Origin of the sequence: Micromonospora cynarisoli, from assembly GCF_030518815.1 — a bacterium.
Lineage (GTDB): Bacteria > Actinomycetota > Actinomycetes > Mycobacteriales > Micromonosporaceae > Micromonospora > Micromonospora wenchangensis.
This window is the reverse complement of sequence record NZ_CP130426.1, coordinates 1,309,361-2,232,106: the sequence shown is the minus strand read 5'-3', so window position 1 is coordinate 2,232,106 and position 922,746 is coordinate 1,309,361. Positions and strand designations below refer to the sequence as shown.

Here is a 922,746-nt window from a genome sequence, read left to right as displayed (position 1 = left end):
GTGGACTGGATCAGCTCGACGACCCCGAGGTGCTTGTAGGTCCAGGCGTACTGCGGCTCATCCAGCAGGAGCGGCACCGTGCCGTGCACGATCAGCACGAGCAGCACCAGGTACAGCGGCTGCACACCGGAGGTCCGGCCGGCCCGGGTGAGACCGAGGACGAAGCCACCCGTGCACAGGGCCACCGCGGCGAAGAAGGTGGGATGGACGCTGGCCAGCAGCCCGTACCCGGTCAACCCGCCGAGATCGGAGCGGGCCACCGCGATCAGCCAGAGCAGGGTCGCCGCGACCAGGACCACCGCATGACCGACGAGCCGACCGCGACCGGACAACCGGGGCCGGGCTGGCGCGGGCCCCCAGCCCAGCCGGCGCAGCGCCAGCCCACAGGAGAGGGCGACCAGCACCGCCACGGTCAGCACGACCGCTCGCGGCTGCCACCAGCCGAGCCAGACCTGGACGGTCGCGGTCGCCGCATAGCCGGTGACGCTGACCAGCAGTGCCGCCGCCCAGCCCAGTACCGGCTGCCGGACCCGCAGATGCGCCAGCACCGCCAGGCCGGGGCCGAGACAGGCGAAGGCGAGCGCGACCGGGGCGGCCACCGGTCCGTCGGTGGCCAGGGTGAGCAGCGTGGCCAGCGCGGTGCCGAGCCCGCTCCAGGCCATTAGCCGCTGGGTCGCGGCCCCGGTCGAGACTCCATCGACCGACGCGGTGCCTGGGGGCGTGAGGTCGTCGGACGACCGGTCGACGAGATCAGACACCGGTCACCTCCCCTTCGAGTCGATCTCCCGCTGCGCACCGGCGACCGGACCGAGGGCGGTGGCTCGGTAGCGCCGGACCAGGCCGGGCAGGAGCACCGTGGCGGTGACCGCCTGGCCGACCAGGAGCGCAAGCGCGGGAGCGGCAATGCCGAAGCGGGGCAACCCGAGCACGGCACCGCCGAGGCAGATCACCGCACCGGCCGACTGGACCAGGACCACGCGCCACATCCGCTTCTCCATCATCGCGAAGGCCGCGTAGAGCAGCACCACACCGGTGAACGGCAGCGACAGGCCGATGAGGCGCAACGCGTCCGCGCCGTTGGCGGCGTAGTCCGGTCCGAGCAGCCCGAGCAGCGGCCTGGCCGCGGTGACCAGCGTCAGCATCGCCAGGCCGGTCACCAGAGCGACCAGGAGCACGGCCCGGTCGATGTGCGTCCGCATCCGCCCCCCGTCGTCGCTGCTGGCCTGCACCACGAAGGAGGTGACCACGTTCCAGAGCACCGTCGTACCGGCGACGCCGATTACCCAGGGCAGGTGGAAGTAGGCGCTCGGCGTCGGACCGAGCAGGCTGACCACCAGCACCGGTGGCAGGAAGGCGAGGGTGTTGTTGATGGTGCCGTTGACGTATTCGGCGGAGGCGAAGCTGAACACCTCCCGGTGGGCCGGGCGGGCGGTCGTCGCGGTCCGCCGCCGGGTGGGCGCCAGCCGGGTCAGGATCCACCAGTTCACGGCCAGCATCGTGACCAGCATCGGCACCGTCCAGGCCAGCAGCAGCCCGTAGCCGGCGGCGGTACCGGCCAACAGCGGCAGCAGCGCCAGCTTCCCGGCGGAGGCGAGCACGTTCTTGACCGGTACCAGACCCGGCCGGCGCAGCGCGGCGAGCACGCCGTCCTGGATGAAGAAGATCGACGAGGCGACCACGGCGGCGATGAACGCCAGCACGCCGACCGGCTGCGACCCGACCACCCCGGAGAGCAGCCCAAGGCCGAGGAAACCGACGGTGAGCAGCACCGCCATCGTGGCCGACGCTGCGTAGCCGGCGAGGATCAGCGGTCGGGACCGGGCTCCGGCGGTGGGCAGGAACCGGGCGAAGAGGCTGGTCAGGTTGAGCTGGGCCAGGCCGGCCAGCAACGACATCGAGGAGATCGCCGCCGATGCCCAACCGACCCGCTCCGGTGGGAACCAGCGGGCCGCCACCAACCAGAACACGAAGCCGAGGGCGGCGCTGGCGACCGTCGAGGACATCAGCGCGAACGCGGTCCGGAGCAGCAGCGACGGCTGTGCCGTACCACCGGACCGCCCGCTGGTCGCGGTCGGGGCGTACCGGCCCATCGTGCTGGACTCGGCGGCGGGGCCGGCGGTCATGCCGTCACCTGCTGCGGTCGACGGGCCCGACGCCGCCCTCGCAGGTAGGCCGCCGGACCACGGAGCATGCCGCGCCGGTTGGCGGCGAGGAGTTCGCGCGGGAACTCGGTGCCGATCCCGGCGAGCCGGGGCCCTTCCGGCCGGTGCAGGTCGCGCAGCGCGGTCGGCGCGAGCCGCAGCAGTGGCAGCAGCGTCGCCGGATCGGTCAGCACCAGACCGGTGTACGCGGCGGTCAGCCCGGTGCCGTAGCCGACGAGCTGTTTACGCAGGCCGTCCAGATCGCGGCGGTGGTAGTGCCGGACCACGGCGGCGGGGTGGTACACCACCGTGCCGCCGGTCAGCAGCACCCGTGTGAAGGCGAGGGTGTCCTCCGAACCCATCGCCGGGGTGCCGGCACCGAGAGCGGTGTCGAACCCACCGATCCGCTCGATCACGCCGGGCCGGAAGGTCATGTTCGCGCCGGTGCCGAAGGGCGGCAGCGGATAGAGCGGACTCTGCCGTGCGGCCGTGGCCGGGGAGAAGACGTCCGGGGTGTACCCGCGTCCCTTGCTGTGCCCGCCGAAGCTCTCGAACCACAGCTGCGGGTCGGTCTCCAGTTCGGCCGGCACGATCACACCCGACACCACGTCGGCCTCGGGGTGGTCGGCGAGCGCCCGCGCCACCTCGCTGAGCCAGTGCGGGTCGGCCACCTCGTCGTCGTCGATCCAGGCGAGGATCTCTCCGGGCGCCGCCGTCACGGCCCGGTTGCGGGCGAACGACAGGCCGGGGCGGGGCTCCACGATCCGTTCCACCGGGCCACGGCTCGCTGCCCGGGCGACCACCGCCCGGGTCGCGTCGGTGGTCGGCGCATTGTCCACGACCAGGACTCGGAAGTTCGGGTACGGCTGCGCCAGGAGGCTGTCCAGGCACCGGGCCAACTCCTCGGGGCGTTCCCTGGTGCAGACCACCACGGTGATGGGCGGCGGGTCACGCAGCACCTCCGCCCGACGCCGTAGCTGTGCCGAGCCGCCGGCGGGTGGCAGTCCGGCCGACAGGTCGTCAGGTGGTGGGACGGGCCAGCCGGCCGGTAGCCGGCGCCGCAGCTCGGTACCGAGGTTGGTGTCGATCGCGGCGGAGAGTTCGGCCGGGGCGAGTCCGGCTTCGGGCACGTCCAGCAGGACCGAGCCGATCGGCTCGGTGTGCAGGCGGACCAGCAGCCAGGCCCGCTGGATTCGGCGCCCGTCGGCGGCGACGGACGGGAGGTGTGGCAGCGGCTCGGTGAGCTCGATGTCGCGGACCAGGGCCGGCAACCGGGGCCGGGTCGGGTTCGACCGGATCCCGGCCGGATCGGCGGGACGAACCTCGGACGGCGAATCGGCAGGGTGGCGGCTGAGTAGTTCCAGGATCGCACCGAGCGCGGCAGCGAGCAGGCCGGCGAGCACCGCACCGGCTCGCAGAGCCGGACGCGGGCCGGCACCGCGCAGCGGGCCGGTGATGCCGCGCAGCACCGCTCGGGGCAGGACCGAGCGCAGGTAGCGTTGCTCGGCGGCGAGTGCGCCATCGGTGCCCAGCAGCCGGGCCATCAGGATCTTGCCGCGTCCCTCGTTGAGGCAGCGGACGAGGAAGTAGCGGAAGGTGGCCCGGTCGGCCTGTACCGGGTGTGAGATGACGGCGTCCGGGACGTGCACCCAGTGGCCGCCGCTGTGCCGGGCCAGCCGCAGGCACAGTTCGGTGTCCTCGGGCCGGGAACGGTCGCCGACCTTGCCGAAGTCGGTGCGGAAGCCACCGGCGGCCAGGAACGGACCCCGCCGGACGGCCATGCTCCCCGACCAGACGTTACGGACCCGCGCGGTGCTGGTCGGCAGTCCTCGGTAGGAGGCACCGACCGCCCAGAGGAACTCGTCCGGCAGCCACCGGGGTTGGCGGGTCTCCCAGCGGGCGACGATACCGGCGCCGGCGCCCACCACGGTGGGGTCGGCGAGGGGCGCGATCAGGCGCGACAGCCAGTCGGGGGCGGGCCGCACGTCGTCGTCGAGGAAGACGAGCAGTGGACCGGTGGCGTGCGTGGCACCGGTGTTGCGGGTGCCGGAGACTCCGGGCGGAAAGCGGTTCTCCAACACGGTCACGCCGGTCAGCTCCCGGCTGGCCCGCTCGAACAGGGCCGGGTTGTGATCCACCACGACGATGATCTCGGCCGGGGCGGGCGACTGGGCACGCAGTACGGCGATCGCCTCGACGAGGTATCCGAAGCGACTCTCGACATGGCTGGGGATGACGACGCTGATCTGCGGCGTGGGCGTGGTCATGCTGTCTCCAATCGGTGCTCGTCGAGGCGGGTTCCGATGGGGGTCCGGCCCAGTTGGCTGAACGGCAGGACCGGGACGACCACCACGGGCCCGGCGCGACGGCCTGCCCGCAAGTGGCGCCGGCCGAACTCGCTGACGATGGTGCGCAGCACCCGCAGGCCGTCCCGCACGGCGTCGAGGTTGCTCTCGCCGTGGATGCGGGGGTACTCGGTGCTGGGCACCTCCTTGATCCGGCGGTCGTCGGCGGCGATCCGAATGTTGATCAGAGTCTCGATCTCGAAGCCGTCGCCCCAGAGCTTGCGACCGTCAGCCGGCCGGGGCAGCGCCGGATCGGGCAGCTCCAGCACCGGCAACAGTCGGCGCCAGAAGGCGTTGTAGCCGTAGCAGAGGTCGGTGAAGCGGGTACCGAAGAGCAGGTTGACGATGCCGTTGAGGCCTCCGTTGCCCAGTCGACGCAGTGGGGTGATGTCGAAGCTGGCGCCGCCCGCGCGGAACCGCGATCCTTTGGCGAAGTCGCCGTCGTCGAGCAGCGCCTCGACGAACCGGGGAATCTCCGCCGGGTCGGTCGAGCCGTCGGCATCGATCATGGCGATGATGTCGCCGGTGGCGGCCGCGAATCCGCAGGCCAGGGCATTTCCCTTACCGGTACGGGTCTGCTGCACGACCCGGACGGTGGGCCACAGTTCGCGGGCGACCTCGACGGTGCCGTCCACTGAACCACCGTCGACCAGGATCACCTCGTCGATGTCGCGAGGCAGCCGCGCGAAGACGTACGGCAGGTTGGGGGCCTCGTTACGGGCCGGGATGACCACAGTGAGCGAGGGGCGTCGGTGCGCGCGGTTGGCGTCCGCTGGACGCGCCAGGATGTCGGTGGGCATGCGGAGTCGTCCCTTCTCGGGCAGGTCACTGTCGGGGGGTTCAGGCAGGCGCCACAACGCTGTCCCGCCGCCGTAGAAGGCGTACGAATCGCCACCGCATACCAACAACCTGGCGGGCCGGATATTTCCCGACTTAGCAGAGGAAAGAGCGGGCACCCGCGCGGCCCCGCGCCGCGCCCAAAATAGGATCCGCTGTCCGAATCGGTGTGGGTCACACGGGGATGAACCGGGCACGGGCGCTGCCGAACCGGCTCCGCGGCGCGCCGGGCCCAACCCGGACACGGGTCTGTCAAACGAACGGCTCTGTCTCAACACACCTGACTGACAGACATGCGAAACGCTCACTCAGACCGGAACTAAGGGTGGGCCAGCCGCCGGGGTGCTCAACGTCAACGGCGATGCGCCCCACCCAGCCCGGGTGGGGCGCATCGCTGCGCACGCCGGGTTGCATCGATCCGATGGATCACGTGCCCCACTCCTTGCGAAGCGCCCGCGAATTGATCCCGTTCGGCGTCGCCATGTCGGCTAACCGACACGGCCGGGTGGCGGCCGTGGACCGGGCGGCAGGATGCGCGTATGACCACAAGCTTCGACGTAATGATCTGGATCAATCAGGTCGACGCTGGTCTGCCTTCCTGGTCGGCCAACTCCTACGCCGCAGCGCCCAAGTCGTCGAAACCGGCCTAACAAACCAGATCGACACACGGAGGGGGCCTGGGATGGCTAGTGGAAGCTATTGCCGTATCGCTGTAACGACCGTCACCAACCCGCATGGCTTGGCGTGCAATTTCGACAGCGGTTCGGGGCTGCTGCCGAACAGTGAGTATTGGAGCGAGATCCGTCCGGAAGGAACACCGGTGGCGCTGCTGACCAGTCAACCGTTGCTCGACCGTTTCCAGCACGTGCGGCACGCGCTGGGCGGGCCACCGGTCATCATCGTGCCGGACGGCGAGCAAGGTAAGTCACTGCACATCGTCACGAGCGTATACGAACGCCTGGCGGCCATCCGATTCCCGCGTACCGGCATCATCGTCGGTATGGGTGGCGGCAGCATCACCGATCTCGCCGGCTTCGTGGCGGCGACCTGGAAGCGCGGTGCACGACTCGTCCTGATCCCGACGACGCTGACCGGTCAGGTCGACGCGGCGATTGGCGGCAAGAACGGCGTCAATCTCACGGACGGAAAAAACCTCGTCGGAACCATCTATCAACCTGAACGTGTCATCGCCGATCGCGCCGTGCTCGGGAGCCTGCCGGAGCGTGAATTCCGCAGCGGCCTGGCCGAGATCATCAAGTGCGGCTTCGTCGGCGACCCGGCGATCCTCGATCTCGTCGACAGCATGCCCACCGGCGGTCCCATCGGTGACGACCTGCTCCGTGAGCTGATCGACCGCAGCGCGCGGGTCAAGGTGGAGTTGGTCCAGCAGGACGAGCATGACTTCGGCCCGCGCCGTCACCTCAACTACGGCCACACCCTCGGCCAGGCGGTAGAGGCAGCCACCGGCTACCGAGAGTACAACCACGGTGAGGCCGTCGGCATTGGCATGCTGTTCGCCGCTTCGGTGGCCGCCATCGTCCATGGCGCGCGTGAGCTGCCTGAACGCACCCGCCACTACCTGGCCCGGGTCGGCCTGCCGACAGGGCTCTCCGCCACAGTCGACTTCGAGCGTATCTGGTCGCTGATGGGGCAGGACAAGAAGGGCGGGTCGGTGGGCCGCGAGTTCGTTCTGTGCCTCGGCCCTGGCATCGTCCGGCTCACCTCGATGCCCGATCGCGCCGTCGCGCGCGAGGCGTTCCGATTCGTCGCCGGCGGCGATCGGGAGGCCGGACGTGATTGACGGGCGCGGCGTAACTTTTTGACCAGCTCCCGGAACCGCCCCGGACTGCTGGCCGACGCGGTGACGTGCCCCGGCAGGGCACCAACCTGCGTTTTCGGGGCGACCGGCGTGCGCGTGGCCACGCCGGCATGACATTCACATCAGCCACGAGCGGATTTGGGAGTTTGGTTCGTGTTGGACCTCGGGCACGAACCAATTCCCAACGGTGTGCGCCAAGATCTACCATGGCGCGCACCGTTGGTGTTGGGTGTTGTAGGTCAGCTTGAGCCGGAGGAACCGGTACAGGTCGAGCTTGTGTGCAGGCTCAGCCTCGTGAGGGCTCCGACGACGTCGCCCAACTCGGCGACCAGCGAGGCGATGTCGTCAACGGTCATCGCTTCGACGGCCCGGGTGCTGGCTGCTGCTGCGGTGCCCCGGTCATGGCGACGGGTGCACTGCCGCGTACTGACCCTTGTGGTAGAGCAGGGGCGCACCGTCGCCGGTGTGCTGCCCCCGCAGCGCCTCGACGAGCACGATCACGTGGTCGCCGGCCGGGATCCGCTCGGCCACCCGCCCGACCAGCCAGGCGATCGGTGAATTCAGCAGCGGCACCTCGTACGGTCCGGGCCGCCAGTCGGCGTGCGCCGCGAACCGGTCGATGCCGCTGGTGGCGAAGGTACGGGCGGCCTCGTGCTGACCCTCGCCCAGCAGATGCACCCCGACGTGTTCCGCCTGCGCCATGGTCGGCCAACTGGACGAGCTGCGGTTCAGGCAGAACGAGACCAGTAACGGCCGCAGCGACACCGACGTGAACGACGTCGCGGTGAACCCGACCGGAGGCGCGCCGGGTGCGGTCACCACCGCGACGGTGGCGGCCTGCTGGCGGAGCAGGGCACGGAAGGTCTCCGGGTTCAACGGCATGGTCATGGTCACCAGCTGCTCGCCTCCACCGCGACGACCGGCACCAGGGGCGGCGCCCCCCGGACCGCCTCCAGAAACGACACGATCTCCGCCGCCACGGCCCGATGCTGGAGGTCGTTGAGGACGTCGTGGTGGGCGCCGCGAACGATCGACAGCCGTGCCGACGGCAGGGACTTGGCCAGGCGGGCCAGTTCGGCCTGACCGGCCAGCGGGTCAGTGTCACCGACCAACAGCAGGTGCGGCAGGTCACTCGTGTTGCCGTACGCCGCGTCCAGCAGTTCGGCGGGCACGCTCGCGGCCAGCGAGCCGGGCTGGACCGTCGGATCGTCGGTGAGCACCCCCCGATGCACCGGGCAGTGGGTGCGGGCGTCCAACTCGTCGTCCCAGCCGCCGAGCTGCCGCGCCTCGTAGCCGGGTGGTGCGGCGAGTACGACTGCCTGTGGCCACCAGGCGGCCTTCGTCGGGTCCGGCCGGGCCACCAGCGCACCGAGCGCGGCGGCCCCGATGTCGGCACCCACCAGCACCAGCGGCCGGACCATGTCCGCGATCCCGGCTACCGCCTCGGTCAACGACCCGGCGAGCCGGTCGAGGGCGCCTGACACGTCGTCGCGGTCGATCTCGGGTGGCGGCAGAACGCGTACCCGGTACGCGTCGGCGGCCAGTCGTGCACCGAACCGGCCGTAGCTCGCCGGCACCTCGCCCCGGCCGGGTACCACGACAACCGTGCCCCGGGTGCGTAGCCCACTCGGGGCGGAATGGTCAGCGTACTGCGTGGACATGAGGGACGCCCTTCGTTGCGACGGTAGTGGTCGGTGCGGCGTGGCCGAGGACGCGGTCGAGGACCGCGCCGGCACCGGCCGGGGGAAGCTGCCCGCCTCGCCAGGCCACGTGCTGGTCGGGCCGGACGAGAACGTGATCGGCGCCGTAGAGGCGGCGGGCCGGCTCGTCGGTCAGGTGCACGACGGTGAACGGCAGTCCTCGGCCGCCGGCCTCCGCCACGAACGCCCGCTCCACCTCCCGGCCACCGCCGAACACCAACAGTCCGAAGGCGTTGCCGATCCGGTCGTAGAGCGTGTCGCCCCAGGGGTCGACGTAGCCGTCCGGGGCCCGGTGGCCGGGACGGGGATCGTCCTCGTACCGGTCGGGGTGCCAGGGTGTCTCCTCGGTGAGCTGGTTCTGGTCGTACCAGAGCACGCCAGAGGCGTCGTAGCGTTCGTCGAACAGCACGCCCGGCGCTTCGCCGTGCTCCGCGGCGAGCAGCGCTCGGATCTCGTCCCGCCGGGCCTGGGCCGCCGGGCTGTGGTCCAGGTCGTCAGGTACGCCGATGCGGCGGATCTCGGCGAGTCGCTCCTTTCCTCGACGGGCCCGGTCGAGGGCATGGTCGGCGACCCGCCAGTTGTGCGGTCGCCGCTCCTGGTCGTACGAGTCGAGCAGTGCGTCCGGGCCGTGCCCGGCGAGCACGGCGGCAAGCTTCCAACCCAGGTTGACCACGTCCCCGAAGCCTTCGCCCAGGTTCCCGCCCGGGGTCCGCACGTGTGCCGCGTCGCCGGCCAGCAGCACCCGGCCACGCCGGAACGTCTCGGCGATCCTGGTGGCGTGATAGAACGTGGTCGACGAGCTGAGTTCCAGGTCGAGGTCGAGCCCGAACGCGGCCCGCGCCGTGGCCAGCAGTTCTTCCTCCGGTGGCTCGGCGTCCAACGGGTAGGGCCCGGCGTAGACCCGCCACTGCCGGCTGCTGATCGCGGCGAGAAAACCGTAGGCCCGCTGGTTGACCACGATGTTGGTGCCGCTGGGTGCGGCCCCGGCAGCGTCGAAGCCGGCTGCGGTACGCACCACGAGCCTCACCATCTTCTCGTCGGCGTACTCGCCCTGCCGGGCAATGCCGGCGAGCCGGCGCACGGTACTGCTCCCACCGTCCGCACCGATGACGTACGCCGATCGGATGACCCGGGTTTCGCCGGTGGCGACGGAGACGACTGTGGTGAGCACCGCATCGTCGACCTCCCGCAGCTCGGTCACCCGCCAGCCACCGGCAACGGGCACGCCGCGCACCGCCAGATGGTCCAGGAACACCTGCTGCAGCACGGTCTGTGGTCGCCGGATCGGGGCGGCCAGCGAGTGCCGGAGCACTCCCGGCTCGGTGAATCCGCGCCGCTGGCGGTCCACCAGTTCGTGCCCGACCAGGGAGGTCACCACCCGGATGCCCCGGTTCCACTCCGGCGGGAAGGTCCATGCCTGCCGGATCGGTTGCAGCACCCCCCAGCGGCGGAAGTGCTCCACGGTCCGAGGCGTGTGCCCCATCGCGCCGGCCCGCACCAGGGTCGCCGACGTCGCAGCGTCCACCACGGTGACCGCGACCTCCCGGCCGGCCAGTTCGACGGCGGCGGCAAGGCCGACCGGGCCCGCACCGACCACCAGGACGGCAACCTCGTCCGGCGGAGTGGTGTGCGGAAAGCGGACGGTCTGCCCGTCACGGGCACCAGCCGACTCCGGACCGGTCGCTGCCCCGCTGGTCGCTGTACGGGGCGCCGCCACGCCGGTCATCGGACGGCCCCCGCGACGAGCGGGCGGCGGGCGGCGGTCCAGCGGTTCTCCGGGATCGGCAGGCCGAGGTTTCCGCGTAGTGTGTCCGCTTCGTACTCGGTGCGGAACAGGCCTCGGGTCTGCAGCAGCGGCACCACGTCGGCCACGAACCGCGCCAGGTCGTCGGAGGTACGGAAGCCCAGGTTCAGGCCGTCGAAAGCACCCGCCGCGAACCAGCTTTCGATGGTGTCGGCCACCGTGACCGGATCACCGGTGAATGGCGACGGCCGGTACGTGGTGAAGGCGAGCACCGTCTCGCGCAGGGTCAGCCCCTCTGCCCGGGCCCGCTCGACGATCGCGGTACCCCAGGTTCGGTTGCCCCGCTCGGCGAGCGCTGCCACGTCCGGGAAGGGTGCGTCGAGGTCGTGTTGGGTGAAGTCGTAGGCCCCGAAGGCCCGGCCGAACGCGGCGAGTTTGCGCGCGAAGTCGTTGTCCGCGTCGAAGATCTCCCGGGAGAGCCGGTGCGCCTCGGCGTCGGTGCCGGCGATCACCGGTTGCGCGCCGAGGAAGATGAGCAGGTGATCGGGGTTGCGCCCGGCCGCCGCCGTACGTCGCTTGAGGTCGGCGTAGTAGTCCCGTGCCGACTCCAGCGAGCCGCCCGGTGCGTAGATGCCCTCGGCGACCTGTGCCGCCAGGTTGCGCCCTTCCTCGGAGACCCCGGCCTGGAAGATCACCGGCTGGCCCTGTGGTGAGCGGGAGATGTTCAGCGGCCCGGCGACCGTGAAGTGTTCCCCTTCATGGTTGAGCGGATGCAGCCGCGTCGGGTCGAGGAAGACGTCGCGCGTCACGTCGGCGACGAAGGCGTCGTCCTCGTACGAGTCCCACAGTCCACGGACCACACGGACGTGTTCGAGCGCCCGGCCGTACCGGGTGGTGTAGTCGAGGTGCTGGTCGAGGCCGTAGTTGCGGGAGGTGCCCGGGTCCATGCTGGTGACCACGTTCCAGCCGGCCCGGCCCCGGCTGATGTGGTCCAGTGAGGCGAATCGGCGGGCCACGTTGAACGGCGCGTTGTAGGTGGAGCTGAGGGTGCCGACGAGTCCGATGTGCCGGGTGTGTACGGCGACTGCGGACAGCAGGGTCAACGGCTCCAGGCGGTTGAGGTAGTGCGGTGGATAGCTCGCATCGATGAACTGGCTGTCGACGATGAAGAGTGCGTCGAAGGTGGCATGCTCGGCGGCCTTGGCCTGGGCGATGTACCAGTCGATGTCGATGCTGGCGTTGTTCGGGACGCGTGGGTCCTTCCAGAGGCCGTGTTGGCCGGGGCCACCGACCCCGTACGCGCGCAGGGCGAGTCTGATCTGTCGGGTCATGGTGCTGTTCCTCCGGTGGTCTGTAGCAGCTCACGTAGCGCCTCGCGGTCGGCGCGGCCAACCGCTACGGAGCGCAGGGCCCCTGCGGAGCGCAACGTCGGCGCGGAGCGGATGAGCAGCCGGGTGTAGGGATGCTGTGGGGCGTTCACCACGGCGCGGACGGGACCGTCCTCGACGATCTCGCCCCGATAGAGCACGGCGATGCGGTCGGCGATCCCGGCGACCGAGCCGAGGTCGTGAGAGATGAACACGAGCGCGGTGCCGCTGTCGCGTAACTGTCTGAGCAACTCCAGCGCCCGGACCCGGTTGGCCGCGTCGAGGGCGCTGACCGGTTCGTCGAGGATGACGACCCGGGGGTCGGTGACGAGGGCCCGGGCGACGGTGATCCGTTGACGTTGGCCTCCGGAGAGTTCGCCGGGCAGGCGGGACAGCAGCGCCTCGTCGAGGTGCACCCGCGCGACGTACTCGCGGGCCCGGTCGAGGGCCTCCCGTCGGGGCCGGCCCTGGATCAGCAGCGGCTCGATCAGCGAATCCGCCACGGTCAGGTCGGGGTCGAGGCTGCGTAGCGGGTCCTGGAAGACGTACTGCACGATCCCCCGCCGGCGCATTGCCCGCCACTGCCGGGCGTGGTACCTGGTCACCTCCTCGCCCGCGACGAGGATCCGGCCGCCGGCCGGGCGGACCAGGCCGACGATCGCGCGAGCCAGCGTCGACTTGCCCGAACCGGTTTCGCCGATGACGCCTACCGTTTCGCCGGGTGCCACCGACAGCGACACGCCGCGCAGGGCGTACTGCCATCCGGCGGCACGCCGGTACCGCACCTTCAGGTCGGCAACCTCGATCACGGGCGGGCTGTCGACGGTCCCCGCCCGTTCTGCCGCTTCGGAGGCCGGGTTGACCGTGGGCTCAGCCGACATGGTCCAGCTCCCGGTCCATGACCCGGTCCAGCCCGTACTGCTCGTGTTCGGTGATGAGTAGCCGGGTGTATTCGTGGCGGGGTGCGAAGAGGATCTGTTCCGTCGGCCCCTGCTCGACCGTCTCGCCGGCCCGCAGCACCAGCACCTCGTCGCAGAGCTGCGCGACGACGGCGAGGTCGTGCGAGACGACGACGAGCGCCAGTCCGGTACGTTCGCGCAGGTCGGCGAGGAGGTCCAGGATCTCTGCCTGCACCGTGACATCGAGGGCCGTGGTGGCTTCGTCCGCGATCAGCACCTGCGGGTCGGCCGCGATCGCCGCCGCGATCAGCACCCGCTGGAGCATGCCGCCGGAGAGTTCGTGCGGGTACTGCCGGTAGCTCAGCTCGGGGTCGTGCAGCCGGACTGCGGAGAGCAGTTCGACGGCCCGCCGTTTCGCCTCGCGACGGCCCGCGCCCTTCTTGACCCGGACCACCTCGGCGATCTGGCTGCCCACCGTCAGCGACGGGTTGAGGTAGGAGGCCGGGTCCTGAAAGACGGCGCTGATGGTGGCGCCGCGCAGCGCCGTCCACTCCCGCTGGGTCAGCGTCGCCGTGTCGCGTCCGGCGAGTTCGATCGTCCCGCCCGCCACGGTGAAGTGTTCCGGCAGGATTCCGAGTACGGCACGGCAGGTCAGCGTCTTACCGCTGCCGGACTCTCCGACGATGCCGACGACCCGGCCGGGGGCGAGGTCGAACGACACCCCGTTCACCACGTCACGTTCACCGACTCCGTCGCGGATCCGAACATCCCGCAGCGACAGCAGCGCCATCACTCTTCCCTTCCCGCGCCGGTCTGGGCGGCGCGAACCTTTCTGGTGTTCAGCAGCGCCCGGCCGGCCTCGCCGGTGACGTCTCGGATCGCGTCGGCGAGCAGGTTGCAGGCCCACACCGTCGCCATGATCAGTGCCGTCGGCAGCAGCGGTGCCCACGGCTGGAAGCTGAGGTAGCCGAGGTCGGCGGCGAGAACACCGCCCCAGGTCGGTGCCGGTGGCCGCACACCGATGCCGAGGAACGTCAGGCTTGAGACGATGACGAAGCCGACGCCTGTGGTGTTCGCCAGGGCGACCGCGATCGGTGGCAGCACCTTGACCCAGACGTGCCGGCGGATCACCCAACCGACCGAGGCGCCGGCCACGATCGCCGCCTCCACGTACGGCGAGTGCGCCACCGAGAGGGTGGCGGCCCGGGACACCCGGTAGAACAGTGGGGAAACCATCACGCCGACCACGAACATGGCCTGCGGGATGCCGTTGCCCAGCAGGGCGGTCACTGCGACGGCGAAGACCAGGAACGGCAGCGCGATGAGCGTGTCGGCCAGCCGCAGCGTCACCCACTCGAAGCTCCGTCCCAGGTAGACCGACGCGATGCCGGGTATCGCCCCGGCGATCAGGGCGATCAGGGCCACCTGCACGGCGCCGAGCACGCTCACCCGGGAGCCGTCGAGCAGGCGGCTGAGGACGTCCCGCCCGAGGTAGTCGGTGCCGAGCAGATGGGCCCGCGACGGCGATGCCAGGATGTCGGCGGTGCCGACCAGGGGGTCGTGCGGGGCGAGCACCGGGCCGAGGATCGCGAGCGACGCCACCACGGTGAGGATGCCCACGGCGATGCGTCCCGAGGTCAGGGTGAGGATTCGCCGGAACACGTCACACCCCTCTCGCCGAGGCCGGCGCCACCCGGGCGAGGACGATGTTGACCAGCAGGTTGAAGACCACGACCAGCACGATCGAGACGACCAACACCCCCTGTACGGCGGGCACGTCGCCGCGCTGGGCCGAGCCGGCGGCGAACTGACCGAACCCGGGCATCCCGAAGATCGCCTCGGTGACCACCGCGCCGCCGAGCAGGTTGGGGAACTTCAGGCCCAGCACCGCCAGCGACGGTCCGATGCCGTTGCGCAGGACGTGCCGGAAGAAGATCCGCCGTGGGCTCAGCCCGCGGACGACCGCGCCGGTCACGTAGTTCTCCCGGTAGGCGGCGACGAGCCCGGCCCGCAACTGCCGGGCCATGTCGGAGATGGTGTCGAAGCTCAGCGCGATGGCCGGCAGGGTGATGTGGGCCAGCCAGAGCCCGGCCCCCCGTTCCGCCGGCACGTAGCCGGCGGAGGGGAGCCAGCCGAGCCCGACGGCGAAGACGCCGACGAGCGCGATGCCGACCACGAAGGAGGGCATCACCGAGATGAACGTCATGAACCCGGTGATCGCGCGGTCGACCCAGGTGGTCCGGCGCAGTGCCGCCAGCACACCGAAGCCGAAGCCGAACACCACTCCGATCAGCAGCGCCAACCCGGCCACGGAGAGGCTGATCGTCGCTCCTTCGATCAGCAGCCGGGAGATGTCCGCGCCGTTGTACCAGCTCGTGCCGAGATCCCCGGCGAGCAGGTCACCGAACCAGTCGAAATACTGGGTCAGAAACGGGCGGTCCAGCCCCCACTGCCGTTCGATCTGGGCGATCGCCTCCGGGGTGGCCGACTCGCCGAGCTGTAGGTTGGCCGGGCTCAGCCCGCTCAGTGCCCGCAGCGCGAAGGTCACGAATGTCGCCACCAGGAATACCGGTACGAAGATCGCAGTCGAGCGGGCGAACACCGCCAGAACCCGGCCGGCAGCCCGGCGAACCGACGTGGTCACGGCGAGACTCGCAGGCCTGTCCAGTGGATCTGACCGGGAATCGGCAGCAGGTCGGAGAGCTTGGGGCTCTTCACGAAGATGTTCGGCTGCGAGTACGTGAACACCAGGGCCCGGCTGTGCAGCCCGGCGCGGGTCGCCGCCTGGAGGTTCTTCTCGTAGTCGGGCGAGTCCAGTGGTGTACGCCGGGCCAGCGAGATCGCTTCTTCGAAGCCTTCCGGCTGGTAGGGCGAGCTGAGGTTCAGCGGTCCGTTGGGGCCGAAGTGGGCCGTGAGGGTCTGCACCGGTGACTCCCGGCCGGTGGTGCCGTAGAGGGAGAGGGTGAGTTCCTTGGCGAAGAAGGGCTTCTCCCAGTTGGGGTCGGACCTGATGGTCACGGTGATGCCGACGGCGGCCAGCTGGGACTGGACGACCTCGGCGGCGGTTGCGAAGGTCTGAGCGATGACCAGGTCGAGCTTGATCTGGCCGGGCGGGTAGCCGGCCTCCGCCAGTAGCTGCTTCGCCCTGGCCGGGTCGTACGGGTAACGCTGCGCCGACTCCTTGTCGTAGGCGAGGTACTTGGTCGGGAAGGGCTGGTCGGTGGGTTCCCCGTACCCGAAGGTGAGCTTGTCGACGAACTCCTGCCGGTTGACCGCGTACCGGACCGCGTCGACGACCAGCGGGTTGGTGAACGGTGCCTTGTTGACGTTGATGCTGATGTTCGAGGCGTTGAAGCCCGGCTGGAACACCACGTCGAGTCCGGCGCCTTCGGCCTCCTTGACCTGGTTGGCGTTGATGTTGGCAAAGTCGTACACGCCGGTCTTGAGGCCGGAGACGATGGTGGCGGCCTCGGGCGCGGGTAGCAACTCCACCCGGTCGAGGTGGATGTTCGCGGCGTCCCAGTACTTCGGGTTCTTCTTCAGGTACACGTGTGAGCCCGGCACCAGCTCGCTGACGACGAACGGGCCGGCGCCCACCGGCGACTTGTCGAGCGCGGCCGGATCCCGGGCCGCCGTCGGGCTGGTGATCTGGGCGACCCGCTGGCCGAGCAGCAGCGGAATCTGATAATCCACCTGAGTCAAGGCGATGACGACGTCCCGGTCACCCTGGGCGGTCACCGACTTGATCGACGTGAGGTCGCCGAAGAGCGCCGAGTTCTGCTGCGTCTTGGCCCGTTCCAGGTACGCCTTGACCGCAGCGGCGTCGAGCGGCGTGCCGTCGCTGAAAGTGAGGCCTGGCCGTAGGTGGAAGGTGACCTTGTCGCCCGTGCCGTTGTAGTCCCAGCTCTCGGCGAGGCCCGGCGCGGCCTTGCCCTGCTCGTCGATCTCGGTCAACGACGCGTACGCCAGGGAGAGGATGCGGAACTGCGCACCGCTGCCGCTGACCACCGGGTCCCAGTGCGCCGGCAGGGTGACCGCCCAGCGTAGGGTCGCCTCGCCGGTTGCTGCCGTGTCGCCACCCACGCAGCCGGAGAGTCCCAGAACGGCGGCGGTGAGGGCGGCAGCCAGTCGTGTCAGTCTCATCGTCGTGCCTTCCTGGGTGGTCACGTGACGGGGGTGGGCCGTTCGGCCCGGCGGGCCGCGGTGTGGATGTTCTCCGGGATGGGCAGGCCGAGGTTGCCGCGCAGCGTCGTCGACTCGTACTCGCTGCGCACGACGCCGCGTTCCCGCAGAATCGGCAGGACGTCGTCGGTGAACCGGGCGAACTCGCTCGGTACGTTCACCGAGATGTTGATCCCGTCGAAGGCACCGGCCTCATACCACCGCTGGATCTCGTTCGCGACTGTGAGTGGGGAGCCGACGAACGGTGAGCGCCAGGAGTCCAGGGCGTGCAGCACGGTCTGGCGGAGCGTGAACCCGTTGTCGCGGGCCACCTTCTTGATCCGTTCCGCCTGGGTGCGGAAGCTGCGCTCGCCCAGGTCACCGACGTCGGGGAAGGGGGCGTCCAGGTCGTACTGGGAGAAGTCGTGCCAGCCGAACGGGCGGCCCAGTTCCTTCAGCGCGCGGTCGAAGCTCCTGCTGTCGAGAAGGTGGCGTTCCTTCTCCCGGGCCTGCTCGTCGGTGTCGGCGATGATCGGGCTGATCCCGGGCAGGATCAGGATGTGGTCGGGGTTGCGCCCCTTCGCCGTTGCCCGCGCCCGGATGTCCCGGGCGAACGCGAGGCCCTGCTCGATCGTCTGGGCATGCGTGAAGATCGCCTCGGCGATGCCGGCGCCCAGGTCGCGACCCTCGTCGGAGTCGCCGGCTTGGAAGATGACAGGTTGTCCCTGCGGCGACCGCTGGATGTTCAGCGGCCCGACGACCGAGAAGTGCTCCCCGACGTGGTTCAGCGGATGCTGCCGGGACCTGTCGAAGAACACCCCGCGTTCCTTGTCACGCGGGAAGGCGTCGTCCTCGTACGAGTCCCAGAGGCCCTGGACGACCCGTACGTGCTCCAGTGCCCTGCCGTACCGGTTGGGGTAGTCGTAGTGTTCCGTGCGGCTGTAGTTTCCGGCGGTGCCGCCGTCGCCGGTGGCCACCACGTTCCATCCGGCCCGGCCGCCGCTGATCAGGTCGAGTGAGGCGAGCCGCCGAGCCACGTTGAACGGTTCGTTGTACGACGTGGTGAGTGTGCCGACCAGCCCGATCGAGGTGGTGTGCACGGCGATCGCCGACAGCAGGGTGAGCGGTTCCAGCCGGTTGAGGTAGTGGTGCGGCGAGTCCGGGGTGATGAACTGGCTGTCGACGATGAAGACGTGGTCGAACTTGGCCGCCTCGGCCTGCTGGGCGCGGGCGATGTACCAGCGGATGTCGACGCTGGCGTCACCCGGTATCTCCGGGTTCAGCCAGGTACTGTGCTGACCTGGCCCGCCCACTCCGAGGAGGACGGCGCCGAGTTTCAGCGTGTTACGGGTCACGATGATGTCCTTCGTTCGCGGCGGAAGGGGTATTCCGGGCGCGCTGAGCCTCCCCGTGGCGGTCGTGGTCGACCACCAGGGCTGTCAGGCGCGGGATACGCGGATGCGCGGCCGGGTTCGGTGATCCAGGGGGCAGCGGGAAGCGCCGGATCACGTACGGTCGCGGGACGGAAGGGCCAGCTGCACTGCCGGCCCGAGACGGGGCTGCGGCGGGGTCAGCGCTCGCAGCGGGTCAGCAACAGAGCGCCGCCGCGCTCCGACCGTAGTCGAGCCAGCGGCGACACGTCAGTATCACTGCAGGTCGCCGACTCATGTCCCCGAGTATGGTGCGCTCCGGGTGGGCATGTCCAACGAAAGATCGTGATGAGGACCCATTACCACCGCTAAACTATTTCCTAGTAAGCTGGTAGGTATGGCCAGGAACCTCGGCATCATTCCGCTCCGCAGCTTCGTTGCCGTCGCCGACTGCGGCAGCTTCCAGCGCGCGGCGACCTCGCTGCACCTCAGCCAGGGTGCCGTCAGCCAGCACGTGCGCCGGCTGGAGGAAACACTCGGCCGGACCCTCATCGAGCGGGAGGGGCGCGGCTCCCGGTTCACCGCCGCCGGCGAAGCGTTGTTGGGCCACGCCCGTCGGATCCTGGCCCTACACGACGAGACGCTGCGTGAACTGGGCGTGGAGTCGGAACTGAGCCAGACCCTGGTCATCGGCTCGACCGAACACGCCGCAGCCCAACTCCTGCCGGGGCTGGCCAGCTCACTCAAGGCGACCTTCCCGCACTGCCGGGTCCAGTTCCGGATCGACCGCGGCACCCAGCTGCGTTCCCGGCTGGCGGACGGCCGGATCGATCTGGCGCTCCTGCTCGGTCCGGCCGAGGAGCCCGCCGCACGCACTGTCGGGGAACTCGAACTGACCTGGTACTCGGCCCCGCAGTGGGGACCTCCGGCGCGCGGAGAGCCGGTCCCGCTGGTGGCTTTCGACCCTCCGTGCGCGCTGCGTACCCGGGCACTGGAGACGCTGGCCGCGAACCGTGTCTCGGTCGAGCTGGGCTGCGAGGCCGCGAATCTGGCCGGGTTCCAGGCGGCGGTCCGCGCCGGCCTCGGCGTCGGACTGATGGCCACACTCGGCAGGAGCCCCGACGGCTTGGTCGCTCGTGACGAACTACCCGCGGCGCCACCACTGGCCCTGTCGGTGACGCCCCGCCGCGGCCTACCCGACCACCTCGTCGATGCGGCGGTGCGGGCGCTGACCCACCTGCTCGACCGACGCGGACCCGCACCGATCCCGATCCGATCCGTGACCCCCCTACTGGGAGCAGCCTGATGTCCGCCGTTCACCTCCCGGCTGGTTCCGCCGGAGACGCCGTCCGCACCCCCAGCGGCGTCCTGCTACCCGCCGACATCGATCCGTTTCACCGACAGTTGCACCGGATCGCGCCCACGTCGTTGGTCGAGCAGACCACGCAGACCTCCGGCATGCGGCGCGTCGAAGCGATAAGCGGCAAGACGGTCGGCGCCCGCCACCTCTGGATGGGCCAGACCCACGTGCCCGGTGCCACCAGTTCCGGCAACCACCACCACGGCAGGTCCGAGACGGCGATCTTCGTCGTGTCCGGCACCCCCGTCTTCGTTTTCCTCGATCTGGAGGGTGACGAGCCGGTGGAGACGCGGATCCAGACCGCTCCCGGCGACTACGTCTTCGTGCCGCCGTACGTGCCGCACCGCGAGGAGAATCCCGACCCGGACACCGAGGCGGTCGTCGTCATCGCCCGGACCACCCAGGAGGCGATCGTGGTGAACCTCGACGGACTCTCCTGGTCCGAGGTCACCATCGCTTAGCAGATGTCGCATCCGGGTGTCGCTGACTGCTGCATCCCATCTGCCGCGTCGCATCGGATGGTCGGTGCGGGTTCCGGCGCAGCGCGACGCGTGGATCTGCGGCGGAAGCTACACTCTGATGGGACCTATCCGGTTGGGGGCTGCGTGTCACGTAAAGCGCACCGCAGCCGACGAGTAGCACCGGATTCAACCAAGAAACAGCCTGTTCCCTGGCATCGCAGAACTGTGGTCTGGTTGGCCGGCATTCTGGTCGTCGCGTTGACGGGCGCAATGACGACGCTGATCACCGAGGCCATCGGCACCGGGGCGAAGAAGGTCAGGTACGCCGTTGTCGGCTCGCCGTCGGCGACGCCCGACGAGGGACCGGTGGTGTCCGTCTCGTACGGTTCACCGACGAACGACGCCTGCTCCACTGGCCTGAACTGGGCGTTCCCCAAGGCTGCCGACCAACTGGCACCGCTGCCCGGCAGCCGGGACGAGCAACTCCGGTTCGCGGCGGCCAACGGCGGGGTGCCGACCGCCGGGACGGTACTGACCCTGACGGTTCAGGGGCGCGACGACCGCACCGTCGTCCTCACCGGTCTACGCGCCAAGGCACTGACGCGCCGGCCGGCGGTCACCGGTACCGCGATGGCCGCCCTCGGCTGCGGCGGCGTCTCGCCACGCTGGTTCGCCGTCGACAACCTGGACGCCGACCCGATCCGGGTGATCCCACAAGACGGCCAGGACGCCGCGGGAAACGAGATCCCGGCGGTCTCGTTCCCGTACCAGGTGTCCGCCAGCGACGTGGAAGTCTTCGAGCTCGCTCCGCTCGGACACCTGCACGACGTCGATTGGATCGTCGAGATCGACTGGGCCTCCGCCGGCCGGACCGGCGAACTCGTCGTCAACGACCACGGCAAGCCGTTCCGTTTCACCGGGGGCTCGGCAGCCAAGCCGTACTACTTCGATCCACGTACCCGGAAGTGGACCAGCGCCAGTCAACCCCGGTGAGGTGCTCTATGGACGATGTTCGCCGCAGTTGGCCGGTGGTCGCGATCGTCGCGGTGCTCCTTGCGGGTGCGGTGCTGCTCCTGAGCCAGCACCTCGATGATCGGGAAGGCCCGACGGGCAACCGGGCGGTCGATCCGGGCCCCCCGGGCACGGCCAGTGACACGGCGGCCGACGAATCCGCATTTCTGCCCTTCGTCGGCAGGTGGGCCGTTCACGGCGCGACGCTGCTCATCAACAGCGACGGTAGCGGCGTCGAAACCTGGAATGCCGGCCCATGCACTGATTCGATGACCGATCCGGAGCCGGAGATGTGTTCCGGCCATGCCGACCTCCATTTCGCTCCGGCGAACGCGGGCCTCACCGGGACCTATACGAAGGTCTGGTACACGGACCAGCGCAACCGGGAGGTGCCGGGGTTCGATCCCGGCAGCTCAGCCATCGAGGCGACCGACACGTTCGAACTGACCACTGCAGCTGACGGCGTGCTCGCCCGGAAACCCCTGAAGACCCATCTGAGCGCCGAGGACGTCGCGGCCAGCAACTCCTACCTCTGCGCCACCCGGGCCAGCGCGGACTGGCACGCCCGATGCAACGCCTAGCTGCAGTAGCCGGCGGTAGAGGGATTCGCCACAGGAACGGCCAGGTGCACATCCGCACGCTGCGGGGACGAGCCCTCGACGGGGCGTCCAGCGACGCGCTGTAGACGCGCGTTGAGGTTCCCCGGTTTGCCAGAGGGTTTGGTCAACCCGGGGCAGCCAGGTTGGTTACCTGGCGTCGGTGGGCTTCGTACTCGTCTGGGACCGCCAGCCGAGGTCTTGCTGATGCGCGGGTGTCGTACCAGCCATGACCGTCACGATGAGAAGGGCACGCTGGGTGGCGTTGGACTGCCCAGCGGTGCTACCAAAGGTCACGACCCTTACTGTGGGCATGCGCCAGAGTCGCTATCCGCGAGCACAACTCACAATATGCGTTCCTGAACCATCCGGCGTCACGCGGGGCCAGTCGTGGCCGGGGGCCCGCTGCTGGGTCATGGTTGGTAGGTGAGTGCTTTTCATGCAATTGTTTACGACTTCCGGGTTGCGATCAAACAATTGAGGTGCAATCATGAATTTTGGGCGCCTTAATGATCCCTCTAATGTGAAATCCCTCGCGCCGCCGCTGCTGTGGCGTCGGTGGGTCAAGTCCGTAGGCGTGTTGCCCTTGTTGACCGCAACGGTGCGGCGGAGGTCATTCCTCATCCCGTATGAGGCCCATGTGTGTGACTGCACGTGAACGCTGCGAGGTCAGCGTGACGAATCGTTTCGTCCTGCCCAGAACCGTAGAGGTGTATGCGGGGGACGCAACAAAGGCCGACCGGTGACGGCGCGACCGCCGACCGAGACGCTCCGGTGCAGGTGACCAGCGGCATCGGATTCAACGGCTCGTGGAACAACGTCAGCAACCCGGCACCATCACCATCGGTGTCACTGTCGGCCGATTCCACGGCCTTGCCCGGCTCATCCACCCAGCCCTCTGCCCAATCCCGTTCGACGGGTGAGGGAAGAAGCCCCTTCACCGCAGGTGAGGCGAGAGAACTAGGAGAAACAGCATGGGACACAAGGAACCTGCCGAGCGCGCTGACGATTCCGCGGCCATCACCTACGCGATTCCTGGATTCTATTCGGAGCCGTATGTTGTGCCGGCGGGTGTCGACGTCGTGTCGCTCAGTGTGGCTGGCGGCGGTGGTTGGGGCGGCGGCGGCTACCCGGGTGGTCGTGGCGGTTTGGTGGAGGGTGACTTCCCCGTGGTGGCCGGTGACCTGCTGTTCGTGTTCGTCGGTGCCCGTCCCGAGGGGCCGAGTGGTGGTATCGGCGGTGGGGGCGGCGGTGGACCTACCGGAAACGGTGGCGGCGGTGCCAGCGCGGTGTACAAGACGCCCGCCGGCGGCGGGCCCGATGTCCTCCTGGCTGTCGCCGGCGGCGGCGGAGCACGCGGCAACGGCGTAGGTAGTGCCCCGCCAGGGGCTGGCGGCAACGGCGGACCCGCCGGTGGCAGCGGCACTGGCGGCAGCTATCCAGGCCATGGTGGAAGCGCCGATGGGGCCGGCGGTCGCAGCGGTGCTGCCGGTCCGGCTGGTGGAGGCGGGGGCACCGGCGCGGGCGGCGGCGGCGGAGGCGCCGGCGGCGGCTACCGCAGCAATCCTGGCGGCGCGGTCGGTCATGGTGGAGGGGGCAGCTACGGTGGCCGGCCCGGGGGTGACAGCGGCACCGGGACCGGCGCTGGCGGGGCTGGCGCCTGGCCGGGCGGTGTCGGCGGCGGCACCGGCGGCGCCGGCGGCGATTCCACGGTAGAGGGAGGTGGCGGCGGTGGCGGCTTCACCACACCGGGCGGGCTTGCCGTGTTCGGCGGCGGCGGCGGCGCCAGCGACTACTTGGGCACGGGTGCCGGCGGTGGCGGTGGCGGTTACGGCGGCGGTGCCGGCGGCGGCGCATATGGCAGTTCGGGTGGTGGTGGTTCCAACTTTGTGGCCGTCGATGCGCAGAATGTCGTGAACTCCACCGCGTTGGCGTTGGCCGGTGGTTCGGTCATGCTCACGCCGCAGCTCAAGGTGACCTCGGAGCCTGCGTTCGGGTGGGGGTTCAATGCTTCCGGGCAGGTCGGGAACGGGACGCACACGAACCAGTCGTCGCCGGCGGATATCGCGTTGCCCGCGGGTGTGATTCTGGACAGTATCGAGGCCGGCTATTCGCACAGCATCGCGGTTGATCAGAACGGGGTCGTCTACACGTGGGGTGACAATGCCTACGGCCAGTTGGGCACCGGGGACACGGTCCAGCACGACACCGCGCAGGCGGTCACCCTGCCCGGCGGCGTCAAGGCGGTTGCGGTCGCCGGGGGGCAGTGGCACAGCATCGCCCTGACCGCCACCGGTGAGGTCTACGCCTGGGGACGCAACAACAGCGGCCAGCTCGGCACCGGCGACGCCATCTCTCACCTGACCCCGGTCAAGGCCACCGTCCCTGCTGGTGTCGTGGTGACAGCGATCGCGACCCACAACGCGCACAACATCGCCGTGGACGAGAACGGCGACCTCTACCTGTGGGGCGACAACACCTACGGGCAGATCGGCATCGGCACGACCACCGTACAACGCAGCCCGGTCAAGGTCACGCTCCCCGCCGGCGACAGGGCCCAGGCCGTCGCTGCGGGCGCGTTCCACAGCCTCGCCATGACCACCACCGGCACCGCCTACGGCGCCGGCTACAACGCCTACGGACAACTCGGCAACGCCAGCAACACCAACAGCACCGTCTTCGTCCCGGTCAGCCTCGGCAGCGCCAAGATCCGCGACATCGACGCCGGCCTGTCCCACAGCCTCGCCGTCACCGCAAACGGCACGGTGCTGACCTGGGGCGCCGGCACCGCCGGACAACTCGGCAACGGCGGCGGCAGCAACAGCAACACCCCCGTCATCGTCCGCCTGCCCGCCGGCGTCACCATCGAAGGACTCGGCGCCGGACAGTCACACAGCCTCGCTGTCATCAACACCAGCACCGACCCCAACTACCTCCCCGGCCAAATCCTCGCCTGGGGCCTGAACAACTACGGCCAACTCGGCGACGGCACCCTCACCGTCCGCACCACCCCCGTCAAGACCAACCAAATCCCCGGCACCATCGCCGTCGAAGTCACCGGCGGACAATTCCACAGCCTCGCCCGATTCGCCGCCATCTGACCCAACCCAACCCCCGGGTGGGTGGGTGTGGTGGAACAGCCCAACAGCCCCTCCACCACACCCACCCAACCCCACATCACCAACCACAACCGACGAGGGGAAGCGCCGTCGAGCCCGCTACCAGGAGATGTATCGGCGGGTCGGCGGAGTACCGGTCAAGGCCCGCGTCGTGGCCACCCTCACCGCGCAGGCCGCACCGTTGCTGCGCGCGTCCTACGACGACGCCCGGGGGCGCGAGCTGTACCAGGCTGTGGGCGGACTCGCCGCCCTGGCCGGAGTCTGCGCCTACGACGCCGACCAGCAACCCCTGGCACAACGGCACCTGCTGACCGCGCTGCGGGCTGGCCAAAGCCTCCGGCGACCGGGCGTTCGCCGCCTACATCGTCGCACTGATGGCCAACCAGGCGCTCTACCTGGTGATGTTGGAGATGACCTGGCTGATGCTGTTCGCCGCCAACGGTGGCCTGCGGCGGTGAGGTCGGACAGGACAGCGAGAGCGGTGTGCATCGCGACCTTCCCCAAGACTGTGCGGCCGCTGCGGTGGGGACCGGGGGCGGGGGACGTGGTCCGGTGGGGGCGCTCCTCCCTTACCAGTGGTGAAGGGATTGCGGTGTCAGCACGCCGCGCCAGTCGTGCCGGACCGCGGGCCCCGCCGAAAGGAGTGGAGGGCTGCCCACGTGTCTTTTGCTGGCCTGCCCGCTCCGCAGCAATACTCGCTCTTGTCCGGAACCGGACTGAACTCCTCGTTTGGGTATTCGTGGCCGTCTGGACGGGCTGAACTGCCGGTCTGAGTCGTCGATGTCCGCTCGTGGGCTGCGGCGCTAGTTTCGTCGGGCCGTTGTGACGCCTGGGGAGAGCAATGGGATACCGCTTCAACGCACCGCCGAACTGGCCGACGCCTCCTGCCGGATGGGTGCCACCGTCGGGCTGGACACCGGATCCCACCTGGGGCCCTCCTCCGCCGGGCTGGCAGTTGTGGCTTCCGGATTCTCCGGCTCCGGCTCCGGTGGCGCCCATGACGGCAGCCACGCAGGCTGCCAGTGCTCCTGCCGTCGTCCCGCACCAGCGCACCCTCAGTGATCCGGACATCCCCTTGTTCGGTGCCCGGGGCAAGGCGCGTGAGCTGGCCGCGGAGAGTACGCGACTGCGCAGCGAGCTGGAGCAGGCGCACGCCGAGCTGGCGGGGCTGCGGGCGGCGATGTCGCGCCTGGGCATGTTGTCGGTGATGGAGTTGGAACAGCAGCGGGGCAGGCTCAGTCATGAGCTCGCCGACTTGACGGCGAAGGGCGAAGCGCAGAAGGCTGAGCTCGATCGACGCCTTCGTGGGCTTCGGCAGCAGATCGTGGTCACCGAGGAGACCGCGCTGCTACAGGAGGCTGGCGTCTACCAGTACCGGCACCCTCTGTCGGACGCGGTTGCCTACCAAAGCCAGCTCAGCCGGATCCAGGACCAGATCAAGGCCATGGCCAGGAAGGACGGGGGCGCGGTCAAGGCCGCCACCGGATGGACGGTCAACGGCTCGGTCACGGAGGGCCGGGCGATGGTGCGGGACTTCTCCAAGCTGATGCTCCGCGCCTACAACGCCGAGGCGGACAATCTCGTACGCGGGCTGAGGCCGTACAAGCTCGACTCGGCCGTCGACCGGCTGGGGAAGGTAGCAGCCACGATCGTCAAACTCGGCAAGACGATGCAGATCCGGATCGCCGAGGACTACCACCGGCTGCGGATCAAGGAGTTGGAGCTCACCGCCGACTACCAGGAGAAGCTGGCTGAGGAGAAGGAGCGGGAGCGGGAGGAGAAGGCTCGACTGCGCGAGGAGCGGCGCGCGCAGCAGGAGATCGAACGCGAACGCGCCCGGCTCGACAAGGAACGCCAGCACTACGCCAACGCCCTGGCCGCCCTCCAGGCCAAGGGTGATGCCGACGGTGCCGCTCGGATGCAGGACCGGCTGGCCCAGATCGACACCGCGATCCAGGACGTCGACCACCGGGCTGCGAACGTGCGGGCCGGATACGTGTACGTGATCTCCAACCTCGGCTCTTTCGGCGAGAAGATGGTCAAGGTCGGCATGACCCGTCGGCTGGACCCGCTGGACCGGGTGCGGGAACTCAGCGACGCCTCGGTGCCCTTCAACTTCGACGTCCACGCCCTGTTCTTCTCCGAAGACGCCGTCGGCATCGAGGCGCAGATGCACGCACGGCTGGCCGACCGGCGGGTCAACCTGGTCAACCACCGCCGCGAGTTCTTCTATGCCACCCCGGAAGAGGCCAAGGAGCATCTGCTGGCGTTGACCGGCAGCCTGCTGCAGTACGAGGAGGTCCCGGAGGCCCTGGAGTACCGGCAGAGCCTCACCCAGGCGCAGGAGCATGCGGACGCGAGCGCCTGACGTTGTCGGGCCAGCGGACAGCCGGGGCCGGTGCGGGCCGGTCGGGCCAGCGGAATCGTCGAGTTGGAGAGGTGCGTATGTCGTCGGTCGGATTGTTCGCCTTCGGGTCAGCAGGCGGAAGCGGAGGTGTCGACCTGGGCAAGGCGCCGTTCGTGGTGGTGGACGTGGAGACGACCGGGCTGTCGTCGAGGTCCGACCGGATTGTGGAGATCGCCCTGGTCCGCGTCGAGGGAGGCCGGGTGGTCGACGAGTGGGCCACACTCATCGACGCCGGCCGCGACCCCGGCCCGACCTTCGTTCACCACATCACGGCCGACATGTTGTCCGGAGCGCCGACCTTCGCCGACGTGGCGGGCGACATCCTGTCCAGACTCGACGGTGCTGTCGCGGTGGCGCACAACGCCCGCTTCGAGGAGGGCTTCATCGCGCAGGAGTTCGCCCGCGCCGGCATCGACACCGCGCCCCTGCCGGCGGTGTGCACCCTGCGGTTGGCCCGACAGGTCCTGGCCGCGCCGAACTTCCAGCTCGTGTCCTGCTGCGCCGCGTACGGCATCGAGCTGCACGACGCCCACACCGCTCTCGGTGACACCCGGGCGACCGCCCAACTCCTCACCCGGCTCCTGGCGGATGCGCCCGCCCTACGGTTCCCATCCGCTCCGGTACCACTGCCTCGGTACCCCGGCCACGCCCGGCCCCGCACCCGGGTCACCGGCCTACGCAAGGGCACGGACGGGTGGATCCAGTCGCTGCTCGGGAAGCTGCCCTACTCCACCAGCGACGCCGACCCGGCGTCCGCCGAGGCGTACCTCGACGCCGTAGGGGGTGCCCTCAGCGACGGCAAGCTGACCGGCGTCGAGGCCAGGGCACTGGCCCGACTGGCCGGGCAGTCCGGCATGGGCGCCCAACAGGTACGCGACCTGCACCACCGCTACCTCGACGGACTACGGGACGCAGCGCTCGCCGATGACATCCTGACCAGCACCGAGTACCAGCAACTCGTCACGGCCGCCCGACTTCTCGGGGAACCGGACTACTTCGCGGACCTCACCGCGCCCGAGGCGGAAACCACGAGCCGCACCCGGACGGTCAAGCCGAAGGGGCAACGCGTCTGGTGCAGCCCGTCGGTGTCCGCCGACGCCCGGGACCGTCTCACCCAGGCCGGTTTCGTCCTGGCGTCGAACCTGACCCGCAACGTCCTCGCCGCCGTCGTCGCCGCTGCAGACCAGGACGACACGAAGGTCGCGCGGGCACGCGAACTCGCCATACCGATCCGCTCCGACCTAGCCCTCGACGACATGCTGGGGACCACCGCCACGCCTCCCCGGCACCCCACCAGCCGGGAGCCGCCGCGGTGGGCGTGGAGCAGCACGAGTCCCGCGCCGAGCCGACACCGGCCGCCGCGGTGCCCGTGCCCGCCCCACGCAGACCACAGGTCGTCGCCGGCTGGTACCTGGACCCGTCCGGGCGGTGGACCTACCGCTTCTGGGACGGCAGGGGCTGGACCGAGAGGGCCAGCGCCGGAGACGGCCGCACCTGGTCGGACAGCACCGGCCTGCCGCTGTGGTGTGCGCCCACGACGGACGGACTGGTCGACGGCCAGCAGCCGCATACCCTCACCGACCGGATCATGACCATGCAGAAGACCGACCTCCACGCGGCGCTGCTCCTGACCGTCCGGTGCATCGACGCGGTGGAGAACGACGCACGCATCAGCGGGCACGGGGTGGCTCCCTGGTACTACGAGAGGGCCGCCATCATCTTCGCCGGCCTGGGCGACCCCGCCGCCGAAGTCGCCGTGCTCGAACGATTCGCCCGCCAGAGACATGCTCCCGGGGCCACACCGGCTCGGCTCCTTGAGCGACTCAGACAGCGCCAGGCTGCGGCGCACGCGTAGCGGCCACCACCGTCCAGGATCCGTGATGTGCCCCGGGGCCCGCCTTCACGTCCCCGCGCTGTCACCGGCTGTGGCAGTGGCGGCGACGAAGTCGTGCTCGCTGAACAGCGACGGATGCGCGATGTCCCGGGAAGTCAATCGCTGCTGCATCAGGTCATCCCGGTCGGGGACGTCACACCACACACCACGGCGCTGGAATGGCTGCGTGGACAGGGCCTGACCGGCTGCAAGGAGGGCTGCGGGGAGGGTGAGTGCGGGGCATGCGCGGTGCTCGTCGCCCGACCCGGCGTTGAATCGCCCACGGAATGGGTCGCGATCAACGCATGTCTGGTGCCCATAGCTGCCCTCGACGCCCAGGAGATCGTCACGGCTGAGGGGCTGGGCGACCGGGACCGTCTGCACCCGGTCCAACACCAGATGGCCGTTCGTGGCGGATCCCAGTGCGGGTTCTGCACGCCGGGCTTCGTCTGCAGTATGGCTGCCGAATACTACCGCCCCGGCAGAGAGGCGTCCCCGGACAGCGCGGCGACCGGCCACGACCATGGTCCCAACGGCTTCGACCTGCACGCTCTCGGCGGTAACCTGTGCCGCTGCACCGGATACCGGCCGATCCGCGACGCCGCGTACGCACTCGGTGCGCCGACGCCCGACGACCAGCTTGCGCAGCGTCGGCAGGCACCCACGGCGCCGCTCCGGCCAGTCCGGCTGAAGCTCGGGGGCCGAGAGTTCATCCGGCCAGCCTCGCTGCCCGACGCCCTGCGGCTGCTCCGCGAGCGTCCCACCGCCACCGTGGTGGCTGGTTCGACTGACTGGGGCGTGGCGGTGAACCTGCGGGGCACGCGGGCCGAGTCGGTCATCGCGATCGACCGGCTCGCCGGGCTGCGGGAGCTGACGATCGGGCCCGAGTGCATCGAGATCGGTGCCGGGCTCACCCTCAGCGAGATCGAGCGCGGCCTCGCGGGCCGGGTGCCGCTGCTCGGGCGGATGTTCCCGCTGTTCGGCTCCCGACTCATTCGCAACAGCGCCACCATCGGCGGCAACCTGGGAACCGGATCGCCGGTGGGGGACACCCCACCGGTGTTGCTCGCGCTTGCCGCCGACGTCGTCCTGACCAGCGCCGACGCCGAACGTCTGGTGCCCTTGGCGGACTACTTCACCGGATATCGGCGCAGCGTCCGGCACCCCGACGAACTGATCCGGGCAGTGCGGATCCCACTGCCGCTCGCCGGGCTCGTCGCCTTCCACAAGGTGACGAAACGGCGGTTCGACGACATTGCCAGCGTCGCCGTCGGCTTCGCCCTCGATCTCGTCGGCGAGACGGTCGTCTGGGCGCGTATCGGCCTGGGTGGGTGGCCGCCATGCCCGTCCGGGCCCAGGCCACCGAGGCGGCACTGGAGGGTCGCTCCTGGTCGGCGGCCACCGTGGCGACCGCCGCACAGGTGCTGCAGGGTGGAGGCACGGACCGTGGACGCCGACTACGCCCGCGCGGTGGCCACCGAGTTGGTCTCCGCGTTGGTCGGGGCGGGCACGACCACAGCCCTGGTTTTCGGCTCGCACTTCGCGCCGGCGGTGGACACGCTGTTCCAGGCTGCCGCCGGGTGCGGCCTGCGGATCACCAGCGGCCTCGTCGTCGGTGACCGGATGCTGCGTCCGGAGCTGCACACGTCCGGTCCGCGCAGCTACGGCGAGGGCCGCGCGCTGGCCCGGCGCTGGCACGGCGTCGGACGCAGTCGGTACGCGGTGATCCCCCGGTTCGCGCTGTCGTGCAGCGACGACCTGCTCGCGTCGTGCGGGGAACTGCACCGGGACGTGGCGGGCAGCTGGTTCACGTCGCACCTCAACGAGAACCTCGACGAGATCGCCGCGGTCCGACGACTGTCCGGCGCGGACAACGACCTCGACTGCTACGACCAGCACGGACTGGTCGGCCGCCGCAGCGTCTTCGCCCACAACGTGCATCCGACCGACGACGAGCTCCACCGGCTGGCCGAGGCCCAGGCCAGCGTGGCGCACTGCCCGACGAGCAACGCGGCGCTGGGCAGCGGCATGTTCCCGCTCGACCGTCACCTCGCCCACGGCGTGCACGTGGCGCTGGGCTGCGACGTCGGTGCGGGCACCGGATTCTCACTCTTCAAGGAGGCGTTGCAGGCGTACCTCCTGCAACGCCTGCGCGGCGAGGAGGGCGTGCCGCTCACCGCGGCGCACCTGTTGCACCTGGCGACCGCAGCGGGGGCGCAGGCGCTCGGCCTGCGTGACCAGCTCGGGGACCTGAGCGTCGGCAAACGGTTCGACGCGATATGGGTACGGCCCCGTCCGGGAACGACCCTGGAGATCGGCATACGCCACGCGAACGGACCTGAGGACGCCCTTGCGCGGGTGTTCGCGCTGGCCACGTCGGACGACCTGGCGCAGGTGTGGATCGACGGGATGCCGACGGAGAGCCGACGGCGGACAGCGCCGCAGGCACTCGACCTTTCCAGCCCCGACCTCGTCGGCAACCTGGGTACGCCCGCCCCAGGGCCCCTCCCACGCCCCCAGCGTAGGCAAAGCAGTACGGCAACCATCAGGCATTGCGGCCGTACTGCTTATTCCTAGATCAGCTGGTCCGCAGCGGCCTGGCCTTCCGGTTCGCGCGCACTCCCGATCTCGCACACGTCAACGGAGGCTGCACGTCTCGGTGGAGAGCTCGCTCGGGCTCTCCCGGAACGGCGCGCGGCGGGACCATGCGGACCCGGCATGGACCCGGATCTGAACTTCACGCGGCTCGACGAGCTGGTGATGGACCTCGCGGCGCAGTTGCGCCGGGAGGGTGATGACGACCGAGCGGAGATGGTCGCCGCGTCGATGGCCTCGGTGCGCGAGACGCTGCGCAACCCCGGCGACCTCGCCGAGGCGCTACAGGAGATCACCGACGCCACCGAGAGCCTGTTGCGGGTTGCCCTGGAGCACTCCGGCCGGATCAACCCCGGCGACCCCGTACGGTAGAGACAGCGACAAGAAGGCCCGGCCCCCTGGAGACAGGGAGCCGGGCCTTTTTGCGTTTCCGGTCAGCCGACCGGGCCGATGGCCTTCGCCAGGTCGACGAAGCCCTGCCACTGCGCCGGGCCGAAGGTCAGGGTGCCGCCCTCGCGGTCCTTCGTGTCTCGAACGAGGACGACGCCGGGCAGGTTGTCGGCGACCTCGACGCACGCGCCTCCGTTGTCCCCGCTTCTCGTGCTCTTGCGCCACTGCGCGCCGGTCATGTCCATGCCGCTACCGCTTTCCTGATCAGGTCGAGAGACTGCGCCCGAGGTAGGGCCTCTCCAACAATGCGAGACCATCTGCGCTCAAGGCTAGCAATTTCTGTCGCGTCCTCGGTGATGTGTGCTCGCGCAGGGCCGTCCTGATGTGCTACCCGCGTACCGTCCGGCATTTCGGCCAGGATGAACGGGCCGCCCATGCCCACGTAGATCGGGGTGTCGGCCGGCACGATATGCACCTGCACGGCCGGCAACTCGGCGCACGCGGCGAGGTGTTCGCACTGCTCGCGCATGATCGATCCGTCGCGGCCGGCGCGGCGGCGTAGGGCGGCCTCATCGATCACAGCGACGACGAGCGGCGGCTGTGCCCGGTGGAGGATCGACTGTCGCTGCACGCGCGCCGTCACCAGCTCGTCAACCTCGGCGGGGTCGAGCGTCGCCAGTGCCAGCGTTGCCCGCGCGTACGCCTCGGTCTGGAGTAGGCCAGGCACCCAGGCCAGCTCGAACCACCGCAGGGCGGCGGCCCCCTGTAGAACATCGGCCCATCGTCGGAACCAGGCCGGCTCGCGTCGCCTCAGGACATCGGGCCATAGGTCCCCGACGTCCCGGCCAAGGATAGATGCCAGCGCGACGCGGCGACGCGGTTGCGGCACACGTCCCGGAGAGATCCACCGCGCTGCGGTTTTCGGATCAACCCCCGTCTGAGCTGCAAGACTCTCGGCCGTCTCACCAGCTTGGGCCATGGCCTCTTGAAGTGCGTGGTTCATCCCGCCTCCAGCATGGACGTCCTTTCCATCCGGCAGCATAGATGAACGTCGTGTACTGATCCCGTCGCATTGGGCAAGGTTTGTTTCAGGCGGGCTCACCCAGGCATACGACGGTGTCGGGGCGGGCTACGCGGAGGGGTCGCCCTTGCTCCGGGAGGGCGAGGGCGACCCCTCTCCAGTTGCCGAGGAGGTTGAGATGCTGAACCCGATCAGGTGGTGGCGGATCAGGCGGACCCGGCGCTACCGGGCTGTCGGGTCAGCCTCCCCGCTCTGGGCTCTCCAGCACACCGTGCTACTCCCGAAGGTCGAGAAGCCTGCCGAGCGACCCCTGATGACCGTGGTCGGGGAGTTGCGTGGCAACGGGGGTCGCCGGTGAGCGGAAGGGGCGGCAGCTCCTAGATTCCCGCTGGTCGTCGCCCTGGCCAAGCATCGACTGACGGGCGCACAAGGAACCACCGGCGCGGGGACCGAATCCCCGCACAGCAGTGCACCTGAAGGGAGACTGTCCCATGATCAAGAAGGATCTGTACGCGGTCGATGCCTCCGGCGTGAACCTCCGCAAGCTCTGCGGCGGTGGCATCACGAACACGATGGAGAGCTGCGTCGCCGCCGCCATCCTGCCGGGCAACCCCGACGCCGTCATCATCGGCGACTCGAAGCTCGGTGCCAACTCGCCGACCCTGCGCTTCGACCGCAAGGAGCTGGACAACTTCTTCGCGGCGTACCAGGCCGGCGAGATCGTCTGAACCATCAAGGGCTGGCCGTGCGGAGTGCACGGCCAGCCTGCCCTCGGAGGGAATAATGGCGTCGGTGAGGCACCACTGGCACGGTTACGGTCCGTGGATAGGTCAGCACCAGCTCTTTGGGCGTGAGCACGACCACGAGCGGAGACCCGGCCCGCAGCCCGGTGACGTCGCGACGGCTGCATTCATCCGGGCAACCTCGCCACCCCTTGAGACTGGCCACTACCTCCTGCGCCGCGACCAGACAGCCCGCGAGCGGACGTGGGTGAACGTGCAGGACGCGCTGGCCTGGCTGGCTGAGACCTACGCCCAGCACCCGCCCGACGCCGCGCTCAGCTACATAGAGTTGGCTGATCGCCTCAGATGGACGCGCGAAGGGCTGGAGGGCGGGGCCGACGCGATGTGGCACATGACCGCGAGTCTAGGTGCCAACAGGGTCGTGTGCTACTCGGTGATCTGCTGCCCGCACCGTCACCACACGCGGACGCCATGCCCCCTCCCCCCGAACTGACCTTCGATACCGGGAGATCCCATGTCTCTAGGCATGATCCTGGGGCCTGAACTCGCCGCCGCCGTTCTCGGCGAGTGGCCCGAGAGCCCCCGCAAGGTGCGCCTTCCGAACGCCAGCCCGATCGGGCGGGCCATCAACGCCCGGACAATCCGAGGCTTCCTCGACGCCGGCTGCGCGCCGAGTAACTATGTGAACGTCTTCCACCACGGCGAAGGGCTGCACCCGGCCCGCTTCACCGCCGACGATCGGGTAGCGCCGGCTTCGGTGCAACTCCTGCTCGACCAGGGCTGCACCATCCAGCTCCGCGAGCTGAATCGGTGGTTCCCACCCCTGAGTGCCATCTGCGCCAGCATCCAGGCAGAGACCGGCTACTCGGGATACGTCACGGCCTTCATCACCCCGCCCAGCGCCCAGGGCCTCGACTACCACTGGGACCAATACCTCGGGATCGTGGTCCAGTTGGACGGGGCGAAGACCTGGGAGCTATTCGCCCCCAAGGTCGACGCGCCGTACCGCGACCACTCCATGTCAACGAACCTCTGGCGGGACGAGTGGGTCGAGCAGTGGCGACAAGCCGGCCCTGACCAGACCGTCAAGCTGGCGGCCGGGGACGTCCTCGTGCTTCCGCGAGGATGGGTTCACAACCCGCACTCGCTCGACGCAACGAAGACCAGCGTGCACCTGACCTTCGTACTGAAGGAGCGGGTGCCGCTGTGGATCGCCGAACGGCTGATCGGCAGCGCGATCAGAGACCCCCGCTTCCGCGCCGTCATCCCGCCACGCGAGCTTGGCCCCGAGGAGATGCCAGGGACGGTCGAGAACGTGCGGTCACTGATGATCGACTACCTCACCGGGCTGGATGTGGAGGAGCTGTCGGGGGCGCTGCTGCGCGCCGCCCAGCAGGAAACTAGCCACGCCATGCTGTGAGGGCTCCGCACCGCGTGCCGCTCGACCTTTGACCTTCCTCCACCCGAGGGAATGGCCTCCGGCTACGGTCGGGGCCATTCCCTGCACGGGGGTGGGTGCAGTTTGGAGTTGCGCACCCAAGGTGAGGGCGTTGACCCGTGCCAAGTGGTTCGTTCCTCGGGATGGACCACCGTCGCGCCGCTGACCGCCACGCTGACGCTCGCCGCGATCCTCACCGTGACCATCCGCGAGTTCGACACCCTCCTCGGCGTCGACCCACACTCCCCGCTGCGCTGGATCTTCCCTGCGGCCTACGCCGCCGCCGCGCTCCTCGGCATCGTCTGGGCACTGACCCTGCGCACCACCAACCCGCCCGTCTACGCCGCCATCGGCTTGGGCGCGGACAGCCACACCCTGCCCGCACGCACCCCCGACACCGCCCACCAACCGGCCTGACCCCCACCGGAGCAACCATGACCAACACCACTACCAACACCGATAGCGTCACCGTCGCCGTGCGCCGCGCGACCAGCTCAGACGCCGGACCGCTGATCGCCGTCCTCGCCGAGGCCTTCCACGACGGACCCGTCGCCGAATGGCTGATCCCCGACCCCACCGACCGCCGCGTGGTCCTCTACCGCTACTTCAGAAACGCCTTCCACCACGGCCTCACGCACGGCCACATCGACACCACCACCGACCTGTCCGCCGTCGCGATCTGGTACCCCCGACTCGACCCACCGCCCCAGGGCCACACCCGGGAACGCCAGGAAGCCCTGGAACACGCCACCGGCCCCTACGCACCGAAGTTCACCCTCATGGAAGCCATGTTCGACGCCTTCCACCCCGACGAACCACACCACCACCTCGCGTACCTCGCCGTCGACCCGGAACACCAGAACCAGGGCATCGGCGCGGCCCTGCTCCACGAGCACCACCGGCACCTCGACCAGGTGGGCCTACCGGCGTACCTGGAAGCCACCAACACCCGCAACCGGCAGCTCTACCACCGACTCGGCTACACCGCCGGCCCACCGCTGATCCTGCCCACCGACGGCCTACCGATCTGGCGCATGTGGCGCGGCCAACACACCCCCACCGGCCGGGCACCCTTCCCACCCAACCCACAGCCCCAACGGCGCACCCGGTGAACCCGACGATCGCTGTCCGACCCGCGCTGCCCGGCGACGTCGCCGCCATCGCCGCCCTACTCGCCGAAGCCATCACCGACGACCCCGTCGCCACCTGGCTGGTCCCCGACCCCAGCGAACGGCAAGCCGTGTTCCACGGCCGGCTGGCCATGGAGGTCGACCACGCCGTCGAGTGGGGCCACGTCGACGTCACGCTCGACCTGACCGCAGCCGCAGTGTGGCGGCACCACCCCGCCTCCAACGCCGCACTGCTCGCCGAACGCCACATGAACACGTTCACCGGCCACGCCCTGCCCAGATTCCGACAACTCCACCACGTGATCGACCGATACCGATCCGACGCACCCCACCACTGGCTGTCCTGGCTCTATGTCACCCCCCACAGCCGAGGCCAGGGCATCGGCAGCGACCTGCTCGCCCACCACCACCGCCGCATCGACCAACTCACCAACCCGGTCGACACCGTCGTAACGACCGAAGCCGCCCGAGACTTCCTCCGCAGCCACGGCTACCGCCCCGGCCTGCCCCTACACCTCCCGAACGGACCCCGGCTCTGGCCGCTCACCCACAACGGCCACCCATCCAGCGCCCGTCGGACCACACCCCACACCGCCGGCCAATCGGACACCTGACCACCCACGACGGTGGCCGCCACCAACGATGCGGCCACCGTCGCCGGATTCCTACGACCTCCGCAGAGGAAGCGAGAGAACCGTGAGCACCAGTGCCGTAGTCAGACCCGGCAGCACCATCTGGATCGCGCCGGCCGACCATCTCGGCGGCACCGACGGCCTGACCGTCGTCGTCGACGAGATCCCCGAGGATCTCGACAAACTGGAATGGGTCGAGGTGTCGGTCCGCAGCCCCGGGGACGAGGCTTCCACCTCCCGCAGGGTGCTCGTCCGCAGCGACGCCCTCCGCTCACCCCGTTCCCCCAACACCCCCACCGACCTACCCCAGCGCCAGCAGGACTTCACCCACGGCATCGCCTCCTACCCACCCCCGGCGCAACAGCGAGACCAGGGGTCGGTGGCCGAACGACTGACCCGCATCCCCCGACACCCCGGACGTCAGCGAGGGCATCCCGCTTCCACGTCGAGCCAGTGACAGCACCGCAGCCTGCACGATCCAACAAAAGGCATAAACCATGACCGGAGCCCAACCCCCCGCCGGATGGCAGCGGACCACCCACGCCCTGATCATCGCTCTCATCCTCACCATCACCATGCCCACCGCCTGCGCCGCCGTCCGACCTCCCACGCCGCCCACCGACATCGCCGCACGGCCCCCCGCCCCGCCAGGGCCGACGACCGAACCACGCACATCGCGGGATCGGCTGCGTCTCTTGGCCGACGCGATCACACCGGTCGCAGCCGACGCCGAGCACAGCCCGCACACCTACCTGCACCTTCAGTCGTGGTCCCGAGCGACGACGGTTGTCAGCCGACGGGACATCCGCCGCTGGAGCCAGCCCGACGGGTCCGGTCGGGTCATCGAGCGCCAGCTACCCGACCGGGGCGACCTCACCCGGCTACCGGACGGCACCGACCGCGACGCCCTCGCGGCGGCACCCGTGGTCTCCGACAGAACGTACGGACACGGCGGCCTCGTGCGCCCCGGCTCCGAGCCGGTTCCCGGGGACCGTGCCGGCCTCCAACAGCACCTCGGCACCATATCCCCACCCGAGAACGGCCCCGGCTCGACCATCACCGCCGTGGTCAGCCTCAACAACGAGCACTACCTCGGCCACCACCAACGCCAAACCATCCTGCTCATCCTCGCCGACCTACCCGGCATCACCACCACCACCACCGCCACCGACATCGCCGGCCGCACCGGGACCGCCGTGAGCCTCAACCACGACGGGTCCACCAAGCGCCTGATCATCCACCCCACGAGCGGGGAACTCCTCGCCTTCCAGGAAACCTTCAACACCTGCCGCCCGGCCCGAGGCAAGCCATGCCCCCGGCCCGGACTGTTCGACTACCGGCTCTACCTCGAACGCAGCCACACCACACCGCTGAACCCGCACCGGGAAGCCGTCGACACCACCTCACCGTGATGCGCGTCCCGGTACCCCTCAGCCTTGCCGCGTTCGTCACGGCGATCCGCTCCGGGACGATGCCGGGGGGAAACCGGCAGCTTGGCAGCCGGCCTGACCAGCGGCGGCGACGTTCGCAGCGCCTGACCCCACGTGGTGCACAGCCCGGGGCCGGCGGTGGACGTGAGTCTGCCGCCGGCCCCGGGGTGGTGTTATCGGACGAGGCTGTGGAACTGTCCCGCGGCGACATCGTCGGCGACGGTGCCGGGTGTCTGGTCGACGTAGGTGGGGGTGGTACGGGCGGGAACGGAGTTGTTCTCGCCGAGTTGGCCGTAGTTGTTCAAACCCCAGGCGAGGACCTGCCCGCCCGTGGTGACCGCGAGGCTGTGCGACTGGCCGCCGGCGATGCCGACCAGCTCCACACCCGCGGGCAGATGGACCGACACGGGGACGTTGAGTCCGGCGGCGTTGGTGGTGCCGTTACCGAGTTGGCCGACGGAGTTCGCGCCCCAGGCCAGCGCCCGCCCGGCGGTGGTGATGGCCAGGCTGTGTGACAGGCCGGCGTCGATGTCCCGCAGGAGGGTGCCCGACGGCAGACTCACCGCGACCGGCACCGACGAGTTGGTGTTGGTGCCGTTGCCGAGCTGGCCATAGTTGTTGTAGCCCCAGGCGTAGGCGGCGCCGGTGGAGGTCACGACCAGGGTGTGGAACGCGCCCACGGCGATGCTCGTCGCCGTCGCCCCGCCGGGCAGGCTGATCTTCACCGGGCTGGTCTGTCGGGTGGTGGTGCCGTTGCCGATCTGCCCGTAGGTGTTGTCACCCCACGTGTACACCTCGCCGGTGGAGGTGAGCGCCGCGCTGTGGAAGTTGTGCGAGGCGATCTGGGTGACCGTGCCCGTCAACGAGCCGGGGAACGTGACCAGGGTCGGCGTGAGGACGGTGGCGGGTGTGGTCGAACCGATACCCAACTGGCCGACATTGTTGCCACCCCACGCGAAGACCTTCCCGGCGTCGGTCAACGCCAGAGTGTGCCGCTGGCCCGCGGTGACCTTCACGGCATTGGTACCCGCAGGCATCAACGACTGCACCGGAGCGCTACGCGAGGTCTGCGTGCCGTCGCCCAGTTGCCCGTAGGCGTTGTCACCCCACGCCCACACCTCTCCCACGTTGGTCACCGCCACGCTGTGCAGGTAACCACCCTCCATGTCGATCATGTCCATGTTCCCCGGCAACGCCACCGACACCGGCACGAAACTGTTGTCGTGACTGTAGTTACCCAACTGACCACTACCATTCGCCCCGAACGCCAAATCCAACGTGGTCCGCACCATCACGGCGCTGAAGTACGCCCCAGCGGCGACGACGGTGGCTTCGGCACCCTCCGGCAACGGCACCCGCACCGCGCTGGCCCGGTCGGTGGTCGTACCGTCACCCAGTTGCCCCCGATTGTTGGTGCCCCAGGCGTACACCTGCTGGTTCGCGGCCACCGCGAGATTGTGGCTGAGGCCGGCGGACATGCCGGTGAAGACGACCCCCTTCGGCAGGGCCGCCACCCGCACCGGCCTGGTGGAGGATGCGCTGCCGGTGCTGGCCTGGTTGTAGTTTCCCCAGCCCCACACCTGTCCCTCGCTGGTCAGGCCGAGACTGGAGTCCAGCTTGGCGGCGATGGCGGTGAAGACGGTCCCGGCGGGTGCCAGCGCCGGCACGGGCGTGGTGCGGTCGGTCGTGGTGCCGTCGCCGAGCTGGCCGACCTCGTTGGTTCCGGTGCCGTACACCTGTCCGGACGTGGTGAGGACAAGGGTGTAGAACAGGCCGGCGGCGACCTTGGCCGCCTGGACACCGGGGGGCAGTGTCATCAGCGTCGGCAGGTCCGAGTCGTCGGTGCCGCCGGTGCCCAATTCGCCGTCCGCGTTGTCGCCCCAGGCGTAGACCTGCCCGGTGGAGGTGACGACTGCGGCGTGCGTCGTGCCGGCGCTGATGGCGGTGGCGACGGTGCCCGGCGGCAGCTCCACCCGCCCGGGGGTCGTGTTCGTGCTCGTGTCCGAGCGGCCCAGGGTGCTGGGATCTCCCCAGGAGTAGACGTCCCCGGTGGAGGTCAACGCCAGGCTCAACTGCGGGCCCGCGGCGACGGCCCGCACCGTGACGCCGGCCGGCATGCTCACCGGCACCGGGCTGCGCTGTTCGGTGGTGGTGCCGTTGCCCACCTGTCCAAGGTTGTTGTAGCCCCAGGCGTAGACCGTTCCGGTCGAGGTGGCGGCGAGGACGTGGCCCACCCCGACCGCCAGGTCGGTGAGCAGCGTTCCCGCCGGCAACGGCAACGACACCGCACCGGGCGTCGCGCTGCCGAGGGCGGGGGTCGTCCGGCCCAACTGGCCCTGGTCGTTGGATCCCCAGGTGAAGACCTGGCTGCCGGCGATGGCGGCTGCGGCCGGCGTCGCTGCGACCACCACCCCGGCCAGCGTCATGAGCGCGGCGACCATCAGCGCGATGGCACCCCGCCCGGTCTGCCGCAGGCGTCGTCGTCGATCGTGACGCCACCACCGCCCCTGGTGGCCCCGCCACCATTCGCCGACGGAGGGGTGGGCCACGCTGGCCTCCACCGTGGACGGCCGTGCGGATCGGAATCGCGATGTACGAGCTTCAGACATGAAGCATGCTCCTTGCACGAAGGCGGACCGATCACACGCGGCCCGTGCGTCCTGAGGCGCGGAAAGGGAGAACGACCGACAAAGGCAAGTAGTTCTCATATGAGGCATCGGCGCCTATTTGTGGCTACCGTACTGTCCGCCCGATCCGATCGGACCGTGCAGGGTTTGTCCGATCATGGACAGTGCAGGCTCAGGGGCCCGTCCATGCCGACGCCGAGCGTCACCCGGCCCGCCCTCCCCTGGTTACGGGAGTTTTTGGATCCAAATCTCGCCGCGACGGCACCGCCCACGGAAAGGGGCAGCGGCGGAGCAGGCTGGCCGAGGATGGGTCGGTCCACGGCAGTCAGGCCGCGTCGGATAGGTCTCGTCGACGCCCTCCCCTGCCGGCCCGTGGGCCGGTGACGCTAGTCGATCACCGCCGGATCCCGGAGAGCAACGATCGCGCGGATGGGGATCGAAGTCGTGAGGATGATCGACATCAGCCAGGGTTGGCACGAGGGAATGCCCTCCTACGACGCACCCTGGTATCCACGCTTCGAGATCTGTCGGGCCATGACTCCATGGACGGATCCGACCGGTGGCGGCCGGACCTTCTCGGATCTGCGGCTGTTCCCCCACAACGGCACCCACGTGGAGTCGGGCTTCCACTTCTTCGAGGACCGGGAGAAGATCGACGAGGTTCCGCTGGACACCTTCGTCGGCCGGGCCTGCATCGCCGACCTCTCCCGTCTCGGGGACCTCGAACCGGTCAGCGGCGACGACCTGGAGCGGGTGCTGCGTGACATCTGGCAGCGCGGTGACCGTCTGCTGATCCGTACCGATCATCCGAACCGTCACCTCGGCCGTGACGACTACTGGGACAGCCCGCCGTACCTCACCCCGTCCTCCGCCGACTGGATGGTCGACAACGATGCCGTTCTGGTCGGGCTGGACTGCATCACCGAGCGCCCCGACGACCGTAGTGGTCAGGTGCACAGGCGTCTGCTCGCCGCCGGAATCCCCATCCTGGAGAACATTCAGAACCTCGACCAGGTCAGCGGGTCGGTCGTGCAGTTGATGGCCCTGCCGGTCAAGATCGCCGGAGTGGAGGCCGCTCCGGCGCGTGCCGTCGTCTTCGACGGATGGCCGTTCTCGTCACCGTCTGACGGCACGTCCACGCCACGTCTTCCGTGATCGACGGGGCTCGCGGCCCGACGCCGGGCGTCGCTCCGGTCGAGGAACGCGGGGCCGTCGCGTCCGCCCCGATGGTCTCGGGCCCGGGCATCCGGTGCCGGACGCAGAGGTCCTGCCGGCCGTCGTCGTGAAGGCCGACGAAGCCGCACTTCGAGAAGCTCGCCATCGCTGCCCGCCGAGGGCACCGCACTCCACGCTGGACACCGAGAGAATGGCACCAGGAATGAGAACCAGTTCAGATACCGCCGACGACATCGTCGCCGAAGGGTGGGGGGTCGACGCCGACACCGCCAGCCCGGAGGTCGACGTCCGCACCGCCCACCCCGCGCCAGCCGCCGGAGCATGCGCCTCGTATCCGTGGCGGCGGCTGCGGGCCACCCAACAGCCCAGCTGGTCCGACCAGGGTGTCCTGCGTGCGGTGGTCCAGGAGTTGGGCACCCGCACCCCGCTGGTGGAGCCGCAGGAGTGCGAACGACTCCGCAGCCGGCTGGCGAGGGTCGCCCAGGGGGAGGCGTTCCTGTTGCAGGCCGGGGACTGCGCGGAGGACCTCTCCCAGGTCGGGCCGGCAGCCGTACGAGCGAAACTGAGCACGATGGCCCAGATGGCTGCGATCCTGCGCGCGGCGCTGGGCGTCGAGGTGGTGACGGTGGGGCGGATGGCCGGCCAGTACGCCAAGCCCCGCACGGAGACACGGGAACAGCGCGGGGAGCTGAGCCTGCCGGCCTACCGGGGCGACGCGGTCAACGGCGTCGAGTTCCACCCCGCCACCCGGGCTCCGGACGCCAGTCGGCTGCTACGCGCGTACGAGGCGTCCGCGGTGACGCTGGCGCACATGCGACAGTTCGCCGAGGAAGCAGGCACCGGGGAGGTGTTCAGCAGCCACGAGGCTCTCCTGCTCGACTACGAGACCGCGCTGCTGCGCCCGGGGCCGGCCGCCGGTCGTCGGTACGCCAGCTCGGCGTCCATGATCTGGATCGGCCACCGGACCCGGGAGCTGGACGGCGCCCACGTCGAGTTCGCCCGGCACGTGGACAATCCGATCGGGGTGAAGGTCGGCCCCGACGCCACCGCCGAGGAACTGCTCGCCCTGGCCAGGCTGGTGGACCCGGACCGGGTGCCCGGGCGGTTGACGTTCATCGTCCGGATGGGTGCCGCCCACGTGCGCCGGCTGCTGCCACCACTGGTGGACGCGTTCGCCACGGCCGGTGTCGGGGTGGGTTGGGTCTGCGACCCGATGCACGGGAACACCGTGCGCGCCGACGGTGGCCGCAAGACCCGCCGCCTCGCCGACATCATCGCCGAGGTGCACGGGTTCTTCGAGGTGCACCGGTCACTCGGGACCTGGCCGGGCGGGTTGCACCTCGAACTCACCGGCGAGGACGTCACCGAGTGTCTCGGCGGCAGCGACGAGGTGCGGACAGAGCACCTGCACCAGCGGTACACCACGCTGTGCGACCCCCGGCTGAACCGGTCGCAGTCCGTCGACCTGGCCCTGGCGCTCCTGGCGTCGTTCGGATAGGGGCGGCGGGGCGACCTGCGGACCCGCCCCGGGACCGACGCCCGGGGCGGGGGAGCGGTCACCACCGGCAGCGGCTCAGCGGTCGCCGCCGGGCGGTTGCCCGGCCCGCGCCGCGGCCTCGGCCCGCCGCCGCCACGGGCCCGGGTCCGTCTCGAACCGGGCCAGCGCCCGCTCGTCGACCACCGGGCGGCGCACCTCGATCCGCCCGTCCACGACCACCAGCGGATCGGCGACCACGTCACCGTCGAGAAGCGACAACGTCGCCAGCCCGCAGGCATGGGGCAGCTCCGGCAGCGCCGCCGCCAGGGCCAGTCCCGCGGCGAGCCCTATCGACGTCTCCACCGCGCTCGACACGACCACCGGCAGCCCGATCGCCTGCGCGACCCGCAACGCGCCCGCCACGCCCCCGAGCGGCTGCACCTTGAGCACCGCGATGTCCGCAGCGCGGGCGTCGCGGATCCGGAGCGGGTCCGCCGCCCGGCGGATCGACTCGTCCGCCGCCACCGGCACCGACACCCGGCGTCGCACCCGGGCCAACTCCTCCACCGAGGCGCAGGGCTGCTCGACGTACTCCAGGTCGAACCGGTCCAGCAGGCGGATCATCCGGACGGCGCGGTCGACGTCCCAGCCGCCGTTGGCGTCGATGCGCACCCGCCCCGAAGGCCCGAGCGCGTCCCGAACCGCCTCCACCCGCGCCACGTCCTCGGCGTCGGTCTGGCCACGCTCGGCGACCTTGACCTTCGCCGTCCGGCAGCCACCGCTCGCCAGCACGACCTGCCGCGCCCGGTCGGGTTCCAGCGCCGCCACCGTGACGTTCACCGGGATCCACTTGCGCAGCGGCGGCGGCCAGGACTCGAAGGCGGCCTCCCGCGCGGCGGCCAGCCACCGGGCCGCCTCGGCGGGGCCGTACTCGGCGAACGGCGAGAACTCCCCCCAGCCGGCCGGCCCCTGGACCAACGCGCCGTCACGCCGGGACAGGCCCCGGAACCGGGTCCGCATCGGAATCGAGAACGCCCGCACGGCTCAGCCGTGCCAGGGGTACGGCGACCAGTCCGGGTCGCGCTTGTCCAGGAACTGGTCGCGCCCCTCGGCGGCCTCGGCGGTGCCGTAGGCCAGCCGGGTCGCCTCTCCGGCGAACACCTGCTGCCCGACCAGCCCATCGTCGACCAGGTTGAATGCGAACTTGAGCATCCGTTGGGCCGTCGGCGACTTGCCGTTGACCCGCCCCGCCCACTCCACCGCCACCCGCTCCAGGTCGGCATGGGGCACGACGGCGTTCACCATGCCCATCCGGTGGGCGTCCTCGGCGGAGTGGGTGTCACCCAGGAAGAAGATCTCCCGGGCGAACTTCTGCCCGACCTGGCGGGCCAGGTACGCCGAACCGAACCCGCCGTCGAAGCTGGCCACGTCCGCGTCGGTCTGTTTGAACCGGGCATGCTCCCGCGAGGCGATCGTGAGATCGGCGACCACGTGCAGGCTGTGCCCGCCACCGGCGGCCCAGCCCGGCACCACCGCGATGACGATCTTGCCCATGAAACGGATCAACCGCTGCACCTCCAGGATGTGCAGCCGCCCGACCCGGCTCGGGTCGATGCCGGCGGAGGTCTGCGACTGGGAGTACCGGTAGCCGTCCCGGCCACGGACCCGCTGGTCTCCGCCGGAGCAGAAGGCCCACGTGCCGTCCTTCGGTGAGGGGCCGTTGCCGGTCAGCAGGATGCAGCCCACGTCCGTGCAGAGGCGGGCATGGTCCAGCGCCCGGTAGAGCTCGTCGACCGTGTGTGGACGGAACGCGTTGAGGACCTCGGGCCGGTTGAAGGCGATCCGTACCGTGCCCTGTTCCCGGGCCCGGTGATAGGTGATGTCGGTGAAGTCGAAACCCTCGACCTCACGCCAGACGGCAGGGTCGAAAAGCTCGGAGAACATGGTCGGCCTCCATTCCAAGGGGTTCTTCGGTTGACGCAATCGGTGGTTTTTCTGCGCGTGAGAGGGCGCTCGGCCGGGCCGTGGCCGCCGCGCCGGTCAGCGATGAGTCTCCTTTTCCGAAAGGTGAATCCGCCGCCCGCGACAGTTACCTCCTTTTGTGTTCGTCGATAGGTTGAGCGGATGGACCGTCCCGTGCACGCAGTGGTGCTCCGCCCCGGGCCGCGCATTCGACAATCGTTGTCCGCAGCCTTGGACGGCAGCGGTCCGGCGCTCTTTCCACTCTCGCCCGACCTGCCCGAGCCCGCCCTGTGGCGGCTGCTGCACGCGGTGGCGCCGGCGACCGTGGAGACGGCTGGTGGCACCCACCGGTTCGTGCCGCGCGATCCCGCCGTACCTGTCGGTGGTGTTCCGGTCGCGGCGGACACCGCCGTGCTCGTCGCCACCGCCGGCTCCACCGGCCGGCCCAAGATCGTTGAGCTGTCCGCGCGTGCCCTGCGCTTCTCGGCCGCGGCCACCCTGGCGAGGATCGAGGCCGCTGCGGGCGACCCCTGGCTCTGCTCCCTGCCGACCAGCCACATCGCCGGCATCCAGGTGATCGTCCGGGCGCTGCTGGCCGGGTCCGAGCTGATCGTCCATCCCCGGTTCGACGTCGCGGCCATCGCCCGTGCCGCCACGGACGCCCCCCACCTCGCCGTGGTCCCCACCCAACTGCGGCGTCTCGTCGAAGCCGGCGTGGACCTGTCGCGGTTCCGTTCCCTGCTCCTCGGCGGCGCGCCGCCGCCGGTAGACCTGCTGGAGACGGCGCGGACGGCGGGTGCCCGCCTGTTCACCACCTACGGGTCGAGCGAGACGTCCGGCGGATGCGTGTACGACGGCGTTCCCCTGACCGGGGTACGCGCCGACGTCGGCCAGGACGGGCGGATCCGGCTCGCCGGTCCGCAGCTCTTCGAGCGTTACCACGGCGACCCGGCGCGCACCGCCGCGGCACGTGATGGCGACTGGTTCGTGACCGAAGACCTCGGCGTGATCGAGAGTGGACGGCTGCGCGTGCTCGGCCGGACCGACGATGTGATCAACACCGGCGGGGAGAAGGTCAACGCGACCGAGGTGGCCGCCAGGCTCTCCTGCCATCCCCTCGTGCGGGAGGTGGTGGTGGTCGGCCGGCCCGACCCCGAGTGGGGGGAGCGGGTGACCGCGGTCGTCGTACCCGCCGGCCCGGTTCCGCAGCTTGACGACCTGCGCGCCTGGGTCAGAGCGACCCTGCCGGCGCACGCGGCGCCCAGGGAACTGGAACTGGTCGCCGCGATCCCGCTGCTGCCCTCCGGGAAGCCCGACCGGCGGCGTCTGCAGCGGGGGGAGCTGCCCTGACACGGGGGCGAGGGCCCTCATGGCAGCGCCGGCGGCGGATCCGTCGACGCCGGGCGGTGTCCCACCCGGACGATCCAGTCGTCGAGGGCGTCGGCGACAGCCGCGTCGAGGCTGCGCCGCAGCCCGACGTTCGCGGCGCGTTCGGTCCGGACCTCGATGATGGCCGGACCCGGCAGGCGGAGCAGCCCGGGTAGGTCGGCGGCCCCGGACGCCAGGGCGTACCGCCAGCCGGTGGCGATGGCCAGGTGTTCGATGGCGACGGTGTGCGGGGTGCCGAAGAGTTCCTCGAAGGCGTCAGCGTTGCGGGTGCTGTCGACCAGCGAGAAGATGCCGCCGCCGCGGTTGTTGACCACGATGATGGTCAGGTCGGGATGCTCCCGGCGGGAGACGCCGACGAGCCCGGTGAGGTCGTGCAGGAGGGTCAGGTCGCCCAGGAGCGCGAAGGCCCGGCCACCACCGGCCGCCCGATGGGCCAGCGCCGCGCCGACCGCCGTGGAGACCGTCCCGTCGATGCCGGCGAGCCCTCGGTTGGCGACCAGGCGGGGGCCTCGCCGGGCCCGCATGGTGGCCTCGACGTCGCGGATCGGCATGCTGGAACCGAGCACGCAGACCGCGTCGTCGGGAAGGGCCGCCAGCAGGTCACGGGCCAGCCTCGGCTCGGTCAGCGGCGAGGCGTCGAGTGCCCGGTCGAGCGCCGCGCCGGCGACCCGGTCGGCAGCCGTCCAGAGCCCGAGCCACGCCGGATCGGGGCGACGCCGGACCGGGCGCGGGACGCAACGGAGGCGTCTGCTGGCGCTCCGGCTCGGATCCGCCCAGGGCAGATGGGCGTCCACGACGGTCAGCGGAACCCCTGAGCGCAGCAGCGCGAGGAGCTGACGGGACAGGCCGGGCCGGCCGACGCAGACGATCTCCTCGGGCTGGAGCAGGGACCGGGTCGCCGGATGCGCCATCAGGTGGGTGTAGCAGGAGATCGCGCTGGAGCCGTACCGGGCGTTGCTCTGCGGCTCTGCCAGCAACGGCCATCCCATGCCCTCGGCGAGGGCCACCGCCGCCGCGCTGTCCGCTGGCCCGTCGCCGACCACCACCACGCCGCGCGCCGCGCCGGGAAACGCCACCTCAGGCGTGTCCGGTCCCACCGGCGACGACGCCCCGGCCGGTCTGTCCCCGGTGTGGACCCAGGGCAGCCGGCCGGGCCGGCCGGGAAACACCTGCGGCCAGTTCTCCGGCGGGTCGAAGGTCAGGGGCTCCCGGAGCGCGAGGTTGAGATGGACGGGTCCGGATGCGGCGGCCGCGACGGCCTGGCAGGCCAGCGACCGCCAGTAGGCGTTCGAGTCCGCCCGGATCTCCGGCGTGCCGACCTCGGCGAAGAGGCGGACGGCGGAGCCGTAGATCTTGATCTGGTCGGTGGTCTGGCTCGCCCCGGTGTCGCGCAGCTCCGGTGGCCGGTCGGCGGTGAGCACGATGAGCGGCAGACGCGCGTGGTGGGCTTCCAGGACTGCGGGGTGCAGGTTCGCCACCGCCGTCCCCGAGGTGCAGAGCGTGACCACCGGACGGGCGGTGACCCGGGCGATGCCCAGCGCCATGAACCCCGCCGCGCGCTCGTCGACGTGGACGTGCAGACGCGGCGGCTGATCGGGTCCCCGCGACAGGGCGCGGAACGCCTGGGCCAGCGGCGCCGAGCGGGATCCCGGGGCCAGAACCAGGTCGCGTACGCCGCAGCGGTCGAGCTCGTCGGCCAGGACGAGGGCGAGCGCGGTGGCGGGATTCACGCCGTCGTCCCGGTGTGGCCGGTGCGGATGGGCACGCCCAGGGCGGCGAGCATGGTGCGCATCTTCAGGCTCGACTCCGCGTACTCCTCGTCCGGGTCGGAGCCGCTGACGATGCCGCAGCCGGCGTAGACGGCGGCCCGGTGGCCGGACACCGCCGCCGAGCGGATCGCCACGGCCAGTTCGCCCTCGCTGCGGGAGTCCATCCAGCCGACCGGGCCGGCGTACCAGCCCCGGTCGAAGGGCTCGTGGCGGGCCAACCAGTCCAGGGCGAGGTGGCCGGGGTGACCGCCGACCGCCGGGGTCGGGTGCAGCAGCCGGGCCAGTTCCAGCAGGCCGCCCTGCGGTGGCTGGCGGACGACGGCCCGGATGTCGGTCTGTCGGTGTTGGACGTGGGGGAGCTTCAACACCGGGTTTCCGCCGCCGGTCTGCACGTCGGTGCAGACGTCGCGCAGCTTTCGTTCCACGTGCGCGGTGACGACGGCGTGCTCCCGGTGGATCTTCGGATCCGTCCGCAGCCAGTCGGCGTACCGTTCGTCGTCGACCGGGTCGGCGTGCCGGGGAGCCGATCCGGCGAGACCGTGCGTGCGGACCTCACCGGCCCGGAGCCGGACCAGGCACTCGGGGGTGGCCCCGAGGAACCACCGCTGGGCCAGCCGGACGCCGAAGACCGCGCCGGTGTCCTGGCTCGCCAGGAGATGACGCAGCGCGTGCCCGGCGACCTGCGGCCCATGGGTACGCAGGAGCAACTGCCGGCTCAGCACGACCTTGGTGAGCGGGCCGGCCTCGATGGCCTTCCGGGCGTCCAGCACGAGCGCGCGCCACTCCCGCGCGGAGGGCAGCTCCTGCACCAGCTCCGCCAAGGGATCCGGGCCGGCCGCGGGCTGCGGCCGGCCGGCGAGCACCCGCGCCGACGTGCGGGCCCGCTCGGCGACCGCGACCGGGTCGTCGGACTCGGCGACCTGGGCGTTGAGGGTCAGCAGCGGGCTCTGCGGCGAGGTCCAGGTGAGCTGTGCCTCCGGAACCCACATCAGGCCGTCCGGGAAAGCGCCGAGCGGATGCCCGGCGTCGGCCTGGAAGGCGAAGCCCCCCACCAGCAGCGGGCGTGCGGGGTGCTCGGGGCTGTGCGGCGACGGGGCGTTGCTCATGGAGGTCGTCAGGTGTCGCCGCCAGCTCCGGCCGACCTGGGTGAACCGGTCGACGCCGTGCCCGTGCAGGTCCAGTGCGGTTCCCACGCCCAGGATGGTCAGGCCGCTCCACCGCGACGACCAGACGAACGCCCGACGCCGGTCGTCGGCGACCGCGGCGAGCAGCGCCGGAACGTCGATGGCGCACCGCGCCGGATCCTCGTGCCAGCTCACCATGACCGGCCGGCGTCGCCGCCGGGCCTCCTCGTGGGCGCGCAGGCAGAGGTCCTCGAAGCTGCCGGCGGAGCCGGGAGCGGCCGTCACGCGACCACCACGGCGGCGTGTCGATCGGCAGGCGGTGCCGGCGGGGAGGCCCCCGCAGGAATGGTGGTGGGTTTCACCGTTCCATCGTCACGGTCCGTGACCGGCCAGACGCAACGGCTGTTGGTGCCCACTCCGGGTGCATGGCTCCGCCCTGCCGCAACGGATGCCGAGGTCACGTCCACGGCGGCGGTCGCGCCACCCGGCGCAGCGTCGCTCCGAGCGGACGCGGTTCGGCGAAGTCGTCAGCGGACCGCCACCGGAACGATCGATTCCCAGCGTTATTTGGCTGCAATTCGTGGTGCCGACTGGATTCCCGACGGTGTTGCGGTCGGCCGCTTCGGAATCGCTAACGTCGCTGACGACAGCTCGGCTGACGGCATGCTCAGGATTCGTCGTCGTCGGTGGCGGGAGGCGGGCGCTCCGGGCAGGAGGCCGACGCCGGACGGCAGCCCGTCACGTCGACCATCGCCGTGCCCGGACCCGCAACGGCCCGCCGCCGGCAGGTCCGCGCCGACATGCCGCCGGATCGCGGCATCCGACAACGGGAGGAAGCTGCTCGGTGGGGACGACGACGTCTGGACGGCTGAGCGTTGACGTGGCCGCGCACACCTTCCTCAACTCCCTGCTCCGGGGCATGCCGGACTGCGCCAGATTCGTGTCCGCCCCGGCCGGGGGAGTGGGGGAGGTGGTCATAGCGATCGACGGCGACCAGGAGATCCGGGTTCCGGTGAGCTACTTCTCCCCGACCCAGCATCACCGGTTCAGCTTCCCGGCATGGCGGGTCACCGAGTGGGGCCGCGAGCCGGTCGACTTCGCCGCCATGGTCGACCTGATCGTGGCCACCGTGCTGCGGCGGCAGGGAGCGCCGGAGGCGACGGGTGAGACGTTCCGGCACCGTGTCCTACAGAGTCACGCGCACACCCATCAGGCGATCGAGGCACGGCACCACGACTGGGCGACCCTGCGGGAGGCGCAATTCTCGTTCGCTCGGGCGGAGCAGGCCCTTCTCGTCGGCCACGCCTTCCACCCCGCGCCCCGGTCGCACGAGCCGTTCACTCCCGGCGAGGCGCGCCGCTACCTGCCCGACTTCGCCGCCCACTTCCCGCTCCGGTGGTTCCTGGTGGACCGCGAGCTGGTCGCCGGTGAGAGCCTGGGCATCCGGCTACCGCAGCGCCTGCGCCGCTTTGTCGCGGAGAACGCCCCACAGTTGGCGCAGGCGGCCGGTGACGAGCGGTGGCTCTTTCCGCTTCACCCCTGGCAGGCCGACCACCTGCTGCGGCAGGCGTGGTGCCGACGCCTGCGCGACGACGGCCGGATCGTCGATCTCGGTGAGGCTGGCGCGTCGTGGCTGCCGACCACGTCCTGCCGTTCGCTCTACTGCGCCACCAGCCCCGAGATGATCAAGTTCTCGCTCAGCGTGCGGCTGACCAACTCCCTGCGCACCATGTCGACGAAGGAGGTCGAGCGGGGGATCCGGTTGGCGCGGCTCGCGCGCACGTCGCGGTGGCAGGAGTTCCAGGCCCGGTTCCCGACCTTCCGGGTGATGCAGGAGGACTGCTGGGCAGGGCTGCGCGACCAGGACGGCATCCTGCGCGAGGAGAGCCTCTTCGCCCTCCGCGCCAACCTGCTCCACGGCCGTGCCGGAACCCAGACCAACGTGCTCGCCACCCTCACCCAGAACGCGCCCGACGGCGGAGACAGCCTGCTGGCGGCGGTGGTGAAACGCCTGGCCACCCGTCTGCTGCTCGACCCGCGTCAGGCGGCGCACGTGTGGTTGCGGGACTACTGCGAGCTGGTGCTGACGCCGTTGTTCGTGGCGGAGGCCGACCACGGCCTGGTGTTGCTGGCCCACCAGCAGAACCTCCTGGTGGAGATGGAGAACGACCTGCCGGTCGGGGCGATCTACCGCGACTGCCAGGGAAGCGCCTTCACCGCGCAGGCCGCAGACTGGCTGCGCGAGATCGGCGACACCGAGGTCGAGAACACCCTCACCCCGGAACAGGTGCGGCGCTATCTCCCCTACTACCTGCTGGTCAACTCGACCTTCGCCGTCACCGCGGCGTTGGCCAGCGCCGGGCTGGCAAGCGAGCGGGAGCTCCTGCGGCGCGTGCGCCGCTTCCTGGAGACGCTGCGCGACACCGTGACCCGCCGGGCCTGCCTCGACCACGTGCTCGACAGCCCTCACTGGGAGGTCAAGTCGAACTTCCTCTGCTACCTGCTCGACCGCGACGAGAACACCATCGCCGATCCGGCGGTCATCTACCGGGACGTCGCCAACCCCCTGCTCGGGGTGGAGGAGCCGTGACGCCGCCGGCGAAGATCGTGCTCGCCCCGGGTGGGCTGTGCTGCGAGGAACTGGCCAGACCCCTGCCGCTGGCCTGGGGAGTCGACGGAAGCGCACTGCTGCACGGGCTCGGCCCGCTGCCGTCGGGTTGGCTGGTGGCCGGCCTGGACCAGATGTTCGTCGCGGATCCGGCGCTGACCGCCGTCACCCTGCCCTACCGGCAGTGGCGGGACGAGCCGCAGGCGATGGCGCTGTTCGAGCGGATCGGGAGCGACGTCGTGCCCCGAGCCGAGTTCTGGCAACTGCCGATCTGGCTGCCGGGCGCGCGTCCACCGCCGGCCGAGGGCCTCGTGTTCCACGCCGAGCACGAGCTGTGCCTGCCACGGCGCGCGGCCCGCCCGGACGGCACGGTCTACCGTCGTTACGACCCACGGGTACGGCACACCCTCGCCTTCCGGCTCGCCGACCCGGAGCGGGACGGCGAGCGGTTCACGCGGTGGATGAACGACCCGCGCGTGGCGTACTTCTGGGAACAGGCCGGCCCACGGGCGGTCCAGGAGTCCTACCTGCGGCGTCAGTTGGACGACGGCCATCTCTATCCGCTGGTCGGCTCCTTCGACGACGAGCCCTTCGGCTACTTCGAGGTCTACTGGGCCCCGGAGGACCGCATCGGCCGGCACTACCGCTGGTGGCCCCACGATCGTGGCCTGCACGTGCTCGTCGGCGAGGCGCGCTGGCGGGGCGCGCACCTCGTCCGAAGCTGGCTGCGCGGACTGAGCCACTACCTGTGGTTGGACGAGCCCCGCACCGGGCGGCTGGTGATGGAACCGCGCGCCGACAACCAGCGGCTGTTCCGCCACCTGCCGGCGGCCGGTTTCCGGACCGTGAAGGAGTTCGACTTCCCCCACAGGCGGTCGCGGCTGGTCATGAGCGAGCGGTCCGCCTTCTTCGCGGGGGAGGGGCTGTGAGGGCGGACCGGGAGGAGTGGGCGAACGTCAACCGTGCCCTCGTGGCGAAGATGCTCGCGGAGTTGGAGTACGAGCAGGTCCTCGTCGCTGAGCCGGCCGACGGCGGCGGGTTCCGCATCGCCGTGTCGGGTCACGAGTGGCGTTTCGCGGCCGAGCGTGGCATCTGGGGCTGGCTCTGGATAGCACCCGAGACCCTGCGCGACGGAGACCAGCCGGTCCTCGCCGCGGCGCTGCTGCGCCAGCTCCAACCGGTGCTGGGCATGAGCGACGCGACGACCGCGGAGCACCTCCAGGACCTCTACGCGACGCTGCGGGCCGATCTGACGCTGCGCGCGGCACGCCGTGGGATGACCGCCGAGGACCTGGTCGCCCTCGACCCGGACCGGTTGCAGGGCCTGCTCAGCGGCCACCCGAAGTTCGTGTTCAACAAGGGACGCCGAGGTTGGGGGCTGACCGCGCTTGAGCGCTACGCCCCGGAACACGGCGGCACCTTCCGGTTGCACTGGCTGGCGGTGCGCCGCTCGCGGATGGTGTGGCACTGCGACGAGGCAGTCGACCCCGACACCCTGCTGCGCAGCGCGCTCGACGAGGCCGAGCACCACCGGTTCCGCCGCCGGTGGCAGGCGGCGGGGCTGGACGACGACTTCCTGCCGCTGCCGGTCCATCCCTGGCAGTGGCAGCAGCGGATCGCGCTCGACTTCGTGTCGGAGCTCGCCACCGGCGAGATCGTCTCGCTCGGTGAGTTCGGCGACCGCTGGCTCGCCCAACAGTCCCTGCGCACGCTCACCAACGCCAGCCGCCGGAGCGGCCTGGACGTCAAGCTGCCGCTCACCATCTACAACACGTCCTGCTATCGGGGCATCCCGGGCAGGTACATCGCGGCCGGACCGCCGGCTTCCCGCTGGCTTCGCGACGTCTTCGCCCAGGACCCTACCCTGCGGGACAGTGGGGCGGTCGTGCTCGGCGAGCCCGCCGCGGGCTACGTCGAGCACACCGGGTACGCCGCCCTGCCGGAGGCTCCGTACCGATACCACGAGATGCTCGGAGTCATCTGGCGCGAAAGCCCACGCCGGCACCTGGCCCCGGACGAGGACGCGATCCTCATGGCCACCCTGATGGAGTGCGACGACCAGCACAACCCGCTGATCGGCGCCTATATCGCCCGCTCGGGCATGTCTGCCGAGGACTGGCTGGTCCAGCTCTTCCGGGTGGTGGTCGTGCCCCTCTACCATCTGCTCTGCCGGTACGGGGTGACGCTCATCGCCCACGGGCAGAACATCTCCCTCGCGATGCGCGACGGCGTGCCACAGCGCGCCCTCCTCAAGGACTTCCAGGGTGACCTGCGCCTGACGACCGACGACTTTCCTGAGCTGGACAGCCTGCCGGCCAGCGTCCGTGCCGTCACGGCCCGGCTCAGCGCCGACTACCTCATCCACGACCTGCAGACCGGCAACTTCGTGACGGTGCTGCGCTTCGTCTCGCCACTCATGGCGCGCCTCGGCGTCAGCGAACGCCGCTTCTACCGCCTGCTCGCCGACGTTCTCCGGGCCTACATGCGGGACCACCCCACGCTCGCCGACCGCTTCGCCCTCTTCGACCTGTTCAAGCCGACGATCATCCGGGTGGTGCTCAACCCGGTCAAGCTCACCTGGCCGGACCAGGACCGGGGCGAGCGCATGCTGCCGGCCTACCTGTGGAACCTGCCGAACCCGCTCTGGCTAGTGGAGGAGGAGTGAGTTGACCAGCACGGTGGACTTCATCGGGGTCGGCGTCGGGCCGTTCAACCTCAGCATCGCGGCACTCAGCCAGCAGGCAGCCGGGTTCACCAGCCTGTTCCTCGACAGCAGGCCCCGTTTCGCCTGGCACCCCGGCATGCTGGTGCCGGACTGCGCCATGCAGACCATGTTCCTCAAGGATCTGGTGACCGCGGTGGCGCCGTGCAGCCCCTACAGCTTCGTCAACTACCTCGTGCAACGACGGAAGTTCTACCGCTTCCTGACCACGGGGATGCGCGTCGTCTCCCGCCACGAGTTCTCCGACTACCTGAGCTGGGCCGCCGAAGGGATGGAGAACCTGCGTTTCGGCCAGACGGTGCAGGAGATCACCTTCGACGACGACCGCCGGCTCTTCGCGGTGCGGACGCAGGACGACCTCTACCACTCGCGCCACGTCTGCCTGGGCGTCGGCAAGGAGCCGTTCCTTCCCTCCTGCGTGCCCGATCAGGACGATCGCTGCTTCCACGCGAGCGAGATGAACGCCCGGAATCCGGACCTGGGCGCTCGACGGGTCACCATCGTCGGCGGTGGCCAGAGCGGCGCGGACCTGTTCCTGAACGTTCTCCGGGGGGAGTGGGGCGACCCCACGCACATCCACTGGGTGTCCCGGCGCAACAACTTCAACGCCCTCGACGAGACGCCGTTCGCCAACGAGTACTTCACGCCGGAATACGTGCAGAGCTTCGGGAGCCTGAGTGGGCCGGCACGCCAGCAGATGCTCACCGAACAGAAGATGACATCGGACGGGATCACGACCGACACCCTCTCCACCATCTACCGCACCCTGTACCACCGTTTCGAGGTGCAGGGCCGCCCGCTCGACGTCGGCCTGCTGCCCAGTCGCTCCGTCACCAGCGTGACCCGGCACGGCGAGGGGATCCGGCTCCACCTGGACCATCAGCTCGACCAGGGCCACGACCTGATCGACACCGACGTCGTCATCCTCGCGACCGGCTACCGCTGGGCCGTGCCCGCCTTCCTCTCGCCCCTGCTGCCCCGCCTGTCGGCAGGCCACGGCAGGAACCTCCACGTCCGCGACGACTTCACCCTGGGCTGGGACGGACCGCCGGACAACCTCCTCTTCGCCGTCAACGCCAGCATCGACACACACGGCATCGCCGAGCCGCAGCTCAGCCTGATGGCCTGGCGTTCCGCCCGGATCCTCAACCGGGCACTCGGTCGCGACCTGTTCGACCTGAGCACCACGCCGTCGTTCATCCGCTGGCGCAGCGCGCGTCAGGACTCCCTCTCCTGAAGACGGGCGTGGCGGCCCGCGTCCCGCGCCGAGAGCCCGGCGGGGCGTCCTGCTGGCCGCTCGCGGTAAGCGCCGGACTGCTGGGCCTCGGGCAGAACGGGCTGCTGGTGGCCCTTCCGGTGTTGATCAACGAGACCCGCCTCTCCCTCTCGGTCTGGGCCGGCCTGCTGACCCTCGGCTCGACGCTCTTCCTGCCCGCGTCGCCCCGGTGGGGTCGGGTGATCTCCCGACGCGGCGGGAAGCCGGTCGTGCACGTCGCCCTGGGCGGATTCACCGCGAGCTTCGCCCTGCTCGGGCTCACCTGCCTCCTGCTGGCGGCAGCGGCGATCGACGTCCCCGCCGGGCTGGCCCTGCTGGTGCTCGCCCGCATCGGCTACGGCCTGACCGTCTCCGGCATGGTGCCCGCCTGCCAGACCTGGGCGCTGCAACGCGCCGGCGAGGAGCGACGGATGGCGGCCCTGGCCGCCATCAGCTCCGGGCTCAGCGGTGGCCGCCTGTTCGGGCCGTTGGCGGCCGCCGGGATGCTGGCCTGGCACCCGCTGGCCCCGCTGGGGCTGCTGGTGATCGCCCCGCTGGCGGCCTGGCTGCTCATCCTGCCACTGGCCGGGGACCCTCCCCGGCCACGCGGCGACCGGCCGGCAACCAGACCCACGCTCGCCTGCCTGCCCTACCTGGCCTGCGCACTGCTGCTGGCGGCGGGGCTCAGCCTGATGCAGTTGGGGCTGGCACCGACGGTGCGCCCGCTGCTCGGCGGGGACGACGCGCAGGTCGGCCGGCACGTCGCCGGCCTGCTGAGCCTTGCGGCGCTGGCCTCGCTCACCGCCCAGTTCGCCATCCTGCGGCCGCAGCGGCTGACGCCACGTCCACTGCTGACCCTCGCCGGCCTGCTGCTGGTGACGGGGCTGACGCTGATGGTGAGCCGGCACGTCCCCCTGGTCTATCTGGGCTGCGGGGTGCTCTCGTTCGGCGCCGCACTGGCCACTCCGGCCTACCAACTCCTGGTCAACGACCGGATGGACGACGGCGCCGGGGCGGGATGGGTCGCCGCGAGCCACACCCTGGGATACGCGCTGAGCGCCCTGCTGGTGCCGACGGTCGCCACGGTGAGCGGCGACTCGGCCCTGATGCCCGTCGCCCTGGCAACGGCGGTGGCCTTCCTCGTGGTGTCGGTCTGGATACGGTTCGAGCGCGCCCGGCCGGTGGGCGACTCCGGAGGTGGCGCTCGCCCCATTCGCGGGTGACGGCCGAAGACGACGAAGCCGGGATCCGACGACACACGAACTGTCGCATGCGCTCCGGGTCCCTGCGGGTCCTGCGCCATCGCCCCAGGGGGCGGCCGGGCCGGCCAGCTTTCCGGCCGTGCCCGCTGGCGGGTCCAGCGGTGACACCTGCTGGGCCGGGGGCTCGGCCGCCCCGATCACACCGCCGTGCTCAGGGGTGAGGAGTAGCTGAGCTGTCGCGAGTCGGCCGGCCAGGCGTGCGGCGTCGCAGGGAGTTGCCGAACGTGGGCGGGGGCCGCGGCGGCACCGGACGCTGGCGCGGGCCGGTGTAGGCGCTCAGCGGCCGGACGAGCACATTGGCACTGGCCTGCTCGACGATGTGCGCGGTCCAGCCGGTGATCCGGCTCATCACGAAGATCGGAGTGAAGGCGGCGGCGTCGAAGCCCATCAGGTGGTAGGCCAGCGCGGACGGATAGTCGAGATTGGGGTGGATCCCCGTGCGGTCGAGCATCGCGGTCCGGAGCCGGGTGTAGACCTCGGCAAGTTGGCGGGCCGGGCCGTCGGCGTGGGCGGCGACCAGCGTCCCCAGGGCATCCTCCATGATCGGCACGCGAGAGTCGCCGTTGCGGTAGACGCGATGCCCGAACCCCATGATCCTCCGCTTGTCCGCGAGAGCCCTGTCCAGCCACGCCGGCACCCGGGCCGGGTCGGCGATCTCCAGGAGCATGTCCATGACCGCCTCGTTCGCTCCGCCGTGCAGGGACCCCTTGAGCGCCCCGATCGCGCCGGTCACCGCGCTGTAGAGGTCCGACAGGGTCGAGGTGATGACCCGGGCGGTGAAGGTGGAGGTGTTGAAGCTGTGCTCGGCGTACAGGGTCATCGTGGTGTCGAAGGCGCGGACCACGTCGGCCGAGGGCACGTCACCGAAGGACATCCGGAAAAAGTTCTCGGCGTAGCCGAGGGACGGGTCAGGCCAGATGGCGTCCCGTCCGCGGCGACGGCGCAGGTCGAGGGCGACGATCGTGGGCAGCTTGGCGAACAGCGACAGCGCCTTGGCGCGGTTGGCCGCTGGGTCGGGCCGGTCCCCGGTCGGGTCCTGGGCACCGAGGTAGGACACCGCGGTCCGGAGCACGTCCATGGGGTGACAGGTCGCGGAGAGGGTGCGCAGCAGTTCCTGCCCGTCACGGTCCAGCGGTCGCCGGACGGCCTCGGCGGCGCGGAAGTCGGCCAGTTGGCCGGCGTCGGGCAGATCGCCGTGCCACAGCAGGTAGGCGACCTCCTCCCAGGACCGCAGGGCCGCCAGGTCCCGCACCGGGTAGCCGCGATAGGTCAGCGGGTCGGTCGCGCTGGGCAGTGCCGAGATTGCGGTGGTGTCGACGACGACGTCGACCAGGCCACGATGCACGTCGGTGCTCACGGGAGTCGCCCTTTCTCAGGCGGAGTTCGGGGTGGGGTTGCGCTGCTCAGGACGCGGTGCAGCTGAGTCTCCCCGTCAGGATGGCCGCCGCCACGAGTGCGACGAGCGCGCCGGCGGCGGCCGGCGCGGCGGGTCCGAGGACGGCGGCGAGGGAGGCCGCCAGCCCGGCGCAGACCGCGCCGGTCTTGACCCACGCCTCGACGGTGCCGAACAGCCGGCCGGCCGGGCGGCTGCCGGCCAGGGCCGCGGCCAGCAGGTTCAACGAGACCAGGCCGGCGGTGAGGCCGACGCCGAACACGACCTGCCCGGCGATGAGGACTCCCGCGGAGCCCAGGCCGACCGCCAGCGGATGGGCGCCAGCGCCGATCGCCACCAGGGCCAGCCCGGCGAGAAGCCCGGTCTTCGGCCGGTCCCGCAGGATGCGCAGGGCCATGCCGGAGGAGACCACCACGACGATGTGCGGAAGGGCGAACAGCAGGCCGGTGGCGGCGGCCGTGGCCGTGGGCAGCACCCTGGCGACGACGGGAAGGAAGTACGGGTAGGTCGCCACGGTGGCGAACACGAACGCCGCCTGCGCGGCGCAGAGGACGCCGAGGGTCACCACGGGCCGGGCCGCGCCCTGCGCCCGGGAGCGGACACGGTCACCGTGCGGCTCCGGCAGGAGCAGGGTGACCAGGGCCGCGACCAGCGGCAGCAGGGCGGCGTACCCGTAGAGCCGCTGCGGGGGGACGTGCCCGGCGAGGAGTCCGGCCGTGGCGGGCCCGCCGACGAGTGCGAGCCGAGCCCCGACCTGCGCCAGGGTCAACGCTGCGGCCAGGTCGCGGCCGGTCAGTCCCGTGGCCAGGTAGGCGCCGGTGGCCGCGAAGGTGCCGCCGAGCACGCCCTGCAGGACCAGGGCGACGGCCAGCACGAGGGTGGAGTCGGCCTGTCCCGCCAGCCAGAACGCGACCGCGAGGCCGAGTTGGGCGCGCACCAGCATCAGACGGCAGCCGTACCGGTCGGCCAGGCGGCCCCACCACGGTACCGACAGGGCGGTGGCGATGGTGGGCAGGACGTAGAGGACGCCCGCCCACCGGGCCGTCGGGTCGCCCAGCCCGGCGAGGATCACGGGTAGGTAGGGGGGTAGCCCGAGGGCCGCGCTGGAGGCGGCGACCTGCGCGCCGACCACGATCCGCACGTCCGCCCGGGTCAGGGCGCGCGCGGGGGCGGCTCCCGGCCCGGTGACGGTCACGGCGGGTCGGCACGCAGGTAGTTCGGTCCGGTGCGCAGGTAGTACTTGTTGACGTCCGCGCAGCCCAACCGTGACTTGGGCAGGAGCGTGCCGCTGGTGACCATGGCCTTGATCGGCAGCCGGTCGGCGTCCAGGACCCGTGCGCCGAGCAGCCGGGCCGCGGCGACGCTGCCGGCGTCGGTGGCGTCGGTCCAGCGGTCCCGGGCGGCGAGCAGGCGGGGGCGTAGTTCAGCGGCCGGGTCGCCGACCGCCAGCCCGGCCTCCCGCGCGGCGAGCAGCGGGGCCGTGGCGCACAGGTGCAGGGTGATGGTGGTGAAAAGGTCGGCGAGGTGGTCCGGGCCCGCACCGGCGATCCGTGGGTCGGCGAAGGCCGCAGGAGCGGCGGCACCGAGGGCGCGGCGCAGTCTCGGCAGGTCCACCCGGGCGCTGTCGTCGTCCTTGTAGAGCAGACCCGGTGGCCCGGCGTTCGGCAGCACCAGGGAGAGGTTCTGCTGGTGGGCCTCCAGCACCACCCCGTAGCGGAGCCAGAGCGCCACGTGCCACTCGATCAGCAGGTCGAGATAGGACGCCAGGACTCCGGGCGGCAGCCGGGCGATCAGTGACCCGTCCGGCCCACGGGCTGCCAGCGCGGCCACGGGCAGCACCACGGCGTCGTCGAGGTCCGTGGGGTACCGGCGGACCAACCAGGTCAGGTACTCCGACCCGGTGATCCCGTAGCTGGACTCGTCCGTGTGCCGGATCCGGCCGGTGAAGGCCGGTTCACGATCGGCGATGGTGCGTAGCACGGTGGCCATCGTCGCCCCGTCGGCCAGGGTGCTGGGTTTGACCGTCCTGCGGTTGCGGGCGCCCAGCGTCGACATGGGCAGTGGGATCTTCAGGTGGACGGCAGGATCGTCCACCACCGCGACCGTACGCATGGAGAGGGTGGGCTCCACCTGGAGATACGTCTGGGGGGCCAGGTGTGCCGCCAACTCCGGCACGCTGGCGGCGGTGAGTGGATGCACCGGCACCAGCGGGCCGGCGGCGCTGCGGAGGCCGACCTGCGCCGGCGTCGGCCACCAGGGCGGCAGGGTGCCCACCACCCGGACCCCGGTGGCCGACGCCCAGCGCAACGGGAAACGAGGAGCCAGCTCGGGGACGTAGGCGCGCAGGTCCGCGCCGTCGAGGCCGAACCGGCACCGCGCGGTCGGATAGACCGGGTGGTCGACGTGCGCCGCGACCCGCTCCGCGCGCAGCGCGCCGGCGAGGCCCCTCGGCAGGCCGCTGCCGAGTTCGTGCCACCTGTCCGCCTGCGCCGGGGCGGTCAGCCGCCGGGAGAGGAGATCCTGGTGACACTCGTCGACGAACGTCGCCCACCCCGCCTCGGCGGCCGGGTCGCCACGGGGCGCGAGCGCGGCGAGGATCGCGTCCAGGCGATCGAGGGTGACCGTTCGGCCGCCATCGGTGACCGTCATCCGGGGGGCGGCGAGCCGTCGGTCGGCCTGGAAGCCGTCCGGTCGTACCCGCAGGGTGAGGTCGCCGCCGGCAGGTAGGCCGGGCACGTACCACCGATCGTCACCGAGCTGCCGGCCCCGGCTGGTCAGTCCTAGGTGATCCTCCCGCAGCAGGGTGTCGACCACCCGGTGGATCAGCGTCCGTTCGTGCCGATCGATCATCGGATCACCCATTGGTTACCGGCGAGGAACTCCGTCAGCGCCGTCTCCACCCGCTCCCGGTCGGGCCCGACCGCGGACACCACCGCGAGGTGATCACGGTTGGTGCCCCGCAGGGGGGCGTGGGTGCCGGTGTCGCGGATCGGCCGACAGGTGAGATGGACCCCGCCGGTCGTGCTGTCCTCCCAGCCAGGGGCGGAGCGCAGCCGCCCGCCGCGCTCGGCGCGGACGTGGTGCAGGACGGCGTGCCCGGCAACCCTGGTCGAGACCGGCAGCGACAGCGCCTCCAGCTTCTCGCCGAGATGCAGCCGGATCACGTACTCGAACAGCGGAACGCCCAGCAACTCCGCGAGGACGAGGTCGACCCGGTCGCCGATCAGCCGGTAGTTCACCTCGATCAGCCGGGGTCCGCCCGGGGTGAGCACGAACTCGGCGTGGCAGGCGCCCAGCCCCACGCCGAGCGCCGTCAGCGCCGTCAGCAGCGCGCCGGTGACGGCCGGGTCCAGGTCGGGTGCCCAGGTGTGCCGTTCCTCGATGAACACCGGCGGCGGGCTCAGTGTGGTACGCCACGAGCCGACGACCGCCAGCCGCTCGGCGTCGCCCAGGGTCTCGAAGGTGCGCAGTTCCCCGGGGAGGTACTCCTCAAGCACGAGGGGGAGCTGCGGGTGACGGCGACGGATCTCATCCACCCGCCGCACGAGGTCGCCACGATCGGCGACCAGGTAGCAGTCCTCACTCGCCACGCCCGTGCGGGGCTTGACCACCGCCGGGAAGGCGGCCCACGCCGGGGGTACCTCCGCGCCGGGCACGATGGCGGCGTGCCGGACGCTCTCCAGTCCGACGTCGGTCAGGTGCTGCCGCATGAACGCCTTGTCCTTGCACCGCAGCGCCGCGCGCCAGTTCTTGCCCGGCAGGCCGAGGAAGTCGGCGGCCAGCGCGGTCGACATCTGGAGGCCGTCACCGTTGCTCAGCACGCCGACGGCGGGTCCGATCCGCCGCACCGCGTCGATGATGTCGTCGGGTCGGTGCACCGCGCACTGCTCGACGCGCCCCGGCGGGTGCGCGACGTCCGCGTACGCCGCCACATGTGGCTCCGGTGTGTCGGTGAGCAGCACCGTGTCCAGGCCCAGCCGGGCTGCGGCGGGAAGGAATCCTGCGGTGATCGAATCGGTCGGCAGACCCGCAACTAGATAGAGAATCATCGACAAGCCTAGGGGGTTGGGAGCGAGGAGCGTGCGGTGGCGCAGGGTTGGCCGTCGCCCGACAGCCCCGGTGGCAGCCGACGGAGCGCCGCGGCACGCCGTCGGGGTCGGTGCCGTGCCGTCGTCATCCTCACAGCTGACGGGTCCGCCCAGCCAACTTCGCTTGCTGCCGTGGATCCGGCTGGTCTGGGGGTCCACCCGAAGTGGCCTCGCCGGTCGCACCGCCGTCGAGGCGCTGATCGGGACGGTGGGCGGTCCTGTTGGCCTGCGCCGATGTGACACCAGGGCGGTAGCCCCTGTCGGGGCAACGAAAGTTGGCGTCGGGTCCGGTGCGGCCATCTAGCCTTTGCACGCCGTTGTCGAGGGAGCAGCGAACGCTCCTCGCCGTTCTTCTCCCGCCCCGGCCAACGGCTCGGTGTGTGAGGTGTCGGTGCGGCGACGGTGGCCCGACCGCACGGCCCGCCGGACGGTCCGGGGTTCTGGTCGGTGGCATCCGAGAGAGGCGGCACGGTGACCGTGGTGGCGGTGGGAACAGCGGACGAGCGGGGCGAGACGGCCGGCGGGCAACGGCGACGCCAGCTCGTGGAACGGCAGGCGGCCCGGGAGTCGGCAGCACGCACGTACGCCCGTCACCTGCCGGTGGCGCCGAGCCACGCCGAGGGCGCGGTGATCACCGGGGTGGACGGACGACGGTACCTGGACTGCCTGTCCGGAGCCGGCACGCTGGCACTCGGACACAACCACCAGGCGGTCGTCGCCGCGCTGCGCGCCACCCTCGATCGGGGAGCACCGCTGCACACACTCGACATGATCACGCCGGAGAAGGACGCCTTCACCAGCGAACTGCTCGGCGTGTTGCCTGGTGACCTCCGCAATGCGGCCCGGGTCCACTTCTGCGGCCCGAGCGGTGCCGACGCGGTGGAGGCGGCGCTGAAGCTGGCTCGACTGGCCACGGGACGTCGCGGGGTGGTCGCCTTCTCCGGCGCCTACCACGGTATGACCATGGGTGCGACCGCGGTCAGCGGCGGGGACCGGATGCGGACGGTCGGCACGACGGACGGGGTGGCGGTGTCCCGCCTGCCGTTCCCCTACGAGTACCGGTGCCCGTTCGGCGTCGGCAGCGGGCTGAGTGGACGGCTCTCCGCGCAGTTGACCGAGAACCTGTTGGACGACCCCTACGGCGGTGTCGGTCACCCCGCCGCCATGATCCTGGAGGTCGTGCAGGGCGAGGGGGGCGTGATCCCCGCCGACGACGACTGGCTGCGTGCGATGCGCAGGATCACCGAGGCACGGGGGATCCTGCTGGTGATCGACGAGGTGCAGACCGGGGTGGGTCGTACCGGTGGGTTCTGGGCCTGCGAACAGGCCGGGGTCACCCCCGACGTGCTGGTGATGTCCAAGGCGATCGGCGGTGGCCTGCCGTTGGCGGTGATCGGCTACCGGCCCGACCTGGACGTGTGGTCCGCCGGCGACCACACCGGGACCTTCCGCGGCAACACCCTCGCGATGGTTGCCGGGCAGGTGACCCTGCGGACCGTCGTCGAGGAGGAACTCCCGCAGCGTGCCACCCGGATGGGGGAGCGGCTGCGCGCGGGCCTGGACGAGCTGGTGGCCGCCCACCCGTTCCTCGGTGACGCCCGCGGCCGGGGACTGATGCTCGGCGTGGAGGTGGTCGACCCCCATGCGGAACTGGACCGGGTCGGCGCCCGGCCGGCCGATCCCGTCCGGGCGCGGGCACTGCGGGCGGCCTGCCTCGACGCCGGACTGATCGTGGAGCTGGGCGGACGTCGGGACGCGGTGCTGCGGTTGCTGCCTCCCCTGGTCATCACCGAGAGGGAGTGCGACCAGGTTCTGGAGCGACTCGGCGACGCCTGTGCGAGCTGCTCGACCAGCAGCGGCCCGGGGGCCTGACCTGACCCGACGGCGGGCGGGACGCGACGACGTCGGGTGGTGCAGGATCGCTCCTACCCGGCGTCGCTGCCGGCAGGCCCGCCGGCGGTGTCGGCTTCCACCCTGAGCAGACCCAGCAGCTCGATGGTGGTGGCACCGGCGACCAGGCCACGCAGGAGGCGCTGCTCGCGCGCGGCGCGGGCGGTGGCGGCGTCCAGCACCTCGTCGATCCGGGCGGCCGGGACCACCACCACACCGTCGTCGTCCGCGATGACGAAGTCACCCGGATGCACCACGACACCTCCGGCCAGTACCGGCTCGTTCACCAGTCCGGGGAGGACGTGGACGGTGCCGGCCACGGTGACCCCGGCGGCCCAGACCGGGAAGCCGCGCCGCCGCAGAGCCGCGGTGTCGCGGCACCCGCCGTCGAGTACCAGGCCCGCGATCCCGCGCGCCTGCGCGGCCACCGTGAGCACCTCACCCCAGTAGCCCGCGAGGTCGCCGTCGGCCGTCACCACCAGCACGTCCCCGTCGTTGGCGGCAGCCACCGCACGGTGCGCGGCGAGGTTGTCGCCGGGGCGGCAGGCGGCGGTGGTGACGCGCCCCGCCAGGGTGACCCCGGGCAGCACCGGGCGTATCCGGGGGGCGAGCTGGCCGGTACGCCCGGCGGCGTCGTGCACCGTGGCGGCGTCGAGCCCGCGCAGCCTGTCGACAGTGGTCGGTCCGGGACCGGATTCGGACATCGTGGGCTCTCCTCGGGTCGCTGTCGGATGCGTCGGTGGTGCCGTCTCGTCGGGCACGGTCTCAGTCGTCCAGGTGACGGAAGGGGTTCTGCGTCACCGCCTTGCCCGACGGCATGCTGCCCGAGAAGCCCTCCTGTTCGAGCAGCGGTTTCACGAGCAGCTTGAGCGGCCACGTGGTGGAGGTCAGGAGGGTCTCCGTCGTCTGCGTGCGCACGTCCGTGTCGAACGGCACGGTCTCCACCGCCTCCCGGAGACTGTCGCGCATGGCGATCCACAGCGTCCGCTCGGCGACGGAGTAGGTCGCGGCCAGCGTCTCGATCACGGAGCGCAGGTTGACCTGGATGCCCAGTGTCTGCAAATAGAAGAGCAGGCTGGCCGGCGTCTCGTTGTACAGGGTGTTGGAGTGGCCGGGTCGGATCCGGTAGTGGGGGTCGCCGATTCCGTGCCGTTCGAGCCACGGCAGGTGGAGACGGACGGAGTCGTGGTCGCGCAGGAGCATCCCCGCCACCCGCCCGTGCTTCCAGACCAGTACGCAGTTCTGCCCGTGGATCTCCGGCAGGAGACCGATCCGGTACAACCGCAGGCTGATGTCGAAGAACGTGTCACACACCTCCGTGAACAGTGCGATGGCGCCGGCCGCCGAGACCGCGGTTCCGCGGGCTCTCATCCCGGCGTCGAACAGGTGCCGGTCCGGCCCGGTGATCTCCGTACTCAGGGCGGACATCGGCACCAGGCGCACCCCGGTGTCCGCGACCAACTCCTGCGGGTAGGTGCGGACCATCGCCGCGAGATGTCGGGGCGGGGCGTCGAACAGGCTTCCGCCGTCGGGCAGGTATCCCCACCACGTGGTCTCTTCGCAGAGGAACAACCGTTGCTCCAGCACCTCGTCGCGCACCCTCGCCTGGCAGAGCAGCGCCTGTCCCCGTTCGCCGTTCATCAACTTGACGGCGGGGAGGTTGCGCAGGGCGCCCAGGGAGGCGATGCCCAGCGGGAGCTTCACGTGGTTCCGGTCATCGTCACTCGGCGCGAGCGACCTCACCGAGGAGGTGACCTGGAACGTGCCGGCCACCGTCCTCAACGGCACGCAGGCACCCGACGCGAAGGCCAGCGGAAGGTGCGCCAGGACGACATCCACCTGCCACGGATGGACCGGCAGGGCCAGGAACCTGTCAGTCGACAGGCCCCTGTCGGTCATCTCGCGCATCAGTGCGCCGCGCTCCTCCCCGGACAGGAGCAACTCGGCCGGAGTGGAACCCCGATCCGCCGCCCCGGCTGCCGAGCCGGCGATGACGCGGGCCCGTTCCACGGCCACCCAGCGCAGTTCGACGTCGTGCCCGAACTCCCCGAGGTACCGCCGGTACTCCGGCTCGCGCAGCCCCGTCTTCGCCTTCGCCACCGGGTGGAAGGGGCGGTCTCGCACGCTGGCGTACTGCTCGACCTTCCGGAAGAAGGCCGCCGGAGAGAGGCTCAGCACGTCCTGCCCCGGGATGTCGTTGTCCAGCGACCACGAGAGTTGGCGAACGGTCTCGTCGAGTAGCGCCAGGAACTGCCGCACCCCTGGATGGTCCCGCTTGTCGCTCGCCAGGCAGGACGCCACGACCAGCTCCATCAACCGTACGGGGTCCAGGGTGTCGACGACCGCGCCGGAGCCTGCCCCGACATCCCGTCGGATCGCGTGGACACCGCCGTTCGTCAGGTAACGAAAAGGCTGCACGAAGGCTGGCCGGACCGGAAAGCACACCTGGCTGTTAGTGCTCTCGCTCCACCAGGAGCAGACCGCGAGAACATCCCGGGCTGTCCCCTCCAGCGCGCGGGCCTGCGCCTCCCACGTCCGGGTCAGAGCCGTCAGGGTGGCATCCTCGCCGGCGAAGGCCGTCCACTGGGTCAGGCTGTCCAGTCGTAGCTCCGAGGGGACCCAGAACTCCTCGGCCAGCAGCGTGTCGACCAGGTCGGTCAGCACCCGCTCCGTTGCCTCGCCGGCCGGCGTCACGCGCTCCACCGCCCTCCCCGCCGCCGACCCGCTCGCCCGGGGCGGGTCGTCCGCGCCCGCACGGGGACCGATGGTCGCCGACAGGTCAGATCCCGCGCTCGTACGCTTCATTCGTTCCTTCCCCTCTCGATGGCCCTTCGTAGGAAGACGTCGCCTCGCGGATGGACAAGCCCTGAAGGCGCGGCTGACCGGGAACGACGGCACGCTGCTCTGGCAGGCCGCTCACCACCGCGCCCGGGGCCTCGGTCGTCATCCCCGGTCGTGCTCCTGGCTCTTCAGGCCGGCCAACCGCGCCTGTAGAGCGCGGAAGGCAATGCCCCGGTCGTTGCCCAGCACGAAGGCCGACGCCCCGTTCTCCCGCCAGTAGGCGTGATCGTCCTCGGCCCGAGGAATGGCGCAGTAGGGTACGCCCTGCCTCTGTGCGGCGCGCAGGACGTGGCGCAACTGTTCCCGCACCACAGGTGCTCCGGCCTGCCAGGGAACCCCGCAGGACTGAGACAGGTCCGCAGCCCCCTCCAACACCATGTCCATGCCGGGAACGGCCAGGATCTCCTCGACGTTCGCCACGCCGGCCCGGCTCTCGATCATCGGAACGAGCATGATCTCGGCATTCGCCCGAGCCAGGTAGTCGACCAGGTCCACCTTCCCGAACGCGCCGGGCCGGCCCGCGTTCAGGCTGCGGGCTCCCACCGGTCCGTACCTGGCGGCCCGGACAAGCTGCCGCGCCTGCTCCGCGCTCTCCACGTGCGGCACGACGATGCCCTGCGCGCCGCCGTCCAGAACCTGGAGGATCAGCTTGGGATTGACGTCGGGGACGCGCACCAGGGCGACGATGTCCGCTGCCTCCGCAGCCCTGATCATGTTCTCCAGCGACTCCGGATTGACCATGACGTGCTCCAGGTCGATGATGACGAAGTCGTATCCGGCGTACGCGGCCATCTCCACCACGATCGGGTTGGGGATGGAGACGAGCAGGCCGTACTGGGGCTCGCCGCTGCGCAGTTTCGCCTTCAGCCGGTTGGTCCTCAACATGGCGAGACCGACCGGTGCGGGTGCAGGGGATTGCGCACCGTCCGGACATGGGGCGAGTCGTCCCCGAACAGCCGCCGTCTGGTCATCTCCTCGATCCGGACGGTCTCCGCGAACAGGTCGAACAAGCGGTACCGTTCCTGGTGCTGAGGGCGTTCTCGCTGATATCGCAGGATGATGCCGGCGGTCGTCGACCAGAAGTACTCCTCCGGCAGCCCGAAGTGCTCGTTCAGGAACATGGCCAACTCGGTCAGGCAGATGAAGAAGAAGGAGTCGTGGGAAAAGTCCCGGACGTCGGTCGGGTCGTCGGTGATGAGGAACGAATGCGGGTTGACCAGCGCGTGCTCGGTCGACTCGGGAACGAGCCTCGGGCAGCGGTCCGGCTCGGCCAGGTGAGCCGGCGAGAACCGCACCCCGTCGTGGAGGTCCTTCAGCGCCGCCCGCTGCGGCAGCCCCTGTCGGTGCAGCAGCACGATGTTCTGGGAGTGTGACTCCATGCCGATCCCGTGCGCGTAGAGCAGGTGAATGACGGGGAACACGGTCGCCTCAAGCACCTGCGTCGTCCAGGCCTTCAGCCCGTACCGTCGGATCCACGGGTCGATCAGGGGCACGCCCGAGGGCCACACGTGACAGAGCCCGTTGAAGGGCATGCCGTCCTCGCCTGGTCGCAGGTGAGGGTGAAGGCTCTCCCGCCACACCGCGCCGAGCGTGCCGTGGACCCTGCGTCTGCGGTGCTCGGGAAGGCCCGCATAGTCGTAGGTGACACCCACGAACTCGCCCAGCAGGACGAACGCCGGCTCGCGGACGTCGTGGTCGTCCCGGACCAGACCGTGCAGCCAGTCGGTGATCAGGGGCCCGTTCAGCACGGTGTGACTCGCCATGATGCGGCTCGTCGAGGTGTTGGTGATGCTCAACGAGAGCTTGAGATAGGGCTTCTCGGCTGCCGTGACGTTCGCGAGCGTCCGGATCGACTGCTGTGGACGATAGCGGTCGTCGCCCGCTCCCAACAGGATGATCTCCCGCTCGGTCAGGGCCTGATGGAAGCGTGGCACGATGGTGTTCTCCCACTGCCAGGGGTGGACCGGCATGATGCGATACCGTGTCCCGGGTTCCCCCTGTGCGGCGATGACGGCGTCGAACCTCTCGTATTGCCGTTCACCCAGTTCCCGGCGGATGTGATCCTCGTAGGCGATGCCCCGCGACTCGGCGACGCTGCTGCTTCGCGCGGCGACCGCGATCCACACCGGTCTGATCGGTCGTTTGAATTCCGGCCCGTAGCGGGCGTTGTCGGCGAGGGTGAAACCGATTCTGGACTTGTAGCAGGGGTGATAGGTGTGGCCGCTCCTGAGGTCACCTTCGAGTTCGTCGTATCCGGCCAACTCCCGGGCCGGCTCAAGGGCCTGCGCCTGCGCGTCCTTCAACAACGTCTGTTCCAACTCGTCCACGAAGCGGTCCAGGCGTTCGCCCTGCTGGACCTGCGCCAGGACCTCGGTCACGAAGAGGTCGAGGTGGGCGGCCGTGCTCGCTCCCCGCGCCGGCACCCGCATGACCGGTGCCGCATCCAGCCGAACGCGACCGAAGCTCGCCATGCGCCTGCCGCGCGCCTCGTACACGACGGCCCCGTCGTCCTGGGTTCTTCCGGGTAGGCGGAACAGGACGCCGGCATCGTCGGCGAGCGGTGTGCTGCTGTCGCAGGCCGTGATCTCCTCGAATATCAGGGCTTCGACCAACTGTCGGAGGAGCCGGCTCTCGACCCGGGTCAGGTGGGCCGAGGAGATCGCCCGGGTGATGCCTTCCGCCGCCGTTTCGGCGGGCTCGAACGCGGTTTCGTTTCTCATCGTGTCCACCCTCTCGGAGCGGGGATCGAGGCGGATGTCAGGCTGACGGGCCGGGCGGCGGCCCGCTGCTCACGTTTTCGGTCGCGGACACCACCGGCTTCTGCTTCGTCGCGGTGGGCGGCCTGCTCATGAAATAGGCCACCGGCAGGGTCAGGAACACCACTGCGCCGATCGCGAGGAACCCCTCGTTGATGGCCTGCAGAGCGCCCTCGGCGGGCGACTGGCCGCTCCGCAGCAGATGATCGCTGCGCGCCTGGAAGAAGATGGAGATCAGGACTACTCCGAGGGCCGACACCATTCGCTTGGAGATGTTGTTGATCGCGGAACCCTGCCCGGCGAGATGGTCCGGAAGGGCCCCCAGGCCGGCGGCGGTGATCGGCATGTTGGCCAGGCCGAGGCCGGCGCCACGGAGCATCATCAGCGCCAGCACGGCCGACAGCGGAGCACCGATCGGCAACGTGCCGAGGAGCAGCGCCGCCGCGCAGGTGATGCCCAGCCCGGCGAGCGCGATGCCCCGGGGGCCGCGGCGATCCAACCGCTTGCCGCCGACGTTCACGAACAACGCGACGGACACTGCCGATGGCAGGAACACCAGCGCGGTCACGACCGGGCCATAGCCGTACACGTTCTGCACCAGCAGTGGAATCAGGAAGATCGTCGCGAACATCGCGAGCGCCTGGACGCTGGTCACGACGACGCTGAGGGCGTACACGGGGGTCTGGAACGCCCGCAGGTGAACCAGCGGCCGGGGTTGGCCGAGTTCTATCCGAACGAACAGGGCCAGGAGCGCCAGTCCCGCGATCAGCGGCACCAGCTTGAGCGGCTCCGTGGCGTCGTGCAGGCTGGACATCTGCCCCAGCGACAGCAGCACGGCGCCCACACCGACGGTGCCCGTGGTGAACCCCCGAGCGTCGAAGGTGCGCGACGGATCCGGGGCGGTCGCGGCCAGGTGTCGCCGACCCAGCAGCAGGCCGAGCAGGCCGATCGGCACGTTCATCAGAAAGAGCCATTGCCAACCACCCAGGGTGAGCGCCGCGCTTCCTGCCAACGGGCCGACCGCCGGTGCCGTCATCACGGCGGCGCCCCAGATGCCGGTCGTCCTTCCGCGCTGCTCCCGGGGGCTGGACTCGAAGACCAGCGCAAGCGACAGGGGGATCGTCAGCCCTCCGGCGACTCCCTGCACACCCCTGGCCGCCACGACGGCAGCGAGGTTCCACGACAGCGCCCCGAGGACGGACCCGGCGACGAACAGGAGCAGGCCGAGCAGGTAGATGCGCTTGTTGCCGAACCGTTCACCCAGATAGCCCGTCAGCGGCATCGTGACGCCCATGGCGATGAGGAACGCCGTGATGATCCAACCGACCGGGGCCACGCCGGCCTGGAAGGCGTCCATGAACACGGGGATCGCCGGATAGAGGGAGCTGTTGTTCAGGATGACCGCGGCGGCTCCCGGCACGACGGCCAACAGGACCTTGCCCTGTTCGGACAGGAGCCCGTGCCTCGTCACGAGGTGCTTCCGCCCGGGGCGTGCGGGCGGTCGGCAACGGCAACCGACGCCGGCGCGGCGACCACCCGATCGCGGGTCTGCTGCGTGCTCGCCACCCTCCGCCGGATGACGTGGGCCGGGGGACCGGTCTCGGCGAGCGACGAGCCGGGGAACGTCTGGACCATGGGAGTCGGCACCGGGGTTTCTCGTGAGTCACGCTGCGGACAGGGCGGGCACTGGGCTCGGGGTCGGTGCGGGGCCGCGACGCTGCCGCTCCCCGCGCCGACACCCGCCTCCGCGACCCGCACCGGTGGGCGGGGCACGCTACGTCGGTGACGGCCCGCCGGGCAGCGCGTCTGCTCGGCCGGGGCCGGGCACGGCTTCGGGGACGTTGAGGTACCGCATCGCGGGCGGAGGATGCATGAGGAAGTCGTGATGGCTGATGTTCCAGGCGTAGGCGCCGGCCATGCAGAACACCACGACGTCGCCGATCGAGAGGCGGACCGGAGCCGCACGGGACAGCACGTCCCGGGGTGTGCACAACTGGCCGACGACCGTGATCGGCGGGTGGTCGTTCCCGGGTCCGGCACCCACCGGCAGCACGGTGAAGGGATGGTTGTGTCCCTTGGCGGCCGGGGTGCGCAGATGGTGGGTGCCGCCGCGCACCACGGCGAACCACCGGCCGTGGCTGCGCTTCACGTCGAGCACCTCGGTCGCGTACCAGCCGCAGTAGACGGTGAGCGACCGGCCGGGCTCGATCCGCAGGGTCAGCCCGGGGTGGGTGTCGAGGACCCGACGCAGTCTCCCGCCGTACGCCGCCCAGTCGAAGCGGCGCTGCGGGTCGACGTAGTCCACGGCCATGCCGCCCCCGACGTTGACCTCGCCGATCGGCACGCCGTGGCGGGCGCCGAAGCGCATCGCCCAGTCGACGACGTCGGAAGCGACCGCCGCCGCGGCCACGGCATCGAGGCCGCTGGCCAGATGGGCGTGTATGCCGCGGAACCGCACCCAGGGCAGGTCCGCCAGTGCGGGGATGCAGGCGTCCGCCTCCGGCGGGTCCATGCCGAACGGCGACGGAGCGCCCCCCATCACCAGCGCGGCCCCGGCACGGGGCGGGGTGGGGATGTTGACCCGCAGGAGAACGCCGAGGACGCGACCGACGGCCCGGGCCGCCTGGTTGACGGCGAGCAGTTCCCGCAGGCTCTCGACGTGGAAGCGTTGCACGCCGCCGCCGATTCCGGCCGCGATCTCCTCGGGGGTCTTGCCGGGGCCGCCGAAGGCGGCGACCGGAGAGGTCGCGCCCGAGGCTGCGTGATGGGCGAGCTCGCCTCCACTGGCGACCTCCAGACCGGTGACGTACGGCGCCAGGGCGGCCAGGAGCGCCGGGTCGGGATTGGCCTTCATGGCGTAGAGCAGCTCCACCCCGGCCGGCAGCGCCCGGCGCACGGTGGCGGCGTGGTCGGCGAGCGAGGCCAGGTCGTAGAGGTACGCGGGATGCCCGGATCGGGCCGCCGCCTGCACCGCTGGCGGGATCATGGCGCGGGGACCGTCGCGCCGAGCGGGTTGGTCATCCCCACGTACTCCACCTGTCGGTCGGCCTGGCGGGACCACCGCAGCAGCATGCTGGTCTTCATCGGGAGCGGGGCTCCGGCGAGCACCCTGTCGACGAACGGCGAACCACCAAGCTCGTGGGCGGTCTCCGTGACGACGCCGCGCACGACCTGCCACAGCTCGGGTTCGATTCCCGGCACGGCGTCGGCGATGGCCCCGGCGAGAGTGGCCAGGTGGTTGACGAACAGACAGTAGCTGAGCCGGTCCCAGGCACGCTCGGCCTGATAGCCGAGGTTCACCGCGATGTCGGGAGGCAGCGAGTCGAGATAGCCCGCGTGCCGCTCGGCGAGCAGCTTGACACCCTCCATGTCCCGGATGAGTTGCCGCACCGGCAGTCCGGTGGGGTCCACGACGGTCACGACGTTCTGGAGGTGGGGCTCGACCACCACGCCGTGTTCGTGCCACAGCCGCAGCACGCCCGGCACGAGGAGGCGCACGTACCGCGTCCACCAGTGCACCGGGTCGTGACCCGGCAGCAGCGCCGCCACGCCGTGTTCGCCGTCGCCGCTGGCGAGGGCGCCGGCCAGCAGCGGGGTCTCACCCGGGCCGAGATGTGGGCGTACCCCGCTGCGCACGATGACGCCGAGTGCCTCAGCGGCCTCCACACCCCACCGGGCCGGGTCGACCGTCCGGTAGGCCGGCTCGGGCATCAGCGCGAAGCCACCGCCCAGCTCCGCGGCGTACCGGGCCGCGATGGGCGCCAACTTCCGGGTCAGCAGCACCGCCCCGCGCAGCTCGTACCAGGCGTTCTTCCGCACACAGTTGGTGATCCGCACGTGCAGGCTGGGCTTGACGAACAGGTCGACGCTGGGCACGTACAGGGTCCGCACGCTGGCGGTCGGCAGGGTGACGGGGCCGCCCGGCCCCAGGTCCACGAAGGTGCCGTCGGCCACTGCGGCGGCGACCCGGGGGGCGACCAGACCGCTGGTGATCAGCTTCCACTGCCCCGGGTGGACCGGCAGCGCGGAGTATCCTTCCGGAACGTCCGCGACGTGCGGCGGCCCGGATGCCACCGCGTGGGCGTCGAATCCACGCCCGTCGACCGAGTCCTGCGCGGTCTGCTCGTTCGGCACCGCCAGCCAGTGCAGCCGGACCGTCCGGTGCAGTTCCGGGGCGTAGGCCGACCAGGAGTCCAGGTCGTCGCCCTGCCACTTCGGCGTCGGGTGCAGGGGATGGCCGTACACCAGCGACTGCTCGGAGGCGACGTACCGGTTGATCGGCGGATCGGCCAGCCGTGGCGCGCTGGTGGTCGGGCGGCACAACAGCAGGAACCCGACGGTGTCACGGCTGCGCGCGACCTGGCCGACGAACTCCGGATTGGCCGCCCCGCCCCGCCCTTCCAGTTCCGCGCCGACCATTCCGGCGAGGGTGACGGAGTCCACCTGACGCCATCCCTGGGGCGTCCGCTGCTGCACGAGCCCGCTGAACCGGTGCAGGCCGGCCTGCGAAACCCGGGCGACCTGCGCCCGCAACAGCACACCCAGGTGGGCCAACGGCAGGACGAGCCAGCCGTCCTCGGTCACGACCGGTCGATCCTTCGGCTCGACGAGTTCCCGGCTCAGGCAACCGAACAGACTCTGGCTGGCGGCAAGCTCAGCCGTCTGGAGCGCCGCCAGGACGGCTGTCTGCTCCGATCGGCTCCGGAGGTCGGCGGCCCGCGGAGCCGTACTGGTGAAGGGTTGGGCGTCTCTCACGTCGTATGCGCTTCCCATGAGGATCCCTGGTGGCTGGGGAAACTGGTTCCGGAATCACCAGGAGGTGTGGTCTGGGTGACTGCCGGTGTCACGAACGGCGCGACCTCCAGGACGGCCGACGCGGCACGAGTGGGTGCCAGCCGATTGATGGATCGCATGGTCACTTCCATCTTCAGGTGGGCTCAACTCGTCGGACGCTACCGATGCTCTCGGAGGCGGGCCCCACAATGCTGGCCTCCCATCGAGGCCGAAGAATGGCACCCCACCGGTGTCGGCGGTCGATGCTGTTTCGTCGCGGCCCGCGAGACGGTCGGTGCCGCCGAGCTGACGGTCGCCGACTGCGATCCGAACCGCGTCGCGGTGGTCATCGACCTCGGCGTGTCGAGCACGCCATGCGGACCGCGCTGGCCGACGCCGGACTCGGCGGAGACGGCAGGCCGAGATGAGGGCGGCGTCGTATCCGGCATGCAGAAGCGGACATAATTGGTCAAATCCACATCTAAGGTTTGCGGCTGGATTAGAGTCCCTGACCAGAGGATGTCCCGCAAGCAGGCGATGGCGTTGCGGAGACGGGCGGCTCCGGAAGTGCTGTCGGTCGATGTTCTGGCGGCGCTTCGGTGGTCCCGGAGGGGCGTGAACCGCCGTGCACCCGCCATCGAGCTGCGAGGCATCCATCAGTCAAGGGCACTTGACCATATCCGAGGGGTGTCAGTCAGTTGAAGATCACCGTTATCGGCTCCGGGCACCTGGGTGCCACCCATGCCGCAGGCATGGCTGAGATCGGCCACGACGTCATCGGGGTCGACATCGACCCGGCGAAGATCGAGACCCTGAACGCCGGGCGTGGATGGTTCCACGAGCCCGAACTCGATGAGCTTCTCGCCCGCAACATCGGTGCCGGAAGACTGCGTTTCACCACCGACTTCGCTGTGGCGGCCGAGTTCGGCGACGTGCACTTCCTGGCTGTCGGCACCCCGTCGGGAACGGACGGCGCCTATGACCTGGCCCAGTTGACCGGAGCGATCGAGCGGCTTGCTCCGCTGCTGACCCGCCCTTGCCTGATCGTGGGAAAGTCCACCGTTTCGCCGGGGACAGCACAGCGGGTCGAGGCTCTGGCCCGCTCGCTCGCCCCCGCCGGCGACGGCGTGGAGGTGGCGTGGAACCCGGAGTTCCTGCGCGAGGGGACCGCGGTCGCGGACACGCTGACCCCGGACCGGATCGTGCTCGGGGTGGCCTCCACCGAGGCGGAGAAGATCCTGCGTCTTGTCTACGAGCCGATCACCGGTGGCCACGACTGTCCACTTGTGGTCACCGACCGGATCACCGCCGAGATGGTCAAGGCGACGGCGAACGCCTATCTCGCCACCCGCATCTCCTTCGTCAACGCCGTTGCCGAGATGTGCGCGGCGTCCGGAGCGAATGTCGCTGAGTTGACCGAGGCCATCGGCTACGACGCCCGCATCGGGCACCACTACTTCCAGCCGGGCCTCGGCTTCGGCGGCGGCTGCCTGCCCAAGGACCTACACGCCTTCACCCACCAGGCCGAGACAGCCGGCGTCGTGCCTGCCGCGCGCCTGTTGCGCGGTGTGGACGAGGTCAACCTCCACATGCGCTCACGGGCGGTCGAACTGGCGACCGGGGCGCTGGACGGGAGCGTGTCCGGTCGTCGGATCGCGATGTGGGGGGCATCTTTCAAGCCCGGCATCGACGATGTGCGTGACTCCCCGGCGCTGGATGTCGCCCTGCGTCTGCACCAGGCAGGCGCCCGGGTCACCGTCTACGACCCGCAGGGGCTGGCGATGGCCCGGCAGTTCGCGCCGCAGCTCGACTACGCCGGAACCGCCGCCGACGCCGCCGACCACGCCGAGCTGGTGGTCGTCGGCACGGGCTGGGCGGAGTTCAAGGCCCTGGACCCGTACGCCATCGCCGACCGGGTCAGCCGGCGTGCGCTCCTGGACACGCGGGGGGTGCTTTCCGTGCAGCGGTGGCGTGCCGCCGGATGGAACGTCCTGGGGCTCGGTTACCAGTCCTGACCAGCCCAGAGGGGGATGGAGCCGGGGCGCCTCCGGAATCGGGGCGTCGCCGGCTTCGTCGTTGACGGGTACGGCTCACGGCAGGTGGGGGAGACCTCCGCTGGCGGGGACCGAACCCAGGCCGGCAGGCCCTACTCGCCCTGGCCCGGCAGCGCGAACGGCGGCACCCACACCACCACACCGCTGCCCTGGTCGATGGGCTCGGCGGTCGTGCCGGCCCAGACCGGGATCACCGCCGATCCGGACGGTCGCGCTCGCCTTCCGGCCCGGGCCTGCCGGCACCTTCCGCTGGACGCCGGGCTTTCTGGGCCGTCGGCCGCGACTGCCTGCGAGCGCTCCACACGAAGTGGGTCAGAGCTTCCTCAGCACACCATCCACGGCAGACAGCGCCGGTCCCAGGACTGTTGGAGCCAAGATAGCGGGAAGCAGGACACCCAAACGAACGTTGGAGCGGGTTCACCATCCTGTTGAAACAGTTTGGCAATGGAGACGCCTCATACGAAGGCGTCCCGGACCTGTGCCCGAACAGGTCTCGGGTCAGGCTCGTGCGCATTGGAGTGGCGGCAGACCAGGTCGCGGCGACGACGAACTGTTGATGGGAGTCAGGCTGGCGCATCGGTTCGGCCTCCGGTCGGTACGACGCCGACCTGGACGGGGGTGCAGTCTCCCAGTTCGGGTGCCAAGGCACGCCATCCGCCGTGCGGAACGCGGTCGGCATGCCCATGGCATTGCCGAGGTGGAGGAGACGCTTCCCGTCGCGTGCCGCCGCATCTGAGAACGAGGGCACTCGGCTCTCGTTCGGCGCAGGATCGTGGCACCGCGATGACGGTCGGAACCGAGTGGCCGCCAGTGGGATCGTCCGTGACGACGACAGGGAAGAACGGTGGACGGGCAATGATGGAGGATCATCCGGTTCGGTTGGCCGTGGGGCCTGATTCGGGGCCGAACAACCAGGCCGTTGGTGCCGGGTGATCGCCGATGCTCTCTCGGTTGACGGAGAACCTGTTCCGTCTCGGTGACGCTGCGGCTGACGACGCCGCCGCATCCCGGCTTGTCTGCTTCCCGTACGCGGGAGGCTCGGCGCGGATCTTCCGGAGCTGGCCGGCGGTGGCAGGTAGGGACGTCTCCGTCCTGTCAGTGGTGTTGCCGGGACGCGGCGTACGGCTGCGCGACCGTCTCGAAGAGGACATCCGCACGCTGGCGCGGGGGATAGTCGACGACCTGTTGCGGGTGGCGACGGATCGGCCGTTCGGATTCTTCGGGCACAGCATGGGCGGGCTGGTCGCCTACGAGTGCGTGCTCGAACTGGTGCGACGTGGCGCAACAACGCCCGACGTGCTCGCGATGGCCTCCACGCCCGCCCCTGACGTGGTGCCGGTGCTGGCGTCCGACGCGGGAGGGACGGACTCCGACGGACAGATCCAGGCGCGCATGCAAGCGTTGGGCACGGACTCGGCGGAGATTCTCGACCACGGCGCAGCGATGGCGATGCTGTTACCCGGGATTCGGGCCGACTTCCGTGCGTTCGACACCTACCGCCACGGGCAGGAGCCGCCGGTCAGCGTTCCCATCCTCGCCTGGGCCGGCACCAGGGACCACTTCGTCCCCCCGGCCTACGTCGCCGCATGGGCCGCCTACACGACCGGCACGTTCCGGATGACGACCGTGCCCGAGGGCCACTCCTACATCGAAGAGCAGGCTTGGCAGATAGTGCCACGAGTCGTACGAGTGCTGGGGAAATCTCCCCAAGCAATGGAGAACGGAAGTCCTGATGCCTGACACGACCCTCAGCGATCACGCGGCTGAGATCGACTTCACCGACGACCGCTTTCTGGCGGATCCCTGGCCGGTCTACCGGAGGCTGCGTCAGACGCGCCCGGTGCATTTCGCGCCCGGTGCCGGCGCATTCATGGTTCTGCGGCACCAGGACGTCGCCAAAGCCCTGACGGATCCGCGGCTGACCAGTGACTACCCGCAGCGGCCCACCCGCCGCCTGTTCGGTCCCAGCGTCGCGGACACCGAAGGCGCCCAGCACCGTGCCCTGCGCCGGATGCTCGTCCCGCTGTTCAACGGACAGGCACTGGAACAGGTGGCCCGCCCGGTGATCCGGGAGGTGGTCGAGGACGTGGTCGATCGGGTCGTCGACGCGACCCGCGTGGACGTCCAACGCGACCTGACGATCCCGGTGTTGTACGGGGTCGCCCTGCGGTTGCTCGGCCTGCCGCCGGCGGACGTCGACTGGCTCCACGAGCGGGTGTCGGCGATGACGCGGGTCATGGACTACCCCGCAGCACCGCTCAGCACCGGACTCGCGGCCCGAGCCGACCTGGACGAATACGTACGCTCCGGCGGAATACAACGGCGGCTGCCCGGGGGACAGCCGACCGTGCTGGGCGCGATACAGGACCGATTCGAGCTGGACGGTCCGGCGACGAGTGGTTCTGCCCTGTTCTTCCTCCTGGCCATCACCGGGACGAGCATCGCCTCGATCGGAAGCATGGTCGAGGCGCTGCTGTCCTTCACGCCGGGGTCGTGGCCGATGCCGGAGACCACGCCGGAGCTGTTCACCGAGACGCTGCGGTGGCAACCGCCGATACATCACCTGATCCGTTTCGCCGCCGAGGACATCGAACTGCACGGCGTACACATCGGCCGGCGTCAGCCGGTGCTGCTGTCTCTGGCATCCGCCAACCGAGACGAGTCGGTGTTCACCGCCCCCGACCGGTGGTGGCCGCAGCGTCCGGCCGAGGCACGGTCACTGACCTTCGGCGCCGGGTGGCACTCCTGCGTGGGCACCGGACTGATCACGGCGGAAGTTCAGGAACTGCTTGCCGTGCTGGGCTCCCGGTTCACCAACATTCGTTTGGATGCTCCCCCAAGCCCATCACGATCCCTGGGCTTCCGTGGCCCCGAGCACCTGTGGGTGCGCTGGGAGCCGGCCCGGACGACCGCAACATCGACTCAGACGAGCGAGGAAGGCTCCAATGGTCCAGGAAACCTCTAAGCTGGCCGAGCTGATCAGCTGGCTGCGCGTGCGTGACCCCGAGATCGGTGACGACAGCGACCTGACCGAGACGGTACTCGAAGACTCGCTGAGATTCATCGAGCTGCTGGTGTACGTCGAGACGTTGCGTGACGCGCCGATCGCCGCAGAGATGATCGACCTGGAGAACTTCAGGACGCCCCACCAGATCCACCGGTTGTTCCTCAGCACCTGATCCTCAGCGCCACGGCGCCATTCCCCGTCCACATCGGACAGATGCTCCCGATTGACCAACGCTGCGCGACACCACCCGGAAGCTCCCGTAAGGGCGAAAGAGGGGATCACCGCACGATGAACGAAGCAGACGGGGAGCTCGCCACATCGCCGGCACAGCCCGAGCGCCCTTCCGCGCAACCGCCGTCGACGGGTCTTCCTGCCGGGTCGATCAGCGAGTACCTCCTGCGTGAGGGATTGCGTCGACCGGATCACGTCGCGGTGGAAAGGGGGGACGAGTCGTACACCTACCGGCAGTTGGCAGATCGGGTGCGGACCGTCGCGGCGGATCTTTCCCATCGCGGGCTTCGACGCGGCGATGTCACGATCGTGGCGGCTGACCCCACGCCCGCGGCTCTGGTCGTCGCCCTGGCCTGTTGGGCCATTGGCGCGATCTATGTGCCGGTCGCACCGCACACCCCGGCCCGGCGACGCGACACCATCATCGCGATGACCGACCCGGCCGCATTCGCTACGGAACGCCTGGCAGAAGCCACGGTCGCCGTACCGGTGATGATCGACCTCGCGGCAGGCGAGATCACGATCACCGGTGCCGTCGACCGCCCGGCACGGCGGGCGGCATCGAAGGAAGCGCCCCCGGATGCCGCCTACATCATCTTCACCTCGGGCACGACAGGCGTACCCAAGGGCATCACGATGACCCACCGCGCCGCAATAGCGTTCTTTCGTGGGATGACCCAGGAGGTGCCACTGCCACCCGACACCCGAGTCGGATCGATCGCTCCGCTGAGCTTCGACTTCTCCCTGCTCGACTGGGGCCTCGCCGGCGGAGCCGGTGCCACGCTCGTGCAGATACCGCGCGAGATGCTGCTTCCCCCGCGCCGATTCGTCGACCATCTGCGGCGGCACGACGTCACCATGGTGAGTGGGGTGCCCTCGGTGTGGCGCCCGGTCCTCCGACACGCAGCTGATCAGCTCGCCGAGTGCGCGTCGCTGTCCACGGTCCTCCTCGGCGGGGAACCGTACCCGATGGATCTCGTTCGGGCCCTACGCCAGGCACGCCCCGGCCTCAGGGTGATCAACTGCTTCGGCCAGTCCGAGTCGATCGCCTGTTCCTTTCTCGAACTGGCCGACCCGGTTCCGCCCAACCTCACCCGGGTGCCGATCGGGCCGGCTCATCCGGGCGCGGAAATGATCCTCCTCGACGACCGGGGACAACCGACCGTCACCGGAGAAGCCGGGGAGGTCTTCCTCCGCAGCCCCGCACTCTTTTCCGGCTACTGGCAGGACCCCGAAGCGACCGCCCGTGCGCTGGTGCCACCACCGGACGCACCCGACAGCGCGGAGCGGATCCTGCGAACAGGCGACCTGCTGCGCAGCGAAGCGGACGGCACCTTCAGCTTCGTCGGACGTGCCGACCATCAGGTCAAGGTGAACGGCAACAGGGTGGAGCTGGAGGAGGTGGAACGGGTCCTCGCCTCCCACGCCACGGTCGCGGACGTCGCGGTGACGGTCGTCGGCGGCGCGGTGTCCGACCAACTCGTCGCGCTGGTCGTCCCACGGATGGCGAACGAGGACGACACGCGGCAACTGCGCGGCGTCTGTCGAAGCCTTCTCCCCCCGTACATGGTGCCTACCGACATCGTTCTGGTTCCGTCCCTGCCCCACAACGACAACGACAAGATCGACAGGCGTCGTGTTCGTGAAATGGCCGCCGACGCGGTCCATGCTCTCAGTCGGCCCACGACCGAGAGCCCGGAACAACAGTGATCCGCCGATCGGGCCAGCCCGTGCGCGTCCGCCATCCAGGGTCACTGTGGCGTTGCTGCCCTGTCGCCCCCCGCACGAGTACGACGTCGACGCCGGGGGCGTGAGGGCGTACCGCAGATCCACGGTCAGGGTGCAGCCTGGTCAGGATCTATTAGGTCGTGAGCGTGCCGATCGCGCGTTCGAACGCGAGCGCGGATCTTCGCGTGCGCCCCGATGAACGGCTGGGGCCGCGGCGCGCCGGCGTCGGACCCTCCATCGTTACGCCTGCTCATCCGCCTGCCCACCGTCCCGTTCGGCACCGACGGCAGGAGTTGGGGAGGGCGGGGCGCCGGCCGGGGAGGTGTCCTAGATCGTACAGACCTCACCCGATGTAATCGGTCGGTGGCTCCAGTAGGGTCGGCCACAAATAGGTCCTTACCACAGACAAGGGCTATCCCGCCCTCATCGGCCATATCCCGTAAAGGCCTCATGTTATCTCGACCGGACCTTCGTCCGGCCCTTCCCCCGGCCCTCCATCGCAAGGAGCATGGTCAATGTCTGAGACCAGCACGGCACGACATCTCACGACAGGAACATCCGCTACCTCGGCCAGCGCCTCCCCGCCCGGAGGTGTCCGGCGGCCGCATCCGGGGCGGCGATGGAGGGGGCGAGGCTGGTGGCAGCGTGCAACGGGCCCCCGTCGCTTCGTCGCGGCGCTGGCGGCAACCGTCGCCTGCGCCGCAGCGGGTGTGCTGGCAACCGCAGTGCCCGCTGCGGCCGCCGACCCCGGCGCCCAGGTTCTGGCCTGGGGACGTAATGACGACTACCAGCTGGGCAACGGCAGCAACGTCAAGGCCATCCGGCCCGAGCGCGTGCTGTTGCCCGCAGGCGTCGTCATCACCGACATCGCCGTCAGCCCTGACCACGGGCTCGCCCTCACCACCACCGGGTCAGTCTATGCGTGGGGCTCCAACTACAACGGACAGTTGGGCGATGGCACCTTCACGGACCGGAACCGACCCGTGCCGGTGCTCCTGTCGCTGCCGGCCGGGGTCGCCGTCACCGACCTCGTCGCGGGCATATCCGTCAGCCTGGCGATGACCTCCGACGGAGGCCTCTACGGCTGGGGAGACGGCTTCATGCTGGCCACGGGCTCCTCCAGCGACAGGAACCTTCCGGTGCGGGTGTCACTGCCGGGTAACCCCCGGGTCGTCTCGGTCAGCGCGAGCGAGACCCACGTCTTGGCCGCCACCTCCACCGGCCAGGTGTACGGGTGGGGAAGCAACTACTACGGGCAGTTCGGCACCGGCTCCACCTCCAGCGGCTTTGGGCAGCCGCCGACGCTGATGTCGTTGCCCAGTGGAGTGCGGGCGACCCAGGTCGCCGCCGGCAACGGCTTCAGCCTGGTCCTGACCTCTACCGGGCAGGTGTACGGCGCGGGAAACAACAACTCCGGCTCGTTGGGCGACGGCACCAACAACAACAGCGCGTCGCCAGTGCTCGCGGACACCCCGGCCGGGACCACGTTCACCAAGATCACCGCCAGCCGGGACTCCGCTCTCGGCCTGACCTCTGACGGGCGGGTGCTCGGCTGGGGCTACTTCCAGAGAACAAGCAACGTTTATTCATACTCCACCAGGCCCATCCGGGTGGCGGGGCTGCCCACCGATCTCACCTACACCGACATCGCCGCCGGCTACCGGCACAACCTCGTACGCGCCTCCACCGGGCGACTCTACGCCTGGGGCGTCAACGGCTCGGGTCAGTTGGGCATCGGGAACACCGACGATCAGCTCATTCCGGTGCCGCTGTCCCTGCCCGGTGGTGCGCGGCCCATCGCCATCGCCGCAGCGGGAGACGTCAGTCTGGCGTTGGCCACGGCAGCGCCAAATCTGGCGTGGGGAGCGAACGACTCGGGCCAGTTGGGCAACAACACCACGACCGACAGCCGGGTGCCGGTGCCGGTCTCCCTGCCCGCCACCGCCGAGCCGAGCGACATCGAGGGCGGTTACCTGCATAGCCTCGCCGCCACCACCGATGGTGACGTCCTGGCCTGGGGTTCCAACGCCTACGGCCAGCTCGGCGACGGCACCCAGACCAACCGCACCGCCCCCGTGCCGGTCACCCTGCCCGGATCACCCGACGCCGTCGAGGTCGCCGGCGGCCAGTACCACAGCCTCGCCTTGACCAAAGACGGCCGGGTGTTCGCCTGGGGTCGCAACAATCGGGGTCAGATCGGTGACGGCACCACCACCGACCGGCTCACCCCCGTGCAGGTGTCCTTCCCCGCCGGCACGAGCGTCACCGCCATCGCCTCGCACAACATGCACAACATCGCGGTGACCTCCACCGGCCAGGTCTACACCTGGGGCGACAACACCTTCGGCCAGATCGGCGACAACACCACCACCACCCGCCCCACTCCCACCCTCATCCCCCTGCCGGGCGGCGCCACCGCCACCAGGGTCGCCGTCGGTGCCTTCCACTCCCTGGCGATGACCTCCACCGGCACCGCCTTCGCCTGGGGCTACAACAACTACGGTCAACTCGGCAACGCCACCAACACCAACTCCTCCGTCCCCGTACCCGTGTCACTACCCGCCGGCACGACCCTGCGTGACATCGACGCCGGCCTGTCCCACAGCCTGGGCATCACCTCCACCGGCCGCGCCCTGGCCTGGGGAGTCAACAGCGTCGGACAACTGGGCAACGGCACCACCACCAACAGCAACATCCCCGTGTCGGTACACCTGCCCGGCGGGGTGACGCTGGCCGGGCTCGCCGGCGGCGAGTCCCACAGCCTCGCCGTCACCGACACCGGCCAGATCATGGCCTGGGGCCTGAACAACCGCGGCCAACTCGGCGACAACACCACCACCGCCCGCCTCACCCCGATCTACGTCAACCAACCCACCGGAACCACCGCCACCGGCGTCGCCGCCGGCCAGTTCCACAGCCTCGCCCGCTGACCCGACCCACGGACCGACCAGCAGACCGGTGGGGTGCCACGGTCGACGAGGACCGCGACATCCCACCGCCTGTCAGGCCGGCTCGGCATCGGTCGCAGCATCCCCAGTAGCGGCCACTTACGTGACCTGGCCATCGACAGGAAGACGAGATCGACGCCTTCCCGTTTCTGGAGGGTGAGCCCTCGGCCGTGAGCCGCTGGTGTCACGGATCGTGGATCGGCGGCTGTCATGCAGAACCCACGCCAAGCAAAGGAGCCCGTCATGTGCAGGACCACGAGAAGACGTGCGACGAACGAGTCGCCGCCCCATGCCCGGACTGCCGCCGCCGGCGGCTGGCGTCGAGGGGGACCGGGCACTCTGGCCGCGGTGCTGGCCGTCGCGCTCTTCGCGGCGGTGGTCGGGTTGGTGACGCCCCCGGCCTCCGCCGCAGCCCGCCCTGCCGCAGCGGTCGCCGCGGGTAGCCAGGTGCTGGGCTGGGGTTACAACCAGCAGTTCAACCTGGGCGACGGCACGAGCGACAACCGACTCTCTCCGGTGCAGACGCTGCTGCCGGCGGGCACGGTGGTCACCGACGTGGCTGCCGGCCGAGGACACGGCCTGGCGCTCACCTCGACCGGTTGGGTCTACGCCTGGGGCTACAACAACTACGGCCAGGTGGGTGACGGCACCACGACCAACCGGGCCCTACCGGTACGGGTTCTGATGCCGGCCGGTGTGGTGGTGACCAAGATCGCCGCCAGCGGCTGGGACAGCCTGGCGCTCACCTCGACCGGCCAGGTGTACTCCTGGGGAGACAACAGGTACGCGCAACTGGGCAACGGCACCCTGACCGCCAGCAGCGTGCCGGTGCCGGTGGCCCTGCCCGCCGGCACCACGGTCACCGACATCGCCATGGGCGTCTACCACAGCCTGGTATTGACCTCCACAGGCCAGATCCTCGCCTGGGGCCTGAACCAGCTCGGCGAGGTGGGCGACGGCACCACCACCACCCGTACCCGACCCGTGCAGGTGCTGATGCCCGACGGCTACACCGTTACCAAGATCGCCGCCGGCGGGTCCAGCAGCATGGCGGCGGTCTCCAGCGGAGGGGCGTTCGCGTGGGGCAACAACGCCTCCGGGCAGTTGGGTTTCGGCTCGGCCGGCCCCTACTACACGCGGCCACTGAGGGTGCAGCTACCGGTCGTCGCCCCGCTGATCGACATTGCCATGGGATCAGGTGGCTTGGCCGTGACTATCACCGGGGAGGTCTACGGGTGGGGCGACAACGCCAACGGGCAAGTCGGCGACGGCACCACCACGCAGCGCAACGCCCCTGTTCGGGTGCTGCTCCCCGAGGGCGTGAAAGCCACCTCGGTCTCCGCCGGCAACTGGCACAGCGTCGCCACGACCTCCCTGGGTTGGGTCTACACGTGGGGAGGCAACTTCAACGGGGAACTCGGCGACGGCACCACCACGCAGCGCAACACTCCGGTGCGGGCCTTGCTTCCCGAGGGCTTCAACGGGGCCGTCGTGGCTGCTGGTGGCCAGGGTGCGCTCGACGGCGGCGACTTCACCCTCGCGGTGGCCGCCCCCGAGACGGCGTTGGGTTGGGGAGCGGACACGTCGGGCCAACTCGGCAACGGCTCGACCACCGACACCCCCACTCCCGTGCAGGTGACCCTGCCAGCGGGCGTCGCGCTGACCTCGGTCGAGGCCGGCTACAGCCACACCGTGGCCGCTACCCGCACCGGCGCCGTCTACGCCTGGGGCTCCAACACCGCCGGCCAACTCGGCACCGGTGACACCACCGACCACACCACACCCACCCTGGTGCTCATGCCCGCGGGCACCACCGCCACGGCCGTGGCCGGCGGCCAGTTCCACAGCCTCGCCCTCACCGACGACGGCCGGGTCTTCGCCTGGGGACGCAACACCTCCGGCCAACTCGGCGACGGCACCACCACCAACCGGCTCACCCCCGTGCAGGTGTCCTTCCCCGCCGGCACCGTCATCACCGCCATCGCCACGCACAACGTCCACAACATCGCGCTGACCTCTACCGGCCAGGTCTACACCTGGGGCGACAACACCTACGGCCAGATCGGCGACGGCACCACCGGCAACACCCGCAAAACCCCCACGCTCATCGCCCTGCCCGGCACAGCGACCGCCACCAGCGTCGCCGCCGGCGCCTTCCACACCCTGGCTGTTACCAGCACCGGCACCGCCTACGCCTGGGGCTACAACGCATACGGCCAACTCGGCACCGGCAACTACGACAACAGCAGCACCCCCGTCCCGGTGTGGCTGCCCTCCGGCACCACCCTCATCGAGGTCGACGCCGGCCTTTCCTTCAGCCTGGCCATCACCACCACCGGACGCGCCCTCTCCTGGGGGGCCGGCACCACCGGCCAACTCGGCATCAACACCCTCGCCAACAACAGCTTCCCCGTCTGGGTACTGCTCCCCGCCGGGGTCCTCCTGACCGCCATCGCCGGCGGCCAGTCGCACGCCCTCGCCCTCACCACCGACCACCGGATCCTGGTCTGGGGCCTCAACAACCGCGGCCAACTCGGCGACGGCACCACCACCACCCGCCTCGCACCCCGCTACATCAGTCCACCAGCCGGCATCACCATCAACTCCCTCGCCGCCGGTCAGTTCTTCAGCATCGTCCGTTAACGACGACGGCGGAGACGGTGTGGGGGCGCGGTTGTCCGCTCTCCCACACCGCCGCCCCCGATTACTGTCAAGAAGGGGACTGTGTAAGCGCGCCGGGCGGACAGTCCTCCGACGGAGCCGCTGACGATGCCGCATCCGGCGTAGACGACCGCCCGGCGGCCGGAGAAGCTGGTCAGGCCCACCGACGGCGACGAGCTGCCCCCGCGCCGTCCGGAGGCAGGTGGAACACGCCCTGGCCCGCTTGAGGACCCTTCCTGGAACCCGACCGAACGACAGAAGCCCTGACCTCAGTGGCCCGCATCGCGGCCCATCCCTCGCCGACGGGCCACAACGCGGGCACATGTTGCGGCCAACAATCGTTGGTAATAGAACACCCATCGATGTGGACTTCTCGCTGGAACCGGGTGGCACACTCGCTGGGTCAGCGCGAGCGTCGGCGTCGTCCGTCCCCACCACCGACCCGGCTTGAGAACTGTGGCCGCCCGGCCTTCGGCGAGGCAAACCTCTGTCGGCACCGTTCCACATCCTGCGTGACGCAGGCTGCAACGACCTCGGCTCGCCCTGACACTTCACCGTGAGCGTCTCTAGTGAGTCGAGCCCCAACGTGTCCACTTGTAGCCAGCATTTCAGGCCCGAGTCCTTCAGGCTGAGCAACCCTGAGCTTTTCCGTGATCCCTATCCGGCCTACCGGATGCTCCGCGAGCAAGCACCCGTGCACTATTCGAGCATGTACGGCGGGTCATGGGTGCTGTCCGCCTACGACGACGTGGCGGCGCTGCTTCAAGACCCACGACTGACCAACGACAGGGCGACGCTGCCCCTCATGGCGTTGCCCGCCGGGCAGCGCGGTGAATTCTCCGACATTGTCGCCGCGCTCAAGGACTGGGTGGCGTTCTTCGACGGCGAGCCGCACGCCGTGCAACGCCAGCACATGGACCAGGTCTTCCGCATCCTCGCGCCGTCCCGGATGCTTCCCGTCATTCAGGAGGTGGTCGATCACCTCATCGACGCGTGGGGCACCAGGAACCGGGTGGACCTGGTCGCCGACTTCGCCCGACCGCTGCCTGCGATGGTGATCACCCGACTGCTGGGCGCCCCCGCGGCCGACCACGAACTGCTGGCCCGGTGGTCCGACGACATCGCCTACCTGTTCGGGGCCAGCGACCTGACACTGACGGACGTGCGGCGGGGGCAGGCCAGCATCCACGCCTTCGCGGGCTACCTGGAGGACCTGGCAACCCAGGTCGCCGGGTCGAAGCCGGGCAGCCTGCTCGGCAGGCTCCTCAGTTCCGAGACCGCGGGGTTCAGGTTCACCGAGGCGCAGGCCCGCGCGCAGTGCATGCTCCTCATGTTCGCGGGCCTGGAGCCGACCCGGTACCTGGTCGCCAACGCGGTCTGGTCCCTGGACGAACACCCCGACCAGAAGGCCATGCTGCTGTCCGATCCTCGGCTGTGGACCGCCGCCGTCGAGGAGTTCCTCCGCCACGACACACCGGTGCAGTACATCGGGCGGATGGCAGCAGAGTCGTTCGAGTATCGCGGCCACCACATAGAGAAGGGGCAGGTCGTGATGCTCCTCGCCGGATCGGCGAACCGTGATCCGAAGCGCTTCCCGGAGCCGGACCGCCTCGACATCCGCCGCGCGCCCAACCCGCACCTGGCGTTCGGTCGGGGCCCGCATCACTGCATCGGCGCCGGTCTGGTGCGGCTACAGACCAAGGTGGCGCTCCGCGCCCTGTTCGACCGGGTCCCCGACCTGCGGATCTGCCAGGTTCCCACACCGGTGTGGAACACCAACCTGGGATTCCACGGTTTCCACTCCCTGACCGTCTCGGTCAACCCCACAACCTCCTGAGAGGGGATCGCCCCATGGGTTCGAGAAGGACGACTGTGAAGGGCTCCGGCGGCACCCGCCTGGCCGTCATCGACTACGGCGGAGAAGGCCCCGGCATCCTGCTCGTGCACGGCATGATGGGCAGGGCCACCACCTGGGACTCCACCGCAGCATGGCTGACCGGCCACGGCAGGGTGATCGGCTACGACGCCCGGGGCCACGGACTCAGCGAATCCCCGGACGGGCCCTACGACCGGAAGGCGCACCTCGACGATGCCGCCGCCGTCATCGATGCCTTCGACCTCGGCCCGGCCATCGTGATCGGACACTCCATGGGTGGACTGACCGCCTGGCAACTCGCTGGGACCCGCCCCGAACTCGTCCGTGCGATCGTCATCGGGGACATGGCGGCCGTCGTTCCCGACGTGCAGGACCGGTGGCACGCCTGGCTGGCCGACTGGCCCGCGCCGTTCAACAGCCTGGCCGCGGTGCGCGAGTACTTCGCCGGCGACCACTTCGGCAAGTACCTCGTCGGAGCTCACCCCGAACGAAGCCACCCCCACGAGGGCGACTACTTCATCGAGGTGTTCACGGAGCGGCCCGACGGTTACCACCCCCTCGCCCGCACCGAACACGTCCTCGAATGCCGCGAGCACTGGAACGACCGCGACCACAGCGGCGAACTCGACGCCGTCACCTGTCCTGCACTGGTGGTCGCCGGCCAGCACAGCTACTTCCCGGTGGAGGGGTCACGCGAAATGGCCGACCGGCTGCCCGACGGCCGGTTCGTCATGATCCCCAACGCCGGCCACGTGCTGCACTACGACGATCCCGCCGCCTGGCGTCGGGCGGTGGAACCCTTCGTCGCCGAGGTCGCGCGACGATGAGCCCTCAGCACGCGGCGGCCACCCGGATGCGGTCCTGGCAGACCGCCCTCGACGAACTCCGCACGGCCGTGCAGGCCCTGCTGCGCGGAGACGGCGCCCACTACAAGTCGTTGTGGTCACACGGCGAGGACGTCACGATGATGGGCGCCTACGGCGGTCTCGCCTCGGGCTGGGGCCAGGTCAGCGAGACCATCGACCTCTCCGCCGCCCGCTACCGGGACTGGAGCCCGCGCTACCGCGAGGAGATCGTCACCGCGCAGGCCACAGCGGACGTCGCCTACCTCGTGCTCAGGGAGACGGTCCAGAACGGCGATGACGACAGCAGCGCCCGGGCCCGGCGCATCACCCTCCTCTTCCGCAGGGACGACGGCAGGTGGCGGATCTTCCATCATCACTCGGACCCGCTCCACGATCCCGTGAGTGGCCGGCGGAACGAACGATGACCGGCCGGCGCGAGTCGACCTGACCAGCTGAGGGCCTCGACCTGTGGACGTCGAGCGAGGTGTTCCGGGCGAAGCGGTCAGCGGCGACGATCGACCTCGCCGGTTCAGGCTCATTCTCCAGGTACGCCTGCCCGATCGGCATGGAACGAACGACAGGGTAGACGCGCCGCCGTTGCGCCGCTTGTGGCGGGCACCGAGCCGGCACGGACTCGGTGCCCGCCATGGGTCGGGAAGCCGGTCAACCGACGCCGGCAAGGTCTGCGAGACGGGTCAGGTCTCGCCGTATCGTGAGATTGTTCCGACGCAGTAGCTGGTGCAGGATCTGGTGACACCTCTCGTCGTAGCGGAGGTCCTCCGGCGAGATGTCGACGACCTTGTTCAGAGCGAACACGGCGGCGGCGTCCTCCCTGCGCCGTGCGTGCAGGAAGGCCAACGTCATGTAGTGCCGCGCCTGACGGTCTGGCAGGTACGAGTCCGGGACGTCGACCTCGGCGGCCAGTTGGACCGCCTCGCCGATCCGCCCGAGCCGGATGGCGACCTGTACGACACTGATGCCGACCTCGGTCCTGCCGAACGGGATCATGTGCGGCTGGAGGTCGCCCGGCAGCTCCCGGGCGAGGCGGTGGGCCTCCTGGAGCAGTTGGTGGGATTTTCCGGCATCGAGAATTCCTGCGGCGGCCTCGGCCGCAATCAGTCGCAGGGCCCCGCGCAGGGCGGTGACGACGGTCGACGAAGCGCTGTCGGGCTGGTCAGCGGCCACGGCAGCGAGGGCCAGCCGGTACGCTTCGATGAAGCAGCCCACCCGTAGGTAACAGACCGCCCCGTGCCACGCACTGGCGAGCAACAGACTCCCGCCCCTGCCCCCTGCGGCGACCAGGGCCCGGTCGGCCATGACCCAGGCCAGTTGCTCCTCGCCGATCCGGGACAACACCGTTCGGGTCAGGTGGTATACGGACACGGCGGCTTCAACGGAATCAGTGCTGCTGGCCTCACGAAGGTGCGCGGACGCATCGTGAATGAGCGGGGGCAGCAGGCGGAGGGTCCTCCTGTACCGGTTCGCCCGACCAGACCAGGAACGCCACGCCTCGGCGACGTCCTGTTCCGCGAACCCGGCTTCGAGCACGTGGCCTTCTCGCCGGCTTTCGAGTACGTCGGTGCCGACCGAGCTCATGATCGCGTCACGCAGGGGGCCGACGGTGTTCGCGAGCGCCACTGCTCCGGGTGCCTGTCGACCCTGTAGACCGAGCGTCGACATCAGGTCGGCCAAGTGCAGGACCTCACTGATGCGAAGTGCGTACTTGATGCTGTCCAGCTGCCGCTGTCCGTTCTCGATCTGCCGTAGCCACTCCTCGCTGCGACCGATGAGGTCCGCTACGACCTTGCGTGACATCCCGCGTCGACGTCGAGCCGCCGCGATGCGGCTTCCCACATACGCCGCAGGGACCTCGGACACGCCTCCCCGTCTCATAGCTCTCCTATCACGATCTTGGAATGCCTGTTCTGTCAGGTGCCACCCGCAGGGTCGAGAGCGTGCGAGGAATTCATGGCGATGGGGTTCCCATCTGTTCGCCGGGTCGGCGGAACCCGCGCAGGAGGGTGATGCCCCGTTCTGCGAATAGCGCCCCCGTCGAATCCGTCGGTGTGCCTGTATTCCCATTGCGGGACGACCGGGTCGGCCCGTCGGTGCCGGTCGCCGTCAGCAGGCCATTGGGCCATGGGTGACCAGGTGATGTCCGCCCCACGCTCGACCGGGCGGGCAGGACGTTCGGGTGCCGGCAGCGGCCCGGCTCTTCCCGGCGGCCAAGGCGAAAATGCTGGGTCGATCGAAGCCGCACACGTCGGCTCCGGCGATCCGCGGCTCGCTCACACCGCGCGCAACAGGTCGACTCTATCGCCACCATGATTGCCACCATTTGATCAGCAGATTGCATTCGGTAAATCTAAGGACCGATGCTAGCACCGGAGGCGGCCAACGGCTGGTCGGGTTTTTCTTGGAAGTTGCAACATCAAATGCACGGCGGCTCTCGCCGCATCGCGGCAATGGATACCGAGATGTGTCCCGGAGGCCGTGTCAGTTCGTTCCCGCACCCGGTGGATGGCGTCATCCATTGTCAGTAAAGGGTTTCCGGCCGGATGCGGTCACCCCGTCGACGGCGAGCACCCACCGTCGCCCCGCACCGCGGAGCCCGGAAACGTGGATGAGTATTTGCTCGGTGACACTGCGTTCATGTGTGTTATGCCCTGGGCAAAGGTTGGTCGATCCGTATTCCGACAGTTCGACCAGTCGCAAAACGGGGACGACTGATTTCCCGCAGCCGGGCGAGAGCGCTCGCTGGCGAGCCGCCACGAATCGCCCGGAAGGCATCGGGGCCGGCAGCGGCGCGGCTGGTGATCGTCTACGGGCCGCCCGTCTCGTTGCCACCACCGCCGAGGGGCACGTCACGGCCGCGTGGTGTGCGGCGGTGGCGGGCCGTGCGCCCCGTCGGTCAGGCAGGGGGTCGGGCAGGACGTCGCGCGGAGTCGCCGCGAGACGGTGGTGGCAGCGACCACCCGTCGAAGCCGACGGCACGCACCGGAGCGGCCTCCACCCCGGCGATCCTGATCGGCCGGGCCATCAGCTGTACGACCGGCCCGCCGGTCCGGTCGAGGCTGCGCAGGTTCTCCGGGATCCCGGTGCCGAGCAGACGGTCGCCCGGTTGCCGGACGTCCCGCAGCACCCTGTCCAGATTCTCACCACGCACCGGTTCGAGGTCCCCCGGCCCGGACAGGTCGGCGATACCGGCCCGACCGGGGAAGGCCTCCAACACCAGGACGCGCCGTAGGAGGGCATCCCCTCGTGCCAGCCCTGACTGATGTCGACCATCTTTACGACTTCGAGCCCCATCCACGCGACTCCGGGATCCCACGGCGATCGACAAGCGTTACCAACCCACAGGCCAGCAGAGCCAGGAACGACAGGAGACCCCCTCCGACGCCTCGGCTCCTGTGGGGCAGGCTCATCCTCGACCCGCGTCGGCCACCCGACGCCACTTCCGTGGGCGGCTCCGTCCCCGCGAGGTTTGGACACAAAATTTCGAGTGCCCCTCGTGCGGCCGTGGACAGACGGCGGGGCACGGCAACCGGAACCCGTCCGGACGGGACAGCGGGTCGTCGGGCCGTTGCCCGCCAGAGCGTCCCGCCGGGTGGACCTCTGCCGCGGCACCGCCCCATGCCCGGCCCGCCCCGCCGCGGACGACCGGACAGGTCGCTGACCGCTGTCGCTCTACCGAAAAGCTAATAAATAAGCCAGCGGAGTTGTTTGAGGCATAAACTCCATAAGGTCCAGTTTTACCTGTCGCGGGCCAGGCGTGCGCCTGCCCGGTGCCTCGATGCCAACTCCACAGCAACCTGGCGCTGCCGTCGCCGAGCCCAGCGCTTTACGGCGCGGCACTCTTCCTGTCGTCACGGCACCTGCCCGAACCACCATCACCGTAGACCGGGGTGAAGCGATGATCGTCATAATTATCGAGTGTCCTAGTCCCTATCACACTCCGGCGCTGAACCGCCTCCACGAGGAACTCGGCGATCGAGTGTGCGTCTTCTATCTGGAGAAGGCGGACACCGTTCGTGGCTGGGGGGAGGTCGCTGCCACCCACCGGTATGTCGTGCTCGGCGACGCTGCCGGCTGGATGACGCTACTGAGGGCGTTGTCGTCGCCGAAACTGGCGGCGGTCTGTGTTTACGGCTACCGTGGGCTGGCGCGGCTGGTGGCCGCGAATGTCGCCCGGCTCCGACGGATCCCGCTGCTGCTCCGCGGAGCGGCAAACGTGCGCGACGAATGGTCACGTTCTGCGATGAGGCAGCGGCTGAAGCGTCGATACCTGCGGACGGTGCTCGGGCAGCCGGAGGTGTGGACGAACGGGGCGGCGAACACAGCCTACTGGCACATGGTGGGTCTGCACCGTCACTACACGATCCCTTACGCGCTGCACCAGCTTCCCGGAAACGAATCCGGGGCAGCCGCGCTCCGCGCCGAACTGGGTGTCGGAAATCGATTCACCTTCGCTTTCGTGGGGCGCCTGGAACCGATCAAGGGAATAGCCGACCTGCTGCGTGCGTACGATCTGGTTCGGGCCCAGACCCCTGCCGGTTCCACCGCTTTGGTGATTGTCGGAAGCGGCTCGTTGGAGCCCGACATACGCCGATACGCCGAAGCGGTCGACGACTGCCACTACCTGGGACCGATTCCGCAGGAACGCCTGGGAGCCGTGTATGCCGCAGCCGATCTCTTCGTCGCGCCGTCGCATCGGGAGCCGTGGGGATGGGTGATCAACGAGGCGCTGGGATTCGGTACCCGGGTCATCGCCTCGGTCGAGATGGCGGCGGCGGACGATCTCTGCACCGAGGAGAACGGCCGTCGCTGCCCGGTTGCAGACCCGGAGGCGCTCGCCAGGGAGATGCTCGCCGAATACCATGCCGGTCCTCGGCGGGCGCCCCGCCTTGAGTGCATCGACACCGGGCGGATCATGGCAGACCGGTTGCGGGTGCTCGCTCGCATCGAGGTGCCACCGCAGCCGGGACCGGAAGACGCGCCCCGCACCTCAGGCGCGACATCCCGCCCGGACATGGCGCAGCCGCACGGCGGCTGAGCCCGTGGGGGACCGGCGGCGCGCAGGGCCACGAGCCGGCCTGCGCGCCCGCCCGTCTCGGCAGGGGTCAGCGCAGTCCACGAATGCGGTCGACGGCGCAGCGGGCCCGCACCGTGCTCGCACGTCGACCCGTCAGCTCGTCGGTCATCGGTAGCTCGGCAGCACGGCGAACATGTCCCGCGAACTGACCGTCGACACGTCCGTGTCCTGGAATGCGCCCAGGCGGTCGGGCCGGACGAGCTGATAGCCGTACTTGCCGAGGATGGCCGCGACCGGGCCGCGGTCCTCGCCGAGCACGCCGAAGCTCCTGGCGTTCCACTCCACCTGCAGGACGCCGATACGTTGGTCTTCGAGAGCCCGGAGGCCACCGTCGAGGACAAGTCGTTCCGCGCCCTCGACGTCGATCTTCACCCCGGCGGCGAACCGGTCCCCGAGAATCCTGTCCAGGGTGTCCACCTCGATCACGTCGCCCACCGCCTCGGGGCCGAGCAGGAGATGGTTCGTGCAGTCCTCGCCTGTGCTCAACGTCATCCGCCCAGGACGGTCCGCCAGACCACACTGAAGGACGGTGATGGGGAAGTCGTTGAGGTCGACGTTGTCACGCAACCGTTGCGCCGCGTCCGGGGAGGGTTCGATTGCGATGACCTCCGCTCCGAGGTCGCCGGCCCACAACGCGTAGGCGCCGACGTTGCTGCCGACGTCGACGAACAAGTCGCCGGGTGTGAGGACGCGACGCCACGCCTGCATCTCGTTCCAGTCCGGTGGGTTGGCATACACCACCTTCGACGCGGCTGCGCAGTGCAGGTGCGCCCACATTCGGCCGCATTCACCCACCGCTGTCGACGTTTGCAGCCCGAGGCGGCCCCGGACCTGGAAACGAGCCGCCCGGACGAGGCTGCTCAGCTGCCGGCCGCGATTGGCCGGGTGTGACCACGTGTAGGTGAGCACCTGCCGCGTCTGCCGGATGGCGGTCATGCCTGACCAGGTCATTCTATCCTCCTGTTGGTGATGAGGACCGACACCACGACGAGGACCGCGAGGCGCATTCCGACGCGTACCGCGAAGGTGAACGTGCCCCAGGTCAGGTCCGGCAGGCTCGCCACGATGACGACCGCGGAGCCGTATCCCAGCAGCGCCCATCGGCTGCCGGGCGACAGCACTGCGGCCCGCATCAGGAAGCGGTCGGCGGCCCACACGCCGATGCCCACGACGGGCATCATGAGTGCCAGTCCAAGAATTCCGAAGTTGTAGAGCCACTCGCCTTGGAACAACGCAGCGTCGGAGTGACCGCTGTTGGCCAACTCAGGGTGCAGCATCAACATCAGTTCTGCACCGAAGCCGGGAGGTTTCGAGGGCCACAACGCTCGCGGGACCAGCGAGACCACCGCGACCGCGAACGTGTCACCCCAGGCGTACGCGAGGTCGCGGGCGGCATCCAGGTGCAACAGCTTGACGAAGGACTCCAGTGGGCTCACCACGGATTCGAGCCCTGTGGCATTGATCAGGGTGCCGGGCCGCTGGGCCTGCACCGCCTCCTTGCGCATGTCGCCCAACGCCCACAGCAGCGGTGCCGCGGAGAGAATGGTCGCGGCCTTGACCACCCGGGTTCCCAACCGCCGCGAGACCACCACCACCAGGGCGAAGGCGAGTGAGACGAGCGTCATGCGGGCGTAGCTGTTGGAGGTGGCCACCGAGAGTGCGAAACCTCCCGCCCCCAGGAGGCAGCCCCACAGCGGTGGTCGACGTTTGTCACTCAGGAGACCGATCGCGATCAGGACGGTGCCGACGAAGCCCGCGGCCTGGCCCAGTTGGCGCATCGAGCCGACGAGTGCGAGGGAGACCGGCGCGGCGCCGCAGGTGACGACGAGGCCCCACCAGGTGATCCGACGAAGGTACCCGACATCCGGGGCCTTGACTCGGGCTGGCTGCGGCGGCGGACCCTGCGTCCAGAACAGCAGCCAGGTCGTCACCTGCCCGAAGTAGCACCAGGCCAGGGCGGGAATGAGGTCATCCCGCGGAAGGTCCGAGAACAGCAGGTACAGGCCGGCGAAGCCGACAAAGATCGCGAAGGCGAAATTGTAGATGCCCACGCCGGTCACCAGGGGCCCGCCGTGACGCCAGTAGACCCACAGTCCGAAGAGCAGGGACGCGCTCGAGAGCACGAAGACGGCGCAGGCGTCACCAATTGTGGGAAGACGGGAGCCAGAAATCAATCCGGCGATGCCGATGGCGTACCAGTTCGCTGCCGGCCAGCAGACCCCGACAAGGCGTCGCGGTGGCCCCGACAGCCTTGCCGGGAGTGCTCTGCCGTTCGCCGCCTGATGTCCGGGCGTCGGCGGGACCCGGTGCCGGGCCTGATAGTCGACCGTCATCATCCGGGAACTCCCGCCACGACGACCTCCAGTGTTGTCGAGCTCGGCCGGGACCGGACCACGGCGCTCGGCCGAATCTGCACAGAGAATTGATCAGCGCCGTTCATGTGGGTGGCCATGTCGCCCCGTCCGTCCTTGCCCAGGTAGATGTAGGAAGCAGTTGGCTGCTCCGACGGGTCGCGCCTTACCGCAGCGCAGTCGCGGCCCTGTCGGCGGCCCCTCGTCACGACCCGGACCCGTTCGGCGGACAAGCGGGCGAGGGACGGTTCAGTGCCCGCAGCAGCAGCAGGAACGACGCGCCCGTCGAGGCGCTGGAGGCGATCGCGGCACCTGCCGCACCGAACAGCGGCATGAGCGTGCCGAGCAGGACGACCATCAGCCCGCCGGCGACCCACTGGGCCCGGGCGACGGCGAAGGGCCGGCCGTGCCCCCGCAGCAGGTCGGCGCAGACCTGCTGACAGGCCAGAAAGACACCCCCCGGAGCCAGGAGGAACACCAGCCCGACGGCATCGCGGAAGCCGGCTCCGAAGACCATCGGGATGAACTGGGGTGCGAACAGGGCCACGGGGAGCATCAGCGCGGTGGAGACACCCGCGCTCACCAGTACGGCCCACCGGTTGAACGTCCCCGTCATGGACTGCGGGACGCGCCGTGCCGCGATCCGGGGGAACGCGACGTATCCCAGACCTGCCGCGACCGGGACCGCGAGCGTGGTGATCGAGGCGGCCACGGCGTAGTTGCCGAGCACCGCCGGGGTGACAGTGAACGAGAGGGCCAGTTGGTCGAGCCGGACGATGATCGCGACCGGGATCATGGCCGCGAACTGGCCTGCGCCGTAGCGGGCCAGGTCACGGGTCAGGGTGAGGGTGGACCTCCCCCCGGCGAGGCCGGCGCGGTCGCAGAGCCAGTAGGCCACTGCTGTCTGGAGCAGCACGGTGGCGGCGAACGCTGCCAACGCTGTCGTCAGGTCGAGTGAGCCGGTGACGTGCAGAGCGAGGACGGCGACCAGGAAGCCGACCGGTTGAGTTATCCGTGTGACGTTCCACCACGTCATCCGCGAGGCCTGTAGTGCGACCGTGTAGCTGACACCCACGAAGGCGACGAGGCAGGTGGCGAACATGGCACGGTAGCCCCAGAGGAGGGTGGCGCTACCCGAGGCGAACAACGGCGCTGCGAGCATCCCGATGACGAGGACCACCGCCCCCGAGACGGCCATGATGTTCCGTGATCCGGCGAGATAGCCGGGAGCCCGACCGGGGTCGCGGGCGACGAAGAATGTCGTCGCCGCCGACTGCCCGAGTCCACCGACCACGAGCAGGATCGCGAACCAGGCCATGATGGCCGCGTACTCGCCCCGGACGCTCGGCCCGACCGAGCGCGCTATGACGATTCCGGCGATTCCGGCAGTTGCGGTCGACACGACGTTGAACGTCGATGCGGCAACAGCACTGCGTCCCAGGCCACGGGGAGCCCTCGCCCGCAGTGTCGCGCGGGTCAGCGTTGTCACCGGTCACCTGCTCTGGGCAGCAGGGGCCAGCCAGCCTGTCTGCCGTACGTGGTCCAGGAGGTTGTCGTTTCGGATCGTCCGTCGCCATGCCCGGTACGCGTCCGCCGCCCGCAGTCGCTCCGCAAGCCGCTCCTGCGGCGTCAGGACGGAAATCCGCTCAAGCTCCTTCGCCAGATCGGCGGCGGTGAGTGCCTCAAGCACCTGCCCTCCGCCGCTGTGCAGGACAGCGTTCCAGGGTGTCTCGCTCGAACAGATCACAGGGCAGGACGCGGAGAGGCTCTCCGCGACGACGTACCCGAAGTTCTCCCCGAGGGTGGGAAAGACGAACGTGTCGTACTGGGCGAACACCTGCCGGACCTCTCCCGGCCCGGTCTCGCCCCGGTAACGCACCTTGACGTGCGCGGGGAGCCGGGCGATGAGAGCCTGGCACCGTGACCAGTAGCCGGTGTCCTCCAACGGCCCGTAGATGTCGAACTCGACCGGCGACGACACTCGACACAGCGCTTCGAGGACCAGGTCGAGGTTCTTCTTTGGTGAGATCCGACCGAGGAAGACCAGCCGTGCCGGTTCCTGGTCGGTGCCGACGGGAGGCAGGGGCTCGTCGGGCAACGGCACCTGGTAGTGGTGGACCACGACCCGGGCCCAGGGGCAGGCCGCCAGGATCTCTGCCTTCTCCCGCTCCGTCACCGCGTGCCACGTCACGTCGGCCCGTCGAAGGAACGGCGCCCACACCAGGAAGAGCAGGCGCTTCTTGCGGGCCTTCTGGGCCAGCGCCCCGGGCGAGAGTTCCCCGTGCGGGGACACGAGAATCCGGCGGGCGTGGATGAATCCCAGCCGGGCGGCGACGATGGGCAGGATGGCGAACGTCGGTTGCCACAGTCCGTTGGTGTAGAGCAGGTCGAATCGGGCCCTGCGCAACTCGCGCCACAGGCGTAGCCACTGCCGCCCCCGGCGCACGTCGAGGTAGAAGACCCGCGATCGGTGCCGGTCGGTCCAGCGTCCGGACAGCCCGGCGTACGGTGCCGGTGATCCGAGATCGCGGTCTCGCGTGACGATGGTCAGGTCGACGTGTTCGGAGACCGTGTCGAAGGTCTGGACGATCGCCCGCACAAGCCCTCCGCCGCGAAAGCCTGGCTCGAAGACGCCAGACGTCGTCAGCACCGAGATCTGGTTGTGGGTCATCGCGAAATGCTCCGTTCAGGCGGTTGGGCAGCGGATGCCGGCCCGGTCGTGACGTCGGCGGGGTTCCTGGACGGGCCGATGGGTCCCGGCCGCGTGCGTGCGGCTGTCGTCACACGCGTCATCGGGTCCGCTCCTGCGCCGCCGACAGCAGAATCTTCTCGATCTGGTCGATGCCGGCCCGCTGCGACATGTCGCGCTCATAGGTCTGTCGGGCGCGACGACCCATGTCCGCCAGGGCCGTCGGCGAGACTGAGGCGGCTTGGGCGAACCTGTCGGCGAGAGCCTGCCAGTCACCGGGTGGGCACGCGATCCCCACGCCGTCACGCTGGACCAGCCGGGCACAGTCCCCGGGCACCGACGCCAGGACGGGAGAGCCACAGGCGAGCGCCGCCTGCAACTTCGACGGGATGGTGCCGCGTGCGGTTGGCACGTCACGAAGACTGATGAGTTGGAAGTCCGCGGCGGCGTACAGCGCCGCCATGTCGGCCGGGGTGCGGCGTCCCAGAAAACGGACGTTCTGCACGCCGAGTTGGGAGGCGAGCGCACGTGCCGGCTCCTCGTCGAGGCCCGAGCCCACGAGCACCAGGTCGACCCGGTCGTCCACGGCGGCGGCTGCCCGAACGGCTCCGGGGATGTCCTGGAACAGGCCCATGTTCCCGGCGTACATCACCGTGCAGCGATCGCGATATCCGATCGCGCGACGGGACTCGTCGGTGGCCGGCACCGGATAGAAGAGGGACTCGTCGGCCCAGTTCAGCACGACGTGGGTCTTGTCTGCGGCGGCGCCACGTTGCAGGACGAGTTCCCGCATCGATGGAGCGATCACGACAACGGCCGACGACGCCCGGTAGATGCGGTGCATCACGGATGCCAGCGAACGGTGCAACAGCTCCCTCGTGCGGCCCTGCCGCACCATCGACGAGGCGGTGACGGACTCCGGCCACACGTCCTGGACGTGGAGCACCACCGGTGTCCGGTGCAGCAACCGACCAACGGCCGCCGCAGCGAAGGCCGTCGCCGGCGGGTGATAGACGTACAGGACGTCCACGTCGGCCAGGAATCTGACGGCGGCGAGGGAGCTCGTCGCCCCGAACGACAGGTAGTTCGCGCTGCGCCGCACGGGCGACAGGTCGTGGCTGGGATACAGCGGAACTCGGCGCACCGTGACGCCTCCCGACGTCGTGCGCCCAGTCCAACGCTGCCTGAAACCCGGATAGATCCTGCCCTCCGGATAGTTGGGGAAGCCGGTCAGCACCCGTACCGCATGTCCCCGGGCGGCGAGCCCCTCCGCCAGGCTTGCCGGAATGAACGTGCCAGGTTCCGGTGGATACCACTGCGAGACGATCCCGATCTTCATGCCGGCGACGCCCAGCCTCCGGGGCCGCCGGTCGCCGGCGGGGCGGACGCCAACCGACCCGCTCCGTGGGTGACGACCCGCGTGCGCCATCCGAGAAGGCCCTCGGCACCGGTGGAGATTGAGGAAAGCACGGTGTCTCCCGCTCTGGGTGGATTCGCTGCGCGAGCAGATGATCGGTGATGTGTTGCGCCCCGACGTCCCTGACCTTAACAGCGGATTCGAGGCATATGTCCGGAATGAGATATATGCGATGTGCTGACCGGATCGTCAGCGCCGGGCGACCGCGGCGAGAGGGTCGACTGCTCAGGCTCGGGCATCCGTCGGCCCGATCCCACGCGGGCGGCAGACCGCAGACCGCTGGCCTCCGACCCGCCACGGACGCGGGCGAGCGTCACGACCGCCACCGGCGAGATGACCGAGGAACAGCGGCGACTGCGCGACGCGTCACGGAGTGCGGCGGGCGGACGAGATCAAACAGGCATTCGCCGTTGCCGATGTAGATCAGCTTTAGTGCACCGACATTGCCGGTGCGAAGGAGCGCGCGGAGACTGGATCGGCGCGGGGTGAGCGATCGGCGGCGGCAGCACCGCTGGGCCGGACCCACGGCCAGCGCCGGTGCCGGTGCCGGCAGGCGGCGCACCGGTGATCCACCCGCCCATGATCTTCGATCGGACGAGGCACGGTGCGACCGTCCGATGTGTATCTCCGCCCCGGCGACATCGAGACCTACCGGCAGATCAGCGAGGTGCCGGCCACCGGCCAACCCCCGGCCCTGGCCGGGTGCTCTACCGCTGAGCTACAACGGATCCCCACGGGCCCCGTCGGCTGGGCTCGAACCAGCGTCCACCCGGTCCAGAGCCGGGCGCTCTACCACTGAGCTACGACGAGCGTGATCATGCTGCCCGATCACGGCTTGGCATGTCCATCCCGTTCCGGCAGGTCGCTGACCACGACGTCACCCGGGATCGGCGTGTGCGCCAGGCCGCCCTTGGTCAGCTTTCCGGAGAACGCCCCACCGGCACGCAGCATCGACGCCCACATCGGGTCCACGATCGACACCCCGTGCACCAGTTCGGGCGTGGGCCGGAACACCCCGGTGGCTGCGGGTGTCTTGGGGCCTGTCCAACCGGACGTGACCGGGTCGACTCCGGCATCGGCGCATGCTGCCTCGACATCCGTACGGGTGCAGGCGGTGGTGCCGTCGAGGACGTCCCACGGCAGTGGTAGCCGAGCCCACACGCCCACGTCGGGGTGCAGGCCGCCGCCGGTCGACCGGTGCCACGCCGCCAGGTCCGCCGCGATCAGCAGCATCGCCTTGCCCGGGCAGGACGCCTGCAGCAGGCCGAGGCTGCCGGCGGCGTCGAGCGTCGCGATCCAGGCCGCCCGCGCGGCGTTGTACGCGCCGCACAGGAGGTTCCACGTCGACGAGTCGTTACCCCGCCGCACGATCATGGTGGCCCGGTCGAAGTCGCTGGCCGTCCATACCCGCTTGAGCAACGCCGCGACCTGGCGCATCGTTGTCCACCACCGGCCCAGCAGCTCACCGCGCTGTGCCTCGGTCAGCCGGGCGAGCACAGTCGGCGTCGGATGGGCCTGGGCGATCATCCACCAGTCCGTCGCCGGGTTGGCGGTGCAGTGCTCGAACAACAGGTCGGCGATGTCGTCGTACGGGTTGTCCCGCCCCGACAGGGTGAACTCCCGCCGCAGCTTCCGCTTGGCGGTCAGATACGCCACGGAGCACCCCGCCCACGGATCGGCGAGGAAGGCGTCTCGCTCGATGCTCGCGGCGAATCCTGCCCGCGCGACCAAGGTCAACTGCCGCTTGGTCTGCTCGACGGCCAACCTGTCGGCTTTCGCCGACAGTCGCTGGGTCACCCGGAACCGCCGGTTGTACTGCCGCTTCGACAGCTCGATCCCGGCCGTTGCCCGGCCCTCCCGGTTCAACCGGTCACGCAGGAAGTCCAGCCGGGCCGGATCGACGGCACCCAGGGATTCGCTCAGGCGGGCCGAGAAGTCAAGCAGCGAAACGGGATCGTCCGGGTCGACGCCGCCGGGCGGCAGCTCGAACAGCCGCACTGCGGCGTCGATCTGACGGGCACCGCCGACCGGTCGGGCGAAGTCCGCCGACATCGAACTCGACCCGTTCCACCGTGCTGCCGCACGAGCCGCCCGCCCCACCGTCGTCCGCTCTCGCAGCCCCAACTGGCCGCCCACCACCCGCAGCACGAGATGCGCGACCTCCTCCGGTCGGCGCCGCTCATCGAGCGACGTGTGCAGCGCGACCAGGGCCTCCTCAGCAGAGGTCTCGGCGATCGACATGGCGGCATCCTGACAGGCACGACGAGACCGAGCAACGCCTATCGGCAGCGTGGGTGTGACCCGGCCACCGGTGCGGCGGTAAGCGGTCCCACGGCAACCGAAGGCCACCCCGTCGTTGCAGGTCGATCAGCTGGCGTCGAACGGGGGCTGTCAGGCCGCGACGAACGCGACGCCGGTCAGCCGTTCGGAGACCTGCCAGACGCGCTGGGCCTCCCCGGTGTCGCGCAGCGGCGGGTACATCCGCTGCTCGGCGGGTGGGCCGCCGAGGTTGCCGGGCCCGCTGGGTCCGTAGAGGACGGCGGGACGGGCGTCGGTGTCGGTCGCGGCCATCAGCGCGGGCAGGGCCGCGGTCTGGACGGTGCCGGCCAGGATGCCGCGGGCGGACATGGCCCGGATCAGGCGGACCGCGGGGGTGTCCCGGCTGCGGCCGAGTTCGGGGCGGGCGGCCAGGAGACTGGTGGGGGCCACCCCGGGATGGGAGAGGTTGCTGGTGATGCCCCACCCGTGGGCTCTGGCATGCCGGTCCAGCTCCAGACCGAACAGCCCGAACGCGACCTTCGACTGGCGGTAGGCGCGCATCCCGTGGTACGAGCGTTCCCAGTTGAGGTCGTCCCAGTTGATGCGACCACTGCGGGCGGCGACGCTGACCTGGGAGGTGACCCGGGCCCGGCCGGCGCGCAGCAGGGGGAGGAGCCGGGCGACCAGGGCGAAGTGGCCGAGGTGGTTGGTGCCGAACTGCAACTCGAACCCGTCGGCCGTGGTCTGCCGGGTCGGTGGCCGCATCACGCCGGCGTTGTTGATCAGGAGGTGGATCGGGCGGCCCTCCGCGCCCAGGGTGTCGCCCAGCGTGGCGACCGACTCCAGCGAGGACAGGTCCAGGCTGCGTAGTGAGACCTTCGCGTCCGGGTGGGCCCGCCGGATGGTGGTGATCGCGGCCTCGCCCTTGCCTGGGTTGCGGACGGGCAGGATCACCTCTGCGCCGGCCGCGGCCAGCCGGGCGGCCATGCCCAGGCCCATGCCGTCGCTCGCGCCGGTGATCACGGCCAGCTTTCCGGTCAGGTCGGGGACGCTGATGTCGACAGGTGTACGTGGCATCGGCTCTGCTTTCGTCGTCGGTGCTCCGGTCATCGGGTCACGCCGTCGATCGTCGGTCGGAAGCGGGGCGGTAACCACGGCCTACCGATCCCACCCTCGGCGGACCCGCAGCCGGAAAGGGGGATCGGCGGGGCGTGGCTACGTCCTCCCCTGGCCGGTAGAAACATGGCGGTACCCGGAGGGAGGCGTCGTGATCGATCGCAGTGGGCTGGCGGAGTTCCTCCGTAACCGGCGTGAGGCCCTGCAACCGGAGGACGTCGGACTGCCCCGTGGGCAGCGCCGCCGGACGAACGGGCTACGCCGCGAGGAGGTCGCCGGGTTGTGCCACATGTCGACCGACTACTACTCCCGGCTGGAGCGGGAACGCGGCCCGCAACCGTCGCAGCGGATGCTCGCCTCGATCGCCCAGGGCCTGCACCTGTCGATCGACGAGCGCGACCACCTGTTCCGCCTCGCCGGCCACCAACCGCCCCCCAGGGGCACCTCCAACGACCACATCAGTCCCGGTCTGCTGCGGGTGCTGGACCGGCTGGACGACACCCCCGCCGAGATCGTCACCGAGCTGGGCGAGACCCTGCGGCAGTCCCCGATGGGCGTCGCGCTCACCGGTGACACCACCCGCTACACCGGGCCGGCCCGCAGCGCGGGCTACCGGTGGTTCACCGACCCCGCCGTCCGTCGCTTCTACGCGCCCACCGAGCACGCCTTCCTGACCCGCATGTACGTCTCCGGGCTACGTCAGCTGGTCACCCTCCGGGGCCCGGAGTCGCGGGCGGCGTACCTGGCCGGACTGCTGCTGGCCGCCAGCGAGGAGTTCCGCCGGGTGTGGGACGACCACGAGATCGGGGTACGTCCGCACGGGGTCAAGCACTTCGTCCACCCTGAGGTCGGCGCGCTGGAGTTGAACTGCCAGCGGCTGGTCGACCCGGACCAGGCCCACTCGCTGATGGTCTACACCGCCGTTCCCGGCAGCGAGAGCTACGAGAAGCTCCAGATGCTGTCCGTCATCGGTGCCCAGCCGCTCCGCTGAGGCGCCTCCCGCCGGCCCCGCTCTCGCCGCTGTGGTTGAAGGCCCTGGCCACACCGGCGGCGGCATCCGCCAGCGGGGCCAGGTGCCCGTGGTCGCCGTACTCGGCGGCGGTGTCGAGCATGGCCAGCAGGTGCTGGCTGAGCGGCCGGTACTCCGGCCAGCATGCCGGCCGGTCGTAGCGCAGGTGTCAGGACACCCGGTGGGCGAGGGTGAGTTGCGTGAGGTACCGCTTGGTGACGACACCCTCGTGCGCACGGTCGATGAGGCCACCGATGCAGGCCAGCAGGCGGTCGCGGTCGGGCTGCGGAAGCGAGCGGGTGCCGGAGTAGGTCATCAGCAGGTCCAGGTAGGTTGCGGTGGTGTACGACTGCTCCCACTCGTACCGGAGGAACTCGACCGGACCGAAACGTCCGGACTGGTCGATCTCCGCCGAGTCGCGAGGATGGTCGGCGGCCGGCGTGAGGCGTAGGCCCGGCGGCGTTCTCGGGTCGAACCGCTCGTAGCAGCCCTGCACGTCGACGAAGAACCGTTCGGTGCCGCCCGCCACATGCTCGGTGTGGATGACGGCCAGGGTGCCGCCCGGCCGCAGCACGTCCGCCGCCCTGCCCACCCGGATGTCCGGGTCGATCCAGTGGAACGCGGTAGCCGCGAGGACCAGGTCGAACGGCGTCACCGGGGCCACCCACTCCTCGAACGCGGCCACCTCGACCGTGACGTTCGGGAGGCCACGCAGATTGTGGACCGCGACGGCCGCCATCTCCGCGCTCAGCTCGACGGCGTGGACGGCGTAACCGCGTTCCGCGAGCACCCGCGTGGCCTGGCCGGTGCCGCTGCCGATCTCCAGCACCCGCGCGCCGGCGTCGAGGCCGGCGATTCGCGCCAGATCGTCGAACAGCCGGTCCGGATAGCCGGGCCGGGCGCGGTCGTAGCGGGCGGCGTCCTGCCCGAAGACGGTACGGAGAGTCTCCCGGTCGGTGTCGCTCACGAACACAGACTACGGCTGACCGGAGGCAGTCCACCCTGTTCCGTGGGCCGCGCGGGGAGAATCCGGACCAGAGACCTGCGACGCAGGCCGGGCAGTGGGCTCCCTGCTCAACCTGGCCGGCCCGCGTCAGCGGCTGGGGTGCCACCCGAGCGCGGGGCCGAGCCGGGTCGCCATGTCGGTGAGGATCTGCGCGTAGTCGGCAGGCGTGAAGGTGAAGGGCAGGGCGAACGCAACCTCGTCGACCTCGCGGAACGCGACGTTGTCGAGCAGTCGTTCGGCGATCAGCTCCGACGGGCCGACGAGGTCGGGGGCGAACATCATCCGGGCCGGACCCTGGGGTGACGCGGTTCGGGGCGTGCGTTGCCGGGCGTACTCCTCGTAGCGGGCACGTTGGGTCGGGGTGGCGGTGTCGGTGGGGATGACGACGAGTCCCTGTGAGACACGAGCCCGTCCGCCGTCGGGGTGGTGGGCGCGGAACGTCCGGATGTGTGAGAGCTGGATCTCGGTGAAGTCGGTGGACTCCTCGGCCTTGACCACGCTGCTGGTGAGCAGGTTCATGCCCTGCTCGCCGGCCCAGCGGGCGGAGTGGAGGCTGCCGGCGCCGTACCACATCCGGGCGGCCAGGCCGGGGGAGTGCGGTTGCACCCGGCGGGAGAACTGTTCGAAACCCTCGAAGCCCTCGACGTCGCTGGCCGGCTCACCGCGAACGAGGTCGAGCAGCCGTCGTACCCGCGTGTAGCTGAAGTCCTCCGCCTCGGCGGTGTCCGGGTAGAGCGATCGGCGGACCCGGTCGTAGTGCATCGGTGGGCCGACGCTCACCCCGGGGTTCAGGCGCTCGCCGGAGAGGATGTCGACCGTGGCCAGGTCCTCGGCCAGCCGCAGCGGGTTCTCCCAGCCGAGCGGGATGACCGCGGTGCCGAGCTCGATGTGCCGGGTCCGCTGTGAGGCCGCCGCCAGGACGGCGATCGGTGAGGAGATGCCGTACTGGAGGTGGCGGTGGCGTACCCAGGTGCTGTCGAAGCCGAGTTGCTCGCCCAACTCGATGAGCTGGAGTGTCGCCTCGTGGCCGGTGCGGGGGTCGGCCTCGTCGAACAGGCCGATGGTCAGGAAGCCGAGCTTTCGCAGCGGTGCCGACTGCTTCGACGCGGGTGTTCCACTCACCGTTAGCCTCCAAGGATGCCCACCCAGGGACCTGAAACCCTACCTGGTCGGTAGGGAAATCGATCGTATGCTGCCTGGTCGGCCCACCTCCCGCCGGGTCGCCGACCTTGTGCGGTCCGCAGGAAGGCCGGTGCTGCTGCTCATGGCTGGCCGGTTCGGCGGGCCGGCCGGTGCCCGACGCGCAGGGCCGGAGACCGGCCCGAGATCCGCACGCCGGCTCAGCCGAGTGTCGCGGTCACCGCGCGCAGCTCGCTCAGGGCGGCCAGCGTGTAGCGGGCCAGCCCGTGGTCGGCGTCGGTGTCGGCCCACTCGGCGTAGCCCCGCTTGAACGCGAGCAAGCCCAGCTCCCCGGCCAGTGCCGCGGCCGCGTCGGGGACACCGCGGGCGGTCAGGGCGGCGGTCATCGCGGCGGCCATGCTCACGCTCTTGAGGGCGTCGCGCTCCTGCAGTTCGGTGCTCGCCGCGACTGCCGCTTTGAGTCGGGGTCCGATCTCGCGGTTGAGCGGGCCCATCGCGTCGGACGCCCGCTGCAGGCCGGCCGCGACCGCCTCAAGCGGGGTAGCGTCGGCCGGCGCCTCGGTGATGCCCTCCGCCAGCAGCCGGCTCAGCGTCTCCTGCCCGGCTGCCAGCAGCTCGCGCTTGTCGGGGAAGTGCCGGAAGAACGTGCTCTTGGTGACGCCGGCCCGCTCGGCGATCTGCGCGACCGTGGTGGCGTCGTAGCCCCGCTCGGCGAACAGGTCGACGGCGGCGACGATCAGCCGCTCGCGTGCTCCCGGTTCCCAACGTGCCATGTCGTCCATCATAAGTGATGGGACTCTTGTCCCGTCACGTGCTACGGTGACGGGACAAGAGTCCCATCACTTTCGGGAGCGTCCATGCAGGTCTTCATCACCGGCGGCACCGGGCTGATCGGTTCGGCGGTCGTCGCCGAACTGCTCGCACACGGGCACCGGGTGCTCGCGCTCACCCGCTCCGACACCTCGGCCAAGGCTGCCGAGGCAGCCGGCGCCGAGACGCTCCGGGGCGGCCTGGCCGACCTCGACGTCGTGCGAGCCGGCGCGGCCCGCTCCGACGGCGTGATCCACCTCGCCTTCAGCAATGACTTCAGCAGCCCCGAGGCGGTGGCCGCGGCGGTCGCCGAGGAGACCGCGGCGCTCACCGCTCTGGGCGAGGAACTGATCGGCAGTGACCGTCCGCTCGTGACGGTTTCCGGCACGCCCTGGGTGGCCGGCCGGCTCTCGACCGAGGACGACCCGCTGCCGCTCGAGGGCCCGGTCGGGGGCCGCGGGCGTACCGTAAATTCGATCTTGGCGTTGGCCTCTCAGGGTGTCCGCAGCTCATCGATCCGGCTGCCCCGCACGGTGCACAACCACGGCGAGGGCGGCTTCGCCGGGCTGCTCACCCAGCTTGCCCGGCAGTCGGGCGTCTCCGGCTACCCGGGCGACGGCACCCAGCGCTGGCCGGCCGTGCACGCGGTCGACGCCGCCGTGCTGTTCCGGCTCGCCCTGGAGAACGCGCCGGCCGGCACCGCCTGGCACGCGGTGGACGACGAGGGCGACGCGGTGCGGGATATCGCCGAGGTCATCGGGCGGCGGCTCGGCCTGCCGGTGCAGCAGATGCCCGAGGAGACGTTCGGCCCGCTTGGCGAAATCTTCGCCGCCGATCAGCCGTCGTCGAGCGCACACACCCGGGCGACCCTCGGCTGGACGCCGACCCACCCGAAGCTGCTCACCGACCTGGAGAACCTCCAGCCCTGACCGGTTGCCTTCCGAACGTCGCGAGGACGCTGGTGGAACCGGCTGCCCACAGTGTGTCGTGACCGCCGTTGATCCTCAGGTGGGCGGAGCCGGATGAGCGAGGGTCCGCCACCCGCGACGCCGACGTCGGCTGCTCCTGGCCGTGCCGGTGCGGTGCTGACCACTCGCCTGGTCGCCTGTCAGAGCTTGTCAGAGGCGTCGTGGGGGCGTTCGTGCTCTGGGGGCTGTTGGAGATGAGCCGGGTCAGGTCGGCGGTTCTGCTCGGCACGGCTGCGACGTGGCCGACGTTCCTGCTCGTGGCGGCGGCCATCCTTGTCCCCGGGTGGTGAGGGGTGTCGCCGGCGGGGTGGTGATGGTCAGATGACCGGGGCGAGGGGTGAGCAGGCTACAGGCGTGGGCCTTGGCGTTCAACGCCCCGCGCAAGAAGACAGCGACCAGGCCCGGCGACGCGGGTTAGCATCGGCGGCGGCATGATCGTGCGAGGTGCCCCGCGGTGCGGGGAGAATCGGGAAGCCGGTGTGAATCCGGCACGGGCCCGCCGCGGTGACCGGGGAGCGACCGTCCAGGCGCGAGGAGCGCAGCCACTGGCCGTACGGCTGGGAAGGCGGACGGGTCGGCGTTGATCCGGGAGTCCGAAGACCGGCCTCGCGTCGACCGCCCATCCGTCGAGGGTGGGCCGAGCGCAGCGGGAGCCTGCCTGTGGAACTCTACGACGCCATCCACCGCCGCCGGGACGTCCGGGCCCAGTTCACCGGGGAGCCGGTGCCTGCCGACACCCTGCACCGGATCCTCGACGCCGCGCACGCCGCGCCCAGCGTCGGCCACTCCCAGCCGTGGGACTTCGTCCTGGTGCGGGACCCTGCCGTCCGCCGCCGGTTCCACCGGCACGTGCAGACCGAGCGGGCCACGTTCGCCGCCACCCTGGACGGTGCGGCGGCCGAACGGTTCGCGCGCATCAAGATCGACGGGGTGCTGGAGTCGACGCTGTCGATCGTCGTCACGTACGACCCGCAGCGCGGGGGCCCAGCGGTGCTCGGGCGGCACGCCATCGCCGACGCCGGCCTCTACTCGGTCTGCCTGGCCATCCAGAACCTGTGGCTCGCCGCCACAGTCGAGGGGCTGGGCGTCGGATGGGTCTCCTTCTACCGGGAGTCGTTCCTGGCCGAACTGCTGGGTGTGCCGGCCGGCATCCGGCCGGTGGCCTGGCTCTGCGTCGGGCCGGTCACCCACCTGGAGGCCGTACCCGACCTGGAACGGCACGGCTGGCGACGACGCCGGCCCCTCGCCGAGGCGGTGCACCACGACCGGTGGCTACGACGGGTGACCGACCAACCGAACAGCTAATTCGGGTACGTCGATGCAACGGTCAGGGCGGGCAGGTATGGGTTTGTATGGGGTTCCCCCGTACGGCCCGACGGCGCGCGACGCTCGTCGGCGAGGCCCGCCCCGAGGACGGGCGCCGAGCTATTCCACCTGCGGTGGGAGGGAACGATGATGAGATTGCTACCGCGAGAACGCCGGTCACCGTCCGGGCTGGTGGGCATCGCGATCGCGGCGGTCCTGCTGGGGATGGGGGTGCATGCCAGCGGGGAGGAGAGGCCACCGGCGGCCCAGGGGGATCTTCAGGGCTGGCATGCGAGGATGGTGAGGGTGCCGCGACCGTCGGCGCAGGGCTGTTTCACCGCAACGTATCCCGAGCTGGTGTGGCAGGAGACCGGGTGTGTGGCCCCGCCGTCGGCCCCGATGGCCCCGAACCTCGAACAGGCTCCACGGCGGGACGTCGGTGGCGGGATCGGGATCGTGACGGGAAGACCGGCGGGTGCCGGTCCGATCACCCGCGCGTCCGGCAGTTTCGAGAAGGTGAACCAGCAGAACCTGAGCGTGACCAGCGTCCCGACCGACGGGCCGACCATGCCGGGCAGCTACTCGTTTCAGCTCAACACCAACCACCTCAGGGTCCAGGAGTGCAACGGCTCACCGACCGCCGGCCTGTGCCGGGGCTGGAAGCAGTTCGTGTTCGCCAACGACGGCACCAGGGGCGGCAATCCCAATCCGGATCCCAGTCCCAGCCGCCTCTACGTCGAGTACTGGCTGCTGCACTACAACCCGGACCCGGGCCAGCCGTGCCCACCGGGGTGGACCGAGGCCCCGGACGACTCCGAAACTCACTGCTCGCGCAAGACCGAGGCGATCCAGCTTCCCTACCTGCCGATCCAGAGCATGGCGAGGCCGGCGCTGCGACTGGACGGCGCGGTCACGAAGACGGCCGATGGGCAGGAGACCGACACCGTCACCTTCAACGACGGGTCGGGACGGATCTACTCGTCCACGGGGGCGGGCATCCTCCACCTTTCACCAGCGGATCCCCAGGAACCCGCCTCGGAGTGGACGCAGGTCGAGTTCAACGTGTTCGGCTACGGCCACGGCTCCACGGCGAGGTTCAATCCCGAGGCGAGCTTCAACGTCCGGACGACCGTCGAGGACGGCAGCCCGGTCAAGCCCGACTGTCAGAACTTCGGCTTCAGCAGTGAGCGGAACAACCTCAACTTCGGCCCCCCGGGTCCGGTCCCGTCGAGCCCGGCGCCGGCCGTCGTCATCAACGAGTCGGTCCAGGGGCCGGCGGCGGCGTCGGCCTGCCGCATCGCCGCGGTCGTCGGCGACACCCACCAGTACACGTTCGGTGGCCTGTTCTACGACTTCCAGGCCACGGGCGACTTCGTCGAGGCCCAGGCCGGTTCGACGTTCGAGGTGCAGACCCGCAAGGCGTCCGGTGGCGCGACCTGGCCCAACACCTCGGTCAACCGGTCGGTCGCGCTGAGGATGGGCAACGCGAGGCTGGCGCTGTGCGACGGGACGCGGCTGGTGGTGAACGGCACCACCACCAGTCTGCCGACCGGCGGGTCACTGCTGCTGCCCAACGGGGTGGCGATCGACCGCGTCAACAACGTGTACACGTTCAAGGACCCGTCGGGTAACAGCGTCCGCGCCACCGCCAACACCGGGTACCTCGACCTGGGCGTCGGCGTCGGACCCGGGGCGCCGACGGTGCGCGGCCTCCTGGGCAACCCCAACGACGACCCCCACTACCTGCAGATCAGGGACGGCGACGCCCTGCGCGTTCCGCTCTCCCATTCCGACCTCTACGACAGGTTCGGCAACAGTTGGCGGGTCAGCCCCTCCGCCACCCTGCTGCAACCCTGCACCACCGTCGCCGTGGGCAACCCGACGGCACCGTTCTACGCCGGCAACCTCAACCAGAACACCAGGCTGTGGGCGCAGGAGGTCTGCCGCACCCGGCAGGTCGCCACGCTGTGGCTGGACACGTGCGCCCTGGACGTCGGTGTGCTCGGCGTGTCCGCCTCCACCGTCTACCTCGGACTCCAACGACCGGACGTCGACGCCAACCCCGTGCAACCACCGGTCTGCGTACCCGGCAACACCCATCCGACCTGCCCCACACCGACGTGTTCCCCAGCGGGATGTCGACGGGCCGGCGGGTGATCCCAGCCGCCAGGAACGTGCGGTCTCCGGAGAACAGGGCGGCTCTGGAGACCGCGCGGTCAGCTGTGGGGGCCCACGTCGTCGAGGGCGGCGAGGCAGGCGCGGATCTGGTCGGCTTCGGGAGTGCCGAGGTCCGTGTAGATGGCCAGGGCATGCTGGTAGTGGTCACGGGCCCGGTCGCGCCGGTCGAGGGCGCGGTGGGCGCCGGCGAGCCCGGCCTGGGCGCGGGCCCGCTGGTCCCGGGCGCCGATCTCGGCGGCGATGGTGTGGGCGGCAGTGTGGTGGGTGAGCGCGTCGGAGGCGTGGCCGGCGGCGAGCGTGGCCTCGCCGAGCCCGTTGAGCGCCCACGCCGCGCCGTGCCTGTCGCCGGTCATCTCCAGGATCGTCAGGGCCTGCCGGTGATGCCGGGCGGCCTCGGTGGGCTGTCCGAGGTGCCGGTGGAGGGTGCCCAGCCCGTCCAGCGCCCAGGCCTCACCGTTGCGGTGACCGGCCTGACGGAACAGGACGAGCGCCCGGTCGAGGTTCTCCGCAGCCGCCCCGTACCGGCCCGATCGGGTGTCGACCTCCGCGAGGTTGGCCAGCGACACCGCCTCACCGGCGTGGTCTCCGCTGCGTCGGTACAGGGCGAGTGCCTGTCGGAGGTGCCGGGCGGCCCTGCGGTAGTGGCCCAGCCGCTGTTCGACGTCGCCGAGGTTGCTCAACGCGCGGGCCTGGCCGGTCTGGTCGCCGGCCCGCAGGTGCGCGGTCCGGGCCTGCGCGAAGTGGGCGGCGGCCTTGCGGTAGTGGCCGAGCCGCTGTTCGGCGACGCCGAGGTTGGTGTGGGTCCGGGCCTGCCCGAACCCGTGCCCGGTCTGGCCGAACAGGTGCAGGGCCGTGGTGAGGTGCTCGACGGCGGACTCGTACCGGGCGACCCAGAGATAGGCCACGCCGAGATCGGTCAGGGCGTGGGCCTGCTCGGTGACGTCGTCGGTGTGCGTGGCCGCGTGGTGTGCGTGGCTGTGGACGGTGACGGCGTCGCTGCCGTGACCGCCGGCGAAGTAGCGGTACAGGATGCGGGAGAGGCGTGTCGTGTGGGTGGGCCAGCCGTGGTTGGCGGTGTGGGCTGCGACGGTGACCAGGGTGGGCCGTTCGGTGTCGAGCCAGGCCAGAGCGTTGTCCGGGTCGGTCAGGTCAGGGGCGGGTGTGCCGGTCGGCGGAATCTGGGGGCGGAGGTGCGCCTGGGCGGGGTGCAGGGCGTTCATCGCGCTGGCCGCCGTGGCGAGATAGTGGTCGAACAGGCGGGTCAGAGCCTCCCGGCGGTCGGCGGGGCGGACCTCGTCGTGTGCGCGGGTGATGGCGAAGGCCCGGACGAGGTCGTGCAACGTGTAGCGGCCCGAGGCGGACTGCTGGAGGAGATGGTCGCGGCGCAGGTGGTCCAGGTGCGTGCGGGTGGTGTCCAGGTCGGTGCCGGTCAGGGCGGCGGCGGCGTAGGCGTCAGTGTCCTGCCCGGGGTGCAGCGCCAGCAGCCGCAGCAGCCGCCGCTGGTCGGTGGGCAGATGATGGTAGGAGAGGTCGAGGGCGAGTTCGACGCCGGTCTCCAGGCGTCGCTGGCGGTGGCGTTCGTCGAGCCGGTCGGCGTGGTCGGTGAGGGTCCAGCCGGGGGTGGCCCGCATGTGTCCGGTGGTCAGGTCGAGCGCCAGGGGGAGACGACCGCAGCGCCGGGTGATGCGCGCCGCCGCGTCCGGGTCGTCGCCCATCGGGATCTGGCCGACGACCCGGGCGAGATAGTCGACGGCCTCGTCCTCGGCGAACACGTCGACCATCAGGCGCGTGGCCGGCCGCAGGTCGGACAGGATCCGCCGGCTGGTGATCAGGGTGAGACAGCCGGGGACCTCGGGGAGGAGCGGCCGGACCTGGTCGACGTCGGCGGCGTTGTCCAGCACGATCAGGGTACGGGTGCCGGTGAGCCGGTCGCGGTACGCCGCCGTGCGGGCGGGCAGATCGTGGGGGATCTGGTGGGCCGGTACGCCGAGCATGCGCAGGAAGCCGTCCAGGACGGCGGCCGGGTCGGCGGGAGGTCGGGCGGGGTCGGGGAAGAACCCGCGCAGATTGACGAAGAGTGTCCGATCGAAGCGGGACTCCCGGATCAGGAGGTGTCCGGCGTGGATGGCGAGCTGGGTCTTGCCGACCCCGGCCATCCCCTCGATCGCCGCGACCGCCATCGCGCCGGTGGTGTGGTGGTTCAGGGCGTGCCGGAGTTGGTCGAGTTCGGTGGCGCGCCCGGTGAAGCCGGCGAGGTCGGGCGGCAGCCGGTCCTGGACCCGTACCACCGTGGCGGCCCGGGCCTCCCCGCCGACCACCCGTAGTGCCTGACGCCACTGGTGCACGTATCCCTCGTCCGGGTGCAGTGCCTGCACGATGGCGGTGACGAGGTCGGTGTTCAGCCGTCGCCGACCGGGCTTGAAACAGTCCACGACCGTGGGCCGTTTGGTCCACTCGCTGGGCGGGCGACCGGCGGCCCGCCAGGCGTGGTTGACCTGGTTGGTGATCCGTTCGTAGGACGGGTTTCCGGCCCAGAGCTTCAGGGACCTCAACGCCGCGGTGAGCTCGTCGAGTGTGCGGGCCCGACCCGGGTCCGGCATCAGGGCGGACGCGCCGTCCGCTCGGGTAGCGGTCATCGGTCGATCCCAGGCATTCATAGATGGGGACGGATGTAGCTCATCGTATCGGAAGGAGTGCTTCACGTGTCCCTGGTCGATGGTGCTCACCGCGGCGGTGGCGGGGTTTTCGGGGGCTCGTCGGGGTTCGCACCGCGGCAGGGTCCGCCGCCGAGGTGCCGCGGCGACGACCTCGGTGGGTCATCCCGTCGGTGGTGTCCTTCGTCGTGCTCGCTCTGGGTGGCGGTGGCGCGGTGGCGTACCGCCAGTTCGCCGACCGGGGGATGAGGACCCGGGGGTGACGGCCTGCCGGTCGGCCGGATTCGTGGTGCGGGCCGGGCAGGGTGAGGTCACCCCTGATGACGAGGTGCGGCGGGTGGGGGAGTCGTCCCAGCGCTCCGCGCACGAGGACCTGGCGGCGACGCCCCGACCCGACGAGCGGCACCCGGACCGGACCGGTCCCGCTCGTGCCGGCCTCATCCTTCCGAGGCAACCTGACCGTTCGAGGTCGGCAGCCCGTCCAGTTCGGCCCGCAAGGTGGCGAGTGCGGCGTCGATGATGTCGCCCAGCCGGCGACCGTCGTCGGTGTCGAGCCATTCGGCGACGGACACGTACATCAGGGTTCCCGCTGTCTCGGCGAGCAGGTCGGCCCGGAGCGGGTCGAGGCCGCAGGCGCGGAAGCCGTCCCGCATCACCTGGGCCAGCATCGCGCGCTTGTGCTGGTCGCGTTCGCGCAGCCCCGGGTCGGACGCCACGATGGCGCGCCGTTGCCGCAGGTCGTCCTTGCGCCCTTCGAAGTGGGTCTCGGCGAGCGTGTGCAGGCCTGCGACGATGAACGTCAGCGGTTCGTCGGCGGGCACCGTGGTCATGAGCTCAGTGGCGAAGGCGCCGATCTCGGCCTCGTCCGCGAAGAGCACCTCGCGCTTGTCGGCGAAGTGCCGGAAGAACGTGCGTGTCGTCAGACCGGCCCGCGTGGTGATCGCCGGCACCGTGGTCGCGGCGAAGCCCTGCTCGGCGAAGAGTTCGAGCGCCGCCTGCCGCAGCCGCTCGCGGGCATCCGGTCGCCATCGGGCCATGATCCCAGTGTAGTCGTGATGACATGGCATGTCGTCATCGGTATGGTGATGACACGGCGTGTCGTCACTGGGGCGGATGCCGCACCAGGGCGGAGCTGTGCCATGACCGACGTATGGATCCTCGGCGGCACCGGCCGCAGCGGGCGCGCTGTCGCGGCCGAACTGCGCCGACGGAGCATCGAGCCGGTGCTGGTCGGCCGGGACGCCGAACGGCTCAAGGCCGCCGCCGGTGGGCTGCCCACGATAGTGGCCCGTTCGGTCCGCGAGATCGTGGCCGCGATCCGCCGGGAGCGGCCGGCCGTGGTGGTCAACACCGTCGGACCGTTCATCGAGACGGCCCTGCCCCTGCTGGACGCGTGCCTCCCGACCGGCCACTACCTCGACCTCGCCAACGATCTGGCCTCGGTGTCGGCGGTCCTCGGCCGGCACGGCGAGCTGACGGCAGCGGGACGCACAGCCGTCACGGGAGCCGGGTTCGGCGTGACCGCCACCGAGAGCGTCGTGGTGAAGCTCTGCGAGGGGCGGCCGACACCCCGACGGGTCCGGGTCGACATGGTGCCCTCGTTGGCCGCCGAGGACGGCGTAGTCGGCGACGCCCTGGCCGCCACCCTCGTGGAGGGCATCCCCGGGGTCGAGGGCGGTGGGCGGTTCCAGGGCCGCCGGTACCGCGACGGACGACTCACCCCCGCCCCTCTCGCCGGCGACCCGATGAGACTGGTCCTGCCCGACGGGTCCACGGTGACCACCGCCGGCATGCCGCTGGGCGAGCTGATGGCCGCCCAGCGGGCCAGCGGCGCAGCGGACGTGCTCGCCGCATCGAGCGAGGCTCCGTCCTCCCCGGTCATCCGCGCGGCGCTGCCCGTGGCGACCGCCCTGCTCGCGATCGGCCCGGTGCGCGCCCTCCTCCGGCGACGGCTCGCCACGGTACCGACCAGGGCCCGCCCGAAGCCCCGCGAGCACTCCTGGGGCCACGCGGTCGTCCAGTGGCCGGACGGCAGCATCCGCGAGGGCTGGCTGCGGGTCGGCGAGGCCCAGTCCTGGACGGCGACGGTGCCCGCCGAGGTGGTCCGGCGGCTGCTGGACGGGCAGGGAGAACCGGGTGCGTACACGCCCGCGGCGCTGTTCGGGTCGACTCTCGCCGAGGCGTGCGGCGGCACGTACCAGATCCCGTGAACCGCTGACGGTCCCCGTGACCGGCCAGCCCCGACCATTGTCAGTCCCACGGCGGTGCGGGGTCAGGGTCGGTCGGAGAGCGGGGCAGGTCCATGCGGCGGGTCGGCCTGACCGGATGCGGCCGGAAGGCGAAGGGTGAACACCGCTCCCGTTCCGGCGGCGCCGGAGACCGCTGCGCTGCCGCCGTGTGATTCGGCGATCTTGCGGACGATGGCGAGCCCCAGACCGCTGCCGCCCGTCCGCCGGTTGCGGGATTTCTCGGCCCGCCAGAACCGTTCGAAGACGAGGTCACGCTGTTCCTCCGGAATCCCCGGCCCGGTGTCGGCCACGACGATCTCGGCGTACGCGGCCCGGTGTCGGGCGGAGAGCGTGACCTGGCCGTCGGCGGGGGTGTGCCGGATCGCGTTGGTGATCAGGTTGCCGATGGCCTGCCGGAGCCGGATCGGATCGGCGTCGAGCGTGCCGGGTGCGGCGTCGACGACCAGCGCGACCCCGGCGGACTCGGCGGCGGGAGCGAAGGCGTCCGCGACCTCGCGCAGCAGTCTGGGCACCTCGACCTGTTGCCGGTGCAGTTTCAGCTCGCCCGCGTCGGCTGCGGCGAGATCCTGAAGGTCGTCGATGACGTGCTGGAGTAGCAGCGCCTCGTCCAGCAGCGAACTGGCCAGGTCCACATCGAGTTCGACCACCCCGTCCTCGGCTGCCTCCAACCAGCCGCGGATGTTCGTCACCGGCGTACGCATCTCGTGGGCGATGTCGCCGACCATGTCGCGGCGCAGTTGCTCGACCCGGCACCGCTGCTCGGCCATCTCGTTGAACGCGTTGCCGAGCCGGGCGATCTCATCGCGTCCGGCGACCCGCACGCGTGCCGCGGTGTCGCCGTTGCGCATCCGCCCGGCCGCGGCGGTCAACGCGTGTAGTGGTCGGACCAGGCGTACCCCCACCAGCACCGTGACGCCGACCGCGACCAGCAGCACCACCCCGGCCACCCCGAAGATCCGCAACCGGTTGGCCGGGGTGAGGTCGAAGGCACCGACCGGCACCGGGGTACCCGGGTCGGTGACGAACAGCAACACGGGTGGCGCGACGTGGTCGGCGATCTGGGTGCGTCGGGCCGCGGCGACACAGCCGTCGACGTCGTCGCGTCGTTCGGTGGTGACCAGGCCGGACCCGGCCGGGGTCCACTGTCCGTCGAGGTCGGTTCGCACCGCCGGAATCCGCTGGCGGGCCAGGCAGGTGTTGACCAGGTCGTCGAGCTGGTCGAGCGCCTGTCGCTCGGTGGCGGTCGGCTCAGCCAACGCGTCGAACTCCCCGGCGCACCGGATGTCACTGGTGACGGTGGTGCCTCGGGACGCGATGCGGGGCCGGCCGCTGGCGGCGACGACGATCTCCGCATCATCGGCACGGACCGGAAGCAACCCTTCCGCCGCGGTCATCGGGGCCGGGTCGACCGGACCGTGCAGACAGTCCAGCGCTCTCACCGCCAATCTGCGTAGCGCGGTCCGTTCGGCCTCCGGTAGCTGGTACGGGCCGGTGGCCCGGGCGTCGATGCCGCCGGTTCCCGCCGTCCCCGCCAGCTCGGTGTCGACGTCGAGCGGGTCGACGGTGGCGGAGGCCCGTTGCGGCAGGGCCCCCGCACCGGACGCGGCGAGCGGGGTGCGGTCGCGGTCGGTCAGGACGATCCGTCGCTCGGTGTCGGCCGCGAGGGACCGCACCAGTGGCGACACGCCCGTCCAGTCGTGGTGCGTCGCGGCGTACCCGAGCAGGGCACTGTAGATCCGCGCGTCGTCGGCGAGCGCCCGGCCGCGCTCCTGTTGCAGTGCCCGGGTCGTGTCGCGTACGGCGAGCCAGGCGGTCGCCGAGATCGAGAGTATGGAGATGACCACGCTGAGGGCGAGCAGCCGGACCAGGAGGCTGCCGCGTCCGCACCACTCAGCCATCGGCGAGTTTGTACCCGATGCCGTACACGGTGAGCAGCCGTGCCGGGCGTCGCGGATTCGTCTCGATCTTTCGGCGCAGGTTCATCACGTGCACGTCGACCGTGCGGGCGGTGACGTACGAGTCGAGCCCGTGCAGCCGGCGGAGCAGCTGGTCGCGGCTGAACGCTCTACCCGGCTCCGCAGCGAACGCGCTCAACAGGGCGAACTCGCCCGGGGTGCACACCACCGGGGTGCCCGCGACGGTGACCTCGTGGCGTACCGGATCAAGGAGAAGGTCGCCCACCCGCAGGGGCGGCGCGACGGGCCGCGCAGCCGCGGACCGGGCCCGGCGGAGCAGGGTGCGCACCCGCGCCGCCAGTTCCCGCGGGCTGTACGGTTTCGTCAGGTAGTCGTCGGCGCCCAGGTCCAGGCCCAGCAGAAGGTCGTCCTCGGTGCTGCGGGCGGTGACCATCAGCACCGGCACCTCGGAGTCCCGACGCAGGATGCGGCACACGTCGAGGCCGTCGACGCGCGGCATCATGACGTCCAGCACCAGCAGGTCCGGCGGGCGGTGGCGGATCTCGTCCAGCGCGGCCCGGCCGTCGTGGACCACCGACACCCGGTGGCCCTCGTGCTCCAGATACCGCCGGAGCAGTTCGGCCTGCTTGGGGTCGTCCTCGGCGACGAGCACGTTCGCGTTCACGGCGGCGAGTCTAGGAGGCGTCAGGACACCGAAACAGGCAGAGAACGGGACCACTACCGGATCACCACAGGTTCCTGACAACGGTTCGCCAGGATGTGGCACGTAACAGCCCCCGGTCGCCGCGCTGCTCGGCTCGCCGCCGGACCGGCGGCGTCCGTCCCGTCGGCCCGCTCCGTCGAAAGACCCGGTCCCCGCGAAGGAGAAAAGGTTGTCATTGCTGAAGGGCCTGGCCGCAGTGGCCCTGGTCGCCGCCGGCCTCGTGCCTACGTCACCCGCCCAGGCCAAGGACCGTACCTATCCGGTCAGGTCGCTCGACTACACCCTCGGCGACCGCGCGTTCACCGTCGCCGGTTTCCACACCGACGGCCCGGACTCGCCGACCCTGGCACCGATCGAGCTGACCGGCAACGTGCACTACCCGGCCACCGGCAACGGGCCGTTTCCGCTGGTGGTGCTCTCGCACGGCTACTGGTCCACCTGCGCCGACCGGGCTGCCGACGCCGAGGCGGCTCGGATCGAGAAGGAGTCGCCGGCCGACTACTACGACGACCCGCGCTGGTTGGACGCCATCCACCGGCTCTGGCAGTGGCCCTGCGCGCCCGGTGTCGCAGCACTGCCCAGCTACCGAGGCTACGACTACCTCGCCCGACAGCTCGCCGCCCAGGGAATGGTCGTCGTCTCGATCAGCGCCAACGGAATCAACGCCGGTCAGATCGGCACCGAGGCCGACAACGCCCGCGCGAAGCTCATCAACAAGCATCTCGCGCTCTGGACCGAACTGGCCCGCACGGGCCGTGGCGCCCTGGCCGGCCACTTCAACGGCCCGACCCCGAACGTCAAAGGCAAGATCGACTTTTCTCGTACGGGGACGCTCGGCCACTCACGTGGCGGCCGTGCGGTGGCCTGGCACGCCGCGGACGTCCACCGCGTCGACCTGCCGACAGGCGTACGCGTGGCCGGCGTCCTCGCCCTCGCCGCCGCCGGCTCGGGCACCGCCACGAACCCCGGTTCCCCGGAGGCCAAGCTCTACCGGGTGACCTCGGCACCGCTCGCGGTCTGGGTCGGCGGCTGCGACAGCGAGCAGGGTCTCGACTATGCGAAGTTGGCAACCGGTCACACGAGTAAGCCGATCTACACCTGGCATGTCCGGGGCGCGAACCACAACTTCCTCAACACCCAGTGGTCTCCCGGCAGCGGGCAGGTCGGCGCCATCGACGACCAGGGCTTCGGTCCGGCACCGGGCTGGTGTGGCACCCCGACGTTCCCGGACTGGGACCCGGACAGCGGCACCCCCGAACCACCGATCGAGTGGTCGCACGTGACCCGCAAACTGACCGAGACCGAACAGCGCCAGGTCAGCGCCGGATACGTCACCGCGTTCTTCCGTTCGGTGCTCCTGGGCGACCGGCAGGCCGAGGCGGTCGTCAGCGGCGACGTCCACCCGTACGCCTCGTTCACCGTGGTCGACGCCGAGAAGATCGTTCCCCGACCCCGGCGGGGCCTACGGTAGCGCCGCACGGCGGTGCAGCCCTCGTCGTCCACGGTCGGGGCGGGGCCGGCCGGTAGGAGGGCCGGGGCCTCCGTCGCCGATCGGGCGGGCTGCCGCATCGGCCGCCCGCCCTCGGCGGGGCGGCACACTCCGCCGGCCTCATCGGTCATGGGTCCATCCTCGCCCACGACCGGTCGCCGCACCGTGGGGTCGGTGCGGCGTCCGCCCCGCCAATCGGTCACACCCGTTTGGCTAGGTGGCTCAGGTATTCCTTGCGGTTGAGGGGGTTGCCGTCGGTGCGTGGTCGGGTGGGTGGGGTGCCGGTGGTGCGGCGGTGGTCGATGGTCGCGCGGGCGGCGGCGAGTCGGGAGATGACGGCGTGGACGGTGTCGTCGGGGACCTCCGCCTCGAACTGGTTCACGGGTTCGTGGACGGTGGTTCCGGCGGCGCGTAGGGCGGTCATCAGGACCAGTGGGGTGAGTTTGCGGAAGTCTCCGGCGGAGGTGACGGGGCTGAAGTAGGCGGTGTCGGTCAGGGTGACGACGCAGTCGACGACCTGCCAGCCGTACAGGCCCTGCTGCAACGTGTGGCGGACGGTTTCCTCGATCGCCTTGTGGAAGGCGGCGGGTAGTCCGCCGGGTTCGACTTCGATGCGGTACCGCACTCCGGTGCCGGCGGGGCCCGGTTCGATCCGCAGGCCGACGGTGGCGGCGAACTCGTTCTGCCAGATCACCTCCAGCCCGTGACCGACGCCCTCCACCTTCTCGACGTACACCGTGGTGGTTTCCTCGAAGACCATGTCGATGCCGTGCCGGTCCAGCATGAGGCCCTTGATGACCTCGCGTTGGACCTCGCCGTAGAGGGCTACCGAGATGCTCCGGTCCGCCTCGTTGCGGCGTACGTTGATCAGTGGGTCTTCCTCGGCGAGGCGGAGCAGGTGCTGGTAGAACTGTGCGTTCTGGTCGGGTTCGGTGGCTCGGACTACGGTTTCCAGGCTGGGTGGGGCGAAGAAGCCGCCGGAGGGGAGTCCGTCGGGTGAGCCGAGTTGGTCACCGACCCGCACGTGCGCCGGCCCGTACACCTTGGCGATGTCGCCGGGCCCGGCCGTCGTCTCTTCGGTGGTGGTGCCGTGGGTGAAGACCCGCACGGACGTCACCTTGCCGTTTGCCTCGATCACCTCGCCGGTGCGGCCACGGCGGTAGGTGTCGGTCGGCTCCCGGGCCGTGAGCCGACCGGAGTACACCCGCGCGTAGGCGACCTTCTCGCCACTGGGTGCCCAGTCGATCGGGGCGGCGCGTTCCCCAACGGACAGTGGCAGCGGCAGGGACCGTGCTGTCGTGGTGCCAGGGTCGGTCACCGTGCTCATCGCCAGCCGGTGGGGGGTCAGTTTTTCCCCGATGCTGTCCAGTAGGTCGTGGTATCGGTGTGCCGTCCCCGCCCGGTTCAGGGCCGCGATCACCCGCTCCTGAGTGGGTCGAGCGCCGGCACCGGAAGTGCCGACCCCGATCGGCAGTCTCGTCCTCGGCGGCCGTCGTCAGCCGCGTTCGCCGCGCCCATTGCGGCTCGCACGAAGATCGTATCAATTGATCAACGACAATTGATCAAGATGTGTGCCGGCGGTCGCTGTACTGCTCGGTCGGGCTTTCGCTGTGGTCCCATTGACGCTTGCGGTCCCGCTGCGCGTTGTTATACATTCCAAACGGTCCGTGAGGGCCGGTGTTACGTCAGACGTGCGTCCACCGCAACGGCGCGACCGGCGCAGGCAGCGAGGATGGGACACAGTTACGGGGGGCAATAAGGGTCCATCGTCGACGGCGACCGCGGGATAACCTCCCGAGCGGCGACCTGCGCGTGTGCGGTCGGGCCGTCAGGCGTGCGGCACAGGGAATGGCAGACGTTCACATCTATGGCGACCATCCTGAAATAGTCGTCGCCAGGTCCGTCGCCGGGAACGTGATCTGCGGTTACCGCGCCGCCCCGGCGGCCGGGAAAGTACCGATCTCCAATTGCTCGGACGTTGTGACGCGCATTGTCGGCGCGCGGGCGGCCCACCGTATTCCGATGGGTGCCCCGCAAATGCTGGTGCGCGTCACCATCTGCATGAACAGCTGGTACGCGGCTGCCCGCATTGTGGACACGAGGAGACGACATGAGGCCACCCCCTGCCGGGCCCACGGCCGACACGGAAGCCTTGACCGACACGGACGCCCCGGCGGGAGCGCTGGACCTGGACGGCGACCCGCAGCGGCAGATCGCGGCGCTGGCCGCACGGCTCGGCGGCAGCGGGACCGACGTGCTGGTGGCGGCCGTCGGCACGCTGCTGATGCGGTACACCCGCCGTACCGAGGTGACGGTGGCGCTGCTGGAACCGGACACCGGCGCGACGTCGGCCCACCCGGTGACGTTCCCGGTCGACCCGCAGGAGCGGTTCGGCGCTCTGGTGAAGACGATCGAGTCGACCAGACGCTCCGCCGGACCGGTCGCGGAACCCCCGGGTCCCGGTGCCCCGGAACCGGTCGCGGTCGTCGCCGGCCCGGGCCGACCGGTCGGGGCCGGAGCCCGCGTCGTACTGGTCGGAGCGCAGTGGCCCCGGGTGCCGGCCGGGCAACTCGCCCGGCACCTGGCCGCCCTCCTGCGGGATGCCACCGCCGACCCGGACCGGCAGGTGGTCGACCTGACCCTCCTCGACGCCGACGAGCTGCGGGCGGTGATCGGGGACGCCAACCGCACCGCGGTGCCCCGTCCCGACCGCAGCACCGTGGCCGAGCGGGTCCGCCGGTGGGCCGACCACCAGCCCGAGCAGCCGGCCCTCATCGCCGGTGACCGCCGGCTGACCTACGCCGAACTGATGGCCGCCGCCACCCGGGTCGCCGCCACCCTGCGGGGGTACGGGGTGGGCCGTGGTGACCTGGTGGGGCTGCTCCTGGACCGGTCGCCGGAACTGGTGGTCTGCGCCCTGGGTGTGCTGCTCGCCGGCGGCGGGTACGTCGGTCTGGACCGGGACGAACCGACCGCACGTCTGGCCACGATGCTGGCCGACGCCGACTGCCGGGTGCTGGTCACCGGACCCGGGGCGGCGCTGCCCGACGGCGGCGTCCCACCGGCCACCCGGGTGGTCACCGTCGAGACGCTGCTGACGCCGACCGCCGATGCCGGCACGTCGAGCCCCGACCCCGGGACGACGCCGGTCGCCTCCGCCGAGGACGTCTGCTACGTCACCTTCACCTCCGGGTCCACCGGCCGGCCCAAGGCGGTGCTGGTGCCGCACGACGGGGTGGCCAACCTGGTCGACTGGTACCGGGAGACCTTCGAGGTCCGTCCCGGGGACCGGATGCCGCAACTGGCCCGGCCCTCCTTCGACGGCTGGGGTCTGGAGGTGTGGCCCTGCCTCGCCAACGGCGGCACCCTGCACCTGGTGGACCGCCGGCGACTGGACTCGCCGACGGAGTTCGGCGACTGGCTCGTGGAGCGGGGCATCACGGTCTGCTTCCTGACCACCGTGCTGGCCCGGGAGCTGTTCACCTACCCCTGGCCGGCCGACCGGACCCGGCTGCGGCACCTGCTGCTCGGCGGCGAGAAGCTGCACCGTTACCCGCCGGCCGGGCTGCCGTTCCGGCTGCACAACGTCTACGGCCCGACCGAGACCACGATGCTCGCCACCTGCGGGGAGATGGACCCGGCCGATCCGCACGACGTGGCACCGCCGATCGGTCGTCCGCTGGCCAACGTCCGCGCGTACGTGCTGGACGAGCGGGAGTGTCCCGTGCCGGCCGGTGCCGTGGGCGAGCTGTACCTGGGCGGCACCGGCGTGGCCCGCGGCTACCTCGGCCGGCCGGAGCTGACCCGGCAACGGTTCCGGCCCGACCCGTTCACCGGGCCGCCGGGCCGGATGTACGCCACCGGGGACCTGGTCCGCCGGCTGCCCGGCGGCGACCTGGCCTTCGTCGGCCGGGCCGACGACCAGGTCAAGGTGCGGGGCTTCCGGATCGAGCTGGGCGAGGTCGAGGTGGCGCTGCGGGCGTTGCCCGAGGTCCGCGACGCCGCCGTGGTCGTCCGGCCCGGTTCGCCGCAGGACGCCACGGCCGACCGGCTGATCGGGTACGTCGTACCCGCCGATCCGGCGCGACCGCCCCGGGCCGACCGGCTCCGCGAGGAACTCGGCCGGGTCCTTCCGCCGTTCATGGTGCCGCACCTGTTCGGGTGCCTCGACGCCGTCCCGCTGACCCCGCACGGCAAGGTGGCCCGGGGGGAGCTGAGCCGGTTACCGCTGCCCGTCCCGGCTGCGGAACCGCCCGGGACCGTGCCGGCCGGCGGGTCCGCGCTCAGCCCGGTGGAGCAGCTGCTGGCCGAGCTGTGGCGGGAGACGCTCGACATCGACGCGGTGGACCGCGAGGACAGCTTCTTCGACCTGGGTGGCGACTCGTTGCAGGCGATGCGGGTCGCCGCGCGGGCCCGGGAACGCGGCCTGCACTTCGGGGCCGAGGACCTGTTCGAACACGAGATCCTGCACGAGTTGGCGGACGCGCTCCAGCAGCGCGGCGGACCGGACCGGAGGACGCGGTGACCGCGAACGGTGTGACCACGACGGATGTCCCGACCCGGGCCGGGGTGCGTACGGTGGCCCTGGTGGAGCTGCCGCTCTACCCGAACAGCCTGCCACTGACGTCGGGCTACCTGCAGGCGTACGCGCAGCAGGACCCGGCGGTCGCCGCCGGCTACACGTTCCGCATCCACGCCCGGCCGGTCACCGATCCCCTCGACGAGCTGGCCGCCGACCTGCTGGCGCAGCGGGCCGACGTGTACGCGCTGAGCTGCTACCTGTGGAACATGCGCCGGATGCGGGACCTGCTCGACCGGTTGCTGGCCGAACGCCCCGACGCGCAGTACATCCTCGGCGGGCCCCAGGTGATGAACCACGCCCCGGAGTACGTGCCGGCGCACCGGGAGAACGTGCTGGTCTGCAACGGGGAGGGGGAGCGGACGTTCGCCGCGTACCTGCGGGAGCTGCTGCGCGACCGGCCCGACTTCGACGCCGTGCCCGGGGTCAGCTTCTGGCGGGACGGCGAGCTGGTCACCACGGACAAGCCGCCCCGGTTCACCGACCTCAACGAGATCCCCTCGCCCTACGAGGCGGGCATCTTCGACGGCGGCGAGTACACCTTCGCGGTGGTGGAGACGAACCGGGGCTGCCCGTTCCGCTGCACGTACTGCTACTGGGGCGCCGCCACCAACGACAAGGTGCACCGCTGGGACCTCGACCGGGTGCTGCGGGACCTGAGCTGGGTCAGCCGCAACGGCGTGGAGAGCATCTTCATCGCGGACGCCAACTGGGGCGCGCTGCCCCGCGACGTCGAGCTGACCCGGCACCTGGTGCGGGGCAAGCAGGAGCACGGCTACCCGCTGATGATCTCGATGCAGGCGGCGAAGAACCGGCCGGACCGGGTCACCGAGATCACCGAGATCCTGGTCGAGGGCGGGCTGCTGGCCAGCCAGCCGGTCTCGTTGCAGACCGTCAGCCAGGACACCCTGCGGATCGTGGAGCGGGCCAACATCAAGGAGTCCACCTACGTGGAACTCCAGCAGAAGCTGCACGACAAGGGGATCAGCTCGTACACCGAGCTGATCTGGCCGCTGCCCGGGGAGACGCTGGACTCCTTCCGGGACGGCATCGCCCGGCTCTGCCGCTCGGGCGCGGACGCGATCGTGACGTACCCCCAGCTGCTGCTGCACAACACCCCGATGTACCAGCGCCGCGACGAGCTGGGCGTCGTCACCGTCCGGGTGGACGACGAGGTGGCCGAGGCCGACGTGGTGGTCGGGACCCGGTGGGTGACCCCGGAGGAGTTTCGCGAGGGCGCCTGGTTCTACTACGCGGTGGTGAGCCTCTACAACGGCCGGGCCGCCTTCCACCTGGCCCGGGAGCTGGACCGCACCGGCCGGTGCGGCTACCGGGACTTCCTCGCCGCCGCGGCCGCCTACTACCAGCGGCGCGTCGACAACCCGGTGTGCGCGTTCTTCGCCGAGTCGGTGGCGGGGCTGGGCAACTACGACATCAACAACATCGGCAAGGCGCTGCACCTGGTGCTGCACGAGCACCGTGCCGAGATGGACGAGCTGCTCGCCGACTTCGCCGGTGCACAGGGCTGGCTCGACGAGCCGACCCTGCGCGCGGCCTTCGAGCTGGACCTCGTCGGCCGGCCCTACGTCTACCGGGAGCCGGTGGTGGCCCCCTCGGTGCCGTTGGAGCACCTGCGCATCCTCGGGCAGGGCCGCTACCACCTGGACGTGGAGCTGCCGGCCTGGGCGGCGGCCGGGTTGGCGCTGGAGACCGGCGACGCCGACCCGGTGCGGCTGCGGGTCGACCACGTCGGACGCCGCAAGATGCCCTACCCCCGGCACCGCAGCATCGACCACAACGCCGCGTACTGCCAGGCCATGATGAACCGGCTGCGGGACCTGCTGCCGGCCTGGACCGTGCCGGCCGCTGCGGTCTCGTCGTGATCACCTCGGCGCCACCCCGGGACATCTTCGACGACGACCACCGCGCCTACCGCGACCTGGTCCGCACCTTCATCGACAAGGAGATCCTGCCGAACTACCCGCGCTGGGAGGCGGACGGGCTGACCGACCGCGAGGTGTGGCTGCGCGCGGGCCGGCATGGGCTGCTCGGCATCGACGTCGACCCGCAGTACGGCGGCGGCGGCAACCCCGACTACCGGTTCCACGTGGTGCTCTCCGAGGAGCTGGCCCGGGCCGGCGTGCACGCCCCCGCCCTGCCGTTGCACAACGAGATCGTCGGGCCGTACCTGCGCACCCTCTGCACGGCCGAGCAGCGTCGACGCTGGCTGCCCGGCTTCTGCGCGGGCGAGCTGATCGGGGCGATCGCCATCACCGAGCCGGAGGCCGGCAGCGACCTGGGCAACATCCGCAGCACCGCGGTCCGGCGGGAGGACCACTACCTGCTCAACGGGCAGAAGACGTTCATCTCCAACGGCCACCTCGCCGACCTGCTGCTGGTCGTGGCCCGCACCGGCGACGCCGGGCTCAGCATGCTGGTGGTGGAACGGGACATGCCGGGCTTCGAGCGGGGCCGCCGGATCGGCAAGCTCGGCATGAAGGCGCTGGACACCGTGGAGCTGTACTTCCACGACGTGCCGGTGCCGGTGGCGAACCTGCTCGGCCGGGAGGGCCGGGCCACCGGATACCTGCTGCGCCACCTGCGTCAGGAACGCATGTGGATCGCGGTGGCGGCGCTGGCCGCCGCCGAGCGGGTGTTCGAGGAGACGCTGGGCTACACCCGCCAGCGGCAGGTCTTCGGCCAGAGCGTCGGGCGGCACCAGCACAACCGGTTCCTGCTCGCCGAGCTGGCGACCGCGCTGGCCGTGGCCCGGTCGTTCACCGACAGGTGCGTCACCGAGTTCGCCGCCGGCCGGTTGACCACCGAGTCGGCGGCCATGGCGAAGTGGTGGAACACCGAACTGTGCCAGCGGGTGGTGGACCGCTGCCTGCAACTGCACGGCGGCTACGGCTTCACCACCGAGTTCCCGGTGGCGCGGGCGTTCGTCGACACCCGGGTGCAGACGATCTACGGCGGCACCACCGAGGTGATGAAGGAAATGATCGGCAACTCGCTGTGCTGACCGTCCTGTCGTCGGACCGCACCGAGCGGAAGGGATCTCCGGCATGCCCGGCTCCACCTGGTACCTGACCTACCAACCCCGCCCGACGGCGGCGGTACGGCTGTACTGCCTGCCCTGCGCCGGCGGCGGCGCCTCGATGTTCCGCCGCTGGGCGACCCTGCTGCCGGACTGGGTGGAACTGCGCGCCGTACGCCTGCCGGGCCGGCAGGGGCGGCACCGGGAGCCGTCGTTCACCGACTGCCACCGGGGGGCCGAGGCGTTGGCCGACGCGCTGGCCGGGCCGCTCGCCGCCGAACCGCCCGGCGGGTACGCCATCTTCGGCCACAGCATGGGCGCGATGCTCGGCTACCTGCTGATCCGGCTGCGGCAGCGTGCCGGGCTGCCGCCCCCGGCGTTGTTCGCGGCGGCCTCCTGGCCGGTGGCCGGCGCCGCGCCCGGGGTGATGCCCGATCCGGCGGACACCGACGAGGACTTCTGCGCCACGCTGCGCACCCTGGGCGGCGTACCGCCGGAGATGCTCGACGATCCGCAGATGCTCCGGTTGACGCTGCCCATCCTGCGGGCCGACTTCCAGCTCTGCCGCTCCTACCGGTGGCGGCCGGACGGGCCGCTGCCGTGCCCGGTGGCGGCCTTCGGCGGCATCGACGACCGGGTCACCCCGCCCGAGGGGCTGGCCGAGTGGAAGCAGCACAGCGCCGACTTCCGGGGCCTGCGGCTCTTCGACGGCGGCCACTTCTTCTTCCAGGACCGGCCGGAGGACCTGGTGACGGCGGTGACCTCGGAACTGGCGGCGACCACGGCGACGGGCGGACCGAACCGATGATCGTGATCGACGGCGAGACGGTGCGGCGGCTGCTGCCGATGGCCGACGCGGTGGAGCTGATGCGGGACACGTTCCGCAGGTACAGCGGCGGGCGGGTGGTGCAACCCGTGCGGCACATGGTGCGCAGCCCCGGCGGGGAGGTGCTCGCGGTCATGCCGGCGCACGTCGCCGCCCCCGAAGCCACGGCGCAGCCGGATGCCGGGTACGGGCTGAAGACCGTGCTGATCAAACCGGACAACGCCGCCCGCGGTCTGCCCGTACACGTGGGTCTGGTCCTGGTCTTCGACCCGGACACCGGGCTGCCGGCGGCGCTGATCGACGCCGCCGCGCTGACCGCGATCCGCACCGCGGCGGCGTCCGCCGCGGCCACCGACGCCCTGGCCCGCCCCGACGCCACCGTGCTGGCGGTGCTCGGCGCCGGGGTGCAGGCCCGCAGCCACCTGCGGGCGATGGGTGCCGTGCGCCCGGTGAAGGAGGTGCGGGTCTGGAACCACCGCCCGGCGTCGGCGCACGCCCTCGCCGACTGGGCCCGCGACCAGCTGGACCTGGACGTCACGGTCGCCGACACCGTACCGGCGGCGGTGGCCGACGCCGACGTGATCTGCACGGTGACCGCCGCCGACGAACCGGTGCTGTCGGCCGCGCCGGTGGCCGAGGGGGCGCACATCAACGCCGTGGGCTCCTCCTTCGCCCACCGTCGTGAACTCGCCGGTGACCTGGTGGGGCGCTGCGCGGTCTTCGTCGACAGCCGCGAGTCGGCCCGCGCCGAGGCCGGTGACCTGCTGCTCGCGGCGCGGGAGGGCCACTTCCGGATCGAGGCGGTCCGGGCCGAGGTCGGTGAGGTCCTCGGCGGCCACCACCCCGGCCGGTCCAGCACCGGGGAGATCACCCTGTTCAAGTCGCTCGGCCTGGCGGCGCAGGACGTCGTCTCCGGATTCGCGGTCTACCAGCGGGCGGCGGCCGCCGGCGCGGGCCAGCGGGTGGAGCTGCGCGGGGACGGTTCGTGACGGCCCTGGACCCCTCCTGGGTGCCGTCAGCCCGCCGTGCCACCGCCGCCCGGTCCGCCGGCGGTGACCGCGGGCGTCGGGGCGGCCGGCACGGTCGGGTCGGACCTGCGCCGTCGGGACCGCCCGCCGAGCAGGTATCCGGCGAAGCCGACGGCCAGCCAGGCCGACGCGCCGAGGATTCCGGTGGGGCCGCTGGCGACCAGGAAGACCGCGCAGATGAGGAAGGCCAGGGGGATGACCACCCGGGCCAGCGGGGTCCGGAAGCCGGGGACGGTGTGCGTCCGGCGGCGCAGCACCACCAGCGCGACCAGCGGCAGCATGAAGTGAACCACGTAGAGGAAGCCGCCGATCGCGGCGGCCACCGGCACCGACACGGCCAGGGCGACCACCGCGAGCACCCCGCTGCTGAACAGCACGGCCGCCCAGGGCGTGCCGGTCCGGCCACCGACCTTGCTGAGCTGGCGGGGCAGCAGGCCGTCGCGGGCCATCGCGAAGGCGATCCGGGACATCACCACCAGCACCGCGTTGCTCGTCGCCGCCGTGGTGAAGACCGCCGCCACGGCGACCAGCCGCTGCCCGGTCGGGCCGGCGAACGCCTCGGCCGCGGTGGCCAGCGGCGCGGGCGAGTGGCCGAGGGTGCCGGCCGAGACCACCCCGACCGAGACGACGGAGATCAGCAGGTACACGCCGAGCACGGCGAGCAGGGTGAGCAGGATGGCCTTGGGCAGCGTCCGTTCCGGGTCCTTGATCTCCTCACCGGCCGCGGCGATCATGTCGAACCCCGCGTACGCGAGGAAGGCGAACAGCGCCGCCGTCACCACGCCGCCGACGCCGTGCGGGGCGAACGGGGTGAACCGGTCCAGGTCGACGTGCGGGAGCCCGACCGCGCCGAAGCCCAGCAGGGCGACCGCGGTCAGCCCCACCACGAGGCTCTGGGCCAGCCCGGCCAGGCGCATGCCGGCGACGTTCACGGCGGTGCTCGCGGCGATCGCCACCAGCGCGCCGATGGGTTGTGACAGGCCGGTCAGGCTGTGCAGGTAGCCACCGAAGCCGAGGGTGATGAAGCCGCTCATGAAGACGTAGGAGCCCCAGAACCCCCAGCCCATCAGGAAGGACAGGTGCGGGCCGAGGGCGGCCCGGACGAAGGCGTAGCCGCCGCCGGCGCGCGGGAACCGGCTGGCCAGTTCGGCGTAGGGCAGCGCGATGAGCACGGCGGCGGCGAACGCGAGGACGAAGGCGAGCGGCGCGGCCGGGCCGGCCTCACCCACTGTGGTGCCGACCAGGACGAAGATTCCTCCGCCGATGGTGCCGCCGACCCCGAGGGCGACGGCTTCTCTCAGCCCGAGTTCCCGTCGAAGCTGCAAATTCTCCGCCATACCGTCATTCTTTATGCATATAGGTGCAAGAGGCAAGGTAAATTACTTTACGGACGAACCCGATCTTCCACAGAGGATGGTAGCGGTGCTCGGCGCGGCCATGGGGGCGCGACCGGTGACCGCGCCGCCGGTGCCGCGTCCGGGATCGTCGCGCACGTCCGTCGACCAGCGCCCGGGTCGCCGGTCCGTGCGCAGCGGGGTGGGTCGGCGGGTTTTCCGCTCGAGGGCCGGGTCTCGTGCCGGCCGGGAGTCTGCTTTCTGGCCGCGCCGACCGGCCGCCATTGACGGCACCCCGGACTTTCGACGACCGGGCATATTCGACGAGGATTCACCGCCCTATTCTGGCCCGGCGGCGAGTGTGTCGTTCCCGGCTTTGTCGCGCATTCGACACGCTCCCGCCGGCGCTCGACGATCCTCCGGCACGGCCCCCGCCGGTGGCGCGTCGGTGTCGTCGCCACCGACGCGGTCGGGCGCACGCCGATGCACCCGCATGGTGGGAAGCGGTTCACGGAGGCGGCTCACCGTATGTGCGTGAACAGGGCAAAGGGGCGGTTTCCTGACCTGCGGTATCCGGGTTCGGGTCAGTCGGACCCGGGTCGGGCCGATGACATTGAGTAATCCGATGCTGACCTTCCGCTGAGAACGGCCTTGCCATCCTTCGGGTGCCGCTCCTAGGCTGGGCTGCGGCGTCGGGCGTATTCGTCGGGCCGGTGCGGGCCCGCCTTCCCTTTTCCTGAACCCCGCCCGGGTGCTTCCTTCCGGTGATCGGGCGTGACGGGCCCGGTCGATGTCCGGCAGGAGCAACGAGTTGAAACCGGCACAGCCAGAAATCCGATCCCGCCGGAGGTCGCGTTCATGACATTCACCATTCCCGATCTCTCGGTACCCTTCCCCGAGCGGCAGAACCCGCACGTGGACGAGGCCGAGGTGCACGTACGCGAGTACCTGCGGGAGTTCGGCCTGCTCCGGTCGGAGGAAGCGAAGTTCCATTACGACCGGACCAGGTTCGGGGAACTGGTGGCCCGCGCCTATCCGTTCGCTCCGCCGGAGGAACTGTGCATCATCACCGACTGGATGGCGGTCTGGGCGATCTTCGACGACTACCTGGAGCGGATCCCCGACGCCCAGGGCGACGAGCGCTTCGTCGCCCTGATCCACGAGACGATCAGCTGGTTCCCGCTCACCCCGCCCGGGACCGTGGTCCGGTCGGCCAACCCCATCGAGATGGCCATTCGTGACATCTGGGACCGGCTCACCGCCCGCAGTTCGCTCACCTGGCGTCGACGCTTCGTACGCCACCTGACCGACTATCTCGAAGGATGCCACTGGGAATCCCACAACCGCCGTCGCGGCATCGCCCCGGACCTGGCGACGTACATCCGGACCCGGCGACGGTTCGGGGGCATGCGACCGAGCATGGACCTGTCGGAGATCGGGCTGGGCATCGAACTCACCGACGACGTCCACGCCCACCCGAGGATCCAGCAACTACTGGACAACACGGCGGACCTGGTGCTGTGGGCCAACGACGTCTTCTCCGTCGAGGCCGAGAGGCGGGAGGGCAACGTGAACAACATCGTGCTGGTGGTCCAGCGGACGCGCGGCGGCGGCCTGCGGGAGGCGGCGGACGAGGTGGCCGGCATGCTCCGTGGACGGTGCGCCGACTTCGTCGCCGCCAGCAGGTCGGCCGTGGAGTTCTTCGCCTCGTCCGACGAGTTCACCGCCGAGCAGGCCCACCAGGTGTCGCGCTACATCGCGGCGATGGAGTCCTGGATCCGCGGGAACATCGACTGGTCGTGCGGCAACGAGCGGTACCGCAGCGAGCACCTGCGTACCGGCGAGGACCAACCCAACTTCCTGGAGAGGGCCGGCCAGCCGTGACACCGGCGGATCAGCTGCCCGCGACCTTCCACTGGCGCGGCGGCACCTACGACACGGAGTACGGGCACGTCGTCAGCTCCGGCGAGAGCCTCGTCGACCTCCTCGCCCCGCGCACCGGGGAACACGTCCTCGACCTGGGCTGTGGGACGGGGACCGTCACGGCCCAGATCGCCCACCGGGGCGCGACCGTCCACGGCCTCGACAGCTCCGAGTCGATGATCGCCGAGGCCCGCCGCCGGCATCCCGGTATCCGTTTCGACCTGGGCGACGCCGAGGCGCTGACGCCGGACACGCCGTACGACGCCGTGTTCTGCAACTCGGCCCTGCACTGGATGGCGGCACCGACCCGGGTGTTCGGCGCGGTGTCCGCAGCCCTCGCCCCGGGCGGACGGTTCGTGGCCGAGGTACCGGTCGTGGGCAGCCTCGTGGAGCTTCGGGAACTGCTGCTGCGGGCGTGGGAGCAGGCGGAGATCCCCGGCCCGCCGACGCCGACCCGGTGGCGGCTACGCCCCCCGCAGACCTACCTGACGGGCCTGGCCGAGACGGGGTTCACCGTCACCTCGGCGCGGACCTCGCGGCGCGAGCGGACCCTGGACGGGCTGCCTCCCAGCCGGTGGTGGTCGCGGTACGGCCCCGAGGTCTTCCACGGCCTGAGCGACGCCCAGCGCGCCCGGCTGCACGCCGCCCTGGACGACCTGGCGCCCCCGGACGTCGGGTGCGGCAGCACCCTGCTGCGTTTTCGTGCCCACCGGTCGCGCGACAGCGGACCGACGGCTGCCCACCGCCCGAGGAGACCCGAAGTGCCATGATCGATGACCGTAACGTGAAGCGCGGTCCGACCCCGGCGGACGAGGCGATCGGGGCGCCGCTGCCGTATCCCGAGGGCTGGTTCTGCGTCGGCACCGCCACGCAGCTCCGCAGGACCCCGGTGGTCACCCGCCGGATCGCCGGCCGCGACGTCGTCGTCCACCGCACGCAACGCGGCGTCGTACGCGCCACCAACCCCTACTGCCCGCACCTGGGCGCCCACCTGGGGACCGCCGGGCGGGTGGCCGGGGAGGCGCTCGTCTGCGGCTTCCACGGCTTCGAGTTCGGCGCCGACGGGGCGTGCGTCCGCACCGGCTATGCCGACCGCACGCCGCCCGCCGCCCGCCTGGCGCAGTGGCCCGTGTGCGAGCGGGGAGGGCTGGTCTTCGTCTGGTTCTCACCGCAGGGGCGCCCGCCGTCGTGGGAACCGCCGGACCTGAGCCAGCAGGGCTTCCCACTGACCGCCATCCGGTGCCAGGTCCTGCCCGGACACCCGCAGGACGTCGTGGAGAACGCCGTCGACATCGGACACCTGGCGGTCTTCCACAGGTTCTACGGGATCGAGATCGCCGAGCCGATCAGCTTCGAGGGGCCGCACTTCCACGCCCGGTACCGCTGGAAGCAGCGGTTCCCGGTCATCGGCACCAGGAGCGTCGAGTACCAGACAAGCGTCTCGGGCCTCGGCTACATCCTGGTGAACGCCGAGGTCCCCCCACTGGGCCTGCGCGCCCGAATGTGGGCCATGGCCACCCCGATAGCGCCGTGGCGCATCGAGTTCCGCTTCGCCACCAGCATCTCCGCCGCGCGGAGCGGCCGGGGCTCGGCGGTCGCCGGCCTGGCGTCCGCGACCCTGTCCCGGGCGCTCACGCGTGCGGCGCTGCTCATCGTCTCGCCCGAGGCGACCCGCGACGTGCCGATCTGGGCCACGAAGAACTACCTGGAACACCCCCGACTGGTCAAGGGCGACGGCCCGATCGGCAGGTTCCGGCACTGGGCCGGCCAGTTCTACGCCGACAACTGAACCCGGTGCTCGGGGCACCGACCGCCACAGCAAGGAGGAATGGACGCGATGGTGAACGCCGCTCCGCCCGATCTTCTGTCACCGGAGTTCGCGAGGGACCCGTACCCGATCTACCGGACGATGCGCAACGACTTCCCGATCCACCACGACCCGAGGCTGGGCTGGATCATCAGTCGCGCCGCCGACGTGCGGGAGGCCCTGACCCACGAGGACTCCTCCACCGCCACCTACGCCGCCGTCCGGGAACTCGTGGGCCGCAGCATCCTGGAGATGGACGGCGCCGAGCACGGGCGGCACCGCCGGCTGGTCTCGCCGTCCTTCCGGGGCCGGCCACTGGCCTCGTACGGCGAGGTCATCACGCAGGCGGCCGACGAGCTGCTCGACGACCTCGCCGCCCGACCCGATCCGGACCTGGTGCGGGACTACTGCGCCCTGCTCCCGATCCGGGTGATCATGGGGATCATGGACCTGCCCCGGCAGGACTACACCATGTTCCAGGTGTGGTACCGGGCGGCCGCGGACTACGTCGGCAACTACACGCAGGACCCCGACGTCGCCGAAGCCGGACTGCGGGCCAAACGCGAGCTGGACAAGTATCTCCAGGAGGTCATCGACCAGCGGCGGGCGGCACCGGGCGTCGACCTGATCTCGTCGATGTGCACGGCCACCATCAACGACGCGACCCTCACCGACCGCGAGATCCTGGACTTCTGCAGCCTCCTGCTCGCCGCCGGCGGTGAGACCACCGAACGGGGCCTGGCCTCCACCTTCCGGAACCTGCTCGACCACCCCGACCAGATGGACGACGTCCGGGCGGATCCCGACCTGTCGCTGCGGGCCTTCGCGGAGTCCCTGCGCCTCAACCCGCCCACCCACATCCTGCTGCGCCGACTGCTCACCACGCGCGAGATCTCCGGGGTCAGCGTCCCCGAGGGGGCGACGATGTTCTGCCTGATCGGCGCGGCCAACCGGGACGAGGACGAGTTCGTCGACTCCGAGCGGTTCGACCTGCACCGCACCGAGATCGACGTGAACACGGCGTTCAACGCGGGAAGCAGTCACCTCTCGTTCGGCGCCGGACGGCACTTCTGCGTCGGGGCGATGCTGGCGCGGGCGGAGGCGGCGATCGGCATCCCCGCCGTGCTGCGACGCTTCCCCGTGATCCGCTACCGGGACGGTTTCGTGCCCGTCGAGGAGGGGATGCTCACCCGTGCCCCACGCTCCCTGCGGGTGACCCTGGACCCGGCCCGATGACGACGTCCACCTCCCGGGCGTCCGACGGGGTACGGGGGAGCAGGGCATGACCGTCACCCAGACCACCGGGGCCGTGGACGTGGCCGCCATCGACGCCACCCTCGGCGACTTCTTCGCCTGCCGCCGGGGCGAGGCCGAGGCGTTCGGTCCGGACTTCGCGGCGACCGTCGCCGAACTGGAGAGCTTCGTGCTGCGCGGCGGCAAGCGGGTCCGGCCGGCCTTCGTCTGGCTGGGTTGGCTGGGCGCCGGCGGCGATCCGGGCGGTCCACGGGCGCACGCGGTGCTGCGGGCCGGCGCGGCGTTCGAGCTGCTGCACGCCGCCGGGCTGATCCACGACGACATCATCGACGCCTCCCTGACGCGTCGCGGCCACCCCTCGGCGCACGTGGCGTTCGCCGAGCGGCACCGCGCCCGCCGCTTCTCCGGCGATCCCGCCGCGTTCGGCGTGGGCACCGCGATCGTGATCGGGGACCTGGCCCTGATCTGGGCCGACGCGCTGCTGGGTGACTCCGGGCTGCCGACGGACGCGCAGACCCGGGTCGCGCCGGTGTGGTCGGCGGTGCGTGCCGAGGTGATGTACGGCCAACTGCTCGACCTGATCAACCAGGCCGGCGACAACGAGGACGTCGAGTCGGCGCTGCGGGTCGACCGGTACAAGACGGCGTCGTACACGGTGCAGCGCCCGCTGCAGTTCGGCGGTGCCGTCGCGGGTGCCGACCCCGCACTCACCACGGCCTACGGCTCGTACGGCACCGACATCGGCATCGCGTTCCAGCTCCGCGACGATCTGCTCGGGGTCTTCGGCGACCCGACGGTGACGGGCAAACCGTCGGGTGACGACCTCCGCGAGGGCAAGCGGACCGTGCTGTTGGCCACCGCCCTCACCCTCGCCGACGCCCACGACGCCGCGTCGGCGGACTACCTGCGGACGAAGATCGGCACCGACCTCACCGCCGACGAACTCGACCGGGTGCGCACCATCCTCGTCGACGTCGGCGCGGTGGCCCGGATCGAGACGCAGATATCGATGCGCGGGGAACGCGCGTTGGCGGTGCTCGACGCCAGCGACGCCACCGACCTGGCCAAACGGCACCTCGCGGAGCTGGCGGTCACGGTGTTGCAGAGGTCCCGGTGACGATCCCCGCCACCGCGGCGGAGGTGCCGGTCTACCTCCGCCGCGACGGCTTCACCCCGACGCCCGACCTCGGCCGGCTCCGCGACGCCGGGGTCGTCGAACGGGTCACCACCCCGTTCGGCCTGACCGCCTGGTTGCTGACCCGGCACGACGACGTGCGCACCGTGTTGGCCGACTCGGCGCGGTTCAGCAACGACCCGTCGGACATGCCACCGCTGCCCGGGTTGGACGACCTCACCGACGACGAACGCGCACCGCTGCGCTTCGGCAACCTGCTCGGCGTGGACCCGCCCGAGCACACCCGGCTCCGCCGGACCCTGACGGCGGAGTTCACGCTCCGCCGGATGCGCGCCCTGGAGCCCCGGGTGCGGCGCATCGTCGACCGGCAACTGGCCGAGCTGGCGGGCAGGGGGTCACCGGTGGATCTCGTCACCGGGTACGCCCTGCCCGTGCCCTCCCTGGTGATCTGCGAACTGCTCGGTGTGCCGACCGCCGACCGGGCCGAGTTCAACGCGCAGACGAGCCGCCTCATCGACGTCTCGGTGCCGGTGCGGGAGCGGTTACGGGTGGGCCGCGGGCTGCGCGACTACATGTCGGACCTGGTGCGGCGCGCCCGGCTCGCGCCCGGCGACGACATGATCGGCATGCTGATCCGCGAGCACGGCTGCGACCTCACCCACGCCGACCTCACCCACGCCGACCTCACCCACGCCGAACTCGCCGGCCTGGCCAACTTCCTGCTGCTCGCCGGCCACGAGACGACCGCCAACATGCTCGCCCTCGGCACCCTGGCCCTGCTGCGCCACCCGGCGCAACTAGCCCGGGTACGCGACGACCCGGCCGCGGTCACGCCGGCCGTCGAGGAGCTGCTGCGGTGGCTGAGCGTGGTGCAGGCCGGGGTGCCCCGGCTGGTCCGCGCGGACACCGAGTTCGGGGGCGTGCGCATCCCCGCCGGTGACCTGGTGCTGCTGTCGCTGCCGGCCGCCAACCGGGACCCGGCCGCCGTCGAGCGCCCCGACGAGCTGGACATCGGGCGCGGCGCCGTGGGGCACCTCGCGTTCGGCCACGGCGTGCACCACTGCATCGGCGCGCCGCTGGCCCGGATGGAACTCCGGGTCGGGCTGCCCGCGCTGCTGCGCCGCTTCCCCGACCTGCGGATGGAGCCGGGCGGGGTGGTCTTCCGCCCGTCGCACGTCTTCTACGGCCTCAGCCGGCTGGTGGTGAGCTGGTAGCCGGCCCTCCTACTGCCGGTAGGTGGCCAGGAAGGTGCGGATGCGGCCGATCGCGTCGTCGAGGACGTCGGTCGGGGCCAGGAAGACGATGCGCAGGTGGTCCGGGGTGTCGATGTTGAAGCCGGTGCCGTGCGAGATCAACAGATGCTGCTGCTCCAACAGGTCGATCACGAGCTTCTCGTCGTCGTGGATCTTGTGGACGGCCGGGTCGAGGCGGGCGAAGAGGTAGAGCGCGCCCTCCGGCTTGACGCAGTCGACGCCGGGGATCGAGACGATCTCGCGCCAGGCGTGGTCGCGCTGTTCCAGCAGCCGCCCGCCCGGCCGGATCAGCTCGTCGATGCTCTGGTAGCCACCGAGCGCGGTCTGGATGGCGTGCTGGGCCGGCACGTTCGGGCAGACCCGGAGGTTGGCCAGCAGTTGCAGCCCGTTCACGTAGTCCGTGTCGGTGCCGGTGAACCCGCTGGTGGCGAGCCAGCCGGAGCGGAAGCCGGCGGCCCGGTAGACCTTCGACAGGCCGCCCATGCTGACCACCGGCACGTCCGGGGCGAGCGCCGCGAGCGTGTGGTGGGTGGCGTCGTCGTACACGATCCGGTCGTAGATCTCGTCGGCGAAGATCACCAGTCCGTGCCGGCGGGCGAGTTCGATCATGCCGAGCAGGGTCTGCTCCGAGTACACCGCGCCTGTCGGGTTGTTCGGGTTGATCACCACGAGGGCGCGGGTGCGTTCGGTGATCCGCGAGGCCAGGTGCTCCAGGTCGGGCTGCCAGCCGGCGCTCTCGTCGCACCGGTAGTGCACGGCCTGCCCGCCGCACAGGTTCACCGCGGCGGTCCAGAGCGGGTAGTCCGGGCTGGGCACGAGCACCTCGTCGCCGGAGTCGAGCAGCGCCTGCAACACCATCATGATCAGTTCGGAGACCCCGTTGCCGAGCAGCACGTCGTCCGGCTGGACGCCGGTCACGCCGAGGTTCTGGTACCGCTGGGCGACGGCGACCCGCGCCGAGTAGATGCCCCGGGCGTCGCTGTACCCCTGCGCCTCGACGAGGTTCTGCACCACGTCGGCGACGATCGGGCCGGGCGTGGCCAGTCCCCAGGGCGCCGGGTTGCCCAGGTTCAGTTTGAGGATCCGGTGGCCGGCGGCCTCCATCTCCTGTGCCCGCCGCAGCACCGGCCCCCGGATGTCGTACCGGACACTCTTCAGCCGTTTGGCCTGCCGCATCGGACCTCCTTGACCACCCGGACGCTTTGTCCCGGAAAGCACCCTAGTACGGCACCGGAAGGGCGGTGGCTCCGGTCCACCGCCGCAGCACGGTGACCGGTCCGATAGTCATGTACGATCATCTATCTCGGTCGGGTGAGGATGGGGATGCCTGTGCTGCTTCGTTCGTCATCGGGTTCGACCCGTCCGGCGCACGGCCGACGGTACGGGACAGGCGGTACACACCTGCCGGGCCCGGCCCTGATCTCCGTGATCTCCCGCGACCCGGGCGGCGTCGCGTCGATCGGCACCACCCCCTGATCCCGGCGGCGGCCCGGTGGCGGCCGTGGAACGCGCATCGTCGGTGCGCCCATCCCTCCGTGGCTACGGCCAGAACGGCAAGGTGGCAGAGACATGAAGGTCCTCGTGATCGGTGGTGGCCCGGCCGGAAGCACCGCGGCGACGGCGATGGCCCAGGCCGGACTCGACGTGCGGCTCATCGAGAGCGCCCACTTCCCGCGATACCACGTGGGTGAGTCGCTCACCCCGTCGTGCCGGGTGGTGCTGGACGCCATAGGCATGTCGAAGACCCTCGACGACCACGGCTTCGTGAAGAAGAACGGCGGCGTCATCCACTGGGACGACGACCAGTGGACGTTCGACTGGCAGGCGCAGTCCGGGGTGCAGTCGTGGCAGGTCGACCGGAGCGAGTTCGACGCGCTGCTGCTGGAGCACGCCCGCCAGAACGGGGTGGCCGTCACCACCGGTGTCACCGGTCGGTCGGTGCGCTTCGCCGACGGCCGGCCGGTGGCCGTGGAGTGCTCCCCGGACGACGGCGAACCGTTCACCATCGACGACTTCGACTTCCTGGTCGACGCCACCGGGCGTAACGGACTGCTCAGCGCCAGGCACTTCGGCAACCGCGAGCCGCTGAACAACCTGCGCAACGTCGGCATCTGGGGCTACTGGACCGGCGCCACACTGCTGCCCGAGACGCCGTCCGGAGGGATCAACATCATCTCTTCGCCGGAGGGCTGGTACTGGGTGATCCCGATGGCCGGCGGGCGGATGAGCATCGGCTACGTCACCACCAAGGACGCCTTCGCCCGGGACCGTCACGAGCACCCGTCGTCGGACGACCTGTACCAGCACCTCATCGCGGCCTCACCGACCATCGCGGGCCTGACCGCGGGGGCGCAGTTCCTCGGCGTGACGAGGGTCGAGACCGACTACTCGTACATCGCGGACCAGTTCTGCGGGCCGGGTTACGCGATCGTGGGCGACGCGGCGTGCTTCCTGGACCCGCTGCTGTCCACCGGCGTGCACCTCGCGCTCTACAGCGCGTTGACCGCAGCCGCATGCGTCGCGTCGATGGACCGGGGCGAGGTCGACGAGACGGACGCCCTGCGGTTCTTCGAATTCGCCTACCGGCGCGCGTACATGCGTCTCTTCGCGCTGGTGACCATCATGTACGAACGCTACCTGGGCAAGGACGGCTTCTTCCTCACCTCGGACCGGTTGGTCGGCGACGAGCAGTCCGCGCAGCCGGACGCCGAGGTCTCCTCCCGGTCCTTCGCCGAGATCATCGGTGGTCTGTCCGACCTGCGTGAGGCGGCCGACTCGTCCACCCGCGTCATCACCGACCAACTGCGGGCGGAAGCGGTGCGGGCGCAGCTGCAGGCGGTGCGTGCACCGGACTCCGTCGGGCCCGACTTCACCCCGGTCCGCGGCAACCCCCTGTCCGACGCGGAGTCGGCCGACTACCGCCTCGTCACCAGTCCGCAGCTCGGCCTCGAACGGGTCCGCGTGGCACGCCCCTGAAGCCGGCATCGCTGCGTACCCCCGGCCGCACGGCGCGACCGGGGGTACGTGGACGACGAAGGGTGCCCTGGCCGGACGGCCGGGGCACCCTGAGATCCCACCGGCGGGCACGCGCCGACTGCCTGCCTACCCGTCCAACTGGCCGGTGGCGACCAGCCGGCGGTACCAGTGGGCGCTGTCCTTCCAGCGGCGCTCCTGCGTGTCGTAGTCGACGCGGATGATGCCGAACCGACGGTCGTAGCCGTAACCCCACTCGAAGTTGTCCAGCAGCGACCAGACGAAGTAACCCCGCACGTCCACGCCCTGCGCGCGGGCGTCGGCCACCGCGCCGACGTGCCGACGCAGGTAGTCGATCCGCATGTCGTCGTGGACCCGCCCGTCGGCCGACACCACGTCGTCGAACGCCGCGCCGTTCTCGGTGATCATCAACGGTTGGCCCGGGTGGTCGCGACGCAGCCGCAGCAGCAGCTCGGTCAGGGCCGGCGGGTCGATGTTCCACCCCATCGCCGTGTACGGGCCGGGCTGCGGCAGGAAGTCGACGTCGTCGGCGCCCACCCACGGCGAGTGGGCCGACGCGCCGTGCCCGTCGGCGGCGGACCGGGCCGAGTGCCCGTCCCAGGCGCGGACCAGGGTGCTGGAGTAGTAGTTGACCCCCAGCACGTCCAACGGCACCGCGATCACCTTCTCGTCACCGGAGCGCACGAACGACCAGTCGGTGACGGCGGCGGTGTCGGCCAGCAGGTCCGCCGGGTACGCCCCGTCCAGCATCGGGCCGAGGAACGCCCGGTTCGCCAGCGCGTCGATCCGCCGGACCGCGTCGGCGTCGGCAGCCGACCCGGACGCGCCCCGCACGACGTGCAGGTTCAACGTCACCGACAGCTCGGCGCTCGGCGTCAGCTCCCGCACCACCCGCCCGGCCAGGCCGTGCGCCAGGTTCAGGTGGTGCACCGCCGCCAACGCCGCCGCCGGTTCGGTGCGGCCGGGCGCGTGCACCCCGGAGCCGTACCCCAGGTACGCCGAGCACCACGGCTCGTTGAGCGTCGTCCAGGTGTGCACCCGGTCGCCGAGCGCGCCGACGATCCCCGCCGCGTACTCCTCGAAACGCCGCGCCGTGTCCCGCGCCGGCCACCCGCCGGCGTCCTCCAACTCCTGCGGCAGGTCCCAGTGGTACATGGTCGCCACCGGTCGGATGCCGCGCTCCAGCAGGCCGTCGACCAGCCGGGCGTAGAAGTCCAGGCCGGCGGGGTTGAACCGGCCGGAACCGCCCGGCTGCACCCGGGGCCAGGAGATCGAGAAACGGTACGCGCCCAGCCCCAGCTCGGCGAGGTGGTCCAGATCCTGCGACCACCTGTGGTAGTGGTCGGCGGCCACGTCACCGGTGTCGCCGTTCAACGTCCGCCCCGGGGTGTGGCTGTAGGTGTCCCAGATGGACGGACCCCGGCCGTCCTCGGTGGCCGCGCCCTCGATCTGGTACGCCGCCGTCGCCGACCCCCAGACGAAGCTCTCCGGGAAGCTGCGTGCCGTCATCGTCCCGCCCTCTCCGCGCCGACCACCACGCAGTGGTACGCCGACGACTCGCCCGCCACCAGCTCGGCGGTCGCCACCCCGCCCCGGAACCCCACCTCGAACTGCGCCCCCGGCCCCCCGTCGGGCGACGGGATGCGCACCCGGTGCCGTTGCCCCTCCGCCGGGGCGTAGAGCCGCAGCTCCACCCCGTCGGCCCAGGCGTAGTCGGGACGGTCGCAGCGCGCCCCGAACCCGATGACCGCGCCGGGCCGGGCGAGCACCGGAAGGCTGTCGTACCCGTGCTTCTCGGTCACCCACGCCGGGCCGGTGAGCTGCGCCCCGGTGACCAGGTGGGTCCAGGTGCCGGCGGGCACGTAGAAGGTGACCTGCCCGTCGGCGCTGAGCACCGGCGCGACCAGCACGTCGGGGCCGAGCATGTACTGCCGGTCGAGGTGCGCCACGGCCGGATCGTCCGGGAACTCCACGATCATCGGACGCATCATGGGTATCCCGTCGCGGTGCGCCTGTTCGGCCGTCGCCGCCAGGTACGGCATGAGACCGAGCTTGAGCCGGGTGAAGTGGCGCAGCACGTCCACGGCCTGCTCGTCGTACGCCCACGGCACCCGGTACGAACCGGAGCCGTGCAGCCGCGAGTGGGAGGAGAGCAGGCCGAACGCGATCCACCGCTTGAACACCGCCGGGTCGGGGGTGCCCTCGAAACCGCCGATGTCGTGACTCCAGTAACCGAAGCCCGACGACGCCAGGGACAGCCCGCCGCGCAGCGACTCGGCCATCGCGACGAACGTCGACTCGCAGTCGCCACCCCAGTGCACCGGGAACTGCTGGCCGCCGGCCGTGGCCGAACGGGCGAACAGCACCGCCTCGCCCTCGCCCCGCTCGGCCTCCAACAGCTCGAAGACCGCCCTGTTGTAGAGGTAGGAGTAGTAGTTGTGCATCCGCTGCGGGTCCGACCCGTCGTGCCACACCACGTCGGTCGGGATGCGCTCCCCGAAGTCGGTCTTGAAACAGTCGACGCCCATGTCCAGCAGCGCCCGGAGCTTGTCGGTGAACCAGGCCACCGCGTCGGGGTTGGTGAAGTCGACCAGCGCCATGCCGGCCTGCCACTTGTCCCACTGCCACACCGACCCGTCCGGGTTGCGCACCAGGTAGCCGGCCTGGCGGCCCTCCTCGAACAGGTACGAGCGCTGCGCGATGTACGGGTTGATCCACACGCACACCTTCAGGCCCCGCTCGTGCAGCCGGCGCAGCATCCCCTCCGGGTCGGGGAAGGTCGCCGGGTCCCACACGAAGTCCACCCAGTGGAACTGGCGCATCCAGAAGCAGTCGAAGTGGAACACCGACAGCGGCAGGTCCCGCTCGGCCATCCCGTCGACGAACTCGGCCACCGTCTTCTCGTCGTACGACGTGGTGAACGACGTGGACAGCCACAGCCCGTACGACCAGGCGGGCACCCGGGCCGGCCGGCCGGTCAACGCGGTGTAGCGGCGCAGCACGTCCTTCGGGGTGGGCCCGTCGATGACGTGGTAGGTCAGCGACTGCCCCTCGACGCTGAACTGGGTCTGCGCGACGACCTCCGAGCCGACCTCGAACGACACGTGCTCCGGGTGGTCCACGAACACCCCGTAGCCGGCGCTGCTCAGATAGAACGGCACGTTCTTGTACGCCTGCTCGCTGGCGGTGCCGCCGTCGGCGTTCCACACGTCGACCGTCTGCCCGTTCTTGACGAACGGGCCGAACCGCTCGCCCAGCCCGTACACCGTCTCGCCGACGCCGAGCGCGAGCCGTTCGTGCACGTACCGGCGGCCCTCGCCGTCGGTGACGATGCCGACGCTGCGTCCGGTGGACGCGGTGACCAGGCGGTCGCCGTGCTTGAACTCGACCCGCCAGCCGTCGACCAGCGCGACCCGCACGGTCAGCTCGCCGGTGGTCAGCGACGCGCTGATCCCGGTGATGTCGACGGTGACCGGGTGCGTGTCGTCGGTGTCCAGCCCGAAGCGGGGTTCGCGGGGCAGCCCGCCGCTGTGGTGGCCGATGGTCACCCCGACCACGCCGGGTGCGGGGGAGAAGAACCGGACGGTGACGACCGGCCGGTTGAGCGTGTCGCCCCGGCCGTTGATCTGACCGGCCGGGGCGAAGACGGTGAAACCGCGCTCGTCCGGCTCGACCGATTCGACCGTGCCGGGGCGCAGCACGCTGACCCCGGGGCGCAGTTGCCAGTACCCGTCGGTGAACTTCACTTCTCGGCTCCTGCCGTGATGCCGCGCGCCAGGGTGCGCTGGAAGATGAGGAAGAACAGGATGGCCGGCACCAGGCTGATCAACGCGCCGGCGTTGGTGGTGGGGGCGTCCATCAGCCGGTCACCCTGCAACGATGCGAGGGCGACCGGGATGGTCTGGGTCTGGTTGTCGATCAGCATGACCAGCGGGATGAGGAACTCGTTCCAGGTCCAGATGAAGAAGAAGATGAGCAGGACGGCGAGGGTGGGCCGCAGGTTGGGGAAGACCACCCGCCACAGCACCGTCCACCTGCCGGCACCGTCGAGCGCGGCGGCCTCCAGTAGTGCCCGGGGGAACGTGCCCAGCACCGAGGCCAGCAGGTACGTGCCGAACGCGCTCTGGATGACCGTGAAGATGATGATCACCGACAGCCGGGTGTTGTAGAGGCCGATCTCCTTGGCGACGTAGTACAGCGGATAGATCAACGCCTCCTGCGGCAGCATGTTCGCCAGCAGGAACACCCCGACGATCCACAGCCGCCCCCGGACCCGGCCGATGCCCAGGGCGTACGCGTTGAGCAGCGACACGACGACGCCGAGCACCGCCACCGACCCGGCGATGAGCGCCGAGTTCCACAGCTTGAGCGGGAAGTTCACCTCCGACCAGTACGTCCGCAGCCCGGTGGGGTAGAACTCCGACGGCCAGCTCAGCGGGCCGCCCGACGAGTAGTCACCAGGCGACTTGAACGCGTTGAGCAGCATGAACGCGAACGGCACCAGCATGACCAGCGCGCCCGCGGTGACCAGCGCGAGCACCACCCAGCGGCTGACGCCCCGGTGGTGGCGGTCGCGCACGGTGCGGCGGACCGGAACCTTGGCGATCGTCACGGCCATCTCAGCGCCCCCGATCCCGGCGCTCGCTGCGGGCCTGCACGGCGATGAACACCACGGCCACCACCACGATGATCGCCGTCAGCACCGTGGAGATCGCCGAGCCGTAGCCGACCTGGAGCTTCTTGAAGAACGTGTAGTACGCGAAGTACGAGGGCACGTTGGTGGCGTTCTCCGGGCCGCCCCGGGTCAGCGCGAAGATCGGCCCGAACACCTTCAGCGCGGCGATCGTGCAGGTCAGGGCCACCACGAAGGTCTCCGGCCGGATCTGCGGCAGGGTGATCGCCCGGAACTGGCGCAGCCAGTTCGCCCCGTCGACCTCGGCCGCCTCGTACAGTTCCGGGTCGACCCGCTGCAACGCCGCCATGAACACGACCACCGGGTAACCGATCTGCACCCAGATCATCACCGCCATCACCGCCGGCAGCGCGGTGTCCGGGTCACCCAACCAGTCGTGGCGCAGCGCGCCGAGACCGACCGCGTCGAGCACGCTGTTGAACGCGCCGTCGGGGCGCAGGATCCAGCCCCACACGATGCCGGCCACCACCACGGGCAACACCTGCGGCAGGTAGAACGCGGCCCGCAGGGCCGCCGCCGTCCGGGGCCGGAACCGACGCCCGACGACGTCGAAGAGCACCGAGGCGAGCAGCAGCCCGAGCAGTGTCGGCAGCACCACCATCGCGACGATCATCGCCACCGTGTTGCGGAACGACGCCCAGAACACGTCGTCGTCCAGCAGTTGCCGGTAGTTGTCCCACCCGACGAAGGTGGGGTCGCCGACACCCGACCACCGGGTCAGCGACAGGTAGCCGGTGCCGACCAGCGGCACGCCGATCACCAGGACGAACAGCACCGCCCCGGGGAGCAGGTAGAGCCAGTACGCCGCGTCGCGGCCGTCGCGCCGGCGGCGGGGTGGGGAGGTGGGGGTGGGGGTCGTCGCCGGCGGGGTGCCGGCGACGGTGTCGGGGACTGTCATGGAGGGTCCTTCCCGGCGGGGGTGGGCGGGCGCGCCGGTCGTGCCGGTCGCGCCCGCCGCTCGCCGTGTCACTTGCCGGTGATCTCCTTGACGCCGTCGGCGTACGGCTTGGCGATCGTGTCGAGCACCTGGTCGGGGGACTTGGACCCGTTGATCAGCGCCTGGAACCCGCCGACCAGCACGTCGTAGTAGCCGGGCACCGGCCAGTCCGGGTAGAAGGCCAGACCGTCCTGCTTGCTGACCGTGTTGAAGTCCTCGATCAGCTTGCGGTCCTTCGGATCGGTGATCTTCGCAGGGTCACCGGCCACCGGGATGCCACCGTTGTTGCCGATCAGGTCCTGGATCTCCGGACGCAGGGTGATGTCGATGAAGTCGTACGCCAGGCTCTTGGCCTTGCTGTTGGCCGGGACGACCCAGAGGTTGCCGGACGAGCCGGCGTTGAGGGTGTTGCCCGGGAACAGGAAGGTGTCCCAGTTGGCCTTCATCTCGGCCTTGAACCGGCCGTACCACCAGCTCCCCGAGACGATCATCGGGGTCTTGCCCGCGATGAACGCGGTGCCCATGTCCTCGGCCTTGAGGCTCGCCGAGTCCTTGGCCAGGTAGCCCTTCCGCACCCAGTCGGCGAAGGTGTCCGCGCCGTACCTCAGCGGGTCGGCGCGGAAGTCGACCGGGTTCTTGTAGAGCTGGTAGTCGTCGACGAACTGCCGGTCGGCCTTCGACAGGGCCAGCTGGTAGAACAGCTGCCCGGCCGGGTACTCGGCGCCGGCCATGCCCAGCGGGGTGATGCCCTTGCCGACGAAGGTGTCCATCGCGGCGGTCAGCTCCGCCATGCTGGTGGGCACCGTGACGCCGTTGCGGTCGAACAGGTCCTTGTTGTAGTAGACCGTGACGTACTCGCCGTAGTTCGGCACGCCGAACCAGTTGCCCGACCCCATCACGCCCTTGTCGCTGTACCGGGCGGTGGTCTGCAGGCTGGGGCTGAGCTTGCCGGCCCAGCCGCGCTTGTCCGCCTCGCCGCTGAGGTCGGTGAGCAGGCCCTGGGACGACAGCAGGCCGGCCGTCGCGTTGCCCTTGTTGTACTCCATGATGTCCGGGCCCTCGGACGAGTTGATGATCATGCCGGCGTTCTGCTGGATCTGCTCGAACGCCTTGCGTTCGAAGCGCACCTCGACGCCCGGGTGTTCGGTCTTGAAGATCTCGATGGCCTTGGCCCAGCCGACCCCCATCGCGCTGTTCTCGCCCTCGTAGTGCCAGAGCTTGAGGGTCGTGGCCCCGCTGTCGTCACCGCTGTCGTCGCCGCCGCAGGCGGCCACGGTGGTCGTCGCGGTGGCCGCCAGGGCGATCGCGGCGACGATCCGGCGGAATCGCTGCATTGCTATCCTCCTCGTTGAGTATCGAGCCCGGTACTTCACTGGGTCCGTCGTCGCGTTGCCGCGCGGCGACGGGCCGTTTTACCTGGTCAGCCCCCCCATCGGGGCGACGGCTTCGGGGTGCTGCGGTCGATCCCCGGATCTCCAGCGCGCACGGCAGCAACTGCTGGTGGCGCTCGTCACCGGCCCCGTCCAGGTGGCGCACCAGCGCCTCGACCGCGATCCGGCCCATCGCCGAGCCGGGCGACGTCATCGCGGTCAGCGCCGGGGTGGCCAGCTCGGCGACCTGGGGCGAGGTGACCATCGAGACCACCGACACGTCGTCGGGCACGGTCAGCCCCCGCGCGGTCAGCTCGCCGAGGATGCCGAAGATCGCCGTCTCGTTCATGGCCAGCACGGCCGTCAGGCCCGGCGCCCGTGCGACGGCGGCGGCCAGCGCGGCCCGCCCGCCGGCGGCGCTGTCCTGCGCCGGGATCATGACCGGCTCCAGGCCGTGGCCGGTCATCGCCGTGACGAAGGCGTCCCGGGTACGCAGCGCCGGCCCGTAGCCGCTGGCGAGGGTCTCGGCCGAGTGGTTGACGTAGACGATCTGCCGGTGCCCCAGGCCGACCAGGTGCGCCACCGCCTCCCGCACCGTCTGCTCGAAGTCGATGTCGACGTAGGAGAGCCCGTCGGTGTCCCCGGTCCGCCCGATCAGCACCAGCGGCACCCCGGCCTGCTGGAGCGCGTCGACCCGCTCGTCGGTGAGCTGCACCTCCATCAGCACGACGCCGTCGAACATCCGCTGGCTGGCCAGCCGGCGCAGCTCGTCGAGGTCGCCGCCCCCGCCGACGGGCGACAGCACCAGGTGGTAGCCGACGGCGCTGGCCGCCGCGGCGGCCCCGGTGACGAACGCCGCCTCGGTCGCGCCGAGCCCGCGCTCGTCCATCGGCAGCAGCAGGCCCAGGATCCGGCTGCGCCGGCTGGCCAGGCCCCGGGCCATCGCGTTGGGCTGGTAGTCGAGCTGGGCCATGGCGGCGAGCACCTTGGCCCGGGTGGCCTGGGAGATCGGCCGGGCCCCGGTGAGGACGTAGGACACGGTGCTGACCGAGACCTGCGCCAGGCGGGCGACGTCGTGCATGGTGGCCATCGCGCACCTCCTCCAGCCAGGCGGGGAACCGCACGTGAGTGATCGTCGAAGCGGTTCGACGAAGCGGTTCGACAGACGCTAAGCCCCCTGTTACGGCGACGTCAATAGCCGATGTCGAAAGGGGGTCGCCCGCTGGCGTGACCGCCTCCCCCCGGGGCTGTGGTCACGCCGGCCGGCCGGGTGTGCGCCGGTCCTCACGGCTACCCGGCCGTCGTGCCGTCCCGGTTCCACCGGTCACCCCGACGGCCGGTCCGGCCGGCACCCGATTCGTTGACGGACATCGATGTTTGAGTTAACTTTCCAGGAAACGTCGAGGTAACACTCCCGGCAGAGTTCCGCCCGGTCGGGCCGGCCGCAGCGGACGCCCCGCGCCGGCACGGCCCGCGACCGGGCCGCCCGACGCCCGACCCAGGGAACCGTCATGACCACTACACCCTCCGCCGTACCCCCGGCACCCACCCGCCGCCGCCTGGCGCTGATCGCCCTGTCGACGGTGCTGGTGGCCGCCGGCATCGCCACCGGACCACCGTCGGCCTCGACCGCCGCGCCCCGGGTGGCCGCCACCCCCACCACCCCACCCGCCTCCTATCCCGGGCCCGGCCGGGTCACCGGGGACGTCGGAGTGCACGACCCCACGATCGTGATCCGCCCCGGCGGCGGCTACCTGGTCGCGCACACCGGCAACAACATCGCGCTCAAGACCTCCACCGACCGGACCGCGTTCCGCAACGCCGGCACGGTCTTCCCCAACGGCGCGCCGTGGACCACCACCTACACCGGCGGCAGCAGCAACCTGTGGGCGCCGGACCTGACCTACCGCGACGGCCGGTACTGGCTGTACTACTCCGCCTCCACGTTCGGCTCCAACCGGTCGGCGATCTTCCTGGCCACCAGCACCACCGGCGCATCGGGCAGCTGGACCAACCAGGGCCTGGTGATCGAGTCCCGCACGTCCGACACCTTCAACGCCATCGACCCGAACCTGGTCGTCGACGCCACAGGCAGGTGGTGGCTCAGCTTCGGGTCGTTCTGGTCCGGCATCAAGATGGTGGCGCTGAACCCGGCCACCGGGAAACGCTCCGACACGACCATGCACAGCATCGCGGGGCGCAACGGGGGCGCCATCGAGGCCCCGGTGATCGTCCGGCACGGCAACTACTACTACCTGTGGGTGTCGTTCGACCGCTGCTGCCAGGGCGCGGCGAGCACCTACCGGATCATGGTGGGCAGGTCCACCTCGGTCACCGGGCCGTACGTCGACCGCAACGGGGTGGCGATGACCGCCGGCGGCGGCACCCAGGTGCTCGCCGGGCACGGCAGCATCCACGGACCCGGGCACCAGGCGGTGTTCACCGACACCGACGCCGAGGTGCTCGTCTACCACTACTACGCCGACAACGGCGCGTCGCTGCTCGGCATCAACCTGCTCGGCTACGACACCGCCGGCTGGCCGTTCGTCTACTGACCGGGCGGGGTGCCGTCGCCCGCCCGCCGCACCGCCGTCGGGACGGCGTCCGCGACGGCGGCGGTGAGGCGGGCGGCGAGCGCGGACACCGCGGCCCGCAGTTCGGGTCCCTCCTCGACGGTGAAACCGAACGGGACGGCGGCCAGCCACTCCCCGGCGTACATCCGGGTGTTGGTGGTGCTGCCGGTGAGCACGCAGCGCTCGCCGGCCGGCTCCAGCCGGCCCATCGTCGGCCCGACCCAGGGTGCCACCCGTTCGTAGGGCTCGTGGAACACCACCCGGGTCGGGTACCTCCACCCGGAGGCCAGGTGCGCCTCCAGGGCGGCGACGGGGTCGAGGTCGGCCGGCGGGGTGAACGGCTGCGGCAGGTGCCGCACCGCGCCGATCCGGTCGATGCGGTACGTGCGGACCGCGTCCGCCCGGTGCGAGTGGCACAGCAGGTACCAGCGGCCGTGGCGTACCACCACCGCCCACGGGTCGACCTCGGCCTCCCACGACGTGCCACTCTCGGTGGTGTAGCTGACGGCCACCCGACGACTGTCGGCCACGGCCGTGACCAGCGCGCTGGTCGTGATCGGGTCGGCGTGCACCGCCCGCCGGTCGGCGGCGGCCGCCGCGTACGTGCGCAGCGCCGCCGCCTGCCGTCCGACGCTGTCAGGCAGCGCCCGGATGAGTTTGCTCAACGCGGCACCGACCAGCCCGTCGGCGTCGACCGCGGCCGGCTGACCGTCGAGCACGGCCATCACCAGGCCGAGGACCTGCTCCTGGGTGAACACGACGGCCGGCAGGCGCGGGCCCCGGCCGAGCCGGTAGCCCCCGTACGGCCCCCGGACGGACTCGACCGGGATGCCGGCCTCCCGGAGGATCTCGACGTAGCGGCGCGCGGCGCGTTCGGTCACGCCGAGACCCGCGGCGAGCTGGGCGGCCGTCGTGCCGGGCCGGTCGCGCAGGAGGTCGAGCGTCCGCAGGGCGCGGGCGGTGGGGCTGACGGCGTTCTCCACGCCCGGACGGTACCGGAAGGAAAACGTCCGGAACCGGTTCTAGGTTGACGGTATGACGGATGAACGGATCGTCCTGGTCGGTGGTCTCTGGCTCGACGCCCCGGTGTGGGACGGCGTGGTGGCCGAACTGGCGCGACGCGGCCGGCACGCGGTGGCGGTGCGCCTGCCCGGTCAGGGGGACGGGAACACCACGGCGACGCTCGACGACCAGGTCGGCGCGGTGCTGGCCGCCGTCGACGCGGCCCCGGGCGGGTCGGTGGTGGTGGGGCACTCGGCCGCCTGCGCCCTGGCCTGGCTGGCCGCCGACGCCCGGCCCTCGACGGTGGGCAGAGTGGTGCTGATCGGCGGGTTCCCACCGGCCGACGGCGACTCCTACGCCGACTTCTTCCCGATCGAGGACGGCGTGATGCCCTTCCCCGGCTGGGTGCCCTTCGAGGGCCCGGACGCGGCCGACCTCGACGACCGGGCCCGGCGGGAGTTCGCCGCCGCCGCCGTCCCGGTGCCCGAGCAGGTCGCCCGGGGGACCGTGCGGCTGACCGACACCCGGCGGTACGAGGTGCCGGTCGTGCTGGTCTGCCCCGAGTTCTCCCCGGCCCAGGCGCGGGCAATGATCGACGCCGGTGACCTGCCCGAACTCGCCAAGGCCCGGCAGGTCGACCTCGTCGACATCGACTCCGGGCACTGGCCGATGCTCAGCCGGCCGGTCGAACTGGCCGGCATCCTGGCCGGCCTCTGACGGGTCCGCCGCGCACCCGGCGGACCCGCTGGAGGCGACGGGTGACCCGGCGGCACCGGGCGACGGTGAACGGGGGCGCACCGGTGCGAGCACCGCCTCCGGCCGATGCCGACGACGGGCCAGCCCGCCACGGCACTTCGGGTGTCGGTTTCAGCGTTGTGTTGTGGGTGGTGCGTCGGGTGGTGTGGTGTGGTTGCGTTCGAGGTAGAGGCGGTAGTCGAATAGGCCGGGTCGGGGGCATGGTTTGCTTCGGGCGGGGCGGCAGGTGTTGAAGGTTTCCTGGAAGGCGAGGAGTTCCCCGCTCGTGGGGTGGATGATCAGGCGTTTGGTGGATCCGTCGTGGTTGAGGCTCACGGCGGTCCCGGTGCGGCCGGCGATGTCGGTGGCGGTGGTGGTGGTGATGCCGGGTAGGTCGGCGAGGATGAGCAGGATGGTTTGGCGTTGTCGGTGGCCGAGGTAGTGCTCGTTGTTGAGGCTGACCACGGCGGTGATGATCGAGTCGGGGCCGTTTTCGGGTGGGGATATGGTGCCGAGGTGCTGTTGGAGGCCGGCGCGATCGCTGGGAATCGGTTCGGAGCCGGGGCGCGCGAGGCTGCCGCGTGCGTAGGTCTCGTCGGACACCACGGGTGCCGCTGCGAGGGCGTCGCGGTCGCTGCCGTCAGGTAGCCGGGTGAGGTTTCCCCGGTCGGGCAGCCGGCGCTCGATGACCCGTCCGGCCCCGTCCGGCTGGCTCCAGCGACGGATGTCCCACCGACTGACGACCGTCGTCGCGCGGGACCATGACTGAATGTGTAGGTAGGTGTGCGGGTCGGGCTCGGCGTCGGCTGTGACGGGTGTGATGGCGTCGGCCAGGAGGCGTAGCCGATCCTGCGCCGTCTGCGGCTCGTTCGTCGGTGTCGGAGAGGCAGATGGCTGCACGGTCACGTCGGCGGATGGCGTGGAAGTGCGGATGGGGGTGCAGGCGGTGGGCACGGTGACGGCGAGAATGAGAGCGAAGATCAGGGCGCGGGTGGGCCGCTGCCACCCGGCGGCGGTTCGGGCCTTGGTCATGGTTTGCGCCTTCTGTCGCGGAGGTTGTAGGGAACGGTCGGTTCAGGTGATGTGGGCCCGGTGCTCTCCGTGGTGGCGGTCGGGTTGCCGCTGCGGGTGAGTGGCCAGAGCCGGGGTCCGCTGGGGAGGTGTAGGGGCAGTCCGGCGCGGTAGCCGTGGCCGCCCAGGAAATCGCGGGTCGCCTCCGTCGTCACGACGGTGTCGTAGGGGTCGCCGGGCTGGTCGACGCGGTGGTGGTGCCGGTCGAGCAGACGCCCGCCGATGCCCTGTCCCCGTCGGGTGGGGGTGACGTGGAGCCTGGACAGCCAGTGGTGCGGTGTGTCGGTTCGGTGGCTGCTGATGAGTGCGTGGAGTTGTCGGAAGCGGGGTAGCGCCCGGCCGGCGAAGACGCCCAGGTGGTGATCGGACAGCACGGCGGCGTCGGGGACGGGGTGGCGATGCCACACCGCCACTGCGGTCAGGTCGAGGGGGACGTCGACGTGGCCCCACTCGACGGCGTGGTCGACCTCCATGGCCAGCAGGCCGTGGAAGACCACGCGGCGTTCGGCGGGGTCGGGTACCAGCCATTCGGCGACGGGGTCGGCGGTGGCGGCGTCGACGAGTAGGGCGGTGATGGTGGGGACGTCGCCGGGTTGCGCGGGTCGGATCTGGGCCATCGGGTTCATCGGGTGCGCCGTTGGGGCTGTGGGTTGGGTGGGAAGGGTGCCCGGCCGGTGGGGGTGTGTTGGCCGCGCCACATGCGCCAGATGGGTAGGCCTTGGGTGGGCAGGATGAGTGGTGGGCCGGGGGTGTAGCCGAGTCGGTGGTAGAGCTGTCGGTTGCGGGTGTTGGTGGCTTCCAGGTACGCCGGTAGGCCCAGCTTGTCGAGCTGTTGGTGGTGTTCGTGGAGTAGGGCGGCGCCGATGCCCTGGTTCTGGTGTTCCGGGTCGACGGCGAGGTAGGCGAGGTGGTGGTGGGGTTCGTCGGGGTGGAAGGCGTCGAACATGGCTTCCATGAGGGTGAACTTCGGCGCGTAGGGGCCGGTGGCGTGTTCCAGGGCTTCCTGGCGTTCGCGGGTGTGGCCCTGGGGCGGTGGGTCGAGTCGGGGGTACCAGATGGCGACGGCGGACAGGTTGGTGGTGGTGTCGATGTGGCCGTGCGTGAGGCCGTGGTGGAAGGCGTTTTTGAAGTAGCGGTAGAGGACGACGCGGCGGTCGGTGGGGTCGGGGATCAGCCAGTTGGCGACGGGTCCGTCGTGGAAGGCCTCGGCGAGGACGGCGATCAGCGGCCCCGCGTCTGAGCTGGTCGCGCGACGCACGGTGACGGTATCGGTGTCGGGCATGGTCGTAGAAACTCCTTGCGGGGTCAGGCCGGTTGGCGGGTCGGGTGGTTGCGTAGGGGCAGGGTGTGGCTGTCCGCGCCGAGGCCGATGGCGGCGTAGACGGGCGGGTTGGTGGTGCGCAGGGTCAGTGCCCAGACCGCGCCGAGGAGCGCGGCGGCGGCGTAGGCGGCGGGGAAGAGCCAGCGCAGTGGTGAGTGTGGGTCGACGCCGAGGAGGGTGTCGAACTCGCGGAGGGTGGCGGTGAGGATCGCGGCGAGCGTCAGTGTGGCGGTCAGGGGCGCGACGGTGGCCCGCCAGTGGCCCTCGTGGTGGCCGGTCCTTCGGGTGAAGTAGCCGAGGACGGCGGTGGAGGTGGCGGTCATCAGGATGAGGATGCCGAGTCCGCCGGTGACGGTGATCCAGAAGAACAGGTGCACGATCGGGTCGGCGTCGGTTGCCGCGTAGCCGGCGAGGGCGGTGAGTGCGAGGCCGCTCTGGGTGATCGAGCCGATCTTCGGTGCGCCGGTGTGGCGGCTGGTGCGGCCGAAGGCGGCGGGGATCACGTGTTCGCGGCCGAGGGCGAACAGGTAGCGGGCGACGGTGTGGTGGAAGCTGAGCAGGGCGGCGAACAGGCTGGTGATGAACAGGACCCGGCCGATGGTCACGACGCTTGCGTCGAGGTGTGGGGTGACGAGGTGGAAGATGAGGTCGGTGCCGTCGGTGCGGGCGGCGTCGACGATCCGGTTGGGGCCGGTGGCGACGGACATCGCCCAGGCGGATAGGCCGTAGAGCAGGCCGGTGACGGTGACGGCGAGGTAGGTGGCGTGGGCGACGGTGCGGCGTGGGTCTTTCGTCTCCTCGGAGAACACGACGGTGGCTTCGAAGCCGACGAACCCGGTGATCGCGGTGACCAGCGCCGCGCCGATCCCGGCGGCGAGGACGTGCGTCGGGGCGAGGGTGTCGACGGTGACGGTCGCGGCGGGGTGGGTGATCATGACGGTGTCGAAGACGACCACGATCGCGCATTCGGCGGTCAGCATGACGGCCAGGACGGTGCCGTTGAGGTCGATGCGTAGCACCCCGAGGACCGTCACCGCTGCCCAGGCGGTCAGGGCGCACAGCCACCAGGTGACGGCCCATCCGTAGCGGTCGTGGAGGAACTGGGCGAGGACCGCGCCGAAGCCGCCGTACAGGCCGATCTGCATGGCGTTGTAGGCGAGCAGGGCGACGGCTGCGGCGGCGACGCCGGCCGGGCGGCCGAGTCCCCGGGTGACGTAGGTGTAGAACGCCCCGGCGTTGACGATGTGTCGAGACATCGCCACATAGCCGACTGCGAAGAGCGCGAGCACGGCGGCGACCACCAGGTACGCCACCGGGATGCCGGTGACACCGGTGACGGCGTAGCCGGTGGTCGCACCTCCGGCGACCACGGTCAGCGGCGCGGCGGCGGCGATCACGAAGAACACGACGGAGGGGATGCCGAGCCGACCGCGTGCCAGGGCCGTGGAGATGGTGTCGGGTGAGGTGGGGGACATGGGCCCTCTTCCATACGGGTGGGTTGGGGATGGGCGGGGGAGGTTGGGGCGGGCTAGGTGGTGGGGTGGGGCGGGAGCACGGCGGCGGGTGCGACGGCGGCTAGGACGCGGGTCACGGAGGCTAGGTGAGAGCCCCGATGTCTTGGGCGGCGGCGAGCTGCCAGGGTGCGCCGGCCAAGTTCGCGTTCGGGTCGTTGTGGCTGACGGCGGCGGCGATGAGTAGGTTGGTGCCGTTGCAGGCGATGACGCCCGCCCTGTCCCGGCGGCCGGCGGTCTCGACCGGTGGAGGCCCGAGGTGGGCGTGGTTCTCCGTTAGTCAGGGAGCGTCTCTCTGATCGATGAGGTGCTGCCGGTCAACGGCGGCCGGCGATGGTTCGTGCACGCTCAGGAGGTGCGGTGGCTGAGCACGGTTGCGCCGACGGCGGCGCCGAGTTCGCCGAGCAGTTCGGGCCAGGGTGGCCAGAGTTGCCTGACCAGGCGGGCTAGGTAGTCGCGGGCGAGCCAGGAGGCTCCGTCGAGTAGCGCCGTGTCCAGTTGGGTGCGTAGGACCAGGCCGGCGAGGAGGACGTCGTGCTCGGGGAGGTCGCGGCGGTTGCGGAGCTGTTGGGATAGTCGGGCCCAGGGCCAGGCGGCGGTGTTGATGTCCGTGGGTACGTAGGCGGTGCGCCGTCGCCACCTCGGGCCGGTCGTCTGCTCCCGGAGTAGCCCGGCCTGGGTCATGCGCTGGGCGACCTGTTCCTTGGCGGTGGTGGCGAGGTATGACAGCCACTGCCGGACGGGGGTGTTCTGGGGCTCGGTGAGCATCCGGTCGAGGATCTTGTGTTGTAGCCAGTCCGCCGGGGTGGGGCCGTCGCGCCAGACGTGGACCGCGCCTTGGGAGAAGCTGATTCGGCCGGCGTAGTGCAACTCCATGAGCAGTCCGGCTGCGAGCCCGAGGGAGATCGCGGCGGGGAACAGGCGCGGCTGCCCGGTCTGATCGTGGTGGGCGAGGAAGTAGAAGTCGTTGGCGATCAGTGGCGGCTGACGGCGGGCGGTAGCGACCGCGCGGGCCGGCCGGTGGGCGGGGGCGGGTGCGTGGTGGGCGGGCCGAGTGTGCTCGTCGCCGTCGGCGGGGGAGATGGTCACCGCTGCTGGCCTTCCTGGGTCGGATCGTCGGAGGGGTCGAGGAGGCCGTGACGTTGGAGGAGGCCACGGCCGATCGGGTGGTCGCGCAGCTCCGCGATGGCCCAGCGGTGCTGCGTGCACCCGTCGTCGCGGCACTCGAAACAGGTACGGTCGAGGTGGCCGAGGACCGTTCTGCGGGCCGAGTCGTACCGGTCGCCCCGGTGGTCGCTCTCGTGGGTGCCGGTCATCGTGTGGGGCCGTAACGCCGTAGCGTGGTGATGCGGACCCGTAGTTCCAGGCAGGGTGGGTGCTGCTCCACGTGCGGGTACGCGCACTGCGGCCGGTGGCCGAGGACCCACATCCACTCGTCACTGAGATGCGCCAGGTCCGTGCGCAACCGCACCACCACGACATCGACATGGGTGCCGGGCACCAGGCCGCGACCGAAGGACCAGTCGTCGCCGTCGAGTTGCAGCAGGGTACCGGGGTCGACTCGGAGCGGGGGAAGGTTGCTGCCGGTCATGCGCGTGGCCACCAACGCCAGCGGCGTCGCTTCGGCCGGTTGGGAGTCTGCGTCGGGAGGCTGAGGCCGGCCCAGAAGCGGTGGTTGTCGCGTGCCACGTCCTGGGCCGTGGCCTCGTCGGATCGGCTCCAACCGCCCCGGTGACCGTAGAGCGTGGCCGCACCCTCCCGATCGATACCGAACGGCTGATACGCCTGCCCGTCCCGAGGAACGAACCACTTGACACGGGCCAACGCCCTCACCTTCCTCTGTGGAATGCACGGCCAGGGCCCGTTCTGGCGGACGGTCGCCTACCTCCACCGTGGGTGCAGGACCAGGCCCGGAGACTGCACCTGGCTTGGTGACCTCGGAGGAGTCTTACCGTGCAGATGGATCTGTTCGTGGATGTACTGGTCTTATCAGTGGTGCCATCCGGCCAAGGCTGCCCGCTAGCTGTCTAGCCGTATCGTCGGTAGCCGGCTAGTCGCTATGCTTCGGAACATGGCGACTCTTGACGATCTTCAAAAGCTCGCCGCTGGTGTGCGAGAGGCGAGCCAGGCACTCGAAGACCTGCGGCGGAAGCGTGACCAGTTGATCCGTGATTTACGCCGGTCGACCACGCATACCGTTCCCGAGATCGCCGTAGCTGCCGGCGTGTCACAGGCGACGGTCAAGACGGTCGTTCGCGGCTTGCGTTGAGAGCTTCGTCATGCGATGAGAGAACCCGACAGGGCTGGGCATCGACACCATGTGGAGACCCGTGTGAAGTTCGAAACTGCATGTGAGGCATATCCCTCCCCTGTTCGTGGCCCGGTAGCGTCCGAGGTAGGCCCTGGGAATGGACGAACATGAACGAACCGAACGACGCGCTTGCCGCGCTCATCAGCGAAGCTGGCTTCTCGTGGGCCGGACTGGCTCGCCGCATCAACGATTTGGGCGCAAATGAGGGTCGTGCGCTGCGATACGACTACACGGCGGTAAACCGCTGGGTAAAGCGTGGCGAGAAACCTCGTCCGCCCGTGCCGACTCTGCTCGCACAGGCTCTGTCCGAGCGGCTTAGCCGCCGTGTCAGCCCGTCGGACTTCGGTATGACCAAAGAAGAAACCCTGGCCGCGCGGGGGTTGCGGTACTCGGATGACACGAGGGCGACTGTCGATACGATCATTGATCTTGGGAGAGCTGACGTGAAGCGCCGCGACATCGTGAAGGCACCGTTCGTCCTGGCTGCGCTCGGTGCGCCTAGCCGAGACTGGCTGCTTGCCATGCTGGAGGAGACAGCGACAGAACGCGGGCCGCGTCAGGTGGGCATGCGCCAAGTGGCCGGCATCCGTGAGATGTTCGCGCTCTTTCAAGACATGGATGTGATGCGGGGCGGCGGCCATGCTCGGATTGCCCTGGTGGAGTACATGCAGAGCTACGTCCTGCCGTTGCTTAAGCGTGACCACGAGCCCGCGGTGCAGGACGCGTTGTACGAAGCTGCTGCCGAGCAGTCCTACCTTGTGGGCTGGATGGCGTATGACGACGGCGAGCACGGCTTGGCGCAGCGGTACCTGATTCAGGCGCTACGCCTGGCGCAGGCCGCTGGCACCGTTGCCCTCGGTGCTCATGTGCTCGCGGGGATGGCTGACCAGGCGAACCTGCTCGGCCATCCGGGTGAGGCGCTGATGCTTGCTCGTGCCGGTCGACGTGGGCTTTCCAAGGGAGATTCGCCAGCGTGTCTCGCGGATCTTCATATTTTGGAGGGCCGCGCGCTTGCGGCACTTGGCGAGGCATCGGCTGCTGCCGCGTCGGTGGTGAAGGCCGAGCAGACTCTTGGGAGCGTGGCCCACGACGAGGAGCCTGCTTGGGCGAAGTTTATCGACGTGCCCTACATCTTTGGCGAGGCCGCGCACTGCTTCCGGGATCTCGGCCAGCCTTCGGAGCTTGAGCGCTTCGCCAACGAGTCTGCCGCCGGTGCTCGACGGCAGGGACGCGCTCGTCGCGGCGCGCTCAGTGAGGCAGCGCTGTCCATCGCTGACCTCGAACGGGCCAACGTCGAAGCTGCCGCGTCACGGGCGGCGCACGTCGTAGACCTGGCTGCGTCCGTCACCTCGTCGCGAACCGTCGAGACCGTGCGTGACCTGCAACGTCGCATGAAGCCGTTCGGCAACCTGCACGAGGTGCAGCAGTTCAATGCGCGGGCTGACGCGCTTCTCGGTCTAGCCATTTAGCTCTCTCGAAGAGGTGTCGTCACGAGCAATCGTCAAGAAAGCGGCAACGGAGGGAACTGCGTCGAGGTGGCGACGAACCTGCTCGCCCGCCAGGACGCGGTCTTCGTCCGGGACAGCAAGGACCCGCAGGGTGGTCAGATCGTGGTGACGGCGCGGAGTTGGACGGCCTTCACTGATGCCCTGCGGGAGGGCGTGCTGACCCCGTAACCGGGGCGGGCCGTTCCACCGGAAGCAGCCGGTCGACACCGGCTGCTTCCGGTAGCGGCGTGGCCGCGAGATCCATGACGAGGCCGCCCATCAGCGGCAGGTCAACTGCCGGAGGGAGCGGTAGGGCGTACGCGGTGCACCCGGTGGGCGGTATGTTCCTCAACTGGCGGAAGTCCAGCCGCTCCGGCGGTGGCGACAACTGCATCGAGGTCGCCTTCGCGCTCGACGGCGCCGTGGGCATGCGGGACTCGAAGGACCGGACGGGACCAGTGCTGGGGTTCACCCGGGGCGAGTGGACGGCGTTCACTGACGGCATCCGCGCCGGTGAGTTTGACGCACACTGAGCTGCTGCCTCGTCGGCGCGTCCGGGGAGCCGGGCGCGCCGCGCTGACCTCGGCCGACATGAGTGTCACCGCTTGCAGGCGCGGTTCTGCTGGTCGGCGTAGTCCCCTGCCCGCCAATCTCGCGCCGGCTCGGAAGGAGACGGACCCCGATGCAAGCATGAAGTGAAAGCTGCGCGTTGCTGTCGACTTGTTCTCAGCTCAGCGCATCGAGACCAACGTCTGCTCGATGTGTTCGAAGATGTCCGCGTCCGTCTCCTGCTGCCACTCCGGCATGTCTGACCAGTCGGCCACGTAGGAAGCCTTCGGGCTGGGAAAGTGTTTGAAGATCTGCGCAATCCAGCACAGGGCGACGAAACGTCCTTTCTGTTCACGGGTCAGCTTCGCGGTTGCGCCGTCGGCGGCCTCGATGAACTGGCGGACCTGCTCGAACACGGCGGCGGCACTGTCCCGTTCCCAGTCGGGCGTATCCTCCCAGGGCGTGACGTAGCCCGGTTTCGGTTCGCCGGGGTAGTGCTTCCGGACTCCCGCGATCCACGCCTCCCGGAACACACGCCCCGGTTCTTCGACCTGCACGCTGGTCCTCCCTCTGGTCGTGTCAGTTCCCTGCCCTTATCAGGGCATTGATCTGGCTGTTGAGATGCCGCACGTGAGTGTCGGCAAGGAACGGCTGCAAGTGGTGGTGCAGTCGGTTGAGTTTGGAGCCGACCACGCCGGAGCCGCTTTGACGGGCAGTATCGAGGGCGGCGCTGCCGTAGAGCACGATCTGGTGTACGTCCCTACGGTGAACTCCGACCAAGGCGAGGTCCGTCAGAACGGTTCCGCGTCGTCGCGTGGAGAGGCTTTGCGACAGAGCGCCGGACAGCACCGGCCCGGCTAGGTCTGGCCGCCTCAACTCGACGTAGCAGGCTCCGCGTTCCTCGGCGAGCCGGGAGCCGTTGAAGCGCAACCAACCGCCGTTGTGAACCTGGCCGGGCAGGTGGTTGACCCCTTCAGCTTGGTCGAGCGCCCGCCGGCATCCGCCCAGGTCGCCGAGGCCCGCGAGAGCCTGTGCCCGCACAGTGTGTGCCCAGTGCCGGGTCGACAGCGTACTGTCCCCGTGCTGAGCCAGGCCGGCGGCAACGTCCAGCATCGGTGCCGCGTGCCGGAAGTCGCGCTCGTAGACGCTGATGAAGGCGTGACGGATCATCGCGCACGCCCAGAGATCGTAGGCAGCGGCTTCTCGGGCGGCGGTCGCTGCCAGGGTGTAGCAGTGCGCGGCCTCGCTGTACGCGTTCGCGTCGAAGGCGACCTCGCCGGCGAGCTGGAGCAGGTCGGCGGTGACCCCGCAGAGCCTCCGGTGCACGGGTGTCGTGTGGGAGCGACGTAGGTTGGCCGTGAGCGTCGTCAGCTGACGGTTGACCAGCGGTGATACTGCTGCCTTGGACTCGGCCGCGCCGAAGGCCGCCCACAGCTGGGTGTTCAGTCTCTCCATGCTGGTTCTCGTGCCGTAGGTGTCCCACAGGTAGTTGTTGACCGCCCGCCTCGGCGACCTCCTGCCGGGACATCCGTCGGCCTGAACCACTCGGGGACAGAAGTCGACGGCGGGCGTCGCTGAGTAGGGTGTTGGGGCCATCTGACACACCCGACTTCGGTGCCAACCCATCACCGTCCGTCGAAACTCGCTGGTACCCCTGTCGGGCGGTCCTGCAAGAACGCTGCCACCCTCATCCCCTGGTCTGCTGGACCTCGGCTTGCATCCTGCCGAACGAGACGATCCGACGGTCCGGTTTGCCGGGATGCCACGCCAGAATGCCAGCGTGAGCACCTGACTACAAGACACATCGCCCCGTGAGGCGTAGTCAACCAGTAACGCCGATGGCTGAGGGGGTCTTCGGACTGAGCTACGAGCGGGACTGCTGCGCCTCGTTCCGGCGGGACAGCCCGCCCTGTCGCGGTGTCATCCTTTGAAAGAATATTGACAGTACAGAACAAGAGGCGCAGTGTTGTCATGTCACATGACTTTGAGAGGATCAGACATGACTCAGATTGCGCTTGCACTGGCGAAGTTCGCCCGCGCACAAGGCGATCTCTACCTCAACCTGGCCGCCGACTTGGAAGCCGTAGCGCAGGTCCCTGACCTCACCGCAGACGCTGAGGTCGAGATCCCGACCGGGCGCGGCCAGCGCCAGCAGCAGATACTCGCCGTGCCCGGTCTCAGCACCGAGAACGGCATGAAGACTGCCGACATAGCCGCCGCCATCAGCTACGACGGACCGAACACGCACACCTCGCTGCAAGCCCTGCACAAGGCCGGCCTCGTCGAGCCGGTTCCGGGCGCGTCCCCGCAACGATGGCGGCTGGCCCCCCGCTATCGCACCACCAGCGTCGTCTTCATGCGCATGGCATCCCGCGTCCGCGAAGGCGAGTGGACAACCTACGGAGACATCTCGATTGCCGTGCGCGGCGACACCAAGGCGGCCCGAGGCGTTGGGCAGGCCGCCGCAGCCCTCGCCAACTTCCCCCACCCCGAACGAATCCTCATGGAGGGCGGGCGCATCAATCCGAAGTGGCGCGACAGTCAGAATCGCGGGCCGGAGTACTGTCGCCAACTGTTGGAGAGTCAGGGCGTTCGATTCGACAACGATCTCGCCGATGCGCACCAGCGCGTGACGTGGGATGAACTGCGTCGCCGCGACGAGTCCGAACCCGTCACCGAATGACCGAGTCGACGATGTAGCCAGGACGGAGCCCATGACACACGGACCGAACACCATCGAGATCAACGGCGCCGCGATGCTTCTCACGGCCGTCAGCGGCGGCACCGCGGTTCACCTCACCGCTACCACGGCACCCGGCGCCGGCCGCGAAGCAGTACCCGACTTCTACTTTGACGGCAACGACCGCGTGTCGGCCGACTACGACCTCATGGCCCTGCGTGAACGTCGATGGTCCGACAAGACGATCTGTGGCCGCGTCTGGGCGGTCATGGTCGGCGGCGACGGCGGTGCAGTTGGCCGGCACGGCGATGTAGCGTACGCCCCAACCTGCCGGCGCTGCCTGACCTTGATCGACCGCCATTTCCCGAAGCCCGAACCCGACGACCGGCTCGCGCTCGTCGCCCAACTCGCTACCGACGTGGTCATGGGCCGACGAGGCTACGTCGAGATCCACCACGTCCCCGGTGACCAGCAAGACGCGCTGCGCAAAGCCGTCCGCGCCGCGATCCGGAGGCACACCGATCACTCCGTCCGGACCTACTCGATCAACGGCGTCATCTACGTCGAATGCCAGGCCATGTACGACCGGTACGCCCGCCAAAACGACCGCGAAGCCGCCGACGCCGTGGACGCGGTGCTGAAAGGCGAACCGCCGCCGCCGCGCGAACGTGATTGGGTCATCTCATGGGCCACCTGGGGCGTCAGCTGACGCCGAGGCCGTGAGACGAGCGAACGGCTCCCCGCCGATCTGGGCGAGGAGCCGTTCATCATGATCCGAGCGAGAATTGAGCCTCAACGGTCAGATGTCGGTCGATGACCACGCGTTGTTGCAGTTCTGTGAGGTGCCACCGGCAGGATTCGAACCTGCGACATACGGTTCTTGGACTATCCCGCGGACCCGGTTCCACCCGCACGCCCGGAGCTGGCCCCGCCGCACTCGCGTCCGCCCGACCAGCCGGCCCCCGGCCCCGAGTGCCGGGTACCGGGGGACTGGAAGCGTCGGCTGCACTGACCGGCACGCCCGGCGGGGACGATCCGTTCGCCCCTCCGACCGGCGTCAGACGGCCGTGCGGGACCACTGCTGGTTGGTGCCGGTGTTGCAGGTGTACTGCTTGAGCACCTGACCGTCGGCGGTCGACGACGCCGGCACGTCCACGCACTTGTTGCTGTGCCGGGCCCGGAGCTGGAAGTAGCTGCCGTTGGTGACCATCTGGAACTGCTGGTTGGTGCCGCTGCCGCAGGTGTACTGGATGAGTTCGGCGCCGTCGGCCGTGGAGGCGCTGGTCACGTCGAGGCACTTCCCGCTGTGCCGGCTGACCAGACGCCACCAGCCGCTGCCGGCGTCGACGAACTGCCACTGCTGCCAGGCGTTGCCGGCGTAGGTGTACTGGCCGACCCGTGCGCCGTTGTCGGTGTTCGGCTGCTGGACGTCCATCGCCTTGCCGCTGTGCCGCACGGTGACCCGGTAGTACGTTCCGCTGCTCGGCGGCGGCGTGGTGGGGCCGCCGCCGATGGTGTCGCCCCACCCGTAGCGGACCCGGTCGGACCCGGAGGGGTTGCGGACGGTCAGGTTGAGGTCGGTGCCGCTGCCGCTGAGCGCGTACATCGAGTACCAGTCGTAGCCGATGGTGCCGGGCTTGCCGCCGAGGGCGGGCCAGTAGGTGCCGCCCATCTGGTTGTCCCGCATCACCTGGGCCATGGCCCGGATGTGGCGGACGAAGTTGTCGGTGCTGTTGGCGTCGGCGTAGTTGCGGCCGTCGTTCATCGGCGCGCCCCACTCGGTGGCGACGGCGCGGGAGGCGCAGTTGCCGAGGCGGGTCTGGATGTGGCTGCGGAAGGCGTCGTAGCTCATCTCGCCGTAGAAGAACGCGTAGTGGTGGAAGGAGAGCAGCGTCGCGTTGAACCGGCTGTCGTTGCAGACGTCCCGCAGGTCCTGGCTGAAGCCGGTGCCGCCGATGAGCACCCGGCCGGGCACCGCCGAGTAGTGGTAGCTGAGCCAGTCGGCGGCCACGTTGCGCCACTCCGCCGAGCTGTAGCCGTGCGGCTCGTTCATCGGTTCGAAGTAGACGTTGGGGTTTGTGCCGTACGTGTTGGTCACCGTGGACCACATCGCGTTCCAGGCGGCGAGGTTGGTGATCCGGCCACCGGAGGCGGCGCCGTCCTCCCAGTACGCCAGGATGACCTTGAACCCGCGGGCGGTGGCGGCGTCGATGGCCCCCCGGTACGCCTCCCACCATGCCGTGCCGACCGTGTGCGTGTTGATCGGCAGCCGGACGGTGTTGACTCCCATGGTGGCGGCCATGTCGTCGTAGAGGGCGTTGGCCTTGGCCCGTACCGTCGCGTTGCTGTCGGACGCGCTGAGGCCCTGCACGACGAGCGGGCCGGTGCTGAAGTTGTCGCCCAGCACGGCCCAGTTCATGCCCCGGAACTGGCTGGTGGCGGCGGTGGCCGGGGACGACACGACGACCGCGCCGCCGACCATCGCGGTCGCCACGGCGGCCAGCGTGACCAGCAGCCGGCGGAGCGGGCGGTGTCGCCGCGCCGCCGCTGCGGGCGACGTGATCCGGGTCGGGGGGTGGTCGGTCACGGGATCGGGCCTCTCTGGTCGGAACGTCGCGCCGATATCGCTGTTAGCGCTAACATTGGTGCGCCGCGATTGGTGCCCTGATTGTTGCCTGCGTGTTGCAGACAAGTCTCAGCGATCGCTTCCGGGGTGTCAAGAATCGACGAACATCGTTCGATGGGGGTGGTGTCGTCGCCGGGCGGCACCGGTCAGGGCGGATCGACGCGCCCCGGCGGGCCCTCGTCGTCGGCCCGCGACGCCGCCCCCGCCCCGACCCGACCGGCCGTGCGCCGGCGATGCCGCAGCTCCACCGCCAGGCAGCCCACCGCCGTCGCGGCGGCGACGAGCAGCAGCACCACGGCGAGATTGCGGCCGTACGGCAGCGGCAGCACCGACGGATCGTCCGGTGGCCGCCCGAAGCCCAGGACCAGCGGCAGCGCCACGACGGTGAGCGCGGTGGTGCCGACCGCCCCGGCCCGTACCACCGGCCGGTGCCGGCGCGGGACGAACCGGGCGAGCAGCGCCCCGACGGCCAGCACCCCGGCCATCCAGACGACGTCGTGCCCGACCAGCACCCCGGCCAGGAACACCAGCACCCCCACCGGGGCCAACTGCCTGTCGGTCGACGCGCCCACCACGGCGTACCCGATGAGCAGGGTGCCGGCCGCGACGAGCGCCACCCGGGTCCTCACCCCGCCTCCCGTACGACGATCCGGCCGACCCACTTGGTCTGGAGCACGCCCGGCCGGTTCGGCGCGATCAACCGGGCCGGGTAGCCGTGGTCGGGATGCAGGGGTTCCCCGCCCAGCCGCAACGCGACAAGCGTCGCCGGATCACCCACGTGCGCCGGCCCGACCGTCGACGCCCGGTAGCGTCCGGCCGCCTCCAGCGACTCGACGCGGACGCTCGCCCGGTCCGGGTCCGCCCCGACCAGCGCAACCAGGTCCCGCAGCCGCACCCCCGTCCACCGCCCGGTCGCGCTCCACCCCTCCACACAGGCGATCGGCAGGTCGGCGGTGTGCTGCGGCAGGGCGTGCAGGGCGGGGAGATCCAACGCGACCCGCCCGCCCGGACCGTCGACCACCAGCCGGTACGCCGCGTCCCCGACATTCACCCCGGCCCGGCGGGCGGTCCGGTTCACCGGCAGCCCCTGCGGGCCGACGTCCGGCCGGCGCGGGGCGAGCACCGCCAGGCCGGACAGCGGCCGGACGGTCTGCCCGACCGTGGTCAGGGTGACCAGCCCGGCCGCGGCGGCCACCCCACCGAGCAGCCCGCGCCGGCTGAGCCGCTCCTGCGGCGACTCGATGACCGGGCGGGCCAGCGCGGCCCGGACCGCCGGCAACTGCACGCCGACGTGCACCAGCAGCGCCCCCACCGCCAGCCACGCCACCCAGTGGTGCCCGGCGGTGAAGAAGAACGGCATCGGCGCGTACCAGCGGGCGATGTTCAACACCCCGCCGACCACCTCGAACAGGGCCGCGGCGACCAGTACACCGACGCTTGCGCGTTCGACCGCGTGCGCGACCGACCGCACCGGCGGCCAGCGGAACAGGTGGTGGTAGACCGACCACAACTTGGCCCCGAGCAGCGGCACCGTGGCCAGTCCGGTCGCCACGTGCAGCCCCTGGGTGAACCGGTAGAGCCCCACCGGCCGGGCCGGCCAGCGGAACCAGCCCGGCGGGTGCTGGATCAGGTGGCTGAGCAGCCCGGTGAGGAAACAGACGGCGAACGCCACCCCGAGCGCGACGCCGAGTTGGCTGGTCAGCCGGGTCGACCGCAGCGGGGACGGGAACCGGTCGGGTCGCACCGACACCGACCACCGTCGGGCGGGCCGCCGTAGCACCGCCTGCCGGCCGCTCACCGGGGGCCGAGGGTGGCGAACCACCGGCCCGCCTCGGTCCAGGTGTCGCGCACCCGCAGCGCCGTCGCCCCGGCCAGCGCCGGCAGACCGTCCAGGGGTACGCAGGCCCAGGGCAACGGGCCGTCCGCGCCGCCCGGCGTCCGCACCACGGCCGTACCGGACCAGGCCGGTGTCCCAGGAGGCGCGAACTCGACGTGCAGCCGACCGTCGGCGGCCAGCAGCCGGCGGCACCGGCGCAGCAGCCGGTACGGGTCACCGCCGATGCCCACGTTGCCGTCGGCCAACAGCAGGTGCCGCCACCGCCCGGCCCCAGGCACCGGGCCGAACACGTCCCGTCGCAGGGCCACCGCGCCACGCCGACGGGCCAACCGGACGGCGGTGGCGCTGACGTCGATACCGAGCGCTGGCCGCCCCGCGTCGATCAACGCGCCGGTGAGCCGACCGGGTCCACAGCCGACGTCGAGGGTCGGGCCGGTGCACCGGGCCAGCAGCGACGCGTCCCCGGCGACGGCGTCCCGGCACCACAGCGCCGGATCGAACCGCAGTACCCCGCCGCTGGGGTGCCGGGCGGTGAACGCGGCGGGGACACCCGACGCGGCCCGGTCGAACACGGCGTCGAACAGCGCCACCGCGTTCACCCGGCCACCGCCGTGGGCGACGGGACGTCGACCGCGACCGCGCGGGCGAACCGGCTGCCCGGTGGGCACAGCGCCGCCACCGCGTGGGCGTCGACGGCGGTGTCCACGTCCCGCAGCCGGGGCAGCAGGTGCACCCGCAGGCCCCGGCGGCGCAACGCGGCCAGGGTGCGCGCGCCGGTGCTCGCCACGGAGGTGGGGACCGTGCGCAGCACCGTGGCGTGGCCGGGGTCGCGCAGCCCCAGCGTCCACCAGCCGCCGTCGTCCGCCGGCCCGAGCACCGCGTCCGGCCCGTCCGCCCGGCCGAGCAGGTCCCGGGCGGTCGCCAGGTGCGCGGCGGTGAGCTGTGGGGTGTCCATGCCGACCAGCAGGGTCGCCGCGCCTGTCGTCCGGCTGTCGGCGAATGCGTGGGCGAGCCGGTCGGCGAGCGGGCCACCCCGCTGGGCGAGCCGCTCCCAGCCCGGCGGGGCCGGCAGGTCACCGTCGACGACCAGCACCCGGGCGTCGACAGTGGCCGTCGCAACCGTGTCGAGGGTGTCCGCCAGGGCCGCCGCGGCGACCCGGGCGGCCTGCGCGGGCGTGCAGGGCGGGCAGAGCCGCGTCTTGACCCGGCCGGGCACCGGCGTCTTGGCCAGCACCAGCACCCGCAGGGCGGTCGGTGGACGGTGGGCGTTCACCGGGCCAGCACCGTGCCCATGTCCCGCACGGCGCGGGCGGTGCCGAGCACGGTGCCTGTCACCTTCGACCGGGTGCCGGCCGCCCGGGGGTGGTAGTCGACGTCGACCTCGACCACCCGCCAGCCCGCCCGACCGGCCGCGATCAGCAGCTCCAGCGGGTAACCGAAGCGGCGGTCCCGCAACCCCAGCGCCAGCAGGTCGTCGCGGCGGACGGCCCGGATCGGCCCGATGTCGTGGACGTCGAGGCCGGTGGTGCGGCGCAGCCGGTGGGCCAGCACGGCGTTGCCGACCCGGGCGTGCCACGGCCACACCCCGCGCCCCGTCGGCCGACGCCGGCCGGTGCCCAGGTGCGCCGCGCCGGACCGGACCGGATCGGCCAGCCGGGGCAGCTGCGCCGGGTCGAACGACCCGTCGGCGTCCAGCACGCACACCACCCCGTCGACCGGGTCGGCCGCCAGCACCCCGGCGTGCACGGCCGCGCCGTACCCGGGCTCGGCCACACTGATCACCTCGGCCCCGCAGGCCCGGGCCACCGCCGCCGACCCGTCGGTCGAGCCGTTGTCCACCACGATCGGCCGGTAGCCGGCCGGCATCCGGGCCAGCAGGTCGGGCAGGGCCGGGGCCTCGTCGCGGCAGGGAAGAACCACATCGGTCATGCAGCGGGACGCTAGGGCACCATCCGCCCGGAAATTCTTACCTGACGATGACGGAATCCCCGGCCGCCGCGCAGTTCTTACGAACCCCTGACGGCTGGTCGTCGTCGCGGCGCGACGGTGGTCACCGGCCCTACCGTCGGCGGGTGACCCACGTACTCGTCACCGGCGGCGCCGGTTTCATCGGCACCCATGTGGTGACCGCCCTGCACGACGCCGGACACCGGGTGACCGTGGTGGACTCCGGCCACCCCGGCGCGCACCGCGGGCCGTTGCCGGACACCGTGGCGGGCGCACCGCTCGTCCGGCTCGACGTCCGGGACCGGCCGGCCCTCGCCGAGGTCCTGGCCGACGGGGTCGACGCGGTGGTGCACCAGGCCGCCATGGTCGGCCTCGGCGTCGACCTCGACGACCTGCCCGAGTACGTCGGGTGCAACGACCTCGGCACCGCCGTGCTGCTCGCCGCGATGGCCCGGGCGGGCGTGCACCGGCTGGTGCTGGCCAGCTCCATGGTGGTCTACGGCGAGGGCGCGTACGCCTGCGCCGGGCACGGTCCGGTGCGCCCCGCGCCGCGTACCGTCGCCGACCTGGCCGCCGGCCGATACGAGCCGACCTGCCCGCGCTGCGCCGCCACCCTCACCCCGGGGCTGGTCGACGAGGACGATCCGTTCGACCCGCGCAGCGGGTACGCCGCCAGCAAAGCCGCCCAGGAGCACCTGACCGCCGCGTGGGCCCGGCAGACCGGCGGCGCGGTGGTGGCGCTGCGGTACCACAACGTCTACGGGCCGGGGATGCCCCGCGACACCCCGTACAGCGGGGTCGCGGCGATCTTCCGGTCCGCGCTGGAGGCCGGCCGGGCACCCCGGGTCTTCGAGGACGGCGGCCAGCGCCGCGACTTCGTCCACGTCCGGGACGTGGCGGCGGCGAACCTCGCCGCGCTGGACGCGACAGGCACCGCCACCGGCTGGCGGGCGTACAACGTGGCCTCCGGCCGGCCGGTCACCGTCGTCGAGGTCGCCACGGAACTGGCCCGCGCCGCCGACGGGCCGCCGCCCGTGGTCACCGGCGAGTTCCGGCTCGGCGACGTGCGGCATGTGGTCGCCTCGCCCACCCGGGCGGAGACCGAACTCGGGTTCCGGGCCGCCGTGGGGCTCGCCGACGGGATCGCCGAGTTCGCCCACGCCCCCCTGCGCGGGTGAGCGCCACCCCCGGCAACCGTCCGACCCGGGTGCCCGACAGCCGTCCGGTGCCGTCCGACGACGCGCACCGCCGCCGGGTGGAACCGGAGGGCGGCCCGCGCCGTCGCCCGCCGCGCGCCGACGTGATCGCCGCCGCTGCCGCCGTCGGCCTGTTCGCGGTGGCCGCCGTCACCGGCGGGGTGCTCTACCTGCTCGGCCATCCGGTGCACGCCAGCGCGGCACCGCTGTTCGCGCACTGGCTGCCGCACGTCGGCATCGGCACCCCGCCGGCCCTGCTGCTGGCCGCGCTGGTCTGCTGGCACGGGCCGGCGGTGGCCGCCCGGCTGCCCTGGCGACCGCTGCTCGCCCTCGGCTACGCCACCGCGGTGGCCTGGACGCTGTCCCTGGCCCTGGTCGACGGCTGGCACCGTGGCGTCGCCGGCCGGCTGACCACCCGCCACGAATACCTGCACGAGGCCCCCGGCGTCACCGACGTCCCCGCCATGCTGGCCGGCTTCGCCGGTCGCATCCTCGACGGGCAACCGGACTCCTGGACCACCCACGTCTCCGGCCACCCGCCGGGGGCGCTGCTCGTCTTCGTCGGGCTCGACCGGGTCGGGCTGTCCGGCGGCGGCTGGGCGGGGACGCTGTGCATCCTGGTGGCGGGCCTCGTCGCCGTCGCCGTGCCGCACACCGTACGGCTGCTCGGCACCGAGGCGGCGGCCCGCGCGGTGCTGCCGTTCGTGGTGCTGTTCCCCGGTGCGGTCTGGGCCGGGGTGTCGGCCGACGGGCTGTTCGCCGGGGTGACCGCCACCGGGATCGCCCTGCTGGCCCACGGCGTCACCCGGGGCCGCGCGGTGGGGGCGCTCGCCGGTGGGGCCCTGCTGGCGTTCGGCTGCTACCTGTCGTACGGGCTGGTGCTGATGGCCCCGCTCGCGCTGGCGGTCGTCGTGCTGGCCGGCCGGCACCGGCGCACCGTGGGGTGGGCGGTCGTCGGGGCGCTGCCGGTCGCCGCCGCGTTCACCGCCGCCGGGTTCTGGTGGCCCACCGGCTACCACCTGGTCATCGAACGCTACTACCAGGGGGTCGCCGCCGACCGGGCGTACGGCTACTGGGTCTGGGCCGACCTGGCGCTGGTGGTGGTGGCTGCCGGCCCGGTGGCGGCGGTGATCCTGCGGCGGGCGGTGCCGGCCGGCCGGCGGGCCCTCGCGGCACGGCGGCCGGACACGGAGCACGCCACCTGGCTGCTGCCGCTCGCCGCCACGGCGGTGATCCTCGCGGCGGACCTGTCCGGCTACAGCAAGGCCGAGGTGGAACGCATCTGGCTGCCGTTCACCGTCTGGCTGACGGCCGGCGCGGCCCTGATCCCCGCAGCCGACCGGCGCGGCTGGCTCGTGGTGCAGGCGGCGGTGGCGCTCACGGTCAACCACCTGCTCCTGACCGGCTGGTAGCACCGGCGCGACTTCTTACCGAACCATGACGTACCCGGCCGACGGTGACCGTTGCCCACCCGCCGGGCCGTATCCCCGGGAGACAGCACACCACCGCAGCCGGTTTCCGGCCTGGAGGAGATTTCCGATGAACCGCAGACCCGACGGGACCCCGCTGGTCCACACCCGACCGGCCCGGATCGCCCTGGCCACGCTGGTGCTGGCGGCCACCGGTGCGCTCACCGTCACTTTCGTCTCCGGCGGCGGCAGGGGCACCGCGGACGCCGCCACCAGCCTGGACCAGTTCGTGCCGATCGAGAAGGTGCCGCCGAACGTGCGCGACCCGCAGCCGGCGGCGGGCGGGTCGCCAGGCCGGTTCACCGTGGACTGCGGCACGAACGGCAACGGCAAGTTCAGCCCGGACAACCCGGTGGCCCAGCCCGGGATCCGCAACGGCGCCGAACACGTCCACGACTTCGTCGGCAACCTGGCGATCACCGCCAACTCCTCCGACGCCGACCTGGACGCCTCCGGCACCACCTGCCGCAACGGCGACAAGTCGTCCTACTTCTGGCCGGTGGTGCGCATCGACCGAAGCGTCCGCGACGACGACCAGGTGCGGCAGGCCCTCGCCCAGACCCAACCGGTGGTCGTCTGCCCCTCGGTCGGCAAGCGGTTGCGCGCCGTCCCCACCGAGGCCCGGGGCACCGTCGACCGGCTGCTGGCCGACCTGGACCGCCAGCAGGCCGCGGCGAACCAGCGGATGACGGCGAGCCGGGGCCGCATCGACGCCGCGTTCAACCGGGGGGTCGTCGACGCGTTGCGGGCCCGCCGCGCCGCGACGATCAGGCAGATCAGCGCCTCGGTCACCGCCGCCGGCGGCAACCAGCCCGGCCTGGTCTCGCTGGTCGAGTGCGACGTCAGCTACGACGACATGCACGCCCGGATGCCCGCCGGCGCCCACCGTGCCAGCGTCACGGCGGCCCAGGCGGCCAACCCGCGCATCCAGTGCCCCACCGTGCGGGACAAGCTGCCAGGTGTCCCGGCCGGGGCGCTCGCCGAGGTTAACCGCAACCTCGACGAGCTCGACAGGCAACTCTCCGAGGCCAACGAACGCCTCGTCACCAGCCGGGGGCAGGGCGGCCCGGCCTTCGTCGACAACGCCATCCTCGGTCCGCTGCGCGCCAAGCGGATCGCGGTGCTCGACCGGATCGCCATCGCGATCGGCCGGCAGGCCGCCCGCCCGCAGGGCCTCGACGCGTTCGCCACCTGCACCCTGGACCAGGCCCCCGGCACCCCGGGCAACGCACCCACGACCGCTGCGCCTGCCACCGCCACCGCGCTGCCCGACCCGCAGGGGCCCGACCTGGAGCTGCCCGGCAACACCGGCGGCATCGTCCGCCCGGCGCGGGTGCTGATCGAGTACCGCGGCAACCCCGTCAGCCGGGTGGTGCCGATGCCGAAGTTCCTCCGGGCGCTCACCGGTGACGCCAAGCCCACCAGCCGTGGCCCGGCCAACGCCCGCGCCACCTGGACCTGCTCGGGCTTCGCCGACCGGCTGGCCGACAAGTACCCGATCTGCCCCGCCGGCAGCCAGGTCCAGCGGGTGCACGACTTCCCCGGCTGCTGGGACGGCCGCAACGTCGACAGCGACAACCACCGCAACCACGTCGCGTTCGCCGACCGGGCCACCGGTGCCTGCCCGCAGGGCTTCCGGGCGATCCCGCAGCTGCGGATCACCGTCGGCTACGACATTCCCCGGGACGTGCAGCTCAAGGGCCAGTACGCGCTCGACTCGTTCCCGGAGGAGAACCACAACCCGTTCTCCGACCACAACGACTTCGTCAACGTCAACTCCGCCCAGACCATGCAGCGCATCGCCACCTGCATCAACAAGGGCAGGAACTGCTCCTGACCCCGGGGCGCCGCGGCGCGGGAGGGCGCGACACCACCGCCACGCCGAGGGCGGTGGTGTCGCGCTGACCCGTGGCCGACCCGGCCGGCCGGGACAGCCACGGGTCGGTCGTGCGGTCGGTTACGGGGTCACGGAGAGCAGGTGGGCCCGGTAGCCCTCGCCGTAGCTCTTGGTCGGGGTGCCGTTGTAGTCCTCGATGAGCACGTTGCCGCCGCTGCAACCCCACGGGTTCCAGGTCCACGCGGTGTAGCCCAGCCGCTTGCTGTCCAGCCAGGTCATCAACCTGTCGATGTAGTCGTGGGCGCAGGTGTCCTGGCCGATCTCCCCGGCGTGCACCGGCACCTGGGCCGCCACCGGCGCGATCTGGGTGTCCCAGCAGGTCTCGGTGACGCAGGCGTTGAAGTTGTACGAGTGCCAGGAGGCGACGATGTTGTTGCGCGGGTCGGTCGGCTTGTAGGCCAGCCACTGGGTCAGATCGTTGGTCCAGGTCAGACCGGGGACGAGCAGGACGTTGGTGGCCCCGGTCGCGCGGACGGCGTCGACCAGGCTCTGCATGCCGGCCACCGGGTACTCGATGCCGGTGCAGGTGCCGCCGTCACGCAGGCAGCGCCACGCGGCCGTCATGTCCGACCAGTTGTTGGCGGCGTCCGGGTACGGCTCGTTGAACAGGTCGAACAGCACCGCGTCGTTGCCCTTGAACGCGGTGGCCACGCCGGTCCAGAACTGCGGCGTGTACTGCCGGCTCGGCATCGGCTTCTGGCAGGTGGCGTTCACGTCGGGGCAGGCCGAGATGTTGCCGGTGTACTGGCCGTGGGTCCAGTGCAGGTCGAGGATCGGGTTGATCCCGTTGGCGACGAGCAGGTTCACGTACGCCTTGACCGCCTGCTGGTAGGTGGCCCCGCTGGGCGACCCGGACAGGCCGAGCCAGCAGTCCTCGTTCAGTGGGATGCGTACCGCGCGGATGTTCCAGGCCTTCATCGCGTCGACGGAGGCCTGGTCGACCGGGCCGCTGTCCCACATGCCCTTGCCCTGGACGCAGGCGAACTCGCCGCTGGCCCGGTTGACGCCGAGCAGGCGGTAGGTCGCCCCGGCCGCGGTGACCAGCCGGTTGCCCGAGACCCGCAGGCTCGGCGCGGCCCCGCCCGGCGGCGGGGTGGTGGTCGGCGGTGGGGTGGTGGGCGGGGCGGTGGTGGGTGGCGGCGTGCTGGGCGGTGGGGTGGTCGGCGGCGGCGTCGTGGGCGGGGGTGTCGTCGGGCTGACCACGCCGGTGCAGGTCGTCCCGTTGAGCGCGAACGACGTGGGTACGGGGTTGGTCCCGCTCCACGCGCCGTTGAAGCCGATCGTGGTGGACGCGCCGGTGTTCAGCGCGCTGTTCCAGCTCAGGCTGGCCGCCGACACCCGGGCACCGGACTGCGACCAGGCGGCGCTCCAGCCCTGGGTGACCCGCTGGTCGGTGTCCGGGAAGTCGAACGTCAGCGTCCAGTTGGCCAGTGCCGAGCCGAGGTTGGTGATGGCGATGTTGCCGCTGAACCCGCCGGTCCACTGGCTCTGCACGGTGTAGGTGACCGCACAGCCTGCGGCGGCGGCCGAGGCGGGCAGGGTGGCCGCGGTCAGGCTGGCGGCCACCAGTGTGCCGGCGGCTGTCGCCGCCAGCAGGGCATGACGACGTGTCATGAAGCTCTCCTAGGCATAGAGGGGAGCGTCGATGGGAGCGCGCCTGCGAGCTTTCTTTATTCGCCTTATTAAGTCAAGCGTATCGATGCCGTTTCGACGGGGCACCAGATGGGACCGCATTCCCGCGTTACCGGGGCGGGCCTGTCGTGCCCCGGGCGACCACCGTCTCGGTCGCGCACCAGCGCTGCGGCACCGACTCGCCGGTGACCAGCCGCAGCACCGACTCGCCGACCGACTCGCCGAACGAGTGCACGTCGAGGCTCATCGTGGTCAGCGCGGGCGAGGCCAGCCGGCAGAGGCTGGAGTCGTCCCAGGCGATCAGGCTGACGTCGCGGGGGACCAGGTGGCCCAGCTCGGTGACCGCGTGCAGGCCCGCCACCGCCATCAGGTCGTTGTCGTAGATGATCGCGGTGGGTGGTTCGGGCCCGTCCAGCAGCCCGGTGGTCAACCGCGCCCCCGACTCCGCCGAGTAGTCGCCCTCCACCACCACGGCGTCGACGGCCGACTCCGCCGCCGCCGTCAGCATCGCGGCCGTCCGGGTCTGGGTGTGCAGCAGCGCGTCGGGTCCGCTGATCCGGGCCACCCGCCGGTGCCCGAGGGCCACCAGGTGCGCCAGGGCCGCCCGCATCGACCCGGCGTCGTCGCGGCGCACCGCCGGGTTGTCGCCGGTGGGCTCGCCCGCGACCACCACGGGCAGCCGCAGCTCCCGCAGCACCGCCGGGCGGGCGTCGTCGACCGACGGGTTCACCAGCACGACCGCGTCGACCAGCCGCTGCCGCGCCCACCGGCGGTACGCGGCGATCTCGGCGTCGTGGTGCGCGACGACGTGCAGCAGCACCGACCTGCCGTGCGCGGCGAGCCGTTCCTCGATACCCGCGATGAACTCCATGAAGAACGGCTCGGTGCCGAGCAGGCGGGGCGGCCGGGCGAGCACCAGCCCCACCGCGCTCGTGCGCCACGTGTCGTCCATCGCGTACCCCCGGGTCACTCAGCCTGCCGATTCGGTGAGCCGGACCCGCCGACCGGCCACCTGCTCGGGCGGGCGTGGCCCGTAACCCGGCGGGACCAGTTCCGATTCGAGGACCAGGACGGCCGCGCCGACGGCCGAGGCCGTCGCGGCGGAACGGGAGAGCCGGACGTCGACGGTGTGCGTGCCCCGGGCGAAGCAGGCGCGCAGTTCGTGCCGGACGATCGGCAGGTACACCGACCCGGCGGTGGCCAGGCTCGGCCCGGTCAGCACGAGCACCTCCAGGTCCATCAGGTTCGCCAGCGTCCGGGCGGCCACCCCGAGGTGCCGGGCCGACCGCTCCAGCAACGCCAGCGCGTGCGGCTCGCCCCGACGGGCGGCCCGGCTGATCGCGGCGAAGTCGGCGACCACCGAGGGCCGTCGGAGGCCCGGCGTGAAGCCCACCGCCCGCGCCGTGGCCGGCTCCGACCGCGCGGCGGCGACCACCGCGGCCGGCCCGGCCAGCGCCTCCACGCAGCCCCGGGCCCCGCACCAGCACCGGGGCCCGTCGGCCGACACGCACACGTGCCCCAGCTCGCCGACGTTGCCGCTCGGCCCCCGGTAGGTGCTGCCGTTGATGACCAGCCCGGCGCCGATGCCGGTGCCCATGTAGAGGGCGGCGGCCGAGGTCGCCGTGCCGAACCCGCCGGTCCAGTGCTCGCCCAGCGCCGCCGCGGTCGCGTCGTTGTCCAGCGCCACCGGCAGGGTCGTCACCTGTTCCAGCGCCGCGCCCAGCGGGAACCCGTTCCACTGCCGCATGGCGGGGGCGAGCCCCACGTCCGGTGGGCCACCCATGCCCCGGGTGGCGTTGACCGGCCCGGGGAACACCAGACCGACGCCGAGGATGCGGTCCCGCTCCACCCCGACCCCGTCGATCAGCGCGGCGATCTCGGTGGCGATCCGGGCGACCACCGCCGCCGGCTCCTGCGCGCCGGCCCCCGGGCGGGAGATCCGGGCCACCACCGTGCCACCCAGGTTGGTCAGGGCGTACGTGATGACGCCGTGATCGAGGTGCACGCCCACGGCGTACCGGGCGGCGTGGTTGAGCTGGAGCAGGACCCGGCGCTTGCCGCCTGTCGACTTCGCGTGGCCGGTCTCGACGACCAGGTCCTCGTTGATCAGCTTGCGGACCAGGGTGGAGATGGTCGGCGCGGTGAAACCGGTGGCCCGGATCAGCCCGACCCGGCTGATCGTCCCGGCCGCGCGGATCGCGTCGAGAACGACCGACCTGCTGCTCACCTGGGGTTTGCTCGCTGCTGGTCCGCTCACTGCTTCTCTGCCAGGGGCTGTTAGGTCGGCGGACCAGAGTATACAAGTATCCCGATGGCACAGGATCGTGGCCGAGGGGCGGGCCGCCGGCTCGCTGACGCGCCCCGACACCGTGGCGGTCGGGGGTGGACCGATTCTCGCCGTCCGCCTGTTCAGTTTTTGCAGGAATCCGACGTAGTATTGCCGCCGTGACGAAGCGTCTGACGGAGGTGGCCCGCAAGGCGGGGGTCAGCGAGGCGACCGTGAGCCGGGTGCTCAACGGTCGCGGGGGAGTGTCCGAGGCGACCCGGGCGGCGGTGCTGACCGCCCTCGACGTGCTCGGCTACGAACGCCCCACGAAACTGCGCGGCGAACGGGCCCGGCTGGTCGGCCTGGTGCTGCCGGAGTTGCAGAACCCGATCTTCCCGGCGTTGGCCGAGGTGGTCACCGGCTCGCTCGCCCAACGGGGGTTCACCCCGGCGCTGTGCGCCCGCACCATCGGTGGCGTGCCGGAGTCCGGCTACGTGGAGATGTTGCTCGACCACCAGGTCAGCGGCGTCATCTTCGCGGGCGGCTCGTACGCGTTGGCCGACGCCTCGCACGAGCACTACCGGCGGTTGACCGACCGGGGCCTGCCGGTGGTCCTGGTCAACGCGGGCGTCGAGGAACTGGGCTTCCCCCGGGTGTCCACCGACGACGCGGTCGCCGTCGAGCAGGCGTACGGGCACCTGCGGTCGCTCGGTCACCAGACGATCGGCATGGTGCTCGGTCCGGCCGACCACATTCCGTCGCGCCGCAAGCTGGACGCGATGGTCCGTACCGCCGGCTGGGACACCGACCACCGCCTGGTGGAGCGGTCCAGTTTCTCGATGGAGGGTGCCCGGGTCGCGGCGACGAGGCTGATCGAGCGTGGCGTGACCGGTGTGATCTGCGCCAGCGACGTGCTGGCGCTGGGCACCGTCCGGGCCGCCCGCCGGCTCGGCCGCGCGGTGCCGGCCGACGTGTCGGTGGTCGGCTTCGACGACTCGGCGTTCATGACCTGCACCGATCCGCCGCTGACCACCGTGCGCCAACCGATCGAGACGATGGGGCAGGCCGCGGTCGATCTGCTGGTCACCCAGATCGAGGGGGCCGGCGTGCTGCACGACGAGCTGCTCTTCGAACCCGAGCTGGTGGTGCGCGGCTCCACCGCCCCCGTGCCCCGCGACTGACCCGCCACGACCGGACCGCGACGTCTCCCGGCCGTCGACCGCACCCGCGGTCGGCGGCCGTTCTGCTGCCCGGGGTCGACGTCGTTGCGATCAACCACTCCTAAGTCGATTTCTTTCGTCATGTGGTCGAAACCTTGCTGTAAAGAGTCCACGTCGCTACATTGACTCCACTCAACCCGACCCCGGGCACCGAGTCCGGGGCGGGGCGTGGGCGGCTGCCACCCCACCACCCCCGTCACCGGCAGCCGCCCGGTCACCGCAGATCAGTGCAGGTCATGGATAACCGTTCCCGAAGGGATGGACAGATGTCCGTACCGCAGTACCGGAAGGTCGCGGCCCTGACGCTCGCGGCCGGCCTCGGGCTCAGCCTGGCGGCGTGCTCCACCAAGAGCGACGACTCCGGCGCGGCCGGCGGCAAGGTCACCATCACGGTCGACTGCCAGCCGGTCGGCGCACAGAAGGAACTGCTGAAGAACTGGAACGACGACGTCGCCGCGTTCCAGCAGCAGAACCCGGACATCGTCGTCAAGAGCGTCAGCGTCGGCGAGCAGTGCAACAACCCGCCGGACTTCACCGCCCGCCTCGCCGGCGGCACCGTCACCGACGTCTTCTACGGCTACATGACCGACCTGGCGCAGGTGCTGGACTCCGGTCAGGCCATGGACATCACCGACTACGTCGGCAAGGACACCATCCCCACCTGGGACAGCGTCGACCCGGCGCTCAAGGAGGTCTTCACCGACGGCGGCAAGCTCTACGGCGTACCGGTGAAGAACTATTCGATGGGCCTGGTCTACAACAAGGCGCTCTTCCACCGCGCCGGCCTGGACCCGGCCACCCCGCCGAAGACGTGGTCCGAGGTGCGCGCCGCGGCCAAGAAGATCTCCGCGCTCGGCGGCGGCGTCGCCGGCTACTCCGAGTACAGCGCCGGCAACACCGGTGGCTGGCACTTCACCGCGCTGCTCTACTCGCAGGGCGGCCAGGTGCTCAGCGCCGACGGCAAGAAGGCCGACTTCAACAACCCGGCGGGCAGGCAGGTCCTGCAGAACCTCAGGGACATGCGCCACGGCGACGACAGCATGGGCAGCCGCCAGCTCCTGCAGTGGGGTGACCTGCTGACCAACGCCGGCGCCGGCAAGGTCGGCATGTTCATCGGCGCGCCCGACGCCACCCAGGCGATCGTCACGCAGTTCCAGGGCAAGTACCAGGACTGGGCGATGGGCCCGCTGCCCGGCCAGGACGGGAAGGCGTCGGCGACGCTCGGCGGCGGCGAGGGCTACTTCTTCAAGAAGGGCCTGTCGCCCGAGCAGGTCAGGGCCGGCCTGAAGTGGATCGCCTACCAGAAGCTCACCCCGGGCAAGGGCCAGTTCGACTACGCCCGGGCCAAGCCGCAGAACTACCCGGTCGGCCTGCCCCAGCCGCTGCTGTTCGCCGCCGGCAGCGACGCGCAGAAGCAGGAACAGGACCTGCGCAAGGCCAACGCCAACGTGGACACCGCCAACTTCGCGGCCTTCGAGGCCAACCCGGTGCCGATCAAGGGGGAGCCGCGCAACGCCCAGGCCATCTACGCGGTGCTCGACGCCGCGATGTCCGGGGTGCTGACGAACCCGAACGCGAACATCGACGCCCTGCTCACCACGGCCGAGGGCAAGATCAACCAACTGTTGGCCGCCCACAGCTGACCCGCCCGCGTGGGGGCCGGCCACCCGGCCCCCACGCCACCGCGACCCATCTACCGCAGGGAGTTGCCTTGGCGCTCACCGCCGCCCCGGGAGCCACCCGCCGCCCCGGCCGCCCCACGCCGTCGCCGCAGCCCACCGCCGCGCGCCGGGCCGGACGCGGCCGGCGGGTACGGGACAACCTGACCGGGCACACGTTCCTCGTCGGCGCGCTCGTCTGCTTCGCCGTCTTCTCCTGGTACCCGATGGTGCGCGGCGTGGTGATGAGCTTCCAGCGCACCCGGCGCGGCGAGACCACCTGGGTCGGCTGGGACAACTACGCCCGGATCATCGCCGATCCGAGCTTCTGGACGGCGTGGAAGAACACCTTCGTCTTCACCGGCCTGGCCCTGGTGCTCGGCTATGCCGTCCCGTTCCTCGTGGCGATCCTGCTCAACGAGCTGCGCCACGCCACCGGCTACCTGCGGGTGCTGGTCTACCTGCCGGTGATGCTGCCCCCGGCGTCCGCGCTGTTCCTGTTCAAGTTCTACGCCTACGACCCGAGCGGGGCGGGGCTGTTCAACGCGGTCCTCACCGCGCTCGGCCTGCCCACCTCCGAGTGGATGCAGTCGCCCACGATGACCATGCCGGCCATGGTGCTCGCGTCGACCTGGATGAACATGGGCGGCGCGGTGTTGATCTACCTGGCCGCGTTGCAGAACGTCCCCGGCGAGCTGTACGAGGCCGCCGAACTCGACGGCGCCGGACTGTGGCGGCGCATCGTCCACGTGACGATCCCGCAGACCCGGCTGATCCTCGCCCTGCTGGCCATGCTCCAGATCGTCGCCACCATGCAGCTGTTCATCGAGCCGCTGATCCTCGCCAACGGCGCCGGCACCCAGGACTCGGCGACCTCGGTGGCGTACCTGATCTACCAGCACGGCTTCTTCCAGAACGACCTCAACGGCGCCGCCGCGCTCGGCGTGATCATGCTGGTGGTGCTGGCCGGGTTCTCCGCCGTCTACCTGCGACTGACCGCGAGACAGGACTAGGACATGGCCGCCGACCCCACCACCCGGACCCTCATCGCCCCGGCACAACTGCGACGCGGACGCGGCCGGGTCCTCTACTGGACCGTGCTGACAGTCGTCGTGGTCGTGTTCACGCTGGTCTTCCTCGGCCCGCTCTACTGGATGGTCACCGGCGCGCTCAAGAGCGGCCAGGAGATCGCCCAGACCCCTCCGTCGCTGTTCCCCCACGACCCGCAACCGGGCAACTACGTCGACGCCTGGACCAACCTGGACCTGGCCAAGCTGCTGTTCAACACCTTCTACTACGCCACCGGCGCGGTGCTGTTCCAGCTCGTGTTCGACACCGCCGCGGCGTACGCGCTGTCGAAGCTGCGCCCGGTGCTGGGCGGGCTGATCCTCGCCATGATGCTGGCGACGCTGATGATCCCGGCGATGGTGCTCATCGTCCCGCAGTACGTGACCGTGATCGACCTGCCGGTCGTGCACCTCAACCTGCTCGACTCCCCGTTTGCGATCTGGCTGCCGCTGGTCGCCAACGCGTTCAACATCTTCCTGCTCAAGCGGTTCTTCGACTCCATCCCGGACGACCTGATGGCCGCCGCCGTGGTCGACGGCGCGTCACCGCTGCGTACCCTCTGGTCGATCGTCCTGCCGATGTCCCGCCCGATCCTCGGCGTGGTGGCGATCTTCGCGGTGACGGCGGTCTGGAAGGACTTCCTCTGGCCCAAGCTGGTCATGCCGTCACCGGAGACCCGCACGGTCAGCGTCGGCATCTACGCCTTCGCCGGCGGCACCCCGATGAACGTGGTGATCGCCGCCTCGGTCATCGCCGCCATCCCCACCGTCGTGCTGTTCCTGATCTTCCAACGGAACATCATGTCCGGCCTGACCACCGGCGGCCTCAAGGGCTGAGCGGGCGTCCCCGCCCGCCGCTCCCGCCCGCCGCAGCAGAACCGACCCGCAGAAAGCAGGTGACCGTGCCCATGGTCGACAGCAGCCCGTGGTGGCGCTCCGCGGTGATCTACCAGGTCTATCCGCGCAGTTTCGCCGACGGCGACGGCGACGGGATCGGCGACGTCGCCGGCATCCGCGCCCGCCTGGACCACCTCGCCGCCCTCGGCGTCGACGCCATCTGGTTCAGCCCCTGGTACCCGTCGCCGATGGCCGACGCCGGCTACGACGTCGCCGACCACCGCGACATCGACCCGGTCTTCGGCACCCTCGCCGAGGTCGAGGCGCTGATCACCGAGGCGCACGCGCTCGGCGTCCGGACCATCGTCGACGTGGTGCCCAACCACTGCTCGGAGGCGCACCCCTGGTTCCGGGCCGCACTCACCGGCGGCCCGGACGCCCCCGAACGGGAGCTGTTCTGGTTCCGTCCCGGACGGGGACCCGACGGCGACCTGCCGCCCACCGACTGGACGGGCGAGTTCGGCGGCCCCACCTGGACCCGCACCACCGACCCGGACGGCACCCCCGGCGACTGGTACCTGCACCTGTTCGCCCCGCAGCAACCCGACTTCAACTGGGACCACCCCCGGGTCCGCGCCGAGTTCGAGGACATCCTGCGCTTCTGGTTCGACCGGGGCGTGGACGGCATCCGGATCGACTCCGCCGGCCTGCTCGTCAAGGACGGCACGCTGCCGGAGGTCCACCCGGACCGGCCGCACCCGTTCCACGACCGGGACGGCGTGCACGACATCTACCGCGCCTGGCGGCGCATCGCCGACTCCTACCCGGGCGGGCGCGCGCTGGTCGGCGAGGTGTGGCTGCCCGACCGGCAGCGGTTCGCCAACTACCTGCGCCCGGACGAACTGCACACCGCGTTCAACTTCGACTTCCTCGGCTGCGCCTGGGACGCCGCCGCGCTGCGCGAGAGCATCGACGGCACCCTCGGCGCGCACGCCCCGGTCGACGCCCCGGCCACCTGGGTGCTGTCCAACCACGACGTCACCCGGCACGTCACCCGCTACGGCCGGGCCGACACCACGTTCAGCTTCGCCGCCAAGCGCGAGGGCATCCCCACCGACCTGGAACTCGGCACCCGCCGGGCCCGGGCCGCCGCGCTGCTCAGCCTCGCCCTGCCCGGCGCCGCCTACGTCTACCAGGGCGAGGAGCTGGGACTGTGGGAGGTCGAGGACATCCCGTACGCGCTGCGGCAGGACCCGATGTGGGAACGCTCCGGGCGGGTCGACCCGGGCCGCGACGGCTGCCGGGTGCCGCTGCCCTGGCAGGGCGACACGCCGCCGTTCGGGTTCAGCCCCGACGGGGCCGCCGCCGCGCCCTGGCTGCCACAGCCGACCGACTGGAAGGACCGCACCGTCCGCGCCCAGACCGGCGACCCGCACTCGATGCTGGAGCTGTACCGGGCCGCGCTGGCGCTGCGCCGGGCCGAACCCGCCCTCGGTGACGGCACGCTGACCTGGCTGCCCGCGCCACCACAGGTGCTCGCGTTCGCCCGGGAACCCGGGTTCGCCTGCCTGGTCAACCTCGGTGCCGAGCCGGTGACGCTGCCCGGGCACGACCGGGTGCTGCTGGCCAGCGGGCCGCTCGACGACGACCGGCTGCCCCCGGACACCGCGGTCTGGCTACGGACCCGGACGGCCTGACCCGCACCACCCGGCGGCCCGTCCCGGCCGCCGGAACACCTGGGGAGGAAGGGGAAGGAGACAACAGCACCGCCGCACGGGGGACCTGGCCACCGACGAAAGGGAGCACACCCCGCATGGCCGAGCACCCGCACCACCGACGCCCCACCGGGCTCGCGGCCCTGGCCGCCGCCGTACTCGCCGCCTCGACACTGACCGTCGTGGCGTTGACCTCCACCGCCACCCCGGCGCACGCCGCCGGCCTGTCCCCGTTCGACATCGCCGGCCGGGGCGCGACCGTGCCGTTCCGCGAGCAGGAGGCGGAACAGGCCGTCCACACCGGCACCAGGATCGGCCCCGACCGGCGCTACGGCACGCTGCCGTCCGAGGCGTCCGGCCGGGAGGCGGTCACCCTCGACGCCGTCGGCGAGTACGTCGAGTTCACCCTCACCGCCCCGGCGAACGCGGTCACCTTCCGCTACAGCCTGCCCGACAACGCCGCCGGCACCGGCCGGGACGCCAGCATCGACCTGCGCGCCAACGGCACCCTGGTCAAGGCCGTCCCGGTCACCTCCCGGTACGGCTGGTACTACGGCGGCTACCCGTTCAACAACAACCCGGGCGACACCAACCCGCACCACTTCTACGACGAGACCCGGACGATGTTCGGCACCACCTACCCGGCCGGCACGACGATCCGCCTCCAGGTCTCCTCGACCGCCCAGTCACCCACGTTCACCATCGACCTGGCCGACTTCGAGCTGGTCGGGTCGCCGATCGCCAAGCCCGCAGGCGTGCTGGACGTGGTGACCGACTTCGGCGCGGACCCCACCGGCGGCACCGACTCGACGGCGAGGTTCCAGGCCGCGGTGGACGCCGGCAGGGCGCAGGGGAGGGCGGTGTGGATCCCGGTCGGCACGTTCACCCTCTGGGACCACGTGGTGGTCGACGGCGTGACGCTGCGCGGCGCCGGGCCGTGGTATTCGGTGCTCGGCGGCCGGCACCCCACCGACCGCAAACGCGCCGCCGGCATCTACGGCAGGTACGTGCCCGGCGGCGGCTACTCCGGGGAGATCCGTTCGCACGAGGCCGGCGGACCCAGCCGCAACGTCACGCTGCGGGACTTCGCCATCATCGGTGACATCCGGGAGCGGGTCGACGAGGACCAGGTCAACGCCATCGGCGGCGCGATGACGAACTCGGTGGTGGACAACCTGTGGTTGCAGCACACCAAGGTCGGCGCGTGGATGGACGGCCCGATGGACAACTTCACCATCCGCAACAGCCGCATCCTCGACCAGACCGCCGACGGGGTGAACTTCCACTGGGGCGTCACCAACTCGACCGTGACCAACACGTTCGTCCGCAACACCGGCGACGACGCGCTGGCCATGTGGGCGCAGAGCGTGCCGAACGTCGGCAACTCCTTCACCCGCAACACCATCGGCGTCACCATCCTGGCCAACCACCTGGTCACGTACGGCGGACGGGACATCACCATCGCCGACAACGTGACAGCCGACTCGGTGACCAACGGCGGCGGCATCCACGTCGCGAACCGCTATCCCGGGGTCACCGGCCCGACGGCGGTGGCCGGCACCATCACCGTGGCCCGCAACACGCTGATCCGCAACGGCAACTCCGACTACAACTGGAACTTCGGGGTGGGCGCGATCTGGTTCTCCGCGCTCAACGAGCCCATCCAGGGCGCGGCCGTCACCGTCACCGACACCGACATCCTGGACAGCTCCTACGCGGCGCTGCACTGGATCGAGGGCCAGACCAGCGGGATCAGCTTCAGCAACGTCCGGATCGACGGCGCGGGCACGTACGCGCTCCAGGTGCAGGCCCCCAGCCAGGTCAGCTTCACAGGCGTCCGGGCCACCAACATCGCCCAGGCCAACCCGATGCACAACTGCGTCGGCAGCGGCTTCCAGATCACCCAGGGCACCGGCAACTCCGGCTGGTACACGCCCACCCCGTACTGCGGGCCGTGGCCCCAGCCGCAGTGGGGCAACGGCCCGTCCAGCCCGCCGCCGACCAGCGTCCCGCCGACCACCGCGCCCCCGACCACGGCCCCGCCGACCACCCCACCCCCGACCACCCCGCCGGCCGGCGGGAACCTGGCCCTGGGCCGGCCGGCGACCGCCACCAGCGTCAACCAGTCGTACGCGGCCGGCAACGCGGTCGACGGCAACGCGGGCAGCTACTGGGAGAGCGCCAACAACGCGTTCCCGCAGTCGCTGACCGTCGACCTCGGGGCGTCGCGCACCGTCGACCGGGTGGTGCTCAAGCTCCCCGCCGGCTGGGAGCGCCGCACGCAGACGCTGTCCGTGCTCGGCTCCACCGACGGCTCCTCCTACGGCACGCTCGCCGCGTCGGCGGGCCGGGTGTTCGACCCGGCGGCCGGCAACAGCGTCTCGATCGCGCTGCCGTCGGGCGCCCGCCGGTACGTCCGGGTCACCGTCACCGGCAACACCGGCTGGCCGGCCGCCCAACTCGCCGAGCTGGAGGTGTACGGCGGTGGCGTCACCACCCCGCCGCCTACCACGACGCCACCCACGACCCTGCCACCCTCCACCACGCCGCCCCCGACCACCGCGCCGCCGACCGGCAACCTGGCCGCCGGCCGTCCGGTCGTGGAGACCAGCCACGCCGACGTCTACGGCGTCGGCAACACGGTCGACGGCAACCCGAACACCTACTGGGAGAGCGCCAACAACGCCTTCCCCCAGTCGGTGACCGTCGACCTGGGCAGCGCCCGACCGGTCGGCCGGGTGGTGCTCAGGCTGCCGCCGTCGGCGGCCTGGCAGACCCGTACCCAGACGGTGGCCGTACTCGGCTCCACCGACGGCTCGTCGTTCACCACCCTCAGGGCGGCGGCCGGCTACCCGTTCGACCCGACGTCCGGCAACAGCGTGTCGATCGCGCTGCCCGCCGGTGACCGTCGCTTCGTGCGGCTGACGTTCACCGGCAACACCGGCTGGCCGGCCGGTCAGCTCTCCGAGTTCGAGGTCTACGCCTCCTGACCCGGTGCGGCGGGGACCCGCCCGGGTCCCCGCCGCACCACACCCCGCACCCCGTCAACGCCTCTCCACCTCCCCCGGGAAGAAGGTGTCCGTCCACCATGTCCAGATTCCGTACCAGAGTCGTCGCGGTGCTCGCCGCGGTCGGCCTGGCCGTCACCGCGGCGCCCGCCCCACCCGCCCTGGCCGCCGGCGGCCCGAACCTCGCCGCCGGCCGCACCGCCACCGCCAGCAGCGTCAACGGCCCCTACGTCAGCGCCAACCTCACCGACGGCAGCCAGGGCAGCTACTGGGAGAGCAGCGGCGCGCTGCCCCAGTGGGCGCAGGTCGACCTCGGCACCGGCCGCGCCGTCGACCAGGTGGTGCTCAAGCTCCCCGCCGCCTGGGAGGCCCGCACCCAGACGCTGTCCGTGCAGGCCAGCGCCGACGGCAGCGGCTTCACCACTGTCGTCGCGTCGGCCGCCCGCTCGTTCGGTCCGGCCGCCGGCAACACGGTGACCCTCGGCTTCAGCGCCACCAACGCCCGCTACCTGCGCGTCGTCGTCACCGCGAACACCGGGTGGGCCGCCGCCCAACTCGCCGAGCTGGAGGTCTACGGCACGGCCAGCTCCTCGACCAACCTGGCGCTCGGCGCGACGATGACCGAGAGCGGCCACTCCGACGTGTACGCCGCCGGCAACGCCAACGACGGCAACGCGGGCACCTACTGGGAGAGCCCGAACGCCGCGTTCCCGCAGTGGATCCAGGCCGACCTGGGCGCCGCCACCAGCGTCAACCGGCTGGTGCTGCGGCTGCCCACCGGCTGGGGCGCACGCAACCAGACGCTGACCGTGCAGGGCGGCACCAACGGCTCCACGTTCGGCACGCTCGTCGCGTCCGCGTCGTACGCGTTCGACCCGGCCGGCGGCAACACGGTCACCGTCACCGTGCCCACCACGTCCACCCGCTACCTGCGGCTGCTGTTCACCGCCAACAGCGCCTGGCCCGCCGGGCAACTCGCCGAGCTGGAGATCTACGGCGCGGCGACCGGCGACACCCAGGCCCCCAGCGCGCCCGGCAGCCTGACGTTCACCGAGCCGGCCACCGACCAGGTGCGGCTGACCTGGACCGCGTCCACCGACAACGTCGGCGTCACCGGCTACGACATCTACGCGGGTGGCGTGCTGCGCACCAGCGTCGGCGGCACCACGCTGACCTACACCGACACCCAGCCCGCCGGCAGCACCGTGTCGTATTACGTGCGGGCCCGCGACGCCGCAGGCAACGTGTCCGCCAACAGCAACACGGTGACCCGCACCGGCAACACCGGTGACACCACCGCGCCGACCGCGCCCGGCAACCTCGCCTGGACCCAGCCGGCGAGCGGCCAGATCCGGTTGACCTGGACCGCGTCCACCGACAACGTCGGCGTCACCGGCTACGAGGTGTGGGCCAACGGGTCGCTGCGCACCACCGTCGGCGGTTCCACGCTGACGTACACCGACGGCCAGCCGGACAGCGCCACCGTCTCCTACCAGGTGCGGGCCCGCGACGCCGCCGGCAACGTGTCGGCCAACAGCAACACGGTGACCCGGACCGGCACCACCGGCGGCGGCACCAACCTGGCGGTCGGCAAGCCGGCCACCGCGTCGTCGGTGGTCCACGTGTTCACCGCGGCCAACGCGGTCGACAACGACGTCACCACCTACTGGGAGGGCGCGCCGGGCGCGTACCCGGGCACGCTCACCGTGGCGCTGGGCGCGAACGCCAGCATCAGCGCGGTGGTGGTGAAGCTCAACCCGGACCCGGCGTGGGGTGCGCGTACCCAGACGTTCCAGGTGCTCGGGCGGGAGCAGTCCGCGTCCGGGTTCACCAGCCTGGCCGGCTCCGCGACGTACTCGTTCAACCCGAACACCGGCAACACCGTGACCGTCCCCGTCTCGGCGACCGCCGCGGACGTCCGGTTGCAGTTCACCGCGAACTCCGGCTCGTCCAACGGCCAGGTCGCGGAGTTCCAGGTCATCGGCGTGCCGGCAGCCAACCCGGACCTCACCGTCACCGCCCTGACCGCCTCGCCCACCGCGCCCGTCGAAACCGACGCGATCACCCTGTCCGCCACCGTGCGTAACGCCGGCAGCGCGGCGTCCGCCGCCACCACCGTCACCCTCTACCTGGGTACGACGAAGGTGGGCACCGCCACCGTCGGCGCGCTCGCGGCCGGCGCGTCCACCACCGCCTCGGCCACCATCGGCGCGCGTGACGCCGGCAGCTACCAGCTCACCGCCAAGGTCGACGAGTCGAACACGGTGATCGAGCAGAACGAGGCGAACAACTCCTACACCAACCCGACCGCGTTGACGGTCAGCCCGGTGGCCAGCTCCGACCTGGTGGCCTCGGCCGTGACGTGGTCGCCGGGCACGCCGGCCGCCGGCGGCACGGTCAGCTTCGCGGTGACGCTGCGCAACCAGGGCACGATCGCCTCGGCGAGCGGCACGCACGGCATCACGCTCACCGTGCTCAACGACTCCGGTTCCGTGGTCCGCACGCTGACCGGCGCGTACTCCGGCACGATCGCCGCCGGGGCCACCGCCGGACCGGTGCCGCTCGGCACCTGGACCGCCGCCAACGGCCGCCACACCGTGCGGGTGGTGCTCGCCGACGACGCCAACGAACTGCCGGTGAAGCGGCAGAACAACTCCAGCGACCGGCCGCTGTTCGTCGGCCGGGGCGCGAACCTCGGCTACGACGCGTACGAGGCCGAGGACGGCTCGATCGGCGGCGGCGCGCAGGTGATCGGCCCGAACCGCGCCATCGGCGACCTGGCCGGTGAGGCGTCCGGCCGGCGCGCGGTCACCCTCGACACCACCGGCGCGTACGTCGAGTGGACCACCAAATCGGCCGCGAACGCGCTCGTCACCCGCTTCTCCATCCCGGACGCGCCGGGCGGCGGCGGGATCGACGCGACGCTCAACGTCTATGTCAACGGGGTGCTGCACAAGCCGATCAGCCTCACCTCGAAGCACATCTGGCTCTACGGCGCCGAGGCCGCCCCCAGCGACTCGCCGAGCGCGGGCGCGCCCCGGCACCTGTACGACGAGGCGAACGTGCTGCTCAACTCCACCGTCGCGGCGGGCAGCCGGATCCGGCTCCAGAAGGACCCGGCGAACGCCACCACCTACGCGATCGACTTCGTCAACACCGAGCTGGTGTCGCCGCGCGCCAACCCGGACCCGACCCGCTACAAGGTGCCGACCGGGTTCAGCCACGCCGACGTGCAGAACGCGCTGGACGCGGTCCGGATGGACACCACCGGCACGTTCGTCGGCGTCTACCTGCCCGCCGGCAGCTACGAGACCGCGCAGAAGCTCCAGGTGTACGGCAAACCGGTGAAGGTGGTCGGCGCGGGCATGTGGTACACCCGGTTCCAGACGCCGACGAACCAGCAGAACACCGACGCCGGTTTCCGGGTCGAGTCCTCGGCCAGCGGCTCGACCTTCGCCCACCTGGCGTTCTTCGGCAACTACACCAACCGGATCGACGGACCCGGCAAGGTGTGGGGCGAGCTGAAGGACGTCGACGACCTGACGTTGGACAGCGTCTGGGTGGAGCACACCGTCTGCGCGTACTGGGGGGTCAGCGTGGACGGGCTGACCATCCGGGACAGCCGCTTCCGTAACACCTTCGCCGACGGGGTGAACATGACCAACGGCAGCACCAACGCGCTGGTCACCAACACGGAGGGCCGGTCCAACGGCGACGACGCGTTCGCGTTGTTCTCCGCCACCGACTCCGGCGGCTCCGGCGGCAACCACGGCAACGTGTTCGAGAACCTGACCGCCACGCTGACCTGGCGGGCCGCCGGCATCGCCGTGTACGGCGGCTACGACAACACCTTCCGCAACCTCTACCTCGCCGACCAGTTGACGTACTCGGGCATCACCATCAGCTCGCTGGACTTCGGCTACCCGTTCGTCGGGTTCGGGGCGAGCCCACCCACCCGGTTCGAGAACGTCTCGCTGATCCGCTCCGGCGGGCACTTCTGGGGCGCGCAGACGTTCCCCGCGATGTGGTTGTTCTCCGCGTCCAAGGAGTTCCGGGGCATCCGGGTCAGCGCCGTCGACATCGTCGACCCGACGTACTCGGGGATCATGTTCCAGACCAAGTACACGGGCGGCCAGCCGGAGAACCCGATCACCGACACGGTGCTCACCGACGTGTCGATCTCCGGGGCGCGGCGCAGTGGTGACGCGTTCGACGCGAAGTCCGGCTTCGGCATCTGGGTCAACGAGATGCCCGAGGCGGGGCAGGGCCCGGCGGTCGGCTCGGCGACGTTCACCAACCTGCGGCTGAGCGACAACCACCAGGACGTCCGCAACACGACGAGCACCTTCACCATCGTCCGCAACTGATCCACCGATCAGCCGGGCCGGGCGGCCTCCGCGGAGGCCGCCCGGCCCGGCTGATCCTTTGCGCCGCTGTGGCTCAGTCGCCGGCGGCCGGTGCCGTCGCGCGCCACCCGACCACCGTCGCGTCGTCGGTGGCGACCCCGGACCGGGCCTCGGCCTCCCGGACCCGCCTGATGATCCCGCCCGGCCCCTCGGTGTCCAGCAGGCGCAGCAGGCCCGCCCAGTCGGTGAGCCCGAAGGTGTCCACGAGCCGGCTCGCCCCGTTGCTCAGCAGCGCCGCCACCGTCACCCCGGCCGCCGCGCAGTCGCCGGTGACCGCCTCGTCGACCACCCCCGGGTCGTCCTTGGCCACCCAGAAACCGCCCGGGGCGTTGCGGTGCCCCCGCAACTCGGCCAGCAACCGCCGGTGCTCCGCGCTGCCCCCGGCGACACCCACCAGCCGCCGCTCGACGGACCTCGCGATCACCACCTCGCGGGGGTCGTGGGCGACGAGCGGCCCGCCGGCCACCCGGCCGACGACCGCCACCGCGTCCCCGAGGACCAGGTGCTCGACCAGCCCGCCGGCGCACCGCAGCACCGCCACGGCCGCGTACGGGCTGCTCGGGTGGGTGACGTCGCAGGTGTCCCGGTGCGCGTCGGTGACCTGCCCGATGCCCTCGGCCAGCACCGCCCGCAGGCTCCCGCCCGTCGACAGCCCGCCCAGCAGCGCGCCGCCGAGCCGGCGGGCGTACCAGGCCACGCCGTGCCGGCAGACCTCGCCGGCCCCGGGGACGCCGCCCGCGCCGTCGACCAGCACCAGGCCGGCCGGCACCGCCCCGGCGAAATCCTCGTTGGCCCGCCCGGGGTGCCCCGCGTCGGTCGCCAGCACCACCCGCACCCGCCGATCATCACACGGCCGGCCCGGCTGGCCGGGATTCACCAGGTCACGCCGCAGTCGACGAGGATCTTCACCTCGCCACCGGCGGCGAGCGCCCGGAACGCCTCGGCCACCTCGGGCAACGGCACGACCCGGGTGATCAGCCGCCCGGCGGGCACCAGCCCGGCGTGCACCAACCGGACGGCCTCGGTGTAGTCCTCCCGCTCGTACACCCGCACCCCGATCAGCTCCAGTTCGCGCCAGAAGACGCGGTGCAGGTCCACCTCCCGGGGGGTGGGGTGGATCGCCACGACGACCAGCCGACCGCGTGCGGCGAGCAGGTCGGTCGCGGTGCGGACCCCGGCGGCGGACCCGGACACCTCGAAGGCCACGGCCGCCCCGGCCCCGCCTGTCGTCTCGTGCACGTGCCTGGCGACGTCCACCGTCGCCGGGTCGACGGTACGCAGCCCGAGTTCGGTGGCGAGGGCCCGGCGGCGCGGGTCGAGTTCCAGCACCGTCACCTCGGCCCCGGTGACCTGCGCGACCGTCCCGATGAGCAGGCCGACCGGCCCGGCGCCGACGACCACCGCGTGTTCCCCGGCGGTCAGCCGGGACCGGCGTACGTCGTGCACGGCGACGGCGGTCGGCTCGATCAGCGCGGCGTGGGTCAGCGGCAGGTCTGCCGGCAGCGGCACCACGATCCGCGCGGGCACCGTCCAGGAGCGCTGCATCGCACCGGGGGAGTCGATGCCGACGAAGGTGAGCCGGTGGCAGATGTGGCTGTTGCCGGCCCGGCAGGCGGGGCAGTCGCCGCACCAGTCCAGCGGCATCACGGTCACCGGGTCGCCCACCCGGTGCCCCCGCAACCCGGGGCCGACCTCGGCGATGCGTCCGGACATCTCGTGGCCGATCACCGCCGGCACCCGGACCCGCTGGTCCATCGCGCCGTGCGCCACGTGCAGGTCGGTGCCGCAGATCCCGGTGTACGCGACGTCGATGCGCACCTCGCCGGGGCCGGGCGGTACGACGGCGGTCCGCTCGACGACGAAGGTGTGGTCGCCGACGTAGTGCGCGCTATGGTTCACGATTCCTCCTCGGACAGGTGCCAGACCTCCCGCATCGGCGCCCACCAGTGCCCCGAGCCGGGTTCGGCGACCGACTCCTGGCACGGGTCGGTCAGCGTCCACCACTGCTGCGTCCGGGGGTCGGCGGCGATGCGCCGCTGGTCGGCGTCGTGGTCCTCGCCGACGTACTCGTAGTAGCCGACGAGCAGGTCGCCGTGCAGGAAGATGCTGTAGTTGCGGATGTTCGCCGCGCGCAGCGTCCGTTCGACGTCGGGCCAGACGGCGGCGTGCAGGCGCAGGTAGGTCTCGCGGTGCTCCGGTCGGAGCCGGATCAACCAGCCGTAACGGTGCACGTCACGCCTTTCCGGTGCGGATGGTGGCGGCGATGGGCGGGGTGGGTCGACCGCCGTCGGCGAAAACATCGGATGTCTCTATATTGGTGGGGGTCGCCGTCGGCTGCGGCAGCCGCAGCGGTCGGGACGACGCGCGACCGGCCGGCCGGAGGGGGACGTGGTGGCACTGACCGACGACGCGATCGCCAAGATCCGGAGCATGGTCCAGTCCGGCGAGCTGCCGCCGGGCGCCCGGCTGCCCCCCGAGCCGCAACTCGCCGAGCAGATGGGCCTGTCGCGCAGCGGGGTCCGGGAGGCGGTGAAGGTCCTCGAATCGGCCCGGGTGCTCGACGTACGCCGTGGCGACGGGACGTACGTCACCAGCCTCGCTCCCCGGCTGCTGCTGGAGGGGCTGGGGGTCGCGGTGGAGCTGCTGCGCGACGACACCCTGCTGGAGGTCATGGAGGTGCGGCGGCTGCTGGAACCGATGGCCACCGGGCTGGCGGCGCTGCGGATGACCGATGCCCAGCTCGACGACCTCGGCGGCATCCTGGAGGAGATGCGGGCGGCGGCCGACGACGCCGAGAAGCTGATCCGGTTCGACACGGCGTTCCACCACACCGTCGTCGCCACCACCGGCAACGAGACCCTCACCTCGCTGCTGGACGGGCTGTCCAGCCGTACCCTGCGGGCCCGGGTGTGGCGCGGGCTGATCGAGGGCAACGCGGCGCACACCACCATCGACGAGCACCACGCGATCTACCGCGCGCTGCGCTCGCGTGACCAACTGCTCGCCCAGGCGAGCGCGTTGATGCACGTCAACACCTCCGAGGCGTGGCTGCGCACGGTGCTGGCCGCCACGGCGCAGGCCGCCTGACCCGGCCGGCCTCACGCCGGCCCTGCCCGGTGGGCGGGGCCGGCGGCGAGCGCGGCGGGCCCGCGACGCACGTCGGGCCGGTCCAGGTAGTCCGGGTCCGGCTCGCCCTGCACCTGGGAGCGCACCCCGGCCAGGTACCCGCCGCCGCGCAGCCGGCGGTGGCGGGCCACGGTGGCGGGCACGTCGGCGGCGGCGAGTTCGGCGGTCAGGTCCGCCGGGGTGAACGGCCGCCGGACGGCCGCCAGTTCGGGCGCGTCCAGCCAGGTGTACCCGTGTTCGGGCCGCCACGGGTGGTGGTGCGCGTCGATGATCACGGCGTCGCCGGGCCCGGGGTCGCGGCGGCGTCGGCCCACTGCGGGCCGTCCGGGAACCGGTACGCGGCCAGGGACTCCGGCCGGATCTGCCCGCTCATGCCCGGGGCGGTGGGGGCCAGGTAGCGACCGCCGGTGACGCGGACCGGGTCGACGAAGTGGTCGTGCAGGTGGTCGACGTACTCGATGGCCCGGTCCTCGGTGCTGCCGCTGACCGCGACGAAGTCGAACATCGCCAGGTGCTGCACCAGTTCGCACAGCCCCACCCCGCCGGCGTGCGGGCAGACCGGCACCCCGAACCGCGCGGCGAGCAGCAGGATCGCCAGGTTCTCGTTGACCCCGGCGACCCGGCAGGCGTCGATCTGCACCACGTCGACGGCGTCGGCCTGGAGCAGTTGCTTGAACACGACCGCGTTGTGCACGTGCTCGCCGGTGGCGACCCGGATCGGGCTGAGCGCCTTGCGGACGGCGGCGTGCCCGAGGACGTCGTCCGGCGACGTCGGCTCCTCGATCCAGTACGGGTCGAACGCGGCCAGTTCCCGCATCCACCCGATCGCCTCCGGCACACCCCAGATCTGGTTCGCGTCGACCGCGAGGCGGACCTGCGGCCCGACGGCCCGCCGGGCGATGCCCATCCGGCGTACGTCGTCGGCCAGGTCGCCGCCGACCTTGAGTTTGATCAGCCGGTAGCCGTCGCGGACCGCCTCCGCGCAGAGCCGGGCCAGCTTCTCGTCGTCGTAGCCCAACCACCCGGGCGTGGTGGTGTACGCGGGGTAGCCCTCGGCGCGCAGCCGCTGCTCCCGCCCGGCCCGGCCGTCGGCGGCCTGTCGCAACAGGGTCAGCGCCTCGTCCTCGGTGAGGGCGTCGCGCAGGTAGCGGAAGTCGACCTGGGCGACGAGCTGTTCCGGGGTGAGGTCGGCCAGCAGCTTCCACAGCGGCTTGCCGGCCCGCCGGGCGGCGAGGTCCCACACCGCGTTGACCAGGCCACCGGCGGCCATGTGCACGACCCCCTTGGCCGGGCCGAGCCAGCGGATCTGGCTGTCGCCGACGAGCCGCCGGGCCAGCGCCCCGGGGTCGGCGGTCAGCTCGTCGACGGGTTGGCCGACGACCATCGCGGCCAGCGACCGTACGGCGGCGACCTGGATCTCGGTCCCGCGTCCCACGGTGAAGACCAGCCCGTGTCCCTCGGCGCCCGCCGAGGTCCGCAGGGTGACGTAGGCGGCCGAGTAGTCGGGGAAGGGGTTCATCGCGTCCGACCCGTCGCGGTGCACGGAGGTGGGGAAGCGGACGTCGATCGTGTCCACCGCGGTGATGCGCTCAGTCAACGGAACTCCTGGTTGAGGGGATCGGGGGCGTCGGCGGCCCGCCTCGTGGGCGGGGCGCGCGGGGGTCCGGGTCAGGTCTGCGCCTTGCCGCCGGTGATGCGGGAGACCACCAGGGCGACGAGGATGACCGCGCCGTTGAGGAAGTTCGTCCACTGTGCGGGCACCCCGGCCAGGGTCAACACGTTGATGATCATGAAGAGCAGCAGGACGCCGGTGAACGCGCCGAAGACGCTGCCCCGGCCGCCGTTGAGGCTGACCCCGCCGATCACCGCAGCCGCGAACACCTGGAAGATCGCGCCGTCGCCCTGGGCCGCCGGCACCGCCGCCAGCCGGCCGCTGATCAGCAGGCCGGCCAGGGCGGCGAGCACGCTGGCCACGACCAGCGCGACCCACAGCACCCGGTCGGTGCGGATGCCGGCGGCGCGGGCCGCGTCGGCGTTGCCGCCGATGGCGTACAACGCGCGGCCGGCGCGGGTGTGGCCGAGCACCACGATCCCGGCGGCGAACAGCAGCAGCGACACCCAGATCGAGGCCGGCACCCCAAGCCAGCTCGTCGAGCCGAGGTACGTCATCGACCCGGGCAGCGCGAAGAACGTCTGCCCGCCGGAGATGCCGGTGAGCAGGCCGCGCAGGATGATCAGCATGCCCAGCGTCACGATGAAGCCGTTGAGGCCGAACCGGACGATGAGCAGCCCGTTGAACGCCCCGACCAGCGCCCCGACCAGCAGCACCACCGGCACCGCCCAGGCGGGCGGGAGCAGGCCGAGCCCCAGCCCCCGGGTCAGCTCCGGGTCGACGACCAGCCAGGCGGCGATGCCCGGGGCGAGCCCGAAGGTGGACTCCAGCGACAGATCCATCTTGCCGGTGATCAGCACGATGGTCTGGGCCAGCACCAGGATCGCGATCTCCGACATGCTCTGCAGCACGTTGAGGACGTTGTCGGTGCTGAGGAAGACCGGGCTGATGATCCACCCGACGATCGCCACCGCGACGATCGCCGGCACCAGCGCCAGGTCCCGCAGCCGGGCGACGGCCAGGTGCCGCGACGACGGGCGGGTCGGCGGGGGAGCCGACGCCGGCACCGTGCCGGTGGACAGCGTGTCAGACATGGTGGAGGTCCACCCCTTCCATGGCGGCTACCAGATCGTTGTCGCTCCAGCCGTGGGCCATCTCGCCGACCACCCGGCCCTGGAACATCACCAGCACCCGGTCGCAGATGCGCAGGTCGTCCAACTCGTCGGAGACCACCAGCACGGCGGTGCCCCGGCGGCGGACGTCCTCGACGACGCCGAGCAGGGTCTGCTTGGACCGCACGTCGACCCCGGCGGTGGGCGTGATCAGCACCAGCAGCCGGGGATCGTTGGCCAACGCCCGGCCCATCACGACCTTCTGCTGGTTGCCGCCGGACAGGTCGGCCACCGGCGTCTGCGGCCCGGCCGCCTTGATCGTCAGCGCGGCGATGGTGTCCCGGGCCAGGGCGTCCCGCCGGGTCCGGGAGATGAGTCCGTGGCGCCCGACCCGCTGCGGCACGGTCATCGTGACGTTCTCCGCGATCGACAGCGCCGGCACCAGGCCCTCCCGGTGCCGGTCCTGCGGCACCAGCCCCACTCCGGCGGCGAGGGCGTCGGGCACGCTGCCCGGCCGCAGCACCCGACCGGCGAGGGTGACCGACCCGGCCACCGGCCGGGCGAGACCGACGACCGCCTCGGCGACCTCGACCTTGCCGCTGCCGCCACCACCGGCGATGCCGACCACCTCGCCCGCCCGGGCCCGCATCGACAGCCGGGCCCCGGACGCGGTGACCAGGTCCCGCACCGACAGCAGCACCGGCGCGTCGGACGCCGGTCGCCGGTGGTCGGCCTCCGGCATGCTCACGTCCTCCCCGGTCATCGCGGCCACCAGCGCCTGCCGGCTCAACCCGGCTACCGGGGCGGTGAGGATGTGCCGGGCGTCGCGGAAGACCGTCACCCGGTCGCACAGGTCGTAGATCTCCTGAAGGTGGTGGCTGATGAACAGGAACGTCACCCCCTGCGCCCGCAGGTCCCGGATGCGGGTGAACAGCCGGTCGATGCCGGCGGCGTCGAGCTGGGCGGTCGGTTCGTCGAGGACGATGAACCGGGCGCCGAAGGACAACGCGCGGGCGATCTCCACGAACTGCCGCTGCTCGACCGAGAGCGTCGCGGCCGGCTGCCGGACGTCGACGTCGACCGACCACTGCGCCAGCAGGTGTTGTGCCTCCCGCCGCAGGCTCGACCAGCGGATCAGGCCGACGCGGGAGCGGGCGTGCCGGTTGAGGAACAGGTTCTCCGCCACGGTGAGGGTGGGGATGATCGTCGACTTCTGGTAGACGCAGGCCACCCGCTGCCGCCAGGCGTCTCGGTCGGCCAGCGGCGGTGCCGGACGGCCGTCGAAGGCGACCGCCCCGCCGTCGGCGGCCTGCAACCCGGTCAGGATGCCGACCAGCGTCGACTTGCCCGCGCCGTTGCGGCCCACCAGGGCGTGCGTCTCACCGCGCCGGACCATGATCCCGGCTCCGGACAGGGCGAGCGTGGAGCCGAAGCGTTTGGTGACGTCGACCGCCTCGACGACCGGCCGGTCGGCGTCGCCGGGGTGGTGCGGGGCGGCGGTCATCCCTGCCGGCCCCACAGCGACGGGTCGTCGTACCTCACCGTGGGCTGCCCGGCGATCGGTGCGCCGTCCAGGGTCACCAGGGGCGCCGGGAGTTGGTCCTCCAGCAGGCCGTCGCGCACCTGGATGATGGTGCTGCCGTGGTCGGTGGGGCCGGGCTGGAAGGTCTTTCCCTCGATCGCCGCCTTGGCGTACTCCAGGCCGTAGCGGGCGTACAGGTCGGCGGGCTGGCTGACGGTGGCGTCGATCAGGCCGTCGCCGATGTTCTTCAGCTCCTCGGGGATGCCGTCGTTGGACACGACGAAGACGTGCTTCGGGTCGGTCGGCGGCACCTGCAGGCCACGCTGCTTGAGGATCTGCAGGGTGCCCGACAGCGCGAACGACGACTGCATGTAGACGCCCCGGATGTCCGGGTCGGAGGCGAAGCGGGTCTGCAACTTCGACGCCGCGACGTCGGCCTTCCAGTCGGTCGCCTCCCCGAACACCCTGATGCCGGGGAACTCCCTGGCCATGCACTCGCTGAACGCCTCGGTGCGGTCCCGGCCGTTGATCGAGTCCAGGCCACCCTGGAGCATGACGACCTTGCCCCGGCCGCCGAGCCTGGTGCCCAGGAACTCGCAGGCCTTGGTGCCGTACGCCCGGTTGTCGGCGCGGACCACCATGAACACCCTGCCGGTGTCGGGCCGGGTGTCGATGGTGACCACCGGGATCTTGCGGCTCTCCAGTTGGGCCAGGGTCGGGGCGATCGCGGCGGTGTCCTGCGGGGCCATCACCACCCCCGTGACGCCCTGGCTCATGAAGGTCTGGGCGTTCGAGATGAGGTTGGCGATGTCGTTCTGCGAGTTGGTGGTCTTGAGGTCGATCCCCAACTGCCCGGCGGACTGCGGCACGTACCTGATGTAGGAGTTCCAGAAGTCGGTGTCCGAGCGGGGGTAGTCGACCCCGATGAGGGGCTTGCCGCCGCCCGTGCCGGTCCCGGCGTCCCGGTCACCGCAGCCGGCGGTGAGGGCGACCGTAGCGCCGAGCAGCACCGTCAGCCCCGCGCTCACCAGACGTCCGTGGTTCATCGTGTTCGCTCCGTTTCTGCGGGAGTGCTCCGGCGGGTACGGCCGTCGCGTGGGGCGGCAGCCGTTCGCTCCGGATCGCGCACTGCGGGTCGGGCGTGCGGGAACCTTGCGGCCGCCGCCGGCTGCCGGGTCGGGGACGGGACACGGAGAGCCCTCCCCGGGTGGGAGGTGGAGTGGTGCCGGCATGCACGGTCGAGACATCAGACGTTAGAGTTTCCATTGTGTAACGTCAATGCTCTGCTGGGGACTTCTGTGAGTGACGGGGGCGGTCGGTTGGCTGCCGCGGCACTCGTGCCGTGGTGCCAGACGTCCTACCAATTGCCGCGCCCGGTCGGACGGCCCCGGCCCGGCGTCATGCCGCAGGTGACGGCGGGCCCCGCACCCGTTCCCGCCGTGGCCCCTCCCGATCCGATCGAGCGTGCGCCGATGCCGCCCCGGACGGCCGCGCTCCCCGGATCTAAGAGATTTCCCATCTGCATTGGCCAGCATCGATTCCGATCGCCGCGCAGGGCGGCCGGTCAGAACAGGAGCGGCCCATGTCCGTACGACAGTCCACCGACGACACCGCCACCTACCCGGTCGACGTCCTTCCCGCCGGGCGAGACGGCCGGCGGGGAGCCCTGCTGGACCACCTCCCACCGCGCGAGCGGCGGCTGTTCCACCGGTTCGGCCAGGGCCCCCGGGTGCCCGCCCCCGACCTGCGCATCCACCAGGCGTTCGCCAGGTGGGCCGCCGCCACCCCGGACGCCGTCGCCGCCGAGCACCTCGGGGAACGGATCGGCTACCGCGAACTGGACCGCCAGGCCAACCGGCTCGCCGCCCACCTCGTCGCCCTCGGCGTGCGCACCGGCGACACCGTGGGCGTGTTCACCAGCCGGTCCCTGCCGATGCTGGTCGGCATCCTGGCCACCCTCAAGGCCGGGGCGGCCTACGTCCCGCAGGACGTGCGGATCGCCCCCGCCACGCAGTTGCGCCAGGTCGCCTCGACCGCCCGCTGCCGGGTGCTGCTGACCACGGCGGCGACCCTGGACGCGGTGCCGACGCCACCCGGTGTGCCCCGGCTCGCGGTCGACCGGCTGATGGCCGAGCCGCTGCCACCCGGCGGGCATCTCACCGCCCCCGTCCCGGACCGCCCGGTACGCGCCGACGACGGCTGCTACGTGCTGTTCACCTCCGGCACCACGGGCACCCCCAACGGCGTCACCGTCACCCACGGCAACGTGGCCAACATCCTGCTGACCAGCCCCGGCGACCTGGGGATACGACCGGGACGCACGGTCGCCCAACTGCTCAACGTCGCCTTCGACATGGCCGCCTGGGAGATCCTCGGCTGCCTCGCCAACGGCGGCACCCTGCTCGTGCGCGACCGGGACCTCACCGCCACCGCCGCCCGCGCCGACGTGCTGGTCGCCACCCCGTCGGTGCTCGGCCGGATCGACCCGGACCGGTGCGCCGGGGTGCGGGTGGTCGCGGTGGCGGGGGAGCCCTGCCCGCGTCCGCTGGCCGACCGGTGGGCCGCCGGCCGGGTCTTCTACAACTGCTGCGGGCCGACCGAGACCACCATCGTCAACACCATGCACCGGCACCGCCCGGGCGCGCCCCTGACCATCGGCCGGCCGACCCCGAACAACACCGTCTACGTCCTCGACGCCGACGGACGGCCCTGCCGCATCGGCGAGGTCGGCGAGATGTGGGCCGGTGGCGACTGCGTCTCCGCCGGCTACCTGGACAACGACGCGCTCAACACCGAGCGGTACGCCCCGGACCCGTTCCTCGGCGGCGGCCGGCTGATGTTCCGTACCCGCGACCGGGGCCGCTGGCGCGCGGACGGGGAACTGGAGCATCTCGGCCGCACCGACGACCAGGTGAAGGTCCGGGGTTTCCGGGTGGAACTGGACGCGGTCTCCACCGTGCTGGAGACGGTGCCGGGCTGCCGGCGCGCGGTCACCCTCCGGGTCACCGACCGGGATCTGGTCTCCTTCGTCGCCCCCGCGGAGCTGGACCCGCAGCGGTGCCGGGAGACGGTGGCCGCCGCGCTGCCCTACTACTGCGTGCCGGCGGCCGTGCACCCGCTGCCGGAACTGCCGATGACCGGCCGGGGTAAGGTCGACCGGGACGCGCTGCACCGGCTCGCCCTCGACCTGCGGTGGCAGTGGGCCCACGTCGAGGAGGCGGCGGCGTGACCACCACCGGTCTGCGACCCGCGGCGACACCACCGCGCACCGGCCCGGCGGACGCCCCCGTGCTTCCCCCGCCGGTGTCGACGCTGCGTCGGATCCTGGCCCAGCCCCGGTTCATGCACCACCACCGGCTCGTCGCGGCGGTGCTCGCCGCCAACGCCGCGCTGCTGGCGTACGGGCTGGCCGCCGGCTGGTGGCGCGGTCCCGGGGCCGCCGACGCGCTGGGCGCAGCCGCGCTGGCGAACGTCGCGTTGGCCGTGCTGATCCGCCAGCAGTACGTGATCAACCTGCTGTTCTGGCTGGCCACCCGGGCACCCGTCCGGTGGCCGCTGCGGGTGCGGGCCACTCTGGGCAAGGTCTACCACTTCGGTGGGCTGCACGTCGGCGCGGCGCTGGCCGGCACCGCCTGGTTCCTCGCCCAGCTCGGTGCGCTGACCGCGCGTGGCGGCCCGGTGGGGGCGCTGGTCACCGGGTACGCGGCGGCCGCCCTGCTGCTGGCCGTCGTCGGCACCGCGCTGCCACCGGTGCGGTCCCGCCGGCACGACCTGTTCGAACGCACCCACCGCCTCGGCGGCTGGGCGGCCCTGCTGCTGCTCTGGGCGCAGGCCGGTTTCCTGGCCGGCGGGCCGGTCGCGCTGGCCACCTCCGCGCAGGGCGTGGTGCTCGCGGTGCTGACCGTCAGCATCGCCCTGCCCTGGCTGCGGCTGCGCCGGGTGCCGGTGGTGGTCGACCGCCCCTCGTCGCACGTGGCGCTGGTCCACTTCGACCACGGGGTGACGCCGTTCCCCGGCTCGTCCACCGCGATCAGTCGCAGCCCGCTGTGGGAGTGGCACTCCTTCGCCAACGTGCCGGCACCCGGCCGCAGCGGGTTCCGGCTGACCGTCAGCCGGGCCGGCGACTGGACCGGCCGGTTCGTCGACGACCCGCCGCGCCGGGTCTGGGTGAAGGGGATCAGCACCGCCGGGGTGGCCAACATCGAGACCCTGTTCCGGCGGGTGCTGTACGTGGCGACCGGCAGCGGGATCGGCCCGGTGCTGCCGCACCTGCTGGCCGGGCAGGTGCCGGCGCACCTGGTCTGGGTGGCCCGCCGGCACCGGGAGACCTTCGGCGACGACCTGGTCGACGAGATCCTCGCCCACCAGCCCGACGCGCTGCTGTGGGACACCGCCCGCGACGGCAAGCCCGACATGCTGCGGCTGGCCTGGCAGGCGTGCCGCCGCTACGACGCCGAGGCGGTCATCTGCATCTCGAACCGTCCACTGACCTGGCAGGTGGTGCGGGGCATGGAGGAACGCGGGGTGCCCGCGTACGGCGCGATCTGGGATTCCTGACGACATGGAGGCGACGATGAGGATCACCGTGGAGAAGGACGACCGAGTGGTCACGGTGCGGCTGTGCCGGCCCGAGGCGCGCAACGCGCTGGACACGGCGCTGCTGACCGAGCTGGTCGAGACGCTGCGCCCGCTCGACCGCGACCCGGGGGTGGGCTGCTTCGTGCTCACCGGTTCCGACGAGGTCTTCGCGGCCGGGGCGGACATCCGGGAGATGGCCGGGAAGTCCTTCCTGGACGTGGCGCTGGACGACCACTTCGCCGGCTGGGACGCGTTCGCCGCGCTGCGGACCCCGAAGATCGCGGCGGTGGCCGGCTACGCCCTCGGCGGCGGCTGCGAGCTGGCGATGATGTGCGACCTGATCTTCGCGGCGGACAACGCCCGGTTCGGGCAGCCGGAGCTGCGGCTGGGGGTGATGCCCGGCATCGGCGGCACCCAGCGGCTGACCCGGCTGGTCGGCGCGGCGCGGGCGATGGACTTGGTGCTCACCGGGCGGCAGCTCGACGCCGCCGAGGCGCACCGGTACGGCCTGGTGTCCCGGGTGGTGCCGACGCACCTGCTGCTGGCCGAGGCGAAGGCCGCGGCGGCGGTGGTGGCCGGGCACCCGAGGCTCGCGACGATGCTGGCCCGGGAGGCCGTCCGGCAGGCCGAGGAGGTCGGCGTGCACGCCGGGGTGCTGTTCGAACGGCGGGCCTTCCACGCCCTGTTCGCCACCGAGGACCGACGCGAGGGGATGGCCGCCTTCCTGGAGAAACGCCCGGCCCGCTTCGTGGGCCGCTGAGCCACCCGCCGCCCGGGGCCCGTCGGGGTCCCGGGCGGCCGGCTCACAGCGCGCCGATCTGGTAGCCGAGGCCGTGCACGGTGCGCACCACCCGGTCGCCGAGCTTGCGGCGCAGGTAGTGCACGTACGTGTCGACCAGCGCCTCGGTGCGGTCCGCGCCGAACACCCGGCCGCGCAGCTGGCTGCGGCTGTGCACCATCCGGGGTTGGCTGGCGAGCAGCCGGATCAGCTCGAACTCCCGGCCGCTGAGCGTCACCTCCCGCCCGTCGGGCAGCCGTACCCCGCGCTGGGCCAGGTCGAGCTGCCCGGCCCCGATGGGGATCAGTTCGGCCCCGTCGAAGCGGCGTCGGGTCAGCGCCCGGACCCGGGCCATCAACTCGGTCACCTCGAACGGTTTGGGCAGGTAGTCGTCGGCACCCGCGTCGAGCCCCCGGATGCGCTCGTCGAGGTCGCCGAGCGCGCTGAGCATCAGCACCCGGGCGGCGACGGAGCACCGCCGCAGCCGGACGAGCAGGTCGACCCCGTCGATCGCCGGCAGCCGCCGGTCCAACATGATCACCTGGTAGGGGCCACGCAGCGCCAGGTGCAGGCCCCGCTGGCCGTCGCGGGCCAGATCGATCAGGTACCCCGCCCGGCGGAACAGCTCGACCAGCATGTCGGCCAGTTCCGCGTCGTCCTCGACGAGGAGCAACGGGCCGTGCGCCGGGGGTGACGGGTCGGTCATCCGTTCATGGTCGCACCGAAACGGCAGAACATTGACAGGTGGAATTTCTCGCCGGTCAGAATCTGCTGGTCGCGCGTTCCCCGCCCGTCCGCTCCCGGCCCGCCCACCGGCAGAAGGGCCACCGGCCACCGACCGGGTCGCCGTCCGTCGGTGGATCACCGGCCCGCCTCCCGCCGGACACCGGCAGCCGTACGGTGAAGGTGGCGCCCGCCCCGGGCCGGCCGGTGGCGCTGATCGTGCCGCCGTGCGCGGTGACCACCTCGCGGACCAGCGCCAGCCCGAGCCCGGCCCGGCGGTCTCCGGCGTCGGGGCCCCGGTGGAACCGGTCGAAGATCCGGCCGGCGTGCCGGGGGTCGAATCCCCGGCCGGAGTCGCTGACCACCAGCTCGACCCGGTCCGCGCCCGCCGGGCGTAACCGCACCTGCACCCGTCCGCCGGCCGGGGTGTGGTGCAGGGCGTTCGCCAGCAGCTCCGCCACCACCCGGCGTAGCGCGGGCCCGACGCCGTCCACCGGCACCTGATGGTCCGCGCCGGTCACCCCGAGCGTCACCCCGAGGGCGGCGGCGCGCGGCGCGTCGGCCCCGATCGCCTCGACGACGAGCGCGGCGAGGTCGACAGTGGCCGGCGGCCGGGTCAGCGCCGCCGGATCGGCCAGCCGGGCCGACAGGAGCAACTCGTCGACGATCTCCCCGAGCCGTCGGGTGGTGTGCAGCAGCCGGTCCAGATCCTGCCGGTCCGTGTCGTGCGCCGCGCCGGTCGTGCGCTGGGCCAGCAACTGGGCCGCCGTGTGCACCCGGGTGATCGGGGCCCGCAGTTCGTGGCTGGCGTCGGCGACGAAGCGGCGTTGCCGGTCGAGCGCCTCGGTCAACGGCAGCACCGCCCGGCGACGCAGCCGCAGGTCGGTCGCGGTCGCCGCGACCAGGACGGCCAGCGCGGCGGTCGACACCGCCCACAGCAGGTAGCGCCGTTCGGCGAGTTGGAAGCGGGCGTCGAAGACCACCTGGACGACCTCGCCGTCGCGCAGCTGGGTCCGCACGTGGTAGACGGTGCCGTTGCGGGCGACCTGCCCGACCTGGGGCCGGCCGGTGCGGGCCACGGCGTGGATCGCCCCGTGCTCCGGGAACCCGGCCGGTGGCGCGCCGCCGTGCCCGGTGTCGCTCGCGCCGCCGAAGATCCAGGTGCAGCCGGACGGGTCGGCCGGGCGGCCGTGCACCATCGCCCAGTCCAGCTCGTGGCGGATCCTGGCCTGCTGGACGTGCACCAGGGCGGCGTAGCCGACGCCGCCGGCCAGCGCCAGCAGGGCGACGACCAGCAGCCCGACGGCCAGCCCGGTACGCGGCCGGGCGTGGGTCGCCGGCCGGGTCCGGCCGGTCAGTGGCACCGCGCCGCCGCCGCGTGCCCGTGGACGCGACCTCGTCCGCCTGCCCGGCCACCGACCCGCATCCATCGAAGATGACACATCGCGCACCGGATCGGAAGGGATCACCGTCGCCTCCCGGATGCCGGGCCGGCCCGGCGTTCCCCGGGCCGGGGACGCGAGGAGTGAACGTTAACACCCGGCCGGGAAGGTTGACCCGGCAACGGATCGTGCCCGCTGGTGGCGAGGTGGGCGGGTGCCCGGGCGCGACCCTTGAGCCACCCGAAACCCTCTGGTAACATCGCCGGATCTGAATGGAACCCCTGCCGGTCCGTTCGCCCCCACCAAACCGATCATGAGAGGTTCGACCCGTACCGGTCGATGTGAGCGTTCACAATCACCGGTCCGCCCCGTTTCGACCACGGAGCGTGGGTCGGTCAGACCACCTGAGGCCCTCGGCGACCACGTCACCGGGGGCCGCCGCGCAGGGGCCACCCGTCCCCATGAAGGAGCACCCCCATGCACCTCCCGGCTGAACATCCCGGCCCGACTCTCCGTCGTCCCGGCCGTCGGCGCTGGCTGCTGTCGGCGGCCACCGCACTCGTGACCGCCCTGAGCGGCGGTGCCGTCGTCGCGGCCACCGCGACGGAGGCCGCCGCCGCCACGATCGACACCAGCGCCTCGTACGTGCTGGTCAACCGCAACAGCGGCAAGGCCCTCGACGTCTACAACCTGGCCACCAACGACGGGGCCCGGATCACCCAGTGGACCCGCAACGACGGCAGCCAGCAGCAGTGGCAGTTCGTCGACTCCGGCGGCGGCTACTACCGGCTGAAGTCGAAGCTGTCCGGCAAGGTGCTCGACGTCTACAACTGGTCGACCGCCGACGGCGGGGCGATCGTACAGTGGACCGACAACAACGCGGCCAACCAGCAGTTCAGCATCCAGGACATCGACGGCTACATCCAGCTGATCAACCACAACAGCGGCCGGGCCGTCGAGGTGCAGGGCGCGTCCACCGCCGACGGCGGCAACATCGTGCAGTACGCCGACTGGAACGGCACCAACCAGCAGTGGCAGCTCGTCAAGGTCGGTGGCACCACCACCCCGCCGCCCACGACCCCGCCGCCGAGCGGCAACTGCACGCTGCCGTCGACGTACCGGTGGTCGTCGACGGGTCCGCTGGCCACCCCGAAGTCGGGCTGGGTGTCGCTGAAGGACTTCACGGTCGCCCCGTACAACGGCAAGCAGCTCGTCTACGCCACCACGCACGACTTCGGCAACTCGTGGGGGTCGATGAACTTCGGCCTGTTCACGAACTGGTCGGAGATGGCCTCGGCGTCGCAGAACACCATGAGCCAGGGCACCGTGGCGCCGTCGCTGTTCTACTTCGCGCCGAAGAACATCTGGGTGCTCGCCTACCAGTGGGGCGGGGCGGCGTTCTCGTACCGTACGTCGACCGACCCGACCAACCCGAACGGGTGGGGCCCGGCCCAGACCATGTTCACCGGCAGCATCTCCGGCTCCGGCACCGGCCCGATCGACCATACGCTGATCGCCGACAGCCAGAACATGTACCTGTTCTTCGCCGGCGACAACGGCAAGATCTACCGGGCCAGCATGCCGATCGGGAACTTCCCCGGCAACTTCGGCTCCAACTACACGACCATCATGAGCGACACCTCGGAAAACCTGTTCGAGGCGCCGCAGGTCTACAAGGTCGCGGGCCAGAACCAGTACCTGATGATCGTCGAGGCCAGGACCAGCTCCTGGGAGCGCTACTTCCGCTCGTTCACCGCGACCAGCCTGAGCGGCACCTGGACGCCGAACGCAGCGACCTACAACAACCCGTTCGCGGGCAAGGTCAACAGCGGTGCCACCTGGACCAACGACATCAGCCACGGTGAACTGCTGCGCACCAGCGCCGACCAGACCATGACCATCGACCCGTGCAACCTGCAACTGCTCTACCAGGGCCGTTCGCCCAGCTCCGACGGCGTGGACTACGGCCTGCTGCCCTACCGGCCGGGCCTGCTCACCCGGCAGCGCTGAGGACGTGCCGCCGGACCTCGCAGATTCCTGAGGTCGGGGGTGGCCCGGGACAGACCGGGCCGTCGGACCACCTGAACGGCATGTGCACCACCGATCGGCAGGGCCCGCACCTCGGGCCCTGCCGATCACCGTCTCCGCGCCGGGGCCCGGCGCTGCCCGGGCGGTCCCGGGGAGCCGGCTGGCGGCGGCCCGTCCCGTCGCGCGGCGGCGATCCGGCGTCCCGCTGATCATCGCGCCGGCCCGGACCGGGACGGCCCCCTGCCACCCCGTATGGCGGGGTGGCGACGCGACCGGAGAGGGCCGGCTCCGACATCCGGAGCCGGCCCTCTGGGCCCACCGCCGTCGCGACGGCGACGGGTGGGGCGTCACACCTGGGTGAACCGCCACTGCTGGTTGCTGGCACCGTGGCAGGTCCACTGCAACAGCCGCGCGCCGTCGGTGGTGGCCCCACCGTTGACGTCCAGGCAGAGCCCGCTCTGCACGTTACGCACCGTGTAGACCCCGGCGGTCGTGGTCGCCGTCGCGGTGAACTTCTGCTGGTTGCCGTTGTTGCAGGTGGCCTGCTGCAGGAACGCACCGGTCGCGGTGGAACCGCCGATCACCTCGGCGCACTTGTTGCTGTGTACCGCCTTGAGGTAGACCGCCCCGTTACCGGCGTCCACGGCCTGCCACTTCTGGTTGTTGCCGCCGGTGGCCGCCCACTGGGTGAGCTGCGCGCCGTCGGCGGTGGAGACGCCGCTGACGTCCATCAGCTTGCCGCTGTGCAGCGCGGTGAGCGTCCAGGTCTTCCCCGCCACCCCGGTGCCGGTCCCGGTGCCGGGCTGGCCGACCCCGTTGCCGCCGAAGGTGTGTGAGTCGAGGTCGAACCAGTTGTTCGTGCTGCCCTTGAACACCAGGTAGAGCGGGTGCGTGCCGGACAATGCGGCCACGTTCACCGGCGCGGTGGACTGGTAGTTGTCCCAGCCACCGGTGCTCGGCACCGGCGTGGTGGCCAGCAGCGTGCCGGTCGGCGAGTCGGCGCGCAGCTCGATGGTGCCGCCACCGGACGGCGACGACAGCCGGTAGCTGACCGTCGAGATGCCCGTCAGGCTCATCGGGGTGAACGCGATCCAGTCGTTGTTGGAGATGTCACCGACCCGCTTGGTGCTCTCCGCGCCGGCCTGGTCGACGACCCGGATGCCGGACTGGCTGCTGAAGTACTCGGCCTGCTTGTGCTTGGGTTGCAGGATCGCCTGCGCGGTGCCGGTGAGCGGGGACGCCCCGCCCGGGCCGCCGCTGTCGGTGTAGCGGGCGTTGAGCACGTAGAACAGGTTCGCGCCGTCGGGGTGCCCGCCGAGCAGGTCGGTGGAGATGGTGCCCGAGCAGCCCGGGTACTCGGTGGTCTCGTGGGCGTGGTCGTCGTGACCGAGCGCCGGGTTGACGACCACCTTCGTGCAGTCGACCGTGCCGCCGTCCGGGTCGGTGACGCTGATCTGGTACGACACCTTGTCCCCGAAGGTGAGCATGCCGCCGTTGGCCGGGGTGGTGATGGTGACCACCGGCGCGGTGTTGCCGACGGTGATCTGGACGTTGGCGAAGCCTGTCTTGCCGGTGTTGTCGGTGACCTTCAACTGCGCCGTGTAGTTGCCGTTGCCGGTGTAGACGTGCGACGGGTTGGCCGCCGTCGAGGTGGTGCCGTCCCCGAACGTCCACTGGTAGCTCAGCGTGTTGCCCGGGTCCGGGTCGGCCGTGCCGGCGCTGCTGAACTGGACGGTGAGCGGGGCGAGGCCGCTGGTGGGCGTCCCGGCGGCCTTGGCGATGGGCGACCGGCCGCCCTGGACGTAGTCGATCCGGTAGAGCCCGGAGTCGCTGTTGCCGCCACCGAAGTTGGTGCCCCACTCCAGCACGTAGAGCGAGCCGTCCTTGCCGAACTCCAGGTCCATCGGCTTGTTGAACCGGGTGTTGGGCAGGAACGCGTTGGTGCGGGTCACCGCCGTCGCGGAGTCGAAGTGCACCTCCTTGAGGTAGCTGCGCGACCACTCGTAGAAGAAGTGCACGCCGTCGTAGTAGGGCGGGAACTTGGTGGCCGACGGGTTCGCCGGGTCGTAGCGGTAGACCGGGCCGCCCATCGGGCCGGAGCCGCCGGAGCCCAGCTCCGGGAAGTTGGGCGAGGTGCCGTAGCCGTACCACATGTTGGGGGCGACGATCGGCTTCAGGCTGGTCAGGCCGGTGTTGTTGGGGGAGTTGTTGACCGGGGCGTTGCAGTTGAACTTGGCGCCGACCACGCCGGTGTCCGGGTTGTACGGCGCGTAGGGCTGGTTGTCGCCGTGGCAGAACGGCCACCCGTAGTTGCCGGGCGACTTGATCACGTTGAGTTCGACCAGGCCCTCGGGGCCCCGGTTGGTGGTGGGCGGGTTACGGTCCGGCCCGTAGTCGGCCAGGTAGACCCAGCCGTTGCTCGGGTCGATCGAGAACCGGAACGGGTTGCGGAAGCCCATCGCGTAGATCTCCGGCCGGGTCTGCGCCGTACCCTGGGGGTAGAGGTTGCCGGTCGGGACGGTGTAGCCGCCGCTGTCCGACGGGCGGATGCGCAGCAGCTTGCCCCGCAGGTCGTTGGTGTTGCCGGCGCTGCGGGCGGCGTCGAGGTTGGACTTGCCCGAGCGCCAGTCCAGCGGCGCGTAGCCCTGCCAGTTGGGGTCGAGGTTCGGCGGGGTGTCGTCACCGGTGCCGATGTAGAGGTTGCCGTCCGGGCCGAAGTCGATGTAACCGCCGGTGTGGCCGGGCTCGGGGAAGGTGCGGTCCCGGTACGCCGGGATGTCGATGATCCGGGCCTCGGTGGACAGGCTGAGGGTGTCGCCGGACAGCGTGTAGCGGGAGACGCGGTTGACGTCGGTGCTGCTGCTCGCCGGTGAGTGGTAGAGGTACACGTACCCGTTGGTGGCGAAGTTCGGGTCCAGCGCCATACCGGTGAGACCGTCCTCGCCGCCGGTGTAGACGCTCAGCGTGGCGGCGGTCACCGTGCTGTTGGTGGCCGGCTTGAAGATCTTGACCTGGCCGCCGCGCTGGACGTACATGACCCGGCCGTCGGGCAGCACGGCCAGGGCCATCGGGTCGACCGTGTTGTCGTCCAGGGTGCGCTTCTCGAAGTTGCCCCACACGGTGCCGCCGCAGTCGCCTGGCAGGTTGCCGGCGGCCCACTTCACGCCGCCGAGGACGTGGTTGCGGAAGTTCGTCTCGCTGTAGGAGTCGATCGCGTGGCCCATCGCGGTGGCCCACACCCGCCCGCCGGCCGCGGTGCGGCACCAGGAGATCGGGTGGTCCGGGCCCATCGCCCGGGACCCCGGGTTGTACGTCCGCTCGTCGGCGGTCACCAGCACGTGCACGTTGCCGCGCGGGTTGGTGTCGAAGTTGTACCACTCCTCGCTGCGGTTCCACCGGTCCGGCAGGCCCGTCGTCGACGGGTGCTGCTTGTCGGCGACGATGGCGGTGCCGGGCAGCACGCCGGGGGAGTGCTCGGGCATGTGGGTGCCGCCGTTGAGGGTCTGGTCCCACCACGGGTACTCGCCCTCGATGCCCATGTCCAGGGCGTTGTGGATGCCGACGATGCCCTTGCCGCTGGCGAGGTAGCCCTCCACGGCCTGCCGCTGGGCCGCCGAGGTCCAGACCATGCCGGAGGTCTGGAACATGATGATCACGTCGAAGGTGGCGAGGTTGGCCGCGGTGAAGACGCTGGAGTCCTCGGTCTGCACCAGCTCGAAGTTGTTCGCCGCCGCCTGCTGCTGGAACATGCTGATCCCGGCGGGGATCGAGTCGTGCCGGTAGCCCACCGTCTTGGTGAACAGCAGGGCGCGGAAGGCGGGGGCCGCCGACGCGGGTGGTGCGAGGCCGAGTGACAGTAACAGCCCGGTGATCATGCCGATGAGCAACGTGGTGCGACGCATGCCGTCTCCTAGGTGTCGGCGGGAACTTCCGGTGGTGACCACGGGCCGCCCGCGCGTCCGGTGGACGCCGGGACGCGCGGGCGGGCACGGGCGTGCTGCCCGGGGTCGGCGTGCCGTCCGCCGCAACGGCCGTCCGCCCCGCATTACGTCACTGAGAGTGACGTCGGTGATGTGCTCGCCCGGTGGGCCGCGAGGCCAGGATGGGTCAGTCATCGATGACTGTCAATGGCTGGGGTAAGGTTCGATGTTTCGACGGTCCGGCTGCGGGCGCGCGTCGGCCCCTCGACCCGGTGTCGACGCCGATCGGGTGCTCGGAGCGGCGACCGCCAAAGATCGAGGATTGTGGACAGGCATCGAAACATCTATCTTCATACGTGTGATGTTTCGTCGATGTCAAGGAAAGTTTGCTCTTTGGCGACGTAAGCGCTCACGAGCGACAGCGAAAGTTCACCGTCCGGCAGCGGCACCGTGCCGGACACGGAACACCAGCCACGCCCATGACTACTTACTGTGAGGGTTTCCGGGATGCCCGATCCACCGCCGGCACCGCTGCTGACCCTCCGGGGCATCGGCAAGTCCTTCCTCGGGGTACGCGTGCTCGACGGGGTCGACCTCGACGTCGCACCGGGCGAGGTGCACGCCGTCGTCGGTGAGAACGGGGCCGGCAAGTCCACCCTCATGAAGATCGTCTCCGGCGGGTACGCCCCGGACACGGGCACCGTCGAGGTCGCCGGTGAGCGCCGGGTCTTCCGGGGCCCCCGCGACGCGCAGCGCGCCGGGATCGGCATCATCCACCAGGAGTTCAACCTGCTGCCCGAGCGCACCGTCGCCGAGAACGTCCACCTCGGACACGAGCCGGTCCGCCGTGGGCTGGTCGACCGGCGGGCGATGCGGGAACGCACCCGGGACCTGCTCGCCTCGATCGGGGAGACCGACCTGGCCGCCGACACCCGGGTCGGGCGGCTCGGCGTCGCGCAGCAGCAGGTCGTCGAGATCGCCAAGGCGCTCGCCCTGGACGCCCGGCTGCTCATCATGGACGAACCCACCGCCGCGCTGGCCGACCACGAGGTCGAGCTGCTCTACTGGCTGGTCCGCCGGCTCCAGCAGCGGGACATCGGCGTGCTGTACGTCTCGCACCGGCTCACCGAGGTCTTCGACCTGTCCGACCGGATCACCGTCCTCAAGGACGGCCGCCGGGTCACCACCGTACGCACCGCCGACACCTCCGCCGACGACCTCGTCCGGCACATGGTCGGCCGGGAGTTGTCCAGCTACTACCCCGACCGGGCCGCCCCCGACGACCTCGGCCCGGTACGCCTGACCGTCCGGGGCGCGGGCAACCGGAAACTGCGCGCCGTCGACCTGGACCTGCGGGCCGGCGAGGTGCTCGGCGTCGGCGGATTGCAGGGCTCCGGACGCTCGGCGTTGGCCCGTGCGCTGTTCGGCGTGTCCCCGTTCACCACCGGCGACGTGACGCTGGACGGCCGGCCGGTGCGGCTGCGCTCACCCCGTACCGCGATGCGGGCCGGCATCGCCTACGTCACCGAGGACCGCAAGGGTGAGGGGATCGTGCCCCGGCAGTCGGTGCTCGACAACGCGTTGCTCGCCGGCCGGGCCGTCTTCCCGGCCCGGTCCGGGCACGCCGCCCGCACCCGTCGGGTCCGCGACCTGCTCGCCGCCGTCGAGGTCCGCGCCGCCGGCGAGGACCAGGAGATCCGCTTCCTGTCCGGCGGCAACCAGCAGAAGGTCGTACTGGCCCGCTGGCTGGCGCTCGACCCCCGGGTGCTGCTCTTCGACGAGCCGACCCGGGGCATCGACGTGGGGGCGAAGTCGGCCATCCACGACCTCGTCCGCCGGCTGGCCCGCGACGGCGCGGCGGTGCTGATGATCTCGTCGGACCTGCCGGAGCTGCTGGGGATGAGCGATCGGATCGTCGTCATGCGCGACGGCCGGATAGCCGGCGAACTCCCCGCCGACGCCACCGAGGAGGACGTCGTCACCCTCGCCGTCGGCCACACCCCGCAGTCGGAGACTGACCAGTGAGCGCCCTGTCGTTGCTGCCGGCCCGTCGTCGGGTGCCGGGGGTGTTCGTGGCGCTGGCCCTGACCCTGGCGGTCGGCTGGCTGGTCGTCCTGGTCGACGGCGGGCAGCTGTTCAACCAGGCCACGACGGTGAGTCTGCTGCACGTCGCGGCCGGTCTCGGGCTCGTCGCCGTCGGCCAGACGCTTGTCATCCTCGGCGGCTCGCTGGACCTCTCGGTGGCGTACGTGATCAGTCTGAGCACCCTGGTCGCGGCCGAGACGATGAACGGCAGCGACGGCGCGCTGCTGCCGGCGGTCGGCCTGGCGCTCGCGGTCAGCGCCGGGGTCGGGTTGCTCAACGGGCTGCTCGTGACCCGGTTCCGGGTCAACGCGTTCATCGCCACCCTCGGCGTGGGGCTGCTGCTCAAGGGGTACCTCGACAGCAACTACGACGGACCGGCCGGGGCCACCTCGCCCGCGCTGGTGCAGTCGCTTGGCTACCAGCGGGTCGGCCCGGTGCCGCTGTCGTTCCTGCTGCTGCTGGCGTTGACCGGGGCGGCGTGGTTCGCGCTGTCGCGGACCCGCTTCGGGCACCACCTGGTCGCCGTCGGTGGTGATCCGGAGGTGGCCCGGCTCTCCGGGGTCCGCAACGACCGGGTCCTCGTCACCGCGCACGTGTTGTGTTCGCTGTGTGCCGGGCTCGCCGGGATCTACCTGGCCAGCCGGCTCGGCTCGGGCGCGCCCCGGGTGGGCACCGAGGGTCTGTACGACCTGGAGTCGATCGCCGCGGTGGTGATCGGCGGGACCGCGCTCGCCGGTGGGCGGGGCGGGGTCGTCGGCACGGTCGGTGGGGTGCTGCTGCTCGCCGGCATCGACGCGATCTTCAACCAGCTTGAGGTGGACGCGTTCTTCAAGCAGGTGATCCGGGGTGTGGTCATCATCGCCGCGGTCGCCGTCTACGCCCGTCGGGCCCTGCGGAAGGGGGCGAGGTGACCATGCCGACCGTCGCGCGTCGTGCGCTGTCCCCGATCCGCCTGCGGGTACGCCCCGGCGGGGTGCTGCCGATCCTGGCCCTCCTCGCGGTGCTGCTGGTGCTCGTCGGCATCCGGCAGCCCGGCTTCCTCGACCCGCCGTCGCTGATGTCCTTCCTCGGCCGGTCGGCGCCGGTCATCCTGCTCGCCGCCGGCCAGTACTTCGTGATCGTCTGCGGTGAGTTCGACCTGTCGGTGGGCTCGCTGGTCACCGCGCAGGTGGTGGTGGCGGCCCGGCTGATCGACGGCGATCCGGCCCGCACCTGGCCGGTGGTGCTGCTCCTGCTCGTCTTCGGTGCGCTGGTCGGGGTGGTCAACGGGCTGGTCACGACGCGGCTGCGGGTGCCGTCGTTCATCACCACCCTGGGCATGTTCCTGATCCTGGTGGGCGCGGTCTACCTGTGGTCGGACGGCGCGCCGAAGGGCGGGCTCTCCGAGGAGTTCCGTCGGTTCGGCCGGCGGGCGATCGAGGACGTGCCGCTGCTCGGCCGGGTGCCGTACGCGCTGCTGGTGCTGGTGGTCGTCGCGGCGCTCGCCGTGCTGCTGATGCGGTCGGACTTCGGCCGGACCCTGGTCGCCGTCGGCGACAACCCGCGCACCGCGCAGCTGAGCGGGGTACGCGTCTGGCGTACCCGGACGGTCGCCTTCGTCCTCAGCGGGCTCGCGGCGGCCGTGGCGGCGATCCTGCTCGGGGGCTACAGCGGGGTGTCGTTCCAGGCCGGGGCGGGCCTGGAGTTCGGGGCGATCACCGCGGTGGTGCTCGGTGGCGTGGCGCTGGGCGGGGGCCGTGGCTCGGTCGTCGGCGCGATGCTCGGCGCGCTCACCCTCGAACTGCTCTTCGCGCTGATGAACTTCTACGGCGTCTCCGGCGCCCTCAGGTCCACCGTCCAGGGCGCGATCATCCTGCTCGCCGTGGCGGTCTCGGCTACCCGTTCTTCGTCACGACAAGGGGAAACATAGTGCGACGTTGCCTGGCGGCGCTGGCTGCCGTCACCCTGCTGTCCCTGACCGCCTGCGCCACCGACGAACCGGGCGTGGGGCCGGCGGGCGGTTCCACCTCGGCCGCCGGCTCGGGCACCGGGGAGCAGTCGAAGTTCTTCGTGCAGGCCGACTACGACGCCGAGTTGGCGCTGCTCGGCGCGACCCCGACCGGCCCGGCGGACAAGCCGTGGGAGCAGATGCTCAACCCGAGCATGGTGGACACCACGAAGTTCAGGAAGGCCGGTCCGCACAAGCTGTGCTTCTCCAACGCGGCGCTGAACAACCCGTGGCGGCAGGTCGGGTTCAAGACCATGCAGGCCGAGGTGGCCGCGCAGGGCAGCCGGATCAGCGAGTTCGTGCACGTCGACGCCGAGGGCAGGGACCAGAAGCAGATCGCCGACATCAACGACCTGCTCGGCAGGGGCTGCGACGCGCTGATCGTCTCGCCGAACACCACCGCCACGCTCACCCCGGCGGTCGAGGCGGCCTGCAAGGCGGGGCTGCCGGTGGTCGTCTTCGACCGTGGGGTCAGCACGAAGTGCCCGGTGACGTTCGTCAACCCGATCGGCGGCTACGGCTTCGGCCACGTCGGTGCCGAGTTCGTCAGTCGGCAGATGAAGCCGGGCGGCAAGGTCCTCGCCCTGCGCATCCTGCCCGGGGTCGACGTGCTGGAGACCCGCTGGTCGGCGGCGAAGGTGGCGTTCGACAAGGCGAAGGTCGACGTGGTGGGGGTCGAGTTCACCGACGGCGACCCGGCCAAGACCAAGAAGATCGTCGACGACTACCTCCAGCGGTACGGCACCATCGACGGTGTCTGGATGGACGCCGGCGCGGTCGCCGTCGCGGCGGTCGAGGCGTTCCAGGACGCGGGCAAGCCGGTGCCGCCGATCAACGGGGAGGACCAGCTCGACTTCCTGAAGGTCTGGAAGGACAGGGGCCTGACCGCGATCGCGCCGACGTACCCGACGTACCAGTGGCGTACGCCGGTCATCGCCGCGCTGCGCATCCTCGACGGGCAGCAGGTGCCCAACCCGTGGAAGCTGCCCCAGCCGACCATCACCCGGGACAACCTGGACCGGTACCTCGACCCGGGCATGCCGCCGCTGCACTACGCGATGTGCGGCTGCACCGACCTGCCCGGCTACCCGCAGCGTTGGAAGTAGGCCCGGTGTACGTCTTCGGCGTGAACCCCTGGGTGTGGGCGTCGCCCGTCGACGACGACGCCCTCGCCACGCTGGTGCCGCGGATCGCGTCGTTCGGCTTCGACGCGGTGGAGCTGCCGATCGAGCAGCCGGGCGACTGGGACCCGGCCCGGACCCGGGACCTGTTGGCCGCGCACGGTCTGGTCGCGGCGGCGGTGTGCGCGGTCACCCCGCCGGGGCGGGAACTTGTCGACGCCGCCCCGGCGGTGGTGGAGTCGACGATCGACTACCTGCGGGGGTGCGTGGCGAGCGCGGCGGCGGTCGGTGCGCCCTGCGTCGGCGGCCCGGTGTACGCCTCGGTCGGGCGTACCTGGCGGATGTCGCCGGCGGCGCGGGCGGCCTGCCACGCGGACTTCCGGCGGGCCCTGCGGCCGGTGGCCGAGCAGGCCGCCGGGTGCGGGGTCGGCATCGGGGTGGAGGCGCTGAACCGGTACGAGACGAGCGTGGTCAACACCGTCGCGCAGACGGTCGAGCTGATCGAGGGGCTGCCGCCGAGCGTCGGCATCATGATCGACACGTATCACATGAACATCGAGGAGTCCGATCCGTACGCGGCGCTCGCCGCCGCCGGCCCGTACATCAAGCACGTCCAGGTCAGTGGCACCCACCGGGGCGCACCCGGGTCGGACCACTTCGACTGGCCGCGGTTCTTCGCCGTACTGGGGGAGACCGGATACCGGGGTGCGGTCTGCATCGAGTCGTTCACGGCGGAGAACGACACCATCGCCACCGCGGCGGCGATCTGGCGTCCGCTGGCCCCCTCGCAGGATCGGCTCGCCACCGACGGCCTGCGGCACCTGCGGGCTGTCACGGCGGGTGCGCCGACCGGGGGATAGGGCTTTCGGAACGCCGGTCGGGACGTCTCGTCGGGGTGGCCGGACCATCGGCCGGCCACCCCGACGTCCTGCCGGCGGCAGGACTCTCGTCCGTGTCTTGACAAGGCCGGCGGAGCCGCAGGACAGTCGTCATACGTATCGATACTCAACGATTTATGGCGGGGTGTGACATGCGAAAGTCACTGACGGCTGTGGTCGCCGTCGTTGTCGCCATGGTCGGCGTGCTGGCGGCGGTCCTGCACGCCGGCGCGGCGAGCGCGGCGGCCGGATGCCGGGTGGACTACGTCGTCAGCAGCCAGTGGACCGGCGGCTTCACCGCCGACGTCACGGTCACCAACCTCGGCGACCCGGTCAACGGGTGGACGCTGCGGTTCGGCTTCCCCGCCGTCGACCAGGGCATCGCGCAGACCTGGAGCGCCACCTGGGCCCAGTCGGGCCAGCAGGTCAGCGCGACCAGCCTCGGCTGGAACGCCGCCCTGGGCACCAACGCCTCGACCACCATCGGCTTCGTCGGCGTCTGGCACGGCAGCAACCCCACGCCGCCGTCGTTCACCCTCAACGGCGTGGCCTGCACCGGCGGGGTCGTGCCCAGCGTGACGCCGACCCGCACGACGCCGCCGCCGGTCGCCGACTACCCGGCGATCGTCACCTGGCTCAGCCCGGCCGCCGGGGCGGTCTACACCGCGCCGGGTCCCGTCCCGCTGGCGGCGACCGCGACCGTGGGAGGCGGCCACCACATCACCGGGGTGTCGTTCCGGGTGGACGGCGTCACGGTGGCCCAGGGGACGAGGTCCGCCGGCGACCGGTACGACGCGTCGTGGACCCCGCCGGTCGGGGCCCCCGGCACCAGCACCACCTACGTGCTCTACGTCTCCGCCGGCACCGACCAGTCGCTGTCCGGGGGCGCCCCGCCCCGGCTGGTCACCGTGGTCACGCCCGCGTCCTCCGGCACCAACCAGCCCCCGGCGGTGGCGCTGGGCACCCCCGGCGGGCAGACCTACTTCCTCGAACCGACCACCGTCACGCTGGTCGCCGACGTCACCGACGCCGACGACGCGGTCGACCGGGTGGAGCTGTACCTCGACGGGACCAGGCTGGCCGCGACGCCCACCCGCAGCGGACAACGCTTCCAGTTCCCGCTCGACCTGGCGGCGGCCACGTCGTCGACGTTCACCGTCCGGGCGTACGACACCCACGGCGGCGTCGGCATCTCCAACCCGCTGACCTTCACCGTCCGGTAGGCAGGCGGCGGTGTCCGCGCCGCCCACCCAGCCGGACGCCGATGTCCTAGGATGCTTTGGGGGTGGTGCCCCGCGTCACCGGCGCGGGGCACAACCATGACCACGTGACCGCATGCGAGTAGGGGTTCCGGAACGGGGCCCGCCCATTAGCATGGGTGCTGCGCCGGGTACGGCGCGGCGACGTCTCTGTTCTGGTGGCTCTTGTTCGTGGGGTGGTGGTCGCGGTGGCGGTCGGTACGATTCTCAGCTTCGACGACGTGAAGGGGTACGGCTTCATCAGCCCGGAGGGCGGTGGTGAGGACGTCTTCGTGCACGCGAACGACTTCGGCGACCAGCGCCCGTCGGTCGCGCCCGGGATGCGGGTGGAGTTCGAGTCGGTGGAGGGCAACCGCGGGATCAAGGCGCTCTACGCGCGCCTGCTCAACCCCGGTGCCCCGGTCGCGTCCCGCCCCTCGGCGTCCGCCGCGTCGACCGTGACCCGGCTCCCGGTGACCGACCGGGGCGACGACGACGAGTGCGACGTCCTGACCGCCTTCACCTTCCGGTCCAACATCACCGACCTGCTGGTGGAGCAGGTGCCGACGCTCACCGGCGCGCAGATCAGCCAGATCCGGCAGCACCTCACGCAGTTCGCCCGTTCCCACGGGTGGATCGAGGACTGACCCCCGTCCGGTGCGGGCCCACCGGCGGTGGGCCCGCACCGGCGTCAGCCGGCGGCGTAGGCGTACCGCGAGGTCCGCTCGGCGAGCCAGAGCCACCGACGTCGCACCTCACCGCTGGTGGCCGCGACCATGCCCAACGCGTCGGCGGACACGGCGGCCAACGCCGCGCCGCTCGCCGCCGGATCGTCGAGCAGCGCCGCGCCGTCGCGGAACGCCTCCGCCTCGGCCGCGCCGCCGAACCGGGGCGCGACCTCGTCACGCCAGAAGTCCGCCCAGGCCAGCTCCGGGTTCCAGGAGAACCGGGCGTACGCCAGGTAGCTGATCTCGTTGGTCGGGTGGTACGCGGACGGCTCGGCGAAGATGGTCAGCCCGCGCATCCCGGCGGCCCCGGACCGGCCGGCCATGTCGGCGTACATCTCGGGCACCCAGGAGTGACGCTGCCGGTTCCACTGTGAACCGGCGTGGGTGCGCAGCACGTTCGTGGTGTGCGGGAGCCGCTCGACGTGCGCGGCGGTCAACCGGTCCCGGTGGTCGTACCAGAAGGCCCGGTTCACGCAGTACTGGTAGGCGACGTCGTCGGGCAGGTCGGCCAGGGGTTTCTGGGCGTCGAGGTCGAAGATGTTGTCCCAGTACATCTCGACGAGGTGGCGCAGCGGCACCCCGGCCGGGCCGGGCCGCCGGGCGGTCGCCAGCAGCGTCGGGTACACCGAGCGCATCGCCTCGTACGACCAGGAGGTGCGCTCGCCGCCGGTGCGGGTGGCGCACCGGGCGCAGGCGCAACTGCCGTAGTCGCCGGTCTCGAAGTTGATCCCGCCGACCGGCACGGTGTCGAGCAGCCAGTCGATGGCGTCGCGGTGCCAGGCCAGGTTGTCCGGCTGGGACGGGCAGGCCGCCATCATGTACTCGCTGGCCGGGAAGTGCAGGTCACCGAACTCGTCGATGTCGAAGCCGACCTTCTTCGGCAGTTCGGCGGCGAGGTCGGGGCGCTGCCGCAGCCAGGTGGCCAGGTTGTAGCGGTGCCGGCCGTCGAAGTAGATCCCGCCGTAGGCGTTGATGCCCACCCCGGCGATGATCCGCACGCCGCGTGCGTTGGCGTACTCGCACAGGTCACGGGCTGCGGCGACGCCGCCGTGGGCGTCGCGCAGCAGCCCGTACACGACGATGCCGCCGATGCGTTCCCGGGAGCAGAAGTCGACCAGGCGACGGTAGTCGGCGCCGAACGCGTCGGCGGACTTCGCGTACGGGTTGAGCGCGCCGATCTCCTGCTGCCCGAGCTGACGGGTGTCCCAGTTGGTGGAGTGGTCCCAGGTCCACAGGGTGCGCAGCGGCAGCCCGGGGTCGCTCACCGTGCTGCCCACCGGCAGCCCGGCGGGGGTGGCGGCGGCGGCCAGGGCGTGGGCGGCGTACACCAGGCCGGCGAACGGGTCGCCGACCAGCCGGATCTCGCCCTGTTCCGGCACGTCGACGCGGTGGCCGCCCTCGGGCAGCGCCGGGTCGGCGACGAACCGGACCGGCACCGCGTCGGCACCGCCCTCGCCCCACGCCGCGCGGAGCAGGCCGGCGGCGAACGGGGCGTGCTCGGCCCCGAGCACCCGTACCCCGGAAATCTGGCGGAACGACGTCATCATGACCTCCCGATGGTCGGTGCGGTGGCGGCCAGGTAGTCGACCACGTCGATCGCGGTCCACACCCCGTGCCGCCAGTAGGGGTCCTGTTCGAGGTGGGCGCGGGCGGCGGGCGCGTCGGCGGCCCGCAGCACCAGCACCGAGGCGCGCAGGTCGGCGCGGGCCCCGACGACGAGGGCGGTGCCGTCGGCGAGCAGGGCACGCATGTGCGCCAGGTGCGCGGCCCGGTGCGGTGCCCGCCGGAGCGTGGCGTCGGCGGCGAAGGTGGCGGTGACCAGGTAGGTCGGCACGAACCGCAGCTCCCCGGTGGCGGCGTGGCTCACGTGTCGGCCCCGATCGCGCCGAGCAGCCGCTGCATGGCGACCCGGTAGACGGTCTGCGGGCGGCCCGCGCCGGTGCTGACGTGCACCCCGACCTCCTCGGCGAAGCCGGCCGCGCGCAGCGCGTTGAGCAGCCGGCGGGCCGAGCGGGCCTCCACGCCGTACGCGTCGGCGAGGCCGCGGGCGGTGATCTGGTCGGGGTCCATCTGGTGCAGCGCCTCCAGTAGCCGTCGGGTGGACAGCGGCCCGATCCGGAGCTGCTCGGAGACGCGCAGCATGCCCGGGCCGGTCTCGCGCAGCCGGGGAGGCACGGCGGTCTGCCGGCTGGAGTGGACCTCCCCGTCGGGGAAGACCACGTGGGTGTCGCCGCTGTGCCGGCCCAGCGCCAGGGCCTTGCGGGCGTTGTCCTCGGCGGCGGCGATGGTGGTGCCGGCGCCGAAGCCGACCGCGTGCTCGACGTCGACGCCGCGCAGGGTGAGCAGGGAGGCGTGCCCGTCGCGGTGCCGGGCCAGGGCACTCTCCACGGTGCCCCGGGTGGTGGTGATCAGCATCGTCCGGTCGTCGACGGTGGCGAGCCGGCCGCGCATCCGTTCGGCGTGCTCCAGCAGCGCCTCGCGGACCCGCAGCCGCTGCCGTTCGGCCTGGTACGGGTCCTGCGTCCGCTGGGTGGGGACACCCAGGTCGACCATCATCACGGCGATCTGGGTGGCCCGGGACTGGCGTACCTCGGCGGCAAGCCAGGCCCGGCGCAGCGCGTCGCGGACGGAGGCCCGGGTGTGTTCGACGCGCCACACCGGCACCCCGCTGTCGGCGAGGTCCCGGTGCACCGCGCCGAGGCAGGTCAGGCACGCCTCGACCGCGCCCGTGGCGTACCGTTCCCGGTGGTAGGCGGTGATCTCGTCGAGGCCGGAGAAGAGCAGCCCGGAGGAGTCGGCGATGGGCAGGATCTCGGTGGGCGGCTCGACCTCGATGTCGTGGTACGTCTCCCGGACGGTCTCCGCCTCGATGGTGTCGACACTGACCCGGGGCAGTCGTCCGCCGGTGGCCAGCAGCATCCGGGACAGCGTGCGGTAGAGGTCGATGCCGGCGTGCCGGACGTAGTCGATCTCGGCCCGCAGTTCCCCGGTGGCCGTGGCGAAGGCGTACGGGATGCGCCCGGTGAACAGCAGCACCTGGCACATCTCGTCGAGTTCGCGGGCCAGGTCGGGGGCCTGCTCCGGCCGGGTGTACGCGCGGGTGGTGATCGCCTCCGCGCGGCCCTCCCCGGCCGCGACCTCCCGGACGAGCCGGATCGAGTCCTCCGGGCCGATGATCCCGATCACAATGCCTCCACGTGGTGTGCCGCTGCCCTGGTGGGTGGGGTGCTCAGCCGGTACAGACCGTGCCGGTGAGGCCGGCGCTCGCCGACGACGCCAGCAGGACCAGCGCCGAGGCGACGTCCTCGGGGCGACCCAGCGCGGCTTCGACGGCGGCGATCCGTCCGCCGTCGGTGCCGTTGGCCCGTGCCTCGGAAAGCGACCGCCGCATCAGTGGCGTGTCGATGTCGCCGGGGCAGAGCGTGTGCACCCGGATCCCCTGTGGACCGAGTTGGCGGGCCAGTGTGAGCGCCAGACCGTGCAACCCTCCCTTGCTCGCGCCGTAGGGTACCGAGCCGGAGCCGTTCTGCACGCCCGCCTTGGAGCCGACCAGCACGAGCACCCCGCCGTCGGGGAGCAGGTGCCGGGCGGCGTGCTTGGCGACCAGGAACGGCCCGGTGAGGTTGACGGCGATGACCTGGGTCCAGAGCGCGACCGGCACGTCCCGCACGTCGAGGCCCTGCCCGCGCATCACCCCGGCGACGTGCAGCACGGCGTCGATCCCGCCGAGGTCGGCGGCGGCGGCGTCGAGCGCCTCGGCGACCTCGGTCTCGACGGTGACGTCCACCCGGTGCGCGCAGGCCCGGCCGCCGGTGTCGCGGACCTGTTCGGCGGCGGTGTCCGCGCCGGCGGCGTCGGCGTCGAGCACGGCGACCGCCGCGCCGGCCGCGGCGGCGGCGGCGACGGTGGCCCGGCCGATGCCGGACGCGCCGCCGACGACCACCACCCGCCGGCCGGCGAGCAGGCCGGCGGGTGCGGCACCGGCGGCTGCTGCGCCGGCCGGCGGGTGTGCCTCGGGTGCCCCCGTGGCGGCGGGCGGGACCGTGTCGTTCACGCCCGGACCGTCCGGCGGACGGCGTCGGCGACGGTGGCCGCCTCGGGCACCACGACCGCCTGGAGGGCGGGCGCGGCGGGCATCGGCACGTCCGGGGCGGCGACCCGGGCGATCGGGGCGCGCAGGTCGGTGAAGCACTCGCTGGCGGCGCGGGCGGCGATCTCCGCGCCGAAGCCGCCTGTCAGGTTCGCCTCGTGGGCGACGACCAGCCGGCCGGTGCGGGCCACCGACGCGGCGACCGTGTCGAAGTCGAGCGGGTTGAGCCAGCGCAGGTCGACGACCTCGACGTCGATGCCCTCCTCGGCCAGGGTGCCGGCGGCGTCGAGGGCGGCGGAGACCATCCGGGACCAGGCCACGACGGTGACGTCGGTGCCGGGGCGGACCACCCGGGCCCCGCCGACGGGCTCGACCGGGGCGTCGGTGCGTACCGGGCCCCGGGTCGGGTAGAGCATCCGGGCCTCGGCGACCACCACCGGGTCGTCGCTGACCACGGCGGTGCGCAGCATCTGGTACGCGTCGTCGGGGGTGGCCGGCAGGGCGACCCGCAGGCCGGGGGTGTGCGCGAAGTACGCCTCCGGCGAGTGCGAGTGCTGGGCGCACGCGCCGGGGGAGTAGCCCTGCTGCATCCGGATCACCAGCGGGGCCTTCCACCGGCCGGCGCTGGAGTAGTGGATGGTGGCGATCTGGTTGACGATCTGGTCCATCGCCACGAACGAGAAGTCGGCGTACATGATCTCGGCGATGGGGCGGAGCCCGGTCATGGCCGCGCCGAGGGCCATGCCGAGGAAGCCGGTCTCGGAGATCGGGGTGTCGAAGATCCGTTCGGAGCCGAACCGCTTGTGCAGTCCCTTGGTCGCGCCGAACGGCCCGCCGGGCAGCGCGACGTCCTCGCCGAAGTAGATGGTGTCGGTCCGGCTGTCCAGGGCCCAGGTGAGGGCGGCGTTGACGGCCTGGATGTAGCGCAGCGACTCAGACATAGACGTGCTCCTCGGCGGTCGCCGGGTCCGGGTGGGGGACGGCGCGGGCGGCGGTGACGGCGGTTTCGATCTCGGCGGCGACCTCGGCGTCGATGGCGTCGAGCCGGGCGGTCAGGTCGGCGTCGGCGGCCTGGCGGATGCGGGCCAGGGGTTCGCGTTGCCGGGCGGCGGCGATCTCGCCGGCCGGGCGGTAGTGCTGCACGTCGCCGCTGTAGTGGCCGACGAGGCGTTCGGTCATCGCCTCCACGATGGACGGGCCGGAGCCCTCCCGGGCCCGGTCGACGGCCTCGGTGACCGCCTCGGCGACGGCATCGGGGTCGTTGCCGTCGACCACCCGGCCGGGCAGGCCGTAGCCGGCGGCCCGGTCGGCGAGCTGCCGGACGCGCACCATGTCGGAGATCCGGGACATCTCGGAGTAGACGTTGTTCTCCAGCACCAGCACCAGCGGCAGGTCGAGCACGGCGGCGAGGTTGAGCGCCTCGTGCACGTTGCCCTGGTTCATCGCGCCGTCGCCGATGCTGACCACGCTGACCGCCCCGCTGCCGGTGCGTTGCGCGGTGAGCGCCGCGCCGGCGGCGATCGGCACCCCGGCGCCGACGATGGAGTTCTCGCCGACGAACCAGCGTCCCGGGTCGGACAGGTACGGCGAGGCCGCCCGTCCGCCGCACAGCGCCGAGTCCCGTCCCATCATCTCGGCGAACAGGCCGGCGAGGTCGACGCCGCGGGCGATCGCCCAGCCGTGGCCCCGGTAGGTGGCGGTGACGTGGTCGCCGTCGCGCAGCGCCCGGCACGCGCCGACCGGGATGGCCTCCTGGCCGTTGCACAGGTGGATCGATCCCGGGATCTCGCCGGCGTCCTTGAGGGCGGTCAGCCGCTCCTCGAACCGGCGGATCCGGGCCATCAGCCGATAGTCGTCGAGCTGTCCCATCACACCCCCAGAGATAATTGAGCCCTATTCCGGCTCGTTGGTTGTGGAGCCTAGACCAGCAGTCCAAGGCTATGGAAGAGTGCACAAGCAAGTTTGTGGCCGTTATTGGTCTCTAATTTGGGAGAGTCGGCATGGAGATCGTCGAGGTCGAGTCGGCGGTACGCGGGGACGCGCACTTCGTCCAGGTACGCACGTCCGACGGGCGGACCGGGGTGGGCCAGTCCGCGTGCTGGGGATACCCCGACGCGGTGCACGCCGTGGTGCAGACGTTCCGGCCCTACCTGCTCGGGGCCGACCCGGACCGGATCGAGCACCACTGGCACCACCTCTACCGGATGGGCCCGTTCCGGGGCTCGGTGCTCACCGCCGCCGTCTCCGCCGTTGACCTGGCACTGTGGGACCTGCTGGGCAAGCGGCTCGGGGTGCCGGTGTGGCAACTGCTCGGCGGCCGGGTGCGCGACCGCATCCGGCTGCACCTGCTGCTGCCCGGCACCGGCGCGCAGGCGCTCGCCGAACAGGCCGCCGCCGCGGTCGCCGACGGCTTCACCGCCGTGAAGTTCGACCCGCTGCCGGCAGCCTACGGTGACCTGTCGCAGGCCCGGCTGGTGGCCGAGACCGAGGCCACCACCGCCGCCGTCCGCGACACCGTCGGCCCGGACGTCGACCTGCTCATCGAGCTGCACCGCAAGCTCACCCCGTTGCAGGCCCAGGCGGTGGTGCCGGCGCTGGCCCGGCACCTGCCGCTGCTGGTCGAGGACCCGATCCAGATCGACAGCGTGAGCAGCCAGGCCGAGGTGGGCCGGCGGGCACCGGGGGTGCCGATGGCCAACGGGGAACGGCTGCACACCATCTGGGAGTTCAAGGAACTGCTGGCCCAGGCCGGCGCCCAGTACGTCCGGCCCGACGTCGGGCTGGCCGGCGGGCTCAGCCACGCCCGTAAGATCGCCGCGCTGGCCGAGGCGCACCACGCGGCGGTGGTCACCCACAACTGCCTGGGCCCGCTGCTCACCATGGCCTCGGTGCAGCTCGACACGGTCATCCCGAACTTCGTCACCCAGGAGTACTCGCCGCTGGACGACCAGCTCGCCGACGGTCCGGCGCGGGCCTGCGTCCGCCGTGAGGGCGGCTTCCTGCCGGTGCCGCAGGAACCCGGCCTGGGCGTGACCCTCGACCTGGCCGACACCCGCCCGCTGGACCTCACCGGCCGGCCGCTAACCCGCATCCCGCTGCGCGCCGACGGTTCGGTGGCGTACGCGGTCTGACGGCGGGCACCGCGACGGCCCGGCGGGGAGCTTCCCGCCGGGCCGTCGTGACGTGGTCGCGCCGCTCACGGCGGCGGCTGCCCCGGATGGTGGAACACCGGGTAGGCCCACAGCGGCTCGCCGTCGGCGTCGGCGATCTCGGCGAACAGCTCCGCAAGCGACGCCGTCCAGCGGGCCTGCACCGGCGAGGCGGCGGTCACCGCGGCGGCGTCGGCGAACCCCCGACGGGTACGCAGCACGCAGATCAGCAGCAGGTCGTGCCGGTAGATGTGGTAGTCGTAGATGCCCGCTTCGTCGAGCAGCGCGGACAGCTCCGGCCACACCCGGGCGTGCCGCCGCTCGTACTCGGCCTCGGCGCCGGGGCGCAGCCGGTAGAGGTGGCACACCTGCTCACCCGGCCCGGCCGCCCCGCTCACCGGCACCCCCGCCGCAGCGGGCCGGCCGGCGTCACCCGGTTGCGCTCGCTGGGCGTCACTTGCCGGAGCCGGCGAGCGCGCCGGAGACGAGTTGCCGCTGGAAGACCAGGTAGACGATCAGCACCGGCAGCAGCGCCACGATCAGGCCGGCGCTGACCAGCGGCACCGACACGTCGTACTGGCCGCTGAGCAGGGAGACGCCGACCATCAGCGTCTTGCTGTCCGAGCCGCCCATGATGACCAGCGGCAGCAGCAGGTCGTTCCACATCCAGACGAAGTTGAAGATGGCCAGCGCCGCGATGGCCGGGGTGGCGATCGGGGCGAGCAGCCGGAACAGGATGGTCAGGTGTCCCGCGCCGTCGACCCGGGCCGCCTCGATCAGTTCGTCGGGCACCTGCTGGAAGTAGCCGGCGAGCTGGTAGGTGCCCAGCGGCAGCCCGAACGCCGCGTACGCCAGGATCAGACCCTGGTACTGGCCGGACATGCCGAGGTCGAGGACCGTCTGGTAGAGCGGGTAGATGATCGCCTGGCTGGGGATGGTCAGCGTCACGATGATCAGCAGGAAGACCACCTTGCCGCCCCGGAACCGCAGCTTGGTCACCGCGTACGCGACCAGCAGGGCGGCGAGCACCGACAGCACCAACCCGCCGAGCGTGGTGATCAGCGAGTTGAGCAGCAGCCGGGGCATGTCCATCCGACGGAACGCCTCCAGGTAGTTCTCGAAGGTGATCCCGGCCGGCAGGCCCAGCGGGTCGTCGGCGAAACCGGACTGCGTCTTCACCGAGCTGACCACGGTGAACAGCAGCGGGTAGATCGCCGCGACGGCGACGACGACCAGCGCGAAGGTCAACAGGTAGCGCCCGATCCGGGCGAAGTGTCGCGGGTTCATCGCGGCTTACGCGTCCCCTCGGTGAACATGTGCCGGACGCTGAAGATCGACAGCACGGCGACGAAGACGAACAGGGCGATGCCGATGGCCGAGCCGTAGCCGCGGTCCAGGAACTGGAAGGTGGTGAGGAAGACCAGGTACTCGGGGAGCATGGTGGCGTCCCCCGGGCCGCCCTGGGTCAACGCGTAGATCAGCGGGAACAGCCAGATCAGCACGCCCGAGGCGCACAGCACGCTCCAGTACGCGACGGTCGGGCGCAGCATCGGCACGACCACCGACCACAGCCGCCGGAAGAACCCGGCCCCGTCCAGGTAGGCCGCCTCCAGGGTCTCCTCGGGGATGGTGGCCAGGCCGGCGAGGTAGGTCATCACGCCGAGCCCGAAGAAGCTCCACAGGGCGACCGCCACCAGCGAGAACAGCGCGCTGTAGCGGCCGTTGAGCCACTCGATCGCCAGCGGTTCCAGGCCGACGAACCGCAGCAGGGCGTTCAACGGCCCGTCGGGGGCGAGGATCTGCCGGAACATGATGCCGACCACGATCGGCGCGATGGTGTACGGCACGAAGTAAACCGCCCGGAAGAACTTCCACCCGGGCGAGCGCTGGTGGATCAGCAGCGCCAGGATCAGCGGGAGCACGATCCACACCGGCAGGGTGGCCACCACCAGCAGCGCGTTGCGGAAGCTGGTGAGCACCATCGGGTCGTCGAACATCCGGGTGTAGTTGTCCGCCCCGGCGAACTCGCTGCCACCGAACCCGCTGGACGACTCGAAGCTGGTGACCACCCCCCGGACCAGCGGCACCAGCTTGAACAACACGGCCAGCACCACGGCGGGGAGCACCAGCACGGCGCCCAGCCACCACTCCCGGGCGTGCCCGGGGCGGTGCCGCCGGCGGGTCGGCGCGGGCGGGGCGTCGGCGGCCACCGGGTCCGACACCGGCGCGGTGGAGATCGTCATCAGGGTTCCTCTCCCCGGGTCGGGCGGGCGGGGCGACGCGGCGTCACCCCGCCCGGGGTGGTTACTTGCCCTGCTTCTTCGTGGGGCTGCGCTCCAGGGCCTGCTGCATCTGGTCGGCCCACTTGTCCACGGTGAGCTGGCCGAGGGTGACCTGCTGCCAGCCCCGGGCCAGGGCGTCGGCCTCCGGGCCGGAGAGCATCACGCCGGCGTGCAGGGTCGGCTGGGCGACCAACTCCTGGATCTTGAGGAAGGCCGGCGACGACGGCAGCAGCGCCTTGTCGACGGTCTTGTTCAGCGGCTGGCCCTTGCCGTACTTCACCCAGAGCTCGCCGTTCTCCTTACCGGCGAGCCAGCTGATGAACTCCAGACCGGCCTGCTTCTTCTCGCTCCACTGGGTGACCCCGTAGACCGCGCCCTCGATGCCGGAGAACTTGCCGGCCAGCGGCGCGGCCGGGTCGATCGCCGGCCACCGGGTCACGCCGAGCTTGTCGTCGCCCAGGGCCTTGCCGAACGCCTCCCAGTTCACCGCGTCGGAGATGATGGTGCCGGCGAACGCGGCGTCGCCGCGCTGGAAGATGTCCGCGCCGTCGGGCAGCATGGTGATCGACGGCGCGTTCTTGTTGGCCCAGCCCTTGGTGGTGATCTCGGCCAGCTTGCCGAGCACCGACACCAGCTTCGGGTCCTTCCAGGACAGCTTCCCGGCGAGCAGCGCCCGGATGTCGTCCTCGGTGAGGTAGTTGCGGGCGATCTCCGGGAAGTCCCAGTACGCGGGGAAGGTGCCGGACAGTCCCAGCGCCAGGCAGGTCTTGCCGGCCTTCTTCACCGCCTCGCAGGCGGCCCCGAACTCGTCCCAGGTGGCCGGGGGCTGCTCCGGGTTCAACCCGGCGGCGGTCAGGACGGCCTTGTTGTAGTACAGGACGTTGCCCTGGTAGGAGAACGGCACCCCGTAGCAGGTCTTGCTCGTGTCGAAGCCCTCGCAGGCCCCGCTGTAGGTGACCAGGTCCTTGTTGATCTCGGCGGCCTTGTCACCCAGCGGCACGTACGCCCCGCGCCTGTCGAACAGCTCCAGCCCGGCGTTGTTGGCCATCACGTCCGGCCCCGACTGCGAGGTGATGTAGGGGCCCTGCACCTCGGGGTACTTGTCGAACGGGACGGACTGCATCTCCAGCTTGATGTCCGGGTGGCTGCCCTCGAAGCTGGTCTTGACCTGCTTCCAGTACTCGGCCCCACCCGGCTCCCAGGTCAGCACCTTGAGGGTGACCGAGCCGTCGGCGGCGTCGTCGCCACCGCATCCGGTCAGCAGGGCGGCGGCGGCCATGCCGGCGGCGAGGGCGCCGGCCAATCTCCGTCGAAACATCGGTTAGCTCCTGTCACAAGTGGGGGGCTCAGGGGAGTCGGCGGACCGCGCCGCCGCTGTCGGCGCTGCCGGCCACGGCCTCGGCGACCTGCACCACGTGCAGTCCGTCGGCGAGCGGGACGACCGCCGACGGTGCGGTGCCGTCGATCCGGCTCAGGAAGTGCCGCAGCTCGGCGGCGAGCGCGCCGCCGCCGTCGACCGGGGACAACAGCCAGTCCGGCGCCTCGGTCGGCTCGCCCTGGACGAGCAGCGTGGGGTGGCCGAGGTCGACGTGGGCGACCCCGTCGGTGCCGTACACCTCGACCAGGTCCGAGGTGTGGTGGGGGGTGCTCTCGGGAAGCAGGTAGCTGTTGCGGATCGACGACACGACGTCGTTGGCGTGTCGCAGCTCCGCCCACACCAGGACCGGGGTGGCCGATCCGGGTCGGGTCCGGGCCGCCGCGCGGACCTCGACCACGGGCGCTCCGGCGTACCAGAGGGCCAGGTCGATGTCGTGGACGGCGGTGAGCAGCGCGGGGTGTTCACGCGGGAAGAGCCGGCTCAGGGTGCGGGGCCGGTCGCGGCGGGACGACACGGCGAGCACGTCGCCGAGCCGGCCGGCGCGGATCGCGTCGTGCAGGGCGCGGTGCGGCGGGCTGTGCCGCAGGATGTGCCCCGGCTGGCAGAGCACGCCGGTGCGGTCGGCGGTGGCGACGATGGCGGCGGCGTCGGCGACGGTGGTGGCGAGCGGCTTCTCCACCAGCACCGGCACCCCGGCGTCGAGCAGCGCCACGGCCACCGTCCGGTGCGCCGGGCCGGGCACGCAGACCGAGGCGGCGTCCGGCGTCGTGTCGGCGAGCAGGGCGGCGACGTCGGCGTACGCCTGCGGCACCTGGTAGTCGGCGGCCACCCGGGCGCGGGTCGCGGCGTCCGGCTCGACCAGGGCGGCGACCGGCACGCCGAGCGACCGGTACGCGGCCAGGTGCCGGACCCCGAACGCCCCGGCCCCGATCACGGCCACCGACGGGCGGCTCACGCCCCGACCGCCTCGACCGCGTCGGCACGGTCACCCGTGCCGGACCGGCCGGCCCCGGCGTCCCCGTGACCGTCGGGAGCGGCCAGCCGGCCGTCGAGCACCGCGCGGGTGAGCCGTTCCAGGGCGGTCACCCCGACGTCGAGGCAGCGTTCGTCGACGTCGAACGCGCCGGAGTGCAGCGGCGCGCCGCCCTGCTCGCCGGTGACGCCGAGCTTGACGTACAGGCTGGGGCCGAGCGCGGCGAGCAGCGCGAAGTCGTCGGTGGTCAGTGGGGGCTCGGTGAGGTCGGCGACCTCGACCACCCCGGGCAGTTCGGTGCGGGCGAGCGCCACCAGCGCTGCCGCGTTGCGCACCGGCGGCATCTCGTTGGCCCAGGTGAACCGCAGCCCGAGGTCGAGCGCGGCGGCCTGCTGCCGGGCGATCCGCTCGATGACCTCCTTGAGCCGGGCGCGGGTGGCCTCGTCGTGGGTGCGCAGCGTGCCGGTGGCCTCGGCCCGCTCGGCGACCTGGCTCTGGCTGGCCCCGCCGGCGATCGTGCCGATGTTGAAGGCCACCAGCTCGTGCGGGTTGCGGGAGCGGGCCACCCCGGCGTGCAGCAGGTTGACGATGCCGGCGAGGCCGAGGATCGCGTCGCGGCCCAGGGCCGGGGTGGCGGCGTGCGCGGCCCGGCCGGTCACCTCGAACCGGAAGGCGTCCTTGGCCGCCATCGCGGTCACCCGGTCCACCCCGATCGTCCCCACCGGCAGGTCCGGCCAGCAGTGCAGCCCGAGGACGGCGTCGAAGCGCCTGTCGCGCAGGGCCTCGTCGGCGAGCACCGCGGCGGCGCCGGAGGTCGCGCCGAACGGGATCTCCTCGGCCGGCTGGAACAGCACGGTCACCGAGCCCCGGGCGGGCGGGTCGGCGGCGAGCCGGGCGGCGACGCCGGCCATCACGGTCATGTGCACGTCGTGCCCGCAGGCGTGACAGACCCCCGGGTTGGTCGACGCCCAGGGCACCTGCTTGGCGTCCTGCACCGGATAGGCGTCCATATCGGCCCGAAGCAACACCGAGGGTCCTTCGGTACGTCCTTCGATCTCCGCGAGCAGGCCGGTGCCGGCGACGCCGGTGCGGACCCGGGCGATCGACGCGAGCCGTCCGGCGAGCACGGTAGCGGTCTGCTGTTCAGTGAACCGCAGCTCGGGGTGCTGGTGGAGCTGCCGACGCAGCTGTACCAGATCGTCAACGTCCTCGTGCGCCTGCACCACGCGGTTCACTCCTCGCCTACGTCCGATAATCCGGACCTAATTGAGACAAGAACCTAAGCGAGGGGTCCTCCCGCGTCAATGGGCAGCTCAGAATCGGTTAGGGTCCGGCCATGGAACGCGCCGACGCCCACCTGCACCTGTTCGCCGACGGTTATCCCGGCCGCTACGGAAGGTCACCGGCCGGGGGTGACGAACTCGCCGTCTACCGGACGTTGCGCCACGAACACGGCATCGCGCGGGCCCTCGTGGTCGGCTACGAGGGCGGCCCGGAGTTCACCGGCAACAACTGGCACCTCGCCCGGCTCGCCGCCGAGCACGACTGGATCGCCCCCCTGGCGTATGTTCCGGTCACCGGCGTCGACCCCGCCGGACTGGACCGCATCCGGTCGGCGGGGTTCGCCGGCCTCGCCGCCTACCTGCCGGACCCGGCCGCCGCCGACACCTTCGCCGAGTGGCTGACACGGGCCGCCGCGACGATCGACGACACGGCGACGCTGCTCAGCCTCAACGCCCCACCCGAGGCCGCCGGACGGCTCGGCCGGGCGCTGGCCGCCCTGGACGGGTGCCCGGTGCTGTTCAGCCACCTCGGCCTACCCGGCCGGCAGCCGACCGTCCCGGACTCCCCGGCCGCCGCCGCCCGGCTCGCCCCGCTGACCGACCTGGCCCGGCTGCCCCACGTCGGGGTCAAGGTCTCCGGCCTGTACGCCGTCAGCGACCCCGCCGAGGGCTACCCGCACCCCGCCGCCCGACCCTTCGTCGAGACGCTGCTGCACCACTTCGGCGCGCAGCGGCTCTACTGGGGTTCCGACTTCGCCCCCAGCCTCGACCACGTGTCGTTCGCCCAGACCCTGCACCCGGTCGGCCTCGACGGGCTCTCCGCCGCCGAGGCCGCCGACGTGTTCGGCGGCAACCTGCTCCGCGCCCTGAACCACCGCGCCGCGCCGACGCGCTGAGCGGGGGCGCACCGGCCGGAGAGCGACGTCCTCAGATACTTGACCTCATCGATGTCAGCGATAACGTACGGGAACCACCGCCACCCCGCCTCCACCACCGCGAGGTGACCCGTTCGAGCCGTACCAGGACCAGCAGTGGACCCTGGTGCCCGGCCTGGCCGACCCGGCGGGGTGTCGTTCCGCTCGGTGAACTACCCCGACCGGTACCTGCGCCACTACGACTACCTGCTGCGCATCGACCCGCTCACGGGCAGCTCGCCGGCCACCGACCGGCAGGACGCCACCTTCCGGATCGGATACTGACCACGCCGGGAGAGCGCACGGCACACCACCGGACGTCGAGGCCGCCCGCCGGTGCCGGCGCGACCGGTCCTATCCTGGCCCGATGTCGTACGCCGAGCTCCGTGCCGACCAGTGGAACGACCGGTCCGAGGAGGCCGCCGCCCGACTGGCCCGGGAGATCGCGGCGCGGCACGACCTGACCGTGGTGGGCCTGCGGGACACCGTCTACGCGGGCCGCCCGCACCGCACCGCGCTGTTCGACCGGGGCGGGCTGCGGTTCGCGTTGGTGCCCGGCGGCCGGCCGACACTCGGCTACGACGCGTCCCGGTTCCACCCCGGCGCCGGCCAGGCGGCCAGCTACGCCGACAGCGCCGAGGAGTACGGCCTGCCGCCGCTCACCGAGTACGTCGACGCGATGACCTCGCCGGTGCGCGACGTCGACCTGCCGGCGATGCTGGTCGCGGTGGAGGCGTTCGAACCCGGCGAGATGCCGGTCCCGCCGGACGACCCGAGGGTCGGCGAACTCGTCGCGTCACTCGGCCACCGGGGCGACGGGGCGAACACCGTGAGCTCCGCCGACGGGCTGACCGTCGAGCTGGACGGGACCGGCCGGGTGATCCGGGCCGTGCTGGTCGAGGAGTTCGACCACGACGAGGCGATGGCCGCCCTCACCGACCTCGGCCTGCGGACCACCAGCCCGGACGAGTGGGAGTGGGCCTGCGGCGCGGGCGCGACCACCCTGTTCCGCTGGGGCGACGACACCCCCGACGACGGCTACCCGGTCGAGCACCCGACCGGGGTGCACCGCACGCCGAACCTGTGGGGGCTGGCGATCGGCCAGGACCCCTACCGGTACGAGGTGACGACCGAGCCGACGGTGGTGTGCGGCGGCGACGGCGGTGTCGTCACCTGCGGCGGCAGCGGCTACTTCCTGGGCTGGCTCACCCTCGCGACCGCCTACCGCGACGGGGACTTCGGCCGGTGGCTCGCCTCCGACGACGGGTACGCCGACGAGACCCTGACCCGACCGGTGATCGAGCTGGGCTGAGCGGCGGCCCACCGGCCGCCACCCGGCTACTCGCTCACCGCCGGCCGTACCGGTGCCGGCGCGGCGTGTTCCACCCGGTCCGCACCCCGGGCCCGCCGGTCGACGGCCACGAGCAGCACGGCGACGGCGATCGCGACCGCCGCCAGCGCCACCGCCACCGTGTGCAGCGCGTCGGTGAAGTGCCGCCCACGCAGGCCCACGGGGCTGGCGGCGGCGATGAACGCGCCGGCCGCCGCGATGCTCACGTTCTCGGTGGACAGCCGGATGGTGTTGAACAGCCCGGCCGCCGCACCCCGGCGGCTCTCGTCCGCCTCGGAGACGGCGAGCCGGTCGATGTGACCCGACGGCAACCCGGCACCCGCCCCGATGGCCAGCAGGGGCAGCGCCATGGCGGGCAACGTGCTGCCCGGCGACAGGGTGACCAGGCCCAGCGCGCCGAGCCCGCAGAGCACCACCGACGTGACCAGGACCGGGGTCATCCCGATGCTCCTGATCAGCAGGCCGCCCACCGGCGGCAACGCGATCGTCGGAGCGGTGAGCACCAGCATCCAGGCACCCGCCTCGGTGGGGGACAGGCCCACCACGTTGATCAGGTACGACGGCAGGTAGACCAGGATCGGCACCAGCACCACCATCAGGGTGCCCGCGGTGATCGCGATCGCCGTGTACCGGGGATTGCGCAGCAGCGTCAGATCGGTCACCGGGTGCGCCACCCGCCGCTCCACGCCGACGAACAGCAGCAGCAGCACGGCGGACAGGATCGCCCCGCCCCACAGCAGCGGATGCGTCGCCCCGAGCCGGGGGGCCTCCACCAGGGTCGCGATGCCGATCAGCGACGCCCCGGTGAACAGCGACGCCCCGGCCCAGTCGAACGGCGGGTGGGCCGATGACCGACGTCCGGCGGCGGGCGGGCGGGCGGCCAGGACCAGCCCGATCACCAGCACACCCACCGCGGCGGGGACCCCGAACACGGCCTGCCACCCTAGTGTCTCCAACGCCACGCCGCTGAGCTGCGGCCCGAACGCCAACCCCACGCCGAGCAGGGTGCCCAACAGACCGAAGGCACGGGCCTGCGCCCGACCGGTCAGCACGACCGACAGCAGCGCCACCCCGCCGGTCACGGTGGCCGCCGCGCCGACGCCGGTGACGGCCCGGGTCAGGTTCAGCACCAGCACCGTCGGCGCGAACGCCGAGGCGGCGGAGGCGACCGCGAAGACCGCCACCCCCGACAGGAACACCCGGTAGGGGCTCCACCGGTCGGTGACCGCGCCGCCCAGCACGAGGAACGCGGCGAACGTCGCGTTGTAGGCGTTGACCACCCACTGTGCGGCGACGGTGCTGGTCTGGAGGTCGTGCTGGATGCCGGGCAGCGCGACCGACGCCCCGGTGATGGTCAGCGGGAGGACCGTGGTGGCCAGCAGCACGGCCACCGCGTGGACCTGTGCCCGGCGGGTCGGCCGGTCCCGGTGCTCCTGCGCCCCGGCGGAATCCGGAGCGGAGAGGTGACTAGACATGAGGTTCCGTTAGAGGTGTGGGCCACGGCGCCCAGCTTCCGTGGTGAGGGCGATCAGGTCGGGGGCGTCGCCGGCGACGCGGTGGGTCAGCCGAGGATCAGGCGGAGTTCCTTGCGGTTGCCGATGCCGAGCTTCTTGTACACATGGGTCAGGTGCTGCTCCACCGTGCTGATCGTGATGCTGAGATCCCGGGCGATCATCTTGTTCTGCTTGCCCCGGCCGGCCAGGGTGGCAACCTTCAACTCGCTGTCGGTGAGCGTCGACAGGAACGCCACCGGACGCCGCTCCAGCACCGTGACGGTAGCGTAGTCCCCGCGGTCAAAGTCGAGCGGCTCGGTCTGCAACCGGCGCAGGATCAGGAAGAAGTCGGGGCTCGACGAGAAACGCTCCAGCGTCGTGAGGATCGCCTCGCGGGCACCCCCGAAGACCTCCCCGACGGTGTCCGTGGTCTGCATGGCCCGGGCGCGTATCTCGTCGCCGCGGGCCTGCAACGCCGCATCCACCAGGTGTACGGCGACGTCCTGCTCGCCGAGCATCTGGTAACCGGCCGCCGCCGCCAGCCGCCACGGGATGAGGTGCTCCAGCGCCATGCCCCACTCGGCCATGCTTCGCCCGCAGCTCATGAACCGGGTCACCGCACCACGCGGGTCCCCGGTGCCCAGGCAGAAGTGCCCGAAGCCGTGCCGGTACCAGAGGCTGTAGCTGGACTCGTCCATCAACGCCGACGGGGTGGTACGCAGGTGGTGCACCGCCGCGCCGATCCGGCCCAGGGCCAGGTTGCCCAGGACCACGGTGGCCAGCGGCTCACCGATCCGGTGCGCCCAGCGCCTCGGCTGCATCATCCGCAGCGCCCGCTCACCCCACTCGACACCGCCCTGCACGTCGCCGTCGAGCAGGGCGCAGACGGCGTGCAGGCTGGTGAGCCGGGCCCGCCAACCGATCGGGTTCTGCCCGCCGAGACGCTGCCGGGTCGCCGCCGCGCAGGCGGCGGCGTTCGGGTCCCCGGACAGCAGCAGGATGCGGATGGCGCAACTCACCAGCCACTCGACGCCGGTGGGGATCTGGGCGCCCTGGTTCTCCAGGTAGTCACGGGCCATGGCGACGTGGTCCAGGCCGGGCCAGGTGGCCGTCATCGCGTTGACCAACCCGAGGGTCATCAACTGCTCGCGGCTCATGTCCTCAAGGGACGTGCCGCGCCGGGACTCGCCGCAGGGGTAGAGGTCGGTGAGCCGGTCGAGGGCGCCGGGGAAATCGCAGGAGGCCAGCACCAGCGACTTCCACCTGTCGGATTCACGTGCCTCGGGGTGACCGGCCAGCGGTTCGAGGCTCGCCTCGATTCTCCTGAACACCCGGTCGTAACCAACGACCGGCCTGATCCGCTGGCGCGCGGAATCGACATCGGGTCGTAACCACGTCGCCGGGAACTCTTCCGGGTAATCGCCGAATAAGGGTTCGGTTGTCATTGGTCCCCCTGCCGTGCAAGTCGTTCCGAATTGCGTGACCGGCCCCTATGAAAGCACTCCTGTCTGTTCGACCGCTGATCTTTGTCGGGACGTGCCGGCGGTACGGCCGTCAGCGGGCGATCCGTTCCTCTCCCGCGATGACGACCTCCGTGAACGGATGCGGGGCGACCGGGTGCCCGGCGTTGACGATCCACGCCTCGCCGGTACGTCCCGTCGCGTGCGCCTGCTCGGCGGCAGCGGCCACCTCCTCCGGTGTCACCAACCCGACACCCGCGCGCACCAGCGCGTCGCGCCGGTCGGCGAGCATCGGGGTGTCCACCGCGCCCGGACAGATCGCGTTGATCCGGATGTTCACCTGCCCGAGCGGGCCCGCGAGGGACCGGGCCAGCCCCACCACCGCGTGCTTGCTCGCCGAGTACAGCGCGTCCGGCGACGGACGCAGCCCGGTGGTGCTGGCGGTGACCAGCACCGCGCCGCCGCCGTGGGCCCGCATCGGCGCGTACGCGGCCTGCACCCCGAACACGACGGAGTCGACGTTGGTGCGCATCATCGACCGGTACGCCTGCGGGTCGAACCCGTCACCGACCGCCGTGCCGGCGAGCACGCCCACGTTGAGGTGCACCAGATCCAGCGCCCCGTACCGGGTCAGGGCCGCCTCGACGTACTCCTGACAGCCGGCCAGGGTGGTGGCGTCGGTGTGTACGAACAGCCCGTCGCACCCGTCGGCCACCGCGCGCCCCCGCCCGGCGTCCCGGTCCACGATCACGACCCGCCAACCCCGGGAGCGGAAGCGGTGGGCCACTGCGGAGCCGATCCCACCGGCTCCCGCAGTGACCACCAGGACCTGTCCGGTCACGGAGCCGCCACGCCCAGGACGTGGCTGAACACGTTGAGCGGGTCGTAGGCCGCCTTGGCCAGTTGCAGACGCGGGTAGTTGTCGCCGTAGAACAACGTCGACCACGACACGCCGGAGGTGTTCTGGGTGCTGTCGAGGAAGTCGATGTCGGGCCAGTTGATGTACGACCCCTCGTTGCGGGCGTCCGGCGCCGGCACCCCGCCCGTCTCGGCGTACACGTCCCGGTAGAGCCCGCGCAGCCAGTCGATGTTCACCGCGTCGGCGCTCGGGTCGTCCCAGTAGCTGGTGAACGACGCGGCGATCACCGACGAGCGGTGCGCCGTCGCCGTCGCGGTGGGAGCGGTGGCGTTGATCGCCCCACCGTACGACAGCAGCGTCAGACCGGACGCCGGGTTGGTGTAGCCGCTCGCCGTCAGCCGGTCGAACACCCGCCCCGCCTGGGGGTCGGTGTAGCGCTGCTTGAGCAGGCCGCCCTTGCTCTTGGAGCGCAGCGGGCCGGTGATGCCGAACGCGGCGGCCGTGGTCGGCAGGTTCAGCGTTGTGGTCAGCCACGGCCGGGTGCCGGTGTCGAGGATCGTCGGCGTCGCGGTGACGCCCGCGGTGATCGCGCTGACGTAGGAGCTGCGCAGGGTGTTGTTGCCGCTGACCGTGGGGTCGACCTGGGCGACGACCGACAGCCGGCCGTACTCGCTGCGGTTGGCGGTCAGCGCGGAGAACAGCCGGGTGCCGGTGGCCCCGGGGGCGCTGTTCAGCTCGTGCCAGGTGCCGTAGTTGGCCATGATCCGGACGAAGTCCGCCCGGGACACGTCGGCCCAGTTCCAGGTGAGGATGGTGTTGGCGACCGCGCCGGGCGGCGTCGGCAGCAGCGTGCTCGGGTTGGTGCCGGTGGCCGTGGCGCTGCGCAGCCAGAACCGGGTGACGATGCCGAAGTTGCCGCCCCCGCCACCGGTGTGCGCCCACCACAGCTCGCGGTTCGGGTCCCCGGCGGCCCGGGTCGCCACGACGGCCTTCGCCGTGCCGGTCGCGTCGACGACGACGACCTCGACCGCGTCGATGTAGTCGGCGACGATGCCGTGCTGCCGGGACAGCATGCCGAACCCGCCGCCGGTGGCGTGCCCGCCGATGCCGACGCTCTGGCAGGAGCCGCCGGGGACGGTGACACCCCATCCCCAGTCCAGCCGCCGGTACAGGTCGCCGAGGGTGACCCCGCCCTGGACGCAGAAGGCGTTACGGGTGGTGTCGAAGGTGACCGAGCGCATCTCGACCAGGTCGATGACGACCTTCGCCGCCGGGTCGTCGACGAAGTTCTCCAGGCAGTGCCCGCCGCTGCGCACCACGACCTTCTTGCCGGCCGTCACGGCCGCCTGCACGGCCGCGACGACCTGCTTGGTGGTGCTGACGATCCGCACCGCCTCCGGACTGCCCACGAAGCGGCGGTTGAACCCGCGCTGGAGGGCGTCGGCGTAACGGCGGTCCGTGGGGCCGATCGTCACCGGCCCGGGAGTCTTCTGCCCGCCGGCCAGGCTGTCGACCTGGGCGGGCGCGGCGACCGCGTGGTCGCCGATCAGCGTGCTCGCACCTGCGCCGGCGATGACGGTGCCGACACCGGACATCAACCGCCTGCGGCTCAACCGGGACAAGCTTCCCCCTGGAATTGAGTGAATGTGGGGTGGACACCGCGCCCGATGCGTCGAGGCCCGGCGAAGAAACGTCAATGGGGCGCGCGGTGATGCGCTCGCCACCTGTCGAACGGACCGTAACCTTACTATGGGAATTTCGCCGTCGCCAACGGTCGAAGCGCTCGCCAGAACCCCTAGATCTCCCCTAGGGGAATTGTGTCCTGGATCACCTGGGTCGACGGTAATGGATGCACTGAGCTATCCGACAGGCACCCCGAATCAATACAGAAATGCCTGATCAGCGCAGTTTTGCCCGGCCCTGTCGGGCGTGTTCGCGGTCGTATGCCTCCTGCGCGTCGAGCATCGCGCCGAGGTGGTCCTGCGCCCACTGGACGGCCAACTCGATGGCGGGCAGCAGGGTCCGGCCCAGCTCGGTCAGGCCATAGTGGACGCTGCGCGGCGGGCCGGGCTGCTCCATCCGGGCGACGAAGCCGTCCCGCTCCAGGCTGCGCAGCGCCGCCGTCAGCACCTTCGCCGTCACCGGGCCGATCTGCGCCCGGATGTCGGAGTACCGCATCGGTTCCTCGGCCAGCAGGGAGATCACCATCGCCGTCCACTTGTCGCCGATGTGGATCGGCGCGATGCCTGACGGGCAGACCGGATCGAAGCGCGAGGTGGAGTCCGTCACCGATCCAGCCTAACGAGGTTTCCCGGAGGAAACCTCGGTGCTCGTTACCGTGGCACGCCGGCGCCGTTGGCGGCCGTACGGCCCCGTACGCGTGGGCGGCACCGGAACATCGGCATCGCGAGAGAGGGACGACCAGTGACCAAGATCGTAGTGTTCGGCGCAGGCGGCAAGGCGGGCAGGGCGATCGTGGCCGAGGCCGCCAGCCGTGGGCACGAGGTCGTCGCGGTCGTCCGGGACACCGCCCGGTACGCCGACCTCTCCGGCTCCGGCGTCGAGGTGGTCGCCGGCGACGTCACCGACCAGTCGCAGGTCGCCGCCCTGGTCAAGGGCGCGGGCGCGGTGGTGAACGCGGTCGCCCCCGCCGCCGGGGACGACATGGCGACGTTCTTTACCGCCGCCGCGGGCGCACTCGTCGACGCCGTCGCCGAGACCGGCGGGGGCCGCCTCGTCGCCATCGGCCTGTCGGCCTACCTCGACGCCGCGCCCGGCGTCCGGGTCATGGACACCCCCGGCTTCCCGGCGCAGTTCCAGGGCTTCGCCAAGGCCCACGCGGCGGCGCTGGACGTGCTGCGGGAGGCACCGGCGACGGTCGAGTGGTCGGTGGTGGTGCCGGCGATGGAGTTCGACCCGGAGGGCGAGCGGACCGGAACGTACCGCGCGGGCGACACCGGCATGCTGGCCGACGCCGACGGTGCCAGCCGCATCTCCTACCGCGACTTCGCCATCGCGGTCCTGGACGAGGCCGAGCAGGGCGCACACCCGCGCACGCACTTCGCCGTCGCCTACTGAGCTACGGCGGAGCACGCCGCGTCCTGACCGCCGGCCCGGAACGCCGCGTCCCGGGCCGGCACCGATTGGTAGCCGCCGCGGGGCGTCGCCCGTCCGGCTGCCTGGACGCGGGCCCGAACCCGCCCGATCTGCTGCGCGGGATGGGCGCGGCAGCGGATCGGGCGGGTGGCCCCGGGCCGTCCCGTGACCGGGGTCGACCGTCCATGACGGACGCGACCCCCGTGCCGGCACGGGACCGACGCCCGGGCCGACTGCGGCCTCCGCCACCGGCCCCCGGTGCGAGGGGCAGCCGGTGGTGGAGGCCGCAGCACCACCGCGCGTCGGTCGACAGGCGTGCCCGGCCGGGCCCCGTTCCCCGGCTCCGGCGATCGGCGTGGCGCGGCGGTCCGCCCATGGCCTGCCGATAGATTCGCTGGCCGCTGGCCGCTGGCCGCTGGCCGCTGGCCGCTGGCCGCTGGCCGCTGGCCGCTGGCCGCTGGCCGCTGGCGCGTGCCGTGCCGGAGGTTTCCCGCGCGTGGGTTCCTGACCCGGAGTCTCTTCGGTCGACCGGTCCGCCCCGACCCGGCGCTCCTCTGCCCGGAGCCGGCCCCTTCTGCTTGCCGGGGCGGTGGCCCCGTAAGGGCAGGTCCCGTCCGGATGCGCGGATGGCCCGGCACCATCGGCTCGCTGCGCCGGCCGGGTGCCCCGCCCCCGCGACGGTCGTCCGCCGAGTCTACGGCCGGCGGCGTGTTTTTCCTCTCCGATTGTTCGCCCGGTGCCGGAGCGTCGACACCCGGGCGGTTAATTGTTTCCGCCGGGGAACAGTCGTGTTTCCGCCGCCGCCCCCATTGCCGATAGCCGCTGATCTACTTCCGAGCATTTTCCCCACGTGGTAATTGCACGTCGCGGGGATCCGTGGCGTGCGCCGCTGCCGGGCGATTGACGAAACAATACGAGTCCGGTTCTGATCAGCGCGCGTACCGTGGCCGGGTGATCGTCGCCGAAGTGGCGTCGGTCGCCCCGCCGGTGCGCCGGTGCGGTTTGCGGCACTGCCGTGGTCCGGTGTCCTGCCGACCGGAAAGGCCACTACGGCGACGCTGTCGACAGGCGTCGCCGGCCGGCCTGGCCGACGTCGCCCAGTGGGCGATCCGCCAGTGGTCACCCACCGGTGCACGTCGTGGCCGCAGCGGTGGGCCGGCCGGGTCCACTCCGGCACGGTGACCGAAAAGCGAGCAGAATGCGTAGTCGACAAACATCGATTAAACGGGGAGTTGACGATTCTAGGGGAAATCTAGGGGTTGAAGCTCATCGATCACTGATCGACTCTGGACGGGTCGTTGGCGGAGCGGATCGAAGTGGCTGTCTCGATCATCTGCAATTCCCACGCGCTTCGCGTCACTGCGCCCACCACGTCGAAACCGGGGGAAATTCGTGGCTGTCCTGCATGGATACGAGTCGGCTGATTCCACGGCGGACATCGCGATCACCGGCATCGCGTGCCGTTTTCCCGAAGCACCGGACCCGACCCGATTCTGGGAATTGCTCGTGGCGGGCCGCAGCGCCGTCCGGGACGTCCGGGACCGCTGGCCCGCCGCCACCGGAGCCGCCCGCTGGGGCGCCTTCCTGATCGAGGTCGACACCTTCGACGCGCCCTTCTTCGACATCGGCGCCCGCGAGGCCGCACTGCTCGACCCGAGGCAACGCCTCCTGCTCGAACTCGGGTGGGAGGCACTGGAGGACGGCCGGGTGCCCGCCGACGCCGTGGCCGGCACCCCGTTCGGCGTGTTCGTCGGCACCACCTGGGACGACTACGCCCAGGTGGCGCACCGCCAGCGCACCGCACTGCGCTCCGGCCACGCGATGACCGGCCTGCACCGCAGCATGATCGCCAACCGGCTGTCGTACTTCCTGCGCGCCAACGGGCCGAGCGTCACGGTCGACACCGGCCAGTCGTCCTCGCTGGTGGCCGTCCACCTGGCCTGCGCCAGCCTGCGCAGCGGCGAGTCGACGACCGCGCTCGCCGCCGGGGTGAGCCTGGCCCTGCTGCTGGAGAGCAGCCACATCTCCGACGACTGGGGCGGGTTGTCCCCCGACGGTCGCTGCCACACCTTCGACGCTCGCGCCAACGGCTACGTCCGGGGCGAGGGCGGCGGAGCGGTCCTGCTCAAACCGCTCGACCGGGCGCTGGCCGACGGCGACCGGATCTACTGCGTGATCCGGGGCAGCGCGGTCTCCGCCGGCGCGGGCGGCACCCCCACCACCCCGGACCCGGCCGCCCAGGAGGCGACGCTGCGCGCCGCCCACCGCCGGGCGGGCACCACCGCCGCCGACGTCCAGTACGTCGAACTGCACGGCACGGGCACCCGGGTCGGTGACCCGATCGAGGCCGCCGCGCTGGGCCGGGCGCTCGGCGACCCGGCCGCGCCGCTCGCGGTCGGCTCGGTCAAGACCAACATCGGCCACCTGGAGGGTGCCGCAGGCATCGCCGGACTGATCAAGACGGCGCTGGCCGTACGGCACCGCCAACTTCCCCCGAGCCTGCACTTCACCACCCCGAACCCCGACATCGACCTGCCCCGGCTCGGCCTGACGGTGGTCGCCGACCCGACGCCCTGGCCGCGCCCGGACCGGCCCCTGGTGGCGGGGGTCAGTTCGTTCGGCATGGGCGGGACGAACTGCCACGTGGTCCTCGGCGAGGCCCCCACCGACGCGCCGCCGGCCACCCCGGTGCCGCCGGCCGTGCCGGTCGTGGCCTGGCCGGTGTCCGCGAAGTCCGACGCGGCCCGCGACGCCGCCGTGACGCGCCTGCGGGAGGGCGACGCCGACCCGGCGGCGGTGGCCTGGTCCCTGGCCACCACCCGGGCGGAGCTGCCCCACCGGGCCGTCGTGGTCGGCGACCGGGTGGTCACCGGTCAGGCGGGCGACACCGCCCTGGGGTTCGTGTTCGCCGGCCAGGGTGCCCAACGGGTCGGCATGGGTCTGCGTCTGCACGCGGCCCACCCGGTCTTCGCCACCGCGTTCGACGAGGTGTGCGCCCTGGCCCGGGTGGACCTGCGCACGGCGATCAGCACCGGCGACGGGCTCGACGCCACAGGCACCACCCAACCCGCCCTGTTCGCCGTCGAGGTGGCGCTGTTCCGGCTGCTGGAGTCGTTGGGCGTCCGCCCCGACGTGCTCGTCGGCCACTCGATCGGCGAGATCGCCGCCGCGCACGTCGCCGGGGTGCTCGACCTGCCGGACGCGGTGCGGCTGGTGTCCGCACGCGGCGAACTGATGCAGGCGCTGCCCGCCGGCGGGGCCATGGCGCACGTCCGCGCCGCCGACTCCGTCGTACGCCCGTTCCTGCGCGACGGCGTGGTCGTCGCGGCCGTCAACGGCCCCGACGCGACGGTGCTCGCCGGACCCGCCGGGCCGCTGCGCGAGGTCACCGGGGAGATCGCGGAGACGACAGGGGCCCGGGTACGGCACCTACGGGTCAGCCACGCCTTCCACTCGCCCCTGATGGACCCGATGTGCGACAGGTTCCGCCGGGTCCTGTCGACGGTGACGTTCCGGCCGGCCACCCTGCCCGTGGTCTCCACCGTGACCGGTGCGCCCGCCGACCTGACCGACCCCGAACACTGGGTACGCCAGGTGCGTGAACCGGTGCTCTTCCACGCCGCCGTCACCGGGGCCGACACCGCGTACCACGTCGGCACCTGGCTGGAACTCGGGCCGGACGGCTCGCTGTCCACCCTGATCGACAGCGGCGTCCCCACCCTGCGCGTCGACCACGACGAGGCCACCAGCCTCGTCACCGCCGCCGCAACGGTGTGGACCCGTGGTCACCGGGTGGACTGGCGCAGCCTGCTCGGCGGCGCGGGCCGGGTCGTCGACCTGCCCACCTACCCGTTCCAACGCACCCGGCACTGGGTCGGCGTACGACCGGAACCCACCCGTACCGACCGGCCGACCGCCGACCGCGACCTCACCGCCGAGATCGACGTCCTCGTCCGACGGGTGCTCGGCGGACGCGCCCCCGCCGTCATCGCACCCACCACCACCTTTCACGACCTGGGCTTCACCTCGCTGCTGGCGGTCGAGCTGCGCGACGAACTCGCCGCCGCCACCGGCCTGGTCCTCCCCAGCGGGCTGCTGTTCGACCATCCCACCCCCGCCGCGCTCGCCGAACGGCTCACCGTGCTGCTGGCCGACGGCGACCCGGTCGCGGACGACGAAACCGACGACGACACGGCGATGATGGTGGACGAACCCGTCGCCATCGTCGGCATGGCCTGCCGCTTCCCCGGCGGGGTGGCGTCACCTGAGGACCTGTGGACGCTGCTCGTCGACGGCACCGACGTCATCGGGGAGTTCCCCGACGACCGGGGCTGGGACCTGACGGCGCTACGTGACTCCGGCCGGCTCGGCACCGGCTCGGGCGGGTTCCTCGCCGACGCCGCCGGCTTCGACGCCGGGCTCTTCGGCATCTCGCCCCGCGAGGCGCTGGGCATGGACCCGCAGCAACGGCTGCTGCTGGAGGTCTCCTGGGAGGCGCTGGAACGCGCGGGAATCGCCCCCACCTCCCTACGGAACAGCCGGGTCGGTGTCTTCGCCGGCGCGACCGGGGGCGACTACGGCCCCCGCATGCACGAGGCCCGTCCCGACGCCGAGGGTTACCTGCTCACCGGCGTCAGCCCCAGCGTCGCCTCCGGCCGTATCGCGTACACCCTCGGGCTCACCGGGCCGGCGCTGACCGTCGACACGGCGTGCTCGTCGTCACTGGTCGCCGTGCATCTCGCGGCGTCGGCGCTGCGCAACGGCGAGTGTTCGCTGGCGTTGGCCGGGGGCGTCACCGTGATGTCCACGCCTGGCATGTTCGTCGAGTTCAGCCGGCAGGGTGGGCTGTCACCCGACGGCCGGTGCAAGGCGTACTCGGCCGACGCCGACGGCACCGGGTGGGCCGAGGGCGCGGGGATGCTGGTGCTGGAACGCCTGTCGGATGCGCGTCGTCGTGGTCGTCGGGTGTTGGCGGTGGTGCGGGGTAGTGCGGTGAATTCCGACGGTGCGTCGAACGGGCTGACCGCGCCGAGTGGCCCCTCCCAGGAGCGGGTGATCCGTCGGGCGTTGGCGGTGGCGGGTGTGTCGGTGTCCGACGTGCAGGTGGTGGAGGGCCACGGGACGGGTACCCGGTTGGGTGATCCGATCGAGGCGGAAGCCCTGTTGGCGACGTACGGGCGGGGTCGGTCGGAGCCGCTGTGGCTGGGGTCGGTGAAGTCGAACATCGGCCACACGCAGCACGCGGCGGGTGTCGCCGGGGTGATCAAGATGGTGTTGGCGATGCGGCACGGCACCGTTCCGGGGTCGTTGCACGTGGGTGAGCCGTCGGGGTTCGTGGACTGGTCGTCGGGTTCCGTGGAGGTGGCGCGGGAGTCCCGGGAGTGGGCGGTGGCCGAGGGTGGTCGTCGGCGGGCGGGGGTGTCGTCGTTCGGGATCAGCGGCACCAACGCACACGTGATCGTCGAGGAACCACCGGCTGAACCGGAGGTGCCGGCCGTAGGCGATTCGCCCGCGTGGTCGGGCCGGGCGTCGGCGGCGGATACGCCGGTCGGCGGTGGCGCGGGGCGGCCTGCCGGGGTGGTGCGGGTGACGCCGTGGCCGGTGTCGGCGCGGTCGGTTGCCGGGGTGCGGGAACTGGTGGACCGGTTGCGGCCGATGGTGGCGGGTGGCGGAGCGGACATCGGTACGGGGGCTGCCGGTGAGCAGGGCACCGGGGTGTCGGCGGTGGATGTGGGGTGGTCGTTGGCGTCGACGCGGTCGGTGTTCGGCGAGCGGGCGGTGGTGCTCGACGGTGAGACTGTCGCGGATTCGGCGTCGCTTGCTCCCGGGGTTCGGGTTCTGGTGTCCGGTGCGGTCGCTGCTTCGGCAGTGGGTCCGGTCGCGGGGTCGTCGGTTGGTGCCGGGTCGTCTGGTGTCGTTTCTGCGGGGTTGGGTCTGGTGTTTGGGGGTCAGGGTGGTCAGCGGGTGGGGATGGGTTTGGGGCTGTACCAAGCGTTTCCGGTGTTCGCGTCGGTGTTCGACGAGGTGTGTGGCCTGTTGGGTGGGGAGGTGCGGGAGGCGATCGGCTCTGGTGTGGGTCTGGATGACACGGGGATCGCGCAGCGGGCGTTGTTTGCGGTGGAGGTGGCGCTGTTTCGGTTGGTGGAGTCGTGGGGTGTGCGGCCTGCGGTTCTGGTGGGTCATTCGGTCGGGGAGGTCGCGGCGGCGCATGTGGCGGGGGTGTTGTCGTTGCCGGATGCGGTGGTGTTGGTGTCGGCGCGTGCTCGTTTGATGGCGGGGTTGCCGGTGGGTGGGGCGATGGTGTCGCTGCGGGCTTCGGCGGATGCGGTGGGGCCGTTTCTGTCTGGTGGTGTGGTTGTGGCGGCGGTGAATGGTCCGTTGGCGGTGGTGATTGCCGGTCCGGAGCAGGAGACGCTGCGCGTGGCGGAGGTGGCGGCGACCGGGTTGGGTGTCAGGCAGCGTCGGTTGTCGGTGAGTCATGCGTTTCATTCGCCGTTGATGGAGCCGATGGTGGACGAGTTCCGCACGGTGGTGCAGGGCTTGTCGTTCGGTCCGGCGCGGATTCCGGTGGTGTCGACGGTCACCGGGAAGATCGGTGGTCTTGCGGATCCGGATTACTGGGTGCGGCAGGTGCGTCAGCCGGTGCGGTTTCATGAGGCGGTCGAGGCGGCTGGTGCCCGCTCGTGGTGGGAGTTGAGTGCGGACGGTGGTTTGTCGTCTCTGCTGGCTGACGGTGTTCCGATGCTCCGTCCCGGTGTCGATGAGGTCACGTCGGCGGTGGCGGGGTTGGCGCAGGTGTGGGTGCGGGGGCACGACGTCGACTGGCGGGCGTACTACGGCGGGGGGAAGGTCGTCGATCTGCCGACGTATCCGTTCCAACGGCAGCGGTACTGGCTCGACAACCAGCCGGCTGTCGGGACCACCGGCACCAGGCACGCTCTGCTGTCCACCTCGGTCGACCTCGCCGACGACGCGGGAGTGCTGCTGACCGGTCGCATCTCCACCCGCAGCCACCGCTGGCTCGCCGACCACGTCGTCGACGGGCGGACGCTGCTACCGGGCACCGCGTTCCTTGAGGCCGCGCTGCGCGCCGGCGTCGAATGCGGCTGCCCCCGCGTCGAGGACCTCACGCTGCTCACCCCCCTCCCGGTCGGCCCCACCGCCGTCACCCTCCAGGTGGCCGTCGGGCCGCCGACCGACGACGGTCACCGCACCGTCACCGTGTACGCCCGCGCCGCCGACTCGACCGACTGGACCCGGCACGCCGTCGGCACCCTGACACCCGACCGGCCGGCGTCGGCCGCCCCCCGGCTGCCGGCCGACGCGCAGGAGTTGGACCTGACCGGCGTCTACGAATCGGTTGCCGGGCACGGCTACCACTACGGCCCGGCGTTCCAGGGACTCCGCCGCCTCTGGCGTACCCGGGACGGTCTGTTCGCCGAGGTCGTCCTCGACGCGGGTGAGCCGGTGGAGCCGTACCTGCTGCATCCCGCCCTTCTCGACGGCGCGCTGCACCCGGCGCTGCCCGGCGTGGCCGACGACGCCCGTCCGGCCGCGCTGCCGTTCGCCTGGTCCGGCGTCCAGGTGCACGCCACAGGCGTCCGCCGGCTGCGGGTGGCGTACACCTGGACGGGGCCGGAGACGCTGTCGATGACGGCGGTGGACGACGGCGGCACGCTGGTCGCCGAGGTCGCCTCCCTGGTCTGGCGGCCGGTGGGCGTGGCACGGCGCGGCGAGGTGCTGACCCGGGGCTGGGTGCCGGCGTCCGCCCCCACCGGCACGCCCCGCCCGGTCACCGCCGTGGCGCTGGCCGCCCGGGGCACGGACCAGGCCGCCGCCGCACACGCCGTCGCCGAGGACGTCCTCGACGAGATCCACGCCGCGCTCGCCACCGACGACGGGCCCACCGTGGTCTTCACCGTCGCCGACGACGCACCGGCCCTGGCCGTCGCCGCCGGGCTCGTCCGCAGCGCCCGCACCGAACACCCGGGCCGGTTCGTCCTCCTGCACCACGACACCGAGGTCGACGCGGCGGACCTGGCGCGGGTGGCCGCCCTCGACGAACCGGAGGTACGCCTGGCCGGGGGCGCGCTGACCGTGCCCCGGTTGCGCCGCGACGACCACACCCCGAGCGCCCCGGTCGACCTCGGCGACGGCACCGTCCTGATTACCGGCGCCAGCGGCGCGCTCGGCACCGGACTCGCCCGCCACCTGGTACGCGACCTGGGCGTACGGGGGCTGCTGCTGCTCAGCCGCCGGGGCGCGGACGCTCCCGGCGCCGCCGAACTCGCCGCCGAACTGCGGGCGTACGGCGCGGTGGTGACCCTGGCCGCCTGCGACGCGGCCGACCCGGAGCAGCTCACCGCCGCGTTCTCCCTGATCCCCGCCGACCTGCCGCTCACCGCCGTGGTGCACGCCGCCGGTGTGCTCGACGACGGCCTCGTCGCCACCCTCACCCCCCGGGCGCTGCACGCCGTGCTACGCCCCAAGGTGGACGCGGCGTGGCACCTGCACCGGCTCACCGTCGACCTCGACCTGGCCGCGTTCGTGCTGTACTCGTCGATCTCCCAGCAGATCGGCGCGGCCGGTCAGGCCGGCTACGCCGCCGGCAACGCCTTCCTCGACGCGCTCGCCGCCCACCGGCACGCCGCCGGCCTGCCCGCCACCTCGCTGGCCTGGGGGCTGTGGGCCGCCGAGGGTGGCATGGCCGAGACGCTCGGCACGGCCGACCTGGCCCGGATGGCCCGCAACGGGGTGGCCCCGCTGCGGCACGACGACGGCCTGGCCCTGTTCGACCGGGCCCTCGGGTTGCCCGGCCCGCTGCTGGTCCCGATGCTGCTGGACACCGCCGGGCTGGCCACGGCGAACGATCCGGCCGCCCTGCCCGCCGTGTGGCGCGGCCTGGTCCGTCCCCGGGCCGCCCACCCCCGCCCGGCCACCGACGGCCGGTCGCACCGCGACCTGGTGGAGGTGGTCCGCACCGAGGTGGCGGCCGTCCTCGGCCACACCGACCGGACACGGGTCGGCGTGCAGGCCGCGCTCACCGACCTCGGTGTCGACTCACTCACCTCCGTCGAGCTGCGCAACCGGCTCGCCTCGGTCACCGGGCTGGCGCTGTCGGCGACTGTGGTGTTCGACCATCCCACGGTCGCGGCGCTCGCCGACCACCTGCGGGAGCTGACCGGCGAGACCGACCCGGACGGCCCGGCGACCGGCACCGTCACCGACGCCCACGACCCGATCGCCGTCATCGGCATGGCCTGCCGCTATCCGGGCGGGGTCGACTCCCCGCAGGACCTGTGGCGGCTGGTGGCGGAGGGCCGGGACGCCATCTCCGAGTTCCCGGTCAACCGTGACTGGCCGGAGGACCTCTACGACCCCGACCCGGGGCGCCCCGGGCACAGCTACGTCCGTGAGGGCGGCTTCCTGCACCGGGCGGACGAGTTCGACCCGGCGTTCTTCGGCATCTCGCCCCGCGAGGCGCTGGCGATGGACCCCCAGCAGCGGCTGCTGCTGGAGACGGCGTGGGAGGCGGTGGAACGCGCCCGCCTCGACCCGTACTCGCTGCGCGGCAGCACCACCGGCGTGTTCGCCGGGCAGATGTACCACGACTACGCGCCGCCGGTCGACGCGATGCCCGGCGACCTGGAGGGCATCCTGCTCACCGGCAACACCGGCAGCGTGCTCAGCGGCCGGCTGGCGTACGTGCTCGGGCTCACCGGGCCCGCCGTCACCGTCGACACGGCGTGCTCGTCGTCGCTGGTCGCCACCCACCTGGCCGTCCGGGCGCTGCGCGCCGGTGAGTGCTCGCTGGCCCTCGCCGGCGGGGTCACCGTCATGTCGACGCCCGGCACGTTCGTCGAGTTCAGCAGGCAGCGGGGCCTGTCGCCGGACGGACGCTGCAAGTCCTTCTCGGCGGACGCCGACGGCACCGGCTGGGGCGAGGGCGTGGGCGTGCTGCTGCTGGAACGGCTCTCCGACGCCCGCCGGCACGGGCACCCGGTGCTGGCCGTGCTGCGCGGGACCGCCGTCAACTCTGACGGCGCGTCCAACGGGCTGACCGCCCCCAACGGCCGCTCCCAGCGGGCGGTGATCCGGGCGGCGCTCGCCGACGCCGGTCTGACCCCCGCCGACGTCGACGCGGTGGAGGCGCACGGCACCGGCACCCGCCTCGGCGACCCGATCGAGGCGGAGGCCGTCCTCGCCACCTACGGCCACGACCGCGTCGAACCGCTCTACCTCGGATCGCTGAAATCCAACGTCGGGCACACCCAGGCCGCCGCCGGCGTCGGCGGCATCATCAAGATGATCGAGGCGATGCGGCACGGCACACTGCCGGCGACCCTGCACGTCTCCGCGCCGTCACCGTTCGTGGACTGGTCCGCGGGCGCGGTGCGACTGCTCACCGAGCCCCGGGACTGGCCCGACACCGGCCGGGTACGCCGCGCCGCCGTCTCCTCGTTCGGGATCAGCGGCACCAACGCGCACGTCGTCATCGAGGCCGCCCCGCCGGAGCCGACGCCCACCGGAACCGCCCCCGCCACCGTCCCGGCCGTGGTGCCGCTGGTGCTCTCCGCCGTCACCCCCGCCGGGCTGCGGGCCCGCGCCGACCAGCTCGCCGACCTCCTCGACGGCGACGCCCCCGACGCCGACCTGGGCTGGTCGCTCGCGGCCACCCGCGCCGACCTGCCCGAACGTGCGGTCGTGCTGGCCGATCACACCACCGCCCTGCGCGCCCTCGCCGGCCACGAACCGCAGCCCGGACCGGGCGGCGACGCCGATCCCGCCCTGGTGGTCGGCACCGCCGGGGACCACGGCGGCGTGGTGTTCGTCTTCCCCGGCCAGGGCGGCCAGTGGACGGGGATGGCCGCACCGCTGATGGCCCAGTCGCCGGTCTTCGCCGCGTCGATGCGGGCCTGCGCCACCGCCCTGGCCCCGTACGTCGACTTCGACGTCACCGACCCGGACCTGGCCCTCGACCGGGTCGACGTGGTGCAGCCCGCGCTGTGGGCGGTGATGGTGTCGCTGGCCGCGCTGTGGCGCTCGCTGGGGGTGGAACCCGACGCGGTCGTCGGACACTCGCAGGGCGAGATCGCCGCCGCCGTCGTCGCCGGGGCGCTCACCCTCGACGACGGCGCCCGGGTGGTGGCGCTGCGCAGCCGGGCCCTGCGGGACATCGCCGGCGGCGGCGGGATGCTCTCCGTCGCCCTGCCGGCCGAGGACGTCGCCGACCGGCTCGCCGGCCACGACGGGCGGTTGTCCATCGCCGCGCTCAACGGGCCGCGCTCCACAGTGGTCTCCGGCGACGCCGACGCGCTCGCCGACCTGCACGCCCGCTTCGCCGCCGAGGGCGTCCGCTCCCGCATGGTCAACGTGGACTACGCCTCCCACTCCGCGCACATCGAACCCCTCGCCGCGTCGCTCACCGCGCTCCTCGCCGACGTCGCACCGCAGCCGCCCCTGGTGCCGCTGTACTCCACCGTCACCGGCCGGCCCCTGGCCGAACCGGTGGACGCCGACTACTGGTACCGCAACCTGCGGCACACCGTGCTGTTCCACGACGCCGTCACCGAACTGACCGGCCACGGGCACGGCGTGTTCGTCGAGATCAGCCCGCATCCCGTGCTCGCCGTCGGGCTCACCGAGACGGCGCCGGACGCCCGCGTCGCCGGCTCGCTGCGCCGCGACCGGGGTGGCCTCGACCAGTTCCTCACCGCCGTCGCCACCGTCTACACCTGGGGGGTGCCGGTGGACCTCACCGCGCTGTTCCCCGGGGCCGGGGGCGTGGACCTGCCCACCTACCCGTTCCAACGCGACAGGTACTGGCTGACCAGGCGACCCCGTGGCGAGGTCTCCGGTGCCGGCCTCGACCCGGCCGCGCACCCACTCCTCGGCGCGGTGACCGCCCTCCCCGACGGTACGGTCCTGCTCACCGGTAGCGTGTCCCGCCGCAACCAGCCCTGGCTGGCCGACCACGTCTTCTCCGGCACGGTCCTGGTGCCCGGCACCGCGCTGGTGGAGTTGGCGCTGCGCGCCGGTGACGAGGTCGGCTGCGACGAACTGCGCGAACTGACCCTGGTGGCCCCGCTCGCGCTGCCCGACCGGGCGTCGGTGCGGGTGCAGGTCCGGGTCGGCGCGCCGGAGGCCGACGGCGTCCGGCAGGTCACCGTGCACGGCCGGGCCGCCGAGGACGACCCGTGGACCCTGCACGCCACCGGCAGCCTCGCGCCCGCCACCCCGGGCACCCCGCCGTTCCCGCTGGTGTGGCCGCCGGCCGGCACGCACCAGGTCGACCTGGACGGTGCGTACGACAGGCTCGCCGCACACGGCTACGACTACGGCCCGACCTTCCGTGGCCTGCGTGCCGCGTGGACCGGACCCGACGGTGACGTCTACGCCGAGGTGGCGCTCCCCACCGCCGACGCCGACCGGTTCCTCGTCCACCCGGCGCTGCTCGACGCGGCGCTGCACCCGATGCTGCCGGGGGTGGTCGGCGACCGGCCGGCGGGCCTGCCGTTCAGCCTGTCCGGCGTGCGGGTGACCGCCACCGGGGCGACCGCGCTGCGCGTACACCTGTCGACCGGTGACCCGGCGGACGGCACCGCGCGGGTCGTCGCCGCCGATCCCGGCGGCACCGTCGTCGCCGTGCTCGACGCGGTCGTGCTGCGGCCGGCCGCCGCACCCGTACCGTCCCGCGACGCCCTCTACCGGGTGGAGTGGACGCCGCTGGACCTGCCCGCCGCCGCGCCCGTCCCGGCCGGCACCGAGGTGCTCGTGGTCCGCCCGGCCGTCACCGGGGACGTCCCCGCCGACATCCGGGCCACCCTGCGGCAGGTCCGCGACGACGTCCGGACCTGGCTCGCCGCCGAACACCCGGACGCCGCGCGCCTGGTCGTGGTCACCACCGGCGCCGGTCCCGCCGGCACCGACCTGCCCGCCGCCGCCGTCTGGGGTCTGCTGCGCACCGCCCAGACCGAGAACCCCGACCAGCTCGTCCTGCTCGACGTCGACGCCACCGCGGTGCTCGACGACCTGCTCGGCCCGGTGCTGGCCAGCGGGGAACCGCAGGTGGCGGTCCGGGCCGCGACGGCGTGCGTGCCCCGGCTCGCCGCCGCCGGGCCCGACCTGGTGCCACTGCCCACCGACGGGGCACACCGGATGGTCGTCACCCGCCCCGGCACCCTGGACAGCCTGGCCTTCGAACCCTGCCCGCAGGTGTGGCAGCCGCTCGGCCCCACCGAGGTCCGGATCGCCGTCCGGGCCGGTGGGCTCAACTTCCGCGACGTCCTCATCGCTCTCGGGCTGGTCCCGCAGCAGCACGCCCTGATGGGCGCCGAGGGCGCGGGCGAGGTCCTCGCCGTCGGGTCCGCCGTCACCGACCTCACCCCCGGCGACCGGGTGTTCGGCTACTTCGACGGCGCGTTCGCCCCGGTCGCCGTCGCCGACCGGCGGCTGCTGGCCCGGATGCCCGACGACTGGTCGTACGCCCGCGCGGCCACCGTGCCCGTGGTGTTCCTGACCGCCTACTACGGTCTGGTGGACCTCGGCCGGGTCCGCCCCGGCGACCGGGTGCTCGTCCACGCTGCCGCCGGCGGGGTCGGCATCGCCGCCGTGCAGCTCGCCCGCCACCTCGGGGCCGAGGTGTTCGGCACCGCCAGCCCCGGCAAGTGGGACACCCTGCGCGCGCTCGGTCTCGACGACGACCACATCGCCAACTCCCGCACCCTCGACTTCGCGACGACGTTCCGCGCCACCACCGGCGGACGCGGGATGGACGTGGTGCTCAACTCGCTTGCCGACGACTTCGTCGACGCCTCACTCGGCCTGCTCGCCGACGGGGGACGGTTCCTGGAGATGGGCAAGACCGACATCCGGGACCACGCCGAGGTGCATGCCGCCCACCCCACCGTCGACTACCGGCCGTACGACCTCACGGCCCTGGCGGTCACCGCGCCCGACTCCGACGGGGCCGAACCGGAGCGGCTCCGCGTGATCCTCGCCGAGGTGCTCGACCTCTTCGCCGCCGGAGTGCTCGCCCCACTGCCCGTCACCACCTGGGACGTGCGCCGCGCCCGGGAGGCGTTCCGGGCCCTGCAACAGGCCCGCACCACCGGCAAGGTCGTACTCACCGTGCCGAGGCCGCTGGACCCGGCGGGCACCGTCCTGGTGACCGGGGCCACCGGCACCCTCGGCGGGCTCACCGCCAGGCACCTGGCCGCCACCCACGGCGTACGCGAACTGCTGCTGGTCAGCCGGCGCGGACCGGACGCCCCCGGCGCGGCCGGCCTGGTCGCCGACCTGGCCGACCTCGGCGCGCGGGCCCGGGTGGTCGCCTGCGACGTCGCCGACCGCGACGCGCTCGCCGCGCTGCTCGCCGACATCCCCGCCGCGCACCCGCTGACCGCCGTGTTCCACACCGCCGGGGTGCTCGACGACGGGCTGTTCACCGCCCTGACCACGGCCCAGTTCGACACCGTCCTGGCGGCCAAGGTGGACGCCGCCTGGCACCTGCACGAGCTGACCGTGCACCGGGACCTGTCCGCGTTCGTGCTGTTCTCCTCGTTCGCCGGCCTGCTGGGCACCCCGGGGCAGGCCAACTACGCCGCCGCCAACGGTTTCCTCGACGGCCTCGCCGCCCTGCGCCGCGCCGCCGGGCTGCCCGCCGTCTCCCTGGCCTGGGGACTGTGGGCGCAGGCCAGCGGCATGACCGGGCACCTGTCGGAGACGGACCTGGCCCGGATGGCCCGCGAGGGGCTGCGCCCCCTGGAGGCCGGGGAGGGGATGAGCCTGCTCGACGACAGCCTGGCCGCCGGCCTGCCCGTGGTCGCGCCCACCAAACTCGGCCTGCCCGCGCTGCGCGCCCAGGGCGACGCGTTGCCCGCCCTGCTCCGCGGCCTGGTCACCCGGACCTCCCGCCGGCAGGCCGCCACCACCCGGACGACGGCCGGCACCCTCGCCGACCGGCTCGCCCCGCTCAGCGAGGCGGACCGGACGACAGCCCTGACCGACCTGGTCCGCGCCCAGGTGACCGCGGTGCTCGGACACGGCGGCGACGGCGTCGTCGACCCCGACCGGGCCTTCCGTGACCTCGGGTTCGACTCGCTCACCGCACTCGAACTGCGCAACCGGCTCGGCACCGCCACCGGGCTGCGCCTGGCCGCCGGAGTGGTCTTCGACCACCCCACCCTGACCGAACTCGTCGCCCACCTGCGCGGCCAGTTGACCCTGGACGCCCCACCCGGCCCCGACGGCGGCCCCACAGGCGTCCTGGCCGAGCTGGACCGGCTGGAACAGGCGATGCGTCAACTCACCGACCGACCCACCGGTGCCGTCGCCGACCGGCTGCGGGACCTGCTGGCGATGTGCGGGCCCGCCCCGGCGGCCGTCCCCGACGTGGACCTGGACACCGCGACCGACGACGAACTGTTCGCGCTCGTCGACGAACAGAACTGACCCCCGACCCTGCCTGACTGGGAGTGGACTGACGTGGCGGACGAGGACAAACTGCGCGAGTACCTCCGACGGGCCATCGCCGACGCCCGCGAGGCGCGCGGCCGGCTGCGCGAATGGGAGGAACGCGCCACCGAGCCCATCGCCATCGTGGGCATGGCCTGCCGGTTCCCCGGCGGCGTACGCAGCCCGGAGGACCTGTGGCGGGTGGTCGCCGACGGGGTGGACGTGACGTCCCCGCTGCCCACCGACCGGGGCTGGGACGTCGACCGGCTCTACCACCCCGACCCGGACCACCCCGGCACCACGTACACCCGCACCGGTGGTTTCCTGCACGACGCGGGCGACTTCGACGCCGAGTTCTTCGGCATCTCGCCCCGCGAGGCGCTGGGCATGGACCCGCAGCAACGGCTGCTGCTCGAACTGTCCTGGGAGGCGGTGGAACGGGCCGGCATCGACCCGACGACGCTGCGCGGCACCCCGACCGGCGTGTTCGTCGGGGCCACCGACCAGGACTACGGTCCCCGTCTGCACGAGGCCCCACCCGAGGTGCAGGGTCACCTGCTCACCGGCAACACCGCGAGTGTCGCCTCCGGACGTGTCGCCTACCAGCTCGGGCTCACCGGCCCCGCGGTCACCATCGACACGGCCTGCTCGTCGTCGCTTGTCGCCCTGCACCTGGCCGTCCGTTCCCTGCTCGCCGGGGAGAGTGACCTCGCCCTGGCCGGTGGGGTGATGGTCATGTCCACCCCGGGCACGTTCGTCGAGTTCAGCCGGCAGCGGGGGATCGCCCCGGACGGCCGGTGCAAGGCGTTCTCCGCCGACGCGGACGGCGTCGGCTGGGGCGAGGGCGCCGGCATGCTCCTGGTCGAGCGCCTGTCGGATGCGCGTCGTCGTGGTCGTCGGGTGTTGGCGGTGGTGCGGGGTAGTGCGGTGAATTCGGATGGTGCGTCGAATGGTCTGACGGCGCCGAGTGGTCCGGCGCAGGAGCGGGTGATCCGTCGGGCGTTGGCGGTGGCGGGTGTGTCGGCTGAGGACGTGCAGGTGGTGGAGGGGCACGGGACGGGTACCCGGTTGGGTGATCCGATCGAGGCCCAGGCGTTGTTGGCGACGTACGGGCGGGGTCGGTCGGTGCCGTTGTGGTTGGGGTCGGTGAAGTCGAATGTGGGTCATACGCAGCATGCGGCGGGTGTGGCTGGGGTGATCAAGGTGGTGTCGGCGATGCGGGCCGGGGTGGTGCCGGGTTCGCTGCACGTTTCCGAGCCGTCGGGGTTGGTGGACTGGTCGTCGGGTTCCGTGGAGGTGGTGCGGGAGTCGCGGGAGTGGACGGTGGTTGGGGGTGGTCGTCGGCGGGCGGGGGTGTCGTCGTTCGGGATCAGTGGGACGAATGCGCACGTGATCGTGGAGGAGCCGCCGTCGGTGGAGGTGGCTGCTCCGGAGGCGGATGCGGTGGTGGCGGGTTCGCGGGTGCCGGTGGGGGTGACGCCGTGGCCGGTGTCGGCCCGGTCGGCTGCCGGGGTGCGGGACCTGGTGGGGAGGTTGCAGCCACTGGTGGCGGGGTCGGACGGTCCGTCGGCGGCGGACGTGGGGTGGTCGTTGGCGTCGACCCGGTCGGTGTTCGCCGAGCGTGCGGTTCTGCTCGATGGTGCGCTGGTCGCGGATTCGGCGTCGCTGACCCCGGAGATCCGGGAACTGACCACCGGCGACGGCCCGACGACCGTCCCGGCCTCCGGTCTGGGTCTGGTGTTTGGGGGTCAGGGTGGTCAGCGGGTGGGGATGGGTGCGGGGCTGTGTCGGGTGTTTCCGGTGTTCGCGTCGGTGTTCGACGAGGTGTGTGGCCTGTTGGGTGGGGAGGTGCGGGAGGCGATCGGCTCTGGTGTGGGTCTGGATGACACGGGGATCGCGCAGCGGGCGTTGTTTGCGGTGGAGGTGGCGCTGTTCCGGTTGGTGGAGTCGTGGGGTGTCCGCCCGGCGGTTCTGGTCGGTCATTCGATCGGGGAGGTCGCGGCCGCGCACGTGGCCGGGGTGTTGTCGTTGCCGGATGCGGTGGCGTTGGTGTCGGCGCGTGCTCGTCTGATGGCGGGGTTGCCGGTGGGTGGGGCGATGGTGTCGCTGCGGGCTTCGGCGGATGCGGTGGGGCCGTTCCTGTCTGGCGGTGTGGTCATCGCGGCGGTGAATGGTCCGTCGGCGGTGGTGATCGCCGGCCCCGAACAGGAGACCCTGCGCGTGGCGGAGGCGGCGGCTACCACGCTGGGTGTCCGGCAGCGTCGGTTGTCGGTGAGTCATGCGTTCCATTCGCCGTTGATGGAGCCGATGGTGGACGAGTTCCGGGCGGTGGTGGAGGGTTTGTCGTTCGGTCCGGCGCGGATTCCGGTGGTGTCGACGGTCACCGGAAAGGTCGACGATCTTGCGGATCCGGGGTATTGGGTGCGGCAGGTGCGTGAGCCGGTGCGGTTTCATGAGGCGGTCGAGGCGGCTGGTGCCCGGTCGTGGTGGGAACTCAGCCCGGATGGGGGTTTGTCGTCCCTGCTGGCTGACGGTATTCCGATGCTCCGTCCCGGTGTCGATGAGGTCACGTCGGCGGTGGCGGGGTTGGCGCAGGTGTGGGTGCGGGGTCACGACGTCGACTGGCGGGCGTACTACGGCGGCGGCACCGTCGTCGATCTGCCGACGTACCCGTTCCAACGGCAGCGGTACTGGCTGGAATCCGAACGCCGCGGCGACGAGCCGTACCTGATCCAGGAAACCTGGCACACCGTCGACCTGCCCCCGGCCCCGGCCCTCGACGGCGACTGGCGCATCGTCACCGACAGCACCGTCGACGCGCGCCCGTTCGCCGACCTGCTCACCGGGCACGGTGCCCGGGTCGAGGTCACCGACGGCCCCGGTAGCGCCCCGGTCACCGGCGTCCTCGCCCTCACCGCCGACCCGGTCCCGCTGCTCACCGCCCGCACCGGCCCGGTGTGGCAGGTCACCGGGGACGCCGCGACCATCGGCCGGGGCCGGGCCCTGGGCTGGGCGTGGCCGGACACCTGGCGGGGGACCCTCGACCTGCCCACCGATCCGGACCCGTACACCGGTGGGCTGCTGGTGGCCGCCCTCGCCGCCACCGGCCCGGTCACCGAGCACCTCGAACTGCGCCCCGGCGGGGCCCGCGCCCGCCGACTCACCCCGGTACCCGTCGGCGGTCCCGAGTGGACGCCGCACGGCACGGTGCTGGTCACCGGCGACGGTCCGGGCGTCGACCTGATCAAGGGCTGGCTCACCGCCGAGGGGGCGACGGTCCGCCGGGTGCACCCGGACGAGTTGCCCGCAGCGACGACCGAACCCGGGGTGACCGCCCTGGTGCACGCCGACATCGACATCGACGCCCTCGACCTCACCGGCGGGCCGGACACGGTCGTGCTGCTCACCCCCCTCGCCGGCGTCCTCGGCACGCCCGACCTGCCGGCGGCGGGACAGCGGCACGCGGTCGCGGTCCACACCGCCCGTACGCTGGCCGCGCAGGGCCGTACGGCCAGCGTGGTGGCCTGGGTCGACCCGGCCGACCGGCCGGTGGCGGGGGTGGACGCCGCACCGGCCGACGCCGCCGTCGCCGCGCTGCGGCGCGCGGTCGGCGGTCGGCTGCCGGCCGTCGTGGTCGCCGCCCTCACGCCGGCCACCCTCGGCGTCGCCGACCTCCCCCCGGGGGTACGCGGCGTGCTCGGCGGCTACGTCGGCCCGCCGCCCGAACCCACAGGCGAGCAGATCGACCCGGCCGACCTGCTGCCCCTGGTACGTCGGGAGATCGCCGACGCCCTGAGGCACCGGGACACCGGCCGGGTCACCGCCGACCGGCCGCTGGGGGAGCTGGGCATCGACTCGATGACGGCGGTCACCATCCGCAACCGCCTCGCCGCCGCAACCGGGGCGGACCTGCACACCACTGTCGTGTTCGACCATCCCACCGCCCGTTCCCTGGCCGGGCACCTCGCCGCCGCCGGAACCCGCCCCGCCGACGGCGACGCCCCCACCACCGTCGCGGCCCCGGACGAACCGTTGGCGATCATCGGGATGGCCTGCCGGATGCCCGGCGGGGTGCGTACCCCCGAACAGCTCTGGCGGCTCGTGCTCGACGGCGTCGACGCCATCTCGTCGTTCCCCACCGACCGGGGCTGGGACCTCGCCAACCTGGTCCACCCGGACCCCGACCATCCCGGCACCACCTACACCGACCAGGGCGGGTTCCTGACCGGAGCGGCCGAGTTCGACCCGGCGTTCTTCGGCATCTCCCGCCGGGAGGCGCTGGGCATGGACCCGCAGCAGCGGCTGCTGCTGGAGACGGCGTGGGAGGCCCTCGAACACGCCCGGATCACCCCGGAGTCGCTGCGCGGAACCCGGGTCGGGGTGTTCGCCGGAGGCAACGGCAACGACTACGCCACCACGATGACCCGCGCCCCGGAGGGCGTCGACGGCTACCTGATGACCGGAAACGCGGCGAGCGTCGTCGCCGGCCGGATCGCCTACCTGTTCGGGCTGGTCGGCCCGGCGCTGACCGTCGACACCGCCTGCTCGTCGTCGCTGGTGGCGCTGCACCTGGCCGGGCACGCACTGCGCGCGGGGGAGTGCACGATGGCGCTGGTCGGCGGCGTCACCGTGATGTCGACCCCGGGCACGTTCGTTGAGTTCAGCAGGCAGCGGGGCCTGGCCCCCGACGGGCGGTGCAAGGCGTTCGGCGCGGACGCCGACGGCACCGGCTGGGCGGAGGGCGCGGGCATGCTGCTCGTCGAGCGGCTCTCCGACGCACACCGCCACGGCCACCGGGTCCTCGCCGTGGTCCGGGGGTCCGCCGTCAACCAGGACGGGGCATCCAACGGCCTCACCGCGCCGAACGGCCGCTCCCAGCAGGCCGTGATCACCGAGGCGTTGCGGACGGCCGGCGTCGCCGCCACCGACGTCGACCTGGTGGAGGCGCACGGCACCGGCACCCGGCTCGGCGACCCGATCGAGGCCGAAGCGCTGCTGGCCACCTACGGGCAGGGGCGACCGGCGGATCGGCCCCTGTGGCTGGGCTCGCTGAAGTCGAACATCGGGCACACCCAGGCCGCCGCCGGGGTAGCCGGGATCATCAAACTCGTCCATGCCCTGCGCGACGGCGTACTGCCCCGCACGCTGCACGCCGACGAACCCACCCCGTTCGTCGACTGGCGGCGCGGCGCGGTGGAACTGCTCCGCGAGCAGCGCCCCTGGCCGGCCGGTCCGGGGCCACGCCGGGCGGCGATCTCCTCCTTCGGGGCCAGCGGCACCAACGCCCACGTGATCGTCGAGGCCGCCCCGCCGACCGTCGACCCGGCACCCCCGACCCCGCCGCCGGTCACCCCGTGGGTGGTGACCGGGCGGGACGAACGCGGCCTGCGCGCGGTCGCCGCCGACCTGCTCACCGTCGCCGACCGGGTCTCCCCGGCCGATCTGGGGTTCTCCCTGGCGACCGCCCGCCAGCCGCTGGAGCGGCGGGCGGTGGTCACCGACACCGCCGGGCTGCGGGCGCTGGCCGACGGTCACCTTCCGCCGGTCACGCCCGGCCCCGGCGACCTGGGGTTCCTCTTCACCGGGCAGGGCGCGCAGCGGGCCGGCATGGGCCGGGGACTGCGGGCCGCCTTCCCCGTCTTCGCCGCCGCGTTCGCCGAGGTCTGCGCCGCCTGCGACGGGCACCTGGGCCGGTCGTTGGCCGACGTCGTCGACACCGGCGACGGCCTCGACGACACCACCGTCACCCAACCCGCGATCTTCGCCGTCGAGGTCGCCCTGTTCCGGTTGCTGGAATCCTGGTCGCTGCGACCGGACGTGCTGGCCGGGCACTCCATCGGGGAGATCGCCGCCGCGCACGTCGCGGGCGTACTGTCGCTGGCCGACGCGGCCACCCTGGTCACCGCGCGGGGCCGGCTGATGGGCGCGCTGCCGTCCGGCGGGGTGATGGCCGTCGTACGGGCCACCGAGGCCGACGTGGTGCCGCTGCTCACCGCCGAGGTGGGCATCGCCGCCGTCAACGGACCCCGCTCCCTGGTGCTCTCCGGTACCGCGTCCGCCGTGGCCGCGGTGACCGACGCGCTCGGTGTGCCGGGCCGGCGGCTGACGGTCAGCCACGCGTTCCACTCCCCGCTGATGGCACCGATCCTCGACGACTTCCGCGCCGTGGTGGGCGGGCTCGCCTTCCACCCGCCCCGGATTCCGGTGGTGTCCACGGTGACCGGTCGACCCGCCGACCTGACCGACCCCGAACACTGGGTGGCCCACGTGTCCCGACCGGTGCGGTTCGCCGACGCGGTCGCCGCGCTGCGCGACACCGGCGTCGACACCCTGCTGGAGGTCGGCCCGGACGCCGCGCTCACCCCGCTGACCGTCGACCTGCTGACCGGGGACGCCACGGTCACCGCGACGATGCGCCGGGACCGGGACGAGGCGGCCACCCTGGTCGCCGCCGTCGGCGAGGTGTTCGCCAGGGGCCACCGGGTGGACTGGGCGGCCTGTTACCGGGGCAGCGGCGCCCGCCTGGTCGACCTGCCCACCTACCCGTTCGCCCGGGAACGGTACTGGCTCACCGCCCGCCCCACTGGCGGCGTCGACTCCGCCGGCCTCACCGGCACCGACCACGGCCTGGTCGGGGCGCTCGTCGAACACGTCGACGACGACGGGCTGACCCTCACCGGCCGGATCTCCACCGGCACCCACCCGTGGCTCGCCGACCACGCCGTGCTCGACACGGTGCTGCTGCCCGGCACGGCGTTCGTCGACCTGGCGGTCACCGCCGCCCGCCGCGTCGACTGCGCCGGCGTCGACGACGTCACCCTGGCCGCGCCGTTGGTGCTGCCGGCGGGCGGCGCCGTCGACCTGCGGGTGACCGTCGCCCCACCCACCGACGACGGCCGCCGGACGCTCACCGTCCGGTCCCGTCCGGCCGGCGGCACCGGGTGGACCACCCACGCCACCGGCATGCTCACCCCCGACGGCGGCCCGGTGGAGGCGCTGCGCCAGTGGCCGCCGCGCGACGCCACCGAGATCGACGTGTCGGCCGCGTACCCGGCGCTCGCCGCCGCCGGCTACCGGTACGGGCCCACGTTCCAGGGGCTGCGCCGGGCCTGGCGTCGGGGCGCCGAGGTGTACGCCGAGATCACCCTCCCCGAACCGGCCCGCCCCGACGCCGCCGGCTACGCCCTGCATCCCGCCCTGCTGGACGCGACCCTGCACGCGGTCATGCTCGACTCCCTCACCGCCGCCGAACCGAGCCTGCCGTTCGCGTGGAGCGGGGTCCGGGTGGTGCGTCCCGGCGGCACCGAACTGCGCGCCCGGTTCGTCCCGGTCGGCGGGTCCGCGGTGGCGGTGACCCTCGCCGACGGTACTGGCGAACCGGTCGCCGTCGCCGAACGGCTGGACTGGCGGCCGGTGTCCGCCGAAGCGCTGCGCCCCACCCACCACGAGTCGCTGTACCGGCTCAACTGGACCGAGGTCGCCGTCGGCGCGGCCGGGGACGACCCGCCGTCCTGGCAGCGCCCCGACAGCCCGGTCCGCCTGGTGACCCTGACCGGCCCGGACGGCACCGACACCGTCGCCCGCACGCACGCGGCCACCACCGGGGCGCTGCGTCTGGTCCAGGAGTGGCTGGCCGCCGTCGACGACCGTACCCTCGTCGTGCTGACCACGAACGCCGTGCCGACCGCCGGCGGTGAACCCCACGACCTGCCGCTGGCCGCGGCGCTCGGCCTGCTGCGCACCGCCGCCACCGAGAACCCGGGCCGGGTCGTGCTGGTCGACCTCGACGGGTCCGCCGCCGCCCGCCGGTTGCTGCCCGCCGTGGTCGCCGCCGCCGAACCCCAGGCCGTGGTACGCGGCGAGCGGGTGCTGGTGCCCCGCCTGGTCCGGTTGGAGACCGTCGACGGGCCGGGCACCACGCTCGACCCGTCCGGCACCGTGCTGCTCACCGGCGGCACCGGCGGCATCGGCGCGGCCCTGGCCCGGCACCTGGTCCGCCGGCACGGCGTGACCCGGCTGCTGCTGACCAGCCGCCGGGGACCCGACGCCGACGGTGTCGGGAAACTCGTCGCCGAACTGGCCGAACTCGGCGCGGAGGCCACCGTCGTCGGCTGTGACACCGCCGACCGGGACGCCGTCGCCGCACTGCTCGCCGGCATCCCCGACGAGCATCCGCTGACCGCCGTGGTGCATCTGGCCGGTGTCTCCGACGACGGCGTGCTCGGCTCGCTCACCCCGGAGCGGGTCGACGCCGTGCTGCGGCCCAAGGTCGACGCGGTGTGGCACCTGCACGAGTTGACCGCCGGGCGGAACCTGTCGGCGTTCGTGCTGTTCTCCTCGGCCGCGTCGGTGTTCGGGGCACCCGGCCAGGGCAACTACGCCGCCGCGAACGCCTTCCTCGACGCGATGGTCCACCACCGTCGGGCCCGGGGACTGACCGCGACCACCCTGTCCTGGGGGCTGTGGGAGGGCGTCGGCGGCATCACCGGGCACCTCACCGGGGCCGACTTCCGCCGGATGGCCCGCTCCGGTGTGGCCGCCATCCCCGTCGCCGACGGCCTCGACCTGCTGGACGCCGCGCTGGCCCAGCCCCGGGCCTGGGTGTTTCCGCTGCGCCTCGACCCGGCGGCGTTGCGGGGACAGGGCGACGCGCTGCCCGCCGTGCTGCGCAGCCTCGTCCCCGCCGCCCGGTCCACCACCGGTCCCGTCACCCCGACCGTCGACCTGACCGCCCTCCCGCCGCAGGAGCGGGACCCGGTCCTGCTGGACCTGGTACGCGGCCAGGTGGCGGCCGTCGTCGGGCTCACCGCTGGCGACGTCGACCCGGGCCGGCAGTTCCGGGACCTCGGCTACGACTCACTGACCGCCGTCGACCTGCGTAACCGGCTCGGTACGGCGACCGGGCTGCGGCTGCCCGCCACCCTCGTCTTCGACCACCCCACCCCGGCCGAACTGGCGGCCTACCTGGCGGAACGGTTCACCGACGACGTCGGGGACACCGGCCCGGCGGTGCTCGGCGGGCTGGACCGGTTGCACGCCGAGGTGCTCGCCGCGGATCTCGCCGCGACGGCACGGGCGGCGGCGCGGGCCCGGCTGAAGGACATCCTCGCCCTGCTCGACGAGCCCGCCGCCGCGGGCGAGAACGTCGACGCGGAACTCGCCGACGCCTCGGCGGAGGAGGTCTACGCCTTCGTCGACCGTGAACTCGGCATCTCCCTGGACTGACCCGACGGGCACACCGACCGACCCCACCTGACGACCAAGGGCGGAAGAGACCGACATGGCCGACGAGAAGCTGCTCGGATACTTCAAGAAGGTCAGCGCCGACCTGTACAAGGCCCGGCAGCGGCTGACCGAGCTGACCGAACGGGACCGGGAACCCATCGCCATCGTCGGCATGGCCTGCCGCTACCCGGGCGGGGTCGGCTCCCCCGAGGACCTGTGGGACCTGGTCGCCGAGGGCCGGGACGCCATCTCCGACTTCCCCACCGACCGGGGCTGGCCGGCGGACCTCTACGACCCCGACCCGGAACGGGCCGGCCACAGCTACGCCCACGAGGGCGGCTTCCTGCACGACGCCGCCGACTTCGACCCCGCCTTCTTCGGCATGAGCCCCCGGGAGGCGCTCGGCGTCGACCCGCAGCAAAGGCTGCTGTTGGAGATCACCTGGGAGGCGTTCGAACGGGCCGGCATCCTCCCCGCCTCGGTGCGACGTACCCCGGTCGGGGTGTTCACCGGCATCATGTACGGCGACTACGGCCTGCGGGTCCGCGACGTCCCCGAGGAGTTCGAGGGCTACCTGCTGACCGGCAGCGCCGGCAGCGTCGCCTCCGGCCGGATCGCCTACACCTTCGGCCTGACCGGTCCCGCCGTCACCGTCGACACCGCCTGCTCGTCGTCCCTGGTCGCCCTGCACCTCGCCGCCCGGTCGCTGCGCGCCGGGGAGTGCACGCTGGCCCTCGCCGGCGGCGTCACCGTGATGGCGAGCCCCGGCACGTTCGTCGAGTTCAGCCGGCAGCGGGGGCTGGCCCCGGACGGCCGGGCCAAGTCGTACTCGGCCGCCGCCGACGGGGTCGGCTGGGCCGAGGGCGCCGGCATGCTGCTGCTGGAGAAACTCTCCGACGCCCGCCGTCACGGCCACCCGGTGCTCGCCGTCGTCCGGGGTTCCGCGATCAACCAGGACGGCCCGTCGAACGGGCTCACCGCCCCCAACGGCCCCGCCCAACGCGCCGTCATCCGGCAGGCCCTCGAATCCGCCGGCCTGACCCCGACGGACGTGCAGGTGGTGGAGGGCCACGGGACGGGTACCCGGTTGGGTGATCCGATCGAGGCCCAGGCGTTGTTGGCGACGTACGGGCGGGGTCGGTCGGTGCCGTTGTGGTTGGGGTCGGTGAAGTCGAACATCGGTCATGCGCAGGCGGCGGCGGGTGTCGCCGGGGTGATCAAGGTGGTGTCGGCGATGCGGGCCGGGGTGGTGCCGGGGTCGTTGCACGTGGCCGAGCCGTCGGGGTTCGTGGACTGGTCGTCGGGTTCCGTGGAGGTGGCGCGGGAGTCCCGGGAGTGGACGGTGGCCGAGGGCGGTCGTCGGCGGGCGGGGGTGTCGTCGTTCGGGATCAGCGGCACCAACGCGCACGTCATCCTGGAGGAACCGCCCGCCGTGGCGGACCCGTCGCCCGGGGCACCCACCGAAGCGGACCCGTCGGCCGGGACCGGGGCCACCGGCCGATCCGCCACCGTACCGGTGACACCGTGGCCGGTGTCGGCCCGGACGACCGCCGGCGTACGGGAACTGGTCGAGCGGCTCCGCCCGTGGAACGCCGCCGACCCGACGGTGCCGGCGGCCGACGTGGGCTGGTCCCTGGCGTCGACCCGGACGGTGTTCGACGAACGTGCCGTGCTGCTCGACGGCGACGTCATCGCGGACTCGGCCTCGGTGCCCCCGGGACTCCGCTGGTCGGCGGCGGTCCCACCGGCAGGTGACGACGAACCGTCGTCCCCGGCCGCGACGGAGGTCGACCCCCCGGGGGTGGCCTCCGGTCTGGGTCTGGTGTTCGGGGGTCAGGGTGGTCAGCGGGTGGGGATGGGTGCGGAGCTGTGTCGGGTGTTTCCGGTGTTCGCGTCGGTGTTCGACGAGGTGTGCGGTCTGTTGGGTGGGGAGGTGCGGGAGGCGATCGGCTCTGGTGTGGGTCTGGATGACACGGGTGTGGCGCAGCGGGCGTTGTTTGCGGTGGAGGTGGCGCTGTTCCGGCTGGTGGAGTCGTGGGGTGTCCGGCCTGCGGTCCTGGTCGGTCACTCGGTCGGGGAGATCGCCGCCGCGCATGTGGCGGGGGTGTTGTCGTTGCCGGATGCGGTGGTGTTGGTGTCGGCGCGTGCTCGTTTGATGGCGGCGTTGCCGGCGGGTGGGGCGATGGTGTCCCTGCGGACTTCGGCGGATGCGGTGGAGCCGTTTCTGTCCGGTGGTGTGGTCATCGCGGCGGTGAATGGTCCGTCTGCGGTGGTGATCGCCGGTCCGGAGCAGGAGACCTTGCGCGTGGCGGAGGTGGCGGCGACCGGGTTGGGTGTCAGGCAGCGGCGACTTTCGGTGAGTCATGCGTTTCATTCGCCGTTGATGGAGCCGATGGTGGACGAGTTCCGCACGGTGGTGCAGGGCTTGTCGTTCCATCCGCCGCGGATCCCGGTGGTGTCGACGGTGACCGGTCGGGTCGGTGGTCTGGGGGATCCGGGGTACTGGGTGCGGCAGGTGCGTGAGCCGGTGCGGTTTCATGAGGCGGTGGAGGCGGCTGGTGCCCGCTCGTGGTGGGAGTTGAGTGCGGACGGTGGTTTGTCGTCTCTGCTGGCCGACGGTATTCCGATGCTCCGTCCCGGTGTTGATGAGGTCACGTCGGCGGTGGCGGGGTTGGCGCAGGTGTGGGTACGGGGTCACGAGGTCGACTGGCGGGCGTACTACGGCGGCGGAAAGGTCGTCGACCTGCCGACGTACCCGTTCCAACGGCAGCGGTACTGGCTCGACGCCGGGGACGGGCGGGGCGACGTGACAAGCGCCGGCCTGCGGTCCGCCGGGCACCCGCTGCTCGGCGCGACTGTCGAACTGGCCGCCGGGGACGGCGTGCTGCTCACCGGACGGGTGTCCCTGCGTACCCACCCGTGGCTGGCCGACCATGCGCTGCTCGACACCGTGCTCCTGCCCGGGACGGCCTTCGTGGACCTCGTCCTGCGCGCGGGCGACCACCTCGGCGTCAGCGTCGTCGACGAGCTGACCATCGCCGCGCCGCTGGTGCTCACCGGGGAACCGGTGGAGATCCAGGTGGCCGTCGGCGCGCCCGACCCCGACGGCAGACGACGGGTGACCGTCCATTCGCGCCCGCACACCACCGACGGCGACGACCCCGCCTGGACCACCCACGCCGAGGGCCAGTTGACCGCCGCGCCCCCGACCGCCCCCGCCGGGCAGGAGACCTGGCCGCCGCCCGGCAGCCGCGAGATCGACGTCACGCACGCCTACCCCCGCCTGGCCGAGGACGGCCACCGGTACGGGCCGGCGTTCCGTGGCCTGCGCCGGCTGTGGCAGCTCGACGACGAGATCCTCGCCGAGGTGGTCCTGCCCACCGACCGGCACGCCGACGCCGACGCGTTCGTGCTGCACCCCGCCCTGCTCGACGCCTGCCTGCACCCGCTGCTGCGCGGCGTGCTGGACGACACCCGCCCCGGCGGCCTGCCGTTCTCCTGGAGCGACGTGCAGGTGCACCGTGGCGGCGCGACCACCCTGCGGGTACGGCTGCGGGAACAGTCGGCGGGCAGCCTCACCCTGACCGGCTACGACGAGTCCGGCGCGCCGGTGGTCACCGTCGGCGGGCTGCTGTCCCGTCCCGTCTCCGCCGACGCGCTGCGGTCCGCCGGGCGGCCCCGCCAGGAACACCTCTACGAGCGGGTGGCCGTGCCGGTGCCGGCCCCGTCGGTCACCGCACCCGTGCCGGCCTTCGACGCCGGGCCCGCCCCGATGGTCTGCCACCACCTGACCGTCGACGCCGACCACCACGACCTCGCCGGCCGTACCCACGCCGCCGTCGCCGCCGCCCTCGCCCTGGCCCGTACCCTGCTGACCGACGCGTACGCCGACACCCGGGTGGTCGTCGCCGGTGAACGCGTCGCCGACGATCCCGCCCTGGCCGCCGCCTGGGGGCTGCTGCGCACCACGCAGACCGAGAACCCCGGACGGCTCGTCCTGGTCGACACCGACGACCCGACCACGGTCGCCACCGTCGCGGCCGGCCTCGCCGCCGGTGACGAACCGGAGGTGAGCGTCCGGGCCGGAACCTGGACCGGCACCCGGTTGGCCCGGGCAACCACCCCGACGGCCGAACCCGTGCGCCTTCCCGGCCCGGTGCTCGTCACCGGTGGCACCGGCGGGCTGGGCGCGCTTGTCGCCCGCCACCTGGTGACCACCCACGGCGTACGCGAACTCGTGCTGGCCAGCCGCCGGGGCGCCGGAGCCCCGGGCACTGGCGAACTGGTGGCCGGGCTGACCGGCCTCGGTGCCACCGTCAGCGTCGCCGCCGTCGACGTTGCCGACCGGGACGACCTGGCGCGGCTGCTCGACAGCCATCCCGTCCGTTCGGTGGTGCACACCGCCGGGGTGCTCGACGACGCGGTCGTCGGCGCGCTCACCGACGAGCAGCTCACCCGGGTGCTCCGCCCCAAGGTGGACGCCGCCTGCCACCTGCACGAGCTGACCGGGGACCGGGACCTGGACGCGTTCGTCCTCTACTCCTCGTCGGCCGCCGTGTTCGGTGGCCCCGGGCAGGCCAACTACGCCGCCGCCAACGCGTTCCTCGACGCGCTCGCCGCCCACCGGCGGGCCCGGGGGCTGCCCGCGCTGTCGCTCGGCTGGGGACTGTGGCACCAGGACGGCGGGATCACCGCCGCACTCACCACCGCCGACCGGGACCGGATCACCCGGGCGGGGATGACCCCGCTGGACCGCTCGGAGGGCATGGCCCTGTTCGACACCGCGCTCACCCTGGCCGCCGCGACCGGCCACGCACACCTCGTACCGATGCGGATGGACCTGCCGAGGATCACCGGTGAGCCACCGGCGGTGCTGCGGGGGCTGGTCCGTCGCCCGGCCCGGCAGGCCGTGGCGGCGGCCGACCCCACCGCGGTCTTCGCCGGACGGCACGGCGCGGAACTCACCGCCACCCTCCTCCAGGTGGTACGGGAACGCGTCGCGGGCGTGCTCGGCCACTCCGGCGTGGACGCGGTCCCCGCCGACCGGCCCTTCACCGAGCTGGGCTTCGACTCGCTGACCGCGGTGGAACTGCGCAACGCGCTGTCGACGGCGACCGGGCTGCGCCTGCCCGCCGGGCTGGTGTTCGACCACCCCACCCCGTCGGCGGTCGCCACCTGGCTGACCACGAAGATCGCCGGCACCCCCGCCCCCGCCCCGGTCGCCACCCCGACCCGTACCGACGACGACCCCGTCGTCATCGTCGGCATGGCGTGCCGGCTGCCCGGCGGGGTACGCAGCCCGGAGGACCTGTGGCGGGTGGTCGCCGAGGGCACCGACGCGATCGGCGACTTCCCGACCGACCGGGGCTGGGACCTGGACAACCTCTACCACCCCGACCCGGACCACCCCGGCACCACGTACGCCGCCCAGGGTGGCTTCGTCGACGGGATCGCCGACTTCGACCCGGCCCTGTTCGGCATCTCGCCCCGGGAGGCGTTGGCGATGGACCCGCAGCAGCGGCTGCTGCTGGAAACCTCGTGGGAGGCCTTCGAACGCGCCGGCATTCCACCCCTTGCCGCCCGGGGTTCGCGGACCGGTGTCTTCGTCGGGGTCAGCAGCCAGGACCACGGCTCGCTGCTCGCCACCGTGCCCGAGTTCGAGGGGCAACTGCTCACCGGCAGCGCCAACAGCGTCGCGTCCGGCCGGCTCGCCTACCACCTCGGCCTGGTCGGCCCGGTCCTCACCCTGGACACGGCGTGCTCGTCGTCGCTGGTGGCCCTGCACCTGGCGGCGAACGCCCTGCGCGCCGGGGAGTGCGACCTCGCCCTCGCCGGTGGCGCGCTGCTGATGTCCACCCCGACCCTGTTCGTCGAGTTCAGCCGGCAGGGTGGGCTGTCACCCGACGGCCGGTGCAAGGCGTACTCGGCCGACGCCGACGGCACCGGGTGGGCCGAGGGCGCCGGGATGCTGCTCGTGGAACGGCTCTCCGATGCCCGGCGGCACGGCCACCCGGTGCTGGCGGTGGTGCGGGGTAGTGCGGTGAATTCCGACGGTGCGTCGAACGGGCTGACCGCGCCGAGTGGCCCCTCCCAGGAGCGGGTGATCCGCCGGGCGCTGGCCGTGGCGGGCCTGTCGGTGTCCGACGTGCAGGTGGTGGAGGGCCACGGGACGGGTACCCGGTTGGGTGATCCGATCGAGGCGGAAGCCCTGTTGGCGACGTACGGGCAGGGCCGGTCGGAGCCGCTGTGGCTGGGGTCGGTGAAGTCGAACATCGGCCACACGCAGCACGCGGCGGGTGTCGCCGGGGTGATCAAGATGGTGTTGGCGATGCGGCACGGCACCGTTCCGGGGTCGTTGCACGTGGGTGAGCCGTCCGGGTTCGTGGACTGGTCGTCGGGTTCCGTGGAGGTGGCGCGGGAGTCCCGGGAGTGGGCGGTGGCCGAGGGTGGTCGTCGGCGGGCGGGGGTGTCGTCGTTCGGGATCAGCGGCACCAACGCACACGTGATCGTCGAGGAACCGCCGGTGGCGGCGGAGGCGGTGGTGGGTTCGCCGGTGCCGGTGGGGGTGACGCCGTGGCCGGTGTCGGCGCGGACCGCCGCCGGGGTGCGGGAACTGGTCGAGCGGTTGCAGTCGATGACGGCTGGGGTGTCGGCGGTGGATGTGGGGTGGTCGTTGGCGTCGACGCGGTCGGTGTTCGGCGAGCGGGCGGTGGTGCTCGACGGTGAGACTGTCGCGGATTCGGCGTCGCTTGCTCCCGGGGTTCGGGTTTTGGTGTCCGGTGCGGTCGCTGCTTCGGCAGTGGGTCCGGTCGCGGGGTCGTCGGTTGGTGCCGGGTCGTCGGGTGGCGTTTCTGCGGGGTTGGGTCTGGTGTTTGGGGGTCAGGGTGGTCAGCGGGTGGGGATGGGTTTGGGGCTGTACCAAGCGTTTCCGGTGTTCGCGTCGGTGTTCGACGAGGTGTGTGACCTGCTGGGGCAGGACGTCCAACGGGCGATCTCCTCCGGTGTGGGTCTGGATGAGACAGGGGTCGCGCAGCGGGCGTTGTTTGCGGTGGAGGTGGCGCTGTTTCGGTTGGTGGAGTCGTGGGGTGTGCGGCCTGCGGTTCTGGTGGGTCATTCGGTCGGGGAGGTCGCGGCGGCGCATGTGGCGGGGGTGTTGTCGTTGCCGGATGCGGTGGTGTTGGTGTCGGCGCGTGCTCGTTTGATGGCGGGGTTGCCGGTGGGTGGGGCGATGGTGTCGCTGCGGGCTTCGGCGGATGCGGTGGAGCCGTTTCTGTCCGGTGGTGTGGTTGTCGCGGCGGTGAATGGTCCGTCTGCGGTGGTGATCGCCGGTCCGGAGCAGGAAACCTTGCGCGTGGCGGAGGCGGCGGCGACCGGCCTGAATGTCAGGCACCGGCGGTTGTCGGTGAGTCATGCGTTTCATTCGCCGTTGATGGAGCCGATGGTGGACGAGTTCCGCACGGTGGTGCAGGGCTTGTCGTTCGGTCCGGCGCGGATTCCGGTGGTGTCGACTGTCACCGGTCGGGTCGGTGGTCTTGCGGATCCGGATTATTGGGTGCGGCAGGTGCGTCAGCCGGTGCGGTTTCATGAGGCGGTCGAGGCGGCTGGTGCCCGGTCGTGGTGGGAACTCAGCCCGGATGGGGGTTTGTCGTCCCTGCTGGCCGACGGTATTCCGATGCTCCGTCCGGGCGTCGACGAGGCGGTCAGCGCGGTGACGGGGTTGGCGCAGGTGTGGGTGCGGGGTCACGACGTCGACTGGCGGGCGTACTACGGCGGGGGGAAGGTCGTCGACCTGCCGACGTATCCGTTCCAACGGCAGCGGTACTGGCTGACACCGGCACCCCGCACGGACGTGGTGGGCGTCGGGCTCGACCCGGTGGAGCATCCGCTGCTGGGCGCGGCGGTGGAGCTGTCCGACGACTCGTTCGTCCTCGCCGGCGTACTCACCGCGACGGCGCTGGCCGAGGCCGGGCCGCACGTCGTTCTCGCGGAGGCGGCGCTGGCGGCGGCCCGGCACGCGGGCGTCACCGGTGTCACCGAACTCGTCCCCGAGGCGCCGCCCGAGCGCCCCGGCCCACTGCGGGTCACCGTGGACGGCGTCGGCTTCACCATCGCCTCCCGGCCCAACGGCACCTGGGTCGAACACGCGACCGGGCAGCTCTCCGCGGAACCCGGCGACGGCGGCACACTGCCCACCGCCGTGCTCCGCTCCGCACTCGACGACCTCGCCCCCGCCCGGCCCGTGCGCTGGACGAACCTGACCGTCCACCGGGCCGACCCTGCCGTGGACGTCGAAATCGCACACCACGACTCCGGGCACGTCCGGATCGCCCTGGTCGACCACGACGGCACCGTCACCACCGAGGCCGAACTCGAACTCGGCGGCGACACCGGCCCGTCCGTCGGCGACGCCCTCTTCCACCTGGAGGACCGACGGGTCCCGACGCGGGAGACGAGCGACGTACCGGGTGACTGGGCGCTGCTCGGCGACGACGAACTCGGGCTGCTCGACGGGCTGGACGGCCTGCGCCGGCACCGTACCCTCGTCGAACTGCTCGGCTCGGCGCGGGGCCGGCCCGACGTGCTCCTGCACCCGCTGACCTACCCGGACACCGGTGACCCGGCGGCGGACGCGCACACGATGGCGCAACGGGTGTTGAAGCTTGCCCAACACTGGCTCCGGGACGGGGCGCTCGCCCCGTGCCGCCTGGTGTTCGTCGCCTCCGGAGTGGACCGGGACGTCGTCCTGGCCACCGCCTGGGGGCTGGTCCGCTCGGCGATCAGCGAGTACCCGGACCGGTTCGGCCTGGTCACCCTCGACGGGGACCGCCGCTCGGCACGGGCGTTCCCGTACGCCCTGCTCGCCGGCACCACCGAACTCGCCGCGACCGGCGGCGTGGTGACCACACCGACGCTCGTCCGCAGCCGGGGCGTCACCCCGGCGTCCCGCCGGTGGGCCGGACCGGTGCTCGTCACCGGCGGCACCGGTGGACTGGGGGCGCTCGCCGCCCGGCACCTGGTCACCACCCACGGCGTACGCCGGCTGCTGCTGGTCAGTCGGCGTGGCCCGGCGGCCCCGGGCGCGGCGGAACTCCGCGCGGAACTGCTCGACCTGGGCGCGCAGGACGTCACCGTGGCCGCCTGCGACGTGACGGACCGGGACGCCCTCGCGGAACTCCTCGCCGGGACCGACCCGGCCCACCCGCTGCGCGCGGTGATCCACACCGCCGGCGTGCTCGACGACGGTGTGCTGCCCGCGCTGACCCCGGAACGTCTGGACACGGTGCTGGCCCCGAAGATCGACGCCGCCTGGCACCTGCACGAGCTGACCCGGGATCTCGACCTCGACGCGTTCGTGCTGTACTCGTCGATCTCCGGACTGCTCGGCCCGCCCGCCCAGGCCAACTACGCGGCGGGCAACTCCGGCCTGGACGCGCTGGCCCGGCTGCGCCGCCATCTCGGCCTGCCCGCCGTGTCGCTGGCCTGGGGGCTGTGGGCGCAGGACAGCGGCATGATCGGCACCCTGGACGCGCACGACCGGGAACGCGTCGCCCGTACCGGTGTGGTGCCGATGACCGAGGCCGAGGGCATGGCGCTGTTCGACCTGGCGCTGGCCCACGACCGGGTCGTGCAGGCGCCGGTCCGGCTCGACCCGGCCGCGCTGCGGGCGATCGACGCGCCGCCGCCCGTGCTCCGCGCCCTGGTCCGCACCCCCCGCCGTACGCCGGGGGAGCAGCGACCGGCCGCCGACCGGATCGCCGCGCTCGCCCCGGCCGACCGCCGCCAGGCGGTGCTGGATCTCGTCACCACCCAGGCGGCGAAGGTGCTCGGCCACGCCGACCCGACCGAGGTCGACCCGGGCCGCCGCTTCGCCGACCTGGGCGTGGACTCGCTGGCCGCCACCCAGCTCCGCAACGCCGTCAGCGCCGCCGCCGGTGTGCCGCTGCCGGCCGGGGTGGTGTTCGACCATCCCACCCCCGCCGCGCTCGCCGACTTCGTCTGCGGGCTGCGCTGGCCGGACCACGAGCGGGAGGACGGCTCGGCGATGGCCGCCCTCGACCGGCTGGAGGCCGCGCTGCGCACCGGGAACGCGGGCGGCGACGAGGTGGTCGACCGGCTGGAACGCCTCCTGATCGAACTGCGCCCACCCGCCGACTACGGCGACCTGGACACCGACGACCTGGACACGATCCCGGTGGACCGCCTGTACGACATCATCGACCAGGGAACGGAGCTGTGATGGCCGAGGACAGCGCCAAGCTCGTGGAGTACCTGCGCAAGGCCACCACCGACCTGTGCCGGTCACGGGCCCGCGTCGCCCAGTTGGAGAGCCGGATCAGCGAACCGGTGGCGATCATCGGGATGGCGTGCCGGCTGCCCGGCGGGGTACGCGGCCCGGACGACCTGTGGCGGGTGGTCGCCGAGGGGGTCGACGCGGTCGGCGGGTTCCCGACCGACCGGGGCTGGGATCTCGCCGGGCTCTACCACCCCGACCCGGACCACCCCGGCACCACGTACGCCACCGGCGGCGCCTTCCTCGCGGACGTCGCGGGCTTCGACGCCGACTTCTTCGGCATCTCCCCCCGGGAGGCGTTGGCGATGGACCCGCAGCAGCGGCTGCTGCTGGAGACCTCGTGGGAGGCCATCGAACACGCCCGCATCGACCCCGGTTCGCTCGCCGGCAGCCCGACCGGCGTGTTCGTCGGCACCATGTACCAGAACTACGCCTTCGGCGGTCAGGACGTACCCGACGAACTCGAAGGGCTCCTGATCAGCGGCAGCGCCGGCAGCATCGTCTCCGGCCGGATCGCCTACCAGTTCGGGTTCACCGGGCCCGCGGTCACCCTCGACACCGCCTGCTCGTCGTCGCTTGTCGCCCTGCACCTGGCCGCGTCGGCGCTGCGTGCCGGGGAGTGCTCGCTGGCCCTCGCCGGGGGCGTGACGGTGATGCCCACCGCCGACCTGCTGGTGGAGTTCGCCAGGCAACGTGGCCTGGCCCCGGACGGCAGGTGCAAGGCGTTCGCCGACACCGCCGACGGCGTCGGCTGGGGTGAGGGCGTGGGCCTGCTGCTGCTGGAACGCCTGTCGGACGCCCGCCGCCACGGCCACCGGGTGCTGGCGGTGGTACGCGGCAGCGCGGTGAACTCCGACGGTGCGTCGAACGGCCTGACCGCGCCGAGCGGCCCCTCCCAGGAGCGGGTGATCCGTCGGGCGTTGGCGGTGGCGGGTCTGTCGGTCAACGACGTGCAGGTGGTGGAGGGGCACGGGACGGGTACCCGGTTGGGTGATCCGATCGAGGCCCAGGCGTTGTTGGCGACGTACGGGCGGGGTCGGTCGGTGCCGTTGTGGTTGGGGTCGGTGAAGTCGAACATCGGTCATGCGCAGGCGGCGGCGGGTGTCGCCGGGGTGATCAAGGTGGTGTCGGCGATGCGGGCCGGGGTGGTGCCGGGGTCGTTGCACGTGGCCGAGCCGTCGGGGTTCGTGGACTGGTCGTCGGGTTCCGTGGAGGTGGTGCGGGAGTCGCGGGAGTGGACGGTGGTTGGGGGTGGTCGTCGGCGGGCGGGGGTGTCGTCGTTCGGGATCAGTGGGACGAATGCGCACGTGATCGTGGAGGAGCCGCCGTCGGTGGAGGTGGCTGCTCCGGAGGCGGATGCGGTGGTGGCGGGTTCGCGGGTGCCGGTGGGGGTGACGCCGTGGCCGGTGTCGGCCCGGTCGGCTGCCGGGGTGCGGGAGCTGGTCGGGCGGTTGCAGTCGATGACGGCTGGGGTGTCGGCGGTGGATGTGGGGTGGTCGTTGGCATCGACGCGGTCGGTGTTCGACGAGCGGGCGGTGGTGCTCGACGGTGTGGTGGTGGCGGATTCGGCGTCGCTTGCGCCCGGTGCCCGGTCGCTGACGTCCGGGCCGGTGTCGTCTGGTGGCGTTCCTGCGGGGTTGGGTCTGGTGTTCGGGGGTCAGGGTGGTCAGCGGGTGGGGATGGGTTTGGGGCTGTACCAAGCGTTTCCGGTGTTCGCGTCGGTGTTCGACGAGGTGTGTGACCTGCTGGGGCAGGACGTCCAACGGGCGATCTCCTCCGGTGTGGGTCTGGATGAGACAGGGGTCGCGCAGCGGGCGTTGTTTGCGGTGGAGGTGGCGCTGTTCCGGTTGGTGGAGTCGTGGGGTGTCCGCCCGGCGGTTCTGGTCGGTCATTCGATCGGGGAGGTCGCGGCCGCGCACGTGGCCGGGGTGTTGTCGTTGCCGGATGCGGTGGTGTTGGTGTCGGCGCGTGCTCGTTTGATGGCGGGGTTGCCGGTGGGTGGGGCGATGGTGTCGCTGCGGGCTTCCGTTGCTGCGGTGGAGCCGTTCCTGTCTGGTGGTGTGGTTGTCGCGGCGGTGAATGGTCCGTCGGCGGTGGTGATTGCCGGCCCCGAACAGGAAACCTTGCAAGCAGCGGAAACGGCGGCGACCACGCTGGGTGTCCGGCAGCGTCGGTTGTCGGTGAGTCATGCGTTCCATTCGCCGTTGATGGAGCCGATGGTGGACGAGTTCCGGGCGGTGGTGGAGGGTTTGTCGTTCGGTCCGGCGCGGATTCCGGTGGTGTCGACGGTCACCGGAAAGGTCGACGATCTTGCGGATCCGGGGTATTGGGTGCGGCAGGTGCGTGAGCCGGTGCGGTTTCATGAGGCGGTCGAGGCGGCTGGTGCCCGGTCGTGGTGGGAACTCAGCCCGGATGGGGGTTTGTCGTCCCTGCTGGCCGACGGTATTCCGATGCTCCGTCCGGGCGTCGACGAGGCGGTCAGCGCGGTGACGGGGTTGGCGCAGGTGTGGGTACGGGGGCACGACGTCGACTGGCGGGCGTACTACGGCGGCGGAAAGATCGTCGACCTGCCGACGTACCCGTTCCAACACCAGCGGTACTGGCTTGCCGCCGGTCCGGCGACACCGCCGCTGTACGCGGTGCGGTGGACGCCGACGGACCTGCCCGCCGGGGAGGCGGCGGTGCTCGACCGCGCCGGCAGCGGCACCGCCGAGGTGCTCGCGGTCCTCCAACAGCGACTCGCCGATCCCACAGGCGGTCGGCTCGTCGTCGGCTTCAACGGCACCGATCCGACGGCCGACGGGGTGGCCGGTCTGCTGCGTGCCGCCCGGACCGAGCATCCGGGCCGGGTGGCCCTCGTCGACCACGACGGTACCCCCGCGTCGCTGGCGGCACTGCCGGCCGCAGCTGCCGCCGGCCACGACGAGGTCCGGCTACGTGCGGGCGTCGCCAGCGTCCCGGAGTTGACGCCCGCCACCACCGGACCCCGCCCGCCGGTCGACGGCACGGTCCTGGTGACCGGGGCGGCGGGCGCCCTCGGCAGCGCCGTCGCCCGGCACCTGGTCACCGCGTACGGCGTGCGTGACCTGGTGCTGCTCGGCCGTCGTGGGGCGTCGGACCTGGCCGCCGAACTGGCCGCGCTCGGCGTCACCGCCACCTCGGTCAGCGGCGATGTCACCGACCCGGACGCGGTGGCCGCCGCGCTGCACGGGCGCACCCTGCGCGGGGTGGTGCACGCGGCGGGCGCGCTCGCCGACGGGGTCCTGTCCGGGCTCACCCCCGACCAGCTCGACCGGGCCTGGCGGGCCAAGGTGACGGGCGCGCGGGTCGTCGACCGGCTCACCCGCGACACCGACCTGGCCTTCTTCGTGCTGTTCTCGTCGGTCGCCGGGCTGTTCGGGGCGGCCGGCCAGGCCGCGTACGCCGCCGCGAACAGCGCGCTGGACGCCCTCGCCGAGCGTCGCCGGGCGGCCGGGTTGCCGGCCACCTCGATCGCGTGGGGGCCGTGGGCCGGTGCGGGCATGACCGGGGACCTGGGCGTCGCCGACCGGGCCCGGCTCGCCGCCGCCGGTCTCGCCCCGCTGCCGGTGGCCACCGGGCTGGCCCTCTTCGACGCGGCGTTGACCAGCGCCGAACCGGTGGTCGTCGCGGCCGCCCTGCGCACCGCGACCCTCGACCCGACCACCGCCCCGGCCCTGCTGCGGACCCTGCTGCCGGCGGGGGACCCCCCGACTCCGCCGGTGCTGGACCTGACCGGCCTGGACGAGCAGCGCCGTCGGCAGGTGGTCACCGACCTGGTCCGGGCCACCGCCGCCACCGTGCTGGGCCACCAGCCGGGCACGTTGCTGCCGGTGACGGGTGTCTTCCACGACCTCGGCTTCGACTCGCTGACGTCGGTGGATCTGCGCAACCGGCTGAGTGCGGCGACCGGGGTGCCGCTCGGTATGGGTGCGGTGTTCGACCATCCCACCCCGGCGGCACTCGCCGCGTACCTGCTCACCGAACTCGCCGCCGACACCGACCCGGAGGAGGAGCGGATACGTGCGGCACTGCGTGCCCTCCCCGTCGACCGGCTGCGCCGCGCCGGTCTGCTGGACCGGCTGCTGGCCCTGGCCGACGAGCCGACGCGGCCGGACGACCCTGCGGGGCCGGCCGACCGCTCGGACGACCTCGACGGGCTCTCCGGTGAGGAACTGCTGGCGTTGGCCGCGCAGACGGTGGGACAGCGGTGAGTGCCGGCACCGAACAGTACGTGGCGGCCCTGCGTAACGCGTTGCGCGAGGTCGACCGGCTGCGCGGGGAACTCGACCGGGCCACCACCTCGGCCGCCGAACCGGTCGCCGTGGTCGGGATGTCCTGCCGGTTCCCCGGCGGCGCGGACACCCCGGACCGGTTCTGGGACCTGCTCGACGAGGGCCGCGACGCGGTCGTCCCGTTCCCCACCGACCGGGGCTGGCCGGCGGACCTGCACGATCCGGACCCGACCGCCCCCGGGCGCAGCTACGTCGACTCCGGCGGGTTCCTGCCCGACGTCGCCGGGTTCGACGCCGGCTTCTTCGGGGTGTCCCCCCGGGAGGCGTCGGCGATGGACCCGCAGCAGCGGATGCTGCTGGAGTTGGCGTGGACGGCGGTCGAGGACGCCCGCATCGACCCGGAACGGCTGTGCGCCACCGAGACCGGGGTGTACGTGGGCACCAACGGCCAGGACTATCCGCTGCTGCTCGCCCACGCCGCCGGCGACGCCGAGGGTTTCCTGCTCACCGGCAACGCGGCGAGCGTCGCCTCCGGCCGCATCTCGTACGTGCTCGGGCTGACCGGGCCGTCGCTGACCGTGGACACCGCCTGCTCGTCGGCGCTGGTGGCCGTGCACCAGGCCGTCCGGGCGCTGCGCGCCGGTGAGGTGCCGCTGGCCCTGGTCGGCGCGGCGACGGTGATGTCGACACCTGTCGGGTTCACCGAGTTCAGCCGGCAGCGGGGGTTGGCCGCCGACGGGCGGTGCAAGGCGTTCTCCGCCGCCGCCGACGGGGTCGGCTGGGGGGAAGGCGGGGCGGTGCTGCTGCTGGAGCGGCTCGGTGACGCCATCGCCCACGGGCGTACCGTGCACGCGGTGCTGCGCGGCAGCGCGGTCAACTCCGACGGGGCGTCCAACGGGTTGACCGCGCCGAACGGCCCCGCCCAGCGGCGGGTGATCGAACGGGCGCTCGCCGACGCCGGGCTCACCCCCGGTGACGTCGACGCGGTGGAGGCGCACGGCACCGGCACCCGGCTCGGCGACCCGATCGAGGCCGAGGCGCTCCTGGCCAGCTACGGCCGGGGTCGGGACCGGCCACTGTGGCTGGGCTCGGTGAAGTCCAACCTGGGCCACACCCAGGCCGCCGCCGGCCTGGCCGGCCTGGTCAAGCTGGTGCTGGCGCTGCGGCACGGCCGGTTGCCGCGTACGTTGCACGCCGCGACCCCGACCACGGCGGTGCGCTGGGACGACTCCCCGGTGCGGCTGCTGACCGCCGCCCAGCCGTGGCCGCGTGGGCCGCGCCCGCGGCGGGCGGCGGTGTCGGCGTTCGGGATCAGCGGCACCAACGCCCACGTCGTCGTCGAGGAACCACCCGCACCGACAGCCGGTGAGCCGGCGGTCACCCCGCTGCCTGCGGTGCCGTGCCTGCTCTCCGCCGCCGACCCGCAGGCGCTGCGGGAACAGGCCGGCCGGCTGGCGACGCTGGTGCGGGCCGATCCGACGCTCACCCCGGCGGGGCTCGGCCTGGCGTTGGCCACCGGGCGGGCGGCCCTGCGGCACCGGGCGTGCGTCACCGCGACCGACCGCGCCGGGCTGCTCGCCGGTCTCACCGAACTGGCCGATGCCGGGGTCGGCGCGGGCACTACCTGCGGCGGTGACCTCGCGGTCCTGTTCACCGGGCAGGGCGCGCAACGGGTCGGGATGGGCCTGGCGCTGGCCGAGCGGTTCCCCGCCTACGCCGAGGCGTTCGCCGAGGTCTGCGGGTACCTCGATCCGCTGCTGGACCGGCCGCTGGCCGCCGCCGTCGCCGACGGCGTCGGACTCGACGACACGGGCACCGCACAGCCGGCGATCTTCGCCGTCGAGGTCGCCCTGTACCGGCTGCTGGAGGCGTACGGCCTCGCCCCGGCCGCCGTCGCGGGGCACTCCGTCGGCGAGTTGACCGCCGTGCACGTGGCGGGCGGGTTGTCGCTGGCCGACGCGGCCACCGTGGTCGCGGCGCGGGGCCGGCTGATGGCCGCGCTGCCGGCGGGCGGGGCGATGCTCGCCGTACGGGCCGACGAGGCGGAGGTGGGCCCGCTGCTCGGCGACGACGTCGAACTGGCCGCCGTCAACGGCCCCCGGGCGGTGGTGCTCTCCGGCACGGTCGACGGGGTGGAGCGGGCGGCCCGGCTGCTGCGGGCCGGCGGCCACCGGTGCCGGCGGCTCGACGTCAGCCACGCCTTCCACTCCCGGCTGATGGAACCGGCCCTGGCCGGGTTCGCCGAGATGGTGGCGGGGGTACGGTTCACCGCGCCCCGGCTGCCTGTGGTGTCCACCCTGACCGGGGCGGTGTCGACCGTCGAGGACCTGGCCGGGCCGGGGCACTGGCTGGCGCACGCCCGCCGGCCGGTGCGGTTCGCCGACGCCGTCCGCACCCTGGAGCGGCGCGGGGTACGCACCTTCCTGGAGGTGGGGCCGGCCCCGGCGCTGACCGGTACGGTGGTCGACTGCCTGCGTACGCCCACCGACGCGGTGGCGGTCGCGACACTGCGTACCGACGTGCCCGATCCGGTGGCGGTGCCGGTGGCGATGGGCGCGCTGCTGGTCCGGGGGCACCTGGACCGGGCGGCGGTGTTCGCCGGCACCCGCGCCGCACCGGTGGCACTGCCCGGCTACCCGTTCCAGCGGACCCGGTTCTGGCCCGACGCCCGGTTCACGACCACCACGGGCGGCCCGCAACCGGTGCCGTCGGCACCACCGGCGGCCACACCGGCCCCGGACGCGCTGCGCGACGTGGTGCTGCGGCACGTGGCGGCGGTGCTCGGTCACGGTACGGCCCCCGTCGACCCGTACCGGTCGCTGGCCGAGCTGGGCCTGACCTCGCTCAGCGCGGTGGAACTGCGCGACCGGCTGGTCCAGGCCACCGGGCTGCCCGTCGGCACCGCCGACCTGCTCACCGCCGTCACCGCCGACGACCTCGCCGGCACCCTCGCCGGGCGGGCCGACGAAGACCCCGACGACGGCGCGGTGCGGGCGGCGTTCGCGGCGGCCTGCGCCCGGGGTGACGTACCCGCCGGGTTGGACCTGCTCGCCGCCGCCGCGGACCGGGCGTCGGCCGGCGGGACCGCCGCCCCCGCGACGCCGCTGGTGTTCGCCGAGGGCGACGGCCCGCTGCTGGTCTGCCTGCCCAGCATGGTCGCCCCGGCCAGCCCCTACCAGTACGCCCGGCTGCTGGCCTGCCTCGACCGGCCCGCCGTGGTGCTGCCGCTGCCCGGCTACCGGCTGGGGGAGGCGTTGCCGACCACCCGCGCCGAGGTCGTCGACGCCCAGGTCGCGGCGCTGCGGGCGCACCTCGGCGACCGGCCGTACGTGCTGGTCGGCTACTCCTCCGGGGGCTGGCTGGCGCACGCCGTGGCGGCGGCCCTGCACGACCTCGACAGGCCACCCGAGCGGGTGGTGCTGGTGGACGTGCACGTCCCGGGCGGGTCCTGGTACGCCGCGACGATGCCCACCCTGTTCACCCGGATGGCCGCCGACCGGACCGTCACCGAACTGGTCACCGACCGGCAGTTGCTGGCGATGGGACGGTACCTGGCGTTGTTCGCCGACTGGCGGCCGCAGCCGCTGGCCGTCCCCGTCACCCACCTGCGGGCCTCGGCGGCGCCCGGTGGACGGGAGCCGGGCTGGGCGGCCGACACCGGGTGGCACACCGTGCCGGGCGACCACCTGGGGGTCCTCACCGGCGACGCCCCGACCACGGCCGCCGCGCTGGCCGACTGCCTGCCGCCGGCACCGACGAACACCCCACCGATCCCCTCACCGACAGGGCGGAGCCGATGACCATCGGACAGCAGGAAACCTCGACCCCCCACCCGGCGGACATGCTCACCGAGGAGTTCGCCCAGGACCCGTACCCGGGGTTCGCCCGGCTGCGCGACGGCGGCACGGTGGACCGGTTCCGGCTCAAGACGTTCTCGACCGCCGTGTACGCCTGGCTGGTCACCCGGCACGCCGACGCGCGCCGGCTGCTGGCCGACCCGAGGCTGTCCAAGGACGCCGGACGCATCGCGTCGGTGATCCGCGCCCAGGCCGTCGACCCGGACGAGCACGTCACCGACAACCCGCCGAGCATGCTGTTCAGTGATCCTCCCGACCACACCCGGCTGCGCCGGATCGTCGGCGGCGCGTTCACCACCCGGCGGGTGCAGAGCCTGACCCCGGTGATCGAACGGTTCACCGACGCCGCGCTGGACCGGATCGTCGCGGGGGAGACCGTCGACTTCGTGACGGACGTCGCGCTGCCGGTGCCGATGGCGGTCATCGGCTCGCTGCTGGGCATCCCCGAGGAGGCGTTCGACGACTTCCGCCGGTGGAGCGCGGAACTGGGCAGCGTCGGCACCTCGCTGGCCGACAAGCAGCAGGTGATCGCCGACGCCTACGGCTACGTGCGGGACCTGATCGCGGTCAAGCGCACCGCCCCGGCCGACGACCTGATCAGCGCGCTCATCGCCGCCGACGACGAGGGTGGCCGGCTGGCCACCGACGAGTTGCTGTCCACCGTGTTCCTGATGATGAACGCCGGCTACGAGACGACCGCGGCGATGCTCAGCAGCGCCGTGCTGCTGCTGCACCGGCAGCCGGAGCTGCGGGCGGAGCTGGCCGCCGACCCCGGGCGGGTACCCGCGTTCGTGGAGGAGGTGCTGCGCTACGAGAGCCCGTTGAACCTGAGCACGATCCGGTTCACCGAGCAGGAGGTGACCGTCGGCGACACGGTCATCCCGGCCGGGGAGATCGTGTTCATCTCGCTGTGCGCGGCCAACCGCGACGCCGACCGGTTCCCCGATCCCGACGCGGTGCGCCTCGACCGGGACGGGCACCTGGCGTTCGGGCACGGCATCCACCACTGCCTGGGCGCACCGCTGGCCCGGCTGGAGGGCCGGGTGGTGTTGCAGCGGCTGCTGGCCCGGCATCCGCACTGGCGGCTGGCCGTCGCCGACGACGAGGTCGCCTGGCGGCACAGCCTCCAGTTCCGCGCCATCGAGTCGCTGCCCGTGCGTTTCGACTGAACCCCACCACCATCCGAGCAGAGGGGACCACCATGACCGACACCAGCCCGGTGGCGGCGTTCTTCGCCGCCTGTGACGCCGACGACCTGGACGCCGCCGCCGACTGCTTCGCCCCCGACGGGGTGTGGATCGTCGCCGCCGGCCCCGAGCCGGGCCACACCTACCACCGCAAGGAGATACCCGGGTTCCTCGCCGAGATCATCGGCAAGCGCGACGAACTCGACGCCGCCGGCGCCCGGATGGTGTACGGCGACCGCGTCGTCGTGGCGGACCGGGAGTTCCTGGAGTTCCGCTGCGAGTCCGCGACCGGCGAGGTGCTCGAACGGGGCGTGGACGTGTTCACGCTGCGTGACGGCAAGATCCTGGTCAAGGACGTCTTCCGTAAGGCCTGACCCCACCACGGAAAAGAGGCGACCATGTACGACAACCTCCACGAGATCCTCACCTCGTTCGGTGCCGACATCGACTTCGAGAACCCGAAGCTCGGGCAGAGCGGGTGGTACAAGGCGGACCTGGTGGTCCCGGACGAGGGCCGGGTGGGCACCGTCGACGGCGGGTACCGGCTGGTCCTGCACCGTGGGTCCGACGGGATGCCGATGGTGCACCTGTCGGAGACGCTGTCGTTTCCGCAGGGGGACGTGCACGTGCAGGCGTGGGCGGAGTTCCCCAACCTGAGCAACGGCGACTGGTTGTACTGCCCGGCGGTGGGGATCAGCGGGGAGCTGACCGGCCGGCAGGGCTTCCGCCAGTGGCGGCCGGTGGAACTGGGCAAGCTCGCCGAGGCCAAGGTGATCTTCTATACCAGCCCGACCTCGTGACGCCCGCCCGCCGGTCCCGGCCCGCCGCCGGGGTCAGCCCTTCAACGGGTACGGGATGAAGGTGCTGCGGTTCTCGTCCAGGTCGAGCCGGCCGCTGATCGGCGCGGCGGCCCGCTGCGGGCAGGTCATCCGCTCGCAGGTCTTGCATCCCGGGCCGATCGAGGTGACGGCGTCGGCGTCGTACAGGTCGATGCCCCGGGAGTAGACCAGCCGGTCGGCGTGCCGGATCTCGCAGCCGAGCCCGATCGCGTAGACCTTGCCGGGCTGGTTGTAGCCGCCGTGGTGCCGGGTGATGGTGCGGGCGATCCACAGGTAGCGCTGCCCGTCGGGCATCGCGGCCACCTGCACCACCACCCGGCCGGGCGCGCTGAACGCCTCGTAGACGTTCCACAGCGGACAGGTGCCGCCGGTGAGCGAGAACGGGAAACCGGTGGCGGACTGGCGTTTGGACAGGTTGCCGGCCCGGTCGACCCGGACGAACGAGAACGGCACCCCGCGCGCCCGGGGCCGTTGCAGGGTGCTGAGCCGGTGGCAGACGGTCTCCCAGCCCATCGTGAAGTGCTGGGTGAGCAGGTCGATGTCGTACCTGTGCTGTTCGGCCGCCGCGAGGAACGGCCCGTACGGCAGGATCAGCGCGGCGGCGAAGTAGTTGGCCAGGCCGACCCGGGTGAGGATCTGGGTCTGCGGGTCGTCGAACCGTTCCTCCTCCACGATCTCGTCGATCACGTCGGCGTACTCCAGCAGGGCGATCTGCGCCGCCATCCGCATCGCCTCCTGCCCGGCGCGCAGCGACGTCGACAGGTGCAGGGTGCGGGTCTGCGGCCGGTAGCGGTGCAGCTCGTCGCCGAGCAGGGTGGCGTCGTCGCGGCGTACCTGCACGCCGTGCCGCTGGGCGAGCCGGTCCTGGAGGGTGGACCGGACCTCGCCGCGGCGCATCCCGATCGTCGCGGCGAGCCGTTCGGCCGCCTCGTCCAGATCCGGCACGTAGTTCTGCCGCCGGTAGAAGAACTCGGTCACCCGGTCGTGCGGGCTGCGCCCGACCGTCTCCCGGTCGCCCAGCAGCTCGGCGAGCTGCTCGTCGGCCTGCCGGTAGCGGCGGTGCAGGTCGAGCACGGCCTCCGCGACCTCGGGCAGCCGGGTGGCGAGTTCGGTGAGGTCGGCGACGCCCGGCCGGCCGGGCAGCGCCTCGCGCAGCCCGGCGACCAGCCGGGGTGTGTCCCGGGGGGCGAAGACCGTCGGGTCGACCCCGAACACCTCGGTGATGCGCATCAGCACCGGCACGGTCAGCGGCCGGGTGTCGTGCTCGATCTGGTTGAGGTAGCTGGGCGAGATGTTGAGCAGCCGGGCCAGCCGGGACTGGCTCAACGCGCGGTCCTCACGCATCCGGCGCAGCCGGGCACCCGCGAAGGTCTTGCTCACCACGCTCACCTCCCCGCTGCTCTTTCGGCAGCCCAGCCCCCTTGGCAGAGTGCGAATATACCTGTTCGCAACTTCGCAGAACCGGGCGTGAACTTCTCAGAACTTGGCTTCTTCCGTCCCTCGACCACGCCCCGGACCCCGTGTGACCGTGGGTGACACGCCGGCCGGGCGACGCGTCCGCACCGCCGGACGGCACGACGGCCGGTGCCGGCGTCACGACATCCGAGGAGACGAGATCATGCAGAACGCCGTGGAGCGGTTGCGTACCGAGTGGGAGACCGACCCCCGCTGGCGGGGGGTGCGCCGCAGCTACCGCGCCGAGGACGTGGTCCGCCTGCGGGGGGCCGTCCAGGAGGAGCACACCCTGGCCCGGCGTGGGGCGGAGCGGCTGTGGCGGCTGCTGCACACCGAGGACTACATCCACGCCCTGGGCGCGCTCACCGGCAACCAGGCCGTGCAGATGGTCCGGGCCGGTCTCAAGGCCATCTACCTCTCCGGCTGGCAGGTGGCCGCCGACGCCAACCTCGCCGGGCACACCTACCCCGACCAGAGCCTCTACCCGGCCAACTCGGTGCCCGCCGTGGTGCGTCGGATCAACAACGCGCTGCTGCGCGCCGGGCAGATCACCACCGCCGAGGGCGACGACGACGGCATCGACTGGCTCGCGCCGATCGTCGCCGACGCCGAGGCCGGCTTCGGTGGCCCGCTCAACGCCTACGAGCTGATGACCGCCATGATCGGGGCAGGCGCGGCGGGCGTGCACTGGGAGGACCAACTCGCCGCCGAGAAGAAATGCGGCCACCTGGGCGGCAAGGTGCTCGTCCCGACCGGCCAACACGTGCGCACCCTGGAGGCGGCGCGGCTCGCCGCCGACGTGGCCGGGGTGCCGTCGGTGGTGATCGCCCGCACCGACGCGCAGGCCGCCACACTGCTCACCACCGACGTCGACGAGCGGGACCGGCCGTTCGTCACCGGCGAGCGCACCGCCGAGGGGTTCTACCGGGTGCGCAACGGCATCGAGCCGTGCATCGCCCGGGGCCTGGCCTACGCCCCGCACGCCGACCTGCTGTGGATGGAGACCTCCACCCCCGACCTGGAGGTGGCCCGCCGCTTCGCCGAGGCGGTCAAGGCCGAGTACCCGGACCAGCTCCTCGCCTACAACTGCTCGCCGTCGTTCAACTGGCGCAAACACCTCGACGACTCGACCATCGCGAAGTTCCAGCGGGAACTCGGCCACCTGGGCTACCGGTTCCAGTTCATCACCCTCGCCGGCTTCCACGCCCTCAACTACTCGATGTTCGACCTGGCCCGGGGCTACGCCGCCGAGGGGATGTCCGCCTACGTGGCGTTGCAGGAACGCGAGTTCGCCGCCGAGCCGGCCGGCTACACCGCCGTCAAACACCAGCGCGAGGTCGGCACCGGCTACTTCGACCTGATCAGCACCGTGCTCAACCCGGCCGCCGAGACCACCGCCCTGCGCGGCTCCACCGAAGAGGAGCAGTTCGCATGAGATACGAGATCGTCGGCCCGCTGGCCGACCGGTTCGACGAGGTCCTCACCCCTGCGGCGCTGGAGTTCCTGGTGGCGCTGGACAGCGAGTTCGCCGCCCGCCGGGTGACCCTGCTGGACACCCGCCGGGCCCGTCGGGACCGCTACGCCACCGGCCAGTTCCCCGACTTCCTGCCGGAGACCGCCGCGATCCGGGCCGACCCCGACTGGCGGGTGGCCCCGCCCGCGCCGGGACTTGAGGACCGGCGGGTCGAGATCACCGGGCCGACCGACCGGAAGATGACTGTCAACGCGCTCAACTCCGGGGCCCGGGTGTGGCTCGCCGACTTCGAGGACGCCACGGCACCGACCTGGCACAACGTCATCTCCGGTCAGCTCAACCTGATCGACGCCCTGGACCGGCGCATCGACTTCACCGACCCGCGCGGCAAGCGGTACGCCCTCGGCGCACAACTCGCCACGATCGTCGTCCGGCCGCGCGGCTGGCACCTGGTGGAGAAGGGCATCGTGGTGGACGGCCGGCCCATCTCGGCCAGCCTGGTCGACTTCGGGCTCCACCTGTTCCACTGTGCGCAGCGGCAGCTCGACGCCGGTGCCGGGCCGTACTTCTACCTGCCGAAGCTGGAAGGGCACCGGGAGGCGCGGCTGTGGAACGACATCTTCCTCTTCGCCCAGCAGCGCCTGGGCCTGCCCCGGGGCACCATCCGGGCGACCACGCTGATCGAGACGATCACCGCCGCCTTCGAGATGGAGGAGATCCTCTACGAGCTGCGGGAACACTCGGCGGGGCTGAACGCCGGCAGGTGGGACTACATCTTCAGCGTGATCAAGAACTTCGGGCAGTGGACCGACTTCGTCCTGCCCGACCGGTCCGAGGTCACCATGACGGTGCCGTTCATGCGCGCGTACACCGAACTGCTGGTGGCGACCTGCCACCGGCGCGGGGCGCACGCGATCGGCGGAATGGCCGCGTTCATCCCGAGCCGGGACCCGCAGGTCAACGAGGTGGCCCTCGACCGGGTCCGGGCCGACAAGCGGCGTGAGGCCGGCGACGGGTTCGACGGCTCGTGGGTGGCCCACCCGGGCCTGGTCGACACCTGCCGCCGGGAGTTCGACGCGGTGCTCGGCGACCGCCCGCACCAGCTCGACCGGCTGCGGGACGACGTCGCGGTGACCGCCGCGGACCTGCTCGCCGTCGACAAGACCCCCGGTCGGGTCACCGCCGCCGGGGTGCGGGCCAACATCGCCGTCGCGGTGCGCTACGTCGACGCGTGGCTCGGCGGCACCGGCGCGGTGGCGCTGGGCAACCTGATGGAGGACGCGGCCACCGCCGAGATCGCCCGCTGCCAGGTCTGGCAGTGGCTGCACCACGGCACCCCGCTGGCCGACGGCGGCTGCGTGACCGAAGACCTGGTCCGGTCGATCCTCGCGGAGGAGTTGGCCGCCCTGGTCGCCGGGCGCGACGGCGTCGACCGGGAACGGGCCGACCGGGCGGCGCGGATCGTCGAGGACACCGCCCTCGGCGAGGATCTGCCCGCGTTCTTCACCACCGGCGCGTACGCCCGGCACCTCGGCCCGGTCCGGCGGCCCGTGCCGGTGGGCTGACGCGGCACTGCGCGGCCGGGAGACGGCTCGACGGCCCCCTCCCGGCCGGCGGCTGCACCCCTGCCGGGTGGTGCGCCTCGACGAACGGCACCACTACGACATCGAGGCGGGCGGCGGTGAGGTGCGGGTCGTCGCCCGGATCGGGTCGGTGCTGTCGACGCTGGCCACCCGGCCGGCGGCTTCACCGACCGGGTTATCCTGGTCCGGTCGACCAGGACAGGGAGTAAATCGTGGCAGGTGACGACGACATCTCCGGGTGACCACCCGGCTGCGGTGACCGACGGCGGATGACCGCCCCGTCGCGTCGCCCCTGTCGTCCTGCCCTGCTCATCCCGGGCAGCGCCCGCGCGCCCGGATCACCTGTCTCCGAGGTCCGTCATGTCCGACAGTTTCGTCGTCTGCTCCCACCTGTCCTTCTCCTGGCCGGATGACACCCCGGTCGTCGAGGACCTGTCGTTCTCCCTTCCCGGTGGCCGTACCGGCCTGGTCGCGGCGAACGGGGCCGGCAAGTCCACCCTGCTGAGGCTCATCGCCGGCGAACTGCGTCCCACCGGGGGCAGCGTCACCGTCGAGGGGGTGCTGGGCTACCTGCCGCAGCACCTGCCCTTCGCGATGCGGCAGACCGTCGCCGAGGTGCTCGGGGTCGACCGCGTCGTCGCCGCGCTGCACGCCATCGAGGCCGGTGACGCCGCCGAGGAGCACTTCACCACCGTCGGCGACGACTGGGACGTCGAGGACCGCACCCGCGTCGCCCTCGACCGGCTCGGCCTGACCGGGGTCACGCTGGACCGCCGGCTCGGCACCCTCAGCGGCGGCGAGGTGGTATCCCTCGGCCTCGCCGCCGAACTGCTCAAACGACCCGACGTGCTGCTGCTCGACGAGCCCACCAACAACCTCGACCGGCCGGCGCGGGCACGACTGCTCGCCGTGCTGCGGTCCTGGCCGGGCGCGCTGCTCGTGGTCAGCCACGACCGGGCGCTGCTGGACGAGATGGACCGCATCGCCGCCCTCGACCACGGCGAGATCCGCTGGTACGGCGGCAACTTCACCCACCACGAGCAGGTGGTACGGGCCGAGCGGGAGGTCGCCGAGCGGCAGCTGCGTCAGGCCGAGCAGGACGTGAAGCGGCAGAAGCGGGAACTCCAGCAGGCCCGCGAGCGGGCCGCCCGTCGGGCCTCGACCGCCGCCCGGAACCTGTCCGACGCGGGGCTGCCCCGGATCGTCGCCGGCAACCTCAAGCGGGACGCGCAGGTGTCGGCGGGCCGGGCCGACGACGTGCACACCGCCCGGGTCACCGACGCCCAGGCCCGGCTGGACCAGGCGAGCGGCGCGGCCCGCCGCGACGACCAGCTCGTCCTCGACCTGCCCGACACCACGGTGCCCGCCGGTCGCACCGTCTTCGTCGGCCACGGGATGCGGGCCGGCTACGCGGGCCGGCAGGTCTTCGCCGGCGACGGGATCGACCTGACCGTCAGGGGTCCCGAGCGGATCGCCCTGACCGGGCCCAACGGCGCGGGCAAGTCGACGCTGCTGCGGCTGGTCGGTGGCCGACAGGAGCCGGACGCGGGTACCGTCGCGCGGGCGTCGGGGCGGGTGGCGTACCTGTCACAGCGCCTCGACCTGCTCGACCCGACCCGGACGGTCGCGGAGAACCTCGCCGGGTTCGCCCCGTCGCGGACCGAGGCGGAGCGGATGAACCTGCTGGCCCGGTTCCTGTTCCGGGGTGCCCGCGTCCACCTGCCGGCGGGGGTGCTCTCCGGCGGTGAGCTGCTGCGCGCCACCCTGGCCTGCCTCCTGTTCGCCTCGCCGGCACCGCACCTGCTGCTGCTCGACGAGCCGACCAACAACCTGGACCTGGTCAGCGTGGCCCAGTTGGAGAGCGCCCTGCTGGCGTACCGGGGGGCGTTCGTGGTGGTCAGCCACGACGACCGGTTCCTGGCCGGGATCGCCGTGGACCGTTGGCTCCGGCTGGCCGACGGCCGGCTCTCCGAGACCGGACCCACGACGTGATCCGGCCCGGCGGCCCGGTCCGGGGGGTCGGACACCCCACCGGACCGGGCCACCATGGGCGCGTCAGAAGTCGTCGTCGAAGCTGACGCTGCCGCTGACCCCCACCTGGTAGGCCGACACCCGGCGCTCGAAGAAGTTCGACAGCTCCTGCACGTCCTGCAGATCCATGAACGCGAACGGGTTCTGCGCGCCGTAGCGCGGCGCGATGCCGAGCTGGGCGAGCCGCCGGTCGGCGACGTGCTCCAGGTAGGCCCGCATGTCCGCAAGCGACAGCCCCGACACCCCCTGGTCGAGCAGATCCTCGGCGAACTGCACCTCGCACTCGACGGCCTCGGCGAGCATCTCGGTCACCTGACGTTCCAGGTCGGCGTCGAACAGGTCCGGCTCCTCCCGCCTGGCGGTCTCCACCACGTCGAAGGCGAACGCCATGTGCATCGACTCGTCGCGGAACACCCAGTTGGTGCCCGACGCCAACCCGTTGAGCAGACCCCGGGACCGCAGGAAGTAGACGTAGGCGAACGCGCCGTAGAAGAACAGCCCCTCGATGCAGGCGGCGAAACAGATCAGGTTGAGCAGGAACGCCCGCCGGTCCGCACGGGTACGCAGCTCCCGCAGCTCGAAGACCGAGTCGATCCAGCGGAAGCAGAACTCGGCCTTGCGCCGGATCGACGGGATGTTCTCGATGGCGGCGAACGCGGCGAACCGTTCCTGCTCGTCGGGGACGTACGTGTCGAGCAGGTTCAGGTAGAACTGTACGTGCACGGCTTCCTCGAACAGCTGCCGGGACAGGTAGAGCCGGCCCTCCGGGGAGTTGACGTGCTGGTAGAGGTTGAGCACCAGGTTGTTGGCGACGATCGTGTCACCGGTGGCGAAGAACGCCACCAGGCGGGACACCAGGTGCCGTTCGGCAGGCGACAGCCGTTCCAGGTCGGCCAGGTCGGAGTGCAGGTCGACCTCCTCCACCGTCCAGGTGTTGCGGATGGCGTCCCGGAACCGGTCGAAGAAGTGCGGGTAGCGCATCGGCCGGAGGGTGAGGTCCATGCCGGGGTCGAGCAGCAGCTGCCGCCCGGCGGTGCGGGATTCGTCGACGGTGGTCACTGGCACGCCTCGCAGCTCTCGGGGTTCTCCAGGGAACAGGCCAGCGCCTCGGCGTCGGCCGCGGCGACCGGGGCGACGGCGACGGTGGCCTGCTGGATCCGGGTCGCCGGACGCGACCGCAGGTAGTAGGTGGTCTTCAGCCCGGACTTCCAGGCGTGCAGGTACATCGAGGACAGCTTGCCGATGGTCGGCGCGCTGAGGAACAGGTTCAGCGACTGCGACTGGTCGATGTACGGCGCCCGCGCGGCGGCCAGGTCGATCAGCGCCCGCTGCGGCAGCTCCCACGCGGTACGGAACAACTCCCGCACCTCGGCGGGCAGGTCGACGATCCCCTGCACCGAACCCTCGGCCCGCTTGATCTGGTCGCGGATCTCCGACGTCCACAGCCCGCGCGCCTTCAGCTCCCGCACCAGGTACGTGTTGATCTGGAGGAACTCCCCGGACATGGTCTCGCGCTTGAACAGGTTGGACACCTGCGGCTCGATGCACTCGTAGCAGCCGGCGATCGACGCGATCGTGGCGGTCGGGGCGATCGCCACCAGCAGCGAATTGCGCAGGCCGTGCGCCGCGATCCGGGTGCGCAGCGCGGCCCACCGCGCGGTCTGGGTGGGTTCGACCCCCCACAGGTCCGGGTGCAGGTCACCCCGGGCCGCCCGGGTCTGCGCGTACGCCGGGTGCGCGCCGAACCGTTCGGCCAGACCGGTCGACGTCTCCAGGGCGGTCAGGAAGATCTCCTCCTGGACCCGGGTGGACAGCTCCCGGGCCCCGGCCGAGTCGAACGGCAGCCGCAGCGCGAACAACGCGTCCTGAAGCCCCATCAGCCCCAGCCCGACCGGCCGCCAGCGCGGGTTCGACGCCGCCGCCTGCTCGGCCGGGTAGTAGTTGATGTCGATCACCCGGTCCAGGAACACCACCGCCGTCCGGACCGTCTCGCGCAGCCTGTCCCAGTCGACGCCGTCGTCGGTGAGGTGCGCGCCCAGGTTGACCGAGCCGAGGTTGCACACCGCCGTCTCGGTGTCGCTGTTCACCTCCAGGATCTCGGTGCACAGGTTGGACAGGTGGATCGTGTTGCCCGGCACGCCCGTCTGGTTGGACAGCCGGTTCGCCGGGTCCTTGAACGTCATCCACCCGTTGCCGGTCTGCGCCAGGGTGCGCATCATCCGCCCGTACAGGTCCCGGGCCCTGACCGTGCGGACCGCCTTCTTCTCGGCGACCCGGTACGCCGCGTCGAACTCCTCGCCGTACAGGTCGGGCAGTTCGGGGGCGTCCGACGGGTCGATCAGTGACCACTCGCCGTCGGCCTCGACCCGGCGCATGAACTCGTCGGGGATCCAGTTGGCCAGGTTGAGGTTGTGGGTCCGCCGGGCCTCCTCGCCGGTGTTGTCCCGCAGTTCCAGGAACTCCTCGATGTCCGGGTGCCAGGGTTCCAGGTAGACGCAGGCCGCCCCCTTGCGCCGGCCGCCCTGGTTGACCGCCGCCACCCCGGCGTCGAGGGTCTTCAGGAACGGCACGATCCCGTTCGACCGGCCGTTGGTGCCCCGGATCAGCGCGCCCCGGCCGCGCACCCGCGACCAGGAGATGCCGATGCCGCCGGAGAACTTCGACAGCTTCGCCACCTGGTGGTAGCGCTCGTAGATCGAGTCCAGTTCGTCGCGCGGCGAGTCGACCAGGAAACACGAGGACATCTGGGTGTGCCGGGTGCCCGAGTTGAACAACGTCGGGGAACTCGGCAGGTAGGCAAGCGACGACATCAGCCGGTAGAACCCGACCGCCTCGTCGGGTGTGGTGGACAGCCCGCAGGCCACCCGCAGCAGCCAGTACTGCGGCGTCTCCACCACCAGCCGCGACTGCGGGTGCCGCAGCAGGTAACGGTCGGCCACCGTACGCAACCCGAAGTACTCGAACCGCAGGTCACCGGCCGGGTCGACGGCGTCGTCGAGCTGCCGGGCGTGCCGGGCCACGAACGCGGCGGTGTCGTCGGCGATCAGGCCGAGGCCGTGGGCGTACCGGATGGACTCGCTGAAGGAGGTGACCTCCTGCCCGCGTACCTCCTCGTCCACGTACGCGGCCAGCAGCCGGGCCGCCAGCCGGGAGTACTGCGGTTCCGTGCCGATCAGCTCCGCCGCCGTCTGGATCGACAGCTTGTCCAGCTCGGCGGTGGTCGCCCCGTCGTAGAGGCCGCTGATCGTTTTGGTGGCGACCCGCAGCGGGTCGACCTCGTCCAGGTCGGTGGCCCACCGGGCGACGGCCGTGACGATCCGGTTGACGTCCACCGGTTCGGTGTCGCCGTCGCGCTTGCGTACCCGCATCGCCGGCCGGCGTGGCTCCGCGCCGTCGACGTCGGACGGTGGGCTCTGCGCTATGTTCGTCATGACCTCTCCTCGCTGTCACCGATGGCCGTCGGACGCGGGAGAACGCCAACGGGCACGGCACGGCGGCCGGCCCGGGTGCTGGCGTCGGTCGTCCCGCGCGACCTCCGACCGCCGCGCGCAGCAGCGCACGGCGCACTGGCAGGTCTTCGGACTCGCGGGCGTGACCGGGTACCGGTCGCCTACTGGCCGTCGCTTCCCGGACCTCGTGGTCCAGTGCTCGATGACGGCTGTCGTTCCCACTTACCGCTGCGGGGCAGTCCCGGATTTCCACCGGGTTCCCTGTTGCCTCGACCGGACCACGGGGCCCGGTCGAACCAGCTGCGTGGCACACCATATATGGCGTGGATGGGGGAGAGGCAACACTAGATGTCGCGTCGGCGTGTCGGATAACTCTCATCCGACCGGCCGGTTGCCCGCAGTGACGTCAGCAGCCGCAGCGCGTCGGCGTCGGCGCTGCCCGGCTCGGCGGTGAAGACGAGCATGACCGGGCCGGGATTGCCCGGCAGTGGGTAGGTGTCCCAGTCCAGGACGATGTCACCGACCTCGGGGACCTGGAAGGTCTTGGTGCCGTTGACCGACCCGCGCACGTCGTGCCGGGACCACAGCCGGCGGAACTCGGCGCTGCGGATGCTCAGCTCGCCGACGACGGCGGTGGCCCGGGGGTGGGTGGGGTCCGTGGCGACGGCGGCGCGCATCATGCCGATGTAGTCCATGGCCTGCTGCTCCCAGGCCGCGCAGCGCCGCAGCGGGGTCGCCGCCTCGTCGAACATCAGCAGCAGCATGTTGAGCCGGTCCGGCGGGTAGCCGGCCGGGTCGCCGAGCAGCGCCACCGCCCACGTGTTCCAGGCGAGCAGGTCCAGGTGGCGGCCGAGCACCACCGCCGGGGTGTCCATCACCCGCAGCAGCCGCCTGGTGCTCTCCGGCACCCGCTCCGGGCCGTGGTCGACCCGGGCGGGCACCGGCCGGCGGGCGGCGCGGGCCAGGGCGAACAGGTGCCGGCGTTCCTCGTCGTCGAGGCCGAGCGCCGCGGCGAGCCCGTCCAGCACGTCGTCGGACGGGCGTACCTCCCGGCCCTGCTCCATCCGCTGGTAGTAGTCAGTGCTCAACCCGGCCAGCAGCGCCAGCTCCTCGCGGCGCAGCCCGGTGACCCGGCGTCGCCCGCCCGGCTCCAGGCCGACGTCGCGGGGGTGCAGCCGGCCGCGCCGGGCACGCAGGAAGTCACCGAGTTCACGGGCGTACGGGTGGGTCATGTCGCCAGTGTGGCGCGGCCCGGACCGGCGCGGGTAGGTCTGCCGGACCTAGGCAACCGGGTACGACCGGTGCCGCCCGGCCGGCCCCTAGCGTCGGCGGTCCCACCCGACCGTCAGGGAGCAGCAGATGACCTGGACCACCGACCACATCCCCGACCAGCACGGCCGCACCGCCGTCGTGACCGGTGCGAACTCCGGCCTCGGCCTGGTCACCGCCACCGCCCTGGCCCGCCGGGGGGCGCGGGTCGTGCTCGCCGTGCGCGACACCGCCGCCGGCCGGCGGGCCGCCCGCCACATCGGCGGCGACGTCGAGGTACGCGAACTCGACCTCGCCTCCCTCGCCTCGGTACGGGAGTTCGCGGCATCGCTGGCCGCCGACCGCCCGGTGCTCGACCTGCTGGTGAACAACGCCGGTGCGGTGTTGCTCGGCCCGCGCCGGACCAGCGTCGACGGCCACGAACTGCACCTCGCCACCAACCTGCTGGGGCACTTCGCGCTGACCGGTCTGCTGCTGGGCAACCTGGCTGCGGCGCGGGCGGCCCGGGTGGTCAGCCTCAGCTCGATCACCCACCGCAACGCACACCTGGACTTCACCGACCTGATGGGCGAGCACGGCTACCGGGGCGCCGGCGCGTACGGCCGGTCCAAGCTCGCCACCACCGTCTTCGGCATCGAACTGGACCGCCGGCTGCGCGCCACCGGATCGCCGGTGCTCAGCGTGCTGGCCCATCCCGGTGTCACCCGCACCAACCTGACCCCCCGGGCCTGGTCCCACCAGGGCCGGCGCGGCCTGGTGATCGCCCGGCTCGGCCTGCTGGCCACCCAACCGGTCGAGCAGGGTGCGCTGCCCCAACTGCGCGCCGCCACCGACCCGCAGGTCCACGGCGGTCAGTTCTTCGGCCCGGCCCGGTTCTTCCAAACCCGGGGGCCGGTCACCGAGGTGCGGGCCAGCCGGGAGGCCACCGACCCCGCCGTCGGCCGGCGGCTGTGGACGGCGGCCGAGGAACTGACAGGCGTCCGCTATCTCTGACGCACGGCCGCATTAGCATGGCTGCGGTCGGTGACGGCGGTGGAGACGAGGCGACATGGGATGGCTCGGGCGGGTGCTGGGCGGCGGGGGCCGGCAGGTCCAGGACGATCCGGTCCGGCAGGCGGCGCTGTCGGCCGAGGTGCGGCAGCGCTTCGGCGCGCACCTGGCCGTCCGCCCGGCCGACCAGGTGGCGGCGATGGTCCGGCTGCTCGACGACGGCGACGGCCTGGCGGTGGCGGCGTCGATCGTCGGTGAGTTCGCCGACGCGGCCCACGCGGACCTGCTGGCCCAGACGGCGGAGCTGTACCGGCGTACCGGCCAGCGGTTCCCGGTGGACCGGCGCAACTACCGGCCACTGTGGCGCGAGGCCGGTGGCCGGCTGCACTGGCCGTTGTTCGCGCTGCCGGGCGGCCTGCACCCGTACGTGCACGTGGCCGCCGCCACCAGTGTCGTCGGCACCCGGGCGGCGCAGTTCGTCCGGGCCACCGACCCCCATCCGCTGCTCGCCCGCCTGTTCGAGGTGCTCGACCTCACCACCTGCGGCTGGGAGTACGGCCGGGTGCGGGTGGACCACGACGGGGCGTCGCTTGTCGGTCGGCTGATCTCGACCACCCGGGACGTCCGGGCGGCGATGAAGGAACCCCCGCCGCTGCCGCCGTCGGTGCGGGAACTCATGCGCACCAACCGGACGGTCGACGTCTTCGACCTCACCGGCGACCGGGTGGTCGGCACGATCAACGTGGGCGGCGAACTGCGGCCGGCCCTGCTCACCTGACGTCGCCCGGGGTGGACGCCGTCGGCGTCCACCCCGGGCTGCCGGTCAGTGGTCACCCGGGCCGACGGACACGGGCCGGGTGACCGTTCAGGCCACGCGGTGCGGGGCGAACCCGTTGGAGCAGTCGGCGATGGTGACGCTCTGCGAGAAGCGCAGCGCGTCCCGCCGGGCCCACCCGTTGATCCCGGTGCTGGTGTTACGGACGAAGAACCAGAGGTCACCGGTGAGCGTGGCGCAGTGGACGTCGATGTTCTGGTTCGGGTATCCCTGGCCCTTGGGCTGGCAGTCCTGGTGCGGGTAGGCGCGGATGAAGGTTCCGTCGCCCCAGGAGATCCCGCCCCCGTTGTACAGGTCCGGGTGCTGGCCGTGGCCGTCGCAGTGTGCACTGGCCGGGCTGGCGGGTATCAGGGCCAGCACCGAGCCGCTCACGGCGAGCGTCAGCGCGGAGGCGATGGAGAGGAGCCGAGATCGCATGGAAGTCCCCTGTCGATAGGTGACGATCACTGTCCACAGAGGATCGCACGGGTCGGGTGCGACCGCACGGCGAACGGTCCCCACCGGGGCGACGCCGGCCCGACCCACGGCCCCTCGTCAGCCGAAGAGCAGGTCCAACTGGTGGTCGAGGGCGGCGGTCGCCCGCGCCGGGGTGTACTGCCCGCCGACAGGTACACCCCCAGCCCCTCCACCAGCGCCAGCAGCCCCGCCGCGGCGTCCGACGCCGCCTCCGCCCGGCCGGCGACCGCCTCCGGCAGGGTGCGCAGCGGCAGCCGGGGCTGCGGGTCCCGGGCCGAGCGCCGCGACCGCCGCCGCGACCCGGCCCCGGTCACGGACGACGGACAGCGCGAAGGCCATCATCTCAATGTAAAACGACCCGGCCGCGCCCGGAACCGGTGGCAGGCGGGCGGGACGGACGGCGGCGGTGGGTTCAGCCCCGGGCCGGGACGACGATCGGCAGTCGGACGGTGAAGGTGCTGCCCCGGCCGAGAACGCTGTCGACGCCGATCGTGCCACCGTGCGCCTCGGCCAGCTTGCGGGCGATCGACAGCCCTAGCCCGCTGCCGCCGGTGCTGCGAGTGCGGGAGTCGTCGGCCCGCCAGAACCGCTCGAAGATCCTGGCCTGGTCGGCGGCGGCGATACCGGTGCCGGTGTCGGACACGGCGATGGTGAGCTGGTCGTCGCGTACCTCCAGGCGCACGACCACCGAACCGCCCGCCGGGGTGTGCCGCACCGCGTTGGCGACGATGTTGCCGACGATCTGGCGTAGCCGGGCGCCGTCGACCGCCATCTCCACGTCGGCGCCCACCGAGGTGCCCAGCCGGACCCCGGCCGCCTCGGCCGCGCCCCGGTGCGCCTCGACGACCTGCTCCAGCAGGTCGGCCACGAAATACGGTTCACGGTGGATACGCAGGTCACCGGCGTCGGCGGCGGCCAGGTCACGCAGGTCGTCGATGATGTGTTGCAGCAGCAGCGCCTCGTCGAGCAGCAGGGTGAGCAGCTGTGTGTCGAGCTGCGCCAGGCCGTCCTGCGCGGCCTCCAGCCAGCTGCGCATGTTGGTCAACGGCGTCCGCAGCTCGTGCGCCACGTCGCTGACCATGCTCCGGCGCAGCGCCTCGGTCTGCTCGCGTCGGGCGGCGAGATCGTTGAGCGCGGTGGCCAGCATGCCGATCTCGTCGCGGGTGGTCACCGGCACCCGGGCCGGTTCGTCCATCGGCTGCCGGGTGGCGTCGGTGAGCGCCCGCAGCGGCCGGACCAGTCGCCGCCCGACCAGCACGGTGATCAGCACGGTGGCCACCAGCACCGCCCCGGTCACCTGGGCGATGCGGACCACGTTGGCCCGGGACAGGTTGAACACCGGTTCGGCGCCGCCCTGCGTCTTGTCGGTGACGAACAGCAGCGCCGGTGGCGCCACGTACGCCCGGAGCTGGGTCGTCCGGGCCTGCTGCAGGCAGCCGGCGATCTGCTCGTCGAAGCGGTCGTCGCGGCTCGGTACCGCGGTCCGGTCGGCGCGGATGTCGACCCGGGTCGGTGCGCCCAGCTCCCTGAGGCAGTTCTTGGTCAGGGTCTCCAGCTGGGCGATCCCGGCGGCCTCGCTCGGCATCGGGCGGGTCAGCTCGTCGGGCAGGCAGAACCCGACGATGCCCCGGTCCTTCGGGTCGCTCACCTGCACCGAGGCGCGACCGGCCGGGTCCACCACGACCCGCGCGTCCGCCCGGGACTCGGCACGCACGCAGCCGAGCTGCCGCTCGGCCATCTCCCGGGTGGTGCTGCTCTCCCGCTTGGTCAACCGGTACGGTCCGACCGCCCGCGGATCGACCCGCTCGGTCCCGCCGGTCAGGCCCAGGTCGACCTGCAACGGGTCGACGGTCGCCGACGGCCGGGCCGTCTGCAACGACGGGCCGTCAGGCGCGGAGTCGGCGATCACCTGCCGGTCCGGGGTCATCAGGGTGATCCGCCGTTCGAGCCGGTCGGCCCGTTCGGTGAGCACCGCGTCGACCCCGGTCCAGTCCCGGTGGGTTGCCGCGTGGTCCAGCAGCGTGTCGTAGATGCTCTTGTCGTCGGCGAGCGAGCGGCCCTGCTCCTGGCGGATTGCCCTGGTGGTCGACTGCACGGCCAGCCAGGTCGTCGCCAGGATCGCGCAGATGGCGACCAGCAGGGAGGTGGCCAGCAGCCGCACCACCAGGCTGCGGTGCAGGGGGACCCGCTGCCGCCGGGTCACGACGCGCCGGCGCTGAGCTTGTAGCCGACGCCGTAGACGGTCAGCAGCTGCTGCGGCCGGCGCGGGTTCGCCTCGATCTTGCGGCGCAGGTTCATCACGTGGACGTCGATGGTGCGTCCGGTCGACTCCCGGTCGACGCCCCGGGTGTGTTCGAGCAGCTGCACCCTGCTGAACACCCGGCCGGGCTGCCGGATCATCGCGGCGAGGATGGCGAACTCACCGGCGGTGCAGTCGACCGTGGCGTCCCCCGCGGTGACCAGGCGTCGGGACTCGTCGACGGTGAGCCGCCCGAGCCGGTGCACGGGTGACTCCTGGGGCGTCGTACGCACCCGCCGCAGCAGGGTGCGCACCCGGGCCACCAGCTCACGCGGGCTGTACGGCTTGGTCATGTAGTCGTCGGCGCCCAGGTCCAGCCCGCGCAGCAGGTCGTCCTCGGCCGACCGCGCGGTCAGCATCAGCACCGGCACGTCCGACTCCTGCCGCAGGATCCGGCAGACCTGCATGCCGTCCAGTTTCGGCAGCATCACGTCGAGCAGGAGAAGGTCGAACGACTGCTCCCGGGCCTGGCGCAGCGCCGTCTCGCCGTCGGCCACGACCGTCGCCCGGTGGCCCGCCGCGGTGAGGTAGCGGCGCAGCGCCTCGGCCTGCCGCGGATCGTCCTCCGCGAGCATCACGTGTGCGCACATGCTGGGGAATATAGAGCAGGTCAGGGGGGTCGCGGATCCGGCGGAAGGCGATGGCACCGGGCACCTCACGGTCGGTGTGCAGTTCGGCGGGCGGGTGGCGGGAAGAACCGGCGATCGTGAGAAAATGGTCATGCCCGGCCCTGACCGGTTCCTGACAAACCGGTGGCACGATGCCCTGCGGACGACCGTCGGCGGCGTCGCCGGGGTGGACGACGCCGCCGGCTGGCGCGGTCACTTCCGCTTCGCGGCGACCTCGCGTTCGCACGCCGGGGAGTACTTCAACCCCTTGGAGATCGACTCGGAGTCGTTGTTCTTTCCGCCGAAGGCCCATCCCGTGCCGTCGGCGCCCACCTCGACGTACCGGACGCCCTTGCCCTTGAGGCACTGCACGACGTCCCGGGCGAAGTCCTTCGCCTCCGGGTTGGCCGGGTCGAACTCCCACGGCGGGAGCGGCATCAGGTGCTCACAGGCCTTGGACGCCGCGCTGGTCCCCTCCGCGCCGGTGCCGTCGCTCCGCCGCTTGGTGATGTCGACGCCGTGCTCGGTCAGGCACTTCATGTACGGTTTGAGGCGTTCCTTCTTGTCCTCCGGGGTGTCGTCGAGGCGTTCCCGTGGCCGCTCGGCCTGCGGTGGCGTCGCCGACGCGGTGAGGGTGGGTGCCCCGGTCCGGAGGGTGGCCACCTCCGCCTCACCGGTCTTGCCGCCGCTGGCGGCGGGCGGGTCCCCGTCGGCGGTCGAGCACCCGCCAACCAGCAGTACGGTGCTGCACAGCGCAGCCATCAGTTGCTTCCTCATCGTCACGCCTCCGGTCAGCTCTGCGGCGATCCCGCCGGGGCAAAGCATCACCGTCGACTGTCAGGAAGCTGTTTGCCGCGACGGGTCCGCCTCACGGGTGTCGTACCGGTGGGGGAGACTGGCGGGCATGACGGGACGGGACGATCCGAAGGCGGCACTGCGGCACTACCTCCGGGCCACCCGGGACGACCTGGTGTGGAAGCTGGAGGGGCTCGACGAACGCGAGGCCAGGCGGCCGCGCACCGCCACCGGCAACAACCTGCTGGGTCTGCTCAAGCACTGCCTGAACGTCGAGGCCGGCTACTTCGGCCCCACCTTCGGCCGGGAGTTCCCCAGCCCCGGCGAACTGGTCCCCGAGCACCTGTACGACGAGGACCCGCAGGCGGACTGGTACGCGCGGGCCGACGAGACGAAGGGCGGGCTGATCGACCTGTACCGCCGGGTGGGGGAGTTCGCCGACCAGACGATCGCCGAGTTGCCGCTCGACGCGCCGGGGCGGGTGCCGTGGTGGCGACCGGGGCACCAGGACGTGACCCTGCACCATATCATCATCCACGTGACCTGCGATCTCGCCCGGCACGCCGGCCACGCCGACATCCTGCGCGAGCAACACGACGCGACGGTCGGCTGGCGACGGGAGAATCCGCACGTCATCGACGACCAGGGCTGGCCGGCGTACGTCGCCAAGCTGACCGCGCTCGCCGACCGGTTCGCCTGACCCGCCGACCGGCCCACCCGGGGAGGGGAGGGCCCGTCATCCCGTGGCGGCGAGCGTCGCCTGGCGGGCCGCCGCGACCGGGCCGGGTCGCCGCCTGCGGATCAGCCACTCGGCGACGAGCAGGTTGAGCGTCCAGGCCGCCCCCATGAGCAACGCCCGGGACAATTCGGTCGTCGGCCGCACCGCCAGCGCCCAGGTCGACAGCAGCACGCCCTGGGTCCCCGCGCCCTGGGCGATCGCGTAGCCCCGCATCATCCAGGCCCGGTGCTGGTGCAGCCGTCGCCGTCGAATGGCCACGAAACCGGCGGCGACGGCGACGAACATGCCTGCGGCGAACAGGTAACGCAGCACCATGAGCAGCGGACCGTCGCCCGGTGGCAGCGGATAGGTGGCGTTCATCCACCATCCGGTCGCGGCCACCATCAGTCCACAGCCGACCAGCGCCCGGCCCGCCCGGCGGTGCCAGGTCCGGTGGCGGTGCCGGAAGCCCGGCGCGAACTGGAACGCCCCCAGCAGGCTGAACGTGACGGCGGCGGCGATGTGCAGCAGCACCGGGACCGGTGCGGCGAAGAAGCGTTCGTTGGCGGGGGTCACCTCGGCCCCACCGGAGAGGGCGGCCACCCGCAGCGCGCCGCCGAAGGTGGGGAGCGCGCTGAGCGCGATGAGCCCGGTGAGGAGGGGCCAGTCCCGTCGTCGCGTCGTCATGACCCGAGCATGGCGACCGGACCCGGCCGGCTCATCGGTCCACGGGCCGCCGTCGGACCGGCCGATGGTCGGGGCCGTCGACCGTACTTTCGGCGGCGTCCGTGGTGGAGGGACCCGGCCGCGACCGGCGTCGCCCGGAGAGCCCGGCTCAGCCGCCGCCGCGCAGCCGGTCGGTCTCGTACGCCCACATCGCGACCTCGACCCGGTTCCGCGCACCCAACTTCGCCATCAGGCTGGCGACGTGTGTCTTGACCGTGCTCAGCGTGATGTGCAGCTCGGCCGAGATCTCGGTGTTGGTGCGTCCGCGGGCCACCGCGCCCGGCCGGCAGCAACCAGGCGAGCGTGCGGACGGCGACACCCGGGCGGCTCCTCGGCCTCGTAGCGGCGCAGGGCGGCGACGGGCTCGTTACCGGCCAAGGTACGGGCAGCGCCGACGGCCAGGCTCGACCCGTCGCCGAACAACGACACCGCTGCGCCCGTGGACGCCCCCACGGCCCCGGCGTCGCCGCGGTCCGGTCCGTCGGCGGTGCCGTGATCCGCGCCGGGCCGATCGTGTCGGCGGAGCCGAGTACGGTTTCGGTGCCCGGCCGGCACGCCCGGCGGCGATCCGTCGCCGGGGCGGCACCGGCCGGCCCGGCCGGCGACGACGACGGTGGAGGGGAGCGAGCGTGACGCAGCGCAGAGCACTGGTGGTACGCGGTGGCTGGGAGGGGCACCAGCCGGTCCGGGCGACGGAGTTGTTCCTGCCGTTCCTGGCGGACAACGGCTACTCCGTACGCATCGAGGAGTCCACCGAGGTCTACGCCGACGCCGCCGCGATGGCCGGCACCGACCTCGTCGTGCAGTGCATGACGATGGCCGAGATCACCGCCGACCAGGTGGCGGGCCTGAGCGCGGCGGTCGTCGCCGGGACGGGCCTGACCGGCTGGCACGGCGGCATCGTGGACGCGTTCCGCGCCTCGTCGGACTACCTGCACCTGGTGGGCGGGCAGTTCGCGACGCACCCGGGGCGGGAGCCCTGCGAGCGGCGCGGCGGGGAGGAGGACAACTTCCTCCCGCACACGGTGACGGTCACCGATCTCGGCCGCCAGCATCCGATCACCGCCGGGATCGCCGACTTCGAGCTGGTCACCGAGCAGTACTGGGTGCTGCACGACGACCTGGTCGACGTCCTCGCCACCACCGTCCACCCCACCCGCGACTGGCACCCCTGGCACCGGCCGGTCACCTCGCCGGCGATCTGGACCCGGCGGTGGGGCGCCGGCCGGGTCGTCGTGACGACCCCGGGGCACAGCCTCGACGTGCTGGAGCACCAGTCCGTGCGGACCGTCATCGAGAGGGGCATGCTGTGGGCGACCCGCACCGCGTCGGCGTCGTAGGGCTCGGGGTCATCTCCCGCGCCTATCTGGACACCCTGGCCCACCATCCCGAGCTGCGCGTCGTCGCGGTGGCCGACCTCGACGCCGACCGGTCGGCCGCAGCCGCCGCGACCCTCCCCGACGCCGAGGCGATGAGCGTCGCGCGCCTGCTCGACCACCCCGACGTGCAGACGGTGCTCAACCTCACCGTCCCCGCCGCGCACGTGGAGGTCTCGCTCGCCGCGATCGACGCCGGCAAGCACGTGTACGTCGAGAAGCCGCTCGCCGTGGAGCTGCCGCAGGGCCGTACGGTCCTCGACCGGGCCGCCTCGGCCGGGGTGCGGGTGGGCTGCGCGCCCGACACCGTCCTGGGCACCGGCACGCAGACGGCCCGCGCGGCGATCGACGGTGGGCTGATCGGGCGTCCGCTGGCCGCCTCGGCCGTCATGGTCACCCCCGGCCACGAGCGCTGGCATCCCCACCCCGACTTCTACTACGCCCCGGGCGGCGGCCCGTTGCTGGACATGGGCCCCTACTACCTGTCGGCGCTGATCCACCTGCTCGGTCCGGTCCGCGCGGTGACCGGTACGGCCAGCCGGCTGCGCCCGGAACGGGTGATCGGCAACGGCCCGCGTCTCGGCGAGCGCGTCCCCGTCCTGGTGGACACCCACGTGACAGGCGTGCTCGAACACGACAGCGGGGTGCTGTCCACCATCACGACCAGTTTCGACGGGGTGACCACGACGGCCGCGCCGATCGAGGTGCACGGGGAGACCGGCACCCTCGCCGTGCCCGACCCGAACTACTTCGACGGCGAGGTCCGGCTGTGCCCCCTCGGCGGCGACGGCTGGCAGGTGCTCGCGCCGACCGCGGGCTACCGGGACGGCACCCGGGGCCTCGGCCTGCTCGACGCCGTCCGGGCCGACGACACCCGGGCCCCCCGGGCGGGCGGTGACCTGGCGCTGCACGTCCTCGACACGATGACCGGCCTGCTCCGGTCGGCGGCCGAGGGGCGGCGGATCGCGCTGGGCACGACGGTGCGACGACCTCACCCCGTGCCGCTCACCGAGGCCGAGGACTGGCAGGGACGCTGAGCGGGGGCCGCGTCTATCTGGTGCCATGCCTCATGAACCGGTGCAGTGCGTCGAGTGTCGCCGGGGCGAGCACGCCCGGATTCGTGGGGTCGGTCAGATCGTGCGCCACGTCGGACAGCACGATCCGGCCGGGCCCGCCGGTGTGCGCCCGCCTCAGCGCCGTTGCCAGCCGCGTGGTCGTGGGGCACGGGACCTGCTGGTCGATGGTTCCGCAGGTGAGCAGGGCAGGGGTCCGGGGCGGTAGCCGGCGTGCGACCGAGGCGGGGTCGATGGCGTCGATGGTCTCCACGTAGCGCCGGTTGGGGCCGCCGAGGGACTGGAAGAGTGCGGCGAGGGCGGGCGGCATGCCTGTGGTGTCCGGCGGGCGGTGCGCCCGGAGATCGGCGACGGCCTGGTCGATGGCGCGTCCGATGGCGCGTTGCTCCTGCCGGCTCAGCTGACCTGCGGCGACGGCGGCGGCGAGTTGGTCGTGCAGTTGCCGGGCGAGCACGTCGAGGAACCGTTGTGCCAGGGGTTGCAACAGCCCGACTCCGGCTGCACGAGGTTCGGTGGTGACCGCGACCTGTAGTGCCGTCAGTGCACCTTCGCTGTGCCCGATCAGCCGTACCGCTCGCGGGTCGACCTCGGGCTGGCGGGCGAGTAGCCGGTATGCGGCATCGGCTTGGCGGACGAAGGCGGGATAGTCGATCGTCTCGGGCTTCCCGGCGTAGGCGCCCAGCCCGGTCCGGCCCGTGCCGTACTTGTCGAAGCGCAGGCTGACGGCTCCGTCGCTCGCCAGCGCCTCGGCGAGTTTGGCCAGGGTGTGTGGGGTGAGCGCGGGCGGTTGGTCGCCGTTGCGGTCGGTGGGGCCGCTGCCGGGCAGCAACAACACGGCCGGCAGCTGCTGCCCCCGGCGGTGGGCGGGGATGTGCAGGGTGCCGTACGTGACGGTGCCGTCCACAGTGAAGGTGATCTCGCGGTCCGTGGCGGGCGTGGTCGGCACGGACCGCACGGCGGCGGCGGGCAGGGCCCCCGCGGCGATGCTCCCGACCACGACGGCGCCGATCGCGGCTCTCCGGGCGATCCGGCGGGCGGCGTGCGGCATCCGGCCGAGCGGGTTCATCGCAGGACCGCCTTTTCGATCAGGGCGACCGTGGCGGCCGGGTCGACGACCTCCACCACCAGGCGGGCGTAGTGCTCGTCGGCGAGTTCGATGACGACGGCGCGGGCACCGTCACGGATGTTCCAGAAGACGCGTTCACCGTCCTGATGGAAGGTGCCGGCCGTGATCACACCGGGCAGACTCGTTCCCGGTGCCCGAAGGCCCTTGGGTTCGGCGGCGATCCCCGGGTCGGCGGTGGCACCGCGGACGTTTGCCAACGGGATCACCAGACGGCTCTTGAGCGACCACAACCTGTCCATACCCTCGATCTCCACGACGAGATCGTCGCCGTCGATGCGGACACTGGCCATGTCGACAGTCCTTTCGTAGGCCCGGCGGCACCGGCCGCGGGGCATGGTGGGGCACCGGCGTGAGCGGTGCCGGGCGGGGGAGGGCGGCGCTATGAAGGGTCGGCCGTCGTCGCGGCGGCCCGAGCCCGCAGCCGCTCGCCCAGCAGGGCGTTCAACGCGGTCGAGTGCGAGCCGTCGGTGTGGTTCGCCGGTGCCCGCTGCAGGGCCTGATCCAGCGCCTGCCACGCCTTCGTCACGAGGGCCGCCACCTCGACGTCGCGGGGGGCGCGCTCAACCGCCGCCAACAACAGCAGGTCGAGTGCGGGGTCGTCGGCGACCTCTGCGCCGGCGGCGAGTTGCTCGGTCAGCGGCGGTAGTCGGTGATCGAGGTGCCACCGCAGCGCGGCGAGATACAGCCCCCGCTTGCTGCCGAAGGTTTTGTACAGACTGTTGCGGTGCACTCCCAATTGCTGGACGAGGTCGTCGACGGACACCCCGTCGTAGGCCCGGCCCGCGAACAGCTCCGCCGCCGCGGCCGTGACGACTTCTTCGTCGAAACCCCTCGGGCGGCCCATGCCGAGAACACTAACGATTAAGGAACGACCAGTCAAGAACGATCGTTCCTTATCCCGGCGGCCGCCACCGGTCGGCAGACCCGGCCCTGGGTACGCCTGCCCGTCGGCCGGCGGGCCGGTCAGCGTCCGGTGTCGGGCAGTCGCTTCGCCAGGCGGACGGTGCCGTCCGGGCCGGCCGGTGACACCGGCCGGTAGCCGACGCTCTGGTAGAGGGCGATGTTGCGCAGACTCCTGGCCCCGGTGAACAGTTGGATGCGGCGGCACCCCGGTCCGGCGGTGACCTCGGCGGCCCGCAACAGCCACCGCCCCACCCCCCGCCCGCGCAGGTCGGGTACGACGGCGAGCCGTCCCAGGTGGCAGTCGGTGCCGTCGGGGCGGGTCCGCACCATGCCCAGCAGCCGTCCGTCGCGCCAGAGGCCGGTGGTGTGCCAGTCCGCCAGCCACTGCCGCACCTCCGCCACCTCCTCGTGCAGCGGTGGAATGGCCAGGGTGTCGTTGACCAGGGCCTCCTCCGTCCAGCAGCACCGTTGCAGCACGGTGACCTCGGGCGCGTCGTCGACGGTCAGCCGCCGGGCGTACGACCCCGGCAGCGGGCCGGGCGTGGCCCGGTCGCGCTCGCGCATCGGCCGCAGGGCGTGGGCGAGCCGGACCACCTCGTCCAGCAGGGCGACGCCGGTCGCGTCCCGGTCGGCGTCGGGGCGCAGTCGGCCGTCGTGCACGGCGTCGCCGGTACGGAAGGCGACCGTGACGCCCGTCGGGACCAGCCGCAGCGCGGTCACCACCTGCTTGGCGTGCTGGACGGCCCGGGTGCCGGCCGAGGTGTGGCCGTAGCTGACGAAACCGATCGGCTTCCACGCCCACTCGGTGCCGAGGTGGTCCAGCGCGTTCTTCAGCGTCGCCGGCATCCCGTGGTTGTGCTCCGGGGTGACGGCGATGAAGCCGTCGGCCGCGTCGACGGTCGCGCTCCAGCGGCGGGTGTGGTCGTGCCGGTGCACGCGCGACGACGGCGCTTCCTCGTCGTCGAGGAACGGCAGGTCCAGGTCGCCGAGCGCCACCGGCACCACCTCGACGTCGAGTGCCGCCGCCCGGGGGGTGAGCGCGTCGAGCAGCCACCGGCTCACGGCGGGACCGAGCGCGCCCGCACGCGTGGCGCAGGTCAGCGCGAGGACACGGAGCGGTTTCGTTGACATGGAAACGAAGGCTAGATGCTAAATTGATTACATGTCAACGAAGTCGGGGCCGGTGCGGTGGCTGGAGCCCGCCGAGGAACGGGCCTGGCGGGCCCTGCGGCGTGTGATGGTCGCCGTCCAGGCCGGCACCGCGCACGACCTGGCGGCGGTCGGCCTGTCCGAGGCCGACTACGAGGTGCTGAGCACCCTGTCGGAACAGCCCGCGCAGACCAGCACCCTCGGTGTGCAGGCCGACAAGATGGGCTGGTCACGCAGCCGGCTGTCCCGGCACGCCAGCCGGATGGAAGCGCGCGGACTGCTGCGCCGCGCACCCGACCCGGCCGACGGGCGGGGCTGCCTGCTCGTGCTGACCGGGCAGGGGATGGTCGCCCTGCGCGACGCCGCGCCGGTGCACGTCGAGTCGGTACGGCGGCACCTCGTTGACCGGCTCGCCCCGCAGGATCTCGCCGCCCTCGAACGGATCGCCGGCCGGCTGACGCAGCCCCGGGCCGACGACGACCCCGCCGGGCCACCACCGGCGGGAGCGGGCCACCCCTAGAGCGGGAACCGCCCGTGCCGCCAGTGCCAGTGGCCCCCGGCGGCCAGGTGGTCGACGACCGCGCGTTGCAGCACGGTCCGCCGGGGCAACTCGTCGAGCGGGGTGCTGAGCGTACGGAAGGCGAACCGGCGCACCTCGACGTCGGCGTCCGGCCCGTCGGCCGGCACGTGGGGGAGCAACTCGAAGCGGCGCTGGAACCGGATGATGTTGGAATCCTCGGGCAGGTAGTCGCGCAACTGCGGGTCGAGCAGCCAGGAGCCGCAGGAGAAGGCGGTGTAGTGCTCGTCGGGGAAGTGCCGGGGGAAGAACTCCCGGGCCTCGTCGAGCGACGCGTCGACCGCCTCCGGGGTCAGCGGCCCCGCGTCGGGGACGTGCAGGCCGATGGCCGTACCGCCCCGCTCGTGCTGGAGCCGGCCCAACTCGTAGAGGCCGCCCCGGGCGTGCAGGGTCAGCCAGCTCTGCATGACCGGCCAGCCCTCGCCGCGCATCCGCCTGTCGATCGCCAGGTTACGACCCAGGTCGGCGAGGGTCGCCCAGGTGACGGAGCCGGCGATGCCGTGCTCGCGGTGGTATCCGCCGACCACGTCGACCAGGGCGAGGTAGACGTAGACGTACAGGTGCCGCCAGGCCGGCCCCCGGTCGCGGGGCAGCTCCGGGCCGGGCGACAGCCACTCGTGCCCGCCGAGGTCGGCGCGGACCAGGGCGGTCGAGCGGTCGAGCAGCCAGCGCAGCTCCGAAGTCCACAGCGGAGAGTCGTGTTCCGGCCAGCCGGCCATGATCTCGGCGGCGTCGTCCGGTCGTACCGCCAGCCGGTCGAGCAGGGCGGGCGCGTCGGCGCGGGCGGGCAGCGGGGCCGACGGCCGGTCACCGGCGAGCCGGTGCACCCGCTCGACCTCCTCGACGGGCACCCCGAGCCGGTCGGCCACGGCATCCAGGTCCACCGGCCGATCGTACCGGCCGGCCGACCCGCCGGGAGCCCCCGCCACCGGTCAGATGATCAGGGTGTCGAGGTAGCCGGTCAGGTTGCGGCGGATCTCGGCCACCGAGTCACCACCGAACTTCTCCACCACCGCCTCGGCCAGGACCAACGCCACCATCGCCTCCGCGACCACCGCCGCCGCCGGCACCGCACACACATCCGACCGCTGGTTGATCGCCGTCGCCGGCTCCCCGGTCGTGACGTCGACCGTGGACAGGGCCCGGTTCAACGACGAGATCGGCTTCATCGCCGCCCGCACCCGCACCGGCTCACCCGTGGTGATCCCACCCTCCACCCCACCCGCCCGATCCGTCACCCGACGCACCCCCGAAACCGTCGGCACGATCTCGTCATGCGCCTGCGAACCCCGCGACCGCGCCTGCAACCACCCATCCCCGATCTCCACACCCTTGATCGCCTGAATCGACATCAACGCCGTCGCCAACCGGGCATCAAGCTTCCGATCCCACTGCACATGACTCCCCAAACCCGGCGGCACCCCATAGGCAAGGACCTCCACCACACCACCCAACGTGTCCGCCGCCCTCTTCGCCGCATCCACCTCGGCCACCATCCGCGCACTCGCATCCGGATCCAGACACCGCAACGGGTCCGCGTCGATCCGCTCCGCGTCCCCCGGCACCGGCCGCAAACCCGGCTTCACCACCACCGACCCCAACTCCACCACGTGCGACACGATCTCGATGCCGAGGGCCTGCTTCACCAGCGCCTTCGCCACCGCCCCCACGGCCACCCGGGCGGCCGTCTCCCGCGCACTGGCCCGCTCCAGAATCGGCCGGGCATCGGTGTGACCGTACTTCTGCATACCGGCCAGGTCGGCATGGCCAGGCCGAGGACGGGTCAGCGGGGCATTACGGGCCTGACCCGCCAACTCGTCCGCATCGACCGGATCGGCGGCCATCACCGTCCGCCACTTCGGCCACTCCGAATTCCCCACCCGAACCGCCACCGGACTACCCAACGTCACACCATGCCGCAGGCCACCCACGACCTCGACCTCGTCCCGCTCAAACGCCATCCGCGCACCCCGGCCATAACCCAACCGCCGACGCGCCAACTCCCCCGCGATGTCACCGGTGGTCACCGCCACCCCGGCCGGCACCCCCTCCAACAACGCCACCAGAGCCGGACCATGCGATTCACCTGCAGTCAGCCAACGCAACACAGCGGTCACCCCCGCAGACCGGGCAGCGCGTGCGCCACCCCGTCGGCGGCCGGGGCCGGGGCGTCGGCGGCGGCCGGGTTCCCCAGGTCGGCCAGGTGGCGGGCGTGGGCGGCGGCGAGCTGGCCCCCGGTGCGGGCGGTGCTGATCAGCACCGCCATGTTGGCCCGGGAGGACCGGCCCCGGGTGGCCGCGTCGACCGCGCGCATCAGGTACTTGGTGATGGCGTTGCCGCGTACCCCGTCGCGCCGGGCGGCCACCACCGCCTCCTCGATGGCCCGGTCGACCTCGGCGTCGTCGACGGCCTCGGCGGCGTCGACCGGGGTGGTGATCAGGAAGGCGCTGTGGTTGCCCAGGGCCCAGTGGTTCTCCACCGCGCGGGCGACGACCGTCGGGTCGTCGACCCGGCAGGGGCTGGGGATGCCGCTGGAGACGCAGTAGAAGGCCGGGAAGTCGGCGGAGCGGTAGGAGACCACCGGCACCGAGTGGGTCTCCAGGTATTCCATGGTCAGCCCGAGGTCGAGGATCTTCTTGGCCCCGGCGCACACCACTGCCACCCGGGAACGGGTGAACTGGATGAGGTCCGAGGAGATGTCCATGCTCGTCTCGGCGCCCCGGTGCACCCCGCCGATGCCGGCGGAGGAGAAGAACGCGATCCCGGCCAGGTCGGCGGCGATCAGCGAACTCGCCACGGTCAGCGCGCCCATGCCGCCCCGGGCGAGGGCCACCGGCAGATCCCTGGCGCTGACCTTGGGGATGCCCGGCGTGGAGGCGAACCGTTCGATGTCCGCCGCGGTCATGCCGACCCGGATCACCCCGTCGTCGACCGCGACCGTCGCCGGCACCGCGCCGCCCTCCCGGACGGCGTCCTCCACCCGGTGCGCGGTGGCGGCGTTGTCCGGGTAGCGCAGGCCGTGGGTGATCACGTTGGACTCCAACGCCACCACGGCCCGCCCCTCGGCGAGGGCGTCGGCGACCTCCTCACCCAACCGCATCTCGACGGTGGAGTGGACCTTGCGTGTCATGCTGGCTCCTCGGTCGGTCCGGTCCGGTGCGTCGGGACCGGTGTCGGGCAGGACGGGTGCGGGTGGGTTCGGCACGGTGCGGGCCGGGACCGGCTCACTCCTCCAGGACCGCCTCCAGCGCGATGGACACCGCGTCCTCGTCGCAGCCGAAGGCTCGGGTCATGGCGCGGGTGACGGCGGTCACCAGCCGGTTGTGCTGCTCGTCGGTGAGCGCGATCGGCAGGTGGGTGATGCTCACGTGCGGGCGGACCGGGCGGCGGCGGGACCGGGCGGGCAGCGCCGCCACCACCTGGTGCACCCCCGGTTCGCGCAGCACCCCGTAGTGGTCGGCGGCCAGGTCGACGACGACGGGGGAGAGGCTGCGGCGGGCGACTGCGGTGTCGAGGAAGGACTCCTGGTCGCCACGGGTACGCAGCACCGTCACCGGGGCCCGCACCGGCCGCCTGGCGAGTTCGGCCTCGGTGTGCCGCAGCCCGTACGTCCGGGCGACGACCCCGGTGATCCGGCGGACCAGCGGCAGGTCCAGGGCGGGGAAGTGCCGCCTGACGAACGCGGTGAAGCCCTCCTCGTCCACGACGGTGGCGAGGCACTCCTCGATCACCGGACCGGTGACCGTGCCGGCGAACACGGAGCACAGCACCGCCAGGTACGTCGGGTTGGTGAAGCTCGCCGTGTCGGCCGTGCCCGGTGCCACCGGCACCCGTACCCGGGGTGACCCGGGGGCGATCAGGACGAGCTGGTCCACCTGCTCGCCGGCCTGCTCCAACTGGTACGCCGCCTCGACGGCGACCCGGGTGCCGAACGAGTAACCCCACAGCGTGTACGGGCCCCGGGGTTGCCGCTCCCGGATCGCCCGGACGTCCTCGGCCGCCATCCGGGCGATCGTCCGGTAGGGCTCCTCGCCCGGGTTCACGCCGTACGCCTGCACGCCGTGGAAGGGGCGTCCGGCGGTGCCGGCGAGCAGCCTCAGGTTCATCGGGTAGCCGCCCAGCCCCGGCCAGCAGTAGACGGAACGCCCCTGGCGGCCCGGCGCCAACGGCACCAGCCGGGACCCGCCCTGCTGGTCGCGGCGCGCGACCCGTCGGGCGAGTTGTGCGACCGTCGGGTTGTCGAAGATGACCTGCATCGGCAGCGCCGCGCCGAACGCCCGGTTGAGCCGGTTGATCAGGGCGACGGCGATCAGCGAGTTGCCGCCGCAGGCGAAGAAGTCGTCGTGGACGGAGACGTCGTCCTGGCGGACCGCCTCCCGCCACAGGCGGGCGATGCGACGTTCCAGGTCGGTACGGGGTGCCACGAACGGCCGTTGCGGGCCGGGTTCGTCGGCGACCCGGGCGGCGAGCGCCGTGAGGTCGGTCTTGCCGTTGGCGGTCAACGGCATCCGGTCGACGATCACCACCTTGTTGGGCAGCATGTAGTCCGGCAGCCGACCGGCCAGGTCGTCGCGGATCAGCTCCGCCGGGCCCTTCATGTGGACGACGTCCTCCTTCATCCCCCGGCCGGCCACCTGGGCGGCGCTGACCCGCCCACCCACGGCGAAGTACGACGGCCCGTCGGGCAGCCCGTGCCGGCGCAGGATGCCCCGGATGCGGTGGGCCGACGGCAGGTCGTGGCCGGTGTCGGAGCTGTAGCCGGAGGACATGAAGCCGAAGCCGAGGTCGTTCATGGACAGTCGTTGCAGGACGCGTCCCAGGTCGACGTAGCGCCGCCACCGGGTCGACGTCGTGCTGATCATGCTGATGCCGATCGCGGCCCGGTCGTACACCTGCTGGTTGATGGCGATGACGTGCTGGCGCTGCACCAGGGCGTCGTCGAGGCGGACCAGCTCGCCGCGGTGGTACCGGTACTGCCCGGCGGGCAGGTCGACGCCCCGGTCCGGGTGGACCTGGACGTACAGGTCGATCTCGTCGCCGGGCGGCGGGGCGTACGGCGTGACCGCGAAGCTGCCGAGGTAGAGGTCCTCGGCGGCGCAGTCGAGGTGCCTGACGGTCTGCGGCGCGTGGTCGACGGCCGTGATGCCCAGCCCGTACCCGGGCAGGACCTGTTCCAGCAGGCCGACCAGGTGGCCGGTCTCGATCTCCAGGACCTCGCGGATGTTGTTCTGGTAGACCGGTTCGATGGCCCGCCGCCTGCCCACGAGGTGCAACCGGACGGTCGGTTCGGGCCGGGGCGGGGCGGGACTGATCAGGACCAGTTCGTGGGTGAGCGGGTGGTGGTAGTAGTAGCCGGACGGCTGTCCCCACAGCTGGTGCAGCTCCAGGTAGACCTGGGTGGCGTTGAGCGCACCCGGCGAGGCGTAGCCGTACTTGGGCAGCAGCCGTTCGTCGCTGACGAACTGCCCGAGGTAGCGGACGATCTCCCCGAAGGTGGCCAGGTCGAGCCGCCCGAGCGGGCGCGGCGGCACCGGGCCGGGCCGGGCCGGGCGCAGCAGCGCCAGCAGGTCGGCGCGGGTGACCGGCGGGCCCTCGTAGAACCGGTAGGTCTTGCGGGCGAACACCCGCCGCGCCTGCTCCGCGGTGGGTTCGGCCCCGGGCAGCGCGAGCACCGCCCGCCCGGCCAACTCCTCAGGGGTACGCACCCCGACGTGCGACAACTGCGCCCGGACCTGGAGCCGGCTCTCCTTCGACCGGTGGTGGGCGCCCTGCCGGCCCTGGTCCATCAGTGCCGCCTCGCGCGGGTTGAGTTCGACGACGGCGAGCAGGTGCGGATGCCCGGTACGCGGATCGTCACGGACCAGCACCCCCGCGTGCCGGACCCACTGGTGGGCCTCCACGGCGAGGCGTACCTCGTCGAGTTCGACCCGGAACCCGCGCAGCTTCACCTGGTTGTCGACCCGTCCGACGAACCGTACGGTGCCGTCGGCCTGCCAGGCGGCCAGGTCGCCGGTGCGGTAGAGCCGTTCGCCGGTGACCGGGTCGGGTACGAACCGTTGCGCGGTCAACGCCGGCCGGTGCAGGTAGCCCCGGGCGAGCTGGATACCGCCGATGAGCAGTTCCCCGACGGCGTCCCCGGTCACCGGCACGTCGTCGGCGTCGACGATGACGTAGCGCAGGCCGGTGACGGGCCGGCCGATCGACACGGACTGCCCGGTGGGATCGAGCCCGGCCGGGTCGACGGTGAACGCCGAGGAGTTGATCGTGCACTCGGTGGGGCCGTACAGGTTGACCAGTGTGCCGGGGTGCGCCTTGAGCACGTCGGCGGCCAGTGCGGTGGACAGCGCCTCGCCGCCGGTGAAGATCTGCCGCAGGCTGGTGCAGGTGCCGAGACGCTCGGTGTCGACGAGCGCCCGCAGTAGGGTCGGCACGCACTGCAGGGCGGTCACGCCGTGGCGGCGGATGCTCGCGATGATGGCCTCGGGGTCGCGGTGCAGGCCGGGGGTGCCGGCGACGACTGTGCCACCGCAGGCCGGGGCGAGGATCTCCCACTGCGCGGCGTCGAAGCTCATCGGGGTCTTCTGCAGGACGACGGCCTCGTCGAGCCGGTAGGCGTCCCGCAGCCAGCGCAGTTGGCTGACGATGCTGCGGTGCTCGATCATCACCCCCTTGGGCCGACCGGTGCTGCCGGAGGTGTAGATGACGTAGGCCAGGTCGCCGGGGCGTGGCCGGTGGTCGGGCACGTCGGGTGGGGACGTGTCGTGCCACGCACTCAGCGGCACGACGGCGGTGTCGGGCGGGACCAGGTCGGTCAGCCGCTCGACGAGGTCGTCCTGGGCGACGACGAGGCGGACCCGGGCGTCGGCGGCCATGTAGCGCAGCCGCTCGTCGGGGTAGTCCGGGGCCAGCGGCAGGTAGGCCGCCGAGGCGTACAGGATGCCCCAGGCCCCGACGACGAGCCCGGCGGACGGTTCGGCGAACAGGCCGACCCGGTCGTCGGGGCCGGCGCCGCGCTCGCGGAGCTGGGCGGCGAGGGCACGGGCCCGGCGGGCCAGCTCCCGGCGGGTGACGCCGTCCGGCCCGTGCCGGACGGCCACCGCGTCGGGGTCCGCCCGGACCTGCTCGTCGAGCAGGTCCGGCAGGGTGGCGGCGGGTGGGTGGTGGGCGTCGGTGCCCGGGTCGTGGGCGTCGGTGGTGGCGGGCGTGGTGCGCATGCTTCCCCCTGTGGTGGGTGACGCCTCACCGGCTGGTCAGCGCCGGTGACGCCACCGGCTCCCCGGCGGGTGGCGGTGCCGGCGGGGACGACCTGCGTTGGGCGAGGGCGACTGCGGCGACGATGACCAGGCCGCCGACGAGCTGGGTCAGGCTGAGCCGTTGGTCGAGGAAGGCGAAGCCCAGCAGGCTGGCGACGATCGGGCTGACCAGGCTGAGGAACGACGCGGCCAGGGCGGGCAGCCGTTCCAGGCCGCGGAACCAGACCGCGTAGCCGAACAGCGATCCGACGATCCCCAGGTAGGCCAGTCCGGCGAGGTTGGGGCCGGTGAGGTGGTCGGGCAGCCCCTCCATCAGCAGGGTGGTGGGGAGCAGGACGAGCCCGCCGGCGGTGAGCTGCCAGCCGGTGAACTGCAACACGCCCACCCCGGGCGGTCGGGCCCACCGTTTGGTCAGCACGATCCCGCCGGCCATGCTGGCCGCTCCGGCCAGGGCCGCGACGACGCCGAGCGGGTCGAGCGCGGCAGTCGGGCGCAGCACGAGCAGCGCCACCCCGGTGGCCCCGAGCAGGCACGCCACGACGTGCAACGGCCGGATGCGGTCGCGTAGCAGCAGCGCGGCGAGGATCAGCACCAGCATCGGCTGGAACGACATGATCAGCGCCGCGACGCCGCCGGGCAGCCGGTAGGCGGCGACGAAGAGCAGCACGAAGAACAGGCCGATGTTGAGGGTGCCGAGCACCAGCGCCCGCCAGATCCACGTGCCGCGTGGCACCACCCGTCCGACCGCCATCAGGGCGAGCCCGGCGGGCAGGGCGCGGGCCAGGGCGGCCAGGTAGGGCCGGCCCGGGGGCAGCAGTTCGGTGGTGACCAGGTACGTGCTGCCCCAGATCGCCGGGGCCAGCGCGGTGATCCCGACGTCGCCGATTCCGCCGCGCCTCATCGGGGCTGGTCCGTTCCGAAGTAGCGGTCACCGAAGTCGCCTATGCCGGGCACCATGTAGGCGTCGGCGTTGAGGCGTTCCTCGATGGCGGAGGTGACGATCCGGACCCGGGGGTGCCGGGCGTGCACGGCGCTGATGCCCTCCGGCGAGGAGAGCAGGGTGACGAAGACGACGTTCTCCTCGAACACGCCGTACTCGCGCAGCAGCCCGAGGGCGGCCAGCGCGGTGCCGCCGGTGGCGAGCATCGGGTCCAGCAGCAGCACCTGGGACATGGCGATGTCCGGGGGCAGGGCCGCGTAGTGGAAGTGCGGCAGCTTCGTCGTCCGGTCCCGCTGGATCAGGATCTTGCCGATCCGGGTCTGCGGCAGCATGGCCCGCAGTTCGGACTCCATGCTCTCGCCCGCGCGGGCGATGGACACCCCGCAGACCGGCGCGGCCGGGCGCAGCCCGTGGTAGGTCTGCCCGACCGGGGTGCGCACCTGCGCGGGGACGACCGGGAGCAGGTCGAGGGCGGTGTCGAGGAGCAGCCGGAAGATCTGGGCGGAGGTCTGCACGAAGTCGGCCCGGGAGGCGTCGCGGTCCCGGATGACCGTGTGCAGCGAGCGCAGCCGGTTGGTCTGCGGCAACAGGTGCAGCCGGTCGGTCACGGTGGTGGGGTCGATGGCGGTGTCGGTCATGGCTCTCAGTCCTGTCCGGCGAGGTCGGCGAACGCCTGACGGGCGGCGGTGACGAACCGGCGTACCTTGGCGCGGTCCTTGCGGCGGTCGGGGCCCTCCAGGCCGGTGTGCGCGTCGACGGCGGCGGGGCGTACCGCCGCGATGGCCGCCGCCACGTTGTCGGGGTTCAGGCCACCGGCGAGCATCAGCGGCCGGGGCGCGACGCGGACCAGCTCGGCGCTGACCGACCAGTCGTGGGTGAGACCGGTCGCGCCCTTGGCCCCGGTGGCGGGGTTGAAGCTGTCGGTGATGTACATGTCGACCCACTCGGCGCTCTCGTCGACGATCTTGGTCAGCTCGTCGATGTTGTCCTCCTTGACCACCAGGCTCTTGAGGACGTAGAGGTCGGGGTCGATCCGGCGCAGCTTCTCCAACTGGGCGGGCTCGACGTCGCCGTGCAACTGCACGGCGGTGACGCCGAGGTCGGCGCAGAACTGCCGGATCTCGTCGGCCTCGGTCAGGTAGGTGATCAGGACGCCCCGGTGCCGGGGCTGGATGGCCGCGACGATGGCCGCGGCGTCGGCCTCGGACAGATCCTCGTTCTTCGCCGGCAGCCGCAGGGCGAACCCCAGCCAGTCGGCGCCCTCCGCGCAGATCAGGTCGGCCTCGTCCTGGTCGATGACCCCGGCCACCTGGATCAGTCCCTGCATCTGCTGCTCCCTCTCGTGCGAATAGCCGGTCAGGATCTCCACCGACGGAGATCCCACATGGGTGTCGAGAGGAACGTACGAAACGAACGGCGCCGGGGGACAGGCCCATGTCCGGCCCCGCGTCGGTGCCACTTCCACAGGTGGCCCCACCCGACGACGAAGGGGCCCCACCTGCGCACGGTGGAGCCGAAAATGATTCGCCATGTCATTGTTTGAATTCTCGCGAACAATTCATGAATGGCACGGCCCCGCTGAGCGTGAAACGGCCACCGACGACGGGACACGCCGTCCCGACGATGCCACGGAATTGCCCGGACCCCTTGCTATCACTGGGCCGAGGAGGTCCACCAGTGACAACAAGTTCCACACCCGCCGCGGCTCCCGTCTCCGCGGCCGACCCGCATCCGCGCCGGCGCATCGACCTGTGCGGGACCCACCTGTCGTACGTCGACGTGGGGGCCGGGGACCCGATCGTGTTCCTGCACGGCAACCCCACGTCCTCGTACCTGTGGCGCAACGTCATCCCGGCGGTGCGCGACCTGGGCCGCTGCCTCGCCCCCGACCTGGTCGGCATGGGCGACTCCGGTCCGGCGTCCGACGGCGGCTACCGCTTCACCGACCAGGTGCGCCACCTCGACGCCTGGTTCGACGCCGTGCTGGGCGACCGGCCGGTCACGCTGGTGCTGCACGACTGGGGTTCGGCGCTGGGGTTCCACTGGGCGGCCCGGCACCCCGAACGGGTCCGGGCCCTCGCCTACATGGAGGCGATCGTCCAACCCCGCCGGTGGAGCGACTTCGAGGCCGGCCGCGACCAGCTCTTCCGCGCCATGCGCTCGCCGGAGGGGGAACGCCTGGTGCTCCAGGAGAACTTCTTCGTCGAGGTGGTGCTGCCCCGCAGCGTGGTACGCCCCCTGTCGGAGGCGGAACTGGATCAGTATCGCCGGCCGTTCGGTGACCCCGACTCCCGGCGACCCACCCTCGCCTTCCCCCGGGACCTGCCCATCGAGGGCGAACCGGCGGACGTGACCGCCGTCGTCGAGGAGTACGGCCGGTGGCTGGCCGCCTCCCCGGTGCCGAAGCTGCTGGTGGTCGCCGAGCCGGGGGCGTTGCTGACCGGCCGGGCCCTGGCGTTCGCCCGGACCTTCCCGAACCAGCGCGAGGTCACCGTCACCGGCAGCCACTACGTGCAGGAGGACTCACCGGACGAGATCGGCGCCGCCCTGCGGGACTTCGTCACCGCCAGGTGAGCACGGCCGTGGGGCGGGCGGTGGGAACCACCCGCCCCACGGGGCCGGTCAGGCGGCGGAGGTGGCCCGCTCCTCCTGCGGCGTCCCGGCGGGCGCCGACGAGGCGCTCAGCTCCCGCAGGATCGACTGCTCGGTGCGGGTCCGCGCCACGTCCAGCCCACCGTCGTCGTCGGTCAGCAGGAGCTGGGCGAACTGCGCGCGCACCTCACGCTTGAGCACCTTGCCGGTGACGCCCAGCGGGATCTTGGTGTCCCCCTTGGAGATGACCGTCGCGGCCAGCTCGTGCCGGCCCGCCGCCCGCAGCGCCCGGTTGATCCGGATCAGCAGCTCCTCGGCGGTGAGGTCCGACTGGTCGATCAGGCGCAGCGCGGCGATCGGGGCGAACGAGGTCGGCTCGACCGGGTCGACCACCCCGACGACGGCGCAGTCCACGACCGCCCGGCACGCCTTGAAGATCTCCTCCTCGATGGTGAGGCTGTAGACCGGGCCGCGCCGCGTCGTGATCACGTCCGTGGTCCGGTCGTAGTGGTAGAAGCGGCCCTTCTCGTCCTTGTAGCCGATGTCACCGGTGAGCCAGTAGCCGTTGCGGATCGACTTGTGCGTCAGCTCGTGGTTGCCCCAGTAGCCCAGGGTCACCGTCGGGGTGTGCACCGCCAGGTAGCCGACCTCGTTGGGGCCCAGCTCCCGACCGTCCTCGTCGAAGACCACCGCGTCCTCGACGATCGGCTCCGGGTAGCCGACGCAGCGGTCGTAGGCGTTGGTCTTAGGGCCGTGGATGTTGAGGAACAGGGCCATGCCCATCTCCGAGGCGCCCAGCCCGTCCAGGTAGTGCGACCCCGGCCGCCAGCTGCCGTTCTCCCGGTGCCGGCCGAGCCGGACCAGCTCCCGGACGTGGGCCTCGTGCGAGGCGTCCGCCGTGCTGATCCAGGTCGTCACGTTCGCCGCGGCGGACGGCTCCAGGCCGAGCGCGAGCATCTCGGTGAAGGTGATCGGGAAGCCGGTCACCACGCTGGGCTTCCACCACCGCATCGCCTGGGCCACCGTCGCCCCGTCCTGGGACTCCATGACCAGGGTGGGCAGGCCGATCAGGGTGGCCATCATCATGTAGCTGTAGCCCGACGAGTGCGAGGCCGGGAAGGCCAGCAGCATCTTGTCGTCCGGACCCGACGGCAGCGTCATGATCCGGGGGCGCTTGCCGGCGAAGAACTGGCGGTGGCCGAACGTGGCGGCCTTCGGCATGCCGGTGGTGCCCGAGGAGTGCGAGATGAGCACCGGGTCGCGGTCGCCGTGCCGGTACGGGTAGACCCCGGGCAGCGGGCCGGCCGGCGGCGCGGCGTGCATCGCCTCCTGCGAGGCGGTGAACCGGAACGGACGCGCGTCGGCCATGCCGTTGAGCAGCGGGCCGAGCTTGTCCGCGTCGACCACCACGCCGACCGCGTCGAGCCGGGAGAGGTACTTGGCGGCGGTGTCGGGCACCATGTTCGGGTTGATCACGGCGGGGATCGCGCCGAGGCTGTTGAGCGCCAGGAAGTGCACGAAGCTCGCCATGCCGTTGCGGGTGAAGACCCCCACCCGGTCGCCGTGGGTGACCCCGGCGTTGTGGTACCACCTGGCGTACCGCTCGGTCTGGTCGCGCAGCGTCGCCAGGCTGTAGACGACCAGGTCGTCGGGGCCGCCGCCGGGCGGCAGGTGGTGGAACAGCGGGGCGTCGTGGTCCTGCCCCCGCTCCAGGGCGTGCCACAGGAAGTCACCCGCGCCGAGCTGGCGGGTGGCCAGCAGCTCCAGCCGGGCCCGCAGCCCCCGGTGCGACCGCCCGAAGTGCATACGCGGGACCGATGCCAGATAACGCTGTAGTGACCTGAGCTTCATGGTGCCTCCTCGGTGCTTCGGTGCGGCCAGATGGCCTCGGGGTCGGGCAGGGGTTCGGTCAGCGCGTCGAGATGGGCGCGCCAGTCGTGCAACCGCCGCGCGTCGGCGGGGGCGGTCGGCTCTCCGTTGATCCGGGTCAGGACCCGGATTCCGTGCAGGGCACTGGTGATCCACACCTCGCTGTCGAGCAGCTCCGCCACGCTCGGCAGCCGGTGCCGTGCCGGCATCCCCAGCTCGGCGCAGCGGTCCAGCAGCAGCCGCCGGGTGACGCCGGGCAGGATCCGCCCGTCCTCCGGTGGGGTGTGCAGGATGCCCGACGACCACCAGTAGATCGTGCTGAACGCCCCCTCGCGGACCAGTCCGTGCTCGTCGCAGAGCAGGGCCTCGTCGGCGTCCGCGTCGTGGGCGGCGGCTCTGATCTTCTCCAGTTCCTCGAAGTCCGGCCCCTTGAGGTGGGGCAGCCGCCGGGGGTCCGGATGCGGCCACAGCCAGCCACGTGCCTGGTCGACCCGGGGCGGTGCGGGCCGCAGCCGCAGGGCCAGCCGCTGGGTGGGAACGAGGTGCAGTTCGATGCGGGGGAACCACACCCCGGAACGGGGCAGCGCCGTGGTGACCGACGCCCCGAAGGCCGCCACCCGGTGTGCCGGGACCCCGAACCGTCGTACGGCCGCGCCGAAGCGCTGCCAGTGCAGCCGGTACGCCCGGGCCCGGCCGTCGGTCAGGAGCCAGGAGTCGGCCACCACGGGGCGGTACCGACTGTCCTCGATTCCTTCGCGGACCCCCGTCTCCCACAGCAGCAGTGGGACGGCCCGAGTCGCCGGCGGCATGATCTCCTCCGATCCGTGGTGCGTCGCCGATTGGCTGGGCCGACCATAGGGCGGCCGTTCGGCACTGCTCCAGAGCCACGTTGACGCCGTACTCCGGGCCACTTGTCACCCCTCGGCTTTGGTCCCGTGCCAACCACTGATGTGGCCCTGTACCGACAGTGGTCGGGTGCCTATCGTCGCTACCTACCGTGATCGCTGTTCACATTCGTCACCGTCCGTCGGCACGTCCGGCCCGGTGGAGGCGGGGGCACCGACCGCACGGACCGGCAGCCCGAGCCGCCGCGTTTCCAGCCAGACAGAGGGGAGTACGCCGTGACCGCCGTCATCGAACCCACTCAGGACACCTACCGGGTGGACGAGTTCGTCGAGGCCGCCCGAGCGAGGGCGGGAGTCCCGGACTTCGAGTTCGCGCACCTCGACGCCCTCGACCGGCTGCTGCGGGCGTTGGACACCGAGGGCGGCCTGAACGAGGCCGGTCGCCGGTCGGTCCGGGGTGCCCTGGTCGCCGCGCTCGCCACCCAGGCCGCCGCGCACCGGGCCCGGGTGAAGAACCCGGAGATCGCCTCGGTCGAGATCCACCAGCCGGTGTTCGTCACGGGCATGACCCGCAGCGGCACCACGCTGATGCACAACCTGCTCGGCCAGCACCCGGACCTGCGCGCCCCCGACCTGTGGGAGCTGATGGCCCCGGCGACCGACGACCGCGACGAGGCGACCCGGCAGGCGCTCGTGCAGGCCGCGGAGAACTTCTGCGTCGACTACTACACCGTCGCGCCGGCGCTGAAGCCGGTGCACCTGTGGGAGCCGCACCGCCCCGACGAGGACCACCGGCTGACCGCCCCCACGTTCAAGACGATGGCGTACGAGCTGCGCTACACGGTGCCCAGCTACGGCGAGTGGCTCCGGACCCAGGACCAGTACGACGCCTACGACTACCACCGCTACCTGATGCAGCACATCGTCTGGCGGGTGCCCACCGACACACTGGTCCTCAAGGACCCGTTCCACCTGTGGCGGGCCGACGCGCTCGCCCGCACCTACCCGGACGGCCGGCTGATCTACATGCACCGCGCCCCGAGCGTCACCATCCCCTCCACCTGCAGCCTCACCGAGATCATCCGACTCGCGCGCGCCGACCGGGTGGACCGCCTCGCGCTGGGTAGGCTCTGGACCGAGCGCTTCGCCCAGATGCTCGACCTGTACGCGCGGGCCGAGCAGGAGCAGCTCAGCGGCACCCCGGTGCTCAACGTCGACTACCAGCGGCTGATGGCCGACCCGATCGCGGTGATGGCCGAGATCTGCGACTTCCTCGGTGCCCGCTGGGACGGCCAGGTCGAGAAGGCGTTCCGCGACTACCTCGCCGCGAACCGCAAGGACAAGCTCGGCAAGCACGTCTACCGGGCCGAGGACTACGGCCTGGACGCCGACGAGCTGGACGAGCGCTTCTCCGCGTACCTGACGAAGTACCAGATCGGAGGACGGGCGTGAGCACCACGTCGGAGCCCACGGTGTTGGCGACGATCACCGAGCAGGTCCGCGCGTTCGCCCGTACGGTGGACGGCGCTCCCACGGTCACCGTCGGCATCGTGACCCCGCTGTCCCTGCCGGGCGACCCGACGGCCGGCACGCTCACCGCACGCGGCGCCCTGATCGGCGCGGAGTACGTCCGCGACCACGGCGGCATCCGCGACGGCCTCCAGTTCGACTTCGTCGTCCGCGACGACCAGGAGACCGTCGCCCTCGACGGCGGCACGATGCCCCGCTCGGCGGTCGGCGCGCTGGCGAAGGTCGCGATCGTCGACCAGGCGTTGGCCGTCCTGGGGCCCTGGCACCTGCGCTACACCGAGGAGGTCGCCGACCTCGCCGACCGGATCGGGGTGCCGCTGTTCATCGAGAACGCCCACCCCGGGGTCACCGCGCAGAAGCGCCGGGCGGTCTTCCGCACGTTCACCTCGATGGCCGAACGCGCCCCGGTGCTGATCCGGTTCGCCGCCGACCAGGGTTTCCGGCGGGTCGGCCTGATCCACGCCGACACGGTCTTCGGGCGCAGCGCCGCCGCGCTGCTCACCGCCGAGTTGCAGGCGGCCGAGGAACCCATGGAGCTGTACTGCGTGGAGTTCGACCAGGAGTCGACGACGGACCTGCGTCCCCAGCTGCGCGAGATCCAGCAGTGGGGGCCGGACGTGGTGATCAACGTCGGGGTGGTGCGCACCAACCACCTCATCGTGCAGCAGGCGGCGGAGATCGGGCTGCTGCCGCAGGTGCCCATGCTGGCGCCGTTCCAGTGGCCGCTGCGGGCGCCTGACTACTGGAAGGCGCTCGGCGCGCACGGCCTGCACCTGGTGTGGCCGGCCACCCAGTTCAGCCCGAACTGGTCGGGGCTGACCCCGATCGGCAGGTGGTTCGTGGACCGCTACCGCGACACGTACGGCACGATGCCGCCGGACACCGCGCTCAACGCCTTCACCGACATCACGATCATCGCGCAGGCCCTGCGGCAGGCGGACCGGGTCGGCCGGGCGGAACTGATCGACGCGCTGGAGAAGGGCACCTTCGACACCTGGCGCGGCCCGGTCAGCTTCACCCGGGGCGAGACCCACTGGCACCACAGCCCACCCCCGGTGGTGCTCCAGCAGTACCAGGAGATCGACCAGGACATCTCCACCGTGCCGATCGTCTACCCGCCCGAGCTGCGTACCGCCGGGTACGTGCGGCCGGGCTCCTCGACCTGACCGGCCCGACCGGCCGACACCTGTGGGGAGACAACGCCATGGCGTTCACTTCGACCGCATCCGAAACCTCATCCGACCTGCGGATGTCCTACCTCGACGTCCTTGAGGCCGAGGCGGTGCACATCATCCGTGAGGTGGCGGGCACGCTGGAGCGTCCCGTCCTGCTGTTCAGCGGCGGCAAGGACTCCGCCGTGATGCTCCACCTGGCCCGCAAGGCGTTCCTGCCGGGCCAGCTGCCCTTCCCCGTGCTGCACGTCGACACCGGGCACAACTTTCCCGAGGTGATCGAGTACCGCGACAAGGTCGTGGCGGAGCACCAGCTCACGCTGCGGGTGGCGCACGTGCAGGACTACATCGACGACGGCCGGCTCACCGAACGGCCCGACGGCAGCCGTAACCCGTTGCAGACCGTCCCGCTGCTCGACGCCATCACCCAGCACCGCTTCGACGCCGTGTTCGGCGGCGGGCGGCGCGACGAGGAGAAGGCCCGGGCCAAGGAGCGGGTGTTCTCGCTGCGCGACGAGTTCGGCCAGTGGGACCCCCGCCAGCAGCGCCCCGAGCTGTGGAACCTGTACAACGGCCGGCACGATCCGGGCGGGCACGTGCGGGTCTTCCCGCTGTCGAACTGGACCGAGCTCGACGTGTGGCACTACATCGCCCGGGAGGAGATCCCCCTGCCGGCCATCTACTTCGCCCACCGGCGTCAGGTCTTCCTACGCAACGGGATGTGGCTGGCGCCGGGGGAGTGGGGCGGTCCGCGCCGCGACGAGCAGGTGCAGGAACGCACGGTGCGCTACCGCACCGTCGGGGACATGTCCTGCACGGGCGCCCTGGAGTCCGGGGCCGCGACCATCGACGAGGTGATCGCCGAGATCAGTCTGTCCCGGATCACCGAGCGCGGTTCGAGCCGGGCCGACGACCGGATGTCCGACACCGCCATGGAGGACCGCAAGCGGGAGGGGTACTTCTAGTGACCACACTCAGCATCGACACCACGCGCGACGGCGAGCTGCTGCGGCTCGCCACCGCGGGCAGTGTCGACGACGGAAAGTCCACCCTGGTGGGCCGGCTGCTCTACGACTCCAAGTCGGTGCTGGCCGACCAGTTGGAGGCGGTCGAGTCCGCCAGCCGCGCCCGTGGCTACGGCCAGGCCGACCTCGCCCTGCTGACCGACGGGCTCCGGGCCGAACGCGAACAGGGCATCACCATCGACGTCGCCTACCGCTACTTCGCCACCGGCAACAGGCGGTTCATCCTGGCCGACACCCCTGGGCACGTGCAGTACACCCGGAACATGGTCACCGGCGCGTCCACCGCGCACCTGGCCGTGATCCTGGTCGACGCCCGGCACGGCGTGGTGACCCAGACCCGGCGGCACACGGCGGTGGCCGCGCTGCTGCGCACCCCGCACGTGGTGCTGGCGGTCAACAAGATGGACCTGGTCGGCTTCGCCGAGGACCGGTTCGCCGAGATCGACGACGAGTTCCGCCGGCTGGCGGGTTCGCTCGGGGTCCCCGACGTGCGGTCCATCCCGTTGTCGGCGCTGCGCGGCGACAACGTGGTCGACGCCTCGACCGAGATGCCCTGGTACACCGGGCCGACCTTCCTGCAACACCTGGAGCGGGTGGACCTCGACGAGGACCTGACCGCCCTGCCGGCCCGGCTGCCGGTGCAGTACGTCCTGCCCGACGGGTCGCTCGCCGGTCAGCTCGTCGCCGGCCAGCTCCGGCTGGGGCAGCAGGTCCTGGTCACGCCCGCCGGCCGGCCGGCGGTGGTCACCGCCATCGGGCGGCTCGGCACGCCCATCGAGAACGCCCGCGCCGGCATGTCGGTCAGCGTGAAGCTCGACGGTGAGGGCGAGGTCGGACGCGGCGACATGATCGTCGCGGCGGACCGGATCCCGACGACGACCCGGCAGGTCACCGCGACGCTGTGCCACGTCGCCGAGCGTCGGCTCGCCGAGGGCGCCCGGGTCCTCGTCCAGCACCAGACCCGGGTGGTCGATGCGACGGTGACGTCGATCGTCGACCGCCTCGACCTGGCCACCCTGGAGCACACCCCGGACTCCGACCCGCTGGCGGTCAACGACATCGCGACCGTGGTGCTGGACCTCGACGAGCCGATCGCCGCGGACCCGTACCGCCTCATCCGGGGCACCGGGTCGCTGCTGCTCATCGACCCCGCCGACGGGGCGACCCTCAGTGCCGGCCTGGTGGGTCCGGCTTTCCGATGAATCAACCGAAGGATGTACGACGGTGCCCGAAGTGAACCGAATCCTGGTGGACATGTTCGTCGACCCGGTCTGCCCGTGGGCGTGGCTGACGTCCCGGTGGCTGCTCGACGCCGAGCGGCAGCGCCCGATCGAGGTACGGTTCAAGATCATGAGCCTGTCCGCCCTCAACGAGGGACGTGCCGACATCGACGCGTTCTACCAGCGCAACATCGGACCGTGGCGGCGGCCGGTGCGGGTGCTGATGGCGGCCGAGCAGCAGCACGGGCCGGACGCCGTCCGGTCGCTCTACGACGCCATGGGCACCCGCCGGCACGTCAAGGGCCAGTCGTACGGGCCGGCCCTGTACAAGGCGGCGCTCACCGAGTGCGGGCTGCCCGGTGAGCTGGCCGACGCGGCGGACGACGCCGGGCTCGACGACGCGGTGCGCAAGAGCCACCAGGCGGGGATGCAGCCGGTCGGGCTGGACGTCGGCACCCCGACGATCCACGTGCACGTGCCCGGCGGCGATCCGGTGGCGCTGTTCGGCCCGGTGGTCACCCCCGCCCCGCGGGGCGAGGACGCCGCCCGGCTCTGGGACGGCTTCCTCCTGGTCGCCCAGACGCCCGGGTTCTACGAGCTCAAGCGCAGCCGCACGAGTGGCCCGCAGACCCGCTGACGACAGGTCGGGGCGGTGCCATCTCCACCGATGGCACCGCCCCGGCGTTTTTCCCAGAGAAGGTGACCGTCCCGACATGCAGGAGCCGTCTGTGCCCAGGATCGGTGACGAGGTGGTCCGCCGCTACCTCGCCCGCCTGGACGAGCCCGGCCGGCCCAGGGTGAACCTGGCGACGCTGGTCCGGTTGCACGAGCGTCACGTCCGGCGGGTGCCGTACCACAATCTCGACATCCAGGTGGGGCTGCCCACCGACGTCGACCCGGCCGGCAACGCCGCGCGGCTGGCCGACGGCGACGCCGGCTACTGCTTCCACCTCAACGGCGCGTTCGCCGCCCTGCTGGCCGCGCTGGGGTTCGACGTGACCCTGCACCGGGGCCAGGTGAAGAAGGCGCCCGCCCTGCCCGACGGCGTGCACCTCGCCAACCACCTGACCATGACCGTGCTGCTGGACGGCCGGCGCTGGTTCGTCGACGTCGGGCTCGGCGACGGGCTGCTCGGCCCGGTGCCGTTGCGTCCCGGCGTGGTCCGGCACCCGCCGCTGACCTTCGCCTTCGCCGAGGCGGCGTGGGGGTGGCGGTTCACCCACGATCCCCGCGGGTCGTTCACCGTGCTGGACTGGGAGGACCGGCCGGCCCGGCCGCAGGACTTCGTCGCCGCCCACCAGCTGCTCTCGACCGCGCCGACCTCCACCTTCGTCCGCCGGTTCATCGTCACCAACCGGGGTCCGGGTGAGGTGGTGTGGTCGCTCGTCGACCGCCTGCTGACCCGCATCGACGGCGACGGCGTGCACCGGCGGGAGCTGACCACCTTCGACCAGTGGCGTCGGGAGTTGGAGGAGACGTTCCTCGTGCGGATCGACGACCGGCACACCGCCGGGCTGCGGCTGCTGTGGCAGCGGTTGCCGCAGCGCCCCGGCATCCCCATCGGCTGACCACCGCCGCAGGACAGGAGACGACATGCAGATCAGCACCGGCCCCGACGGCGTGCCGCGCTGCGGTTGGTGCACCGGCACCCCCGTCTACGTCGCGTACCACGACGACGAGTGGGGGCGTCCCGTGCACGGTGACGCCCCGCTCTTCGAACACCTGGCCCTGGAGGCGTTCCAGGCGGGGTTGTCGTGGTCGACGATCCTGCACAAGCGGGACGCCTTCCGGTCGGCCTTCGCCGGCTTCGACCCGCAGACGGTCGCCGGCTACGACGACGCCGACGTGGACCGGCTGCTCGCCACCGACGGCATCGTGCGCAACCGGGCCAAGATCGAGGCGACCATCGACAACGCCCGGCTCGTCGTCGCGCTGGCCGGCGGCCTCGACGCCCTGCTGTGGTCGTACGCGCCGGACACCGTCCGGCCCCGCCCCCGCTCCACGTCGGAGGTCCCGGCCCGCACGCCCGAGTCGACGGCGATGGCGCGGGAGCTGAAGCGGCGCGGGTTCCGGTTCATCGGCCCGGTCGGCGCGTACGCCCTGATGCAGTCGACCGGGATGGTCGACGACCACCTGGTGGGCTGCCACCTGGCCGTGGACGGCTGAACCCGCTGCGGCTGGGGCTCCACCGTCGGCGACGGTGGGGCCCCAGCCGGTCGTGTCCTCACGCCGCGACGCCCAGCAACCGCTGCATCGTCGGCAGATCCCCGCGCAGGTCGGGGGTGGGGCACCGGTGGACGATCCGGCCCCGGACCATCACCGCCGCCTCCTCGGTCACCCCGAGGGCGAGGTGCAGGTCGTGCTCCACGAGCAGCAGCGTCAGCCCCTCCCGCACCACCACCCGCAGCGCCTCGGCCACCTGGTCGACGACGATCGGCGCCAACCCCTCGGACGGCTCGTCCATGAGAACCAGCCGCGGGTCGGTGGCCAGGGCCCGGCCGATGACGAGCATCTGCTGCTCCCCACCGGACAGCTGGCCGGCGAGGTGCCGTCGCCGCTGCGCCAGGCGGGGGAACAGCTCGTAGACCCGCTCGGTCGGCCAGGTCCGACCGCCGTGCCGGGTGGCCAGCGCCAGATGCTCGTGCACCGTCAGCGTCGGCCACACCCGCCGCCCCTGTGGCACCAGTGCCACCCCGGCGCGGGCGAGCCGGTCGGCCCGCCAGCCGGTGACGTCCCGCCCGTCCAGCAGCACCCGGCCGCCGGAGGGTCGCAGCAGCCCGGCGAGGGTGGACACGAGGGTGGTCTTGCCGACCCCGTTGCGGCCCAGCAGGGCCAACGCCCGCCCGGCGGACAGGTCGAGATCCAGCCCGTGCAGCACCTGCCCCTGCCCGTAGCCGGCGGACAACTCACGCACCAGCAGGTCCACCGTGCACCTCCTCCATCCGGCCGCCGAGGTACGCCTGCTGCACCTCGGGGCTGCGCCGTACCTGCTCGGGCGTGCCGCTGTGCAGCACGGTGCCGAGGTGCAGGACGCTGACCCGGGTCGCGACGTCGAAGACGACGTCCAGGTCGTGCTCGACGAACACGATCGTCACGGTGGGCGGCACGCCGCGCAGCAGCTCCACCAGCCCACCCCGTTCCTCGCCGGACATGCCGGCCGCCGGCTCGTCCAGCAGCAGCAGCTGCGGCTTCGCCGCGAGCGCCACCGCGATCTCCAACCGCCGGCACTGGCTGTACGACAGCGCCGCCACCGGCACGTCCGCCTGGTCGTCCAGGCCGACCGGGGCGAGCGCGGCGGCCACCTCGGCGCGGCGGTGCCGGTCGGTGTGCCGGGCCAGCACCCGGCCACCGGTCAGCGCCAGGCCCACGTTCTCTGCGACGGTGAGCGACCCCAGCAGGGTCGAGTGCTGGAAGCTGCGCCCGATGCCCGCGCGGGCCCGCCGGTGGACCGGCTCCCGGGTGACGTCGCGGCCCCGGTAGTGGACGGTGCCGTCGGAGGGGCGTTCCTCGCCGGCGATCAGCTTGAGCAGGGTGCTCTTGCCGGCGCCGTTGGGGCCGATGAGCGCGTGCCGCTCCCCGGCGGCCACCGTCAACCGCACCCCCCGCAGCACGCTCAGCGCGCCGTACCGGTGGTGCACGTCGTGGCAGCGGAGTACGTCGATCATGACGCGGCCCTCCTCAGCCGGATGCGGGCGATCCCCGTGGGCAGCAGGTAGACGACGAGGACGAACAGCAGCCCCAGGGCCAGCGGGCCGTGCCCGTCGAGGGTCGCGCCCAGCGAGTCCCGGACGACGATGACCAGGGCCGCGCCGAGGCAGGGCCCCCACCAGGAGCCGGTGCCACCGATCACCACGGCCAGCAGGGCGAGCGCGGAGGTCTCGAAGCCGGCGTCGGCCGGGGTGACCAGCCGCTGCTGGGCGGCGAGGAGCCCGCCGGCCAGTCCGGCGACGGCACCGGCGAAGACGAACGCCCCGAGCTTGACCAGGGTGGTCCGGTACCCCAGCGCCCGCATCCGGTCCTCGCTGTCGCGGATGCCCCGCAGCACCACGCCGGTGGCGGAGGTGGCCGCCAGGCGCAGGGCGAGCAGCCCGACGAGGAAGAAGGCCAGCACGTACCAGTAGGTCGTCGCGGGCTGGTCGAGGACCAGGCCCGACAGCGTCGGCGCCGGTACGCCGTACAGGCCGTTGGAGCCGCCGGTGACCGACTCCCAGCTGTCGGCCGCCTGCTGGGTCAGTTCCCCGACCGCCAGGGTCAGCATCAGGAAGAAGACCCCACCCGCCCGGACGGCGACCGCCCCGGCGACCAGCGCCACCAGGGCCGCGGCGGCCATCCCGACCAGGAGCGCCGGCACGCCCGACGTCACGTGCAGGGCGCTCCAGGCCGCCGCGTACGCGCCGACGCCGAAGAACGCGGCGTGCCCGAGCGACGGCAGCCCGACGACGCCGACCAGCAGGTTGAGGCTCGCCGCGAGCAACCCGAAGACGAGGATGCGGGTCAGCGTCGTCGTCGCGTACGGGGCGAGGTAGAGCGGGGCGGCGGCCAGCAGCAGGGTGCCGGCGGCCACGCCTGTCGCGTTCCGGACGGCGGGACGCAGCCGGGGGCGGGCGGCCGGGTGGGCCGGGGCCAGGGATGTCATCGTCGTCCTCCCGGAGCGAGGGTGAACAGGCCGCGCGGCCGGACGACGAGCACCGCCGCGAGCGTGCCGAAGAGCAGGAAGGAGGCCAGGCCGGGCAGCACCGCCCGGCCGACGGACTCGACCTGGCCGAACAGCAGCGCGGCGATCAGCGGCCCCCGGATGGAGCCGAGCCCGCCGACCACCACGACCACCAGGGCGAGCACCAGGATGGTGGTGTCCAGCCCCGGACGGGCGTGGTAGATGGGTGCGCCGAGCAGCCCGGCGAGGGTGGCCAGCACCGAACCCAGCACGAACACGCCGCCCCGGACCAGGCGCGGGTCCACCCCGACGGCGGCGACCATGTCCCGGTCGCCGACGGTGGCGCGGAACAGCGCGCCGAGCGACGTGCGCTCCACGGTCCAGTACACGCCGGCGGCGAGCAGGGCGGCGACCCCGACCAGGGCGAGCCGGTAGCTGGGATAGCTCCAGCCGGCGACGGTCACGGTGCCGGCCAGGCCGGCCGGTGGTTCGGTGGCGCGGACGTCGTCGCCGAACAGCGCGGACAGGACGTCGGCGGCCACCAGGGCGATGCCGAGGGTGAGCAGCGCCTGTTCGAGGTGGGAGCGGCGGGACAGCGGCGCGGTCAGCAGGGACAGCAGGCCACCGGCGGCGGCCCCGAACACGACGACGGCGACGACCGCCCGGCCCAGCGACGGCCAGGTCTGCTGCTCACCGCCGATCCACCAGGCCAGGTAGGCGCCGGTGAGGAACAGCGCCCCGTGGGCGAGGTTCAGCACGTCCATCATGCCGAAGATCAGGGACAGGCCGGCGGCGGTGATGAACAGCAGCAGCCCGATGGCCAGCCCGTTCACCATCGCGGTCAGCGCGATCTGCGCGGTGGGCATCGTGATGCTCCGTCCGCTGGCCCGGTCAGGCCCGCGGGTCGAGCGGACCGAGGTCCTCGACCACGCCGTTGACCGGTGCGCCGGCCCGGGTCTGCACCCGGCGCAGGTAGAAGTTCTGCCGGGGCGACTGCTCCACGAACGACCACGGGCCGCGCGGGCTGTCGGTGATGACGCCGGCGGAGCCGAGCGCCCCGGCGAGGCTGTCGCCGTTGACGGCCCCGGCCTGCGCGATGGCGCGGGAGAGCACCTCGGCGGCGTCCCACGCCTGCACCGCGTAGACGGTGGGGGCGGCGTCGTAGGCGGTGCGGAACGCCTGCCCGAACGCGGTGTTGGCGGGGTTGTCCAGTTCGGAGGTGTAGTGCAGCGTCGACAGCACCCCGTCGGCCGCCGCGCCCTGCGCGGTGAGCACCCCGCCCTCGACGAGGAACCCGGAGGCGTACAGCGGGATGGTGCGGGAGAGCCCGAACTGGGCGTACTGCTTGACGAAGGCCACCGACTCGGCCCCGCCGAAGAAGCAGAAGGTGCCCTGGGCGCCGGAGGACTGGATGCGGCTGAGGAACGGCTGGTAGTCCTGGGTCTTGCCGAACGGCGGCTGACTCTGGCCGACGATGGTGCCCCCACCGGCCCGGTAGGCGTCGCTGAACCCCGTGATCGCCTCGGTGCCGGCGACGTAGTCGGGGGCGATGGCGTAGACCCGGCGTACGCCGCTGGCGGCCAGGTGCCGTCCCATCGCGGCGGCGACCTGGGCGTTGGTGAACGAGGTACGCCAGATGTAGGGGCTGCGGTTGGTGCCGGTGATCGCCCCGGCGCCCGCGTTGGCGATGACCAGCAGCCGGCGGGCGCTGGTGACCAGGTCCCGGACGCCGAGCGCGGTGGCCGAACTGACGATGCCGACCAGCACGTCGACCCGGTCGTTCTGGAGCAGCTTCTGCACCGCCGGCACGCCGGTCTGCGGGCCCTCGCCCTCGTCGGCGACGACGGTGGTGACCCGGCGACCGCCCAGCCGCCCGTCGTGCTGGCGCAGCCAGAGGTCCCAGCCCCGCTGGATGTCCACGCCCAGCGGGGTGTAGACCCCGGCCTGGGGGATGACGAGGCCCACCTTGACGGTGTCGCTGTCGCCGCCGCTGGCGGCGGTGGCGCCGAGGCTGCTGCCGCAGCCGGTGAGGCCGGCGACGCCGAGGCCGGCGGTGATGCCGAGGAATGTCCTGCGGTTGATTCCGGTCATGGCTTGACTCCCGAACGTATCGAGCAGGATGGGTGGCCTGAAGGTATGGCCGGCCGTCGGGGGCGGCCAGTGCCACATCGTCGTCCGGTCCGGAACCACTCCGCCGCCCGCCGGGTCCGTTCCCGGACGGCGGCGATTGGCCCCGTCGGGCGACGTCAAGTGGCCGTTTTCCGCGCCGCCGTGCCGTGGCACGCTGCTGGACGCCGTCCGGCCCGGGTGCCGGCCGGCGCGTCCGCCCGGACGGCACCCGGCGTCGACCGTCTAATGGGCGGTGCGCCCCGCCGCGGGCGTCGTGCCCGCTGACCCGGAGGGAACCGACAATGCTGACACCCGAGCAGGTACGCGAGTTCGCCCTCGCGATGCCGGAGGCGGTGGAACAGGAGACGTGGGGTCACCCCACGTTCCGGGTGCGCGACCGCATCTTCGCCAGCACCTCCGCCGACGGCGTGGTGGCGATCATCCGGGCCTCCAAGGAGGACCAGGCCGAGCTGATGGCGGCCGACCCGGACACCTACGACCCGGCGGACTACTTCGGCAGGTACGGCTGGGTCCGCGCCCAGCTCGCCTCGGCCGACCCGGACGAGATCCGGGAGCTGGTGGTGGAGGGCTGGCGGCGGGCGGCGCCGAAGCGGCTGGTCGCGCGGTACGACGGCGCGTCCGCCCGGATCCCGGGACGGTGACCGGGGTGGCCGCGATCATCCTGGGCTGGAACCCGCAGCGGTGGAACGGGTGGACGCCGAGCTACGAGGCGCTGACGGCGGGGGTCTGTCCGCAGCGCACCCTGGCCGGGTCGTGGACGGTGGGCCGGCGGGTGAACATCCCGGTCGGCGCGGACGCCTGGCTGTTGATGCAGGGCCGCCGGCGGGGGCTGGTCGGGCACGCCGTGGTGACCCGCGCCCCCTATCCCGGCCCGCACGACCGCGACCCGTCGGTGACGACGAACTACGTGGACGTGGCGTGGGACGGGCTGCTGCCGGTGGCGGAGCGGATCGCGCCGGAGGTGTTGAAGACGGAGGCGTCCGGGGTCGCCTGGGACTACGTGTTCAGCTCGGGCACCGGGGTGCCGGCCGCCGCCGAGGCGCAGGTGCACCAGCTCTGGCAGCGGCACGCGCTGGACTGACCCGTGGGGCCGGTCCCGGCGGTACGCCACGGCGTACCGCCGGGACCGGCCCCACGGTGTTCAGCGGCCGACCGGCACGGGCTCGGCGGCGAGCACGGGCGTCTCGTCGCTCGACGCGGCCCGGGTGGCCAGCAGCGGTCCGGCCATCGCGGTGGTCACCAGGGCCATGATGACCATCATGGTGAACATCTGTCCGTCGAGGACGCCGAGGGAGACACCGATGTTGAGCACGATCAGCTCGGTGAGCCCCCGGGTGTTCATGAGGATGCCCAGCCGACGTGCCTGGGGCCAGGGCAGGCCGAAGGCGCGTGCGGGCAGGGTGGCCCCGGCCATCTTGCCGACGCAGGCGACCAGGATGATCGCCGTCAGTTCGAGCACGTTGGTCAGGGTCAGCGCGGCGATGTCGACGCTCAGCCCGGTGACGATGAAGAAGACCGGCAGCAGGACCAGGCCGATGTTCTCGAAGGGCACCCGGACGTGCTTGATCAGCGCCTCCGCGGGCTGGCGGGGCATGACGAACCCGAACGCGAAGGCCCCGAAGATGGCGTGGATGCCGATCCAGGTGGTCGCGTAGGAGGACAGGAAGACGCCGGCGGCGGTGATGGCCGCGAGTTGGTAGGTGTTGGGGCCCACCCGGCGGATCAGGGCGGCCAGACCGGGGCGGACGGCGAAGGCCATCACCGCGATGTACCCGGCGGACATGAGGACCACCTGGGCGAGGTCGGTGGCGTCGCGGGCGGTGGCGACCGCGGCGACCACCGCCAGGATGCACCAGGCCAGCACGTCGTCGATGGCGGCGCTGGCCAGTGCCAGCACGCCGACCTGGGTGTGGGTGAGGCGGCGGTCGCGCAGGATGCGGGCCAGGACGGGGAACGCCGTGATGGCCATGGCGGCACCGAGGAAGAGGGCGAACGCCAGGAACGGCACGGGTTTGCCGGCGATCGTGGCGTGCCGAGGGTAGATGAGGTTGGCCAGGCCGACGCCGAGGGCAAAGGCGAGGGCGATGGAGCACACCGACACCGACAGGGTGAGGCTCTTGCGCCGGGAGACCATGCGCCTGTCGAACTCCCACCCGATCAGGAACATGAACAGCAGGAGGCCGACCTGCGAGATGGCCGACAGGTACGGCCGGGCGGCGGCGGGAAAGAGCAGGGCGGTCAGGTCGCCGGGGAGCAGACCGAGCAGGCTGGGGCCCAGTGCGATGCCGGCGACGATCTCGCCGATCACCACGGGCTGCCCGAGCCGTCTGGCGATTCCGCCGAACAGGTGGGCTACCAGCAGGACGAGGGCGATGTCGGCCATCACGATTGCCACGGTGAGTTCGGCCGGGGTGGCTACGGACTTCATGAGATCTCCGGATCTGAGCGGGAGAGGGCTGGTCCGGGGCCGGCGCCGTTAATGCGGGGCCGCGCGGATCACCGACCGTAGCAGCGGATTCCGTCGCCCGACATGTCCATGTCCGACGGATCAGGGGTGCCATTTACCGGCCAGGTCCTGGTGCGCGGGGGTTGGCGGGAAACGTGACAGGTGGGCGTGCCACCGCCGTTTACGGCCGGCTCTCCGCGCGGTCACAGGGTTAAATGCGGAAAGCCGACTCGTAACTGGCCGGTCAGGTTGCCGACACCGGGTGGTTAACGCGAAATGGTGCATTCCAGCGATCGGTTCCGATGATGGGCGTCTATAAGGTGACCTTTTCGAGGCCATTCGGTCACCTGTCGTGACGGTGTGCTCACTTTGAGACATAAGTGCTGGACAGTGGCTTGTCCAGTGGCACTGTCCGTGGGCAAAAAATGGCTCTGGTTGCCCCGCAACCCGTGGGTTAGCCTTCCTGACGTTCCGTCCCTCCGGCGACACAGAGAGTGCAACCATGACACGTTCGTCAGCCTTCGGCGGTCATTGCGGTCGGGCCGGGGCGGCCCTGTCCGGCAGCCAGCGGGGGCGGGCCGAGAGGTGACCAGACTGCTGCATGTCAAGGCCACTCCGACCGGCCCGCGAAGCCGCTCGGCCGCCGTCGCCGAGGCGTTTGTCGACGCATTCCTCGAGTGCCACCCGCAGGCGGCACTCGACGTGCTGGACCTTTCCGCGACCACCCTGCCCCCGGTGGGGGCGGTCGCGGTGGCGGCCAAGAAAAACGCCATCTCCGGCACCACCGGCTCCGCCGATGAGGCGATGTCGTGGCAACAGACCCAGGAACTCGTGCGGCGCTTCACCGATGCTGACCACTATCTGTTTTCCGTGCCGATGTGGAACTTCGGAATCCCCTACCTGCTCAAGCACTTCATCGATATCGTCACCCAACCGGGGCTGACGTTCCGCCTCGATCCGCGACACGGTTACCGGGGCCTGCTCACCGGCCGCCGGGCCTGTGTCGTCTACACCAGCGGCGTCTACACCCCCGGGTGCCCGCCGGAGTTCGGCGTCGACTTCCAGTCGGCGTACCTCAACTACTGGCTGCGCACCATCGGCGTCGACCCGGTGATCGAGGTCGCGCTGCGGCCCACCGACTTCACCCGTTCCCTGGCCGCGGACCTCGACCGCGCCCGCGAGGACGCGCGCAAGGCCGCCCACACCATCTGACCACACCGCCGGCCGACGACCCGTCGGCCCGTGCCACAGGAGGGAAGAAGCATGTCCGTCTGGTTCGTCACCGGCGCCTCGCGGGGCTTCGGCCTGGAGATCGTCAGGCAGTTGCTGGAGCGTGGCGAGCAGGTCGTCGCCACGGCGCGCAACACCAGCAGCCTGGCCGAGCTGTCCTACCCCGACCAGCTGCTCGTGGTCCCGCTCGACGTCACCGACCAGTCCCAGGCCGACCGGGCGGTGCTCGCCGCGGTGGAGAGCTTCGGCGGCATCGACGTGCTGGTCAACAACGCCGGCCGGGGCCTGCTCGGGGCCGTCGAGGAGGCCACCGACGCCGAGACCCGGGCGGTGTTCGACACCAACGTGTTCGGCCTGTTGAACGTCACCCGCAGCGTGCTGCCCGTGCTGCGGCGGCAGCGCCGGGGCCGGATCATCAACATCAGCTCGGTCCTCGGCTTCAGCGCCAAGATGGGCTGGGGCGTCTACGCGGCGACGAAGTTCGCGGTGGAGGGGCTCAGCGAGGCGCTGCGGGTGGAACTGGAGCCGGTCGGCGTCCAGGTGTGCCTGGTGGAGCCCGGCCTGTTCCGGACCGACTTCCTCGACCCGTCGTCGCTGCGCTTCGCCGGCCGCGAGTTCCCGGAGTACGCCGAGACCTCCGGGCGGGTCCGCGCCTGGTCGGTCGGGCACAACCACGCGCAGGCCGGCGACCCCGCGCGGGCGGCGGCGGCCATCATCGACCTCGGCCGCAACCCGCAGCCGCCGTTCCGGCTCCCGCTCGGCGTGGACTCCGTGCAGCGCGTCGGCGAGAAGCTGGCCGAGGTGTCGCAGGAGCTTGCGGCCACCCGCGAGATCGGGCTGTCGATGTCCTACCCGGAGCCCGCGGTCGCCGCCCACTGAGGCGGTCCGGGACCAGTCCACCAGACGATCGGCGAGGAGCGAGCATGAACACGATGACCACGGCGGCGGTGGCGTCGAGCCGCGTCGAGACCTTCGACGAGCGGCTCCGGCGGCTGCTGCGATGGCACTTCGACCCTCAGACCGGCTCGCCGTTCTGGCTGCGCCAGCGCGGGCTGCTCGACTTCGATCCGCTACGCGACATCGACGGGGCCGCCGACCTGGTGCGGTTCCCGGATCTCACCGACCAGTTGCGGCACGTCCCGGTCGGTGACCTGATCCCGCGCGGCCTGACCGGCACCGGCTTCCGGGTGTACGAGTCGGGCGGGACCAGCGGCGCGCCCAAGCGCATCGTCGACCGGGACTACCGGCGTCGGCTGCTGTCCTGGGCGATGCAGCGGCTGCGGGCGCACCACATCGCCGACCCGGCGCACTGGCTGCACCTCGGCCCGAGCGGGCCGCACGTCTTCGCCTACGACTGCGCCCGCTACGCCGCCCTGGGCAACGGCCTGTTCCACACCGTCGACTTCGACCCGCGCTGGGTCAAGAAGCTGGTGGCGGCGGGGGAGGCCGACACGGTCAAGCGGTACGTGCGGCACCTGCTGGACCAGGCGGCCGAGGTGCTGCGGTCGCAACCGGTCAAGGTGCTCAGCACGACGCCCCCGCTGATCGAGGCGATCTGCGCCGACCCGGAGCTGCACGCGGCCGTCGAGCGGACGGTCGAGACGATCATCTGGGCCGGCACCTCGTTCAGTCCGGAGAGCCTGCGTCAGGTGGAGGAGGTGTTCTTCCCGGACACCACGATCGTGGGCATCTACGGCAACACCCTGATGGGGGTGGCCCCGCAGCGGCCCCGGCACCCCGACGACCGGCACCTGTGCGTGTTCGAGCCGTACGCCGAGGCGGTCTGGATCGACGTGGTCGACGACGACGGCGCGGTGGTCGACTACGGTCAGCGTGGCCGGGTCCGGCTGAGTCTGGTCAGCGACGAGATGTTCCTGCCCAACGTCATCGAGCGGGACACCGCCGTCCGGGTGGAGCCCGTCGGCGACGCCACCGTCGACGGCCTGGCCGAGGTCGGCACCGTGGCCGAGGTGGGCGACGTCCGGGTGATCGAGGGGGTGTACTGAGTGGCCGGCATCGTGGTGGAGCCGATCGTCTGCGGCCGGCCGGCGCGCAGCCTCGACCGGGCCCCGCTCGCCGACGTCCGGGGCGAGCTGCTGGGCGAGGTGGGAACGGCGCCCCGGCTGATGGCCGTCGGGGCGGTGACCCGGGCCCGGCGCTCGGCCGACGGCACGCCGGTCGGGCACGACCTGCTGCTGCGGGCCGCCGACCTGTTCGCCACCGCCGACCTCGACGGGGAGACCCCGCAGGAGTACGAGCGGCGGGTCGCGCTCGCCGCCGGCCTGCCCCGGGTGACCGTCCGCAACGCCGTGGCCGACATCGTGCGCAGCCTCACCCACCTGCCCGCCACCACCCGGGCCGAGCTGCCCGGCACCCGGCTCGGCGACGGCTACGACACGGCCTGGGTGCCTGCCGGTCGGCTCTTCACCGCCGTGATGGCCAGCAACCACCCGGCCCCCAACGACTCGTGGCTGCACGCGTTGGCGCTGGGCTACAGCGTGCTGGTGCGCCCCGGCACCCGGGAGCCCTTCACCGCCCGCCGGTTGACCCTCGCCCTGCTCGCCGCCGGCCTGGCGGAGCACCGGATCTCCTTCCTGCCGTGCGAGCGCGCGGTGGGGGAGTACCTCCTGGAGGCCGCCGACCGGGGCATCGTGTACGGCGGCAGCGACGCCGTACGGCGGTGGGCCGACAGCGCGACGGTCACCACCCGGGGGCCCGGACGCAGCCGGGTCCTGCTCGACAGGCCGCTGACCGACGAGGTCCTCGACCATCTCACCGTGAGCGCGGCACACGACGGCGGAACCCGGTGCAACAACATCTCCCTGGTGCTGACCACCGGTGACCCCCGGCAGGTCGCCGCCGCGCTCGCCGCCCGCTTCGACGCGCTGGCCAGCCCTGAGGTGTCGGCGTCCGACGCCACCCTGCCCGTCGTCGACGCCGCCCGCGCCGAGGGCCTGCGCCGGCAGCTCGCCGGGCTGACCACGGGCGGGGCGGTGGTGCACACGGCGGCCGGCGCGGATCCGCTGGTGCGGCTGCCGGACGGGTCGCACCGGCCGCTGCCCACCGTGCTGTCCACGGACGACCTGCGGCACCCGGCGGTGGGCGTGGAGCTGCCGTTCCCGTTCGTCGTGGTGGCGCCCTGGCGGCGTACGGACGGCACCGCCGCCCTCGGTGACGCGCTGGTGCTCAACCTGCTGACCGACGACGCCGACCTGCGGGCCGCGGTGGTGGCCGATCCGAGCGTCCGCAAGGTCACGTGCGGGCTGACCCTACCCTGGGACAGCACGCCCGGCATTCCGCACGAGGGCAACCTGTCGCTGTTCCTGTTGACGTCCAAGGGCGTCGTGACGACCGGAGCGAGGGATCATGCGTTGGCTTGAGGAGTTGCTCTCCGACGGGTGGTGGGCCACCGGCCAGGCGGTGCGGTTCCAGCTGCCCAACCAGAGCGAGGCGTCGATCACCTACGGCGACCTGCTGCGTCAGGCGGCGACGCTGGCCGGCCGGATCGGCGAGCCGGGTGACGGCGCGCAGACCCGGCTGGCCATCCTGACCATGGGCAGCGCGGAGGGGCTGGTCGCGCTGATCGCCGGGCTGATCGTCGGCGCGGTGGTGATCTCGACGCCGATCCAGACGCCGAGCCCCTGGTCGGCCGACCTGCTGGGCGATCCGGACGTGGTGCTGACCGACGCGACGGGCGCGGCGGTGTTGCAGTGTCACGAACGGCTGACCGGGGAGCGTCCGCGTTACCGGGTGCTCGGCGTCGACCTGACCGAACCGGCCAAGGCCAGCGTCCGGCCGGACATCTGCGCCGACCAGGACGACGTCTGCAAGATCGCCTATCTGGACCCGGGCCGCTCGCCGCTGGTGGTGGGGCTGACCGGGTTCGCGCTGGACTCCGCCGTCCGGCAGCCGGAACGCCGGCCGGTGGTCGCGGCGGGTGGCCTCGGCAGCCTCACCGGTCAACTGGCCAGCTACCGGACGCTGGCCGCGGGCGGCGTCGTCGACCTCACCACCTCCCGTCCGGCGGGACGGTCCATTCTGGACGCCGCGATGCCGGTGACGCTGCCGCGTCGGCCGGAGGACCGGGCGGTCGACTCCAGCACCACCTTTCCGTACATCGTGGACAACGCGGCCCAGTTGGACAAACTTGTGTCAGGAATCGTCCTACCGGCCGGGTCCGTCGCGCTTCCGTCAGTAGCTAAGTTGTAGGCATGGTCACTTCCGTTTCTTGAGCCGCCTCGGTCGGGAGATGGATCGTCAGCGCGGCCGGGTGCACACGCAATCCCGGCCGCACCCGATCGGGCAAGGACAAATGCATGCCACGTGAGTCTCCCGCGCTGCCGGGAAGCGGTTTCCTCATCGACCGTCATTCATCGGCGCCGCTCTACCAACAGTTGTACGAACAGTTACGGTGGAGCATCGAGGCGGGTCAACTCACCCCGGGCACCCGACTGCCGGCCACCCGTACCCTGGCCAAGGAGTTGGGGGTTTCCCGCAACACCGTGCTGGTGGCCTACGACCGGCTGCTCGCCGAGGGCTACCTCGACGGTCGGGTGGGCTCCGGCACCCGGGTGGCCACCCGGCAGAGCGTGCGGGAGATGGAGTCCCAACTGCCCCGCCCGGCCACCAAGGCCCCCCTGCGGATCACCCGGGCCGCCCGCCGGATGGCCGAGGCGTCGGCCTACTTCACCCCGGCCCACGACCAACTGCGCTACCCGGACCGGCCGTTCACCCTCGGCATGCCCGCCCTGGACCTCTTCCCGTCGAAGGTCTGGGGCCAGATCATGTTCAGCAAGTCGCACCAGCTCACCAGCGCCCTCTACACGCACCGCGACCCGGCCGGCTACTGGCCGCTGCGTAAGGGCATCGCGGCCATGCTGGGGCTGATGCGGGGCGTCCGGTGCACCCCGGAACAGGTGATCATCCAGCCGAGCGCCCAGATCGCCGTGCACGTGATGGCCCTGACCCTGCTCGAACCGGGGGAGAAGGTCCTGGTCGAGGACCCGGGCCTGCAGGCCATCCGGGGCGCCCTGCACTCCGCCGGCGCGGACACCTGCCCCGTCCCGGTCGACGCCGAGGGCATGTGCGTCGCCGTGGGCAAGGCCCGCCACCCGGACGCGCGGATGGCGGTGGTGACGCCCAACAACCAGTTCCCCCTGTCGGTGCGGATGTCCGCCGCCCGCCGGGCCGAGGTGCTCGCCTGGGCCCGGGACAACGACGCCTGGATCATCGAGGACGACTACGACGGCGAGTTCTGGGCGGAGAACCCCGGCCCGCCGCTGCACCAGGGCGACGAGTACGGGCGCGTCATCTATGTCGGGACCTTCAGCAAGGTGCTGTTCCCCGGGCTGTGCCTTGCCTATCTGGTGGTCCCCCCGGATCTGGTCGACATCGTGACCGAGGTGCAGCGGGCGACTGTCAACTCGCTCAACATCCTCACCCAGGCGGCGCTCGCGGAGTTCATCGAGGCGAATCACCTCGCCCGGCACGTGCGCCGAATGCGCGACGTCTACCGGGAACGCGGCGACATTCTCGTCGGCGCGCTGCGGGGCCGGCTCGACGGGTTCGTCACGATCGACACCGCACCACGGGGCACCCATCTGGTCGCCAGCCTGCCGGACACCGCCGACGAGCAACGGCTGGCCCGGCTGGGCCGGGAGGCGCGGTTGCGGGTCTATCCGCTGTCGTCGTTCGGCGACGAACTCGAAGGGATCGGCCGGGGCCTGGTCCTCGGTTACGCGGCCACCCCGCCCGAGAAGATCCTCTCCGGCGTGACCCGCCTGACGACGGTTGTCGAGCAGTTTACCGGTCGTTCGCATTCGAACGGCCGGGCGGCATTGAGGAAGAGCGTATAAGTCGTTCCCCCGGGGCCAAAGGTCCATGTGGCCAAATAGTCAGGTGCCAATCCCAGTGGTACTAGCGAGATGGCAAACATGGCCCTGTGCCAATCGTCTCTTGCGCCTATACGGTCCGTACCGGATCGCGGCGCCTTCTTCGGTGACCGGGCCGCCCCGAAGAATACAGGGGGAGAGACTTCATGCCATCACCACGGCTTCTCGTACGGCGCCCCGAGGCGCCTGCCATCGACAGCTGGAGCCCCGCCGGTTGGCGTACGCTGCCCATCGCGCAGCAGCCGACCTGGCCGGACCGGGACGAACTCGACGCTGTCGCCGACTACCTGTCCGGCCTGCCCGCGTTGACCGAGGTCGCGGAGATCAGGCGACTGAGGGAGGACATCGCCCGCGCCGGCGCGGGAGAGGCGTTCGTGCTCCAGGCCGGCGACTGCGCCGAGCCGCTCGGCATGGCCGCCACCACCTCGGCACGGGCCAAGCACCGGGCCATCACGGCCCTCGGCGAGCGCCTGGCCCGTGAGCTGCGCCGCCCGACCATCGGCGTGGGGCGGCTCGCCGGCCAGTTCGCCAAGCCCCGCTCGGAGCCCTTCGAAGCGGTCGACGGCCAACTGCTGCCGGTGTTCCGTGGGCTGATGGTCAACGAGCCGGAGGCCACCGCCGCCGCCCGCCAGGCCGACCCGTACCGGCTGCTGTCCTGCTACTACACCGCCCGGCAGGTGGTGGCGGAACTGGCGGCGGCCGGCGGCGGCGTACGGACCAGCCACGAGGTGCTGATCCTCGAGTACGAGCAGGCGCTGACCCGCCTCGACGAGGCCACCGGCGAGTGGTTCCTGCGCTCGACGCACCTGCCCTGGGTGGGTGAGCGCACCCGCGCGGTGGACGGTGCCCACCTGAACTTCCTGGCGGGGCTGGGCAACCCGGTCGCGGTCAAGGTCGGTCCCAGCGCCACGGTCGACGAGGTGCTGCGGATCTGCGCCCTGCTCGACCCGCACCGCCGGCCCGGCCGGCTCACCCTGATCAGCCGGATGGGCCACCGGCGGATCGCCGACCACCTGCCGGCCCTGGTGCGGGCGGTGGCCGACGCCGGGCACCCGGTCGCCTGGATGTGCGACGCCATGCACGGCAACACCGTCCGCGGTGCCGGTGGGGTCAAGACCCGCCACCTGGACACCATCGTGGGCGAGTTGACCACCTTCGTCGAGGTGCTGCGCAGCCACGGCCGGGAGCCGGCGGGCCTGCACCTGGAGATCGCCGCGGACGACGTCACCGAGTGCGTCGGCGCGGGCGTGGTCGACGAGAGCCAGCTCGGCCGCGCCTACCGGTCGCTGTGCGACCCGCGGCTGAACCACGAGCAGGCCGACGCGGTCGTCGACGCGCTCGTCACCGCGATGCACCGCTGAACACCAGTCCCCACACACCTCGTGACCCGAGCGGAGGAGGCATCAGTGCGTACCCTGCTGGTCGACAACTACGACTCCTACACCTACAACCTGTTCCAGCTCATCGCCGTGGTCAACGGCGTCGAGCCCACCGTCGTCCGCCACGACGACCCGGCCGTGGCCACCCTGGATCTGCGCCGGTTCGACAACGTGGTCATCTCGCCCGGACCCGGCCGACCCGACCGGGAGAAGGACTTCGGCTTCTCCGCACAGGTCATCGCGGAATCCCCGGTGCCGGTGCTCGGCGTCTGCCTGGGCCACCAGGGCATCGCCTCGGGGCACGGCGCGGCCGTGCACTCCGCGCCCGTACCCCGGCACGGGCACCTGGCGTCGATCACGCACGACGGGGACGGCCTGTTCACCGGCATCCCGCAGCACTTCACCGCCGTGCGCTACCACTCGCTGTGCGTGTCGGACCTGCCCCCGGAACTGGTCGCCACCGCCTGGGCCGAGGACGGGGTGATCATGGGGCTGCGGCACGTCGACCGGCCGATGTGGGGGCTCCAGTTCCACCCCGAGTCGATCTGCACCGAGTACGGGCAGACCCTGCTGGGCAACTTCCGCGACCTGACCCGGGCCCACCAGGCCCGGGAGAGCATCCAGGTGGCCGCCCCGCCGCCCATCGCCGCGCCGACGCACCGGCTGCACGTGCGTACCCTCGGCTGGGAAACCGACGCCGAGCAGGCGTTCACCCGGCTGTTCCGGGACTCGACGCACGCCTTCTGGCTGGACAGCGCCCGGGTCGAGGAGGGCCTGTCCCGCTTCTCCTACCTCGGCGACGCCTCCGGGCCGCTGTCCGAGGTGGTCCGCTACGACGTCGGCACCGGCGCGGTCGAGGTCGCCACGGCGGCCGGCACCCCGACCCGGGTGCCCGGCACCATCCTGACCTACCTCCAGCAGCGGCTGGCCGGCATCCACCTCGACTCGTCGGCCCTGCCCACCGACCTGACCTGCGGCTACGTCGGCTACTTCGGCTACGAGCTGAAGGGCGACCTGGGCGCTGCCGGGCCGCACCGCGCCGACACCCCGGACGCGTACTGGATCTTCGCCGACCGGTTCGTCGCGGTCGACCACCGGGACCGGCAGACCTACCTGGTGGCCCTCTCCGACGGCAGCGAGGGCAGCGACGACGCGGCGCAGGACTGGGTCGAGACCGTCGCCGAGCAGCTCACCGCCATCCCCGAGGCGGGACCGGTCACCCCGCTCACCCCGCCGCCGGTCGACACCAGCTCGCTGGTCGCGTCGCTGGAACGCGACCGGGAGCAGTACCTGGCCGACATCGCCGCCTGCAAGCGGGAACTGGTCGCCGGGGAGAGCTACGAGATCTGCCTGACCAACGGGCTGCGCCTGCCGCGTCCCCGCGACGGGTTCGCCTTCTACCGGGCCATGCGCCGGTACAACCCGGCGCCCTACTCGGCCTACCTGCGGCTGGGCGACATCGAGGTGGCCTGCTCCTCCCCGGAACGCTTCCTGCGGCTGACCGCCGACCGGGTGGTGGAGACCAAGCCGATCAAGGGCACCGCGCCCCGGCACCCCGACCCGACTGTCGACGCGGCGCTGCGCGACGAGCTGACCACCAGCGACAAGACCCGCGCCGAGAACCTGATGATCGTCGACCTGCTCCGCAACGATCTCGGCCGGGTGTGCGAGGTGGGCAGCGTCACCGTCCCCAAGCTGATGCAGACCGAGTCGTACGCGAGCGTGCACCAGCTCGTCTCGACCATCCGGGGTCGGCTGCGGGCCGAGGCCACCGCCGTCGACTGCGTCGAGGCGTGCTTCCCCGGCGGCTCGATGACCGGGGCGCCGAAGCTGCGGACGCTGGAGATCATCGACGGGCTGGAGACCACCGCCCGGGGCATCTACTCCGGCTCGCTGGGCTTCCTGAGCTGCAACGGCACCGCCGACCTGAACATCGTGATCCGCACCGCGGTGTTGTCCGGCGACGGCATGCGGGTCGGCGCGGGCGGGGCCATCATCCTCGACTCCGATCCGGAGGGGGAGTTCGACGAGATGCTGCTGAAGGCCGCCGCCCCGTTGCGCGCGCTGCTCAGCGGCGGGTACCGGGAGGACGTCGATGTCTACCAGTGATCCGCTGTCGGTGTGCATCGTCGGCATGGGGCCGCGCGGGCTCTGTGTGCTGGAACGCCTGGTCAGCAACGCCATCGCCGACCCCGACCGGCCGGTACGTATCGACGTCGTCGACCCGTACCCGCCGGGGGCGGGCCGGGTGTGGCGGGCCGACCAGTCCGACCGGCTGCTGATGAACACCGTGGCCTCCCAGGTGACCGTGTTCACCGACCCGACCGTGGAGATGGCCGGCCGGCTCAGCGAGGGCCCCAGCCTCTACGAGTGGGCCCGGTTCCAGGTGCTGATGGGCGACCTCGGCCAGTTCCCGGCCGACGTCGCCGAGGAACTGCGCGCGGTGGGGCCCGACACCTACTCCACCCGCCGGCTGTTCGGCCACTACCTGTCGTGGGTCTACCGGCGGGTGGTGGGCACCGCGCCGGCGAACGTCAGCGTCCGCGCCCACGCCACGGTCGCCGTCGCCCTGTGGGACGAGTCCGACGGCCGGCAGTGCGTGCAGTTGCAGACCGGCGACCGGCTCCCCGGCCTGGACGCGGTGGTGCTGGCGCAGGGCCACTACCCGGTCACCCCGACCGCGCAGGAGCAGACGCTCGCCGAGTTCGCCGTCGAGCGGGGGCTGACGTACATCCTGCCGGCCAACCCGGCCGACGTGGACCTGTCCATGGTGCGGCCCGGCGAACCCACCCTGCTGCGCGGGCTCGGGCTCTGCTTCTTCGACTACCTGGCGCTGCTCACCGAGGGACGCGCCGGCCGCTACGTCCGCGACGACGACGGCCGGCTGACCTACCTGCCGTCCGGACTGGAGCCGCAGCTGCTGGCCGGCTCCCGGCGCGGCATCCCGTACCGGGCGCGGGGCCGCAACGAGAAGGGCGCACACGGGCGGCACGAGCCGCGGGTGCTCACCGTCGCGTTGGTCGAGCGGCTGCGCGCGGCCCGGGACGGCACCGCGATGGACTTCATGGCCGACCTGTGGCCGCTGATCGCCAAGGAGGTGGAGACCGCCTTCTACGTGGCGGTGCTGCGCCGGGCCGGCTGCCGCGGCAAGGCCCGCCGGTTCGAGGCCGAGTACCTCCAGCTGCCCCGGGGCGACGCGGGGGAGGAGGAGATCCGCCAGCGCTACGGCATCACCGAGCGGTGGGACTGGGACACGGTGCTGGACCCGGCCCGCGACGAGACCTTCGCCGGGTCGGCGGCGTTGCAGGAGTGGATGCTGCGCTACCTGGACGAGGATGCCCGCACGGCGGAGGAGGGCAACGTCAGCGGCCCGCTCAAGGCGGCCATGGACGTCCTGCGCGACCTGCGCAACGAGGTCCGTCTCGCGGTCGACCACGGCGGTCTGCGGGGCGCCTCGCACCGTCACCACCTGGACCGCTGGTACACCCCGATGAACGCCTTCCTCAGCATCGGCCCCCCGGCCCACCGGGTCGAGCAGTTGGCCGCGCTCATCCGCGCCGGTGTGCTCCGGATCGTCGGGGCCGAGATGCGGGTGACGCCGTGCCCCGAGCAGGCCGGGTTCCTCGTCGAGTCACCCCGGACGCCGGGGAGCCGGGACGTGGTGACCGCCATGATCGAGGCGCGGCTGCCCGAGGTGGACCTGCGGCGTACCGCCGATCCGTTGCTCGGCTGGATGCTCGCGCACCGGTCCTGCGCGCCGCACGTGGTGCCCGACCGGGAGGCGGAACCGCACGTCACCGGCGGGCTGGCGGTGACCGGCAGGCCGTTCCACCCGGTGTCGGCGGCCGGCGGGCGACACGCCAGGCGGTTCGTGTTCGGGGTGCCCACCGAGGGCGCACACTGGGCCACCGCGGCGGGCGCGCGGCCGGGCGTCAACTCGGTGATGCTCGGCGACGCGGACGCGATCAGCCTGTCGGTGCTCGCCCTCACCGCGCAGGCGGCCACCACGACGGGAGCGGTGACGACATGACCGAAGGCTTCGACCACGGGTTGCTCAGCCCCAGCAGCGCCGACCGGGGCATCGAGCACGCCGTCCGGGACCGGGCGGTCCTCCAGGCGATGCTCGACGCGGAGGCCGCCCTGGTGCGGGCCCAGGCCCGGCTGGGGGTGGTGCCCCGGGAACACGCGGACACCATCACCGCCGTCGCCGACGCCCGCCGGATCGACCTCGACGCGGTGGCCCGCCGGGCGACCGAGACGGCCAACCCGGTGGTCGCGGTGGTCGCCGCGCTCACCGACCTGGTCACGGCGCTGGACCCGGCCGCCGCGGAGTACGTGCACCGCGGCTCCACCAGCCAGGACATCCTGGACACCGCGCTGATCCTGGTGGCGGAGCGGGCGTTGCGGGTGATCGACGCCGACCTGGCTGCCACCGCCGACGCGCTGGCCGCCCTCGCCGACCGGCACCGGGGCACGCCGCTCGCCGGCCGGACCCTGACCCAGCACGCCGTGCCGACCACGTTCGGCCTGAAGGCGGCGACCTGGCTCTCCGGCGTCCTCGACGCGCGGCAGGCGATCCACGGCCTGCTCGCCGAGGGGTTGCCGGTGCAGCTCGGCGGGGCCGCCGGCACCCTCGGCGGCTACCTGGAGTTCGCCCGGCTGGCCGGGGATACCGACGACGGCTACGCCGAGAAGCTGATCCACGCGTTCGCCGCGGAACTGTCCCTGGCCGAGCCACACGCGCCCTGGCACACCGTGCGTACGCCCCTGCACGCCGTCGCGGGCGTGCTGGGCCTCACCACCGGCGTGCTCGGGGCGATGGCGGCGGACGTGCAGGTCATGGCCCGTACCGAGATCGGGGAGCTGGCCGAGCCGGCCGGCCCGGGACGCGGCGTGTCCTCGGCGATGCCACACAAACGCAACCCGGTGCTGGCGACCCGGATCCGGGCGGCGGCCACCCAGTTGCCGCTGCTCGCCGCGACCGTCGCGCACTGCCTCGTCGCCGAGGACGAACGCCCCGGCGGTGCCTGGCACGCCGAGTGGCAGCCGTTCCGGGAGGCGTTGCGGCTGGCCGGCGGGGCCGCCGACGCGGCGGCCGAACTGGCCGCCGGGCTGACGGTGTTCCCCGACCGGATGCGCGCCAACCTCGACCTCGCCGGGGAGTTCATGGCCTCGGAGCGGTTGGCCGTGCGGCTCGCCCCGCTGCTCGGCAAGGCGGTGGCGAAGGAACTGCTGACCACCCTGACCGGCCGTGCGGTGCAGACCGGGCAGCCGTTGCGTGACCTGGTGGCGGCCGACCCCCGGGTCGCCGCCGTCCTCGACCCGGCCGAGGTCGCCGCCCTGCTCGACCCGGCCGGCTACGTCGGGGCCGCCGACCTGCTGGTGGACCGGGTGCTGCACCGCCACCGGACGGCCGGCGCGCGGTCGACCCTCCCGACCGAGGGCCGGCGGCCGTGAGCGGGCCGGGCCCCCTGGCGCGTCCGGTGGTCGGCGCGCCGATGGCGGGGGGAGTCAGCACGCCCGCCCTCGTCGCGGCCGTCGGCGACGCCGGGGGGCTCGGTTTCCTGGCCGCCGGCTACCTCCGCCCGGCGGACCTGGCCGCCGACATCGACCAGGTCCGCCGCAGCACCACCGCACCGTTCGGGGTCAACGTCTTCGTGCCGGAGTCCCGGCCGGTGGACCGGACCGCCGTCGCCCGGTTCCGGCAGGCGTTGCTGCCCGAGGCGACCCACTGGGGGGTGACCCTGCCCGAGCCACCCGAGCGGGACACCGACCACTTCGCCGACAAGATCGAGGTGGTGCTGGCCGCGCGGGTGCCGGTGGTCAGCTTCACCTTCGGCTGCCCGTCCCGGGCGGTCGTCGACCGGCTGCACGCCGCCGGGTCGCAGGTCGTCGTCACGGTCACCGACGTCACGGAGGCGCGGGTGGCCGTCGCGGCCGGGGCCGACGCGCTCTGCGTGCAGAGCGCCGACGCCGGCGGGCACCGGGCGAGTTTCACTCCCGAACGCCGTCCCGACCCGCAGCCGGGCACGGCCGAACTGGTCGGCACGGTCCGGCGGGCCGTCGCGGTGCCGCTGATCGCCGCCGGGGGGATCACCGGCCCGGCGCAGGTCGACGCGGTGGTCGCGGCCGGCGCGTCGGCGGTGCAGGTCGGCACCGCCCTGCTGCTGACCCCGCAGGCCGGCACCCATCCGGCGCACCGGGTCGCGCTGACCGAGCCCGGCCGGCCCGGCACCATCGTCACCCGGGCCTTCTCGGGTCGGCCGGCCCGGGGGCTGCGCAACCGGTTCGTCGACTCCTTCGACGCGCTTGCCCCCGCCGCCTACCCGCAGGTCCACCACCTGACCAAACCGTTGCGCGTGGCGGCGGCTGCACGCGGCGACGCCGAGCACATGGCGCTCTGGGCCGGCACGGGCTACCGCTCCGCCCGGCCCGAGCCCGCCGGCCGGGTGGTCACCCGCCTCGCCGCCGCCGTGGCCGCCGCGACCCCACCGCGTCCCGCACCCCGTTGACCAGTCGTATTCCCCAGGAGGACCCGATGCCGCACATCAACATCAAGTTTTTCCCGGTCGACCTGCACCGGGACACCGAGCAGCAGCTCGTCGACGAGCTGACCGAGGCGGTCACCGCCGCCTTCGGGTGCAGCCCGAACGTGGTGTCCATCGCCCTGGAACCGGTGGAGGAGCAGCGCTGGCAGGCGCAGGTCTACCAGCCGGAGATCGTCGAACGGCAGCACCTGCTGCGCAAGGTGCCGAACTACTGACGTCCAGGCCCCTGTAGGAGGTGGAGACCGCCATGGCGCAGCCGACCCGTACCCTCGCACCGAGACCGTTACCCAGCATCGCCGACGGCATCGACGACCTCGTCGGCAACACACCGCTGCTGCGCCTGCCCGTCGCGCACGGGGCGCCCGGCGTCGAGGTGCTGGCGAAGCTGGAGTGCGCCAACCCGGCCGCCAGCGTGAAGGACCGCGCGGCGCTCTACATGCTCCGCGCGGCGGAGGCCGACGGGCGGCTGCGCCCCGGCGGCGTCGTCGTGGAGGCGACGTCGGGCAACACCGGCATCGCGTTGGCCGCCCTGTGCGCGGCGCGCGGGCACCGCTGCATCATCGTGCTGCCGGACAACGCCACCCCGGAGCGGATCGGCCTGCTGCGCCGCTTCGGCGCCGACGTGGTGCTGACCCCGCGCGAGGCGCGCTACCAGGGCGCGGTCGACAAGGCCGAGGAGATCTGCGCGATGACGCCGGGCGCGTGGTTCGTCCGGCAGCACGACAACGACGACAACCCCCGGGCCCACCGGGAGACCACCGGCCCGGAGATCTGGGCCGACACCGGCGGCCAGGTCGACGTCCTGGTCTGCGGGGTCGGCACCGGCGGCACCCTCAGCGGCACCGCCGGCTATCTCAAGGAGCGCAACCCCGCGCTGCTGGCGGTCGCGGTGGAACCGGCGGGTTCGCCGCTGCTGTCCGGGGGTACGGCCGGCACCCACGCCATCCCCGGTTTCAACGGCGGGTTCGTCGCCCCCACCACCGATCTGGACCTGATCGACGAGGTCGTCACCGTCACCGACGACGAGGCCGCCGAGACGAGCAGCTGGCTGGCCCGCCGCGTCGGGGTCCTCGCCGGGGTGTCCTCCGGGGCGGCCACCCACGTGGCGCTGCGGGTGGCCCGTCGGCGCGGCAGCGTCGACAAGCGGATCGTCGTCATCCTCCCCGACACCGGGGAGCGTTACCTGAGCATGTGGTCGGAGCGTCCGTGAGACGCCGGAGATTCGGAGGGGACGGTCCCGTGCGGACACTGCTTCTCGTCGGTGGCGTCGACGACACCGCCGTCGCGGCGAAGGAACTCGGTCTGCGGGTGCTCCTGCTCCAGCACCCCACCAAGATCACCGAACGGCAGCGGCAGGTGGCCGACGTCGTGGAGGTGCTGGACTACACCGACTGGACGCTTACCGCGCCGGTCGTGACCCGGCTGCACCAGCGGTGGCGCATCGACCAGGTGGTGTCGCTGACCGAGCCGGGCCTGGACATCGCGGCCCGCGCCCGTGACCTGCTCGGCCTCGACGGCACCACGTACCCGGTGTCCCGCCTGTTCCGGGACAAGCTGGCCATGCGCCGCCACCTGGTCCGCCGCGACGCCGAGGCGGTCGCGGCGGTGCCCCTGCGCGACTTCGACGACCTGCGCGCCTTCGGCGTCCGGCACGGGTACCCGTTCGTGGTGAAGCCGACCGCCGCCACCGCCAGCATCGGGGTGTTCCGGGTCGACGACCCGTCCGGGCACGAAGCCGTGTGGGAGCAGGTGTGCCGGTTGCGGGGCACCCGCACCGACCGGGTGTCGACCCTGCTGGTGCTCGACGACTTCCTGATGGAGGAGTACGTCCACGGCCGGGAGTTCAGCGTCGAGACGTTCAGCTTCGCCGGCCGGCACGTGGTCGTCACGATCACCGAGAAGATGACCGACCCGGGCCACTTCGCCGAACTCGGCCACGCCGTGCCGGCCCGGCTGACCGAGGACGCCTGGGACCGGGTCGGCGAGTGCGTCTGCACCTTCCTCGACCACCTGGGCTTCGCCGACGGCCCCTGCCACACCGAGGTCCGCCTCAGCGGCACCCGGGCCCGCATCATCGAGAGCCACCACCGCTACGGCGGGGACGCGATCCCCGAACTGGTCCGCGCGGTGTACGGCATCGACCTGGACCGGCTCGCCGTCGGCTGGCCGTTCCGCCTGGTCGACCCGTTGCCGGACAGCCCCGCGCCCCGGGGTGGGGCCTGCGTACGCACCGTCGTCGGCCCACCCGGCCGGGTGCTGTCCGTCGAGGGGGTGCAGGAGGCGGCCCGCCAGCCCGACGTCCTGGCGGTCCGGATCAGCGCCCGGCCCGGCGACGGGGTGCGCCCGCTGCGGGACAACTGGGACCGGCTCGGCCTGGTCGCCGTCACCGGCCCCACCGTCGCCGCCGCCGCCGAGCGGGGTGCCCGGCTCGTCGACGAGTTCATCCGCATCCGCATCCGCGACGACCGGGGTGCGGTGCACCTCGCCCGGGTCGCCGAGGTGCACCAGCTGACCGGGGCGGTGGGGTAGGTGAGCGTGCTGATCCTGCACCGCAATCCGCTGGAGCCGTTCCCGTACCGGGACTGGCTGGCCGACCACGACCAGCCGGCGGTGGTGCTCGCCGCCCGCGACAAGATCGAGTCCTTCGGCGAGCAGGTCCCTACCGACACGCTGGGCCTGGCCCACCTGGAGGTGCTCGACCACTACGACCGGGACGTGGCGGCCCGCGCCGCCGCGCTCGCCGCCCGCTTCCGGCCCCGGCACGTCGTCGCCCTGCACGAGGCGGACCTGGAACTCGCCGCCGAGCTGCGGGAACGCTGGGGGCTGCCGGGCCCCCGGCCCGCCGACATCAGGCCGTTCCGCGACAAGCTGCTGATGAAGCGCCGGGCGGTGGCCGCCGGGATCGAGGTGGCCCCGCACACCCTGGCGGCCACGGCCGAGCAGGTGCGGACGTTCGCGGCCGACCACGGGTACCCGGTGGTGCTCAAGCAGCGGGCCGGCTACAACTCCGTCGGGTTGCGCATCGTCCGCTCCGCCGGGGAGCTGCGCACCCACCTGGACGAGTTGTACCGCGACGGCGACCGCGACGACCTCCTCGTCGAGCGGTTCGTGCCCGGCCGGATGTGCCACGTCGACGGGTTCGTCCGGGCCGGCCGTACCGTGCTGGCCTGGCCGTCGCAGTACCAGTACGACCTCGCCTCGTTCGGCAGCGACCCGGGCCCGCGCATCGACGTCACCCTCGACCCGGACGACCCGCTCACCGGGCGGCTGCTCGACCTCGTCGACCGGGTGCTGGCCGCCCTCACCCGCTCACCCGGCGGGCTCACCGACCACGCCTTCCACGCGGAGGTGTTCCACACCCCCGACGACCGGTTGGTGCTCTGCGAGATCGCCTGCCGCAGCGGCGGGGCGAAGATCCGCGAGGTGTTCGAGGTGATGTTCGGCGTCAACCTGGCGGAGGCGGAGCTGCGTACCCAGTTGGGGCTGCCCGTACCGGCGCTGGACCGGCTTCCCGGCGACGCCCGACCGCGCCCGCGCAGCATGTCCGGCCAGCTGCTGATGATGAAACGTCCCGGGCTGGTCCGCACGGTGCCCAGCCCGCCGACCGAGCCGTGGGTCCGCCGGTTCTGGTGCTGGGCCCGGCCCGGGCAGGTGATCCCCCCGGCCGCCGGGTCGGCCGACTTCCTCACCGCCGCCGTCGCCGCCGCCCCGACCCGGACCGAGTGCGAGGCGCGGCTCCGCCGGCTCGGCGACCGGGTCGCCGCGCAGATCCAGATCGGGGAGGCGTCGTGACCGGCCGTGGAGTCCAGGCCCGCTACATGGCGGCGATGGTGATCGACGCCACCGGCAGCGGCATGTACCTGCCGCTGTCGCTGATCTATTTCCAGCACAGCACCGGCCTGTCCGTGGGGCGGGTCGGCGCGATCGTCAGCGCGGCGGCGGTGCTCGGCCTGATCGCCAACCCGCTGACCGGGGTGCTCGTCGACCGGTTCGGCGCGCGCGCCGTGGTGGTGGGCGGCTACCTGCTGCGTGCCGCCGCCTTCGCCTGCTACCCCCTGGTCGACTCGGCGGGGCCGCTGTTCCTGGCCGTGCTGGTGGTGGCGTTCGGCGACGTGTCGTTCTCCCCGTCGGTGCACTCACTGGTCGCCGAGATCGCCAGCGGCAGCGCCCGGGACAGGCTGATCGCCGCGCAACGGAGCCTGCGCAACGCGGGCCTCGGCGTGGGCGGCCTGCTCGCCGGGGCGGCCCTCACCGTACGGGCCGACCGGGCGTTCACCGTGATCGTGCTGACCAGCGCGGTCGCCTTCACCGTCGCGGCCGGACTGATCCGGGCGATCCCCGTGCACCGCCGGCCCGGCGGCACCCCCCGGGAGACGCGGGGCCGGGGCTACCGGCTGGTGGCCCGCAACCGCCCGTTCCTCGCCCTCACCCTGCTCAACGTGCCGACCGCGTTCGGTTACATGGTGCTGGCGGTGAGCCTGCCCGTCTACGTGACGCTGCACCTGGGGCAGCCGGCCTCGCTCGTCGGCGCGCTCTACGCGGTGAACACGATCGGCATCGCGGTGGCGCAGATCCCGGTCACCAGGGCGTTGACCCGGTTCCGCCGGTCCCGGGCCGTGGCGGCCGGGGCCGGCGTGTTCGGGCTGTCGTTCGTGTCGTTCGCGGTGCTCGGCGCGACGGCCGGTGGCGCGGTCCTGTTGGCCGGCGTGTTCGCCGCGACCGCGCTGTTCACCGTCGGGGAACTCCTGCACGGGGCGACCGCGTCGGCGCTGGTGGTCAACGCGGCCCCGGAGCGGACCCGGGGCCGGCACCTCGCCGTCTACCAGCTGTCCTGGGCGGTGCCGGGGGCGTTGGCACCGGCGGTGCTGACCGCGCTGCTGTCGCTGTCGCCGACCGGGATGTGGCTCGTGCTGGCGGCCGGTGTGGTGGTGTCGGCGGTCGGCGTGCTGCGCCTCGAACCCCACCTGCCTCCGGCGGCGGTCCGGGCACCGTCCACACCGGAGACCACCGGCGGGCCGACCCCGGCCGCACCCGGGGACACCACTCCCGGACCCCACGGCGGTCCCGCCGTCGACCCGCCCGGTGGCGCACCCGCCGCCGGTTCCTCCGACGGTCGCGACGCCGACCTCGTACGAGTCAGGGAGAGTCACTGATGGGAGTTGCCAGCTGGGTGGTCCTCACCGGCGACGATCCGCGGCACGCGCCACCGGCCGCCGCCGGCCAGTGCGGCTGGGTGAGTCAGATCGCGCCCCTGATCACCGAGTTCAGCCGACCGGGGGACCTGGTGTTCGACCCGTTCGCCGGGTGGGGGACCAGCCTCGTGGCGGCCTCGGTCACCGGCCGGCGCGGCGTCGGCCTGGAGATCTCCCCGGACCGGGCCAGGCAGGCGGCGCGTCGCCTGGAGGCGTACCCCGGCCAGGTGGTGATCTGCGGTGACGCGCGCCGGCCCCCGGTGCCCGACCGCAGCGTCGACTTCCTCGTCACCGATCTGCCCTACTTCGGCACCGCGCTCGACACCGACTCCCCCGTCGAGGGCCAGTTGTACGCGCTGCGTGACTACTCCGCCTACCTGACCGCCCTCGACCACGCCTTCCACGCGCTGGCCCGGGTGCTCAAGCGGGGCGCGTACGCGGTCGTCGCGGTGCAGAACCGGCGGGTCGCCGACCGGTTCGTGCCGCTGGCGTGGGACGTCGGCCGGGTGCTCGGCGGTCACCTCACCCTCGGCGACGAGCGCATCCACCTCTACCCGCGCCCGGTCACCGACGGGGACCCGATGGTCAACAACCGGGCGCACGAGTACCTGCTCGTCGCGCGGAAACGGTAGCCGCCGCCCAGGAACCGACGCCCACGCCCAGGGCGCGCTTGTCAGGCTTGCCGCTCGGCCCCACCGGCACCCCGTCGATCACCTCGACGGTCGTCGGGACGGCGGCCGCACCCAGGGCCTCCGCGACCCGGGCGCGCAGCCGGTCGACGTCCACCGGGCACCCGGGCGCCGGCACCACGTACGCATGCACCGCCTCGCCTGTGACGTCGTCGGGGCGGCTGACCACGTACGCCTCGGCGACGGCGGGGTCGGTGGCGAGCACCCGTTCGATCGGGCCGGCGTACACCAGGTTCGCGTTGACGATGATCACGTCCCGGGTCCGGCCGTACAGGTGCAGGTAGCCGTCGGCGTCCACCCGGGCCAGGTCGCGGGTGCGTACCCAGCCGTCGGTGAACACCTCGGCGGTCTCGGCCGGGTCGCCCCAGTAGGCGTCGGCCTGCGCCGGGGTCCGGACGAAGAGTTCGCCCTCGGTCGCCGGCCGGCCGTCGGCGTCCCGGACGGACAGGTCGACCACCGCCGGGGCGCGGCCGACCGAGGCGAGCCGGCCCGGGTCGGCCAGCAGCTCGGTCGGGGTGACCATCGCGATCATGCCGGTCTCGGTCTGCCCGTACCCGTGGAAGACGACCGGGCCGAGCACGTCGAGCGCCTCGGCGAGCCGGGACGCGGTGAGCGGCGAGCCGGAGACCACGAGCGCCCGCAGGCTGCCCAGGTCGACCGGGTCGGCGCGCTGGTCGCGGACGAGCTGGTGCAGCTTGCCGACGGTGATCACGCTCGCGGTGGCCCGGTGCCGGGTGATCATGCCGGGGAAGCCGGGCGGGCGGGCGGCCACCAGGGTGCCCCCGGCGGCCAGGGTGAGGATGCCGTACTCCAGCATCACCTGGCTGCTCAGCGAGCCGAAGACCAGGTAGCGCCCCAGCCGGGGCGCGAGTTCGGCGATCGCCGGCGGCCACCGGTCGGGGTGGGCCGCCCAGGCCGCGCTCATCGCCGCGTACGTCTGGGCGCAGCCCTTGGGGTGGCCGGTGCTGCCGCTGGTCCAGGTGATCCGCGCGACGTCGCCGGGCCGGCCGGCGGCGACCAGCGGGCTGCCGTCGTCGGTGGTCTTCGCCAGCGTGGCGAGCCGGGCGTCGTCGACGAGCAGCGCGTCGTCGCTGGCGAGCAGCCGGTCGAGTTGCGCCGGGGTCAGCTCGGGCCGGATGCCGGACACCCGCGCGCCGACGGTGAACGCGGCGAGGACACCGGCGAGCGCCTCCGGGGTGACCCCGATCCGCAACGCGACCGCCCGACCGGGTCCGATGCCTGCGGCACGCAGGCCGCTGGCGATCCGCCGGACCAGGTCCGCCAGCTCGGCCGCGCCGACGCTCCGGTCACCGTCCTCGACGACCGGCCGGTCGCCACCGGTGGTGAGCAGCCGCAGCACGGGCTGCGGCCACAGCTCACCACCGGCGGCGGCCCCGGCCCGGTCGCGGTCCGCCGACCCGCGACCGGTCCGGTCGTGCCCGCCGTGCCGGCCGGGCCCCGTCGCGCGGCGGTCGGCGTGCTGGTGCTCCGCCGCGCGACGGCCGTCATGGTGCTGCTCAGCCGGCATCGGACAGGACGCCCTTGAGGAACAGCGCCAGCGGCTGCTGGTGCACGCCGGGCAGGTCCCAGTTGTTCTCCAGGTTCTCCGCGAGGTGGTGGGTGGCGACGACCTGCCCACCCCGGTGCACCCGGACGACGGGGTGCAGGTAGCTGGCGTCGTGGGCGCGATCGGCGTCGTTCTCGGCGATCCGGGGGACGGTGATGTCGAACGGGTCGACCTGGTCGTGGTCCGGGCCGTACTCCAGGGTGGTCACCACGGCGAACGGCTCGGGCCCCAGACCCCCGTCGTGCAGGTGGGCCACCGGCACCTCCTCGTGGTAGCGCGCGACGCCGTCGGCGATCACGACGACGTCGCCGAGGACGGTGAACTGCTGCCACAGCGCGGAGGTGCGGTTGATCCGGGCGATGATCGCGTCGGTGATCGCCTCGGGGGTGACGTCCAGTGTGGTGGACGGCCACGGCGTGCCGTGGTAGCGGGCGTCGAGCATCCGGTGCAGGGCGCGTACGCCGTACCGGAAGCCGTGGATGAAGCCGTTGGTGGAGCGCTTGAAGTCGCGTTGCTGGGTGAGGGTGCCGGCGAAGAACAGGCCGGGCACGTTCACCGACTCGAAGCCGGAGGTCTGCTCGGGGAAGCGGTCGTTGATGACCAGCCGGGGCCGCGCCGACGCATCGAAGATGTCCGCGTCGAACCGGAAGCCGGTGCACAGGATGATCCGGTCGTAGTCGAGCTGCCGCAGCGACTCGCGGGTGCGGGCGTACCGGAAGTCGATCCGGTAGCCGCCGTCGTCGCGGCGGGCGATCCGCTCGACGGTGCCGTCGAGGACCGCGTTCTGCGACTTGAGCTGGTAGGTGTCGAGGAAGTTGTTGTTCACCGCGCGCAGGTGCCCGACGTAGTGCGTCTGCCAGGCCAGCCGGATCGAGTGCGGGCCGGCGACGTGGATGACGGCGGCGGTCTCGACCAGGGCGTCGGCGGTCTCGAAGGCCGAGTTGCCCTTGCCGATGATCAGGACCCGCTGGTTGGTGAAGTCGTCCGGGTCGACGCTGACGGTGTCGTAGCGTTCGGCGAGTTCGACGCCCTCGATCGGCGGGACGTACAGCTGGGAGACGCCGGTGGCCACGACGACCCGGCGGGCCGTCAGGGTGTCGTCGCCGGCCGCGACGGTGAACAGGTCGCCGTCGCGGGCGATCCGGGTGACCCGCGTGTCGTAGCGGACCCGCAGCCCATGCGCGAAGGCGGCGAGATAGCGCACCATGTCGTCGGCGTCGGGGAAGTAGCGCCGGCTGAAGTTCCGGAACAGTAGCGCCGGATCGTCGGTGAGCAGCGAGTTCCAGTCGGAGCGAAGGTTGAACTCCGGATCGTCGGAACCGGTCCAGACCTTGTTGATGGAGATCAACTGGCGGTGCCGCGGGTAGCGGCTGAAGAACGTGCCCGGCGCCGGCCCCGCCTCCAGCACCAGATGGTCGCGGCCGTCGCGCTCCAGCAGGGCGGCGAGTTGGAGCCCGGCCGGCCCGGCTCCGATGATCAGGTAGTCGAGCGTCATGCGGCGCACCGTATCGGCCCGATTTCAAAGCGTTCTGAGAATCGCTCTCTAGGGTCCCGTCGCATGACGACAGAGGTTGATCTCGCGGCGCCGCTGCGGATCGCCGACCTGAGCGCCGCCCGCGACCCCGTCCGGGTCGTGGTCGGGCCGCAGGTCCGCGACCGGGTCACCCGCACCCGCACCTTCCTGTCCGAGGTGCTCGGCGAGGACCGCGCGGTGTACGGCAGCACCACCGGCTTCGGCGCCCTCGTCGGGTACGCCGGCCGCGCCGACCTGCGCGACCAGGCCGACAACACCCTCGCCCACCTCGGCGCGGGCCACGGCCCGGATCTCGCCCCCGAGATCGTCCGGGCGACCGTGCTGGTCCGGGCCTGGTCGCTGGCCCGGGGCGCGTCGGGGGTGTCCCCGCACGTCGTCGACGCGTTGGCCGCGATGCTCGGGACCACCTTCGTGCCCGCCGTGCCGAGGTGGGGTTCGGTCGGCGCGAGCGGTGACCTGATCCCGTTGGGCGCGGCGGCCCAGGCGCTGCGCGGTCGCGGCCACGCCTACCTCGACGGGGTACGCCTGCCGGCGGCGCAGGCGCTGGAGAAGGCCGGCCTGACCCCGCTGCCGCTGGACGGCCGGGACGCCCTGGCCCTGGTCAACGGCACCTCGCTGACCACCGCGGCGACGGCGCTGGCGTTGTCCGCCGTGCGCGCCGCGCACCGGGCGGCGCAGGTGCTCACCTGCCTGCTGGCCGACCTGCTCGGCTGCGACCCGCAGTTCCTCGACGCCCGGCTGCTGCGCGCGTACGGGCACCCGGGCGCGATCGACGTGGGCGCGCGGATGCGGCAGGTCGGCGCGGGGCTCGTCGCGTCGGGCAAGCGCCCGTTGCAGGAGCCGTACAGCATCCGGTGCGCGCCGCAACTGCTCGGCGCGGCCGAGGACGCGCTGCGCCACGTCGACGGGGTGGTCACCGCCGACCTGGGCAGCGTCAGCGACAACCCGCTGTTCTTCCCCGACGACGACCTCGTGGTGCACGGCGGCAACTTCTTCGGCCAGCCGGCCGCGTTCGCCGCCGACCTGCTGTCGATGGTCGTGGCGCAGGTCGGCAACCTCGTCGAGCGGCAACTCGACCTGCTCGTCGACCCGCACCGCAACGGTGGCCTGCCACCGATGCTGGCCGCCGGCCCGGGGCAGCAGCACGGGCTGCAGGGGGTGCAGTTGGCCTCGACCGCGCTGATCGCCGAGATCCGCCGCGACGCCATGCCGGCGAGCATGCAGAGCCTGCCGACCAACCTGCACAACCAGGACGTCGTCCCGCTCGGCACCCAGGCCGCCCTGCGGGTCTTCGACCAGGCCGGGCTGCTGCGGCTGATCGTCGGCTCGTTGGCGCTGGGGCTGCGTCAGGCCGCGTACGTGGGGGCCCGAACACCCACCGCGCCGGGCTGCGCCCAGGTGCTGGCGGCGCTGGTCGCGGCGATCCCCCCGGTCGACCCGGACCGGCCGCTCGACGGCGACGTCAGGCGGGCCGCCGACGTGATGGACGCGCTGGAACTTCCGTTGACCCCTCTCACCCTGGATGGCCGTCGTGACGCTTGACTGTCTGATCATCGGAGCCGGCCCCGCCGGCCTGCAACTGGCCGCCCTGCTCCAGGCCGACGGCCGGCGCGACTACCTGGTGCTGGAGGGCGCGGACATCCCGGGCGCGTTCTTCGCCACCTACCCCCGGCACCGGCAACTGATCTCCATCAACAAGCCGCACACCGGCTCCGACGACCCGGAGTCCAACCTGCGGCTGGACTGGAACTCGCTGCTCAGTGACGATCCGGCGCTGCGGTTCACCACGTACACCGAGCGGTACTTCCCGGACGCCGACGTGATGGTCCGCTACCTGGCCGACTTCGCCGCGAAGACCGGGGTGAAGGTGCGCTACGGCGCGCGGGTCACCTCGGTGTCCAGGGTGGACGGGGTGTTCGAGGTGCACGCCGGGGAGACCTTCCGGGCCCGGCGGGTGGTCGTCGCCACCGGCGTGTCCCGGCCCTACCTGCCGGACATCCCCGGGCTGGAGCTGGCCGAGCAGTACGCGGACATGCCCGTCGACCCGGGCGACTACCTCGACCAGAAGGTGCTGATCATCGGCAAGGGCAACTCCGCGTTCGAGACGGCGGACAACCTGATGGAGACCACCACCCTGATCCACCTGGCCGGGCCCAGCTCGGTGCGGATGGCCTGGCGCACCCACTACGTCGGGCACCTGCGGGCGGTGAACAACAACTTCCTCGACACCTACCAGCTCAAGTCGGCCAACGCGATCCTGGACGGCACGGTCCGGCGGATCACCCGCGACGCCGACGGCTACACGGTGACGTTCGCGTTCTCCCGCGCCGACGAGGTGACCAAGGAGCTGCGCTACGACCGGGTGCTCGTCTGCACCGGGTTCGCCTTCGACGCGTCGATCTTCGACGAGTCGTGCCGGCCGCAGCTGGCGATCCGAGACCGCTTCCCGGCCCAGACCGCGCAGTGGGAGTCGGTGAACGTGCCCGACCTGTTCTTCGCCGGCACCATCACCCAGCAGCGGGACTTCAAACGCTCGACGAACGGGTTCATCCACGGTTTCCGCTACGCCGTACGGGCCCTGCACCGGATCCTCGAACGCCGGTACGGGGACACGCCGTGGCCGGCGGAGAAGCTCGACGCGACCGGCGCGTCGATCGCCGACGCGATCATCGCCCGGGTCAACCGCACCTCCGCGCTGTGGCAGCAGTTCGACGTCCTCGCCGACGTGGTGACCGTCGCCGACGCCGACGCGCGCTACCACGAGGAGGTGCCGGTGGACTACTTCACGGAGACCGGCCTGCGCACCGCCGACCACGACTACTCCGACGCGTTCGTGGTCACCCTGGAGTACGGCCCGGAGCACGACCAAGTGGACCCGTTCGACGTGACGGTGAAACGGGTGGCCCAGGACGTCGTCGGTCAGGCCCACGACGCGGCGTACCTGCACCCGGTCGTCCGCCACCACCGGGCGGGGCAGGTCGTCGCGACCCACCACCTGGCGGAGAACCTGGAGAACCGGTGGGACCGGCCGCAGGTGCACGTGACACCGTTGGCCGACTTCGTCGACCGGTGCCTGCGCAGGGCCGGGGACTGACGTGCCGGCCCTCGACGAGGTGGCGCTGAACCTGGCCGACGTGGCCGCCGCCGCCCGCCGCCGCCTCGACCCGGTGCACTGGGACTTCTTCGCGGGCGGGGCCGGCGACGAACGTACCCTGCGGGCCAACGAGGCGGCCTTCGCCCGGCGCTGGCTGCTTCCCCGGGTGCTGCGCGGCACCGGCGACCGGGACCTGCGGATCTCGCTGCTCGGCAGCCCGGTCTCGATGCCGGTGCTGGTCGCGCCGACCGCCTTCCACCGGCTGGCCCACCCCGACGGCGAGGTGGCCACCGCCCGCGCCGCCGCCGAGGCCGGCACGGTCATGGTGGTGAGCATGGCGGCCACCCGGCCGGTCGAGCAGATCGCGGCGGCCGGCGGGACGCTGTGGTTCCAGCTCTACCCGCACACCGACCTGGAGTTCACCACCACCGTGGTCCGACGGGCGGTGGCCGCCGGCTGCCGGGCCCTGGTCGTCACGGTCGACTCGCCCGTGTTCGGTCGGCGCGAGCGCGACCTGCGGCACGGATTCGTCGACCTGCCACCCGGCCTGGTCTGCGAGAACATGCGTGACGCGGACGGCCGGGTCCGGGACGTCGAGATGAACGCCCGGGTGGGCTGGGAACTGGTGGCCGTGCTGCGTCGGCTCACCACGGTGCCCATCCTGCTCAAGGGGGTGCTGCACCCCGAGGACGCCCGGCTGGCCGTCGAGCACGGGGTGGACGGCGTGGTGGTCTCCAACCACGGCGGCCGGCAACTCGACGGGGTGACGGCCACCCTGGACGCGTTGCCGGCCGTCGTGGCGGCCGTCGGCGGTCGGCTGCCGGTGCTGGTCGACGGCGGTCTGCGGCGCGGGGTCGACGTGCTTGTCGCGTTGGCGCTCGGGGCGACGGCCGTGCTGGTCGGCCGCCCGGTGCTGTGGGGGCTGGCGGTGGGCGGCGCGGCCGGGGTGCGGCACGTGCTCGACCTGCTGCACGCCGACCTCGACCGGGCGTTGGCGCTGGTGGGTGTCGCGCGGCCGGGCGACCTCAGCGCCGACCTGGTCACCACGGGAGCCCCGGCGTGAGCGCGCCGGTGCTGTGGGGCGCGCTGGTCGTGGCCGGGGTGGGCTGGACCCTGCCCCGGTGGCTGCCTGCGGCGGTGGTGCGGCTGCGGCAGTGGGTGTTCGCCCGGGTCAACGGCGGGGAGGGCATTCCGGTGCCCGGCCCGCTCGTCGACGTCGAGGATTTCGAGCGGCTGTACGCCGACCCGGCGGCCGACGGGCGCAGCCAGGGTGCCGGCCTGTCCGACCTGTTCTGGTACTGGCTGTCGCCCGGCCCGCACATGCACCAGGAGCACCTGGAGCCGGGGGAGCGTTACCGGACGGTGGCCGGGGTGACCCGGCAGGTGCTCGCGGTACGGCCCCAGCGCGCCGACGCGCTCGCCACCGCCGCCACCCGGCGGGTGCTCGACGAGCTGCCGGCCGGGCGGGTCCACGTCCGGCTGCGGGACCTGATGATGCCGGTGTGGGCGGAGGTCTACCACGAGCTGATCTTCGGTGAGGTGCCCCCGCCGGAGGTCCGGGCGCTGTTCGTCGCCAACGCCGCCGACGTGGCCGCCGCCCTCAAGTGCACCGGCCTGCGGCACCTGGACCGGCGTGACCCGTTGACCCGGTACCTGCGCGGGCGGGTCGAGGCGGGCACCTGCCCGGTGACGTTGCCGTCGCCGTTCACCACCGAGGAGACGGCCTGGTACCTGCACGGCGCGTTCGGCACCACGGCGGTGGTGCAGATGTCCGAGGCGATGTCGCACGTGCTGCTGGCCCTGGCCAACCGGCCGGACCTGCAGCGGGGCCTGGACGACGACGACGCGTTGGACCGGGTGATCGACGAGACGCTGCGACTGCATCCGCTGTTCGGCGTCGCCCACCGGATCACCTCCGCGCCGATCGGGTTGCCCTCCGGGGTGACCCTGCCGGCCGGCTCGGTGCTGCTCTTCAACTACCTGGCGTTCCAGCGCAGCGGCCCGGCCGGCGACGATCGGTTCGACCCGGACCGGTGGCGAACGCTGCGACGCCGCGACGCCCGCTTCATCCCGTACGGCGTCACCGCGAACCGGGCCTGCCCGGCGCGCGGGGTCGCGCCGGTGATGCTGCGCGCCGCGACCCGTGAGGTGCTGCGCCGGTACGCCCTGGCGTCCTCGGCCGCGCACAGCCGGTCGCTGCCCAGCCGGGGCCCGGCGTACCTGACCCCGGCCGGGGTGGCCGGCCCGGGGCGGCTGCGGCTGGCCGCGATGCGGTGGCGGGACCGCTGGGCCGACGTGGGTCGCAGCCTGCGGCAACTCGTGTTCGGCGCCTGGATGGTCGTCGACGCGCGACGACAACGCTTGTGCACCAACTACTTCGAGGAGGCGGTCCGGTGACCCCCACCCAGTTGGCTCCGCGGTTCTTCATCGCGGTCGCGGTGATCCTGATCTTCTGCAAGGCGGTGGCCTGGCTGCTCGGCCGGGTGGGTCAGCCGGCCGTGGTCAGCGAGATGCTCGCCGGTGTGCTGTTGGGCCCGTCGCTGCTCGGGCTCGTCCTGCCGGAGGTGAAGGACGCCCTGTTCCCGGCCGCGCTGCTGCCGGTGCTGTACGTGGTGGGCCAGGTCGGCCTGGTGCTGTTCATGTTCCAGGCCGGGTACGCCTTCAGCGCCCACCGGGTCACCGGCCTGGCCGGCACCGCCGGGCTGGTGTCGCTGGCCGGGGTGACCGCGCCGCTGGTCCTGGGGGTGGGGCTGGTGCTGGTCACCGCGGACGCGGTGCCGATGCGGGCCGACGGGACGTCGCTCGGGGTCTCTGCGGCGTTCGTCGGGGTGGCGTTGGCGATCACCGCCTTCCCGATGCTGGCCCGGATCATCACCGAACGCGGCCACGCCGGCACCCGGCACGGCACGCTGTCGCTGGCCAGTGGTGCGCTCGACGACATGGTCGCCTGGATCATGCTGGCCGTGGTGCTGGCGTTCGCCTCCGGCCGGGCCGGGCCGGCGGTCGTCACCGCCGGTGGGGCGGTGCTGTTCGCGCTGGTGCTGTGGCTGTGCGGGCGGCGGGTGACCACCGCGCTGATGACCAGTCCCGGCCTCAACGACGCCGCCCGGGTGCTCGGCACGGTGGCCCTGCTCTTCCTGGTGGCCTGGTACACCGACGAGATCGGGCTGTACGCGGTGTTCGGCGCGTTCGCGGTCGGCGTGGTGATGCCCCACACCGGCAACACCGACCGGGTGGTGGACACCCTCACCCCGGTCGCCGCGACGGTCTTCCTGCCGCTGTTCTTCACCTATTCGGGGCTGCGGACGGAGTTCGGGTTGCTCGGCAGCCCGCCGGTGCTGCTGTTCGCGGTGGCCTGCGTGACGGCGGCGATCGTCGGCAAGTTCGGTGCCTGCTGGGCGGCGGCCCGGCTCCGGGGCGAGTCGCAGGGCGTCGCGCTGCGGGTGGGCGCGTTGATGAACGCCCGGGGCCTGATGCAGCTCATCGCGCTCAACGTCGGCCTGGAGGCGGGCATCGTGAACGCCTCGCTGTTCACCGTGCTGGTGCTGGTGGCCCTGACCACCACGATGATGACGACCCCGTTGCTGAGCTGGATCGAGCGCCGGGAGGCCCGGCGGGGCGACGACGTCCGACCACGGACACTCGCCACGGTGAAATGATAAAAAGATAGCTATCACTCTTTAGGCCCACTCTGTGCGATTGTGGAGGCATGCACGGGGGAGGACCTAACCGGTTGCTGTTGGTCGAGGACGACGAGGAACTGGCCGACTTACTCACCGAGACACTGAGCTGTGAGGGCTTCCTCGTCGACCGGGCCGCCGACGGCCAGCGTGGCCTGCACCTGGGGCTGACCCGCAGCTACGACGTGCTGGTCGTCGACCGGATGCTGCCGGTGCTGGACGGTCTCGACATGGTCGCCCGGCTGCGGTCCCGGGCGGTGCCGACCCGGGCGCTGATGCTCACCGCGCTCGGTGGGGTCGGCGACCGGATCGCCGGGCTGGACGCCGGCGCCGACGACTACCTGGGCAAACCGTTCGACCTGGACGAGTTGAGCGCCCGGGTCCGGGCGTTGTGCCGGCGCGGCGCGGAGTCCACCACCGTGCTGCGTATCGGCACCGGGCGGCTCGACCTGACCTCGCACGACGCGGTGCTGGCCGACGGCACCCGGGTGGCACTGTCCGCCCGGGAGTTCGAGCTGCTGCGGGTGCTGGCGGCCCGGCCGAGCACCGTGCACTCCCGGGGCGAGCTGCGCCGCCGGGTCTTCGACGAGGCCGCCGCGACGTCGCTGGTGGACACCTACGTCTACTACCTGCGCCGCAAACTCGGCCGGTCGGTGGTCCGTACCGTGCACGGGCTCGGCTACCGACTCGGAGCGCTGTGACGGAGCTGGTGGAGCAGTCGATGGTTCGCCGGGCCCGGCTGCGGATCGGGCTGCTGGTGGGGCTGGCCATCAGCGCCCTGCTGCTGCTGGCCGGCGGCATCTCGTACGCCGTCCTGGTCCGCAGCCAGGAGGCGCAGATCCACCGGGAGCTGGCCTGGGGTACCCAGCACGCCACCATCCCCGGTCCGCCCGCGTGCAGCTGGGTGTTCCGCTACAACGGGCTCACCACCGACACCGGCCTCAACCCGCCGCCTGCGGGCTTCCCGCTGACCGGCGCGCTGCGGTCGGTGGCGGCCACCGGGATCACCAAGGTCACCACCGTCACCCGCAACGGCACCACCTACCACGTCCGCACCGAGTCGCGCAGCGACGGGGTGGTCGTGCAGGCGGTGTTCGACGCGCGGTTCCAGCTGTCCGACCGCCGGCACCTGCTGCTGGCGTTCAGCCTCGCCGCGACGGTCGGGCTGTTCGTCGCCGTGCTGACCGGCGCGCTGGTCGGGCGGCAGGCCGTCGCGCCGCTGGCGGAGGCGCTGACCCGGCAACGGCGGTTCATCGCCGACGCCAGCCACGAGCTGCGGACCCCGATCGCCCAGGTGCACATCCGCGCCCAGTTGATGGCGCGGCGGGCGCGGGCCGGGGGCAGCGCCACCAGCCTGGAGGATCTCGACCGCCTGATCGGCGGCACCCGCCGGCTGGGCGAGATCGTCGACGACCTGCTGTCGTCGGCCCAGCTCGCCGCCGCTCCCGCCGATCGCCGCCCCTATCCTCCGGTCGACCTGACCGCGCTCGTCGGGGCGGCCGTCGCCGCCGAGACGGAACGGGCCGCCGAACGGCAGGTCACTCTCGTCGCCGACCTGCCCGACGGGTCGCTGCCGGTGCCGGGGGTCGCGTCGGCGCTGCGCCGGGTGGCCGGTGAGCTGCTGGCGAACGCGCTCGCCCACACACCGCCCGGCGGCCGCATCGACGTGTCGCTGCGGGCCGGCGGCGACTACGTCGAGTTCGTGGTCGCCGACACCGGGGTCGGGTTCGACCAGGCCGACGCGCGGCGCATCTTCGACAGGTTCCACCGGGGCGGAGGTTCCGGGGAGCACCGGTTCGGGCTGGGGCTGGCCCTGCTCCAGGAGGTCGTGACGAGCCACCGGGGCACCATCGAGGCCGAGGGACGGCCGCACCGGGGGGCGGTCTTCACCGTCCGCCTGCCCGCCACCCGGGCGCCCGAGGTGCCGGAGCGGGCCTCGGGTATCCGCCGCCTGCGGGTACGGCAGCTCGTCGACAGGTGAGCCGCGCCGGGCCGCGACACCCGGGCCGGAGAAAAAGTTCCGCGGCCGATGTCGAGAACGGCGGGCCGGCTCCGTCCCCGGGGTGAACGCGGCCAGAATGGGGTCGCGCCGGCACCGAGGAGAGACCCGATGGCGAAGTACCTGCTGCTCAAGCACTACCGGGGCGCCCCACCCGCGGTCAACGACGTTCCGATGGACAAGTGGACGCCCGAGGAGATCACCGCCCACGTGCGGTACATGCACGACTTCGCGGCCCGGCTGGAGGGCACCGGCGAGTTCGTCGACGGTCAGGCCCTCGCCCCCGAGGGGACGTTCGTCAGGTACGACGGGCCGGGGCGTCCGCCGGTCACCGACGGGCCGTTCGCCGAGACCAAGGATCTCGTCGCCGGCTGGATGGTGATCGACGTGGACAGCTACGACCGGGCCGTCGAGCTGGCCGGGGAGTTGTCGGCCGCGCCGGGGGCGGGCGGGAGGCCGATCCACGAGTGGCTGGAGCTGCGCCCGTTCCTGACCGCCCCGCCGACCGTCACCGACTGACGGGTGGACGGTGACCTGCTGCGCCGGCTCATCCCGGAGGTGCTCGGGGTGCTCGTGCGGCGCGGGGCCGACTTCGCGGCGGCCGAGGACGCCGTGCAGGACGCGCTGGTCCGGGCGCTGGGCGTCTGGCCGGCCGATCCGCCCCGGGACCCGAAGGGCTGGCTGGTCACCGTGGCCTGGCACCGGTTCCTCGACGCGGGCCGGGCGGACGCCGCCCGCCGTCGGCGGGAGGACCTCGTCGTCGAGGAACCGGCGTCCGGCCCCGCGTCCGGGGTGGACGACACGCTCCGGCTCTACTTCCTGTGCGCCCATCCGTCGCTGAGCCCGTCGTCGGCGGTCGCGTTGACCCTGCGCGCCGTGGGCGGGCTGACCACCCGCCAGATCGCCCGGGCCTACCTGGTGCCGGAGGCGACCATGGCGCAGCGGATCAGCCGGGCCAAGCGCACGGTGGCCGGTGTGCGCCTCGACCGTCCCGGCGACGTCACCACCGTGCTGCGGGTGCTCTACCTGGTCTTCAACGAGGGCTACTCCGGTGACGTCGACCTCGTGGCCGAGGCGGTCCGGCTCACCCGGCAACTCGCCGCGCTGGTCGACCATCCGGAGGTGGCCGGGCTGCTCGCCCTGATGCTGCTGCACCACGCCCGGCGCGCGGCCCGGACCACGCCGGACGGCAAGCTGGTTCCGCTCGCGGAGCAGGACCGCAGCCGGTGGGACACCGGCGCGATCGCCGAGGGGGTCGGCATCCTGCAGGCGGCGCTCGCCCGGGACCGGCTGGGCGAGTTCCAGGCCCAGGCGGCCATCGCCGCGTTGCACGCCGACGCACCCGTCGCCGCCGAGACCGACTGGGTGCAGATCGTCGAGTGGTACGACGAACTCGTACGGCTGACCGACAGCCCGGTCGTCCGGCTGAACCGGGCGGTGGCCGTCGGGGAGGCCGACGGGGCGCAGGCCGGGCTGGCGGCCCTCGCGGCGGTCGACCCGGCGGTGCCCCGCCACGCGGCGGTGACGGCGTACCTGCACGAGCGGGCCGGTGACCTGGTGACGGCGGCCCGGTGGTACGCCGAGGCCGCCCGCCGGGCCGCCCACCTCGCCGAGCGCGACCACCTGTTCCGTCAGGCCGCCCGCCTCAACGCCCGCCTGCCCGGCTGACCCCGGGGCGTGCCGCCCGGGGCGAGGTTAGGTCGTATTGCGAGACGGTGTCTCTGTTGACGTTGCCGCGGGGGTTGGTTAGCCTGGACCGATCATCGCCAGCCGCAGGAGAACGCCATGATCCGAGTTCCGCAAGGCTCTGGATTGCTGGTGCGCGGTTACGAGGAGCCGCTGCGGGTCCACCCGCCGCGGGAGGGCATGCGCCCCGGGACCGCCGCCGGGGACCCGCAGACCCCGTTCTGATGGATCGGCCCGCCGTCTCCCGACCGGGACACGGTGAGCGCCCACGTCGTTGATCAGCCCGGTGACGGCACCGCCCGCCCGGGACACCGACCCGTTTCCGCAGAACCGAACCTCGGAGCGCATCATCATGACCACCGCAATCGATCTCGCCCCCATCTCCGGTCCGTCCGCCTGGCGCGGTGACGAGCTGCGTACCTCGACCGAGTGGGTCTACCAGCTCAGTGACGCCGAGCGCGCCGAGCTGGAGACCGTCGGCCGCCGGTTCGTCGCCGACAACCCCGACCTGCGTACGGTGACCGCCGTCGACTACCCGCTGCCGGCCTGCGCCGGCCTCAACGAGGAGTGCGCCCGCCAGCTCGACTCCGGACGCGGCTTCATCCTGGTCCGGGGCCTGCGCACGGAGGAGTACGGCGACACCCTGGCCGGGGCGATCTTCTACCTGATGGGGCTGCACCTCGGCGTGCCGATGGGGCAGAACCAGATGGGTGACGTGCTCGACCACGTCATCGCCACCTCCAACAAGACCCTCGACGACCCGTCGGCCCTGCCGTCGCGGGTCCGCGACCGGCTGCCGTTCCACTCCGACAGCTCCGACGTGGTCGCGCTGATGTGCCTGCGGGCGGCCAAGGCCGGCGGGGCGAGCAGCCTGGTCAGCGGCACCACGATCTACAACGAGATCCTGCGCCGCCGGCCCGACCTCGCGCCGCTGCTGTTCGAGCCGTGGCACTGGGACTGGCACCGGCAGGACCCGGACGCCCCGGCCCGCACCTACACCTCGCCGATCTGCAGCTACGTCGACGGCATCTTCAGCACCTACGCCGGCAGCTCGATGATCTTCTCGGCGCAGGACTACCCCGAGGTGCCCCGCCTCACCGAGGCGCAGATCGAGCTGCTGCACCTCTACGACGAGGTGTCCCAGTCCGCCGGCCTGGCCCTGGACATGGACTTCCAGCCCGGTGACGTGCAGTGGCTGCTGAACTACGCCGCCCTGCACTCGCGTACCGGCTACGTCGACTTCCCGGAGCCGGAGCGTCGCCGGCACCTGCTGCGGCTGTGGCTCAAGCGCGACGTCGGCCGGCCGCTGGTCAGCGGGTTCGGCAAGCACGTGGTGACCGAGCGCGGCAGCGAGATCGCGCCGGGCGGCCGGTTCCGCATCGCCGAGGCGGTCGAGCCCAACTTCGAGTGGGGCAACTGACCCACCGGCCCCTCGTCAGGACGGCCCGCAGCGCCCCAGTGTCGTGGCGCGGCGGGCCGTCCGCGTGCGGTCACCCGCCCCGGCCGGTGCGACTCCTCCGGCCGGCGGACCAACCGCGGCGGGGGAGTACCTGCACCTGGTCGAGTTCGCCACCCGGCACGTGGGCCTACCCGGCTACGACTTCGGCGGTCAGTTCGCCTTCGGCCTCGACCTGATCCTCGACGCGCTGGCGAACGCGGGCTGACCGCCACCGGCCCGGCCGCGCCGCGCGACCGACGGACCCCGGCCGCCGGTGCAGCCGGACCTTCAGCCCGAAGGCGTCCGGACGGGCCGGCCCTGGGACCCGGGCCGGCCCGTCCGGACAGGACTACAGGTCGAGCACCAGGCGCTCCGAGCGGCACCGCCCGACACAGATCATCATGCTGCGCCCGGCCGTCCGCTCCTGCTCGGTCAGCAGCGAGTCGCGGTGCTCCGGCGTGCCGGCGAGCACCCGGGTCTCGCACGCCCCGCAGTACCCCTTCTCGCAGTCGTACGTCAGGCCCGGCACGACCTCGCGCAGCACGTCGATCATGCGGCGGTCCCGGGGCACCCGCAGGGTCGCCCCGGTACGCGCCAGGTGCACCTCGAACTCGGTGTTCGTCGCCGGGTCGAAGGCGACCTCCAGGTCGTCCCCGGCGGTGAACCGCTCGACGTGCAGCCGCTCCGACCGGCCGGTCGCGGCGCAGACCCGCTCCAACGCGTCGATCATGCCGGTCGGCCCGCAGCAGTAGACGGCGGTGTCGGGGCCGGTGGAGTCGAGCAGCGCCGCCAGGTCGGGCAGGCCCGCCTCGTCCTGCGGCAGCAGGGTCACCCGGTGACCGGCGAGCGCCGTCACCTCGTCGACGAAGGCCATCGAGGCCCGGCTGCGACCGCCGTACACCAGCCGGAACGGCACGCCCCGGCGGTCGGCCTCGCGGGCCATCGCCAGGATCGGGGTGATCCCGATGCCCCCGGCGAGGAAGAGGTAGTCGGGGGCGTCGACGAGCGGGAAGTGGTTGCGCGGGCCGCGCACCGCGAGGGTGACGCCCGCCCGGGCGAGCGCGTGCAGCTCCATCGAACCGCCCCGGCCGGCGGGCTCGCGCAGGGCCGCGATCCGGTAGTGCCTGGTGTCGTCCGGGTCGCCGCACAGCGAGTACTGCCGGACCCGCCCGGACGGCAGCCGCACCTCCAGGTGCGCGCCCGGCGCCCAGGGCGGCAGCTCCGCGCCGGTCGGGTCGGCCAGGCGTACCTCCAGCACCTCGTCGGTGGCGGTGGCGGTGGCCGCCATGACCAACTCCCGGTCGCCGGTCAGGCTGGCGGCGGGCCGGGTCCCCGCCGCGTCGGCGTCGCGGCGGGGACCCGGGGTGAAGACGGCCGGGATCGCGTCCCAACCGCTCTGGTTGCCCCGGGTGGGATAGGCGACGAGCCCCTCCTCCACCACCCGGAAGTCGGGCAGCCGGGTGAGTACCTGTGTGATCATCTCGCGGAACATCAGCCGGGCGAGGTGCGCTCCGGCGCAGCGGTGGCTGCCGATGCCGAAGCTCAGGTGCCGGGCGGCGTCGCGGTCCAGCCGCAGTTGCTCGGGGTCGGGGAAGACCGCCGGGTCGTGGTTGGCCGCGACCCAGGGGATCAGCACCCGCTCGCCGGCGGCGACCGGGCAGCCGCCGACCTCGGTGTCGGCGCGGACGGTACGGGCCATCGACTGCGACGGGGCGAACACCCGCAGGAACTCGTCGGTGGCGGTGAGCAGCAGATCGGGGGAGTCGATCAGGCGCTGCCGGTCCTCGGGGTGCCGGCTCAGGTGCACCAGGGTGGAGCCGGTCAGCGAGGTGGTGGTGTCCACCCCGCCCGCGATCAGCAGCCCGATGACCGAGACCAGTTCGTCGGCGTCGAACAGTTCCCCGTCTCCGCGGCGCTGGGCGGCCAGGTAGCTCACCGCGTCGCCGGTCGGTGTGGCCCGCCGTTCGACGATCAGCTCGCGGATGCGCTGGTCGAGGTAGGCCAGGCCGGCGGCCCCGCGTACGGCGCGTTCGCTGCCGGGCAGCGCGGCGAAGATGTCGTGGATCGGGCCGGCGAGCTTGGCCCAGTCGGATTCGGGGAAGCCCAGCCAGTCGAGGGTGACGGCGGCCGGCAGCGGGTTGGTCAGGTCGCGGACGAAGTCCACCGACCCTTCGGCGATGAACGCGTCCACCACGCGGGTGGTGTGCCTGGCGACCATCGGGGCCAGCTCGGCGACCGCGTCCTGGGTGAGCAGCGGGTTGATCAGGTCGCGGTAGCCGGTCGCGGCGGGCGGGTCCAGCTCGATCGGGTACTGCTCCAGGCCGGGGCCCCGGGGGATGACGATGGCGGTGCCGTCACCCCCGGCGGTGGCGCGGGCGGAGGAGAAGGTGTCGTCGTCGCGGGCGATCCGGACCACGTCGGCGTACCGGGTGGTGTAGACGAAACCACCGTGCGCGTCGGTCCGACCGACCGGGCAGGTCTGCCGGAACTCCCGGTAGTAGCCCACCGGATCGGTGTTGCACTCGGCCGAGTGGTGGTCGAAGGGCGCGACGGGCCGGTCTCCGGTCACGGTCTGGGTGGCGGCCGGGGCGGTGCGCTGCTGTTCGGTCATCGGGACGTGCTCCACAGGTGCGGGACGCTGCGCGGTGTTGCCCAGCCGCGCCACTGGGTGTGGGTCTGACGCCAAGGGTAATGTCGCTCACATTGCGAGACAATGTTTCACAATGAGATACAAAACTGTCGATGGGGTGGTCCGGCGGAATGCTCCGGGCCGGCGTCGTCCCCGGTCAGAGGGTCAGGACGGCCTTGCCGACCTCGCCGGAGCGCAGCGCCGCCACCGCCTCGTTGATCTGCGCGAAGGGGAACCGGGTGATCAGGCGGTCCACCGGGAAGTTGCCGGCGGCGTGCAGGTCCAGCAGCCTGGGCAGGAAGACCTGCGGCAGGCTGCTGCCGCCGATGATGCCGGTGATGCTGCGACCGTTGAGCACGCTGCGCCACTCGAAGCTCATCTGCTCGCTCGGGCCGATCCCGACCACGCCGCACCGGCCGAGTGGGCCGAGCGACTCGACCGCGAGCCGCAGCACGTCCTCCCGGCCCGTGGTGTCGATCGCGACGTCGAAGCCGTGCGGGGCGATCGCGGTCAGCAGTTCGCGCGGGTCGCCGTCGGTGGAGTTCACCCCGTGGGTCGCGCCGAGCAGCCGGGCCGTGTCGAGCTTGCCGGCGTTGACGTCGACGGCGGCGACGACGGCGCAGCCGGCCACCCGGGCGGCCAGGATCGCCGCCACGCCCACCGCGCCCGCGCCGAAGACCACCAGCGAGGACCCGACCTCCGGGCGCAGCACGTTGAGCACCGCGCCGGCGCCGGTGCCGAACCCGCATCCGAACGGGCCGACCACGCCCAGGTCGATCTCCTTGCTGATCGGCACCACCGCGCGGGCGGGGGCGACCACGTGACTGGCGAACGACGACTGGCCCAGGAAGTGGCCGTTGACCGGTTGTCCGTCGCGGGACAGTGCCGAGCTGCCGTCCGGCCGCCGGCCGGTGAAGTTGACCGCGTCGAAGCGGCGGCAGTAGGCGGGGTTTCCGCCCCGGCACAGCGGGCAGTCGCCGCAGGAGGTGAAGCTCATCGCGACGTGGTCACCCGGGGCGACGCCGGTGACCCGCTCGCCGACCTGCTCGACGACCCCGCTGCCCTCGTGGCCGAGCACCGCCGGGGTGGGGAAGAAGTTGGCGAACTCCAGGTCGGTGGCGCAGATCCCGACGCTGTGCACCCGGACCAGCACCTCGTCCGGTCCCGGGTCGGCGAGGTCGATCTGCTGGAGGGTGAACGGCCCTCCCGCGTTCTCCAGCACCGCCGCTGTGATCCGCACGCGCCCTCCTAGTGACTCATAAAGCGAGATTGCATCTTGACATGCGAAACGTGAAGGGTCAAGGATTCGCACATGGCTGACCTGGACATTCCCGCCGCCCGCCAACTCGTCGACGGCGACTGGACCGCCGCCGCCGACGGCGGTGAGCTGCCGGTGCTCGATCCCGCCACCCGGGAGACCATCCAGTCGGTGGCCCGCGCCCGCGCGGTCGACGTCGACCACGCCGTCGCCGCCGCCCGCCGGGCCGCCCCCGGCTGGGCGGCCACCTCGCCCAGCGAGCGCGGCGCGATCCTGCGCCGCTGGGCCGCGCTGATCGGCGAGCACGTCGAGGAGCTCGCCGCGTACGAGGCGCGTGACGTGGGCAAACCCCGTTCCGGCGGGCGGCTCAACATGTACATCGCCCAGGGCATCGTCGACTACTTCGCCGGGGCCGCCGACAAGCTCACCGGCGTCACCCTGCCCACCCGTACGCCCGACTACTTCGGCTACACCCGGCCCGAGCCGTACGGCGTCTGCGCGGTGATCATCCCGTGGAACGTGCCGGCCGTGCTCACCGCCGCCAACGTCGCCCCGGCGCTGGCCGCCGGCAACACGGTGGTGCTGAAGCCGTCCGAGGTCGCGCCGTTGTCGCCGTTCGCGCTGGCCGAGCTGGGCCGCCGGGCCGGCCTGCCGCCGGGCGTGCTGAACGTGGTCACCGGCCTCGGCCCCGAGGCCGGGGTGGCGCTCACCGGGCACGCCGACATCGACCACATCAGCTTCGTCGGCTCGACGGTGACCGGCCGGTCCGTCATGCGCGCCGCGGCGCAGCATCTCGTCCCGGTCAAGCTGGAGCTGGGGGGCAAGTCCCCGAACGTGGTCTTCGCCGACGCCGACCTGGACGCGGCGATCCCGGCGATCATCGCCTCGATCACCGAGAACGCCGGGCAGAACTGCTACGCCGGCTCCCGGCTGCTGGTCGAGGAGTCGATCCGGGCGGAGGTGGTCGAGCGGGTCGCCGCCGGGATGGCGGCCATCCGGACCGGTCCCTGGGACCAGGACCTGGACATGGGCCCGCTGGTCAGCCAGGCCCAGTACGAGCGGGTCCGGGGGTTCCTGGCCGAGGCCCCGGCCGCCGGGGCCCGGCTGGTCGTGGGCGGCGAGCCGGCCACCGCCGCGTTCGACGACGGCTGGTACGTCGCCCCCACCGTCTTCGACCAGGTCGACTCGGACATGCGGCTGGCCCGCGAGGAGGTCTTCGGCCCGGTGCTGGCGGTGCAGGGCTTCCGGGGCGTGGACGAGGCGGTGACCCTGATGAACGGCACCGACTTCGGCCTGCTGGCCTGCATCTGGACCAGCGACGTCTCCCGGGCGCTGCGGGTGGCCGGGCAGGCCCGCGCCGGGCAGGTCGCGGTCAACCAGTTCCACGACGCCGGGGTGATCGGCTTCCCGTTCAACATGCAGAAGGAGAGCGGCTTCAGTCGGGGCGGCGGCTACGCGGCGCTGCGCGAGTACACCCAGGAGAAGGCCGTCGCGGTCCGGCTGCTCGACCGACCGTCGGCGTGAGCCGATCGGGTGAGCTGGCGGCGGCCCGCCCACGGCTGGCCGTCGCCGCCGCGCCACCACCGGCCGCGTTCGCCCAGTGGCTCGCCGAACTCGCGTTCGGCGGCGCCGGCTGGCCGGAGCTGCTGGCTGCGGTGGCGGAGCGGACCGGCGCGGCGTGCCGGCTGGTGGCCGAGACGGGGGAGTTGCTCGCCGACAGCGACGGCACGGCCGGTCCGGGGCGCGACGCCGCGCCGGACGACGTCCGCCGCGCCCTGGCCGCCGGTCGGGCCGGCGGGGCGGGGCCGCCGGGAGGCGTGCCGGCCACGGTCCGCTGCGCCGACGGGTGGACCGGCCGGGCGGTGGCGGTCGGCGCGGGGCCCCGGCGGATCGGCGCGTTGCTGCTGGCCGAGCCGGTCTCGACCGGGCAGTGGGAACTGGCGGCGGCGGCGACCACCGCGCTGTTGATCGAGGCGGTCCGGCACGAGTCGCCGCCGCCCGCCGTGCGGGACGCCCCGACGGTGCTGCGGGCCCTGCGCGACGGCCCCGGCGGGCCGGCCGGATCGCCGTCCGTGCCCCGGATGGGCGAGGCGGAACTGCTGCGGGCCGGTGCGACGCACGGTTGGCGGCTGGACCAGCCGCACGCCGTCGCCGGGATCGCGTACACCGGGGAGCAGCAGCGCCGCTGGGCGTCCGCGCTGAGCTGGCTGGACCGGCCGGTGCTGGCCGAGGGGCGGCTGGCCTGGACCCTGCTGCACGGTGACGTCGAGCGCGAGGTGAGCCGGCTGCGGGCCCGGCTGGACCAGATCGTCGGCCCCGGGCAGGTCCGGGTGGTCGCCGGGCCGCTGGTGACCGGGCCGGCCCGGACGGCGGCCTCGTTCCGCGACGCGGACCGGCTGCTGCGGCTGCTGCTGCGCTCGTCGGACGGGCGGTCCGAGCTGCCGTTCGGGCAGGCCGGCCTGGCGCAGGTCCTGCTGGCGGTGCCGGACGAGCGGCTGCGCTGGTACGTGCACCGGCACCTGGGGCCGATCGCCCACCGCGACGACCTGCTGCGCACCCTGGACTGCTGGTTGGCCACCGGGGGCAGCCGGCAGGCGGTGAGCGAACGGCTGCACCTGCACCGCAACTCGGTGGGCTACCGGGTCGGCCTGATCAAGCGGCTGCTGGGGGTCGATCCGCTCGACCCGCAGACGGTCGCGGTGCTGCGTACGGCGCTTGTCGCCCGGGATCTGCTGGCCGCGTCCGAGGCCGGTTGATCCCCTGGTGGGTGGCCTGTGAGCAGCCTGGACGCCCGGCTTCGTTAACCGTTCCGCCTCTTTTGCGGCAAGCCGTTGACACGCCGCCGCCCCGCAGGCAGAGTACGACCCCAAGCAGCGAGAATCACAATGCAAGACGCCATATTGACTGGTAGACCATGGGGGAGGTTGCTATGCGGGCGATGGTCCAGACCGGTTTCGGCGGGCCCGAGGTGCTGAGCCTGCGGCACCTGCCCGACCCCGAGCCGGGCCCGGCCGACGTGGTCGTCCGGGTGCACACCGCCGCCCTCAACCGCCTCGACGTGCTCCAGCGGCACACCGCCCTGCTCCCCGGCTTCACCCTGCCCCACACGGGCGGCATGGACGTCGCCGGCCAGGTCAGCGCCGTCGGGCCGCAGGTCACCACGGTACGCCCCGGCGACCGGGTGCTGATCGACCCGACCATCGGCTGCGGAGCCTGCGCCACCTGCAAGAACGGCCAACCGGGCTACTGCGCCACGCTGGCCGTGGTCGGCGGGAACCGGCCCGGCGGCTTCGCCGAGTACGTCACCGTCCCCGCCACCGTCGTGCACCGGGTGCCCGCCCACGTCGACCTCGCCGAGGCCGCCGCGCTGCCCACCGCCTGGAGCCTCGGCTGGCACGCCGTGCACCGCGTCGGCGCCGTCCGCACCGGGGAGTGGGTGCTGGTGCAGGCCGCCACGAGCGCGGTCAGCATCGCCGCCATCCAACTCGCCCGCCGGGCCGGCGCCCGGGTGCTCGCCGTGGCGCGTACCGAGGCCAAACGGGCCGTCGCCGCCGACCTCGGCGCGGACGTGCTCGACCTCGACGAGCACACCGTCGAGCGGGTGCGGGAGCACACCGACGGCCACGGCGTCGACCTGGTCGTCGACCACGTCGGCACCGCCACCTGGGCCACCTCGCTGGCGAGCCTGCGCACCGGCGGCCGGGTCGTGCTGCTCGGCAACACCACGGGCGACCAGGTCAGCTTCTCCCTCTCCGACGTCTACCGGCGGGGGCTGCGCCTGCTCGGCGCTGGGGCGTACCGCCCGGCCGACTTCGCCGACATGCTCGACGCCTACTTCACCGGTGGCCTGCGGGTGCTGCGGGGCGCGGAGTACCCGCTGGCCGACCTGGCCGAGGCGTACGCCCGGCAGGAGTCCGGTGACCTCGTCGGCAAGATCCTCGTCCGGCCATGACCACCATCCCGACGGCGGCCACCGCCGACCCGCGCCCGGCAGACCTGCTGATCGTCGACGCCGAGATCGTCACCATGGCCCCCGACCGGGCGGTCGTCCCCGCCGGCACGATCGCCGTGGTCGACGGTCGGATCGCCGCGATCGGGCCGGCGGCGACGCTGCGCGCGGCGTACCCGGGCAGCCCCGAACTCGACGCCACCGGCTGCGTGGTCGTCCCCGGCCTGGTCAACGCCCACCAGCACAGCACCGCCGACCCGCTGGTGCGCAGCAGCATCCCCGACGACGTGCCGGCCCGAGAGGCGATCTTCGACTGGATCGTGCCGCTGCACGCCGCGGTCACCGGCGACGACGACGAACTGTCGGCCACCCTCACCGCCGTCGAGTCGCTCAGCTACGGGGTCACCACCCTGCTGGAACCCGGGACGGTGGCGCACCCGCTGCGGGTCGCCGCCGGGCTGCGCACCGCCGGCATCCGGGCCCGGGTCGGCGGCTGGGGCTGGGACGCCGAGAACGCGCCGTACGCCCGGCCGGCCGCCGACACCCTCGCCGTGCAGGCCGAGACCGTCGCCGCCCTGGCCGGCGACCCGCTGGTCACCGGCTGGATCACCCTGGTCGGGCACGACCTGGTCAGCGACGCGCTGTTCACCGGCGCGGCGGACCTCGCCGAGCGGCTCGACGTGCCGATGACCTGGCACCTGTCGCCAGGACCCGAGGACGCCGCCGCCTACGCCGCCGCCGGTCGGGCCCGGCCGGTACGCCACCTGGCCGACCTCGGCGTGCTCGGCCCCCGGCTGCTGCTCGGCCACGCGGTCTGGCTCGACGACGCTGAGGTCGACGCGCTCGTCGAGACCGGCACCGCCGTCGCCTCCTGCCCGGGCGCCTACCTGCGGCTCGGCCAGGGCTTCACCCGGGCCGGCCGGCACACCGCGCTGCACCGGGCCGGCGGTCGGCTCGCGCTGGGCTGCGACTCGCACAACGCCGGGGACACCCCCGACCTGTGGCGGGCCGCCCGACTCTTCGCCGGCCTGGAGCGGGACCGGGGCGTCCCCGACCCGCTGCGCGCCGACGAGGTCTTCGCCCTGGCCACCGTCGACGGTGCCGCCGCCGTCGGGCTCGGGACGCAGACCGGCTCGATCGAGGTCGGCAAGGCCGCCGACCTGGTGCTGCTCGACACCCGGACCCTCCCCTGGACCCCGCGCGGTGACCTGCCCACCCAGCTCGTCTGGGGCGCGGCCGGGCACACCGTCCGGGACGTCCTGGTCGACGGCCGGCTGGTGGTCCGCGACCGGCGGGTCACCACCGTCGACGTCGACGCCCTGCGCGAGGAGGCCGCCCAGCGTCGGGCCGCCCTGCTGCGCCGGGCCGGCATCGACGTCCCCCCTCGCTGGCCCAGCGTGCCAGCGACCGAGTACTCCGCGCGCCGGTCCGTGCCGGGCGGCGCGCCGACCCCACGTGAAGGGAAAGCACCATGACAATGAGGATTGGTCGGGGTCCGGCGGCGCTGCTCGCCGGGGCGCTGGGGTTCGCCCTGGTCGGTTGCGCGAGCAACGACGCGACCGCGCCGTCGGCGGCCGGCTCCGCCAGCGGCGGTACGGCCCCCGCCGGGCAGCCCGACGCCAACGGTGACGGCAAGGTCGTCATCGGCGTGCTCAGCCCCGGCGACATCAACGACAACGGCTACTACGAGAGCTTCGTGATCGGTGCCGAGAAGTTCGCCACCGAGAAGGGCTGGCAGGTCATCAAGCGCGGCAACGTGCCGCCGACCGAGGCGCTCAGCGCCGCCCGCGCGCTGTGTCAGCAGGGCGTGGACCTGGTGGCGCTCGGGGCCTCCGAGCTCAAGGACGCCATCCCGGCCTCCGAGGAGCCGGTCTGCGCCAAGACCTCCTGGTACGTGCCGTCGTCGGAGAACATCCCGCAGACGCCCAGGGTGACGCTGTCCAGCGACGACCCCAACCAGAGCATGCTCGCCGCCGGGTACGCCACCGGCCTGGTCATGCAGGCGAAGAACGCCACCAAGGCCGGTTTCGTCACCGGCATGGAGGCCGACTTCTCGGTCAACGCCGCCAAGGCGTACAAGGCGGGCATCCGGATGGTGGTGCCGAACGCGACGCTGGTGACCACCTACACCGGTGACTTCAACGACTCGGCGAAGGCCCGGGAGGCCGTCCAGGCGCAGATCAGCCAGGGCGTCAAGGTCGTCTACCCGTACCTGGGCGGGGCCACCGACGCGGCTGCCAAGCTGGCCAACACCGGTGGCGCGCTCACCCTGACCCCGGGCACCGACCGGTGCGACTCGACCGACCCGCGCTTCGACATCTCGGTCATCTTCGACCCGGGCGCGTACTTCGCCGCCGCGCTGGAGCTGTTCGCCAAGGGTGAGATGACCCTCGGCACCACCAAGAAGTGGGAGCTGGGCAAGGACCCGTTCCCGGCCGTCAAGATCTGCAAGCCGACCCCTGAGCAGACCCAGAAGATGGACGCCTTCGTCGCCGACGTGGCCAGCGGCAAGACCGACACCGCCGCGACGGTCGCCAAGCTCGGCTCCTGACCCCCGCTGCCCGACGACCAACGAGGTGTAACGGACTGTGGACGTTGACGACCAGCTGACGCCGGCTCTCACCCTGCGCGGGGTCAGCAAGCGTTACGGTTCGGTTGTCGCCTGCGACGCCGTGGATCTCGCCGTACGACCCGGCGAGATCCACGGCCTGCTCGGCGAGAACGGGGCCGGAAAGTCGACCCTGATGAAGATCCTGCTCGGGTTGGTACACCGCGACGCCGGCACCATCACGCGCGGCACCGAACCGGTCGAGATCGACAGTCCGCAGGTCGCCGCCGACCTCGGCCTGGGCATGGTGCACCAGCACTTCAGCCTGATCGAACCGCTCACCGTCTGGGAGAACGTCATCCTCGGCGACACCGGGCGGATCGACCGGGCGGCGGCCTGCGCCCAGGTCGAGGAGGTGTCCCGCCGGTACGGGCTGCCCATCGACCCGCACGCCCGCATCGACCGGCTCTCCGCCGGGGAACGGCAGCGGGTCGAGCTGATCAAGTGCCTGCGCCGCGACCCGTCCGTCCTGATCCTGGACGAGCCGACCTCGGTGCTCACCCAGGCCGAGTCGGCGGAACTGTTCACCGTGCTGCGCCGGGTGGTGCAGGCGGAACGGCGGGCGGTCATCCTGATCAGCCACAAACTCGCCGAGATCATGGCGGCCACCGACCGGGTGACCGTGCTGCGGCGCGGTGCGGTGGCGTTCCACGGCGCGACGAAGGACACCACCGCCCAGCAACTCGCCAGGCAGATGGTCGGCCGGGAGGTGTCGTTGCAGTCCGAGAGCGCGGCGCTGGGCCTGCTGCCGGTGGAGCGTCCCGAACCGGTCGAGGGCGTCGCCCCCGCGGCCGGGAACCCGACGACGCCGCAACGGCCGGCGCTGCGGCTGCGCGAGGTGACCCTGCTCGTCGGCGGCCTGCCGGTGCTGGACAAGCTCAGCCTCGACGTCGCCCCCGGCGAGATCGTCGGCCTGTACGGGGTCGAGGGCAACGGCCAGGCCACCGTCGGTGAACTGCTGTCCGGGCTGCTCGTCCCCGACTCCGGCACCGTCGAGCTCGACGGCCGGCCGGTCGACCTGGTCCGGCCCGGCGCGCTGCACACCGCAGGGCTCGGCATCGTGCCCGAGGACCGGCACCACTCCGGCGTGGTGCTCGACATGAGCGTCGCCGAGAACCTGGTGATGAAGTCCCTCGCCGGGGTCACCGCACGCGGGGTGCTCAGCCGACGCAGGATGCACCGGATCGCCCAGCGGCAGATGGCCGAGTTCAACATCGTGGCGCCCTCGCCGGACACCCCGCTGCGCAGCCTCTCCGGCGGCAACCAGCAGCGGGTGGTGCTCGCCCGGGAGCTGTCCGCCGGGCCGAAGGCGCTGGTCGCGGCCCAACCGACCCACGGGCTGGACGTCGGCGCGATCGAAGACATGTACGTGCGGCTGCGGCAGGCCGCCGCGGAAGGGGTGGCGGTGTTGCTGATCTCCACGGAGTTGGAGGAGGTGATGGCCCTGGCCAACCGGATCGCGGTGATCTCCTCCGGCCGGATCGTCGGGGTGCTCCCCACCGCCGAGGCCACCGCCGAGCGGCTCGGCATGCTGGTCGGCGGGGTGAGTCACTGATGGCCACCCTCGGTATCGACGGCACCGGCCAGCGGCTGCTGCGCCGGCTCAACCCCGGCCCCGGCGGCTGGCAGGTCGGCCTCGCCACCGTCGCCACGGTGGGCGTCGCGCTCGGCCTGTCGGCCCTGCTGATCGCGGTCACCGGCGGCTCGCCGACCGCCTCCACCAAGGCCCTCTACCAGGGCAGCATGGCCACCCCGGCGGCCTGGTCCACCTCCCTGCTGTACGTCGCGCCGCTGCTGCTGGTCGCCGTCGGGGCCTGTGTCAGCGCCCGCTCCGGCTTCTTCAACATCGGCCAGGAGGGGCAGGTCCTGATCGGCGCGCTCGCCGGCGCGTGGGTCGGCCTGCGGCTGGCCGTACCCGGACCGCTGCTGCTGGTCCTGGTGCTGCTCGCCTCGGTGGTCGGCGCTGGCGTCTGGGCCGGGCTCAGCGCGCTGATGTACCGGTTCCGGGGCGTCAACGTCGTGGTTAGCACGATGCTGATGACGTTCCTCGCCCAGCAGCTCATCTCGTTCGCGGTGAACACCCCGTGGCTGCTCCAGGAGTCCCGGCTCGGCCGGGGCACGCTCTCCCCGCAGTCCAACCCGGTGCCCGAGAACGCCCGGCTCGCCTCCCTCGGCGACTACCCGAACCTCCAGCTCAACGGGGGTCTGGTCCTGGCCGTCGTGGTGGCGGTCGTGCTGGCGCTGGTGATGGCGCGTACCCGGTGGGGTTTCCGGTTGAAGATGGTCGGCCTCAACCCGGCGGCGGCCCGGCACGCGGGCGTGCGGGTCGGCGCCCTCGGCGGCATCGCCCTGGCGATCTCCGGGGCGCTGGCCGGCCTGGCCGGCGCGCTGCTGCTGACCAGCCCGGTCGGGACCAACCGGTTGCAGCCGGGGATGTCGCTCAACATCGGCTGGGACGGCCTGCTGGTCGCCCTGGTCGCCCGGAACAACCCGCTGCTGGCCATCCCGGTGGCGGTGCTGTTCGGCGTGCTGCGGGCCGGCGGCAGCTTCCTTGCCGCCACCGGCGTGCCGTCGTTCCTGGTCGACGTGGTCAAGGCACTGCTGGTGCTGGCGTTCGTCGCACCGCCGGTGGTGATCGGCATGCTGCGCCGACGTCGCCTGGCCGACCAGCCGGCGGCCCCCACCACCCCCACCACCCCGGTCGCCCCCACCACCCCGGTCGCCGCGGTGGCCTCGCCGGAGCCGACCGACCCGCCGGCCCCGGCCACCCCGACCGCGTCGGTGCCCCGTCCCCGCCGCGGCACCGCGCCGGAATCGGCGGACCCCGGCGACGCCGGGACCGCCGGCACCAAGGACGCCATGGAAGGCAGGTTGGCATGAGCGCCGCCGACAACATCGCCACCATCCTCTCCAGCGGGGCGCGGCTCACCGTGCCCCTGGCCTTCGCCGCCTGCGGGGAGTACGTCGCCCAGCGCGCCGGCACCCTCAACATCTCCGTCGAGGCGATGATGCTCGGGGCGGCGTTCGGGTCGATCGCGGTCGCCAGCGCCACCGGCAGCGCCACCGTCGGCCTGGTGGCCGGCGCGCTGGTCGGGGTGGCGGTGGCATTCGTGCACGGCATCCTGTCGCACCGGGTGCAGATCAACACGTTCGTCGTCGGCCTGGTGCTCAACGCGCTGGTGCTCGGCCTGACCAGCTACCTGATCACGGTGAGCACCTTCACCGGCCACCAGGTCTGGCAGGTGGACATCCCGGTGCTGCGGGACATTCCGATCATCGGCCCGATGCTGTTCGTGCAACGCTGGCCGGTCTACCTGCTGCTGGCGGTGGTCCCGCTGACCTGGTGGCTGGTCGAGCGCAGCCGGTGGGGGCTGGAGTTGCGGGCGGTGGGGGAGAACCCGCAGGCCGCCGACGTCAGCGGGATCGAGGTCAACAAGCGACGGCGGCAGGCGCTGCTGTGGTGCGGGCTGCTCGCCGGTCTCGGCGGGGCGTACCTGGCCGTCGGCGAGGTCGGCTCGTTCAACCAGAACATGACCGCCGGCCGGGGCTACCTGGTCATCGCGGCGGTCATCTTCGGGGCCTGGCGGCTCGGCCGGACCCTGATCGGCTGCGTCGTCTTCGGCCTGGCCGACGCGATGCGGCTGGCGCTGCCGGCGCTCGGGGTCACCATGAACTCGCAGCTGCTGATCGCCGCGCCCTACCTGCTCGCCCTGCTGGCGATGCTGGTGTTCGCCACCACCCACCGCGAACCCCGGGCGCTGGCCCAACCGTTCCAACGCGGCACCACCTGACGGGGGATTCCCCGACTCCGGTCCGCCCACACGGCGCAGCGGCCACCCTTCTCCGGTGGCGGTCGCTGCGCCGTGTGGGTCCTGGGTCGGCACCCGCCCGGTGCCGCCGCAGTTTCGCCGATGTGGCGGTATCGGAGCGTCCCGACACCGCCACATCGGCACAACAGCGCCAAAAACTCAGGGGCGGCGGCGCAGGGTCGGGTCGGTCAGGGCCGGCAGCCGGTAGCCGGCGTCGGCCGGGTTGACGTCGTGGCCCGGCCGGACCAACTCGTCGATCCGGTCCAGCACGTCGGCCGGCAGCCCGGCCGGCTCCCCGGCGGGCAGTTGGCTGCGCAGTTGGGCGAGGGTACGCGGGCCGATGATGGCGCTGGTGACCGCCGGGTGGCTCAGCACGAAGCCGAGCGCCAGGTCGATCAGCGTCAGGCCGCTCTCATCGGCGAGGGTGGCCAGCTCGTCGACCAGGGCGAGCTTGCGGTCCCGGGCGGCGGCGTCGCGGAAGTCGAAGTGGTCACCGTTGCGCCCGGCGCGGGAGTCCGCCGGTACGTCCGTCGAGCGGTACTTACCGGTCAGCCAGCCGCCGTTGAGCGGGCTGAACACCAGCACGCCGAGCCGGTACCGGGCGCTGGTGGGCAGGGCGGCGGCCTCGACGCCCCGGGTCAGGACCGAGTAGCCGAGCTGTTCGGTGGTGAAGCGTTCCCGCTGCCGGCGTTCGGCCACCCACTGCGCCTCGACGATCTGCTCGGCCGGGAACGCCGAGGTGCCGATCATCCGGACCTTGCCCTCCCGGACCAGGTCGGTCAGCGCGCCGAGGGTCTCGTCGACGTCGGTGAGCGGGTCGGGGCGGTGCACCTGGTAGAGGTCGATCCAGTCGGTGCCCAGCCGGCGCAGGCTGCCCTCCACCGCCTGCCTGATCCAGCGGCGGGAGTTGCCCCGGCTGTTGCGGTCGTCCCCCATCGGCTCGTGGAACTTGGTGGCCAGCACCACGTCGTCGCGTCGGCCGCGCAGCGCCCGGCCGAGGATCTCCTCGGACTCGCCGTGGGCGTACACGTCGGCGGTGTCGACCAGGTTGATCCCGGCGTCGAGCGCCTCGGCGACGATCCGGTGGCACTCCTGCTCGTCGGTGTTGCCCCAGGCGCCGAACATCATGGTGCCCAGGCAGAGGGTGCTCACCTCGACCCCGGTCCCACCCAGTCTGCGGTACTGCATGATCCGATCGTCCTCCCGTACGCGATGTGCCCCCACGCTGGCACGCGGGCCGGCCGGCGGCACCGTCCCGGCGCGTCGAAGCCGGCCCGCCGGCTTTGTGTCCCCGGCACATCGCCCCCGCCGGCAAAGAGTGAATAGGCTGGTGGACGCGATAGTGATGGACATTTCGGTACGGTGGAGGTAACAGTGGCGACCGGCCTGACCCAAGCCCGATGGACGCACGTGGCGTTGCCCACCGGCGACCTCGACAAGGCGATCTCGTTCTACACCACGCTCACCCCGCTGGTGGTCGTGGAACGGTTCGCCGACGCCGACGGCGAGAGCGTCTGGCTCTCCAACGACAAGCAGGTCGAGACCCCGTTCGTGCTGGTGCTCGTCTCCTTCAACAAGGACAAGGGCGGCCAGCTCGGCCTGCTGCACCCGTTCGCGCACATCGGCATCGAGGTGCCGCAGCGTTCGGACGTCGACGAGATCGCCGGGCGGGCCCGCGAGCTGGGTTGCCTGCACTGGGAGCCGCGCCAGATGCCGCCGCCGGTCGGCTACATCTGCGCGCTGAAGGACCCCGACGGCAACGTCATCGAGATCTCCCACGACCAGCAGGTCTTCGACACCGTGCGGCGTCGGTGGGGGAGCTGACCGCAGCGTCCACCCGCGCCGCCGTGCAGCGGTACCTGGCGGCGTTGAACGCCCACGACGCCGATGCCGTCGCCGGCTGCGTCAGCGTCGACTTCGTCAACGAGCACACCGCCGCCCTCGGCCGGACGGTGGTCGGCCGGGCCCGCTACCGGGCCCGGCTCGACGGCTTCCTGGCCGAGTTCGTCGACCTGCGCTACGAGGTCGAGGAACTGCTCGCCGACGCCGACCGGGCGGCGGTGGCGTACCGGATGTCGTTCCGGCTGGCCTCGGCCGGCCGGGCGCCGGTGCGCATCCGTGGCGTGTTCCGGTTCCGGGTCGACGCCGACGGCCTGATCGCCCACCGGGTCGACTACTGGGACAGCGGCGAGGTCCACCGCCAGCTCGCGGGTGCCTCCGAACCGCCGCCCGCCCCCGGTTCGGGGGCGGGCGGCCCGGAGTAGCCCGCCGCGCTCGGCGGGCGGTGGTGTCCGTGTCGCCGGATGCGGTCCGCGCTCGGTAGAGTTCGCCTTTCGGCGGACGGCGAGTGCGAGGTGGCGCGGTGACGGGCGGAGTCGACGAGTCGGCAGGTGACGCGCCGGCGATCCAGACCGTGCAGCGGGCCGCCACCATCCTCCAGGCGTTCTCGGTGGAGCGGCCCCGGCTCACCCTGGCCGAGCTGACCGCCGACCTGGCCATCAGCCGGGCCACCGCGCACCGGTACGCCCGTGCGCTGCGGGCGGCCAACCTGCTGCGCTTCGACACGGCCACCGCCACCTACACGCTGGGCCCGCAGGTGTTGGCGATGGAGGCCGCCGCCCGCGCGGCGCTGCCCATCGTCACCGCCGCCGAGCCGCACCTGGACCGGCTCACCCGGTTGACCAACCAGACCTCGGTGCTCAGCGTGTGGAACGGTGAGGCGCCGACGGTGGTCCGCTGCATGGACAACACCAGTGGTGACGTGCGGCTCAGTGTGCGCACCGGCTCGCCGTTGGATCTGCTCCGCTCGGCGCAGGGCCGGGTCTTCTGCGCGTACCTGTCGGCCACCGAGGCACCCGCGGTGGCCCGCCAGCTGCGGCTGTCGGCGGGCCTGCGGGCCGTCGTGGAGCAGGTCCGCCGGGACGGTTACGCGGTCAACTCCCCGGAGGACTTCGGGGTGCGCGTGCTGGCCGCGCCGGTGTTCGAGCGGACCCAGGTGGTGGCCGCGCTGGCGGTGCTGGGCACCAGCACGGCGCTGTCCGGGGCGGTGGAGGCCGCCGCGGCGGACAGTCTGCGGTTGGTGGCCCGGGAGTTGTCCGAGGCGCTCGGCGCGGGCTGAGGCCGGGGTGCCCGCCTGCGTCAGCGGTGACCGTTGCCGCCGGCCGCAGGGTGCTGGCCGTTGCCGTTGACCGGCAGGTGGCCGTTGCCGCCGCTGCCCAGCTCGGCGGTGACCAGGGCGGCGACGCGTTGCAGGGCGATGGCGAGCGTGCTGTCGGTGCCCTCGGGGACCGACGTGGTGGTGCCGACGATGGCCATGGCGGCGATCAGGGTGCTGCCCCGGAAGATCGGCGCGGCGATGCTGCGGACCCCGTTGGCCGAGGGCGTGTTGGCCGAGATGCCGGTCCGCCGGATCTTCTCGATCTCCCGGCGCAGCTCGGCGGAGGCGGCGATCTCCTCGGCCAGTCCCGGCACGTCGGCCTCGGGGAGGAAGGCGCAGAACACCCTGCCCTGGGCGGATTCGGTGCGGGACAGCCGGGAGCCGGTCCGGACGCTGACCCGGATCACCCGGTCGGTGTTGTCGTCGGCGCGGACGACCACGGCGGTGTCGCCGTCCCAGACGCTGAGCACGACCGTCTCGTCGATCTCGCGGACCAGTTGCTGCATGCGTGGGCCGGCGATGCTGATCACCGGCATCGCCGCGCGGGCGGCGGCGGAGAGGGTCAGGATCTGCGGGCCGAGGGAGTAGAGTCCCTCCCGCTCGTCGTAGCGCAGCAGGTTGCTCTCCCGCAGCGCCTTGGTGTAGCGGTGCGCGGTGGCCTTGCTGGTGCCGAGGCTGGCGGTGAGTTCGTTGAGGCTCAGGCGCGGACGTGCCGCCGTGAACGCGTTGAGGATGACCGCCGCGCGCTGCACGGTCTGGATCGCCGGTGAGCTGGGGTCAGCGCTCTTGACCGGCGAAGGGGCATCGTCCGCCATCTGGATTCCTTTGTGCGCAGAGTGAGACAGTATCATGGCATATGACACGTCAGCCTGTCGATGGCTGCTGGTGGCGCAGCGCGATGTCCGCGTACAACCGGGCAAAACGCATCAATTCCGGCAGGGCGTACCGGTCCCGTCGCGGGTCGGTCGGATCGGGCGGTAACGCCGGCGGGCCCAGGCGTACCGTGGGCACTCCCCGGGCGCGCAGCACCACCCCGTCGGTCGACCCGGTCCACCCGCGCAGCGGCACCGGCGGCCGGCCGTACGCGGCGAGCCAGGCGGCGCCGGCATGCCGGCAGATCGGCGCGGTGGGCGGGGTGGCGGCGGACGGGTGGGCCGGATGGCCGGCCACGGACAGCCCGCAGTCGGCCAGCGGGGTGTTGCGTAGCCGCCGGGCCAGCGTCGCCCGCAGCTCGTCGGTGATCTGCGTCGGGTCGTCGCCGGGCACCGTGGTCAGGTAGAGGTGCAGGTCCAGCACCCCGGGCAGCAGGTCCGGCTTGCCCGGCTGGCCGGCCCGGACCGCCCCCAGGCCCAGTTCCGCCCCGACCGGGGAGTCCGGGTCGGCCCGCCGGGCCAGGTGGGCCCGGCGGAACTCCTCCAGCGCCTCGACGACCACGCCGAGGTGGGCGAGCAGCCCGCCGGGGGGCGTGGCGGTGTCCCGGAACAGCGCCGGGTGGAACCCGCTGGACAGCCGTACCCGCAGGAACATCGCCCCCGGTTCGGCGGTGAGGATGCCCGGCGGGCTGGTCTTGGCCACGATCGCGGCGGCCGGTCGTGGCCGGCCGCGCAGGTGGTGCAGGACCCCGCCGGTGGTGGGGGGCGGCGCGACGCCGTCCTCCGGCCCGGCCGTGGGGTCGTCGCGGTGGGTGCCGGTGGCGGCGAGCAGCAGGGTCAGCCGGTGCGGCCGGCCGGCGGCCCGGAGGGTCTCGGCGGCGGCGGCGTAGCCGACCAGGGCGGCGGCGGCCGCCGCCCGCGCCACCCCGAGGCCGAAGCCGCTGACCACCTCCCCGGCCGGGCCGGACAGTTCCAGCGCCGGGGCGGGGGAGTGCCGGCCGGTGATCGGGGCGTCGAACTCGGCCCCGCCGGTCAGTGAGGTGTCCAGGTGCGAGTAGATCAGCAGTTCGGGGTGGTCGCCGAGGTCGGAGCCGCCGACCAGGTTGGCGCTGTCGGGCGTGGTCGCCGTGTGCTCCAGCGGGTCGACCCGCCAGGACAGCTCCGGCCAGCGGCCGGTGGCCCAGTCGGCGACCCGGTGCGCGGTGGCCCGCTCCCGGCCGTACGGGCTGGGCTGCGCGGTGAGCGCGGCCAGGGCGTCGACCAGGGTGGCCTCGTCGACCGCCCGCGCGGCGGCGTGGCGCAGGGGCGCCGGTACCTCGTCGTCCATCCGCTCCCTCTCGCCAGCGTGACTTCATTCAAGATGACGTCTCGTATGTTGACATACTCTGGGCCGGGTCTCTAGCGTGGCCTGACACCAAACGACATCGCCCCGCATCCGGCGACGTCGCGGAACGGGCCCGGCACCCCGGATCGGCCGGCGCGCCCGGACCTGCCGCCACGGCCCGGATGCGGCCGGCCGACCGAACCGCAGGAGGACCGATGACCTACGTGGTCACCGACGAATGTGTGGACGTACAGGATCGGTCCTGCGTCGAGGAATGCCCGGTGGACTGCATCTACGAGGGCGACCGGATGATGTACATCAACCCCGACGAGTGCGTCGACTGCGGGCGCTGCGAGCCGGTCTGCCCGGTCACCTCGATCTTCCACCTCGACGACCTGCCCGCCGACCGGGCCCGGTTCGGGCCGATCAACGCGGAGTTCTTCACCGAGATCGGCACCCCGGGCGGCGCCCGCAAGATCGGCCGGGTCGGCCACGACCACCCGGCCATCGCGGAAAGCGCCAGCTGATGGCTGAGCGGCACGAGGTCGATCTCGCGATCATCGGCGCCGGCCCGGCCGGCCTGTACGCCACCTACTACGCCGGCTTCCGCGGGATGAGCGTGGCGGTGATCGACTCCCTGCCCGAGCCCGGCGGGCAGATCGCCGCCCTCTACCCGGAGAAGGCGATCTACGACATCGCCGGGCTGCCCGCCGTCCGGGGCCAGGAACTCGTCGACGCCCTGCTCACCCAGGCCGCCACCGCCAAGCCGACGTTCCTGCTCGGGCAGAGCGCGGTCGAGCTGACCTGCGCCGAGGACCACGTGCTGATCGGCACCGACACCGGCACCCGGGTCCGGGCGGCGGCCGTGCTGCTGACCGCCGGCATCGGCACCTTCACCCCCCGCGAACTCCCCGTCGGCAGCGACCACCTCGGCCGGGGCCTGCGCTACTTCGTCCCCCGGCTGGAGGAACTCGCCGGGCAGGAGGTCGTCGTGGTCGGCGGCGGCGACTCCGCCGTCGACTGGGCGCTGGCCCTGGAGCCGTACGCCAGCAGCGTCACCCTGGTGCACCGCCGCCCGCAGTTCCGCGCCCACGAACGCAGCGTCACCCAGCTGCACGAGTCGACCGTGCGGGTGCTCACCCCGTACGAGGTGTGCGGGATCGACGGGGAACAGACCGTCGAGGCGGTACGGATCGCCGAGGTACGCGGCGAGGGCCGGCAGACCCTGCCCGCCCAGGCGGTGGTCGCCGCGCTCGGCTTCATCGCCGACCTGAGCGCGATGGAGCGGTGGGGGTTGGAGATGCGCCGCCGCTACGTCGCCGTGGACCGGTCGATGCGGACCAACCTGCCCCGGGTGTTCGCCGCCGGCGACATCACCGACTACGACGGCAAGGTACGGCTGATCTCGGTCGGCTTCGGTGAGGCCGCCGCCGCCGTCAACAACCTGGCCCCGCTGGTCAACCCGGCGCTCGGCACCGTCCCCGGCCACTCCTCGGACGCCGCGTGACCGCCCCCGCGCCCACCGACGCGCACCTCGTCGCCACCCGGTACGGGCTGGGCCGGATCACCGGCGACGACGTCGAACTGCTCGACCTGCCCGCCCCGGACGTGGCCACCCTGCTGCGCGCCGGCCGGGGGCTCGCCCCCGCCGCCGAGGCCCGGGTCCGCCGCCGCCTGCCGCTGGACACCCTCGTCGGCGACCTGCGCCCACCGCTGGCCGCCACCCGCGCGGTGTGGGGCGTCGGGCTGAACTACCACTGCAAGGCCCGGACCACCGGCCGGGCCCTGCCCACCCAGCCGGTGCTCTACCTGAAGTCGCCCAGCGCCGGCTCCGGGCCGGGGGACACCGTGCCGCTGCCCGGCTCGGTGAGCAGCCAGCCCGACTACGAGGGCGAGGTCGCCCTGGTCGTCGGCACCCGGATGCACCACACCCCGGCCGGGCAGGTCTGGGCGCACCTGGCCGCCGTCACCGCCGCCAACGACCTGACCGCCCGGGACGTGATGGCCGCCTCGGGCAACCCCACCCTGGCCAAGAGCTTCCCCGGGTTCGGCGCCCTGGGCGCCTCCGTGCTCGGCCTGGGCGCGGTCGCCGACCGCGACGCCATCGGCGTACGCACCACCGTCAACGGCGAGCTGCGCCAGCAGGCCAGCACCGCCGACCTGATCTTCCCGGTGCCCGACCTGCTCGCCTGGATCACCAGGTACGTGGTGCTGGAGCCGGGCGACGTGGTGCTCACCGGCACCCCGACCGGCACCGGTCAGGACCGGGGCTGCTTCCTGAGCCCCGGCGACCTGGTGGAGGTCACCGTCGCCGGGGTGCTGCCCCTGCGTACCCGGTTCCGTGCCGAGGGCCCGGACCACCCCGCGCCGGCCGTCGTCGACGCGTCGACCCACTCGCTTCGCACAGAGAGCCCGATGTCATGAGTGAGAATTCCGAGCGGTACGACCTGGTGCTGGCCGGCGGCCAGGTGTTCGACGGTCAGACCGGAGCCAGTCAGGTCGCCGACGTCGCGGTGACCGGCGACCGGGTGGCCCGGATCGCGCCCGGCCTCGCCGCCGCCGCCGACCAGGTGATCGACTGCGCCGGGCAGTACGTGCTGCCCGGCCTGGTCGAGGCGCACACCCACATCTTCGCCGAGGTCTCCAAGGTCGGGGCCCCGCCGGACGAGGCGCACCTGCACCGGGGCGTCGTCGCCGCCTGCGACGCCGGCACCGTCGGCGCGTCCACCTTCGCCGCGTTCGAGCGGTACGTCGCCGAGCCGGCCCGGATGCGGCTGGTGAACTTCCTCAACGTCTCGGTCCTCGGCCTGATCGACTTCCGGTTCGGTGAGCTGATCAACCCGGGCACGCTGGTCCCCGAGGACGCCCTGGCGGTGGCCGAGGCGAACCCGCACCGGGTACGCGGTTTCAAGATCCGGCTCTCCGAGGACGTCGTCGGGCTGGACTGGCGTCCGCTGCTCAAGCGTTCCCTGGCGCTCGCCGCCGAGGCCGGCCTGCCGCTGATGATCCACATCGGGGAGACGCCGGAGCCGCTGCCGGTGATCCTGCCCCTGCTGCGCCCCGGCGACGTGGTGGCGCACTGCTACACCGGCAAGCCGTACGGCATCCTCGACGACGGCACCGTGCTGCCCGAGGTCTACGCCGCCCGCGAGCGTGGGGTGCTGTTCGAATCCGCCCACGGCAAGAGCAACCTCAGCTTCGCCGTCGCCCGCCCAGCGATCGAGCAGGGCTTCCTGCCCGACGTGGTCACCTCCGACACCAGCGCCCGCAACTGGCGTGGCCCGGTGTTCGACCTGGTCACCAGCGTGGCCAAGCTGCGGGCGATGGGGATGACCCTGGAGCAGCTCGTGCCCCGGGTGACGTCCGCGCCGGCCCGGCTGACCGGCCTGGACGCCGAGGGCTACGGCACCCTGGTCGAGGGCGGCCCGGCGCACGTCACCGTGCTGGCCGAGGCCGAGGAGGCGGTGCTGCCCGACGCCGCCGGCAACACGATCACCGCACCCCGGCTGGACCCGAGCGTCGTGCTGCTCGGCGGCGAGCAGGTGCCGACCGTGCCGTGGCGCGGTCTGCCCACCACCGGGGCGTGAGGCCCTGATGTCCGCCGTCGGGCCGGTGTCGGGCGAGCTGCGGCCGACCCCGTCGACATCGGTCGAGCCGACCCCGCCGACCGGCGTGCACGGCCACCGCGCCCGGCTGCGGGCGACGCTGCGCGCCGGGGGCCAGCTCGCCGGCACCTTCGTCAAGCTGCCCGGCGGTGACGTGATCGCCCTGGCCGCCCGCTCCGGACTCGACTTCGTCGTGATCGACCTGGAGCACTCCGGCCTGGACGAGCGGACCGCCACCGACCAGCTCCGGCTCGCCGCCCTGGCCGGCCTGCCGGCACTGGTCCGGGTGCCGGCCGTCGACCCCGGCCAGGTCAACCGGCTGCTGGAGGCCGGGGCCGTCGGGATCCAGCTGTCGACCGTCCGCCGCCGGGCCGACGTCGAGGCGCTGCGCTCGGCCAGCCGGTACGCCCCGCACGGGCGGCGCAGCATCAGCCTGGCGCACCCGTCGGCCGGGTACGGCGGCGACGGCCTGGACCGCTACCTCGCGGTGGAGGCCGAGCACCCGCCCGTACTGGTGGCCCAGATCGAGACGGCGACCACCGACGACCCGCTGCCCGCCCTGCTGGCCGGGGTGGACGTGGGCTTCGTCGGGACCACCGACCTGGCGGTGAGCCTGGGCCTGGCGACCACCGACGACCCGGGGCCGCTGCTGCGGCGTACCGGGGACATCGCCGCCGCGGCCCGCACGACCGGGACCCACCTCGGCGGCTGGGTGCCCGAGCGGTCCGCCGTGGCGCTGGACCGCTGTGGCCTCACCGACGCGCGTTACCTCGTCGTCGGCTCGGACCTGCACCTGCTCGGCACCGGCCTGCGTCGGCTCGCCGCACCCCTCTGACCCGCCCGAGAAGGGACGCGTTCACATGCTCAACCCGCAGCTCTACCGCACCTCGGTCAACTGGGACGACATCCCGGCCACCGACGTCCGGCCCGGGGTGCGCCGCAAGGTGTACGCCACCGACGAGGTCCTCTTCGCCTGGCACGAACTGGCCGTCGGGATGGACCTCAACCCGCACCACCACGACGACTTCGACCAGCTGGTGCTGATCCTCGGCGGCCGGTGCAACTACTACGTCGACGGCGTGCCGCACCCGATGGGGCCGGGCTCGATGCTGCTGGTGCCGCGCGGCGCGGAGCACTACATCGAACCGACCGAGGGCCCGTGCATCAACGTGGACGTCTTCGCCCCGCCCCGGGCGGACTTCCTGCCGCACGCCTGGCGTCCCGGGCAGGGCTGACCGGCGATGACCGACATCGTGGTGGTGGGCAGCCTCAACGTGGACGTGGTGGTGCCGCTGCACGAGCTGCCCGCCCCCGGGCAGACCGTGCTCGGCGCGGCCGACCATCGGCGGGCCGGCGGCGGCAAGGGCGCCAACCAGGCCGTCGCGGCCGCCCGGCTGGGTCGCCGGGTAGCGATGGTCGGCGCGGTCGGCATCGACGCCGACGGCGACTGGCTGCTCGGGCTGATCGCCGCCGAGGGGGTGGCCACCGAGGCGGTGGTGCGCGCCCCCCGGCCCACGGGGCAGGCGATCGTGCTGGTCACCGCCGACGGCGACAGCACCATCGCGGTCAGCTCGGGGGCGAACATGTGGCTCGCGCCCGAGCATCTCGGCCCGCTGCGGGACCTGCTCGGGTCGGCGCGGGCGGTGCTGCTGCAACAGGAGGTCGACGCCGCGGTGGTGGCCGAGGCGGTCCGGCTGGCCGAGGGGCTGGTGGTGCTCAACCCGGCACCGGCCCGCCCGGTCGACCCGGCGACCCTGGCCCGGGTCGACGTACTGGTGCCCAACCGGGGTGAGCTGGCCGCCCTGGCCGGCGTGCCGCCGACGGACGCCGGGGTCGACGCGCTGGCCGCGCTGGCCCGGTCGCTGGGCACCCGGGGGCCGGTGGTGGTGACCCTCGGCGGCGACGGCGCGCTGGTCGTCACCACCGACCGGCAGTGGCTGATCCCGGCGGAGCGGGTCGACGCGGTCGACGCCACCGGCGCCGGGGACACCTTCTGCGCCGCCCTGGCCGACGCGCTGCTCGACGGCGCGGCGATCGACGAGGCGGCCCGGTGGGCGAGCCGGGCGGCGGCGGTGACGGTCACCCGGCCCGGGGCGATGGAGGCCGCACCCCGTCGCGTCGAGGTCCCCACCGCCGCCTGAACCCCACCCCGTCGGCCCGGCCGGGCAGCGCCGCCCGGCCCGGCCGTCGCCGCCGCGGTCCCCGGTCCTGCCGCCCGTCGCATGCTGCCTGTCGGCGACGGTGCGGCCCGGCTCCGGCCGGCTGCGCCCGCTGCCCCCGGCCTGTCCCGGTCGGGGGCAGCGGCGTGGCGGCGACCTCGCGCGGGGCGGTGCGCCGCCCCCGGCCCGCGGCGCAGCGCCACGGGCCGGTCGGCGGTGGCCGGTCAGAAGTGGGCCGGGAAGTCGGCCTTGCGGATCAGGCAGTGGATGCCCTTCACCCCGTCGACGACCTGGCTCACCTCGAAGTCGGCGGCGGCGCTCAGGTAGGCCAGCGCGGTCTGCGGCGGCATGCCCTGGGTGCGGACGAGGAAGTCGACGGCGGCCCGGACGGCCCGACGCATCGCCTCGTCGAGGTCGCCGTGCAGGCCGACCGGCAGCCAGTGGGTGGCGGTCTCGCCGAACGGCCCGTCGACGGCCCCGAGCAGGCCACCGGCCTGCGCCCGGGGGATCACCGACAGCCGCAGGGTGGCCCGCAGCGGTGCCTCCAGGGCGGTCAGCGCCACCTCGCCGTCGCCCTGGGCGTAGTGCGGGTCGCCGGCGTAGAAGCCCGCCCCGGGCAGTTGCACCGGCAGGTAGAGGGTGGAGCCGACCTGGAGTTCGTTGATGTCGAGGTTGCCGCCGAACGCGCCGGGCGGCACCGAGTGCACCGGCTCGTCGGTGTCCACGGCGACGCCCATCAGGCCGAGGAACGGGGCCAGCGGGAAGGTGGCGGCCCGCCCGTCGCCGTACGGCAGGGTGCCGAGCAGCCGTCCGCCGCTGTGCAGCACCCGGGTGAAGTGGGAGACGGTGCCGTACTCCCGGGGGCCCTCGGCGTCCGGGCCGGGGTCGGGCGGGGTGAGCGGGTACTCGCCGGGCAGCGCGCCGTAGCCGTGCCGGCTGCTGATGAAGCCGTACGGGGCGCGGACGAGCAGGTCGAGCACCTCGACCCGGAGCAGGTCGCCGGGTTCGGCCCCGGCCACCGCGACCGGGCCGGTGACCACGTGCGGGCCGTCGGCGTCGTAGTCGTGGGCGACGTCGGAGGCGGCCAGGTCGCGGGCGTCGGCGAGGACCTGGTCGCCTGGCACGTCGAACTGCTTGAGGAAGCCGACCGGGTCGCGGCCCTGGTCCTCCAGGATGCCCTCGTGGCTGAGCGTGTCGATGGTCACGGTCTCGCCGGAGCCGACCCGCAGCACGGGTTCGTGCCGCCGGTTGGGCAACCGGCCCCACAGGCAGGTGTCGGGGGTGCTCGGCAGGTAGTGGGTTCCACCGATCGGGCCATCGTGCGGCTGGAGCATGACATCCTCCGGAAGGGGTGACACCGGCTGGCGGTGCGACGGGACGGCGCGGCCCGGTGCGGGTGGCCGGCGGCCGGCGACGGGATGCGCGGGCCGCGTCCGAGGGCCGGCGATCGGGGTCGGGCGGATCGGCCGGGCCACGTCGGATGCAGGGGATCGTGACCGGCGAAGCAACCGTTGCGTGTTGCGTTCGTATTAACAGCGAGTAACCCGGTGCCGGAGTCTGCCCTGCTCTTGACAGTTGCCATGGCCGAGTAGCAGCATCGTGTAGCGAGATGCTGTCTCGCATGACGTAGAAGGCGGTGAGGTGATGGCGCAGCAGACGCCGGTACGTCCGCTCGGTGCCACCGGTGACGGCGCGATGATCGACGAGGACTGGGAGGCGCTGCGGTTCCGGGTGCACCGCTCGGCGTACCGCGACCCCGAGGTGTTCCGGACCGAGATCGACCGGATCTGGAATCACACCTGGCTCTATCTCGGCCACGAGACCGAGATCCCGAAGGCGGGTGACTTCAAGACCCGCACCCTCGGCGGTCGACCGCTGATCTTCTGCCGGGACGCCGGCGGCGAGGTGCGGGCCTTCTTCAACGCCTGCACCCACCGGGGCACCGTGCTGTGCCGGCACAGCGAGGGCAACACGAAGTTCTTCCAGTGCTTCTACCACGCCTGGGCGTTCAGCAACTCCGGCGAACTGGCCGCGCTGCCCGGCGACGACGCGTACCCCGACGACCCCGCCTTCCGGGCGTCGATGGCCCTGCGCCAGGTGCCCCGGCTCCAGATCCACGAGGGGTTCGTCTTCGTCGCCTTCGACCCGGACGTGCCCGACCTGCTGACCCACCTCGGGCCGGCCGCGCACTACATGTCGCTGACCGCGAAGATCGGCGAGCACGGCATGACCACCCTGCCGGGCGTGCAGCTCTACAGCGTGAAGGGCAACTGGAAACTCGCCGTCGAGAACGCGATGGACGGCTACCACTTCGCCCCCACCCACAACACCTTCGTCGGCTACCTGCGCGAGACCGGGTTCGCCGTCACCGACGACGACCAGTACGCCTACGACCTCGGCGGCGGCCACGGGCTGCTGGTGCTCACCGGGCACAACGGCCGGATCGGGATGGTCTGGGAGCCCCGCTTCGGCGACGAGGAGAAGACCCGCACCGTCGCCAAGCGCCGCGAGCTGGAGGCCCGCCTCGGCCCCGAACTCGCCGCCGAGGTGGCCGACGCCAGCCGCATCCTGTTCGTCTTCCCCAACCTGCTGCTGTTCGACCTGGAGGCGCTGACCATCCGGCAACTCGAACCGGTCGCCGCCGACCGCACCGACGTGCGGGCGTGGCAGTTCGTCGAGGTCGGCGAGCCGGAGTCGGTCCGCGCGCTGCGGATCAAGACGATGGTCAGCTTCGTCGGGCCGGGCGGCCTGGCCACCCCCGACGACATCGAGGCGTACGAGGCGGTGCAGCGCGGCATCACCGCGACCGCCGACTCGGTCGACCCCGCCCACGACTGGAGCGACATGTCGCGGGGCATGGCCAACGAGAAGCAGGGCAACCAGGGCCGCTCGATCGACGAGGGCGCGATGCGCAGCTTCTGGCGGCGCTGGGCCGAAAAGGTCGGGGCGGGCACCAGCGTGGCCGGCGACCCGCCGGCCGGTACGCCCGCCGCCGGACCCGCCGCGGGAGGTGCGGGCAAGTGAGCGCGTCGACGACGGCCGGGAGCCGTGGGGGAGTGGTCAGTGTGGCATCGCGCGAGGTGACCCGGGCCGAGGTGGAGGAGTTCCTCTACCGGGAGGCGCAACTGCTCGACGAGTGGCGGCTCGACGAGTGGCTCACCCTCATCGAACCGGGTGGCCGGCTGGAGGTCCCGACCACCGACTGGGCCGGCTGGGACGCCACCACCGCCGGGTACTTCGTGGCCGACGACTACGAGCTGATCCAGGCCCGGGTCAAGCGGCTCAAGAGCCGCAAGGCGCACGCCGAGAACCCGCACTCGCGGACCCACCGGATGGTCTCCAACGTGCTGCTGCTGGAGGCCGGCGCGGAAACCGTCTGGATCAGCGCCAACTTCATCATCCACCGCTACCGCGACAACGGCGCCTACACCTACGTCGGCCGCTACGAGCACGTGCTCAAGGTCGACCCGGACGGGCTGCGGTTCCGGCTGCGCCGGGCCGTCCCGGTGATGGAGTCGATGGACCCCGGCGCCCGACTCAGCTTCATCCTCTGAGCCGGCCGCCATGATCACCCACATGCTGGTCTTCCGGTTCCGCGACGACCTGCCGCCCGGCGCGGCCGAGTCCGTCCTAGCCGAGCTGGAGACCTTCCCGAGCCGCTATCCCGCCATGCGCAACTGGCGCAGCGGGGTCAACGTCAGCACCCGCGACACCAGCATGACCCACGGCTTCGTCGTGGAGTTCCCCACCGAGCAGGACCTGCTCGACTACCTGCACAGCGACTCGCACGAGCGGTTCGTCAGGGAACGCTGGCGTCCGGTCATCGAGCGTCAGGCCATCGTCAGTCTCCCCACCGCCGGGGACGCCCAGCCCATCGAGAGGGGTCACAGATGACCACCGAGGCCACCGCCCGCCGCCGTGGGCCCTACGGCATGGAGTACGCCCGGATCGAGGTGCCCGACCTGGCCGCCTCCATCGAGTTCCTCCAGTACCACGTCGGGCTGCAACTGGAACAGCACGACGACGAGTACGCCTTCCTGCGCGCCGACCTCGAACACCACAGCATCGAGCTGGTCGCCGCGCCGCAGCGCACCGAGTCGTGGACCACCGCGGTCGGGTTCAGCGTCGAGAACGACGCCGTCCTGGACGACCTGCGCGACCGGGTCACCGCCGCCGGGCACGAGGTGTTCGAGCTGGCCGACCGGGTCAAGGGCCTGGTCCAGCGGGGCTTCGCCGTCCGCGACCCCAACGGGCTGATCGTCGAGCTGTTCACCGAGTTCCAGGAGTACGCCGAGCCGCCGCTGATCGAGCTGCGCCCGCTGGACCTGGTGCACCCGTTCCTCGCCACCGACAAGTACGACGAGACACTGGCCTTCTACACCAAGGTGCTCGGCTTCCTGGAGTCCGACCACGTCGGCGACGTCACGGTCTTCCTGCGCAGCGAGGACCGCTACCACCACAGCCTGGCGATCCAGCGCAACAACGAGTTCTACGTCGCGCACCTGTGCTTCATGATGAAGAGCTTCGACCACGTGATGCGCGGCCGGGCACGGGCCCAGTACAAGCAGGTCCCGATCGCCTCCGACCTGGTCAACCACTCGGCGTCCACGTCGATCGCCTTCTACATGCACGACACCCGGCACGGGCCGCGCTACGAGCTGTGCGACAGGCACCGGGTGTTCACCCCGGAGGAGCACGAGACCCACCGGGCCCGGCGGATGGCGGTGGACCCACGCAACATCGACGTGTGGCGTCCCGCCGCCGACGACTGGGCGCGTTTCTGACCCGCGCCCCCGTCAGGACCGGCCGGCGGACTGTCGTACCCGCCCGCCGGTGAGGGGTGCGAACGCGGGGTGGCCCGGTCAGGGGGCCACCCCGCACTCATCTGCGTCGCGTGCCCTGTGCGTACCGGCGCTCCTCCGACCGTCCGTCGGCGGTCGGGCGCGGACGGTCCCGCCCCGGCCGGGCCCACGCCCACCGCGGGCCGGTGCCCCCACGGCACCCCGGACAGCGCGTTTCCACAGGCCACACCGGTACGCGACGTCAACGCAGCGGCACGACGTAGGAGTCCACCCGGGCGATCAGGCCGTCGCGGAAGGTGAACAGGTCGTTGAAGGCGAAGTGGAACGGTCCGTGATCGACGCTCGACCCCCGGCCCTCGCCGGTGACCACGACGACCGGCCCGTCCTCGATGACGCGGTGGACGTCGAGCGCGGGGCTGCCGGTGAACGCGGGGTTCTCGATCTCGTCGTCGAACTCGGTCTGGCCGTGGGTGCTCCGGTGGCCATGGATGACCCACTCGACGTCGTCGGTGAGGGTGGTGAGGATGCGCGGGTGGTCGCCGGTGCGGAACCCGGCGAAGTATTCCGCGACGAGGTGGCGTTGGGTCGGTCGGGTCATGGCGTGGGTGGCCCTCCGGTCGGTCGGTGCAGATGTGCGGCAAGGGCGTCGAGGATTGCGGCGAGCCCATCGGCGGCCCGGGCGGTGCGTAGTTCGGCGGGAAGCCGTCGCTGGTGGACCGTGAGGTCGGTACCGTCGGCGGCGGGCCGCAGGGTGACGGTCGTCCGTAGACCGGTGACTGGTTCGTCGAAGACGAGTTCGTGCGGCGCGGCGACGCGGACGTAGACGAACCGGAGCGTCCGGGTGCGGCCGTCCGGCGCGCGGGTGTCGAGGGTGAACTCCCCGCCGCGGCGCAGGTCGACGGCGACCGAGCCCGGCGGCACGGTGGCGTGCGAGCCGCCCCAGAAGGCGGCGATGCTCGCCGGCGAGGTGAACGCCGCCCATACCCGCTCGGGTGAGACGTCGAGGTGCCGGCCGGCGATCAGTTCGTCGCCGTGCAGTCGTGCGTCGGTCACCGTGCCGCCCCGTTGTCGTCGAGGTGTCGGACGAGCGCGTCGAGCCGGTCGTTCCAGGTGCGCCGCTGCTCGTCGATCCAGGTGCCGAGCAACGAGAGCCGGTCGACCCGCAGCCGGCACGGGCGTCGGGTGCCCTCGCGTCGCTGCTCGACCAGGCCGCACCGGCGTAGGACCCCGACGTGGTGGGAGATCGCCTGTGTGGTCAGGTCGAACGGCTCGGCGAGCTGTCCCACCGTGGCGTCACCCCGGGCAAGACGGGCCACCAGGGCGCGACGGACAGGGTCGCCGAGCGCGGCGAACGCCGCGTCGAGGTCGGGCTCCGGGTCGACGGCAGGCGCGGTGAGCATGCTCCTACCCTAATACAAATTTCTACTTGTGCAAATGCTTACTTGTAGAGCCCGCCCGGGATGTCGCGCGGCGTGCCGGGCGGGCGAACAGCAGAGCCGCCGTGAGCACGGCCGCCGCCACCGGCAGCCCCCAGGGCCGCCGGCTGGCCGCCACGGTGAACGCGACCGGTCGACCGGGCGTCACGATCCGCCCGTCCACCTCGTAGTTGCCGAAGGGGGCAGCGCCCGTGGACACCGGCAGGTGGTACTCCCGGGTCTGCCCGGCGGCGATGCGGCCCAGCGCCGGAGCGGCCACGATGGTCCGGGCCCGTCCGGGCGGCCCGACGGTGAGCTGCACCGGCGGGTCGGTGACGTCCTCCGCGCCGGGGTTGTGCAGGGTGATCCGGACCGCGAGTTCGCCAGGCAGGCCGAACCAGCCGCGCGGCCCGGACCGGTCGTCGGCGCGTACCCGCACCAGGGTCAGCCCCGCCGGGACGGTCGGCGTGACCGCCGGGGCGTCGACCCCAGCCAGGGTCAGGTCGGCGGTGGCGGTGGCGGTGCCGGTCGGTGTGCGGACCCGCAGCACGCAGGGGCATGCCACCGGCGGGGCGGCCACCAGCACCGGCAGGGTGGCCCGGCCGGACGGCGGCACCTGGCCGTGGGTGGCGGCCCCGGTCGCGCAGTCGAGCACCCCGCGTCGGGCGGCGTTGCCGCACACCTCGGCCTGCACGGTGCCGGCCGGCCAGCCGTCGAGGCCGACCAGCACCCGCTGGCCGACCCGCAGCGTCCCTGCCGGCACGGTGACGCCGGGACCACCGCCCGCCGGGGTGCCGGCCGCGGCGGTTGCCCCCGGGGCCGGAGCCAGCGCGGCGGCCACCGCCAACAGTGCGACGGAACGCAGCGGCCCGGTCATCGGGCGGGCGGGGCGTCGGGACGCGGGTCGACATCCGGAGCCGGCCCGTCGGCGGTAACCGGAGTCGGTCCGGTGGCAGCGCCGGGCGCGGGGGAGGCGGTCGCGGCCGGTCGCGGGGCAGCGGCCGGGGAGCCGGCAGGGTCCGGGGTGGACGGTCGACCGGCGGTAGCGGCGGCCCGCCGTCGCCACCACCGCAGCCCGGCCCAGCCGGCCGCCCCGGCGAGCAGGGCCAGCAGCAGCCACGGCGGGGCCCAGACCCCGGCGGTACGGACCACCGGCGGCAGCGCGGTGTCCGTGGTGGTCGCCGCGATGTCGACCTCGGCGGTCAGTCGCAGCAGCGGGGGCACACCGGTGATCCGTTCAGTGACCGTGAAGGTGGCCCCGGGCAGCAGTTCCGGCAGGTCGGTGGGGGAGGTGCGGGCCTGCTCCCGGCCGAACGGCGCGCGTACGGTCACCGTGCCGCTGCCGCCGACCCGGACGTTGCCGTCGTTGCGCAGCCGGTAGCGGACCACCAGGTCGCCGCCGCCGAACGGGTTGACGGGGTTGGCGTAGGAGACGTCGACGGCCTCCACCGTGACGGCGGGCCGGACCGGGCCGGTGACCCGGAGGTAGACCCGGGCGGCGAGTCGCTGGTCGACCAGGACGCGCTGCCCGTCGGCGGTGGTCCGGACCCGGGCCACGGCGCCGATCACGCCGCCGGTGTGGTCGCCCGGGGTGGCGTTGGCCGGCACGGTGAGCCGGAACGGGATGTCGACCCGCCGGCCCGCCGGGATCGTCCACGTCCGCCGGTCGACGCTGATCCACGAGCCCACGTCGGTGGCCGGCCGGTCCGCCGGCAGCAGGGCGAACGCCCCGTCGGTGGAGGTGTAGGCGTCGGTGCCGTACACGTCGAAGGTGAGCGGGCGGTCGCCGAGGTTGGTGACGCCGACGTGGTCGGTCAGGGTGCTGCCCGGGGCCAGGTCGTAGATGAAGTAGTTACGCCCGGTCGGGCCCTTGGCGCTGGACGGCTGGACCGCCCAGCGCGCCGCGCCGGTCTCCCCGGCGGCCACCGTCGGGCCGGGCGACGGTGCGGGCGCGGCGGGGGCCGGTGCGGGCGGTGCGGTCGCCACGAGCAGCGCGGCGGCGAGCACGGCGCTCGCCCGGGTCAGGGTGGTACGTAGGGACATGCCGGGCTCCGGAAGGGTGATCGGGCCCGGTGGGACGGGTGGCGAGCCCGCCCCACCGGGGTGTTGCCGAATCAGGAGAGGGTGAGGGTGAGCACCGCGCTGTAGTCGCCCGCCGCAGCGGACGCCGGAACCCCGAGCCGGAGTTCGGCTCCACAGGTGAAGGTGCCGTTGCTCGCCCCGGTCGCCGAGGTGCACAGCGCCCGGGCGGTGCCGAGACCGGCGCCGGGCGCGGCGGGCGCGCCCGGGGTGACCACGCCGGGGGTGCCGGCGAGGCCGTCGGTGCCGACGGTGGCGTTCGGCGTCCACCCGAGGTTGTCCGCGGCGATGGCGCCGCCGGTGGCCGAGGCGAAGTCGGAGACCTGCCCGACCAGGCTCCAGCCGGCGTTGGTGCCGCGCAGGTCGGCCACCGTGGCGGCGTTGAGCGCCCCGGTGGTGACCTGCCCGTTGCTGACCGGAGGCAGGGCGACCGTGGCACCGGCGACGCCGAGGGTCAGCGCGCCACCAGTGACGGTGGTGGTGATCTGCTGGTCGGCGTCGCCGCCGCCGGCCGGCGTACGGGCGAAGGTGACCGGGGTGAAGGTGTCCTGGCTCCGGTCGGCCGCGCCCCGGGCGGCGAAGGTGATCACGTAGCACTGCACGGCCGTGCAGTCGACCCGGTTGCCGGTGCGGTCGGTGTAGACCGCGCTGATCGGCAGGGTGGTGCGGAACGTGCCGTCGGCGTTGAGCCGGTCGCGGGCCTCGGTCGGCTCGTTCGTCTTGTTGACCCACTTGGTGACCTGGAGGACACCCGCGTTGGTCCAGTGCTCGTCGACCTTCGGGCCGAAGGAGACGTAGATGCCCGCCGCCCCGTTGGCCTCCGGGTCGAAGCCGCTGCCGGTGACCGTGACGGTCGCCCCGGCCGGGTCGAGCCCGGTGGCGGGGGTGACGCCGACCGCCGGTGCGGCCGGTTCGCCGCCGCCACCGGTGGAGAAGGTGAACGACAGCGGGTCGAGCGCGGTGCCGGCGGAGTAGAAGCCGTTGAACGCCGAGGCGCCCTCGGCGGTCAGCGTCGCCGCCAGGTCGGTCGCGGTCACCGTGCCGCCGCTGCCAGCGGGGTTGCCGTCGCTGACGGCGACGGTGGCGATGGTGGCCTGGCGGACCGAGACCGGCTCGGCCGCCGTGCTGGTGAGGTCCACGTCCGCCGTGACGGTGGCGGTGCCACCGGTCATGACGATCGTCGGGTTGGCCAGCGCGATGGTGAAGAAGTGCGCCGGGTACGAGAAGACGATTTTCCCGCCGTACTCGGCGTCGATGGCGCCGGTGCCGGCGTCGTACGTGCCGCCCTTCGCCGGGAAGGTGAAGGTGCCGTCGCTGTTGATGCGGGCGCCGTCGCTGGCGGCGATCGGCGGGTTGCCGTTGCCGGTGTTCACGTAGGCGCGGAACGATGCCTTGAAACCCCAGGTCAGGCTGCCGGAGCGGATTTCCGCCCCGGCGGCCTGGGCGGGGCTGACCCCGACGAGGACTGTCGATGCGCCGAGCAGGGCGACCGCCGCCCAGCGCAACGACCGCCACCGACCGGTACCGGTTCTGGATCTGACCATGCTGCTCCCTCTCTTGTGCCCAATACGGACAGTGGTTGAGGTTAGGCAAACCTAACTGCTGCGGCACACGGGCGACCGGCCGAAGATCTTGGACCGAAGAACCCCTTGTGAACAGCGGAACAGTCGCTTAGGTTAGGCAAACCTTAACTACGGTCGGTGTGGCAGCCGGCCCGATCCGTCATGTGGGGAGCCTGATGCGAGCACTGCGTCGCGCCGTCCTGACCGCCACTCTGATCACTGTCAGTATCGGCGTTGTGTCGACGCCGGCCCACGCCGGCACCGGACGGGGCACCGCCGGACAGACCCTCACCGCCACCCCCACCAGCGGGGTGTCCCGCACCGGGGCGACGGTGACCGTCACCGGCAGCGGGTACGACGTCACCAAGGGCATCTACGTCGCCTTCTGCGTGGACAACGGCGTCGGCGTCGCCCCCACCCCGTGCGGCGGCGGCGTCGACACCACCGGCAGCACCGGCGCCTCACACTGGATCTCGTCCAACCCGCCCTCCTACGGGGAGGGACTGGCCGTCCCGTACGGCCCGGGCGGCTCGTTCCGGGTGACCCTCACCGTGAACCCGCGCATCGGCACGGTCGACTGCACCGTCCGCCGGTGCGTGGTCGCCTCCCGCGCCGACCACACCCGCACCGCCGACCGCTCCCAGGACGTCCGGGTGCCCGTCACCTTCGCCGCCGCCGCAGCGCCCGCGCCGACCCGTACCCCGGCCGCCGCCGCCCCGGCGACCACCGGTGCCGGCGGTGCCGCCCGGACCACCCCGCCGGCGGCGGCCCCGACCGGCGCGGCCGGTACACCCACCGGCGGCGCACCGGCGTCGGCCGCCGCCACCGCCGTCGCCCCCGCCGGCACCGGCGGCCCGGCGGGCCCGGCCGATGCGGGCGACCAGGCGCAGGTGACCCGGGTCAGTGCCGCCTCCGACACCAGCCGCTGGTGGCTCGTGGCGCTGGTCGTGCCCCTGCTCGGGATGGTCCTGCTCGCCGGTCTGCGCCGGCGTCGTCGACGTCGGGCCACGTCGTGACCCGGCGCGCGCTGCCGCTCGTCCTGGTGCTGCTCGCCGGGGCGCTGGTCGGCTGCACCGACCCGGCCGCCGAGGCCCGGCCGGGCACACCTGCCTCCTGCGGCCCGGTCACCGCCGCCCTGCCCGACACCGACGTCACCCCGCTGACGCCGCCACCGGCCCCGGCCCTGCCGGCCACCGTCACCTCCACCGACGGCGTCGTCACCACGGTCACCGACGCCACCCGCATCCTGCCGGTCAACCTCTACGGGTCGATCGCCGAGATCGTGTTCAGCCTCGGGCTCGGCGGCAACGTCGTCGGCCGGGACACCTCCACCACCTTCCCGGCCGCCGCGCACCTGCCGGTGGTCACCCCGGCCGGGCACGACCTGTCCGCCGAGGCGGTGCTCGCCCTGGCCCCCACGGTGATCCTCGCCGACGACAGCATCGGTCCACCCGAGACACTGCGGCAACTGCGCGCCGCCGGCATCCCGGTGGTCCTCGTCGCCGCCGAACAGACCCTCGACGCGGTCCCCGGCCACGTGCGGGCCATCGCGGCGGCGCTCGGCGTCGGCGCGGCCGGCGACCGGCTCGTCGACCGGATCGAGGCCGACATCGCCGCCGCCCGCGCCGGTACGCCCACCGACGCCGCCCCCCGGGTCGCCTTCCTCTACCTGCGCGGCACCGCCGGGGTCTACCTGATCGGCGGGCGCGGCGCCGGCAGCGACGCGATGATCGAGGCCGCCGGCGGAGTGGACGCCGGCAGCGCGATCGGCCTGGCGAAGTTCCGCCCCCTGACCAGCGAGGGCCTGATCAACGCGGCCCCCGACGTGATCCTGGTGATGAGCGGGGGACTGGAGTCCGTCGGCGGCGTCGACGGCCTGCTCCGGCTTCCCGGGGTGGCACAGACCCCGGCCGGCGTCGCCCGCCGGGTCGTCGACATGGACGACGGTGTCCTGCTCACCTTCGGCACCCGCTCCGGGCAGGTGGTCCGGGCGTTGGCCGACGCGCTGCACTGCCGGGGCCCGCGATGACCGTCACCGGCACCCGGCCGGCCACCGGCGACACCGAAGCCGGCCCGGACCGCCGTCGTCGGGTCCGGCGCGGACCGCTCCTGCTCACCGGGCTCACCGCCGGCCTGCTGCTGGTCGCCCTCGTCGCCGCCGGCCGGGGGCAGGTGGCCGTCGCCCCGGCGGAGGTGCTCGGCTCGGTGCTGCACCGCCTCGGCCTGGACCTCGGCCCCCGGCCCGCCGCCGTGCACGGCGAGAGCGCACTGTGGCTGGTCCGCTTCCCTCGGGTCGCGCTCGCCGCCGTCGTCGGCGCGGCGCTCGGCTGCGCCGGTGCGGTCATGCAGGGGGTGTTCGGCAACCCGCTGGCCGAACCGGGTGTCATCGGCGTCTCGGCCGGCGCGGCGGTCGGCGCGGCGCTGGCCATCGTCACCGGGGTCACCGTCCTCGGCGGCTGGACGGTGCCCGCCGCCGCGTTCGCCGGTGGCCTCGCCACCACCTGGCTGGTCTACCTGCTGGCCCGCTCCGGCGGCCGTACCGAGGTGGTCACCCTGGTCCTCACCGGCGTCGCCGTCAACGCCGTCGCCGGGGCCGCCATCGGGCTGCTGATGTTCGTCGCCGACGAGTCGGGCGTGCAGGCCATCGCCTTCTGGAACCTGGGCAGCCTGGCCCAGGCCAACTGGTCGGCGGTCTCGCTGGCCGCGCCGTGCCTCGCGGTGGGGCTGCTCGCCACCCTCGCCGACGCCCGGCGGCTGGACCTGCTGGCCCTGGGCGAGAAGTCCGCCCGGCACCTCGGGGTCGACGTGGAACGGCTGCGGGTCCGGATGATCGTGGTCACCGCGCTGCTCGGCGCGGCGGCGGTCGCCTTCACCGGCATCATCAGCTTCGTCGGCCTGGTCGTGCCCCACCTGGTGCGGATGGTCGCCGGCCCCGGGCACCGGCTGCTGCTGCCGGCCAGCGCGCTCGGCGGCGCGATCGTGGTCGTCGCCGCCGATCTCGCCGCCCGTACCCTCGTGGACTATCAGGAACTACCGTTGGGGGTGCTCTCGGCCGTCGTCGGTGGACCCGCCTTCTTCTGGCTGCTGCGTCGCACCCGCGACCGCGCGGGAGGCTGGGCATGAGCGGGCAGCCGGCGGGCACACGCGGTGGGAGGGTGTGGTGAGCGTACGGGAACGCCGGCGTCGGGGGCCGCTGCGGCTGCTCGGCCGCCGGTCGACGCCCCGGGTGCCGGCCGCCACGACGCCGGGCTCCACCCGGGTCCGGGCCACCGGGGTACGGGTCGAGCGGGCCGGCCGACCGGTGCTCGACCGGGTCGACCTCGCCATCCGCGCCGGTGAACTGCACGCCCTGGTCGGCCCGAACGGCGCCGGCAAGTCCACCCTGCTGGCCGCCGTCAGCGGTGACCTGCCGCTCGCCGCCGGCACGGTCGAGGTCGACGGCCGACCGCTCGCCGAGTGGTCGGCGGTGGAACTGGCGATGCGCCGCGCGGTGCTGACCCAGCGCAGCGTCCTGAGCTTCCCGTTCGCCGTGGTCGACGTGGTCCGGATGGGGCGGTCGCCCTGGGCCGGCCGACCCGAGGAGGCCCACGACGACGCGGTGGTGGCCGAGACCATGCGCCGCTGCGACGTGATCCGGTTCGCCGCCCGTCCCTTCCCGTCGCTGTCCGGTGGCGAGCAGGCCCGCGCCGCGCTGGCCCGGGTGCTGGCCCAGCGGGCCGGGGTGCTGCTGCTCGACGAACCGACCGCCGCCCTCGACCTGCACCACCAGGAGTTGGTCATGCGGATCGCCCGGGACCGTGCCGCCGCCGGGGACGCCGTCGTGGTGGTGCTGCACGACCTCGCCCTGGCCGGCGCGTACGCCGACCGGGTCACCCTGCTCGCCGACGGACGGGTCCGGGCCGCCGGACCCCCCGACACGGTGCTGACCGCGCCCCTGCTCAGCGAGGTCTACCGGCACGACATCGAGGTCGTGCCGCACCCGGACACCCGCCTGCCGCTGGTCGTGCCCCGCCGTCGGGGCCCGGCCCGCACCACCTGCGTCACGGAGGAATAGATGGACACCCCACCCCTGCCGTTCTCGGCCCGGTTGCGGGCCGCCACCCAGGGCGCCCACACCGCCGCCGAGGGCCAGCGGTACGTCACCGCCCTGGTCGCCGGTGAGCTGGACCTCGCCGGTTACCTCGACCTGGTGGTCCAGCACCACGCCCTGTACCAGGCGTTGGAGTCGGCCGCCGAGGCGATGCGGGCGGACCCGGTCGCCGGGGTCTTCGTCGACGACGCGTTGACCCGGCTGCCCGCGCTGGAGGCGGACCTCACCGCGCTGGCCGGGCCGGACTGGGCGCGGCGGACCGCGCCGGACCCGGCGACGGTGGCCTACGTCGAGCGCATCCGGGCGGTGGCCGGCACCTCCCCGGTCCGCTTCGTCGCCCACCACTACACCCGCTACCTGGGTGACCTCTCCGGTGGCCTGCACATCGGGCGGGCGGTGGCCCGGCGCTACGGGCTGACCGGGCAGTCGGGGGCGGCCTTCTACACCTTCGCCCGGATCGACAGGCCGAAGGCGTACAAGGAGGCGTACCGGGCGCGGTTGGACGCGATGGCGCTGAGCCCGGCCGACGAGGCGGCGCTGCTCGACGAGGTGCTGGTGGCGTACCGGCACAACAGCGCCGTCTTCGCGGCCCTGGCCCGGCACGTGCCGGTCGGCCCCGTGCTGCCGGAGGTGGTGGCGTGACCGGGCAGCCGTTCGACGCCGACACTGTGTCGGCGGTCAGCCGGCACATGAACGACGACCACGCCGGGGACTCGCTGCTGATCTGCCGGACCCTCGGCGGCTGCCCGGACGCCACCCGGGCGCGGGTGACCGGGCTGGACGCCGACGGGATGGACTTCGCCGTCACCGTCGACGACATCGAGGTGCCGGTGCGGCTGCCGTTCGCCCACCGGCTCACCGAGCGGGCCGAGATCCGCCGCGAGGTGGTGCGGATGTACGAGCAGGCGTGCGCCGCGCTCGGCGTACCGCCCCGCCGGGCTGGCTGACACCCGGCGGCTCAGTCGCCGGTGAGCTGCTCCGGCAGGGGCTTGCGGTGCAGCACGACCAGCTCCCCGACGGCGCGCCCAGGGCGGTGGCCAGGTGGTCGGGGGCGATGACGGTCCCGGTCCCCTGCCCCTCGCGGACGGCGTCGGGCCAGTCGGTGTCGCGCGATCACTCGTTCCACGCCGTGGACCGGCCCTTGTCTAAGACCTACTAAAGCTGTAGGAAAAGTAGGTCATCGACAACGGGAGAGATCGTGACCGCCGTCCAGGCCCCCCAGAGCACGAGCGTCACCGCCGGCAGCCCACCGTCGGGGCGAGCCGCCCGCCCGCCCCGACGGGGCCCCCTGCTGCGGCGCGTCCTCCTGCGCGCCGTCGCGCTGCTGGCCCTGCTGGCGCTCTGGCAGGCCCTCGCCGTGCTGGTGGAGAACCCGACGTTCATCCCGTCACCGGGCGCGGTCTGGGGACGCCTCGTGCAGACCTCCGGCACCCACGACGGTGTCCGGGGCTACAGCGGCCACCTGCTGATCGAACACCTCGGGGTGAGTCTGCGCCGGATCCTCGTCGGTGCGGTCGTGGGCGTGCTGGCCGGCCTCCTGCTCGGCCTGCTGATGGGCACCGTCACCTGGGTCCGGGTGGCCACCGAACCCGTGGTCACCTTCGTCCGGGCGCTGCCACCCCTGGCGTACTTCAGCCTGCTCATCATCTGGTTCGGCATCGACGAGACACCGAAGCTGTGGCTGCTGGCGATCGCCGCGCTGCCCCCGGTCGCGGTCGCCACCGCGTCCGCGGTCCACGCCGCACCGGTCACCCTGGTCGAGGCGGCCCGCGCCCTGGGCGGCGGCCGGTGGCAGGTCACTTGGGACGTGGTGCTGCCGCACGCGTTGCCGGAGATCTTCACCGGGGTCCGGCTCGCCGTCGGCATCGCGTACTCGTCGGTCGTCGCGGCCGAGACCATCAACGGCGTACCGGGCATCGGGGGCATGGTCCGCGACGCCCAGCGTTACTCGCAGACCGACGTGGTGGTGCTCGGCCTGTTCGCCATCGGTCTGTCCGGCCTGCTCATCGACGCGCTGCTGCGCGCCGCCGAGGACCGGCTCGTTCCCTGGCGCGGTCAAGGGTGACCCCGCCGTCAGCTGCCAAGAATGGACGCCCCGTGCATCGACCTGTCACCCGTATCCTCGCCACCGCCGTCGCGGCGCTCACCACCGTCTCGCTCGCGGCCTGCGGTGACGGCGCCGCCAGCGGCGGCGGTGACCCGCAGCGCAAGAGCATCCGGATCGCCTACCAGGCGTTCCCCAGCGGGGACCTGATCGTCAAGAACAAGCGGCTGCTGGAACAGGCGCTTCCCGACTACACCATCACCTGGACCAAGTTCGACTCCGGTGCGAGCATCAACACCGCCTTCGCCGCGAACAGCGTGGACATCGCCGCGATCGGCTCCAGCCCGGTCGCGCGCGGGCTGTCCGCCCCGCTGAACCTGCCGTACAAGGTGGCCTTCGTGCTCGACGTCGCCGGGGACAACGAGGCGTTGGTGGCCCGCACCGCAGGCAACGTCACCACCGTCGCCGGGCTGCGCGGCAAGAAGATCGGCACGCCGTTCGCGTCGACCGCGCACTTCAGCCTCCTCGCCGCGCTCGACCGGGCGGGGGTGAAGGAATCCGAGGTCACCCTGGTCGACCTCGAACCACAGGACATCCTCGCCGCCTGGAGCCGGGGCGACCTGGACGCCGCCTACACCTGGCTGCCGTCCCTGGACGAGCTGAAGAAGACCGGGAAGGTGCTCGTCACCAGCCGCGAACTGGCCGCCGCGGGCAAGCCCACCCTGGACCTCGGGGTGGTCTCCACCGCGTTCGCCGACGCCCACCCCGCCGCGGTCGACGCCTGGCGCAGGGCCGAGGCCCAGGCGCTCGACCTCATCGCCACCGACCCGACCGCCGCCGCGACCGCCGTCGGCAGCGAGCTGAACCTGAGCGCCACCGACGCCGGACGCCAGCTGAGCCAGGGAGTGTTCCTGAAGCCGGCCGACCAGTCCGGCCCGCAGTGGCTGGGCACGGCGGACCAGGTCGGCGCGCTCGCCGACAACCTGCACGCCGCGGCGGTGTTCCTCAAGGACCAGAAGAAGATCGACGCCGTACCCGAGCCGTCGGTGTTCGCCGCGGCCATCTACACCAGGGGTCTGCCGGATGTCCTCAAGCCCTGACGCGGCGGTCGACGTCCGCGACGTCACCCACGTCTACCGGACGGGGGCCGGGACGGTCACCGCGTTGGGTCCGCTCGACCTGCACGTGACGCCGGGAACCTTCCTCGTCCTGGTCGGCGCGTCCGGCTGCGGCAAGACCACCCTGTTGCGCCTGATCGCCGGCTTCGAGGCACCGACCAGCGGCACGGTGACCGCCGCCGGAGCGACCCCGGTGCCCGGCCGCAACGCCGGCCTGGTGTTCCAGCAGCCGAGGCTGCTGCCGTGGGCGACGGTCGGTGGCAACGTCGGGCTCGGCCTGCGGTACGCCGGCGTGCCCCGGGCCGAGCGGGCCCGCCGGGTCGCCGACCTGCTGGACCGGGTCGGGCTGCCGAACGTCGCCCACCGCCGGACCTGGCAGCTCTCCGGTGGCCAGCAGCAGCGGGTCGCCATCGCCCGGGCGTTGGCCGTGCAGAACCCGTTGCTGCTGCTGGACGAGCCGTTCGCCGCCCTCGACGCGTTGACCCGGGAACGGTTGCAGGAGGACCTGCGCCAGGTCAGCGCCGAGACCGGCCGGACCTGTGTGTTCGTCACCCACAGCGTGGACGAGGCGGTGTTCCTCGGCAGCCGGGTCGTCGTGCTGACCGACCGCCCCGGACGGATCGCCCTCGACCTGCCTGTCGACCTGCCGCGCAGCGGTGTCGGGCCCGACGAGTTGCGGGGCGCGCCGGAGTACGCGGCGCTGCGCACGACGATCGGCCACGCCCTACGGGCGGCGGCGACCCGAACCGGATGAGAGGACGACGCGGATGACCGACACACGTGTGGAGTTGGCCCTGACGCCGCTCGGACCGCACTTCGCCGCCCGGGTGGCCGGGCTCGACCTCGACCGGGCCACCGACGCGGAACTCGCCGCCGTACGCGCGGCACTGGTGGCGCACAAGGTGCTGTTCTTCCCGGACCAGCGGCTCGACGACGACGGCCAGGTACGGCTGGGCCGTCGACTCGGCGAGCTGACCGCCTCCCACCCGGTCGTCGGCGGGGTGGACGAGGCGCACCCGGAGGTGTACGCGTTGGACAGCGCCGACAACGGCTTCGCCGACGTCTGGCACACGGACGTCACCTTCGTCGCCCGCCCGCCCCTCGGTTCGATCCTGCGGGCGGTTACCCTGCCGCCCAGTGGCGGTGACACCACCTGGGCGGACAGTCAGCTCGCCTACGACTCGCTCGCCGAACCCGTACGCGCGATGGTGGACCGGCTGGTCGCCGTCCACGACGGCAACCGGGAGTTCGGCTACTACCTGGCGCACCGTCGCGGCGGCCGGGGCAGCGTGTGGGAGGACGAGGTGGTGACCCGGCTCGACCCGGTGGAGCATCCGGTGGTGCGGGTCCACCCGGAGACCGGCAGGCGTGGCATCTTCGTCAACCCGGGCTTCACGTCACACATCGTCGGCGTGTCGGAGGCGGAGAGCCGGGCCGTCCTGGATCTGCTCTACGCCCACCTCACCAAGCCGGAGCACCTGGTCCGGCACCGGTGGCGGCCGGGTGACGTGGTGATGTGGGACAACCGCAGCACCGCGCACTACGCGAACCGTGACTACGGCGCCGCCCGGCGGATCGTGCACCGGATCACCCTGCGCGGGGACCGTCCCCGGGGTCCCGGCGATCCGTGGCGTCCGGCGGCCTGAGCGGCGTCACCGCAGGGTCGCCTCACCGGGCGACGGCGGGCGTCGGGTGGTGTCGACGGTTGGCGGCGATGAGGTCGTCGAGGGAGTCGCGGGCCCGGGAGAGTTCCTCGATGCGGTGCGCCCCGGTCCACGGGCGCGACCGCCGCACCACCCACGGAAGGCGCTGCGACATGGCCACCCTCTTCGACCCGCACCCGCTCGGCGAACTGGTCCTGCCCAACCGGGTGGTGATGGCCCCGATGACCCGGGTCCGCGCCACCCCCGACGGGCTGGCGACACCGTCCATGGCGACGTACTACGCCCAACGCGCGACCGCCGGGCTGATCGTGAGCGCGCCGCGCCATCGGGGCAGGTTTCGACGGGGTGGAGTTGCACGGCGCGAACGGTTACCTCATCTCCCAGTTCCTGTCGAGCAACGCCAACCTGCGGACCGACGCCTACGGCGGATCGGTGACCAACCGGATCCGGTTCGCCGTCGAGGCCGTGGCCGCCACCGTCGACGCGGTGGGCGGTCACCGGACCGGCATCCGGCTCTCACCCGGGGCCGGTTTCTGGGGCGTCGAGGAGACCGACGTCCCCGAGGTGTACGCCGCGCTCCTCGCCGAACTCGCCGCCGTCGGTCCCGTGTACGTCCACCTCGAAGCCACCGCCGACGACGAGGTTCTGCGGGGGCTGCGTGCGGTGTGGCCGGGCACCCTCGTCATGAATCCGGTCGTTCCGATGGGCCGGCGGCAGACGGACCGGAAGGCGGCCGACCGCTGGCTGGGCTGGGGTGCCGACCTGATCAGCTTCGGCCGCGCCTATCTCGCCAACCCCGATCTGGTCGAGCGGCTCCGTCAGGGTCTGCCCATGGCGGTGCACGACGAGGCGACCTGGTACGCCGGCGGCGACACCGGCTACCTCACCTATCCGACCTTCCACCACCCCGGCCAGGCCGCGGTGCCGACCGCCCCGGACAGCACCGCGGCTGCGGAGGCGGCCGGCGTCGACCGGGCGTGAGCGGGGAGCGCCGCCGTCAGCGGGTCTTCCTCGTCGCCCGCTTGCGGGGCGGGGTCAACAGGTCGGCGATCGCGGCGATCGCGGACGGCACCGTGCGGTAGTACGCCCAGACCCCCCGCTTCTCGCGTTCGATCAGCCCGGCCTCGGTGAGGATCCGCAGGTGGTGGCTCACCGTCGGCTGGGACAGGCCGAGCGGCGCGGTGAGGTCGGTGACGGACGCCTCGCCCTGCGGGGCGGACTGGATGAGACTGAGCAGTCGTAGGCGGGCCGGGTCGGCGAATGCCTTCAGCACTCCCGCGAGCCGTTCCGCATCGGCACGTTTGATCGGCTCACCGGTCAACGGTGAGACAGCAGGTGTAGTCGTTTTCGCAGCTCCCACATCCGCCATCATGGCAGCCGGAGTCAGGTCAGACCGGGGGATCGCCGATCGGCCGCGACGAATTTCGCGGATCGGGTGACAGTGACCGGCGCGTCGGCCGACCCGTCGTCGCGGCGGGGGCGGCGGTCCGCAGCCGGTGGGCGGGAGGCGTTCCCGCCCACCGGCCCCGGGGTTCCCGCCGGGCCGGTGACCGGCCCGGGGGTGGCCGGTCGGGTCAGCGGGCGGTGCAGGTGGGGGTGATCCCGGACCCGCTGCCGTTGCCCTGGAAGCCGAACTCGGTGACCTGGCCGGGGGCGAGTTGACCGTTGTAGGTGACGTTGGTGAAGCGGACCGTCCCGGTGCTGCCGCTGGCGGTGGCGTTCCAGGTGTTGGTCACGCTCGCACCGCCGGGCAGGGTGGTGCTGACCGTCCAGCCGGTGGTGCCGGCGGACCCGGCGGTCACCCGCAGGGAGGCGGTGAAGCCGCCGTTCCACTGGTTGACCGACACGGTCGCGGTGCACCCGGCACCGCCGGCCGGCGGCGTGGTCGGGGTCGCGGGTGGCGTGGTGGTGGGTGGCGTGGTCGTGGGTGGGGTGGTGCCGTCGAACTGGGTGAAGAAGCTCCACACCACGGGCCGAGTCCAGGACTTCTCACCGGGGGCGTACACGTCGGCGGTGCCGTCCACGGCGTTGGGGGCGTGTCCGCCGTCGAACGGTGCCCAGGCGACCGGGTAGCCCGCCCGGCAGCCCGAGTAGTAGGTGACGGTGTGCGTCAGGCTGCCCTGCGCCGGCTCCGGGGGGTTCTGCGGGGTGCAGCCGTTGTTGCGGACGAACCGGTCGCGCAGCGAGCGCCCGGTCGAGATGGGGAGCACGTTGTCCCGCAGGCCGTGGATGCCGATGTACGCGATCGGCTGGGTGCCGCCGTTGCAGCCGCTGAGCTGCCCACCGGAGTAGACCGCGACCGCCCGGAAGGCCGAGGCGCGGGCGCAGGCGATGGCGTAGCTCATTCCGCCGCCGTAGCTGAACCCCATGGCGAAGCGCTGGGTGCTCTCGACGCACAGGTCCGACTCGATCTGCCGCATCATGTCGTCGACGAAGGTCAGGTCCCGGTCGCCGGTGTTGGCCCAGCCGTTGCCGATGCCCTGCGGGGCGACGAAGATCGCGCTGTTGTTCGCCAGGGCGCGGATGCCGTAGTAGGACCAGGGGTAGCCGCTGGTGCCGCCCGAGTCCACCTCGGTGGCGGTGCCGCCGTTCCAGTGGAACGCGAAGATCAGCCGGTAGGGGTGGTTGCGGTCGTAGTTGTCGGGGATCCGCAGGATGAAGGTGCGGTTCTGGCCGCCGCTGGAGATGGTGCGGGTGCCGCTGGTCAGCGTCGGCGTCTTGCCGCACCCGGCGGTCGCCGCGAGCGGGCTGACGTCCTTGGCGTAGGCGGCCGGGCCGGCCCCGGCGGTGATCGCGGCGCCGCCCAGCGCGAGGGCGAGCGTCGCCACTCCCGCGACGACGCCGGCCACGAGTCGGTGTCTCGACATCAACGGAACTCCTTCGGAGATCAGTGTGGTGGTGGGGTGCGGTACCGGCCCGCCCGACGTGGATGGCGGCGGCGGTCCCGGTGGTGACCCCGGTCGCGACCGCAGCGCGCCGCGGCAATCGGACAGCCGATCACATTCATCGATGATTACGAACGTAATCCGTATGACGTATGATGTCAACAAACGGACGGCCGGTGGGATGGTTCCCTGCGGAGGGGGTCCACGGCGCGCGGTTCACCGCCCGGCCGGGGAGGCCCGAGGGCGCTCGACCGAACGGGGCGGTGGCACGGATCGATCCGCGCCACCGCCCCGTTCGTCGTGGCCTGTCCGGCGTCAGTCGGCAGGTCGGTTCACCAGGTCAGCGGCAGGGTGTTGACGAACCGGGTGAGCGCGCCGGCGAGGAGCTGGTCGTCGCGGCGGGAGGGGTGCCAGTCGCAGCCGAGCTTGTCGAGCCCCAGCGCGTTGTCGTCGTAGTAGAGCGAACGGATCCGGCTGTCGCCCCGGCTGGCGCGGGTCTGCACGATCTGCTGCACGGAGCTGGCCAGCGCGGTGGTGGGGGACAGGTCGGGGTAGGTGAGCACGATGAACGTGTCGGGCCCGTACCGACTGCGCAGCTTGTCGAGGAAGGCCAGGTAGGCGCTACGGAAGTCGGCCGCGAGCTGGTCGACGGTGGCCCACCGTTCGCCGGGGTTCAGGGCGGTGGAGAAGTCGTTGATGCCCAGCCCGACCACCACCAGCTGCGGCTTCCAGGTGCCCGGGTTCTGCCACACCGTGCTGTTCCACAGCGCCTGCAGGTCGGTCTCGTAGTAGGTGCGGAAGTTGTCGGTGCCGCCACCGTCGTAGTTGCGTACCATGCCGAGCCCGGACCAGGCGATGAGCTGGTAGTCGGCGTTCAGGCTCTGCGCGGTGAGGGCGCCGAAGGTGACGTCGGCGTTGGAGTTGCGGGTGACGCCGCCGTTGCCGGAACAGTCGCGGGTGGTCGACATGTTGCCGTAGCCGGCGGTCCACGAGTCACCGATGAACTCGATCTGCCGGCTGCGCGGGGCGGGCCGGGCCAGGATCGCGCCGCCGGTGGCGGGGACGAGGCCACCGAACTCGCCGACGGCCCACGGACTCTCGGTGCGCTTGACCAGTCGTACGGTGTGCTCGCGGTCGGCCAGGTCGCGGACCCAGTAGGTGGTCCTGCCCGGCGTGACCAGGGTGGCGACGGTCGCGCCGTCGACCTGCACGAGGTAGTCGTTCTGGGAGTCGTCGAGGACGATCCCGACCCCGGTGCCCCGGAACCGGCCCTCGAAGTAGATGCCGGGCCAGGTGTACTGCGCGCTGCTGCCGACCGCCCTGACCCGTCCCACCGTCGTCGTCTGGTCGAGCGCCCCGGTCACCGGCGGTGGCGTGGTCGGGGGTGGGGTGGTGGGCGGCGGCGTGGTCGGTGGCGCGGTGGTCGGTGGCACGGAGGGCCCGGTGGTACGGCCGGTGCACGGCACCCCGTTGAGGGCGAAGTCGGCAGGCGGCGGGTTCGCCGAGTTGTTCCACGACGCGCCGAAGCCGAACTGGGCGCTCGCCCCGGTGTCGAGGTTGCCGTTCCAGTCGACGTTGCCGACGGTGACCCGGCCGGCGGACTGGGTCACCGTGCCGTTCCACCACTGGCTGACCACCTGCCCGGCGGTGAAGGTCCAGGTGAGCCGCCAGCCGGTGAGCGGGTCGCCGAGGTTGGTGACGTCGACGTTCGCGCCGAATCCGCCCAGCCACTGGCTCGACACCGTGTAGGTGACCCGGCACCCGGCCGCCGCCCGGGCGGGGACGGTGCCGGCGAGCGCGGCGGTGGCGACGACGGTGGTGGCGGCGCACAGCGACACCGCCAGTCTGAACCGGGAACGCATGGGTCCCATGGATGATCCTCCCGCAGGGGGTGGGGCGGCGACGACTGTCGGCCGCGTCGACGAGGCGGCTCCGCCATCGGGAGGGGTGGTCCCGTCTCGGGCGAATGGCCGCGCGGTGCTGACGGTGTGCGGCGGACGGCGATGCGCCGTCGGCCGGCCCACCTCGGTCGTACGGTGTCCCTTGGCCCGCAGCCAGCCCGGCTCCGCTGCGGATTATCCCGTCCGAATTTGACCTCCGTCAATTGGTTGGTCGTCGGCCGGCCGGGCCCCGAGCGTGCGCCGGAGGGCAATTTAACGAGAGCTGTCTATATTGACGTCCGGCGTCGAAGGGCGCAGGATCGCGGCACCACCCCCGTGATCCGCCCTGGAGGCGTCATGCCCCGTTCCCGCCGGCCGCTGCTGCGGACCGCCACCCGGATGCTCGCGCTCGCCGCCGTCACCGCCGGTGTGCTGTCCGCCGCGCCCGCCAGCGCCGCCGTCCCCACCGGACGCTACGTCGCACTCGGCGACTCGTACACGTCCGGCCCGCTGATCCCCACCCAGGTCGACCTGAACTGCCTGCGTTCCAACCGCAACTACCCGTCCCTGGTCGCCGCGTCGGCCGGCTCGTCGCCGTTGGTCGACGTGAGCTGCTCCGGGGCCACCACGGACGACATCCGCTACGGCGGCAGCGGCTCGCTGGGCGGCCCGCTGCCCCCGCAGCTCGACGCGGTCACCGCGAACACCGCCCTGGTGACGGTGCAGATCGGCGGCAACGACATCGGCTTCTCCAGCATCATCGGCGACTGCGCGCAGGCGAGCTTCAGCAGCCCGCTCGGCTCGCCGTGCAAGAACCTCTACACCGCCGGCGGCACCGACCAGTTGCAGGCCCGGATCACCGCCACCGCCCCGAAGGTGGCCGCCGTGCTCCAGGCGGTCCGCCGGGCCGCGCCCGGCGCGCGGATCGTGGTGCTCGGCTACCCGGCGATCGTGCCGGACTCCGGTTACGGCTGCTGGCCGCTGGTCCCGATCGCCTACCAGGACGTGCCGTACCTGCGGGGGGTCGCCAAGTCGCTCAACGCGATGCTGGCCAGCGCCGCCGCGGCGAACGACGCCGTCTACGCCGATGTCTACACCCCGTCGATCGGGCGGGACACCTGCAAGAGCAGCGGCACCCGGTGGGTGGAGGGCCTGGTGCCGGAGAACGCGGCGGCGCCCTTCCACCCCAACGCCCGGGGCGAGCAGGGCATGGCCACCGCCGTGCTGGCCACGCTGGACAACTGAGCCGTCCGGCCGTCCCGGGGGACCCCCGGTCATGTCGTGTCCCGGTACCGGGCCGAGGTCATGACCGGGGGTCCTGTCGTCTCCGTGCGGTCAGGCCACCGTGCAGGTCTGGCCGTTGAGGGTGAACGCGGTCGGCTTGGCGTTGCTGCCGGACCAACTGGAGATGAACCCGAAGCCCACGCTGCCGCCGGGGCTGAGCAGGCCGTTCCAGCCGGCGCTGCTGGCGGTGACCTGGGCCCCGTTCTGGGTGTAGGTGACGCCCCACGACTGGTTGAGCTGCTGTCCATTGGCGAACGACCAGCGCAGGCTCCAGCCGTTGACCGCCGTGGTGCCGGTGTTGCGGATCGTCACCTCGGCCTGGAAACCGTCCGGCCACTGGCTGCTGATCGCGTAGCTGACCTGGCAGGAGATGGCCGCCGGGGGCGGGGTGGTCGGGGCCGGGGTGGTCGGGGCCGGGGTCGTCAACGTGGGCGTCGGGGTCGGCGGGGTGGTGGTCGGCGTCGGGGTGGGGGTGCCGGTCGCGCCGCTGACCCGGTAGACGACGGTGCCGTGCCCCGGGACGCTGGCGGAGACGGTGCCGGAGGTGGTGCTGGTGGTGTTGGTCCACGCGTCGCGCAGGGTGAACGAGCCGCCCGACAACCCGATGGCGGCGGCGGTGGTGGTGATCGTGGTGGCGGCGGTCCCCTGGTTGAACAGGGCGACGGCGACGTCGCCGTTGGCCAGCCGCTTGGCCAGGACGCGACGGGTGCCGTCGAAGGAGACCTGGGTGGCCTGGAGGGCGAGGGGGTCCTGGCTGATGGCGATGAGGTTGCTGTTCTTGAGGATCGTCTGGGTCGCCGTGTTCATGGTGCGCAGGTCGTTGCCGGCGATCAGCGGTGAGGCGAGGATGGTCCAGAGGGCGAAGTGGGAGCGCATCTCGGTGTCGGTCATGCCGCCGCGACCGACTTCCATCATGTCCATGTCGTTGAACGCGCCGGGCTTGGCCCGTGCGGCGAGGGGCACGGTGACGTCGACGATGTTCTGGATGCCCATGGGGTAGCCGTTGGTCTGGCCGCTGTTCCAGGTGTTGGTGATGTCCTCGGTGGTACGCCACATGTTGGACACGTCGCCCCAGTCGCGTTGGGGTCCGGTCTTGGAGTGGATGCTGTTGGAGTTGATGCTGAGCACGATGGGTCGGCCGGCGGCGGCGAGGCCGTCGCGCATCTTGGCGAAGGCGCGGACCTGGTCGTCGATGGTGCCGGTGGGTGAGCACCAGTCGTACTTGAGGTAGTCGACGCCCCAGGCGGCGAACTGGCGGGCGTCCTGTGCTTCGCGGCCCTGGCTGCCGGTGGCGCCGGGGTAGGAGTTGAAGTACTGGGCGCAGGTTTTGTCGAGGGGGGCCTGGTAGATGCCGAACTTGAGTCCTCGGGAGTGGATGTAGTCGCCGAGGGCTTTCATGCCGGAGGGGAAGCGGGTGGGGTCGCCCTGGAGGTTGCCGGCGGAGTCACGGTTGGGGTTCATCCAACAGTCGTCGACGACGACGTACTGGTAGCCGGCGTCCTTCATGCCGGTGCTGACCATGGCGTCGGTCATCTGCCGGATCAGGGTTTCGTTGATGTTGCAGCCGAAGGTGTTCCAGCTGTTCCACCCCATCGGCGGCGTCCGCGCCACACCGTTGTCCAGGGCCAGCGCCGGGGAGGTCCGCAGCACCACCGCCGGGCCCGCCACCAGCAGGAGCCCGGCCGCCAGGGCGGTCAGCAGGCGACGCCTGCGGGTAGATGGTCTTCTCATGGTCTTCCGTCCGTTCCACTCGGGGATCGTGTGTGCCGGCAGGGGGCGGGACGCGTCGTCGCCACCCCGGCAGGCCCGGGGCGGGAGCGAGGTGGCGACGCCACGTCCGGTGCCGGTCAGGTCGTGGTGCAGGTGAGGTTCGTCGGCGCGTCGTTGGTGCCGTTCACCGTGCCGATGAAGCCGAACGTGGTGGACGCGCCGGCGGCCAGCGTCCCGTTGTAGTCGACGTTCTTCACCGTCACGTTCGCGCCGCTCTGGGTGTGCGAGCCGCCCCAGATCTGACTGATGGTCTGCCCGTTGGGGAACGTCCAGGACACCGTCCAGCCCCGGATCGCGGTCGCGCCGGCGGTCACCGTGACCTCGGCCTGGAAGCCCCCCGACCACGAGCCCGTCACCGCGTACGTCGCCCGTGCCCCCGAGGGGGCGGGCGAGCTGGTGGTCGGAACCGGGGTGGTCGGGACCGGGGTCGTCGGTGCCGGGGTGGTCGGCGTGGGGGTGGCGGTGGGCGTCGGGGTCGGCGTCACGCCCGGGCGGGCCGCCCGGTAGGTGTGCCCGGCGCGGACGGTGAACTGGACGACGTCGGTCTCCGGGCGGGTGGTGGCCGGCGCGCTGCCGTCGGCGACGTCGGTGAGGGTGAAGCTGCCGGTGAACAGCCGGGACCGCATCCGCAGCGTGCCGTCGCGGTCGGCGCGGATGCCGATCTCGTCGGGCTGCCCGCTGCTCCACGCCACGCCGACGGTGTAGCCGCCGCGCCCGCGCAGGCCCGCGACCTGCCCGGTGGGCCACGCGGTGGGCAGCGCGGGCAACACGTTCAGCTCGCCGGTGTGGCTGTGCAGCAGCATCTCGGCGATGCCGGAGGTCGCGCCGAAGTTGCCGTCGATCTGGAACGGCGGGTGCAGGTCGAACATGTTCGGCGCGAGCCGGTCGGTGCGGACCAGGTCCTTGAACAGCTTGTGGGCGCGGGCACCGTCCTCCAGCCGGGCCCAGAAATTGATCTTCCAGGCGAGGGACCAGCCGGTCCCGTCGTCGCCCCGCAGCTCCAGGGTCCTGCGGGCGGCCTCGTACAGCGCCGGGGTGCCCCGCTTGGTGATCTGGTTGCTGGGGTGCAGGCCGTACAGGTGGGAGACGTGGCGGTGGTTCCGCTCGGTCTCCACCCAGTCGGCCAGCCACTCCTGCACGTTGCCCCGGGAACCGACCCGGGTCGGGGGGAGCCGGTCCTTGGCGGTACGCACCTGCGACCGGAACGTGGTGTCCACGCCGAGGGTCTCGCTGGCGCGGGCTGCGGCGTCGAACAGGTCCCGCAGGATCTGGTTGTCCATCGTCGGGCCGGCGCAGACGCTGGCGTTGGAGTGGTGCGGCAGTTCCGGGGAGTTCGACGGGTTCGTCACCAGGTAGCCCAGCGACGGGTGGGCGACAAGCGTGTCGAGGAAGAACTGGGCGGCGCCCTTGAGCGCCGGGTAGTTCGCCTGGAGGAAACCCAGGTCGCCGGTGAACAGGTAGTGGTCCCAGATCAGCGTGCCCAGCCACGCGCCGCCGGTCTGCCACATGCCCCACAGCGCACCGTCCACCACCGAGGCGCCCCGCCAGGCGTCGGTGTTGTGGTGGGTGACCCAGCCGCCCGCGCCGTACTGCGCCTGGGCGACCCGGGCCCCGGTCACCGTCAGGTCCTTGACCATGTCGAACACCGGCAGGAAACACTCCGACAGGTTGGTGGTGTCGGCCGGCCAGTAGTTCATCGGCAGGTTGGCGTTGATGGTGTACTTCGAGTCCCACTGCGGCGTCAGCGAGTCGTTCCAGATGCCCTGGAGGTTCGCCGGCTGGGTGCCCGGCCGCGAGGACGAGATGAGCAGGTACCTGCCGAACTGGAACAGCAGCGCGGCGAACTGCGGGTCGTTGCTGCTCGCGTGCTGCGCGATCCGTACGTCGGTGGGCTGGTCGGCGGCGGCCGTACGACCCAGGTTGATGTTCACCCGGTTGAACAGCGCCTGGTAGTCGGCCAGGTGCCGGCTGCGCAACTGCTCGATCGCCACGCCCTTGGCGGCGTTGAGCCGGGTGCGGGCGATGCCCTGGTAGTCGCCGTTGACGGTGCGGTAGTTGACGTAGCTGGAACCGATCGAGATCAGGATGGTGACGCTGGTGGCCCCGGACACCCGCAGGGTGCCGCCGGAGCTGCTGACCGTGCCCCCGGTCGCGGCGGCGTTGGCCAGGGCCAGGAACCGTACCGAGCCGGTGACCCCCTCCTGGCTGCCGGAGATGCCGTCCAGCCCGATGGTGGCGGAGTCCGGGCTCGACACGGTGGTGCGCTGCGGGCTGTCGAAGGTGGCGGAGAACGTGATCGCGTTGGCCCGGTCGGCGGTCAACCGGACCACGATCACCTGGTCGGGCGCGCTGGCGAACACCTCCCGCTGGTGGCGCACCCCGTTGAGCACGTAGGTGGTGGTGACCGTGGCGGTGGTGAGGTCGAGCGTCCGGACGTACTGGCTGGCCCCGCTGGCCGAGCCGAAGGCCAGCCGCAGGTTGCCCACCGTCTGGTACGCGAGCTGACCGCCCGGGTTGCCCATCATCGTCTGGTTGATGAGGTCCTGCGCCGAGGTCCACTGGTCGGCGAAGACCCGCCGCCGGATCTCGGCCAGGTTGGCCGCGCCCCGGGTGTTGGCCGAGTCGTACGGGCCGCCGGCCCAGACGGTGTCCTCGTTGAGCTGGAGCCGTTCGGTGTCGACGTTGCCGAACACCATCGCACCGAGCCGGCCGTTGCCGATCGGCAGCGCGCGCAGCCAGTCGGTGCCGGCCCCTTCGTCGTACCACAGGGCGAGGTCGTTCGCGGCCAGCACCTGCGGTGGCGCGGTGGAGCCGGCGCGGGCGGTGGCGGTCCAGGCGAGCGGGACCAGCGCGGCGCCGGCCCCCACCGCTCCGGCCTTGAGGACGTTCCTTCGGGTCACTTCGGACATGTTCTCTCCAGGGGTGCGAATCAGAGCCGGGTGCGGGTGGGGGAGGGCGATACGGGTGACCGTCGCCGTGGACCCGGTGCCGGGGGCGCGGTCGATCGCCACCCGGCCCGGACCGGTGTTCCGATCGGCCCGCAGCGGAAACGCTGCTGTTAGCGTTAACAGGCGCGGCCCGTCGCGCCCTGACGTCGGCATCCATGACTGCCGTGACGGCGCGTCGAGCTCCCGGCGGCGCACCATCTCGCCACATATGGACTCTCGTGGATTCCTCGGGCCCCGTCAAGATATGACGGCCATGTTGCGCGAATGTTCCTGGCCCGGTCCGTGGGTCCGCGTCGTCGTCCACCGACCGCGTCGAGCGGTGGCCGCCAGGCGTCCGGGGTGCACAGGCAGACCGCCGCTCGGGTGGCGTTCGGAGGTGGAATGCCAGGTCGGGGCCGGTTCCGGCGAGACGTGATCGGGGTTGGTCCGACGCCCGCACGGCACCGGGCGGCGGTGCCGGCCTTGAACCGGAAGGCGACCTTCCGTAGCATCCGGGATTGCGAAATGTTATCGCAAACATTTCCGGGCCATGGTGGCCTGCCCCGGCACCGTCCACTGTGCCCCGCACCACCCGAGGAGGTGCCGCGCGGTGTCCACCGGAGCGTCCTACCGCAACCCGGTCGTCCCCGGGTTCCACCCCGACCCGAGCATCTGCCGGGTCGGCGCGGACTACTACCTGGTCTGCTCCAGCTTCGAGTACTTTCCCGGGGTGCCCCTGCTGCACAGCCGTGACCTGGTCACCTGGCGGCAGATCGGCAACATCCTGGACCGGCCCGGCCAACTGGCGCTCCCCGCCGGCACCGAGGCGTCCCGGGGCATCTTCGCGCCCACCCTGCGTCACCACGACGGCCGGTTCTGGCTGGTCACCACCAACGTCAGCCTGGGCCGGCACCTCATCGTCACCGCGCCGGAACCCACCGGACCCTGGTCCGACCCGGTCTACGTCGACCTGCCGCACGTCGACCCCTCGCTGGCCTGGGACGACGACGGTACCTGCTGGCTGACCACCTCGGGCGTGGACGCCTACCGGATCGACCCGGACGGCGGCCGGGTGCTGGAGGGGCCGATTCCCCTGTGGTCGGGCACCGGCGGCCAGTACCCGGAGGCCCCGCACCTCTACCGGATCGACGGCTGGTGGTACCTGCTGCTCTCCGAGGGCGGCACGCACACCGGCCACGCCGTGTCGGTCGCCCGCTCCCGCAGCCCGCGTGGCCCGTTCACCCCCGCGCCGGCCAACCCGATCCTCACCCACCGGAGCACGGACCTTCCGGTGCAGGCCACCGGGCACGGCGACCTGGTCCAGGCGCTCGACGGCAGCTGGTGGCTGGTCCTGCTCGGCATCCGGGCCCGGGGCCAGTGGCCGCCCTACCACGTCCTCGGCCGGGAGACCTTCCTCGCCCCGGTGCGCTGGGTCGACGGCTGGCCGGTCGTCGATCCGGTCCGGGAGATCACCCCCGCGCCCCTCGGTAGCCCCCCGGCCGGTGCCGACCCGGCCGGGCCGGACGCCTTCCACGACGACTTCGACGCGGCCGTCCTCGCGCCAGAATGGATCTCGCCCCGCAGCCGCCCGGACGACTGCTGGTCGCTGACCGCCAGGCCGGGCTGGCTCACCCTGCACGCCGTGGGCGCGACCCTCGACCTCGCCGGTGCGACGATCGTGGCGCTACGGCAGCGGTACCACGACAGCCGGACCAGCGTCCGGGTGGACCCGGGCACCGGCGTCGCCGGGCTCACCATCCGCATCGACGAGGCACACCACTACGACCTGGAGGTCCGGGCCGGCACCGTCCGGGTGATCGGCCGGGCCGGGCCGTTCCGGCAGGTCTTCGCCACCCACGCCGTGCCGGACGGCCCGCTGGTGCTGACGATCGCCACCCGCACCCACGACCTCTACCCGCCGACCGTGACCTCCGCCGCCGACCTGGCGGCCCGAACCGCGCCCCGGGGGGTGCGGGCGGCCGGCTGCGACATGGTCACCTTCGAGGTGGCGGGCCCGGCCGGCCCCGTCGTGCTCGCCGAACTCGACGGGCGCTACCTGTCCACCGAGGTCGCCGCCGGGTTCACCGGCCGGGTAGTCGGCATGTACGTCACCGGGGGCAGCGCGGCGTTCGACTGGTTCACCCACCGCCCGGCGGCGGCACCGCACTGAGCGGGAGCCGCCACGGTCGGGGCCCTCGCCGCTGCGCCGGGCCGGGACGCCGGGGCACGTAGACTTCCCTGCGTGATCGAGGAAGGTCGACGCCGCCATTCCCGCAAGCCCCGGCGCGGCGACCTGCCCCTCGCCACGATCGCCGAACTCGCCGGGGTGTCCCCGCCCACGGTCTCCAAGGTGCTCAACGGCCGTCGGGGGGTGGGTGAACAGACCCGGCAGCGGGTGGAGGCGCTGCTGCGCGACCACGGCTACCGCCGTCGGCCGCCCGGAAGCGTGACGCCCTGCATCGAGGTGGTCTTCCACCAGATGCTCTCCTCGATCGCCATGCCGATCCTGCGCGGGGTACAGGAGGTCGCCGGCCCGCGGGACCACACGGTCGGCTTCACCGACGTACAGCACCGCCTGCGGGCCGGGCAACCCTGGGTGCAGGCGCTGCTGCTGCGCCAACCGGCCGCCGTGATCACGGTGTTCTCCCTGGTGACGGCCGAGGACGGGGCGAGCTTCGCCGCCGCCGGCATACCGCTGGTCGCCGTCGACCCGGTGGGCAACCTGTTCCCCGTCCCCGCCGTCGGGTCGGGCAACTGGAGCGGGGCGCTGTCGGCCACCCGCCATCTCGTCGACCTCGGCCACCGGCGGATCGGGGCGCTCACCGGCCCGATGCGGGACCTGTCGGCGCGGGCCCGCCGCGACGGCTTCCGGGCGGCGCTGGACTACGCGGGCGTACCGTTCGACGAGCGCCTCGAACGCAGCGGCGTGTTCACCTTCGAGGACGGCCTGCGTCTCGGCGTCGAACTGCTCGCCGGGCCCGCGCCGCCCACCGCCGTGGTCTGTGGCAACGACCTTCAGGCGCTGGGCGTCTACGCGGCGGCCCGGGAGGCCGGCCTACGGATTCCCGACGACCTCAGCGTCGTCGGCTTCGACGACGTCGACGAGGCGGCCTGGCTGGCACCCCCGTTGACCACGGTGCGCCAGCCCTTCGGGGAGATCGGGGCCACCGCCGCGCGCCTGGCGCTGGCCCTGGCCGACGGCCAGCCGCTCGTCCAGGACCGGTACGAACTCGGCACGTCGCTGGTGGTGCGGGGCAGCACCGCGCCACCCCGCCGCCACTGAGCCCACCCGCTCCGCTTCCCGCCCGCTCCGCTCCGGCCCCCTCGCGTGGTCGCGCCGGGTGAGTGCTTCGTCACCCGGGGGAGGGAGGTGTACCGCCACGCCGGGCCTAAACTTGATTTGCTCCAGAACAGCGGACTATGGTCGTGTCATGACGGCCGACCTCGAGGCACAGTTACGGGCGGCCTCGCTGCGCGTGACCCGGCCCCGACTGGCCGTGCTCGCCGCGCTGCGGGACCACCCGCACGTCGACACCGACACGGTGATCGCGCTGGTCCGGGCCGACCTGCCCACGGTCTCCCACCAGGCGGTCTACGACGTGCTACGGGCACTCACCGAGGCCGGCCTGGTGCGCCGCATCCAGCCGGGCCGGTCCACCGCGCGTTACGAGGCGCGGGTGGGGGACAACCACCACCACGTCGTCTGCCGCTCCTGCGGCGTGATCGCCGACGTCGACTGCGCCGTCGGTCACGTGCCGTGTCTCACCGCCTCCGACGACCACGGGTTCGTGGTCGACGAGGCGGAGGTCGTCTACTGGGGCACCTGCCCCGACTGTGCGACCGACCGCACCTCCCAGTGATCCACCAGTTCGGAAGGAAGTACATGAGCGACACCCAGGACAACGCCCCCGTCAGCGCGCAGGGCGTGGACCAGAAGGCGGCGGCCGGCTGCCCGGTCGCGCACGACTCGGCGACCGCGCAGGGTAGCGAGAGCGAGAACCCGGCGATCGATTCCCCGAAGCCGAAGACCGGCGGGCGTCCGCGTACCAACCGGGACTGGTGGCCCAACCAGCTCGACCTCTCGGTCCTGCACGCCCACTCGGCCAAGGGCAACCCGCTGGGGGAGGACTTCAGCTACGCCGCGGCGTTCGCCAAGCTCGACGTCGAGGCGCTCAAGCGGGACATCACCGAGGTGCTCACCACCTCGCAGGACTGGTGGCCGGCCGACTTCGGCCACTACGGCGGCCTGATGATCCGGATGAGCTGGCACGCCGCCGGCACGTACCGGATCGAGGACGGTCGCGGTGGCGCCGGTGACGGCGGACAGCGGTTCGCGCCGCTGAACAGCTGGCCGGACAATGCCAACCTGGACAAGGCCCGCCGGCTGCTCTGGCCGGTCAAGCAGAAGTACGGCCAGCAGATCTCCTGGGCCGACCTGCTGGTGCTCGCCGGCAACGTGGCGTTGGAGTCGATGGGCTTCAAGACCTTCGGCTTCGGCTTCGGCCGGCCGGACGTGTGGGAGCCCGAGGAGATCTTCTGGGGCCCGGAGGACACCTGGCTCGGCGACGAGCGCTACGCCTCCGAGACCGAGATGGCGGCCGGTGTCGGGGCGACCGAGATGGGCCTCATCTACGTCAACCCGGAGGGCCCCCGGGGCAACGCCGACCCGCTCGCGGCGGCGCACTTCATCCGGGAGACCTTCCGCCGGATGGCGATGAACGACGAGGAGACCGTCGCGCTGATCGCCGGCGGGCACACCTTCGGCAAGACCCACGGCGCGGGCGTCGCCGACGACCACGTCGGCCCCGAGCCCGAGGGCGCCCCGCTGGAGGCGCAGGGCCTGGGCTGGCTGAGCACCCACGGCAGCGGCAAGGGCGGCGACACCATCACCAGCGGTCTGGAGGTCACCTGGACCGACCGGCCGACGCAGTGGAGCAACCGCTTCTTCGAGATCCTCTTCGGCTACGAGTGGGAGCTGACCACCAGCCCCGGCGGGGCCAAGCAGTGGGTCGCCAAGGACGCCGAGGCGATCATCCCGGACGCCCACGACCCGGCCAAGAAGCACCGGCCGACGATGCTCACCACCGACCTGTCGCTGCGCGTCGACCCGGCGTACGAGAAGATCTCGCGGCGCTTCCTGGAGCACCCCGACGAGTTCGCCCTGGCGTTCGCCAAGGCCTGGTACAAGCTGCTGCACCGCGACATGGGCCCGGTCAGCCGTTTCCTCGGCCCCTGGGTCGCCGAGCCGCAGCTCTGGCAGGACCCGGTGCCGGCCGTCGACCACGAGCTGGTGTCCGACACCGACGTCGCCGCCCTCAAGGCGAAGGTGCTCGACTCCGGCCTGAGCACCGCGCAGCTGGTCAGCACCGCCTGGGCGTCCGCCGCGAGCTTCCGGTACACCGACAAGCGCGGTGGCGCCAACGGCGCGCGGATCCGGCTCGAACCGCAGCGCAGCTGGGAGGTCAACCAGCCCGAGCAGCTCGCGACGGTGCTGGCGACCCTGGAGGGGATCCAGCGCGAGTTCAACGCCGCCGGTGGGGCGAAGATCTCGCTGGCGGACCTGATCGTGCTGGCCGGCTCGGCCGCCGTCGAGCAGGCGGCCCGTGCCGCGGGCGTCGAGGTGACCGTGCCGTTCCGGCCGGGCCGCACCGACGCCAGTCAGGAGCAGACCGACGTCGAGTCGTTCGCCGTGCTGGAGCCGCGCGCCGACGGGTTCCGCAACTACCTGCGCCCGGGTGAGAAGACCCAGCCGGAGGTGCTGCTCGTCGACCGGGCGTACATGCTCAACCTGACCGCGCCGGAGATGACCGTCCTCGTCGGTGGCCTGCGGGCCCTCGGCAACAACGTGGGCGGCACGGCGCACGGCGTGCTGACCGACCGGCCGGGTGTGCTCAGCAACGACTTCTTCGCCAACCTCCTCTCCCCGGGCACCCGGTGGAAGGCGTCGGAGTCCGACGAGCACGTCTACGAGATCCGGGACCTGGCCACCGACGAGGTGAAGTGGACCGCCACCGCGGTCGACCTCATCTTCGGGTCCAACTCCCAGCTGCGCGCCCTCGCCGAGGTCTACGCCAGCCAGGACGCGGGCGTCAAGTTCGTGACCGATTTCGTGGCGGCCTGGACGAAGGTCATGGAGCTGGACCGGTTCGACCTCTCCTGATCCGACCCCGTCGCGCGGGCCCCGGCCGACCGGCCGGGGCCCGCGCCGGTGAGGGACGGGTGAGGGGTGAACCCCACTTCGTATTGGACGAAACGCCCAAAAGCACCCTATAGTGTCGTCCGTGCATCTCCTGGCAGCCCTGGTCAGTCCGTTGTTGCTCGTGGGTGGTGTCGCACCGCCCGGCGCGGCACCCGTCCCCCGTGTGCAGGTCATGGCGCTGGTGGTCGGGCTCGACATCACCGTGCCCCCGACGGCGAGCCTCGGTGGAGGCCTGGCGGGGACCACCCTCAGCCGCTCGCTGGGCACCGTCACCGTGCGGGACACCCGGTCGGTCAACCCGAACACCTGGACGGCCACCGTGTCCGCCACGGCGTTCGTCACCGCCGGGGGTGGCGCGGGCAAGACCATCGCCACCACCCAGGTCTCCTACTGGTCGGGCCCGGTGACCAAGCAGAACGGTGGGGGCACCAAGGTGCCCGGTCAGGCCACCGCGGCGCAGGCGGTGACGTTGACCGTGGCGCGGGTCGCGTTCAGCAAGACCTCGGGCAACCAGCGCAACAGTGTGAGTTGGGCGCCCACCCTTCGCGTGGCGATCCCCGCCGGGGCAGTGGGCGGCGTGTATACCGGTACCATCACCCACTCTGTCGCCTAATGGGTGATTCGCTCTGAATGCGAATTCTGGACCTTTTCGGTGTTTAGCGTGGTGGGCATGAAGAAGCCATTGCTCGCCCTGGCCGCCGGGGCGGCGGTGCTCGCCGTAGCATCGCCCGCCGCCGCCGCCCCGTCGGGCGACACCATCGTCACCTTCACCGTGTCGACCGCCAACCTGGACATCACCGTGCCGGCCTCGGTGAACCTGGGCGCGGCCTTCGCCGGCTCCACCATCTCCGGCTCACTCGGCAACGTCACGGTCACCGACAGCCGGGCGGCGCTCTCGGCGACCTGGACCGCGTCGGTCACCAGCACCGCGTTCACCACCGGCGGGGGCTCGGGTGAGGAGACCATCCTGCCCAACCTGGTGGAGTACTGGTCCGGGCCGGCGATCTCCACCACCGGCACCGGCACCTTCGTGCCCGGGCAGCCCACCCCGGCCGACGCGGTGACGCTCAACCTGCCCCGGACAGCCTTCTCCAAGACCTCCGGCAGCGGTAACAACTCGGCCACCTGGGACCCCAGCCTCCGGATCACCCTGCCGCCGGCGGCTGTCGGTGGCCTCTACACGGGGGTGATCACCCATTCGGTGGCCTGACCGTCTCCGTGCCGTTGTCCTGGCCGTCGCCGTCCTGGTGACCGCCGGGACACCGGCGTCTGCCGCGTCGCCGTCCCCCACGCCGAGCCCGAGTTCCAGCGGCCCCGCCGCCGCGGTCGGCATCCGGCTGCTCGATGCGCCGGTGAACCGGCGGGACGACAGCCGCGCGCACAAGTACATCGTCGACCACGTCCATCCCGGGACGACCATCAAGCGGCGGATCGTGGTGGAGAACGTCTCGGAGATCGAGCGGAAGATCGCCGTCTACGCCGCCGCCGCCGACGTCGACCGCACCGGCTTCGTCTTCGCGCCCGACCGGACGCCTGACGAGCTGAGCAGCTGGATCACCGTCGACCGCGACGGGGTGGAGTTGGAGCCCGACGACGAGGCGGTGCTCACGGTGACCATCGCGGTGCCGGAGAAGGCTTCCGCCGGGGAGCGGTACGCGGTCATCTGGGCCGAGGTGTCCACCGTCGACGGGCAGAACGTGCGTAACATCGGCCGGGTCGGCATCCGGGTGTACCTGTCGGTCGGGCCGGGCGGTGAACCCCCGTCGGGCTTCGAGGTGACGGGGCTCGCCGGTCACCGGGACGGTGACGGCGCGCCGGTGGTCACCGCCGAGGTGCGCAACACCGGGCGGCGGGCGCTGGACCTCGCCGGCAAGCTACGTCTCACCGACGGTCCGGGTGGGCTGTCGGTGGGGCCGGTCCGCGCCGAGGCCGACACGCTCGCCCTCGGCGGCACCGCCACCGTGCGGGTGCTGCTGGACCCGAGGCTGCCCGACGGGCCGTGGAACGCCCGGCTCGACCTCGCCAGCGGCTGGACCAAGCGCACCGCGACCGGCACGGTCTCCTTCGGTGGGTCGACGGCCGCCGCCGCGACCAGCGCGGACCGTTCCGGACTGGTGCTCACCGGCGGATTCGTCGCGTCGGCGGTGGTCCTGCTCCTGTTCACCGGGTACGCCTTCCGCCGGCGGGGGCGTTCCCGGCAGGCGCTGCCCGCCTGACCGGGCGCCACGGGAGCAAAAAGTGCGTGCCACGTAATATTGCGTGGCGCGCACTTTCGGCTATGCTGGGTGGGTGAGCGGGCTACGGGAGCGTAAGAAGGTCGAGACACGCACGGCGCTGAGCTGGGCGGCCATCCGGCTGACCGTCGCCCGGGGCTTCGACAACGTCCTGGTGGAGGACATCGCCCAGGCCGTGGGCGTCTCCCCGCGTACGTTCAACAACTACTTCTCCAGCAAGGCCGAGGCGATCGCCTTCCGGCACCTCGACCGCAGCCGGCGGGTCGCCGAGGCACTGCGCCGACGGCCGGCCGACGAACCCCTCTGGGCGGCGCTGATCGCGGCGACGCTGACCCGGTTCGCCCCCGGCCCGGAGGTCACCCAGTCGCCGCCGGGCGCACACGCCGAGTGGGTCGACGGGCTCGCGGTGATGCTGGCCGAACCGGCGTTACAGGCGGAGATGCTGCGCGCGGGCGCGATCGCCGAGGCCGACCTGGCCGCAGCCGTCGCCGAACGCACCGGCACCGACCCCGACCGCGACCTCTATCCCCACCTCGTGGCGGCCAGCGTGAACGCCGCCGTGAACGCCGCGATCCGGCACTACCTGCGCGCCGATCCGCCCGTGGCGATGGAACACCTGCTCCCCGACGCACTGACCCGGCTCGCCGCCGGCCTGCCACCCCCCACACCCCGCTGACCCGACCGCCGCCCGGTCCCACCGCGCTGCCCCGACCGTTCCCGCCGAACCGCGGAAGCCCGATCCACCGCGCCCACCCGCGCCCCGTCGGGGTGCCCGGTCCTGCCCGTGCTCCGCCGCGCCCCGGCGGCGGTCCACCATGCCCTCGAAAGGATCCCGCGATGATCGACGTCCTCATCGTCGGCGCCGGCCCCAACGGCCTCCTGCTCGCCGCCGAACTGGCCCTGGCCGGCGTCCGGCCCGTCGTCTGCGAACGGCTGTCCGCCCCCACCACCGAGCAACGCGCCAACGGGCTGGTCGGTCAGGTGGTCCGGCTGCTCGACCGGCGCGGCCTGCACCACCGCCTCGTCGACGACCCGGGTCCGCCCCAGCCGTCGCCCGATTTCGTCTTCGGGGCGCTGCCGCTGGACCTGCGGGCGGTGCCGGACAACCCGCTGTACCTGCTCCAGGCCCCGCAGAAGCATCTGGAACGGGTGCTCGCCGCGCGGGTCGCCGAACTGGGCGTGCAGGTCCGACGGGGACACGAGGTGACCGGGCTGACCCCGGGCGCGGACGACGTGCAGGTCGCCTTCGCCGACGGCACCACCCTGCGCTGCCGCTACCTGGTCGGCGCGGACGGCGGGCACAGCGTCGTACGCCGGCTGGCCGGGATCGGCTTCCCCGGCGTGTCCACCGACCGCACCGTCTCCCGTACCGCCCAGGTCAGCCTGCCCCCGGAGCTGGTCGACGCGGCGACCGGCGACCTCGTGGTGCCCGGGTACGGCACCGTCGCGCCGTTCCGGCACACCCGCACCCCGCACGGGCTGATCATGTGGGCCCCCTTCGCCGGGCGTCCGGCGGGCCTCGGCACGATCGAGTGGCCCGAGGCGAGGCAGGTCGACGGGCCACTCACCCTCGCCGAGATGCGGGCCAGTGTCGCCCGGGTGCTCGGGGTCGACGTGCCGATCGATCCGCCGGCCGGCCCCGGGCCGCACCTGCTGCGTCGCCTGGTGGGGGGCAATACCCGGCTCGCCGAACGGTACCGTGCCGGGCGGGTGCTGCTGCTCGGCGACGCCGCCCACGTCCACTCCGCGATCGGCGGGCCCGGACTCAACCTCGGCCTCCAGGACGCGGTTAACCTCGGCTGGAAGCTGGCCGCCCAGGTGCGCGGCCGGGCCCCGGACGGGCTGCTGGACTCGTACGAGGCGGAACGCCGCCCGGTCGCGCAGCGGGTCACCATGTCCACCCAGGCCCAGTCGGCGCTGATCGCCCCCGGCAGCGAGGTCACCGCGCTGCGGGTGCTCCTCGGTGAACTGCTCGACCGGCCGGAGAACGCGGCCCACGTCGCCGCCCTGATGGCCGGGGCGGACGTCCGCTATCCGATGGGCGCCGCGGACGGGCCGCTGGTCGGATGCTTCGCACCCGACCTGGTGTGGCACACCGACACCGGCCCGGTCCGGCTGGCCGAGCTGACCCGGACCGCCCGCCCGCTGCTGCTCGACCCCACCGGCGTCCACGCCGGAGCGGCCGGGCCGTGGCGGGACCGGGTCGACGTGCTCACCGGACGGTTCACGTCGGGCGGCGTGGCTGCCGATCCGCCCGGTGACGCCATGTCGACCGCGCTGCTGCTGCGCCCGGACTGCTATGTGGCCTGGCAGTCCCCGACGGACGGGCCGGACGCCGACGGGTTGACCGCCGCGCTCGCCCGCTGGTTCGGCCCGCCGAGCGCCGACCGGGGGTGACGTACCAGGGGCTCGGCCGGCCCGGCGGGGGAGGGTGCCGGGCCGGCCGAAGCGAAGCGTGGGGTCAGTCCCGCTGGATGATCATCCCCGCCCCCACGGTGCGGTTGGTGGTCTCGTCGATGATGACGAAACCGCCTGTGGTGCGGTTGCGGTGGTAGTCGTCCACCAGCAACGGCACGGTGGTGCGCAGCCTGATCCGGCCGATCTCGTTGAGCGCCAGCGCGGTGCTGGTCTCGTCCCGGTGCAGCGTGTTGACGTCGAGCCGGTAGTGCAGCTCACGGACGATGGCGCGCGCCGAACGGGTGGTGTGCTTGACGACGTACCGGCCGCCGATCTCCAGCGGGCGGGTCTCGTCCATCCAGCAGACCATCGCCTCGATGTCCTGGGCGACCGTGGGGGCGTTGTTCGGCCGGCAGATCATGTCGCCCCGGGAGACGTCGATTTCGTCGTCGAGGCGGACGGTGACCGACATCGGGGGGAATGCCTCGTCGACCGGGCCGTCGGCGGTGTCGATGGCGGCGATGCGGCTGGTGAACCCCGAGGGCAGGACCATCACCTCGTCGCCGGGCTTGAGCACCCCGGAGGCGACCTGACCAGCGTAGCCCCGGTAGTCGGTGACCGTGGTGGACTGCGGGCGGATCACGTACTGCACCGGGAACCGGACGTCGACCAGGTTGCGGTCCGAGGCGATGTGCACGTGCTCCAGATGGTGCAGCAACGACGGACCCTCGTACCACGGCATGTTCTCCGACCGGGCGGCGATGTTGTCGCCCTGGAGCGCCGACACCGGGATCACCGCGAGGTCGGGCACGTCGAGTTTCGCCGCGAAGGCGGTGAACTCGTCGGCGATGCGTTCGAAGACCTCCTGGGAGAAGTCGACCAGGTCCATCTTGTTGACGCACAGCACCAGGTGCGGCACCCGCAACAGCGAGCACAGGAACGCGTGCCGCCGCGACTGCTCCACCAACCCCTTACGGGCGTCCACCAGGACCAGGGTGAGGTCGGCGGTGGACGCGCCGGTGACCATGTTGCGGGTGTACTGGGTGTGCCCGGGGGTGTCGGCGATGATGAACTTGCGCCGGGGCGTGGCGAAGTACCGGTACGCCACGTCGATCGTGATGCCCTGCTCCCGCTCGGCCCGCAGACCGTCGGTGAGCAACGCCAGATTGGTGTACTCGTCACCCCGGGCCGCGCTGACCGCCTCCACCGCCGCCAACTGGTCGGTGAACAACGACTTCGTGTCGTACAGCAACCGACCGATCAGCGTCGACTTACCGTCGTCCACACTCCCCGCCGTGGCGAACCGCAGCAGGTCCATCGGTCGGGCCTCGGCGGGGGAACCGGCCGGTGCCAGCATCTCGGTGCTCATCAGAAATAGCCCTCCCGCTTGCGGTCCTCCATGGCGGCCTCGCTGACCCGGTCGTCGCCCCGGGTGGCGCCCCGCTCGGTGATCCGGGTCGCGGCGACCTCGTCGATCACCTTCTCCACCGTGTCCGCGTCCGAGCGGACGGCGGCGGTGCACGACGCGTCGCCGACGGTGCGGTACCGCACCCGAGCGGTGAAGGGTTCCTCGCCCGCGCGGGGAGTGAAGAACTCGTTGACGGCGTAGAGCATGCCGTCGCGTTCGACGACCTCCCGGTCGTGCGCGTAGTAGATCGACGGCAACGGCACCCGCTCCCGGGCGATGTAATGCCAGATGTCCAACTCGGTCCAGTTCGACAACGGAAACACCCGGATCGACTCACCCGGATGATGCCGACCGTTGTACAACGACCACAACTCCGGCCGCTGGTTCTTCGGATCCCACTGCCCGAACTCGTCCCGGAACGAGAACACCCGCTCCTTCGCCCGCGCCTTCTCCTCGTCCCGCCGCGCCCCACCGAACAACGCATCGAACCGGTGCTTCTCCACCGCGTCCAACAACACAGGCGTCTGAATCCGGTTCCGCATCCCGTCACCCGACTCACGGACCAGGCCCCGGGTCAGCGCCTCCGGCACGCTCGCCACGATCAGGTGCAGGTTCAGCTCGGTCACCCGCTGGTCGCGGTAGTCGAGCACCTCCGGGAAGTTGTGCCCGGTGTCCACGTGCATCACCGGGAACGGGATGTTGGCCGGGGCGAACGCCTTCTGCGCCAGCCGCAACATCACGATCGAGTCCTTGCCACCGGAGAAGAGCAGCACCGGCCGCTCCATCTCGGCGACCACCTCACGCATCACGAAGATGCTCTCCGCCTCCAACTCGTCGAGCTGGGAGACCTGGTACGCAGCCGATCCGCTGCTCATCGCGGGTCCTTTCCGGGGTGGGGGACGGGGGAACCGGGGGCGACCGCCGTGCCGGCCAGTTGCCGCCGCAGCGCGGCGAGCAGCGGCACGGCCAGCTCGCCGCGACAGACCAGCAGGTCCGGCAGCCGGGGGTCCGCCTCGTTGTAGGTCAGCGCGGAACCGTCGATGCGGGAGGCGTGGAACCCGGCGGCGGTGGCCACCGCCACCGGCGCGGCGGAGTCCCACTCGTACTGGCCGCCCGCGTGGACGTAGCCGTCCACGTCACCTGTCACCACCGCCGCGATCTTCGCCCCCGCCGAACCCATCGGCACCAGCTCCGCGCCGACCTCGTCGGCCAGTGCGGCCAGGAAGGCGGGAGGACGGCTGCGGCTGGCCGCCAGCCGGATCACCCCGTCGGGCGGGGACGGTGCGGCCGGCGGGGCGGTGGGGTCGTCGGTGGTCAGCACCCGGCCCTGCGCCGGCAACCCTACGGCACCGGCGACCAGCCCGTGCGGGGTCGCCGCGTCACGCGCCCAGAGCGCCACGTGCACCGCCCAGTCGGCGCGGCCCTGCTCGGAGAACTCCCGGGTGCCGTCCAACGGGTCGACGATCCACACCCGGTCGGCGGTCCGCCGGGACACCCCGTCGCCGGTGTCCACCAGCCGGGAACCCTCGTCCTCCTCGGAGAGCACCGCGTCGGCCGGCCGGCACCGGGCCAGCTCGGCCCGGAGGAAGTCGTGGGCGGCCCGGTCGCCGGCGGCCTTCAGCGCGGCGGGATCGGCGTGTCCGTGGTCGGCGCGTACCCGTAGCAGCAGCTCACCGGCGTGGGCGGCGAGCCGGCGGGCGAGCGCCACGTCGGATTCGGCGATGGTGGGGTCAACCATGGCAACTCCTCGACCTGTCGGGTACGCGGGCGGTGCGGGTGCGGGTGGTCACTGGATCGCCCGGCGCGTGAAGCAGCGGACGCTGACCCAGGTCAGGACGACGGCCACCCCGGTCAGCACGGTCAGGCACACCCACGCCGGCAGGTGCGGCACGCCGGGCAGCAACGCCCCGCGCACCCCCTCCGAGACGTACGTCATCGGGTTGAGCGCGGTGACCACCTGGTACCAGGGCACCGACGACAGCCGGGGCCACGGGTAGTGGATGCAGCCGGTCCAGATGATCGGGGTGAGGATCACCGAGAAGGTCACGTTGATCCGCTGCACCGGCAGGGTGGTGGCCAGGCTCATCCCGATCGCCCCGCCGATCCACGCCCCGAGCAGCGCCACCACGAACGCCAGCGGCAGCCCCGCCGGCCGCCACGGCGCGGAACCGACCATCAGCGCGCCGAGCGGATAGATCAGCACGGCCGCGAGCAGCCCCCGGATGGTGGCGATCACCAGCTTGCCGACCGCGACGTACCCGGTCGGCAGCGGCGCCATCAACCGGTCCTCGATCTCCATGGTGAAGCCGAACTCCTTCACCAGCGGCAGGGCCACGCTCTGCAACGCGGTGGTGAGGGCGGCCAGGGCGATGATGCCGGGCAGGAACACGTCGGCGAAGCCGCGCCCGACGAGGCCCTGACTGCCCAGCACGGTGTTGAAGACGAACAGCATGAACAGCGGCGTCAGCCCGACCTGGACCAGGATGACCCAGAGTTCCCGGCCGGTGACCATCAGGTCGCGGCGCAGCACCGCGGCGAACACCCGCCCGGTCCCGGGGCGGGGGCGTGGCGTGGCCGTCGCGCGTAGCGGGGTCGGGGTGTCGAGAGCGGTCACCGCGGTTGCCTTCCGGTGAGTTCGATGAAGACGTCCTCCAGGCTGGGTTCGCCGACGTCGACCGCGTTGACCGCCGCCGACCGGGCGGCGAGCACGGTCACCGCCGGGCCGAGCAGCGTCGCGGGATCGCCGGCCAGGTGCAGGCGGATGCGCAGCCGGCCGCGTCCGCCGTTGCCGGCCGCCCCGCCGCCGCGCCCGAGCAGGCCCGCCCCGGCCAGGGTGGCCAGCCGGCCGGCGTCGGGCCGCCCACCGCCACCGGCGGCGAGCGCGGCCAGCATCCCGGCGCCGCCCGCCCCGACCCCGGCCAGCCCGGCCCCGCCGCCGCCCGGCCGTCCACCGGCCGGCACGGTCGGCGTCGCCACCCGCTCCGCCTTGCGTACGCCGGGCAGCTCGCCCAGGGCGGCGCAGAGCGCGTCCGGGTCGTCCCCGCCGGCCGGGGTGACCGTGAGGTCGAGCAGCGCGTCCCCGGCGAGGCCCCGGACCAGGTTGGTCGGGGTGTCCAGGGTGAGCAGCCGGCCGTGGTCGACGATGCCGACCCGGTCGACCACCCGGGCCGCCTCGTTCATCGCGTGGGTGGTCAGCACGATCGCCACCCCCCGCTCCCGCAGTTGCCGCAGCTGCCCCCAGATCAGCAGCCGGGTCTGCGGGTCGAGGGCGTTGGTCGGCTCGTCGAGGAAGAGCACCGCCGGCTCGTGGGTCAGCGCCCGGGCGATCATCAACCGCTGCGCCATGCCGCCCGAGTACGCCTCGATCCGCCGGTCGGCCCGCTCGGTGAGGCCGAACCGGTCCAGCAGCTCCGCCGCGCGGTCCTGTGCCTCCCGTCGCCGTACCCCGTGGTAGGTGGCGTGGTAGACGAGGTTCTGCCGGGGGGTCAGCGCGCGGTCCAGATTGTTGTGCTGGGGCACCACGGCCAGGTGGGCGCGGGCGGCGGCCGGGTCCCGGCCCACGTCGACCCCGCAGATGACGGCCCGGCCCCCGGTGGCTCGCAACCGGGTGGTCAGGATGCCGACGGTGGTGGACTTGCCGGCCCCGTTCGGCCCGAACAGCCCGAAGATCTCGCCCGGCGCGACGGTGAACGACAGCCCGTCGACCGCGTTGGTGTCGGTGCGGGGGTAGCGCTTGACGAGGTCGTCGACCTCGACCACGGCCGGCCCGTCTCTGCTGGGCATCTCAACTCCTGTCCTGAAGGGGTGCGGGTGCCGGACGGGGCCGGCGGCGGTGCCGTCAGCCGCCGGAGGGCTGGGGGTGCGCGGCGAAGAACCGCCAGATGGTGTCGGTGGCGTTCAGTGCGGTGGAGGGGGGATCGAGGTCGAGCAGCTTCTCCGCCCGGGGCGGGTTGGGTCGGCCGCCGGGCCACTGGTGTCCCGCGTCGGCGACGGTGATCAGTTCGACGGCGCGGCCCTGGGCGCAGGTCGCCGCCGCGCGGGTGACCGGCCCGTCGGTGGTCACCTTCGGCGCGCCGCAGGAGTCGACGCTGCGCCACCGGGCGGCCAGCTCGGGGGTGGGCGGGCCGTCGATCTTCACCGGGTTGCGTCCGGTGCCGCCGTTGTCCCGCCGGCCGGGCCCGCCGCCGTACGGCATGGTCTGGTCCTGCTGGCCGTGGATGTGCAGCACCGACACCGGTTTCGGGTCGGCGCACCGCCCGGTCAGCGTGCTCGCCACCGCCCCGATCGCGGCGAAGATCGTGGTGTCGCAGACCAGCTTGTACGCCAGCAGCCCGCCGTTGGAGATCCCGGTGACGTACCGGCGGGCCGGGTCGACAGGCAGTTCCCGGCCGACGGTGGCGACCAGTTCGGTGATGAAGGCGACGTCGTCGACGCCGTCGCGGGCGGGTGCCCCGCAGCACTGTGGACCGACGGCCCAGGCCCGGTTCAGCCCGTCCGGGAAGAGCACCAGGAACCCGTCCCGGTCGGCCTGGCCGGTCCAGCCGTACGCCTGCTCGGCCTGCTCGCCGGTGCCGGCTGCGCCGTGCAGCATCACCACCAGCGGGACCGGTTTGCTCAGGTCGGCCGAGGCCGGCCGGTAGAGCCGGTAGCTGCGTTCCCGCCCGTCCACGGTGAGGGTGTGCGTGGAGCTGCCGACGGGCGTGTCCGCCGCCGGCCGCGCCGCGCCGGAGGGTGCGCCGGACGCCGGGCCGGTGGGGGAGTCGGCCTGGTCGCGGCGGGGACTGCACCCGGCCGGGGCGGTCAGGGCGAGCAGCAGCGCGAGCGTTCCCGCGAGCCGGGCCGTGGACCGGCTGGTACGGTTCGACCCGCCTTCAGGGCGAAAAACAGTAAAAGGCATCATATCAATACTTTCGCCCGGGAATGTTCGAGCAATGTCAGGGACGCGCCAGGATTCGGCAAGGGGCATCCGGCTGCGCCCGCGCCGGAGCCGGCCGGGGTGGAGGCCGTCGGCCCGGCGACGACGCTGCCGCCGGGCCGACGTCCCCGCCGCTCAGTAGCCCCGCAGCCGGATCAGCTCCCAACCACCCTCGGGGACGCTGTCGGTCGGGTCGGCCCGCAGGTTCATCGGGTTCGCCATGCCCAGGTAGAGGGTCGGGCCGTCGGCGACCATGTTGCGGATGCCGTAGTTCAGGTAGTTGCCCAACCCGGTGTTGTTCACCGTCGTCGCCGCCTTCGTCGGTGACGAGAAGGCGTACAGGTCACCGCCGTAGACCGGCGTCGGCAGGGCGCTGGAACGCATCCCGGCCGCGTCCATCGGCGCGCGGGCCAGGTCGTCGGCCAGCGTCGGCGACAGGCCCAGCTCCGCGGCGGTCTCCTTGCCCAGCTCCTTGGCCAGGTAGCTCCAGTCCATCGTGCCGACGTACAACTTCCCGCCGGCCACCACCATCTTCCAGGTGTAGTTGTTGTACGGGTTGCCGAACCCCGGCGGCCCGAACTTCGGCGTCTGGTGCGTCGACTGCAACGCCCACGCCCCGGCCCCGTTGTTGGCCGCCGGGTCGTACGCGGGCAGCTCCGTCGCGCCGTACAGCAGGTCGACCTTCTCGAAGTGGGAGCCGAAGTTGCGGCCCCGGTAGATGCTGATCGACCGCTGGGTGTTCTGGATGGTGGCCTGCGCCGCCGCCTCGTTCGCCGGCGGGTAGGTCGCCATGTGCACAGTGGTCGCCTTCATCGGCACGTGCATCGTGCCCCAGTAGAGGAAACCGCCGTAGGACGCCAGACCGCCCAGGGCGTACGCGCGGGCCACCACCGGGTCCGGCTCGTACTCCGACACGTTCCACACCTGCTGCCAGCCGTCGGCGTCCTCCGGGTTCAGCCCCGGGGCGCCCGACGCGAGCGGCGGGCTCATCCAGACCGCCGCGATGCTCGGCGGCGGGGCGGCGGCACCGGCGGTCGGGCCGGCCAGCTCGGCGTCCGAGCCCGGCCAGGTGGTGACGAACAGCCGCCCCTGGTGGACGGTGAGGTCGGCGGCCTGCGCCGGCAGGTTCGCCACCACCGTGAACGCGAACGGGTCGGACTTGCTGCCCGTCCAGCGCAGCACGTTGCCGCGCTCGCCCCCGTTCGCGCCGACGCCCACCCCGGCGTACAGGGCGTCACCGGCCACTGTGAAGTGCCGGATGTTGCCGTACATCGGGAAGTTGCGGGAACCGAGGAACGCGCCGGTGTCGGTGTCGAACGCGAACAGGTTGACGCTGGTGCCCAGCGCCGGGCCGCCCAGCAGGGCCACCCCGTTGAAGTTGCCGGCCGCCCGGATGCCCGCGGTGGTCTGCAACCGGTTCGCGTCCTCGGTGGAGGCCGCCTTCACCAGGTCGGTCTTCTCGGTCAGCTTGTTGGCGCGGGTGTCGTAGGTGTAGAGGCGCGGTTGCCGGTGGTCACCGAGGATGGCCGGCAACTGCGGGTTGCGCTTGGCGACCTGGCTCTCGCCGTACTCGCAGACCCAGTCGTCGTTGACCGTCGGCGTGGTGTTGCGCAGGGCTCGTCCGCTGGTCAGGCAGTTGACGTTCGCTCCGGTGCCGAACCACAGCATCTTGCCGGCCCGGGTCATCCCCCACAGGTACGCCTGGTTGACCTTGGCCTTGCCCTCGGCGCACGGCGGCCCGGCCGGGTACGGCAGCCCGATCCCGGCGAAACACTCGTCCGGCTGGGCCTTGGCGAGCAGCTGCGGGCTGCTCTGCTGCGCGCCGGCCGCGCTGGCCGCGCCGCCGGTGTCGGCGGCGTCGAGTGGCGCACCGAGCGCCGCCGAGGGTACCGCCAACACCGACCCGAGCCCGAGTACGGCGACGGCGGTCGACAACCGCCGTGCGGAGAACCGGAGTGCATTCACCAACAGTCTCTCTTTCGAAGGAAGGCGGACACCCGCCCCCGGGTCCGGCGGACCGGAACCGGGGCGGGCAGGGACACACAGGGGCCGCTCAGACGGCGGCCGGCAACTTTCGGGCAGCCGGGGCGACGACCCGCGACGCCATCCGCTCGGCCCACCCGGACGGGTCGGGGAAGTCCAGGAACCGGCCCAGGCCGGTCAGCTCGGCCACCGGGTCGGCGACCAGATCCTCGTAGGACATCCGCAGCAGGTGCTCCGGGGGCACGTCGCGTAGCGCCTGGTCGGCCTGGCTGCTCATGAAGGCGCACAACCCGAGGTAGCGGCGCAGGTCCTGACCCCGCTCGCGCAGCGCGTCGGCGGTCAGCCGGTCCGGCAGGTACGGCTGGAGGTCCTCCGGCACCGCCTGGTCCGCGCCGACCCGGAACGGGTCCAGCCCGCACCGGCCGAGGAACTCCACCCGCAACTGGATGAGCTGGAACGACGAGTGCCGGCTCATCGACCGTGCGGTGTCCTCCCAGTTGCGGGTCAGGTAGACGACCCTGCAGTCCGGGAAGCCCCGCAGCAGGTACGGCGCCACGTGGCTGGAGCCGCCGGAGCGTTCCACCCACCGGGTCTTGCCGGTCAGCACGGCGAGCAGGTCCAGGAAGTCGTGGTGGTGCTGCGCCACCGTCTGGGTACGGAACTGCGGCACCCGCCCGGCGAGCTGGTCGAACAGCGCGTCCGGGTCGGCGGTCAGCTTGGACAGGGTGATCGCCAGGATGCGCGGCAGCTCGGTGAGCCGGTCGGCCCACCGGCCGGTGGCCGGGTAGCGGACCTCCTTCGGCGGCAGGCCGATCCGGAACAGGGTGGCCAGCTCCGCCTTGGGGCTGGCCAGCACCGCCCAGTACTCGGCACCGGTGAGCACCTCGGCGCTGCGGGCCCACGGCGCGACCGACATGAAGAACTCCTGGGCCGACAGGGTGTCCGGCTCCTCGTGGATCAGGTCGGACAGCAGCGTGGAGCCGCACCGACCGTTGCTGATGATGATCGACCGGCCGGTGATCGGGGCGTCCATCGGAAGACCTCCTGGGTGTCGCGTCGTCATGCGGTGGTGGATTGGGCCACGTCGAGCGAGCAGTCCTCGGCGAGCCAGGCGAAGACCAGTCGGCGGACCTCCTCCGGGCGGTCGATCAGCACCGTGTGCCGCTGGTCGGGCAGCACCTCGACCCGGGTCTGCGGCAGCAGGGCGCGGACCGCCGGGGCCAACTCCACGACCGCCGAGTCACCGCCGTAGAGGCAGAGCACCGGGCAGCCGATCGTGGCCAACGACCCGGCGGGCGGCAGCGGGCTCGCCGGCAGCTCCTGCTCCAGCGTGGTGTCGGAGAGCATCCGGTGCGTCTCGGCGGCCCGTTGTGCGGCGACCCGCCCCCGCCGTACCCCGATCTCGGTGACCGCCCCGTCGCGGGGGAGCCGGGCGGCGACGCGGGCGAGCCGCTCGCGGACCCGCCGCATCCACTCCGGGATCGGCGGCGCCGACTCGACCGTCACGATGCCGGCCACCCGCTCCGGGTGCCGGGCGGCGTACCCGAAGGCGATGGTGCCGCCGAACGAGTTGCCCAGCAACAGCAGCGGGCCGGTGACGTCCAGGGCGGCCAGCAGCCCCGCCAGGTCGTCGACGAAGTCGTCCAGGGCGTACCCGGTGGCGGGACGTTCGCTGCGCCCGTGTCCGCGCAGGTCGTACAGGACGGTCGGGAAACCGGCCCGGGACAACGGCTCGGCCAGGGTGAAGTACCAGCTCGCCATGGTGTCCGACGCCATCCCGTGGATCAGCACGGCGGTCGGCGTCGGCCCGGCCCGGCCGTCGGCGGCCGGACCGGGGGGATCGAGCCGCTGCGTGTGCAGGGTGATCCCGTTCGCCCGGACCATGGTCACCGGCTGCCCGCCCCGACCTCGTCGGCCTGCGCCAACGACTCGGCGATGTGCGTGACGAGCTGCCCGACCTTCAGCTCCCGGACGGTCTCCAGGTCGAGCTTGGCGACGAAGTGGGCGAAGTTCACCGTGTCGCCGTAGCGGGACTGGAGCCGGCCGGCGAGCGCGACCACGTCGATGCTCTCCATGCCCAGGTCCTCGGAGAACGTGGTGTCCATGGTGACCACCTGGTCGTCCGCGAAGTCGCCCAGCACGGCGTCGATCATCTCGGTGAGGTCGGCGAGGATGGTGTCCTGGGCCGAGGGCATGGGCGTTGCTCCTTCTGCTGATCGGATGGGTTGGGCGGTGCTGCGTGCCGGGTGCCGGCTCACGGCCGGGACACCCCGGGCGGGGTGGCGGGCGTCGGCTCCGGCCCCCAGGTCCAGGCGACGACGTACCGGCGGGGCGGCAGGTCCTCGGGGTTGGCGACGTCCCGGTGGCCGACCCGGTACGCCCGACCGCCGATCTCGACGGTCAGCCCCGAGTCGGTGGCCGAGTAGACCCGGAACCGGCGCGGCGAGCCGTCCAGTCCGGTGCCCTCGGCCTTGGCGACCGCCTCCTTGGCGGCCCAGAACCGGGTGAACCACAACCGTCGGGCCTCGACGTTCCCGCCGGCCAGCGAGGCCAGCAGGGTCAGCTCGGCAGGGGTGAGGGCGAACGTGAGGGTGCTCTCCGGGTGGTCGGTGACCTCCGCGACGTCGATGCCCACCCCGGGGCCGCCGGCCGGCGCGTCGGACGCCCGCCGCCGGGCGATCGCCACCCCGATCTCCGCGCAGTGCGCCAGGGAGACGTCGCAGTCGCCGAGACCCCGGCCGGGCCGTCCGCGTACCCACGGCCGGCCGTCCGGGTCGTTGCCGACGGTCAGCTCGATCGGGTAGATGTCGGTGTGGCCGTCCTCCCACAGCCGGGCCCGTACCGCGTCCTTGGCGGCGATCCGGCCGAGCATCCACTGCTTGCGGGTCTTGGCCGGCTGCCGCTCGTAGTCGGCGTAGGCGGCCCCGCCGAGGATGCCCCGGGCGGCCATGCCCCGGGTGACCAGGTCGGTCCAGCAGTCGAACGCCATCGTCCAGCCCTCGGGCTGCAACAGCGACATCGGATGCCGCTCGGGGAACCGCTCCGCCACCCGGGCCTGCGGGTGGCTGTCGAACCGGCGGTCCACCGCGCCCTCGATCTCCGACCACACCCGCCCCTGGTAGCTGAGCTGGGTGTCGGCGACGAGTTTCCCGTCGTCGATGGCGCGGACCCGGGCGACGCACTCGAACGCCCGGCCGGCCGGCGGCGGCGGGCCGTAGAACCGCACCTGACCGAGCCCCACCGGCAACGCGACCGTGCGGAACGGCTGGGTGGTGATCAGCCAGTTGCCGATGAGCTGGAGGGCGTTGTCCAGCAGCGCCCCCGGCGGCACCGGCGCGGTGACGACGCCGCGTACGTGCATGTCGCCGAGCGCGTGCACCTCGGTCACGCCCTGGAACTGCGGGCCGTGGAACATCAGCCGCTCCGCGTACATCTCGGCGGCGCCGAGGGTCGGCGGGCGTTCGGTGGCCGGGTCGTGGGTCCAGACCGGCGGCGGCGTCGGGTAGGCCGTGCCGACCTCGATCGTCGCGCGGGCGTACCCGGCGAAGGCGACCGCGTACCGGTTCGGGCCGGCGGTGCGGACCACGATCTCCACGTCGGTGGCCGGTTCGGCGATCAGCCACCTGTTGAACTTCGCGTCATGCACCGCCACCACCGGGACGCCGGGCACGAGCTGCTCCACCGCCTCCATCATGTGCGCGACGAGCGCGGTCGCCGGCACCACAGGCCACCTGTCCTCCGGGTCCGGCCAGTCGTCGGGCTGCACGAAGAAGCAGTGGTCCAGCAGGTACGGCATGGTGTCCAGGGAGATCCGCCTGGTGATCCGGCCGACCTCCGTACCGGCCGCGCCGGTCGGGCGGGCCGTCGCGGGCGGCGTCGCCGCCTGGGTGACGGGCGGCCTCGCCAGTGGCGCGGCGGGCCGGGTCGGGGTCGCGGTGCCGTTGCCGACGGTGGCCGCCCGCGCCGTGCCCGTGCCCCGGGTGTTCTCCTTCAGCAGGGCGGCGAGTTCGGCCGCCGCGCTGGAGCCGCCGGCGAGCCGGTGCAGCGCGTCCAGCGCGGCCGCCGGGCCACCTGACGGTGCGGCGGCGGGCTGCGCCACCCCGGGTTGCCCGGCCGCCCGCGCCGCCGGCACCGGCGAGGCGGCCGGTGCGGCGGTCGCCGTCGGCACGGCGGTCGGCGGGGCGGCGGGCGTCGGCACGGCCGCCGGCCGGGTCACCGGCGGCGCTGCCGCGACCGGGGTCGGGCCGGCCCCGGCGGCGACCGGCCGGGCGACGCCGTCACCGGCGACGGGCGTGGCCACCGACCCGTCGGACACGGTGACCCCGAGCAGGCCGGCGGCGTCCGCGCCGAGACGGACCAGCGGCCCACCGAGGTCGAGCTTCACCCGGGGCCCGCGTCGCGCGGCCTTCGCCGGGCCGTCCGTACCAGCCACGGCCGGGGTACGACCGGTCGTGGCCGCCAGCGCTGCGGTGCCCCGCGCGGACAGCGCGCCCAGGTCCGGTGCCGCCCCCTCCACCCACAGGGCGGTGGCGACCCGGCGCAACTGGTTCAACCCGCTGCGGTGCGCGGTGTTCACCGGCATCGCCAGGTGCTCGCGCCCGCGCAGGTTGTCGCCGATCAGCGAGGCGAGCTGCCCCGCGCCGACCTGGAGGAACACCCGGAACCCGGCGGCGTACATGGCCTCGACGGTCTGCCGGAACCAGACCGGCTCCATCATGTGCCGGACGAAGATCCGGTTGACCTCCTCCTCGTCGGCGGGGAACGGCGCGTGCAGGGTCGCCGACCACACCGGCATCCGCGTCGGGTGCACCTCCCAGCGGCCCAGGGCGGCACCGATCGAGGTGAGCCCGTCGGCGAAGGCGGGGGTGTGGAACGCCGACCGGAACGGCAGCTTCTGGCACAGGACGTTGCGGGTACGCAGCGCCTCGACGAGCCGGTCGACCTGCGGCTCCGGGCCGTTGACCACCGACTGCGCCGGGGCGTTGTCGTGCGACAGGACCACTCCCGGATAGTCGCCGAGCAGCGGGGCGACCCGGTCCGCGCCGGCCCCGACGGCCGCGAAGACGTACCCGGAGACCTCCACCGAGTCGGCGTTGAACAGGTCGAGGAACTCGTCCACTGCGGCGGTGCTGATCTGGCCGCTGACCGCGGCGGCGGTCCACTCGCCGATGCTGTGCCCGGCGACCGCGTCGGGTCGTACCCCGATCCGGGCCAGCGCGGTGTCGAGCAGCTTGCCCACCTCGATCAGGCCGGCGCCGTGCCGGCCCAGGTCGGCGGCGGACCACTCGCGGTCCGGCAGGCCGAAGTGGGCGGCCAGGTCGGCGGTCCGGGGGGCGAACTCCGCCTCCAGGCCGGGGAAGACGAAGGCGAGCCTGCCCGCCCCCGCGCCGAGCAGCGGCCGGGGACTGAACCAGATGTCCCGCCCGCCCCGCCACGCCTGCCCCCGGGCCACCGTCTTGCGGGCCACCGCGAGCAGCTTGTCCGTCGGGTTGACGATGCCCAGCCGGGTCTGCGGCGGGGCGTCCCCGCCGCAACGGGCGGCCAGTTCGACGCCGATCCGGCGTACCTCCTGGTCGTCGCGGTCCAGCAGGTCGGCGAGCCCGGCCGGGTCCGGTGCGGCCAGCCAGAGCACCTGGTCCGGCTCGTCGACCACGGCCCGGCCGGCGGCCGGTGCGGTCAGCCCCACCACCGGCTCACCCACCGACACCGGGGCCTGCTCGATGATCAGGTGGGCGTTGATCCCGCCGAACCCGAACGCGTTGACCCCGGCCCGGCGCGGGCCGTCGCTCTCCCAGGGCCGGGCGGTGTCGATCGGCGCGAACCGGGTCGCCGCCATCTCCTTGCGCGGTGTCTCGCAGTGCAGGGTGGGCGGGAGGACCCCCCGGTGCACCGCGAGCGCCGCCTTGATCAGGCCGGCCACCCCGGCGGCCGGCATGGTGTGCCCGATCATCGACTTCACCGAGCCGATCACCGGGCGCGGCCCACCGGTGTACGGGCCGAACACCTGCGCGACCGTGGTCAGCTCGGCGGCGTCCCCGGTCGGGGTGCCGGTGCCGTGTGCCTCCAGCAGCCCCAACGCGTCCGGGGCGGTCGGGTCGAGCCCGGCGGACTCCCAGGCCCGGCGGATCGCCAGCACCTGCCCGGAGACCGCCGGGTTGAACATGCTCGCCGACTTGCCGTCGCTGGACACCCCGCTGCCCCGGATCACCGCGTACACCCGGTCGCCGTCGCGCACCGCGTCGGCGTACCGCTTGAGCACCACCACGCCGGTGCCCTCGCCGATCAGCAGCCCGTCGGCGGCGGCGTCGAACGGTCGGATCTCGCCCCGCCGCGACAGTGCCCGGAGCTGGTTGAACACCGACCAGAAGCTGATGTCGTGCACGTGGTGCACGCCACCGGCGAGCACCGCGTCCAACCGGCCGTTGAGCAGTTCGGTGATGCCCTGGTCCACGGCGATCAGCGAGGAGGCGCAGGCGGCGTCGATGGTGTACGCCGGGCCGCGCAGGTCGAGCCGGTTGGCCACCCGGGAGGCGGCCAGGTTCGGCACCAGACCGATCGTCCCCTCCGGCTGGTACGGACCGAGCCGCTCGTCGAACTTCTTGCGCAGCAGCTCCAGCCGGGCCGGGTCGACGTCGGGGATCAGCTCCCGCAGGATGCTGACCACCTGGCTGGACATCCGTACCCGCTGGGCGTAGCGGGCCTGGGCGGGGCTGAGGATGCCGCCCCGGCCGAGGATGACGCCGATCCGGTCGCGCGCCGGGAGCCGGTCGCCGCCGCCCGCGTCGTCGATCGCCGCGGCGGCCACCTCCAGCGTGATCAGCTGGTCCGGCTCGATGTCGCCCACCGAGGCGGGCATCACCCCGAACCGCAGCGGCTCGAAGGTGGCGAACTCGTCGACGAACCCGCCGCGCCGGCAGTACATCCGGTCGGCCCGGTGGGACTGCTCCGGGTCGTAGAACTCCTCGTCCCAGCGGTGCGTGGGGACGTCGGTGATCGCGTCGACCCCGCCGATCAGGTTGCGCCAGTAGCTCTCCAGGTCACCGGCGGAGGGCATCAGGGCGGCCATCCCCACGATCGCGATCTGGCCGGGCGCAGCGGCACCGTTGTTCATCGGTTCCTCCGACGGGTGGGGCGGGTGGGGGCGGGACGGCACATCGACGCCCTCACCACCCGGAGGCGGTGTAGACGACCGAGGTGACCGACGCGTCGGCCCAGGCCAACTCGCGCAGCAGGGCCAGCGCGCCCTCCTCCGGGTCGATCAGGCCGATGCCGCGCCGGGCGTACTCCCGGCTCAGCTCGGCGGTGACCATGCCGCCGTGGCCGACGCCGGGCGCCCACGGGCCCCAGTGGACGGTCACGGTGCGCACCCCGGTCCGGGCCGCGTACCGGGTGCCGATGGCGTCCAGGGCGTCGTTGGCCGCCGCGTAGTCGGCCTGCCCCCGGTTGCCGTAGGCGGCGGCGATGCTGCCGAAGAAGACCAGGAACCGCGGCGCGCCGGGCAGCGCGTCGAGACCGGCCAGCAGCCCCCGGGCCCCGTCGACCTTGGTGTCGAAGACCCGGGTGAACGACGCCGGGTCCTTCTCGGCGATCAGCTTGTCCTCGATGATCCCGGCGGCGTAGACGACCCCGTCGAGGCGGCCGTACTCGGCGTGGATCGCGGCCAGCAGCCCCCGGGTCGCCGCCGCGTCCCGGACGTCCAGGGCGTGGTAGCGGACCTCCCCGCCCAGCTCGGTCAGCTCGGCGATCGTCGCGGTCACCTCCCGGGCGGCCAGGACGGCCTGCGCGGTGCGGGAGATCTCGGCCGGCGAGGACAGGCCCCGCCGGGCCAGCACACCGACCAGCGCGGTCCGGTCGGTGGCGGCGGCCAGCTCCGGGTCCTCCGGGCCGGACGGCAACGGGGTACGGCCGACCAGCTCGATGCGGCAGCCGCTGGCCGAGGCGAGCGCCCGGGCGAACCACGGGGTGATGCCGCGCGCCCCTCCGATCAGCACCACCACCGAGTCGCGTTCCAACCCGATCGCGGCGGCCTCGGACACCCCGTCGCCGGCCGGTCCGGCACCCCCGGCGGCCAGCGCGCCCAGCTCGACCGGGACCAGGTCGGCGACGTAGCGGTCGTCGCCACGCCGGGCGACCACCGGGGCGTCGGCGGCGGTGAGCAACTCGTCGAGCAGTTGCCGGGCCAGCAGCTCCGGGGTCGCCGCCGGGTCCACCGCCACGAACCGGGCGGTCAGCCCCGGGTACTCGCGGGCGATCGTGCGGAACAGGCCGGGCATGCCGTCAGCCGCGCCGGCGACGTCCTGCGCCCCGGCGGCGAGCAGCCAGCGCGGCCCGGCGGCCAGGGCCCGCTGCAACAGCGGGAACACGGCGGGCAGCAGCGGCTCGTCGAGGTTGGTCAGCCCGTCGAGCACCAGCACCCCGTCGAAGCCCTGGTCGGCCTGCTCGCTGTCGAGCACCCCCAGCTGGCCGCCGGCGCCGTGCGCGCCGAGCAGCTCCGCCAGGTACGCCCCGACCGGTCCGCCCCCGGTGATCAGGAACCGCATCCCGGCGAGCGTGCCCGGGTCGATGCGCTGTCCGGGCTGGACGCTCTCCCGGGCGACCAGCCGCTTCGGCGCGATCCCCACCCCGACCCCGGTCGGTGCGGGCGACACGGCGGGTGCGGCGGCCGGCGCGGCGACGCTCGCCGTCGGGGCGGCGGGCACGGCGGCCGGTGGGGCGACCGTCACCGTGACGGTGGCGTTCATCTTCCGGTCGAGCCAGGTGACCATGGCGCGGACGGTGCGGGCTTTGACGAGGTCTTCGAGTTCGCTTTCGTCGCCTTCGACGCTGAGGGAGAGGCGTTGGGCGACCTCGCCGGCGACTTCGGCGCGTTTGATGGAGTCGATGGAGAGGTCGGCTTCGAGGTCGAGGTCGAGTTCGATGAGGTCGACGGGGTAGCCGGTGCGCTCGCTGATCACGGTGAGGATGGCCTGCTGGAACTCGGCGAGGCTGGCCCCGGCGGGCGCGGGCACGGCGGCGGGCACGGCGGCCGGCGCGGCCACGGCCGGCGGTGCCACCGCCGGGGCGGGGGCGAGCGCCAGCGGGCCGGTCGTGCCGGCCGAGACGTGGATGGTGCCGCTCATCTTCTGGTCGAGCCAGGTGACCATGGCGCGGACGGTGCGGGCTTTGACGAGGTCTTCGAGTTCGCTTTCGTCGCCTTCGACGCTGAGGGAGAGGCGTTGGGCGACCTCGCCGGCGACTTCGGCGCGTTTGATGGAGTCGATGGAGAGGTCGGCTTCGAGGTCGAGGTCGGGCTCGATGAGGTCGACGGGGTAGCCGGTGCGCTCGCTGATCACCGCCAGGATCGCCTGCTGGAAGTCCGCGGCGGTGACGCCGATCTGGTCGCCCGACGGCAGCGCGGCGGTCAGCGTGGCGGTGGTGGTGACGGTGCCGCTCATCTTCTGGTCGAGCCAGGTGACCATGGCGCGGACGGTGCGGGCTTTGACGAGGTCTTCGAGTTCGCTTTCGTCGCCTTCGACGCTGAGGGAGAGGCGTTGGGCGACCTCGCCGGCGACTTCGGCGCGTTTGATGGAGTCGATGGAGAGGTCGGCTTCGAGGTCGAGGTCGAGTTCGATGAGGTCGACGGGGTAGCCGGTGCGCTCGCTGATCACGGTGAGGATGGCCTGCTGGAACTCGGCGAGGCCCGGCCCGGCGGGCGCGGCGACCACGGCGACCGCAGCAGCGGGCGCGGCGACCGGGGCGGGGGCCGCGACGGGGCCGCCGACGGCGGGGGAGACCGGCACGACGTCCGGGGTGACCGGTCGGGGCCGGGCGACAGTCGGCGCCGGGGCGATGGCCAGCGCCGTGCCGCCGTTCGCCCCGGCCACGGTGGGGGGCGGGGCGACGGCGGGCGTCGGGGCCTGCGCGGGGGCGGCGGCGGGCAGCGACCGGGGGGTCGGGGCGGGCGTCGGCGTGGGCGCCGGCCCGGCGTACCCCTCGACCCGGTACGTCCCGGTGGGCTCCCCGGACGGCCGGCTGCCCCCGTCCCCGGGGTCACCGAGGAAGGCGAGCATCACGTCCCGCTGGGTGGCGATCATCTCCCGCGTGGTGCGCAGGTACTCGCTGAGCAGCTCGCCCCGGATGTCCCGGACGGTGGCCGGCGCGGGCTCGTCGACGGTCCGGAGGTCCCGGACGGTCGACGGTGCGGGGCCGCTGACGGTGCCGGTGGCGGCGCCGGGGGTGGTGGCGGTGCCGTTGGCAGGGGTCATCGACAACTCCTTGATCCGTCGGGGAGGGGTCATGCCACCGGGAAGACAGTTGCCGTGCTGGTCCCGGACGAGTTGGCCGTCGACCGTCCAGAGCGGACGACGGGTGGGTGCGGTGGTGGCGGTGCCGTCCGCGACCCGGCCGTGGAACAGCCAGTCGGTGCGGACCGGGGTGCCGGCGCAGGCGAGTTCGGCGACCGAGATCAGGAACCCGCGCAGGCCGTCGGCCGGGCCGCGTTCGCAGGCGACCGTCCGGTGCGGCCGGTCGCCGAGCACCGCCTGCACCAGCCGGCTGAGCACCTGGCCGGGGCCGACCTCGACGAACAGCCGGGCACCCGCGGCGTACATCGCCTCGATCTGCTCGACGAAACGCACCGGCGCGCCGATCTGCTCGGCGAGGTGGTGGCGGACCTGGTCGGCGTCGCCGGAGTACGGGGCGGCGGTCAGGTTCGACCAGACCGGGATGCGCGGTTCGGCGATCGACCGGGTGGCGAGCACCTCGGCGAAGGTCTCCACCGCGCCGGCCACCACCGGGCTGTGGAAGGCGCAGGCCACCGGGATGGTCCGGGCGGACAGGCCGGCCTCCTTGAGCGCGACCACCGCCGCCCGGACCTTCGCCGTCGGGCCGGAGACCACCACCTGCTGCGGGGCGTTCCGGTTGGCCAGCACCACCTCGCTGGTCAGGCCGGCCCCGGCGAGCACCTGGGCGACCTGCTCGGCGCCGGCGGTGACCGCCGCCATGGTGCCCGGGTCCTCGCCGCAGGCGTCGAGGATGGCCGCCGCCCGCTGCCGGCTCAGGTCGAGCAGGGTGGCCGCGTCGAACGCCCCGGCGACGCAGAGCCCGACGAGTTCGCCGTAGCTGTGGCCGGCGGTCATGTCGGGTCGGACGCCGAGGCGGCGCAGCAGGTGGTCCACGGCGAGGCCGCCTATGCCGAGCACCGGCTGGGCGGTACGGGTGTCGCGTACCCGGTCCTCCTGGGCGCGGCGGGAGTCCGGGTCGAAGGCGGTCGGCGGGAAGAGCAGCTCGGCGGCGGCCTTGTCGAGTTCGAGGTAGTGCCGCAGCTCGGGGAAGGTGACGAAGAGTTCCCCGAGGGCACCGGGGCGTTGGCTGCCCTGGCCGGGGAAGAGGAACGCCACCTGGCCGGGCCCGACCGGGTCGACGCCGGTCGGCTGGACCAGGCCCCGGGCCGGGTCGTGCTCGCCGGCCAACGCCCGGTGCAGCAGGGTCTCCAGTTCGGCCAGGTCGCGGGCGACCACCGCGACCTGAGTCGTGCCGGGCCGGTTGGTGGCCCTGGCGGCGACCGACGCGGCCAGCTCGGCCAGCCGTCCCGCCCGGTTGCCGGTCGCGTCGGCGGCCAGGCTCTCCAGCAGCTGCCGGACGGCCTGGTGGGCGGCGGCCCGGTCGGTGCCCCGGAAGCAGAACAGCTCGGCCGGCCAGATCCGTTGCGCGTGCCGGGGCTCCGGCGCGTCGGGGTGGGCGCTGAGCACGACGTGGAAGTTGGTGCCGCCGAAGCCGAACGCGCTGACCCCGGCGATCCGCTCGGCGGCCGGCGCGGGCCACGGGCGGGCCTCGGTGAAGAACACGAACGGGCTCTGCTGCGGGTGCCAGGCCGGGTTGGGCCGTTCCAGGTGGATGGTGGGCGGCCGGACGCCGTGGTAGAGGGCGAGCGTCGCCTTGATCAGGCCGGCCAGCCCGGCGGCGCACTTGGTGTGCCCGATCTGGGACTTCACCGAGCCGAGCGCGCAGCTGCCCGGTTCGGCGCCGGCCTCGACGAACATCCGGGTCAACGTCTCCAGTTCGGTGCGGTCGCCGACCACCGTGCCGGTGCCGTGCGCCTCCACCAGCCCGACCTCCCGGGGGGAGATGCCGGTGCGGTGGTAGGCCCGGTCCAGGGCCCGTCGCTGCCCGTCGGGGCGCGGCGCGGTCAGGCCGAGGGCCCGCCCGTCGCTGGCCCCACCGAGCCCCTTGATCACGCCGTAGATCCGGTCACCGTCGCGTTCGGCGTCGGCCAGCCGCTTGAGTACGACGCACGCGACGCCCTCGCCGAGGGCGATCCCGTCACCGGTGCTGTCGAAGGGGCGGGACCGGCCGGTGGGGGACAGCGCGTGCGCCGAGGTGAACATCAGGTAGTCGTTGACCCCGTTGTGCAGGTCGGCACCGCCGCAGATCATCAGGTCGCTGTCGCCGGCGACCAGTTCCTTGCAGGCGGCGTCCATCGCGGCCAGCGACGAGGCACAGGCCGCGTCGATGGTGTAGTTGGGCCCGCCCAGGTCGAGCCGGTTGGCGACCCGGCCGGCGATCACGTTGGCCAGCACGCCGGGGAAGCTGTCCTCGGTGACCGTGGGCAGCAGTTCCTGCATCTGCTCGGGCACCTCACCCAGGTACGCCGGGAGCATGGTGCGCAGGGTCTGCGCGTGTCCCATGTCGCTGCCGGCCTCCGCGCCGAACACCACCCCGGTCCGGGCGTGGTCCGCGCCGGGTGCGTCGTACGGGTAGCCGGCGTCGACCAGCGCCCGGTGGGACACCTCCAGGGCGAGCAGTTGGGTGGGGTCGATGCTGCTCAGCGCGGCCGGGGGGATGCCGTAGCCGATGGCGTCGAACGGGACCGGCTCGATGAACCCGCCCCACTTGGAGACGCTGATCCGGCCGGTCTGCCCGGGGCCGACCTCGGGGGCGTAGTAGTGGTCGGTGTCCCAGCGTTGCGCCGGGACCTCGGTGACGGTGTCGACGCCGCTGAGCACCGTACGCCAGAAGCTGTCCAGGTCAGGAGAGCCGGGCAGCATGCAGGCCATGCCGACGATGGCGATGTCCAGCGGCGCGGGCGGCTCGTCGATCTCGACGGCCGGCGGCGTGAGCCGGGCCCGCAGCGCGTCGAGCCGGTCGGCGTGGAAGCCGCGTACCGCGGTGGTGACGTCGTCGTGCAGCTCGGCGACGGTGGTGGCGCGGTCGCGCAGCACGGCTACCTGGCCGGCCATGAACAGCCCGTCGCTTGCCTGGACGTTCTCGTCGACGGCCTCGACGACGTCGCCGGAGCGACGCAGGCCCTTGCTGGCGATCCGCAGCCGGCCGACGTTGAGCAGCTCCAACTGCTCCCACACCTCGCGGTTCTCCACCCCGGCGCCCTCCAGTTGGGTGCGCAGCTGGTGGAAGTCGTCGACGAACGGGGTGTGCAGGCAGCGGGTGGCGTGCCCGGGGGCGGTCTCCAGCAGCGCGGTGTGCTCCGCGGTGAGCGCCTCACGCTGGAACAACGGCTGGACCGCGCCGTGGGTCACGGCCTCGGCGGTGAACAGGTAGGCGGTGCCCATCAGCACGCCGATCCGGGCGCCCCGGCGGGCCAGTGGCGCGGCCATCGTGGCCACCATCGCCGCCGACCGGGCGTCGTGCACCCCACCGGCGAAGAAGATCTGGAGTTGGACGCCGGCGGCGGGATCGGTGTCGAGGTACTCGTCGAGCACCGCCAGTTGGGCCTCCCACAGCGGGAAGCTCGCCCGGGGCCCGACGTGCCCGCCGCACTCGGCGCCCTCGAAGATGAACTTGCGCGCGCCGGAGCGCAGGAACTGGCGCAGCAGGCCGGGGGAGGGCACGTGCAGGAAGGTGCTGATCCCCTGCTCCTCCAGGGCGCGGGCCTGCGGTGGCCGGCCGCCGGCGATGATCGCGCAGGCGGGCCGGATCTCGCGGATGGCCTCCAGTTGGGCGGCGCGCAGCTCCTCGGGGGCGAAGCCGAGCACCCCGACTCCCCACGGGCGGTCGCCGAGCCGGGCGGCGGTCTCGGTGAGCATCCGGCGGCACTGGTCGGCCGAGTTGAGGGCGAGCGCGATGAACGGCAACGCGCCGCCGTCGGCGACGGCGGCGGCGAAGGACGCCTCGTCGCTGACCCGGGTCATCGGGCCCTGGGCGACAGGCACCCGTACCCCGAGTGCCTCGGCCAGCGGGGCGTGCGGCTGGAGCAGGTCGGCGGCGTCGGGACCGTCGACGGCGTCGAGCATCGCCGCGCGCATGCCGCGTACGGCGGTGGCGGTGTCGGGCCAGCGGTCGGCGAAGGCCGCCGCCAGCCAGCCGTCCTGGCCGACGGGGAGCAGTTCGCTGTCGCCCTGGTGGGGGCCGCCCCGGCGGATGCCCCGTACACCGTCGCGCAGCACGGTCTCCGAGCCGTCCATCCGCCTGATCACGGCCTGCACGTCGGCCGGCAGCTCCGACTCGGGCATCAGGGCGAGCTGGGTGTCCAGCACGACACCTGCCGCGCCGCCGACCAGGCACGCCCCGGCGGTGCGGGGGCCGATCCCGCCGGCCACCCAGACCGGCAGGTCGAGGGTGTCGTCGGCGACGAGCTGTTGGAGCAGGACGAAGGAGCTGAGTTCGCCGACCCGGCCGCCGCCCTCCATGCCGCGGGCGATCAGCCCGTGTGCGCCGGCCGCCGCCGCGGCGTGGGCCTCCGCCCGGCTGGTCACCTCCACCAGCACCCGGTGGCGTCCGGTGATCTCGGCCAGCGGCCACGGGCCGGCCGGTTCGACCACGACCAGGTCCACCCGGCCGGCGGCGGCGCGTTCCACCTCGGCCGGGGTGGCCCGGCAGCCGGCCGGGACCCGGATGCCGATCGGGGCGGGCGACCAGCGCGCGGCGCGGGCGAGCGCCCGCAGCGACCAGTCGTCGCCGGTGGTCAGGTCGATGATGCCGCGCCCGCCACCGGCTGCGGTGGCGGCCGTGATCCGTGGGCCGGGTTCCAGGACGCCGACGGGGTTGACGACCAGGATCAGGTCACGCGTGTACGGTGCGCTACTCATCGGGCTCCCACTTCGGTCGCGAACGATCGCGTGCTGACTAGGGGATCTGCCGGCAGAGGGCCGGCGAGCGCGGTGCTGATTTGCCACAGTCAATGTCGCGCTGCGTCACAATCTAACGTCGCCCAGTTACAGCCCGGTTAAATCCAACGATCAGCGGGCTCGGGCTGAAGATTTCCTACCAAGGCTACAGGATATGCCGTCGGGCTAAGCAGGGACGATGTTCATCGATGCAACGTCGCTGCCACCAGATCGTGGCACCGAGGCTTGTCCAGTCATTTGCGGTTTTATTTCCAAACTGTTTTCTGGTAACCCGTGAAGTCCCTGGTAGTGGAGATCGATCCTTCCTGTGTCCCACCATGTGGAACGGGCCTTGCCATCGATTGCGGTGTACATCAAAGATCCGTATCGGTATTCATGCCGTCATTACCCATCGATTAGCTGTGGCATTCGTGAGGCGAGGTGGGATTGGTTTCGATCTTTAGAGTCCCTGGTGGGGCGCGGATTGATTGCCGACCGCGCGTCCGTCCCACCCGCCGCCGCTGACCTCGGCGGTGACCGCCGACCGGGCGACGAAGCCCTGCAGGCGTCACCGATAACGGCTCTGGGCTGGCAAGAGGCCACCCCATGACGACGGTTGACGTACTCCCTTAACGAACGTTTCACGCGCTGTCCGCCGGATGGTCGTACCCGCCGGCGTCACGCGATCTGCGGGGGCGATTCCTCCGGCAGCACCGACCTCTGCACAGGCCGCGACCAGCCGGGACGGCCGTCACCGCGACGGTGGTACGCCCCGGCCGGGCAGGCCTTCCCAATTCCCCTTCCGGATCGGCGGTAATTGTGCGTAGCCTGCTTCTTCTTGCCCTCGTCGGCCTCGGTGCCCAACTGGTCGACGGCAGTCTCGGGATGGCGTACGGGGTGACCTCCACCACATTGTTGCTGGCGCTCAACACAGGCGCGGCGAGCGCTTCGGCGACCGTGCACCTGGCCGAGATCGGCACCACCCTCGTCTCCGGCGCCGCCCACTGGCGGTTCGGCAACGTCGACTGGACGGTGGTCCGTCGGGTCGGCGTGCCGGGCGCCATCGGGGCGTTCGCCGGGGCCACCTTCCTGTCCGGCCTGTCGACCGCGACCGCGGCCCCGATCATGTCGCTGATCCTGCTCACCCTCGGCCTCTACGTGCTGATCCGGTTCACGGTCGCCGGGCTGCCCCGCGACCGGGTCGGCCTGCCCCTGCGCAAGCGCTTCCTCGGCCCGCTGGGACTCGTCGCCGGCTTCGTCGACGCGACCGGGGGCGGCGGCTGGGGGCCGGTCGGCACCCCGGCGATCCTGGCCAGCGGCCGACTGGAGCCCCGCCGGGTGATCGGCTCGATCGACACCAGCGAGTTCCTGGTGGCGGTCGCCGCCAGCCTGGGCTTCCTGGTCGGCATCGGCTCGGAGAACATCAACTTCGGCTGGGTGGGCGCGCTGCTGCTCGGCGGCATGATCGCCGCGCCGATCGCCGCCTGGCTGGTGCGACTGGTCCCGCCCCGGGTGCTCGGCTCCGCCGTCGGCGGGGTCATCGTGCTGACCAACATCCGGACCCTGCTACGCAGCGAGTGGATCGGCGCCCCGGACGCCGTCCGGTACGCCTGCTACCTGGTCGTCGCGGCGCTCTGGGCGGCGGCGGTGACCTGGTCGCTGCGCCGGCACCTGGCCGACCGGCACGCCACGCCGGTCGCCGTCGGCCCGGAGAGCGGTGCCGGGGAGCCCGCCACCACGTCGAGTTGACCGGTCGGCCGGTGACCGCCGGACTCGCAGGAGCGGGCCCGGCAACCGCCGGCCGAAGCCCTCCCGGCACGGTGCCGCAGCGCGGGTGCGCTGCGGCACCGTCCGGTACGGCCCGGGGTGATCTACCATCCTGGATGGCGTCGATGCCGTGCCGGATCGTGGAGGGTGGCACCTGATGAAACTGATGCGGGTGGGCCCGGCCGGTGCGGAGCGGCCGGTGCTGTACACCGACGGCCGGCACTATGACCTGTCCGCGCTCACCCCCGACATCGACGGCGCGTTCCTCGCCTCCGGTGGCCCCGACCGGGTCCGGGCGGCCCGCGACCTGCCGGAGCTGGACGTCACCGGGCTGCGGGTAGGCCCGCCGGTGGCCCGCCCCGGCGTGGTGCTCTGCGTCGGGCAGAACTACGCCGCGCACGCCGCCGAGTCCGGTGCCGCCCCGCCCGAGACCCCGATCGTCTTCTACAAGGCGCCCAACACCGTGGTCGGCCCGTACGACGAGGTGCTGGTGCCCCGGGGCGCGACCGCGACCGACTGGGAGGTGGAGCTGGCCGTGGTCATCGGCCGGCGGGCCCGCTACCTGGAGTCGCCCGCGCAGAGCCTGGCCCACGTCGCCGGCTACCTGGTCGCCAACGACGTGTCCGAACGCGACTTCCAGCTGCGCGACTCCGGCGGCCAGTGGTCCAAGGGGAAGTCCTGCGAGACGTTCCAGCCGCTCGGCCCGTGGCTGGTCACTCCGGACGAGATCCCCGACGTGCAGGATCTCCGCCTGCGCTCCTGGGTCAACGGCGAGCCCCGGCAGGACTCGCGAACCGCAGACATGATCTTCGACGTGGCGTACCTGATCTGGCACCTGTCGCAGTACACGGTCCTCGACCCGGGCGACGTGATCAACACCGGTACGCCGGAGGGGGTCGCCCTGTCCGGCCGGTTCCCCTACCTGCGTCCCGGTGACGTGGTGGAGGTCGAGGTGGAGGGCCTGGGCCGGCAGCGGGTCACCATGGCGGCGGCCTGACCGGCGGCGGGGAGCGGCTGCCGGCGTTCGCCGTCGGGTCGGCACCGGCCCGACGGGAGTCGGGGACCGCCCGGGTGGCCCGTCCGCCCCGCCCGGATCAGCGGACCAGCCGCAGGCCGGACATGCCGCCGTCGACGGCCAGCGCGGTGCCGGTGGTCGCCCCGGAGACCGGGGAGGCCAGGAACGCCACCGCCTGGGCGACCTCGTCGGCGGTGACCAGCCGGCCGGTGGGCTGCCGGGCAGCCAGCCGACGCTTCTCCGTGGCCGGGTCCTGCGCCCCGGCGAGCAGCCGGGCCACCCACGGGGTGTCCACCGTGCCGGGCGCCACCGTGCACACCCGGATGCCGTCGCCCACCAGGTCGGCGGCCATCGCCAGGCTGAGCGCGTGCACCGCGCCCTTGGTGGCCGAGTAGACCGCCCGGTCGACCAGGCCCGCCGTCGCGGCGATCGAGGTGATGCTGACGATGGCGGCGCTGGTCGAGCGGCGTAGGTGCGGCAGGGCCGCCCGGCAGGCGCGGGCCACCCCGACGACGTTGACGTCCAGACACCGGTGCCACTCGGCGTCGTCGGCGGCCTCCACCGCACCGACCGCGCTGACCGCCGCGCAGTTCACCAGCACGTCGAGCCCGCCCAGGGTCGCCGCGACCCGGTCCATGGTCCGCTGCAGCGGGGCGGTGACGTCGGCGGTGAGCCGCAGGTGCGCCCCGCCGGCCCCGGGCTCGCGGTCGAGCACGGCGACCCGCGCCCCGCGTGCGGCCAGCAGGTCGGCGACCGCCGCGCCGATGCCCGAGCCACCCCCGGTCACGGCGGCCACCAGGCCGTGGAAATCCGTCATCTCGGCACCTCGTCGACGGGCGGTGGAGGCCGGGGGACGCCCACCCGCGCCCGACGCCCACCGGGCCGGCACGCCGCGACGTCCGACGGGCCACCGGCCCGCCCCGCCGGTGCGGAAGATGCCGCACCCCGCGCCGACTGCATAGATCATATACAATGCGTCAATCACGTCCCGGCCTGGCGAGGGGGCTGCGAGGGGGCACGGTGCGCATCGCGTTGTTCGTCACCTGCCTCAACGACGCGTTCTTCCCCCGCGTCGGGATCGCCACCGTGACCCTGCTGGAGCGGCTCGGCCACACCGTCACCTTCCCCGCCGGGCAGAGCTGCTGCGGCCAGTTGCACGCCAACACCGGCCACCGGGCCCCGGCCCGCGACCTGGAACGGCACACCGAGGCGGCGTTCGCCGGCCACGACGTCGTCGTCTCCCCGTCCGGCTCCTGCGTGGCCCACCTGCGGGCGCACACCCGGCTGCCGGTGTACGAGCTGTCCGAGCTGCTGGTGGACGTGCTCGCGGTGACCGACGTGGGGGCCCGCTTCCCGTACCGGGTCACCTACCACCCGACCTGCCACGGGCTGCGGATGCTGCGGCTGGGCGACCGTCCGCTGCGGCTGCTCGCCGCCGTACGCGACCTGGAACTGCTGCCGCTGCCCGAGCCGGAGCAGTGCTGCGGTTTCGGCGGCACCTTCGCGCTGAAGAACGCCGCCGTCTCCGGGGCGATGCTTGCCGACAAGTGCGCCCACGCGGTCGCCACCGGCGCCGACTACCTGGCCGCCGCCGACAGCTCGTGCCTGGCCCACATCGGCGGTGGCCTGGCCCGCCGACCCGACGCCCCGCGACCCGTCCACTACGCCGAGATCCTCGCCGCCACCGGCACCCGGGCGACCGGATGACGTCTCCGCAGGGCCGGCACCTGCCCATCGTGGCGGCCACCCCGTTCCCCCGGGCGGCGGCCGGCGCGCTGCGCGACGCCCAGCTCCGGGCCACCCTGGGCCGGGCCACCCGCACCATCCGGGAGAAACGGGCCGCCGTGGTGGCCGAGGTGCCCGACTGGGAACGGCTGCGCGAGCGGGCCGCCCGGGTCAAGGACGACGTCATCGACAGGCTGCCCGAACTGGTGGACCGGTTCACGCGGGCGGCCACCGCCGCCGGGGCGACAGTGCACCACGCCGCGGATGCCGCCGCCGCCAACGCGCTGGTCACCGAGCTGGTCCGGGCGCGGGGCGTCGACCGGGTGGTGAAGGTCAAGTCGATGGCGACCCAGGAGATCGGCCTCAACGAGGCGCTCGCGGCGGCGGGCGTCACGGCGGTGGAGACCGACCTGGCCGAGCTGATCGTGCAACTCGCCGACGACACCCCGTCGCACATCCTGGTGCCGGCGATCCACTACCACCGGGGGCAGATCCGCGAGCTGTTCGCCCGCCGGATGCCCGGCTTCACCGCCGACTCGGACGACCCCGCGGTGCTGGCCGGCGCCGCCCGGGAGTACCTGCGGCGAACCTTCCTGTCGGCCCGGGTCGCCATCTGCGGGGCGAACTTCGCGGTGGCGGAGACCGGCGCCCTGGTGGTCGTCGAGTCCGAGGGCAACGGCCGGATGTGTCTGACCCTGCCGGACACCCTGATCGCCGTGGTCGGGGTCGAGAAGCTGCTGCCCCGCTTCACCGACCTCGGTGACTTCCTGCGGCTGCTGCCGCGCTCGTCGACCGGCGAGCGGATGAATCCGTACACCTCGATCGTCACCGGGGTGACGCCCGGCGACGGGCCGCGCCGGCTGCACGTCGTGCTGCTCGACAACGGTCGTCGCCGGATGGCGGCGGACCCGGTGGGCCGGGCGGCGTTGCGTTGCATCCGCTGTTCGGCCTGCCTGAACGTGTGCCCGGTCTACGAGCGGGTCGGCGGCCACGCCTACGGCTCGGTCTATCCCGGCCCGATCGGGGCGATCCTGTCTCCCCAGCTCACCGGTCAGGACGCCGGCCACAACGCGACCCTGCCCTACGCCTCGACGCTCTGCGGGGCCTGCTACGACGTCTGCCCTGTCAAGATCGACATCCCGGCGATCCTGGTGCACCTGCGCCAGACGGGGCCGAAACCGGCGGCCGAACGCGCGGCGATGGCATGGCTCGCCTGGACGATGCGCGACCGCAGACGGTGGCGGGCGGCGCTGCGTACGGCCCGCTCCGGTGGCCGGCCGCTGCGGGTGCTGAGCCGTCGGCACGGCGGGCGGCTGCGCCGGGCGCCCTGGCCGCTGTCGGCCTGGACGGCGTACCGGGACGCCCCGCTGCCGGCCGGAGAGTCCTTCCGCGACTGGTGGAGCCGTACCCATGACTCCTGAACTGTGCGCGCTTTTCGCCGCCCGCGCCGGTGACTACCGCGCCGGGGTGCACCCCTGCACCCCGGCGGAGCTGCCCGACGTGCTCGCCACCCTGCTCGCCGGGGCCACCGCCGTGGTATTGCCGCCCGGGACGCCACCGCAGTGGACCGCCCGGCTCGGCCCGCCCACCCTCCCCGGTGACACGCTCACCGCCACCGGGCTCGACGCGCCCGGCCTGGCCGTGCTCACCGGCTGCGCGCTCGCCGTCGCCGAGACCGGCACCCTGGTCCTCGACGGGGGCCCGGCGCAGGGCCGCCGCCTGCTCACCCTGGTCCCCGACCACCACGTCTGCGTGGTCCGGGCCGCGCAGATCGTGGCCGACGTGCCCGATCTGGTCCGCGCGCTGCCCGACCCCACCCGCCCGATCACGATGATCTCCGGCCCGTCCGCGACCAGCGACATCGAGCTGAGCCGGGTGGAGGGCGTGCACGGCCCGCGCCGCCTCGACATCGTCTGCCTCCCCCCGGAGTAGCCGGCCCACCAGTCGGCCCACCCGCCGCTCCGGCCGGCGTGCGCGCCCCGGCTACCCTCGCCGCCGTGGACGCTGTGGAGATCGAAGCACCCGTGGTCGCCGTCACCGTGTATCCGGACCGGGCCCGGGTGACCCGCCGGGCGAGCATCCGGCTGGCCGCCGGGGAACACCGGCTCCGGATCGCCCCGCTGCCGTTGCGGCTGCGCCGGGACTCGCTGCGTACCGGCGGCGGTGGCGCGGCCACCGTCCTCGGCGTGGAGGTGAGCACCTGGCGGCAGGCCCGCAGCACCGACGGCCAGGTCGACGCGCTCACCCGGCGGGCCCGGGACCTGGCCGACGAACTCGCCGAGATCGACGACGCCGCCGAGGTCGAGACGCAGCGGCAACAGTTCCTCAGCCGGCTGGCCGACCGGGCCGGCGGCACGTACGCCCGCACGCTGGCCGCCGGTGACGCCGCCCCGGCCGACGTGACGTCCTTCGCCGACGCGGTCGCCGCCCAGCTCACCGACTCCCACCGCCGCCGACGCGGGCTGGCCCGGCGACGCACCGACCTGACCGAGGAACTGTCGGCCGTGCAGCGGCAGGTCGCCGACGCGGGCGGCAAACGGGCACCCGACCGGCTGGCCGCCGACGTGACGGTGGCGGTGGACGCCGACGACACCACCGTGGACCTGGAACTGACCTACCTGGTCGACGGGGCCCGCTGGCAGTCCTCCTACGACCTGCGGCTGGTCGGGGACGCCATGACGGTCACCTGGGCCGCCCTGGTCACCCAGGACACCGGCGAGGACTGGCCGGAGTGCGCGCTCCAGCTCTCCACCGCCCGCCCGGCGGCGGCTGCCGGCGTACCGGAGTTGTCGCCCTGGTACCTCGACCGGGTCCGGCCGGTGGCGCTGGCGGCGGCGAGCTTCGGTGCGCCGCCACCGCCCGCGCCCGCCGCGGCCCCGGCCGGCGGCGGTGGGGTGGCCCGCGCGGGCGGGCCGCGGCCGCCGGTGCGGGAGAGCGTCGCCGAGGTCGAGCAGGGCGTCACCGCGGCGACCTACCGGCCGGCCCGCCCGGTGGCGGTGCCCGCTGACGGCAGCGCCTACCGGGTCGTCATCGCCGTGCTGGACCTGCCGGTCCGCCTCGACCACGTGACCGTGCCGCTGCGGGCCGCCGAGGCGCACCTGCGGGCGACGGTCCGCAACACCTCCACGCACACCCTGCTGCCCGGCCCGGCGGCGGTGTTCCACGACGCCGACTTCGTCGCCACCACCCGCCTGCCGACCTGGGCGCCCGGCGAGGAGACCGAGGTGGCGCTCGGGGTGGACGACCGGGTCCGGGTGGAACGCGAGCTGACCCGGCGCTCCGACACCCGGGCCACGCTCGGCTCCACCCGGCGGCGGGACGTGGAGTACCGGATCAGCGTGGCCAACCACACCCCGCGACCGGCGACGGTGGAGGTCCGCGACCAGCTGCCGGTCTCCCGCGACGAGGCGGTGACCGTCCGGGAGACCACCGTCGTCCCGCCGCCCGACGAGCGCACCGAACTGGGCGAGCTGACCTGGCGGCTGCGGCTCGGGCCGGGGGAGGGCGGCGACATCACCCTCGGGTTCCGGGTCGAACTCGGCAAGGGCGTCGAGCTGGCCGGCTGGCGGGAGTGACGGCCGCTCACACCGCGGCGGTGACGGCGAGGGCGGCGACCGACGGGTGGGCACGTCCCTCGGCGTCGTCGATCGCCAGCGCCAACCCGCCGGTGGCCCCCGGCCCGGTCGGGGTGGACACCCGCAGGGCCGGGCCGCCGTCGACCCGGGCCACCGTCACGCCGTCGCGCACGGTGACCGTGACCCGGTGGGTGGCGGCCGGGTCCACGGTGGCCTCGGCGACCACCGTGCCGGCGCGCAGCACCGCCACCCGGCCGTGGGTCACCCGGACCGCGACCGTGGCGTCGCCGTTCACCCCGACCAGCAGGGTCACCGTGCCGCCGTCGGTGCGCAGGCCGCGCACCGTGGCGTCGGCCGTGTAGCCGGTCCAGTCCGCGCTGGCGTACGCGAGCAGGGTGCCGTAGGCGCGGCGTGGGCTGTCGGCGGGGAACCGGCCACCGGTCAGCGGGGACAGGTCGGTCATCGGCTCGCCACGCTGGTCGCGCCAGTCCCAGGCGCGGGCGAACGGGTCGGTCACCACGGCGGGCACGGCCGTGCGCTCGACGACCGCGCTGACCAGTTCGGCGGCGGTGGTCCGGGCGTACACCTCGGCCCGCTCGACCTGCCCGTCGGCCGCCGACCGGCGGCTGCTCGGCTGTGGGGCGGGCGACTTGTTGGTCAGCGCGGCGACGAACCGCGCGGCGATCAGGTCGCGGCTGAACGCCGCGGCCTCCGGGTCGGTCGTCGCGTCGCCGATCTCGGAGAACGGGTACGCGAACAACTGCGGGCGGGGCAGCCGGTGTGCGGTGAACGCGGCGAACATCGCGTCCAGGTCGGCGGTCAACCGCTGCCGGTAGGCGGCCAGGCTCTCCGGCGTGCCGGTGGCCGGCTCCCACCGCCTGTGGGTCAGCGGGGAACCGAGCCGCCCCGGCGCGGTCTGCACCCGGGTGTGCAGGTCGTGGGTGTGCGCCTGGAAGTCCCACCGACCGGAGCGGCTCATCCGGTCGATCTCCGCCCAGCTCAGGTAGTACGGCCGGTGGGTGCCCACCTGCCCGGTGATCAGGTAGGAGGCGGCCACCATGTGGTGCCGTTTCAGGATCGGGTCGGCGTACGACCACAGCCCCCGGGTGCCGTCGTCGAAGGTGAGGTAGACCGAGCGGGGCGGGACGCTGCCACCGCGCAGGTAGTCGACATACTGGGCCGAGGAGATCGTCCGGTAGCCGGCGGTGCGCAGCGCGGTGAGCTGGGCGTCGAACGCCTCCGGGGTGACCACGTAGTGCTCCCGGCCGGTCGGCTCGGTCGCCGCCGGGTCGTCGCCGTGCGGCCGGATGTCGTGGTACGCGACCACCACCGGCGCGGCCCGTTCCGGCAGCCGCCCGGCCGTCTCGGTGAAGCGGCGCAGATCGGCGGGGTCGACCCGGGTGACCGGGGTGTCGTGCTGCCCGCTGACGTGGCGTCGCAGGTCGTCGAGGTACCAGGACACCCCGAACGGTGCCGCCACCACCAGCAGGGTGACCAGCGACAGCAGCCCGCCGAGCGCGCGCGGCCAGAGCCGGCTCACCGGAGCACCTCGCCCCGGGTGAACACCACGGAGTAGAGCAGCACCAGCGCCACCACCCCGGCGAGGGTGAGCGCCACCCGGGCCAGCCCGGTCAGCAACCGACGGCGGGCGTTCACACCGTGCTCCGGGACCACACGCCACGCCGGATCGTCCCCACCGACCAGGGCAGCAGCCAGGACAGCACGGTGGCGGAGAGCACGCTCATCAACGGCCGGTACGCCCAGCGCGGGTCGCCCGGGTTGTCCAGCCGATAGGCCAGCCCCCACGCGGTGCCCTTGAGCAGCACCCCGCACAGGTAGAGCAGCGGCACCGCCCACCAGCCGCGCAACGGCGCCCAGACCAGGTGGGAGAAGGCCATCGCCGGGGCCAGCGCCACCCACAGCGCGTGTCCGTAGTAGAGCGCGGCAGGTCCGGCACCCCGCCGCCACATGAACGTGCCGGTGAAGAACAGGTTCCGCACGTAGCTCTTCTTCCAGCGGGTCTGCTGCCGCAGGAACGGCCGCAGCCGGGCCGGCACGGTGGTCCACACCTTCGCCGAGCGGACGTAGCCGACCCGCCAGGCACGCGGCGGATGGTCCTCGTCACTGACGAACGGCGAGTCGGCGAAGCGCGCCTTGAGCCGGTCGCCGATCCAGCGTTGCCCCAGCACGTACCCGGTGAGCTGCCGGTCGGTGGCGAACCGGAACTCGCCGCCGAGGAACCGGTCGGCCGCCCAGGCGGGCAGGTAGTTGAACACCGCCTCCCGCCGGAAGACCGCCAGCGGGCCGGAGACACAGGTGACCGCACCGAACGACGCCTCGGCCGCCTTGGAGACCCGGAACTGGCCCTCGTACCAGACGTCCTGCACCCGGCTGAGCAGCGACTCGTCCGGGTTGAGCGCGCGGGCGTGGCCGCTGACCGCGCCGAGGTCGGGTCGACGCAGCAGCGCCTCGACGCAGCGTCCCACCGCGTCCGGGGCGAGCACGCAGTCGGAGTCGGTGAAGGCGAGCACCTCGCCGGTGGCGTGCCGGGCGGCGTGCACCAGGGCCCGCTTCTTGCCGACGTTGCGGGGCAGGTGCAGCACCGTGACCGGGAGTTCGGCGGCGAGCCGGTCGAGCACCTCGGCGGTGCCGTCGGTGGACCCGTCGTCGACCACGATCACCTGCAACGGGCGGTGCTCGCTGCCGGTCATCGACCGGACGCACGCCTCGATGCCGTCGGCCTCGTCCTTCACCGCCACCAGCAGGCTGACCGTCGGGGACGGCGGCAGCGGCGGAAACGCGGCGTGCCGGGGCTGCGCCGGGGCCTCGGCGGGGTCGACGTAGCGGGCGTAGGCCAGGTAGAACACGGCGACGGTGGCGGTGAGCACGGCGAAGCCGTAGAACGCCAGCAGCGGGGCGTACGGCAGCTGGGGCAACTGGCGGGCCAGCAGCACGATCAGCGGCAGCAGCGCGAGCACGGTGAGCAGCCGGCGCAGGCCGCGCCGGACGGGGGCGGTCACCGGCATCTCAGACGACCTCCCGCCGGGGCAGCCCGGCCAGCCGGTAGGTGGCGTCGAGCACCATCGGCTGCCCGCGCAGCCACGCCTCGTCCAGGCCGGACTGGCGGGTGTGCACGACCACCAGGTCCCACTCCCGGTCGGCCGGGTCGGTGACCCGGTGCATGGCCTGGCCGTCGGGGGTGCGGACCGTGTCGACGAGGTCGTCGACGAAGCCGACCTCCGCACCGGCCCGGACCAGCTCACCGATGATCTCCAGCGCCGGGGACTCCCGGACGTCGGCGACCCCGGGCTTGTAGGTCACCCCGGCGAGCAGCACCCGGGCCCCGAGCAGGGGACGCCCGGCACCGGCGAGCAGCTCCCGGACCCGGTCGACGACCCGTCGGGGGCGGGCGGCGATCCCCCGCATCGCGGTCTCGATCAGGGGTGCCTCGCGGCGCTGGCCACGGACCTGCCAGAGCAGGTAGTGCGGGTCGCACGGGATGCAGTGCCCGCCCACCCCCGGGCCGGGCTGGAAGGCCATGAACCCGTACGGCTTGGTGTCCGCCCCGTCGATCACCTCGGTGACGTCCAGGTGCAGGTCCCGACAGAGGTCGGCGAACTCGTTGGCCAGGGCGATGTTCACCGCCCGGAAGGTGTTCTCCAGCAGCTTGGTCATCTCGGCGGCCTCGGGCGAGCCGAGCCGGTGCACCAGGGGGGTGATCCGGGCCAGCGCGGCGGCGGCCCGCGCGGTGCACTCCGGGGTGGTGCCGCCGACCACCCGGGGGGTGAGTTCCTGCCGGTGCCTGTCGTTGCCGGGGTCCACCCGCTCCGGGGCGAACGCCACGAAGACCTCCTGCCCGACCCGCAGGCCCCGGGCGGCCAGCGGCGCGACCAGCAGCTCGCGGGTGGTGCCGACGTAGCTGGTGGAGGTGAGCACGATGGTCTGGCCGGGGCGGGCGTGGGCGACCACCGCCGCGCAGGCGGCCCGCAGCGCGGTGAGGTCGGGCGCAAGGTGCCGGTCCACCGGCGTGGGCACGCAGATCAGCACGGTGTCGGCGTCGGCGATCTCGGCGACCGCGGTGGTGAGGCGCAGCGCCGGGTCGCTGCTCCGCAGCGTCTCGCGGAGCCGCTCCCGGTCGTCGTCGAGCAGGTCGGCCCGGCCGGCCCGGATGTCGTCGAGCCGGTCCGGGGAGATGTCCACCCCGGTCACCCGGGCGCCGCTGGCGACCAGGGCCAGGCTGGTCGGCAGGCCCACGTAGCCGAGGCCCACCACGGCGGTACGCGCACCGGGGCCGCTGGCGGCGGCGACGGCCGGCTCCGGCGGGGCGACGGGGGAGGCGGGTGCGTTGGTCGGGACGTCGGCCCGGGCGGCGGGCAGGAGCTGCGACATGGTCGGTGGCCCTCACGGAAGGTGAACGGGGATGACCCCAGAGTGCCGAGCCGACAGCCCGTCGGCTGTCCCTCGAACAGCCGCCCGGACCCAGAAAGGCTACGGTGGGTCACCGTCCGTTCGGTCAGTTCTCGGCGTCACGGCAGCCCGGACGCGTCGTTGTCGCCCCGATGTCCTGACTCCGAGTAACCCCAGCGGGCCCATCGACCCCAGCAGTCACAGTGTTGTCGGGGGTGGGCGTCGAGTAAGAATCATCACTGGCGGTGAGCCGCCGGCCGTGTTCCATCGCCCCCGTGGAGGGGGTCCCACGGCTGTCGGGGTCGGCGCCCGGGTCCCCGGGGCGGTGCCCGGCGGGCGGTGGGCCCGGTGCGCGAAGCCTTGCCGGTCACGGGTACGGCGCGACGGTGCCGGACGGACGGGACGGCGTCGCCGGTGGCCACCCCCCGGCACGCCCGTCGATGGTTACCGACGGTGAGGTGTTCGTGCCGTCGTCGGGGTCGTCACCGGGTGGCGGGACGACCACCCGACTTTGTCGCCCGGGTGGGCTAGCCTCCGGTGTCTTCTTCCGTCGAGACGTGGGGAGTCCACATGGGATGGTCAGAGGTGTCGGGTGGCTACCAGGTCACTCTCCGCGACGGCGACGTCGTCGCCCGCAACGCCAAGGGACGGGAACTGCGTTCCGTGCCGGCGTCCCTGCGCGACGATCCGACAGTGGTGGGGCTGCGGCAGCTCACCGAGTGGCTGACCCGGCACGAGACCCAGTGCCGCACCGACATCGAACGCTGGATGGTGCGTTCGCTGCCGGTGCCGGTCGCGGTCCTGACCGAGGTGTGGCCGGACGAGGCGTGGCGCACCGCGCTCACCGACCTCGTCGTCGCGGTGCTCGATGACGACGGCCGGCGCGACCCGGACGGCGTGGGCCTGCTCCGCGAGGTGGGCGACGGCCAGGTCGGACTGGTCGACCTCGACGGCGACAGTGTCCGCCGCAGCGCCGACCGGGTCGTCATCCCCCACCCGGTCACCCTCGACGACCTCGACGACCTGCGGGAGTTCGCCGCCGAACTCCAGGTGCGACAGTCCGTCGACCAGCTCTTCCGCCAGACCTGGGTCCGGGGGGCCGACGTCGACGCGACGGCGACCCGCTACGGCGGCTACGCCGGCGGCCGGTACGACCAGCTCCGTCACCTGACCGCCCGCGCGACGTCGCTCGGCTACCCGGTCCGCGGCGGCAACGCGGTGTGCCGGATCGTCGAGAACGGCGGCACCGTCGAGGCCCGCTCCTGGGTCGGCGCGGACGACCCGTACTACGAGACCGAGACCGGTGACCTCGTCTTCACCGACCGGCACGGCACCGCCCTGCCGCTGGGCGAGGTCGGCCCGGTGGCCTGGTCGGAGGGAACCCGGATGGCCGCCGCGCTGTACGCCGGCCGGGTCGTGGCAGCAGAGCAGGAGGAGGACCGGTGAGCGTCGACGCGACGGACCTGTTGGAGGCGGGCGCCGTGCTGCCCGTCGGCACGGTGGTGGCCAAGGACGACACCACCGACACCCTGACCGCCCGCCGGTACACCCACCCCGTCCTCGCCGGACGGACCGTGGTCCGGCTGGTCAGCGACGCGCTGGGCGAGGCCGAGGACCTGTCCGTGGAGTTCCTGGGCTTCGACCGGCCGCAGCGGGTGACCCCGGTCGGCGTGGTCCGCCAGCAGGCGCTCGGCTTCCCGGCCTGGGCGCTGGTCCACGACCCCGCCAACGGCCACCACGCGCTCGCCCTGGTCAAGGAGATCGAGCGGCTGGCCCGCATGGCGCGGTCCCGGGTCGGCCCGGCCAAGGACGGCTTCAACGCCCTCGGCGAACGGCTGGCCCGGTCGGTGCCGCACTTCCTGCCGACGTTCTACGAGGAGGCCGGCCGGGCGTTCCTCGCCGCCGACAGCGTCACCCACGCGGCCACCATGTTCGGCAAGGCCCGGGACGCCGAACGCGCCTACGCCCTGACCATCGACGAGGACCGCCAGCACGCCGTGTTCCTGGAGTTCGCGCTGGCCGGGGCGTTGACCGCGAAGGCGCTCTCCGGCCACGCCCGGGACCTCGCGGCCCGGCGCACGCCCGCCGACGCGTACGCGATGTTCCTGCGGCTGTGCGTGGAGCGCACCCTGGGCGGCCTGCCGCCGTACGCGGCGATGCACACCGACCTGCGGCGGCTGGCCCGCGCCGCCGGCCTCGACCCGGCCACCGAGGACGAGCGGGTGCTCGGCGAGCTGCTGGCCGCGCCGGCCCTGCACCGGGCCCCGGAAGCGTTCTGGACGGCCTACCGGCAGCCACTGGCCCGGCTCGCCACGGCCGACCCGGCGCTACGCGGCCGGCTGCTCGGGCTCACCCCCCGCAACTGCGGCGACGACGTCTGGCTGACGGTGCTGGAGGAGGCCGACGCCACCCGCGCGCTGACCGGGCCGGCGGGCGACGTCCCCACCGAGGCCGAGTCGCCCGACGGGCCCGCCGGCTGGCTGCGTCGGTTCGACGAGCACCGGGAACGCCGCTCGTGGCGGGTCCGCAAGCGGCACCCCGGGCTGCTCGCCCTGGTGGAGCGGATGGCGGGACGGCTCAAGGCCGACGGGGCGCCGGTCGCGCTCTGCCGCGACCACGACGCCGTCGACCTCGACCTGCTCGACACCTGCCTGGCGCTGGGGGTGCCCGTCGCGGAACCGGCCGGCGACGTCCGGCACCGGCTCGACCTCTGGTTGTCCGACGACACCGACGGCCGGCGTGACCTGGTCGCCGTCGCCGCCGACCCCCGGTTCCTGCCGATGCTGGTCGAGGGCGTCGAACGGCGGCTGCGCACCGGCGGGCGGGACCTGCGGGACCCGACGCCCCGGGTACGGGAGATCGTCGCGGTGCCCGGCCTGCGGACCGCCCTGCGGCGCTGGCTGGACACCCTCGCCGACGCCGTCGGGCGACAGGGGCTGCCGACGCTCGACCAGCACCTCGACCGGGTCGGCAGCGTCGCCTGCCCGACCGGCTTCGCCGTCAACCCCGACGCGGTACGCCGGCTCGTCGACCACGACCTCGGCCCGGTCCTCGGCCGCACGCTGCGCTCCGGCCTGCTCGACGAGTACGGCTGGCCCGCCCTGGACACCGCCGCCGAACGGCTCGCCGAGTCGGGGGCGGACGTGCAGCTCACCAGCCAGTGGCCGTACCTGCTGCTGGTCACCGGCGACCTGGTGACGGTCATCGGGCCGGACGGGGTGGAGCAGGAACACCTGATGCGGATCCCGGCCGGGGAGAACCGGTACCGCTGGCGGCTGGTGCTGCGCCACGTCGACGGGCAACTGCTGGTCTGCTGGGACCGGGGCCGGGACCGGGCCGCCTACTGGAGCGGCACCCCGGACGACGTCTTCACCCTCGCCGACGACGCCTTCACCACCCACCCCCAGCTGTCGCTGCCGCTGCCCGGCGGCGGGCGCACCCTGGGGCGGCGTCCGTTGCGGGTCGGTGACCGGGCCGAGCGGACCGGCGGTCGGGTGATCAGCGACGGCGACACCTACTGGGTGCGCGCCGCCGACCACCCGCTGGGCTGGCGGGAGTACGACCCCGCGACGGGCGAGGCCGGCCGGTTCTCCCGGCCGACGTTCTTCGAGGACGGCACCGTCGACGGTCGGCCCCTCGACGCCGAGGCGTCCTGGCTGCGCCCCACCGGGTCGTCCGACAGTCCGCTGGGCCGCGCCGACGGGCTGGCCGGCTGGCGGGTCCGCCGCACGGCGGACGGCGGCTGGTCCGGCGAGGCCGTGAACGGGCGGTCCTTCGCCCTGCCGGCGGGGGCCGCCGACGGGAAGCTCGCGGCGGCGGTACGGTTCCCCGGCGCGGACACCACCTTCGGACTGCTGTACCGGGGCCGGGGCACCGGCGGCGAGCTGCTGATCTGCGCCGAGGACGGCTTCCTGCTCGGCCGCTACCCGGCCAATGACGAGCGGTCCGCCTTCGCCGCCGGCAGCCGGCTGGTGCCGCCGGCGGAGTACTGGCACTTCCTGCGGCCCCGCGACGAGGCCGGCTCGGCGGCGCTGCGCGGTGTCACCGACGCGCAGGCCGGCGCCCTGCTGGCCGAGGCGGCCGGGCTGGACGCGGCCCAGGTGCGTGCCCTGGTCGGCCGGCACCTGCCGCAGCTCACCGCGCCCGCCCTCGTCGCCGGGGTCGCCGGGCTCGTCACCCGGGCCGCCGAGCAGGTGGCGCGGCTGCGCACGCTGGCCGCCGTGCTCGACGGCGAACAGGACAACGCCCTGCCGGCGCAGGAGGCCCCGGCCGCGTCGCCGGCGGTCGACCGGCTGCTCTCCGAGGGGCTCGCCGGGCTGATCCAGTACTGCTACAGCGCCGAGGACAGCTCCCTGCGGCTGATCTCCCGCGCGGGCGCCGCGCTCACCGGCCCCGACCCGACGCCTGACGCCCGGGGCCAGCTGGACGGTGACCTCGACTGGTTCGACCTGCTGGGGGTGCTGCCGGCCGCGATGTACCGGGCGGTGGCCCCGATCTGCCTGTCCGAGGTACGCGAGGCGCTGTTGACGATGCTGGAGGTGTGCGCCCGCTCCGGGCTGCTCGCCCCGGGCAGCCGGCTGCGGCGGGCCACCCTGGTCGCCGACGCCCACCAGCCGGTCGACCAGGTCCGGGGGCAGGTGCTGACCGGGGGCGGCAGGCGGCTGCTGGTGCTCGCCGTCGACACCGACGACCGGGAGGTCGACGTGCTCGACTGGACGCCTACCGGACGGTTCTCGGCGGTGCCCGGTTTCCGGATCACCGAGGAGGAGATCCTGCCGACCGGTGACGTCACGCCGCAGCGGCTCGACGAGTTCGTCAGGCTCGCCCGGGCCAACGGGCCGCTGGAGTGGCAGCCCGAGTGGGCCCGCACCCTGTCCGGGGCGGCGGGCATGAGCCACGCCGAGGCGGTGCTGCTGCTGGCGGGCCTGCCCCGGCTCGTGTGGGAGCGGGCCCCCGCCGAACTGCTGACCCTCCTGGAACTGCCCGGCCCGGCGGCCCCCGCCGCGGCGGCCCGGTTCTGGGGCACCGGCGGTCGCGGCCGGCAGGCCTTCGCCAACCTGCTCGGGCGACTGATCCCCGAGGACCCGGCGCGGCTGTGGGTCGACGGGCCCCGACAGGATCTGATCGTCGAGGAGTGGGTGCGGCGGCACGGGCCACGGCGACCCGTGCCCGACGAGGTGATCGTCGGGGTGGATCGGGCCGAGGTGACCCGCCCGCTGCCGGCCTCGACGGTGCTCCACTGGGTCGCCAACGCGGCCACCGGCCGGTGGCTGGCCGGTGCCGACACCGGCGTCGACGACGACGACGCGTTGATCGCGCTGACCAGGACACTGCCGTGGCTGGCGTACCACCTGGCCGTCGACGACCCGATCCGGGCGGCGCTGCCGGTCGCCGCCGAGCTGGCCCGGCAGCGGTTGACCGACCCCGGCTTCACCGTCGCCGTCGGGCACGTCGACGGCGCCAAGCTGTCGGCGTTCACCGCCGCGTTCGGCCTTCCGGCGACGACCGGACCGGCCGGCACCGAGGTCGGCCCGGTGCTGGTCCCGCCGGCCGACCGCTGGCAGCAGGTCCGGCTGCGCCCGTCCCGGCTGTCCGGAATGGACGATCCGGCGCTGGCCGTGCTGCGGGCCCGCCTCGACCACGTCAACGAGCAGCTGCTCGCGGCCCTGCGGGCGCTGGTCGGCGGCCAGCTCGCCGAGGTGGTGTCGCACGTCGTCCCGGCGATGGACGACGGCTTCGCGCAGGACCCGACCCGGTCCGACCCCGACCTGGTCGCGACGGTCGCCACGACGCTCGGGCTGGGCGTCGACGCCGCGGCGCTGTACCTGCAACTGCTCGCCCTGCCCGACCCGACCGACCGTAACGTGGCCCGGTGGACCGGCTGGAAGCCGGCCCGGCTCAAGGCGGCCCGCGCCGAGTTGGCCGCGACCGGGCACGTCGTGGTCGCGAAGCGGCCCCGGGCCGGGCGGTCGCTGTTCCTGCCCGGCGGCTGGTTGGCGCTCAAGGCGCCGCTGCTGCCGCTGGAACGGTGGAAACTCCCGCTGCTGATCGGGGGCGAGGGAGGCGTGACCGCCCTGGGCATCGTCTCCCCGGTGGCCCCCGCGCCCCGCCTGTTCGCGCTCGCCTGGGCCCGGCTGGGCGACGGCGACGCACCCCGCTTCGACGATCTCGTTACGGAAAGGCGCCGATGACCACCACGACCCCGGCGGCCCGGCAGGTCCAGCCGGCCGAGCACGCCCACGCCGCCGAACTGGCGTTCCTCGCCGCGTACGACGACGGGCCCCGGCCGCCGGGCTGGCGGTTGACCCCGCGCGCGGTCGTCACGTTCATCGTCGGCAGCGGCGGCGTCGCCCTGGAGCTGCCCCGGCAGGCCCGCCGCGACGACCTGCCCCGCACGCTGACCGTTACCGCCAAGTTCGTCGGGGAACGGGCGCTCGTCGAACGCTGCGTCGTCACCCTCGCCGGGGAACGCGGCCTGCTGCTCGTCGGCGAACCGGGCACCGCGAAGTCGATGCTGTCGGAGCTGCTGTCCGCCGCGATCTGCGGCAGCAGCGAACTGGTCGTGCAGGGCACCGCCGGCACCACCGAGGACCAGCTCCGCTACGGCTGGAACTACGCGCTGCTGCTCGCGCACGGGCCGAGCGCCGCCGCGCTGGTGCCCTCGCCGATCCTGTCCGCGATGCGTGCCGGCGCGGTGGCCCGGGTGGAGGAGATCACCCGCTGCCTGCCGGAGGTCCAGGACGCCCTGGTGTCCATCCTGTCCGACCGGCGGATCGCGGTGCCCGAGCTGTCCGGCACCGCCGACGCCACCGTCCCCGCCGCGCCCGGGTTCACCCTGATCGCGACCGCCAACCTGCGCGACCGGGGGGTGTCGGAGATGTCGGCCGCGCTCAAACGGCGGTTCAACTTCGAGACCGTCGGCCCGATCGGCGACCTGGCCCAGGAGATCGCCCTGGTGCAGCGGCAGGCCCGCGCCACGCTGGAGCGGGTGCACGCCCCGTTCGCCGTCGACGACGCCGTGCTGGAGGCGCTGGTCACCGCGTTCCGCGACCTGCGGGCCGGGCAGTCGGTCGAGGGCTGGGAGGTGGAGCGGCCGTCCACCGTGATGAGCACCGCCGAGGCGGTTGCGGTCGCGTCGTCGCTGGCGCTGGCGGCGGCCTACTTCCCCGGCGACCGGGACGTGGTGTCGCTGCTGCCGGGTCACCTGCTCGGCGTGGTCCGCAAGGACGACCCGGCCGACGGGGCCAAGCTGCTCGGCTACTGGGACGGCGCGGTCAGGCGACGGGCCGAGGACGGCGCGCGCCTGTGGCGGCGGCTGTGGGAACTGCGCGATGTCCTCACCGACTGACCCGACCGCACCCGCCACCGGGGAGCCGGCGGAGGCCGACCCCACGGTCGCGGTCGCCGCGCTGGCCGGGCACCGCCGGCCGTACCTGATCGGGGTACGGCACCACTCGCCCGCGCTGGCGGTCGCCCTGCCCCGGCTGCTGGCCGGGTACCGGCCGGAGGTGCTGCTCCTGGAACTCCCACCGGAGCTGGAACAGTGGCTGCCGTGGCTCGCCGACCCGGCCACCACCGCGCCGGTGGCGCTGGCCGGGGTCCTCGGCGACGGCGGCGGGCCGGCGTTCTACCCGTTCGCCGACTTCTCCCCGGAACTGGTCGCGGTGCGCTGGGCCGCCCGCAACGGGGTCCCGGTCGTACCGTGTGACCTGCCGCTGGCCGACCCGGCCTGGCGGCAGCGGGAGCCGGGTGCCGCCCCGACGCCGGGCCTGTCGTTCGCCGACGCGCTGCGCGCCGCCGGCAGCGGGCGGGCCGACGAGGACCTGTGGGACCGGTCGGTCGAGGCCCGCGCCCCGGGTGCCGACCCGGAGGCGGTACGCCGCGCGGCGCTCGCGGTCGGCTGGGCGCTGCGCGCCGACGCCGAGCGCGGGCCCGGGGTGTCCCCCCTCGACCTGCGCCGCGAGGCCCGGATGCGGCAGTGCCTGGCCGAGGCGGGACAGCAGCGGGTCGCCGCCCTGGTCGGCGCGTTCCACGCCCCGGCGTTGCTGACCGGGGAGGAAGCCCCGTCACCGGCCGGCCCGGCCGGCGCGCGGGCGGTGGTGACCTCGCTGGTGCCGTACACGTTCGGGCTGCTGGACGCCCGGTCGGGCTATCCGGCCGGCATCCGCGACCCGCAGTGGCAGCAGTCGGTCCTCACCGCCGACGGTGACCCCGCCGCGGTCGAGTCGGCGACGACGGACGCCGTGGTGGCGGTCTGCGCGGCGATCCGCCGGGCCGGTCACCCGGCCGGCCCGGGGGAGGCCCGGGAGACCGTCCGGCTCGCGCTCGACCTGGCCCGGCTGCGCGGCCTGCCCGCGCCGGGCCGGGGTGAACTGGTCGAGGCGATCCAGAGCGTGCTGGCCCACGGCGAGGTGCTCGGCCGGGGCCGGGCGGTGGCGCGCGCGATGGAACAGGTGCTCGTCGGGGACCGGCGCGGCGTGCTGGCCCCCGGCACCCCCCGTTCCGGGCTGGCCCCGGCGGTCCGTGAGCTGCTGGCCGGGCTGCGGCTGCCCGGTGCCGGCGATCCGGCCAGGGAGCTGCGGCTGGACCCGCTGCGTTCCGCCCTCGACCGGCGGCGGGAGGTCACGCTGCACCGGCTCCTGGTCTGTGACGTCGCGTACGCCGAACAGGTCGGCGGCGCGGGCGTCGGCGGGGTGGACCCGGTCACCACCAGGTGGCGGGTGCAGTGGTCGCCCCGGACCGAGGCGACGATCGAGGTGGCCGGGCTGCGCGGGGTGACCCTCGGCCAGGCTGCCGAGGGCGCGCTGGTGGAGCGGCGACGGCGGGAACGCGCCGAGGACGGCCCGACCGTCGCCGCCGTGATCACCGGCCTGGCGGACGCCGCGCGCTGCGACCTGACCGGGCTGGCCGTCCGCCGGCTCGCCGAGGTGGCGGTCACCGTGCCGGCCGAGGGCACCCTCGGCGAGCTGGTCACCGCGTTGGCGCTGCTCGACCGGCTGCGTCTGGGCCACCTGCCGGGCGGGGCCGACCTGCCGTCGGACGAGCTGGCCCGGGTCGCCGAGGCGCTGGAGGGCGCGGCGGTGCGGCAGGTCGACGGGCTGACCGGTGCCGAGGACGTCGCCGACGCCGAGGCGTTGGCCACGCTCGCCCAGCGGGCCGACGCCGCCGGGGCGGGGCTGCGGCTGGCCGACTGCCTGGCCCGGCTCGCCGCCCGGGGCACCCCGCTGATGGCCGCCGCCGCCGGGGCGGTCCGGGTGCTGCTGGGTCAGCGGGAACCCGCCGCCTTCGGACGACTCGTCGCGTCCTGGGTGGACACCGCGTCCACGCCCGCCGGACGGCAGCAGCTCCAGGGCCACCTGACCGGACTGCTGGTCGTCGCCGAACCGCTGCTGCGGGCCAACGGCGAGGTGTTCGACGGGCTGCTGGAGCGGGTCGAGACCCTGCCCGACGAGGAGTTCCTCACCCGGCTGCCGGCGTTGCGCGCCGGCTTCCACGTGGTCAGCCCGGCCGGCCGGGACCGGCTGCTGGAGGTGGTCCGGGGACGGCTCGCCGACCCCGGCCCGGACGCCGACGTCGCGGTGCTCGACGACCCGGACGCCCTGCTGGTCCGGCTGCGTGCCGACGCGGCGGGCCGCCGGGCGCTCCTGGCGCAGGGCCTGCTCGCCCCCGAGCCGGCGGACCCGTCACCGGAGCCGCCGACGGCCACCGACGCGAGGCGGCCGGCCATCCGGCGTGCCCCGGCCGGCGGGCTGTCGACGGTGGACCGGTGGCGGCTGGTGCTCGGGAGGGAGTCGACCCGGGTCGGGCCGCGCGCCCGCCGGTATGCCACCGCCCTCGACGAGCTGTACGGGGCGGGCCGGGGCGAGGGCGCGGCGGCCGAGGCGGCCGGTCGCGCCGGCCGGGAGGCGTCCTTTCCCGGCGTACGGGAGTGGGCGCAGGAACTGTCCGCCCTGTTCGGCCCCGGGGTACGCGAGGAGGTGCTGGCCCGGGCGGTGGAGGCGGGCCGGCTGGACGCGGCCACCGAGCTGGACCCGGCGGCGGTCCGGCCGTCCGTCGAGTTGCTCCGCGACGTGCTCACCCTCGCCGGTGGGCTGCCGGAGTCCACGGTGGCGCGGCTGCGCCCGCTGGTGGCCCGGATCGTGGCGGAGCTGACCCGGCAGTTGGCCGCCCGGCTGCGTCCGGCGTTGACCGGCTTGACCACCCCCCGCCCCACCTACCGGCCGGGCGGACCGCTGGACCTGCCCCGGACGCTGCGGGCCAACCTGGCCACGGCCCGCCGCGACGGGCGGGGCCGGTTGCTGCTGGTGCCGGAGCGGCCGGTGTTCCGCACCCGGGCCCGCCGGGGGGTGGACTGGCGGCTGGTGCTCGTCGTCGACGTCTCCGGCTCGATGGAGGAGTCGGTGATCTGGTCGGCGCTCACCGCCGCCGTGCTGGCGGGCGTCCCGGCGCTCAGCACGCACTTCGTCGCCTTCTCCACCGAGGTGGTGGACCTGACCGAGCGGGTGGACGATCCACTGGCCCTGCTGCTGGAGGTCAGTGTCGGCGGGGGCACGCACATCGCGGCCGGGCTGCGCTACGCCCGGTCCCTGGTCACCGTTCCGCAGCGGACGATGGTGGTGGTGATCAGCGACTTCGAGGAGGGGTACCCGATGGGTGGTCTGCTGGCCGAGACCCGGGCGTTGGTCGAGGCGGGCTGTCAGGTGCTGGGCTGCGCCAGCCTGGACGACACCGGCCGGCCCCGGTACTCGGTGGCGGCGGCGGGTCAGCTGGTCGCGGCGGGGATGCCGGTGGCCGCGTTGAGCCCGCTGGAGCTGGCCCGGTGGGTCGGGGAGCAGGTGCGGCGGTGACCGGCCTGCCGCCGGTGACCGCCCCGGTGCTGGCCGAGGCGCTGGACGCGCTGCCCGCCCGGCTGCGCCGCAAGGTCGACGACGCGGTCGTCCGGGCCGGCGGCTGGCCGGTCACCGGCACGACCGGTGGGGTGACGGTCCGGGTCGACGAGGCGACCACGGTGACCCTGGTGACGGTCGACGGGGCGGTGCGCCGCGCCGCCGACGCCCGGTGCAGTTGCCTGCTCGCGCCGAACTGCCTGCACCGGATGGCGGTGCTCGCCCTGGCCCCGGTGGAGGACGCGACCCCGGTGGAGGACGCGGCCCCGTCGCCGGCCGCTGGTCGGTCCGTCGACCCGGCTGCCGCCGACGACCCGCCCGCCGGGGTGGCCGGCGACGTGGTGCCGGACACTGCCGGGTCGCCTCTTGCGCCCACCGGGCGGCAGCGGGCCGCCGCCGAGGGGCTGTGGCAGGTGGGCGTGGCGGTGCTCGCGGCGGGAACCGTCGGCTGCGGGGTGGTGCTGCGGACCGCCCTGCTGCGGGCGGTGCACGAGGCCCGGGCCAACGGCCTGCACCGGGCGGCGGCGGCCGGCACCCGGGTCGCGGCGGGGCTGCGGGCCGCCCGGGAGGGCGAATCCCAGCACCGGCTGGCCGACCTGACCGACGACCTGCGGGAGCTGCTGGCCGTGTCCCGCCGGCTGCGCGGGGACGCGCCGGCAGGTGACCTCGGCGCGCTGCTGGGCACCGCCCGGCGGGCCTACGACCCGCAGGCCGGCCTGCGGCTGTACGGGCTCTGCACGGTCCCGGTGGTGGCCGATTCCGGGTACGCCGGGGTGGTCACCTACCTCGCCGACCGCGACTGTCGGCTCTGGACGGTCGCCGACCTCGCCCCGGGGGACGTGGGGCGGGCCGCCGGCGCGGGTGACGCGACCGTGGCGGTGGGCGAGTCGGGGCTCAGCCACCGGCAGCTCACCCGGGCCGGGCTGGTGGTGTCCGGCGGCACCGCCTCGGAGTCGGGGCAGCTGGGTGCCGGCCGGGCGGTCCGGGCGGTGCGGGCCGCCGGGGTCGGCTGGGCCGACGAACCCCTCGCCGGGCTCTGGGCACAGCCCCTGCCCGACCAGGTCCGGCGGGCCTTCGACGCGGTGGCCGTGCCCCTGCCGGAGCGTCCCGCCGGTGCCGACCTGCTCTTCCTGACCGTACGGGTGCTGGGCGGGCACGACCACACCGTCCTGGTCGACACCGACGACGGGGCGGTCCTGACGCTGACCGTCGCCGACGAGCACGCCGCCCTGCCGCACCGGGCCAACCTGCGTCTGCTGGGGCAGGCGGTGGGGGCGCGGCTGCGCCTGGTGGGCCGGCTCGATCCGTCCCGCCGGGCGACCGTCCAGGCGCTCGCGGTGGGACCTGTCGACGGCGACGGGCCGGGGCTCTCCCTGCCGGAGAGCTGGGCGGGCCACGCCGACCTCGGCTACGACCGGCTGCACGCGAGCCAGCTCAGGACGGGCGACGGCGCGGCGGTGCCACCGCCCGACCGGCTCCCGGCCCCGGACGCGGCCGTGCCGCGTCCCCGGCTCGGCGATCCCGCCCTGGGGCTGCTGCGCCGGCAGGTGGAGCGGGTCGTCTCGGGTGGCCGGGCGATCCAGGCGTTGGCCGACCCGACGGAGCGGAGGCTGCGGCTGGCCCGCCTGGACCTCGGCGCGCACCTGCTCGCCGCGTTGGGATCGGCGGCCCGGGCCCGGCCCCGGGACGCCTTCGGGCGGCTCACCGACGACGACGGGCAGGCGTTCGCCGCGTCCTGGCTGGCGTTGGCGGTCTACGAGGAGGCCGCGTCCCGGGCGTCGGCGGAGGCGTCCTGGCTGCCCTGACCGTCCACGCCCGACCTGTCACATCGGGGCGGCGGCCGGCGTCTACCTGTCGAGACCAGCCGACAAGGAGGCGACATGGGCAGCACCCGGGTTCCGAGGGCCGAGATCACCGGCCTCTACGGTGCCGTGTTGAAGAGGTTCAGCCGGAAGATGTTCGGCGACGTGCCCGAGCCGCTCGAGGTGATGTGGCACCACCGGCCGGTGCTGCGGTTCGGCCTCGGCCTCGGCCAGCGGTCCCGCCGGTGGCACGCCTGCGACCGGCACCTCAAGTCGTACGCGCACATGGCGGTGGCCGCCCGGATCGGCTGCGGCTTCTGCCTCGACCTGGGGTACTTCCAGGCGCACGACGACGGCCTCGACCTGACCAAGGCGCGCCAGGTGCCCCGCTGGCGCGAGTCGGACGTCTTCACCCCGGCGGAACGGGACGTGCTGGAGTACGCCGAGGCGATGACGCAGACCCCGCCGACGGTCACCGACGAGCTGTCCGCCCGGCTGCTGGCCCAGCTCGGCGCGGCGGGCCTGGTCGAGCTGACCGCGTGGATCGCGTTGGCCAACCAGTACGCGCGGACCAACGTCGCGCTCGGCATCGAGGCCCAGGGCTTCGCCGCCGCGTGCGGTCTGCCGCCGCTGCCGTCCCGGACCCGGCCGGACGGCGCGACGGTCTGACCGCCGCCGGCCACCGTTCCCGCCCCGGCCGTCGCCAGCCGGCCCGGGTCACCCGCCCGGCCCGGGCCGGCCGGTCAGCGGGTGTCGTCGGGCACGGCGGCGGTCAGCAGTGCGACCAGGTCGTCGAGGGTGTCCAGGGGCCGGCCCGGACCGTTCAGCTCGACCTCGACGTCGTACTCCGACTCGATCGCGTCGACCATGCGCAGCAGGCCGAGGGAGTCGACGCCGAGGGCGACCATCGAACCGCCGGTGAGCAGGTCGGTGGCCGCGACCTCGCCCCCGGTGGCCTCGCTGACCAGGTCGGCGAGCCGTCTCCGCAGGTCGGTGGTGTCGCTGGTGTCCATCAGCACTCCTTCACGGACGGCCTGACGATCTCGGCGATCTCGGCGATGGTGGGGGTGTCGAAGAAGGCGTCCAGGGGCACCTCGACGCCGAGCCGTTGCTGGATGCGGCCACTGATCCGGGTGATCGTGAGCGAGTGGCCGCCCAGGTCGAACAGGTCCTCGTGTACGCCGATGTCGGGAATCCGCAGCACCTCCTGCCAGATCAGCCGCAACTGCGTCACCACCGGATCGTCGGCGGTGGCCGGGGTGCCGGTCCCGGTGGTGCCGGGCGGTCCGGCGACCACTGTGGGGTCGCGCCGGTCGTCGGCCGGGCCGGCTGACGCCACCGACCCGCCCGCCGGGGAGGCCGGCGGTCGGGTGAGGTCGGTCGTGAGGTTCCGGGCGGCCAGGGCGGCCCGGTCGACCTTGCCGTTCGGGCTGGTCGGCAGCCGGTCGAGCAGCACGACGTCGGTCGGCAGCACGGCCTGCGGCAGGCTCGCCGCCAGGTGCCGGCGCAGCCCGGCCGGCTCGACGACGGCACCGGCGCGGGTCACCAGGTAGGCGACGAGCCGGGGGTCGTCGGCGTCGGACCGCAGCACCGTCGCCGCCTCGGCCACGTCCGGATGGTCGAGCAGCCGGGCGTCGATCTCGCCCAGCTCGACCCGGTGCCCCCGGATCTTGACCTGGTCGTCGGTACGGCCGAGGAAGTCCAGCCGCCCGTCGGGCAGCCACCGGCAGCGGTCACCGGTGCGGTAGAGCCGCTCCCCGGGCCGCCCGAACGGGTCCGGCACGAACACCTCGGCGGTCCGGTCGTCGCGCCCCCGGTAGCCGGCGGCCAGCCCGGCGCCGGCCAGGTGCAGCTCGCCCGGCACCCCGATCGGCGTCGGCTGTCCCGAGGCGTCCAGCAGGTACGCCCGCACGTTCGGCAGCGGCCGTCCGATGGTGACCTCGTCGGGGTCGGCGGGGACGTCGGCCATCGTGGCGTACACCGTCGCCTCGGTGGGACCGTACCCGTTGACCAGGCGGGCGGTGCGGGCCCGCAGCTCCCGGGCCAGGGCGGGCGGCAGGGCCTCACCGCCGGTGACGGCGACCAGCGGGGTCGGCGGGATTCCGGCGGCGTCCGGTCCGGGCGTGCCGAGGCCGGCCTCCAGCAGCACCCGCCAGCCCGAGGGGGTGGCCTGGGCGTGGGTCACCCCGGCGGCGTGGACGAGCCGCAGCACGCCCGCGCCGTCCAACGGGCCGACCGTCGAGGCGACGACCACCCTGCCGCCGGTGACCAGCGGCAGGAAGACCTCCACGGTGGAGATGTCGAACGACAGCGAGGTCAGGTGCAGCCACCGGTGCGCGGGGCCGCTGCCCAGCAGGTCCCGTACGCCCAGCAGCAGGTTGGTCAGCGCGCCGTGCCGTACCGCGACGCCCTTGGGCCGGCCGGTCGAGCCGGAGGTGTAGAGCAGGTAGGCCAGGTCGTCGGCGGCCGGCGGCCCGACGGGGCCGGTCGGCGTCGGCACCGGCCCGGCGAGCAGGTCGACCCCGTCGAGGGCAAGGGTGGGCCAGGGCAGCCCGCCCGCCGTCGGCGTCACCACCAGCGCGGGATCGGCGTCGGCGAGGACGAGGTCCCGGCGGGCCGGCGGGTGCTGCGGGTCCACCGGCAGGTACGCGGCCCGGCAGCGCAGCACCGCCAGCAGGGTGACCACCGCCCGCCAGGACCGGTCCAGGGCGACCGCGACGAGCGCCCCCGGCCCGACCCCGCGCTGCCGCAGCAGCCCGGCCAACCGGTCGGCGGCGGCGTCGAGTTGGGCGTAGCTGAGCGTCAGGCCGTCGTCGACCACGGCCGGCGCGTGCGGGTCGGCGGCGACCCGGGCGGCGAACAGGCCTGGCACGCTCGCCCCGGCGGGGTACGCGCGGCCGGTGTCGTTCCACTCCCGGGTGACCCGGTCGAATTCGTCGGCGGGCAGCACCGGCAGCTCCGCCACCGGCCGGTCCGGGTCGGCGAGCGCGGCGGCGAGCAGGGTCCGCAGGTGCGTCCCGATCCGGCGTACCGCGTCGGTCGGCACGGCCGCCGGGCTGTGCTGGAGGCTGACGGTGAGGCCGGTGGGGGCGTCCACGATCTGCACGTGCAGGGCGTTGCGGGCCGCTCCGCCGAACAGCGTCCAGTCGACCCCGGCGACCACCCCGGGGAAGACCGGCTCGCCGCCGCGTCGCCGGTAGCCGACGCTGACCGGGGTGACCGCCGGGGCGGGGCGCAGGCCGGGCACCGCGTGGGCCAGCGGCACGGCCCGGTACCGGTACACCTCGCGCAGCCCGTCCCGGACGGCGCGGGCGTGCGCGCGGAACGTGCCGTCGGCAGGCGCGACGGTGACCGGCAGTTCGTTGACGAACAGTCCGATCCGGTCGGTCTGGTCCGGGGTACGGGTGGACAGCGCCACCCCGACCGGAAGGTCCCGGTTGCCGTACCGCCCGAGCAGGGCGTGCAGCGCGGCGAACAGCAGCTCGAAGCGGGTGACCCCGAGCGACCGGGCCGCCGGGCCGATGCCGTCGACCACGTCGGCGGGCAGCGCCACCTCGACGGCGACGCCGGGCTCGGCACCGGTGGGCACCCGGCGCAGGCCGGGCAGCACCACGTCGCCGGGGCCGGACCAGTGCCGCGCCCAGAAGTCGCGGGCGGCGGGCAGGTCGACGGCGATCCGCTGCTGCTCGGCTGCCGCGAGGCCGGCGTGGTCGGCTGCGGCCCGCCGCCGGTCGCCGCGCCATCCCGGGCCGTCGACGTCCCCCGGTTCGGCGTCGGCGTCGTGCGCGCGGTCGGCGTCCCACGTCGGATCGGCGTCGCGCAGCGGGTCGGCGGGCCGTGCCGGGTCGGTGGAGCGGGCGGTGGCGTACCCGGCGGCCAGGTCGGCGACCAGCACGTCCTTGGAGGTGCCGTCGAAGACCAGGTGGTGCGCGGTGACCAGCAGCAGGTGGTCACCCGCCGCCCCGGTCAGCAGGGTGAACCGGGCCAGCGGGCCGGTCCGCAGGTCGTACGGTCGGGCGATCTCCTCGGCGACCCGCGCGTCGGTCAGCGCGCCGAAGGTGACGGTCGGGCGGGTGTCGGTCGGCGTCAACCGGGGGGTGCCGTCCTCGTCGGTGTCGACCCGGGCGGCCAGGACCGGGTGCCGGGCGACCGTCGCCGCGCACGCCGCGACGAGGGCCGCCCGGTCCAGCTCCGCGCCGAACCGGATGCCCAGCGCCATGTGGTACGCCGTGCCGGCGACCCCGGCCTGCTCGGTGAACCAGACGGCGTGCTGCGCGAAGGTCGCCTCGGCGGTGCCCACATGCTCTCCCATGGTCGTGCTGTCGGTGCGGGTGGTCAGTTGTCGAACAGAGCGGTGAGCTGCCGTTTGAGCACCTTGCCGCCCTCGTTGCGGGGCAGCCGCGAAAGCAGCAGCAGCCGGGCGGGCAGTTGGTGGTCGGCGAGCCGGTCGGCGAGGAAACCGCGCAGCGCCGGCAGCGTCAGCCCGTCCGGGCCGGCCTGCGGCCGGGCCACGACGGCGGCGGCCACCGCCGACCCGAGCACCGGGTGCGGCACCCCCACCACGGCCACCTCGGCGACCAGCGGATGCTCGTGCAGGGCCGCCTCGACCTCGACGGTGGAGACCTTGAACGCGCCGGTCTTGATCACGTCCTGGTGCCGGTCGGTGAGGTAGAGGTAGCCGTCGGCGTCGATCCGGCCCACGTCGCCCATCCGGACCCAGCCGTCGCGGAAGGTGGCCCGGTTCGCCGCGTCGTCGCGGTAGTAGGCGCGCGGGTGCGGGGCGCGCAGCCACACGTCGCCTGTCGTCCCGGCGGGCAGCGGGCGGCCGTCGGCGTCGGTGACCCGCAGCTGACCGCCGACCGGCCGGCCGACCGCGTCCGGCCGGGCCGGGTCGTAGATCATCGTGGTCTGCGCCGGGGCGGCCTCGGTCGAGGTGTAGTAGTTGACGATCGTGGCCTGCGGGAAGGCCGTGGCCAGCCGGGCCGCGACCGCCGGGGGCAGCGGCGCGGCGGTGGAGCCGATCAGCTGTACGCCGCTGGTGTCGCGGTCCCGCAGCGCACCGGAGTCGAGCAGCTCGATGGCGATCGACGGGACCACGAACACCGTCCCGGTGCCGGGGGCGGCGACCAGCCGGGCGAACCGGACCGGGGTGAACCGGGGCAGGGTGAGCGCGGCGGCCTTCGCGGTCAACGCGTTGAGCAGCATCGTCTGCCCGGCGTTGGTGCCGATCGCGAAGGCGTGCAGGAACCGCTGCGAGTGGGCCAGGGCCAGCCGGCGCGGGTGGTGCGGCGCGCCGACGGTGAGGTTGGCGTGCCGGGCGGCCACCCCCTTGGGTCGGCCCGTGGTGCCCGAGGTGTAGAGGATCTGGGCGAGGTCGCCGGGGCGGGCGGCGGGCGGGTCGCCGTCGTCGTGCCCGTCGGCGCGCAGCTCGGCGTCGCCGAACACCGCCACGCCGGGTGGGGCGGGCGGGGCCGGGGTGTCGTCGCCGTGCACGACGGCGGTGGCCGCGCAGTGGGTCAGCGCGTACCCGAGCTGCCCGGCGGCCAGCCGGTCGGACAGCGGTACGGCGACACCGCCGGCCCACAGGACGCCGCAGTACGTCACCGCGTACCGGACCCAGTCGCGGGGGCCGAAGACCAGGCCGACCCGGTCGCCGGGGCGCAGCCCCCGACGGCGCAGGGCGGCGGCGACGCCCCGCGCCCCGGCGGACCACTCGGCGAAGGTCAGCGTGGATACCTGGTGCACCTCGACCGCCACCCGGTCCGGGTGCAGCCCGGTACGCCAGTCGAGCAGCTCCGGCAGGGTACGCGGCGGCGTCCCGGTGGATGTCGTGGTCACCGCGTCCGGCCCGCCGTTGCGACGCCCACCGGGGTCCGGCGGTCGACGGCGTCGGCCGTCCGGGCCCGCCGTTCCTCGATGCCGACCAGGTCGTCCGGGGGTGCGTCGGGCACCTCGTCGTCGAACCGGGCCAGGGTGGGGGTGGCCAGCGACACCAGCGCGGTCAGCGCGATGCAGACCCCGAACAGCACGTAGAGCAGCCCGTGCCCCCGGCCCGGTCCGACCCCGAGCACCGCGCCGACGGTGCCGGCCAGCGCCCCGTCGGGCAGCAGCGTCGGCTCCACCACCCGGGCGGCGAACGGGGCGACGAGGCCCCAGCCCAGCGGCAGGGTGGACTGGGCGACCATCTGGTTGACCGCGAACACCCGGCCGTGCACCCGCGCCGGCACCTTGGTCTGGATGATGGTCTGGTAGACGCCGTTGACGATGCCCAGCGCCAGGTACATGCCGAACGCGCCGGCCCCGATGAGCAGCAGGTTGGGCCGCAGCCCGGTCACCACGGCGGCCACCGCGATGCCGAGGGTGCCCAGCAGCACCGCCCGCATCCGGCGGTGCCGGGGGCCACCCCACAGCAGCATCACCAGGCCACCGGTCGCCGCGCCGATCCCGCCGGTCAGCGCGACCCGGGACACGTCGGTGAGGTCGGCGAAGCCGAGCACCAGCGGGGAGAGCAGGAACAGCACCGGGAACAGGAAGAAGTTCAGCGCGGCGAAGAACGCCAGCATGGCGCGGAACTCCCGCCGCCGCAGCGCGTAGCGCAGCCCGGCGACGATCTCGGTGCCGATGCCCTCGCGGCGTTGCATGGCCAGTGTGCGGGGGAACCGGACGACCGTCAGCACCCCCACCGCGAACAGGTAGGACGCCACGTCGACGAGCAGGATGCCGCGTAGCCCGATGGTCTCCAGCAGGGCCACGGCGAGCAGCGGCACGGTGAACTGGGTGAGGCCGACGGCGGTCTGGGTGAGGCCGTTGGCGTGCCCGAGGAAGCGTTTGGGCACCAGTTGCGGCACCGCCGAGACGAACGCGAGCCGTTGGAAGGCCAACGCGACCGACAGCCAGCCGACCAGCGGATAGAAGTGCCACACCTGCACCCGGTCGGTGAACACCAGAGCGGCGAGCACCGCGTTGGCGCTGCCGGCGGCGAGCCCGGCGGCCAGCAGCACCCGCCGCCTGCTGGTGCGGTCGATCAGCGCCCCGGCCAGCGGCGCGACCAGCAGGCCGGGCAGCAGGCCGAGCACGGCGAACAGGGCGAAGCGGGCGAGCGACCCGGTCTGCGTGTAGATCCACAGCGGGATCGCGAAGGTGGTCAGCGCGGTGCCCAGCCCGGACACCACCTGACCGGCCGCGACCAGCCCGAAGCGGCGCAGGCTCGGCGGCGGGGTTCGGGCACCGCCGTCCGTCGGGCCCGGGGCGTCCGCCGTCGGCGGCCCGTCGGTCCGGGAGACGGCGGCGAGCTGCCAGGGCGGTGGGGTGGCCGGCGACCCGGCCGGGACGGGCCGGGGTGGCGCGTCGAGCCGCTGGTGCACGCCGGTGACGATCTCGGCCAGTTCGGCGGCCCGGTACTTCAGGAAGTAGTGCCCGCCCTCGTCGATCACGGCGAGGGCGGTGCGGCCACTGAGGAAGTGCCACTCCCGGTACCGCTCCTCGTGGTAGTCGGTGCTGCGGTCCCGCTCGCCGACCACGGAGACGACAGGCGCGCGCAGCGGGGTGACCCGCTGGCGCAGCAGCGTCGTGAAGTAGTCCTCGCTGACCCGGGCGTCGTGCCGCATCGCCCGGACCAGGAACCGCACCTCGTCGGGGGCGAGCGAACCGACGGCGGTGCCCTGCGCCTGCAACCAGGTGCGGTAGATCCGGTCGCTGCGCAGCCGCTCGGCCAGCCGCAGCCGCAGCAGCGGCCCGAGCGGCCCGTCGGCGGGCCTGGCGAACGGGAACACCGCGCCGAGGTACACCGCGAGCAGGTCCCGTCCGGCGGCCTCCAGCCGGCGGGCCACCTCCACGGCCAGCGCCCCGCCGGGGCCGCAGTGGCCGTACACGATCAGCGGGCCGGTGACCCGGCCCAGAACCTCCGCGACCACGTCGGCGGCGACGTCGGCGATCGGCGCGGGCTCGTCGGCGAGGCCGATGTCGTGCCCGGGTACGGCAACCGACAGCAGCCGGTACCCGGCCGGCAGCGCGTCGGCCAGCGGCTGGTAGACCACCGCGCTGCCCCCGCCGTACGGGACGCAGAGCAGGGTGGCGACCCGGTCGGCGGCGGGCACCGGCGGGGTCAGCTCGTGCAGCAGCCCGGCCCGGCCGGCGTCGGGCCCGCCGACCAGGTCCGCCAACTCACGTACGGTGCGGTGCCGGAACAGGTCCATCACGCTGACCGGCGGCGGGGTGCCGTCGACGACGGCGGGCAGTTCCCGGCGCAGCCGGGCCACCACCCGGGTGGCCAGCAGCGAGTGTCCGCCCAGGTCGAAGAAGTCGTCGGTGACGCCGACCTCGGGCACCCCGAGCACCGCCCGCCACACGTCGGCGACCAGCCTCTCCACCGGCCCGACCGGGGGCACCCGCTCGCCGGTCGGGCCGTCGTCGGTCGGCTCGGGCAGGGCCCGCCGGTCCACCTTCCCGTGTTCCTGCAACGGCAGCCGGTCCAGCACCACCCAGCGGGTGGGCACCATGTGCTCGGGCAGCCGCCCGGCGAGCAGGTGACGCCAGCGCGCCGGGTCCGGGCCGTCCGGGTCCGGCTCCGCCTCCAGGTAGGCCACCAGCCGGTCGTCGCGCAGCAGCACCGCCGCCTGGCGTACCCCCGGGCAGTCCCGCAGGGCGGCCTCCACCTCGCCCAGTTCGACCCGGTAACCACGGATCTTCACCTGGTGGTCGCGCCGGCCGAGGAAGATCAGCTCCCCGTCGGCCCGCCAGCGGGCCAGGTCGCCGGTGCGGTACAGCCGGGCCCCCGGCGGCCCGTACGGGTCGGGCACGAACCGTTCGGCGGTCAGGCCGGGCCGCCGCAGGTAGCCCCGGGCGAGCCGGTCCCCGCCCAGGTACAGCTCACCGGGCATGCCGACCGGCACCTGACGCATCCGCTCGTCGAGCACGTGCACCGAGGCGTACGGCAGCGGCCGGCCGGTCGGCACCGGGCCGACGTCCGGCCCGTCGGCCGGCACCCGGTAGGTGGCCGCGCCGACGGTGGCCTCGGTGGGCCCGTAGTGGTTGAACACCCGGGTCGGCCCGGCGGCGAGCGGGGCGATCCGCTCCAGGTCGGACGCCTCACCGCCGAGGATCAGCGCGCGGGCCGGCAGCAGGTCGTCCGGTGCGCAGTCGGCGGTCAGCGCCGCCAGGTGCGACGGGGTGATCTTCAGGTAGTCGATCCGTTCGTCGCGCAGCCGGGTGGCCAGTTCGGCACCGGTGCCCCGGCGGGGGAGCAGGTGCACCGCGCCGCCGGTGGCCAGCGCCAGGTAGAACACGGTGACGGCGAAGTCGAACGACATCGACTGCAACAGCCCGTACCGGGCGGCGGGGGCGACCGCGAACCGGTCCGCCACCCCGTCGAGGTAGCGCAGCACCGGCCGGTGCGGCACGGCCACCCCCTTCGGGGTGCCGGTCGAGCCGGAGGTGTAGATGACGTAGGCCAGGTGCCCGTCGCGTACCCCGGTCGCCGGTCGGTCGTCCGGCTGGGCGTGGACCTCGGCGGTGATCTCGTCCAGGCAGGTCGCCGCCGTCCCGGCGGGCAGCCGGTCACGCAGCCCGGTGCCGGTCAGCAGCACGGTCGGTCGGGCGTCGGCGAGCATCAGACCCAGCCGGGCGGCGGGCTGCTCCGGGTCCAGCGGCAGGTACGCGCCGCCGGCCCGCAGCACCCCGAGCAGCGTCACGGCCAGCTCGACCGACTGCTCCAGCAGCACCCCGACGAGGCGGTCCGGGCCGACGCCCCGGGCCCGCAGCCAGTGGGCGAGCCGGTTGGCCCGCCGGTCCAGTTCCCGGTAGCCGATCCGGTCGGTGCCGCAGACCACGGCCGGCGCGTCGGGGCTGGCGGCGACGTACGGGTCGATCAGGTCGGCCAGGGTGACCGCCGCCCCGGTGACCCCGGCGTCGGGCGGCGGCGGGCCGGCCCGGTCCCCGGCGAGGGCCAGCATCCGGTCCCGGCCAGCCGGGCCGAGCAGGTCCAGGTCGGCCACCGGCCGGTCCGGCTCGGCGACGGCGGCGCGCAGCAGCGTCCGGAAACTCTCGGCCAGCCCGGCGACGGTGGCGGCGTCGAACAGGTCGGTGTGGTAGACGAACGTGCCGCGCAGCCCGTCGGCGCTCTCCCCGACGTACAGCGCCAGGTCGAAGCGGGCGCTGGCCGCGTCGGTGCCGACCGGTTCGGCGTGCAGGCCGGCGGGCCACCGGTCGCCGCCCCGGGCGTAGTTCTGCAGGGTGAACAGCACCTGGAACACGGGGGCGCGGGCGACGTCCCGGGTGACGTTCAGCTCCTTGACCAGGCGTTCGAACGGGATCTCCTGGTGGGCCAGGGCGCGCACCACGGTGCCCCGGTTGCGGCGCAGCAGGGTCGCGAAGCCCGGCTCGGCGGCGGTCGCCGGGTCCGGGGAAAGATCGGCGCGCAGGGCCAGGGTGTTGACGAACAGGCCGACGAGGTGTTCCAGCTCGGGCACCACCCGCCCGGCCACCGGGGAGCCGACGGCGAAGTCCCGCTGCCCGCTGTAGCGGAACAGCACGGCCTGCAGGCCGGTGAGCAGGGTCATGTAGAGGGTGGCCCGGTGGGCGCGGCCCAGCCGGCGCAGCCCGTCGGTGAGGTCGGCGTCGACGGTGAACCGGTGGGTCGCGCCCGCGTACGACTGCACGGCAGGTCGGGGCCGGTCGGTGGGCAGCTCCAGCGGCGGCACCCCGGCCAACGCGCGGGTCCAGTGGGTGAACCCGTCGCCGGTCGGCGGCCCGTCGAGCCGGTCCCGCTGCCAGCCGGCGTAGTCGACGTACCGGGTGGCCGGCGGTGCGGGCGGGTCGCCGCCGTCGCGCAGCGTGGCGTAGCCGGCGGCGATCTCGCCGAGCAGCAGGTCCAGCGACCAGCCGTCGCTGACGATGTGGTGCATCGCCAGGTGCAGCAGGTGTTCGGTGTCGGCCAGCCGGACGACGAGGACCCGCAGCAGCGGCGCGACGGCCAGGTCGAACGGGGTGTGCACGGAGTCGGCGACGAGGGCGTGGGCGGCGTCGGTGTCCGGTGCGGCGGTGACGGTCACCGGCACCGTCACCTCGGGCAGCACCGTCACCACGGGCTCCCCGTCGGCGCTCTCGGTGAACCGCATCCGCAGGCTGTCGTGCCGGGCGGCGGTGGCGTCGAGGGCGGCGCGCAACAGGTCGACGTCGAACGGCCCGCGCAGCCGTACGGTCGTGTGCACGACGTACGCGGCGGTGCCGGGGGAGAGCTGTTCGGTGAACCAGATCCGCTCCTGGGCGAATGACAGCCGGGGATTTCCGGCGGCCCGGGGGATGGTGGAATGCGGCGGGGCGGCCCGCGTCGGTACCTCAACGTTCGTCACGCGGCGCCTTACTCGAAACGGTGCGGGCAGTGGCCAGTAGTCTGCCCGGCGGGCCCGAACCGTCGGATCGGCTGATCGGTCCACTATGGAAAGGACCTTCGAGCGATTCGGCGTCGGTCGTCGCGTCGTACGGTCGGGAATGCGATTCGCTGACGCGGCGGTGCCCGCGCAATGGGCGTCGGAGACGCTGCTGTCCGCCGAGTTCTCCGGTGACGGGGCCGGGACGGCGCCGTTGACCTGGGCCCAGCAGGTGATGTGGCGGTCCCTCGCCCGGTACGGCTCCAACCACGTCTTCCTCAACCTGCGCCGTACGGTGCCGGTGTCCGCACGGGCCGGGGCGGACCCGGCCGCCGTGGTCCGGGCGGTCGGCGCGCTGGTCGGCCGGCACGGCGCCCTGCGGACCCGGGTGCGGGTCGTCGACGACGAACCCCGGCAGGAGACGGCGGCGGCAGGGGTGCTGCCGCTGCTGGTCAGCGTGGGGATCGACGACGGTTCGCGGGCCGCCCGACAGGTCGCCGGCCGGCTCGGCGACGTCGCGTTCGACCACGCCGCCGAGTGGCCGCTGCGGGTCGCGCTGGTGACCGTCGACGACCGGGTACGACAGATCGTGGTGGTGTTCAGCCACTCCACGGTGGACGCGCACGCCGCCGAGGTGGTGCTGCGGGACCTGCGGCTGCTCGTGCTGCGCGGCGGCCTGCCCACCCCGGCCGGCCCGCAGTCGGTGGACGTGGCCCGCTGGCAGCACGGGGTCGACCAGGGCCGTTCGGCGCGGGCGGTCGGGCACTGGCTGCGCGAGTTCGACAGGCTGCCGCCGTCGCCGCTGCCCGCGCCGGGGCCGGGCCTCACCCCGCCGTGGCGGCGGGGCGTGCTGGTCTCCGCGGCCGTCGACACGGCCACCCGGCTGATCGCCGCCCGGCACCGGGTCAGCGGTTCCGCGGTGCTGCTGGCCGGGGTGACGGCGATGGCCGCCGGCCACGGTCAGCGGGAGCGCCTCGGCATTTTCCCGATGGCCCACAATCGGTTTCGGACCGCGTACGCGAATGCCGTCGCCAATCTCGGCCAGATCGGTTTCGGCATGCTGGATTTGTCCGGTCACCCCCATTTCGGGGAGCTGTTGTCCCGGGTGTGGCGGGTGTCCCTGGACGCGTTGCGGCACGCGTATTACGACCCGGTCGCGCTGCGGCTCGCATTCGAGCACCGGGGGGTCGACCCGGCGTCGGCGTTCCAGCCGTACCACTACTTCAACGACGTGCGGTTGCCGGTCGGCGGGGTCGACCGGCTGCCGGCGGTGACCCGGGAGGCGTTGCGCGCGGCCACGGCCGACAGCACCTTCGCCTGGACGGCGGGGCTCGACCAGGCGGCCTGGCACCTGCTGACCCACGTGGTGGACGAGCCGGCCGGGGTGGGCGTCACGCTCACCGTCGACACCCGGCAGCTTCCGCTGGAGACCGTCGAGCCGTTCCTGCGCGGCCTGGAGGACCTGCTGGTGCGGGCTGCCTTCGACGACGTCCCCTGGCCCTGGTCACCCGCCACCGCGACAGCCCCCACCGCGACAGCCGCCGCCCCGCCCGTCGGGCGGACGGCCGTCGACGACGGGTCGGCGTACGCCGAGTTCGCCGGAGGGCGGGCCGCGACCGCGCCGCTGACCTGGGGACAGCGGGCGATGTGGCGGACGGTGGCGGAGTTCGAGGCCCCCGCCGCGTACCGGGTGCTCACCCTGCCCCGCACCCTGGCGGTCTCGGCGCGGGCCGGGGTGGACGTGCCCCGGGCGGTGCGGGCGGTGGGTGCGCTGCTCGCCCGGCACGAGTCGTTGCGCACCCGGGTCCGCCCGTACGACGGGCAGCTGTGCCAGGAGGCGTCGGCGGCGGGGCGGCTGCCGGTGGCGGTGCACGCCGTACCCCGGCCTGCCGACGACCCGGACGGCGCGCGGGTCGCGGCGGAACTGGCCGCGCGACTGGCCGGGCCGCTGTTCGACCACGCCGTCGAGTACCCGCTGCGGGTCGCGCTGGTCACCGTGGCCGACACGGTACGGCAGGTCGTGTTGGTGTTCAGCCACTCCGCCGTCGACTTCCACGCGGCCACCACCGTGCTGCGGGACCTGCGTCTGCTGCTGCTGCGCGGGGCGGTCGACGACCCGCCCGGCCTCCAGTCGCTGGACGTCGCCGGGCAGGAGCGCACGGTGCAGCAGCGGCGGTCGCAGCGGGCGGTGGCGTACTGGCTGCGGCAGTTCCCCGGCCTGCCGATGACCCTGGCCGACCCGGTCGGGGCCGACGCGACGCCCCGCTACCGGCAGGGTTCGCTGGTCTCCACGGCGCTGCACCACGCGACCCGGCTGGTCGCCACCCGGTACGGCGTCAGCACCTCCACCGCCCTGCTCGCCGCGACCGCCGCCGTGCTCTGCGGCGACACCGGGCAGGACGCCTGCGGCATCGTGGTGATGGCCAACAACCGGTTCCCACCCGGGTACGACCGGGCGGTCGCCACCCTCAACCAGATCGGGCTGTGCCGGCTCGACCTGACCGGGCGGCCCGACTTCGGCACCCTGCTGTCCCGGGCCGGACGGGCGGGCCTGGACGCGTACCGGCACGCCTACTACGACCCGGTGGAGTTCGAGCGGGCGTTCACCGGGCGGGGGGACGACCACCGCAGCGTGCTGGCCCCGCTGTGCTACCTCAACGACACCCGGCTCGCCCCCGAGGTGGACCCGGGGGTGGCCGGCCCCGACGAGGCGGCCCTGCGGGCGATGGTGGCGTCCGCCGGGGTGCGCTGGGTGGGGGAGCTGGACCGGTTCGCGTGGCGCTGCCGGGTGCAGGTGCGCGACGCCCCCGGCGCGGTGGAGCTGGCCGTCACCGCCGACACCCGCTACCTGCCGGCCGAGCGGGCCGCGCGGCTGCTGTCCGGGGTGGAGGCGCTGCTGGTCGAGGCGGCCTTCCACGAGGTGCCCTGGCCGTGGTCGCCGTCGGCCCGCGCCGAGCCGTGATCCGCGTCGGCGGTGTGGTCCGGCTGGAACCGGCGACCACCCTGACCGTACGCCACAGCACCGCGCCGCCGCCCGCCCGACCGACGACGGGGCGGCGGCGCCGCGACGCGGCCCGGGTCCACGGCGGACCCCGGCCGCCCGCTCACAGCCCGGCGCAGGGGCGCTCGTCGACCGTGCAGCCCTGGGGTGCCTTGGTGACCGGGTCGGCGGTGCGGACGTCGAAGCGGATGGCCTGCGTCCCGCCCGCCGCGACGGCCGGGCCGGTGAAGGTGACCGACTGCCCGTCCTGTCGCCAGTCGGCACCGGTCACCTCCGCCGCCGAACTGCCCCGGGGCAGCGTGACGACGACCGTCCAGCCGGTGGCCGGCGTCCCGCCCGGGTTGTCCACCACCACCTCCCCGGTGTACCCGAAGACCCGGGTCGACACCGTCGCGTACCGGGCGTCCAACGGCCCCGCGACCGCCGGGGTCGGGGTGGGGGTGCGCGACGGGCTCGCCGACGGCGACCGGCTCGGCGGGGCGCTGCGCGACGGCGGGGGCGAGGTCGGGCGTGCCGACGCGGCGGACCGCGACGGGCTCGGCGTGGCGGTCGGGCGCGTCGGCGGCGCCACCGGGGCCGCCCCGGTCGGCTCCTCCCGCTCCTGCGGCAGCAGGGCCCACCCGGCCAGGCCGAGCGCCAGCGCCGCCGCGCCCGATCCGACCACCACCCAGCCGGCACGGCCCCGGGTGGGCGGCCGGGCCACGTCGGCCATCAGCGCCACCGGCAACACGGCGGTCGGTGCGGCGCTGTCCCGCCGCAGGTCCACCTCGCGGAAGGCCAACCAGTCGAGCAGCGCGGGCAGGCGTCCGGCCAGCGACTGCCGGTAACACTCCTCGCGGCGCGCGCCCTGCCCGGCGGACCAGTCGCCGTGCTCCAGGGTCTCCCGGACCGTCACCCGGCAGCCCTCGCCGGCGGCGGTGACGACGCAGGTCAGCTCGGTGTGACGGGCCCCCTCGTCACACCGGACGACGAGCAGTTCCGGTGCCCGTTGGCGCACGGCCCCGATCTCGACGTCGCCGTCGAAGCCGGGCAGCCCGGCGGTGCCCACCCGCCACCGGCCCGGCCGGTCGGGCACCGCCTCGGCCACGGCGAACCAGCGGGCCAGCAGCGCCGGATCGGTCACCGCACGCCAGACCCGGTCAGCGGGGTGTAGCAGGTCGACCTGTGTGCCGATCTCGATCACGGCGAGAGACTCTACGGCCCGGACGACCCGCCGGTGAACCTGGTCGCCGCGATCGACCCGGCTCACTACGTTACGACTTGACGAAACACATGTTATCGCTCACAGTCGATGGCGAGGACCACCGCACCCGAAGGCTCACCGGGCGAGCCGTGCTGGTCGAGCCTCGGATCGCGACGTCCCCCCAGGGCATGTGGGACGTCGGGTCAGGATTTCCCATCAGCAGCTGCCGGCGACGGCGCGACCGGCCCCGACCAGGGGCGGGACGACTCCGTCGATGGCCGGCCCGGTCTCCTCGAAGGAGGATCATGGCGCCCTTTTCGGGAGACGCCGCGCCGTTGCCCGCAGTGGGCGATCCTCTCGCCGACCCGGGCTGCTGCCCCGGCGTCGAGGTCACCGGGGTCGTCGGCCGGCACGGACCGCGACGGGGGCAGCGCCGACAGTCCCTCGTCCGGGCCGGGTACGGCGGCCACGATGGTCCGTCCTGGCCGACCGGACGGCGGACCCCGCCGGCTGGCACGGCCCACCGCACCGGGAACCGGGCACCTCAGCACCACCACCGCTGCACCCACCTCGAAAAGGATGCGACATGAGACCCAAGAGAGCCCTACTGGCCACGGCGACCCTCGCCGTGGCCGGCGCACTCACCGTCGGGATGACGTTGGCGCTGGCCCCCGCAGCCAGCGCCGGGACGACCCTACGGGCGGCGGCGGCCGAGAAGGGCCGCTACTTCGGCGCGGCGGTCGCGACGGGCAAGCTGTCCACCAGCACCTACACCACCATTCTCAACCGCGAGTTCAACTCGATCGTGGCCGAGAACGAGATGAAGTGGGACGCCACCGAGCCGCAGCAGGGCCGGTTCAACTACACCGGCGGCGACCGGATCGTCAGCCACGCCCAGGCCAACGGGATGAGCGTGCGCGGTCACGCGCTGCTCTGGCACCAGCAGGAGCCGGGCTGGGCGCAGGGCATGTCGGGCAGCGCGCTGCGCAGCGCGATGATCAACCACGTCACCCAGGTCGCCACCCACTTCCGCGGCAAGATCTACGCGTGGGACGTGGTGAACGAGGCGTTCGCCGACGGTGGCAGTGGTGGGCGTCGTGACTCGAACCTCCAGCGCACCGGTAACGACTGGATCGAGGCGGCGTTCCGGGCCGCCCGTGCCGCCGACCCGGGCGCGAAGCTGTGCTACAACGACTACAACACCGACGGGGTCAACGCGAAGTCGACTGGCGTCTACAACATGGTGCGGGACTTCAAGTCCCGGGGCGTGCCGATCGACTGCGTCGGCTTCCAGTCCCACCTGGGCACCACGATCCCGGGTGACTACCAGGCCAACCTCCAGCGCTTCGCCGACCTCGGCGTGGAGGTGCAGATCACCGAGCTGGACGTGATGACCGGCGGCAACCAGGCCAACATCTTCGGCACGGTCACCCGGTCCTGCATGGCCATCGCCAGGTGCGCCGGCATCACCGTGTGGGGGGTGCGGGACTGCGACTCGTGGCGCGGCTCCGACAACGCCCTGCTGTTCGACTGCAACGGCAACAAGAAGCCGGCGTACGACTCGGTGCTGAACGCGCTCAACGCCGGTCCGGGCATCCCGAACCCGACGACCACGCCGCCGAACCCGACGACGACCCCGCCGAACCCGACCACGCCGCCGCCGACGACTCCGCCTCCGGGTGGGTCGGGATGCTCGGCGTCGGTGTCGTTGAATTCGTGGACAGGTGGTTTCGTGGCCACGGTGAAGGTGACGGCGGGTTCGTCGGGTACGCGTGGGTGGACGGTGAGCATGACGTTGCCGGGTGGGTCGAGTGTGACCGGTACGTGGTCGGCGACGGCCAGTGGTAGTTCGGGCACGGTGCGGTTTGCGAACGTGGACTACAACGGTGCGCTCGGTGCGGGTCAGTCGACCGAGTTCGGTTTCCAGGGCAGTGGCAGCGGGGCGGGGATGACCCCCACCTGCACCGCCAGCTGAGCACCACCGTCAGTTGAGTAACGCCGTCAGTTGAGTACCGCCGCCGGCCCGACCCGGGCGCACCGGGTCGGGCCGGCGGTGCATCACCCCCACCCCGCCGGCCGGCGCGACGCGCCCCGGCCGGGCCATCGTCGGCCAGCCCCGGACCGGGCCAGTCCGGACCGTCGTCCCGCACGCCGGGGCGGCCCGTCGTCCGTCGCCGACCACCGACTCCGACAGAGGAACCGTCGATGAAACCCCGTCTCGCACTGCTGGCCGCCGTGCTGGCCACGGCTCTGGCGACCGTCACGGCCGTGGTCACGGCCCCCAATCCGGCGTCGGCCGCGACGCTGACCCAGGTGACCAGCTTCGGCACCAACCCGACCAACCTGCAGATGCACCTGTACGTGCCCGACCGGGTGGCCGCCCGGCCGGCGCTGCTGCTGGCCCTGCACTACTGCACCGGCAGCGGCCCGGCGCTGCACACCGGCTACGGGCTCAGCTCGCTGGCCGACCGGTACGGCTACATCGTGATCTACCCGTCGGTGACCCGCAGCAGCAAGTGCTGGGACGTCTCCTCCCCGCAGGCGCTGCGCCGCGACGGCGGCAGCGACCCCGTCGGCCTGAAGTCGATGATCGACTACGTGCGGAGCCGCTATCCGGTCGACGCGGGTCGGATCGGCGTCATCGGGTTCTCCTCGGGCGCGATGATGACCAACGTGATGGCCGGCCTCTACCCGGACGTCTTCCAGGCCGGGGTCAGCTCCTCCGGCGTCCCGTTCGGCTGCTTCGCCACCACCAACGGTTCGGAGTGGAACAGCGAGTGCTCCGGCGGGCGGCTCGTGAAGACCCCACAACAGTGGGGTGACCTGGTCCGCAACGCCTACCCCGGCTACCCCGGCAAGCGGCCCCGGATGCAGATCTGGCACGGCACCACCGACACCACGCTGAGCTACGTCAACTTCGGCGAGCAGGTCAAGCAGTGGACCAACGTGCTCGGTGTCTCGCAGACCCCCAGCTCCACCGACTACCCGCAGACCAGCGCCACCCGCACCCGGTACGGCGGCACCGGTGGCACGCCGCCGGTGGAGGCGATCAGCTTCCAGGGCTACGGCCACTCCATCCCGTTCGACGCCGCCCAGGCCGTCCGCTTCCTCGGCTTCGACAGCGCCAGCCCCACCACCGGGCCGCCGAACCCGACGACCACCCCGCCGAACCCGACGACGCCGCCGCCGAGTCCGACGACGCCTCCGCCGACGACCCCGCCTGCCACGGGCGGGTGTTCGGCGTCGGTGTCGTTGAATTCGTGGACCGGTGGTTTCGTGGCCACGGTGAGGGTGACGGCGGGTTCGTCGGGTACGCGTGGGTGGACGGTGAGCATGACGTTGCCGGGTGGGTCGAGTGTGACCGGTACGTGGTCGGCGACGGCCAGTGGTAGTTCGGGCACGGTGCGGTTTGCGAACGTGGACTACAACGGTGCGCTCGGTGCGGGTCAGTCGACCGAGTTCGGTTTCCAGGGCAGCGGTAGCGGGGCGGGGATGACCCCCACCTGCACCGCCGGCTGACCGACCCGACCGACGGCTCCGGGCGGCGCACCCCCCGCAGAGGTGCCCCGCCCGGAGCCCCGTCGCGCCCGGAACACCCCGGGCGACCTCCGACAAGGCACAGGTCCGGGGAGCGAACCCGGCCCTGTGCCTTCCCTCACCGGCGGAAACCTCCCCGCCGCGTCACACCGGCCCCCGCCGCCACCGCTGGTTGGCGCCGGCACCGCAGGTCCACTGCACGACCTGCACCCCGTCGGCCAGCCCGGCGTTGAGCACGTCGAGACACTTGTTGCTGTGCCGGGCGACCAACTGCACCCAGCCGTCACCGACGTCCTGGAGCCGCCACTGCTGGTTGGTGCCCCCGTTGCAGGTCCACTGCACCACCCGCGCGCCGTCCGCGGTGGTGCCGGCACCACCGTAGACGTCGAGGCACCTGCCGCTGTTGACGCTCACCACGGTGGACCAGCCACCGCCGACGTCCTGGAGCCGCCACCGCTGGTTGGCCTGACCGTTCGCCGCCCACTGCACCACGTTCGCGCCGTCGGTCGTGGCGGCGTTGCTGACGTCGAGCAGCTTCGCGCTGTGCCTGGCGGTCAGCGTGGCGGTCGTCGGGGTCGGGGTGGTGGTCTGCGGCGTCAGCCGGTAGAGCCCGGCACCGTGCGCGGGCAGCGAGCGGCCGAACGTCCCGGTCGAGGTGCCCAGGGCCGCGCCGGACCACAGATCGGTCGCGGTGGCCGAGCCGATGCCCAGGTCGGCGAGGTTCAGCGAGACGGTGGCCGCCGCGCCCTCCCGGTTGAACAGCGCGACGTACCGGTCCGTGCCGTCCGGCACGTCGGCGACCCACACCTGCCGGGTGCCGCCGGTGAGCTGCCGGTTGTTGGCGCTGCGCTGGTCGACCGCCAGCACCGCGCTGTTGGTCATCAACGCCAGCTCCGCCGCCCGGTTCTCCACCAGGTTGCCGCCCCACATCAGCGGTGCCCGGTTGATCACCCACAGCGACATGAGGGTGCGCTGCTCGTCCGCGCTGAGGTTCGAGTAGCGCGGCGAGCCGACCGGGCCGTACTTCGACAACCGGCCGATCGGGATCATGTCCGGATCGGGCCAGGCCCCCGTCCTGCGGTACGGCGTCCAGTTGCGCAACTGGTCGAACAGTGCGTCCACCGACGACCAGTTGTCCCACAGGTCGTTGACGATCCGCCACATGTGCGCGTTGCTCTGCACGTGCGGCCCGGCGGACAGCGGTGTCGCACCCGGCGACAGGCTCAGCACCATCGGCCGGCCGCTGCGCTGGATCGCCGTCCGGTAGCCCTCGACCTCCGCCTGCCGGTACGTCGGCGCGGCGATGTCGTCGATCTTCACGAAGTCGACGCCCCACGCGGCCAGCAGCTGGAACACCGAGTCGAGGTACGCCTGCGCGCAGGGGTTGGACATGTCCAGCCCCCACATCAGGTTGAGCCAGGCCGCGCTGTTGCCGGCGTCGATCTGGTTGGCCCGGCACGAGGTGCCGAGGATCGGCACGTTGTCCGCGACCGCCTGTCGGGGGATGCCCCGCATCAGGTGTACGCCGAACTTCAGCCCCTGCGCGTGCACGTGGTCGGCCAGTGGCTTGAACCCGTTGTCCCCGGCCGCCGACGGGAACCGGGTGGTGTCGGGCAGCAGCCGCCCGTTGGCGTCCATCCGGAGCCGGGGTTGCAGGTTGGCGTCCTGGTTGGGGCTGCCGTTGTGCTGCCCGGGGTAATACCAGGCCCAGTCGACGACGATGTACTGCCAGCCGTACTGGCGCAGGTTCGCGCCCATGTAGTCGGCGTTGGCCCGGACGTCGGCCTCGGTGACGCTCCAGTTGAACGAGTCGTAGCTGTTCCATCCCATCGGCGGGGTGTCGGCGACGCCGTTGTCCCACGCCTGCGCCGGTCGGGGCCCGGCGGCGCCGACCAGGCCCGTCACGAGCAGGAGGGTGGTGGCGAGCAGGGCGGCCACCCGTCGGGTCGCCGGGATGACACGGTGCTGCATCGGACCTCCTCGGCCATCGGGGTCATCGGTATCCGGCGGCGGTGATGTTGGCCTGCACCGCGTTCTCGGTGGCGTCCGACGGGTAGCCGGCGACCATCGCCCCCTCGTAGAAGGTGCCGACGCTCTGGTTGGTGTTGTCGATGCAGCAGTCCCCGCCGCTGCCCAGGATGATCGCGCCCTGCTTGCGCATCGGGCTGTACCCGCGGGGCAGCGACCCGTCGTAGAGGGTGTAGAGGCTGCCGGACTGGGCGTTGCTGCCCTTGATGGCGAAGCGTGAGGTGCCGTTGTTCTTCAGGGTGGCGGTGACGAACTTGCTGGTGAACGCCCGCTGGTTGGGGTTCCACGAGCTGCTGCCGCCGGGGAACAGCCCCCACTCCAGGTCGGCCTGCACCCACGGCCCGGAGCCGGAGCAGCCGCCGAACCAGCAGCTGGTGCCGAAGTAGATCGCGTCCATCGCGCCCGCGGCGTCGGCCCGCCTGGTGGTCTCGCTGTTGCCATAGTCGAAGCAGCAGCCGCTGTTGACGTGGGTGCCGCTGGTGACCATGTACATGCCCTCGGGCGCGGCGCCGGTCGGCACCCCGGTCAGGTGACCGTCGCGCCAGTAGCTGCTCCTGCCGGGGATGTAGAGCGAGTAGACCTTGTCCCCGCCTACCGTCACCGACTCCTTGTTCGCGACCGCCGGTTGGACAGCGCCGCCGACGCCGCCGGGGCCCTGGTAGCCGAGGTTGTTGCCGCGCCCGGACTGGTCGTAGATGACCGTGATGACGCAGGTGGTGTTCGCGCAGAAGCTGTCCTGGCTGGCGGCGTTGGCCCGCCCGCCCGGCGACAGCACCCCGATGTTGCGGGTGGTGTTGTCCGAGGACCGGCGCACCTGGTAGAGCGAGCCGTTGTAGGCGGCGTAGAGCGCCCGGGTGGTGCTGTGCGCCGCGATGCAGGCGGTGCCTCCGGCGGCGTAGATGTCACACGGCTGGCTGGTGCCGGGCGGCGGCGTGGTGGGTGGCGGGGTGGTGGGTGGCGGCGTGGTCGGCGGGGGCGTGGTCGGCGGTGGTCCGCTGGTCGGGTTCACCCCGCCGGTGCAGGTGGTGCCGTTGAGGCTGAACGAGGTGGGCGCGGGGTTGCTGCCGGTCCACGAGCCGTTGAAGCCGAAGCTGGCGGTGCCGTTGGTGGGGATCGCGCCGTTGTAGCTGGCGTTGGTGACGGTGACCTGGGCGCCGGCCTGGGTGTAGCTGCCGTTCCAGAGCTGGGTGACGGTCTGCCCGGCGGCGTAGCTCCAGGTCAGCCGCCACCCGTCCACCGCGTCACCGAGATTGGTGATGGTGACGTTGGCACCGAAGCCACCCTGCCAGGACGAGCTGACGGTGTAGTCCACCTGGCAGCCGGCGGCGGCGGCCGAGGCGGAGGTCTGGGTGGCGGCGGCGGTGACGAGCAGGAGGGCGGTGGCGGTGGCGGCGACCAGCGCCGGCCGTCGGCGGAGGAATCGGTTTTCTCGCACGGGATCTCCTGGTGGTGGACGGAGGGTGCGGTGCGCCCCCTGAGCGGTGGACGGGTCATCCCCGCCTGGCGGGGGCGACGGGCACGGCGGGTCAGGCGGTCACGCAGGTCGCGCCGTTGAGGGTGAACGTCGCGGGAGCGGCGGCGTTGCCGGTGTGGGTGGCCTGGAAGCCGATCGTCGTCGATGCTCCCGCAGCCAGCGTGCCGTTGTAGCTGACGTTGGTGGCGGTGACCTGGCCGCTGCTCGGTGTGTAGCTGGCGTTCCAGCCGCCGGTGATGACCTGCCCGGCGGGCAGGGTGAACCCCAGGGACCAGCCGTCGAGCGTCGTGCTCCCGGTGTTGACGATGGTGATGCTCGCGGTCAGCCCGTTGTTCCACGCGCTGATCGTGTCGGTGACCCGGCAGGCCCCCGACTGCGGCGACGACGTCGGCGTGGGCGTCGGGGTCGAGGTGGGGGTGAGCGTCGGCGTCGGTGTCGGTGTCGGGGCGACCGTCGGCGTGGGGGAGGCCGTCGGGGTGGGGGAGGGCGTCGGGGCGCTGCCGTCCAGGCCGAGGAAGGTGATGGCGTACCCGAGCTGGCCGGGCATCGGCAGCTGGTGTCCCACCCCGGCGATGCTGATCCCCTCGACCGGGGACTGCGGGCCCGTCCCGCCGTACCGGGTGCGGGTCCAGGACGACTGGGGGCGGTCGGTGACGGTGGGCGTGGTGCTCAACCCGTGCAGGTTGGTCCACTGCTTGATCTCTTCACCGAAGTTGGGGTACGCGAGGGTGGTGTCCGTCGCGCCGTGCCACAGCTGCATCCGGGGATAGCGGCCCGTGTACCCGGGGTACATGGCGCGGGCCTGGTCGCCCCACTGCTGCGCCGTCTTGATCACGTTGCCGCCGGAGCACCTGCTGTTCCACAGCGAGCCGTCGGTGGTGGCGAAGCAGCCGGCCGGCACCCCGGAGAACGCCGACGCGGCGGAGAAGACGTCGGGGTACTGCGCCGCGAGCACGTTGGTCATCATCGCGCCGGAGGAGAAGCCGGAGACCACGATCCGCGCCGGGTCGACAGGGTAGCGCTGCCGGGCGTACGCGACCATGGACATGATCCCGGTCGAGTCGCCGCCGCCGTTGCGGGTGAGCGCGGCGGGGGTGGAGACGTCGAAGCAGTTCCCGCTGCGGGTGGCCTCGGGCACCACGATGAGGTAGCCGTAGCGGTCGGCGGCGGTCACGTAGTCGTGCCCGTTGCCGTTGAAGATGCCGCTGGCCGAGCCGCCGCAGTAGTGCACCAGGAGCAGGAGCGCCGGGCGGGGTGCCAGGGTGCTCGGGGCGTACAGGTACATGTTGAGGTTGGTGGGATTGTTGCCGAATCCCGTCACTCTGGTCAGGGTCGCCGCGGTCGCGGGCTGTGCCGTCACCAGGACGGTGGCTGCCGCGACACCGAGGACGACGGCTGCCAGCGCGGCGCGCAGACTGCCCTTCATCGGTGGCCTTTCTTCCAGGGTGGGAGCGCCGCGCCGGGGTGTGGTGCGGGCATCACGCCGGCGTTCGGCCGGGCCCGGGATCGAAAGGTCACCGGGCGGTCCGAGGTCGTTCCCGAGAATTGACGATCGTCGTTACGTTAACGTTAACACTGACCGCTGTCCATAGCTGGCGATCGCGGCGCGAAGTTGACCCGACCGTGTCCGGTCGGCGTGGCCGGGTGCAGGTGGTGGCGGCGAGCCCTCCCGGGCGGTGACGACGGCGCGGCCGACCGTCACCGGGGCGGGGCGACGCTGTCCCGGGTGATCAGGGTGGGGGAGACGGTCCGTCGCAGGGTGTGGTCGACCCCCGCGTCGATCTGCGCGAGCAGCAGGTCGAGGCTGGCTTCCGCCACGGTGTCGAAGTCCGGCCGGACGGTGGTCAACGGCGGGATGAAGTACGCGGCGTCCGGCACGTCGTCGAAGCCGACCACGCTGACCTCCTCCGGCACCCGCCGACCGTGCTCGTGCAGCGCGTGCAGCACGCCCAGCGCGAGGTCGTCGTTGGCCGTGAAGATCGCGGTCACCTCCGGGGTCCGGGCCAGCATCTGCCCGCAGCGGTAGCCCGAGGCGGCGGACCAGTCGGCCTGGAGCACCGGCGGGATCTCCGCGCCCGCCGCCTGCAACGTCTCCCGCCACCCCGCGATCCGCCCGGCGCTGTCGAACCAGTCCGCCGGGCCCGACACGTGCCAGACCGTCCGGTGGCCCGCGTCCAGCAGGTGCCGGGTGGCCAGCCGGCCCCCCTCCACCTGGTCGATGGTGACCAGCGGCACCGGTCGCCGGGGGTCACCGTCCACGGTGACCAGCGGAATGTCGGTGGGCAGGCACTCCAGCGCCTCGCCTGCCGACTCCACCGGCGCGATCACCACGATCCCGGCGACCCGGTGGGCGAGGTGCCGCTCGACGACGGCGGTGATGGAGGTGCGGTCCAGGTTGCGCACGCTGCCCACGCTGACCGCGAAACCCGCCTCGGCCGCGGCGAGTTCGAACGCGGACAGCAGGGAGGCCGGGCCGTAGAGGGTGGTGTTGAGGGCCACCACGCCGAGCACCTGGGACCGCCCGGTGACCAGGGTGCGGGCCGCCCGGTTCGGCCGGTAGCCGAGTTCGGTGATCGCGGCCTGGACCCGCAGGCGGGTCTGTTCCCGCACGTGCGGATGACCGTTGAGCACCCGCGACACGGTCTGGTGGGACACTCCGGCGAGGCGGGCCACGTCTCTCATCGCTGGAGCGCGCACAGTCATCCCACACCTCTCGGTCCGCCCCGCAGCCCGTTGCCGGCGAAGCGGCCCGGCCCGACGTCCGGGCAGGGACGACAGACACGAGGCATGGGCGCACACGCCGTGGACAACGCTGGATCAGCGAGAGTCTACGCGGCGTGTCGCCCCGGTTGGGTCGGTGACGCGGCCGAGTGTCGTCCGCGCACCGTGATATTCGTCATCACGGATCGCGGGTGGTGTGCGAACTGGCGGTGACGGGTGGTCTGGTCCCTCCCTGGGTCCTCGCTGGTGCCCGCCCGCGTCGTACCGGGCCGGCCGACCTGTGGTGCAGCGTGTTGTCGACAGGCGTGTCGGGGGCGCGTCGATGGTGCGCCACCGGTAGGGAACCGCGCCACGACGACCTGCCGTATCGATCGAATCGGATGCTACTCGAAACCGTTCGGTAACGACAAGGACAGGTTTCCGCGATCCGCCGAGGTCATCCGGCCGGGTCAGTGGTCGTACGCGACGGCGGTGCTGTCCCGCACCACCAGCGTGGTCGCCAGCTCCACCCGGGTCTGGGCGAGCCTTTCGTTGGCGGCCAGGGTCAGCACCATCCGGGCCGCGGTGGCGCCCATCTCGGTCAGCGGCTGCCGCACCGAGGTCATCGGCGGCCCGCAGAACATGGTGTACGGGATGTCGTCGAAGCCCACCACGCTGAGGTCCCGGGGAATCCGCCGGCCGGCCAGCCGGGCCGCCTCGTAGACCCCGAGCGCCTGCAGGTCGTTGCCGCACACGATCGCCGTCGGCGCCGGGTCCTGCCGGAGCAGTTCCTGGCCGTGGTTGAGGCCGTCCTCGAAGGAGAACCAGTGGCCGTGGCGCAGCCAGCGTGCGGGTAGTCCGACCCCGGCCGCCTCCAGGGCCGCCCGCGCGCCGTCCAGCCGGGCCTTGGCGCAGAGCCGTTCGGTCGGCCCGGAGATCACCCCGATCCGACGGTGGCCGAGGTCGAGCAGGTGGCGGGCGGCCTCGAAGCCACCGCTCCAGTTGGTCGAGGTCACCGACGGGACGGCGTGCAACGGCGGCTCGCCTGTGGGGTCGAGGACCACCAGCGGGATCGCGCTCGCCGCCAGCAGGGCGTGTTGTTCGGAGGTGAAGCCGAGGTGCACCGCGATCACCCCGGTCGGGCGGCGGGCCAGCAGGTCGCGGGCCCAGAACCGCCCCTCCGACACCTGCCGGCGGGCGTCGGTGAAGCCGACGGCGAACCGGTGCGCCCCGGCGACCTGCTGCACCCCCTGCATGATCGTCACCGCCAGGTTGCTCTGCATGCCGTAGAAGACCACCTCCACACTGGCGTGCGGGGTGCCCAGTTCCGGCCGGCGGTAGCCGTGCTCGCGCAGCAGCGCCTCCACCCGGGCGCGGGTCTCCGCCGCGACCCCCGAGCGGCCGTTGAGCACCTTCGACACGGTGGGCGCCGACACGTCCGCGAGCTGGGCGATGGTGGTCAGCGTGGGTTCGCCCCGCCGGCGGCTGCGTCGCTGGGGCCTCGTCGCCCGACCGGTCGACGTGCCGGTCGCCATGGTGGGGGCGGGTGCGGGCGCGTCGGGTGGGGGGGCGACAGGTGCCGGGCGGGCGTCGTCGGCCGGGGTGCGCGGTGCCGGCGGACGCTCGTGCTGTCGTCGTACCGTGTCGAGCAGTCGACTGCGGACGGTTTCGGCGTGCCGCGCGGCGACCGGTCCGGCGGGCACCGTCTCGGTCAGGTAGCGCCGTCGCCCGGACACCGGGTCGATGCCGGCGTACACCCGCACCCGCAGGGAGCCGCTGGGCAGCTCCTCGATCTCGCCACGGGCCCGTCGACCCGGCCTGGAGCCAACTGACATGGAGCTATCGTATTCGATGTCCGGTGCGCTGAATGGCTCCATGATGGCTCCATGACCGCTGGCGTTCCCGTGTCCACCGGCGCGGGTGGCCCGACGGCCGCCCGGCGCGGTCGGTCCGTTTCGCCGCCGACCGAGACGCCCCGGCCGGCGGCGGACCTGCCCGACATCGATCGATACATGGAAGCAGTTGAATACTATGAAACGCTTCCGTAACATGGGGGTCATTGTTAGCGCTCACACCGGGTGGTCGAGCGGACGGATTCCGCGTCCGGCACAGGCCTCGGCCGGGCGGCGCCACTGATTGGAGACCTCGTGAAGCGATTCGTGCGAGCCCGGAACTGGGGGCGGGCGGCAGCGGTCGGCCTGCTCCTGGCCGGTGTTCTGGTGGGGGTACGGGCACCGGTGGCGCAGGCGTTGGACAACGGGGTGGCCCGCACCCCGCCGATGGGGTGGAACAGCTGGAACTCCTTCGGCTGCAACATCAACGAGGCCCTGATCCGCCAGACGGCCGACGCGCTGGTCAGCAGCGGGATGCGGGACGCCGGCTACCAGTACGTCGTGGTCGACGACTGCTGGTTCAACCCCAACCGGGACTCCGCCGGCAACCTCCAGGGTGACCCGACCCGGTTCCCCAGCGGCATGAAGGCGCTCGGCGACTACATCCACGCCCGGGGGCTGAAGTTCGGCATCTACCAGGTCCCGGTCGACAAGACCTGTGCCCAGTACTTCAACTCCTACCCGGGCGCGACGGGCAGCCAGGGCCACGAGGCGCAGGACGCCCGGCAGTTCGCCGCCTGGGGCGTCGACTACCTCAAGTACGACTGGTGCTCGCCGAACGGGTCCATCGACCAGCAGGTCGCCACGTTCGCCAAGATGCGCGACGCCCTGGCGGCCACCGGCCGGCCGATCGTCTACAGCATCAATCCCAACAGCATCCACGCCAAGACCGGCCCGCAGCGCAACTGGGGCGACGTGGCGAACATGTGGCGCACCACCGAGGACATCACCAACACCTGGAACAGCGGGCAGACCAACGGCTACCCGATGGGCATCCAGAACATCATCGACGTCAACGTGCCATTGGCCCCGTACGCCAAGCCCGGCGCCTTCACCGACCCCGACATGATGGAGGTCGGCCGGGGCGGCATGACCGACACCGAGATGCGCAGCCACTTCGCGATGTGGGCGATCATGGCTTCCCCGTTGATCGCCGGCAACGACGTCCGGTCGATGAACGCGGCCACCCAGACCATTCTCAAGAACGCGAACCTGATCGCCATCAACCAGGACGCCCTGGCGTTGCAGGGCGCCCAGGTCTCGTTCGACGGCACCCGCCGGGTGCTGGCCAAGCGGCTGGCCAACGGGGACGTGGCAGTGGCCCTGTTCAACCAGGGCGGCTCGACGACGACGATCTCCACCACCGCGGCGGCCATCGGCAAGTCCGGGTCCTCCTTCACCCTGGTCGACGCCTGGACCAACACCAGCACCACCAGCACCGGCGCCATCTCGGCCAGCGTGCCGTCGCACGGCACGGTGGTCTACCGGGTCAGCGGCGGTGGAACGGCCCCGCCGACGACGCCGCCGCCGTCCACGGCGAACGCGCTGTCCAGCGTCTCCTCGGGCCGCTGCCTGGACGTGCCGCAGAGCAACACCGCCAACGGCACCCAGCCGGTGATCTGGGACTGCAACGGGGCGGCCAACCAGCGCTGGACGGCCAACGGCCAGACCCTCCAGGCCCTCGGCAAGTGCCTGGACGCGCCGCTCAACGCGACCGCGGGCGCCAAGGCCCAGATCTGGGACTGCAACGGCGGCACCAACCAGCAGTGGACGTCCAACGCCAACGGCACGATCAGCAACGTGCAGTCCGGCCTCTGCCTCGACGTGAACAACAACGGCACCGCCAACGGCACCACCGTGCTCCTGTGGACCTGCACCGGGGCGACCAACCAGCGGTGGAACCGGATCTGATCGCGACGTCGTCGCCCACCCGGTGGCCGGGTGGGCGACGACTGGTGGCTGCCGGACCCGGACGGTGTGGTGCGGGCACCGTCCGGGTCCGGTCGTCCGACGTCCCCCGTCGACGTGGCGGTGGACGTCGCCCCGCCCGGACGGACGACCGGGCGGTGGCCGGGGGCCTCAGCCGGTCGCGGTGGCGGCGGGCGTGCCGACCGGGGTCAGCCCGGTGGAGGCCCGGTAGCGGACCGGGATCGGGTCGGTCAGCGCGCCGACGAACTCCCCGTCGACGTGGTCGAGAAACCCGATCAGGGACCAGTCGCCGGTGGGGCCGGCGACCAGCCGGGGCGCGTAGAGGTGCGGGTGGGGGAACGGGCGGGCCGCGGCGACGTCCCACGGGCCGCGTACGTCGTGCCCCTCGACCGTCCAGATCCGGTGGCCGTCGCCGCGGGTGCCGGCGGCGTCGGTGGAGAACAGCAGCAGCGGCTGCCCGTCCACGACGGCGACCTGCGGAACCTCCAGGTGCCCGAACCCGGCAGGCACCGACAGCGGCGGCTGCACGGTCCAGTGCACCAGGTCCGGTGAGGTGGCGTGCCCGACGACGCCCCGGGCCCCGGCCGGGCCGGTGTTCACCCGGGCGGTGACGAGCATGTGCCATCCGTCGCCGTCCGGGTCGGGGAACACCCACGGGTCACGCCAGGCCTGCTCGTACCAGAGGCTCCGGTCGAGCAGCTCGTACCAGGTGGGGTCGGCCTCGACGAGCGGCCCGGTGCCGTGCCGGTGCCAGGTGGTCAGGTCGTCGGAGACGGCCAGGCCGATCCGCTGCACCAGCCCGTCCTCGGCCCGACCGACCCCGGTGTAGAACAGGTACCACCGCCCGTCCGGGCCGCGCACCGTGCACCCCGTCCAGGTGGCGAGGTCGTCCCAGCTCGGCGCGTCGGCGGGCACCATCGCGTCGGCGACGAGCTGCCACGTGCGCAGGTCCGTGGAGACGGCGTGGCCGATCGTGGCACGGCGGTGCCGGCGGTGCGGGTCGTGCAGGGCGCGGGAGGCGCGCAGGAAGAACGCGTGCCACCGGTCGGTGTCGTCCCGGGCGTACCAGCTGTCCCACACCCAGTGGTCGGGTAGACGTAGCATGCCGGGGAAGCTAGCACTAAATCGTTTTAGCGACCAGGTCGGCCCTCCGCCGCGACAGGCGTGGGGCGTGGCCGGCGAGCGGTGGGGGAGGGCTAACCGGCCGGGGCGGCCAGGGAGCGGCGGCGGCGCAGCGGCATGGGGACGAGGGACGGCGTGGCCCCGCCGCCGTCGAGCAGGATCTCGACCGCCCGCCGTCCCATCTGCTCGTGCGGCAGCGCGGTGGTGGACAGGCCGGGGCGCAGCCAGGCGGCGATCGGGTCGTCGTCGAACGAGACCACCGAGATGTCGTCCGGGACGGTCAGTCCCGCCTCGGCGAGCGCCTGGTAGGCGCCGAAGGCCAGCCGGTCGTTCATGCAGACGATCGCGGTCGGCCGGGTCGGTCGGCCCAGCAGCGTCCGCATGGCGGCGTAGCCGTGTTCGGGCAGCCACTCGGCGCAGAAGCACTCGGTCAGCAGGTCCACCCCGGCGTCGTCCAGCGCCCGGCGCACGCCGCGCAGCCGGGCCCGGGCGGCGAGGGAGACCTCGGCGTCGTCCTCCTTGAGCCGGTTGCGGCCGATCAGCGCGATCCGGTCCCGGTGGCCGAGGTCGAGCAGGGCGGTGGTGACCGTACGGCCGGCCCGCTCGTCGTCGGGGAGCACGCAGGGCAGGTCGTCGGGGCTGGTGGCGTTGAGCAGCACCACCGGACCGCCGAGGATGGCCGGGGGCACGGTCAGCCGGCGGGTCGCCATCGCGGCGTAGATCACGCCGTCGACCTGCCGGTCGAGCATCGCCTCGATGGCGTACTGCTCGAAGGTGGCGTCGCCCTGCGTCTCGGTGATGAGCAGCACGTGGTCCCGCTCCCGGGCCGCGTCGAGCGCGCCCCGGATGAGGCCGCCGGCGAACCGGGTGGTGGCGACGATGTCGGAGACGAAGGCGATGGTGGCGGTCTTGCGGGTACGCAGGCTGCGGGCCGCCAGGTTGGGCCGGTAGCCGAGTTCCTCGGCGGCGGCGAAGACGCGTTGGTGGGCCTCGGCCGAGAGTCGGGTGCCCTCCCGGCCGTTGAGGACCATCGACGCGGCGGTCTTGGACAGCCCGGCCCGCCGAGCGACGTCGGCCAGGGTTGCTCTGTTGCGGCCCATCAGTCCTCCGAATCGCCTGCGGCGTCGCGGCCGCCGCTCCCGCCCATCATGATGCGTCGTCCGGCCCGGCCCGGTGCCGGCGGTCACCCCGGGTGTGTGTCGGTCACCACCCGCGACGGCCGGCGGAGCGGGTGGCCGAGCGTGAACCGGATGTTTCCGGACCGTTGCCTTTTGGTCCTTGACAGCTCAGGTCGCCGCGCGCATGCTCTGCTAAATCAGTTTAGCGGCTACATTTGACAGGTCGGGCGGCACCCTCGGTGACCCTCGGCGTGGTCATCGGTAACGACATCGCGTGCTGCGGCGGCACGCCGACGGCGACGTACTGTTGCGGCTGGTCACCCACCGTGACGGTCGGCCGGCTCGGCCCGCACCGTGGCCGGGGCACGCACGGAAGAGTCAAGGAGTCCTCAATTGGCTACACCACTGGCAAGGTTCTCCCGCCGGACGGCGCTCCTGGCCCCCGTGCTGGCGCTGGGGCTGGCCGCGACGGCGTGCAGCGCCCCCGGGGCCGACGACGCGCCGCGCACCGGCGGCGACGCCACCGTCAGCACCGAGCTGGGCAGCGACCCGATCACCCTGGAGATGTACGCCGAGACCGGCTTCCCGCTGGCCAAGGCGCTGGCCGACGAGTTCACCAAGCAGCACCCGAACGTCACGTTCAACATCCGCGAGGACCAGTTCACGGTCATCGTGGAGAACGCGCCCCGGGTGATGGCCTCGGACAACTCGCCCGACATCATCCGGCTCCCCACGATGGTCGACCTGGTCAAGGACGACCTGCTCAAGAACCTCGACCCGTACTTCACCGCGTACGGCTGGGACAGGTTCCCCGCCTCCCAGCTGGTGCAGCTGCGGGTCGGCGACGGCGGCACCACCCGGGGCACCGGGTCGCTGTGGGGGATGGGCCTCGGTTACAGCGTCACCGGCGTGTTCTACAACAAGAAGCTGGCCGAGCAGGTCGGGATGACCCAGCCGCCGGCCACCATCGCCGAGTTCGAGGAACTGCTGGCCAAGGCCAAGACGGCCGGCGTGCAGCCGATCATGCAGTTCAACAAGAACACCGCGGGCATCAACTTCCCGCACCAGGCGTTGCAGAACCAGTTCGGCGACCCGGCCCAGGTGGCCGACTGGATCTTCCAGAAGCCGGGCGCGACGTTCGACACGCCGGCCGCGCTGAAGGCCACCCAGACCATCCAGAAGTGGGCCCAGGCCGGCTACTTCCCCAAGGACGCCAACGCGCTGGACTACGCGAGCATGGTCGGCGAGTTCCAGAAGAACAACGGCCTGTTCATGTTCAACGGCGACTGGGAGTCGGCCAACCTCGACAAGACGATGCCGGGCAACGTCGGGTTCTTCCTGTTCCCGACCGAGTCGGCAGGCGGCAAGCACGTGGCGATGTCCGCCCCGAACACCTTCGGCATCGGCGCCAAGGCCAAGAACCCGGACGCCGCCGCGTACTTCCTGAACTGGGCGCACACCAACGCCACCGCCCGCGAGATCGCGGTCAAGATCGGCGGCTCCAGCCCGGGCGGCCCGAGCGACCTGCCCGTGCCGGCGGCCGCCCCCGGCACCGTGCTGGCCGAGACGCTCAAGGCGTCCCAGCAGCTCGGTGAGGAGAACGGCGCGGTGGACTTCACCGCCAACGCCACCGGTGGCATCTTCGCCGCCGCGATCACGCCCGAGATGCAGAAGCTGATCGCCGGTCAGCAGACCCCCGAGGGGTATGTGAAGGCGGTCCAGGCCGAGTACGCGAAGGAACTGTCCCGATGACGTCTGCCCTCGGCAGCGTACCGACCGGGCACGGTGGGACGGCGCCCTCGCCGGACCGTCCCACCCGCCCGTCGCCCGCGCGGGCCCACCGGAAGCGGTGGGCCCGCGCGGGCGGGACGGGCTGGCTCTTCGTCCTGCCCGCCGTGCTGATGTACGCGGTGTTCGTGCTGCGGCCGCTCGCGCTGACCATCCAGTACTCGTTCTACAACTGGAACGGCATCGGGGTGGCCCGCTGGGCGGGGCTGGACAACTACCTCACCGTGTTCACCGACAGCGACCTGTTGAAGATCATCGGCAACGCGCTCGTCCTGATCGTCTTCTTCAGCTTCGTCCCGGTCGCGCTCGGCCTGCTGGTGGCCAGCCTGGTCCGCCGGATCACCACCGGCGCGTTCGGCACCGTCGTCCGGACGGTGCTGTTCCTGCCCCAGGTCATCCCGCTGGTCGCGGCGGGCATCGCGTGGAGCTGGCTGCTCTCGACGAACGGGCTGGTCAACCAGGTGCTGCGCGCGGTCGGCCTGGGCGGGGTGGCCCGCGCCTGGCTCGGCGACTTCGACACCGCGCTGCCCGCCGTCGGCGTGATCGGCGCCTGGGTCCTGCTCGGCCTCTGCACGATCCTGCTGGTCACCGGCATGAGCAAGATCGACCCCGCGCTGTACGAGGCGGCCCGCCTCGACGGCGCCGGCCCGGTCCGCGAGTTCTTCGCCGTCACCCTGCCCAGCCTGCGCCAGGAGATCGGCGTCTGCCTCACGGTGACGATCATCGCCGCCCTGGCCAGCTTCGACATCGTCTACATCTCGACCAGCGGCGGCCCCGGGCTACAGACCACCGTGCCCGGCCTGGAGATCTACCGGCTGGCCTTCTCGCAGCGCCAGGTCGGCCTCGCCTCCGCGCTGGCCGTCGTGCTGATGCTGCTGGTGGTGCTCTGCGTGCTGCCGATCCAGCGACTGACCCGGGGGGACAAGTCATGAACCTGAGCCGGCGCGAGAACCTGACCGGCCGGGTCTTCCTGCTCGTCCTGGTCGTGGTCACCCTGTTGCCGTTCGTCAGCATGCTCTCCGCGGCGTTGCAGCCCCGGGGCACCGTGCCCAGCGGCCTGGCCTGGCCGTCGGACCCGCAGTGGGGCAACTTCGCCGACGCGTTCACGGTGGCGAACATGGGCGCGCTGCTGCGCTCCAGCCTGCTCATCGTGGCCGGGGTGGTGCCGGTCTCGGTGCTGATCGCCACCATGGCCGGCTTCGGACTGGGCCAGCTCCGGGTCCCCGGTGGCCGGATCGTGTTCGCCCTGCTGCTGCTCGGCCTGACCCTGCCGTTCGAGGCGGTGGTCACCCCGCTGTACTACCAGATGCAGGATCTCGGCCTGCTCAACACCCGCTGGGCGATCATCCTGCCGTTGATCGGGCTCTACATGCCGTTCGCGGTGTTCTGGATGCGGGCCCACTTCAGCAACGTGCCGGTCGAGCTGTCCGAGGCGGCCCGGGTCGACGGCAGCAGCACCTGGCAACTGTTCTGGCGGGTCCAGGTGCCGCTCGCCCGCCCGGCCATCGCGTCGCTGACCATCCTGATGTTCCTCTGGACGTGGAACCAGTTCCTGCTGGCCATCGTCCTGGTCGACGACCCGGCCAAGCGGACGATGGCGGGCGCGCTCGGGGCGTTCCAGGGGCAGTGGGGCACCGACCTGGTGCTGCTGTGCGCCGGCTCGCTGCTGATCCTCACCCCGACCCTGATCGTCTTCCTGATCTTCCAGCGTCAGTTCATCAAGGCCCTGATCCAGGGCTCTCTGAAGGGATAGCAGTGGCCACGCAGCCGCAGATCCACGGCGACGCCGACGAACGGTACGGGCGGGTGGCCGACGTCTTCCGCGCCAACTTCACCGACCGGGGGGAGGTCGGCGCGGCGGTCACCGTCTACGTCGGCGGTCGCCGCGTCGTCGACCTGTACGGCGGGACGGCCGACCCGCGCACCGGCCGGCCCTGGACGGCGCACACCCCGGTCGTCGTCTACTCCTGCACCAAGGGCATCCTGGCGATCTGCGCCTACCTGCTGGTGCAGCAGGGCCGACTCGACCTGGACGCGCCGGTCACCCGCTACTGGCCGGAGTTCGGCCAGCACGGCAAGGCCGACATCCCGGTGCGTTGGCTGCTCACCCACCAGTCCGGCCTGCCCGCGCTCGACCGCCCGCTGACCCTCGACGAGGTGCTCGCCTGGGACCCGGTGGTCACGGCGATCGAGGCCCAGGCCCCGCTGTGGCAGCCGGGCACCGCGCACAGCTACCACCCGATGACCTACGGCTGGCTGATCGGCGAGGTGATCCACCGGATCACCGGCCAACTGCCCGGCGCGTTCTTCCGGGACGCCCTGGCGACGCCGCTGGGCCTGCGTACCTGGCTCGGACTGCCGGCCGCCGAACGCGACACGGTCGCGTGGAACATCGCCCCGCCGCCCGAGGCGGAGCCGTTCGTCGACCCGGTGGCCGACCGGGGGATCACCATGGGCGGCGCGTTCGCGTTCCCCGCCGACGACGCCGGCCTGGTCAGCTTCAACGACCCGGCCATCCAGGCCGCCGGCATCCCGGGTGCGGGCGCGGTGAGCACGGCCGACGGACTGGCCCGCCTCTACGCCGCCTGCGTGTCGCCGGTGGCGGGACCGCCCCTGCTCGACCCGGCGTCGGTCGACGACGCGACCGTCGTACGGGCCCGGGGCCAGCAGCGGCACGGCCCGCCGGACACCGGCCAGCGCTGGGGCACCGGCTTCCTGCTGCACTCCCCGCCGGCCCGGCCGCTGCTGTCCGAGCGCAGCTTCGGCCACGACGGTGCCGGCGGCAACCTCGGCTTCGGCGACGACGCCCACCAGGTCGGCTTCGGCTACGTGGTGAACCAGATGCAGGGCATGGGCGACGAACGCGCCAACCTGCTCACCGCCGCGCTGCGGTCCTGCCTGGACGACTGACCGGCCGGACCCGACGCGCCCCGGGCATCCCGACGAGGGACACCCGGGGCGCGCTGCCGTCGGCCACCGCTCCGGCTCAGCGACCGGCCCGTGCCGGCTTACGCTGGGCCAGCAGCCAGCGCAGGATGCGGCTGTCCTCGTAGGTGGGCCCGAACGCGGCGTGGTAGTCCGGCAGGGTGAACGCCGAGTCGGCGTACTCGGTGTAGCGGACCAGGTCGGCGATCTGCGCCGGGGTCCTGCCCCGGGCCTCGTACGCCTGCCGCAGCGCGGCCGCCGAGTTGCGCGCTCCCGCGACGGGGAGCAGGTGGTCGTGCTCGCCGTGGGTGATCCAGACCGGTACCCCGGCGGCGGCGATCGCGGTGGCCTGCCCGGCGTTCACCGGGAAGCCGCCGGTGACCAGCCCGCCGGCGAACAGGTCCGGCCGCTTGGCGAACGCCTCCCACAGCAGTTGCGAGCCGTACGACACGGTGGTCGCGTAGACCCGGCGGCGGTCCACGGCGTGCTCGTCGACGAAGCTGTCGAGCAGCTTGACCAGCAGGTCGGCCTCGGCCACGCCACCGACACGCTGGTGCTGCGGGGCCAGCACGATCACGTCCTCGCGGCTGCCGGTCCAGCCCGGCTGCGACCAGGCGGTGGCCGGGATGTCGGCGGCGAGTTGGACGCCGAGGTTGTCGCCGTCCCAGCCCATCCCGTGTCCGGGCAGGACGACCATCAGCGGGTAGCTGCGACCCGGCCGGTAGTCGCGGGGCAGCCGGTAGTGGTAGGGCAGCACCGTGCCAGCGCTGACGAACGAGCCGTAGCGGAACGCGTCGACCTCGCGGTCGACAGGCCGTTCGGTGACCGGTCGGGACTCGTGCGGGGTCGCCCTGGCCAGCACCGGACCCCTGCCGAGGCCCCGGCCGGGCTGGGCGTGCACGTCCTTGCGCTGCACCACCCGGGTGGGCAGCTCGGGGTTGACCTTCACCGAGCAGAGGAAGGTCGGGCACTTGGAGACGATCACCGTCCAGCCGCCGGGGTCGGCCGGGTCCAGCTCGACGATGACGTACCGGCCGGGCGTCGAGCGGTGGTCGGCGCGCCGGGCCGGTGCGTTGTTGGTGTAGGTGCGGGTGACCGTGCGGTCGGCGAGTTTCGGCAGGTCCTCGATGGGGTTGAAGCGGAAGTTGTAGATGGTGTCGGTCACGCCGAACGTGCCGTTGTCCAGGGTGCGGGGGTTGACCGTGGCGGCGTACTCGACGGCCACCGCGGAGACCTTCTGGCCGTAGGTGTGGACGGTGGTGATCGGGGTGATGCTGCGGATCGCGTCCCGGCCGCCACGGTCGGCGTCGGGCGCGGCGTACGCGGTGCCGGCGGAGGCGACCAGCGTGAGTGTGGTGACGAGCGGGATCAGTCCGCTGCGCAGTCTCATCCGGGTCCTTTCCTGGGACACGGCCGCCCGACGCCGGGTCGTCCGGCTCGCCGGTCGCCGGGCCGGTCCGGCCCGGCGTCGACCGACTGTGGAGAAAGGACGGTCGCTAAACTGATTTAGCAGAGCATGGTCGTCGTTCCGCGTCGTGTCAATGGCGAGCCCGTAACAGGCCGGAAACCTGGCGTGACGATGTGGTCGGCCCGCTCCGGGCCGATGGCCGGCCCCCGTGCGGCGCGCCGCGAACCGGTTCGCTGGCCACGGCCCCGGGGGTCGGTCGGACCCGGCGGACGGGTGATCCACGCGGTGGGCCCCGTTACGAGACCGTGACGTCCGGATTTCCGAGGGACTGTTGACGGCGGCGATGTGAGCGCTAACACTACCCCGAAAGGTGACAGGTGGTCCCCGCAGTCGGCGGGAGTTCCGGAGAGGAGAAACCTGTGCGCAGGAAATTCCTGGTCGCGCTCGGCGGCGCGGCACTGGCGTTCAGCCTGGCCGCGTGCAGCGGCGGGGGCGCCGGCAGCGGCGGTGACACCAGCGACAAGAAGCCCGCCGACCTGACCATCGGCGTCTCCATGCCGACCCAGACCTCGGAACGGTGGATCGCCGACGGCAAGGCGGTGAAGGAGAAGCTGGAGGCCAAGGGCTACAAGGTGGACCTCCAGTACGCCGGCGACGACATCCCCACCCAGTCCCAGCAGGTCGACCAGATGATCACGCAGGGCGCGGACGTCCTGATCATCGCGGCCATCGACGGCACCGCGCTCAGCGGCCAGTTGGACGCCGCCGCCGCCGCGAAGATCCCGGTCATCTCCTACGACCGGCTGCTGCTGGGCAACAAGAACGTCGACTTCTACGTCAGCTTCGACAACTACAAGGTCGGGGTGGCCCAGGCGACCGCCCTGCTGGTGGGCCTCGGCCTGCAGACCAAGGACGGCGGCAAGGGCACCGCGACCGGCCCGTTCAACGTCGAGCTGTTCGCCGGCTCGCTCGACGACAACAACACCCAGTACTTCTGGGGCGGGGCGATGGACACCCTCAAGCCGTTCATGGACAACGGCACGCTGAAGGTCAAGTCCGGGCAGACCCGGGTCGAGCAGGCGGCCATCCTGCGCTGGCAGCAGGAACCCGCCCAGAAGCGGATGGAGGACCTGCTGACCTCCAGCTACAACGACGGCACCGTGCTCAACGGGGTGCTGTCGCCGTACGACGGCATCTCCCGGGGCATCATCACCGCCCTGCAGAACGCCGGCTACGGCAAGGGCGCCAAGAAGCTGCCCGTGGTGACCGGCCAGGACGCCGAGATCGCCTCGGTCAAGCTGATCAACGACGGGGTGCAGAGCTCCACCGTCTTCAAGGACACCCGACTGCTCGCCGAACAGGCCGTCATCGCGGCAGAGGCGTTCCTCCAGGACAAGGAGCCGCAGGCCAACGACACCAAGACCTACAACAACAAGGTCAAGGTCGTCCCGTCGTACCTGCTGCCGATCGAGACCGTCTACAAGGACGACATCACCAAGGTTCTTGTCGACTCCGGATACTGGTCGGCCGACGAGGTCGCCGCCGGTCAGGCCAAGAAGTAAGCCGGTCGTCGGGCGCGGCGGTCACCGGCCGCCGCGCCCGACGCATCGAAAGCCCGCCTCAGGCTTCGACGATCAGGATGCTGACCATGGACGACACCATCCTCGAGATGCGACGCATCACGAAGACCTTCCCCGGGGTGACCGCGCTGGCCGACGTCTCCCTCGCGGTGCGCCGGGGGGAGATCCACGCCATCTGCGGCGAGAACGGCGCCGGCAAGTCCACCCTGATGAAGGTGCTCTCCGGGGTGCACCCGACCGGGTCGTACGACGGCGAGATCGTGCTGGACGGCAAGCCGGTGCACTTCCGGGGCATCCGCGACAGCGAGTCCCAGGGCGTCGTCATCATCCACCAGGAACTTGCCCTGGTGCCGCACCTGTCGATCGCCGAGAACATCTTCCTCGGCAACGAGCGGCGCGGCCCGGCTGGCCTCATCGACTGGAACCGGGCCAACGCCGAGGCCGCCGAGCTGCTGGCCTCGGTGGGCCTGCACGAGAACCCGGTCACCCCCGTCATCCAGCTCGGTGTCGGCAAGCAGCAGCTCGTCGAGATCGCCAAGGCACTGTCCAAGAAGGTCCGGCTGCTCATCCTGGACGAGCCGACCGCCGCGCTCAACGACATCGACTCGGCCCACCTGCTCGACCTGCTGCGCCGGCTGCGGGGCCAGGGCATCACCTGCATCCTGATCTCGCACAAGCTCAACGAGGTCACCGCGATCGCCGACGCGACCACGGTCATCCGGGACGGGCGCACCGTGGAGACCCTCTCCCTGGCCTCCGGGGAGGTCACCCAGGAGCGGATCATCCGGGGCATGGTCGGCCGGGACCTGGACAGCTTCTATCCCGACCGGGTCCCGTCGCCGGGGGAGGAGGTGCTGCGCATCGAGAACTGGAGCGTGCGGCACCCCACCCAGGACCGGCTCGTCGTCGACGACGTCAGCCTGGACGTCCGCGCCGGTGAGGTGGTCGGCATCGCCGGGCTGATGGGGGCCGGGCGCACCGAGCTGGCGATGAGCGTCTTCGGCTGCTCGTACGGCCGGGACGTGCGGGGCCGGCTGTTCGTGCGGGGCCGGGAGGTCCGGGCGCACACCGTCGCGGCGGCCATCGAGCACGGCATCGCCTACGTCACCGAGGACCGCAAGCGCTTCGGCCTCAACCTCATCGACGACGTGCGGCGCAACGTCTCCGCCGCCGCGCTGGGCCGGCTCGCCCGCCTCGGCTGGGTCAACGGCAACGAGGAGATCAGGGTCGCCGAGCAGAGCCGGCGCGACATGAACATCAAGACGACGAGCGTGATGGCCGTGGTCGGCAAGCTCTCCGGCGGCAACCAGCAGAAGGTCGTGCTGTCGAAGTGGCTGTTCACCAACCCGGACGTGTTGATCCTGGACGAGCCGACCCGGGGCATCGACGTCGGTGCGAAGTTCGAGATCTACACGATCGTCAACCGGCTCGTCGCCGAGGGCAAGGCGGTGATCCTGATCTCCTCGGAGCTGCCGGAGCTGCTCGGCATGTGCGACCGCATCTACACCCTCGCCGCCGGCCGGATCACCGGCCAGGTGCCGGTGGCCGAGGCGACCCAGGAGAACCTCATGGATCTGATGACGAAGGACAAGGAGCGCGTGGGATGACCAGCGTCAAGACCTCATCGCCGCCGTCCCCGCCGCCCACCGGGAAGAGCCCGGGCGTCGCCCTGCACGCCGGCACCAGCGACCTGCGCGCGCTGATCATGAACAACCTGCGGCAGAGCGGCATCTACGTCGCGCTGGTCGTCATCGTCGGACTCTTCGCCGTGCTCACCGACGGGGTCTCGCTGAGCCCGGGCAACATCACCAACATCGTGCTCCAGTACTCCTACATCCTGGTGCTGGCGATCGGCATGGTGATCATCATCATCGGCGGGCACATCGACCTGTCGGTGGGTTCGGTGGTGGCGCTCACCGGGGCGGTCTCCGCCGTGCTGGTCATCCGGGAGGGCCTCCCCTGGTGGGTGGGCATCCTGGTCGCGCTGGCGGTGGGGGTCGCGGTCGGCGCGTGGCACGGCTTCTGGGTGGCGTACGCCGGCATCCCGGCCTTCATCGTGACGCTCGCCGGCATGCTGCTGTTCCGGGGCCTGACCCTGCGGGTGCTGGACAACATCTCGCTGTCCCCGTTCCCCGCCGACTACCAGCAGGTCGCGGCAGGTTTCCTCAACGGCCTGCTCGGTGGTGAGGGCTTCGACGCGTTCACCCTGCTGATCGGTGCGGTCGCGGTGGCCGGGTACGCGGTGAGCGGTTTCCGGACCCGGGTGGCCCGGGTGCGCTACCAGCAGCCGGTGGAGTCGTTCCCGCTGTTCGTCGCCCGGGTGGTGCTGGTGGGCGCGGTCATCATGTACTTCGCCTGGCAGTTGGCGCACGCCCGGGGCCTGCCGATCGTCCTGATCATCCTGGCCGTGCTGGTGCTGGTCTACGGCCTGCTCACCCGGCGTACGGTCTTCGGCCGGCAGGTCTACGCGATCGGCGGCAACCTCTCGGCGGCGATGCTGTCCGGGGTCAAGGTGCGGACTGTCAACTTCTGGATGTTCGTCAACATGGGCTTCCTGGCGGCGGTGGCCGGGGTGATCTACTCCTCGCGCTCCAACGGCGCCCAGCCCGCGGCGGGCAACATGTTCGAACTCGACGCGATCGCCGCCGCGTTCATCGGCGGGGCGGCGGTCACCGGCGGGGTCGGCACTGTGGTCGGTGCGATGGTCGGCGGCCTGATCATGGCGGTGATGAGCAACGGGATGCAGCTCATGGGCGTCGACCAGTCCATCCAGTCGGTGGTCAAGGGGCTGGTGCTGCTCGTCGCCGTCGCCTTCGACGTCTACAACAAGCGTCGCGCCGGTTCCTCCCGCTGACCGGCGACGCGGCACCCGCCCGCGTCGCGCCTCCTCGCCCGGACATCCCGGGCCGCGTCGGACCGGTTCGACGCGGCCCGGGATGTCGGCATTTCCGCCCGTCGATCGTGTCCTCGCTGTTTCAGCTTGACGAGCATCATGTTATCGCTCACAGTCTATGGATAGCTGAAGCCGTTCCCGCAGCAGCTGGTCGGCGGCCCCGACCCAGCGCTGCGCCGCGTCGTGCGCCATCGCGGACGCACCGCCGAGTGAACGTTGACATCGGCAGGCTTCGAACAATGCGACGACGGTGGCCCCGGGCCGGTCCCGGGGCCACCGTCGATCCACAGTCGGTGAGGGAGGGTCATGGTAGCCATGGGAGAGGTGCCGATCGCGGTCCGGCGACGGCGCGGCTGGTGGTCACGGGTCGTCGCCGCACTGTTGACGGTGCTGGTCGGCGGTGGGCTCGTCGTGGTCGAGTCGACCGGGGCGGCTGCGGCGACGGTGGACACCACCGCGTGGTACGTGCTGGTCAACCGCAACAGCGGCAAGGCCCTGGACGTGTACAACCGGGCCACCAACGACGGCGCGCGGATCACCCAGTGGACCCGCAGCGACGGCACCAACCAGCAGTGGCAGTTCGTCGACTCCGGCGGCGGCTACTACCGGCTGAAGTCCCGGAACTCGGGCAAGGTCCTCGACGTCTACAACCTCTCCACCGCCGACGGCGCAGCGATCGTGCAGTGGACCGACGGCAACGGCACCAACCAGCAGTTCCGGCTCGCCGACTCGGCCGACGGCTACGTCCGGCTGCTCAACCGCAACAGCGGCAAGGCCGTCGAGGTGCAGAACGCCTCGACCGCCGACGGCGGCAACATCGTCCAGTACGCCGACTGGGGCGGCACCAACCAGCAGTGGCAGCTCGTCCGCGTCGACGGCGGCACCACCCCGACCACGCCGCCGCCCACCACGCCACCGGCGAGCGGCTCGTACACCAACCCGGTGGTGTGGCAGGACTTCGCCGACGTCGACATCATCCGGGTCGGCGACGCGTTCTACCTGTCCGCCTCGACCATGCACTACTCCCCGGGCGCCCCCATCCTGCGCTCCTACGACCTGGTCAACTGGGAGTTCGCCGGACACTCGGTGCCCAGGCTGGACTTCGGCGCGAAATACGACATGTCCGGCGGGCGGGCGTACGTCAACGGGATCTGGGCATCGACGCTGAACTACCGCCCGAGCAACCGCACCTACTACTGGGCCGGCTGCATCGACTTCGCCAAGACCTACATCTACACCGCCGCCGCCGTCGACGGGGCCTGGAACCAGCACTCCACCATCAACAAGTGCTACTACGACGCCGGCATGCTGGTCGACGACAACGACACCATGTACGTCGCCTACGGCAACACCCAGATCAGCGTGGCGCAGCTGTCCGCCGACGGTAAGAGCGAGGTCCGCAGCCAGCAGGTCTTCTCCACCCCGTCGAGCGTGGGCACCCTGGAAGGGGCCCGGTTCTACAAGCGCAACGGCAGCTACTACATCTGGCTCACCCGCCCGGCGAACGGCCAGTACGTGCTGAAGTCGTCGAGCCCGTTCGGTCCGTACGAGATGCGTCAGGTGCTGCTCAACATGCCGGGCCCGATCTCCGGCGGCGGCGTGCCGCACCAGGGCGGCCTGGTGCAGACCCCGGCCGGCCAGTGGTACTACATGTCCTTCGTGGACGCCTACCCCGGTGGGCGGGTGCCCGCACTGGCCCCGATCACCTGGACCGCCGACGGTTGGCCGCAGATCCAGACGGTCAACGGCGGCTGGGGCACGTCGTACCCGAACCCGCTGCCGAGCCGGCCGGTCAAGCCACTGACCGGGACCGACACGTTCTCCGGCAGCACCCTCGGCCCACAGTGGGAGTGGAACCACAACCCGGACGACACCAGGTGGTCGGTCAACAACGGCCTGCGTCTACAGACCGCCACCGTCACCAACGACCTCTACAGCGCCCGGAACACGGTCACCCACCGCATCCAGGGGCCGACCTCCACCGCCACCGTCGAACTCGACTACTCGGCGCTGCGCGACGGCGACCGGACCGGGCTGGCGGTGCTGCGCAACTCGTCGGCCTGGATCGGCGTCCGCCGGGACAACGGCGCCACCCGGGTGTCGATGACCAACAACCTCACCATGGACGGCAGTTGGCGGACCACCAACACCGGTACGGAGATCGCCTCCGCACCGGTCAGCGGGGGACGCATCTGGCTACGGGCCACCGCCGACATCCGCCCCGGCTCCGGCCGGCAGGCCCGGTTCTCGTACAGCACCGACGGGGTCACCTTCACCGCGCTGGGCAACGCGCTGACCCTCGACAGCACCTGGCAGTTCTTCATGGGCTACCGGTTCGCCCTGTTCAACCACGCCACCCAGGCTCTCGGCGGCACCAGCACGATCCGTCAGTTCCAGCTCACCACCCCCTGACCCGCCCCGGTTCACGGCAGCGGAGCAACCGGGCCCGCCCGTACCGTCGGCACCGCTGCGCGGGCCGGTCGGTGCGGGCGGGCCCGCTCCCGCCGCGGCGGGCACGGAGCCGGCCGACACGCACGGAACGGGGCCGCCCCTGTCAGGGGCGGCCCCGTTCGTGGGACCGTCGGTCCCGCACCGTCTCGCCGGCGGTGCGGGACCGACGGTGGTCCGCTACGGGTTGGCGACGAACCGCCAGCGGTTGTCCGCGCTGCCGTTGTCGGAGTCCTGCACGGCCTGCGCCCCCTGGGCGGTGGAGCCGTTGAGGATGCCGAGCAGCTTCCCGCTGTTGACGTTGCGGATCTTGTAGGTGCCGTCACCCTGGCTGAGCAGGGTCCACCGGTGGTCGGCGGTGCCGTTGTCCGCCCACTGCAGGACGCGGGCGTTGTCGGCGGTGGACATGTTCTCCACGCCGAGGACCTTGCCGCTGTTGACGTTGCGGAAGCGGACCGCGTCGCCGTCGGTCACCACCACCCAGTTGTGGTCGGCGGTGCCGGTGTCGCCCCACTGCAGGGCCAGCCCGCCGTCGGCGGTGGACATGTTCTGGATGCCGAGGACCAGACCGCTGCCCACGTTGACGATCCGCGTGCTGCCGCCGGTGCTGCCGCCGCTGGTGCTCCAGTAGACGGTGTAGTTGAAGCCGTGGGCGTCGTAGAACGGCCCGAGGTTGACCGTGGAGCCGTTCGCGGTGGCGGTGAACGCCAGGGTGCTGGTGCTGGTCCGGGTCACCGACGAGGCGTTCAACGACGGCAGGGCGCTCAGGCCGGTGTTGCCGTAGTTGCCGGCCAGCACCGCCGGGCCGTACGTGAGGGCCGCGACGTTGGCGTTGTCGTTGCTCGGCTGCACGACGACCTTCATCGGCAGCCGTACGGTGAGGGTGTCGCCTGCCGCCCAGGTGCGGGTGACCGTGGCGTAGCTGCCGGGGCTGGTGGCGACGTTCTGCGTCTCGCCGTTGACGGCGATCGTCGCGCCGGTGGCCCAGGCCGGGATCCGGACCCGGATGCTCCACGAGCCGCTCATCGACCCGGAGAGGGTGAGCGTGCTGGTGTCGCTGGCCGGGTAGCTGGTGCTCTGGGTGACCGTGATCCCGCGCTGCGACCAGGTCAGCACCGACGGCACGAACAGGTTCACCGTCAGCGTGGTGTCGTTGTAGAAGTAGATCGAGTCCATCAGCTTGGTGTTCGCCTCGATGCCGGTGCCCTGGCAGCACCAGAACGAGTTGTAGTCGGTGCTCCAGGTGCCGCCGCCCCAGGCCGGGCCGACCCCCCGGCGGCCACCCGGCTTGAGCGGGGTGAAGTAGGTGACGTGGCCGTGGCCGTCGGCCGGGTTCTGGGCGCCGACGACGTGGTTGAGCAGGGCACGCTCGTAGAAGTCGAAGTACGCGACCCGGTTCGGGTCGAGCAGCCACAGCTCCCGGGTCAGCTTGAGCATGTTGTGGGTGTTGCAGTGCTCGCAGGTGTCGTTGGTCAGATATCCGGCGATCGCGTTCGGCGGCCGGAAGTGCTCGGCCTGGCTGTTGCCGCCGATGACGTAGGTGTGCGCGTTGACGGTCATGTTCCACGCGTTGCTGGCGATGTCCCGGTAGCGGGTCGTGCCGGTCGCCTTGAACTCCCGCGCCGCGCCGATCCACTTGGGCACCTGGGTGTTGGCGTGCTTGCCGTTGAGCTGGTCGGAGTTGCTGGCGAGCGGGTTGAACACGCCCGCGTGGTCGAAGCGCTGGGCGACGGTGAGCCAACGCCCGTCGCCGGTGTGCTGGTAGATGTCGGTCAGCGCCTCGTTCATGCCGCCGAACTCGGTCTCCAGCATCGCCTGCATCTGGTTGTAGCTCAGCCGCGACGTACGGGTGTCGACCCAGCCGGCCAGCGCCAGCAGCACCGAGCGGGCCTGCGTGTTGCCGATGTAGCGCCACACGTCGAGCAGCCCCATGAGGGTCTTGTGGATGCAGTAGTAGGGCACGTTGCCGTTGGACAGCGTCCGGGCCTCCAACGCCGCGAAGTCCGACTCGGGGAAACCGGACAGGTAGCCGGCGGTGAACCCGGCAGCGCCGTTGTTGGCCTGGCACTTGGCCAGCTCGGCCACCATGTAGTTGGCCTTGTCCCGGCAGGTGGTGTCGCCCAGCACCGCGTACGCCTGCGCCCAGGCGGTGAGGAAGTGCCCCTGCATGTGGGTGCGGAACGGGAAGGACGGCGCGTCCCAGCCACCGTTGGTCGCGGCCCCGTTGGTGCCCAGCCGGTGGTTGGCCCGGAAGTTGTAGAGCATCCGGTCGACGTCGACGAACCGCAGGTAGCTCAGCGTCCGGTTCTGGTTGTCCAGCAGCCGGCCGGCGGTCAGCCGGACCTGACCCAGCTCGAACGGGTACGCCGAGACGCCGAGGTCGGCCCGGGCCGGGGGGACCACCAGCGCCGCACCGGCCGGCCCGGACCCGAGCAGGGTGCCACCTGCGGCGGAGGCGAGCGCGGTGGCGCCGGCGGCCTGGAGAAGTTGGCGTCGGTTGAGGGACGGGAAGGACATGGGGAACCTCCAGCGGACCGGATCACGGGCGAGCGCCCGTCCGGGTGGGCCGTACGGACGGTGGTGTCGGGTGGCGGGTCGCCGGCCCGCCCCGGTGGGGCGGAGCGGGCCGGCGTGACTGTCAGCCGGGTGAGGGGGTCAGGCGGGGGTGCAGGTCAGGTCGATCGGTGGCTGGTTGCTGCCGGTGGTCGAGCTGATGTAGCCCACGGTGGTGGAGCCACCGGCCCCGAGCTGCCCGTTGTAGGCGGCGTTGGTGACGGTCACCTGGTTGCCCTGTTGGGTCAGGGTGCCGTTCCACGCCTGGGCCACCGTCTGGCCACTGGGGAGGGTGAAGGACACCCGCCAGCCGGTGATCGGGGTGGACCCGTTGGTGATGGTCAGCTTGCCCTCGAAGCCGCCCTGCCAGGTGTTGACCACGGAGTTGGTGGCCGCGCAGGACCGCCCGGAGGGGGTCGTCGGAGCCGGCGTCGTCGGGGCCGGGGTCGTCGGGGTGGGGGTGGGGGTCGCGGTGGGCGTCGGGGTGGGCGTCGCGGTCGGGGTGGGCGTCGGGGTGGTGCCGCCGCCGCTGAACTGCCACCAGTTGACGTTGAACAGGGTGCCGCTGCCGCCGGTGAACCGCAGGTACATGTCGTGGGTGCCGGTCGCGCCGGACACCGGGCAGGAGACGGTCTGCCAGTTCTGCCAGCCGCCGGTGACCGGCACGGAGCAACCGGCCACCCGGGTGCCGGTGGTGCTGTCCAGCCGGACCTCGATGGTGCCGCCGCTGCCGGCCGAGGCGACCCGGGCGCTGAAGGACGTCGCACCGGTCCCGAAGGCAACTCCCTTGACCTTGATGTAGTCGCCGTTCTCGATGTATCCGACGTTCATCCCGCCTTCGCTGGAGACCTCCGTCTCGATGCCGGAGCCCCAGGCGATCGTCTCGGCCTCCTGCCGCACGTACGGGTTGAGCGTGCCGACCTGCGGCGCGCCGGTGCTGGTCATGTTGATCGTCGGGATGGTGCCGTTGGCGCCGTAGGTGAACTTCTCCACCGCGACCGACCGGGTGTAGCCACCGCCGCCGGGCAGCGCGCCGTTGTGGTAGAAGAAGTACGAGCCGCCGTTGAAGTCGATGACCCCGGGGTGGTTGGTGAAGCTGCCACCCTGGCGGGGCATGACCGTGCCCCGGTAGGTCCACGGGCCGAGCGGCCCGGTGGCCGTCGAGTAGGCGATGAACTCCGAGCAGCACTCGGCGGCGAACACGTTGTAGTAGATGCCGTTGCGCTTGTAGACCCAGGGGCCCTCCTCGTAGAGGGTGGGCCGGTTGGCGTTGCCGGTCCGGGTGCCGAAGCCCGCGGTGGTGAGTGGGATCTTGGTGGCGCTGCCGGAGTACGAGATCATGTCGGTGTTCAGCTTCACGTACCACAGGTTCGGGTTGCCCCAGTAGAGGTACGCCTGCCCGTCGTCGTCGATGAAGACGGTCGGGTCGATCTCACCGTTGGCCACCAGCGGGCGGCCGATGGCGTCGCGGAACGGGCCGGTGGGGCTGTCGCTGACCGCCACCCCGATGGCCATCGAGTTGGTCGACTTCGCGGTCACCGGCACGTACCAGTAGAACTTGCCGTTGCGGGCGATGACCTGGCCGGCCCAGGCGTCCGACTTCGCCCAGCTGAAGGTGCCGATGTTGAGCGGCGAGCCGTGGTCGGTCCAGTTGACCATGTCGGCGGAGGACCAGACCCGCCACTCCTTCATGGTGAAGTACGTCGAGCCGTCCTCGTCGTGGCCGGTGTAGAGGTACACCCGGCCGTTGTGCACCAGCGGGGCCGGGTCGGCGGTGTAGATGTGCTGCACTATGGGGTTGTCGGCCTTCGCGGTGCCGGCCGGCAGCAGGGTCGAGACCAGGAGCAGGGCCGCCAGCCAGGCGAGGGTACGCCGCAGGCGGGTCAGCGGTGGCAGTGCGGGTTTCACCAGTACCTCCCAGTGTGGGCGATGCGTGTCGTGGGGCGTCACGCCCCGGTGGACTCCCCGGACTCCGCTGGCGTGCCGGCCCTCCGCCGGTGCTGTCGGGACTCGTCCGGGCCGCCCGCCGTGCGGGTACGCGGGTGTGGCGTCACGGTCGGCAATCGCGCTCCCGGCCGGCCGGGGACGGCACTGCGGTCGGCGCGCGGTCGGGTCAGGACCCCACGGTGGCGGTGGACGACGTGCGCCGGGGGATTCCGGGCGCGTCGAGGTGTCGATGCGACCCGGCGGCGTACAGCGTCCACGGAGGTGCCCGGAGGTGTCCGACGTCGCCCGTGCCCGCACTCCGCTCCGCCGACCGGTCCGGGGCGGAGCGGGGAGCGTGCCCTTCGCTCCCGTGGCCGACGGTATCTTGTTATCGTTAACACCCGCAAGCCATTGATGTCCGTTGGTTGCGCGGCGTCGTTTCCCACCGCCGGGCGGTGGCCGGTCGACCGGGCCGGCGGGTCAGCGCACCAGTCGCCCGGTGTCCGGTCCGCCCCGCCGGACCAGCCACGCCTCGGTGATGTGGGTGACCATGGCCTCGGCCGCGCCGTCCGGGTCGTGGGCCGCGATGCGCTCGTAGATCCTCCGGTGCCCCCGGTTGGACGCCACGCACAGGGCCCGTTCGGACCGGCCCATGTAGCGGGCGGTGTTGACCACCTGGCTCTCCAGCGACCGCACCACGCCCCGGGCGATCCGGTTGCCGGACGCCTGCATGATCACGTCGTGGAACGCCCGGTCGTGCTCGTGGTAGGCGACCTGGTCGCCGACCAGTTCGTCCATCCGGTCGACCAGGGCGCGCAGCCGGTCGAGGGTCTCCTGGTCGGCCAGCCGGGCGGCCACGTTGGCCATGTCGGACTCCAGCACCCGCCGGGTCGCCACCAGGTCGTCGAGGATGGTCAGGCTGTCGTCCTCGGCGATGGTCGCGGCGAGCACGAGCTCGTCGAGCATGTCCCACATCGACGGTGGGGTGACGATGGTGCCGCTGCCCTGGCGGACCTGCACCAGGCCCTTCTCCTGGAGGATCTTCACCGCCTCCCGGACGACCGTACGGCTGACCGAGAACGCCTCGCACAGCGCCGGCTCGGGCGGCAGCGGGGCACCTGGCGGATGAACTCCGCGTACGATGCGTTCCACCAGTTCCGCGGTGACCGCCGTGGCGAGGTTGGCCGGTCGTCGTGCCCAGCTCGGCGGCGTCGACGCGTTCAGGGTGACCTCCCGTGCCGTCATGTCCCCTCCAGTGACTCCCGCGGACCGCGCCACGACCTGACTGCCGCGAATTCTACGGCCCACTGTTGACGTCATACGTCATACGAGTTACTTTCTCGTCAATTCATGCGTCTCGATCAGCGCTATCGACCGAGTTCGAAGGTGAGCAGCGATGAAGCAGCGAGCAGTGTGGTCAGCCGTCCTCGTCGCGGCGCTGGCGCTGGCCGGCTGCGGGAGCGCCGGCGGGACGCGTTCCCCCTCCGGCGGGGCGGACGGGAAGCTGGTGGTCTGGGACTGGAAGTCCGGCGAGGCATCCGCCGCAGCGTACCTGCAGAAGGCGAAGGCCGACTTCGCCCGTAAGCACCCCGGCGTCACCGTCGAGTTCGTCGCCCAGCCCTTCGAGCAGTACTACACGCTGCTCGGCACGGCGATCCAGGCCGGCAGGGGCCCGGACGTGATCCTGTTCAACGGCGGCGGCCAGATCCGGGACCGGGCCGACGCCCTGCTGCCCCTCGACGAATACCTGGCCGAGGACCGGCAGCGGCTCACCGGCTGGGAGGCGTTCAGCAAGGACGGCAAGACCTACGCCGGCCCGGTCACGTTGCAGGGCCACCCGATCTACTACAACCGGACCCTCTACGAGAAGGCCGGCCTCGACCCGGCCAAACCCGCCACCACCTGGTCGACGTTCGTCGCCGACTGCGCCACCATCACCACCCGGACCGGCGCGAAGTGCTTCGCCCTGGGCAACAAGGAGGGCTTCGGCATCCAGTTCTTCCTCTCCGCCCTCGGCTCCGGAGTGCTCACCCCGCAGGAGTACGACGACTGGATCGCCGGCCGGCGGAACTGGAACTCCCCGCACGTCAAGCGGATCTTCGCGCTCTGGAAGGAGACCCAGGACGCCAAGCTCAACAGCGACGGGGCGAACTCGACGGCGATGTTCAACGACTCGTTCGCGATCTTCCAGTCCGCCAAGGCCGCCCACGTCATCGGGCTGATGTCCGACGTCGGGCACTGGAAGGACTTCAGCGAGTTCCTCACCGCCGAGAAGCTCGGCGTGATGCGCGCCCCGGTCGTCGAGCCCGGCGCCACCCCGAGCCTGCCCTACGACGGCGGCATCGGCTACGGGGTCGCCAAGTGGACCAGGGACCCGAAGGTCGCCGCCGACCTGGTGCGCTCGCTGACCTCGACCGACGCGCTGAAGTCGTTCTACGCCGACGCCGGGGCGATCGCCGCCGACACCACCATCGACGTCTCCCAGGGCGGCCCGGCGGTGACCGCCATCGTCGCCGACCTCAAGGCCGGCAAGCCCGCCCTGCACGTGGCGCTGTCCTCGAAGACCCTGGACCTGATGGGCCGGCTCTCCCAGCAACTGCTGAGCGGCTCGGTCACCGTCGACGAGGCGGTGAAGCAGCTGGCCGCCTCCGACCAGGCCGGCTGAGCCGTGCCGGTCGACGAGGTGACGCCGGCGGTCCGCCCGGCCCCCGCCGGCCCGCCGCGACGGGCCGCGTCGGGGTCGCGGGCCACCCCGCGTCGCGGTCGCGGCGGCCGGCGCTCCGAGCGCCTCGCCCCGTACGTGCTGCTGGCCCCGGCCCTGCTGATCCTGCTGCTGCTGCGGTTCTGGCCGCTGCTGCTGGGGGTGAACTTCTCGCTCACCGGCGACGGCGAGCGCGACGGGTCGGCGGTCGGCCTGGCCAACTACCTGGAGCTGCTGCGGGACCCGCTGTTCCTGGGCGCGCTGCGCAACGTCGGGCTGCTCGTGCTGCTGCTGCCGGTGGCGGTGGCGATTCCCGGCCTGCTGGCCACCTTCGTCTACCTGCGGGTCCCCGGGCACCGGCTGTACCGCAGCGTCTACTTCTTTCCCGCCGTGCTGTCCCCGGTCATCGTCGGGGCCATCTTCAACCTCCTGCTCGCCTTCGACGGTCCGCTCAACGCCCTGCTCGGCGGGGTCGGCCTGGGGCCGGTGGACTGGCTGGGCGACCCGGACGTGGCGATGTTCGTGGTGGTCGGGGTGCACGTCTGGGCGACCTTCGGGATGGCGCTCGTGGTGTTCCTCGCCGGTTTCGCCACCCTGGACGCCTCCCTGCTGGACGCCGCCCGGGTGGACGGCGCGTCGCTGCCCCAGACCATCCGGCACGTGATCGTGCCCAGCCTCTCGCGCACCATCCAGTTCGTCGTCGTCACCACGATGATCGGGATGCTGACCTCGATGTTCGGTCTGCTCTACGTGATGACCAGCGGCGGCCCGGAGGGCTCGACCTACCTGCCGGAGTACTACATCTGGATCCAGCAGGGGCAGCTGAACCGGCCGGCGCTCGCCTCGGCCGCCTCGACGGTGCTCTTCCTCATCATGCTCGTGGTGGGGCTGTTGCAGATCAGCCTGCTCCGGCGGGCGGTGAGGGAGGCGTGATGTCCCACCTGCGGTGGGGGCGGTGGCTGCTCGCCCTCCCGATGGCCGTCCTGGCCCTGGCGACCGTCTACCCCCTGGCGTTCACCCTCAACGTGGCGATGAAGACCCGCCGCGAGTACGTCCTCGACCGGTTCTCCCTGGCCGACGCGCTGCGCTGGGAGAACATCGACACGGCGTGGAACAGCGTGGGGATGGCCCGCTACCTGGCCAACTCGGTGGGCGTGGTGACGGTCTCGGTGCTCCTGCTGCTGCTGTTCGGCTCGATGGCCGGTTTCGCGTTGAGCCAGCTGCGGTTCCGGGGCTCGTCGGTGCTCTTCCTGTGCTGCCTCGCGGCGCTGTTCGTGCCGTTCCAGGTGATCATGGTGCCGTTGGCCCGGGTGATGGCGGACGCCGGCCTGGTCGACACCTACCCGGGGCTCGTGCTGGCCTACGTGGCGCAGTTCCTGCCGTTCACGATCTTCCTGATGACCAGCTACTACAGGACCATCCCGACGGAGATCATCGACGCGGCCCGGATCGACGGCAACAGCGTCTACGGGGTCTACCGGCGGATCATGCTGCCGCTGGGCACCCCGGCGCTGCTGTCGGTCGGCATCCTCGACGCCCTGTTCTGCTGGAACGACGTGCTGATCGCGCTGCTGCTGATGCCCTCGGCCGAGCACCGCACCCTGATGGTCGGGGTGACCTCGCTGCGCGGCCAGTACTCCGACGACATCCCCACCTTCGCCTCCGGGGTGCTGATCGCCGCGGTGCCCGTCCTGGTGATCTACCTCTTCCTCCAGCGTCAGATCGCCGACGGTGTCGCCGCCGGCGCCACGAAGGGCTGACATGCGGATCACCGGATACCGGACCCTGACCACCGTGCAGGACTGGGGGCGGCCCGTCGGCGACGCCAACGGCGTGTTCGCCGACGGGGTGACCGCGGTGCCGATCATCCTGGTCGAGACCGACGAGGGCATCACCGGCGTCGGCCTCGGGCCGCACACCGACCTCGAACGGATCTTCGCCGCGATCGACGGGGAGGACCCCCGCGCGGTGACCACCCTCTACGACCGGATGCTGCGGCAGACCTTCAAGGCGGGCCACGCCGGCTCGGTGTTCGGCACCATCGGGGCGCTGGACACCGCGCTGTGGGACATCAAGGCCCAGGTGGCGGGGCAACCGCTGTGGCGGCTGCTCGGCGGGCGTGACAGGCGGGTGCCCGCCTACGCGTCCGGCCTGGACATCGGCCTGGACGACGACGCGCTCGCCGCGGCCTACACGGTCTACGCCCGGCACGGGCTGCGGGCCGCCAAGCTCAAGGGCGGCCTCGACATCGACCGGGACCGGCACCGGCTGCACGTCGTCCGGGAGGTGCTGACCGAGGCCGGCCGGGGGCAGCGGCCCGGCCTGATGCTCGACGTGAACGAGGCGTGGACCCGCAAGCAGGCGGTCCGGCACGTGTGCGAACTCGAACGCACCCTGGATCTCGTCTGGATCGAGGAACCCGTCCGCCGGTGGGACGCCGAGGGCCTGGCCGTCGTCGGGCGCGGGGTCCGGGCGTCGGTCGCCACCGGGGAGAACCTCACCGGCCTGGAGCAGTACCGGCCGTTGCTCGCCGCCGCCGCGGTCGACGTCGTGCAGATGGCGGCCGTGTGGGGGGTCACCCACTTCCTGCGGGTGTCCGCCCTGGCGCACGCCTACGACCTGCCGGTCAGCCCGATCGGCAACCACCCCGTCGGTCTGCTGCACGCCGCCACGTCGGTGCCCAACCACATGGTCAGCGAGTTGCAGGATCTCCACCCGCCGGTCGGGATCACCCGCGACCTGCACGTCGAGGACGGCGCGTTCGTCCTCGGCGACACCCCGGGGCTGGGCGTCACGGTCTGCGAGGAGGAGATCGGCAGGTACCCGCGCCGCTCCGACGTACCGACGCCGGACGGTCCCAACGTACGACCGGAACGGGCCGGCCGTCGGCTGCTGGCCGTGTCCGACCCGGCCGCCACCCCGGCGGGCCGGTACGCCGCGCCGCTGCCCGGTGCGCCGACGCACCACCACGACGGCCTGCCGTCCGCCGTCCCGCACTGACCCGACCGCGAGGGAGCACGTATGAAGGCAGTGGTCTACCGCAGCGCCCGGCACCTGGAGGTGCAGCGGCGCGCGCCGGAGCCGCCGGGGCCGGGCCAGCTGCGGATCGCGGTGGCCTACACCGGGATCTGCGGCACCGACTTCCTCGGGGTGGACTCGCCCGGCGCGATGCAGTCCTCCTGGACCGTCCCGGCCGACCTGGTGGTGCCGCTCCCCGACGACCTGCCCCTGGACCGGGCCGCCCTGGTCGAACCGGTCGCGGTCGCCGTGCACGACGTACGGCGGGGCCGGGTGACCGACGCCGACCAGGTGGTGGTCGTCGGCGGCGGGCCGATCGGCGTGCTCGTCGCCACCGTGGCCCGGCACCGGGGTGCGCGGGTCCTGTTGGTCGAACCGGACCCGTTCCGCCGGTCGGTGGCCGCCGGGGTCGGGATCGACGCGGTCGACCCGGCCGACACCGACGTGGTGGCGCTGGTCGACGGGCGTACCGACGGCGCGGGCGCGGACGTGGCGTTCGAGGTGTCCGGTTCCGCCGCCGGGGTCGACACCGCCGTCGACGTGCTGACCACCCGGGGCCGGCTGGTCATGGTGGCGATCCATCCGCAGCCCCGGCCGGTGGACCTGCACCGGGTCTTCTGGCGCGAGCTGGAACTGCTCGGCGCGCGGCTCTACCAGCGCGAGGACATGGTGGAGGCGGTCCGGCTGGTCGCCTCCGGCGTGGTGCCGGCCGGGCAGCTCATCTCCCGGGTGGTGCCCGTCGAGGCGGCGGGCTCGGCGTTCACCGCCATCGAGGAGGGCGGCGGCGTGCTGAAGGTGCTGCTCGACTGGCAGGAGGCCGACAGGTGAACGCCCTGTTCGACCTCTCCGGCCGCACGGCCGTGGTGACCGGCGCGCGCCGGGGCATCGGGCTGGCCATGGCTGAGGCGCTGGCCGTCGCCGGTGCCGACGTCGTCGGCGTCTCGGCGCACCTGGAGGCCACCGGCAGCGAGGTGGAGCAGCGGGTACGCGCGGCGGGCCGTGCGTTCACCGCCCTGCGCGCCGACCTGGCCGACCGGGCCGAGGTCCGCCGCCTCGTCGCGGACCTGCACGCGCTCGGCCCGGTCGACATCCTGGTCAACAACGGCGGCACGATCGCCCGCACCCCGGCCGCCGAGCACCCCGACGAGATGTGGGACCACGTCATCGAGGTGAACCTGACCAGCCAGTTCGTGCTCAGCCGGGAGATCGGCCGGGAGATGGTGGCCCGGGGACGAGGGAAGATCATCTTCACCGCGTCGCTGCTCAGCTTCCAGGGCGGCATCACCGTCCCCGGCTACGCCGCCGCGAAGTCCGGCCTCGCCGGGCTGACCAAGGCGCTGGCCAACGAGTGGGCGGCACACGGGGTCAACGTCAACGCCATCGCCCCCGGCTACATCGCCACCGACAACACCCGGGCGCTACGCGAGGACCCGGAACGCGACCGGGCCATCCTGACCCGCATCCCGGCCGGCCGGTGGGGAGCCGCCGACGACCTCGCCGGCGCGACGGTGTTCCTGGCCGCCCCGGCGTCCGACTACGTCAACGGCATCGTCCTGCCCGTCGACGGCGGATGGCTGGGCCGATGAGCGCGCCACCCGGCACCGTCGACGCCCACCACCACCTCTGGGTGCGGGCCCGGCACCCGCAGCCCTGGATCGACCCGGCCACCATGGCCGCCATCGACGCCGACTTCACCCCGGACGACCTGGCCCGGGTCACCCGCGCCGCCGGGGTCACCGAGACCGTGCTGGTACAGGCCAACTCCACCGAGGTCGAGACGGTGGACCTGCTGGGTGTCGCCGCCGACAACCCGCTCGTCCGGGGGGTCGTCGGCTGGCTGGACGTCACGGCCGCCGACGTCACCGACCGGCTGGCCCGGCTCCGGGAGGCCCGGGGCGGCCACCTGCTGGTCGGCGTCCGCTACAGCGTGCAGGACGAGCCCGACCCGGCGTTCCTGGACCGGGCCGACGTGCGGCGGGGAATCACCGCGGTGGGCGCCGCCGGTCTCGCCTTCGACCTGCTCGTCCGGCAGCACCAACTGGGCGCGGCCGGCCGGCTGGCCCGCGACCTGGCCGAGGTGCGGTTCGTCCTGGACCACCTCGGCAAACCCGCCCTCGGCGGGACGGACCTCGACGACTGGGCCCGCGACCTGCGCGCCCTGGCCGTCCCGGCCAACTCCACGGCGAAACTCTCCGGCCTGGTCACCGAGGTGCACCGGTCACCCTGGACACCGCGGGACCTGCGCCCGGCCGTCGAGCACGCCCTCGACGCGTTCGGCCCGGACCGGCTGATGTTCGGCTCCGACTGGCCGGTCTGCCTGCTCGCCAGCACGTACGACAGGTGGGTCGACACACTGGCGGAGCTGCTCGACCCGCTCGGCGACGACGAGCGGGCGGCGATCTGGCGGCACACCGCCCGCCGGGTCTACCGACCGGAGTCGTCGTGAGGGCCCGTCCGCTGCCACGGCGGCCCTCGGTACGCCTCACCGGGCTGGGGTTCGGCGCGGCACAGGCCGGCAACCTCTACCGGACCACCACCGACGAGGAGTTCACCGCCGCCGTCGACACCGCCTGGGCGGGCGGCCTGCGCTACTACGACACCGCGCCGCACTACGGGCTCGGGCTGTCCGAACGGCGCATCGGCGCGGCGCTGCGTACCCGGCCGCGCGACGAGTACGTGGTGTCGACGAAGGTCGGCCGGCTGCTCCTACCGTCGCCGCAGGACGCGCACCGGCGCGACCCGGAAGGGTTCGACGTGCCCGCCGACCACCGGCGGGTCTGGGACTTCAGCCGCGACGGCGTGCTCCGCTCGCTGGAGTCCAGCCTGGCCCGCACCGGCCTGGACCGGGTGGACGTCGTCTACCTGCACGACCCCGACGACCACTGGGAACAGGCCGCCACCGAGGCGGTGCCCGCCCTGGTGGAGCTGCGCGACCAGGGCGTCGTGGGGGCCATCGGGGCCGGCATGAACCAGTCCCACCTGCTCACCCGGTTCGTCGAGGAGACCGACGTCGACGTGGTGATGTGCGCCGGCCGGTACACCCTGCTGGAACAGCCGGCGCTGGCCGACCTGCTGCCCGCCGCCGAGCGCCGGGGCGTCGGCGTGGTGGTCGCCGGGGTCTACAACTCCGGCCTGCTGTCGCAGGACCGGCCCCCGGCCGACGCGACCTACAACTACCAGCAGGCCCCGCCGGAGCTGATCGACCGGGCCCGCCGGATCGCCGACGTCTGCCAGGCGTACGGCGTCACCCTGCCGCAGGCGGCGCTCGCCTTCGTCCGCTCCCATCCCGCCGTCGTCTCGACGGTCGTCGGCCTGCGTAACCGCGCGCAGGTCACGCAGACGCTGGCCCGCGCGGACGCCGACGTCCCGGCGGCGCTGTGGCCGGCGCTGCGGGCCGCCGGACTGCTCGCCCCGGTCGCGGCATGATTCCACCGCGACGCCGGGCACCCCACCACCCCACCACCCCACCACCCCACCACCCCACCACCCCACCACGATTGGAGTCCCACCCGTGTCCGTCCCGACATCACCCGCCCGGCGTCGGCCGGTGCTGGCCGGCCTGGCCGCCACGGCGCTCGCCGCCACGGTCGCCGCGCTCGCCCCGGCCGGTCCCGCCCTCGCCGCCACCACCACCCTCTACGCGTCCCCCGCCGGCAGCGGCACCGCCTGCTCCACCAGCCAGCCCTGTTCGCTGACCGAGGCGCAGAACGCGGTCCGGTCCCGCACCGCCGGGATGTCCGGCGACATCGTCGTCGAGCTGGCCGACGGCGTCTACCGGCTGGCCGCGCCGCTGCGGTTCACCGCCGCCGACTCCGGCACCAACGGCTACACCGTGACCTGGCGGGCCGCCGCGTCGGCCCGCCCGCAGATCAGCGGGGCCCGCGCGGTCACCGGCTGGTCGCAGGTCGACGCCGGCAGGAACATCTGGCGGGCGAGCGTGCCCGCCGGGCTCGACAGCCGGCAGCTCTACGTCAACGGGGCGGTCGCCACCCGGGCCCGCACCGCCGTGAACCGGGCCGACTTCACCTTCACCACCAGCGGCATGCGGTTCAGCACCAGCGCGTTGAGCTACCTCAACAACCTGGGCAACCAGAACCGGGTCGAGGTGGAGAGCGTCGGGTCGTTCACCGACAGGTACTCCCCGGTGCAGAGCATCAGCGGCAACGTGCTCACCATGCAGCAGCCGGCCTGGAACAACAACACCTTCGGCTTCGACACCCTGTCCAAGCCGCACCGCGCCGGCCCGTTCTACCTGGCCAACGCGTACGAGTTCCTGGACAGCCCGGGGGAGTGGTACCTGAACCCGGGCAGTGGGCAGCTCAACTACATCCCGCTGGCCGGGCAGAACATGAACAGCGTCAGCGTGGAGCTGCCGCAGCTGCAGTCGCTGGTGAACGTCGGCGGCAGCTACGACGCCCCGGCGCACCACATCGCGTTCAGCGGGATCACCTTCACCGGCACCAGCTGGCTCGGCCCGAGCAGCAGCAACGGCTTCGCCGACCAGCAGACCGGCGCGCACATCACCGGCACCTGGGCCCGCCCGGCCGACGCGCTGACCTCCTGCCAGGAGGGCTGCCCGCTGTTCGAGGCGACCCGGCCGAACTGGAACCAGATGCCGGCCGCCGTGCAGGTCTCCGCCGCCAACACCATCACCTTCAGCGACTCCCAGTTCGTCAACCTCGGGCAGACCGCCATCGGCATCGGCAACGACGCCAACGCGCACGCCAGCGGGGTCGGCCTGGGTGCCAGCAACATCACCGTCACCCGCTCCGAGATCGCCCGCAGCTCGGCCGGCGGCGTGGTGGTCGGCGGGGTCCGCGCCGACGCCCACCACCCGGGTGACCAGCGGATGACCAACCGGAACATCACCATCAGCAACAACCGGGTGCACGACCTGGGTCTGGAGTACCGGGGCGTGGTGTCGATCCTGACCACGTACGTGAACACCTCGCTGGTGTCGCACAACGAGGTGTACAACATGCCGTACACCGGGCTGTCGGTCGGGTACGGCTGGGGCGCCAACGACGCGGGCGGCAGCAACCACTACGCCGACCGGGGGCTGTACAACTACCAGCCGCGCTACTCCACCGCCACCACCGCCACCAACAACCAGGTCGTCGGCAACTACGTGCACGACGTCATGCAGCAGATGACCGACGGCGGCTGCATCTACACGCTGTCGGCCAACCCGGGCGGGAGCATCACCGAGAACCACTGCCTGCGCACCAACGGCTGGTTCGGGCTCTACTTCGACGAGGGCTCCCGCTACTACACCGCCCGCAGCAACGTGTTCGCCAACACCGGCACCTGGGCCACCGCCAACTACTGGTACGCCGAGAACATGGGCAACTTCACCGTCACCAACAACTGGTCGACCAACAACAGCACCAACGTGACCAACGGTGACCGGGGCAACGTGGTCAACAACAACACGGTGGTCAGCAACAACAACTGGCCCTCGGGCGCGCAGACCGTGATCGCCAACGCGGGCGTGCAGGGCACCGGCAACCCACCGGCGCAGGGCGTGCAGCTCGTCGGGGTGCAGTCCGGCAGGTGCGCCGAGATCGGCGGCTCCAGCACGACCAACGGCACCCAGGCGCAGCTCTGGGACTGCACCGGCGCGGCCAACCAGCGGTTCACCCAGACCACCGGACGGCAGCTCATGGTCTACGGCGCCAAGTGCCTGGACGCCTCCGGGCAGGGCACCGGCAACGGCACCCAGGTGGTGATCTGGGACTGCAACGGGCAGGCCAACCAGCAGTGGAACGTCAACGCCAACGGCACGATCACCGGCGTGCAGTCCGGCCTGTGCCTGGACGCGAACGGCGCGGCGACGGCCAACGGCACGAAGCTGATCCTCTGGGCCTGCAACGGCGGCACCAACCAGCAGTGGAGCCTGCGCAGCTGACCGGTCGACCGTCGGGGTGCACCGAGCCGGTGCGCCCCGACGTCGTCGCCCGGGACCGTCGCCGCGACGTACGGCCGGTCAGGAGGTGTGCCGGCGGCAGCGGGCGAGTTCGGCGCGCAGCTCGCGGCGTAGCGACCGGTCCAGGTCGGGCGCGGCGAGCGCGGCGGCGAAGTCCCGGGCGGCGGCGTCCCAGCGGCCGAGCCGGGCCAGCGCCGTGCCCCGGTTGTAGCGGGGCACCGGCGCCGTGGACAGCGCCACCGCCCGGTCCAGGTCGGTCACGGCGGCGTCGACCTCCCCCCGGTCGAACCGGACGGTGGCCCGGTTGGTCCACGCCTCGACCAGTTCCGGGTCGCCGGTCAACGCCCGGCTGAACAGCTCCTCGGCCTCGGCCGCCCGGCCGCGCTCCGAGCGGACCAGCCCCAGCGTGCACAGCAGCGCCGGCTCGTCCGGGGCCAGCGTCAGCCCGGCCCGCGCTGCCGCCTCGGCGGCATCGAGGGCACCCTGCTCCAGGTGCAGGTTGACCAGGGCGATCCGGGCGTCGAGGTGCCCGGGCTCGATGGTCAGCACCCGTTCCAGGTCGTCCCGGGCCCGTCCGGTGCGGCCCCGTTCCTGGTACAGCACCGCCCGGTTGTAGTACGCCTCCGGCAGGTGCGGGCCGAGCCGGATCGCGCTGCCGTGGTCCCGGATCGCGGCCCGGTGTCGCCCGGCCGCCCGGTGCAGGGCGGCCCGGTCCACGTAGTACTCGCAGTTGTCGGGGTCGTGGTCGATCACCGTGTCGAGTTCGGCGCGGGCCCGTTCCGGGTCGCCCAACGCCAGGTAGACCTGGGCCCGGTTGTGCCGCAGCCGGGCCACGTCCTGCGGGCGTTCACCGGGGGCGAGCACCGCCGTCAGCCGGGACAGCCCGTCGTCGATCAGGCGCAGCGCGCGTTCCGGGTGGCCCTCCCGGCTGTCCAGCAGGGCCACCCCCTGCTCGTAGAAGACTGTCGACAGCACCCGCTGCCGGGGGTCGGGCACCGTGTCGGCGAGCTGGAGCGCCTGCGCCAGCCAGTGCCGCGCCCGCGCCGGGTCCTGCGCGTCGGCGGGCAGGTGGCGCGCGTACAGCATGGCGGTGGCGTACGCGGCGGACATGGTGATCTTCGGATCGTCGGTGACGGTCCGGGTCTCGTGGTAGAGGTCGAGCGCCTCGGCGGCCCGGTCCAGCGCCGCCAGGGCGGTGGCCAGGCCGGTGGTGAACGCCCACCAGTGCCGCAGGTCGTCGTGCGGGGTGACCAGGGTGCGGCCGTGCCGGGCGGTGCGGGCCGCGTGGTGGTAGAAGCCGGCGGCCAGGCTCTCGCCCAGGGCGGTGCGCACGGCGTCCGGCCCGGGGTCGGCAGGCGGCCGGTCCGGGCCGTCGTCGCGCAGGTCCAGCCGTACCCGGTCGGTTTCGAGTCGTCCGGCCAGCGCGTCGAGGAGTTCCCTGGTGGTCTCGTCGGCCGCGCCGACGTGGACGAAGCGGAGGGTGACCGGTCGGCGCAGGGTGTCGGCCCAGGCGGCCACGAACTCGGTCACGCCGTAGGCCAGGGCGGCGGTGCGCCGGGCGGGATGGAACCGGATCGGCGCCTCGTCGGCGGCGGTGGGCCGGCCGGGGGCGCGGTGGGGTGCGACGGCCGCCAACTCGACCCGGTGCCTGGCGGCCAGCCGGGGGCGGTCGGCGGCGATCCGGCGGAGCAGGTCGGCGACGCCGGCGTACGGCCCGAGGTCGCGGTGGCAGTCGTGGCGCGGTGACTCGTCGGTCACGGCTGGCCCGCCCTCGCCGAGGGCGGGCGCCCGGGGGCGCCCGCCGGGCCGGCAGTTACCAGCACCACTCGATCCAGAGCCGGCGGGCGCCGGACACCAGGCGCAGGGCGCTCGTACGACGGACGGTCATCTTCTTCATGGGCACCTCCGTGGTCATCCACTCTGGACGGGGCAGAGCCTAGTGCCGATCTTCGGAAATGCGAAGGGTGCTCGTGAACCTGCTTCCGGGGTGGCTGGGCGGGACGGCGGCGCATTGACAGATGTCGGTCAATTGGTAAGGCTTGTTGCCTGAGAGCGCTCTCACGACCCCGAGACCCCTGGAGGATGCCGAACATGATCCGTCACCTGGGCGCCGCCCTCGCCGCCACGACGCTGGTCGGGGCGCTGGCCGCCGCACCCGCCGGGGCCGCGCCGGCCGTCGCGCCACCCGCGCCGGCCGTGCCGTCCGCCGTCGACCGGTCCGCCGGCCTGCCCGCCGGCCAGCGGGCCGCGCTGCGCCGCGACCTCGGCCTGACCGACGCGCAACTCGACCGCCGTACCGTCGTCGAGGCCGGTGCGCCGTCGACCGAGCGGCGGCTGCGCGCCGACCTGGGCACGCGCTACGGCGGCGCGTGGATCGCGGCCGACGGCGACGCGCTGGTGGTCGGGGTGACCACGGCCGCCGACGCCGCGCGGGTCCGCCGCGCCGGGGCACACCCGCAGCCGGTCCGGTGGACCCTGGCCGACCTCGACCGGGCCAGGGCCACCCTCGACCGGGCCGCCGGCCGCGCCGGGCCGGGCGTGCACTCCTGGTACGTCGACCCGGCGAGCAACAGCGTGGTGGTCCAGGCCGCCGACACCGCCGCGGCCCGCGCGTTCACCCGGGACACCGGCACGGCCGACGTGACCCGGGCGGTGCCCGCGCGGCCGTACCGCCCGGTCTACGACATCCGCGGCGGCGACCAGTACGTCATCAACAACAACGTGCTCTGCTCGGTCGGCTTCGCCGTCGCCGGCGGGTTCGTCACCGCCGGACACTGCGGCGCGACGGGCAGCACCACCAGCGGCAGCGGCGTCGCCCAGGGCACCTTCCGGGGCTCGTCCTTCCCGGGCAACGACTACGCCTGGGTGCAGACCAACTCCTCCTGGGTGTCGACGCCCACGGTGAACACCTACAACGGTGGTACGACGGCGGTGGCCGGCTCGACGGAGGCGGCGGTGGGCAGCGCGGTCTGCCGGTCCGGCCGGACCACCGGCTGGCGGTGCGGCACGATCACCGCCCGCAACGTCACCGTCAACTACTCCGGCTCCCTGGTGTACGGCCTGGTGGCGAGCAGCGCGTGCGCCCAGCCCGGTGACTCCGGCGGTGCGTTCATCTCCGGCAACCAGGCCCAGGGCGTCACCTCGGGCGCCGGTGGCGACTGCAACTCCGGTGGCACCACCGTCTACCAACCGGTCAACGAGATCCTCGGCGCGTACGGGCTGTCGCTGACCACCACCGGCGGTGGCGGGACCAGCCAGATCGTCGGGTACGCCGGCAAGTGCATCGACGTGCCCAGCTCCAACGGCGTCGACGGCCAGTACCTGCACCTGTGGACCTGCAACGGCACCAACGCCCAGCGGTGGACCTTCGCCGGGGACGGTACCGTGCGGGCCTTCGGCCTGTGCATGGACGTGGCCTGGGGCTCGACCGCCAACGGGGCGGTGGTCCAGTTGGCCAGGTGCAGCGGCAACCCGGCCCAGCAGTTCGTCCTCAGCGGTGCCGGAGACCTGGTCAACCCGCAGGCCAACAAGTGCGTCGACGTGCTGGGGGCGAACAGCGCCGATGGGACCCGGCTGGTGATCTGGGAGTGCACCGGCGGCGCCAACCAGAAGTGGCGGCGCGGCTGAGCCGGGCCGCGTCGAGCCGGCGGTGGGCCGACGTCGCCACTAGGATCGGTACGGAGGTGGGCGAGGCAGATGAGACTCGGACTGCACTACTGGAACTACTCGACCCCGAGCGACCCGGCGGCGATCGCGCCGACCCTGATCGAGACGGCCACCATCGCCGAGCAGGCCGGTGTCGGGTCGTTCACGGTGATGGACCACTACTTCCAGATGGAGGCCATGGCCCCGGCCGAGGAACCGATGCTGGAGGCGTACACGACGCTGGGTTTCGTCGCGGCGCGGACCTCGCGGATGACACTCGGCGTGCTGGTCACCGGCGTGATGTACCGCTACCCGGGGCTGCTCGCCAAGATCGTGACCACCCTGGACGTGCTCTCCGGGGGCCGGGCCCGGCTCGGCATCGGCGCGTCCTGGTACGAGCGCGAACAGCACGGCCTCGGGGTGCCTGTGGTGCCGGTCGCCGAGCGGTTCGAACGGCTGGAGGAGACGCTGCGGATCTGCCGGCAGATGTGGAGCGACGACGACGGGCCGTTCGAGGGCCGGCACTACCGGCTGGCCGAGACGCTCAACTCGCCGCAGCCGCTGCAACGGCCCCACCCGCCGGTCATGATCGGCGGCAGCGGCGAGAAGAAGACCCTGCTGCTGGTGGCCCGGTACGCCGACGCCTGCAACCTGTTCGGCAGCAGCCAGGCCGAGGTGGCGCACAAGCTGGACGTGCTGCGTGGGCACTGCGCCGCCGAGGGGCGTGACTACGACACCATCGACAAGACGGTCATCGTGATGCGACCGCCGCTGGCCGATGTGGACGCGTTCCTCGCCGAGGTGGCCGGGTACGCCGCGCTCGGGGTGACCGAGGTCCAGGTCACCCCGGACCGGCACCCGGTGGAGTTCACCCACCGGATCGCCGACGAGGTGCTGCCGAGGCTGACCGCCATCGGCTGACCGGATCGGCCGGCGCAGGCCGCCACCGGTCCGGCCCGGGCCACAGGTCGACGCAGGTCGCCCGTCCGCCCCGCCGCAGGTCGGCGGGGCGGACGGGCGACCGTCACTGGGCGAGCCGGGCCACCTCGTCGGCGGTGAGCCGCAGGCCGGCGGGGGCGGCGCTGCGGCCCGTCGCCGGGGTGGTCGGCGGGTCGGCCGGCCGACGCAGGTGCCAGTCGGTCACCGCCTGGTAGGCGGCGACCACCGACAACAACCGGTCCTCGCCGTACGGCAGGCCACCGAGGATGGTGCCGATCGGCAGGCCCGCGCCGGTGAACCCGATCGGGAAACCGATCTCCGGCAGGCCGAGGATGTCGAACGGCACCGGACCGGTCTGCACCACCACGTCGCAGTGCGCGAAGAGCTGGTCCAGCACCCGTTCCATCAGCAGCAGCTTGGCCCGCTGGCCGGTGATGAACTCGCCACCGCCCAGCAGCGCCCCCTGCAACCAGCCGGTCACCGACACCCCGAAACCCCGCAGGTCGGTACGCAGGTAGGGCAGGAAGGGCTCGGTGCGCTCGGGCAGCCGTACGTTGTTGAACGAGCTGCCCGTGAGCAGCTCCCACTCGTCGGGCAGCGGCACGTCGACCACGGTCGCGCCGGTGATCGCGGCGAGCTTCGCCAGGTACGCCTGCCGGGCCAGCGCGGTCTCCGAGGTGCCGGCGGTGAAACCGGGCAGTACCCCGATCCGGGTCTTCCACCGCAGCTTGAGCTTGCCGCCCTGGTAGGTCGGGGTGGCCGCGTCGATCAGCTTCGGCACCGCGGGCAGGCCCTGGCTGCGCGGGTCGGCCGGGTCCTCGCCGGCCATCGCGGTGAGCATGATGGCCGCGTCCTTGGCGTCGCGGGCCAGCGGGCCGGGGTGGTCGCGGGTGTAGCTGAGCGGGATGATCCCGTGCAGCGACACCCGTCCCATGGTCGGCTTGAGCCCGGTGAGGTTCTGCGCGTTGGACGGCGCGGTGATCGAGCCACCGGTCTGGGTGCCGGTGCCGGACGCGGCGAGCCGTCCCGCCACGGCGGTGGCGGTGCCGGTGGACGACCCGCCCGGGTCGGTGGCCGGATTGGTGGGGGTCCAGGCGTTGACCGTGGTGACCACCCCGGCGGGGGTGGTGGCCCGGGTGGTGGCCAGCGGGCCCATCTGGGTCTTGCCCAGCACGATCGCCCCGCCGCCGGTGACCAGCCGGGTCACCGCCGTGGCGTCGTACGGGGGCCGGAAGTCGGCGAACAGGTAGGAGCTGGCGGTGGTCGGCACCCCGGCGGTGAAGTAGTTGTCCTTGACGGCCAGCGGGATGCCGTGCAATGCGCCCCGGTGCGGCTTGCGGGCCATCGCGCGGGCCGCCTTGACCGCCTGCTCGACGAGGACCAGGTTGAACGCCTGGTAGGTCGCCTCGTAGCGGCTGATCCGGGCCAGGTACGCCTCGACCAGCTTCTCCGGGGTGAGTTTGCCGGCCCGGATCAGCCAGGCCGCCTCGGCGACGGTCAGTTCGGTCGGGTCGGCCACCGCCTCCGGGCGCGGCTTGACGTAGGCGTTCGGTACGGCCAGCGCCGGGTTGTAGCGGCCGGGCGGGGCGACCGCCGCGCGGGTGACGCCGGCCGCCGAGGCGACGGCGGGCAGCCCGACGACGCCGCCGACCGCCGAGGCGGTGGCCAGCGCGGCGGTCCGGGCGAGGAAGGCGCGACGGTCGACGCCGCGGTCGGCAGGTGCTGTGCTCATCACTTCCGCCATTCCGTGCTGATCGAGGGGTAGAGCATCGGCGCGGGCTGCTGGGACAGCGCCATGGCCACGGCCGGGTCGGTGCCGGCCGGGGCGGGCGGCTGGTAGGCGGCGAGGGTGCCGACGGTGCCCCGGACGAAGGAGCGCAGCGAGGCCAGCACGGAGTCCCGGCCGGGGGAGCCGGTCTGCGGGTCGGCGGTGGTGCCGGGGGGAAGCTGGTCGAGGTCGATGCCGAGCGACGCGAGCCGGGCGCGGATGAGGACGTCCAGTTCCGCGTCGGTCGGTGGGGTGGGGGCCATGACGCTCCTTGAGGGGTGGGCGACGATGACCCACTGTCGAGCCGGATCGTGTCGCGGGCGTGACAAGTTGATCTCGGCGTCGTGAAGCCACGCAGGTCAATGCCCCTGTACGGGCCGCGACAGTGGACGGCCCGGGCCGGCGCAGCGGGGCCACGTCGCCGGCCGATGTTGGCTAGGGTGCTCGGGTCGCGCGACCGCGTCCCGGAGGAGAACATGCTCGCCCCACTGCGGTACGCCGCCTTCCGTCGCCTGGCCGCCGGCCGGCTGGTCAACATGGTGGGCAACGCGGTCGCCCCGGTCGCGCTGGCCTTCGCCGTGCTCGACCTGACCGGTTCGGTCCGCGACCTGGGGCTGGTGGTCGGTGCCCGCTCGCTGATGAACGTGCTGTTCGTGCTCTTCGGCGGCGTGCTCGCCGACCGGGTCCCCCGCCGGCTGGTGCTGGTCGGCTCCAACCTGCTCGGTGCGCTGACCCAGGCGGTGGTTGCCGCCCTGGTGCTCACCGGCACGGCGACGATCCCGCTGCTGCTGGCGCTCGGCGCGGCCAACGGGGTGGTGAGCGCCCTGGCCCAGCCCGCCTCGGCCGCCGCGACCCCGCAGACCGTCCCGGCGGAGCTGATCCAGCCGGCCAACGCGGTCATCCGGCTCGGCATGAACGCCGGTATGATCGGCGGCACGGCGCTCGGCGGTCTGCTGGTGGCCGCGGTCGGGCCCGGCTGGGGGCTCGCCGTCGACGCGTTCACCTTCGCCGTCGCGGCCGTCGCCTTCGCCGGGGTCCGGGTGCCCGCCGCGCGTGCCGGTGACGTCCGTACCGGCATCGTCGCCGACCTGCGGGAGGGCTGGACCGAGTTCGCCTCCCGCACCTGGGTGTGGGTGGTGGTGCTCGGGTTCATGGTGCTCAACGCCGCGCTCGCCGGTGGGGTGAGCGTGCTCGGCCCGGCCGTCGCCGACGCGACGATCGGCCGTAGCGCCTGGGGCCTGGTGCTGGCGGCGCAGACCGTCGGGATGGTCGTCGGCGGCATCGTCGCGTTGCGGCTGCGGGTACGCCGGCTGCTGCTGCTCGGGGTGGTCTGCATGGTCGCCGAGTCGCTGCTGTTGCTGGGGCTGGCCCTGACCCCGACGCTCGTGGCGTTGCTGGCCGCCGCGGTGGCGGTCGGGATCGCCGTGGAGCAGTTCGCGGTGGCCTGGGAGACGTCGATCGCCCAGCACATCCCGGCCGACCGGTTGGCCCGGGTCTACTCGTACGACATGTTGGGCTCGTTCGTGGCCATCCCGCTGGGGCAGGTGGCGGTCGGGCCGGTCGCCGCGGTGATCGGCACCCGTGACACCCTGCTGATCCTCGCGGCGCTGGTGGTGCTCTCCGTGCTCGGGATGGTGACCAGCCGGGCCGTCCGCCGGCTGGAGGCGTCGACGCCCGGGGCCTGACGTGCGGCCGGCACGGCCAGCGATGACGCCACGCCGAACCGGGAACCGGCCGGCGGCACCGGCGCGTGGTCGGACGTTTGGCGCAACGGTTACCCGTCCGGCCCGATCCCCTCAGGCGTGGGAACTCGCCGGATCGCGCACCACCGTGCACCTGGGTGGCCGAATCGCGACTCAGTCGTGGAGCGTGACGTCGGGCAGTGGGCGACCGGCGGCGTCGAACAGCGCGGCACCACAGTCACAGTGCTCGCCGGCGAGGCTCTCGGTCGCCGGCAGTTGCCAGACCAGCAGCGCGCCGCAGTGCGGGCAGTCGAGGCTGACCGGCGTCTCGTCGGGTGTCGCGCCCCAGGCCCGTACCGGCCGGCCCCGGTGGGTCAGCCCGCTCGGCGGCTGGCCGCCGGTCAGCAGGACCAGCACCGGGTAGCTGTCGGTGCCGTCGTCGCGTACCGCGAGGGTGAAGCCGAGCGGTGCCAGCACGCCGGACAGGTGGTCGAGCTGGCGGATCGGCAGGTCGCCCCGGCCCAGCGTCGGGTCGGCTTCGGCGGCCTGCCGGACGACGCCGGTGTCGACGTCTGCCGGCTGCGCCCCGAAGGCCCGGACCCGCCCGGCCACGAACGCCGCCAATCCGCCGGGCTGCTCCTCGCCGGCCCAGTCCATCGTGAACAGCACGCTGTCGACCCCGACGCCCCGGGCCCGCTCGTCGGGGGTCAGGACCAGCTCCGCCAACTCCATCACGCCGGTCACGCTAGCAACCGTCGGGTGGTGGGTCGTCCGGGCCGGTCGCTCACGGTCGCCGCCCGCGTCGTGGCGGGGTGCGACGGCCGGAGGACGCCCGGGATCGGTGCGGCCCGGGAGGCGATCGGTGTGCTTGACCCCTCTGGAAGGGGAAACTAAACTCCGGCCGTTAACGTTCACAATTATCACAGTCGATATGTGCTGTCGAAACGCCGACGGTGAGGTCCAGGTCATCCCCGTGGCGCGCAGCAGATCGGTGCCGACCGGCTCGATGGAACCGGCAGGGGCGCGTATCACCACCACCAGGAGGACGAAAGAAATGACGCAGGATCAGAATGGGCCGGCGGGCGGCGAGCGGAAAACGCTGAGCCGCCGCGTCGTCCTGACCACGCTGGGCGCGCTGCCCGTCGCGGCGGCCACGGCGGCGCTGGGGGCCACGGAGGCCTCGGCCGCCCCGGCGAGCATCAACCTGTCGGCGTCCCGGCAGACGATCAAGGGCTACGGCGCGATGACCCACGCCGCCTGGATCGGCGACCTGACCGCCGCCCAGCGGGAGACGGCGTTCGGCACCGGTGAGGGTCGGCTCGGCTTCTCCGTGCTGCGCATCCCGGTCGGCGAGAGCCAGGCGGACTGGAGCCGTGACCTGGCCACGGCCAAGCGCGCGGCCGAACTCGGGGTGACCGTCTTCGCCTCGCCGTGGAACCCCCCGGCCAGCATGATCGAGACGTTCACCCGGGGTAGCCAGACCAACGCCAAGCGCCTGCGGGCCAGCTCGTACGCCGCCTATGCCCAGTACCTGAACGACTTCACCGTGTACATGCGCAACAACGGGGTCAACCTCTACGCCATCTCCGTGCAGAACGAGCCCGACTACGCCCACGACTGGACGTGGTGGACCTCCGCCGAGATCGTCAAGTTCCTCAAGGAGAACTCCGGGGTGATCAGCACCCGGGTGATGGCGCCGGAGTCCTTCCAGTACGTCAAGTCGATGTCGGACCCGATCCTCAACGACGCCACCGCGCTGGCCAACGTCGACATCATCGGGGCCCACCTCTACGGCACCTCGTACTCGAACTTCCCGTACCCGCTGTTCAAGCAGAAGGGCGCGGGCAAGGAACTGTGGATGACCGAGGTCTACTACCCGAACAGCAACGCGAACTCGGGTGACGCCTGGCCGGAGGCGCTCGACGTCGGCGAGCACATCCACCGGTCCATGGTCGACGCCGAGTTCCAGACGTACGTCTGGTGGTACCTGCGGCGCAGCTACGGCCCGATGCGCGAGGACGGCCAGATCAGCAAGCGGGGCGCGATCATGGCCCAGTTCGCCAGGTTCGTGCGGCCCGGATACGTCCGCGTCGACGCCACCGCCAACCCGGCGTCGAACGTCTACGTCTCGGCCTACCGGGGCGGCAACACCGTGGTCATCGTCGCGGTCAACAAGAACACCTCGGCGGTGAGCCAGCAGTTCACCCTCTCCGGCGCGACCGCGTCGGGCAGCGTGCAGAACTGGCTGACCGACGGCAGCCGCAACGTCGCCCCGCAGAGCGCGCTGACCATGTCCAACGGCTCGCTGACCGTCAACCTGCCCGCGCGCAGCGTGATGACGTTCGTGACCAGCATCAACGGCACCACGCCCACCCCCACCCCGACCGTGACGCCCACGGCCACCCCGACGCCGACCCCGACCCCCACCCCCACCACGACGCCGGGTGGCAGCGGACCCCGGGTCGTCTACACCATGAACACCTGGGCCTCGGGCTTCACCGCGAACATCGCGATCACCAACACCGGCACCTCCGCGATCGACGGGTGGACGCTGGCCTTCACCCTGCCGTCGGGGCAGTCCATCACCTCCGGCTGGAACGCCACCTTCTCGCCGTCCAGCGGCCAGGTGAGTGCCCGCAACGTCAGCTACAACGGCACGATCGCCCCGGGCGGCACCGTCGAGATCGGCTTCCAGGCCGACCACACCGGCAACACCGCGGAACCGACCGCCTTCACCCTCAACGGCATCCCCTGCACGGTCGCCTGACCTGTCGACCGGACCAACCCCCGTACGGCCGCCGCGGACACCGCGGCGGCCGTACCCGTCGCGGGGCCTTGCTCCTCACGCGGCGTGAGGACGGATAGTCGGTGCCGTGGACGAACACCTGACCGTGGGACGGGTGGCGGAACTGGCCGGGGTCACCGTCCGGACGCTGCACCACTACGACGAGATCGGCCTGCTGACGCCGTCCGCGCGGACGGCGGCGGGACACCGGGCGTACTCGCCGGCCGACGTACGGCGGCTGCGCGAGGTACTCGGCTACCGGCGGCTCGGGTTCGGGCTCCGGCAGATCGCGGACCTGGTGGACGACCCGGCGACCGACCCCGTCGCGCACCTGTGCCGGCTGCGCGGTCTGCTGACCGACCAGCGCGACCGGGCCGCCGCCCTCGTCGCGGCGATCGACCGGGAGTTGCAGGCGCGGGCGATGGGGATCGTGACCACCCCGGAGGACCAGCTACGGGTCTTCGGCGGCCGGTTGTACGACACCATCGGCGACGCCTACCCGACGACCCGGCGCACCGAACCCCGGATCGCCGCCCGCATCTGGGCCGCGTTGGGCGACGCCCGGACCGTGCTCAACGTCGGGGCCGGCACCGGCTCCTACGAACCCGGCGACCGCGCGGTGACGGCGGTGGAGCCGTCGGCGGTGATGCGGGCGCAGCGTCCCGCCGACGCCGCGCCGTGCGTGGCCGCCACGGCAGGAGATCTGCCGTTCGCCGACCGGTCCTTCGACGCGGCGATGGCGGTCAGCACCGTCCACCACTGGCCGGACCCGGTCGCCGGGCTGCGGGAGATGCGCCGGGTGGCCCGGCGGGTGGTGGTGTTCACCTACGACGCCGACGGCACCGGCTGGCGGGACAGGTTCTGGCTGACCCGCGACTACCTGCCGGAGTTCGCCGGTCTGCTGGTCGACTGGCCCCCGCTGGGCGAGCTGACCCGCGCGATCGGTGGGCGCGCCGAGCCGGTGGACGTCCCCTGGGACTGCGCCGACGGCCTGTTCGAGGCGTACTGGCGGCGGCCGGAGGCGTACCTGGACGAGCGGGTGCGGCGCGCGGTGTCGGTGTGGACCCGGGTCGGGCCGCAGGCCGAGCGACGGGCCGTCGGGATGCTCCGGGAGGACCTGACCTCGGGCCGGTGGGCGCAGCGCAACGGGGACCTGCTGCGCCGCGACACCGCGGAGTTGGGCCTGCGCCTGCTCGTCGCCTGAGCAGCCCGGCAGGCTGCCGCTGGGTGGCGCGGCCGACGTGGCTGCGCCGGCAGTTCCACCGGACGCCCGGGTGGGACCGGCCGGGCCGACGCCACGGTCAGCCCTGGCGGGTCGGTCGGATGGTCAGGTCGCCGATCTCGACGTCGTCGGGTTGGTCGATGGCGAAGGCGATCGCGCGGGCGACCGCGCCGGGGTCGAGGCCGAGCGCGCCCATGGTCTGCTGCACCTCCTCGCGTACCGCCGGGTCGTCGACGGCGTGGTCGACGAACTCGGTGCGGACGTAGCCGGGGGAGATCGAGGTCGTCCGCAGCGAGCCGGTGGTGCTCTCCTGCCGCAGGCCCTCCAGCAGGGTGCGCACCGCGTTCTTCGTCCCGGCGTACACCGCCTGGGTGGGCACGATCTTCAGGCCGGCGGTCGAGACGACCGTGACGAGGTGACCGCCGCCCTGGTGGGTGAAGACGGGCAGGGCGGCGGCGATCCCGTGCAGGATGCCCTTGACGTTCACGTCGACCATCGCCGACCAGCCCTCGACGTCCAGCTCGGCGACGGTGCTGATCCTGCTGATCCCGGCGTTGCCCACCAGGACGTCCAGCCGGCCGAACCGCTCGACGGCGAGGGCGACCAGGGACCGCAGGTCGTCCGGGGAGGTGACGTCCACCCGGGCGGCGGCCGCCGTGCCGCCCGAGGTTTCGATCTCGGCGACCAGCCGGTCGAGCCGGTCGGTGCGACGGGCGCCGAGGACGACCGACGCGCCGAGCGCGGCGAGGTGGCGGGCGGTCGCCGCGCCGATGCCGCTGCTGGCGCCGGTGATCGCGACGACCTTTCCGGAGATGGTCATGATGCTCCTCGGGGGTAGAGTGGACACATGTCCGGTTACCCCGACGAGCCTAACGGACACATGTCCGCTTCTGTCAAGGGCGCGGCGACGTCCCGCGCCGACGCGCGGCGCAACCGCGACCGCATCCTCCGCGCGGCCCGCGACCTGGTGCACGAACCGGGCGAGCTGAAGCTCAACGCGGTGGCGAAGGCCTGCGGCATCGGACAGGGCACCCTGTACCGGCACTTCCCCACCCGCGAGGACCTGCTCGTCGAGGTGTACCGCCACGAGGTCGACGAGCTGGTCGCCGCAGCGCCGCACCTGCTGGCCACCCAGCCACCGGTGGCGGCGTTGGCGGCCTGGTTCGACCGGGTGGCCGCCTATGCCCGGGTCAAGCGGGACGTGTTCGCCGCCGTCGAGGCGGCGACCTGGCGTGACCTCGCCGCGCACAGTCTCGGCCCGATCGGCGAAGCGGTGGAACTGCTGCTCGCCGCCGGCCGCTCGGCCGGCAGCATCCGCGCCGACGCCGAGGCCCGGGACGTCATCATCCTGATCGGTTGGCTCTCCCGACTCGACGACACCGAGCTCGACAGCCGGGGGCCGCGACTGCTGGCCATCCTCGTCGACGGCCTCCGCGCGCCCGGCCGGTGAATCGGACCTGACGGTCCGCTCCCGCCGGCCCGGGTGCGGCGTGGGCGGGAGGCGGCGGCCGACGAGGCGCCGAGGACTGTCACCGGCAGCGGCTAACCTGCCGTCATGGCGAGCGCGGAACTGGATGAGTTGATCGTCCCCGACGCGGACGCGCTGCGCGCGTGGCTGTCGGCCCACCACGACACCTCACCAGGCGTCTGGCTCGCCCTGACCCGCAGGGGCGGCACGGTCACGACCCTGACCTGGCAGCAGGCGGTCGACGAGGGGCTGTGCTTCGGCTGGATCGACGGGCAGGCCCGCAAGCGGGACCAGGAGAGTTCCTGGATCAGGTTCACCCCCCGCCGGGCGCGCAGCATCTGGTCGCAACGCAACGTCGCCCACGTGGCCCGGCTGGAGGAACAGGGCCGGATGCAGCCGCCTGGCCGGGCCGCGGTGGAGGCCGCCAAAGCGGACGGGCGGTGGGCCGCGGCCTACGCCCCGCCCTCGGAGGTCGAGGTGCCCGCCGACCTGCTCGCCGCGGTCGCCGCCGACCCCGCCGCGCAGGCCATGTTCGACGTGCTCACCCGGACCAACCTGTTCACGCTCGTCCACCGGCTCAACGCGGTGAAACGGGTGCAGACCCGGGAGCGGAAGATCGCCGAGTTCGTCGCCATGCTGGCCCGCCACGAGACGCCCCACCCGCAGCGGGCCCGGCCACCACAGGCCCCGTGACCCGGGGTGCCACCCGACGCGCCTACCGGGGTGGCGCGGGCCAGGTGTCGGCGCACAGGGCGTAGGTGTAGCCGTCCACCCAGCCCCGCTCGGCGTGCCACGAGTCGCCGACGCCGTGCTGCTCGCGACGCAAGCCGACCTTCTCCAGCACCCGTACCGAGGCGAGGTTGTCGGCGAAGCACCCGGCGGTGATCCGGCGGACGCCCAACCTGGTGAACGCGTACGCCACCATCGCGGCGACCGCCTCGGTGGCGTAGCCCCGGCCGCCGTGGGCCGGGTCGAAGATGTAGCCGAGCTGGGCCTCGGTGCGGGTCGGCATGCCCGGCTGCCCCATCCCGTCCAGCACGTCTAGCGAGACCGTGCCGATCACCAGGCCGTCCAGGACGACCGCCCGACTGTGGTCGTCGGGGTCGTCGGCGGCGCGCCGCCAGGCCGCCCGGAACGCCGCCGGCTCCACCTCGGTCCGCAGCAGCCAGTACGTCACCTCGGGCAGGTTGCGGTATTCGAGGATGCGGTCGACGTCGTCGTCACCCACCGGGCGCAGACTGAGGCGGGGCGTACGCAGCGCGGTGCCGTCCATGCGGCCGGACTCTAACCCATCGCGGGCACCGCGGTCCTCCTCGTCGACCGGTCGGCCCGCCCGTCGGCTGGCCGACCCCCGGTGAGCTGCGCGCCCGGCCGGGTCGGCGGTGGTCGGGCGTGTTTGGATGGTCCGGTGGAGCTCACCGTGACAGACGCGCCGGACCGGGAGCGGTTCGAGGCGCGCGACGAGACCGGGGCACTGGCCGGGCTGGTCACCTACCAGCTGACCGGTGCCATCATCGCCTACACACACACCGAGGTCGACCCGGCGTTCGAGGGGCGGGGCGTCGGCTCGACGCTGGCCCGCGCGGTCATGGACGACGCCCGCGCCCGGGGCCGTACGGTGGTGCCGATCTGCCCGTTCCTCGCCGACTGGCTGGGCCGGCACCCGGAGTACGCGGACATCGTGGCCCGCTCCACCCGCCGGATCAAGTAGCCGGTGCGGGGTGGCTGCGTTCGAGGTGCGCCGGTAGCCGAGGTTCGAGCACGACGACCTGTACGAAGAGATCCACAACCTCGGCGGGTGGACGCAGGCGCCGTTGGGGGGTGGTGCGGCGGCGGACCGGCAGGCTCGTCGTCGGGGGCTGTTGCCCTCCGTAGCGACCGGTCTGGTCAGTACTCGAGCCGGTAGAGCGAGTAGTAGCCGCCGCCAGCCGCGATGCAGCGGTAGTCGGTCCAGCCACCGTCGTTGATCCCGACGTAACCCGCAGCGTCACAGTCGTACAAAGAGGAGAATTCGCCCATGTACGTGTACCTGCCCGTGGTGGCTGGAGCCGGCACGCCGGCTCCAGCCCAGACTGCCACAGCCAATGTGGCGGCGAGCGCGATCCGAGCGATCATCATTGCCCTCCGAACAACGACTGGGCAAGGGGTCACAAGCTATCACGCAAATCGGCGAATGTGGATGTCTGTCCCGGATCTTCCGGTGTTGCCACCGGCTTGCGGGCGATGGTCAGGTCGGGCGAGTGGCGTGGCCGCGAAAGCCGGGACGGTGCCGTGGCCCGGCGGCAGGCCCGGGGTCGAGGCGGCCTGAGCGGGTCACGCCCACGGCGCGATCGGTTCGACGGGCCTCCGTGACGTGCGCCTGCCCACCCCGTTCCCCGGCGCCCGTGCCGGCCCGGGGGCGCGATGCGACTCCGGCATCTCACATGCCGGTAGGCGGGGTGGACCGGCTTCCCAGCGCCTGCCGTTCGACCGGTGTCGATGCGCCTGAAGTTCGTTCACGATGTCGGGCGAGCGCCTGGCGTATCTCGCCCGGCGTGCTGATCCAGCGTCCCGCCCGCCCCCGGCCGGCGTCGCTCCACGCGGCACCGCCGGGTGGCGGCCCGGTGCCGACTGGGGCCGGTCGTCCGGCACCGCCGGGTGGCGGCCCGGTGGCGAACGGATCTCGGGCGGTGAGCAGGCGCGACCAGCGGTGGACCTGGTCGTCCCAGGACCCACCCGCCGGAACGAGGTGCAGGTGGAAGCGGGGATGGCAGGCAAACCAGCCCCGGACCGAGGGGGCGTCGTGCAACCCCGGGTCGTCGGCGACCACGTGCACCGCGAGGTCGGTGGGCGCCGCACGGTCCACCGCCACCAGGAACCGGCGGTACGCGGTGGCGCGCCGGTGCCGGTCCGGGGCGGTTTCCTCGGCGGGCGCGGGCTGCTCGGGGCGGCGTGGGTCGGGCGTGGCCCGCCCCCACCGGCCCGGGTCCGCCACACCGCCGGCCGTCGGCCGGTCGCCCGGGGGCGCGGCGCAGAGCACCAGAGCCTGACCCGGAGGCTGGCGGTAGAGCCCGACCAGGGCCACCACCGAGGCGACGAAATCCGGATCGGTCGGCAGGGTCAGGCCGTCCTGGAGGTGGGGGCGCAGGTCGAACTGCCGCCAGATCCGGCCGACAGTCGACGCCGACAGGCCGGTGTGGGCGGCCATCGACGCCCGGGACCAGCGCCGGGCCGGGGTGGGCGTGCCGTCGAGGGTGGCCGTCACCACCCGGTCCACCTGGTCCGGCCGCACCGAGGCGGGCCGGCCGGACCGGGGGTCGTCGGCGAGCCCCGCCAACCGTGCCGCGGCGAACCGGGAACGCCATTTCCCGACCGTCGCCGGTGAAACGTTCAACCGGGCCGCGACCTCGATATTCGTGGCCCCCTCGGCAGATGCCAAAACGATTCGACAACGCAGCGCGAATGCCTGCGTCGAGTGGGCCGCCCGGGCCCCCCGGGTGAGCTGTGCGCGTTCCTCGTCGGTGAGCACCAGTGCGGCCTTCGGTCGCCCCTTCCCCATGCCACGATCGTATCCGGATACCGCACGAACTAATGGCGCATGACGATGCGGACGGCGGTGGTGGTCGATTGCTCCGACGGTTGCCCTGGACGGTTCACGACGCGACTGAGTATGGTCCCGACGAGTCCCGGACTTGGGGGAAGGGGCCGCTACCGCAACGTTGCCGTGGCCCGTGTGGTGATCTGACATGGGGGGACCGCTTCAGTGACCACGACCGATCTGCACGAGAACATGACGTCGATCTGCGCCGAAGTCCTTCACCGGCCCACCGTCGGTCCCGACGACGACCTCGTCGAACTCGGCATGGACTCGGTGGGCGCGGTGGAGATCGTGACCCGGGTCGAGGCGGCGTACGGGGTGGATGTGGTCGACGTCATCTTCGACACCCCCACGGTCAACCGGCTCTGCGCAGTGGTGGAATCCGCCGCCGTCCGCGACGAGTCGCATGCCTAGTCCGCTGGCCGAGCCGAACCTCGCCGACACGGCGAACCTGCTGGACCTCGTCACCCAGGCCGCGGCGGCCTACGGCGACGACCCGTACCTGCTTCCGGCGGAGCCCGGTGGCCGGGAGATCAGCTTCGCCGACGTGCTGACCTTCACCCGGGGCTGCGCGGCGCTGCTGGATGAGCACCGGGTGCCGCCGGGCGGCCGGGTGGCCGTGGTCCTGCACAACTCGTCGCTGGCCGCGCTGCTGTTCCTCGGCGTCATCGCCGCCCAGCGGATGCTGGTGCCGCTGAACCCGAAGTCCGGCCCGGCCGAACTGGACACCCTGCTCGCCCACGCCGACGTCGCGCTGGTGCTCGGCCCGTCGGCGACGGCCGCGAAGGCGTCGCCGGACCGGCGCTGGCTGACCGTGGACGACGCGGAGGGGTTCCTCACCGCGATTCTCGACCGGGGCGTCGGCCACCGGGGGGAACTGGTCGCGCCGTCGGACGGCGGGGCGGCCGACGCCGAGATCGTCTACACCTCGGGGTCCACCGGCGCGGCCAAGGGCGTCGTGCTGTCCCACCGCGCCCTGCTGGCCAACTCGCTGGCGATGGTGAAGTGGGCCGACGCGGGCCGCGACGACGTCTTCCTCAACGTCATCCCGATGCTGCACGTCGGCGGGCAGGGTCTGCCCACGCTGACCCCGCTGTGGTCCGGGGGGCGCACGGTCTGCGTCCGCTCGGAGGCGGCGCTGGCCCGGTTCTGGAAGTACGTCGACCGGCACCGTCCGACCTGGACCCTGGTGGTCAACGCCTACCTGGCGCACCTCGTCGAGCGACCGCAGCGACCGGCCGACAGCCGGCTCAAGGGCGTCCTCGCCGGGGGCTCGGCGCTCAGCCCCGACCTGATCCGCCGGTTCGAGGGCACCTTCGGCATCCCGGTGTTCCAGGTGTACGGGATGACCGAGATGACCTCACTGACCGTGGTGGAGCCCCGGGACCGCCGACCGGGGGACCGGCGCAGCGCCGGCCTGCCGGTGCCGTTCGCCCGGGTCCGGGTCGTCGACGAGGCCGGGCGGGACGTGCCGCCGGGGGAGAGCGGTGAGGTCCTGCTCAGCGGGCCGAGCATCTTCACCAGGTACGAGGCCGCGCCGGAGCTCACCGCCGGGCGGCTGGTCGACGGCTGGGTCCGCAGCGGCGACCTCGGCCACCTCGACGAACGCGGCGAGCTGACCATCGTCGACCGGATGGACAGCATGGTCATCGTCAGCGGCGAGAACGTCTACCCGGCCGAGATCGAGAACGTCGTGCCGCAGCTCGACGGGATCGCCGACGCGGTGGTCGCCGCGCTGCCGCATCCGGTGACCGGGGTGGAACTGGTGCTGGTCTACACCCTGCTGCCCGACGCGGTCGCCCTGGAGGACGAATGGCGCGCGCTGCTGCTGAAGCAACTCAGTGCGTTCAAGGTGCCGCGCCGGTTCGTCCCCCTGGTGCAGCTCGGGGTCGACAGTTTTCCGCGTACCCCGCTCGGCAAGATCCAGCGGTCGGACGTGCGGCGGCTGGCGATCAAGAACCTGACCTGAGCCACCGTCGGTGAGGACGAGGAGGAACGGGGGGATCTGCCAGGAGATCGGTTCACCGGGGGCGGCTGCGGGTCCGTCGTCGTACCGCGCGAGTGTCGGTGCCCCCCTTTTCCATAATTTGCGGGCGTGAATGCCAACAGGAGGCGAGCTGCGTTATGCCGGTGGAGATCTTTGACGACGAGGAAGTGGTGGTACGTACCCCCGACGAGCTGAAGCGCATGCCCCGGGGTTACCAGAAGGCACTGATCAGCCAGATCATGATCAACACGGAGGGTGAGCTCTCCGGTGGCGACGACTACACCATGATGTTCCTGCCGTTGGCGCCCAACGCCGAGGAGCGTCAGGTGTGCGCGGAACGGGCCGCCGAGGAGTACGACCACTACAAGATCGGTAAGCGGGTGCTGGCCGAGATCGGCATCGACACCTCGCACATGGAGTCCCAGTCCATCGAGGAGCGTCGGCTCTTCGCCGACAAGCGGCTGCACCAGTGCACCACCTGGGCCGAGCGGGGGATCTACTCGTACATCGGCGAGGAGAGTGCCCTGATCATGATCAAGGAGTTCGCCCAGGGCAGCTACAAGCCGTGGGCGGACGCGGTCCGGACGATCATCCTGGACGAGAAGATCCACATCGCGCACGGCGCCCGGGTCTGCCGCAACCTCGCCACCACCGACGAGGGCCGCGAGCAGTTGCAGGCCGCGCTGGACCGGCTCTGGCCGGTCTTCCGCGACCTGTTCGGCACCCCGGAATCCGAGCGGTCCAAGCGGGCGGTCCGCTACGGCCTGCGACGCACCACCAACGGCGAGGCGTTGCAGCAGTGGGAGAACACCGTCATCCCCCGGATCCACGCGCTGGGGCTCGTCGTCCCCGCCGTGACCACCTGAGAGGACGCCCCGCCCATGCCCACCCCCATCGCGATCAATCCCCGTCCGCTGTCCCGGCGGGAGGCCAAGGTCCGCCTGGCGTCCCTGCTGGCCGACCGGCCCGACCTGGCCGCGCGGTTGCAGGTCGTCCGGGACATGGGCCGCCGGGTCAGCGCGACCGAGGTACACCTCACCACCACCTGCAACATCCGGTGCAAGGGGTGCTGGTACTTCGAGGGCGGCTTCGACGCGGCCGTCCCCGAGACCTCCGACCCGGCGCTGATCTCCCGGTTCGTGGACTCGCTGGTGGCCAAGGGCGTCACCCAGGCGACCCTGATCGGCGGCGAGCCGACCCTGGTGCTGCCCCGGGTCGTGCCGTTCGTCGAACGGCTGCCGTACGTGACCATCTCCACCAACGGCATCCGGCCGCTGCCGATGAGCGGCTTCGAGCACGTGGCGGTCGCCATCAGCCTGTTCGGCGGCGGCCCGCTCGACGACGCGCTGCGCGGCTACCGGGTCAACGGCTCGTCGTTCTCCGGCCTGTTCGAGACCGCCCTCGGGCACTACCGCAACGACCCCCGGGTGATCTTCGTGTACGCCCTGTCCGAGGAGGGCCTGCAGTACGTCGAGCCGACCGTGCGGGCCATCCAGGACAACGGTAACCAGGTCACCTTCAATTTCTACTCCGCCCACGGCAGCGACCACGCCCTGCGGATCGAGAACGAGCAGCGCACCCTCGCCGAGGCGCTGCGGGTCAAGCAGGCGTACCCGGAGACGGTGGTCTGCCACCCGTACTTCATCGAGTCGCTGATCACCGGCCGCACCCACTGGGACGGCCAGTTCGGCTACGACGTCTGCCCCAGCATCAGCGTGGACCACCCGGACCACGCCGAGCGCGTCCGCAACGGCAACCCGGTCCTGGACGGCTTCGCCGTCTACGGCGCCGACTACCAGACCCTCCAGTTCTGCTGCACCTCCGGCAACTGCGCGGACTGCCGGGACAGCCAGGGCGTCTACAGCTGGCTGCTGGTCAGCATGAACCGGTTCCTCGACGACACCGGCCGGCTGGAGACCTGGCTGGAGCTGGCCGAGAGCTACTGGCGTCAGTGGTACTGGGCGCAACGGCACCACACCAACTTCGCCCGCCGCGCCCCGTTGACGGCCTAGCCGATTCCCCTGCGAGACAAGGAGCACCCGGATGTCTTCACCATCGACCGAGATCACCGCCCCCGCCGTCGAGGAGCGCCTGCGCGCCGAACTGATCGACCTCGGCGTCGAGGAGGACGCGATCAGCACCGACGCCAAGTTCGACGCGCTGGACATCGACTCGCTCGACGTCGCCGACCTGATGGCCATGGTCGTCAAGGAGTACGGGGTGGAGATCCCGCGCAGCGAACTCGCGGACGTCACCATCGGTCAACTCGTCGAGCGGATCGTGGCGGGCGCGTCGAGTTGAGCTCGTTGCTGAGCCTGGACAAGCGCACCTACCTGGTCACCGGGGTCCTCAACAACGAGTCCATCGCCTGGCACGTGGCGGCGGCCCTGCAACGGGAGGGCTGCGAGGTCATCCTGACCTCGTACGGGCGGGTCGGCCGGATCACCCGCCGGGTGGCCGAGATGCTGCCGTCCCGCCCCGAGGTGCTCGAACTGGACGTGACGTCCGACGCGAGCGTCGACGCGCTGGCAGAGCTGATCGGCAGCCGCTGGGGGCAACTCGACGGGGTGCTGCACAGCATCGCCGCGGCCCCGCCTGACGCGTTGGGGGCCGGGTTCGTCACCGCCGCAGCCGACGGGGTGCTCGACGGGTTCCGTGCGTCGGCGTACTCGTTGCAGCAGCTCACCTCCGCGCTGTCGCCGCTGCTGAGCCGGGCCCCCGGCGGCGGCGCGGTGGTCGGGCTGACCGTCGACTCGACCCGGGCGCTGCCCGGATACGGGTGGATGGGGGTCTACAAGTCGGCGCTGGAGGCGGTCTGCCGTTACCTGGCGCTGCACCTCGGCCCGGCCGGGATCAGGGTCAACCTGGTCGCCGCCGGGCCGGTCGAGACCGTGTCGGCGCGCGGGGTGCGCACCTTCTCCGCCCTGGCCGACCAGTACGAGCAGTGGGCGCCGCTGGGCTGGGACCGGGCCGACCCGGCCCGGGTGGTCGGGGCGGTGCTGTTCCTGCTGTCGGACCTGTCCCGGTACACCACCGGGCAGGTGGTGCACGCCGACGGCGGCATGCACGCCGTCTTCGGTGGCGTCCCGGCCCCCGGCCCGGCTGCCGCCCCCGGCCCGGCTGCCGCCCCCGGCCCGGCTGCCGCCCCCGGCCCGGCTGCCGCCCCCGGCCCGGCTGCCGGGTCGGGGCCGGGCCCAGCTCCGGCGACACCGTCGCCACCAGACACCGCCGGCTGACACACACTGCGGGGAGGGACTGTGCGTCTCGTCATCAAGGGCACGGCCGAGCCACTCGTGGGCGAGTTCGACGTCCCGGCGTCGAAGTACCACGCGCACCGGGCGCTGATGCTCGCGTCGCTGGCCGACGGGACCAGTCGCATCCACGGGGCCTGCCACGCCGGCCACGTGCAGCACACCATCCGGGCGTTACGGGACCTCGGCACGGCCATCACCGTCGAGGACGACGCGTTCGTGGTCCGTGGCGGCCGGTACCGCCCGGTACGCCCGGAGGTCTCCGTCGGCAGTTCGGGCACCACGCTCTACTTCCTGACCGGGCTCGCCGCCCTGGCCGAGACCCCGGTCGGCATCACCGGGCAGAAGTACTTCCGGCGGCGGCCGATCCGCCCGCTGCTCGACGCCCTCGCGGGCATCGGCGTGCAGATCACCTCGACCGGCGGGCTGCTGCCGATCCGGGTCGCCGCCCACCCGCCGACCGGGGGCCGGGTGCAGATCCCCGGCACGCTCTCCCAGTGGATCTCCAGCCTGCTGCTGGTCAGCCCGTTCGCCACCGGCCCCACCGTGGTCGAGGTGGTGGGCGAGTTCAACGAGCGGTCGTACGTCGAGCTGACGGTGGCGATGATGCGCCAGTTCGGCCTGCACGTGCAGGTCAGCGCGGACGGCCGACGGTACGGCGTCGAACCCGGCCAGCGGCCCACCCCGGCGGTGGTCCGGCTGCCGCCTGACGTCGGCGCCGCCGCGTTCGGCCTGGCCGCGACCGCCCTGCACCCGTCCGACGTGCTGTTCCGGGGGTTGCCGGCGGTCCCCGCCGGGGAACTGGACCATCCGGAGGCGCACCTGCTGGACAGCCTCACCACGATGGGCGTGCCGTTGACCCGCGACCCGGCGACCGGCTGGATCAGGGTGCGCCACGACGGGCTGCGGCTGGCCCCGGTGCGGGTGGACTGCCGCGCGGTGCCCGACATGCTGCCGGTGCTCAGCGTCCTCGGCTCCCACGCGCACGGCACCACCGTGCTCGACCACGTGGCCCACGTACGGCTCAAGGAGTCCGACCGGGTGACGGCGATGCTGCAACTCAACCGGATGGGCGGCCGGCTGCGGCTCGACGGCGACCGGCTCGTCTGCGAGGGGGTCGGCCAGTTGCGGGAGGCCGACCTGTCCTCGTTCAACGACCACCGGGTGCTGATGGCGCTCGCGGTGGCCGCCTCCCGGGCCACCGGCGAAAGCCGGCTGACCTACCCGAACGCCCACCGGATCTCCTTCCCGCAGTTCCTCGACCAGATGAACGCCGTCGGCCTCAACATGTCGGTCGACCGGGCCCGCGCCCACCGCCTGCCCCGGCCCACCGACCCGCCGGCCGCCGGTCGGCGTGCGACCGGCACGCCGGTCACCCGTCCGTCGCCGGCCCGCTCCGCCGGCCCGTCCGTGCCGACGGCCGCCCAACTGCCGACGCCTGCCGAACTGCCCACGCCCGCCGAACTGCCCACGCCCGCCGAACTGGCCGCCACACCGGTGGCCGAGCTGGTCCGTCGGCACGCCGACACGCGCGGCGACGACGAGGCCGTGGTCGAGGCGGCCTCGCCCGGCCGGGCCGGCGCCACGATGAGCTGGCGCGACCTGGACCGGGCCGCCGACCGGGCCGCGTCGCTGCTGCTGGAGTTGGGCGTGGGCCCCGGCGACGTGGTCGCCTGGCAGTTGCCCAACTGGTCGGAGTTCGTGGTGCTCACGTTGGCCGCCACCCGGATCGGGGCGGTCTGCTGCCCGCTGATGCCGTTCTTCCGGGAGCGTGAGATGAGCCGGCTGCTGCGCCGCTCCCGGGCCCGGGTGCTGGTGATCCCCGACCAGTTCCGGGGTCGCGCGCACCTCGCCGAGACCGCGGCGATGCTGGCCGGCCCGGACGCCCCGGGCGTGGCCCACGTCCTCGTCGTCGCCGGCCACACCGTCCCGGACGGCACCGCCCCGGCGGCCGTCACACCCACGCCGGACGGCACCGCCGCACCGGCCGACGCCGCCGGACTGCCGGCGGACACCACGGACCTGCGCTGGCAGTGGTTCGCCCCGGCGTTGGCCCGGCAGCGGCCCGACGACGCGGCGTCGGCCGCCCACCGGCCCGACCCGGCGGCGCTGGCCCAGCTGATGTTCACCTCCGGCACGTCGGGCGAGCCGAAGGGGGTGCTGCACCGCGCCGACACGCTGACCCGGGCCGCCGCCATGCAGGCCCGGCACCTCGGCCTGACCGCCGCCGACCGGCTGTTCATCCCGTCACCGCTGGCCCACCAGACCGGCTTCCTCTACGGCATGTGGCTGGGGTTCACCATCGGCGCGCCCGTGGTCCTGCAACCGATCTGGGACGGCCGGACCGCGCTGGCCGCCCTGCACCACACCCGGGCCACCTTCGTCCAGGCGGCCACCCCCTTCCTCGCCGACCTCGTCGAGGCCGTGGAGACGGGCGGGCAGGCCCCGCCGACGCTGCGGGTCTTCGTCGCCACCGGCGCGGCGGTGCCCCGCAACCTCGCCGAGCACGCCACCCGGACCCTCGGCGCGGCGGTCTGCGGGGCCTGGGGCTCCACCGAGTCGTGCCTCGGCACCCTCTCCGCGCCGACCGACGCGCCCGCACACGCCTGGGGCACCGACGGGCGGGCGCTGGAGGGGGTCCGGATCAGGGTGACCGACGACGCCGGCACCGTGCTCGGCCCCGGCGTGGAGGGCAACTTCGAGGTCGCCGGGGACTGCCTGTTCGCCGGGTACCTCGACCGTCCGGACCTGACCGCGGCGGCGCTCACCCCGGACGGCTGGTACCGCAGCGGTGACCTGGCCACCATCGACGACGCCGGCTACCTGCGGATCACCGGCCGGGTGACCGACGTGATCAACCGGGGCGGCGAGAAGATCCCGGTGGCGGAGGTGGAGCAGCTGCTGCACACCCACCCCGCCGTCCGGGAGGTGGCGATCGTGGCGATGCCCGATCCGCGCCTCGGCGAGCGGGCCTGCGCGTTCGTGGTGACCCGGGCGGAACTCACCTTCGCCGGGATGCAGCGGTTCCTCGACGGCCACAAGGTCGCCAAGCAGTACTGGCCCGAGCGGCTGGAGACGGTGGCCGCGCTGCCCCGCAACGTGGTCGGCAAGGTGCAGAAGTTCATGTTGCGTGACCAGATCAGCGCAACGATCGGCGAGGAGGCAGAGTGACCCAGGCCGATGGCACGTCGTTCGCGACGTTGGCCCGCGAGGTCGAGGCGTTCGTCCGGGGCCCCGGCGAGGAGTACGCGGCGGCGATCGAACGCGACCGCAGCGTCCCCGCGCAGCTCTGGACCGACCTGCGCGACCGGGGCTACCTGCGGCTCGCCGCGCCGGTCGACTACGGCGGGGCCGGCCTGTCCTTCACCCAGTACCTGCACCTGCTCGAACTCTTCTCGATGTCGCACGCGTCGCTGCGGATGATCGTGCACGTCTGCAACGGGGTGTGGCGCTCCATCGACCAGTTCGCCTCCGACGAGCAGCGCAAGACGTTCGTGCTGCCGCAGGTCGCCGGGGACCTGCGGGTCGCGTTCACGCTCACCGAACCGACCGCCGGCACCGGGGCCGACCTGCGCGCCAGCGTGGTACGCGACGGCGACACCTACCTGCTCAGCGGCGAGAAACACCTGATCACCTTCGGGGTGAGCTGCGACTACTGGCTGCTGTTCGCCCGGCTCGACGGCAGCACCGGCAAGGACGGCACGGTGGCGCTGATGGTGGACCGGCACGTCGAGGGCGTCCGGGTCGAACCGATGCCCGACACCATGGGCGTACGCGGCACCGACCACGCGCACCTGATCTTCGACCGGGCGCCGGTGCCGGTGGCCAACCGGCTCGGCGAGGAGGGCGACGGGTTGGCGGTCGCGCTCGGCGGCTTCCTCACCCCGAGCCGGATCGGCGTGGCGATGACCTGCGTGGGGCTGGCCCGTCGGGCGCAGGAGCTGGCGGTCGAACACGCCCGCAACCGGGTCACCTTCGGCAAGCCGCTGACCGCCCGGCAGGCGGTGGCGTTCGCGCTCGCCGAGAACGCCGCCGACATCGAGGCCGCCCGGCAGCTCACCCTGCACGCCGCCCGCCGCTGGGAGGCGGGGGAGCACGACGCCGGGGCGCTGTCCTCGATGGCCAAGCTGGTCGCGGTGGACATGCTGACCCGGGTCACCGACAAGGCGTTGCAGGCGCACGGCGGCATCGGCTACTGGGAGGGCAGCACCATCGAACGGGTCTACCGCGACGCCCGCGCGCAGCGCTTCGAGGAGGGCACCAACGAGATCCAGAAGACCGTGATCGCCCGGGAGATCCTGGCGGCCGGCCAGTGACCGCCTTCCAGGACCGCACCGCGCTGATCACCGGCAGCTCCCGGGGCATCGGCCGGGCGCTGGCGCTCACCCTGGCCCGGGGCGGCGGCTCGGTGGTGGTCAACTACAAGAAGAACGCCGAACTGGCCGAGCAGGTCCGCAAGGAGATCACGCAGCTCGGCGGGCGGGCCGTCACGGTGGCCGCCGACATGGAGCAGCCCGAGGAGATCGAACGGCTCTTCGCGGTGGCCGCGCAGGAGTTCGGCACCCTCGACTACTTCGTGTGCAACGCGGCGGCCAGCTCGTTCAAGAACATCATGGACCTCAAGCCGCACCACCTCGACCGGTCGTACGCGATGAACATGCGCTCGTTCGTGCTCGGCGCGCAGCAGGCGGTGCGGCTGATGCCCGACGGCGGCCGGATCGTCGCGCTGTCCAGCTACGGCAGCATCCGCGCCTACCCGACGTACGCGAACCTGGGCGCGGCCAAGGCCGCGATCGAGGCGTGGGTGCGGTACATGGCCGTGGAGTTCGCCGGACGCGGCATCAACGTCAACGCGGTCAACGGCGGCATCATCGAGACCGAGTCGTCCGGCTACTTCTACGACGTGCCCGGGATGGCCCCGCTGTCCGGGGTGCTGCCACTGATCCCCAAGCAGCGGATGGGCACCGCGCAGGAGGTCGCCGACGTGATCGCCTTCCTGCTCTCCCCGGCTGCGGAGTACGTCACCGGGCAGACCCTGGTGGTCGACGGTGGCCTGTCGATCGTCTCGCCGCCGTTCACCCGGGATCTGAGTGGCCCGCTGGCATGACGGCCGGACTGGACAGGGTGCTGCGGCCCGGACGGATCGGCCGGCTGGCGCTGCCGCACCGGATCGTGATGGGGGCGATGCACCTGGGCTGGGACCACCGGGACGACGGCGGCCGGGCGCTGGCCGCTTTCTACCTGGCCCGGGTGCGCGGCGGCGCCGGGCTGATGGTCACCGGTGGCGCGGCGGTCAGTCCGGCCGGTGCCGACGTGCCGAGCTGCGGGGTGCTCGACGACACCGCCTTCCGGGCCCGGCTGCGCCGGGTCGCGGGGGAGGTCGGCACGGCCGGCGGCCTGCTCGCCCTCCAGCTCTTCCACGCGGGCCGGTACGCCCGGCCGGCCCCCGGCGGCCCCCACCCGGTCGCCCCGTCGGCGGTGCCCAGCCCGATCTCCCGGCTCACCCCGGACGCGCTGCCCGCCGACGCGGTCACCCGGATCGTCGAGGACTTCGCCCGGGGCGCGTCGTACGCCCGTGACCTCGGGTTCAGCGCCGTGGAGATCATGGGTTCCGAGGGGTACCTGATCGACCAGTTCCTCTCCCCGCTGACCAACCGGCGCGACGACGAGTGGGGCGGCGACCCGCAGCGCCGGATGCGGTTCGGGGTGGCCGTGGTGGCGGCGGTCCGGGCCGCCGTGGGCCCCGACTTCCCCGTGGTGATGCGGATGACCGGCGACGACCTGCTGACCGGTGGCACCGACCGGGACACCGTGACGGCGTACGCCCGCGCGCTGGCCGCCGCCGGCGCCGACGCGCTCAACGTCGGGGTCGGCTGGCACGAGTCACCGGTGCCGACGGTGCAGGCGCTGGTCCCGCCGGGGCACTGGGTGCCGGTCGCGGCGGCGGTCAAGACCGCGGTGGGCACGCTGCCCGTGCTGGCCAGCAACCGGATCAACCGGCTCGCCCAGGCCGAGGCGGTCCTCGCCGGCACCCCGCTGGACCTGGTCTCGATGGCCCGGCCGTTCCTGGCCGACCCGGCCCTGGTGGAGCGGAGCCGTCACGGCCGGCCGGTGAACGTCTGCGTGGCCTGCAACCAGGCGTGCATCGACCGGTCGCTGGTGGGCGCGGCGGTGTCCTGCATGGTCAACCCGCTCGTCGGCCGGGAGGCCGACCCGGTGACGCCGGCCGGACCGGCAGCGCACGTCGACCCGGTGGTGCGGGCCGGGTCGACGCCGGTGCACGGCCCCCGGACGGTGGCCGTGGTCGGTGCCGGCCCCGCCGGGCTGCGCGCCGCCCACGACCTGGCCCTCGCCGGGCACCGGGTCACCGTCTACGAGGCCGACGGGGAGCCCGGCGGCCAGTTCCGGCTGGCCTGCCGGGTGCCGGGCAAGGCCGACTACGCCGAGACGATCCGGTTCCTCACCGCCGAGCTGACCCGGCTCGGCGCGCAGCTGCACACCGGCCGGCGGATCACCGACGCCGACGAGGACCTGCTGCGCCGCCACGACGGGGTGATCGTCGCCACCGGGGTGCTGCCGCGCCGCATCGACCTGCCCGGCGACGGGCTGCCGCACGTCCGCGACTACGGCACGGCCTTCGCCGACGACGCGCTCGGCCGGCGGGTGGTCGTGATCGGCGGCGGGGGCATCGCCGTGGACCTCGCCCACCTGGCCAGTCAGCGCCCGGACCGGCGGGTCACCGTCCTGCTGCGCGGCGGGCGGCTCGGCCCCCGGATGGGGCGCTCCACCCGCTGGGCGGTGCTGGCCGAACTGCGCCACCGAGGCGTCCAGGTGGTGCCGGGCGTGCGGGACCTGCGCATCGACCCCGACGCCGTACGCCTGGTCGACGGCACCGGAGCGGACCGGTCCGTACCCGCCGACACGGTGGTGGTCGCCGCCGGTCAACTGCCCGCCGACGCCCTGGTGCGCACCGTACGCCGGACCGGGGTGTGGCACCGGGTGGTCGGCGGGGCCCGGGACACCGCCGGGCTGGACGCGGTCCGGGCGTTCGCCGAGGGGCACGACGCCGCGCTGGCGTTCCAGCGGGCCGTGCGGACCCAGCGGGTCGGGGAGCCGGCATGAGCGGCGACGCGACGACGACAGGCACCGTGGTCGGGGTGGTCCGCCGGACCGCCGTGGACCGGTGGCGCATCGTCACCCTGCTGCCCCGGGCGGGCGTCCCGGCGGTGGCTGCCGCCGTGCTGGTCAACCTGCTGCTCGCCGCCGCGCCTGTGGTGTTCGTCGTCGCGACGAGCCGGATGATCGGCTGGCTGCCGCAGGCGGTCCGCGACGGCGTCGAGTCGCCGGCCTTCGGGCACCTGGTGACCGCCTTCGTGGTGGCCGCCGGGGCGCTCAGCGCCCAGCAGCTGCTGGCCCAGCTCCAGGTCACCACGGGTCTGCTGGTGCAGCGTCGGATCGACGGCGCGGTGGCCGACGAGCTGATGGCGGCCGCGTTGGGCAGCACCAGCACCGCCCCGCTGGAGGACCAGGCGCTGCTCGAACAGCTCACCGAGGCGTCCCGCGAGGTCGAGCACGGCATCCAGAGCCCGGGTGCGGCGGGTGCCGGGATGCTGGCGCTGCTCGCCCGCTACGGGCAGCTCCTCGGGTACGCGGTGGTCGTCGGGGCGGCTTTCGCCTGGGCGGCGGGGGTGGGGCTGCTCGTCGCCGTGCTCGCGTTCCGGCACGGTCAACGCGGCGGCCTGCGCCGCTACGCGGCGATCTACGGGGCGGTCGTGGCCCGGGTCCGCCGGTTGACCTACTTCCGGGGCGTGGCGATGGGGCAGCCGGCCGCCAAGGAGATCCGCGTCTTCGGTCTGCTGCCGTGGCTGCGCGAGCAGTACCGGCAGGCGTACCTGGACTGGATGCGTCCGGTGTGGGCGCAGCGGCGGCGGGTCTACCTGCGGCCGTACTTCCTCTACACCGCCGTCGGGTTGACGGTCCTCGTCGCGGTGCTCGCCGCGCTCGGGTTGGCCGGCGGGCAGGGCCAGGTAGGGCTGACCCGGCTGGCGCTGGTGATCCAGGCGGTGCTGGCGGCGGTGCAGCTCGGCGAGTTCTATCCCGAGGCCGACGTGCAGACCCAGTTCGGCATGAACGCCTACCGGGCCGTGGGCGAGTTCCGCGCCGGAATGCGCGACCGGACGTCCCCCGGCGACGGCCCGGCCGACGACGACCCTGCTGCGGTGACTGCTGTGGAGCCCGCCGCGACCCCGGCGGCGGACATCCGGTTCGAGGGGGTGTCGTTCCGCTACCCGCACCGCGCGACGCCTGTCTTCACCGACCTGGATCTCACCCTGCCGGCGGGGGCGTGCACCGCCATCGTCGGGCTCAACGGCGCCGGCAAGACGACGCTGGTCAAGCTGCTGTCCCGGCTGGCGCTGCCGGACGCGGGCCGGATCACCGTCGGCGGTCGGCCGATCGACACGCTCCCGGCGGCCCGCTGGCGACGCGACCTCGCCGTCATTTTCCAGGACCACCTGCGGTACGCCACGAGCGCGGCGGACAACATCGCGCTGGGGGCGATCCGGCACGCCGACGACCGGGACGGCATCCGGGCCGCCGCCGGGGCCGCCGGCATCCTCGCCACCCTCGACGCGCTGCCGCGCGGACTGGAGACCCCGCTGAGCGGGCAGTTGCGCGACGGGGTGGACCTGTCCGGCGGGCAGTGGCAGCGGGTGGCCATCGCGCGGGCGTTGTTCGCCATCCGGCACGGCGCGTCGGTGCTGGTCCTCGACGAGCCGACGGCCAGCCTGGACGTCCGGGCCGAGGCACGGTTCTTCGACGAGATCATCGCCGCCACCCCGGGGGTCACCACGATCCTGATCTCGCACCGGTTCGCCACCGTCCGCCGGGCGGACCACATCGTCGTGCTGGCCGAGGGGCGGGTGGTCGAGCAGGGCTCGCACGCGGAACTACTCGACCTGGGCGGCCGGTACGCCCGGCTGTTCACCCTCCAGGCGGAACGCTTCGCCACCCCAGCCGCCGACACCCCGTCGGCGGACCATCCCAACGCCGGTCCGTCGGCCGGCCATCCCGACGCCGATCCGTCGGCGGACGACCCCGGCACCGGTAGGCCGGTCGGCGGTCCGGACGGTGGCGCGGTGGACGTCGGGTCGACACGGAGCGTCAGGTGAACCGGGGCCTGCTCTCCGCCGGCTGGGCGCTGTGGCGCACGTCGCTGCGCCAGGACCGGCGTAAGGCGCTCACCGCGCTGGTCCTGGTCGTCGCGGGTGCGGTGGCGTGGCCGCTGGTGGCGGTGCTGCTGCGGGTGCTCTTCGACGCCGTCACCGCCGGCCGGCCGGTCGCAGCGTTCCTCGCCGGGGTGGGCGTGGCGGTCGGCCTGATCGCCGGACTGACCCTCGGGCACTTCGCCCACATCGCCTACTTCGAACTCGCCGAACTCGACGTCCTGCACGTGCACCAGGAGTTGATGGACGCCACCAACGGCACACCGGGGATGGCGCACTTCGAACGGTCCGAGTTCGCCGACAAGATCACCGTGCTGGAGCAGGACGTCGAGCAGCTCCGGGTCGGCCTGCAGGCCGTGCTGACCGGCGTCGGCCTGGCCGTGGCGATGACGTTGACGACGGTGGTGCTGGCCGTGCTCCACCCGCTGTTGTTGCTGTTGCCGCTGGCCGCCGTGCCGCCGCTGCTGGCCGGCCGGTGGGCGGAGCGGATGGTGAACCGGGCCCGGGAGGCGGTCGCCGAGTCCACCCGCCGGGCGGCCGGGCTGTTCCGGCTGGCCACCGACGCCGCCGCAGGCAAGGAACTGCGCCTCTTCGGGCTCACCGGGGAGGTGCGGCGGCGGCACCGCGGGCACTGGCAGGACGCCACCCGACGGCTGTGGCGGGCCCAGCTGGTGGCGAGCCTGGTCCGGATGACCGGGCAGTTGGCGTTCGCCGCCGGGTACGTGCTGGCGGTGCTGCTGATCCTGCGCGACGCCGTCGCCGGCCGGCGCGGGGTGGGTGACGTGATCCTGGTCGTCACCATCGCCGCCCAGGTCAACCAGCAGGTCGCCGCGGCGGTCGGGGTGTTGCAGGACCTCCAGCGGCTACGCAGCGTCTACCGCCGGCTCGACGAGGTGCACGACCTGGTCCGGGCCGCCGACCGGCACCCGTCGCCCGCCGACCCGGTGCCCGGTCCCGTCGCCCTCGGGCCGGCCGTTACCGTCGGGCCGGCCGCCGTCGGTGCGCCGCCGCCCAGGCTGCGGGAGGGCATCCGGCTGGCCGGAGTCACGCTGCGCTACCCCGGTAGGGCGGAACCGGTGGTCACCGGTCTGGACCTGCACCTGCCGGCCGGTGCCACGGTCGCCGTCGTCGGCGAGAACGGTGCCGGCAAGACCACCCTGGTCAAGCTGCTCTGCGGCCTGCTGACGCCGACGTCCGGCCGGATCCTCGTCGACGGCGTCGAACTGGCCGCGCTGTCCCTGCCGGGATGGCGCGAGCGGATCGCCGCCGGCTTCCAGGACTTCGTCCGTTTCGAGCTGCCGGCCCGGCAGACCGTGGGCGTCGGCGACCTACCCCGCCGCGACGACGACCAGGCGGTACGCACGGCGCTGGGCCGGGCCGGCGCCGACGACCTGGTCGGGCAGCTCGACGAGGGACTCGACACCCCGCTGGGCCGCAGCCACACCGACGGGGCGGAACTGTCCGGCGGCCAGTGGCAGAAGCTCGCCCTCGGCCGGGCGTTCATGCGCGACGACCCGCTGCTGGTGGTGCTGGACGAGCCGACCGCCGCGCTCGACGCGGAGGCCGAGTACGCCCTGTTCGCCCGCTACCGCGGGCAGGCGCGGGAGGTGGCCGCCCGGACCGGCGCGGTGAGCGTGTTCGTGTCCCACCGGTTCTCCACCGTGCAACTGGCCGACCTGATCGTGGTGCTCGCCGACGGCGGTGTCGCCGAGGCCGGCAGCCACGCCGACCTGCTCGCCGCCGGGGGTCAGTACGCCGAGATGTTCGAGCTCCAGGCCAGGGCGTACCGGTGACCGGCCCCCAACGATTGCGGAGGACATGGCAGTGACCAGCGCGACACAGACCGACGAGTTCGACCCCTTCTCGCCCGAGTCCATGGACGACCCGTATCCCGCCTACGCCGAGCTGCTGCGCGCCGAGGAGCCGCTGTACCTCGCCCAGCGCGACATGTGGCTGGTGATCCGCTACGAGCACGTCCGGTTGGCGGCGAAGAACCACGCCGGCCTGTCCTCGGCCGACGGGATCGCCTACCACCGCTCGACGTTGCCCGTGCTCTTCGGGCTCGACCAGCCGGACCACACCCGGCTGCGCGCCCTGATCCGGCACGACTTCTCCCCGCGTGGGGTGCAGTTCTGGCGGCCGTTCATCGAGCGGGTCTGCGGCGACCTGCTCGACGAGGCCGTGGCCACCGGCGACATCGACCTGGTCCAGCAGGCGATCATCCTGCAACCGGTGAAGGTCATCACCACCATCGTCGGGGTGCCCGACGACAACCTCGCCAAGCTCAAGCTCACCGCCGGCGTGCTGGAGAGCTTCATCGCCAACGCGAAGGTCGGTGAGGACGCCCCGGAGGACCCGGACGAGAACGCGCTGCGGTTGCAGGCCGCGAAGGCGGCGCTGTCGTCGGTCGCCGGCCTCTCCGGCTACCTGGGCAACCTGCTCACCCGGCGGCGGGACGAGCCGGCCCGCGACGACGTGGTGTCGAAGCTGTTCGCCGCCGCGGCCTCCGGCGGGGTGACCGAGAACGAGATCCTCTGGCTCTGCCTCACCCTGCTGGTCGGCGGGCAGGAGACGATGACCCACTTCCTGGGCAACATGCTCGACGCGCTGCTCAACCACCCCGACCAGTTCCGACTGGTCCGCGAGCGGCCGGAGCTGATCGGGCCGACGATCGAGGAGACCGCGCGGTTCTATCCGCCGGTGCAGAACGTCTTCCGCACCGCCACGACCGACGTGGTGGTCGGCAACACCACCATCCCGAAGGACGCCCGGGTCGAGCTGTCCTTCGCCGCCGGCAACCGGGACCCGCGCAAGTTCCCCGACCCCAACGACTACCGGATCGACCGGGTGACCGACGGTCACCTCGGCTTCGGGGCGGGCATCCACACCTGCGTCGGCGCGCACCTGGCCCGCCTGCAGGCCACCACGTTCCTGCGGATGCTCCTCGACCGTACCGACGACATCGAACTCATCGGTGAGCTGGTCAAGGTCAAGAGCCCGGCGTTCCGGGGGCTCGACCACCTGCCGCTGCGGCTGACGCCGAGGTCGTCCGGCCCGTCCGCGTCGGCTGCGCGGGCGTAGTGGGCACCGGGGAGGGTGAGATGGGGGACCGGGTGGCCGACAGCAGCACCGGCGTCGGCGCGTTCAGCCTGGCGTTCACCGGGCAGGGGGCCGGCGCCGGGCCGCTGACCTGGGCGCAGAGCGTCATGTGGGGGCCGATGCAGTGGTTCGGCAAGGAGGCGAACCAGTTCAACATCGGGCGGGCCCTGGTGCTCCCCGAGCCGGTCGCCCCGGACCGGCTGACCACCGTCCTGCGGCATCTGGTCGAGACGCACCAGACCCTGCGGACCCGGTACGTCCAGCGGGCCGACGGGCCGCGCCAGGAGGTCGCCGCCACCGGTACGTACGACGTGGTGGTGGTCGACGACCAGGGCGACCCGGCCCGGGTCGGTGACGAACTGGTCGCCACGTTGACCGAGGCGGCGTTCGACCACGAGGCGCAGTGGCCGCTGCGGGTCGGCTGCGCCCGGGACCGGGCGGGCCGGATCAGCGCCGTCGCCCTCGTCGGCTCCCACCTGGCGTTCGACGGCTGGGCCTTCACCACCCTGACCGATGTGCTGCTCGGTCAGCTCACCGGGGCGGCACCGGCCCCCGACGCCGCGCCGCCGGCCGGCCGGGTGCCGCAGCCGCTGGCGCAGGCCGCCTTCCAGCAGTCGCCGGCCGGCCAGCAGGCCAGCCGGCTGGGGCTGCGGCACTGGGAGCAGGGGCTGTCGGCCGCGCCGGCCTCGATGTTCGACCTGCCGGCCGCGCCGACCGGTGACCAGCCCATCGAACGGCACCTGCTGGACTCCACGGCGGTCACCGCGGCGGCGACCGCGCTGGCCACCCGGACCCGCACCTCGTTCTCGACCGTGCTGCTCGGCCTGACCACGCTGATCCTGACCGCCTACAACGGGCACCGCACCGCCGTGTTCAAGCTGATCGCCGGCAACCGGCTGGACCGGGACAGCCGCGACCTGATCGCCCTGAACACCCTGGACGCCCTGCTGGTCCACCGGGTCGACGACGACGTCGACCTGCTCACCGCGATCCGGCACCTGCACCGGCCGGCGTTCGACGCGTACCGGCGGGCCCAGTGCGACCCGGCCGAGGTGCGCCGGGTGGTCGAGCGGGTCGGCCGGCGGCGCGGGGTGGCGTTCGACCTGTCCGCCTACTTCAACAACGGGCACCGGGGCAGCGACTGGTCCACGCCCGACCCGGACCCGGGGCCGGACCGGCTCGCCGTGCTGCGCCGGGAATCCCGCTACTCCCGGCTGGAGCCGCTGTCCAAGAGCGACATGAGGTTCTACGTCGCCGCCAGCAACCTGGGCGACGGCCGGTGCCGGCTCGGGCTGCTGGTCGATACGGCGTACCTGCCGGGGGCGCTCGGCGAGACCGTCGTCCGGGGGATCGAGACGCTGCTGTGCGACGCGGTCACCGAGGAGGTGCGGGTCGCCGAGATCGCCGACCGGATCGGCCTGACCCCGGCCCGCCGGGGGACCGACTGGGTGTCCACCCCGGCCGGCTGGGTCCGCCCGCAGGCGGTGGCGGAGCTGGTCGGCGAGGTGGCCGGGGGTGCCGCCGCGGCGGCCTTCGTCGACCCGACCGGCGACGGCGGGGTGACGGTGTACGTGGCCGCCTCCGGTTCGCCGCAGGAGCTGCACCGGCGGGTCCTCGACGCGCTGCCCGGCCGGCCCGGGGTGGCCGCGCCGACCGGGTACGTGATCTGCCGGTCCGCGCCACCCGCCGGGGCCGGACCGGACGCCTGGCGGGGCGTGCCGGTGCTCGCCCGGGGATCGGGACGCGATGCGTAGGGTGGCGGGCGGGCCACCGGATGCCGTGCACGGATGCCGGGCGTCGATGGTGACTGATAGTGTTCTATCGGTCGTTCGGTGGCGGGAGAACGGAGCCGGGGCGCGATGCTGGAGGGCGACGGCGAGATGATGACGGACGATGTCGTCATCACCGGGATCGGTGCCGTCACCCCGCTCGGCCTCGACCGCGACAGCACCTGGCAGGGCCTGCTCGCCGGCAAGTCCGGCGTCGGCCCGGTCACCGCCTTCGACGCCGGCGCGCTGCCCACCCGGATCGCCGCCGAGGTGCGCGGCTTCGCGCCGGCCGAACACTTCACCGGCAAGCAGCTGCGGCGGATGGCCCGGTTCAGCCAGTTCGCGGTGGTCGCCACCCGCGAGGCGGTCGCCGACGCCCGGCTCACCGTCGACGCCGGCAACGCCGCCCGGGTCGGCGTGGTGGTCAACGCCGCGGTCGCCGGCTTCGACACCGTCGAGGCCACCGTACGCGGGCTGCTCGCCCCCGAACCGACCGCGCCCCTGTCGCACTTCGTGCCGTCGTCGCTGACCAACATGCCGGCGTGTGAGGTCGCCATCGAGGTGGGCGCGCACGGGCCGGTCAACGCCAGCGCGTTGGCCTGCGCCAGCGGCGCGTACGCGCTGCTCGACGCCCGCCGGTTGATCCTGTCCGGGGAGGCCGACGTGGTCATCTGCGGCGGCACCGACGCGGCGATCACTCCGGCCATGTTCGCCGGCCTGGTGAGCATGGGGGCGATGTCCCAGCGCAACGACGACCCGACCGGCGCGAGCCGGCCCTTCGCCGCCGACCGGGACGGCTTCGTCTTCGGCGAGGGCGCGGTGATCCTGGTGCTGGAGTCCGCCGCGCACGCCCGTCGCCGGGGCGTAACCCCGTACGCCACCGTCGCCGGAGGCGCGCTGACCAGCGACGCGTTCCACGTCAGCGCCCCCCGCCCCGGCGGGGTGTTCGCCGCCGAGGCGATCCGGCAGGCGCTCGACCGGTCCGGGGTCCGCCCCGACCGGGTGGACTACATCTGCGCCCACGGCACCTCGACGAAGGCCAACGACCTGACCGAGACGGTCGCCATCCGGGCGGCCCTCGGGGCGGCGGCCGACCGGGTCGCCGTCAGCGCGCCCAAGTCGATGCTCGGGCACCTGATCGGCGCGGCGGGCGCGCTCGGCGCGATGGTGTGTGCCCTGGCGATCCGCGAGGGCGTCGTCCCGCCGACGGTCAACCTGCACCGGCCCGACCCGGACTGCGACCTGGACTACGTGCCCCACCAGGCCCGGGAAACGCCGGTGCGGGCGGCGCTCACCAACGCCTTCGGCTTCGGCGGGCAGAACTGCGTCGTCGTGTTCACCGATAGCCCGTCGCGAGGAGAGTCCGGATGACCGCGCAGTTCCCACTGATCCCCACCGACCACCCGACCCCGCCGCAGACCCGGGAGGAGATCCTCGCCGACCCGGGTTTCGGCCGCTACTTCACCGACCACATGGCCACCGCCGTGTGGTCACCCGACGCCGGCTGGCACGACCACCGGGTGGGCGCGCTGGAGCCGTTCACCATGCACCCCGGCGCGGCGGTCCTGCACTACGCGCAGGAGATCCTCGAAGGGCTCAAGGCGTTCCGGCACGCCGACGGCAGCATCTGGCTGTTCCGCCCGGAGCTCAACGCGCGCCGGTTCGCCGCGTCGGCCCGCCGGATGGTCCTGCCCGAGCTGGACGAGGAGACCTTCGTCGAGAGCGTGGCCGCGCTGGTCCGCGCCGACGAGGCGTGGGTTCCGCCGTACGGCGGTGAGCAGAGCCTCTACCTGCGCCCGTTCATGTTCGCCTCGGAGGCGTTCCTGGGGGTGCGTCCCGCCCAGCACGTCACCTACTGCGTGCTGGCCTGCCCGGCCGGGTCGTACTTCCCCAACGGGGTCACCGGCGTCACGCTCTGGGTCAGCACCACCTACAGCCGGGCTTCGATCGGCGGCACCGGCGCGGCCAAGTGCGGCGGCAACTACGCGGCCAGCCTCGCCCCGCAGCGGGAGGCCCTCGGCCACGGCTGCGAGCAGGTGCTCTACCTGGGCGGCGAGGGGCGGCGCAGCATCGACGAGTCGGGCACGATGAACGTCTTCTTCGTCACCCGCGACCACCAGCTGCTCACCCCCGGTCTGGGCACCATCCTCGACGGGGTGACCCGCGACAGTGTGCTGACCCTCGCCGCCGAGCACGGGCTGGAGCCGGTGCAGCGCACCATCGACCTGGACGAGATGCGCGCCGGGTTCGCCGACGGGTCGATGACCGAGGCGTTCGCGGCCGGCACGGCGGCGGTGATCACGCCGATCGTCGGGCTCAAGAGCGACGAGTTCGCCCTCACCATCGGCGACGGGACGCCGGGCAAGTACACCCAGGAGTTCCGGGAGCGGCTGCTCGACATCCAGACCGGCCGGGCTGCCGACCCCCACGGCTGGATGCGCCGGGTGCTGTAGTGCCCACCCCGATCGCGGTCGTCGGGATGGCGGTCCGCGCGCCCGGCGGGGTGTCGAGCCTCGACGCGTACTGGTCGGCGCTCCTCGCCGGCCGGGACCTCACCGGCGAGTTGCCCGACGACCGCCGGGCCGGGTTCGGCACGCAGTGGGACGGCATGGTCACCCGGGGCGGCTACCTCGACGCCGTGTTCGACTTCGACGCGAAGTTCTTCGGCATCTCGCCCCGGGAGGCCCGGGTCCTCGACCCGCAGCACCGGCTGCTGCTCGAGGTGGTCTGGGAGGCGTTCGAGGACGCCGCGATCCCGGTCGCCACCATTGCCGGCGGCACCGGGGTCTTCGTCGGGGTGACCGGCCGGGACTACCGGCAGTGGCTGACCGGGGACCCCAACTCGTACTGGACGATCGGCAACGGGCACAGCTTCACCGCCGGGCGGGTCGCGTACACCCTGGGGTTGCGGGGGCCGGTGTTCGCGTTGGACACGGCCTGCTCGTCGTCGCTGGTGGCGGTGCACACGGCGGCGCGGGCACTGGCGGCGGGTGACTGTGACGCGGCGGTCGCCGGCGGGGTCAACCTGATCCTCGCCCCCAGCACCACCCGGTCGGTGGCGCAGACCGGCGCGTTGTCGCCGGACGGCCGGTCGCGCCCGTTCGACGCCGACGCCAACGGGTTCGTCCGGGGTGAGGGCTGCGCGATGCTGCTGCTCAAGCGGCTGGCCGACGCGCAGCGCGACGGTGACCGGGTGCTCGCGGTGCTGCGCGGCACCGGCATCAACCACGACGGCCGGACGGCGACGTTCACCACGCCGAACGTGGCGGCCCAGGCCGGGCTGATCGACACGGTGCTGGCCGCCGCCGGGATCGCCCCCGGTGAGGTCGGCTACCACGAGGCGCACGGCACGGGGACCCCGCTGGGTGACCCGGCCGAGATGTCGGCGGTCGCGGCGGCGCTGGGCCGCGCCGACGGCCCGCCGCTGCACGTGGGTTCGGTGAAGGGCAACATCGGCCACACCGAGTCCGCGGCCGGGGTGCTCGGGCTGGTGAAGGCGGTGCTCTGCCTCCAGCGGCGCATCATCGCCCCGCAGGCCAACTTCCGCACCCTCAACCCGCGCATCGACCTCGCCGGCACCGGCATCGCGATCCCGGTCGCCCCGCTCGCCTGGGACGACCGGTTCGGGTCCTGCGCGTCGACCAGTTCGTACGGGATGAGCGGCACGAACGCCTTCGCGGTGCTGTCACCCGCCCCGCCGGTGCCGCCGGCCGCGCCGCCGCCGGTGGACGGGTTCCCGGTGTCGGCGGCCACCGGGCCGGCGCTCGCCGAGTTGGCCCGCCGCTACGCCGAACGGCTGGCCGGGCTGCCGGCGGCGGAGTATCCGGCGTTCGCCGGCACCGCCGCCGGAGGACGGACCCGGCTGGCGCACGCGGTGTGGGTGCGGGCGTCCGGGCCGGTGCAGGCGGCCGAGGCGTTGACGGCGGTGGCTGCCGGCACGGCCCACCCGGACGTGCGGGTGCTCGGCGCGGACGATCCGGTGCCGACGACGAAGGGCCGGGTGGTGGCCCCGCTGCCGACCTACCCCTGGCAGCGGCGCACCTACGTGGTGGACCGCCCGGACTGAGCCGGTCGGCGCCCCGCCGGCCCGGTGACCGGTGGTGGGTCAGCCGGCGGCGGCCCGGACGGCGTGCTCGGCGCGCAGGGCCGCCCGGGTGGCCCGCGACGGCAGCGCGAAGTGCAGGGTGGACGCGGCCACCAGCGCGCCCCGGCGGTCGCTGGCCCGGGCGTCGACCACCGCCGACCGGCTGGCCAGCTTGATCACCTCGGCGGTCACCCGTAGCTCGCCGGGCTCGGCGGGTTCGAGGAAGCTGATGCTGCTGTGCGCCAGCACCATCGCCGGTGTCGGGCCGAGCAGCACGGTGACCGCGACGAAGCCGGTCAGGTCCATCGCCCAGAACATGGCCGGCCCGGAGATCGTGCCGTCGAGGCGGAGTTCGAGGCAGTCGGGGCCGGCCACCGAGACGACCCGGCCGTCGTCGACCGACTCCAGGCGCAGGCGCTCGGCGCCGGAAATGACCTCGGCGAGCCAGGCCCGCGCCTCATCGACCGACATCACAGCTCGGCTAGGCATGGACGCCACTATAGGCGATGACCGGGTAGCGCTCCGTCCCTGAACGATCACCCGCGCAAAGCGGGGCCGCCACCCGGACGTCCCTGCCCGCCGGGCCCGCCGGTCCGTCCACCTCGGGCGGTCCCCGCCGGGCCGCCCGGACGGGGCGGCCCGGCGGGAGGCGGTCACTCCAGCACGAAGGTGGCCTCGGCGTTGCCGGTGGCGTCGGTGACGGTCCGCAGGTAGAGCAGGCCGTTGCTGTGCCGCAGGTACTGGCCGGGATAGTTGACGGCCTCGTACGACACCCCGGCGGCGTTGGACAGGCCGGGCCGCTGCACGAAGCTGGCGTCGGCCCGGTACGTCGACGACGCGTCGTCCCGCTCGACCCACACCTCCCAGTTGCGGTGCCGCAGGTAGTAGCCCGGGAAGTTGGTGGACTCCAGGGACACCGTGTTGCCACCGGCCAGGCCGGGCACCAGGCGGAACTGCGAGTCGGCCAGGTTGGTCACGTTCGCCTCCAGCCGGGCCCGGTACTCCCAGTGGCGGACGAACCGGTCGGGCAGGTTGTCCGACCGCAGCCGGACCGGGGTGGCCCCGTCGGGCACCGGGATGCCGAGGTTCGGGGTGCCGTCGGCGTTCCAGTAGACCTTCTGGATGCGGGTGCGCCGGTTGGGGTCGCGCAGCGGGTCACCGCTGATGTCCCGGTAGTTGCGGTCGTGGTAGACGAGGATTTCGCTCTGCCCGTCCTCGGAGACGGTGAACGAGTTGTGTCCCGGCCCCCACTGGCCGGTCGCGGCGTTGCTGGTGAAGACCGGCTGCGGCGACTTCACCCAGGACGAGGCCCGGAGCAGGTCGCTGCCCGCCGAGGCGGTCAGCATCCCGAGGCAGTAGTTGGCGTCGGTGGCGCTGGCCGAGTAGGTGAGGAAGATCCGGCCGTTGCGTTGCAGCACGGTCGGCCCCTCGTTGACCTTCACCCCGCCGCGCATCTCCCAGTCCAGGGTGGGAACGGCGATCCGGGTGGGGGTGCCGCTGAGCGTCCACGGGTTGGCCATCCGGGCGATGTAGAGGTTGGAGTTGGTGGCGATGCCCGGCTCGGCCTGGGCCCAGATCAGGTAGCGCACCCCGTTGCTGACGAACGTCGACGCGTCCAGCGCGAAGGTCTCCCAGGGGGTGCGGATCTGCCCCTTCTCGGCCCAGCTCGCGGTCAGCGGGTTCGCCCCGGTGCCCTCCAGGACGTACATCCGGATCGCCCAGACGTTGTCGGTGGCGCCGGCGGCGAAGTAGACGTACCAGCGGCCGTCGATGAAGTGGATCTCCGGGGCCCAGATGTGCGCGCCCATGATGCCGCTGGTGTGCCGCCGCCAGATGACGGTCTCCGGGGCGGTGGACAGGCCCTGGAGGGTGGTGGCCCGGCGCAGCACGATCCGGTCGTACTCCGGGGCGGTGGCGGTCATGTAGTAGTAGCCGTCGGTGTGCCTGACGATGTGCGGGTCGGCGCGCTGCGCGACCAGCGGGTTGCTGGCCCGTACGGCGGGGGTCGCCCCGGCCGGGGTCGTGGCGGTCAGCAGGCTGGCCAGCAGGGCCAGCACGAGCAGCGCCGCCGTCCGGGTCCGGCGGCTGCGGCGGCCGGGCGGCGGGGCGGTGCGGGGTGCGGTGGCGGGCGGGACCGCCGACCGGGGGTCGGGTGAGGCGGACATGGCGGTGCTCCTGTCGGGGGTGGCGGATACGCCTCGCCGGCCGACCACGGGGGTGGTCGGCCGGCGAGGAGGGACGGGTCCTACGACTTGGCCAGGTCGAACTTCCGGACGGTCACCGCGCCGCCGAGGGAACTGGTGGCGTAGTTGAACATGGCGAACCGGTAGCCCATGAAGAACTGCCAGGCGTTGTTGAGGGTGAACGCGGGGCCGAGCGAGGTGAAGGTGACCCCGTCGGTGCTGTACGAGAAGCGGGCCTGCCGGCCCGAGCCGGGACTGATGTCGGCGTTGATCCGTAGCCAGATCTTCCCGCCGGAGATGCCGGCCCCGGCGACCTCGGTGCCGGTGCTGGTGGTGTTCCAGTTGCTGTCCATGGTCAGGTTGTTGACCACGGCGACCCGGGTCGCGCCGTTGTCCCGCCGCACGCCGATCCAGGCCGACTGGTCGCGCAGCATCGCCAGGCCGCTGCGGTCACCGTCGCGCATGGTGGAGTAGTCGAGTTCGATGGTGGCGGTGGACCGGGGTCCCTGGATGCGGTGGGTCAGCGTGTTGCGCGCGGAGTAGAGGTCGTTGGTGACGGTCGCGGTCTGTAGCCGCAGCCCGTTGTTGACCGACCACTTCGAGTTGTCCGGGTTGTGGTTCCACTCGTACTGCGGGCCGAGGGTGGTGCCGGCGAAGGTGTCGGTGCCGATCATGGGTTTGACCTGGCGTGGCGGCCGGGGCACGTTCGGGTACGGGTACGAGCCGCCCCAGGCGTTGTTGACCAGTTGGATCACCGGCCAGCCGCTGGAGTTCCAGGTGACCGGGGCGAGCACCGGCACCCGGCCGCCGGGGTAGGCGTCCTGGAAGCCCATGTAGTACCAGTCGCCGTTCTGCGTCTGCACCAGGCCACCCTGGTGCGGCACGCCGCCGCCGGAGATCGGCCCGGGCAGGTTCAGCAGCACCTGCTGCATGGTGTACGGCCCGAACGGGCTGGACGCCTTGAGGATGTACTGACCGTTGGCCGGCCGGGTGAGGAAGATGTAGTAGCTGCCGTTGCGCTTGTAGAACCGGGCCCCCTCCAGGGTGCCCACGCTCGACGGGGTGGTGAACACCTGCTGCGAGCGGACCTGGGTCTTCCCGTCGGCGGAGAGCTGGGCGACGCTGATGTTCGTGTTGCCGTACGCCACGTACATGGTGTCGTTGTCGTCGACGAGCAGACCCGCGTCGTAGTAGCAGCTGTTGAGGGTGGTGTGCCGGGTCCACGGCCCCTCGGCCGACGGCGCGGTGTAGATGTAGGTCTTGCTGAAGTCGACGCAACCGCCCCAGTAGAACGTCTTGTTGCTCTTGCGGTAGCCCAGGAACGACGCCCAGATCCCGTCGACGTACGCCCGGCCGCCGGACATGTCGTACTTCTGGCCGAAGTCAAGCTTGGGCACCGAGTGACCGGCGAACTCCCAGTTGACCAGGTCGTAGGAGCGCAGCACCGGGGCACCGGGGGAGTAGTGCATGGTCGACGCCGAGTAGTAGTAGGTGTCGTCGACCCGCAGGATGTCGATGTCGGCGAAGTCCTGCCAGATCACCGGGTTGCTGAAGGTGGACGACGGCGGCCACGGGCCCGTCGTGGGCGGCGGGGTGGTCGGCGGCGGCGTGGTCGGTGGGGGTGTGGTGGGCGGCGGCGTGGTCGGTGGGGGTGTGGTGGGTGGGGGTGTGGTGGGCGGCGGGGTGGTCGTGCCGCCGGTGCAGGTGGTGCCGTTGAGGGTGAAGCTCGTCGGCTTCGGGTTGCTGCCGTTCCACGAGCCGTTGAAGCCGAACGACACGGTGGCGCCGGTGCCGATCGTGGCGTTGTAGCTGACGTTGCGGGCGGTGACCTGCGCACCGGACTGGGTGACGGTGGCGTTCCACGCCTGGGTGACCTGCTGCCCGGCCCCGTACGACCAGGTCAGGGTCCAGCCGTCGATCGGGTCGCCCAGGTTGGTGACGGCGACGTTCGCGCCGAAGCCGCCGCCCCACTCGGACGAGACCGTGTAGTCGACCGCGCAGCCGGCAGCCGCGGCCTCGGCAGGTAGGGCGACCGCCGTTGCGGCGGCGATCAGGCCGGCGGCCAGGAACACCCGGCCCGGCAACGTTCTGGTGAGTCGCATTCGCTACTCCTACTGGGGGTGGTGGGAGTCGGTGGTGGGACGACGTCCGGCACCGGTGCGCACACCGGTGCCGGACGGGTGGATCAGGCGACCGAGCAGGCGGTGCCGTTGAGCGTGAACGCGGTCGGCTTGGCCGCGTTGCCGGTGTGCTCGGCCTGGAAGCCGACGTCGACCGAGGTGTTCGGCGCGATGGTGCCGTTGTAGGAGACGTTGCGGGCGGTGACCGCCCCGCTGGTCGGCGTGTAGGTGGCGTTCCAACTGCCGGTGATGGTCTGCCCGCCGGGCAGGGTGAACGCCAGCGCCCACCCGTCGACCGCCGTGCTGCTGGTGTTGGTGATGCTGATCGAGGCGGTCAGGCCGGAGTTCCAGGCGTTGACCGTGTACGCGACCCGGCAGCCCGCCGCCGGCGGCGGCGTGGTGGGCGGGGGCGTGGTCGGCGGTGGCGTGGTGGTCGGCGGGGTGGTGGGCGGCGGCGTGGTCGGCGGGGCGGTGGTCGGCGGGGTGGTCGGCGTGTTGCCGCCGAGGCTGCCGGGCACCGCCCGCAGGGCGTTGTACCAGGTGGTGGCCATCTTGCGGTAGCCGGTGGCGTTCGGGTGGATGCCGTCGGCCAGGTCGGCCGTGCCGACCGCGCTGAACATGTCCACCAGGTGCACCCGCTTGCCGGCGTTGACCTTGCTCTGCACGATCCCGGGGATCGCCGCGTTGAACGTGCGGACCGCCGACTCGGTGCCGTTGCGCGGGATGATCGTGGCGACGAAGACGTCCGCGTTCGGCGCGGTGCTGGTGATCTTGTCGATCAGGGTGGAGAGCCGGGTCGGCGCGCCGGAGGCGTTATACATGTCGTTGGTGCCGATGTGCAGCAGCACCGTGCGCGGGGTGGTGGTGCGCAGCCAGTTCACCACGTTGGCGTCGATCTGGGCGATGGTCCAGCCGGAGTGGCCCTCGTGGTCGTGGTCGCCCAGGTTGGACGGTCCGTTGAACATGGAGCCGACGAAGTCGACCCGGTAGCCGTCGGCGACCATCCGCTGCCACAGCTCGATGCGGTAGCCGCCGGGGACGTTGAAGCCGTCGGTAATCGAGTCGCCGAGGGGCATCACCCGTACCCCGCCGTTGGACTCGGCGCTGGCGGGTGCGGTCACCACCGACCCGGTGGCGACCAGGGCCACCAGCGCGGCGGTGGCCAGGCCCAGCAGGCGCAGGCCGCGCCGCATGGTGGGCCGGCGTCGGCCGGCGCGTGGAGTGCGGACGGGGTGGGGGCGGTCGGACGGGGGTGGCCCGGCGTTCGGGCAGCTCGTGCCGCTCATGGAAACTCCCTGGGGGTGGCGCGCGGAGCGCGGTGCGGACGTGCAGCACGGCGACCGTCCCGGGGATGTCGCCGTCTCGTCCGGCTCGTGGACAAGGGGGTGTGCCGGCACGGGCCCGGACGTCGCCGCGCGCACGGACCGACCGCCGTGTCCCCGGCGGATTCCCCTGGAGCTGACGGGCGGAGGTGCGCCACGCGCGTCGACCGGGAACCCGGACCGCGTCACCGGCGATGGACGCCGTGTGTGCCGGTGGCCACCGAACCCCGCAGGTGGACTGACCCCGCGGGTGGACGAACCGGTGACCACGGCCGGAGCGTGCCCTGCGCTCCCGCCGCGATGCACCATATCGTGTTATCGCTAACATCGGCAACAGATCGGTGCGCGACGATGCCCGGGTGACCTACCCGCCGGCTCCCCGACGACACCGGGTGGAGCGGACCGCCCACCCGACGGGCGGCGTCCCGCCCGTCGGGCGGTCCGGTGTCCCCGTCGCCGGCAGGCCGGTCACCGCCGGGTGGTCACCGCGCCAGGTGGTCGGTGGCCGGGCGCAGCAGCGGGTCGAGCCAGCGCAGTTGCCGCTCGACCTGCCACGCCTCGCCGCCCTCGTGCCCGTTGAACGGGTAGGTGTGCAGCGTGACCTGGGGAGTTCCGGGCCGGCCGTTGGCCGCGCCGTACTGGTTGTGGGCGGCGAAGCCGGTGCTCGGCGGGCAGACGTCGTCGCGCAGGCCGATGCCGAAGTGCGCGGGTGCGGTGGCCCGCCGGGCGAAGGTCACCCCGTCGACATAGGACAGCGTGTGCCGGACGGCCTCCTCGACCTGCCGGTGCACCGCCAGGTACCTGGCGATCTCGCCGTACGGGGCGGCGTCGGTCAGCTCGATCCCACGCTGGACGTCACAGAGGAACGGCGCGGTGCTCAGCAGCGCCGCGAGGTCGTCGCACAGGCCGGCGACGGCCAGGGCGAGCCCGCCGCCCTGGCTGTTGCCGACGGCGGCCACCCGGGCCGGGTCCACCCCGGGCAGGGCGCGGACGGCGTCGACCGCGCGGACCGCGTCGGTGATCAACCGGCGGTAGTGGTAGTCGTGCGGGGCGAGGATGCCCCAGGTGGCGGGCCACGGGCCGCCTGGCGCGCCGTGCGGGTCGGGGGTGTCGCCCGCGCCGTGCAGCCCGGACTGGCCCCGGTTGTCCATCAGCAGGTGCGCGTACCCGGCCACCGGCCAGGTGAGCCGCTCGTGCGGCAGGCCCCGGCCGCGTCCGTAGCCGGCGTACTCGACCACGGCGGGCAGCGCGGTGTCCACCCCGGCCGGGCGGGTGTACCAGGCCCGCACCGGGTCGCCGGCGAAACCGGCGAAGGTGACGTCCCAGGTGTCGACCAGTCGCAGGTCGGTCCGGTGTGGGCGGACGTCCACCAGCACCGGCCGGTCACGCGCCGCGCCGAGCGTGTCCCGCCAGAACTGGTCGAAGTCGGCCGGTTCGACGACTGTCGGCGCGTACCGCCGCAGGTCTTCGCTGGATGTCATGGGTTCCTCGGGTGCTCAGGGACGGGTGGTGGCGGGTGGGGCGGTGCTCTCCCGGACGACCAGTTCGGTCACCAGGTCGATCCGGCTGGTCGCCACCGTCGCGCCCCGGGCCAGTTCCAGCAGCATCTGGGTGGCGGTGCCGGCCATGTCCCGCAGGGGCTGGTGCACGGTGGTCAGTGGCGGGTCGGTCCAGCCGGCGACCGGCAGGTCGTCGTACCCGATCACCGAGAGGTCGTCGGGGACCCGCAGGCCGAGCCGGCGGGCGGCCCGGAGCACGCCGATGGCCTGCAGGTCGGAGCCGGCGAAGATCGCGGTCGGCCGGTCGGGCCCGGCGAGCAGCTCCACTCCGTGGGCGTGCCCGCCGTCGACGTAGAAGCTGCCGTAGCGCACCAGGTCGGCGTCCACGGGCAGGCCGATCTCGTCGTGGGCGGAGCGGAAGCCGGCGGCGCGGGCCTGGCTGCACAGCACGTCGCGGGGCCCGGAGATGACGGCGATCCGGCGGTGCCCCAGCTCCAGCAGGTGCCGGGTGGCCAGCAGGCCGCCGTTCCAGTTGTTGGAGCCGACCGTCGGCACCGACGCCGAGGTGGCGCTGTCGGTGTCGACGACCACGAACGGGATGCGGTGTTCGGCCAGCATGAGCTGCTGCGGCGGGGTGGGGTGGCAGAGCACGAAGAGCAGGCCCAGCGGACGCCTGGCGACCAGGGCGTCCAGTCGGCGGGGCGCGGGCCGGTGCGCCCCGTCGAGTTGGGAGATGGCGATGCCCAGCCCGGCGGCGGAGGCCACCGCCTCGACCCCGCTCATGATCTCCATCGCCCAGCCGGAGTTGAACTCGTGGAAGACCAGGTCGATCTGGTCGATGCCGGGCGACTGCCGGCGGATGCGGCGGCGGTACCGGTGGCGCTCCAGGCTCTCCTCGACCCGCGCCCGGGTCTCGGCGGCGACGTCCGCCCGCCCGTTGAGCACCTTCGAGACGGTCGCCACGGAGACGCCGACCTCCTCGGCGATGGTGGCGATCGTGGCCGAGGCCTGTGGGGTGAGCGGGCGGGACGCGGTCATCGAAGCCTCACCAGGCACGTCCGAAAGTTTCGGAGAACTCTAGCACGTTCGGTTCGAAACCGGGATTCGACAGTGCCTAAGATTTTGACGGGGGTGAATGTCCTTTCCGGGAATAGTGCGGTCTTTTATCCCAATTGAGACCCTTGACATGCGCCGGCAATGCCTCCTAAGTTGCCCGAAAAAGGTAACGCGCTGTTTACGAAATTTTCGAACCCCCTGCCGCCGCGTCGTGCCTGTTCCGGCGGGCGCGGGTGGGGAGGTGTCGAAGGTGAGGGGTGTGGCATGAGAAGTCAGGTGCCCGTCGACGACGGCCCGGCACCCCGCGGAACCCAACCGTGGCGGGACCCCCGACGCTCACCCGCGCAACGGGCCGACGCACTGGTCCCGCTCATGTCGCTGGAGGAGAAGATCGCCCAACTCGTCGGCGTCTGGGTCGGCGCGGAAGCCTCCGGCGAGGGGGTCGCCCCGCACCAGGCCGACATGATCGACGGCGCGCCACCGTGGAGCACGATCATCCGGCACGGGCTCGGTCAGCTGACCCGCCCGTTCGGCACCGCACCCGTCGACCCGGTGGTCGGGGCCCGCTCGCTGGCCGCCTCCCAGGCGCAAATCGCCGCCACGAGCCGGTTCGGCATCCCGGCCCAGGTGCACGAGGAGTGCCTCACCGGCTTCGCCGCCTGGCGGGCCACGGTCTACCCCACCCCGCTGGGCTGGGGCGCCTCCTTCGACCCGGAACTGGTCGAGGAGATGGCCGGCCGGATCGGCCAGTCGATGCGGGCCGCCGGGGTCCACCAGGGACTCGCCCCGGTGCTCGACGTCACCCGCGACTACCGCTGGGGGCGTACCGAGGAAACCATCGGGGAGGACCCGTACCTGGTCGGGACCACCGGGGCGGCGTACGTGCGGGGCCTGGAACGCGCCGGCATCGTCGCCACCCTCAAACACTTCGCCGGCTACTCCGTCTCCCGGGGCGGGCGCAACCTCGCCCCGGTGTCGATGGGCCCCCGGGAACTCGCCGACGTCATCCTCCCGCCGTTCGAGATGGCCCTGCGCCTCGGCGGGGCCCGCTCGGTAATGAACTCGTACGCCGAGATCGACGGCCTGCCCGCCGCGGCCGACGAGGGGCTGCTGACCGGGCTGCTGCGCGACGAGTGGGGCTTCACCGGCACCGTCGTCGCCGACTACTTCGCGGTGCGCTTCCTGGAGACCCTGCACGGGGTGGCCGCCGACGCCGCCGACGCCGCCCGGCTCGCCCTGCACGCCGGCATCGACGTGGAACTGCCCACCGTGGACGCGTTCGGCGAACCGCTGGTGGCCGCCGTGCGCTCCGGCGCGGTCGACGAGGCGCTGATCGACCGGGCGCTGCGCCGGGTGCTGATCCAGAAGATCGAGCTCGGACTGCTCGACGAGGGCTGGCAGGAACTGCCCGAGGACGTGGCGAACCTGCGGCTCGACGACGAGATCAGCCGGGACGTCGCCCTGCGGCTGGCCCGCGAGTCGGTGGTGCTGCTGCGCAACGACGGCGTGCTGCCACTGGCCCCCGGTCGGCGGGTCGCCCTGGTCGGCCCGGTCGCCGACGACCCGATGGCCCTGCTCGGCTGCTACTCCTTCCCCAACCACGTCGGGGTCCGCCACCCCGAGCACGGGCTGGGCCTGGAGATCCCCTCGCTGCGCGACGAACTCACCAGGTTGGTTCCCGGCCTCGTGCACGAGCCGGGCTGCGCGATCACCGGCGACGACACCTCGGGCATCGCCGCCGCGGTCACCGCCGCGACGCAGGCCGACGTCTGCGTGCTCGCCGTCGGCGACCGCGCCGGCATGTTCGGCCGGGGCACCTCCGGCGAGGGCTGCGACGCGCCCGACCTGCGACTGCCCGGCGTCCAGGCCGACCTGGTCCGGGCCGTGCTCGACACCGGCACCCCGGTGGTGCTGGTGCTGATGACCGGCCGGCCCTACGCGCTCGGCCCCTACCACGAGCGCGCCGCGGCCGTCGTCCAGGCGTTCTTCCTCGGCCAGCGCGGCGGGCAGGCGCTCGCCGAGGTGCTCACCGGCGCGGTGAACCCGTCCGGCCGGCTGCCGGTCAGCGTCCCGCGCGACGCCGGTGGCCTGCCCGGCACCTACCTGACCCCACCCCTGGGCCGCCGCTCCGAGGTGTCCTCGATCGACCCCACCCCGGCGTACCCGTTCGGCCACGGGTTGGGCTACACCACCTTCACCTGGTCCGACCCGGTGGCCTCGGGCGTCGGGGAGACCGGCGGACCGCCGGCCTGGCCGGTCGACGGCGAGACGACGGTACGGATCACCGTGCGCAACACCGGCGACCGGCCCGGCACCGAGGTGGTCCAGCTCTACCTGCACGACCCGGTCGCCCAGACGACCCGACCCGTGGTCCGGCTGGTCGGCTACGCCCGGGTGCCGCTGGACCCCGGCACGGCGGCGCACGTCAGCTTCACCGTGCCCGCCGACGTCGCCTCGTTCACCGGGCGCGACGGCCGACGCATCGTCGAACCCGGCGACGTCGAACTGCGCTTCGGTCGCTCCAGCGGCGACACCGCGGCGACCCTGCCGCTGCGCCTGACCGGTGCCGAACGGCAGGTCGGCGCGCGACGACACCTGCTCACGGCGGTACGGGTCGAGCCCGCCGGCACCGACCCGCAGGCCGGATAGGAGGCCGAGGATGACATCCCCAACGCTACGGCCGCCGCCACCGGCCACGGCGACGCCCGCCCCGGTCCGGCGTCGCCGGCACCCCTGGCGGCGGGCCCTGCGCCGGGACTGGCAGCTCTACTCGCTGGCCGTCCTGCCGCTGTTGTTCTTCCTGGTCTTCCGCTACCTGCCGATGATCGGCAACGTGATCGCGTTCCGCCGGTTCAGCCCCGGCGGCAGCGTCTTCGGCGAGTACTGGGTGGGCCTGCGGTACTTCCGGCTGTTCCTGGCCGACCCGACCTTCTGGCAGGTGTTCACCAACACCCTGGTGCTGGGCACGCTGACCCTGCTGTTCTGCTTCCCGCTGCCGATCGTGCTGGCGCTGCTGCTCAACGAGGTCCGGGCCCGCCGGCTCAAGCGGTTCGTCCAGTCGGTGTCCTACCTGCCGCACTTCCTGTCCATCGTGATCGTGGCGGCGATGGTGATGCAGCTGCTGTCGATGGACGGCTCGGTCAACCAGCTGATCCGGGGGATCGGCGGGGAGGGCGTGCCGTTCCTGCAGCAGCCCGGCTGGTTCCGCGCCGTCTACGTCTCCTCGGAGGTCTGGCAGACCGTCGGCTGGGGGACCATCCTCTATCTGGCGGCGCTCACCACCATCGACGAGAACCTGTACGAGGCGGCCCGGATCGACGGGGCCAACCGCTGGCGGCAGACCTGGCACGTCACGCTGCCCGGGATCAGGCCGACGATGGTGACGCTGCTGATCCTCAACATCGGCACCTTCATGGCGGTCGGGTTCGAGAAGATCCTGCTGCTGTACAACCCGCTGACCTACCCGACCGCCGACGTGATCTCCACGTACCTGTTCCGGCTGGGCTTCGAGTCCAGCAACTTCAGCTACGCCGCCGCGATCGGCCTGTTCGAGGCGGTGATCGGGTTGATCCTGGTGCTGAGCGCCAACACCATCTCCCGCCGCACCGTGGGGACGAGCCTGTGGTGACCGTGGCACCCGGCACGGCCGGCCCGAAGACCCCGCCGGCCCGCCCCGCGTCCCGCCGCCGGGGCATCCGCCCGACCCGGGGCTACCGGGTCTTCCAGGCGGTCAACGCCGTGGTGCTGACCCTCGTGGTGGTCGTGACGCTCTACCCGTTCGTCAACATCGTGGCCCGGTCGCTCAGCGACGAGGCGCCGATCATCGCCGGCAGGGTCAACCTCGTCCCGCAGGGCTTCAACCTCACCGCCTACCGGCTGGTGATGTCCGACCCGATGTTCTGGACGAACTACCGCAACACCGTGGTCTACACCGTCGTCGCCACCGCGATCTCGATCGTGCTGACCACCTGCTACGCGTACGTGTTGTCCAAGCACCAGCTCAAGGGGCGGGGGGTGCTCGTCGGGGTCGCCGTGTTCACCATGTTCTTCTCCGGCGGGCTGATCCCCAACTACGTGCTGATCACCAGCCTGGGCATGAAGAACAGCATCTGGGCGGTGGTCCTGCCCAACGCGATCAACGTGTTCAACCTGCTGGTGATGAAGGCGTTCTTCGAGAGCCTGCCGGTGGAGCTGGAGGAGGCCGCCGCCGTCGACGGGCTGAGCACGTACGGCACCCTGCTGCGGATCGTGCTGCCGCTGTCCAAGGCGATCATCGCCACGATGGTGCTGTTCTACGCGGTGTCCTTCTGGAACTCCTGGTTCACCGCCTTCCTCTACCTCGACCGGCAGGATCTGCTTCCGGTCACGGTCTACCTGCGCAACCTCATCGCGGGGGCGACCGGGGCGCAGTCCGCCGGTGGCGTCGCCGAGTCCGACGCGGTGCAGGCGGCGGCCACCATCCAGGCCGTGACCATCGTGCTCACCACCCTGCCGATCCTCGCGGTCTACCCCTTCATCCAGCGGTTCTTCGTGTCCGGCGTGATGCTCGGCGCGGTCAAGGGGTAGCCCGGCCGACCGCTCCACCCACTGCACCCCACACCACCTGATCGAAAGGACGAGCCATGCTCCACAGGACGTGGCGCCGCGTGGCGATAGCCGCTGCCGGGCTGCTCACCCTCACCCTCGTCGGGGCCTGCTCCGACGATGCCCCGGACGCCAAGGACCTCGACGGCAACCGGGCCGGCGCGATGGCCGACTACGGGATCGACAAGCAGTTCAAGGCAACCGAGCCGCTCTCCTTCCCCATCCTCTACAACAACCACCCCAACTATCCGCTCAAGGACGACTGGCTGTTCTGGTCGGAGCTGACCAAGCGGACCAACGTCAAGCTCACCCCGGTGGCCGTGCCGCTCAGCGACTACGAGCAGAAGCGCAGCCTGCTCATCGGTGCCGGTGACGCCCCACTGATCATCCCGAAGACCTACCACCCGCAGGAGAACGCCTTCGTCTCCTCCGGCGCGATCCTCCCGGTGAGCGACTACCTGGACCTGATGCCCAACCTCAAGGACAAGATCGCCAAGTGGAACCTCCAACCGGAGTTCGACACGCTGCGACAGTCCGACGGCAAGTTCTACCTGCTCCCCGGCCTGCACGAGAAGCCGTGGGCGGAGTACTCGATCGCGGTGCGCACCGACATCCTCCAGCAGCTCAACCTCCAGATCCCCAAGACCTGGGACGAGCTGTACACCGTGCTCAAGGCGATGAAGGCGCGCTACCCCGACTCGTACCCGTACTCGGACCGGTGGAGCAAGCCGAACCCGGGCGGGGAACTGCTGAGCATCGTCGGCGCCGCGCACGGCATCCGGACCGGCTGGAGCTGGAACCCCGCCACCTGGGACCCGGCGGCGAAGAAGTTCGTCTACACCGGCGCCACCGAGCAGTACAAGCAGGTGATCGTGTACCTCAACAAGCTGGTGGCGGAGAAGCTGCTCGACCCGGAGAGCTTCACCCAGACCGATGAGCAGGCCCGGCAGAAGCTCGCCAACGGCAAGTCCTTCGTCATCGGCAGCAACGCACAGACCCTGGTCAACGACTACCGCCCCGACCTGGCCAAGACCCTGCCGAACGCCAAGCTGACGAAGATCCCGCTGCTGGTCGGCCCGGCCGGCGAGATCAACCCGGCCAGCCGGCTGGAGAACGGCGTCATGATCTCCAAGAAGGCCCGGGACAGCAAGAACTTCGTGGCGATGATGCAGTTCGTCGACTGGCTGTACTACTCCGACGCCGGCCAGGAGTTCGCCAAGTGGGGCGTCGAGGGCACCACCTACAGCAAGGACGCCGCCGGCAAGTACAGCCTCGCCCCCGACGTCGACATGATCGGGCTCAACCCCAAGGGCAGCAAGCACCTGCAGAAGGACTTCGGCTTCGGCAACGGGGTGTTCGCCTACGGCGGCAAGCTCGACCTGGTGCAGTCGTTCTTCTCCCCGGAGGAGATGGAGTTCCAGAAGGTGATGAACGCCCGCACGCCGCTGCCGGTCGACCCGCCGGCCCCGCTCACCGACGAGGAGCGGGAACAGGCGTCGCTGTGGGAGACCCCGCTGAAGGACCACGTCATCCAGAACACGCTCAAGTTCATCCTCGGCCAGCGGCCCCTCACCGAGTGGGACGCCTACGTCGGCGAACTGAAGGCCAAGAACTCGGAGCAGTACATCGGCCTGGTCAACAAGGCGCACGAACGGTTCGAGAAGGACAACGGCTGACCGACCCGGCCCGGCCGGAACCCCTCACCGGGTTCCGGTCGGGCCGGGCACCGGACCGGCGAGCACCGGAGGACACCACCATGCGGATCACCGTTCCCGCCCAACCCGTGGGGCGGCTCACCGACGCCTGGCGGCAGTGCGTCGGCACCGGACGGTTCGAGTTGGCCCTGCGCCGCGACTACCAGGACTCGCTGGCCCTCATCCAGCAGGACATCGGTTTCCGGCACATCCGGGGGCACGGCCTGCTCAGCGACGGCGTCGGCGTGCACCGCCCCTACCGGCACGGCGGCGAACGCCTGGTGCACCACTCCTTCACGTACGTCGACCAGGTCGTCGACGCCTACCTCGGCCTGGGCATCCGACCCTTCGTGGAGTTGGGCTTCATGCCCGAGGCGCTGGCCTCCGGCGAGCAGACCGTGTTCTGGTGGCAGGGCAACGTCACCCCGCCCCGCTGCTGGTCGGAGTGGGCCGACCTGGTCCGCGCCACGGTGGCCCACCTGGTCGACCGGTACGGCCTCGACGAGGTGCGCGGCTGGCCGATCGAGGTGTGGAACGAGCCGAACCTGCCCGACTTCTGGCAGGACGCCGACCGGAACGCCTACCACCGCCTCTACGAGGTGACCGCGCACGCGGTCAAGGAGGTCGACGCCGGGTTGCAGGTCGGCGGCCCGGCCATCTCGCCCGGCGCGGACGACTGGTGGGAGCCCTTCGCCGACTTCGTCACCACGCACGACGTGCCCGTCGACTTCGTCAGCCGGCACGCCTACACCTCCGGCCCCGCCCAACACGTGCCGTTCGGCACCCACCAGACGCTGGCCCCGGCGTCGTCGCTGCTGGAACAGTTCGCCGCCCCGCGCCGGCACCTGTACGGCACCGCGCTGGCCGACCTGCCGGTGCACATCACCGAGTTCAACTCCTCCTACCGGCCGGACAACCCGATCCACGACACGGCCTTCCACGCGGCCTACCTCGCCCCGGTGCTGGCGGCCGGCGGCGACCTGGTCGACTCGTTCTCGTACTGGACGTTCAGCGACGTGTTCGAGGAGGTGGGGGTGCCGACCGCGCTGTTCCACGGCGGGTTCGGCCTGCTCACCCACCGCCAGATCAAGAAACCCACCTACCACCTGTACGCGTTCCTGGCCCGGCTCGGCGGCGACGTGCTCGCGCGGGGCGCGGACCACCTGGTCACCCGGCACCCCGACGGACGCGTCGCCGTCCTGGCGTGGGCACCGGTGGACGTCACCGGCCTCCATCCGGTGCCCGACCGGCATCGGCTGGCCCTGTCGGTGCCGGTGGCTCCCGCCACGACGACGGGCGGGGAGGTCACCTCGGCCTTCCTGCTCCGCTCCTCGGTCAGCGAGGACGCCGGCAACGCCTGGACGGCCTGGAGCGAGATGGGCCGCCCCCGGTCCCCCCGCCCCGGGCAGCTCGACAGCCTGCGGGAGGCCGCCGAGCCGGCCCGCTCCCACCGTGCCCTGCCGATCACCGCCGGCCGGGTCGACCTCGACCTCGACCTGGCCCGGCACGAGGTCACCCTCGTCGAGTTGGTGGCGGTCCGCGACGAGACCCCGCCGTGGTGGGACGAGACGCGGCTGCTCGGCGGCCCCCCGGCGGCCGACCGGGACGAACGGTCGTGAGCGCGCCGACCTGGCGGGAGGTCGGCGACGGCCCCTTGTCCCGGGCCGCCGCCGCCGTGTACACCGTGCTCGTCGTCGGGTTCCTGCTGATCCTCACCACCCTCCCCGGGCTGGTCCCGGTGCTCCTGCTCGGCCGCGACGCCAGCAACCTGCCGTTGGTGGCGCTCTGCCTGCTCCCGGTCGGCCCGGCCGTCTCCGCCGCCCTGTACGCCCTGCACCACCAACGTCCCGACCTGACCGACCTGCGGCCCGCCGCCCGGTTCCGGCAGGGCTACCGGGCCAACCTCGCGCAGGTGCTGCGGATCTGGGTGCCGCTGCTGCTCTGGCTGACCGTCATCGCGGTCAACCTCACCCACCTGTCCGTCGCGGGCGTCCCCGCCGGCTGGGCGGTGCCGCTGTTCGCGATCGGGCTCGTGGCGACCCTGGTCGGCGGCAACGCGCTGGTGATCGCCTCGTTGTTCACCTTCCGCACCCGGGACGTGCTCCGGCTGGCGCTGTACTTCCTGGTCCGCACGCCCGCCGTCACCATCGGCACGGTCCTGCTGCTGGCCGCCGCCGGGGCGCTCACCGTGCTCGTCTCCGAGGCGCTGCCGGTGCTGCTGGCCGGCCCGTTCGCCCTGGCATACCTGCGGATCGCCACCCCGATGACCGATCTCGTGCGGAAGGACTTCACCGGATGACCAGCCCCGCCCCCGCCCCGGCCACCGCCACCGAGGCGGGGGAACCGCCGCCGCACCCGGCGTGGCTGCCGCCGGAGGCGTTCCGGGCGCTCGGCGCGCGTCGGGTGCTGGTGCACGGCGACGGCCCGCTCGTCGACACGGTCCACGACGAGGTGGCCCGCGCCTGCGCCCGGCACGGCGGGCGGGCGGAGCGGACCGCCGCCGGGGCAGCGACGACCGGGCCCGTCGACCTGGTGCTCGCCCTGCGCGACGGGGGTCCGCCGCCCGGGCCGGTGCCGGCCGGCGCGACGGCGGCCCCCGACGACGGACCGCTCGGCGAGGAGGGGTTCCTACTGGCCCGCTCCGACGGGGTCACGGTGCTGCTGGCCGACGCGCCGGCCGGGCTGCTCTACGGGCTGTTCCACCTGGTCCGTATCGGCGAGGCCGCGTTCACCGGGGAGCAGCCGGCGCGCAGCCACCGGCCGGCGCTGCGCCGCCGGATGCTCGACCACTGGGACAACGTGGCGGTGCACCCGGTGATGGGGCAGGTGGAGCGGGGCTACGCCGGGGGGTCGATCTTCTGGCGGGACGGCCGGCCGCGCGGCGACCGGGACCGGCTGCGGGCGTACGGGCGGCTGCTCGCCTCCACGGGGGTCAACGCGATCTCGGTGAACAACGTCAACGTCGGCCCGACCGAGGCGCTGCTGCTCACCGACCGGCTCGACGACGTGGCCGCGATCGCCGACCTGCTGCGTCCGTACGGCGTGCGGGTGCACCTGTCGGTGACCTTCGCCGCCCCCGTCGTCCTCGGCGGCCTGCCCACCGCCGACCCGCTCGACGAGCAGGTGCGCGACTGGTGGGAGAGCACCACCCGCCGGGTCTACGCGCGCATCCCCGACTTCGGCGGGTACGTGGTGAAGGCCGACTCGGAGGGCCAGCCCGGCCCGTTCAGCTACGGCCGCGACCACGCCGACGGGGCGAACCTGCTGGCCGGCGCGCTCGCCCCGCACGGGGGAGTGGTGCACTGGCGGGCGTTCGTCTACGACCACCGGCAGGACTGGCGGGACCGGACGACCGACCGGGCCCGCGCCGCGTACGACCACTTCGCCCCGCTGGACGGGCGGTTCGCCGACAACGTCGTCCTCCAGGTGAAGTTCGGCCCGGTCGACTTCCAGCCCCGCGAGCCGGTCTCGCCGGTGATCGCCGCGATGCCGGCCACCCGGCTGGCGGTGGAGTTGCAGGTGACCCAGGAGTACACCGGCCAGCAGTGGCACGCCTGCTACCTCGCCCCCTGGTGGCACGAGGTGCTCGCGTTCCGGCCGTGGGGGCCGGCCGAGCGCAGTGTCGCCGACGTGCTGGCCGACGTGCCCGGCCCGGGGCCGCGCCGGGGCGGCGACCTGGTGGCCGTGGCCAACGTGGGCGACGATCCGTTCTGGTGCGGGCATCCGCTGGCCCAGGCCAACCTGTACGCCTTCGGCCGGCTGGCCTGGGACCCGCAGCTCGACCCGGCGGCGCTCCTCGACGAGTGGATCGACCTGACCTTCCCGGCCCCGACGGTCGGTGACCCGGCGCTGGTCCGTGAGACGCTGCACGCCGTGCTGGACGACTCGTGGCGCACCTACGAGCGGTACACCGCCCCGCTGGGTGTCGGCTTTATGGTGAACCCGGCCGGCCACTACGGGCCCGGCGTCGACGGCTACGAGTACAGCCGGTGGGGCACCTACCACTTCGCCGACCGCGACGGCGTCGGGGTGGACCGGACCCGGGCGACCGGCACCGGATTCGCCGGCCAGTACCCGCCGCCCTGGTCGCAGGTGTACGAGTCGCTGGAGCGGTGCCCGGACGAGCTGCTGCTCTTCTTCCACCACGTGCCGTACTCCCACGTGCTGCACAGCGGCGTCACGGTCATCCAGCACATCTACGACACCCACTTCGCCGGGGTGGAGGAGGTGGAGGCGATGCGGGAGCGGTGGGCCCGGCTGGCCGGGACGATCGACCCGGCGGTGCACGACCGGGTCACCGAACGCCTCGCCGAGCAGCTGCGCTGCGCGACCGAGTGGCGGGACCAGGTCAACACGTACTTCTTCCGCAAGTCCGGGGTGCCCGACGCCCGGGGCCGCCGCATCCACTGACCACCCGCCGCGTCTGCTGCCGGCGTGGACCGACCCGCCGGGGACCGACCGCCGGGACGTGGCACGATCACGGGGGTGACCAGCAGATCCGCCCCCGACCAGCAGCTACGTGACCTGGCCCGGCTGCGCCGGGTGCGGGACCGGATCGACCGCGAGTACGCCCGACCGTTGGACGTCGAGGCGCTCGCCCGGGGCGTGCACATGTCGGCAGGCCACCTGAGCCGGCAGTTCCGCCGCGCCTACGGCGAGTCACCGTACTCGTATCTGATGACCAGGCGGATCGAGCGGGCGATGGCGCTGCTGCGCCGGGGCGACCTCAGCGTCACCGAGGTCTGCTTCGCGGTCGGCTGCTCGTCGCTGGGCACCTTCAGCACCCGCTTCGCCGAGCTGGTCGGCATGCCACCGAGCAGCTACCGGGCGCTGGCGGCGCAGGGGGCGGCCGAGTTGCCGCCATGCCTGACCAGACAGGTGACCCGGCCGGTCAGGAATCGAGAAGCACCCGCCCCGATCATCACCTAGCGTGATCGGCATGGATCTCACCATCGACACCTGCGTCCTGCCGCACGACGACCCGGACGCCTCCCTGACCTTCTACCGCGACATCCTCGGCTTCGAGGTCCGCAACGACGTCGGAGCGGGGAAGATGCGCTGGATCACCGTCGGGCCGCCCGGCCAGCCCGGCACGTCGGTCCTGCTGGCCCCGCCGGCGGTCGACCCGGGCGTCACCGACGAGGAACGCCGGACCATCGCCGAGATGATGGCCAAGGGCACCTACGGCTGGCTCATGCTGGCCACCCCCGACCTCGACGGCACCTTCGAGAAGGTGCAGGCAGGTGCCGTCGAGGTCGTCCAGGAGCCGGTCGACCAGCCGTACGGGGTACGCGACTGCGCGTTCCGTGATCCGGCCGGCAACCTGATCCGGGTCAAGGAACTGCGCTGACCATCGGCCCGGTGACGCCCCGGCTCACCAGGGGTGGACGGTGCCGTCCTCCAGCCGGTTGACCGGCAGGTACGCCGGGGCGTACGGGTAGCGGGCCGCCGCCTGTTCGTCGATGTCCACCCCGAGGCCGGGGGTCTCCGCCGGGTGCAGGTAGCCGTCGGCGTAGTGGTAGCCGTGCGGGAAGACCTCGTCGGTGGCGTCGGTGTGCCGCATGTACTCCTGTAGGCCGAAGTTGGGGATGGCCAGGTCGAGGTGGAGGGCGGCGGCCATGCAGACGGGGGAGAGGTCGGTGGCCCCGTGCGAGCCGCTGCGCACGTGGTGCAGCGCCGCCAGGTCGAAGATGCGCCGCAGGTGGGTGATGCCACCGGCGTGCACCACCGTGGTGCGGATGTAGTCGATGAGCTGTTCCCGGATGAGCTGGGCGGCGTCCCAGACGGTGTTGAACACCTCGCCGACGGCGACCGGGGTGGTGGTGTGCTGCCGGATCAGCCGGAACCCCTCCGGCAGCTCGGCGGGGACCGGGTCCTCCATCCAGGTCAGCGCGTACGGCTCCAGGCTGCGGCCGAGCCGGGCGGCCTCGATCGGGCTGAGCCGGTGGTGCACGTCGTGCAGCAGCCGCAGGGTGGGGCCGAACTCGTCGCGTACCCGGGCGAAGACCGTCGGGACGTGCGCCAGGTACCGCGCGGTGGACCAGGTGGCCTCGCTGGGCAGGGCCGCGTCGGCCGGCTCGTAGAACAGCTTGTCGGCGCTGACCCCGTAGGTCTTCGGCAGGCCGGGCACGCCGCACTGCACCCGGATCGCCCGGTAGCCGAGGTCCACGTAGCGGGCGACCTCGACCAGCACGTCCTCGACCGTCTCGCCGTTGGCGTGCCCGTAGACGGTGACCCCGTCGCGGGATCGGCCGCCGAGCAACTGGTAGACCGGCAGGCCGGCGACCTTGCCCTTGATGTCCCACAGCGCGGTGTCCACGGCGGCGATCGCGCTCATCGTCACCGGCCCCCGCCGCCAGTAGGCGCCCTGGTAGAGGTACTGCCAGGTGTCCTCGATCCGGGCTGGGTCGCGCCCGATCAGCAGTGGCACGACGTGGTCGCGCAGGTAGGACGCGACGGCGAGTTCCCGGCCGTTGAGGGTGGCGTCCCCGACGCCGGTGACCCCCTCGTCGGTGACGATCTTCAGGGTGACGAAGTTGCGGCCCGGGCAGGTCACGATGACCCGGGCGTCGACGATCCTCACGCGGCCTCCTCCGGGTGGCGACGAAGGCCGTGTGGTCCGTCTCGGGCGGACGAGGGCCGTGGTCCGTCGCGCGGGCACGGCAGGTGGGCGCGAGGACGCCGGTGGACCGGTCGTCGCCCGTCCGGCCCGACGCCGGGCCCGCCGCGCGGTCGCCCCGAAGTCTGGAACCGCTGTCGAGGCCTGTCAAGGGGCGGCCCGGCCGAACGGATGTGACCGCTCACCTGTTCGGCGTATGTCGGCTGCTCGATGGCTGGTCGGAGCGGTGATCGTGGATGCCGTGCCGGGGCCGCTCAGGATGGTTACGGCAGTGTTACATGGATGCGCCTTGACGGATTCCATGTGAGCGCTAACACTTGCCCCCAACGATTGAACGGAGAACGGCATGGATGCAGGCGCGAAGCCGCAGGACCGGTACGTCGTCGGCGTCGACTACGGCACGCTGTCGGGTCGGGCGCTGGTGGTGCGGGTCGGCGACGGCGCCGAGCTGGGCACGGCGGTGCACGAGTACCGCCACGCGGTGATGGAGACGACGCTCGCCGTCGACGGCCAGCCCCTGCCGGCCGACTGGGCGCTGCAGGACCCGGACGACTACCGCGACGTGCTGCGCGAGGCGGTGCCCGCCGCGCTGGCCGAGAGCGGCGTCGACCCGGCCCGGGTGGTCGCCATCGGCATCGACTTCACCGCCTGCACCGTGCTGCCCACCCTGGCCGACGGCACCCCGCTGTGCGAGCTGCCCGACCTGCGTACCCGCCCGCACGCCTGGGTGAAGCTGTGGAAGCACCACGCCGCCCAGCCGCAGGCCGACCGGATCAACGCGCTGGCCCACTCCCGGGGCGAGTCCTGGATCGGCCGCTACGGCGGCAAGGTCTCCGCCGAGTGGCAGTACGCCAAGGGGCTGCAACTGCTGGAGGAGGACCCGGAGGTCTACGCCCGCGCCGAGCGCTGGATCGAGGCCGCCGACTGGATCGTCTGGCAGCTCTGCGGCGTCGAGACCCGCAACGTCTGCACGGCCGGCTACAAGGGGCTGCTCCAGGACGGCCACTACCCGTCCCCGGCGTACCTGTCCGCGTTGAACCCCGGCTTCGCCGACTTCGTCGCCAAGATCGACGGGCCGCTGGCGCAGCTCGGCGCGCGGGCCGGCGGGCTCACCGCGCAGGCCGCCGCCTGGACCGGGCTGCCGGAGGGGATCGCGGTGGCCGTCGGCAACGTCGACGCCCACGTCACCGCCGCCGCCGCGCAGGCGCTGACCCCCGGCCGGCTGGTCGCCATCATGGGCACCTCCACCTGCCACGTGGTCAACGGCACCGAGCGGGCCGAGGTCGCCGGCATGTGCGGCGTGGTCGACGGCGGGATCAGCGCCGGCTCCTGGGGCTACGAGGCCGGGCAGAGCGGCGTCGGCGACATCTTCGGCTGGTACGTCAAGCACGCCGCCCCCGCCGGGTTCGCCTCGCACGAGGAGCTGACCGCCGCCGCGGCGGCCCAGCCCGTCGGCGCACACGGCCTGGTCGCCCTGGACTGGTGGAACGGCAACCGCTCGCTGCTGGTCAACCACGACCTCAGCGGGGTGCTCGTCGGCCTCACCCTGGCCACCCGGCCGCCGGACGTCTACCGCGCGCTGCTGGAGTCCACCGCGTACGGCACCCGCATGATCATCGAGGCGTTCGCCGAGGCGGGCGTCCCGGTCGACGAGCTGATCGTGGCCGGCGGGCTGACCGGCAACAGCCTGCTGATGCAGATCTACGCCGACGTGACCCGCCGTCCGCTGGGCATCATCGGCTCGGCGCAGGGCCCGGCCCTGGGGTCGGCGATCCACGCGGCGGTCGCGGCCGGCGCGTACCCCGACGTGCCGACCGCCTCGGCGGCGATGGGCCGGGTCGACCGCGAGGTCTACCGGCCCGACCCGGAGCGCGCCGACGCCTACGACGCGCTCTACGCCGAGTACCGCCGGCTGCACGACCACTTCGGCCGGGGTGGCGACGACGTGCTGCTGCGGCTGCGGGCGATCCGCAACGCCGCCCGCCGTCAGGCCGTCGCGCCCGCCGCCGAACCGACCACCGACCCCCTGGAGGTGCCGGCATGACCCTCGACCTCGACGCCGAGGTGGCCCGGCTGCGCGCGCAGGTGGCCACCCTGCACGGCGAGCTGGTGCGCTACAACCTGGTGGCCTGGACGGCCGGCAACGTCTCGGCCCGGGTGCCCGGCCGGGAGCTGATGGTGATCAAGCCGAGCGGGGTGTCCTACGACGACCTGCGGCCCGACAACATGATCGTCTGCGACCTCGACGGGGTCGTGGTCGACGGCGACCTCTCGCCGTCCAGCGACACCGCCGCCCACGCCTACGTCTACCGGGCGATGCCCGAGGTCGGTGGCGTGGTGCACACCCACAGCGGGTACGCCACCGCCTGGGCCGCCTGCGGCGAGGCGATTCCGTGCAACCTCACCGCCCAGGCCGACGAGTTCGGCGGCGAGATCCCGGTCGGTCCGTTCGCGCTCATCGGCGGGGACGACATCGGCAAGGGCATCGTGGCGACCCTGACCGGGCACCGCTCACCGGCGGTGCTGATGCGCAACCACGGCGTGTTCACCATCGGTCGGGACGCCCGCGCGGCGGTGAAGGCCGCCGTGATGTGCGAGGACGTGGCCCGCACCGCCCACCTGGCCCGGACGCTCGGCACCCCGGTGCCGATGGCCCAGGCCGACATCGACTCCCTCTACGACCGCTACCAGAACGTCTACGGGCAGTCGGGGCCGTAACGCCCGACCGCCAGTCCTCGCCACCGGCCCGCCCCGGCGGACCGGTCGATCCACCGCAACCCGATGCACCACCCCTGGAAGGTCCGGTCCGTCCGGCGTGCCGTGCCGGCCGGTCCTTCCGCGCACGCACCATCCCCCACCTCATCCCCGTACAAGGAGTCTTCACATGGCGAAGACCGGCATCACCCTCACCCGGCGCGGCCTCGGCGCGATGCTCGCCGTCGGCCTGCTGGCCGGCGGACTCGCCGGCTGCGGCAACAGCGACACCGGCGGTGACAGCGACAGCAGCAGCGGCGGCGGCAACGGCAAGCTGGTCATCGGCTTCTCGCAGGTCGGCGCGGAGAGCGGCTGGCGCACGGCGAACACCAACTCGATCAAGGAGTCGGCCGCCGAGGCCGGCTACGAGCTCAAGTTCGACGACGCGCAGGGCAAGCAGGAGAACCAGATCAAGGCGATCCGCAACTTCATCCAGCAGAAGGTCGACGTGATCGCCTTCTCGCCGGTCGTGGAGTCGGGCTGGGACACCGTGCTCAAGGAGGCCAAGGACGCCAAGATCCCGGTGATCCTGACCGACCGGGCCGTGGACTCGGCCGACAAGAGCCTCTACAAGACCTTCATCGGCTCGGACTTCGTCAAGGAGGGCCGGCTCGCCGGCGAGTGGCTGGTCAAGGAGAAGTCGGCCGCGAGCGGTCCGGTGAACATCGTCGAGTTGCAGGGCACCACCGGTTCGGCCCCGGCCAACGACCGCAAGAAGGGCTTCGCCGAGGCGATCGCCGCCAGCCCCAACCTGAAGGTCGTCGCCTCGCAGAGCGGTGACTTCACCCGGGCCGGCGGCAAGCAGGTCATGGAGCAGTTCCTCAAGGCCAACCCGAAGATCGACGTGCTCTTCGCGCACAACGACGACATGGGCCTGGGCGCGCTGGAGGCGATCACCGCGGCGGGCAAGACGCCCGGCAAGGACATCACCATCATCACCATCGACGCGGTCAAGGACGGCATGCAGGCGCTGGCCGACGGGAAGTTCAACTTCATCGCGGAGTGCAGCCCGCTGCTCGGCCCGCAGCTGATGGACCTGGCCAAGAAGGTCAAGGCCGGCGAGGAGGTACCGGCCCGGGTCGAGACCGAGGAGACCACCTTCACCCAGGAGCAGGCCAAGGCGGCCCTGCCCAACCGGAAGTACTGATCCGACCGGGGGCCGCCGCGTTCGGCGCGGCGGCCTCCGCTTCCGAGGAAAGGTTCGGTGGGATGTCGGAGAGGCATCCGGTCCTGACGATGACCGCGATCAGCAAGATCTTCCCCGGGGTCCGCGCCCTCGACGGCGTCGACCTGCGGCTCTTTCCCGGTGAGGTGCACGCCCTGATGGGCGAGAACGGTGCCGGGAAGTCAACCCTCATCAAAGTGCTGACCGGCGTCTACGGCACCGATTCCGGCACCATCACCCTCGACGGCGCCGAGGTCTCCTTCTCCGGCCCGATGCAGGCCACCGCCGCCGGGGTGAGCACCGTCTACCAGGAGGTCAACCTCCTGCCCAACCTGTCGGTCGCGGAGAACATCTACATCGGCCGCGAGCCGCGCCGCCTCGGTGCGGTCAACTGGCGCGAGATGCGTCGCCGGGCCAAGGACCTGCTCGCCCGCATCGACCTGCACATCGACGTCACCGAACTGCTCGGCAACTACTCGCTGGCCGTGCAGCAGATGGTCGCCATCGCCCGCGCCGTCGACATCCGGGCCCGGGTGCTGATCCTCGACGAGCCCACCTCCAGCCTGGACGCCGACGAGGTGGCCCAGCTGATGCGGATCATGCGGCAGTTGCGCGACGACGGCATCGCGATCATCTTCGTCACCCACTTCCTCGACCAGGTCTACGCCATCGCCGACCGGATCACCGTGCTGCGCAACGGCCGGCTCGTCGGCGAGTACCTGACCAGCGAACTGCCGCAGATCGCGCTGGTGGAGAAGATGATCGGCAAGGAGCTGGACGCCCTGGAACGCCTCGACGAGGCGACCAGCGGCAACGACCGGGCGGCCCTGGAGTCGGGCACCCCGCTGGTCGCGGCCGACGGGCTCGGCCGGTCCGGTTCCGTCGCCCCGTTCAGCCTCACCATCCACCAGGGCGAGGTGGTCGGCCTGGCCGGGCTGCTCGGCTCGGGGCGTACCGAGGTGGCCCGGCTGTTCTTCGGCGCGGACCGCGCCGACACCGGCCGGCTCTGCGTGGACGGCACCCCGGTGACGATCCGCAACCCGGTGGCCGCCATCGACAGGGACATCGCGTTCTGCTCCGAGAACCGCCGCACCGAGGGACTGGTCGGCGAGCTGTCGGTGCGGGAGAACATCATCCTGGCCATGCAGGCGGCCCGGGGCTGGCTGCGCCCGTTGCCCCGCCGCCGGCAGGACGAACTGGTCAGGCACTGGATCAAGGCGTTGAGCATCCGGCCGGCCGATCCGGAGATGCCGGTGCGTAACCTGTCCGGCGGCAACCAGCAGAAGGTGCTGCTGGCCCGCTGGCTGATCACCGAGCCCCGGCTGCTGATCCTCGACGAACCGACCCGGGGCATCGACATCGGTGCCAAGACCGAGATCCAGCGCCTGGTCGCGCAGCTCTCCGACGGCGGGATGGCGGTGCTGTTCATCTCCGCCGAGCTGGAGGAGGTGCTCCGGCTCAGCCACAAGGTCGCCGTCATGCGGGACCGGCAGCTGGTCACCGAACTCACCAACGACGACACCCTCGATGCCGCCCGCGTCATGCAGGTCATCGCCAGCGGCAGCTCCCAGGAAGGGTCGGTGCCGGCATGAGCACCGTACGGGCCCGCGCTGCGGGCGTCACCGGCCACCGGCTGTTCTGGCCGCTCGTGGTGCTGGTGCTGCTGCTGGTGGCGAACGCGATCTACCGGCCGAGCTTCCTGTCGGTCGAGCTGAAGAACGGCCACCTCTACGGCAGCCTGATCGACATCGTCCGGCTCAGCGCGCCGCTGATCCTGGTCGCCCTCGGCATGTCCCTGGTGATCGCCACCGGCGGCATCGACCTGTCGGTGGGCGCGGTGGCGGCGGTCGCCGGCGCGGTCGCCTGCCTCTACATCAGCGAGCAGCCCGACCAGAACAGCCTGGGCGTGGTGCTCACCGCGGTGGCGCTCGGCTTCGGGGTGGCCCTGCTGCTCGGGGCCTGGAACGGCATCCTGGTCGCCGGGATCGGCATCCAACCGATCATCGCCACGCTGATCCTGATGGTGGCCGGCCGGGGCCTGGCCCAGCTGATCGCCGAGGGGCAGATCATCACCATCAACAGCGGGCCGTACAAGGTGATCGGGGTCGGGCACCTGCTGACCCTGCCGTTCGCCATCGTCATCGCCCTCGCGGTGACGATGCTGGTGGCGGTGCTGACCCGGCGTACCGCGCTCGGCATGATCATCGAGTCGGTCGGCGGGAACGCCGAGGCCAGCCGGCTGGCCGGCATCCGCTCCCGCCGGATCACCTTCCTGGTGTACGTGGTGAGCGCCGCCTGCGCCGCCATCGCCGGGTTCATGATGACGGCCAACGTCTCCAGCGCCGACGGCAACGCGGTGGGTCTCTGGGTCGAGCTGGACGCCATCCTGGCCGTGGTCATCGGCGGCACCGCACTGGCCGGCGGCCGGTTCTACCTCGGTGGCACCGTGGTCGGCGCGCTGCTCATCCAGACCCTGACAACCTCCGTCTACGCCATGAACATCGACCCGCAGACGTCCCTGCTGTTCAAGGCGGTCGTGGTGATCGTGGTCTGTCTCATCCAGGCCCCGGCCTTCCGGGCGCGGTTCCGCCGTCGGCGCAGCGTCCCGGTCACGCCGGTGGAGCCGGTCGGCACAGAGAAGGAGCAGGTTCCGGCATGACCACGACCCCGTTGGCCGCCCGTCCGGGCCGTGCCTGGTGGCGGGTGCCACCCCGGCACGTACCGGTGCTCGCCACGGCAGCCCTGCTGCTGGTGATGTACTCCATCGGCGTCTCCCAGTACCGTGCGTTCTCCAACATCCAGGTCGTCTTCAACGTCTTCATCGACAACGGCTTCCTGCTGGTCGTCGCGGTCGGGATGACCTTCGTGATCCTCACCGGCGGCATCGACCTGTCGGTCGGTTCGGTGGTGGCGATGACCGCGATGGTGTCGGCCTCGTTGCTGGGCGACGGCCTGCACCCCGCCCTGGTGCTGGTGATCGCGCTGCTGATCGGCCCGATCCTCGGGTTCGCGATGGGCTGCGTGATCCACTTCTTCGACATCCAACCCTTCATCGTCACCCTCGCCGGGATGTTCTTCGCCCGGGGCGTGTGCACCTGGATCAGCACCACCTCGATCCCGATCACCGACGGCTTCTGGACCAGCACCGCCCAGCACCGCATCCACCTCGGTGAGAACTTCGTCTCGGTCGGCGCGTTGATCGCCGTCGCGGTGGTGGCCGTGGCGGCGGCCGTGCTGGCGTACACCCGGCTGGGCCGCAACGTGTACGCCATCGGCGGCAACCAGCAGTCCGCGCTGCTGATGGGCCTGCCGGTGGGCCGTACGAAGATCGCGGTCTACACGATCAGCGGGCTCTGCTCGGCGATCGGCGGCATCCTGCTCTCCTTCTACACCCTGTCCGGCGCCCCGCTGATCGCGGTGGGCATGGAACTGGACGTGATCGCGGCGGTCGTCATCGGCGGCACCCTGCTCACCGGCGGGTCCGGCTACATCTTCGGCACCCTGCTCGGGGTGCTGGTGCTCAGCATCATCCAGACGTTGATCACCTTCGACGGCACCCTCAACTCGTGGTGGACCAAGATCGTCATTGGTGGCCTGCTGTTCGTGTTCATCCTGCTCCAACGCCTCGTCGGCATCCGTACCAAGTAACCCTCGCCAGCCCCACCGGAAGGCAACGCCCATGACCAACCCATCCCCGGCCGCCGAGGTCTGGTTCCTCACCGGCAGCCAGGGCCTGTACGGCCCGGAGACCCTGCGCCAGGTGGCCGAGCAGTCCCGGCGGATCGCCGAACGACTCGACGCCGACCCGGCCGTTCCGGCCCGGGTGGTCTGGAAGCCGGTGCTGACCTCCAGCACCGAGATCCTCGCCGTCTGCCGCGACGCCGCCGTACAGGGCGCGGTCGGGGTGATCGCCTGGATGCACACGTTCTCCCCCGCCAAGATGTGGATCTCCGGGCTGGACGCGCTGCGCACCCCGCTGCTGCACCTGCACACCCAGGCCAACGTGGAACTGCCCTGGTCCGAGATCGACATGGACTTCATGAACCTCAACCAGGCCGCCCACGGCGACCGGGAGTTCGGCTACGTCCAGACCCGGCTCGGTGTCGCCCGCAAGACCGTCGCCGGGCACGTCAGCGACCCCCGGGTCGCCGCCCGGATCGGCGCGTGGACCCGGGCCGCGATCGGGCACGCCGAGATGCGGTCGCTGCGGCTGGCCCGCTTCGGCGACAACATGCGCGACGTGGCCGTGACCGAGGGCGACAAGGTCGAGGCCGAGCTGCGCTTCGGCGTCTCGGTGAACACCTACGGGGTCAACGACCTGGTCGAGGCCGTCGACGCCGTCGCCGACGCCCGCATCGACGACCTGGTCAAGGAGTACGACGACAGCTACCGGCTGGTCGACGCGCTGCGCTCCGGTGGCGGCCGGCACGACTCGCTGCGCTACGCCGCCCGGATCGAGGCGGGGCTGCGCGACTTCCTCGACGCCGGTGGGTTCCGCGCCTTCACCACCAACTTCGAGGACCTGGGCGGGCTGCGGCAGCTGCCCGGCCTCGCGGTGCAGCGGCTGATGGCCGACGGGTACGGCTTCGGCGGCGAGGGCGACTGGAAGACCTCGGTGCTGGTACGCACGCTCAAGTCGATGTCCGTCGGCACCACCGGCGGCACCTCGTTCATGGAGGACTACACCTACGACCTCACCCCCGGCCGGGAGCTGGTGCTCGGGGCGCACATGCTGGAGGTCTGCCCGACCATCGCGGCGGCCACCCCGAACGTCGAGATCCACCCGCTGGGCATCGGCGGCCGGGAGGACCCCGTCCGGTTGGTCTTCGACGCCCAGCCCGGCCCGGCCGTGGTGCTCGGCCTGGCCGACATGGGGGAGCGGTTCCGGCTGGTCGCCAACGAGATCGACGTGGTCGCGCCGCCGTACCCGCTGCCGAAGCTGCCGGTGGCGCGGGCGGTGTGGCGGCCCCGACCGGACCTGGCCGCCTCGGCGGAGGCCTGGCTCACCGCCGGCGCCCCGCACCACACGGTGCTGTCCCAGGCCGTCGGCGTCGAGGAGCTGCACGACCTCGCCGAGATGGTCAGCACCGAACTGGTCGTCATCGACGCCGACACCACCCCCCGCCGGTTCGCCGACGAGCTGCGCTGGAACCAGGCCTACTACCGCCTGGCCCGGGGTTTCTGAGCCGCCATGGGCCAGCAGCGGCCCGAACGCGCCGCGGTGATGAGCGACGTCGCGCAACTCGCCGGGGTGTCGCACCAGACCGTGTCCCGGGTGCTCAACAACCACCCGAGCGTTCGGCCGGAGACCCGGGAACGGGTGCTGCGCGCCGTGCACCAGCTCAACTACCGACCCAACGCCCTGGCCCGGGGATTGGCCGGCCGGCGTTCCCGGGTCATCGGCGTGGTCAGCTTCGACACCATCCTGTTCGGGCCGGCGGCCACGCTGCTGGGCATCGAACGGGCGGCCCGCGCCGCCGGGTACGGCATCAGCATCGTCACCCTGGAACGGCTGGACCGCAGCGGGATGCGCTCGGCCATCGACGCGCTGACCGAGCAGTCGGTGGCCGGCGTCGTCGTCATCACCCCGATGATGACGGCGTCGGTCGCCGTGCACGGCCTGCCCACCGGGGTGCCCGCGGTGGTCGTCGAGGCCAGCGGCGACCGCGGTGAGCTGCCCAGCATCTCGGTCGACCAGGTGGCCGGGGCCCGGCTGGCGGTCCGGCACCTGCTCGACCTCGGGCACGAGACGGTCTGGCACATCGCCGGCCCCCGCGACTGGCTGGAGGCCCGGGACCGGGTCGACGGGTGGCGGCAGACCCTGGAGCAGGCGGGCCGCCGCGTCCCGCCGGTCATCGTCGGTGACTGGAGCCCCCGCGCCGGCTACGAGCTGGGGCAGTCCCTGGTCGAACGCCCCGACGTGACGGCGGTGTTCTGCGCCAACGACCACCAGGCCCTCGGCCTGCTGCGCGCCCTGCACCAGCGGGGCGCCCGGATTCCCGAGGACGTCAGCGTCGTCGGTTTCGACGACATCCCCGAGGCCGAGTACCTCTCCCCGCCGCTGACCACCGTGCGGCAGGACTTCGACGAGGTCGGCCGCAGGTGCGTGGCGGCCCTGCTGGAACTCTTCGACGGCACCGGCGTGGGCACCCCCCGCCCCCAGGTCGAGCCGGTGCTCGTCGTCCGCGCGAGCAGCGGCAACCGCCGCCCCTGACCCGCCTGCCCGGCACGCCGCACCGGTGCGCCGCAGGTGCGGCGGCGTCGCGCGGCGGCCTCCCCGACGCGACGTCGGTGTGTCCCCGGATGACGACCCGTGTCGGCGGGTCGTCCCGGTGGCGTCACCGGGCGGCGACCCGGGTCGGCCGGCCGGTGACGGCGGGGTGACGTGCGCTGCGACAGGGTCGGACGGCGACGGCCGGTGCGGGTGCCGGCGGTCGGGACCCTCGTCTCGGGCAGGCCGTCAAGGGAGACCCCATGATCAGGACAATGCTCCGGGTCCGCGCGCGCCCCGGTGCCGGACAGCGCGTCCGGTCGGCGTGGCGGACGGCCGCGGTGCAGATCGGCGCACTGCCCGGCAACCTGCGCCGGGAACTGTTCCTCGACGCCACCGACCCGCACACGTTCGTGCTCGCCACCGAGTGGACCGACGACGACGCCCTGCGCGACTACGAGAACGGCCCGGTGGCGGCCCGCCTCGCCGCCGCGCTCCGCGACGGGTGCGAACCGAGCACCGCCGATGACCTCCGGGTGATGCGGGACGAGCCGGACGGGGACCCGACGATCCTGGTGGACGTCGAGGTCACCGTCCCGGCCGACCGGCTCGCCGAGTTCCACCGGGGTCACGCCGAGGTGACCGCCCGGATGGCCGGGGTCCCCGGCTACCTGCGCGAGGACCTGCTGCGCGAGCCCGACTCGGACGTCCACCACATCTTCGCCGAGTGGCGTTCCGGGGCGGAGTTCCACCGCTGGGTCGCCAACCCGGCCCACGCCCGGGAGGAGGCCGGGCCGATCGCGCCGTTCCTGCTCGACTTCCGCCGCCGACTGTTCCACCTCGCGACCCGTCCCGGCGTCGACCGGGCAGCCAGCACCGGTAGGGAGACCGACGTGCACACGACAACTGACGTACTCATCGTCGGGGCGGGGCCGACCGGGCTGACCGCCGCCGTCGAGCTGGCCCGGCGCGGCATCGACTGCCGGGTGGTGGAGAAGCGGGTGGCCCCGCCCGCCCACGCCGACAAGGCGATCGGGGTGCACTGCCGCACCATGGAGATCTGGGAAGAGCAGGGCGTCGTGCGGGAGGCGATGGACGCCGGCAGTTGGCTGACCGGCAACGTGGTGTTCGTCAACGGCACCCAGACCCACCGGATGAGCTGGGAACTGCCCGGCCTGCCGTACGCGCACCTGGGCCTGCCCCAGTACGAGACCGAGCGCATCCTCACCGACCGGCTGGCCACCCTCGGCGTCCGGCCGCAGCGCGGAGCGGAGCTGACCGGGTTCACCCAGGGCTCGGACGGCGTGCTGGCCACCCTCACCCTCGCCGACGGCAGCATCCGCACCGTCCGGGCGCAGTACCTGATCGGTGCCGACGGTGCGCACAGCCGGGTCCGTGACCTGCTCGGATTGACGTTCACCGGTGGGCTGGGCCGGTTCCCGCAACTGTTCATGCTCGCCGACGTCGACGTGAACTGGGACATGCCCGACGGGCACCTGCTGCGGTTCCTGCACGAGACCGACGGCCGGATGGACGGCATGCTGGTCTGCGTACCGCTGCGCGGGGAGGGCCGGTACCGGATCGCCACCCTCGCGCCGCCGCGGTTCTTCGCCCAGACCGGCGGCCGGGACGCCCCGCCCGGGTTCAGCGAGGAACTGGCCGAGCCGACCCTCGACGACGTGCAGGCGGCGCTTACCCGGTTGGCCCCGCCTGGCACCCGGGCGGCGAACCTGCGCTGGTCGTCGGTGTTCCGGATCAGCCACGGCATCGTCGACCGGTACGGCCACGGCCGGGTCTTCGTCGCCGGTGACGCGGCGCACCTGCACCCGCCCGCCGGGGGACAGGGGATGAACACCGGCATCCAGGACGCCTGGAACCTGGCCTGGAAGGTGGCGCTGGCGGTACGCGGGATCGCCGCCCCCGGCCTGCTCGACAGCTACGAGACCGAACGCCGCCCGGAGGGCGAGGAGATCGTCGGCCGTGCGGTACGGCTGGCGTTCACCGACGAACTGGACCGCGCCGATCTGGAACGGCAGTTCATCCAGGAGATGTCCCTGCTGCTCAGCTACGCCGACAGTCCACTGGTCGGCGAGTGCGTCACCGATCCGGACGGGCTGCGGGCCGGCCCGCGCCCCGGCGACCGCGCCCCCGACCTGGGCGGGTTGCGGCGGCGGGGGGTGGGGCATCCGCTGCGGCTGCGTGACCTGACCGCCGGCACCCGGCACACCCTGCTGCTCTACGCCGACGCCTCGGCCGATCCGGCGGCGGTGGCGGCCGTGCCGGGGCTCTGCGCCGACGTCCGCGCCCGCACCCGGGGTGAGGTCGACGCCTACCTGCTGCTCAGCCCGGACGCCGGGGCGCCGGGGCCGTCCGCGCCGCCGGTGGTGGTCGACGCCGGGGACGAGTTCCGCACCCGGTACGGGGTGACCGGCACCGCCCTGTACCTGATCCGCCCGGACGGGCACCTCGGCTTCCGCAGCCAGCCGATCGACGCCGACGCGCTACGCAAGAACCTGCACCTGGTCTTCGGTGGTGCGCGATGACGGCCGTGCGCACGGTGCTCGCCATGCGTACCCGGGAGGGCTGCGCGGAGCGGTTCGAGGCGGAGTGGCTCGCGGCGGCGGAGCAGATCCGGCAGCTCGACGGGTGCCTGCGCCAGGACCTCGTCCGGGACGCCGACGACCCGCGCAGCTACCTGATCATCAGCGACTGGGCGGACCGGGAACGGCTCGACGCCTTCGGCCGCAGCGAGCACCGCGACCGGCTGCTGCGGGTGGTACGTGACCTGCGGGAATCTGCCGAACGACACACCTACCAGGTGCTGCACAGCATGCCCAGCGCGCCCGAGGAGACGAGATGACCGAGCCGGTTCCCGCCGCACAGCTCTACACCGAGCAGTTCGCCGTCGACCCCTACCCGTCCTTCGCCCGGCTGCGCGCGGACGCGCCGGTCTGCCCGGTCAGCTCACCCCGGTTCGACTCGTACCTGCTGACCCGGTTCGACGACGCGCGTACGGCGCTGACCGACCCCCGGCTGTCCAAGGACCTCTACGGCCCCGGGCAGCACTACCTGCAGATCTTCGGCCCGAACTCCGAGGCGCTGAACCGGAACATGCTCAACTCGGACCCGCCGGAGCACACCCGGCTGCGCCGGTTGGTGTCGCAGGCGTTCGCGCCCCGTCGGGTCGAGGCGCTGCGTCCCCGGGTACGGCAGATCGTCGACGACCTGATCGACGGGTTCGTCGCGCAGGGGCGGGCCGAGCTGATGCACGACTTCGCGATCCCGCTGCCGATGGTGGTGATCTGCGAACTGCTCGGGGTGCCCCGGGCCGACCAGGAGCGGGTGCTGGACTGGACGCAGGTGATCCGTACCTCCGGGTCGTCGCGGCGACCGCCGGCGCAGGAACGGGCGGCGGTCGGCGAGGCGCAGGTGCGGCTGCACCACTACCTGGCGGAGCTGGTGGCCGCCAAGCGGGTCACCCCGGCCGACGACATGATCAGCGCGCTGATCGACGCCTGCGACCAGGACGGCAGGTTGTCCGAGGCGGAACTGGTCACCACCACCTTCCTGCTGCTGTTCGCCGGGCACCAGACCACCGCCGACTTCCTGGGCAACGCGACGGTGGCCCTGCTGACCCATCCCGACCAGCTCGACCTGCTGCGGAAAACCCCGGAGTTGCTGCCCTCGGCGATCGAGGAGCTGCTGCGCTTCGACGGCCCGCTGCCGGTGGCCAGCCCCCGGGTGGCCACCGAGGACGTCGAGTACGGCGGGGTACGGATTCCGGCCGGGTCGATCGTCGGCATCGTGCTCAACGCGGCTAACCACGATCCGGCGCACTTCGTCGACCCGGACCAGCTGGACCTGCGCCGGGTTCGGGGCCCGCACCTGGGCTTCGGCCACGGCGTGCACTACTGCCTCGGTGTCTCGCTGGCCCGGATGGAGGCCCAGATCGGCCTGGCGGCGCTGCTGCGCCGGTTGCCCGGGTTGCACCTCGCCGTGCCGCCGGCCGAGCTGCGCCGGTTGCCGGCGGCGTCACCGTTCCGGGGCCTGCTGGAGCTGCCGGTCCGGTTCGCCGCCTCCGCCGCGCCGGTGTCACACCCGCCGGCCAGTCGTCCCCGCCCCACCGAGCCGACCCGTACCGTCTGATCCCCGAGGAGTTTCCGATGACCTTCCGTAACGTGATCGTCTGTCGCATGGTGCCGGGCAGCGAGCAGACCGTGGCCGACGTGTTCGGGTACTACGACCGGACCACCCGCCCGCAGGACCTGGGCGTGGTCGGGCGGACCCTGCTGTCCTTCCACGGCCTCTACATCCACCTGATCGAGCGCGCCGCGGACCCGACGGTGACCGGGCAGACCCGGGGCCTGCCGGCCTTCCAGCAGATCGCCGAGCAGATCGCCCCGTACGTGACGCCCTACCCGAGGGACTGGAAGAACCCGTCGGACTCGGTGGCGAAGGAGTTCTACTCCTGGATGCCGGCCGGGCCGCCGGATGCCGGGGGCGAGCCGAGCCGGACGGTCATCGTGGCCCGGATCAAGCCGGGCGCGGAACCCACCGTGGCGCAGATCTTCGCCGAGTCCGACGCCGGCCCGTTGCCCGCCCTGATGGGGGTCACCGGGCGCTGGCTGCACGCGATCGACGACGTCTACCTGCACGTGCTGGAACGCACCGGGGAGGCGTTCGACGGGGCCGTGCGGCAGGGCCACGACCAGCCGGCGTTCGCCAAGATCATGGATGATCTCAGCCCGTACATCAGCCCGTTCGACCCGGACTCCTGGGGCGGCCCGGTGGACGCGGTGGCGACGGAGTTCTACCGGTGGCGGGCGGTGGACTGATCCCGGTCGACCAGCGGGGGTCCGGCGGCGCGGACCCCCGCTGGCACGTCCCGGCCTCAGCCGGTGGGCAGGGTCGCCCAGCCCCGGTTGAAGGTCAAGCTGTCGTCGTCCGGCCGGTAGTTGCGTTCGATGTTGCCTGCCGCGTCCACCGAGAACCAGTGGATCTTGGTGCCGACCGGGACGGTCAACGTCTCGGCCCCCTCCCGGATGCCCGCCGAGGCGTACAGGGTGGACCCGAACGTCGGCTTGCTGCCGTCGAGGGTGTAGAACACGGCCGCCGGCTCGCTGACGTCGAACCGGACGCTGACCGCGCCCTCGGTGGGGCTCGGCGTGACCGACAGGGTGCTGGTCGGGCGCTTGCGGTCCTTGTCGAAGTCCCGGGCCACCCGCAGCAGCTCGACCAGGCCGTTGCTGAACTCCATGGTCTCCTGGTGCGCCTCCTCCCAGGTGGGCTGGAAGCTGGTGCCGACCTCGAAGTTCCAGGCGTAGATGCCGTACTTGTACCAGAGCATGTCACCGGAGTTGCCTGCCGCCGAGTAGAGCACGTCGGAGATCGGGCCGGTCCGCGCCGGGGTGACCGCCATGTTGCGGTGCCGCTTGATCGCGGTGAGGATGCGCGACGACGCGCCCCAGAAGAACGACTCCTCGGCCAGCGTCGGCCGGGGCGCGGAGATCCGGCCCGGGGTGGCGTACGCGCCCGGCGACCACATGAAGTAGTTGCCGGAGGAGTGCAGGTTCATCGAGAACTTCATGTTCGGCCGCTGGGCCAGCCAGTCGACGTTGCGGTTCTCCGGTTCGGACAGCTCGCCCGGCCCGGCGTAGGTGTCGCCGGTGCAGCTCGCCGACGCCCCCGAGTAGCCGTCGAAGAGGCTGTACTCGCTGTAGTTGCGGTTGTTGTCCACCCCCCACGAGTTACGGGCCAGCGCGTCGGTGGCGCCGCCCGGGGCACAGTGGTTGGTCATGTTGCGTCGCTGCGAGGCGTAGTCGTAGAACGAGTAGTGCCCGCCGTCCGGGTTGATCGACGGCACGATCCAGATGTCCAGGGTGCGCAGCAGCTGTTTGGTGTTCTCGTCGGTGGCGTGGTTGCGCAGCAGCCGCTCGGCGGTCTCGATGGTGACCAGCGGCGGGACCCACTCCCGGGCGTGCTCCTGGGCGTAGGCGAGCACCCCGGTGCGGGAGCCGTCGCGGTACTTGCCGATCCGGATGGCGTACACCGGGTGCGGATCGCGGGAGACCCCGGCCGGCGCCTTCAGGTTGTCCGACAGCGGCGTCGACGCGACCGGCGCGACCACCCCGGCCCCGGCGTCCCCCCGGTAGGTGTACGCCCTGACCAGCGCACCCGCCTCGGCGGTCAGCGCCGCCGCGACCTGGGCGGCGGTGCTGGTCACCGCCCCGGCGGCGTCGGTGGCCAGGCTGACCCGGATGGCCTTGCCGGTCACCGTGACCGCGAGCGGCCGGTCGGCCGCGCCCGGGTCGGCCAGCTCGACGGTGATGTCGTTGCCGCCCTCGTGCCCCCAGGCGAGCGAGTCGACGGCGACCCGGGTGGCGGCGGTCCCGCCGAGCACCACCTGCGCCTTGCGCCGGTACCCGTTGGTCTCGTACGGCAGCTTCACCACCTCGGCGAGCTGCGGGTAGGCGTCGGCCAACCGCTTGATCCGGTCGTACAGCTCGGTCGGGGTGAGGTAGCTGGTGACGAAGTCCTTCTGGTAGCCGGGGCCCTCCGGGCTGTCGGCCGGGATCGGCAGCCACTCCTTCACCTCGGCGACCGCCACGTCACCTGTGGGACTGGTGATCTGGATGCGCTGCGGCCGGGTGGTGACGGCGGCGGCGCCCCGGTGGTAGAGGTAGACGCCGGCGTCGACGAACCGGGAGATGCTCTGGGTGCCGCCCGAGCCGATCTCGGTGCCGGGGCCGCTGTCCCGGGCCACGGTCAACGTGCTCGTGGAGGTCTGCCCCTGGGCCCACTTCGCCTCGACCGAGAGCACCTGGTTGGTGCCGGAGGTGTAGTAGTCGGCCCGGATGATCTTCACGTCGGAGGCGGCGGCGCTGCGCTCCAGGGTCGCCGTGTACGCCCGGTTCTCGGCCCGGTGGGCGGCGATCGTGGCGTCCCGCTCGCTGATCCGCTGCGCGGAGTCGGCGGCGTCGTGCAGCACGGCGCCGACCCGGTAACCCATCCGCTTCAGCGCGGCGACCTCGGTCGGGGTGACCACGGCGTGCACCACGATGCCCGCCTCGGTGGGGGTGACGTGGTGGTCGAGGTCGACGCCGGTGGCGACCAGCGCGTCGAGCTGGGCGGTGCCGTCGACAGTCACCTCCACCACGTCGGCCTGCTCGTCGGCGGAGCGTTCGAGCACGGCCGGGGCGTCGGCCTCCCGGTCGGGCGGGGCGGCGGTGCCGGCCGTCGCCGGCCCGGCGAGCAGCAGCAACGCCACACCGGCGGCCGTCGCGGCGGGTAACCGCCGCCAGCGGCGGGGGAACGCGGAACGAGACATCTCGGGCCACCTTTCCTGGGGTGCGAGACGGGCCGACGGCGCGCGGCAGCGCCCGCCGTCGGGCGGGGTGCGGAACGGGGGAGGTCGGACGCCGACAGTCGGGCGACGGTGGGCGGCCGATCGCGACGTCGATCCGCCGACGACGGGGGACACGGGGTGTCTCCCGCACGGGCGGAGGCGACGGACCGGCGCCGATCCGGTCTGCGCGACGGGCGTGGGGCGTACCTGGTTACGGTCGGTCGTGGGGGCATTGCCGATCGGTGCGCCCATCCTGGCCGTACCCGCTCGGATCTGTCAATGATCTGTCCGGACCGACACGGGCTGTCACAGCGCGGGCGGCGTGGGTGTCCTCTCCCGACGGTCGACGCGGGACCCCGCGCCGGTCAGGACGCCGACCGGTAGTGACCGGTGAGCCGGCCCAGCTTCATCGCCAGGTGCAGGCACAGCCGCTCGTTGCCGTCCTTGAGGTCGGTGTCGGCGAGCTGCTCGACCCGTTGCAGCCGGTAGTAGAGGGTGGTCCGGTGCAGCCGCAGCTTCTCGGCGGTGGCGTGGGCGTTGCCGGCCAGGTCGAGGTACGCCTCCAGGGTCTCCAGCAGCACCTGGTGGGCGTCGTCGCGCAGCAGCCGCTCCAATCCGGGGTGCACCCCGGCGACGTCGAGGTCCCGGCCGTCGAGCTGCGACAACACCCGGTAGATGCCCAGGCCGGCCCAGGAGACCACCGGCCCCAGCGCCGGCAGCTGCACCCCCACCCGGGCCGCCTGCACCGCCTCCCGGTAGGACTGCACCGCGTCGACCAGCCCCGGGCGGGGCTGACCGATCCCGGTCACCGTCCGCTCCACCGAGGACAATCCCCGGGTCGCCTGCCGCAGCGCCTCGTCGAGATGCCCGGCGGCGGCCTCCGGGGTGGGCCGGCCGGCGATCCGGCCGCCGCAGATCAGCAGCACCCCGTGGTCGGGCCAGACCATGTGCAGCGACTCCCGGACGCCGAGCCACCGGCGGGTCGCCACCAGCGCCTGCTCCAGCGCGATCCGGGCCACCTCGTCGGGGTGCCGCCCGTCGGCGGGGGCGAGCTGGGCCACCACCGCCGTGGTCGTGCCGTCACCGGCGACCGTGCCCTCCTCCAGCAGTGCCCGGACGGCGTGCGCACGGGCCTGCGGGCTCTCCACCAGCAGCGTCCGGGTGGCCTCGGACTCCCGCTGCGAGGCCAGCTCACCGAGCAGGTTCTCCCGGTAGAGGGCCAGCGACAGGTCGGTGAAGGCACCGGTCGCGGTGGCGATGTCGGCGTCGGTCATCGACCCGTCGTCGTCGATGAACCAGACGAAGCCGAGCAGCAGGTCGTCGTGCCAGATCGGCACACAGACCCGGGGGAGCAGGTCGAGGTCGACGTCGGCCGGGGTACGCACCGGCTCACGGGCGGTGAGCACACCCATCCGGCGGAACCAGGCGATCACCTCCGGCGTGGTCTGCCGGCGCAGGATCGACATCCGGCGTACCTCGTCCATCGGACCGTCGTGTTCGCTGTAGACGACCACCCGCTGCCGCCGGTCCTCGATGAGGGCGGGACGCCCCACCCGCGCGGCGACGGCGTCGACTATGCGCTGAAGCTCACCATGCATGGATCTCCCCTGGTTGGCTGCGCGGCAGGGGGTGCGACAGCCGGTGCCCTACCCTGTGCGGCCGGTGGGCCTGTGCGCAAGGTCCACGGGTGATCTACCGACAAAAGGACGGCCCCCACGGCGACTGTTCCGGCAATTGTCCGAAGCACCGTGGTGATCGACGATCGTAAGGTTCCGGTGCGGTGGGCAGCGGGCCGCCGGCGCGCAGGAGGGAACGCCCGAGTGACAGCTGGTAGGCCCTGGCGGGGGGTGCTGGTCGCCACCACGACGCCGTTCCGCGACGACCTCGGCGTCGACTTCGACCGCCTTCAGGAGCACGTGCGCTGGCTGGCCGAGGCGGGCTGCCACGGGGTGACCCCGTGCGCGTCGGTGGGGGAGTACCGTGCCCTGTCCGACGACGAGCGGGCCGACGTGGTGCGGGCGACGGTGCAGGCCGCGCCGCCCGGCTGCGCGGTGCTGCCCGGGGTCGGCGGGTACGGCAGCCGGCAGTCCCGCCGCTGGGCGGAGCAGGCCGCCGCCGCCGGGGCGCACGGGGTGCTCGCCCCACCCCCGGACGGCTATCCCGCCGGCGACGCCGACGTGGTCGCCCACTACCGGGAGGTGACCGCCGTCGGCCTGCCGGTGGTGGCGCACAACGACCCGTACGACACCCGGGTGGACCTCACCCCGGAGCTGCTGGCCCGGGTCGCCGAGACCGACGGGATCGTCGCGGTCGAGGAGTTCTCCGGCGACGTGCGACGGGTGCACCGGATCAGGGACCTCTGCCCGCACGTGGACGTGCTGGCCGGCGCGGACGACGTGCTGCTGGAACTGGTGCTGTGCGGGGCGCGGGGCTGGGTGTCCGGCCTGTCCAACGCGCTGCCCCGGCCGGCCCTGCGCCTGTACGACCTGTGCGCCGCCGGTGACCTGGCCCGCGCGTTGCCGCTCTACGCCGAGCTGCACCCGGCCTTCGGCTGGGGCTCCCGGCCGGAGGCGGTGCAGGCGATCAAACTGGCGATGGACTGCGCCGGGCGGTTCGGTGGCCGGTGCCGCCCGCCGCGTGGTCCGCTGCCGCCGTTGGCCGCCGCCGGGCTGCGCCGGGACCTGGTCCGGGCCCTGTCGGTCGCCGTCGATCCGGTCACCGACGGTCGTCCCCGCTGAACGCCACGGCCGGCCGCGACCCGGCGCGGGTCCTTCAGGTGTCGGAAGCCGCCGGGCCACCTGCCGACATCTGCACGGTGACCGGCCCCGGCCCGTCCTCCTAGATTCGCTGCGCGGCCCGGTGTGCGGGCGTCCCGGCAGCCACCCCTCGGGACACCGGTCACCGGCGGCCGCGTCCCTCCCGACGAGAGGTGAACCCGTGCACCGTGCTCCCCGCAACACCCCCCGACTGCGGCGTCGCGTACTGGCCGCGGTCCTGGCCGGCACGCTCGTGGCGACCGCCGCGACGCAGGCCGCCGCGGCCCCGGCCAATCCGGCCGGCGGCACCGCCCCGTTCCAGGTCCTCGACCCGCAGGCCTGGCAGAACCCCGACACCATGACCTGGGACGACTACCAGGCGGTGCCCGGCAAGAACTGGGCCGACCCGAACGTGCGGGGCTCCATCCGCAACTTCAAGATCGCCCTGGTCGCGCTCGACTATCCGGACCAGACGTTCGCGGTGTCCCAACGGGCACGCTCGACGGTCTTCGGCAACCCCCAGTCGGTCGCGGCCAACATTCCCCGCGCCGACGTGCCGAAGTTCTACCAGGACTTCCTCAACACCCCGAACACCCTGAACAAGGGGCACACCCTGCACGAGTACTGGATGCAGGACTCCAACGGTCGCTACGGCGTCGACCTGGCCGGGTTCGGGCCGTACCAGCTGCCGGCGAAGTCCTACCAGTACGGGCTGGACAACAGCTTCAACCCCGGCGCCTGCCCGAGCGGGGAGGCGTGCAACAAGAACATCCGCACCGACGGGCTGGGCGCGTGGCGGGCGGCGGTCGGTGACGCGGTCGCCAACCAGTACGAGCTGGTCTTCATTCTCAGCGCCGGCCAGGACGAGTCGTCCACCTGGCAGGAGTTCGGGCAGATGATCTTCCAGAACAAGGAGGACGTGCCGGACTCCTGGGGCCCGCCGGACCCGAACCTGCCGAACTGGGCCAAGACCCGCTACGTGGAGTGGACCTCGTGGAAGGCGGCGGCGACGCTGTGGCCCAACGCCGGCGGCGGCTCCTCCACCCAGGGGGAGAGCTCCGGCATGGGGGTGTACGCCCACGAGCTGACCCACCTGCTCGGCATCGGCGACAACTACAACAACCCGTACGGCGAGCCGTTACGCCGGGCGTACACCGGCATCTGGAGCATGATGTCGCGCGGGTCGTTCAACGGACCCGGCGGCCCGCACACCCGCTGGCAGATCCCGCCGACCAACGGCGGCTCGATGGGCTCGCTGCACACGGTGCGGGACAAGCTCAAGATCGGCCTGCTCGGTGAGGAGCACGTGCTGCGGCTGTCCCGGGAGTCGCTGGCCTCCTCGGGCCTGGTCGTCGCCCAGGTGACCGCCCGCGCGGTCGACGCCGGCCCGAAGGGGCTGACCGGGGTGAACATCGCCCTGAACAAGGACCTCTCGCCGGCCTGCACGGTCGCCACGAACCCGCTGTGCGACGGCGGAAGCTTCAACAACTACACCGTCGAGGTCGTCGACCGGATGGGGGCGGACTCGTTCACCCCGGACCGGGGCGTGCTGCTGAGCAAGACCAAGAACGCCGACAGCGCGCCGTTCCAGTGGGTGGTGGACGCCAACCCGCAGGACATCGACATGATCGACTTCTACCGGCCGGACGGCACCCCGCAGAAGATCACCATGGGTGACTACCGGCAGCTCTCCGACGCGCTGTTCCACGCCGGGGCGGACACCGGCAGCCAGTACGAGTACGTCGACGAGGCCAACCGGCTGCACTTCTACATCATCGACCTCAAGCGGGACGCGGCCGGCTCGCTGTCGTACACGGTGGCGGTGCGGTCGCTGGACGGCACCGGGGGGCCGAGCACCCACGGCGTGACCCTGGGCAAGGGCGAGGTGACCAGCACCGGCAAGCCCACCAACCGGGGCGTGACCTGCTCGTTCGAGCTGACCAACAGCGGGACGTACTCGGCCGGCGGCCAGCAGCACCCGGAGGACGCCTCCGCGTACCTGAAGTCGGACGTCTACCGGCTCTCGGCGGAGGTGGCCGGCAAGGGCTGGCGGACCTGGCTGCCCAACCGGCTGGCCACCGCCCAGTTCGGCAAGTCCACCACCGTCCGGGTGTCGGTGGGGGCCACCGCCGCCGCGGCGGACACCGGCTTCGTCAAGCTCACCGCGACCTCGGAGAGCGACCCGTCGAAGACGGTGACCAAGCAGTGCCGGGTGGAGAAGTCCTGACCGGATTCGACCGACGCCGTGGGTCCGTGGTGGCGCAGGCCGCCACGGACCCACGGCACGGGTGGGGAGGAGACCACGTGCGGCTGACCACGAGCGCCCGCCACGGTGTCGGCGCGCTGGCGATCCTGCTGCTGGCCGGGGCCGCCGGCTGCGGTGGCCCCGACGCCGGACCGGAGGCGGTCACCTCGACCACCGTCCGGGTCCTGGTCCGCGACATCAACATCCGGGCCGAGGGCGTGGACTGCGCCGGCACCGGACCGTACCTCTACTTTCACCACCGGGCGCCGTTCCGGGTGCTCGACCCCGACGGGGCGGCCCTGGTGACCGGGACGCTGCCGGCGGGCACGGCGGTGGCCGCGTTCGCCGAGGACCTTGAGGTGGAACGGGTGCCGACGTACTGCGAGTTCGCGGTGCCGGTGCAGGTGCCGCAGCGCGCCGGGTACCGGCTGGAGGTGGCCGGCCGGCCGGCGCTCGACCTGACCCCGGACACCAGCGAGGGTCCGGCGCTGGTCGCGGTGGTGCCGGCGTGAGGCGGCTGCTCGCGCCGCTGCTGGCGGTGCTGGTGCTGGCCGGCTGCACCGCCGGACCGGCCGACGGGCCGGCTCCGGCGGCGCTCGCCGGGGGTGCCGCGACGTTGCCCGGACCGGTCCCCGCCGACCTGGCGCTGCGCCCGCCGCCGGGTGGCGCGCCGGCCGCCCCGGCGTTCACCGGCGGGCTGACCGACGGCACCCCGCTCACCGCCGCCCGGCTCTGGGCCGACCGTCCGGTGGTGCTCACGTTCTTCAGCTCCTGGTGCACCACCTGTGCCGACCGGCAGGACGCGTTGAGCGAGCTGGCCCGCCGGCACCGGGACCGGGTGGTCTTCGTCGGCGTGGCCGGCGTCGACCAGGCCGACGAGTTGCAGGACTACCTGCGGACGCACCGGGTGGAGTATCCCGTCGTGGTGGACGAACAGCAGACCATCTGGCGCTCGTACGCGGTGCGTGAGCCACCGGCCGTCGTGCTGGTCGCCAAGGGCGGCGCGTTGCTGCGCGGCTGGCCCGGCGGGCTGGACGCGGCGGCGCTGGAGCAGCGGCTCGGGGAGCTGGTGCTGGCCGGTTCCGGGTAGCGCGCGTCGGCTCACCGGCGGACGGGGTGTTCCGATCGGCCGCCCCGCCCGGTGGCGGGCCGGCCGGTGGGGCACGCGTCGGGCGTGCTGTCGATTCGATCGCGGGTCGACGGCGCGCCCCCGCGTCGTGTCCGCCTGTCCGCGTCCGGGGCATCGCCGGTGTTCGTGCTGGTGAGGGGCCGGGGAATCGACCGGGAAGCCGGGTGTGGGGGACCGTTCGGGCAGCGGATCCGACCATCAGGAACTTTTGTTCGCACGAACAAAAGTTTCTCCGTGTGAGGTCTATCTTTAGCCGTCAGCCACCGTTAGTGTCCGGTTCACAGACGTAACACGGTTGACATCCCCCCTTGACCGACCAGTCATCCACCGGGCCACGCGTATTCGGCGGCGCAGGTCCTTCGACCCTCCCAGCAGGACTCGCACGTCTCAGTGGCCCGTCAGGGCCGCCCTCGAAAGGTGGAATTTGTGAACGAGGATCAGCGCCGTATGGCCTCCGACCCCCAATACCGCGCCCAGGTCACCCGCCGTCGGCTGCTGGCCGCGTCGGCCGGCGCCGCCGCCGTGCTCGGCGCGGCCGGCCTGCCGGTGCTCCAGACCAAGGGCCCGGCCCGCGCGGACGGCAAGTGGCGGGTCGACCCGCTCATCCCGGAGCAGAACCGGGGCATCATCCTCTACAGCGTCCGGGACCGGATCTCCGCCGCCCCGGACGACAGCGGCGTGCCCTACGGCTTCGAGCGGGTGCTCGCCAGCCTCGCCGAGATGGGCTACAAGGAGATCGAGTTCGCCGGCTACAACCAGCACACCTCGATCCTGGGCCGGCAGATCACCCCGACCGAGATCCGCAAGATCCTGGACGACAACGGGCTGGTCGCCAACGGCACCCACACGTCGATCAACGCGGCCACCTTCCAGCAGCAGCTGGACATCGCCGAGGAACTCGGCATGAAGAACATCGGCACCGGCAGCGACCCGACCAACAGCGCCTACCAGTCCGACTGGGACGCCGCGGCCGACCTGTGGAACGAGCTCGGCCGGCAGGCCAAGGAGCGCAAGATGCGCCTCTACACCCACAACCACGACGTGGCCTACTCGTTCCTGCTCGACAGCGGCCCGTTGGACGCCAACGGCAGGCCGACCCGGTCCTCCGGCGTGCGCCGGCTGGAGTACTTCTTCGCCAAGACCGACCCGAAGTACGTCTTCTTCGAGTGCGACATCTACTGGGCGTACGTGGCCCGGTTCAAGCACACCAAGTACACCAACTCGGCCGGCCAGCAGAAGACCTCGCTGTTCGACCCGATCCTCAACGTGGCCCGGCGCACCAAGCGGTTCCCGCTGTTCCACGCCAAGGACGGCAACCGCAACTCCGCGCTGGCCAACGGCTACGAGATGATCCCGCTCGGTGAGGGCGACATCAACTTCCAGCAGTTCTTCCAGACCATCGGCGAGTCCGACTTCCACCACGCCAACTGGGAGATGGACACCGCCCCCGGCGGTGCCGCCAACCCGGGCCAGTCGCTGGACTTCGCCCGGCTCAGCTACGCCAACATGGCCGACCTGACCATCTACAACAAGGACTGACCCGCCCGGGGGCCGGCCGCCGGCCGCCCCCTGCGCGCCGACCGGCGGTCGCACCACCGCCGGCGGCACCGGCGGTGGCGGTCGCGTCCCCCGACGCGACCGCCACCTCCCGGGCCCGCCCGACCGTCCGGGCCGCCCGGCGGCCCCGGACACCACCGGGCGAACCGCCCCCGCACCACGTGACCTCTTCCGACCCGTGACCCCGGGCCGCGCTGCCGCGCGCCCCCGGCACGGGCCCTGGCCGTACGCAGCTCCCCGGTCGGCGAACCGCACGGGGTCGGGACGGCGTCGTCCCGTCCCCACCGGAGAGCGAGACGCAGCACCGCACCACCCGGGTGGCCCCGGCACCCGCCCGGAGCAGGCAGCACATCGTCCCCCACCGGAGGAACCAGATGGCAAGATCGGTACACCGATGGCTCGCCGCGATCGCAGGGGTCGGGATCGTCGTCCCGCTCGCCGCGACCGCTCCCGCGTTGGCCCAGCCGGCCCAGGACACGACAAGCGTCCTGGTGTTCACCAAGACCGACGGTGAGCGTCACCCGTCGATCGACAAGGGCGTCAACGCGATCCGCACCCTGGGCAACGGCAACGGCTTCACCGTCGACGTCACCCAGAACTCGACCGCCTTCTCCGACGAGAACCTGGCCAGCTACGGCGCGGTCGTGTTCCTCAACACCACAGGCGACGTGCTCAACAGCGGCCAGGAGGCGGCCTTCGAGCGCTACATCCGCAACGGCGGCGGCTACCTCGGCGTGCACGCCGCGGTCGAGGCCGAGCCGTCGTGGACGTTCTACCGCGACATCGTCGGCACCACCGCCGCCGGCACGGCGTCGAGCGGGCCGGCCAGCATCGACGTCGCCGACCGGGCGCACCCGGCGAGCAAGCCGCTCGCCCGGCAGCTCACCCTCAACGACCAGTGGTACAACTTCACCACCAACGTCCGGGGCACCGCGCACGTGCTGGCCACGGTGGACGAGAAGACGTTCACCGGCGGCACCATGGGCTACGACCACCCGATCTCCTGGTGCAAGGACTTCCAGGGTGGCCGGTCGTTCTACACCGGGCTCGGCGACACCGCCGACACGTACGCCAACGGCGCGTTCCGCAAGCACCTGCTCGGTGCGATCCAGTGGTCGGCCGGCATGGTCGAGGGCGACTGCGGCGCGACCGTCAAGGCCAACTACGAGAAGGTCATCCTCAACGACGAGCCGGGCGAGCCGATGACCCTGTCGGTGCTGCCCGACGGCCGGGTGCTGCACAACACCCGGGCCGGTGAGATCCGGCTGTACGACCCGAAGACCGGTGCCAGCCCGGTGATCACCACCATCCCCGTCTACCAGCACGACGAGGACGGCCTCCAGTCGGTCACCATCGGGCCGGACTTCGCCACCGACAAGTGGGTGTACGCCTACTACGCGCCGAAGCTCGACACCCCCACCACGGACGCGCCGACGACCAGCACCGACCCGACCGCGTGGGACGTCTACAAGGGCCACAACCAGCTCTCCCGGTTCAAGTTCGTGGAGGAGCCGACCCCGCACCTGGACCTGGCCAGCGAGCAGAAGATCATGAAGGTCGACACCGACCGGGGCATCTGCTGCCACGTCGCCGGTGAGGTCAAGTTCGACGGCAAGGGACTGCTCTACCTGGTCACCGGCGACGACACCAACGCCGGTGGCTCGGACGGCTTCACCCCGATCAACGAGTCGCCGACCCAGGGGCCGGGCTACGACGCCCAGCGGTCCGCCGGCAACACCAACGACCTGCGGGGCAAGGTGCTGCGGATCAAGGTGAAGGCGGACGGGTCGTACAGCATCCCGGCCGGCAACCTCTTCCCCGAGGCCGAGGACCGGGACGACAAGACCCGCCCGGAGATCTTCCTGATGGGTCTGCGCAATCCGTTCCGCTTCGACGTGGACTCCCGGGGTTTCGTCTACATCGGTGACTACTCGCCGGACTCGCAGGTGCCGAACGCGGCCCGGGGCCCCGAGGGCACCGGCCGGTGGATCGCCACCAACAAGGCCGGCAACTACGGCTGGCCGTACTGCTACTCGCCGACCCTGCCGTACATCGACTACGACTTCGTGACCAAGCAGTCCAAGGGCGCGTTCAACTGCGCCGCGCCGGTGAACGACTCGCCGCGCAACACCGGCCGGCAGGTCCTCCCGCCGGTGCAGGACCCGCAGCTCAACTACACCTTCCGGGCCACCACCACCTGCGCCGAGGCGTACCTGAGCACCCCGCCCGGCACCTGTGAGTTCAAGTGGCCGGTGCTCGGCACCGGTGGCGTCGGCCCGATGGGCGGCCCGGTCTACAAGTACGACGCCGCGCTGGCCTCCGAGACCAAGTTCCCGGAGTACTACAACGACGCGGTCGTCTTCGGGGAGTTCACCAGGGACAAGATCTTCATGATGCGCACCAACGGCAGCGGCAAGCTGGTCGGGGTGGAGCAGTTCCTGCCGGGCTTCGTCTTCGACAACCCGATGGACATGGAGTTCGGCCCGGACGGCAGCCTCTACCTGCTGGAGTACGGCGACGGCTTCTTCCGGGCCAACCCGGACGCCGCGCTGTCGGTGATCCGCTACGCCAAGGGCACCCGGGCGCCGGTGGCCGAACTCTCGGCCAGCCCGACCTCCGGCCAGGCGCCGCTGACCGTGCAGTTCTCCGCCGAGGGCTCCTACGACGCGGACCCGGGTGAGACCATCACCTACGCCTGGGACTTCGACGGCAACGGCACCACCGACTCGACCCAGCGGGACGCGTCGCACACCTACACCGCCAACGGGGTCTTCACCGCCAAGCTGACGGTCACCGACTCCAGCGGCAAGACGGCGGTGCTCACCCGTGAGATCACCGTGGGCAACACCGCGCCCACCGTGAAGGTCACCTCGCCGCTGTCGGGCACGTTCTTCAACTGGGGTGACACCGTGCCGTGGACGGTCACCGTGACCGACCCCGAGGACGGCCCGATCGACTGCAGCCGGGTCACGGTCTCCTTCGTCCTGGGTCACGACACCCACGGCCACGGCATGAGCGACGCCAACGGCTGCTCGGGTTCGTTCGAGACCCCGGCCGACGGCGCCGACCACGCCGGTGGCTACCTGTACGGCGCGATCAGCGCCACCTACACCGACAAGGGCGCCAACGGCCAGCCGGCGCTGTCCTCGCTCGACCAGATCGTCCTGCAGACCTTCCGGCAGCAGGCCGAGTTCGCCCAGGTCCAGCAGGGCGTCACCCTGGCCAACACCACCGACACCGGTGGCGGCCAGCACGTGTCCGGCATCGACAACGGTGACCACATCGCGCTCGATCCGATCAACCTGGGCGGGATCGACAAGATCACCTTCCGGTACGCCGGTGGCTCCACGGCCACCGCCGGAACCCCGCGCGGCATCGTCGAACTGCGGCTCGACTCGCCGACCGGTGAGCTGGTGACCAGCGCGACGCTCAACGCGACCACCGGCACCAGCGCCTGGGCCAGCCAGACCTTCCCGGTCAGCCAGGCAGCCGGCACGCACGCGCTCTACCTGGTCTTCAAGCCCGTCTCCGGCGGACCCACGACCAGCCTGTTCAACCTCAACTGGGTGGAGTTCGGCGGCCCGACCTCCTGACGTCACCCTCCGGTCGCCGGGAGGACGGAGACTCCGTCCTCCCGGCGACGTACCGGCACCCGGGCGGCCACCGGCACCCGGCCGGGCGGCACCCGCAGGTGTTCCCACCCGGCCGGCGGTGCCGGTGGCCGGTCAGGTCTGACTGACCGGCCAGTGGCCGGCCGAACGTCGATGATCTAGCGTCCCGTGCGCCGGGGGCCGCGCCACCGCCCCGGTGGGTAGCGAGAACGAGGGGGGACAGTGCCGTTCCGTAACGATGCCGCCGACCGGGGAGAGCAGCTCCGCCCCGACCGCTCGGGGCCGAGCCTGACCCGCCCGCCGGCCTGGCGTCCCCTGCGGGTGGCGATGATCGGCCAGAAGGGCGTGCCGGCCACCTACGGGGGGATCGAACGGCACGTGGAGGAGGTGTCCAGCCGGCTGGCCGGCCTCGGCCACGAGGTGACCGTCTACTGCCGGGACAGCTACGGCGCGGTGGAGGCGACCCGGCACCGGGGCATCCGGCTGCGGCGGGCCCGTACCGTGCCCAGCAAGCACCTCGACGCCATCGTGCACTCGGCCACCTCGACCCTGGCGGCGCTGACCGAACGCCCCGACATCGTGCACTACCACGGCCTCGGCCCGGTGCTGACCGCGCCGCTGGCCCGGTATGCCTCCCGCGCCCGCGTGGTGCTCACCGTGCACGGGCTGGACAACCAGCGCGACAAGTGGGGCCGGGCGGCGCGGGCCGTGCTCGGCACCGCGTACCGGCTCAGCGGGCACCTGCCCGACGCCCGGGTGACCGTGTCGCGGGGCCTGGCGGCGCACTACACCACCCGGTTCGGCCGGCCCGCCCGCTACATCCCCAACGGGGTGGCCGCCCCCACCCACCGGCCGCCGGGGGAACTGACCCGGTTCGGCCTGCGCCCCGGCGGCTACCTGCTGCTGGTCGGCCGGCTCGTCCCCGAGAAAGCCGCCGACCTGCTCGTCCGGGCGTTCCGGCGGCTCCCCACCGACCTGCGGCTGGCCATCGTCGGCGGCTCCGCGTTCACCGACGGCTACGTCGCCCGGCTCCGCGAGGCCGCCGGCGACGACCCGCGCATCGTGTTCACCGACTTCGTCTACGGCGACGTGCTGGCCGAGCTGTACTCGCACGCGGCGGCCTTCGTGCAGCCGTCCCGCCTGGAGGGGCTGCCGCTGACCGTGCTGGAGGCCGCCTCGTACGGGCTGCCGGTGGTGGCCAGCGACATCGAACCCCACCGTGAGGTGCTCGACCGCGACGGGCCGGGGCAGCGGCTGTTCCGCGACGGTGACGTCGACGACCTGCTGCGGGCGCTGGGCACCGTGACCGCCAACCTGCCGGCCGAACGGGCCGGCGCGGCCCTGTTGCGTGACCGGGTGCTCGCCGAGTACAGCTGGGACGCAGCCGCCCGTGAGCTGGAAAAACTCTACTTCTCGCTGGCTCTGCGCGCCCCCCGCCCCGGGGAACCGGACGTTGGGTCGCCCACGGTCGGCGTAACGGCCCATGTCCCCCGACCTCGGCGACCGTTAGATTAGGCCGTTCTTCCGGCCGTCGGCGGCGACCGGCAACAGTTCCCTGGAAACGAGTGGTCGGCGAGCGGTGGACGGACAGCGACACGGCACGGAGGGCGACCTCGCCCTGCCCGACGGCGGGCGACGCCGGTGGTCCGCAGGTGATCCGACCGCCCGCCTGCTGACCGTCGGCGCGGCGCTGCTGTGCGCCGCGGTGGCGCTCGGCGTCGGGCTGACCGCGTCCGGTGGTGGCCGGGTCGGCGCGGTGCTGCCCCTGGTGGTTCTCGCCGGACTGGCCGTCGGCGTGCTCGCGCTCACCCGGTTCGCGGCGTACGTGCTGCTGATGCTGGCGGTCCGCTCCTGCGTCGACCTGTTCAAGCTCAGCGGCCCGACCGCCGGCCGGGCCGACGGCGCGGCGGCGACCCGGGCGATGGACCCGTCGACGATCCTCGCGGTGCTGTTCCTGCTCGCCGCCGGCCTCTGGCTCGCCGCCCAGCTCCGCCAGCGGGGCCGGCTGCGCGGCTCGCCGCTCGGCGTGGCGATGCTGCTGGTCGGGGCCACCTGCCTGGTCAGCGCGGCGGGGGCCGCCCAGCCGGTGCCCAGCGCCCTGGAGGCGCTGCGGATCGGCACCGTGGTGGTGATGTTCGTGGTGCTGGAGCAGCTGATGCCGGACCTGCCGGCGGTCCGCCGGGTGCTGCTCGCCGCGTACGCCTCGCTGGCGCTGGCGGTCGGCTACACCGCCCTGCTGTCCCTGCTCGGCCACCCGCCGGCCGAGATCAAGGGGGACTTCACCCGGATCAGCGGCCCGTTCAGCCAGTCCACCACCTTCGGCCGCTACCTGATGTTCATGGTGATCTTCGGGTTCGGCATCCACCGCTACCTGAGCCGCCGGCTACGGCTCGGCCTCGGCGTGCTGCTCACCGCGTCGCTGCTGTTCCTGCTGCTCACCAACACCCGCAGCGCGATCCTCGGGGCGGGACTGGGCCTGCTGGTGGTGGCGGTGCTGCACCGCAGCCGGCGGATGCTGGTGGCGCTCTGCCTGGTCGCGGTGGCCGGGGTGGCGCTGCTGCCGAGCGTCGCGCACCGTTTCGGGCAGCTCGCCGACAGCACCGCCGTGGGCGGCGGCCCGACCGGCAACACCCTCGCCTGGCGGGTCGGCTACTGGTCGGAGATCGTGTCGCTGGCCAACCGCAACCCGGTCACCGGGATCGGCCCCAACATGACGAAGTTCGAGGCCGACGAGGCGAAGAAGCCGCACAACGACTTCCTGCGCGCGTACGTGGAGACCGGGCTGGCCGGGCTGCTGGCGTACCTGGCGATGATGGCGCTGTGCCTGCACACCGGGCTGAACGCGCTGCGCCGCGCCCCACCGGGGAGCCTCGGCCGGGGGATCGCGGTCGGGTTCCTGGGCTGCGCGGTCGCCTTCGTCGCGGTCAGCGCGGCGTCCAACGTGATCTCGAACGTGGTCACCCTGTGGTATTTCGCGGCGTTCGCGGCGGCGGCCGGCGCGGTCGCCCGGGGGCTACCGGCCGAGCCGTCCCGCGCGGCGACACCCCGACCGGTGACGACCGGGTGGCACAACCGATGAAGCAACGAGCAGTGGGGAGCAGCAGGGTGGAGATCGTCGACTATCTGCGGGTCGCGCGGCGTCGACTCTGGCTGCTGGTGGGCATTCCGCTGGTGGCCGGGGCGGCGGCCGCGCTGGTCGTCCTGCTCGGCCCGCAGCAGTACGCGGCCACCTCGTACGTCGCCGCGCCCGCCCTGGTCGGCGGCAGCGCGGCCCAGCAGTACACCGGCACCCAGGCGGCCAACCAGTTCGCGGCGGCCTTCGCCGCGGCGGTGACCTCCCCGCAGGTGGTCGACCAGGTGGCCGCCGACACCGGGGTCCCCGCCGACGCGCTGCGCGACGGCCTGGCGGTCAAGCAGGTCGGCGCGAGCAGCCAGCTCACCGTTACCTACACCACCACCGACCGGTCCACCGTCGCCCCGGTGCTCGCCGCGACCGGCAAGCGGGCCCTGGCCTTCCTGTTCGCCAGCCAGGTCGGCATCGCCACCGACGAGGTGAAGACGGCCACCGACGAGCTGACCACCGCCACCCGGGCGATCAACGACTGGGAGAAGGCCAACAAGGTCAGCCAGCCCGACAAGCTCTACCAGTCGACCCTCCAGGAGATCGCCAGCCTGCGGCAGCAGCAGTTGCAGATGCAGGCGGTCGGCAACACCCGGGGCGCCGACGCCGCCGCCGAGTCGATCAGCGCCGGGCAGAAGCGGCTCGACGGGCTCGGCCCGAAGCTGCCCGACTACCAGGCGCTGCTCGCCCAGCGCGACAGCGCCACCAGCGCGTTGGCCTCGGCCCGGCAGGGGCTGCAACAGGCCCGCGCCCAGTCCCAGGCCGCCGACCCGGAGAAGGTGACGAGCGTCGGTGAGGTGCAGCCGGTGTCCCGGGTCAAGGCGCTCGTCGCGCTGGTACTGCCGGTGTCCGGTGCCGGCCTGCTGCTGGCCGTGCTGCTGGTGGCGGTGCTGGAGTGGCTGTCGCGCAGCCGTCGGGCCGGTCAGCCGCCGGCGGTCGGCCGGGCCGCCCCGGCGCTGACCGGCGCGCGGCGTGGCGGCGACGACACGGTGGTGCTGCCTGTCGTCACCTCGGCCGTGCCCGAGCAGCACCGACGCCGGTAGGTGGCGGTGTCGCACGCGTCCGCGCAGGGCGACAAGCACGTCCGGGGGATGGCCCGGGGCGGCGGGCTCAACCTGCTCGGCGCCCTGCTCAGCCAGGCGGCGGTTTTCCTGATCATGCTGCTGCTGGCCCGGGTGCTGGGCATCCGGGAGGTCGGCCGGTACGCCCAGTGCTATGCGGTGCTGTCGCTGGCCGGGCTGCTGTCGCTGTCCGGGTTCCGGGCCGGCCTCACCCGGTTCGTGGCGGTGCACCTGGCCGACGCGGACGCCCCGGCGCTGCGCGGCACCATCCGGTTGGGACTGGCCGTCTCGGCCGGCTCGTCGGTCGTCCTCGCCGGGGCGCTGGCGGCGGGCGCACCGTGGCTGGCCGACCGGCTGCACGACCCGGGGCTGGTCACCGGGCTGCGGCTGGTCGCGCTGACCCTGCCCGCCTCGACGGTCTGCGAGGCGGCGCTGGCGGCGACCCGGGGCTGGCGTACCCAACGGCCGTTCACCTTCATCGGCCAGCTCTACGAGCCGGGGACCCGGCTGTTGCTCACCGGGCTCGCCCTGCTCACCGGGGCCGGGCTGACCGGGGCGTTCTGGGCGCTGGTGGTGGCCGGCTGGTCGGCCGCCCTGCTCGCCCTGCTGGCGCTGGCCCGGCTGGTCCGCCGGGTGCCCCCGGCCCGCCCGGTGCACCGGCCGGGGGAGCTGTTCCGCTTCTCCACGGTCAGCTGGGTGTCGTCGCTGTCGTCGACCGGGCTGATCTGGGTCGACACCCTGCTGCTCGGCTTCTTCGCCAACCCGGACATCGGCGTCTACAACGTCGCCACCCGGCTGGTCACCGTCGCCATCTTCGTGCTCGCCCCGGTCAACGCGGCGTTCGGCCCGTACCTGGCGCACCTTTACCACCGGGGGGACCTCGACGACGTCCGCCGGGTCTACGCGGTGGCCACCGGCTGGGTGGTGCGGCTGTCGCTGCCGGCGTTCGTGGCGCTGCTGGTCCTCCCCGGCGACCTGCTGCGCGTCTTCGGCGGCGAGGTCGCCACCGGCGCGGCGGTGACCGTGGTCCTCGCCCTCGGCCAGCTCGTCAACGCGGCCACCGGCCCGTGCGGCACGGTGCTGAACATGTCCGGCCGGGTGGCCCTCAACATGGCCGACAACCTGGTCGCCCTGGTGCTCAACGTGCTGCTCAACCTCTGGCTCATCCCCGCCTACGGGATCGTCGGCGCGGCGGCGGCGTGGAGCGCCTCGCTGATCGTGGTCAACATCGCCCGGGTGGTGCAGGTCCGCCACCTGACCGGCGCGCTGCCGTTCACCGTCGGGATGGCCAAGGGCCTGGCCGCCGGGGTCGCCGCGCTGCTCGCCGGGCTGCTGGTGCGCTGGCTGGTGCCGGACTGGCCGTGGCGGCCGGTCGCCGGGCTGGCCGCGATCGTGGCCGTCTACCTGGGGGCCGTGCTGGCGCTGGGGCTCAGCCGGGAGGATCTGATGGTGCTGCGCACCCTGGCCCGCCGACGCCGCCGGGACACCCCGCGCGGCCCCGGGGACGATCCCGCCCCGGCCGTCGACGAGGCCGGTCGGGCGGTGTCGCGGTGAGCGCGGGGCCGCGGCGGGCCACCGTGGACCGGCTGCGCCGGGTGGTACGCGGCACCCGCGCCTGGGGACGCGCGGCGCTGCCCGGCCGGGTCGGCGCGCTGCCCGACTTCCTGATCATCGGCGGGCAGCGGTGCGGCACCACCTCGCTGCACCACTACCTCGCCGCGCACCCCGACGTGCGGCCGGCCACCGGCAAGGAACTCCAGTTCTTCAGCCTGCACTACCGGCGGGGGCCGCGCTGGTACCGGGCGCACTTCCCGCCGGCCGCCCCCGGCCGGCGCAGCTTCGAGGCCAGCCCCTACTACCTGTTCCACCCCGGCGTCCCGGCCCGGGTGGCGGCGACGCTGCCCGAGGCCCGGTTCGTGGCGCTGCTGCGCGACCCGGTCGAACGGGCCTACTCGCACTACCTGCACACCCGCTCCTACGGGGTGGAGCCGTTGGGCTTCGCCGAGGCGCTCGCCGCCGAGCCGGGGCGGCTGGCCGCGGCGCTGGCCGACGGGCCGGACACCCCGGCGGCCCACCACGCGCTGCGCAACTTCTCCTACGCCGCCCGGGGCCGCTACGCCGAACAGCTCGACCGCTGGTACGCCCACCTGCCCCCGGACCGGCTGCACGTGATCCGCAGCGAGGACCTGTACGCCGACCCGGCGGCCACCTACGCGGGCGTGCTGCGGTTCCTCGGGCTGGCCCCGTACACCCCGGCGGAGTTCGCCAGGCACACCCGCCGGGCGGACACCGGCCCCTCCCAGCTCACCCCGGCGCTACGGGCCGAGCTGGCCGCCGGGTTCGCCCCGCACAACGCCCGCCTGGCGGACCTGCTCGGCTGGTCGCGCACCTGGTGACCGGTCAGCGGATCGGGGCTAGGACGCTGGCCGGGTCGCCCTGCGCGCGCAGCAGCACCGGGCTCGGCCCGATCGGCAGCGCGCCGGTGCGGGCGGCCGGGTCGGCACCGACCGGGCCGCCGGTCACCCCGGCCGCAGCCGGCAACGACACGGTGCCGGTGGAGGTCGACCAGAGCACCAGGGTGCTCTCCACGCCGCGCCGGAACGCCACCCCGGTCAGCCCCTTGGCGTTCACCGGCTCGACGGTCGCGTCCCGGGCCGCCGCCGCCAGGGCGGCCATCATCGCGCCCGCCTGCCGCTGGGTGCCGTCCGGGTCGAGCAGGCCGTAGCGGACCTCCGCGCCGGCCCGGTTGTTGGGGTTGTACGCCAGCGGCAGCCAGAGCACCTCGCGGACACCACCGGCGACCAGCATGCTGACCACCTTGACCATCTCGTCGCCCCGGGCTGCGGCGTCGTCCGCGCCGTCCTTCCAGAACTGGCCGACCTCCCACGCCTGCACCGGCACCCCGGCCGGGGTTTCCGCCCGCAGGTAGTCCAGCAGCGCCGGCACCCCGGAGAAGTGCTCGTAGAAGTGCAGCTGCCGGACGTCGACCACCCGGTCGTCGAGCAGCTTCTCGGTGACCGCCAGGTAGGCCAGGTTCCGGGAGTTCTGCGCGTTGTCCAGCGCCGCGCGCAACGCCGTCGGGTCGGCCACCGCCGGGATCAGCCGCCCCCGGGTGCCGATCCGCCGCTGGAAGTACGCCTGGTAGGCGGCGACGGCCTGGTCCGGCTGCCCGGCCCGCAGCAGCCGGTCGGCGACCCCCATCCCGTACGCGACGCTGCTCATGCCCGAGTCGACCACCTTGGCCTGCGGGTCGGCCGCGCGGATCGCCTCGGCGGCGGCGGTGACCAGCCGGCGGTAGTCCTCGGGGCTGCCCGCCCAGTACTGCTGCGCGTTGACCTCGTTCTCGATCGCGTACTCGCGGACCCCGTACGGGGCGTAGCGCTGCACCAGCGTGCGGACGAAGCTCTGGTAGGCGGCGAGGTCCTGCGGCATCGCCGACTCGGTCTTGTTGGCCTGGCCCCGGGTGAACTTCGCCGTCCCGCCGGTCGCCCAGCACACCCCGGTACGGATCTTCAGGTGCAGGGTGATGCCGAGCTTACGGCTGCGTTCGGCGATCTGGTCCACCGCCGAGAAGTCCGGGCTGCCCTGGGTCTTCTCGATGTCACACCAGCTCAGCTCGTGGTACGTCGCCGAACCGGTGAGCTTCTCCAGGTAGGGCACGAACTGGTCGTGCCGGGAGAAGTCCCAGTGCGCGCCGAACGGGTTGCGGACCGGCGCGCCGGCCGGCAGCGGCGTACCGCTGGCACCGGCCGACGGGGCGGCCGACGGCGCGGTCGCCGATGGGGCCGGCCCGGGAGCGGGATCGTCCGAACAGGCCGCCCCGGCGAGCAGGGCGACCAGCAGCACCCCGGCGAGCAGCGCCCGCCGCCCGAGCCGGGGGGCCGGCGGACCCCCGGCCGGGGCGTCGCCGCGCGGCACCCGGTTCACCGGTAGCCCAGTTCGCGCAGGGTGGCCCCGGAGAAGACCCGGACCAGCACCCGCAGGAAGGGGTCCAGCTCGCGGCGGTAGGTGCCGACCCGGGAGCCGTAGATCGGGGCGTCGGTGCCGGCGGCGGCCCGCCGTCGCTCCGCCTCGGCGGTGTACTTGCCCGCCACGTCGTGCTGCTTGCCGTCGTAGTCGAGCACGCCAGCCTCCCAGGGTTCGCCGAGGAACTCGAACAGGCCCCGCATGGCCTTCTCCGGGTCGGTGACGGTCTCCTCGTAGCGCAGTTCGTGGTAGCGGTCGGCGGGCAGCCGGGCCCCGGCGGCGCGGGCGATCCGGATGTAGCGCGGCCACTTCACCACGCACTTCACCGCCGACCAGTAGCCGAACCGCTTGCGGTGCGACACCACCACGTCCCGGCCGTCCCGCACGACGTGCACGAACTGCGCGTCGGGGAAGACCTCGGCCAGGAAGTCGATGGACAGCGCGTACAGCGGGGTCTTGTCGGCCCAGCGGGTCTTGCCCCGGGACCTGGCGTAGTCGGCCTGGATGCCGCCGAAGAAGTCGGCGATGCGGCCCAGCCAGTACTCCCGGGGGAACCCGAAGCGGGCCAGCCGCTCCCAGTCCCGTCCGACGATGCGTTGCATGTCGGCCAGGAACCGGGTCTCCGGGCCGCAGCTCACCCGGGAGTGCGAGTCGAGCACCAGCCGCAGCATCGTCGTGCCGGAACGCTGGCAGCCGACCAGGAAGATCGGCCCCTGCGGGCGGCCCGGCCCGGGGGCGGGTGGCGGGGTTTGCGGGTCAGCCACGGTCCACCGCCTCCTGTCTGCCGGCCGACGCGTCCAACCGGCCGGTCAGCTCGGTGCACAGCGCCCGGACCCGGGTGTCGATGTCCAGCCGGGGCCGCGCCGGGGTGCGCGCGCCGACGTGCGCGTGCAGCACCGGGTCGTACGGCAGGTCGAGGAAGGCGCACAGCCGCCGGGTGTACCCCGCCGGGTCGGCGACCAGCGCGTCGTACGAGCAGAGCAGGGTGTCCGACCGGTCGGCCAGCCCGAGGGAGAAGTACAACGAGTTGCGCACGTACCAGAACAGGGCGGCGGCGGTGTGCGGGGTCATCCGGTCGTAGTCGAAGCCGGCGACGAGGTCCCGTGTCGGCGCGTCCAGGCGCTGCCCCTGCCAGCGGTCCCCGATGGTGCCGTCGGCGATGGCCCGCAACGCCCGCAGGTTGGCGTCGCCGAACTTCGCCACCTCGGAGCGGGCCCGGTCGTCGACGTCCCGGTACGCCCACAGCGCCCGCCCCGGCGCGACCCCGGGCAGGTCGAGCAGCCAGTCCACCCGGTGCGTGTCGCACAGCGGCTTGACCAGCACGTACCGGTGCCGGCTGCGGCGTACGACGGCGGCCAGCACCGGGTCGGGACGCAACCGGAAGCGGTGGAACACGGCCCTGTCGTTCTCGTTGCGGACCTCCACCGACGGGTCGGCGTCCAACCCCCGGGTCAGCATGTTGGTGCCGGAACGTTGCAGGCCCACCAGGTACACCGGGACGGCCCGGCCGGGCGGCCCGGGGTGGGTCCGTCGCCAGCGCCACTTCGCCAGCGCGGTGCGGGCCCGCTCGACCGGGTCGAGCCGGTCCTCCTCGATCAGCCGCCGGACGCCCTCGGTGCGTGCCCAGCGCAGGTGCCGGCGGACCCGTCGGGCGGTGTACGCCAGCGCCGAGGGTTCGTCGGGGTGGGGCACCGGGTCCTCCTCGGGCACGTCGGGCGGGGTGGGGCACACGGTACCGGCAGATCATCGCGGCTGACCACGTGGCCGTGTGGTCAGCCGGCGATGGGCCGTGTGGCTACTTGGGGATCATGAGCTGGACTCACGACGTGGGTGTTGCTTACGGTGGGGCCCCTGGTCACCGCTGCTGTCCGGGGCGACCACCCCACCTCCCGACCCCGACGCACCGCAGCAGCCACCCCCGGAGCAGGCCGATGCGTGTCCTCCATGTCAACAAGTTCCTCTACCGGCGCGGCGGTGCCGAGGGCTACCTGCTCGACGTCGCCGAGCTGCAACGGGGCGACGGCGACGAGGTGGCCTTCTTCGGCATGACCCACCCGGACAACGACGCCCCCACCCCGTACGCCGGGCACTTCCCGTCCCACGTGGAGCTGGACCCGACGCCGCGCGGCGCGGGCGCCCGGGCGGCGGTCGCGGCCCGGATGATCTGGTCGCCGGCCAGCCGGCGGGGCCTGGCCCGGGTGCTCGACGAGTTCCGGCCCGACGTGGTCCACCTGCACAACATCTACCACCAGCTCTCCCCGTCGGTGCTGGCCGCGGTGCGGGCCGCCCGGGTGCCGGCGGTGATGACCCTGCACGACTACAAGCTGGCCTGCCCCAGCTACCAGATGCTCGACCGGGGGACGGTCTGCGACGCCTGCGTGACAGGCGGCCCGCTGCGCGCGGCCCGCCGCCGCTGCAAGGACGGGTCGCTGGGGGCCAGCTCGCTGCTCGCCGTCGAGTCGTGGCTGCACCGCGCCACCCGGGCGTACGGGCCGGTGCAGGCGTTCGTCAGCCCGAGCCGGTTCCTGGCCGACGTGATGCGCCGGGCGGGTGTCTTCCCCGACCGGATGCACGTGGTGTCGCACTTCGTCGACGTGGCCACGACGGCGGTGAAGACGACACCCGGCGGGCCGGTGGTCTTCGCCGGTCGGCTGGCTGCCGAGAAGGGCGTCGACGTGCTGATCGAGGCGCTCACCCGACTGCCGGACGACGTCGTGCTGGAGGTGGCCGGGGACGGCCCGGCCCGCGACGGGCTGACCGACCTGGCCCGGCGACGGGCCCCCGGCCGGGTCCGGTTCCACGGCCGGCTGGACAAGGCCCGGCTGCACGAACTGGTCCGCTCGGCAACGGTCGTGGCGGTGCCGTCCCGGTGGAACGAGAACCAGCCGATGGCGGTGCTGGAGGCGTACGGCTGCGGCGTGCCGGTGGTCGCCTCCGACCTGGGCGGCCTGCCGGAGCTGGTGACGCCGGGGGTGGACGGCGAGGTGGTGCCCGCCGACGACCCGGTCGCGCTGGCCGCCGGGCTGCACCGGGTGCTGACCGACCCGCAGCGGGCGTACCGGATGGGGCGGGCCGGCCGGGCGCGGGTGGAGCGGGACTTCTCCCCGCAGGCGCACCTGACCCGGTTGCGGGAGGTCTACGCGACCGCCGCGCGGACCGTGCGGGAGCCGGTGTGAACCCGCCGGTGCGGGTGCTCTACCTGGCCGGCAGCGGACGCAGCGGCAGCACCCTGGTCACCACCGTGCTGGGCCAGTACGACGGGGTCTTCGCCGCCGGCGAGCTGCGCTACCTGTGGCAGCGCGGCGAGGTGGAGAACCGGCCGTGCGGCTGCGGCCGGCCGCTGCGGGACTGCCCGCTGTGGGGCGAGGTGCGCCGAGAGCTGCCGACCGACCGGGCCGCCGCGATCGCCGCCGGGCTACGCGGGCGGCTGCGGATGCGCGGCCTGCCGGCGCTGCTGCGCCGGCACCGGCGCGGCGTCCGGCCGGTGCCCGCGCACCCCGACGACCCGGCGCTGGCCGACCTGTACGCGGCCGTGGCCCGGCACACCGGGGCCCGGCTGGTGGTCGACTCGTCGAAGCTGCCCCCGTACGGCGCGCTGGTAGGCGCGTTGCCCGGCATCGAGCTGCGGGTGCTGCACCTGGTCCGCGACCCCCGGGCCACCGCGTTCTCCTGGCGTCGTCGCCGGGGGCTGGACGGCGACGCCGACCCCGAGCTGATGAGCCGGCCCCCGGTGTGGAAGGCCGCCCTGCTCTGGCTGGTCTGGAACACCGTCACCGTCCGGCTGTGGGCCGACCGCGCCCCGACGGGGTACCTGCGGGTGCGCTACGAGGACCTGACCGCCGACCCGGAGGCGACCCTGCGCCGGATCGCCGCGTTCGCCGGGGTGGACCCCGACGGCGGCCCGTTCACCGGCCCGGCGACGGTCCGGCTGACGCCGACGCACTCGGTGGCCGGCAACCCGTCGCGGCACCGGACCGGACCGGTGCCGATCACCGCCGACGTGCAGTGGCGGCGTGACCTGTCCCACTGGTCGTACGCGCTGGTCACCGCGCTGACCGCGCCGGGGCTGCGCCGGTTCGGCTACCCGTTTCGGCGGGGCCGCCAGGCGGTGGGGCGGCCCGTGCGGGGTGGGCCGGCGGCGGCCGGTGGGCGGTCGGTGGGCGTCGGGCGGTCGGGGTCTGCCCGGCACGAGGAGGGCTGAGCGATGTTGGCGGTGGTGGTGGGCACCGGGCGGTGCGGGTCGACCCTGGTGCAGGAGCTGTTGTCCCGGCACCCCGGGGTCGGGTTCGTCTCCGGGGTCGACGACAAGCTGTCCCGGCTCAACCTGGGCGGCCGGCTCAACGGCCCGCTGTACCGGCGTTCCGCGCCCCGCCCGGCGGGCATGACGTCGCTGCGGCACAGCCGTCGGCTGCTGGAGAAGGGCCGGCTACGGGTCGCCCCGTCGGAGGCGTACCACCTGCTGGACCGGCACGTGGTGGCCGGCTTCTCCAGGCCGTGCCGGGACCTGACCGCCGAGGATCTCACCCCGTACCTGCGGCGGCGGCTGCGGGCCTTCTTCGACGCCCGGATCGCCAGGCAGGGCTGCCGGCTGCTGCTGCACCACGTGACGGGCTGGCCGAGGACGGGGTTCCTGCGGGCCGGTTACCCGGAGCTACGGGTGGTCAACGTGGTCCGCGACGGCCGGGCGGTGACGAACTCCTGGCTCCAGATGGGCTGGTGGGACGGCTGGCGTGGGCCTGACAACTGGTTCCTCGGGCCGCTGCCGACCGACCTGCGCCAGGAGTGGGAGGAGTACGACAGGTCGTTCCCGGTGCTCGCCGCGCTGGGCTGGAAGATGCTGATGGACCGGTTCGCCGAGGCCCGCGCCGCGCACCCCGAGGGGCAGTGGCTCGACGTGCGCTACGAGGACCTGCTCGCCGACCCGCGCGCCGAGGTGGCCCGGATGCTCGACTTCCTCGGCCTGGACTGGTCACCCGCGTTCGAGAAGGGTTTCGGGCGTTACCGGTTCCACGCCGGGCGGCAGGCCGCCTACCACGAGGAGTTGGGCGGTGCGCAGCTCGCCGCCGTGGAACGGGTGCTGGACAAGCCGCTGCGGCAGTGGGGCTACCGGGACTGACCGGAGCGTCCCGCCACCGCCGGGACGGGTGCCGCCGCGTCGGCGTCGTCGGGGCGACGTGGGCAAAGTTCCTACAGGTGCAGGTGGTGGTGCCGGTCGGTCGGCCCATAGCGTGCCGGGTCTCGGGACACTCAAGGAGACTGCATGGCTGCAATGGGAACGCCCCTTCGCGCCGGGGCGGCAGTGCTGTCCGCGGTGCTGCTCGCCGCCCTGGGCGCGGCGCCACGGGCGGTGGCGGCGTCGGACGGACCGGCGATCGTGGTCCAGGACGGGGTCACCCAGCCGGTGTTCGGCTACGCCGACGCCATCCGGGAACGCCTGTTCATCGACTCCACCTTCGACAGCGACAACGACGGCCTGCGCGACATCATCGCGTTCGACCTGATGCGACCGGCGGCCACCGCCAACGGGCTCAAGGTGCCGGTCATCATGGACGCCAGCCCCTACTACTCGACGGTCTGCCGGGGCAACGAGTCCGAGTGCAAGGCCGACCTGGACGGCGACGGCCTGCTCGACAAGTGGCCGCTGTTCTACGACAACTACTTCGTGCCGCGCGGCTACGCGGTGATCCTGCTGGACATGGTGGGCACCAACAACTCCACCGGCTGCCCCACCACCAACGCCAACCAGGACAATCTCAGCGCCAAGCAGGCGATCAACTGGCTCAACGGCCGGGCCACCGCACGTAACGCGGCCGGCCAGGTGGTCACCGCCGACTGGCACAACGGCAAGTCGGGCATGATCGGCAAGTCGTACGACGGCTCGCTGGCCATGGCGACGGCGGTGACCGGCGTCAAGGGGCTGACCACTGTGGTGCCGATCAGCGGCCCCACCGAGTACTACGACTACGTGCGCAGCAACGGGGTGGTCACCCGGGGCAACAGCTACGTGGCGTCGCTGGCCAACACGGTGACCAACCCGGAGCGGCGGGAGTACTGCAAGCCGGTGCGGGACGCGATGGCCGCCGCCGACGGCGACGAGACCGGCGACTACACCGCCTTCTGGAACGAGCGCAGCTACGTCAAGAAGGTCCCCAACATGACCGCCAGCGTGCTGCTCTACCACGGCCTCAACGACGACAACGTCCGCGCGGACCACTTCAGCAAGTTCTGGTACGCCCTGGCGGAGAACAACATCCAGCGCAAGCTGTGGCTCTCCCAGGAGGGGCACGTCGACCCGTTCGACTCGCGGCGCGCGGTGTGGGTGTCCACCCTGCACCGGTGGTTCGACTTCTGGCTGCACGGGATCGCCAACGGCATCATGGACGAACCCCGGGTCGACCTGGAGCGGGCCGCCGACGTGTGGGAGACCCACGCCGACTGGCCGATCCCCGGCAAGGCCGACACGGAGGTGTTCCTCCAGCCCGGCGGCACCGGGGCCGGAGGCCTGAAGCTGGTGCCGACGGCCAAGCCGGCGACCGGCGCGTTCCAGGACAGCCGTACCCAGAGCCAGAACACCATGATCCTCAACCCGGACACGGTGCAGCCGAACCGGCTGGCGTTCCTGTCCGCGCCGCTGACCGCGCCCCTGCACATCTCGGGCACGCCGACGGTGCAGCTGCGGGCCTCGGCCGACCAGACCGACACCAACTTCGGGGCGATCCTGGTCGACTACGGCACCGACGAGCGGGTGGCGCACCGGGCCTCCGGCGAGGGCATCATCACCCTGGCCACCGAGGACTGCTGGGGGCTGAACAGCCCGACCGACGACGGCTGCTACAAGCAGACCGCCAAGCGGGTCGCCACCGCCGACTACGAGCTGGTCACCAAGGGCATCATGGACGCCCAGAACCGGCAGTCGATCCGCACCGCCGTGCCGCTGGTGGTGGGGGAGTCGTACAACTTCACCTTCCCGCTGCTGCCGGAGGACTACGTGTTCAAGCCGGGCCACCGGATCGGCGTGATCATCGTGGCCAGCTACCCGCAGTACTCCAGCCAGGCGGACACCACCGCCGCGAACATCACGGTCGCCCTGAAGAGCAGCAAGATCGTTCTTCCGGTGGTCGGCGGCACCCCCGCCGCCCACGCGGCAGGTCTCTGACCGACGCCCGGGTGGCCGCCGACGCAGCGCTGCTGCGCCGGCGGCCACCCGGCCCGGTCACCCCACGCCGCAGGGGGTGCCGTTGAGCACGAAAGCGGTGGGCGGGACGTTCGGGCCGCCGTAGGCCCCGACGAAACCGGCGGTGACGCTGCCACCGGCGGCGATCCGCCGGTTGTCGTCGGTGCCGGCGACCGTCACGGTACGCCCGGTCTGGGTCCAGGTGGCGCTCCAGCCGCTGCTCACCTGCTGCCAACCGGTCGGCCAGCTCCAGGTCAGCGTCCAGCCGTCGACCGGGTTGGCCCCGTTGTTGACGATCTCGACGTTGCCGACCCAGCCGTTGCCCCAGTCGCTGGCGGTGGTGAGCCGGACGGTGCAGCTGCTCCCGGCCGGGCCGGCGGTGGTGAACGTGACAGGCGACGACGACCACGACACCTTCCCGGCGGTGTCCCGGGTCAGCACGTTGAGCGTGTACCGGGTGCCGGGGACGAGGTTGTCCACGGTGAACGAGGTGCCGGCCGTCTCGCCGAGCTGCTCGCTGACCGTGCCGTTCTGCCGGTACACCTCGTACTTGGCGATCGGGGCGCCCTTCGGCGGGGCCGGCGACCAGGAGATCGTCGCCGACCGGTCGGTCACCCCGCTCGCCGTCGGCTGCCCCGGCGGGGCCGGGTGCGCGGTGACCGGGGACGAGGGCCGCAGCACCAGCGTGGTCAGCGAGTACGCCGGCAGCGTCCGGCTGCCGGCGCTGCCGGACTGGCCGGTGACCACGCCGGACGCGCCGTTGGTCAGCGAGTACGTGGTCGGCGCGGCCCCCGACGGGGTGAAACCGGCGTAGTCGATGGTGACCGGGCGGGCGCTGTCCGGGTCCTTGTTGACCAGCAGCACCGCGAGATCCCCGTCGGCCCGCCGCACGGCGTGCGCGGTGACCAGCGGCTCGTCGGTGGCCGCGCGGACGAACTGGTCACCCGGCCGGGCGAACAGGTTCATCATCGACAGCGCGTGGTACGGCGCGAACGGGGTGTTCAGCGGCGGTTCGCAGACCGTGTTGTCGGCGGTGCAGGTGCCGCTGGACAGCAGCCCGAAGTCGCCGTAGTCGGTCTGCCCGGCCACCTCGGTGACGGTGCCGATGCCGTTGTGCACGTTCCACCACTGGACCGTGAAGACGCCGTTCTCCAGCAGGTCGCTGTAGGCGTCGGCGAGGAACAGCGCGCCCGGCTGGGTGTTCTGCCCGGTGCCGACGTTCAGCTCGGTGAAGCTGATGCCGATCCGGGCGGCGTTCGGGCCGGCGTACCGGGCGAGCTGGTCGCGCAGCAGGTGGGCCGCCTCGTCGATGTGGGCCGTCCGGGCCAGCGACTCGGCGGCGGTGCCACCCGGGTACCAGTGCACATCCACGAAGTCGATCTTCGGGCCGGCGATGGAGAGCACGGTCCGGTTCCACGGGCCCGGGTCACTGCCGGCGGTGATCCCGTCCGGCCAGTTGCCCGGCATGGTCAGCACCGCGCCGACCTTGATCGTGGGGTCGACCGCCTTCATCGCGTCGGCGTAGTCGACCACCAGCCGGGCGTACTGGCTGGCGCTCTTGTCGGGGTGGTCGTCGGCCTCCCAGGCCGACCCGTAGTGGCCGTTGCCGTAGTTCTCGTTGCCGACCGTCCACCACTTCGCGCCGTACCCCTTGGTGACGTTGGCGTAGCGCACCCAGTCGGCGGCCTCGGCGGGAGTCCCGGTGCCGTAGTTGGCGATGATCATCGGTTGCGCGCCGACCCGCCGGGCGGCGGCCATGAACGTGTCGAAGTCGGTGTTCGGGGCGACGTACCCGCCGGGCGCGGTGTGGTCGCGCCAGTGGTAGATGTCGGCGTACGAGCCGCCCGGGTAGCGCATCATCCGCACACCGGCGGCCTTGAGCAGGTCCGACGTCTCGGCCGTGCCGAGTTGGGAGTCCCAGATGGCGTGGTTGACGCCCAGCGCGGTGTCCGGCACGGTGGCCAGCCCGGCGTTGGCGTTGACGGTCACGGCCACCGGGTCCGCCGCCGCGTCGGCGGGCGACGGGCCGGTCACGGCGAGCCCACCGGTGGCGAGCAGCAGGCTCGCGGCGAGCGCCGTCGCGCGCCCCGGGCCGCGACGCGACGGGCGCGACGGTGGGGCGGAAACTCTGTTCATACGGGGTTCCTTCGGGGGTCACCACCGTGCACCGCGGCAGGTCGGGGTGGCGTCGCACCACGAGGAGCGTCGGGACGGCGGGCGGGACGGATGGACGGACTGCGGACGTCGTTTCGTCGCACTTGTCGCCGTCCCCCGGAAACCCACAGGCGGCCGGGTGCCCTTGGACGACTGTCGGCCCCGCGCGTGGCCACGTCATCGACGCACAAGAATCGCACGGCGGTCCCGGCGAATTCAAGGCGCTTGCCGGGCCGCCGTGCGGCACGGCTCACCGCCGGGCGGCCACCCTCGCCGCGATCCCGGCCGCCCGCACCACCGCGGCCATCCGCCGGGGCCGGGAGACGACCGCCGGCCGGGTACGCAGACAGTCGCGCACCACGTCGGCGGCCCGCTCCACGCTGAGCAGCATCGGCTTGACCGGCGACTTCGCCATCTTGGTGTCGACGAACCCGAACCGTACGACGGTCACCCGCACCCCGTGCGGGCGCAGCGCGCCCCGCAGCCCCACCAGGTACGACGTCAACCCGGCCTTGGCGGCGGCGTACCCGGGGGCCTGTGCCGACGGGGCGGCGTCGGCGAGGCTGGACAGGCCCACGAGGTGACCGCCGCCCCCGGCCACCATCGCCGGCACGACCACCTCCACGGTGCGCGCCGCGCCGATCAGGTTGACCTCCAGCGCCCTGGTCTGTGCCGCCAGGTCGGCGAGGTCGAAGAACTCACCGACCCCCGCCGCGTAGACGCACACGTCGACCCCGCCGAGCAGGTCGACCGCCCCGGCCAGCACCTCGCGGTAGGCGTCGCCGGTGACGTCGGCGACGTGGTGGCTGTACCCGGGGGCGGTCAGGTCGCTGCCGCTGCGGGACACCCCGGCGACGGTCCAGCCGGCCGCCACCAGTTGCCGGGTGAGGGCCAGCCCGACGCCGTCGCTGTTGCCCACCACGATCGCCCGTCGCCCCTGCGCATCCATGCTGCGGACCCTAGACAACGCCGTCCGGCCGTGACACGACGCCGCCCCGCCCACCGGACCGGTGGACGGGGCGGCACCGTAGCGGCAACCGTCAGGGCTGGCCCTGGTAGACCTCGCCGTCCTCGCCCCGGACGAACAGCCGCACCAGACCGCCGTAGACGCTTCCCGCCGGGGCGGAGATCGTCTGGCCGGGGCCGTCGACGGTGCTCCACGTCGACCACGCGCCGGAGTCCTGGAGATACCAGGCGGTGCGTACGTCGTCGCCGCCGGTGCGGACGAAGACGTGCAGCCCGCCGCCGTAGACCAGGGCGGCCGGGGCGGACGCGGCACGTGCGGTGCCGGGCAGGTCGCTCCACCCCGACCAGGCCCCGGTGGACAGCGCGTACCGGTTGGTGCGCACGTTGCCGTTCGTACCCCGGACGAAGACGTGCAGGTCGCCGCCGTAGATGGCGGCGGACGGTGCCGAGTTGGCGCCGGTCGGGCCGGCGAGGGTGGCCCAGCCGGACCAGGCGGCGGTGTCCAGCGTGTACCGGTTGGTGCGGACCTTGCCGTTCGCGCCCCGGACGAACAGGTGCAGTTGGCCGCCGTAGACGGTGGCGGACGGGGCCGACGACGCGGACGTGGTGCCACCGACCGTGCTCCAGCCGGACCAGGTGCCGGTGTCCAGGGCGTACCGGTTGGTGCGGACCTTCTGGTCGGCCTGCACGAACAGGTGCAGTTCCCCGCCGTAGACGGCCGCCGCCGGTGCCGAGGTCGCCATGGCGTCACCGGGGACGGTGGACCAACCGGACCAGGAGTCGCTGTTCGTGTCGTACCGGTCGACCCGCACCTGCCCGTCGGGGCCCTGCACGAAGACGTGCAGGTCACCACCGTAGGTGGCGGTGGCCGGCGCGGACCGGGCCTGCGCCGTGCCCGGCACCGGAGTCCAGCCCGCCGCGCGGGCGGCCGAGGGTCGGGCGGCTGCGGAGGCGACGCCCGTGGCGGGGCCCGCCGGGTGGCCGCCCGCCGGCACGGCGGCGGCGGGGGTGGCGACGAGCGTGACCGCGCCCAGGCCGAGAGCGAACGCGGGCAACCGACGCCGCACCAGTTTCATCGATAGAGTCAGACGCATAGACGCTCCCTTGTGGACGATCGGCGGTGACGACGGCGCGGTCGGCTTGCGGCTGGTCCACCGGGCTGCACACCCCGCCCGTTCCCGCGCGGCCGGCGACCCCGGCCCGCGACCCCAGGCGACCCCCCGTCACCGTCACCCTATCGATCCGCCCGCACCCCCACATCAACCGAACCACCCCACCCCCACCCGTCCGCGCGGCGACCGGACCGGCCGGCCGGACGGGGAGGGGCAGCGGCGGTGATCAAGAGGTTTGCGTCACGAGAGCCCGATCGGGGTGACGCGAAGCTCGTGATCACCGCCGGTGGATGACCGTCAGACGACCGTGCAGGGCGAGCCGTTGAGGGTGAAGGAGGCCGGTTTCGCGGTGTTGCCCGTGTGGTTGGCCTGGAATCCGATGCTGACCGAGCCGCCCGGCGGGATCGAGCCGTTGTAGGAGACGTTGCTGGCGGTGACCGCTCCGCTGGTCGGCGAGTAGGTCGCGTTCCAACCGCTGGTGATGGTCTGCCCGGCGGGGAGGGTGAACGCCAGGCTCCAGCCGTTGATCCCGGTGTCCCTGAGGGTGGTGATCGTGATCTCGGTGGTCAGGCCGGTGTTCCACGCGTTCACGGTGTAGGCGATCCGGCACTCGGCCCCCGGGCCCGGCGTGGTGGGCGTGGGCGGGAAGGGCGTCGGCGGCGTGGTGGTCGGCACCGGCGGTGTCGTCGTGGGTGGCGGCGTAGTGGTCGTGGGCGGCGTGGTGGTGGGCGGGGGAGGGGTGGTGGTGGTCGGCGGGGTCGTGGTGGGGGGCGGGGTGGTGGTCGGCGGGGCGTCCAGGCCGAAGAAGCGGATCGCCTGGGCGGCGTCGACCGGCAGGTTGTGCGTGACGCCCTGCATGCTGATCGCCTCGACCGGCGCGGTGCCGCCGCTACCGCCGTACCGGGTGCGGGTGTAGCCGGCCTGCGGGGTGTCGGTGTACGTCGGCGTCTGGCCCAGCCCCTGGACGTTCGTCCACTGCTTGACCTCCTCGCCGAAGTTCGGGTATCGCAGCGTCTCGTCGTTGGTGCCGTGCCACAACTGCATCCGGGGCCGCTTGCCGGTGTACCCCGGATAGGCGTTGCGGACCAGGTCGCCCCACTGCTGCGCGGTCTTGGTGACCTGCCCGTTGGCGCACTGGCTGTTCCACTCCGAGCCGTCGGTGGTGGCGAAGCAGCCGAACGGCACCCCGGCGAAGGCCGCGCCCGCCGCGAACACGTCCGGGTAGTCACCGAGCAGCACGTTGGTCATCATCGCCCCGGACGAGGTGCCGGTGGCGAAGATCCGGTTCGGGTCGACGGCGTACCGGGACCGGACGTAGTCGACCATCGACTTGATGCCCACCGGGTCGCTGCCCCCGTCGCGGCGCAGCGCCTGCGGGGAGGAGACGTCGAAGCACTTGCTGCTGCGGGTCACCGACGGGTAGATCACGATGTAGCCGTACCGGTCGGCCAGGGCCGCGTACTGGGTGCCGGAATAGAACGCCGGGCCGCTGCCGGTGCAGTAGTGCACCGCCACCAGCAGGCCCGGCCGGGCCGCCACGGTGTTCGGCACGTACAGGTACATCTGGAGGTTGCTCGGGTTGGCCCCGAAGTTGGTCACCTGGGTCAGCGTCGCCGCCGAGGCGGGGGTGGGGGCGGCGATCGCGGCCAACGCGGTGAGCGCGGCGGCGACCAGGGCGGTGCCCAACAGTTTGATCCTGGGTCTCATGGGACGGGTTCCTCCGGAGGATCGCGGACATGCAACTCTGCCGATCGAGGCTGCCCGGCGCTCGATCATGTCCGGCTCAGGAACATCCATGAGTATCGTCAGCCCGTGTCCGGCTTGGCAAGGCGGCCCGTCGCACCGGAACTTCCGGTCCCCGGGTGGCGCGGACACCGGCGTCCGGCGGGGCCGACCCGGTGGATAATGGCCCCATGCGTGGTCCTGCGATGACGGACGTAGCCCGCCTCGCGGGAGTCTCCCACCAGACGGTCTCCCGGGTGCTCAACGACCACCCGAACGTCCGGGAACAGACCCGGGTACGGGTCCGCGCGGCGATCGCCGAGCTGGGCTACCGACCGAACCGCGCCGCGCGGGCGCTGGTCACCGGCCGCTCCCAGCTGATCGGGGTGGTCGCCCAGAACAGCACCCTGTACGGGCCGGCGTCGCTGCTGGCCGCCCTGGAGCAGGCCGCCGCGTCGGCCGGGTTCGCCGTCAGCGTGGGCAGCGTCAGCACCCTCGACCGCCGGTCCATCTCCGCCGCCGTGGAGCGGCACCTCGACCACCGGGTCGCCGGCATCGTGGTGATCGCCCCGGTGGCCTCCGCCGACGAGGCGCTCGACCACCTGCCGCACGGCGTGCCGCTGGTCACCGTCGACGGCGATCCGGCCCGGGAGGCGGCGCTGGTCACCGTCGACCAGGCGGCCGGGGCCGGGCTGGCCACCCGACACCTGCTGGACGCCGGGCACCGCACGGTGTGGCACGTCTCCGGCCCGGCGGACTGGTTCGACAGCGCCGGGCGGGTCGAGGGCTGGCGGGCGGCGCTGCGGGCGGCAGGCGCGGAGGTGCCGCCGGTGCTGTCGGCCGACTGGAGCGCGGCGTCCGGCTACCGCTGCGGGCAGATGCTGGCCCGGATGCCGGAGGTGACGGCGATCTTCGCGGCCAACGACCATCTGGCGCTGGGGGTGCTGCGGGCGCTGAGCGAGCGCGGGCGTCGGGTGCCGGAGGAGATCAGCGTGGTCGGCTTCGACGACGTGCCGGAGGCGGCGTACTTCATCCCGCCGTTGACCACCGTACGGCCCGACTTCGACGCGGTGGCCCGCGCCGGCCTGGCGATGCTGCTGCGGCAGATCGAGGCCGGCCCGGGGGTGGCGGAGCGGCACACCATCGCCCCCACCCTGGTCCACCGCTCCAGCGTCGCCGCCCCACCCCCCTGACCCCACCCCACCCCACCTCCCCCGGCCCTCCCCACCCCCTCGCCCGAGGGGTGATCAAGAGGTTTGCGTCAACCGGAAGATCATCGGTGACGCAAACCTCTTGATCAACGGGGTGGGTAGCGGGCGGGCGCGGGGGAGGGGCAGGGGGTAGGGAGCGGGTCAGTTGTAGGGCATGGTGGGGAACCAGCCGACGCCGAAGATCGACGGCACCCGCAGGTCCCAGTAGACGACGGTGAACACGCCGAGGGCGACCAGCAGGGTGCCGGTCACCAGCGCCGAGCGGGCCGGATCGGTCATCCAGCGCAGGAAACCGCCCCGGGTGACCAGCACGATGACGACGAAGAGCAGCGTGACCACGACGATGTTGCCCAGCGACTGAAGGGTGAACGCCGCCGCGCCGTACACCGGGTTGCCGGTCTCCACCGCCCAGTGGAACAGCTTGTTGAACAGCGGGTACGGCCGCCCGATCAGGAAGCCGCCGATCAGCGCCCCGATCAGCACCACCCGGGCCACCGGCCGGCGGGCGAACACGTCGGGCACCAACCCGAGGGCGCTGAGCCCGAGCAGGGCCAGCACCAGGCCGATCACCCCGAACACCACCGACGACTGGATCAGCCGCACCGGCATGCCGCCGACCGTGTCGGTGGACAGTTGCGGCAGGCCGTCGCCGATCAGCACCCCCACCGCGCCGTACGTCGCGGAGACCGCGACCATCCCCAGCGCCAACCAGCCCACCGGCCGCAGCAGCGACCGCAGGTGGTGGCGTAGCCGGTTCGACTCCCCCGCCTGGCTCAACGGCCCGACCGAGGCGACCATCGCGATGTTGCAGGCGGTGAAGGTGCCGGCGAACCCGGAGACGAAGGCGAACAGCAGGCCCGCCCCGGTGCCGCCGATCGCCGTCGCCTTCGCGTCGTGGCCGAGCAGGTTGTTGGCCACCGTGTCACCGATGACCGAGTCGACGAACTCGAACGACCAGAGCACCGCCAGCAGCACGCCGGCGGCGGCGCTGACCAGCGCGGCGGTGCCGTGCCGGGTGGGTGCCGGCGCGGCCAGCTCGACCGGCGTCGGCGACACCGGCCGGCGGGGAGTGGGGGACTCGGGGCTTTCTCGCAGGGCCATCGTGCCTCGTCTCTGCCGGTCCGGGCGGGCCCACGGTGTCCGGACGGCGACCCGACCCGGCAGGGCGTCCGACCCACGGGTCTCCGGGCCCTGACGGGTGACGCCGTACGCCGCGTCGCACCCGCCGGGCAGCGACCGCTGCCCGCTCACAGCATGCCGAGGCGTACCGGTGCGGTCTTATCCGTGCGTGCTGACTTCGGCGGGCCGGTCGGTCGGCCGGGACGCCCGCGCGCCGGTGAGCACCCGCGCCACGACCGGCGGGACGAGCAGCCGCTGCGGCGGGTCGACCAGGTTGAGCACCCGCAGGAACGCCGCACCGAGCGTCGGGTCGGCGGTGGCGGCGACGTGCAGCCGGTGCACGTAGGCGTTGGTCAGCCGGACCCGCAGCGACCGGGGCCCGGAGACCTCGGGGAAGCGCAGGTCGGTGCCGACCGCGATGGACCACGGCATGTCGATCACCCGGGCGGCGCGCCGGAAGAACCGCCGGGCCAGCCCGTGCGGCCCGGCGGGCAGCAGCCGGGCCAGCTCCGCCGCCTGTAGCGCGGCGGCCGTGATGCCCTGCCCGTAGATCGGGTTGAAGCTGCACAGCGCGTCGCCGAAGACCAGGTATCCGGCGGGGAAGCGGCGCAGCCGCTCGTAGCGGCGGCGGACGCTGGCCGGGAAGCGCATCCGGGCCGGCGCGCCGAGCGGGCGGGCCTGCCGCAGCAGCGCGCCGATCTCCGGCGCCGGCAGGCTCTCGGCGTAGGCGAGCAGGCCGGCGTCGTCGAGCGGTGGTTCCTCGCCGAACATCCCGCTGAGGGCCACCGCGAACCGACCCTGCTCCTGCACCGCCACGATCCCGCCCCGGGTACGGCCGGGGACCGCGTTGGTGAGCACGCCGAGCAGCCCGTCGAGGTGCCGCGGTTCCCGCTGGTAGAGCCGGGTCACGTAGGTGAGTCCGACGTCCACCTGTTCCTGCGGGGCGGGCCGGTAGCCGAGCCCGGCCAGCCACACCGGGCTGCGGGTGCCCCGCCCCCCGGCGTCGACCACCAGATCGGCGGGGAGTTCCCGGACGGCCGAGGGACCGTCGGCCCGGCGGTGCACCCGTACCCCGGTCACCCGTCGCCGGTCCGCCGTGCCGACCAGGTCGGTCACCTCGTGTCCGGGCAGCGCGGTCACCCCCGGCAGCGCGGTCACCCGGTTGCGGACGACCTGTTCGAGCAGGGGGCGGCTCACCCCGATCGCCCGTAGCCCGGACGCCGCCGACCGCATCCGGTGGCCGTCGTTGTACCAGCGCACCTGACCGTGCAGGTCCACCAGGGGCGCGCCGAGCGCGGTCAGCTCCCCGGTGATCCCGGGCAGCAGGTCCTCCAGCACCTGCCGCCCCCGGTCCAGCAGCACGTGCAGTTGCCGGCCCTGCGGCACCCCGCGGCGGCTGGTGGCCTGCTCGGGCAGGGGATCGCGATCGACCAGGATGACCCGGCCGTAGGTTTCGCTGAGGGCGCGGGCGGCCAGTAACCCGCCGATGCTCGCGCCGACCACCACGGCACTGTCGGTCGCCATGTCCTGACCATACGTGTAGGGACGTCGGCCTGTCGTCTCGGAACGTGCGCAACATCGACCATTGACGTGGTCTACCCGCCGGGGAATGGTGACATGGTGCGACGGCGCGAATCCCATCGGTCGTCGCACGACGCGTTGTGGTGCGGCCGTCGGCGACCCCGCCGGCCACCGGCGTCCCGTACGGGCGGGTCGGGTTCGCCTCGGCCGCCGCTCCCGCGTCACCCGACAGTGCTGACCCGGACGAAAGGACTCCTCGTGCGCCGCTTCCCGCGAACGTCCGTCTCTCCCGGTGCCCAGGCGCCGCGCCGCCATCCGTGGCGTCGGGTCGTCGCCGCCGTGGCCGGACTCGTGCTGTTGCTGGTGGCCGCGCCCAACGCGGTCGCCGGCCCGGCCGGCCCGGCCGGGACCGCCGACCGGGCCCTGCCCGCCGGCTTCCGGCACGGCTTCGTCGAGGTCGAGGGGACCAGGCTGTACGTCCGGGGTGGGAGCGGGCCGGCGCTGGTGCTGCTGCACGGCTGGCCGCAGACCTGGCAGGCGTGGCGGCCGGTGCTGCCCGCCCTGCGCGCCGGCCGGACGGTCGTCGCGTTCGACCTGCCCGGCCTGGGTGACTCCGCCGCTCCGCCCGGCGGGTACGACAAGGCCACCACGGCCCGCCGGCTGCACGCGGCGACCCAGCAGCTCGGCCTCGGCCGGGTCGACCTGATCGGCCACGACGTCGGGGCGCTGGTGGCCTACCCGTGGGCGCGGGACTAACCGGCCGACGTGTCCCGGGTCATCGTGATCGAAACCGCGTTGTCCGGCTTCGGCCTGGAGGACCTGTACAGCCGCAGCTGGCACTTCCTGTTCAACGCCACCCCGGCGCCGACGCCCGAGCTGCTCATCGACAACGACGACGTCCCGGTCTACCTGGACCGGATCTTCGACTTCTCGTCCCAGCACGACACGATCGACCGGCAGGTCTACTACCGCGCCTACCGGGACCCGGCCGACCGGACGGCCGGCTACGAGTACTACCGCGCCTTCGACACCGACATCGCCGACAACCGGGCGCAGGCCCCGGCCAAGCCGGTGACCCTGCCGGTGGTGGCGATGGGCGCGGCGTTCTCCTTCGGCCCCGGCGTCGCCGCCTCCTACCGGCAGGTCGCCACCGACGTGCGGCAGGTCGTCGTACCGGACTCGGGCCACTGGGTTCCGGAGGAGAACCCGCAGTTCCTCATCGACTGCACCCGGCTGTTCCTCGGCCTGCCCGGTGCGCCCGCCCCCACCCCGGCGCTCGCGGGCTGCGCCGCCTGAGCCATCGCCGGGTGCCCCGTACCCCCCTGCGGGGCACCCGGCGATGGATCGTCCCGGTCAGGCCAGCGCGTCGAGCGCGGCCCGGTCCGCCGGGGTCAGCCGCAGCCGGGCGGCGGCCATGTTCTCCTCCAGGTGCCGCACCGAGCTGGTGCCGGGAATGACCAGCACCGTCGGCGAGTAGGCCAGCAGCCAGGCGATGGCGACCTGCGCGCGGGTCGCGCCGTGCCCGTCGGCGACCCCGTCGACGGTACGCCGTTGCGCGGCGCTGAAGTCGGGCCCGAACGGCAGCGGCGGCCGGCCGTGCCGCGCACCGAGCAGCCCCGCCCCCAGCGGGAAGTACGGCACGAAGGCGATCTCCTCCTCGGCGCACCGCCGCAGCACGTCGTGGCACTCCCGGTCGAGCAGGTGGAACCGGTTCTGCACGGCCGCGATCGGGATCGCCGACCGCGCCTGGTCGAGCTGCTTGACGGTGACGCCGCTGAGCCCGACGCCGCCGATCAGGCCCTCGTCGCGTAGCCGCACCATCATCGCGAACGACTCGGAGAACCGGACGTCGCCCGGACGCAGCAGCCCGTCCCCGCCGACGCGCAGGTAGACCAGCTCCAACCGGTCCCGACCCAGCCGGCGCAGGTTCTCCTCCACCTGCCGGCGCAGTTGGTCGGGCGCCCCGGCGGGCACGAAGTCGCCCCACCTGTCGCGCACCACCCCGATCTTGGTGCCGATCACCAGGTCGTCGGGGTACGGGTGCAGGGCCTCGCGGATCAGGTCGTTGGCCACGTGCGGGCCGTAGAAGTCGCTGGTGTCGAGGTAGTTGACCCCCAGCTCGACCGCCCGGCGCAGCACCGCCAGCGCGCCCGCGTGGTCGTCCGGGGGGCCGAAGGAGCCGGGGCCGGGCAGTTGCATGGTGCCGAAGCCCAACCGGTTGACGCTCAGCTCGTCGCCGAGCCGGAGCCGACCGGCCTCCGGCGCGAGCCTGTCCGACAGTGTCACCCTTGCTCCCCTCGGGGGGACGCCGCACCCCGCGACGCCCGTGTGTGCGGGCTGCCCGGCCGGCGGGCGTCGGCGGGGACGCCCGCCTCCCGTCGGCCATCCTCGCGGACGACGGGGACACCGTCGCGCAGGTCGACGCAGCGTGTCGTCGGTCGGGTGACACTGGGTGAGCGCGGGTGCGGTGCGGGCGGCGGGGGTCAGCGCAGCAGCCGGTAGCCGGCGAGCACGCGGTGGACCACCTGGACGGCGGTGTCGCCCACCTGCCGGTCCTCGGCGTCGTCGGGGTCGGGTGCCCGGACGGTCATCGGGTACTGCGACCGGGTACTGCTGGCCCATCTGCCGCACCGGGCCGGCGTGCGGGGAGTCGGCGACCCCCGCACGCCCGCGCCCGCGGGCACTTCTCGAATCGGATCGACATCACGGAAGCGACAGGACTGCCCGGACGGTCGGGGACGTGTCACAACCGGACCAGGCCACCGTCAGCCATGATCGTCTGCCCGGTGACGAACGCGGCGTCGTCGCTGGCCAGGAAGGCCACCGTGCCGACCACGTCCTGCGCCTCGCCGGGCCGCTTGATGGCCTGCATCGCCGCCACGTGCTCCTGCGCCGCCCCGGCCATCGGACTCTCCGCCAGCCCCGGGGTACGCGACAGGGTCGGCCCGACCGCGTTGACCGTGATGCCGTACGAGGCGACGTCGCTGGCGAGCGCCCGGGTGAACCCGATCACCCCCATCTTGCTGGCCATGTAGTGGGTGAACCCGGGCAGGGCCAGCCCGACCGAGTTGGAGGTGAGGTTGACGATCCGCCCCCACCGCGCCTCGCACATGTGGTGCAGCACCGCCTTGGTCATCAGGAACTGCGAGTCGAGGTTGACCGCCAGCACCCGCCGCCACGCCTCGTACTCCAGCTTGAAGATGTTCTTGGCCGGGTAGATGCCGGCGTTGTTGACCAGGACGTGGCAGCCGCCCATCCCGGCGGTGATCTCCGCGCCGATCCGGGCCACGTCGTCGGGGTCCGCGACGTCCCCGGTGACACCGAGGGCCTTGCGCCCCTCGCCCTCCACCAGCGCCACCGTCTCGATCGGGTCGACCAGGTCCACCGCCACCACGTCCATGCCCCGGCGGGCCAGACCCTGACAGATCGCCTGCCCGATGCCCCGCCCCCCGCCGGTCACCACGGCGATCCGGTTACCGGTGCCGGTCGTCATCAGCCCCACCCCTTCGCCGGTGCTCCCGGGTCGCCGCCGTCGCGGGACCGACGCCCGGTGGTCAGCCGCAGCGCACCCGACGGGCAGAGGTCCACCGCGACCCGCGCCTGCTCGGCGTCGTCCGGTTGCCGGCGCAGCAGCACCCGGCCGTCCTCGCTCTGGTCGAACAGTTCCGGGGTGGACAGCACGCACTGCCCGGCACCGATGCACAGGCCCCGGCTCACCACCAGCCTCGTCGTCGGTTCGTCCGCGCCCACCAGGTCGCCCCCACTCACCGCAACCTCCCTCACCAGGTCACCGGCAGCCGGTCCAAGCCGTAGATGTTGGATTCCTTGCGGAACGGCAGGCCGTCCAGTTCCTCGGCCAGCCGCAGTCCGGGGATGCGCGTGAACAGGGTCCGGAACACGATCTCCAGCTCGGCGCGCGCCAGGTTCTGCCCGATGCACTGGTGGATGCCGTAGCCGAAGGCCATGTGGTGCCGCGCGCCCCGGCGGACGTCCAACACCTCGGCGTCGGTGAAGACGTCGGTGTCCCAGTTGGCGGAGGCGAACGACAGCAACAGCCCGTCGCCGGCCGGGACCGTCACCCCGCCGACCTCGATGTCGGCGGTGGCCACCCGGGGCAGCGCGTCCACGACCGTGAAGTAGCGCAACAGCTCCTCCACCGCCAGGCCCATCGCCGTCGGGTCACCGGTGACCACGGCGAGCTGGTCGGGGTTCTCCAGCAGCCCGGCCACCCCGAGGGAGATCATGCTGGCGGTGGTCTCGAAGCCGGCCACCAGCAGCAGCATCGCCAACCCGACGAGCATGTCGTGGTCGAACAACGGGGTCTGCCGGTTCTGCACCACCAGCCGGCCGAGCAGGTCGTCGGTCGGTTCCGCCTCCTTCGCGCTGACCAGCCGGTCCACGTAGGCGCGCAGCTCGCTGCTGGTCTGCTGCCGCTGCTCGGCGGAGACCGTCCGGCGCAACTGGGCGTCGGCGCTGCGGACGATCAGGTCGCGGTCCTCGTACGGCATGCCGAGCAGCTTGGTGATCATCGAGGCGGGGACCGGCAGCGCCAACGCGGCGACCAGGTCCACCGGTTTCGGCCCGGCCAGGATCGCGTCGATGCACTCGTCGACGGTGCGCTGGATGTGCGGGCGCATCTCCTGCGCCCGGCGCAGCGTGAAGTCGCCGATCAGCATCCGCCGCTGCGGGCCGTGCTCCGGCTGGTCGAGCCCGATCAGCGAGCGGCCCACGGCGGCGATGTTGCGCCGGGTCTGCGGGGTCACCGGCTCGGTCAGCGGCAGGTTCGGGTGGAACCGGTCGGCGCTCACCCGGGGATCGGTGAGCAACCGCCGGACGTCGGCGTAGCGGGTGACCAGCCAGGCGAGCTGCCCGTCAGGTACCCGGACCCGGCTGACCGGCGCCTCGGCGCGCAACCCGACGTACTCGGGGGCGGGGGCGAACGGACAGGTACGGGGCATCGGGAAGTCGGGTGTCTCCCCGGTGGACGCCGCGTTGGCGGCGAATGTGCTGTCAACGGTCATCTTTATCCTCTCGGTGTGTGGGTAGGTGGCCCCGGAGCCGACCCGGCCCCCGGCGTCGACCCGGGACGCGCCAGGGCGGCGCGGGCCGGCTCATCCCGGGTGCCGGGCGAGATGGGCGAGTAGTGCCGCGGAGAGCCGGTCCGGCGCCTCCTCGGGCACCCAGTGCGACACCCCGTCGAAGGTGAGGAACTCGTACGGGGCCTTAACCCAGGCACCGGTCCCGTGCGCCGCGACCGGGCCCACGCCCATGTCGTCGCTGCCCCAGACGTAGAGCGTCGGCACCTCGACCGGCCCCGCCTCGACGTCCTCCGGCCGGGTCGCCCGGTACCAGTTCAACGCGGCGGTCAACGCGCCGGGCGCGGTCAACCGGTCCAGGTACGTGGCCAGCTTCGCCGGCCCCGCCGCGCCCAGCATCCGGCGCAGGAACGCGGCGTCGTCGGCCAGCAGCATCCCCTCGGCCTGCCCCGGCTGCCGGAACATCGCCAGGTACGCCGAGCGGCGCTGCTGGTCGGCGTCGGTGGCCAGCGCGTCGGCGAACGGCCGGGGGTGCGGCACCGACACGGCGGTGAAGGTCCGCAGCAGCTCCGGGTGCCGGTCGGCCACCGCCCAGCCGATCGCCGCCCCCCAGTCGTGCCCGACCAGGTCGAGCCGCGACCAGCCGAGCTGTCCGGCGACCGCGACGACGTCGCCGACCAGCGCGTCCATCCGGTACGCGTCGATGTCGTCGGGCCGCGCCCCGGGGGAGTAGCCGCGCTGGTCCGGCGCGACGGCGTGGTAGCCGGCCGCGCCCAGCGCCGCGAGCTGGTGCTCCCACTCGACGGCCCCCTGCGGGAAACCGTGCAGCAGCAGCACGCCCCGACCGTCGGTGGGGCCGGCGCTCAACGCGTCGAAGGTGCCGGCGTCGGTGGTCAACCGCAGCGGGCCGGTCACACCGGCCGCCCGGCCCGCGCGGCGGCCACGTCCCGGTACTGGTCGACCAGCCGGTGCAGCGCCGGGACCAGGTCGTTCGGGGTGGGCAGGCCGGCCACCTGGGTCCGCAGCCGTTCGGCGTTCGCCTTGAACGACGGGTCCTTGAGCACCCGGGCCAGATCCTCGGCGAGCGCCTCGGAGGTGAGGTGGTCGGCGTCGGCGACGAACCGGCCGGCGCCCTGCTGTTGCAGGCCGTTGGCGTGGGCCAGCGGCCCCCACCACTGGAACCCCCAGTGCGTCCCCGGAATGATCAGCTGCGGGACGGCCTGCTCGATGGCGGTGGCGAAGGTGCCCGCCCCGCCGTGGTGCACGATCGCCGCGCAGCTCGGCAGCAGCATCGCCAGCGGCACGAAGTCGACCACCCGGACGTTGTCCGGCAGCTTCGGGATGGTGGCGAGCTGCTTGGCGTTGAACGTGGCGATCACCTCGGCGTCCAGCCCGCTCACCGCGTCCAGCAGGTCGGCGGCGGGGGCCTCGGTGCCGCGCCCGTTGCGGTGCGACTCGCCGAGGGTGAGGCAGATCCGGGGCCGCTGCTGCTCCTCGCGCAACCAGTCGGGAATCCGGGCCGGCGGGTTCACCGCGATGTGCCGCACCGGCACCAGGTGCAGCCCGTCGGGCTGGTACTGCCACGGCGGCATCGGGTCGATGGTGAAGTGCCCGACGGCGACGTCCTCGTCGAACCGGGTGCCGTAGCCGCCCAGCACCCGGTCCAGCCAGTCGCGCAGCGGGTCGCCCTCGTCCCGGGCGGCGCGGCGCAGCTGGGTGATCCCGTCCGGGCCCATCATCATCCGGGCGTGCGGCACCCCGCAGACGGTGGCGGCGGCCGGCGCGGCGTACACCATGGAGTCCCAGACCACCAGGTCGGGCCGCCACGAGGCGATCAACGCGACCAGGTCGGCGATCATCTCGTCGGTGGAGAACAGCGCGAAACCCCAGGACGCCCGGGACAGCTTCTCCAACGGGTTGTCCCGGGGGAAGTCCTGCTGCAACGGCATCTCCTGGCGTTCACCGGGGGCCATCACCACCGGTGGCGCCTCGCCGGGGCGTACCCCGGGGTAGAAGGCAGGCATCTCCGTGCGCGTCCGACCCACCTCGACCGGCACGAACCCGGCCGCGATGATGGCGTCGGCGATCTCGGGCTGGCTGGCGACGCGGACGTCGTGTCCGGCCGTGCGCAGCGCCCACGCCAACGGCGTCATGATGTGCAGGTGCGCCTTGTTGGCGTGCGGCACGAAGAGCACTCTCATCCGGTCTCCTCAGCTCGGTGTCCCCGGCCCGGCGGGGCGGCGGCCGGAGGCCGACCGTCACGCGGGCACGGTGCTGCGCCCCCCGTCGACCTCCTCCCCACCATGATCTCGGCCCCGGCCGTCCCGGGACATCTCCATACATGCCCTTTCGCCGACGGCGACCGGGCATCGTCGAAGTAGGCAACCCCCGCTGACCTCTCCATACTCGACGGACAGGTGGCCCCGCCCGACGCACCTGCGGCCCACCGGTCGGATGCCCGACACGCCGGTGTCGCCGCCGGCCCACCGTCGCGGTCGCGCCGCGTCCCGCCGCCCGGCCGCCACCCCCGCCCGGCCCCTCCCTGCCCGTACGACGAAAGGGACACCCATGTTCGCCGATGCCGACCCCGCCCTGATGGAACCCCGAGACTTCGCCCGACTGGTCACCGCCACCCCGGTCGACGAGCTGCGCCGGGTGATGGGCGGCCCGCACCGCCGCACCATCCTCGACGGCATCTTCGTCCGGATGCCGACCCTGTTCCGCGCCGACCGGGCCGGGAACACCGAGGCCGTCCTGCACTGGAGCGTCGGCGACCGGCGCGAGGGCACGGTGGACACCTACGAGATGGTCATCGCCGGCGGCGAGTGCGTGCTGTCGCAGCGGCCGGACCGGGAGCCCCGGCTCACCCTGACCCTCAGCGACATCGACTTCCTGAAACTGGTCAGCAGCAACGCCAACCCGGTCACCATGTTCGTGCTGGGCCGGATGAAGGCCAAGGGCGACCGGGGGCTGGCCATGCGCATCCCCACCCTGTTCGACATCCCGAAACCCTGACCGGACACGGGGGCGGGGGCACATCCGGTGCGCCCCCGCCCCCGTGTCACCCCCCGTCCCGCCCCCGTCGACGGCCGGCGGGTGGCCGGGCCGCCCCACCGGCCCGGCCGACGGGTCAACCGGCGAGCCGCCGGCCGACGTCCGCGCGTAGCTGCTTCTTGTTCACCTTGCCGACCGCCGTGAACGGCAACTCGTCGACGGTCACCAGCAGCTCCGGCAGCTTGAACGCGGCCACCCCGGCCCGCTGCATCACCGCCCGCACGTCCTGTAGGGCCACCGTCCGGCCGGGCTGCGGCACCACGTAGAGGCAGACCCGCTCACCCAGCTCGGCGTCCGGCATGGCGACCGCGGCGGCGAGGCTCACCGCGTCGAGCTGGTAGGCGAAGTTCTCCACCTCCTCGGCGGAGATCTTCTCGCCGCCCCGGTTGATCAGGTCCTTGTCCCGGCCCTCGATGACCAGGTTCCCGTCGGGCCGCAACCGGACGATGTCCCCGGTGTTGTACCAGCCGTCGGTGAACGCCCGCGCGGTCAGCTCCGGCGACCGGTAGTAGCCTCGCGGCGTGTACGGCCCCCGGGTCAGCAGCACCCCCGGCTCGCCCGGCGGCACCGGCCGGCCCTCCTCGTCGACCAGCCGCAGCTCGTCGTCGGGACAGATCGGCCGGCCCTGGCTGTGGCACACCGCGTCCTGCGGGTCGTCCGGGCGGGTGAGGCAGAGCAGCCCCTCCGCCATGCCGTACACCTGCTGCAGCTCGCAGCCGAGCACCGGCGTCACTCGCCGGGCCACCTGGTCGGCCAGTCGGGAGCCGGCGACCTGGACCCGACGCAGCGAGCTGAGGTCCCGGTCCGGGTCCTTCTCCCGGTACTCCAGCCAGCGTTGCACCGCGGCGGGCACCAGCGAGGTGAAGGTGGCCCGTTCCCGCTGCACCGCCTCGAAGGCCCGCTCCGGCGCGGGCGACGGCAGGATCACCACCCGACCACCGGCCAGCAGCGTGCCCAGGATGCCCGGCCCGGCCATCGGATAGCCGTGCGCCAGCGGCAGCACCGCAAGGTAGACAGTCGACGCGTCCACCCCGGACAGTTCGGCGGCGCGGCGCATCATGTAGCCGTAGTCGTCGTGGGTCCGTGCGATCAGCTTCGGCACCCCGGTGGTGCCGCCGGAGAGCAGGAACAGGGCGACCGCCGAACCGGCGGGCGCGGCGGCGTCGAGCGTCGACCGGGCCGCCGCCGGATCGTCCGCCGGGCGGCACAGCCGCCGCAGGTCGACACTGTCCGCGCGGACGTCCGCCCCGGCGACCAGCACGTGCCGCAGGGTCGGCGCGTCGGCGGCCACCTCGTGGGCGAGCGCCTGGTGGTCGAAATCCTTGAACACGTCAGGTACGACCAGCGCCCGCGCCCCGGTCAACGCCACGATCGCGGCGATCTCCTGCCGCCGGTGCGCCGGCAGCGCCATCACCGGGACCGCGCCCAGCCGGAAGCAGGCCACCGTCAGCACGACGAACTCCCAGCCGTTGGGCAGCTGCACCACCACCCGGTCGTCGGGACGTATCCCCAGCTCCCGAAGCCGCTCGGCGGCGCCGTCGGCGCGGGCGGTCAGCTCGGCGAAGGTGAGGCGTACCGGGCCGTCGACCAGGCACGTGGCGGTGGGGTCGGCGTCGGCGGCGGCGTACAGGTACGCCCCGAGCGGCCGGCCGGTCCAGTAGCCCCGGTCGGTGTACCGCGCCACCAGTTCCGGCGGCCACGGCACGGTCCCGTCGAGGGTTGGTCGGGTCGCTTCTGCGGACATGTCGGGCCCTCCCGATCCGATCGGTAGACACGGCGCACCGGCGTCGGAGCCCGGGCGGCGCGACGCGAAATCGTGTGTCGAACTCGCGGGGAAACCGTACGGAGGCATGCCGCCGAGTTCCTTCTCCCGCATTGCGCTATTGCCCGTCCCGGCATTAGCGGAGGTCACCGCCCGTCCTGCGGGCCGTCCACCGCCGGGGACGATCGCACTCAGGAAGGTGCCCCCCGATCGGCCAAGGAACAGGATGTTTCGCAGTTGAGGTCAGCGTCCGGACCTGACCGTCACCGCGACATTTCCGAAGGACAGCGACCACCGCATCCGGCTGTGTTCCGGATGCGGTCGGCGATGTGGAGAGGAGCCTGGACGTGAGCCAGGATGGGGAATTTTCTGACGCCGTGGCCATTGTCGGTATGAGCTGCCGGTTCGCCCCCGACCTTGACTCGTTGGAGAAGTTCTGGGCATTTCTCATCGGTGGTCGACATGCCGTGAGCGCCATGCCCGACAAGCGGTGGGAACCGTACGCCTCGACCAGCCCCCAGGCCACCGCGATCCTGCGGAAGACGACCCGGCTGGGCTCATTCCTCGACGACATCGAGGGATTCGACGCGGACTTCTTCGGCATCTCTCCCCGGGAGGCGGACTTCCTCGACCCGCAGCAGCGGATCGTGTTGGAGTTGGCCTGGGAGGCGCTCGGCAACGCGGGCGTGCCGCCGTTGTCGCTGCGCGGTTCGGACGCCGGTGTCTTCGTGGCGGCCAATTCCAACGACTACGGCCGTCGCCTGTTGGAGGACATTCCGCGGACCGGCGCCTGGGCGGTCAACGGCACCACCTACTACGGCATCGCCAACCGCATCTCGTACTTCCTGGACCTGCGCGGGCCCAGCATGGCGGTGGACACCGCCTGCGCCGGTTCGCTCACCGCGCTGCACCTGGCCTGCCAGAGCCTGCGCGAGGGGGAGATCCCGCTGGCCGTCGTCGGTGGGGTGAACATCATGGCCAGCCCGACGCTGTTCGTCGCCCTGGACGCGGCCGGGGCGACCGCCCCGGACGGCCGCAGCAAGGCGTTCGCCGCCGACGCCGACGGCTACGGCCGGGGTGAGGGCGCCGGCGTGGTCGTGCTCAAGCGGCTGGCCGACGCCCGCCGCGACGGCGACGAGGTGCTCGCGCTGATCCCTGGCAGCGGGGTGTTCCAGGACGGCCGTTCCGACGGCATGATGGCACCCAACGGCTCGGCCCAGGAGCACATGCTCCGGGTGGCCTACGAGCGGGCCGGCATCGACCCGGAGACGGTGCACTACGTCGAGGCGCACGGCACCGGCACCCCGGTCGGCGACCGGGAGGAGGCCAAGGCGCTGGCCGCGGTCTTCGGCGCCGGCCGGGCCCCCGACGCGCCCTGCCTGGTCGGCTCCGTGAAGCCCAACATCGGGCACGTCGAGGCCGGGTCGGGCATTGCCGGTGTGATCAAGGCGGTGTTGGCGCTGCGGCACGCGGAGATCCCGCCGAGCCTGCACCGCGAGCCGAACCCGGACTTCGACTGGGCCGGCTCCGGGCTGCGCCTGATCGGTGAGCGGTCGCCCTGGCCGGCGGGTGACGGTCCGCGTCGGGCCGGCGTGTCCAGCTACGGCGTCGGCGGCTCCATCTCGCACGTCATCCTGCAGGAGGCGCCGCCCGTCCCGACCGCCGCAGCCGGGGCCACGGCCGCCGACGCGGCGGCCGGCACCGGCACGGCCGAGGTGGCCGTCGGTTCCCGGCCGTCGGTGTACCCGCTCTCGGCGATGTCCGAGGCCGGGGTGGCGGCGCTGGCCGCGCGTACGGCCGACTGGCTGACCGAGCACCCGGGGGCGTCCCTGCCGTCGGTGGGGCACACCCTGGCGCACCGCCGTTCGCACCTGCCGCAGCGGGCCGCCGTGCTGGCCGCCTCGCCCGAGGAACTCGTCGAGCGGCTGCGGGAGGTGGCCGACGGCCGTACCACCCCGCAGGCCGCCCGGGGCCGGACGGTGGCCGACCCGGCCCCGGTGGTCTGGGTCTTCTCCGGGCACGGCGCGCAGTGGGCGGGCATGGGCCGGCAGTTGCTGCGCGACGAGCCGGTCTTCGCCGCCGCCGTCGACGCGCTGGCCGAGGTCTTCCGGGAGGAACTCGGCTGGACGCCGCGCGAGGCGCTCACCGCCGGTGGCCCGTGGAGCGGGGTGGAGGTGCAGGCGTTGACCTTCGCCACCCAGGTCGCCCTGGCGCAGACCTGGCGGGCCCGGGGGCTCACCCCGGCCGCGGTGATCGGGCACTCGGTGGGGGAGATCGCCGCCGCCGCCGTCGCCGGCAGCCTGGACGTGCTGGCCGCCGCCCGGTTCGCCTGCCGGCGGGCACGCGCCCTGGAACGCCTCCAGGGCCAGGGCGGAATGGCCATGGTCGGGCTCGGCTTCGACGAGGCCCGGCAGCGGCTGGCCGGCCAGGTCGGCGTGGTCGCCGCCATCTCGGCCAGCCCCACGTCCACGGTGCTCTCCGGCGACCGGGAGGCCGTCGAGCAGATCGTGACCCGGTGGCGGGAGGAGGGGGTGGCGGTGTGGCGGGTCGACAGCGACATCGCCTTCCACAGCCCACACGTCGACGCGGCGGTGGCCGAGGTCGCCGCGGCGGCCGGCGCGCTGCGGCCGCAGACGCCCCCGACCACCCTCTACAGCACCGCGCTGACCGATCCCCGGTCGACCGCCGCACGCGACGGCGCGTACTGGGTGGCGAACCTGCGCGAGCCGGTGCGGTTCACCGACGCGGTGACGGCGGCGGTCGCCGACGGGTACCGGGTCTTCCTGGAGGTCTCCACCCACCCGGTGGTCACCCACTCCATCGGCGAGACCCTCGCCCACCTCGGCGTCGAGGACGCCACCGTGGTACACAGCCTGCGCCGCGACACCGACGAGGTCCGCGCCCTGCTGGGCGGCCTGGCCCGGCTGTTCTGCGCGGGCGCGGCGGTGGACTGGGGGCGGCTGCACCCGACCGGGGGGCTGCTGCCGATGCCGTCGGTGGCCTGGCAGCACCGGCCGTACTGGATCTTCCCGGAGGCCCGGGCGGAGTCCGGCCCCGGCGGGGGCCACGACCCGGAGCGGCACAGCCTGCTCGGCGGCCGGATGACCGTCTCCGGCGCGCCGCCCCGACAGGTGTGGCAGACCTACCTGGACATGTCCTCGCGGCCCTACCCACTCGACCACGAGGTGGTCGACGTCGAGATCACCCCGGCCGCCGTGCTGATCAACAGCTTCGCGCTGGCCGCCGGGGAGGACGGCCGGCTGCCCGCGCTGGCCGACATCGTGCTGCGGACGCCGCTGGCCGTCGCACCGCCCCGGGTGGTGCAGATCGTGCTGTCGGAGAACACCGCCCGGCTGGCCACCCGGGTCGCCCCGCAGGACGGCGCCCCCGTCGTCGACGACGAGGAGTACGAGTGGATCACCCACTCGACGGCGACCATCGACTGGAGCACCGAACTGGTCGACGGTCGGGTGGACGCCGACGAGGTGCGGGCCCGGTGCCCGCAGGAGTGGTCCTGGCAGCGGGTCGACGAGATGTTCCGCCGGATGGGCGTCGGCGGCTACGCGTTCCCCTGGGACGTGGTGGAGCTGCGCCGCAACGACGAGGAGCAGCTCGCCGACATCGTCATCGTGCCGCCACCGGCGCAGACCGCCACCAGCTGGGCGCACGTCATCGACGGCGCGCTGACCATCAGCGCGGTGCTGGTCACCCCGGAGTACGCCAGGCACCAGTGGATGTCCTCGCACATCGAGTCGGTGGTCTTCAAGGGGGAACCACCGGCCCACATCACCGTCCACTCGGTGCGCTCCCCGCGGTCGCCGCAGGACACCGTCGACGTGCAGGTGGCCAACGAGCACGGTGAGGTCGTCTGCCAGGTGCGGGGGCTGCGGTTCTCCGCCATCTCGGACACCGACAGCGCGGTGGCCGCCCCCCGCGAGCTGGTGCACGAGGTGGTCTGGCGGCCGCTGGACCTCGACGTCGACGGCGTCGCCGGCGACCTGTCCCGGGTGGTCGTCGTCGGTGACGACGCCGCCGCCGGTGACCTGGCCGGGGCGCTGGCCGGCACCGGGCTGCGCACGGTGCGGGTGGACGGCCCGGACGAGCTGGCCACGGTCGGTCTCACCCCGCGTGACGCGGTACTGGTCGCGCCGGGTGTCGGTGACGCCGACGAGCCGGCCGAGCAGGCCGCCGAGCGGTGCGGCTGGACGTTGATCCGCAGCGCCCAGGCGCTGATCGAGGCGCAGGCGGCCGGGGGCGACCCGGCGGCGCCGCAGCCCCGGCTGTGGTGCCTGACCCGGGGCGTCCGGCAGGCGGTGGGGGAGCGGTCGCTGGCCCACGCCCCGCTGTGGGGCATCGCCCGGATCTTCGCCGGGGAGCACCCGGACCTGTGGGGCGGGGTCGTCGACCTCGCCGACGACGCCGACGTCCCCGCCGCCACGGTGGCCACGGTGCTGCGCCGGCTCACCGGCGACGAGGACATCGTCTCCGTCGACGGTGGCGGGGCGGTGGCGGTGCAGCGGCTCGGTCAGGTCGAGCGGCCCGCCGACGGCACCGCGTTGCAGTGCCGCCCGACCGACACGTACCTGATCACCGGTGGTCTGGGTGCGCTCGGGCTGATGGTGGCCCGGTGGCTGGCCGACCGGGGGGCCCGGCGCATCCTGCTGGCCGGCCGCCGGGGCCTGCCGCCGCGCGCGCGGTGGGACGACGACCACGACGTGCGGACCCGCCGGCAGATCGACGGGGTGCTCGAACTGGAGGCGCTCGGGGTGACCGTCCGGACCCTGGCGCTGGACATCACCGACCCGGTGGAGGTCGCGGCGGCGCTCGACCCGGCCTCGCACGGCATGCCGGCGGTACGCGGCATCGTGCACGCCGCCGGGGTGGTCCGCGACGCGATGGTGGACAAGGTGGACCGCGAGGGGCTGCACGACGTCCTCGGGCCCAAGGTGAACGGGGCGATGGTGCTGCACCGCCTCTTCCCCCCGGGCACGCTGGACTTCTTCGTCATGTTCTCGTCCTGCGGGCAGTTCACCCGGCTGACCGGGCAGACCACCTACGCGGCGGCCAACTCGTTCCTGGACACCCTCGCGGCGCACCGGCACGCCGACGGCCACACCGAGACGACGAGCCTCGGCTGGACGTCCTGGCGCGGGGTGGGCATGTCCGAGTCGATCTCGTCGACCATGCTGGAGGCCAACTCGCGGGGCCTGGACGCGATCTCGGTGACCGAGGCGTTCCGGGCCTGGGCCTTCGCCGACCGGTTCCACAGCCCGTACCACGCGATCCTGCGGGTGCTGGCGCCGACCACCAACGCCCCCCGGCTGCCGATGCTGCGGGAGCTGACCGCGACCCGCTCGACCACCGAGGTCGGCACCGGCCAGACGTTCAGCGTCGACTGGGCCGACACCCCGGAGCAGGAACTGCGGGAACTGGTCACCGCCGACGTGCGGGAGCAGGCCGCCGCCGAGCTGAGCCTGGCCGCCGAGGACCTGGAGCTGCGCCGGCCGCTGGTCGAGCTGGGGGTCGACTCGGTGATGACGGTAGCGCTGCGGGTGCGCCTACAGGGCCGGTACGGCCTGGAGCTGCCGCCGAACATCCTGTGGAACAAGCCGACCATCGCCGCCCTGGCCGACCACATCGTCGACAGCCTCCGCCCCGCGGAGCCGGCCGACGACGACCCGGCCGACGACCCGGCCACGCTGCGGGTGGGCTGACCACCGCCCGCGGCGATCCCGCCGTACCCCGGCCGGTGCACCACCGGCCGGGGTACGGCATTTCGCCGTTCCGGCCCCGGAAAAACGATTCTCGGAAACGGTCTTCGACATCGCAATCGGGGAGATGTCAGCGCTGTCGCACCGCCGGAGGATAGGGGGGACGGACGGGCCGTTCGGGGGTGAATGTGTCCGCTGTCCGCAGTAGTCACAGGAGAGGAAGCGACCACGATGTCCACTGGTACCCAGGTGGCTCCGGCCATTGACGGAGAAAAGGCGCTCGACGCGTATTACGGGTCGTTCACCAGCGCTCAGGAAAAGGAGGTCCTCACCGTTCCGTTGCGGCTGGTGGAGGCCTGGTCCCGCAACGACGCCGCCGGGGTGGCGAATTCGTTCACCGAGGACGGCGTGATGATCCTGCCCGGTGACGTGTTCAAGAAGGGCCGCGACGAGATCCGCGCGTTCATGGCCGCCGCGTACGCCGGGCCGTTCAAGGGCACCGGGGTCACCGGCCGCCCGGTCGACGTGCGGATCATCGCCGACGACGCGGCCCTGATCCGTACCCACGGTGGCATCCTCGCCGCCGGCCAGACGGAGATCGCGGAGGAGCTGGCCGTGCGCTCCACCTGGGTCGTCGTCAAGCGGGACGGCCAGTGGCAGCTCGCCGGCTACCAGAACAGCCCGCGCGGCGCCGGCGCGACGCTGCGCTGGTGACCGCGCGACCACTCGGACAGGAGGAGACAGCATGAGCACCGAGGGCGCGTCGCTCGTGGCCGGCGCCAAGCAGTGGGCCTCGTACTACGGCGACTTCCCCAACGGGGTGGAAGGGGCGGTGCTGACCGCGCCGCTGCGCTGCCGGGCGGCGTGGGACGCCAACGACGCCGAGGGGTTCGCCTCCCTCTTCATCGACAACGGCAGCATGCTCGTCGGCGACAACCAGCTGATGAGCCGCGACGAGATCCGGACGTACCTCGGCGAGTTGTTCGCCGGCCCGTACAAGGGCTCCCGGTTGACCCTGGAGTTCAGCGAGATCCAGGTCGTCTCGGAGTCGATGGCGCTGGCGGTCAGCGTCGGCGGGGTCGTCTACGCCGACGCCGACGGCCTCGCCCCGGCCGACAACCTCCGCATCATGTGGGTCGTCGTCAAGCGGGACGGCGACTGGCGGATCGCCTCCTACCAGAGCAGCCCGATCACCGGCTGAACCCGGCCCCGGCCAGAGCCGGGGCGGGCAGCGGGCCGGCCAGGGCCGGGACGACCAACGGGTCGCCTCGGCCCTGGACGACGAGAGGAGAAGACGGACCGATGACCACGACCATGGCGCCCTGGGGGGACGCCTCCGCGCTGCTGGCCGCCGCCGGTGTCCCCGAGGACCCGTCCTACTACCGGGGGTACACCGACGCCGACGAGCGGGCGGCGCTGACGGTGGCCATGCGCATCCAGGCGGCCTGGGCGGCCAACGACGCCGACATGTTCGCCGACGTGTTCACCGACAACGGCAGCCTGCTGATGCGCGACGAGCAGCTCACCAGCCGGGAGGAGATCCGGGCGTACATGTCCCGGGGCTTCGCCGGGCCGCTGCGGGGCGCCCGGGTGAAGGGTTGGCCGGTCGAGGTCACCTTCCTCACCGACGACGTCGCCCTGGTGGTGACCGAGGGCGGCATCATCATGGCCGGCCAGGACGACATCGCGCCGGAGAACTTCATCCGGGCCACCTGGGTGATGCTGCGTCAACCCGACGGCCAGCTCCGGCTGGTCTCGCACCAGAGCAGCCCGATCAGGGGCTGACACCCGCGCGGTCGACGACGACCGCCCGACTGCCGGGGTCGTGGTGACGACGGGACGCCGATCACGGGTCACCACGGCCTCGGGGCACGCCCGGCGGGGACCACCCGGCCCCCGCCGGTGGCGCGGTGACCCGTGACCGACAACCGGAAACCTGACCTTGGAGGGTGCAGTGGTGTACGACTACGTCATCGTCGGCGCGGGATCAGCGGGGTGTGTCCTGGCCGCCCGGCTCACCGAGGACCCCGACGTCACGGTGTGCCTGATCGAGGCGGGTCCCCGGGACACCGCCGACAACATCCACGTCCCGGTGGCCTTCGGCACCCTGTTCCGCACCCACCTGGACTGGGACTACGACACCCACGAGGAGCCGGCGCTGGGTCGGCGGCGGGTCTACCTGCCCCGGGGTCGGGTGCTGGGCGGCACCAGCTCGATCAACACGATGGTCTACATCCGGGGCGCGCGCGGCGACTTCGACGGCTGGGGGCAGCCCGGCTGGGACTTCGACGACCTGCTGCCGTACTTCAAGCGCTCCGAGGACAACGAGCGCGGCGCGTCGACGTACCACGGGGTCGGCGGGCCGCTGGCGGTCTCCGAGGGGCGGGCCAACAACCCGATGTCGTCGGCGTTCGTCCAGGCGGCTACCGAGGCCGGTTACGGGGTCAACGACGACTTCAACGGCGCCGCCCAGGAGGGCTTCGGCTTCTTCCAGCTCACCCAGCGCGACGGCCGCCGGGAGAGCACCGCGACCGCGTTCCTGCACCCCGCCCTCGACCGGCCCAACCTGACCGTGGAGACCAACGTCCACGTGCACCGGGTGCTGATCGAGAACGGCCGGGCGGTCGGCGTGACGGGCACCCGGCTGGACGACACGCTGACCGTCACCGCGTCCCGGGAGGTCATCCTCGCCGCCGGGGCGTACAACTCGCCGCAGCTGCTGATGCTCTCCGGGGTCGGTCCGGCCCAACTGCTCGGTGCGCTCGGCGTGCCGGTGCTGCTGGACCAGCCGCAGGTGGGGCAGAACCTCCAGGACCACGCGCTGATCCCGCTGGTCTACACCCACTCGCAGCCGATCAGCCTGCTCGCCGCCAACCAGCCCGAGCACCTGGAGCGTTTCCTGACCGAGGGGCGCGGCCCGATGACCGCCAACGGGCCGGAGGCCGGCGGCTTCGTGCGGACCCGCGACGACCTGACCGCCCCGGACGCAGAGTTCCTGGCCGCGCCGGTGATGTTCGCCGACAGCGGGCTGGGCACCCCCACCCACCACTCGATCTCGTACGGCCCGTCGATGATCGCCCCGCGCAGCCGGGGGTACGTGCTGCTCGCCTCCGCCGACCCGACGGCCAAGCCGAAGATCGTGCACAACTACTTCCAGGACGAGCGCGACCTCGACGACGCGGTCGAGGCCACCCGGATCGGCATCCGCATCGCCCGGCAGAAGGCGCTCGCCCCGTACACCGAGGGCCAGTTCGCCCCGCCGGCCTCGGAGTCCGACGAGGACCTGCGGCACTACGTCCGGCAGTACGCGCACTCGATCTTCCACCCGGCGGGCACCTGCGCGATGGGCGCCGTGGTCGACGAGGAACTGCGGGTCAACGGGCTGGAGGGGCTGCGGGTGGTCGACGCCAGCGTCATGCCCACCCTGGTCCGGGGCAACCCGAACGCCGCCGTCATCGCCATCGCGGAGAAGGCGGCGGACCTGATCGCCGGGGTCGCGCCGCTGCCCCGGCAGGCCGAGGCGGTCGCCCGGTGACCCGCCGGTCGCCCGCCACCCGATCGTCGCGGTGGACGGCGTCCCGTCCGTCGACCGCACCCGTGACCCGCCCAGGAGGAGTGAGATGACCAGCGCGACCGAGGCCCCCCCGAGGGACGAACTGGTACGCCGCGCCAGTGAGCTGGTGCCGCTGCTGCGCAAGCACGCGGGCTGGCAGGAGGAGAACCGGCGGCTGCACGACGAGACGGTCGAGGCGCTGGCCGACGCCGGCCTGTTCCGGATGCGGGTGCCGCGCCGCTACGGCGGGTACGAGTCGGACACCCGTACCCTGCACGAGGTGATGGTGGAGCTGGGCCGGGGCGACGGCTCGGTGGCCTGGACGGCGTCGGTGTGGGCGATCCCCGGCTGGATGGTCGGGATGTTCCCCGACGAGGTGCAGGACGAGGTCTACTCCACCCCCGACGTGCGGGTCTGCGGGACGTTGAGCCCGTCGGCCAGCGGCACCCCGAAGCCCGGCGGCGGCATGGTGCTCAACGGCAGCTGGAGTTTCATCAGCGGCGCCCTGCACAGCCACTGGCAGGAGGTCATCGCGATGGCCCCGGCCCCGGACGGGGTGAACCAGTGGCCGGTGATGGCCCTGGTGCCGCTGTCCGACCTGGAGATCGTCGACGACTGGTACACCGCCGGCCTGCAGGGGTCGGGCAGCATCACCACGGTGGCCCGGGACCTCTTCGTGCCGCAGGAGCGGATCGTGCCGATGCCCGCCGTGCTCCAGGGGCAGAGCGCCTCGGCGCTCAACCGGGATCTGCCGATGTACCGCAACCCGCTGCTCGGGGTGGCGAACGCCTCCTCGGCGGGCACGGTGATCGGGCTGGCCCGGGCGGCGCGGGAGTTCTTCCTGGAACGGCTCGACCGGAAGATCACCTACACCGACTACGCGACGCAGCGGGAGGCCCCCGTCACCCACCTCCAGCTCGCCGAGGCGACCATGAAGATCGACGAGGCCGAGTTCCACGCCGAGCGGATCACCGGTCTGGTCGACGCCAAGGGCGTCAGCGGTGAGCCGTGGACGCTCGAGGAACGGGCCCGGACCCGGGCCGACATCGGGGCGATCTGCCAGCTCGGCCGGGCCGCGGTGGATCTGCTCGGGATGGCCAGCGGTGGCTCGTCGATCCTGCGTCAGGCCCCGATGCAGCGGGTCGTCCGGGACATGTACGCGGTCAACCTGCACGCGCTGATGGTCCCGTCGACGAACCTCGAACTCTACGGCCGGGTGCTGTGCGGGCTGGAGCCCAACTCGCCGTACATCTGAGCGCCGCCCGCCGGGCGCGGCGGACGGTGGGACGAAGAAACGGACCCGCGGCACCGACAGGTGCCGCGGGTCCGCCCGCCTGTGCAGGTCGTCACATGTCGGGGCCACCGGCGCCGAGCACCGGACGGACCTCGACCAGGCCGAAGTTGGCCTCGGGGATCCGGGCGGCGTGCCCGACCGCCTGCTCGATGGTGTCGCACTCGATCAGGTAGATCCCGGCGACGTACTCCTTGACCTCGGGGAACGGGCCGTCGGTGGTGGTGACCTTGCCGTCGCTGACCAGGACCTTCTTGGCCTGCCCCTGGTCGGCGAGCGCCTCGGAGACGATCAGCTCGCCCGACTCGGCCAGATCCTCCACCAGCGACATGTGCGCCTTGAAGCCCGTCTCCCGCTCGCTGTCGGACATGTTCTGCCAGGCGTCCCGGGTCTGCTGGTTGTGGCTGATCATGATCAGGTACTTCATGGGTGCCTCCTGAAGGCTCGAACTATTTGCTTACCCGTATGTCGAAACCAACGAGCCAGCTTCGACATCCAGGCAGAAGCACATGCGACGTGCGTCGATGTCGAGGAGGGCACCATGAGCACCGGTACCACACCGAGTTCGGACGAGGCGCTGGACGCGTCCGCGGACCGGCCGGATCCCCGTCGGTGGAAGGCGCTGGCGCTGCTCGGCTTCGTCCAGTTCATGTTCGTCATCGACATGACCGTGGTCAGCGTCGCGCTGCCCCGCATCCAGGGTGAGCTCGACATGTCCCGCACGGGGCTGGCCTGGGTCGTCAACGGCTACGTCCTGATGGCCGGCGGTCTGCTGCTGTTCGGTGGCCGGCTCGCCGACCTGTTCGGCCGGCGGCGGATCTTCGTCACCGGCGTGGTCATCTTCGCCATCGCCTCGGTCATCTCCGGGGCCGCGATGAACCCCGAGATGCTCATCTACAGCCGCTTCCTCCAGGGCGTCGGCGAGGCGCTGGCCGCCCCGGCCGCGCTGGGCATCGTCTTCCTGCTCTTCTCGGCCCCGGCCGACCGGGTCAAGGCGGTCGGCATCTGGGGTGGCCTGTCCGGCCTGGCCGGCACCCTCGGCCCGGTCGTCGGCGGGCTCATCGTCGCCGACGCGAGCTGGCGCTGGATCTTCTACGTCAACGTCCCGGTCGCGGTGATCGCGCTGGCCCTGGTGGGCCGGCTGGTCGGCGAGACCCGGATGGAGCGCACCGGGCAGAAGTTCAACTTCGCCGGCGTGCTGACCGCCACCGCGGGTCTGGTGGCCATCGTCTACGGCCTGCTCCAGGCCGCCGAGCGGTCCTGGCTGTCGCCGCAGGTGCTGCTGCCGCTCCTCGGCGGGCTGGTGCTGATCGGGCTGATGCTGCTGATCGAGTCGCGGGCCGCCGCGCCGCTGATCCCGCTGCGCTTCTTCACCAACCGCACCCGCGCCGTGGGTTACCTGGTGGGCCTGACCCTCTCCTGCGCCTTCTTCGGCTTCACCTTCCTGACCACCCTCTTCGAGCAGCAGGTGCTCGGCTACTCGCCGCTCAAGGGTGGCCTCTCCTTCATCCCGGTGGGCCTGGGCATCGCCTTCGGCGTCGGCCTGTCCACCGGCATGATCCCGAAGTTCGGCGTCAAGCCGGTGATCATCGTGGGTCTGCTCGGCGTGACCGCCGGTCTGCTGCTGCTGAGCGGGATCTCCGTGGACACCCACTACGCCAGCGGCATCCTGCCCGGCATGCTGGTGCTGGGCCTGTTCTTCGGCCTGGCGATGCCCGGCACCGCCAACACCGCGCTCTACAAGGTGGGCACCCAGGACACCGGGCTCGCCTCCGCCATGCAGAACGTGATGCAGCAGGTCGGTGGTGCGCTCGGCCTGTCGGTGCTGGTGGCGCTGGCCCTGCGGCTCGGCGGGGACCGGCTCGCCGAGGGGGTGAACGCGAGGGTCGCGGCCACCGAGGGCTACGTGCTGTCGTACCGGGTGTCGGCGGTGCTGCTCGTGGTCGTCGCCGTCATCGTGCTCCTGCTGCTGGACAAGATCGGTCTCCAGGGCGACTGGGCGGAGCCGGCTGCCCAGGCACCTGCCGACGCCCCGTCGGCCGGTGCGGACACCCCGTCGGGTGACCCGAGCACCACCGACGACCGGTCCAGCGCTCCGCCCGGACGCTGACCGGTCGGCGTCCGGGCCGTTGCCGCAGCCCGGACGTCGTTCCCGTCCCGACCTGACCCACCCCCCCCGGGTCCGTGCGGGACGTGCCGGCCGGCCCTCCCACCGGGCCGGCCGGCACCCCGGGGCCGGCCGCACCCGGCCCCGCCGCGCCACCCGGACCGTCCCCCCGGTCCGGGCCGGAGAAGCCTGCCGTCCCCCCGGCAGGCGTCAGCCCCGCCGGATCCCCCTTCCGGCGGGGCTGACTCGGCCCGCGCGACCACCACGTCGCGCGGCCCGGCGAGCGGGGGCGCAGGTCAGCGGGCGGCGGCCTGCGGCACGGCCGCCTCGGTGGCCGGCTCCTCGTCCCGGCGGCGTCGCCGGCCGTTGAGCAGGGCGCCGATGAACGTGTACCGGACCAGGTAGCGGTAGCTGAGCAGGGTGGCCGGGTAGGTGACCAACAGGATGGCCGGGAACTTGACGAACCACGGCAGCGCCACCTGCGACACCGCCGCCTGCAACGCCATCACCAGCGGGAGGTGGACGACATAGACCCAGTACGACGCGTCGGCCACGTACCGGATCGACGGGTTCGGCCGGGACAGGTAGCGCATCGCCGCGCCGATCAGGCCCATCGTCCAGGCCCAGACGGCGAGCGTGTAGACCACCGCGTAGACGACCTTGTGCCAGCCCAGCGCCTCGGGCTCGGTGTTCGGGGTGAGCCCGACCATCGCCAGCGCGATCCCGGTCAGCACGACCGCCGCCACCAGGTTGCGCGGGTAGCGCCGTTCCCACACCCGGATCACGTCCACCTGGCGCTGGAGCAGCCAACCGAAACCGAACGCGCACCCGTAGGCGACCAGCGCCACCGGGTTGGGGATCAGCCCGTTCTCGGCCGGCGGCACGCCGTACCAGAGCAGCCAGTCCTGCTTGAGCAGGAAGGCGACGCACAGCGGGGCGCCGACGACCAGCGGGGTGAGGTCCCGGGCGACGACGGTCCGCACGATCGGGTCGACGAGCCGGGCGCGTCGGGTGCCGTCGGCGTCGACCAGGTTGACCACCGCCCGGACGGCCAGCGCCAGCACGTAGAGCACCAGCAGCCAGTAGAGGAACCACAGGTGGGTCAGCGGGAACGTGCTCGGGGTCATCGGGGTGGCCCCCGGGACCTCCTCGCCGGCCAGGTTCGCCGCGATGATGATCGCCACCACCGTGGAGGCCATCACCAGCGGCCAGAAGATCAGCAGTGGCGCGAGGATGCGTACCGCCCGGTTGCGGACGAAGCCGCCGGTGCCGCGCCGGTGCAGCACCAGCCGGGCGAAGAAGCCGGCGATCAGGAAGAACAGCGTCATCCGGAACACGTGGATGACGAAGTAGGTGCCGTTCATCACCGGGCTCGTCGACACGTCCCCCACGACCCAGGTGCGGGGCTCCAGGAAGGACAGCGTCGTGTGCAGCACGACGCCGAGGAGCAGGGCTCCGGCGCGTACCGCGTCGAGGGCGTGCAGTCGTTCGGTGGCGCTCGTGGCGGCGCCGGGGACAGGGGTCGAGGGGATGGCCATGCTCTGCTCTCCACTACCCGCGGTCTCGGGTCCGTCCCGATTCCGCGCGTTCGTCGGGCGTCGGGAATGGGCGGCGCCGGCCGTTCCGGACATCGTGGTGCGCGTTCCGGCCCGACCGGCCGAACGGCACCGAGGGAGTTGCCGTCGACCGCTACCTGGAGGCTATAAAGCATAGACAATCATGGTCATCCGCACTTGCGGCAAAATTGTTTCATCTTTCGGTTGCCGGCATCGGCCTTTCGGCCTTTCCGGCTGATTCGTCGTTGTCCCACGTCGATTTCGGCGCGCCGTGACGCGGTGCCCCCCGCTGTTTGTCGACCGATCAGGGCCGCTGGGTGGCGCGCAACCGCAGGAAACGTTGCTCCGGAACGCTGAGGGTGGAACGGGCGGCCAGCAGGTAGTAGCGCCGGGCCTCGTCCCGGTCGCCGAGCAGGTCGAGCAGGTGCGCCCGGACCACGTGCACCCGGTGGTTGCCGGCGAGCACCGGGTCGGCCTCGGCGGCGGTCAGCTCGGCGAGCGCGGCCCGCGGGCCGTCCACCATGGCGACCGCCACGATCCGGTTGAGCGCGACCATCGGGCCGGGCGCGATGCGGCGCAGCAGGTTGTAGAGGCCGAGGATCTGCGGCCAGTCGGTGTCCTCGGCCCGGGTCGCCTCGTCGTGCACCGCGGCGATCGCCGCCTGCACCTGGTACGGGCCGACAGGCGCGCTGGCCAGGGTCCGGGTGATCAGGGCGACCCCCTCGGCGATCGCCCGCCCGTCCCACCGGGACCGGTCCTGCTCGGCCAGCGGGATCAGCGCCCCGTCGGGCGCCGTGCGGGCCGGCCGGCGGGCGTCGGTGAGCAGCATCAGCGCCAGCAGCCCGGTGACCTCCGGGTCGTCGGGCAGGTGCTCGTGCAGCTGCCGGGTCAGCCGGATCGCCTCGGCGGTCAGCTCGATCCGGTTGAGCGCCGGCCCCGAGCTGGCCGTGTAGCCCTCGTTGAAGATCAGGTAGAGGACCTCCATCACGGCGGCCACCCGCGCCGGGCGTTCCTCGGGGGCGGGCATCCGGAACTCGATGCCACTGGCTCGGATGCGCTGCTTGGCCCGGCTGATCCGCTGCGCGACTGTGGACTCCGGCACCAGGAAGGCCCGGGCGATCTCGGCGGTGCTCAGCCCACCGACCGCCCGCAGGGTGAGCGCCACCTGGGAGGCCCGGGTCAGTGCCGGGTGGCAGCAGAGCATCAGCAGGGTCAGCGTGTCGTCGACCGCGGAGACCGGGCCGGGCTCCGGGCCGGTCAGGGCCGCCACCGCCCGTTCCCGGCGACGGCGGGCGGCGTCGTTGCGCCACAGTTCCGTCCACCGGCGGGACGCCACCGTGGTCAGCCAGCCCCGGGGGTTGGCCGGCAGCCCCTCCTCGGGCCACTGCACCGCCGCCGCGAGCAGCGCCTCCTGGACGGCGTCCTCGCAGGTGTCGAAGCCGCCGTGCAGGCGTACCAGGGTGGAGAGCACCTGCGGCGCGTGTTCGCGCAGCAGGTCCTCGACCTCCGTGGTAACGGTCACGCGCCCGCCCGGGCGGCGTCGAGGACCGGGCGCACCTCGACCAGGCCGAGCTGCGCCTCGGGAACCCGGGCCGCGTGCGCCACCGCCTGCTCGATGCTGTCGCACTCCACCAGGTAGAAGCCCGCGAGGTACTCCTTCACCTCGGGGAAGGGGCCGTCGGTGGCGGTCGTACGGCCGCGCTCGACCCGGACCCGTCGGGCGGTGGACGGGTCGGCCAACGCCTCGGAGACGATGAGTTCACCGGTCGCGGTCAACTCGTCGACGAGGGCGGCGTGCGCCTTGACGCCCAACTGCCGTTCGGCGTCGGACATGCCCTGCCACGCGTCACGAGCCTGTTCGTTGTGGCTGATCAGGATCAGATACTTCACCGCACCTCCAAGGTCGGAGATGATTGTCCCACCAGTAGGTCGAAACCGGCATCGCCGCTTCGACACAATACAGAACCGCAGCTCAGTGCGGGTAGGGCGGCGCGGCGGCCGGGTGTCGCGTCGTTTTCTCCGGTGGGTGTGGTGGCATCGGGTCGGACGGCCGGAGGGGCCGACGAAAGGGAATTCGCCTTCTCGTCGTCGGGTGTTTTCTCCGCCTCTCACCCCCGCTCGGCGACGAACTCCAAGATCGACGTTCCGACATAGTCGATCATCTCATCGGTGAGCGCCGGATAGACGCCGACCCAGAGCGTCTGCTCGGTGACGACGTCGCTGTTGGTGAGATCGCCGACCACCCGGTAGCGCTGGTTCAGGTACGCCGGATGCCGGGTCAGGTTGCCGGCGAACAGCTGCCGGGTGCCGATCCGTCGGTCCTCCAGGAACGCCACCAGCTCCGAACGGCTGAACGGCGCGTCCGGGTCGACGGTGACGACGAATCCGAACCAGCTCGGCTCGCTGTTCGGGGTGGCCTCGGGCAGCAGCAGGTGCGGCACCCCGTCGAGCCGTTCGCGCAACCGACGCCAGTTGCGCCGACGCAGCGCGGTGAACTCGTCCAGCTTGGCCAGCTGGGTCAGCCCCAGCGCGGCCTGCAGGTCGGTGGCCTTCAGGTTGTAGCCGACGTGCGAGTAGATGTACTTGTGGTCGTAGCCTTGGGGGAGCGTGCCGAGCTGGTACTTGAACCGCTTCAGGCAGGTGTTCGACTCACCCGGCGGGCACCAGCAGTCCCGACCCCAGTCGCGCAGCGACTCCACGATCCGGGCCAGCGCCAGGTTCGAGGTGAGCACACAGCCCCCCTCACCCATGGTCAGGTGGTGGGCGGGATAGAAGCTGACCGTGGACAGGTCGCCGAACGTGCCGGTCAGCTCACCGTCGTACGTGGAGCCCACCGCGTCGCAGTTGTCCTCCACGAAGAACAGGTCGTGCGCGTCGGCCAGCTCGGCCATCTCCCGCGCCGGGTACGGGTTGCCCAGCGTGTGGGCCAGGATGATGGCCCGGGTCTTCGGGCCGATCGCCGCGGCGACCCGATCCACCGAGGTGTTGTAGGTGCCCAGGTCGATGTCGACGAAGACCGGCACCAGCCCGTTCTGCAGGATCGGGTTGACCGTGGTGGGGAACCCGGCCGCCACCGTGACCACCTCGTCGCCGGGGCGCAACTGCCGGTCCTCCAGCAGGTCCGAGGTGAGCGCGCTGACCGCCAGCAGGTTCGCCGACGAGCCGGAGTTGGTCAGGTGGGCCTTGCGGCGGCGCAGCTTGCGGGCGAACTCCGACTCGAACTTGCGGGCCAGCGGGCCGGCCGCGATCCGCATGTCCAGCGCGGCCTCCACCAGCGCCACCCGGTCCTCGGCGTCGAGCAGCGCCCCGGAGGGCCAGATCTCGGTCACCCCCGGGATGAAGGGCTGGTTGGGCTGCACGTCCTGGTGGAACTTGCGGACCTCGTCGAGCAGCAGCGCTCTACGGTCACTCATGCCCCGATTCCTCCTCATGATCGCGACAGGTGTGCGTGCCGGTGGCCGGGCCGGACCGGGTGCGGTCCGGGCCCGCGACCGCCGGGGACCCGTGATGGCGGGGGGTCCTCACCGCCGCCACCGGGCGGCCGACCCGCCGACCGGGGTGGCGTCGGCGGTGTCCCGCCGGACCAGCCGCTCCAACGCCCGAACGGTCTCGGCGGGAGACGGCTGCGCCGCGACCTCCTGCGCCACCGTCCCGGCCGCGACCGCGAACCGGGGCTGGCCCAGGACCAGGCCGGCCGCGTCGGCCACCCCGCGCGGGGTCGCCGCGTCCAGCCGGAGGGCGAGCCCCACGCCGGCGGCGGCGATCGCCTCCGCGTTCTCCAACGCGTCGTCGAACTTGGGCAGCACGATCTGCGGGCAGCCCGCGGCCAGCGCGGTCAGGGCGGAACCCTGCCCGCCGTGGTGGATCAGCAACCGGCAGGTCGCCACCAGCTCCGACAGCGGAATCCGGCCGGCGTGGCGGACCGCCGACGGCAGCGGCGGCAACTCCCGGGCGGCCTCGTCGTCGATCGCGAGGACCAACTCGGCGTCGAGGGTGGCCAGCTCCTCGACCAGCCCGGTGAGCAGGCCACCCATCCCACCGCCGGTCAGGTGCGGCAGGACGGTCCCCATCGTGAGCCCGATCCGGGGCCGCGACGACGGGTCGAGCAGCCACTCCGGCACCCGGGCGGCACCGTTGTACGGCACCGGCCGCAGCCCGAGGTGCGCCCGCGCGTGCGGCAGCCGCAGGCTCGGCGGCCACGGATCGAGCACCAGGTCGGCCCGGGGCAGCCGGGTCAACCCGAGCCGGTGCAGGTCGCCCCGGAGCACCGTCTCGGCGGCGGCCCGGTACTCGACCAGCTCCGCGACCCCCCAGTGCAGTTCGACGTACGGGACGCCCTCGGCGCGGGCGGCCACCGGGCCGGCGTACTCGGAGCGCTCGGCGAGCACCAGGTCCGGTCGCCAGGAGCGGACGGTGGCCAGGGTGCCGGCGAGGTTCCGCGACGCCATTGTCGCGAAGACCTCGCCGTGTCCGTAGGGGTCGTCCTCGATGCCGTGCGGCGCGTCGGGCCGCATCAGGTCACGGATGTCCATCCCCGGCCCGCTGGAGACCGCCGGCAGACCCGCCTGGGTCACGGTCGGCACGAAATGCTCGGTGCACGCGACCAGCACCTCGTGCCCCGCCGCCCGCAACGCCCAGGCGAGCGGCACGAGCGGGAAGAGATGACCGTGCATCGGTGCGCTGGTGATCAGCACGCGCATCTGCGGCTCCGACGGCTATGGGCGCCGCCGGACTGCGCGGCGACGGATACCGGCACTGACTGTTACCAATAGCGGTACTGCCTATTACCAATAGATCGTGGCAGAGGCGAGGGAGGCAGACACCTCCGTGCGTGCCGTCTGGCCGTCCCGCCCGTCAGGTGGCGGGGCGGACCGTCACCACGCTCGGCAGGCCGTTGTCCGCCGCCGCCTCGAGCGGGGCGACCCGGGAGCCGGTCACGGCGATGCCGTCCATCCGGACCACGGGCGCGAACCAGGCCAGGTCGGTCAGCCGGGCCACCGCCTGCTGGAACAGCCCCGCCTGGGTGGCCGGGTCCGGCTCGGCGATCGCCCGGTCCAGCGCCTGGCGCAGTTGCGTGTCGTCCGTGGCGTACGGGTTGAACGGGTTGGCCACCGGCCGCATGAAGTCCAGCGAGGACAGGTACGTCGGCAGGTTGCCGTAGCCGAACGCGGTGACCGGGAACTTGCGGGACATCACGTGCTCCAGCCACTGCGGCACCTGGGTGTCGGTGGTCAGCTCCACGGTCACCCCGATCTTCTTCCACTGCCCGGCCACCACCTGCGCCACGGCGGCGATGCCGGGGGTGTGCGCCTCGGCCTTGACGGTGAAGCCGTTCGGGTAACCGGCCTCGGTGAGCAGCGCCTTCGCCCGGTCCGGGTCGTACGGGTAGCGGTCGTCCAGGGCCGCCTGGTAGCCGTCGAAGCCGGGGGCGGCGATCTGGCTGGTCGGGTGGGCGAACTCGCCGAAGATCGTCTTGGCGATCGTGGCCCGGTCGATGGCGTGGTTCAACGCCTGGCGGACCCGCACGTCGCGCAGTGGCGCGGCGACCGTGCCGTCGCGGTCGGCGAGCACCATGCCGAGCACCGCCACGCTGGCCGTGATGTGCTTGAGCCCGGCCGCGGCGACCGCCGGCCCGGCGTCGGCGTTGAGCGCGGCGTAGTCGATCTGGCCCGCCTGGATGGCCTGCACGGTGGCGTTCGCGTCCGGCAGTACCCGCACCACGACCTTCTTCCAGTGCTGCCCCTCCCTGTTCCAGTATCGGGGGTTGGGCAGGTAGGTGTAGTGGTCACCGGCCACGGTGCCGGCCGGGTCGAGCTGGTAGGGGCCGGCCCCGAAGGTGCGCTGGGCGAGCTGGCCCGGCTCGGTCAGCCCGGCGGGGGAGACCACCGAGCCGGACAGGATCGCCTGGCTGAACAGCTGCCGCATCACCGGGTTCGGGCTGCTGTTGGTGACCACCACCGTGGCCGCGTCGGGCGCGGTGATGCTGGCGATGGTGGCCGCCCAGGTCTTCGCCTTCGGGCTGACCGTCCGCATGTACTCCAGCGACTTGACGACCGCCGGGGCGTCCAGCGGGGTGCCGTCGGCGAAGGTCAGCCCCGGCCGCAGCTTGAGCTGGAAGACCTTGTTCTGCCGGTCGACGTAGCCGAACGACTCGGCCAGCTCGCCGGTGAACGTCCGGTCGGCGTTCATCCGGATCAACGGGGCGTACGCCAGCGCCACCGTCGGAATGTTGTTCAGGTCGATGTTGGCCTTGTACGGGTCGAGCGTCGGCGGGGCCGCCACCGCCATGGTCAGGACGGCGTCGTCGCCGCCGCCCCCCTCCTCGGCGGTGCCGGAACAGGCGGTCAGCGAGCCGACCGTGAGCAGCGCGGCGGCGACCAGGAGCCGTACCTGGTGGACGCTCCGGCGCGGACGATGCGCGAACATGGCCATCCTTTCCCGGCGATGCCGGTGTCGAGGGGTTGCAGGTGCGGACGGTGCGGGTGAGGTCAGGGCGGCGGCGAGGCGCCCGCCGGGGTCGCCGGTGCGGCGCGGGCCGCCGACCCCAGGTCGGCGTGCCGCAGGCAGGTGCTCAGCGCGCCGGTGGCCGTCGGCACCAGCGGCGGGCGCTGCCGGGTGCAGGCGTCGATCCGGTACGGGCAGCGGGCCGCGAACCGGCAGCCGCCGTCCCCGCCCGCCCCGGAGCCGGGCGTCGGGCCGTCCGGCTGCTGCCGGCCGACGGCGGCGAGCGCGGCGCGGGCCGGGCCGGGGTCCGGCACCGGCGCGGCGGCCAGCAGGGCCCGGGTGTACGGGTGCACGGGCCGCCGGTACACCGCCTCGGCGGGACCGGACTCGACCACCTGCCCCCGGTAGAGCACCACGATCCGGTGCGACAGGTGCCGCACCACCGCCAGGTCGTGGGCGATGAACAGGTGCCCGAACCCGAGGTCGGCCTGGAGGTCGGCGAGCAGGTTGATGATCTGCGCCCGGACGGACAGGTCCAACGCGGACACCGGCTCGTCGGTGACCAGCAGGCGGGGGGTGCCGACCAGCGCCCGCGCCAGGGCGATGCGCTGCCGCTGCCCGCCGGAGAACTGGCCGGGGTAGCGGTGCGCCGCCTCCGCCGGCAGGCCCACCCGGCGCAGCGCCTCGACGACCAGCGCCCGCCGCCGGGCCGCGTCCAGACCCCGCCGGTTGAGCAGCGGCTCGACCAGGCAGTCGCCGATCCGGCGGGCCGGGTTCAGCGAGCTGTACGGATCCTGGAACACCAGTTGCACGTCGCCGCTGAGTGCCCGCCGCTGCCGCCGGCCGGCGTGCGTGACGTCCACCCCGTCGAGGCCGATCCGGCCGTCGGTCACCGGGGTCAGGCCCAGGATCGCGCGGGCGATCGTCGACTTGCCCGAGCCGGACTCGCCGACTAGGCCGACCGTCTCACCGGCGGCCACGGTCAGGCTCACCCCGTCCACCACCCGGGTCGCCGACCGTCGGCGTCCGAGGTCGACCACCAGGTCGTCCACCGCCAGCAACAGCCGCCCGGTCATGCCGCCACCCGGCTCTCGTTCGGCCGTACGCAGCGCACGGCGTGTGCCGGGCCGGTCCGGTCCAGCGGCACCGGGGCCCGCCGGCAGGGCTCGACGGCCAGCGGGCAGCGCGGCGCGAACCGGCACCCCGTCGGCCAGTCCCCGGGTGCCGGCACCGTGCCGGCGATGGTGGGCAGCCGGCCCGCCCCGGACACCCGGTGCGGATCGGCTGCCAGCAGCCCCCGGGTGTACGGGTGCCGGGGGCGGTCGAACAGCTCGGTCACCGGGCAGGACTCGACGACCTGACCGGCGTACATCACCACCGCCCGGTCGCAGAGCGCCGCCACCACCCCCAGGTCGTGGGTCACCAGCAGCACGGCGAGCCGACGTTCCCGGCTGGTCCGAGCCAGCAGGGCCAGGATCTCGGCCTGCCGGGTGACGTCCAGCGCGGTGGTCGGCTCGTCGGCGATCAGCAGGTCCGGGTCGCCGGCCAGGGCGAAGGCGATCGCCACCCGCTGGGCCATTCCCCCTGACAACTGGTGCGGATACCGACGCGCGGTGCTATCCGGATCAGGCAGGCCGACGTCGCGCAGCAACGCCACCACCCGGGCGCGGGCCGCCGGTCGGCCCACGCCGGTGTGCCGCCGGACCGCCTCGCCGAGCTGGGTACCGACGCGCAGGGTCGGGTCCAGGCTGACCATCGGGTCCTGGGCGACGTACCCGATCCGTCGGCCCCGGACGGTGCGCCACTGCCGGTCGGTGGCCCGCACCAGGTCGAGGCCGGCGAAGTGGCAGCTGCCGGTGACCCTGCCGTCGCCCGGCGGCAGCCCGAGGATGCTCAGCGCGGTGACCGTCTTGCCGCAGCCCGACTCGCCGACCAGTCCGACGATCTCCCCGGGGGCGATGTCGAGGTCGACGTCACTGACCACGGTGGTGGCGTCCGGGGTGGCCCCGCCGGGACGGCCCGGGAGCCGGACCGACAACCCGCGCACCGACAGCAGGGCGTCGGGGGCGGGGCGCGCCGGGATGGCCGTGGACGCGGCCGGCGCGGAGGCGGTCCGGTGGCGGCCGGCCCGACCGGAGCGCCGTCGACGGGCCAGTTTCGTCGTCGACCAGGCGGCGGTCGTGCCGTCGCGGGCGGCGTCGCCGAGCAGCACGAGGGAGAGCACGGTCAACGCGACCGCCAACCCCGGCGGGACCAGGGCCCACGGGTGCCGGACGATGACCATCCGCGCCTCGTCGATCATGCCGCCCCAGCTCGGCTCCGGCGGTGGCGGCCCGAACCCGAGGAACGCCAGGCTCGCCTGCATCACCAGGGCGACGGCCGCGACCAGGGACGCCTGCACGATGACCAGTCCGCGTAGCCGGGGCAGCACGTGCCGGCGCAGGATCTGCGGCGTGGAGAGCCCGGCCAGCCGGGCCGCCGCGATGAACAGCTCCTCCCGGGTGGACCGGGTGGCGGCGCGGACCACCCGGATCAGCCCGGAGGAGAGCAGCAGCCCGAAGGTCAGCATGGCGATCGTGACGTCGCCCGGGAAGACGGCCACCACCACCAGCAGGATCACGATGGCCGGCAACGAGAACAGCAGGTCGGCCAGCCGGCCGACCAGCGCGTCGACCAGCCCGCCGAGGTAGCCGCCGAGCAGGCCCAGACCCACCCCGACCACGGTGGCCGTCAGCACCGCCACCAGCACCCCCCACAGGGTGCCGGCCGCGCCGTACGCGAGCCGGCTGAGCAGGTCCTGACCGAGCCGGTCGGTGCCCAGCGGGTGCGCGGCCGACGGTCCGGTCAGGGCGGCCGGCAGGTCCTGGTCGACCGGGTCCCGGCCGGTGACCAGCTCGGGGTGCAGGGCGCACGCCAGCACCAGCAGCAGCCACAGCACGGCGAGCAGCACCAGCGGCCGACGCAGCAACCGCGCCGCCGGCCGGCTCACCGGGCCCCCACCCGGGGGTCCAGCCACGCCTGGGCCAGGTCGGCGAGCAGGCCGATCACCACGACGACCAGGGTGTAGCAGACCACCGCCGCCTGGAGCACCGGAATGTCGTGCTGGGCGGCGGCGAGCGCGGCCCCGGAGCCCAGGCCGGGCAGGCCGAAGATGTTCTCGATCAGCACGGTCGCGCCGAGCAGGCTGGCGGAGATCACCCCGAGCAGCGCGACCACCGGCACCGCCGCGGTGCGCAACGCGTGCCGGTAGACGATCGACCGGGTGGACAGCCCGTTGGCCTGCATCACCCGGACGAAGTCGCGGCTCAGCACGTCCAGCATGGAGTCGCGGGTCTGTTTGGCCACGGCGGTGACCGCCGCCAGCGACGTCGCGGCCACCGGCAACGCCAGCGACCGCAGCCACTGCGCCGGGGACTCCCCGAACGGGACGTAGCCGGTGGCCGGGAAGAGCCGCCACCGCACCGCCAACCAGGTGATCAGCACCAGGGCCAGCCAGAATCCGGGTACGGCGAGACCCACCACCGAGGCCACGTCGACCAGCCGCCCGAGCGGTCCACCCCGGACGGCGCTGAGCACGCCGAGGGCGGTGCCGACCACGCCGACGGTCAGCGTGGCCAGCAGGATGAGCGACAGCGTCGGGGCCAACCGGCTGGCGATCAGCGGGCCGACCGCCGTGCCGGTGCTCACCGACCGGCCGAGGTCGCCGTGCACGGCGTCGGCCAGCCAGCTGAGGTACTGCACGGTCAGCGGACGGTCCAGCCCCATCTGCCGGTGCAGGGCCTCGACCTGCTCGGGCGGGGCCAGCGGGCCGAGCACCGTGCGGGCCGGGTCACCGGGCACCAGCGAGATCAGCAGGAAGCACAGGACCGACACGACGAACAGCAGTGGCCCGGTCCAGGCCAGGCGGCGCAGGACTAGCCGGACCATGGCCACCGGTGGCCGTCCGCACCGACGCCGCGACGGACGCCGATCCCCCCTGTGGTCGTACGGCCGGCCGGGTCGCCGGCGTCGTCGAGTCTGATGGCGTCACGCTCCAGCTGTCGGTGGTCAGGGGCGACCCACCGACGTCCGTGATCAGCGGCGCGTCAGGGGCCGTGTCCACGCTGGCAGAGCGGAGGTACCGTTGTCTTCCGCAGACGTGCTCACCCGGTGGGTTTCCCGGCGCCGCCACCGGTGTGCGATAGAACTTCCACCACGAGCATGTCCCACGTGGCGCGGGGCGGCATCTGGTGGCCCACCCCGGGCAGCGGCAACAGCCGGGCGACGGGCAGTTCGGCGGCCAACGCCTCCCCGTGCCCGTACGGGAAGAGCGGGTCCTCGGTGCCGTGCACCACCAAGGCCGGTACGGTGATCCCGGGCAGCGCGTCGCGGTACTCCGCCCCGCCGTCGATCGACCAGTGGTTGGCCAGGCTGGCCCGGATGTCGACGGTGCGCGCCACCGCCCGCGCCACGAGTTCCCGCAGCTCCACCCCGGCCAGCGGGACGCTCCCCGTCAACGGCCGCTGGCCGGCGGCGATGTGCTCCACGATGGAGTCCGGGTCGTCCCAGTCCGGGTCGGGGCGGGACTCCCCGAAGCTCGCCATCAGCTCCCGCGACATCGGCGGCAGGTCGGGATAGGGGCGCTTGCCGATCCGCAGGGCGGGGCTGGTCGAACTCAACGTCAGCGAGGCGACCCGTTCCGGGTGCTCCACGGCGAGCCGCTGGGCGATCGCGCCGCCCATCGAGATGCCCCAGACGTGGGTGGCCCCGAGGCCGAGCCGGTCGATCAGGGCGGCGGCGTCGGCGACCAGGTCGTCGAAGTGGTAGTCGGGGGAGCCCGCGGGCCAGCCGGTGGACCGCCCGGTGTCCCGGTGGTCGTAGCGCACCACGTACCGGCCGCCGTCGGCGAGGCGTCGGCACAGCCCGTCGGCCCACCAGTCCATCGAGTTGGACGCCCCGCTGACCAGCAGCACGGCGGGGTGCTCCGGTGCGCCGAAGGTGTCGACGCAGAGCTGTACGCCGTTGGCGGGGACGTGTCGCTCCGTCCCCGCCATCAGCCCCTCGTCGCCAACGGTCCGATATGTGCTCAAGACGGTCTCCTCATGCCCTCGGACCACGCGCGGGAACTCCGCGACCACCGCCGGCCACCATGCGGGAGATTATCCGCCCCACCGTTCGAGCAAACCGCGTAAAACGCCGGCTATACCCCGAGGTGTTCCAGCGAGCCGAGCAGGCCGTCGAGGTCGTCGGTGACCACCGCGCCGTCCCGCCACCGGGCCAACGGGTCCGTCCGCACCGCCGCCCGCAACCGCTCGACCCGCTGCGCCTGCGGCTGCGGGACCGTACCGTCGGCGGCCCGCCGGGCCAGCGCCGCCTCGATCCGGTCCAGCCGCGCCCCGGCGGTCTCCCACACCGTCTCCGCCGCCGTCACCACCTCGGCGACCCCCCGGAACAGCTCGTCCATCCGGGCCACCGCCGCCGCGACGGTCAACTCCACCCGGCCGTCGTCGGTGATCCGCCGCCGGGACAGCGGCGGCGGCGGGCCGGTGACCACCACGGACGCCTGGTCGAGCAGCGCGCTCACCCGGGCCAGCTCCGCCGCCGACGGCTGCCCGGGACCGGCGAACGGCCGGACCGCCTCGTCGACCACCGCCGAGTAGGCGTGGTAGACCGTCCACAACTGGGCCAGGTCCGTCCGGGCCGCCGCCCACCGGCGGGCCGACTCCCCGGTCAGCTCGGCGGCGGCCAGCAGGTGCCGGTCCAGGTGCCGTTCCAGGTCGACCAGGTTGGCCTGGATGGCGTCCCGGTCGGTGAGCGCCGCCGCCACCGCCGCCCCGGCCTGCGGCGGGGACAACACCTCGACGGTGGCGGTGGCCAGCAGCGGGGCCCGCAGCAGCGCCGGGGGTCGCGGCGTCGGCCGTCGTCGCCGGGCCAGCAGGGCGTCCACCCGGGCGGCGAGCGGCTGCTCCACCAGCCGGTGGCTGAGCGTGGCCAGCACCACCGCGCCGAGCAACGTCACCGTCTCCAGCTCCCAGAACCCGGCGGTGCCGTACAACTCGCGGATCGGGCGGACGGCGCCGCTGAGCACCGCCCCCGGCTGGAGGTAGAAGTGCATCACCGCGAAGTGCCACAGGTAGACGCCGTAGGAGACTCGTCCCAGGTGGACCACCGGGCGGGCGGTCAGCACCGCGTCCACCACCCGGGTCCGGGCCGCACCCGGGGACACCAGCGGCAGCGAGGCGAACAACCCGAACAGGGCCACCATCAGGTACGTCATGAACAGCCCGCTGGTCGAGTAGATCGCGTCCATCCCGATCACGCTGAACGGGCGGGCGCAGTTGACCAGGTAGACCGCGACCGCGGCGATCCAGAACAGCCCCGGGCGCAGCGCGGCGAACCGCAGCAGCCGGGGGGTGTCCCCGGGCGACACCTGCGACAACGCCAGCAGCACGGCCAGCCCCAGACCGATGCCGATGGTCGGCGCGAACCCCTGCGGCCACCAGAACACCATCCGGTTGTCCCAGCCGTTGCCCTTGACGAAGAACAGCCAGCCGACACCGATGGCGATCAGCACCGGCACCGGCAGCAGCAGCCGGCGGGCCCGCGCCACCGGGGTCGCGCCCCGGGCGGCGAAGCGGTGACTCGCCCAGGCGATCAGCGGCAGCGCCAGGTACCACTGGACCATGCTCGGCACCGTCCAGCTGACCTCCATCCCGTTGATGAAGTGCGGCGCGAACGGGCTCGGCGAGTAGATCTGCAACAGCAGCAGCGGACGCAGCACGTACCAGGGGCCGTCGATGGCGTCCCGGTTCAACGCCACCAGCACCACCAGGTACATCAGGTAGTACGCCGGCAGCAGCCGCATCAGCCGACGGACCATGGTCGCGCCCTGCGGTGGGCGCGGCCGGCCGGCGATGATCGCCCGGGCCAGCGGCAGGTAGAGGTAGAGCGCGGGCAGGACGAAGAACACCCCGATGAACGAGGGCAGCCCGCTGACGAAGAACGCGCCGAGGAAGTTGCTCGGCGGTCGGGGCGTACCCAGCGCCTTGGTGCCCAGCAGCCCGGAGAACATCGCCACGTGCACGGTCAGCAGCGCCAACGCCGCCAACCCGCGGATGCCGAAGATCGCCGGGTCCCGGTCACCGCCCGTGCGGCCCGTGGCGGCGGTGGCCCCGCCGCTGTCCCTGGTCGTCACGCTCACGTACTCGTCCTTTCGGTCCGGCCGGCGGTGCGTCGACCGGGAGTCGGCCGGGACCCACGGCACGCGGGATGGTGTCGCCCTGTCCAGCGGGCCGGTGGTCAGCGCAGGACGGACCGCACGAAGCGCAGCGTCGTGCGCACCTCCGGGCTCTCCGCCAGCTCCAGCGCCCGCTTCAACTCGGGCACCCGGTCGACGACCAGGTCCCGCAGCCGGCGCAGCTCGGCGGAGTTGATGCTGTAGGTCGTGGTCCCGTCCTCGTTCTCGGTCACCTGCGGCACGTGTCCGCCTCCTCGTCTCGGCCGTCCGTGCGGCGCCGGGCACCGGCGTCCACACCGTCGGGGCCGCGACCGTGGCGGCACCCGTCGTACCCGGTTCGAGGATGGAACCGGCGAGGTGGGGGGTCATCTCCGAGCGTGCTCAGCGCCCCGGCCGGCCCACGCCGGCCGCCCGGTACGACCGTCCGCATTGGGCACGTTCGAGGACGTGCCGTCCCCGCGGTTCTGCTTCCATGGGCAGCACACCTGGCGAGCCGCACGCCCGGCGGTGTGCGCGGCGGGGCGCTTCCCGTCCCCGCCCCGCGTGGCCGCCGACCGAGTTCAGGGAGGCACCGCAGATGGGCGACCACGTCGCAGCGAGCAGGACCGCGCGAAGCGGTGGGGTGACCGACCGGGTACGCGCCGCCTTCGGCGGCCGGCCGCAGGCCCCGGTCACGCCACGCATCCTGGGCGACCGGGCAGTGGTGGCCGGCGGCAGCATCGCCGGCACGCTGGCCGCCCGGGTGCTGTCCGACTGGTACCGCGAGGTCGTCGTCGTGGACCGCGACGAGGTGCTCGGGGTCACCGGGATGCGCAAGGGCGCGTCGCACGCCGTGCACGCGCACGGGCTGCACGCCCGGGGCTACCTGATCCTGTCCGACCTCTTCCCCGGCCTGCTCGACGACGCCAAGGAACTGGGCCTGCCGGTCCGCGACTTCGGACTGATGCGCTGGTACTTCAACGCCCGCCCGATCGCCCGTACCGAGACCGGGCTGCTCTCCGTCGCCGGCAACCGGCCGGTGCTGGAGAACTACCTGCGGTCCCGGGTGGCCGGGCTGCCCAACGTGACCTACCGCCAGCACACCGACGTGCTGGGGCTGGTGGCCAGCGGGGACCGGGGGCGGGTCACCGGCGTCCGTGTCCAGGAGCGCACGCCGGGCAGCCCCGAGGAACGGCTCGACGCCGACCTGGTGGTCGACGCCACCGGCCGGGGGTCCCGGCTGCCCGTCTGGCTGGCCGAGCTGGGCTACGAACGGCCTGTCGAGGAACGGATGACGATCGGGCTGGCGTACACCACCCGCACCTACCGGCGACGGCCCGGCACCTTCGACGGGCCGGTCGCGATCAACCCGGTGGCCTCGCCCGAGCACCCCCGGGGGGCGTTCTTCGGACAGACCGCCACCGGCGACTTCCGGCTCTCGCTGACAGGCATCCTCGGCGACCACCCGCCGACCGACCCGGAGGGCTTCGAGGACTACGTCCGGACCCTGCCGGTGGCCGACATCCACCAGGCGGTACGCGACGCGGACCCGACCGGCGAGGCGGTGTCGTTCACCTTCCCGGCCAGCGTCTGGCGGCACTACGAGCGGCTGTCCCGGTTCCCGGCCGGGCTGGCCGTGCTCGGCGACGCGGTGTGCAGCTTCAACCCGGTCTACGGGCAGGGGATGACCGCCGCGGCGATGCAGGTGACCGCGCTGCGCCGGTTCCTCGACCGGCAGCCGGCCGCCGACGGCCGTTCCTACCTGCGGGACGTGGCCCGCCTGATGCGCCACCCGTGGCAGCTGTCCACCCGTACCGACCTGGACTTCCCCGGGGTGGGGCCGAAGTCGCTGCCGATCCGGCTGCACAACGCCTACCTGGTCCGCCTCCAGTACGCGATGACCAAGGACCCCGAGGTCACCCGGGCGTACATGCGGGTCGCCGGGCTGGTCGACCCGCCGCGCATGCTGTGGCGGCTGCCGCTGGTGCTCAGGGTGCTCCGGCTGGCCCGGGACATGCCGGCCACCTCGCCGGTCCCCGCGGCGTCGGCGCGTCCGTCGGCCTCCGGGGCGGGAGACGAGCCGGCGGGCCCGGTGGACGCCGGGCAGCGCTCCGGGTCCTGACCCGCCGGGGCGGCCCGGCACGCCGTCGTCACCGTGACCCGCCGGGACACCCACCGCGCCGACCGGCACGAGGTCGCGGCCCGGCCGACTTCCGGCCCGGCCGGACGGGGTCGGAGCCCGGTGGACACGGTCGGGCCCGGAGCCCGGGGACGGCACCGGGCGTCGGCGGTGTCGGGGACGCCCCGGGCGACTGCCGGATCTCGCCGCCGACAGCGGCGTACCGGCCCGGCGAGGTCGGCGTGCCGTTGGCGGGAGCGTCAGCGCGGAGAGTGTCATGCCCAGCAGTCATCAACATGACTGCTGGGCATATGGCTACCGGAGAAACCGTCACCCGGCCGGGGTCAGCCGGTCGACTCCATCGCGTCCGGAACGCCGGCCAGGGCGGGGCCGTACCGGCGGGCCGCCGTCAGGGCCGCCCAGGCGGTGACCGTGACCAGGGCGTCGTCGCCGGGATGGTGGGCCCGGAAGTCCGCCACCACGGCGTCGGTCACCTGGTAGGAGGCGAACGCCGTGAGCAGGGCGAGCCGTCCCGCCGGACGCTCCGCCGGGGGCAGCGCGGTGACCGCGGCGTCCACCCAGGGGCGGGCGCTGACGCCGGTCGGGCCGTCCTGCGGGTCGGCGCAGCGGGCGACGACCAGCTCCCGTACCCCGGCGGGCACCACCTGCCGGCCGGCGTCGCCGATCGCGGCGTAGCTGCGCGCCATCGCCTCGGCGAGCACCGTCGGACCCGCCCAGGCCAGGTCCGCCGGCGGCGTGACCTCGGGCAGCAGCGGCAACGCCGCCCCCGGTGTCCGGTGGCGGCGGGCCAGCGTGCCCATCACCCGGGCCGCCGTGCGCTGCACCATTCCCCGGGCCACCGACGGCGCGGCGGGCAGCGGTGAGTCCTGGAGGAAGACGTTGACCATCCGGTTGAGGTAGTGGAAGACCACCGCCACCCCGACCAGCTCCGGCAGTTGGTCAGGCGGCGCCGGTGGCGGCCCGGCCGGCCCGTGCGGGGAGGGCTGCCGCGCCCACCGCGACAGCGGACCCCACTCGCCGTCGTCGAGCCGGTCCACCGCCGGGCCGGTCCCGTCGAGGGTCGGCAGCAGCCCCACCAGGGCCGCCCCGTGCACGTCGACGCAGTACGGGCAGCGGTTCGCCACGGACACCGCCGCCGCCACCGTCTCCTTCGCCGGTCGCCCCGCCGCGCCGGTGGCCACCAGGGTCTCCCGCAGCATCGCCCAGCTCGCGGCCAGCACCTGCGGGGCGGGGGAGTGCAGCGCCACCGGCGGTGCGAGCATGCCGAAGTCCTGCTCCACCTGGGCGTACACCCGGGCGACGAGGCCGTCCGCGCGGTGCGCGGCGACCGGGCGGACGTGCCGTACGTGGGCGAGGACGGTGCGCCGGGTGGCGCGGGCCAACAGGGTCCCCACGGTCATCCCCTTCCAGGTCGGGGCGGTCCCCCGGCCGGATGCCGGGGGACCGTGGTCGGGGTCAGCGGGCCTGGAGCACGGCGCGCCGGCCGGCGGTCGCGCCGTCCGGCGCGGGAGCGCCGTAGGTGACCGCGATCCCGCGTTCCCGGGCGGCCCGGACGATGCCCGGCACGGCCCGTTCGGCAAGCGCGCTGATCGTCAGGGCCGGGTTGACGGTGAGGGCGCCGGGCACCGCCGACCCGTCGGTGACGAAGATGCCCGGGTGCCCGCGCAGCTCGTGCCGGTCGTCCAGGGCGGAGGTCGCCGGGTCGTCACCGATCCGGCACGACGCCAGCGGGTGCACGGTGTACGCGCCCACCAGGTCGTTGGTCCACGGCATCACCTTCGCCAGGCCGTCGCGTTCGACGATGTCCTTGACGTCGGCGTCGGAGAGGTTCCAGCCCCGCCAGGTGTTGGCGGTGGGCTGGTAGCGCAGCGGGCCGTGCCCCAGCATCTGCTGGGAGAACCGGTGCGCGTTGCCGGTCTCCGGCGGCGGCCCGAACACGCCCTCGTTGTCGTCCTCGGACATGGTGAAGACGGTCAGCCACGACTTGAAGTGCCGCATCAGCTCCTTCTTCTCCACCCCGAACCAGCTCGGGCCGGTCGCGTCGGGCACCTGGGCGAGGATGGTGCCCAGGCCGGGCGGGAAGTAGAGCTGCTCCAGCGAGTACCGCTCGTACTCGGGCAGGCTGGCGTCGAGCCGGTCCCAACTGGCCACCGTCGGCCCCCGGCCGATCTGGTACGCCTCGTAGGCGACGCCGTCACCCCGGTCCAGGCCCAGCACCTCGCGGACCCGGTCCTCGTCGAACACGGCGGTGTTGAGCCGTTCCCCGTTGCCGGAGAAGTAGCGGCCCACGGCCCTCGGCATCGTGCCCAGCGTCGGCTCGGAGCGTTGCAGGATGACCGGGGTCGCCCCGGCACCGGCCGCGACGATGACGATCTTCGCGTCGATGGTGCCCGCGTCGTGCAGGATCCGGTAGTCCTCGTCGTCGACGATCCGGTAGTGCACCCGGTAGCCGCCGTCGTCGGTGCGGGACAGGTGCTGCACCTCGTGCAGCGGTCGGATGGTCGCCCCGTGGGCCAACGCCGCCGGCAGGTAGTTCAGCAGCAGCGACCGCTTGGCGTCGAAGCGGCAGCCGGCCATCATCCAGTTGCAGTTGGTGCACTTGTCCAGGTCGATCGCCGACGGCACCGGGTTGGCCGTCCGGCCGGCGTGGGCACACGCCGCCGCCCACAACCCACCCGGGTACGGCACCTGGTCCCAGCTCTGACCGGTGACCGGCAGCGCCTCGACCACCCGGTCGTACCACGGGTCCAGGGTGTCCCGGTTGATCGCGGCCGGCCACATCCGCCGGCCGATCGAGCCGTGCCGTTCGAAGACGAACCGGGGCGCGCGGGGCATGGTGGCGAAGTAGACGACGCTCCCGCCGCCCACGCAGTTGCCGCTGAGCACGCTCATCCCGTCGCCGACGACGAAGTCGAACGCCCGGGTGTACGACGAGCCCAGCTCGAAGTCGTGGTCGAACTCCTGGCTGGACAGCCACGGTCCGCGTTCCAGGATCACCACCTTCGCGCCACCGGCGGCCAGGTGGTAGGCGGTGATCGCGCCGCCGAAACCGCTGCCGATGATCAGGACGTCGGTGCTTTCGGTGCTGCTCATGCCGGGCTCCCGGTGGGGGTCGTGTCGGGGTGCAGGGGGGCCAGGGGACGGCCGTAGGAGTAGTTCGGGTAGCGCCACAGCCCGTCGACGTCCGGCCGGTGGTAGCCGAGGTGCACCAGTCCGGGATGCCCGTCGGCCAGCGCCGCCACGGTGGGCAGGTGCGCCGCGCTGTCGAAGGCCATGTTGCTGAACAGCGCCAGGCCGACCCACATCTGCTTCTCCGGGTGCTCCGGGTCGGTCAGCCGGCGGACCAGTTCGGTACGGTGCTCGAACGGCAGGGCCACGAAGGCCGGCAGCGTCGGGTCCAGCGCGACGCCCTGCTCGGCGGCGTACTCCCCGGCGTGCATGTCGAGGGTGACGGCCAGCCCGTCGAGCGAGTCGGCCAGGCCGCCGGCCGGCAGCTCCAGCAGCTCCAGCGCCCCGGCGGCGACCGCGCCGCCACCGGGGGCGGCACCCGCCACCGCCCGGTCGTCCGGGCTTCTCTTCTCGCCCGGAACGATGGTGTCGGCGAAGGCCTCGATGGTCATTGTCCGCGCTACGTCTGCGTCGGTGGTATCGGACTGCACGACGACGCCTCCTGTCCGGTGCGAAATTGTTCCGGGAGAAACTGCGGTGATGCGTTCACCGTGGATCGCGCGAATGTCCGTGCCGCCCGGTGGCGGAGGAATCCCGGGCACCGTCGCCGCACGACTCCGTTGCCGCACATCGTGCACGCACCGGGCCCGCCGAAACACCTTCCGAAGTGCGCTCGGCACCCCGCCGTGACCGCGGCCCGCCGCCGGGCGGCCGGTGGAGGTGGCCCGTCCCGCCCGGCGGCGGGCCGGCCGGTGGACGCACCTGCGCACGCCCGGAGAAGCGGGAGAACCGCCGTGGCCCGGACGATGAGTGGACCCGTGACCGGCGTGTGCCCGCAGGTGCCCCGGCGGGTCCCCCGACCGTTGCCGACGGCACCGACCGTCAGGCGTTCCCCCAGGGAGATGGCCATGCCGACCACCCTCGGTTCGCTCCGCAGGCTGCTGCTCACCCCGTCCCTGGCCGAGGTGACCTTCGCCCGGCGCGGCTTCCCCGTCGTCGAGTCGGCGGCGACCCGGCGACTGGAGGCCATCCCGCAGACGGTGATCTGCGGTTTCGAGTGGGCGATCGACGCCCGCGACCAGTGGGAGGTGGAACGACGCCTGGAACTGGTCGACGTCGAGCTGCGCGGGTTCGCCTACGAGGGCGCCACGATGGCCTTCACGGTCCGCGACGCGATGGCCGGCGGGCGCGGCCACCGGACCCGGGACCTGCTGCGCGGGCGGGCCGAGCGGCACACCTTCCTCACCTACATCGGGATCGGCTTCGCCATGGCCCGGCTGCCCCGCCCCCTGTGGCGGCGGGTCCTGCCCGACCTGGCCGGCATGCGGTACTACCCGACGATGAGCTGGCTGGCCGTCGACGGGTACGGCTTCGACCGGGCCTACTTCGACACCGACCAGTGGGTACGGCAGCAGTACCGCCCCGCGGCGTACCCCTGGCAGGGGCATCCCGACTACTTCGCGCGCGCCTGCGACCAGGGCGTCGGCCGGGCGCTGTGGTTCATCCACGGTGCCCAGCCGGACCAGGTGGCGACCGCCGTGGAGCAGTTCGACAGGTCCCGGCGTCCCGACCTGTGGAGCGGCGTCGGGCTGGCGGCCACGTTCGCCGGTGGCTGCGACGCGGCCGGGCTGGCCACGCTGGCCCGGCTCAGCGGCGTCGACCGCCCGCACCTCGGCCAGGGCGCGGTGTTCGCCGCGAAGGCCCGCGACTACTCCGGTCACATCCCCGGGCACACCGGGGTGGCGCTGCACGCCCTGGCCGGGATGAGCGTGGAGCACGCGTCCGTGCTGGCCGACGACGTCGCGGTGGACACCGCCGCGGGGCCGGACCTGCCGGCGTACGAGCTGTGGCGGGCCCGGGTGCGCGACCGGGTGCCGACCGGCGACCCGGCGACCCCGGCCTGATCCGGTCGGCGGACAGCCGTCGGCCCCCGCCCCGGACCGGGACGGGGGCCGACGGCCGTCACGCCGCGATGGTGTCGAACTGGCCGGGGGCGCGGCCGGGGCCGGCCGGACCCCGGTAGGCCTGCGCCAGGTCCAGCCAGCGGTCGGCCTCCGCCCCGACGGCGGTCAGCGCCAGGTCGGCGCGGTGCCGGCGGCGGGTGACCAGCAGGCACAGGTCGGCCGCCGGGCCGGTGATCCGCTCGGTCGCGTCCGCCGGCCCGAACTCCCAGACCTCACCGCCGGAGGGCGCGGTGATCTCGAACCGCAGCGCGACGTCCGGGGTGTCCAACCCCCGGGCCTGGTAGCCGAAGTCCCAGGTGCGGACGGCGAAGTCGACCAGGTGCCGCAGCCGGTCGGTGCGTTCGGGGCGGACCCCGAGCGTGTCGGCGATGTCCTGGCCGTGGCCGAACAGCTCCATCATGCCGGCGGCGGCCAGCACCGGCGCGGGCAGCGGCCGGACCAGCCAGGGCACCGTCTGCCCGGCGGGCACCGCGGCCAGCGCCCGCTCGGCGGTGGCCCGTTCCTCGCGCCACTTGGCCAGCAGCGCCGGTGGCGGAGCGGACAGGTACGGCGAGAGCGCGGTCCGGACGTTGCGGTTGAAGTCGGGCCCGAACTGCTGGGCGAGCGCGATGAACCCCGCCGGGTCCGCCGCGGCCAGGCCGGCCAGCCGGAAGGTGGCCGCCAGATGGGCGATCTGGTGGGCGATGGTCCACTCCGGCGCGGGGGTGTCCAGCGCCCACTGCGCCTCGTCGAGGCCGGCCACCATCCGGTCGACGGCGTCACCCTCCAGGGTCAGGTCGACGAAGACGTCGTTCCGTGCGCTCACGCGTCTGTCCTCTCGCTCGTCAGCAGGGGCGAGCGTGGCCCGGCGCGTCCGAGGGCGCCGGTTGCCACGCACGACGCCGAACCCGTCGCCGCCTGACGCGCGGGCGGCCGGTGGCCGGGCCCACGTCGACGGCGTCACGTCAGCACCAGCAGCATGCGGGCCGGGCGCGGGCGCTGTCTTCTCTCGTCATGCGCTGGCGGCCCACCGCCGTCGTCGCCGCCGCGAGGCGCGTGGGCCCGATTGTGGACACCTGTCGCCGGGGACGCATCCGCGCCCATGCGCCGGGTTGCGCACCGTGGAAGAACCACCGGCCGGGCCGACCGGCGCATGCTGACCTCGATGGGCCCGGCCGTCGACGTCCGGCGAACCCCGGCAGGTGCGCGGGCCCGCCAGGGGGAGAGGTCATGGTCGCCGCACGGGTCGCGTCCTCGGTGGTACGCCGGCAGGTCAGGTACGTCACGCCGGTGCCGGCCGGGACCGCCCGGGGGCTGGTGGCCGACGTCTACGCCCAGGCGGAGCGGGAGCAGAAGCTGGTGGTGCCGCCGGTGCTGCTGCACTCTCCGGCGCCGCCGGTGCTCGCCGCGTACTGGATGTTGATGCGGGAGCCGCTCGTGGCGGGGCGGACCGTGGACCGCCGCACCAAGGAGGCGGTGGCCGCCGGGGTCTCGGTGGCGAACACCTGCCCGTACTGCGTGGACATGCACAGCATCAGCCTGTACGACCTGGCCACCGAGGACGACGCCGAGGCCGTCGCCGACGACCGGATCGTCGACCTTCGTGACCCGGCGGTCCGGGCGGTGGCCGGCTGGGCCCGGCACGCCCACGCCACCGCCACCGCCGCCCCGTTCCCGGCGGCGCACGCCCCGGAACTGGTCGGTGTGGTGGTCGCCTTCCACTACCTGGCCCGGGTGGTCAACGTGTTCCTGCCCGACCACCTGTTGCCGGCCGGGCTGACCGGTGCGGCCCGCCGCCGGTTCAAGCGGGCCGTCGGCCGGCTGCTGCGACCCACCCTGCGGGGTGCGCCCCGGCCGGGACGGTCGCTGGCGCTGCTGCCGGCGGCGACGCTGCCCGACGACGCCGGTTGGGCCGCCGCCGACCCGGTGATCGCCGGTGCGGTGGCCCGCGCCTACCGGGCGTTCGACCGGGCCGGCGAGGAGGCGGTGCCGGCTCCGGTCCGGGAGCTGCTGCGCGAGCGGCTCGACCGGTGGGACGGCTCGTCACCCGGCCCCGGCCGGGGCTGGTACGACGACGCCTGCGCCGGGCTGCCCGAGCCGGACCGGGCGGCGGGCCGGCTGGCGTTGCTCACCGCGTTCGCCTCCTACCGGGTCGACGACGAGGTGGTCGGGGCGTTCCGGCGTACCGTGCCGACCGACCGGGCGCTGGTGCAGGCGGTCGCCTGGGCGGCGTACGCGGCGGCCCGGGAGGTCGGCCGGCGCTGCCTGCGCCCGGCCGCCCGGTGACCCGCCGGTTCAATTACCGGGTGCGGTAGGTAATGCGCCGGTGGCGCACCTTAGAAGTAGACGATCTGTTTCGCCGCTGAAAACATAACTTCAGGAGGCATCCCTCCTGACGTGCGAGAAGATAGGGGGACGCCCGGTGTCTAATCTATTCCTGAGACTGCGGCGACGCATTATCACGCCATCGTCCTCGGCGACCAAACTCGACGTTCGCGGTTTCCACCGAAAGAATCCGGCGGCCGTCGAACTGTTGGAAACCGTCGGCGAATCATTTCTGACCGGGTACGCCGCGGCCGCCGAGGCGCGGACCCCCGCCGAGGCCGAACCGGCGCTGGAGGCGGTGCGTCCGCAGTTCCGGGGCTTCGCCTACGAGGGGGCCGCGATGGCCCTCGCCGTGCTGGACGCCCTGCCCGGCGGCCGGTCGGACCGGGTACAGACGTTCCTCGCCGGCCGGGGCGCCGACCACGTCTACATGGCCTACGTGGGGGTCGGCTGGGCGATGGCCCGGGTGCCCCGGTTCCGTTGGTCGAAGCTGTACGCCCCGGACCCGCTGCTGCGCTGGCTGGCGCTCGACGGCTACGGCTTCCACCAGGCGTACTTCCGCACCCGCCGGTACGTGCACGAGCAGTACCAGGAGCCGGACTTCCCGTGGCCCGCCGACGGCCCCCGCTGGTACTCCCGCCGCGCCATCGACCAGGGCATCGGCCGGGCGATGTGGTTCGTCGGCGGCACCGACGCCGGGGTGGTCGCCGACCTGATCGACCGTTTCCCGGCCGAGCGTCGCAGCGACCTGTACGGCGGCGCGGGCCTGGCGGCCACGTACGCCGGCGGCGCCGACGCCGACGAACTGCGCCTCTTCCTCGACCGGGCCGGCAAGCACCGCGCCGAGGTCGCCCAGGGCAGCGCGTTCGCGGCGACCGCCCGGCTCACCGCCGGTCTGGAGACCCCGCACACCGCCCGGGCCACGTCGGTGCTGGCCGGCACCACCCCGGCCGAGGCCGTCCGGATCTGCGACGAGCAGCGGCCGACCGGCGGCGACAGCCCGCTGGAGCCCGCCTACGAGATCTGGCGCCAGGCCATCGCCGACGAACTCCGGGTACGCGGAAGGCAGTGACCGGGGACGTCCCGTCCCCCGTCCCCCGTCCCCGTCCCGCCCCGCGCCGGTGGTCCCGGCGCAGCCTCCCTCCCCACACCTGCCCACGCCTCGGCAGGCGCCTCGCCACGCCCGTGGCGACCCGAACGGTAAGGAGATCGTGCCCGCATGACCAGGATCGCCATCGTTGGCATGGCGTGCCGATACCCGGACGCCACCTCGCCCCGAGAACTGTGGGAGAACGCCCTCGCCGGTCGCCGGGCCTTCCGCGCGCTGCCCGACGTCCGCATGCGGTTGGCGGACTACTGGGACGCGGAGCCGAGCGCCCCGGACCGGTTCTACGCCCGTACCGCCGCCGTCATCGAGGGGTACGAGTTCGACAGGCTCGCGTACAAGATCGCCGGCAGCACGTACCGCTCCACCGACCTGACCCACTGGCTCGCCCTGGACATGGCCGCCAAGGCGTTGGGCGACGCCGGCTTCCCCGCTGGGGAGGGGCTGCCGCGCGACCGCACCGGTGTGGTCGTGGGCAACACCCTCACCGGTGAGTTCGCCCGCGCCAACGTGCTGCGGCTGCGCTGGCCGTTCGTCCGCCGTACGGTCGCCACCGCGCTGCAACAGCAGGGCTGGGAGGACGACCGGTTGGCGACCTTCCTCGACGAGTTGGAGGACCGCTACAAGGCACCGTTCCCGGAGATCGACGAGGACACCCTCGCCGGTGGCCTGTCCAACACCATTGCCGGCCGGATCTGCAACTACTTCGACCTCAACGGTGGCGGGTACACCGTCGACGGCGCCTGCTCGTCGTCGTTGCTGTCGGTCGCCACCGCCTGCCGGGCCCTGCTCGACGGCGACCTCGACGTCGCGGTGGCCGGCGGGGTGGACCTGTCCATCGATCCGTTCGAGATCGTCGGGTTCGCCAAGACCGGCGCGCTGGCCCGCGACGAGATGCGGGTCTACGACCGGCACTCCAACGGCTTCTGGCCGGGGGAGGGGTGCGGGATGGTGGTGCTGATGCGTGAGGCGGACGCGCTCGCCGCCGGCCACCGCAGCTACGCCACCATCGCCGGCTGGGGCATCTCCTCCGACGGCAAGGGTGGCATCACCCGTCCCGAGGTCAACGGCTACCAGCTCGCCCTGCGCCGGGCGTACGAGCGGGCCGGGTTCGGCATCGAGTCGGTGCCGCTGTTCGAGGGGCACGGCACCGGCACGGCAGTCGGGGACGCCACCGAGCTGACCGCCCTGTCTCAGGCCCGCCGGGAGGCCGACCCGACCGCCCCGCCCGCCGTGATCAGCTCCATCAAGGGCATGATCGGGCACACCAAGGCGGCGGCCGGGGTGGCCGGCCTGATCAAGGCGGCGCTGGCCGTGCATCACCAGGTGCTGCCGCCCGCGCTCGGCTGCGTCGACCCGCACGAGCTGCTCACCCGTGACGACGCGACGCTGCGGGTGCTGCGGACGGCCGAACCGTGGCCGGACGACCAGCCGGTGCGCGCCGGCATCACCGCGATGGGGTTCGGCGGCATCAACACGCACGTGGTGCTGGACCGGGCCGGCACCGCCCGCCGGGTCGCCTTCGACACCCGGACCGCCCGGCTCGCCACCTCCGTGCAGGACGTGGAGCTGTTCCTGGTCGACGGGTCGTCCCGCGACGAGTTGCGCGGCCGGCTCCAGGAACTCCTCGACTACGTGCCGACCCTGGCCCAGGGGCAGCTCGCCGACGTGGCGGCCACCCTGCACGACCAGCTCGCCGACCGGCCGTACCGGGCGGCGGTGGTGGTGTCCTCGCCCACCGACGCGCAGCAGCGGCTGCGGCGGCTCTGCGAGCTGCTCGACTCCGGCGAGAGCCGGCTGGTCGACGGCGACGGCCGCAGCTTCCTCGGCCACGTCGGCGGGGTCGGCCGGATCGGCTACCTCTTCCCCGGCCAGGGCGCCGGCCGGGGCACCAGCGGCGGGGCGCTGCGCCGCCGGCTGACCGAGGTGGACCAGGTGTTCCGCCGGGCCGACCTGCCCGTCACCGGGGACATGGTGGCCACCGCGCTGGCCCAGCCGCGTATCGTCACCGGCTCCCGGGCCGGCCTGGCCGCCCTGGACCTGCTGGGGTTGGACGCGACCGTCGCGGTCGGGCACAGCCTCGGCGAACTGTCCGCCCTGCACTGGGCCGGCGCGATGGACGACGACACGCTGCTGCGGGTGACCCGGGCGCGGGGCGCGACGATGACCGAACACAGCTCCTCCGGGGTGATGGCGAGCGTCAACGCCGGACCGGAGCGGGTGTCCGCGCTGGTGGCCGGCGTACCCGTGGTGATCGCCGGCTACAACGGGCCGGAACAGACGGTGGTGGCCGGCACCGAGGAGGCGGTCCGGGCGGCGCTCGACCTGGCCGCCGGGGCGGGTCTCGGCGCGTCCCTGCTGCGGGTCTCGCACGCCTTCCACTCCCCGCTGGTGGCGCCCGCGGCGGACGCGTTCGCCGGGCACCTGACCCGGGAGTCCTTCGGCACGGTGCGGCGGCGGGTGGTCTCCACCGTGACCGGCGAGACCCTGCCCGCCGAGACCGACCTGCGGGCGCTGCTGCACCGCCAGATCACCGACCCGGTGCTGTTCGCCCAGGCGGTGGCGTTGGCTGCCAAGGACATCGACCTCTTCGTGGAGGTCGGGCCGGGTCGTATCCTCAGCGGACTGGCCGGGGCGATCACCGACGTGCCGGCGGTGGCGCTGGACACCGACGACGAGTCGCTGCGCGGGCTGCTGCGGGTGGCCGCCGCCGCGTTCGTGGTGGGTGCCGCGCACGACTACCCGGCGCTGTTCGACGACCGGCTGCGCCGGCCGCTGCGCATCGGGGCCGAGCAGCACTTCTTCGCCAGCCCCTGCGAGCAGGCCCCGCTGGTGGACCTGCCGGAGGCGGCCCGCGTCGACCGGCCCGCCCCGACCGACGGCGACGGCCCGGTCGACGGCGAGTCCACGGTGGAGATGCTGCGCCGGCTGGCCGCCGAGCGGGCCGAGCTGCCGCTGACCATGGTGCACGGCGAGAGCCGGCTCCTGGACGACCTGCACCTCAGCTCGATCACCGTCGGGCAGATCATCAACGAGGCGTCCCGGCTGGTGAACGTGCCGCCGGCGCAGGCCCCGACGAACTTCGCCACCGCCACCGTCGCGGAGCTGGCCGTGGCGCTCGACGAGCTTTCCGCGACCGGCCAGGCCGGCGACCACGACCGGGCGCCCGCCGTCACCGGCGCGGCGTCCTGGACCCGTGCCTTCGCCGTCGACGGCGAGCCGGCCGGGCCGCCGGTCCCGACCGGCGGTGGCGTCCCCGGCCGGTGGCAGGTCTTCGCCCCCGACGGGCACCCGCTGGCCGCGCCGCTGCGGCACGCCCTCGAACGGGCCGCCGTCGACTCCGGCGTGCTGGTGTGCCTGCCGTCCGAGTGCGCCGAGGAACACCTCGAACTGGCCCTGGCCGGCGCGAAGGAGGCCCTCGCCGGGCCGGCCGGCACCCGGTTCGTGCTGGTCCAGCGGGGGCGTGGCGCGACCGGGGTGGCCAAGACCCTGCGCCTGGAGGCCCCTCAGCTGCGGGTGACGGTGGTGGACACCCCGGCGGGGCCCGGGGCCGTCGACCGGGTAGTCGCCGAGGTCGGCGCGACCACCGGCTACCAGGAGAGCCACTACGACGACGCCGGGGCTCGCCGGCTGCCGGTGCTGCGGGCCCTTCCGGTACACGCGGCGCAGACCCGGCCGGCCCTGGACGACACCGACGTGCTGCTGGTCACCGGGGGCGGCAAGGGCATCACCGCCGAGTGCGCCCTGGCCGTGGCGCAGCGGACCGGGGCCGCGCTGGGCCTGCTCGGGCGCTCCGACCCCGCCGAGGACACCGAACTGGCGGACAACCTGCGCCGGATGGCCGCCCACGGGGTACGGGTGCACTACGCCCGCGCCGACGTCACCGACGCCGCCCAGGTCGCCGACGCGGTCGCCGGGGTACGGGCGGCGCTGGGCCCGGTGACCGCGGTGCTGCACGGCGCGGGCCGCAACGAGCCGGCCGCGCTGACCGCCCTGGACGCGGCGGCGCTGCGGCGGACCTTCGCCCCGAAGCTGGACGGCCTGCGCGCGGTGCTCGCCGCGGTCGATCCCGGGCAGCTGCGCCTGCTGGTCACCTTCGGCAGCATCATCGGCCGGGCCGGCCTGCGCGGCGAGGCGCACTACGCCACCGCCAACGACTGGTTGGCGGGGCTCACCGAGGAGACCGGCCGCCGGTTGCCGAACTGCCGGGCGCTGTGTCTGGAGTGGTCGGTCTGGTCCGGGGTGGGCATGGGTGAACGGCTGTCGGTGGTGGAGTCGCTGAGCCGGGAGGGGGTCGTCCCGATCAGCCCCGACCAGGGCGTCGAGGTGCTGCTGCGGCTGCTCGACGACCCGGACGTGCCGCCGGTGGTGGTGGTCAGCGGCCGGGCCGAGGGGATGGACACCCTACGCTACGACCGGCCCCCGCTGCCGCTGCTGCGTTTCGTGGACAAGCCGCTGGCGTACTACCCGGGGGTGGAGCTGGTCTGCGAGGTCGAGCTGACCGCCGGCGCCGACCGGTACCTCGCCGACCACCTGCTCGACGGCAACCTGCTCTTCCCGGCGGTGTTCGGGATGGAGGCGATGACGCAGGTCGCGGTCGCGGTCACCGGCCGGTCCACGGTGCCGGTGGTCGAGCAGGTGGAGTTCCCCCGGCCGATCGTGGTGCCGCCCGACGGCAGCACCGCCATCCGGGTGGCGGCCACCGTCACCGACGACGCCGTCGTCCAGGTCGCGATCCGCAGCGCCGAGACCGGGTACGCCACCGACCACTTCCGGGCCCGGCTGCGGTTCACCGACACCGCCGTCCCCGACGGCCCGCCCGGACGCACCGACCCGGGCCTGCCGCAGGTGCCGCTGGCACCCGAGCGGGACCTGTACGGCGAGTGGCTGTTCCAGGGCGGCCGGTTCCAGCGGCTGCGCCGGTTCCACCGGGCCGCCGCCCGTGACGTCGACGCCGAGGTGGCCGTCGGTGGCGGCGACGCCTGGTTCGCCGGCTTCCTCCCCGCCGACCTGCTGCTCGGCGACCCGGGCACCCGGGACGCGTTCATGCACGGCAACCAGGTCTGCGTACCGGACGCCACCCTGCTGCCGGTGGGCGTGGAGCGGATCTGGCCGGCCGGGGCGCGGATGTCCGGCACCGGCACGGTGCGCTGCTGCGCCACCGAACGCAGCCGCGACGGCGACACCTACGTCTACGACATCGCGGTCCGCGACGAGTCCGGTGCGGTCGTCGAACGCTGGGAGGGCCTGCGGTTGCAGGCGGTCCGGCACCGGGGCGGGCGCGGCCCGTGGCTACCGGTGCTGCTCGGCTCGCACCTGGAACGGGGGCTCGGCGACGTGCTCGGCGCGCGGGTCGCGGTCGCCGTGGAACCCGACGGCGGGCCGGACGTGCCCCGCCGGGAGCGGACCGCCGTCGCCGTCGGCCGTGCCCTCGGGGCCCGGCACGAGGTGCGTTACCGCCCGGACGGCCGGCCGGAGGTCGACGGCGACCGGGCCGTCTCGGCGGCGCACGGCGCGGGGGTGACCCTGGCCGTCGCGGCCACCGGGACGGTCGGCTGCGACGTCGAGCCGGTGGCCGAGCGGTCGACGGCGGACTGGGCGGGACTGCTGGGCGTCCACGCCGGGCTGGCCGCGCTGATCGCCGGGGACCGCGACGAGAGCGCGCACACCGCGGCGACCCGGGTGTGGGGCGCGGTGGAGTGCCTGCGCAAGGTCGGCCTGCCGGCGGACTCGCCGCTGACCCTGACGCCCGGCGGCCCTGACGGCTGGGTGGTCCTGGCCTCGGGTCCGCTGCGCGTCGCCACGTTCGCCACGAGCCTGGTGGACATCCCGCAACCGGTGGTGTTCACCGTGCTCACCGACGGGTGGAGTTGAGCATGGACAAGTACTTCGAGTACCCGCACACGGTCGGTTTCGAGGAGACCAACATCGTCGGGAACGTCTACTACGTCAACTACCTGCGCTGGCAGGGACGCTGCCGGGAGATGTTCCTCAAGCAGCACGCCCCGGACGTGTTGGCCGACCTCCAGGACGACCTGAAGCTGTTCACCCTGAAGGTCGACTGCGAGTTCTTCGCCGAGATCACCGCGTTCGACGAGTTGTCGATCCGGATGCGCCTGGTCGACCTGGTGCAGACCCAGTTGGAGTTCAGCTTCGACTACGTACGCCTCGACGCGGGCGGCGGGGAGACGTTGGTCGCCCGGGGGCGGCAGCGGGTCGCCTGCATGCGCGGGCCGAACAACCGGACCGCGCCGACCCGGGTGCCGGAGGCGTTGACCCGGGCGCTGGCGCCCTACACGGCCACCGTCCGGGCCCAGTGACGGCGAGGAGACCACCATGGACATGCCCCTTGGCGACGACGACCCGGCGGTCGACCCGGCGGCGCTGCGGCGGGCCTTCGCCGCCTTCGCCACCGGCGTCACCGTGGTCACCGTCGGGGGTCGCTCCCCGCACGGGATGACCGCGAACGCCTTCACCTCGGTGTCGCTGGACCCGCCGCTGCTGCTGGTCTGCGTGGACCGGGAGGCGGTCATGCACCGGCACCTGGTGGCCGCCGGCAGCTTCGCCGTGTCGGTGCTCGCCGCCGACCAGGAGCACGTGGCGCGGCACTTCGCCGACCGCCGCCGGCCGCTCGGGGCCGCCCAGTTCGACGTCGTCGACTGGCGGCCCGGCCGGTTGACCGGAGCGCCGCTGATCACCGGCGCGCTGGCCTCCTTCGAGTGCGCCCTGTGGCGTGACTACGAGGGCGGCGACCACACCATCTTCGTCGGCCGGCTGCTGTCGGCCGAGAAACGTCACGAGGAGGACGCGGTGCTGTTCCTGCACGGCCGGTTCCGGCAGATCACCCCGATGCCGAGCGGAGTGGTCCGATGACCACCGTCGCGCCCCGGGTCGTGCCCCGGGGGCCGACCGGGGTGGCGATGCTCGGCACCCTGTGGAAGCTCGGCCGCGACCGGCTCGGGCTGATGCGCTCCGCCGCCGAGACGTACGGCGACGCGGTGCGTCTCGGCCCGGGGCGGGGGCTGCACTTCTTCAACCATCCGGACCACGCCAAGCACGTGCTGGCCGACAACAGCCAGAACTACCACAAGGGCATCGGGCTGATGCACGCCCGGCGGGCCCTCGGCGACGGGCTGCTGACCAGCGAGGGTGAGCTGTGGCGGGAGCAGCGCCGGGTGATCCAGCCGGTGTTCCAGGCCCGTCGCATCGCCCAGCAGGCCGGGATCGTCGCCGAGGAGGCCGGCCGCCTGGTCGACCGGCTGGAGACGTACGCTGGTGGGGAGCCGGTGGACATCCTGCGGGAGATGACCGGGCTGACCCTGGGGGTGCTCGGGCGGACCCTGCTCGACGCCGACCTGAGCGGCTTCCGGTCCCTCGGGGTGGCCTTCGAGTCCATGCAGGACCAGGCGATGTTCGAGATGGCGTCGATGAACCTGGTGCCGATGTGGGTGCCGCTGCCGCAGCAGATGCGGTTCCGGCGGGCCCGTCGGGAGCTGGAGGGGATCGTCGACGAGTTGGCGGCGCGGCGGCGGTCCCGGCCGGGCCACGAGGACCACGACGACGCGTTGTCCCGGTTGCTGGAGTCGACCCGCCGGGAGACCGACCCCGCGGTGGGCCGGCGGCGGCTGCGCGACGAGCTGACGACCCTGCTGCTGGCCGGGCACGAGACCACCGCCAGCACCCTCGGCTGGACCTTCCACCTGCTCGACCGGCACCCGGAGATCTGGGACCGGGTGCGGGCCGAGGCGGTGGAGGTGCTGGGCGACAGGTCGCCCACCTACGAGGACCTGCCCCGGTTGACGTACACCTCGATGGTGCTCAGCGAGGCGATGCGCCTCTACCCGCCGGTGTGGATGCTGTCCCGGCGGGCGCAGGGCGCCGACGAGGTCGGCGGCTACGCGGTGCCCGCCGGCACCGACGTGCTGATCTGTCCGTACACCCTGCACCGGCACCGGGCCTACTGGGACGAGCCGGACCGGTTCGACCCGGAGCGGTTCTCGCCGTCGGCGTCGGCCGACCGGCCGCGCTACGCGTACGTGCCGTTCGGGGCCGGGCCGCGGTTCTGCGTCGGCAACCACCTCGGGCTGATGGAGGCGGTCTTCGTGGTGGCCATGGTGAGCCGCCGGTTGCGGCTGCACACCCCGGACGGGCACCGGGTGGTGCCCGAACCCATGCTGTCGCTGCGCATCCGGGGTGGTCTGCCGATGACGGTACGGGCCCTGACGTGACCCCTGGACCCCGGGTGCGAAGCGCGGTTCAGCAACATCGAATAACCTGCGCGCAGGCCGCACTGGTTACTATTGCGCTGAGCAACTCTCAGGTTGCTCATCGTGCTGGGGGAGGTGCGATGAGTCCCGGATGCGCGGCGACCACCCCGGCCGGTACGGCCCGAGGTGCCCGCCCTGCCCATGGAGCCGCCGTCGCGCCGACGGGCGGTTCCGCCGCCGTCATCGCGGACGCGCCGACGGCCTTCACCCGCCGTGCTGCCCGGCGTCCGCTGTCCACGGCGGTGCCACCGCCGTTACGTTCGGGCCGACCGCTGCCGGGCGGCGGAGCCCCGCCGCGCACGGCGTCCGGCGGTGGCCACCGGGACCCTGGGGGGACGGATGCGCATCTCAGATCTGGCCAGGATCAGTGGTGTTCCACTTCCGACGATCAAGTTCTACATCCGGGAGCGCCTGCTGCCGCCGGGCCGTCCCACCGCACGTAACCAGGCGGAGTACGGCGAGGAGCACCTCGCCCGACTCCAGCTGATCCGGGTGCTGGCCGGCATCGGGCGACTGAGCCTGTCCTCGGTGCGCCGGGTGCTGGCCGCCCTGGACGACAAGGGGCTCGCGTTGGGCGCGCAGTGCCGGGCCACCATCTGGGCGCTCTTCCCCGACCAGCCCGAGGACGACGACGCGCCGGACGTCGGGCCGGCCCGGGTCCAGGTCGACGCGTTCATCGACCGGCTCGGCTGGGAGGTCGACGTCGCCTCCCCGGGCCGCGACACCCTCGCCCACGTGCTGACCGCGTTGCAGCGGTTGGACGCCGACTGCGACATCGACGTGTTCAGCGAGCACGCCGAGAGCGCGGAGCGGATCGTGACGCACGAGTTCCAACACGAGTCGGCGCACTCCGCCACCGCCATGGCCGTGTGGAACGTGCTGTCCGAAGTGGCCTTCGAGGCGATGCGCCGGATGGCCCAGGAGAGCCACCTGGCGCGCTGCTGCGCGACTCCCGCCGAGCGGCCGGCGGGCGCCTGAGCGGCCCACCACAGTAGATACTCGGCACGCTCGAAGACGACAACCACCGCGAGGGGTTCCAGCCTGGAGGGACGGCGTGCTGCCGTCCCCCGGCCCGCTGCGGTGCCGGTGTCCGTCGACCGATGGGGGAGACCACCCGACATGTCGAACCAAGCCACATCCCGCCAGTCCCGATCGGGCCCGCTCGGCCTGCTCAACGGTCCCTACCACCGGATGGCGCTGAACCTGTACATGCTCGTGGTGCTGGCTCACTGGGCCGAGCACCTCGCCCAGGCGTTCCAGATCTGGGTGCTGGGCTGGCCGGTCCCGCAGTCGCGCGGCGTGCTGGGGATGGCCGTGCCGTGGCTGGTCACCTCCGAGTGGCTGCACTACGGGTACGCCATCGTGATGCTCATCGGGCTGGCGTTGCTGCGTCCCGGCTTCGTCGGCCGGGCCCGCACCTGGTGGACGGTGGCCCTGGTGATCCAGTTCTGGCACCACATCGAGCACCTGCTGCTGCTGCTCCAGGCGCAGACCGGCAACTTCCTGTTCGACCGGCCGGCGCCGACCAGCATTCTCCAGCTGCTCGTCCCCCGGGTGGAGCTGCACCTGTTCTACAACACGATCGTCTTCCTGCCGATGGTGGTCGCGATGTACCTGCACCTGCGACCGAACGCCGCCGAGCGGGCCACGATGGCCTGCACCTGCGCTCCCCGTTCGGTCAGGGCGCTCACGCCGGCATGACCACCGCCGGACAGGACGGCCGCCGTCGTGGCTCCTTCGGGCCGCGTACGGCGGCCGTCGTCGTGGTGCTGGTGACCGTGGCGACCGCGCTGTGGCTGCGTTCGCCGGGCACACCCGGGCCGGCCGAGACGGTCGACGCCGTGGTCGTGCCGGCGGACGGCAGCCGACTGGCCACCGGGCCGACCGAGGTGCGGTTGCGGCTGCCGGGGACGCCGGACCCGAACGAGGCGCACGTGTCGTTGACCCCGGCGCAGGGCCCGCAGGTGGCCACCGGCGCGTCCCGGCGCGACGGGACCGAGCTGGTGGTGTCCGTGCCCGCCCTGCCGCAGGGCAGCTACACGGTCGCCTACCACGTGTGGCTCACCGACGGGCGGCAGAGCACCGGGCGCAGCGTGTTCGCCGTCGGCGCCGCACCGCTGCTGCCGCCGGCGAACGTCGCGGCCGACACCGGGCACCAGCACGTCGGCACCGACCCTTTGGACGGCCTGCTGCTGGTGCTGGACCTGGGGCTGCTGATCGCGCTGTCGGTGATCCTGCTGCGCCGGCCCCGGGTCGCCTCCGACCCGGAGGAACCCCCGGAACACTGACCCGTCCCGCCGGCCGGTCCCGCCCGATCCCTGTGGGCGGGTCCGGCCGGCCCGTCGGGTGGCGTCCTCGCGTCGCCGGTCGCCGTCGCCGGTGGTCCGTGGTGCGGGCCGGCGGCATCTGGTCGTCGCCCGGGGGACACCCACCGGCCCGGCCGGGCGGCGGACACGACAGGGCGGCGCACCCCACCGCTCGTGGGATGCGCCGCCGTCTGCCGTGCCGGGTGAGCCGGGGTCAGGCCGCCTCGGCCCGGTAGCCGACCTGGTCGAGCGCCATCCGGCGGATGTCGAGCAGCGCGAGCAGTACCGGCGGGTCGATGGAACGGGCCGGCTTGAGGTGCATCTCGATCGGGGGGACCGCCTGGTCGCGGCGGACGATGATCGGCCCGTGCGAGCCGACGAAGATGTGGTCGGGGTCCAGGTCGTGGGCGTCGGTCGGTGAACCGTCGGGGCGTACCGACTGTACGAGCAGGTACCAGTGGCCCTCCGGCACCGTCTCCAACTCGAACGCGCCGGCACCGTTGAGCACCGCGCACCGGACGGGACGTCCCTCGGGCAGCGGGTCGGGGAAGAGCCCGACGAAGACGAAACCGAGATCCTCCTGGTCGGGGCCGGCCACGGTGCCCCGGATGGTCGAGGTGCGCCCCCCCGAGGCACCTCTGGTCTCGTCCTGCGGAACGCGCGTGCTGAACCCCCGGTAGCGCCGGTAGGCGGTGGGGGACATGCCGACGCTGCGGGTGAACCGTGAGCTGAACGTGCCGACGCTGTTGTAGCCGACGCGGAGGCTGATGTCGGCGACGTTCAGGGTGGTGGAGACGAGCAGATGCTTGGCCTCCTGGAGGCGGATGGCGGACAGGAAGCGACCGGGCGAGACGCCGGTGACCCGGCGGAAGATCCTTGAGAAGTGGAACTTGCTGAACATCGCGGCGCGGGCCATGTCGTCGATGGTGATCGGCTCGGCGATGTTGTCCCGCATCGTGACGATGGCTCGCTCCACCGCCCGTTCAATGACGTCTTCCACGGTCTCCCCCAGGGTGCTCGATTCGTCGGCCGTTGGCATCCCCCGGGCACGGCTGTGGCGACTGCGTGCGTACGGGTGTCTATGCCGGCTGATTGATGGAGCCTTTAGTCTCGATCAATGCATAAACGCGGATGCGGCCGTCGAAATTACCTCTGGCCGTTGTGGCCGAGTCGATGCTAGCGCGACCAAAGATAGGCGGCAATGAGCCGTTGGGCCGGCGACATGGATAGTCGTGCTATCGATCCTGCCCGTATTTGCCAGTGAAGATCCTCGCTATCCGTCGGGCGGCCCTCGACGTCATCGGTGCAGCGTGCGGCCATTTTTTGGGGCAGGTGACGGTTAGTGACTGGGGTGGTGCGCGGGGATTCGTCCGATCTGGTGGGTGGGCCGGGCGTGTCCGACTCTGCGGGGAAGAAAGCCGGCAAAGACCATTAAGCGGTAGCTATAACCACGGTCACCGCCGGGATGAGTGAGGGTTCAGGAGAGCAAAGTCAGAGAACTTTGACGCATCGCGACCGCCGCCGGACGCGCTGTGACGGTGTGATCAGTGTGCCGACGACTGCCCCGAGGTGGGGGGAGAGCACGCTATGAGAAGACTCCATTCGGCTTCTGGCTGACGATGTTCGTGGCGCCTGAAAGGGCTGCAGTCATCTGATCGGTGGCTTATCAGTTGGTTATTCACCCCGCCGCGGAGGGTGGTAATCATCAGTATCTCCGCCCCGTTCGATGGGACTTCCGAGTGACCAGTCAACGGGCGAACGACGCGCCCACGAAAACGTAGGGGGACTGTTGCCGTCTCAATCTGCCGGCTTCCTTCGCCGCGCAACTCCCGCAGCCTTTGTGCTCGTTCTGCTGAGCATTCTCTTCGTCGTGGCACAGCGCCCGGAGGCGTCCGCGGCCGAGCGGTCGGAGCTGGCCGCACGGTTCCAGTTCGCTGAACGGCCCATCGCGCTGCCACCCGCCCCCGTCGCCCGTGAGGTCCGCGAGGTCAACCCGGAGTACGAGCACATCAAGTCCTGGGTCTCCTCGGTCGGTGCGGCGATCGCCCTCAACGACCTGGACGGCAACGGCGTCGCCGACGACCTGTGCCTCGTCGACACCCGCAGCGACACCGCCGTGGTGACGCCGGCGCCCGACAGCGGCGCCCGGTACCAGCCCTTCGTCCTCGATCCCCGGCCGCTGCCCACCGACACCACCATGGCGCCGATGGGCTGCGTGCCGGGCGACTACAATCTCGACGGCCGCACCGACCTGCTGGTCTACTACTGGGGCCGGACCCCGGTGCTGTTCCTGCACCGGGCCAGCGCCACCGACCTGCGGCTGGGCAGCTACGCGCCGACCGAGCTGATTCCCACCCAGCCCGGTCCGGGCAACCGCTACCAGGGCGCGCTGTGGAACACCAACGCGGTGGCGGTCGCCGACTTCGACGGCGACGGCCGCCCGGACATCGGGGTGTTCAACTACTTTCCCGACACCCAGGTGCTCGACCCGGACGGGCAGCCGAACGTCCAGATGAACGCGTCCATGTCGCACGCGCGCAACTCCGGTGGGGCGCACGTGCTGCGGTGGGACGCGGCCACCGGCGGTGACCAGCCCTCGATCCGGTACGTCGAGCAGAAGGCGGTCCCGGGCCCGGTCTCCACCGGTTGGACCCTCGGCGCCGCCTCCGCCGACATCGACGGCGACCTGCTGCCCGAGCTGTACCTGGCCAACGACTTCGGCCACGACCACCTGCTGCACAACGTCTCGACCCCGGGCCGGATCAGGTTCGCCGAGGCGCAGGGCCGCCGGGGCGCGTTCACCCCGAAGTCGATGGTGCTCGGCAACGACTCGTTCAAGGGCATGTCGATCGACTTCGGCGACCTCGACAACCGGGGCGTGTTCGACATGTTCGTCAGCAACATCACCAGCTCCTGGGGTCTGGAGGAGAGCAACTTCGTCTGGATGAACAACACCAGCACCCCGCAGGAGGCGCGCGCCAAGCTGACCCGCGGCGTGGCCCCGTACGACAACAAGGCTTCGGCGTTGAACATGGCCTGGACCGGCTGGGGCTGGGACGCCAAGATGGCCGACTTCGACAACAACGGCTCGCTGGAGGTGGTCCAGGCCGACGGGTTCATCAAGGGCACCACCAGCCGGTGGGCCTGGCTCCAGGAGTTGGCGATGTCCAACGACCTGATGCTGCGCAACCCGGCGATGTGGCCGAAGGCGGAGCCGGGCGACGACATCGCCGGCAACGACAAGCTGGCGTTCTGGGTGCGGCAGGGCAAGACGTTCGTCAACCTCAACGCCGAACTCGGCCTCGACGTGCCGATCCCGACCCGGGGCGTCGCGGTGGCCGACACCAACGCCGACGGGAGGCAGGACTTCGCCGTCGCCCGCCAGTGGGGGCCGCCGGCCTTCTACCGCAACAACGCCTCGTCCCCCGGCGGCTTCCTGGGGCTGCGCCTGCACCGGCCGACGGTGGGCGGCGCGGCGGACGCCCGGACGCCTGCCTACGGCGCCCAGGTCAAGATCCGTACGGCCGACGGGCTCACCCAGGTCGCCCAGCTCGACGGCGGCGGCGGCCACTCCGGCAAGCGCAGCTTCGACGTCTTCTTCGGGCTGGGCTCCGCCGGGGACCGTCCGGTCTCGGCCGAGGTGTGCTGGCGTGACCTGACCGGCGCGACGCACAAACAGACCCTCTCGCTCACCTCCGGTTGGCACGACCTGATGCTGACCACCGACGCGCAGGAGATCACCCGATGACTGACGTCAGACAGGAAGACGCGACCGACGCCGCGGTGCGTACGGTCCCGGGCGAGGTCCGGCCCGTCGACCCGGCGGCCCCGCCCACGGCCCGACCGGCGGTGCCCCGGGTGGACGCGAAGGACCCGCGCTACCTGGCGCTGCGCAACTTCGCGATGTCGATGTCGATCTTCAACATCATCGGCTACACCCTGCTCGGGTTCGAGCAGCCATGGACCTGGCCGTTCTTCGCCCTGCTGGTGGGCTACACCGCCGAGATCGGGATCGAGATGGTGTCGGCGTGGGCCGGCAAGCGGCGGCCCGCATTCAGCGGCAACGGGGTCTGGGGGATGTACACCTTCCTGCTGCCCACCCACATCACCGCGCTGGCGGCGAACATGCTTCTCTACGCCAACGACCGGTTCTGGCCGGTGGCGTTCGCCGTGGTCGTCGCGATCGGGGCCAAGACCGCGCTGCGGGCGCCGGTCAACGGCCGGATGCGGCACTTCATGAACCCCTCGAACTTCGGGATCACGGTGACGCTGTTGGCCTTCTCCTGGGTCAACATCGCGCCGCCCTACCAGTTCACCGAGAACGTGCCGGACGCGATCAGCATCATGGTGCCGCTGGTCATCATCACCGCCGGTACGGTGCTCAACGCCATGCTCACCCGCAAGGTGCTGCTGATCGTCGGCTGGCTCGGCGGGTTCGTCATCCAGGCGGTGGTCCGGGCGCTGGTGCTGGACGTGGCGATCTGGGCGGCGTTGGTGCCGATGACCGGGGTGGCCTTCGTCCTGTTCACCAACTACATGATCACCGACCCGGGCACGACGCCGTCCCGGGGCCGCAACCAGTTCATGTTCGGCTCCGCCGTGGCCGCGGTCTACGGGGTGCTGGTCGCGTTCAACGTGGTCTACACCCTGTTCTTCGCGGTCACCATCGTCTGTGCTGTCCGCGGCCTGATGTGGTGGGGCATCTGGTGGCGCGACCGCAGTCGTGAGCGTCGTCGGGGGCCGGTGCCGGTGAGTCCGGCGGCGCCGGCAATGGCTCGCTGACCCGGTCCGCGACCACGTGGGGCCGTCCCGTCGGGGGCGGCCCCACGTCCGTGTCCGACGGGGTGTCGCGGGGTGGACCGTCGCCGGTCAGCCGGTGCGCAGCAGCGACGGCAGCCCGGCGGCGTGCACCACCGGCGGGTCGAAGGTGCGCATGGGGCGCAGGGTGAGGTCGGCGCGGACCGACCGGGACGGGAGACCGACCGTCACCGGGCCGTGGTGCCCGACCAGCAGCGGACGGGTGCCGGTGGCCGACCGGCGGCGGTGCACCGCGTGGGCCAGGACGAACCAGGTGCCCGGCGGCACCGGCCCCAGCAGGTACGGCCCGGGGCCGGGCAGCACCGTGGAGCTGACCGGTCTGCCCTGCTGGATGCGTTCCGGGAACAGCCCCACGAAGATCCAGTCGGGCGCCTCGCCGGGAAGCGCCCGGACCTGCCCGCGCACCGTCGGCCCGGTGGCGTCGGGGTCGGGCCTGACCGGGCACGGCGGCCGGTACGGGTCCTCCCGCCCGGGGCTGCGGCCCAGCCGGCGGAAGGTGGAGGGGGAGAGGCCGACGCTGCTGCTGAACCGGGCGCTGAACGTGCCGACACTGGTATAGCCGACGTGGTGACTGATGTCGGTGACGCTCCACGAGGTGGCCAGCAACAGGTGCTTGGCGCGCTGGAATCGGATGGCCGAGAGAAAGCGTCCCGGTGACACTCCGGTCACCCTGTGGAACACCCGGCAGAAGTGGTACTTGCTCAGCAGGGCGGTTCGCGCCATTTCGTCCACGCTGAATTGCTTCCCCAGATTCTGGTGCATTTCGGCGATGACCCGCCGGACCGCCCTGCTGCTGTGGTCTTCCATCGTGCCCCCGGCGAGCGTAATGGTGGGTGTTGGTCTCCTACGACGTGATCGCCTGTCTGAGCTGCGACGATGCAGCGTCGTTCCGGCTCCGCGACGTCCCCCGGGGCGGCACCGGCAACTGGTGGTTTGATGGCAGAAAAAGAGCTTTGTCGGTTTTGTCGAATGAGCTGACCTCAATGCTAGGGCACCCTCAATGCATGGTCAACGGCGCGCAATCCGAATGGCGCTAACAGCTGCCTTTTCCGGATGCGTACCCCTCGTCTAACCGGTGATGATTGCGGCCATAGCCCGATGCGCCCGGGTCGGGGATTGATGTCGGAAAAGCGATGCCCGGCGGTTCACCCGTCGCCGGACGTCGATTTGACCGTTGACCTGGGCAACGAGGAAGGTGCGCCCGGCCCGCCGCCGGGTCACGATGGGAGACGTCCCGGAATGGGGAACACGATGACCGACGACGACGCCGACGACGAGGCCCGCACCGGGGCCGGCCGCCCCCGTACCACCCGGCCGGCCGGCGCGGACCGGACGCCCTCCGCCCTGGACGCCTGGGGACGGGCGAACCGGCGCGGGCAGTGCGACTGGTTCGAGCCGGACACCGAGCCGCACCTCATCCGCGGCCTCGACTGAACCGGCCCGACCGCCGCGGCGGCCCCGACGGCCGGAGGAGGGAAGGACCCGTGAAGGGAATCGTCCTGGCGGGAGGGTCCGGCACCCGGCTGCACCCGATGACCGTGCCGGTGTCCAAGCAGCTCCTGCCCGTCGGCGACAAGCCCATGATCTACTACCCGTTGTCCGTGCTCATGCTGGCCGGCGTCCGGGACATCCTGGTCATCGCCAAGCCGGCCGACCTGCCGCAGTTCCGGCTGCTGCTCGGCGACGGCTCCCGGCTCGGCCTGGCCGTCTCCTACGCCGCGCAACCCGAGCCGCGCGGCATCGCCGAGGCGTTCCTGATCGGCGCGGACCACGTCGGCGGCGACCCCAGCGCGCTGATCCTGGGCGACAACATCTTCCACGGCACCGCGTTCTCCCGGCTGCTGCGCGAGGAGACCGCCGCGGTCAGCGGCTGCACCCTGTTCGGCTACCCGGTCCACGACCCGCAGCGCTACGGCGTCGGCGTCACCGGCCCCGACGGCACCCTGCTCGACATCCAGGAGAAGCCGTCCCAGCCGCACTCCAACCGCGCCGTCACCGGCCTGTACCTCTACGACCACGAGGTCGTCGACATCGTCAAGAACATCAGGCCGTCCCGCCGGGGCGAACTGGAGATCACCGACGTCAACCGGGTGTACGTCGAGCGGGGCCGGGCCCGCCTGGTCGACCTCGGGCGCGGGTTCGCCTGGCTGGACGCCGGCACCCCGGAGTCGCTGCTCCAGGCCAGCGTCTACGTGCAGACCATGCAGGAACGGCAGGGCGTCCGGATCGCCTGCCTGGAGGAGACGGCGCTGCGGATGGGCTACATCGACGCGGCGGCCTGCCACCGGCTCGGCGCCGCCATGGCCAGCTCCGACTACGGCCGCTACGTGATGGACATCGCCGAGGAGTTCGGCGCCTGACCCGCCCGACGCCGGTCCGCCAGCCGCCCGACCCGCGCGGTGCCGGCCCGCGACGCACCGGCCCGCGCGGTCCGACCGCCCCGGCGCAGGTCCGTCGCGCGTCGCCGTCAGCCGGCGGCCAGCGGCAGCCGGACCACGAACCGGCAGCCCTCGGCGACGTTGTGCACGTCCACCCGGCCGCCGTGCGCCTCGACCAGCCCGCGCACGATGGCCAGCCCCAACCCGCCGGACCCGGCCAGCGGCCCGTTGCCCGCATGCGGGGTACGCGCCGGCTCGCCGCGGAACGCCACGTCGAACAGCCGGGGCAGGTCGGCCTCCGGGATACCGCCGCAGGTGTCGGCGACGGCCAGCCAGGCGACGTCCCCGTCCCGCCCGGCGTTGACCCGCACCGTGCCGTCGGCCGGCGTGTAACGCACCGCGTTGAGCAACAGGTTGCCCACCACCCGGCTCAACTCGGGCTCACTGGCGGCCACCGTCGGCCAGCCCGAGGCGGCCGAGACCAGCCGGATGCGGCGGGCGGCGGCCAGCGGCGCGGTGCCGGCCAGCGCGTCGGAGACCACGTCACCCAACGGCACCGCCGACAGCGACAGCCGCAGCGCCCCGGCGTTGATCCGGGACAGCTCGAACAGGTCGTCGACCAGCCGGGTCATCCGGTCGGTCTCCACCCGGATGCGGCGGTGGTACTCGTCGACCGTGTCCGGGTCGGCGACCACCCGGTCCTCCAGCGCCTCCGCCATCGCCCGCAGCCCGGCCAGCGGGGTCCGCAGGTCGTGCGAGACCCAGGCGACCAGGTCCCGCCGGCCCTTCTCGATCCGCCGCTCCCGGGCCCGCGCCTGGTCGGCCCAGACCGCCGCCGAGGCGAGCCGCCTGGCGAACAGCCAGCCGACCGCGAGGCTGACCAGGGCCGCCGCCGAGACGGTGATCAGCACCACCTCCAGGTCGTGCGGGGAGAGGAACATCGCCTCCGCGATCACGGCGACCCCGGCCACCACCGCCCCGACCGTCATGGCCAGCAGCACCGTGACGTGCACGGTGATGGACCTGCCGCGCAGCAGCCGCAGCATCCCCGCGCCGAGCAGCCCCACCCCGCCCGCTGCCGCCAGCGCCGCCCCGAAGATCAGCGCCAGGTCAGTCATCGACCGGCTCGTACCGGTAGCCGACACCCCAGACCGTGACGATGCGGCGCGGACTCGCCGGGTCGTCCTCGATCTTTTCCCGCAGCCGGCGCACGTGCACGGTCACCGTGGACTGGTCGCCGAAACGCCAGCCCCAGACCCGTTCCAGCAGCTCGGCCCGGGACAGCGCCCGGGTGGGATGCTGCATCAGGTGGGCGAGCAGGTCGAACTCGCGCAGGGTCAGGGCCAACTCCCGCCCGTGCAGCCGGGCCACCCGGGGACCGGTCGACACCGTCAGCCCGCCGTCGTCGAGCACCTGCGCCGCCGCCGCGACCGGCTCACCGCCGGCCCGGCGCAGCACCGAACGGACCCGCAACACCAGCTCACGCGGGGAGAACGGCTTGCTCAGGTAGTCGTCCGCGCCCAGTTGCAGGCCGAGGATCCGGTCCGCCTCGTCACCCCGGGCGGTCAACATCACGATCGGTACGCCGTCCGGGTGCTGCCGCAGCCGCCGGCACACCTCCAACCCGTCCAGCACCGGCAGCATCACGTCCAGGACCACCAGCTGCGGCGGCGCGGCGGCCACGGCGGCGAGCGCCGCGGCCCCGTCCCCGACGTGGTCCACCTGGTAGCCGGCGTGCTCCAGATACCGGCACACCACGTCGCTGACCGTCCGGTCGTCGTCGACCACCAGCACCCGCTGCGCCACCGGCACCTCCCTCTCGTGCCGGCCAGCGTAGCCCCGCCCGCCCCCGCCCCGACCCGCCGGAAACCTTGCCAGGTGCTTACGGTCGGCGCGGCTCAGGCCGCCCGACGGTCCCGGGCCTGCGCGCCGTACGGCTGCGCCGTGACCGGGCGGGGCTCGTCGAGGTCGTCGAGCCGCAACCGCCACCGGGACCGGCCGGAACGCCGTCCCTGCGGCGGGCCGGCCGGCCGCGGACCCAGCCGGTACAACAGCACCGTGATCAGGTAGCCGCCGACCAGGAACCCGTGGCTGACCAGCCGGGGCACCGCCACCTGCGCGGTGACCAGGTCGTTGACCGACAGCAGGACCAGGGTGGCGACGAAGGCGCTGAGCATCGGCAGCAACCCGGCCGGTCGGGTACGCCGCAGCGCGACGAAGAGGAATCCGGCGCCCACCGCCACGTTCCACGCCGCCGACTCGTGCCACAGGTGCTGCCCGGCCGGGTGCAGGTGCTCGGCGTCGACACCCTGACCCACCTGGGCCAAGCCGAGGGCGAGCTGGACCGCGCCGAGCAGACCCAGCGCCGTGCGCAACCCGGTGACCAGCCCACCGCGCCACCGCACGACGCGCCGGGGGGCCGCTGGCGGCACGGCGGCGAGGATCGTCTCGGCCAGGTCGGGTGCCGCCGCCGTCACCACCCGGGTCCGGGCCCGTCGGGTCACCGACGCGGCCACCTCGTGCCAGGCGCGGCAGTCCGCGCAGCCGTCGAGGTGCGCCTGGACCGCCACCCGCTCCTCGGCGGTCTCCTCCCCGTCGAGCTGGGCCGACAGGATCTCCCGCCACGATGCGCACCGCATCCGGCGATTGTCGCTCATCCCGGCACCCCGTCGGCGCAGCGCTCCGACAGGGCGTACCGCATCAGCACCACGTCGCCGATCTGGCGTACCTCGGCGAGCCGGGCCCGCCGCCCCGGATGCCACGGGAACGCGCCGTCGCCGACGAACCGGGGGGCCCGCCGGTCGCCGACGAAGAACGGGGCGACCACGAGGTGCAACTCGTCGGCGAGACCGGCGGTGAGGAACTGGGCGTGCACCGACGCGCCGCCCTCCACCATCAACCGCCGCACCCCCCGGCCGGCCAGGTCGGCCAGCACCCGGGCCGGATCCAACGGGTCACCCGCGTCGACCACGGTGGCCAGCCCCGCCAGCAGCCCGGTGGTCCCGTCCACCGCCGGTCCGGCGCAGTAGACGACCTTCTCGGCGTCCCCGACGGTGAAGAACCGGGCCCGCGGGTCCAGCAGCCCCCGGGCGGTCATCGTCACCTTCACCGGCGACGGCGGCAAACCGGCGGCCTGCCGGGCGGCCCGCAGCCGCGCCGAGCGGACCACCAGGCGGGGGTCGTCGGCCCGGATCGTGCCCGCCCCGACCAGGATCGCGTCACACCCGGCCCGGACGGCGTCGATGCGCTCCATGTCCTCGGCGTTGGACAGCAGCAGCCGCTCCTGCGTGGCGTCGTCAATGTAGCCGTCGATCGACGTGGCGCAGCTCAACAGCACGTACGGCCGCCCGGTCGACGCCGGCACGGCGGTGGCCGCCGAACCGGCCGGAACGACACCCATCTCAGTTCAACGACGGCAGGTCGACGACCCGGGCGGCGGCCCGGCTGGCCTTCGCCGCCAGGTAGTCGGCGTTGGCGGGGGAGAGGAACACCCCGGTCGGCACGACCTCGGCCACCGCCACCCCCAGCCGGGTCAACTGCTCGGCCTTGTCCGGGTTGCTGCTCAGCAGCACCAACTCCGGCACCCCGAGCACCGCCAGCATCTGCGCGGCGGCCCGGTAGTCCCGCTCGTCCTCGTCGTGCCCGAGGGCCACGTTCGCCTCGTAGGTGTCCAACCCGGCGTCCTGCAGGGCGTACGCGTCCAGCTTCGGGTAGAGGCCGATGCCGCGCCCCTCCTGCCGCAGGTAGAGCAGGAAACCACCGGCGTCGGAGATCCGCTGCACCGCCTCGCGCAGCTGCGGGCCGCAGTCGCAGCGCTGACTGCCGAAGACGTCCCCGGTCAGGCACTCGCTGTGCGGGCGGACCAGCGGCGCCGCCCCGCCCGCCGCGTGCCGGCGCAGCGCGCCCGCCCAGTCGCCCAGCCCGAACGCCAGGTGCTCCCGCCCGTCCACCAGACCGTCGAAGGAGAAGACCCGTGCCGTGGTGGCGTACCCGTCGGTGAACCGCAGCGGGACCGTGACCTGTGTCCGGACCGTCGCGGCCGGCAGTGCGTCGTACATGTGTCTCCTCTGTCAGGCGCTGCCGGCCAGCCCGGCAGCGGGTACCGGTGAGGAACCACCCTGGCTTCCCACCGTACGGTCACCCGCTCGTCCACGCAGCGCGGACAGGCGACCCCGCAGCACCAGCACGGCGGCACCCGGCAGGGCCGCCACCAGCACCAGCGCTCCGTACACCAGGGCCGTCGCCACCCCCTCGGCGGCACCCAGGCCGGCCGCCCCGAACGCCCAGGCGGCGACGCCCTCGCGCGGGCCGAAACCCGCCATGTTGGCGGGCAGGCCCATCGCCAACAATGCCAGCAGGGTCAGCGGCACCAGCACCGCCAGCGGCGCGGTGACCCCGGCCACCCGGGCCGCGAGCACGAACGTCGCCAGATGGCAGCCGACCACCACCGTCGAGGTCAGCAGCACCCCCGGCCCGGTCCGCCGGCCCAGCAGCCCGGCCCGTACGTCGGCGACGGCGGCGCGCACCGCGCGGGCCCGCCGCGACGGCCCGGACCGGGGCAGCGCCCGCAGCAGCACCACCAGCACCAGGCCCACCGCCACCGTCACCGCCGTGACCGTCGGCAGGTACGGCCGCACCGGCGACGGCAGCGCCAGCAGCAGCACCGCCGCCAGCACCACCTGGACCAGCTGCCCGGCGGTCCGCTCCCAGACCACCGCCCGGACGGCCCGGCCCGGGTCACCTGCCTCCCGACCGTGCCGCACCGCCCGGTGCACGTCCCCGAGCACCCCGCCGGGCAGCGTCGCGTTGAGGAACACCGCCCGGTAGCAGTCGGCCACCGCCGCGCCCAGCGGCAGCCGGATGCCGAGCGCCTCGGCGACCAGCCGCCACCGCCACGCGCAGCCCACCGCGGCCAGCGCGCCCAGGGCCAGCGCGCCCAGCACCGCCGGGGCGTCGATCCGGCGCAGCCCGGCCAGGGCCGGACCGGTGCCCAGCCACCACAGCAGCGCGCCGACCAGGGCCACCCCGCCCAGGTTGCCCACCCAGGCCCAGGCCGTACGGGCGTGGGCGGGTGACGTGCCGGTGGCGTCGGGCGACACGGTTCCTCCTCCGGAGATCCTGCCCCTTCACACGTACCGGCCGGCGAACCGGTTCATTCCACCCCGGCGAGCAGGTCGTCGTGGCCGACGGTGACGGTGAGCCGGCCGGCCGCCGCCTCGGCCCGCCGCCACCGGGCGTACCCGGCCGTCCGGTCGGCCAGGTCGGGCCGCTGCTCGACGGCCGCCTCCAGCCAGCCGTCGAACCACTCCACGATCAGCTCCGCCCGCTGTGGCCCGAGCCGCCACGGGGTCTCCCGCACGGTCACCGGCATCCCGTGCTTGGCGAACTGGGCGACGGCGACCCCGGCGGCGTCCGGGCCGAGCAGCACCCGGCCGTCGACGGTACGCCGCTGGTGGGCGTCGAAGGCGGCGGCGATCTCGGCGTCCAGCGGGTCGGCGGGGTCGAACCGCACCCGACCGACCACCGAGAGCACGAACAGGCTCGGGCAGCCGACGCCCGCGCAGGCGGCCACGATCCGGGCGATCTCGTCGGCGGTGAGCATGTCCAGCAGCGCCGACGCGGTGACCAGGTCCGCGTCGGCCAGGTCGGCCGGGGTCAGCCGGGTGATGTCGCCCTGCCGGGTGAGCACCCGCACCGGGCTGCCGTCGGCGGCCACCGGCACCGCCGCGCCGGCCCGGTCGAGCAGCCCCGGGTCCCGGTCGTGCAGCACCCAACGCTGCGGGCCGGGCAGCAGCGGGGCCAGCCAGCGCAGCATCGACCCGGTGCCGCTGCCCAGGTCGTGCACCACCCACGGCCGGTCCCCGCGCAGCGACGTGACCGACCCGACGCCTGTCACCAGCATCCCGGGTCCGCCCTCACCTGCCGGCGGCCGGCCCGGCGCACCGGCATCGGCGGCCGGACCGGTGCCGGTGAGCCGGGCGCGGAGCAGGTCGACCAGGTCCCCGCTGCGGGCGTCGGCGTCGGCGGGTTCCCGCAGCCGCAGCCAGTCGGCGAACGGTCCGGTGGCGTACGCGGTCATGTCCTCACTCCGTCCAGCACCCGGGAGACGATTGTCACGGTGGCCGGCCACCCGGGCAGGTCGGCCCGCCGGCCCCGGGCCGCGTGGCGCAGCCGGTCCCGCAGGTCGGCCGAGTGCAGCCAGCGGCGCAGGGCACCGGCCAGGGCCACCGGGTCGCCCGGCGGCACCAGCACCCCGGGCGCGGCGCCGTCACCGGCCCGGCCCAGCGCCTCCGGCACCCCGCCGACCGTGCTGCCCAGCACCGGAATCCCCCGGGCCAGGGCCTCGACCACCACCATCCCGTAGGTCTCGGCCCGCGACGGCAGGACCAGCAGATCCGCCCCCGCGTACGCCGCGTCCAACGCCGGCCCGGTCACCGGCCCGTGCCAGCGCACCCGCCCGGCCAGCCCGTCCCGCTCGACCCGCCGCCGCAGCCCGGCCACGAAGGCCGGGTCGCGGTCCAGCGCGCCGACGCAGTCCAGCGTCCACGGCCTGTCGACCAGCCCGGCCAGCGCGTCGAGCAGCACGTCGTGCCCCTTGACCGGGGTGACCGCCGCGACGCAGAGCAGCGCGGTGCCGGCGGCCGTGCCGGGGGCGACGTCGGCCGGGTCGACACCCGGGGTGGCCGCCGTGACCCGGGCCGGGTCGAGCGGATGCCGGGCCAGCAGCAGCTCCCGGGTCCAGCCGCTGGTGGTGACGAGCGCGTCGGCCAGCGGCAGGGCGCGCGCCTCGGCGTCGTTACCGAGCGGCATGTGCACCAGCACCACCTGGCGCAGCCGGCCGGCCTGCGCCGCCAGCAGCTCCGGCACGGTCGAGGCGACCAGCCCGTCGTAGAGCACCGGCACCCCGTCCGGCAGGGCCGCGAGCAGCCCGGCCAGCCGCGCCCGCGCCGCCTCGTCGGGGTGCGGCCAGTCCCCGGGTACGCCGTGCTCGCGCACCGTCCAGCCGGCCGCCGCCAGCCCGGCGCAGACCCGCCTGTCGTAGGCGTTGCCACCGCTGGGGGTGGCCGGGTCGTCGATGTCGCCGGGCAGGACGACGTGCACCGCCCGCACGGGCTACAACGACCGCTCGTAGCTGGCCCAGGCGATGTGCGACTCGTGCAGGGTGACCGTGATCCCGGCCAGCTCCCGGGCGCCCGCGCCCAGCCCACCGGCGTGCACCCGGTCGGCGAGCCGGTCGGCGACGGTCCGGCACAGCACCTCGGTGGTGGTGTTCCGCCCGGCGAACGCCGGCTCGTCGTCGAGGTTGCGGTAGGTCAGGTCGGCCAGCACCGCCTTCAACTCGTCGGTCGCCCGGCCGATGTCCACCACGATGCCGTCGTCGTCCAGCTCGGCGCGGCGGAAGGTGGCGTCCACGACGAAGGTCGCCCCGTGCAGCTTCTGCGCCGGCCCGAACACCTCCCCCCGGAAGCTGTGGGCGATCATGATGTGGTCCCGTACGGTCACGCTGAACACGGCGTCTCCTCGTCGTAAGTGATCAGATGGCACAGCGCGGGAAGGTCCCCCGAGGCCAGCCGGGCGAGCACGTCGGGCAGCTCCGCGAAGCGGGACCGCCCGGTCAGCAGCGCGTCGAACACCGGGTCGGCGAGCAGCTCCAGGGCGAGCGTCAGCCGGTCGGCGAAGTCCCGCCGGGACGCCCGCGCCGGGGAGACCGTGCCGACCTGGCTGCTGCGGACCGTCAACCGGCCGGCGTGGAACGCCCCGCCCAGCGACAGCTCCACCGGCCGGTCGCCGTACCAGCTCAGCTCGACCACGGTGCCCTCCGGGGCGAGCAGGTCCAGGCTGCGCTGCAACCCGGCGGCGGTGGCGCTGGCGTGCACCACCAGGTCCCGGCCACCGGTCGCCGCCTCCGGTCGGGCGAAGCCGACCCCCAGCGCCGCGGCGACCGCCGCCCGCGCCGGATCGGCGTCGACCAGCTCCACCCGCACCCCGGGGAAGCGGGCCAGCAGGGCCGCCACGCTGCACCCCACCATCCCGCCGCCGACCACGCTGACCCGGTCGCCGACCAGCGGGGCGGCGTCCCACAGCGCGTTGACCGCCGTCTCGACCGTGCCGGCGAGCACCGCGCGGTCCGCCGGCACGTCGTCCGGCACCGGGGTCACCGCCGACGCCGGCACCACGTACGCGCTCTGGTGCGGGTGCAGGCAGAACACCGTCCGCCCGCGCAGCGCCGCCGGGCCGGCCTCGACCACCCCGACGCTGAGGTAGCCGTACTTCACCGGGGCGGGGAAGTCGCCCTCCTGGAACGGGGCGCGCATCGCCGTGTACTGACCCGGTGGCACACTGCCGGTGAACACCAGCGTCTCGGTGCCGCGGCTCACCCCGGAGTAGAGGCTGCGGACCAGCACCTCGTCGGCGCCGGGCGTGGGCAGCGTCACCGGCCGGAGCTCGCCGACGCCGGGGGAGCGGAGCCAGAAGGCCCGGGCATCGTGGATCACGCGGGTTTTCTCCTCTTCTGCCGGCGGAACCGAACGAAACGGCCGCGTCCTGCGTACCCACTGCCGAGGTCGTCGATCATAAACACGGAGGCAGGGTGTCCAGGGTTCGAACCGGTCCGGTGCTCGGCCTGACCGCACAGACCGTCCTGCTGGCCGGGCTGGCCGCGACCGTCGGGCTCGACGTCGCCGGCTGGCTGGCCGGCCTCGGGTACGGCGTGGTCACCTGCGTCGCGTTGCAGCGTGGCCTGCGACGCCGGGGCGTCGACCGGCTCGGGCCGGCGGACCGGGTGACGCTGACCCGGGGGGTACTGGTCGGCGGGGTGACCGCCCTGGTCGTCACCGGCTTCTCCGGCCCGACCCCGCTGGCGGTGCTGGTGCCGATGACGGCGGTGGCGCTGGCCCTGGACGCGGTGGACGGCTGGGTGGCCCGGCGCACCGGCACGGCCAGCGCGCTCGGCGCGCGCTTCGACATGGAGGTCGACGCGTTCCTCATCCTGGTGCTCAGCGTCCAGGTGACGCCGGCGGTGGGGCCGTGGGTGCTCGCCATCGGCGGCCTGCGCTACGCCTTCGTCGTCGCCGGCTGGCTGCTGCCCTGGATGCGGGGGACCCTGCCGCCCCGCTTCTGGCGCAAGGTGGTCGCCGCCACCCAGGGGGTGCTGCTGCTCGTCGTCGCCGCCGCCGTGCTGGCCCGGCCGGTGACCGCCGTGCTGGCCGCGGTGGCGTTGGCGCTGCTGGTCGAGTCGTTCGGCCACGACGTCGGCTGGCTGTGGTGGCACCGGTCGACCCGGACCGCCCGGGTCACCGCGCCGACGCCCGTCGCGCCGCTGCCGGCGCCGGCGGTCGCGGCGCTGCCGTCCGGACCATCGGTGCGGCCCCGGGTCGACACGATCACCGACCGGCCGTTCGTCGCCCACCAGCCGGTCTGAGCCTCACCCGCCGACCCGGCCGCGCGCCGGGACCCTCCCCAGGAAGGACCATCCGGAGTGTCGTTGTTGTCACGCCTGCGTCGCCCGAACACGGCAACGGAGCCCACCGGGCCTTCCGGGCCTTCCGGGGGCGACAGGCCCGCCGGGCTCTGCGGGGCCGACGGGCCGGACGCCGCCGCCGATCCGACGCCGACGGCCGGGGCGGACCGGGGACGGTGGCGTACGGTCGCCGGGCGGGTGACCACCGTGCTGGCCGGGCTCCTGGTCGTGGCGGTGCTGACCGCACCGGGCCGGTTCGACCAGCTCACCCCGGTGGCGTTCCTGCGGGTGCCGGTCGAGGCGCTGGTCGCCGCCGCCCTGCTGCTGGCGCTGCCCGGCCGGGCCCGGCGACCGGTCGCGGTGGCGGTCGGCGTGGCGCTGGGACTGGTCGCCGTCGTCAAGGTGCTCGACCTGGGCATGTCGGCCAGCTTCGCCCGCCCGTTCGACCTGGTCCTCGACTGGGTGCTGCTCGACGACGGCTATGCCTTCGTCACCGACTCGGTGGGCACCGGCGGCGCGGTCGCCGCCGCCGTCGCCCTGGTCGCCCTGGTGGTCGCCCTGCTGGTGCTCACCACCCGGTCGGTGCTGCGGCTGACCTGGCTGACGACCGGGCACCGCCGGGGCGCCGTACGGGTGGTGGCCGGCCTGACCGCCGTCTGGGTGGCCGCCGCGACGCTCGGGGTGCCGGTCGCCGACTCCACCACGGCGACCCTGGTCGGGCAGCACGTCGGGCAGGCCGGTGCGGGCCTGCGCGACCGGCGGGAGTTCGCCGGCCAGGTGGCCCGGGACGCCTACCGGGACACCCCTGGCGACCAGCTGCTCACCGCGCTGCGCGGCAAGGACGTGCTGTTGGCCTTCGTGGAGAGTTACGGCCGGGACGCCGTCGAGGACCCGGAGTTCGCCGGTGGGGTCGGCGCGGTGCTCGACGGGGGCACGAAACGGCTGGCCGCTGCCGGGTTCACCGCCCGCAGCGGCTTCCTCACCTCGCCCACCTCCGGCGGGGGAAGCTGGCTGGCCCACGACACGCTGCTGTCCGGGCTGTGGATCGACAACCAGCAGCGGCACGACAGCCTGCTGGCCAGCGACCGGCTGACCCTCAACAAGGCGTTCCGCCGGGCCGGCTGGCAGACCGTCGGGGTGATGCCGGCGGCCACCTCACCCTGGCCGGAGGGGGCGTTCTTCGGCTACGACCGCTACCACGACGCGGCGGGGCTGGACTACCGGGGCCCGCAGTTCAGCTACGCCCCGATGCCCGACCAGTACACCCTGGCGACCTTCCAGCGCCGGGAGCGGACCCCCGGCCACGCCCCGATCATGGCGCAGATCCCGCTGATCTCCAGCCACTCGCCGTGGGCGGCGATCCCCCGGATGCTCGACTGGGAGCACGTCGGGGACGGTTCGATCTACCGCCGGCCGACGTCGGTGGCGTTCAACCCGAAGGACGTGGTGGGACGCAGCACCACCGAGGTGCGCACCGGCTACCGCCGGGCCATCGAGTACTCGCTGAACAGCCTGATCTCCTACGTCGAGACGTACGGCGACGACGACACGGTGCTGGTCTTCCTGGGTGACCACCAGCCGTCCCCGCTGGTCACCGGCCCGAACGCGAGCCGGGACGTGCCGGTCACCGTGCTCGCCCGCGACCCGGCGGTGCTGGCCCGGGTGTCCGGCTGGGGCTGGCAGGAGGGGCTGCGTCCCGGACCGGACGCCCCGGTGTGGCCGATGGACACCTTCCGTGACAGGTTCCTCGCCGCCTTCGGTCCGCAACCGCCCGCCCACGTCGCCGCGCCACGCTGAGGTCCGCGCCGACCGTCAGGCGTGCCCGACGTCGGACGGTCAGCGTCTCGCGGCCAACCTGACCGCGTTGCACACGTCGACGACGCCGGGCACCTGCCAGGCGACCTGGCCGGCGAGCTGCCGGGCGTCGACGTCGGGGACGACCCCACCGAGGATCGCCACCCGGTTCTGCACGGTGACGGTGATCCCCCGGGCCCGCAGGCCGACCCCGCCGATGATCCGGTACGCCACCTCGGCGGCCAGCCGGACGTCCTCCCCGGGCGGGCCGGGCGGGTCGGGCTGCGGACGGAACCAGCTGTCGTCGGGCAGCGGCCACGGCATCACCATGCCGTGCTCCGCTCCCGGGGCCGCCCGGTCGCGGCGGACCGGGACCAGTCCACCGCCGCCCGGCGGGTGTCGAAGACCGGGAACACCCGGTCCAGCCGCATGGTGTGCAGCACGGTGCGGACGAACCGGGACGGCCCGGCGAGGCTGAGCCGCCGGTCACGCTGCCGGGCGTCCTGCCGGGCCCGGACGAGTTCCCCGAGCGCGGTGGAGTCGATCAGGTGCACCCGGACCAGGTCGACCACCACGTGCCGGTCGGCCCCGACCGCCTCGGCCAGCGCCCCGTGCAGGGCGTCACCGGTGGCAAGGTCCAGGTCACCGGCGGCGGTGACGACCGCGACCTCGTCCAGGTGCTCGACGCCGAGCACGCCGAGGGGATCGGCGCGGCGCGGGCCACGTGCCGGCGTCGGACCGGGGTCGGGGACCAGTTCGCAGCGGGGGCAGCGGTGCGGCCCGGTGGCGAACGGCGAACCGGTCCAGCCCTGCTCGGCGACGAACGTCCAGACGACCTCGGCGTCGGGCAGGACGCAGGCCGGGCCGCTCGCCACCGCCCCGCAGCTGTCACAGATCAGCGTCATCAGCGGTTCGTCCGGTACGACGGTCATCGGATCTCCTCCTTGAGGATGGCCGTGGCGGTCCGGTGGTCGTGGCCCGGCGCGCGGTGGTCGACCGGAGACCCCGCGCGCCGGACCACGACCGGCTCCGGTGGGTCAGGGCTCGGTCCGGCCGCCGGCGGTGCCGACGACCAGTGCCACGGCGACCCCGGCCAGGCCGACCTGCACGATCAGCTGCCGCAGGGTGTAGCCGTCGCTGTCGATGCCGACGAGCCGGCTGACGATGGTGCCGAGCAGCGCGGCGACCAGGCCGACGGCGAGGGTGAGCCAGAGCGGGACCTGCGTACGGCCTCCGACGACGAGCCGTCCCAGCGCACCGATGACGAGCCCGACGACGACGGCGGCGACGATCCCGGGCACGCTCATCGGCTGTGCTCCCGGATCCGGCCCAGGGCGGGCTGCCGGTGGGCGGCGGACGGGACCTGCCCGCCGTCCACCCGCAGGGCCCGTGGGGTGGTGACCATCGGCAGCACCCGGGACACCCGGGCGGCGCTCAGCACGCGCAACGCCCGGGTGCTGGGGTCCCGCAGGGTCAGTACGCCCCCGTGGCGGGCCAGTTCCCGGTGCACGTCGAGCAGCAGGCCGATGGCGGCGGCGTCGAGGTGCCGGCACTCGGACAGGTCCACCACCACGTGGGCCGGGCGCAGCGCGACGAGCCGGTCGAAGACCTGCCGGGACCGGGCCAGCGCGGCCAGGTCCAGGTCGTCGGTGACGCACACCTCCACCAGCGGTACGGTGCACTCCGGGCGGGACGCTCCCACGACTCGGCCTCCTTCCACGCTCGCTGTCCGGTCCAGCCTCCGGGGCGAGGTTGGCGACCGCCGCGCGGACGTATGTCAGTTGCGTGACAAATCCCGCGTTCGCCGTGCCCGGTTCGTCATCGTCGTCGCGCACCGGGCACCATTTCCCGATGGCGGGCGTACTGGTGATCGAGGACGACGACCGGATCCGTCTGGCGCTGCTGCTGGCTCTGGAGGACGAGGGCTACCTGGCGCGCGGGGCGGCCACGGCCGAGGAGGGGCTGCGGGCGCAGCGGCAGGACACCGCCGACTACGTCCTGGTCGACCTGATGCTGCCCGGCCTGGACGGGTTCGAGTGCATCAGGCAGTTGCGCCGCGACGACGACGTGCCGATCGTGGTGGTCAGCGCCCGCGACGACACCCACGACATCGTCGCCGCCCTGGAGGCGGGCGCGGACGACTACCTGGTCAAGCCGGTCGCCATCAAGGAACTCTCGGCCCGGTTGCGGGCGCTGCGCCGTCGGGGCCGTACCGCCGTCGCACCGTCGGCGGCGGTTCCGGTGCTGGTCTTCGGCCCGTTGGAGATCAGCCCGGAGGCCGGTGAGGTGCGCCGGTCGGGGCGGCCGGTGCCGGTCACCCGCACCGAGTTCCGGTTGCTCTGCGAGCTGGCCGAGCACGCCGGCCGGGTGTTGTCCCGCCAGCAGCTGCTCAGCCGGGTGTGGGGCTACGAGACCGGCGACGAGCGGCTGGTCGACGTGCACGTGGGCCGGCTGCGGCAGAAGATCGAGGCCGATCCGGCGAACCCCCGGCACCTGGTCACCCTGCGGGGCCTCGGCTACAAGCTGCAACGATGAGGCGGCTCGGCCTGCGGGCCCGGGTCACCGCCGCGTTCGCGGTCGGGGCGCTGCTGCTGTCGGCGCTGATGGCGCTGATCTCGTACGAGCTGGTGCGCCGGTCGCTGCTCGACGAGCGGGAGCGCACGGCGCTGCGGGCGGCGTACTTCGACGCGGCGGTGGTCCGCGCCGGCCTGGACACCGACACCCCTGACGTCTACGAGGTGCTGCGCACGCTGGACACCGGGGGCAGCCGCCGGGCCCTGGTGCACCGCGACGGCCGCTGGTACGCCCGCACCGCCGACGAGGGGCCGTCCGGCGCGGTGCCGGCCGGGCTGATGGCGATGGTCGCCGACGGCGAGCCGGCGGTGCAGCGGGTCCGCGTCGACGGGCAGCCGGCGCTGCTGGTCGGGGTGCCGCTGGCCGACTCGACCGGCTACTACGAGATCACGTCGCTGCGGGAGCTGGAGCAGACCTTCCAGGTGCTGGCGTTGGCGTTGACCGTGGTGGCGGTCACCATCGCCGGCTCGGGCGCGGCGCTGGGCTGGTACGCCACCCGGCACGGGCTGCGGCCGTTGACGGCGGTGGCCGACGCGGCCGAGAAGATCGCGGCGGGGGACGTGACGGCCCGGCTCGCCCCCGGCACCGACCCGGACCTGGCCCGGCTCTCCACCTCGTTCAACCGGATGGCCGACCAGGTCGCGGTCCGCATCGAGCGGGACCGGCGGTTCGCCGCCGACGTCGCCCACGAGCTGCGCTCGCCGTTGCAGACGCTGTCGGCGGCGGCGAGCGTGCTGTCCCGGCGGCGGGACCGGTTGGACGACCGGACGGCCACCGCCGCCGGCCTGGTCAGCGAGGAGATCACCCGGTTCCAGCAGTTGGTCAACGACCTGATCGAGCTGGCCCGCAGCGACCGGCCGGCGCAGCGCGAGGAGGTCGACGTGGTGGCGCTGGCCCACCAGGTGTGCCGGGGGCGGGGCCTGCCCGGGTCGCTGGTGGACGCCGGACCGCCCGCGCCGGGACGTTGGTCGGTCGACCCCCGCCGGCTGGAGCAACTGCTGGTCAACCTGCTGGACAACGCGGTCCGCTACGGCGGCGGCCCGGTCGCGGTGCGGCTGTGGCTCTCCGACGGGACGGGGGTGGTCGAGGTCGACGACGCCGGCCCGGGGGTGCCGGTGGCCGACCGGGAGGTGGTCTTCGACCGGTTCGTCCGGGGGCGGGCCGCGCACGACCGGGCCGGCGGCGACGGGACCGGCCTGGGCCTGGCGCTGGTCGCCCAGCACGCCGCCGCCCACGGTGGACGGGCCAGCGTCTCCGACCGGCCCGGCGGCGGTGCCCGGTTCCGGGTGGAGCTGCCGGGGAGCCGGCCGTGACCCGCCGGTTGGCGTCGACGCTGGTGGCGGTGCTGCTGCTCGCCGGCTGCGGGGTGCCGGCCGACGAGCGGCCCCGGGCGGTCGAACCGCCGTTCGGTCCGCCCGCCGCCCCGGCCGCGAGCAGCGCCCCGGGCCGGGTGGAGCAGGCGTTCTGCCTGGTCCGCGGCGGTCAACTGGTGCGCCTGGTCCGGCAGGTCGACGCGGCCGGCGGGGTGGACGGGCACCTGCGCCGCCTGCTGGCCGGCCCCACCCGGGCCGAGCGGGCGGCAGGCTTCGGCACCGCCCTGCCCGGTGCGGTGCACGTGCTCGGCGCCCGCCTGGTCGACGGGCGGGCCCAGGTGGAGGTCGAGCCGCCGGGGGAGGAGTCCGGTCGCAGCGACGAGGCGCTCGCCTACGGGCAGATCGTCTGCACCCTGGACAGCCGTCCCGACGTCGCCGGCGTGTCGTTCCTGCTGCGCGGCCGACCGCTGGAGGTGCCCCGCGCCGACGGCTCGCTGTCGGCCGGGCCGCTGACCGCCGCCGACTACCCGGCGCTCACCGGCCCGGACTGACGCCCGCGCCGGGCCCGGGGCACGACCAGCGGGGTGCCCGTCTCCGGGTCCTCGACGATCCGGCAGGGCAGCCCGAACACCTCCTCGACGAGGGCGGCGGTGACCACCTCGCGCGGGTCGCCCTGGGCCACCACCCGACCGTCGCGCATGGCGATCAGGTGGGTGGCCCAGCGGGCGGCGTGGTGCAGGTCGTGCAGCACCGCGACCAGGGTGCGGCCCTGCTCCTCGTGCAGCCTGGCGCACAGGTCGAGCACCTCGATCTGGTGTGCGACGTCCAGGTAGGTGGTGGGTTCGTCGAGCAGCAGCAGGGAGGTCTGCTGGGCCAGCGCCATCGCGATCCAGACCCGCTGCCGCTGCCCGCCGGAGAGTTCGTCGACGGGCCGTGTGGCCAGTTCGGTGACGCCGGTGGCGGCCATCGACTCGGCCACCACCCGCTCGTCCTCGGTCGACCACTGCCGCAGCAGCCCCTGGTGCGGGTAGCGGCCCCGGGCGACCAGGTCGGCCACGGTGATGCCCTCCGGCGCGACCGACGACTGCGGCAGCAGGCCGAGGGTGCGGGCCACCTCCCGGGACCGCATCGTGTGGATGTCCCGGCCGTCGAGCAGCACGGTGCCGGCGGTCGGCCGCAGCGTCCGCGCCAGGGCCCGCAGCAGGGTGGACTTGCCGCAGGCGTTGGGGCCGATCACCACCGTGAACGACCGGTCGGGCACGGCCACCGTCAGGTCCCGGGCCACCACCCGCCGCTCGTAGGCCAGGGTCATCCCGACCCCGCCGAGTCGACTCGTCACCGCGTCCTCCTCAGATCCGTGCCGCGCGACGGCGCGCGGCGAGCAGCCACACCAGGTAGGTCCCGCCGATCAAGCCGGTGACCACCCCGACGGGAAGCTGGTGGCCCTCGATGGTCCGCTGGGCGGCCAGGTCGGCGGCGAGCAGCAGCACCGCCCCGGTGCCGGTGGCGGCGGCCAGGTTCGGTCCGGGTGCCCGGGTGAGGCGGCGGGCCAGGTGCGGCGCGACCAGGGCCACGAAGGACACCGGGCCGGCGGCGGCAGCCGCCCCGGCGGCGAGCAGCACCGCCGCGCCGAGCAGCAGCTGCCGTACCAGCGACACCGGCACGCCGAGCGCGGTGGCGGTGTCGTCGCCCAGTTCGATCAGGGACAGCGCGCGGGCGGTGCCGGCCACCACCGGCGTCAGCAGCGCCAGCAGGCCGAGCAGCGGGACGGCCTGCGCCCAGTCCCGCCCGTCGAGGCTGCCGGTGAGCCAGAGCACGGCCCGCGCCGCGTCCATCAGCGGGGCCCGGGTGAGCAGCCATCCGTTGACGCCGGTGAGGATCGCCGTGGTGCCGATGCCGACCAGCACCAGCCGGTAGCCGTGCACGCCGTGCCGGCCGGCCACCGTCCACAGCAGCAGGCCGGTGGCGAGGCCGCCGAGCAGCGCCGCGCCGGACAGCAGCAGGGTGCCACCACCGGCCACCACCACGATCAGCGCGCCTGTCGACGCGCCCTGGGTGACGCCGAGCACGTCGGGACTGCCCAGTGGGTTGCGGACCAGCGACTGGAGGATCGCGCCGGACAGCGCCAGGGCGGCACCGACGCCGAGCGCGGTCACCAGCCGGGGCAGCCGCAGCTCGCCGACGATGAAGTTCTCGGCGACGCTGCCGCCGCCGGTCAGCGTGCGCAGCACGTCGGCGGTGCTCATCGGATAGTCGCCGCCACCGATCGCGAGCACCCCGAGGACGACGGCCAGGGCGACGGCGACGAGCCCGACGGTCACGCTCCGGCCGTGCCAGCGTACCGAGCGGGTGCCGATGCGGATCGCCCGTGCCAGCGGCCGGGGCGGTGGGGCGGCGGGGCGGGTGCGGCTCACCGGCGGGCCACCAGACGCAGGAACAGCGGCCCGCCGAGCACGGCGGTGACCAGGCCGACCTGAAGTTCCCCGGGTCGGCCGAGGACCCGGCCGAGCACGTCGGCACCGAGCAGCAGCACCGGGGCGAGCACCACCGCGTACGGCAGCAGCCAGCGCAGGTCCGGGCCGGTCAGCGCGCGTACCAGGTGGGGGACGAGGAGGCCGACGAAGACGATCGGGCCGCAGGCGGCGGTGGCCGCGCCGCAGAGCAGGGTGACCGCGGTGACCGTACCGGCCCGGATGAGGGCGGGACTGGCGCCCAGCGCGCGGGCCGCGTCGTCGCCGAGGGCCAGGGCGTTGAGCGGGCGGGCCCCGGCCAGCCCGACCAGCAGGCCGGCCAGGATGAACGGGGCCACCGTGGCGACGGTGGTGAAGTCGGCGGTAGCCAGTGAGCCGACCGTCCAGAACCGCAGCCGGTCCAGCGAGGCCGCGTCGAGCAGCATCACGGCGCTGACGAACGAGTAGAGCACCGCGTTGAGGGCGGCCCCGGCCAACGCGAGCCGTTCCGGGGTGGCCTGTCGGCCGCCGCCGACGGCGTGCACCGCGACCGTGACGATCACCGCTCCGAGCAGGGCGAACCAGATCCAGCCCCGTACCGTGGCGACGCCGAGCAGGGCGGTGGCGGTGGCCACGGCGGCGGACGCGCCGGCGTTGATGCCGAGCAGGCCCGGGTCGGCGAGCGGGTTGCGGGTGAGCGCCTGCATCAGGGCGCCGGCCACGCCGAGGGCCGCGCCGGCGAGCAACCCGAGCAGCGTGCGCGGCAGCCGCATCTGCTGCACCACCGCGTACTCGGGGGAGGTGTCGGAGACCAGGCCGTGCCAGACCTCGACGAGGGTGAGCTGTTTCGCGCCGACGGCGATGCTGAGGACCGTCACGGCGACGAGCAGCAGCAGGCCCGTGCCGAGCCCGGCGGCCCGGACGCCGACGCGCCGGCGGGTCGGCGTCGTGCCGGGTGCGGCGGCGGGTGGGGAGAGGGTGGCGGACAGGGTCGGCTCCTGGGGGACGAGAGCGGCGCACGCCGGGTTGACAGTGATTTAGGTTAGGTTAACCTCACCCTGCCGTCGCGGATCGTCACGGTCCGGGCCTGATCGAAAGACGTCGCATGTTGCCTTCCTCGCCCTCACCCCGCCTGTCCCGCCGGGGGCTGCTCGCCGCCGGTGGCGGTGCGGCCCTGACCGCCCTCCTCGCCGCCTGCGGCGGGGGCGACGACCCGGCGAAGCCCGCCGGGAACGGCCCGGCCGGTCCGTGGAGTTTCACCGACGACCGTCAGCGCAAGGTCGAGGCGGCCACCGCGCCGACCCGGGTGGTCGCCTTCACCGGGGTGGCCGCCGCGCTCGTCGATTTCGGACTCGACTCCGCGCTCGTCGGGGTGTTCGGCGAGACCACCCGCACCGACGGCTCCCGCGAGCCGCAGGCCGGTGACCTCGACGTCGACAAGGTCACCGTGCTCGGCAACGTCTGGGGCGAGTTCAACGTGGAGAAGTACGCCGCGCTGCGCCCCGAGCTGCTGGTCACCCACATGTACGACCCGGACGCCCTCTGGTACGTCCCGGACGAGAGCCGTGACAAGATCCTCCAGCTCGCGCCGAGCGTGGCGATCGCCACCGCGCGGACCCCGATGACCCGCCCGATCGAGCGGTACGCCGAACTGGCCCGCTCGCTCGGCGCGGACCTGTCGGCCGCGAAGGTCACCGCCGCCAAGACCCGCTTCGAGGCTGCCGCCGAGCAGGTGCGGGCGGCGGTCAAGGCCAACCCGGGCATCCGGGTGATGGCCTCCTCGGGCAGCCCCGACCTGTTCTACGTCTCCAACCCGAAGGTCAGCACCGACCTGATGTACTTCGCCGAGCTGGGCGTGGACATCGTGGTGCCCACCAAGCTGGAGGCCGGCGACTACTTCGAGGCGCTGAGCTGGGAGAACGCCGGCAAGTTCCCGGCCGATCTGATCCTGCTGGACAACCGTTCCACCGCCTTGCAGCCCAAGGACCTCGCGGCCAAGCCCACCTGGGCGCAGCTCCCGGCGGTCAGGGCCAACCAGGTGACCCCGTGGGACGCGGTGCCCCGCTTCTCGTACGCGGGCGCGGCCCCGCTGCTGGAGAACCTGGCGACCGCGATCCGCTCCGCCAAGCGCCTCGGCTGACCGGCGGCGGACGGCGGTGTCGCCGGACACCGTCGTCCCCGCCGGGTCTTCAGCGGCCCCCCTCACCGCCCGGTGCGCCAGCCGCCGGGGGGCGAGGGGGACGGCGATCGACGGTTCAGGCCGCTTCGACGGTACGCGCACGCCGCGCGGGTCGGCCGGGCTGCTCCCGCACGGTGCGTCGGTCGTCGACGACGCCCGTCGTCACGTCGCCGGCCATGGCCAGCGCCCGGTGGGCGTTGCGTGCGGCGTCGCAGGGCCACTCCTGGTGTTCGCAGAGCAGATTGTCGCAACGCCCGCCCTGGTCGGGATGGTGCGCGTCGATCACATCGAGGGCCATCCGCCACAGGAGCGGATCGGTCACCCCGGCGGGAACGGCGGCTCGGGTATGTCGCTGCGGGCGGTCGGTGTCGGACACGGTCTCCCCCTTTGTCGGTACCGAAGAAGAGTCTCCACCCCGTGCGCAAGCGAAACCAACAGCCCCGGGTGGGGATGACCACCGCCACGCTGCGGAACTGTCCGACGGCGTGACCGTTCGTGCCCCCATTCCGGGTAAATCCGTGTGCTGCGTTCGCAGGAAAAAGACGGTGGCTGCCGGCGGGTCGACCGGGGCAGGATGCGGGGATGCTGTTGATCGTCCCCGCCGACCCGCTGCGTCCCCGTCGACCGGACCCGCACTTCGCGGCGGAGGCGCAGGCCGCCCGGGAGGCCGGTCACCCGGTCGCCGTCGTCGACCACGACGCCCTCGCGGCGGGCCGGGACGTCACCCGGGCGGTCGCCGGCGTGCCCGCCGCCGACGACGCGGTCTACCGGGGCTGGATGCTCTCCGCCACCGGGTACGCGGGCTTCGCCGGGGCGCTGCGCGCCCGGCAGGTCACCCTGCGCACCGACCCCGACCGGTACCGGCGGGCCCACGAACTGCCCGGGTGGTACGCCACGGCGGCGGCGCTCACCCCGGAGTCCCGCTGGACGGTCGGCGTCGACCGGACCGACTTCGACCGGGTCCGTACCGCGCTGGGCAGCGGTCCGGCGGTGCTGCGGGACTGGACCAAATCCGCCAAGCACCACTGGCACGAGGCGTGTTTCGTGCCGGAGCTGGCCGACGGCGACGCCGCCTGGCGGGTCGCGACCCGGCTGTGCGAACTGCGTGACGACGACGTCGCCGGTGGTTTCGTGCTGCGCCGCTTCGAACCCCTCTCCGGCGTCGAGATCCGCACCTGGTGGGTCGACGGCCGGTGCGTGCTCACCGGCCCGCACCCGGACACCCCGACGGAACTGCCCGACGTGCCGGTGGACCTCGGGCCGCTGGCCGCCGTGGTGACGGCGCTCGACCTGCCCTTCGTCACCGCCGACCTGGCGTGGCGGGCCGACGGCCGGTGGCGGCTGGTGGAGATCGGCGACGGTCAGGTCAGCGACCGCCCGTCCACGATGGCCCCGCAGGCCCTGATCGCCGCCCTCGGCTGAGCCGGATCGGCGCGGCTCCCGGCCCGTCGGCCGGTGGGCGGCCGGCCCAGCCGGTGGTGATCAGCAGCAGGGCGGCGAGGTAGGTGGTCATCACCCACAGCCCGTGGCCGGGCAGCCGGACGCCCGTCGCCTCGACCCCGATCAGCAGGTCGGACAGGAGGAACAGCGCGCCGCCGGCGGCCACCCGCCGGGACACCCCCCAGCCGGCGGCGGCCATCAGGGTCAACGCCAGGCTGTAGCCGAGCACCGGCAGCCGCAGGTCACCCAGCCGGGCCCCGAGCAGCGCGTTCGCCGCCGCCCACAGGGCCAGGTAGCCGGTCACCGCCAGCCCGGGTGGCCGCCGGTGCCGCAGGAACGCGGTCAGGAAGGCCAACTGGGTGCCGAGAAAGCAGCCCATCCCGAGCAGGAACGCGCTGCTGCCGGGCACCAGCAACGCCACGTCACCGGCGGTCGCGCAGACCAGCCCGGTCGCCACCGGGTCCCACCGCCGGCGTACGGCGAGCAGCCAGCCGAGCAGCAGCGGGGCGAGCAGTGGCTTGGCCGCCCACTGCACGGCCGGCGCGTCGAGGGCGACCCCGGTCAGCTCGACGACGGCGGCCAGCGCGAACAACCCGAGCCAGCGTCGGCCCGCCGCCCCGGCCGGTCGTGGCGACCGGGTCTGCTGCGGGTCGGGTCGCCGGGCGGCGCGGGGGCTGCTCATCGGGCGGGCTGCCAGCCGGGACGGCCGAGGACGTGCCCGAGCCGGTGCCGCCACGAGCCGGCCCGTCGGACGTCGGCCCAGATCGCGGCGTACTCGTGGGTGGCCACCCGCAGCGGGTTGTAGGTGCCGATGTTCGTCGTCAGCCCGTACCGGACGGCGGTGTCCTCCGGCGCGAAGCTGCCGAAGAGGCGGTCCCAGACGATCAGGATGCCGCCGTAGTTGCGGTCCAGGTACTCGCGGTTCGCGCCGTGGTGCACCCGGTGGTGCGACGGGGTGTTGAAGACCCACTCGACCGGCCGGGGCAGCCTGTCGATCCGTTCGGTGTGCAGGAAGAACTGGTACAGCAGGCTGACCGACTGCTGTAGGAAGATCATCCAGGGTGGGATGCCGAGCAGCGCCAGCGGCAGCCAGAACGGCAGCGAGGTCATCGGCGTCCAGCTCTGCCGCAGCGCGGTGGAGAGGTTGAAGTGGGTGCTGGAGTGGTGCACCACGTGGCTGGCCCAGAACAGGCGTACCTCGTGGTGGGTGCGGTGGAACCAGTAGTACGCCAGGTCGTCGGCGACGAACAGCAGCACCCAGGTCCCGACGCTGGTGGGGGAGAGCTGCACCGGCGCGACGGTCCACAACGCGACGTAGAGCCCGACGGTGAGCAGTTTCCACGGGAAGCCGATCAGTTGGCTGCCGGCGCCCATGGTGAGGCTGGTGGTGGTGTCCCGCAGCTCGTAGCCGCGTTCGTCGTCGTCCGGCGCGAACCGGTACGACCACGCCTCGACGGCGATGAGCAGCAGGAACGCCGGTACGGCGTAGAGCACGGCGGGGATCATGCGCGACGTTCCCTTCCGGGGGACGGGCGACGGTGGTGGACGCCCGGGACGGGTCGGCGGGTGGGGTGGTGCGGGTCGACCGGTGGGGGGGGGCGACGCTCAGCCGGTCGGGCTGGTGAGGGACGCGGTGAGCAGGGTGTGCGCCTCGGTGGCGGCGTCGTCGCCGCGGCCGTCGGCGATCGCGGCGGCCAGCCGGCGGTGCCCGGCGACGTCCAGCAGTTCGGCCGCGCGTCGGGCCGGCGGCACCTCACCGACGGCCAGCGCCCCGGCCACCAGGCTGTTGAAGGACAGCAGGTAGGCGGTGTTGCCGCTGCCGGTGACGATGTGCCGCCACAGGGCGATGTTCGCCTCGGCCATCGCGGCCAGGTCCGGGGCGAGCGCGGCGAACCCCTCCACGGTGTCGACGACGACCCGGCGTACCGCCCCGGTGGCCCGGACGGCGCAGTGTTGGGCCGCGTCGACCCCGACGCAGGCACGCATCTCCAGCATGTCCCGGACCAGGTTCTCCACCGGCAGCACGTCGCCGGACTGGGCGAGGGACAGGGCCAGGTCGAGGCCGGCGTGCACCCGCCAGTCCAGCACCCGGGTGACGCCGCCCTGGCTGATCCGCAGCAGCCCGAGTTGCTGGAGCCGGCGCAGCGCCTCCCGCACGGCGTGCCGGTTGACGGCGAACGCGGCGGCGAGCTCGCGTTCGCCGGGCAGCGGGTCACCCGGGCGGTGCCGTCCGCTGACGATGCCGTCGCGGAGCTGGCCGAACACGTGGTCGGAGACGGAGCTGCGGGGTGCCGGGACGAAGGTCACGGCAGCAGTCTGGCGGCGTACAGGTCAACTCGTCAACTGGTTGGACCAGTCGTGGGAAAGAGACGGCGGCCGGGTCCCGTCGACCCGACCGCCGTCCCGATGCCACTCAGGCCCGGCCCGCGCTTCTGACGGCGCTCAGGCCCGGCCGCGCTCCCGGCGGTAGCGGCGGATCAGCGCCGCCGTGGAGGAGTCCACGTCGGCCAGGTCCGGCGCGTCCCCGGTCAGCTTCGGGGCGAGCTGGTTGGCCATCACCTTGCCCAGCTCCACCCCCCACTGGTCGAACGGGTTGATGTCCCAGACCGCGCCGCAGGTGAACACGATGTGCTCGTACAGCGCGATGAGCTGGCCCAGCGTCGACGGGGTGAGCTTCGGCGCGATGATCGAGGTGGTCGGGTGGTTGCCCGGCATCACCCGGTGCGGCACCACCTCGGCGGGCGTGCCCTCCGCCTCGACCTGCTCCTTCGTCCGGCCGAAGGCCAGCGCGGCGGTCTGCGCGAAGAAGTTCGACATGAACAGGTCGTGCATCTCGCCCAGGTCGTGGTTGGGTTGGCTGAACGCGATGAAGTCGGCCGGGATCAGCACGGTGCCCTGGTGGATGAGCTGGTAGAAGGCGTGCTGACCGTTGGTGCCCGGCTCGCCCCAGAAGATCTCCCCGGTCGGATGGTCCACCGGCGTGCCGTCCAGGGTCACCGACTTGCCGTTGCTCTCCATGGTGAGCTGTTGCAGGTACGCCGGGAACCGGTGCAGGTACTGCGAGTAGGGCAGCACCGCGTGGGTCTGCGCGCCGAGGAAGTCGACGTACCACACGTTGATCAGCCCCAGCAGCGCCGGCAGGTTCCGCTCCACCGGCGCGGTGCGGAAGTGCTCGTCGACGGCGTGGTAGCCGGCCAGCAGCTCGCGGAACCGGTCCGGCCCGACGGCCAGCATCACCGACAGCCCGACCGCCGACGGCAGCGAGTACCGGCCACCCACCCAGTCCCAGAAGCCGAACATGTTCTCCGGGTCGATGCCGAAGTCGGCCACCCGGCCCGCGTTGGTGCTCACCGCCACGAAGTGCTTCGCGATCGCCGCGTCGTCGTCGGCGTCCAGGCCCGACAGCAGCCAGGTCTTGGCCTGCTCGGCGTTGGCCAGCGTCTCCTGCGTGGAGAAGGTCTTCGACACCACCACGAACAGGGTGGTCGCCGGGTCGAGGTCGTGGGTCTTGTCGTGGATGTCGGTCGGGTCGATGTTGGAGACGAACCGGCAGCTGATCCCGCCGTCCCGGTACGCCTTGAGCGCCTCGTACGCCATCACCGGGCCGAGGTCGGAGCCGCCGATGCCGATGTTGACCACCGTGCTGATCCGTTCGCCGGTGTGCCCGCGCCACTGCCCGGAGCGGACCCGCTCGCTGAACGCGGCCATCCGGTCCAGCACCCGGTGCACGTCGGCGACCACGTCCTGACCGTCGACGGTCAGCGCGGCGTCGCGCGGCAGCCGCAGCGCGGTGTGCAGCACGGCCCGGTCCTCGGTGGAGTTGATGTGCTCCCCGGCGAACATGGCGGCGATCCGGTCGGTCAGCCCGACCCGCCCGGCCAGCGCGGTGAGCAGCCCGACCGTCTCGTCGGTGACGAGGTTCTTGCTGTAGTCGACGTGCAGGTCGGCGACCTCGCCGGTAAGCCGCTCACCCCGTTGCCGGTCGGCCGCGAACAGCTCCCGCAGGTGGGTGCCGCGCATCGTCTCGGCGTGCTTGCGCAGCGCCTGCCATTCGTCGGTCGTGGTCACACTCGCAGCCATCGGGTCGATCTTCTCCTTCATGACGGTCGTCGGCGCGTGGTGCCGCCGACGGTTCGTGCCCCAGCCTGCCACCCGGGGCGTGGCCATGCGACGCGACCCGGCGCGGCGGGCCGCCCGCCGGCGGCTGTCGAAAGGTTTCGAGGATCCGTCCGCCATCGGATCGGCCGCGTTGCCTGTGCTGGTCGAGGCCGTTCCCGCCGGGGGCGGGCCACCTGCGGCGACGATCGGGGATCGACATTCGTTGAACTTTCGGAGATGTTTCGATAGCGTCACGCGGGTAACCCCTCGACCTCTGCGGTGACGGTCGAGCGACGGCACAGGCTGGCGTGGCCTCCGGGCGACCATGCCGCCTCCCCGGGCCGGTCACCGCACTCGGGCGACAGGCCGGGGCGGTGCACCCCCTCACCGTTGTGGAAAGGCGTCTGCCATGAACCATGTCTCCGCCCGCGGCAGCGGGCGTCGGACACCAGCACGGCTGCGTGCCGCCCTGGTCTCGATCGCCAGCGGCGTGGTCGCCGTCGGCACCACCGTCGCCCTCGCCTCCAGCGCCAGCGCCGGCACCACCCTCGGTGCCGCCGCGGCCGAGACCGGCCGCTACTTCGGCACCGCGGTGGCGGTGAACAAGCTCTCCGACTCCGTCTACGTCGGCATCCTGAACCGCGAGTTCAACATGGTGACCGCCGAGAACGAGATGAAGTGGGACGCCACCGAGCCCAACCAGAACCAGTTCAACTACACCAGCGGCGACCGGCTGGTCAGCCACGCCCAGGCCAACGGGATGCGGGTCCGCGGTCACGCGCTGGCCTGGCACCAGCAGCAGCCGGGCTGGGCGCAGAGCATGTCCGGCACCGCCCTGCGCAACGCCATGCTCAACCACGTCACCCAGGTCGCCACCCACTACCGGGGCAAGATCTACGCGTGGGACGTGGTGAACGAGGCGTTCGCCGACGGTGGCAGTGGTGGGCGTCGTGACTCGAACCTGCAGCGCACCGGTAACGACTGGATCGAGGCGGCGTTCCGGGCCGCCCGTGCCGCCGACCCGGGCGCGAAGCTGTGCTACAACGACTACAACACCGACGGGCAGAACGCGAAGAGCAACGGCGTGTACGCCATGGTCCAGGACTTCAAGGCCCGGGGCGTGCCGATCGACTGCGTCGGCTTCCAGTCGCACTTCAACAGCCAGTCGCCGGTGCCGTCGGACTACCAGGCCAACCTCCAGCGCTTCGTCAACCTCGGCGTCGAGGTGCAGATCACCGAGCTGGACATCGAGGGCTCCGGCAGTTCCCAGGCCGACAGCTACTCCCGGGTGGTCAGGGCCTGCCTGGCGATCTCCCGCTGCACCGGCATCACCGTGTGGGGCATCCGGGACACCGACTCCTGGCGGGCCAGCGGCACTCCGCTGCTCTTCGACGGCAACGGCAACAAGAAGGCCGCGTACACCTCCACGCTGAACGCGCTCAACGCCGGCGGCACCACCGTCCCGCCGACCACGCCGCCGCCGACCACCACCCCGCCACCCACGACGACCCCGCCCCCGCCCACCACGACCCCGCCGCCCACGACCACCCCGCCGCCGACCACGACCCCGCCGGCCGGTGACGGCGACTGCACCGCGTCGGTGTCGTTGAACTCCTGGCCCGGCGGTTTCGTGGCCACCGTCAAAGTCACCGCCGGCCCGGCCGGGCTCAACGGGTGGGTGGTCAACCTGACCCTGCCGTCGGGCGCCACCGTCACCAACGCGTGGAGCGCGCAGAACACCGGCACCTCCGGTGACGTCAGCTTCCGCAACGTCAGCTACAACAGCACCGTCGGTGCGGGGGCCAGCACCGAGTTCGGTTTCCAGGGCACCGGCAACGGTCCCACCGGCACGGCGACCTGCGCCCGCGCCTGACCGGACACCTACCCCACCCCGACGCGGCGACCGTCGCGTCGGGGTGGTCCGGCCGCCCGTCGCACCCGGGCGGCCGACCCGATCCACGCGGCGGGGGTGGCCCCGTCGCCCGTCGACGCCGGGCACCCACCGGCCGGCGGGTGCCGGGCAGTCCTGCGGTCGGCGGTCCCGCCGCGTGGCGGGCCGGCCGGACGGCGGGCGGGTCAGACCGCCGTCACCGGATGCCGGACCACCCCGTCGAAGAGGTACCCGAGGTCGTTGACCTCGGCCCGGTCGGGCTGGCCGCGGCCGGTCACGTCCACCGCGCGGGCCCGCAGCGTCCACCTGCCGGGTGCCGGCGGACACCAGCGCGTCGACCACCGTTGCCAGGGCCCGCCCCGGTCCGCCCCGACCAGCGTGGCGGGACGCCACCCGTCGCCCGTGTCGACCTCCACCCGGTCGATCGGGCCGGCCCCGGACCAGGACCGGCCGGTCAGCGTGGTCTCGACACCCGCGGTCAGCCGGGCGTCCCAGGGCAGCTCGAACGCGCTCTTGACCGACTGGGTGTCGGCCGGCCCGCCGTCGGCCGGCCGGCCTGGGCCGAACATCCGGTAGAGGCTGGTGTTCCACGGGGAGAACAGCGGGGTGGTGGAGACCTCGATCGCGCCGACCCACTTGATCGAGGAGATGCCGATCCAGCCGGGCACCACCACGCGGACCGGGAAACCGTGGTCCGCCGGCAGCGGCGCCCCGTTCATCTCGTACGCGAGCAGCACGTCGTCGAGGGCCTTGCCGATCGGCAGCGGACGACGGACCCGCCCGAGGTCGACACCCCCGGTGACGTACGGCGGGTCCAGACCCTCCGGCATCACGTCCACCGCGTCGGCGGTCAACCCGGCGTGCCGGAGCACGGTGGCCAGCGGCACCCCGCGCCAGCGGGCCACCCCGACGCCGCCGAGCCGCCACTGCACCCCGGAGACCGGGGTGTCCTGCTGGCTGGCGAAGAAGTGCCGCCCGTTGCCGGCGCACTCGACCAGGGCGGGCAGTTCGACGGCGGGCATCGCGCGCAGGGTGGCGTAGTCGACCTCGACCGGGGCGTGGCGGGTCGGGGCACCGCGTAGGCCGTCGCCGTGCAGCCGCAGCCGCCACGTGCCGGCGTCGATGCGCGGGGTGTGGGTGTGGTTGCGTACGAAGAACCTGTCGTTCGGCACCACGTAGCCCTGCCCGGCCATCGCCTCCCAGCGCAGCTCGGCGTTGCCGTCCAACGCGGTGAGCAGCGCGGGGTCGAGCGGCTTGACGATGCCCGGGTCCACCCCGACCGGCTCGGCGGCGAGCGCGACCGGCTCCCGTCCGTCGTCGGCGGCGAGGGCGCTCATCGCCGTGCCCAGGGCGATCAGCTCGGCGCGGGACACCCCGGGGTCCCGGGCCTGGCCGGCCAGCCACTGCCGGGCCCGGCGGGCGTCGTGGTCTGCTTCGTCGTACGACACAACGGTGGACACCTGGGGCTCCTTCGGCTCGGCGACGGTAACTCCTATTGAATCAGTAGGAGTTGCCCGCCGGGCAGGACCACTGGTCGACCGGGGCCGGGGCCATTCGGTCAGATCGCCGCAGCCAGCGTCACCACCCCCGCCGCCACCAGCACCCCGGCCCACAGCCGGTCCACGTTGAACCAGGCCCGGCGCAGCACCCCGACCCCCAGCACCTCGTACACCACCACCGCGACGGTCAGCGCGACGCCCAGCATCGCCACGGTGTGCACCCCGGCCGCGAGCAGTCCGGTGAGCGCGCCGGCCGGTGCCGCCGCCAGGTGCCCGGCGTGCCCGCCGGTCGGCGGGTCGGCCAGCAGCACCGGCAGCAGCATCAACCCGGCGCCGTGCGCCGAGGACATCAGGAACGACCAGCCGGCGACCTGCGCCGTCGACAGCCGCATCCCGGCCCAGCGGAAGTGCCGCCGCGAGAGCAGCCGCCACAGCCCGAACCCGACCAGCACCGCCCCGCCGGTCACCGTCAGCGCGGTGCTGGCGGTGACCGAGCGGGTGGCGGTGACCAGCGCGGCGACCACCGCCACCGAGGCCAGGTGACCCGCCACGACCGGGGGCAGTGCGGCCAGCAGCGCCGCCCGGCGACGCTCCTGCAACCCCCGGGCGACCGCGAAGAGCCACCCCATCGCCGGGTTCAGCCCGTGGAACGCGCCGAGCGCCGCCACCGCCAGCAGGGTCCGCCCGGTCACGGGAAGCAGTACGAGTCGGAGCTGGCGTCGCCGCCCTGCAACCGGGTCTGGTGCACCCGCAGCCCCCGGAACTGGTCGCCGTGCGGGAAGAACCGCTCGTCCGGGGTGAGCCCGCCGTGCTCCGGGTCGACGTCCAGCTTGGCCAGCCAGGCGCCCACCCCGTCGGGATAGAACTGGTCGTCCCAGGCGCCGTAGAGCGAGTTGCTGACGTAGACCCGCCGGCCGTCCCGGCTGACCTCCACCATCTGCGGGCCGCCGGCGAGCGGCTCGTCCGGGGCGGCCGGGTGGGCGGTCCGGGCCACGATGCCGCCGAGCCGCACCGAGCCGACCAGCACCGGGTGGAACGGGTCGCTGACGTCGTACCGGCGCAGCTCGCCGGTGCCCCAGCAGGAGACGTAGAGGAACTTGTCGTCCACCGACAGGTCGATGTCGGTGACCAGCGGGGGCACCGCGCCGAACGGCTTGAGCAGGTCGGGCAGGTCCGCCGGGTCGGCCGGCTCGGCGGGGATGTCGATCACCCGGGTCACCGCCCACGGTGCGTCCGCGCCGTCACCGTCGCGGTGCCACAGCCAGACCGACGCCGACAGGTCCTCGACGCTGATCACCACCCCGACGAAGCCGTACGACCGGGTCGGGTCGTGCGCGGGGCGCAGCTCCAGCGGCATCTGGTACTGGTCGCCGAGGTCGACCCGCTGCACGTGCCGGCGTTTGGCGAGGTCCCAGAAGTGGATCGCGTGCCCGTACTTCCGCCCCAGCAGCAGCTCGCCGACGATGCCGTCCTCGATCATCGACGGGGTGCCCCACTCGCTGGTGACCAGCACGTCCTGGGTGAGGTGCCACCACACGTCGTACGCCAGGAACTGCGGGCCCCGGTCGGCCTCCCAGGCCCCCCGGACGGCGAAGGTGGTGTGGTCGAGCACGGCGATGCCGCCCGGACCCTCGGCACCGTCGACGCCGCCGAGCGCCGACAGGTAGATGCCGTCGGGGCCGCAGTGCACGGTGTGCGGGCGGGAGTAGCCGGACTTCTCGGCCAGCTCCTGCCCGCCGATCACCTTCACCAGGTGCGGGGCGCGCGGGTCCGGCCGGGTGTCGAACACGTGGATGCGCGACGAGCGCAGCCCCGGCACGATCAGGTAGCGCCGCTCGACGTGCGGGTGCGGAGCGGTCGGGCAGAGCGCGCTGCTGCACGCGTTCCACCCGAAGTGGTGCAGCTCGTCACCGGTGTGCGGCAGGTCGGTCCAGCCGACGACCCGGCCGTAGTCGGCGGACTCCGGGTCGGTGTCGAGCACGACGATCGCGTCGGGCCGCTGCGCCGTACGGTCGAAAGCGGCGACGTAGGCCAGCTTCTCGACGGGCGCGGTCGCCGCCTCACGGGGGGAGGGGTAGAAACTCGGGTCGGGTGTCCAGCGGGTCATGTCATCTCCGGGGTCAGACGGCGGGTACGCCGAGGCGGTCGAGCAGCCGGCGACGCAACGCGCCAAAGGCGGGCTGCTCGCGACGCCGGGGAGGTCGGCGGCGCGCAGTAACCTACCAAGCCGATAGGTTTTATGGGTAGCCTGTCGCGGTCGTCGTCCCATCCCTCAGGAGGCCCCCGATATCGCTGACGCCTGACCGGCGGCCGGCTGCTGCTCAACGTGGTCACCGGCGGGGAGTCCGCCGAGCAGCGCGCCTACGGCGACTTCCTCGACAAGGACGCCCGTACCGACGAGTTGGTCCGGGGCGGGGCCGGCACCGCCCTGGTGGGCGGCCACACCGAGGTCGCCGACCGGATCGCCGAGTACCACGCGCTCGGCATCGACGAGTTCATCCTCTCCGGCCACCCGCACGTTCGCCCCGCAGCCCACTTGGGTCTGACCCGGCACCTCCGGCCGGGCGCGGCGGGTCAGCGCCGGCCGGCGAGGAAGTCGGCCAGCACCCGGGTGTGGGTGGAGAACGCCAGCTCGACCGGCTCGGTGAGGACCAGCCACTCGGTGGCCTCCTCGGTCGGCGTCGACGCAGGGAGCTGCGTGGCCGGCCGCTCCGGCAGCACTCCGAAGATCATCATGGTGCCGCCGTGCGGGGCGCCGTGCACCGCGAACAGCCGGGCCCGCTGTGCCTCGTCGACCAGCCCCGTCTCCTCGCGCAGCTCCCGGACCAGCGCCTCGGACCACTCCTCGCCATACTCGACGAAGCCGCCGGGCAGGGCGAGCAGGCCCCGGGCCGGTTCGATGTCCCGGCGCACCACCACCAGCCCGAGCCCGGCGTCGGTCCGGACCGGCAGCAGCGCCACCGCGACCGGGGTGGGGTTGCGCCACACCGTCTGGCCGCAGGCCGTGCAGAGCCGGGGCCAGCCGGCGTCCGGCGGATAGGCCGCCCCGCAGTAGTGACAGTGCGTGTGCGGCAGGACGGTCATGCCGCGGCACGTTACCGCCCCCGGGCCGCCCGGCTCAGGGCAGGTCCGCCGTCGGCCCGGAGCCGGGCGGCCCGCCGTCGCGCAGGATCTCGCGGGCCTCCATCAGGGCGAAGCCGAGCAGGTTGAGCCCGCGCCAGCGGGCCGGATCCTCGGCGCGCGGGTCGTCGGCGGCCAGCCCGACCCCCCACACCCGGTCGACCGGGCTCGCCTCCACCAGCACCCGGTCCCCGGTGCCGAGCAGGTATGCCCGCAGGTCGGCGTGCTGGCCGAACTTGGCCAGGCTGCCGGCCAGCACGACGGCGTACCGCTCGGCCTCCCACACCGCCGGGTCGAACCGGCGCACCTCCCGGCCGACCGCCTTGGCCTGCTGCGGGTGGTCGGCGGCGAGCACCCGCTCCCCGGCCTCGGCGTCGTCGAACAGCAGCGCCTTGCGCCACATCATCCAGTGCTCGGCGGTGGGGAAGCGCCGCCCGTCGACGGTGAACGACGCCGGCCACCACTGGCTCAGGCAGCTGCGGCCGACGGTGCCGTCCCGCTGCGGCCGGTGCCCCCAGAAGCAGAGGTAGCGCACCCGCTGCCCGGCGCGGTGCAGGGCGAGGACGTCATCGGCGCGGCGCATCGACATGCCGCCCAGTGTCGCTGCCGACGCCGACAACCCGCACCCGGGTTTCTCGCCGGGACCGGTGCGGGTGCCGGGGTCAGGCCGACGGCGTGCCGGTGTAGGCGGCGATGGTGCGGGCGGCGGCGGCCCGTGCGGCCTGCGGTTCGGTGCCGCCGGCGATGTCGGCCTCGGCCCACGCCTCGCCGCTGAGCGTCATGAAGCGTCGCCCGTCCGCCGAGCCGATCCACGCGGCTGCCTGGTCGGGGGTGACGCCCCCACCGTCGGCGTCGAGGTGGCTGGCCAGGCCGAGCAGGCCGGAGTCCCAGCCGACGCCGACCGCGCCGGGGCCGTACTCGGTCCACCGCTGGTCGTCGACGTGGGCGACGTGTTCCAGGGTGAACCGGGTCCGCTCGTCGCCCTCCGGGGTGAGGCGGACCTCGATCCAGCTGGTCTCGTCGCCCATCTCCCAGGTGGCGGCGAAGCTCTTCGGCGGGTCGCAGCGCTGCACCACGCCACCGGCGTTGCCCTCGAACTGGTAGCGGCCGTGCAGCCGTAGGTCGCCGGAGACCGGCAGGAACCAGCGCGGGATGCGCTCGGCGTTGGTGCAGGCGTCCCAGAGGTCGTCAAGCGTCGTCGGGTACGTCTGGCTGATGGTCAGCACGCGCGCCTCACCCGCTTCGAGGGTGCGGCTGCCCACGGTGCGTCGTACGGCGCTGATCTGGTGGCTGGTCTCGATCATGAGGTGCTCCGGTGCTCGGTCGGGTCGTCCGTCGTGGTGTGCGCCCGCCGTTCGCGCCGACCCCTGGCGATCTCCGTGGCCAGGGCGTCCAGGGCCGGCGTCCAGAACCGGCGGAACCCCTCCAGCCACTGGTCGACCTCCCGCAGTGGGGCGGGATCGACCGCGTAGAGCCGACGGGCGCCCTGCGGGCGGACCGTGGCGAACCCGTTGTCTCGCAGCACCTTGAGGTGCTGCGAGACGGCGGGCTGGGTGATCCCGAACTCCTCCTGGATCACCGCGCAGACCCCACCGGCGCTCCGCTCACCCTGCGCGAGCAGTTCGAGGATGCGCCGGCGTACCGGGTCGCCGAGGACGTCGAAGGCGTGCACGGTCCCCTTTGTATCAGGCATCACTTATATAAGCAATCAGCCAAGTCGAGCGGCGACGGCGGAGCGCAGTTCGGGCAACCGGTCGTGCAGGAGGCCGGGACACTGGGTGCTGGCGAAGTCCTTGTGACCGTAGATCTGGCTGGCCGGGATGCCGTACTGCTGGCAGGTGAACGCACAGAACACCACCAGGCTGTCCCAGAGCGCCTGCGGCGGCTGCACGTCGACGTAGATCCCGTCGTTCTCGATGCCGATGGCCTGGCTGTTCTGCCCCACGCAGTGCGCGCCCTGCACCATCGTCCGGCCGTGCAGCAGCGCGTACAGGCTGCCGTGCCGGCCCTCGGTGAGCTGGCCGCCCCGGCTGTTGGTGAAGTGCTGACCGGAGTCCAGCCAGCCGTTGCCGTCCATGTGCAGGTCCTGGATCTCCCGCGAGTTGGCGTACGCGTGGGCCAGGCTGTAGTCGTCGGAGTTCGGGAACGCCGTGTGGTGCACGATGATCTTGTTGGGGCGGTTCTCGACCACGCTCACCGGCGACGACGGCGGCCGGGCCCCCCAGGTGGCACAGTTGGCGATCACCGGCTGGTCGACCCGGCCGAGGGCGGTGGTCGGGGTGCTGCCGGTGGTCAGCGGGGTGACGGGGGAGGCGGCGGCTCCGCCGGGCAGAGCCGGCGCGAGCGCTCCGGCGGTGCCGAGCAGGACCGCGCCGCGCAGCACGCTGCGCCGGGACACGGGTACGGACATGACGGGCTCCTCGGGTGCTCCGGGGCGATCGGGGCGGGCGGGCTCAGCAGGTGCCGTTGCAGGCCAGCACCCGCAGCCGGTCGAGGGTGCCGTTCCAGACGTTCTGGTCGCCCGGGAAGGTGCCCGACGACGCCCACTGCCAGAAGGAGTACGTGGCCCAGCCGGCCGGCAGCGTGCCCACCGTGCCGGCGTACCGGGCGAGCCAGAGCGGGTTGGTGGCGGCGAAGCCGCTGTAGTTGCCGGTGCAGGTGGTCCACCAGTCGGTGGTGGTGTAGATCGTCGCCCAGCGCCCGGTGCGGGCGTAGTACTGGTTGACGAAGGAGGCGATCCAGGTGCGCATCGCGCTCTGGCTCAGCCCGTAGCAGGTCGCGCCGTACGGGTTGTACTCGATGTCGAGCGCGCCGGGCAGCGTCCGGCCGTCCTTCGACCAGCCGCCGCCGTGGTCGACGAAGTAGTTGGCCTGGGTCGCGCCGGTCGTGGTGTCCGGCCGGGCGAAGTGGTATGAACCCCGGATCATGCCGACGTTGTACGACCCGTTGTACTGCTGGGCGAAGTACGGGTTGGTGTAGTAGGTGCCCTCGGTGGCCTTCACGTAGGCGAACCGGGCGCCGTTGGTCCAGGCGGCGGACCAGTTGACGTTGCCCTGGTAGCTGGAGACGTCCATGCCGGGCAGGCCGGCCGGGGCGGCGGCGGCCGGGGTGACGACGCCGAGGGTGGCGGCGGCGACCATGGTGGCGGTCGCCAGCAGCGTGCCCGTGAGCGCACGGAGACGGTTCATCTTTCCTCCCTGGGGGATGCCGCGTGGTCGCGGCGGGAGCGACGAAAGGAACTGTCAGGTATTAGGTCACGGCCGGAGATAGTTTTCAATAGATGAAATCAAGATTATCTATCGGTGGGTGGGCGGGTGCCGTCAGGCGACGGGATCGGCGAGAACCTCGGCCGCCGCCCGCTCGCCGGCCAGCACCGCGCCCTCCAGGTAACCGGCCCACCGGGTCGCCGTCTCGGTGCCCGCCCAGTGCACCCGCCCCACCGGCCGGCGCAGCTCGGGACCGTGATCCCGCCACGAACCGGGGGTCAGCGCCCCGCAGAAGCAGCCCCGGGTCCACTCGTCGGCCGACCAGTCGTGTTCGACGAGGTCGTCGGGCCCGGCGGCGGCCGGACCGACCAGTTCCACGAGCGCGGCCAGCACCTCGGCCCGTCGCCGCCCCGGGGGCAGTCGGCGCAGCTCCCGGGCCTGCCGGCCGTAGCTGAACGCGGTCAGCACCCCGCGCGTCGAACCCGGCGTCGAGTTGTCCACCGTCTCGGTCAGCGGCCCGTCGGCCGACGTGGTCACCCCGGAACACCCGTCGGCCCGCCAGAACGGCGTCGGGTAGACGGCGTGCAGCTTCAACGCCGACCCCATCGGCATCCGCTGGGTCAACGCGTCGCGCAGGGCCGGCAGCGCCGGTGCGTACGCGATCCGGCCCGCCAACGCCGGGGCCACCGCGACCACCGCGGCCTCCGCCCGGTACGCCCCGTCGTCGGTGTACGCCACCACCCCGTGACCGTCCTGGTGGACCGCCCGTACCGGCGCTGCGGACCGTACCGTCCCCGCAGGCAGCGCCGCCGCCATCCGCTCCGCCAGCAGAGCCGGCCCACCCACCAGCCGATCCTGCTGGGCGCCCCCGGCCATCCCCAGCAGCAGCCCGCTCCCGCCGCCGCTGCGCAGGTAGAACAGCACCTGCAACAGCGACACCTCGTCCGGGTCGACCGCCAGCAACCCGCCGGCGATCAGCCGACCCACGTACCTGGCGGTCACCGGATCGGGCGCGGTGGTGCTCAACCAGCCGCCGAGGGTGAGCCGGTCCCACTCGTCCGCCCGCGCCGCCCGCCACGGTGCCGCCGGGTCCACCCCGGTGGCGAGGTCGTCCAGCAGGTCCACCGTCTGCCGGACCGACTCCGGCGGCGTCTCCCGCAGCCGCCCGTTCCAGCGCACCACCGGCCGGCCCTGCGCGGCCGACGGGAACGTGGTCAGCCCGTGCTCGGCCACCAGGGCGGCCATCCGGTCCTGGGTGGGGCCGATCCACTGCGCGCCCAGGTCGAGCGCGGTGCCGTCGGCCAGCCGCCGGGTCGCCACCCGCCCCCCGACCCGTTCGCGGGCCTCCAGCACCACCACCCGCGCCCCACCCCGGCACAACGCCGCCGCCGCGGCGAGCCCGGAGAACCCCGCACCGACCACCACCACCCGCATCGACCGCGCATACCCCGCCCCGGACCGCCTACGCCCAGCGCCTTCCCATGATCGAATCGCCGACGGGGCCGGTGGGGCTGCGCGGATGGTGGGGGTCAGTCGCGCAGGGTGCGCAGGATGCGGGTGAGGTCGGCGTGGTCGGTGGGGGAGAGGTGACCGAAGAAGCGTTCCGCCTCGGCCGCGCGGGCCGTCCGGATGGCCGCGCCGACCCGCGTGCCCTCGTCGGTCGGCGCGACCAGGGTCGCCCGCCGGTCGGCCGGGTCGGGGTGGCGCGCGACGAGCCCGCGTTCCGCCAGGCCGTCGACGACCTCGGTGGTGGAGCGGGGCGCGATGTGCAGGTGTTCGGCGAGCGTGCTGAGCCGCATCGCGCCGTGCCGGGTGAGCACCGCGAGGGCGCGGGCGTGGCCGGGGTTGACGTCCCAGGGTTCGAGGGTGCGTCGGGACTGGCGTCGCAGTTGCCTGGCCACTGCCCAGAACAATTCGGCCAGGCTCTCCTCGGCCGGGTCGGTCGGCGGCCCGGCACGGTGTGCGGCCGGATCGGCTGGCGGGTCGGACGGCGCACCGGTCACCGGAATACGGTAGCAGGATTCGCTGTTGTTCCCTCATGATGAGGTAACCTCAGCAAATATCCCCCGAACGGAAGAAGGACCCCCTTGGACACCACGCATCCTCACCGGGAGGGCCGCGGCGGCGCCCCCCGGACCGCCAGCGCCGCCGAGAAGTCCCAGGCCCGCGCCGTCTCGCTGCGCCGCATCGGCCGGTTGTTCACCGCGTACCGTGGGCAGTTGGCCGTGGTCACCGCGATCATCGTGGTGTCGTCGATCGTCGCGATGGCCTCGCCGTTCCTGCTGCGGGCGGTGATCGACCGCGCGTTGCCGGAACGCGACCTGACCCTGCTGGTCTGGCTGGTCGTCGGCATGATCGCCGTGGCGGCGGTGACCGCCGTGCTCGGCGTGGCGCAGACCTGGATCTCCACCCGGGTCGGGCAGCTGGTGATGCACCGGCTGCGCACCGACGTCTTCGCCCACCTGCACCGGCAGTCGATCGGCTTCTTCACCCGCACCCGCACCGGCGAGGTGCAGTCGCGGATCACCAACGACATCGGCGGCATGCAGACCGTCGTCACGTCCACCGCCACCTCGATCGCGTCCAACCTGACCACGGTGGTGGCCACGCTGGTCGCCATGGTGGCGCTGTCCTGGCGACTCACCCTCGTCTCGCTGGTGGTGCTGCCGCCGGCCATCTGGCTCACCCGCCGGGTCGCCGCGATGCGCCGCGAGATCACCGCCCAGCGTCAGCGGGAGCTAGCCGACCTCAACGTCACCATCGAGGAGGGGCTGTCGATCAGCGGCGTACAGCTCAGCAAGACCCTCGGCGCGGGCGGCGCGCTGATCGACCGGTTCACCGCCAGCTCGGCCCGCCTGGTCGACCTGGAGCTGCGCTCGGAGCTGGCCGGCCGGTGGCGGATGGCCACCATGACGATCATCTTCGCCGCCATCCCGGCGGTGATCTACCTCGGCGCGGGGTTGCCCGGCACCGCCGGCACCCTCAGCATCGGCACCCTGGTCGCCTTCACCGCCCTCCAGGGCAGCCTGTTCCGGCCGCTGATGGGGCTGCTCAACGTGGGCGTCACCCTGACCGCCTCGCTGGCGCTGTTCGCCCGGATCTTCGAGTACCTCGACCTGCCGGTGGAGGTGGACGACCCGGCCCGGCCGGTGCCGGTCGACCCGGCCCGGGTGCGCGGGCACCTGCGCGTCGAGGACGTCACCTTCAGCTACCCGGGCAGCGACACCGCCGCCGTCGCCGGCATCAGCCTGGACGTCCCGGCCGGCAGCAGCCTCGCCCTGGTCGGTGAGACCGGCTCCGGCAAGAGCACCCTCGCCGCCCTGGTCAGCCGGCTGCACGACCCCGACGCCGGTCGGATCACCATCGACGGCGTCGACCTGCGCGACCTGCGGCTGACCGACCTGGCCGCCGTCGTGGGCGTGGTCAGCCAGGAGACCTACCTGCTGCACACCACCATCAGGGAAAATCTGCGGTACGCGCGCCCCGACGCCACCGACGCCCAACTGGACGACGCCGCCCGCGCCGCGCAGATCCACGACCTGATCGCCGCCCTCCCCGACGGGTACGACACGGTCGTCGGCTCCCGGGGCCACCGCTTCTCCGGCGGCGAGAAGCAGCGCCTGGCGATCGCCCGTACGCTGCTGCGCGACCCCCGGGTGCTGGTGCTCGACGAGGCGACAAGCGCGCTGGACACCGAGACCGAGCGGGCCGTGCAACGGGCCTTCGACACCCTCGCCGAGGGGCGGACGGTGATCACCATCGCACACCGGCTCTCCACGGTGCGCCACGCCGACCAGATCGTGGTGCTCGACCACGGCCGGATCGTCGAGTCCGGCACCCACGAGACGCTGCTGGCCCGCGCCGGCCGGTACGCCACCCTGGCCGGCTGACCAGGGGCGACCCGGTGGACGGAGAAACCCGATCTGCAAGACGTGAGTCGCCGATCGCCAGTGACTAGAGTGACGCCGTGCAAAAAGGTGTGCGGGCCCAGGTGCCGGTGCTGTACGTGGCGGACGCCGACGCGGCCCGACGGTTCTACGAGAACTTCGGCTACACCGAGATCCGGGCCGGCTGCGACGGTGGATCACGCTGGTCGTACCTGCGGTGCGGGGAGTTGACGCTGCTGCTGGCGGCGGTCACCCCGCGCCTGGTCACCGTCGAGTTGCCACTGCTCGTCTACCTGTACGTCGACGACCTGACGGCGACCGCCGAGCGGCTCACCGCCGCCGGGTACCCCGTGCGGAAGGCCGGCTACCCGGAGCACGCACCGGGCGGCGAGTGCCGGGTCACCGACCCCGACGGCAACGTGGTGGCCTTCGGGCAGCGGCAGGCCGTACCCCAGCAGGAGCGTGACCCGCAGGCGGGCGGCGAGGCGCGGTTCTCGCTGATCCGGGAGGCCGCCGAGGCGGTCGGCCGCCGGGGTGGCGCACCCGCCCGATGCCAGATCGGCGGCCGGCGCGGCGAGCCCTGCCCCGAGCCGGCCGAGGTCAAGCTCGCCGACTCGTGGGGCGACACGGCGTGGGGCTGCATGGCGCACGCCGACGAGACGCTGCTGACGGCGCGCGGCGCGTTCCTCGCCATCGAGGACGGAATGGGCCTCGGCCCCTTCCTCCGCGCCCGCCAGTGCCACCCCCAGGAAACCCCCACCCCCTGACCCACCCCCGCCCCCGCGTCGGCCTGCCCGCTTCCGCGTCGGCCCGCCCTCGTTGATCAAGAGGTTTGCGTCAGGTTCGATCTTCCCGATGACGCGAACCTCTTGATCAACGGCGTGGGGATGACGCGAACCTCTTGATCACCCTTTCGTGGCGATTTTGAGGGTGGGGACGGGGAGCCGCGGGGGGACCGGGTGCGTCGAAGGGGGTATGACGAGTTTTCGAGGTGTGTGGGCGGCGGTCGTGCCGGTGCTGCTGCTCACTGCTGCCTGTGCGGGGCAGGACGGGGCGGGCGTCGCGCCCGATGCGGCCCCGACTTCTCTTCCCGCCGACGTGCCGGTGCTGCGGATCGACCAGACGGGCGGCTTCGTGCGGCCCGAGACGAACGTGACCCGACTGCCGTCCGTCAGCGTCTATGCCGACGGCCGGGTGATCACGCAGGGGCCGACCATCCTGAGCTATCCCGGCCCGGCGCTGCCCAACCTCCAGGTCCGTACGATCAGCACGGCCGAGGTGGCGAAGCTGGTCGAGCAGGCGCGCGCCGCCGGGGTGGGCAGCTCCGTCGACGTGGGTACCCCGTCGATCACCGACGTGACCACCACCCGGTTCACCATCCGGGGAACGGTCGGCAGCGAGCAGTTGGAGGTCTACGCCCTGGGCGAGGCGACCGGCCCCGAGGCCGGCCTGACCCCCGCCCAGCAGGCCGCCCGGGAGAAACTGCGGACCTTCGCCGACAAGCTGACCGACCCGGGGACCGCGGCGACGCAGCCGTACCAGCCGACCGCCATCGCGGCGGTGGCCGGCCCGTGGGTCGCCACCCCGGAGACCGCGAAGCAGCCCAGGATGGAGTGGCCCGGCCCGGCGCTGCCCGGGGCCAGCCTCGGCACGGGGCTCGACCTGGGCTGTGTGACGGTCGCCGGTGCCGCCGTGCAGCAGCTGATCGCCACCGCCGGCAAGGCCAACGCCGCTACCCCGTGGACCTCCGGCGGGAAGCCCTGGACGGTCACCCTCCGCCCGCTGCTGCCCGACGAGACGGACTGCGCCAGCCTCTCCGCCGGCCGCTGAGCCGTGCCCGGCCGGTCGACCTCCGAAATATCGACCGGCCGGGCGCGGACTGCGGATGATCCTCGCCGGTGACGACGGGTGGCCGTCACCGTGCGCGGTGCGGCACTTGTTTCCATAGGCAACCATCACTACATTGGGTCCGGGTGCCGCCGGGTTGCCGGGCGGCTGTTTGGCCTGAGCCGGGCTGTTGTCCACGTGCCGACACGGCGCGTCGACGCGCGAGCGACGTCACTGCTCCCGCGCCGTCGGTCCACACCGACGGCCAGCCGGAAGGACCCCTGTGAGGATCTCCCGTACCCGCATCACCGCCGTCGTGGCCGCCACCGCCACGGTGGCTGCCGCCGTCACCACCGTGCTCGCCGGCACCGCCTCGGCGGCCCAGGGCTGCCGGATCGACTACCAGTCCAACGAGTGGACCGGCGGCTTCACCGCCAACGTCCGGGTCTCCCCGGGCGACACCGCCCTGAGCAGTTGGACCGTCACCTGGTCCTACCCGGGCGGGCAGCGGATCACCGGCGGCTGGAACGCCACGGTCAGCCAGTCCGGTACGACGGTCACCGCCCGCAACGCCGCCTGGAACGGCAGCGTCCCGGCCGGCGGTTCCACCGAGTTCGGCGTCCAGGGCACCAGCACCTCGGGTTCCGCCGCGCCGACCGGGTTCACGCTCAACGGCGTACCGTGCAACGGCGCTCCGCCGCCGACCACCACGCCGCCGCCGACCACGCCTCCGCCGACGACGCCGCCGCCCACCACGCCTCCGCCCACGACGCCTCCGCCGACTACCCCGCCCCCGACCACGCCTCCGCCGACGACCCCGCCGCCGACCACCCCGCCCCCCACGACGCCGCCGCCCACCACGCCGCCGCCGGCCGGGTGTGCCGGGGCGGTGCTCTGCGACGGTTTCGAGAACCAGACCGGCAGCACGCCGGCCGGCGACTGGAGCGTGGTCAACCCGGACTGCTCCGGGACGGGCCGGGCCTCGGTGGACACGGCGACCACGCACAGCGGCAGCCGCTCGCTGCGCATCGACGGCGCGCAGGGGTACTGCAACCACGTCTTCGTGCGCTCCACCAGGGATCTCAGCGCGGTGGGCACCGTCCGGTACGGCCGGATCTGGCTGCGCCACACCACCGCACTGCCGACCCAGCACGTCACCATCATGGCCATGACCGACGCCGCCGACGGCAACAAGGACCTGCGGATGGGTGGCCAGAACGGCGCTTTGCAGTGGAACCGGGCCTCGGACGACGCGACCCTGCCCGAGCAGAGCCCGTCCGGGGTGGCGCTGAGCGTGCCGCTGCCCACCGGCCGTTGGACGTGCCTGGAGTTCATGGTCGACGGCAACCAGGGCCAGTTGCGCACCTGGCTCGACGGCACCGCCGTCACCGGGCTGACCGCCGACGGGACGCCCACCCACGACATCGACAGCCAGTGGTACAACCGCACCTGGCGTCCCCGGCTGACCGACCTGAAACTGGGTTGGGAGAGCTACGGCGAGGGCGCGGACACCCTCTGGTACGACGACGTCGCCCTGGGCACCAGCCGGATCGGCTGCTGACCCCGACCGGGACCGGGCGGCCGGCGGGGCTGCCCGGTCCCGGCCCTGCGTCCACCTGGCATTTCAGCCGACGGTGGCGTGCCGATCATGGTGCGTTCATCCACGGTTGCCAGGCTGGCCTCTGGCCGGCGGGGTCCGCCTACCGCCAGAATGTGGCTGATCGGGACAACCATCCTGATCGATGTATTCCTGTCGGCCCCGCGACCCGGAGGACCCGTTGAGCACTCCCGCGAACCCCGTCACCCCCGCCACCGCCCCGACCCCGCGTCCCCGGCCCGGCCGTGTCCCCGGCATCCTCGCGCTGCTGACCGCCCTGGTCGCCGCGCTGCTCGTCGGACCGTCAGTGGTGACCCCCAGGCTGACCGACCCCGCGTCGGCGGCGGTCTACGGCTCCTGCACGATGTCCCGCTGCGCGGACGCCCGTACCGCCCGCTCCGGCTGGTCGGCCAAGGGCTTCCCGACCAGCCGGGGCTGGTACAGCTGGAGCGGTGGCCTGTCGAACTTCGCCGGCGGCCAGTTCTACAACTACGAGGGGCAGCTTCCCGCCGGCGCCACCTACTACGAGTACGACGTCTACCCACGGGTCTCCGGCGCGGCGCGGGACGCGTACCGCATCGTGGTGAACAAGAGCAGCGGGGCGACCTGGTTCTCCCCCGACCACTACGCGAACTTCTACCGGATCTGACCGAGGACCACCCGGGGCGGGCCGGTCCGCCGGCCCGCCCCGTCGAGCAGGAGGATGCCCCATGACCGGACAGCGCCAGCCGGGCTGGCTGCGGGTGACCGACGAGGCCCGGCCGGCGGGGCACCCGACGCCGTCGGTCACCGTGGCCGGGGCGGCGGCCCGTACCCGCCCCGCGCTGTTCGACGCCCTCACCGACGCGCTCGGCCTGCCCGGCCACTTCGGCCGCAACTGGGACGCCCTCGCCGACGTGCTGGCCGACCGGCTCGACGCCGGCCCGCTCACCCTCGAGGTGACCGACGCCGGCCTGCTGCTGGCCGACGAGCCGCCCGGTCAGCTCGGCACGCTGCTCGACGTGGTGGGCGGGGTGTCGGCAGGTGCCCGGGAGCCGGTCTGCCTGCTGTTGCGCGACACCCCGCAGCGGCTGCCCGAGCTGCGGCACCGGCTGCACGCCGTCCTCGGTGGCGACGGGGTCAGTTGGCGTGGTCGAGGATCGCGCTGAACCGTTCCTCGGCCAGGTCGAGCTGGGCGAAGATGTGCCGCTTCACCGGTGCCGACAGCGGGGTGTCCGGCCTGGCGATCAACTCCCGGTAGACCGGCACCAGCGGCCGGTACTTCGCCGCCGAGCGGGCCACCTTCGGTCCGACGGCGTAGACCACGCCCACGCCGTTGTCGGTGAAGTCGGAGACCTTGATGACCCGGGCCCAGGGTTCCCGGTCCAGGCTGGCCGCGACGTGCTCGCGGTACTGCACGTGCGGGTCGCGCTCCGGGTCGTACACCGGATTGGTGACCGCCGCGACCAGGCGGGCCACCCGGGCGCCGAACCGGTCGGCCAGCGCGGCCAGCGCCGCCGCCGTCGGGTCGGTCGCCCCCGCGCCGGCCAACTCGCCCGGATGGTCCTCCACCGCGTCGTGCAGCAGCCCGGCGACGATCACGTCGGGGTCGCGCACCTGGTAGTGGTGCGTCATCCGGATCGCCACCCGCAGCAGGTGGTTGAGGTACGGCTCGCGGGACCGCCGGTCGTCGCGGTGCAGTTCGGCGGCCAGGTCGAGGGCTTCGGTCAACCGGTCCCGCTCGGCGGTGGCGAAGGCCGGCAACTCCAGCCGGAACCGGGCGAGCAGGCCCGGTTCGCCGTGCAGCTCGGTGATCGCGTGCATCGGCATGGTGGCGAGGTACGGCGGGAACTCCATCGCCTACTTATAGCCGATCTTCACTGTCGGTCCGACCCCGCCGTCGGGCATGTGACCGCCTCATCCCCGGCCGGGAAGGTGCTTGACCAGGCGGACCGTCGTCCCGGCGGGGGTGCCGTCGAGCTGTGCCTCGTCCATCAACCGGGCCATGATCAGTCGTCCCCGGCCCCGGTCGCCGCCCTGCGACGGGCCCTCCCGCCAGCCGCCGGTGTCGCGGATCTCGACCTCCAGCCGCTCGGCGCGCAGTCGGGCCGACACCGTGACGCTCGCCCCGGGCGCGAACCGGTAGCCGTGCTCGATGGCGTTGGCGCACGCCTCCCCGACGGCGATCAGCACCACCTCGACGTCCGCCTCGTCGACCCCGGCCCCGGTGAGCCACGCCCGCAGCGCCTCCCGGGCGGGGGAGAGCTGGGCCGGATCGGCGGCCAGCGCCGCCCGGAACGCCGCGGGCGGGTGCGGGGTGCCGGCCCGACGCACTGTGTCGGCCGGGTCGTCCGCCGGGTGGGGACCGGGTCGGTCCGCGCCGACGTCGCGTGCACCGGCCACCCGGGTCCACCTCCCGCTGATTCTCGTCGTCCGTCGGCAGCCCGACCATCACCCGGGTCATTCTCCCTGTCCCGGCCCGCCGCCGAGCACCACCCCTGGGCAGGGGCTTCCGGGGGCGGCCGGGGAGGGGACGGCACGCCCGGGAGGGGTTGGGGCTACGAGGCGAGCCGCTCGCCGGGGTCGGGCACGACGATCCCGCCGTCGGACTGGTTGATCTCCGTCCAGACCGCGTCGAGGGAGAGGCCGAGGACGTCGGCGAGCACCGCGATGGTCGGGAACGCCGGGGTGGCCACCCGACCGGATTCGATCTTCCGCAGGGTCTCCGGGGACAGCCCGGCGGCCAGTGCGGTGCCGAGCATCGACCGTTGCCCCCGGGCACGGCGCAGCAGGGCACCGAGGCGTCGTCCGCGGGCGACCTCGGCGGGGGTGAGCGGCAACCTGACCATGGCTGCGATTCTAGTACCGGGATAACATGGCCGGGATACTTATTGGTGGTCCACGGAAGGCACCGCATGATCGAGATCCTGAACCCCACCGACGTGCGGCGCGCACGGGACACCGGCGCGCTGGTCGCCGAGATCCTCCAGACGCTGAAGGGCCGCAGCGTGGTCGGCACCAACCTGCTGGAGATCGACGCCTGGGCGCAGCAGATGATCGCCGACGCCGGGGCGACGTCCTGCTACGTCGACTACGCGCCCTCCTTCGGCCGGGGACCCTTCGGCCACTACATCTGCACCTCGGTCAACGACGCGGTGCTGCACGGGCGGCCGTACGACTACCACCTCGCCGACGGCGACCTGCTCTCCCTCGACCTCGCCGTCTCCCTCGGCGGCGTGGTCACCGACTCGGCGATCAGCTTCCTGGTGGGCGACACCCACCCCCCGGAGAGCGTCGCGCTGATCGACGCCACCGAGCGGGCGCTGCGCGCCGGGATCGCCGCCGCCGGACCGGGCGCACGCGTCGGTGACCTCTCGCACGCCATCGGCACGGTCCTGCACGCGGCGGGATACCCGATCAACACCGAGTTCGGCGGGCACGGCGTCGGCTCGACCATGCACCAGGACCCGCACGTGTCCAACACCGGCCGGCCCGGTCGCGGCTACCGGCTGCGTCCCGGCCTGCTGCTGGCCCTGGAACCCTGGGTCATGGCCGACACCGCCACCCTCGTCACCGACGCCGACGGCTGGACGCTGCGCAGCGCCACCGGCTGCCGCACGGCACACAGCGAACACACCATCGCCATCACGCCCGAGGGCGCGGAGGTGCTCACCCTGCCGAGGTGACCCCGGACCCGACCCGCCGGGCGGTCGGGCCGCGCCGACGGCAGGCACGGCCCGACGGCAGGCGGCTCACAGCGGCAGCCGACCGGCCCCGGCGAACGGCCCCACCACGAGCGGCACCAGCGGCGCGGGCACCGCCTGCGGAGCGCGCAGGGTCGGCGTCCACCCGGCGTCGCCGCCCAGGTCCGGGTCGTGGGTCGCGTTGTAGGCGGCCACCAGGTCGATCGGGCGGGGCAACGCGCGGTCGGCGTCCACCCAGTTGCCCCGGGTGGTGACGGCGGTGCCGCCCCAGTCGTACAGCAGGTCGCCGGGGGCGATCCCGACGCCGAGGGTGAAGAGGTTGTTCTCCACGTACGCGGCGGACTGCACGCCGACCCCGATCGCGTACACGACGTCGTCGCCGGCCAGCCGGTACCAGTTGTTGTAGACGTCGACCTGGCCGAACCGGACCCGGGGCAGCCGCTGGAGCACCCGGTCGAACAGGTTGTGGTGCAGCGTCACCTTCAACCGGCCCACGTCCGGCCCGACCGTGTTGGACGAGCCGATCAGCATCAGCTTGTCCCTTCCCGTGAACCGGTTGTACGAGGCGGTCACCAGGCTGGCCGTGTGCGTGACGTCCAACGACCCGTCGTGCACCTGGTAGGGCCGGCCGAAGTACACCGGCTGCCCGCTGTCCGGGTTGTCGCCGTCGGTGAAGGTGTTGTGGTCGACCCAGACATGCTCGCTGCGGCGTACCGAGACCTGGTCGTACTGGGAGTTCCAGTTGCCTGTCGCGCCGTCGGTGGGGGACCACGCCGGGAAGCAGTCCCGGGCGTCGTCGAAGGTCAGGTTGCGGACGATGACGTTGCTGGTCCCGTCGACCATCAGGGTCAGCCCGGTGAGGACCGCCCCGCGCCGGCCGACGATGGTGGTGTTGGGGCCGACGTTGATCTGCGTCTGCCGGGTCTGGTTGGCCACCGACCGCACCCGGGCGGCCTCCAGCGCCCCGGTCGGCGGCACCATGCCCCACACCGCCGGGTCGTACGCGGCCAGGTAGGCCGGCAGGCTGTACTCCGGGTCGGCCAGGTCGGCGCAGCCGAGCAGGTGGCCGTCGTCGGCGGCGAACCCGTCGACGGTGCCGTCGACGACGATCACCTTGGGGGTGGCGTTGCTCCGGTTGGTGGCGTTGTCGCCACCCAGCGCCCGGACCAGGTCGGCCCGGCTACGCACCAGGTGGACCTGGTCCGGGCCGGCCGCCGCGCCGCCGGTGGTGCCGGGGCCCTCGGACGCCCAGCCGTCGCCGGCCGGCAGGGTCTGCCGGGCGAGCCGCTCGATGGCCCGGGGCGGCCCGTCGGGTGGCGCGGCGGACGCGGCGGTGCCCGGGGTGAGCAGCAGGGTGAGGGCGACCAGGGCCGCCCCGGTGGTGCGTGGACGCATGGGACTCTCCGCGGGGTGTGGTGGTGGATGGCGGGTCAGTCGTCCTGCGCCGCCAGGGGGATCCGCACCGGCGGCACCGCCCACGGCACCGCCAGTTCCGACAGCAGCGCGCCCTGTTCGGCGGCCCGGCGCAGCGCTGCGGTGATCCCGGGCACCGTCACCACCTGCTCCGGCCCGCTGCCGGTGACCGTGACCAGGTCACCGCCGAGCAGGGTCGGTTCGGGGGCCCGTCGCACCTGTTCCAGCACGGCGGTGAACGGCGCGGTGCGGGCCAGCGGGGCGATCAGCGGCGTGCCGGCCGGGTCGGCGCGGTGGGCGAGCAGGTTCTCCAGCAGTCCCCGCCGCCCCGGCACCTCCCGGGGTCGCGGGTCGCCGGGCAGCAGCAACCGGTCGGTCGGGTACTCCAGCACCGCCCGCCCGGCGGTGCCGGTCACGATCACCTCCCCGGCGACGAAGTCCTCCCCGGCCAGCGTCACCGCCACCACGATCGGCGGCCCGCCGGGGGTGACGATGCGCAGGGTGGCGGTGTCGTCCACCTCGATCGGCCGGACCCGGTAGCGCTCCAGCTCGATCCGGGCCGGCCGGACCGGTGCGCCGGTCACCGTCCCGGCGACCGCCAGGCACTGCATCACCGCGTGCGCCAGCGGGTTGGCCAGCGCGCCGTCGAGCACCGGCCGGCCGTGCAGGCTGCGCCGGCCGGCCCACGGGGACCGCGCGTAGTAGCCGTCGGGGCGTTGCCAGCAGGCGACCGTGCCGATGCCGGTGACCGTGCCCAGCCGGCCCTGCCCGAGGGCGGCCGACAGTTCGGCCAGCGCCATCGAGCCGAGCGCCTGGAAGCCGACCTGGCAGGCCCGCCCGGTCGTGGTCAGTGCCCCGGCCAGCGTCCGGTGGTCGGCGGTGGACAGTACCGGCGGCTTCTCCAGCAGCAGGTCCGCCCCGGCGGCGAGCACGTCCAGGGCGATCGGCAGGTGGGTGTGCGGCGGGGTGCAGACGATCACCACGTCCGGGCGGGCGGCGGCGAGCATCTCCCGGTGGTCGGTGTGCACGCTCACCCCGGGCGGCACCGGCGCGGCCGGCTCGTCCTCGATCGGCCGCACGTCGACCAGCGCCACCAGCCGCAGCCGTCCCGCCGCGTGCAGCCCGGCGACGCTGCGCCGGTGCCAGCGGCCGTGCCCGTTCGCGCCGACGATCGCCACCCGGGGCACGGCCGTCGCGTCGGCCCCGGCCGGGGCGACCGACGGCGTCCCGTCGGGGGCCGCCGGTGCGCCCCGGGCGGCGAGCCCACCGGCGGCGGCCGGCGGCACCGGGCCCGTCACGCCGCACCGGCCAGGACCGAAGCCACCCCGTGGGTACGCAGCGCGCCCAGCCATCCGGCCACGTCGGTACGGAACCCGTCGTCGGAGGCGAGCGCTGCCGGAACGACCTCGGACAGGGCGAACACCGCCCCGACCGTGCCGGCGGCGGTGCCGTCGGCGGCGGCGAGCGCGGTGGTGATCCGGTCGGCCAGCGGGTCGTCGAGCGGCAGCACCGTGCCGTCGTCGGCCCGCCCGTCGAGGAACCGCAGCCAGGCCGCCACGACCAGCGCCGACCAGTACGCCGGACGGCCCTGGGCGCGCAGGTCGGCGGCGGTGTGCAGGACCCGCTGCGGCAGCTTCTGCGACCCGTCCATCGCCACCTGGAGGGTGCGGTGCCGGATCGCCGGGTTGGCGAACCGGGCCAGCGCCTCGTCGCCGTACCCGACGACGGTCGTCCCCTCGGGCGGGGTGAAGCTGGCGGCCACGTCGTCGGCGACGAACCGGCGCAGCACGTCGGTCAGGCCGGGCAGCGCCAGCGTGTCCGCGATCGTCTCACGGCCGGCCACCGCCCCCAGGTAGGCCACGGCCGAGTGGACGCCGTTGAGGCCGCGCAGCTTCAGCCGCTCCCACGGGCCGGCGTCGGTGGTGAGCACCGCGCCGGCCCGCTCCCACCGGGGCCGGCCGCCGGGGAAGTCGTCCTCGATGACCCACTGGAGGTACGGCTCGGCGGCCACCGCCGCCAGGTCGGTCACCCCCAGCGCGGCGCGGGCGTTCGCAAGCGTCTCGTCGGTGCTGGCCGGGACGATCCGGTCCACCATCGTGCCGGGGAAGCTGACCTGCCCGGCGAGGGCGTCCTGGACGGCGTCCGGCACCCCGGCCAGCGCCAACGACTGCCGCACCAGGCCGCGCAGCCGACGCCCGTTGGACGGCAGGTTGTCGCAGCTGACCAGCGCGATCGGCCCCGCCTGGGCGGCGGCGCGGGCGAGTAGCCCACGCACCAGCAGGCCGGGCACGGTGACCGGGGGCCGGTCGGTGGTCAGGTCGAGGGTCAGCTCGTCGTCGGTGCGTAACGCGCCGGAGACCGGATCGAGCCGGTACGCCTTCTCGGTCACCGTCAGCGTCACCACCCGGGTCGCCGGGTCGGCGAGCAGCGCGACCACCGCCGCCGGGTCGCTGGCCGCGTGCCGGACCCCGGCCAGCGCGCCGACCACCCGGGTCGCGGACCGGTCGGCGGCCAGCGTGGTGACGCTGAACAGCGCGTCCTGTGCGGCGAGGGCCTCGACCAGGTCGGTGCTGCGCGGGGCGACGCCGACGATGCCCCAGTCGCCGCCGGCGGCGTCGATCGCCGCCTCGGTGCAGACCGCCTGGTGGGCCCGGTGGAACGCGCCCAGTCCGAGGTGGACGATGCCGGCCGGCACGGTGCCCGGCCGGATCAGCGGTCGGCTCTGCTCGGGCAGCCGGCGCAGGGTGGCCAGGCCCAGCCGGTCGGCGCCCCCGTTCACCGCCACACCGGGCCGTCCGGGAACCGGAACCGGGCGATCGACTCCGGGCGCATGGTGGCGCTGTAGCCGGGGGCGGTGGGCAGCAGGTACCTGCCGCCCCGGGTGCGGACCGGGTCGACGAAGTGCTCGTGCAGGTGGTCGACGTACTCGACCATCCGCCCGTCCAGGCTGGTGCCGACCCGCAGGTAGTCGAAGATCGCCAGGTGTTGCACGTACTCGCAGAGGCCGACGCCGCCGGCGTGCGGGCAGACCGGCACCCCGAACTTCGCGGCCAGCAGGAGCTCCGCCAGCACCTCGTTGACCCCGGCGACCCGGCAGGCGTCGATCTGCATCACCCCGATCGCCTCGGCCTGGAGCAGCTGCTTGAAGATGACCCGGTTGGCGGCCACCTCGCCGGTGGCGACCCGGCACCGGCCGTCGGTCAGGCCGGTCACGGCGCGGGCGATCCGGGCGTGGCCGAGGATGTCGTCGGCGTGCGTCGGCTCCTCGATCCAGTACGGGTCGGCCTCGGCCAGCGCGGTCATGTTGGTGATCGCCTCGTCGACGTCCCACACCTGGTTGGCGTCCATCATCAGCAGCGCGTCCGGGCCGATCTCGGCCCGGATGATCCGGGCCCGGCGCAGGTCGTCGGCGGGCGGGCCGCCGACCTTCATCTTCATCGCCCGCCAGCCCCGGGCGTACGCCTCGCGGGTCAGCGTCCGCACCTTGTCGTCCGGATACCCCAGCCACCCCACGGAGGTGGTGTACGACGGGAAGCCGTCCTGTTCCAGCACGGCGAGCCGTTCCGCCGCCCCGACGAGTCCCTTGTCGAGGAGGGTGGCCGCCTCGTCGGGGGTCAGCGCGTCGGTGATGTGGTGGAAGTCGACGTTGGCGACCAGCTCGTCGGTGGGCAGCTCGGCGAGGTAGCGCCACATCGGCTTGCCGGCCAGCTTGGCCCGCAGGTCCCAGACCGCGTTGACCAGCGCGCCGGCGGCCATGTGGATGACCCCCTTCTCCGGCCCCAGCCAGCGCAGCTGCACGTCGGCGGTGAGCGACCGCCAGAACCCCACCGGCTCGGCGGCGATGTCCTCGACCGTGCGGCCCCGCACGTGGTGGGCGAGGGCCCCGATCGCCGCGCAGGTGATCTCGTTGCCCCGGCCGTTGGTGAAGGTGAACCCGGCGCCCGTCGGGCCGCCGTCGGTGCGCAGCTCGACGTAGCTGGCCGAGTAGTCGCCCCGGTTGATCGCGTCGGAGCCGTCGCCGGCCGCCGCGGTGGGGAACCGGACGTCGTGCACGTCGACGTCGGTGATCCTGGTGCTCATGCGGACTCCCCGAACTTGAAGACCTTCTTGGGCAGCCGGTACGCCAGGTCGACGACCGTCTCGGCGGCCTCGGCCTCGCTCAGCCGGTGCTCGGCGACGAGGCGGGCCAGGAATCCGGCGTCGATCCGGCGGGCCACGTCGTGGCGGACCGGGATGGAGCAGAACGCGCGGGTGTCGTCGACGAACCCGGCGGTGTTGTAGAACCCGGCGGACTCGGTGACCGCCTCCCGGAACCGGCGCAGCACCTCCGGGGAGTCCAGGAACCACCAGGGCGCGCCGAGGTAGAGCGCGGCGTAGCCGCCGGCCAGCGGGGCCAGCTCCCGGGTGAACGTGTACTCGTCGAGGGTGTAGAGCACCACCCGCAGGCGCGGGTCGTTGCCGTACGCGTCGAGCAGCGGGGCCAGCGCGTGCACGTACTCGGTGGCGTGCGGGACGTCCCCGCCGACGTCGCGGCCGTGGGTGGCGTACAGCCTGCGGTTGTGGTTGCGCACGGCGCCGGGGTGCAGTTGCAGCACCAGCCCGTCGTCGAGGGACATCCGGGCGAACTCCACGAGCATGTGCGCCCGGAACGCCTCGGCGTCGGCGGCGTCGGCCAGCCCGCGCCGGCCCCTGTCGTAGAGCCGCGCCGCCTCGTCGGCGTCGAGCGCCAGCGTCCGGGCGGTGGGGTGGCCGTGGTCGGAGGAGGTCGCGCCGGCCGCGACGAACGCCGCCCGGCGGGCCCGCAGCGCGTCCAGGTAGCCGGCGTAGGTGCCGGTGTCGACGCCGGCCACCTCGCCGAGCCGGGCCACGTTGTCGGCCCAGCCGTCGAACTCCATGTCGACGACGTTGTCGGGGCGGAAGGTGGTGACCACCCGGCCACCCGGCCCGCCCCAGCCGTCGGCGGCGAGCTTGGCGTGCGCGGCGAGGTCGTCCAGCGGGGACTCGGTGGTGGCGAGCACCTCGATGCGGAACCTGGTGAACAGCGCCCGGGGCCGGAACTCCGGCTCGACCAGCCGGGCGGCCAGCGCGTCGTAGACGGTGTCGGCGGTGGCCGGGGTGAGTGCGGTGTCCACCCCGAACACCTCGCTGAAGGTGCGTTCCAGCCACAGCCGCGACGGGGTGCCCCGGAACAGGTGCCAGTGGTCGGCGAAGCGTCGCCAGATGGTCCGCCCGTCGGTCTCCACCGGGGTGCCGTCGACGCTGGGCACGCCCAGCGTGGCCGGCGGCACCCCCTGGCTGAGCAGCATCCGGGTGAGGTAGTGGTCGGGCACGATCAGCAGCCGGGCCGGGTCCGGGAAGGGCCGGTCCTCGGCCAGCAGCGCCGGGTCGACGTGCCCGTGCGGCGAGATGATCGGCTGCGGGCCGGCGAGGGCGTACAGCTCGCGGGCGATGGCCCGGACGCCCGGGTCGGTCGGCAGGAGCAGGTCGGGAGAGGTCGGCACGGCGGAGGACTCCTCGGGTACGGGCGGAGGGTCGGCGGTTCGGGGCGGGGTCGGCGGGGCGCGGGCGCAGGGCCGGCGATCGGTCAGGGCAGGGTGAGCAGGTCGGCGACGCGGACCGGCTCGCCGGTGTCGAAGGAGCGGTTGGCGGCCAGCCCGGTGAGCAGGGCCAGTGCCCCGTCGCGGGCGGTGGCGGCCCGGCGCAGCGGGTCCGGTTCGCCGCCGAAGATCACCCGGGTCATCCGGACGTCCGCGCCGCCGTGGCCCCGCCGGGTGTAGCCCTCGACCGGTATCCGGGTGGGCGGGGCCCAGAACGGGCGCAGGGTGAGGGTGGCCGCGCCGTGTTCGGCGGCGGCCTCGTCGCCGTGCAGGGCGGCCCCCTTGAGCGCCCCGGCGGCGGCCGGGCTGACGAAGTCGCTTTCGGTCACCTCCAGTTCCAGCCGGCCCCGGCTGCCGTTGACCATCACCCGGTAGCCCTCCCAGGGGGCGTAGGCGGTGAGGTGGTAGGTCATCGTCGCGCCGGTGGAGTAGCGGGCCAACACCGCCATGTCGTCCTCGATGCTCACCCCGGGGGCGAAGACGTTGCGGTCGCGCTGGTAGCCGTCCTCGCCCTCGGCGTCGAGGTACAGCTCGCGCAGCCGGGGATGGTCGGCCAGCCGCAGGGCGAACGGGTCGTCGGCGGCGGCGGGGGAGTCGTGCGCCCGGTCGTAGTCGCGGGCGTAGCCGTGCCGGCGGCCCGTGTCGCCGTAGAAGAACAGCCGGCCGGCGGCGTACACCTCGACCGGGGTGGCGTCGAGCCACCAGTTGACCAGGTCGAAGTGGTGGCTGGCCTTGTGCACCATCAGCCCGCCGGAGCTGGCCTTGTCCCGGTGCCAGCGGCGGAAGTAGTCCGCGCCGTGCCGCACGTCGAGCAGCCACTCGAAGTGCACCGAGCCGATCTCGCCGACCGCGCCGTCGGCGAGCAGCCTCCTGACCTGCTCGTGCAACGGGTTGTAGCGGTAGTTGAAGGCGACGGTGACCTGCCGGCCGGTCTCGGCGACCGCGTCGAGGATGCGCCGGCAGCGGGCCGCGTCGACGGTCATCGGTTTCTCGGTGACCACGTCGCAGCCGGCCCGCAGGGCCGCCACGATGTACTCGTCGTGGGTGACGTCGACACTTGTCACCAGCACCACGTCGACCCGTTCCTTGGCGAGCATGGCGGTGAAGTCCGCGGCCGGGTACGTCGGCACGGCCGGATGGCCCAGCTCGGTCAGCCACCGGTTGTGGGCGTCCATCCGGGTCTGGTTGACGTCGGCGAAGGCGACCAGCTCGGCGGTGTCGGCGTGCGCGGTGACCAGGGCCCGGACGAACATCTCCGCCCGCGCCCCGGTGCCGACGAGGGCGTGCCGTCGACGCGGCGTGGCTGGTGGTGACATCCGTGGACCTCCCGTGGCTGCAAAGGTTTGCAGTGAAGAAACCACGTCCGTGAAGAGCACGTCAACGATCGATGCCAATCCCGTGGCATAGATCCCGGTTCATGCGCTTAAGGGGGCATGGTGGGAGCGTCCAAGCAATCGACCTGTAACAAACTCCCGTTGACAGTGGAGCAACCGTTTGCATTAATTGGCGGCACCCGCGTGACCCCGACCACACCATCGACGAGAGGGCCGCCCGTGCCAGCCACCATCCGCGACGTCGCGCGGGCCTCGGGCGTGCACATCTCCACGGTGTCCCGCACCTTCTCGGCGCCGCACCTGGTCAACCCGGAGACCCGGGGCCGGGTGCTGGCCTGCGCCGAGGACCTCGGCTACCGACCCAACCGGGCGGCCCGTGCCCTGATCACCGGCCGTACCCACAACATCGGCCTGATCATCGCCGACATCGCCAACCCGTTCTTCCCGCCGCTGATCAAGGCGGCCGAGGGGCAGGCCCGGCACCGCGACTACCACGTCTTCGTGGCCGACACCAACGAGGACCCGGCCGCCGAGGAGGAACTGGTCCACGCGCTGGCCAAGCAGGTCGACGGGGTGCTGCTGTGCAGCCCCCGGATGAGCAACGGCCTGATCGAGCAGGTCAGCCGGGAGGTGCCGGTGGTGGTGATAAACCGGCAGGTCACCGGCCTGCCCTGCGTGATGATGGACGTCGGCCAGGGGGCGCGCGCCGCGATCGAGCACCTGCTCGGCCTCGGCCACCGGCGGCTCGCCCTGCTCGGCGGGCCGCGCGGCTCCTGGACCAACCAGCAGATGCGCCGGGCGGCCGGCGTCGCCGCCCGCTCCGGCGGGGCCGAGCTGACCGTGCTCGGTCCCAACCCGCCCACCGAGACCGGCGGCGGCGAACTGGCCGCCCAGGTACGCGACAGCGGCGTCACCGCCGTGCTCGCCTACAACGACCTGATGGCGATCGGGCTGATCGAGGGGCTCGACCAGCTCGGCATCCGGGTGCCGCAGGACGTCAGCGTGGTCGGCGTCGACGACATCGCGCTGAGCCGACTCACCCGCCCCAAGTTGACGACGGTGGCCACGCCAACCGCGGCCGCCGGCCGGACGGCCGTCGACATGCTGCTGCAACACGACTCCGACCCGCGCCCGCGCGGCGCGGGACGGGCAGCGGCCGTCGGCGACCGTCGTACCACCGCACAGGTAATGCTCCAGACCGAACTGGTCATTCGCGACTCGACCGGACCCGTACCCGGCCGGTCCCGTCCCGGTTCCGATCCGGATGGCCCGGGTCCGCATCGCCTTGCGGACCCGGGCGGCCCGACCGTGACCACCGGTGGCGTCGTCGCCTCCTAGCCCGAGGAGTGAGCGCATGCACCCCGCAACGTCCCCCACCGCCGGCACGCCGGCCGAACCGCACCACCGTACCCCCGTGCCCCGCCGTCGATTCCTGCGCGGCGTGGTCGCCACCGCCGTCGCCGTACCGCTGATGTTCGGCGCGGCGGCCTGCGCCGACGACTCCGCCGGTGACGACGGCCAGGTCAAGCTCTCCGTCTTCTGGTGGGGCGGTGAGGCGCGGGCCAAGCTCACCGAGGACGCCCTCGCCCTCTACACCAGGAAGCACCCGAACGTGACGTTCGAGAAGACCTGGCAGGCCAACCAGGGCTACTTCGACAAGCTGGCCACCCTCACCGCCGGCGGCAACCCGCCGGACCTGTTCCAGATCGACGACAACTACCTCGCCGAGTACGCCGGCCGCAGCACCGTGCTCGACCTCAAGAGCTACCAGGACTCCGGCAAGCTCGACGTGTCGAAGTTCCCCAGGAGCCTGCTGGAGTACGGTGTCGTCGACGGCAAGCTGGCCGGGGTGGCCTCCGGCGAGAACACCCAGGGGCTGGTCTACAACAAGACCCTGCTGGCCAAGAACGCCCTGCCCGAGCCGACCACCGGCCAGAGCTGGGAGGAGCACATCGCCTGGGCCGAGCAGGTGGCGAAGAAGACCAGGGTCCCCGGCACCCAGGACCCGAGCGCCGACTACAAGGCGTTCTGGGTCTGGCTGCGCCAGCAGGGCAAGGACCTCTACGCCGGCAAGGATCTCGGCTTCACCGCCGAGGACGTGACGAAGTGGTTCACCCTGTGGAAGGACGCCCGGGACCGGGGCGCCACCCCCACCCCCGACGTGATCCACGAGGGCAACGCCAGCGACGTGACCAAGCAGCTCGTGGTCACCGGCAAGGCCGCGACCTCATGGGTCTGGGTCAACCAGATGCCGGACCTGAAGAAGAACACCAAGGACGAGTTGGGGGTGGTGGCCTACCCCGGCGACCCGAGCGCCCAGTGGGCCCGCGCCTCGATGTACTGGTCGGTGTTCAAGGGCAGCAAGCACCGGGACACCGCCGTCGACGTGATCAACTTCCTGGCCAACGACCCGGAGGCGGTGGCGCTGCTCGGCACCGACCGGGGTCTGCCGTCCAACATGGACCTGCGGGCCACGGTCAGCGAGACGGTGACCGACCCGGCCATGAAGCAGTCCATCCAGGTCGAGTCCGAGCTGGCGCAGAAGTTCGGCCCGTCGCCACAGGTGCCCATCAAGGGACACGGCAAGGTCAAGTCCGAGCTGGTCAAGGCCGCCGAGAACGTCCAGTACCAGCGGGCCACCCCGGAACAGGCCGCCGAGCAGTTCCTCGCCGCCTGCAAGTCCGCGATCGCCTGACCGACCCACCGCGGACGACGAAAGGAGCCGGACCCGTGGCCCTCACCACGGTGCCCGGCCGGACCGGACGCACCGGTCCCGCCCGCCCCCGCGCCAAGCGGCGTCGGGGCGGGCGGGACCGGCACGCCGAAGGACTGGCGGGGTACGTATTCCTCTCGCCCTGGCTCATCGGACTGATGGGCGTCACGGCGATCCCCATGCTGCTCTCGCTCTGGCTGAGCTTCACCAACTACGACATCCTCACCCCGCTGTCCGAGGTGCGGTGGGTGGGGCTGGCCAACTACGAGCGGATGTTCACCGCCGACCCGTCGTACTGGCACGCGGTGCGGGTGACGGTGACCTTCGCCCTGGTGGCCGTACCGCTGAAGCTGGCCGCCGCCCTCGGGGTGGCGCTGCTGCTCAACAGGGCGTGGCGGGGGGTGGGCCTGTTCCGGGCGCTGTTCTATCTGCCGTCCCTGCTCGGCGGCAGCGTCGCGCTGGCCATCGTCTGGGTCAACATGTTCAACCGGGACGGCGCGTTCAACTCGTTCCTCGCGCTGTTCGGCATCGAGGGGCTGCCCTGGGTCAGCGACCCGGACTGGGCGTTGCAGACCCTGATGGTGCTGGCCATCTGGCAGTTCGGCGCACCCATGGTGATCTTCCTGGCCGGGTTGAAGCAGGTCCCCACCGAGCTGTACGAGGCCGCCTCCGTCGACGGCGCCGGCCGGTTCTCCCAGTTCTGGCACGTCACCCTGCCGATGCTCTCCCCGGTCATCTTCTTCAACCTGGTGCTGGAGACCATCAACGGCTTCCAGGGCTTCACCGCCGCCTTCGTGCTCAGCAACGGCACCGGCGGCCCGGTGGACTCCACCCTGATGTACACCCTGAAGCTCTACATCGCAGGCTTCACCGACCTGGAGATGGGCTACGCCTCCGCGATGGCCTGGGTGTTCCTGCTCGCGATCGGCCTGATCACCGTGGTCTTCTTCAGCACCGGGCGGTTCTGGGTGCACTACTCCGACGGGGAGCGGTGATGGCGGCGGTGACCTCGACGGCGCGGCGGCCCGGCCGTCGCCGACAGGGCGGCCGGCAGGCCGTACGGCTGCTGGTGCTGATCGTGATCGTGGCGGTGGTGCTCTACCCGCTGCTGTGGATGGTGGGCACCTCGGTCAAGTCGCAGGAGGAGATCGTCAACAACGTCGGCCTGCTGCCCGAGCGGTTCACCCCTGGCAACTTCACCGCCGGCTGGGGCAACTTCGACCTCAGCTTCGGCACGTTCTTCCTCAACAGCGCCATGGTCAGCCTGTTGACCGTGATCGGCAACGCGGTCTCCTGCCTGCTCGCCGCGTACGCCTTCGCCCGGTTGCGGTTCCGGCTGCGGGGGATCTGGTTCGCCGTCATGATCGGCACCCTGCTGCTCCCCGGCCACGTGCTGATCGTGCCCCAGTACATCCTGTTCCGCAGCCTCGGCCTGGTCGGCGGGGACTGGCCCTACCTGCCGCTGCTCATCCCGCAGTTCCTGGCCACCGAGGCGTTCTTCGTGTTCCTGATGGTGCAGTTCATGCGGGGCATCCCGCGCGAACTCGACGAGGCCGCCAAGATCGACGGTGCCAGCCCGTACGGCATCTTCCGGCACGTCATCCTGCCGCTGAGCCGCCCGGCGCTGGTCACCACCGCGATCTTCTCGTTCATCTGGACCTGGAACGACTTCTTCCGGCAACTGGTCTTCCTGTCCAGCCTGGACGACTACACGGTGCCTGTCGCGCTGACCCTGTTCATCGACTCCACCAGCCAGAGCGCGGTCGGCCCGATGTTCGCCATGTCGGTGCTGTCGCTGCTGCCGGTCTTCCTGTTCTTCCTGGCCTTCCAGCGGATGCTGGTCGAGGGCATCAACACCAGCGGGTTGAAGGGATGACCGCCGCACCGCTGGCGTCCGACGACGCCGTACCGGCCCGCCGGGACTGGCGGGACACCCTGCGCGACGCCACCGACCTGGCGCTGCTCGGGTTCGCCGTGACGCTGGCCGCGCTGCCGGTGCTCACCCTCGCCCCGGCCGTGGCCACCGCCAGCGCCGCCGTGCACGACCGGCTGACCCTCGGCGGCTGGCCCGACCTGCGCACCATGCTGTCCCGGTTCGGCCGGGCCCTGCCCACCGGGCTGGCCGCCAGCGCCGTCGGGTTGGCCGTCGCCGTCGCGCTCGGCGTCGACCTGGTCGCGCTGGCCACCGGCCGGGTGCCCGGGGGCGGCGTCGTGCTGGCCGGCACCGCCGTGGTCACCGCCGCCCTGGCCGGGTACGCCGGGCTGACCGTGGTGGCGATCGGCCGTACCGACGGGCGGGGCTGGCGGGCGGCGGCCCGGGTCGCCGCCCGGACCGGCCTGGCCCGGCCCGGGACCTGGGCGGCGGCCGGTGGGGTCTGCGCGGTGGCCGGGGTGTTGGGGATACTGGTCACCCCGGTGGCGGTGCCGATCCTGGCCGGCTATGCGTTGGCCGCCCTGCACGTGGTCGCCGCCCGCCGGTCCACCGCCCGGATGGAGGCACCGTGACCGGTCACCCCCACCCCGTGGCCGGCCCCGGCCCGGCCCCGACCCGCGCCGCCTGGCAACCGTCCGGGGCGGCCGTGCGGCCACGACGCTCCGCCACGGAACCGGGCGACGACGATCCCCGGCTGCACGTCGGCGACGTCGAGGTGGCCCGGTACGTGCTGCGCCCCGACCTGGACCCCCGGCACGGTCCCCGGCCCTACCTGCACCCGGTGCGGACGCTGGCCGGCACCCCGGTCACCGACGCCCTGCCCGCCGACCACGTCTGGCACCTCGGGGCGTCGCTGGCCGTGCAGGACGTCGACGGCACCAACCTGTGGGGCGGCCGGACGTACGTCCGCGACACCGGCTACACCTGGCGCGACGACCACGGTGTCATCGCGCACACGGGCTGGCGCGACCGCGCCCCGGACCTGCTGGCGCACGCGTTGCAGTGGCGTGACCGCGACGGCGGGGTGCTGCTCACCGAGCACCGCCGGCTCGCCGCGACCCCGGTGACCCCGGACGCCTGGGCGCTCGACGTCGACTACACCCTCACCGCCCCGGCCGGGCGCGACGTCCACCTGGGCAGCCCCGCCACCAACGGGCGGCCCGGCGGGGCTGGCTACGGCGGCTTCTTCTGGCGGGCCGTCGCCGACGGCGAGCCTGTCACGTTCACCGCCGACGCCGACGGCGAGCAGGCCGCCAACGGCAGCGCCGCCCGCTGGGTCGCGCTCACCGGGGTGGCGCCGGGCGGTGGGGCGTACACCCTGGTCTTCACCGGGCTGGGGCTCGGTGACCGGTGGTTCGTGCGGACGGCGATGTACCCGGGGGTCTGCGTCGCCTTCGCCTTCGACCGGCCGGCCGTGGTGCCCGCCGGTGGGCGGCGCACCGGCCGGCACCGGGTGCTGGTCGCCGACGGGGTACGCGACCGGGCCGGCGTCACCGCCCTGCTCGCCGCCGCGGGGCCGGAGTGACCGGCGGGACGTCGCCCGGCCCGGAGGTGGCCACCGTCGGCGAGTCGATGGTGGTGCTCGGCCCCGACCCGACCGGGCCGCTGGAGCGGGCCGACCGGCTGGGCGTCTCGGTCGGCGGCGCGGAGTCCAACGTGGCGTGCGCGCTCGCCGCGCTCGGCCACCACACGGCCTGGATCAGCCGGGTCGGCGACGACCCGTTCGGCCGGCGGGTCCGGCGGCACGTCGCCGCCACCGGGGTGGACACCAGCCTGGTCACCGTCGACCCGACCGCCCCGACCGGCGTCTACCTCAAGGACCCGACGCCCGACGGCACCGCCGTGCACTACTACCGCTCCGGGTCGGCGGCCTCCCGCCTGCACCCGGGGGTGCTTGACGATCCGGCGCTGGCCGGGGTCCGGCTGCTGCACCTGTCCGGGGTGACCGCCGCCCTCTCGCCGTCCTGCGCGGCCCTGGTCCGCCGGGCGGTCACCGACCGGCCGCTGCCCACCGCCCGGGTCACCTTCGACGTCAACCACCGGGCCCGGCTCTGGTCGGCGGCGACCGCCGCACCGGTGCTGCGCGGGCTCGCCGACGCCGCCGACGTGGTCCTGGTCGGCCTCGACGAGGCGTACACCCTGTGGGGCGTCACCGAGCCGACCGCCGTCCGTGACCTGCTGCCCGGCCCGGAACTGGTGGTGGTCAAGGACGCCGCCGTCGGGGCCACCGCGCTGCCCCGCGGCGCGGCGGCCGTCTTCGTGCCGGCGCTGCGGGTGCCCGTGCACGAGCCGGTCGGGGCCGGCGACGCCTTCGCCGCCGGCCTCCTGTCGGGGCTGCTGCGCGGCCTCGACCTGGATCGCTGCCTGCGGCTCGGGCACCTCTGCGCGGCCCCCGCCCTGACCGTCGCCGGCGACACCGCCCCGCCGCCGCGCCGGGCGCTGGCCGACCGGCTCCTCGCGCTGCCGGCGCAGGACTGGGCGAGCCTGGACCTGGTCGACGCCGGCCTGCTCCCCACCCCCGCCACCGGAAGGAACCGTCGATGACCGCGCACGACTTCGCCCCCCTTTTCGGCACCGCACGGGTGATGGTGATCCTGCGGGACCTGCCGCCGACGGAGACCGTCCGGCTCGCCGAACGGGCCTGGAACCTCGGCATCGACGTGGTCGAGGTGCCGATCCGCACCCCGGACGCCACGCTGTCCCTGCGGGCGGCGGTGGAGGCCGGCAAGGACCGGGGCCGCCGGGTCGGAGCCGGCACGGTGCGCACCCCGGCCCAGGTACGGCAGGCCGCCAGCGCCGGCGCGGCGTTCACCGTCGCCCCCGGGCTGGACCTGGCGGTGGCCGACGCGGCGGTCAGCTACGGCATCCCGCACCTGCCCGGGGTGGCCACCCCCACCGAGGCGCAGCTCGCGCTCGACCACGGACTGATCTGGCTCAAGGCGTTCCCGGCGGCCAGCCTCGGTCCCCAGTGGTTCACGGCGATGGCCGGCCCGCTGCCTGAGCTGCGGTTCGTGGCGACCGGCGGGATCGACGCGGGCAACGCCGCCGACTTCCTCGCCGCCGGGGTGCGGGTGGTGGCGGTGGGTTCGGCGCTGTCCGATCCCCGCCAGATCGACCGGCTCGCCGAGCTGGCTACGACCCCCGCCTGAGCCGGTGCCGCCCCCACCCGACCACCCGCCGTTTCGCCGGTCCGGTGCGGGCGGGTCAGACCGGGGCGGGGCCGAGGCTGTCCCGGACGACCAGGGTGGCCGGCAGCACCTCGACCCGGGACCTGTCGGCGGCCGGGCCCAGCGCCAGGGTCATCGCCCGCGCGCCCAGCTCCACCAGGGGCAGCCGGACGGTGGTCAGCGCCGGGGTGACGTCGGCGGCGACCGGCATGTCGTCGAAGCCGACCACCGACACCTGCCCGGGGACCGGCACGCCCCGGGCGCGCAGCAGGGTCAGCGCGCCGACGGCCATCGAGTCGTTCAACGCCACCAGCGCGGTCAGTCCGGGGACGGCGTCGAGCAGTTCACCGGCGGCGCGGGCGCCCCCGTCGCGGTCGAAGTCGGCGTACCGGACGCGTTCGGCGGGCAGCGGGTGGCCGCCCTCGGCGAGCGCGGCGCGCAACCCGTCGAGCCGGTCGGTGATGGTGGTCAGCACCTGCGGGCCGGCGACCACCCCGATCCGGGTGTGCCCCCGGCGCAGCAGTTCCGCGCCGAGCAGCCGACCACCGTCGGTGTTGGCCGGCATCACCGCGTCGCCCGGGTGCTCGTGCCGGCCGACCACCGCCACCCGGCCGCCCGTCGCCTCGTAGGCGGCCAGCTTCTCGGCGAGCCGGGCGGTGAAGGTGGCGTCGTGGTAGCCGGAGCCGGCCAGCACGATCGCGGCGACCTGCTGGGCACGCAGCATCTCCACGTACTCCAGCTCGCGTTCCGGGTCGCGGTAGCTGTTGCAGATGATGACGAGCCGGCCGTGGTCGGTGGCGACCCGTTGCAGCCCCCGGGTCAGCTCGGCGAAGTACGGGTCGGAGACGTCGTGCACCACCACGCCGACCACGCTGCGCTGCGGCCGGGCCAGCAGCTGGGCGTGCGCGTTGGGCACGTACCGCAGGTCGGCGACGGCCCGCAGCACCCGTTCGCGCAGCTCGTCGGCGACCGGTTTGCTGCTGCCGTTGATCACCCGGGAGGCGGTGGCGGGGGAGACTCCGGCGCGGCGGGCGACATCGGCCAGCGTCGCCATGGGCACCCCCGAAAGTGTCCGGGCCCGGTCGGGGCCGCACGGTAGCGGACAGGTTACCGCAACGGGCGACGGCGGCCCCTTGCCCGTGGTGGGGCGGCCACCTAGGCTGCTAGGAAAGCGCTTACCCATGCGATGTGCAAAGGGGAAGGACGACCATGACCCGAAGGTCGATCGGCATCATCGTCAACGGCGTCACCGGTCGGATGGGCTACCGCCAGCACCTGGTCCGCTCCCTGCTCGCCCTGCGCGAGCAGGGTGGCCTGGCGTTGGGCGACGGCACCCGGATCTGGCCCGAGCCGATCCTGGTCGGCCGGGACGAGACCCGGCTGCGGGCGGTCGCGGAACGGCACGGCCTCACCGACTGGACCACCGACCTCGCCGCCGCCCTCGCCCGCGACGACGCGGAGATCTACTTCGACGCCCAGGTGACCCAGCAGCGGGAGAAGGCCATCCGCCAGGCCATCGACGCCGGCAGGCACATCTACACCGAGAAGCCGCTCGCCGAGTCCAGCGCCGCCGCGTGGGAGCTGGTCCGGGCCGCCGACGCCGCCGGCATCCGCACCGGCGTCGTCCAGGACAAGCTCTTCCTCCCCGGGCTGCGCAAGCTCAAGCGGCTGATCGACGGCGGGTTCTTCGGCCGCATCCTCTCCGTCCGGGGCGAGTTCGGCTACTGGGTCTTCGAGGGCGACTGGCAGCCCGCCCAACGCCCCTCATGGAACTACCGCGCCGAGGACGGCGGCGGCATCGTGATGGACATGTTCCCGCACTGGCAGTACGTGCTGGAGGAGCTGTTCGCCCCGGTCCGGGCGGTCACCTGCGTCGCCGCCACGCACGTCCCGCAGCGCGTCGACGAGGCCGGCCGGCCCTACCCGGCCACCGCCGACGACGCCGCGTACGGCATCTTCGAACTCGACGGCGGGATCATCGCCGCGCTCAACTCGTCCTGGACCACCCGCGTGCACCGCGACGAACTGGTCGAGTTCCACGTCGACGGCACCGAGGGCAGCGCCGTCGCCGGGCTGCGCCGCTGCCGGGTCCAGCACCGGGCGGTCACCCCCAAACCGGTGTGGAACCCCGACCTGCCCGCCACCGAGGACTTCCGGGCCCAGTGGACCGAGGTGCCCGACAACGAGGAGTTCGACAACGGCTTCAAGGTGCAGTGGGAGGCGTTCCTGCGGCACGTCGTCACCGGCTCCCCGTTCGGCTGGGACTTCCTGGCCGGCGCACGCGGCGTGCAACTCGCCGAGCTGGGGCTGCGCTCGGCCCGGGAGGGCCGCCGGGTCGAGGTGCCGGAGCTGTCCCGGTGACGGCCGTCGTCCGGCTGCCCGACGGCGGCACCCACCGGCTACGCGGGGGCGCGGGCCACGGACGCCCCGCCGGCCCGTCGACCACCCGGACGGCGTACGCGGCGGCGCACGTCGTCGCCGACCCGCGCGCGGAGAACGTCCCGGGCGCCCCGGCCGCCGTCGACTGGGACCGCACCCTCGCCTTCCGGCGGCACCTCTGGTCGTACGGGCTGGGGGTGGCCGAGGCGATGGACACCGCCCAGCGCGGTGCGGGCCTGGACTATCCGGCCACCCGGGAGCTGATCCGGCGCAGCGCCGCCGAGGCAGGTGCGGTCGGCGGCCGGATCGTCGCCGGGGTCGCCACCGACCAGCTCCCACCCGGGCCGGCAACGGTGATCGAGGTGACCCGGGCGTACGCCGAGCAGCTCGCCGACGTCGCCGCCGCCGGCGCCCGCCCGGTGCTGATGTGCAGCCGGCACCTGGCCGCCGCCGCCACCGGCCCCGACGACTACCTGCGGGTGTACGACGACCTGCTCACCGCCGCCGACCAGCCGGTGGTGCTGCACTGGCTCGGCGACATGTTCGACCCGGCGCTGACCGGCTACTGGGGCTCGACCGACCTCGACGAGGCCACCGAGACGGTGCTGCACCTGGTCAAACAGCACCAGGGCAGGGTCGACGGGATCAAGGTGTCCCTGCTCGACGCCGACCGGGAGGTCGCGTTGCGCCGCCGCCTGCCCGCCGGGGTGCGCCTCTACACCGGTGACGACTTCCACTACCCGGAGCTGATCCGGGGCGACGAGCAGGGCCACTCCGACGCCCTGCTCGGCGTCTTCGCGGCCATCGCGCCGGCCGCCGCCGCCGCGCTCGCCGCCCTCGACGCCGGTGACCTGGACCGCTACGACGCGGTGTTCGCCCCGACCCTGCCGCTGGCCCGGCACCTGTTCGCCGCGCCGACCTGGTTCTACAAGACCGGCATCGTGTTCCTGGCCTGGCTGGCCGGGCACCAGGAGCACTTCACCATGCTGGCCGGGCAGCAGTCCGGCCGGTCCCCGGCGCACCTGGCCCGGCTGCTCGTCCTCGCCGACGCCGCCGGGCTGCTGCCCGACGCCGACCTGGCCGCCGCGCGGGCCCGGGCCTACTTCACCGTGGCCGGGGTGGCCCAGTGACCGCCCCCACGCCGTCCGGTGCCGGCCCGAGACCGCCCGACGAGGCGGCCCGGGTGGTGGCGACGCCGGGGCTGGAACGGTTCTCGTTCAACCAGGCCACCGCCCAGCACTGGCCGCTGGAGGCGGCCGTCGCCGGCTGCGCGGCGGCCGGGGTGCCCGGCATCGGCCTGTGGCGGGAACCCGTCCAGGAGTACGGGCCCGACCGGGCCGCCAAGCTGGTCCGCGCCGCCGGGCTGACCGTCACCTCACTGTGCCGGGGCGGGTTCTTCACCACCCCCGACTGGTGGGACGAGAACCGGCGGGCCATCGAGGAGGCGGCCACCCTCGGCACCCGGGAGCTGGTGCTGGTCTCCGGTGGACTCCCACCGGGCAGCCGTGACGTCGACGGGGCCCGCCGGCAGGTCGCCGACGCCGTCGCCGCGCTCGTCGACGAGGCCACGGCAGCCGGGGTACGCCTCGCCATCGAACCGCTGCACCCGATGTTCAGCGCCGACCGGTGCGTCGTCGCCACCCTCGGCCAGGCCCTCGACATCGCCGAACGGTTCGACCCCGCCGTGGTCGGCGTGGTGGTGGACACCTACCACGTCTGGTGGGACGACACGGTGTACGCGCAGATCGCCCGGGCCGGCGGGAGGATCGCCGCGTTCCAGGCGGCGGACTGGGTGACCCCGCTGCCGGAGGGGGTGCTGCTCGGTCGGGCGCTGCCCGGCGAGGGCTGTGTGGAGCTGCGCCGGCTGCGCGAGGCGGTCGACGCCGCCGGGTACTCCGGGCCGGTCGAGGTCGAGGTGTTCCAGGCGGCGCTCTGGTCCCGCCCCGGCCCGGACATCCTCACCGCCACCATCGACGCCTACCTGGCCCACGTGTCCTGAGCGGACCGTGAGCGGGGACTGCTGCGGGATCCGGGCGGCCCGTCGTCGCGGGGGCCCGGTCGACCGCCGGGGTAGCGGGAGGGCAGGCACCCCAGCGGTGGACAGGCATACCGGTCGGTGGCACATCGCGCCCCACCGCAGGCCGGTGGCGGTGGGGAGGAGCCAGGGCTGGGCGAGCAGCAGGCTGGCCTCGCCGACCGGTGCCGCGCCATCGTCGTCCGGCCGTGCCGCTGCGGTAAGGAGCACATTGCGCTTGTGGCCGTGACGAAAGCGGTGTGAGATCAAGCGGTGGGACGTCGGGGTCGGCCGGGACACACCGGGCCGGGGGAACGGCCACACGGGAAAGTGACGCCACAGGAAGAGGACCGCGCGCCGTGAACACCGCGACCGAGAACCGAACCGTCCCGCCCGGTGTGGTACGGGCCGCCCGCAACGGTGTCGCGGTGGTCTTCGCCCTCAACGGCCTCGCCGTGGCCACCTGGTTCTCCCGGATCCCGGCGGTCCGCGACGCGCTCGGGCTCAGCGCCGGCCGGCTCGGACTGCTGCTACTGGCCATGTCCGGGGGCGCGGTGCTGGCGCTGACCACCGCCGGCCTGGTGACCCAGCGGCTCGGGCCGGCCCGCACCGTCGCCACCTCGACCGTGCTGGTGGCGGTCGGGCTGGTCGGGGTGGGTGTCGCCGCACCGCTCGGCTCGCTGCCCGGCGTCGCGGTCGGCCTGTTCGCCCTCGGCTACGGCTCCGGCACCTGCGACGTGGGGATGAACGTCGAGGGCGCGGCGGTGGAGAAACGGCTCGGCCGCACCATCCTGCCCCGCTTCCACGCCGCCTGGAGCCTCGGCTCGGTGGCCGGCGCCGGGCTCGGCGCGGGCGCGGCCCGGCTCGGCGTGCCGATCACCGTGCACCTGGCGGTGCTGGCGGCGGTGGTGCTCGGCGGCACCCTGCTGGGGGCGCGCAACTTCCTGCCCACCCCGGCCGCCTCGACCGCCGACGGCGCCGCGTCGACCCGCCGGGGTGGCCTGCTCGCGGCCTGGCGGGAGCCGCGCACCCTGCTCATCGGCGCGCTGGTGCTGGTCATGGCGTTCACCGAGGGCAGCGCCAACGACTGGCTGGCGGTCGCCTTCGTCGACGGCTACGGGGTCAGCGAGGCCGCCGGGGCCGCCGCCTTCGGGGTCTTCGTCGCCGGTATGACCATCGGCCGGACCGCCGGCACCGTGGCCATCGACCGTTGGGGCCGGGTGCCGGTGCTGATCGGCACGATCCTGCTGGCCGCCGCCGGCTCCCTGCTGGCGGTGCTGGCCGGCTCCGGGCCGCTCGCCGTCGTCGGCGTGGTCCTCTGGGGGCTCGGCGCGTCGCTCGGCTTCCCGGTCGGGATGAGCGCCGCCGCCGACGACGAGGAACGCGCCCCCGCCCGGGTCAGCGTCGTCGCGGTGCTCGGCTACACGTCGTTCCTGGCCAGCCCGCCGCTGCTCGGCCTGCTCGGCGACCACATCGGCATCCTGCACGCCCTGCTGGTGGTGCCGGTGCTGCTGATCCCCACCCTGGCGCTGGTGCCGGCGACCCGTCCGCCGGCCGGCACCGGCCCGCAGCACTCCGCCGGTCCGGTACCGGAAAACTGACAGGCGTCGGCCCCGCCGGTATCGGGTGCGCGGCCGTTCCCCGGTGCCGCCGCCGCGTTCTACGTCCCACCCCCGACGAACCGGCCGCCCTCGACCGGCGGTGAACGGGCCGCTCAGCCGGCTGTCACCGGGCTCGCAGCGCCCACCCAGGTGGGGGTGCTCCACTGGAGGGACGCCGAGGAGAGGAACGGGCAGATGGGCTGGTTCAGCCGGCGGCCCCGGGCCGACGAGGGCATCCCGACCAAGCTCGACCGGGAGGCCACCCGGGACGACCTGACCGCGTTGGCGGACTTCGTGGCCGCCCACCGGGGGGTGGAGTTCTATCTCGAACCCGAGACGACCGCCACCGACACCACGGTGGTGGCGATCGCGCACGACGGGGAGTGGATCCGCCGCCGCACCGGCTCCCCCCGTACGGCGGCGAAACTGGCCCACCGGCACGCGGTGCCCCTCTACGAGGCGGCGAAGACCGGATACCCGGAGCGGATGCGGGCCTGGAACCGGGCCCACCCCGAGCGTCGCCTCCGCTGACCCCTCAGCCCGACAGCGTCCGGGAGAGGTGTCCCGACCACCGGGCAACGGGCCGTCCGGACCAGCTCCGCGCCGGCCGGTGGGCGGACGCGGACCCTCTCGGGCGGGTGGCCGGCGGCCTCGCCACGGGGGTCGATCGGTGCCGTCGTGGGGCCGTTGGCCGCCGTTGACCTCGGGGTGAGGAGTGTGGCAGCATTCGCGGCCTGACGGCAGTGAAGGAAGTCGGTGCGACTCCGACGCGGTCCCGCCACTGTCACCGGGGAGCGATCCCCCCTCGTGGGTCACGACCGTGCGTGCACGGTTGGAAGGCCGGGGGTGAGCGTCGATCCGGGAGCCAGGATACTTCGGCCGTCGGAGAACCCCAGGGCGTGGACACCCGAGGAGGACCCCGATGACGCGCAGCGTCACTGCCGACCCGATGACGGTCGGTGATTCCCGCATCGCCGTCGAGCCCGCGCCGCCGCGTGCCCCCACCCCCTCCGCCGTCCCCGGCCGTCGTCGGGGCGGTCGGCCTGCCACGTACCGCTGACGGACGGTCCGGGTGCCCCGCCGTCGGCGGGGCGCGTCGTACCTCCGCCGCTGACCGACGTCCCTCCCGCCCCGCTCGGCCCGGCCCCGTCGTCGAGCCGGACGTCACTCTCCGGAGCTGAACGTGCGCATCCTGCTGCTGTCGACCGCCGACACCGATCTGCTCGCCGCCCGCGCCAGCGCCGCCGACTACCGCCTCGCCAACCCCACCCGGGTCGACGTGGCCGCCGTGCCGGCCCTGCTCGACGGGGTCGACCTGGCCGTCGTACGGCTGCTCGGCGGGCGGCAGGCGTGGCCGGACGGCCTCGCGGCGGTGCTCGGCTCCGGGGTCCCCACGATCGTGCTCGGCGGCGAGGCGGTGCCCGACGCGGAGCTGATGGCGGCCTCCACGGTGGCCTCCGGGGTGGCCACCGAAGCGCTGTCCTACCTGGTCGAAGGGGGTGCGGAGAACCTCGCCCAGCTCGCCCGGTTCCTGTCCGACACGGTCCTGCTCACCGGTGAGGGCTTCGACCCGCCCACCCCCACCCCGCCGTACGGCATCCTCGACCACCGCCGCCCGACCACCACGGTCGACCAGGCGGACCCGGCGGCCGGGCGGCAGGACGGCGGGCGGCCCACGGTGGGGATCGTGTTCTACCGGGCGCACGCGCTGGCCGGCAACACCGGTTTCGTGCAGACCCTGGCCGACGCGGTCGACGCGGCCGGCGGCGAGCCGCTGCCGATCTTCTGCGGCTCGCTGCGCGGGCTCACCCCCGGCAACGGGCCGCTGGACCTCTTCGCCCGCTGCGACGCGCTCGTCGTCACCGTCCTCGCCGCCGGGGGGACGGTCGCCGCCGACGCCTCCGGCGGGGGAGACGAGGACGCCTGGGACGTCGGCGCGCTCGCCGCCCTCGACGTGCCGGTGATCCAGGCGCTCTGCCTGACCAGCACCCGGGAGCAGTGGGCGGCAAGCGACGCCGGGCTGTCCCCGCTGGACGCGGCCATGCAGGTGGCCATCCCCGAGTTCGACGGCCGGATCGTCACCGTGCCGTTCTCGTTCAAACGGATCGACGCCGACGGGCTGTCGGTCTACGCCGCCGACGCCGAGCGGGCCGCCCGGGTCGCCGGGATCGCCGTCCGGCAGGCCCGGCTGCGGCACCTGCCCAACTCCGGCAAGCGGGTGGCGATCGTGCTCAGCTCCTACCCGACGAAGCACTCCCGGGTCGGCAACGCCGTCGGCCTGGACACCCCCGCCTCGGCGGTCCGCCTGCTCGCCGCCCTCGCCGCCGACGGATACCACCTCGGCGACGCGCCACCGCCCACCGACGGGGACGCGCTGATCCACGCGCTGATCGCCGCCGGGGGCCACGACGTCGAGTGGCTCACCCCGGAACAGTTGGCCGCCGCCGAGGCCCGGGTGCCGGGGGAGACCTACCGGCGTTGGTTCGACCAGGTGCCGGTCGACCTGCGGGACCGGATGCGGGAACACTGGGGTGAGCCACCCGGCCAGCTCTACACCGACGACGGGGACATCGTCCTGGCCGGGCTGCGGTTCGGCAACGTCACCCTGCTGATCCAGCCGCCGCGCGGCTTCGGCGAGAACCCGATCGCCATCTACCACGACCCCGACCTGCCGCCCAGCCACCACTACCTCGCCGCGTACCGGTGGCTGGCCGCGCCGGTCGGCGACGGCGGCTTCGGCGCCGACGCGGTGGTGCACCTCGGCAAGCACGGCACCCTGGAATGGCTGCCCGGCAAGGGCCTCGGCCTGGCCGCCGACTGTGCCCCCGACGCCGTCCTCGGTGACCTGCCGCTGGTCTACCCGTTCATCGTCAACGACCCCGGCGAGGGCACCCAGGCCAAGCGGCGGGCGCACGCCGTGGTGGTCGACCACCTGGTGCCCCCGATGGCCCGCGCCGAGACCTACGGCGAACTGGCGAAACTCGAACAACTGCTGGACGAGTACGCCACCGTGCAGGCCCTCGACCCGGCGAAGGTGCCGGTGGTCCGGGGGCAGATCTGGGAGCTGGTGCGCGCCGCCGAACTCCACCACGACCTGCACACCGAGGCGATGCCCGCCGCCGACGACTTCGACGACTTCGTGCTGCACCTCGACGGCTACCTGTGCGAGGTCAAGGACGTGCAGATCCGCGACGGGCTGCACGTCCTGGCCGGGGTGCCCACCGGTGAGGCCCGGGTCAACCTCGTCCTGGCCGTGCTGCGCGCCCCGCAGGTGTGGGGCGGCAGCCGCGCCCTGCCCGGCCTGCGGCAGGCCCTCGCCGCCGGCTACGGCCTCGACGAGCAGGCGCTGCTCGCCGAGCCCGGGGCGCGGGCGGCGGTGCCGGCGGCGCTGACCGACGTCGTCGACGGGCCGGCGGTCACCGCCGCCGACGCGGTGGACCTGATCGAGGCGCTGGCCCGACGGCTCGTCCTCGGCATGGAGACCCTCGGCTGGGAGCCCGACCGCGCCGACGCGGTGGTCACGGAGGTGACCGGCCGGTCCTGCCCCGACGCGGCCGAGGTGCTGCGGTTCGCCGCCCGCGAGGTGGTGCCCCGGCTGGACCGCACCACCGACGAGATCACCAACACCCTCGGCGCGCTCGCCGGCCGGTTCGTGCCGCCCGGACCGTCCGGGTCGCCCACCCGGGGGCTGGTCAACGTGCTGCCCACCGGCCGAAACTTCTACTCCGTCGACCCGAAGGCGATTCCCAGCCGCAACGCCTGGGACGTCGGGGTGGCGCTGGCCGACTCGCTGCTCGCCCGCTATCTCGCCGACACCGGGGAGTACCCGCGTTCGGTCGGGCTGACCGTGTGGGGCACCAGCGCCATGCGTACCCAGGGCGACGACATCGCCGAGGTGCTGGCCCTGCTCGGCTGCCGGCCGGTGTGGGACGACCGGTCGCGGCGGGTCACCGGCGTCGAGGTGGTGCCGGTGGCGGAACTGGGCCGGCCCCGGGTCGACGTCACGGTCCGCATCTCCGGCTTCTTCCGCGACGCGTTCCCGCACGTCGTCGCCCTCCTCGACGACGCGGTACGGCTGGTCGCCGCCCTCGACGAGCCGGCCGGGGACAACTACCTGCGCGCGCACGTGGCCGCCGACCTCGCCACGCACGGCGACGAGCGGCGGGCCACCGCCCGGATCTTCGGCTCCAAACCCGGGGCGTACGGGGCGGGGCTGCTGCCGCTGATCGACGCCCGGAACTGGCGCACCGACGCCGACCTGGCCGAGGTGTACGCCGTCTGGGGCGGCTACGCCTACGGCCGGGGCCTGGACGGGCGGGAGGCGCGGGCCGACATGGAACGCTCCTTCGCCCGGATCGCGGTGGCGGCGAAGAACCAGGACACCCGCGAGCACGACATCGTCGACTCCGACGACTACTTCCAGTACCACGGCGGGATGGTGGCGATGGTGCGTCACCTCACCGGGGCTGCCCCGGCCGCGTACGTGGGCGACTCGGCGATGCCGCACGACGTGCGCACCCGCACCCTCGGTGAGGAGACCCGGCGGGTGTTCCGGGCGAGGGTGGTCAACCCGAAGTGGATCGCGGCGATGCGCCGGCACGGCTACAAGGGCGCGTTCGAGCTGGCCGCCACCGTGGACTACCTGTTCGGCTACGACGCCACCGCCGGGGTCGTCGACGACTGGATGTACGAGCGCCTCGCCGAGGCGTACCTGTTCGACGGGCAGACCCGGGAGTTCCTGGAGCGGTCCAACCCGTGGGCGCTGCGCGGCATCACCGAACGGCTCCTGGAGGCCGCCGAACGCGGCCTGTGGGCCGCCCCCGACCCCACCACCCTGGACCGGCTGCGGGAGACGTACCTGGCCACCGAGGGCGACCTGGAGGAACGTCAGTGAGCGCGAGGAGTGAGCCGGGTTTGCGAGCCCCGCAGTCGCGAACGGGGGTGGCTCAGTGAGCGGGTTTCCCTTCTCGGCCGTGCTCGGGATGGACGACATGCGGCTGGCGCTGCTGCTCAACGCGGTCAGCCCGGCGATCGGCGGGGTGCTGGTGCGGGGCGAGAAGGGCACCGCCAAGTCCACCGCCGTGCGGGCGCTGGCCGCCCTGCTTCCGCCGGTGGACCGGGTCGCCGGGTGCCGGTTCGGTTGTGACCCGGCCGCCCCCGACCCGACCTGCCCGGACGGCCCGCACCCGGCCGCCGCCGGGCACGACGACCCGGCCGCCGCTCCGGTGGAGCGCCGCCCGGCCCGGCTGGTGGAGCTGCCGGTCGGCGCCGCCGAGGACCGGGTGGTCGGCTCCCTCGACCTGGAGAAGGCCCTCGCCGAGGGGGTACGCGCCTTCGAGCCGGGCCTGCTCGCCGCCGCCCACCGGGGGGTGCTCTACGTCGACGAGGTGAACCTGCTCCACGACCACCTGGTCGACCTGCTCCTGGACGCCGCAGCGATGGGCCGCTGCCACGTCGAGCGGGAGGGGGTCTCGGTCAGTCACGCCGCCCGGTTCCTGCTGGTCGGCACGATGAACCCGGAGGAGGGTGAGCTGCGTCCGCAACTGCTCGACCGGTTCGGGCTCACCGTCGAGGTGGCGGCCAGCCGTGATCCGGTGGTCCGGGTGGAGGTGGTGCGTCGTCGGCTCGCCGCCGACGCGGACCCGGCCGGGTTCGCCGCCCGGTGGGCCGCCGCCGACGCCGAGGTGGCCGCCCGGGTGGCCGCCGCCCGGGACCGGCTCGACGGGGTGCTGCTGCCCGACGGCGCGTTGCGGCAGATCGCCGAGGTGTGCGCCGCGTTCGACGTGGACGGGATGCGCGCCGACATCGTCACCGCCCGGACCGCCGTCGCGCACGCCGCCTGGCAGGGCCGGGACCGGGTGACCGCCGACGACGTCCGGGTCGCCGCCCGGCTGGCCCTGCCGCACCGCCGTCGCCGTGACCCGTTCGACACCCCGGGCCTGGACGAGAAGCGCCTCGACGAGGCGTTGCAGCGGGCCCGCGACGAGCATCCCGACGACGATCCACCGGACACCGGCTCGAGCGGTCCGGGCGACCCCGGCGGCCCGGACGGTGCCGGCGGTCCGGGTGGTCCCTCGGCGGGCGGCCCCGGCGGCGGGTCGGGGCCGCAGCCACCGGACACGGCCGGTGGGCCGCAGGACGCCGCCGGACCGCCGGGCCACGACGACCCGCGCGCCCGGACCGGTCCGACCTTCCCGCCGGCCGTGGACGACAGGTGGCCGGACCGCGCCGCCGACGGCGGGTCGGACGGCGGGCACCGCGCCGACGGCCGGTCGGGACGCCCCGACGACGGGGCGGCCGAGCAGGCCGGTGCCCGTCCCGGGCGACCCGGCCAAGGCGACACCGCGAACCCGGGTGACCCGGCGGGTGCCGGCTCGGTGGCCGTACCGCAGCGGGGGTTGACGGCCCGGCTGTTCACCGCACCGGGGGTCGGTGACGGGGTGCCCGGCCGGCGCTCCCGGGCCCGGACCGGGCGCGGGCGGACCACCGGGGCGCGGGTGCCCGCCGGCCGGCCGGCCGCGGTGCACCTGCCGGCGACCCTGCGCGCCGCCGCCCCGCACCAGGCCGGCCGGGGCCGGTGCGGCGGGCGGCTGCTGCTGCGCCCCGACGACCTGCGGGAGGCGGTCCGCGAGGGCCGCGAGGGCAACCTGGTGCTGTTCGTCGTCGACGCCAGCGGCTCGATGGGCGCGCGGCAGCGGATGTCGGCGGTCAAGGGTGCGGTGCTGGCCCTGCTCACCGACGCCTACCAGCGGCGGGACACGGTGGCGGTGATCGCCTTCCGGGGTGCCGGGGCGCAGGTGCTGCTGCCGGCGACCTCCTCGGTGCTGGCCGCGTCGGCGCGGCTGGCCGAGTTGCCCACCGGCGGGCGTACCCCGCTGGCGGAGGGGCTGCTCGCCGCCGCCGACCTGCTACGGGTGCAGCGGCTGCGGGACCCGCGACGGCGTCCGCTGGTGCTGGTCGTCACCGACGGTCGGGCCACCGCCGGGCACCGGCCGCTGGAGCGGTCGGCGCGCGCGGCGGCCGTGCTCGCCGCCACCGGCGCGCCCTGCGTCGTGGTGGACTGTGAGTCCGGCCCGGTGCGGCTGCACCTGGCCCACCGGCTGGCCGGTCAACTCGGCGCGGCCCACCACCGGCTGGACACGGTCACCGCCGACCCGTTGGCCGGGCTCGCCACCGTCGGAGCGAATCGGAGCGTGCGCTGATGCCGCAGGGAAAGCCGGAACACGTCCCCGCCGACGGGTTGACCACCCGGCAGCGGCGGCACCGCCCGTTGACCATCGTGCACACCGGGCAGATGAAGGGAAAGTCGACGGCCGCGTTCGGGCTGGCGCTACGGGCCTGGACGGCCGGGCTGCCGATCGGGGTGTTCCAGTTCGTCAAGAGCGCCAAGTGGCGGGTGGGCGAGGAGAACGCCTTCCGGGCGCTGGGTCAGGTGCATGCCGACACCGGGCAGGGCGCGCCGGTCGCCTGGCACAAGATGGGCGAGGGCTGGTCGTGGATCCAGCGCGGCGGCGACGCCGACCACGCCGCCGACGCCCTGGAGGGCTGGCGGCAGATCCAGCGTGACCTGGCCGCCCAGCGCTACGGCCTGTACGTCCTCGACGAGTTCACCTACCCGATGAAGTGGGGCTGGGTGGACGTCGACGAGGTGGTCCACACCCTCACCCACCGGCCCGGCTTCCAGCACGTGGTGATCACCGGCCGGGACGCCGACCCGCGACTGGTCGAGGCGGCCGACCTGGTCGCCGAACTGACCAAGGTCAAGCATCCGATGGACGCCGGCCAGAAGGGCCAGAAGGGCATCGAGTGGTGACCGGACCGACCCGCCGCACCGACCAGCGCCGCCCGCCGGGCAACGCGCCGGCCGGTCACCCGGGCGGCACCGCACCGGGCGTGCCGCCGTGCGCCGCGCCGACCGGCCCGTGGGCGCTGCCCCGGCTGGTGGTCGCCGCCCCGGCCAGCGGACACGGCAAGACCACGGTCGCCACCGGACTGCTCGCCGCGCTGCGCCGCCGGGGCCTCACGGTCAGCCCGCACAAGGTCGGCCCCGACTACATCGACCCCGGCTACCACGCGCTCGCCGCCGGCCGCCCCGGCCGCAACCTGGACCCATGGCTGGTCGGCGAGGAGCTGATCGCCCCGCTGCTGCGGCACGGCGCGTGCGTCCCCACCCCCGCCGACGTCGCCGTGGTCGAGGGGGTGATGGGGCTGCACGACGGCGCGGTCGGCCGGGGCGGCTACGCCTCCACCGCCCACGTCGCCACGCTGACCGGCACGCCGGTGCTGCTGGTCCTGGACACCACCGCGCAGGGCCGGTCGGCCGCCGCGCTGGTGCTCGGCATGCGCGCCTTCGACCCGGCCGTGCGGATCGGCGGGGTGATCCTCAACCGGGTCGGCTCGCCCCGGCACGAGACCCTGCTGCGCGACGCGCTCGCCGAGGTGGGCGTACCGGTGCTGGGTGCGGTGACCCGGGCCGTCGAGGTGGCCGCGCCGGCCCGGCACCTGGGGTTGGTGCCGGTCGCCGAACGGGCACCGGAGTCACTGGCCGTCGTCGACGCGCTCGCCGGGCTCGTCGAGGCCACCGTCGACCTCGACGCCGTGCTCGACGTGGCGCGTAGCGCCCCGCCGCTGACCGTGGACGCCTGGGACCCGGGCGTCGCCGTCGGCGGCCCGGCCGGCGGGGGCCGTCCGGTCGTCGCGGTTGCCGCCGGTGCCGCCTTCACCTTCTCGTACGCCGAGACGGCCGAACTGCTCACCGCCGCCGGGGCGACCGTGGCCCCGTTCGACCCGCTGGCCGACCCGGCCCTGCCCGCCGGCACCCGGGCCGTGGTCATCGGCGGCGGCTTCCCCGAGGTGCACGTCGAGGCGTTGAGCGACAACACCGGGCTCCGCGCCGAACTGGGCGGCTTCACCGGGCCGGTGGTCGCCGAGTGCGCCGGGCTGCTCTACCTCGGCCGCTCCCTGGACGGGGCGCCGATGTGCGGACGGCTCGACCACCACGCCCGGATGACCGGCCGGCTCACCCTCGGCTACCGCGACGCGGTCGCCACCACCGACTCCCCGGTCCACACCGCAGGCGAGCGGGTACGCGGTCACGAGTTCCACCGCACCGTCACCGACCCCGGGCACGGCGACCGGCCCGCCTGGCGGTGGGACGGCACCGCCCACGGTTTCGTCACCGGGCAGGTGCACGCCTCCTATCTGCACACCCACTGGGCGGGTCACCCCCGGGCCGCCCGCCGCCTGGTCGAGGCGGCGGCCCGGTGACCGGCACCGGGGCGGACCACCCACCCGTCGCCGCCACGGGCCGGGACGCGCCGGCCGGCCCCGCCACGCTGACCGGGGTGGGGGTCGGGCCGGGAGACCCGGAACTGCTCACTCTCAAGGCGGTCCGGGTGCTGACCGAGGCCGACCTGGTGGTCGTACCGGTGCTGGACCGGCTGGCGGCGGACCCGGCGACGCCCCCCGGCCGGGCCGAGACGACGGTCCGCGCGCACGTGCCGGCGGACCGGCTGCGTCGGCTGCCGTTCGCCCTGGAGGACCGGGGCGGGGTGACCGCGCGCCGGGAGGCCGCCTGGGACGCCGCCGCCCGCGCCGTCGTCGACGCGTTCGACGCCGGGGCCCGCTCGGTCGCGTTCGCCACCATCGGCGACCCCAACGTCTACTCCACCTTCACCTACCTCGCCGACGGGGTCCGCGCGCTGCGGCCGGCGGTACGGCTGCACACCGTGCCCGGCGTCACCGCCATGCAGGAGCTGGCCGCCCGCAGCGGCGTCCCGCTGTGCCAGGGGCGGGAGCCGTTGACCCTGCTGCCGGCCACCGCCGGCCCGACGCCGGTCGCGGACGCCCTCGCCGGGCCCGGCACCGTCGTGGTCTACAAGGGCTGGCGACGGCACCGGGAACTCGTCGACGAGTTGCGCCGGCACGACCGGCTCGACGACGCGGTGCTCGGCTGCGGCCTCGGCCTGCCCGACGAACGGATCGGGCCGGTCGGCTCGGACGACGAGCTGCCCTACCTGTCGACGCTGCTGGTCCCGGCCCGCCGGGACCGGCGGGGAGGAAAACTGTGACGTCCACCGGAAAGGTGTGGTTCGTGGGGGCCGGACCCGGCGCCGCCGACCTGCTCACCCTGCGCGCCGCCCGGGTGATCGCCGACGCCGACGTGGTGATCTGGGCGGCCAGCCTGGTGCACGCGGACGTGCTCGCCCACGCCCGCCCCGACGCCGAGATCGTCGACTCGTCGCAGCTGCCCATCGAGGGGGTGCTGCCGCTGTACCGGCGGGCCGCCGCCGACGGGCTCACCGTGGCCCGCATCCACTCCGGCGACCCGGCGCTGTGGGGTGCGGTGCAGGAGCAGCTCGACCTGTGCCGGGCCCTCGACCTGGCCGTGGAGATCGTCCCCGGGGTCTCCTCGTTCACCGCCGTCGCCGCCATCGTCGGCCGGGAGCTGACCATCCCCGAGGTGGCCCAGTCGGTGATCCTCACCCGGCTGGAGGGCGGCAAGACGCCGATGCCGGCGGGGGAGCGGGTCCGCGACTTCGCCAGGCACGGGACCACCATGGCGCTGTTCCTGTCCGCCGCCCGCGCCGGGCAGGCCCAGACCGAACTGCTCGCCGGCGGCTATCCGGCCGACACCCCGGTCGTGGTGGCCTACCAGGCGACCTGGCCGGACGAGCTGGTGGTGCGGTGCGCCCTCGGCGAGCTGGCGGCCACCGTCCGGGAACACCGGCTGTGGAAGCACACCCTGTTCCTGGTCGGGCCGGCGCTCGCCGCCACCGGCACCCGGTCGCACCTCTACCACCCCGGGCACTTCCACACCTTCCGCCGGGCCGAGCCGGCCGCCCGCGCCGAGCTGCGCCGGTCGCGGGCCGCCGCGGAGGACGCCACACCGTGACGTACGCCGAGCCGCCGCTGCGCGAGCCGGACCTGCCGCGTACCGCGAAGGTCCGGCCGGTGGCGTTGCGGACCGGCTGGACCACCGGCACGTGCGCGACGGCGGCGGCGAAGGCGGCGGTGACCGCCCTGCTCACCGGCGTACCCCCGGGGGAGGTGGAGATCGGGCTGCCCGCCGGCCGGCGGGTGACCTTCCCGGTGGCCCGCTGCGACCTGACCGCCCGACCCGAACCGACGGCGGAGGCGGTGGTGGTCAAGGACGCCGGGGACGACCCGGACGTCACCCACGGCGCGCACCTCACCGCCACCGTCGGCTGGCGGCCCCGGCCCGGCCTGGAACTCGCCGGTGGGGTCGGCGTCGGCACCGTCACCCGCCCCGGGCTCGGCCTCGCCGTCGGCGGGCCGGCCATCAACGACACCCCCCGCCGGATGATCGGCCAGGCCGTCGCCGAGTTGGTCGACCTGACCGAGGTGGGGGTGAGGGTGGTGATCAGTGTGCCGGGCGGTGAGGTGATGGCCCGCAAGACCACCAACCGGCGGCTCGGCATCGTCGGGGGCATCTCGATCCTCGGCACCACCGGCATCGTCAGGCCGTTCTCCACCGCCTCCTGGCGGGCCAGCGTGGTGCAGGCGGTGCACGTGATGGCCGCGCAGGGGCAGCGGACCGTGGTGCTGTGCACCGGCGGGCGCACCGAACGGGCCGCCCGCGCGCTGCTGCCGGAGCTGCCCGAGGTGTGTTTCGTCGAGGTCGGCGACTTCACCGGCGCGGCCGTCACCGCCGCCGTCGGCGACGCGATGACCGGGGTGGTCTTCGTCGGGATGGCCGGCAAGCTGGCCAAACTCGCCGCCGGCGTCCTGATGACCCACTACACCCGGTCGAAGGTGGACCTGTCCCTGCTCGGCGCGGTCACCGCCGAGGCCGGTGGCGACGCCGACCTGGTCGCGGCGGTGCTGGCGGCCAACACCGGCCGGCACGCCTACGAGCTGTGGGAGGCCGCCGGGCTGCTGCGCCCCGCCGGTGACCTGCTCTGCGACCGGGTGCGCCAGGTGCTGCGCCGCTTCGCCGGGCCCGCGCTCACCGTCGACGTGGCGATGGTCGACTTCACCGGCGACCACTTGGTCGCCTCCTCCGGCCGGTGGCCCGCGTGACGCGCCAGGAGCCGCTCCCCGGCCCGGCCCCGGTGCCCGGCGCGGAGCCGGTCGTCCGGGTGCCCGAACCGGTCGTGGTGCTGGGGATGGACGCAGCCGGCCGGCCGCTGCCACCGCCGGCGCTCGCCGCCCTGGCCGGGGCCGGGCTGGTCGTCGGAGCGGCCCGGCACCTCGCCGCCGTGCCGGTGCCGCCCGGCGTCGACACCGTCACCCTCGGCCCGCTCGCCCCGGCGCTGGCGCGGCTCGCCGCCGCGCACGCCGCCGGGGTCCCGGCCGTGATGCTGGCCAGCGGCGACCCCGGCCTGTTCGGCGTGGTACGCCGGCTGCGTGCCGCCGCGCTGCCGGTACGGGTGCTGCCGGCGGTGTCCAGCGTGGCCGCCGCCTTCGCCCGCGCCGGGCTCGACTGGGACGGCGCGGTGGTGGTCACCGCCCACGGTCGGGAGTTGGGCCCCGCGCTCAACGCCTGCCGGGCGCTGCCCGCCGTCGCGGTGCTGACCGCGCCGGACGCCGGGGCGGCCGAGATCGGGGCCGGGCTGGCCGGCTGGTCCCGCCGCCTGCTGGTCGCCGAGCACCTCGGCACCCCCGCCGAACGGGTCACCTGGGTCAGCCCCGAGCAGGCGGCCGGCCGCCGCTGGACCGACCCGCACGTCCTGCTCAGCCTCGCCGGCGCGGCCGACGACGCCGGGGTGACGCCCACCGGTCCGGGCGGTGCGGCCGGGTCCGGCGGCGGCGTCGGGCCGGTACGCGGCGACAACCAGCCGGCCGCCGCGCCCGCCGCCGGCTGGGCGCTGCCCGAGTCCGCGTACCGGCACCGGGACTCGATGATCACGAAGGCCGAGGTGCGGGCGCTGGCCGTCGCCCGGTTGCGGCCCCGGCTCGGTCGGCTGGTCTGGGACGTCGGCGCGGGCAGCGGATCGGTAGGCATCGAGTGTGCGCTGCTGGGCGCGGCGGTGATCGCCGTGGAACGGGACCCGGCCGCGCCGGTCGCCGGCAACGCCGCCCGGCACGGCGTCGACGTCCGGGTGGTGACCGGTGACGCGCCGGGAGTCCTGGCCGGACTGCCCGATCCGGATGCGGTCTTCGTCGGCGGTGGCGGGACCGACGTGCTGACCGCCGTCGCCGACCGCCGCCCGGACCGGGTGGTGGCCACCCTCGCCGCCCTGGACCGGGTCGCCCCGGCCGTGCACCTGCTGCGCGCCGCCGGCTACGCGGTGACCGGCAGCCAGCTCGCCGCCGCCCGCCTCGCCGACCTGCCCGGCGGGTCCGTCCGACTCGCGGCCACCAATCCGGTGGTCGTCCTCACCGGGGAGCGTCAGTGACCACCACCGCACCACACCGGCACCGGGAGACGCCCGGCACCGGCCCGCACCGGGTCGGGCTCGTCGCGGCCACCGCCGCCGGCCGCCGGCACGCCCGGACCGTGGCCGCCGCCTGGCCGCACGCCCGGCTGGTCGAGGCCGACGGGGTCGCCGACGCGCTGCGGACCGCCTGGACGACGTGCGACGCGGTGGTGGCGTTCCTGGCCACCGGTGCGGTGGTGCGGGTGCTGGCGCCCCTGCTGGGGGACAAGCGCACCGATCCGGCGGTGGTGGTGGTCGACGAGGCCGCCCGGCACGCCGTCGCCCTGCTCGGCGGGCACGCCGGGGGCGCGAACACCCTCGCCGCCGAGGTGGCCGTGCTGCTCGACGCCCGGCCGGTGGTCACCACCGCCACCGACGCGGTCGACCTGCCCGGCCTGGACACCCTCGGCTGGCCGGTCGAGGGGGCGGTGGCCGCGGTGTCCCGGGCGATCCTCGACGGGGAACCGGTCCGGCTGGTCGCCGACGCGGTGTGGCCGCTGCCCGCCCTGCCGCCCAACGTCCACCCCGAACCGCCCAGCGGGGAACACCCGGCGGGCGGGTACCGGGTGCTGGTGACCGACCGGATGGTGCCTGTCGACGACCGGACCGTCGTGCTGCGGCCCCCGTCCCTGGTCGCCGGGGTCGGGTCCAGCCGGGGGGTGGCCGCCGCCGAGGTCGACGCGTTGCTGCACCGGGCGCTCGCCGACGCCGGGTTGAGCCCGGCCAGCCTGCGCTGCCTGGCCAGCGTCGACGTCAAGGCCGACGAGGAGGGCATCCGGGCCACCGCCGACGCGCTCGGCGTACCGCTGCGGACCTGGCCGGCGGCGGAGCTGGCGGCGGTGGACGTGCCGCACCCCAGCGAGGTGGTCCGGGCCGCCGTCGGCACGCCCAGCGTCGCCGAGGCGGCGGCGTTGCGCGACGGCGGCACCCTGCTGGTGCCCAAGACCGCCTCGGCGATGGCCACCGTCGCGGTCGCCCGGCACGCCCCGCGCGGCCGGCTGGCGATCGTCGGCCTGGGCCCCGGCGCGGCCGACCTGCGCACCCCGCGCGCCGTGACCGAGCTGCGCCGGGCCGCCGTGGTCGTCGGCCTCGACCAGTACGTCGACCAGGTCCGTGACCTGCTGCGGCCGGGTACCCGGGTGCTCGCCAGCGGGCTCGGCGCGGAGGAGGAACGGGCCCGTAGCGCCGTCGCCGAGGCCACCGCCGGGCACGCCGTGGCGCTGGTCGGCTCCGGTGACGCCGGGGTGTACGCGATGGCCAGCCCCGCCCTGGAGTACGCCGACGAGCGGATCGACGTGGTCGGGGTGCCCGGGGTGACCGCCGCGCTGGCCGCCGCCGCCCTGCTCGGCGCGCCGATCGGCCACGACCACGTCTACCTCAGCCTGTCCGACCTGCACACCCCCTGGCCGGTGATCGAACGCCGGGTCGCCGCCGCCGCCGAGGCGGACCTGGTGGCGCTGCTGTACAACCCGCGCAGTCGGGCCCGGGACTGGCAGCTCGGCGCGGTGCTGGCGACGTTCGCCGCGCACCGCCCGCCGCAGACCCCGGTCGGGGTGGTCCGCAACGCCAGCCGCCCCGACGAGCGCGTCCACCTGGCCACCCTCGCCACCTTCGACCCGACAGTGGTCGACATGTACGGCCTGGTGGTGGTGGGCAGCTCGCAGACCCGGCTAGTCGGCGGCCGGATGGTCACCCCCCGGGGCTACCGGTGGCGCGGATGACCCCCGCCGGGCCGCCGCCCGCTCCGGTCGGGGTGCTGCCGCCGGTGGTGATCGACGCCTGTCAGGGCTGCGGGGCCTGCCTGCTGACCTGCCCCGCCCACGCGATCCGCCCGGTGCCCGGGGGGCTGACCGTCCGGGCCGACCGCTGCACCGGCTGTCTGGAGTGTCTGGAGATCTGCCCGGTGGACGCGATCCGGGTCACCACCGACCGTCGAGGAGCACCATGACCACCAGCATCCAGCCGGCCCGTCGCCGGCCCGTCCCGGGAGGCGGGCGGTGAGCCGGGTCGTCCATCCCATCGAGCTGGAGTCGTACCGGATCCTGCGGGAACGGGTCGACCTGGGTGGCCTGCCGCCGCTGACCCGGGCGGTCGTCGAGCGGGTGGTGCACGCCAGCGCCGACCTCGACTACGTCACCGACCTGGTCTGCGACGAGGCGGCGCTGGCCGGCGGGCTGACCGCGCTGCGGGCCGGGGCGTCGATCGTCACCGACGTGGCGATGGTGGCCGCCGGGATCACCGGCGCCGGCCGGGAGATCGTCTGCCCGGTCGCCGAACCGGCCGCCGCCGCGCTGGCCCGGGAGACCGGGTCGACCCGGTCGGCGGCGGCCGTACGGATCGCCCTGGACCGGGTCGGCCCGGGGGCGGTCTGGGTGGTGGGCTGCGCGCCGACCGCGCTCGTCGAACTGATCGGCGTGGCCGCCGACCCGGCGCTGGTGGTCGGGTTGCCTGTGGGCTTCGTCGGGGCCGCCGAGTCCAAGGCGGCGTTGCGGGCCAGCGGCCTGCCCGCCGTGTCCAACATCGGCGAGAAGGGTGGCTCGGCGGTCGCCGCCGCCGCCCTCAACGCCCTGCTCTACCTGGAGGAAACATGACCGCACTGGTCATCGTCGGGCACGGCACGCGCAGCGCGGCCGGGGTCGACCAGTTCGCCGCGCTCGTCGACCGGGTCCGGGACCGGGCGGGGGCCGCCGTCGGCGACGTCGAGGGCGGGTTCATCGAGCTGTCCCGGCCGCCGCTGACCGACGCGGTGACCGCGCTGGTCGCGCGCGGTCACCTGGCGCTTGTCGCGTTGCCGCTGGTGCTCACGGCCGCCGGGCACGGCAAGGGCGACATCCCGGCGGCGATGGCCCGCGAGCAGGAGCGCCACGCCGGCCTGACCTACCGGTACGGCCGACCGCTCGGCCCGCACCCGCTGCTGCACGGCGTCCTGGAGCAGCGGATCGACGCGGCGCTGGCCGGGGCCGACCGGGCCGGCACCTGGGTGGCTCTGATCGGGCGGGGCGCCACCGACCCGGACGCCAACGCCGAGGTGGCGAAGGTGGCCCGGCTGCTCTGGGAGGGGCGCGGGTACGCAGGCGTCGAACCGGGGTTCATCTCGCTGGCCGAGCCCTCCGTGCCGGCGGTGCTCGACCGGTTGCGCCGGCTCGGCGCCCGGCGGATCGTGGTCGCCCCGTACTTCCTGTTCGCCGGGGTGCTGCCGGACCGGATCGTGGCCCAGTCGCAGGCGTACGCCGCCGACCATCCCGACCTCGACGTCCGGGTCGCCGACCTGATCGGCGACTGCGACGCCCTGGCCGACCTGGTGCTCGAACGGCACGCCGAGGCGCTGCGCGGGGACATCCGGATGAACTGCGACACCTGCGCGTACCGGGTGCTGATGCCGGGCTTCGCCGACAAGGTGGGCCGCCCGCAGACCCCGCACGACCACCCCGACGACCCGGTCGACGGCCACGGCCACGACCACGACCACCACGGCCACGGCCACGGCCACGGCCACCACCAGCACGGGCACGACCACGTGCACGGTCCGGGGCACGCCGCGACCCCGGTCGGCTGAGGGGCCCGCCGGTCAGCCGGCCAGCGCGCGGGCCACGGCGAAGCCGAGCGTCGCCGCGCCCAGCCCGGCGACCACGCTGACTAGGACGTTGGCCAGCGCGGGCCGACGGTCGCCGGCCCGCGCCAGCCGTACCGTCTCGTAACCGAAGGTGGACCAGGTGGTCAGCGCGCCGCAGAAACCGGTGCCGACCAGCGCGGTCACCGCCGGCCCGGCGGGGACCCCGGCCACCACGCCGAGCAGCAGCGACCCGGCGACGTTGACGGTGAGCGTCCCCCACGGGAACCGGGAACCGTGCCGGGCCTGCACGGCCCGGTCGGTGAGGTAGCGCAGCGGCGCGCCCAGCGCCGCGCCGAGCGCGATCAGCAGCACGGTCACCGAAACTCCCGCCGGCCGGTCCGCTCCGCCGCCGGCGGCGGGCCGCCCCGGCGGGGCCCGCGCCCGCCCCGGTCGGCCCCGGGCCCGCGCGCACCCCGGTCGGCTCCGGGCCGGCGTCGGTCGGCGCGGTCGAGCAGCCGGCCGGCCAGGGCGTCACCGGCGGCGACGGCCGCGAACCCACCGACCAGGGTGGCGACCAGGTAGGCCAGCGCCGTCCCGGCGGCGCCGGCGGCCAGCGCCCGGTGGACGTCCATCGCGTACGTGGAGAAGGTGGTGAACCCGCCGAGCACGCCCACCCCGAGCAGCGGTCGGACCAGCGGGCCGGCCCGTCGCCGACCGAGCACCGCCATCAGCGCCCCGATCAGCAGGCACCCGGTGACGTTGACCGTGAAGGTGGACCAGGGGAAGCCGGTCGGGGAGTGCGGCAGGGCGGCCTGCACCCCGGCGCGGGCGAGCGCTCCGAGCGCCCCACCGGCGGCGACCACGCCCAGCACGGCGGCCGGGTGCGCGGCCATCTCGCCCCGGTCGGCAGGGACCCGCAGGTCGACGTCGGGATCGACGCGCCGCGACGACGGTGACGTCATCGGGACCTCCCCACCAGTATCGCCGGGCACTGGCAGGGACCGTCGGCGCGCCCGCGCGGTTCTCCCGGTCGGGCCGGGACGGCGGGCCCCACCGCCGACTCGTCCGTGAGCATAGCCCGGCTGCCGTGGCCGGTGCCCACCGACGGCGTACGGTCGGCGGGGCGGCCGGCCGGGTGCCGGTCGTCGCGCCACGACCGTCAGGAGGAGCAGTGCCGGACCGTAGCCCGTACCCCCGCGAAGCGGACCTCGCCGGGCGGACCGACGGCGCTGCGGTGCCGCCGGCCCGGACCGCGGCCCACGACATGTTCGACGCCGACGTGGCGTCCCGGGGGCTCGGCATCGAGCTGGTCCACGCCGCCGGCGGCACGGCGGTGGCCCGGATGCGGGTGACCGCCGGGATGCTCAACGGCCACCGCATCGGCCACGGCGGGTTCGTCTTCCTGCTCGCCGACACCGCCTTCGCGCTGGCCTGCAACACGCACGGCCCGGCCACCGTCGCGGCCGGCGGCGAGATCAGCTTCCTGCGCCCGGTCCGCGAGGGCGACGTGCTGACCGCGTCCGCCGCCGAACGCGTCAGGTACGGCCGCAGCGGCATCTACGACGTCACCGTCACCCGCGACGGCGAGGTGGTGGCCGAGTTCCGGGGGCGCAGCCGCACCCTCACCCGCCCCACCGACGACTGACCGGCGGCCCGGGTTTCGACAGGCGTCGGACGGGAAACAGAGCCGGCACGGGTGCGGTCTGCCGTGCACCCTCCACGCACGACGGTCGTCGATTGCGCTGATTTACAGGCTTTCACCCTGATTTGATTGGTTTTTGTTGACATCGCCCCGCCCGGCGGAGAAGACTCGCCCTTCTGATCTGCCAGGCGGCGAAGGGTGACCGAGTCCATGACCAGATCGAAGATCGTCGCAGCGGCGCTCGCCGTCGCGCTGACCGCGCTGGCCGGGTGCGACGCCGGAGAGAGCGTCGACGTCGACGGCGGGTCCACCGCCGGGGGATCGACAGGCGGCACGCTCACCGCCGCCATCGGCGGCGAACCCGACCAGCTCGACCCGCACCGGACGTCGGCCTACCACAGCTTCCAGGTACTGGAGAACGTCTACGACACCCTGGTCGAGCCGGACGCCGAGCTGAAGATGGGGCCCGCGCTGGCCACCAGGTGGACCACCAGCAGCGACCAGCTCACCTGGACGTTCACCCTCCGCGAGGGAGCCCGCTTCTCCGACGGGTCGCCGCTGACCGCACCGGACGTCGTCTACTCCTACCAGCGGATCATCAACGAGAAGCTGAACGCGGCGTACAGGTTCGCCACCGTCAAGACCGTGACCGCGCCCGACCCGGCCACCGTGGTGGTCACGCTGACCGCGCCCACCCCCAACCTGCTGGCCAACCTCGGCGGCTTCAAGGGCGTCGCGATCGTCCAGAAGGCCAACGTGGAGTCGGGTGCGATCAAGACCAGGCCGGTGGGCAGCGGCCCGTTCACCGTCGCCTCCTACACCTCCGGCGACACCATCAAACTCACCCGCAACGACGCCTACTGGGGGCCGAGACCGAAGCTCGACGGGGTCACCTTCACCTTCGTCAAGGACCCGACGGTGGCCCTGCAGAACCTGCGCGGCGGCGAGGCGCAGTGGACCGACAACCTGCCACCCCAGCAGGTGCCGACCCTCAAGGAGGACGGCGCGGTGACCGTCGCCACCACCCCCTCCACCGACTACTGGTACCTCGCCCTCAACGAGGCACGCGAGCCGTACGACGACGTGAACGTGCGTCGCGCCGTCGCGTTCGCGCTGGACCGGGAGGCGATCACCAAGGCCGCCAAGTTCGGTCAGGCCACCGCCAACCAGACCGCCATCCCCAGGGGCAGCTCCTGGTACTTCGACTACGCGCCCTACCGGCACGACCCGGACCAGGCCCGGCAACTGCTCGGCGGGGCCGGTGTCACCGGCCGCACCATGGACCTGATGGTCACCAGCGAGTACCCGGAGACGGTCACCGCCGCCCAGGTGATCGCCGCCCAGTTGAAGGACGTCGGGATCACCGTGAAGATCCGTACCCTGGACTTCGCCCAGTGGCTCGACGAGCAGGGCAAGGGGAACTTCGACGCCTTCCTGCTCGGCTGGCTGGGCAACATCGACCCGGACGAGTTCTACTACGCCCAGCACCGCACCGGTGGCACGTTCAATTTCCACAAATACAGCAACCCCACCGTCGACACCCTGCTCGACCGGGCCCGCACCCAGACCGACGAGGCCGCCCGCAAACAGACGTACGAGCGGGCCGCGAAGCAGATCGTCGACGACGCCAGCTACATCTACCTCTACAACCCCGACGTGGTGCAGGGCTGGTCGACGAAGGTCACCGGCTACCAGGTGCGCTCCGACCGGGCGATCCGGTTCCGCGACGTCGCCCTGAACCGCTGAGGGGGCGAGGTGGGACGCTTCGTCCTGCGGCGGCTGCTCCAGTCGGTCGTCGTCCTGCTCGGGGTGACCCTGGTGGTCTTCCTGCTGCTGCAACTGGTCCCCGGCGACCCGGTCCGGGTCTCCCTCGGCACCCGCTTCGACCAGCAGACCTACGACGCGCTGCGGGAACGCTCCGGGCTGGACCGCCCGCTGGCGGTGCAGTACCTCAACTACGTAGGCAACGCGCTCACCGGTGACCTCGGCGTCAGCTTCCGCAGCGGCCAGCCGGTCACCACGATCGTGCTGGAACGGCTGCCCGCCACCCTGTCCCTGGCGGTGACCGCCGTGCTGCTCGCCCTGCTCGTCGCCTTCCCGCTCGGGGTGCTCGCCGCGGTGCGCAGCGGTTCGTTCGTCGACCACGCCGCCCGCGTGTTCAGCCAGTTCGGCGTCTCCGTCCCCGACTTCTGGATGGGCATCATGGGCATCCTGCTCTTCGCCGGGGTGCTCGGCTGGCTGCCCCCGTCGGGGTACGTGGCGCTCACCGACGACCCGGTGGGCTGGGCGGCGCACGTGGCGTTGCCCGCCGCCGCCGTCGGCCTGGTCACCGCCTCCATCCTCACCCGGTTCATCCGGTCCTCGGTGCTGGAGGTGCTCGCCGAGGACTACGTCCGCACCGCCGAGGCCAAGGGCCTGCGCCGCCGGGTGGTGGTCGTCCGGCACGTGCTGCGCAACGCGCTGATCCCGGTGGTCACCGTGGTCGGGGTGCAGCTGGCCAGCCTGGTCGGCGGGGTGATCGTGATCGAGGTGCTGTTCGCCTGGCCGGGTGTCGGCCGGCTCACCTACGACGCCGTCCAGGCCCGGGACTATCCGGTGCTGCAGGGCGCGGTGCTCTTCGTGGCCACCCTGTTCCTGCTGATGAACCTGCTGGTGGACGTCCTCTACGCCCGCCTCGACCCGAGGATCACGCTGCGATGAGCGCCGGGGACCGGGCGTCGCCCCCCGCCGCCCCGCCGCCGGTCGACGACCGCCCGTCGGCGACGGCCGTCGAGGCGGGCGCCCTGCGCCGTGCGCTGACCGCGCTGCGGCACGACCCGCCGGCCGTCGCCGGTACGGTGGTGCTGCTGGTCCTGCTGGTCGTCGGGCTGGCCGGGCAGTGGCTCGCGCCGGCCGGGATCAACGACGTGGACGTCGACGAGATGCTGCGCCCACCCAGCGGCGCGCACCCGTTCGGCACCGACGAGTTGGGCCGCGACGTGCTCAGCCGGGTGCTGGTGGCGGCCCGGGTGTCGTTGCAGGTGGGCGTGGTCAGCGTCGGCATCGCCCTGGCCGTCGGGGTCACCGTCGGCCTGCTCGCCGGCTGGTACGGCGGCTGGACGGACAACGTGCTCATGCGCGGCATGGACGTGCTGTTCGCGTTCCCGGTGCTGCTGCTCGCCGTGGCGATCGTCGCGGTCCTCGGCCCGGGGCTGGTCACCGCGACGACCGCCATCGGGGTGGTCTACACCCCGATCTTCGCCCGGGTGACCCGGGCCGGCGTGCTCGCCGTACGGGAGCAGGTCTTCGTCCGGGCCGCCGTCTCCATCGGCACCTCCGACCTGCGGATCCTGCGTCGGCACGTGCTGCCCAACATCGCCGCCCCGCTGATCGTGCAGACCTCGCTGTCGTTGGCCTTCGCGATCCTGTCCGAGGCGGCGCTGTCCTTCCTCGGGCTGGGCGTCCAACCCCCCGCGCCGGCCTGGGGCCGGATGCTCTACGACGGGCGCGGTTTCGTCACCGACGCGTGGTGGCTGGGGTTCTTCCCCGGTGCGGCGATCTTCCTGACCGTGCTGGCGTTCAACCTGGTCGGTGACGCCCTGCGTGACGTGCTCGACCCCCGTCAGCTCACCGTCAGCGAAGCTCGCAGGAGCACCCGATGAGCGGACCCGCCGTACCGTCGCCCCGGGTCGCCGGGGACGCGGCGGTGCTGGAGATCAGCGACCTGACGGTCACCCTCGGCACCCGCAACGGCCCGGCCCGCGCGGTCGCCGGAGTCGACTGGTCGGTGGCCCCCGGCGAGACCCTCGCCCTGGTGGGGGAGTCCGGCAGCGGCAAGAGCATGACGGTGCTCGCCGCCACCGGGCTGGCCCCGCGCTCCGCCACCGTCACCGGCCGGGTACGGCTGCTGGGCCGGGACCTGACCGGCATGTCCGGGTCGGACCGTCGCCGGTGGCGGGGCCGGCACGTCGGCTTCGTCTTCCAGGACCCGATGACCACCCTCAACCCGGTGCTGACCGTCGGCCGGCAGGTCGCCGAGGCGTGCGAGGAACACCTCGGGATGAGCCGGCGGCAGGCCCGTTCCCGCGCCGTCGAGCTGCTCGACCTGGTCGGCATCCCCGCGCCCGGGCGGCGGGTGGACGCCCACCCGCACGAGTTCTCCGGCGGGATGCGGCAACGGGTCGTCATCGCGATGGCCCTGGCCTGCGAACCGGCCCTGCTCATCGCCGACGAGCCGACCACCGCGCTGGACGTCACCACCCAGGCGCAGATCGTCGAACTCGTCGCCGACCTGCGCCGCCGGCTCGGCACCGCGGTCGTCTGGATCACCCACGACCTCGGGGTGGTGGCCGGGATCGCCGACACCGTCGCGGTGATGTACGGGGGACGGATCGTCGAGCAGGGCCCGGTCGACGCGGTCTTCGTCGCGCCGGGGCACCCGTACACCCGGGCCCTGCTGGCGGCCCGGCCCCGGCCCGGCACGGCGGGGGAGGAGCTGGCGGCGATCCCCGGCGTGCCGCCCAGCCCGCTTGACCTGCCGCCCGGGTGCGCGTTCTGGCCCCGCTGCCCGGTGCGCGGGGACGACCGCTGCGCCCACGAGCTGCCGCCGCTGGTCCCGATCGCCCCCGCCCACCGGGTGCGCACCTTCTACCCCGCCGCCGCTGCCGGGTCCCGGCCCGCCGGGGACGACCCGGGCCCGGCCACCCCGGAGGACCGATGAGTACGGAAACCATCGCCGAACTCGACGACCTCACGGTCTGGTTTCCCAGCCCCGGCGGCCCACCGGTGCGGGCGGTGGACGGGGTGTCGCTCACCGTACGGTCGGGCGAGACCCTGGGGCTGGTGGGGGAGTCCGGCAGCGGCAAGTCCACCACCGGCCTGGCGCTGCTGCGGCTGGTGGCCCCGACGGGCGGCCGGATCGTCGTCGGCGGGCAGGACGTCACCGGCTGGTCGCGTCGCCGGCTGCGCGGGCTGCGCCGCCGGGTGGCCATGGTGTTCCAGGACCCGCAGGCGTCGCTGGACCCGCGTCGCACGGTCGGCGCGAGCATCGCCGAACCGCTGGTCGTGCACCGGCTGGCCCGCTCGGCCGACGCCCGCCGGCACCGGGTCGCCGAGCTGCTCGACCTGGTGGGCCTGCGGCCGGAGACGGCCGGCCGGCACCCGCACGAGCTGTCCGGCGGCCAACGCCAGCGGGTCGGCATCGCCCGCGCGTTGGCCGGGGAACCCGACCTGATCGTCCTCGACGAGCCGATCGCGTCGCTCGACCTGAGCGTGCAGGCGCAGATCATGAACCTGCTGCGGCGGCTGCAACGGGACCTCGGGCTCACCTACCTGTTCATCGCGCACGACCTGGCCGCCGTGGAACACCTCAGCGACCGGATCGCGGTGATGTACCTGGGCCGGATCGTGGAGACCGGCACCCCGGCGCAGCTCTGGCGGGAACCGGCGCACCCGTACACGGCGGCGCTGCTGTCGGCGGTCCCGGTGGCCGACCCCCGGGTGGAACGGGACCGGCGGCGGATCATCCTCACCGGTGACCCGCCCAGCCCGACCGATCCGCCGAGCGGCTGCCGGTTCCGCACCCGCTGCCCGCAGGCCCGCCCCGCCTGCGCCGAGACCGACCCGCCCCCGGTCGAGGTGGGCCCCGGCCACCGGGCCGCGTGCCTGTTCGCCGGGGAGGCGGTACGCGCCATGCGCGTGGTCCCGCCCGCCCCGGTCACCGAGACGCCCCGGTAGGGCGGCGGGTCAGGCGGCGCGCGGTAACGGTACGGCGGGAGGCGGCATCCCCTCCCCACGTCGTCTTCGCCCGGTCGTCGGTCGCGCAGCAGCGCCGACACCTGCCGGTCGGGGCGGCAGCAGCACGACGACGGCCAGTCGCCGGCCGGCCCGGCCCGACCGGGCCGGCAGCGCCGACGGACGTCCGGCCACGGCCGCCGTCCACCCCGGCCGCCCGTCCTCGGTGCCGCCGGACCTCCGGCGTCGCTCGTGCGGCCGGACGGCCCCGGGGAGGGCCGTTGGCTGCCGAACTCCCCGGTCGGGTACTCCGTCACCCGTGGGCAGGCTGCGCAGGAGGTGGCCGCCCACCCCGGCGGCGGCAGCCGTCCGACCCGCCCCGGGCCACTGCCCGGCGGCCCCCGCCCGGTGCGTCCCTGCGCCCTGTCCGGCGGACCCCGCGCGGTGGGCCCCGGCGACCCGACCGGCGGGCCCGACGCGGTGGACCTGGTCCACCGCGCGGGTGACCCCGGCCCGCCGGCCCGGTGCGGCCCGGTGCACGGGTGCCACCCGCCCCGAGATCCCGGCCCGCCCGGTCATGCCGGTCGACCGGACGGCCCCGGCCCGCGCGGCGGTCCCGGCCAGTCCGGCGGACGCGGCCCGGCGGATGAGATCGGCGCGGACCGAGCGGAGCAGCCGGTCGGCCGCGCAGCGGCGCAGGGCCGGGTCGGCGACCACCAGCCCGCCCCGGGTCGAAGGCTCCAGGAGCCCGGCGTCGGTGAGCCGGCGCAGCGCCCGGGCGGCCCGCTCCGGTGCCCAGTCGAGCAGCACGGCCACGACCGGCGCGGTGACCGGGACGTCGAGCGTCGCAGCGGCCATCAGCACCGCCCGGTGGACACCGTCGCACCGGTCCAGCCGGGCGGCGGCGCGGCGGCGCAGCGACTCGGGCAGCGCCGGCTCCACCGCCGGACCGGCGAGAGGATCACCGCCCGTGCCCGGGCGGGACATCGCCTCGACGTAGGCGGCGGCGTGGCCGGGCCGGCCGGCGACCAGCGGCAGCAGCCGGGCGGCGGCCCCGGCCGGCCGGCCGGAGCCGGCGAGCAGCCGGCGCAGCAACCGGCCGGTGTGGAGGGCGTCCAGCGGGGCCAGCTCGACCCGGTGCCTGTCGACCGGCGCGGGCAGCGGGTCCGTTCGGTCCGGCCGGTGGGTGGCCAGCACCGCCAGCGGCAGTCCCCGGTCGGTCGCGGCGGTGAACAGCGAGTGCAGGAACCGCCCCAGCGCCGGGGCCGCCCGGTCCAGGTCGTCCACGCCGACCACCACCGGCCGGTGGGCGGCCAGGGCGAGCAGGACCCGGCGTACCGCCGCCGCCCCGGCGACCGCCGACCGGTCCGGGGCGTCCAGCAGCGCGGCGAGCGCCGCCACGGTCGGCCCCACCTGACCCGCCGGGACCAGCCCGTCGACCAGGGCGGCCAGCCGGGGGCGGACCGCGCCCGCCGGGTCGCCGGCGGGCAGCCCCGCCAGGTCCCGCAGCAGCTCCGCGACCGGCCCGAACACCTGCTCCGGGTACGGCGGGCAGTGCGCCACCGCCCAGCGCACCGCCCGGCCGTCGACCGCGGGCAGCCGGTGGCGCAACTCGGCCAGCAGCCGGCTGCGGCCGATCCCGTCCGGGCCGGTGAGGGCCACCCACCGTGGACGATGCTCCCGGGCCGCCCGGGTGAGCTGGTCCAGGGCGGTGGCGACCTCCCGGCGTCGACCGATCAGCGGGCCGTCGTGCCGGGCCGGCCGGTGGCGGGCCGGGCGGGTGACCCGCCAGACGTCCACCGGCAGTGTCTTGCCGGTGAGGCTGGCCGGGGCGAGGGCGTGCTGGTCGACCAGGCCGGCGGTGGCCCGGTGGGTGGCCGCGCAGACGACCACGCCGCCCGCCGGGGCGTACTCCTGGATGCGGGCGGCGGTGGTGAGGACCGCGCCGGAGGCCATGCCGTGCCCGCCGTCGCGGGCGGCGGCCAGGTCGACCACCGCCTCGCCGGTGGCGACACCGACCCGGACCCGCAGCGTCACCCCGCCGGGCAGCGTCCGCCGGTCCAGCGCGGCCTGGATCTCCAGGGCCGCCCGCACCGCCCGGTAGCCGTCCAACCCGTCGGAGGTACGCGCCCCGAACAGCGCCATCACCGCGTCGCCGACGTACTTCTCCACCGTGCCCTGCCAGCGGCGCAGCACCCCGGCGACGGTGTCGAAGTAGGCGAACTGCACCGCCCGGACGTCCTCCGGGTCGAGCCGTTCGGTCAACGCGGTCGACCCGACGATGTCCGCGAAGAGCACGGTCAGCGTGCGCCGTTCCTGCGGCACCGGCCAGGGCGTAGTGGTGGCGTCCTCCCGACCGGTACCGACCGTGGGCAGTGGCATCCCACCCACCCCTTTCCTCCGCGGTGCTGCCGTCGACGACGATCGGAGACTGTCACCACCGGGCTGACGGGGGATCTGCCGAACGACGTATGTCGGCCGGTCGCCACCTTTAGTCGCAATGTCGACGCGAGAGGTACCAATGCCGGATCGAGCCCGTAGAACGGTGCGGGGACCTGTGACTAGGCTGCGGACATGGCCAGCGATGTGGACACCGCACCGCTCGTCGGCCGCGCCGACCAGCTGGCGGTGCTGCGCGCCGCGCTCCACGACGAGATCGGCCCCGGGCAGACCGCCGCCGTCTTCGTCACCGGTGAGAGCGGGGTGGGCAAGACCCGGCTGCTCACCGAGGCTGCGGCGCGGCTGCGGGACGCGGGAGCGGTGGTGCTCACCGGCTCCTGCCTGGACATCGGCGACGCCTCCCCACTGCACCCGGTGCTCCAGGCGCTACGCCGCTTCGACGCCGACCTGACCGCCGGCCAGGCCCGCACCTCGTCGGCGGTGCGGGGTCTGCTGCGGACGTTCGCCGAGGACAGCGGCGGGGCGGACAGCGCCGGGGCGCTGCTGGAACGGGTCTCCCGGGGGCTGAGCCTGATCGCCGAGGGCCGTCCGCTGGTGCTCGTCCTCGACGACCTGCAGTGGGTGGACCGGACCACCCGGCAACTCCTGCTCTATCTGCTCGCCGGCCTGGGCGACCTGCAGCTGTCGGTGCTGGCGGCGGTGCGGGCCGAGTCGTTGCAGGGCGCCCACCCGCTGCGCCGGGTGCTCACCGAGCTGCGTCGGCTGCGGTCGGTGCGGGTGCTCGATCTGGGCCCCCTCGACCGGGCCGGCACCGACCTGCTGGCCGCCGAGATCGTCGGTGCGCCGCTCGCCCCGGAGGCCGCCGAGCAGGTCTGGCAGCGCAGCGGCGGCAACCCGTTCGTGGTCGAGGAACTGGCCCGTGACCTGCGCGACGGTCGTGACGGGCTGTCCGACACCCTGCGCGAGATCTTCCTGTCCCGGGTGGACGCGCTGCCCCGGCACGCGCACGCCGCGGTGCACGCGGTGGCGGCGGGCGTCGAACCGGTCGAGCACTGGCTGCTGGCCGAGGTGCTCGGCCTGCCCGAGGCGGAACTCATCGAGGCGCTGCGGGAGGCGGTCGCCCACCGGCTGCTCGTCGGCGCGGACGACGGCTACCGGCTGCGGCACCGGCTGGTCGCCGAGGTGCTCGCCCACGAGCTGCTCCCGGCGGAACGTGCCGGCCTGCACCGCCGCTACGCCGAGGCGCTCACCCAGGTGCCGGCGGAACTGCACCAGGCCCGGCTGGCCCACCACTGGCGGCTGGCCGGTGAACCAGGTCGGGCCCTGCCGGCGGCGATGGCCGCCGCCCGGGAGGCCGAACGGCTGCACGGTTTCGCCGAGGCGCACCGGCACTGGACGGCGGCGTTGCAGCTGGCCGCGACGCCTGTCACCGGCCCGGTGGACGCCCCACCCGAGGTGGACCGGGCGGTGCTGCTGGAGCGGGCCGCCGAGGCCGCCCACAAGAGCGGCGAGCACGCCCGCGCGCTGTCCCTGCTGGCCGAGCGGACCGGGGGCGAGCCACTCGACCCGTCCTGCGCGGTGCGCATCCAGCGGGCCCGTTACCTGGCCGCCGCCGGCCGGTCCGCCCCCGCCGAGGCGGAGTACCGCAGCGTGCTGGAGGCCGCCGAGTGCACCGCCCGGGAACGGGCCAACGCCGCCGCCCGGCTGGCCGAGCTGCTGCTGCACCTGGGCCGGTACGCCGACGCCGGGCAGCGCGCCCGGGAGGCCCTGGAACTGGCCGCCTCGGTCGACGGCAGCACCACGGAGGTGGTGCTGGCCAGCTCCGCGCTGGGCTTCAGCGAGGCGTTCCTGGAGGACCCGGACGCCGGGCTGGCCGTGGTGCGCCGGGCCCTGGAGACCGCCGAACGCTCCGGCGGTCCGGAGGACGTGGCCTGCGCGTACCTGCACCTGGCGGAGCTGTTGACCGGGCCGCTGAACATCCTGGAGGAGGGGGTGGTGGTGGCCCGCCGGGGTGCCGAGCGGGTCGCCGAGCTGGGCCTGGGCCGCACCTACGAGACCCGGTTGCTGGCGATCGCCACCAACGGGCTGTTCCGGGTCGGCCAGTGGGCGGAGGCGGAGAAGGTGGTCGCGGCGGCGCTGCGGCACCGTCCGTCCGGTGCCGACGCGGTCGAGCTGCTGCTGGCCCGCTGCCGGCTCTCCGTCGGGTACGGCGACGTCGAGGCCTCCGACCGGGACCTGGAGGCGGTGGCGACGATGCTCGCCGGCGGTGGCGCGCCCCGGCACGTGCTGCCGATGCTGATCCTGCGGGCCGGGCTGGCGATGTGGCAGGGCCGGCACGACGTGGCCCGGCAGGCCGTGCAGCGGGGCCTGACCGAGAGCCGCTCCGACGACGTGGTGCTGCTGGGCACGCTGGCCTGGCACGGGCTGCGCGCGGAGGCGGAGGCGCACGCGAGCCGTACCGTGGCGGTCGACGAGACGGCGGTCCGGCGGCTGCGTGACGCGGTCGACCGGGTGGCGGCCAAGAGCGCGACGGCCGCCGGGCCGGTGCGGGTCAACGCCGACGGCTTCCTGGCGTTGTGCACGGCCGAGCTGAGCCGCCTCGACGGCCGGGGCGACCCGGACGCCTGGGCCCGGTCGGCGGCCGAGTGGGACAAACGGAACCACCCCTACCCGGCGGCCTACTCCCGGCTACGGCAGGCCGAGGCGTTGCTGGCGCGGCGCAGCCGCAGCAGCACGGCGACCACCCTGCTGCGGCAGGCCCACGAGATGGCGTCGAGCCTGGGCGCGGTGCCGCTGACCAGCGAGATCCGGACGCTGGCCGGCCGGGCACGGGTGGAGTTGGCCGGGGCGGGGCGGGGCCGGACGGCCCGTACGGGCGGTGCCCGGTCGCCGGGCGCGGGCCGCAGCCGCGCCGCCGCGGCGGGGGAGACCGTGACCGCCCCGCCGGGTGCCGACGAACTGGCCCTGCTGACCGCGCGGGAACGGGAGGTGCTCGCCGCGGTGGCCGAGGGGCTGACCAACAGGGAGATCGGTCAGCGGCTGTTCATCAGCGAACGCACCATCGGCGTGCACGTGTCGCACATCTTCGACAAGCTCCAGGTGCGGACCAGGGTCCAGGCCAGCGCCATCCACCTGCGTAACCGGGGCGAGTGAGCGTACGTCCGGCGCGGACGAATACGTCGTTCTACTGATCCCCGCGGTGGCCGGCGCTGACAGGCTGTGCACCGGAAACGACGGCGCGGCGCTGCCCCGACCACTGCGGAGGAGACATGACGGAACCGGTCTGGGGGCCCGTCCACGCGGACATCGTCGATCTCCTCGCCGACCACCCGGAGGACGTCCCGGCGGTGGTCGACCACCTCACCAAGCTCCAGGACCTGCTGGTCCGGCTGCCGCCGCTGGAGCAGAGCTGCCCGCTCGCCGACTTCAACCGGCTCTACCTGGCCATCACCAGCCGGGTGCTGGAGGGGCTCTACGACGACTACTTCGCCGACCCGGTGTTCCTGTCCCGGCTCGACGTGGAGTTCGCCGCCCGCTACTTCGACGCGATGCGGCTGTGGACCGAGTCCAGCCCGACCACCCCGCGCGCCTGGTCGTGCCTGTTCAAGCGGATGCGCGGCCCGGACGCCCGGCCGTTGCCGTCGGCGGCGGCGGGGGTGAACGCGCACATCAACTTCGACCTGCCGTTCGCCCTGGTGACCACGTTCGACCACCTGGAGTCCGAGCCGGTGGACGGCACCGAACAGCACCGCGACTACCTGAAGATCAACGACATCTTCGCCGACAAGATCCCGTCGCTGCGGCGGGGTTACCTGGAGCGGTGGCAACTGCTGCTGGACATGCTCAACGGCGACATCGACGACTGGTACCAGGGCGAACTGGTCGAATACACCAGGGACGTGGCCTGGCGCAACGCGCAGAAGATCTGGCGTTGCCGGCACGACCCGCAGGCCCGCGACGGCGAGCGCACCCGGCTGGACGACAATGCCGCGGCGCTCGGCCGGCTGCTGCTGTCACCGCTGGGGGCGTTCCTGCAGTAGCAGCCGGGACGGGGGGTCCCCGCGCCTCGGGAAACCGAGGCGCGGGGACGCGTCCGTTGCGCCAGGATGACCGGATGCGTCCGACCGAGGAACCGCTGCCCGGCAACGTCACCACCGGCGTGGTGCGGGTCGGTGACACCGTCCGCCGGCCGGTCGGCCCGTGGACCGACGCCGTCGACGCCCTGCTGACCCACCTGCACGCCGTCGGCTTCGACGGCGCGCCCCGGCCGCTGGGCCGCGACGGGCAGGGCCGGCAGGTGCTGGAGTACGTGCCGGGGGAACCGGGCCACCCCTCGGGGCGGTACCCGACCGCAGAACTGCCCTCGATCGGCCGGCTGCTGGCCGACCTGCACCGCGCCACCGCCGGTTTCGTACCCCCCGAACCGGCCCGCTGGCAGGTGCCGATCCGCCCCGACGGCACGGACCTGCTCTGCCACCACGACCCGGCGCCGTGGAATCTGGTCCGCGCCCCGCGCGGTTGGGTGCTGATCGACTGGGACGGCGCCGGCCCCGGCACCCGCCGCTGGGAGTTGGCGTACGCCGCGCAGGCCATGGCCGGGATGCGCCCCGACCGGCCGGTGCCCGACTCGGCCCGCCGGCTGCGCGCCCTGGTCGACGGGTACGACCTGCCGGCGGCGGAACGTCCCGCGCTCGCCGCGACGCTCGGCCTCCGGGCACGGGCGATGTACGACCTGCTGTGCGACGGCGCGCGGCGTGGCGTGCAGCCCTGGGCCCGGATCCACGCCGAGGACGGCCCCTACTGGCGGGCCGTCGCCGGCCACCTGTCGGCCCACGTCGACGATTGGACCCGCGCCCTGGCGTGACCCCGCGAACCGGCGGCAGCCCGCCCCGGCCGGCCCGGGGGCGGCGCGCCCGCTCCGGCTGGCGGCACCCGCCGGCCGGGGTGCCGGCCGACCGACGCCGTGCCGGTCGGCGGTCCGCGTGTGGCCCGGCCGGCGGGTGTCGGACGGCCCGTCCCGGGTACCCGTCGGTCATGCCCGCACACCGGTTCGCGTTCCGGTTCGACCCGACGTTCCGGGTGCCGTTGGCGCTGCTCGGCATCCGACCACAGACCTGCGCCGTGCTGCTCGACGACGCGGAACTGGTGATCCGGTTCGGCCCCTGGCGGCTATGGACCGGCCGGGCGAACGTGGTCGACGCCCGGCGCGGCGGGCCGTTCCGGTGGTGGCGGGCCGTCGGGCCACACCTGTCCCTGGCCGACCGGGGGGTCACCTTCGGCACCGGCACCACGGCCGGGGTGTGCCTGCGGTTCGGCACGCCGGTGCCGGGGCTGGCCCCCGGCCGGTGGCTGCGCCATCCGGCGGCCACCGTCACGGTGACCGACCCGGACGCCCTGCTGGCGGCCCTGCGCCGTACCCCGGCCGACCGGCACCGTCCCGCCTGACCCCCGGCTTCCCCTGTTCCGGCCGGCCGGACCGCCTCCAGCGCCTACCGTCGGGGGCAGGGGACACGAGGGCGGTCGGCGGATGGCGGACGGGCGGGACGGGACGCGGGGACGGCGGACCCGGGAACGACGGGGGAGCGCGCCGCCGCCGGGGCATGGGCGGGCGCTGCGCGAGGCCCGGGACGCCGGCCAGGGCGAGCGCACCCGACCCGGGCCGGTGGGCCTGCCGGAGTGCGTGAACAGTCACGCCCGGCCGGCCCGGCCCGGTGGCGCGCTGCGCCGGTGGCTGTTCGCGTACCGGGTGCAGCCGGTCGGCCCGGAGACCGAGGAGGGCAGCCAGCGCCGGCACCCCTGGTGGCAGGTGATGTGCCTGACCGGGGTCGACTACTTCTCGACGCTGTCCTACCTGCCGGGCATCGCGGCGTTGGCCGCCGGGGCGCTCTCCCCGCTGGCCACCCTGCTGATCGTGGCGCTGACCCTGCTCGGGATGCTGCCGATGTACCGGCGGGTCGCCCGGGAGAGCCCGCACGGGCAGGGGTCGGTGGCGATGCTGGAGCGGCTGCTGCCGTTCTGGCGCGGCAAGATCTTCGTACTGGTGCTGCTCGGGTTCGTCGCCACCTCGTGGATCATCACGATCACCCTCTCCGCCGCCGACGCCACGGTGCATCTGCTGGAGAACCCGTACCTGCCGTCGTCGGCGCCGCACGGCGACGGGCTGGCCGTGCTGGTGACGGTGGCGCTGCTGCTCGTCCTCGGCGGGGTGTTCCTGCTCGGGTTCAGCGAGGCGGTGCTGGTGGCCGTACCCCTGGTGGTGGTCTTCCTCGGTCTCAACGCGGTGATCGTGGCCGACGGCCTGGCCGGGATCGCCGCCGACCCAGGTGTCGTGCGGAACTGGACGGCCACCCTGACCGCCGGGGGTGCCGGGGTGGGCGACCTGCTCGGCCCGGCGGTGCTGGCCTTCCCGCTGCTGGTCCTGGGCCTGTCCGGCTTCGAGACGGGGGTGAGCATGATGCCCCTGGTACGCGGGGCGGGCGAGGACCGCGCGCAGCGGCTGGCCGCGCGGATCCGCAACACCCGCCGGCTGCTCACCGCCGCCGCGTTGATCATGTCGGTGTACCTGCTGACCACCACGTTCGTCACCACCGTGCTGATCCCGCCCCGGGAGTTCCAGCCGGGCGGCGCGGCGAACGGCCGGGCGCTGGCCTGGCTTGCCCACGCCCGGCTGGGCGAGGGGTTCGGCACGTTCTACGACATCAGCAGCGTGTTGATCCTCTGGTTCGCCGGGGCGTCGGCGATGGCCGGCCTGATCAACATCGTGCCACGCTACCTGCCGTCGTACGGGATGGCGCCGGAGTGGGGTCGGGCGGTCCGGCCGGTGGTGCTGGTCTACACCCTGATCAGCGTCGTCATCACCGTCGCCTTCCGGGCCGACGTCAACGCCCAGGCCGGCGCGTACGCCACCGGCATCCTGGCGATGATGGTCTCCGGCGCGGTGGCGGTGACCATCGCGACCGTCCGGGCCCGGCACCGGTTCGCCGCGTCCGGCTTCGCGGTGCTCACCGCCGTGCTGCTCTACGCGCTGGTCGAGAACGTCATCGAGAAGCCCGACGGGCTCGCCATCTCCGGCATGTTCATCGCCGGCATCGTGGTGGTGTCGCTGGTCTCCCGGATCACCCGGACCACCGAGCTGCGGACCGAACGGATCGAGTTCGACGAGCCGGCCCGGCGGTTCGTCACCGAGTCGCTGGCCCGTGACGGCCGGCTGAACCTGATCGCCAACAAGCGGGACACCGGCGCGCTCAAGGAGTACCGGGTCAAGGAGCGGGCGCAGCGGGGCATGAACCCGGTGCCGGGCGCCTCCGACGTGCTCTTCCTGGAGATCGACGTGGTGGACCCGTCGGAGTTCAGCCAGGTGCTGTGGGTGCACGGGGTCGAGGTCGGCGGCTTCCGGGTGCTGCGGGCCAGCAGCCCGGCGGTGCCGAACGCGATCGCCGCCATCCTGCTGGCGCTGCGCGACGGTACGGGCGTCCGCCCGCACGCCCACTTCGAGTGGTCCGAGGGCAACCCCATCGCCCACCTGCTGCGCTACCTGATCCTCGGCCGGGGCGACACCCCACCCGTGGTCCGCGAGATCATCCGCAAGAGCGAACCCGACCCCTCCCGCCGCCCCGGCATCCACGTAGGCGCCTGACCCACCCCCACCCACCCCGGCATCCCCGCCCGGCTTTCCCCGGTGATCAAGAAGTTTCCGTCACCGGAGCGCATGTTTTCTGACCGGAACTTCTTGGTCACCGCATGACGACCGTCGATGAGTGGGTGAGGAGGGGCGAGGAGGGGTGTGGGATGGGTTCCTAGGAAGGTTAGGGGGTGTGGGTGGCGCGGCGCGGCGGAGACTGTGGGTGGGGTGATCCGGAGCGGACATGATGCGGCCCGCGCCCCGAGGGGTGGGCGCGGGCCGGGGAGATGCGGTTTACTTCGACGGCTCGGGGAGCTTGCAGTCGACCTTCGGGTTGGCGCCGATGTAGTTGAGCGGCCCGGCCACGATGGTCACCAGGATCGTGCCGGCCTCGGCACAGTTGGTGTCGTCGTTCCCGTAATAGCCGCGCTGACCAGCGGCGATAGCGCCGATGACCAGCCAGATGACGACGATGACTCCGAGGATCGACGAACCGCGCATGGGGGTGCCTCCCGGGCTTGTGTGATGTTCGAGGTGACGCCCATGTACCCAACGGCCGGGACCGGGTAAACGGTATTCCGGAACGGTCAGCGCGATGGTGCCCGATTCGCCGACCGAGGGCCTGCGCGTACCCGGGGCCGACGGGGGCCGGCGGACACGTCTGACACGTGTCCGCCGGCCCCCGTCGGCCGGCAGATCAGTCCTGGCTGTCGCCGCCGTTCGGCGTCGGCAACACCCGGTCGGCCTCGGCGCCCGCACCGGCCAGCACCTGCGCCTGCTGCGGCCAGGTGGCCAGGCTCGCGGTGGCGCGCAGCCCGGCCGCGCGGATCGTCTCCCGCAGGCTCGTCTCGTCGAGCGCGGCGAGCTGCCGGTAGCTGCGGATGCCGGCGGCCTGGAGCGCGGCGGCCATCTTCGGACCGACCCCCTGGATGCGCCGGAAGTCGTCCACCGGCTCGTCCTGCGCCGCCGCGACCTCGGCGTCGGGGGCACCCTGCGTAACCGGGACGCTGTCCGCGACCGGGACACTGTCCGGAACCGGGACGGTGTCGGCGTCGGGGGTACGTTGCGTCGGGATCACCGGCTCGGCGGCGACCGGGGCGTCGTCCACGTCGGCCGCACGCGGGGGGGCGTGCTCGGGCACGCCGGCCGGCTCGGCCTCCGGGACGCCGGCCGGCTCCGCCGCAGCGACGGCGGCCGTCGAACCGGCGACGCCGGCCGGGGCCGGTTCGTCAACCGGGGCCGGCTCGTCCACCACGGTCGGCTCGGTGGCCGGGGTCGGCTCGTCAACTGCGGTCGGCTCGGCGGCCGGGGTGACGTCCGATGCCGTGACCGGGGCCGCAGCGGCCGGTGCCGGGTCCACCGGGGCCGGCTCCGGCAGGTCGGCCGCCGCGCTGTCCGGGGTGTCCTCGACGGTGGCCCGGGGCGCGGGGACCGGCGTGGTGGTCTCGTCGGTGCCACCGCTGGCGGGCCCGTCGTCCGGGGTGGTACGGCCGGTCAGGTCGAGGGTGGTGGGTTCGTCCGCGAGGTCCGGCAGCGGGGCGGTGCGGTCGGCGGCGACCGCGCTGGACGTGCCGTTGACGGCGACGTCCTCGACGGCGGGAGCGGTGGCCCCGGAGGCGGCAGAGGACTCGGACAGGGCGGACGACCCGGAGAGAGCGGCGGAGTAGGCGGAGTCGGCGGTGACGGAGTCAGGGGAGGTGGAGACAGCCGAGCCGGCAGAGGCAGGTGACCCGGTGGTGGTCGTGGTGGGGTGGTCGGCATCCGGCGCGACGTGCGGGGTGGGTTCGTCGACGACGGCGGCGGGTGCCGGGGAGTCGTCGACCGTGGCGGCCGGGCGCGGGGCGTCGATCGTGGCGGCGGCCTTCTCCTCGGGGGAGAGCCCGACCACCGGGTCGCCCTCCACGATGGGCGCGGCGGCGGTCGGCTTCGGCCGTCCCCACAGCGCCCAGCCCCCGGCCAGGCCCACCAGCAGGGCCAGGATCACGACGAGCCACTGCCCGACAGTCGACGGCACGGCTACCTCCCTATTGCGTATGTCGTTGAAGTCGCGAGGAAAACGCGAGAACCCGCCGCAGCTTTGCACACGCGAATGTCGGACGACAGGGAGGACCACACCTCGTTGCGTAGGTGGAATGTCCGGTGTCGGGCGGTATCGACGTCACGACAGGGTGTCGTCGTCGGGCGTCGGTGATACTGGTCTGGGCCGTGACGGCGGCGGTTCAGCGCAGCGGCTCCGGGCTGGGCGCGTCGGAGACGTCCCAGCTGTAGAAGCAGCCTGCCGGCGCGTCCCGGGGAGACCGCCAGGTCGGCAGGTACGCCGACGTGTGGGCCGACAACCGTTCGTTGGTCCGCTGGTACAGCGGGTGCTGGCGGGCGGTGACCAGGGTGTCGACGTCCACCTCGATGGTTTCCATCAGGTGTACGCACAGGTCGTGCAGGCGGTACAGGGAGCGGTGGCGCAGCCCGGTGAGTCCGGGTAGTTCGGTCGCGTCGGCTTCGGCGAAGATCTGGGCGACCCGCCCCTCCGCGCCGGGAATGATCCTGCTGACGATCACCAGACGGCTCATCGGACCCCTCTCGCCGGTGGCGCGCCCCGATCGGTCCAGGGCTCACGGTGGGTCCACCCTGGCGGCGGGGCTGTCACCTGGTCGTCACGCCGCCCGGCCGGATCGTGACGGCGGGCGGCCGGGGTGCGGCGGGTGGCCTGCCGGATCGGGGCGAGGGTCTCGTCGACCAGGGCGCACATCGCGGGGGAGGGTTCCAGTCGCAGTTCCCGCATGAGCAGGTCCCGGTAGACGTAGAAGGCGTGCACCGCCTCGAACGCGTTGCCCTCGGCGAGGTGGATGCGTACCACCAGGCGGTGCGGGGTCTCCCGGAGCGGCTCGGCGGCCATCGCCTCCAGGGCGGCCTGCAACGCCTCGCCGTGCCGGCCGGCGTCGAGGTGGTCGACGGCGAGCTGTTCCAGCATGTGCAGCCGGAGTTGGCGTAGCCGTTCCCGGTCCAGCAGCACCCAGTCGTCGTACCAGCCGGGGAGCAGGTCGCGGCTGCCGGCGGCGAGCGTCTCGGCGGCGGCGCGCGGGTCACCCCCGTCGCGGACCCGGGCGGCGGTGGCGACCAGGTCGTCCACGTCGAGCCGGACCGCCGGGTCGAGGCGGACGGTGTCACCGCTGACCAGCAGTGGGCAGCAGGGGTCCTGGCGCAGTCGCCACAGGGCGGTCCGCAGGGACGACAACGCCCGTTCCTCGGGCACCTCGGGCCAGAGCAGCCCGGCCAGGTTGCTGCGGGTGGCGCCGGGGCGCAGCCCGATCAGGGCGATCACCCGTTGCAGCCCCCGGGGGACCACCACGGGGGTGTTGCCGTGCAGCAGCCGGAAACCGCCGAGCAGATGCAGGCGTACCGGCGGTTCGGCCGGAACGTCGCTGGTCGGCGTGCTGGCATGACCGGTCACGGGCGCACCCCCTGCACGGAAACCTGGGTCCAGATCGTCCGGTGTCCCGACGCGGTTCCCCGCGACGCCGTGGCCGGTTCACTGCGCGGCCGAGCCGGGCCGGCCGGCACGAACACTACCAATATGATTACTCTCGGTCAACGAGAGTGTAGGCATGGTGACGGGGGGCGAATCGCCCCTGATCTGCGAACCTCCATCACAATGGACAGCTCGCGCATAGCCGGTACACAGTCTGCGTCAACGCACCGTCACCACGATGCGGGGGTGTTGCGGGTCGGCGGGTGACGCCCGGGTGACGGGTCCGGCCGCACGGTAACGGCTACCGGGGTGAGTCGCCCGGTGGAGGAGGACCCGAGATGACCGTCACCCACGGCCGACCGCTGACCAGCGAGATCACCGAGATCCTGGTGACCCGCTGCGGTCTCGACGCCGACGCCGCTGCCCGCGCGCCCGCCGCCAGCCTGGAGGAACTGGGCATGGACTCGCTGGCGCTGCTGGAACTGTCCGCCGTGGTCGCCGACCGCTGGCGGGTACGCATCCCCGAACAGGCCGGGCAGCTCAGCATCGCCGGCGTCGCCGACTTGGTGGCCGACGCCGGACCGGCCGGGCACACCGAGAACAGCATCCTCATCGCCGCCCCGCTGGCGCTGGTCTGGGAGATCACCAACGACGTGGCCCGCTGGACGGACCTGTTCACCGAGTACGCGGTGGTGGAGATCCTGCACCGGGAGGGGGACACGGTCCGGTTCCGGCTGACCATGCACCCCGACGAGAACGGCATCTCGTGGAGCTGGGTCAGTGAACGTACCGCCGACCCGGCGACCTGGCAGGTGCGGGCCCGGCGGGTGGAGACCGGACCGTTCGAGTACATGCGCATCCACTGGTACTACGACACCGAACCGGAGGGCACCCGGATGACCTGGGTGCAGGACTTCGCGATGAAGCCGTCCGCCCCGGTGGACGACGCGGCGATGACCGACCGGATCAACACCAACAGCCGGGTGCAGCTGGCTGTGATCAAGGAACGGATCGAGCGGGTGTACGCGGGAGGCGGCGATGAGTGAGGTCACCACCGGTCTGGTCGCCGCCCGGGACGTGCCGGCCGACCGGCGGCGCGGCGGGGAGCTGCGGGTGCTGCTCGGCCCGCGTACCGTCGGCAGCACCTCGGGGTTCATGGGGGTCGTGACGGTGGCTCCCGGTGACCGGGTCACCGAGCACTACCACCCGTACAGCGAGGAGTTCCTCTACCTGGTGCGGGGTGCGATCACCGTCGACCTGGACGACGAGCCGGTGCCGCTGGCCGCCGGGGAGGCGCTGTTCGTGCCGCGCAACGTGCGGCACCGGCTGCGCAACACCGGCGACGCCCCCGCCGAGGTGGTCTTCCACCTCGGGCCGCTCGCCCCCCGCCCGGAACTCGGCCACGTCGACACCGAGCTGGTCGAGCAGCGGGGTCCGTCGTGACCGGGCGACGTGCCGTGGTGACGGGTGTCGGGGTGGTCGCCCCCGGCGGGGTCACCCGGGACCGGTTCTGGAAGACCCTCACCGAGGGGCGGACGGCCACCCGGCGGATCAGCTTCTTCGACCCGTCGCCGTACCGGTCGCAGATCGCCGCCGAGTGCGACTTCGACCCGGACGCCGCCGGGCTCACCCCGGCGCAGCGGCAACGCTCGGACAGGTACGTGCAGTTCGCGCTGGCCTGCGCGGCGGAGGCGCTGGCCGACAGCGGCCTCGACCTGACCGACGCCGAGCGGGACGTCGCCGGGGTGGTGCTGGGCACCGCCGTCGGCGGCACCACCGCCCTGGAGCAGGAGTACGTCCGGGTCAGCGACGCGGGCCGGCACTGGCTGGTCGACCACGCCCTCGGTGGGCCGTACCTCTACCAGGCGCTGGTGCCGAGCAGCCTCGCCGCCGACGTGGCCTGCCGGCACGGGCTGCGCGGCCCGGCGCAGGTGGTCTCCACCGGCTGCACCTCCGGCATCGACGCCATCGGCTACGCCCACCAGCTCGTCGTCGACGGGGAGGCGGACGTCGTGCTGGCCGGCGCGGCCGACTCGCCGATCTCCCCGGTCACCGTCGCCTCGTTCGACGCGATCCGGGCGACCAGCCCGGACAATGACGACCCGGGGCACGCCAGCCGCCCGTTCGACGCGCACCGGCAGGGTTTCGTGCTCGCCGAGGGGGCGGCGGTGCTGGTGCTGGAGGAGTGGGAGCACGCCCGGCGGCGCGGCGCGCACGTCTACTGTGAGGTCGCCGGCTACGCCGGCCGCAGCAACGGCTTCCACATGACCGGGCTGCGGCCCGACGGGGTGGAGATGGGGCTGGCCATCGCGGCGGCGCTGCGCGAGGCCCGGCTGGACCCGGCGGCGGTCTCCTACGTCAGCGCGCACGGTTCCGGCACCCGGCAGAACGACAGGCACGAGACGGCGGCGTTCAAGTGGTCGCTGGGCCATACCGCGTACCGGGTGCCGGTGAGTTCGATCAAGTCGATGGTCGGGCACTCGCTGGGCGCGATCGGCGCCATCGAGATGGCCGCCTGCGCCCTGGCCATCGAGTACGGGGTGGTGCCGCCGACGGCCAACTGGACGACCCGGGACCCGGAGTGCGACCTGGACTACGTGCCGAACGTGGCCCGGGAGACCCCGGTGGACGTGGCGTTGTCGGTGGGCAGCGGGTTCGGGGGGTTCCAGTCCGCGATGCTGTTCCGCCGGCTGGCGGTGACGCGGTGACGCTCCCCGCCCCCGCCGTCACCCCGGGTGAGCAGGTGCGGGCGGTGGTGACCGGGATCGGGGTGGTCGCGCCCAGCGGCATCGGCGTCGACGCGCACTGGCGGACGGTGACCGGGGGCATCCGGCGGACCGGGCCGATCACCCTGTTCGACCCGACCGGTTACCCCACGAGGGTCGGTGGCGAGGTTCCCAATTTCCACCCGGCGGCGTACGTCGACACCCGGCAGCTCGTGCAGACCGACCGCTGGACCCAGCTCGGTTTCGCCGCGACCGCGCTGGCGCTCGCCGACGCCGGTCTGCCCGCCCGCGCCCCGGACCCGTACGCCTGGGCGGTGACGCTGGCCAGTTCGTCGGGGGGGAACCTGTTCGGGCAGCGGGAGCTGCAACGGCTCTGGGGCGGGGCGAGCCGTACCGTCGGGGCGTACCAGTCGATCGCCTGGTTCTATGCGGCGAGCGTCGGGCAGCTCTCCATCCACCACCAGTTCAAGGGACCGTCGGGGGTGCTGGTCGCCGAGGCCGCCGGTGGGCTGGACAGCCTGGCGCACGCGGTGCGCACCATCCGGCGGGGCACGTCGGTGGTGATCGCCGGGGCGACGGAGTGCCCGCTGAGCCCGTACGCGCTGGCCTGTCAGCTCCGCTCCGGGCTGCTCAGCGCCGTCGACGAGCCGGCGGCGGCGTACCGGCCGTTCGACCGGGCGGCTGGCGGGTACGTGCCCGCCGAGGGGGGTGCGGTCTTCGTGGTGGAGGAACGGGGGCACGCCCTGGTCCGGGGTGCCCGGATCTACGGGGAGGTGACCGGCTGGGCGGCCACCCACGACGCGGTGCACACCGGCCCGGACACCGCAGGCGACCCGGCGACGTACGCGCGGGCGATGCGGCTGGCGTTGGCCCGCGCCGGCAGCACGCCCGACGAGGTGGACCTGGTCGTGCCCGACGCGCTCGGGGTGCCCCGCTACGACCGTAGCGAGGCGACGGCGCTGCGGACGGTCTTCGGTGACCGGCCGCCGCCGGTGAGCACCCACAAGTCGTTGACCGGCCGGGCCCACCAGGGTGGGTCGGCCCTGGACGTGGCGACCGCGCTGCTCGCCTTCCACCACGACACGCTGCCCGCCTCGGCCGGCCCGGTCGATCCGGCTCCCGGCTGCGAGTTGGGCTTCCTGCGTGCCCCGCGTCGGCCCGAGCGTCGGGTGGCGCTGGTCTGCGCGCGTGGCTTCGACGGCTTCAACAGCGCCCTGGTGCTCCGGGGCGTCGTTCCGACGCCGAGGAGCGCCACCGACTGACCACTGTGCGTCACGCCCGAGGGGTGTGCCCGGCCGACAGGACTCTGCCCGCCGGGCACACCCCTGTCCGCACCCGACGGCGTCGCGTGCGACGGACCGCCGACCGTCCATGGTGACCGGTGCTGACCAGGGGCGGGGCACCACCGAGCCGCCCGGTTCCCCGTCGGAGGGTCGGGCACGGCGAAGCCGCCGGTGGTGTCGCGGGCCGGCGCACGCGCCCGATCCTGCCCGTCCGATCGAGCGGCGGCAATCCGGCCGGCCGCCCTTTATGATCTAGCCATTCGCATCTAGTAATGGTCTTCCGGGCTGTCGTAGGGTGCCGTGAGCACGCCAAGAGACATCATTTATGGGCGCTTTCGCCCGATTCTATGCTGGACGGTGGCCGGCGGTGACCATGTATCGCCCGACGGAAGATCCTGCGGCGCAAGACCCCGGTTGGGTGGACGACGTGTTGTTCGCCGGCCCTGCGGCCGACGTTTGTCTCCGGCTGCCCGAGCCGGTGGACCGGGGCACCCTGCACCGCCTGGTCGTCGCGGCACAGGACCGGCTCCGCGCGGCGGGGCTGCGTCCCGGCGGGGCCGTCGCGCTGCGCCTGCCACCATCGGTGTCCTATGTGGTCAACCTGCTGGCCACCTGGCGCAGCGGCGGTCAGGCCGTGCTGCTCGACCACCGGCTCACCGACCACGAGGTCGACCGGGCGCTGCGCCGGCTCACCCCGCAGGTGGTCGTCGCCCCGGCCCGAACCGGTGGTGGCGCGCTGAAGGTCTTCCTCGACGTCACCGAGAGCGTCACCCCCTACGCCGACCGTCCGGCGGTCAGCGGACACGCCGTGATCCAGCTCAGCTCCGGCTCCACCGGACCGTCCAAGGTGATCGGACGCACCGCCGCCGACCTGGTCGCCGAGGTGCACCGTTACACCCGCATCGACGGGGTCGCGCTGCCCGGCGAGCGGATCATCCTGCTGCCGTCTATGGTGCACGTGCTCGGCCTGGTCGGCGGCCTGCTCTACGGCCTGCACGCCCACGTCGAGCTGATCCCGCCGGAGCGGCTCGGCGGCGACGCCGTGCTGGCCGCGATCGCCGCCCAGGACACCCCGGCCACCGTGCTCGGCGTGCCGTTTCACATCGGTCTGCTCGCCTTCACCCGCCCCGACCGGCCGCTGCCCCAGTTCAAGCGGATGACCACCGGCGGGGAACTGGTCCCGCCGGCCGTCGTGCAGGCGTTCACCGACCGACACGGCGTGCCCCTGGGCAACATGTACGGGATGACCGAGGTCGGCGTCATCGGCACCGACCTGCACGGGCGGCACCGGCCGGCCATCACCCCCGCCCCCGGCATCGAGGTCCGCGAGTCCGACGGTGAGCTGCTGATCAGCTGCCCCGCGTCGCCGTACGTCGGGCTCAGCGACCCCACCCGCTGGGCCGACGGATGGCTGCGCACCCGCGACGCCGGCACCGTCGACCCGGACACCGGCCTGGTCACCGTCCGGGGCCGGCTCGACTCGCAGGTCTCCGTCGGGGGCCTCAAGGTCGACCTCACCGAGGTCGAGGCCACCCTCACCGGCCTGCCCGGGGTGGCCGCCGCCGTGGTCGCCTACGACGACGGGATCACCGCGTACGTGCAGCCCGACGGGCCGCTGTCCGAGGAGGAACTGGACAAGCTGCTCGCCGAGCGGCTGGCCGGCTACAAACGTCCCCGCACCCTGCACCTGGTGGCGCAGCTACCGCGTACCACCACCGGCAAACTGGTCCGCTCGCTGGACGTGCTGCGGACGGCGGTGCCGTGACCGGTCCGCTCCACCCCGCCCACCGGCCGGCCCCCGCGGACCGCAGCCGGGGCGTCCCACCGCGTACCCACCGGCCGACCGTCGGTGGCGCGCCCGAACCACCCCCGCACGGTGCCCCGACCGGGCGCCGGCGACCAGCCCATCGAGAGAGGTAACCGTCATGCGAGACGAGGTCCGCACCTTCGTCATCGAGCAGCTCCGGGACATGAACTACGACGTCGACGGGATCGACGACGACACCACGCTCGGCCCGTCCGGGGTGGACCTGGAGTCGCTCGCCCTGTCCGACCTGTCCGTCCGGGTGGAGGACCGCTACGGGCTGCGGTTCGCCGACGACGAGTCGGAGAAGCTGGCCCTGATGACGGTGGGGGAGTTCACCACCATGGTCGCCGACCGGGTCGCCGGGGCGACCACCGACAACCGCTGATGTCCGGTCAGCCCGACCTGGGGCGAGCTGACCTGGTGAGCATGCTCGCCGAACTGACCGGCAAACCCGTCGACCAGGTCCCGCACCGGGTCGGCTCGATGGAGCTGGCCTGGCTGGTGCACCTCGTCGAACAGCGCTACGACACCCGGATGGACCTCACCGACGACCAGCTCGCCGGCATCCGCACCCTCGACGACGCCCTGGCCGTGTTCCACACCTGCCTCACCGCCTCCGCTGATGGTTGAGCGGGGCACCGTCACGATCTCCGGCACCTACGCGGTCAGCGCCTTCGGCAGGGGGGTGGACGCCCTGCTGGCCGGGGTCCTGTCCGGGGTGCCGGCATTCCGACCGGTCCGCCGGTTCGACACCACCGGCCGCCGGGTGACCGTCGCGGCCACCCGCCCCGACGTGGCGACCCTGCCGCAGGAACTGGCCGACGCCGTCGACGCCGCCTGCCGGGCCGCCGGGCTGGACCCGGCGCAGCGCCGCGCGTCGGCGCTGCTCCTGGCCACCCACGGCGGGCCGGCCACCCTGCCCGGCCCGTACACCGACGACCGGCCGACCGCCGACACCGACGACCCGTGGTGGGCCGGCGGCGAACGGGACGACGCCGGCCCGGCCTGGCCGGAACTGCCCACCCTGGCCGGTCGGCTGGCCCGGCGGTGCGGGCTCGGCGGCCCCACCCGGGTCTACACCACCGCCTGCGTCTCGGCCAGCAGCGCGGTCGCCGACGCCGCCGCCATGATCCGCCGGGGGGACACCGACCGGGTCGTGGTGGCCGCCGGCTACCTGGTGGAACCGGACCAGTTCGCCCTCTTCGACGCCGGCCGGGCGCTCGCCACCGACGGGGCGGTCCGCCCGTTCAGCGTCGGACGGCAGGGTCTGCTGCTCGGCGACGGGGTGGCCGCGGTGGTGCTGGAGTCCGCCGCCGCGCTGCACCGGCGGGGCGGGACGCCGGTGGCGACGCTCGCCGGCTGGGGCCGGGCCGGCGACGCCCACCACCCCTGCCAACCCGACCCGCAGGGGGGCGGACTGGCCCGGGCGATCGGTGCGGCGCTGGGCCGCGCCGGCCTGCCCGCCGGTGCGGTCGGCTACGTCAACGCCAACGCCACCGGCACCGGGTTCAGCGACGCCTCCGAGGCGGCGGCGCTGCGGGCGGCCCTGGGCGAGCGGGCCGGGCAGGTGCCGGTCAGCTCCACCAAGGCGCTGCACGGGCACGCGCTGGAGGCGTCCGGCCTGCTCGAACTGGTGGTCACCGTGGCGGCGCTGGGGCACGGGAAACTGCCCGTCAACGCCGGTTGGCTCGGCCCCGACCCGGCCTGCCCGTTGGACGTGGTCACCGCCGCGCCCCGCCCGGTGACCAGCCGGTACGCGCTGAGCCTCAACGCCGCCTTCGGCGGCGCGAACACCGCCCTGCTGGTGGGTGCGCCGTGACCGGCACGCGCGGCCCGGGACCCGGGATCGTCCCGGGCCGTCCGGCCGGTCACGGCGCACCCCGGGTGCTGGCGCAGGCGCGCTGGCCGGAACCGGGCGACGGGCCGCCACCGCCGCTGCCCGGGTTCCTGCACTCGCCGTTCGCGCCGCTGGTCGCGGCGGTGGCCGGGCGCTGCCTGGACCGCCGGCCCGGTGGTCCGGCGGCCGGCACCAGGTGCGCGGTGGTGCTGGTCAGCGCCTCCGGCGACCGGCCCAGCGCCACGCACGTCCGGTCGACGGTCGCCGCCGGGGGGCGGGTCGGCCCACTGTTCTTCTTCCAGTCGGTGCCCAACAGCGTCGCCGGGCAGGTCGCCGCCCGGTGGGGGCTGACCGGGCCGGTGGTGTGCCTGAGCCCGACCGGTGACCCCCGGGCCGACGCCACCGCCGAAGGGGAACTGCTGCTGTACGACGGCGACGCCGACGAGGCGTTGCTGGTCCTGATCGACGAGGCACCCGACGCGACGCCCACCGGCGCCGTCGCGGTGCTGCTGGGGGGAGGAGACAGTCAATGAGGACGAAGGGACTGCGGGGGGTGCTCGCCGCCGATCCGCAGCTCGGCGCGGGGAACGTGCTGGCCCGGGTGCTGGCCCACGGCGCGGACCCGCAGGGGCCGGGGTTGACCTTCGACACCCCGGTCGACGGGCACCCCGCCGGGCAGCCGCTCACCCTGGGACAGCTCGACGAGCGGGTCGCCGCGCGGGCGGCCTGGCTGCACGACAGGGGGGTGCAGCCCCGCGACCCGGTCGCCGTGTGGGCCACCGCCGCCGCCGACATGGTGCTGAGCTACCTTGCGCTGACCCGGCTCGGCGCGATCCCTGCGCTGATGAACGGCAAGCTGCGTCCCGAGATCGCCGCCGAGTACATCCGCCGGCTGCGCAGTGCCGGGGTGCTCGCCGACGCCGCGCACACCGAGCTGCTGGCCGGGCACGACCTGGGCGTACCCCTGCTCGGCACCCCGGCGGAAGCCGGCACCGGCGACCCCGCCCGGTCGCCCGCCCACTACCGGCACCACCCCGACGACCCGATCGTCATCACCCACACCTCAGGCACCACCGGCGTCCCGAAGGCGGTGCTGCACTCGCACGCCAGCCTCTTCGCCGCCACCCGGCACCTGCTGTCCATGCCGCAGGCGCAGGGCACCCGCCGCATCCTCAACGCGCTGCCCGCCCCGCACACCGCGACGGTGCTGATGGTCAACCAGGCGCTGGGCAACCGGGCGGAGATGTTCCTGCTGTCCGAGCAGGGCGGCGAACGGGTCCTCGAGGCCATCCAGCAGTGGCGGCCCGACGGGGTCTTCGGCTTCTCGATGACCTGGGCCGAGCTGGCCCGCTTCGACCTGAGCGGGTACGACCTGGACTCGGTGCGGCTGTGGTTCAACACCGGCGACTGCTCGCACGAGCCGCACGTCCGCCGGCTCGTCGCGGTCGGCTCGCGGGACGTGGTCACCCGGCAGGGCGTCACCCGGGTCCCCGGTTCCGTCTTCATCGACGGCCTCGGCTCCAGCGAGATGGGGCACTCGATGTTCCACATCACGCACACCACCGACACCGACCGGTACGGCCGCTGCGTGGGCCGGCCCTACCAGTTCGCCAGGGTGGCCGTCCTCGACGCCGAGGGCAACGAGCTGCCCCCCGGCCAGGTCGGTTTCCTCGGCATCGACTCGCCGTCGCTGTTCCGGGGCTACTGGAACGACTCGGTCACCAGCTACCGGTTCCGGCTGCGCGGCTGGTACCTCACCGGGGACCTGGTCCACGCCGACGCCGACGGCCGCTACTACCACCTGGACCGGGCGGTCGACTCGGTGACGCTGCCCGACGGGCGGCGCTACTTCACCGCGCTGTCCGAGGAACGCGTCCTCGCCGCCTGCCCCGACGTCACCGACTGCACCGTGCTGATCGTCGCCGACGGCGACACGGCCACCACCGACGTGCTGCTGGAGCTGGCCGCCGGGGCGGACCCGAGCGTCGACCGGACCGCGACCATCCGGGCCGCGCTCGGCCCCGACGTGGGGGCGACCCTGCGCCGGGTGGTTCCGGTGCACGCCGACGACATCCCGGTCACCGTCACCGGCAAGGTCCGCAAGGTGGCGCTGCGGGAACGCTACCTCGCGGAGTCGTCGTCATGACCGTCGTCATCACCGGCATGGGGTTGTTCAGCCCCGTCGGGCGGGGCGTGGACGCGACCTTCGCCGCGTTGACCACCGGCCGGTCCGGGTTGAGCCGACCGCCCGAGGGACACCCGGCCCGGGAGTCGCTGGAGGTCGCCGGGGTGCTTCCGCCGATCGACCCGCGTACGGTCGCCACCGGCCCGGAGACCAAGGTGCTCGACCGGGTGGTGCTGTTCGCCCTGCTCACCGCCGCCGACGCGCTCGCCGACGCCGGCATCCAGGTGGGCCGGGACGTCGACCCGGCCCGGATCGGCGTCGTCGTCGGCGGGGTAGGCGGCATGTCCACCCTGGAACAGCAGGTGATCGCCCGCACCGAACGCGGCCGGGCCGCCGTCAGCCCGTACCTGCTGACCGGCATCCTGCCGAACATGGCCTCGGCGCGGATCGCCATCGCCCACGGCATCCGCGGCTACAGCTCCTCGGTCGGCACCGCCTGCGCGTCCGGGGCCCAGGCGGTCGCCGACGCCGCCCGGCTGATCCGGGCCGGCGAGGCCGACGTGGTGCTCTGCGGGGCCAGCGAGGCGCCGCTCTTCCCCACCTTCGCCGACACCTTCGGCAACGCCCGCGCGCTGGCCCGGGGCTGGGCCGACCCGACCGAGGCGAGCCGCCCGTTCGACAGGCGACGCAACGGGTTCGTGCTCGCCGAGGGGGCCGCCCTGCTGGTGCTGGAACGGGCCGGACACGCCGCCGCCCGGGGCGTGCGCACCTACGCGGAGGTGGCCGGCTACGGCAGCACCACCGACGCGCACCACCCGACGATGCCCAGGCCCGACGGCGAGGGGGCGGCCGACTGCATGCGCGCCGCCCTGGCCCGGGCCGACGTCCCGCCGGCCGAGGTCGGCTACGTCAACGCCCACGGCACCGGTACCAGACTCGGCGACATCGCCGAGAGCACCGCGCTGGGCAAGGTCTTCGGCGTCGGCGGGGTGCCGGTCAGCTCCACCAAGGCGCTCACCGGTCACCTGCTCGGCGCGTCCGGGGTGGTGGAGGCGGCGGCCTGCGCGCTGGCGCTGCGCGCCGGCCTGCTGCCGCCGACGTACCACCTGGACGACCCGGACCCGGACTGCCCGGCCGACCACGTCCGCGACGTGCCCCGGGCGAGCCGGGCCGAGTTCGCGCTCACCAACTCCTTCGGATTCGGCGGGCAGAACGTGAGCCTGCTGCTGCGGCGTACCACCGGGGCTGGCGCCCGGCCCGCCGAGCCGGGGAGGTGATCGACGCTGCGACCCGGGCCGCACGTGCCCGGACGGCAGTCACGGGGGGACATGGGGAAGGGCTGGAGAGATGGACATTCGTGGAATAGACCACATCGAACTGTACGTGGGGGACGCCCGGCAGGCGGCCTTCTACTTCGGTACCGCCGTCGGTTTCACCCTGCTCGGGCAGGGCGGTCCGGAGACCGGGCTGGTCGGGCAGCGGTCCCTGCTGCTGGGGCAGGCCGACATCCGGATGGTGCTGACCACGGGCCTCACCGCCGACCATCCCGCCGCGGGATACGTGGCCCGGCACGGTGACGGGATCGCGGTCGTGGCGGTGGAGGTCGGCGACGCCGCCGGGGCGTACGCGGAGCTGGTGGCCCGGGGTGCGACGCCGGTGACCCCGCCGCGCACCTGGACCGGTGCGGACGCCGAGGTGGTGACCGCCGAGGTGGGCGGCTTCGGTGACGTGCTGCACCGGCTGGTGGAACGCCGGGGCGACCGGGGCGACTTCCTGCCCGGCGCGATCGAGGTGACCCCGGCCGGCGGGACCGACGAGCGGCTGCTCGCCGAGATCGACCACCTGGCGGTGTGCGTGCCGCCCGGCCAGCTCGACGACACCGTGGCGCACTACGAGCGGGTCTTCGGCTTCGCGCAGATCTTCGAGGAGCACATCGAGGTCGCCGGTCAGGCGATGAACTCCAAGGTGGTGCAGGACGCCTCCGGGCGGGTCACCCTGGTGCTGCTGGAACCGGACGCCGGTCGGCGTCCCGGCCAGATCGACGCGTTCCTCACCGAACACCACGGGGCCGGGGTGCAGCACCTGGGGCTGCGTACCGACGACATCGTCGGCGCGGTCGGCGCGCTCGGGGCCCGTGGGGTGCGCTTCGCCGGCACCCCGGCCGCCTACTACGACGACCTGGAGCAGCGGGTCGGCAAGGTCGACGCGCCGCTGGACCGGCTGCGGGACCTCAGCATCCTGGTCGACGCCGACCACGGCGGGCAGCTGTTGCAGATCTTCACCGAGTCGATGCACGTGCGGCGCACCCTCTTCCTCGAACTCATCGAGCGGCGCGGGGCGCGCACCTTCGGCAGCGGCAACATCCGGGCCCTCTACGAGGCCAAGGAACGGGAGCTGGCCGTGGCGGGGGCGACCCCCGCCGTCGCGGTCGGCACGGCACGAGGAGCAGGTGCATGACCACGACCCATCCGACGTTGACCGCCGAGGAGGAGGCGCTGCTGCCGTCCGACGAGGACGTGCGCCACTACGCCGAGCACGGCTGGTACCTGTCGAAGAAACTGCTCACCGACGACGAGGTGGACGCCCTGACCGCGGCCACCGACCGCTACTACGACGGCGAACGGGACCGCACCCTGCCGGTGCGCCCGCCGAAGCTCGCCTACTGGGACCCGTCGAAGGGGCCGGTGCAGCGGCACAACGACTACGTCCACGTCGAGCACGACGGGATCGCCGCGATCCTGCGTAAACCGCTGATCGGCGCGGTCGCCGCCCGGCTGGCCCAGGCCGACGAGATCCGGATCTTCCAGTCCACGCTGATCTACAAACCGCCGATCTCCGGTGAGCCGTCGAACATCGTGCCCTGGCACTTCGACAAGCACTACTGGTCGTCCTCGTCGTCGGAGCGGATGCTGACCGCGTTCATCCCGTTCCACGACTGCGGGGAGGAGATGGGCACCATCACCATGGTCGACGGTTCGCACAGGTGGTCGGAGACCGGCGCGGACGACACCGTCGTCAGGCACTTCGCCGAGCGGGACCGCGACCAACTGGAGGAGATGCTGGCCGAGAACGCGGCGCACAACGGCGCGCAGATCCGCAAGATCCCGATGGTGATCCCCAAGGGACACATGAGTTTCCACCACTGCCGCACCTACCACGGCAGCGGTGCCAACGTCAGCGGACGCCCGCGCCGGGCGATCTCGCTGCACCTGCAGGACGGCGACAACGCCTACCGGGAGTTCCCGCTCTCCGACGGCAGCCTCGCCGCGTACAACCACGACGTGCTGGTCCGCCGCACCCACTCCGGCGGGCCGGACTACGCGGACCCCGACTACTGCCCGGTCATCTGGCGCGATCGCGCCCAGCAGGGAGGCTAGAACATGTCACGGTACGACTGGGGTAAGACGCACCCGGGCATCGAGCGGTTGGAGCAGGCGGTGACCGACCGCCGCGACGTGGTGGTCAAGCACCCGCTCTACGCCAACCTGGACACCCACGAGGCGTTGGTCACCTTCATGGAACACCACGTCTTCGCGGTCTGGGACTTCATGTCCCTGCTGAAGTCGTTGCAGCGGCAGCTCACCTGCGTGACGGTGCCGTGGATCCCCACCGGCCCGACCGGCAGCCGGCGGCTGATCAACGACATCGTCATGGTGGAGGAGAGCGACGAGCTGGGCGAGGGCTACATCAGCCACTTCGAGCTGTACGTGCGGGGGATGGGCGAGGCGGGCGCGGACACCACCGCCGTCGACCGGCTGGTCGAGCTGCTGCGCGGCGGCACGTCGGTGACCGACGCGCTGGTCGAGGCCGGGGTGCCCGAGCCGTCGCGGGCCTTCGCCGCCACCACCTGGAAGATCATCGAGTCGACCCCGGTGCACTGCCAGGCCGCCGCGTTCGCCTTCGGCCGGGAGGACCTGATCCCCGACATGTTCACCCAGGTCGTCGCGGTCAACGAGCGCAGCAACCGGCTGCACACCTTCGTCGACTACCTGGAGCGGCACATCGAGGTCGACGGCGAGCAGCACACCCCGATGGCGATGCAGATGCTCGCCGACCTGTGCGGCGACGACGACGTCAAGTGGCAGGAGTGCGCCGACACGGTCAACCTGGCGCTGACCGCCCGCGCCCAGCTCTGGGACGACATCCTCGCCGCCGTCAAGGAGGGCCGCGACCGGTGACCGACGCCGACCCGGCCCGGCTCTACCGCACCGTACGGCTGATCCGCCGGTTCGAGGAGCGGGCCATCGCCCTGGTCCGCTCCGGGCACATCGTCGGCGGCATCCACCCCTACCTCGGTCAGGAGGGGATCGCCGCCGGCGTGTGCGCCGCGCTCGGCGCGGGGGACCTGGTCACCGGCACCCACCGGGGGCACGGCCACGTGCTCGCCAAGGGTGCCGATCCGGCCCGGATGATGGCCGAACTGTGTGGCCGGGAAACCGGACTGAACCGGGGCCGGGGCGGCTCGATGCACGCTGCGGACCTCTCCCTCGGGGTGCTCGGCGCCAACGCGATCGTCGGGGCGTCCCCGGCGATCCTCACCGGCGCGGTGTGGGCCCACCGGCAGCGCGGGAACCCCGTGCTGGGGGCGAGTTTCTTCGGTGACGGGGCGGTCAACGAGGGGATGCTGCTGGAGGCGTTCAACCTGGCCGCGCTCTGGCGGGTGCCGGTGCTGCTGGTCTGCGAGAACAACGGCTACGCCACCACCATGCCGGTGGCCGGCGCGGTCGCCGGCACCATCACCGGGCGGGCCGAGGCGTTCGGCATCCGGGCCACCGTCGTCGACGGGCAGGACCCTGAGGCGGTCCGGCAGGTCACGGCCGCCGCCGTCGCGCGGATGCGCGACGGCGGCGGGCCGGAGCTGGTCGAGGCCCGCACCTACCGGTTCGACGCCCACCACACCTTCGAACACTCGGTACGCCTCGACTACCGCCCGGCGCAGGAGGTGACCGACGGCCGGTCCCGGGACCCGGTGGAGATCCAGGGTGCCCGGCTGTCGACGGCCGACCGGGAGGCGATCGACGCCGAGGTGGAGGCGACCCTCGACGCGGCCGTCGCGTTCGCCCTGGCCGGCCCCGAACCGGACCCGGCCGGTGCGCTGGATCACCTGTACGCCAGTGGGCTGACCGCCCGGGGAGGCTCCTGAGATGCCACGGTTGTCGTACCGCAAGGCGCTGACCCGGGCGCTGACCGACGAGATGACCCGGGACGGGTCGGTGTTCCTGCTCGGCGAGGACATCCGGGTGGGCGCGTCCAACGTCACCCCGGGCCTGCTCAAGCGGTTCGGGCCGGACCGGGTGCTGGACACCCCGCTGTCGGAGCAGGCGTTCACCAGCTTCGCCACCGGGGCGGCGCTGGCCGGGCTGCGGCCGGTGGTGGAGTTCCAGATCCCGTCCCTGCTGTTCCTGGTCTTCGAGCAGATCGTCAACCACGCGCACAAGTTCCCGATGATGACCGGCGGGCAGTGTGCGGTGCCCGTCACCTACCTGGTGCCCGGCTCCGGTTCCCGCACCGGCTGGGCGGGACAGCACTCCGACCACCCGTACTCGCTGTTCGCGCACGTCGGGATCGTCACCGTGGTGCCGGCCACCCCGGCCGACGCGTACGGGCTGTTGACCTCGGCGATCCGGCACGACGACCCGGTGGTGGTCTTCGCCCCGGCCGCCGCGCTGGAGGTCCGCGACGACGTCGACTTCGCCGCCCTCGCCCCGGTGCCGCTCGGGCGCGGGGTGGTCCGCCGGGCCGGCGACGACGTCACCGTGGTCGCCGTCGGGCACCTGGTGCACGACGCGCTGGCCGTCGCCGAGGAGTTGGCCGGCCAGGTGTCGGTGGAGGTGTTCGACCCACGCACGCTCTACCCGTTCGACCTCGACGGCCTGCTCGACTCGGTGTCCCGCACCGGCCGGCTGGTGGTCGTCGACGACTCCAACCGGTCCTGCGGCATCGCCGCCGAGATCATCACCTCGGTGCTGGAACGGGTGCCGCTGGTCGCGCCGCCGCGCCGGGTCACCAGGCCGGACGGAGCGGTGCTGCCCTTCGCGCCGGCGCTCGACCGGGCCGTGCAGCCGGGCCGCGAGCAACTCACCGCCGCCATCCAACTGACCATGAAGGACAGATGATGACCGATCCGAACTACCCGTGGCCCGAGGCCGGTCAGGCGTGGCGCGAGCTGCCGGAGACGGCCCGTACGGCGATGGTGGCCGGCGGGGCCGCCGCCTGGCGGGACATCTTCTACGGCTGTGCCACGTACAACAAGCAGTGGCGGCTGGCCCGGCCCCCGGTCATGCCGGCGGACGCGTTCCGCGAGTTGAACGAGGTCTGCGACCGGATCGCCCAGCTCATCCTGGACGCCTGCCGGCGGCGGGCCCGCACCGCCGGGGAGTTGCGGCAGCTGCTCGGGGTGCCCGAGGGGGAGACGAGGCTGCTCGACGAGTCCGAGGAGCTGTCCGAGGAGCTGCTCGCCGCCTACCGGCCCGACGTGCTGATCTCCGGCGGGGTGCCGAGGATCGTCGAGTACAACATCGACAGCAGCCTGGGCGGCGGGTTCGACGCCGACACGGTGGTCCACCGGTACGCGGCGCTCTACCGGGAGCAGGGCATCCTCGACGGGCTGCCGGTGCGGCCGGCCCCGTCCCTGCTCGACCAGCGGTTCGTGGCGATCCGGGACGGGCTGTCCCTGGCCGACGGGGCCCGGGTGGCGCTGCTGCTCGACTTCGACGCCGACTACCCCGGTCTGGAGACCCCGGACGACTTCATCAAGATCCTCTCCCCGCTGGTCGACCAGGCCCGCCGGTTCGGCATCGACCTGGTGATCGCCCCGGTCGGCACGGCCACCCTGGACGACGCGAAGCGGCTGGTCGTCGGCGGCGCACCGGTCGACGCGCTGTTCCGCCTCTTCGTGCCCAACCGGGTCACCCCGAGCGCCGGCCTGGACGCGGTGGCCGGGGCGCTCGACGCCGGCACCCTGCCGATGTTCGTCAGCACCGCTGCCTGGCTGCTCGGCAACAAAATCAACTTCGCCTGGCTCTACGAGGACCTGGACCTGCTCTCCGCCGACGACCAGGCCCTGATCAGCCGGTACGTCCCGCACACCGTGGCGTTCACCGCCGCCGAACTGGACCGGGCCCTGGCCGACCGGGAGAACCTGGTGGTCAAGCCGGCCGACGGCTCGGCCGGCCACGGGGTGCTCATCGGCCGGGAGATGGGCGACGCGGAGTGGGCCGAGGGTCTGCGGGCCGCCCTCGACCGGGGCGGCGACATCCTCCAGCGGTACATGCCCGCCGACCGGGTGGAGATGGACTTCGTCCAGATCGAGACCGGCGAGACGGTCACCGCCGAGGTGCCCTACAGCATCGCCCCGTACCTGTTCGGCCGCACCGGCTCGGGGGCGCTGGCCCGGGTCGGCTTCCCCGGCTGCGACGAGGTCCTCAACCTGGCCCGGGGCGTCCTGCTCACCGGCATCCTCCTCACCGACTGACCCACCCCCTGGCCCCCCGCCCCACCCCGCCCTCCGTCCCCGCCCCCCGCCCCGATGATCAAGAGGTTTACGTCATCCGCTCGCGGAAGGTCGACGCAAACCTCTTGATCACGCGGCTCTGGCCGGGCCGGGATGCGGTGATCAAGAGGTTTGGGGCGGGGACGGCGGCTCCGGGTGACGCAAACCTCTTGATCGATACCGCCGTTGGCAGTGGCGTGGGTGGGGTGTCAGGGGTGGTTGCCGAGGTGGACGCCGAGGCGGCGGACGGTCTCCGCGGCGGCGATGGCGTCGCTGCGGGCGCTGCCGTGCCGACCGTCGCTGCTGTACATCGACGGGTCGGTGCCGGCCGGATGGTCGGTCAGGTGCACATGCAACGCCCCCAACCGATCGGCCAGCCGCCCGGTACGCGAGGAGAGCAGCCGCATCCGGGCACCCAGCCCGGGCCGCAGCGCCGCCGGGACCGCCGGGCTGTGCGACACGTCGAACATGCCCACCGTGATCACGTCGGCCCCGGCGTCGCGCAGCGCCCCGACGATCGCGGTCAACTCGGTGTCCACCGCGTCCGGGTCGAACGCCGTCCGGAAGGCGTCGTTGCCGCCGCAGACCACGAGCGCCAGGTCGGGGGAGAAGGCCAACGCCCGGTCGAGCTGCCCTGCCCGGACCTGCTGCGCCCGCAGCCCGCGCCGGCCCAGGTTCAGGTACGCCAACCCGGGCCGCACCGCCGACAGCTCGGCGGCGATCCGGTCGGCCCATTGCACGTCCGGGTACCCCTCGACCGGCTCGCACATGCCCTCGGCGACGCTGTCCCCGAGCACCACGAACCGGTGCCACGGATGGTCGCGCAGCAGCGCGGCACTCTCCCCCTCGCGCAGGCAGTACGGATCGGTGGCCTCGGTCAACGTCGATGACATGGCCGGGAATGTAATCGACCGGACCGGTGCCGTCGATCACGCCGACCCCTCGCATCGCCTGGTGGTCGTCCAGGTGCGCCGACCAGCGTCGGCGCTGCCTCCAGGCGTCTCAGGTGCCCCGGCAGGGTGCCTCGGCGGCCGTCCGGCCGCAGGTGGCCAGGCTGCACCAGCGTCGCATTCCGGTGTCGTCGAGAAAGAGCCATCCGCAGCGGGGGTCCGGGCAGACCCGGACGGTGAGCCGGCGCGGATCACCGAGCAGTTCCGCGGCGCTCCACGCCGCCGCGTGCACCGGCAGCCGCAACCCGGCCGCCGGGTCGGGCCACCACCGTCCCCGCCCGTCGGCCTCCCGGCGGAACACCAGCGTCCGGGCGGCCTGCTCGGCGTACCGGGCCACCGCGTCGAAGGCCGGTCCGTCGGCCGGGTCGGTGAGGCAGGCGTACAGCCGGGCCCGCAGCGTACGCACCTCGTCCAGGACCACCGCTGCGCCGGCCGGATCACGGCGGCCCAGCTCGATCAACCGGCCCACGGTCGGGTCGTCGACGAGGCCGGCGTGCCCGGTCCACACCGCGAGCGTGCGGTAGCCGCGCAGCCACTCGGCCCCCGGCACCGGCGGTTCGTGTCGCCAACCGGCGAACGTGTTGCAGAACTCCAGCGCCGGATGCCCGCCGACGCCCCACGGCAACGCCTCGCCGCGTACCCGTACCTCGTAGACCGGCCGGTCCGCCCGGTCCAGCCGGTGGTCGGCCCGGAGGATTCCCCGGTGCACCTCCCGCAGCCGGGCCCCCGGTTCGACCCCGATCTCCTCGACCAGAGTGCGCCGGGTGCGCCGGTACAGCACCAACGCGTCCGTCTGTCGGCCACCGCGGTACAGCGCGGTCATCAACGTCGCCACCAGTTCCTCCCGGGCCGGGTGCCGGGCCACCAGCGGGGTCAGCTCGACGGCCACCCGGGTGTGCTGGCCGAGCGCGAGCCGGGCCGCCGCCCGCAGTTCTACGCCGGCCAGCCGCAGGTCCTCGATCGGACCGGCCAGCCGGTTGCGTAGCTCGTCGTCGGCGGTGTCGGCGAGCAACGGCCCGTGCGGCAGGGCCAGCGCCAGGTCGAGCAGTCGCACCCGTTCGGCCGGGTCGGTGCTGCCACCTGCCCGGTGCACCAGCCGGGCGAGTTCGGCCACGTCCACGGTGTGTCCGTCGTCGTGCACCAGGTAGCCGTTGCCGACGGTGGCGATCCGCACCCGGTACGGCCCCAGCGCGGCCCGCAACCGTCCGATGTAGGTGTGCACCGCGCTGCGGGCCGAGGCCGGCGACCGGTCCGGCCAGAGCAGGTCGATGAGCCGGTCGGTGCCGACCAGGTGTCCCACGTCGAGCAGGAGCAGCCCGAGGAGGCACCGCTCCTGGCGGCGGACCCCGAGATCGACGACGACGCCCTCCTGGCGGGCCTGGAACGGGCCGAGCAGACGGAATTCCATGCCGCTGAGACCACCTGGCCGGCCCGATCGGTTGCCGCCGCCGTGGTCACCGACGCCTCGGACGGAACCGGGACAGCCACCGGTCGCGGATCGTCCCCGGCGTCCCCGGCGTCGGCGTCAGCGAGGTCGCCCGCCTCCCGCGCACCGGGGGCGGCGCGGAACCGTGGACGGTGTCCGGTGAGCCGGTGGTCAGCGGCCCGCCGGAGGTGGATCGTGCTCCTTTGCCGACCCTGTCCGGGCGGTCAGCCGGTGGTGAGGACGGCCGGTGACCCTGGACCGGACGATGACGAGGAGATCGGAGTGCCCATGCGTTGGACGACGAGACTCGGTGCCGCCCTGACCGCGGTGACGCTGGCGGGGACCGGGCCGACCGCTGCGGCGGCGGCCGGCGGTGGCCCCACCGGAGGCTGGGTGCCGGCCCCACAGGAGGAGTTCACCCTGCCGGCCGGGGCCCGCTGCGCGTTCGGCATCCGGGTGGCGGCCGAGGTCGACGAGGTCCGCAAGCTGGTGCTGACGACGAACCCGGACGGTTCGCCACGCCGGGAGCTGTACACCGGCGCGCTGATCGAGACGGTGACCAACACCGACACCGGGGCCGTCACCCGGGTGGACGCCAGCGGCACCTCCCTGGTCAGCTACGCCGCCGACGGCACGATGACCTGGTATGTGACCGGCCCGGTGCTGCTCGGCTTCCGGGACGACGCCGGCTCGTTGCCGAAGGGGTTGTGGCTGATCGACGGTCGGTTCGTCGTCCGGTTCACCGCCGACTACGACAAGACCGTCACCATGTTGCACGGCACCACCCACAACGTCTGCGACGACCTGGACTGACTGTGAGGCTGGCCGGGTCGGCCCGTGGCGACCTGACCGTCAGACCGGCTCGACGGCCGTCGGTGGGGGTGCCGGCCGGCCCATCCGCAGCGGCCCGGCGACCAGCGGCGTCACGGTCAGCACCGCGCACACCACCGCCATCACCAGCAGCGCCGGCCTCAGCCCGAGGGCCGCCACCGACCAGCCGCCGACCAGCGCCCCGACCGGCAGCCCGACGAACGCCAGCGAGCCGGAGATCCCCAGCACCCGGGTCTGCAACGCGTCCGGCACCCGTTCGTAGAGGGCCGCGCCGAGCAGCGGGTTGACCGCCGCGATGCCGATCCCGGACAGGAACGTCACCACCAGCACCACCACCAGATGGTCGGTCAGCGCCAGCGCCAGCAGCCGGGGCGCGCCGCTCAACGCGGCCCCGGCCGCGAAGATCAGGGTCCGGGGCAGCCGGGGGCCGAGCATCGTGAAGACCAGGTTGCCGAGCAGCGCGCCACCGCCGAACACCCCGAGCACCAGGCCGAACCCGGCCGGGTCGCCGAACTCGTCGCGGACCCACAGCGGCACCCAGACGGCGGTGTTGGCGGCGGCGAACATGTTCAACGCGGAGACCACCACCAGCATGGTCAGCAGCACCCGGTCGGTGCGCAGGTAGCCGAACCCGGTGCGCAACGCCTGGAAGTAGCCCTCCCGGGGCGCGGCGGGCGCGTCGCTGGCGGGCGGGCGCACCAGCACCCCGACCAGCAGCGCACAGACCGCGAAGGTGCCCGCGTCGATCCAGATCGCCCGGGTCACCCCGACCCAGTCGATGAGCAGACCGCCGATGACCGTGCCGAACAGCGCGACCCCGCGCGCCAGCCCGTCGTAGGCGGAGGTGAGCCGGATCAGCTCGACCCCGGCGCGCTGCGCGGCCGGCCGGAACATGACGTGCTTGACCCGGTCGCCGATGCCGCGCAGCCCGCCGGCCACCGCGACGAGGGCGACGAGCGCCCCGAAGCCGAGCCACGGGGCCAGCGCCACCACCGCGATCACCGCCGCGCTCGCCGCGTCCACCGTGATCGAGGTGCGCCGTACCCCGAACCGGTCCGCCCACGGTGTCGCCAACGAGCTGGACAGCATGTACGGCAGGAACTCGGCCGCCGCGACGATGCCCATCTTGGCCGGGCTGCCGGTGGTGGTGAGCACCAGCCAGGGGATCGCGATCACCGAGATCCGGCTGCCCAGGTTGGAGATCAGGTCGGCGGCCACCAGGGTGACCAGTTCCCGCCGGGCGGCCCGCCGCGCGGGTCCCGGCGGCGCGGCCAACCCCCCGGCATCCCCCGCTCCGGCGCTGCCAGCTCCGGCGTCGGTGGCCGTACGGGGGCCGGTGTCGGCGTCGGCGGTCACGACGGGCTGCCGACCGGATCGGTTGCCGCGCCGGCGGCGTACCGTTCGCGCAGCGCCCGCTTGTCCACCTTCGCCGACCGGTTCAGCGGCAGCGCGTCGACGAACTCCACCGCACCCGGCGCCCAGGTGTCGCTCAGCTCGGTGGTGACCAGCTCGATCAGCTCCGCCCCGGTCACCGTCGCCCCCGGCGTCGGCACCACGTACGCGTACGGCAGCTCCCCAGCGACCGGGTCGGGCACCCCGATCACCGCCGCCGCGCGGACCTGCGGATGCCCGGCGAGGACGTCCTCGATCGGGCGGGAGTAGATCGGCCAGCTGCGCTGCCGGGTGAGGATGCGGTCCTGCAACCGGTCGACCAGGTAGAGGAACCCGTCGTCGTCGAGGTGGCCGATGTCGCGGGTGCGCACCCAGCCGTCGACGAGCGTCTCGGCGGTCAGCTCCGGTTGGCCGTGGTAGCCGTGGAAGCTGAGTTTGGTCCGCACCCACACCTCGCCGTCCACGTCGGCGGGCACCACCCGCCCGTCGGCGTCGCGGATCTCCACCGTCACGTCCCCGTACGGCCGGCCGCAGGAACCCAGCCGCTCCGGGTGCGCCGGGTCCTCGGTCAGGCCGGGCTGGGCGCAGATCACCACCGCCTCGCTGAGGCCGTACACGATGCGCAGGCACGGGCCGAACCGGGCGATGGCCTGGCGCAGCCGGGCGGGCGCGGCCGGCCCGGCACCCACGTTGAACATGAACATGGCGGAGAAGTCCGCGCCGGGCAGGGCCGGGTGGTCGAGCACCTCGTAGAGCATCGGCGGGGTGACGAAGGTGGAGGTGAGCCGTTCGGCGTCCACGGTGGCGACGAACGCGGCCGGGTCCCACTGCTGCCGCAGGAAGAGCACCCCGCCGGTGAACAGGTTGAACAGGGTGGTGATCTGGCCGCTGGCCAGCCACATCGGGGAGTGCGACAGGTGCCGCAGCAGCGGGAAGCCGGCAGCCCGGAAATCCGCCGCGAGGGCCAGCACCTGCCGGTAGAAGCTCTCTCGGTGGTGCACCAGTTTGGGGGTGCCGGTGGTGCCGCTGGTCTGCAGGAACGACTCCGGCACCGGCACCTGCGCGGGCAGCTCGACCGGCGGGGCGTCGGCGGTCAGTTCGACGCCCAGCCGCAGCACCGGCACCCCGGGCAGCGAGGCGGCGATCTCCCCACCCAGCCCGTCCGGGGCGTACGCGTGGTGCACGAACACCTCGGGGCGGGCCAGCCGGACGAACTCGTCGATCTCCCGCCGGGAGGTGACCGGAGCGATCCACATGCTACGGCAGCCGAGCAGGTGCAGGGCGAGCTGGAGCAGCGGGCCCTCCACCGCGTTGCCGAGCATCACCAGCACCGCCGCGCCGGGGCGTACCCCGTGGCCGGCCAGGGCGTACGCCAGCCCGCGTACCTCCGCGGCGACCTGCGGGTAGGTGAGTCGGCGGCCGTCGCCGACCAGCGCCTCTTGGTCGCCGAACCCGGCGAACAGCGCCAGCGCGTCGTGTACGTAGGTGGTGGATCGGTCGGCCCCGTCGGTCATCGCACAGCCCCCAGCTCGATGCGGCGGGTCGCCGGCGGCCCGGTGGGACCCGCCGTGGCGACCGGCCGGGTTGGCGTCCGAGCAGGTCACAGCCCGGCCCGCGACGGGGGTGCGCGCCATGGGCGACCGCACCGCCGCCGCTAGCGAGCCTAGGCCGGCGGCCTCGCCCGGGGACAGAGCCGAACGGCGAGGGGCCGCCCACCATGGACATTTGATCATGTCTATCGGGTTGATTGACGCCTGTCAGACGTCGCGGCTAGGTTTCTGGACCATCGTCCGGGCGGTGCCGTCAATGGGCGCCGACCCTGGGCGGCCCAACATGGAGGTTCAATGTCGACTCCGAAGAGATGGCAGGTCATAGCGTCTGCGGCCGTGTTGCTGGTCGTGGGCGCCCCGGCGGTGGTGGCCAGCGCCGGTCCGTCCGACTCCGACCGTGGCGGGGCAGCCGCCCGGGCGCAGTGGGCGGGAACGTGGGCCGCGGCGGTCACCCGCGGCAACACCGTCGGGCTGACGAACACCGGCCTGAACAACCAGAGCATCCGGATGACCGTGCGCACCACCGTCGGTGGTGACCGGCTGCGGGTCCGGCTGAGCAACCTCTACGGCGAGCAGGCGGTGCAGGTGGGACACGCCACCGTCGCCCGCCCCAACACCGCCACCCTGACCGACCGGTCGGACGTCCTCCCCGGCAGCGTGCGGGAGCTGAAGTTCGGCGGGTCCACCTCGGCGACCATGAACAAGGGCGCCGAGCTGCTCAGCGACCCGTTGACCTACCCGGTCGGCGAGCAGGAGGACCTGGTCGTCACCCTGCACTTCCCGGTGCTCACCGGGCCTGTCACGTTCCACGGCCAGTCCAAGGTCACCACCTTCATCGGGGCGAACGACCTGACCACCGCCGCCGACGGCGCCGGCTTCACCATCCGCCCGGACTGCTGCTGGATGTTCCTGTCCGGCATCGACGTGCTGCGTCCGGCGAGCCCCGGCGCGGTGGTGGTGCTCAGCGACTCGATCGGCGACGGCAACGGCAGCACCGTCAACGCCAACAAGCGCTGGCCGGAACTGCTCGCCGGGCGACTGGTCGCCGCGCGGCCCGAGGTGCGTACCCCCGGGGTGCTCAACCTGAGCCTGGCCGGCAACCGGCTCAACCACGAGGGCACCGAGCCCGGCGCGGGCGGCTTCCCCGGCTACTACGAGCTGGGCCCGAACGCGCTGGCCCGGCTCAACGAGGACGTCTTCCCGCAGACCGGCGTGAAGACCCTGGTGACCCACCTCGGCATCAACGACATCTGGATGTCCGACGACTCCGCCGACCGGATCATCGCCTCGCTGCGGCAGATCAACAAGCAGGCCAAGGCGCGCGGCCTGCGCAGCCTCGCGGTCACCCTCACCCCGTACGAGGGACACGGCAACCCGGGGGTGTGGACGCCCGAGAAGGAGACCACCCGGCAGGCGGTGAACACCTGGCTGCGGGGCCCGGGGGCGGCCGAGTTCGACGGGCTGCTCGACTTCGACGCGGTGCTGCGCGACCCGGCCCAGCCGAGTCGGCTGCTGCCCGCGTACGACGCAGGTGACCACATCCACCCGAACGACGCCGGCAACCAGGCGTTGGCGGACGCCGTACCACTTCGACTGCTCGGTCTGTGACACCGGTGGGGCGGCGGGGACGACCCGTCGCCCCCCGGTCATTTCCTGGGGAGGAAGCACCATCGTGGACGTCGACGAGATCCTGTCCGGCCTCTACAGCGAGGCCGGCCGGCAGGACCCCTATCCGTGGTACGCGGCCCTGCACGAACACGGGCCGATCAGCGTCATCCCGAACCGTCCGGAGCACAGCACGGTCAGCGCCGTGGCTGTCGGCTACGACCTGGTCGACCAGGTGCTGCGTGATCCGGAGTGGTACAAGCAGGCCCCACCGGGCTGGCAGGAGCAGGAGATCCTGCGGACCTTCCAGTCCTCGATGATGTTCGTCAACCCGCCCGACCACGGCCGGATGCGCGGCGTGTTCTCCCGTACCTTCACCCCGCGTCGGCTCGGCGCGCTGGAACCGGTGATCGTGCGGGTGGTCGACACCCTGCTTGACCGGATGGCCGACGCCGGGGCGGACGGTTCCGAGGTCGACTTCGTCGCGGACTTCGCCTACCCGGTTCCGGCGCTGGTGATGGCCGAGTTCATCGGCCTGCCCGAGACCGAGCTGGCCTGGTACCGGCAGCGGGTCGACTGGATCGACGAGTACCTCGACGTGGCGGGCAAGACCCCGCAGCGGCTGGCGCTGGCCAACCAGGCCGCCGAGGAGCTGCGGGCGCTCTACCGGGACCTGATCGGGCACCGTCGCCGCCAGCCGGGCGAGGACCTGATCTCCGGGCTGGTCGAGGCGCTGGACTCCGGCGAGGTCGACCTGACCGAGGAGGAGTTGATCAGTAACCTGATCGTGCTGTTCAACGCCAGCTTCGTCACCACCGTCTACATGTTCAGCAACGGCCTGCCGGTGCTGCTCGGCCACCCGGACACGGTCGCCGCGCTGCCCGGCGACGACGCGCTGGCCCAGGGCTGCGTCGACGAGGTGCTGCGGCTGGAGAGCCCGGTGCACTTCCTGGCCCGTGCCGCGCCCCGGGACACCGTGCTGGGCGGCGTGCCGGTCGCCCGGGACGAGAACGTGCTGCTGATCATCGCCGGGGCCAACCGGGACCCGCGCCGCTTCCCCGGGCCGGACCGGTTCGACCCGCGCCGCGACGGACCCCCGTCGCTGGCGTTCGGCGTCGGCCCGCACTTCTGTCTCGGTTCGGCGGTGTCCCGGTTGGAGGGCCGGATCGGCCTGCCCCGGCTCTTCGCGCGGTTCCCCCGGCTCGCGGTCAGCCAGCCGGCCGACTACAGCGGGAGCCTGTTCCTGCGCGGCATCGACAAGCTCTTCGTCACCACCGGCGGATAGGAGCCGATCCCCATGTCCCTCGACCCCCAGGTGGTCGCCTACCGGGCCGCGCGGGCCGCCGCCGGCACCCCGCCGCTGTACACCCAGACCCTCGCCGAGGCCCGCGCCGCCGACCTCGCCGCGATCCGGGCCGGCGGCGGCGACGTCGAGCCGGTCCACGAGGTACGCGACGCCACCGTCCCCGGCCCCGACGGGGAGCTGCGGGTCCGGGTGCACCGGCCGGCCGGCGACGGGCCGCTGCCCACCCTTGTCTACTTCTTCGGCGGCGGCTGGACGTTGGGCAGCGTGGAGACCGCCGACGGGATCTGCCGCCGGCTCGCCAACGCCACCCCCTGCCAGGTGGTGACGGTCGGCTACCGGCTCGCTCCGGAGCACCCGTTCCCGGCGGCCGTGCTGGACTGCCACGCCGCCACCCGGTGGCTGGCCGAGCACGCCGCGGCGCTGGGTGTGGACCCGGACCGGCTGGTGGTGGGCGGGGACAGCGCGGGGGGCAACCTGGCGGCGGCGGTGACCCTGCTGGCCCGCGCCGAGGGCGGCCCCCGGCTGGCCGGGCAACTGCTGGTGTACCCGAACACCGACCAGCGGGCCGACCGTCCGCGTCCCGACGGCCAGGGCACCGCCGACGACCGGGCCGCCGACGACGAGCAGGACCCGTTGCTGTTCAACAGGCACTCCGTCGACTGGTACCGGGGTCACTACCTGGCCGACCCGGCGGACGCGGCCGACCCGCTGGCCTCACCGCTGCTCGCCGACGACCTGTCCGGCCTGCCGCCGGCCCTGGTGGTCACCGCCGAGCACGACCCGCTGCGCGACGAGGGGGAGCGGTACGCGCAGCGGCTGCGAGAGGCCGGCGTGCCGGTGCGGGCCACCTGCTACCCCGGCATGATCCACGGGTTCTTCGCTATGCCCGGGGTCTTCGACGCCGGCCGACGCGCCCAGGACGAGGCCGCGGCCTTCCTCCGGGAGGTCTTCGGACTGCCCACCCCGCCGGTCGCCGGCCCGCTCACCGCCACGGTGGGGGACGGGCGGTGACGGTCGGGGAGGTCGACCGGCCGCCGGTCAGCCTGGCCGACTTCGCCGAGCTGGCCCGGCGGGCGCTCCCGGCCGGGGTCTGGGACTTCGTCGGCGGGGGCAGCGGCGTGGAGACCACGCTGGCCGCCAACCGGGCCGCCCTGGACCGGGTCGCCGTGCTGCCCCGGGTGCTGACCGGGGTGGAACGTCCCCGCACCGACGCGCCGCTGCTCGGCCGGGAACAGGCGATGCCGGTGGCGGTCGCGCCGATGGCGTACCAACGGTTGCTGCACCCGGACGGCGAGCCGGCGCTCGCGGCGGCGGCCGGCGCGGCCGGGGTGCCCTACGTGCTGAGCACGTTGAGCAGCACCCCGGTCGAGGAGGTCACCGCCGCCACCGACGGGCCGGTCTGGTTCCAGCTCTACTGGCTGCGGGACCGGGGACTGGTCGCCGAGCTGCTCGACCGGGCGCACGCCGCCGGCTGCGCCGCGTTGATGGTCACCGTCGACGTGCCGGTGCTCGGCCGGCGACTGCGCGACGTGCGCAACGGCTTCGCGTTGCCGCCGGAGGTGACCGCCGCCAACCTGCCCGCGGGCCGGGACGACCTGGCCCACGCCGGCACCCCAGGCGTGTCGGCCATCGCCGCACACACCGAGGCCGCCTTCGCCCCCGCCCTGACCTGGGCGGATCTGGCCTGGCTGCGGGAGCGCACCCGGTTGCCGCTGCTGGTCAAGGGGGTCCTCGACCCGCGCGACGCGGTCCGCGCCGCCGACGTCGGGGTGGACGCGGTGGTGGTCTCCAACCACGGTGGACGGCAGCTCGACGGGGCCCCGGCCACCGCCGCCATGCTGCCCGAGGTGGTCGCGGCCGTCGGCGAGCGGGTCGAGGTGCTGCTGGACAGCGGGGTACGGTCCGGCACGGACGTGCTGCGCGCGCTCGCCCTCGGCGCGACCGGCGTGCTGCTCGGCCGCCCGATGCTGTGGGCGCTGGCGGCCGGCGGGCGGGCCGGCGCGCTGGCCGCCCTCGACCTGCTCGCCGTCGAGTTGCGCGACGCGTTGACCCTGACCGGCTGCGCCGATCCGGTGCAGGCCCGGCGGCTGCGTACCCTGACCGGAGGCTGACCCGGTGGAGCATCTGGTGGACCTGGACCTGGCGACCCTGCACCCGGCGGTCGACGACCCGGCGCTGAACTCGATGAACTTCCTCAACGAGGTGTCCCAGCACTGGCCGGACGCGGTGTCGCTGGCGGCCGGGCGGCCGTACGAGGAGTTCTTCGACGACGACGCCCCGGGGCGCTGGCTGGACCGGTTCCGCCGGCACCTCGCCGACGACCTCGGGCAGACGCCCGACCAGGTCCGTCGCACCCTGTTCCAGTACGGCCGGACCAAGGGCATCATCCACCACCTGATCGCCCGCAACCTCGCCGTCGACGAGGACGTCCACGTCGACGACGAGGCGGTGGTGGTGACCGTCGGGTGCCAGGAGGCGATGCTGCTGGTGCTGCGGGCGTTACGGGCCGGCCCGACCGACGTGCTGCTCGCCGTCGCCCCGACGTACGTGGGGTTGACCGGGGCGGCCCGGCTGGTGGACCTGCCGGTGCGGCCGGTGGCCGGTGGCCCGGCCGGGGTGGACCTGACCGATCTGCGGGCGCAGGTGCACCGGGCGCGGGACGAGGGCCTGCGGCCCCGGGCCTGCTACGTGATGCCCGACTTCGCCAACCCCTCGGGCACCAGCATCGGGGTGGCCGACCGGCAACGGCTGCTGGACCTGGCCGCCGAGGAGGATCTGCTGCTCGTCGAGGACAACCCGTACGGGCTGTTCCCGGCGGGAGACGCCGACCGGGTGCCGACGCTCAAGGCGTTGGACACCCGACGGCGGGTGGTCTATCTCGGCTCGTTCGCCAAGACGGTGCTGCCCGGGGCGCGGATCGGTTACCTGGTGGCCGACCAGCGGGTCGGCGGGGTCGACGGTGCGGTGGGGTTGTTCGCCGACCAGCTCGCCAAGATCAAGAGCATGGTCTCGGTGAACACGTCGCCGCTGGCCCAGGCCGTGATCGGCGGGGCGCTGCTGGAGCACGGCTGCTCGCTGGTCGCCGCGAACCGGCGGGAACGGGCGGCCTACACCCGCAACCGGGACCACCTCCTCGCCGGCCTGCGGCGGCGTTTCCCGGTCGGCTCGCCGGTGCGCTGGAACACCCCGGCCGGGGGCTTCTTCGTCGTGGTCACCGTCCCCTTCCCGGTGGACGACGTGCTGCTGCGTCGCTCGGCCGAACGCTACGGGGTGCTCTGGACCCCGATGGCGCACTTCTACGACGACGGCCGCCCGGTCGACGCGTTGCGGCTGTCGGTCAGCGCCGTCACCCCGGAGCAGATCGACCTCGGCCTGGACCGGCTGGCCGCGCTGATCACCGACGAACTGGCGCACCTTTCCTGACCGGGCGACGGTCCGGTCGCCGCGCTCCGGCCGGCCCGTCACGGCGGGGCGACCGGTACCGCCTGTCGTCGAGCCGCCACCTGCCGTACTGTGCGCCGGATGATCCGGTGGCCATAATGGACGCATGATCGCTTGGGAGTACGCCCTGTTGGTCCGCCGTTACCAGGGACAGGGACGCCAGTTCCACGTCTCGTTCGTCTGGTACGGCCCGGACGGCTCACGCACCGACGTCACGGCCTACGGCGACACCGCCATCGCCCATCTCAACCGGGTCGGTCGGGAGGGCTGGGAACTGGTCTCCGCCGCCGAGGACGTCAACAACATCCAGGGCAGCACCGAGGTCCACCGCTACCACCTCAAGCGCCCCCTCCCCTGACCACGCCCACCCCCCACCGGCCCCGGCTGTCCCCGGTCGGGGCCGGGTGGGGGTGACGAGGGTCGGTGATCAAGAGGTTCGGGTCACCGGTGCGGGTTTTCGCGACCTGAACCTCTTGATCACCGCGAGAGGCGGGTGGGGGAGGGGGGCGGGTCGCGGTCAGTCGAGGGTGACGGTGGGGTAGAGGGGGAAGCCGGCGAGCAGGTCGGTGGCCTGCTTGGCGACCGAGTCGGCGACCGCCGGGTCGAGCACGTACTTGGCCTTCGACGGGGTGCCGTCGGCGTTGGCCCCCGGCGTGGTCTGGCTGAGCACGGTGTGGATCAGCTCGGCGGTGGCGTCCATCTCGGCGGTGCCGAGGCCCCGGGTGGTCAGCGCGGGGGTGCCGATCCGGATGCCGGAGGTGTACCAGGCGCCGTTGCGGTCCTGCGGCACGGCGTTGCGGTTGGTGACGATGCCCGAGTCGAGCAGCGCCTGCTCGGCCTGCCGGCCGGTCAGCCCGTGACCGGAGACGTCGAGCAGCACCAGGTGGTTGTCGGTGCCGCCGGTGACCAGAGTGGTGCCCCGACGCAGCAGCCCCTCGGCGAGGGCCTGCGCGTTGTCGACGATCCGCTGCGCGTAGTCGGCGAAGTCGGGCCGCCGCGCCTCGGCCAGCGCGACCGCCTTGGCCGCCATCACGTGTGGCAGCGGGCCGCCGAGCACCATCGGGCAGCCCCGGTCGACCTGGTCGGCCAGCTCCGGGCCGCAGAGCACCATGCCGCCACGCGGGCCGCGCAGCGACTTGTGGGTGGTGGTGGTGACGATGTGCGCGTGCGGCACCGGGTCGAAGTCGCCGGTGAAGACCTTCCCGGCCACCAGGCCGGCGAAGTGTGCCATGTCGACCATGAAGGTCGCGCCGACCGAGTCGGCGATCTCCCGCATGATCCGGAAGTTCACCTTCCGGGGGTACGCCGAGTAGCCGGCGACCAGGATCAGCGGCTTGAACTCGCGGGCCGCCTCGGCGACCCGGTCGTAGTCGATCAGGCCGGTGGCCGGGTCGGTGCCGTAGCTGCGCTGGTCGAACATCTTGCCGGAGATGTTCGGCCGGAAACCGTGGGTGAGGTGGCCGCCGGCGTCCAGCGACATGCCCAGCATCCGCTGGTTGCCCAGCTCGCGGCGCAGCGCGAACCAGTCCGCCTCGGTCAGGTCGTTGACCTGGCGTACCTGGGCCTTCTTCAGCGCCGGGGACTCGACCCGGTCGGCCAGGACCGCCCAGAAGGCGACCAGGTTCGCGTCGATGCCCGAGTGCGGCTGCACGTACGCGTGGGAAGCCCCGAACAGTTCCTTCGCGTGCTCGGCGGCGAGCGCCTCGACGGTGTCGACGTTCTGGCAGCCGGCGTAGAAGCGCCGGCCGACGGTGCCCTCGGCGTACTTGTCGCTGAACCAGTTGCCCATGGTCAGCAGGGTCGCCGGGGAGGCGTAGTTCTCGCTGGCGATCAGCTTCAGCGACTCACGCTGGTCGGCCAGCTCCGCGCCGATGGCGTCGGCCACCCGGGGTTCGACCGCCCGGATCACTTCGAGGGCACTTCGGAAGGCGGTGGACTCGGCGTTGCGCGACATGCGACCTCCAGGTGACGTGCGGAAGGCCCAGGCGCTCGGCGTGCGTCCTCATGACGGGGCCGCTTCCCGATGGTGCTCCATCCCGACGCGCCAGTCACGGCCCGCCGACGATCCTACCGGGTGGCCGGTGGTCTCTCCGGAGCACCTCCGGCGGGCTGCCGGTCGGAGGGTTGACCGGCCTGATCCGGGGCAATGCAGACGTAGGGGGACATCCGGGTGGCGGACCCCCACCGAGGAGAGGACCAGGCAGATGAGCGCACCCAGCACCGGCCGACCGCTGGCCGTCGTCACCGGCGCGTCCAGCGGCATCGGGTACGAGCTGGCCGGCCAGTTCGTCGAACACGGCTACGACGTGGTGATCGCGGCCGAGGACGCCGGCATCACCGAGGCGGCCGACCACCTGCGCCGCGACGGTCGGGCCGAGGTCCAACCCGTCCAGGTCGACCTGGCCACCTACGACGGGGTGACGGCGCTGGTCGAGGTGGTCGACGCGACAGGCCGGCCGGTGGACGCGTTGGCGGTCAACGCCGGACGCGGCGCGGGCGGGGCGTTCGTCGGGGGCACCGACCTGAGCGACGAGCTGAACGTCATCGACGTCAACGTGACCTCGACGGTGCACCTCGTCAAGCGGATGCTGCCGGGCATGGTCGAGCGGGGTGCCGGCCGGGTGCTGTTCACCTCGTCGATCGTGGCCGCCATTCCCGGCCCTTACCAGGCGGTCTACAACGCCTCCAAGTCCTTCGTGCAGTCCTTCGCCGAGGCGCTGCGTAACGAGTTGAAGGAGACCGGGGTGACGGTGACCACCCTGCTGCCCGGCCCGACCGAGACGAAGTTCTTCGATCGTGCCGAGATGGGCGACACGAAGGTCGGCGCGGACGACAAGGACGACCCGGCGACGGTGGCCGCGCAGGGTTTCGCGGCGATGATGAAGGGCGAGGAGAAGGTGGTCGGCGGTTCGCTGAAGAACAAGGTCCAGGCGGTGGCGGCCCGGCTCACGCCGGACCGGCTGATGGCCGGGCAGCACCGTCGGATGGCCGAACCCGGCTCCGCCGACTGACGACGGCGGCGGTGCTCCCGCGCGCACCGCGCCGGGTGACCTTCTGCGTACGATCGGCGGATGCTGGGGGAGGACACCGAGGGCAGTCTGGTCGCGATCAGCGACCTGCACGTCGGGTACGCGGAGAACCGTGCCCTGGTCGAGGCGCTACGGCCCACCTCGCCACGGGACTGGCTGATCGTCGCCGGTGACGTGGCGGACACCGTCGCCGACATCGAATGGGCGCTCGGCCTGCTCGCCGAACGCTACGACACCGTCATCTGGGCACCCGGCAACCACGAACTGTGGACCCCGCCGGCCGACCCGGTGACCCTGCGCGGGGTGGACCGCTACGAGCTGCTGGTGCGACGGTGCCGGGAGTTGGGCGTGGTCACCCCCGAGGACGACTACCGGGTGTGGCGGGGGCCGGGTGGCCCCGCGCTGGTGGCCCCCCTGTTCCTGCTCTACGACTACAGCTGGCGACCGCCGGGGTTCGACACCCGGGAGGCGGCGCTGGCCGAGGCGTACCGGACCGGGATCGTCTGCACCGACGAGTTCCTGCTGCACCCCGACCCGTACCCGAGCCGGCAGCAGTGGTGCGCGGCCCGGCTGGAGGAGACCGCCCGCCGGTTGGCCGCCAGTGACCCGGAACTGCCCACCGTGCTGGTCAACCACTGGCCGCTGGACCGCCACCCGACCGAGGTGCTGCGCTACCCGATCTTCGCCCAGTGGTGCGGTACGGAGGCCACCGCCGACTGGCACCGCCGCTTCGCCGCCACCACCGTGGTCTACGGGCACCTGCACATTCCCCGTACCACCTGGAAGGACGGGGTGCGGTTCGAGGAGGTCTCGGTGGGCTACCCCCGGGAGTGGCGGCAGCGCAGCGTGGCCCCCGGGCGGGTACGGCAGATCCTGCCCGCGCCCACGGGCGCACCGGTGACGCTCTGGTGAACCACCGGCTCAGCCGGCGTCGAGGCGGGTGAGCAGCGCGTCGGTCACCGTGCCGAGGCGGCGGGCGGCGGCCGGATCGAGCGTTCCGGTCGACAGCGGCACGGGTCGGCCCCGGTCGTTGGCGGTCAGGGCGTCCGACGGCGGGTCGTCGATCCACTCGACGACGGGGTGGACCGACCTCCCGACCGGCCTGGCGAACACCGACGCCGCCCGGATCAACCCACGGACCGGTGTCGGCAGGGTGGACAGGTCGCCGCTGCGGGTGAAGCCGGGGTGGTAGAGCACGTACCGCGCCCGGGAGCCGGAGCGGGCCGCGAAGTCCACCCCGAGCAGGTCGTTCGCCCGGCCGGCCTGCAACTGCGCGTCGACCATGCCGTACCTGCGGGCGAGTTGGAGGTCGTCCCAGTGGATCGACCCCCGGGTGACACCTACCCCGGCCACGTTGACGACGACCGGCCGCTCGGCGGCGTCGAGCTGCGCGCGCAGGCCGTGGCTGAGCAGGTAGCGGCTCAGGTAGTACAGCGCGAAGGTCTGCTCCAGGCCCTCGTCGGTGACCACCCGCCGGGGCGACTGCCGGTTGGCGAACAGGGCCAGGGCGTCCACCGTCGGCCACCGACCCCTGATGGTGTCGATGACCCTGCGGGTCTCCGCCACCGAGCGGAGGTCCGCCTGGAGGAAGTGCACCCGCCCGGAGAGCGCCCGCACGGCCCGCCCCTTCGCCGGGTTGCTCCCGATGGCGACTACCTCGTCGCCACGGCGAATTCGGGCTTCCAGTGTCGCCCGGCCCATGCCGTCGGTGCCGCCGCTGATGACGGTGACCCGCATGCCACCCCTTCCCGTCGCCCGGTGGCCCCCGATCGGCACCGGACGTCGACGTCGGACCCGTGACCGGCACAATCCTCTGCGGAGGCCGGCGACAGCGGAAGAAGGCAGTGTCATGTCCGTACCGAACACGGATGTTCGTTCCCTGGTGGCGGCGGCCCTGCCGACGCCCGTCCCGGCCGACGAGTACGACGGCTGCCCGGTCACCGGGCTGCTGCGGCTGCTCAGCGACAAGTGGACGATGCTGGTGCTGGTGCTGCTGGGCCGTCAGCCGTACCGTTTCAACGAGTTGCACCGTGCCATCGGCGGGATCAGCCAACGCATGCTGACCCGCACCCTGCGCGGCCTGGAATCGGCCGGCCTGGTGCTGCGCGAGGTCCATCCCACCGTCCCGCCCAGCGTCGAGTACCGGCTCACCCCGCTCGGGCAGAGCCTGCTCGGCCCGCTGTCCGGCCTCGCCGACTGGGCGGTCAGCAACGAGGCCGCGCTCGCCGCCGGCCGGCACCGGGTCGCCGCCGCGACGTCGTCCGGGCCGCGCTGACCGGCCCACGCGGGGCGCGACCGCGGGTGTCCCCGACCGCGCCGCCGACGTCACGAGGGGCCCGACCGGATGGTCGGACCCCTCGTGACGCGGTGCGGGTCAGGCGGTGGTGGCGTGCCGGGCGCTCCTGACCGCCTTCGGGTCGCTGGGAGAGCGGGGAGCGTCCGGGCGCAGCGCGATCATCCGCTCGCCGATCTCCTGGAGCTGGTTGCGGCCGAGCGCCTCCCGCACCTTCGGGAACCACTCCTGCTCCTCCTCCTCGACGTGGTGCTCGACGTTCTCGATCAGCACCGTGGTCTTGGCGACGAAGTGGTCGTCGGAGGCGTCCATCGCGGCCAGCTCCGCGCAGAGCACGTCCGCGACGTGGTGTTCCTCGTACGACTCCAGGATGTCGTCCTCCAGGTCCGGCAGGAGCTTGCGGACCTCCGGGTACATCACCTCGTTCTCGAGGTAGGTGTGGGTGGTCAGGGCGGCCACGATCTCGTCGACCAGCTTCCGGCGGCGGCTGACCGGCCCCTCCTGCGCCTTCTCGAACTCGCGGAAGAGGCGGCGCATCTCCTTGTGGTCCTCTTTGAGCAGGACGATGGCGTCGGTGGACACCGGCAGACCTCCTTGATCGGCTGACGGCAATCCCGGTACCCCGTGATGAAATGCGCAAACGGATCGCGGTCGGCGAATGCCCGACACGCTCAGACGGTGGCGACGGTGTGCGGGATCTCGTCGAGCAACTCCCGGGCCAGGAAGCCGATCCGGCCGAACCGGGGCACCAGCCGCTGCCCGCTCACCGCGTGCACCCACGCCGCCCAGCAGGCCGCCTGGGCCGGCTCCGCGCCCCGGGAGAGCAGCCCGGCGAGCAGGCCGGCCCGCACGTCCCCGCTGCCCGAGGTGCCCAGCCCTGCGTCGCCGCTCTCCTCCCGCCAGCCCTGACCGTCGGGGGTGGCGATGTGGCCGTAGAGGGAGACCACCGCCTCGTACCGGCGGGCCAGCTCACGGGACTCGGCGTCCAGGTCGTCGCCGGGGTCGCGGCCGAGCAGGTGCCGGGCCTCGGTGAGGTTCGGGGTCAGCACCACCTTCCGGTCCGCGCCGACCAGCAGGTCCGGGTCGTGGCTGAGCGCGCCGAGGGCGTACGCGTCGAAGACCAGCGCGGTGCGCGGCCCGGCCGTGGACAGCACCAGGCGCAGCAGCGCGCGGGTCTGGTCGATGTCGTTGAGGCCCGGTCCGACGGTGACCACGTCGGCCTGTTCGACCAGGTCACCGAGCCGGTCGCCCGGGTCGCCGGCGACCGCGCCGTCGGCGGTCTCCGACAGGCCGACCACCATCGCCTCGGGCACCTGGATGCTCAACGCGGCGGCGGTGGACTCGGCGGCGGCCAGTTGCAGCACCCCCGCCCCGGCACGCAGCGCGGCCACCCCCGCCAGCAGCACCGCGCCCGGGGTGAACCGGGAGCCGCCGACGACCAGGACGGTGCCCCGGTTGTCCTTGCCGCCGGTCGGCACCGGCAGCGCCCAGTCGCGCAGCAGTCCCGGCGTGATGACCCGGGTCTCAGACCGGTTCGGCATGGATCTCGTCCTCCGTGGTGGGTGGTGCGCCGTGCGCGTGCAGGTGGGTGACGTCGTTGAAGGTCTGCGGGACGAGCCGGCCGGTGGTGTCGGCCGACCAGCCGGTCACCGAGCAGTTGGCGATCACCTGTTCCCGGGTCAACCCCATCAGCTCGGCCTCGGTCAGCCCCTCCACCAGGTAGCGGAGCAGGAACACCAGGGCGTCGTGCCCGAACAGCAGGACCCGCCGCCCCGGGTGGTCGCGGCGCAGGTCACCGAGGAGGGTACGCAGCCGCAGCGCCACGTCGGTCCAGGATTCGCCGCCCGGCGGCCGGTAGTAGAACTTGCCGAGCCGCTGCCGTCGGGCCGCCTCGTCGGGGTACCGGCGGGCCACCCCGTGCCCGGTCAACCCGTCGAGGATGCCCAGCTCGCGGTCACGCAACCGCTCGTCGACGCTGGCCGGGATTCCGGTGCCGGCCAGCGCCAGTTCCGCCGTCCGCACCGCCCGCAGGTACGGCGAGACGACCGCCACGTCGGGACGCTGGTCCGCCGGCAGGCCGGCCAGCCACCGGGCGGTCGCCCGCGCCTGCTCCTCACCGGTGTCCGACAGCGGTACGTCGGCGTCGCGGTGGGTCAGGTCGATCAGCTCGACACCTGCCGCCTCGGCCGCCGACGCGGCGACGTTCGCCGTGCTCTCTCCGTGCCGGACGATCCACAGCGCCCCCAGTTCCGCCATGTCCCGATGCCTACCCCCGCCCCGCCCCCGGTAACCCCGCCCCGTCTCGCCCCTCGCCCCTCCGGCTTTGTCACCGACGTAGCGCCCTCCAGGCCCCGGGACACCGCTGTCACGTCGACCTGGAGTCGATCCTGGGGGCGATCGTCGGTCCGGGGGCGGGCCGTCGCAGGGGGATGGGTACCCTGCCCGCGTGGACGGTGGGGCGGACGGCGAACGGTTGGCGGCATCGCTCACCGCCTGGCTGGGCCGGCTCGAATTCGTCGATTTGGGCTCCGACGAGGTGACCGCGCGGATCGTCGACGCGGTGTCGGCCTGGGCCGCCGAGCAGGGCTGGCGGTCCTACCGTCGGGCGGCGAGCGTGCTGCCGTTGCCCCCGCCGATGACCGACCGGCATTCGGTGCTGGACGTGGCGTGTGCCCGCCGCGACGGGCCGCCCGTGGTCGTCGAGGTCGACCACACCGACCGGCGGCGTACCTGGGAGAAGTTGGCGGCGGAGGCGGCGGCCGGCCGGGTCGCCCTCTGGGTACGCTGGGGTCCGGGACGGTTCGCCGCGCCGCCGGCACCGATCCACCTGGTCACCTGCGAGGTGTCCCGACACTCGGGGCCGCCGGGCACGGGCCGCCGGCACAGCCGGACGACGGGTCCCGCCCGGCCGGCACCCGTCCACTCGGCCCGGGAGGTCGACCCGGTGGTCGAGCCGCTGCCGCTGCCGTCGGCGGACCCCGGTGCGCCCTGACCGGACGGACTACTCGAAGCGGGTCGGGTCGCCCGCCCCGTGGCGGACGATCTCCGGCTCGTCGCCCGAGAAGTCGATCACGGTGGTGGGCAGGGTGCCGCACTCGCCGGAGTCGATCACCGCGTCGACGGCGTGGTCGAGCCGTTCCTTGATCTCCCAACCCTGGGTCATCGGTTCGGTCTCGCCGGGCAGCAGCAGGGTGCTCGACACCAGCGGCTCACCGAGCGCGGCGAGCAGCGCCTGCGCGACCGGATGGTCGGGGATGCGCACCCCTACGGTCTTCTTCCTGGGGTGCAGCAGCCGGCGCGGCACCTCCTTGGTGGCCGGCAGGATGAAGGTGTAGCTGCCCGGGGTGGCCGCCTTCAGCGACCGGAACACCGCGTTGTTGATCTGCACGAACTGGCCGAGCTGCGCGAAGTCCCGGCACACCAGGGTGAAGTGGTGCTTGCTGTCCAGGTGCCGGATCTCCCTGATCCGGTCGAGGCCGTCCCGGTTGCCCAGCTGGCAGCCGAGCGCGAAGCACGAGTCCGTCGGGTAGGCGACCAGGCCGTCGGCCCGCAGCAGGTCGACCACCCGGGCGATCGTCCGGGGCTGTGGATTCTCCGGGTGTACGTCGAGATAGCTCGCCATGGCGGCGAGCCTAGTGCGCGGCGGCTGCCACCGCCGGTGGGCCCGCAGCACGTCCCGCGCGCCAGCGGAGCAGGTGGCCTCCGCCGGCCCGGCACGGGAAGCAGCGGACCGCCCGTCCGGTGCCTCGTGGTGCTGCGCCACCCCCGCTGCGCGGCCCCACCGGCCCCACTGCGGACCGATCCGGTGAGGTGGCCTCCGGTGCCGGGGGTGGCCGTTACGGTGTGAGGCGTGGCGACGGCGGCCGAGGAGATCCAGGTGGGGGAGCGGCTGGTCCGCGTCTCCAGCCCCGACAAGCCCTACTTTCCCGAGCGCGGCCTGACCAAGCGGGACGTGGTCGGCTACTTCCTCGCCGTCGGTGACGGCATCCTGCGCGCCCTGCGGGACCGCCCGACGATGCTGGAGCGTTGGCCGCGCGGCGTCTTCGCGGGGGCGAAGATCGGCACCCGGCAGGACAACCGCGGTGACGCCTTCTACCAGAAGCGGCTTCCGGCCGGTGCCCCCGACTGGGTCCGCACGGCGCACCTCACCTTCCCCAGCGGCCGTACCGCCGACGAGGTCGCGCCCAGCGAGCTGGCGGTGGTGATCTGGGCGGCCAACCTGGGCACCCTGCGGTTCCACCCGTGGCCGGTGACGGCGGCCGACGTGGAGCGCCCCGACCAGCTCCGGATCGACCTGGACCCGATGCCGGGCGTCGGCTTCGACCAGGTGGTGCCGGTGGCTCACGAGGTCCGGGCCTTCCTCGCCGAGCTGGGCATGGTCGGCTACCCGAAGACCACCGGCGGTCGCGGCCTGCACGTCTACCTGTCCATCGAGCCCCGGTGGAGTTTCGGGGAGTGCCGGCGGGCGGTGCTCGCCCTCGGCCACGAGCTGGCGCGTCGGCTGCCCGACCTGGTCACCACCACCTGGTGGCGGGAGCAGCGGGACCGGCCGGTCTTCATCGACTACAACCAGATGGCCCGCGACCACACGGTCACCTCGGCGTACTCGATCCGGCCCACCCCGGCGGCGCTGGTGTCGGCCCCGCTGGACTGGGCGGAGCTGGACGACGCCCGCCCGGAGGACTTCGACGTGCTGAGCATGCCGGCCCGGTTCGCCGAGCGGGGCGACCCGCACGCCGGCCTGGACGGCGACCGTTTCTCGCTGGAGCCGCTGCTGGCCCTGGCCGACCGCGCCGGCCTGGCCGCCCCACCGGAACGCTGACGCGCCGGCCTGGCCGCCCCACCGGAACGCTGACCGGCCGCGCCGGACCGACAGTCAGGCCCAGGGGCTGCCGGCGCCGTCGAACTCGTCGAAGACCAACCAGGTGCGGGTGGACAGCACCCCGGCGATGCCCTGCACCCGGCTGAGCACCACGTCCCGCAGGGTGGCGTTGTCCGGCGCGCGGACCAGCGCCAGCACGTCGTGTTCCCCGCTGAGCAGCGCCACGTGCTCGATGTAGCGCACCCGGGCCAGTTCCGCCGACACCTCCCGCCAGGTGTTCTGCTGGATGGTCAGCGAGATGTACGCCGAGGTGCCCAGCCCGGCCGGCTCCGGCGCGACCAGTGCCCGGAACCCGGTCACCACCCCGTCGCGCAGCAACCGTTCCAGCCGGGCGTACGCGTTGGTGCGCGACACGTGCACCCGTTCGGCGAGGGTACGCACCGACATCCGGCCGTCGCGGACCAGTTCGGCGAGGATGCGACGGTCCACCTCGTCCAGCGGCGTGGCCGAACGTCCCGTTCCGCCCGGCCCGGCCCCGGCGGGGGTGGTCTCCTGGCCCATCAGCAGCTCCTCGAAATGCCAATCGTCCCGCGTTGGGCGCGCATGTTGAGTCAATCATCCGACGGCAGGAGCATAGGGCCACCACACGTCCAGGAGGTCCCCGCCGTGACGACCACACCCCAGGCGGTCCGCAGGGCATCCCCGCGTACCCGTCGACCGGCCACCCCGGTCGCCCCCGAACCCACCGCCGGCCTGCTCCCGCAGACCGAGCCGGTCCGGCTGCTCGACCCCGACGGCACCCCGCTGCCGCCCCGGGCCGACCTGCCGGAGCCGCCGGTCGAGACGCTGCGCGAGATGTACCGGCGGATGGTCGTCGGCCGGCGCTTCGACGCGCAGGCCACCGCCCTGACCAAGCAGGGCCGGCTCGCCGTCTACCCGTCCGCGCGCGGCCAGGAGGCGTGCCAGGTCGGCGCGGTGCTGGCGCTGCGCGACGACGACTGGGTGTTCCCCACCTACCGGGAGTCGCTGGCGCTGACCGCCCGGGGCATCGACCCGGTCGAGGTGCTCACCCTGCTGCGCGGCGACTGGCACTGCGGGTACGACCCGACGGTCGTCCGCACCGCGCCGCAGTGCACCCCGCTGGCGACCCAGTGCGTGCACGCCGCCGGGCTGGCCTACGGCGAGTCCTACCAGGGGCGGGACACCGTCGCGCTGGCCTTCGTCGGCGACGGCGCGACCAGCGAGGGCGACTTCCACGAGGGGCTGAACTTCGCGGCCGTGTTCAAGGCCCCGGTCGTCTACTTCGTGCAGAACAACAAGTACGCGATCAGCGTCCCGCTGTCCCGGCAGACGGCCGCGCCGAGCCTGGCCTACAAGGGCGTCGGCTACGGGGTGCCCAGCGAACAGGTCGACGGCAACGACCCGGTGGCCGTCCTGGCGGTGCTCACCCGGGCGGTGGCGCACGCCCGCGCCGGGCACGGGCCGTACCTGGTGGAGGCGCACACCTACCGGATGGAGGCGCACACCAACGCCGACGACGCCAGCCGCTACCGGGACGCAGGCGAGGTCGAGGCGTGGCGGGACCGCGATCCGGTGGCCCGGTTGGAGGCGTACCTGCGCAGCCGGGGCGAGCTGGACGACGCGGCGGTCGCGCAGGTCGCCGCCGAGGCCGAGGCGTACGCCGCCGACCTGCGGGAGCGGATGCACACCCAGCCGACCGTCGACCCGCTGAGCCTGTTCGAGCACGTCTACGCCGAGCCGACCCCGCACCTGGTCGAGCAGCGCGAGATGGTCCGGGCCGAGCTGGCCGCCGATGCGGAGGGGGACGCCTGATGGCCACCATGACCATGGCGAAGGCGCTCAACGCCGCGCTCGCCGACGCGATGCTCGACGACGAACGGGTGCTCGTCTTCGGCGAGGACGTCGGGCAGCTCGGCGGGGTCTTCCGGATCACCGACGGGTTGCAGGCCCGGTTCGGTGACAAGCGCTGCTTCGACACCCCGCTGGCCGAGGCCGGCATCGTCGGGTTCGCCGTCGGCCTGGCCATGTCCGGGCTGCGGCCGGTGGTGGAGATGCAGTTCGACGCGTTCGCCTACCCGGCGTTCGAGCAGATCGCCTCGCACGTGGCGAAGCTGCGCAACCGCACCCGGGGCGCGCTGAGCGTGCCGATGGTCATCCGGGTGCCGTACGCCGGTGGCATCGGCGGGGTCGAGCACCACTGCGACTCGTCGGAGGCGTACTACGCGCACACCCCCGGCCTGAAGGTGGTCACCCCGGCGACGGTCGAGGACGCGTACTCGCTGCTGCGGGAGGCGATCGCCGACCCGGACCCGGTGGTGTTCCTCGAGCCGAAGAAGCTCTACTTCGCCAGCGACGAGGCCGCGTTGCCGGCCCGGACCGCCCCGTTCGGCCGGGCCGTGGTGCGCCGTCCCGGCACCGACGCCACCCTGGTCGCGTACGGCCCGGCGGTGCCGGTGGCGCTGGAGGCCGCCGAGGCCGCCCGGGAGGACGGCTGGGACCTGGAGGTCGTCGACGTACGGACCATCGTGCCGTTCGACGACGCCACCGTCACCGCCTCGGTGCGCCGCACCGGCAGGTGCGTGGTGATCACCGAGGCGCAGGGCTTCGCCGGGGTCGGCGCGGAGATCGCCGCCCGGGTGCAGGAGCGCTGCTTCCACGCCCTGCACGCCCCGGTGCTGCGGGTCGCCGGGCTGGACGTCCCCTACCCGGCGCCGATGCTGGAGCACACCCACCTGCCCGGGGTGGACCGGGTCCTCGACACCGTGGCCCGCCTCCAGTGGGACGACCGGCCCGACCCGCGCTGGCTGGTGCAGGGGAGCGCGGCGTGAGCGCCCGTACCGCCGCCGGCACCCGGGTCTTCCTCCTGCCCGACCTCGGTGAGGGGCTGAGCGAGGCCGAGATCGTCGAGTGGAAGGTCGCCGTCGGTGACGTGGTCACCGTGGACCAGAGCGTGGTGGAGGTGGAGACCGCCAAGGCCGTGGTCGACGTGCCCTGCCCGTACGCCGGGACGGTGGTCGCGTTGCACGGCGCGGCCGGCGAGACGCGCCCGGTCGGCCAGCCGCTGGTCACCATCGCGCCGGCCGGCGGCGGCGAGCCCGCCGGTTACGCCACCTACCGCGAGGAGGAGCGGGCCGGCTCCGGCAACGTCCTGATCGGGTACGGCACCGGCCACGGCGGCACCCGGCGGCGGCGACGCCCCCGGCTGATCCCGGCCCCGGAGCCGGCCGCCGCACCCGTCGCGGAGCCGGCCACCGGGTCCGCCCCCGTGGGCACCGTCGGCCCGTCGTCCGCGCCGAGGGTCCCGGCCGGCGCGGGGGTGGACGCCCCGGCCGCCGGGGTGACCACCGACGGCGTCGTCCCGCCGGCGGGGGACGGCACCTCCCCGACCGGCGGGACGGCACCCCTGGTCATCTCACCGATCGTGCGCCGGCTCGCCCGCGAGCACGGGGTGGACCTGGGTGGCCTGCGTGGCACCGGTCCGGGTGGCGTGATCCGTCGCTCTGACGTGGAGGCCGCGCTGGTCACCCTGCCGGCCCGGCCCGCCGCGCAGCACACCGCGGACCCGGCCCCGGCGGCGCACGTCGGCCTCGCCCCGGCCGACGCGTCCGACGTGGTCATCCCGCTCACCGGCATCCGCCGGGTGATCGCCGACAAGCTCTCCCGCAGCCGTCGGGAGATCCCCGAGGTCACCATCTGGGTGGACGCGGACGCCACCGCGCTGCTGGCCACCCGGGCGGCGATCAACGCGGCCACCCCGGACGCCCCGGTCAGCGTGCTGGCCCTGCTGGCCCGGATCTGCCTCAGCGGCCTGCGGCGGTTCCCCCAGCTCAACGCGCACGTCGACACGGAGGGGCAGCGCATCGTCCAGTCGGCCGGGGTGCACCTGGGCATCGCCGCGCAGACCGACCGGGGCCTGCTCGTGCCGGTGCTGCGCGACGCCCAGCGGCTGACCACCCGGGAGTTGGCCGCCGCCCTGGCGCAGACCACCGCCGACGCCCGTGCCGGCACCCTGCCGCCGGCCCGGCTCACCGGCGGCACCTTCACCCTCAACAACTACGGCGTGTTCGGGGTGGACGGTTCCACCCCGATCATCAACCACCCGGAGGCGGCGCTGCTCGGGGTGGGGCGGATCGTGGACAAGCCGTGGGTGGTCGACGGGCAGTTGGCGGTCCGCAAGGTGACCCAGCTCAGCCTCACCTTCGACCACCGGGTCTGCGACGGCGGGGTGGCCGGCGGGTTCCTGCGCCACGTCGCCGACTGCGTCGAACAGCCGGCGCTGCTGGTGGCGAACGTCTGAGCGGTACGCCCGGAGCCGGTCACCGTGGGCGGGGTGGCCGGCTCCGTCGTGCTGCCCGGCGTTCGTCCGGTTCGCCGGGACGACCGGTCGGCAGGCGTTTTCCGGTCGACGGGCCGGGAATCCGACGCGGGTCACGGACGCGCCGCAGCCCTGTGGGCGCGCACCGCCGCCCCGCGTACGCCCGGTCGCGGCCCCCAGCCGGGTCGGTCGTGGACGCACCGCCGAGAGGAGCCACCCGTGCCGTACCAGGGTCTGCCCGTCGCCGTCCGGGACCGCCGTCCCCCCGTCGCCGGTGCGCCGCTGTGGTGCAACGCCCAGGACTACGGGTTGACCGGCGACGGGGTGACCAACGACCAACCCGCGCTGGCGGCCCTGGTGGACCGGCTCGGTGACGGCTACGCGGCCGACGGCCGGGCCCGGGTGATCTGGTGCCCGCCGGGCATCTACTCCATCCGCGACGCGGGCACGGTGTGGCGCAGCGGGGTGTCGCTGATCGGCGCCGGCCCGGCCGCCACCCGGTTCCTGCTCAGCAACGAGGGCAACCGCAGCGACCCGACGCCGCTGGCGTTCTGGACGGTGCTCCAGCACGGCGCGGACCGGGACCGGCACATCGCCGACTGCACCTTCGCCGACTTCGAGATCGACGGCTCCGGGGTGGCCATGGCCGAGTACAACTACCTGGCCAAGGGCCTCGGGTTGCAGTACGTGGTGCGCGGGGTGTTTCGCAACCTCTACATCCACCACACGGCGGCCAGCGGCCTGGGTTGCGACTTCCTCCAGGACACCCTGGTCGAGGGGGTGGTGGTGGTCGGCTGCGGCCGGCTGGACAACGGCGAGCAGATGGGCGGCGCGGGCATCGGGATCGGCATCGGCGGCTGGGGCGACATGGAGCGGCTCACCATCGCCAACTGCACGGCCCTGGCCAACGGCACCAACGGCATCTTCCTGGAACTCCAGAAGGACTACTGGACGCCGCCGCGCGGTTACCGGATCGTCGGCTGCCACAGCCAGGGCAACCGGTTCGGCATCTCGGACTGGGGGGCTGACGGCCTGATCGTCACCGGCTGCACGATGACCGGCAACCTGGAGGCCGGTTACGACGTGTCGGGCAACGGCACCTCCGGGGTCGCCGGCCGGGGTGGCCTGCTCACCGACTGCGTCATCGACGGCAACGTGGGCGACGGGATCAGCATGGGCAACACCCCGGGCCCGTACACGGTGCGGGGCAACCGGATCAGCGGCAACGGCGGCTACGGCTACCACCAGCACGACCTGGGCCGGGACTATCCGCATCCGGCGCAGGACGTGGTGGTGGAGAGCAACGAGTTCTGGGGCAACGGCCTGGACGCCATCCGGGTGGACCGTCCGATGACCGACGCGATGGTGCTCGACAACCGCATCCGCAACAACGGCCGGCGGTGTGCCGAGGCGTGCCACGGTGGCGGCGAGTCGGTCCGCTACAGCGAACGGTCCCTGGTCGACCGCTCGGCGACCTGGGCGCAGGACAGCCACCGGGGCAAGGTGCTGCGGGTCGGCCGGCGGGTTGCGGTGGTCACCACGAACACCGCCACCGAACTGCACCTCGCCCCGGTACGTCCCGACGCCTACAGCGGGTGGAGCGGGGACACTCCGCTGCCGGGCACCGCGTACGAGCTGCCGGCCGCGCCGCCGACCCGGGCCGGTATCGCGATCAACGCGGCGTTCGACTCGGCGACGGTGCGCGGCAACCGGATCTGGGACAACCACGACGACCGTACCCAGACCCACGGGATGTGGATCACTTCCCGGGGCAGTTGTGTCGACTGCCGGGTCGAGGACAACGACCTGGCCGGCAACGCGGTGGCGGCCCTGCGGCTGGACACCCCGCCGGTCGGTGGGCGGTGGCACCGCAACCACGGCGACCAGGACTGGGACTGACCGCCCGGGGTGTCCCGGCACGGCCGATCCCGGACATCGGCGGCACCGTGGCCCCCCACGGCCCGCCGGGGTCGATAAGCCCGGCGTCGCCCGCCCGGTTCCCCGGAAAGCCCGACCCGGCCCGAGAAACGCTGTACAGAATGTGGCCAAGGGGACTGGAAACGGGGGACGGAATATGGACGTGAGGCGGCGATTGACGCTAATGGCGGTGACCATCGCAGCCACACCGTTGGTCCTCGGCGGGTGCACCGCCGAGCGGAAGCCGGCGGCGGGGGCGGCACCCGGCGCGGCGGCGGCCCCCACGGTGACGGTGACCCCCGCCGACCGGACGAAGGACGTTCCGGTCAGCGCGGAGGTCGGTGCCACCGTGAGCAACGGCCGGGTGACCAGCGTCAAGCTCACCGACGACAAGGGCAGGGCCGTGGCGGGGGAGCCGCGGGAGGACGGGTCGAGTTGGGTGCCGGCGGCCCCGCTGGGCAGCGGCCGGACCTACACCGCGGAGGTCACCGCGACCGGCGACGCGGGCCGGACGACCGTCGGGCGCACCACGTTCACGACGGCCACGACGAATACGAACCGGCAGGCGCTGACCAGCGTGCTCTATTTCGCCGGGAACCAGACGTACGGCACCGCGATGCCGGTGACGGTCGCGTTCGAACCGGCCGTGCCCAAAGAGGCCAGGGCGGCCGTGCAGCGACGATTGTTCGTGAAGACCGATCCGCCCCAGCCGGGCACCTGGTCGTGGCTGGAGGACGGCAGCCAGGTCTACTACCGGGCCCCCGACTTCTGGCGTACCGGGACGACGATCAGTGTCCGCTCCGCGCTTGCGGGGCTGCCCATCGGCAAGGAGTACGTCGGTGACGCCGACCGGCGGTCCACCTCGAAGATCGGCCGGCAGGTCGCCCTGGACATCGACAACGCCACCAAGCAGATGTCGGTCTTCCAGGACGGCAAGCTGGTCCGCCGGATCCCGGTCAGCCTCGGCAAGCCGAGCACCCCGAGTTCCAGCGGCAAGATGGTGATCATGGAGAAGCACCAGCAGACCCGCTTCGACACCCGGGGCGAGCCCGACGGCGGCTACGTGGTCGACGTCGAGGACGCCCAGCGCCTCACCTGGGGCGGCGAGTTCATCCACGCCGCACCCTGGTCGGAGGGGGACCAGGGCTACACCAACGTCTCGCACGGCTGCGCCAACGTCTCCTCGGCCGCCGCCGACTGGCTGATGGGCATCACCCAGGTCGGTGACCTGGTGACCGTGAAGGGCACCGAGGTGCCGCTGCGGCCCGGCAACGGCTGGACCGCCTGGAACACGAGCTGGACCGAGTTCGCCCGGGGCAGCGCGCTGCCCGTACCGCCGGGGTTGAAGCCGGCACCCGCCACGAGCCCGCCGCATCCGGGAGCGGTCGCCGGCGGCTCGTCGCCGGCGCCCGCGCCGTCGGCCAGCGGCGGCTGACCGCACCCGACCGCACGGGCACGACCGGCCGTCCCGACGGCCGGTCGTGCCCGTCCCGCTCCACCCTGAGAAGGACTAGGGGTCGGCTCCGGGGCGACCCTGGGACTACCCCGAAACCCGCCCTGGGCAGGGCGGAAACGTCAGAGGTGGGGGCTAGATTCGGGGCATGACGCAGGAAGAGGACCGGTTCCACGTGCGGCTGCGGGTGGCCGACGACGTGGTCGAGGTGCGCGCGGTCGGTGAGATCGACATCGCCACCGTGGGCGCGTTCCGGGCCGCCCTCTGGGCCGCGCCGGCCCGCCCGCTGCTCCGGCTCGACCTCTCCGGGGTCCAGGTGCTCTCCGCCGCCGGGGTGCGGGCGCTGGTCGCCGCCCACCTCAGGGTCCGGGCCCGGGGTGGCGAACTGGTGGTGGTCGACCCCGATCCGGTGGTCGCCCGGGTGCTGCGGGTCGGTGGCCTGCACCGCGTCATCGCCGTCCGGCACGGCGACGCCCCGGTCGAGACCGTTTCCCGCCCGCTGGCCGCCTGCGCCTGACGGCAGGCCCCGGCGACCCGTCGCAGCACCGGAGAGTCCGGCGACCGGAGCCGCGCTGGAGTCCGGCGACCGAGGCCGGGCCACGGAGCCCCGGCGGTGGGGCCGCCGGGCGGTGCCGGCGACCCCGAGCGACGTCAGCGCACGCCGAGCAGGTCGACGACGAAGACCAGGGTCTCGTTCGGCTTGATCACGCCGCCCGCGCCCCGGCTGCCGTAACCCAGGTGCGGCGGGATGGTGAGCCGGCGGCGACCGCCGACCTTCATCCCCACCACGCCCTGGTCCCAGCCGGCGATGACCTGACCGCCGCCGAGCGGGAACTCGAACGCCTCGCCCCGGTTCCAGGACGCGTCGAACTCACGGCCGGTGGAGTGGGACACCCCCACGTAGTGCACGTTGGCGAGCTGGCCGGGACGCGCCTCCGGGCCCTCCCCGACGGTGATGTCCTCGATCACCAGGTCGGCCGGGGCCGCACCCTCGATCGGGCCGATCTCCGGCTTGCCTGCCTGGGGCGTGTTCATCTGCTGTTCTCCTCTGTCGTCACCCGGTCGTCCGGACGCTGTCGATCCTGCCCGATCGCGGCACCCCGGCTGCCGTGGGCCCCGCCGACCGGGCCCGCGTCGCGGGACCCTGCCCGCCGGAGCCGCCGCGCACGTGTCCCGCCCGCGCGGGACCGGACGCAGACGCGGCAGGGGCGCCACCGTGGCGGTGGCGCCCCTGCCGTTCGGTCGACCACCCGGGCGGGTGGGACCTGTCACCTGAGCCAGCCGAACCGGCGGACCAGCGGGAGGGTGGCCCAGACCCGGCCGAGGCCGAGGGTGTTCCCCGCGCCGACCAGGGCGAGGCCGGCCAGCACCGCGGCGTAGATCAGGTGGTCGTCCATGAAGGGGTTGTTCTCCGGAGGCAGGACGGCGGTCCACATCAGCACCATGAGCAGGCCACCGGCGACGGCGGCGATCCGCATCCCGATGCCGAGCAGCAGGGCCACCCCGATCCCGGCCAGACCGATCATGAACAGCCAGTCCGCCCAGGCCGCCCCGGCGATGTCCTGGTAGAGCCCCTGGAACGGACCCTTCGCGCCGAAGGCGAGGAACCCCTTGGTCGGGCTGCCGCCGTTGATCCAGGCGTTCTTCGCCGCGGTCTCGTGGCCGAGACCGAACAGCTTGTCCAGGAACGCCCAGAGGAAGATCCAGCCGAGGGCCAGCCGGGTTCCGGCCCAGACGAACCGGGCGGCCCGCTGGCGGGTGGTCTCGGTTCCGGCCACCGGTGCGATGGTCCTGGCGGTGGTGTTCCGCTCGATCGTCGCGGTCATGGTCTCCACGTCCCTTCTCTGCCTGGCACCGCACTTCCCGGTGGCAGTTACATTCCACGCCGGTCGGCGCGGTCCCGGCAGGGCCGACCGGTCCGTGCCGGGGCGGGACCTAAGTCCCCTGGTGCGGGCGTCCGGACGGGACCTTCGACCTCCGGGTGACCGGTCCACCCGCCCCTGCCCCGGCCGGTCGGCGCGGCCCTAGCGTCGGACGGGAGAACCGGGCTAGGAGGTCGTGATGAGGACGTGGCAGGTGGACGACGTGATGACCCGGGAGGTCGCCACGGTGGGGGAGGAGACCCCGTACCGGGTGATCGTCGACATGCTGATCCGCCGGGGCGTCAGCGCGGTGCCTGTGGTGGACGACTTCCGTCGGGTGCTGGGGGTGGTGTCCGAGGCGGACCTGCTGCACAAGGTGGAGCACTCCGGGGCGCAGGAGGAGCGTCGGGTGTTCACCGGGCGGCGACGTCGGGTGTCCCGGGAGAAGGCCGGGGCGCTGCTGGCGAGGGAGCTGATGACCGCGCCGGCCGTCACCACCCACCCGGGGGCGTCGCTGCCGGCGGCGGCCCGGCTGATGGACCGGGAGGCGGTCAAGCGGCTGCCCGTCCTGGACGACCTGGGCCGGCTGGTCGGCATCGTCACCCGCAGCGACCTGCTGCGGGTGCACCTGCGCACCGACGCCGAGATCCGCGAGGACGTGGTGCAGGAGGTGCTGCGCCGGGTGCTGGCCGTGCGGGACGGGCTGGTCACCGTGCAGGTCCGCGACGGCGCGGTGCGGTTGGACGGCCGGCTGGACCGGCGGACCGCCGCAGAGCTGGCGGAGAAACTCGCCGGCCAGGTCAGCGGGGTGGTCCAGGTCACCAGCACCATCGGGTACGACGTGGACGACGCCGGACTGACCGAGCGGGGGATCACCCCGGTGGCCTGACCCGCACCCGGCCCGCCGGGGCAGGCGGTCAGACCGGGGCGGCCAGTTGGGCGGCGAGCAGGCCCGGTGCCTCGGCCAGCGACGGGCCGTACCAGGTGAGGTGGCGGCCGGAGACCAGCGCGCAGGGGACGCCGGGAAAGGCGTCCGGCCCGTCGTCGGCGGTGAACGCGTAGGGCTCGTCGGGGAGGACCACCAGGTCGGGCCGGCGGGCCCGCAGCGCGTCGAGGTCGGGACGCGGATAGCGGTCCGGGTCGTCGTCGTACACGTTGACCACGCCGAGCCGGCGCAGCACGTCCCCGGCGAAGGTGTCCCCGCCGAGCACCACCCACGGCCGCCGCCACACCGGCACCACGGCCCGCCGGGGGCCGTCGGGGACGGCGGGCGCGGCCCAGGCCCGGCGGGCGTCGGTCAGCCAGCCGGGCTCCCCGGTGACCCCGAGCGCGGCGAGCACCCCGGCCAGCTCGTCGAGGGCCTGCGGCACGGTCCGGGGGTAGGTGACCAGCACCGGCACCCCGGCCGCGGTGAGCGCGTCCGCGTCGACGCGGCGGTTCTCCTCCACGTTGAGCAGCACCAGGTCCGGCCGCAGCGCCCGGACCCGGTCCAGGTCGGGGTACTTGCTGCCGCCGACCCGGGCCACGTCCAACCCTGCCGGGTGCACGCACCAGTCGGTCGCGCCGACCAACAGCTCCGGCACGGTCACCGCCACCGCCTCGGTCAGCGACGGCACCAACGAGACCACCCGCACGTCGTCCTCCCCGTCCTCAGTGGGCGGCGCTGGCGACGGTCTCCCGGGCCACGGTGGCCACCGGCACACCCTCCCGGGCCGCCCACTCGACGGCGTGCCGCACCTCGGCCACCGGCAACGGCCGCCGGTCGGTCACGGTGACCGCCGTGTGCACCGCGAAGGACACGAACGGGTACGACCGGGCCAGCCCGGCGACGCAGTCGTGCACCTGACCGGCCACCGCCAACGCCTCCTCCCGGGTCAACGCCGGCAGCACCAGCAGGTACTCGTCGGGGGTGAGGCGGACGGCCCGGTCGACCGGGCGCAGCGGGGCGGTCAGCGCGGCGATCACGGCCTGTGCCTCGCGTGCCGCGCTGCGGCGTCCGAACCGTTCCGGTGCGCCGGCCGGCTCACCGACGCGTACCCCGATCAGGGCCACCGGCAGGGTGCCGGCGGCGGTCACCCCGTCCATCCCGGTCCAGCGGCGCAACGTCGGCTCGTCCACCAGCCCCGGCGGGCCGTCCACCGGCTCGGCGTGCCGGCCCGGACCGCTGCGGTGGGCGCGTTCGGCGCGCTCGGCCATCAGCCGTAACGCCGCCTCGGCCCGGCTCTCCCCGGGGGTCGCCGGCAGGTCCCGCACCCGGTGCAGCACCTGGTCGATCGCGGTCAGTGCGGCCGGGGGTAGCCGGTCGCCGAGCTGGGTGCGCAGCCGGATCACCTCGTGCAGCGCCTCGTCGCGGCGGAACCCCCAGCGGCCGGCGAAGAGCCGCCCCTGCTCCAACGTGTCGGCCGGCACCGCCTCCCGGCGGTCCCGGGCCACCAGGCTCGCCCCGAACCGGGGGGTCAGCGCCACCACGCTCCACTCCCGGGCCAGCTCCTCGGTGTCGTCGAGCGTCACCGGGTACGCCCCGGCGGGCACCTCCGGCGGTGGCTGCCCGACCAGCCCGACGACGGTGACCGCCGCACCCGCCGCGATCCGGGCGTAGCGTTCCCGCTCCCGCAGGAAGTACGGCATCCGCTGGAACAGGGCGATCACCACCAGCGGGCCGTCCTCGGCGGTGGCCAGCGCCGACCGCTCGATGGCGTGGGAGACCGTGACGAGACTCCGCTTGGTCAACAGTTCCGGGGCCGGTCCGTCGTGCAGCACCCCGTGAGCGTAGAGATCGCGCCCGGGGCGCACCAACCGCCTGGTGCCGCGTCCGTCGTCCGAACCGGCGGGGCGGTGACCGCGGTCGACGTCCTAGACTCGGCCGGTCACCCTCGCCTGCCACGGACGGACCTCCGATGACGCGTACCGCCACCGACGACGGTGCCCGGCTGCGGCCGGTCCCGGCCGGTGCCGCGCCGCTGTTCGTCCGGGCCGGCCAGGCCGTGTACGCCGCCCGCCGGCTCGGTGACCTGGTGACGCGCCGGCCGGCCGGGGTCACCGGGCACCAGTGGAGTTCCGCCCTGCGCGAGGAGTTCGACCACGTCGTCTGCGCGGCCGACACCGGTGTGCCGCTGTTCGCCCTGACCGTCGGCCCGACCGCGCCCCCGGGGTCGGCCGGGCAGCGGGCCGGGCGGATGGCCGCCGCGGTGTGCGCCGCCGTGGGCCTGCCGGTGCTGCGGATCGGCTCGCCGACGCTGCGGGCCGCCGGGCACGGCCGACGCATCGTCACGTACGTCATCGACGCGCGCGCCTACGCCGCCGGGGCCGCCCCGGACGGGTCGGACGACACCCCGGTGGGCTTCCGGGACATCGTCGGGCGGCTGCCGGACGGGCGTACCGGGCCGGTCAACGACCTCGGCGCGCTGTCCCGGGCGGCGGCCGTCGAGGCGTACGTGTCGCGGCGGCTCAGCGACCCGATCGTGCGCGGGTTGCACGTGTGCTGGCGCGACGGGACGGCCGAGGGATGGAGCTGGGTCGAGGTGCGTCCCGGCCGGTGCCTGGTGGAGCGGGTCACGGTGCACGAGGCGCGGCTGCGCTGCGGGGTGGACCCGGGCCGGCTGGCCGAGGATCTCGCGGCGGTGGCGGTGGGCGACCGGCTGGCCGGGGCGGAGCACGAGGAACCGGCCCTGCTCGACCGGGATGACCTGCGCCGGCAGATCCGCGCCCTGCGGGACCGGCGCGACGAGCTGGCCGCCCCGTTCGCGTTCGATCACCTCTGCGGGGACTGACCGCCGCCGAACGACCCGCCGTCATTTTCCGGCGACGGTTGGTGACATTGCGGCCCGCCCGGAAAACGGTCGGGGATTCCTCGATCCGCGTTGAACCTTCGCCGATGCCGGCCCGTACCTAAGCGGGAATGGACAGGATCTTCCCAGCCGCGCCACCCGACGCGGCGGACGGTGCGGAAAGGCATCGTCGGCCATCGACGTGCGACCGGAACGTCGCAGTGTCTCCGGCGGGGGTGACCGGCCCGGAAAGGGTCTCCTCGTCGGGGGCGCGAGTCAGGTACCGGATCGAGAAGGAGAGCAATTCGATGCGCAGGTCCACAGGGGCACGCCGGTCATCCGGTAACGCGCGGAGCAAGCGGCTGCTGGCGGCGGTCGGTGCGCTCGTCGTCTTCGGCGGTATCGCCGCCGTCACCCAGATCTCCTCGGCCGGGGACAAGCCGAGGCAGCAGACCCGCAACGTCTCGTCGGCCTGCGTCGCACCGAGCCCCGGTGCAACCTCGCCGAGCGGGCGTGGCAGCACCACCCAGACCTGGCAGAACGGCAGGTGGGTCCGCAACCACTGGGGTGACGGGCAGATGTCCGTCGCCGAGTGCCAGGCCGTCAAGGCCGGCAACGCGCCGGTGACCACCCTCGCCTCGACGGTGGCCTGCCCGGAGGTCACCCCCCGGCTGCCGCAGATCCCGGCCCAGGCCAAGGCCGAGGTGGACAAGGAACTCGCCCTGCTCAAGACCCAGATCGACGACGCCAACAGGCGGCTGGCGGCGGAGGGGCGCAACGGTCAGGCGTTCATCGACAACGCCATCCTCGGCCCGCTGGCCGACAAGCGCCGGTCGGCGCTGAACCGGATCGCCACCGCGATCGGTCGCTTCGCCCAGCGCCCGCAGGGCCTGGAGCAGCTCGCCGGCTGCCAGGTGGCCGCCAACAACGGTGGCCAGAACGGCAACAACGGCGGCCAGAACAACAACGGCGGCAACAACGGGAACAACGGCGGCCAGAACAACAACGGCGGGAACAACGGCAACGCCCTGGGCGTGCTGGCGAAGGACTGCGCCAACAGCCGGTTGCAGGCGCACGACGGCTTCCAGAACGGCAACCGGTGCGTCAGCACCGCGTTCGGTGAGGTGGGCGCGGCGGCCAACAACCCGTCGCTGCTGATCACCCAGTTCCCCAACCAGGTGCGGCGCAACCAGGCCTTCACCCTGAAGGTCTCCACCCGAAACCTGGTCCGTGACCGGTTCCTGGCTGCCGGCCAGGGCGGCTACTACCTGGAGAGTTCGGTGCTCAACGGTCAGGGCCTGACCCGCGGTCACTTCCACACCGCCTGCCGGATGCTCCAGAACACCAACCAGGCGCCCTCGAACCCGCAGGACGTGCCGGCGTTCTTCGTGGCCACCGAGGACGGCAAGGGCGGCAACCAGGCCGACGACGTGACCATCCAGATCCCGGGCCTGCCGCAGTCGGGTACGGCGCAGTGCGCGGTCTGGGCCGGTGACGGCTCGCACCGGGTGCCGATGATGGAGCGGGCCAACCAGACCCCCGCCTTCGACGTGGTGCGCATCCGGGTCAACTGACCCGACCGGCGACGACTGCGGGCCATCCCGGGAACCTCCGGGGTGGCCCGCAGTTCCGTGTCCGCCGGGCACGTCCGGCGGGCGGGCAGCGTACCGGCGGACGTTTTCGGTGCGGGGTCGCCGGGTGGAAAGTGTGGACACGGACGAAAACGCCGGGGTCACGCTGATATCCCAGCGTGACCCCGGCGTGTCCGTTCGTGGTCCGGCCCGCCGTCAGCGGTTCTTCCACGCCTCCACGACCGAGACCGGGATGCGCCCGCGCTCGGAGATTTCGTGTCCGTTCTTGGTCGCCCATTCCCGGATGGCGCGGTTCTGCTCGCGGTCCATTCCCGAGACGCCGGGCCGGGCGGGGCGGCGGGCCGGGCGACCGGCTTCGACGGCACCTCGGCCCATTCGACGGCCAGCGGTGATGTAGGCGTCGAGCGCCTTGCGCAGCACCCCCGCGTTCTCGTCGGAGAGGTCGATGGTGTACGCCGCCCCATCCAGGCTGAACTCGACGGTCCGATCGGCCTTTCCGCCGTCGAGGTCGTCGGTCAGAACGGTGATTACTTTCCTTGCCATCGCCATTACTCCCTGTGGTGATCGGGGTGTGCTAAGAGTTTGACGTATCTGACGGCAAATCCGCAACAATATGCCTCTCTTTCATTTGGCGGGTCGCGCCAATCCTGGGAAATCCGGGTACGGCCAATGCTGGCGGCGGCGGCGGTGCGGCTGGAATGTGTCCTGGGTCACAGGTTGGAACACGGGGCACGGTTTGTGACTTGAGTGAGACACGCTCAACCTCAAGTGATGGCAGGTGTCCGATGGCAACCCTTCCGGTACTTCCCCTGACCGACGTCGTCCTGCTGCCCGGCATGGTCATCCCGGTGACCCTCGACCCGACCACCCAGGCCGCCGTCGACGCCGCCCGGGCCAGCGGCGACAAGACACTGCTCGCCGTCCCCCGCATCGACGGCGAGTACGGCCCCGTCGGCACGGTCGCCACCATCGAGAAGGTGGGCCGCCTTCCCGACGGTGAACCCGCCGCCGTGGTGCGTGGCCTCGCCCGCGCCCGGATCGGCTCCGGCGTCCCCGGACCCGGCGCGGCCCTCTGGGTGGAGGCCACCCGCCTCGACGAACCCGCTCCCGCCGGCCGCGCCCGCGACCTGGCCCGCGAGTACCGCGCCCTGATGACCTCCGTGCTTCAACAGCGGGGTGCCTGGCAGGTCATCGACGCGATGGAGCGGATGACCGACCTGTCCGAACTGGCCGACGCCGCCGGCTACGCGCCGTGGCTCAGCCTGGCGCAGAAGACCGAGCTGCTCGCCGCGCCTGATGTAACCGCCCGGCTGGAACTGCTCGTCGGCTGGGTGAAGGACCACCTGGCCGAGCAGGAGGTCACCGAGCAGATCAACAGCGACGTCCGGGAGGGGCTGGAGAAGTCCCAGCGGGAGTTCCTGCTCCGCCAGCAGCTCGCCGCGATCCGCAAGGAACTCGGCGAGGACGAGCCGGACGGCTCCGCCGACTACCGCTCCCGGGTGGAGTCCGCCGACCTGCCGGACAAGGTCCGCGAGGCGGCGCTGCGCGAGGTCGGCAAGCTGGAGCGGGCCAGCGACGCCTCACCCGAGGCGGGCTGGATCAGGACCTGGCTGGACACGGTGCTGGAGATGCCGTGGAGCACGCGTACCGAGGACGACACCGACCTGACGGCGGCACGGGCGGTGCTCGACGCCGACCACGCCGGCCTGGCCGACGTCAAGGACCGCATCCTGGAGTACCTCGCGGTGCGCAACCGGCGCGCCGAGCGCGACCTCGGGGTGGTCGGCGGACGCGGCTCCGGCGCGGTGCTGGCCCTCGCCGGCCCGCCCGGCGTCGGCAAGACCAGCCTCGGCGAGTCGGTGGCCCGGGCGCTGGGCCGCAACTTCGTCCGGGTCTCCCTCGGCGGCGTCCGCGACGAGGCCGAGATCCGTGGGCACCGCCGCACCTACGTCGGCGCGCTGCCCGGCCGGATCGTCCGCGCGCTGCGCGAGTCCGGTTCGATGAACCCTGTGGTGCTCCTCGACGAGGTGGACAAGCTCGCCGTCGGCTACGCCGGTGACCCGGCCGCCGCCCTGCTGGAGGTGCTCGACCCGGCCCAGAACCACACCTTCCGCGACCACTACCTCGAAGTCGACCTCGATCTGTCCGACGTGCTCTTCCTGGCCACCGCCAACGTGGTGGAGACCATCCCCGGCCCGCTGCTGGACCGGATGGAACTGGTCACCCTGGACGGGTACACCGAGGACGAGAAGGTCGCCATCGCCCGCGACCACCTGCTGCCCCGGCAGCTCCAGCGGGCCGGCCTGACCGCCGACGAGGTGACGGTCACCGACGGGGTGCTGGCGATGATCGCCGGTGAGCACACCCGGGAGGCGGGCGTCCGGCAGCTCGAACGGGCCCTGGCGAAGATCCTGCGCAAGGTCGCCGTGGCCCTGGCCACCGACCCGGCCCCGGTCCGGGTCGACACCGACACCCTGGCCCGCTACCTGGGCCGACCGAGGTTCACCCCGGAGTCGGCCGAGCGGACGGCGGTGCCCGGCGTGGCCACCGGCCTGGCCGTCACCGGCGCCGGCGGCGACGTGCTCTTCATCGAGGCCACCAGCATGGACGGTGAGCCGGGGCTGACCCTCACCGGGCAGCTCGGCGACGTGATGAAGGAGTCCGCCCACATCGCGCTGTCCTACCTGCGCGCCAACGGGCGGCGGTACGGCCTCGACCCGAACGTCCTGGCCGGACGCCGGATCCACCTGCACGTGCCGGCGGGTGCGGTGCCCAAGGACGGCCCCAGCGCCGGCATCACCATGGTCACCGCGCTGGCGTCCCTGGTGACCGGCCGGCCGGTACGGCCCGAGTTCGGGATGACCGGCGAGGTCACGCTGTCCGGGCGGGTGCTGCCCATCGGCGGGGTGAAGCAGAAGCTGCTCGCCGCGCACCGGGCCGGCCTGACCGAGGTGATCATCCCGGCCCGCAACGAGCCGGACCTCGACGACCTGCCCACCGAGGTGCGTGAGGCGCTGACCGTGCACACCCTGGCCGACGTGGCCGACGTGCTCGCCCTGGCGTTGCGCCCGGCCGAGATCGACGCGGACACGCTCGGCGGTCGACCGGTCGGCGCCGCCTGACCGGAACCGACCGCACGGCCCCCGACGTTCCACCCGGCGTCGGGGGCCGCTGCGGGCCGTAGCCTGGACCCCTCCCGTTTCCCGCATCCGCCACCGTCCGGTGGCACCCCTCGGAGGCGACCTCCCGTGAACGTGTTCCTCTGGATCGTGCAGATCCTGCTCGCCGCGATCTTCGCCGGCGCGGGACTGACCAAGCTCACCCAACCCAAGGAGAAGCTGCTCGACCGGATGGGGTGGGTGAGGAACGTCCCGCCCCTCCAGGTCAAGGCGCTCGGCGCGGCCGAGTTGCTGGCCGCGCTGGGGCTGGTCCTGCCCGGCCTCGCCGGCATCGCCACGGTGCTCACCCCGCTGGCCGCCGTCGGGCTGGTCATCGTGATGGCCGGCGCGATCGTGGTGCACGTCCGGGCCAGGGAACACCCCGGCACCGTGATGACCGTGGTGCTGCTGGTCCTGGCGGCGTTCGTCGCCTGGGGCCGGTTCGGGCCGTATCCGCTCTGAGCCGCCGCGACCGGCCCGCACCCCGCACGGGGAGGCGGGCCGGTGTCGCGTCCGGGTCAGCGCCCGTCGCCGCCGCGGTCGCGCCGCACGGTCGCCTTGCGGCCCTTGATGGTGCTGTTGCGCAGCCCGGCGATCACCTCGTCGGCGACGCCCTGCGGCACCTCCACCAGCGAGAACCGGTCGGCGATCTCGATCGAGCCGATGTCCCGGCCGCTCACCCGGGTCTCCCCGGTGATCGCGCCGACCAGGTCCTGCGGGCGGACCCCGGCCCGGCGGCCCAGGCCGATGAAGACCTGCGCGGTGCCGCCCGTGCGGGGCCGGCCGCCGCGCCGATCCCCGCCCCGGCCGTCGAACCCGGAGCGGGGCTCCCGGGGCGGGCGGACCGCCACCTGCGGGATCTCCTCCTCGTCGTCGGAGCCCGGCAGGGCCGCCTCGTGGGCCAGCTTGACCGCCGCCAGCGCCACCTCCATCAGGTCGAACTCGTCCGACAGCGACTCGACGATCACCCGGAACGGGTCCAGGTCGTCCTCCAGCAGGCTCTCCCGCAGCGCCGCCTGGGTCAGCGCCAGCCGCCGGGTGCGCAGGTCGGCCACCGTCGGGATCTTGTCGATGGTGATCCGCTGGCCGGTGACCCGCTCGATGGTCTTGAGCATCCGGTGCTCCCGGGGCTCGGCCAGGGTGATCGCCACCCCCTCCCGGCCGGCCCGGCCCACCCGGCCGATCCGGTGCACGTACGACTCCGGCGCGGACGGCACGTCGTAGTTGACCACGTGGGTGAGCTGCTCGACGTCCAGCCCCCGGGCCGCCACGTCAGTGGCCACCAGCAGGTCTGCGGTGCCGGCGCGCAGCCGCCCCATCACCCGGTCCCGCTGCTCCTGGCTCATCCCGCCGTGCAGCGCCTCGGCCCGGTAGCCCCGCCCGTTCATCGTCTCGGTGAGCCGGTCGACCTCCTCCCGGCTGCGGCAGAAGACGATCGCCGCCGTCGGGGACTCCACGTCCAGCACCCGGCCCAGCAGCGCCGGCTTGTGCGCCCGGGTGACGATGTAGGCGCTCTGCCGTACCCGGGGGGCCTCGCCGGCCACCGGCTGCTCCCGCCCGATCTGGATGCGCTCCGGGTCGGTCAGGTGCTGGCGGGCCAGCCCGTCGATCCGGGCCGGCATGGTGGCCGAGAAGAGCACCGTCTGCCGCTGCGCGGGCGCGTGCTCCAGGATCGCCTCGATGTCCTCGGCGAAGCCCATGTCGAGCATCTCGTCGGCCTCGTCCAGCACCACCGTGGCCAGCGAACCCAGCCGCAGGGTGCCCCGGGCGATGTGGTCCAGCGCCCGGCCCGGGGTCGCCACCACCACGTCCACGCCCAGGTCCAGGGCGCGCAGCTGGCGGCCGATCGGCTGGCCGCCGTAGATCGGCAGCACCCGGGCACCGAGATCCTTGCCGTACCTGTGGAACGCCTCGGAGACCTGCACGGCCAGTTCCCGGGTGGGCACCAGCACCAGCGACACCGGGTCGCCGCCCTGACGGTCCTCAGGCATCCGCTGCAACAGCGGCAGGGCGAACGCGGCGGTCTTGCCCGTACCGGTGGCCGCCTGCCCGAGCAGGTCCCGCCCCGACAACAGCAGGGGGATCGCCTCCCGCTGGATCGGGGTCGGCTCCTCGTAGCCGAGCGCGGCGAGGGCGCCCAGCAACTCGGCACGCAGTCCGAGATCCACGAAGGCGGGCCCGCCGTCGGAGTCGTCGGGCGCGGAGAGGTCGGTCGGTGTGGGTGCGGAACTCATGGGCAAAGTTTTCCATCACCCCGGTGGGGCCGCGTCGCCGACCGGCCCCACCGTGCCGACCGGCACAGCCGCGCCCGTCCGCCGGCTAGCCTGACGGGCGTGCGTACGGTGGAACTGCTCTGCTGCCCGGCGCTGGAGCGGACGGTGCGGGCCGCCTGGGACCGGCTGTCCGCGGCGGGGCTGCCCAGCCTGGCCCGGCACGGCCACCCGACGAATCGGCCGCACCTGACGCTGGCCGCCGTCGAGGCGTTCCCGCCCGGCGCGGCCGACCGGCTCGCCGCCCTGTTCGTCACCGCGTTGCCGCTGCCGGTCGCCCTGGACCGGGTGACGGTGCTCGACGGCAGCGCCCCGCTGGTCTGGCTGGTCCGGCCGGGTACGGCGCTGACCGCCCTGCACGACGCCGTCTGGGCGGCGCTGGACGGCGCGGACGGGCAGCGGCCCTGGCACGCCCCGGGGAACTGGGTGCCGCACCTGAGCCTCGCGCTGCGCTTCCGCGACCGCGACCGGCGGCTCGCCCGCGCCCTGGTCGGCGGGGAGCGGCCGGTGGGTCGCCTGGTGGCGGCGCGCAGCTACGACGGTGACACCCGGACCGTCCAGCCGCTGGGCGGTGACTTCCCGGCGGACTGACGGTGGTCTATGGTGGGCGCAGCGCTCCCGTCGACGGTCTGTCCGACCGCCCGGCGGATCACTGCTGCGCTGGAGCCCGGTCGGATGGTCACTGCCATCACCACCGGAAGAGGCCCCATGCCCCAGCATCCCCGACGGCGTCCGGTCGCGCTCGCGGCTGCCGCCCTGCTCGCCCTCGGCGGGCTCGCGGCCGTGCCGCAGCTCGCCTCCGCCGCCCCCGACCCCGGCTCACCGGTCAAGGTCAACCAGGTCGCCTACGTGCCGGGGCTGCCCAAGCAGGCCACCGTCGTGAACTCCGCGACCTCCCCGCTCGGCTGGACGCTGCGCAACGCCGGCGGTGCCACGGTGGCCTCCGGGCAGACCACGGTACGGGGCACCGACACGCTCTCCGGCGACCCGGTGCACATCGCGGACTTCTCGGTTTACGACACCCCCGGCACCGGCTACGTGCTGTCGGTCGGCGGCAGCAACAGCTACCCGTTCGACATCTCCGCCGATCCGGTACGCCGGCTGCGCGGCGACTCGCTGGCGTTCTTCTACCACCAGCGCAGCGGTACCCCGATCGACGCCCAGTACGTCGGTTCCCGCTACGCCCGCCCGGCCGGGCACGTCAACGTCGCCCCCAACCGGGGGGACAACAACGTGCCGTGCCGCACCTCCTGCGGTTACACCCTGGACGTGCGCGGCGGCTGGTACGACGCCGGTGACCAGGGCAAGTACGTGGTCAACGGCGGCCTGGCCACCTGGCAGCTGCAGAACATCTACGAGCGCACGCTGTACGTGACCGGGGCGGACAAGTCCGCCGTCGCCGACGGCACGCTGGCCATCCCCGAGCGGTCCAACGGGGTGCCGGACGTGCTCGACGAGGCCCGCTGGGAGTTGGAGTTCCTGCTCAAGATGCAGGTGCCGGACGGCCGGACCAACGCCGGCATGGTCCACCACAAGATCCACGACCAGAACTGGACCGCCCTGCCCACCCGCCCCGAGCTGGACAGCGAGGCGCGGCTGCTCTCCCCGGTGAGCACCGCCGCCACGCTCAACATGGCGGCGGTGGCTGCCCAGGCGTCCCGGCTGTGGAGGCCGTTCGACGCCTCCTTCGCCTCCCGGGCCCTGGCCGCCGCCGAGAAGGCGTACGCCGCGGCGAAGGCCAACCCGAACCGGCTCGCCCCCGCCACCGACAACACCGGCGGCGGCGCGTACGAGGACAATACCGTCACCGACGAGTTCTACTGGGCGGCGGCGGAGCTGTACGCCACCACCGGCACGACCGGCTACCGCAACGACCTGAGCGGCTCCCCGCACGCCCGGGGCGCGAGCTTCACCCGGGGCGCGTACGACTGGAGCTGGACCGCCGGGCTGGGTGACACCACCCTGGCGCTGGTGCCGACCGGCCTGCCCAGCGGCGACGTGAGCGCGATCCGCTCGGCGATCGTCTCCTTCGCCGACCGGATGCTCGCCCAGATCGCCAACCAGGGCTATCCGGCCCCGGGTAGCGGCAACGGCACGTACTACTGGGGTTCCAACGGTGCGGTCGCCAACAACGCCAACGTGCTCGCCGTCGCCTTCGACCTGACCGGCACGGCGCGGTACCGCAACGGGGCCTTCGCCGCCTACGACTACCTGCTCGGCCGTAACCCGCTCAACCAGTCCTACGTGGCCGGCTACGGGGACAAGCCGGTACGCAACGTGCACCACCGGTTCTGGGCCAACCAGAACGACGGTTCGCTGCCCATCGCACCGCCCGGCGCGCTCTCCGGCGGCCCGAACAGCGAGTTGCAGGACCCGGTCGTACAGGCCCAGCTCGGTGGCTGCAAGCCGCAGAAGTGCTTCGTCGACGACATCGGGGCGTACTCGGTCAACGAGGTGGCGATCAACTGGAACTCGGCGTTGGCCTGGCTGGTGCACTGGGCGGCCGAGCAGGCCGGCACCGGCACCGGCCCGAACCCGACGCCGACGCCGACGGTGACCCCGACCACGACGCCGACGACCACCCCGACGCCGACCCTGCCGCCGCCGACCACCACGCCCCCGCCGCCGACCACCACGCCGCCCCCGGCCGGCGGCTGTGCGGTGACCTACTCGGCGAACAGTTGGAGCACCGGCTTCACCGGCAGCGTCACGCTTGCCAACACCGGCACGGCGGCCTGGTCGTCGTGGCGGTTGACCTTCCGGTTCACCGGTGACCAGCAGATCAGCCAGGGCTGGTCGGGTCGGTTCAGCCAGAGCGGCAGCGAGGTGACGGTGACCAACGAGAGCTACAACGGCGCGGTCGCGCCGGGCGGCTCGGTCAACCTCGGCTTCAACGCCACCTACAGCGGCACCAACGCGACCCCGTCCGGGTTCGCGGTGAACGGGACGGCCTGCACCGTACGCTGACCCGCCCGCCCGGGCCGCCCGTCGCGCGTCGACGGGCGGCCCGGTCGCGGTCCCGCACCGGCCCAGGCCGGCGCGGGACCGGGCGGCACCGCCGGCCGCGTGTCGCCCTTCGAGGGGCATGGGAGGAATGCTCGTTCTCCACCGGTTCGCCACGGTTACGGTGCCCTCAGGTTCATCCGCACCGTGTCGCACCGGGAGAGGACCGACCATGCGCGTGCCCAGCCGAAGCCCCGGCCCCCAGCCCGGCGTCACCCCGCCCGCCCCGGCCCGGCGGACGCCCGTACCGGCCCGTTCCGTGCGGCCGGCCGCCCCCGACCTCGACGCCTACCGGCAGGCGGTCGCCGAGTTGCTGGTCGAGGTGGGCGCGCTCGCCGGGACCGCCGGCACCGCCGCCCGTCAGGTGCTGCTCGACCAGCGGCTGCGCGAGCCGGCCGTCGCGGACGTGCTCGACGCCACCGAGCAGGGGGTGCTGGGCGCCCGGGAGACCCTGCTGCTGGAACTGGCCCGGCACCAGCCCGACCGGCCCGACCCGGGCCCCGACCTGACCGCCCTGGTCCGGATCTACCTGCTCTCCCGCATCGACCTGATGTGGTGGCGGGACACGACGGTCCTGGCGACCGACGAGCAGGTCGACACGCACCCCGACCTGATCGACCTGGAATGGCTGCGTCGCCGTGGCCTGCTCGGCTTCCGCTACCGGGAACAGCCGGCAGGCGTCCTGGGCCGGGGCGTGCACGCCGTCCGGGGCCGGCTACGGCCGGAAGCGGCCCCGCCCACCGCCGGGGTGCCGTTCCGCCGGACCCGCCGGGAGGTCGTCGCGCTCCTCAACGACCTGGCCCGGGAGTTCGCCCGGTCCGCCCCGTCCGGCACCCCGCCGCTGTGGGTGACCAGCCTGGCCCACAGCACCGAACACCAGTACCGGCTGCGCCGGCTCGGCCGGCCGGCCATGCTGCCCAGCGGTCACTGCCTCGGCTGGGCGGTGGACGTGGAACTGGCCTGGTACGCCCGGTTCGGCGCGCGGGACGTGCTGGCCGAGATCCTGCTGGCCCGGCAGGCCGCCGGGGAGCTGAACGTCATCGACGAGGGGCCCGCCTGGCACGTCTGCCTGGCCCCGGCCGCCCGCGCCCGGCTGCGCTCGGCGTACGAGGCCGAGATGGGGATCTGAACGGCCGGCCGGGCCACGGGCCGCCGGGTCAGCCGGCGACCAGCAGGGCGAGCACCGCGGTGAGGGTGCCGAGCACCGCGACCACCGCGCTGGTCGCCACGAACCGGCGCAGCGGCACGGTCACCCCCGCGGCCCGGCACCGCTCGTACCACAGCAGGGTCGCCAGCGACGCCCACGGCACCGCCAGCGGGCCCACGTTGGTGCCGATCAGCAGCGCCAGCAGCCGGGTCCCGTCACCGGGTGGCAGCACCGCCTCGCCGGCCAGGTAGGCGGGCAGGTTGTTGACCAGGTTGGCCAGCAGCGCCCCGGTGCCCCCGGCGCGCAGCGCCCCCGCCGTGCCACCGGCGTCGCCGAGCAGCACGGACACCAGGTCGTCCAGCCCGTGCCGGCCGAGGGTCTGCACCACCAGGAACAGGCCGGTGACGAAGACCAGCAGCCGCCAGGGCAGCAGCGCCGGGCGCAGGGTCCGCCGGGACCGGACCGCGAAGCCGGCCACCACCAGCCCGGCGGCGACGGCGGCGGCCACGCCGATCTCCACCCCGGCCAGGATGCCGGCGACGAGCAGCAGGCAGCCGGCGACCGCCGTACCGAACAGCAGCCGGTCGGCCGGCCGGTGCGGCGGGGGAGGGGTGAACCGGTCGACGTCGCGCCGGCCCCGCCGCCAGTACCACAGCCACAACCCCGCCATGGTCACCCCGATCGCCGCGACCTGCGGCAACGCCATCCTGGCCGCGTACGCCGCCGGGGCCGACGCGATCCGGTCGGCGGCGAGCAGGTTGGTCAGGTTCGACACGGGCAGCAGCAGGCTGGCGGTGTTGGCCAACCAGACGGTGGTCATCGCCAGCGGCCCCGGGGCGACGCCCAGCTTGCGGGCCAGCGCGATCATCACCGGGGTGAGTAGGACCGCCGTGGTGTCCAGGTTGAGGGCGATGGTGGTGAGCGAGGCGAACCCGACGCAGAGCAGGAACAGACCGGCGAAGCTGCCCCGGGCGGTGATCGCCAGCCGGGTGGCCAGCACGTCGAACACCCCGGCGACGGCGGTGAGTTCGGCGAGCACCACCACCGCGCCGAGGAAGAGCAGCAGCGGCAGGATGCGGTGCAGGGTCGCCTCGGCGTCGGCCCGGGGGAGCAGGCCGGTGACCACCGCGCCGAGGCCCAGCAGGGCCAGCCCGACCGCCACCCGGTCCAGCGGGTGCAGCCGCGGCCTGCGGGGGCGGTCGGTCGGTACGGGCGGTGTCCCGCCGGCAGGTGTCACGGCGCACGATCCTCGCACAGCCGGCCCGGCCCCGACGCGGCTCGGCCGTAACTGGCCGCCCGGCCACCCCGTACCGACCGGCCCGACATCGACGTCCGCGGGTACGGCCACGGTGGACATCCCGGCGCGGCTGACCTAGCGTTCAGGAGATATGCGCAGGAAGCTGCTGGGGGCCGGACTGGCCCTGTTGTTCGTCACCACCGGCTGTGCCCGGGCCACCCCGACGGACCCGACCCGCACCGGCCCGACGTCGGCGTCCGCGAGCCCGCCGATCGCCTCCCGGCAGGACCCGGAGCAGGCCCGGCGTACGCTGGACAGCCTGCGCAAGGTCGACGACCTGCCGCTCTACGAGATGACCTACGTCGGCGGCTACGACCCGACGGTGGGCACCGACGCCCGGCCGGACACCGGCCCGTTCGGCTGCTCCCTGTTCGCCGCCTCCGGCGATCCGGCCCGGCCGTTGTTCGCCCGTAACTTCGACTGGGACGCCAACCCGGCGATGGTGCTGCGCACCGATCCCCCCGGGGGGTACGCCTCGGTCTCGCTGGTCGACCTGTCCTACCTGGGGGTGGGCCCGGACCCGACCGGCGACCGTCGGCTGCTCGACGCGCCGCTGCTGCCCTTCGACGGGATGAACGAGCGGGGGCTGGCCGTCGGGCTGGCCGCCGACGACACCGCGACGGCGAAGCCGGTGCCGGGCCGGCCGACGGTCGGGTCGGTGCGCATCCTGCGGCTGGTGCTCGACCGGGCGGCCACGGTGGACGAGGCGGTGGCGCTGTTCGGCAGGCACAACCTCGACTTCGACGGCGGGCCGCCGCTGCACTACCTGCTCGCCGACGCGGGCGGCCGGTCGGCGGTGGTCGAGTTCGTCGACGGGACGATGCGGGTGCAGCGGGCGCAGGGGCGGTGGCAGGCGCTGACCAACGTACCGGTGGTCGACGTACCCGAGCAGCAGCGTCGCCGCGACCACCGCTACGGCGTCCTCGCGGCGGCGCTCGACGCGGCCGACGGCCGGGTGGACCCGGCGGCGGCGCTGCGGCTGCTGGGCCAGGTCCGGCAGGGCCACACCCGCTGGTCGGTGACGTACGGGCTGCGTGACGGTGAGGTCCGGCTGGTCACCGTGGCCGGTGGCGGGCAGGAGCGCCGCTACCGGTTGCCGATCCGCTGACCCCGGACCGACGCACGGCCCGGCCCCCGCTCGTGGGGGCCGGGCCGTGCGTCGGTCGGGACTACCAGCTCAGGTAGCCGGCCTGGGTCTGCACGTTCAACTCGGGCACCCGGACCAGGTCGGCCGTCCAGGTCCGCCAGTCGTTGAGCTTCAGCACGTCCAGGCCCTTCTGGATGTCGCTGGAGTAGATGTACCCGTTGTAGTAGTACGTCGACCAGGCGCCGCCGGTGCTGAGCTGGGTGTCCGACAGCGGCCCGCGCTCCCAGAAGCCGATCTCCTTGGGGCGGGTCGAGTCGGTGAAGTCCCAGACCGAGACCCCGCCCTGGTACCAGGCCTGCACCATGACGTCCTTGCCGAGGACGGGGATCAGCGAGCCGTTGTGGGCCACGCAGTTCTCGGTGTCGGCGTTGGTGCGGGGGATCTTGTAGTAGCTGCGGAAGACCATCGTCCGGGCGTCGCCCCGGCCGGTGATGTCGTAGACGGCGTCCGCGCCCCGGTTCGGGCCGACGATCTCGTTGCAGGTGGCCGCGCCGCCGCCGCCGAGCTCGTCGGTGAACACCACCTTGGTCCCGGCGTTGTTGAACGTGGCCGAGTGCCAGAACGCGAAGTTGACCGTGTCCCGGACCCGGTTGATCACCCGGGGCGCCTCGCGGTTGCGGATGTCCAGCAGCACGCCGTCACCCATGCACGCGCCGGCGGCCAGGTCCTTCGCCGGGTAGGCGGTGATGTCGTGGCAGCCGGTGGTGGCCGAGGTCTGCCCGGGGATGCCCTCGTAGCCGCCGTCGGGGAAGAGGTTCGGGGTGGCCACCACGGCCGCCTCGGTGGGCTTGTGCACCGGGACCTTGACGATCGAGATCGAGTCGTGCGGCGGCTGGCAGTCGGGGAAGTCCGCCCGTGGGCTGTACGACGACACGTACAGGTAGACCGTCCTGCGGTCCTTGCCGGGGACGAGGGTGTGGGTGTGCGAGCCGCAGGCGGTCTCCACCGACTTGATGTAGCGCGGGTTGGCCTTGTCGCTGATGTCGAAGACCTTGATGCCCTCCCAGGACTCCTTCACCGTCGCCGGCTGGGTCGCGCTGGCGCACGAGTCGTCGGTGCGGGACGAGTCGGTGGAGAGGAAGAGCAGGTCGCCGTAGACCGAGATGTCGTTCTGCGAGCCGGGGCAGAGCACCTGCGACACGATCGTCGGGGCGCTGGGCCGGGCGATGTCGTAGACGACGAAGCCGTTGTAGTTGCCGACGAAGGCGTACCGGCCCTGGAAGGCCATGTCGGTGCCGAGCGCGCTGGTGGTGTCGAACGGCGCCTGCTTGGGCAGGTTGGCGACCTGGCGCAGGTTGGGGCTGCTGGAGATCTCGTCGACGGCGAGGCCGGGGGCCGACGGCGTCCCGCCCTCCGTCGCGGTGGCTGGTGCGGCGACGCCCGCCGGGCTGGTGGCGGCGCTCGCCACCAGCAGGCCGGCGGCGACCACGCTGACGATCTTCAACTGCCGTGGTCGGGGCAGGGGAAACCTGATCATCGGCGGAACCCTTCGAAAGGGGACGATGCGTACCAGACACCTTACCGGCCAGTGATGAGAGTTGATGTGATACGCATCACATCTATCGCTGGCGGTGAATGGATACGATCGCGGCGACCTCGACCGTAGAGGGAGTCGCATGACCGGCCGACGTGGACGTATCCTGCTCGCCGTCACAGTCGCCGCCACCGTCCTGGTGCCGGTCGGGCTGGCCCTGCGCCCCGACGGGCCACCGACCCCGACGGCGTCCGCCCCGACGACGCCGACCACGACCGGCCCGCCCGACGCCCCCGGGGTGATCGTGCCCGGCCGGCCCGGGGAGCCCGCCGCGACCCGGCCCGCGCAGGAGGTCCGCGCCCCCGGCACGCCCCGGTACAACACCCCCGACGTCTGGTTCGTCCGGATGATGATCCCGCATCACCAACAGGCCCTCCAGATGGCCGAGCTGGCCCCCGACCGGGCCGCCAGTGCCCAGGTCAAGGCGATCGCCGCCCGGATCAGGGGCACCCAGGGACCGGAGCTCGGCCTGCTGCGCGGCTGGCTCGACGCCCGGGGCCTGGCCGCCGACGAACCCGGCCACGACCACGGCCGGATGCCGGGCATGCAGTCCCCCGAGGCGCTCCGGCAGCTCGACGCCGCCCGGGGGGCCGCCTTCGACCGGCTCTTCGTCCAGCTGATGACCGCCCACCACACCGGCGCGGTGACCATGGCCACCCAGCTCCTCTCCGCCGGCGCCGACCAGCAGCTCAACGAGTTCGCCAACGCGGTGGCGACCGAACAGACGGTCGAGATCGCCCGGCTCCGCGCGCTGGTCTGAACCCGGTCGGCCGACGCGCCCGCAGCCACCCAGCGCGGGGCACTACGCTCGGTCACCGTGAGCCGTACCCTCTTCGGTCGCCCGCTGCGCGGCGTCGCCTTCGACCTCTGCGTCAGCGTGCTGGTGGTGCTCTTCACCCTGGTCACGGCGGCCCAGCCCGGGGTCTGGGCCCAGCCCGGCGGCTGGCCGTCCGCGCTGGTCGGCCTGGGCATGGCGGTGGCCCTGCTGTTCCGGCGCGGCCACCCCTCACTGGTGGCGGCGGTCGTCGCCGCACTGGCGATGGTCCAGGTGGCCGCCGGCTGGGGGCCGCTGGCCTACGACGTCGCCGTGCTCATCGCCCTCTACAGCGTGGTCAAGTACGCCGAGCGGCTGCGCGACGGCGTGCTGGCCGGCGCCGTCGCCGCCGTCGGGGTGCTGCTGGCCGCCTCGCAGACCGTCTCCCAGGCAGCCTGGTGGGCCACCGCGATCTACTTCGGCCTGATCACCGGCGGGGTGTGGCTGGCCGCGCTGAACGTCCGCACCCGCCGCCTCTACGTGCTCAGCCTGGAGGAGCGGGCCGCCACCCTGGAACGGGAACGCGAGGCCGAGGCCCGTGCCGCGGTGGTCGGGGAACGCGCCCGGATCGCCCGCGAGCTGCACGACGTGGTGGCGCACAGCATGGCGGTGATGATCGTCCAGGCCGACGGTGCCCGGCTGATGTTCGACCGGGACCCGGACACCGCCCGGCACGCGGTCAAGGTGGTGGCCGACACCGGCCGGCAGGCCCTGGAGGAGATGCGCCGGCTCGTCGACGTGCTGCGCGAGCCCGAGCCGTCGGAGACGACGACCGGCCCCGACGCGGACACCCCCAGCATCGAACCGGAACGCCGCCGCGCCGCCGTCGCCGAACTGCCCGCCCTGGTGGGCCGGTTCCGCGACGCCGGCCTGCGGGTCGGGTACCGGGCCGGGGACGTGCCGGCCGCCCTGCCACCCGGGCTCGACCTGACCGTCTACCGGGTGGTGCAGGAGGCCCTGACCAACACCCTCAAGCATGCCGGGGTCGGCGCGCACGCCACGGTCGTGCTCGGCGTCGACGACGGGCTGGTGGTCCGGGTGACCGACGACGGACGCGGCCGGCCACCGGCCCGGCCGGCCCCCTCCGGCGGGCACGGCCTGGTCGGGATGCGCGAGCGGGTCGGCGTGTACGACGGCCGGCTCACCGCCGGCCCCCGGACCGGTGGCGGGTGGCAGGTCGAGGTACGGCTGCCGCTACCGTCGACCCCGGAGGCGGAGGTGATCGCGGCATGACCGTACGAGTGGTGATCGTGGACGACCAGGCGCTGGTCCGGGCCGGCTTCCGGATGGTGCTCGACTCCCAACCCGACCTGGCCGTGGTCGGCGAGGCGATCGACGGGGCGGACGCACTGCGGGTGCTGGCCGGGGTCGAGGCCGACGTGGTGGTGATGGACCTGCGGATGCCGACCATGGACGGGGTGGAGGCTACCCGCCGCATCTGCGCCGCCTCCACCGACGGCCGACCCCGGGTGCTGGTGCTCACCACGTTCGACACCGAGGCGGACGCGTTCGCCGCGCTCCGCGCCGGGGCCAGCGGGTTCCTGCTCAAGAACGTGCCGCCGGAGGAACTGCTGGCGGCCATCCGGGTGGTCGCCGAGGGGGACTCGGTGGTCGCCCCGTCGATCACCCGTCGGCTGCTCGACCGGTTCGCCGACCGGCTCGGCCCGGCACCCGCCGAGGACCCGCGACTGGCCCAGCTCACCGACCGGGAACGGGAGATCCTGCTGCTCGTGGCGCAGGGGCTGGCCAACGCCGAGATCGCCGCCCGGGTGCACGTCGCCGAGGCGACCGTGAAGACCCACGTCGGGCGGATCCTGGCCAAGCTCCAGCTCCGCGACCGGGTCCAGGTGGTGGTCCTGGCGTACGAGAGCGGGCTGGTCACCCCGGGCGGCTGAACCCGGGTACGACCTGGGTCGTACGGGTCACCCCGGTCGGGGTCGACCTGTGGCGCAGCCGGGTCGCGCGTGCGGGTGGACGCGGGCCGCCGGGGTGCTGCCTAGCGTCGGAGGGGACCAGTGCCCCGCCGACCGGGAGTCCCCATGTCCGTCCCCGCCGCCGTCCGTCCCGCGCCCCGCCCACCCGCCGAGGGTCGCCGACCCGCAGGTCCCGGCGACGGCCGTCGCCGGTGGGGGCGGTGACCGGGATGTGGCGGTTGACCCTGCGTACGCTGCGCGCCGACGCGCTGCGCCTGCTGCTCTCCTCGGTGGCGATCGTGCTCGGTGTCGCCTTCGTCGCCGGCACGCTGATGCTCACCGACGCCATGCAGGCCGGGGCGTACGAGCGGGCCGGCGCCTTCGACAGGCACACCGACCTCGGTGTCTACGCCGACCGGACCGCCCTGCCGCCGTCCCTGGTCGACCGGGTCCGCACGGTCGACGGGGTCACGGCGGCGGCCGGGGAACTGACCGCCCTCGCCGGGGTGGTCGGCGTCGACGGCCGGCCGGTGCTCGGCGTCGGGATGCTCGCCGCGATCCCCACCGAACCCGCGCTGCGCTCCTACGACGTGGTCGCCGGCCGGCTGCCCGACCGTCCCGGCGAGGTGGTCCTCGACGCGCCCACCGTCGCCGCGCAGGGGTTCACCCTCGGCGGCCCGGTCGGCGTCGGCGGTGCGACCGGCGCGGCCCGCCCGTACACCCTGGTCGGCACGGTCGACGTGGCCGACACCACGCGCGACGTCGGCGGCCCGTTCGTCGGGCTGGTCGGCGCGGACGCGCTGGCCGTGAGCGAAAAACCGGGCTACGACCGGATCATGGTGGCCGCCGCACCGGGGACTGCCGGACCGGCCCTGGCCGACCGGGTGACCGCCGTGGTCGGCGGGGACGCCACGGTGAAGTCGCGGCAGCGCATCCTCGACGAGGCCGTCGAGGACGGGGTACGCGACCTCGACCAGTTCCGCCTGGTGCTGCTCGTCTTCGCCGGGGTGGCCGTGGTGGTGGCCGGGTTCGTCATCGCCAACACCTTCGCCATCGTGCTCGCCCAGCGGGCCCGGCGGACCGCGCTGCTGCGGCTGGTGGGGGCCCGTCGGGGGCAGGTCTTCCGGGCCGCCGTGCTGGAGGCGGCGGTGCTCGGGCTGGCCGGCTCCGCCCTCGGGGTGGCGCTCGGGATCGGGTTGGCCGCCGGGGCGGCGGCCCTGGTTCCCCGGCTCGACCTGCCGCTCTCCGTCGCCGGCCTGACGGTGACCGCCCGGACGGTCGGGCTCAGCCTGCTGCTCGGCACCCTGGTCACCGTCGGGTCCGCGCTGCTGCCCGCCTGGCAGGGCACCCGGGTGCCGCCGGTGGCCGCGCTCACCGCCGCCGCCGGGCACCAGGCCCGGCGCGCCGGGCGGGTCCGGCTGACCCTCGGCGCGCTGGTCGGCGTCGCCGGCATCGCCGCGCTGGCCGGGGCCGCCGCCGTCGGGCAGATCGTCCTGGTCGCCGTGGGCGGGGTGCTGTCCTTCTTCGGGATCGTCCTGTTCGGTCCGCTGCTGGTGCCGGTGCTGGTCCGGCTGTTCGGCCGGCCGTTGCGGCCGGTGTTCGGGGCCACCGCCGCGCTCGCCGTGGCCAACGCCGCCCGCAACCCGCGCCGGGTGTCGGCGACCGCCACCGCCCTGGTGATCGGCATCGGGTTGGTCTCGGCGTTCGTGGTCGGCGCCGGCAGCGTCAAGGTGGGCGTCGAACGTGGGGTCGACGCCCGCATCGGCGTCGACTTCGTGGTCACCGGCGTCGGTGTCGAGCTGCCCGCCCCGCTCGCCGGTGAGCTGGCCGCCCGACCCGAGGTGGGGGTGGTGCACGAGCACCGCAACCGGGTCGTCGACGGCGTCGAACTGCGCTCGGCGCACCCGGCGCTGGTCCGGCGTACCCTCGACGCGGTCGACGCCGGGGACGTCGCGGACCTGGGGCCGGGGTCGGTGCTGGTGCACCGCGAACTGGCCGCCGCCCGGGGCTGGCGGGTCGGGTCGACGGTCACCGTCGCCGGGCGTCCGTTCCGGGTGGCCGCCGTGGTCACCGCCGACGGCCCGACGTCGCAGGGGGTGCCCGCCGGGCACGTGGTCGACCTGGCCGACGCCGACTTCACCGCGCTCTACCCCGGCGAACGCGGCCAACTGGCCGAGGTCGAACCGGCCGACGGGGTGCCCGCCGAGCGGGCCCGCGCCGCCATCGAGGCGGTGGTCGCCCGGTACCCGACGGTGAACCTGCTGGACCAGGCGGCCTACAAGAAGATGCTCACCGGCACGGTGGACATGCTGCTCGCCTTCGTCACCGCGCTGCTCGGCCTGGCCGTGGTGATCGCCCTGGTCGGCGTCGCGAACACGCTCAGCCTCTCGGTGGTGGAACGGACCCGGGAGAACGCCGTGCTGCGCGCCGTGGGGTTGTCCCGGGGGCGGATGCGCCTGCTGCTGGCCCTCGAGGCGGTGCTGACCGCCCTGGTCGGCGCGGTGCTCGGTACGGCGCTGGGGATCGCGGTCAGCGCCGGCGCGGTGGCCTTCGTGGCCCGGCTGGGTGGCGGCTTCACGCTGGTGCTGCCCTGGGACCGGCTCGGGGTGATCCTCGCCGTGGCGGTGCTCGCCGCGCTGGCCGCCTCGGTGCTGCCGGCCCGACGCGCCCTGGCCCGCCCGGTGGTCGAGGCGCTCGGCACGGAGTGACCCCGGCCGTCCCCGCCGGCCCGGCGTCCCCGCCGACCGGCGGGGACGCCGGTCACAGCCGTTCCACCATCGCCCCCCGGCACCGGTCCCGGGTGTCGAAGACGTACCGGGCGTGCCTGGTGACCAGGTCGTAGTCGAAGCTGTCGTGGTCGGTCACCAGGACCACCGCGTCGGCCGCCGCGACCTCCCGCGCGGTCAGGTCGACCACCACCACCCCGCCCGGGATGTGCTGCGGCTCGGCGTACGGCTCCACCGCGTGCACCTCCGCGCCGAGCGCCTGCAACCGGCGGGCCACGTCGACCGCCGGCGAGTCGCGCATGTCACCGGTGTTCTTCTTGTACGCCAGCCCGAGCAGCAGCAGCCGGGCCCCGTTGACCGGCCGGCCGATCCGGTTCAGCCCGGCCATCACCCGCTGGGCCACGTGCTCGGGCATCTGGTGGTTGATGTCGTCGGCCAGCTCGATGAGCCGGAAGGGTCGGCCCAGGGTGCGCTTGACCTGCCAGGACAGGTAGCACGGGTCGATCGGCAGGCAGTGCCCGCCGACCCCCGGGCCCGGTCGGAACGGCATGAACCCGAACGGCTTGGACGAGGCGGCCTCGATGGCCTGCCAGGCGTCGATGCCGAGCTGGTGGGAGGCCATCGCCAGTTCGTTGATCAGCGCGATGTTGACCTGGCGGAAGGTGTTCTCGATCAGCTTGGTCAGCTCGGCCACCCGGGTGGAGTCCACCGGCACGGTCCGCTCGACCAGCCGCCGGTAGAAACCGTCCACCCGGGCCAGCGACGCCGCGTCCACCCCCGACACCACCTTCGGGGTGTTCTCCAGCCGCCACGTCGGGTTGCCCGGGTCGATCCGCTCCGGGCTGTAACCGAGGTGGAAGTCACCCGGGCTACGCAGCCCGCTCGCCGCCTCCAGCAGCGGCCGGAGCAGGTCCTCGGTGGTCCCCGGGTAGGTGGTCGACTCCAGCACCACCGTGCAGCCGCGCCGCACGTACGGGCCGACGGCGGTGCCGGCCTGCTCGACGAAGCTCAGGTCGGGGACCCCGTCGCGCAGCGGGGTGGGCACCGTGATCACGCAGATGTCGAAGCCCTCCGCGTCCGGGTACTCGGCGCTCGGCCGGTACCGTCCGCTGGCCAGGGCCCGGCCGAGCCGGTCGGCCGGAATGTCCTCGACGAAGGACTCGCCGGAGGCGAGCCGCTTGACCCGGTCGGCGTCGACGTCCAACCCGACCACGTCCAGCCCGGCCTCGACGGCGCGCATGGCCAGCGGCAGTCCGACGTATCCCTGACCGATGACGACCAGCTTCTCTGCGTTCACCCGGGGCTCCCTGCAAGCGTGACCTTGCAGGGAGCCTAGATGGTGATATGGCGATCTACGTCCGTTTCGGTGTTCCTGGGCCCCTGTGTCCCCGGGTGTCCCGTGACGACCGGTCAGCTGCCGGCGGGCGCCTGGTTGGTGCCGCCCCCGCCGCCCGCCTCGGTCGGGGTCGGCGTCGGCTCACCCTGGGTCGGCCCGTTGGTGGGCGTCTCCGTCGGGCCGGGCCCGGTGGTGACCGGGTCCGACGGGGTGGGCGGCGCGGACTTCGTCGGCAGCGGCACCGACGAGCCGTTGGGCAGCGGCGTCGGGCTGACCGAGACCGACGGCGACGGCTTCTCGTACTGGTTGGTCGGCCGGGACGGACGCTGCGGCTCGTCGGAGCCGGTCTCCTCGACCACCGCCGGAACCTCCGTCCGGTCGGTGGGCGCCACCGCCGGCCCGGTGCTGCGGATGTTCGGCACGCCGCTGTCGAGCGACTTCGAGGCGCCCAACGCGGCACCGAGCGCGGTCAGGGCCACCAGCACCGCGGCCAGCGCGCCGACCAGGGAACTCCGGCGGCCCCGCCGCGACCCCGAGCCGACCACCGTCTGCCCGGTGACCGCCGGGCCGACCCGCACGCCGTCGGCCCCGGACGGGTCGCGCAGCGGCGGCGTCACCAGCGCGGTGCTGGCGGCGGTGTCGTCACCGGCGGCGGCCCGCGCGGCGGCGGCCATCGCGGAACCGGTGGCGAAGCGGTCCGCCGGGTCCTTTTCCAACGCCCGCGCCACCAGGGCCCGGACCGCCACCGGGATGTCGGCGGGCAGCTCCGGCGGCTCGTCGTCCAGGTGCCGCACCGCCACCTGGAGCGGATTGTCCCCGGTGAACGGCGGTTGCCCGGTCAGGCAGCAGTACGCCACCGCGCCGAGGGCGTAGATGTCGGTCGCGGCCGAGACGGGCCGGCCGGACGCCTGCTCGGGTGCCATGTAGAGGGCGGTGCCCGGTACCGCGTTCGTGCTGGTGATGCTCGTCACATTGTTGGAGCGGGCGACGCCGAAGTCGACGAGCACCACCGTGCCGTCCTCCTGCACCAGCAGGTTGCTCGGCTTGACGTCGCGGTGCACGATGCCGCCGGCGTGCGCGGCGTGCAGTGCCTGGGCGGCCTGCGCCACGATCGACATCGTCTCGGCCACGTCCAGGTGGCCGGCGGACTCGATCCGCCGCGACAGCGGTTCGCCCTCGACGAACTCCATGACCAGGTAGTCGGCCCGACCGCCGTCGGCGAGGCGGTCCTCACCGCAGTCGAAGACCTGCACGATGCCGGGGTGGCGCAGCGCCGCCATGATCCGCGCCTCGGCGCGGAACCGGGCGATGAAGTCGGGGTCCGAGACGAGCGCCGGCAGCAGCACCTTCACCGCGACCTGGCGACCGAGAACCAGGTCGGTGGCCCGCCACACGTCGCCCATGCCGCCGGTGGCGACACGTTCGTCCAGGCGGTAGCGACCGCTGAGCACGACCTCGGATGACAACACCCCCATACCGTACCCAGGGTCCTCCCGTCCGGCAGACGCCGATATCCCTTCCGGCTTTCCTGGGACGACCTGTCCAGTTCCCTGCGGGGGTCGACCTGACGGGCGGTCACCGGTGGTTGACCCGGGGTCACCGGCGGTGCCTCGTGACCTCGTGGCCGGGGCGACGGGCGGCACGGGCGGCGTCCGGACGGTGATCGGTGTTACTCCGACGCGCCGCCAACGAGATTGATCTATGTCACCCTTTCCGCCCCGTCGACCGCTTGCCTACGCCCCGCTCCGGCTCCTAGTGTTGCCCCCTCTGGCCCGCCCCGGCGCCGGTACCGCGCCCAGACCCGACGCCGTACTCTCCCGGCGGCGTCCAGACAGGTCACCCGACCTCCGGCGTCGGGTGCGAGCGGGGCAGCGGGGGGCTGAAGGTGCGCGAAGGGGTCCGCTGGTCGGGCCGGGGCGGCGGCATGTCCGCCGGCTGCCGGCCCCCGTCGGTCGACGGGGCGGTCCGGTCGTGACCGACGACCTGGCCGGGGCGGTCGCGGCGGCGCAGGCAGGTGACGAGGAGTCGTTCCGGGTCCTCTACCGCAGCCTCCAGCCGGGCCTGCTGCGCTACCTCACCGCCCTCGTCGGCCCGGACGCCGAGGACGTGGCCTCCGAGACCTGGTTGCAGATCGCCCGGGACCTGTCCCGGTTCACCGGCGGCGAGTTCCGCGCCTGGGCGGTGACCATCGCCCGGAACCGGGCCATGGACCACCTCCGTCGGCAGCGTCGCCGCCCGTCCCTGCCGGTGCCCGTCCAGGCCCTCACCGACCTCGCCGGCGACGCCGACACCGCCGAACGGGCCGGCGAGACGATCGGCACCGAGTCCGCGCTGGCGTTGATCGCCACCCTGCCGCCGCGGGAGGCCGAGGCGGTGCTGCTACGGGCGGTGATCGGGCTGGACGCCGAGACCGCCGGCCGGGTGCTCGGCCGGCGGCCGGGCGCTGTCCGCACGGCCGCGCACCGGGGGCTGCGCCGGCTGGCCGCGATGCTGGAACGCGGCGACGCCCCCCGGTCCTCCGACGACGAGCGGGTCGCCCCGCCCCGCCCCCGGCCGACGCCGCATGCGTCGCGGGCCGAGCCGGCGGACGGCTGAGATGAGGGGAGACTGGATGAACCCGCGCCGGTCGGCCCGCTCCGGCCGGCCGATGAGCCCGGCCGAGGCCGAGCGGCTGCTCGATCCGACCGGGCCCGACGCTCCACCGCCCACCGACGATCCGCTCACCCGGTTGCTGGCCGCAGCCGCCGCACCGGCCCGACCCGGTGAACTCGCCGGCGAGCAGGCGGCGCTGGCGGCGTTCCGGGCTGCCCGGGGCGCGGCGGCACCCGGACCCGCCCCGGCCGGCCGGCGGCGTCCCCGGCTGACCACCGGCGTGGTTGCCTGGATCGCCGGACTGGCCGCCACCGCCACCGCCGGGGTGGCCTTCGCCGCCGTGACCCTCGACCGTCCCGCCGAGCGGGCGCCCGGCCCCGTCCCGTCCGCCACGGCCACGGCCACGGTCCGGCCATCCCCGCACCGGTCCGAACCGCAGCGGCACAGCCCGTCGCGGCGGCCCGGCGGCACCGCGCCCGACGGCGGCCCCTCGGCACCACCCGGCCCGCCCGGCCACGGCGGGCCGCAGAACGCCGGCAAGTTGGTCGGACAGTGCCGGGCGTACCTGGCCAAGCCGCCCCCGCAGCGGGCGAAGGCGCTGACCAAGCCGGGCTACGCCGACCTGGTGGCCGCCGCGGGCGGAGCCGACCGGGTGGAGGCGTACTGCCACACCCTGGTCCCGCAGCGCCCGCCGTCCGGGCCACCCGGCGGCACCGGCGGACCACCTGCCGCCACCGGCGGTCCGCCCGGCCCCGGCGGCGGGACCGGCCGTGGGAACTAGTCGAAAAGGCTTCACAATTATTTCTTCCCGTCGGGTCTGCGGGATCGGTCCCTGAGACAGAAGATGGAGGACGGGCCGGCCCACGCGGTCGTGCCCACCGGCCGGCACGGCCGGACCCTGCGTCGGGAGGGGACCGTCTCGTGGTGACGTCGCCGGGGCTGGACCGGTCGACCGTGCTCGGCGAGGTCGCCGGGGCGGCCGGGCACCTGGCCCGCATCTGCTTCAAGACCGGGCCACCCACCCTCACCGGCGTCGAACTGGAATGGACCGTCCACGACGCCGCCGACCCCGCCCGGCCACTGGACCGGGCGCGGCTACGAGCGGCACTCGGGCCACACAGCCCACCCACCCTGGACGACACCGGCCCGGCCCGCCCCCTGCGGCACGGCAGCACCGTGACCGTCGAGCCGGGCGGCCAGGTGGAGGTGTCCACCGCGCCGCGATCCTCGGTCGCCGCGCTGGTCTCGGCCACCCAGGCCGACATCGACGAACTTGACGCCCTGCTCGCCCGTGCCGGACTGGTGCGTGGGCAGACCGGCATCGACCCGTGGCGGGCCCCCCGCCCGGTGGTCGACACCCCGCGTTACCGCGCCATGCGCTGCGTCTTCGACCGGCGCGGCCCCGCCGGGCAGACCATGATGTACAGCACCGCCGGCCTCCAGGTCTGCCTCGACGTCGGCCCGGCCGCCGGCCTGGCCGAGCGTTGGGCGGCGGTACACGCGATCGGGCCACCCCTAGTGGCGGCCTTCGCCACCGCCGACCGGCACGCCGGCCGGCCCACCGGCTGGGCGTCCGCCCGGATGGCCGCCTGGCTGGACATCGACCCGGCCCGCACCGGCCCGGTCTGGTCGGCGCAGCACCCGGACCGGGACCCGGTCGCCGCCTGGACGGAGTACGTCCTCGCCGCACCGCTGCTCTGCCTACGCCACGACGGCCCGGACTGGACACCCCCGCCCGGGGTCACGTTCGCCGACTGGATAGCCGGGGCGTTGCCCGACCCGCCCACCACCGACGACCTGGACTACCACGTCAGCACCCTCTTCCCGCCGGTGCGCCCGCGCGGCTACCTGGAGGTCCGCTACCTCGACGCCCAACCCGGCCGGGACTGGACCCTTCCGCTGGCCGTGCTGACCGCGCTGCTGGGCGACGACCGGACGGTGCGGGCGGCCCGCACGATCGCCGCGCCGGTGGCCGAGCGCTGGCGCACCGCCGCCCGGCGGGGGCTGGCCGACCCGGCCCTGGCCGGGGCCGCCGTGGCCCTGCTCGACCTGGCCCGGGAGACGCTGCCGACGCTGGACCTGCCGACCGACACCCACGACGAGATCGACCGCGGGATCCGCCGACGGATCGCCGCCGCGGAGAGGGGGGACCGGTGACCACCACCGAACAACCGGGCGCGCAGGCCGAGCCGCTGCGCAGCCGGATCGCCGCCGAACTTGCCCGGACCCGCGCCCGCACCGACGCATTGACCAGCGCGGTCGACGACGACGACCTGGTGCGGCA

The 922,746-nt window shown here is 73.0% G+C and carries 716 protein-coding genes, 1 tRNA gene, 11 pseudogenes and 4 riboswitches (2 of these 732 only partly in view); of the genes and pseudogenes, 417 read left to right on the top strand and 311 right to left on the bottom strand.

What is annotated here, in order from left to right; all coding sequences use genetic code 11:
* The 4 genes in view from Q2K16_RS09100 to Q2K16_RS09085 are tightly spaced (at most 3 nt apart) and all read right to left on the bottom strand, a layout consistent with a single transcriptional unit that may run on beyond the window.
* On the bottom strand, positions 1–758 hold the beginning of the coding sequence (locus tag Q2K16_RS09100; protein ID WP_302744717.1) for a hypothetical protein. It extends 1,456 nt beyond the left edge of the window; the window shows 758 of its 2,214 coding nt (coding positions 1–758); the start codon lies at positions 756–758; the stop codon falls past the left edge of the window.
* Positions 759–761: 3 nt separating this feature from the next.
* Positions 762–2,123 (bottom strand): lipopolysaccharide biosynthesis protein, encoded by a 1,362-nt coding sequence (locus tag Q2K16_RS09095; RefSeq protein WP_302744715.1) that lies wholly within the window; start codon positions 2,121–2,123, stop codon positions 762–764.
* Positions 2,120–4,408: a glycosyltransferase family 2 protein gene (locus tag Q2K16_RS09090; protein WP_302744714.1), complete on the bottom strand. Its 2,289-nt coding sequence runs from the start codon at positions 4,406–4,408 to the stop codon at positions 2,120–2,122. Before Q2K16_RS09090 ends, Q2K16_RS09095 begins: the two co-directional genes overlap by 4 nt.
* Positions 4,405–5,442: a glycosyltransferase family 2 protein gene (locus tag Q2K16_RS09085; protein WP_302744713.1), complete on the bottom strand. Its 1,038-nt coding sequence runs from the start codon at positions 5,440–5,442 to the stop codon at positions 4,405–4,407. The genes Q2K16_RS09090 and Q2K16_RS09085 overlap by 4 nt, the downstream gene beginning before the upstream one ends.
* 242 nt (positions 5,443–5,684) lie before the next feature.
* On the opposite strand from Q2K16_RS09085, the gene Q2K16_RS09080 reads away from it, so the two are divergent.
* Positions 5,685–7,124, top strand: coding sequence for a 3-dehydroquinate synthase (locus Q2K16_RS09080; protein ID WP_302744712.1), 1,440 nt, complete (start codon positions 5,685–5,687; stop codon positions 7,122–7,124).
* Between the two features lie 417 nt (positions 7,125–7,541).
* Here Q2K16_RS09080 and Q2K16_RS09075 read toward each other — a convergent pair whose 3' ends face one another.
* Genes Q2K16_RS09075 through Q2K16_RS09030 form a run of 10 tightly spaced genes read right to left on the bottom strand, consistent with a single transcriptional unit; the run spans position 7,542 to position 18,368 of the window.
* Positions 7,542–8,030: a flavin reductase family protein gene (locus Q2K16_RS09075; RefSeq protein WP_302744711.1), complete on the bottom strand. Its 489-nt coding sequence runs from the start codon at positions 8,028–8,030 to the stop codon at positions 7,542–7,544.
* A 2-nt stretch (positions 8,031–8,032) separates the two neighbouring features.
* A complete protein-coding gene (locus Q2K16_RS09070; protein WP_302739605.1) occupies positions 8,033–8,803 on the bottom strand; it encodes an alpha/beta fold hydrolase in 771 nt (256 codons plus the stop codon).
* Positions 8,784–10,559 (bottom strand): FAD-dependent monooxygenase, encoded by a 1,776-nt coding sequence (locus Q2K16_RS09065; RefSeq protein WP_302744710.1) that lies wholly within the window; start codon positions 10,557–10,559, stop codon positions 8,784–8,786. The genes Q2K16_RS09070 and Q2K16_RS09065 overlap by 20 nt, the downstream gene beginning before the upstream one ends.
* Positions 10,560–10,564: 5 nt before the next feature.
* Positions 10,565–11,917, bottom strand: coding sequence for an NtaA/DmoA family FMN-dependent monooxygenase (locus tag Q2K16_RS09060; RefSeq protein WP_302744709.1), 1,353 nt, complete (start codon positions 11,915–11,917; stop codon positions 10,565–10,567).
* Entirely contained in the window at positions 11,914–12,834 is a 921-nt protein-coding gene (locus Q2K16_RS09055; RefSeq protein ID WP_302744707.1) for an ABC transporter ATP-binding protein, read from the bottom strand. Before Q2K16_RS09055 ends, Q2K16_RS09060 begins: the two co-directional genes overlap by 4 nt.
* On the bottom strand, positions 12,824–13,642 hold the full coding sequence (locus Q2K16_RS09050; RefSeq protein ID WP_302744706.1) for an ABC transporter ATP-binding protein: 819 nt from the start codon (positions 13,640–13,642) through the stop codon (positions 12,824–12,826). The genes Q2K16_RS09055 and Q2K16_RS09050 overlap by 11 nt, the downstream gene beginning before the upstream one ends.
* Entirely contained in the window at positions 13,642–14,514 is an 873-nt protein-coding gene (locus Q2K16_RS09045; protein WP_302744704.1) for an ABC transporter permease, read from the bottom strand. The genes Q2K16_RS09050 and Q2K16_RS09045 overlap by 1 nt, the downstream gene beginning before the upstream one ends.
* Position 14,515: 1 nt before the next feature.
* Positions 14,516–15,454, bottom strand: a complete 939-nt coding sequence (locus tag Q2K16_RS09040; RefSeq protein ID WP_302746411.1) for an ABC transporter permease — start codon at positions 15,452–15,454, stop codon at positions 14,516–14,518.
* Positions 15,455–15,492: 38 nt separating this feature from the next.
* Positions 15,493–16,995 carry an ABC transporter substrate-binding protein gene (locus tag Q2K16_RS09035; protein ID WP_302744702.1) on the bottom strand — a complete coding sequence of 501 codons (1,503 nt, stop codon included), beginning with the start codon at positions 16,993–16,995 and terminating at the stop codon, positions 15,493–15,495.
* 20 nt (positions 16,996–17,015) lie between these two features.
* Entirely contained in the window at positions 17,016–18,368 is a 1,353-nt protein-coding gene (locus tag Q2K16_RS09030; RefSeq protein WP_302744701.1) for an LLM class flavin-dependent oxidoreductase, read from the bottom strand.
* Between the two features lie 412 nt (positions 18,369–18,780).
* On the opposite strand from Q2K16_RS09030, the gene Q2K16_RS09025 reads away from it, so the two are divergent.
* The 10 genes and pseudogenes from Q2K16_RS09025 to Q2K16_RS08985 all read left to right on the top strand — a co-directional run bounded on the left by Q2K16_RS09025 (position 18,781) and on the right by Q2K16_RS08985 (position 29,192).
* Entirely contained in the window at positions 18,781–19,689 is a 909-nt protein-coding gene (locus tag Q2K16_RS09025) for a LysR substrate-binding domain-containing protein (RefSeq protein WP_302744699.1), read from the top strand.
* Complete coding sequence (locus Q2K16_RS09020) at positions 19,689–20,204, top strand: cupin domain-containing protein (protein WP_302744697.1); 516 nt, start codon at positions 19,689–19,691, stop codon at positions 20,202–20,204. Before Q2K16_RS09025 ends, Q2K16_RS09020 begins: the two co-directional genes overlap by 1 nt.
* Positions 20,205–20,294: 90 nt before the next feature.
* Positions 20,295–21,197 carry a hypothetical protein gene (locus Q2K16_RS09015; protein WP_302744696.1) on the top strand — a complete coding sequence of 301 codons (903 nt, stop codon included), beginning with the start codon at positions 20,295–20,297 and terminating at the stop codon, positions 21,195–21,197.
* Between the two features lie 8 nt (positions 21,198–21,205).
* Positions 21,206–21,796 carry a hypothetical protein gene (locus tag Q2K16_RS09010; RefSeq protein WP_302744694.1) on the top strand — a complete coding sequence of 197 codons (591 nt, stop codon included), beginning with the start codon at positions 21,206–21,208 and terminating at the stop codon, positions 21,794–21,796.
* Between the two features lie 989 nt (positions 21,797–22,785).
* Entirely contained in the window at positions 22,786–24,912 is a 2,127-nt protein-coding gene (locus Q2K16_RS09005) for an RCC1 domain-containing protein (RefSeq protein ID WP_302742757.1), read from the top strand.
* 13 nt (positions 24,913–24,925) lie between these two features.
* A pseudogene (locus Q2K16_RS33175) lies at positions 24,926–25,690 on the top strand (NsdA family TPR-like regulatory protein); the annotation flags it as partial.
* Between the two features lie 237 nt (positions 25,691–25,927).
* Entirely contained in the window at positions 25,928–27,298 is a 1,371-nt protein-coding gene (locus tag Q2K16_RS09000; protein WP_302744692.1) for an SNIPE associated domain-containing protein, read from the top strand.
* Between the two features lie 77 nt (positions 27,299–27,375).
* A pseudogene (locus Q2K16_RS08995) lies at positions 27,376–27,861 on the top strand (3'-5' exonuclease); the annotation flags it as partial.
* Between the two features lie 548 nt (positions 27,862–28,409).
* A pseudogene (locus Q2K16_RS32985) lies at positions 28,410–28,778 on the top strand (hypothetical protein); the annotation flags it as partial.
* 147 nt (positions 28,779–28,925) lie between these two features.
* A complete protein-coding gene (locus Q2K16_RS08985) occupies positions 28,926–29,192 on the top strand; it encodes a hypothetical protein (RefSeq protein WP_302746708.1) in 267 nt (88 codons plus the stop codon).
* 45 nt (positions 29,193–29,237) lie between these two features.
* Here the strand turns inward: Q2K16_RS08985 and Q2K16_RS08980 are convergent, their stop codons facing one another.
* The gene (locus tag Q2K16_RS08980; RefSeq protein WP_302746707.1) at positions 29,238–29,606 is read right to left on the bottom strand and encodes a hypothetical protein; all 369 of its coding nucleotides are present in this window, start codon (positions 29,604–29,606) and stop codon (positions 29,238–29,240) included.
* 3 nt (positions 29,607–29,609) lie between these two features.
* On the opposite strand from Q2K16_RS08980, the gene Q2K16_RS08975 reads away from it, so the two are divergent.
* Together Q2K16_RS08975 and Q2K16_RS08970 are read left to right on the top strand one after the other, a co-directional pair.
* Entirely contained in the window at positions 29,610–31,787 is a 2,178-nt protein-coding gene (locus Q2K16_RS08975; RefSeq protein WP_302746410.1) for an FAD binding domain-containing protein, read from the top strand.
* A 141-nt stretch (positions 31,788–31,928) separates the two neighbouring features.
* Positions 31,929–32,177 carry a hypothetical protein gene (locus Q2K16_RS08970; RefSeq protein WP_302744690.1) on the top strand — a complete coding sequence of 83 codons (249 nt, stop codon included), beginning with the start codon at positions 31,929–31,931 and terminating at the stop codon, positions 32,175–32,177.
* 62 nt (positions 32,178–32,239) lie between these two features.
* Here Q2K16_RS08970 and Q2K16_RS08965 read toward each other — a convergent pair whose 3' ends face one another.
* Both Q2K16_RS08965 and Q2K16_RS08960 read right to left on the bottom strand, forming a co-directional pair.
* Positions 32,240–32,434 carry a DUF397 domain-containing protein gene (locus tag Q2K16_RS08965; protein WP_302746409.1) on the bottom strand — a complete coding sequence of 65 codons (195 nt, stop codon included), beginning with the start codon at positions 32,432–32,434 and terminating at the stop codon, positions 32,240–32,242.
* Positions 32,431–33,198, bottom strand: a complete 768-nt coding sequence (locus tag Q2K16_RS08960; RefSeq protein ID WP_302744689.1) for a helix-turn-helix domain-containing protein — start codon at positions 33,196–33,198, stop codon at positions 32,431–32,433. The genes Q2K16_RS08965 and Q2K16_RS08960 overlap by 4 nt, the downstream gene beginning before the upstream one ends.
* A gap of 196 nt (positions 33,199–33,394) precedes the next feature.
* Between Q2K16_RS08960 and Q2K16_RS08955 the strand changes: the two genes are divergently transcribed.
* The 8 genes from Q2K16_RS08955 (at position 33,395) to Q2K16_RS08920 (ending at position 38,571) form a co-directional block, all read left to right on the top strand.
* A complete protein-coding gene (locus Q2K16_RS08955; protein ID WP_302744687.1) occupies positions 33,395–33,574 on the top strand; it encodes a hypothetical protein in 180 nt (59 codons plus the stop codon).
* Positions 33,575–33,707: 133 nt separating this feature from the next.
* Positions 33,708–33,944: a DUF397 domain-containing protein gene (locus Q2K16_RS08950; RefSeq protein ID WP_302744686.1), complete on the top strand. Its 237-nt coding sequence runs from the start codon at positions 33,708–33,710 to the stop codon at positions 33,942–33,944.
* A gap of 541 nt (positions 33,945–34,485) precedes the next feature.
* The gene (locus Q2K16_RS08945) at positions 34,486–35,379 is read left to right on the top strand and encodes a JmjC domain-containing protein (protein WP_302744685.1); all 894 of its coding nucleotides are present in this window, start codon (positions 34,486–34,488) and stop codon (positions 35,377–35,379) included.
* A 144-nt stretch (positions 35,380–35,523) separates the two neighbouring features.
* A complete protein-coding gene (locus Q2K16_RS08940) occupies positions 35,524–35,814 on the top strand; it encodes a hypothetical protein (RefSeq protein ID WP_489671864.1) in 291 nt (96 codons plus the stop codon).
* Between the two features lie 17 nt (positions 35,815–35,831).
* Positions 35,832–36,509 (top strand): GNAT family N-acetyltransferase, encoded by a 678-nt coding sequence (locus Q2K16_RS08935; protein WP_302744684.1) that lies wholly within the window; start codon positions 35,832–35,834, stop codon positions 36,507–36,509.
* Positions 36,506–37,141, top strand: a complete 636-nt coding sequence (locus Q2K16_RS08930; RefSeq protein WP_302744682.1) for a GNAT family N-acetyltransferase — start codon at positions 36,506–36,508, stop codon at positions 37,139–37,141. Before Q2K16_RS08935 ends, Q2K16_RS08930 begins: the two co-directional genes overlap by 4 nt.
* An 82-nt stretch (positions 37,142–37,223) precedes the next feature.
* Positions 37,224–37,616: a hypothetical protein gene (locus Q2K16_RS08925; protein WP_302744681.1), complete on the top strand. Its 393-nt coding sequence runs from the start codon at positions 37,224–37,226 to the stop codon at positions 37,614–37,616.
* A gap of 40 nt (positions 37,617–37,656) precedes the next feature.
* Complete coding sequence (locus Q2K16_RS08920) at positions 37,657–38,571, top strand: hypothetical protein (RefSeq protein ID WP_302744680.1); 915 nt, start codon at positions 37,657–37,659, stop codon at positions 38,569–38,571.
* 191 nt (positions 38,572–38,762) lie between these two features.
* Here the strand turns inward: Q2K16_RS08920 and Q2K16_RS08915 are convergent, their stop codons facing one another.
* Positions 38,763–41,138 (bottom strand): RCC1-like domain-containing protein, encoded by a 2,376-nt coding sequence (locus Q2K16_RS08915; protein ID WP_302744679.1) that lies wholly within the window; start codon positions 41,136–41,138, stop codon positions 38,763–38,765.
* Between the two features lie 528 nt (positions 41,139–41,666).
* On the opposite strand from Q2K16_RS08915, the gene Q2K16_RS08910 reads away from it, so the two are divergent.
* Complete coding sequence (locus tag Q2K16_RS08910; protein WP_302746408.1) at positions 41,667–42,371, top strand: cyclase family protein; 705 nt, start codon at positions 41,667–41,669, stop codon at positions 42,369–42,371.
* A 223-nt stretch (positions 42,372–42,594) separates the two neighbouring features.
* Positions 42,595–43,890: a 3-deoxy-7-phosphoheptulonate synthase gene (locus tag Q2K16_RS08905; RefSeq protein WP_302744678.1), complete on the top strand. Its 1,296-nt coding sequence runs from the start codon at positions 42,595–42,597 to the stop codon at positions 43,888–43,890.
* 75 nt (positions 43,891–43,965) lie between these two features.
* On the opposite strand, the gene Q2K16_RS08900 is transcribed toward Q2K16_RS08905, so the two are convergent.
* A complete protein-coding gene (locus Q2K16_RS08900; RefSeq protein WP_302744676.1) occupies positions 43,966–44,910 on the bottom strand; it encodes an o-succinylbenzoate synthase in 945 nt (314 codons plus the stop codon).
* A gap of 3 nt (positions 44,911–44,913) precedes the next feature.
* A complete protein-coding gene (locus Q2K16_RS08895; protein ID WP_302744675.1) occupies positions 44,914–45,813 on the bottom strand; it encodes a 1,4-dihydroxy-2-naphthoyl-CoA synthase in 900 nt (299 codons plus the stop codon).
* A gap of 237 nt (positions 45,814–46,050) precedes the next feature.
* On the opposite strand from Q2K16_RS08895, the gene Q2K16_RS08890 reads away from it, so the two are divergent.
* Positions 46,051–47,181 carry an AMP-binding protein gene (locus Q2K16_RS08890; protein ID WP_302744673.1) on the top strand — a complete coding sequence of 377 codons (1,131 nt, stop codon included), beginning with the start codon at positions 46,051–46,053 and terminating at the stop codon, positions 47,179–47,181.
* 17 nt (positions 47,182–47,198) lie between these two features.
* Here Q2K16_RS08890 and menD read toward each other — a convergent pair whose 3' ends face one another.
* Together menD and Q2K16_RS08880 are read right to left on the bottom strand one after the other, a co-directional pair.
* Entirely contained in the window at positions 47,199–48,950 is a 1,752-nt protein-coding gene (menD, locus tag Q2K16_RS08885) for a 2-succinyl-5-enolpyruvyl-6-hydroxy-3-cyclohexene-1-carboxylic-acid synthase (RefSeq protein WP_302744671.1), read from the bottom strand.
* A complete protein-coding gene (locus tag Q2K16_RS08880; RefSeq protein WP_302744669.1) occupies positions 48,947–50,398 on the bottom strand; it encodes an isochorismate synthase in 1,452 nt (483 codons plus the stop codon). The genes menD and Q2K16_RS08880 overlap by 4 nt, the downstream gene beginning before the upstream one ends.
* Positions 50,399–50,957: 559 nt before the next feature.
* On the opposite strand from Q2K16_RS08880, the gene Q2K16_RS08875 reads away from it, so the two are divergent.
* From Q2K16_RS08875 to Q2K16_RS08855, 5 genes are read left to right on the top strand one after another with little or no spacing between them, the layout of a single operon-like run.
* Positions 50,958–52,703, top strand: coding sequence for an IucA/IucC family protein (locus Q2K16_RS08875; protein ID WP_302744667.1), 1,746 nt, complete (start codon positions 50,958–50,960; stop codon positions 52,701–52,703).
* Positions 52,700–53,650 carry a GNAT family N-acetyltransferase gene (locus Q2K16_RS08870; protein ID WP_302744665.1) on the top strand — a complete coding sequence of 317 codons (951 nt, stop codon included), beginning with the start codon at positions 52,700–52,702 and terminating at the stop codon, positions 53,648–53,650. The genes Q2K16_RS08875 and Q2K16_RS08870 overlap by 4 nt, the downstream gene beginning before the upstream one ends.
* The gene (gene iucC / locus Q2K16_RS08865; RefSeq protein ID WP_302744663.1) at positions 53,647–55,386 is read left to right on the top strand and encodes an aerobactin synthase IucC; all 1,740 of its coding nucleotides are present in this window, start codon (positions 53,647–53,649) and stop codon (positions 55,384–55,386) included. The genes Q2K16_RS08870 and iucC overlap by 4 nt, the downstream gene beginning before the upstream one ends.
* A gap of 1 nt (position 55,387) precedes the next feature.
* Positions 55,388–56,680: a lysine N(6)-hydroxylase/L-ornithine N(5)-oxygenase family protein gene (locus Q2K16_RS08860; protein ID WP_302744662.1), complete on the top strand. Its 1,293-nt coding sequence runs from the start codon at positions 55,388–55,390 to the stop codon at positions 56,678–56,680.
* Positions 56,681–56,688: 8 nt separating this feature from the next.
* A complete protein-coding gene (locus tag Q2K16_RS08855; protein ID WP_302744661.1) occupies positions 56,689–57,921 on the top strand; it encodes an MFS transporter in 1,233 nt (410 codons plus the stop codon).
* Positions 57,922–58,111: 190 nt separating this feature from the next.
* Here Q2K16_RS08855 and Q2K16_RS08850 read toward each other — a convergent pair whose 3' ends face one another.
* Genes Q2K16_RS08850 through Q2K16_RS08835 form a run of 4 tightly spaced genes read right to left on the bottom strand, consistent with a single transcriptional unit; the run spans position 58,112 to position 63,402 of the window.
* Complete coding sequence (locus Q2K16_RS08850; RefSeq protein WP_302744659.1) at positions 58,112–59,317, bottom strand: bifunctional 2-methylcitrate synthase/citrate synthase; 1,206 nt, start codon at positions 59,315–59,317, stop codon at positions 58,112–58,114.
* Positions 59,318–59,363: 46 nt separating this feature from the next.
* Positions 59,364–60,548, bottom strand: coding sequence for an MFS transporter (locus Q2K16_RS08845; RefSeq protein ID WP_302744657.1), 1,185 nt, complete (start codon positions 60,546–60,548; stop codon positions 59,364–59,366).
* On the bottom strand, positions 60,545–62,203 hold the full coding sequence (locus tag Q2K16_RS08840; protein WP_302744655.1) for an IucA/IucC family protein: 1,659 nt from the start codon (positions 62,201–62,203) through the stop codon (positions 60,545–60,547). The genes Q2K16_RS08845 and Q2K16_RS08840 overlap by 4 nt, the downstream gene beginning before the upstream one ends.
* A complete protein-coding gene (locus Q2K16_RS08835; protein ID WP_302744654.1) occupies positions 62,200–63,402 on the bottom strand; it encodes an ATP-grasp domain-containing protein in 1,203 nt (400 codons plus the stop codon). The genes Q2K16_RS08840 and Q2K16_RS08835 overlap by 4 nt, the downstream gene beginning before the upstream one ends.
* A 486-nt stretch (positions 63,403–63,888) precedes the next feature.
* Between Q2K16_RS08835 and Q2K16_RS08830 the strand changes: the two genes are divergently transcribed.
* Positions 63,889–65,313, top strand: coding sequence for a diaminobutyrate--2-oxoglutarate transaminase family protein (locus Q2K16_RS08830; protein WP_302744652.1), 1,425 nt, complete (start codon positions 63,889–63,891; stop codon positions 65,311–65,313).
* A 53-nt stretch (positions 65,314–65,366) separates the two neighbouring features.
* On the opposite strand, the gene Q2K16_RS08825 is transcribed toward Q2K16_RS08830, so the two are convergent.
* From Q2K16_RS08825 to Q2K16_RS08795, 7 genes are all read right to left on the bottom strand, one after another.
* Complete coding sequence (locus tag Q2K16_RS08825; protein ID WP_302744651.1) at positions 65,367–66,035, bottom strand: 4-carboxy-4-hydroxy-2-oxoadipate aldolase/oxaloacetate decarboxylase; 669 nt, start codon at positions 66,033–66,035, stop codon at positions 65,367–65,369.
* Positions 66,036–66,096: 61 nt separating this feature from the next.
* Positions 66,097–68,034, bottom strand: coding sequence for an IucA/IucC family protein (locus Q2K16_RS08820; protein WP_302744650.1), 1,938 nt, complete (start codon positions 68,032–68,034; stop codon positions 66,097–66,099).
* Between the two features lie 240 nt (positions 68,035–68,274).
* Positions 68,275–69,057 carry an HpcH/HpaI aldolase family protein gene (locus Q2K16_RS08815; RefSeq protein ID WP_302744649.1) on the bottom strand — a complete coding sequence of 261 codons (783 nt, stop codon included), beginning with the start codon at positions 69,055–69,057 and terminating at the stop codon, positions 68,275–68,277.
* A complete protein-coding gene (locus Q2K16_RS08810) occupies positions 69,051–70,892 on the bottom strand; it encodes an IucA/IucC family protein (protein WP_302744648.1) in 1,842 nt (613 codons plus the stop codon). The genes Q2K16_RS08815 and Q2K16_RS08810 overlap by 7 nt, the downstream gene beginning before the upstream one ends.
* Before the next feature lie 37 nt (positions 70,893–70,929).
* Positions 70,930–72,399, bottom strand: a complete 1,470-nt coding sequence (locus Q2K16_RS08805; RefSeq protein ID WP_302744647.1) for a DHA2 family efflux MFS transporter permease subunit — start codon at positions 72,397–72,399, stop codon at positions 70,930–70,932.
* 303 nt (positions 72,400–72,702) lie between these two features.
* Positions 72,703–73,914, bottom strand: coding sequence for a type III PLP-dependent enzyme (locus tag Q2K16_RS08800; RefSeq protein WP_302744646.1), 1,212 nt, complete (start codon positions 73,912–73,914; stop codon positions 72,703–72,705).
* Complete coding sequence (locus Q2K16_RS08795) at positions 73,911–75,512, bottom strand: IucA/IucC family protein (protein ID WP_302744645.1); 1,602 nt, start codon at positions 75,510–75,512, stop codon at positions 73,911–73,913. Before Q2K16_RS08795 ends, Q2K16_RS08800 begins: the two co-directional genes overlap by 4 nt.
* 887 nt (positions 75,513–76,399) lie before the next feature.
* Between Q2K16_RS08795 and Q2K16_RS08790 the strand changes: the two genes are divergently transcribed.
* The 10 genes from Q2K16_RS08790 (at position 76,400) to Q2K16_RS08745 (ending at position 91,476) form a co-directional block, all read left to right on the top strand.
* Positions 76,400–77,716, top strand: a complete 1,317-nt coding sequence (locus Q2K16_RS08790) for a UDP-glucose dehydrogenase family protein (RefSeq protein WP_302744644.1) — start codon at positions 76,400–76,402, stop codon at positions 77,714–77,716.
* 990 nt (positions 77,717–78,706) lie between these two features.
* A complete protein-coding gene (locus Q2K16_RS08785; protein WP_302744643.1) occupies positions 78,707–79,495 on the top strand; it encodes a thioesterase II family protein in 789 nt (262 codons plus the stop codon).
* The gene (locus Q2K16_RS08780) at positions 79,488–80,720 is read left to right on the top strand and encodes a cytochrome P450 (RefSeq protein ID WP_302744642.1); all 1,233 of its coding nucleotides are present in this window, start codon (positions 79,488–79,490) and stop codon (positions 80,718–80,720) included. Before Q2K16_RS08785 ends, Q2K16_RS08780 begins: the two co-directional genes overlap by 8 nt.
* On the top strand, positions 80,701–80,934 hold the full coding sequence (locus tag Q2K16_RS08775; protein ID WP_302744641.1) for a hypothetical protein: 234 nt from the start codon (positions 80,701–80,703) through the stop codon (positions 80,932–80,934). The genes Q2K16_RS08780 and Q2K16_RS08775 overlap by 20 nt, the downstream gene beginning before the upstream one ends.
* Before the next feature lie 116 nt (positions 80,935–81,050).
* On the top strand, positions 81,051–82,703 hold the full coding sequence (locus Q2K16_RS08770; RefSeq protein ID WP_302744640.1) for an amino acid adenylation domain-containing protein: 1,653 nt from the start codon (positions 81,051–81,053) through the stop codon (positions 82,701–82,703).
* Between the two features lie 728 nt (positions 82,704–83,431).
* A complete protein-coding gene (locus tag Q2K16_RS08765) occupies positions 83,432–85,651 on the top strand; it encodes an RCC1 domain-containing protein (RefSeq protein WP_302744639.1) in 2,220 nt (739 codons plus the stop codon).
* Between the two features lie 366 nt (positions 85,652–86,017).
* Positions 86,018–88,312 carry an RCC1-like domain-containing protein gene (locus Q2K16_RS08760; RefSeq protein ID WP_302744638.1) on the top strand — a complete coding sequence of 765 codons (2,295 nt, stop codon included), beginning with the start codon at positions 86,018–86,020 and terminating at the stop codon, positions 88,310–88,312.
* 574 nt (positions 88,313–88,886) lie between these two features.
* Positions 88,887–90,167 carry a cytochrome P450 gene (locus tag Q2K16_RS08755; RefSeq protein ID WP_302744636.1) on the top strand — a complete coding sequence of 427 codons (1,281 nt, stop codon included), beginning with the start codon at positions 88,887–88,889 and terminating at the stop codon, positions 90,165–90,167.
* Positions 90,168–90,181: 14 nt separating this feature from the next.
* Positions 90,182–91,033, top strand: coding sequence for an alpha/beta fold hydrolase (locus Q2K16_RS08750; protein WP_302744634.1), 852 nt, complete (start codon positions 90,182–90,184; stop codon positions 91,031–91,033).
* On the top strand, positions 91,030–91,476 hold the full coding sequence (locus Q2K16_RS08745) for a nuclear transport factor 2 family protein (protein ID WP_302744633.1): 447 nt from the start codon (positions 91,030–91,032) through the stop codon (positions 91,474–91,476). The genes Q2K16_RS08750 and Q2K16_RS08745 overlap by 4 nt, the downstream gene beginning before the upstream one ends.
* 238 nt (positions 91,477–91,714) lie before the next feature.
* Here Q2K16_RS08745 and Q2K16_RS08740 read toward each other — a convergent pair whose 3' ends face one another.
* Positions 91,715–92,944: a helix-turn-helix domain-containing protein gene (locus Q2K16_RS08740; RefSeq protein ID WP_302744632.1), complete on the bottom strand. Its 1,230-nt coding sequence runs from the start codon at positions 92,942–92,944 to the stop codon at positions 91,715–91,717.
* Between the two features lie 1,018 nt (positions 92,945–93,962).
* Complete coding sequence (locus Q2K16_RS08735) at positions 93,963–94,283, bottom strand: hypothetical protein (RefSeq protein WP_302744631.1); 321 nt, start codon at positions 94,281–94,283, stop codon at positions 93,963–93,965.
* Between the two features lie 681 nt (positions 94,284–94,964).
* Between Q2K16_RS08735 and Q2K16_RS08730 the strand changes: the two genes are divergently transcribed.
* Entirely contained in the window at positions 94,965–96,104 is a 1,140-nt protein-coding gene (locus Q2K16_RS08730) for a glycosyltransferase (protein WP_302744630.1), read from the top strand.
* Positions 96,105–96,248: 144 nt separating this feature from the next.
* On the opposite strand, the gene Q2K16_RS08725 is transcribed toward Q2K16_RS08730, so the two are convergent.
* From Q2K16_RS08725 to Q2K16_RS08690, 8 genes are all read right to left on the bottom strand, one after another.
* On the bottom strand, positions 96,249–97,079 hold the full coding sequence (locus Q2K16_RS08725; protein WP_302744628.1) for an FkbM family methyltransferase: 831 nt from the start codon (positions 97,077–97,079) through the stop codon (positions 96,249–96,251).
* Positions 97,080–97,090: 11 nt separating this feature from the next.
* On the bottom strand, positions 97,091–98,479 hold the full coding sequence (locus Q2K16_RS08720) for a hypothetical protein (protein WP_302744626.1): 1,389 nt from the start codon (positions 98,477–98,479) through the stop codon (positions 97,091–97,093).
* A gap of 220 nt (positions 98,480–98,699) precedes the next feature.
* Positions 98,700–99,983, bottom strand: coding sequence for an oligosaccharide flippase family protein (locus Q2K16_RS08715; RefSeq protein WP_302744624.1), 1,284 nt, complete (start codon positions 99,981–99,983; stop codon positions 98,700–98,702).
* Between the two features lie 3 nt (positions 99,984–99,986).
* On the bottom strand, positions 99,987–101,093 hold the full coding sequence (locus tag Q2K16_RS08710) for a glycosyltransferase family 4 protein (protein ID WP_302744622.1): 1,107 nt from the start codon (positions 101,091–101,093) through the stop codon (positions 99,987–99,989).
* 190 nt (positions 101,094–101,283) lie between these two features.
* Positions 101,284–102,522 carry a glycosyltransferase family 4 protein gene (locus Q2K16_RS08705; RefSeq protein WP_302744621.1) on the bottom strand — a complete coding sequence of 413 codons (1,239 nt, stop codon included), beginning with the start codon at positions 102,520–102,522 and terminating at the stop codon, positions 101,284–101,286.
* Positions 102,523–103,338: 816 nt separating this feature from the next.
* Positions 103,339–103,410 (bottom strand) — tRNA-Gln (locus tag Q2K16_RS08700).
* A gap of 18 nt (positions 103,411–103,428) precedes the next feature.
* Positions 103,429–104,841, bottom strand: coding sequence for a hypothetical protein (locus Q2K16_RS08695; RefSeq protein ID WP_302744620.1), 1,413 nt, complete (start codon positions 104,839–104,841; stop codon positions 103,429–103,431).
* Between the two features lie 150 nt (positions 104,842–104,991).
* The gene (locus Q2K16_RS08690) at positions 104,992–105,936 is read right to left on the bottom strand and encodes an SDR family oxidoreductase (protein WP_302744619.1); all 945 of its coding nucleotides are present in this window, start codon (positions 105,934–105,936) and stop codon (positions 104,992–104,994) included.
* A gap of 190 nt (positions 105,937–106,126) precedes the next feature.
* Here Q2K16_RS08690 and Q2K16_RS08685 point away from each other — a divergent pair, with 190 nt between their 5' ends.
* Complete coding sequence (locus Q2K16_RS08685; RefSeq protein ID WP_368052545.1) at positions 106,127–106,966, top strand: helix-turn-helix transcriptional regulator; 840 nt, start codon at positions 106,127–106,129, stop codon at positions 106,964–106,966.
* Between the two features lie 187 nt (positions 106,967–107,153).
* On the opposite strand, the gene Q2K16_RS08680 is transcribed toward Q2K16_RS08685, so the two are convergent.
* The 3 genes from Q2K16_RS08680 to Q2K16_RS08670 all read right to left on the bottom strand — a co-directional run bounded on the left by Q2K16_RS08680 (position 107,154) and on the right by Q2K16_RS08670 (position 109,903).
* Positions 107,154–107,951 (bottom strand): class I SAM-dependent methyltransferase, encoded by a 798-nt coding sequence (locus Q2K16_RS08680; RefSeq protein WP_302744617.1) that lies wholly within the window; start codon positions 107,949–107,951, stop codon positions 107,154–107,156.
* Between the two features lie 126 nt (positions 107,952–108,077).
* A complete protein-coding gene (locus Q2K16_RS08675) occupies positions 108,078–109,112 on the bottom strand; it encodes an LLM class flavin-dependent oxidoreductase (protein WP_302744616.1) in 1,035 nt (344 codons plus the stop codon).
* Positions 109,113–109,330: 218 nt separating this feature from the next.
* A complete protein-coding gene (locus Q2K16_RS08670; RefSeq protein ID WP_302744614.1) occupies positions 109,331–109,903 on the bottom strand; it encodes a TetR/AcrR family transcriptional regulator in 573 nt (190 codons plus the stop codon).
* 84 nt (positions 109,904–109,987) lie between these two features.
* Between Q2K16_RS08670 and Q2K16_RS08665 the strand changes: the two genes are divergently transcribed.
* The 3 genes from Q2K16_RS08665 (at position 109,988) to Q2K16_RS08655 (ending at position 114,370) form a co-directional block, all read left to right on the top strand.
* Entirely contained in the window at positions 109,988–110,869 is an 882-nt protein-coding gene (locus Q2K16_RS08665; RefSeq protein WP_302744613.1) for an SDR family oxidoreductase, read from the top strand.
* 464 nt (positions 110,870–111,333) lie between these two features.
* A riboswitch (cobalamin riboswitch) is annotated at positions 111,334–111,531 on the top strand.
* A gap of 37 nt (positions 111,532–111,568) precedes the next feature.
* Positions 111,569–112,213: a 5,6-dimethylbenzimidazole synthase gene (gene bluB, locus Q2K16_RS08660; RefSeq protein ID WP_302744612.1), complete on the top strand. Its 645-nt coding sequence runs from the start codon at positions 111,569–111,571 to the stop codon at positions 112,211–112,213.
* A gap of 456 nt (positions 112,214–112,669) precedes the next feature.
* Complete coding sequence (locus Q2K16_RS08655) at positions 112,670–114,370, top strand: hypothetical protein (protein WP_302744611.1); 1,701 nt, start codon at positions 112,670–112,672, stop codon at positions 114,368–114,370.
* Between the two features lie 59 nt (positions 114,371–114,429).
* On the opposite strand, the gene Q2K16_RS08650 is transcribed toward Q2K16_RS08655, so the two are convergent.
* Together Q2K16_RS08650 and Q2K16_RS08645 are read right to left on the bottom strand one after the other, a co-directional pair.
* Positions 114,430–117,027, bottom strand: a complete 2,598-nt coding sequence (locus Q2K16_RS08650) for a tetratricopeptide repeat protein (RefSeq protein ID WP_302744610.1) — start codon at positions 117,025–117,027, stop codon at positions 114,430–114,432.
* 455 nt (positions 117,028–117,482) lie between these two features.
* Entirely contained in the window at positions 117,483–118,082 is a 600-nt protein-coding gene (locus Q2K16_RS08645) for a TetR/AcrR family transcriptional regulator (protein ID WP_302744609.1), read from the bottom strand.
* Positions 118,083–118,184: 102 nt separating this feature from the next.
* Here Q2K16_RS08645 and Q2K16_RS08640 point away from each other — a divergent pair, with 102 nt between their 5' ends.
* Positions 118,185–119,255: a saccharopine dehydrogenase family protein gene (locus tag Q2K16_RS08640; RefSeq protein ID WP_302744607.1), complete on the top strand. Its 1,071-nt coding sequence runs from the start codon at positions 118,185–118,187 to the stop codon at positions 119,253–119,255.
* A 62-nt stretch (positions 119,256–119,317) separates the two neighbouring features.
* Here the strand turns inward: Q2K16_RS08640 and Q2K16_RS08635 are convergent, their stop codons facing one another.
* On the bottom strand, positions 119,318–121,192 hold the full coding sequence (locus tag Q2K16_RS08635; protein WP_302744606.1) for a sensor histidine kinase: 1,875 nt from the start codon (positions 121,190–121,192) through the stop codon (positions 119,318–119,320).
* Positions 121,185–121,874 (bottom strand): response regulator transcription factor, encoded by a 690-nt coding sequence (locus Q2K16_RS08630; protein WP_302744605.1) that lies wholly within the window; start codon positions 121,872–121,874, stop codon positions 121,185–121,187. The genes Q2K16_RS08635 and Q2K16_RS08630 overlap by 8 nt, the downstream gene beginning before the upstream one ends.
* Positions 121,875–122,082: 208 nt before the next feature.
* Between Q2K16_RS08630 and Q2K16_RS08625 the strand changes: the two genes are divergently transcribed.
* Positions 122,083–123,384: an alpha/beta hydrolase gene (locus tag Q2K16_RS08625; RefSeq protein ID WP_302744604.1), complete on the top strand. Its 1,302-nt coding sequence runs from the start codon at positions 122,083–122,085 to the stop codon at positions 123,382–123,384.
* A gap of 217 nt (positions 123,385–123,601) precedes the next feature.
* On the opposite strand, the gene Q2K16_RS08620 is transcribed toward Q2K16_RS08625, so the two are convergent.
* A complete protein-coding gene (locus Q2K16_RS08620) occupies positions 123,602–124,729 on the bottom strand; it encodes a hypothetical protein (RefSeq protein ID WP_302744603.1) in 1,128 nt (375 codons plus the stop codon).
* Positions 124,730–125,554: 825 nt separating this feature from the next.
* Here Q2K16_RS08620 and Q2K16_RS08615 point away from each other — a divergent pair.
* From Q2K16_RS08615 to Q2K16_RS08595, 5 genes are read left to right on the top strand one after another with little or no spacing between them, the layout of a single operon-like run.
* Complete coding sequence (locus Q2K16_RS08615) at positions 125,555–127,927, top strand: non-ribosomal peptide synthetase (RefSeq protein WP_302744602.1); 2,373 nt, start codon at positions 125,555–125,557, stop codon at positions 127,925–127,927.
* Positions 127,924–129,864 (top strand): B12-binding domain-containing radical SAM protein, encoded by a 1,941-nt coding sequence (locus tag Q2K16_RS08610; RefSeq protein WP_302744600.1) that lies wholly within the window; start codon positions 127,924–127,926, stop codon positions 129,862–129,864. Before Q2K16_RS08615 ends, Q2K16_RS08610 begins: the two co-directional genes overlap by 4 nt.
* The gene (locus tag Q2K16_RS08605) at positions 129,861–131,003 is read left to right on the top strand and encodes an acyl-CoA dehydrogenase family protein (protein WP_302744599.1); all 1,143 of its coding nucleotides are present in this window, start codon (positions 129,861–129,863) and stop codon (positions 131,001–131,003) included. The genes Q2K16_RS08610 and Q2K16_RS08605 overlap by 4 nt, the downstream gene beginning before the upstream one ends.
* 43 nt (positions 131,004–131,046) lie before the next feature.
* On the top strand, positions 131,047–131,826 hold the full coding sequence (locus Q2K16_RS08600; protein WP_302744598.1) for a thioesterase II family protein: 780 nt from the start codon (positions 131,047–131,049) through the stop codon (positions 131,824–131,826).
* Positions 131,823–132,833: an ornithine cyclodeaminase family protein gene (locus tag Q2K16_RS08595; protein ID WP_302744597.1), complete on the top strand. Its 1,011-nt coding sequence runs from the start codon at positions 131,823–131,825 to the stop codon at positions 132,831–132,833. The genes Q2K16_RS08600 and Q2K16_RS08595 overlap by 4 nt, the downstream gene beginning before the upstream one ends.
* Before the next feature lie 26 nt (positions 132,834–132,859).
* Here Q2K16_RS08595 and Q2K16_RS08590 read toward each other — a convergent pair whose 3' ends face one another.
* The gene (locus tag Q2K16_RS08590) at positions 132,860–134,209 is read right to left on the bottom strand and encodes an APC family permease (protein WP_302744596.1); all 1,350 of its coding nucleotides are present in this window, start codon (positions 134,207–134,209) and stop codon (positions 132,860–132,862) included.
* Positions 134,210–135,064: 855 nt separating this feature from the next.
* On the opposite strand from Q2K16_RS08590, the gene Q2K16_RS08585 reads away from it, so the two are divergent.
* Genes Q2K16_RS08585 through Q2K16_RS08560 form a run of 6 tightly spaced genes read left to right on the top strand, consistent with a single transcriptional unit; the run spans position 135,065 to position 141,539 of the window.
* Positions 135,065–136,090: a terpene synthase family protein gene (locus tag Q2K16_RS08585; protein WP_302744595.1), complete on the top strand. Its 1,026-nt coding sequence runs from the start codon at positions 135,065–135,067 to the stop codon at positions 136,088–136,090.
* On the top strand, positions 136,087–136,899 hold the full coding sequence (locus tag Q2K16_RS08580) for a class I SAM-dependent methyltransferase (protein WP_302744594.1): 813 nt from the start codon (positions 136,087–136,089) through the stop codon (positions 136,897–136,899). The genes Q2K16_RS08585 and Q2K16_RS08580 overlap by 4 nt, the downstream gene beginning before the upstream one ends.
* Positions 136,896–137,918 carry a Rieske 2Fe-2S domain-containing protein gene (locus Q2K16_RS08575; protein WP_302744593.1) on the top strand — a complete coding sequence of 341 codons (1,023 nt, stop codon included), beginning with the start codon at positions 136,896–136,898 and terminating at the stop codon, positions 137,916–137,918. The genes Q2K16_RS08580 and Q2K16_RS08575 overlap by 4 nt, the downstream gene beginning before the upstream one ends.
* A 39-nt stretch (positions 137,919–137,957) precedes the next feature.
* Positions 137,958–139,172 (top strand): cytochrome P450, encoded by a 1,215-nt coding sequence (locus tag Q2K16_RS08570; protein WP_302744591.1) that lies wholly within the window; start codon positions 137,958–137,960, stop codon positions 139,170–139,172.
* Positions 139,173–139,218: 46 nt separating this feature from the next.
* Complete coding sequence (locus tag Q2K16_RS08565) at positions 139,219–140,307, top strand: polyprenyl synthetase family protein (protein ID WP_302744589.1); 1,089 nt, start codon at positions 139,219–139,221, stop codon at positions 140,305–140,307.
* Positions 140,304–141,539 carry a cytochrome P450 gene (locus tag Q2K16_RS08560; protein WP_302744587.1) on the top strand — a complete coding sequence of 412 codons (1,236 nt, stop codon included), beginning with the start codon at positions 140,304–140,306 and terminating at the stop codon, positions 141,537–141,539. Before Q2K16_RS08565 ends, Q2K16_RS08560 begins: the two co-directional genes overlap by 4 nt.
* 9 nt (positions 141,540–141,548) lie before the next feature.
* On the opposite strand, the gene Q2K16_RS08555 is transcribed toward Q2K16_RS08560, so the two are convergent.
* On the bottom strand, positions 141,549–142,754 hold the full coding sequence (locus Q2K16_RS08555; RefSeq protein WP_302744586.1) for a pyridoxal phosphate-dependent aminotransferase: 1,206 nt from the start codon (positions 142,752–142,754) through the stop codon (positions 141,549–141,551).
* Between the two features lie 393 nt (positions 142,755–143,147).
* Between Q2K16_RS08555 and Q2K16_RS08550 the strand changes: the two genes are divergently transcribed.
* Complete coding sequence (locus tag Q2K16_RS08550; RefSeq protein ID WP_302744584.1) at positions 143,148–144,554, top strand: NAD(P)/FAD-dependent oxidoreductase; 1,407 nt, start codon at positions 143,148–143,150, stop codon at positions 144,552–144,554.
* 126 nt (positions 144,555–144,680) lie between these two features.
* Here Q2K16_RS08550 and Q2K16_RS08545 read toward each other — a convergent pair whose 3' ends face one another.
* The 6 genes from Q2K16_RS08545 to Q2K16_RS08520 form a co-directional block, all read right to left on the bottom strand.
* A complete protein-coding gene (locus Q2K16_RS08545; protein ID WP_302744582.1) occupies positions 144,681–146,081 on the bottom strand; it encodes a GH1 family beta-glucosidase in 1,401 nt (466 codons plus the stop codon).
* Positions 146,078–148,318, bottom strand: a complete 2,241-nt coding sequence (gene yicI, locus Q2K16_RS08540) for an alpha-xylosidase (RefSeq protein ID WP_302744581.1) — start codon at positions 148,316–148,318, stop codon at positions 146,078–146,080. Before yicI ends, Q2K16_RS08545 begins: the two co-directional genes overlap by 4 nt.
* Positions 148,315–149,190: a carbohydrate ABC transporter permease gene (locus Q2K16_RS08535; RefSeq protein ID WP_302744580.1), complete on the bottom strand. Its 876-nt coding sequence runs from the start codon at positions 149,188–149,190 to the stop codon at positions 148,315–148,317. Before Q2K16_RS08535 ends, yicI begins: the two co-directional genes overlap by 4 nt.
* 1 nt (position 149,191) lies before the next feature.
* Positions 149,192–150,163, bottom strand: a complete 972-nt coding sequence (locus Q2K16_RS08530; RefSeq protein ID WP_302744578.1) for a carbohydrate ABC transporter permease — start codon at positions 150,161–150,163, stop codon at positions 149,192–149,194.
* 68 nt (positions 150,164–150,231) lie between these two features.
* Positions 150,232–151,536: an ABC transporter substrate-binding protein gene (locus tag Q2K16_RS08525; protein ID WP_302744576.1), complete on the bottom strand. Its 1,305-nt coding sequence runs from the start codon at positions 151,534–151,536 to the stop codon at positions 150,232–150,234.
* The gene (locus Q2K16_RS08520; protein ID WP_302744574.1) at positions 151,445–152,662 is read right to left on the bottom strand and encodes a LacI family DNA-binding transcriptional regulator; all 1,218 of its coding nucleotides are present in this window, start codon (positions 152,660–152,662) and stop codon (positions 151,445–151,447) included. Before Q2K16_RS08520 ends, Q2K16_RS08525 begins: the two co-directional genes overlap by 92 nt.
* A 421-nt stretch (positions 152,663–153,083) precedes the next feature.
* Between Q2K16_RS08520 and Q2K16_RS08515 the strand changes: the two genes are divergently transcribed.
* Positions 153,084–154,127 (top strand): arabinan endo-1,5-alpha-L-arabinosidase, encoded by a 1,044-nt coding sequence (locus tag Q2K16_RS08515; protein WP_302744573.1) that lies wholly within the window; start codon positions 153,084–153,086, stop codon positions 154,125–154,127.
* Here the strand turns inward: Q2K16_RS08515 and Q2K16_RS08510 are convergent.
* On the bottom strand, positions 154,121–155,128 hold the full coding sequence (locus Q2K16_RS08510) for a helix-turn-helix transcriptional regulator (RefSeq protein ID WP_302744572.1): 1,008 nt from the start codon (positions 155,126–155,128) through the stop codon (positions 154,121–154,123). The genes Q2K16_RS08515 and Q2K16_RS08510 overlap by 7 nt on opposite strands.
* 52 nt (positions 155,129–155,180) lie before the next feature.
* Here Q2K16_RS08510 and Q2K16_RS08505 point away from each other — a divergent pair, with 52 nt between their 5' ends.
* Entirely contained in the window at positions 155,181–155,864 is a 684-nt protein-coding gene (locus Q2K16_RS08505) for an alpha/beta fold hydrolase (protein ID WP_302744571.1), read from the top strand.
* Positions 155,865–156,014: 150 nt separating this feature from the next.
* Here Q2K16_RS08505 and Q2K16_RS08500 read toward each other — a convergent pair whose 3' ends face one another.
* The 7 genes from Q2K16_RS08500 to Q2K16_RS08470 form a co-directional block, all read right to left on the bottom strand.
* The gene (locus Q2K16_RS08500) at positions 156,015–156,914 is read right to left on the bottom strand and encodes a hypothetical protein (protein WP_302744570.1); all 900 of its coding nucleotides are present in this window, start codon (positions 156,912–156,914) and stop codon (positions 156,015–156,017) included.
* On the bottom strand, positions 156,911–157,579 hold the full coding sequence (locus Q2K16_RS08495) for a GNAT family N-acetyltransferase (protein WP_302744569.1): 669 nt from the start codon (positions 157,577–157,579) through the stop codon (positions 156,911–156,913). Before Q2K16_RS08495 ends, Q2K16_RS08500 begins: the two co-directional genes overlap by 4 nt.
* The gene (locus tag Q2K16_RS08490; RefSeq protein ID WP_302740190.1) at positions 157,576–158,235 is read right to left on the bottom strand and encodes a GNAT family N-acetyltransferase; all 660 of its coding nucleotides are present in this window, start codon (positions 158,233–158,235) and stop codon (positions 157,576–157,578) included. Before Q2K16_RS08490 ends, Q2K16_RS08495 begins: the two co-directional genes overlap by 4 nt.
* Positions 158,236–158,258: 23 nt before the next feature.
* Complete coding sequence (locus Q2K16_RS08485; RefSeq protein ID WP_302744568.1) at positions 158,259–159,749, bottom strand: APC family permease; 1,491 nt, start codon at positions 159,747–159,749, stop codon at positions 158,259–158,261.
* Positions 159,750–160,133: 384 nt separating this feature from the next.
* Positions 160,134–160,874 (bottom strand): GOLPH3/VPS74 family protein, encoded by a 741-nt coding sequence (locus Q2K16_RS08480; RefSeq protein ID WP_302744566.1) that lies wholly within the window; start codon positions 160,872–160,874, stop codon positions 160,134–160,136.
* Positions 160,871–161,101: a hypothetical protein gene (locus Q2K16_RS08475; protein WP_302744565.1), complete on the bottom strand. Its 231-nt coding sequence runs from the start codon at positions 161,099–161,101 to the stop codon at positions 160,871–160,873. Before Q2K16_RS08475 ends, Q2K16_RS08480 begins: the two co-directional genes overlap by 4 nt.
* Positions 161,098–161,376 (bottom strand): hypothetical protein, encoded by a 279-nt coding sequence (locus tag Q2K16_RS08470; RefSeq protein WP_302744564.1) that lies wholly within the window; start codon positions 161,374–161,376, stop codon positions 161,098–161,100. The genes Q2K16_RS08475 and Q2K16_RS08470 overlap by 4 nt, the downstream gene beginning before the upstream one ends.
* A 480-nt stretch (positions 161,377–161,856) precedes the next feature.
* Between Q2K16_RS08470 and Q2K16_RS08465 the strand changes: the two genes are divergently transcribed.
* The 4 genes from Q2K16_RS08465 (at position 161,857) to Q2K16_RS08450 (ending at position 164,116) form a co-directional block, all read left to right on the top strand.
* On the top strand, positions 161,857–162,054 hold the full coding sequence (locus tag Q2K16_RS08465) for a hypothetical protein (protein ID WP_302744563.1): 198 nt from the start codon (positions 161,857–161,859) through the stop codon (positions 162,052–162,054).
* Between the two features lie 149 nt (positions 162,055–162,203).
* A complete protein-coding gene (locus tag Q2K16_RS08460; protein WP_302744562.1) occupies positions 162,204–163,565 on the top strand; it encodes an NsdA family TPR-like regulatory protein in 1,362 nt (453 codons plus the stop codon).
* Positions 163,566–163,631: 66 nt separating this feature from the next.
* Complete coding sequence (locus Q2K16_RS08455) at positions 163,632–163,772, top strand: DUF397 domain-containing protein (RefSeq protein ID WP_489671863.1); 141 nt, start codon at positions 163,632–163,634, stop codon at positions 163,770–163,772.
* 152 nt (positions 163,773–163,924) lie between these two features.
* On the top strand, positions 163,925–164,116 hold the full coding sequence (locus Q2K16_RS08450; protein WP_302746406.1) for a DUF397 domain-containing protein: 192 nt from the start codon (positions 163,925–163,927) through the stop codon (positions 164,114–164,116).
* Between the two features lie 198 nt (positions 164,117–164,314).
* Here Q2K16_RS08450 and Q2K16_RS08445 read toward each other — a convergent pair whose 3' ends face one another.
* Positions 164,315–164,689, bottom strand: a complete 375-nt coding sequence (locus Q2K16_RS08445) for a hypothetical protein (protein WP_302744561.1) — start codon at positions 164,687–164,689, stop codon at positions 164,315–164,317.
* A 22-nt stretch (positions 164,690–164,711) separates the two neighbouring features.
* Positions 164,712–165,587: an NsdA family TPR-like regulatory protein gene (locus Q2K16_RS08440; protein ID WP_302744560.1), complete on the bottom strand. Its 876-nt coding sequence runs from the start codon at positions 165,585–165,587 to the stop codon at positions 164,712–164,714.
* Between the two features lie 544 nt (positions 165,588–166,131).
* Between Q2K16_RS08440 and Q2K16_RS08435 the strand changes: the two genes are divergently transcribed.
* Together Q2K16_RS08435 and Q2K16_RS08430 are read left to right on the top strand one after the other, a co-directional pair.
* The gene (locus Q2K16_RS08435; protein ID WP_302744559.1) at positions 166,132–166,815 is read left to right on the top strand and encodes an MGMT family protein; all 684 of its coding nucleotides are present in this window, start codon (positions 166,132–166,134) and stop codon (positions 166,813–166,815) included.
* Positions 166,816–166,846: 31 nt separating this feature from the next.
* Positions 166,847–167,521, top strand: a complete 675-nt coding sequence (locus tag Q2K16_RS08430; RefSeq protein ID WP_302744558.1) for a hypothetical protein — start codon at positions 166,847–166,849, stop codon at positions 167,519–167,521.
* Between the two features lie 348 nt (positions 167,522–167,869).
* On the opposite strand, the gene Q2K16_RS08425 is transcribed toward Q2K16_RS08430, so the two are convergent.
* The 6 genes from Q2K16_RS08425 to Q2K16_RS08400 form a co-directional block, all read right to left on the bottom strand.
* Positions 167,870–169,399, bottom strand: coding sequence for an RICIN domain-containing protein (locus Q2K16_RS08425; protein WP_302744557.1), 1,530 nt, complete (start codon positions 169,397–169,399; stop codon positions 167,870–167,872).
* 185 nt (positions 169,400–169,584) lie between these two features.
* The gene (locus Q2K16_RS08420; protein WP_302744556.1) at positions 169,585–170,067 is read right to left on the bottom strand and encodes a hypothetical protein; all 483 of its coding nucleotides are present in this window, start codon (positions 170,065–170,067) and stop codon (positions 169,585–169,587) included.
* Positions 170,064–171,236, bottom strand: a complete 1,173-nt coding sequence (locus Q2K16_RS08415) for a molybdopterin-dependent oxidoreductase (RefSeq protein ID WP_302744554.1) — start codon at positions 171,234–171,236, stop codon at positions 170,064–170,066. Before Q2K16_RS08415 ends, Q2K16_RS08420 begins: the two co-directional genes overlap by 4 nt.
* Entirely contained in the window at positions 171,233–171,874 is a 642-nt protein-coding gene (locus tag Q2K16_RS08410; RefSeq protein WP_302744552.1) for a class I SAM-dependent methyltransferase, read from the bottom strand. The genes Q2K16_RS08415 and Q2K16_RS08410 overlap by 4 nt, the downstream gene beginning before the upstream one ends.
* The gene (locus Q2K16_RS08405; RefSeq protein WP_302744551.1) at positions 171,871–172,548 is read right to left on the bottom strand and encodes a TIGR04282 family arsenosugar biosynthesis glycosyltransferase; all 678 of its coding nucleotides are present in this window, start codon (positions 172,546–172,548) and stop codon (positions 171,871–171,873) included. The genes Q2K16_RS08410 and Q2K16_RS08405 overlap by 4 nt, the downstream gene beginning before the upstream one ends.
* Positions 172,545–173,204, bottom strand: coding sequence for a glycosyltransferase family 2 protein (locus Q2K16_RS08400; protein ID WP_088646821.1), 660 nt, complete (start codon positions 173,202–173,204; stop codon positions 172,545–172,547). Before Q2K16_RS08400 ends, Q2K16_RS08405 begins: the two co-directional genes overlap by 4 nt.
* 143 nt (positions 173,205–173,347) lie before the next feature.
* Here Q2K16_RS08400 and Q2K16_RS08395 point away from each other — a divergent pair, with 143 nt between their 5' ends.
* From Q2K16_RS08395 to Q2K16_RS08385, 3 genes are all read left to right on the top strand, one after another.
* Positions 173,348–174,400 carry an NAD-dependent epimerase/dehydratase family protein gene (locus tag Q2K16_RS08395; protein ID WP_302744549.1) on the top strand — a complete coding sequence of 351 codons (1,053 nt, stop codon included), beginning with the start codon at positions 173,348–173,350 and terminating at the stop codon, positions 174,398–174,400.
* Positions 174,401–174,477: 77 nt separating this feature from the next.
* Positions 174,478–175,830, top strand: a complete 1,353-nt coding sequence (locus Q2K16_RS08390; protein ID WP_489671905.1) for a hypothetical protein — start codon at positions 174,478–174,480, stop codon at positions 175,828–175,830.
* 127 nt (positions 175,831–175,957) lie between these two features.
* Complete coding sequence (locus tag Q2K16_RS08385; protein WP_302744547.1) at positions 175,958–177,724, top strand: DUF1996 domain-containing protein; 1,767 nt, start codon at positions 175,958–175,960, stop codon at positions 177,722–177,724.
* 120 nt (positions 177,725–177,844) lie between these two features.
* Here Q2K16_RS08385 and Q2K16_RS08380 read toward each other — a convergent pair whose 3' ends face one another.
* The 3 genes from Q2K16_RS08380 to Q2K16_RS08370 form a co-directional block, all read right to left on the bottom strand.
* Positions 177,845–179,398, bottom strand: coding sequence for a cellulase family glycosylhydrolase (locus Q2K16_RS08380; RefSeq protein ID WP_302744546.1), 1,554 nt, complete (start codon positions 179,396–179,398; stop codon positions 177,845–177,847).
* A gap of 127 nt (positions 179,399–179,525) precedes the next feature.
* Positions 179,526–180,368 carry a LacI family DNA-binding transcriptional regulator gene (locus Q2K16_RS08375; RefSeq protein ID WP_302744545.1) on the bottom strand — a complete coding sequence of 281 codons (843 nt, stop codon included), beginning with the start codon at positions 180,366–180,368 and terminating at the stop codon, positions 179,526–179,528.
* Positions 180,369–180,386: 18 nt separating this feature from the next.
* The gene (locus Q2K16_RS08370) at positions 180,387–181,643 is read right to left on the bottom strand and encodes an ROK family protein (RefSeq protein ID WP_302744544.1); all 1,257 of its coding nucleotides are present in this window, start codon (positions 181,641–181,643) and stop codon (positions 180,387–180,389) included.
* 218 nt (positions 181,644–181,861) lie between these two features.
* Here Q2K16_RS08370 and Q2K16_RS08365 point away from each other — a divergent pair, with 218 nt between their 5' ends.
* The 7 genes from Q2K16_RS08365 to Q2K16_RS08335 all read left to right on the top strand — a co-directional run bounded on the left by Q2K16_RS08365 (position 181,862) and on the right by Q2K16_RS08335 (position 195,554).
* Complete coding sequence (locus Q2K16_RS08365) at positions 181,862–182,863, top strand: LacI family DNA-binding transcriptional regulator (RefSeq protein WP_302744543.1); 1,002 nt, start codon at positions 181,862–181,864, stop codon at positions 182,861–182,863.
* A gap of 305 nt (positions 182,864–183,168) precedes the next feature.
* Positions 183,169–184,545, top strand: coding sequence for an ABC transporter substrate-binding protein (locus Q2K16_RS08360; protein ID WP_302744542.1), 1,377 nt, complete (start codon positions 183,169–183,171; stop codon positions 184,543–184,545).
* Between the two features lie 68 nt (positions 184,546–184,613).
* Positions 184,614–185,573, top strand: a complete 960-nt coding sequence (locus tag Q2K16_RS08355) for a carbohydrate ABC transporter permease (RefSeq protein ID WP_302744541.1) — start codon at positions 184,614–184,616, stop codon at positions 185,571–185,573.
* A 3-nt stretch (positions 185,574–185,576) separates the two neighbouring features.
* The gene (locus Q2K16_RS08350; protein ID WP_302744540.1) at positions 185,577–186,464 is read left to right on the top strand and encodes a carbohydrate ABC transporter permease; all 888 of its coding nucleotides are present in this window, start codon (positions 185,577–185,579) and stop codon (positions 186,462–186,464) included.
* 71 nt (positions 186,465–186,535) lie between these two features.
* Positions 186,536–188,161 carry a glycoside hydrolase family 13 protein gene (locus Q2K16_RS08345; RefSeq protein WP_302746404.1) on the top strand — a complete coding sequence of 542 codons (1,626 nt, stop codon included), beginning with the start codon at positions 186,536–186,538 and terminating at the stop codon, positions 188,159–188,161.
* Positions 188,162–188,277: 116 nt separating this feature from the next.
* Entirely contained in the window at positions 188,278–191,169 is a 2,892-nt protein-coding gene (locus tag Q2K16_RS08340; RefSeq protein WP_302744539.1) for a galactose-binding domain-containing protein, read from the top strand.
* Between the two features lie 98 nt (positions 191,170–191,267).
* Positions 191,268–195,554 (top strand): discoidin domain-containing protein, encoded by a 4,287-nt coding sequence (locus Q2K16_RS08335; RefSeq protein WP_302744538.1) that lies wholly within the window; start codon positions 191,268–191,270, stop codon positions 195,552–195,554.
* A gap of 73 nt (positions 195,555–195,627) precedes the next feature.
* On the opposite strand, the gene Q2K16_RS08330 is transcribed toward Q2K16_RS08335, so the two are convergent.
* Genes Q2K16_RS08330 through Q2K16_RS08320 form a run of 3 tightly spaced genes read right to left on the bottom strand, consistent with a single transcriptional unit; the run spans position 195,628 to position 197,806 of the window.
* Positions 195,628–196,428 (bottom strand): hypothetical protein, encoded by an 801-nt coding sequence (locus Q2K16_RS08330; RefSeq protein WP_302744537.1) that lies wholly within the window; start codon positions 196,426–196,428, stop codon positions 195,628–195,630.
* Between the two features lie 38 nt (positions 196,429–196,466).
* The gene (locus tag Q2K16_RS08325; protein ID WP_302744536.1) at positions 196,467–197,492 is read right to left on the bottom strand and encodes a zinc-dependent alcohol dehydrogenase; all 1,026 of its coding nucleotides are present in this window, start codon (positions 197,490–197,492) and stop codon (positions 196,467–196,469) included.
* Positions 197,489–197,806 (bottom strand): L-rhamnose mutarotase, encoded by a 318-nt coding sequence (locus Q2K16_RS08320; protein ID WP_302744535.1) that lies wholly within the window; start codon positions 197,804–197,806, stop codon positions 197,489–197,491. The genes Q2K16_RS08325 and Q2K16_RS08320 overlap by 4 nt, the downstream gene beginning before the upstream one ends.
* 178 nt (positions 197,807–197,984) lie before the next feature.
* Between Q2K16_RS08320 and Q2K16_RS08315 the strand changes: the two genes are divergently transcribed.
* Positions 197,985–198,680, top strand: coding sequence for a FadR/GntR family transcriptional regulator (locus tag Q2K16_RS08315; protein WP_302744534.1), 696 nt, complete (start codon positions 197,985–197,987; stop codon positions 198,678–198,680).
* 11 nt (positions 198,681–198,691) lie between these two features.
* Here Q2K16_RS08315 and Q2K16_RS08310 read toward each other — a convergent pair whose 3' ends face one another.
* From Q2K16_RS08310 to Q2K16_RS08290, 5 genes are all read right to left on the bottom strand, one after another.
* Entirely contained in the window at positions 198,692–198,994 is a 303-nt protein-coding gene (locus Q2K16_RS08310; RefSeq protein ID WP_302744533.1) for a hypothetical protein, read from the bottom strand.
* Positions 198,991–200,316: an enolase C-terminal domain-like protein gene (locus tag Q2K16_RS08305; protein ID WP_302744532.1), complete on the bottom strand. Its 1,326-nt coding sequence runs from the start codon at positions 200,314–200,316 to the stop codon at positions 198,991–198,993. Before Q2K16_RS08305 ends, Q2K16_RS08310 begins: the two co-directional genes overlap by 4 nt.
* Before the next feature lie 71 nt (positions 200,317–200,387).
* The gene (locus tag Q2K16_RS08300) at positions 200,388–201,425 is read right to left on the bottom strand and encodes an ABC transporter permease (RefSeq protein WP_302744531.1); all 1,038 of its coding nucleotides are present in this window, start codon (positions 201,423–201,425) and stop codon (positions 200,388–200,390) included.
* Positions 201,418–202,947, bottom strand: coding sequence for a sugar ABC transporter ATP-binding protein (locus tag Q2K16_RS08295; RefSeq protein ID WP_302744530.1), 1,530 nt, complete (start codon positions 202,945–202,947; stop codon positions 201,418–201,420). Before Q2K16_RS08295 ends, Q2K16_RS08300 begins: the two co-directional genes overlap by 8 nt.
* Entirely contained in the window at positions 202,944–204,011 is a 1,068-nt protein-coding gene (locus Q2K16_RS08290) for a sugar ABC transporter substrate-binding protein (protein WP_302744529.1), read from the bottom strand. Before Q2K16_RS08290 ends, Q2K16_RS08295 begins: the two co-directional genes overlap by 4 nt.
* A 536-nt stretch (positions 204,012–204,547) precedes the next feature.
* Here Q2K16_RS08290 and Q2K16_RS08285 point away from each other — a divergent pair.
* The 3 genes from Q2K16_RS08285 to Q2K16_RS08275 are packed head-to-tail and all read left to right on the top strand — an operon-like array spanning position 204,548 to position 208,303.
* Positions 204,548–206,194, top strand: coding sequence for an amino acid adenylation domain-containing protein (locus Q2K16_RS08285; RefSeq protein WP_302744528.1), 1,647 nt, complete (start codon positions 204,548–204,550; stop codon positions 206,192–206,194).
* Positions 206,191–207,522: a ferredoxin reductase domain-containing protein gene (locus tag Q2K16_RS08280; protein ID WP_489671862.1), complete on the top strand. Its 1,332-nt coding sequence runs from the start codon at positions 206,191–206,193 to the stop codon at positions 207,520–207,522. Before Q2K16_RS08285 ends, Q2K16_RS08280 begins: the two co-directional genes overlap by 4 nt.
* A gap of 16 nt (positions 207,523–207,538) precedes the next feature.
* A complete protein-coding gene (locus Q2K16_RS08275; protein WP_302744527.1) occupies positions 207,539–208,303 on the top strand; it encodes an enoyl-CoA hydratase-related protein in 765 nt (254 codons plus the stop codon).
* A 43-nt stretch (positions 208,304–208,346) separates the two neighbouring features.
* Here Q2K16_RS08275 and Q2K16_RS08270 read toward each other — a convergent pair whose 3' ends face one another.
* A complete protein-coding gene (locus tag Q2K16_RS08270; RefSeq protein WP_302744526.1) occupies positions 208,347–209,027 on the bottom strand; it encodes a response regulator transcription factor in 681 nt (226 codons plus the stop codon).
* A 55-nt stretch (positions 209,028–209,082) separates the two neighbouring features.
* On the bottom strand, positions 209,083–210,408 hold the full coding sequence (locus Q2K16_RS08265; RefSeq protein WP_302744525.1) for a sensor histidine kinase: 1,326 nt from the start codon (positions 210,406–210,408) through the stop codon (positions 209,083–209,085).
* Positions 210,409–210,903: 495 nt separating this feature from the next.
* Between Q2K16_RS08265 and Q2K16_RS08260 the strand changes: the two genes are divergently transcribed.
* Entirely contained in the window at positions 210,904–212,436 is a 1,533-nt protein-coding gene (locus Q2K16_RS08260) for a non-reducing end alpha-L-arabinofuranosidase family hydrolase (protein WP_302744524.1), read from the top strand.
* A 365-nt stretch (positions 212,437–212,801) separates the two neighbouring features.
* On the opposite strand, the gene Q2K16_RS08255 is transcribed toward Q2K16_RS08260, so the two are convergent.
* Positions 212,802–216,356 (bottom strand): ThuA domain-containing protein, encoded by a 3,555-nt coding sequence (locus Q2K16_RS08255; protein ID WP_302744523.1) that lies wholly within the window; start codon positions 216,354–216,356, stop codon positions 212,802–212,804.
* Between the two features lie 525 nt (positions 216,357–216,881).
* Here Q2K16_RS08255 and Q2K16_RS08250 point away from each other — a divergent pair.
* From Q2K16_RS08250 to Q2K16_RS08220, 7 genes are all read left to right on the top strand, one after another.
* On the top strand, positions 216,882–218,399 hold the full coding sequence (locus Q2K16_RS08250; protein ID WP_302744522.1) for a sugar ABC transporter ATP-binding protein: 1,518 nt from the start codon (positions 216,882–216,884) through the stop codon (positions 218,397–218,399).
* Positions 218,396–219,370, top strand: coding sequence for an ABC transporter permease (locus tag Q2K16_RS08245; RefSeq protein WP_302744521.1), 975 nt, complete (start codon positions 218,396–218,398; stop codon positions 219,368–219,370). The genes Q2K16_RS08250 and Q2K16_RS08245 overlap by 4 nt, the downstream gene beginning before the upstream one ends.
* Before the next feature lie 2 nt (positions 219,371–219,372).
* On the top strand, positions 219,373–220,368 hold the full coding sequence (locus tag Q2K16_RS08240) for an ABC transporter permease (RefSeq protein WP_302746403.1): 996 nt from the start codon (positions 219,373–219,375) through the stop codon (positions 220,366–220,368).
* Positions 220,368–221,552 carry an ABC transporter substrate-binding protein gene (locus tag Q2K16_RS08235; RefSeq protein ID WP_302744520.1) on the top strand — a complete coding sequence of 395 codons (1,185 nt, stop codon included), beginning with the start codon at positions 220,368–220,370 and terminating at the stop codon, positions 221,550–221,552. The genes Q2K16_RS08240 and Q2K16_RS08235 overlap by 1 nt, the downstream gene beginning before the upstream one ends.
* A gap of 5 nt (positions 221,553–221,557) precedes the next feature.
* Complete coding sequence (locus Q2K16_RS08230; RefSeq protein ID WP_302744519.1) at positions 221,558–222,427, top strand: sugar phosphate isomerase/epimerase family protein; 870 nt, start codon at positions 221,558–221,560, stop codon at positions 222,425–222,427.
* 170 nt (positions 222,428–222,597) lie between these two features.
* Complete coding sequence (locus tag Q2K16_RS08225; RefSeq protein WP_302744518.1) at positions 222,598–223,668, top strand: cellulose binding domain-containing protein; 1,071 nt, start codon at positions 222,598–222,600, stop codon at positions 223,666–223,668.
* Positions 223,669–223,892: 224 nt separating this feature from the next.
* A complete protein-coding gene (locus Q2K16_RS08220) occupies positions 223,893–224,330 on the top strand; it encodes a cold-shock protein (protein WP_145919327.1) in 438 nt (145 codons plus the stop codon).
* 44 nt (positions 224,331–224,374) lie between these two features.
* Here the strand turns inward: Q2K16_RS08220 and Q2K16_RS08215 are convergent, their stop codons facing one another.
* From Q2K16_RS08215 to Q2K16_RS08190, 6 genes are read right to left on the bottom strand one after another with little or no spacing between them, the layout of a single operon-like run.
* A complete protein-coding gene (locus Q2K16_RS08215) occupies positions 224,375–225,958 on the bottom strand; it encodes a hypothetical protein (protein WP_302744517.1) in 1,584 nt (527 codons plus the stop codon).
* Entirely contained in the window at positions 225,955–226,278 is a 324-nt protein-coding gene (locus tag Q2K16_RS08210; protein ID WP_302744516.1) for a YciI family protein, read from the bottom strand. The genes Q2K16_RS08215 and Q2K16_RS08210 overlap by 4 nt, the downstream gene beginning before the upstream one ends.
* Positions 226,275–227,597 (bottom strand): helix-turn-helix domain-containing protein, encoded by a 1,323-nt coding sequence (locus Q2K16_RS08205; protein WP_302744515.1) that lies wholly within the window; start codon positions 227,595–227,597, stop codon positions 226,275–226,277. Before Q2K16_RS08205 ends, Q2K16_RS08210 begins: the two co-directional genes overlap by 4 nt.
* 43 nt (positions 227,598–227,640) lie before the next feature.
* A complete protein-coding gene (locus tag Q2K16_RS08200; RefSeq protein WP_302744514.1) occupies positions 227,641–228,465 on the bottom strand; it encodes an SDR family NAD(P)-dependent oxidoreductase in 825 nt (274 codons plus the stop codon).
* Positions 228,462–229,442, bottom strand: a complete 981-nt coding sequence (locus tag Q2K16_RS08195) for an alpha-ketoacid dehydrogenase subunit beta (protein ID WP_302744513.1) — start codon at positions 229,440–229,442, stop codon at positions 228,462–228,464. Before Q2K16_RS08195 ends, Q2K16_RS08200 begins: the two co-directional genes overlap by 4 nt.
* Positions 229,435–230,370: a thiamine pyrophosphate-dependent dehydrogenase E1 component subunit alpha gene (locus Q2K16_RS08190; RefSeq protein WP_302744511.1), complete on the bottom strand. Its 936-nt coding sequence runs from the start codon at positions 230,368–230,370 to the stop codon at positions 229,435–229,437. Before Q2K16_RS08190 ends, Q2K16_RS08195 begins: the two co-directional genes overlap by 8 nt.
* 131 nt (positions 230,371–230,501) lie before the next feature.
* Here Q2K16_RS08190 and Q2K16_RS08185 point away from each other — a divergent pair, with 131 nt between their 5' ends.
* Entirely contained in the window at positions 230,502–231,632 is a 1,131-nt protein-coding gene (locus tag Q2K16_RS08185; RefSeq protein ID WP_302744510.1) for a mandelate racemase/muconate lactonizing enzyme family protein, read from the top strand.
* A 65-nt stretch (positions 231,633–231,697) separates the two neighbouring features.
* Here the strand turns inward: Q2K16_RS08185 and Q2K16_RS08180 are convergent, their stop codons facing one another.
* From Q2K16_RS08180 to Q2K16_RS08155, 6 genes are all read right to left on the bottom strand, one after another.
* Complete coding sequence (locus tag Q2K16_RS08180) at positions 231,698–232,048, bottom strand: L-rhamnose mutarotase (RefSeq protein WP_302744509.1); 351 nt, start codon at positions 232,046–232,048, stop codon at positions 231,698–231,700.
* 55 nt (positions 232,049–232,103) lie between these two features.
* Positions 232,104–232,937 carry a carbohydrate ABC transporter permease gene (locus Q2K16_RS08175; protein WP_302744508.1) on the bottom strand — a complete coding sequence of 278 codons (834 nt, stop codon included), beginning with the start codon at positions 232,935–232,937 and terminating at the stop codon, positions 232,104–232,106.
* Positions 232,934–233,893, bottom strand: a complete 960-nt coding sequence (locus Q2K16_RS08170) for a carbohydrate ABC transporter permease (RefSeq protein ID WP_302744507.1) — start codon at positions 233,891–233,893, stop codon at positions 232,934–232,936. The genes Q2K16_RS08175 and Q2K16_RS08170 overlap by 4 nt, the downstream gene beginning before the upstream one ends.
* A 61-nt stretch (positions 233,894–233,954) precedes the next feature.
* On the bottom strand, positions 233,955–235,250 hold the full coding sequence (locus Q2K16_RS08165; protein WP_302744506.1) for an ABC transporter substrate-binding protein: 1,296 nt from the start codon (positions 235,248–235,250) through the stop codon (positions 233,955–233,957).
* A 28-nt stretch (positions 235,251–235,278) separates the two neighbouring features.
* Positions 235,279–236,265 (bottom strand): Gfo/Idh/MocA family protein, encoded by a 987-nt coding sequence (locus Q2K16_RS08160; protein WP_302744505.1) that lies wholly within the window; start codon positions 236,263–236,265, stop codon positions 235,279–235,281.
* The gene (locus Q2K16_RS08155) at positions 236,262–237,509 is read right to left on the bottom strand and encodes a M20 metallopeptidase family protein (RefSeq protein WP_302744504.1); all 1,248 of its coding nucleotides are present in this window, start codon (positions 237,507–237,509) and stop codon (positions 236,262–236,264) included. The genes Q2K16_RS08160 and Q2K16_RS08155 overlap by 4 nt, the downstream gene beginning before the upstream one ends.
* A gap of 110 nt (positions 237,510–237,619) precedes the next feature.
* Here Q2K16_RS08155 and Q2K16_RS08150 point away from each other — a divergent pair, with 110 nt between their 5' ends.
* The 3 genes from Q2K16_RS08150 (at position 237,620) to Q2K16_RS08140 (ending at position 239,792) form a co-directional block, all read left to right on the top strand.
* Positions 237,620–238,462 carry an amidohydrolase family protein gene (locus Q2K16_RS08150; RefSeq protein WP_302744503.1) on the top strand — a complete coding sequence of 281 codons (843 nt, stop codon included), beginning with the start codon at positions 237,620–237,622 and terminating at the stop codon, positions 238,460–238,462.
* 186 nt (positions 238,463–238,648) lie between these two features.
* Positions 238,649–238,765 (top strand): AbfB domain-containing protein, encoded by a 117-nt coding sequence (locus tag Q2K16_RS33170; RefSeq protein WP_489671861.1) that lies wholly within the window; start codon positions 238,649–238,651, stop codon positions 238,763–238,765.
* An 82-nt stretch (positions 238,766–238,847) separates the two neighbouring features.
* Positions 238,848–239,792: a hypothetical protein gene (locus Q2K16_RS08140; protein WP_302744502.1), complete on the top strand. Its 945-nt coding sequence runs from the start codon at positions 238,848–238,850 to the stop codon at positions 239,790–239,792.
* Between the two features lie 26 nt (positions 239,793–239,818).
* Here the strand turns inward: Q2K16_RS08140 and Q2K16_RS08135 are convergent, their stop codons facing one another.
* From Q2K16_RS08135 to Q2K16_RS08115, 5 genes are all read right to left on the bottom strand, one after another.
* Entirely contained in the window at positions 239,819–241,306 is a 1,488-nt protein-coding gene (locus tag Q2K16_RS08135) for an MFS transporter (protein ID WP_302744501.1), read from the bottom strand.
* A gap of 86 nt (positions 241,307–241,392) precedes the next feature.
* Positions 241,393–242,655, bottom strand: coding sequence for a helix-turn-helix transcriptional regulator (locus tag Q2K16_RS08130; protein ID WP_302744500.1), 1,263 nt, complete (start codon positions 242,653–242,655; stop codon positions 241,393–241,395).
* A 223-nt stretch (positions 242,656–242,878) separates the two neighbouring features.
* On the bottom strand, positions 242,879–243,625 hold the full coding sequence (locus tag Q2K16_RS08125) for an SDR family NAD(P)-dependent oxidoreductase (RefSeq protein ID WP_302744499.1): 747 nt from the start codon (positions 243,623–243,625) through the stop codon (positions 242,879–242,881).
* A complete protein-coding gene (locus tag Q2K16_RS08120) occupies positions 243,622–245,238 on the bottom strand; it encodes an FAD-binding oxidoreductase (protein ID WP_302744498.1) in 1,617 nt (538 codons plus the stop codon). Before Q2K16_RS08120 ends, Q2K16_RS08125 begins: the two co-directional genes overlap by 4 nt.
* A 304-nt stretch (positions 245,239–245,542) precedes the next feature.
* Positions 245,543–245,932: a winged helix-turn-helix transcriptional regulator gene (locus tag Q2K16_RS08115; protein WP_302744497.1), complete on the bottom strand. Its 390-nt coding sequence runs from the start codon at positions 245,930–245,932 to the stop codon at positions 245,543–245,545.
* Between the two features lie 135 nt (positions 245,933–246,067).
* On the opposite strand from Q2K16_RS08115, the gene Q2K16_RS08110 reads away from it, so the two are divergent.
* The 9 genes and pseudogenes from Q2K16_RS08110 to Q2K16_RS08070 all read left to right on the top strand — a co-directional run bounded on the left by Q2K16_RS08110 (position 246,068) and on the right by Q2K16_RS08070 (position 291,808).
* The gene (locus tag Q2K16_RS08110; protein WP_302744496.1) at positions 246,068–246,721 is read left to right on the top strand and encodes an NAD(P)-dependent oxidoreductase; all 654 of its coding nucleotides are present in this window, start codon (positions 246,068–246,070) and stop codon (positions 246,719–246,721) included.
* A gap of 1,410 nt (positions 246,722–248,131) precedes the next feature.
* Positions 248,132–262,192 carry a type I polyketide synthase gene (locus tag Q2K16_RS08105; protein ID WP_302744495.1) on the top strand — a complete coding sequence of 4,687 codons (14,061 nt, stop codon included), beginning with the start codon at positions 248,132–248,134 and terminating at the stop codon, positions 262,190–262,192.
* 48 nt (positions 262,193–262,240) lie between these two features.
* Positions 262,241–271,153 (top strand): annotated as a pseudogene (locus Q2K16_RS08100) (type I polyketide synthase); the annotation flags it as partial.
* A gap of 322 nt (positions 271,154–271,475) precedes the next feature.
* A complete protein-coding gene (locus tag Q2K16_RS08095; RefSeq protein WP_302744493.1) occupies positions 271,476–281,657 on the top strand; it encodes a type I polyketide synthase in 10,182 nt (3,393 codons plus the stop codon).
* Positions 281,654–285,943 (top strand): type I polyketide synthase, encoded by a 4,290-nt coding sequence (locus tag Q2K16_RS08090; RefSeq protein WP_489671860.1) that lies wholly within the window; start codon positions 281,654–281,656, stop codon positions 285,941–285,943. Before Q2K16_RS08095 ends, Q2K16_RS08090 begins: the two co-directional genes overlap by 4 nt.
* The gene (locus Q2K16_RS08085; protein ID WP_302744491.1) at positions 285,940–289,764 is read left to right on the top strand and encodes a type I polyketide synthase; all 3,825 of its coding nucleotides are present in this window, start codon (positions 285,940–285,942) and stop codon (positions 289,762–289,764) included. The genes Q2K16_RS08090 and Q2K16_RS08085 overlap by 4 nt, the downstream gene beginning before the upstream one ends.
* The gene (locus Q2K16_RS08080) at positions 289,761–290,990 is read left to right on the top strand and encodes a cytochrome P450 family protein (RefSeq protein WP_302744490.1); all 1,230 of its coding nucleotides are present in this window, start codon (positions 289,761–289,763) and stop codon (positions 290,988–290,990) included. Before Q2K16_RS08085 ends, Q2K16_RS08080 begins: the two co-directional genes overlap by 4 nt.
* Before the next feature lie 32 nt (positions 290,991–291,022).
* Entirely contained in the window at positions 291,023–291,382 is a 360-nt protein-coding gene (locus Q2K16_RS08075; protein WP_302744489.1) for a nuclear transport factor 2 family protein, read from the top strand.
* A gap of 24 nt (positions 291,383–291,406) precedes the next feature.
* Complete coding sequence (locus Q2K16_RS08070) at positions 291,407–291,808, top strand: allene oxide cyclase barrel-like domain-containing protein (RefSeq protein ID WP_302744488.1); 402 nt, start codon at positions 291,407–291,409, stop codon at positions 291,806–291,808.
* Positions 291,809–291,841: 33 nt separating this feature from the next.
* Here Q2K16_RS08070 and Q2K16_RS08065 read toward each other — a convergent pair whose 3' ends face one another.
* The gene (locus tag Q2K16_RS08065; RefSeq protein ID WP_168222457.1) at positions 291,842–293,227 is read right to left on the bottom strand and encodes a short-chain fatty acyl-CoA regulator family protein; all 1,386 of its coding nucleotides are present in this window, start codon (positions 293,225–293,227) and stop codon (positions 291,842–291,844) included.
* 238 nt (positions 293,228–293,465) lie between these two features.
* Here Q2K16_RS08065 and aceA point away from each other — a divergent pair, with 238 nt between their 5' ends.
* The 3 genes from aceA (at position 293,466) to Q2K16_RS08050 (ending at position 298,351) form a co-directional block, all read left to right on the top strand.
* Positions 293,466–294,737, top strand: a complete 1,272-nt coding sequence (gene aceA / locus Q2K16_RS08060) for an isocitrate lyase (RefSeq protein WP_302744486.1) — start codon at positions 293,466–293,468, stop codon at positions 294,735–294,737.
* A complete protein-coding gene (gene aceB, locus Q2K16_RS08055; RefSeq protein WP_302744485.1) occupies positions 294,734–296,341 on the top strand; it encodes a malate synthase A in 1,608 nt (535 codons plus the stop codon). Before aceA ends, aceB begins: the two co-directional genes overlap by 4 nt.
* 378 nt (positions 296,342–296,719) lie before the next feature.
* Entirely contained in the window at positions 296,720–298,351 is a 1,632-nt protein-coding gene (locus Q2K16_RS08050; protein WP_302744484.1) for an ABC-F family ATP-binding cassette domain-containing protein, read from the top strand.
* A gap of 63 nt (positions 298,352–298,414) precedes the next feature.
* On the opposite strand, the gene Q2K16_RS08045 is transcribed toward Q2K16_RS08050, so the two are convergent.
* The 3 genes from Q2K16_RS08045 to Q2K16_RS08035 form a co-directional block, all read right to left on the bottom strand.
* On the bottom strand, positions 298,415–299,392 hold the full coding sequence (locus tag Q2K16_RS08045; RefSeq protein ID WP_302746402.1) for a ribonucleotide-diphosphate reductase subunit beta: 978 nt from the start codon (positions 299,390–299,392) through the stop codon (positions 298,415–298,417).
* Between the two features lie 53 nt (positions 299,393–299,445).
* The gene (locus Q2K16_RS08040) at positions 299,446–301,821 is read right to left on the bottom strand and encodes a ribonucleoside-diphosphate reductase subunit alpha (RefSeq protein ID WP_302744483.1); all 2,376 of its coding nucleotides are present in this window, start codon (positions 301,819–301,821) and stop codon (positions 299,446–299,448) included.
* Positions 301,822–301,941: 120 nt separating this feature from the next.
* Positions 301,942–302,156: riboswitch (cobalamin riboswitch) on the bottom strand.
* A gap of 27 nt (positions 302,157–302,183) precedes the next feature.
* The gene (locus Q2K16_RS08035) at positions 302,184–303,071 is read right to left on the bottom strand and encodes a helix-turn-helix transcriptional regulator (protein ID WP_302744482.1); all 888 of its coding nucleotides are present in this window, start codon (positions 303,069–303,071) and stop codon (positions 302,184–302,186) included.
* A gap of 127 nt (positions 303,072–303,198) precedes the next feature.
* On the opposite strand from Q2K16_RS08035, the gene Q2K16_RS08030 reads away from it, so the two are divergent.
* Positions 303,199–304,101, top strand: coding sequence for an oxidoreductase (locus Q2K16_RS08030; protein WP_302744481.1), 903 nt, complete (start codon positions 303,199–303,201; stop codon positions 304,099–304,101).
* 55 nt (positions 304,102–304,156) lie between these two features.
* Positions 304,157–304,876: a hypothetical protein gene (locus tag Q2K16_RS08025; RefSeq protein WP_302744480.1), complete on the top strand. Its 720-nt coding sequence runs from the start codon at positions 304,157–304,159 to the stop codon at positions 304,874–304,876.
* A gap of 87 nt (positions 304,877–304,963) precedes the next feature.
* On the opposite strand, the gene Q2K16_RS08020 is transcribed toward Q2K16_RS08025, so the two are convergent.
* From Q2K16_RS08020 to Q2K16_RS08000, 5 genes are all read right to left on the bottom strand, one after another.
* On the bottom strand, positions 304,964–305,350 hold the full coding sequence (locus tag Q2K16_RS08020; RefSeq protein WP_302744479.1) for a hypothetical protein: 387 nt from the start codon (positions 305,348–305,350) through the stop codon (positions 304,964–304,966).
* A 26-nt stretch (positions 305,351–305,376) separates the two neighbouring features.
* The gene (locus Q2K16_RS08015; protein ID WP_302744478.1) at positions 305,377–305,703 is read right to left on the bottom strand and encodes a hypothetical protein; all 327 of its coding nucleotides are present in this window, start codon (positions 305,701–305,703) and stop codon (positions 305,377–305,379) included.
* A gap of 98 nt (positions 305,704–305,801) precedes the next feature.
* The gene (locus Q2K16_RS08010) at positions 305,802–307,592 is read right to left on the bottom strand and encodes a sensor histidine kinase (protein WP_302744477.1); all 1,791 of its coding nucleotides are present in this window, start codon (positions 307,590–307,592) and stop codon (positions 305,802–305,804) included.
* On the bottom strand, positions 307,589–308,278 hold the full coding sequence (locus Q2K16_RS08005; protein ID WP_302744476.1) for a response regulator transcription factor: 690 nt from the start codon (positions 308,276–308,278) through the stop codon (positions 307,589–307,591). The genes Q2K16_RS08010 and Q2K16_RS08005 overlap by 4 nt, the downstream gene beginning before the upstream one ends.
* A gap of 231 nt (positions 308,279–308,509) precedes the next feature.
* Complete coding sequence (locus Q2K16_RS08000) at positions 308,510–309,073, bottom strand: hypothetical protein (protein ID WP_302744475.1); 564 nt, start codon at positions 309,071–309,073, stop codon at positions 308,510–308,512.
* Positions 309,074–309,200: 127 nt separating this feature from the next.
* Between Q2K16_RS08000 and Q2K16_RS07995 the strand changes: the two genes are divergently transcribed.
* Positions 309,201–309,791, top strand: a complete 591-nt coding sequence (locus Q2K16_RS07995; RefSeq protein ID WP_302744474.1) for a DinB family protein — start codon at positions 309,201–309,203, stop codon at positions 309,789–309,791.
* Positions 309,792–309,827: 36 nt separating this feature from the next.
* Here the strand turns inward: Q2K16_RS07995 and Q2K16_RS07990 are convergent, their stop codons facing one another.
* Together Q2K16_RS07990 and Q2K16_RS07985 are read right to left on the bottom strand one after the other, a co-directional pair.
* The gene (locus Q2K16_RS07990; protein WP_302744473.1) at positions 309,828–310,496 is read right to left on the bottom strand and encodes a DUF2306 domain-containing protein; all 669 of its coding nucleotides are present in this window, start codon (positions 310,494–310,496) and stop codon (positions 309,828–309,830) included.
* Positions 310,497–310,644: 148 nt separating this feature from the next.
* Positions 310,645–310,809, bottom strand: a pseudogene (locus Q2K16_RS07985) (response regulator transcription factor); the annotation flags it as partial.
* Between the two features lie 355 nt (positions 310,810–311,164).
* Here Q2K16_RS07985 and Q2K16_RS07980 point away from each other — a divergent pair.
* Entirely contained in the window at positions 311,165–311,875 is a 711-nt protein-coding gene (locus Q2K16_RS07980) for a ThuA domain-containing protein (RefSeq protein WP_302744472.1), read from the top strand.
* On the top strand, positions 311,845–312,948 hold the full coding sequence (locus Q2K16_RS07975; RefSeq protein WP_302744471.1) for a Gfo/Idh/MocA family protein: 1,104 nt from the start codon (positions 311,845–311,847) through the stop codon (positions 312,946–312,948). Before Q2K16_RS07980 ends, Q2K16_RS07975 begins: the two co-directional genes overlap by 31 nt.
* A gap of 13 nt (positions 312,949–312,961) precedes the next feature.
* On the opposite strand, the gene Q2K16_RS07970 is transcribed toward Q2K16_RS07975, so the two are convergent.
* From Q2K16_RS07970 to Q2K16_RS07955, 4 genes are all read right to left on the bottom strand, one after another.
* Positions 312,962–314,050 carry an alpha/beta hydrolase family protein gene (locus Q2K16_RS07970; protein ID WP_302744470.1) on the bottom strand — a complete coding sequence of 363 codons (1,089 nt, stop codon included), beginning with the start codon at positions 314,048–314,050 and terminating at the stop codon, positions 312,962–312,964.
* Positions 314,047–314,400, bottom strand: a complete 354-nt coding sequence (locus tag Q2K16_RS07965; protein WP_302744469.1) for a hypothetical protein — start codon at positions 314,398–314,400, stop codon at positions 314,047–314,049. The genes Q2K16_RS07970 and Q2K16_RS07965 overlap by 4 nt, the downstream gene beginning before the upstream one ends.
* Positions 314,401–314,489: 89 nt before the next feature.
* Positions 314,490–314,954: a TetR/AcrR family transcriptional regulator gene (locus Q2K16_RS07960; protein WP_302744467.1), complete on the bottom strand. Its 465-nt coding sequence runs from the start codon at positions 314,952–314,954 to the stop codon at positions 314,490–314,492.
* 119 nt (positions 314,955–315,073) lie between these two features.
* Positions 315,074–316,144: a bifunctional NAD(P)H-dependent oxidoreductase/GNAT family N-acetyltransferase gene (locus Q2K16_RS07955; protein WP_302744466.1), complete on the bottom strand. Its 1,071-nt coding sequence runs from the start codon at positions 316,142–316,144 to the stop codon at positions 315,074–315,076.
* Positions 316,145–316,175: 31 nt separating this feature from the next.
* On the opposite strand from Q2K16_RS07955, the gene Q2K16_RS07950 reads away from it, so the two are divergent.
* Positions 316,176–316,682: a MarR family winged helix-turn-helix transcriptional regulator gene (locus tag Q2K16_RS07950; protein ID WP_302744465.1), complete on the top strand. Its 507-nt coding sequence runs from the start codon at positions 316,176–316,178 to the stop codon at positions 316,680–316,682.
* On the opposite strand, the gene Q2K16_RS07945 is transcribed toward Q2K16_RS07950, so the two are convergent.
* The 7 genes from Q2K16_RS07945 to Q2K16_RS07915 form a co-directional block, all read right to left on the bottom strand.
* Complete coding sequence (locus Q2K16_RS07945) at positions 316,679–317,623, bottom strand: acyltransferase domain-containing protein (protein WP_302744463.1); 945 nt, start codon at positions 317,621–317,623, stop codon at positions 316,679–316,681. The two genes, Q2K16_RS07950 and Q2K16_RS07945, sit on opposite strands and share 4 nt — an antisense overlap.
* A gap of 48 nt (positions 317,624–317,671) precedes the next feature.
* Complete coding sequence (gene aroC / locus Q2K16_RS07940; RefSeq protein WP_302744462.1) at positions 317,672–318,847, bottom strand: chorismate synthase; 1,176 nt, start codon at positions 318,845–318,847, stop codon at positions 317,672–317,674.
* 5 nt (positions 318,848–318,852) lie between these two features.
* Positions 318,853–319,869 carry a pseudouridine-5'-phosphate glycosidase gene (locus Q2K16_RS07935; RefSeq protein ID WP_302744461.1) on the bottom strand — a complete coding sequence of 339 codons (1,017 nt, stop codon included), beginning with the start codon at positions 319,867–319,869 and terminating at the stop codon, positions 318,853–318,855.
* A gap of 94 nt (positions 319,870–319,963) precedes the next feature.
* The gene (locus Q2K16_RS07930) at positions 319,964–323,953 is read right to left on the bottom strand and encodes an amino acid adenylation domain-containing protein (protein WP_302744460.1); all 3,990 of its coding nucleotides are present in this window, start codon (positions 323,951–323,953) and stop codon (positions 319,964–319,966) included.
* A gap of 25 nt (positions 323,954–323,978) precedes the next feature.
* The gene (locus Q2K16_RS07925; protein WP_302744459.1) at positions 323,979–324,893 is read right to left on the bottom strand and encodes an EamA family transporter; all 915 of its coding nucleotides are present in this window, start codon (positions 324,891–324,893) and stop codon (positions 323,979–323,981) included.
* Entirely contained in the window at positions 324,890–325,570 is a 681-nt protein-coding gene (upp, locus tag Q2K16_RS07920; protein ID WP_302744458.1) for a uracil phosphoribosyltransferase, read from the bottom strand. The genes Q2K16_RS07925 and upp overlap by 4 nt, the downstream gene beginning before the upstream one ends.
* 5 nt (positions 325,571–325,575) lie before the next feature.
* Entirely contained in the window at positions 325,576–326,259 is a 684-nt protein-coding gene (locus Q2K16_RS07915) for a phosphoribosylanthranilate isomerase (protein ID WP_302744456.1), read from the bottom strand.
* Between the two features lie 350 nt (positions 326,260–326,609).
* Here Q2K16_RS07915 and Q2K16_RS07910 point away from each other — a divergent pair, with 350 nt between their 5' ends.
* A complete protein-coding gene (locus Q2K16_RS07910) occupies positions 326,610–327,506 on the top strand; it encodes a haloalkane dehalogenase (protein ID WP_302744454.1) in 897 nt (298 codons plus the stop codon).
* 48 nt (positions 327,507–327,554) lie between these two features.
* Here the strand turns inward: Q2K16_RS07910 and Q2K16_RS07905 are convergent, their stop codons facing one another.
* Positions 327,555–329,375: a class I adenylate-forming enzyme family protein gene (locus tag Q2K16_RS07905; RefSeq protein WP_302744452.1), complete on the bottom strand. Its 1,821-nt coding sequence runs from the start codon at positions 329,373–329,375 to the stop codon at positions 327,555–327,557.
* The gene (locus tag Q2K16_RS07900) at positions 329,372–330,202 is read right to left on the bottom strand and encodes an aminotransferase class IV (RefSeq protein WP_302744450.1); all 831 of its coding nucleotides are present in this window, start codon (positions 330,200–330,202) and stop codon (positions 329,372–329,374) included. Before Q2K16_RS07900 ends, Q2K16_RS07905 begins: the two co-directional genes overlap by 4 nt.
* 312 nt (positions 330,203–330,514) lie before the next feature.
* Between Q2K16_RS07900 and Q2K16_RS07895 the strand changes: the two genes are divergently transcribed.
* The 7 genes from Q2K16_RS07895 (at position 330,515) to Q2K16_RS07865 (ending at position 337,351) form a co-directional block, all read left to right on the top strand.
* The gene (locus Q2K16_RS07895) at positions 330,515–331,690 is read left to right on the top strand and encodes a sulfotransferase family protein (protein WP_302744449.1); all 1,176 of its coding nucleotides are present in this window, start codon (positions 330,515–330,517) and stop codon (positions 331,688–331,690) included.
* Positions 331,687–332,934 (top strand): ABC transporter substrate-binding protein, encoded by a 1,248-nt coding sequence (locus Q2K16_RS07890; protein WP_302744448.1) that lies wholly within the window; start codon positions 331,687–331,689, stop codon positions 332,932–332,934. The genes Q2K16_RS07895 and Q2K16_RS07890 overlap by 4 nt, the downstream gene beginning before the upstream one ends.
* 38 nt (positions 332,935–332,972) lie before the next feature.
* Positions 332,973–333,905: a sulfate adenylyltransferase subunit CysD gene (gene cysD, locus Q2K16_RS07885; RefSeq protein ID WP_302744447.1), complete on the top strand. Its 933-nt coding sequence runs from the start codon at positions 332,973–332,975 to the stop codon at positions 333,903–333,905.
* Complete coding sequence (locus Q2K16_RS07880) at positions 333,905–335,167, top strand: sulfate adenylyltransferase subunit 1 (protein ID WP_302744445.1); 1,263 nt, start codon at positions 333,905–333,907, stop codon at positions 335,165–335,167. Before cysD (Q2K16_RS07885) ends, Q2K16_RS07880 begins: the two co-directional genes overlap by 1 nt.
* Positions 335,168–335,219: 52 nt before the next feature.
* Positions 335,220–335,822 (top strand): mycothiol-dependent nitroreductase Rv2466c family protein, encoded by a 603-nt coding sequence (locus Q2K16_RS07875; RefSeq protein WP_302746401.1) that lies wholly within the window; start codon positions 335,220–335,222, stop codon positions 335,820–335,822.
* A 76-nt stretch (positions 335,823–335,898) separates the two neighbouring features.
* Positions 335,899–336,753 carry an arylamine N-acetyltransferase family protein gene (locus Q2K16_RS07870; protein ID WP_302744444.1) on the top strand — a complete coding sequence of 285 codons (855 nt, stop codon included), beginning with the start codon at positions 335,899–335,901 and terminating at the stop codon, positions 336,751–336,753.
* Positions 336,754–336,778: 25 nt separating this feature from the next.
* Entirely contained in the window at positions 336,779–337,351 is a 573-nt protein-coding gene (locus Q2K16_RS07865; protein WP_302744443.1) for a DNA-3-methyladenine glycosylase I, read from the top strand.
* 58 nt (positions 337,352–337,409) lie between these two features.
* Here the strand turns inward: Q2K16_RS07865 and Q2K16_RS07860 are convergent, their stop codons facing one another.
* From Q2K16_RS07860 to Q2K16_RS07840, 5 genes are read right to left on the bottom strand one after another with little or no spacing between them, the layout of a single operon-like run.
* On the bottom strand, positions 337,410–338,111 hold the full coding sequence (locus Q2K16_RS07860) for an ABC transporter ATP-binding protein (RefSeq protein ID WP_302744442.1): 702 nt from the start codon (positions 338,109–338,111) through the stop codon (positions 337,410–337,412).
* A complete protein-coding gene (locus Q2K16_RS07855) occupies positions 338,092–338,850 on the bottom strand; it encodes an ABC transporter ATP-binding protein (protein ID WP_302744441.1) in 759 nt (252 codons plus the stop codon). The genes Q2K16_RS07860 and Q2K16_RS07855 overlap by 20 nt, the downstream gene beginning before the upstream one ends.
* Positions 338,847–339,821 carry a branched-chain amino acid ABC transporter permease gene (locus tag Q2K16_RS07850; RefSeq protein WP_302744440.1) on the bottom strand — a complete coding sequence of 325 codons (975 nt, stop codon included), beginning with the start codon at positions 339,819–339,821 and terminating at the stop codon, positions 338,847–338,849. The genes Q2K16_RS07855 and Q2K16_RS07850 overlap by 4 nt, the downstream gene beginning before the upstream one ends.
* Positions 339,818–340,705: a branched-chain amino acid ABC transporter permease gene (locus Q2K16_RS07845; protein WP_302744439.1), complete on the bottom strand. Its 888-nt coding sequence runs from the start codon at positions 340,703–340,705 to the stop codon at positions 339,818–339,820. Before Q2K16_RS07845 ends, Q2K16_RS07850 begins: the two co-directional genes overlap by 4 nt.
* A 25-nt stretch (positions 340,706–340,730) precedes the next feature.
* Complete coding sequence (locus Q2K16_RS07840) at positions 340,731–341,930, bottom strand: ABC transporter substrate-binding protein (RefSeq protein WP_302744437.1); 1,200 nt, start codon at positions 341,928–341,930, stop codon at positions 340,731–340,733.
* A gap of 320 nt (positions 341,931–342,250) precedes the next feature.
* Between Q2K16_RS07840 and Q2K16_RS07835 the strand changes: the two genes are divergently transcribed.
* Positions 342,251–342,610, top strand: coding sequence for an MmcQ/YjbR family DNA-binding protein (locus Q2K16_RS07835; RefSeq protein ID WP_302744434.1), 360 nt, complete (start codon positions 342,251–342,253; stop codon positions 342,608–342,610).
* 5 nt (positions 342,611–342,615) lie between these two features.
* Complete coding sequence (locus Q2K16_RS07830) at positions 342,616–343,050, top strand: hypothetical protein (protein WP_302744432.1); 435 nt, start codon at positions 342,616–342,618, stop codon at positions 343,048–343,050.
* Positions 343,051–343,110: 60 nt separating this feature from the next.
* On the opposite strand, the gene Q2K16_RS07825 is transcribed toward Q2K16_RS07830, so the two are convergent.
* On the bottom strand, positions 343,111–344,397 hold the full coding sequence (locus tag Q2K16_RS07825) for a cation:proton antiporter domain-containing protein (RefSeq protein ID WP_302744431.1): 1,287 nt from the start codon (positions 344,395–344,397) through the stop codon (positions 343,111–343,113).
* A 603-nt stretch (positions 344,398–345,000) separates the two neighbouring features.
* Here Q2K16_RS07825 and Q2K16_RS07820 point away from each other — a divergent pair.
* From Q2K16_RS07820 to Q2K16_RS07740, 17 genes are all read left to right on the top strand, one after another.
* Entirely contained in the window at positions 345,001–345,627 is a 627-nt protein-coding gene (locus Q2K16_RS07820) for an FMN-dependent NADH-azoreductase (RefSeq protein ID WP_302744430.1), read from the top strand.
* A 51-nt stretch (positions 345,628–345,678) separates the two neighbouring features.
* Positions 345,679–346,524 (top strand): SDR family NAD(P)-dependent oxidoreductase, encoded by an 846-nt coding sequence (locus tag Q2K16_RS07815; protein ID WP_302744429.1) that lies wholly within the window; start codon positions 345,679–345,681, stop codon positions 346,522–346,524.
* Positions 346,525–346,568: 44 nt separating this feature from the next.
* Entirely contained in the window at positions 346,569–347,651 is a 1,083-nt protein-coding gene (locus Q2K16_RS07810; protein WP_302744427.1) for a hypothetical protein, read from the top strand.
* A complete protein-coding gene (locus Q2K16_RS07805; RefSeq protein WP_302744426.1) occupies positions 347,652–349,025 on the top strand; it encodes an aldehyde dehydrogenase family protein in 1,374 nt (457 codons plus the stop codon).
* Positions 349,012–349,854: an acyl-CoA synthetase family protein gene (locus Q2K16_RS07800; RefSeq protein ID WP_302744425.1), complete on the top strand. Its 843-nt coding sequence runs from the start codon at positions 349,012–349,014 to the stop codon at positions 349,852–349,854. The genes Q2K16_RS07805 and Q2K16_RS07800 overlap by 14 nt, the downstream gene beginning before the upstream one ends.
* Before the next feature lie 107 nt (positions 349,855–349,961).
* Positions 349,962–351,500 (top strand): MocR-like pyridoxine biosynthesis transcription factor PdxR, encoded by a 1,539-nt coding sequence (pdxR, locus tag Q2K16_RS07795; protein WP_302744424.1) that lies wholly within the window; start codon positions 349,962–349,964, stop codon positions 351,498–351,500.
* A gap of 182 nt (positions 351,501–351,682) precedes the next feature.
* Complete coding sequence (locus Q2K16_RS07790) at positions 351,683–352,897, top strand: 3-deoxy-7-phosphoheptulonate synthase (RefSeq protein WP_302744423.1); 1,215 nt, start codon at positions 351,683–351,685, stop codon at positions 352,895–352,897.
* Positions 352,898–352,942: 45 nt separating this feature from the next.
* Positions 352,943–355,024 carry an aminodeoxychorismate synthase component I gene (gene pabB / locus Q2K16_RS07785; protein ID WP_302744422.1) on the top strand — a complete coding sequence of 694 codons (2,082 nt, stop codon included), beginning with the start codon at positions 352,943–352,945 and terminating at the stop codon, positions 355,022–355,024.
* Positions 355,011–356,945 (top strand): FAD/NAD(P)-binding protein, encoded by a 1,935-nt coding sequence (locus Q2K16_RS07780; RefSeq protein WP_302744421.1) that lies wholly within the window; start codon positions 355,011–355,013, stop codon positions 356,943–356,945. Before pabB ends, Q2K16_RS07780 begins: the two co-directional genes overlap by 14 nt.
* Positions 356,942–358,372: a lyase family protein gene (locus Q2K16_RS07775; protein ID WP_302744419.1), complete on the top strand. Its 1,431-nt coding sequence runs from the start codon at positions 356,942–356,944 to the stop codon at positions 358,370–358,372. Before Q2K16_RS07780 ends, Q2K16_RS07775 begins: the two co-directional genes overlap by 4 nt.
* A complete protein-coding gene (locus Q2K16_RS07770) occupies positions 358,369–359,427 on the top strand; it encodes a nitronate monooxygenase (RefSeq protein ID WP_302744417.1) in 1,059 nt (352 codons plus the stop codon). The genes Q2K16_RS07775 and Q2K16_RS07770 overlap by 4 nt, the downstream gene beginning before the upstream one ends.
* A gap of 26 nt (positions 359,428–359,453) precedes the next feature.
* Positions 359,454–359,678 (top strand): tautomerase family protein, encoded by a 225-nt coding sequence (locus Q2K16_RS07765; RefSeq protein WP_145919431.1) that lies wholly within the window; start codon positions 359,454–359,456, stop codon positions 359,676–359,678.
* A gap of 32 nt (positions 359,679–359,710) precedes the next feature.
* Positions 359,711–360,673, top strand: a complete 963-nt coding sequence (gene cysK, locus Q2K16_RS07760) for a cysteine synthase A (protein ID WP_302744416.1) — start codon at positions 359,711–359,713, stop codon at positions 360,671–360,673.
* A 29-nt stretch (positions 360,674–360,702) separates the two neighbouring features.
* On the top strand, positions 360,703–361,992 hold the full coding sequence (locus Q2K16_RS07755; RefSeq protein ID WP_302744415.1) for an ATP-grasp domain-containing protein: 1,290 nt from the start codon (positions 360,703–360,705) through the stop codon (positions 361,990–361,992).
* The gene (locus Q2K16_RS07750; RefSeq protein WP_302744414.1) at positions 361,993–363,255 is read left to right on the top strand and encodes an ATP-grasp domain-containing protein; all 1,263 of its coding nucleotides are present in this window, start codon (positions 361,993–361,995) and stop codon (positions 363,253–363,255) included.
* Positions 363,252–364,616, top strand: a complete 1,365-nt coding sequence (locus Q2K16_RS07745) for an MFS transporter (protein WP_302744413.1) — start codon at positions 363,252–363,254, stop codon at positions 364,614–364,616. The genes Q2K16_RS07750 and Q2K16_RS07745 overlap by 4 nt, the downstream gene beginning before the upstream one ends.
* Entirely contained in the window at positions 364,616–365,287 is a 672-nt protein-coding gene (locus Q2K16_RS07740; RefSeq protein WP_302744411.1) for a TRM11 family SAM-dependent methyltransferase, read from the top strand. The genes Q2K16_RS07745 and Q2K16_RS07740 overlap by 1 nt, the downstream gene beginning before the upstream one ends.
* Here Q2K16_RS07740 and Q2K16_RS07735 read toward each other — a convergent pair.
* Both Q2K16_RS07735 and Q2K16_RS07730 read right to left on the bottom strand, forming a co-directional pair.
* Positions 365,241–366,872, bottom strand: coding sequence for a class I adenylate-forming enzyme family protein (locus Q2K16_RS07735; protein WP_302744410.1), 1,632 nt, complete (start codon positions 366,870–366,872; stop codon positions 365,241–365,243). The two genes, Q2K16_RS07740 and Q2K16_RS07735, sit on opposite strands and share 47 nt — an antisense overlap.
* Positions 366,862–368,406: an NAD(P)-binding domain-containing protein gene (locus Q2K16_RS07730; protein ID WP_302744409.1), complete on the bottom strand. Its 1,545-nt coding sequence runs from the start codon at positions 368,404–368,406 to the stop codon at positions 366,862–366,864. Before Q2K16_RS07730 ends, Q2K16_RS07735 begins: the two co-directional genes overlap by 11 nt.
* Positions 368,407–368,469: 63 nt before the next feature.
* Here Q2K16_RS07730 and Q2K16_RS07725 point away from each other — a divergent pair, with 63 nt between their 5' ends.
* From Q2K16_RS07725 to Q2K16_RS07675, 11 genes are all read left to right on the top strand, one after another.
* Complete coding sequence (locus Q2K16_RS07725; protein WP_302744408.1) at positions 368,470–369,987, top strand: aromatic amino acid ammonia-lyase; 1,518 nt, start codon at positions 368,470–368,472, stop codon at positions 369,985–369,987.
* Positions 369,977–371,539 (top strand): FAD-dependent oxidoreductase, encoded by a 1,563-nt coding sequence (locus tag Q2K16_RS07720; protein ID WP_489671859.1) that lies wholly within the window; start codon positions 369,977–369,979, stop codon positions 371,537–371,539. Before Q2K16_RS07725 ends, Q2K16_RS07720 begins: the two co-directional genes overlap by 11 nt.
* 1 nt (position 371,540) lies before the next feature.
* Positions 371,541–372,602 carry an alpha-hydroxy acid oxidase gene (locus Q2K16_RS07715; RefSeq protein WP_302744406.1) on the top strand — a complete coding sequence of 354 codons (1,062 nt, stop codon included), beginning with the start codon at positions 371,541–371,543 and terminating at the stop codon, positions 372,600–372,602.
* A complete protein-coding gene (locus tag Q2K16_RS07710; protein WP_302744404.1) occupies positions 372,599–373,936 on the top strand; it encodes a cytochrome P450 in 1,338 nt (445 codons plus the stop codon). Before Q2K16_RS07715 ends, Q2K16_RS07710 begins: the two co-directional genes overlap by 4 nt.
* A complete protein-coding gene (locus Q2K16_RS07705; protein WP_302744402.1) occupies positions 373,933–375,198 on the top strand; it encodes a cation:proton antiporter in 1,266 nt (421 codons plus the stop codon). Before Q2K16_RS07710 ends, Q2K16_RS07705 begins: the two co-directional genes overlap by 4 nt.
* 74 nt (positions 375,199–375,272) lie before the next feature.
* Positions 375,273–375,920 (top strand): response regulator transcription factor, encoded by a 648-nt coding sequence (locus tag Q2K16_RS07700; protein ID WP_302744400.1) that lies wholly within the window; start codon positions 375,273–375,275, stop codon positions 375,918–375,920.
* Positions 375,917–377,200, top strand: a complete 1,284-nt coding sequence (locus Q2K16_RS07695; protein ID WP_302744399.1) for a sensor histidine kinase — start codon at positions 375,917–375,919, stop codon at positions 377,198–377,200. The genes Q2K16_RS07700 and Q2K16_RS07695 overlap by 4 nt, the downstream gene beginning before the upstream one ends.
* A 129-nt stretch (positions 377,201–377,329) precedes the next feature.
* Complete coding sequence (locus Q2K16_RS07690; protein ID WP_302744398.1) at positions 377,330–377,737, top strand: YciI family protein; 408 nt, start codon at positions 377,330–377,332, stop codon at positions 377,735–377,737.
* 3 nt (positions 377,738–377,740) lie between these two features.
* A complete protein-coding gene (locus tag Q2K16_RS07685) occupies positions 377,741–378,886 on the top strand; it encodes an RNA polymerase sigma factor (protein WP_302744397.1) in 1,146 nt (381 codons plus the stop codon).
* 370 nt (positions 378,887–379,256) lie between these two features.
* Positions 379,257–380,324: a TauD/TfdA family dioxygenase gene (locus tag Q2K16_RS07680; RefSeq protein WP_302744396.1), complete on the top strand. Its 1,068-nt coding sequence runs from the start codon at positions 379,257–379,259 to the stop codon at positions 380,322–380,324.
* 64 nt (positions 380,325–380,388) lie between these two features.
* Positions 380,389–380,568: a hypothetical protein gene (locus Q2K16_RS07675; protein ID WP_302744395.1), complete on the top strand. Its 180-nt coding sequence runs from the start codon at positions 380,389–380,391 to the stop codon at positions 380,566–380,568.
* A gap of 123 nt (positions 380,569–380,691) precedes the next feature.
* On the opposite strand, the gene Q2K16_RS07670 is transcribed toward Q2K16_RS07675, so the two are convergent.
* Positions 380,692–382,953 carry a cytochrome P450/oxidoreductase gene (locus Q2K16_RS07670; protein WP_302744394.1) on the bottom strand — a complete coding sequence of 754 codons (2,262 nt, stop codon included), beginning with the start codon at positions 382,951–382,953 and terminating at the stop codon, positions 380,692–380,694.
* 175 nt (positions 382,954–383,128) lie between these two features.
* Positions 383,129–384,211, bottom strand: a complete 1,083-nt coding sequence (locus Q2K16_RS07665; RefSeq protein ID WP_302744393.1) for an NAD(P)-dependent alcohol dehydrogenase — start codon at positions 384,209–384,211, stop codon at positions 383,129–383,131.
* Between the two features lie 72 nt (positions 384,212–384,283).
* Here Q2K16_RS07665 and Q2K16_RS07660 point away from each other — a divergent pair, with 72 nt between their 5' ends.
* The 8 genes from Q2K16_RS07660 to Q2K16_RS07625 all read left to right on the top strand — a co-directional run bounded on the left by Q2K16_RS07660 (position 384,284) and on the right by Q2K16_RS07625 (position 394,577).
* Entirely contained in the window at positions 384,284–385,753 is a 1,470-nt protein-coding gene (locus tag Q2K16_RS07660) for an aldehyde dehydrogenase family protein (protein ID WP_302744392.1), read from the top strand.
* The gene (locus Q2K16_RS07655) at positions 385,750–386,985 is read left to right on the top strand and encodes a PucR family transcriptional regulator (protein WP_302744391.1); all 1,236 of its coding nucleotides are present in this window, start codon (positions 385,750–385,752) and stop codon (positions 386,983–386,985) included. The genes Q2K16_RS07660 and Q2K16_RS07655 overlap by 4 nt, the downstream gene beginning before the upstream one ends.
* Before the next feature lie 173 nt (positions 386,986–387,158).
* On the top strand, positions 387,159–388,181 hold the full coding sequence (locus Q2K16_RS07650) for a zinc-binding dehydrogenase (protein ID WP_302744390.1): 1,023 nt from the start codon (positions 387,159–387,161) through the stop codon (positions 388,179–388,181).
* Positions 388,178–389,653 carry an amidohydrolase family protein gene (locus Q2K16_RS07645; protein WP_302744389.1) on the top strand — a complete coding sequence of 492 codons (1,476 nt, stop codon included), beginning with the start codon at positions 388,178–388,180 and terminating at the stop codon, positions 389,651–389,653. The genes Q2K16_RS07650 and Q2K16_RS07645 overlap by 4 nt, the downstream gene beginning before the upstream one ends.
* Entirely contained in the window at positions 389,650–390,729 is a 1,080-nt protein-coding gene (locus Q2K16_RS07640; protein WP_302744388.1) for a BMP family ABC transporter substrate-binding protein, read from the top strand. The genes Q2K16_RS07645 and Q2K16_RS07640 overlap by 4 nt, the downstream gene beginning before the upstream one ends.
* 37 nt (positions 390,730–390,766) lie before the next feature.
* Positions 390,767–392,341, top strand: coding sequence for an ABC transporter ATP-binding protein (locus Q2K16_RS07635; RefSeq protein WP_302744386.1), 1,575 nt, complete (start codon positions 390,767–390,769; stop codon positions 392,339–392,341).
* Complete coding sequence (locus tag Q2K16_RS07630) at positions 392,341–393,666, top strand: ABC transporter permease (RefSeq protein WP_302744384.1); 1,326 nt, start codon at positions 392,341–392,343, stop codon at positions 393,664–393,666. Before Q2K16_RS07635 ends, Q2K16_RS07630 begins: the two co-directional genes overlap by 1 nt.
* Positions 393,663–394,577: an ABC transporter permease gene (locus tag Q2K16_RS07625; RefSeq protein ID WP_302744382.1), complete on the top strand. Its 915-nt coding sequence runs from the start codon at positions 393,663–393,665 to the stop codon at positions 394,575–394,577. The genes Q2K16_RS07630 and Q2K16_RS07625 overlap by 4 nt, the downstream gene beginning before the upstream one ends.
* A gap of 177 nt (positions 394,578–394,754) precedes the next feature.
* Here Q2K16_RS07625 and Q2K16_RS07620 read toward each other — a convergent pair whose 3' ends face one another.
* Positions 394,755–395,783: an aldo/keto reductase gene (locus tag Q2K16_RS07620; RefSeq protein ID WP_302744381.1), complete on the bottom strand. Its 1,029-nt coding sequence runs from the start codon at positions 395,781–395,783 to the stop codon at positions 394,755–394,757.
* A gap of 186 nt (positions 395,784–395,969) precedes the next feature.
* Here Q2K16_RS07620 and Q2K16_RS07615 point away from each other — a divergent pair, with 186 nt between their 5' ends.
* The 3 genes from Q2K16_RS07615 to Q2K16_RS07605 all read left to right on the top strand — a co-directional run bounded on the left by Q2K16_RS07615 (position 395,970) and on the right by Q2K16_RS07605 (position 397,713).
* On the top strand, positions 395,970–396,419 hold the full coding sequence (locus Q2K16_RS07615) for a VOC family protein (RefSeq protein ID WP_168222467.1): 450 nt from the start codon (positions 395,970–395,972) through the stop codon (positions 396,417–396,419).
* Positions 396,407–396,859, top strand: coding sequence for a nuclear transport factor 2 family protein (locus tag Q2K16_RS07610; protein ID WP_302744379.1), 453 nt, complete (start codon positions 396,407–396,409; stop codon positions 396,857–396,859). Before Q2K16_RS07615 ends, Q2K16_RS07610 begins: the two co-directional genes overlap by 13 nt.
* 98 nt (positions 396,860–396,957) lie before the next feature.
* Positions 396,958–397,713: an IclR family transcriptional regulator gene (locus tag Q2K16_RS07605; protein WP_302744378.1), complete on the top strand. Its 756-nt coding sequence runs from the start codon at positions 396,958–396,960 to the stop codon at positions 397,711–397,713.
* Between the two features lie 20 nt (positions 397,714–397,733).
* Here the strand turns inward: Q2K16_RS07605 and Q2K16_RS07600 are convergent, their stop codons facing one another.
* Positions 397,734–398,567, bottom strand: a complete 834-nt coding sequence (locus Q2K16_RS07600) for an IclR family transcriptional regulator (protein ID WP_302744377.1) — start codon at positions 398,565–398,567, stop codon at positions 397,734–397,736.
* 49 nt (positions 398,568–398,616) lie between these two features.
* Positions 398,617–399,951 carry a zinc-binding metallopeptidase family protein gene (locus tag Q2K16_RS07595; protein WP_302744375.1) on the bottom strand — a complete coding sequence of 445 codons (1,335 nt, stop codon included), beginning with the start codon at positions 399,949–399,951 and terminating at the stop codon, positions 398,617–398,619.
* Positions 399,952–400,163: 212 nt separating this feature from the next.
* On the opposite strand from Q2K16_RS07595, the gene fdxA reads away from it, so the two are divergent.
* Genes fdxA through Q2K16_RS07560 form a run of 7 tightly spaced genes read left to right on the top strand, consistent with a single transcriptional unit; the run spans position 400,164 to position 405,694 of the window.
* Positions 400,164–400,475, top strand: coding sequence for a ferredoxin (gene fdxA, locus Q2K16_RS07590; protein ID WP_088647241.1), 312 nt, complete (start codon positions 400,164–400,166; stop codon positions 400,473–400,475).
* The gene (locus Q2K16_RS07585; RefSeq protein ID WP_302744374.1) at positions 400,475–401,455 is read left to right on the top strand and encodes an NAD(P)/FAD-dependent oxidoreductase; all 981 of its coding nucleotides are present in this window, start codon (positions 400,475–400,477) and stop codon (positions 401,453–401,455) included. The genes fdxA and Q2K16_RS07585 overlap by 1 nt, the downstream gene beginning before the upstream one ends.
* Positions 401,452–402,372, top strand: a complete 921-nt coding sequence (locus tag Q2K16_RS07580; protein WP_302744373.1) for a fumarylacetoacetate hydrolase family protein — start codon at positions 401,452–401,454, stop codon at positions 402,370–402,372. Before Q2K16_RS07585 ends, Q2K16_RS07580 begins: the two co-directional genes overlap by 4 nt.
* Positions 402,369–403,535 (top strand): hypothetical protein, encoded by a 1,167-nt coding sequence (locus Q2K16_RS07575; protein WP_302744371.1) that lies wholly within the window; start codon positions 402,369–402,371, stop codon positions 403,533–403,535. The genes Q2K16_RS07580 and Q2K16_RS07575 overlap by 4 nt, the downstream gene beginning before the upstream one ends.
* A 7-nt stretch (positions 403,536–403,542) precedes the next feature.
* Positions 403,543–404,388 carry an HpcH/HpaI aldolase family protein gene (locus tag Q2K16_RS07570; RefSeq protein ID WP_302744369.1) on the top strand — a complete coding sequence of 282 codons (846 nt, stop codon included), beginning with the start codon at positions 403,543–403,545 and terminating at the stop codon, positions 404,386–404,388.
* Between the two features lie 25 nt (positions 404,389–404,413).
* Positions 404,414–404,788 (top strand): cupin domain-containing protein, encoded by a 375-nt coding sequence (locus tag Q2K16_RS07565; protein WP_088647236.1) that lies wholly within the window; start codon positions 404,414–404,416, stop codon positions 404,786–404,788.
* Positions 404,789–404,794: 6 nt separating this feature from the next.
* Positions 404,795–405,694, top strand: coding sequence for a ribokinase (locus Q2K16_RS07560; RefSeq protein ID WP_302744368.1), 900 nt, complete (start codon positions 404,795–404,797; stop codon positions 405,692–405,694).
* Between the two features lie 242 nt (positions 405,695–405,936).
* Here the strand turns inward: Q2K16_RS07560 and Q2K16_RS07555 are convergent, their stop codons facing one another.
* Positions 405,937–407,046, bottom strand: coding sequence for an acetamidase/formamidase family protein (locus Q2K16_RS07555; RefSeq protein ID WP_302744367.1), 1,110 nt, complete (start codon positions 407,044–407,046; stop codon positions 405,937–405,939).
* 310 nt (positions 407,047–407,356) lie between these two features.
* On the opposite strand from Q2K16_RS07555, the gene Q2K16_RS07550 reads away from it, so the two are divergent.
* Genes Q2K16_RS07550 through Q2K16_RS07535 form a run of 4 tightly spaced genes read left to right on the top strand, consistent with a single transcriptional unit; the run spans position 407,357 to position 410,496 of the window.
* Positions 407,357–408,736 (top strand): aromatic ring-hydroxylating oxygenase subunit alpha, encoded by a 1,380-nt coding sequence (locus Q2K16_RS07550; protein ID WP_302744365.1) that lies wholly within the window; start codon positions 407,357–407,359, stop codon positions 408,734–408,736.
* A 41-nt stretch (positions 408,737–408,777) separates the two neighbouring features.
* Positions 408,778–409,266 carry an aromatic-ring-hydroxylating dioxygenase subunit beta gene (locus tag Q2K16_RS07545; RefSeq protein ID WP_158224284.1) on the top strand — a complete coding sequence of 163 codons (489 nt, stop codon included), beginning with the start codon at positions 408,778–408,780 and terminating at the stop codon, positions 409,264–409,266.
* A gap of 22 nt (positions 409,267–409,288) precedes the next feature.
* Positions 409,289–409,606 carry a Dabb family protein gene (locus Q2K16_RS07540; protein ID WP_302744364.1) on the top strand — a complete coding sequence of 106 codons (318 nt, stop codon included), beginning with the start codon at positions 409,289–409,291 and terminating at the stop codon, positions 409,604–409,606.
* A complete protein-coding gene (locus Q2K16_RS07535; protein ID WP_302744363.1) occupies positions 409,603–410,496 on the top strand; it encodes a VOC family protein in 894 nt (297 codons plus the stop codon). Before Q2K16_RS07540 ends, Q2K16_RS07535 begins: the two co-directional genes overlap by 4 nt.
* A 259-nt stretch (positions 410,497–410,755) precedes the next feature.
* On the opposite strand, the gene Q2K16_RS07530 is transcribed toward Q2K16_RS07535, so the two are convergent.
* From Q2K16_RS07530 to Q2K16_RS07505, 6 genes are all read right to left on the bottom strand, one after another.
* Positions 410,756–411,112: a nuclear transport factor 2 family protein gene (locus Q2K16_RS07530; protein WP_302744362.1), complete on the bottom strand. Its 357-nt coding sequence runs from the start codon at positions 411,110–411,112 to the stop codon at positions 410,756–410,758.
* A complete protein-coding gene (locus Q2K16_RS07525; RefSeq protein WP_302744361.1) occupies positions 411,109–411,567 on the bottom strand; it encodes an SRPBCC family protein in 459 nt (152 codons plus the stop codon). The genes Q2K16_RS07530 and Q2K16_RS07525 overlap by 4 nt, the downstream gene beginning before the upstream one ends.
* Complete coding sequence (locus Q2K16_RS07520; RefSeq protein ID WP_302744359.1) at positions 411,564–411,914, bottom strand: ArsR/SmtB family transcription factor; 351 nt, start codon at positions 411,912–411,914, stop codon at positions 411,564–411,566. Before Q2K16_RS07520 ends, Q2K16_RS07525 begins: the two co-directional genes overlap by 4 nt.
* A 22-nt stretch (positions 411,915–411,936) precedes the next feature.
* Positions 411,937–412,806: a hypothetical protein gene (locus tag Q2K16_RS07515; protein WP_302744358.1), complete on the bottom strand. Its 870-nt coding sequence runs from the start codon at positions 412,804–412,806 to the stop codon at positions 411,937–411,939.
* The gene (locus Q2K16_RS07510) at positions 412,803–413,972 is read right to left on the bottom strand and encodes a WxL protein peptidoglycan domain-containing protein (RefSeq protein WP_302744357.1); all 1,170 of its coding nucleotides are present in this window, start codon (positions 413,970–413,972) and stop codon (positions 412,803–412,805) included. The genes Q2K16_RS07515 and Q2K16_RS07510 overlap by 4 nt, the downstream gene beginning before the upstream one ends.
* 71 nt (positions 413,973–414,043) lie before the next feature.
* Entirely contained in the window at positions 414,044–415,552 is a 1,509-nt protein-coding gene (locus Q2K16_RS07505) for an HtaA domain-containing protein (RefSeq protein ID WP_302744356.1), read from the bottom strand.
* Positions 415,553–415,746: 194 nt separating this feature from the next.
* Here Q2K16_RS07505 and Q2K16_RS07500 point away from each other — a divergent pair, with 194 nt between their 5' ends.
* The 10 genes from Q2K16_RS07500 (at position 415,747) to Q2K16_RS07455 (ending at position 424,468) form a co-directional block, all read left to right on the top strand.
* Positions 415,747–416,586, top strand: a complete 840-nt coding sequence (locus tag Q2K16_RS07500) for a hypothetical protein (RefSeq protein ID WP_302744355.1) — start codon at positions 415,747–415,749, stop codon at positions 416,584–416,586.
* Positions 416,583–417,599: a heme/hemin ABC transporter substrate-binding protein gene (locus tag Q2K16_RS07495; RefSeq protein ID WP_302744354.1), complete on the top strand. Its 1,017-nt coding sequence runs from the start codon at positions 416,583–416,585 to the stop codon at positions 417,597–417,599. The genes Q2K16_RS07500 and Q2K16_RS07495 overlap by 4 nt, the downstream gene beginning before the upstream one ends.
* Entirely contained in the window at positions 417,596–418,693 is a 1,098-nt protein-coding gene (locus Q2K16_RS07490) for a FecCD family ABC transporter permease (protein WP_302744353.1), read from the top strand. Before Q2K16_RS07495 ends, Q2K16_RS07490 begins: the two co-directional genes overlap by 4 nt.
* 37 nt (positions 418,694–418,730) lie before the next feature.
* Positions 418,731–419,624 carry a heme ABC transporter ATP-binding protein gene (locus Q2K16_RS07485; protein ID WP_302744352.1) on the top strand — a complete coding sequence of 298 codons (894 nt, stop codon included), beginning with the start codon at positions 418,731–418,733 and terminating at the stop codon, positions 419,622–419,624.
* Positions 419,625–420,302, top strand: coding sequence for a biliverdin-producing heme oxygenase (locus Q2K16_RS07480; RefSeq protein WP_302744351.1), 678 nt, complete (start codon positions 419,625–419,627; stop codon positions 420,300–420,302).
* The gene (locus Q2K16_RS07475) at positions 420,299–420,607 is read left to right on the top strand and encodes a DUF2470 domain-containing protein (protein ID WP_302744350.1); all 309 of its coding nucleotides are present in this window, start codon (positions 420,299–420,301) and stop codon (positions 420,605–420,607) included. The genes Q2K16_RS07480 and Q2K16_RS07475 overlap by 4 nt, the downstream gene beginning before the upstream one ends.
* A gap of 251 nt (positions 420,608–420,858) precedes the next feature.
* Positions 420,859–421,725, top strand: a complete 867-nt coding sequence (locus Q2K16_RS07470) for an ABC transporter permease (RefSeq protein ID WP_302744349.1) — start codon at positions 420,859–420,861, stop codon at positions 421,723–421,725.
* Positions 421,726–421,757: 32 nt separating this feature from the next.
* Positions 421,758–422,804 carry a taurine ABC transporter substrate-binding protein gene (locus tag Q2K16_RS07465; RefSeq protein ID WP_302744348.1) on the top strand — a complete coding sequence of 349 codons (1,047 nt, stop codon included), beginning with the start codon at positions 421,758–421,760 and terminating at the stop codon, positions 422,802–422,804.
* Positions 422,788–423,576, top strand: coding sequence for an ABC transporter ATP-binding protein (locus Q2K16_RS07460; RefSeq protein WP_302744347.1), 789 nt, complete (start codon positions 422,788–422,790; stop codon positions 423,574–423,576). Before Q2K16_RS07465 ends, Q2K16_RS07460 begins: the two co-directional genes overlap by 17 nt.
* Before the next feature lie 13 nt (positions 423,577–423,589).
* Positions 423,590–424,468: a TauD/TfdA dioxygenase family protein gene (locus Q2K16_RS07455; RefSeq protein WP_302744346.1), complete on the top strand. Its 879-nt coding sequence runs from the start codon at positions 423,590–423,592 to the stop codon at positions 424,466–424,468.
* Positions 424,469–424,490: 22 nt separating this feature from the next.
* Here Q2K16_RS07455 and Q2K16_RS07450 read toward each other — a convergent pair whose 3' ends face one another.
* Entirely contained in the window at positions 424,491–424,640 is a 150-nt protein-coding gene (locus Q2K16_RS07450; RefSeq protein WP_302744345.1) for a hypothetical protein, read from the bottom strand.
* Between Q2K16_RS07450 and Q2K16_RS32980 the strand changes: the two are divergent.
* Positions 424,579–424,740 (top strand): annotated as a pseudogene (locus tag Q2K16_RS32980) (hypothetical protein); the annotation flags it as partial. The gene Q2K16_RS07450 and the pseudogene Q2K16_RS32980 overlap by 62 nt on opposite strands.
* 91 nt (positions 424,741–424,831) lie before the next feature.
* Positions 424,832–425,467: an oxidoreductase gene (locus tag Q2K16_RS07445; RefSeq protein ID WP_302744343.1), complete on the top strand. Its 636-nt coding sequence runs from the start codon at positions 424,832–424,834 to the stop codon at positions 425,465–425,467.
* Between the two features lie 16 nt (positions 425,468–425,483).
* Here Q2K16_RS07445 and Q2K16_RS07440 read toward each other — a convergent pair whose 3' ends face one another.
* The 3 genes from Q2K16_RS07440 to Q2K16_RS07430 all read right to left on the bottom strand — a co-directional run bounded on the left by Q2K16_RS07440 (position 425,484) and on the right by Q2K16_RS07430 (position 429,242).
* Positions 425,484–425,855, bottom strand: coding sequence for an ArsR/SmtB family transcription factor (locus tag Q2K16_RS07440; protein WP_302746400.1), 372 nt, complete (start codon positions 425,853–425,855; stop codon positions 425,484–425,486).
* Between the two features lie 205 nt (positions 425,856–426,060).
* The gene (locus tag Q2K16_RS07435) at positions 426,061–427,353 is read right to left on the bottom strand and encodes a CE1 family esterase (RefSeq protein ID WP_302744341.1); all 1,293 of its coding nucleotides are present in this window, start codon (positions 427,351–427,353) and stop codon (positions 426,061–426,063) included.
* Between the two features lie 350 nt (positions 427,354–427,703).
* Positions 427,704–429,242: a cellulose binding domain-containing protein gene (locus Q2K16_RS07430; protein WP_368052544.1), complete on the bottom strand. Its 1,539-nt coding sequence runs from the start codon at positions 429,240–429,242 to the stop codon at positions 427,704–427,706.
* A gap of 366 nt (positions 429,243–429,608) precedes the next feature.
* On the opposite strand from Q2K16_RS07430, the gene Q2K16_RS07425 reads away from it, so the two are divergent.
* A complete protein-coding gene (locus Q2K16_RS07425) occupies positions 429,609–430,496 on the top strand; it encodes an SGNH/GDSL hydrolase family protein (RefSeq protein WP_302744340.1) in 888 nt (295 codons plus the stop codon).
* 90 nt (positions 430,497–430,586) lie between these two features.
* On the opposite strand, the gene Q2K16_RS07420 is transcribed toward Q2K16_RS07425, so the two are convergent.
* Both Q2K16_RS07420 and Q2K16_RS07415 read right to left on the bottom strand, forming a co-directional pair.
* Positions 430,587–432,266 (bottom strand): cellulose binding domain-containing protein, encoded by a 1,680-nt coding sequence (locus tag Q2K16_RS07420; RefSeq protein WP_302744339.1) that lies wholly within the window; start codon positions 432,264–432,266, stop codon positions 430,587–430,589.
* Between the two features lie 116 nt (positions 432,267–432,382).
* Positions 432,383–435,214: a glycosyl hydrolase family 95 catalytic domain-containing protein gene (locus Q2K16_RS07415; protein ID WP_302744337.1), complete on the bottom strand. Its 2,832-nt coding sequence runs from the start codon at positions 435,212–435,214 to the stop codon at positions 432,383–432,385.
* A gap of 628 nt (positions 435,215–435,842) precedes the next feature.
* Here Q2K16_RS07415 and Q2K16_RS07410 point away from each other — a divergent pair.
* The 9 genes from Q2K16_RS07410 (at position 435,843) to Q2K16_RS07370 (ending at position 446,062) form a co-directional block, all read left to right on the top strand.
* A complete protein-coding gene (locus Q2K16_RS07410) occupies positions 435,843–437,402 on the top strand; it encodes a glycoside hydrolase family 43 protein (protein ID WP_302744336.1) in 1,560 nt (519 codons plus the stop codon).
* Positions 437,403–437,474: 72 nt separating this feature from the next.
* The gene (locus Q2K16_RS07405) at positions 437,475–438,515 is read left to right on the top strand and encodes a LacI family DNA-binding transcriptional regulator (protein ID WP_302744335.1); all 1,041 of its coding nucleotides are present in this window, start codon (positions 437,475–437,477) and stop codon (positions 438,513–438,515) included.
* 148 nt (positions 438,516–438,663) lie between these two features.
* Entirely contained in the window at positions 438,664–439,092 is a 429-nt protein-coding gene (locus Q2K16_RS07400; RefSeq protein ID WP_088647464.1) for a Fur family transcriptional regulator, read from the top strand.
* A gap of 23 nt (positions 439,093–439,115) precedes the next feature.
* Positions 439,116–441,392, top strand: a complete 2,277-nt coding sequence (gene katG, locus Q2K16_RS07395; protein WP_302744333.1) for a catalase/peroxidase HPI — start codon at positions 439,116–439,118, stop codon at positions 441,390–441,392.
* A gap of 121 nt (positions 441,393–441,513) precedes the next feature.
* Positions 441,514–442,044 (top strand): hypothetical protein, encoded by a 531-nt coding sequence (locus Q2K16_RS07390; protein WP_302744332.1) that lies wholly within the window; start codon positions 441,514–441,516, stop codon positions 442,042–442,044.
* A 57-nt stretch (positions 442,045–442,101) separates the two neighbouring features.
* Positions 442,102–442,641 (top strand): hypothetical protein, encoded by a 540-nt coding sequence (locus Q2K16_RS07385; protein ID WP_302744331.1) that lies wholly within the window; start codon positions 442,102–442,104, stop codon positions 442,639–442,641.
* 142 nt (positions 442,642–442,783) lie between these two features.
* Positions 442,784–443,647, top strand: coding sequence for a COG1361 family protein (locus Q2K16_RS07380; protein ID WP_302744330.1), 864 nt, complete (start codon positions 442,784–442,786; stop codon positions 443,645–443,647).
* Between the two features lie 73 nt (positions 443,648–443,720).
* Positions 443,721–444,341, top strand: coding sequence for an acyl-CoA-like ligand-binding transcription factor (locus tag Q2K16_RS07375; RefSeq protein ID WP_302744329.1), 621 nt, complete (start codon positions 443,721–443,723; stop codon positions 444,339–444,341).
* 161 nt (positions 444,342–444,502) lie between these two features.
* Positions 444,503–446,062, top strand: coding sequence for an FAD-dependent monooxygenase (locus Q2K16_RS07370; protein ID WP_302744328.1), 1,560 nt, complete (start codon positions 444,503–444,505; stop codon positions 446,060–446,062).
* A gap of 64 nt (positions 446,063–446,126) precedes the next feature.
* Here the strand turns inward: Q2K16_RS07370 and Q2K16_RS07365 are convergent, their stop codons facing one another.
* From Q2K16_RS07365 to Q2K16_RS07310, 12 genes are all read right to left on the bottom strand, one after another.
* Entirely contained in the window at positions 446,127–447,431 is a 1,305-nt protein-coding gene (locus Q2K16_RS07365) for a sulfate adenylyltransferase subunit 1 (RefSeq protein ID WP_302744327.1), read from the bottom strand.
* Positions 447,431–448,345, bottom strand: a complete 915-nt coding sequence (gene cysD, locus Q2K16_RS07360) for a sulfate adenylyltransferase subunit CysD (protein ID WP_302744326.1) — start codon at positions 448,343–448,345, stop codon at positions 447,431–447,433. Before cysD (Q2K16_RS07360) ends, Q2K16_RS07365 begins: the two co-directional genes overlap by 1 nt.
* Entirely contained in the window at positions 448,342–449,208 is an 867-nt protein-coding gene (locus tag Q2K16_RS07355) for an inositol monophosphatase family protein (protein ID WP_302744325.1), read from the bottom strand. The genes cysD (Q2K16_RS07360) and Q2K16_RS07355 overlap by 4 nt, the downstream gene beginning before the upstream one ends.
* A gap of 48 nt (positions 449,209–449,256) precedes the next feature.
* The gene (locus Q2K16_RS07350) at positions 449,257–450,084 is read right to left on the bottom strand and encodes an ABC transporter permease (RefSeq protein ID WP_302744324.1); all 828 of its coding nucleotides are present in this window, start codon (positions 450,082–450,084) and stop codon (positions 449,257–449,259) included.
* Positions 450,081–451,253 carry an ABC transporter ATP-binding protein gene (locus tag Q2K16_RS07345; RefSeq protein ID WP_302744323.1) on the bottom strand — a complete coding sequence of 391 codons (1,173 nt, stop codon included), beginning with the start codon at positions 451,251–451,253 and terminating at the stop codon, positions 450,081–450,083. The genes Q2K16_RS07350 and Q2K16_RS07345 overlap by 4 nt, the downstream gene beginning before the upstream one ends.
* A 55-nt stretch (positions 451,254–451,308) precedes the next feature.
* Entirely contained in the window at positions 451,309–452,370 is a 1,062-nt protein-coding gene (locus tag Q2K16_RS07340; protein ID WP_302744322.1) for a CE1 family esterase, read from the bottom strand.
* A 150-nt stretch (positions 452,371–452,520) separates the two neighbouring features.
* Positions 452,521–454,350, bottom strand: coding sequence for a hypothetical protein (locus Q2K16_RS07335; protein WP_302746398.1), 1,830 nt, complete (start codon positions 454,348–454,350; stop codon positions 452,521–452,523).
* 88 nt (positions 454,351–454,438) lie between these two features.
* Positions 454,439–455,401, bottom strand: coding sequence for a sulfotransferase domain-containing protein (locus tag Q2K16_RS07330; RefSeq protein ID WP_302744321.1), 963 nt, complete (start codon positions 455,399–455,401; stop codon positions 454,439–454,441).
* A 26-nt stretch (positions 455,402–455,427) separates the two neighbouring features.
* Complete coding sequence (locus Q2K16_RS07325; RefSeq protein ID WP_302746397.1) at positions 455,428–456,252, bottom strand: alpha/beta fold hydrolase; 825 nt, start codon at positions 456,250–456,252, stop codon at positions 455,428–455,430.
* 2 nt (positions 456,253–456,254) lie between these two features.
* Positions 456,255–456,563 (bottom strand): acyl carrier protein, encoded by a 309-nt coding sequence (locus Q2K16_RS07320; RefSeq protein WP_145919506.1) that lies wholly within the window; start codon positions 456,561–456,563, stop codon positions 456,255–456,257.
* A gap of 59 nt (positions 456,564–456,622) precedes the next feature.
* Positions 456,623–461,479, bottom strand: coding sequence for a type I polyketide synthase (locus tag Q2K16_RS07315; protein WP_302744320.1), 4,857 nt, complete (start codon positions 461,477–461,479; stop codon positions 456,623–456,625).
* Between the two features lie 52 nt (positions 461,480–461,531).
* On the bottom strand, positions 461,532–469,391 hold the full coding sequence (locus Q2K16_RS07310) for a type I polyketide synthase (protein WP_302744319.1): 7,860 nt from the start codon (positions 469,389–469,391) through the stop codon (positions 461,532–461,534).
* 837 nt (positions 469,392–470,228) lie between these two features.
* Here Q2K16_RS07310 and Q2K16_RS07305 point away from each other — a divergent pair.
* Both Q2K16_RS07305 and Q2K16_RS07300 read left to right on the top strand, forming a co-directional pair.
* Entirely contained in the window at positions 470,229–471,158 is a 930-nt protein-coding gene (locus Q2K16_RS07305; protein ID WP_302744318.1) for a sulfite exporter TauE/SafE family protein, read from the top strand.
* Positions 471,159–471,333: 175 nt separating this feature from the next.
* Entirely contained in the window at positions 471,334–472,173 is an 840-nt protein-coding gene (locus Q2K16_RS07300; RefSeq protein ID WP_302744317.1) for a fumarylacetoacetate hydrolase family protein, read from the top strand.
* A 97-nt stretch (positions 472,174–472,270) separates the two neighbouring features.
* Here Q2K16_RS07300 and Q2K16_RS07295 read toward each other — a convergent pair whose 3' ends face one another.
* Positions 472,271–473,008 carry an SDR family NAD(P)-dependent oxidoreductase gene (locus Q2K16_RS07295; RefSeq protein ID WP_302744315.1) on the bottom strand — a complete coding sequence of 246 codons (738 nt, stop codon included), beginning with the start codon at positions 473,006–473,008 and terminating at the stop codon, positions 472,271–472,273.
* 203 nt (positions 473,009–473,211) lie between these two features.
* On the opposite strand from Q2K16_RS07295, the gene Q2K16_RS07290 reads away from it, so the two are divergent.
* The 4 genes from Q2K16_RS07290 (at position 473,212) to Q2K16_RS07275 (ending at position 477,491) form a co-directional block, all read left to right on the top strand.
* A complete protein-coding gene (locus Q2K16_RS07290; protein ID WP_302744314.1) occupies positions 473,212–473,898 on the top strand; it encodes a (Fe-S)-binding protein in 687 nt (228 codons plus the stop codon).
* Positions 473,895–475,337, top strand: a complete 1,443-nt coding sequence (locus Q2K16_RS07285) for a lactate utilization protein B (RefSeq protein ID WP_302744313.1) — start codon at positions 473,895–473,897, stop codon at positions 475,335–475,337. The genes Q2K16_RS07290 and Q2K16_RS07285 overlap by 4 nt, the downstream gene beginning before the upstream one ends.
* On the top strand, positions 475,327–475,848 hold the full coding sequence (locus Q2K16_RS07280; RefSeq protein WP_302744312.1) for a LutC/YkgG family protein: 522 nt from the start codon (positions 475,327–475,329) through the stop codon (positions 475,846–475,848). Before Q2K16_RS07285 ends, Q2K16_RS07280 begins: the two co-directional genes overlap by 11 nt.
* Positions 475,849–475,913: 65 nt before the next feature.
* A complete protein-coding gene (locus tag Q2K16_RS07275) occupies positions 475,914–477,491 on the top strand; it encodes a DUF4139 domain-containing protein (protein WP_302744311.1) in 1,578 nt (525 codons plus the stop codon).
* 7 nt (positions 477,492–477,498) lie between these two features.
* Here Q2K16_RS07275 and Q2K16_RS07270 read toward each other — a convergent pair whose 3' ends face one another.
* The 3 genes from Q2K16_RS07270 to Q2K16_RS07260 form a co-directional block, all read right to left on the bottom strand.
* Positions 477,499–479,031, bottom strand: coding sequence for a polysaccharide deacetylase family protein (locus Q2K16_RS07270; protein WP_302744309.1), 1,533 nt, complete (start codon positions 479,029–479,031; stop codon positions 477,499–477,501).
* 112 nt (positions 479,032–479,143) lie between these two features.
* The gene (locus Q2K16_RS07265) at positions 479,144–480,517 is read right to left on the bottom strand and encodes a glycosyltransferase family 2 protein (RefSeq protein ID WP_302744308.1); all 1,374 of its coding nucleotides are present in this window, start codon (positions 480,515–480,517) and stop codon (positions 479,144–479,146) included.
* A 1-nt stretch (position 480,518) separates the two neighbouring features.
* Positions 480,519–481,880, bottom strand: a complete 1,362-nt coding sequence (locus tag Q2K16_RS07260; protein WP_302744306.1) for a nucleotide sugar dehydrogenase — start codon at positions 481,878–481,880, stop codon at positions 480,519–480,521.
* A 588-nt stretch (positions 481,881–482,468) separates the two neighbouring features.
* Between Q2K16_RS07260 and Q2K16_RS07255 the strand changes: the two genes are divergently transcribed.
* The 6 genes from Q2K16_RS07255 (at position 482,469) to Q2K16_RS07230 (ending at position 495,255) form a co-directional block, all read left to right on the top strand.
* Positions 482,469–483,344, top strand: a complete 876-nt coding sequence (locus Q2K16_RS07255) for a DUF4132 domain-containing protein (RefSeq protein WP_302744304.1) — start codon at positions 482,469–482,471, stop codon at positions 483,342–483,344.
* Positions 483,341–488,089: a hypothetical protein gene (locus Q2K16_RS07250; protein ID WP_302744303.1), complete on the top strand. Its 4,749-nt coding sequence runs from the start codon at positions 483,341–483,343 to the stop codon at positions 488,087–488,089. Before Q2K16_RS07255 ends, Q2K16_RS07250 begins: the two co-directional genes overlap by 4 nt.
* Positions 488,086–489,246, top strand: coding sequence for an AAA family ATPase (locus Q2K16_RS07245; protein WP_302744302.1), 1,161 nt, complete (start codon positions 488,086–488,088; stop codon positions 489,244–489,246). The genes Q2K16_RS07250 and Q2K16_RS07245 overlap by 4 nt, the downstream gene beginning before the upstream one ends.
* The gene (locus Q2K16_RS07240; RefSeq protein WP_302744300.1) at positions 489,230–492,745 is read left to right on the top strand and encodes a vWA domain-containing protein; all 3,516 of its coding nucleotides are present in this window, start codon (positions 489,230–489,232) and stop codon (positions 492,743–492,745) included. Before Q2K16_RS07245 ends, Q2K16_RS07240 begins: the two co-directional genes overlap by 17 nt.
* Positions 492,742–494,589 carry a hypothetical protein gene (locus Q2K16_RS07235; RefSeq protein ID WP_302744299.1) on the top strand — a complete coding sequence of 616 codons (1,848 nt, stop codon included), beginning with the start codon at positions 492,742–492,744 and terminating at the stop codon, positions 494,587–494,589. The genes Q2K16_RS07240 and Q2K16_RS07235 overlap by 4 nt, the downstream gene beginning before the upstream one ends.
* Positions 494,590–494,664: 75 nt before the next feature.
* Positions 494,665–495,255, top strand: a complete 591-nt coding sequence (locus Q2K16_RS07230) for a carboxymuconolactone decarboxylase family protein (protein ID WP_302744298.1) — start codon at positions 494,665–494,667, stop codon at positions 495,253–495,255.
* Between the two features lie 74 nt (positions 495,256–495,329).
* On the opposite strand, the gene Q2K16_RS07225 is transcribed toward Q2K16_RS07230, so the two are convergent.
* Genes Q2K16_RS07225 through Q2K16_RS07210 form a run of 4 tightly spaced genes read right to left on the bottom strand, consistent with a single transcriptional unit; the run spans position 495,330 to position 505,934 of the window.
* Complete coding sequence (locus Q2K16_RS07225; RefSeq protein ID WP_302744297.1) at positions 495,330–495,599, bottom strand: acyl carrier protein; 270 nt, start codon at positions 495,597–495,599, stop codon at positions 495,330–495,332.
* On the bottom strand, positions 495,599–498,898 hold the full coding sequence (locus tag Q2K16_RS07220; protein ID WP_302744296.1) for a non-ribosomal peptide synthetase: 3,300 nt from the start codon (positions 498,896–498,898) through the stop codon (positions 495,599–495,601). Before Q2K16_RS07220 ends, Q2K16_RS07225 begins: the two co-directional genes overlap by 1 nt.
* 23 nt (positions 498,899–498,921) lie before the next feature.
* Entirely contained in the window at positions 498,922–500,424 is a 1,503-nt protein-coding gene (locus tag Q2K16_RS07215) for a class I adenylate-forming enzyme family protein (protein ID WP_302744295.1), read from the bottom strand.
* A complete protein-coding gene (locus Q2K16_RS07210) occupies positions 500,421–505,934 on the bottom strand; it encodes a non-ribosomal peptide synthetase/MFS transporter (protein ID WP_302744294.1) in 5,514 nt (1,837 codons plus the stop codon). The genes Q2K16_RS07215 and Q2K16_RS07210 overlap by 4 nt, the downstream gene beginning before the upstream one ends.
* 139 nt (positions 505,935–506,073) lie before the next feature.
* Here Q2K16_RS07210 and Q2K16_RS07205 point away from each other — a divergent pair, with 139 nt between their 5' ends.
* On the top strand, positions 506,074–508,914 hold the full coding sequence (locus Q2K16_RS07205) for a condensation domain-containing protein (RefSeq protein WP_302744292.1): 2,841 nt from the start codon (positions 506,074–506,076) through the stop codon (positions 508,912–508,914).
* Positions 508,915–509,056: 142 nt separating this feature from the next.
* On the opposite strand, the gene Q2K16_RS07200 is transcribed toward Q2K16_RS07205, so the two are convergent.
* Positions 509,057–510,136, bottom strand: coding sequence for an SRPBCC family protein (locus Q2K16_RS07200; protein ID WP_302744291.1), 1,080 nt, complete (start codon positions 510,134–510,136; stop codon positions 509,057–509,059).
* Between the two features lie 586 nt (positions 510,137–510,722).
* Between Q2K16_RS07200 and Q2K16_RS07195 the strand changes: the two genes are divergently transcribed.
* The gene (locus Q2K16_RS07195; RefSeq protein ID WP_302744289.1) at positions 510,723–512,111 is read left to right on the top strand and encodes an endo-1,4-beta-xylanase; all 1,389 of its coding nucleotides are present in this window, start codon (positions 510,723–510,725) and stop codon (positions 512,109–512,111) included.
* Positions 512,112–512,341: 230 nt separating this feature from the next.
* Positions 512,342–513,655, top strand: a complete 1,314-nt coding sequence (locus Q2K16_RS07190; RefSeq protein ID WP_302744287.1) for an extracellular catalytic domain type 1 short-chain-length polyhydroxyalkanoate depolymerase — start codon at positions 512,342–512,344, stop codon at positions 513,653–513,655.
* 162 nt (positions 513,656–513,817) lie between these two features.
* Here Q2K16_RS07190 and Q2K16_RS07185 read toward each other — a convergent pair whose 3' ends face one another.
* From Q2K16_RS07185 to Q2K16_RS07165, 5 genes are all read right to left on the bottom strand, one after another.
* Positions 513,818–515,644, bottom strand: a complete 1,827-nt coding sequence (locus tag Q2K16_RS07185) for an alpha-galactosidase (protein WP_302744285.1) — start codon at positions 515,642–515,644, stop codon at positions 513,818–513,820.
* A 22-nt stretch (positions 515,645–515,666) separates the two neighbouring features.
* Entirely contained in the window at positions 515,667–517,136 is a 1,470-nt protein-coding gene (locus Q2K16_RS07180) for an arabinofuranosidase catalytic domain-containing protein (RefSeq protein ID WP_302744283.1), read from the bottom strand.
* 91 nt (positions 517,137–517,227) lie between these two features.
* Positions 517,228–518,601, bottom strand: a complete 1,374-nt coding sequence (locus Q2K16_RS07175) for an extracellular catalytic domain type 1 short-chain-length polyhydroxyalkanoate depolymerase (RefSeq protein ID WP_302744282.1) — start codon at positions 518,599–518,601, stop codon at positions 517,228–517,230.
* 272 nt (positions 518,602–518,873) lie between these two features.
* A complete protein-coding gene (locus Q2K16_RS07170) occupies positions 518,874–519,857 on the bottom strand; it encodes a LacI family DNA-binding transcriptional regulator (RefSeq protein WP_204923141.1) in 984 nt (327 codons plus the stop codon).
* A gap of 488 nt (positions 519,858–520,345) precedes the next feature.
* Positions 520,346–521,710 carry a LacI family DNA-binding transcriptional regulator gene (locus Q2K16_RS07165; protein WP_302744281.1) on the bottom strand — a complete coding sequence of 455 codons (1,365 nt, stop codon included), beginning with the start codon at positions 521,708–521,710 and terminating at the stop codon, positions 520,346–520,348.
* A gap of 444 nt (positions 521,711–522,154) precedes the next feature.
* Here Q2K16_RS07165 and Q2K16_RS07160 point away from each other — a divergent pair, with 444 nt between their 5' ends.
* Entirely contained in the window at positions 522,155–523,678 is a 1,524-nt protein-coding gene (locus tag Q2K16_RS07160; protein WP_302746396.1) for a glycoside hydrolase family 27 protein, read from the top strand.
* Positions 523,679–523,846: 168 nt separating this feature from the next.
* Here Q2K16_RS07160 and Q2K16_RS07155 read toward each other — a convergent pair.
* Both Q2K16_RS07155 and Q2K16_RS07150 read right to left on the bottom strand, forming a co-directional pair.
* Positions 523,847–524,830, bottom strand: a pseudogene (locus Q2K16_RS07155) (family 43 glycosylhydrolase); the annotation flags it as partial.
* Positions 524,831–524,892: 62 nt separating this feature from the next.
* Positions 524,893–525,918 carry a LacI family DNA-binding transcriptional regulator gene (locus tag Q2K16_RS07150; RefSeq protein ID WP_302744280.1) on the bottom strand — a complete coding sequence of 342 codons (1,026 nt, stop codon included), beginning with the start codon at positions 525,916–525,918 and terminating at the stop codon, positions 524,893–524,895.
* A gap of 411 nt (positions 525,919–526,329) precedes the next feature.
* On the opposite strand from Q2K16_RS07150, the gene Q2K16_RS07145 reads away from it, so the two are divergent.
* From Q2K16_RS07145 to Q2K16_RS07130, 4 genes are read left to right on the top strand one after another with little or no spacing between them, the layout of a single operon-like run.
* Positions 526,330–527,688 (top strand): ABC transporter substrate-binding protein, encoded by a 1,359-nt coding sequence (locus Q2K16_RS07145; protein WP_302744279.1) that lies wholly within the window; start codon positions 526,330–526,332, stop codon positions 527,686–527,688.
* Positions 527,685–528,656, top strand: coding sequence for a carbohydrate ABC transporter permease (locus Q2K16_RS07140; protein ID WP_302744278.1), 972 nt, complete (start codon positions 527,685–527,687; stop codon positions 528,654–528,656). The genes Q2K16_RS07145 and Q2K16_RS07140 overlap by 4 nt, the downstream gene beginning before the upstream one ends.
* Complete coding sequence (locus Q2K16_RS07135) at positions 528,653–529,477, top strand: carbohydrate ABC transporter permease (protein ID WP_088646293.1); 825 nt, start codon at positions 528,653–528,655, stop codon at positions 529,475–529,477. The genes Q2K16_RS07140 and Q2K16_RS07135 overlap by 4 nt, the downstream gene beginning before the upstream one ends.
* Before the next feature lie 2 nt (positions 529,478–529,479).
* The gene (locus Q2K16_RS07130) at positions 529,480–530,634 is read left to right on the top strand and encodes a serine hydrolase domain-containing protein (protein WP_302744277.1); all 1,155 of its coding nucleotides are present in this window, start codon (positions 529,480–529,482) and stop codon (positions 530,632–530,634) included.
* A gap of 76 nt (positions 530,635–530,710) precedes the next feature.
* Here the strand turns inward: Q2K16_RS07130 and Q2K16_RS07125 are convergent, their stop codons facing one another.
* Positions 530,711–532,039 carry a hypothetical protein gene (locus Q2K16_RS07125; RefSeq protein ID WP_302744276.1) on the bottom strand — a complete coding sequence of 443 codons (1,329 nt, stop codon included), beginning with the start codon at positions 532,037–532,039 and terminating at the stop codon, positions 530,711–530,713.
* Between the two features lie 437 nt (positions 532,040–532,476).
* Between Q2K16_RS07125 and chvE the strand changes: the two genes are divergently transcribed.
* The 4 genes from chvE (at position 532,477) to Q2K16_RS07105 (ending at position 538,942) form a co-directional block, all read left to right on the top strand.
* Entirely contained in the window at positions 532,477–533,619 is a 1,143-nt protein-coding gene (chvE, locus tag Q2K16_RS07120) for a multiple monosaccharide ABC transporter substrate-binding protein (protein WP_302744274.1), read from the top strand.
* Positions 533,620–533,705: 86 nt separating this feature from the next.
* Entirely contained in the window at positions 533,706–535,244 is a 1,539-nt protein-coding gene (mmsA, locus tag Q2K16_RS07115) for a multiple monosaccharide ABC transporter ATP-binding protein (protein ID WP_302744272.1), read from the top strand.
* A complete protein-coding gene (mmsB, locus tag Q2K16_RS07110) occupies positions 535,241–536,491 on the top strand; it encodes a multiple monosaccharide ABC transporter permease (protein ID WP_302744270.1) in 1,251 nt (416 codons plus the stop codon). The genes mmsA and mmsB overlap by 4 nt, the downstream gene beginning before the upstream one ends.
* 345 nt (positions 536,492–536,836) lie before the next feature.
* On the top strand, positions 536,837–538,942 hold the full coding sequence (locus Q2K16_RS07105) for a family 43 glycosylhydrolase (protein WP_302744268.1): 2,106 nt from the start codon (positions 536,837–536,839) through the stop codon (positions 538,940–538,942).
* Positions 538,943–539,158: 216 nt separating this feature from the next.
* Here the strand turns inward: Q2K16_RS07105 and Q2K16_RS07100 are convergent, their stop codons facing one another.
* The 3 genes from Q2K16_RS07100 to Q2K16_RS07090 all read right to left on the bottom strand — a co-directional run bounded on the left by Q2K16_RS07100 (position 539,159) and on the right by Q2K16_RS07090 (position 544,702).
* A complete protein-coding gene (locus Q2K16_RS07100) occupies positions 539,159–541,495 on the bottom strand; it encodes a beta-L-arabinofuranosidase domain-containing protein (RefSeq protein WP_302744267.1) in 2,337 nt (778 codons plus the stop codon).
* A 138-nt stretch (positions 541,496–541,633) separates the two neighbouring features.
* Entirely contained in the window at positions 541,634–543,439 is a 1,806-nt protein-coding gene (locus tag Q2K16_RS07095; protein WP_489671858.1) for a family 43 glycosylhydrolase, read from the bottom strand.
* A gap of 498 nt (positions 543,440–543,937) precedes the next feature.
* The gene (locus Q2K16_RS07090; protein ID WP_145919545.1) at positions 543,938–544,702 is read right to left on the bottom strand and encodes a FadR/GntR family transcriptional regulator; all 765 of its coding nucleotides are present in this window, start codon (positions 544,700–544,702) and stop codon (positions 543,938–543,940) included.
* Between the two features lie 151 nt (positions 544,703–544,853).
* Between Q2K16_RS07090 and Q2K16_RS07085 the strand changes: the two genes are divergently transcribed.
* The 9 genes from Q2K16_RS07085 to Q2K16_RS07045 all read left to right on the top strand — a co-directional run bounded on the left by Q2K16_RS07085 (position 544,854) and on the right by Q2K16_RS07045 (position 555,084).
* Complete coding sequence (locus tag Q2K16_RS07085) at positions 544,854–546,122, top strand: ABC transporter substrate-binding protein (RefSeq protein WP_302744266.1); 1,269 nt, start codon at positions 544,854–544,856, stop codon at positions 546,120–546,122.
* A 3-nt stretch (positions 546,123–546,125) separates the two neighbouring features.
* On the top strand, positions 546,126–547,091 hold the full coding sequence (locus Q2K16_RS07080; protein WP_302744265.1) for a carbohydrate ABC transporter permease: 966 nt from the start codon (positions 546,126–546,128) through the stop codon (positions 547,089–547,091).
* Complete coding sequence (locus Q2K16_RS07075; RefSeq protein WP_302744263.1) at positions 547,091–547,918, top strand: carbohydrate ABC transporter permease; 828 nt, start codon at positions 547,091–547,093, stop codon at positions 547,916–547,918. Before Q2K16_RS07080 ends, Q2K16_RS07075 begins: the two co-directional genes overlap by 1 nt.
* 1 nt (position 547,919) lies before the next feature.
* Positions 547,920–549,158, top strand: coding sequence for a mandelate racemase/muconate lactonizing enzyme family protein (locus Q2K16_RS07070; protein WP_302744262.1), 1,239 nt, complete (start codon positions 547,920–547,922; stop codon positions 549,156–549,158).
* Positions 549,159–549,179: 21 nt separating this feature from the next.
* The gene (locus Q2K16_RS07065; RefSeq protein ID WP_302744261.1) at positions 549,180–550,004 is read left to right on the top strand and encodes a zinc-dependent alcohol dehydrogenase; all 825 of its coding nucleotides are present in this window, start codon (positions 549,180–549,182) and stop codon (positions 550,002–550,004) included.
* The gene (locus tag Q2K16_RS07060) at positions 550,001–550,762 is read left to right on the top strand and encodes an SDR family NAD(P)-dependent oxidoreductase (RefSeq protein WP_302744260.1); all 762 of its coding nucleotides are present in this window, start codon (positions 550,001–550,003) and stop codon (positions 550,760–550,762) included. The genes Q2K16_RS07065 and Q2K16_RS07060 overlap by 4 nt, the downstream gene beginning before the upstream one ends.
* Complete coding sequence (locus tag Q2K16_RS07055) at positions 550,759–551,622, top strand: amidohydrolase family protein (protein ID WP_302744259.1); 864 nt, start codon at positions 550,759–550,761, stop codon at positions 551,620–551,622. The genes Q2K16_RS07060 and Q2K16_RS07055 overlap by 4 nt, the downstream gene beginning before the upstream one ends.
* The gene (locus tag Q2K16_RS07050) at positions 551,619–552,602 is read left to right on the top strand and encodes an aldo/keto reductase (RefSeq protein WP_302744257.1); all 984 of its coding nucleotides are present in this window, start codon (positions 551,619–551,621) and stop codon (positions 552,600–552,602) included. The genes Q2K16_RS07055 and Q2K16_RS07050 overlap by 4 nt, the downstream gene beginning before the upstream one ends.
* Before the next feature lie 85 nt (positions 552,603–552,687).
* Entirely contained in the window at positions 552,688–555,084 is a 2,397-nt protein-coding gene (locus tag Q2K16_RS07045) for an RICIN domain-containing protein (RefSeq protein WP_302744255.1), read from the top strand.
* 78 nt (positions 555,085–555,162) lie between these two features.
* Here Q2K16_RS07045 and Q2K16_RS07040 read toward each other — a convergent pair whose 3' ends face one another.
* A complete protein-coding gene (locus Q2K16_RS07040; protein ID WP_302744254.1) occupies positions 555,163–556,860 on the bottom strand; it encodes a tetratricopeptide repeat protein in 1,698 nt (565 codons plus the stop codon).
* A 333-nt stretch (positions 556,861–557,193) separates the two neighbouring features.
* On the opposite strand from Q2K16_RS07040, the gene Q2K16_RS07035 reads away from it, so the two are divergent.
* Positions 557,194–558,729, top strand: coding sequence for a ricin-type beta-trefoil lectin domain protein (locus Q2K16_RS07035; protein WP_302744252.1), 1,536 nt, complete (start codon positions 557,194–557,196; stop codon positions 558,727–558,729).
* Positions 558,730–558,798: 69 nt separating this feature from the next.
* Positions 558,799–559,668: an LLM class F420-dependent oxidoreductase gene (locus tag Q2K16_RS07030; RefSeq protein ID WP_302744251.1), complete on the top strand. Its 870-nt coding sequence runs from the start codon at positions 558,799–558,801 to the stop codon at positions 559,666–559,668.
* A 103-nt stretch (positions 559,669–559,771) separates the two neighbouring features.
* Here the strand turns inward: Q2K16_RS07030 and Q2K16_RS07025 are convergent, their stop codons facing one another.
* Both Q2K16_RS07025 and Q2K16_RS07020 read right to left on the bottom strand, forming a co-directional pair.
* Positions 559,772–561,418, bottom strand: a complete 1,647-nt coding sequence (locus tag Q2K16_RS07025; protein WP_302744250.1) for an amidase — start codon at positions 561,416–561,418, stop codon at positions 559,772–559,774.
* The gene (locus tag Q2K16_RS07020; RefSeq protein WP_204923113.1) at positions 561,418–561,717 is read right to left on the bottom strand and encodes a hypothetical protein; all 300 of its coding nucleotides are present in this window, start codon (positions 561,715–561,717) and stop codon (positions 561,418–561,420) included. The genes Q2K16_RS07025 and Q2K16_RS07020 overlap by 1 nt, the downstream gene beginning before the upstream one ends.
* Before the next feature lie 213 nt (positions 561,718–561,930).
* On the opposite strand from Q2K16_RS07020, the gene Q2K16_RS07015 reads away from it, so the two are divergent.
* On the top strand, positions 561,931–563,139 hold the full coding sequence (locus Q2K16_RS07015; RefSeq protein ID WP_302744248.1) for an MFS transporter: 1,209 nt from the start codon (positions 561,931–561,933) through the stop codon (positions 563,137–563,139).
* Between the two features lie 171 nt (positions 563,140–563,310).
* Here the strand turns inward: Q2K16_RS07015 and Q2K16_RS07010 are convergent, their stop codons facing one another.
* Positions 563,311–563,880 carry a hypothetical protein gene (locus Q2K16_RS07010; protein WP_302744247.1) on the bottom strand — a complete coding sequence of 190 codons (570 nt, stop codon included), beginning with the start codon at positions 563,878–563,880 and terminating at the stop codon, positions 563,311–563,313.
* 310 nt (positions 563,881–564,190) lie between these two features.
* On the opposite strand from Q2K16_RS07010, the gene xynC reads away from it, so the two are divergent.
* Both xynC and Q2K16_RS07000 read left to right on the top strand, forming a co-directional pair.
* Positions 564,191–565,903, top strand: a complete 1,713-nt coding sequence (gene xynC / locus Q2K16_RS07005) for a glucuronoarabinoxylan endo-1,4-beta-xylanase XynC (protein ID WP_302744246.1) — start codon at positions 564,191–564,193, stop codon at positions 565,901–565,903.
* 106 nt (positions 565,904–566,009) lie between these two features.
* A complete protein-coding gene (locus Q2K16_RS07000; protein WP_302744245.1) occupies positions 566,010–567,125 on the top strand; it encodes a MerR family transcriptional regulator in 1,116 nt (371 codons plus the stop codon).
* A gap of 97 nt (positions 567,126–567,222) precedes the next feature.
* Here the strand turns inward: Q2K16_RS07000 and Q2K16_RS06995 are convergent, their stop codons facing one another.
* On the bottom strand, positions 567,223–567,963 hold the full coding sequence (locus Q2K16_RS06995; protein ID WP_302744244.1) for an SDR family oxidoreductase: 741 nt from the start codon (positions 567,961–567,963) through the stop codon (positions 567,223–567,225).
* Positions 567,964–568,023: 60 nt separating this feature from the next.
* Here Q2K16_RS06995 and Q2K16_RS06990 point away from each other — a divergent pair, with 60 nt between their 5' ends.
* The gene (locus Q2K16_RS06990; protein WP_302744243.1) at positions 568,024–568,593 is read left to right on the top strand and encodes a TetR/AcrR family transcriptional regulator; all 570 of its coding nucleotides are present in this window, start codon (positions 568,024–568,026) and stop codon (positions 568,591–568,593) included.
* 105 nt (positions 568,594–568,698) lie between these two features.
* On the top strand, positions 568,699–569,304 hold the full coding sequence (locus tag Q2K16_RS06985; RefSeq protein WP_302744242.1) for a YdeI/OmpD-associated family protein: 606 nt from the start codon (positions 568,699–568,701) through the stop codon (positions 569,302–569,304).
* A gap of 22 nt (positions 569,305–569,326) precedes the next feature.
* Here Q2K16_RS06985 and Q2K16_RS06980 read toward each other — a convergent pair whose 3' ends face one another.
* Positions 569,327–569,884 carry a GNAT family N-acetyltransferase gene (locus tag Q2K16_RS06980; RefSeq protein ID WP_302744241.1) on the bottom strand — a complete coding sequence of 186 codons (558 nt, stop codon included), beginning with the start codon at positions 569,882–569,884 and terminating at the stop codon, positions 569,327–569,329.
* Positions 569,885–570,031: 147 nt separating this feature from the next.
* Here Q2K16_RS06980 and Q2K16_RS06975 point away from each other — a divergent pair, with 147 nt between their 5' ends.
* Positions 570,032–570,322, top strand: coding sequence for a GNAT family N-acetyltransferase (locus Q2K16_RS06975; RefSeq protein WP_302744239.1), 291 nt, complete (start codon positions 570,032–570,034; stop codon positions 570,320–570,322).
* Positions 570,323–570,498: 176 nt separating this feature from the next.
* Here the strand turns inward: Q2K16_RS06975 and Q2K16_RS06970 are convergent, their stop codons facing one another.
* Positions 570,499–570,726 carry a hypothetical protein gene (locus Q2K16_RS06970; protein WP_302744237.1) on the bottom strand — a complete coding sequence of 76 codons (228 nt, stop codon included), beginning with the start codon at positions 570,724–570,726 and terminating at the stop codon, positions 570,499–570,501.
* Positions 570,727–571,030: 304 nt separating this feature from the next.
* A complete protein-coding gene (locus Q2K16_RS06965) occupies positions 571,031–572,149 on the bottom strand; it encodes a helix-turn-helix domain-containing protein (RefSeq protein ID WP_302744235.1) in 1,119 nt (372 codons plus the stop codon).
* A gap of 204 nt (positions 572,150–572,353) precedes the next feature.
* On the opposite strand from Q2K16_RS06965, the gene Q2K16_RS06960 reads away from it, so the two are divergent.
* The 17 genes from Q2K16_RS06960 to Q2K16_RS06880 all read left to right on the top strand — a co-directional run bounded on the left by Q2K16_RS06960 (position 572,354) and on the right by Q2K16_RS06880 (position 595,584).
* Positions 572,354–572,602 (top strand): acyl carrier protein, encoded by a 249-nt coding sequence (locus Q2K16_RS06960; protein ID WP_204923103.1) that lies wholly within the window; start codon positions 572,354–572,356, stop codon positions 572,600–572,602.
* Positions 572,595–574,157 (top strand): class I adenylate-forming enzyme family protein, encoded by a 1,563-nt coding sequence (locus Q2K16_RS06955; protein ID WP_302744234.1) that lies wholly within the window; start codon positions 572,595–572,597, stop codon positions 574,155–574,157. The genes Q2K16_RS06960 and Q2K16_RS06955 overlap by 8 nt, the downstream gene beginning before the upstream one ends.
* Before the next feature lie 161 nt (positions 574,158–574,318).
* Positions 574,319–575,041 carry a Phenylacetic acid catabolic protein gene (locus Q2K16_RS06950; RefSeq protein ID WP_302744233.1) on the top strand — a complete coding sequence of 241 codons (723 nt, stop codon included), beginning with the start codon at positions 574,319–574,321 and terminating at the stop codon, positions 575,039–575,041.
* A 15-nt stretch (positions 575,042–575,056) separates the two neighbouring features.
* Positions 575,057–576,187 (top strand): 4Fe-4S cluster-binding domain-containing protein, encoded by a 1,131-nt coding sequence (locus tag Q2K16_RS06945; RefSeq protein WP_302744232.1) that lies wholly within the window; start codon positions 575,057–575,059, stop codon positions 576,185–576,187.
* 31 nt (positions 576,188–576,218) lie between these two features.
* Positions 576,219–576,476, top strand: a complete 258-nt coding sequence (locus Q2K16_RS06940) for an acyl carrier protein (RefSeq protein WP_088646323.1) — start codon at positions 576,219–576,221, stop codon at positions 576,474–576,476.
* Positions 576,473–577,411, top strand: coding sequence for an SDR family oxidoreductase (locus Q2K16_RS06935; protein WP_302744231.1), 939 nt, complete (start codon positions 576,473–576,475; stop codon positions 577,409–577,411). The genes Q2K16_RS06940 and Q2K16_RS06935 overlap by 4 nt, the downstream gene beginning before the upstream one ends.
* A 21-nt stretch (positions 577,412–577,432) precedes the next feature.
* On the top strand, positions 577,433–580,597 hold the full coding sequence (aroA, locus tag Q2K16_RS06930) for a 3-phosphoshikimate 1-carboxyvinyltransferase (protein ID WP_302744230.1): 3,165 nt from the start codon (positions 577,433–577,435) through the stop codon (positions 580,595–580,597).
* Positions 580,594–581,742 carry an acyl-CoA dehydrogenase family protein gene (locus Q2K16_RS06925; RefSeq protein ID WP_302744229.1) on the top strand — a complete coding sequence of 383 codons (1,149 nt, stop codon included), beginning with the start codon at positions 580,594–580,596 and terminating at the stop codon, positions 581,740–581,742. Before aroA ends, Q2K16_RS06925 begins: the two co-directional genes overlap by 4 nt.
* Positions 581,739–582,533 (top strand): SDR family oxidoreductase, encoded by a 795-nt coding sequence (locus Q2K16_RS06920; RefSeq protein WP_302744228.1) that lies wholly within the window; start codon positions 581,739–581,741, stop codon positions 582,531–582,533. Before Q2K16_RS06925 ends, Q2K16_RS06920 begins: the two co-directional genes overlap by 4 nt.
* Positions 582,530–584,548, top strand: a complete 2,019-nt coding sequence (locus Q2K16_RS06915; RefSeq protein WP_302744227.1) for an oxidoreductase — start codon at positions 582,530–582,532, stop codon at positions 584,546–584,548. Before Q2K16_RS06920 ends, Q2K16_RS06915 begins: the two co-directional genes overlap by 4 nt.
* Positions 584,545–586,596 carry an ABC transporter ATP-binding protein gene (locus Q2K16_RS06910; protein ID WP_302744226.1) on the top strand — a complete coding sequence of 684 codons (2,052 nt, stop codon included), beginning with the start codon at positions 584,545–584,547 and terminating at the stop codon, positions 586,594–586,596. Before Q2K16_RS06915 ends, Q2K16_RS06910 begins: the two co-directional genes overlap by 4 nt.
* The gene (locus Q2K16_RS06905) at positions 586,593–588,443 is read left to right on the top strand and encodes an ABC transporter ATP-binding protein (protein WP_302744225.1); all 1,851 of its coding nucleotides are present in this window, start codon (positions 586,593–586,595) and stop codon (positions 588,441–588,443) included. Before Q2K16_RS06910 ends, Q2K16_RS06905 begins: the two co-directional genes overlap by 4 nt.
* A 31-nt stretch (positions 588,444–588,474) precedes the next feature.
* A complete protein-coding gene (locus tag Q2K16_RS06900; protein ID WP_302744223.1) occupies positions 588,475–589,731 on the top strand; it encodes a cytochrome P450 in 1,257 nt (418 codons plus the stop codon).
* A gap of 20 nt (positions 589,732–589,751) precedes the next feature.
* Entirely contained in the window at positions 589,752–591,503 is a 1,752-nt protein-coding gene (locus tag Q2K16_RS06895) for a condensation domain-containing protein (protein WP_302744221.1), read from the top strand.
* Between the two features lie 78 nt (positions 591,504–591,581).
* The gene (locus Q2K16_RS06890; protein ID WP_302744219.1) at positions 591,582–592,889 is read left to right on the top strand and encodes a beta-ketoacyl-[acyl-carrier-protein] synthase family protein; all 1,308 of its coding nucleotides are present in this window, start codon (positions 591,582–591,584) and stop codon (positions 592,887–592,889) included.
* Positions 592,886–593,971 carry a branched-chain amino acid aminotransferase gene (locus Q2K16_RS06885; protein ID WP_302744218.1) on the top strand — a complete coding sequence of 362 codons (1,086 nt, stop codon included), beginning with the start codon at positions 592,886–592,888 and terminating at the stop codon, positions 593,969–593,971. The genes Q2K16_RS06890 and Q2K16_RS06885 overlap by 4 nt, the downstream gene beginning before the upstream one ends.
* A complete protein-coding gene (locus Q2K16_RS06880) occupies positions 593,971–595,584 on the top strand; it encodes a beta-ketoacyl [acyl carrier protein] synthase domain-containing protein (protein ID WP_302744217.1) in 1,614 nt (537 codons plus the stop codon). Before Q2K16_RS06885 ends, Q2K16_RS06880 begins: the two co-directional genes overlap by 1 nt.
* A gap of 39 nt (positions 595,585–595,623) precedes the next feature.
* Here Q2K16_RS06880 and Q2K16_RS06875 read toward each other — a convergent pair whose 3' ends face one another.
* The 6 genes from Q2K16_RS06875 to Q2K16_RS06850 form a co-directional block, all read right to left on the bottom strand.
* Positions 595,624–596,091, bottom strand: coding sequence for a PaaI family thioesterase (locus tag Q2K16_RS06875; RefSeq protein ID WP_302744216.1), 468 nt, complete (start codon positions 596,089–596,091; stop codon positions 595,624–595,626).
* A gap of 164 nt (positions 596,092–596,255) precedes the next feature.
* The gene (locus Q2K16_RS06870) at positions 596,256–597,767 is read right to left on the bottom strand and encodes a family 43 glycosylhydrolase (RefSeq protein ID WP_302744215.1); all 1,512 of its coding nucleotides are present in this window, start codon (positions 597,765–597,767) and stop codon (positions 596,256–596,258) included.
* An 80-nt stretch (positions 597,768–597,847) separates the two neighbouring features.
* The gene (locus tag Q2K16_RS06865) at positions 597,848–599,887 is read right to left on the bottom strand and encodes a family 43 glycosylhydrolase (protein ID WP_302744214.1); all 2,040 of its coding nucleotides are present in this window, start codon (positions 599,885–599,887) and stop codon (positions 597,848–597,850) included.
* Positions 599,888–599,970: 83 nt separating this feature from the next.
* Complete coding sequence (locus Q2K16_RS06860) at positions 599,971–601,098, bottom strand: cellulose binding domain-containing protein (RefSeq protein ID WP_302746394.1); 1,128 nt, start codon at positions 601,096–601,098, stop codon at positions 599,971–599,973.
* A 611-nt stretch (positions 601,099–601,709) separates the two neighbouring features.
* Positions 601,710–602,708, bottom strand: coding sequence for an acetylxylan esterase (locus Q2K16_RS06855; protein WP_302744213.1), 999 nt, complete (start codon positions 602,706–602,708; stop codon positions 601,710–601,712).
* Positions 602,709–602,723: 15 nt separating this feature from the next.
* Entirely contained in the window at positions 602,724–603,764 is a 1,041-nt protein-coding gene (locus tag Q2K16_RS06850; protein WP_302744212.1) for a LacI family DNA-binding transcriptional regulator, read from the bottom strand.
* A 282-nt stretch (positions 603,765–604,046) separates the two neighbouring features.
* On the opposite strand from Q2K16_RS06850, the gene Q2K16_RS06845 reads away from it, so the two are divergent.
* From Q2K16_RS06845 to Q2K16_RS06805, 9 genes are all read left to right on the top strand, one after another.
* Positions 604,047–606,431, top strand: a complete 2,385-nt coding sequence (locus Q2K16_RS06845; RefSeq protein ID WP_302744211.1) for a beta-xylosidase/alpha-l-arabinosidase — start codon at positions 604,047–604,049, stop codon at positions 606,429–606,431.
* A 10-nt stretch (positions 606,432–606,441) separates the two neighbouring features.
* Positions 606,442–607,410 carry an ABC transporter permease gene (locus Q2K16_RS06840; protein ID WP_302744209.1) on the top strand — a complete coding sequence of 323 codons (969 nt, stop codon included), beginning with the start codon at positions 606,442–606,444 and terminating at the stop codon, positions 607,408–607,410.
* On the top strand, positions 607,407–608,348 hold the full coding sequence (locus Q2K16_RS06835; protein WP_302744208.1) for a carbohydrate ABC transporter permease: 942 nt from the start codon (positions 607,407–607,409) through the stop codon (positions 608,346–608,348). The genes Q2K16_RS06840 and Q2K16_RS06835 overlap by 4 nt, the downstream gene beginning before the upstream one ends.
* 56 nt (positions 608,349–608,404) lie before the next feature.
* Positions 608,405–610,042, top strand: a complete 1,638-nt coding sequence (locus Q2K16_RS06830; RefSeq protein WP_302744207.1) for an ABC transporter substrate-binding protein — start codon at positions 608,405–608,407, stop codon at positions 610,040–610,042.
* Between the two features lie 80 nt (positions 610,043–610,122).
* Positions 610,123–611,679 (top strand): GH39 family glycosyl hydrolase, encoded by a 1,557-nt coding sequence (locus tag Q2K16_RS06825; RefSeq protein WP_302744205.1) that lies wholly within the window; start codon positions 610,123–610,125, stop codon positions 611,677–611,679.
* Positions 611,676–612,359: a DUF624 domain-containing protein gene (locus tag Q2K16_RS06820; RefSeq protein WP_302744204.1), complete on the top strand. Its 684-nt coding sequence runs from the start codon at positions 611,676–611,678 to the stop codon at positions 612,357–612,359. Before Q2K16_RS06825 ends, Q2K16_RS06820 begins: the two co-directional genes overlap by 4 nt.
* Entirely contained in the window at positions 612,356–614,470 is a 2,115-nt protein-coding gene (locus tag Q2K16_RS06815) for an alpha-glucuronidase (protein WP_302744203.1), read from the top strand. The genes Q2K16_RS06820 and Q2K16_RS06815 overlap by 4 nt, the downstream gene beginning before the upstream one ends.
* A 75-nt stretch (positions 614,471–614,545) precedes the next feature.
* Complete coding sequence (locus Q2K16_RS06810; RefSeq protein WP_302744202.1) at positions 614,546–614,989, top strand: helix-turn-helix transcriptional regulator; 444 nt, start codon at positions 614,546–614,548, stop codon at positions 614,987–614,989.
* A gap of 10 nt (positions 614,990–614,999) precedes the next feature.
* Complete coding sequence (locus tag Q2K16_RS06805; RefSeq protein WP_302744200.1) at positions 615,000–615,410, top strand: VOC family protein; 411 nt, start codon at positions 615,000–615,002, stop codon at positions 615,408–615,410.
* A gap of 24 nt (positions 615,411–615,434) precedes the next feature.
* Here the strand turns inward: Q2K16_RS06805 and manD are convergent, their stop codons facing one another.
* Positions 615,435–616,643: a D-mannonate dehydratase ManD gene (gene manD, locus Q2K16_RS06800; RefSeq protein WP_302744199.1), complete on the bottom strand. Its 1,209-nt coding sequence runs from the start codon at positions 616,641–616,643 to the stop codon at positions 615,435–615,437.
* Between the two features lie 382 nt (positions 616,644–617,025).
* Here manD and araB point away from each other — a divergent pair, with 382 nt between their 5' ends.
* From araB to Q2K16_RS06740, 12 genes are all read left to right on the top strand, one after another.
* A complete protein-coding gene (gene araB, locus Q2K16_RS06795) occupies positions 617,026–618,723 on the top strand; it encodes a ribulokinase (RefSeq protein WP_302744198.1) in 1,698 nt (565 codons plus the stop codon).
* Positions 618,720–619,397 carry an L-ribulose-5-phosphate 4-epimerase gene (locus Q2K16_RS06790; RefSeq protein WP_302744197.1) on the top strand — a complete coding sequence of 226 codons (678 nt, stop codon included), beginning with the start codon at positions 618,720–618,722 and terminating at the stop codon, positions 619,395–619,397. Before araB ends, Q2K16_RS06790 begins: the two co-directional genes overlap by 4 nt.
* Positions 619,398–619,563: 166 nt before the next feature.
* The gene (locus Q2K16_RS06785; protein ID WP_302744196.1) at positions 619,564–620,580 is read left to right on the top strand and encodes an ABC transporter substrate-binding protein; all 1,017 of its coding nucleotides are present in this window, start codon (positions 619,564–619,566) and stop codon (positions 620,578–620,580) included.
* Between the two features lie 62 nt (positions 620,581–620,642).
* Entirely contained in the window at positions 620,643–622,190 is a 1,548-nt protein-coding gene (locus Q2K16_RS06780; protein WP_302744195.1) for a sugar ABC transporter ATP-binding protein, read from the top strand.
* Entirely contained in the window at positions 622,187–623,257 is a 1,071-nt protein-coding gene (locus Q2K16_RS06775) for an ABC transporter permease (protein WP_302744194.1), read from the top strand. The genes Q2K16_RS06780 and Q2K16_RS06775 overlap by 4 nt, the downstream gene beginning before the upstream one ends.
* Positions 623,254–624,246, top strand: a complete 993-nt coding sequence (gene yjfF / locus Q2K16_RS06770; RefSeq protein ID WP_302744193.1) for a galactofuranose ABC transporter, permease protein YjfF — start codon at positions 623,254–623,256, stop codon at positions 624,244–624,246. The genes Q2K16_RS06775 and yjfF overlap by 4 nt, the downstream gene beginning before the upstream one ends.
* Positions 624,247–624,277: 31 nt before the next feature.
* Complete coding sequence (gene araA, locus Q2K16_RS06765) at positions 624,278–625,783, top strand: L-arabinose isomerase (protein WP_302744192.1); 1,506 nt, start codon at positions 624,278–624,280, stop codon at positions 625,781–625,783.
* 6 nt (positions 625,784–625,789) lie between these two features.
* Complete coding sequence (locus Q2K16_RS06760; protein ID WP_302744191.1) at positions 625,790–626,812, top strand: LacI family DNA-binding transcriptional regulator; 1,023 nt, start codon at positions 625,790–625,792, stop codon at positions 626,810–626,812.
* 260 nt (positions 626,813–627,072) lie between these two features.
* Positions 627,073–629,352 carry an FAD-dependent oxidoreductase gene (locus Q2K16_RS06755; RefSeq protein WP_302744189.1) on the top strand — a complete coding sequence of 760 codons (2,280 nt, stop codon included), beginning with the start codon at positions 627,073–627,075 and terminating at the stop codon, positions 629,350–629,352.
* A complete protein-coding gene (locus tag Q2K16_RS06750; RefSeq protein WP_302744188.1) occupies positions 629,349–629,669 on the top strand; it encodes a putative quinol monooxygenase in 321 nt (106 codons plus the stop codon). Before Q2K16_RS06755 ends, Q2K16_RS06750 begins: the two co-directional genes overlap by 4 nt.
* The gene (locus Q2K16_RS06745; protein WP_302744187.1) at positions 629,666–630,955 is read left to right on the top strand and encodes a cytochrome P450 family protein; all 1,290 of its coding nucleotides are present in this window, start codon (positions 629,666–629,668) and stop codon (positions 630,953–630,955) included. The genes Q2K16_RS06750 and Q2K16_RS06745 overlap by 4 nt, the downstream gene beginning before the upstream one ends.
* 17 nt (positions 630,956–630,972) lie before the next feature.
* On the top strand, positions 630,973–631,644 hold the full coding sequence (locus Q2K16_RS06740; protein ID WP_302744186.1) for a TcmI family type II polyketide cyclase: 672 nt from the start codon (positions 630,973–630,975) through the stop codon (positions 631,642–631,644).
* Positions 631,645–631,700: 56 nt separating this feature from the next.
* Here Q2K16_RS06740 and Q2K16_RS06735 read toward each other — a convergent pair whose 3' ends face one another.
* Positions 631,701–634,136, bottom strand: a complete 2,436-nt coding sequence (locus Q2K16_RS06735) for a M14 family metallopeptidase (protein ID WP_302744184.1) — start codon at positions 634,134–634,136, stop codon at positions 631,701–631,703.
* 383 nt (positions 634,137–634,519) lie between these two features.
* Positions 634,520–635,752: a PucR family transcriptional regulator gene (locus Q2K16_RS06730; RefSeq protein ID WP_302744183.1), complete on the bottom strand. Its 1,233-nt coding sequence runs from the start codon at positions 635,750–635,752 to the stop codon at positions 634,520–634,522.
* Positions 635,753–635,974: 222 nt separating this feature from the next.
* Here Q2K16_RS06730 and Q2K16_RS06725 point away from each other — a divergent pair, with 222 nt between their 5' ends.
* From Q2K16_RS06725 to Q2K16_RS06675, 11 genes are all read left to right on the top strand, one after another.
* A complete protein-coding gene (locus tag Q2K16_RS06725; protein ID WP_302744182.1) occupies positions 635,975–636,892 on the top strand; it encodes a dihydrodipicolinate synthase family protein in 918 nt (305 codons plus the stop codon).
* A 199-nt stretch (positions 636,893–637,091) separates the two neighbouring features.
* Positions 637,092–639,137, top strand: a complete 2,046-nt coding sequence (locus Q2K16_RS06720; protein ID WP_302744181.1) for a M6 family metalloprotease domain-containing protein — start codon at positions 637,092–637,094, stop codon at positions 639,135–639,137.
* 77 nt (positions 639,138–639,214) lie between these two features.
* Positions 639,215–639,667 carry a hypothetical protein gene (locus Q2K16_RS06715; RefSeq protein ID WP_302744180.1) on the top strand — a complete coding sequence of 151 codons (453 nt, stop codon included), beginning with the start codon at positions 639,215–639,217 and terminating at the stop codon, positions 639,665–639,667.
* Positions 639,664–640,245: a TlpA family protein disulfide reductase gene (locus Q2K16_RS06710; RefSeq protein WP_302744179.1), complete on the top strand. Its 582-nt coding sequence runs from the start codon at positions 639,664–639,666 to the stop codon at positions 640,243–640,245. The genes Q2K16_RS06715 and Q2K16_RS06710 overlap by 4 nt, the downstream gene beginning before the upstream one ends.
* A gap of 465 nt (positions 640,246–640,710) precedes the next feature.
* Positions 640,711–641,823: a sugar phosphate isomerase/epimerase family protein gene (locus Q2K16_RS06705; RefSeq protein WP_302744178.1), complete on the top strand. Its 1,113-nt coding sequence runs from the start codon at positions 640,711–640,713 to the stop codon at positions 641,821–641,823.
* Positions 641,824–642,215: 392 nt separating this feature from the next.
* Entirely contained in the window at positions 642,216–645,434 is a 3,219-nt protein-coding gene (locus Q2K16_RS06700) for a ThuA domain-containing protein (protein ID WP_302744177.1), read from the top strand.
* A 240-nt stretch (positions 645,435–645,674) separates the two neighbouring features.
* The gene (locus tag Q2K16_RS06695) at positions 645,675–646,967 is read left to right on the top strand and encodes a glycosyltransferase family 4 protein (protein ID WP_302744176.1); all 1,293 of its coding nucleotides are present in this window, start codon (positions 645,675–645,677) and stop codon (positions 646,965–646,967) included.
* 64 nt (positions 646,968–647,031) lie between these two features.
* Positions 647,032–648,531: an O-antigen ligase family protein gene (locus Q2K16_RS06690; protein ID WP_302744175.1), complete on the top strand. Its 1,500-nt coding sequence runs from the start codon at positions 647,032–647,034 to the stop codon at positions 648,529–648,531.
* Positions 648,528–649,616, top strand: a complete 1,089-nt coding sequence (locus Q2K16_RS06685; RefSeq protein ID WP_302744174.1) for a Wzz/FepE/Etk N-terminal domain-containing protein — start codon at positions 648,528–648,530, stop codon at positions 649,614–649,616. Before Q2K16_RS06690 ends, Q2K16_RS06685 begins: the two co-directional genes overlap by 4 nt.
* A 6-nt stretch (positions 649,617–649,622) precedes the next feature.
* On the top strand, positions 649,623–651,188 hold the full coding sequence (locus Q2K16_RS06680) for an oligosaccharide flippase family protein (protein WP_302744173.1): 1,566 nt from the start codon (positions 649,623–649,625) through the stop codon (positions 651,186–651,188).
* Positions 651,185–652,030, top strand: a complete 846-nt coding sequence (locus Q2K16_RS06675) for a sulfotransferase family protein (protein WP_302744172.1) — start codon at positions 651,185–651,187, stop codon at positions 652,028–652,030. Before Q2K16_RS06680 ends, Q2K16_RS06675 begins: the two co-directional genes overlap by 4 nt.
* A gap of 4 nt (positions 652,031–652,034) precedes the next feature.
* Here Q2K16_RS06675 and Q2K16_RS06670 read toward each other — a convergent pair whose 3' ends face one another.
* From Q2K16_RS06670 to Q2K16_RS06660, 3 genes are read right to left on the bottom strand one after another with little or no spacing between them, the layout of a single operon-like run.
* Complete coding sequence (locus tag Q2K16_RS06670) at positions 652,035–653,552, bottom strand: hypothetical protein (protein ID WP_302744171.1); 1,518 nt, start codon at positions 653,550–653,552, stop codon at positions 652,035–652,037.
* A gap of 5 nt (positions 653,553–653,557) precedes the next feature.
* Positions 653,558–654,364, bottom strand: coding sequence for a sulfotransferase family protein (locus Q2K16_RS06665; protein WP_302744170.1), 807 nt, complete (start codon positions 654,362–654,364; stop codon positions 653,558–653,560).
* Positions 654,357–655,292 carry a sulfotransferase family protein gene (locus Q2K16_RS06660; protein WP_302744169.1) on the bottom strand — a complete coding sequence of 312 codons (936 nt, stop codon included), beginning with the start codon at positions 655,290–655,292 and terminating at the stop codon, positions 654,357–654,359. Before Q2K16_RS06660 ends, Q2K16_RS06665 begins: the two co-directional genes overlap by 8 nt.
* A 239-nt stretch (positions 655,293–655,531) precedes the next feature.
* Between Q2K16_RS06660 and Q2K16_RS06655 the strand changes: the two genes are divergently transcribed.
* The 4 genes from Q2K16_RS06655 (at position 655,532) to Q2K16_RS06640 (ending at position 660,756) form a co-directional block, all read left to right on the top strand.
* Complete coding sequence (locus tag Q2K16_RS06655; protein ID WP_302744168.1) at positions 655,532–656,776, top strand: glycosyltransferase; 1,245 nt, start codon at positions 655,532–655,534, stop codon at positions 656,774–656,776.
* Positions 656,773–657,801: a sulfotransferase family protein gene (locus Q2K16_RS06650; protein WP_302744167.1), complete on the top strand. Its 1,029-nt coding sequence runs from the start codon at positions 656,773–656,775 to the stop codon at positions 657,799–657,801. Before Q2K16_RS06655 ends, Q2K16_RS06650 begins: the two co-directional genes overlap by 4 nt.
* Positions 657,802–657,804: 3 nt before the next feature.
* A complete protein-coding gene (locus Q2K16_RS06645) occupies positions 657,805–658,716 on the top strand; it encodes a sulfotransferase family protein (protein ID WP_302744166.1) in 912 nt (303 codons plus the stop codon).
* A 144-nt stretch (positions 658,717–658,860) separates the two neighbouring features.
* Positions 658,861–660,756 (top strand): CocE/NonD family hydrolase, encoded by a 1,896-nt coding sequence (locus Q2K16_RS06640; protein ID WP_302744165.1) that lies wholly within the window; start codon positions 658,861–658,863, stop codon positions 660,754–660,756.
* A gap of 57 nt (positions 660,757–660,813) precedes the next feature.
* Here Q2K16_RS06640 and Q2K16_RS06635 read toward each other — a convergent pair whose 3' ends face one another.
* The 4 genes from Q2K16_RS06635 to Q2K16_RS06620 all read right to left on the bottom strand — a co-directional run bounded on the left by Q2K16_RS06635 (position 660,814) and on the right by Q2K16_RS06620 (position 666,713).
* Positions 660,814–662,910 (bottom strand): cellulose binding domain-containing protein, encoded by a 2,097-nt coding sequence (locus Q2K16_RS06635; protein ID WP_302744164.1) that lies wholly within the window; start codon positions 662,908–662,910, stop codon positions 660,814–660,816.
* A gap of 268 nt (positions 662,911–663,178) precedes the next feature.
* Positions 663,179–663,877 carry an SDR family NAD(P)-dependent oxidoreductase gene (locus tag Q2K16_RS06630; RefSeq protein ID WP_302744163.1) on the bottom strand — a complete coding sequence of 233 codons (699 nt, stop codon included), beginning with the start codon at positions 663,875–663,877 and terminating at the stop codon, positions 663,179–663,181.
* A 91-nt stretch (positions 663,878–663,968) separates the two neighbouring features.
* A complete protein-coding gene (locus tag Q2K16_RS06625) occupies positions 663,969–664,988 on the bottom strand; it encodes a DUF8189 domain-containing protein (RefSeq protein ID WP_302744162.1) in 1,020 nt (339 codons plus the stop codon).
* Positions 664,989–665,303: 315 nt separating this feature from the next.
* Positions 665,304–666,713 (bottom strand): extracellular catalytic domain type 1 short-chain-length polyhydroxyalkanoate depolymerase, encoded by a 1,410-nt coding sequence (locus Q2K16_RS06620; RefSeq protein WP_302744161.1) that lies wholly within the window; start codon positions 666,711–666,713, stop codon positions 665,304–665,306.
* A gap of 221 nt (positions 666,714–666,934) precedes the next feature.
* On the opposite strand from Q2K16_RS06620, the gene Q2K16_RS06615 reads away from it, so the two are divergent.
* A complete protein-coding gene (locus Q2K16_RS06615; RefSeq protein WP_302744159.1) occupies positions 666,935–667,921 on the top strand; it encodes a LacI family DNA-binding transcriptional regulator in 987 nt (328 codons plus the stop codon).
* Positions 667,922–668,080: 159 nt separating this feature from the next.
* Here Q2K16_RS06615 and Q2K16_RS06610 read toward each other — a convergent pair whose 3' ends face one another.
* Both Q2K16_RS06610 and Q2K16_RS06605 read right to left on the bottom strand, forming a co-directional pair.
* A complete protein-coding gene (locus Q2K16_RS06610; RefSeq protein WP_302744158.1) occupies positions 668,081–669,040 on the bottom strand; it encodes a hypothetical protein in 960 nt (319 codons plus the stop codon).
* A gap of 177 nt (positions 669,041–669,217) precedes the next feature.
* Positions 669,218–670,582 carry an FAD-dependent oxidoreductase gene (locus Q2K16_RS06605; protein ID WP_302744156.1) on the bottom strand — a complete coding sequence of 455 codons (1,365 nt, stop codon included), beginning with the start codon at positions 670,580–670,582 and terminating at the stop codon, positions 669,218–669,220.
* Between the two features lie 336 nt (positions 670,583–670,918).
* Here Q2K16_RS06605 and Q2K16_RS06600 point away from each other — a divergent pair, with 336 nt between their 5' ends.
* Both Q2K16_RS06600 and Q2K16_RS06595 read left to right on the top strand, forming a co-directional pair.
* Positions 670,919–671,335, top strand: coding sequence for an alpha/beta fold hydrolase (locus tag Q2K16_RS06600; protein ID WP_302744155.1), 417 nt, complete (start codon positions 670,919–670,921; stop codon positions 671,333–671,335).
* Positions 671,336–671,344: 9 nt separating this feature from the next.
* The gene (locus Q2K16_RS06595; protein WP_302744154.1) at positions 671,345–671,875 is read left to right on the top strand and encodes an alpha/beta fold hydrolase; all 531 of its coding nucleotides are present in this window, start codon (positions 671,345–671,347) and stop codon (positions 671,873–671,875) included.
* A gap of 57 nt (positions 671,876–671,932) precedes the next feature.
* On the opposite strand, the gene Q2K16_RS06590 is transcribed toward Q2K16_RS06595, so the two are convergent.
* The 6 genes from Q2K16_RS06590 to Q2K16_RS06565 all read right to left on the bottom strand — a co-directional run bounded on the left by Q2K16_RS06590 (position 671,933) and on the right by Q2K16_RS06565 (position 677,816).
* Positions 671,933–672,865, bottom strand: a complete 933-nt coding sequence (locus Q2K16_RS06590; RefSeq protein WP_302744153.1) for an aldo/keto reductase — start codon at positions 672,863–672,865, stop codon at positions 671,933–671,935.
* A 457-nt stretch (positions 672,866–673,322) separates the two neighbouring features.
* A complete protein-coding gene (locus tag Q2K16_RS06585; RefSeq protein WP_302744152.1) occupies positions 673,323–674,072 on the bottom strand; it encodes an SDR family NAD(P)-dependent oxidoreductase in 750 nt (249 codons plus the stop codon).
* Positions 674,072–674,329 (bottom strand): ferredoxin, encoded by a 258-nt coding sequence (locus Q2K16_RS06580; protein ID WP_489671904.1) that lies wholly within the window; start codon positions 674,327–674,329, stop codon positions 674,072–674,074. Before Q2K16_RS06580 ends, Q2K16_RS06585 begins: the two co-directional genes overlap by 1 nt.
* Positions 674,330–674,358: 29 nt before the next feature.
* On the bottom strand, positions 674,359–675,600 hold the full coding sequence (locus tag Q2K16_RS06575) for a cytochrome P450 (RefSeq protein WP_302744151.1): 1,242 nt from the start codon (positions 675,598–675,600) through the stop codon (positions 674,359–674,361).
* Between the two features lie 90 nt (positions 675,601–675,690).
* Positions 675,691–676,518 carry an alpha/beta fold hydrolase gene (locus tag Q2K16_RS06570; RefSeq protein ID WP_489671903.1) on the bottom strand — a complete coding sequence of 276 codons (828 nt, stop codon included), beginning with the start codon at positions 676,516–676,518 and terminating at the stop codon, positions 675,691–675,693.
* 8 nt (positions 676,519–676,526) lie between these two features.
* Complete coding sequence (locus Q2K16_RS06565) at positions 676,527–677,816, bottom strand: nucleotide disphospho-sugar-binding domain-containing protein (RefSeq protein ID WP_302744149.1); 1,290 nt, start codon at positions 677,814–677,816, stop codon at positions 676,527–676,529.
* 367 nt (positions 677,817–678,183) lie between these two features.
* On the opposite strand from Q2K16_RS06565, the gene Q2K16_RS06560 reads away from it, so the two are divergent.
* A complete protein-coding gene (locus Q2K16_RS06560; RefSeq protein ID WP_302744148.1) occupies positions 678,184–678,630 on the top strand; it encodes an SCP2 sterol-binding domain-containing protein in 447 nt (148 codons plus the stop codon).
* A gap of 115 nt (positions 678,631–678,745) precedes the next feature.
* Here the strand turns inward: Q2K16_RS06560 and Q2K16_RS06555 are convergent, their stop codons facing one another.
* Complete coding sequence (locus tag Q2K16_RS06555) at positions 678,746–680,413, bottom strand: (2,3-dihydroxybenzoyl)adenylate synthase (RefSeq protein ID WP_302744147.1); 1,668 nt, start codon at positions 680,411–680,413, stop codon at positions 678,746–678,748.
* Positions 680,414–680,808: 395 nt separating this feature from the next.
* Between Q2K16_RS06555 and Q2K16_RS06550 the strand changes: the two genes are divergently transcribed.
* The 6 genes from Q2K16_RS06550 to Q2K16_RS06525 all read left to right on the top strand — a co-directional run bounded on the left by Q2K16_RS06550 (position 680,809) and on the right by Q2K16_RS06525 (position 690,950).
* The gene (locus Q2K16_RS06550; protein ID WP_302744146.1) at positions 680,809–686,145 is read left to right on the top strand and encodes a type I polyketide synthase; all 5,337 of its coding nucleotides are present in this window, start codon (positions 680,809–680,811) and stop codon (positions 686,143–686,145) included.
* 228 nt (positions 686,146–686,373) lie between these two features.
* Positions 686,374–686,856, top strand: a complete 483-nt coding sequence (locus Q2K16_RS06545) for an SgcJ/EcaC family oxidoreductase (protein WP_302744145.1) — start codon at positions 686,374–686,376, stop codon at positions 686,854–686,856.
* A 31-nt stretch (positions 686,857–686,887) separates the two neighbouring features.
* On the top strand, positions 686,888–687,343 hold the full coding sequence (locus Q2K16_RS06540) for an SgcJ/EcaC family oxidoreductase (RefSeq protein WP_302744144.1): 456 nt from the start codon (positions 686,888–686,890) through the stop codon (positions 687,341–687,343).
* A gap of 101 nt (positions 687,344–687,444) precedes the next feature.
* Complete coding sequence (locus Q2K16_RS06535) at positions 687,445–687,927, top strand: SgcJ/EcaC family oxidoreductase (protein ID WP_145919654.1); 483 nt, start codon at positions 687,445–687,447, stop codon at positions 687,925–687,927.
* A 172-nt stretch (positions 687,928–688,099) separates the two neighbouring features.
* Complete coding sequence (locus tag Q2K16_RS06530) at positions 688,100–689,677, top strand: GMC family oxidoreductase (RefSeq protein WP_302744143.1); 1,578 nt, start codon at positions 688,100–688,102, stop codon at positions 689,675–689,677.
* 85 nt (positions 689,678–689,762) lie between these two features.
* Positions 689,763–690,950, top strand: a complete 1,188-nt coding sequence (locus Q2K16_RS06525) for an acyl-CoA dehydrogenase family protein (protein WP_302744142.1) — start codon at positions 689,763–689,765, stop codon at positions 690,948–690,950.
* Between the two features lie 91 nt (positions 690,951–691,041).
* Here the strand turns inward: Q2K16_RS06525 and Q2K16_RS06520 are convergent, their stop codons facing one another.
* Positions 691,042–691,413 (bottom strand): YciI family protein, encoded by a 372-nt coding sequence (locus Q2K16_RS06520; RefSeq protein ID WP_302744140.1) that lies wholly within the window; start codon positions 691,411–691,413, stop codon positions 691,042–691,044.
* 114 nt (positions 691,414–691,527) lie between these two features.
* On the opposite strand from Q2K16_RS06520, the gene Q2K16_RS06515 reads away from it, so the two are divergent.
* Positions 691,528–693,096 (top strand): DHA2 family efflux MFS transporter permease subunit, encoded by a 1,569-nt coding sequence (locus tag Q2K16_RS06515; RefSeq protein WP_302744138.1) that lies wholly within the window; start codon positions 691,528–691,530, stop codon positions 693,094–693,096.
* 293 nt (positions 693,097–693,389) lie between these two features.
* Here Q2K16_RS06515 and Q2K16_RS06510 read toward each other — a convergent pair whose 3' ends face one another.
* The 12 genes from Q2K16_RS06510 to Q2K16_RS06455 form a co-directional block, all read right to left on the bottom strand.
* Positions 693,390–694,631 carry an acyltransferase family protein gene (locus Q2K16_RS06510; protein ID WP_302744137.1) on the bottom strand — a complete coding sequence of 414 codons (1,242 nt, stop codon included), beginning with the start codon at positions 694,629–694,631 and terminating at the stop codon, positions 693,390–693,392.
* Between the two features lie 322 nt (positions 694,632–694,953).
* Positions 694,954–696,171: an RNA polymerase sigma factor gene (locus Q2K16_RS06505; RefSeq protein WP_302744136.1), complete on the bottom strand. Its 1,218-nt coding sequence runs from the start codon at positions 696,169–696,171 to the stop codon at positions 694,954–694,956.
* A complete protein-coding gene (locus tag Q2K16_RS06500; protein ID WP_302744135.1) occupies positions 696,168–696,539 on the bottom strand; it encodes a YciI family protein in 372 nt (123 codons plus the stop codon). Before Q2K16_RS06500 ends, Q2K16_RS06505 begins: the two co-directional genes overlap by 4 nt.
* 218 nt (positions 696,540–696,757) lie before the next feature.
* Complete coding sequence (rfbH, locus tag Q2K16_RS06495) at positions 696,758–698,062, bottom strand: lipopolysaccharide biosynthesis protein RfbH (RefSeq protein ID WP_302744134.1); 1,305 nt, start codon at positions 698,060–698,062, stop codon at positions 696,758–696,760.
* A 108-nt stretch (positions 698,063–698,170) separates the two neighbouring features.
* Positions 698,171–699,349 (bottom strand): nucleotide disphospho-sugar-binding domain-containing protein, encoded by a 1,179-nt coding sequence (locus Q2K16_RS06490; RefSeq protein WP_302744133.1) that lies wholly within the window; start codon positions 699,347–699,349, stop codon positions 698,171–698,173.
* 154 nt (positions 699,350–699,503) lie between these two features.
* Positions 699,504–701,075 carry an ABC transporter substrate-binding protein gene (locus tag Q2K16_RS06485; RefSeq protein WP_302744132.1) on the bottom strand — a complete coding sequence of 524 codons (1,572 nt, stop codon included), beginning with the start codon at positions 701,073–701,075 and terminating at the stop codon, positions 699,504–699,506.
* Positions 701,076–701,137: 62 nt separating this feature from the next.
* Entirely contained in the window at positions 701,138–702,169 is a 1,032-nt protein-coding gene (locus Q2K16_RS06480; RefSeq protein ID WP_302744131.1) for an oligopeptide/dipeptide ABC transporter ATP-binding protein, read from the bottom strand.
* Complete coding sequence (locus Q2K16_RS06475; RefSeq protein WP_302744130.1) at positions 702,166–704,082, bottom strand: dipeptide/oligopeptide/nickel ABC transporter permease/ATP-binding protein; 1,917 nt, start codon at positions 704,080–704,082, stop codon at positions 702,166–702,168. The genes Q2K16_RS06480 and Q2K16_RS06475 overlap by 4 nt, the downstream gene beginning before the upstream one ends.
* Positions 704,079–705,020 (bottom strand): ABC transporter permease, encoded by a 942-nt coding sequence (locus Q2K16_RS06470; RefSeq protein WP_302744129.1) that lies wholly within the window; start codon positions 705,018–705,020, stop codon positions 704,079–704,081. The genes Q2K16_RS06475 and Q2K16_RS06470 overlap by 4 nt, the downstream gene beginning before the upstream one ends.
* 215 nt (positions 705,021–705,235) lie before the next feature.
* Positions 705,236–706,162 carry an alpha/beta fold hydrolase gene (locus tag Q2K16_RS06465; RefSeq protein WP_302744128.1) on the bottom strand — a complete coding sequence of 309 codons (927 nt, stop codon included), beginning with the start codon at positions 706,160–706,162 and terminating at the stop codon, positions 705,236–705,238.
* 110 nt (positions 706,163–706,272) lie between these two features.
* The gene (locus Q2K16_RS06460; protein ID WP_302744127.1) at positions 706,273–708,273 is read right to left on the bottom strand and encodes an acyltransferase family protein; all 2,001 of its coding nucleotides are present in this window, start codon (positions 708,271–708,273) and stop codon (positions 706,273–706,275) included.
* Positions 708,274–708,371: 98 nt separating this feature from the next.
* Positions 708,372–708,551 carry a hypothetical protein gene (locus tag Q2K16_RS06455; RefSeq protein WP_302744126.1) on the bottom strand — a complete coding sequence of 60 codons (180 nt, stop codon included), beginning with the start codon at positions 708,549–708,551 and terminating at the stop codon, positions 708,372–708,374.
* Positions 708,552–708,886: 335 nt separating this feature from the next.
* Between Q2K16_RS06455 and Q2K16_RS06450 the strand changes: the two genes are divergently transcribed.
* Positions 708,887–710,410, top strand: coding sequence for an FAD-dependent oxidoreductase (locus Q2K16_RS06450; RefSeq protein WP_302744125.1), 1,524 nt, complete (start codon positions 708,887–708,889; stop codon positions 710,408–710,410).
* Positions 710,411–710,751: 341 nt separating this feature from the next.
* Here Q2K16_RS06450 and Q2K16_RS06445 read toward each other — a convergent pair whose 3' ends face one another.
* From Q2K16_RS06445 to Q2K16_RS06435, 3 genes are all read right to left on the bottom strand, one after another.
* The gene (locus tag Q2K16_RS06445; protein WP_302744124.1) at positions 710,752–711,822 is read right to left on the bottom strand and encodes a carboxymuconolactone decarboxylase family protein; all 1,071 of its coding nucleotides are present in this window, start codon (positions 711,820–711,822) and stop codon (positions 710,752–710,754) included.
* A gap of 61 nt (positions 711,823–711,883) precedes the next feature.
* Positions 711,884–713,521, bottom strand: a complete 1,638-nt coding sequence (locus Q2K16_RS06440) for an FAD-dependent oxidoreductase (RefSeq protein ID WP_302744123.1) — start codon at positions 713,519–713,521, stop codon at positions 711,884–711,886.
* On the bottom strand, positions 713,518–714,087 hold the full coding sequence (locus tag Q2K16_RS06435) for a DUF5987 family protein (RefSeq protein WP_194822147.1): 570 nt from the start codon (positions 714,085–714,087) through the stop codon (positions 713,518–713,520). Before Q2K16_RS06435 ends, Q2K16_RS06440 begins: the two co-directional genes overlap by 4 nt.
* 417 nt (positions 714,088–714,504) lie before the next feature.
* Here Q2K16_RS06435 and Q2K16_RS06430 point away from each other — a divergent pair, with 417 nt between their 5' ends.
* Positions 714,505–715,500: a DUF1702 family protein gene (locus Q2K16_RS06430; RefSeq protein WP_302744122.1), complete on the top strand. Its 996-nt coding sequence runs from the start codon at positions 714,505–714,507 to the stop codon at positions 715,498–715,500.
* Positions 715,501–715,558: 58 nt separating this feature from the next.
* Here Q2K16_RS06430 and Q2K16_RS06425 read toward each other — a convergent pair whose 3' ends face one another.
* A complete protein-coding gene (locus Q2K16_RS06425; RefSeq protein ID WP_402896581.1) occupies positions 715,559–716,305 on the bottom strand; it encodes a TIGR03084 family metal-binding protein in 747 nt (248 codons plus the stop codon).
* A gap of 464 nt (positions 716,306–716,769) precedes the next feature.
* Between Q2K16_RS06425 and Q2K16_RS06420 the strand changes: the two genes are divergently transcribed.
* The 9 genes from Q2K16_RS06420 to Q2K16_RS06380 all read left to right on the top strand — a co-directional run bounded on the left by Q2K16_RS06420 (position 716,770) and on the right by Q2K16_RS06380 (position 729,524).
* Positions 716,770–717,825: a carboxymuconolactone decarboxylase family protein gene (locus Q2K16_RS06420; RefSeq protein ID WP_302744120.1), complete on the top strand. Its 1,056-nt coding sequence runs from the start codon at positions 716,770–716,772 to the stop codon at positions 717,823–717,825.
* A 136-nt stretch (positions 717,826–717,961) separates the two neighbouring features.
* On the top strand, positions 717,962–718,936 hold the full coding sequence (locus Q2K16_RS06415) for a DUF1702 family protein (protein WP_302744119.1): 975 nt from the start codon (positions 717,962–717,964) through the stop codon (positions 718,934–718,936).
* Between the two features lie 147 nt (positions 718,937–719,083).
* A complete protein-coding gene (locus tag Q2K16_RS06410) occupies positions 719,084–724,843 on the top strand; it encodes a type I polyketide synthase (RefSeq protein WP_302744118.1) in 5,760 nt (1,919 codons plus the stop codon).
* Between the two features lie 2 nt (positions 724,844–724,845).
* Complete coding sequence (locus Q2K16_RS06405) at positions 724,846–725,289, top strand: acyl-CoA thioesterase (protein ID WP_302744117.1); 444 nt, start codon at positions 724,846–724,848, stop codon at positions 725,287–725,289.
* Between the two features lie 22 nt (positions 725,290–725,311).
* Positions 725,312–725,842, top strand: coding sequence for a flavin reductase family protein (locus Q2K16_RS06400; protein ID WP_205789518.1), 531 nt, complete (start codon positions 725,312–725,314; stop codon positions 725,840–725,842).
* Positions 725,839–727,197: a cytochrome P450 gene (locus Q2K16_RS06395; protein WP_302744116.1), complete on the top strand. Its 1,359-nt coding sequence runs from the start codon at positions 725,839–725,841 to the stop codon at positions 727,195–727,197. Before Q2K16_RS06400 ends, Q2K16_RS06395 begins: the two co-directional genes overlap by 4 nt.
* 378 nt (positions 727,198–727,575) lie before the next feature.
* Positions 727,576–728,214, top strand: a complete 639-nt coding sequence (locus tag Q2K16_RS06390; protein WP_168222484.1) for a MerR family transcriptional regulator — start codon at positions 727,576–727,578, stop codon at positions 728,212–728,214.
* A gap of 141 nt (positions 728,215–728,355) precedes the next feature.
* A complete protein-coding gene (locus tag Q2K16_RS06385) occupies positions 728,356–728,937 on the top strand; it encodes a hypothetical protein (RefSeq protein ID WP_302744115.1) in 582 nt (193 codons plus the stop codon).
* Positions 728,934–729,524 carry a copper resistance CopC family protein gene (locus tag Q2K16_RS06380; protein WP_302744114.1) on the top strand — a complete coding sequence of 197 codons (591 nt, stop codon included), beginning with the start codon at positions 728,934–728,936 and terminating at the stop codon, positions 729,522–729,524. Before Q2K16_RS06385 ends, Q2K16_RS06380 begins: the two co-directional genes overlap by 4 nt.
* A 232-nt stretch (positions 729,525–729,756) precedes the next feature.
* Here Q2K16_RS06380 and Q2K16_RS06375 read toward each other — a convergent pair whose 3' ends face one another.
* Complete coding sequence (locus tag Q2K16_RS06375) at positions 729,757–730,542, bottom strand: helix-turn-helix domain-containing protein (protein ID WP_302744113.1); 786 nt, start codon at positions 730,540–730,542, stop codon at positions 729,757–729,759.
* A gap of 840 nt (positions 730,543–731,382) precedes the next feature.
* On the opposite strand from Q2K16_RS06375, the gene Q2K16_RS06370 reads away from it, so the two are divergent.
* Positions 731,383–733,290 (top strand): CRTAC1 family protein, encoded by a 1,908-nt coding sequence (locus Q2K16_RS06370; protein WP_302744112.1) that lies wholly within the window; start codon positions 731,383–731,385, stop codon positions 733,288–733,290.
* On the top strand, positions 733,287–734,324 hold the full coding sequence (locus Q2K16_RS06365; protein WP_489671857.1) for an enediyne biosynthesis protein: 1,038 nt from the start codon (positions 733,287–733,289) through the stop codon (positions 734,322–734,324). Before Q2K16_RS06370 ends, Q2K16_RS06365 begins: the two co-directional genes overlap by 4 nt.
* Positions 734,325–734,411: 87 nt before the next feature.
* Here the strand turns inward: Q2K16_RS06365 and Q2K16_RS06360 are convergent, their stop codons facing one another.
* Complete coding sequence (locus tag Q2K16_RS06360) at positions 734,412–735,122, bottom strand: helix-turn-helix domain-containing protein (protein WP_489671856.1); 711 nt, start codon at positions 735,120–735,122, stop codon at positions 734,412–734,414.
* A 489-nt stretch (positions 735,123–735,611) separates the two neighbouring features.
* Here Q2K16_RS06360 and Q2K16_RS06355 point away from each other — a divergent pair, with 489 nt between their 5' ends.
* Positions 735,612–735,794 carry a hypothetical protein gene (locus tag Q2K16_RS06355; RefSeq protein WP_302744110.1) on the top strand — a complete coding sequence of 61 codons (183 nt, stop codon included), beginning with the start codon at positions 735,612–735,614 and terminating at the stop codon, positions 735,792–735,794.
* 50 nt (positions 735,795–735,844) lie between these two features.
* Positions 735,845–736,720: a glucose-1-phosphate thymidylyltransferase RfbA gene (rfbA, locus tag Q2K16_RS06350; RefSeq protein ID WP_302744109.1), complete on the top strand. Its 876-nt coding sequence runs from the start codon at positions 735,845–735,847 to the stop codon at positions 736,718–736,720.
* A gap of 107 nt (positions 736,721–736,827) precedes the next feature.
* Here rfbA and Q2K16_RS06345 read toward each other — a convergent pair whose 3' ends face one another.
* The 10 genes from Q2K16_RS06345 to Q2K16_RS06300 all read right to left on the bottom strand — a co-directional run bounded on the left by Q2K16_RS06345 (position 736,828) and on the right by Q2K16_RS06300 (position 745,233).
* Positions 736,828–737,856, bottom strand: a complete 1,029-nt coding sequence (locus Q2K16_RS06345) for a sensor histidine kinase (RefSeq protein WP_302744108.1) — start codon at positions 737,854–737,856, stop codon at positions 736,828–736,830.
* A complete protein-coding gene (locus tag Q2K16_RS06340; protein ID WP_302744106.1) occupies positions 737,849–738,544 on the bottom strand; it encodes a response regulator transcription factor in 696 nt (231 codons plus the stop codon). Before Q2K16_RS06340 ends, Q2K16_RS06345 begins: the two co-directional genes overlap by 8 nt.
* 92 nt (positions 738,545–738,636) lie before the next feature.
* Positions 738,637–739,377: a zf-HC2 domain-containing protein gene (locus Q2K16_RS06335; protein WP_368052560.1), complete on the bottom strand. Its 741-nt coding sequence runs from the start codon at positions 739,375–739,377 to the stop codon at positions 738,637–738,639.
* 14 nt (positions 739,378–739,391) lie between these two features.
* The gene (locus tag Q2K16_RS06330) at positions 739,392–740,138 is read right to left on the bottom strand and encodes a RibD family protein (RefSeq protein WP_302744104.1); all 747 of its coding nucleotides are present in this window, start codon (positions 740,136–740,138) and stop codon (positions 739,392–739,394) included.
* 1 nt (position 740,139) lies between these two features.
* On the bottom strand, positions 740,140–740,796 hold the full coding sequence (locus Q2K16_RS06325; RefSeq protein WP_302744103.1) for a GTP cyclohydrolase II: 657 nt from the start codon (positions 740,794–740,796) through the stop codon (positions 740,140–740,142).
* Positions 740,797–740,808: 12 nt separating this feature from the next.
* Positions 740,809–741,837, bottom strand: a complete 1,029-nt coding sequence (locus tag Q2K16_RS06320) for a lysylphosphatidylglycerol synthase domain-containing protein (RefSeq protein ID WP_302744102.1) — start codon at positions 741,835–741,837, stop codon at positions 740,809–740,811.
* 53 nt (positions 741,838–741,890) lie between these two features.
* Positions 741,891–742,817 carry a class I SAM-dependent methyltransferase gene (locus Q2K16_RS06315; RefSeq protein ID WP_302744101.1) on the bottom strand — a complete coding sequence of 309 codons (927 nt, stop codon included), beginning with the start codon at positions 742,815–742,817 and terminating at the stop codon, positions 741,891–741,893.
* Entirely contained in the window at positions 742,814–743,848 is a 1,035-nt protein-coding gene (locus tag Q2K16_RS06310; protein WP_302744099.1) for a glycosyltransferase family 4 protein, read from the bottom strand. The genes Q2K16_RS06315 and Q2K16_RS06310 overlap by 4 nt, the downstream gene beginning before the upstream one ends.
* A gap of 3 nt (positions 743,849–743,851) precedes the next feature.
* Positions 743,852–744,250 (bottom strand): 6-pyruvoyl trahydropterin synthase family protein, encoded by a 399-nt coding sequence (locus Q2K16_RS06305; protein ID WP_302744097.1) that lies wholly within the window; start codon positions 744,248–744,250, stop codon positions 743,852–743,854.
* The gene (locus Q2K16_RS06300) at positions 744,238–745,233 is read right to left on the bottom strand and encodes a zinc-dependent alcohol dehydrogenase (protein WP_302744095.1); all 996 of its coding nucleotides are present in this window, start codon (positions 745,231–745,233) and stop codon (positions 744,238–744,240) included. Before Q2K16_RS06300 ends, Q2K16_RS06305 begins: the two co-directional genes overlap by 13 nt.
* Positions 745,234–745,328: 95 nt before the next feature.
* On the opposite strand from Q2K16_RS06300, the gene Q2K16_RS06295 reads away from it, so the two are divergent.
* Together Q2K16_RS06295 and Q2K16_RS06290 are read left to right on the top strand one after the other, a co-directional pair.
* Positions 745,329–746,159, top strand: coding sequence for a CDP-alcohol phosphatidyltransferase family protein (locus Q2K16_RS06295; RefSeq protein WP_302744093.1), 831 nt, complete (start codon positions 745,329–745,331; stop codon positions 746,157–746,159).
* Between the two features lie 183 nt (positions 746,160–746,342).
* Positions 746,343–747,995 (top strand): annotated as a pseudogene (locus Q2K16_RS06290) (sulfatase-like hydrolase/transferase); the annotation flags it as partial.
* 39 nt (positions 747,996–748,034) lie between these two features.
* Here the strand turns inward: Q2K16_RS06290 and Q2K16_RS06285 are convergent.
* From Q2K16_RS06285 to Q2K16_RS06270, 4 genes are all read right to left on the bottom strand, one after another.
* Positions 748,035–748,322 carry a BON domain-containing protein gene (locus tag Q2K16_RS06285; protein WP_302744091.1) on the bottom strand — a complete coding sequence of 96 codons (288 nt, stop codon included), beginning with the start codon at positions 748,320–748,322 and terminating at the stop codon, positions 748,035–748,037.
* Positions 748,316–748,924, bottom strand: coding sequence for an STAS domain-containing protein (locus tag Q2K16_RS06280; protein ID WP_302744090.1), 609 nt, complete (start codon positions 748,922–748,924; stop codon positions 748,316–748,318). Before Q2K16_RS06280 ends, Q2K16_RS06285 begins: the two co-directional genes overlap by 7 nt.
* 105 nt (positions 748,925–749,029) lie before the next feature.
* Positions 749,030–749,299 carry a GlsB/YeaQ/YmgE family stress response membrane protein gene (locus Q2K16_RS06275; RefSeq protein ID WP_302744089.1) on the bottom strand — a complete coding sequence of 90 codons (270 nt, stop codon included), beginning with the start codon at positions 749,297–749,299 and terminating at the stop codon, positions 749,030–749,032.
* Positions 749,296–749,694 (bottom strand): STAS domain-containing protein, encoded by a 399-nt coding sequence (locus tag Q2K16_RS06270; protein ID WP_302744088.1) that lies wholly within the window; start codon positions 749,692–749,694, stop codon positions 749,296–749,298. The genes Q2K16_RS06275 and Q2K16_RS06270 overlap by 4 nt, the downstream gene beginning before the upstream one ends.
* A gap of 149 nt (positions 749,695–749,843) precedes the next feature.
* On the opposite strand from Q2K16_RS06270, the gene Q2K16_RS06265 reads away from it, so the two are divergent.
* From Q2K16_RS06265 to Q2K16_RS06255, 3 genes are read left to right on the top strand one after another with little or no spacing between them, the layout of a single operon-like run.
* The gene (locus Q2K16_RS06265; protein WP_145919702.1) at positions 749,844–750,527 is read left to right on the top strand and encodes a response regulator transcription factor; all 684 of its coding nucleotides are present in this window, start codon (positions 749,844–749,846) and stop codon (positions 750,525–750,527) included.
* A complete protein-coding gene (locus Q2K16_RS06260) occupies positions 750,524–751,879 on the top strand; it encodes a sensor histidine kinase (RefSeq protein WP_302744087.1) in 1,356 nt (451 codons plus the stop codon). The genes Q2K16_RS06265 and Q2K16_RS06260 overlap by 4 nt, the downstream gene beginning before the upstream one ends.
* Positions 751,876–752,430: a GerMN domain-containing protein gene (locus Q2K16_RS06255; protein WP_302744086.1), complete on the top strand. Its 555-nt coding sequence runs from the start codon at positions 751,876–751,878 to the stop codon at positions 752,428–752,430. Before Q2K16_RS06260 ends, Q2K16_RS06255 begins: the two co-directional genes overlap by 4 nt.
* On the opposite strand, the gene Q2K16_RS06250 is transcribed toward Q2K16_RS06255, so the two are convergent.
* Genes Q2K16_RS06250 through Q2K16_RS06240 form a run of 3 tightly spaced genes read right to left on the bottom strand, consistent with a single transcriptional unit; the run spans position 752,403 to position 755,366 of the window.
* Positions 752,403–753,191 (bottom strand): ABC transporter ATP-binding protein, encoded by a 789-nt coding sequence (locus Q2K16_RS06250; protein WP_302746392.1) that lies wholly within the window; start codon positions 753,189–753,191, stop codon positions 752,403–752,405. The genes Q2K16_RS06255 and Q2K16_RS06250 overlap by 28 nt on opposite strands.
* A gap of 37 nt (positions 753,192–753,228) precedes the next feature.
* Positions 753,229–754,254, bottom strand: coding sequence for a FecCD family ABC transporter permease (locus tag Q2K16_RS06245; RefSeq protein WP_302746391.1), 1,026 nt, complete (start codon positions 754,252–754,254; stop codon positions 753,229–753,231).
* Positions 754,255–754,289: 35 nt separating this feature from the next.
* Complete coding sequence (locus Q2K16_RS06240) at positions 754,290–755,366, bottom strand: FecCD family ABC transporter permease (RefSeq protein ID WP_489671902.1); 1,077 nt, start codon at positions 755,364–755,366, stop codon at positions 754,290–754,292.
* Between the two features lie 68 nt (positions 755,367–755,434).
* Between Q2K16_RS06240 and Q2K16_RS06235 the strand changes: the two genes are divergently transcribed.
* Positions 755,435–756,469 (top strand): ABC transporter substrate-binding protein, encoded by a 1,035-nt coding sequence (locus Q2K16_RS06235; RefSeq protein WP_302744085.1) that lies wholly within the window; start codon positions 755,435–755,437, stop codon positions 756,467–756,469.
* A gap of 115 nt (positions 756,470–756,584) precedes the next feature.
* On the opposite strand, the gene Q2K16_RS06230 is transcribed toward Q2K16_RS06235, so the two are convergent.
* A complete protein-coding gene (locus tag Q2K16_RS06230; protein WP_489671855.1) occupies positions 756,585–756,884 on the bottom strand; it encodes a hypothetical protein in 300 nt (99 codons plus the stop codon).
* Positions 756,885–757,090: 206 nt separating this feature from the next.
* Between Q2K16_RS06230 and Q2K16_RS06225 the strand changes: the two genes are divergently transcribed.
* Positions 757,091–757,930, top strand: coding sequence for an ATP-grasp domain-containing protein (locus Q2K16_RS06225; RefSeq protein ID WP_302744084.1), 840 nt, complete (start codon positions 757,091–757,093; stop codon positions 757,928–757,930).
* Here the strand turns inward: Q2K16_RS06225 and Q2K16_RS06220 are convergent.
* From Q2K16_RS06220 to pgi, 4 genes are all read right to left on the bottom strand, one after another.
* Entirely contained in the window at positions 757,875–758,630 is a 756-nt protein-coding gene (locus tag Q2K16_RS06220) for a lysoplasmalogenase (protein ID WP_302744083.1), read from the bottom strand. The two genes, Q2K16_RS06225 and Q2K16_RS06220, sit on opposite strands and share 56 nt — an antisense overlap.
* Positions 758,627–759,454, bottom strand: coding sequence for a sterol desaturase family protein (locus tag Q2K16_RS06215; RefSeq protein WP_204923012.1), 828 nt, complete (start codon positions 759,452–759,454; stop codon positions 758,627–758,629). The genes Q2K16_RS06220 and Q2K16_RS06215 overlap by 4 nt, the downstream gene beginning before the upstream one ends.
* Positions 759,455–759,553: 99 nt before the next feature.
* A complete protein-coding gene (locus Q2K16_RS06210; RefSeq protein ID WP_302744081.1) occupies positions 759,554–760,255 on the bottom strand; it encodes a FadR/GntR family transcriptional regulator in 702 nt (233 codons plus the stop codon).
* A gap of 135 nt (positions 760,256–760,390) precedes the next feature.
* Positions 760,391–762,028, bottom strand: coding sequence for a glucose-6-phosphate isomerase (gene pgi, locus Q2K16_RS06205; protein ID WP_302744080.1), 1,638 nt, complete (start codon positions 762,026–762,028; stop codon positions 760,391–760,393).
* Between the two features lie 427 nt (positions 762,029–762,455).
* Here pgi and Q2K16_RS06200 point away from each other — a divergent pair, with 427 nt between their 5' ends.
* Complete coding sequence (locus Q2K16_RS06200; RefSeq protein WP_302744079.1) at positions 762,456–763,919, top strand: glycoside hydrolase family 10 protein; 1,464 nt, start codon at positions 762,456–762,458, stop codon at positions 763,917–763,919.
* Positions 763,920–764,122: 203 nt separating this feature from the next.
* Here the strand turns inward: Q2K16_RS06200 and Q2K16_RS06195 are convergent, their stop codons facing one another.
* From Q2K16_RS06195 to Q2K16_RS06185, 3 genes are all read right to left on the bottom strand, one after another.
* Positions 764,123–765,397, bottom strand: coding sequence for a sulfite oxidase (locus Q2K16_RS06195; protein WP_302744078.1), 1,275 nt, complete (start codon positions 765,395–765,397; stop codon positions 764,123–764,125).
* Between the two features lie 98 nt (positions 765,398–765,495).
* A complete protein-coding gene (locus Q2K16_RS06190; RefSeq protein WP_302744077.1) occupies positions 765,496–766,128 on the bottom strand; it encodes a hypothetical protein in 633 nt (210 codons plus the stop codon).
* Positions 766,125–767,543, bottom strand: a complete 1,419-nt coding sequence (locus Q2K16_RS06185) for a selenium-binding protein SBP56-related protein (protein WP_302744076.1) — start codon at positions 767,541–767,543, stop codon at positions 766,125–766,127. The genes Q2K16_RS06190 and Q2K16_RS06185 overlap by 4 nt, the downstream gene beginning before the upstream one ends.
* Positions 767,544–767,837: 294 nt before the next feature.
* On the opposite strand from Q2K16_RS06185, the pseudogene Q2K16_RS06180 reads away from it, so the two are divergent.
* Positions 767,838–767,978 (top strand): annotated as a pseudogene (locus tag Q2K16_RS06180) (LLM class flavin-dependent oxidoreductase); the annotation flags it as partial.
* Positions 767,979–768,010: 32 nt separating this feature from the next.
* Here Q2K16_RS06180 and Q2K16_RS06175 read toward each other — a convergent pair.
* From Q2K16_RS06175 to Q2K16_RS06140, 8 genes are all read right to left on the bottom strand, one after another.
* On the bottom strand, positions 768,011–768,520 hold the full coding sequence (locus tag Q2K16_RS06175; RefSeq protein ID WP_302744075.1) for an NUDIX domain-containing protein: 510 nt from the start codon (positions 768,518–768,520) through the stop codon (positions 768,011–768,013).
* A gap of 34 nt (positions 768,521–768,554) precedes the next feature.
* The gene (ybiA, locus tag Q2K16_RS06170) at positions 768,555–769,145 is read right to left on the bottom strand and encodes a riboflavin biosynthesis intermediates N-glycosidase (protein ID WP_302744074.1); all 591 of its coding nucleotides are present in this window, start codon (positions 769,143–769,145) and stop codon (positions 768,555–768,557) included.
* Positions 769,146–769,218: 73 nt separating this feature from the next.
* Positions 769,219–769,860, bottom strand: coding sequence for an SRPBCC family protein (locus Q2K16_RS06165; RefSeq protein WP_302744073.1), 642 nt, complete (start codon positions 769,858–769,860; stop codon positions 769,219–769,221).
* Positions 769,857–770,228: an ArsR/SmtB family transcription factor gene (locus Q2K16_RS06160; RefSeq protein ID WP_145919723.1), complete on the bottom strand. Its 372-nt coding sequence runs from the start codon at positions 770,226–770,228 to the stop codon at positions 769,857–769,859. The genes Q2K16_RS06165 and Q2K16_RS06160 overlap by 4 nt, the downstream gene beginning before the upstream one ends.
* A 36-nt stretch (positions 770,229–770,264) precedes the next feature.
* Positions 770,265–770,966 (bottom strand): peptidoglycan recognition protein family protein, encoded by a 702-nt coding sequence (locus Q2K16_RS06155; RefSeq protein WP_302744072.1) that lies wholly within the window; start codon positions 770,964–770,966, stop codon positions 770,265–770,267.
* A 43-nt stretch (positions 770,967–771,009) separates the two neighbouring features.
* Entirely contained in the window at positions 771,010–771,744 is a 735-nt protein-coding gene (locus Q2K16_RS06150) for a lysozyme (RefSeq protein ID WP_302744071.1), read from the bottom strand.
* Between the two features lie 132 nt (positions 771,745–771,876).
* A complete protein-coding gene (locus Q2K16_RS06145) occupies positions 771,877–773,196 on the bottom strand; it encodes a flavin monoamine oxidase family protein (RefSeq protein WP_302744070.1) in 1,320 nt (439 codons plus the stop codon).
* Between the two features lie 95 nt (positions 773,197–773,291).
* Positions 773,292–773,684 (bottom strand): MarR family winged helix-turn-helix transcriptional regulator, encoded by a 393-nt coding sequence (locus Q2K16_RS06140; protein ID WP_302746388.1) that lies wholly within the window; start codon positions 773,682–773,684, stop codon positions 773,292–773,294.
* Positions 773,685–773,849: 165 nt separating this feature from the next.
* On the opposite strand from Q2K16_RS06140, the gene Q2K16_RS06135 reads away from it, so the two are divergent.
* From Q2K16_RS06135 to Q2K16_RS06110, 6 genes are all read left to right on the top strand, one after another.
* Positions 773,850–775,652, top strand: coding sequence for an ABC transporter ATP-binding protein (locus Q2K16_RS06135; RefSeq protein WP_302744069.1), 1,803 nt, complete (start codon positions 773,850–773,852; stop codon positions 775,650–775,652).
* Positions 775,653–775,729: 77 nt separating this feature from the next.
* Positions 775,730–776,416, top strand: coding sequence for a VOC family protein (locus tag Q2K16_RS06130; protein WP_302744067.1), 687 nt, complete (start codon positions 775,730–775,732; stop codon positions 776,414–776,416).
* A 208-nt stretch (positions 776,417–776,624) separates the two neighbouring features.
* A complete protein-coding gene (locus Q2K16_RS06125) occupies positions 776,625–777,479 on the top strand; it encodes a hypothetical protein (protein ID WP_302744066.1) in 855 nt (284 codons plus the stop codon).
* 280 nt (positions 777,480–777,759) lie between these two features.
* Complete coding sequence (locus Q2K16_RS06120) at positions 777,760–779,037, top strand: cellulose-binding domain-containing protein (RefSeq protein ID WP_302744065.1); 1,278 nt, start codon at positions 777,760–777,762, stop codon at positions 779,035–779,037.
* 292 nt (positions 779,038–779,329) lie between these two features.
* On the top strand, positions 779,330–779,722 hold the full coding sequence (locus Q2K16_RS06115; protein WP_088646906.1) for a ribonuclease domain-containing protein: 393 nt from the start codon (positions 779,330–779,332) through the stop codon (positions 779,720–779,722).
* 61 nt (positions 779,723–779,783) lie between these two features.
* The gene (locus Q2K16_RS06110; RefSeq protein WP_302744064.1) at positions 779,784–780,221 is read left to right on the top strand and encodes a barstar family protein; all 438 of its coding nucleotides are present in this window, start codon (positions 779,784–779,786) and stop codon (positions 780,219–780,221) included.
* Here the strand turns inward: Q2K16_RS06110 and Q2K16_RS06105 are convergent.
* From Q2K16_RS06105 to Q2K16_RS06095, 3 genes are all read right to left on the bottom strand, one after another.
* Positions 780,193–780,909, bottom strand: coding sequence for an HD domain-containing protein (locus tag Q2K16_RS06105; RefSeq protein WP_302744063.1), 717 nt, complete (start codon positions 780,907–780,909; stop codon positions 780,193–780,195). The two genes, Q2K16_RS06110 and Q2K16_RS06105, sit on opposite strands and share 29 nt — an antisense overlap.
* 60 nt (positions 780,910–780,969) lie before the next feature.
* A complete protein-coding gene (locus Q2K16_RS06100) occupies positions 780,970–781,455 on the bottom strand; it encodes an ATP-binding protein (protein WP_302744062.1) in 486 nt (161 codons plus the stop codon).
* 155 nt (positions 781,456–781,610) lie between these two features.
* Positions 781,611–781,901 (bottom strand): helix-turn-helix domain-containing protein, encoded by a 291-nt coding sequence (locus Q2K16_RS06095; protein ID WP_302744061.1) that lies wholly within the window; start codon positions 781,899–781,901, stop codon positions 781,611–781,613.
* A gap of 66 nt (positions 781,902–781,967) precedes the next feature.
* On the opposite strand from Q2K16_RS06095, the gene map reads away from it, so the two are divergent.
* Positions 781,968–782,738, top strand: coding sequence for a type I methionyl aminopeptidase (map, locus tag Q2K16_RS06090; protein WP_302744060.1), 771 nt, complete (start codon positions 781,968–781,970; stop codon positions 782,736–782,738).
* A 66-nt stretch (positions 782,739–782,804) separates the two neighbouring features.
* Here map and Q2K16_RS06085 read toward each other — a convergent pair whose 3' ends face one another.
* From Q2K16_RS06085 to Q2K16_RS06060, 6 genes are all read right to left on the bottom strand, one after another.
* Positions 782,805–784,151 (bottom strand): pectate lyase family protein, encoded by a 1,347-nt coding sequence (locus tag Q2K16_RS06085; RefSeq protein ID WP_302744059.1) that lies wholly within the window; start codon positions 784,149–784,151, stop codon positions 782,805–782,807.
* A 35-nt stretch (positions 784,152–784,186) separates the two neighbouring features.
* Entirely contained in the window at positions 784,187–785,467 is a 1,281-nt protein-coding gene (locus tag Q2K16_RS06080; protein WP_489671854.1) for a Gfo/Idh/MocA family protein, read from the bottom strand.
* Entirely contained in the window at positions 785,464–786,954 is a 1,491-nt protein-coding gene (locus Q2K16_RS06075; RefSeq protein ID WP_302744058.1) for a mannitol dehydrogenase family protein, read from the bottom strand. Before Q2K16_RS06075 ends, Q2K16_RS06080 begins: the two co-directional genes overlap by 4 nt.
* Positions 786,945–788,249, bottom strand: a complete 1,305-nt coding sequence (locus tag Q2K16_RS06070; protein ID WP_302744057.1) for an enolase C-terminal domain-like protein — start codon at positions 788,247–788,249, stop codon at positions 786,945–786,947. The genes Q2K16_RS06075 and Q2K16_RS06070 overlap by 10 nt, the downstream gene beginning before the upstream one ends.
* Positions 788,246–789,670 carry a glucuronate isomerase gene (uxaC, locus tag Q2K16_RS06065; RefSeq protein ID WP_302744056.1) on the bottom strand — a complete coding sequence of 475 codons (1,425 nt, stop codon included), beginning with the start codon at positions 789,668–789,670 and terminating at the stop codon, positions 788,246–788,248. Before uxaC ends, Q2K16_RS06070 begins: the two co-directional genes overlap by 4 nt.
* A gap of 83 nt (positions 789,671–789,753) precedes the next feature.
* Positions 789,754–791,082: a Gfo/Idh/MocA family protein gene (locus Q2K16_RS06060; protein ID WP_302744055.1), complete on the bottom strand. Its 1,329-nt coding sequence runs from the start codon at positions 791,080–791,082 to the stop codon at positions 789,754–789,756.
* A gap of 237 nt (positions 791,083–791,319) precedes the next feature.
* Between Q2K16_RS06060 and Q2K16_RS06055 the strand changes: the two genes are divergently transcribed.
* From Q2K16_RS06055 to Q2K16_RS06020, 8 genes are read left to right on the top strand one after another with little or no spacing between them, the layout of a single operon-like run.
* Positions 791,320–792,438: a LacI family DNA-binding transcriptional regulator gene (locus tag Q2K16_RS06055; RefSeq protein ID WP_302744054.1), complete on the top strand. Its 1,119-nt coding sequence runs from the start codon at positions 791,320–791,322 to the stop codon at positions 792,436–792,438.
* Positions 792,439–792,454: 16 nt separating this feature from the next.
* Entirely contained in the window at positions 792,455–793,795 is a 1,341-nt protein-coding gene (locus tag Q2K16_RS06050; protein WP_302744053.1) for an ABC transporter substrate-binding protein, read from the top strand.
* 35 nt (positions 793,796–793,830) lie between these two features.
* Complete coding sequence (locus Q2K16_RS06045) at positions 793,831–794,808, top strand: carbohydrate ABC transporter permease (protein WP_302744051.1); 978 nt, start codon at positions 793,831–793,833, stop codon at positions 794,806–794,808.
* On the top strand, positions 794,808–795,689 hold the full coding sequence (locus tag Q2K16_RS06040) for a carbohydrate ABC transporter permease (RefSeq protein ID WP_302744049.1): 882 nt from the start codon (positions 794,808–794,810) through the stop codon (positions 795,687–795,689). The genes Q2K16_RS06045 and Q2K16_RS06040 overlap by 1 nt, the downstream gene beginning before the upstream one ends.
* Positions 795,686–796,318 (top strand): hypothetical protein, encoded by a 633-nt coding sequence (locus tag Q2K16_RS06035; protein ID WP_302744048.1) that lies wholly within the window; start codon positions 795,686–795,688, stop codon positions 796,316–796,318. Before Q2K16_RS06040 ends, Q2K16_RS06035 begins: the two co-directional genes overlap by 4 nt.
* Positions 796,315–797,271, top strand: coding sequence for a DUF6807 domain-containing protein (locus Q2K16_RS06030; protein ID WP_302744047.1), 957 nt, complete (start codon positions 796,315–796,317; stop codon positions 797,269–797,271). The genes Q2K16_RS06035 and Q2K16_RS06030 overlap by 4 nt, the downstream gene beginning before the upstream one ends.
* Positions 797,268–798,290: a sugar kinase gene (locus Q2K16_RS06025; protein ID WP_302744046.1), complete on the top strand. Its 1,023-nt coding sequence runs from the start codon at positions 797,268–797,270 to the stop codon at positions 798,288–798,290. The genes Q2K16_RS06030 and Q2K16_RS06025 overlap by 4 nt, the downstream gene beginning before the upstream one ends.
* Positions 798,287–798,895: a bifunctional 4-hydroxy-2-oxoglutarate aldolase/2-dehydro-3-deoxy-phosphogluconate aldolase gene (locus tag Q2K16_RS06020; RefSeq protein WP_302744045.1), complete on the top strand. Its 609-nt coding sequence runs from the start codon at positions 798,287–798,289 to the stop codon at positions 798,893–798,895. Before Q2K16_RS06025 ends, Q2K16_RS06020 begins: the two co-directional genes overlap by 4 nt.
* A gap of 55 nt (positions 798,896–798,950) precedes the next feature.
* On the opposite strand, the gene Q2K16_RS06015 is transcribed toward Q2K16_RS06020, so the two are convergent.
* On the bottom strand, positions 798,951–799,967 hold the full coding sequence (locus Q2K16_RS06015) for a LacI family DNA-binding transcriptional regulator (protein WP_302746386.1): 1,017 nt from the start codon (positions 799,965–799,967) through the stop codon (positions 798,951–798,953).
* 155 nt (positions 799,968–800,122) lie between these two features.
* Between Q2K16_RS06015 and Q2K16_RS06010 the strand changes: the two genes are divergently transcribed.
* From Q2K16_RS06010 to Q2K16_RS05930, 17 genes and pseudogenes are all read left to right on the top strand, one after another.
* Entirely contained in the window at positions 800,123–801,274 is a 1,152-nt protein-coding gene (locus Q2K16_RS06010) for a Gfo/Idh/MocA family protein (protein WP_302744044.1), read from the top strand.
* Positions 801,271–802,422: a dihydrodipicolinate synthase family protein gene (locus Q2K16_RS06005; RefSeq protein WP_302744042.1), complete on the top strand. Its 1,152-nt coding sequence runs from the start codon at positions 801,271–801,273 to the stop codon at positions 802,420–802,422. Before Q2K16_RS06010 ends, Q2K16_RS06005 begins: the two co-directional genes overlap by 4 nt.
* A gap of 71 nt (positions 802,423–802,493) precedes the next feature.
* The gene (locus Q2K16_RS06000) at positions 802,494–803,291 is read left to right on the top strand and encodes a sugar phosphate isomerase/epimerase family protein (RefSeq protein ID WP_302746385.1); all 798 of its coding nucleotides are present in this window, start codon (positions 802,494–802,496) and stop codon (positions 803,289–803,291) included.
* Between the two features lie 374 nt (positions 803,292–803,665).
* Positions 803,666–804,907 (top strand): MFS transporter, encoded by a 1,242-nt coding sequence (locus Q2K16_RS05995; protein WP_302744041.1) that lies wholly within the window; start codon positions 803,666–803,668, stop codon positions 804,905–804,907.
* Positions 804,908–805,102: 195 nt separating this feature from the next.
* Complete coding sequence (locus tag Q2K16_RS05990; RefSeq protein ID WP_194823335.1) at positions 805,103–805,438, top strand: hypothetical protein; 336 nt, start codon at positions 805,103–805,105, stop codon at positions 805,436–805,438.
* A 215-nt stretch (positions 805,439–805,653) separates the two neighbouring features.
* Positions 805,654–805,783: riboswitch (cobalamin riboswitch) on the top strand.
* Between the two features lie 307 nt (positions 805,784–806,090).
* Positions 806,091–809,801 carry a cobaltochelatase subunit CobN gene (gene cobN, locus Q2K16_RS05985; RefSeq protein ID WP_302744040.1) on the top strand — a complete coding sequence of 1,237 codons (3,711 nt, stop codon included), beginning with the start codon at positions 806,091–806,093 and terminating at the stop codon, positions 809,799–809,801.
* A pseudogene (locus Q2K16_RS05980) lies at positions 809,798–812,109 on the top strand (putative cobaltochelatase). Before cobN ends, Q2K16_RS05980 begins: the two are co-directional and overlap by 4 nt.
* Positions 812,109–812,720, top strand: a complete 612-nt coding sequence (gene cobO / locus Q2K16_RS05975; RefSeq protein ID WP_302744039.1) for a cob(I)yrinic acid a,c-diamide adenosyltransferase — start codon at positions 812,109–812,111, stop codon at positions 812,718–812,720. The pseudogene Q2K16_RS05980 and the gene cobO overlap by 1 nt, the downstream one beginning before the upstream one ends.
* Before the next feature lie 80 nt (positions 812,721–812,800).
* On the top strand, positions 812,801–814,174 hold the full coding sequence (locus Q2K16_RS05970; protein ID WP_302746384.1) for a cobyrinic acid a,c-diamide synthase CobB: 1,374 nt from the start codon (positions 812,801–812,803) through the stop codon (positions 814,172–814,174).
* A 68-nt stretch (positions 814,175–814,242) separates the two neighbouring features.
* Positions 814,243–814,977: a precorrin-2 C(20)-methyltransferase gene (gene cobI / locus Q2K16_RS05965; protein WP_302746383.1), complete on the top strand. Its 735-nt coding sequence runs from the start codon at positions 814,243–814,245 to the stop codon at positions 814,975–814,977.
* On the top strand, positions 814,974–815,801 hold the full coding sequence (gene cobM, locus Q2K16_RS05960; protein WP_302744038.1) for a precorrin-4 C(11)-methyltransferase: 828 nt from the start codon (positions 814,974–814,976) through the stop codon (positions 815,799–815,801). The genes cobI and cobM overlap by 4 nt, the downstream gene beginning before the upstream one ends.
* Positions 815,798–816,949, top strand: a complete 1,152-nt coding sequence (locus tag Q2K16_RS05955; protein ID WP_302744037.1) for a cobalt-precorrin-5B (C(1))-methyltransferase — start codon at positions 815,798–815,800, stop codon at positions 816,947–816,949. The genes cobM and Q2K16_RS05955 overlap by 4 nt, the downstream gene beginning before the upstream one ends.
* A gap of 32 nt (positions 816,950–816,981) precedes the next feature.
* On the top strand, positions 816,982–818,268 hold the full coding sequence (cbiE, locus tag Q2K16_RS05950; RefSeq protein WP_368052559.1) for a precorrin-6y C5,15-methyltransferase (decarboxylating) subunit CbiE: 1,287 nt from the start codon (positions 816,982–816,984) through the stop codon (positions 818,266–818,268).
* Positions 818,265–820,010 (top strand): precorrin-3B C(17)-methyltransferase, encoded by a 1,746-nt coding sequence (gene cobJ / locus Q2K16_RS05945; RefSeq protein WP_302744036.1) that lies wholly within the window; start codon positions 818,265–818,267, stop codon positions 820,008–820,010. The genes cbiE and cobJ overlap by 4 nt, the downstream gene beginning before the upstream one ends.
* Positions 820,007–820,237: a DUF362 domain-containing protein gene (locus Q2K16_RS05940; RefSeq protein WP_368052542.1), complete on the top strand. Its 231-nt coding sequence runs from the start codon at positions 820,007–820,009 to the stop codon at positions 820,235–820,237. Before cobJ ends, Q2K16_RS05940 begins: the two co-directional genes overlap by 4 nt.
* Before the next feature lie 49 nt (positions 820,238–820,286).
* A complete protein-coding gene (locus Q2K16_RS05935) occupies positions 820,287–820,880 on the top strand; it encodes a precorrin-8X methylmutase (RefSeq protein WP_302744035.1) in 594 nt (197 codons plus the stop codon).
* Positions 820,877–821,761: pseudogene (locus Q2K16_RS05930) on the top strand (sirohydrochlorin chelatase); the annotation flags it as partial. The gene Q2K16_RS05935 and the pseudogene Q2K16_RS05930, both read left to right, overlap by 4 nt.
* A 96-nt stretch (positions 821,762–821,857) precedes the next feature.
* Here Q2K16_RS05930 and crcB read toward each other — a convergent pair.
* Together crcB and Q2K16_RS05920 are read right to left on the bottom strand one after the other, a co-directional pair.
* Positions 821,858–822,220, bottom strand: coding sequence for a fluoride efflux transporter CrcB (gene crcB / locus Q2K16_RS05925; protein WP_302744033.1), 363 nt, complete (start codon positions 822,218–822,220; stop codon positions 821,858–821,860).
* On the bottom strand, positions 822,217–822,804 hold the full coding sequence (locus Q2K16_RS05920) for a FluC/FEX family fluoride channel (RefSeq protein WP_302744031.1): 588 nt from the start codon (positions 822,802–822,804) through the stop codon (positions 822,217–822,219). The genes crcB and Q2K16_RS05920 overlap by 4 nt, the downstream gene beginning before the upstream one ends.
* A 302-nt stretch (positions 822,805–823,106) precedes the next feature.
* Here Q2K16_RS05920 and paaI point away from each other — a divergent pair, with 302 nt between their 5' ends.
* The 6 genes from paaI (at position 823,107) to Q2K16_RS05890 (ending at position 829,199) form a co-directional block, all read left to right on the top strand.
* A complete protein-coding gene (paaI, locus tag Q2K16_RS05915) occupies positions 823,107–823,487 on the top strand; it encodes a hydroxyphenylacetyl-CoA thioesterase PaaI (RefSeq protein WP_302746382.1) in 381 nt (126 codons plus the stop codon).
* Between the two features lie 207 nt (positions 823,488–823,694).
* On the top strand, positions 823,695–825,230 hold the full coding sequence (locus tag Q2K16_RS05910) for an ABC transporter substrate-binding protein (RefSeq protein WP_302744029.1): 1,536 nt from the start codon (positions 823,695–823,697) through the stop codon (positions 825,228–825,230).
* Between the two features lie 9 nt (positions 825,231–825,239).
* The gene (locus Q2K16_RS05905) at positions 825,240–826,184 is read left to right on the top strand and encodes an ABC transporter permease (RefSeq protein WP_302744027.1); all 945 of its coding nucleotides are present in this window, start codon (positions 825,240–825,242) and stop codon (positions 826,182–826,184) included.
* Complete coding sequence (locus tag Q2K16_RS05900) at positions 826,181–827,125, top strand: ABC transporter permease (protein WP_302744025.1); 945 nt, start codon at positions 826,181–826,183, stop codon at positions 827,123–827,125. The genes Q2K16_RS05905 and Q2K16_RS05900 overlap by 4 nt, the downstream gene beginning before the upstream one ends.
* A complete protein-coding gene (locus Q2K16_RS05895) occupies positions 827,122–828,183 on the top strand; it encodes an ABC transporter ATP-binding protein (protein WP_302744024.1) in 1,062 nt (353 codons plus the stop codon). Before Q2K16_RS05900 ends, Q2K16_RS05895 begins: the two co-directional genes overlap by 4 nt.
* Positions 828,180–829,199 carry an ABC transporter ATP-binding protein gene (locus tag Q2K16_RS05890; RefSeq protein ID WP_302744023.1) on the top strand — a complete coding sequence of 340 codons (1,020 nt, stop codon included), beginning with the start codon at positions 828,180–828,182 and terminating at the stop codon, positions 829,197–829,199. Before Q2K16_RS05895 ends, Q2K16_RS05890 begins: the two co-directional genes overlap by 4 nt.
* Before the next feature lie 9 nt (positions 829,200–829,208).
* Here Q2K16_RS05890 and Q2K16_RS05885 read toward each other — a convergent pair whose 3' ends face one another.
* Positions 829,209–831,578, bottom strand: a complete 2,370-nt coding sequence (locus tag Q2K16_RS05885; RefSeq protein ID WP_302744021.1) for an adenylate/guanylate cyclase domain-containing protein — start codon at positions 831,576–831,578, stop codon at positions 829,209–829,211.
* A gap of 192 nt (positions 831,579–831,770) precedes the next feature.
* Between Q2K16_RS05885 and Q2K16_RS05880 the strand changes: the two genes are divergently transcribed.
* The 5 genes from Q2K16_RS05880 to Q2K16_RS05860 all read left to right on the top strand — a co-directional run bounded on the left by Q2K16_RS05880 (position 831,771) and on the right by Q2K16_RS05860 (position 839,232).
* Positions 831,771–834,749, top strand: a complete 2,979-nt coding sequence (locus Q2K16_RS05880; protein WP_302744020.1) for a helix-turn-helix transcriptional regulator — start codon at positions 831,771–831,773, stop codon at positions 834,747–834,749.
* 116 nt (positions 834,750–834,865) lie between these two features.
* Complete coding sequence (locus Q2K16_RS05875; RefSeq protein WP_302744019.1) at positions 834,866–835,636, top strand: DUF5995 family protein; 771 nt, start codon at positions 834,866–834,868, stop codon at positions 835,634–835,636.
* Between the two features lie 74 nt (positions 835,637–835,710).
* The gene (locus Q2K16_RS05870) at positions 835,711–836,460 is read left to right on the top strand and encodes a phosphotransferase (RefSeq protein ID WP_302744018.1); all 750 of its coding nucleotides are present in this window, start codon (positions 835,711–835,713) and stop codon (positions 836,458–836,460) included.
* Between the two features lie 170 nt (positions 836,461–836,630).
* A complete protein-coding gene (locus tag Q2K16_RS05865) occupies positions 836,631–837,041 on the top strand; it encodes a hypothetical protein (protein WP_302744017.1) in 411 nt (136 codons plus the stop codon).
* A gap of 82 nt (positions 837,042–837,123) precedes the next feature.
* A complete protein-coding gene (locus tag Q2K16_RS05860) occupies positions 837,124–839,232 on the top strand; it encodes an amino acid transporter (RefSeq protein WP_302744016.1) in 2,109 nt (702 codons plus the stop codon).
* Between the two features lie 279 nt (positions 839,233–839,511).
* Here Q2K16_RS05860 and Q2K16_RS05855 read toward each other — a convergent pair whose 3' ends face one another.
* The 4 genes from Q2K16_RS05855 to Q2K16_RS05840 all read right to left on the bottom strand — a co-directional run bounded on the left by Q2K16_RS05855 (position 839,512) and on the right by Q2K16_RS05840 (position 842,665).
* Entirely contained in the window at positions 839,512–839,718 is a 207-nt protein-coding gene (locus Q2K16_RS05855) for a hypothetical protein (RefSeq protein WP_088647540.1), read from the bottom strand.
* A 196-nt stretch (positions 839,719–839,914) separates the two neighbouring features.
* Positions 839,915–841,231, bottom strand: a complete 1,317-nt coding sequence (locus tag Q2K16_RS05850; RefSeq protein WP_302744015.1) for a hypothetical protein — start codon at positions 841,229–841,231, stop codon at positions 839,915–839,917.
* A gap of 205 nt (positions 841,232–841,436) precedes the next feature.
* A complete protein-coding gene (locus tag Q2K16_RS05845; RefSeq protein WP_302744014.1) occupies positions 841,437–841,784 on the bottom strand; it encodes a TcmI family type II polyketide cyclase in 348 nt (115 codons plus the stop codon).
* Positions 841,781–842,665: an AfsR/SARP family transcriptional regulator gene (locus Q2K16_RS05840; protein ID WP_302744013.1), complete on the bottom strand. Its 885-nt coding sequence runs from the start codon at positions 842,663–842,665 to the stop codon at positions 841,781–841,783. Before Q2K16_RS05840 ends, Q2K16_RS05845 begins: the two co-directional genes overlap by 4 nt.
* 356 nt (positions 842,666–843,021) lie before the next feature.
* On the opposite strand from Q2K16_RS05840, the gene Q2K16_RS05835 reads away from it, so the two are divergent.
* The 17 genes from Q2K16_RS05835 to Q2K16_RS05755 all read left to right on the top strand — a co-directional run bounded on the left by Q2K16_RS05835 (position 843,022) and on the right by Q2K16_RS05755 (position 859,935).
* Complete coding sequence (locus Q2K16_RS05835) at positions 843,022–843,729, top strand: SRPBCC family protein (protein WP_302744012.1); 708 nt, start codon at positions 843,022–843,024, stop codon at positions 843,727–843,729.
* On the top strand, positions 843,722–844,126 hold the full coding sequence (locus Q2K16_RS05830; RefSeq protein ID WP_302744011.1) for a cupin domain-containing protein: 405 nt from the start codon (positions 843,722–843,724) through the stop codon (positions 844,124–844,126). The genes Q2K16_RS05835 and Q2K16_RS05830 overlap by 8 nt, the downstream gene beginning before the upstream one ends.
* Entirely contained in the window at positions 844,123–845,391 is a 1,269-nt protein-coding gene (locus Q2K16_RS05825; protein WP_302744010.1) for a beta-ketoacyl-[acyl-carrier-protein] synthase family protein, read from the top strand. Before Q2K16_RS05830 ends, Q2K16_RS05825 begins: the two co-directional genes overlap by 4 nt.
* A gap of 35 nt (positions 845,392–845,426) precedes the next feature.
* Entirely contained in the window at positions 845,427–846,671 is a 1,245-nt protein-coding gene (locus Q2K16_RS05820; RefSeq protein ID WP_302746381.1) for a beta-ketoacyl synthase N-terminal-like domain-containing protein, read from the top strand.
* Between the two features lie 394 nt (positions 846,672–847,065).
* On the top strand, positions 847,066–848,457 hold the full coding sequence (locus tag Q2K16_RS05815) for a class I adenylate-forming enzyme family protein (protein WP_302746380.1): 1,392 nt from the start codon (positions 847,066–847,068) through the stop codon (positions 848,455–848,457).
* 160 nt (positions 848,458–848,617) lie between these two features.
* Entirely contained in the window at positions 848,618–848,884 is a 267-nt protein-coding gene (locus Q2K16_RS05810; protein WP_302744009.1) for an acyl carrier protein, read from the top strand.
* Entirely contained in the window at positions 848,884–849,129 is a 246-nt protein-coding gene (locus tag Q2K16_RS05805; RefSeq protein ID WP_088647750.1) for a hypothetical protein, read from the top strand. Before Q2K16_RS05810 ends, Q2K16_RS05805 begins: the two co-directional genes overlap by 1 nt.
* On the top strand, positions 849,122–850,318 hold the full coding sequence (locus Q2K16_RS05800) for a beta-ketoacyl-[acyl-carrier-protein] synthase family protein (protein WP_302744007.1): 1,197 nt from the start codon (positions 849,122–849,124) through the stop codon (positions 850,316–850,318). Before Q2K16_RS05805 ends, Q2K16_RS05800 begins: the two co-directional genes overlap by 8 nt.
* Before the next feature lie 26 nt (positions 850,319–850,344).
* Positions 850,345–850,869 (top strand): beta-ketoacyl synthase chain length factor, encoded by a 525-nt coding sequence (locus tag Q2K16_RS05795; protein WP_302746379.1) that lies wholly within the window; start codon positions 850,345–850,347, stop codon positions 850,867–850,869.
* A complete protein-coding gene (locus tag Q2K16_RS05790) occupies positions 850,866–852,482 on the top strand; it encodes a class I adenylate-forming enzyme family protein (RefSeq protein WP_302744006.1) in 1,617 nt (538 codons plus the stop codon). The genes Q2K16_RS05795 and Q2K16_RS05790 overlap by 4 nt, the downstream gene beginning before the upstream one ends.
* Positions 852,479–853,738, top strand: coding sequence for a beta-ketoacyl-[acyl-carrier-protein] synthase family protein (locus Q2K16_RS05785; RefSeq protein WP_302744005.1), 1,260 nt, complete (start codon positions 852,479–852,481; stop codon positions 853,736–853,738). Before Q2K16_RS05790 ends, Q2K16_RS05785 begins: the two co-directional genes overlap by 4 nt.
* A 70-nt stretch (positions 853,739–853,808) precedes the next feature.
* Complete coding sequence (gene hppD, locus Q2K16_RS05780) at positions 853,809–854,918, top strand: 4-hydroxyphenylpyruvate dioxygenase (protein ID WP_302744004.1); 1,110 nt, start codon at positions 853,809–853,811, stop codon at positions 854,916–854,918.
* A complete protein-coding gene (locus Q2K16_RS05775; protein WP_302744003.1) occupies positions 854,915–855,838 on the top strand; it encodes a phytanoyl-CoA dioxygenase family protein in 924 nt (307 codons plus the stop codon). Before hppD ends, Q2K16_RS05775 begins: the two co-directional genes overlap by 4 nt.
* Before the next feature lie 3 nt (positions 855,839–855,841).
* Positions 855,842–856,639: a DUF3050 domain-containing protein gene (locus Q2K16_RS05770; protein WP_302744001.1), complete on the top strand. Its 798-nt coding sequence runs from the start codon at positions 855,842–855,844 to the stop codon at positions 856,637–856,639.
* Positions 856,636–857,604 carry a thiamine pyrophosphate-dependent dehydrogenase E1 component subunit alpha gene (locus Q2K16_RS05765; protein WP_302744000.1) on the top strand — a complete coding sequence of 323 codons (969 nt, stop codon included), beginning with the start codon at positions 856,636–856,638 and terminating at the stop codon, positions 857,602–857,604. Before Q2K16_RS05770 ends, Q2K16_RS05765 begins: the two co-directional genes overlap by 4 nt.
* A 1-nt stretch (position 857,605) precedes the next feature.
* Positions 857,606–858,577, top strand: coding sequence for an alpha-ketoacid dehydrogenase subunit beta (locus Q2K16_RS05760; protein ID WP_302743999.1), 972 nt, complete (start codon positions 857,606–857,608; stop codon positions 858,575–858,577).
* Positions 858,577–859,935 carry a hypothetical protein gene (locus Q2K16_RS05755; RefSeq protein WP_302743998.1) on the top strand — a complete coding sequence of 453 codons (1,359 nt, stop codon included), beginning with the start codon at positions 858,577–858,579 and terminating at the stop codon, positions 859,933–859,935. The genes Q2K16_RS05760 and Q2K16_RS05755 overlap by 1 nt, the downstream gene beginning before the upstream one ends.
* Positions 859,936–860,162: 227 nt before the next feature.
* Here the strand turns inward: Q2K16_RS05755 and Q2K16_RS05750 are convergent, their stop codons facing one another.
* Positions 860,163–860,846, bottom strand: a complete 684-nt coding sequence (locus tag Q2K16_RS05750) for an SGNH/GDSL hydrolase family protein (RefSeq protein WP_302743997.1) — start codon at positions 860,844–860,846, stop codon at positions 860,163–860,165.
* A 109-nt stretch (positions 860,847–860,955) separates the two neighbouring features.
* Entirely contained in the window at positions 860,956–862,311 is a 1,356-nt protein-coding gene (locus Q2K16_RS05745; RefSeq protein ID WP_302743995.1) for an AfsR/SARP family transcriptional regulator, read from the bottom strand.
* Between the two features lie 306 nt (positions 862,312–862,617).
* Here Q2K16_RS05745 and Q2K16_RS05740 point away from each other — a divergent pair, with 306 nt between their 5' ends.
* The gene (locus tag Q2K16_RS05740; protein WP_302743994.1) at positions 862,618–863,142 is read left to right on the top strand and encodes a hypothetical protein; all 525 of its coding nucleotides are present in this window, start codon (positions 862,618–862,620) and stop codon (positions 863,140–863,142) included.
* 39 nt (positions 863,143–863,181) lie between these two features.
* On the opposite strand, the gene Q2K16_RS05735 is transcribed toward Q2K16_RS05740, so the two are convergent.
* Positions 863,182–864,435: an MFS transporter gene (locus Q2K16_RS05735; RefSeq protein ID WP_302746378.1), complete on the bottom strand. Its 1,254-nt coding sequence runs from the start codon at positions 864,433–864,435 to the stop codon at positions 863,182–863,184.
* 77 nt (positions 864,436–864,512) lie between these two features.
* The gene (locus Q2K16_RS05730) at positions 864,513–866,066 is read right to left on the bottom strand and encodes a class I adenylate-forming enzyme family protein (protein WP_302743993.1); all 1,554 of its coding nucleotides are present in this window, start codon (positions 866,064–866,066) and stop codon (positions 864,513–864,515) included.
* Positions 866,067–866,423: 357 nt separating this feature from the next.
* Here Q2K16_RS05730 and Q2K16_RS05725 point away from each other — a divergent pair, with 357 nt between their 5' ends.
* From Q2K16_RS05725 to Q2K16_RS05700, 6 genes are all read left to right on the top strand, one after another.
* Positions 866,424–867,710 (top strand): SGNH/GDSL hydrolase family protein, encoded by a 1,287-nt coding sequence (locus tag Q2K16_RS05725; protein ID WP_302746377.1) that lies wholly within the window; start codon positions 866,424–866,426, stop codon positions 867,708–867,710.
* 61 nt (positions 867,711–867,771) lie between these two features.
* On the top strand, positions 867,772–868,992 hold the full coding sequence (locus Q2K16_RS05720) for a cytochrome P450 (RefSeq protein WP_302746376.1): 1,221 nt from the start codon (positions 867,772–867,774) through the stop codon (positions 868,990–868,992).
* Between the two features lie 12 nt (positions 868,993–869,004).
* Positions 869,005–870,024, top strand: coding sequence for an alpha/beta hydrolase (locus Q2K16_RS05715; protein WP_302743992.1), 1,020 nt, complete (start codon positions 869,005–869,007; stop codon positions 870,022–870,024).
* Entirely contained in the window at positions 870,021–871,124 is a 1,104-nt protein-coding gene (locus Q2K16_RS05710; protein ID WP_302743990.1) for an alpha-hydroxy acid oxidase, read from the top strand. The genes Q2K16_RS05715 and Q2K16_RS05710 overlap by 4 nt, the downstream gene beginning before the upstream one ends.
* Before the next feature lie 4 nt (positions 871,125–871,128).
* On the top strand, positions 871,129–872,436 hold the full coding sequence (locus Q2K16_RS05705) for an aminotransferase-like domain-containing protein (RefSeq protein WP_302743989.1): 1,308 nt from the start codon (positions 871,129–871,131) through the stop codon (positions 872,434–872,436).
* A gap of 124 nt (positions 872,437–872,560) precedes the next feature.
* Positions 872,561–872,812: a hypothetical protein gene (locus Q2K16_RS05700; RefSeq protein WP_089003913.1), complete on the top strand. Its 252-nt coding sequence runs from the start codon at positions 872,561–872,563 to the stop codon at positions 872,810–872,812.
* A gap of 159 nt (positions 872,813–872,971) precedes the next feature.
* Here Q2K16_RS05700 and Q2K16_RS05695 read toward each other — a convergent pair whose 3' ends face one another.
* The gene (locus Q2K16_RS05695) at positions 872,972–874,408 is read right to left on the bottom strand and encodes a glycine hydroxymethyltransferase (protein ID WP_302743988.1); all 1,437 of its coding nucleotides are present in this window, start codon (positions 874,406–874,408) and stop codon (positions 872,972–872,974) included.
* 18 nt (positions 874,409–874,426) lie between these two features.
* A riboswitch (ZMP/ZTP riboswitch) is annotated at positions 874,427–874,516 on the bottom strand.
* Positions 874,517–874,658: 142 nt separating this feature from the next.
* Between Q2K16_RS05695 and Q2K16_RS05690 the strand changes: the two genes are divergently transcribed.
* Both Q2K16_RS05690 and Q2K16_RS05685 read left to right on the top strand, forming a co-directional pair.
* Entirely contained in the window at positions 874,659–875,465 is an 807-nt protein-coding gene (locus tag Q2K16_RS05690) for an SDR family NAD(P)-dependent oxidoreductase (protein WP_302743987.1), read from the top strand.
* A gap of 60 nt (positions 875,466–875,525) precedes the next feature.
* Positions 875,526–876,395: a metallophosphoesterase family protein gene (locus Q2K16_RS05685; protein ID WP_302743985.1), complete on the top strand. Its 870-nt coding sequence runs from the start codon at positions 875,526–875,528 to the stop codon at positions 876,393–876,395.
* 9 nt (positions 876,396–876,404) lie between these two features.
* Here the strand turns inward: Q2K16_RS05685 and Q2K16_RS05680 are convergent, their stop codons facing one another.
* Positions 876,405–877,220, bottom strand: a complete 816-nt coding sequence (locus Q2K16_RS05680) for an SDR family NAD(P)-dependent oxidoreductase (protein ID WP_302743984.1) — start codon at positions 877,218–877,220, stop codon at positions 876,405–876,407.
* A 112-nt stretch (positions 877,221–877,332) separates the two neighbouring features.
* On the opposite strand from Q2K16_RS05680, the gene Q2K16_RS05675 reads away from it, so the two are divergent.
* The gene (locus Q2K16_RS05675) at positions 877,333–877,758 is read left to right on the top strand and encodes a winged helix-turn-helix transcriptional regulator (protein WP_302743983.1); all 426 of its coding nucleotides are present in this window, start codon (positions 877,333–877,335) and stop codon (positions 877,756–877,758) included.
* Positions 877,759–877,857: 99 nt separating this feature from the next.
* Here the strand turns inward: Q2K16_RS05675 and Q2K16_RS05670 are convergent, their stop codons facing one another.
* The 3 genes from Q2K16_RS05670 to Q2K16_RS05660 form a co-directional block, all read right to left on the bottom strand.
* Complete coding sequence (locus Q2K16_RS05670) at positions 877,858–878,358, bottom strand: hemerythrin domain-containing protein (RefSeq protein WP_302743982.1); 501 nt, start codon at positions 878,356–878,358, stop codon at positions 877,858–877,860.
* A gap of 89 nt (positions 878,359–878,447) precedes the next feature.
* The gene (locus Q2K16_RS05665; protein ID WP_302743981.1) at positions 878,448–879,317 is read right to left on the bottom strand and encodes an NAD(P)H-hydrate dehydratase; all 870 of its coding nucleotides are present in this window, start codon (positions 879,315–879,317) and stop codon (positions 878,448–878,450) included.
* Positions 879,301–880,032 carry a histidine phosphatase family protein gene (locus Q2K16_RS05660; RefSeq protein ID WP_302743980.1) on the bottom strand — a complete coding sequence of 244 codons (732 nt, stop codon included), beginning with the start codon at positions 880,030–880,032 and terminating at the stop codon, positions 879,301–879,303. Before Q2K16_RS05660 ends, Q2K16_RS05665 begins: the two co-directional genes overlap by 17 nt.
* Before the next feature lie 190 nt (positions 880,033–880,222).
* Between Q2K16_RS05660 and Q2K16_RS05655 the strand changes: the two genes are divergently transcribed.
* Positions 880,223–880,768 carry a hypothetical protein gene (locus Q2K16_RS05655; protein ID WP_302743978.1) on the top strand — a complete coding sequence of 182 codons (546 nt, stop codon included), beginning with the start codon at positions 880,223–880,225 and terminating at the stop codon, positions 880,766–880,768.
* 9 nt (positions 880,769–880,777) lie between these two features.
* Here Q2K16_RS05655 and Q2K16_RS05650 read toward each other — a convergent pair whose 3' ends face one another.
* Entirely contained in the window at positions 880,778–881,398 is a 621-nt protein-coding gene (locus Q2K16_RS05650; protein ID WP_302743976.1) for an L-threonylcarbamoyladenylate synthase, read from the bottom strand.
* Positions 881,399–881,626: 228 nt separating this feature from the next.
* Between Q2K16_RS05650 and Q2K16_RS05645 the strand changes: the two genes are divergently transcribed.
* Positions 881,627–882,598, top strand: coding sequence for a DNA polymerase domain-containing protein (locus tag Q2K16_RS05645; protein WP_302743975.1), 972 nt, complete (start codon positions 881,627–881,629; stop codon positions 882,596–882,598).
* 54 nt (positions 882,599–882,652) lie between these two features.
* Here the strand turns inward: Q2K16_RS05645 and Q2K16_RS05640 are convergent, their stop codons facing one another.
* Entirely contained in the window at positions 882,653–883,159 is a 507-nt protein-coding gene (locus Q2K16_RS05640) for an Lrp/AsnC family transcriptional regulator (RefSeq protein ID WP_302743973.1), read from the bottom strand.
* A gap of 72 nt (positions 883,160–883,231) precedes the next feature.
* Between Q2K16_RS05640 and pdhA the strand changes: the two genes are divergently transcribed.
* The 6 genes from pdhA (at position 883,232) to Q2K16_RS05610 (ending at position 890,821) form a co-directional block, all read left to right on the top strand.
* Positions 883,232–884,431 carry a pyruvate dehydrogenase (acetyl-transferring) E1 component subunit alpha gene (gene pdhA, locus Q2K16_RS05635; RefSeq protein ID WP_302746375.1) on the top strand — a complete coding sequence of 400 codons (1,200 nt, stop codon included), beginning with the start codon at positions 883,232–883,234 and terminating at the stop codon, positions 884,429–884,431.
* On the top strand, positions 884,431–885,447 hold the full coding sequence (locus tag Q2K16_RS05630; RefSeq protein WP_302743971.1) for an alpha-ketoacid dehydrogenase subunit beta: 1,017 nt from the start codon (positions 884,431–884,433) through the stop codon (positions 885,445–885,447). The genes pdhA and Q2K16_RS05630 overlap by 1 nt, the downstream gene beginning before the upstream one ends.
* Positions 885,444–886,916: a dihydrolipoamide acetyltransferase family protein gene (locus Q2K16_RS05625; RefSeq protein ID WP_302743969.1), complete on the top strand. Its 1,473-nt coding sequence runs from the start codon at positions 885,444–885,446 to the stop codon at positions 886,914–886,916. The genes Q2K16_RS05630 and Q2K16_RS05625 overlap by 4 nt, the downstream gene beginning before the upstream one ends.
* A 237-nt stretch (positions 886,917–887,153) precedes the next feature.
* The gene (locus Q2K16_RS05620) at positions 887,154–888,833 is read left to right on the top strand and encodes a right-handed parallel beta-helix repeat-containing protein (protein WP_302743967.1); all 1,680 of its coding nucleotides are present in this window, start codon (positions 887,154–887,156) and stop codon (positions 888,831–888,833) included.
* A gap of 175 nt (positions 888,834–889,008) precedes the next feature.
* On the top strand, positions 889,009–890,286 hold the full coding sequence (locus Q2K16_RS05615) for a L,D-transpeptidase (protein ID WP_302743966.1): 1,278 nt from the start codon (positions 889,009–889,011) through the stop codon (positions 890,284–890,286).
* Between the two features lie 166 nt (positions 890,287–890,452).
* Entirely contained in the window at positions 890,453–890,821 is a 369-nt protein-coding gene (locus Q2K16_RS05610; protein WP_302743964.1) for an STAS domain-containing protein, read from the top strand.
* Between the two features lie 134 nt (positions 890,822–890,955).
* On the opposite strand, the gene Q2K16_RS05605 is transcribed toward Q2K16_RS05610, so the two are convergent.
* Both Q2K16_RS05605 and Q2K16_RS05600 read right to left on the bottom strand, forming a co-directional pair.
* Positions 890,956–891,339 (bottom strand): FKBP-type peptidyl-prolyl cis-trans isomerase, encoded by a 384-nt coding sequence (locus Q2K16_RS05605; protein WP_088646491.1) that lies wholly within the window; start codon positions 891,337–891,339, stop codon positions 890,956–890,958.
* Between the two features lie 233 nt (positions 891,340–891,572).
* On the bottom strand, positions 891,573–892,139 hold the full coding sequence (locus tag Q2K16_RS05600; protein ID WP_302743962.1) for a DoxX family membrane protein: 567 nt from the start codon (positions 892,137–892,139) through the stop codon (positions 891,573–891,575).
* A gap of 226 nt (positions 892,140–892,365) precedes the next feature.
* Here Q2K16_RS05600 and Q2K16_RS05595 point away from each other — a divergent pair, with 226 nt between their 5' ends.
* Positions 892,366–893,055: a CBS domain-containing protein gene (locus tag Q2K16_RS05595; RefSeq protein ID WP_302743961.1), complete on the top strand. Its 690-nt coding sequence runs from the start codon at positions 892,366–892,368 to the stop codon at positions 893,053–893,055.
* A 28-nt stretch (positions 893,056–893,083) separates the two neighbouring features.
* Here the strand turns inward: Q2K16_RS05595 and Q2K16_RS05590 are convergent, their stop codons facing one another.
* Entirely contained in the window at positions 893,084–893,800 is a 717-nt protein-coding gene (locus Q2K16_RS05590; protein ID WP_302743960.1) for a helical backbone metal receptor, read from the bottom strand.
* A gap of 16 nt (positions 893,801–893,816) precedes the next feature.
* On the bottom strand, positions 893,817–894,926 hold the full coding sequence (locus Q2K16_RS05585; protein ID WP_302743959.1) for a DICT sensory domain-containing protein: 1,110 nt from the start codon (positions 894,924–894,926) through the stop codon (positions 893,817–893,819).
* 137 nt (positions 894,927–895,063) lie between these two features.
* On the opposite strand from Q2K16_RS05585, the gene Q2K16_RS05580 reads away from it, so the two are divergent.
* Together Q2K16_RS05580 and Q2K16_RS05575 are read left to right on the top strand one after the other, a co-directional pair.
* A complete protein-coding gene (locus tag Q2K16_RS05580) occupies positions 895,064–895,936 on the top strand; it encodes a hypothetical protein (RefSeq protein ID WP_302743958.1) in 873 nt (290 codons plus the stop codon).
* A 305-nt stretch (positions 895,937–896,241) separates the two neighbouring features.
* Positions 896,242–897,507 carry a hypothetical protein gene (locus Q2K16_RS05575; RefSeq protein ID WP_302743957.1) on the top strand — a complete coding sequence of 422 codons (1,266 nt, stop codon included), beginning with the start codon at positions 896,242–896,244 and terminating at the stop codon, positions 897,505–897,507.
* Between the two features lie 213 nt (positions 897,508–897,720).
* Here the strand turns inward: Q2K16_RS05575 and Q2K16_RS05570 are convergent, their stop codons facing one another.
* Complete coding sequence (locus tag Q2K16_RS05570; protein ID WP_145922814.1) at positions 897,721–898,068, bottom strand: histone-like nucleoid-structuring protein Lsr2; 348 nt, start codon at positions 898,066–898,068, stop codon at positions 897,721–897,723.
* A gap of 242 nt (positions 898,069–898,310) precedes the next feature.
* On the opposite strand from Q2K16_RS05570, the gene lon reads away from it, so the two are divergent.
* Together lon and Q2K16_RS05560 are read left to right on the top strand one after the other, a co-directional pair.
* A complete protein-coding gene (gene lon / locus Q2K16_RS05565) occupies positions 898,311–900,647 on the top strand; it encodes an endopeptidase La (RefSeq protein WP_302743955.1) in 2,337 nt (778 codons plus the stop codon).
* Between the two features lie 126 nt (positions 900,648–900,773).
* Positions 900,774–901,145, top strand: a complete 372-nt coding sequence (locus tag Q2K16_RS05560) for a DoxX family protein (protein WP_302743953.1) — start codon at positions 900,774–900,776, stop codon at positions 901,143–901,145.
* A 56-nt stretch (positions 901,146–901,201) separates the two neighbouring features.
* On the opposite strand, the gene Q2K16_RS05555 is transcribed toward Q2K16_RS05560, so the two are convergent.
* Complete coding sequence (locus Q2K16_RS05555) at positions 901,202–902,917, bottom strand: DEAD/DEAH box helicase (RefSeq protein ID WP_302743952.1); 1,716 nt, start codon at positions 902,915–902,917, stop codon at positions 901,202–901,204.
* Between the two features lie 99 nt (positions 902,918–903,016).
* Here Q2K16_RS05555 and Q2K16_RS05550 point away from each other — a divergent pair, with 99 nt between their 5' ends.
* The 3 genes from Q2K16_RS05550 to Q2K16_RS05540 all read left to right on the top strand — a co-directional run bounded on the left by Q2K16_RS05550 (position 903,017) and on the right by Q2K16_RS05540 (position 907,085).
* On the top strand, positions 903,017–903,544 hold the full coding sequence (locus Q2K16_RS05550; protein ID WP_302743951.1) for a 2'-5' RNA ligase family protein: 528 nt from the start codon (positions 903,017–903,019) through the stop codon (positions 903,542–903,544).
* A 117-nt stretch (positions 903,545–903,661) separates the two neighbouring features.
* Positions 903,662–905,920, top strand: coding sequence for a glycoside hydrolase family 9 protein (locus Q2K16_RS05545; protein ID WP_302743949.1), 2,259 nt, complete (start codon positions 903,662–903,664; stop codon positions 905,918–905,920).
* Between the two features lie 208 nt (positions 905,921–906,128).
* Positions 906,129–907,085 (top strand): hypothetical protein, encoded by a 957-nt coding sequence (locus Q2K16_RS05540; protein ID WP_302743947.1) that lies wholly within the window; start codon positions 906,129–906,131, stop codon positions 907,083–907,085.
* Positions 907,086–907,113: 28 nt separating this feature from the next.
* Here the strand turns inward: Q2K16_RS05540 and Q2K16_RS05535 are convergent, their stop codons facing one another.
* Complete coding sequence (locus tag Q2K16_RS05535) at positions 907,114–908,340, bottom strand: SLC13 family permease (RefSeq protein WP_302743945.1); 1,227 nt, start codon at positions 908,338–908,340, stop codon at positions 907,114–907,116.
* Between the two features lie 151 nt (positions 908,341–908,491).
* Here Q2K16_RS05535 and Q2K16_RS05530 point away from each other — a divergent pair, with 151 nt between their 5' ends.
* Positions 908,492–909,508, top strand: coding sequence for a linear amide C-N hydrolase (locus tag Q2K16_RS05530; protein ID WP_302743944.1), 1,017 nt, complete (start codon positions 908,492–908,494; stop codon positions 909,506–909,508).
* Positions 909,509–909,569: 61 nt separating this feature from the next.
* On the opposite strand, the gene Q2K16_RS05525 is transcribed toward Q2K16_RS05530, so the two are convergent.
* The gene (locus Q2K16_RS05525; RefSeq protein WP_302743943.1) at positions 909,570–911,024 is read right to left on the bottom strand and encodes an LVIVD repeat-containing protein; all 1,455 of its coding nucleotides are present in this window, start codon (positions 911,022–911,024) and stop codon (positions 909,570–909,572) included.
* Between the two features lie 139 nt (positions 911,025–911,163).
* Here Q2K16_RS05525 and Q2K16_RS05520 point away from each other — a divergent pair, with 139 nt between their 5' ends.
* From Q2K16_RS05520 to Q2K16_RS05505, 4 genes are all read left to right on the top strand, one after another.
* Positions 911,164–911,841, top strand: a complete 678-nt coding sequence (locus tag Q2K16_RS05520) for a DUF305 domain-containing protein (protein WP_302743942.1) — start codon at positions 911,164–911,166, stop codon at positions 911,839–911,841.
* A gap of 57 nt (positions 911,842–911,898) precedes the next feature.
* Positions 911,899–913,128 carry a sensor histidine kinase gene (locus tag Q2K16_RS05515; protein WP_302743940.1) on the top strand — a complete coding sequence of 410 codons (1,230 nt, stop codon included), beginning with the start codon at positions 911,899–911,901 and terminating at the stop codon, positions 913,126–913,128.
* Positions 913,125–913,790, top strand: coding sequence for a response regulator (locus Q2K16_RS05510; RefSeq protein ID WP_302743939.1), 666 nt, complete (start codon positions 913,125–913,127; stop codon positions 913,788–913,790). Before Q2K16_RS05515 ends, Q2K16_RS05510 begins: the two co-directional genes overlap by 4 nt.
* Before the next feature lie 248 nt (positions 913,791–914,038).
* Positions 914,039–916,516, top strand: coding sequence for an ABC transporter permease (locus Q2K16_RS05505; protein WP_302746374.1), 2,478 nt, complete (start codon positions 914,039–914,041; stop codon positions 916,514–916,516).
* 52 nt (positions 916,517–916,568) lie between these two features.
* On the opposite strand, the gene Q2K16_RS05500 is transcribed toward Q2K16_RS05505, so the two are convergent.
* Together Q2K16_RS05500 and Q2K16_RS05495 are read right to left on the bottom strand one after the other, a co-directional pair.
* Positions 916,569–917,831: a nucleotide sugar dehydrogenase gene (locus tag Q2K16_RS05500; protein WP_302743937.1), complete on the bottom strand. Its 1,263-nt coding sequence runs from the start codon at positions 917,829–917,831 to the stop codon at positions 916,569–916,571.
* A 113-nt stretch (positions 917,832–917,944) separates the two neighbouring features.
* Complete coding sequence (locus Q2K16_RS05495) at positions 917,945–919,345, bottom strand: serine/threonine-protein kinase (protein WP_302743936.1); 1,401 nt, start codon at positions 919,343–919,345, stop codon at positions 917,945–917,947.
* 496 nt (positions 919,346–919,841) lie between these two features.
* Between Q2K16_RS05495 and Q2K16_RS05490 the strand changes: the two genes are divergently transcribed.
* The 4 genes from Q2K16_RS05490 to egtB form a co-directional block, all read left to right on the top strand.
* A complete protein-coding gene (locus Q2K16_RS05490; RefSeq protein WP_302743935.1) occupies positions 919,842–920,465 on the top strand; it encodes an RNA polymerase sigma factor in 624 nt (207 codons plus the stop codon).
* 16 nt (positions 920,466–920,481) lie between these two features.
* Entirely contained in the window at positions 920,482–921,243 is a 762-nt protein-coding gene (locus tag Q2K16_RS05485) for a hypothetical protein (RefSeq protein ID WP_302743934.1), read from the top strand.
* Between the two features lie 140 nt (positions 921,244–921,383).
* Complete coding sequence (gene egtA, locus Q2K16_RS05480) at positions 921,384–922,619, top strand: ergothioneine biosynthesis glutamate--cysteine ligase EgtA (RefSeq protein WP_302743933.1); 1,236 nt, start codon at positions 921,384–921,386, stop codon at positions 922,617–922,619.
* Positions 922,616–922,746, top strand: the 5' portion of a protein-coding gene (gene egtB / locus Q2K16_RS05475) for an ergothioneine biosynthesis protein EgtB (RefSeq protein WP_302743932.1). The gene runs 1,207 nt beyond the window's last position; 131 of the gene's 1,338 nt are visible here — the first part of the coding sequence; the start codon lies at positions 922,616–922,618; the stop codon falls past the right edge of the window. The genes egtA and egtB overlap by 4 nt, the downstream gene beginning before the upstream one ends.

What these genes read in the sequence shown, in the direction of transcription:
- Q2K16_RS05875 (WP_302744019.1), top strand. Translation starts at nt 834,866, where the DNA reads ATGACGGAACCGGTCTGGGGGCCCGTCCACGCGGACATCGTCGATCTC.
- Q2K16_RS08140 (WP_302744502.1), top strand. Translation starts at nt 238,848, where the DNA reads ATGTCGTACGCCGAGCTCCGTGCCGACCAGTGGAACGACCGGTCCGAG.
- Q2K16_RS07680 (WP_302744396.1), top strand. Translation starts at nt 379,257, where the DNA reads ATGACCACCGCAATCGATCTCGCCCCCATCTCCGGTCCGTCCGCCTGG.
- Q2K16_RS06525 (WP_302744142.1), top strand. Translation starts at nt 689,763, where the DNA reads ATGACCAGCGCGACCGAGGCCCCCCCGAGGGACGAACTGGTACGCCGC.
- Q2K16_RS07600 (WP_302744377.1), bottom strand. Translation starts at nt 398,567, where the DNA reads ATGGCGGACGATGCCCCTTCGCCGGTCAAGAGCGCTGACCCCAGCTCA.
- Q2K16_RS06215 (WP_204923012.1), bottom strand. Translation starts at nt 759,454, where the DNA reads ATGATCCCCGCCGTGCTCTACGCCGTACCGGCGTTCCTGCTGCTCATC.
- Q2K16_RS05510 (WP_302743939.1), top strand. Translation starts at nt 913,125, where the DNA reads ATGACCGTACGAGTGGTGATCGTGGACGACCAGGCGCTGGTCCGGGCC.
- Q2K16_RS06540 (WP_302744144.1), top strand. Translation starts at nt 686,888, where the DNA reads ATGAGCACCGAGGGCGCGTCGCTCGTGGCCGGCGCCAAGCAGTGGGCC.
- Q2K16_RS06335 (WP_368052560.1), bottom strand. Translation starts at nt 739,377, where the DNA reads ATGCGGTGCGCATCGTGGCGGGAGATCCTGTCGGCCCAGCTCGACGGG.
- Q2K16_RS07515 (WP_302744358.1), bottom strand. Translation starts at nt 412,806, where the DNA reads ATGACCGGGCCGCTGCGTTCCGTCGCACTGTTGGCGGTGGCCGCCGCG.
- Q2K16_RS08165 (WP_302744506.1), bottom strand. Translation starts at nt 235,250, where the DNA reads ATGTTTCGACGGAGATTGGCCGGCGCCCTCGCCGCCGGCATGGCCGCC.
- Q2K16_RS07585 (WP_302744374.1), top strand. Translation starts at nt 400,475, where the DNA reads ATGGCTGAGCGGCACGAGGTCGATCTCGCGATCATCGGCGCCGGCCCG.
- Q2K16_RS06440 (WP_302744123.1), bottom strand. Translation starts at nt 713,521, where the DNA reads ATGAGCAGCACCGAAAGCACCGACGTCCTGATCATCGGCAGCGGTTTC.
- Q2K16_RS07165 (WP_302744281.1), bottom strand. Translation starts at nt 521,710, where the DNA reads ATGTCAGTTGGCTCCAGGCCGGGTCGACGGGCCCGTGGCGAGATCGAG.
- Q2K16_RS08590 (WP_302744596.1), bottom strand. Translation starts at nt 134,209, where the DNA reads ATGGCGGAGAATTTGCAGCTTCGACGGGAACTCGGGCTGAGAGAAGCC.
- Q2K16_RS06260 (WP_302744087.1), top strand. Translation starts at nt 750,524, where the DNA reads ATGAGGCGGCTCGGCCTGCGGGCCCGGGTCACCGCCGCGTTCGCGGTC.
- Q2K16_RS08665 (WP_302744613.1), top strand. Translation starts at nt 109,988, where the DNA reads ATGCAGGTCTTCATCACCGGCGGCACCGGGCTGATCGGTTCGGCGGTC.
- map (WP_302744060.1), top strand. Translation starts at nt 781,968, where the DNA reads ATGATCGAGATCCTGAACCCCACCGACGTGCGGCGCGCACGGGACACC.
- Q2K16_RS07570 (WP_302744369.1), top strand. Translation starts at nt 403,543, where the DNA reads ATGTCCGCCGTCGGGCCGGTGTCGGGCGAGCTGCGGCCGACCCCGTCG.
- hppD (WP_302744004.1), top strand. Translation starts at nt 853,809, where the DNA reads ATGGACATTCGTGGAATAGACCACATCGAACTGTACGTGGGGGACGCC.
- Q2K16_RS05800 (WP_302744007.1), top strand. Translation starts at nt 849,122, where the DNA reads ATGGTTGAGCGGGGCACCGTCACGATCTCCGGCACCTACGCGGTCAGC.
- Q2K16_RS05615 (WP_302743966.1), top strand. Translation starts at nt 889,009, where the DNA reads ATGGACGTGAGGCGGCGATTGACGCTAATGGCGGTGACCATCGCAGCC.
- Q2K16_RS08460 (WP_302744562.1), top strand. Translation starts at nt 162,204, where the DNA reads ATGAACGAACCGAACGACGCGCTTGCCGCGCTCATCAGCGAAGCTGGC.
- Q2K16_RS08250 (WP_302744522.1), top strand. Translation starts at nt 216,882, where the DNA reads ATGCCCGATCCACCGCCGGCACCGCTGCTGACCCTCCGGGGCATCGGC.
- Q2K16_RS06400 (WP_205789518.1), top strand. Translation starts at nt 725,312, where the DNA reads ATGCCCCTTGGCGACGACGACCCGGCGGTCGACCCGGCGGCGCTGCGG.
- araB (WP_302744198.1), top strand. Translation starts at nt 617,026, where the DNA reads ATGGATGCAGGCGCGAAGCCGCAGGACCGGTACGTCGTCGGCGTCGAC.
- Q2K16_RS06010 (WP_302744044.1), top strand. Translation starts at nt 800,123, where the DNA reads ATGACCCGAAGGTCGATCGGCATCATCGTCAACGGCGTCACCGGTCGG.
- Q2K16_RS07015 (WP_302744248.1), top strand. Translation starts at nt 561,931, where the DNA reads ATGCTCGCCCCACTGCGGTACGCCGCCTTCCGTCGCCTGGCCGCCGGC.
- Q2K16_RS08810 (WP_302744648.1), bottom strand. Translation starts at nt 70,892, where the DNA reads ATGAGAAACGAAACCGCGTTCGAGCCCGCCGAAACGGCGGCGGAAGGC.
- Q2K16_RS08690 (WP_302744619.1), bottom strand. Translation starts at nt 105,936, where the DNA reads ATGCCACGTACACCTGTCGACATCAGCGTCCCCGACCTGACCGGAAAG.
- Q2K16_RS05695 (WP_302743988.1), bottom strand. Translation starts at nt 874,408, where the DNA reads ATGTCGCGCAACGCCGAGTCCACCGCCTTCCGAAGTGCCCTCGAAGTG.
- Q2K16_RS07160 (WP_302746396.1), top strand. Translation starts at nt 522,155, where the DNA reads ATGGGGTGGAACAGCTGGAACTCCTTCGGCTGCAACATCAACGAGGCC.
- Q2K16_RS08835 (WP_302744654.1), bottom strand. Translation starts at nt 63,402, where the DNA reads ATGATTCTCTATCTAGTTGCGGGTCTGCCGACCGATTCGATCACCGCA.
- Q2K16_RS08040 (WP_302744483.1), bottom strand. Translation starts at nt 301,821, where the DNA reads ATGACGAACATAGCGCAGAGCCCACCGTCCGACGTCGACGGCGCGGAG.
- Q2K16_RS08555 (WP_302744586.1), bottom strand. Translation starts at nt 142,754, where the DNA reads ATGCGGCAGGCCAAACGGCTGAAGAGTGTCCGGTACGACATCCGGGGG.
- Q2K16_RS06095 (WP_302744061.1), bottom strand. Translation starts at nt 781,901, where the DNA reads ATGGTCAGGTTGCCGCTCACCCCCGCCGAGGTCGCCCGCGGACGACGC.
- Q2K16_RS08170 (WP_302744507.1), bottom strand. Translation starts at nt 233,893, where the DNA reads ATGACGATCTCCACCGCGCCGGTGTCGGACCCGGTGGCCGCCGACGCC.
- Q2K16_RS08380 (WP_302744546.1), bottom strand. Translation starts at nt 179,398, where the DNA reads ATGACACGTCGTCATGCCCTGCTGGCGGCGACAGCCGCCGGCACACTG.
- Q2K16_RS07815 (WP_302744429.1), top strand. Translation starts at nt 345,679, where the DNA reads ATGTCCGTCTGGTTCGTCACCGGCGCCTCGCGGGGCTTCGGCCTGGAG.
- Q2K16_RS08585 (WP_302744595.1), top strand. Translation starts at nt 135,065, where the DNA reads ATGACATTCACCATTCCCGATCTCTCGGTACCCTTCCCCGAGCGGCAG.
- Q2K16_RS06365 (WP_489671857.1), top strand. Translation starts at nt 733,287, where the DNA reads ATGACTGACGTCAGACAGGAAGACGCGACCGACGCCGCGGTGCGTACG.
- Q2K16_RS07865 (WP_302744443.1), top strand. Translation starts at nt 336,779, where the DNA reads ATGCAGATCAGCACCGGCCCCGACGGCGTGCCGCGCTGCGGTTGGTGC.
- Q2K16_RS06265 (WP_145919702.1), top strand. Translation starts at nt 749,844, where the DNA reads ATGGCGGGCGTACTGGTGATCGAGGACGACGACCGGATCCGTCTGGCG.
- Q2K16_RS08550 (WP_302744584.1), top strand. Translation starts at nt 143,148, where the DNA reads ATGAAGGTCCTCGTGATCGGTGGTGGCCCGGCCGGAAGCACCGCGGCG.
- Q2K16_RS07810 (WP_302744427.1), top strand. Translation starts at nt 346,569, where the DNA reads ATGAACACGATGACCACGGCGGCGGTGGCGTCGAGCCGCGTCGAGACC.
- Q2K16_RS08695 (WP_302744620.1), bottom strand. Translation starts at nt 104,841, where the DNA reads ATGTCGATCGCCGAGACCTCTGCTGAGGAGGCCCTGGTCGCGCTGCAC.
- Q2K16_RS08290 (WP_302744529.1), bottom strand. Translation starts at nt 204,011, where the DNA reads ATGAACCACGGACGTCTGGTGAGCGCGGGGCTGACGGTGCTGCTCGGC.
- Q2K16_RS05555 (WP_302743952.1), bottom strand. Translation starts at nt 902,917, where the DNA reads ATGAGTTCCGCACCCACACCGACCGACCTCTCCGCGCCCGACGACTCC.
- Q2K16_RS08175 (WP_302744508.1), bottom strand. Translation starts at nt 232,937, where the DNA reads ATGAACCCGCGACACTTCGCCCGGATCGGGCGCTACCTGTTGACCTTC.
- Q2K16_RS08025 (WP_302744480.1), top strand. Translation starts at nt 304,157, where the DNA reads ATGGGATGGCTCGGGCGGGTGCTGGGCGGCGGGGGCCGGCAGGTCCAG.
- Q2K16_RS06020 (WP_302744045.1), top strand. Translation starts at nt 798,287, where the DNA reads ATGACCGCGCACGACTTCGCCCCCCTTTTCGGCACCGCACGGGTGATG.
- Q2K16_RS06780 (WP_302744195.1), top strand. Translation starts at nt 620,643, where the DNA reads ATGTCGGAGAGGCATCCGGTCCTGACGATGACCGCGATCAGCAAGATC.
- Q2K16_RS08255 (WP_302744523.1), bottom strand. Translation starts at nt 216,356, where the DNA reads ATGCGTCGCACCACGTTGCTCATCGGCATGATCACCGGGCTGTTACTG.
- Q2K16_RS07030 (WP_302744251.1), top strand. Translation starts at nt 558,799, where the DNA reads ATGAGACTCGGACTGCACTACTGGAACTACTCGACCCCGAGCGACCCG.
- Q2K16_RS06655 (WP_302744168.1), top strand. Translation starts at nt 655,532, where the DNA reads ATGCGTGTCCTCCATGTCAACAAGTTCCTCTACCGGCGCGGCGGTGCC.
- Q2K16_RS06885 (WP_302744218.1), top strand. Translation starts at nt 592,886, where the DNA reads ATGACCGCGCAGTTCCCACTGATCCCCACCGACCACCCGACCCCGCCG.
- Q2K16_RS08050 (WP_302744484.1), top strand. Translation starts at nt 296,720, where the DNA reads ATGTCCGACAGTTTCGTCGTCTGCTCCCACCTGTCCTTCTCCTGGCCG.
- Q2K16_RS05775 (WP_302744003.1), top strand. Translation starts at nt 854,915, where the DNA reads ATGACCACGACCCATCCGACGTTGACCGCCGAGGAGGAGGCGCTGCTG.
- Q2K16_RS08430 (WP_302744558.1), top strand. Translation starts at nt 166,847, where the DNA reads ATGACACACGGACCGAACACCATCGAGATCAACGGCGCCGCGATGCTT.
- Q2K16_RS06410 (WP_302744118.1), top strand. Translation starts at nt 719,084, where the DNA reads ATGACCAGGATCGCCATCGTTGGCATGGCGTGCCGATACCCGGACGCC.
- Q2K16_RS05890 (WP_302744023.1), top strand. Translation starts at nt 828,180, where the DNA reads ATGAGTACGGAAACCATCGCCGAACTCGACGACCTCACGGTCTGGTTT.
- Q2K16_RS07530 (WP_302744362.1), bottom strand. Translation starts at nt 411,112, where the DNA reads ATGACCCGACCGACCCAACGCCACCTCGTCGCGGAATACTTCGCCGGG.
- Q2K16_RS07660 (WP_302744392.1), top strand. Translation starts at nt 384,284, where the DNA reads ATGGCTGACCTGGACATTCCCGCCGCCCGCCAACTCGTCGACGGCGAC.
- mmsA (WP_302744272.1), top strand. Translation starts at nt 533,706, where the DNA reads ATGGACGACACCATCCTCGAGATGCGACGCATCACGAAGACCTTCCCC.
- Q2K16_RS07330 (WP_302744321.1), bottom strand. Translation starts at nt 455,401, where the DNA reads ATGGACGCCCCGATCACCGGCCGGTCGATCATCATCAGCAACGGTCGG.
- Q2K16_RS05665 (WP_302743981.1), bottom strand. Translation starts at nt 879,317, where the DNA reads ATGCCGAACCGGTCTGAGACCCGGGTCATCACGCCGGGACTGCTGCGC.
- Q2K16_RS07960 (WP_302744467.1), bottom strand. Translation starts at nt 314,954, where the DNA reads ATGGGCCGCCCGAGGGGTTTCGACGAAGAAGTCGTCACGGCCGCGGCG.
- Q2K16_RS07100 (WP_302744267.1), bottom strand. Translation starts at nt 541,495, where the DNA reads ATGTCCTTCCCGTCCCTCAACCGACGCCAACTTCTCCAGGCCGCCGGC.
- Q2K16_RS06640 (WP_302744165.1), top strand. Translation starts at nt 658,861, where the DNA reads ATGGCTGCAATGGGAACGCCCCTTCGCGCCGGGGCGGCAGTGCTGTCC.
- Q2K16_RS05530 (WP_302743944.1), top strand. Translation starts at nt 908,492, where the DNA reads ATGCGCAGGAAGCTGCTGGGGGCCGGACTGGCCCTGTTGTTCGTCACC.
- Q2K16_RS05690 (WP_302743987.1), top strand. Translation starts at nt 874,659, where the DNA reads ATGAGCGCACCCAGCACCGGCCGACCGCTGGCCGTCGTCACCGGCGCG.
- ybiA (WP_302744074.1), bottom strand. Translation starts at nt 769,145, where the DNA reads ATGTCGATGCGCCGCGCCGATGACGTCCTCGCCCTGCACCGCGCCGGG.
- Q2K16_RS06360 (WP_489671856.1), bottom strand. Translation starts at nt 735,122, where the DNA reads ATGCACCAGAATCTGGGGAAGCAATTCAGCGTGGACGAAATGGCGCGA.
- Q2K16_RS08620 (WP_302744603.1), bottom strand. Translation starts at nt 124,729, where the DNA reads ATGAGCACGGTGACCGACCCTGGCACCACGACAGCACGGTCCCTGCCG.
- Q2K16_RS08575 (WP_302744593.1), top strand. Translation starts at nt 136,896, where the DNA reads ATGATCGATGACCGTAACGTGAAGCGCGGTCCGACCCCGGCGGACGAG.
- Q2K16_RS07510 (WP_302744357.1), bottom strand. Translation starts at nt 413,972, where the DNA reads ATGTCCCTACGTACCACCCTGACCCGGGCGAGCGCCGTGCTCGCCGCC.
- Q2K16_RS06385 (WP_302744115.1), top strand. Translation starts at nt 728,356, where the DNA reads ATGTCGAACCAAGCCACATCCCGCCAGTCCCGATCGGGCCCGCTCGGC.
- Q2K16_RS06185 (WP_302744076.1), bottom strand. Translation starts at nt 767,543, where the DNA reads ATGACCCGCTGGACACCCGACCCGAGTTTCTACCCCTCCCCCCGTGAG.
- Q2K16_RS08825 (WP_302744651.1), bottom strand. Translation starts at nt 66,035, where the DNA reads ATGTCCGAATCCGGTCCCGGACCGACCACTGTCGACAGGCTGCGCGGG.
- Q2K16_RS05650 (WP_302743976.1), bottom strand. Translation starts at nt 881,398, where the DNA reads ATGGCGAGCTATCTCGACGTACACCCGGAGAATCCACAGCCCCGGACG.
- Q2K16_RS08500 (WP_302744570.1), bottom strand. Translation starts at nt 156,914, where the DNA reads ATGACCAAGGCCCGAACCGCCGCCGGGTGGCAGCGGCCCACCCGCGCC.
- Q2K16_RS08910 (WP_302746408.1), top strand. Translation starts at nt 41,667, where the DNA reads ATGATCGACATCAGCCAGGGTTGGCACGAGGGAATGCCCTCCTACGAC.
- Q2K16_RS07630 (WP_302744384.1), top strand. Translation starts at nt 392,341, where the DNA reads ATGGCCACCCTCGGTATCGACGGCACCGGCCAGCGGCTGCTGCGCCGG.
- Q2K16_RS08440 (WP_302744560.1), bottom strand. Translation starts at nt 165,587, where the DNA reads ATGGAGAGACTGAACACCCAGCTGTGGGCGGCCTTCGGCGCGGCCGAG.
- Q2K16_RS06560 (WP_302744148.1), top strand. Translation starts at nt 678,184, where the DNA reads ATGTTCGCCGATGCCGACCCCGCCCTGATGGAACCCCGAGACTTCGCC.
- Q2K16_RS08225 (WP_302744518.1), top strand. Translation starts at nt 222,598, where the DNA reads ATGCGAAAGTCACTGACGGCTGTGGTCGCCGTCGTTGTCGCCATGGTC.
- Q2K16_RS05605 (WP_088646491.1), bottom strand. Translation starts at nt 891,339, where the DNA reads ATGAACACGCCCCAGGCAGGCAAGCCGGAGATCGGCCCGATCGAGGGT.
- Q2K16_RS05580 (WP_302743958.1), top strand. Translation starts at nt 895,064, where the DNA reads ATGACGCGTACCGCCACCGACGACGGTGCCCGGCTGCGGCCGGTCCCG.
- Q2K16_RS06755 (WP_302744189.1), top strand. Translation starts at nt 627,073, where the DNA reads ATGATCAGGACAATGCTCCGGGTCCGCGCGCGCCCCGGTGCCGGACAG.
- Q2K16_RS06235 (WP_302744085.1), top strand. Translation starts at nt 755,435, where the DNA reads ATGTTGCCTTCCTCGCCCTCACCCCGCCTGTCCCGCCGGGGGCTGCTC.
- Q2K16_RS06545 (WP_302744145.1), top strand. Translation starts at nt 686,374, where the DNA reads ATGTCCACTGGTACCCAGGTGGCTCCGGCCATTGACGGAGAAAAGGCG.
- Q2K16_RS06955 (WP_302744234.1), top strand. Translation starts at nt 572,595, where the DNA reads ATGCCTAGTCCGCTGGCCGAGCCGAACCTCGCCGACACGGCGAACCTG.
- Q2K16_RS05920 (WP_302744031.1), bottom strand. Translation starts at nt 822,804, where the DNA reads ATGACGTCACCGTCGTCGCGGCGCGTCGATCCCGACGTCGACCTGCGG.
- Q2K16_RS06745 (WP_302744187.1), top strand. Translation starts at nt 629,666, where the DNA reads ATGACCGAGCCGGTTCCCGCCGCACAGCTCTACACCGAGCAGTTCGCC.
- Q2K16_RS06425 (WP_402896581.1), bottom strand. Translation starts at nt 716,305, where the DNA reads ATGGTGGCCGGCCTCGACGAGGCGCAGTGGGCGCTGGACACCCCCGCG.
- Q2K16_RS08070 (WP_302744488.1), top strand. Translation starts at nt 291,407, where the DNA reads ATGTACGACAACCTCCACGAGATCCTCACCTCGTTCGGTGCCGACATC.
- Q2K16_RS05860 (WP_302744016.1), top strand. Translation starts at nt 837,124, where the DNA reads ATGGCGGACGGGCGGGACGGGACGCGGGGACGGCGGACCCGGGAACGA.
- Q2K16_RS06750 (WP_302744188.1), top strand. Translation starts at nt 629,349, where the DNA reads ATGACGGCCGTGCGCACGGTGCTCGCCATGCGTACCCGGGAGGGCTGC.
- Q2K16_RS06825 (WP_302744205.1), top strand. Translation starts at nt 610,123, where the DNA reads ATGCGGATCACCGTTCCCGCCCAACCCGTGGGGCGGCTCACCGACGCC.
- Q2K16_RS06395 (WP_302744116.1), top strand. Translation starts at nt 725,839, where the DNA reads ATGACCACCGTCGCGCCCCGGGTCGTGCCCCGGGGGCCGACCGGGGTG.
- Q2K16_RS07220 (WP_302744296.1), bottom strand. Translation starts at nt 498,898, where the DNA reads ATGGGAGAGCATGTGGGCACCGCCGAGGCGACCTTCGCGCAGCACGCC.
- Q2K16_RS07420 (WP_302744339.1), bottom strand. Translation starts at nt 432,266, where the DNA reads ATGAGAAGACCATCTACCCGCAGGCGTCGCCTGCTGACCGCCCTGGCG.
- Q2K16_RS07065 (WP_302744261.1), top strand. Translation starts at nt 549,180, where the DNA reads ATGAAGGCAGTGGTCTACCGCAGCGCCCGGCACCTGGAGGTGCAGCGG.
- Q2K16_RS09025 (WP_302744699.1), top strand. Translation starts at nt 18,781, where the DNA reads ATGGCCAGGAACCTCGGCATCATTCCGCTCCGCAGCTTCGTTGCCGTC.
- Q2K16_RS05885 (WP_302744021.1), bottom strand. Translation starts at nt 831,578, where the DNA reads ATGCCACTGCCCACGGTCGGTACCGGTCGGGAGGACGCCACCACTACG.
- Q2K16_RS07280 (WP_302744312.1), top strand. Translation starts at nt 475,327, where the DNA reads ATGACTCCTGAACTGTGCGCGCTTTTCGCCGCCCGCGCCGGTGACTAC.
- Q2K16_RS09050 (WP_302744706.1), bottom strand. Translation starts at nt 13,642, where the DNA reads ATGGCGCTGCTGTCGCTGCGGGATGTTCGGATCCGCGACGGAGTCGGT.
- Q2K16_RS08935 (WP_302744684.1), top strand. Translation starts at nt 35,832, where the DNA reads ATGACCAACACCACTACCAACACCGATAGCGTCACCGTCGCCGTGCGC.
- Q2K16_RS07055 (WP_302744259.1), top strand. Translation starts at nt 550,759, where the DNA reads ATGAGCGCGCCACCCGGCACCGTCGACGCCCACCACCACCTCTGGGTG.
- Q2K16_RS08360 (WP_302744542.1), top strand. Translation starts at nt 183,169, where the DNA reads ATGTCCGTACCGCAGTACCGGAAGGTCGCGGCCCTGACGCTCGCGGCC.
- Q2K16_RS07415 (WP_302744337.1), bottom strand. Translation starts at nt 435,214, where the DNA reads ATGTCCGAAGTGACCCGAAGGAACGTCCTCAAGGCCGGAGCGGTGGGG.
- Q2K16_RS06345 (WP_302744108.1), bottom strand. Translation starts at nt 737,856, where the DNA reads ATGACTGACCTGGCGCTGATCTTCGGGGCGGCGCTGGCGGCAGCGGGC.
- Q2K16_RS08045 (WP_302746402.1), bottom strand. Translation starts at nt 299,392, where the DNA reads ATGGACCTCACCCTCCGGCCGATGCGCTACCCGCACTTCTTCGACCGG.
- Q2K16_RS06535 (WP_145919654.1), top strand. Translation starts at nt 687,445, where the DNA reads ATGACCACGACCATGGCGCCCTGGGGGGACGCCTCCGCGCTGCTGGCC.
- Q2K16_RS09095 (WP_302744715.1), bottom strand. Translation starts at nt 2,123, where the DNA reads ATGACCGCCGGCCCCGCCGCCGAGTCCAGCACGATGGGCCGGTACGCC.
- Q2K16_RS08505 (WP_302744571.1), top strand. Translation starts at nt 155,181, where the DNA reads ATGACGGATGAACGGATCGTCCTGGTCGGTGGTCTCTGGCTCGACGCC.
- Q2K16_RS05505 (WP_302746374.1), top strand. Translation starts at nt 914,039, where the DNA reads ATGTGGCGGTTGACCCTGCGTACGCTGCGCGCCGACGCGCTGCGCCTG.
- Q2K16_RS05730 (WP_302743993.1), bottom strand. Translation starts at nt 866,066, where the DNA reads ATGACCGACGGGGCCGACCGATCCACCACCTACGTACACGACGCGCTG.
- Q2K16_RS05990 (WP_194823335.1), top strand. Translation starts at nt 805,103, where the DNA reads ATGGGCTGGTTCAGCCGGCGGCCCCGGGCCGACGAGGGCATCCCGACC.
- paaI (WP_302746382.1), top strand. Translation starts at nt 823,107, where the DNA reads ATGTTCGACGCCGACGTGGCGTCCCGGGGGCTCGGCATCGAGCTGGTC.
- Q2K16_RS08300 (WP_302744531.1), bottom strand. Translation starts at nt 201,425, where the DNA reads ATGTCTGACACGCTGTCCACCGGCACGGTGCCGGCGTCGGCTCCCCCG.
- Q2K16_RS07460 (WP_302744347.1), top strand. Translation starts at nt 422,788, where the DNA reads ATGTCCTCAAGCCCTGACGCGGCGGTCGACGTCCGCGACGTCACCCAC.
- Q2K16_RS07730 (WP_302744409.1), bottom strand. Translation starts at nt 368,406, where the DNA reads ATGACGCTCGACTACCTGATCATCGGAGCCGGGCCGGCCGGGCTCCAA.
- Q2K16_RS06200 (WP_302744079.1), top strand. Translation starts at nt 762,456, where the DNA reads ATGAACCATGTCTCCGCCCGCGGCAGCGGGCGTCGGACACCAGCACGG.
- Q2K16_RS05845 (WP_302744014.1), bottom strand. Translation starts at nt 841,784, where the DNA reads ATGAGCCGTCTGGTGATCGTCAGCAGGATCATTCCCGGCGCGGAGGGG.
- Q2K16_RS07490 (WP_302744353.1), top strand. Translation starts at nt 417,596, where the DNA reads ATGACCGTCACCGGCACCCGGCCGGCCACCGGCGACACCGAAGCCGGC.
- Q2K16_RS08975 (WP_302746410.1), top strand. Translation starts at nt 29,610, where the DNA reads ATGGCCGTTCGTGGCGGATCCCAGTGCGGGTTCTGCACGCCGGGCTTC.
- cysD (WP_302744326.1), bottom strand. Translation starts at nt 448,345, where the DNA reads ATGAGCAGCGGATCGGCTGCGTACCAGGTCTCCCAGCTCGACGAGTTG.
- Q2K16_RS08535 (WP_302744580.1), bottom strand. Translation starts at nt 149,190, where the DNA reads ATGGCCGTGACGATCGCCAAGGTTCCGGTCCGCCGCACCGTGCGCGAC.
- Q2K16_RS08950 (WP_302744686.1), top strand. Translation starts at nt 33,708, where the DNA reads ATGATCAAGAAGGATCTGTACGCGGTCGATGCCTCCGGCGTGAACCTC.
- Q2K16_RS09060 (WP_302744709.1), bottom strand. Translation starts at nt 11,917, where the DNA reads ATGACCCGACAGATCAGACTCGCCCTGCGCGCGTACGGGGTCGGTGGC.
- Q2K16_RS07595 (WP_302744375.1), bottom strand. Translation starts at nt 399,951, where the DNA reads ATGGACGACGAGGTACCGGCGCCCCTGCGCCACGCCGCCGCGCGGGCG.
- Q2K16_RS06785 (WP_302744196.1), top strand. Translation starts at nt 619,564, where the DNA reads ATGGCGAAGACCGGCATCACCCTCACCCGGCGCGGCCTCGGCGCGATG.
- Q2K16_RS08135 (WP_302744501.1), bottom strand. Translation starts at nt 241,306, where the DNA reads ATGTCTAGTCACCTCTCCGCTCCGGATTCCGCCGGGGCGCAGGAGCAC.
- Q2K16_RS07725 (WP_302744408.1), top strand. Translation starts at nt 368,470, where the DNA reads ATGACGACAGAGGTTGATCTCGCGGCGCCGCTGCGGATCGCCGACCTG.
- Q2K16_RS06990 (WP_302744243.1), top strand. Translation starts at nt 568,024, where the DNA reads ATGTCCGCTTCTGTCAAGGGCGCGGCGACGTCCCGCGCCGACGCGCGG.
- Q2K16_RS06790 (WP_302744197.1), top strand. Translation starts at nt 618,720, where the DNA reads ATGACCCTCGACCTCGACGCCGAGGTGGCCCGGCTGCGCGCGCAGGTG.
- Q2K16_RS05540 (WP_302743947.1), top strand. Translation starts at nt 906,129, where the DNA reads ATGCGCGTGCCCAGCCGAAGCCCCGGCCCCCAGCCCGGCGTCACCCCG.
- Q2K16_RS08375 (WP_302744545.1), bottom strand. Translation starts at nt 180,368, where the DNA reads ATGGACGACACGTGGCGCACGAGCGCGGTGGGGCTGGTGCTCGCCCGG.
- Q2K16_RS08670 (WP_302744614.1), bottom strand. Translation starts at nt 109,903, where the DNA reads ATGGCACGTTGGGAACCGGGAGCACGCGAGCGGCTGATCGTCGCCGCC.
- Q2K16_RS08490 (WP_302740190.1), bottom strand. Translation starts at nt 158,235, where the DNA reads ATGCCCGACACCGATACCGTCACCGTGCGTCGCGCGACCAGCTCAGAC.
- Q2K16_RS07450 (WP_302744345.1), bottom strand. Translation starts at nt 424,640, where the DNA reads ATGTCGCAGCGCCTTCCGTGGGTGGTGCGGCGGTCGCGCCCGTGGACC.
- Q2K16_RS06390 (WP_168222484.1), top strand. Translation starts at nt 727,576, where the DNA reads ATGCGCATCTCAGATCTGGCCAGGATCAGTGGTGTTCCACTTCCGACG.
- Q2K16_RS08750 (WP_302744634.1), top strand. Translation starts at nt 90,182, where the DNA reads ATGGGTTCGAGAAGGACGACTGTGAAGGGCTCCGGCGGCACCCGCCTG.
- Q2K16_RS06380 (WP_302744114.1), top strand. Translation starts at nt 728,934, where the DNA reads ATGACCACCGCCGGACAGGACGGCCGCCGTCGTGGCTCCTTCGGGCCG.
- Q2K16_RS07560 (WP_302744368.1), top strand. Translation starts at nt 404,795, where the DNA reads ATGACCGACATCGTGGTGGTGGGCAGCCTCAACGTGGACGTGGTGGTG.
- Q2K16_RS07245 (WP_302744302.1), top strand. Translation starts at nt 488,086, where the DNA reads ATGACCACCACGACCCCGGCGGCCCGGCAGGTCCAGCCGGCCGAGCAC.
- Q2K16_RS07085 (WP_302744266.1), top strand. Translation starts at nt 544,854, where the DNA reads ATGAAGCAGCGAGCAGTGTGGTCAGCCGTCCTCGTCGCGGCGCTGGCG.
- Q2K16_RS05815 (WP_302746380.1), top strand. Translation starts at nt 847,066, where the DNA reads ATGTATCGCCCGACGGAAGATCCTGCGGCGCAAGACCCCGGTTGGGTG.
- Q2K16_RS07925 (WP_302744459.1), bottom strand. Translation starts at nt 324,893, where the DNA reads ATGAGGCGCGGCGGAATCGGCGACGTCGGGATCACCGCGCTGGCCCCG.
- Q2K16_RS08645 (WP_302744609.1), bottom strand. Translation starts at nt 118,082, where the DNA reads ATGGCCCGATGGCGACCGGATGCCCGCGAGCGGCTGCGGCAGGCGGCG.
- Q2K16_RS06450 (WP_302744125.1), top strand. Translation starts at nt 708,887, where the DNA reads ATGGGCGACCACGTCGCAGCGAGCAGGACCGCGCGAAGCGGTGGGGTG.
- Q2K16_RS06735 (WP_302744184.1), bottom strand. Translation starts at nt 634,136, where the DNA reads ATGTCTCGTTCCGCGTTCCCCCGCCGCTGGCGGCGGTTACCCGCCGCG.
- Q2K16_RS07620 (WP_302744381.1), bottom strand. Translation starts at nt 395,783, where the DNA reads ATGCAGTACCGCAGACTGGGTGGGACCGGGGTCGAGGTGAGCACCCTC.
- Q2K16_RS06620 (WP_302744161.1), bottom strand. Translation starts at nt 666,713, where the DNA reads ATGAGACCCAGGATCAAACTGTTGGGCACCGCCCTGGTCGCCGCCGCG.
- Q2K16_RS07965 (WP_302744469.1), bottom strand. Translation starts at nt 314,400, where the DNA reads ATGGCCAGTGTCCGCATCGACGGCGACGATCTCGTCGTGGAGATCGAG.
- Q2K16_RS08725 (WP_302744628.1), bottom strand. Translation starts at nt 97,079, where the DNA reads ATGACCGCCATCCGGCAGACGCGGCAGGTGCTCACCTACACGTGGTCA.
- Q2K16_RS07535 (WP_302744363.1), top strand. Translation starts at nt 409,603, where the DNA reads ATGACCACCGAGGCCACCGCCCGCCGCCGTGGGCCCTACGGCATGGAG.
- Q2K16_RS06970 (WP_302744237.1), bottom strand. Translation starts at nt 570,726, where the DNA reads ATGATCGCTCGGATCGCGCTCGCCGCCACATTGGCTGTGGCAGTCTGG.
- Q2K16_RS06635 (WP_302744164.1), bottom strand. Translation starts at nt 662,910, where the DNA reads ATGAACAGAGTTTCCGCCCCACCGTCGCGCCCGTCGCGTCGCGGCCCG.
- Q2K16_RS09020 (WP_302744697.1), top strand. Translation starts at nt 19,689, where the DNA reads ATGTCCGCCGTTCACCTCCCGGCTGGTTCCGCCGGAGACGCCGTCCGC.
- Q2K16_RS08020 (WP_302744479.1), bottom strand. Translation starts at nt 305,350, where the DNA reads ATGCGATCTCGGCTCCTCTCCATCGCCTCCGCGCTGACGCTCGCCGTG.
- Q2K16_RS06840 (WP_302744209.1), top strand. Translation starts at nt 606,442, where the DNA reads ATGACATCCCCAACGCTACGGCCGCCGCCACCGGCCACGGCGACGCCC.
- Q2K16_RS08275 (WP_302744527.1), top strand. Translation starts at nt 207,539, where the DNA reads ATGAGGATCACCGTGGAGAAGGACGACCGAGTGGTCACGGTGCGGCTG.
- Q2K16_RS07345 (WP_302744323.1), bottom strand. Translation starts at nt 451,253, where the DNA reads ATGCCCAGCAGAGACGGGCCGGCCGTGGTCGAGGTCGACGACCTCGTC.
- Q2K16_RS08780 (WP_302744642.1), top strand. Translation starts at nt 79,488, where the DNA reads ATGCCTGACACGACCCTCAGCGATCACGCGGCTGAGATCGACTTCACC.
- Q2K16_RS07300 (WP_302744317.1), top strand. Translation starts at nt 471,334, where the DNA reads ATGAAACTGATGCGGGTGGGCCCGGCCGGTGCGGAGCGGCCGGTGCTG.
- Q2K16_RS07265 (WP_302744308.1), bottom strand. Translation starts at nt 480,517, where the DNA reads ATGCCGGTGACCGCCCCCGTCCGGCGCGGCCTGCGCCGGCTGCTCACC.
- Q2K16_RS07955 (WP_302744466.1), bottom strand. Translation starts at nt 316,144, where the DNA reads ATGTCAACGAAACCGCTCCGTGTCCTCGCGCTGACCTGCGCCACGCGT.
- Q2K16_RS06630 (WP_302744163.1), bottom strand. Translation starts at nt 663,877, where the DNA reads ATGGATGCGCAGGGGCGACGGGCGATCGTGGTGGGCAACAGCGACGGC.
- Q2K16_RS07990 (WP_302744473.1), bottom strand. Translation starts at nt 310,496, where the DNA reads ATGACGACGCGACGACGGGACTGGCCCCTCCTCACCGGGCTCATCGCG.
- Q2K16_RS08920 (WP_302744680.1), top strand. Translation starts at nt 37,657, where the DNA reads ATGACCGGAGCCCAACCCCCCGCCGGATGGCAGCGGACCACCCACGCC.
- mmsB (WP_302744270.1), top strand. Translation starts at nt 535,241, where the DNA reads ATGACCAGCGTCAAGACCTCATCGCCGCCGTCCCCGCCGCCCACCGGG.
- Q2K16_RS08595 (WP_302744597.1), top strand. Translation starts at nt 131,823, where the DNA reads ATGATCGTGATCGACGGCGAGACGGTGCGGCGGCTGCTGCCGATGGCC.
- Q2K16_RS07400 (WP_088647464.1), top strand. Translation starts at nt 438,664, where the DNA reads ATGACGGCCGACCTCGAGGCACAGTTACGGGCGGCCTCGCTGCGCGTG.
- Q2K16_RS07170 (WP_204923141.1), bottom strand. Translation starts at nt 519,857, where the DNA reads ATGAGAGACGTGGCCCGCCTCGCCGGAGTGTCCCACCAGACCGTGTCG.
- Q2K16_RS08840 (WP_302744655.1), bottom strand. Translation starts at nt 62,203, where the DNA reads ATGATCGATCGGCACGAACGGACGCTGATCCACCGGGTGGTCGACACC.
- Q2K16_RS06940 (WP_088646323.1), top strand. Translation starts at nt 576,219, where the DNA reads ATGTCTTCACCATCGACCGAGATCACCGCCCCCGCCGTCGAGGAGCGC.
- Q2K16_RS08815 (WP_302744649.1), bottom strand. Translation starts at nt 69,057, where the DNA reads ATGTTGAGGACCAACCGGCTGAAGGCGAAACTGCGCAGCGGCGAGCCC.
- Q2K16_RS07855 (WP_302744441.1), bottom strand. Translation starts at nt 338,850, where the DNA reads ATGATCGACGTACTCCGCTGCCACGACGTGCACCACCGGTACGGCGCG.
- araA (WP_302744192.1), top strand. Translation starts at nt 624,278, where the DNA reads ATGACCAACCCATCCCCGGCCGCCGAGGTCTGGTTCCTCACCGGCAGC.
- Q2K16_RS05660 (WP_302743980.1), bottom strand. Translation starts at nt 880,032, where the DNA reads ATGGCGGAACTGGGGGCGCTGTGGATCGTCCGGCACGGAGAGAGCACG.
- Q2K16_RS06605 (WP_302744156.1), bottom strand. Translation starts at nt 670,582, where the DNA reads ATGGCGACCGACAGTGCCGTGGTGGTCGGCGCGAGCATCGGCGGGTTA.
- Q2K16_RS07340 (WP_302744322.1), bottom strand. Translation starts at nt 452,370, where the DNA reads ATGATGCCTTTTACTGTTTTTCGCCCTGAAGGCGGGTCGAACCGTACC.
- Q2K16_RS06430 (WP_302744122.1), top strand. Translation starts at nt 714,505, where the DNA reads ATGCCGACCACCCTCGGTTCGCTCCGCAGGCTGCTGCTCACCCCGTCC.
- Q2K16_RS06815 (WP_302744203.1), top strand. Translation starts at nt 612,356, where the DNA reads ATGACCAGCCCCGCCCCCGCCCCGGCCACCGCCACCGAGGCGGGGGAA.
- Q2K16_RS07285 (WP_302744313.1), top strand. Translation starts at nt 473,895, where the DNA reads ATGACGTCTCCGCAGGGCCGGCACCTGCCCATCGTGGCGGCCACCCCG.
- xynC (WP_302744246.1), top strand. Translation starts at nt 564,191, where the DNA reads ATGACGCAGGATCAGAATGGGCCGGCGGGCGGCGAGCGGAAAACGCTG.
- Q2K16_RS09070 (WP_302739605.1), bottom strand. Translation starts at nt 8,803, where the DNA reads ATGTCCACGCAGTACGCTGACCATTCCGCCCCGAGTGGGCTACGCACC.
- Q2K16_RS06325 (WP_302744103.1), bottom strand. Translation starts at nt 740,796, where the DNA reads ATGTACGACGCACTGCCGGCCGCGACGGTCCGGACACAGGTCACGGTC.
- Q2K16_RS09055 (WP_302744707.1), bottom strand. Translation starts at nt 12,834, where the DNA reads ATGTCGGCTGAGCCCACGGTCAACCCGGCCTCCGAAGCGGCAGAACGG.
- Q2K16_RS07075 (WP_302744263.1), top strand. Translation starts at nt 547,091, where the DNA reads ATGTCCCACCTGCGGTGGGGGCGGTGGCTGCTCGCCCTCCCGATGGCC.
- Q2K16_RS05495 (WP_302743936.1), bottom strand. Translation starts at nt 919,345, where the DNA reads ATGGGGGTGTTGTCATCCGAGGTCGTGCTCAGCGGTCGCTACCGCCTG.
- fdxA (WP_088647241.1), top strand. Translation starts at nt 400,164, where the DNA reads ATGACCTACGTGGTCACCGACGAATGTGTGGACGTACAGGATCGGTCC.
- Q2K16_RS07425 (WP_302744340.1), top strand. Translation starts at nt 429,609, where the DNA reads ATGCCCCGTTCCCGCCGGCCGCTGCTGCGGACCGCCACCCGGATGCTC.
- Q2K16_RS07295 (WP_302744315.1), bottom strand. Translation starts at nt 473,008, where the DNA reads ATGACGGATTTCCACGGCCTGGTGGCCGCCGTGACCGGGGGTGGCTCG.
- Q2K16_RS06845 (WP_302744211.1), top strand. Translation starts at nt 604,047, where the DNA reads ATGAGAAGTCAGGTGCCCGTCGACGACGGCCCGGCACCCCGCGGAACC.
- Q2K16_RS05520 (WP_302743942.1), top strand. Translation starts at nt 911,164, where the DNA reads ATGACCGGCCGACGTGGACGTATCCTGCTCGCCGTCACAGTCGCCGCC.
- Q2K16_RS05610 (WP_302743964.1), top strand. Translation starts at nt 890,453, where the DNA reads ATGACGCAGGAAGAGGACCGGTTCCACGTGCGGCTGCGGGTGGCCGAC.
- Q2K16_RS07480 (WP_302744351.1), top strand. Translation starts at nt 419,625, where the DNA reads ATGGACACCCCACCCCTGCCGTTCTCGGCCCGGTTGCGGGCCGCCACC.
- Q2K16_RS06285 (WP_302744091.1), bottom strand. Translation starts at nt 748,322, where the DNA reads ATGGTGATGCCGTGGCCGCTGCCCGACGACAGCTGGTTCCGTCCGCAG.
- Q2K16_RS06565 (WP_302744149.1), bottom strand. Translation starts at nt 677,816, where the DNA reads ATGAGAGTGCTCTTCGTGCCGCACGCCAACAAGGCGCACCTGCACATC.
- Q2K16_RS06980 (WP_302744241.1), bottom strand. Translation starts at nt 569,884, where the DNA reads ATGGACGGCACCGCGCTGCGTACGCCCCGCCTCAGTCTGCGCCCGGTG.
- Q2K16_RS07185 (WP_302744285.1), bottom strand. Translation starts at nt 515,644, where the DNA reads ATGCAGCACCGTGTCATCCCGGCGACCCGACGGGTGGCCGCCCTGCTC.
- Q2K16_RS06315 (WP_302744101.1), bottom strand. Translation starts at nt 742,817, where the DNA reads ATGACCGCGTACGCCACCGGACCGTTCGCCGACTGGCTGCGGCTGCGG.
- Q2K16_RS07150 (WP_302744280.1), bottom strand. Translation starts at nt 525,918, where the DNA reads ATGGGCCGCAACAGAGCAACCCTGGCCGACGTCGCTCGGCGGGCCGGG.
- Q2K16_RS07205 (WP_302744292.1), top strand. Translation starts at nt 506,074, where the DNA reads ATGCGATTCGCTGACGCGGCGGTGCCCGCGCAATGGGCGTCGGAGACG.
- Q2K16_RS05745 (WP_302743995.1), bottom strand. Translation starts at nt 862,311, where the DNA reads ATGGAATTCCGTCTGCTCGGCCCGTTCCAGGCCCGCCAGGAGGGCGTC.
- Q2K16_RS07915 (WP_302744456.1), bottom strand. Translation starts at nt 326,259, where the DNA reads ATGCAGGGACTGATCCAGGTGGCCGGGGTCATCGACCAGGACGAGGCC.
- Q2K16_RS06555 (WP_302744147.1), bottom strand. Translation starts at nt 680,413, where the DNA reads ATGTCCGCAGAAGCGACCCGACCAACCCTCGACGGGACCGTGCCGTGG.
- Q2K16_RS06875 (WP_302744216.1), bottom strand. Translation starts at nt 596,091, where the DNA reads ATGCCTAGCCGAGCTGTGATGTCGGTCGATGAGGCGCGGGCCTGGCTC.
- Q2K16_RS06515 (WP_302744138.1), top strand. Translation starts at nt 691,528, where the DNA reads ATGAGCACCGGTACCACACCGAGTTCGGACGAGGCGCTGGACGCGTCC.
- Q2K16_RS07230 (WP_302744298.1), top strand. Translation starts at nt 494,665, where the DNA reads ATGGGCAGCACCCGGGTTCCGAGGGCCGAGATCACCGGCCTCTACGGT.
- yjfF (WP_302744193.1), top strand. Translation starts at nt 623,254, where the DNA reads ATGACCACGACCCCGTTGGCCGCCCGTCCGGGCCGTGCCTGGTGGCGG.
- Q2K16_RS06870 (WP_302744215.1), bottom strand. Translation starts at nt 597,767, where the DNA reads ATGTCCGCCTCACCCGACCCCCGGTCGGCGGTCCCGCCCGCCACCGCA.
- Q2K16_RS06775 (WP_302744194.1), top strand. Translation starts at nt 622,187, where the DNA reads ATGAGCACCGTACGGGCCCGCGCTGCGGGCGTCACCGGCCACCGGCTG.
- Q2K16_RS05525 (WP_302743943.1), bottom strand. Translation starts at nt 911,024, where the DNA reads ATGATCAGGTTTCCCCTGCCCCGACCACGGCAGTTGAAGATCGTCAGC.
- Q2K16_RS06145 (WP_302744070.1), bottom strand. Translation starts at nt 773,196, where the DNA reads ATGCGGGTGGTGGTGGTCGGTGCGGGGTTCTCCGGGCTCGCCGCGGCG.
- Q2K16_RS08385 (WP_302744547.1), top strand. Translation starts at nt 175,958, where the DNA reads ATGAACCGCAGACCCGACGGGACCCCGCTGGTCCACACCCGACCGGCC.
- Q2K16_RS08570 (WP_302744591.1), top strand. Translation starts at nt 137,958, where the DNA reads ATGGACGCGATGGTGAACGCCGCTCCGCCCGATCTTCTGTCACCGGAG.
- Q2K16_RS08035 (WP_302744482.1), bottom strand. Translation starts at nt 303,071, where the DNA reads ATGACCCACCCGTACGCCCGTGAACTCGGTGACTTCCTGCGTGCCCGG.
- Q2K16_RS07025 (WP_302744250.1), bottom strand. Translation starts at nt 561,418, where the DNA reads ATGAGCACAGCACCTGCCGACCGCGGCGTCGACCGTCGCGCCTTCCTC.
- Q2K16_RS07645 (WP_302744389.1), top strand. Translation starts at nt 388,178, where the DNA reads ATGACCACCATCCCGACGGCGGCCACCGCCGACCCGCGCCCGGCAGAC.
- Q2K16_RS06420 (WP_302744120.1), top strand. Translation starts at nt 716,770, where the DNA reads ATGGTCGCCGCACGGGTCGCGTCCTCGGTGGTACGCCGGCAGGTCAGG.
- Q2K16_RS08120 (WP_302744498.1), bottom strand. Translation starts at nt 245,238, where the DNA reads ATGTCCGGTGTCGGCACCGTCATCGCCGGCGCAGGTGCGAGCACGCTG.
- Q2K16_RS05485 (WP_302743934.1), top strand. Translation starts at nt 920,482, where the DNA reads ATGAACCCGCGCCGGTCGGCCCGCTCCGGCCGGCCGATGAGCCCGGCC.
- Q2K16_RS07365 (WP_302744327.1), bottom strand. Translation starts at nt 447,431, where the DNA reads ATGAGCACCGAGATGCTGGCACCGGCCGGTTCCCCCGCCGAGGCCCGA.
- Q2K16_RS08075 (WP_302744489.1), top strand. Translation starts at nt 291,023, where the DNA reads ATGACCGACACCAGCCCGGTGGCGGCGTTCTTCGCCGCCTGTGACGCC.
- Q2K16_RS06330 (WP_302744104.1), bottom strand. Translation starts at nt 740,138, where the DNA reads ATGGGTGTCGTTCCGGCCGGTTCGGCGGCCACCGCCGTGCCGGCGTCG.
- Q2K16_RS08530 (WP_302744578.1), bottom strand. Translation starts at nt 150,163, where the DNA reads ATGACAGTCCCCGACACCGTCGCCGGCACCCCGCCGGCGACGACCCCC.
- Q2K16_RS08775 (WP_302744641.1), top strand. Translation starts at nt 80,701, where the DNA reads ATGGTCCAGGAAACCTCTAAGCTGGCCGAGCTGATCAGCTGGCTGCGC.
- Q2K16_RS05830 (WP_302744011.1), top strand. Translation starts at nt 843,722, where the DNA reads ATGAGTGAGGTCACCACCGGTCTGGTCGCCGCCCGGGACGTGCCGGCC.
- Q2K16_RS08435 (WP_302744559.1), top strand. Translation starts at nt 166,132, where the DNA reads ATGACTCAGATTGCGCTTGCACTGGCGAAGTTCGCCCGCGCACAAGGC.
- Q2K16_RS05910 (WP_302744029.1), top strand. Translation starts at nt 823,695, where the DNA reads ATGACCAGATCGAAGATCGTCGCAGCGGCGCTCGCCGTCGCGCTGACC.
- Q2K16_RS06760 (WP_302744191.1), top strand. Translation starts at nt 625,790, where the DNA reads ATGGGCCAGCAGCGGCCCGAACGCGCCGCGGTGATGAGCGACGTCGCG.
- Q2K16_RS06805 (WP_302744200.1), top strand. Translation starts at nt 615,000, where the DNA reads ATGGATCTCACCATCGACACCTGCGTCCTGCCGCACGACGACCCGGAC.
- Q2K16_RS07090 (WP_145919545.1), bottom strand. Translation starts at nt 544,702, where the DNA reads ATGACGGCACGGGAGGTCACCCTGAACGCGTCGACGCCGCCGAGCTGG.
- Q2K16_RS05685 (WP_302743985.1), top strand. Translation starts at nt 875,526, where the DNA reads ATGCTGGGGGAGGACACCGAGGGCAGTCTGGTCGCGATCAGCGACCTG.
- Q2K16_RS05740 (WP_302743994.1), top strand. Translation starts at nt 862,618, where the DNA reads ATGCGTTGGACGACGAGACTCGGTGCCGCCCTGACCGCGGTGACGCTG.
- Q2K16_RS07135 (WP_088646293.1), top strand. Translation starts at nt 528,653, where the DNA reads ATGAACCTGAGCCGGCGCGAGAACCTGACCGGCCGGGTCTTCCTGCTC.
- Q2K16_RS07355 (WP_302744325.1), bottom strand. Translation starts at nt 449,208, where the DNA reads ATGGTTGACCCCACCATCGCCGAATCCGACGTGGCGCTCGCCCGCCGG.
- Q2K16_RS07850 (WP_302744440.1), bottom strand. Translation starts at nt 339,821, where the DNA reads ATGACATCCCTGGCCCCGGCCCACCCGGCCGCCCGCCCCCGGCTGCGT.
- cysD (WP_302744447.1), top strand. Translation starts at nt 332,973, where the DNA reads ATGGCGTTCACTTCGACCGCATCCGAAACCTCATCCGACCTGCGGATG.
- Q2K16_RS05880 (WP_302744020.1), top strand. Translation starts at nt 831,771, where the DNA reads ATGGCCAGCGATGTGGACACCGCACCGCTCGTCGGCCGCGCCGACCAG.
- cysK (WP_302744416.1), top strand. Translation starts at nt 359,711, where the DNA reads ATGGCGCAGCCGACCCGTACCCTCGCACCGAGACCGTTACCCAGCATC.
- Q2K16_RS07320 (WP_145919506.1), bottom strand. Translation starts at nt 456,563, where the DNA reads ATGCCCTCGGCCCAGGACACCATCCTCGCCGACCTCACCGAGATGATC.
- Q2K16_RS09000 (WP_302744692.1), top strand. Translation starts at nt 25,928, where the DNA reads ATGACGGCAGCCACGCAGGCTGCCAGTGCTCCTGCCGTCGTCCCGCAC.
- Q2K16_RS08635 (WP_302744606.1), bottom strand. Translation starts at nt 121,192, where the DNA reads ATGGCTGAGTGGTGCGGACGCGGCAGCCTCCTGGTCCGGCTGCTCGCC.
- Q2K16_RS05680 (WP_302743984.1), bottom strand. Translation starts at nt 877,220, where the DNA reads ATGCGGGTCACCGTCATCAGCGGCGGCACCGACGGCATGGGCCGGGCG.
- Q2K16_RS08525 (WP_302744576.1), bottom strand. Translation starts at nt 151,536, where the DNA reads ATGCAGCGATTCCGCCGGATCGTCGCCGCGATCGCCCTGGCGGCCACC.
- Q2K16_RS05895 (WP_302744024.1), top strand. Translation starts at nt 827,122, where the DNA reads ATGAGCGGACCCGCCGTACCGTCGCCCCGGGTCGCCGGGGACGCGGCG.
- Q2K16_RS05835 (WP_302744012.1), top strand. Translation starts at nt 843,022, where the DNA reads ATGACCGTCACCCACGGCCGACCGCTGACCAGCGAGATCACCGAGATC.
- Q2K16_RS06865 (WP_302744214.1), bottom strand. Translation starts at nt 599,887, where the DNA reads ATGCGACTCACCAGAACGTTGCCGGGCCGGGTGTTCCTGGCCGCCGGC.
- Q2K16_RS07260 (WP_302744306.1), bottom strand. Translation starts at nt 481,880, where the DNA reads ATGTCGCAGCTCCTGCCCGCCGCCCGGGCCGACGTCCCGACCAACGCA.
- Q2K16_RS08600 (WP_302744598.1), top strand. Translation starts at nt 131,047, where the DNA reads ATGCCCGGCTCCACCTGGTACCTGACCTACCAACCCCGCCCGACGGCG.
- Q2K16_RS08565 (WP_302744589.1), top strand. Translation starts at nt 139,219, where the DNA reads ATGACCGTCACCCAGACCACCGGGGCCGTGGACGTGGCCGCCATCGAC.
- Q2K16_RS06035 (WP_302744048.1), top strand. Translation starts at nt 795,686, where the DNA reads ATGACCGCCGCACCGCTGGCGTCCGACGACGCCGTACCGGCCCGCCGG.
- Q2K16_RS09080 (WP_302744712.1), top strand. Translation starts at nt 5,685, where the DNA reads ATGCGCCCCACCCAGCCCGGGTGGGGCGCATCGCTGCGCACGCCGGGT.
- Q2K16_RS09010 (WP_302744694.1), top strand. Translation starts at nt 21,206, where the DNA reads ATGGACGATGTTCGCCGCAGTTGGCCGGTGGTCGCGATCGTCGCGGTG.
- Q2K16_RS06150 (WP_302744071.1), bottom strand. Translation starts at nt 771,744, where the DNA reads ATGAACCGTCTCCGTGCGCTCACGGGCACGCTGCTGGCGACCGCCACC.
- Q2K16_RS05715 (WP_302743992.1), top strand. Translation starts at nt 869,005, where the DNA reads ATGTCCCTCGACCCCCAGGTGGTCGCCTACCGGGCCGCGCGGGCCGCC.
- Q2K16_RS06685 (WP_302744174.1), top strand. Translation starts at nt 648,528, where the DNA reads ATGAAGCAACGAGCAGTGGGGAGCAGCAGGGTGGAGATCGTCGACTAT.
- Q2K16_RS06225 (WP_302744084.1), top strand. Translation starts at nt 757,091, where the DNA reads ATGCTGTTGATCGTCCCCGCCGACCCGCTGCGTCCCCGTCGACCGGAC.
- Q2K16_RS07790 (WP_302744423.1), top strand. Translation starts at nt 351,683, where the DNA reads ATGCCATCACCACGGCTTCTCGTACGGCGCCCCGAGGCGCCTGCCATC.
- Q2K16_RS08475 (WP_302744565.1), bottom strand. Translation starts at nt 161,101, where the DNA reads ATGACCGGCACCCACGAGAGCGACCACCGGGGCGACCGGTACGACTCG.
- Q2K16_RS06860 (WP_302746394.1), bottom strand. Translation starts at nt 601,098, where the DNA reads ATGCGGCGCGGCCTGCGCCTGCTGGGCCTGGCCACCGCCGCGCTGGTG.
- Q2K16_RS07225 (WP_302744297.1), bottom strand. Translation starts at nt 495,599, where the DNA reads ATGGACACCAGCGACACCACCGACCTGCGGAGACGGCTCGCCGACCTG.
- rfbH (WP_302744134.1), bottom strand. Translation starts at nt 698,062, where the DNA reads ATGAGTGACCGTAGAGCGCTGCTGCTCGACGAGGTCCGCAAGTTCCAC.
- Q2K16_RS08080 (WP_302744490.1), top strand. Translation starts at nt 289,761, where the DNA reads ATGACCATCGGACAGCAGGAAACCTCGACCCCCCACCCGGCGGACATG.
- Q2K16_RS07740 (WP_302744411.1), top strand. Translation starts at nt 364,616, where the DNA reads ATGGGAGTTGCCAGCTGGGTGGTCCTCACCGGCGACGATCCGCGGCAC.
- Q2K16_RS07835 (WP_302744434.1), top strand. Translation starts at nt 342,251, where the DNA reads ATGCTGACACCCGAGCAGGTACGCGAGTTCGCCCTCGCGATGCCGGAG.
- Q2K16_RS08470 (WP_302744564.1), bottom strand. Translation starts at nt 161,376, where the DNA reads ATGACCGGCAGCAACCTTCCCCCGCTCCGAGTCGACCCCGGTACCCTG.
- Q2K16_RS07455 (WP_302744346.1), top strand. Translation starts at nt 423,590, where the DNA reads ATGACCGACACACGTGTGGAGTTGGCCCTGACGCCGCTCGGACCGCAC.
- Q2K16_RS07310 (WP_302744319.1), bottom strand. Translation starts at nt 469,391, where the DNA reads ATGAGTAGCGCACCGTACACGCGTGACCTGATCCTGGTCGTCAACCCC.
- Q2K16_RS07780 (WP_302744421.1), top strand. Translation starts at nt 355,011, where the DNA reads ATGTCTACCAGTGATCCGCTGTCGGTGTGCATCGTCGGCATGGGGCCG.
- Q2K16_RS05750 (WP_302743997.1), bottom strand. Translation starts at nt 860,846, where the DNA reads ATGTCATCGACGTTGACCGAGGCCACCGATCCGTACTGCCTGCGCGAG.
- Q2K16_RS08185 (WP_302744510.1), top strand. Translation starts at nt 230,502, where the DNA reads ATGGAGATCGTCGAGGTCGAGTCGGCGGTACGCGGGGACGCGCACTTC.
- Q2K16_RS06700 (WP_302744177.1), top strand. Translation starts at nt 642,216, where the DNA reads ATGGCAAGATCGGTACACCGATGGCTCGCCGCGATCGCAGGGGTCGGG.
- Q2K16_RS08150 (WP_302744503.1), top strand. Translation starts at nt 237,620, where the DNA reads ATGGAACGCGCCGACGCCCACCTGCACCTGTTCGCCGACGGTTATCCC.
- Q2K16_RS06060 (WP_302744055.1), bottom strand. Translation starts at nt 791,082, where the DNA reads ATGTCACCACCAGCCACGCCGCGTCGACGGCACGCCCTCGTCGGCACC.
- Q2K16_RS06175 (WP_302744075.1), bottom strand. Translation starts at nt 768,520, where the DNA reads ATGACCGTCCTGCCGCACACGCACTGTCACTACTGCGGGGCGGCCTAT.
- Q2K16_RS07140 (WP_302744278.1), top strand. Translation starts at nt 527,685, where the DNA reads ATGACGTCTGCCCTCGGCAGCGTACCGACCGGGCACGGTGGGACGGCG.
- Q2K16_RS06985 (WP_302744242.1), top strand. Translation starts at nt 568,699, where the DNA reads ATGGCGAGCGCGGAACTGGATGAGTTGATCGTCCCCGACGCGGACGCG.
- Q2K16_RS06110 (WP_302744064.1), top strand. Translation starts at nt 779,784, where the DNA reads ATGACCGGACAGCGCCAGCCGGGCTGGCTGCGGGTGACCGACGAGGCC.
- Q2K16_RS07640 (WP_302744388.1), top strand. Translation starts at nt 389,650, where the DNA reads ATGACAATGAGGATTGGTCGGGGTCCGGCGGCGCTGCTCGCCGGGGCG.
- Q2K16_RS05870 (WP_302744018.1), top strand. Translation starts at nt 835,711, where the DNA reads ATGCGTCCGACCGAGGAACCGCTGCCCGGCAACGTCACCACCGGCGTG.
- Q2K16_RS06610 (WP_302744158.1), bottom strand. Translation starts at nt 669,040, where the DNA reads ATGGCCCTGCGAGAAAGCCCCGAGTCCCCCACTCCCCGCCGGCCGGTG.
- Q2K16_RS08000 (WP_302744475.1), bottom strand. Translation starts at nt 309,073, where the DNA reads ATGAGGAAGCAACTGATGGCTGCGCTGTGCAGCACCGTACTGCTGGTT.
- Q2K16_RS06830 (WP_302744207.1), top strand. Translation starts at nt 608,405, where the DNA reads ATGCTCCACAGGACGTGGCGCCGCGTGGCGATAGCCGCTGCCGGGCTG.
- aceA (WP_302744486.1), top strand. Translation starts at nt 293,466, where the DNA reads ATGCAGAACGCCGTGGAGCGGTTGCGTACCGAGTGGGAGACCGACCCC.
- Q2K16_RS08730 (WP_302744630.1), top strand. Translation starts at nt 94,965, where the DNA reads ATGATCGTCATAATTATCGAGTGTCCTAGTCCCTATCACACTCCGGCG.
- Q2K16_RS05760 (WP_302743999.1), top strand. Translation starts at nt 857,606, where the DNA reads ATGCCACGGTTGTCGTACCGCAAGGCGCTGACCCGGGCGCTGACCGAC.
- Q2K16_RS06280 (WP_302744090.1), bottom strand. Translation starts at nt 748,924, where the DNA reads ATGACCGTCGTACCGGACGAACCGCTGATGACGCTGATCTGTGACAGC.
- Q2K16_RS08650 (WP_302744610.1), bottom strand. Translation starts at nt 117,027, where the DNA reads ATGACCGCTACCCGAGCGGACGGCGCGTCCGCCCTGATGCCGGACCCG.
- pdxR (WP_302744424.1), top strand. Translation starts at nt 349,962, where the DNA reads ATGCCACGTGAGTCTCCCGCGCTGCCGGGAAGCGGTTTCCTCATCGAC.
- Q2K16_RS07540 (WP_302744364.1), top strand. Translation starts at nt 409,289, where the DNA reads ATGCTGGTCTTCCGGTTCCGCGACGACCTGCCGCCCGGCGCGGCCGAG.
- Q2K16_RS06915 (WP_302744227.1), top strand. Translation starts at nt 582,530, where the DNA reads ATGACGGCCGGACTGGACAGGGTGCTGCGGCCCGGACGGATCGGCCGG.
- Q2K16_RS09090 (WP_302744714.1), bottom strand. Translation starts at nt 4,408, where the DNA reads ATGACCACGCCCACGCCGCAGATCAGCGTCGTCATCCCCAGCCATGTC.
- Q2K16_RS07825 (WP_302744431.1), bottom strand. Translation starts at nt 344,397, where the DNA reads ATGAAGTCCGTAGCCACCCCGGCCGAACTCACCGTGGCAATCGTGATG.
- Q2K16_RS06895 (WP_302744221.1), top strand. Translation starts at nt 589,752, where the DNA reads ATGGGGGACCGGGTGGCCGACAGCAGCACCGGCGTCGGCGCGTTCAGC.
- Q2K16_RS06585 (WP_302744152.1), bottom strand. Translation starts at nt 674,072, where the DNA reads ATGACGACCGGCACCGGTAACCGGATCGCCGTGGTGACCGGCGGGGGG.
- Q2K16_RS07190 (WP_302744287.1), top strand. Translation starts at nt 512,342, where the DNA reads ATGAAACCCCGTCTCGCACTGCTGGCCGCCGTGCTGGCCACGGCTCTG.
- Q2K16_RS07520 (WP_302744359.1), bottom strand. Translation starts at nt 411,914, where the DNA reads ATGCTCACCGCGCCTGCCGTCGACCCGGAGCCCGACCTCGACGCGGCG.
- Q2K16_RS08190 (WP_302744511.1), bottom strand. Translation starts at nt 230,370, where the DNA reads ATGGGACAGCTCGACGACTATCGGCTGATGGCCCGGATCCGCCGGTTC.
- Q2K16_RS07995 (WP_302744474.1), top strand. Translation starts at nt 309,201, where the DNA reads ATGACGGGACGGGACGATCCGAAGGCGGCACTGCGGCACTACCTCCGG.
- Q2K16_RS05545 (WP_302743949.1), top strand. Translation starts at nt 903,662, where the DNA reads ATGCCCCAGCATCCCCGACGGCGTCCGGTCGCGCTCGCGGCTGCCGCC.
- Q2K16_RS05595 (WP_302743961.1), top strand. Translation starts at nt 892,366, where the DNA reads ATGAGGACGTGGCAGGTGGACGACGTGATGACCCGGGAGGTCGCCACG.
- Q2K16_RS06015 (WP_302746386.1), bottom strand. Translation starts at nt 799,967, where the DNA reads ATGGCGACGCTGGCCGATGTCGCCCGCCGCGCCGGAGTCTCCCCCGCC.
- katG (WP_302744333.1), top strand. Translation starts at nt 439,116, where the DNA reads ATGAGCGACACCCAGGACAACGCCCCCGTCAGCGCGCAGGGCGTGGAC.
- Q2K16_RS08640 (WP_302744607.1), top strand. Translation starts at nt 118,185, where the DNA reads ATGACCGACGTATGGATCCTCGGCGGCACCGGCCGCAGCGGGCGCGCT.
- Q2K16_RS08270 (WP_302744526.1), bottom strand. Translation starts at nt 209,027, where the DNA reads ATGACCGACCCGTCACCCCCGGCGCACGGCCCGTTGCTCCTCGTCGAG.
- Q2K16_RS07105 (WP_302744268.1), top strand. Translation starts at nt 536,837, where the DNA reads ATGGTAGCCATGGGAGAGGTGCCGATCGCGGTCCGGCGACGGCGCGGC.
- Q2K16_RS06575 (WP_302744151.1), bottom strand. Translation starts at nt 675,600, where the DNA reads ATGACCGTTGACAGCACATTCGCCGCCAACGCGGCGTCCACCGGGGAG.
- Q2K16_RS05900 (WP_302744025.1), top strand. Translation starts at nt 826,181, where the DNA reads ATGAGCGCCGGGGACCGGGCGTCGCCCCCCGCCGCCCCGCCGCCGGTC.
- Q2K16_RS05785 (WP_302744005.1), top strand. Translation starts at nt 852,479, where the DNA reads ATGACCGTCGTCATCACCGGCATGGGGTTGTTCAGCCCCGTCGGGCGG.
- Q2K16_RS08260 (WP_302744524.1), top strand. Translation starts at nt 210,904, where the DNA reads ATGCACCTCCCGGCTGAACATCCCGGCCCGACTCTCCGTCGTCCCGGC.
- Q2K16_RS07505 (WP_302744356.1), bottom strand. Translation starts at nt 415,552, where the DNA reads ATGGTCAGATCCAGAACCGGTACCGGTCGGTGGCGGTCGTTGCGCTGG.
- Q2K16_RS06165 (WP_302744073.1), bottom strand. Translation starts at nt 769,860, where the DNA reads ATGATCGAGACCAGCCACCAGATCAGCGCCGTACGACGCACCGTGGGC.
- Q2K16_RS07195 (WP_302744289.1), top strand. Translation starts at nt 510,723, where the DNA reads ATGAGACCCAAGAGAGCCCTACTGGCCACGGCGACCCTCGCCGTGGCC.
- Q2K16_RS06480 (WP_302744131.1), bottom strand. Translation starts at nt 702,169, where the DNA reads ATGACCGGGCGGCTGTTGCTGGCGGTGGACGACCTGGTGGTCGACCTC.
- aceB (WP_302744485.1), top strand. Translation starts at nt 294,734, where the DNA reads ATGAGATACGAGATCGTCGGCCCGCTGGCCGACCGGTTCGACGAGGTC.
- Q2K16_RS06040 (WP_302744049.1), top strand. Translation starts at nt 794,808, where the DNA reads ATGGCGGCGGTGACCTCGACGGCGCGGCGGCCCGGCCGTCGCCGACAG.
- Q2K16_RS05770 (WP_302744001.1), top strand. Translation starts at nt 855,842, where the DNA reads ATGTCACGGTACGACTGGGGTAAGACGCACCCGGGCATCGAGCGGTTG.
- Q2K16_RS06855 (WP_302744213.1), bottom strand. Translation starts at nt 602,708, where the DNA reads ATGACATCCAGCGAAGACCTGCGGCGGTACGCGCCGACAGTCGTCGAA.
- Q2K16_RS07430 (WP_368052544.1), bottom strand. Translation starts at nt 429,242, where the DNA reads ATGGGACCCATGCGTTCCCGGTTCAGACTGGCGGTGTCGCTGTGCGCC.
- Q2K16_RS06405 (WP_302744117.1), top strand. Translation starts at nt 724,846, where the DNA reads ATGGACAAGTACTTCGAGTACCCGCACACGGTCGGTTTCGAGGAGACC.
- Q2K16_RS08740 (WP_302744632.1), bottom strand. Translation starts at nt 92,944, where the DNA reads ATGAGACGGGGAGGCGTGTCCGAGGTCCCTGCGGCGTATGTGGGAAGC.
- Q2K16_RS07840 (WP_302744437.1), bottom strand. Translation starts at nt 341,930, where the DNA reads ATGACCGGAATCAACCGCAGGACATTCCTCGGCATCACCGCCGGCCTC.
- Q2K16_RS06510 (WP_302744137.1), bottom strand. Translation starts at nt 694,631, where the DNA reads ATGGCCATCCCCTCGACCCCTGTCCCCGGCGCCGCCACGAGCGCCACC.
- Q2K16_RS07735 (WP_302744410.1), bottom strand. Translation starts at nt 366,872, where the DNA reads ATGCCGGCTGAGCAGCACCATGACGGCCGTCGCGCGGCGGAGCACCAG.
- Q2K16_RS05755 (WP_302743998.1), top strand. Translation starts at nt 858,577, where the DNA reads ATGACCGATCCGAACTACCCGTGGCCCGAGGCCGGTCAGGCGTGGCGC.
- Q2K16_RS08515 (WP_302744573.1), top strand. Translation starts at nt 153,084, where the DNA reads ATGACCACTACACCCTCCGCCGTACCCCCGGCACCCACCCGCCGCCGC.
- Q2K16_RS09035 (WP_302744702.1), bottom strand. Translation starts at nt 16,995, where the DNA reads ATGAGACTGACACGACTGGCTGCCGCCCTCACCGCCGCCGTTCTGGGA.
- Q2K16_RS07125 (WP_302744276.1), bottom strand. Translation starts at nt 532,039, where the DNA reads ATGAGACTGCGCAGCGGACTGATCCCGCTCGTCACCACACTCACGCTG.
- Q2K16_RS08965 (WP_302746409.1), bottom strand. Translation starts at nt 32,434, where the DNA reads ATGACCGGCGCGCAGTGGCGCAAGAGCACGAGAAGCGGGGACAACGGA.
- Q2K16_RS07775 (WP_302744419.1), top strand. Translation starts at nt 356,942, where the DNA reads ATGACCGAAGGCTTCGACCACGGGTTGCTCAGCCCCAGCAGCGCCGAC.
- Q2K16_RS08240 (WP_302746403.1), top strand. Translation starts at nt 219,373, where the DNA reads ATGCCGACCGTCGCGCGTCGTGCGCTGTCCCCGATCCGCCTGCGGGTA.
- Q2K16_RS07370 (WP_302744328.1), top strand. Translation starts at nt 444,503, where the DNA reads ATGATCGACGTCCTCATCGTCGGCGCCGGCCCCAACGGCCTCCTGCTC.
- Q2K16_RS06490 (WP_302744133.1), bottom strand. Translation starts at nt 699,349, where the DNA reads ATGCGCGTGCTGATCACCAGCGCACCGATGCACGGTCATCTCTTCCCG.
- Q2K16_RS06105 (WP_302744063.1), bottom strand. Translation starts at nt 780,909, where the DNA reads ATGGAGTTCCCGCCGTACCTCGCCACCATGCCGATGCACGCGATCACC.
- Q2K16_RS06850 (WP_302744212.1), bottom strand. Translation starts at nt 603,764, where the DNA reads ATGACCGCGTCCCGCCCGCTCACCCCACAGGCCTCGGCCACGATCGCC.
- Q2K16_RS05810 (WP_302744009.1), top strand. Translation starts at nt 848,618, where the DNA reads ATGCGAGACGAGGTCCGCACCTTCGTCATCGAGCAGCTCCGGGACATG.
- Q2K16_RS08485 (WP_302744568.1), bottom strand. Translation starts at nt 159,749, where the DNA reads ATGTCCCCCACCTCACCCGACACCATCTCCACGGCCCTGGCACGCGGT.
- Q2K16_RS08955 (WP_302744687.1), top strand. Translation starts at nt 33,395, where the DNA reads ATGCTGAACCCGATCAGGTGGTGGCGGATCAGGCGGACCCGGCGCTAC.
- Q2K16_RS09075 (WP_302744711.1), bottom strand. Translation starts at nt 8,030, where the DNA reads ATGACCATGCCGTTGAACCCGGAGACCTTCCGTGCCCTGCTCCGCCAG.
- Q2K16_RS08545 (WP_302744582.1), bottom strand. Translation starts at nt 146,081, where the DNA reads ATGACGGCACGCAGCTTCCCGGAGAGCTTCGTCTGGGGGTCGGCGACG.
- Q2K16_RS05790 (WP_302744006.1), top strand. Translation starts at nt 850,866, where the DNA reads ATGAGGACGAAGGGACTGCGGGGGGTGCTCGCCGCCGATCCGCAGCTC.
- Q2K16_RS05640 (WP_302743973.1), bottom strand. Translation starts at nt 883,159, where the DNA reads ATGGGCCAGGAGACCACCCCCGCCGGGGCCGGGCCGGGCGGAACGGGA.
- Q2K16_RS08400 (WP_088646821.1), bottom strand. Translation starts at nt 173,204, where the DNA reads ATGACCGATGTGGTTCTTCCCTGCCGCGACGAGGCCCCGGCCCTGCCC.
- Q2K16_RS07845 (WP_302744439.1), bottom strand. Translation starts at nt 340,705, where the DNA reads ATGCCCACCGCGCAGATCGCGCTGACCGCGATGGTGAACGGGCTGGCC.
- Q2K16_RS07070 (WP_302744262.1), top strand. Translation starts at nt 547,920, where the DNA reads ATGCGGATCACCGGATACCGGACCCTGACCACCGTGCAGGACTGGGGG.
- Q2K16_RS07670 (WP_302744394.1), bottom strand. Translation starts at nt 382,953, where the DNA reads ATGACCGAACAGCAGCGCACCGCCCCGGCCGCCACCCAGACCGTGACC.
- Q2K16_RS07565 (WP_088647236.1), top strand. Translation starts at nt 404,414, where the DNA reads ATGCTCAACCCGCAGCTCTACCGCACCTCGGTCAACTGGGACGACATC.
- Q2K16_RS06645 (WP_302744166.1), top strand. Translation starts at nt 657,805, where the DNA reads ATGTTGGCGGTGGTGGTGGGCACCGGGCGGTGCGGGTCGACCCTGGTG.
- Q2K16_RS08295 (WP_302744530.1), bottom strand. Translation starts at nt 202,947, where the DNA reads ATGACCGCCGCCCCGCACCACCCCGGCGACGCCGACCGGCCGGTCGTC.
- Q2K16_RS07255 (WP_302744304.1), top strand. Translation starts at nt 482,469, where the DNA reads ATGGGATGGTCAGAGGTGTCGGGTGGCTACCAGGTCACTCTCCGCGAC.
- Q2K16_RS05700 (WP_089003913.1), top strand. Translation starts at nt 872,561, where the DNA reads ATGATCGCTTGGGAGTACGCCCTGTTGGTCCGCCGTTACCAGGGACAG.
- Q2K16_RS06355 (WP_302744110.1), top strand. Translation starts at nt 735,612, where the DNA reads ATGACCGACGACGACGCCGACGACGAGGCCCGCACCGGGGCCGGCCGC.
- Q2K16_RS07500 (WP_302744355.1), top strand. Translation starts at nt 415,747, where the DNA reads ATGCGAGCACTGCGTCGCGCCGTCCTGACCGCCACTCTGATCACTGTC.
- Q2K16_RS06740 (WP_302744186.1), top strand. Translation starts at nt 630,973, where the DNA reads ATGACCTTCCGTAACGTGATCGTCTGTCGCATGGTGCCGGGCAGCGAG.
- Q2K16_RS07875 (WP_302746401.1), top strand. Translation starts at nt 335,220, where the DNA reads ATGTTCGTCGACCCGGTCTGCCCGTGGGCGTGGCTGACGTCCCGGTGG.
- Q2K16_RS06625 (WP_302744162.1), bottom strand. Translation starts at nt 664,988, where the DNA reads ATGCGTCTGACTCTATCGATGAAACTGGTGCGGCGTCGGTTGCCCGCG.
- Q2K16_RS08350 (WP_302744540.1), top strand. Translation starts at nt 185,577, where the DNA reads ATGGCCGCCGACCCCACCACCCGGACCCTCATCGCCCCGGCACAACTG.
- Q2K16_RS08705 (WP_302744621.1), bottom strand. Translation starts at nt 102,522, where the DNA reads ATGAAGATCGGGATCGTCTCGCAGTGGTATCCACCGGAACCTGGCACG.
- Q2K16_RS08030 (WP_302744481.1), top strand. Translation starts at nt 303,199, where the DNA reads ATGACCTGGACCACCGACCACATCCCCGACCAGCACGGCCGCACCGCC.
- Q2K16_RS06085 (WP_302744059.1), bottom strand. Translation starts at nt 784,151, where the DNA reads ATGCGTCCACGCACCACCGGGGCGGCCCTGGTCGCCCTCACCCTGCTG.
- Q2K16_RS08960 (WP_302744689.1), bottom strand. Translation starts at nt 33,198, where the DNA reads ATGAACCACGCACTTCAAGAGGCCATGGCCCAAGCTGGTGAGACGGCC.
- Q2K16_RS07440 (WP_302746400.1), bottom strand. Translation starts at nt 425,855, where the DNA reads ATGGCGGATGTGGGAGCTGCGAAAACGACTACACCTGCTGTCTCACCG.
- Q2K16_RS05865 (WP_302744017.1), top strand. Translation starts at nt 836,631, where the DNA reads ATGCCCGCACACCGGTTCGCGTTCCGGTTCGACCCGACGTTCCGGGTG.
- pgi (WP_302744080.1), bottom strand. Translation starts at nt 762,028, where the DNA reads ATGGCTGCGAGTGTGACCACGACCGACGAATGGCAGGCGCTGCGCAAG.
- Q2K16_RS08495 (WP_302744569.1), bottom strand. Translation starts at nt 157,579, where the DNA reads ATGAACCCGATGGCCCAGATCCGACCCGCGCAACCCGGCGACGTCCCC.
- Q2K16_RS05940 (WP_368052542.1), top strand. Translation starts at nt 820,007, where the DNA reads ATGACCCCCGCCGGGCCGCCGCCCGCTCCGGTCGGGGTGCTGCCGCCG.
- Q2K16_RS06520 (WP_302744140.1), bottom strand. Translation starts at nt 691,413, where the DNA reads ATGAAGTACCTGATCATGATCAGCCACAACCAGCAGACCCGGGACGCC.
- Q2K16_RS07870 (WP_302744444.1), top strand. Translation starts at nt 335,899, where the DNA reads ATGCAGGAGCCGTCTGTGCCCAGGATCGGTGACGAGGTGGTCCGCCGC.
- upp (WP_302744458.1), bottom strand. Translation starts at nt 325,570, where the DNA reads ATGACCGACACCGCCATCGACCCCACCACCGTGACCGACCGGCTGCAC.
- Q2K16_RS08520 (WP_302744574.1), bottom strand. Translation starts at nt 152,662, where the DNA reads ATGGCCACCATGCACGACGTCGCCCGCCTGGCGCAGGTCTCGGTCAGC.
- Q2K16_RS08800 (WP_302744646.1), bottom strand. Translation starts at nt 73,914, where the DNA reads ATGATCCCGCCAGCGGTGCAGGCGGCGGCCCGATCCGGGCATCCCGCG.
- Q2K16_RS07385 (WP_302744331.1), top strand. Translation starts at nt 442,102, where the DNA reads ATGAAGAAGCCATTGCTCGCCCTGGCCGCCGGGGCGGCGGTGCTCGCC.
- Q2K16_RS08095 (WP_302744493.1), top strand. Translation starts at nt 271,476, where the DNA reads ATGGCCGACGAGAAGCTGCTCGGATACTTCAAGAAGGTCAGCGCCGAC.
- Q2K16_RS08450 (WP_302746406.1), top strand. Translation starts at nt 163,925, where the DNA reads ATGTTCCTCAACTGGCGGAAGTCCAGCCGCTCCGGCGGTGGCGACAAC.
- Q2K16_RS06250 (WP_302746392.1), bottom strand. Translation starts at nt 753,191, where the DNA reads ATGACCCTGGCCTACGAGCGGCGGGTGGTGGCCCGGGACCTGACGGTG.
- Q2K16_RS06275 (WP_302744089.1), bottom strand. Translation starts at nt 749,299, where the DNA reads ATGAGCGTGCCCGGGATCGTCGCCGCCGTCGTCGTCGGGCTCGTCATC.
- Q2K16_RS08945 (WP_302744685.1), top strand. Translation starts at nt 34,486, where the DNA reads ATGATCCTGGGGCCTGAACTCGCCGCCGCCGTTCTCGGCGAGTGGCCC.
- Q2K16_RS07970 (WP_302744470.1), bottom strand. Translation starts at nt 314,050, where the DNA reads ATGAACCCGCTCGGCCGGATGCCGCACGCCGCCCGCCGGATCGCCCGG.
- Q2K16_RS08465 (WP_302744563.1), top strand. Translation starts at nt 161,857, where the DNA reads ATGGCGACTCTTGACGATCTTCAAAAGCTCGCCGCTGGTGTGCGAGAG.
- Q2K16_RS07950 (WP_302744465.1), top strand. Translation starts at nt 316,176, where the DNA reads ATGTCAACGAAGTCGGGGCCGGTGCGGTGGCTGGAGCCCGCCGAGGAA.
- Q2K16_RS06945 (WP_302744232.1), top strand. Translation starts at nt 575,057, where the DNA reads ATGCCCACCCCCATCGCGATCAATCCCCGTCCGCTGTCCCGGCGGGAG.
- Q2K16_RS07435 (WP_302744341.1), bottom strand. Translation starts at nt 427,353, where the DNA reads ATGTCGAGACACCGACTCGTGGCCGGCGTCGTCGCGGGAGTGGCGACG.
- Q2K16_RS05855 (WP_088647540.1), bottom strand. Translation starts at nt 839,718, where the DNA reads ATGCGCGGTTCGTCGATCCTCGGAGTCATCGTCGTCATCTGGCTGGTC.
- Q2K16_RS07650 (WP_302744390.1), top strand. Translation starts at nt 387,159, where the DNA reads ATGCGGGCGATGGTCCAGACCGGTTTCGGCGGGCCCGAGGTGCTGAGC.
- Q2K16_RS06965 (WP_302744235.1), bottom strand. Translation starts at nt 572,149, where the DNA reads ATGGGGAAGGGGCGACCGAAGGCCGCACTGGTGCTCACCGACGAGGAA.
- Q2K16_RS06470 (WP_302744129.1), bottom strand. Translation starts at nt 705,020, where the DNA reads ATGGTCCGGCTAGTCCTGCGCCGCCTGGCCTGGACCGGGCCACTGCTG.
- Q2K16_RS07800 (WP_302744425.1), top strand. Translation starts at nt 349,012, where the DNA reads ATGCGTTGGCTTGAGGAGTTGCTCTCCGACGGGTGGTGGGCCACCGGC.
- Q2K16_RS08005 (WP_302744476.1), bottom strand. Translation starts at nt 308,278, where the DNA reads ATGTGCGCACACGTGATGCTCGCGGAGGACGATCCGCGGCAGGCCGAG.
- Q2K16_RS07905 (WP_302744452.1), bottom strand. Translation starts at nt 329,375, where the DNA reads ATGAAGCTCAGGTCACTACAGCGTTATCTGGCATCGGTCCCGCGTATG.
- Q2K16_RS08895 (WP_302744675.1), bottom strand. Translation starts at nt 45,813, where the DNA reads ATGTTCTCCGAGCTTTTCGACCCTGCCGTCTGGCGTGAGGTCGAGGGT.
- Q2K16_RS05805 (WP_088647750.1), top strand. Translation starts at nt 848,884, where the DNA reads ATGTCCGGTCAGCCCGACCTGGGGCGAGCTGACCTGGTGAGCATGCTC.
- Q2K16_RS07035 (WP_302744252.1), top strand. Translation starts at nt 557,194, where the DNA reads ATGATCCGTCACCTGGGCGCCGCCCTCGCCGCCACGACGCTGGTCGGG.
- Q2K16_RS08905 (WP_302744678.1), top strand. Translation starts at nt 42,595, where the DNA reads ATGAGAACCAGTTCAGATACCGCCGACGACATCGTCGCCGAAGGGTGG.
- Q2K16_RS07315 (WP_302744320.1), bottom strand. Translation starts at nt 461,479, where the DNA reads ATGAACAACGGTGCCGCTGCGCCCGGCCAGATCGCGATCGTGGGGATG.
- Q2K16_RS06910 (WP_302744226.1), top strand. Translation starts at nt 584,545, where the DNA reads ATGAGCGGCGACGCGACGACGACAGGCACCGTGGTCGGGGTGGTCCGC.
- Q2K16_RS07555 (WP_302744367.1), bottom strand. Translation starts at nt 407,046, where the DNA reads ATGCTCCAGCCGCACGATGGCCCGATCGGTGGAACCCACTACCTGCCG.
- Q2K16_RS07930 (WP_302744460.1), bottom strand. Translation starts at nt 323,953, where the DNA reads ATGCGCACCACGCCCGCCACCACCGACGCCCACGACCCGGGCACCGAC.
- Q2K16_RS08970 (WP_302744690.1), top strand. Translation starts at nt 31,929, where the DNA reads ATGGACCCGGATCTGAACTTCACGCGGCTCGACGAGCTGGTGATGGAC.
- cobO (WP_302744039.1), top strand. Translation starts at nt 812,109, where the DNA reads ATGCCGCAGGGAAAGCCGGAACACGTCCCCGCCGACGGGTTGACCACC.
- Q2K16_RS08195 (WP_302744513.1), bottom strand. Translation starts at nt 229,442, where the DNA reads ATGTCTGAGTCGCTGCGCTACATCCAGGCCGTCAACGCCGCCCTCACC.
- Q2K16_RS08745 (WP_302744633.1), top strand. Translation starts at nt 91,030, where the DNA reads ATGAGCCCTCAGCACGCGGCGGCCACCCGGATGCGGTCCTGGCAGACC.
- Q2K16_RS08215 (WP_302744517.1), bottom strand. Translation starts at nt 225,958, where the DNA reads ATGATGACGTCGTTCCGCCAGATTTCCGGGGTACGGGTGCTCGGGGCC.
- Q2K16_RS06050 (WP_302744053.1), top strand. Translation starts at nt 792,455, where the DNA reads ATGCACCCCGCAACGTCCCCCACCGCCGGCACGCCGGCCGAACCGCAC.
- Q2K16_RS07900 (WP_302744450.1), bottom strand. Translation starts at nt 330,202, where the DNA reads ATGCCGCCGGCGACTCGGGCCGTCCCACTGCTGCTGTGGGAGACGGGG.
- Q2K16_RS06220 (WP_302744083.1), bottom strand. Translation starts at nt 758,630, where the DNA reads ATGAGCAGCCCCCGCGCCGCCCGGCGACCCGACCCGCAGCAGACCCGG.
- Q2K16_RS06995 (WP_302744244.1), bottom strand. Translation starts at nt 567,963, where the DNA reads ATGACCATCTCCGGAAAGGTCGTCGCGATCACCGGCGCCAGCAGCGGC.
- Q2K16_RS06070 (WP_302744057.1), bottom strand. Translation starts at nt 788,249, where the DNA reads ATGAGCACCAGGATCACCGACGTCGACGTGCACGACGTCCGGTTCCCC.
- Q2K16_RS07575 (WP_302744371.1), top strand. Translation starts at nt 402,369, where the DNA reads ATGAGTGAGAATTCCGAGCGGTACGACCTGGTGCTGGCCGGCGGCCAG.
- Q2K16_RS06730 (WP_302744183.1), bottom strand. Translation starts at nt 635,752, where the DNA reads ATGCATGGTGAGCTTCAGCGCATAGTCGACGCCGTCGCCGCGCGGGTG.
- Q2K16_RS08720 (WP_302744626.1), bottom strand. Translation starts at nt 98,479, where the DNA reads ATGATGACGGTCGACTATCAGGCCCGGCACCGGGTCCCGCCGACGCCC.
- Q2K16_RS07935 (WP_302744461.1), bottom strand. Translation starts at nt 319,869, where the DNA reads ATGACACGCAAGGTCCACTCCACCGTCGAGATGCGGTTGGGTGAGGAG.
- Q2K16_RS05575 (WP_302743957.1), top strand. Translation starts at nt 896,242, where the DNA reads ATGCGCAGGTCCACAGGGGCACGCCGGTCATCCGGTAACGCGCGGAGC.
- Q2K16_RS08345 (WP_302746404.1), top strand. Translation starts at nt 186,536, where the DNA reads ATGGTCGACAGCAGCCCGTGGTGGCGCTCCGCGGTGATCTACCAGGTC.
- Q2K16_RS05675 (WP_302743983.1), top strand. Translation starts at nt 877,333, where the DNA reads ATGTCCGTACCGAACACGGATGTTCGTTCCCTGGTGGCGGCGGCCCTG.
- Q2K16_RS07690 (WP_302744398.1), top strand. Translation starts at nt 377,330, where the DNA reads ATGGCGAAGTACCTGCTGCTCAAGCACTACCGGGGCGCCCCACCCGCG.
- Q2K16_RS07550 (WP_302744365.1), top strand. Translation starts at nt 407,357, where the DNA reads ATGGCGCAGCAGACGCCGGTACGTCCGCTCGGTGCCACCGGTGACGGC.
- Q2K16_RS08335 (WP_302744538.1), top strand. Translation starts at nt 191,268, where the DNA reads ATGTCCAGATTCCGTACCAGAGTCGTCGCGGTGCTCGCCGCGGTCGGC.
- Q2K16_RS05570 (WP_145922814.1), bottom strand. Translation starts at nt 898,068, where the DNA reads ATGGCAAGGAAAGTAATCACCGTTCTGACCGACGACCTCGACGGCGGA.
- Q2K16_RS08340 (WP_302744539.1), top strand. Translation starts at nt 188,278, where the DNA reads ATGGCCGAGCACCCGCACCACCGACGCCCCACCGGGCTCGCGGCCCTG.
- Q2K16_RS08285 (WP_302744528.1), top strand. Translation starts at nt 204,548, where the DNA reads ATGTCCGTACGACAGTCCACCGACGACACCGCCACCTACCCGGTCGAC.
- Q2K16_RS09005 (WP_302742757.1), top strand. Translation starts at nt 22,786, where the DNA reads ATGGGACACAAGGAACCTGCCGAGCGCGCTGACGATTCCGCGGCCATC.
- Q2K16_RS07020 (WP_204923113.1), bottom strand. Translation starts at nt 561,717, where the DNA reads ATGGCCCCCACCCCACCGACCGACGCGGAACTGGACGTCCTCATCCGC.
- Q2K16_RS06485 (WP_302744132.1), bottom strand. Translation starts at nt 701,075, where the DNA reads ATGTTCGCGCATCGTCCGCGCCGGAGCGTCCACCAGGTACGGCTCCTG.
- Q2K16_RS07765 (WP_145919431.1), top strand. Translation starts at nt 359,454, where the DNA reads ATGCCGCACATCAACATCAAGTTTTTCCCGGTCGACCTGCACCGGGAC.
- Q2K16_RS06615 (WP_302744159.1), top strand. Translation starts at nt 666,935, where the DNA reads ATGACGGACGTAGCCCGCCTCGCGGGAGTCTCCCACCAGACGGTCTCC.
- Q2K16_RS07625 (WP_302744382.1), top strand. Translation starts at nt 393,663, where the DNA reads ATGAGCGCCGCCGACAACATCGCCACCATCCTCTCCAGCGGGGCGCGG.
- Q2K16_RS06155 (WP_302744072.1), bottom strand. Translation starts at nt 770,966, where the DNA reads ATGTCCGTACCCGTGTCCCGGCGCAGCGTGCTGCGCGGCGCGGTCCTG.
- Q2K16_RS05630 (WP_302743971.1), top strand. Translation starts at nt 884,431, where the DNA reads ATGGCCACCATGACCATGGCGAAGGCGCTCAACGCCGCGCTCGCCGAC.
- Q2K16_RS07240 (WP_302744300.1), top strand. Translation starts at nt 489,230, where the DNA reads ATGTCCTCACCGACTGACCCGACCGCACCCGCCACCGGGGAGCCGGCG.
- Q2K16_RS07325 (WP_302746397.1), bottom strand. Translation starts at nt 456,252, where the DNA reads ATGGTCCGGGCGAACGGGATCACCCTGCACACGCAGCGGCTCGATCCC.
- lon (WP_302743955.1), top strand. Translation starts at nt 898,311, where the DNA reads ATGGCAACCCTTCCGGTACTTCCCCTGACCGACGTCGTCCTGCTGCCC.
- Q2K16_RS07175 (WP_302744282.1), bottom strand. Translation starts at nt 518,601, where the DNA reads ATGAAGGGCAGTCTGCGCGCCGCGCTGGCAGCCGTCGTCCTCGGTGTC.
- Q2K16_RS08985 (WP_302746708.1), top strand. Translation starts at nt 28,926, where the DNA reads ATGACCATGCAGAAGACCGACCTCCACGCGGCGCTGCTCCTGACCGTC.
- Q2K16_RS08770 (WP_302744640.1), top strand. Translation starts at nt 81,051, where the DNA reads ATGAACGAAGCAGACGGGGAGCTCGCCACATCGCCGGCACAGCCCGAG.
- Q2K16_RS06125 (WP_302744066.1), top strand. Translation starts at nt 776,625, where the DNA reads ATGACGAGTTTTCGAGGTGTGTGGGCGGCGGTCGTGCCGGTGCTGCTG.